At 44.3% G+C, this 840,813-nt stretch carries 786 protein-coding genes, 1 tRNA gene, 2 other RNA genes, 23 pseudogenes, 5 riboswitches and 5 other annotated features (1 of these 822 cut by a window edge); of the genes and pseudogenes, 672 read left to right on the plus strand and 140 right to left on the minus strand.

The window, feature by feature from the left end:
* The 7 genes from KGMB01110_RS15435 to KGMB01110_RS10270 all read left to right on the plus strand — a co-directional run.
* Positions 1-1,295, plus strand: partial view of a hypothetical protein gene (locus KGMB01110_RS15435; protein WP_119298188.1) — the 3' portion only. It extends 649 nt beyond the left edge of the window; 1,295 of the gene's 1,944 nt are visible here — the last part of the coding sequence; the start codon falls outside the window, past its left edge; the stop codon is at positions 1,293-1,295.
* A gap of 381 nt (positions 1,296-1,676) precedes the next feature.
* Entirely contained in the window at positions 1,677-2,252 is a 576-nt protein-coding gene (gene lexA, locus KGMB01110_RS10245) for a transcriptional repressor LexA (protein WP_015530046.1), read from the plus strand.
* 131 nt (positions 2,253-2,383) lie between these two features.
* Complete coding sequence (locus tag KGMB01110_RS10250) at positions 2,384-2,575, plus strand: hypothetical protein (RefSeq protein WP_117603535.1); 192 nt, start codon at positions 2,384-2,386, stop codon at positions 2,573-2,575.
* Positions 2,576-2,872: 297 nt separating this feature from the next.
* Complete coding sequence (locus tag KGMB01110_RS10255; RefSeq protein ID WP_117603536.1) at positions 2,873-3,106, plus strand: hypothetical protein; 234 nt, start codon at positions 2,873-2,875, stop codon at positions 3,104-3,106.
* Between the two features lie 16 nt (positions 3,107-3,122).
* The gene (locus KGMB01110_RS10260) at positions 3,123-3,443 is read left to right on the plus strand and encodes an HIRAN domain-containing protein (protein WP_119299180.1); all 321 of its coding nucleotides are present in this window, start codon (positions 3,123-3,125) and stop codon (positions 3,441-3,443) included.
* Positions 3,443-3,706, plus strand: a complete 264-nt coding sequence (locus KGMB01110_RS10265; protein ID WP_117603537.1) for a hypothetical protein — start codon at positions 3,443-3,445, stop codon at positions 3,704-3,706. Before KGMB01110_RS10260 ends, KGMB01110_RS10265 begins: the two co-directional genes overlap by 1 nt.
* Before the next feature lie 121 nt (positions 3,707-3,827).
* On the plus strand, positions 3,828-4,514 hold the full coding sequence (locus tag KGMB01110_RS10270) for an SIMPL domain-containing protein (protein ID WP_243112783.1): 687 nt from the start codon (positions 3,828-3,830) through the stop codon (positions 4,512-4,514).
* Positions 4,515-4,744: 230 nt separating this feature from the next.
* Here KGMB01110_RS10270 and KGMB01110_RS10280 read toward each other — a convergent pair whose 3' ends face one another.
* Positions 4,745-5,182: a MerR family transcriptional regulator gene (locus tag KGMB01110_RS10280; protein ID WP_117603540.1), complete on the minus strand. Its 438-nt coding sequence runs from the start codon at positions 5,180-5,182 to the stop codon at positions 4,745-4,747.
* Positions 5,183-5,312: 130 nt separating this feature from the next.
* Here KGMB01110_RS10280 and KGMB01110_RS10285 point away from each other — a divergent pair.
* From KGMB01110_RS10285 to KGMB01110_RS10385, 22 genes and pseudogenes are all read left to right on the plus strand, one after another.
* Positions 5,313-6,307, plus strand: a pseudogene (locus tag KGMB01110_RS10285) (alpha/beta hydrolase).
* Positions 6,294-6,869 carry a C-terminal helicase domain-containing protein gene (locus tag KGMB01110_RS16025; protein WP_330508127.1) on the plus strand — a complete coding sequence of 192 codons (576 nt, stop codon included), beginning with the start codon at positions 6,294-6,296 and terminating at the stop codon, positions 6,867-6,869. Before KGMB01110_RS10285 ends, KGMB01110_RS16025 begins: the two are co-directional and overlap by 14 nt.
* A gap of 118 nt (positions 6,870-6,987) precedes the next feature.
* On the plus strand, positions 6,988-7,476 hold the full coding sequence (locus KGMB01110_RS10295; protein WP_119298190.1) for a hypothetical protein: 489 nt from the start codon (positions 6,988-6,990) through the stop codon (positions 7,474-7,476).
* A 5-nt stretch (positions 7,477-7,481) separates the two neighbouring features.
* A complete protein-coding gene (locus tag KGMB01110_RS14925) occupies positions 7,482-7,643 on the plus strand; it encodes a hypothetical protein (protein ID WP_156085440.1) in 162 nt (53 codons plus the stop codon).
* A 131-nt stretch (positions 7,644-7,774) separates the two neighbouring features.
* On the plus strand, positions 7,775-8,023 hold the full coding sequence (locus KGMB01110_RS10300) for a hypothetical protein (protein WP_117603542.1): 249 nt from the start codon (positions 7,775-7,777) through the stop codon (positions 8,021-8,023).
* Positions 8,024-8,081: 58 nt separating this feature from the next.
* Positions 8,082-8,585, plus strand: coding sequence for a hypothetical protein (locus KGMB01110_RS10305; RefSeq protein WP_117888584.1), 504 nt, complete (start codon positions 8,082-8,084; stop codon positions 8,583-8,585).
* Positions 8,586-8,722: 137 nt separating this feature from the next.
* A pseudogene (locus KGMB01110_RS15885) lies at positions 8,723-9,217 on the plus strand (NifB/NifX family molybdenum-iron cluster-binding protein); the annotation flags it as partial.
* A gap of 191 nt (positions 9,218-9,408) precedes the next feature.
* A complete protein-coding gene (locus tag KGMB01110_RS10315) occupies positions 9,409-9,618 on the plus strand; it encodes a DUF6219 family protein (RefSeq protein ID WP_117603543.1) in 210 nt (69 codons plus the stop codon).
* Positions 9,619-9,621: 3 nt separating this feature from the next.
* Positions 9,622-10,077: a thioredoxin-dependent thiol peroxidase gene (gene bcp, locus KGMB01110_RS10320; protein WP_117603544.1), complete on the plus strand. Its 456-nt coding sequence runs from the start codon at positions 9,622-9,624 to the stop codon at positions 10,075-10,077.
* Entirely contained in the window at positions 10,077-10,826 is a 750-nt protein-coding gene (yaaA, locus tag KGMB01110_RS10325; protein WP_117603545.1) for a peroxide stress protein YaaA, read from the plus strand. Before bcp ends, yaaA begins: the two co-directional genes overlap by 1 nt.
* Positions 10,827-10,877: 51 nt before the next feature.
* Positions 10,878-11,085: pseudogene (locus KGMB01110_RS15890) on the plus strand (phosphohydrolase); the annotation flags it as partial.
* 84 nt (positions 11,086-11,169) lie between these two features.
* A pseudogene (locus KGMB01110_RS15165) lies at positions 11,170-11,815 on the plus strand (antitoxin VbhA family protein).
* A 159-nt stretch (positions 11,816-11,974) separates the two neighbouring features.
* Positions 11,975-12,157, plus strand: a complete 183-nt coding sequence (locus tag KGMB01110_RS10345) for a hypothetical protein (protein ID WP_117603549.1) — start codon at positions 11,975-11,977, stop codon at positions 12,155-12,157.
* Between the two features lie 217 nt (positions 12,158-12,374).
* Complete coding sequence (locus tag KGMB01110_RS10350) at positions 12,375-12,953, plus strand: NUDIX hydrolase (RefSeq protein WP_243112785.1); 579 nt, start codon at positions 12,375-12,377, stop codon at positions 12,951-12,953.
* A 30-nt stretch (positions 12,954-12,983) separates the two neighbouring features.
* Entirely contained in the window at positions 12,984-14,609 is a 1,626-nt protein-coding gene (locus KGMB01110_RS10355) for a collagen-like domain-containing protein (RefSeq protein ID WP_119298191.1), read from the plus strand.
* 21 nt (positions 14,610-14,630) lie between these two features.
* Positions 14,631-15,041: a peptide deformylase gene (locus KGMB01110_RS10360; RefSeq protein WP_117888581.1), complete on the plus strand. Its 411-nt coding sequence runs from the start codon at positions 14,631-14,633 to the stop codon at positions 15,039-15,041.
* A gap of 257 nt (positions 15,042-15,298) precedes the next feature.
* Positions 15,299-15,511: a hypothetical protein gene (locus KGMB01110_RS10365; RefSeq protein WP_117603552.1), complete on the plus strand. Its 213-nt coding sequence runs from the start codon at positions 15,299-15,301 to the stop codon at positions 15,509-15,511.
* A 243-nt stretch (positions 15,512-15,754) separates the two neighbouring features.
* Positions 15,755-16,162 (plus strand): large conductance mechanosensitive channel protein MscL, encoded by a 408-nt coding sequence (gene mscL / locus KGMB01110_RS10370; RefSeq protein WP_119298192.1) that lies wholly within the window; start codon positions 15,755-15,757, stop codon positions 16,160-16,162.
* Positions 16,163-16,597: 435 nt separating this feature from the next.
* Positions 16,598-16,945: an HIRAN domain-containing protein gene (locus tag KGMB01110_RS10375; protein WP_117603554.1), complete on the plus strand. Its 348-nt coding sequence runs from the start codon at positions 16,598-16,600 to the stop codon at positions 16,943-16,945.
* Between the two features lie 287 nt (positions 16,946-17,232).
* The gene (locus tag KGMB01110_RS14930; protein WP_156085441.1) at positions 17,233-17,382 is read left to right on the plus strand and encodes a hypothetical protein; all 150 of its coding nucleotides are present in this window, start codon (positions 17,233-17,235) and stop codon (positions 17,380-17,382) included.
* On the plus strand, positions 17,379-17,573 hold the full coding sequence (locus KGMB01110_RS10380; protein ID WP_117603555.1) for a hypothetical protein: 195 nt from the start codon (positions 17,379-17,381) through the stop codon (positions 17,571-17,573). Before KGMB01110_RS14930 ends, KGMB01110_RS10380 begins: the two co-directional genes overlap by 4 nt.
* A complete protein-coding gene (locus KGMB01110_RS10385; RefSeq protein ID WP_119298193.1) occupies positions 17,561-18,523 on the plus strand; it encodes a DMT family transporter in 963 nt (320 codons plus the stop codon). Before KGMB01110_RS10380 ends, KGMB01110_RS10385 begins: the two co-directional genes overlap by 13 nt.
* Positions 18,524-18,531: 8 nt before the next feature.
* On the opposite strand, the gene KGMB01110_RS10390 is transcribed toward KGMB01110_RS10385, so the two are convergent.
* The gene (locus KGMB01110_RS10390) at positions 18,532-20,337 is read right to left on the minus strand and encodes an ABC-F family ATP-binding cassette domain-containing protein (RefSeq protein ID WP_119298194.1); all 1,806 of its coding nucleotides are present in this window, start codon (positions 20,335-20,337) and stop codon (positions 18,532-18,534) included.
* Positions 20,338-20,699: 362 nt separating this feature from the next.
* On the opposite strand from KGMB01110_RS10390, the gene KGMB01110_RS10395 reads away from it, so the two are divergent.
* Positions 20,700-22,430, plus strand: a complete 1,731-nt coding sequence (locus KGMB01110_RS10395) for a tetratricopeptide repeat protein (protein WP_119298195.1) — start codon at positions 20,700-20,702, stop codon at positions 22,428-22,430.
* A gap of 217 nt (positions 22,431-22,647) precedes the next feature.
* On the opposite strand, the gene KGMB01110_RS10400 is transcribed toward KGMB01110_RS10395, so the two are convergent.
* On the minus strand, positions 22,648-23,736 hold the full coding sequence (locus KGMB01110_RS10400) for an FAD:protein FMN transferase (protein WP_119298196.1): 1,089 nt from the start codon (positions 23,734-23,736) through the stop codon (positions 22,648-22,650).
* Between the two features lie 317 nt (positions 23,737-24,053).
* On the opposite strand from KGMB01110_RS10400, the gene KGMB01110_RS10405 reads away from it, so the two are divergent.
* The 7 genes from KGMB01110_RS10405 to KGMB01110_RS10435 all read left to right on the plus strand — a co-directional run bounded on the left by KGMB01110_RS10405 (position 24,054) and on the right by KGMB01110_RS10435 (position 32,856).
* Positions 24,054-27,248, plus strand: a complete 3,195-nt coding sequence (locus KGMB01110_RS10405; RefSeq protein WP_119298197.1) for an InlB B-repeat-containing protein — start codon at positions 24,054-24,056, stop codon at positions 27,246-27,248.
* Positions 27,249-27,423: 175 nt separating this feature from the next.
* Positions 27,424-27,798 (plus strand): RidA family protein, encoded by a 375-nt coding sequence (locus KGMB01110_RS10410; protein WP_117603562.1) that lies wholly within the window; start codon positions 27,424-27,426, stop codon positions 27,796-27,798.
* A 137-nt stretch (positions 27,799-27,935) separates the two neighbouring features.
* On the plus strand, positions 27,936-28,628 hold the full coding sequence (locus tag KGMB01110_RS10415; protein WP_117603674.1) for a helix-turn-helix transcriptional regulator: 693 nt from the start codon (positions 27,936-27,938) through the stop codon (positions 28,626-28,628).
* A gap of 305 nt (positions 28,629-28,933) precedes the next feature.
* Positions 28,934-29,641, plus strand: a complete 708-nt coding sequence (locus KGMB01110_RS10420; RefSeq protein WP_119298198.1) for a response regulator transcription factor — start codon at positions 28,934-28,936, stop codon at positions 29,639-29,641.
* Positions 29,613-30,944 carry a sensor histidine kinase gene (locus KGMB01110_RS10425; protein WP_243112786.1) on the plus strand — a complete coding sequence of 444 codons (1,332 nt, stop codon included), beginning with the start codon at positions 29,613-29,615 and terminating at the stop codon, positions 30,942-30,944. Before KGMB01110_RS10420 ends, KGMB01110_RS10425 begins: the two co-directional genes overlap by 29 nt.
* 131 nt (positions 30,945-31,075) lie before the next feature.
* Positions 31,076-31,930, plus strand: a complete 855-nt coding sequence (locus KGMB01110_RS10430) for a HipA domain-containing protein (RefSeq protein ID WP_119298199.1) — start codon at positions 31,076-31,078, stop codon at positions 31,928-31,930.
* Between the two features lie 11 nt (positions 31,931-31,941).
* The gene (locus KGMB01110_RS10435; protein WP_119298200.1) at positions 31,942-32,856 is read left to right on the plus strand and encodes a recombinase family protein; all 915 of its coding nucleotides are present in this window, start codon (positions 31,942-31,944) and stop codon (positions 32,854-32,856) included.
* 185 nt (positions 32,857-33,041) lie between these two features.
* Here the strand turns inward: KGMB01110_RS10435 and KGMB01110_RS10440 are convergent, their stop codons facing one another.
* Positions 33,042-34,850 (minus strand): Na/Pi cotransporter family protein, encoded by a 1,809-nt coding sequence (locus KGMB01110_RS10440; protein ID WP_119298201.1) that lies wholly within the window; start codon positions 34,848-34,850, stop codon positions 33,042-33,044.
* 360 nt (positions 34,851-35,210) lie between these two features.
* Between KGMB01110_RS10440 and KGMB01110_RS10445 the strand changes: the two genes are divergently transcribed.
* Positions 35,211-35,786 carry a GNAT family N-acetyltransferase gene (locus tag KGMB01110_RS10445; RefSeq protein ID WP_119298202.1) on the plus strand — a complete coding sequence of 192 codons (576 nt, stop codon included), beginning with the start codon at positions 35,211-35,213 and terminating at the stop codon, positions 35,784-35,786.
* 40 nt (positions 35,787-35,826) lie between these two features.
* Here KGMB01110_RS10445 and KGMB01110_RS10450 read toward each other — a convergent pair whose 3' ends face one another.
* On the minus strand, positions 35,827-36,015 hold the full coding sequence (locus KGMB01110_RS10450) for a YlcI/YnfO family protein (protein ID WP_119298203.1): 189 nt from the start codon (positions 36,013-36,015) through the stop codon (positions 35,827-35,829).
* Between the two features lie 174 nt (positions 36,016-36,189).
* Here KGMB01110_RS10450 and KGMB01110_RS10455 point away from each other — a divergent pair, with 174 nt between their 5' ends.
* The 7 genes from KGMB01110_RS10455 to KGMB01110_RS10485 all read left to right on the plus strand — a co-directional run bounded on the left by KGMB01110_RS10455 (position 36,190) and on the right by KGMB01110_RS10485 (position 42,200).
* On the plus strand, positions 36,190-37,032 hold the full coding sequence (locus tag KGMB01110_RS10455; RefSeq protein WP_243112788.1) for a toxin regulator: 843 nt from the start codon (positions 36,190-36,192) through the stop codon (positions 37,030-37,032).
* A 236-nt stretch (positions 37,033-37,268) separates the two neighbouring features.
* Complete coding sequence (locus KGMB01110_RS10460; protein ID WP_119298204.1) at positions 37,269-38,192, plus strand: carbohydrate kinase family protein; 924 nt, start codon at positions 37,269-37,271, stop codon at positions 38,190-38,192.
* Positions 38,193-38,338: 146 nt separating this feature from the next.
* Positions 38,339-39,130 (plus strand): DUF1295 domain-containing protein, encoded by a 792-nt coding sequence (locus tag KGMB01110_RS10465; protein WP_119298205.1) that lies wholly within the window; start codon positions 38,339-38,341, stop codon positions 39,128-39,130.
* A gap of 4 nt (positions 39,131-39,134) precedes the next feature.
* Positions 39,135-39,635, plus strand: coding sequence for a hypothetical protein (locus KGMB01110_RS10470; RefSeq protein WP_119298206.1), 501 nt, complete (start codon positions 39,135-39,137; stop codon positions 39,633-39,635).
* A gap of 69 nt (positions 39,636-39,704) precedes the next feature.
* A complete protein-coding gene (locus KGMB01110_RS10475; RefSeq protein WP_119298207.1) occupies positions 39,705-40,148 on the plus strand; it encodes a YaiI/YqxD family protein in 444 nt (147 codons plus the stop codon).
* A 305-nt stretch (positions 40,149-40,453) separates the two neighbouring features.
* Positions 40,454-41,533, plus strand: coding sequence for a 16S rRNA (cytosine(1402)-N(4))-methyltransferase RsmH (gene rsmH / locus KGMB01110_RS10480; protein WP_119298208.1), 1,080 nt, complete (start codon positions 40,454-40,456; stop codon positions 41,531-41,533).
* Between the two features lie 31 nt (positions 41,534-41,564).
* Positions 41,565-42,200 carry a hypothetical protein gene (locus KGMB01110_RS10485; RefSeq protein WP_119298209.1) on the plus strand — a complete coding sequence of 212 codons (636 nt, stop codon included), beginning with the start codon at positions 41,565-41,567 and terminating at the stop codon, positions 42,198-42,200.
* On the opposite strand, the gene KGMB01110_RS10490 is transcribed toward KGMB01110_RS10485, so the two are convergent.
* A complete protein-coding gene (locus tag KGMB01110_RS10490) occupies positions 42,197-42,790 on the minus strand; it encodes a sugar O-acetyltransferase (RefSeq protein ID WP_117888569.1) in 594 nt (197 codons plus the stop codon). The genes KGMB01110_RS10485 and KGMB01110_RS10490 overlap by 4 nt on opposite strands.
* A gap of 286 nt (positions 42,791-43,076) precedes the next feature.
* Here KGMB01110_RS10490 and KGMB01110_RS10495 point away from each other — a divergent pair, with 286 nt between their 5' ends.
* Positions 43,077-43,955, plus strand: coding sequence for a DegV family protein (locus KGMB01110_RS10495; protein ID WP_119298210.1), 879 nt, complete (start codon positions 43,077-43,079; stop codon positions 43,953-43,955).
* A gap of 26 nt (positions 43,956-43,981) precedes the next feature.
* On the opposite strand, the gene cyaB is transcribed toward KGMB01110_RS10495, so the two are convergent.
* A complete protein-coding gene (gene cyaB / locus KGMB01110_RS10500) occupies positions 43,982-44,551 on the minus strand; it encodes a class IV adenylate cyclase (protein WP_119298211.1) in 570 nt (189 codons plus the stop codon).
* A 179-nt stretch (positions 44,552-44,730) separates the two neighbouring features.
* Entirely contained in the window at positions 44,731-45,573 is an 843-nt protein-coding gene (locus KGMB01110_RS10505) for an FKBP-type peptidyl-prolyl cis-trans isomerase (RefSeq protein ID WP_119298212.1), read from the minus strand.
* Between the two features lie 295 nt (positions 45,574-45,868).
* On the opposite strand from KGMB01110_RS10505, the gene KGMB01110_RS10510 reads away from it, so the two are divergent.
* From KGMB01110_RS10510 to KGMB01110_RS10535, 7 genes are all read left to right on the plus strand, one after another.
* Positions 45,869-46,651 carry a hypothetical protein gene (locus KGMB01110_RS10510; RefSeq protein WP_119298213.1) on the plus strand — a complete coding sequence of 261 codons (783 nt, stop codon included), beginning with the start codon at positions 45,869-45,871 and terminating at the stop codon, positions 46,649-46,651.
* 1 nt (position 46,652) lies between these two features.
* Entirely contained in the window at positions 46,653-47,219 is a 567-nt protein-coding gene (locus KGMB01110_RS10515) for a flavin reductase family protein (protein ID WP_119298214.1), read from the plus strand.
* Between the two features lie 316 nt (positions 47,220-47,535).
* Entirely contained in the window at positions 47,536-48,141 is a 606-nt protein-coding gene (locus KGMB01110_RS10520) for an NUDIX hydrolase (protein WP_119298215.1), read from the plus strand.
* Positions 48,142-48,222: 81 nt separating this feature from the next.
* Positions 48,223-49,500: a chloride channel protein gene (locus KGMB01110_RS10525; protein ID WP_117603580.1), complete on the plus strand. Its 1,278-nt coding sequence runs from the start codon at positions 48,223-48,225 to the stop codon at positions 49,498-49,500.
* A 312-nt stretch (positions 49,501-49,812) separates the two neighbouring features.
* On the plus strand, positions 49,813-49,947 hold the full coding sequence (locus KGMB01110_RS15545; RefSeq protein ID WP_279220919.1) for a hypothetical protein: 135 nt from the start codon (positions 49,813-49,815) through the stop codon (positions 49,945-49,947).
* A gap of 155 nt (positions 49,948-50,102) precedes the next feature.
* Positions 50,103-50,867 (plus strand): AzlC family ABC transporter permease, encoded by a 765-nt coding sequence (locus KGMB01110_RS10530; protein WP_119298216.1) that lies wholly within the window; start codon positions 50,103-50,105, stop codon positions 50,865-50,867.
* Positions 50,857-51,162, plus strand: coding sequence for an AzlD domain-containing protein (locus KGMB01110_RS10535; RefSeq protein WP_119298217.1), 306 nt, complete (start codon positions 50,857-50,859; stop codon positions 51,160-51,162). Before KGMB01110_RS10530 ends, KGMB01110_RS10535 begins: the two co-directional genes overlap by 11 nt.
* An 81-nt stretch (positions 51,163-51,243) precedes the next feature.
* Here the strand turns inward: KGMB01110_RS10535 and KGMB01110_RS10540 are convergent, their stop codons facing one another.
* Positions 51,244-52,134 carry a ribokinase gene (locus KGMB01110_RS10540; RefSeq protein WP_119298218.1) on the minus strand — a complete coding sequence of 297 codons (891 nt, stop codon included), beginning with the start codon at positions 52,132-52,134 and terminating at the stop codon, positions 51,244-51,246.
* A gap of 187 nt (positions 52,135-52,321) precedes the next feature.
* Between KGMB01110_RS10540 and KGMB01110_RS10545 the strand changes: the two genes are divergently transcribed.
* Positions 52,322-53,560, plus strand: a complete 1,239-nt coding sequence (locus tag KGMB01110_RS10545) for a helix-turn-helix domain-containing protein (RefSeq protein ID WP_119298219.1) — start codon at positions 52,322-52,324, stop codon at positions 53,558-53,560.
* Between the two features lie 156 nt (positions 53,561-53,716).
* Here KGMB01110_RS10545 and KGMB01110_RS10550 read toward each other — a convergent pair whose 3' ends face one another.
* On the minus strand, positions 53,717-54,073 hold the full coding sequence (locus tag KGMB01110_RS10550; RefSeq protein WP_119298220.1) for a hypothetical protein: 357 nt from the start codon (positions 54,071-54,073) through the stop codon (positions 53,717-53,719).
* A gap of 184 nt (positions 54,074-54,257) precedes the next feature.
* On the opposite strand from KGMB01110_RS10550, the gene KGMB01110_RS10555 reads away from it, so the two are divergent.
* The 4 genes from KGMB01110_RS10555 (at position 54,258) to KGMB01110_RS10575 (ending at position 59,866) form a co-directional block, all read left to right on the plus strand.
* Positions 54,258-54,494 (plus strand): hypothetical protein, encoded by a 237-nt coding sequence (locus tag KGMB01110_RS10555; RefSeq protein WP_119298221.1) that lies wholly within the window; start codon positions 54,258-54,260, stop codon positions 54,492-54,494.
* 281 nt (positions 54,495-54,775) lie between these two features.
* Positions 54,776-59,275, plus strand: a complete 4,500-nt coding sequence (locus KGMB01110_RS10565; RefSeq protein ID WP_136626688.1) for a collagen-like domain-containing protein — start codon at positions 54,776-54,778, stop codon at positions 59,273-59,275.
* 32 nt (positions 59,276-59,307) lie between these two features.
* The gene (locus KGMB01110_RS10570; RefSeq protein ID WP_243112790.1) at positions 59,308-59,598 is read left to right on the plus strand and encodes a hypothetical protein; all 291 of its coding nucleotides are present in this window, start codon (positions 59,308-59,310) and stop codon (positions 59,596-59,598) included.
* Positions 59,599-59,632: 34 nt separating this feature from the next.
* On the plus strand, positions 59,633-59,866 hold the full coding sequence (locus KGMB01110_RS10575; RefSeq protein WP_136626689.1) for a hypothetical protein: 234 nt from the start codon (positions 59,633-59,635) through the stop codon (positions 59,864-59,866).
* On the opposite strand, the gene KGMB01110_RS10580 is transcribed toward KGMB01110_RS10575, so the two are convergent.
* The gene (locus KGMB01110_RS10580; RefSeq protein ID WP_119298224.1) at positions 59,824-60,381 is read right to left on the minus strand and encodes a helix-turn-helix domain-containing protein; all 558 of its coding nucleotides are present in this window, start codon (positions 60,379-60,381) and stop codon (positions 59,824-59,826) included. The genes KGMB01110_RS10575 and KGMB01110_RS10580 overlap by 43 nt on opposite strands.
* A 186-nt stretch (positions 60,382-60,567) precedes the next feature.
* Here KGMB01110_RS10580 and KGMB01110_RS15550 point away from each other — a divergent pair, with 186 nt between their 5' ends.
* From KGMB01110_RS15550 to KGMB01110_RS10600, 5 genes are all read left to right on the plus strand, one after another.
* Positions 60,568-60,696: a hypothetical protein gene (locus KGMB01110_RS15550; RefSeq protein WP_279220920.1), complete on the plus strand. Its 129-nt coding sequence runs from the start codon at positions 60,568-60,570 to the stop codon at positions 60,694-60,696.
* Position 60,697: 1 nt separating this feature from the next.
* On the plus strand, positions 60,698-60,916 hold the full coding sequence (locus KGMB01110_RS10585) for a hypothetical protein (protein WP_117603589.1): 219 nt from the start codon (positions 60,698-60,700) through the stop codon (positions 60,914-60,916).
* Positions 60,917-60,967: 51 nt separating this feature from the next.
* Entirely contained in the window at positions 60,968-61,804 is an 837-nt protein-coding gene (locus KGMB01110_RS10590) for an AIM24 family protein (RefSeq protein WP_119298225.1), read from the plus strand.
* 302 nt (positions 61,805-62,106) lie between these two features.
* Entirely contained in the window at positions 62,107-62,745 is a 639-nt protein-coding gene (locus KGMB01110_RS10595; RefSeq protein ID WP_170141713.1) for a DUF4230 domain-containing protein, read from the plus strand.
* Between the two features lie 64 nt (positions 62,746-62,809).
* Positions 62,810-63,343, plus strand: a complete 534-nt coding sequence (locus tag KGMB01110_RS10600) for a DNA-deoxyinosine glycosylase (RefSeq protein WP_119298227.1) — start codon at positions 62,810-62,812, stop codon at positions 63,341-63,343.
* Here KGMB01110_RS10600 and KGMB01110_RS10605 read toward each other — a convergent pair.
* The 6 genes from KGMB01110_RS10605 to KGMB01110_RS10630 all read right to left on the minus strand — a co-directional run bounded on the left by KGMB01110_RS10605 (position 63,291) and on the right by KGMB01110_RS10630 (position 67,586).
* Positions 63,291-64,325 (minus strand): N-acetylmuramoyl-L-alanine amidase family protein, encoded by a 1,035-nt coding sequence (locus KGMB01110_RS10605; protein WP_119298228.1) that lies wholly within the window; start codon positions 64,323-64,325, stop codon positions 63,291-63,293. The two genes, KGMB01110_RS10600 and KGMB01110_RS10605, sit on opposite strands and share 53 nt — an antisense overlap.
* 100 nt (positions 64,326-64,425) lie before the next feature.
* The gene (locus KGMB01110_RS10610; protein WP_243112792.1) at positions 64,426-65,289 is read right to left on the minus strand and encodes a 4Fe-4S binding protein; all 864 of its coding nucleotides are present in this window, start codon (positions 65,287-65,289) and stop codon (positions 64,426-64,428) included.
* Positions 65,290-65,329: 40 nt separating this feature from the next.
* Positions 65,330-65,803, minus strand: coding sequence for a flavodoxin (locus KGMB01110_RS10615; RefSeq protein ID WP_119298230.1), 474 nt, complete (start codon positions 65,801-65,803; stop codon positions 65,330-65,332).
* Positions 65,804-65,947: 144 nt separating this feature from the next.
* Positions 65,948-66,568, minus strand: coding sequence for a TetR family transcriptional regulator (locus KGMB01110_RS10620; RefSeq protein WP_119298231.1), 621 nt, complete (start codon positions 66,566-66,568; stop codon positions 65,948-65,950).
* A 32-nt stretch (positions 66,569-66,600) separates the two neighbouring features.
* A complete protein-coding gene (locus tag KGMB01110_RS10625) occupies positions 66,601-66,942 on the minus strand; it encodes a flavodoxin (protein WP_119298232.1) in 342 nt (113 codons plus the stop codon).
* A gap of 152 nt (positions 66,943-67,094) precedes the next feature.
* On the minus strand, positions 67,095-67,586 hold the full coding sequence (locus tag KGMB01110_RS10630) for an MATE family efflux transporter (RefSeq protein ID WP_243112793.1): 492 nt from the start codon (positions 67,584-67,586) through the stop codon (positions 67,095-67,097).
* Positions 67,587-67,776: 190 nt separating this feature from the next.
* Between KGMB01110_RS10630 and KGMB01110_RS10635 the strand changes: the two genes are divergently transcribed.
* Both KGMB01110_RS10635 and KGMB01110_RS10640 read left to right on the plus strand, forming a co-directional pair.
* The gene (locus tag KGMB01110_RS10635; protein WP_119299187.1) at positions 67,777-68,049 is read left to right on the plus strand and encodes a hypothetical protein; all 273 of its coding nucleotides are present in this window, start codon (positions 67,777-67,779) and stop codon (positions 68,047-68,049) included.
* Positions 68,050-68,130: 81 nt separating this feature from the next.
* Positions 68,131-69,711 carry a glucose-6-phosphate isomerase gene (locus KGMB01110_RS10640; RefSeq protein ID WP_119298233.1) on the plus strand — a complete coding sequence of 527 codons (1,581 nt, stop codon included), beginning with the start codon at positions 68,131-68,133 and terminating at the stop codon, positions 69,709-69,711.
* 130 nt (positions 69,712-69,841) lie between these two features.
* Here KGMB01110_RS10640 and KGMB01110_RS10645 read toward each other — a convergent pair whose 3' ends face one another.
* Entirely contained in the window at positions 69,842-70,267 is a 426-nt protein-coding gene (locus tag KGMB01110_RS10645) for a bacteriohemerythrin (protein WP_117603599.1), read from the minus strand.
* Positions 70,268-70,297: 30 nt separating this feature from the next.
* Positions 70,298-70,897, minus strand: a complete 600-nt coding sequence (locus KGMB01110_RS10650) for a flavin reductase (protein ID WP_119298235.1) — start codon at positions 70,895-70,897, stop codon at positions 70,298-70,300.
* Positions 70,898-71,369: 472 nt separating this feature from the next.
* Between KGMB01110_RS10650 and KGMB01110_RS10655 the strand changes: the two genes are divergently transcribed.
* On the plus strand, positions 71,370-74,012 hold the full coding sequence (locus KGMB01110_RS10655; RefSeq protein WP_119299189.1) for a calcium-translocating P-type ATPase, PMCA-type: 2,643 nt from the start codon (positions 71,370-71,372) through the stop codon (positions 74,010-74,012).
* Positions 74,013-74,127: 115 nt separating this feature from the next.
* Here KGMB01110_RS10655 and KGMB01110_RS10660 read toward each other — a convergent pair whose 3' ends face one another.
* Entirely contained in the window at positions 74,128-75,849 is a 1,722-nt protein-coding gene (locus tag KGMB01110_RS10660; protein ID WP_119298237.1) for a PL29 family lyase N-terminal domain-containing protein, read from the minus strand.
* Positions 75,850-76,050: 201 nt separating this feature from the next.
* A complete protein-coding gene (locus tag KGMB01110_RS10665) occupies positions 76,051-76,503 on the minus strand; it encodes an Hsp20/alpha crystallin family protein (RefSeq protein WP_117603602.1) in 453 nt (150 codons plus the stop codon).
* 275 nt (positions 76,504-76,778) lie between these two features.
* Between KGMB01110_RS10665 and KGMB01110_RS10670 the strand changes: the two genes are divergently transcribed.
* The 8 genes from KGMB01110_RS10670 (at position 76,779) to KGMB01110_RS10705 (ending at position 86,275) form a co-directional block, all read left to right on the plus strand.
* Positions 76,779-77,918, plus strand: coding sequence for a DNA/RNA non-specific endonuclease (locus tag KGMB01110_RS10670; RefSeq protein ID WP_243112794.1), 1,140 nt, complete (start codon positions 76,779-76,781; stop codon positions 77,916-77,918).
* Positions 77,919-78,046: 128 nt separating this feature from the next.
* Positions 78,047-78,991 (plus strand): GTP-binding protein, encoded by a 945-nt coding sequence (locus tag KGMB01110_RS10675; protein WP_119298239.1) that lies wholly within the window; start codon positions 78,047-78,049, stop codon positions 78,989-78,991.
* Between the two features lie 81 nt (positions 78,992-79,072).
* Positions 79,073-80,461, plus strand: a complete 1,389-nt coding sequence (locus KGMB01110_RS10680; protein WP_119298241.1) for an alanine/glycine:cation symporter family protein — start codon at positions 79,073-79,075, stop codon at positions 80,459-80,461.
* Positions 80,462-80,514: 53 nt separating this feature from the next.
* Positions 80,515-81,030 carry a nitroreductase family protein gene (locus KGMB01110_RS10685; RefSeq protein ID WP_119298243.1) on the plus strand — a complete coding sequence of 172 codons (516 nt, stop codon included), beginning with the start codon at positions 80,515-80,517 and terminating at the stop codon, positions 81,028-81,030.
* Position 81,031: 1 nt separating this feature from the next.
* Entirely contained in the window at positions 81,032-81,874 is an 843-nt protein-coding gene (locus KGMB01110_RS10690; RefSeq protein ID WP_119298246.1) for a tRNA threonylcarbamoyladenosine dehydratase, read from the plus strand.
* Entirely contained in the window at positions 81,867-83,087 is a 1,221-nt protein-coding gene (locus KGMB01110_RS10695; RefSeq protein WP_119298248.1) for an ATP-binding protein, read from the plus strand. Before KGMB01110_RS10690 ends, KGMB01110_RS10695 begins: the two co-directional genes overlap by 8 nt.
* 193 nt (positions 83,088-83,280) lie before the next feature.
* Complete coding sequence (locus tag KGMB01110_RS10700; protein ID WP_119298250.1) at positions 83,281-84,639, plus strand: sodium-dependent transporter; 1,359 nt, start codon at positions 83,281-83,283, stop codon at positions 84,637-84,639.
* Positions 84,640-84,733: 94 nt separating this feature from the next.
* Positions 84,734-86,275 (plus strand): phosphohexomutase domain-containing protein, encoded by a 1,542-nt coding sequence (locus KGMB01110_RS10705; RefSeq protein WP_174714254.1) that lies wholly within the window; start codon positions 84,734-84,736, stop codon positions 86,273-86,275.
* Between the two features lie 267 nt (positions 86,276-86,542).
* On the opposite strand, the gene KGMB01110_RS10710 is transcribed toward KGMB01110_RS10705, so the two are convergent.
* The gene (locus tag KGMB01110_RS10710; RefSeq protein WP_119298252.1) at positions 86,543-87,166 is read right to left on the minus strand and encodes a TetR/AcrR family transcriptional regulator; all 624 of its coding nucleotides are present in this window, start codon (positions 87,164-87,166) and stop codon (positions 86,543-86,545) included.
* A 157-nt stretch (positions 87,167-87,323) separates the two neighbouring features.
* Positions 87,324-87,598: riboswitch (cobalamin riboswitch) on the plus strand.
* Between the two features lie 241 nt (positions 87,599-87,839).
* Here KGMB01110_RS10710 and KGMB01110_RS10715 point away from each other — a divergent pair.
* From KGMB01110_RS10715 to rplL, 11 genes and pseudogenes are all read left to right on the plus strand, one after another.
* Positions 87,840-89,018, plus strand: a pseudogene (locus tag KGMB01110_RS10715) (sirohydrochlorin cobaltochelatase); the annotation flags it as partial.
* 420 nt (positions 89,019-89,438) lie between these two features.
* Positions 89,439-90,920: an ABC transporter substrate-binding protein gene (locus KGMB01110_RS10720; protein ID WP_119298256.1), complete on the plus strand. Its 1,482-nt coding sequence runs from the start codon at positions 89,439-89,441 to the stop codon at positions 90,918-90,920.
* 106 nt (positions 90,921-91,026) lie between these two features.
* Entirely contained in the window at positions 91,027-92,034 is a 1,008-nt protein-coding gene (locus tag KGMB01110_RS10725; RefSeq protein ID WP_119298258.1) for a FecCD family ABC transporter permease, read from the plus strand.
* A gap of 169 nt (positions 92,035-92,203) precedes the next feature.
* Entirely contained in the window at positions 92,204-93,304 is a 1,101-nt protein-coding gene (locus KGMB01110_RS10730) for an ABC transporter ATP-binding protein (protein WP_119298260.1), read from the plus strand.
* 128 nt (positions 93,305-93,432) lie between these two features.
* On the plus strand, positions 93,433-93,582 hold the full coding sequence (gene rpmG, locus KGMB01110_RS10735) for a 50S ribosomal protein L33 (protein WP_117603614.1): 150 nt from the start codon (positions 93,433-93,435) through the stop codon (positions 93,580-93,582).
* Between the two features lie 21 nt (positions 93,583-93,603).
* The gene (secE, locus tag KGMB01110_RS10740) at positions 93,604-93,813 is read left to right on the plus strand and encodes a preprotein translocase subunit SecE (RefSeq protein WP_117603615.1); all 210 of its coding nucleotides are present in this window, start codon (positions 93,604-93,606) and stop codon (positions 93,811-93,813) included.
* Positions 93,814-93,825: 12 nt separating this feature from the next.
* Entirely contained in the window at positions 93,826-94,344 is a 519-nt protein-coding gene (gene nusG, locus KGMB01110_RS10745; RefSeq protein WP_117603616.1) for a transcription termination/antitermination protein NusG, read from the plus strand.
* 58 nt (positions 94,345-94,402) lie between these two features.
* Positions 94,403-94,828: a 50S ribosomal protein L11 gene (gene rplK, locus KGMB01110_RS10750; protein WP_119298262.1), complete on the plus strand. Its 426-nt coding sequence runs from the start codon at positions 94,403-94,405 to the stop codon at positions 94,826-94,828.
* Between the two features lie 77 nt (positions 94,829-94,905).
* Positions 94,906-95,598, plus strand: coding sequence for a 50S ribosomal protein L1 (rplA, locus tag KGMB01110_RS10755; RefSeq protein WP_117888539.1), 693 nt, complete (start codon positions 94,906-94,908; stop codon positions 95,596-95,598).
* 89 nt (positions 95,599-95,687) lie between these two features.
* Positions 95,688-95,820 (plus strand) — a sequence feature (ribosomal protein L10 leader region).
* Positions 95,821-95,870: 50 nt separating this feature from the next.
* Complete coding sequence (gene rplJ, locus KGMB01110_RS10760) at positions 95,871-96,422, plus strand: 50S ribosomal protein L10 (RefSeq protein WP_117603619.1); 552 nt, start codon at positions 95,871-95,873, stop codon at positions 96,420-96,422.
* A 71-nt stretch (positions 96,423-96,493) separates the two neighbouring features.
* The gene (gene rplL / locus KGMB01110_RS10765) at positions 96,494-96,868 is read left to right on the plus strand and encodes a 50S ribosomal protein L7/L12 (protein WP_117603620.1); all 375 of its coding nucleotides are present in this window, start codon (positions 96,494-96,496) and stop codon (positions 96,866-96,868) included.
* Between the two features lie 81 nt (positions 96,869-96,949).
* On the opposite strand, the gene KGMB01110_RS10770 is transcribed toward rplL, so the two are convergent.
* Positions 96,950-97,597, minus strand: coding sequence for a trimeric intracellular cation channel family protein (locus tag KGMB01110_RS10770; RefSeq protein ID WP_117603621.1), 648 nt, complete (start codon positions 97,595-97,597; stop codon positions 96,950-96,952).
* Between the two features lie 200 nt (positions 97,598-97,797).
* Here KGMB01110_RS10770 and KGMB01110_RS10775 point away from each other — a divergent pair, with 200 nt between their 5' ends.
* From KGMB01110_RS10775 to KGMB01110_RS10840, 14 genes are all read left to right on the plus strand, one after another.
* On the plus strand, positions 97,798-100,527 hold the full coding sequence (locus KGMB01110_RS10775; protein WP_170141714.1) for a S8 family serine peptidase: 2,730 nt from the start codon (positions 97,798-97,800) through the stop codon (positions 100,525-100,527).
* A 143-nt stretch (positions 100,528-100,670) separates the two neighbouring features.
* On the plus strand, positions 100,671-101,606 hold the full coding sequence (locus tag KGMB01110_RS10780) for an NTP transferase domain-containing protein (protein WP_119298266.1): 936 nt from the start codon (positions 100,671-100,673) through the stop codon (positions 101,604-101,606).
* Between the two features lie 105 nt (positions 101,607-101,711).
* Positions 101,712-102,983, plus strand: coding sequence for a transglutaminase domain-containing protein (locus tag KGMB01110_RS10785; RefSeq protein ID WP_119298269.1), 1,272 nt, complete (start codon positions 101,712-101,714; stop codon positions 102,981-102,983).
* A 33-nt stretch (positions 102,984-103,016) separates the two neighbouring features.
* Positions 103,017-105,704: a leucine-rich repeat domain-containing protein gene (locus KGMB01110_RS10790; RefSeq protein WP_119298270.1), complete on the plus strand. Its 2,688-nt coding sequence runs from the start codon at positions 103,017-103,019 to the stop codon at positions 105,702-105,704.
* Positions 105,705-105,918: 214 nt separating this feature from the next.
* Entirely contained in the window at positions 105,919-106,932 is a 1,014-nt protein-coding gene (locus KGMB01110_RS10795) for a FecCD family ABC transporter permease (protein WP_119298272.1), read from the plus strand.
* 95 nt (positions 106,933-107,027) lie between these two features.
* Positions 107,028-107,801, plus strand: coding sequence for an ABC transporter ATP-binding protein (locus KGMB01110_RS10800; protein WP_117888533.1), 774 nt, complete (start codon positions 107,028-107,030; stop codon positions 107,799-107,801).
* A gap of 193 nt (positions 107,802-107,994) precedes the next feature.
* Positions 107,995-109,098, plus strand: coding sequence for an ABC transporter substrate-binding protein (locus KGMB01110_RS10805; RefSeq protein ID WP_119298274.1), 1,104 nt, complete (start codon positions 107,995-107,997; stop codon positions 109,096-109,098).
* A 208-nt stretch (positions 109,099-109,306) separates the two neighbouring features.
* Positions 109,307-113,170 (plus strand): DNA-directed RNA polymerase subunit beta, encoded by a 3,864-nt coding sequence (gene rpoB, locus KGMB01110_RS10810; protein ID WP_117603628.1) that lies wholly within the window; start codon positions 109,307-109,309, stop codon positions 113,168-113,170.
* Between the two features lie 15 nt (positions 113,171-113,185).
* Positions 113,186-116,815, plus strand: coding sequence for a DNA-directed RNA polymerase subunit beta' (gene rpoC, locus KGMB01110_RS10815; protein WP_117603629.1), 3,630 nt, complete (start codon positions 113,186-113,188; stop codon positions 116,813-116,815).
* Positions 116,816-117,259: 444 nt separating this feature from the next.
* The gene (locus KGMB01110_RS10820) at positions 117,260-117,502 is read left to right on the plus strand and encodes a transcriptional repressor (protein ID WP_117603630.1); all 243 of its coding nucleotides are present in this window, start codon (positions 117,260-117,262) and stop codon (positions 117,500-117,502) included.
* Between the two features lie 22 nt (positions 117,503-117,524).
* A complete protein-coding gene (locus tag KGMB01110_RS10825; RefSeq protein WP_117603631.1) occupies positions 117,525-117,734 on the plus strand; it encodes a FeoA family protein in 210 nt (69 codons plus the stop codon).
* Between the two features lie 12 nt (positions 117,735-117,746).
* Positions 117,747-117,968 (plus strand): FeoA family protein, encoded by a 222-nt coding sequence (locus KGMB01110_RS10830; RefSeq protein WP_117603632.1) that lies wholly within the window; start codon positions 117,747-117,749, stop codon positions 117,966-117,968.
* Positions 117,969-118,030: 62 nt separating this feature from the next.
* Positions 118,031-120,211, plus strand: coding sequence for a ferrous iron transport protein B (feoB, locus tag KGMB01110_RS10835; protein ID WP_119298276.1), 2,181 nt, complete (start codon positions 118,031-118,033; stop codon positions 120,209-120,211).
* 100 nt (positions 120,212-120,311) lie between these two features.
* Complete coding sequence (locus KGMB01110_RS10840; RefSeq protein ID WP_117603634.1) at positions 120,312-120,494, plus strand: FeoB-associated Cys-rich membrane protein; 183 nt, start codon at positions 120,312-120,314, stop codon at positions 120,492-120,494.
* A 281-nt stretch (positions 120,495-120,775) separates the two neighbouring features.
* Here KGMB01110_RS10840 and KGMB01110_RS10845 read toward each other — a convergent pair whose 3' ends face one another.
* From KGMB01110_RS10845 to murC, 4 genes are all read right to left on the minus strand, one after another.
* Positions 120,776-121,960 (minus strand): ribose-phosphate pyrophosphokinase, encoded by a 1,185-nt coding sequence (locus tag KGMB01110_RS10845; protein ID WP_119298327.1) that lies wholly within the window; start codon positions 121,958-121,960, stop codon positions 120,776-120,778.
* Positions 121,960-122,958 (minus strand): ATP-binding protein, encoded by a 999-nt coding sequence (locus KGMB01110_RS10850; RefSeq protein WP_119298329.1) that lies wholly within the window; start codon positions 122,956-122,958, stop codon positions 121,960-121,962. The genes KGMB01110_RS10845 and KGMB01110_RS10850 overlap by 1 nt, the downstream gene beginning before the upstream one ends.
* 85 nt (positions 122,959-123,043) lie before the next feature.
* Entirely contained in the window at positions 123,044-124,147 is a 1,104-nt protein-coding gene (locus tag KGMB01110_RS10855) for a DnaD domain protein (RefSeq protein ID WP_117888528.1), read from the minus strand.
* 129 nt (positions 124,148-124,276) lie between these two features.
* Positions 124,277-125,653 (minus strand): UDP-N-acetylmuramate--L-alanine ligase, encoded by a 1,377-nt coding sequence (gene murC / locus KGMB01110_RS10860; RefSeq protein WP_117888527.1) that lies wholly within the window; start codon positions 125,651-125,653, stop codon positions 124,277-124,279.
* A gap of 208 nt (positions 125,654-125,861) precedes the next feature.
* Between murC and KGMB01110_RS10865 the strand changes: the two genes are divergently transcribed.
* Genes KGMB01110_RS10865 through spoVG form a run of 3 tightly spaced genes read left to right on the plus strand, consistent with a single transcriptional unit; the run spans position 125,862 to position 128,586 of the window.
* A complete protein-coding gene (locus tag KGMB01110_RS10865; protein ID WP_117603639.1) occupies positions 125,862-127,136 on the plus strand; it encodes a glucose-1-phosphate adenylyltransferase in 1,275 nt (424 codons plus the stop codon).
* The gene (gene glgD / locus KGMB01110_RS10870; protein WP_119298331.1) at positions 127,133-128,251 is read left to right on the plus strand and encodes a glucose-1-phosphate adenylyltransferase subunit GlgD; all 1,119 of its coding nucleotides are present in this window, start codon (positions 127,133-127,135) and stop codon (positions 128,249-128,251) included. The genes KGMB01110_RS10865 and glgD (KGMB01110_RS10870) overlap by 4 nt, the downstream gene beginning before the upstream one ends.
* 44 nt (positions 128,252-128,295) lie before the next feature.
* Positions 128,296-128,586, plus strand: a complete 291-nt coding sequence (gene spoVG / locus KGMB01110_RS10875; RefSeq protein WP_117603641.1) for a septation regulator SpoVG — start codon at positions 128,296-128,298, stop codon at positions 128,584-128,586.
* 130 nt (positions 128,587-128,716) lie between these two features.
* Here the strand turns inward: spoVG and KGMB01110_RS10880 are convergent, their stop codons facing one another.
* Positions 128,717-129,364 (minus strand): RluA family pseudouridine synthase, encoded by a 648-nt coding sequence (locus KGMB01110_RS10880; RefSeq protein ID WP_117603642.1) that lies wholly within the window; start codon positions 129,362-129,364, stop codon positions 128,717-128,719.
* Positions 129,365-129,587: 223 nt separating this feature from the next.
* Between KGMB01110_RS10880 and KGMB01110_RS10885 the strand changes: the two genes are divergently transcribed.
* The 16 genes from KGMB01110_RS10885 (at position 129,588) to KGMB01110_RS10965 (ending at position 150,143) form a co-directional block, all read left to right on the plus strand.
* Positions 129,588-130,907, plus strand: a complete 1,320-nt coding sequence (locus tag KGMB01110_RS10885; protein ID WP_119299195.1) for a 5-bromo-4-chloroindolyl phosphate hydrolysis family protein — start codon at positions 129,588-129,590, stop codon at positions 130,905-130,907.
* A 34-nt stretch (positions 130,908-130,941) separates the two neighbouring features.
* Entirely contained in the window at positions 130,942-132,081 is a 1,140-nt protein-coding gene (locus tag KGMB01110_RS10890; protein WP_117888681.1) for a toxic anion resistance protein, read from the plus strand.
* A gap of 118 nt (positions 132,082-132,199) precedes the next feature.
* Positions 132,200-132,451: a binding site (T-box leader), on the plus strand.
* 165 nt (positions 132,452-132,616) lie between these two features.
* Positions 132,617-134,059: a proline--tRNA ligase gene (gene proS, locus KGMB01110_RS10900; RefSeq protein WP_119298333.1), complete on the plus strand. Its 1,443-nt coding sequence runs from the start codon at positions 132,617-132,619 to the stop codon at positions 134,057-134,059.
* A 37-nt stretch (positions 134,060-134,096) separates the two neighbouring features.
* A complete protein-coding gene (locus KGMB01110_RS10905) occupies positions 134,097-134,975 on the plus strand; it encodes an AEC family transporter (RefSeq protein ID WP_243112869.1) in 879 nt (292 codons plus the stop codon).
* Between the two features lie 157 nt (positions 134,976-135,132).
* Positions 135,133-135,552: a 30S ribosomal protein S12 gene (rpsL, locus tag KGMB01110_RS10910; RefSeq protein ID WP_117603648.1), complete on the plus strand. Its 420-nt coding sequence runs from the start codon at positions 135,133-135,135 to the stop codon at positions 135,550-135,552.
* A 206-nt stretch (positions 135,553-135,758) separates the two neighbouring features.
* Complete coding sequence (gene rpsG, locus KGMB01110_RS10915; RefSeq protein WP_207658810.1) at positions 135,759-136,229, plus strand: 30S ribosomal protein S7; 471 nt, start codon at positions 135,759-135,761, stop codon at positions 136,227-136,229.
* 15 nt (positions 136,230-136,244) lie between these two features.
* Positions 136,245-138,362 carry an elongation factor G gene (gene fusA, locus KGMB01110_RS10920; protein WP_117603650.1) on the plus strand — a complete coding sequence of 706 codons (2,118 nt, stop codon included), beginning with the start codon at positions 136,245-136,247 and terminating at the stop codon, positions 138,360-138,362.
* 123 nt (positions 138,363-138,485) lie between these two features.
* Entirely contained in the window at positions 138,486-139,679 is a 1,194-nt protein-coding gene (gene tuf, locus KGMB01110_RS10925) for an elongation factor Tu (RefSeq protein ID WP_117888523.1), read from the plus strand.
* 269 nt (positions 139,680-139,948) lie between these two features.
* On the plus strand, positions 139,949-140,698 hold the full coding sequence (locus tag KGMB01110_RS10930) for a TRM11 family SAM-dependent methyltransferase (protein WP_119298337.1): 750 nt from the start codon (positions 139,949-139,951) through the stop codon (positions 140,696-140,698).
* A gap of 148 nt (positions 140,699-140,846) precedes the next feature.
* A complete protein-coding gene (locus KGMB01110_RS10935) occupies positions 140,847-141,065 on the plus strand; it encodes a helix-turn-helix domain-containing protein (protein ID WP_019163073.1) in 219 nt (72 codons plus the stop codon).
* A complete protein-coding gene (locus KGMB01110_RS10940) occupies positions 141,065-142,984 on the plus strand; it encodes a Dam family site-specific DNA-(adenine-N6)-methyltransferase (RefSeq protein WP_119298339.1) in 1,920 nt (639 codons plus the stop codon). The genes KGMB01110_RS10935 and KGMB01110_RS10940 overlap by 1 nt, the downstream gene beginning before the upstream one ends.
* On the plus strand, positions 142,969-144,984 hold the full coding sequence (locus KGMB01110_RS10945) for an AlwI family type II restriction endonuclease (RefSeq protein WP_119298340.1): 2,016 nt from the start codon (positions 142,969-142,971) through the stop codon (positions 144,982-144,984). Before KGMB01110_RS10940 ends, KGMB01110_RS10945 begins: the two co-directional genes overlap by 16 nt.
* Positions 144,985-144,994: 10 nt before the next feature.
* Entirely contained in the window at positions 144,995-147,226 is a 2,232-nt protein-coding gene (locus tag KGMB01110_RS10950; protein WP_119298343.1) for a hypothetical protein, read from the plus strand.
* A gap of 438 nt (positions 147,227-147,664) precedes the next feature.
* Complete coding sequence (locus KGMB01110_RS10955) at positions 147,665-148,375, plus strand: hypothetical protein (RefSeq protein ID WP_136626690.1); 711 nt, start codon at positions 147,665-147,667, stop codon at positions 148,373-148,375.
* Positions 148,376-148,633: 258 nt separating this feature from the next.
* Positions 148,634-148,927, plus strand: coding sequence for a hypothetical protein (locus KGMB01110_RS10960; RefSeq protein WP_119298346.1), 294 nt, complete (start codon positions 148,634-148,636; stop codon positions 148,925-148,927).
* A 415-nt stretch (positions 148,928-149,342) separates the two neighbouring features.
* Positions 149,343-150,143 (plus strand): SDR family NAD(P)-dependent oxidoreductase, encoded by an 801-nt coding sequence (locus tag KGMB01110_RS10965; RefSeq protein WP_119298348.1) that lies wholly within the window; start codon positions 149,343-149,345, stop codon positions 150,141-150,143.
* Between the two features lie 109 nt (positions 150,144-150,252).
* Here KGMB01110_RS10965 and KGMB01110_RS10970 read toward each other — a convergent pair whose 3' ends face one another.
* A complete protein-coding gene (locus KGMB01110_RS10970) occupies positions 150,253-151,596 on the minus strand; it encodes an MATE family efflux transporter (RefSeq protein WP_119298350.1) in 1,344 nt (447 codons plus the stop codon).
* A 205-nt stretch (positions 151,597-151,801) separates the two neighbouring features.
* Between KGMB01110_RS10970 and KGMB01110_RS10975 the strand changes: the two genes are divergently transcribed.
* From KGMB01110_RS10975 to KGMB01110_RS10990, 4 genes are all read left to right on the plus strand, one after another.
* Positions 151,802-152,500: an L-ribulose-5-phosphate 4-epimerase gene (locus KGMB01110_RS10975; protein ID WP_117603657.1), complete on the plus strand. Its 699-nt coding sequence runs from the start codon at positions 151,802-151,804 to the stop codon at positions 152,498-152,500.
* A gap of 258 nt (positions 152,501-152,758) precedes the next feature.
* Positions 152,759-153,799, plus strand: coding sequence for a LacI family DNA-binding transcriptional regulator (locus KGMB01110_RS10980; RefSeq protein ID WP_117603658.1), 1,041 nt, complete (start codon positions 152,759-152,761; stop codon positions 153,797-153,799).
* A gap of 149 nt (positions 153,800-153,948) precedes the next feature.
* On the plus strand, positions 153,949-154,941 hold the full coding sequence (gene alsB, locus KGMB01110_RS10985; protein ID WP_119298352.1) for a D-allose transporter substrate-binding protein: 993 nt from the start codon (positions 153,949-153,951) through the stop codon (positions 154,939-154,941).
* A gap of 36 nt (positions 154,942-154,977) precedes the next feature.
* On the plus strand, positions 154,978-155,733 hold the full coding sequence (locus KGMB01110_RS10990) for a glutamine amidotransferase (protein WP_170141715.1): 756 nt from the start codon (positions 154,978-154,980) through the stop codon (positions 155,731-155,733).
* Positions 155,734-155,947: 214 nt separating this feature from the next.
* Here KGMB01110_RS10990 and KGMB01110_RS10995 read toward each other — a convergent pair whose 3' ends face one another.
* A complete protein-coding gene (locus KGMB01110_RS10995) occupies positions 155,948-157,012 on the minus strand; it encodes a LacI family DNA-binding transcriptional regulator (RefSeq protein ID WP_279220933.1) in 1,065 nt (354 codons plus the stop codon).
* A gap of 332 nt (positions 157,013-157,344) precedes the next feature.
* Between KGMB01110_RS10995 and KGMB01110_RS11000 the strand changes: the two genes are divergently transcribed.
* The 5 genes from KGMB01110_RS11000 (at position 157,345) to KGMB01110_RS11020 (ending at position 162,796) form a co-directional block, all read left to right on the plus strand.
* Positions 157,345-158,091, plus strand: coding sequence for a D-lyxose/D-mannose family sugar isomerase (locus KGMB01110_RS11000; protein WP_117603662.1), 747 nt, complete (start codon positions 157,345-157,347; stop codon positions 158,089-158,091).
* 30 nt (positions 158,092-158,121) lie between these two features.
* Positions 158,122-159,174: an aldose 1-epimerase family protein gene (locus KGMB01110_RS11005; RefSeq protein ID WP_117603663.1), complete on the plus strand. Its 1,053-nt coding sequence runs from the start codon at positions 158,122-158,124 to the stop codon at positions 159,172-159,174.
* 27 nt (positions 159,175-159,201) lie between these two features.
* Positions 159,202-160,206 carry a D-allose transporter substrate-binding protein gene (alsB, locus tag KGMB01110_RS11010; protein WP_117603664.1) on the plus strand — a complete coding sequence of 335 codons (1,005 nt, stop codon included), beginning with the start codon at positions 159,202-159,204 and terminating at the stop codon, positions 160,204-160,206.
* A 111-nt stretch (positions 160,207-160,317) separates the two neighbouring features.
* On the plus strand, positions 160,318-161,835 hold the full coding sequence (locus KGMB01110_RS11015) for a sugar ABC transporter ATP-binding protein (protein ID WP_119298358.1): 1,518 nt from the start codon (positions 160,318-160,320) through the stop codon (positions 161,833-161,835).
* 13 nt (positions 161,836-161,848) lie between these two features.
* On the plus strand, positions 161,849-162,796 hold the full coding sequence (locus KGMB01110_RS11020; protein ID WP_119298360.1) for an ABC transporter permease subunit: 948 nt from the start codon (positions 161,849-161,851) through the stop codon (positions 162,794-162,796).
* Positions 162,797-162,891: 95 nt separating this feature from the next.
* Here KGMB01110_RS11020 and KGMB01110_RS11025 read toward each other — a convergent pair whose 3' ends face one another.
* Entirely contained in the window at positions 162,892-163,659 is a 768-nt protein-coding gene (locus KGMB01110_RS11025; protein WP_119298362.1) for a DeoR/GlpR family DNA-binding transcription regulator, read from the minus strand.
* Positions 163,660-163,971: 312 nt separating this feature from the next.
* On the opposite strand from KGMB01110_RS11025, the gene KGMB01110_RS11030 reads away from it, so the two are divergent.
* The 12 genes from KGMB01110_RS11030 to rpiB all read left to right on the plus strand — a co-directional run bounded on the left by KGMB01110_RS11030 (position 163,972) and on the right by rpiB (position 177,370).
* Positions 163,972-164,928: an ROK family protein gene (locus KGMB01110_RS11030; protein WP_117604330.1), complete on the plus strand. Its 957-nt coding sequence runs from the start codon at positions 163,972-163,974 to the stop codon at positions 164,926-164,928.
* Positions 164,929-164,993: 65 nt separating this feature from the next.
* Positions 164,994-167,399: a glycyl radical protein gene (locus KGMB01110_RS11035; protein WP_119299197.1), complete on the plus strand. Its 2,406-nt coding sequence runs from the start codon at positions 164,994-164,996 to the stop codon at positions 167,397-167,399.
* Positions 167,400-167,507: 108 nt separating this feature from the next.
* Positions 167,508-168,413 (plus strand): glycyl-radical enzyme activating protein, encoded by a 906-nt coding sequence (locus tag KGMB01110_RS11040; protein ID WP_119298364.1) that lies wholly within the window; start codon positions 167,508-167,510, stop codon positions 168,411-168,413.
* Positions 168,414-168,420: 7 nt separating this feature from the next.
* Positions 168,421-169,101: a D-allulose 6-phosphate 3-epimerase gene (gene alsE / locus KGMB01110_RS11045; RefSeq protein ID WP_117604332.1), complete on the plus strand. Its 681-nt coding sequence runs from the start codon at positions 168,421-168,423 to the stop codon at positions 169,099-169,101.
* A 122-nt stretch (positions 169,102-169,223) separates the two neighbouring features.
* A complete protein-coding gene (locus KGMB01110_RS11050) occupies positions 169,224-169,898 on the plus strand; it encodes a fructose-6-phosphate aldolase (RefSeq protein WP_117604333.1) in 675 nt (224 codons plus the stop codon).
* A gap of 493 nt (positions 169,899-170,391) precedes the next feature.
* Entirely contained in the window at positions 170,392-171,393 is a 1,002-nt protein-coding gene (locus tag KGMB01110_RS11055) for a LacI family DNA-binding transcriptional regulator (protein ID WP_119298366.1), read from the plus strand.
* Positions 171,394-171,530: 137 nt separating this feature from the next.
* Entirely contained in the window at positions 171,531-172,535 is a 1,005-nt protein-coding gene (alsB, locus tag KGMB01110_RS11060) for a D-allose transporter substrate-binding protein (RefSeq protein ID WP_119298368.1), read from the plus strand.
* Positions 172,536-172,694: 159 nt separating this feature from the next.
* Complete coding sequence (locus KGMB01110_RS11065) at positions 172,695-174,212, plus strand: sugar ABC transporter ATP-binding protein (RefSeq protein ID WP_119298370.1); 1,518 nt, start codon at positions 172,695-172,697, stop codon at positions 174,210-174,212.
* A gap of 13 nt (positions 174,213-174,225) precedes the next feature.
* On the plus strand, positions 174,226-175,173 hold the full coding sequence (locus KGMB01110_RS11070) for an ABC transporter permease subunit (RefSeq protein WP_119298372.1): 948 nt from the start codon (positions 174,226-174,228) through the stop codon (positions 175,171-175,173).
* Between the two features lie 127 nt (positions 175,174-175,300).
* Positions 175,301-175,978 (plus strand): D-allulose 6-phosphate 3-epimerase, encoded by a 678-nt coding sequence (gene alsE, locus KGMB01110_RS11075; protein ID WP_119298374.1) that lies wholly within the window; start codon positions 175,301-175,303, stop codon positions 175,976-175,978.
* 20 nt (positions 175,979-175,998) lie between these two features.
* Positions 175,999-176,925, plus strand: coding sequence for an allose kinase (gene alsK, locus KGMB01110_RS11080; protein ID WP_119298376.1), 927 nt, complete (start codon positions 175,999-176,001; stop codon positions 176,923-176,925).
* Between the two features lies 1 nt (position 176,926).
* A complete protein-coding gene (rpiB, locus tag KGMB01110_RS11085) occupies positions 176,927-177,370 on the plus strand; it encodes a ribose 5-phosphate isomerase B (protein WP_117603911.1) in 444 nt (147 codons plus the stop codon).
* Positions 177,371-177,420: 50 nt separating this feature from the next.
* On the opposite strand, the gene KGMB01110_RS11090 is transcribed toward rpiB, so the two are convergent.
* Positions 177,421-178,218 (minus strand): HAD family hydrolase, encoded by a 798-nt coding sequence (locus tag KGMB01110_RS11090; RefSeq protein WP_170141716.1) that lies wholly within the window; start codon positions 178,216-178,218, stop codon positions 177,421-177,423.
* 245 nt (positions 178,219-178,463) lie between these two features.
* On the opposite strand from KGMB01110_RS11090, the gene KGMB01110_RS11095 reads away from it, so the two are divergent.
* The 4 genes from KGMB01110_RS11095 (at position 178,464) to KGMB01110_RS11110 (ending at position 185,796) form a co-directional block, all read left to right on the plus strand.
* Entirely contained in the window at positions 178,464-179,870 is a 1,407-nt protein-coding gene (locus tag KGMB01110_RS11095; protein ID WP_119298379.1) for an NAD(P)/FAD-dependent oxidoreductase, read from the plus strand.
* Between the two features lie 110 nt (positions 179,871-179,980).
* Positions 179,981-181,324 (plus strand): phosphoglucosamine mutase, encoded by a 1,344-nt coding sequence (glmM, locus tag KGMB01110_RS11100; RefSeq protein WP_117887958.1) that lies wholly within the window; start codon positions 179,981-179,983, stop codon positions 181,322-181,324.
* A 263-nt stretch (positions 181,325-181,587) separates the two neighbouring features.
* A complete protein-coding gene (locus KGMB01110_RS11105; protein WP_117603915.1) occupies positions 181,588-183,684 on the plus strand; it encodes an efflux RND transporter permease subunit in 2,097 nt (698 codons plus the stop codon).
* A 12-nt stretch (positions 183,685-183,696) separates the two neighbouring features.
* Positions 183,697-185,796, plus strand: a complete 2,100-nt coding sequence (locus KGMB01110_RS11110; RefSeq protein ID WP_119298381.1) for a hypothetical protein — start codon at positions 183,697-183,699, stop codon at positions 185,794-185,796.
* 207 nt (positions 185,797-186,003) lie between these two features.
* Here KGMB01110_RS11110 and KGMB01110_RS11115 read toward each other — a convergent pair whose 3' ends face one another.
* From KGMB01110_RS11115 to KGMB01110_RS11125, 3 genes are all read right to left on the minus strand, one after another.
* The gene (locus KGMB01110_RS11115; protein ID WP_119298383.1) at positions 186,004-187,326 is read right to left on the minus strand and encodes a Na+/H+ antiporter NhaC family protein; all 1,323 of its coding nucleotides are present in this window, start codon (positions 187,324-187,326) and stop codon (positions 186,004-186,006) included.
* Between the two features lie 77 nt (positions 187,327-187,403).
* Complete coding sequence (gene spoIIID, locus KGMB01110_RS11120) at positions 187,404-187,700, minus strand: sporulation transcriptional regulator SpoIIID (RefSeq protein ID WP_117603918.1); 297 nt, start codon at positions 187,698-187,700, stop codon at positions 187,404-187,406.
* 98 nt (positions 187,701-187,798) lie between these two features.
* Complete coding sequence (locus tag KGMB01110_RS11125; protein ID WP_117603919.1) at positions 187,799-188,041, minus strand: hypothetical protein; 243 nt, start codon at positions 188,039-188,041, stop codon at positions 187,799-187,801.
* 164 nt (positions 188,042-188,205) lie between these two features.
* Between KGMB01110_RS11125 and KGMB01110_RS11130 the strand changes: the two genes are divergently transcribed.
* The 8 genes from KGMB01110_RS11130 to KGMB01110_RS11170 all read left to right on the plus strand — a co-directional run bounded on the left by KGMB01110_RS11130 (position 188,206) and on the right by KGMB01110_RS11170 (position 198,372).
* The gene (locus tag KGMB01110_RS11130; protein WP_119298385.1) at positions 188,206-189,489 is read left to right on the plus strand and encodes an amidohydrolase family protein; all 1,284 of its coding nucleotides are present in this window, start codon (positions 188,206-188,208) and stop codon (positions 189,487-189,489) included.
* 138 nt (positions 189,490-189,627) lie between these two features.
* Positions 189,628-189,867 (plus strand): HPr family phosphocarrier protein, encoded by a 240-nt coding sequence (locus tag KGMB01110_RS11135; protein WP_117603921.1) that lies wholly within the window; start codon positions 189,628-189,630, stop codon positions 189,865-189,867.
* A gap of 62 nt (positions 189,868-189,929) precedes the next feature.
* Positions 189,930-191,294 (plus strand): MATE family efflux transporter, encoded by a 1,365-nt coding sequence (locus KGMB01110_RS11140; RefSeq protein ID WP_119298387.1) that lies wholly within the window; start codon positions 189,930-189,932, stop codon positions 191,292-191,294.
* A gap of 153 nt (positions 191,295-191,447) precedes the next feature.
* On the plus strand, positions 191,448-192,995 hold the full coding sequence (gene guaA, locus KGMB01110_RS11145; protein WP_117603923.1) for a glutamine-hydrolyzing GMP synthase: 1,548 nt from the start codon (positions 191,448-191,450) through the stop codon (positions 192,993-192,995).
* A 534-nt stretch (positions 192,996-193,529) separates the two neighbouring features.
* Complete coding sequence (locus KGMB01110_RS11155; RefSeq protein ID WP_119298391.1) at positions 193,530-193,895, plus strand: PDDEXK family nuclease; 366 nt, start codon at positions 193,530-193,532, stop codon at positions 193,893-193,895.
* A complete protein-coding gene (locus tag KGMB01110_RS11160; RefSeq protein WP_119298393.1) occupies positions 193,882-195,705 on the plus strand; it encodes a hypothetical protein in 1,824 nt (607 codons plus the stop codon). The genes KGMB01110_RS11155 and KGMB01110_RS11160 overlap by 14 nt, the downstream gene beginning before the upstream one ends.
* A complete protein-coding gene (locus KGMB01110_RS11165; RefSeq protein ID WP_119298395.1) occupies positions 195,698-196,933 on the plus strand; it encodes an ATP-binding protein in 1,236 nt (411 codons plus the stop codon). Before KGMB01110_RS11160 ends, KGMB01110_RS11165 begins: the two co-directional genes overlap by 8 nt.
* A complete protein-coding gene (locus tag KGMB01110_RS11170) occupies positions 196,930-198,372 on the plus strand; it encodes a TniQ family protein (RefSeq protein WP_119298397.1) in 1,443 nt (480 codons plus the stop codon). Before KGMB01110_RS11165 ends, KGMB01110_RS11170 begins: the two co-directional genes overlap by 4 nt.
* A 56-nt stretch (positions 198,373-198,428) precedes the next feature.
* Here KGMB01110_RS11170 and KGMB01110_RS15895 read toward each other — a convergent pair whose 3' ends face one another.
* Positions 198,429-198,614 (minus strand): helix-turn-helix domain-containing protein, encoded by a 186-nt coding sequence (locus tag KGMB01110_RS15895; protein WP_306307830.1) that lies wholly within the window; start codon positions 198,612-198,614, stop codon positions 198,429-198,431.
* A gap of 286 nt (positions 198,615-198,900) precedes the next feature.
* On the opposite strand from KGMB01110_RS15895, the gene KGMB01110_RS11180 reads away from it, so the two are divergent.
* The 7 genes from KGMB01110_RS11180 (at position 198,901) to KGMB01110_RS11215 (ending at position 206,936) form a co-directional block, all read left to right on the plus strand.
* A complete protein-coding gene (locus tag KGMB01110_RS11180) occupies positions 198,901-199,083 on the plus strand; it encodes a hypothetical protein (protein ID WP_119298399.1) in 183 nt (60 codons plus the stop codon).
* On the plus strand, positions 199,080-200,834 hold the full coding sequence (locus KGMB01110_RS11185; RefSeq protein ID WP_119298402.1) for an RNA polymerase sigma factor: 1,755 nt from the start codon (positions 199,080-199,082) through the stop codon (positions 200,832-200,834). Before KGMB01110_RS11180 ends, KGMB01110_RS11185 begins: the two co-directional genes overlap by 4 nt.
* Positions 200,835-200,912: 78 nt before the next feature.
* Entirely contained in the window at positions 200,913-202,709 is a 1,797-nt protein-coding gene (locus tag KGMB01110_RS11190) for an OmpA family protein (RefSeq protein WP_119298404.1), read from the plus strand.
* Between the two features lie 86 nt (positions 202,710-202,795).
* On the plus strand, positions 202,796-203,290 hold the full coding sequence (locus tag KGMB01110_RS11195; protein WP_119298406.1) for a zinc ribbon domain-containing protein: 495 nt from the start codon (positions 202,796-202,798) through the stop codon (positions 203,288-203,290).
* Between the two features lie 11 nt (positions 203,291-203,301).
* Positions 203,302-204,453: a zinc-ribbon domain-containing protein gene (locus KGMB01110_RS11200; RefSeq protein WP_119298408.1), complete on the plus strand. Its 1,152-nt coding sequence runs from the start codon at positions 203,302-203,304 to the stop codon at positions 204,451-204,453.
* Between the two features lie 141 nt (positions 204,454-204,594).
* Complete coding sequence (locus KGMB01110_RS11205) at positions 204,595-205,872, plus strand: hypothetical protein (RefSeq protein ID WP_119298410.1); 1,278 nt, start codon at positions 204,595-204,597, stop codon at positions 205,870-205,872.
* A gap of 899 nt (positions 205,873-206,771) precedes the next feature.
* On the plus strand, positions 206,772-206,936 hold the full coding sequence (locus KGMB01110_RS11215; protein ID WP_117887998.1) for a DNA-binding protein: 165 nt from the start codon (positions 206,772-206,774) through the stop codon (positions 206,934-206,936).
* Positions 206,937-207,230: 294 nt separating this feature from the next.
* On the opposite strand, the gene KGMB01110_RS11220 is transcribed toward KGMB01110_RS11215, so the two are convergent.
* The 6 genes from KGMB01110_RS11220 to KGMB01110_RS11245 are packed head-to-tail and all read right to left on the minus strand — an operon-like array spanning position 207,231 to position 211,854.
* A complete protein-coding gene (locus tag KGMB01110_RS11220) occupies positions 207,231-208,595 on the minus strand; it encodes a sensor histidine kinase (protein WP_119298414.1) in 1,365 nt (454 codons plus the stop codon).
* Positions 208,586-209,248, minus strand: a complete 663-nt coding sequence (locus KGMB01110_RS11225) for a response regulator transcription factor (RefSeq protein ID WP_055056575.1) — start codon at positions 209,246-209,248, stop codon at positions 208,586-208,588. Before KGMB01110_RS11225 ends, KGMB01110_RS11220 begins: the two co-directional genes overlap by 10 nt.
* Before the next feature lie 38 nt (positions 209,249-209,286).
* Positions 209,287-209,664 carry a NisI/SpaI family lantibiotic immunity lipoprotein gene (locus KGMB01110_RS11230; protein WP_025580194.1) on the minus strand — a complete coding sequence of 126 codons (378 nt, stop codon included), beginning with the start codon at positions 209,662-209,664 and terminating at the stop codon, positions 209,287-209,289.
* Entirely contained in the window at positions 209,657-210,400 is a 744-nt protein-coding gene (locus KGMB01110_RS11235) for a lantibiotic immunity ABC transporter MutG family permease subunit (protein WP_117603945.1), read from the minus strand. The genes KGMB01110_RS11230 and KGMB01110_RS11235 overlap by 8 nt, the downstream gene beginning before the upstream one ends.
* Positions 210,401-210,402: 2 nt before the next feature.
* Entirely contained in the window at positions 210,403-211,149 is a 747-nt protein-coding gene (locus KGMB01110_RS11240; RefSeq protein WP_008705323.1) for a lantibiotic immunity ABC transporter MutE/EpiE family permease subunit, read from the minus strand.
* On the minus strand, positions 211,150-211,854 hold the full coding sequence (locus KGMB01110_RS11245; protein ID WP_025580190.1) for a lantibiotic protection ABC transporter ATP-binding protein: 705 nt from the start codon (positions 211,852-211,854) through the stop codon (positions 211,150-211,152). It lies immediately after the preceding gene.
* A 354-nt stretch (positions 211,855-212,208) separates the two neighbouring features.
* Here KGMB01110_RS11245 and KGMB01110_RS11250 point away from each other — a divergent pair, with 354 nt between their 5' ends.
* From KGMB01110_RS11250 to KGMB01110_RS11300, 11 genes and pseudogenes are all read left to right on the plus strand, one after another.
* Positions 212,209-212,748, plus strand: a complete 540-nt coding sequence (locus KGMB01110_RS11250) for a hypothetical protein (protein WP_243112796.1) — start codon at positions 212,209-212,211, stop codon at positions 212,746-212,748.
* 4 nt (positions 212,749-212,752) lie between these two features.
* Positions 212,753-213,127, plus strand: a complete 375-nt coding sequence (locus tag KGMB01110_RS11255) for a TnpV protein (RefSeq protein WP_119299201.1) — start codon at positions 212,753-212,755, stop codon at positions 213,125-213,127.
* Between the two features lie 199 nt (positions 213,128-213,326).
* Entirely contained in the window at positions 213,327-213,914 is a 588-nt protein-coding gene (locus KGMB01110_RS11260) for a helix-turn-helix transcriptional regulator (protein ID WP_170141717.1), read from the plus strand.
* A gap of 162 nt (positions 213,915-214,076) precedes the next feature.
* Positions 214,077-214,190, plus strand: a pseudogene (locus KGMB01110_RS11265) (helix-turn-helix domain-containing protein); the annotation flags it as partial.
* Between the two features lie 418 nt (positions 214,191-214,608).
* Positions 214,609-215,104, plus strand: a pseudogene (gene dfrF / locus KGMB01110_RS11270) (trimethoprim-resistant dihydrofolate reductase DfrF).
* Between the two features lie 104 nt (positions 215,105-215,208).
* Entirely contained in the window at positions 215,209-215,865 is a 657-nt protein-coding gene (locus tag KGMB01110_RS11275; protein ID WP_002303420.1) for a hypothetical protein, read from the plus strand.
* A gap of 303 nt (positions 215,866-216,168) precedes the next feature.
* The gene (locus tag KGMB01110_RS11280) at positions 216,169-216,408 is read left to right on the plus strand and encodes a DUF6061 family protein (RefSeq protein WP_006859036.1); all 240 of its coding nucleotides are present in this window, start codon (positions 216,169-216,171) and stop codon (positions 216,406-216,408) included.
* Positions 216,409-216,657: 249 nt separating this feature from the next.
* Positions 216,658-217,347, plus strand: a complete 690-nt coding sequence (locus tag KGMB01110_RS11285; RefSeq protein WP_198411024.1) for a response regulator transcription factor — start codon at positions 216,658-216,660, stop codon at positions 217,345-217,347.
* A complete protein-coding gene (locus KGMB01110_RS11290; RefSeq protein ID WP_006859034.1) occupies positions 217,344-218,375 on the plus strand; it encodes a sensor histidine kinase in 1,032 nt (343 codons plus the stop codon). Before KGMB01110_RS11285 ends, KGMB01110_RS11290 begins: the two co-directional genes overlap by 4 nt.
* 151 nt (positions 218,376-218,526) lie before the next feature.
* Positions 218,527-219,192 (plus strand): ABC transporter ATP-binding protein, encoded by a 666-nt coding sequence (locus KGMB01110_RS11295; RefSeq protein WP_006859033.1) that lies wholly within the window; start codon positions 218,527-218,529, stop codon positions 219,190-219,192.
* 14 nt (positions 219,193-219,206) lie between these two features.
* A complete protein-coding gene (locus KGMB01110_RS11300; protein WP_119298416.1) occupies positions 219,207-221,534 on the plus strand; it encodes an ABC transporter permease in 2,328 nt (775 codons plus the stop codon).
* 195 nt (positions 221,535-221,729) lie between these two features.
* Here the strand turns inward: KGMB01110_RS11300 and KGMB01110_RS11305 are convergent, their stop codons facing one another.
* From KGMB01110_RS11305 to KGMB01110_RS11325, 5 genes are all read right to left on the minus strand, one after another.
* Positions 221,730-222,437, minus strand: a complete 708-nt coding sequence (locus KGMB01110_RS11305; RefSeq protein ID WP_008394183.1) for a DUF6040 family protein — start codon at positions 222,435-222,437, stop codon at positions 221,730-221,732.
* Positions 222,415-224,136, minus strand: coding sequence for a MobA/MobL family protein (locus KGMB01110_RS11310; RefSeq protein WP_119298419.1), 1,722 nt, complete (start codon positions 224,134-224,136; stop codon positions 222,415-222,417). The genes KGMB01110_RS11305 and KGMB01110_RS11310 overlap by 23 nt, the downstream gene beginning before the upstream one ends.
* On the minus strand, positions 224,106-224,465 hold the full coding sequence (locus KGMB01110_RS11315; RefSeq protein ID WP_015515801.1) for a hypothetical protein: 360 nt from the start codon (positions 224,463-224,465) through the stop codon (positions 224,106-224,108). Before KGMB01110_RS11315 ends, KGMB01110_RS11310 begins: the two co-directional genes overlap by 31 nt.
* Positions 224,465-224,779 (minus strand): hypothetical protein, encoded by a 315-nt coding sequence (locus tag KGMB01110_RS11320; protein ID WP_055152287.1) that lies wholly within the window; start codon positions 224,777-224,779, stop codon positions 224,465-224,467. The genes KGMB01110_RS11315 and KGMB01110_RS11320 overlap by 1 nt, the downstream gene beginning before the upstream one ends.
* A gap of 140 nt (positions 224,780-224,919) precedes the next feature.
* Complete coding sequence (locus KGMB01110_RS11325) at positions 224,920-225,150, minus strand: helix-turn-helix domain-containing protein (RefSeq protein WP_008704241.1); 231 nt, start codon at positions 225,148-225,150, stop codon at positions 224,920-224,922.
* Positions 225,151-225,321: 171 nt separating this feature from the next.
* Here KGMB01110_RS11325 and KGMB01110_RS11330 point away from each other — a divergent pair, with 171 nt between their 5' ends.
* The 16 genes from KGMB01110_RS11330 to KGMB01110_RS11415 all read left to right on the plus strand — a co-directional run bounded on the left by KGMB01110_RS11330 (position 225,322) and on the right by KGMB01110_RS11415 (position 240,051).
* A complete protein-coding gene (locus tag KGMB01110_RS11330; protein WP_009265518.1) occupies positions 225,322-225,951 on the plus strand; it encodes a helix-turn-helix domain-containing protein in 630 nt (209 codons plus the stop codon).
* 86 nt (positions 225,952-226,037) lie between these two features.
* Positions 226,038-227,333 (plus strand): tyrosine-type recombinase/integrase, encoded by a 1,296-nt coding sequence (locus KGMB01110_RS11335; protein ID WP_009265517.1) that lies wholly within the window; start codon positions 226,038-226,040, stop codon positions 227,331-227,333.
* A 302-nt stretch (positions 227,334-227,635) separates the two neighbouring features.
* Entirely contained in the window at positions 227,636-228,166 is a 531-nt protein-coding gene (locus KGMB01110_RS11340) for a dihydrofolate reductase family protein (RefSeq protein ID WP_002303421.1), read from the plus strand.
* Between the two features lie 362 nt (positions 228,167-228,528).
* Positions 228,529-229,695: an XRE family transcriptional regulator gene (locus KGMB01110_RS11345; protein WP_008790768.1), complete on the plus strand. Its 1,167-nt coding sequence runs from the start codon at positions 228,529-228,531 to the stop codon at positions 229,693-229,695.
* Positions 229,696-230,348: 653 nt separating this feature from the next.
* Positions 230,349-230,576, plus strand: coding sequence for a hypothetical protein (locus tag KGMB01110_RS11360; RefSeq protein ID WP_027096702.1), 228 nt, complete (start codon positions 230,349-230,351; stop codon positions 230,574-230,576).
* A gap of 111 nt (positions 230,577-230,687) precedes the next feature.
* Positions 230,688-232,301, plus strand: a complete 1,614-nt coding sequence (locus KGMB01110_RS11365) for a recombinase family protein (protein WP_008790766.1) — start codon at positions 230,688-230,690, stop codon at positions 232,299-232,301.
* A gap of 94 nt (positions 232,302-232,395) precedes the next feature.
* Positions 232,396-233,280, plus strand: coding sequence for an XRE family transcriptional regulator (locus KGMB01110_RS11370; RefSeq protein WP_243112797.1), 885 nt, complete (start codon positions 232,396-232,398; stop codon positions 233,278-233,280).
* 127 nt (positions 233,281-233,407) lie between these two features.
* A complete protein-coding gene (locus KGMB01110_RS11375; protein ID WP_021905858.1) occupies positions 233,408-233,656 on the plus strand; it encodes a type II toxin-antitoxin system prevent-host-death family antitoxin in 249 nt (82 codons plus the stop codon).
* A 1-nt stretch (position 233,657) separates the two neighbouring features.
* On the plus strand, positions 233,658-233,957 hold the full coding sequence (locus KGMB01110_RS11380) for a type II toxin-antitoxin system RelE/ParE family toxin (RefSeq protein WP_119298421.1): 300 nt from the start codon (positions 233,658-233,660) through the stop codon (positions 233,955-233,957).
* Between the two features lie 89 nt (positions 233,958-234,046).
* The gene (locus KGMB01110_RS11385; RefSeq protein ID WP_119298423.1) at positions 234,047-235,174 is read left to right on the plus strand and encodes an AAA family ATPase; all 1,128 of its coding nucleotides are present in this window, start codon (positions 234,047-234,049) and stop codon (positions 235,172-235,174) included.
* Positions 235,175-235,858 (plus strand): hypothetical protein, encoded by a 684-nt coding sequence (locus KGMB01110_RS15440; RefSeq protein WP_243112799.1) that lies wholly within the window; start codon positions 235,175-235,177, stop codon positions 235,856-235,858.
* Between the two features lie 624 nt (positions 235,859-236,482).
* Complete coding sequence (locus KGMB01110_RS15445) at positions 236,483-236,701, plus strand: hypothetical protein (RefSeq protein WP_243112801.1); 219 nt, start codon at positions 236,483-236,485, stop codon at positions 236,699-236,701.
* A 348-nt stretch (positions 236,702-237,049) separates the two neighbouring features.
* Entirely contained in the window at positions 237,050-237,610 is a 561-nt protein-coding gene (locus KGMB01110_RS11400) for a sigma factor-like helix-turn-helix DNA-binding protein (protein WP_119298425.1), read from the plus strand.
* A gap of 76 nt (positions 237,611-237,686) precedes the next feature.
* Positions 237,687-238,022 (plus strand): thioredoxin, encoded by a 336-nt coding sequence (trxA, locus tag KGMB01110_RS11405; protein WP_330508284.1) that lies wholly within the window; start codon positions 237,687-237,689, stop codon positions 238,020-238,022.
* Positions 238,023-238,037: 15 nt separating this feature from the next.
* The gene (locus tag KGMB01110_RS11410) at positions 238,038-238,358 is read left to right on the plus strand and encodes a rhodanese-like domain-containing protein (RefSeq protein ID WP_117888005.1); all 321 of its coding nucleotides are present in this window, start codon (positions 238,038-238,040) and stop codon (positions 238,356-238,358) included.
* 1 nt (position 238,359) lies between these two features.
* Entirely contained in the window at positions 238,360-240,051 is a 1,692-nt protein-coding gene (locus KGMB01110_RS11415; RefSeq protein ID WP_117888006.1) for an FAD-dependent oxidoreductase, read from the plus strand.
* Between the two features lie 117 nt (positions 240,052-240,168).
* On the opposite strand, the gene KGMB01110_RS11420 is transcribed toward KGMB01110_RS11415, so the two are convergent.
* On the minus strand, positions 240,169-240,828 hold the full coding sequence (locus tag KGMB01110_RS11420) for a Crp/Fnr family transcriptional regulator (RefSeq protein ID WP_119298426.1): 660 nt from the start codon (positions 240,826-240,828) through the stop codon (positions 240,169-240,171).
* Positions 240,829-240,959: 131 nt separating this feature from the next.
* On the opposite strand from KGMB01110_RS11420, the gene KGMB01110_RS11425 reads away from it, so the two are divergent.
* From KGMB01110_RS11425 to thrS, 14 genes and pseudogenes are all read left to right on the plus strand, one after another.
* Positions 240,960-241,703 (plus strand): response regulator, encoded by a 744-nt coding sequence (locus KGMB01110_RS11425; RefSeq protein WP_119298428.1) that lies wholly within the window; start codon positions 240,960-240,962, stop codon positions 241,701-241,703.
* A 79-nt stretch (positions 241,704-241,782) separates the two neighbouring features.
* Entirely contained in the window at positions 241,783-242,064 is a 282-nt protein-coding gene (locus KGMB01110_RS11430) for a hypothetical protein (protein WP_170141718.1), read from the plus strand.
* 163 nt (positions 242,065-242,227) lie between these two features.
* Positions 242,228-242,428: a 4Fe-4S binding protein gene (locus KGMB01110_RS11435; RefSeq protein ID WP_117603281.1), complete on the plus strand. Its 201-nt coding sequence runs from the start codon at positions 242,228-242,230 to the stop codon at positions 242,426-242,428.
* A pseudogene (locus KGMB01110_RS15900) lies at positions 242,425-242,968 on the plus strand (4Fe-4S binding protein). The gene KGMB01110_RS11435 and the pseudogene KGMB01110_RS15900 overlap by 4 nt, the downstream one beginning before the upstream one ends.
* Before the next feature lie 98 nt (positions 242,969-243,066).
* Positions 243,067-243,840, plus strand: a complete 774-nt coding sequence (locus KGMB01110_RS11445) for a NifB/NifX family molybdenum-iron cluster-binding protein (RefSeq protein ID WP_117603283.1) — start codon at positions 243,067-243,069, stop codon at positions 243,838-243,840.
* Positions 243,841-244,101: 261 nt separating this feature from the next.
* Positions 244,102-244,242, plus strand: a pseudogene (locus KGMB01110_RS15905) (KilA-N domain-containing protein); the annotation flags it as partial.
* Positions 244,243-244,364: 122 nt separating this feature from the next.
* Positions 244,365-245,054 carry a hypothetical protein gene (locus tag KGMB01110_RS11455; protein WP_119298432.1) on the plus strand — a complete coding sequence of 230 codons (690 nt, stop codon included), beginning with the start codon at positions 244,365-244,367 and terminating at the stop codon, positions 245,052-245,054.
* Between the two features lie 160 nt (positions 245,055-245,214).
* Positions 245,215-246,060, plus strand: a complete 846-nt coding sequence (gene nudC, locus KGMB01110_RS11460; protein WP_119298433.1) for an NAD(+) diphosphatase — start codon at positions 245,215-245,217, stop codon at positions 246,058-246,060.
* A 250-nt stretch (positions 246,061-246,310) separates the two neighbouring features.
* Positions 246,311-247,189, plus strand: a complete 879-nt coding sequence (locus tag KGMB01110_RS11465; RefSeq protein ID WP_117603286.1) for a YitT family protein — start codon at positions 246,311-246,313, stop codon at positions 247,187-247,189.
* Between the two features lie 206 nt (positions 247,190-247,395).
* Positions 247,396-248,094, plus strand: coding sequence for a response regulator transcription factor (locus tag KGMB01110_RS11470; RefSeq protein WP_117888011.1), 699 nt, complete (start codon positions 247,396-247,398; stop codon positions 248,092-248,094).
* A complete protein-coding gene (locus KGMB01110_RS11475; protein ID WP_243112802.1) occupies positions 248,066-250,216 on the plus strand; it encodes a sensor histidine kinase in 2,151 nt (716 codons plus the stop codon). The genes KGMB01110_RS11470 and KGMB01110_RS11475 overlap by 29 nt, the downstream gene beginning before the upstream one ends.
* A complete protein-coding gene (locus KGMB01110_RS11480) occupies positions 250,182-251,138 on the plus strand; it encodes a CPBP family intramembrane glutamic endopeptidase (protein ID WP_119298435.1) in 957 nt (318 codons plus the stop codon). The genes KGMB01110_RS11475 and KGMB01110_RS11480 overlap by 35 nt, the downstream gene beginning before the upstream one ends.
* A gap of 162 nt (positions 251,139-251,300) precedes the next feature.
* Entirely contained in the window at positions 251,301-252,095 is a 795-nt protein-coding gene (locus KGMB01110_RS11485; RefSeq protein WP_117603289.1) for an HAD-IIB family hydrolase, read from the plus strand.
* 156 nt (positions 252,096-252,251) lie between these two features.
* Positions 252,252-252,449, plus strand: a binding site (T-box leader).
* A 141-nt stretch (positions 252,450-252,590) separates the two neighbouring features.
* The gene (gene thrS, locus KGMB01110_RS11490; RefSeq protein ID WP_119298437.1) at positions 252,591-254,549 is read left to right on the plus strand and encodes a threonine--tRNA ligase; all 1,959 of its coding nucleotides are present in this window, start codon (positions 252,591-252,593) and stop codon (positions 254,547-254,549) included.
* A 144-nt stretch (positions 254,550-254,693) separates the two neighbouring features.
* Here the strand turns inward: thrS and hydF are convergent, their stop codons facing one another.
* The 4 genes from hydF to KGMB01110_RS11510 are packed head-to-tail and all read right to left on the minus strand — an operon-like array spanning position 254,694 to position 258,741.
* Complete coding sequence (gene hydF, locus KGMB01110_RS11495; protein ID WP_119298439.1) at positions 254,694-255,920, minus strand: [FeFe] hydrogenase H-cluster maturation GTPase HydF; 1,227 nt, start codon at positions 255,918-255,920, stop codon at positions 254,694-254,696.
* 22 nt (positions 255,921-255,942) lie between these two features.
* Positions 255,943-257,364, minus strand: a complete 1,422-nt coding sequence (gene hydG, locus KGMB01110_RS11500) for a [FeFe] hydrogenase H-cluster radical SAM maturase HydG (RefSeq protein ID WP_119298441.1) — start codon at positions 257,362-257,364, stop codon at positions 255,943-255,945.
* Between the two features lie 42 nt (positions 257,365-257,406).
* Positions 257,407-258,474 carry a [FeFe] hydrogenase H-cluster radical SAM maturase HydE gene (gene hydE / locus KGMB01110_RS11505; protein WP_119298442.1) on the minus strand — a complete coding sequence of 356 codons (1,068 nt, stop codon included), beginning with the start codon at positions 258,472-258,474 and terminating at the stop codon, positions 257,407-257,409.
* Between the two features lie 15 nt (positions 258,475-258,489).
* Complete coding sequence (locus KGMB01110_RS11510) at positions 258,490-258,741, minus strand: TM1266 family iron-only hydrogenase system putative regulator (protein ID WP_117603295.1); 252 nt, start codon at positions 258,739-258,741, stop codon at positions 258,490-258,492.
* 260 nt (positions 258,742-259,001) lie between these two features.
* On the opposite strand from KGMB01110_RS11510, the gene KGMB01110_RS11515 reads away from it, so the two are divergent.
* Positions 259,002-259,271 carry an acylphosphatase gene (locus KGMB01110_RS11515; protein ID WP_117603296.1) on the plus strand — a complete coding sequence of 90 codons (270 nt, stop codon included), beginning with the start codon at positions 259,002-259,004 and terminating at the stop codon, positions 259,269-259,271.
* A gap of 69 nt (positions 259,272-259,340) precedes the next feature.
* On the opposite strand, the gene KGMB01110_RS11520 is transcribed toward KGMB01110_RS11515, so the two are convergent.
* The 3 genes from KGMB01110_RS11520 to KGMB01110_RS11530 form a co-directional block, all read right to left on the minus strand.
* Positions 259,341-260,009, minus strand: coding sequence for a phosphatase PAP2 family protein (locus KGMB01110_RS11520; protein ID WP_119298444.1), 669 nt, complete (start codon positions 260,007-260,009; stop codon positions 259,341-259,343).
* Between the two features lie 126 nt (positions 260,010-260,135).
* Positions 260,136-261,071, minus strand: coding sequence for a diacylglycerol/lipid kinase family protein (locus tag KGMB01110_RS11525; RefSeq protein ID WP_119298446.1), 936 nt, complete (start codon positions 261,069-261,071; stop codon positions 260,136-260,138).
* Positions 261,072-261,164: 93 nt separating this feature from the next.
* Entirely contained in the window at positions 261,165-261,770 is a 606-nt protein-coding gene (locus tag KGMB01110_RS11530; RefSeq protein WP_119298448.1) for a TetR/AcrR family transcriptional regulator, read from the minus strand.
* 239 nt (positions 261,771-262,009) lie between these two features.
* Here KGMB01110_RS11530 and KGMB01110_RS11535 point away from each other — a divergent pair, with 239 nt between their 5' ends.
* The 15 genes from KGMB01110_RS11535 to smpB all read left to right on the plus strand — a co-directional run bounded on the left by KGMB01110_RS11535 (position 262,010) and on the right by smpB (position 280,256).
* On the plus strand, positions 262,010-264,160 hold the full coding sequence (locus KGMB01110_RS11535; RefSeq protein ID WP_119298450.1) for a Tex family protein: 2,151 nt from the start codon (positions 262,010-262,012) through the stop codon (positions 264,158-264,160).
* Between the two features lie 195 nt (positions 264,161-264,355).
* Complete coding sequence (locus tag KGMB01110_RS11540; RefSeq protein ID WP_117603301.1) at positions 264,356-265,030, plus strand: response regulator transcription factor; 675 nt, start codon at positions 264,356-264,358, stop codon at positions 265,028-265,030.
* The gene (locus KGMB01110_RS11545; protein WP_243112803.1) at positions 265,027-266,178 is read left to right on the plus strand and encodes a sensor histidine kinase; all 1,152 of its coding nucleotides are present in this window, start codon (positions 265,027-265,029) and stop codon (positions 266,176-266,178) included. The genes KGMB01110_RS11540 and KGMB01110_RS11545 overlap by 4 nt, the downstream gene beginning before the upstream one ends.
* 234 nt (positions 266,179-266,412) lie before the next feature.
* Positions 266,413-267,180: an ABC transporter ATP-binding protein gene (locus tag KGMB01110_RS11550; protein ID WP_119298452.1), complete on the plus strand. Its 768-nt coding sequence runs from the start codon at positions 266,413-266,415 to the stop codon at positions 267,178-267,180.
* A complete protein-coding gene (locus KGMB01110_RS11555; RefSeq protein WP_119298454.1) occupies positions 267,173-269,140 on the plus strand; it encodes an ABC transporter permease in 1,968 nt (655 codons plus the stop codon). The genes KGMB01110_RS11550 and KGMB01110_RS11555 overlap by 8 nt, the downstream gene beginning before the upstream one ends.
* Before the next feature lie 85 nt (positions 269,141-269,225).
* Positions 269,226-269,396: riboswitch (FMN riboswitch) on the plus strand.
* 193 nt (positions 269,397-269,589) lie between these two features.
* On the plus strand, positions 269,590-270,234 hold the full coding sequence (locus KGMB01110_RS11560; protein WP_117603304.1) for an ECF transporter S component: 645 nt from the start codon (positions 269,590-269,592) through the stop codon (positions 270,232-270,234).
* A gap of 121 nt (positions 270,235-270,355) precedes the next feature.
* Entirely contained in the window at positions 270,356-271,993 is a 1,638-nt protein-coding gene (locus KGMB01110_RS11565; protein WP_243112805.1) for a potassium/proton antiporter, read from the plus strand.
* 161 nt (positions 271,994-272,154) lie between these two features.
* Positions 272,155-272,760: a cell wall hydrolase gene (locus tag KGMB01110_RS11570; RefSeq protein WP_117603305.1), complete on the plus strand. Its 606-nt coding sequence runs from the start codon at positions 272,155-272,157 to the stop codon at positions 272,758-272,760.
* Positions 272,761-272,878: 118 nt separating this feature from the next.
* The gene (locus tag KGMB01110_RS11575) at positions 272,879-273,904 is read left to right on the plus strand and encodes a glycosyltransferase family 2 protein (protein WP_117603306.1); all 1,026 of its coding nucleotides are present in this window, start codon (positions 272,879-272,881) and stop codon (positions 273,902-273,904) included.
* A gap of 22 nt (positions 273,905-273,926) precedes the next feature.
* Positions 273,927-274,631: a DinI family protein gene (locus tag KGMB01110_RS11580; RefSeq protein WP_243112806.1), complete on the plus strand. Its 705-nt coding sequence runs from the start codon at positions 273,927-273,929 to the stop codon at positions 274,629-274,631.
* On the plus strand, positions 274,618-275,667 hold the full coding sequence (locus tag KGMB01110_RS11585) for a lysylphosphatidylglycerol synthase transmembrane domain-containing protein (protein WP_119298456.1): 1,050 nt from the start codon (positions 274,618-274,620) through the stop codon (positions 275,665-275,667). Before KGMB01110_RS11580 ends, KGMB01110_RS11585 begins: the two co-directional genes overlap by 14 nt.
* Positions 275,668-275,850: 183 nt before the next feature.
* A complete protein-coding gene (locus KGMB01110_RS11590; protein ID WP_119298458.1) occupies positions 275,851-277,248 on the plus strand; it encodes an MATE family efflux transporter in 1,398 nt (465 codons plus the stop codon).
* Positions 277,249-277,297: 49 nt separating this feature from the next.
* Positions 277,298-277,540: a preprotein translocase subunit SecG gene (gene secG, locus KGMB01110_RS11595; protein ID WP_117603309.1), complete on the plus strand. Its 243-nt coding sequence runs from the start codon at positions 277,298-277,300 to the stop codon at positions 277,538-277,540.
* A gap of 65 nt (positions 277,541-277,605) precedes the next feature.
* A complete protein-coding gene (gene rnr, locus KGMB01110_RS11600; RefSeq protein WP_117603310.1) occupies positions 277,606-279,780 on the plus strand; it encodes a ribonuclease R in 2,175 nt (724 codons plus the stop codon).
* 2 nt (positions 279,781-279,782) lie between these two features.
* On the plus strand, positions 279,783-280,256 hold the full coding sequence (smpB, locus tag KGMB01110_RS11605; RefSeq protein WP_119299207.1) for an SsrA-binding protein SmpB: 474 nt from the start codon (positions 279,783-279,785) through the stop codon (positions 280,254-280,256).
* Between the two features lie 165 nt (positions 280,257-280,421).
* Here the strand turns inward: smpB and KGMB01110_RS11610 are convergent, their stop codons facing one another.
* Positions 280,422-282,422: an oxidoreductase gene (locus KGMB01110_RS11610; RefSeq protein WP_119298460.1), complete on the minus strand. Its 2,001-nt coding sequence runs from the start codon at positions 282,420-282,422 to the stop codon at positions 280,422-280,424.
* 380 nt (positions 282,423-282,802) lie between these two features.
* Here KGMB01110_RS11610 and KGMB01110_RS11615 point away from each other — a divergent pair, with 380 nt between their 5' ends.
* Positions 282,803-283,687 (plus strand): LysR family transcriptional regulator, encoded by an 885-nt coding sequence (locus KGMB01110_RS11615; RefSeq protein WP_117603312.1) that lies wholly within the window; start codon positions 282,803-282,805, stop codon positions 283,685-283,687.
* A gap of 95 nt (positions 283,688-283,782) precedes the next feature.
* Here KGMB01110_RS11615 and KGMB01110_RS11620 read toward each other — a convergent pair whose 3' ends face one another.
* Positions 283,783-284,667 (minus strand): LysR family transcriptional regulator, encoded by an 885-nt coding sequence (locus KGMB01110_RS11620; RefSeq protein WP_117888027.1) that lies wholly within the window; start codon positions 284,665-284,667, stop codon positions 283,783-283,785.
* Between the two features lie 212 nt (positions 284,668-284,879).
* Between KGMB01110_RS11620 and KGMB01110_RS11625 the strand changes: the two genes are divergently transcribed.
* The 6 genes from KGMB01110_RS11625 (at position 284,880) to KGMB01110_RS11650 (ending at position 290,904) form a co-directional block, all read left to right on the plus strand.
* On the plus strand, positions 284,880-285,752 hold the full coding sequence (locus KGMB01110_RS11625; RefSeq protein ID WP_117603314.1) for a shikimate dehydrogenase: 873 nt from the start codon (positions 284,880-284,882) through the stop codon (positions 285,750-285,752).
* 32 nt (positions 285,753-285,784) lie between these two features.
* Positions 285,785-286,975: an MFS transporter gene (locus tag KGMB01110_RS11630; RefSeq protein ID WP_117603315.1), complete on the plus strand. Its 1,191-nt coding sequence runs from the start codon at positions 285,785-285,787 to the stop codon at positions 286,973-286,975.
* 134 nt (positions 286,976-287,109) lie between these two features.
* Positions 287,110-287,871 (plus strand): type I 3-dehydroquinate dehydratase, encoded by a 762-nt coding sequence (gene aroD / locus KGMB01110_RS11635; protein ID WP_117888028.1) that lies wholly within the window; start codon positions 287,110-287,112, stop codon positions 287,869-287,871.
* A gap of 168 nt (positions 287,872-288,039) precedes the next feature.
* Entirely contained in the window at positions 288,040-288,531 is a 492-nt protein-coding gene (locus KGMB01110_RS11640; protein ID WP_117603472.1) for a TRAP transporter small permease, read from the plus strand.
* Positions 288,531-289,820, plus strand: coding sequence for a TRAP transporter large permease (locus tag KGMB01110_RS11645; protein WP_119298462.1), 1,290 nt, complete (start codon positions 288,531-288,533; stop codon positions 289,818-289,820). The genes KGMB01110_RS11640 and KGMB01110_RS11645 overlap by 1 nt, the downstream gene beginning before the upstream one ends.
* A gap of 13 nt (positions 289,821-289,833) precedes the next feature.
* A complete protein-coding gene (locus KGMB01110_RS11650; protein WP_170141719.1) occupies positions 289,834-290,904 on the plus strand; it encodes a TRAP transporter substrate-binding protein in 1,071 nt (356 codons plus the stop codon).
* 62 nt (positions 290,905-290,966) lie between these two features.
* Here the strand turns inward: KGMB01110_RS11650 and KGMB01110_RS11655 are convergent, their stop codons facing one another.
* Both KGMB01110_RS11655 and KGMB01110_RS11660 read right to left on the minus strand, forming a co-directional pair.
* Entirely contained in the window at positions 290,967-292,202 is a 1,236-nt protein-coding gene (locus KGMB01110_RS11655; RefSeq protein WP_119298464.1) for an MFS transporter, read from the minus strand.
* Between the two features lie 82 nt (positions 292,203-292,284).
* Positions 292,285-293,103: a zinc dependent phospholipase C family protein gene (locus KGMB01110_RS11660; protein ID WP_119298466.1), complete on the minus strand. Its 819-nt coding sequence runs from the start codon at positions 293,101-293,103 to the stop codon at positions 292,285-292,287.
* Between the two features lie 257 nt (positions 293,104-293,360).
* Between KGMB01110_RS11660 and KGMB01110_RS11665 the strand changes: the two genes are divergently transcribed.
* The 8 genes from KGMB01110_RS11665 (at position 293,361) to KGMB01110_RS11700 (ending at position 300,623) form a co-directional block, all read left to right on the plus strand.
* Positions 293,361-293,732: a CidA/LrgA family protein gene (locus KGMB01110_RS11665; protein ID WP_119299211.1), complete on the plus strand. Its 372-nt coding sequence runs from the start codon at positions 293,361-293,363 to the stop codon at positions 293,730-293,732.
* On the plus strand, positions 293,725-294,417 hold the full coding sequence (locus KGMB01110_RS11670) for an LrgB family protein (protein WP_119298468.1): 693 nt from the start codon (positions 293,725-293,727) through the stop codon (positions 294,415-294,417). Before KGMB01110_RS11665 ends, KGMB01110_RS11670 begins: the two co-directional genes overlap by 8 nt.
* A gap of 59 nt (positions 294,418-294,476) precedes the next feature.
* Positions 294,477-294,974, plus strand: a complete 498-nt coding sequence (locus KGMB01110_RS11675; RefSeq protein WP_119298470.1) for a gamma carbonic anhydrase family protein — start codon at positions 294,477-294,479, stop codon at positions 294,972-294,974.
* A gap of 54 nt (positions 294,975-295,028) precedes the next feature.
* Positions 295,029-295,577 (plus strand): M48 family metallopeptidase, encoded by a 549-nt coding sequence (locus KGMB01110_RS11680; protein ID WP_119298472.1) that lies wholly within the window; start codon positions 295,029-295,031, stop codon positions 295,575-295,577.
* A gap of 393 nt (positions 295,578-295,970) precedes the next feature.
* The gene (locus KGMB01110_RS11685; protein ID WP_117888052.1) at positions 295,971-297,488 is read left to right on the plus strand and encodes an ABC transporter ATP-binding protein; all 1,518 of its coding nucleotides are present in this window, start codon (positions 295,971-295,973) and stop codon (positions 297,486-297,488) included.
* A complete protein-coding gene (locus KGMB01110_RS11690; RefSeq protein ID WP_119298474.1) occupies positions 297,478-298,545 on the plus strand; it encodes an ABC transporter permease in 1,068 nt (355 codons plus the stop codon). Before KGMB01110_RS11685 ends, KGMB01110_RS11690 begins: the two co-directional genes overlap by 11 nt.
* Positions 298,542-299,471, plus strand: a complete 930-nt coding sequence (locus KGMB01110_RS11695) for an ABC transporter permease (protein WP_117603328.1) — start codon at positions 298,542-298,544, stop codon at positions 299,469-299,471. The genes KGMB01110_RS11690 and KGMB01110_RS11695 overlap by 4 nt, the downstream gene beginning before the upstream one ends.
* 15 nt (positions 299,472-299,486) lie before the next feature.
* A complete protein-coding gene (locus KGMB01110_RS11700; RefSeq protein WP_117603329.1) occupies positions 299,487-300,623 on the plus strand; it encodes a BMP family ABC transporter substrate-binding protein in 1,137 nt (378 codons plus the stop codon).
* Between the two features lie 260 nt (positions 300,624-300,883).
* Here KGMB01110_RS11700 and ssrA read toward each other — a convergent pair.
* Positions 300,884-301,224, minus strand: a transfer-messenger RNA (tmRNA) gene (gene ssrA / locus KGMB01110_RS11705).
* A 172-nt stretch (positions 301,225-301,396) separates the two neighbouring features.
* Between ssrA and KGMB01110_RS11710 the strand changes: the two genes are divergently transcribed.
* From KGMB01110_RS11710 to KGMB01110_RS14935, 11 genes are all read left to right on the plus strand, one after another.
* Positions 301,397-302,101 carry an ABC transporter ATP-binding protein gene (locus KGMB01110_RS11710; protein WP_117603330.1) on the plus strand — a complete coding sequence of 235 codons (705 nt, stop codon included), beginning with the start codon at positions 301,397-301,399 and terminating at the stop codon, positions 302,099-302,101.
* A gap of 93 nt (positions 302,102-302,194) precedes the next feature.
* Entirely contained in the window at positions 302,195-305,530 is a 3,336-nt protein-coding gene (locus KGMB01110_RS11715) for an FtsX-like permease family protein (RefSeq protein WP_117888054.1), read from the plus strand.
* Positions 305,531-305,612: 82 nt separating this feature from the next.
* Entirely contained in the window at positions 305,613-306,296 is a 684-nt protein-coding gene (locus KGMB01110_RS11720; RefSeq protein ID WP_117603332.1) for a response regulator transcription factor, read from the plus strand.
* Positions 306,296-307,771 carry a sensor histidine kinase gene (locus KGMB01110_RS11725; RefSeq protein ID WP_117603475.1) on the plus strand — a complete coding sequence of 492 codons (1,476 nt, stop codon included), beginning with the start codon at positions 306,296-306,298 and terminating at the stop codon, positions 307,769-307,771. Before KGMB01110_RS11720 ends, KGMB01110_RS11725 begins: the two co-directional genes overlap by 1 nt.
* 115 nt (positions 307,772-307,886) lie before the next feature.
* Positions 307,887-308,693, plus strand: a complete 807-nt coding sequence (udp, locus tag KGMB01110_RS11730) for a uridine phosphorylase (RefSeq protein ID WP_119298476.1) — start codon at positions 307,887-307,889, stop codon at positions 308,691-308,693.
* A 154-nt stretch (positions 308,694-308,847) separates the two neighbouring features.
* Positions 308,848-309,453 (plus strand): imidazole glycerol phosphate synthase subunit HisH, encoded by a 606-nt coding sequence (gene hisH / locus KGMB01110_RS11735; RefSeq protein ID WP_117603334.1) that lies wholly within the window; start codon positions 308,848-308,850, stop codon positions 309,451-309,453.
* A 13-nt stretch (positions 309,454-309,466) separates the two neighbouring features.
* A complete protein-coding gene (gene hisF / locus KGMB01110_RS11740; RefSeq protein ID WP_117603335.1) occupies positions 309,467-310,228 on the plus strand; it encodes an imidazole glycerol phosphate synthase subunit HisF in 762 nt (253 codons plus the stop codon).
* A 136-nt stretch (positions 310,229-310,364) separates the two neighbouring features.
* Positions 310,365-311,036: a uracil-DNA glycosylase gene (locus tag KGMB01110_RS11745; RefSeq protein WP_117603336.1), complete on the plus strand. Its 672-nt coding sequence runs from the start codon at positions 310,365-310,367 to the stop codon at positions 311,034-311,036.
* 81 nt (positions 311,037-311,117) lie between these two features.
* Entirely contained in the window at positions 311,118-312,980 is a 1,863-nt protein-coding gene (locus KGMB01110_RS11750; RefSeq protein ID WP_119298478.1) for a heavy metal translocating P-type ATPase, read from the plus strand.
* A gap of 179 nt (positions 312,981-313,159) precedes the next feature.
* Complete coding sequence (locus tag KGMB01110_RS11755) at positions 313,160-313,504, plus strand: tetratricopeptide repeat protein (RefSeq protein ID WP_170141720.1); 345 nt, start codon at positions 313,160-313,162, stop codon at positions 313,502-313,504.
* A gap of 5 nt (positions 313,505-313,509) precedes the next feature.
* Entirely contained in the window at positions 313,510-313,647 is a 138-nt protein-coding gene (locus KGMB01110_RS14935) for a hypothetical protein (protein ID WP_156085442.1), read from the plus strand.
* A gap of 17 nt (positions 313,648-313,664) precedes the next feature.
* On the opposite strand, the gene KGMB01110_RS11760 is transcribed toward KGMB01110_RS14935, so the two are convergent.
* Positions 313,665-314,390: a 4'-phosphopantetheinyl transferase family protein gene (locus KGMB01110_RS11760; protein WP_170141721.1), complete on the minus strand. Its 726-nt coding sequence runs from the start codon at positions 314,388-314,390 to the stop codon at positions 313,665-313,667.
* 123 nt (positions 314,391-314,513) lie between these two features.
* On the opposite strand from KGMB01110_RS11760, the gene hflX reads away from it, so the two are divergent.
* Together hflX and KGMB01110_RS11770 are read left to right on the plus strand one after the other, a co-directional pair.
* Positions 314,514-315,764: a GTPase HflX gene (gene hflX / locus KGMB01110_RS11765; protein ID WP_119298483.1), complete on the plus strand. Its 1,251-nt coding sequence runs from the start codon at positions 314,514-314,516 to the stop codon at positions 315,762-315,764.
* Between the two features lie 100 nt (positions 315,765-315,864).
* A complete protein-coding gene (locus KGMB01110_RS11770; RefSeq protein ID WP_170141746.1) occupies positions 315,865-317,241 on the plus strand; it encodes an MATE family efflux transporter in 1,377 nt (458 codons plus the stop codon).
* A 4-nt stretch (positions 317,242-317,245) separates the two neighbouring features.
* Here KGMB01110_RS11770 and KGMB01110_RS11775 read toward each other — a convergent pair whose 3' ends face one another.
* Together KGMB01110_RS11775 and ymfI are read right to left on the minus strand one after the other, a co-directional pair.
* Positions 317,246-318,127 carry a DMT family transporter gene (locus tag KGMB01110_RS11775; protein ID WP_117603341.1) on the minus strand — a complete coding sequence of 294 codons (882 nt, stop codon included), beginning with the start codon at positions 318,125-318,127 and terminating at the stop codon, positions 317,246-317,248.
* Between the two features lie 18 nt (positions 318,128-318,145).
* Positions 318,146-318,874, minus strand: coding sequence for an elongation factor P 5-aminopentanone reductase (gene ymfI / locus KGMB01110_RS11780; RefSeq protein ID WP_117603342.1), 729 nt, complete (start codon positions 318,872-318,874; stop codon positions 318,146-318,148).
* 187 nt (positions 318,875-319,061) lie between these two features.
* On the opposite strand from ymfI, the gene KGMB01110_RS11785 reads away from it, so the two are divergent.
* The 27 genes from KGMB01110_RS11785 to KGMB01110_RS11910 all read left to right on the plus strand — a co-directional run bounded on the left by KGMB01110_RS11785 (position 319,062) and on the right by KGMB01110_RS11910 (position 346,713).
* Positions 319,062-319,622, plus strand: a complete 561-nt coding sequence (locus tag KGMB01110_RS11785; protein WP_117603343.1) for an HD domain-containing protein — start codon at positions 319,062-319,064, stop codon at positions 319,620-319,622.
* The gene (locus KGMB01110_RS11790) at positions 319,609-320,643 is read left to right on the plus strand and encodes an asparaginase (protein ID WP_170141722.1); all 1,035 of its coding nucleotides are present in this window, start codon (positions 319,609-319,611) and stop codon (positions 320,641-320,643) included. Before KGMB01110_RS11785 ends, KGMB01110_RS11790 begins: the two co-directional genes overlap by 14 nt.
* Before the next feature lie 24 nt (positions 320,644-320,667).
* Complete coding sequence (locus tag KGMB01110_RS11795) at positions 320,668-321,459, plus strand: glucosaminidase domain-containing protein (RefSeq protein WP_243112808.1); 792 nt, start codon at positions 320,668-320,670, stop codon at positions 321,457-321,459.
* A gap of 300 nt (positions 321,460-321,759) precedes the next feature.
* Positions 321,760-324,402: a valine--tRNA ligase gene (locus KGMB01110_RS11800; RefSeq protein WP_119299216.1), complete on the plus strand. Its 2,643-nt coding sequence runs from the start codon at positions 321,760-321,762 to the stop codon at positions 324,400-324,402.
* Positions 324,403-324,507: 105 nt separating this feature from the next.
* Positions 324,508-326,763 carry an LTA synthase family protein gene (locus KGMB01110_RS11805; protein ID WP_119298487.1) on the plus strand — a complete coding sequence of 752 codons (2,256 nt, stop codon included), beginning with the start codon at positions 324,508-324,510 and terminating at the stop codon, positions 326,761-326,763.
* Positions 326,764-326,903: 140 nt separating this feature from the next.
* Positions 326,904-327,041 carry a hypothetical protein gene (locus KGMB01110_RS15055; protein ID WP_170141723.1) on the plus strand — a complete coding sequence of 46 codons (138 nt, stop codon included), beginning with the start codon at positions 326,904-326,906 and terminating at the stop codon, positions 327,039-327,041.
* A gap of 29 nt (positions 327,042-327,070) precedes the next feature.
* Entirely contained in the window at positions 327,071-328,450 is a 1,380-nt protein-coding gene (locus KGMB01110_RS11810) for a tetratricopeptide repeat protein (protein WP_119298489.1), read from the plus strand.
* A 102-nt stretch (positions 328,451-328,552) separates the two neighbouring features.
* Positions 328,553-328,867, plus strand: a complete 315-nt coding sequence (locus tag KGMB01110_RS11815; RefSeq protein WP_117603349.1) for an STAS domain-containing protein — start codon at positions 328,553-328,555, stop codon at positions 328,865-328,867.
* Positions 328,864-329,319 (plus strand): anti-sigma F factor, encoded by a 456-nt coding sequence (spoIIAB, locus tag KGMB01110_RS11820; RefSeq protein WP_117603350.1) that lies wholly within the window; start codon positions 328,864-328,866, stop codon positions 329,317-329,319. The genes KGMB01110_RS11815 and spoIIAB overlap by 4 nt, the downstream gene beginning before the upstream one ends.
* Entirely contained in the window at positions 329,298-330,044 is a 747-nt protein-coding gene (locus KGMB01110_RS11825; RefSeq protein ID WP_117603351.1) for a SigF/SigG family RNA polymerase sporulation sigma factor, read from the plus strand. Before spoIIAB ends, KGMB01110_RS11825 begins: the two co-directional genes overlap by 22 nt.
* Before the next feature lie 49 nt (positions 330,045-330,093).
* Complete coding sequence (locus KGMB01110_RS14940) at positions 330,094-330,249, plus strand: hypothetical protein (RefSeq protein ID WP_156085443.1); 156 nt, start codon at positions 330,094-330,096, stop codon at positions 330,247-330,249.
* On the plus strand, positions 330,240-330,875 hold the full coding sequence (locus tag KGMB01110_RS11830) for a stage V sporulation protein AA (RefSeq protein ID WP_117603352.1): 636 nt from the start codon (positions 330,240-330,242) through the stop codon (positions 330,873-330,875). Before KGMB01110_RS14940 ends, KGMB01110_RS11830 begins: the two co-directional genes overlap by 10 nt.
* Positions 330,865-331,293, plus strand: coding sequence for a stage V sporulation protein AB (locus tag KGMB01110_RS11835; RefSeq protein WP_119298492.1), 429 nt, complete (start codon positions 330,865-330,867; stop codon positions 331,291-331,293). The genes KGMB01110_RS11830 and KGMB01110_RS11835 overlap by 11 nt, the downstream gene beginning before the upstream one ends.
* Before the next feature lie 17 nt (positions 331,294-331,310).
* Positions 331,311-331,763 carry a SpoVA/SpoVAEb family sporulation membrane protein gene (locus KGMB01110_RS11840; RefSeq protein ID WP_117603354.1) on the plus strand — a complete coding sequence of 151 codons (453 nt, stop codon included), beginning with the start codon at positions 331,311-331,313 and terminating at the stop codon, positions 331,761-331,763.
* Positions 331,764-332,109: 346 nt separating this feature from the next.
* Positions 332,110-334,674, plus strand: coding sequence for a heavy metal translocating P-type ATPase (locus KGMB01110_RS11850; RefSeq protein WP_119298494.1), 2,565 nt, complete (start codon positions 332,110-332,112; stop codon positions 334,672-334,674).
* 70 nt (positions 334,675-334,744) lie between these two features.
* Positions 334,745-334,999 (plus strand): heavy-metal-associated domain-containing protein, encoded by a 255-nt coding sequence (locus tag KGMB01110_RS11855; RefSeq protein WP_119298496.1) that lies wholly within the window; start codon positions 334,745-334,747, stop codon positions 334,997-334,999.
* Between the two features lie 187 nt (positions 335,000-335,186).
* Positions 335,187-335,918, plus strand: coding sequence for a GDSL-type esterase/lipase family protein (locus KGMB01110_RS11860; protein ID WP_243112810.1), 732 nt, complete (start codon positions 335,187-335,189; stop codon positions 335,916-335,918).
* Entirely contained in the window at positions 335,918-336,391 is a 474-nt protein-coding gene (locus KGMB01110_RS11865) for a DUF4358 domain-containing protein (protein WP_119298498.1), read from the plus strand. The genes KGMB01110_RS11860 and KGMB01110_RS11865 overlap by 1 nt, the downstream gene beginning before the upstream one ends.
* A 19-nt stretch (positions 336,392-336,410) precedes the next feature.
* The gene (locus KGMB01110_RS11870) at positions 336,411-337,832 is read left to right on the plus strand and encodes an MBOAT family O-acyltransferase (protein ID WP_117603358.1); all 1,422 of its coding nucleotides are present in this window, start codon (positions 336,411-336,413) and stop codon (positions 337,830-337,832) included.
* A 34-nt stretch (positions 337,833-337,866) separates the two neighbouring features.
* On the plus strand, positions 337,867-338,058 hold the full coding sequence (locus tag KGMB01110_RS11875) for a hypothetical protein (protein WP_117603359.1): 192 nt from the start codon (positions 337,867-337,869) through the stop codon (positions 338,056-338,058).
* The gene (locus tag KGMB01110_RS11880; protein ID WP_117888072.1) at positions 338,030-339,229 is read left to right on the plus strand and encodes a DHHW family protein; all 1,200 of its coding nucleotides are present in this window, start codon (positions 338,030-338,032) and stop codon (positions 339,227-339,229) included. The genes KGMB01110_RS11875 and KGMB01110_RS11880 overlap by 29 nt, the downstream gene beginning before the upstream one ends.
* Positions 339,230-339,282: 53 nt before the next feature.
* A complete protein-coding gene (locus tag KGMB01110_RS11885; RefSeq protein WP_119298499.1) occupies positions 339,283-340,347 on the plus strand; it encodes a stage V sporulation protein AD in 1,065 nt (354 codons plus the stop codon).
* Between the two features lie 167 nt (positions 340,348-340,514).
* The gene (gene spoVAE, locus KGMB01110_RS11890; RefSeq protein WP_117603362.1) at positions 340,515-340,871 is read left to right on the plus strand and encodes a stage V sporulation protein AE; all 357 of its coding nucleotides are present in this window, start codon (positions 340,515-340,517) and stop codon (positions 340,869-340,871) included.
* 132 nt (positions 340,872-341,003) lie between these two features.
* Positions 341,004-342,647, plus strand: a complete 1,644-nt coding sequence (locus KGMB01110_RS11895; RefSeq protein WP_119298501.1) for a Na/Pi cotransporter family protein — start codon at positions 341,004-341,006, stop codon at positions 342,645-342,647.
* A 289-nt stretch (positions 342,648-342,936) separates the two neighbouring features.
* Positions 342,937-343,755, plus strand: coding sequence for an ABC transporter ATP-binding protein (locus tag KGMB01110_RS11900; RefSeq protein ID WP_117603364.1), 819 nt, complete (start codon positions 342,937-342,939; stop codon positions 343,753-343,755).
* A 5-nt stretch (positions 343,756-343,760) separates the two neighbouring features.
* Positions 343,761-345,323: a COG1361 S-layer family protein gene (locus KGMB01110_RS11905; protein WP_119298503.1), complete on the plus strand. Its 1,563-nt coding sequence runs from the start codon at positions 343,761-343,763 to the stop codon at positions 345,321-345,323.
* Positions 345,292-346,713, plus strand: coding sequence for an ABC transporter permease (locus KGMB01110_RS11910; protein ID WP_119298505.1), 1,422 nt, complete (start codon positions 345,292-345,294; stop codon positions 346,711-346,713). Before KGMB01110_RS11905 ends, KGMB01110_RS11910 begins: the two co-directional genes overlap by 32 nt.
* A 132-nt stretch (positions 346,714-346,845) precedes the next feature.
* Here KGMB01110_RS11910 and KGMB01110_RS11915 read toward each other — a convergent pair whose 3' ends face one another.
* Together KGMB01110_RS11915 and KGMB01110_RS11920 are read right to left on the minus strand one after the other, a co-directional pair.
* Complete coding sequence (locus tag KGMB01110_RS11915) at positions 346,846-347,529, minus strand: GTP pyrophosphokinase (protein ID WP_117888078.1); 684 nt, start codon at positions 347,527-347,529, stop codon at positions 346,846-346,848.
* A gap of 117 nt (positions 347,530-347,646) precedes the next feature.
* Positions 347,647-348,690: a PTS transporter subunit IIC gene (locus KGMB01110_RS11920; protein WP_119298507.1), complete on the minus strand. Its 1,044-nt coding sequence runs from the start codon at positions 348,688-348,690 to the stop codon at positions 347,647-347,649.
* Between the two features lie 368 nt (positions 348,691-349,058).
* On the opposite strand from KGMB01110_RS11920, the gene KGMB01110_RS11925 reads away from it, so the two are divergent.
* The 16 genes from KGMB01110_RS11925 (at position 349,059) to KGMB01110_RS12000 (ending at position 364,314) form a co-directional block, all read left to right on the plus strand.
* Complete coding sequence (locus KGMB01110_RS11925; RefSeq protein WP_117603369.1) at positions 349,059-349,853, plus strand: DeoR/GlpR family DNA-binding transcription regulator; 795 nt, start codon at positions 349,059-349,061, stop codon at positions 349,851-349,853.
* 26 nt (positions 349,854-349,879) lie between these two features.
* Entirely contained in the window at positions 349,880-350,950 is a 1,071-nt protein-coding gene (mtnA, locus tag KGMB01110_RS11930; RefSeq protein ID WP_119298509.1) for an S-methyl-5-thioribose-1-phosphate isomerase, read from the plus strand.
* A gap of 111 nt (positions 350,951-351,061) precedes the next feature.
* Positions 351,062-352,207, plus strand: a complete 1,146-nt coding sequence (locus KGMB01110_RS11935; RefSeq protein ID WP_119298511.1) for a BMP family lipoprotein — start codon at positions 351,062-351,064, stop codon at positions 352,205-352,207.
* Between the two features lie 34 nt (positions 352,208-352,241).
* Positions 352,242-352,967, plus strand: a complete 726-nt coding sequence (deoD, locus tag KGMB01110_RS11940; protein ID WP_117603372.1) for a purine-nucleoside phosphorylase — start codon at positions 352,242-352,244, stop codon at positions 352,965-352,967.
* A 95-nt stretch (positions 352,968-353,062) separates the two neighbouring features.
* On the plus strand, positions 353,063-354,598 hold the full coding sequence (locus tag KGMB01110_RS11945) for an ABC transporter ATP-binding protein (protein ID WP_119298513.1): 1,536 nt from the start codon (positions 353,063-353,065) through the stop codon (positions 354,596-354,598).
* Positions 354,595-355,761 (plus strand): ABC transporter permease, encoded by a 1,167-nt coding sequence (locus KGMB01110_RS11950; RefSeq protein ID WP_117603374.1) that lies wholly within the window; start codon positions 354,595-354,597, stop codon positions 355,759-355,761. The genes KGMB01110_RS11945 and KGMB01110_RS11950 overlap by 4 nt, the downstream gene beginning before the upstream one ends.
* A 1-nt stretch (position 355,762) precedes the next feature.
* On the plus strand, positions 355,763-356,725 hold the full coding sequence (locus KGMB01110_RS11955) for an ABC transporter permease (protein ID WP_243112812.1): 963 nt from the start codon (positions 355,763-355,765) through the stop codon (positions 356,723-356,725).
* A 32-nt stretch (positions 356,726-356,757) separates the two neighbouring features.
* Positions 356,758-357,423: a class II aldolase/adducin family protein gene (locus KGMB01110_RS11960; protein ID WP_119298515.1), complete on the plus strand. Its 666-nt coding sequence runs from the start codon at positions 356,758-356,760 to the stop codon at positions 357,421-357,423.
* 71 nt (positions 357,424-357,494) lie between these two features.
* Positions 357,495-357,758 (plus strand): hypothetical protein, encoded by a 264-nt coding sequence (locus tag KGMB01110_RS11965; protein WP_117603376.1) that lies wholly within the window; start codon positions 357,495-357,497, stop codon positions 357,756-357,758.
* Between the two features lie 401 nt (positions 357,759-358,159).
* Positions 358,160-359,074: a substrate-binding domain-containing protein gene (locus KGMB01110_RS11970; RefSeq protein WP_117603377.1), complete on the plus strand. Its 915-nt coding sequence runs from the start codon at positions 358,160-358,162 to the stop codon at positions 359,072-359,074.
* Entirely contained in the window at positions 359,075-359,950 is an 876-nt protein-coding gene (gene pstC, locus KGMB01110_RS11975) for a phosphate ABC transporter permease subunit PstC (protein WP_119298517.1), read from the plus strand.
* On the plus strand, positions 359,943-360,785 hold the full coding sequence (gene pstA / locus KGMB01110_RS11980) for a phosphate ABC transporter permease PstA (RefSeq protein WP_119298519.1): 843 nt from the start codon (positions 359,943-359,945) through the stop codon (positions 360,783-360,785). Before pstC ends, pstA begins: the two co-directional genes overlap by 8 nt.
* Positions 360,786-360,900: 115 nt before the next feature.
* Positions 360,901-361,650, plus strand: coding sequence for a phosphate ABC transporter ATP-binding protein PstB (gene pstB / locus KGMB01110_RS11985; RefSeq protein WP_243112813.1), 750 nt, complete (start codon positions 360,901-360,903; stop codon positions 361,648-361,650).
* A gap of 2 nt (positions 361,651-361,652) precedes the next feature.
* The gene (gene phoU / locus KGMB01110_RS11990) at positions 361,653-362,309 is read left to right on the plus strand and encodes a phosphate signaling complex protein PhoU (RefSeq protein ID WP_117888085.1); all 657 of its coding nucleotides are present in this window, start codon (positions 361,653-361,655) and stop codon (positions 362,307-362,309) included.
* Positions 362,306-362,980: a winged helix-turn-helix domain-containing protein gene (locus KGMB01110_RS11995; protein ID WP_119298521.1), complete on the plus strand. Its 675-nt coding sequence runs from the start codon at positions 362,306-362,308 to the stop codon at positions 362,978-362,980. Before phoU ends, KGMB01110_RS11995 begins: the two co-directional genes overlap by 4 nt.
* On the plus strand, positions 362,977-364,314 hold the full coding sequence (locus KGMB01110_RS12000) for a sensor histidine kinase (protein ID WP_119298523.1): 1,338 nt from the start codon (positions 362,977-362,979) through the stop codon (positions 364,312-364,314). The genes KGMB01110_RS11995 and KGMB01110_RS12000 overlap by 4 nt, the downstream gene beginning before the upstream one ends.
* On the opposite strand, the gene KGMB01110_RS12005 is transcribed toward KGMB01110_RS12000, so the two are convergent.
* Positions 364,278-365,108, minus strand: coding sequence for a helix-turn-helix domain-containing protein (locus tag KGMB01110_RS12005; RefSeq protein WP_243112815.1), 831 nt, complete (start codon positions 365,106-365,108; stop codon positions 364,278-364,280). The genes KGMB01110_RS12000 and KGMB01110_RS12005 overlap by 37 nt on opposite strands.
* A 275-nt stretch (positions 365,109-365,383) precedes the next feature.
* Here KGMB01110_RS12005 and dapF point away from each other — a divergent pair, with 275 nt between their 5' ends.
* From dapF to KGMB01110_RS12255, 52 genes are all read left to right on the plus strand, one after another.
* On the plus strand, positions 365,384-366,250 hold the full coding sequence (gene dapF / locus KGMB01110_RS12010; protein WP_117603385.1) for a diaminopimelate epimerase: 867 nt from the start codon (positions 365,384-365,386) through the stop codon (positions 366,248-366,250).
* A 74-nt stretch (positions 366,251-366,324) separates the two neighbouring features.
* Positions 366,325-369,819: a PD-(D/E)XK nuclease family protein gene (locus KGMB01110_RS12015; protein ID WP_306307831.1), complete on the plus strand. Its 3,495-nt coding sequence runs from the start codon at positions 366,325-366,327 to the stop codon at positions 369,817-369,819.
* On the plus strand, positions 369,816-373,481 hold the full coding sequence (gene addA, locus KGMB01110_RS12020) for a helicase-exonuclease AddAB subunit AddA (RefSeq protein ID WP_119298529.1): 3,666 nt from the start codon (positions 369,816-369,818) through the stop codon (positions 373,479-373,481). Before KGMB01110_RS12015 ends, addA begins: the two co-directional genes overlap by 4 nt.
* Before the next feature lie 25 nt (positions 373,482-373,506).
* On the plus strand, positions 373,507-373,797 hold the full coding sequence (locus tag KGMB01110_RS12025; protein WP_243112816.1) for a DUF1294 domain-containing protein: 291 nt from the start codon (positions 373,507-373,509) through the stop codon (positions 373,795-373,797).
* A gap of 207 nt (positions 373,798-374,004) precedes the next feature.
* Positions 374,005-374,601: a Maf family protein gene (locus KGMB01110_RS12030; RefSeq protein ID WP_279220924.1), complete on the plus strand. Its 597-nt coding sequence runs from the start codon at positions 374,005-374,007 to the stop codon at positions 374,599-374,601.
* A 225-nt stretch (positions 374,602-374,826) separates the two neighbouring features.
* Complete coding sequence (locus KGMB01110_RS12035) at positions 374,827-375,150, plus strand: PadR family transcriptional regulator (protein ID WP_117603389.1); 324 nt, start codon at positions 374,827-374,829, stop codon at positions 375,148-375,150.
* Positions 375,147-375,953, plus strand: a complete 807-nt coding sequence (locus KGMB01110_RS12040; protein WP_119298531.1) for an HAAS signaling domain-containing protein — start codon at positions 375,147-375,149, stop codon at positions 375,951-375,953. Before KGMB01110_RS12035 ends, KGMB01110_RS12040 begins: the two co-directional genes overlap by 4 nt.
* On the plus strand, positions 375,954-376,832 hold the full coding sequence (locus tag KGMB01110_RS12045) for a DUF4097 family beta strand repeat-containing protein (RefSeq protein WP_119298532.1): 879 nt from the start codon (positions 375,954-375,956) through the stop codon (positions 376,830-376,832).
* A gap of 142 nt (positions 376,833-376,974) precedes the next feature.
* Complete coding sequence (locus KGMB01110_RS12050; protein ID WP_117603392.1) at positions 376,975-377,166, plus strand: PspC domain-containing protein; 192 nt, start codon at positions 376,975-376,977, stop codon at positions 377,164-377,166.
* An 88-nt stretch (positions 377,167-377,254) separates the two neighbouring features.
* Positions 377,255-377,440 carry a small, acid-soluble spore protein, alpha/beta type gene (locus KGMB01110_RS12055; protein ID WP_117603393.1) on the plus strand — a complete coding sequence of 62 codons (186 nt, stop codon included), beginning with the start codon at positions 377,255-377,257 and terminating at the stop codon, positions 377,438-377,440.
* 73 nt (positions 377,441-377,513) lie between these two features.
* Positions 377,514-378,191: a WecB/TagA/CpsF family glycosyltransferase gene (locus KGMB01110_RS12060; protein WP_117603394.1), complete on the plus strand. Its 678-nt coding sequence runs from the start codon at positions 377,514-377,516 to the stop codon at positions 378,189-378,191.
* 248 nt (positions 378,192-378,439) lie between these two features.
* On the plus strand, positions 378,440-379,531 hold the full coding sequence (locus tag KGMB01110_RS12065) for a PucR family transcriptional regulator (RefSeq protein WP_119298534.1): 1,092 nt from the start codon (positions 378,440-378,442) through the stop codon (positions 379,529-379,531).
* A gap of 29 nt (positions 379,532-379,560) precedes the next feature.
* Entirely contained in the window at positions 379,561-380,247 is a 687-nt protein-coding gene (ftsE, locus tag KGMB01110_RS12070) for a cell division ATP-binding protein FtsE (protein WP_117603396.1), read from the plus strand.
* Positions 380,237-381,202, plus strand: coding sequence for a permease-like cell division protein FtsX (ftsX, locus tag KGMB01110_RS12075; RefSeq protein ID WP_119298536.1), 966 nt, complete (start codon positions 380,237-380,239; stop codon positions 381,200-381,202). The genes ftsE and ftsX overlap by 11 nt, the downstream gene beginning before the upstream one ends.
* A 9-nt stretch (positions 381,203-381,211) precedes the next feature.
* Complete coding sequence (locus KGMB01110_RS12080) at positions 381,212-382,342, plus strand: murein hydrolase activator EnvC family protein (RefSeq protein ID WP_119298538.1); 1,131 nt, start codon at positions 381,212-381,214, stop codon at positions 382,340-382,342.
* A 27-nt stretch (positions 382,343-382,369) separates the two neighbouring features.
* Entirely contained in the window at positions 382,370-383,620 is a 1,251-nt protein-coding gene (locus KGMB01110_RS12085) for a S41 family peptidase (RefSeq protein ID WP_119298540.1), read from the plus strand.
* A 215-nt stretch (positions 383,621-383,835) separates the two neighbouring features.
* Positions 383,836-384,792: a leucine-rich repeat protein gene (locus KGMB01110_RS12090; protein ID WP_119298542.1), complete on the plus strand. Its 957-nt coding sequence runs from the start codon at positions 383,836-383,838 to the stop codon at positions 384,790-384,792.
* A gap of 22 nt (positions 384,793-384,814) precedes the next feature.
* Complete coding sequence (locus tag KGMB01110_RS12095) at positions 384,815-386,134, plus strand: vWA domain-containing protein (protein WP_334294938.1); 1,320 nt, start codon at positions 384,815-384,817, stop codon at positions 386,132-386,134.
* A gap of 21 nt (positions 386,135-386,155) precedes the next feature.
* On the plus strand, positions 386,156-387,667 hold the full coding sequence (locus KGMB01110_RS12100) for an ATP-binding protein (RefSeq protein ID WP_119298544.1): 1,512 nt from the start codon (positions 386,156-386,158) through the stop codon (positions 387,665-387,667).
* Positions 387,668-387,752: 85 nt separating this feature from the next.
* Positions 387,753-389,045, plus strand: a complete 1,293-nt coding sequence (locus KGMB01110_RS12105; RefSeq protein ID WP_119298546.1) for a dihydroorotase — start codon at positions 387,753-387,755, stop codon at positions 389,043-389,045.
* A 113-nt stretch (positions 389,046-389,158) separates the two neighbouring features.
* Entirely contained in the window at positions 389,159-390,085 is a 927-nt protein-coding gene (gene pyrF, locus KGMB01110_RS12110; protein WP_117603404.1) for an orotidine-5'-phosphate decarboxylase, read from the plus strand.
* Positions 390,086-390,179: 94 nt separating this feature from the next.
* Positions 390,180-390,965, plus strand: a complete 786-nt coding sequence (locus KGMB01110_RS12115; RefSeq protein WP_119299221.1) for a dihydroorotate dehydrogenase electron transfer subunit — start codon at positions 390,180-390,182, stop codon at positions 390,963-390,965.
* Positions 390,965-391,879 carry a dihydroorotate dehydrogenase gene (locus KGMB01110_RS12120; protein WP_117603405.1) on the plus strand — a complete coding sequence of 305 codons (915 nt, stop codon included), beginning with the start codon at positions 390,965-390,967 and terminating at the stop codon, positions 391,877-391,879. The genes KGMB01110_RS12115 and KGMB01110_RS12120 overlap by 1 nt, the downstream gene beginning before the upstream one ends.
* A 24-nt stretch (positions 391,880-391,903) precedes the next feature.
* The gene (locus KGMB01110_RS12125; protein ID WP_119298548.1) at positions 391,904-393,295 is read left to right on the plus strand and encodes a M18 family aminopeptidase; all 1,392 of its coding nucleotides are present in this window, start codon (positions 391,904-391,906) and stop codon (positions 393,293-393,295) included.
* A gap of 220 nt (positions 393,296-393,515) precedes the next feature.
* Positions 393,516-394,856, plus strand: coding sequence for an MATE family efflux transporter (locus KGMB01110_RS12130; RefSeq protein ID WP_119299223.1), 1,341 nt, complete (start codon positions 393,516-393,518; stop codon positions 394,854-394,856).
* A 280-nt stretch (positions 394,857-395,136) separates the two neighbouring features.
* Positions 395,137-395,799, plus strand: coding sequence for an HAD family hydrolase (locus KGMB01110_RS12135; protein WP_119298550.1), 663 nt, complete (start codon positions 395,137-395,139; stop codon positions 395,797-395,799).
* A gap of 8 nt (positions 395,800-395,807) precedes the next feature.
* A riboswitch (Fluoride riboswitch) is annotated at positions 395,808-395,880 on the plus strand.
* 50 nt (positions 395,881-395,930) lie between these two features.
* Positions 395,931-397,142 carry a cation:proton antiporter gene (locus KGMB01110_RS12140; protein WP_119298552.1) on the plus strand — a complete coding sequence of 404 codons (1,212 nt, stop codon included), beginning with the start codon at positions 395,931-395,933 and terminating at the stop codon, positions 397,140-397,142.
* A gap of 135 nt (positions 397,143-397,277) precedes the next feature.
* Entirely contained in the window at positions 397,278-397,829 is a 552-nt protein-coding gene (locus KGMB01110_RS15455; RefSeq protein ID WP_243112818.1) for a hypothetical protein, read from the plus strand.
* Between the two features lie 279 nt (positions 397,830-398,108).
* On the plus strand, positions 398,109-399,083 hold the full coding sequence (locus KGMB01110_RS12155; protein ID WP_119298556.1) for a hypothetical protein: 975 nt from the start codon (positions 398,109-398,111) through the stop codon (positions 399,081-399,083).
* Positions 399,084-399,138: 55 nt separating this feature from the next.
* Complete coding sequence (locus KGMB01110_RS12160) at positions 399,139-399,429, plus strand: hypothetical protein (protein WP_119298557.1); 291 nt, start codon at positions 399,139-399,141, stop codon at positions 399,427-399,429.
* Positions 399,430-399,604: 175 nt separating this feature from the next.
* Entirely contained in the window at positions 399,605-399,799 is a 195-nt protein-coding gene (locus KGMB01110_RS15460) for a hypothetical protein (RefSeq protein WP_243112820.1), read from the plus strand.
* Positions 399,726-400,394 (plus strand): class I SAM-dependent methyltransferase, encoded by a 669-nt coding sequence (locus KGMB01110_RS12165; protein ID WP_243112821.1) that lies wholly within the window; start codon positions 399,726-399,728, stop codon positions 400,392-400,394. Before KGMB01110_RS15460 ends, KGMB01110_RS12165 begins: the two co-directional genes overlap by 74 nt.
* Positions 400,395-400,499: 105 nt before the next feature.
* On the plus strand, positions 400,500-401,180 hold the full coding sequence (gene pyrE, locus KGMB01110_RS12170; protein ID WP_119298559.1) for an orotate phosphoribosyltransferase: 681 nt from the start codon (positions 400,500-400,502) through the stop codon (positions 401,178-401,180).
* 20 nt (positions 401,181-401,200) lie between these two features.
* Positions 401,201-401,350, plus strand: a complete 150-nt coding sequence (locus KGMB01110_RS15060; protein WP_170141724.1) for a hypothetical protein — start codon at positions 401,201-401,203, stop codon at positions 401,348-401,350.
* Positions 401,347-401,832, plus strand: a complete 486-nt coding sequence (locus tag KGMB01110_RS12175) for a VanZ family protein (RefSeq protein ID WP_117603416.1) — start codon at positions 401,347-401,349, stop codon at positions 401,830-401,832. Before KGMB01110_RS15060 ends, KGMB01110_RS12175 begins: the two co-directional genes overlap by 4 nt.
* A complete protein-coding gene (locus tag KGMB01110_RS12180) occupies positions 401,795-402,226 on the plus strand; it encodes a DUF6142 family protein (protein WP_243112823.1) in 432 nt (143 codons plus the stop codon). The genes KGMB01110_RS12175 and KGMB01110_RS12180 overlap by 38 nt, the downstream gene beginning before the upstream one ends.
* 1 nt (position 402,227) lies before the next feature.
* Positions 402,228-404,306 (plus strand): aminopeptidase, encoded by a 2,079-nt coding sequence (locus KGMB01110_RS12185; RefSeq protein ID WP_119298562.1) that lies wholly within the window; start codon positions 402,228-402,230, stop codon positions 404,304-404,306.
* A gap of 23 nt (positions 404,307-404,329) precedes the next feature.
* On the plus strand, positions 404,330-404,842 hold the full coding sequence (gene purE, locus KGMB01110_RS12190) for a 5-(carboxyamino)imidazole ribonucleotide mutase (RefSeq protein ID WP_119298564.1): 513 nt from the start codon (positions 404,330-404,332) through the stop codon (positions 404,840-404,842).
* Between the two features lie 2 nt (positions 404,843-404,844).
* On the plus strand, positions 404,845-405,870 hold the full coding sequence (gene purM, locus KGMB01110_RS12195) for a phosphoribosylformylglycinamidine cyclo-ligase (RefSeq protein ID WP_119298566.1): 1,026 nt from the start codon (positions 404,845-404,847) through the stop codon (positions 405,868-405,870).
* On the plus strand, positions 405,864-406,481 hold the full coding sequence (gene purN / locus KGMB01110_RS12200) for a phosphoribosylglycinamide formyltransferase (protein WP_117603420.1): 618 nt from the start codon (positions 405,864-405,866) through the stop codon (positions 406,479-406,481). The genes purM and purN overlap by 7 nt, the downstream gene beginning before the upstream one ends.
* Positions 406,478-407,758 (plus strand): phosphoribosylamine--glycine ligase, encoded by a 1,281-nt coding sequence (gene purD, locus KGMB01110_RS12205; protein ID WP_117603421.1) that lies wholly within the window; start codon positions 406,478-406,480, stop codon positions 407,756-407,758. The genes purN and purD overlap by 4 nt, the downstream gene beginning before the upstream one ends.
* Before the next feature lie 260 nt (positions 407,759-408,018).
* Complete coding sequence (locus KGMB01110_RS12210) at positions 408,019-410,988, plus strand: insulinase family protein (protein ID WP_119298568.1); 2,970 nt, start codon at positions 408,019-408,021, stop codon at positions 410,986-410,988.
* Positions 410,989-411,013: 25 nt separating this feature from the next.
* Positions 411,014-411,910 carry a GTPase Era gene (era, locus tag KGMB01110_RS12215; RefSeq protein ID WP_117603423.1) on the plus strand — a complete coding sequence of 299 codons (897 nt, stop codon included), beginning with the start codon at positions 411,014-411,016 and terminating at the stop codon, positions 411,908-411,910.
* Positions 411,911-412,112: 202 nt separating this feature from the next.
* The gene (locus KGMB01110_RS15465) at positions 412,113-412,352 is read left to right on the plus strand and encodes a hypothetical protein (RefSeq protein ID WP_243112825.1); all 240 of its coding nucleotides are present in this window, start codon (positions 412,113-412,115) and stop codon (positions 412,350-412,352) included.
* A complete protein-coding gene (gene recO / locus KGMB01110_RS12220) occupies positions 412,349-413,098 on the plus strand; it encodes a DNA repair protein RecO (protein ID WP_243112827.1) in 750 nt (249 codons plus the stop codon). Before KGMB01110_RS15465 ends, recO begins: the two co-directional genes overlap by 4 nt.
* 60 nt (positions 413,099-413,158) lie before the next feature.
* Positions 413,159-414,559 (plus strand): glycine--tRNA ligase, encoded by a 1,401-nt coding sequence (locus tag KGMB01110_RS12225; protein ID WP_117603425.1) that lies wholly within the window; start codon positions 413,159-413,161, stop codon positions 414,557-414,559.
* A gap of 166 nt (positions 414,560-414,725) precedes the next feature.
* Positions 414,726-416,126: an aminopeptidase gene (locus KGMB01110_RS12230; protein WP_117603488.1), complete on the plus strand. Its 1,401-nt coding sequence runs from the start codon at positions 414,726-414,728 to the stop codon at positions 416,124-416,126.
* Between the two features lie 164 nt (positions 416,127-416,290).
* Positions 416,291-418,555 (plus strand): beta-glucoside-specific PTS transporter subunit IIABC, encoded by a 2,265-nt coding sequence (locus tag KGMB01110_RS12235; RefSeq protein WP_330508213.1) that lies wholly within the window; start codon positions 416,291-416,293, stop codon positions 418,553-418,555.
* A 3-nt stretch (positions 418,556-418,558) separates the two neighbouring features.
* Positions 418,559-419,971 carry a glycoside hydrolase family 1 protein gene (locus KGMB01110_RS12240; protein ID WP_119298572.1) on the plus strand — a complete coding sequence of 471 codons (1,413 nt, stop codon included), beginning with the start codon at positions 418,559-418,561 and terminating at the stop codon, positions 419,969-419,971.
* 107 nt (positions 419,972-420,078) lie between these two features.
* Positions 420,079-420,924 carry a PRD domain-containing protein gene (locus KGMB01110_RS12245; protein WP_119298575.1) on the plus strand — a complete coding sequence of 282 codons (846 nt, stop codon included), beginning with the start codon at positions 420,079-420,081 and terminating at the stop codon, positions 420,922-420,924.
* A 67-nt stretch (positions 420,925-420,991) separates the two neighbouring features.
* Positions 420,992-423,619 (plus strand): pyruvate, phosphate dikinase, encoded by a 2,628-nt coding sequence (ppdK, locus tag KGMB01110_RS12250; protein WP_117603428.1) that lies wholly within the window; start codon positions 420,992-420,994, stop codon positions 423,617-423,619.
* Positions 423,620-423,721: 102 nt separating this feature from the next.
* Positions 423,722-423,973 (plus strand): hypothetical protein, encoded by a 252-nt coding sequence (locus KGMB01110_RS12255; RefSeq protein ID WP_243112828.1) that lies wholly within the window; start codon positions 423,722-423,724, stop codon positions 423,971-423,973.
* Positions 423,974-424,016: 43 nt separating this feature from the next.
* Here the strand turns inward: KGMB01110_RS12255 and KGMB01110_RS12260 are convergent, their stop codons facing one another.
* Both KGMB01110_RS12260 and KGMB01110_RS12265 read right to left on the minus strand, forming a co-directional pair.
* Positions 424,017-425,174: a sensor histidine kinase gene (locus KGMB01110_RS12260; RefSeq protein WP_119298577.1), complete on the minus strand. Its 1,158-nt coding sequence runs from the start codon at positions 425,172-425,174 to the stop codon at positions 424,017-424,019.
* On the minus strand, positions 425,171-425,851 hold the full coding sequence (locus KGMB01110_RS12265) for a response regulator transcription factor (RefSeq protein ID WP_022024520.1): 681 nt from the start codon (positions 425,849-425,851) through the stop codon (positions 425,171-425,173). Before KGMB01110_RS12265 ends, KGMB01110_RS12260 begins: the two co-directional genes overlap by 4 nt.
* Positions 425,852-425,944: 93 nt before the next feature.
* On the opposite strand from KGMB01110_RS12265, the gene KGMB01110_RS15910 reads away from it, so the two are divergent.
* From KGMB01110_RS15910 to KGMB01110_RS12280, 3 genes are read left to right on the plus strand one after another with little or no spacing between them, the layout of a single operon-like run.
* Positions 425,945-426,088, plus strand: a complete 144-nt coding sequence (locus tag KGMB01110_RS15910) for a CD1871A family CXXC motif-containing protein (RefSeq protein WP_119298579.1) — start codon at positions 425,945-425,947, stop codon at positions 426,086-426,088.
* Positions 426,081-426,968 (plus strand): 4Fe-4S binding protein, encoded by an 888-nt coding sequence (locus KGMB01110_RS12275; RefSeq protein ID WP_119298581.1) that lies wholly within the window; start codon positions 426,081-426,083, stop codon positions 426,966-426,968. Before KGMB01110_RS15910 ends, KGMB01110_RS12275 begins: the two co-directional genes overlap by 8 nt.
* Before the next feature lie 42 nt (positions 426,969-427,010).
* Positions 427,011-427,913, plus strand: coding sequence for a TlpA disulfide reductase family protein (locus KGMB01110_RS12280; protein ID WP_119298583.1), 903 nt, complete (start codon positions 427,011-427,013; stop codon positions 427,911-427,913).
* 60 nt (positions 427,914-427,973) lie between these two features.
* On the opposite strand, the pseudogene KGMB01110_RS12285 reads toward KGMB01110_RS12280, so the two are convergent.
* Positions 427,974-428,057 (minus strand): annotated as a pseudogene (locus KGMB01110_RS12285) (DUF6061 family protein); the annotation flags it as partial.
* Positions 428,058-428,485: 428 nt separating this feature from the next.
* On the opposite strand from KGMB01110_RS12285, the gene KGMB01110_RS12290 reads away from it, so the two are divergent.
* The 5 genes from KGMB01110_RS12290 to KGMB01110_RS12310 all read left to right on the plus strand — a co-directional run bounded on the left by KGMB01110_RS12290 (position 428,486) and on the right by KGMB01110_RS12310 (position 434,388).
* The gene (locus tag KGMB01110_RS12290; protein ID WP_055181289.1) at positions 428,486-429,175 is read left to right on the plus strand and encodes a response regulator transcription factor; all 690 of its coding nucleotides are present in this window, start codon (positions 428,486-428,488) and stop codon (positions 429,173-429,175) included.
* Positions 429,151-430,416: a sensor histidine kinase gene (locus tag KGMB01110_RS12295; RefSeq protein ID WP_119298585.1), complete on the plus strand. Its 1,266-nt coding sequence runs from the start codon at positions 429,151-429,153 to the stop codon at positions 430,414-430,416. Before KGMB01110_RS12290 ends, KGMB01110_RS12295 begins: the two co-directional genes overlap by 25 nt.
* A 177-nt stretch (positions 430,417-430,593) precedes the next feature.
* Positions 430,594-431,268 (plus strand): ABC transporter ATP-binding protein, encoded by a 675-nt coding sequence (locus KGMB01110_RS12300; RefSeq protein WP_008368866.1) that lies wholly within the window; start codon positions 430,594-430,596, stop codon positions 431,266-431,268.
* On the plus strand, positions 431,265-433,709 hold the full coding sequence (locus KGMB01110_RS12305; RefSeq protein ID WP_119298587.1) for an ABC transporter permease: 2,445 nt from the start codon (positions 431,265-431,267) through the stop codon (positions 433,707-433,709). Before KGMB01110_RS12300 ends, KGMB01110_RS12305 begins: the two co-directional genes overlap by 4 nt.
* Before the next feature lie 439 nt (positions 433,710-434,148).
* Complete coding sequence (locus KGMB01110_RS12310) at positions 434,149-434,388, plus strand: helix-turn-helix domain-containing protein (RefSeq protein ID WP_119298589.1); 240 nt, start codon at positions 434,149-434,151, stop codon at positions 434,386-434,388.
* Between the two features lie 616 nt (positions 434,389-435,004).
* Here the strand turns inward: KGMB01110_RS12310 and KGMB01110_RS12315 are convergent.
* The gene (locus KGMB01110_RS12315) at positions 435,005-435,202 is read right to left on the minus strand and encodes a hypothetical protein (protein ID WP_119298591.1); all 198 of its coding nucleotides are present in this window, start codon (positions 435,200-435,202) and stop codon (positions 435,005-435,007) included.
* A gap of 330 nt (positions 435,203-435,532) precedes the next feature.
* Between KGMB01110_RS12315 and KGMB01110_RS12320 the strand changes: the two genes are divergently transcribed.
* On the plus strand, positions 435,533-436,294 hold the full coding sequence (locus KGMB01110_RS12320) for a class I SAM-dependent methyltransferase (protein ID WP_117603455.1): 762 nt from the start codon (positions 435,533-435,535) through the stop codon (positions 436,292-436,294).
* Between the two features lie 554 nt (positions 436,295-436,848).
* Positions 436,849-437,913 carry a mandelate racemase/muconate lactonizing enzyme family protein gene (locus tag KGMB01110_RS12335; RefSeq protein ID WP_117603458.1) on the plus strand — a complete coding sequence of 355 codons (1,065 nt, stop codon included), beginning with the start codon at positions 436,849-436,851 and terminating at the stop codon, positions 437,911-437,913.
* 51 nt (positions 437,914-437,964) lie between these two features.
* On the opposite strand, the gene KGMB01110_RS12340 is transcribed toward KGMB01110_RS12335, so the two are convergent.
* A complete protein-coding gene (locus tag KGMB01110_RS12340; RefSeq protein WP_117888119.1) occupies positions 437,965-438,534 on the minus strand; it encodes a helix-turn-helix domain-containing protein in 570 nt (189 codons plus the stop codon).
* Complete coding sequence (locus KGMB01110_RS12345; RefSeq protein ID WP_119298593.1) at positions 438,531-439,079, minus strand: helix-turn-helix domain-containing protein; 549 nt, start codon at positions 439,077-439,079, stop codon at positions 438,531-438,533. Before KGMB01110_RS12345 ends, KGMB01110_RS12340 begins: the two co-directional genes overlap by 4 nt.
* Positions 439,080-439,254: 175 nt before the next feature.
* On the opposite strand from KGMB01110_RS12345, the gene KGMB01110_RS12350 reads away from it, so the two are divergent.
* Positions 439,255-440,664 carry a serine hydrolase gene (locus tag KGMB01110_RS12350; RefSeq protein ID WP_119298595.1) on the plus strand — a complete coding sequence of 470 codons (1,410 nt, stop codon included), beginning with the start codon at positions 439,255-439,257 and terminating at the stop codon, positions 440,662-440,664.
* Positions 440,665-440,745: 81 nt separating this feature from the next.
* Here KGMB01110_RS12350 and arcC read toward each other — a convergent pair whose 3' ends face one another.
* From arcC to dpaL, 4 genes are all read right to left on the minus strand, one after another.
* Positions 440,746-441,690 carry a carbamate kinase gene (gene arcC / locus KGMB01110_RS12355; protein ID WP_117603464.1) on the minus strand — a complete coding sequence of 315 codons (945 nt, stop codon included), beginning with the start codon at positions 441,688-441,690 and terminating at the stop codon, positions 440,746-440,748.
* Positions 441,691-441,726: 36 nt separating this feature from the next.
* A complete protein-coding gene (ygeW, locus tag KGMB01110_RS12360) occupies positions 441,727-442,923 on the minus strand; it encodes a knotted carbamoyltransferase YgeW (RefSeq protein WP_119298597.1) in 1,197 nt (398 codons plus the stop codon).
* Positions 442,924-443,001: 78 nt separating this feature from the next.
* Positions 443,002-444,312 (minus strand): YgeY family selenium metabolism-linked hydrolase, encoded by a 1,311-nt coding sequence (locus KGMB01110_RS12365; protein WP_119298599.1) that lies wholly within the window; start codon positions 444,310-444,312, stop codon positions 443,002-443,004.
* Between the two features lie 56 nt (positions 444,313-444,368).
* The gene (gene dpaL, locus KGMB01110_RS12370) at positions 444,369-445,574 is read right to left on the minus strand and encodes a diaminopropionate ammonia-lyase (RefSeq protein WP_117604322.1); all 1,206 of its coding nucleotides are present in this window, start codon (positions 445,572-445,574) and stop codon (positions 444,369-444,371) included.
* A gap of 296 nt (positions 445,575-445,870) precedes the next feature.
* Between dpaL and ssnA the strand changes: the two genes are divergently transcribed.
* From ssnA to KGMB01110_RS12430, 11 genes are all read left to right on the plus strand, one after another.
* Complete coding sequence (gene ssnA / locus KGMB01110_RS12375; protein WP_119298601.1) at positions 445,871-447,205, plus strand: putative aminohydrolase SsnA; 1,335 nt, start codon at positions 445,871-445,873, stop codon at positions 447,203-447,205.
* Between the two features lie 39 nt (positions 447,206-447,244).
* Positions 447,245-448,684, plus strand: coding sequence for a uracil-xanthine permease family protein (locus KGMB01110_RS12380; protein WP_119298603.1), 1,440 nt, complete (start codon positions 447,245-447,247; stop codon positions 448,682-448,684).
* A 97-nt stretch (positions 448,685-448,781) separates the two neighbouring features.
* Positions 448,782-451,775: a putative selenate reductase subunit YgfK gene (ygfK, locus tag KGMB01110_RS12385; protein ID WP_117604325.1), complete on the plus strand. Its 2,994-nt coding sequence runs from the start codon at positions 448,782-448,784 to the stop codon at positions 451,773-451,775.
* Between the two features lie 70 nt (positions 451,776-451,845).
* The gene (locus tag KGMB01110_RS12390; protein ID WP_117604326.1) at positions 451,846-452,310 is read left to right on the plus strand and encodes a 4Fe-4S binding protein; all 465 of its coding nucleotides are present in this window, start codon (positions 451,846-451,848) and stop codon (positions 452,308-452,310) included.
* A 21-nt stretch (positions 452,311-452,331) separates the two neighbouring features.
* Positions 452,332-454,938, plus strand: coding sequence for a selenium-dependent xanthine dehydrogenase (gene xdh / locus KGMB01110_RS12395; protein WP_117604327.1), 2,607 nt, complete (start codon positions 452,332-452,334; stop codon positions 454,936-454,938).
* A 295-nt stretch (positions 454,939-455,233) separates the two neighbouring features.
* Positions 455,234-456,307, plus strand: coding sequence for a Gfo/Idh/MocA family protein (locus tag KGMB01110_RS12405; protein ID WP_119298606.1), 1,074 nt, complete (start codon positions 455,234-455,236; stop codon positions 456,305-456,307).
* Positions 456,308-456,458: 151 nt separating this feature from the next.
* On the plus strand, positions 456,459-456,959 hold the full coding sequence (locus KGMB01110_RS12410) for a cupin domain-containing protein (protein ID WP_198411025.1): 501 nt from the start codon (positions 456,459-456,461) through the stop codon (positions 456,957-456,959).
* Positions 456,960-458,255 carry a putative ABC transporter permease gene (locus KGMB01110_RS12415; protein WP_117603788.1) on the plus strand — a complete coding sequence of 432 codons (1,296 nt, stop codon included), beginning with the start codon at positions 456,960-456,962 and terminating at the stop codon, positions 458,253-458,255.
* A 187-nt stretch (positions 458,256-458,442) separates the two neighbouring features.
* Positions 458,443-458,835, plus strand: a complete 393-nt coding sequence (locus KGMB01110_RS12420) for a metal-sensing transcriptional repressor (RefSeq protein ID WP_119298608.1) — start codon at positions 458,443-458,445, stop codon at positions 458,833-458,835.
* A gap of 273 nt (positions 458,836-459,108) precedes the next feature.
* Positions 459,109-459,807, plus strand: a complete 699-nt coding sequence (locus KGMB01110_RS12425) for an ABC transporter ATP-binding protein (RefSeq protein WP_119298610.1) — start codon at positions 459,109-459,111, stop codon at positions 459,805-459,807.
* A gap of 9 nt (positions 459,808-459,816) precedes the next feature.
* Positions 459,817-462,189, plus strand: a complete 2,373-nt coding sequence (locus tag KGMB01110_RS12430; RefSeq protein ID WP_117603785.1) for an ABC transporter permease — start codon at positions 459,817-459,819, stop codon at positions 462,187-462,189.
* Between the two features lie 184 nt (positions 462,190-462,373).
* Here KGMB01110_RS12430 and KGMB01110_RS12435 read toward each other — a convergent pair whose 3' ends face one another.
* Entirely contained in the window at positions 462,374-462,745 is a 372-nt protein-coding gene (locus KGMB01110_RS12435) for a metal-dependent transcriptional regulator (RefSeq protein WP_117888131.1), read from the minus strand.
* 289 nt (positions 462,746-463,034) lie between these two features.
* Between KGMB01110_RS12435 and KGMB01110_RS12440 the strand changes: the two genes are divergently transcribed.
* The 7 genes from KGMB01110_RS12440 (at position 463,035) to KGMB01110_RS12470 (ending at position 471,016) form a co-directional block, all read left to right on the plus strand.
* Positions 463,035-463,346, plus strand: a complete 312-nt coding sequence (locus KGMB01110_RS12440; RefSeq protein WP_117603783.1) for a DUF6110 family protein — start codon at positions 463,035-463,037, stop codon at positions 463,344-463,346.
* Positions 463,336-465,411 (plus strand): heavy metal translocating P-type ATPase, encoded by a 2,076-nt coding sequence (locus tag KGMB01110_RS12445; protein ID WP_119298612.1) that lies wholly within the window; start codon positions 463,336-463,338, stop codon positions 465,409-465,411. The genes KGMB01110_RS12440 and KGMB01110_RS12445 overlap by 11 nt, the downstream gene beginning before the upstream one ends.
* A 153-nt stretch (positions 465,412-465,564) precedes the next feature.
* Positions 465,565-466,269, plus strand: coding sequence for a tRNA (N6-threonylcarbamoyladenosine(37)-N6)-methyltransferase TrmO (tsaA, locus tag KGMB01110_RS12450; RefSeq protein ID WP_117603781.1), 705 nt, complete (start codon positions 465,565-465,567; stop codon positions 466,267-466,269).
* A gap of 83 nt (positions 466,270-466,352) precedes the next feature.
* Positions 466,353-467,663: an AmmeMemoRadiSam system protein B gene (gene amrB, locus KGMB01110_RS12455; RefSeq protein ID WP_117888133.1), complete on the plus strand. Its 1,311-nt coding sequence runs from the start codon at positions 466,353-466,355 to the stop codon at positions 467,661-467,663.
* A gap of 285 nt (positions 467,664-467,948) precedes the next feature.
* Complete coding sequence (locus tag KGMB01110_RS12460; protein ID WP_117603779.1) at positions 467,949-468,860, plus strand: nucleotidyltransferase family protein; 912 nt, start codon at positions 467,949-467,951, stop codon at positions 468,858-468,860.
* A gap of 20 nt (positions 468,861-468,880) precedes the next feature.
* Positions 468,881-470,407 carry a Na+/H+ antiporter NhaC family protein gene (locus tag KGMB01110_RS12465; protein WP_119298614.1) on the plus strand — a complete coding sequence of 509 codons (1,527 nt, stop codon included), beginning with the start codon at positions 468,881-468,883 and terminating at the stop codon, positions 470,405-470,407.
* On the plus strand, positions 470,408-471,016 hold the full coding sequence (locus KGMB01110_RS12470; protein ID WP_117603777.1) for a C39 family peptidase: 609 nt from the start codon (positions 470,408-470,410) through the stop codon (positions 471,014-471,016).
* Between the two features lie 359 nt (positions 471,017-471,375).
* Here the strand turns inward: KGMB01110_RS12470 and KGMB01110_RS12475 are convergent, their stop codons facing one another.
* Positions 471,376-472,176: an MBL fold metallo-hydrolase gene (locus KGMB01110_RS12475; RefSeq protein ID WP_117603776.1), complete on the minus strand. Its 801-nt coding sequence runs from the start codon at positions 472,174-472,176 to the stop codon at positions 471,376-471,378.
* A 490-nt stretch (positions 472,177-472,666) separates the two neighbouring features.
* On the opposite strand from KGMB01110_RS12475, the gene KGMB01110_RS12480 reads away from it, so the two are divergent.
* The 14 genes from KGMB01110_RS12480 (at position 472,667) to queA (ending at position 488,560) form a co-directional block, all read left to right on the plus strand.
* Positions 472,667-473,647, plus strand: a complete 981-nt coding sequence (locus tag KGMB01110_RS12480; RefSeq protein WP_119298617.1) for a TMEM198/TM7SF3 family protein — start codon at positions 472,667-472,669, stop codon at positions 473,645-473,647.
* Positions 473,648-473,998: 351 nt separating this feature from the next.
* The gene (locus tag KGMB01110_RS14845) at positions 473,999-474,181 is read left to right on the plus strand and encodes a hypothetical protein (RefSeq protein ID WP_136626691.1); all 183 of its coding nucleotides are present in this window, start codon (positions 473,999-474,001) and stop codon (positions 474,179-474,181) included.
* A gap of 65 nt (positions 474,182-474,246) precedes the next feature.
* Entirely contained in the window at positions 474,247-475,092 is an 846-nt protein-coding gene (locus tag KGMB01110_RS12490) for a PHP domain-containing protein (RefSeq protein WP_117603774.1), read from the plus strand.
* A gap of 155 nt (positions 475,093-475,247) precedes the next feature.
* A complete protein-coding gene (malQ, locus tag KGMB01110_RS12495) occupies positions 475,248-476,726 on the plus strand; it encodes a 4-alpha-glucanotransferase (RefSeq protein ID WP_119298619.1) in 1,479 nt (492 codons plus the stop codon).
* Positions 476,727-476,811: 85 nt separating this feature from the next.
* The gene (locus KGMB01110_RS12500) at positions 476,812-477,867 is read left to right on the plus strand and encodes a putative ABC transporter permease (RefSeq protein ID WP_117888141.1); all 1,056 of its coding nucleotides are present in this window, start codon (positions 476,812-476,814) and stop codon (positions 477,865-477,867) included.
* 136 nt (positions 477,868-478,003) lie between these two features.
* The gene (gene thrC, locus KGMB01110_RS12505) at positions 478,004-479,500 is read left to right on the plus strand and encodes a threonine synthase (protein ID WP_119298621.1); all 1,497 of its coding nucleotides are present in this window, start codon (positions 478,004-478,006) and stop codon (positions 479,498-479,500) included.
* A 2-nt stretch (positions 479,501-479,502) separates the two neighbouring features.
* The gene (locus KGMB01110_RS12510) at positions 479,503-479,856 is read left to right on the plus strand and encodes a hypothetical protein (protein WP_117603770.1); all 354 of its coding nucleotides are present in this window, start codon (positions 479,503-479,505) and stop codon (positions 479,854-479,856) included.
* 217 nt (positions 479,857-480,073) lie between these two features.
* Positions 480,074-480,475, plus strand: a complete 402-nt coding sequence (gene cdd / locus KGMB01110_RS12515) for a cytidine deaminase (protein WP_117888143.1) — start codon at positions 480,074-480,076, stop codon at positions 480,473-480,475.
* A gap of 174 nt (positions 480,476-480,649) precedes the next feature.
* On the plus strand, positions 480,650-482,254 hold the full coding sequence (gene pckA / locus KGMB01110_RS12520; RefSeq protein WP_117603768.1) for a phosphoenolpyruvate carboxykinase (ATP): 1,605 nt from the start codon (positions 480,650-480,652) through the stop codon (positions 482,252-482,254).
* Between the two features lie 130 nt (positions 482,255-482,384).
* A non-coding RNA gene (ssrS, locus tag KGMB01110_RS12525) (6S RNA) lies at positions 482,385-482,564 on the plus strand.
* Positions 482,565-482,688: 124 nt separating this feature from the next.
* Positions 482,689-483,582, plus strand: a complete 894-nt coding sequence (locus KGMB01110_RS12530) for a YihY/virulence factor BrkB family protein (RefSeq protein ID WP_119298622.1) — start codon at positions 482,689-482,691, stop codon at positions 483,580-483,582.
* A 38-nt stretch (positions 483,583-483,620) separates the two neighbouring features.
* Positions 483,621-483,860, plus strand: a binding site (T-box leader).
* Between the two features lie 154 nt (positions 483,861-484,014).
* Positions 484,015-485,034, plus strand: a complete 1,020-nt coding sequence (gene pheS, locus KGMB01110_RS12535) for a phenylalanine--tRNA ligase subunit alpha (RefSeq protein WP_117603798.1) — start codon at positions 484,015-484,017, stop codon at positions 485,032-485,034.
* Positions 485,035-485,051: 17 nt separating this feature from the next.
* Complete coding sequence (gene pheT, locus KGMB01110_RS12540) at positions 485,052-487,472, plus strand: phenylalanine--tRNA ligase subunit beta (protein ID WP_117888145.1); 2,421 nt, start codon at positions 485,052-485,054, stop codon at positions 487,470-487,472.
* A gap of 8 nt (positions 487,473-487,480) precedes the next feature.
* Entirely contained in the window at positions 487,481-488,560 is a 1,080-nt protein-coding gene (gene queA, locus KGMB01110_RS12545; RefSeq protein WP_119298625.1) for a tRNA preQ1(34) S-adenosylmethionine ribosyltransferase-isomerase QueA, read from the plus strand.
* A 49-nt stretch (positions 488,561-488,609) separates the two neighbouring features.
* Here the strand turns inward: queA and KGMB01110_RS12550 are convergent, their stop codons facing one another.
* The 3 genes from KGMB01110_RS12550 to KGMB01110_RS12555 all read right to left on the minus strand — a co-directional run bounded on the left by KGMB01110_RS12550 (position 488,610) and on the right by KGMB01110_RS12555 (position 491,225).
* A complete protein-coding gene (locus tag KGMB01110_RS12550; RefSeq protein ID WP_243112831.1) occupies positions 488,610-490,340 on the minus strand; it encodes a recombinase family protein in 1,731 nt (576 codons plus the stop codon).
* 43 nt (positions 490,341-490,383) lie between these two features.
* Positions 490,384-490,533, minus strand: coding sequence for a hypothetical protein (locus tag KGMB01110_RS14945; protein WP_156085444.1), 150 nt, complete (start codon positions 490,531-490,533; stop codon positions 490,384-490,386).
* A gap of 95 nt (positions 490,534-490,628) precedes the next feature.
* Positions 490,629-491,225 carry a helix-turn-helix domain-containing protein gene (locus tag KGMB01110_RS12555; protein WP_119298627.1) on the minus strand — a complete coding sequence of 199 codons (597 nt, stop codon included), beginning with the start codon at positions 491,223-491,225 and terminating at the stop codon, positions 490,629-490,631.
* A gap of 169 nt (positions 491,226-491,394) precedes the next feature.
* Between KGMB01110_RS12555 and KGMB01110_RS12560 the strand changes: the two genes are divergently transcribed.
* The 94 genes from KGMB01110_RS12560 (at position 491,395) to KGMB01110_RS12985 (ending at position 560,577) form a co-directional block, all read left to right on the plus strand.
* Positions 491,395-491,601: a helix-turn-helix domain-containing protein gene (locus tag KGMB01110_RS12560; RefSeq protein ID WP_119298629.1), complete on the plus strand. Its 207-nt coding sequence runs from the start codon at positions 491,395-491,397 to the stop codon at positions 491,599-491,601.
* 32 nt (positions 491,602-491,633) lie between these two features.
* On the plus strand, positions 491,634-492,137 hold the full coding sequence (locus KGMB01110_RS12565) for a helix-turn-helix domain-containing protein (protein ID WP_119298631.1): 504 nt from the start codon (positions 491,634-491,636) through the stop codon (positions 492,135-492,137).
* Positions 492,124-492,273, plus strand: a complete 150-nt coding sequence (locus KGMB01110_RS14950) for a hypothetical protein (protein ID WP_156085445.1) — start codon at positions 492,124-492,126, stop codon at positions 492,271-492,273. The genes KGMB01110_RS12565 and KGMB01110_RS14950 overlap by 14 nt, the downstream gene beginning before the upstream one ends.
* The gene (locus KGMB01110_RS12570) at positions 492,251-492,445 is read left to right on the plus strand and encodes a hypothetical protein (protein ID WP_119298633.1); all 195 of its coding nucleotides are present in this window, start codon (positions 492,251-492,253) and stop codon (positions 492,443-492,445) included. The genes KGMB01110_RS14950 and KGMB01110_RS12570 overlap by 23 nt, the downstream gene beginning before the upstream one ends.
* Positions 492,446-492,471: 26 nt before the next feature.
* Positions 492,472-493,434 (plus strand): RecT family recombinase, encoded by a 963-nt coding sequence (locus KGMB01110_RS12575; RefSeq protein ID WP_119298635.1) that lies wholly within the window; start codon positions 492,472-492,474, stop codon positions 493,432-493,434.
* A gap of 20 nt (positions 493,435-493,454) precedes the next feature.
* Positions 493,455-494,465, plus strand: coding sequence for a DUF1351 domain-containing protein (locus KGMB01110_RS12580; protein WP_119298637.1), 1,011 nt, complete (start codon positions 493,455-493,457; stop codon positions 494,463-494,465).
* A gap of 3 nt (positions 494,466-494,468) precedes the next feature.
* Positions 494,469-495,272, plus strand: a complete 804-nt coding sequence (locus KGMB01110_RS12585; protein WP_119298639.1) for a PD-(D/E)XK nuclease-like domain-containing protein — start codon at positions 494,469-494,471, stop codon at positions 495,270-495,272.
* 16 nt (positions 495,273-495,288) lie between these two features.
* Positions 495,289-496,041 carry a hypothetical protein gene (locus tag KGMB01110_RS12590; RefSeq protein ID WP_119298641.1) on the plus strand — a complete coding sequence of 251 codons (753 nt, stop codon included), beginning with the start codon at positions 495,289-495,291 and terminating at the stop codon, positions 496,039-496,041.
* Positions 496,042-496,064: 23 nt separating this feature from the next.
* Positions 496,065-496,904, plus strand: a complete 840-nt coding sequence (locus tag KGMB01110_RS12595) for an ATP-binding protein (RefSeq protein ID WP_119298643.1) — start codon at positions 496,065-496,067, stop codon at positions 496,902-496,904.
* Between the two features lie 8 nt (positions 496,905-496,912).
* A complete protein-coding gene (locus KGMB01110_RS12600) occupies positions 496,913-497,317 on the plus strand; it encodes a helix-turn-helix domain-containing protein (protein WP_170141725.1) in 405 nt (134 codons plus the stop codon).
* 9 nt (positions 497,318-497,326) lie between these two features.
* Positions 497,327-497,770, plus strand: coding sequence for a RusA family crossover junction endodeoxyribonuclease (locus tag KGMB01110_RS12605; protein WP_119298646.1), 444 nt, complete (start codon positions 497,327-497,329; stop codon positions 497,768-497,770).
* A complete protein-coding gene (locus tag KGMB01110_RS12610) occupies positions 497,767-498,384 on the plus strand; it encodes a hypothetical protein (protein ID WP_119298648.1) in 618 nt (205 codons plus the stop codon). Before KGMB01110_RS12605 ends, KGMB01110_RS12610 begins: the two co-directional genes overlap by 4 nt.
* A complete protein-coding gene (locus KGMB01110_RS15555) occupies positions 498,374-498,508 on the plus strand; it encodes a hypothetical protein (protein WP_279220927.1) in 135 nt (44 codons plus the stop codon). The genes KGMB01110_RS12610 and KGMB01110_RS15555 overlap by 11 nt, the downstream gene beginning before the upstream one ends.
* Positions 498,509-498,535: 27 nt before the next feature.
* Positions 498,536-498,766, plus strand: a complete 231-nt coding sequence (locus KGMB01110_RS12615; protein WP_119298650.1) for a hypothetical protein — start codon at positions 498,536-498,538, stop codon at positions 498,764-498,766.
* Positions 498,763-499,029 (plus strand): hypothetical protein, encoded by a 267-nt coding sequence (locus KGMB01110_RS12620; protein ID WP_119298652.1) that lies wholly within the window; start codon positions 498,763-498,765, stop codon positions 499,027-499,029. Before KGMB01110_RS12615 ends, KGMB01110_RS12620 begins: the two co-directional genes overlap by 4 nt.
* 6 nt (positions 499,030-499,035) lie before the next feature.
* Entirely contained in the window at positions 499,036-499,332 is a 297-nt protein-coding gene (locus KGMB01110_RS12625; RefSeq protein ID WP_119298654.1) for a hypothetical protein, read from the plus strand.
* Positions 499,333-499,336: 4 nt separating this feature from the next.
* Positions 499,337-499,549, plus strand: a complete 213-nt coding sequence (locus KGMB01110_RS12630; RefSeq protein ID WP_119298656.1) for a hypothetical protein — start codon at positions 499,337-499,339, stop codon at positions 499,547-499,549.
* A gap of 115 nt (positions 499,550-499,664) precedes the next feature.
* The gene (locus KGMB01110_RS12635) at positions 499,665-500,270 is read left to right on the plus strand and encodes a hypothetical protein (protein ID WP_119298658.1); all 606 of its coding nucleotides are present in this window, start codon (positions 499,665-499,667) and stop codon (positions 500,268-500,270) included.
* Positions 500,271-500,549: 279 nt separating this feature from the next.
* Positions 500,550-501,188 (plus strand): ParB N-terminal domain-containing protein, encoded by a 639-nt coding sequence (locus KGMB01110_RS12640; RefSeq protein ID WP_136626692.1) that lies wholly within the window; start codon positions 500,550-500,552, stop codon positions 501,186-501,188.
* A complete protein-coding gene (locus tag KGMB01110_RS12645) occupies positions 501,178-502,410 on the plus strand; it encodes a type III PLP-dependent enzyme domain-containing protein (RefSeq protein WP_119298662.1) in 1,233 nt (410 codons plus the stop codon). Before KGMB01110_RS12640 ends, KGMB01110_RS12645 begins: the two co-directional genes overlap by 11 nt.
* Entirely contained in the window at positions 502,398-503,495 is a 1,098-nt protein-coding gene (locus KGMB01110_RS12650; RefSeq protein ID WP_170141726.1) for an ATP-grasp domain-containing protein, read from the plus strand. Before KGMB01110_RS12645 ends, KGMB01110_RS12650 begins: the two co-directional genes overlap by 13 nt.
* Positions 503,473-504,198: a hypothetical protein gene (locus KGMB01110_RS12655; protein ID WP_119298666.1), complete on the plus strand. Its 726-nt coding sequence runs from the start codon at positions 503,473-503,475 to the stop codon at positions 504,196-504,198. The genes KGMB01110_RS12650 and KGMB01110_RS12655 overlap by 23 nt, the downstream gene beginning before the upstream one ends.
* A 129-nt stretch (positions 504,199-504,327) precedes the next feature.
* Positions 504,328-505,047: a hypothetical protein gene (locus tag KGMB01110_RS12660; RefSeq protein WP_198411026.1), complete on the plus strand. Its 720-nt coding sequence runs from the start codon at positions 504,328-504,330 to the stop codon at positions 505,045-505,047.
* A gap of 13 nt (positions 505,048-505,060) precedes the next feature.
* Positions 505,061-505,291 (plus strand): hypothetical protein, encoded by a 231-nt coding sequence (locus KGMB01110_RS12665; RefSeq protein ID WP_119298668.1) that lies wholly within the window; start codon positions 505,061-505,063, stop codon positions 505,289-505,291.
* 125 nt (positions 505,292-505,416) lie between these two features.
* Positions 505,417-507,225 carry a terminase large subunit domain-containing protein gene (locus KGMB01110_RS12670; protein WP_330508231.1) on the plus strand — a complete coding sequence of 603 codons (1,809 nt, stop codon included), beginning with the start codon at positions 505,417-505,419 and terminating at the stop codon, positions 507,223-507,225.
* A gap of 47 nt (positions 507,226-507,272) precedes the next feature.
* Entirely contained in the window at positions 507,273-508,685 is a 1,413-nt protein-coding gene (locus KGMB01110_RS12675; protein WP_119298670.1) for a phage portal protein, read from the plus strand.
* A 9-nt stretch (positions 508,686-508,694) separates the two neighbouring features.
* Positions 508,695-508,862, plus strand: a complete 168-nt coding sequence (locus tag KGMB01110_RS14955; protein WP_156085446.1) for a hypothetical protein — start codon at positions 508,695-508,697, stop codon at positions 508,860-508,862.
* Entirely contained in the window at positions 508,856-510,085 is a 1,230-nt protein-coding gene (locus KGMB01110_RS12680; protein ID WP_119298672.1) for a phage minor capsid protein, read from the plus strand. The genes KGMB01110_RS14955 and KGMB01110_RS12680 overlap by 7 nt, the downstream gene beginning before the upstream one ends.
* 10 nt (positions 510,086-510,095) lie before the next feature.
* Positions 510,096-510,365, plus strand: coding sequence for a DUF6275 family protein (locus tag KGMB01110_RS12685; RefSeq protein WP_055267672.1), 270 nt, complete (start codon positions 510,096-510,098; stop codon positions 510,363-510,365).
* 13 nt (positions 510,366-510,378) lie between these two features.
* A complete protein-coding gene (locus KGMB01110_RS12690; RefSeq protein ID WP_119298674.1) occupies positions 510,379-510,690 on the plus strand; it encodes a hypothetical protein in 312 nt (103 codons plus the stop codon).
* A 307-nt stretch (positions 510,691-510,997) separates the two neighbouring features.
* On the plus strand, positions 510,998-511,711 hold the full coding sequence (locus KGMB01110_RS12695; RefSeq protein WP_119298676.1) for a phage scaffolding protein: 714 nt from the start codon (positions 510,998-511,000) through the stop codon (positions 511,709-511,711).
* 13 nt (positions 511,712-511,724) lie between these two features.
* The gene (locus KGMB01110_RS12700) at positions 511,725-512,618 is read left to right on the plus strand and encodes a capsid protein (RefSeq protein ID WP_119298678.1); all 894 of its coding nucleotides are present in this window, start codon (positions 511,725-511,727) and stop codon (positions 512,616-512,618) included.
* Positions 512,619-512,678: 60 nt separating this feature from the next.
* Positions 512,679-512,987, plus strand: a complete 309-nt coding sequence (locus KGMB01110_RS12705) for a hypothetical protein (RefSeq protein ID WP_119298680.1) — start codon at positions 512,679-512,681, stop codon at positions 512,985-512,987.
* Positions 512,988-513,114: 127 nt separating this feature from the next.
* Positions 513,115-513,435: a head-tail connector protein gene (locus KGMB01110_RS12710; protein ID WP_119298682.1), complete on the plus strand. Its 321-nt coding sequence runs from the start codon at positions 513,115-513,117 to the stop codon at positions 513,433-513,435.
* Entirely contained in the window at positions 513,425-513,880 is a 456-nt protein-coding gene (locus tag KGMB01110_RS12715; protein WP_119298685.1) for a hypothetical protein, read from the plus strand. Before KGMB01110_RS12710 ends, KGMB01110_RS12715 begins: the two co-directional genes overlap by 11 nt.
* Complete coding sequence (locus KGMB01110_RS12720) at positions 513,880-514,263, plus strand: minor capsid protein (RefSeq protein WP_119298687.1); 384 nt, start codon at positions 513,880-513,882, stop codon at positions 514,261-514,263. Before KGMB01110_RS12715 ends, KGMB01110_RS12720 begins: the two co-directional genes overlap by 1 nt.
* Position 514,264: 1 nt before the next feature.
* Positions 514,265-514,693, plus strand: coding sequence for a hypothetical protein (locus KGMB01110_RS12725; RefSeq protein ID WP_119298689.1), 429 nt, complete (start codon positions 514,265-514,267; stop codon positions 514,691-514,693).
* A 2-nt stretch (positions 514,694-514,695) separates the two neighbouring features.
* Positions 514,696-515,187 carry a hypothetical protein gene (locus KGMB01110_RS12730; protein WP_174714256.1) on the plus strand — a complete coding sequence of 164 codons (492 nt, stop codon included), beginning with the start codon at positions 514,696-514,698 and terminating at the stop codon, positions 515,185-515,187.
* A 37-nt stretch (positions 515,188-515,224) separates the two neighbouring features.
* Positions 515,225-515,656 (plus strand): DUF6673 family protein, encoded by a 432-nt coding sequence (locus tag KGMB01110_RS12735; protein ID WP_119298691.1) that lies wholly within the window; start codon positions 515,225-515,227, stop codon positions 515,654-515,656.
* Positions 515,649-516,251 carry a bacteriophage Gp15 family protein gene (locus KGMB01110_RS12740; RefSeq protein ID WP_119298693.1) on the plus strand — a complete coding sequence of 201 codons (603 nt, stop codon included), beginning with the start codon at positions 515,649-515,651 and terminating at the stop codon, positions 516,249-516,251. Before KGMB01110_RS12735 ends, KGMB01110_RS12740 begins: the two co-directional genes overlap by 8 nt.
* Before the next feature lie 249 nt (positions 516,252-516,500).
* Positions 516,501-520,052, plus strand: a complete 3,552-nt coding sequence (locus KGMB01110_RS12745; protein ID WP_243112832.1) for a phage tail tape measure protein — start codon at positions 516,501-516,503, stop codon at positions 520,050-520,052.
* Between the two features lie 2 nt (positions 520,053-520,054).
* A complete protein-coding gene (locus KGMB01110_RS12750; RefSeq protein ID WP_119298698.1) occupies positions 520,055-520,768 on the plus strand; it encodes a phage tail family protein in 714 nt (237 codons plus the stop codon).
* A complete protein-coding gene (locus KGMB01110_RS12755) occupies positions 520,769-523,885 on the plus strand; it encodes a phage tail spike protein (RefSeq protein ID WP_119298700.1) in 3,117 nt (1,038 codons plus the stop codon).
* On the plus strand, positions 523,878-524,066 hold the full coding sequence (locus KGMB01110_RS12760; protein ID WP_119298702.1) for a hypothetical protein: 189 nt from the start codon (positions 523,878-523,880) through the stop codon (positions 524,064-524,066). The genes KGMB01110_RS12755 and KGMB01110_RS12760 overlap by 8 nt, the downstream gene beginning before the upstream one ends.
* Positions 524,041-524,325: a hypothetical protein gene (locus KGMB01110_RS12765; protein ID WP_119298704.1), complete on the plus strand. Its 285-nt coding sequence runs from the start codon at positions 524,041-524,043 to the stop codon at positions 524,323-524,325. Before KGMB01110_RS12760 ends, KGMB01110_RS12765 begins: the two co-directional genes overlap by 26 nt.
* Positions 524,325-525,419, plus strand: coding sequence for a hypothetical protein (locus tag KGMB01110_RS12770; RefSeq protein WP_119298705.1), 1,095 nt, complete (start codon positions 524,325-524,327; stop codon positions 525,417-525,419). Before KGMB01110_RS12765 ends, KGMB01110_RS12770 begins: the two co-directional genes overlap by 1 nt.
* Positions 525,420-525,876: 457 nt before the next feature.
* Positions 525,877-526,866 (plus strand): tyrosine-type recombinase/integrase, encoded by a 990-nt coding sequence (locus KGMB01110_RS12775; protein WP_119298707.1) that lies wholly within the window; start codon positions 525,877-525,879, stop codon positions 526,864-526,866.
* A gap of 906 nt (positions 526,867-527,772) precedes the next feature.
* Positions 527,773-528,153: a hypothetical protein gene (locus KGMB01110_RS12780; RefSeq protein ID WP_119298709.1), complete on the plus strand. Its 381-nt coding sequence runs from the start codon at positions 527,773-527,775 to the stop codon at positions 528,151-528,153.
* A complete protein-coding gene (locus KGMB01110_RS12785) occupies positions 528,147-528,380 on the plus strand; it encodes a holin (protein ID WP_119298711.1) in 234 nt (77 codons plus the stop codon). The genes KGMB01110_RS12780 and KGMB01110_RS12785 overlap by 7 nt, the downstream gene beginning before the upstream one ends.
* A 385-nt stretch (positions 528,381-528,765) precedes the next feature.
* Positions 528,766-528,942 carry a hypothetical protein gene (locus KGMB01110_RS14960; RefSeq protein WP_156085447.1) on the plus strand — a complete coding sequence of 59 codons (177 nt, stop codon included), beginning with the start codon at positions 528,766-528,768 and terminating at the stop codon, positions 528,940-528,942.
* Positions 528,935-530,014 carry a GH25 family lysozyme gene (locus KGMB01110_RS12790; protein WP_119298714.1) on the plus strand — a complete coding sequence of 360 codons (1,080 nt, stop codon included), beginning with the start codon at positions 528,935-528,937 and terminating at the stop codon, positions 530,012-530,014. Before KGMB01110_RS14960 ends, KGMB01110_RS12790 begins: the two co-directional genes overlap by 8 nt.
* A 1,303-nt stretch (positions 530,015-531,317) precedes the next feature.
* Positions 531,318-531,506, plus strand: a complete 189-nt coding sequence (locus KGMB01110_RS12800) for a hypothetical protein (protein ID WP_119298718.1) — start codon at positions 531,318-531,320, stop codon at positions 531,504-531,506.
* Between the two features lie 13 nt (positions 531,507-531,519).
* Entirely contained in the window at positions 531,520-531,747 is a 228-nt protein-coding gene (locus KGMB01110_RS12805; protein ID WP_119298720.1) for a hypothetical protein, read from the plus strand.
* 12 nt (positions 531,748-531,759) lie between these two features.
* A complete protein-coding gene (locus KGMB01110_RS12810; protein WP_119298722.1) occupies positions 531,760-532,272 on the plus strand; it encodes a hypothetical protein in 513 nt (170 codons plus the stop codon).
* A gap of 48 nt (positions 532,273-532,320) precedes the next feature.
* Positions 532,321-532,476, plus strand: coding sequence for a hypothetical protein (locus tag KGMB01110_RS14965; protein WP_156085448.1), 156 nt, complete (start codon positions 532,321-532,323; stop codon positions 532,474-532,476).
* An 11-nt stretch (positions 532,477-532,487) separates the two neighbouring features.
* Positions 532,488-533,291: a hypothetical protein gene (locus tag KGMB01110_RS12815; RefSeq protein WP_119298725.1), complete on the plus strand. Its 804-nt coding sequence runs from the start codon at positions 532,488-532,490 to the stop codon at positions 533,289-533,291.
* Positions 533,279-533,554 (plus strand): hypothetical protein, encoded by a 276-nt coding sequence (locus KGMB01110_RS15070; RefSeq protein ID WP_170141727.1) that lies wholly within the window; start codon positions 533,279-533,281, stop codon positions 533,552-533,554. Before KGMB01110_RS12815 ends, KGMB01110_RS15070 begins: the two co-directional genes overlap by 13 nt.
* A 7-nt stretch (positions 533,555-533,561) precedes the next feature.
* Positions 533,562-533,825 (plus strand): LexA family protein, encoded by a 264-nt coding sequence (locus KGMB01110_RS15075; RefSeq protein WP_170141728.1) that lies wholly within the window; start codon positions 533,562-533,564, stop codon positions 533,823-533,825.
* A gap of 404 nt (positions 533,826-534,229) precedes the next feature.
* Positions 534,230-534,544, plus strand: a complete 315-nt coding sequence (locus tag KGMB01110_RS12830; RefSeq protein WP_119298731.1) for a helix-turn-helix domain-containing transcriptional regulator — start codon at positions 534,230-534,232, stop codon at positions 534,542-534,544.
* A gap of 210 nt (positions 534,545-534,754) precedes the next feature.
* Positions 534,755-535,174, plus strand: coding sequence for a hypothetical protein (locus tag KGMB01110_RS12835; RefSeq protein ID WP_119298733.1), 420 nt, complete (start codon positions 534,755-534,757; stop codon positions 535,172-535,174).
* Entirely contained in the window at positions 535,174-535,338 is a 165-nt protein-coding gene (locus KGMB01110_RS14970) for a hypothetical protein (protein WP_156085449.1), read from the plus strand. Before KGMB01110_RS12835 ends, KGMB01110_RS14970 begins: the two co-directional genes overlap by 1 nt.
* A gap of 17 nt (positions 535,339-535,355) precedes the next feature.
* Entirely contained in the window at positions 535,356-536,207 is an 852-nt protein-coding gene (locus KGMB01110_RS12840; RefSeq protein WP_119298735.1) for a DUF5688 family protein, read from the plus strand.
* 17 nt (positions 536,208-536,224) lie between these two features.
* Positions 536,225-536,758 (plus strand): hypothetical protein, encoded by a 534-nt coding sequence (locus KGMB01110_RS12845; protein ID WP_119298737.1) that lies wholly within the window; start codon positions 536,225-536,227, stop codon positions 536,756-536,758.
* A gap of 3 nt (positions 536,759-536,761) precedes the next feature.
* On the plus strand, positions 536,762-537,388 hold the full coding sequence (locus KGMB01110_RS12850) for a hypothetical protein (protein ID WP_119298739.1): 627 nt from the start codon (positions 536,762-536,764) through the stop codon (positions 537,386-537,388).
* Complete coding sequence (locus KGMB01110_RS12855; RefSeq protein WP_119298741.1) at positions 537,334-537,690, plus strand: hypothetical protein; 357 nt, start codon at positions 537,334-537,336, stop codon at positions 537,688-537,690. The genes KGMB01110_RS12850 and KGMB01110_RS12855 overlap by 55 nt, the downstream gene beginning before the upstream one ends.
* 16 nt (positions 537,691-537,706) lie before the next feature.
* A complete protein-coding gene (locus tag KGMB01110_RS12860) occupies positions 537,707-537,982 on the plus strand; it encodes a hypothetical protein (RefSeq protein ID WP_119298743.1) in 276 nt (91 codons plus the stop codon).
* Entirely contained in the window at positions 537,939-538,475 is a 537-nt protein-coding gene (locus KGMB01110_RS12865) for a hypothetical protein (RefSeq protein ID WP_136626694.1), read from the plus strand. Before KGMB01110_RS12860 ends, KGMB01110_RS12865 begins: the two co-directional genes overlap by 44 nt.
* A gap of 57 nt (positions 538,476-538,532) precedes the next feature.
* Positions 538,533-539,165, plus strand: a complete 633-nt coding sequence (locus KGMB01110_RS12870) for a hypothetical protein (RefSeq protein WP_119298747.1) — start codon at positions 538,533-538,535, stop codon at positions 539,163-539,165.
* 77 nt (positions 539,166-539,242) lie between these two features.
* The gene (locus tag KGMB01110_RS12875; RefSeq protein WP_136626695.1) at positions 539,243-539,449 is read left to right on the plus strand and encodes a hypothetical protein; all 207 of its coding nucleotides are present in this window, start codon (positions 539,243-539,245) and stop codon (positions 539,447-539,449) included.
* Complete coding sequence (locus KGMB01110_RS14975) at positions 539,446-539,589, plus strand: hypothetical protein (protein ID WP_156085450.1); 144 nt, start codon at positions 539,446-539,448, stop codon at positions 539,587-539,589. Before KGMB01110_RS12875 ends, KGMB01110_RS14975 begins: the two co-directional genes overlap by 4 nt.
* A gap of 220 nt (positions 539,590-539,809) precedes the next feature.
* A complete protein-coding gene (locus KGMB01110_RS12880; protein ID WP_119299233.1) occupies positions 539,810-540,022 on the plus strand; it encodes a hypothetical protein in 213 nt (70 codons plus the stop codon).
* Positions 540,007-540,351, plus strand: a complete 345-nt coding sequence (locus KGMB01110_RS12885; protein ID WP_119298751.1) for a DUF551 domain-containing protein — start codon at positions 540,007-540,009, stop codon at positions 540,349-540,351. The genes KGMB01110_RS12880 and KGMB01110_RS12885 overlap by 16 nt, the downstream gene beginning before the upstream one ends.
* Complete coding sequence (locus KGMB01110_RS15480; protein WP_243112834.1) at positions 540,332-540,643, plus strand: long-chain fatty acid--CoA ligase; 312 nt, start codon at positions 540,332-540,334, stop codon at positions 540,641-540,643. Before KGMB01110_RS12885 ends, KGMB01110_RS15480 begins: the two co-directional genes overlap by 20 nt.
* A gap of 8 nt (positions 540,644-540,651) precedes the next feature.
* Complete coding sequence (locus tag KGMB01110_RS12895; RefSeq protein WP_119298753.1) at positions 540,652-540,915, plus strand: hypothetical protein; 264 nt, start codon at positions 540,652-540,654, stop codon at positions 540,913-540,915.
* Between the two features lie 76 nt (positions 540,916-540,991).
* Positions 540,992-541,162 carry a type II toxin-antitoxin system HicA family toxin gene (locus tag KGMB01110_RS12900; protein WP_119298755.1) on the plus strand — a complete coding sequence of 57 codons (171 nt, stop codon included), beginning with the start codon at positions 540,992-540,994 and terminating at the stop codon, positions 541,160-541,162.
* Between the two features lie 90 nt (positions 541,163-541,252).
* Positions 541,253-541,642, plus strand: coding sequence for a type II toxin-antitoxin system HicB family antitoxin (locus tag KGMB01110_RS12905; RefSeq protein ID WP_119298757.1), 390 nt, complete (start codon positions 541,253-541,255; stop codon positions 541,640-541,642).
* A gap of 127 nt (positions 541,643-541,769) precedes the next feature.
* The gene (locus KGMB01110_RS12910) at positions 541,770-542,219 is read left to right on the plus strand and encodes a hypothetical protein (protein ID WP_119298759.1); all 450 of its coding nucleotides are present in this window, start codon (positions 541,770-541,772) and stop codon (positions 542,217-542,219) included.
* A 494-nt stretch (positions 542,220-542,713) separates the two neighbouring features.
* Positions 542,714-543,184, plus strand: coding sequence for a complex I 24 kDa subunit family protein (locus tag KGMB01110_RS12915; protein ID WP_117603764.1), 471 nt, complete (start codon positions 542,714-542,716; stop codon positions 543,182-543,184).
* Positions 543,185-543,198: 14 nt separating this feature from the next.
* Positions 543,199-545,091, plus strand: a complete 1,893-nt coding sequence (locus tag KGMB01110_RS12920; protein WP_119298761.1) for an NADH-quinone oxidoreductase subunit NuoF — start codon at positions 543,199-543,201, stop codon at positions 545,089-545,091.
* 13 nt (positions 545,092-545,104) lie between these two features.
* A complete protein-coding gene (locus tag KGMB01110_RS12925) occupies positions 545,105-546,793 on the plus strand; it encodes a [FeFe] hydrogenase, group A (protein WP_117888147.1) in 1,689 nt (562 codons plus the stop codon).
* Positions 546,794-546,838: 45 nt separating this feature from the next.
* Positions 546,839-547,642 carry a carbon-nitrogen hydrolase family protein gene (locus KGMB01110_RS12930; protein WP_117603761.1) on the plus strand — a complete coding sequence of 268 codons (804 nt, stop codon included), beginning with the start codon at positions 546,839-546,841 and terminating at the stop codon, positions 547,640-547,642.
* 67 nt (positions 547,643-547,709) lie between these two features.
* Positions 547,710-548,987, plus strand: coding sequence for a bifunctional folylpolyglutamate synthase/dihydrofolate synthase (locus tag KGMB01110_RS12935; protein WP_119298764.1), 1,278 nt, complete (start codon positions 547,710-547,712; stop codon positions 548,985-548,987).
* 14 nt (positions 548,988-549,001) lie between these two features.
* Entirely contained in the window at positions 549,002-549,553 is a 552-nt protein-coding gene (gene folE, locus KGMB01110_RS12940; protein ID WP_119636897.1) for a GTP cyclohydrolase I FolE, read from the plus strand.
* Positions 549,550-550,155: an HD domain-containing protein gene (locus KGMB01110_RS12945; protein WP_117603759.1), complete on the plus strand. Its 606-nt coding sequence runs from the start codon at positions 549,550-549,552 to the stop codon at positions 550,153-550,155. Before folE ends, KGMB01110_RS12945 begins: the two co-directional genes overlap by 4 nt.
* On the plus strand, positions 550,152-550,985 hold the full coding sequence (folP, locus tag KGMB01110_RS12950; protein ID WP_119298766.1) for a dihydropteroate synthase: 834 nt from the start codon (positions 550,152-550,154) through the stop codon (positions 550,983-550,985). Before KGMB01110_RS12945 ends, folP begins: the two co-directional genes overlap by 4 nt.
* A gap of 76 nt (positions 550,986-551,061) precedes the next feature.
* Positions 551,062-551,886: a 2-amino-4-hydroxy-6-hydroxymethyldihydropteridine diphosphokinase gene (gene folK, locus KGMB01110_RS12955; RefSeq protein ID WP_117603796.1), complete on the plus strand. Its 825-nt coding sequence runs from the start codon at positions 551,062-551,064 to the stop codon at positions 551,884-551,886.
* A 611-nt stretch (positions 551,887-552,497) separates the two neighbouring features.
* Complete coding sequence (locus KGMB01110_RS15080) at positions 552,498-552,674, plus strand: hypothetical protein (RefSeq protein WP_170141730.1); 177 nt, start codon at positions 552,498-552,500, stop codon at positions 552,672-552,674.
* 108 nt (positions 552,675-552,782) lie between these two features.
* Positions 552,783-553,820: an ATPase, T2SS/T4P/T4SS family gene (locus tag KGMB01110_RS12960; protein WP_117603757.1), complete on the plus strand. Its 1,038-nt coding sequence runs from the start codon at positions 552,783-552,785 to the stop codon at positions 553,818-553,820.
* Complete coding sequence (locus tag KGMB01110_RS12965) at positions 553,813-555,297, plus strand: hypothetical protein (protein WP_117603756.1); 1,485 nt, start codon at positions 553,813-553,815, stop codon at positions 555,295-555,297. Before KGMB01110_RS12960 ends, KGMB01110_RS12965 begins: the two co-directional genes overlap by 8 nt.
* Positions 555,298-555,511: 214 nt before the next feature.
* Positions 555,512-555,667, plus strand: coding sequence for a hypothetical protein (locus tag KGMB01110_RS14980; RefSeq protein WP_156085451.1), 156 nt, complete (start codon positions 555,512-555,514; stop codon positions 555,665-555,667).
* Position 555,668: 1 nt separating this feature from the next.
* Complete coding sequence (locus tag KGMB01110_RS12970; protein WP_117603755.1) at positions 555,669-556,124, plus strand: hypothetical protein; 456 nt, start codon at positions 555,669-555,671, stop codon at positions 556,122-556,124.
* Between the two features lie 60 nt (positions 556,125-556,184).
* The gene (locus tag KGMB01110_RS12975) at positions 556,185-556,517 is read left to right on the plus strand and encodes a hypothetical protein (protein WP_117888151.1); all 333 of its coding nucleotides are present in this window, start codon (positions 556,185-556,187) and stop codon (positions 556,515-556,517) included.
* 19 nt (positions 556,518-556,536) lie between these two features.
* The gene (locus KGMB01110_RS12980) at positions 556,537-557,175 is read left to right on the plus strand and encodes a hypothetical protein (protein ID WP_117603753.1); all 639 of its coding nucleotides are present in this window, start codon (positions 556,537-556,539) and stop codon (positions 557,173-557,175) included.
* Complete coding sequence (locus KGMB01110_RS12985; RefSeq protein WP_119298768.1) at positions 557,176-560,577, plus strand: right-handed parallel beta-helix repeat-containing protein; 3,402 nt, start codon at positions 557,176-557,178, stop codon at positions 560,575-560,577.
* A 76-nt stretch (positions 560,578-560,653) separates the two neighbouring features.
* Here KGMB01110_RS12985 and aroA read toward each other — a convergent pair whose 3' ends face one another.
* Positions 560,654-561,946, minus strand: coding sequence for a 3-phosphoshikimate 1-carboxyvinyltransferase (aroA, locus tag KGMB01110_RS12990; protein ID WP_119298770.1), 1,293 nt, complete (start codon positions 561,944-561,946; stop codon positions 560,654-560,656).
* A 21-nt stretch (positions 561,947-561,967) separates the two neighbouring features.
* Positions 561,968-563,065, minus strand: coding sequence for a prephenate dehydrogenase (locus tag KGMB01110_RS12995; protein ID WP_117603750.1), 1,098 nt, complete (start codon positions 563,063-563,065; stop codon positions 561,968-561,970).
* A gap of 113 nt (positions 563,066-563,178) precedes the next feature.
* Between KGMB01110_RS12995 and KGMB01110_RS13000 the strand changes: the two genes are divergently transcribed.
* The 5 genes from KGMB01110_RS13000 to KGMB01110_RS13025 all read left to right on the plus strand — a co-directional run bounded on the left by KGMB01110_RS13000 (position 563,179) and on the right by KGMB01110_RS13025 (position 573,141).
* A complete protein-coding gene (locus tag KGMB01110_RS13000; RefSeq protein WP_119298771.1) occupies positions 563,179-565,911 on the plus strand; it encodes an MSCRAMM family protein in 2,733 nt (910 codons plus the stop codon).
* Between the two features lie 330 nt (positions 565,912-566,241).
* Positions 566,242-568,317: an elongation factor G gene (locus tag KGMB01110_RS13005; protein ID WP_119298773.1), complete on the plus strand. Its 2,076-nt coding sequence runs from the start codon at positions 566,242-566,244 to the stop codon at positions 568,315-568,317.
* Positions 568,318-568,612: 295 nt separating this feature from the next.
* Positions 568,613-569,989 (plus strand): Trk system potassium transporter TrkA, encoded by a 1,377-nt coding sequence (gene trkA, locus KGMB01110_RS13015; protein WP_117603747.1) that lies wholly within the window; start codon positions 568,613-568,615, stop codon positions 569,987-569,989.
* Complete coding sequence (locus KGMB01110_RS13020; protein WP_119298775.1) at positions 569,989-571,434, plus strand: TrkH family potassium uptake protein; 1,446 nt, start codon at positions 569,989-569,991, stop codon at positions 571,432-571,434. Before trkA ends, KGMB01110_RS13020 begins: the two co-directional genes overlap by 1 nt.
* Positions 571,435-571,521: 87 nt before the next feature.
* A complete protein-coding gene (locus KGMB01110_RS13025) occupies positions 571,522-573,141 on the plus strand; it encodes a CvpA family protein (protein WP_119298777.1) in 1,620 nt (539 codons plus the stop codon).
* Positions 573,142-573,315: 174 nt separating this feature from the next.
* Here KGMB01110_RS13025 and KGMB01110_RS13030 read toward each other — a convergent pair whose 3' ends face one another.
* Complete coding sequence (locus KGMB01110_RS13030; RefSeq protein WP_117888160.1) at positions 573,316-573,738, minus strand: hypothetical protein; 423 nt, start codon at positions 573,736-573,738, stop codon at positions 573,316-573,318.
* 248 nt (positions 573,739-573,986) lie between these two features.
* Here KGMB01110_RS13030 and KGMB01110_RS13035 point away from each other — a divergent pair, with 248 nt between their 5' ends.
* Both KGMB01110_RS13035 and KGMB01110_RS13040 read left to right on the plus strand, forming a co-directional pair.
* The gene (locus KGMB01110_RS13035) at positions 573,987-574,583 is read left to right on the plus strand and encodes a DUF3793 family protein (protein ID WP_119298779.1); all 597 of its coding nucleotides are present in this window, start codon (positions 573,987-573,989) and stop codon (positions 574,581-574,583) included.
* The gene (locus KGMB01110_RS13040) at positions 574,580-575,011 is read left to right on the plus strand and encodes a flavodoxin (protein WP_117603742.1); all 432 of its coding nucleotides are present in this window, start codon (positions 574,580-574,582) and stop codon (positions 575,009-575,011) included. The genes KGMB01110_RS13035 and KGMB01110_RS13040 overlap by 4 nt, the downstream gene beginning before the upstream one ends.
* A gap of 167 nt (positions 575,012-575,178) precedes the next feature.
* Here the strand turns inward: KGMB01110_RS13040 and KGMB01110_RS13045 are convergent, their stop codons facing one another.
* A complete protein-coding gene (locus tag KGMB01110_RS13045) occupies positions 575,179-576,465 on the minus strand; it encodes a sensor histidine kinase (RefSeq protein WP_119298781.1) in 1,287 nt (428 codons plus the stop codon).
* A 15-nt stretch (positions 576,466-576,480) separates the two neighbouring features.
* Positions 576,481-577,200 carry a LytR/AlgR family response regulator transcription factor gene (locus KGMB01110_RS13050; protein WP_117603740.1) on the minus strand — a complete coding sequence of 240 codons (720 nt, stop codon included), beginning with the start codon at positions 577,198-577,200 and terminating at the stop codon, positions 576,481-576,483.
* A 156-nt stretch (positions 577,201-577,356) separates the two neighbouring features.
* Positions 577,357-577,626, plus strand: a binding site (T-box leader).
* Positions 577,627-577,720: 94 nt separating this feature from the next.
* Between KGMB01110_RS13050 and leuS the strand changes: the two genes are divergently transcribed.
* From leuS to KGMB01110_RS13080, 6 genes are all read left to right on the plus strand, one after another.
* Positions 577,721-580,156, plus strand: a complete 2,436-nt coding sequence (gene leuS / locus KGMB01110_RS13055; RefSeq protein ID WP_119298782.1) for a leucine--tRNA ligase — start codon at positions 577,721-577,723, stop codon at positions 580,154-580,156.
* Between the two features lie 231 nt (positions 580,157-580,387).
* On the plus strand, positions 580,388-581,227 hold the full coding sequence (locus KGMB01110_RS13060; RefSeq protein WP_158555718.1) for a DUF6612 family protein: 840 nt from the start codon (positions 580,388-580,390) through the stop codon (positions 581,225-581,227).
* A 130-nt stretch (positions 581,228-581,357) separates the two neighbouring features.
* The gene (locus KGMB01110_RS13065) at positions 581,358-584,084 is read left to right on the plus strand and encodes a translation factor GTPase family protein (RefSeq protein ID WP_119298784.1); all 2,727 of its coding nucleotides are present in this window, start codon (positions 581,358-581,360) and stop codon (positions 584,082-584,084) included.
* A gap of 84 nt (positions 584,085-584,168) precedes the next feature.
* On the plus strand, positions 584,169-585,182 hold the full coding sequence (locus tag KGMB01110_RS13070) for an NUDIX domain-containing protein (protein WP_243112836.1): 1,014 nt from the start codon (positions 584,169-584,171) through the stop codon (positions 585,180-585,182).
* 160 nt (positions 585,183-585,342) lie between these two features.
* Positions 585,343-586,119, plus strand: a complete 777-nt coding sequence (locus tag KGMB01110_RS13075) for a ZIP family metal transporter (RefSeq protein ID WP_117603736.1) — start codon at positions 585,343-585,345, stop codon at positions 586,117-586,119.
* A 199-nt stretch (positions 586,120-586,318) separates the two neighbouring features.
* On the plus strand, positions 586,319-586,597 hold the full coding sequence (locus KGMB01110_RS13080; RefSeq protein ID WP_117603735.1) for a DUF2325 domain-containing protein: 279 nt from the start codon (positions 586,319-586,321) through the stop codon (positions 586,595-586,597).
* Between the two features lie 37 nt (positions 586,598-586,634).
* Here the strand turns inward: KGMB01110_RS13080 and KGMB01110_RS13085 are convergent, their stop codons facing one another.
* Positions 586,635-587,345, minus strand: a complete 711-nt coding sequence (locus KGMB01110_RS13085) for a gamma-glutamyl-gamma-aminobutyrate hydrolase family protein (protein WP_117603734.1) — start codon at positions 587,343-587,345, stop codon at positions 586,635-586,637.
* Positions 587,346-587,580: 235 nt separating this feature from the next.
* Here KGMB01110_RS13085 and KGMB01110_RS13090 point away from each other — a divergent pair, with 235 nt between their 5' ends.
* The gene (locus KGMB01110_RS13090) at positions 587,581-588,555 is read left to right on the plus strand and encodes a dipeptidase (RefSeq protein WP_119298786.1); all 975 of its coding nucleotides are present in this window, start codon (positions 587,581-587,583) and stop codon (positions 588,553-588,555) included.
* Positions 588,556-588,816: 261 nt separating this feature from the next.
* Here KGMB01110_RS13090 and KGMB01110_RS13095 read toward each other — a convergent pair whose 3' ends face one another.
* Both KGMB01110_RS13095 and KGMB01110_RS13100 read right to left on the minus strand, forming a co-directional pair.
* Positions 588,817-590,037: an argininosuccinate synthase gene (locus KGMB01110_RS13095; RefSeq protein ID WP_117603732.1), complete on the minus strand. Its 1,221-nt coding sequence runs from the start codon at positions 590,035-590,037 to the stop codon at positions 588,817-588,819.
* A gap of 216 nt (positions 590,038-590,253) precedes the next feature.
* Entirely contained in the window at positions 590,254-590,787 is a 534-nt protein-coding gene (locus tag KGMB01110_RS13100) for a transcription repressor NadR (RefSeq protein ID WP_117603731.1), read from the minus strand.
* A 217-nt stretch (positions 590,788-591,004) separates the two neighbouring features.
* On the opposite strand from KGMB01110_RS13100, the gene KGMB01110_RS13105 reads away from it, so the two are divergent.
* Positions 591,005-592,405, plus strand: a complete 1,401-nt coding sequence (locus KGMB01110_RS13105; protein ID WP_119298788.1) for a sodium-dependent transporter — start codon at positions 591,005-591,007, stop codon at positions 592,403-592,405.
* Between the two features lie 229 nt (positions 592,406-592,634).
* Here KGMB01110_RS13105 and KGMB01110_RS13110 read toward each other — a convergent pair.
* Positions 592,635-592,705, minus strand: a tRNA-Gly gene (locus KGMB01110_RS13110).
* A gap of 227 nt (positions 592,706-592,932) precedes the next feature.
* Between KGMB01110_RS13110 and putP the strand changes: the two genes are divergently transcribed.
* From putP to KGMB01110_RS13205, 19 genes are all read left to right on the plus strand, one after another.
* Positions 592,933-594,456: a sodium/proline symporter PutP gene (putP, locus tag KGMB01110_RS13115; protein WP_119298790.1), complete on the plus strand. Its 1,524-nt coding sequence runs from the start codon at positions 592,933-592,935 to the stop codon at positions 594,454-594,456.
* Positions 594,457-594,986: 530 nt separating this feature from the next.
* The gene (gene aspS, locus KGMB01110_RS13125; RefSeq protein WP_117603728.1) at positions 594,987-596,738 is read left to right on the plus strand and encodes an aspartate--tRNA ligase; all 1,752 of its coding nucleotides are present in this window, start codon (positions 594,987-594,989) and stop codon (positions 596,736-596,738) included.
* An 82-nt stretch (positions 596,739-596,820) separates the two neighbouring features.
* Positions 596,821-597,747 carry a glutamate 5-kinase gene (gene proB / locus KGMB01110_RS13130; RefSeq protein ID WP_117603727.1) on the plus strand — a complete coding sequence of 309 codons (927 nt, stop codon included), beginning with the start codon at positions 596,821-596,823 and terminating at the stop codon, positions 597,745-597,747.
* A gap of 64 nt (positions 597,748-597,811) precedes the next feature.
* On the plus strand, positions 597,812-599,062 hold the full coding sequence (locus KGMB01110_RS13135) for a glutamate-5-semialdehyde dehydrogenase (RefSeq protein WP_119298792.1): 1,251 nt from the start codon (positions 597,812-597,814) through the stop codon (positions 599,060-599,062).
* 175 nt (positions 599,063-599,237) lie between these two features.
* Positions 599,238-600,629 (plus strand): MATE family efflux transporter, encoded by a 1,392-nt coding sequence (locus KGMB01110_RS13140; protein ID WP_174714266.1) that lies wholly within the window; start codon positions 599,238-599,240, stop codon positions 600,627-600,629.
* Between the two features lie 57 nt (positions 600,630-600,686).
* Positions 600,687-601,730, plus strand: a complete 1,044-nt coding sequence (argC, locus tag KGMB01110_RS13145) for an N-acetyl-gamma-glutamyl-phosphate reductase (RefSeq protein ID WP_117603725.1) — start codon at positions 600,687-600,689, stop codon at positions 601,728-601,730.
* A gap of 28 nt (positions 601,731-601,758) precedes the next feature.
* Positions 601,759-602,208, plus strand: coding sequence for a GNAT family N-acetyltransferase (locus tag KGMB01110_RS13150; protein WP_119298794.1), 450 nt, complete (start codon positions 601,759-601,761; stop codon positions 602,206-602,208).
* 13 nt (positions 602,209-602,221) lie between these two features.
* Positions 602,222-603,448 carry a bifunctional glutamate N-acetyltransferase/amino-acid acetyltransferase ArgJ gene (gene argJ / locus KGMB01110_RS13155; protein ID WP_117603723.1) on the plus strand — a complete coding sequence of 409 codons (1,227 nt, stop codon included), beginning with the start codon at positions 602,222-602,224 and terminating at the stop codon, positions 603,446-603,448.
* Positions 603,449-603,486: 38 nt separating this feature from the next.
* Positions 603,487-604,386, plus strand: coding sequence for an acetylglutamate kinase (gene argB, locus KGMB01110_RS13160; protein WP_119298796.1), 900 nt, complete (start codon positions 603,487-603,489; stop codon positions 604,384-604,386).
* Complete coding sequence (locus KGMB01110_RS13165) at positions 604,376-605,557, plus strand: aspartate aminotransferase family protein (protein ID WP_170141731.1); 1,182 nt, start codon at positions 604,376-604,378, stop codon at positions 605,555-605,557. Before argB ends, KGMB01110_RS13165 begins: the two co-directional genes overlap by 11 nt.
* A 60-nt stretch (positions 605,558-605,617) precedes the next feature.
* Positions 605,618-606,049, plus strand: coding sequence for a DMT family transporter (locus tag KGMB01110_RS13170; RefSeq protein ID WP_117603721.1), 432 nt, complete (start codon positions 605,618-605,620; stop codon positions 606,047-606,049).
* Positions 606,050-606,255: 206 nt separating this feature from the next.
* Entirely contained in the window at positions 606,256-607,017 is a 762-nt protein-coding gene (locus tag KGMB01110_RS13175) for a helix-hairpin-helix domain-containing protein (protein WP_170141732.1), read from the plus strand.
* A gap of 42 nt (positions 607,018-607,059) precedes the next feature.
* On the plus strand, positions 607,060-607,746 hold the full coding sequence (locus KGMB01110_RS13180; RefSeq protein WP_117603719.1) for a response regulator transcription factor: 687 nt from the start codon (positions 607,060-607,062) through the stop codon (positions 607,744-607,746).
* A complete protein-coding gene (locus KGMB01110_RS13185; RefSeq protein WP_119298802.1) occupies positions 607,691-609,181 on the plus strand; it encodes a sensor histidine kinase in 1,491 nt (496 codons plus the stop codon). Before KGMB01110_RS13180 ends, KGMB01110_RS13185 begins: the two co-directional genes overlap by 56 nt.
* Positions 609,171-609,326, plus strand: a complete 156-nt coding sequence (locus KGMB01110_RS14985; protein ID WP_156085452.1) for a hypothetical protein — start codon at positions 609,171-609,173, stop codon at positions 609,324-609,326. Before KGMB01110_RS13185 ends, KGMB01110_RS14985 begins: the two co-directional genes overlap by 11 nt.
* A gap of 36 nt (positions 609,327-609,362) precedes the next feature.
* The gene (locus KGMB01110_RS13190) at positions 609,363-610,313 is read left to right on the plus strand and encodes a GerMN domain-containing protein (RefSeq protein ID WP_170141733.1); all 951 of its coding nucleotides are present in this window, start codon (positions 609,363-609,365) and stop codon (positions 610,311-610,313) included.
* A 45-nt stretch (positions 610,314-610,358) separates the two neighbouring features.
* Positions 610,359-612,941 carry a ComEC/Rec2 family competence protein gene (locus tag KGMB01110_RS13195; protein ID WP_119298804.1) on the plus strand — a complete coding sequence of 861 codons (2,583 nt, stop codon included), beginning with the start codon at positions 610,359-610,361 and terminating at the stop codon, positions 612,939-612,941.
* Between the two features lie 18 nt (positions 612,942-612,959).
* On the plus strand, positions 612,960-614,024 hold the full coding sequence (locus tag KGMB01110_RS13200; protein WP_117603715.1) for a CdaR family transcriptional regulator: 1,065 nt from the start codon (positions 612,960-612,962) through the stop codon (positions 614,022-614,024).
* A gap of 140 nt (positions 614,025-614,164) precedes the next feature.
* Positions 614,165-615,292, plus strand: coding sequence for a glycerate kinase family protein (locus KGMB01110_RS13205; RefSeq protein WP_117603714.1), 1,128 nt, complete (start codon positions 614,165-614,167; stop codon positions 615,290-615,292).
* 136 nt (positions 615,293-615,428) lie between these two features.
* On the opposite strand, the gene KGMB01110_RS13210 is transcribed toward KGMB01110_RS13205, so the two are convergent.
* Positions 615,429-617,927: a hypothetical protein gene (locus KGMB01110_RS13210; protein WP_119298806.1), complete on the minus strand. Its 2,499-nt coding sequence runs from the start codon at positions 617,925-617,927 to the stop codon at positions 615,429-615,431.
* A gap of 242 nt (positions 617,928-618,169) precedes the next feature.
* On the opposite strand from KGMB01110_RS13210, the gene KGMB01110_RS13215 reads away from it, so the two are divergent.
* The 5 genes from KGMB01110_RS13215 to KGMB01110_RS13235 all read left to right on the plus strand — a co-directional run bounded on the left by KGMB01110_RS13215 (position 618,170) and on the right by KGMB01110_RS13235 (position 624,917).
* A complete protein-coding gene (locus tag KGMB01110_RS13215; protein WP_117603712.1) occupies positions 618,170-619,168 on the plus strand; it encodes an ABC transporter substrate-binding protein in 999 nt (332 codons plus the stop codon).
* A 127-nt stretch (positions 619,169-619,295) separates the two neighbouring features.
* Entirely contained in the window at positions 619,296-620,237 is a 942-nt protein-coding gene (locus KGMB01110_RS13220; RefSeq protein ID WP_119298808.1) for an ABC transporter permease, read from the plus strand.
* A 10-nt stretch (positions 620,238-620,247) separates the two neighbouring features.
* On the plus strand, positions 620,248-621,042 hold the full coding sequence (locus tag KGMB01110_RS13225) for an ABC transporter ATP-binding protein (protein WP_172590456.1): 795 nt from the start codon (positions 620,248-620,250) through the stop codon (positions 621,040-621,042).
* Between the two features lie 309 nt (positions 621,043-621,351).
* Positions 621,352-623,184, plus strand: a complete 1,833-nt coding sequence (locus KGMB01110_RS13230) for an NAD(P)-binding protein (protein ID WP_117603709.1) — start codon at positions 621,352-621,354, stop codon at positions 623,182-623,184.
* Entirely contained in the window at positions 623,178-624,917 is a 1,740-nt protein-coding gene (locus KGMB01110_RS13235; protein ID WP_119298810.1) for a [FeFe] hydrogenase, group A, read from the plus strand. The genes KGMB01110_RS13230 and KGMB01110_RS13235 overlap by 7 nt, the downstream gene beginning before the upstream one ends.
* A gap of 256 nt (positions 624,918-625,173) precedes the next feature.
* On the opposite strand, the gene KGMB01110_RS13240 is transcribed toward KGMB01110_RS13235, so the two are convergent.
* On the minus strand, positions 625,174-626,043 hold the full coding sequence (locus tag KGMB01110_RS13240; protein ID WP_158555716.1) for a LysR family transcriptional regulator: 870 nt from the start codon (positions 626,041-626,043) through the stop codon (positions 625,174-625,176).
* A 113-nt stretch (positions 626,044-626,156) separates the two neighbouring features.
* Between KGMB01110_RS13240 and mdcA the strand changes: the two genes are divergently transcribed.
* From mdcA to dnaJ, 16 genes are all read left to right on the plus strand, one after another.
* Positions 626,157-627,803: a malonate decarboxylase subunit alpha gene (gene mdcA / locus KGMB01110_RS13245; RefSeq protein WP_117603706.1), complete on the plus strand. Its 1,647-nt coding sequence runs from the start codon at positions 626,157-626,159 to the stop codon at positions 627,801-627,803.
* A gap of 78 nt (positions 627,804-627,881) precedes the next feature.
* A complete protein-coding gene (locus tag KGMB01110_RS13250; protein ID WP_117603705.1) occupies positions 627,882-629,321 on the plus strand; it encodes an aldehyde dehydrogenase family protein in 1,440 nt (479 codons plus the stop codon).
* A 94-nt stretch (positions 629,322-629,415) separates the two neighbouring features.
* Positions 629,416-630,315: a sugar phosphate isomerase/epimerase family protein gene (locus KGMB01110_RS13255; RefSeq protein WP_117603704.1), complete on the plus strand. Its 900-nt coding sequence runs from the start codon at positions 629,416-629,418 to the stop codon at positions 630,313-630,315.
* A gap of 191 nt (positions 630,316-630,506) precedes the next feature.
* A complete protein-coding gene (locus KGMB01110_RS13260) occupies positions 630,507-631,472 on the plus strand; it encodes a D-2-hydroxyacid dehydrogenase (protein WP_117603703.1) in 966 nt (321 codons plus the stop codon).
* 22 nt (positions 631,473-631,494) lie between these two features.
* Entirely contained in the window at positions 631,495-632,097 is a 603-nt protein-coding gene (locus tag KGMB01110_RS13265; protein WP_119298812.1) for a histidine phosphatase family protein, read from the plus strand.
* Between the two features lie 201 nt (positions 632,098-632,298).
* Positions 632,299-633,972 carry a dihydroxy-acid dehydratase gene (gene ilvD / locus KGMB01110_RS13270; protein ID WP_119298814.1) on the plus strand — a complete coding sequence of 558 codons (1,674 nt, stop codon included), beginning with the start codon at positions 632,299-632,301 and terminating at the stop codon, positions 633,970-633,972.
* Between the two features lie 193 nt (positions 633,973-634,165).
* Entirely contained in the window at positions 634,166-635,434 is a 1,269-nt protein-coding gene (locus KGMB01110_RS13275) for an SLC13 family permease (protein ID WP_170141735.1), read from the plus strand.
* 26 nt (positions 635,435-635,460) lie between these two features.
* Positions 635,461-636,030, plus strand: coding sequence for a beta-class carbonic anhydrase (locus tag KGMB01110_RS13280; protein ID WP_117603699.1), 570 nt, complete (start codon positions 635,461-635,463; stop codon positions 636,028-636,030).
* 98 nt (positions 636,031-636,128) lie between these two features.
* A complete protein-coding gene (locus KGMB01110_RS13285; RefSeq protein WP_119298819.1) occupies positions 636,129-636,983 on the plus strand; it encodes an aldo/keto reductase in 855 nt (284 codons plus the stop codon).
* A 231-nt stretch (positions 636,984-637,214) separates the two neighbouring features.
* A complete protein-coding gene (holA, locus tag KGMB01110_RS13290) occupies positions 637,215-638,195 on the plus strand; it encodes a DNA polymerase III subunit delta (RefSeq protein ID WP_119298821.1) in 981 nt (326 codons plus the stop codon).
* 15 nt (positions 638,196-638,210) lie between these two features.
* Positions 638,211-640,025: a translation elongation factor 4 gene (gene lepA / locus KGMB01110_RS13295; protein WP_117888184.1), complete on the plus strand. Its 1,815-nt coding sequence runs from the start codon at positions 638,211-638,213 to the stop codon at positions 640,023-640,025.
* 134 nt (positions 640,026-640,159) lie between these two features.
* Entirely contained in the window at positions 640,160-641,350 is a 1,191-nt protein-coding gene (gene hemW, locus KGMB01110_RS13300; protein ID WP_119298823.1) for a radical SAM family heme chaperone HemW, read from the plus strand.
* Positions 641,351-641,586: 236 nt separating this feature from the next.
* Positions 641,587-642,633, plus strand: a complete 1,047-nt coding sequence (gene hrcA / locus KGMB01110_RS13305) for a heat-inducible transcriptional repressor HrcA (RefSeq protein WP_117603695.1) — start codon at positions 641,587-641,589, stop codon at positions 642,631-642,633.
* A 49-nt stretch (positions 642,634-642,682) separates the two neighbouring features.
* Positions 642,683-643,315, plus strand: a complete 633-nt coding sequence (grpE, locus tag KGMB01110_RS13310; protein ID WP_117603791.1) for a nucleotide exchange factor GrpE — start codon at positions 642,683-642,685, stop codon at positions 643,313-643,315.
* A gap of 86 nt (positions 643,316-643,401) precedes the next feature.
* A complete protein-coding gene (gene dnaK / locus KGMB01110_RS13315) occupies positions 643,402-645,273 on the plus strand; it encodes a molecular chaperone DnaK (protein WP_117603694.1) in 1,872 nt (623 codons plus the stop codon).
* 15 nt (positions 645,274-645,288) lie between these two features.
* Complete coding sequence (gene dnaJ / locus KGMB01110_RS13320) at positions 645,289-646,485, plus strand: molecular chaperone DnaJ (RefSeq protein ID WP_117603693.1); 1,197 nt, start codon at positions 645,289-645,291, stop codon at positions 646,483-646,485.
* A gap of 35 nt (positions 646,486-646,520) precedes the next feature.
* Here the strand turns inward: dnaJ and KGMB01110_RS13325 are convergent, their stop codons facing one another.
* Together KGMB01110_RS13325 and KGMB01110_RS13330 are read right to left on the minus strand one after the other, a co-directional pair.
* Positions 646,521-647,141, minus strand: a complete 621-nt coding sequence (locus tag KGMB01110_RS13325; RefSeq protein ID WP_117603692.1) for a response regulator — start codon at positions 647,139-647,141, stop codon at positions 646,521-646,523.
* Positions 647,142-647,254: 113 nt separating this feature from the next.
* Entirely contained in the window at positions 647,255-648,412 is a 1,158-nt protein-coding gene (locus KGMB01110_RS13330; RefSeq protein ID WP_119298825.1) for a histidine kinase, read from the minus strand.
* 311 nt (positions 648,413-648,723) lie between these two features.
* Between KGMB01110_RS13330 and KGMB01110_RS13335 the strand changes: the two genes are divergently transcribed.
* The 10 genes from KGMB01110_RS13335 to KGMB01110_RS13380 all read left to right on the plus strand — a co-directional run bounded on the left by KGMB01110_RS13335 (position 648,724) and on the right by KGMB01110_RS13380 (position 660,248).
* On the plus strand, positions 648,724-649,653 hold the full coding sequence (locus KGMB01110_RS13335; RefSeq protein WP_119299239.1) for an ABC transporter ATP-binding protein: 930 nt from the start codon (positions 648,724-648,726) through the stop codon (positions 649,651-649,653).
* Positions 649,654-649,675: 22 nt separating this feature from the next.
* On the plus strand, positions 649,676-650,860 hold the full coding sequence (locus KGMB01110_RS13340; protein ID WP_119298827.1) for an ABC transporter permease: 1,185 nt from the start codon (positions 649,676-649,678) through the stop codon (positions 650,858-650,860).
* Complete coding sequence (locus tag KGMB01110_RS13345; RefSeq protein WP_119298829.1) at positions 650,847-652,001, plus strand: ABC transporter permease; 1,155 nt, start codon at positions 650,847-650,849, stop codon at positions 651,999-652,001. The genes KGMB01110_RS13340 and KGMB01110_RS13345 overlap by 14 nt, the downstream gene beginning before the upstream one ends.
* 55 nt (positions 652,002-652,056) lie before the next feature.
* On the plus strand, positions 652,057-653,265 hold the full coding sequence (locus tag KGMB01110_RS13350) for an iron-containing alcohol dehydrogenase (RefSeq protein WP_119298831.1): 1,209 nt from the start codon (positions 652,057-652,059) through the stop codon (positions 653,263-653,265).
* Between the two features lie 140 nt (positions 653,266-653,405).
* Complete coding sequence (locus KGMB01110_RS13355; protein ID WP_117603687.1) at positions 653,406-654,233, plus strand: Mrp/NBP35 family ATP-binding protein; 828 nt, start codon at positions 653,406-653,408, stop codon at positions 654,231-654,233.
* A 69-nt stretch (positions 654,234-654,302) separates the two neighbouring features.
* Positions 654,303-654,399: riboswitch (purine riboswitch) on the plus strand.
* A 112-nt stretch (positions 654,400-654,511) separates the two neighbouring features.
* A complete protein-coding gene (locus KGMB01110_RS13360) occupies positions 654,512-655,792 on the plus strand; it encodes an amidohydrolase family protein (protein WP_119298833.1) in 1,281 nt (426 codons plus the stop codon).
* Between the two features lie 4 nt (positions 655,793-655,796).
* Complete coding sequence (gene xdhA / locus KGMB01110_RS13365; RefSeq protein ID WP_117603685.1) at positions 655,797-658,094, plus strand: xanthine dehydrogenase subunit XdhA; 2,298 nt, start codon at positions 655,797-655,799, stop codon at positions 658,092-658,094.
* A 17-nt stretch (positions 658,095-658,111) separates the two neighbouring features.
* A complete protein-coding gene (gene xdhB / locus KGMB01110_RS13370; protein ID WP_119298835.1) occupies positions 658,112-658,999 on the plus strand; it encodes a xanthine dehydrogenase subunit XdhB in 888 nt (295 codons plus the stop codon).
* Complete coding sequence (gene xdhC / locus KGMB01110_RS13375) at positions 658,992-659,504, plus strand: xanthine dehydrogenase subunit XdhC (protein ID WP_117603683.1); 513 nt, start codon at positions 658,992-658,994, stop codon at positions 659,502-659,504. Before xdhB ends, xdhC begins: the two co-directional genes overlap by 8 nt.
* Positions 659,505-659,543: 39 nt before the next feature.
* Positions 659,544-660,248 (plus strand): HAD family hydrolase, encoded by a 705-nt coding sequence (locus KGMB01110_RS13380; protein WP_117888194.1) that lies wholly within the window; start codon positions 659,544-659,546, stop codon positions 660,246-660,248.
* 179 nt (positions 660,249-660,427) lie between these two features.
* Here the strand turns inward: KGMB01110_RS13380 and ygeW (KGMB01110_RS13385) are convergent, their stop codons facing one another.
* Together ygeW (KGMB01110_RS13385) and KGMB01110_RS13390 are read right to left on the minus strand one after the other, a co-directional pair.
* Positions 660,428-661,624, minus strand: coding sequence for a knotted carbamoyltransferase YgeW (gene ygeW, locus KGMB01110_RS13385; protein ID WP_117888195.1), 1,197 nt, complete (start codon positions 661,622-661,624; stop codon positions 660,428-660,430).
* Positions 661,625-661,659: 35 nt separating this feature from the next.
* A complete protein-coding gene (locus KGMB01110_RS13390; RefSeq protein ID WP_117602538.1) occupies positions 661,660-662,313 on the minus strand; it encodes a helix-turn-helix transcriptional regulator in 654 nt (217 codons plus the stop codon).
* Between the two features lie 246 nt (positions 662,314-662,559).
* Between KGMB01110_RS13390 and hydA the strand changes: the two genes are divergently transcribed.
* From hydA to KGMB01110_RS13500, 22 genes are all read left to right on the plus strand, one after another.
* The gene (hydA, locus tag KGMB01110_RS13395) at positions 662,560-663,918 is read left to right on the plus strand and encodes a dihydropyrimidinase (RefSeq protein WP_117602612.1); all 1,359 of its coding nucleotides are present in this window, start codon (positions 662,560-662,562) and stop codon (positions 663,916-663,918) included.
* Positions 663,919-663,987: 69 nt separating this feature from the next.
* Positions 663,988-664,743, plus strand: coding sequence for a selenium cofactor biosynthesis protein YqeC (gene yqeC, locus KGMB01110_RS13400; protein WP_119298837.1), 756 nt, complete (start codon positions 663,988-663,990; stop codon positions 664,741-664,743).
* The gene (gene yqeB / locus KGMB01110_RS13405) at positions 664,740-665,531 is read left to right on the plus strand and encodes a selenium-dependent molybdenum cofactor biosynthesis protein YqeB (protein WP_119298839.1); all 792 of its coding nucleotides are present in this window, start codon (positions 664,740-664,742) and stop codon (positions 665,529-665,531) included. The genes yqeC and yqeB overlap by 4 nt, the downstream gene beginning before the upstream one ends.
* A 93-nt stretch (positions 665,532-665,624) precedes the next feature.
* The gene (locus KGMB01110_RS13410; RefSeq protein ID WP_119298841.1) at positions 665,625-666,344 is read left to right on the plus strand and encodes a DUF975 family protein; all 720 of its coding nucleotides are present in this window, start codon (positions 665,625-665,627) and stop codon (positions 666,342-666,344) included.
* 353 nt (positions 666,345-666,697) lie between these two features.
* Positions 666,698-668,917, plus strand: a complete 2,220-nt coding sequence (locus KGMB01110_RS13415) for a PTS transporter subunit IIABC (protein WP_119298843.1) — start codon at positions 666,698-666,700, stop codon at positions 668,915-668,917.
* A gap of 68 nt (positions 668,918-668,985) precedes the next feature.
* Positions 668,986-669,825, plus strand: a complete 840-nt coding sequence (locus KGMB01110_RS13420; RefSeq protein WP_117602532.1) for a PRD domain-containing protein — start codon at positions 668,986-668,988, stop codon at positions 669,823-669,825.
* Positions 669,826-669,941: 116 nt separating this feature from the next.
* The gene (locus tag KGMB01110_RS13425) at positions 669,942-670,778 is read left to right on the plus strand and encodes an ATP-binding protein (RefSeq protein WP_119298845.1); all 837 of its coding nucleotides are present in this window, start codon (positions 669,942-669,944) and stop codon (positions 670,776-670,778) included.
* A 366-nt stretch (positions 670,779-671,144) separates the two neighbouring features.
* Positions 671,145-672,038, plus strand: coding sequence for a hypothetical protein (locus KGMB01110_RS13430; RefSeq protein WP_119298847.1), 894 nt, complete (start codon positions 671,145-671,147; stop codon positions 672,036-672,038).
* A gap of 224 nt (positions 672,039-672,262) precedes the next feature.
* A complete protein-coding gene (locus tag KGMB01110_RS13435; protein WP_117602530.1) occupies positions 672,263-673,246 on the plus strand; it encodes a beta-ketoacyl-ACP synthase III in 984 nt (327 codons plus the stop codon).
* Positions 673,247-673,462: 216 nt separating this feature from the next.
* Positions 673,463-673,687, plus strand: coding sequence for an acyl carrier protein (gene acpP, locus KGMB01110_RS13440; protein ID WP_117602529.1), 225 nt, complete (start codon positions 673,463-673,465; stop codon positions 673,685-673,687).
* Positions 673,688-673,791: 104 nt separating this feature from the next.
* The gene (gene fabK, locus KGMB01110_RS13445; RefSeq protein ID WP_119298849.1) at positions 673,792-674,730 is read left to right on the plus strand and encodes an enoyl-[acyl-carrier-protein] reductase FabK; all 939 of its coding nucleotides are present in this window, start codon (positions 673,792-673,794) and stop codon (positions 674,728-674,730) included.
* Positions 674,731-674,746: 16 nt separating this feature from the next.
* A complete protein-coding gene (gene fabD, locus KGMB01110_RS13450; protein WP_119299241.1) occupies positions 674,747-675,712 on the plus strand; it encodes an ACP S-malonyltransferase in 966 nt (321 codons plus the stop codon).
* 22 nt (positions 675,713-675,734) lie between these two features.
* Complete coding sequence (fabG, locus tag KGMB01110_RS13455) at positions 675,735-676,475, plus strand: 3-oxoacyl-[acyl-carrier-protein] reductase (protein WP_119298851.1); 741 nt, start codon at positions 675,735-675,737, stop codon at positions 676,473-676,475.
* Between the two features lie 161 nt (positions 676,476-676,636).
* Complete coding sequence (gene fabF, locus KGMB01110_RS13460) at positions 676,637-677,875, plus strand: beta-ketoacyl-ACP synthase II (protein ID WP_117888204.1); 1,239 nt, start codon at positions 676,637-676,639, stop codon at positions 677,873-677,875.
* A gap of 3 nt (positions 677,876-677,878) precedes the next feature.
* On the plus strand, positions 677,879-678,331 hold the full coding sequence (gene accB / locus KGMB01110_RS13465) for an acetyl-CoA carboxylase biotin carboxyl carrier protein (RefSeq protein ID WP_119298853.1): 453 nt from the start codon (positions 677,879-677,881) through the stop codon (positions 678,329-678,331).
* 121 nt (positions 678,332-678,452) lie between these two features.
* Positions 678,453-678,914: a 3-hydroxyacyl-ACP dehydratase FabZ gene (gene fabZ / locus KGMB01110_RS13470; RefSeq protein ID WP_119299243.1), complete on the plus strand. Its 462-nt coding sequence runs from the start codon at positions 678,453-678,455 to the stop codon at positions 678,912-678,914.
* Positions 678,915-678,929: 15 nt separating this feature from the next.
* The gene (locus KGMB01110_RS13475; RefSeq protein ID WP_119298855.1) at positions 678,930-680,297 is read left to right on the plus strand and encodes an acetyl-CoA carboxylase biotin carboxylase subunit; all 1,368 of its coding nucleotides are present in this window, start codon (positions 678,930-678,932) and stop codon (positions 680,295-680,297) included.
* A complete protein-coding gene (locus KGMB01110_RS13480) occupies positions 680,275-682,077 on the plus strand; it encodes an acetyl-CoA carboxylase carboxyltransferase subunit alpha (protein WP_119298857.1) in 1,803 nt (600 codons plus the stop codon). Before KGMB01110_RS13475 ends, KGMB01110_RS13480 begins: the two co-directional genes overlap by 23 nt.
* A 10-nt stretch (positions 682,078-682,087) precedes the next feature.
* Positions 682,088-683,209: an NAD(P)H-dependent flavin oxidoreductase gene (locus tag KGMB01110_RS13485; protein ID WP_119299245.1), complete on the plus strand. Its 1,122-nt coding sequence runs from the start codon at positions 682,088-682,090 to the stop codon at positions 683,207-683,209.
* 43 nt (positions 683,210-683,252) lie between these two features.
* Positions 683,253-683,834 carry a TetR/AcrR family transcriptional regulator gene (locus tag KGMB01110_RS13490; protein WP_119298859.1) on the plus strand — a complete coding sequence of 194 codons (582 nt, stop codon included), beginning with the start codon at positions 683,253-683,255 and terminating at the stop codon, positions 683,832-683,834.
* Between the two features lie 263 nt (positions 683,835-684,097).
* Positions 684,098-684,646 (plus strand): histidine phosphatase family protein, encoded by a 549-nt coding sequence (locus tag KGMB01110_RS13495; protein WP_119298861.1) that lies wholly within the window; start codon positions 684,098-684,100, stop codon positions 684,644-684,646.
* Between the two features lie 180 nt (positions 684,647-684,826).
* A complete protein-coding gene (locus KGMB01110_RS13500; RefSeq protein WP_119298863.1) occupies positions 684,827-686,161 on the plus strand; it encodes an MATE family efflux transporter in 1,335 nt (444 codons plus the stop codon).
* Positions 686,162-686,234: 73 nt separating this feature from the next.
* On the opposite strand, the gene KGMB01110_RS13505 is transcribed toward KGMB01110_RS13500, so the two are convergent.
* Both KGMB01110_RS13505 and KGMB01110_RS13510 read right to left on the minus strand, forming a co-directional pair.
* Positions 686,235-687,275, minus strand: a complete 1,041-nt coding sequence (locus KGMB01110_RS13505; protein WP_119298865.1) for an ABC transporter substrate-binding protein — start codon at positions 687,273-687,275, stop codon at positions 686,235-686,237.
* 171 nt (positions 687,276-687,446) lie between these two features.
* Positions 687,447-688,817, minus strand: coding sequence for a sodium-dependent transporter (locus KGMB01110_RS13510; RefSeq protein ID WP_119298867.1), 1,371 nt, complete (start codon positions 688,815-688,817; stop codon positions 687,447-687,449).
* A 264-nt stretch (positions 688,818-689,081) separates the two neighbouring features.
* Here KGMB01110_RS13510 and KGMB01110_RS13515 point away from each other — a divergent pair, with 264 nt between their 5' ends.
* Positions 689,082-689,585 carry an HD domain-containing protein gene (locus tag KGMB01110_RS13515; protein WP_117602516.1) on the plus strand — a complete coding sequence of 168 codons (504 nt, stop codon included), beginning with the start codon at positions 689,082-689,084 and terminating at the stop codon, positions 689,583-689,585.
* Positions 689,586-689,777: 192 nt separating this feature from the next.
* Here the strand turns inward: KGMB01110_RS13515 and KGMB01110_RS13520 are convergent, their stop codons facing one another.
* On the minus strand, positions 689,778-690,821 hold the full coding sequence (locus tag KGMB01110_RS13520) for a hypothetical protein (RefSeq protein WP_119298869.1): 1,044 nt from the start codon (positions 690,819-690,821) through the stop codon (positions 689,778-689,780).
* 233 nt (positions 690,822-691,054) lie between these two features.
* On the opposite strand from KGMB01110_RS13520, the gene KGMB01110_RS13525 reads away from it, so the two are divergent.
* On the plus strand, positions 691,055-691,786 hold the full coding sequence (locus tag KGMB01110_RS13525) for a phosphatase (protein WP_117602514.1): 732 nt from the start codon (positions 691,055-691,057) through the stop codon (positions 691,784-691,786).
* A gap of 74 nt (positions 691,787-691,860) precedes the next feature.
* Positions 691,861-692,166 carry a YerC/YecD family TrpR-related protein gene (locus tag KGMB01110_RS13530; RefSeq protein WP_119298871.1) on the plus strand — a complete coding sequence of 102 codons (306 nt, stop codon included), beginning with the start codon at positions 691,861-691,863 and terminating at the stop codon, positions 692,164-692,166.
* 91 nt (positions 692,167-692,257) lie between these two features.
* Here the strand turns inward: KGMB01110_RS13530 and KGMB01110_RS13535 are convergent, their stop codons facing one another.
* Complete coding sequence (locus KGMB01110_RS13535; protein ID WP_117602512.1) at positions 692,258-692,857, minus strand: DUF1836 domain-containing protein; 600 nt, start codon at positions 692,855-692,857, stop codon at positions 692,258-692,260.
* A 259-nt stretch (positions 692,858-693,116) separates the two neighbouring features.
* Between KGMB01110_RS13535 and KGMB01110_RS13540 the strand changes: the two genes are divergently transcribed.
* The 3 genes from KGMB01110_RS13540 to KGMB01110_RS13550 are packed head-to-tail and all read left to right on the plus strand — an operon-like array spanning position 693,117 to position 697,251.
* A complete protein-coding gene (locus KGMB01110_RS13540; RefSeq protein ID WP_117602608.1) occupies positions 693,117-693,602 on the plus strand; it encodes a MarR family winged helix-turn-helix transcriptional regulator in 486 nt (161 codons plus the stop codon).
* Complete coding sequence (locus KGMB01110_RS13545) at positions 693,599-695,347, plus strand: ABC transporter ATP-binding protein (protein ID WP_119298873.1); 1,749 nt, start codon at positions 693,599-693,601, stop codon at positions 695,345-695,347. The genes KGMB01110_RS13540 and KGMB01110_RS13545 overlap by 4 nt, the downstream gene beginning before the upstream one ends.
* Positions 695,348-695,349: 2 nt before the next feature.
* Positions 695,350-697,251 (plus strand): ABC transporter ATP-binding protein, encoded by a 1,902-nt coding sequence (locus tag KGMB01110_RS13550; RefSeq protein WP_119298875.1) that lies wholly within the window; start codon positions 695,350-695,352, stop codon positions 697,249-697,251.
* Positions 697,252-697,460: 209 nt separating this feature from the next.
* On the opposite strand, the gene KGMB01110_RS13555 is transcribed toward KGMB01110_RS13550, so the two are convergent.
* The 5 genes from KGMB01110_RS13555 to KGMB01110_RS13575 form a co-directional block, all read right to left on the minus strand.
* On the minus strand, positions 697,461-698,237 hold the full coding sequence (locus tag KGMB01110_RS13555) for an SDR family NAD(P)-dependent oxidoreductase (RefSeq protein WP_119298877.1): 777 nt from the start codon (positions 698,235-698,237) through the stop codon (positions 697,461-697,463).
* Between the two features lie 171 nt (positions 698,238-698,408).
* Positions 698,409-699,656, minus strand: a complete 1,248-nt coding sequence (locus KGMB01110_RS13560; RefSeq protein WP_119298879.1) for a 3-isopropylmalate dehydratase large subunit — start codon at positions 699,654-699,656, stop codon at positions 698,409-698,411.
* 21 nt (positions 699,657-699,677) lie between these two features.
* Complete coding sequence (locus KGMB01110_RS13565) at positions 699,678-700,172, minus strand: LeuD/DmdB family oxidoreductase small subunit (RefSeq protein WP_119298881.1); 495 nt, start codon at positions 700,170-700,172, stop codon at positions 699,678-699,680.
* 37 nt (positions 700,173-700,209) lie between these two features.
* Positions 700,210-701,460 carry a 3-isopropylmalate dehydratase large subunit gene (locus KGMB01110_RS13570; protein ID WP_119298883.1) on the minus strand — a complete coding sequence of 417 codons (1,251 nt, stop codon included), beginning with the start codon at positions 701,458-701,460 and terminating at the stop codon, positions 700,210-700,212.
* 3 nt (positions 701,461-701,463) lie between these two features.
* A complete protein-coding gene (locus KGMB01110_RS13575; protein ID WP_119298884.1) occupies positions 701,464-701,937 on the minus strand; it encodes a LeuD/DmdB family oxidoreductase small subunit in 474 nt (157 codons plus the stop codon).
* 167 nt (positions 701,938-702,104) lie between these two features.
* Between KGMB01110_RS13575 and pcrA the strand changes: the two genes are divergently transcribed.
* The 8 genes and pseudogenes from pcrA to KGMB01110_RS13615 all read left to right on the plus strand — a co-directional run bounded on the left by pcrA (position 702,105) and on the right by KGMB01110_RS13615 (position 709,674).
* Positions 702,105-704,387 carry a DNA helicase PcrA gene (gene pcrA, locus KGMB01110_RS13580; RefSeq protein WP_119298886.1) on the plus strand — a complete coding sequence of 761 codons (2,283 nt, stop codon included), beginning with the start codon at positions 702,105-702,107 and terminating at the stop codon, positions 704,385-704,387.
* A gap of 212 nt (positions 704,388-704,599) precedes the next feature.
* Positions 704,600-704,851, plus strand: a complete 252-nt coding sequence (locus KGMB01110_RS13585; protein ID WP_117602503.1) for a hypothetical protein — start codon at positions 704,600-704,602, stop codon at positions 704,849-704,851.
* A gap of 165 nt (positions 704,852-705,016) precedes the next feature.
* Entirely contained in the window at positions 705,017-706,072 is a 1,056-nt protein-coding gene (locus KGMB01110_RS13590) for a 3-deoxy-7-phosphoheptulonate synthase (RefSeq protein WP_330508286.1), read from the plus strand.
* Between the two features lie 20 nt (positions 706,073-706,092).
* Entirely contained in the window at positions 706,093-707,565 is a 1,473-nt protein-coding gene (rlmD, locus tag KGMB01110_RS13595) for a 23S rRNA (uracil(1939)-C(5))-methyltransferase RlmD (RefSeq protein ID WP_119298890.1), read from the plus strand.
* Positions 707,566-707,934: 369 nt separating this feature from the next.
* A pseudogene (locus KGMB01110_RS15735) lies at positions 707,935-708,108 on the plus strand (ORF6N domain-containing protein); the annotation flags it as partial.
* A 97-nt stretch (positions 708,109-708,205) separates the two neighbouring features.
* A complete protein-coding gene (locus tag KGMB01110_RS13605; RefSeq protein WP_119298892.1) occupies positions 708,206-708,484 on the plus strand; it encodes a helix-turn-helix domain-containing protein in 279 nt (92 codons plus the stop codon).
* Positions 708,485-708,537: 53 nt separating this feature from the next.
* Positions 708,538-709,283, plus strand: a pseudogene (rhuM, locus tag KGMB01110_RS13610) (RhuM family protein).
* Between the two features lie 28 nt (positions 709,284-709,311).
* Entirely contained in the window at positions 709,312-709,674 is a 363-nt protein-coding gene (locus KGMB01110_RS13615) for a VOC family protein (RefSeq protein WP_119298894.1), read from the plus strand.
* A gap of 177 nt (positions 709,675-709,851) precedes the next feature.
* Here KGMB01110_RS13615 and KGMB01110_RS13620 read toward each other — a convergent pair whose 3' ends face one another.
* On the minus strand, positions 709,852-710,409 hold the full coding sequence (locus KGMB01110_RS13620) for a biotin transporter BioY (RefSeq protein WP_119298896.1): 558 nt from the start codon (positions 710,407-710,409) through the stop codon (positions 709,852-709,854).
* Between the two features lie 88 nt (positions 710,410-710,497).
* Positions 710,498-711,472: a biotin synthase BioB gene (gene bioB, locus KGMB01110_RS13625; RefSeq protein ID WP_119298898.1), complete on the minus strand. Its 975-nt coding sequence runs from the start codon at positions 711,470-711,472 to the stop codon at positions 710,498-710,500.
* Positions 711,473-711,847: 375 nt separating this feature from the next.
* Between bioB and KGMB01110_RS13630 the strand changes: the two genes are divergently transcribed.
* The 4 genes from KGMB01110_RS13630 (at position 711,848) to KGMB01110_RS13645 (ending at position 714,415) form a co-directional block, all read left to right on the plus strand.
* A complete protein-coding gene (locus KGMB01110_RS13630; RefSeq protein ID WP_117602604.1) occupies positions 711,848-712,174 on the plus strand; it encodes a PadR family transcriptional regulator in 327 nt (108 codons plus the stop codon).
* Positions 712,161-712,370, plus strand: coding sequence for a DUF2812 domain-containing protein (locus KGMB01110_RS13635; RefSeq protein WP_117602470.1), 210 nt, complete (start codon positions 712,161-712,163; stop codon positions 712,368-712,370). The genes KGMB01110_RS13630 and KGMB01110_RS13635 overlap by 14 nt, the downstream gene beginning before the upstream one ends.
* A 90-nt stretch (positions 712,371-712,460) precedes the next feature.
* A complete protein-coding gene (locus KGMB01110_RS13640; protein ID WP_117602469.1) occupies positions 712,461-712,943 on the plus strand; it encodes an RNA polymerase sigma factor in 483 nt (160 codons plus the stop codon).
* The gene (locus KGMB01110_RS13645; protein ID WP_119298900.1) at positions 712,940-714,415 is read left to right on the plus strand and encodes a DUF4367 domain-containing protein; all 1,476 of its coding nucleotides are present in this window, start codon (positions 712,940-712,942) and stop codon (positions 714,413-714,415) included. The genes KGMB01110_RS13640 and KGMB01110_RS13645 overlap by 4 nt, the downstream gene beginning before the upstream one ends.
* A gap of 102 nt (positions 714,416-714,517) precedes the next feature.
* On the opposite strand, the gene KGMB01110_RS13650 is transcribed toward KGMB01110_RS13645, so the two are convergent.
* The gene (locus KGMB01110_RS13650) at positions 714,518-714,676 is read right to left on the minus strand and encodes a rubredoxin (protein ID WP_117602467.1); all 159 of its coding nucleotides are present in this window, start codon (positions 714,674-714,676) and stop codon (positions 714,518-714,520) included.
* Between the two features lie 119 nt (positions 714,677-714,795).
* Between KGMB01110_RS13650 and KGMB01110_RS13655 the strand changes: the two are divergent.
* From KGMB01110_RS13655 to KGMB01110_RS15985, 3 genes and pseudogenes are all read left to right on the plus strand, one after another.
* A pseudogene (locus tag KGMB01110_RS13655) lies at positions 714,796-715,338 on the plus strand (ABC transporter ATP-binding protein); the annotation flags it as partial.
* Between the two features lie 299 nt (positions 715,339-715,637).
* Positions 715,638-716,678, plus strand: coding sequence for a zinc-dependent dehydrogenase (locus KGMB01110_RS13660; RefSeq protein ID WP_119299247.1), 1,041 nt, complete (start codon positions 715,638-715,640; stop codon positions 716,676-716,678).
* Positions 716,679-716,756: 78 nt separating this feature from the next.
* A pseudogene (locus KGMB01110_RS15985) lies at positions 716,757-716,885 on the plus strand (ATPase); the annotation flags it as partial.
* Positions 716,886-717,092: 207 nt separating this feature from the next.
* Here the strand turns inward: KGMB01110_RS15985 and KGMB01110_RS13670 are convergent.
* Positions 717,093-718,484: an NCS2 family permease gene (locus KGMB01110_RS13670; RefSeq protein ID WP_119298902.1), complete on the minus strand. Its 1,392-nt coding sequence runs from the start codon at positions 718,482-718,484 to the stop codon at positions 717,093-717,095.
* Between the two features lie 205 nt (positions 718,485-718,689).
* On the opposite strand from KGMB01110_RS13670, the gene KGMB01110_RS13675 reads away from it, so the two are divergent.
* The 8 genes from KGMB01110_RS13675 (at position 718,690) to KGMB01110_RS15915 (ending at position 726,612) form a co-directional block, all read left to right on the plus strand.
* Positions 718,690-719,289 (plus strand): hydrolase, encoded by a 600-nt coding sequence (locus tag KGMB01110_RS13675; protein ID WP_119298904.1) that lies wholly within the window; start codon positions 718,690-718,692, stop codon positions 719,287-719,289.
* An 89-nt stretch (positions 719,290-719,378) separates the two neighbouring features.
* Entirely contained in the window at positions 719,379-719,672 is a 294-nt protein-coding gene (locus tag KGMB01110_RS13680) for a PTS sugar transporter subunit IIB (protein ID WP_119299249.1), read from the plus strand.
* A gap of 130 nt (positions 719,673-719,802) precedes the next feature.
* Positions 719,803-721,839, plus strand: coding sequence for a BglG family transcription antiterminator (locus KGMB01110_RS13685; protein WP_119298906.1), 2,037 nt, complete (start codon positions 719,803-719,805; stop codon positions 721,837-721,839).
* Positions 721,840-721,933: 94 nt separating this feature from the next.
* Positions 721,934-723,349 (plus strand): PTS ascorbate transporter subunit IIC, encoded by a 1,416-nt coding sequence (locus KGMB01110_RS13690; protein ID WP_117602449.1) that lies wholly within the window; start codon positions 721,934-721,936, stop codon positions 723,347-723,349.
* 157 nt (positions 723,350-723,506) lie between these two features.
* Positions 723,507-723,818 carry a PTS fructose transporter subunit IIB gene (locus KGMB01110_RS13695; protein ID WP_119298908.1) on the plus strand — a complete coding sequence of 104 codons (312 nt, stop codon included), beginning with the start codon at positions 723,507-723,509 and terminating at the stop codon, positions 723,816-723,818.
* A gap of 24 nt (positions 723,819-723,842) precedes the next feature.
* Positions 723,843-724,367 carry a fructose PTS transporter subunit IIA gene (locus KGMB01110_RS13700; RefSeq protein WP_243112838.1) on the plus strand — a complete coding sequence of 175 codons (525 nt, stop codon included), beginning with the start codon at positions 723,843-723,845 and terminating at the stop codon, positions 724,365-724,367.
* A 36-nt stretch (positions 724,368-724,403) separates the two neighbouring features.
* Positions 724,404-725,513, plus strand: coding sequence for a PTS fructose transporter subunit IIC (locus tag KGMB01110_RS13705; protein ID WP_117602447.1), 1,110 nt, complete (start codon positions 724,404-724,406; stop codon positions 725,511-725,513).
* Between the two features lie 664 nt (positions 725,514-726,177).
* Complete coding sequence (locus tag KGMB01110_RS15915) at positions 726,178-726,612, plus strand: winged helix-turn-helix transcriptional regulator (protein WP_334294939.1); 435 nt, start codon at positions 726,178-726,180, stop codon at positions 726,610-726,612.
* On the opposite strand, the gene KGMB01110_RS13720 is transcribed toward KGMB01110_RS15915, so the two are convergent.
* Positions 726,518-727,840, minus strand: coding sequence for a sodium-dependent transporter (locus KGMB01110_RS13720; RefSeq protein WP_119298910.1), 1,323 nt, complete (start codon positions 727,838-727,840; stop codon positions 726,518-726,520). The two genes, KGMB01110_RS15915 and KGMB01110_RS13720, sit on opposite strands and share 95 nt — an antisense overlap.
* A 167-nt stretch (positions 727,841-728,007) precedes the next feature.
* Between KGMB01110_RS13720 and KGMB01110_RS13725 the strand changes: the two genes are divergently transcribed.
* From KGMB01110_RS13725 to KGMB01110_RS15085, 5 genes are all read left to right on the plus strand, one after another.
* A complete protein-coding gene (locus tag KGMB01110_RS13725) occupies positions 728,008-728,223 on the plus strand; it encodes a hypothetical protein (RefSeq protein ID WP_117602444.1) in 216 nt (71 codons plus the stop codon).
* A 180-nt stretch (positions 728,224-728,403) separates the two neighbouring features.
* Positions 728,404-729,372 (plus strand): DUF3878 family protein, encoded by a 969-nt coding sequence (locus KGMB01110_RS13730; RefSeq protein WP_119298912.1) that lies wholly within the window; start codon positions 728,404-728,406, stop codon positions 729,370-729,372.
* Positions 729,369-730,370 carry a nucleotidyltransferase family protein gene (locus KGMB01110_RS13735; protein WP_119298913.1) on the plus strand — a complete coding sequence of 334 codons (1,002 nt, stop codon included), beginning with the start codon at positions 729,369-729,371 and terminating at the stop codon, positions 730,368-730,370. Before KGMB01110_RS13730 ends, KGMB01110_RS13735 begins: the two co-directional genes overlap by 4 nt.
* Positions 730,371-730,400: 30 nt before the next feature.
* The gene (locus tag KGMB01110_RS13740; RefSeq protein WP_117602441.1) at positions 730,401-731,294 is read left to right on the plus strand and encodes a response regulator; all 894 of its coding nucleotides are present in this window, start codon (positions 730,401-730,403) and stop codon (positions 731,292-731,294) included.
* Positions 731,281-731,454, plus strand: a complete 174-nt coding sequence (locus tag KGMB01110_RS15085; RefSeq protein ID WP_170141736.1) for a DUF6472 family protein — start codon at positions 731,281-731,283, stop codon at positions 731,452-731,454. The genes KGMB01110_RS13740 and KGMB01110_RS15085 overlap by 14 nt, the downstream gene beginning before the upstream one ends.
* Before the next feature lie 225 nt (positions 731,455-731,679).
* Here KGMB01110_RS15085 and KGMB01110_RS13750 read toward each other — a convergent pair whose 3' ends face one another.
* Positions 731,680-732,258, minus strand: a complete 579-nt coding sequence (locus KGMB01110_RS13750) for a chromate transporter (protein ID WP_117602439.1) — start codon at positions 732,256-732,258, stop codon at positions 731,680-731,682.
* On the minus strand, positions 732,255-732,854 hold the full coding sequence (locus KGMB01110_RS13755; RefSeq protein WP_117888417.1) for a chromate transporter: 600 nt from the start codon (positions 732,852-732,854) through the stop codon (positions 732,255-732,257). Before KGMB01110_RS13755 ends, KGMB01110_RS13750 begins: the two co-directional genes overlap by 4 nt.
* 349 nt (positions 732,855-733,203) lie before the next feature.
* Between KGMB01110_RS13755 and KGMB01110_RS13760 the strand changes: the two genes are divergently transcribed.
* The 4 genes from KGMB01110_RS13760 to KGMB01110_RS13775 all read left to right on the plus strand — a co-directional run bounded on the left by KGMB01110_RS13760 (position 733,204) and on the right by KGMB01110_RS13775 (position 736,742).
* Complete coding sequence (locus tag KGMB01110_RS13760) at positions 733,204-734,097, plus strand: LysR family transcriptional regulator (protein ID WP_119298914.1); 894 nt, start codon at positions 733,204-733,206, stop codon at positions 734,095-734,097.
* A gap of 132 nt (positions 734,098-734,229) precedes the next feature.
* Positions 734,230-734,448: a cation transporter gene (locus tag KGMB01110_RS13765; RefSeq protein WP_119298915.1), complete on the plus strand. Its 219-nt coding sequence runs from the start codon at positions 734,230-734,232 to the stop codon at positions 734,446-734,448.
* Positions 734,449-734,486: 38 nt separating this feature from the next.
* Positions 734,487-736,358 (plus strand): heavy metal translocating P-type ATPase, encoded by a 1,872-nt coding sequence (locus tag KGMB01110_RS13770; RefSeq protein ID WP_119298916.1) that lies wholly within the window; start codon positions 734,487-734,489, stop codon positions 736,356-736,358.
* A 15-nt stretch (positions 736,359-736,373) separates the two neighbouring features.
* A complete protein-coding gene (locus KGMB01110_RS13775) occupies positions 736,374-736,742 on the plus strand; it encodes an ArsR/SmtB family transcription factor (RefSeq protein ID WP_117602434.1) in 369 nt (122 codons plus the stop codon).
* Positions 736,743-736,766: 24 nt separating this feature from the next.
* Here the strand turns inward: KGMB01110_RS13775 and KGMB01110_RS13780 are convergent, their stop codons facing one another.
* Entirely contained in the window at positions 736,767-738,104 is a 1,338-nt protein-coding gene (locus KGMB01110_RS13780; RefSeq protein ID WP_119298917.1) for an MATE family efflux transporter, read from the minus strand.
* 270 nt (positions 738,105-738,374) lie between these two features.
* Here KGMB01110_RS13780 and KGMB01110_RS13785 point away from each other — a divergent pair, with 270 nt between their 5' ends.
* From KGMB01110_RS13785 to KGMB01110_RS13815, 7 genes are all read left to right on the plus strand, one after another.
* The gene (locus KGMB01110_RS13785; protein WP_119298918.1) at positions 738,375-739,712 is read left to right on the plus strand and encodes an MATE family efflux transporter; all 1,338 of its coding nucleotides are present in this window, start codon (positions 738,375-738,377) and stop codon (positions 739,710-739,712) included.
* A gap of 96 nt (positions 739,713-739,808) precedes the next feature.
* Positions 739,809-740,927 carry an iron-containing alcohol dehydrogenase family protein gene (locus KGMB01110_RS13790; protein ID WP_119298919.1) on the plus strand — a complete coding sequence of 373 codons (1,119 nt, stop codon included), beginning with the start codon at positions 739,809-739,811 and terminating at the stop codon, positions 740,925-740,927.
* A 191-nt stretch (positions 740,928-741,118) separates the two neighbouring features.
* On the plus strand, positions 741,119-742,411 hold the full coding sequence (gene eno / locus KGMB01110_RS13795; protein ID WP_119298920.1) for a phosphopyruvate hydratase: 1,293 nt from the start codon (positions 741,119-741,121) through the stop codon (positions 742,409-742,411).
* Positions 742,412-742,457: 46 nt separating this feature from the next.
* Complete coding sequence (locus tag KGMB01110_RS13800; protein WP_119298922.1) at positions 742,458-743,150, plus strand: 5'-methylthioadenosine/adenosylhomocysteine nucleosidase; 693 nt, start codon at positions 742,458-742,460, stop codon at positions 743,148-743,150.
* Positions 743,151-743,554: 404 nt separating this feature from the next.
* The gene (gene pflB, locus KGMB01110_RS13805; protein ID WP_119298924.1) at positions 743,555-745,804 is read left to right on the plus strand and encodes a formate C-acetyltransferase; all 2,250 of its coding nucleotides are present in this window, start codon (positions 743,555-743,557) and stop codon (positions 745,802-745,804) included.
* A 113-nt stretch (positions 745,805-745,917) separates the two neighbouring features.
* Entirely contained in the window at positions 745,918-746,649 is a 732-nt protein-coding gene (pflA, locus tag KGMB01110_RS13810; protein WP_119298926.1) for a pyruvate formate-lyase-activating protein, read from the plus strand.
* 69 nt (positions 746,650-746,718) lie between these two features.
* The gene (locus tag KGMB01110_RS13815) at positions 746,719-747,303 is read left to right on the plus strand and encodes a cytidylate kinase-like family protein (protein ID WP_119298928.1); all 585 of its coding nucleotides are present in this window, start codon (positions 746,719-746,721) and stop codon (positions 747,301-747,303) included.
* A 290-nt stretch (positions 747,304-747,593) separates the two neighbouring features.
* Here KGMB01110_RS13815 and KGMB01110_RS13820 read toward each other — a convergent pair whose 3' ends face one another.
* The gene (locus tag KGMB01110_RS13820) at positions 747,594-748,526 is read right to left on the minus strand and encodes a 4Fe-4S binding protein (RefSeq protein WP_119298930.1); all 933 of its coding nucleotides are present in this window, start codon (positions 748,524-748,526) and stop codon (positions 747,594-747,596) included.
* A 111-nt stretch (positions 748,527-748,637) separates the two neighbouring features.
* On the opposite strand from KGMB01110_RS13820, the gene KGMB01110_RS13825 reads away from it, so the two are divergent.
* A complete protein-coding gene (locus KGMB01110_RS13825) occupies positions 748,638-749,549 on the plus strand; it encodes a LysR family transcriptional regulator (protein WP_119298932.1) in 912 nt (303 codons plus the stop codon).
* Between the two features lie 87 nt (positions 749,550-749,636).
* Here KGMB01110_RS13825 and glgD (KGMB01110_RS13830) read toward each other — a convergent pair whose 3' ends face one another.
* Both glgD (KGMB01110_RS13830) and KGMB01110_RS13835 read right to left on the minus strand, forming a co-directional pair.
* Positions 749,637-750,752, minus strand: a complete 1,116-nt coding sequence (gene glgD / locus KGMB01110_RS13830; RefSeq protein WP_119298934.1) for a glucose-1-phosphate adenylyltransferase subunit GlgD — start codon at positions 750,750-750,752, stop codon at positions 749,637-749,639.
* Position 750,753: 1 nt separating this feature from the next.
* On the minus strand, positions 750,754-751,893 hold the full coding sequence (locus tag KGMB01110_RS13835; protein ID WP_119298936.1) for a glucose-1-phosphate adenylyltransferase: 1,140 nt from the start codon (positions 751,891-751,893) through the stop codon (positions 750,754-750,756).
* A gap of 187 nt (positions 751,894-752,080) precedes the next feature.
* Between KGMB01110_RS13835 and KGMB01110_RS13840 the strand changes: the two genes are divergently transcribed.
* From KGMB01110_RS13840 to thiI, 7 genes are all read left to right on the plus strand, one after another.
* A complete protein-coding gene (locus tag KGMB01110_RS13840; RefSeq protein ID WP_119298938.1) occupies positions 752,081-752,929 on the plus strand; it encodes a deoxyribonuclease IV in 849 nt (282 codons plus the stop codon).
* Positions 752,930-753,080: 151 nt separating this feature from the next.
* Positions 753,081-753,680: a class I SAM-dependent methyltransferase gene (locus KGMB01110_RS13845; protein ID WP_119298940.1), complete on the plus strand. Its 600-nt coding sequence runs from the start codon at positions 753,081-753,083 to the stop codon at positions 753,678-753,680.
* Between the two features lie 83 nt (positions 753,681-753,763).
* Entirely contained in the window at positions 753,764-754,732 is a 969-nt protein-coding gene (locus KGMB01110_RS13850) for an NYN domain-containing protein (RefSeq protein ID WP_117602418.1), read from the plus strand.
* Positions 754,733-754,865: 133 nt separating this feature from the next.
* Positions 754,866-755,831 (plus strand): 50S ribosomal protein L11 methyltransferase, encoded by a 966-nt coding sequence (gene prmA / locus KGMB01110_RS13855; RefSeq protein ID WP_119298942.1) that lies wholly within the window; start codon positions 754,866-754,868, stop codon positions 755,829-755,831.
* Between the two features lie 3 nt (positions 755,832-755,834).
* Positions 755,835-756,572: a 16S rRNA (uracil(1498)-N(3))-methyltransferase gene (locus KGMB01110_RS13860; RefSeq protein ID WP_117602416.1), complete on the plus strand. Its 738-nt coding sequence runs from the start codon at positions 755,835-755,837 to the stop codon at positions 756,570-756,572.
* A gap of 43 nt (positions 756,573-756,615) precedes the next feature.
* Positions 756,616-757,773, plus strand: a complete 1,158-nt coding sequence (locus KGMB01110_RS13865) for a cysteine desulfurase family protein (protein ID WP_117602415.1) — start codon at positions 756,616-756,618, stop codon at positions 757,771-757,773.
* Between the two features lie 17 nt (positions 757,774-757,790).
* Positions 757,791-758,972, plus strand: coding sequence for a tRNA uracil 4-sulfurtransferase ThiI (thiI, locus tag KGMB01110_RS13870; protein ID WP_119299253.1), 1,182 nt, complete (start codon positions 757,791-757,793; stop codon positions 758,970-758,972).
* Positions 758,973-759,155: 183 nt separating this feature from the next.
* Here the strand turns inward: thiI and KGMB01110_RS13875 are convergent, their stop codons facing one another.
* A complete protein-coding gene (locus tag KGMB01110_RS13875) occupies positions 759,156-759,386 on the minus strand; it encodes an HPr family phosphocarrier protein (RefSeq protein ID WP_119298944.1) in 231 nt (76 codons plus the stop codon).
* Between the two features lie 89 nt (positions 759,387-759,475).
* Here KGMB01110_RS13875 and mtaB point away from each other — a divergent pair.
* From mtaB to KGMB01110_RS13915, 8 genes and pseudogenes are all read left to right on the plus strand, one after another.
* Positions 759,476-760,781: pseudogene (mtaB, locus tag KGMB01110_RS13880) on the plus strand (tRNA (N(6)-L-threonylcarbamoyladenosine(37)-C(2))-methylthiotransferase MtaB).
* A 57-nt stretch (positions 760,782-760,838) separates the two neighbouring features.
* A pseudogene (locus KGMB01110_RS13885) lies at positions 760,839-761,104 on the plus strand (IreB family regulatory phosphoprotein).
* Between the two features lies 1 nt (position 761,105).
* On the plus strand, positions 761,106-761,543 hold the full coding sequence (gene ruvX / locus KGMB01110_RS13890) for a Holliday junction resolvase RuvX (RefSeq protein WP_117602411.1): 438 nt from the start codon (positions 761,106-761,108) through the stop codon (positions 761,541-761,543).
* Positions 761,544-761,545: 2 nt separating this feature from the next.
* Positions 761,546-761,806: a DUF1292 domain-containing protein gene (locus tag KGMB01110_RS13895; RefSeq protein ID WP_117602410.1), complete on the plus strand. Its 261-nt coding sequence runs from the start codon at positions 761,546-761,548 to the stop codon at positions 761,804-761,806.
* Between the two features lie 49 nt (positions 761,807-761,855).
* Complete coding sequence (locus KGMB01110_RS13900; protein WP_117602409.1) at positions 761,856-762,332, plus strand: Fur family transcriptional regulator; 477 nt, start codon at positions 761,856-761,858, stop codon at positions 762,330-762,332.
* Between the two features lie 45 nt (positions 762,333-762,377).
* Positions 762,378-764,048 (plus strand): ribonuclease J, encoded by a 1,671-nt coding sequence (locus KGMB01110_RS13905; protein ID WP_117602408.1) that lies wholly within the window; start codon positions 762,378-762,380, stop codon positions 764,046-764,048.
* Positions 764,049-764,051: 3 nt separating this feature from the next.
* Positions 764,052-764,705, plus strand: coding sequence for an O-methyltransferase (locus tag KGMB01110_RS13910; RefSeq protein ID WP_117602407.1), 654 nt, complete (start codon positions 764,052-764,054; stop codon positions 764,703-764,705).
* The gene (locus KGMB01110_RS13915; RefSeq protein WP_117602406.1) at positions 764,699-765,949 is read left to right on the plus strand and encodes a peptidase U32 family protein; all 1,251 of its coding nucleotides are present in this window, start codon (positions 764,699-764,701) and stop codon (positions 765,947-765,949) included. The genes KGMB01110_RS13910 and KGMB01110_RS13915 overlap by 7 nt, the downstream gene beginning before the upstream one ends.
* 33 nt (positions 765,950-765,982) lie before the next feature.
* On the opposite strand, the gene sigK is transcribed toward KGMB01110_RS13915, so the two are convergent.
* The gene (sigK, locus tag KGMB01110_RS13920; protein WP_117602405.1) at positions 765,983-766,609 is read right to left on the minus strand and encodes an RNA polymerase sporulation sigma factor SigK; all 627 of its coding nucleotides are present in this window, start codon (positions 766,607-766,609) and stop codon (positions 765,983-765,985) included.
* Between the two features lie 247 nt (positions 766,610-766,856).
* On the opposite strand from sigK, the gene KGMB01110_RS15090 reads away from it, so the two are divergent.
* The 11 genes from KGMB01110_RS15090 (at position 766,857) to KGMB01110_RS13975 (ending at position 779,330) form a co-directional block, all read left to right on the plus strand.
* Positions 766,857-768,545: a YifB family Mg chelatase-like AAA ATPase gene (locus KGMB01110_RS15090; RefSeq protein ID WP_170141737.1), complete on the plus strand. Its 1,689-nt coding sequence runs from the start codon at positions 766,857-766,859 to the stop codon at positions 768,543-768,545.
* A gap of 14 nt (positions 768,546-768,559) precedes the next feature.
* Positions 768,560-769,684 (plus strand): DNA-processing protein DprA, encoded by a 1,125-nt coding sequence (gene dprA / locus KGMB01110_RS13930; protein ID WP_117602595.1) that lies wholly within the window; start codon positions 768,560-768,562, stop codon positions 769,682-769,684.
* A 57-nt stretch (positions 769,685-769,741) separates the two neighbouring features.
* Positions 769,742-771,811, plus strand: a complete 2,070-nt coding sequence (gene topA / locus KGMB01110_RS13935) for a type I DNA topoisomerase (RefSeq protein ID WP_119298946.1) — start codon at positions 769,742-769,744, stop codon at positions 771,809-771,811.
* Between the two features lie 84 nt (positions 771,812-771,895).
* Positions 771,896-772,672, plus strand: coding sequence for a GTP-sensing pleiotropic transcriptional regulator CodY (codY, locus tag KGMB01110_RS13940; RefSeq protein ID WP_117602402.1), 777 nt, complete (start codon positions 771,896-771,898; stop codon positions 772,670-772,672).
* A gap of 18 nt (positions 772,673-772,690) precedes the next feature.
* On the plus strand, positions 772,691-773,002 hold the full coding sequence (locus KGMB01110_RS13945; protein WP_117602401.1) for a hypothetical protein: 312 nt from the start codon (positions 772,691-772,693) through the stop codon (positions 773,000-773,002).
* 163 nt (positions 773,003-773,165) lie between these two features.
* Positions 773,166-773,450: a co-chaperone GroES gene (locus KGMB01110_RS13950; RefSeq protein ID WP_117602400.1), complete on the plus strand. Its 285-nt coding sequence runs from the start codon at positions 773,166-773,168 to the stop codon at positions 773,448-773,450.
* A gap of 34 nt (positions 773,451-773,484) precedes the next feature.
* Positions 773,485-775,107 (plus strand): chaperonin GroEL, encoded by a 1,623-nt coding sequence (gene groL, locus KGMB01110_RS13955; protein WP_117602399.1) that lies wholly within the window; start codon positions 773,485-773,487, stop codon positions 775,105-775,107.
* Positions 775,108-775,333: 226 nt separating this feature from the next.
* On the plus strand, positions 775,334-776,788 hold the full coding sequence (guaB, locus tag KGMB01110_RS13960) for an IMP dehydrogenase (RefSeq protein WP_117602398.1): 1,455 nt from the start codon (positions 775,334-775,336) through the stop codon (positions 776,786-776,788).
* A 179-nt stretch (positions 776,789-776,967) separates the two neighbouring features.
* On the plus strand, positions 776,968-777,696 hold the full coding sequence (locus KGMB01110_RS13965; protein WP_119298948.1) for a peptidoglycan recognition protein family protein: 729 nt from the start codon (positions 776,968-776,970) through the stop codon (positions 777,694-777,696).
* A 9-nt stretch (positions 777,697-777,705) separates the two neighbouring features.
* Positions 777,706-778,218 carry a YqeG family HAD IIIA-type phosphatase gene (locus KGMB01110_RS13970; protein WP_117602594.1) on the plus strand — a complete coding sequence of 171 codons (513 nt, stop codon included), beginning with the start codon at positions 777,706-777,708 and terminating at the stop codon, positions 778,216-778,218.
* A 224-nt stretch (positions 778,219-778,442) separates the two neighbouring features.
* Positions 778,443-779,330, plus strand: coding sequence for a DUF5688 family protein (locus tag KGMB01110_RS13975; RefSeq protein ID WP_119298950.1), 888 nt, complete (start codon positions 778,443-778,445; stop codon positions 779,328-779,330).
* Here KGMB01110_RS13975 and KGMB01110_RS13980 read toward each other — a convergent pair.
* From KGMB01110_RS13980 to aroF, 6 genes are all read right to left on the minus strand, one after another.
* Entirely contained in the window at positions 779,315-782,098 is a 2,784-nt protein-coding gene (locus tag KGMB01110_RS13980; protein WP_170141738.1) for a YfhO family protein, read from the minus strand. The genes KGMB01110_RS13975 and KGMB01110_RS13980 overlap by 16 nt on opposite strands.
* Before the next feature lie 146 nt (positions 782,099-782,244).
* Positions 782,245-783,555 (minus strand): phosphomethylpyrimidine synthase ThiC, encoded by a 1,311-nt coding sequence (thiC, locus tag KGMB01110_RS13985; RefSeq protein ID WP_117602394.1) that lies wholly within the window; start codon positions 783,553-783,555, stop codon positions 782,245-782,247.
* Positions 783,556-783,766: 211 nt separating this feature from the next.
* Entirely contained in the window at positions 783,767-784,309 is a 543-nt protein-coding gene (thiW, locus tag KGMB01110_RS13990; protein ID WP_117602393.1) for an energy coupling factor transporter S component ThiW, read from the minus strand.
* A gap of 98 nt (positions 784,310-784,407) precedes the next feature.
* Positions 784,408-784,520, minus strand: a riboswitch (TPP riboswitch).
* A gap of 63 nt (positions 784,521-784,583) precedes the next feature.
* Positions 784,584-785,420: a shikimate dehydrogenase gene (aroE, locus tag KGMB01110_RS13995; protein WP_117602392.1), complete on the minus strand. Its 837-nt coding sequence runs from the start codon at positions 785,418-785,420 to the stop codon at positions 784,584-784,586.
* A 106-nt stretch (positions 785,421-785,526) separates the two neighbouring features.
* Positions 785,527-786,591 carry a 3-dehydroquinate synthase gene (gene aroB, locus KGMB01110_RS14000; protein ID WP_119298957.1) on the minus strand — a complete coding sequence of 355 codons (1,065 nt, stop codon included), beginning with the start codon at positions 786,589-786,591 and terminating at the stop codon, positions 785,527-785,529.
* A 48-nt stretch (positions 786,592-786,639) separates the two neighbouring features.
* Positions 786,640-787,653, minus strand: a complete 1,014-nt coding sequence (gene aroF, locus KGMB01110_RS14005; protein ID WP_119298959.1) for a 3-deoxy-7-phosphoheptulonate synthase — start codon at positions 787,651-787,653, stop codon at positions 786,640-786,642.
* Between the two features lie 230 nt (positions 787,654-787,883).
* Here aroF and pyrH point away from each other — a divergent pair, with 230 nt between their 5' ends.
* The 6 genes from pyrH to rseP all read left to right on the plus strand — a co-directional run bounded on the left by pyrH (position 787,884) and on the right by rseP (position 793,051).
* Positions 787,884-788,579: a UMP kinase gene (gene pyrH, locus KGMB01110_RS14010; protein WP_117602389.1), complete on the plus strand. Its 696-nt coding sequence runs from the start codon at positions 787,884-787,886 to the stop codon at positions 788,577-788,579.
* Positions 788,580-788,634: 55 nt separating this feature from the next.
* Positions 788,635-789,186, plus strand: a complete 552-nt coding sequence (frr, locus tag KGMB01110_RS14015; RefSeq protein WP_117602388.1) for a ribosome recycling factor — start codon at positions 788,635-788,637, stop codon at positions 789,184-789,186.
* Positions 789,187-789,278: 92 nt separating this feature from the next.
* A complete protein-coding gene (locus tag KGMB01110_RS14020; protein ID WP_117602387.1) occupies positions 789,279-789,995 on the plus strand; it encodes an isoprenyl transferase in 717 nt (238 codons plus the stop codon).
* Positions 789,988-790,821, plus strand: a complete 834-nt coding sequence (locus KGMB01110_RS14025; RefSeq protein WP_119298962.1) for a phosphatidate cytidylyltransferase — start codon at positions 789,988-789,990, stop codon at positions 790,819-790,821. The genes KGMB01110_RS14020 and KGMB01110_RS14025 overlap by 8 nt, the downstream gene beginning before the upstream one ends.
* Positions 790,822-790,872: 51 nt before the next feature.
* Complete coding sequence (dxr, locus tag KGMB01110_RS14030; RefSeq protein WP_117888390.1) at positions 790,873-792,015, plus strand: 1-deoxy-D-xylulose-5-phosphate reductoisomerase; 1,143 nt, start codon at positions 790,873-790,875, stop codon at positions 792,013-792,015.
* Between the two features lie 4 nt (positions 792,016-792,019).
* Complete coding sequence (rseP, locus tag KGMB01110_RS14035) at positions 792,020-793,051, plus strand: RIP metalloprotease RseP (RefSeq protein WP_117602384.1); 1,032 nt, start codon at positions 792,020-792,022, stop codon at positions 793,049-793,051.
* 161 nt (positions 793,052-793,212) lie between these two features.
* Here rseP and KGMB01110_RS15095 read toward each other — a convergent pair whose 3' ends face one another.
* From KGMB01110_RS15095 to KGMB01110_RS14050, 4 genes are all read right to left on the minus strand, one after another.
* Positions 793,213-793,356 (minus strand): hypothetical protein, encoded by a 144-nt coding sequence (locus KGMB01110_RS15095; RefSeq protein WP_170141739.1) that lies wholly within the window; start codon positions 793,354-793,356, stop codon positions 793,213-793,215.
* Between the two features lie 100 nt (positions 793,357-793,456).
* The gene (locus tag KGMB01110_RS14040; protein ID WP_119298964.1) at positions 793,457-794,176 is read right to left on the minus strand and encodes a response regulator; all 720 of its coding nucleotides are present in this window, start codon (positions 794,174-794,176) and stop codon (positions 793,457-793,459) included.
* A 15-nt stretch (positions 794,177-794,191) separates the two neighbouring features.
* Entirely contained in the window at positions 794,192-795,262 is a 1,071-nt protein-coding gene (locus tag KGMB01110_RS14045) for a sensor histidine kinase (protein WP_119298966.1), read from the minus strand.
* 163 nt (positions 795,263-795,425) lie between these two features.
* Complete coding sequence (locus KGMB01110_RS14050; protein WP_119298968.1) at positions 795,426-796,685, minus strand: peptidoglycan-binding domain-containing protein; 1,260 nt, start codon at positions 796,683-796,685, stop codon at positions 795,426-795,428.
* 245 nt (positions 796,686-796,930) lie between these two features.
* Between KGMB01110_RS14050 and KGMB01110_RS14055 the strand changes: the two genes are divergently transcribed.
* The 3 genes from KGMB01110_RS14055 to KGMB01110_RS14065 are packed head-to-tail and all read left to right on the plus strand — an operon-like array spanning position 796,931 to position 802,371.
* Positions 796,931-798,001: a carbamoyl phosphate synthase small subunit gene (locus KGMB01110_RS14055; protein ID WP_119298970.1), complete on the plus strand. Its 1,071-nt coding sequence runs from the start codon at positions 796,931-796,933 to the stop codon at positions 797,999-798,001.
* On the plus strand, positions 798,001-801,201 hold the full coding sequence (gene carB / locus KGMB01110_RS14060; RefSeq protein WP_117602379.1) for a carbamoyl-phosphate synthase large subunit: 3,201 nt from the start codon (positions 798,001-798,003) through the stop codon (positions 801,199-801,201). The genes KGMB01110_RS14055 and carB overlap by 1 nt, the downstream gene beginning before the upstream one ends.
* Positions 801,202-801,216: 15 nt before the next feature.
* Positions 801,217-802,371: a DUF6070 family protein gene (locus KGMB01110_RS14065; RefSeq protein ID WP_119298972.1), complete on the plus strand. Its 1,155-nt coding sequence runs from the start codon at positions 801,217-801,219 to the stop codon at positions 802,369-802,371.
* 155 nt (positions 802,372-802,526) lie between these two features.
* Here KGMB01110_RS14065 and KGMB01110_RS14070 read toward each other — a convergent pair whose 3' ends face one another.
* Positions 802,527-803,642: a pyridoxal phosphate-dependent aminotransferase gene (locus KGMB01110_RS14070; protein WP_119298974.1), complete on the minus strand. Its 1,116-nt coding sequence runs from the start codon at positions 803,640-803,642 to the stop codon at positions 802,527-802,529.
* A gap of 204 nt (positions 803,643-803,846) precedes the next feature.
* Between KGMB01110_RS14070 and KGMB01110_RS14075 the strand changes: the two genes are divergently transcribed.
* The 13 genes and pseudogenes from KGMB01110_RS14075 to KGMB01110_RS14135 all read left to right on the plus strand — a co-directional run bounded on the left by KGMB01110_RS14075 (position 803,847) and on the right by KGMB01110_RS14135 (position 820,683).
* On the plus strand, positions 803,847-807,134 hold the full coding sequence (locus KGMB01110_RS14075) for a DUF5717 family protein (protein ID WP_119298976.1): 3,288 nt from the start codon (positions 803,847-803,849) through the stop codon (positions 807,132-807,134).
* Between the two features lie 17 nt (positions 807,135-807,151).
* Complete coding sequence (locus tag KGMB01110_RS14080) at positions 807,152-808,438, plus strand: DUF5716 family protein (RefSeq protein ID WP_117602375.1); 1,287 nt, start codon at positions 807,152-807,154, stop codon at positions 808,436-808,438.
* Positions 808,410-809,177: a hypothetical protein gene (locus KGMB01110_RS14085; protein ID WP_119298977.1), complete on the plus strand. Its 768-nt coding sequence runs from the start codon at positions 808,410-808,412 to the stop codon at positions 809,175-809,177. The genes KGMB01110_RS14080 and KGMB01110_RS14085 overlap by 29 nt, the downstream gene beginning before the upstream one ends.
* A 135-nt stretch (positions 809,178-809,312) precedes the next feature.
* Positions 809,313-810,164: an amino acid ABC transporter substrate-binding protein gene (locus KGMB01110_RS14090; protein WP_117602373.1), complete on the plus strand. Its 852-nt coding sequence runs from the start codon at positions 809,313-809,315 to the stop codon at positions 810,162-810,164.
* Between the two features lie 218 nt (positions 810,165-810,382).
* On the plus strand, positions 810,383-811,039 hold the full coding sequence (locus KGMB01110_RS14095) for an amino acid ABC transporter permease (protein ID WP_408631088.1): 657 nt from the start codon (positions 810,383-810,385) through the stop codon (positions 811,037-811,039).
* A 12-nt stretch (positions 811,040-811,051) separates the two neighbouring features.
* A pseudogene (locus KGMB01110_RS14100) lies at positions 811,052-811,734 on the plus strand (amino acid ABC transporter ATP-binding protein).
* Between the two features lie 165 nt (positions 811,735-811,899).
* Positions 811,900-812,607 carry a phosphoribosylaminoimidazolesuccinocarboxamide synthase gene (gene purC, locus KGMB01110_RS14105; protein WP_119298979.1) on the plus strand — a complete coding sequence of 236 codons (708 nt, stop codon included), beginning with the start codon at positions 811,900-811,902 and terminating at the stop codon, positions 812,605-812,607.
* An 18-nt stretch (positions 812,608-812,625) separates the two neighbouring features.
* The gene (purF, locus tag KGMB01110_RS14110) at positions 812,626-814,059 is read left to right on the plus strand and encodes an amidophosphoribosyltransferase (protein ID WP_119298981.1); all 1,434 of its coding nucleotides are present in this window, start codon (positions 812,626-812,628) and stop codon (positions 814,057-814,059) included.
* A 15-nt stretch (positions 814,060-814,074) separates the two neighbouring features.
* Complete coding sequence (gene purB / locus KGMB01110_RS14115) at positions 814,075-815,508, plus strand: adenylosuccinate lyase (protein WP_117602369.1); 1,434 nt, start codon at positions 814,075-814,077, stop codon at positions 815,506-815,508.
* Positions 815,501-816,721 carry a hypothetical protein gene (locus KGMB01110_RS15490; RefSeq protein WP_243112840.1) on the plus strand — a complete coding sequence of 407 codons (1,221 nt, stop codon included), beginning with the start codon at positions 815,501-815,503 and terminating at the stop codon, positions 816,719-816,721. Before purB ends, KGMB01110_RS15490 begins: the two co-directional genes overlap by 8 nt.
* Positions 816,722-816,742: 21 nt before the next feature.
* Positions 816,743-817,306 (plus strand): hypothetical protein, encoded by a 564-nt coding sequence (locus tag KGMB01110_RS14125; RefSeq protein ID WP_117602367.1) that lies wholly within the window; start codon positions 816,743-816,745, stop codon positions 817,304-817,306.
* A gap of 70 nt (positions 817,307-817,376) precedes the next feature.
* The gene (gene gltX / locus KGMB01110_RS14130; RefSeq protein WP_117602366.1) at positions 817,377-818,837 is read left to right on the plus strand and encodes a glutamate--tRNA ligase; all 1,461 of its coding nucleotides are present in this window, start codon (positions 817,377-817,379) and stop codon (positions 818,835-818,837) included.
* The gene (locus KGMB01110_RS14135; RefSeq protein WP_119298983.1) at positions 818,824-820,683 is read left to right on the plus strand and encodes an ATP-dependent helicase; all 1,860 of its coding nucleotides are present in this window, start codon (positions 818,824-818,826) and stop codon (positions 820,681-820,683) included. The genes gltX and KGMB01110_RS14135 overlap by 14 nt, the downstream gene beginning before the upstream one ends.
* Before the next feature lie 2 nt (positions 820,684-820,685).
* On the opposite strand, the gene KGMB01110_RS14140 is transcribed toward KGMB01110_RS14135, so the two are convergent.
* Positions 820,686-820,973, minus strand: coding sequence for a DUF1292 domain-containing protein (locus KGMB01110_RS14140; RefSeq protein WP_119298985.1), 288 nt, complete (start codon positions 820,971-820,973; stop codon positions 820,686-820,688).
* Between the two features lie 153 nt (positions 820,974-821,126).
* On the opposite strand from KGMB01110_RS14140, the gene KGMB01110_RS14145 reads away from it, so the two are divergent.
* From KGMB01110_RS14145 to KGMB01110_RS14155, 3 genes are read left to right on the plus strand one after another with little or no spacing between them, the layout of a single operon-like run.
* Positions 821,127-822,119 carry a sugar ABC transporter substrate-binding protein gene (locus tag KGMB01110_RS14145; protein WP_119298987.1) on the plus strand — a complete coding sequence of 331 codons (993 nt, stop codon included), beginning with the start codon at positions 821,127-821,129 and terminating at the stop codon, positions 822,117-822,119.
* An 11-nt stretch (positions 822,120-822,130) separates the two neighbouring features.
* Entirely contained in the window at positions 822,131-823,804 is a 1,674-nt protein-coding gene (locus KGMB01110_RS14150; RefSeq protein WP_119298990.1) for an alpha-amylase family glycosyl hydrolase, read from the plus strand.
* A gap of 11 nt (positions 823,805-823,815) precedes the next feature.
* Positions 823,816-824,382, plus strand: coding sequence for a DUF5662 family protein (locus KGMB01110_RS14155; RefSeq protein ID WP_119298992.1), 567 nt, complete (start codon positions 823,816-823,818; stop codon positions 824,380-824,382).
* A 275-nt stretch (positions 824,383-824,657) separates the two neighbouring features.
* Here KGMB01110_RS14155 and KGMB01110_RS14160 read toward each other — a convergent pair whose 3' ends face one another.
* Positions 824,658-825,137, minus strand: a complete 480-nt coding sequence (locus KGMB01110_RS14160) for an S-ribosylhomocysteine lyase (protein WP_119298994.1) — start codon at positions 825,135-825,137, stop codon at positions 824,658-824,660.
* Between the two features lies 1 nt (position 825,138).
* Entirely contained in the window at positions 825,139-826,773 is a 1,635-nt protein-coding gene (locus tag KGMB01110_RS14165) for an ABC-F family ATP-binding cassette domain-containing protein (protein WP_117602359.1), read from the minus strand.
* Positions 826,774-826,926: 153 nt separating this feature from the next.
* Here KGMB01110_RS14165 and KGMB01110_RS14170 point away from each other — a divergent pair, with 153 nt between their 5' ends.
* Positions 826,927-827,784, plus strand: coding sequence for a patatin-like phospholipase family protein (locus tag KGMB01110_RS14170; RefSeq protein WP_117602358.1), 858 nt, complete (start codon positions 826,927-826,929; stop codon positions 827,782-827,784).
* A gap of 11 nt (positions 827,785-827,795) precedes the next feature.
* On the opposite strand, the gene truA is transcribed toward KGMB01110_RS14170, so the two are convergent.
* Both truA and KGMB01110_RS14180 read right to left on the minus strand, forming a co-directional pair.
* Positions 827,796-828,530 (minus strand): tRNA pseudouridine(38-40) synthase TruA, encoded by a 735-nt coding sequence (gene truA, locus KGMB01110_RS14175; RefSeq protein ID WP_117602357.1) that lies wholly within the window; start codon positions 828,528-828,530, stop codon positions 827,796-827,798.
* Between the two features lie 94 nt (positions 828,531-828,624).
* Positions 828,625-828,909 (minus strand): hypothetical protein, encoded by a 285-nt coding sequence (locus KGMB01110_RS14180; RefSeq protein ID WP_117602356.1) that lies wholly within the window; start codon positions 828,907-828,909, stop codon positions 828,625-828,627.
* Positions 828,910-829,455: 546 nt separating this feature from the next.
* Between KGMB01110_RS14180 and KGMB01110_RS15110 the strand changes: the two genes are divergently transcribed.
* Positions 829,456-829,614 (plus strand): hypothetical protein, encoded by a 159-nt coding sequence (locus KGMB01110_RS15110; protein ID WP_170141741.1) that lies wholly within the window; start codon positions 829,456-829,458, stop codon positions 829,612-829,614.
* A 265-nt stretch (positions 829,615-829,879) separates the two neighbouring features.
* Here KGMB01110_RS15110 and KGMB01110_RS14185 read toward each other — a convergent pair whose 3' ends face one another.
* Positions 829,880-830,104, minus strand: coding sequence for a chorion class high-cysteine HCB protein 13 (locus tag KGMB01110_RS14185; protein WP_117602355.1), 225 nt, complete (start codon positions 830,102-830,104; stop codon positions 829,880-829,882).
* 85 nt (positions 830,105-830,189) lie between these two features.
* Entirely contained in the window at positions 830,190-830,822 is a 633-nt protein-coding gene (locus tag KGMB01110_RS14190) for a DnaJ domain-containing protein (RefSeq protein ID WP_158555670.1), read from the minus strand.
* A gap of 142 nt (positions 830,823-830,964) precedes the next feature.
* Between KGMB01110_RS14190 and KGMB01110_RS14195 the strand changes: the two genes are divergently transcribed.
* The 11 genes and pseudogenes from KGMB01110_RS14195 to lepB (KGMB01110_RS14245) form a co-directional block, all read left to right on the plus strand.
* Positions 830,965-831,843 carry a S8 family peptidase gene (locus tag KGMB01110_RS14195; protein WP_117602353.1) on the plus strand — a complete coding sequence of 293 codons (879 nt, stop codon included), beginning with the start codon at positions 830,965-830,967 and terminating at the stop codon, positions 831,841-831,843.
* A gap of 68 nt (positions 831,844-831,911) precedes the next feature.
* Entirely contained in the window at positions 831,912-832,256 is a 345-nt protein-coding gene (gene ylxM, locus KGMB01110_RS14200; RefSeq protein ID WP_117602593.1) for a YlxM family DNA-binding protein, read from the plus strand.
* Between the two features lie 4 nt (positions 832,257-832,260).
* The gene (ffh, locus tag KGMB01110_RS14205) at positions 832,261-833,601 is read left to right on the plus strand and encodes a signal recognition particle protein (protein WP_119298996.1); all 1,341 of its coding nucleotides are present in this window, start codon (positions 832,261-832,263) and stop codon (positions 833,599-833,601) included.
* Positions 833,602-833,644: 43 nt separating this feature from the next.
* The gene (gene rpsP, locus KGMB01110_RS14210; protein ID WP_117602351.1) at positions 833,645-833,890 is read left to right on the plus strand and encodes a 30S ribosomal protein S16; all 246 of its coding nucleotides are present in this window, start codon (positions 833,645-833,647) and stop codon (positions 833,888-833,890) included.
* Positions 833,891-833,914: 24 nt separating this feature from the next.
* On the plus strand, positions 833,915-834,145 hold the full coding sequence (locus tag KGMB01110_RS14215; protein WP_117602350.1) for a KH domain-containing protein: 231 nt from the start codon (positions 833,915-833,917) through the stop codon (positions 834,143-834,145).
* 90 nt (positions 834,146-834,235) lie between these two features.
* Complete coding sequence (gene rimM / locus KGMB01110_RS14220) at positions 834,236-834,742, plus strand: ribosome maturation factor RimM (RefSeq protein ID WP_119298998.1); 507 nt, start codon at positions 834,236-834,238, stop codon at positions 834,740-834,742.
* Positions 834,743-834,754: 12 nt separating this feature from the next.
* Positions 834,755-835,501: a tRNA (guanosine(37)-N1)-methyltransferase TrmD gene (gene trmD / locus KGMB01110_RS14225; protein WP_117888377.1), complete on the plus strand. Its 747-nt coding sequence runs from the start codon at positions 834,755-834,757 to the stop codon at positions 835,499-835,501.
* Positions 835,502-835,591: 90 nt separating this feature from the next.
* Complete coding sequence (rplS, locus tag KGMB01110_RS14230; RefSeq protein ID WP_117602347.1) at positions 835,592-835,939, plus strand: 50S ribosomal protein L19; 348 nt, start codon at positions 835,592-835,594, stop codon at positions 835,937-835,939.
* A gap of 27 nt (positions 835,940-835,966) precedes the next feature.
* Positions 835,967-836,673 (plus strand): annotated as a pseudogene (lepB, locus tag KGMB01110_RS14235) (signal peptidase I).
* A 22-nt stretch (positions 836,674-836,695) separates the two neighbouring features.
* A pseudogene (gene ylqF / locus KGMB01110_RS15920) lies at positions 836,696-837,543 on the plus strand (ribosome biogenesis GTPase YlqF).
* Between the two features lie 120 nt (positions 837,544-837,663).
* Positions 837,664-838,065, plus strand: a pseudogene (lepB, locus tag KGMB01110_RS14245) (signal peptidase I); the annotation flags it as partial.
* A gap of 17 nt (positions 838,066-838,082) precedes the next feature.
* On the opposite strand, the gene lepB (KGMB01110_RS14250) reads toward lepB (KGMB01110_RS14245), so the two are convergent.
* The 4 genes and pseudogenes from lepB (KGMB01110_RS14250) to rplS (KGMB01110_RS14265) all read right to left on the minus strand — a co-directional run bounded on the left by lepB (KGMB01110_RS14250) (position 838,083) and on the right by rplS (KGMB01110_RS14265) (position 840,544).
* Positions 838,083-838,409, minus strand: a complete 327-nt coding sequence (gene lepB / locus KGMB01110_RS14250) for a signal peptidase I (RefSeq protein WP_243112842.1) — start codon at positions 838,407-838,409, stop codon at positions 838,083-838,085.
* Positions 838,410-838,625: 216 nt separating this feature from the next.
* Positions 838,626-839,470: pseudogene (gene ylqF, locus KGMB01110_RS15925) on the minus strand (ribosome biogenesis GTPase YlqF).
* A gap of 21 nt (positions 839,471-839,491) precedes the next feature.
* Positions 839,492-840,056 (minus strand): annotated as a pseudogene (lepB, locus tag KGMB01110_RS15930) (signal peptidase I).
* Between the two features lie 195 nt (positions 840,057-840,251).
* Positions 840,252-840,544, minus strand: a pseudogene (gene rplS / locus KGMB01110_RS14265) (50S ribosomal protein L19).
* Positions 840,545-840,813: the final 269 nt, after the last annotated feature.

Consider the following 840,813-nt stretch of genomic DNA (forward strand, 5'->3'; position numbering starts at 1 on the left):
GTACAGAGTCCAATGAAGATGATGTTGATACCGTTGGCGGGCTGATTGGTCAGTGGGAAAACTCTGCGGACAGCTCGTCGATTACCGATTGTTGGTTTGGCGGTTCTGTTTCCTGCAATAATATCTATTCAGCTGTAGGTGGTATTCTCGGTGCAAACTTTGAAAACTTCTCTGGGAACAAGCCTGGCGTAATAATCAAAAATTGCATAGTTGCAACAAAAAACATCACTGGCGCTGAGCCTGGCAATATCACTTGGATTACAGCTGTTGTAAATACCCATGTTACCGACTGCATTTGGCCGGATACCCCTCCTGATGGTGTAACGCTTGATGAAGAAGAATATCCTGATAATAAAGGCAATTACTTAGCCGTTGCTAAGCTGGTGGTTGATTGGGATGCAGGTACTGCGAGTGCCGACCCGACCTTTGACCAGTCATCGTGCGGCACTGCTGTCTCCAACTTCACCTCCGCAGATGTCCTTGCTGGCTTGCAAACCAATGCCGGTGCGGGCGTTGAATGGGTTGCCGGAATCGGTCATCCAACTTTTGTGTGGGATGACAATAACATCCCCGCTGATTACACAGCTGTCGATGCAGCCATCGCAAGGGCAACGGCTCTTGATAGCAGCCTTTATACAAATTATTCTGCGGTAGAAGATTCCATTAACTCTGTTGACCGAGCAAAAAGCAAAGCCCGGCAAACAGAGGTTGATGCAATGGCAAAGGCTATTGAAGATGCCATTGCTGCCCTGCAATACAAGGATGCAGATTACACAAAGGTAGATGCAGCCATTGCCAAAGCAAATGCACTGAACAAGGACAACTACAAGGACTTCACCGCCGTGGAAGCCGCTGTGAATGCTGTTGTCCGTGACAAGAATATCACTGAACAGAGCGAAGTTGATGCAATGGCGAAGGCTATTGAAGATGCCATTGCTGCCCTGCAATACAAGGATGCAGATTATACAAAGGTTGATGCAGCCATTGCCAAAGCAAATGCGCTAAACAAGAATGACTACAAGGATTTCTCCGGTGTGGAAGCTGCTGTCAAGGCTGTTGTCCGTGGTAAAAATATTACGGAGCAATCCGAAGTAGACAAGATGGCAAAGACTATCGAAGATGCGATTGCTGCTCTTGAGAAAAAAACTGCCAGTACCAAACCGGGAACATCCGATAAGAGTCCCCAGACCGGCGATACAAGCAACCTTGCACTGTGGATTGCCCTGTTGTTCATCAGCGGCGGTGCAGCCATTGGCACAACGGTTGTAAGCAGGAAGGAAAAGTACAACAGATAATTGAATAGCGTTTCCTTGCTCCATCTTCCGAGCAAGACAAAAGCGTCGTAGCAATACGGCGCTTTTGTCGGAGGGAGAAAATAGCGGATAGAATTATTTTGGAGGAATGAAAATGAAGAAGAAACTTCTCGGTAAGAATCCGGAACTTGTATTGTATAAGAAAAGATGAGAATAGAGAAAAATAGTAAGCCATTGGAGTTAATGATTTCAGTGCAAGCAAAGGAATTTTGAGGTGTTAGCAAATTGCGACACCTCTTTTCTTTTACGAAAAACCTACTTGAAAAATTTTTCGTATCAGGTATAATAAAACTATCGAAAGCAAACTGCTTCCGATAGAAAAGAAAGTGAGGTGCAGGTATGAGAAGCAAGAGTCCTGAACTTATGAGTGAAATAAAAAAGTATATCGAGGATTATTACCTGCAAAACAGACAATCCCCATCGACTACAAAAATTGCTGAAGCTGTTGGCATTGCCAGAGGTACGGCATATAAATACTTAGTAGAGATGGCTGAGAAGAATATGATTGAGTACGACGGGCAGGAGATTCGCACCAATGTGACCCGTAAGTACAGTGGCGAACAGACACAGACGCCGATTGTAGGTTCTATTCCTTGTGGCAGTCCTCAGTATGAGGAAGAAAATATTGAAGAATATGTATCACTTCCTACTGCTATTTTCGGCAAAGGAGATTTCTTTATATTAAGAGCAAGCGGTCAGTCTATGATTGAAGCAGGGATTGATGACGGCGACCTTGTGGTTGTTAAAAAGCAGGTAGAAGCCAATGAGGGCGATATAGTAGTTGCCCTTGTGGATAATCAGAATACATTGAAACGCTACTTCCGAGATGATGAGAATAAGAAAATCATTCTCCACCCGGAAAATAAGAAGATGAAAGACATCATTGTAGATGAGTGCTGTATTCAGGGTGTGGCTTGTCACATCATCAAAGAACTATAACAGAGGACAGACGAATGAGAACACTTGAAGGAATTCGCTATCTAATCAATTTGGATAGTGCGCAAATCAGCTGGAACAAGAAAACTTAACAGAGGAGGAAAGAAGGGACTTTTAGGGACTTTTCTGAAAAAATGATTGAAGAAGCTGATAAAATAACGGAATTATATTTACAGCAGCAGAAATTTCATGAGCGAGTGTTCAAGACGATTGGGGGAGTTGTAACATTAGCTTTGGGAGTGACGGTAACAATGTTAGGCTTAAAAGCAATTGGCAGCGATGAAGATTTACCTCAACTAGATGATGAGAATCAGAATGTTGCATAATAGCTTTATCTATAATTGAAAACAACAAGATGGAAAGGCTCAGGAAAAAGTATTCTGGGCCTTTTGTCTTAGAAGGATAGCAGTATAAAAGAGCAGGGATTTTTATACCCCACCTATTGATATACACTGTAACTATCAAAGAAGATTAAATCATAAACTTCAAAGAAATGGAGGAGTTGGCGATGAAAGGATTTAACACTGGTGATGGTTACATGGGATTGGTAGATGGTAAATATATCTTGTTTGCCAGTGAATCCGATTACTATGAATACATGAACGATTAAAGGAGGAGCTGCTATGAAAGGAATATTCGGAAGTATGTTTGATCTGAACCATGATGGAAATATTAGTCCACTGGAAAGCGCAATGGAATTTACTTTCCTAAATGAACTACTGAAAGACGATTCTGATGTACAGACGGAGTTAGAATTATCGGGACTGGATCCAGATGAGTTGGAGTTTATGGATGCAGATGAACGAAGAGAAGCACTGGAAGATGCCGGACTGGATCCGTATGAATATGATTTCTAAGGAAGGAACATTTACAATGGCAAAAGTATTTATCACACTGACAGGAACAAAACATTATTACGGAAATGATTTTCTTGAAAAGGGTACAAAGATCAGATTGGAGAAAGAGCCAGATAATGAGTATGACAAGGAAGCAATCAAAGTTACTTATGAAGGCCTTGGAAAAATCGGGTATGTGGCGAACAGTTCTTATACTGTTATTGGTGAGTCGATGAGTGCCGGACGTCTCTACGACAAGATTGGAGATGTTGCATATGCAAAGGTAATACTTGTTACATCAGCTGGGACAATCTGCAAAATTTGTAAAAAGAGTCTGGTAAAAGACGAGGAGCTATAATGAAAAACAAAGAGATATTGAAAAAAATCTATTATGAAAATAGAGCAATAAACAGAAATATTCAGTGTCTGGCTAATATCAGTTTAATTGGTTTACTTGCAAGGTCAGCAAAAAAAGCAAAAGAAAGCGATGATGAACAAGGAAAAAATCTTGCAAAAGCAGGGCTGCTCTTAGTAGTTATTTCGGAAGCCCTGATAATGATTAGTGATATTCTAGATCATCGGAAAATGAAAATCGAAGAGAAAATAGAAAAGTGTGAGTAAGGGAGAAGAAATGTATACAAAAGAACAGAATGAAGAAATAGAAAAAGTATGCCGAGTGTTTGATAGTTATATCAGAGAAAATCCATATTTCGATGTTGTCTGATCAGATAAACTGGGCTACATGAAAGGAAGATCAAAGATGATGAGAACAATTAAAGTTACGGGAAAAGGAAAAATAGCAGTAAAGCCGGATATGATCCGATTATATGTAAACAAGGAAGAACTTTGCCATGAATATGAAGATACTCTTCGCAGATCAACAGAAGATACAGAGTTGCTCAAGGATTTATTTGAAAAACTTGGATTTCAGAGAAAAGACCTTAAAACAGTATATTTTAATGTTGATACAGAATATGAAAGCTATCAGGACAGGGATAAGAGTAGGAAGCGAAGATTTGAGGGATATAAGTATATTCATCATATGAAAATAGAGTTTGCTTCTGATAACAAAAAGCTGGGACAGGTGCTATATGCTTTGGCACATAGTTCATTAAAACCGGAGTTTTCTATTGAATATACTGTAGCTGATGTAGAAAAATGTAAAAATGAGCTGTTACATAAAGCAATTGAGGATTCCATTCAAAAGGCACAGGTACTTACAACAGCAGCGAATGTGAAACTGGGTGAAATACAGGCGATTAATTATTCCTGGGGAGAGATAGATTTTGTAACAAAGCCAATGGACGAAATGAGATTAATGGAGTGTATGGAATGTGAAATGAGTGCACCGGCAGCATATGACCTAGATATTGAAGCAGACGATATAGATGTAACTGATACAGTAACTGTAGTCTGGGAAATCGCTTAGGAGGTTGATTGCATGTTGTCATCTATTTATTATGGGGAAATACAAAGTGACAAGTTGGTATCATGGAACGAGAATAAAGATCCATATAATATATTAGTTGAGAACAATCGAGTATATAAACTTGGAGGATGGGAATTTCTTGATATAGCCAATAAGCTTTTTGACAATGAAAATCCGTTTTTCTGTGCGCATACAAAATGTAATTGCCAGGCAGTTATGCCTGGCAGATTTTATTTGTGGGCTTTGCTATAAAGCTTTTGAATATCCTTTGGAAGATTATCAGGGAGCATTGCATTAATTCTATCTTCGTTGCCATCAGCCATTGCGGTATCGTAATACCAGCATTTGAATTCCAGCATGGCGAGAGTTTTTTCCAGCTGCTTGATTTCCTCTTTGACGGCAGCCTTTCGATACTCAAATAATTCTTTACGTTTTGCGTAGGTGGAAGCGCCGTCTGCAACCCATTCAAAAAACTGTTTTATATCCTTGATTTCAAGACCAGATCGTTTTAGGCACTCGATGATACGGAGGGCTTCGAGTTCGTTATCACTAAAGTATCGGATATTGCCTTTGCGTACAAGATTCGGGAAAAAGCCTTCTTTATCGTAATATCTCAAAGTTGAAATAGGGAGATGAAACATCTCGGATACCTGACCAATTGTGTACATAAAATACCTTCTTTCAAAATCACAGAATTTTTTCAAATAATTGCTTGACCTAAAGTAAGGTTTAGGTCTTATGATATGTATTATAAAGCATAAAGGCTTACTTTTCAATATTTTTTACGGAGGTATTACTATGAAGACAGAAGAACTGAAGATGGTTTCAGAGTGGGATAAGACCTTTCCCAAGAGTGAAAAGGTGGAGCATAAGAAGATTACATTTGTGAATCGGTATGGCATCACGCTTGCAGCGGACATGTATACGCCAAATAAGTAGAGGGAAAACTTCCAGCCATTGCAGTGAGCGGTCCATTCGGTGCGGTAAAGGAGCAGTGTTCCGGATTGTATGCACAGACAATGGCGGAAAGAGGATTCCTCACAATTGCGTTTGATCCCTCTTACACAGGAGAGAGCGGCGGTATGCCAAGATATATGGCATCGCCTGATATTAACACAGAGGATTTTATGGCGGCTGTTGACTTTCTTTCCGTACAGGATAACGTAGATGACGATAAAATTGGCATTATTGGTATCTGTGGCTGGGGTGGTATGGCGATTAACGCAGCAGCTCTTGATACAAGAATCAAGGCAACGGTTGCATCCACCATGTATGACATGACAAGAGTAAATGCCAACGGATATTTTGATTCAGAGGACAGTGAAGAAGCTCGATTCGCAAAGAAGCAGGCTATGAATGCCCTTAGAACGGAGGAATATAAAAAGGGTTCCTATTCCAGAGTTGGCGGATGTGCAGAGCTTCCGGTTTCTGCTGATGCACCATTCTTTGTAAAGGATTATAGCGAATATTATAAGGGAAGATGCTATCACGAAAGAAGCCTGAATTCCAATGAAGGATGGAACAGCATTGGCTGTCAGTCCTTTATGAATCAGCCGATTCTGACATACAGCAACGAAATCAGAAGCGCTGTGCTTATCGTGCTTGGGGAGAAAGCACACAGCTATTATTTCGGAAAAGACGCATACGAGGCTATGATCAGGGACAGCAAGTATGCTTCAAACAAGGAGCTTCTCACAATACCTAATGCAGTTCATACAGATCTTTATGATAACCTGGATGTCATTCCTTTCGACAAGATGCAGAAATTTTTTGAAGAGAATGGAGTGTGTTAATCATAGCAATGAACACACAGATATTTCCGCAGACAGAAAATACCTGATACTGATCTCGGATGGCTCCACCTATTTATACAGCAAGGACGGAAACTGGAGCAGCGAAAATCCGTTTTCAAGATCCTATTGCCCTGCAGACCCTTATAATGCGGTTGCCGGAGGCTTCTGGGATAATTCGATTTTCGAACCGAATAATCACCCTGATGTCAATGTAACGAGACCGCAGACTACATCTGACGTTACAGCATCCGGTTCAGTTGAGGGACGCACAACTTGTCCAAAATTAAAAAATGACCTGAATACGGTATTGACTTGTTTTTCGCCAATCTCAAAGGACAAAAAACTGTTAATGCCGGATGATAATACAGAAATTGATTTCCTTATTGCTACCGACTGTATTTCAGAAGGTCAGAACTTGCAGGATTGCGACTATCTGATAAATTATGATATACATTGGAATCCGGTTCGTATTATCCAGCGTTTCGGACGTATTGACCGTATCGGAAGTAAAAATAAGGTTATAATGCGGATGCATTTGAGGCTAGAGGCGGTGCTGATGTGAAGGTGGGGACAGCAAAGGAAGTACAGAAGGTAAGAGAAGATAAAGCCAGATAGTAATTGGGGCGTGGGATAAATATCATATGTAAGATGGTATAATTAAATAGATTGGAGGAGTGCTTATGTTGTCAACGCCATTAGGAGATATTGAAATATATATAGATAACGAAAAAGTGGAGTATACAGTAAAGAATATTGGTGCATCTGAGAGGTTATGTCCTGATATCAGTGGCAGATTTGGTATAGAAATATTATATGAGCCAGATGGAAAACAGCACACAATTTCGTGCAGAATAAAGAAATACCATGCATCGAGCAGAGATGAAATTGAACCAAGAGAACGTTTGGAATTAAAATCGTTCTATAGAGAAAATACTAAATTGTCGATAGGTATGGAAGGAGACGCAGGGTATTATTCTGATGGGACGAGAGACTCAGATGTCTATGATTATGATAATGACTATATGGAAGATGGCGTTTCATATCTGATTATGGAAGATACTAAGACAACAAAGTATGTATTTGGAATTGCGTGGATTGATAATGTAACAGTAGAAAATGATGTGCAGACATGGTATGGTGCAGATCCTACTTATTTTAGGAGGAAATAATTATATTGAAATTATTTGGAAAGAAAAACGAATTACAAGCTAGAGTAGAACAATTACCAGATGTAATTGAGGAAAATGAACTTTCACTAATTGAAATTAAGGATGAAAAAGTGATAAGCCGACTTAAAAGTGCAGTACCGCAGTTGGCATCAATGCAGGTGCATTAGCACGGGGGGCACAACTTGTAAATCAAGGCGTGTATCAGGCTATACTTCCAGCAGGTGCTAAACTTGTAAATTCACGGAATATGGAAGGAGCAGTTCGAGGCTTTTTTAGGCAAGGAAAGGTATTAACTCTTATGACACAGATAAAAAGAGCATCTGATTTTCAGACAGAAATATTGGAAGACAATAATTTGAGAAACGAAGAAATTCAGAGGCTTCAGACATTAGAAACTACATGCATGAATTTACTGAATCAAGCAAATGAGACAATATCTGATTTGTGTAGTAAAGAAGGAGTTTCATTTGAAAAATATGAAAACCTTATGAAGGAAGTATGGCTGATGAAGCACACAGAGGTCAATATGGACTTACCGAAACAGTAGACGCTAGCCGAAACTTGATGCAGTCAGCAAAGAAAAGACACTGGAAGTAACACTGGTGATGCCGGATTCGGAGAAGGGGACAGACGCAGTAGCAGAAACCCTGGATTACGATCATACGAAGTTAGAACTGGAAGAGGTAAAAATGGGAGATCCAAAATTGCAAGAGCCGGTGTTCAACGGCGATAATGGTAAATTTACAACGCTGATTAAATCAGAAACTATCCGGCAATCTGTTCATGCAGTGAAATTTGTGTTTAAAATAAAATCAGATGCAACGGGAGAGACCACGGTAAGGGTGAGTAAACTCGAAGTGGCTGATGCAGAAGATGTAAAGCAGACGTATGAAGATGTCAGCGTGAAAGCTGTGTTGGGAGACAAGCAGAAACCTTCAGAAGACAAGGATGATTCCTCAACAACGGACAAAGGGGATTCCTCTACAGCCGGAAAAAATGATTCGACATCCAGTGGATTAGCAAACGGAGGAGAGAAGGGAAAACGGACACAGCAGCCGGAAAGGCCGGTGCGGGAACCGGAGATATGGCTGCCACGCCGGTTTGGATAGCCGGGATAGCAGTGGGTGCCGGAGTGCTGACAGCTCTGAGGATACGAAAACGAAAAATAAAATAATACACAGAAAACCGGGAGGCTGTTCTGCAGGATGCAGACAGCCTCCTGCTTTATCTAAGCTAACTTCACTATTTCATAATCTGTGACGGTCAGAGCAGCGACTGCAGCTTTGGAGGATGTTACAAACAGGAGATTTACCAAAAATATGCAGTAGAAAAAGGAGAAGGTATCATGAGAATAGCAGTAACATATGAAAATGGACAGATTTTCCAACACTTTGGACACACAGAGACATTTAAGATTTACGATGTAGAGGAAGGAAAAGTGCTACATTCAGAAGTAGTAGATACGAATGGAAGCGGACATGGTGCATTGGCAGGAGTTCTTAATGCCTTAAATGCCGATGTTTTGATCTGCGGTGGAATCGGAGGAGGTGCTTAGACCGCATTAGCAGCAGGAATTAAGCTTTTCGGAGGAGTTTCAGGAGATGCAGATAAAGCGGTAGAAGCTTTTATCAATGAAACACTTGAGTATAATCCGGATGTGAAGTGTTCTTACCATGAGCACAACCATGGGGAAGGACATACATGTGGTGAGCATGGATGTGGAAACCATAGCTGTCATTAAGAAGAATAAAAAAATACAACACGAAAGGATGCGTCAAGGTAATGCAAGAATTATCATGATACATCCTTTTGTATTTGGATTGATTATTTTTCTTTTCCTGCTTGGCGAAAGTAATGGACGGAATGTATAATATTGTTAATGATCCAGAGATATTTATTTTGGAAACAGCTTAATCAATTTGGAGGTATAAAATGAAAGCACATAAATATTGGTCAACTGGAGCAATAGTTACAATGATTGGAACTTTTTATACAGGATATAAAGGGTTAAAAGCAGCACACAAATACTTTGCGTTTGGCTCTCTGATATGCTTGATTATGGCAGTCTATTCTGGTCATAAAATGATTTCTGGCAATAAGAGGACAAGAAAACAGATGGAATTGAAAGAAGTGGAGGAATAAAATATGTTAGAAGTAGGAAAAAAAGCACCGGACTTTGAATTGCCGGATCAGAATGGAGAAATGCATAAATTAAGCGATTATGCAGGAAAAAAAGTGATCTTATATTTTTATCCAAAGGATAATACACCAGGATGTACGAAGCAGGCATGTGGCTTTTCTGAGCGTTATCCACAGTTTACTGAGAAGGGAGCTGTTATTCTCGGAGTAAGCAAGGACTCTGTAGCGTCTCACAAGAGATTTGAAGAAAAATACGGACTGGCATTTACGCTATTAGCAGATCCGGAGCGTAAAGTTATTGAAGCATATGATGTCTGGAAAGAAAAGAAAAATTATGGAAAAGTATCTATGGGTGTAGTAAGAACTACATATCTTATTGATGAGCAGGGAATCATTATAAAGGCAAATGATAAAGTCAAGGCGGCAGATGATCCTGAAAATATGCTTAAGGAATTGTCATAATGAAGATTATTTTATCACCTGCAAAAAAGATGATTGTAGATACCGATAACTTAGCATCGGTTGAACTGCCTGTCTATATTGATAAGACAGCAGAAGTATTAAACTGGATGAAAAGCAAATCAAAAGAAGAACTGAAAGCTATCTGGAAATGTAATGACAAGATTGCAGAGCAGAACTTTAACAGATTGGAAAATATGGATCTTTATAACAGGCTTACTCCGGCTGTTTTAGCATATGAAGGGATTGCATTTCAATATATGGCACCATCTGTGTTTGAAATCCAGCAGTTTGAGTATTTGCAAAATCATTTAAGAATCTTGTCTGCGTTTTATGGCATTTTAAAACCAATGGATGGTGTGACTCCTTATCGTCTTGAAATGCAGGCAAAGGTTGGAATTGGAGATGCAAAAAATCTGTATGAGTACTGGGGAGAATTGTTATACCGCTCAGTAATCGATGACAGTAGGATTATCATTAATCTTGCATCAAAAGAATACTCAAAATGTATAGAAAGGTATCTGACACCACAGGACAGATATATTACGATTGTATTTTGTGAGTTATCCGGAGATAAATTGGTAACAAAAGGTACCTATGCCAAGATGGCTCGTGGTGAAATGGTCAGATTCATAGCGGAAAATAATATTGAAAATCCGGTGGAGATTCAGAAATTTGACAGACTCGGATATTCGTTTAGGTCTGATTTATCTTCAGATTCAGAATATGTATTTGAACGCAAAATAAAATAGTTATTCAGGTAAAAGATGCATATCCAACAATTGGAAAAGGAACTGTATGAATTACAAGATTTAGCCATGTGTGCTTTACTGCATGATAATGCTTTGACACAATATATTTCGGAAGAACTGAAAAAGGATTCCGTCATTTATTGTAAAAAAGATTTATCCGAGAAAAAACAAATCTTCATTGTATTTATGGTGAAAAAATATTACTAAAATTCCATTTAAAACAGATGTGTCAAATGTGATTTTGTATCATCATGAAAATGTATTGATATTTATCAGGCATTAACCGAGGACAGACCATATAATGCAGAATTGAATTATAAGACTATGAAGCGAGGTAGTGGATATGGAAAAAGACCCGTTTAAGGAATATTTGAGGGAGTCTGAACCGGATAAAGCTCATAAGGGTTATGCTTGGAGTACGGCAATCGGACTTCAGGCAGTGGACGGACTCAAACCATCGAAATATCTGATTGATACTGCCATTCAGAATATTGAAGGCAAAATCACGATGAAAGAAGCACAGAGTCTTATTGACAGCTACTATGAAAAAAGACCAGTGCATTTATAAACACGCCGGAAAGATTAGAGATTACAACATCACAAAGAAAGAATGGGTGCTTGATGGAGCAACCGTTATGTACGGTAGTGCGTCTGAACTGAGAGCTACACTTGAATACGATTTTTCGCAGGAAAAAGATTTTAGCTACAAAGGACTTTCGCACTTGTTTGTGCAAACTATACGAACCTGCAAAAAGGTATTCACGAAACAACAGAGTATCTGGAAGCATTTCTCAGTAAAAACGACGATTCATATCCATAGACTTTTTGAAAAGTTTGGTTTCGATGAGGTGTTTGGAAGAAGTGCAGTTATGGAACTTCTTGGGCTGAAAGGTTCAGGTGCTTCAAAACTTCTTTCCAATTTAGTGCAGGCAGATATTATTGAGCCAGTATCCGGTTACGGAAAAGGGAAATATAAATTCAAGAAGTAGTTTAGGTATTGTAAAATTTCCACTCGATGAGTGGAAATTTTGCTTATGAAAGAAGTTTGTGCAGATTGTCTGCATAAATTCAAAATAACTCAAAAATTTGACTTTTAACATTGATTAAGTTGAAATAAAATAAATTGAGTTAAAAGGAGAATGAGAAATATGCTTACAGATGAGAAAGAACCACCAAAGTTGACAGGGAAGTTTGTTTACTCCACGCAGCAGTTATTTTTATTTTATCTGTACAGTAAGAAAAAGCGATTGTATATTTCAGAAGCCGGAAAAGTACTTCCATTGTTTTATCTTTTGGAGATACAAACGATGAGAGAATTGAAGAAGCAGTAGATGAATTGCAGGAAAGAAAGTTGCAGGAGTAAATAATTAATGTTTACAGTGAAAATAATGAATGAGTTTATTCATAGTCCACTCTGGCTTTATGATGAGTTAGTTCCAAAGGAAAAGAAAATCTCATTTTTCAGAAGTTCTATGTTATGATGAAAGAAATACTCGGAAAAGAATCTTCATTGAATGGAAGAAAGAATAAAGGAAGTGAGAATCCAAAATGAGTCATAAGATGAGTCGGCAGGAACTGATGGAGCAGATTGCAAATTATATTCCCTATAATGAGCAGGAAGAAAGGGATCAGAATCTGATTTTAAACTGGATTGAGGAGCAGGAGAATGCATTTTCAAGAGAAAATAAGATGGCACATATGACGGCATCGGCATGGGTGGTGAATCCGGAGCGGAACAAAGTGCTGATGGTCTATCATAATATTTATGATTCCTGGTCTTGGCTGGGAGGACATGCAGATGGAGAGACGGATTTGTTGACGGTGGCACTTCGTGAAGTAAAGGAAGAGGCCGGAATTTCAAAGGTACGTCCGGTGTCGGAGGACATATTTTCTCTCGAATCTCTGACCGTGGATGGTCATGTGAAAAAAGGAACCTACGTGTCCAGTCATTTACATCTGAATGTGACGTATTTGTTGGAGGCAGATCCGGAAGAAACACTGTCGGTCAAAGCAGATGAGAATAGCGGTGTTGCCTGGTTTTCACCGGAAGAAGCGTTGGCGCGATCCACGGAACCATGGTTTGTGAAACGGGTGTATACAAAGCTGATCGAGAAAATGAAAGCGTAAAGAAATCTAAAGGAAAAGGAGGAAAACGGAATGAGAAATCGAAAGATATTTGCAACATTTCTTATAGCAGCGACTTGTCTGGCCATTTTTGCAGGGTGTGGCAAGAAAGATGAGACAGAGAAAGGAAAGCAGCAGGAAGAAAAAACGACGGAAGCCACTGCTGGTGAGAAAGAAGACAAAATTTCGAATACACTGGAAGTAAGAAATAACGGGGACGCAATTCAGTGGAGGGCTGACAGTCAGGACAGTTGGAATGATCTGGTAAAACTGACAGAGTTAAAAGGTGCAGACGGACAGGATGGCACAAACGGCAAAAACGGAGTGAATGGAACCAACAGTAAAAATGTGGAAATTAGAAAAGAAGCCTCTTATATTCAATGGAGATATGCCGGAGGCTCCTGGAAAAATCTTGTGGCATTGTCTTCTCTTGCCGGCTCATCCGGTCAAAATGGAGAGAATGTGGAACTGCAAATGACGGACTCAGAGATTCAGTGGCGTTATCCGGACGGAGAGTGGAAGAAACTGGTGGCATTAGCTGATATTACCGGTCCGGCGGGGCAGGACGGAAGCGATGGGACGGATGGAAAAACGGCAGAATTTCAGGTGGACGGAGATACATTACAGTGGAGATATAGGGGAGAAAGTGTGTGGCTGAACCTGTATGATCTGACGACATTAAAAGGTGCAGACGGAAGTGATGGCCAGGATGGAACTGACGGGAAAGACGGAGCCGACGGACAGAATGGAGTCGATGGCAAGACTGTAGAGGTCAGAAAGACGGATTCGGCAGTGCAATGGCGGTATGAAGGCGAAGAGTGGCAGGATTTGGTAGCACTTTCTGATATTACCGGCCCGGCGGGACAGGATGGAAGCGATGGAATTGACGGAAAAACAGCAGAATTCCGTGTGGACGGAGATCATTTGCAGTGGAGATATAGGGGAGAAAGTGTGTGGCTGAACCTGTATGATCTGACGACATTAAAAGGTGCAGACGGAAGTGATGGCCAGGATGGAACTGACGGAAAAGACGGAGTCAACGGCACGAATGGAAAAGATGGTACAAACGGAATAGATGGAAAAACCCCGGAGATTCGGGTCGATGGAAATACCTTGCAGTGGAGATATACCGGAGAGTCCAACTGGCAAGATCTGTATGATTTGTCCGCGTTGAAAGGTGCAGATGGTGTAAATGGTGCCGACGGACAAAACGGAACTTGTTCTGGATATTTTTATGCTCAGGGAAACAGCACGCAACTAAACAGTACCCTTCCATTCAATGCACAGATAAACAGTGGGAATCTGGTTACATATAACGGAAGTCAGGGAACCATCACATTAAAACAAGGACACGTATATCAGGTATCTTTTAGCGGTTCTATTGCATTAGGTGCCACGCAGTCCAATCAGTCCTTTGGAGCCGCGATTACTGATGGATATGATAATACGCAGAGCATGAATAGCACACTGATTCGTGGAAATTTTGGTCAGTCAGGGGGCAATTCAGATATGTCCATACAGGTACCGATGACCTATAACAGGCTGTACGATGCAACAAATGGCGATATTGTGCTTCAATACACATTGATCAATTATATGCTGGTTTATACAAAAGTAGATTCCTTTCAGTATAATCTTATGATAACTGCATTAAACTAAAGTACAAGAGGAAAGAAAATTATGGTTCGAAATATTATAAGGGGGAAGCAGATTTTTGCAAGGAAGGCAAAACCTGCGACCGAAACGGATAAACAGGTTGTAACAGATCTGATCGACACACTGCGGGCAAATCAGGAGAGATGTGTCGGCATGGCGGCCAATATGATCGGGGTCAACAAGGCGATTATTGTGGTCGGAGTAGGGCCGTTCCAGTTTGCGATGGTCAATCCGGTCATTACCAGAAAAACGGGAGAATACCGGACGGAGGAAGGGTGCCTTTCGCTGGATGGAGTCAGGCCTTGCACCAGATATGAAGAGATTGAAGTGGATTATCTGGACAGTCAGTTCAGACCGCAACATGGGAAATACAGTGGATATACGGCTCAGATTATCCAGCATGAAGTGGACCACTGCAATGGAGTTATCATATGAGTTGGAAGAGTCGACATATTTTTGATGGAGAGAATCATACCATCAGTGGCTTGTATGTAGATGAGAGTGCAGAAACTGTCATGTCAGCGGAACCGTAACCGGAAGTGAGCAGATCGGAGGAATGTTCGGCGAAGCGTCGGAGTTGTCCTTGGTTATAGTGCAAGAAGAAAAAGAGGCTAAGATAGAGAAATAAGAGGGAATAAAAACAGGAATTCTACACATGTTACGGATATAGTATGTGTGAGGAGGTTCCTGTGATGGAAAAGCGAAAAACGAAAAAAGAACTGGCAGAGGAAAATCAGAAGGTAATCGATTCTTATGACTATCTTTCTAATGCAGTATCTACCATGGATTGTACGGGACTGATTCCGTCTGCACCGAAAAATACAGCGGAATTAGATTCCTATGAAGAGGTCTATCGTTATCTTCCGCCGGAAGTGAAATCTGAGGATGAGAAGAAAGGAAAATGAGAAATTCTCTGGTATGGAATGGAACAAACTTGGGAGAGAGAAAAGTATCAGAATAATCGTGAAGAACAGAAAATAATAGAAAGGGCTCTCGTATGAAAATGTACGGGGCTCTTTTTGGTGTCAAGTATACGAAAAAAGGATTTATAGGGGGAAGATGTTGAAATGAAATAAAAGGTTGTAGTATGATGAAAAAAATAAGTAATCCATAAGAGAATATGGGAAAACAAAGGATCGAGAAAACAAATGAAAAAATTTATGGAAGAATTTAAGGCATTTGCCCTTCGCGGAAACGTGATGGATATGGCAATTGGTGTTATCATAGGTGGTGCATTTTCTGGAATCGTTACATCCTTGACAGATAATTTTATTACACCGATCTTAAATGTACTGACCGGCGGAGCAAGATATGGAATGGCTGATATTTCCGGATTTGCGTCCAATTTCCTTGGCGCAGTCGTTAATTTTATCATCATGGCATTTATCCTGTTCTGCTTGATGAAAGGAATCAATAAATTGTTAACTTTGAATAAGAAGGAAGAAGAACCGAAAGAACCGACAACAAAGATCTGTCCATATTGCCAGAGTGAGATCAGTATTAATGCGACAAGATGTCCGCACTGCACCTCGTTGTTAGAGGAAGCAAAAATGTAGGTTTTGGCAGCTGAAAAATTAGATATGTTTTATATGTCATTATAAAAGAGCTTTCGTGCAAAAGGCACGGAGGCTCTTTTTGCATTTTGCGACTGCATGCAATTCCACAATATGCCTTCAGGTACATTTGATGTGTTGATGGCATATTTATAACCCACCTTCTGATGTATCTTATAACTATCAAAGGGATAAAACGAAAACATGATAGAAACTGAGCAGAAATGGAGGAAATGATCATGAAAGGATTTTACACAGGAAATGGATACATGGGACTGGTGGAAGGCAGATATATCTTGTTTGCCAGTGAAACCGATTATTATGATTACATGAACGACTAAATTTGAAAGAAGAAAGAGAACGGAAGTTTAAGAATTGGATGCTATTAGGAAATACAAATGATCAATATCAAAAAGAAAATGGAAAGGAGAACAAAAGATGGCAAAGAAGTATTTTACATTAACAGGAACAAAGCACTATTACGGGAGCAATTTTTTGAAGCCAGGAATGAAAGTGCAGTTGGAAAAAGAGCCAGATAACGAGTTTGATCCGGAAGCGATTTTGGTAAAACTGAACGGACTTGGAAAGATCGGTTATGTGGCAAACAGTCCTTACACGATAGTCGGCGAGAGTATGAGTGCCGGCCGGATCTACGATAAAATAAAGGACACGGCAAAAGGAAAAGTTGTACTGGTTACAGAAAGAGGGATTCTTTGCAAGTTGTGTAAAGAGAAGAAAACGGAGCAGGAGTGGATGGACGATCCGGATTGTCTGAGTTTTACATAGAAATAAAGAAACTATGTAATAAGAGAATATGCAACTAGGAGAATATGTAATGATGTAATTATGCTTAGTTAGAGTTATTTTATGCAATATAAAAATTAATTGGTCGATATTGCCTTTTCTCTTTAAATACGTATAATAAAGATAAGCAAATCTTGATCCTCTGTTTTTAGCTGACAAAGCTAAAGCTATCGGATCAAATACTTTGATCGACAAGATCGCTCTGAATTATCAGAGCAGGGTATGGTTAGCGCCTTACCCTTTTTTCATTTTTGTTTGGATAGTAAGGAGTGGCGCTCGATTGTGTTACAGAATATTTTGAAAATTATAGTAATTCTGAAGCTACAGAAGTAGTATATCTGGCAGATGTAGATCTGCCGGGACTGGAATGGGATACGATACCAATCATGCAGGAGGATAGAAAGGAGAAATTGATATGAGCGAGATGGTAATACGGCTTGGGGAATGGGATTTTGAAGAACTGGAAAATGGCGGCAACCTGACGATTGAACTGAACGAGCCTTTGGACTGCAAAAAAGTGACCAGAATTAAAATACAGAATGAATCTGTTACAGAGTACAGTCACAGTGTGAAGATACAGAAGACTTGGGAGGAAGAATGGGAAGAATAGAAAGAAAACAAAGGCTGACAAAGACCTGGGTTGTGGCGGCGTTGGCCAGTGTGTGCTGTATGTTATGGGGAAGTGCCATCCCTGTGATAAAAACAGGATATCACCTGTTAAGCCTGGATTCTGCAGATACGGCGAGTCAGATTGTATTTGCAGGGATTCGATTTACGCTGGCAGGGCTGCTGGTGTTAGTATTTGCCTCGGTGCAGAAGAAAAAGGCGATGTTGCCGGATCGAAAGATTTTAAAATCTGCCTGTCTGGTTTGCCTGGCGCAGACGGTGGGACAATATTTTTTCTTCTATATCGGAGTCGCAAATACATCCGGTGTGAAAAGCGGAATTCTGACCGGATTAGGAAATTTTATCGCCATTTTACTGGCATGCCTGATTTTTAAAAACGAAAGGATGACGGGAAGAAAGCTGTTGGGATGCATCTTGGGATTTGCCGGAGTGGTGGTTATTAATCTGATGGGAAATTCGCTGGATATGGGCTTTACTTTATTGGGAGAGGGCTGTGTGTTGATTTCTCAGTTTGCCTATGGAATGTCCACGGTGTTGATTCATATTTTTTCGAAGGAAGTATCACCGGTCGTACTGAGTGGGACACAGTTTTTTATAGGAGGGATCCTACTGTTTCTGATCGGAATTGGTATGGGTGGACATCTGGAGCATCTGTCAGGACCGGCAATCGCAGTGATCTTATATCTGGCATTCTTGTCAGCGGTGGCATATACGTTGTGGTCGGTATTGCTGACGTATAATGACGTTTCAAAAGTGGCAATCTTTGGATTCGTTAATCCGTTGTTCAGCGTGATTTTATCGGCTATCGTGTTAGGAGAAGTGCAGCAGGCGTTTCAGATCGGAAGCCTGATCGCGCTGATTCTGGTATGTGTGGGAATTTATGTGGTGAACGCGCCGGAGAAAAAGCGGAAGAATAAGGAGCAGAAACAGTAGTTTGCTGCTCATTGATTCTGTATCTGCTCATTCAGATCGTTCAGATAGACCCAGCGATCCATCTTTTCTTCCAGTTGCTGCTCCAGCAACTCTTTTTCTGCCATCAGTTCGGCAAGTCTTGCGGAATTGGTGGCATTTTTCAGAATGTCTGCGTCCGCAGCTTCGATTTTTTCTTCCAAAGCGGCGATATCGTCGTCGATGGTCTCGAATTCCCGCTGTTCTTTAAAGGAGAATTTCAGCTTTTTCTCTCCGCCCTTCCAACTCTTTTTTGAGTCGGCTTTACGCTCGTCCTTTTTAACGGAAGCTGGGAGTTCTTCTTCCGGTTTCTCCAGTTCCAGTCGGATCAGGTAATCGGAGTAACCGCCTTCAGACTGGCGGATCACACCGTTTCCTTCGAACGCGAAGATTCTTCGTACCGTACGATCCAGAAAATAACGGTCATGGGAAACGACAATGACAATTCCGTCGAATCGATCCAGATAATCTTCCAGAATGGTTAGGGTCTGGATATCCAGATCGTTGGTGGGCTCGTCCAGGATCAGTACATTGGGCGCACTCATCAATACCCGGAGCAGATAGAGTCGCCGTTTCTCGCCACCGGAGAGTTTCTCGATTTTTGACCACTGCATCGTGCCGTCGAAGAGAAAATTTTCCAGCATCTGTGCAGCCGTAATTTTGCCGTCAGAGGTGGTGATATATTCGCCCACTTCTTTGACATAATCGATGACTTTTAACGACTCATCCATATATTCATTTTCCTGAGAAAAGTAGCCGATCTTAATGGTCTGGCCCACATCCACAGAACCAGTGTCCGGTTCCAGAATCCCGTCGATGATCTTTAATAGGGTAGATTTGCCGCAGCCGTTCGGGCCGATGATTCCGATTCGGTCATTTTTTAGGAAAATGTAGTTATAATCCTGAATCAGGACTTTGGAACCATAGGCTTTGGAGATATGGGAAAGCTCGATGGTCTTATTGCCCATACGGGTCACGACGGAGTCCATGGCAACCTGCTTCTCTTCCTGAATATCTTTCATTTCCTGCATGGCTTTGATCCGGTCGATATGGGCTTTCTGCTTGGTACTTCGGGCACGGGCTCCGCGGTGCAGCCATTCCAGCTCTGTTCGAAGCAGGTTTTTCCGTTTCTTCTCGGTGGCCAGTGCAATATTCTGGCGTTCTTCTTTCAGACGGACAAATTCAGAATAATTTCCCGGATAGTGATACAGAGCGCCCTGATCCACTTCTACGATCCGGTTGGAGACGCGGTCCAGGAAATAACGGTCATGGGTGACCATCAAAATGGCGCCGCGGAACTGGATCAGATAATCCTCCAGCCATTCGGACATGGCGTTATCCAGGTGGTTGGTGGGCTCGTCTAAAACCAGAATATCAGCGGGAGTCAGAAGAGCTTTGACCAGAGCAATCCGCTTCTTCTGCCCACCGGACATATGAGACACTTTTTCTTCATAGTCTGTGAAACCAAGCTGATTCAGCATGGATCTGGCATCGGCTTCGATCGTCCACTGATTCAGTTCGTCGATATTTCCGGCAATGGCAGCGGATAAAACCGTGTCATCTTCGGCAAACTGGGGAGTCTGGGGAAGATAGGAGATCTTGACATGATTTCCCATGCTGATTTTCCCGGAATCATAGGGCTCGATTCCGGCTGCTACCTTCAGAAGTGTGGATTTGCCCATTCCATTGATGCCGATCACACCGATTTTTTCGTTTTCGTTGATACTAAATGCCACATCGTTTAATAAAATCCGGTCGGTATAGGATTTGGTGATGTGTTCCATGGTTAATAAATTCATAGAGATACCATTCTTTCTGTATGTTTCGTGTATTTATGAGTTGTTTTTCTCGCAAATTTTCTGAATAATTTCGCATATATTTTCTAACATATTCTAACATATCTTTATCGGATTGGCATCCGTTTCCGGGAAAATGTCGGTTGCGAATGTCTGCGATTGCGCAGAAGCGGATGAAAAGGAGTGTGTCGCATCCTAGGGTCGTTGGCTCTGAAAGCTTGCTCTGTAAAATGCAGGGGAAGGAATGGGGAACGATTGCTTTGGCAGGAATAGCAAAAATGTGTATAATACAAGGGAAGAGAAAAACGGAAAACAGGTAGAACTATAAAAGATAAAAGGGCAGGAAGAACAGGGGAGGAAATGTCATGAGTAAGACAGAAAAAAACGAAAAAATAAGAAATGAGAAAGCAGAAGAACTGAATCAGGAAGAAAAACAGACGGACTCGAAGAAACGTTTTTCGTGGATTCTGGGTGGTGGACTTTTCGTCCTTGTGCTGGCAGTGGGGATGATTGTGGGAATTCAGAAACAGCATGCCGGAAGAACCCAGGAAAAGTATGAAAATCAGATTTCCAAAGCAGAAAAATGTATGGAAGAGATGGATTATGAGAAAGCGAAGAAAGCTTATGAGGAAGCCATTCGTCTGGAGCCGAAGAAGAGCGAGCCCTATCTTGGTATGGCGAATCTGTATGTGGCACAGGATCAGCCGGATAAGGCAGAGGCTGTTCTGAAAAAAGCAGTGAAACAGGTTGAGAAGAAAGAACAGGAGGAAGTGAAAGCCCGTTATCAGTTCTATACCTATCCCAAAAAGGCTTTAAAGAAGGAAAACGGCAGCTGTGATGCCGGAGAATATGAATGTAGCTATGCCGGTGGTTTCAATGAGGCTGGTGGCGGAATTTGGGTAGAATCTGTGCATGAATTGCAGGGCATCCTGAACTGGTATATGGCGGATTATGATGGAGACGGTGCGGAAGAACTTCTGGTATTGACCTTGGATAATCAGAGGACACTTCCGTCGGATTACAATTCGGAGATCGTGCGAAATGGTGTGGATCTTCAGATGTATGAACTGGTGGATGGAAAGCCGGTACTGCAGGCAACCTACCAAGCATTGGAGCCGGTACTTGGATATGGAGACGAGGAAGAGGACGGCATCTTTTTACAGAAGAAGGACGGAACGGTTTACATCTGCGGAAGCTGTTCCAACGGAATCTATCTGTATGCGGACGGTACGGTTCTGAACTCTTTCATTTTAACCTATCAGGACGGAAAGTTCCGGGAAGAAGGCGGACAGTTGCAGTCGGTTGCCGGATCAGACTGGTCGGATGAAGTGGAAGTTTCCAACCAGATGGCAAGTCTGTTGGACAAGATGGGATTAGCAAAAGATGCTGCAAAAATCCGGGAGGATCATATGCCGATGTTCCGTTTCCTGGATCGGCCGGATCACACCTTGCTTCGGATCCACGGAGAAAATGAAGGCGGTGACAGTTGGAAATTCATCCAGAGTGGAAATGTTGCCGATTTGGGGAAGGTAAAACTGATCATAAAATACGGAGAACTTGTGGTGGCAGATGGAGATGCTGACAGTCGCAATCAGAATGCATCCGACGGTTCTCAGTCAGAGGCGGCTCAGCCGAATGCCTCCGGACAGGTAAATCAGAGCAGTGGCTCGGAATATCAGAATCTTTACGGTCCACTGTTGGATCAGGTCGATGCAACGTATGGAGAATATAACGATTATTATCTCTACGATATAGATGGAGATGGAGTGAAAGAATTGCTTCTGCAGGAAGGAACCTGCGAGGCAGATTATATGTACCAGGTCTACACCATTGCAAATGGTTCGGCTGTTTATCTGGGAGAACTTTCCGGTGGACATACGGTGTTTTTTGAAGATACAGAAGGGGGAAATGGTTCTTCCATCCTTTTGATGCAGGCACATATGGGATATGAGAGAATCAGCCGTGTGACACTGAGCAATGGAAGCCTTTCGGAAGAAGAAATTTCAGAACGGGAGCTTGGAGAGGAAGAAGAGTATTTTGACAATGGAGCTCCTCTTCCGGAAGCAGCCGTGACGGATCATTCATTGTTGAATTAAATATATCTGGCGATGCTGAGGATGAATCCGATGGCACCGATTACAAGGAAGATCAGTCCGATACCGGCTGATCTTTTTCTTTGCTCCATTTGAGTAGCCTGTTCCGAAGTCAAGGATTGGATCGGATAATTCCTGTGTCCGATCAGGTAAAGCAGCAGATAATAAGTACCTGCGCGTAAAAATTGTTTGACATGGCGGTTTTACAAGGAAGAGCGGATTATCTTTGCAACACTTTAACCTTGGTATCGGCATAATCTTCCGTGAGGGCAAACTGATCTTTCAGTCCCTCCGTAAGATAAACGGTTCCGGAATCGGTAACGAAAACGGCTTCGAAATCATCACTCTGACTCCAGAGCTGAGAAGCCTTATCCAGTCCCATTACAAACAGAGAAGTGGAAAGTCCGTCGCAGATACTGCCTTTGTCGCCGACGATGGTGACGGAAAGAAGTCCGCTGTCGGCAGGATGGCCGGTAGCAGGATCCATGATGTGCCAGTAGGTCTGTCCATCCTGTTCGAAATAGCGTTCATATCCACCGGACGTGACGACGGCCTGATCCCGGATGGAGAGTACCATCATCGAAGAATCCCCGGAAGGATCCTGGATCCCGACTTCCCAGGGCGAACCGTCTGGCTTGGATCCTACGGTCTGTACATTTCCACCCAGATTTAACAGAGCGGATTTGACTCCGTTCTTCCGGAGAGAATCAGCAGCCAGTTCCCCGGCGTATCCTTTCGCAATACTGCCAAGATCCAGAGTCATGCCCTCCGGGATCGTGACCGTTCCGGTGGAGGCATCATACTGGATCTTTGTATAATCGACCTGAGCCAGAAGAGTTTGAATGGTTGTCTCGTCCGGGACCTGATAATTTCCGGTGGTAAAGCCCCAGGCACGGACGATAGGGTAGATGGAAATATCCAGCGCACCATCGGTTCGGCTGCACATGGTCAGGGCTTCCTGCATCAGAGTGGCGGCATGTCCGGTCAGAGTTCCCGTGCCTTCCTGGTTGATTCGGTAGAGTTCACTGTTGGGATCAGTGACAGAAACCTGTTTCTCCAGATCGGTGATAACAGACTTGGCATCTTCTAACAGAGCCTGCTCTCCGTAAACCTGAAACTGCATGGTCGTGTCCATGGAGAAAAAAGTCCGGGAAGATGGCTCGGTAGAATCAGATCCGGAATCGGAGAATGCCGAACCAGAAGAGTCGTTTTCTGAGCTGGAGGATGCATCAGATCCCCTTGAACAAGCGGTGAAAAGCAGGGAAGACAACAGAACACAGGTCAGAGTAATTGATAAGATTTTCTTCATAAAATGAACTCCTTTTACAGTAAATAATAGATTTTTTCAATAATAATGATTCTGTTTGACGGTAGAATCGAAGGCTGATATTATAATTGCGCCAAAGTTAGTATAAGCTAACTTCTTCGAGCGATTCCTGTAAGAATCCGGAGTCAAAATAGCAGTTCCTGATCGTGCGGTTTACCAGATATTCTGCACAGGCAGGATTTAAATTTTGATACCGGAATCCTATAAAATATAGCATGGATGACAAAAGGCATCAATCAAATTTTACAGGAAAGCAGATCGAAGGACAGGAAAAATCAAAAAATTAAGAGGAGGGACACATGAAAAAGAAAATGTGGAAGAAAGTCGCATCATTGCTCTTATCCATGATGTTCGTACTTTCTACGGTAACGATGCCGGCGATGGCAGCAGATTTGAAAGCAGCACCGACGGAAGTGAAGTCGTGTTCAGCAAGTGGAATTTATTCTACAGTATTTAATCTGGAATTTGCAGATGAAACATGGATGGACGCGATTCAGGCGGTCAGTGTAAATGGAAAAGCTTATACCAAGCAGACGATCAACAGCTTTTCTGATGGAGAATTATGGAATGTTGGCTCAACATATAATGCCTATGGAACGATAAAGGTTCTGCAGTTTATTGAACCATCTGGTGCAACTTATCCGTTGACAGTTCAGGTCACAGCAACCGGATATCAGGATCTTACGGTGAAGATTGAAAAAGGAAGTTCATATGGCAGCTACACTGCGACAGTGGAACAAAGCGGCAGCGGAGAGAACGCAAAGACTTATACCGCGACGGCAGCGACGGGACTGAAAAACGGTTCCATTGAACTGAGCAAGACCACTGATCTGAAAGAAGGAGAAGTGGTCACGGTAACGGCGACACCGGACAACGGTTATGAAGTAAATGCCATTACGGCAACTACAGACAGCAAAGCCGATGTGGAAGTGAAAAATACAGACGGAACTTATACCTTTGCAATGCCGGCAGGAAATGTAACGGTATCTGCAACCTTTCAGGCAAAACAGCCGGTAGAGCCGGGAAAGATCAGCGCGGATCAGTTCAGCATCAAAAAAGACAGTTTTGGAAATGACTGGAATGTGACAGTGACGGGAGAGGATGGTTATGTCGCTGCGATCACAGACGTAAAAGTCAACGGCACTTCCTGGACAGAGCAGTCTTATGATCCGTCCAGTGGTGGAGCTTACCGAAAAAAGGCGGATGACAATCTGCTGGTATTTGCGGCAACAGATTTCAGCCCGAATCCGACGACTCCGATTCTGAAAAGCGGAGATGTGATCACGATCACGGCAAATGACTATGAAGAGATTACCTTAAAACTGGTTGTAGATGTAAATGGAAACGCAACCTTGCAGGAAGATGACGGGCAGGGCGATCCGTATGAACTTCATGTAAAAATTGACGGCTCCTTTGAGGCTGCAATCGTAGGCCAGAAGGATTACGATGGAGTCTCCAGTGCCAGCACAGGCGGTGCTACCAGCAACAATAACAGTGCTGTAAAGGTATACGGTGCGCTGACGGATAAGGGAACAGCCCCGGTGGACAGTGATTGGGAAGAACTGGACAATCTGTCCAAGATCAGCCTGGATGGAAGCAAATGCAGTGTCAGCATTGTACCGGATACAGCAAAAGGAACACCGGCAGATGCAGACAGTGGTATGGAAGGCGTTTACATGACCATCAGCAGTGCACTGACCTTAAACGGAACACCGAAGGATGAAGGCCAGTATCAGATTTCTGTGTCCATTACGGATAAACAAGGAAGAACGGCGGTCAGCAACAGCTTACCATTCCGAATTTATACCGGAAAAGAAAAACTGGCAGATCAGTTAAAAGAAGAAAACTTCAGACAATTTACAAGCGGCCTGTACGCGTGGGATATCATGGAACCATGGGCGATTGCGGACTTTGGAAGTAATGTGGACGGAGAAGAAGAAAGCGTGCGCGTTCCGAAAGATCTGGAAGTCTGGTATGGATCCCATACAAGCGGAACCTATGGATATCTTGGCTATGATATCGAGTGGGAAAAAGTAGAGAGCGGTGACATTCCGCAGACTCTTTATATCCCGGCTGGCTGCAATCTGACCATTGAAAATATGGAAATCTTAAGCAGTGTCCATATCATCGTGGAAAATGGTGGAAAGCTGACACTTTCCGATTCGACGGTTCAGGGAATCATTGATGTGGAAAAGGGCGGAACATTTTCTATGAACTACAATGCGTTCGAAGGAAACTTTACATCAGGAGCCTCCATTTGCGGACAGCTTCGTCTTGCAGACGGTGCAATTCTGGAAAATGCAGCGATTTATTCCAATGCCAACTATCTGGCAAATGGAGATCTGACCGATCGAAATATTAAAACTCCGGTTGTAGTTGCAAATGGAAATGTAACAGTCAAAGGTCAGGTATTTATCCGTGGAGAAGGGGACGGCCCGGGAATCGGCCAGACTGGACTTCAAGTGAAAAATGGGACTCTGACGCTTGCGGATGGTGCGATCCTTGCAGTATACGGAGGGGAAGGCGCCATCAATAAAAATGATGGCGGAACTGCCATTGATCTGGTCAACGGAAATATTGAAGGAAACGGAAAGCTGATTGCAGTGGCAGGTAAGACCCTGTTTGGAGACGGCGGAACGGGTGTGACAGGAAACGGAACCATCAATACTTCAGAAGCATATATTCAGGGATCCACGACTTATAAGGGAGAAACCGGAAAAGCAACGGACGAGGATGTGAAGATCGTCAGTGCAAAGAAACATGTGGAAGATGGAACGAAGAAAGAAGCAGGAGCCAACGATCCACTGGATGATCTGTACTGGAGAAAAGGTCAAACCATTCCACCGATTGGGAAGTTTGTAATTGATACACAGGAACCGACGGTTGTAGAATTTAGTGTGACTCTGGGTAAGGATTCTGCCAAATATGATGGAACCAATAAGATCCCGAGTGTTGTGGTGAAGGATGGAACATATGTCCTGAAAGAAGGCAGAGACTATGAAATCACGTACACCTTTGAGGCAAAGGACAATGTAAATGCTCAGAATGAGGATGTAAATGCGGCAGCAACTACAGAAGGTGCAACCGGACAGAACTTCAAGGACGCAGAGTTCATCGAAGCAGGAACTTACACCCTGACAGTAACCGGAATCGGAAATTATGAAGGATCCACCGGAACTGCGGTCTTTACAATCGAAGCCAAGGCAACAAATGGCGGAGACAACGGCAATAACGGAAATAAAGGAGATGCCGGTAAGGACGATAGCAATAAGGGTGACGCCGGAAAAGACAACGGAAGCATCGGAAAAGATAATGGAAATTCCGGAAATACAGGAAAAGATGCAGACAAAAACGGAAGCAAGAAAGTTATTTCCAAAAAGACAAATACTCCGAAGACCGGAGATTACAGCAACTTATTTCTGTGGGGAGCACTTCTCGTAGTTTCCTGCGGTGCATGCGTTGGATCAGTTGTGATCAGAAGAAACAGAAAATAGAAGAATAAAGAAGAGGTTGTATATGTCAGAGGATCGGACGGAAGAAATACCGTAGAAAGGATACTGGGAAGAAAAATTAAAAAACTGAATAAAAACACATTGACTAAACAAAAGTGCAGTGATATGATGAAGTCAGAAAAAGTTAAAAGATCCAAAAAGAACGGAGGAAATTGTGATGAAAACACTTGAAACAAAAAATGCACCGGCAGCAATCGGACCATATTCTCAGGCAAAAATGGTAGGAAATTTTGTATTTGCATCCGGACAGATCCCGGTAGACCCGGCAACAGGAGAAGTAGCCGGAGATAAGATTGAGACACAGGCTGAACAGTCCTGTAAAAATGTGGGAGCAATCCTGGAAGAAGCAGGACTTAGCTTTGACAATGTTGTAAAGACCACATGTTTCCTGGCTGATATGGCAGACTTCGCTGCATTTAACGCAGTTTATGAAAAATACTTTACCAGCAAACCGGCTCGTTCCTGTGTCGCTGTAAAACAGCTTCCGAAAGACGTTCTGTGTGAAGTAGAAGCAATTGCTGTTGCAGAGTAATTGTCAGTGTGAAGTTATTTCACAACAGGAAGAGACTGATTGAGAAACATTAAAAAGGGTTATACAAGACGGAGGATGTGCAGGCAATCCTCCGTTTTGCGATAATGCACAAAGTATGTGTTGATGGGAGAAGCAATATGAGAGATCATCATGTGGTATTAACCGAGACAGACAAAGCGATTCTGAATTCTTACAGTGCTATGCTGGAGGGCCTGTCCATGTATTTGGGGGAAGGCTATGAAATGGTATTGCACAGTCTGGAGGATTACAGTAACTCTGCGGTTAAAGTGATTCACGGACTTCACACCGGGCGAAAAGAAGGGGCTCCGATCACGGATCTGGCATTGGATTTACTGGAAGAAATCCAGAAAAAGGAAGCAGATGGGAAGGAAACCCGGAAGGGAATCACATATTTTACCCAGAATAAAAAAGGAGAGCCGTTGAAATCTGTGACGATCCCGATTCGAGGAGAACAGAATCGAATCATAGGACTTCTCTGTATTAACTTTTCCATGAATCTTCCGTTTTCTGAGTATCTGAAAAATTTTGTGGGACAGGGAATCGGAACAAAACCGCAGGAAGCTTATGAGAATCGCAAAGAAAACTTCTCGGCGAACAGTGTGGAATTGCTGGAAGATATGGCGGAAGAAATCCGTCAGGAAGTGATGGAAGATAAGGGAATATCAACAGCCAATCGGAATAAAGAGATCATTTCCAGACTTTACAAAAAAGGAGTCTACAACATGAAAGATGCCGTGTCGAGAACGGCGGAAATCCTCGGAATCAGCAAGAATACGGTGTATCTGCATCTAAGAAATCTGGAAGAATAAAGGCAACAGTATACAGAATGTTATAATACGACGTTTTTATAAAAGTTGCTTACAGTGGGAGGAGAGAATAAAATAGCGATAAGAATCAGGGCAGAGCATGGTTTTGTTTTTGGAAAAGCGTGGGGACCAATGTTCTGCCCTTTTTTAGTTGCAAAGCATATGATAAAAAGGTTCAGTGGGGCCTTTGGGAGTCTGGTGTGAATAAAAGTCTGAGTTTGCTAAGAAAAATTTAAGATTTACATCGAGATTTTTTTAAATGACCACAGATATACTGAGACTACAATATGAAATGAAGGGAAAGAAAAATGAGTGAGGAAACGATTTTGGTCGTGGATGATAATCGGGAAATTGTATATTCGATCAGTGAATTGCTGAAATATGAAGGCTATCAGACCGTAGCGGCTTATGACGGGATGCAGGCACTGGAAGTGCTGGAAAAAGAAAAGATCGATCTGATTTTGCTGGATGTGATGATGCCAAGACTGAATGGTCTGTCTGCGTTGATGAAGCTGCGGGAGAAAAGTCAGATTCCGGTGATTATTCTTTCGGCGAAAACGGAAGAAAGCGATAAAGTGTCGGGACTTGTGCTGGGAGCCGACGATTATGTGGAAAAACCTTATAATCCGGCGGAGCTGATAGCCAGAGTGAAGGCGCATCTCAGGCGGTATCATGCCTGGGGAGGAAGTCAGCCGAAGGAAGATCCGGATCAGATCGTAAATGGTGGTCTGGTGCTAGATAAAAAGCAGAGACTTGTGATTGTGGAAGGAGAGGAAGTTCGTCTGACGGCTACGGAATACAAGATTCTGGAACTGTTTATGACCCATCTGGGACAGGTGTTTTCGGCAGAACAGATTTATGAAAATGTCTGGCGGGAAGATGCAGGTTATGCGGCGGAAAATACGGTGATGGTACATATCCGTCATATTCGGGGAAAAGTGGAGATTGATACAAGAAAACCAAGATATGTAAAGGTGGTGTGGGGCATTGGCTACAAAATGGAAAAATACGACTGAAAAAATAAAAACAGGATTTCATAAAGAACGAACCCAAAAGATACTGGGAAGTATCTTCGGAATATTTGGAATTCTGGTACTGGGGGTTCTTATCAAATATCAGGTCTATTATATTACGACAACGAGTATGATGATTGGCGTTGTTGGAAATATAAGTTTATGTGCAGGTCTTTGTTTCTTGTCAGAGCCGTATTTGCGGTGGAAATATGAGAAAATTGCAGAGGAAGATTACGAAACCTGGCAGCAAAAGCGAAAAGGATCTTACCGGAATCTTTATATTGCAGGCATAATCGGTGCGGTTTTGTCGATGTTCTATATGTGGGGAATTATGAACTTTTACAATTTATACTGGGGGCATAATTATTCCGCCGGATATGTGATGATGCTTACCGTTTTGATTCAGTTTATCATTGCACAGATTCTGCTGAAAAAATTCTGGGCGAGACGGCTGGATCAGATGATGGCGCGAATGGAGGAAATGAATCAGAAACGGATTGCAGAGGCATTGGAAATTGAGAAAAAAAGTCTGGAAAAGGTGTCGCGTAGCGATCAACTGCGCGTGGATCTGATTACCAATGTGTCCCATGACCTGAAAACACCGTTGACGTCTATGGTGGGATATCTGGAATTGATCAAAAAGGAAGAATTGAGTGAGATGGTTCGCGATTATGTAGAGGTGATTTCTGCCAGGGCAGAGAAACTCGGAGAAATGATCAACAGCCTGTTCAATCTTGCGAAGGCCAGCAGTGGAAATGTAGAATTTCATAAAGAAAATTTTGAGATGAACCGACTGCTGGAACAGATTTTTGCGGATATGCAGGATCGGATCAAAGAAAGCGGGCTTACGTTTGTCAAACAGTATATAAAGGAGAGTACAGCTCTTTTTTCGGATAATACGTATTACTATCGAATCTGTCAGAACCTGATTGAGAATACGTTGAAATATGCGGCAAAGGGAACCAGGGTATTTGTAAAGACAAGTATTGTGGGTGCGCAAGGGGAAACGGCAGAAAATCCGCAGGCAGCAACCGAGATTACATCCGAAACAGAGAAAGACAGAACAGGAGAAATGACAAAACGAAAAATCTGTGTGGAGATTACGAATACGTCTGCTTATCCCATGAATTTTGAAGCGGATGAGATTGTAGAGCGTTTTGCAAGGGGAGATAAGAATCGGTCTTCCGAAGGAAATGGTCTGGGGCTGGCGATTGTCAGTACCTATGCGAAGGCTCTTGGAGGCGAATTTGATATAAAAATTGACTGTGACCAGTTTAAAGCCTGTTTGATTTGCGGAGACTTGTAGAAGGAAATTCCTCTGTAAGTTATTGTAGCGATGAGTAAGATAAAGTGAAAAAGTATCAAAATAAAATAGATCCTATTGACACTTAAATTTCGAGATGATATGATGAGGAAAAGTTCAGTGGGGTGTGGAACATGGATTATTCCAGATTCAAATCAAGTGGACGCTATTATACAGGCGCAGAACGAAAAAAAGGAATTCTTATCCAGGGAAAACCATATATTGTAAAATATGCGAAAAACTCTCCGCAGGGTTTGACTGGCAGCTATTTGTCAGAGTATATTGGATCACATTTGTTTCAAATGGCGGGGATAGAGGCCCAGGAGACGTTTCTTGGGACATGTGATGGTCTTCCCGTGGTGGTGATGAAGGATTTTATCGGCGAAAATGAGAGCTTTGTTCCATTTAATGATGTGGGAGACAGCACATTGGAACGAAGCCGTGAGCGATATCGTTATACGTATGAAGACATCATGCATATGTTGGGAGAAAATATGAAATTAACAGATGTAAAGGAGACGATCCAACATTTCTGGAAAATGTATCTGATGGATGCCTGGATTGGAAATTTTGACAGACATGGTGCAAATTGGGGATTTTTAAAGAAAGACAATCAATATCGAATGGCTCCGGTCTATGATAATGGTTCGTCTTTGTTTCCGAGATTAAATACTGATGAAAAACTGATGGAAATATTGAATTCCAGGGAAGAGATGGAGCGCAGAGTGTTTCAGTTTCCAACGTCTCAGATTTTGTTGAACGGGAAGAAGAGTTCGTATTATGAATTGATTAACAGTTTACAATATGAGGAGTGCAATGAGGCATTGCTTATGTTAAAACCAGAGATCCAACTGAAAAATATGGAGAAATTTATTGGGGAAATAGAAGAAATTTCACCTGCCAGAAAGAAATTTTATCAGGAGATTTTATGGTTTCGATATCAGGAGATGATAGAAAAACCATATCGTAGACTGACAGGGAAACAGTAAAGGGAAAAGAAATGAGTACAGTAGTCAGGAAGGACTGGGTTCCGAGAAATGAATATACAACGCCGATTCAGGATATACCGATGTGGCGTAACTCCGGGATTATCAAAGCGGTTACGGATGAAAGGGAAAAGATTCAGGTCGGAAAAATTACGTATGAAGAGTTTGATGACGGGCAGTTTCAGTACATTATTGTGCCATTCTGGCCGATTATTGATATGTTGCCATCAAAAGTATTTCAGGGAATCCCTGGAATTGATATGACTCTGAGATTAGAAAAATATTATCGGGTTAATTACGTGCCGACATTTATCACAGAGAGAACCCCGGGAGAATCCAGAGAAGATCTGTGGGAACTGATGGAAAGCGTGGGATTGGATTATTATGACCGTCTGGAATGGCTGATCCGAACCGACTTGAGAGCAGCCATTGATAATCTGATTGTGGAACGTGCGAGAGAGGAAAAGCGGATTGTGAAGGCTCAAACTTCAGAAGAGTTCACCCATTTTCTGGAAGATGGACAGTATGGGGATGAAATTGAGGTTCCCAGGATTGAGATTTTGGGAAATGGATCAAAGGCCTGTGTAAAAACCTTGAACCGTCTGATGCATTATGGAATCCGCCTCCATTTACAGCAAGAGCAGATTGATCTGGATGTGGAAAGTTATAAAAACTGGATTCCGATATTCAGACAGATGTATGAAATGGATGAGGCGATTCGCAAAAAACAACAGAAAGCCGGAATTGAGGAAGCAAAAGAACAGGGAAAATATAAAGGACGTAAGAGAAAAGGAACGGATACTCAACTTTTAGAGGACGCAATCCGGGCGTTTCAGGAAAAAGAGATGTCCCTGGAAGAGGCGTTGCACCTGACGAATCTGTCAAAATCCACATTTTACAGAAGAATCCGGGAGCAAAATGAAAGATAAAGGATGTTCCCTTATGCATTCCTTTTGCGGAAGAATCGGGATAGATACTAAGCAAAAAACAAGATAAAAAATCGCCCCGGTCAGGACTTGATATCGTTATATCAGATCCTGCCGGGGCGGTTTCTGCATACAGAAAAATGGTCTTTATTCTTCCGAAACAAGGATGGGAACTTTGGGAATATCGTTTATTCCACTTCTTCCGGTTCCATGCTGCGCATATGTTCTTCCATTTGTTCCAGTTCGTATTTCTGGTTATATTCCTGAAGAAACGCTTTGTATTCCGGGCTGTCAGACGGGTAGACTCTGGAGTTGTGGATATGGATGTCCACATCCTCTTCCGTACTCTTCATCAGAGCCACCATTGCGCTGGCGCAGTGGGCTGCGATACGGTTGAAACTGTTCAGCAGGTCGGTGAAGATCGTTCCTTCTTCCAGACCACAGTCCCCGTTGCTCATTCGCTCGACGTGGCGCAGTTTTAATTCATCGCAAAGTGTCGTGATAACCATACCAAGCGGAGAAACTCTCTGTGCCAGTTCTTTATCACTGTTTAAGAAGGCCATACAGGTCAGGTTGATTTCCTCACGGACAGCTTCCATGACTACATTTAATTCATCCCAGGCATCCTCGGAGAAAGAGGTTTTATCGTCATTCATTTCATTGGACATATGAGCGATATATGAGGCGTGGTCACCGATTCGCTCAAAGTCATTGATCATATGAAGATAAAGGGATACCTGGCGGGTCTGAGCTGTATTCATCTCATGCTTGGTCAGCTTGATCAGGTAATCGCCCAGTCTGGTTTCATACTTATCAATCAGATCTTCCTTGCGCTGAACCTTATCATATTTGCTTTGCTGATAATCGTTCAGAAGATTTAAGGCACGGTTTACATTTTTACGTAACTTTCTTGCCATACCGCTCATGGCGCGGTGACACTGACCGATGGCCAGAGCCGGATATGTAAGAAGACGTTCTTCCAGAAGATCGAAGTCGGCTTCGTCTTCCAGTTCTTCCGCACTGTCTTTGACCAGCCAGCAGACCAGTTTCTCAATCTTGGAAATAAACGGAAACAGGATGCAGACGGTTACCAGACGGAACACGGTGTTCAAAAGTGCGATAGAAACCGGTGTCATGATATTTTCCATAAAGGTAAAGTGTACAAATGCGTTGATACTGTAAAATGCAATGGACCAGATCAACATTCCGAAGGTATCATTTAACAGATAGACCAGAGCCGTTCTTTTACCGTTTTTGTTGGCACCGATGGCGGAGATCAGAACCGGACAGGCAGCACCGACACCGATACCGAGGATGATCGGGAATGCGCTGGAAAACGTCAGGATCCCGGTCACAGATAAAGCCTGTAACACACCGACGGTCGCGGAAGCACTCTGTAAGACTGCGGTAAATGCGATACCGACCAGAATACCGGCCAGTGGGTTCGAGAACATGGTCAGCATTTCGATGAACATCTTACTTTCACGTAAGGGGGCAACAGCACTACTCATGGTCTGCATCCCGGTCATCAGGATGGCAAATCCCAACATAATATTACCGACTTGTTTGTGAGAAGTACGTTTGCAAACCATGCGCATTACAGTACCGATGACTGCAACGACAGCAGAGATGGTAGCCGTGGATAAGACTTTTGCAATTCCGCTGGATCCGTCGATGTAAGAAAGACATAAGATCCATCCGGTGATACTGGTTCCGATGTTGGCGCCCATGATGATACCGATCGCCTGGCGAAGCTTCATCATACCGGAGTTTACGAAACCAATGACCATAACGGTCGTTGCGGAAGATGACTGGATGACACTGGTAACTCCGGTGCCGAGTGCAACTCCCTTCAGTGGGGTATTGGTCATTTTGTAGAGGAAAGCTTCCAGTTTGTTACCGGCCACCTGTTTCAGACCGTCTCCCATCAGAGACATACCGAACAGGAATAAAGCCACACCACTCAGCAAAGCCAATACCATAGAAAATATTTCCATAAGATTCTCCTTTGTTATCAGTTCTTTACATTCTCTTTACATTTCTTTTAAATGTTTTTAACCTGCTACCTTCTATTATGTCACGTTAAATGCAAGATTACAATCAAATATTTTTCAATTAGAGATAGAAAATTGGAATCAATCTTGACTTTTTTTGGGTGAATTATCATAATGAGACATCAAAGAATTTTTATAAAGAAGAAAATGTAAAATAGATGAGAAAATATCGGAGAAAAGAAAAAACGGAGAGGGCAGAAAGAAGGAACGGGAAAAGGCAGAGCTCAAAATAAAATCAAAAGAAAAAGTCGAGGAGAAGAACGAGCAGAAAAAGGAAGCAAGGAAAAGAGAGAGGAAAAATAAATGTTGAAGATTACGGAAATAAAGAAGGAAGAGGCGGTTCAGGCGCTGGAACTGATCCATGAAGTGTATCGGGAGATCCCGGAGAAAAGCTGGTTCAGTTTGGATGGAGACAAGGAACTACTTACTTATATAAATGAGACAGGATTTGCACTGAAAGCGGTGGAGGAAAGGAAAGTTGCAGAATGCAGGTGCAAGGAAGGAATATTTGAAGCAGGAGAAGAGGAAGCAGTAGAGAAAAAGTCGGAGATGGCGGCGGTTTTCATAGCAAGAACCGCCAATCTCAGAGAAGAAAATCTGGGAGAGTATCTGCGTCTGACTTCGGAAGAAATGGAGCGGGTTGCGCATATGGAAATCGCCATGGTACGAAAAGCGTATCGCGGACAGGGACTTCAAAAGCGTATGATGCAGGAAGCGGAAAAGCGATTAAAGGAAGCAGGGTATCATTATCTGATGGGGACAGCCCATCCGAAAAATGTATACAGTGTGAATAATTTTAAGAAACTGGGATATGAGATTGTGGCGGAAGACCTGAAATACGGGGGATTGCCACGGTATATTTTCTGTAAAGAGATCTGAAAAACAAGGAGACTTCAAATGGATGAGGTCTCCTCGTTTTTTAATTTTCATCGCTATTAGATTCGGTACTCATATTTTCTAAAGCGTATTCACAAGCTTGAATTACAAAACTTGAAAAGGTTACATCTTGATTAATAATTGCAGCATCAATTTTATTAATTAGCTCTAAAGGAAAACGAATCGTTTTATTTTCAGATTCTTTCTTGTTAGGTTTTAGTTGAAATGACATATTCGAACCTCCATACAATAATAATACTGCAAAAAGGATAATAAATATGCAATGCAAATATACAAGTGGATAACATTGCTAAATGCAATGCGAAATATATTGCACTCATGAGAGGAATAAAGTAAAATACATAATAAGAGTTTTGAAATTCAAAAATGAGGGAGGAAAACGAAAATGAAATGTGAAAAATGTGGAACAGAATATGATGGGAATGAATGTCCGGTATGTAATTCGGGAGGCGTAGGCGAAAGCACCGAAACAATGGATATTAAGGGGGAAAGTGACGAAACAATGGAGGGTGAAGGAGAAAGCGTTAAAACGGAAGAACTAAAAGGAGAGGAGAAAAAATCATCTGACAGTAGTAAGAAAAATTTGAGGATGTTGGGAATTGCAGAGGGAATAACGGCATTACTATTAATAGTGAGTTTAGTTATGTGGATGAATCTTTCAAGCGAGAATAATAAAATAAAAAGGGAATATTCCTCAATAACAAGTGATTATAACAAATTGAAAAATGATTATGCGAGTGTAAAGGATGAATATCAGCAATATAAGAATAAAATGCAACCATATGAGGAATTAGACGAGGCTGAAGCAGAAGCTAGAAAAATAGAAGCGCAAAAAGTTGCAGAACAAAAAAAGGCAGAAGAAGAAAAAGCAGCGGCAGATGCAGCGGCGGCAAAGGCAGCAGAGGAAGCTAAAGGATATGAAACAGGAATAACATATGATCAATTAGCGCGGACTCCGGATGATTATAAAGGGAAAAAAGTTAAATTTACAGGTAAAGTAATACAGGTTATTGAAGGAAGTGGTTCAGTACAAATAAGACTTGCTGTGGATGATAATTATGATACGATTATATTAGGAGAGTATTCTTCAGATATTGTTGCATCAAGAGTACTTGAAGATGATCATATAACAATTTATGGAACGTCAGTAGGAACAATAAGTTATCAATCTACAATGGGAGGAAATATTACAATCCCTGGAATTAGTATTGAACGGATAGATCAATAAAATATTAAAAGAGTTTTAGTTATTGGGCTTAAAGTTTCTTTAAATCGTAAAGAGGATGATTATTTCGATCATTCTCTTTATATTTTGGATTTTTTAATAGATGGTGTGTGTGATTTCCTTGAATGAACATCAAAAAAGCGGTATCATTCTATTAAATGTAAAAAGAATGTAAAATCGAAGAAGTGTTCAGATCATTTTTACAGAAGAAATGCAGACAAAGGAGCAGAGTTTAAGGTATGGGGATTGTAGTCATTGGGGATGTATTTATTGATATTAAAGGGTATTCCATCGCGTCTTATATTCCGCAGGGAAGAAATGTGGGGACAATCGCGCAGATTCACGGGGGAGTCGGAAGAAATGTGGCGGAGGATATCGCAAATCTGGAATTGAAACCGACCTTTGTGGGACTGGTAGATGATGATGCCATGGGAGAGGAAGTGATCCGCAAACTGGCGCGCCACAAAGTAGATACCCGTTATATGAAGAAACTGCCAAACGGAATGGGAACCTGGCTGGCAATCTTTGATAATAACGGAGATGTGGTGGCATCCGTTTCCAAACGGCCGGATCACACGCCGGTTCAGTATATCCTGGAAGAAAAAGGCGATGAGATTTTTAAGGATGCAGACAGTATCGCAATCGAGATCGATACGGACCGGGAAATTGTGAAGAAGACCTTTGCGTTGGCAGAAAAATATCAGAAGAAAGTATATGCGATGGTGTCCAATATGAGTATTGCGGTGGAACGCCGGGATTTCTTAAGGAAGACGGAGTGCTTTGTATGCAATGAACAGGAGGCGGGGATCCTGTTTTCGGAAGATTACAGCGAGACAACGCCGGATGAGATGGCGGAACTTCTGGCAGAGCGTGTGAAGATGGCTCAGATTCCCAAAATGATCGTGACGATGGGCGGACAGGGAGCCGTCTATGCGGATCAGGAGGGCAATTATGGAGTGCGCCCGCCGATGAAAGTGGATGTGGTAGATACGACCGGAGCGGGGGATGCATTTTTTGCCGGAGTCTGTGCCGGGCTGACCTATGGGAAAAATCTGGAAGAATCCTGCGGAATCGGAACAAGACTTTCTTCCGCCGTGATCTGTACGTCAGAAAATATCTGTCCGAGATTTATGCCGGAAGAATTCGGCCTGATTCTGGACTGAGATCAGAATAATTCTGGGCAAAGTTGCATTCATGTTTCCCAGGAAGACTTCCGGAAAAGCGAGAAATGTGTGAATCTGGCATGGTCGGATTCGTGAGAAACATGATTTGGATCAGAGAGAAAGTTAATAGAAAAGAGGCAGTTTAAATGGATTTTTTAATTTTATTTCTGGGGGCAATGGTGATTAGTGCCATTGGATTTAAAAAGTTTGTATGGTTCATTTCTCTGGGGTATGGATTTGCCATCGCGGGGATTGGAGTGGCGTTACTGGTATTGTTCCACGGAAGTCTGACACCGGTTACGGTAGTGCTGTCCGTTTTGCTGATCATTTATGGATGCAGACTGGGCGGTTATCTGCTGATGCGGGAGCGAAGGAGTGCGTCGTATCAGAATACGATGAAACACGAGATCAAAGATGGCTCGGATATGAAGTTCGTTTTAAAGGTTCTGGTCTGGGTGGTCTGTGCACTGCTTTATGTCTGCGAGGCGTCTCCGGTATTATTCCGTCTGCAAAATGGAGCCGGAATGGATGGCGTATCTGTCGTGGGAGCGGTGATCATGGCATTGGGAATCATACTGGAATCGGCATCGGATCTTACGAAAAACAGCTACAAAAAGAAGCATCCAAAGCGGTTTTGCGATGTGGGATTATTCCGTCTGGTGCGATGCCCGAACTATCTGGGCGAGGTGCTGATCTGGACCGGTGTTTTTGTGTCGGGTGTGATTGCGCTGGAAGGATTCTGGCAATGGGCGGCCGCAATAGGAGGCTGGATCTGCATTGTTTATATTATGTTCGGCGGAGCCAGAAGACTGGAACTTCGACAGAACAAAAACTACGGGGACGATCCGGAATATCAGAAATATGTAAAGACGACACCGATCTTGGTGCCGTTTATCCCGTTGTACAGTGTGGCAAAATATAAATGGTTGGTAGGGTAGAAAAATGGCAAAGAAAAATTACGAAGATTTCCCCTTATCGCTGGCAGTCTTTGATGTGGTTCCGGTCTTGTTGTTCGGTGCGGCGGTGATTTTTATCGGAGTGCGATTTGAGAATACATGGTTTCGAATCGGATCGGTGTTGTGTGCGCTTGGCGGAACCGGAAAAGTGATCTGGAAGGTGATCATTGCGGCGACGAAAAAAGATATCGTCTGGATGAACCGACAGATGCGGGTAATGATGCCGTTAGGATTTCTGGGGATGATTGCCGGACTGATCGCGGGGATTCAGTCCGGAGCCGTGAAATGGCCGGTGATAAAAGGAATGGTCTGTAGCCTTCCGGCAGGAGGATTTTTTGCGGTGACAGTGCTCGGAATGATCTGCATGGGCATTTTTGCAGGAAAGCTGGACAGTACGAAGGTACGTTCCAACTGGATAGAGCAGACCACCAACGCGATAGCGCAGGGCTGTTTCCTGTTGGGGGTTGTGAGCTGCATCTTGAAATAGGCTATATGATGGAGGAAACAAACAGCGGATGATAACGTGCAAAGAACTCGGAAAAGAGGAAGTGTTATTATGAAAATATATGTGGATGCAGACGCCTGCCCGGTAGTGGCAATCGTGGAGCAGATCGCAGAAGAGCATAGAATTCCGGTGACGCTTTTGTGTGATACCAATCATGTGCTGATGTCAGATTACAGCGAAGTGATCACGGTGGGAGCTGGAGCGGACGCGGTGGATTTCAAGTTGGTCAGTCTTTGTGAGAAGGACGATTTGGTGGTGACACAGGATTACGGAGTCGCAGCCATGATTCTTGGGAAAGGTGCATACGGGATCCATCAGAGTGGAAAATGGTACACCAATGATAATATTGATCAGATGTTGATGGAACGGCATCTGGCAAAAAAGGCGAGAAATGCAAAAAAGAAGCATCATCTGAAAGGACCGGCAAAACGGACGGAAGAAGACGATAAGCGATTTGCAGAATCGCTGGAAAACCTGATCCGGAAAATTCAGTGAAAATGGGAAAACCTGAGCAGGAAGATCCACCGGATTGACCGTTAAAAAGGAAAAATGAATCCAGCGGATTTACTCCGAAAACAGATGTTTATGGCGTTTACGAAATTCCGTGGGCGTCATATTTTCTTTTTCTTTAAATAATCGTGAGAAAAAATATCAAAGCATTGAAAAGGGCAAAAACCTGTGCTATTGTTTCTTAGGACGTAAAAAATCGTAGATTCGAAGAGCGCTTTATTTCGAATAGAGAGAGAACAGCAGATCAGAAAATTATTTTATTGTCTGTATAGAAGGAAAGGAAGCAGAGGATGGCGGAAAAGGACGCAAGACCGACAAACGCGGAACAGAAAGAGCATAAGCGCCGCGTGCGATATAAAGGGAAATATCCACGAAAGTTCGAAGAAAAATATAAAGAACTGGATCCGGAAAAATATCAGGATACGATCGCGCATGTAATTCAGAAAGGCAATACACCGGCGGGGATGCACATTTCTATTATGGTACAGGAAATCCTGGATTTCTTGAAGATTCAGCCGGGGGAGACCGGATTTGACGCCACACTTGGGTATGGCGGACATACGAAAGCCATGCTGAAATGTCTGGATGGGAAAGGGCATATTTATGCCACGGATGTGGATCCGGAAGAGTCTGCGAAGACGAAGAAACGTCTGGCCGAACAGGGATTTGGTGAAGACATTTTAACGATTCGGCTTCAGAACTTCTGCACCATTGATGAGATTGCAAAAGAAGTGGGTGGTTTCGATTTCATTCTGGCAGATCTTGGTGTGTCCTCTATGCAGATCGACAATCCGAAGCGGGGATTCTCTTTTAAAGTAGACGGGCCTCTGGATCTTCGGCTGAATCAGGAAAAGGGACTCAGTGCGGCAGAACGGCTGGACACCATTTCCAGAGAAGAACTGGCAGGGATGTTGTATGAAAATTCGGATGAGCCTTACTGCGAGGAGCTGGCAAAAGCGATTACAGACGAGATCCGAAAAGGCCATCGGATCGATACTACCACGAAGCTGCGGCGGGTGATAGAGCAGACACTGTCTTTCCTGCCGGAGAATAAAGAGAAGAAAGATATCGTGAGAAAAACCTGTCAGAGAACGTTTCAGGCGTTGCGTATCGATGTAAACAATGAGTTTGAAGTTCTCTATGAGTTTATGGAAAAGCTGCCGGATACGCTGAAGCCGGGTGGAAGAGTTGCGATTCTGACCTTCCATTCCGGGGAAGACAAGCTGGTGAAACGCGCGTTGAAAGATGGATACCGTCAGGGCATTTATTCAGAGTATGCCAAGGATGTGATTCGTCCTTCCGCGAAAGAATGTGCCCAGAACGGGCGCGCCAGATCCACCAAGATGCGCTGGGCCGTGAAAGCGAAGTAAAGGCTAAGAGGTTGTTTGAAGGAGAAAATAGATGGAGTCAGGAAATACATTGGGAAAAGTACTAAAAGGAATTGTGGCGGCCCTGTTGACAATCCTTACATTGTGTGGATTTCAGTACAATTTTAAAGGAAACTGGCTAGTATCGATTGCGGTTGTAGTGGGAATCATTATTATATTATATAAATGGGGACTTAAGAAGATTGGAGAGTTCCTGTGGGAGAAAAAATGGAGAACGATAGGGTCTCTTATCTGTGGATTTTATGTTGCATCGTTTACACCGGATGAGGCGGGGGTTCTCCAGTTCATAGAAACTTTTCTGGCTGGATTTGTAGTCGGAGAGGGATTCCTGTTTTTTATGGCTAAACCAATCCTGTTTTGTGTGAGAATGTTAAAGTATGATGTATTGCATGGATCGGGAGGATCTTACAGTGGATCGAGTAGTACATTCGGTACATACGGATCTGATAAATGGGAGAGAGAGCAGCAGGAAGCAGACCGGGCAAGGAGAGAGGCTGATCAGAGGGCAAAAGAGCGCTACGATGCAAGAACCAATGAGTTGAAAGCAGAGTATGATGCCCGTACCGCAGACGGCTGGGGAAAAGACCGTGCGGCACAGAATTTCAGAAATGATGCGGATTACTGGAGAAAACAGCAGAAAAAATATTAAAAGAGAACCTGATCCGGTGCGATCAGGTCTTTTTTTGTGACCGGACGCAGGACACGGCAGGGGCTTCCGAGAGCGACTACATTTGACGGAATGTCCCGGGTCACCACGCTTCCGGCACCGATGACCACATTATCGCCGATGGTGACGCCACCGCAGACCGTTACATTTGCACCGAGCCAGACATTATCACCAAGAACGATGGGCGCTGAGGTTTCGATGCCTTCCGCACGCTGGTTTGGATCGATGGGGTGACCGGCGCAGGTCAGGCAGACGCCGGGGGCAAGAAAGGCATTGGAACCGATATCTACCGGGGAGGTGTCCAGAATGACACAGTTGTAATTTAAGAATGCCATGCCATGAAAATGAATGTTGAATCCGTAGTCACAGTGAAAGTCCGGCTGGATGAACGTGAGATCGGTACAGGAGCCGAACAGTTCTTTGAGAATCCGAAGCCGTTCTTCGTCAGCATCCGGTGGAGTCTGGTTATAGGCAAAGCAGAGCTTTTTGGCCTTGAGCTGCATGTCATCCGGCATGTGCAGAACATTTCCGATGTAAGCTTTTCGTTGTTTAATAAGATGTTCGATATCCATAAAAGACCGCTCCGTTTCTTCTGTTTGTTTTTGTTGTATGCTGTATGTTTATAGATGGTGTGATCTGATGATTTCGCCGACCAGATGATTTTGTAGTAACTTTGTATTTTTTACTGGAAAATAAGATTACCACAGGTGTTGTGTAGGTGATTGCCGGGAAAATATAGAGAAAAATCTTCTCCAAATCAAAAATATTTTAGCATGATCCTTTTAGATTCGCAAGAAATGGTGTATGATGCAAATGCGAAAAATGTTTGGAAATCATTTGAATTCGAGGAGGAAAAATATGGCAGAAGTTAAGGGAGAGACGATGACATCGAAGATTATTTTGAGTGCAGACAGCACCTGCGATCTGGATCAGGAGCTGAAAGAACGTTATGATGTACACTATTTTCCGCTTCACATTATTCTGGACGGAAAAGATTATAAAGATGGAATCGACATTACACCCGAAGAAATTTATCAGGAGTATTATGATCGAAAGATCTTGCCGAAGACGGCAGCGGTGAATGTGGCAGAATATATCGAGCATTTTCAGAAATGGGTCGAAGATGGATACGAAGTGATTCATATCAATCTGGGAAGCGGGTTGTCCAGCGCCCATCAGAATTGCAAGTTGGCGGCGGAAGAACTGGGACATATCCATGTGATAGACAGCTGCTCTCTGTCTACGGGAACGGGACTTCTGGTAAAGGATGCCGGAGAGATGATCCGACAGGGGATGGATGCAGAAAGTATCGCAGAAGAACTGGAGAAACGAGTAGAAAAATGTCATGCCAGCTTTATTTTAGATACCTTGGAATTTCTTCATGCAGGTGGAAGATGCTCCACGGTTGCAGCGCTGGGAGCAAATGTGTTGAAATTGAAACCCTGTATTGAAGTCAGTACAGAAGATGGTAGTATGACAGTCGGAAAGAAATATCGCGGTGCACTGGAAAAAGTGCTGGTGAAATATGTAAAAGACAAGCTTGCCGCTTATCCGGATATCAAGACCGACATGATCTTTATTACCCACTCCGGGATTGCCCAGGAAGCCATCGATCTGGTAAAACAGACCATCGAAGGAACCATGCATTTTGACGAAATCCATGTAACAAAAGCAAGTTGTACGATTTCCAGTCACTGTGGTCCGAATACACTGGGCGTTTTGTTTGAGACAAAATAAAAAGGTTCCATGTTAGATCGGGCATTTCAGGATTTTTGCATCAACATCGAAAGATAGGAAATCCTGGTGGTATCAGACATGGAATATCCGAGATAGAGAAGGAGCGTTTCGATCTTTTTAAGGGCAGCTTCCCGTTGGCTTTCTGACGGAACGATAATCTCCAACTCCAGATAATCACCGAGTCCCTCTACAGAATCGATACAGGCGGTAACATCCTCTTTGAGGAAATGTTGCCGCTTTTTTTGAACCGGTGGAACAGGGCAGAAACCGATGCTCCTGAGAATTTCATCACAGACGGTTGCGTCGCCGATGGAAGTTTCCAGTTCTTTTCTTGCCATAGAGCGTTGATCCAATTTAGGGCCTTTATAGGTCAGAACAGAAGAAACAAATTCGACGGTTCCGTTGCGTAGTGTTTCAATGGTACGAACACGTAATGCTTCATCGAGCCGGATGAAATCATGGTGCGTGGAGGTATAGTAAAGATCTGATTCTATGACAGTGTCTCCGGTTACGAAGCCTTGAGAATTTAGGGCATTTTTCAGGGCTGTTACATCGCCCTCCCTGATTTTCAGCTTGATTTCCACTTCTACACTCATAGTATTTTTCTTACCTCCTGTTCCGGTTGTTATACGGCGATTCTTTGTTTTAAGGCTTATAAATCCCCTGTGCGGTATCTCGTGAAGATATATTCCACTGTCGTGTGGAAACTATATCAATAGAATTGGGAGACTGCACAGGGGATGGCTTTTACAATGGGATTCGCTATAGACAGCCCTTACTTCACTTCCACAAGTTCAATCTTGAAGTTCAGTTCTTTTCCAGCCATTTCGTGGTTTGCGTCAAAGGTGATACTTGTTTCTTCCTTGGCGGTGACTTTCACTGGGAACGGCTGTCCGGACTGGCTGGTCAGGTAGACCTGTTGTCCAACTTCCAGATCTTCGGAGCCCGGAAGCTGCGCAATTTCTACGGTGAAAATGGCATTCGGATCCGGCAGTCCGTAAGCTTCTTCCGGCATCAGATGGACATTGACAATCTGTCCCACTTCCATGTTGGCAACGGCTTCGTCAAATCCGCGGATCATTTGACCGGCGCCACAGATGAACTGTAACGGTTCGCCCCGGTCATAGGAAGAGTCAAACTGTGTGCCATCGTTGAAGGTCCCCTGATAATGAGTCCGGCAGATTTTTCCGACATTTGGACCGGTGATCGGAGCCGGGCCGCCACATCCGCCACCGCAGCTTCCACACTGTCCGTTGCAGGATGCTTCTTCTTCGGCATACTCTTCGTGATGGTGGTCACAGTTAGCTCCCAGGGAAACTAAAGTTCCGTTTAAATAAGCGTCAACAGCCTGATCGGGATCGCCTTCTGCACCGGAAAAGATTTCAATTCCGGCTTCTGCAAGGGCTGACTGAGCTCCTTCGCCGAGGCCACCGCAGATCAGAACCTGTACGCTCTGTTCTGCCAGAAATCCGGCAAGTGCACTATGACCGGCGCCACCGGAAGAAATGACTTCACTGGAAACGATTCCCTGGTCATTTACGTCATAAATTTTGAAAGCTTCGGTCTTTCCGAAATGCTGGAAAATCTGACCGTTTTCATAGGTTACTGCGATTTTCATATGTATAATCCTCCCAAATTAATATACCTGTTCAGACTAGTATAGACTGCCGGAGTTATTCTGTCAAACCGGCGGCTTTCAGAAGGAAATCTTTGGTGAAATGATTGAAAAGAGCGATGACGCGTCCCACTCCGATCACGTCAAGTAACGTTCCGATTCCTGTGGCAGAGGGATCAAGAGTTTTTGCTCAGGGGACTTTTAAGGAAATGTTCTATGTGTTACACTATACATAGATGAATCTGGTAGAAGATGTGGAAGTGATTCGGAAGATTATGACTGAGATGAAAGAGGAATCGTGAAAAGATACGGCAGAATTCTAACTTTATTATTGGTATTAGGGATTGCGATGGCGGTATCGGGATGTTCTGTGGTAAAATTGCTGACAGGCAGCGCTTCAGAGCAATCAGGGAAAAAGAATCCGTTGAGAGGGAAAGATACGGATGAACGGATTGTGATGTGTATGGAAGAAACCTATCCGGAGCATGAATTTTCGGTGAAAACATCCTTTGATAAATCGAAAGACTGCGGTGTGTTTCAGGACGAAAACGGTCTGGAATTTAAAGTGCATGGACTGGTCTATGATAATACATATCATTTCGGATGTGAAAATGATTATCTGGCGACGATTCTGCGAAATGAAGATTATGTGGATAAAGCGGCGGAGATTGCACAGAGATATGGATATGTCTTTGAGTATGATGCAGAGAATGAGACGACGACATTAACGTCTGAAAACAAGAACAACAATGAAAATGGAAGGGCTGAGTCTGAAACGGATGAACAGACGTCTGATGCATTTGAAGAAGCATCGAAAATGATTCTGGAAATACTAAATGTGGTGGACAGCCCGAAGGTGGTGGAACCGGAAGATACCGGATTTTCCACAGGAGAGGTAAACTTCTATAGCTTTCCGTGTATGAGTGTGCTGGGATGTGATATTTCTTATAAAGGTTCCAGCACTTATGTGCGTTTTAGCTTTGAAGATAAAAATCTTTCGGAAGCCCAGATCAGGCAACGGTTCGAAGAAACCTGGAACTGGCTGAAAGAAGAAGTAGACAATGAAAAGGAGGAACCATAAAATGAGCAGAAAAGAGTTTGGAGCAAAACCATTTTCCTTTCCGCAGCCGGTCTTTATCATTGCATCTTATGATGAAGACGGAACTCCTTGCGCAATGAATGCGGCATGGTGCGGAATCAGCGGACACACAAAGGTGACCATGAGTCTTTCACCGGGACACAAAACGGTGAAAAGTATATTGAAGAAAAAAGCATTTACCATCAGTATGGCAGATGCAGCGCATGTGGTAGAATGCGATTATTTTGGAATCGCTTCCGGAAATACGGTAAAGGACAAGATTAAAGAAGCCGGAATGACCGTAGTAAAGAGCGAAAAGGTGGATGCACCGATCATTCAGGAACTGGCAGTCTGCATGGAGTGCAAGCTGATTTCTTATGATGATCAGACACATCTTATGAAAGCAGAGATTGTCAATGTCAGCGTGGATGAATCTGCCATGACAGACGGACAGGTAGACGTAAGCAAAGTTGCACCGATTACGTTTGATCCGTTCAACAATACCTATCATGTGATCGGAGAAAAAGTAGGGGATGCCTGGGGATCTGGTAAGAAGTTGACAGAGAAATAGAAAGAAAAAGCGACCGTCAAAAGAGCAGTTGAAAATGGTTGCGAAAAGAATAAGAAAGTCGGAATTTTTGCAATGGAAGGGTAGCACATCATATTCTGGAAGTGAAAATGCCGACTTTTTGGCGTGAAGCATACGATAAAAGATTTGAGAGATCTTTTTTGCTATATCAGTACAGAATGTTTTGTTGTATAATAAAACAGTATGAGTGTGAGTGATTTTGGAAAATCCACAAAAGCGTGGAAGATGGATAATTCCGTACTGGCTACAAAGGATATTACCTATAAATATATTGTAGTAGAAAAGAAAGTAGAAGAAAATGTTTGAACAGTTAAAAAACAGAGTGCCGGAAAGAATCGGCTCGGAAAATATCAAACAGTTTGCGGTGATGATCCCGTTGATCCGAAAAGAGGACGGATTTCATATTTTGTTTGAAGTGCGTTCTTCCAAACTTGCTCATCAGCCCGGGGAGATCTGTTTCCCAGGAGGAAAGCAGGAAGGGGAAGAATCTCCGTTGGAAACAGCGGTACGGGAGACGAAAGAAGAATTACTTTTAAACGAGGAAAATATCAGAGTCTATGGAGCATTGGATTATGTTTTGACGGGATCAAACCGGAGAATTGATGCCTGTTTGGGAGAACTGCTTCATTATCAGGGGCAATACAGTGAATCTGAGGTGGCATCTGTATTCATGGTTCCCCTTTCTTTTTTCTGGAAACAAAAGCCGGAGCGATATCAAAATGAAATGCGGATTCATCTGACAGAGGATTTTCCGCTGGAAAAAATCCCAAACGGAAAGGATTATCCGTGGACAAAAGGAAATCACGAAGTGCTGTTTTATGAATATGAGGGATATATTATCTGGGGACTGACGGCGAAGCTTCTGTATTATAATCTGCCTTTGATCTGCGGTGAGAAGATTTGAAATGATACAAAACGGTCAGTAAAAGTGATGGAAACGAAAAAGTTGGAATGAGAAGCCGGAAAATGAGCTGAGGGAGGAATCATGATACAAAAGACAAGAAAAGAGGTGCTGGTTCGTTATATAAACCGACACACACGATATAATATCTTTAATTTTATCAAATGGATTGTGTTGGCTGTGATCACAGGACTGGTGGTAGGCGGAGCAAGCAGTATTTTTGCAAAATGTATTGTATGGGCATCTGCATACAGAACTGCTCATACAATGATATTTCTGTTCCTGCCCCTTGGAGGCGTTTTCATTGTTTTCCTTTATGAAAAATATGGAAGCCAGGACGGTGGAACCAATCAGGTGCTGGCAACGATCAAGTCACGGGATTCGATTCCGTTGATTTCTGCTCCACTGATTTTTATATCAACATTACTGACACATCTGGTAGGAGGATCAGCCGGTAGAGAAGGAGCCTCCATTCAATTTGGTGGAAGCATTGGAAGTTTTTTAAGCCGGCTTGCAAAATTAGACCAGGAAGATACCCATGTGATGATCATGTGCGGGATGAGTGCAGCATTTGCAGCGGTATTCGGAACACCGATGGCGGCAGCTGTATTTGCTATAGAGGTGGCAAGCGTAGGGGTCATGTATTATTCCGCATTGTGCCCCTGTATGATTGCGGCCATCATTGCGTCAAAATTTGCATTGCAATTTGGCGTAAGCCCGGAGACATTTCAAGTGGTGGAAATCCCAAAGCTGACCATTGTAAACGGTCTGAAAATGGGTGTGATCGCGGTAGGGTGCAGTCTGCTCTGTATTCTGTTCTGTCTGATGTTAAAATATACCGGACTTGTTTATGGAAAATATATGAAAAATCCTTATCTTCGGATTTTTGTGGCGGGCTGTGCGATTATTTTACTCACAGCGCTTCTTGGAACTGGGGATTATATGGGAGCCGGAAGTAATCTGATCGAACGGGCGGTGGAGGAAGGTCAGGCAAGACCTTTGGACTTTTTCTGGAAAATGATCCTGACGGCACTGACCATGCGTGCCGGATACCGCGGTGGCGAGATTGTACCGGCGTTTAGTATCGGAGCAACCTTCGGGTGCGTTTTGGGACATGCATTGGGATTTTCTCCGGAGATCGCAGCGGCAGCAGGAATGGTGGCGTTGTTCTGTGGAGTGACGAACTGTCCGGTGACGGCAATGTTGATCTCCTTTGAACTGTTTGGCTTTGACGGGGTATCCTTTTATCTGATTGCAATTTCGATCAGTTATGCATTGTCCGGATATTACAGTCTGTATAAAGATCAGACCATCGTGTATTCCAAATATAAAGCCCGTTATGTCAATCATAAGACCAGTTGAAGGAATAAAGTCAGAGACAAGAAATGATTGTAAACAATATAGAGAAGGGATTGGAGAATGGCCCTGACGCAGAAAATGCGTTAGGGCGTTTTTGTTGTATGCATGGCGATGAACAAAAGACCGGACAGGTTCAACGAAACACTTTATGACCAAGAGTAATAGCTGGAAGGATGAGATCACAACAAAAAGCATAACTTATAGGTTATAATTATATCTATAAATATATATTGGAAATTATAAAAGAACAGACATATAATAAAGCCAGAAAGAAAAAAACAACAAAAACAAAACAGAGAAAAAGGAGATGACATTATGAGCAGAACATTAACAGCAGAATTTACAACAGGAACCATGAAACAGGAAAGAGGATCTGAATGGAAAACAATTTTAGCAGACTGGTATAAGAAACGTTTGGATCTGCTTTATATGGAAGTTTCCAGATTTTAGGATATTACAGAAAAACCGAGTGTTTTTATCATGGAAAGTGCATAAGTTTTTGTCTTGAAATCGCAGAATGGTTTCCCTATAATATAGAAGATAGCTTGAAATTATATGTGAAGGGGAATTGCTTCAGATAAAATAGAGACAAAAGAGGGATGTACATGAGAGAAACAAAGAGAACATGGTTTGCCAAGGGTATGAAGGATGGAATTCCCATAGCCCTTGGCTATTTTGCGGTCGCATTTACACTTGGAATTGCGGCGAAGAATGCAGGATTTACGCCGTTTCAGTCGTTTTTGATCAGTTTTACCAACAATGCATCAGCAGGAGAGTTTGCGGGAATTACGCTGGTGGCAGCGGGAGCCGGTTATCTGGAAGTGGCGATCATGGAGTTGATTACCAATGCCAGATATCTGTTGATGTCCTGTGCACTGAGTCAGAAACTTTCGCCGGAGACTTCCATGATTCACCGACTGCTGATCAGCTATGATGTGACGGATGAATTGTTTGGAATCTGTATTTCGGTTCCGGGGAAATTAAGCCCTTACTATGCATTTGGAGCCTATATGATGGCGTTGCCGGGCTGGTCTTTGGGCAGTGCGATGGGAACGCTGATGGGAAGCGTTCTTCCGGCAAATGTGGTGAGTGCGTTAAGCGTGGGACTTTACGGAATGTTTTTGGCAGTGATTATTCCACCGGCACGAAAGAGTAAGATTTTAGCCGGGGTCGTACTGATTTCTATGATTGCCAGTTTTGGATTTACAAAATTACCCTGGATCAGAAGTCTGTCTGCGGGAACAAGAACTATCCTGCTGACGCTTCTGATTGCAGGAGGAGCAGCGGTACTGTTTCCGGTGGAGGACGAAGAGACACCGAAGGAACAGGAGTCAGACGGAGAGCGGAAAGGAGCCGGAAATGAATCATAATATTTATATCTATATTTTAGTGATGGCAGCGGTCAGTTATCTGATCCGTATGCTTCCGCTTACCCTGATTCGAAAAGAGATTAAGAACAAGACGATCCGTTCCTTTTTATATTATGTGCCGTATGTGACCCTGGCGGTCATGACGTTTCCGTCTATTTTGTCGGCGACCAGCAGTATCTGGTCTGCATGGGCAGCTTTGATCGTGGCAATCGTGATGGCGTGGTACGGACGGAGTCTGTTGCAGGTGGCAGTAGGCGCCTGTGCGATCGTGTTTATTCTGGAAATGTTTTTATAAAGATAACCTTGGGCAAATTTTTTTAGTTTATGTGAAACATATCTTCCGCAAAAGGTTGCATTATTATAAAAAACTAAAATCTCAGAATCGCTCGACGGCATCCGCAGTCGGGATGGCCTGTGCTGCTCCGGCACTTCCTACGGCGATGGCAGCAGCTTTGGATGCTCGTTCCAATGCGGCAGCGACTTCCATTCCGGAAGTAATGGAAGCGATAAAATAACCGAGGAAAGTATCTCCGGCGCCGGTAGTATCTACAACCGGAACAGAGAAGCTGCTCTGAGCAAGACGTTTGGTCTGGTCACAGTAAACGGAGCCTTTTTTTCCAAGAGTCAGTACGATCTTCATTGACGGGAATTTTTCCATCAGCCCGTCTAAAAGCTGATCCGGATCGGTATCTTCTGCCACATCCAAGATCTGAGAAGCTTCGATCTCGTTGAGGATCAGATAGGATACTTTTGAAAGATCCAGGCCGGTGATAATTTCGTTCATAGGAGACGGATTCAGGACAACCTGAAGTCCGCGTTCAGCCGCTTTTTCTACGATATAGGCAAGTTCATTGATTTCATTTTGCAGAATCAGGAAATCTCCGGCTTCAAAATGAGTCAGAACTTTGTCTACATAGTCTTTGGTGATCGCCTGATTGGCACCGCCGTATAAAATAATACAATTGTCTCCGTCTTTGTCGCGCTGGATAATGGTATGTCCGCTTCTGACGGAAGGATCTACTTTAATCAGTTCGGTGTGAACGCCGGCGTCTTTAAGAATCTGAACCAGATCGTTGCCGTCAGTTCCGATGCATCCGGCATGGTAGGTGTCAGCACCGGCTTTGGAGACTGCGATCGCCTGATTCAGGCCTTTCCCTCCACAGTACGTATTTAAAGCCAGGGAAGAAATGGTTTCGCCCTGTTTTACGGTGTGATCTACGTCATAGGTATTGTCGATGTTTAAAGATCCGAAAACTAAAAGTTTCATTGGCACAATGTCCCTTCTGCTGATAATTTAATACTTCTATTATAACCTTAGCAATGTGAGAAAGCAATGGGACAGATAACCAAAAGAAAGTTCATAAAACGAGGAGCGTGTCCCGTCGAAAATTCGACATGGTCTTTCAGAAAACCGGATGCTATAATGAGACATATACAAAAGCGAGGTTTTACAGATGAAAGAAAATTTAACGCCGGGAAAACAAATCGAGAGACTGTGTAGGGAACAGGGGATCAGCCAGAAAATGCTGGCAGAAAGAATCGGAGTTTCTCCGTCGCAGATCAGCAGGATCATAAGAGAAGAAACGAAGAGTGTCAGCAGCGAAATGTTAATGGGACTGGCAGAAGTATTTCAGGTGTCAACCGATGAGATCCTTGGGATGAAACCAAATCAGAAAGATCGGAAAGAAAAGGAAACCTATCTTCCTATGATGTTGATGAATACGGCGTTTGAACCGGGAAAATGCAGAGAATTTATGGATTCGACAGAAGATCCGGATATTCGGAATATGGTGTATGCGGAGTATGCATATTTCAGCGGCCAGCACGAAAAGGCTGTAAAACTGGCGGGGAAATATCTGACGAATCCCAACCCATTGATGGCATTGTCGGCCTGTCTGATTTATTCTTTCGCAAATCTGACGTTGAATCATATTTCACAGGCAAGACAGGGATTAGACATGATTGCAGGAAGCCTGAAGTCTTATGAAAAGAATCGGAGTGGAGATCGAAAACAGGAGGCTCTGCTGGTGTTTATGTCGGCGGCGTCCCGAGTCCTGTTACATTTGCCGGCAGAAGAGATGCCACAGCTATCAGACTATATCGGGGAACTTCCGGAAGGGATGAGACTCTGGGGCTGTTATGTCATGGCGCATGAGGCTTATCTGAATCAGCAATACGAGAAATCTCTGGGAATCGTACAGGCTTGTCTGGCGCTTACCGGGAAAATTTATCCGATCGCAGAGATTTATTTAAGACTGGTGGCGGCCATGGATGCGATGAGTCTTCGGGATCAGGAACTGGCACGAACCTATTTTATGGAAGCATGGGAGCTGGCGCGTCCGGATGACCTGATCGAAGGAATCGGGGAACATCACGGACTGTTGCAGGGACTGATTGAAACGTGTATGAAAGAAGCGTATCCGGAAGATTACCGGCGGATCATCGAGATTACCTATCGGTTTAGCTATGGATGGCGGAGGATCCACAATCCGGACACCAATGAAGAAGTGGCAGATAATCTGACGACCACAGAATTTACCATTGCCATGCTGGCAAGCAGAGGATGGACTAACGGGGAGATCGCGGAATATATGAAGATGACGGAGCGGACAGTGAAACAGCACCTGACCGCGACGTTTAATAAGCTGAATATCAACAATCGAAAACAACTGGTAGATTATATGCTGCGGTAAAATATACTTTTCTGTAAACGAGAGAAGATAAGACTGACCCTATGAAGAAAACAAGAGGGTGACGAATCACCCTCTTGTTTTTATTTATCCCGAAAAAGATTTGCCGAAGGGAATACGCACTATGGCTGATTGATCCGACGAACAATTCTGATTTTTTCAGGCTTGTTTGCTTCCAAGCGCCAGTGCTACAACAGCAAGAACTGCGTTGATCAGACACCATCCGGACCAGATTGTCAGATCGGAGTAACTTCCGTAGTTGGAAAACCCAAGCAGTGCGGCCAGTCCGAATAGAACCAGAAGTGCGATGTTACTGCCCCGTTTTTCTGATCCTCTGGTTGCGATGGAGACGATCCCACCGGCCAGCATAAGCACGGCGACCAGAATGCCGGCAGAGCTGGAAACTTCGCCACTGTCTTCCAGTGTATTTGCCACACCGACGGCGCAGGATTGCATAGCCACCAGTGCAAAAAATATAATCGATAAGATACCAGATACTAATTTCCAGATTTTCATAATGTAAAAGCCTCCTGTGATGTCCTTGTTTTTTACTCTGCGGTGAATGTGATCGGATCGGAATCTGCAATGGTGCTGTAAGAATCCGCGTTGTAAATATGGAACTTCAGCTCCACCTGATCGATGGATTCGATGTCATTTTCTTCCAGATCCTTGGAGAAAATCGTAATGTCATCGTGAAATCGTGAAGCGGTTGCATGACCTGCCGCAACCGGTCATCCATCGGGATATCAAACCGGCAAATCTGCTGATGATGCTGTCCGTAGTGTTCGGATGTTTCAATTATCGGTACATTCAGGCGATCTTTCCATTTTGTAAAAGCGAAAACCGGCTGACTCGCTACACCGGAATCACACTTCTGATTCTTACAATGTTTGCACTTCTGACGCTTATTATGAACATTCTGCGAGATATTTTTTAGCAGATAATAAAAGTATAACATTTTTTGAATTTTTTGTTGCCACCATTTAGGTGGCATTTTTTGTCCATTTTTGTAAAGTTTCGTACGATGTGGAAAAAACAGGGGATTGCTATAATAAACTATAAGAAAAAGCAGTGGAGCACAGGAAGTGCGGTGAATGGAAATTCAGAATATTTTGAGAAAAATGTGGAATTACGCTGGAAGAATGTTAGAAAGAAATTGCAGATTTGCAAATCTGCAATCTGCAGACAAATCGGTACGAAGGGAATGGGAGAAAGCGGATGGAAAAAGACAGAAAGAACCGAAAGCACACAGGAGGAAAATCCTCATACAGAACACACACAAAGGCAGCAGCATTTCTGTCTTTTGTTATGGCAATGATTCTGGGGATTTCTTCTTTTGCCACATTTACCACACAGGCGATGGAAGAAACGGGAACACAGGAAGTTCAGTCACAAAGTCAGGATGGCGCAGATGGAGAAGCTCAGGCACAGAGTTCTGGGGACAGTGTTGACCGGATTTCTTTCGGAACAGCGTTTGGAGACGGAAACGACGCGGCTATTTTATCTCCGGGGGAACCGACTGGATATGATAAAAACGATACGGATAACCCCTTTGGAACCGCAGTCGGAGATCCGTTTACAATCTTCCGGCAATCGGAGTTGTTTACGTATGCGGGAAGTCAGGTGGAGGCCACTTCGGTGGTGGACGTGAATGCCTGGAGTAAGGCTGTAATTTATGATACCAGAAAAGGAACCGATGCGAGTGAAGTGCTGGCAGGGGGAAACTGGACGGCAAAAGAGGATTTGAAATACGGAGATCTTTTAGGATCCGGAAATCTGTTTCTGGCACAGGCAAATGGAGTCCAGACAGTTTCGTTTGATCCCACCGGAAGTGGAAGAGCGGATCATATTGCATGGATCGGACTGTGCAAAAAAGATGGAGCAAACAGAGTCTATGTCTGGGCGTATAATGCCAGAAATCATCGGATGAGCAATCCGGTGGAGCTGGGAACCATGAACTGGGTGATGGAAGATACCCAGGCCTATCAGTTGCAGAATTATCTCTCGATTACGGCCGGGGATTTTGATAAGACCGGAAAGGACAGGATTGTGGTATATGCGGCAATGGATGGGGAAACGATGGCTCTGGTGGAATTGTCGGCAGTGTCTGCGGAAAGCAGTGTAACGCTGTCTGAGGTGAAGCGGGGAACAGCCCTTTTGAATGCAGCATATATGCAGGATGGGGATGCGTATGCGACGTTGAGGAGCAAATCTTCCTCTGATGGAAAATACCGTCTGGGCTGTGACCTGGATGCCGGAGATGTCAATGGAGACGGGATTGACGATCTGGCGGTGATTTCATATACCGAACGTTTCAATACAAATCCGGATCCTCATCCTGAGGTACTGGCAGCAGGTGAGACGATCGTAGAACCGAATCTCACCGTTGCATACGGAAAAAACGCACAGGAGCAGATTTTGGCTCCGGAAAAGAAAAAGAGCATCGCAGTTGCATCCGAAAGAAAGGAAGCGGCAGTCCGGGGAAATGAGGTGTTAGTTCCTCTGTCTCCGACTATCAGCATTGGAAATGTGAGTGGAAACAGTTATCAGGAAATTGTGGTATCCGGGATTGGTGGAAAAATATTGATCGATTATAATGAAACCGTGATGGATTGTGTGGCACTATCCGGAAACAATGATCTGCTCCTTATGACAATTTGTGATTCCGGGGATGCGGATGCGAAACTTGTGCGGGGAATGGTAGCCTCTGACGCTCTGGCAGACGGTCTGACGGATGGATTAAGCGCGCACATGACCTATCCGTCTATGGGGACGACGGCAGTGGCTATCAATGGCAAGGGTAACATCGAGTATGCATTTGCAGGGGGCAGAATATATGATCTGTCCGACGGGACTGCAAAAAAGATGTCAAAAGCGTCTTCGAAATATTTTGAGGACAGTATAGACGGAAATCGGTTTGAGTATCGAAAGAACTATAAGATTGCCTGTGCATATATCAGTCAGGCCTGTGCGGCTCCGGTTGACGGAAATAACAGCGGGTATGAACAGTTGATTTTTACGGCCGGGACCTGTTGGAAGGCAACGGATGCCGGGGCAGAGTACATCACGGATTATACATTGGGAATGATCGGAGTTTCGGGAAGGAACGAAAGCACCCAAATGGCAACCGAGTATTACACGACTCCTTACAGTGGATTTACGAAGGATGTGAATCGACTGGCGACCTCCACCGGCAATTCACTGGACAAAGGAACGGCATGTCTGATCTGTCCGGTAGATATAGATGATGACGGAGTTCTGGCAAAGTACGAAGGAAAAGATTTTATTTATGCGGATCCGCAGGTGGAAGCAGTCCTGCAGGCAGCACCTTATTTTAAAGAACTTGGGAAAAACAGTGGACAGACTTCTTTAAAATATACCCTGTCTTATGAGTATGAAAAGCAAAATGATCTGATCGAGAGCTATTCTTTAGGATTTGCAGGAAGTGTTGGGTATACAACGGAAGCCATGAAAGTGATAGAAGGCAGTCTGCGCCTTGGATATTCGGGGATGACGGATCATTTCCAGGCCAATCATTATTCTACAGAATATACCACAGAGTTTGCTGCAACCGGTTATGATTCCGTGGTGCTGTATCGGACACCTGTGACGTTTTATCTGTATTCCATCTGGAATCCGGAAAAGAAAGAATGGGTAGAGTCAGGACTTGGAACGGCATATGCCGGCAAACCGGAATATGTGCAGATGTCGGTATCGGATTATAATCAGTTCGTAGACAAATATAATGCGACTCTGGATGATCGATATGCTCAGAGCGAACTGACTAAAAAGCCCAATTATCTGGACAAGCTGTCGTCTGATCTGTATGTGGGCAATTCGGGAGATCCATACAGCTATTATCATAAAGGAAAGGGTCAGTCCTCGCCGACGGATCTGGCTATGCTAAATGGAACGGTTTTTGAACTGGGATACAACAGTGGACATAATGCCAGCGAATTTGTAGTGGGAGAAGCTGTGACCAGCGGATTGGAACAACAGCATGGTCTGTTGTTTGATCTGACGATAACCGGAGGCGCACCATGGATCAAAGCCGGTGGTTACGTTACCTTTGAAAATATGTGGGGAACTACGGTCTCCAAAACGAAAGCAGAATCCACCGGTTATCAGGGACAGGTGGAAAATCTGGATCTGAATGAGCTGGTAGAGAACGGATATACAGAGGAAATGGTCAAATCCTATTATTTTGCATGGCAAAGCGCAAAATGGCGTTCGAATCTGCTGTATGAGTATACGGATGCAAAAGGAAATAAGCTGAAGAATAAAGAACGAAGTGTCCCGGTTTATGGATATGTCTTGTCGGATCTGAAAAGCCCGGGACCTGCCGTTACTGATTTGGAAGCGGTTTATGACAGTACAGAAAAGAAGATTACCTTGAACTGGACGGATGCAAATGCAAACAGAGGAGAGCGCCCGGAAAATGCAGGATACAGGATTTACGTGGTGGATATCACGGGAAAGAAGAAGGAAATTGACACGGTTGCAAAGGGAACGACCAGTTATACATACACAGAATTGGACGGACGATATGTCTATGAGTTTGTGATCGTGCCATTGTTTGGATCGGCAAAGACGGAGGGCGGCTTGTCCAACCATGCGGTATGCTATATCCTGAACACCGGATCCGGAAAATCTGCCTATGAACTGGCAGTGGATGCAGGCTTTGAAGGAACTCTGGAAGAATGGCTGGCATCCCTGGTCGGGGCAACGGGAACCACCGGGGAGAAAGGCGAGAAGGGAGAGACCGGTGAAACGGGAGCCGATGGCCGCGGAATCCAGTCGATTACCCTGACGGCTTCTGAAAATGGAATCGACACCTATACCATCACCTATACCGATGGAACCACCTCCACTTTCCAGGTGAAAAATGGAATAGACGGACAAGATGGTGCGGATGGACAGACTGGAAAATCCGCCTATGAACTGGCACAGGAACTTGGGTATCAGGGTTCTCTGCAAGACTGGCTGAATTCACTGGTAGGAGAAGCTGGACAAGACGGAGCCGATGGGCAGGACGGTCAAAACGGAAAGTCTGCCTATGAGCTGGCAGTAGAAAATGGATACAACGGCACAGAATCCATGTGGTTGGCATCCCTGATCGGAGCAACCGGAGCCACAGGCGAAAAAGGGGAGAAGGGAGAGACCGGTGAAACGGGAGCGGACGGCCGCGGAATCCAGTCAATCACTCTGAACGCTTCGGAAAATGGAATCGATACCTATACCATTACCTATACCGATGACACGACCTCCACCTTCCGGATTAAAAACGGAACGGACGGAAAAGACGGGGCCGATGGCAAGGATGGTGCAAATGGAGTAGCCGGGCAGAACGGAGCGAATGGCACGAATGGAACCAACGGAGCAGCCGGACAAAACGGAACCAATGGTGCAAATGGAACTGCCGATGCTGTGGCACAAGAAGACGAAACGACCCAGGATGTACCGGAAAGCAATACCATTTATGGCCTGGAAAATGTAGGAATTGATAAAAACGGGGATCTGGTACTGTTGCTGAGCGGCGGAAAACAGGTGCGGGCAGGTCATGTCAATGAAGATGGTGCGCTGGAGGTCGGAAGCGAGCAGATTGCCAGAGTGGAAAAAGCCCTGAAACTTGCGTGGCTGGCACTGATTCTTGCAATTGTATCACTGGTTCTTACAATCGGCTCCTTTCTTCCGGAGTTGAGAAAAAAGAAAAAATGACGTATGATAGAGAGGAAAAGGAGGGTGGCACAGTGTTTACACAACCGGATCATACTTATCGGGAGATTCAGGAACGTTCCTTTCAGCAATGGTTAAATGAAATGGAACATCATTCTGATCTTGCAGTCAGTGGCGGAGTGCGCCTGGCGAGAGAATATGTTCAATATTTAAAAGAGGAGATTAAGCGTCAGGAAGCATCGAATCAGTTAAAAGCCGATTACATGAAAAAATTAAAGAATGAAATAAAAGAAAAAGAGGGAAGAGACGACTTGTGTCAATCTGATGGAAGTCTTCCGCAAAGAATTCATTTGTCAGAAATTTGAAGCCCATAATCATACAGAAGAAACGCTGTTTGCGATGACGGGTGGAATCCTGATCCCGTTTGCAAAACCGGGAAAATTTACAGAAGACGAGATCCACATTTTCTATATCCCGAAAGGGGCAGGAATCTCCTGCAGACCGGGCGTCTGGCACTGGGCACCGTATACACTGGAAGAATCGGTGATGTGTATGGTCATCTTTAAGAAAAATACCAGTCGGGAGGATATTTATTTTACCGAACTGGCAGAACCGGCTGGCTTTGAACTCTGAGAACGGAGTCTGGATTTTTCTTCGTTTAGGAGTTCAATATTGATTCCTTTTTCTCCGGCAGTTTTATCGACCCAGAGATTTAAGGAATCTACCGCCAGAGATACTTCATCCAGCTTCTGGCTGATAAATGCAAAGTCTTTGATTTCATCGTCCGTGATCTTTCCGTCACGGGCGATTTGAATTAAACGACCGGTCAGCGGATTGATCTCGTTTAAGCTGGCAATGGTTTCCAGAATGATATTGGAAAGTTCAGAGACTTCCACTTCCGGCACATACCGTTCGCCGATGGTGCATTTGTGGGAACAGTAGTAGTTGCACAGATCCGGACGTTTGTAGCAGTCTGCCATCTGAATGATATCGTAGGGAGTTGGCTCCTGCAGCTCGTATTCAAATTTTTCGATGCGGGAGGCAGAAAGTCCCGGCATCAGTTCACTGGCTTTTTCACGGGTCAGCCCCTGAGCTTCCCGGCAAAGTTGGTAGATTGTTTTATTTTCACGTGTGGATTGTTTTCCCATTTCATTTGCCTCACAGTTCTTGTTTATTTCACAAAACCAGAGAAATACACCGGCGTAATTCTTTAAAATGGCGGTGTATTTGCTGTTTATAGTTGATTATACTGGAATTATGAAAAAACGGCAAGAATGGGTCGGAAAAAGGAAACGTTCAAACAGAGAGCGTTCCAAAAGAAATGAGGTGGCAGTTTGAATGCAGAACAGAGGCTCAGACTGATCCGGGTCATAGAAAAAATCAAAAGAAATCCGGAATTCAGTGAAAAGCTGGGGATTCGGGATCAGTCGAAGTTAAAGTCACGAAAAGAGGAGGAAGAATAAAATGTTATCACTATTGTTTATGATTTGCGTGTTCTGGATATTTGGAAAATTATTTATCTTCGGATTACGCGCGGCCTGGAGCGTTTCAAAATTATTATTGACGGTTGTGCTCTGGCCGGTGATTCTGATTGGGATGCTGATCGGAGGATTGCTCCATCTGGCATTTCCGATTCTGGTGATCGCCGGGATCTGGGCGTTGTTTACATCAAGACAGCAGTAAAGAGTGAAAAAGCAATAAAAAAATATAAGGATTACAAAGGAGAAAAACATTATGAAAATCAGAAATCTGGAAAATGAAAACAGAAAAGTCATTAAAAGTGTAGACAATTTTCACGTATTGGAATATGTGAAAGATGCCAGTGTTTCCCCGATGAATGCGGCGGATGAATACTTTATGAGTCAGATGAATGTACGAAGAAGACAGGTTGTCATTGATCTCAGCAAAGATCATTCTGCAATTATTCAGGCCGGAGCAATGCAGTGGATGGGGGGAAACGTACAGGCAACGACTGGTGTGAAAGGAATCGGGGATCTTTTCGGAAAAGCAATCAAAGGGGCTGTGACAAAAGAATCCGCTGTGAAACCGGAGTATGTAGGAGAAGGATGCCTGGTATTGGAACCGACCTATAAGTATATTATTTTAGAAGACATATCAAAATGGGGTGCAGCAGGAATGACCATCGAGGATGGAATGTTTTTAGCCTGTGATTCTAATGTGCAGAGTAAAATTGTGGCAAGAAAAAATGTATCATCAGCGGTGCTCGGTGGAGAAGGGATTTTCAATCTGAGTCTGCAGGGAAATGGTGTGGCAGCACTGGAGAGCAATGTTCCGGAGGAAGAACTGATCGAGATTGAACTGGAAAATGATGAATTAAAAATTGATGGGAATCTGGCAGTGTGTTGGTCCTCAAATCTGGACTTTACAGTAGAACGCACTACAAAGACACTGGTAGGATCAGCGGTCAGTGGAGAAGGGCTGGTCAATGTATACAGAGGAACCGGAAGAGTCCTGATGTGTCCGGTTGCACCGACAGATTCGCTCTTTGCATCAACAAATACAATGGCAGCCAAAGCAGCTGCAAAGAACAGTAATACTTTCGGAAAATAGGATAATAAGACCGGAAACGGGCAGCGGGATACTTCTCAGAAAATATTTCAGAGGAGTCCTGCTGTTTTTAGGTGTTCCATATTCGAGAGTATTTCTGATGATCCCTCCGAAAAAAGAGAAATATACGGGGATAAATCAAGAAAAAAGAAGTGTATTTTCTGGCAAAGGCCTCGTATACTTGATTTATCAAACGACAGAAATGCCGGGAGACAGGACAGACTTTAACGGTCCGAGAATTTCAGGATCATGAAGAAAACATTATGGATTGGATGAAGGAAAGAGAAACCACAGGAGGAAACAAAATGGCAGAACTTAGAAGAAAAGAAGAAAAAAGAGAAAGACGGGAAGGAAGAAGATTCTCATTTTCAAAAGTCAAACTGGTTGCAGTGGTGGTAATCGTGGCGCTTGTCTTTGCCGGAGGTATGGGATTTCGTCAAACACTGGATAAGATGTGGAACAAGACAGAAGTGACGACAGACTATATCAGCGGCAAGCTGGAAAATGTAGGAGAACTGACCACGCAGAAAGTTACTTATTCGGCACGGCTGACGGTGGAAAAAGGCGAGATTCCGTTTATCACGAAAAAAGGTTTCACGATGGTTTATAACGCAACGATGACTGCGGGTATCAAGATGGAAGATATGAAGATCAAAACCGCGGACAAGAAAGTGGTGATTACCGTGCCGCACGCAACTGTGATCAGCAATAAAGTAGATCCGGATTCCATTCAGTTCTATGATGAAAAGAAAGCTCTTTTTAACTGGAGCACAAAAAATGACGTTTCAGAAGCAATCTCTATGGCGGAAAAGGATGTGAAGGAGAATCCTACCGTTGATACCGAGGAACTGCTGAATAAGGCGGACGAACATCTGGAAGAACTGATACATGCATTGTTGGATGATTCGGTGGATGGACGCGAAGTTGTGGTGGAATTTGAATAGAAAGTTCCTGTTTACATAAAATCATGGGAACAGCCACGATGACTTGAGAAAAAGGAGCATCAATATGGAATATGAACACATCGTCCACACCTTTCAGCCGGTTTTTGACGAACATTCAGAGATATTGATTCTGGGAACTTTACCATCGGTGAAGTCCAGAGAAAATCAGTTTTATTATGGACATAAACAGAATCGTTTCTGGAAGGTCCTGGCCAAAATATGTGAAGAGTCGATACCGGAAACCATCGAAGAAAAGAAAGAAATGCTGTTGCGTAATCATATTGCAATCTGGGATGTGATTGAAAGCTGTGATATCAAAGGTTCCAGTGACAGCAGTATCAGGAATGTGGTTCCGACAGATCTGAGTTGGATTTTGGAAGGATCACAGGTAAAGAAAATCTTTGCGAATGGGAAGAAGGCGGGAGCGTTATATCAGAAATACCAACAGCAGATAACCGGGATGGAGGCGATAGTGTTGCCCTCTACCAGCCCGGCAAATGCTGCCTGGTCGTTTGAGCGGTTATATGAAGAATGGAAACACCAGCTTACCAGGAATATTGGTTCAATCCCTGCACCAGACCATCCGCCAGTTGGCTGAGGGTGGAATCGGAATGATCAGAGGCTGCATTTCCAAGTTCCACATCGACGGATGGAATGGTACTGTACGAGGTCTGGGTCAGATCTACACTCATATGACCATTCTGATAAATGGTGGCACCGATGTTACGAAGTCCGGCAACCAACGCTTCTCCCAAAGCGTCATGCTGCTGCCAGTGGGAAGCAACCGGTTCCATGGATTTCAGAGTATCCGGTACAGAAATGTAGAAACATCCTTTGTCATAGTTCAATCCGTCGCCATCCCAGTGGAGGGCGATATGACAGTCTGCCACGTGATTGCAGAGAACAGTTCGTGCCACATTGTCGAGTTGGACATCTTCGCCGTCACGCACCATCAGGACATCATACCCTTCTGCAAGAAGTTTTTCTTTTAAAATCTGAGCCATGCGAAGTGTGACGGTTGGCTCAGGGGTACCATCTGCAAATGTCATACCGGAAGAAACCGCGATGGCCTGAATGGCACCTTCTGCGGTACTGCCGCCAGTCGTCTTTGGGGACCCGTCTGGATGGCAGAGCGTTTTTACCGCGGTGCCACCGGAAGTTCCGTGACCTGCATTTACTCCAATGATCTTTCCCTTTCGGTTGGAAGTGGCAAGATAAATTGTAGCAGTTCCAGAAGAGATGGCGGAGTGGTCCGCATATTTCCAGGACGGATCCAGTGCAACCTGCTGCCCGTTGGTGTAATTGGAAGAAGGGATAGAGGGATTCGATATGGAAGCGTTCTGTGCAATCGCTTCTTCCACAGCATCTGTAAAAAGTCTGGTACAGTGATCTCTTCTGGAATCAGAGAAAAATCCGGATAGCCGGTGTGAAACCAAGGAAGAGGATATCAGTTTGCGGAAAGAAGAATCGGAAGAGCTGGAACCTTTCTGTAGTTTAGAGAGGGGCGTTTTATCGTTACATGCAGTCAAAATACAACTGCACAGAAGCATACAGAAAACGGAAGTATATAGTTTTTTCATAGGAAGTCCTCCTTTGCTTTCCTTTTATTTTAAAAGCTGCACATAGATTCGGCAAGAGGAAAGGCCGCAGAAAGTAAGGAAAAACCGGCAGAGCCGGAGTTTATAAGAAAAACTCTGACTTTGCCGGTTTTGTATAATTCTGTTTTAACATTTCTACATGGGATAAAAAGGCCGGATCATCAAAATATTTGGCATGAGTAGGGCAACTGCGCACGCAGGTCTGACATTTGATACAGATGCCGGTGATGATAGCGGGATCTTTTTCATCAATAGAACCCATGGGGCATTTCGTGGCACATAGGCCACATTGCTGACAACGATCCGGGTGGGTTTTCGGAACTGCTTTTAAAAATTTTGCCGGTTTTCCGTCAACCCCCAGAGGGGTGTAGTAGGTCGTAGGTGGATTTTCACCGGGAACGTCCACTGGCGGAAAAAGGGAAGCTGCGCAGCGATCGGAAGAAAAACGGTCAACTGGACCGGATAATTTGGAGCAAATCTGAGCCGCAAAAGTATGAAGTAGTTCAAAGTCCGAGAAATCCGGACGTCCGTGTCCGATCTGATCGGAAAAACTATGACTGGTACTTACTGCAGCAGCTGCGATAGTATGGAAAGCATTATGCTCCAGAAGATTACGGAGTTCTATCAATGCATTGTCATAGCTGCGGTTGCCGAAGGCTACGAGTGGAATGGCGATTCCACCATTTCCCTGAAAATGATCCTGAATATAGGGCATGATCTTATTTGGCACACGTCCTGCGTAGACCGGTGTCCCAACGAGAACCAGATCTGTGGCCTGAAAGATGAAATCCTTGGTTCTTTGTCTGGGCAATGTAAAGTCATAAGTTTCCACAGGCAGAGACAGGTGGGTGGAAAGTTTCTGCGCCAGAAACTGAGCCACGTCTGACACGTTTCCACAGGGACTGAATGTAACGGTACATATTTTGGAAATAGGGGAGTTCTTCACGAAACCCACTCCTTTCTCACTTTGAAAAACAAAGGTTGGTTTATGCCAAAGTATCCACCCAAGCCTTGATATCTGCCGGTGTTGCTCCATTTAAAAGCTTTTCAGATACAAACTGAGCAGAAGCGTCTACGGATGGTTTTAGATTCTGAACTGTTTTGCCGAATCCGCTTCCACCGGATGTGGCGAAGAGAGCAATTTTCTTTCCGGAAAAATCTCCGCTCTCCAGGAAGGTATTGATGATGGTTGGAGCGACATACCACCAGATTGGGAAACCGATGATAACGGTGTCATACTGTGAAAGATCTGGAAGATCCTTTACAATTTCCGGACGGGAAGCCGGATTGCTCATTTCCACAGAACTTCTGGATTTTTTATCCATCCAGTTCAGGTCTGCGCTGGTATAGCGAACGGTTGGTTTGATTTCATAAAGATCTGCGTTTGCAGCAGATGCAACCTCCTTTGCAACAGATGCGGTGATCCCGCTGGCACTGAAATATGCAACTAATGTTTTCATGTGTTTCAAGCTCCTTTCCTAATAAATAAGCATCATTGATGTACTGGCTGTGGCGGGTCATGGATGGACTTCCGCAGCCATATCCTAAAATTATCCCTTGATCCTGAAAATTACAATAGCGAACCAGAGTCTGATAAAAGACCGTCAGGACAATAGCCGCAGGACTGCGGCTTTCGTCAGAGCGTAGAGGGAGGGGTAGATATAATCCACACCCGCAGCCTGCATGGCTTTCTTTTGCTTTTCTGTTACGACCGTGTAGGGATAGATTCCAAACATGAACGGGAAAAAGGCATAGACAAACTCCTGTTGTTTGGAAAGGTCCATATCCGGGCGAAATTTTCCAAGCATCGCCATGACCGCATGAAGCGCATTTCCGTAAGAAACTTTGAAGTCCGTCAGAAGTTTCAGACGGCTGTTGTCTTCCAGATCATAATGGTTCATGGATAAGATTTTTAAAAGCTGGTGACGTTGATCCAGAGAATGGGCAATGGCATCAGCAATTTCCTCATTGTTCAGGGCATCGTGGCTTTCTGTAATCTGATTCAGTTCGTCGACCCAGGTGTCATATTCCCTTTTCAACAGAGCAAGGAAAATTTCTTCTTTGGTTTCAAAATAGTTGTAGATTGAAGTCCGGGAACAGGAAGTGATCTGTCCGATTTCCTTGATGGTGATTTCTCGGAAACTCTGGGTTTGATACAACTGTTCACAGGCGTTGATGATTTCTTCTTTTCGTGCATTGGTTCGCTCTTCGGATCCTGTAGGCATAGATATGATTTCCTTTCTGCTGGTGTATTGATTTATTGGTGAGTTTCAATCCAGGAAGAAATTTCCTCATCGGAAGCATCTGCCGCAAATCGTTGTCCATCGGCAAGGTTCAGATCCGGGTAGAGGGCGTGAAGATCACTCAGGCTCTGCTCGATACCGCTACTTCCGGAGGTACAGAACAGATATAGCGTTTTTCCGGTCAGATCATAGGTTTCTTTCGGATCTTTGGCAGAATCCGAAGCTTTGGTGGATTCCGCTTTGGAAGGGGAGCTATTAGCATTCGGGATGGATGATGTGGTCGAAGAGCCAGAACCGAAGGCGGTCAAACCGAGGAGCAGTGACAGACTGAGAAGTCCGAGAAATAGTTTTTTCATAAAGATACCTCCAAATATACTGGCATTATGTCAACATATGAGGTATTATAAAACGTTTCTGACATCGTGTCAAGAAATGGAGACTATCCAGTGTAAAAATGCTTTGATCGTTCAGACAGATGAAGCAAATCGTTTGGATGGACGGTAATACATCAAGGTAAAGAAGATGCAAATCGCAGCCAATCCCAGGCTGATAGGATAAGCGAGCATGACGGTTTCAAAGGTTCGATGTTTCCGGCTCCGTAGTTCTGTCCGACAAAGGTGGTACAGGCCTGACTGAACGAGTTGAAAATATAATATGCGAAGATTTCCAGATTGAAAGCAGCACTGGATGCGACGATCGTAATGGTTCCAAGGCTGTTGATGGCAGACTGCACCGCGATATTTGCAATGGCAAAGACCGCACTTTGGAGTCCGGTGGGGAGTCCGATCTGTAAAATTCGTTTGAATACAGTAAGATCAAACTGGAAATATTTGCGTTCCACTTGGACGGGTTGTGTGGTCAAAAGCAGTTTGCGAAACAATAAAACGGAGCTGATCACGTTGGATAATACGGTGGCAAGAGCGACACCGTTTACGGTCATTTTTAGGACCAGTAGGAAGAACAGGTTTAATAGGACGTTTAAAACAATGGAAGGATTCAAAATAATTCCTCCCAAATCATAAAGCTTTCGTTTATAATGAGCAGAGATATTATAGATCTAAAAGAAAAATGATAGCAAATACTTATAAACTATCGTTTATGATAACTTGAAGGAATTATATACGGATTCAGTGGAAGTTTAGCGACTCAGAACAATGAAACGAATATACGGGGAAAAAGAGGAAAAGAAAATGGCAACAGACAGAAGCGACGAATTATATCATGTGTTAAAAGAGAAAGGATACCCGGAGGATTTCTGCCGGGAGATTGCATACCGACAGATGAATACTGATTATACGGCAACAAGAATGTTGGGGTATTTATATCGAATTTCCAATCCCAGACCGGAGGATGTGGTGGATGAAATGCTGGCGATTTTAAGCGATCGGAACGCGATTATGCAGAAAAAAGAACTGGAGCATGCACAGGCGACGATTAACGAAATCTATCGAAAGGGACTGTGATTGTTGCCTTTACTTCAATCCGGAATCAGAGTATAATATAAATAAAATAGTTATAACATTTATTTCAAGGAGGATTCCAATATGGTAAACTGGAACAATTTAGATACCCTTGCATCATTTCAGACTTTGACAAATGTAAAAGAAGTAGATCTGAAAGCTGCTATGACAGGTGAGAGCGGCGCAGATCGTGTGAAGAGATACAGTGTCCCGATGGCAGCAGGCATGGCGTTTAACTATGCAGCGAAAAAAGTGGACGATGACGTGCTGGAAGCTCTGGCAAAACTGGCAGAGGAAGCACAGTTGGCAGAGAAATATAAAGAGCTCTACAACGGAGCCGTGATTAATACCGGAGAGAAGAGACTGGTGCTCCATCAGTTGACCCGCGGACAGCTTGGAGAAAAAGTTGTGGCTGACGGTGTGGACAAGCGTGAATTCTATGTGGAACAGCAGAAGAAATTCTCTGAATTTGCGGAGAAGGTACATGCAGGCGAGATCGTCAATGCAGCCGGAGAAAAATTTACCACAGTGGTACAGATCGGTATCGGCGGAAGCGACCTTGGACCGCGCGCCATGTATCTTGCACTGGAGAACTGGGCAAAGAAGAATGATACCCTGAAAATGGAAGCAAAATTCATCAGTAACGTGGATCCGGACGATGCGGCAGCTGTTCTGAATTCCGTAGATGTTGCTCATTCGATCTTCGTTCTGGTGTCCAAATCCGGTACAACCTTAGAGACACTGACCAATGAATCTTTCGTAAAAGATGCGCTGAAAAATGCAGGACTGGATCCGGCAAAGCACATGATCGCAGTCACCAGTGAGACTTCTCCGCTGGCAAAGAGTGCAGATTATCTGGCAGCATTTTTCATGGATGACTATATCGGAGGACGTTTCTCTTCTACATCTGCAGTTGGAGGAGCCGTTCTGTCCCTGGCATTCGGACCGGACGTATTTGCACAGTTCCTGGAGGGCGCAGCAGAGGAAGACAAGCTGTCTATGAACGAAAATATTCTGGAAAATCCGGAGATGTTAGATGCGCTGATCGGGGTATACGAAAGAAATATCCTGGGATATCAGGCAACCGCCGTTCTTCCGTATTCTCAGGCACTGAGCCGTTTCCCGGCACATTTACAGCAGTTGGATATGGAATCCAACGGAAAATCCGTGAACCGTTTCGGTGAGCCGGTAAATTATGTGACCGGACCTGTAATTTTCGGAGAACCGGGAACCAACGGACAGCATTCCTTCTATCAGTTGCTGCATCAGGGAACGAATATCGTACCGCTTCAGTTCGTAGGATTTAAGAACAGCCAGATCGGTACCGATGTTGTGATCGAGGACAGTACCAGCCAGCAGAAACTCTGCGCAAACGTGGCTGCACAGATCGTAGCATTTGCCTGCGGAAAAGAAGATGAGAACAGCAACAAGAATTTCGAAGGTGGACGTCCGTCCAGCATCATCATCGGAGACCAGTTGGATCCGAAGGCTCTGGGAGCATTATTAGCTCACTTCGAGAACAAGATCATGTTCCAGGGATTCCTGTGGAATGTCAACAGTTTCGATCAGGAAGGCGTTCAACTTGGAAAAGTTCTGGCAAAACGGGTGCTTGCTCATGATACAGACGGAGCACTGAAAGAATACAGCGATCTTCTGAATATCTAAGGTATGAAAGGTATTATATGAAGAATTAAGAACGCAGAAAAATACCGGAAGTGTCAAGTGACAGATTTCTGGATTGCGTGTGGATACAAGAAAGTAAAGGGGAGCGAAAGCTCCCCTTTTTGTCTGATGATTATAATCTGTCAGGATTATCATTGAGATGAATATATTCAGCAACAGAACGGTCAAATGTTTTAATATGATGGAACAGCCAGTCAACGACATTGACTTTTACCTGTTCTGTAAATTGCTCATTTGGTCCTTCGTTTTCGTTTAAGAAATCATATAATTCCCGGATAGATTTTTTAAATTCTTCGTGCTTTTCCTGATGTCTGGCAAGTTCAGGATAGGAGACTTCTCTTTGCAACTGTTCTTCTTCCTGAAAATGGAAATTCGTATATTCATCCAGATAATCTAGCATTTTGATTGCTTTTATTTTGCTGTCACCGGATTCACAGGCAGTTACGAACTGCTGAATCCGATGAATTAATTCTTCATGCTGTGCGTCGATGGTATCATTTCCTGTAATTAAATTATCATCAAATGTAATGTTCGTCATAATTCGTTCTCCTTTGTAAAATAAATTGGGTTATAAAGGTTTGAAATCAGAGGCCGGGTGCTTGCAAATTGGGCAGATAAAGTCTTCCGGTAATGGATCGTCCTCGTAGATATAGCCACATATAGTACAGACATAGCCTTTTTTAGAAGTTTGCTCTGGTGCCGGTTTGATGTGCTGCTGGTAATAGCTATATGTTACGGACGGATCATTGGATAACACTTCTGCATCTGTCACATCGGCCAGGAATAAAGTGTGTGTACCGAGATCGGTGGTGGAGATCACTTTCGCACTGATATAGGTATTGGTTTCTTCCGGCAGATAGATGATCTGATTTGCCGAACGTTTGAAGGGAATGCCGAGCGCTTTATCTATATCCGCACCACTCTGAAACCCCCAGTGCTTAAACGTATCAAAGGAAGTGTGTTCCGTCAGGATAGAAACGTTAAATTCACCGGTTCGTAAAATCATGTCGTGCGTATAATTTTTTTTATTCACAGCAACAAGAATCCGATTTGGAGAAGTAGTGACCTGTGTGACTGTGTTTACAATACAGCCGTTATCCTTGTCGTTTTCGCGTGTGGTTAATGCAAAAAGTCCGTAAGACAAGTTATACATTGCTTTGTTGTTCATAAACATCACCTCGTGTTATGGAATTATATTTAGTGTGGCAATAATAAGGAGTCTTTTTCTTTGTGATATCTATAAGATACCCGGAAATACAGAAAAAGTATGTAACAAATGTTACGGAAATGGAAAATATTTCTATTTATAAACCGGGAATTTTAAAATGCAGAAAACATGGCAAATGAAAGAGATATAAAAGATAAGAAGTTAGCATTGACTAACCTTTGGGCACTATGATACCCTACGAAAAGAATAATTCGTCCGTGAGGGAGTAGTGGCGCGAAGCGCGGTAAGTCAACATCCTGGCTGATAGAAATTCAGTCTGGCTTACCTTAATCAACGAGACTCATGTACAGCATAACGTGCCGTACAATGAGAGTCTCTTTTTTTATGTCGGTACGTGATGTACCGGCTTTTTTATTCTATAAAATATTCCCGATCAAGGGATACTACAAAAGAAGGGAAAGAAGCAATCATTATGAAAGATGCTTTTTTGAAATCAGCAGATCTTGTATTGGAAGAGCTGAAATCTGATGGAGAACATGGAATGAGCCTTGCACAGGTGGAAGAGTCCCGGGAAAAATACGGAAAGAATTCTTTTACACAGCAGGCCAGAGAATCCATGGCGAAGAGAATCTGGGACGCCTCCACAGAACCGATGTTGTTGATGTTGATTTTTGCAGCAATCATCACACTGGCGGTCAATATTACCAGATATTTTACAGGAGGGGAATACAACTTCCTGGAATGTGCCGGGATTTTTGCGGCAATCATTCTTTCGGTTGTGATTACCATCGTGACAGAAGGAAAGAGCGCCAAAGCGTTTGAGGCGCTGAATCAGTTAAATGAAGATACACTGATCAAAGTAATCCGAAACGGGGAGCCTTGTCTGGTTCCACAGCGTGATATCGTGGTGGGAGATATTCTTCTGGTAGAAACCGGGGATAAGATCATCGCGGATGGTCGACTGATCAAAAGCAACGATTTGAGTGTAGATGAGTCGGCACTGACCGGAGAAAGCCTGCCGGTAGATAAGGCAGCAGATGCAGTCTGTTCAGACAAAACACCGGTGGCGGAGCGGAAAAATATGCTGTATTCGGGATGCTTTGTCTCTGCCGGAAATGGACGGATGGTGGTAACGGGTGTCGGAAATGATACAGAATTTGGTCTGATCGCGCAGGAACTTTCTTCCATCGAAAAGACCACCACTCCGCTGCAGGAAAAACTGGATCGTCTGGGAAAAGGAATCACCGTGTTAGGGGCATCCGCGGCTGCTATCGTATTTTTACTGCAGGTCGTTCAGTTCTTTATGGCAGGAACTCTGAATTTGAATACGGTTTCCGATGCGTTTATTACCAGTATTGTCCTGATCGTGGCAGCGGTTCCGGAAGGATTGCCGACGATCGTGGCGGTTTCCCTGGCGTTAAATATTATCAAAATGTCCCGGGAAAATGCGCTGGTGAAGAAAATGATCGCCTGCGAGACCATCGGTTGTGTCAATATCATTTGCTCCGACAAGACAGGAACGCTGACGGAAAACAAGATGACCGTTCAGAAATTTTACCGGGCAGGAGAACTGCTGGAGCCGGAAGAAATCAAAGATGAGACGCTTCTTCACAATTTCTGTATCAACAGTAATGCAAACATTAATGAAGAAGACGGAACCTGGACCTTTATCGGAAATCCGACAGAATGTTCCCTGCTGGTAGCAGCACATAAATCCGGAACGGAGTATCAGGAATTGCGACAGACAGCAGAGGTTGTCCGTGTCTTCCCATTTTCCTCTCAGAAAAAAGATATGAGTACAATTGTCCGGGAAGAGAACGGACTGGTACTCTATACGAAAGGAAATCCGGAGAAAATCCTCTCCCTTTGCAACGACATTTCAGAAGAAGAACAGAAACATATCGGTGAGTTGATGGAAGAGTTCCAGAGCCAGGCAGGACGTCTTCTTGCCTTTGCTCATAAAGAACTGGAAGATTACCAGGACGAGGATCAGGATGAACTGGAACAGAATCTGAAATTTGATGGATTTGTGGTGATCTCAGACCCGTTGAGTGAAGATGTCTATGGTTCCATCAAGAAATGTCAGAAAGCCGGAATTGAAGTAAAAATGCTAACCGGAGACAATATCCGGACAGCCAGAGCCATCGCAAATGAACTGCACATGCTGGATGAAAATCACATTGCGGTGGAAGCTTCTGAGATTGAAGAAATGTCAGACAAAGAACTGAAACGGGAGCTGAAACGAATCCAGGTGATCGCCAGAAGTACTCCGATTGTGAAAATGAGAGTGGTAAAACTTCTGAAAGAAGAAGGAAATGTGGTTGCGGTTACGGGAGACGGAATCAATGACGCGCCGGCTATTAAGAATGCAGATGTGGGAATCGCCATGGGAATTGCCGGAACGGAAGTGACAAAAGAAGCCAGCGATATGGTGCTTTTGGACGATTCCTTTACGACGATTGTAAAAGCGGTACAGTGGGGACGTGGAATCTATGAGAACTTTAAACGATTCATCCAGTTCCAGTTGACGGTCAATGTATCATCGGTTGTGGTGGTTATCGCCTCGATTCTGGCAGGCTTCCCGGCACCGTTTACGGCGCTGGAACTGTTGTGGATCAACATTATCATGGATGGACCGCCGGCACTGACACTGGGCTTGGAGCCGATCCGTGACGATCTGCTGAAGCGCAAACCGACAAAGCGAAATGAAAATATCATTTCGAAGAAAATGTTGATACGGATCTTTGCGAATGGAATCTTTATTTCTGTGATCTTTATGCTTCAGCATTTCACCAATTTCCTGGGAGCAGCACCAAAAGAGCAGGATACCGTGTTGTTTACCCTGTTTGTACTCTTCCAGTTGTTCAATGCATTTAACTGCCGGGAACTGGACGATACTCTGATGGTGAAAAATGTTATGCGAAATAAGCTGATGCTTGGAATCTTTGCAATTGTACTGGTTCTGCAGTGTGCGATCACTCAGTTCGGAACGGCCGTATTTGAGACGGTGCCGCTTTCCCTTGGAATGTGGGGCAAAATGTTTGCGACCGCATTCAGTGTAGTGGTGATCAATGAATTGTGGAAGATCGGGAAAATGCTGGGAAAGCGTGACTAAGAGAATTGAGAGATTTTAGATGAACAGCCGGACTTTAAAAGGTCCGGCTGTAATTCTGTATGCTGTGTGCGCCTTGTGGCGTACATGGATAGAGGGCGAAAGTCCACCCCTCGATTTATTCAATAAAATCTGCTTTCTTTTTCAGTGCATGATACAAGACGACTGACAATACAATACACCACAGAAGTGCCAGTCCTGCCACTGCGCCGATGATAATAATTACAGGTGAATTTCCGGTATTTCCAGAAGCTTCAGCCTGTACCCCGGTATCTTTTTCACCGATCCACCAGTGACCATTCTCTCCGATATATGGAGTCAGGCCATCCTGTCCGTCTTTCGCATCATCTCCGGTTACTTTTCCGAGATTGAGTGTGGTTCCATTTGTCAGGCTGATGAGAAGTTCACCATTTTCATTGATCTTTATTTGGGCAATCCCGATTCCGTCAGCCCCGTTTTTTCCATTAGTACCGGATGTGCCTGTATCTCCTTTTTCGCCATCTTTCCCATTGGTTCCTGCTGTACCAGTGTCTCCTTTTTCGCCATCTTTCCCATCGATACCTGACTTACCGGTATCACCTTTGACAGACGCTTGTACACCAGTATCAACATCATCCAGCCACCAGTGACCATTCTCTCCGATATATGGAATAAGACCATCTTCTCCTTTTTCTCCAGTCTCTCCCTTTTCACCGGCATCCCCTTTCTCGCCGTTTGCTTTCACATTAAGAGAAGTCCAGGTCTGACCATCGTCATAGGAAACATACCAGTAATTATCCTCACCGATTTTCAACTGTGGTGTTATGCCGTCCTGTCCTGCGGCACCGGTATCGCCTTTATCACCTTTATCACCCTTGTCTCCTTTGTCACCCTTTTCTCCAACGGAAGCAGGGTCAAGCCAGCCGGCATTCAATGTCAGATCGTCCGTAATAGCTGTGCTGAAATCAAACCCTGTGCCATCTGCTTTTCTCCATCCCGTGAATACAAATACATTTCCGGTATTTCCAGGTGCTTCAAGAGAAGCGGCTCTGCCGCCTGACGGAAGAACCTGAATTGCAAATACGGCATCGCCATTCCTATAAGTAACTGTTTTTCCGACGGTCATTCCATCTTGAAGAGCACCATAGTATATTCCGCCGCTCACGACAGCTTTAATGCTCGCAGTCCCTATATTTTTTATTTCTCCGTAAAAAGAAGTGATAGACGTAGCTGTATTGCAGATGGTTCCCCGGTTACTGACTTCACAATCTAATCTGCCGCCGTTCGCATAGATCTTTCCTTTGTTTGTCAAAGAGGTATCATTTGTAAATCTGGCCGTACCGCTTATCATAAATGAAGCATGACGCTCCAGATTTAAAGAAGCACCTTTGCCAAAGCTACCTCCGGTCATATTGATCGAAACAGCAGTTTGATCATAAGCAGCCGTACTTGCATCAATCTCAGCGCCGCAAATTGCACCACCTACAGGAATTGATGAATCATCATGACCGGAATTGGGATTGCTGTCCTGAATGGTTAATTTCACTCCGGAGATATAACTGATATCGTCGCCGTAAATAACACGTGATCCCGAGTGTAAATCAAACAATGTGCCACCTGATTTTTGCAACACATGTCCGTTCAGATCAATCGTAACCGTTTTGTTCTCCTTAATAGTGATCGTATCGGAAAGCGTTACATCACTGTCCAGATAATAATTACCACTTTCCAGACTCTTTCCACTATACTCGTCTGTCAGTTTTGTCCAGCCGGTAAAGTCTGACGCGTATACCACGGGCATTGGCATAAAGCACAATGCAATACACAATAGAAGCAGGATACTCCAGATTTGTTTTTTCATAAGGTTTCCTCCGTTCGTACAATGACTGTTTAAAATATAATTTCATCCGCATATGAAATTGCATATATGCAACCATATTCTCAGTCTTTTTTGTATCTTAACATACAGGAATATTTCGCACATCGTCCATTTGGGTAAAAAAATGGACATAAAAAAGGAGCTGCCCAGTTCTGGGCAACTCCTTCTTTTATGGAGGAAAGATTATCCTTCAATGGAAATATAATGCTTTTTCTCTTCGACGGCCTGTTCTTTTGCCTTCGGAACAAAGAAGGAAAGAATACCGTTCTCATATTTCGGATGGATATCGGCTTCTGTAATATGTTCTCCGACATAGAAGCTTCGGCTCATACCACCGGCATAACGCTCACGGCGGATATATTTGCCATCCTTATCCTGCTCGTCTTTATCCAGACCCTTCTCAGCACTGACGGTTACGGTACCATCGTGCAACTCAATCTGGATCTCATCTTTCTTAAATCCCGGCAGATCAATGTCAACCTGGAATCCGTCTTCTTTTTCTTTTACATCGGTCTTCATAAGGTTCTTTGCGTGTTTACCATACAAAGTTTTGTCAACATCCGGGAAAGCCGGAAAAGCAAAATCGTTCATAAAATCATCAAATAAGTTTTCTCCAAAAATACTAGGCATCATCATAAGTCATTTCTCCTTCCAATTTTTAAACTTTGATAATTCGCACGATCGGAGAAATCCGAGGTGTTTCAATTTGGTAAGAACATCGGACTTTTGGGATATCAGTTCTTTCTTTTTATCCCTCTTCCTTTGTTCTATTTGTACTATAACACACATTATTAGCAATGTAAAGAGGTGAGTGCTAAAAAGTTGTGAACATTGTGTGAACATCGAATTCATGATATAATGAGCGTTAGCGTCAAGCACCGAAGGTGCGTGCCGTGGGATAATAACTCTATATGAGTGAAGCAGAAAGAAAAAGAGGACACAGATCTATGAAGCATGTGGAAAAATGGAAAAAACAAATCCTGTGGCTGGTGTTATCCTCTCTGTTATTGTTCAGTGGCTGTGGCTCCACACAGTCTGCTGACAGGAGTGATGCAGAGGTTACAGCATCTGCCGGAGCAGTTACGCAAAATCAGGAGGAAGCGACAAGTTCAGACGAGTCGGATGCAAAGGCGGATGTGGAGACAGACCTGGAACTCCAGAGTCAGTCTCAGTCCGATGCGGCCAATGCATCCTATATATTGTCAGAAGCCCCGGAATATTCGGGAAGCCCGTATGTGGTGCTTGAGAATAACGAACCGGATTTTACGGAAAATGACCGGACAACGGAAGCGTTTGAAACATACAGTAATCTGGATGCGCTGGGAAGATGCCAGGTTGCCTATGCAAATATCTGCAAGGAACTGATGCCTATCGAAGAACGGGGCAGGATCGGAATGATCAAGCCTTCGGGATGGCATACCGTAAAATATAATGACATCATTGATGGAAATTATCTGTATAACCGGTGTCATCTGATCGGATACCAACTGGCAGGGGAAAATGCCAATGAGAAAAATCTGATCACAGGAACCAGATATCTGAACGTGCAGGGAATGTTACCGTTTGAGGATGAAGTGGCAGACTATGTGAAACGTACCGGGAATCATGTACTGTACCGTGTAACACCGATCTTTCAGGGCGAAGAACTGGTGGCGCGAGGCGTGAAAATGGAAGCAGAATCGGTGGAGGACAATGGAACAGGGGTGAAGTTCCACGTATATTGCTATAATGTGCAGCCGGGGATCGGCATTGATTATGCCACCGGAGACAGTTGGAGACAGGATGCAGACGAGGTGAGTTCCGCCGCCGAATCGTCTGCGACAAACGGAAAGAGTGTTGCAAATGTACAGGTAGATGCGGCAGGAAACAACCAGTCCGAGGCAGGGGCGCAAACGGAAACTTATATTTTGAATCAGAATACCAAAAAGTTCCACAAGCCATCCTGTTCCAGTGTAAAGACGATCAAGGATACGAATCGCGGAGAGTTTACCGGGAGTCGGGAGGATCTGATCAGTCAGGGATACGAGCCCTGCGGACGCTGTCATCCGTAAAATATGGACTGCAATGAAGTAAAGTTGGCGCCGGAGTTTGATGAGCAGGGCGTAGCATGCTATAAGCTGGAAGGCGGAGAGTAACTGAATGAATACTATGTAATCGGTCAGCTGACAGGAGAAAAGAAATGATAAAGATTGATTTGATTACCGGATTCTTAGGATCCGGTAAAACTACTTTTATAAAGAAATATGCCCGGTATCTGATGGACAAGGGACTGAATATCGGGATTCTGGAAAATGATTACGGAGCCATCAACGTGGATATGATGCTTTTGAAAGATCTGGAAGGGGAACAGTGTGAGCTGGAAATGATCTCCGGTGGATGTGATCAGGAAACCCACAGAAGACGGTTTCGTACCAAACTGATTGCCATGGGCATGTGCGGATATGACCGGATCCTCGTGGAACCTTCCGGAATCTATGATGTGGATGAATTCTTTGATGCGCTGCGGGAAGATCCAGTGGATCGCTGGTATGAAGTGGGAAGTGTGATCGCGGTGGTCAATGCCTGCCTGGATGACCATCTGACGGAGCACGAAGCGTATTATCTGGCGTCGGAAGTAGCAGATGCGGGGTGTGTGCTGCTTAGCCGAATGGAAGAAGCAGGCGAAGAGCAGGCCAGGAAGACCTTGGAGATGCTGGAAACTGCGTTACAGGAAATCGGCTGTAAAAAGAAGGTACAGGAGTGTGTACTGGCAAAGAACTGGGAAGATCTGACGGAAGAAGATTTTGCCCGGATCCAAAATGTGGGAATGCAGCAGAACAGCTACCAAAAGAAATGGTTCCCGGAAGAAGAATCCTTTGAAACGGCATTTTTTATGAATCTGGATATCGAGAGGAAGCAGGCAGAAACGTTGGTGCAGAGCCTGTTCGAAGATTCGGATTGTGGGAAAATTATCCGGGTGAAGGGCTTTTTGCAGGATGGGAATCAATGGCTGGAGTTAAATGCCACAAGAGGCGGCTACGAGATCCGAACGGCACAAGACGGACAGAATGTGTGGATCGTGATCGGGGAAAGGCTTAAAAAAGAGCGAATTGAAGCAAGAATGCAACGGGAATTCGCGAAATAACTACTGCAATTCAGTAGGAAATATGGTATAATCCTTAAGTTATTATCGTAGAAAATCGATCCAAAAGAGAAAGGGATTATTATGTTAGCGACAATTGAATCTGTAAATAGCGTGGTCAACAACTTTATCTGGGGTGTTCCCGCTATGCTCTGTATTATCGGAGTAGGACTGGTCTTAAGTGTCAGAACCGGATTTCTCCAGATCCGAAAGTTCCCCTATGCGATGAAGATTACGCTGGGACGTATGTTGAAAAAGAAGGAGGCTTCTGACGGAGCTATGACGCCGTTTCAGGCAGTCTGTACTGCACTGGCGGCGACGGTTGGAACGGGAAATATTGCCGGAGTTGCCGGAGCAATCGCAATCGGCGGACCGGGAGCCGTTTTCTGGATGTGGATTTCCGCCCTGCTTGGAATGTGTACCAAGTTCTCAGAAGTTACCCTGGCGGTACATTTTCGTGAGGTTAATGAGGATGGAGAATATGTGGGCGGACCGATGTACTACATTAAGAATGGTCTGGCGAAACACTGGCATTTCCTGGCGTATTTATTCGCAGCATTTGGTGTGTTGACCGTATTCGGAACCGGAAACGCAACCCAGGTCAACACCATTACCACAGCCATTGATTCCGCATTGTTTAATTACAACGTGATCGGAGAGGGCAGTGTGAAGACACTGAACCTGATCATCGGAATCGTGCTGGCGATTCTGATTGCGCTGATCCTGCTTGGAGGAATCAAACGAATCGGACAGGTGACAGAACGTCTGGTACCGTTTATGGCAGTGCTTTATATTTTACTTGCACTGGGAATCATTGTACTGAATATCGGGCATATTCCGGCGGTCTTTGCTTCCATTTTCAAGGGGGCGTTCTCACCGGCATCCGTAACCGGTGGCGCAGTGGGCAGCTTCTTTATGAGTATGAAAAAGGGCGTTTCCAGAGGAATCTTCTCCAATGAAGCCGGACTTGGTACCGGATCCATCGCCCATGCCTGCGCAGATACAAGAAAGCCGGTAAAACAGGGATTCTTCGGAATCTTTGAAGTCTTTGTAGATACGATCGTGATCTGTACACTGACTGCATTGGTTATCCTTTGCAGCGGAGTTCCGGTAGGATATGGTGCCGCAGCCGGTGCAGAGCTTACCATCAGCGGATTTACCGCAGTGTATGGCAACTTGGTGTCCATCTTTACCGCAGTGGCAATGTGCTGTTTCGCATTTTCCACCATCATCGGCTGGGGACTGTACGGAGCAAGATGTATCGAGTTCCTGTTTGGAACCAGAGTGAACAAGCCGTTTATGTTGGTATACTCTCTGGTAGCCATCGTCGGAGCGACCATGGATCTGGGATTGATGTGGAGCATTGCGGAGACATTTAACGGTCTGATGGCAATCCCGAACCTGATCGCAGTCTTCCTGTTGTCCGGTGTGGTTGTGAAGATGGTAAAAGAATATTTTGAAACGGAAAAATAATGTGTTAAAATAGCAGCAGATGATAGCAAATAGCAGGAAAGGAGACATGAAACATGGATTTTATGACATTGGCAAAAGAAAGATATTCGGTACGTGATTATAAGGATACTCCGATTGAAGAAGAAAAGCTTCAGAAGATTCTGGAAGCAGGACGGATCGCTCCGACAGCAAAGAATAATCAGGCATATCGTGTGTATGTGTTAAAGAGTGAAGCAGCAGTTGCAAAGATCCGTGAACTGAGTCGCTGTGCATTCAACGCACCGATCGTCCTTCTGTTTACCTATAACAAAGATGAAGAGTGGTTCAACACGAAAGAGGAAGATTACCGCTCCGGGCAGGAAGATGCAAGTATCGTGGCAACCCACATGATGTTGCAGGCACAGGAACTGGAAATCGGCTCTTGTTGGGTGAATGTATTCCCACCGTCAGAGGTGATCGAGGCATTTGACATCCCGGCAAATGAAAGACCGGTTCTGCTGATGCCGATTGGTTATCCATCAGACAAGTCAGTACCGTCTGAGCGTCATACGCTGTATCGTGACATGGAGGAGTTAGTGAAGGTGTTATAAGATGTTAAATCAGTTTTCAAGAACAGAATTGCTGCTTGGGAATGCAGCAATGGAGAAATTAGCAGGCTCTAAGGTTGCCGTTTTCGGGATCGGTGGAGTCGGAGGATATGTAGTGGAAGCGCTGGCACGCAGTGGTGTGGGCGCTTTTGACTTGATTGATGATGATAAAGTCTGCCTGACAAATATCAATCGTCAGATCATTGCCACCAGAAAAACGGTGGGGCGGTATAAGACAGACGTAATGAAAGAACGGATCCTGGAGATCAATCCGGATGCAAAGGTGGAAATCCACAATTGCTTCTATTTGCCGGAAACCAAGGATGAATTTGATTTTAAAGAGTATGATTATGTAGTCGATGCGGTGGATACGGTGACAGCCAAGATCCAACTTGTTCTGGAGGCTCAGGAGGCGGGCGTTCCGATTATTAGCAGTATGGGAGCCGGCAATAAGCTGGATCCGTCAGCGTTTGAGGTGGCGGATATCTATAAGACTTCCGTATGCCCGCTGGCAAAAGTCATGCGACGGGAGTTGAAGAAGCGGGGCGTGAAACATTTAAAAGTCGTGTATTCCAAAGAAAAGGCACTGGCTCCGATCGAGGATATGGCTATCAGTTGTCGGGCACACTGTATCTGTCCGCCGGGAGCAGCAAGAAAATGTACCGAGCGCCGGGCAATTCCGGGATCGACGGCATTTGTACCATCCGTGGTGGGACTGATCATCGCAGGAGAAGTGGTAAAAGATCTGACGACAAAGGAAATGGAAGAAGCACGAAAGAAGATGGAGGAAGATCTGCAGAAGATCAAAGAGGAACAAACGCGGAAAAAGGAGCAGACACATGAGTGAGACAGAGATCACCTGGGGTGAGGTGAAAGTATTAGAGGAAGGCTCATACAGCCTGATCGATATCCGGGATGATTCCAGTGTCGCTTACGGAATGATTCCGGGAGCCAGACAGATTGTCCAGAGCAAGCTGGAAGAATCTTTAGAAGAACTTCCGAAAGACCGGTTGCTGATTCTGTACTGTATGCGTGGAATTTTCAGTGTGGATGCGGCAGAAATGCTGAGAGAACATGGCTTTCAGGCAAAAAGTTTAAAAGGCGGATATGCATCCTGGCTGGTCAGTCAGATGGAGGAAGAAAAAGAACAGGATCCGGAGCAGAACCGGGCAGCAGAGATTGAACTGAGCATTCGCAAGAAATTCCATCGGGCGTTATTTTCCCAGTTCGCAAAAGCAATCCGGGAATATGATCTGGTACAGGAAAATGACAAGATTGCGGTCTGCATTTCCGGCGGAAAAGACTCCATGCTGATGGCGAAACTGTTTCAGGAATTGAAACGCCATAATAAATTTCATTTTGAACTGGTCTTTCTGGTGATGGATCCGGGTTACAGCGAAGTGAACCGGAAAGTGATCGAGAACAATGCGAAATTGATGGGGATTCCGATTACAGTATTCGAGACGGAAATTTTCGATGCGGTCTATGATATTGAGAAATCGCCCTGTTATGTCTGTGCCAGAATGAGACGGGGATATCTGTACAGTAAGGCGAAAGAACTGGGATGCAATAAGATTGCGTTGGGACATCATTATGACGATGTGATTGAGACAATCCTGATGGGAATGTTGTACTCGGCACAGGTACAGACCATGATGCCGAAGCTGCACAGCACCAATTTTGAAGGGATGGAACTGATCCGTCCCATGTATCTGATCCGGGAGGATGATATTAAGCACTGGAGAGATTACAATGGCCTGCATTTTATTCAGTGTGCCTGCCGGTTTACCGATACCTGTACTACCTGCGACCCGGATGGCCGCAGCGTTTCCAAACGTATGGAGATCAAGAATCTGATCGCAGAGTTGAAAAAGGTTAATCCGTTTGTGGAAGGAAACATTTTCCGGAGTGTGGAAAATGTAAACTTAAGCACCGTTGTTGCTTATAAAAAAGACGGATTGAAACATTCTTTCCTGGAAACTTACGACGAACCGAAGGGAAAAGCGGAAGAGAAGCAGGAAACACAAGGAAAAACGTCAGATCCAACGGAGAAAGAATAATCAGAGAATCTGAAATTAGTGTGAGAAATCAGGCTTGAGAAAGTCGAATGATTGGAAATGGCAGAAATTGTAAGAGAAATGTTCGGTAGAACATTCTGCGGCAAGAGTCAGGGACGGAAGGTGGATATAGAGGAGATTGCCTGAAAAAAGGTGAATAAAAGAGAAAAAATAAATGAAATGAGAGGGTAAACAAATGAAACGAGAAAAATTTGGTTCCAGATTGGGATTTATCCTGATCTCGGCCGGATGCGCCATCGGATTGGGGAATGTGTGGCGTTTTCCGTACATTACAGGACAATACGGAGGAGCGGCTTTTGTGCTGATTTATCTGTTCTTCCTGCTGGTGCTGGGACTTCCGATCATGGTCATGGAGTTCGCGGTAGGACGTGCCAGTCAGGCCAGTGTGGCATTGTCCTTTGATAAGCTAGAGCCGAAAGGAACGAAATGGCACTGGTACAAGTACTTTGGTATGGCGGGAAATTATCTGCTGATGATGTTCTATACCACCATTGGAGGATGGATGCTTTTATATCTGTGTAAGATGTTAAAGGGAGAATTCCATGGGAAAAATGCAGAACAGATTCAGGGGATCTTTGGAGATCTGATGGGAAAACCGGTTCTGATGACGGTATTCATGATGATCGTGGTAATTTTCTGTTTCAGCGTCTGCAGTCTGGGTGTGCAGAAAGGTCTGGAGAAGATCACGAAATACATGATGTTTCTGCTTCTCGCGCTGCTGGTGGTACTGGCGATTCGCTCGGCGACACTTCCGGGTGCGGAAAAAGGATTAAGCTTTTATCTGGTACCGGATTTCCAGAAAGTAAAAGATGCCGGAGCGATGCAGGTTGTTTTTGCAGCAGTAGGGCAGGCTTTCTTTACATTAAGCCTTGGAATCGGTGCGATCGCAATCTTCGGAAGCTACATTGATAAGTCCAGAAGACTGATGGGAGAAGCAATCTGTGTGACGGTTCTGGATACCTGCGTGGCACTGGTGGCAGGTCTGATCATTTTCCCGGCATGTTTTGCATTCGGAGTAAATCCGGACAGCGGTCCGAACCTGATCTTTATTACACTGCCGAATATCTTCAATGCCATGAGCGGCGGAAGAATCTGGGGAAGCCTGTTCTTTCTGTGTATGTTCTTTGCGGCAGCCTCCACGATTATCGCGGTGTTTGAGAATATTATTTCCTTTGCCATCGATCTGACCGGATGCTCCAGAAAGAAAGCGGCATTTTGTAATGCTGCTGCAATCATCCTGTTATCCATGCCGTGTATTCTGGGCTATAACGTATGGAGTTTTATTCAGCCTCTGGGAGCCGGTTCTACGGTTCTGGATCTGGAAGATTTCCTGGTCAGCAACAACCTGCTGCCACTGGGAAGCCTGGTATATCTGGCGTTCTGTACCACACGCTATGGCTGGGGCTGGGATAATTTCTTAAAGGAAGCCAATACAGGAGCCGGCATCAAATTCCCGAAGGCTGTCAGATATTATGTAACCTATATTGTGCCGCTGATTGTGCTGTGGATTTTTATCCGTGGTTATATAGGATAGAGGTTGTGCGGAAAAATATTTTGAATTATAATGACAGTAGCTTGAAATAAAGTTTAAAGTTTGGTTGCAAAATGAAGAGAGAAGGAGCAGCAATATGGCTATCACGAAGAAAGAACTTTTGAAACTGAAAAACGGAAGTGACGTCAGAGGCGTTGCCTGCGAAGGAATCGAGGGCGAACATGTCAATCTGACCGAAGAGGCGGCATATTTGATCGGACGCGCATTTGTTATCTGGCTGATGCAGAAGAAGAACCTGACAGCAGATCAGTGCGTAGTGGGAATCGGAACGGATTCCCGAATTACAGGACCGGCGCTGAAAAAACAGGCGATCAAGGGAATGTTGGCAGAAGGCATTAAAGTTGCTGACTGTCAGATGGCATCCACACCGGCCATGTTTATGTCTACCGTATATCCGGAGACTGGGTACGCAGGAGCCTGCATGATCACAGCCAGCCATTTACCATACAATCGAAACGGACTGAAATTCTTTGATGAGGATGGAGGTCTGGAAAAAGAAGACATCGAAGCAATCTTGAATATCGCCGGAGATCTGGCAGAGAAGATGGACGAGAAGGTTCTGGAAGAAGAACTGCCGACAGACAGTGACAAACTGACTGCCTTCGATCTGATCGATGTGTACAGCGCAGCACTTCGCAAGAAGATTTGTGACGCAGTGGCAGCAGAAGATTATGAGAAGCCGCTGGCCGGTCTGAAGATCATCGTGGACGCAGGAAACGGAGCCGGAGGATTCTTCGCCAAGAAGGTGCTGGCACCTCTGGGAGCAGATACGGAAGGAAGCGCATTCCTGGATCCGGACGGCATGTTCCCGAACCACATTCCGAATCCGGAAAATAAAGACGCAATGAAAGCAATCTGTGATGCGACTGTAGCATCCAAAGCAGATCTGGGACTGATCTTTGATACTGACGTAGACAGAATGTCTGCCGTGCTTTCTGACGGAACTCCGATCAACCGTGATTCCATCATCGCCATGATCGCAGCAATCCTGGCACCGGAATATCCGGGAAGTACCATCATCACAGACTCTGTAACTTCTGACCGTCTGACCGATTTCCTGGAGAAAGATCTGGGATTGAAACACCTCTGCTACATGAGAGGATATAAAAATGTCATCAACAAGTGTAAAGAATTAAATGCAGAAGGAATCGTAAGTCCGCTGGCAATGGAAACATCCGGACATGGTTGTCTGAAAGAGAACTACTACCTGGATGACGGAGCATTCCTGGCAGTGAAACTGTCTATCGCAGTGGCACAGGCAAAGAAACAGGGGAAGACCATCGATCATTTCATCGCCGGACTGAATACCGTGTTTGCCGACCGTGAAGTTCGTTTTCCGATTCTGGAAGAAGACTTCAAGTCCTATGGAGCAAAAGTTCTGGAAGCCTTTGAAAGCCGTGTGAAAGAAGCCGGATATGAACTTCCGAAGTCCTACGAAGGAATCCGCGTTCGTTTTAGCAAAGACTGCACCGGCTGGATGCTGCTTCGCGCATCCCTGCATGATCCGGTGATGGTTCTGAATATGGAAGGACATACCACAGAGGATCTGGACAAGATCACAGAGATCGCAAAACAGACGCTGGTTGGATTTGACGGACTGGATATGAAAGCTCTGTAAGGTGAGATTTGAAAGGAAACAGAAAATCGATTCTCCTGCAAAAGGTTGCAACGGGAACCGCTTGCGCTTGCCTTCGCCCCATAGAGATACCCCTGCGAGCAGCGCTGATGCGTGCACGCAGGAAGTACCGGGGCTTCAGATGTTCCCTTATGCATTCCTTTTGCGGAAGAAATAAGCAGTAAAGATTTCAATAAAAAAGTCTTATAGAATTACGTTTTTATTACGCTCATAATTCTGTAAGACTTTTCTTTTTTTACGCAAAGCATCTTATGCGGCGGTTGCTTCCAACGGAACGGTATAACATTTTAAAATCGCCCGAATACTATTATACAAGTGAGGCTTTAATTCTTCGATGCATACCGGATTGTTTTCCAGGATGGAACTGTAACAGGATGAACTTGCCAGTTCCAGGATCATGAACAGTACAATCTCAGGATTTTTCAACTGCTTCAGATTCTTTTCCGGAATAAAATTCAACAACGTATCATGAATCGCCTGCTCATCGTTCTCATGTCCCGGAAACAAGGCGTGACTGAAGATGCCCCAGCTTAAATTCTTGGAAACGAAACGAAGCAGTGGTTTATTCTTGATCATCTGATTGATGATATAGTCTACGACGAAAATCACGTGGTCTTCAAATGTAGGAAGATCCTGATCCAGGCTGGCCTGATGCGCTTCCTGGAACAAAGACTGTGCGGTAGAGGCGATCAGGTGATCCCGAAGTGCATATTTATCTTTGAAATACAGATAAAAGGTTCCCTTGGCGACACCTGCATTCTTGGTAATGTCATGAACGGAGGTTTTGGCAATGCCCTGATTCAGAAATAAATCATAGGCACTTTTCAGGAGGGCACCTAATTTTAATTGTTTATTCTCATCTATTTTTCCCATGAACAAAACTCCTTTGTAAACCTGTTTTATAATGAAAGAAAAGAACAGATTGTGACATATGAATTTGTAATATCTAAATTATAGAACTAAAATGACCATAAGTCAATGTTTATCCTCCTTGTCAAAGGGGTTTTGGTATGTTATGATGGGGAAAACATCATACAGGAAGAGAGTTGGTGCCGATTCCTTCAAGAAAACAAAAAATTCAGAAGAGAGTCGGGTAAAAGGGAAACAGGTGAGAATCCTGTACGATCTCGTCACTGTGATAAGGGAGCGTGACTTTTGCAACAGGTCACTGATGGAAGGATGCAATCTTCAAAGATTTCAGAATTGTGAGTTCAGAATCGGAGAAGATTGGCTGCTGCATTGGGAAGACGAAGAGTTACGCATTGATCTTTCAGCCAGGAAACCTGCCAATTGTCTGGTACAGGGAACTTTCCCAGATCACGAGTAATTGGTCGTACTGTCAGAAGAGAATCGCAGAGAACAGAAGAAAGCCGAAGAAGGCTCTCATTTGTATGGATGATTCTGAAAAAGATTGATTGCTCCGTCCGAATGTTGGATGGAGTTTTTTCTTGTTGCGCTTTCGCAATGATTTTACGTGCACATTACGGATTTGGAAAAGAGATTCTGTTCTGCAGTGTGCTTTTAATTAAGAAAAAGGAGATGTATTATGAAAAAGAGAACCGTAGCAGTGCTGTTGTCCTGTGTTCTGGCAATCGGAATGTTTACCGGATGTGGCAACAAGAGCACCAATGACACCAAACAGACGAACGCAGAGGAAGATCAGAAAGCGGCAGATGAAGTTGCAAAACTGATCGATGACATTTACGTACAGGAAAGAACCGATGAGACGGATGACCAGTGCGTAGCTGCGAAAGAGGCATGGGACAAGCTGACCGATGCACAGAAAGAACTGGTAGAAGGTGAAAATGCGGATCCGGACTATTTCGGAAGAGATACCGGAGACGCTTCGAAAGACGATCCGCTGAATGAGGACGGGATCGGAGAAAAAGAACTGTTGGTTGTAAGTTTCGGTACTTCTTTTAACGACAGTCGTACCGCTGATATTGGTGGAATCGAGAAAGCCTTACAGGAAGCAAACCCGGACTGGTCTGTCAGAAGAGCATTTACTGCACAGATCATCATTAACCATGTACAGGCAAGAGATGGGGAGAAAATCGACAACGTAGATCAGGCACTGCAGAGAGCCGTGGACAATGGCGTAAAAGAGCTGGTGGTTCAGCCGACTCACCTGATGCACGGTGCAGAGTATGATGAACTGGTGGATACTCTGGCAGATTATGAAGACAAGTTTGATAAAGTATCTGTTTCAGAGCCGCTTCTGGGAGAAGTCGGAGAAGATGCAATGGTTGTAAATGAAGATAAGGAAAAGGTTGCAGAAGCAATCACAGCAGAAGCAGTCAAGACCGCAGGTTATGATTCTCTGGATGCAGCAAAAGAAGATAAGGTTGCATTTGTATTCATGGGACATGGAACTTCTCATACTGCAAAGGTAAGCTACAGCCAGATGGCAACACAGATGAAGGATCTCGGGTATGAAAATGTCTTTATCGGAACCGTAGAGGGTGAACCGGAAGAGACCGCATGTGAAAATGTAATCGAAAGCGTAAAAGAAGCAGGTTATACAAAAGTGATTTTAAGACCGCTGATGGTTGTTGCAGGAGATCATGCAAACAACGATATGGCAGGGGATGACGAAGATTCCTGGAAGAGCCAGTTTGAAGCAAGCGGAGCATTTGACAGTGTAGATACCCAGATTTTCGGACTGGGAGAAATTCCGGAAATTCAGCAGATCTACGTAGAACATACAAAAAATGCGATGGAGTCTCTTGGTGAGACTTCATCCGCATCAGCTTCCGGCACACAGAGTGTGCCGGAGGATGGTGTGTACAGCGCAAAATTCGATACGGACAGCAGCATGTTTCATGCTTATGAAACTCTGGATGGACGCGGAACTCTGACGGTAAAAGATGGAAAGATGACCTTTCATGTCAGCTTGCAGTCTGAAAAAATCTTAAATCTTTTTGTGGGCAAAGCAAAAGATGCGAAGAAAGACGGGGCAGATGTTCTGGAACCGACCAAAGATACTGTGACCGATCCAGAAGGGAAAGAGGAAACAGTAAATGGATTTGACATTCCGGTGAAAAAACTGGATGAAGAATTCGATTTGGCATTGATTGGAACCAAAGGAAAATGGTATGATCACAAAGTCAGTATTACCGATGTGCAGCCGCAGTAAGGTGTGTGTATGAAAAAGAAAAAATGGCTCCTGCTGGCATTGCTCCTGATGTGTATGGGAAGTTTTGTCGGATGCGGGAAAACAGAAAAAGACGGAAAAACAGAAAAGGCAGAAACGACGGAAACAACGGAAGAAACCCTGCAGGACGGAGAATATACGGTGAACGTGGCTCTGGAAGGCGGCAGTGGGAAGGCTTCCGTGGAATCTCCGACCAAAGTGACAGTGAAGGATGGTAAGATTACAGCGACGATTATCTGGAGCAGTCCGTACTATGACTACATGATTGTGGACGGAGAAAAATATCTGAAAGAAAATGAAGAGGGCAACTCACAATTTACGATTCCGTTGAAAGAGCTTCCGGGGGATCTGGATGTGACGGCAGATACCACTGTCATGAGCAAACCTCATGAGATTGAATATACCCTGAAATTTACCTTCCCGGAATCCGGCTCCTTTGAGGAGATGGAAAAGACCGGGGAGATGACACTAAAATATGCTGATCAGTTTCAGGTGGAAGAATATAGTAACTGTAAATTGCTGACGATCGTAGACAACGGTCGTTTTTTCATCGTTCCGATGGGGATTCCGGTGCCGGAAGATGTGCCGGAGGATATAGAAGTTCTGCGCACACCGCTTGAAAATGTGTATCTGGTGTCCAGTGCAGTGATGGATCTGGTCTGTCGGATCGATGCTCTGTCTGCGGTAACATTTACCGGAACGAAGGAGCAGGACTGGTATGTACAGGAAGCGGCGGATGCGATGGAGCAGGGCACGCTTACCTATGCCGGAAAATACAGTGCGCCGGATTATGAGATGCTGCTGGATGCAGGGTGTTCTCTGGCTGTGGAAAATACCATGATCACCCACAATCCGGAAGTGAAAGAAAAACTGGAAGAACTGGGAATCCCGGTGATGATCGAACGATCCAGTTACGAGAGTCATCCACTGGGAAGGCTGGAATGGATCCGGTTTTTCGGAGCACTTCTCGGAAAGGAAGAAGTGGCGGACGCATATTATGAAGAACAGTTATCCAGGATCGAACCGATTCTGCAGAAAGAAAATACCGGGAAAAAGGTGGCGTTCTTTGCGGTGTCTTCGGATGGAAGTATTACCGTGCGGAAGCCCAATGACTATGTGGCATCAATGATTTCCCTGGCGGGTGGCGTTTATTCACTGGAAGGATATTTGCCGGAAGAGGAAAATGCACTTTCTACGATGAAAATGCAGATGGAAGATTTTTACGCGGCAGAAAAAGATGCGGATATCCTGATTTACAACGGAACCATCGAAGGAGAGATCAAAAGCGTGGACGAACTGATCGAAAAAAATGCGCTGTTCGCAGACTTTCAGGCGGTGCAGAATGATCAGGTTTATACCACCGGCAGTGATTTTTACCAACAAACCAGCAAGACCTGTGATTTTATCGAAGATCTGTATCATGTGTTAAATGGAAGTGAAGATGGGGAATATCATTTCCTGAAGAAGATATAATGTCTAAAGAATATAGCGAAGTTTCCTGATAAAATAATTGTAGAAAACAGGATACAGAAGATAAGAAGAAATAGAAAGAATGAGAAAGGACGAAAGGAGGGCGAGGATGAAAAAAAGATATGCAGGATCGTTTCTGTTGATCGGAAGTCTTCTGCTACTGCTGTTCTGGTGGAATGTGGCATCCGGAAGCGTGGAAATCAGCGTGCCGGAACTGATCGAAATCCTGAAACGAACCAGTCAGAATCACACGGCGCAGCAGATCATCTGGCAGATTCGCCTGCCCAGAGTCCTTTCGGCAATTCTGTTGGGAGGTGCTCTGTCAGTATCGGGATTTTTGCTGCAGAGCTTTTTTCAGAATCCGATTGCCGGACCGTATGTACTGGGAATTTCTTCCGGTGCGAAACTGGTGGTGGCTCTGACGATGATCTTCCTGCTGGAGAGAGGGAGAACCATCAGTTCGGCGGGGATGGTGGTGGCTGCCTTTTTGGGTTCTCTGATCGCGATGGGATTCGTCCTTGTGATTTCCTTTCGGGTATCCAATATGTCCTTTCTGGTGGTCTGTGGAATTCTGATCGGCTACATTTGTTCGGCGATTACCGATTTTTGCGTGACTTTTGCCAGTGATTCCAATATCGTGAACCTTCATAACTGGTCGTTGGGGAGTTTTTCTGGAATGACCTGGGAAAATGTGAGTTATATGACCGGGATCATCGGTGTGACGATGGGCGTATTGATTTTTCTGGTCAAGCCCATCGGAGCCTATCAACTGGGAGAAAATTACGCGAGAAATATGGGCGTTCCGGTGAAGGCACTGCGAATTGCGCTGATTCTGCTCTCTAGTCTGTTGTCAGCCTGTGTGACGGCGTTTGCCGGACCGATTTCTTTCGTGGGAATTGCAGTGCCACATTTGATGAAGCTTCTGACCAATACGGCAAAACCGGCGGTACTGATTCCGGCCTGTTTTCTGGGCGGAGGTGTCATTACATTATTCTGTGACGGAATTGCCCGAACCATGTTCGCTCCCACGGAAGTCAGTATCAGTTCGGTCACGGCGGTTTTTCTGGTACCGGTGGTGATTGTGGCGATGATGAAAAAGCAGGGACGACGCAGTTAGGATCCTCCAAATTTATTTTAGAAAAATAAAGCACGAAGTACCGGAACCTAAGGTGCGAATATAGCAGAGGAATAGAGCTTGGAGTATGGAATGCGAAAGAGATAAGAGCGAGAAGGGTATGCCATATAAAAAATACAACGGGATATAGACGGAGTAAGATGGAAAGACTATGAGAAAAGAAGATACATTTTCAATCGAACAACTGAATGTGGGTTACGGAAAAGATCCTCTGATCCGGGAGATTACATTTTCCGTAAACCCGGGCGAGATTCTGACGTTGATCGGACCGAACGGTTCCGGAAAATCTACGATTCTGAAGACATTGACCGGTCAATTGAAAAAAATGGGTGGCAGAGTCTGCGTGGGGACGGAAGAAATAGAAAAACTGGGTCGCAGAGAACTGGCACAGAAGCTTTCCATGGTGATGACGGAGCGGATTCAGAGTGAACTCCTGACCGGAAGGGATCTGGTGGCTTCGGGGAGATATCCTTACACCGGAAGATTCGGACATCTGACGGAACGGGACTGGCGGAAAGTGGAAGAGGCAATCCGACTGGTAAAGGCGGAAGAAGTCGAAGAAAAGGATTTTATGAAGATCAGTGACGGACAGAGACAGCGTCTGATGTTGGCGCGTGCAATCTGTCAGGAACCGGAGATTCTGATTCTGGATGAACCGACTTCCTATTTAGATATGGGATTTAAACTGGATATCCTGCAAAGAATTCGTATGCTGGCACGGGAGAAGAGAATGGCAATCCTTTTGTCTTTGCATGAACTGGATCTGGCACAGATGTTGTCGGATCGGATCGCGTGCGTGAAAGGCGATCGGATCGACCGGATCGGAACTCCGGAGGACATTTTTTCCGGGGAGTATATCCAGACGCTTTATGGAGTAGAACCGTCGAAATTTGATCCAGTGACCGGAAGAATGTTTCTGCAAACGGAAGGAAAAAAGCCAGAAGTATTCGTGATCGGCGGAGGCGGAAACGGGATTGCGGTGTATCGCAGACTTCAAAGAGAAGGAAGATCCTTTGCGGCGGGAATTCTGTGGGAAAATGACGTGGAATATGCGGATGCGCAGGCTTTGGCGGCACAGGTAATCGCGGAGAAGGCATTTTACCCGATCGGAGAACAACGGTTGGAACAGGCAAAAAAAATCCTGGATCAGTGTGAAGAATGTATCTGCCCATTAGACGAATTCGGACCGCTAGGTGAGGCAAACCGACAACTGGTGGAATATGCGCTGAAAACAGGCAAGAGAAAGGCTTGACTTCCGCTCTGAGCTATGATACAATTTTCTGGCGAATGGAAGTAGGTCTTTTTTTTATGCCTAAATTTAGATGGGGTCGCAGCCATCATGTAACTATCAAAAATGTAGCATAAAGCGAGGTGGAAGTTGTGCGCACAAGAATCACATTGGAATGTACAGAATGTAAACAGCGTAATTACACCATGACGAAGGATAAGAAAGCTCATCCGGAACGCATGGAAACTAAGAAGTACTGCAAGTTCTGTAAATCACACACACTGCACAAAGAGACAAAATAGTCGCTGGAAGGAAGTGGAAGAATGGGAGATAAGAAAGAGAAAGCTCGCAAGAAGAGTTTTACAAAAGGTCTTCAGGCCGAGTTTAACAAGATTATCTGGCCGGATAAAGAAACACTTGCAAAACAGACAGTGGCTGTATCAGTCGTATCAGTACTTTTAGGAGCATTGATCGCAGTGATCGATATTGTCATCAAGTACGGAGTCGATTTTCTCGTGCAGTTGAAATTGTAGAAAGGTGATTTTATGTCAGAGGCAAAATGGTACGTAGTTCATACCTATTCAGGTTATGAGAACAAAGTAAAAGCAAACATTGACAAGACGATCGAAAACAGACATCTGGAAGATCAGATCCTGGAGGTCCGGGTTCCGATGCAGGAAGTAGTCGAGCTGAAGAACGGCGTTCAGAAGGCGAGTCAGAAAAAAATGTTTCCGGGTTATGTTCTGATCCATATGATCATGAATGATGACACATGGTATGTAGTACGTAACACCAGAGGTGTGACCGGATTCGTAGGTCCAGGTTCCAAACCTGTTCCGCTGACAGAAGAAGAGATGCTCCCGCTGGGAATCAAACGCGAAGATATTGTGGTAGACTTCGGAGTCGGAGATACCGTAACAGTCTTAAGCGGAGCTTGGGAGGGAACCGTTGGCGTCATTCAGACGATGAATGAACAGAAACAGAGCCTTTCGATCAATGTCGAATTGTTTGGTCGTGAAACTCCGGTAGAACTGAGTTTCGCAGAAGTCAAAAAAATGAATTAAGCATTCAAAACGTGGGAGGAACCCTCGGTTCCGCAAACACCACAAGGAGGTAATTAAAATGGCAAAAAAAGTTGAAGGTTATATCAAATTGCAGATTCCAGCAGGCAAGGCTACTCCGGCTCCTCCGGTTGGACCGGCTCTGGGACAGCATGGTGTAAACATCGTTGAATTTACAAAGCAGTTCAACGCAAAGACAGCAGATCAGGGAGACGTGATCATCCCGGTTGTTATTACCGTATATAACGACAGAAGTTTCAGTTTCATCACAAAGACACCGCCGGCAGCAGTTCTGATTAAGAAAGCCTGCAAGATCCAGTCAGGATCCGGTGTTCCGAACAAGACAAAGGTTGCTACTATCACAAAAGCTCAGCTTCAGGAAATCGCTGAGACAAAGATGCCAGACTTAAATGCTGCATCTATCGAAGCTGCTATGAGCATGATCGCAGGAACCTGCCGTTCTATGGGTGTAATTGTAGAAGAGTAGGAACAGTCCTTTAGTGAGAGAAATTGAAGACAGTGGGAGGGGCATTTGACCCGCCAATACCACAAGGAGGTAATAGAATGAAACGAGGAAAGAAATATAGCGAAGCTGCAAAACTGATCGATAGAACAGCACTCTATGAGAAAGCAGAAGCAGTTAGTTTAGTAAAGAAAGTGGCAACAGCCAAGTTTGATGAGACAATCGAAGTTCATATCAGAACCGGATGTGACGGACGTCATGCTGATCAGCAGATCAGAGGAGCAGTCGTACTTCCGCATGGAACAGGTAAAAAGGTACGTATCCTTGTATTCGCAAAAGATGCAAAGGCTGAAGAAGCAAAAGCAGCAGGAGCAGATTTTGTCGGAGGAGACGAACTGATTCCGAAGATCCAGAACGAAGGATGGTTTGACTTTGACGTTGTTGTTGCAACACCTGACATGATGGGCGTTGTTGGACGTCTGGGACGTGTACTTGGACCTAAGGGTCTGATGCCGAACCCGAAGGCAGGAACCGTAACAATGGATGTTACAAAAGCAATCAACGAGATCAAAGCCGGTAAGATTGAGTACAGATTGGACAAGACCAACATTATCCATGTGCCGATCGGTAAGGCTTCCTTTACCGAGGAACAGTTAGCGGACAACTTCCAGACGCTTATTGATGCGATTTTGAAGGTAAAACCGGCAGCAGTAAAAGGTCAGTATTTGAAGAGCATTACACTGACTTCTACCATGGGACCTGGAGTAAAGGTTAACCCGATGAAGCTGGCTTAATCAGAAGAATCATAAATCAAGCATATATCTATGCTAAATTATAAGATTGCGGAAATGATACTTGACAAATCGTTTCCGCAATGTTATTCTATTTTGGTAAGTGACTGCCGAAGACAGCAGGTGCCGTAAGGCATAAGAAGTATACGCCTGCCGAGGAAGAACAGATTCAAAATGAATTGTTGTGTCTCCATGTCTTAGGGCTGGAGATTTTTTTATACCTATTCCTTTGGATTAGAAGCAGTCAGAAATCTAATAAGGAGGTGTACCCGAAAGTGGCAAAAGTTGAATTGAAACAACCTATCGTACAGGCAATTGCAGAAGACATCAAAGACGCTCAGTCCGTAGTACTGGTCGACTATCGTGGACTTACTGTTGAACAGGACACAGCTCTTCGTAAACAGTTCAGAGAAGCAGGCGTTTCTTATAAGGTTTGCAAGAACACGATGATGAAGCGTGCGTTCGAGGGAACTGAGTTTGCAGGACTTCAGGAATTCTTGGAAGGACCAAGCGCAATCGCAATTTCCAAAGAAGATGCAACAGCACCGGCTAGAATTCTTTGTGAATTCGCTAAGAATGCAGAAGCTCTCGAGTTGAAAGCAGGTGTAGTAGAAGGTACTGTTTATGATGTAGCAGGACTTCAGGAACTGGCAAAGATTCCGTCAAGAGAAGTTCTTCTTTCCAAATTGCTTGGAAGCTTACAGTCTCCAATCACAAATCTTGCTCGCGTCCTGAATCAGATCGCAGAGCAGGGTGGAGCAGCAGGAGAGACTGCAGAAGCACCGGCAGAAGAGGCTGCAGCAGAAGAAGCACCGGCAGCAGAGTAATTATACCCGGCAACCGGTACAGAAAGGTTGCATAATCTAAAAATTATTATTGAAAAATGGAGGAAATGAAAATGGCTAAGTTGACAACAGCTGAGTTTATCGAAGCAATCAAAGAGTTATCAGTATTAGAGTTAAATGATTTAGTAAAAGCATGTGAAGAAGAATTTGGCGTATCTGCAGCAGCAGGCGTTGTAGTTGCAGCAGCAGGTGATGGAGCTGCAGCAGCAGAAGAGAAAGATGAGTTCGACGTAGAACTTGTATCTGCTGGAGCATCCAAAGTTAAAGTTATCAAGGTTGTTCGTGAAGTAACAGGTCTTGGACTGAAAGAAGCTAAGGCTCTCGTAGACGAAGCTCCGAAGGTAATCAAGGAAGCTGCATCTAAGGCAGAAGCTGAAGATATCAAGGCTAAACTGGAAGCAGAAGGTGCTGAAGTTAACCTGAAATAATTTCAGATTAATTCTTAGAATGAGAGAAAAGAGACCGGGTATCCCGTTATGGGGTTCCCGGTCTTTTTGCGTGCTCGGCTTTTATTCCCGTGGAATCCGCGGCAGATCCCAGCGATAGTGTGCGGCCAGCAGTCGGATGATCAGAACCAGGAATAAAGGAACGAACAAAGCGACAGCCTCTCCAAAACGAGGATAGAGCAGAGTGCAGCTTAAGGCACCGACGATGGAAGCACAGGCATAGATGCGCTTGTAGAGAACCTGGAGTGGAACCTGAGCCATCATATCCCGTAACATACCGCCGCCAACACCGGTCATTGTGCCTAAAAATACCAGAAGGAAGGTATTTCCCAGATGACCGTTCCGGATGCCGGTGAGAACACCCAGGGCGGAAAAGATGCCCAGCCCCAGGGCGTCCATCGCCTCAATCAGTCTGGCATAGAGTGGATGAAAACCGTCTGATAAGATTTTGCGGCGAAAGAACACCAGCAGAAAGACAAGAACGGACACGATAACTGCAGTGAGAACATAGATGGGATCGGTCAGAGCAGACGGGATGTTTCCAAGTACGATGTCTCGGATCATACCGCCACCGACGGCGGTAACGACACCTAATACGATGACACCTAAAAGATCCATGCCACAACGTACCGCGACCATGGCACCTGAGATGGCAAAGGCGATGGTACCCATCAATTCGATGACAATGATGAAAATATGTGAATGATCCATAAAAATGTTCCTCCTGACATCATACTACTTTACTATATTAGAAAAGAAAAAGCAAAGAAAACGCCTGTGAGATTTGGAGAACCGGGGAAAATGTGATATACTGTCTCTAATTCGTACAAGAGGAGTAAGAAGATAAGAGGCAGAGATTATAAGAAGATAGATTCATGTCACGCAGAAGTGACAAAGGGGAGAAAGACAGAATGATAAGAAAAGGAAGGATAAAAAGATATCTGGCACTGCTGATTGCAGGATCCATGGTGCTGAGTACCGGGATGGTGGCATCGGCGGAAGAAAATCCGGGGGTAAACATTCAAACGGGGACGGGACAGACGCAAAATACAGAGACAGAGGTGCGGACTGAAACGGAACAAACTGAGGAAGAAAGACCGCAGTCAACCGAGGACAAAACTCAGGAGGATCAAGCACAGAAAGAGAACGGGCAGTCGGGAGACGTTCAGACTGTTCATTCAGAAGAGGTTCAGGCGGCAGCAGAAGAACGGGCAACACCGGCGGAAGAACTGGGATACGTGCCGGGAGAAATTCTGGTATCTTACAGCACAGATGTTTCCGAAGATGAAGTGGCGCAGACCGCAGAAGAAAAGGACGGAGAACTGATTGAGACGGTGGATGACAGCGGGGATCAGAATCTGGCATTGGTGACAATTTCGGACGAGACAACGGTGGAAACTGCGGTGGCAGAATATACGGCAGATCCGGCGATTGCATATGCGGAACCGAACTATCTGATGGAATCTTATGAAGAGTCCGGTGATGTAGCGACGGCAACGCAGGAAACAACTGATGACATCAAATCACAGGCAGAAGATACCGGCAAACAGTGGTATCTGGATTATGTAAAAGCAAAAGATGCCTGGAAAGAACTGGAAAATGTAACCGGAGAAAAGGTAAAGGTTGCGGTGATCGACACCGGAGCGGATATAAATCATGAAGATCTGAAACAGATTATTGACCGGAAACTGAGTGTGGAGCTGGTTCGCGAAGAGGGCGATACCTACCATACCGAAGCATTACGGGGCGATGGTTATAAGAATGGGACAGGGGAACAGAATGCAAAGAGTACCCATGGAACCCATGTGGCAGGAATTATCGCAGCACAGTCCGGTAATCAGCTCGGGATCCAGGGAACCGGAAGTGGCGGAGAGACCGCAAAGGCCAATCAGATCATCAATCTGGTGGTGATCGATGCATTTTCCAAGGTGAACGAAAAGACCGAAGACAGTGCAACGGTTGGAGATGTGGTGAAAGCGTTGTCCTATGCAAGGGAGACGGGCTGCAAAATAGTGAACTTAAGTCTGGGGACACAGGCGCAGAGCCAGGCGTTGGAACAGGCAGTTACGGAAACTTATGAATCTGGTGTGACCATTGTGTGCGCAGCGGGAAATGACGGTGGAACGACAGCTACCTATCCATCGGATTATGATACGACGATCAGTGTGATCAACATAGATGCTTCCGGAGCAAAGTCCGACAGATCCAATTATGGAAGCGCAAAGGATCTTTCGGCACCGGGAACGGATATTTACAGTACATACAGTGTAAATGTAAGCGGAAATGAAACGTCTTACGGTTATCTGAGCGGAACATCTATGGCGTCACCGATCGTGGCTGCCGGAGCAGCGATGATGTTGTACGCCAACCCGAATCTGACCCCCACTCAGATTAAATCAATCCTCTGTTCGACAGCAGTGGATCTGGGAGCAGAAGGAAAAGATGATCTGACCGGATATGGTTGTGTGGATCTGGCAGCAGCCGTGCAGGTGGGAAGTGGTCAGAAGACTGATCTCAGTCAGGCGGAAATAAGCGGACTGGCGGATTACAGTTATACCGGAAAAGAGATTACGCCGGATCCAACGGTGAGACTCTCAGGGAAACGACTGATCTCCGGAACGGATTATACGATAAGCTACAGCGAGAACAAAAAGCCAGGAACGGCAACCGTAACGATCACCGGAACGGGAGCATATACCGGTCAGGCAACGGCCACCTTTCAGATTCAAGACAGTGCGAAACTGAAATACCGAGTGCATGCACAGACCTATGGCTGGATGAACTGGGTGACTGGTGGAAAGTCAGCCGGAACGACCGGAGAGTCCAAACGTCTGGAGTCCATTCGTTTGCAGATTGAAAATACAGGGTACTCAGGAGAGATACAGTATTGTACGCAGGTGCAGACTTACGGCTGGCTTGACTGGGTGAAAAACGGAGCCGAAAGCGGAACAACCGGACAGTCGAAACGCCTGGAAGCGATCCGGATCAAACTGACCGGGGAACTGGCGGAGCATTACGATATTTACTATCGGGTGCACGCGCAGACTTATGGCTGGCTTGACTGGGCGAAAAACGGAGAGATCGCCGGAACGGAATGGTACTCCAAACGTCTGGAAGCCATTGAGGTGCGTCTGGTAGAAAAAGGCGGAACCGCGCCGGGCAATACCACCAATGTTTATAAGCATCCGGGTGTGAGATACCAGACTCATGTGCAGACTTATGGCTGGCAAGGAAATAAATTTGACGGAGACTTGTCCGGTACAACCGGACTGGCAAAGCGTCTGGAAGGCATTAAAATTTCTCTGCCGGGACAGGATTATACCGGAGAGATTACCTATCAGACTCATGTGCAGACCTATGGCTGGCAGGATTGGGTGAAAAACGGAGCCCTTGCCGGAACCACCGGAGAGTCCAAGAGACTGGAAGGGATCCGGATCAAGCTGACCGGAGAAATGGCAGAGCATTATGACATTTATTATCGGGTACATTCCCAGACCTACGGCTGGCTTGGCTGGGCGAAAAATGGAGAAGAAGCCGGAACGGAAGGCTTATCCAAACGTCTGGAGGCTATCCAGATCCGGTTGGTAGAAAAAGGCGGGAAGGCACCTGGAAGTACGGCAAATGCATTTCGCACGAAATAAGCGTGAGAAGCAATACATTTGTATGTTGGAAATTCTTTGCATGAGCTTTCATCCGGACGAATAAGAAACCGTAAGAAGAAAAGTTGGTTTGAGGATGGGGAAATGACAAGGATGATTCGAAGAAAGAAACGGGATGAGTGCGAATGGTTGAAAATGCAGCGGGGCTGATTGTGGCAGCCGGAGATGAACGGGAAAGGGAAATGATTATGCCGTTGACAAAAATCGGATCTATTTCTGTAATCAAGCGGATTGTGTTGACGTTTCAGCAGGCAAATATTTCTCTGATCCTTGTGGTGACGGGCTATCAGGCACTGGAAGTGGAACGGGATCTTGCGGGATATGGAGTGATTTTTCTGAGAAACGAAAATTACGAAAGTACAGATAAGTTCCAATCGGTAAAAATGGGACTGGAGTATTTGCAGGGAACCTGCAAAAAGGTGGTCTACACGCCGGTGAATGTGCCGATGTATACGGCGGAAACAGTACGGAACCTGCTGTCCATGGAACAGAAGATCGTGATACCGTCTTACCGGGACAAAGTCGGACATCCCATCGTGTTGGATATGGAACTGGCGCCGGAGATCCTGAGTTATCAGGGGGAAGGTGGATTAAATGATGCTATTCGGGGCTTGCGGTTGAAAAAAGATTATCTGGAGACGGAGGATCCGGGGATTGCCATAAATCCGGAGCGGATTGAGAAGTTGGACAGTTTGTTGGAAACTCACAACCAGAATTTGATCCATCCGTTTCTTCGGATCAGTATCGAGAAAGAGTCCCTGTTTTTTGATGCGAGAGCAAGTCTGCTGCTGACCCTGATCAATGAAACGCATTCGGTCAAAGGCGCCTGCAGGTACATGGCAATTTCCAACGGAAAGGCGTGGACGATCCTGAATGATCTGGAGAAGAACCTAGGGTATGCGGTGGTAGAACGAAAACAGGGCGGAAAACAGGGCGGTAAGACGTATCTGACAGAAGAGGGAAAATTATTTCTGGAAAAATACCGAAAATTTGAAGAACAGGTCAAACAGTATGCAAGAAAAAGCTTTTTTGAAATATTTGACGAATATAAAGGGCAATAACAAAATGGTTATTGTGGAAGTTACAACAGCAAGTTCTTTTTAGGAAGAATTTGCTGTTATTTTTTAACTAATTTATAATGAGAATATGTAGTGGAGGAAAGCAAATTGAAGAAAAAAGCAATTGTGCTCAGTCTGCTCTTTTTGTGCGTGTTCGGACTGGCGGGATGTCGGTCAGGAGATAAGGAAAATGGAACAAAAGGTGCAGAAACGACAAAAGCAGAGAGCCAGGTAAAAGAGCTTTCGATGGATACACTGGTTGCGGATCTGGAGGATGCAATCTTATCCGGCGAATCACAACTGACCTGTGTATATAAGGGAAAGGCAGAGGATCTGAATCAGAAAGTAACGGAAGAACTTCCGGGACAGATGGACAACAGCTATCTTTGCAAAAATCTGCTGGATCATGTAGATACCACATGGGAACAGGATGGAAAAACGGCAAAGGCTGTCTTTGAACTGACCTATCAGGAAGATGTGGTGCTTCCGGTAGAAGTGGCAGACAGCCCGGAGCAAGTACAGGAGATTCTGATCCGGGACTGGGAAGAACGAGGCGGTAAGGTTACGCTTCTGTTGGATGGGGTTACCGCTACAGAAGAGGAATTATTCTCGATTTTGGATGGCGCAGAGATGAACAGTGCCATGCTTCCCTGTGAGGCGGCGACGGTCTGCTATCAGGCTTATGATCCGGAGGAGCGTACAGACTCAGAAGAAAGTTCAGATCCGGAAAGTACGGAAACGAAATCTGAAAAGCAGACAGAGTCTTCCGAAAAAAACAAAGCCCAAAGGAATAGTCGACAGATCGTGAGGATGTGGCTGGATTTTGAGACACCGGAAGAAGATCTGGCGGAGAAAAAAGAAGAACTGAAAACGACGGCTGAGTCGATCAGTCAGGAGATTCTGGCGAGTGTGGAGAAAACGGATTCGAAGAGTTCGGGCGCTTCAAGCGATTCAATGGAGGATTCTGCCGTTCCAAACAGAAGTTTATATGAAAAGATTTATGATAAGATCCTAGAACTGGCAGAATATGATGATTCGATTGCGTCGATGACTGATGCAAGCCGGCTCAGTGTGGAAATGCGAATCCAACGTTCTGCTTACGGAGCACTGGTGGACGGACATACCGTCTGCACCGGTTATGCCAGAGGATTTGAGGCAATCTGCAGACAAATGGATCTTCCCTGTTGGATTGTGTCGGGAACCAGGGATGGAATCCGACATACCTGGAATCTGGTAAAGGTCGATGGAACATTTCTTTATGTCGATTGCACGGCGGGAGATACCGGAGCAGAGAAAGAACAGAGCTTTTTGTTTACCAAAGAGCAGATGGATGCAAATGGGTATATTATGGATGACAATTTTGTCATTCCAGAAATATAGAGTAAATTTAAAGAAGATGAGGAGGATGTGAAGATGAAAAAGAGAAGAAGACAAAGCTTCTTTGCGGTGCTGTTGGCACTGGTGCTGGCATTATCCGGCTTTACGATACCGGGTGGAGAGACCGTGAAAGCTGCAAGTGATGAAGCGGACTTTACCGTGGAAGATGGAGTCCTTACGGGATATACGGGAAACGATGAGGACGTAGTGATTCCATCGGAAGTTGGAGGAGAAACGGTTACGACGATTGAAACAACAGCGTTTTTGATGCTGGATAACTTAAAGTCTGTGACAATTCCGACTACGGTTACTAAGATTAGTCAGAATGCGTTTATGTATTGTGAAAATTTGGATAGTGTGACTTTTGAAGGAAAAGTTGATGAGATAGAATCAGAGGCGTTTAGTTGTTGTGCAACAGTAATCACTTTTTATTGCCAGAGCCAATATGAATCCTATTATGAGGATATGAAAGATTTGATTACTGACCAGGGCGCTGTAGTAGATGCATCTTTGCCGGATTCAGGTAAAACAGATCCGGATCCAACACCAAATCCGGGTCCGGAACCATCTAAAACAGATGCGTTTGGTCTGACAGAAACAGAAGACGGCACGGGATATATCGTAACTTCTTATGATATTTCTAAGGGTGGCGCAAATGTTGCGATTCCGAAAGAATACAACGGCAAACCAATTGTTGCCATTGGAGACAAAGCATTTGATCGAACGGAAGCAAATGTGGGATTTGCAAACTGGATCACTTCCATTACAATCCCGGATACTGTAACGTCCATTGGAAAGAATGCTTTTTACGGTTGTACCAGACTGGAATCCATTACACTTCCGGAAGGGTTGGAATCTATTGGTGATGAAGCATTCCGCCATTGTAACAGTCTGAAAAAGATTGAGATTCCGGCAAGTGTGACTTCTATCGGAGATCTTGCATTTAAACAGGCAGGAGGCGCACATCTTGCAGAAATTAACGTTGCGGCAGATAATAAAAATTACTCCAGCATTGACGGGGTTTTGTTCAGCAAAGATGGGAAAACTCTGATTTGCTATCCGACCGGAAAAGTGGGAACTCCGTATAAAATGCCGGATTCCACAGAGGTCATCGCAAATGATGCCTTTAAGGGGGATGCAAATACAGTAGATACAGCTACATTAGACGGACAGCATAAATTGACAGGAATCGAACTTTCCAAGAACTTAAAGAAAGTTGGTGCCCGTGCCTTTATGCAGACGAGTCTGGAAAGTATTACCATTGGATCAGATATTGAATATGAGGAATATGCATTTGACGGATGCAAGAATGTAAAAGAACTCATTATCAAGGAAGGCGTTACAGAAATTCCAGATGCATTATTCTATGGATTTGAAAACTGTACCACTGTAAAATTACCGTCTACCCTGAAGAAGATTGGATATCGTGCATTTGACCGCCTTGGTGCAACCGAGATCGAACTTCCGGAAGGTCTGGAGGAAATCGGAGAAGAAGCATTTGAAAACAGTGAGATCAAAGAACTTAAGATTCCGGCAAGTGTGACAAAGATTGGGGATAGAGCCTTTTACAGCATGGACAAACTGACGAAAGTAGAGTTCGCGAAAGGTGCAAAGATTGAACGTGTTGGAGCGTATGCATTCAACCATTGTACCGCATTGGAGAAAGTCGTACTTCCGGATTCTGTAAAGATTCTGGAAAACGGAGTATTCAGCTATTGTTATCAGTTGTCTGATGTGACATTATCCAAGAACCTGAAAGAATTGGGCGATGGTGTATTCTCAGGAAGTGGAATCGGTAGCATCGAACTTCCGGACAGCATTGAAAAGATGGGAAGCTGCGTTTTCCGTGACTGCTATTTCGGAACAGATGACGAAAGAAGTCTGACTTCTGTAAAGATGCCGGCAAACTTAAAAGAACTGGGAACCTGTACCTTCGAAGGCTGTGCAGCGTTGACTTCCGTGGAATTCCCGGAAAATATCAAGCTGACAACGGTTCCGGCAGATACGTTCTTTAACTGTCATGCGCTGACTTATATTTACCTTCCGGAAGCCATTGCAACGACAGAGGGATGTGCATTTGGAAGTATGAAACTGGTGGATGAATCGACTGCAAACAGCCAGCCGATCGTGATCGAGTATGCAAACAAAGATCTGAAGAGAAGTATTTTCGATACCTATTCCTTCGATCCGGGTGATGCTTATTATCTCGGCGAAGACGGATTCTACTACACCACAGAAGAAGTAAGTGCAGACGAGGATGATAAGTCAAATGGTGTATATGATGAAATTAAGAAGACAGAGGATGACTATCAGGCAAATGGAACGACAACCGCAAAGAGAAGTGCAGGAACCTCTCTTGCAACCTGTGGATGTGGTACTGTTGGCGGAAGTGCAAAACTGAGTCCGTCCTCCAATCCGATTTTCAAGTACAAACCGGCATCTTCTGGTTCCAACGCAGGTGGAAACGGTGGATCCAATAACGGTGGAAATGGAAACAACGGCGGAACAGGAATTGGCGGTTCCGAAAACAAAGGAAACGGATCCGGTTCCGGAAATAAAGGAACAACAGTTGCTTCCAACAAGAATGGAAATTCCAAGAAAGTAACCGGTCGCGTAGTAAAGAGCGGTGATGAAAATGCATTTGGTCTGTATCTGATGCTCTTGTGTGTAGCAGCATGCGGCGGAAGTGCGGTGATTATTTCTAAGAAACGCAAAAACAGATAAAAAAGAAAAATGATATGAGGATTCAGGCTTCGGTCCAGAGGTGGAGCGAAGCCTGAATTTGTGTTAAGATAAAAGAGTGAATGGAAAGATTGGATAAGCTTTTGGGAGTCGGCCCGAAAGGATGACCAGAAGCAGAAGATCAAAATAGCAGATTTGAGAAGAACAATAAGATATAGAAGGAATAAGAGTTGAAAGCAAAACGGAGGTGAGAGAGATGAATGACAGCAAACGAAGAAATGGTCGAATATTGGGATTGTTGGTGTTTTTTATCCTCTGTTTTTTTGCCTCCTTTTTCCTGGGGCGGTATCCGATTACGCCGAAAGAACTGATCGAGGTGGTGGCGTCACGGATTTTGCCCATCGAAAAGACCTGGACGAGTGCAGTGGAACATGTGATCTTTCAGGTGCGTCTCCCACGCGTGTTGCTGGCGGCATTGATCGGAGCGGGATTATCCTGTGCCGGAGCGGCATATCAGGGAATCTTTCAGAACCCCATGGTATCGCCCAGTGTACTGGGGGCATCGGCAGGAGCAGCATTCGGAGCGGCACTTGGCTTATTTTTCTCTATGAATTATGGGGAGATTACGATTCTTGCGTTCCTGTTTGGAATCGGTGCGGTTCTTCTGGTTTGTCTGATCGGAAGCAGGGTTCGACAGAATCAGACCCTGGGACTGGTGCTGGCGGGAATGATGGTGGGCTCTTTATTTTCCTCAGCGGTCTCCTTCTTGAAACTGGTGGCAGACACCAATAATACCCTTCCGGCGATTACATACTGGCTGATGGGGAGTCTGTCGGGAACAAGGATGAGAGATCTGGTCTTTGCAGCACCTTTGCTGATTGTTGGGATGGCGGTGGTTTATCTGATGCGTTGGAAGATTAATGTGTTGACGTTGGGAGAAGAAGAGGCAAAATGCATTGGAGTGGACACAAAGCGCGTGCGCTGGATTGTGGTGGGAGCGGCCACACTGATCACGGCTGCGGCTGTTTCGGTCAGTGGACTGATCGGCTGGGTAGGGCTGGTGATTCCGCATCTGGCAAGAATGCTGGTGGGAAATGATTATCGGAAAATGGTTCCGGCTTCCTTGCTGTTGGGCGCCAGTTATATGATGGTGGTGGACAATGTATCTAGGCTGCTGTTGGCAAAAGAAATCCCCATCGGAATTCTGACTGCATTTATCGGAGCACCGTTCTTCCTGTATCTGATTCTGAAAGAGGGAAATTCATTATAGCTTCTTGTCTGAAGGGGATACGTCATAAAAGATTAGAAAAATCGTGGTATATGAAAAAATAACAGGAAGAAAAGAAGACACAGGAAAGGAACAAAATGGGGATCTCTGTAAATCATTTAAAATTTTCTTATGGGAAGCACCCGGTATTGAAAGGGATAGAATTTCAACTGCAGGAAGGAAATCTGGTCTGTGTGTTGGGGAAAAACGGCGCAGGAAAAAGTACGCTGTTTCGGTGTATGCTTGGATTGTTGACGGGGTATCAGGGAGAAATCCGGGTGGAACATGAAAATATAAAGGATTTGACGCAACAGCAGATGGCGCAGAAGATGGCGTATATTCCGCAGACGCATCGGGCTGTATATTCTTTTCCGGTTCGGGATATGATCTTAATGGGGACGACGGCCTCTTTGAAAAATTTTGAAAATCCGGGTCCACATCAACGGGAAATGGTGGAGCGGGCAATGGAACAGGTCAAAATCACAGAGTTGGCGGATCGCATGGTCAATGAGTTGAGCGGCGGAGAACAGCAACTGGTACTGATTGCAAGGGCACTGGCGCAACAAACGAAAATTCTGGTAATGGACGAACCCTGTTCCAGTCTGGACTACGGAAATCAGATTCGACTGATGCAGGCCATGAAAAAGCTGGCAGAAGAAGGGTATCTTGTGATACAATCCACCCATAATCCGGAGCATGCGTTTTTATTTGCGGATCAGACGCTGGCACTTCTGGAGGGAAAGGTGGCAGGACTTGGCACACCACAGGAAGTGCTGACAGAAGAATTGTTGGAGCGGATGTATGGAATTCCTCTGAAATTGTATGAGGTTGGAAAAGAGAATGCACGGGTGTGTATCCCGAAGATAGTCTGAAAGATTTCGGATAAGGAAGCTGGCAGATGGATTGAGGTGGCTTTGGACAGAGAGTGTGACAGATGGATCAAAGAAGCATCGGTCAGGAAAACGTCAGATTATCGGAAGCGGTTCTGAAAGAAGAAATGGGAAGGTAATATTGAGGCAGATTCTGCAAAATGAATGAGATAAGAGATGAGAGGGAGGATGAGGCATGAGAAAAGGAAAACGTGCGGCAGCAATTTTACTGGTTTTGGCATTCATGCTGGGACTGGCGGGGTGCGGCGGCAGCGGGACAGATACCGGGACGTCCGGATCCGGGAAAGAAAATCAGGCAGAACATACACAGACGGAGACGCAGACCTTTACGGATTCGCTGGGGCGTGAGGTTGAACTCCCGAAAGAGATTGAAAAAGTAGCACCTTCCGGAATGATGGCGCAGATCATGCTTTATACACTGTGCCCGGACAGGCTTTGTGGACTGGCAAGAGATATCAGCGTGGCGGAAATGGAATTTGTGGATCAGAAATATCAGGATCTGCCGACTTTTGGAAATTTATATGGAAGTAATGCCAATCTGAATCTGGAAAGTCTGATGCAGGCGGAACCAGATGTGATCATTGATATCGGGGAAAAGAAAGAGAATATGGAACAGGATCTGGATGGATTGCAGGAACAGACCGGAATTCCGGTGATTTTTATAGAAGCAACCCTTCCGAATATGGCAGAAGCCTATCAGACACTGGGAGGACTGGGGCTGGAACCGGAACAGGCGAAAAAGCTGAGTGCTTACTGTGAAGAAACTCTTTCTTATGCGAAGGAAAAAGCAGCTCAGATTCCGGAGAAAGAGAAAAAGACGGTTTATCTGGCAATGGGAACCTCGGGATTGAATACGGCAGCAGCCAATTCCATCCATGAAGACACCCTGGAAATGGTGGGAGCAGTCAATGTGGTGGAAGAAGAGGCGTTAGGAGCACGTGCTGGAGAGGTATCATTTGAGCAGTTGCTGGTCTGGCAGCCGGATTACATTTTTGCCGACAGTACTTCCTTAAAAGAGGAAATATTGTGGGATGGTCTGTGGCAGGATCTGAACGCAGTGCAAAATGAACAGATCTATGTGATTCCGGATCGGCCCTACAGTTTTATGAACAGTCCGCCGTCCGTGAACCGTGTGGTCGGAATCTTGTGGCTTGGGAAAATGCTCTACCCGGATCTCTACGAGGTGGATGTGGACGAGAAAATCCAGGAGTTTTATGAATTGTTTTACCACGTAAAGCTTTCAGAAGATCAATTGAGAAATATTTTGAATGAAAATTAAAAAAAGCAGTTGACAGAAAAAACGGCTTTGTGATATATTTAAAAATGCACTATTGTGGAAAATTATGTCATGATAATGCAGCAAAAAGTATATTACAAAGCTTTTTTGTTATACAGGATCGTGCGTCTTGTACAATGAAAACGTAAATGCAGTATAAACGGTTAAATATGGAACCTGTAAAAAAATAAATGAGGAGTGAAACGTCAATATGGAGAAAAACAGAATTCGTCCCATCACAAACGGAAAAAGTTCTCGTATGAGCTATTCCAGACAAAAAGAAGTATTAGAGATGCCGAATCTGATCGAAGTCCAGAAGAATTCTTATGAATGGTTTCTGGATGAAGGTTTGAAAGAGGTTCTCGACGATATTTCCCCAATCGCAGATTACAGCGGTCATTTAAGTCTGGAATTTGTGGATTTCAAGCTCTGCGAAGATGAAGTGAAGTACACGATTGATGAGTGCAAGGAACGAGATGCAACATATGCGGCGCCTCTGAAGGTGAGAGTTCGTCTCTATAATAAGGATACAGACGAAATCAATGAACATGAAATCTTCATGGGTGATCTTCCGCTGATGACAAAGACGGGAACCTTTGTGATCAATGGTGCTGAGCGTGTTATCGTCAGCCAGTTGGTTCGTTCCCCTGGTATCTATTACGGAATCGCACACGATAAGCTGGGTAAAGAACTTTATTCCAGTACTGTTATTCCTAACCGTGGTGCGTGGTTGGAATATGAAACAGACTCCAATGACGTTTTCTATGTGCGTGTAGACAGAACCAGAAAGGTGCCGATCACTGTTTTGATCCGTGCCCTTGGTATCGGAACCAATGCAGAGATCATAGATCTTTTCGGAGAAGAGCCAAAGATCCTTGCAAGTTTTGGAAAGGACGTTGCTGAGAATTATCAGGAAGGTCTTCTTGAGCTGTATAAGAAGATCCGTCCGGGTGAGCCGCTTGCCGTGGACAGTGCAGAGAGTCTGATTACCAGCATGTTCTTTGATCCGAGACGTTATGATCTGGCGAAAGTCGGACGTTATAAATTCAATAAAAAACTTGCCTTAAGAAACCGTATCAACGGACAGACTCTGGCAGATGATGTAGTCAGTGTTGTTACAGGTGAAGTGGTAGCTGAAAAAGGAACCGTTGTGACAAGAGAACTGGCAGATGAGATTCAGAATGCAGCAGTTCCGTATGTATGGGTAGAAGGACCGGATGCGTCCAGAGATATTAAGATCCTTTCCAATATGATGGTAGATCTTAACAGTGTTGTGGACATTGATCCGGAAGAAGTCGGTGTGACAGAGCAGGTATTCTATCCGGTTCTGGCAGGACTTCTGGAAGAATCCGCAGGGGATATCGAGGAACTGAAAGATCTGATCCGCAGAGATATCCACGACCTGATTCCGAAACACATTACAAAAGAAGATATTCTGGCATCTATCAACTACAACCTGCATCTGGAATATGGTATGGGTAATGATGATGATATCGACCATTTGGGTAACCGTCGTATCCGTGCGGTTGGAGAACTTCTTCAGAATCAGTACAGAATCGGTCTGTCCAGACTGGAACGTGTGGTTCGTGAAAGAATGACAACCCAGGATCAGGATAATATTTCTCCGCAGTCTCTGATCAACATCAAACCAGTAACAGCAGCCGTGAAAGAATTCTTTGGTTCTTCCCAGCTGTCCCAGTTCATGGATCAGAACAACCCGCTTGGTGAGTTGACTCACAAGCGTCGTCTTTCCGCATTGGGACCTGGTGGTCTGTCAAGAGATCGTGCCGGATTCGAAGTGCGAGACGTACACTACTCTCACTACGGAAGAATGTGCCCGATCGAGACTCCTGAGGGACCGAACATCGGTCTGATCAACTCACTGGCATGTTACGCAAGAATCAACCAGTACGGATTTATCGAGGCTCCGTATCGTAAGATTGACAAGACAGATCCGGCAAATCCGGTGGTTACAGACGAAGTTGTATACATGACAGCCGATGAAGAAGATAATTACCATGTAGCACAGGCGAATGAGGCATTGGATGCAGAAGGACATTTCGTCCGCAAGAACGTATCTGGTCGTTACAGAGAAGAGACACAGGAATATGAGAGAAGAATGTTCGATTACATGGACGTTTCTCCGAAGATGGTATTCTCTGTGGCTACTGCACTGATTCCTTTCTTGGAAAATGACGATGCCAACCGTGCGCTGATGGGATCTAACATGCAGCGTCAGGCAGTACCGCTTCTGATGACCGAAGCTCCGGTTGTCGGTACCGGTATGGAGACAAAGGCAGCCGTTGACTCCGGTGTCTGCGTTGTAGCAGAAGAAGACGGTGTGGTAGAACGCGCTGCATCTACTGAGATTATTATTCGACAGAATGACGGCAAACGTAAAACTTACAAGCTGACCAAGTTCCAGCGAAGCAACCAGAGCAACTGTTATAACCAGAGACCGATCGTTACCAAGGGTGATGTAGTCAAAGCCGGTGATGTAATCGCAGACGGACCGTCTACTTCCAACGGTGAGATGGCTCTTGGAAAGAACCCGTTGATCGGATTCATGACCTGGGAAGGTTATAACTACGAGGATGCCGTTCTGTTGAGCGAACGTCTGGTACAGGATGATGTTTATACTTCTGTCCATATCGAAGAATATGAAGCAGAAGCCCGTGATACAAAGCTCGGACCGGAAGAGATCACACGTGATATTCCTGGTGTGGGTGACGAAGCACTGAAAGATCTGGATGACCGTGGAATTATCCGTATCGGTGCAGAAGTCCGTGCCGGAGATATTCTGGTCGGAAAAGTAACTCCGAAAGGAGAGACAGAACTGACAGCCGAAGAGAGGCTGCTGCGTGCAATCTTCGGTGAAAAGGCCCGTGAAGTCAGAGATACTTCTCTGAAAGTACCGCACGGTGAATATGGTATCGTTGTGGATGCAAAAGTATTCACAAGAGAAAACGGAGATGAGCTGTCTCCGGGAGTAAACCAGGCAGTCCGCATTTACATCGCTCAGAAGAGAAAGATCTCTGTCGGTGATAAGATGGCCGGACGTCATGGTAACAAGGGTGTGGTTTCCCGTGTACTTCCGGTAGAAGATATGCCGTTCCTGCCGAACGGACGTCCGCTGGATATCGTGCTGAACCCACTGGGTGTGCCGTCACGTATGAACATCGGACAGGTCCTGGAGATTCACCTGTCTCTGGCAGCAAAAGCACTTGGATTTAACATTTCCACACCGGTATTCGACGGTGCAGATGAAAAAGATATTATGGACACTCTGGATCTGGCAAATGATTATGTCAACATGGAGTGGGAAGAATTTGAAAAGAAACATAAAGAAGAATTGCTTCCTGAGGTAATGGATTATCTGTATGAGAACCGTGACCACAGAAAGCTCTGGAAGGGAGTTCCGCTTTCCAGAGACGGAAAAGTTCGTCTGAGAGACGGACGTACCGGAGAATTCTTCGACAGCCCGGTTACGATCGGACACATGCATTACCTGAAACTGCATCATCTGGTAGACGATAAGATCCATGCACGTTCTACCGGTCCTTACTCTCTGGTTACACAGCAGCCTCTGGGTGGTAAAGCTCAGTTCGGTGGACAGCGTTTCGGAGAGATGGAGGTTTGGGCTCTGGAGGCGTATGGTGCATCCTACACCCTGCAGGAGATCCTGACAGTGAAGTCTGATGACGTGATCGGACGTGTGAAGACATACGAAGCGATCATCAAAGGTGAGAATATCCCTGAGCCGGGAATTCCGGAATCCTTTAAGGTATTGCTGAAGGAACTGCAGTCCCTGGGACTGGATGTCCGTGTACTCCGTGATGACAACACAGAAGTTGAGATCATGGAAACGGCAGACTATGGTGACACCAATCTGAATTCCATTATCGAAGGCGATCGCAGATATCGCAACGATAATGAATCCTATGGAAAACATGGATTTACACAGCAGGAATTCGTAGGCGAAGAGCTGCAGGATGTAGAAGAGGAAACGGAGGACGATCTGGATGATCTCGGAGATACCATTGAGTTCGAAGAGTATTCAGATGACGAAGAATAGGAGGAGCCAATTCATATGCCAACAAGTAATAATGAACAACAATATCAGCCTTTGACTTTTGATGCAATCAAAATCGGCCTGGCTTCACCGGAAAAGATTTTGGAGTGGTCAAGAGGCGAGGTTACCAAGCCGGAGACGATTAATTACAGAACGCTGAAACCGGAAAAAGACGGTCTGTTCTGTGAAAAGATCTTCGGACCCAGCAAGGACTGGGAGTGCCACTGTGGTAAATATAAAAAGATCCGTTACAAAGGCGTTGTCTGCGACCGATGCGGTGTAGAAGTTACCAAATCCAGCGTTCGTCGTGAGCGTATGGGACACATCGCACTGGCAGCACCGGTTTCCCATATCTGGTACTTCAAGGGGATTCCGAGCCGTATGGGTCTGATTCTGGATATCTCTCCGAGAACACTGGAGAGAGTCCTGTATTTCGCATCTTATATTGTATTGGATAAAGGTGAGAGTGATCTGCAGTATAAGCAGGTACTTTCCGAACAGGAATATCAGGAAGCAAAAGAAAAATGGGGAAGCTCTTTCCGTGTAGGAATGGGTGCAGAAGCAATCAAAGAACTTCTGGAAGCCATTGACCTGGAAAAAGAATATGAAGAACTTCAGGCAGGACTGGAAAATGCCAGCGGACAGAAACGTGCACGTATCGTGAAACGTCTGGATGTTGTGGAAGCATTCCGTGAATCCGGCAACAAACCGGAGTGGATGATCCTGACAGCAATCCCGGTAATTCCGCCGGATCTTCGTCCGATGGTTCAGCTGGATGGTGGACGTTTTGCTACCTCTGACCTGAATGACCTGTACAGACGTATCATCAACCGTAACAACCGTCTGAAGAGACTGTTAGAGCTTGGTGCTCCGGACATTATCGTCCGCAACGAGAAACGTATGCTTCAGGAAGCAGTAGATGCCCTGATCGACAACGGTCGTCGTGGCCGTCCGGTTACAGGACCAGGAAACCGTGCCCTGAAATCTCTGTCCGACATGCTGAAAGGTAAGAATGGACGTTTCCGTCAGAACCTGCTCGGAAAACGTGTGGATTATTCCGGACGTTCCGTTATCGTCGTTGGACCGGAACTGAAGATTTATCAGTGTGGTCTTCCGAAAGAAATGGCGATTGAGCTGTTCAAGCCATTCGTTATGAAAGAGCTGGTTGCAAACGGAACCGCTCACAACATTAAAAATGCAAAGAAAATGGTAGAAAGACTTCAGCCGGAAGTCTGGGATGTGCTGGAAGAAGTTATCAAGGAGCATCCGGTTATGCTGAACCGTGCCCCCACATTGCACAGACTTGGTATTCAGGCATTCGAGCCAATCCTGGTAGAAGGTAAGGCAATCAAGCTGCATCCGTTGGTATGTACCGCTTACAACGCCGACTTCGATGGAGACCAGATGGCGGTTCACGTACCGTTGTCCGTAGAGGCTCAGGCAGAGTGCCGTTTCCTGCTGTTATCACCGAACAACCTGTTGAAACCGTCCGATGGTGGACCGGTAGCCGTTCCTTCTCAGGATATGGTACTTGGTATCTATTATCTGACCCAGGAAAGACCGGGATCCATTGGAGAGGGCAAATTCTTCAAGAGCTTAAACGAAGCAATCCTGGCTTATGAAAACGGATATATTACCCTGCATTCTAAGATCAAAGTACGTGTCAGCAAAGAGATGCCGGACGGAACCGTTAAGACCGGCACCATTGACGCTACATTGGGACGTATGCTCTTCAACGAGATCATTCCGCAGGATCTTGGATTTGTAGATCGTGAAGTAGAAGGAAACGAACTGCTTCTGGAAATTGACTTCCATGTTGGAAAGAAACAGTTAAAGCAGATCCTTGAGAAAGTTATCAATACACACGGAGCAACACAGACAGCTGAAGTGCTGGATAACGTAAAGGCAATCGGTTATAAATACTCTACCAGAGCGGCTATGACTGTATCCATTTCCGATATGACTGTGCCGCCGGAGAAACCGCAGATGATCCAGGAAGCTCAGGACATCGTAGACCAGATCACCAAGAACTACAAGCGTGGTTTGATCACAGAGGAAGAGCGTTATAAAGAAGTTGTAGAAACCTGGAAAATAACCGATGATAAGCTGACCAAAGCTCTGATGGATGGTCTGGATGCATACAACAACATCTTCATGATGGCCGATTCCGGAGCCCGTGGTTCTGATAAACAGATCAAACAGCTGGCTGGTATGCGTGGTTTGATGGCCGATACAGCAGGTCGTACCATCGAGTTGCCGATCAAGTCAAACTTCCGTGATGGTCTGGACGTATTGGAGTACTTCATGTCTGCGCATGGAGCTCGAAAAGGTATGTCCGATACCGCACTTCGTACCGCCGATTCCGGTTACCTGACCAGACGTCTTGTAGACGTTTCTCAGGAACTGATCATTCATGATAGCGACTGTGCAAAACCGGGTCAGCCGATTCCGGGAATGTATGTCAAAGCATTCATGGATGGAAATGAAGAGATCGAGAGTCTTCAGGAGCGTATTACAGGACGTTTCTCCTGCGAAGACATCAAAGATAAAGATGGAAATGTTTTAGTAAAAGCAAATCACATGATCACACCTCGTCGTGCGGAGAGAGTCATGAAGAAGGGTGTAGATGAGAACGGAAATCCGCTGGAACAGGTGAAGATCCGTACCATTCTTACCTGCCGTTGCAAGAACGGTGTATGCTCCAAGTGTTATGGTGCCAACATGGCAACTGGTGAGGCTGTTCAGGTTGGTGAAGCAGTTGGTATCATCGCTGCTCAGTCCATCGGTGAGCCTGGTACACAGCTGACCATGCGTACGTTCCATACCGGTGGTGTAGCCGGTGACGATATCACACAGGGTCTTCCTCGTGTCGAAGAGCTTTTCGAGGCAAGAAAGCCGAAGGGTCTTGCAATCATCACAGAATTTGCCGGTATTGCAACTATCAACGATACTAAAAAGAAACGTGAGATCATCGTAACCAACAACGAGACGGGTGAGTCCAAAGCATATCTGATCCCATACGGATCCAGAATCAAAGTGCAGGACGGTGCTGTTCTGGAAGCAGGAGACGAGCTGACAGAAGGTAGTGTAAATCCACATGATATCCTGAAGATTAAAGGACGTCGTGCTGTGCAGGATTACATGCTACAGGAAGTACAGCGTGTATACCGTCTGCAGGGTGTAGAAATCAACGATAAGCATATCGAGGTTATCGTGCGTCAGATGCTGAAGAAAGTCCGGGTAGAGGAAAAAGGAGATTCCGAATTCCTGCCAGGCTCCATGGTTGATGTACTGGAGATGGAAGAAGTGAACGAGGCTCTGGAAGCAGAAGGTAAAGAGCCGGCAGTCGGAGAGCAGATCATGCTTGGTATTACAAAGGCATCTCTTGCAACCGATTCCTTCCTATCAGCCGCATCCTTCCAGGAGACCACAAAGGTACTGACAGAAGCAGCAATCAAGGGTAAAGTAGACCACCTGGTAGGTCTGAAAGAAAACGTAATCATTGGTAAACATATCCCGGCTGGAACGGGTATGAAGAAATACCGTGATGTTCGCCTTGATACAGACATGCTGATGGAAAATGACATCGCGTTTGATGATGACATGGATGTAGATTTGGATGAAGAAATCGTATTCGACGAAGAATAAAGAATAAGAGATCTTAGAAGATCCCTCCGGGAAAGAGTAAAATCTTTCCGGAGGGATCTTTTTGTTGCCAGGCATACGACAAAATGGTTCAGTGAAACTTTTTTAGTGTATAACAAAAGTTCTTTCGCAAAAGGAATGCATAAGGCAAGCATAAGCGGTTCCTGTTGCAACCTTTTGCGGGAGGATACTGTTTTTTATCAACACATTTTGTCCTATAACACGCAAAACAAATGCCAGATAATTCACCTCTTTTTTTAATAACCAGGTAAATGATAAAAAACGTTGAATTAACAAAAAAATTATCAATAAGGAAAACGGAATTTTAACACTTTGCCAATTATTAAAAAAGTATAAACATTGATATTGACAATTATTATCATTGATAATATAATAATGTCTGCAAATGATAATCAGTATCAATTTGAAGTTGAACAGGAGAAGCGCATGAGTCAGGAAGAAAGATTAAACGAGGTCATCAGACAACTGCGTGCGGACAAACGCAGGATCACAAATCAGAGGAAATTATTGCTGAGTATCATACTGCGGCATGAGTATTCCAGTTGCAAGGAAATCTATTATGAAGCAAAAAAACAGGATTCTACACTTGGAATTGCCACGGTATATCGGACCGTACAACTCTTGGAAGATATGGAATTGATACGAAAAGAGATGCGTGTCCAGATCTAGGATAGAAAAAGGAGGAAGAAGGATGCCATTGACGATGGTTGGGGCCGGAGAGCCTGTGACAATTAAGAGAATCGGAGGCAAGGCAGAGACAAAAAAGTTCCTCGAAAGCCTTGGATTTCATATCGGTGAGGAGATCATGATCGTATCGACAAACCAGGGAAACATTATTGTTCAAGTGAAGGAATCCCGTGTGGCGATCAGCCAGGGGATTGCAAATAAAATTATGGTTTAAAGGAGAAAAGGAATGAAGACGCTGAAAGAAGTAAAAGTTGGTCAGACTGTTACGGTAGTAAAGCTTCATGGAACCGGTGCTGTAAAGCGCAGAATCATGGACATGGGAATCACAAAAGGCGTAGAAGTCTATGTACGTAAGGTTGCACCTCTGGGAGATCCGGTGGAAGTAACGGTAAGAGGATACGAATTGTCCTTGAGAAAAGCTGATGCAGAAATGATTGAGATTGCATAGGTTTTACCTGTACATAAGAACGTCGGTGTAAGCAGATTGATCTAGAATTAGGAGGAAGAAAAATGGGAGTGAAAATTGCACTTGCCGGAAATCCGAACTGTGGTAAAACAACACTGTTTAATGGATTGACAGGAGCAAACCAGTTTGTAGGTAACTGGCCTGGAGTAACTGTTGAAAAAAAAGAAGGAAAATGGAAAGGCGATAAGGAAGTCGTAATCATGGACTTGCCGGGAATCTATTCCCTTTCACCATACACGCTGGAAGAGGTTGTAGCAAGAACATACCTGATCACAGAGCGCCCGGATGCGATCTTGAATATTGTAGACGGAACCAACCTGGAAAGAAACCTGTACTTAAGCACACAGCTGATGGAACTGGGAATCCCGGTTGTTATGGCCGTCAACATGATGGATGTTGTTGCAAAGAAAGGCGATAAGATCAATATCAAAGAGCTGTCCAAGAAATTGGGATGCCAGGTTGTAGAAATTTCTGCTTTGAAAGGTACCGGAATCCAGGAAGCAGCAAAAGCAGCCGTTGCAGCAGCAAATAGCAAGAATGCAGCAGCTCCGGTTCATAAATTTGCAGCAGAAGTAGAGCATTATCTGGATGAGATTGAAGGAAAACTCGGCAGTGAAGTTCCGGAATCTCAGAAGAGATTCTTCGCAATCAAATTATTTGAGCGTGATGACAAGATCGGTGAAGCAATGAAATCTGCACCGAATGTAGAAAGCATCATCACAGAAGCAGAGAACGCAATGGATGATGATTCCGAAAGTATCATTACCAACGAAAGATATAACTATATCGCTTCTATCATCGGCGGATGTCTGACAAAAGGATCCAAAGAAACTCTGACAACTTCTGATAAGATCGACAGAATCGTAACCAACAGATGGCTGGCACTTCCGATCTTCGCAGTTGTAATGTATATTGTATATTATGTATCTGTAACAACCGTAGGTTCCATTCTGACAGACTGGACCAATGATACGTTGTTTGGTGAGTGGATCATTCCGGCGGCGCAGAGCTTCTTTGAAGGAATCGGATGCGCAGACTGGTTGACAGGACTGATCGTTGATGGTATCATCTCCGGTGTTGGTGCTGTACTTGGTTTCGTACCTCAGATGCTGGTACTGTTTATTTTCCTTGCATTCCTTGAGTCCTGTGGTTACATGGCGCGTGTAGCATTTATTATGGACCGTATTTTCCGTAAATTCGGTCTTTCAGGAAAATCCTTCATCCCGATGCTGATCGGTACCGGATGTGGTGTTCCTGGTGTTATGGCTTCCCGTACAATTGAGAATGACCGTGACCGTAAGATGACCGTTATGACAACAACCTTTATCCCATGTGGAGCGAAACTTCCGATCATCGCTCTGATCGCAGGTGCATTGTTTGATGGAGCTTCCTGGGTAGCACCGAGTGCTTATTTTGTAGGTATTGCAGCAATTATCGTTTCTGGTATCATCCTGAAGAAGACCAAGATGTTCGCTGGAGATCCGGCACCATTCGTTATGGAGCTTCCGGCATATCACTGGCCGACAGTTGGAAATGTATTGAGAAGTATGTGGGAGCGTGGATGGTCCTTTATTAAAAAGGCCGGAACAATCATCACACTGTCTACTATCATTGTCTGGTTCCTGTTGAACTTCGGATGGACAGATGCAGGATTTGGTATGCTGAACTTCGATGGTCTGGAAGGTGCAGCAATGGAAGCTGCTCAGGCTGAGTGTATCCTGGCTAAGATCGGTAACCTGATCGCATGGATCTTTGCTCCTCTTGGATGGGGTAACTGGAAGATGGCAGTTGCAGCAATCACAGGTCTTGTAGCAAAAGAGAATGTAGTAGGTACTTTCGGACAGTTGTTTGGTTTTGCAGAAGTAGCAGAAGATGGTGCGGAAATCTGGGGAAATCTGGCAAACAGCATGACACAGGTTGCTGCATATTCTTTCCTGGTATTCAACCTTCTGTGCGCACCTTGCTTCGCAGCAATGGGAGCTATCAAGCGTGAGATGAACAGTGCAAAATGGTTCTGGTTCGCAATCGGATATCAGTGTGGTCTTGCATATCTTGTATCCCTGTGCATTTACCAGATCGGAACTCTGATCACAACCGGAACATTCGGTGTTGGTGTGATCGTTGCAGCACTGATCATTGTAGGATTTATCTACATGCTGTTCAGACCATACAAGGAAAGCAATTCTCTGAAGACGAATATTTCCAGTGTGGCTGCACATAAATAAGAATAGAGTTATTTAGAATAAGAACAGAGCGGATCAGAGAAAGATCCGCTCTTTGTTTCCAGGTATCTGACAAAAAGGCTTAGCGAAAGAAGGGGATTTTATGAATCTTGGAACATTTTTTGTAGCACTGGTTCTGGTTGTGATTGTTGGACTTGTGATCCGCAGCCTGTATAAGGATAAAAAGGCAGGAAAGCACAGTTGCGGTGGAAACTGCGGTGCATGCGGCATGTGTAGTGGACCGGCAGATCCGTCACAGATTCACTCAGCAGAGGAGAAACGTTAGTGTAAGGCTGCAGTCCCTTCCAGAAGAATAAAAGGAAAAGACTCACTTTATTAGAGTGGGGCTTTTCCTTTTTTAGAGGGAATTTTTGTGTCTGTGGTTATCAGAATACTAACAGCGGTTCCCGTTGCAACCTTTTGCGGGAGGATAATGTTTTTCATCAGCACATTTTGTCCTATAGCCCCATAGGAAAAAACAGCCGGGACAGAATTTCTGCCCCGACTGAAGTGATTTTAAATGGTAGAATATACCGAACAAGATTGATTTAAGCAGTGCTTAGATTCTTAGATTGGCTCTCCGTCAGCATATTTCTTAAGCACATGCTGAATACGCTCGTTTGGATTCAGCAGAGCGTTGATGGAACCGTCATGGTTCAGTGTGTCGATGATCAGAGCGATGTATTTACTCATATCGCAGTTAATATAGTAAGGACGGCTCAAAAGTTCAGGTGTCTGATATACCAGGTTGGTGGTCAGGATACCGGTGATGATGCCTTTTTCATAAGCTTCGTCAAACTTCTTCATTCCGTTGGTGAACAGTCCGAATGTAGCGGCTGCGAAGATACGTTTTGCTTTTCTCTTTTTCAGTTCTGTAGCTACTTCAATGATACTTTCTCCGGAAGAGATCATATCATCGATGATGATTACATCTTTGCCTTCTACAGAAGATCCCAGGAATTCGTGGGCTACGATCGGGTTGCGTCCGTTGACAACCTTTGTGTAGTCTCGACGTTTGTAGAACATACCCATATCCAGTCCAAGGACGTTTGCAAGGTATACAGCACGATTGGTGCCGCCTTCGTCCGGGCTGATTGCCATCATATGATCGGCATCGATTTTCAGGTCGTCATATTTTCTTAAAAGGCCTTTGATAAACTGATAAGTGGATGGGACAGTCTCAAATCCACTAAGCGGGATTGCGTTCTGTACACGCGGATCATGGGCATCAAAGGTGATGATGTTGTCTACGCCCATACGAACCAGTTCCTGCAGTGCGAGGGCACAGTCCAGGGACTCACGGCCGTTACGCTTGTGCTGACGGCTTTCGTAAAGGAATGGCATAATAACGTTGATACGTCTTGCTTTTCCTCCGATTGCGGCAATTACACGCTTTAAGTTCTGGAAATGGTCATCCGGAGACATATAATTTTTATTGCCGGTAAGAGAATAGCGTACGCTGTAATTGCACACATCTACCAGAAGATACATATCCATACCGCGGACAGATTCTTTGATGATACCCTTGGCTTCACCGGAACCAAAACGTGGGACATCTGCATCAATCAGATAGGTGTCTCTTGTGTATCCGGAAAAAGCAATATCCTGTGTGTGCTCCGGAGCATCCTCTTTTCGCCATTTGATGATATAGTCATTGACTTTGGCGCCCATATCCTGGCAGCCAACGAGGGGAATCATCCCCAAGGATCCTACTGGAATGTTGTCTAAGGTTCTTTCTGTTCGACGTAACATTATGCGTCCTCCCTGTTCATTAATCTTTTCTTTATTCTTATATCATCTCCAACGAGTCTCAGCATCGTATAACTGCTGGTGATTCGGGAGAATGTTCGCTCGGTATAAAGATCTGCAAGTGTGTCCAGAGTGATGTTGGTAGAGATCACGGTAGATTTTTTTGAGAGCAGTCTTTCGTTGATACAGGAGAAAAAAGTAGAGGTGATAAAACTGTTGGTCATCTCCGTACCAAGGTCATCTATAATCAGTAAATCGCAATCGCGAATATATTCATAAATTGCACGGGCATCCGTATCGTCTTTGTGGAAAGTGATTCGCTCGAAGACTGAGAAAAAGTCGGGAGAGGAAAAGTACAGAACAGAATAGCCCTGATCCATCAGTTCCTTGGCGATACAGTGTGTCAGAAAGCTCTTCCCGATTCCTACATCCCCATAAAGAAGCAGGTTGGGAGAAGAACCGGAAAAATCAGTTACAAATCCCTGACAGGTCTTCCGTGCATCCAACATAATGGCACGTGAAGAACGGTTGGTCTTGGGATCTATAAAACTGTCAGAATAATAATTCAGATTGAAGGTAGAAAAATTCTCCTGTGTCAGAACAGACGTTAAATTGGACTGTTGATACAAGGTCTCTATCATCATCTTCTTCAAACAATGGCAAGGCTGGTTGCCAATATAACCGGTATCTTTGCAGTCTTTGCAGACATAGACCGGTTCCAGATAATCTTCGGGAAAACCACCGGCTGTTAAAAGGCGTTCCTTTTGTTTGCTCAGAGAATCAAGCGTAGCATGAAGAGAACCGGTAGAAGATTCTTCCCCGCTTAAGAGTCTGCGACCGTATTGTACGGAGACAGAGGATATTTCATCTTCAACGTGTTTGTATTCCGGTACTTTTCGAATGACTTCCTGATAGCGGGAAGTCTGAATGTCGTGGCTTACAAACTGACGCTTTTCATAGATGCGCATGATTGCCTGATACTGTGATGGTTGCAGTCCCAAAATGTCAAATCCTTTCGAATGGTAAAACATGAAGTTAAATATTAAAATCATTGAATCATCGAGTCTGATGAATCTTTGAATCTTTTCAGTTTGTTTTCAGTAACTGAGCTTCCAGAGAATCCATGTCGTAAGCGCGACGCTCAAAGTTGTTCAGGTTCTTGGAAGCAGCGGAAACTGCTTTGGAAGCCTTCTTCTCTGAACGGGCTTTCTGGAAAGCCTGATCTAACGGAGCGATATCCTGTAAATGTCTGACTCCGCTTTTGGACCATTTGGAAAGAATACGATCTGCGTATTCGAAACTGGGCTGATGGATTCCGGCGATGGTTCGATCGCAGGCTTCTTTGATAATATCCAGTGTAAATCCATATTCTCCGGTCCATTTCTCGATATAAGCAACCTCAGAAGCGGCCGGTGCACGGCCTTTGATTCCAAATGCGTTAAGAACGGTGTAGCAGTTCTTGTTGTAGCTGGAGGAGTACATCCTTGCTTCTTCAATCGTTGTGATCTTGGCCTCAGACCAGGAAAGCGCTACCTTTTGTATGTAATGAATGCTTTTATGACCGTTTTCGACACAGGATGCCAAAAGATAATCAATGATATCGGCTGACAATCCCAGCTCTTTATAGAAATAAGTAATCGTCTCAATCTCTGTTGCGGTCAGGGTCTTTCCGAGATACTGTTCCGCTATAATGTAGAGATTTTTCAGTTCCCGCTGTGTCCGGAACGAATTCAGAGGAATCGCTTTGGAACTTCCGGCGGGCTTGTCCGTTGTCGGAACGGCTTCCGGTGCGGAAGCTGTTGACGGAACAACCGGAGTTGCTAAGGAACCGGCCGGAACTGCCGGGCTGACAGGAGAACAGATGCGATCCTGCGCGTTCATGCCGGTCGCAGATGCGGTCTTTTGGAGACAGATGCCGGTAATATTGCCCTCTGCGTCAGAATCCAGAGACAGAAGTCCGTGGGATTCCCAGTAGCGGAATGCGCGGATGATATCGTTCTCTGTATTGTTCAGGCAGTCGGCGATCCGGCTGATCGACATATCAAAACAGGAATCGTCAAGATGGCGCAGCAAAAAAAGATAAACTTTTACAAATTCGCCATTGGCCTCCGTCATATAATGGTCGATGAACTCGTTGGAGATCATCGTTGCGTTATTCTGAAATTTATTTCTGATCGTTAATTTTTTCATGAAATGCCACCCTCTATATTTTATGTGTAAAAGTATTATAGCATTGGCGAGGATGGATAATAAAGAGGGAATTGTCCGCCTCTTTAGGGTTTTTTGTAGATAACTTTGTGTGGAAACTGTGGATAACTTTTAGTGAAGCAGGTCTTCGCCCACATTTACAACGTCTCCGGCTCCCATAGTTATCAACAGATCCCCGTGGATACATTTTTCGCGAAGGAAATCTTCGATGGCTTCAAAGCTCGGAAGATAGGTGGCGTCTGCCCCTAGCTTTTTGATTTCTTCTGCCAGTCCTTCGGAAGAGACTCCGAGGTCATCGGTTTCTCTTGCAGCGTAGATATCCGCCAGAACCACATGATCCGCATGGGATAATGCCTCGGCAAATTCACGGAAGAATGCCTTGGTGCGGGTGTAGGTATGAGGCTGGAATACACACCACAGAGTGTTATGCGGGTAATTCTGTGCAGCTTTTAAGGTAGCAGCGATTTCTGTCGGATGATGTGCATAATCATCAATGACAGTGACACCCTGGAAGGTACCTTTATATTCGAATCGTCGGTCTGTTCCGTGGAAGGACAGAAGACCGGCTTTGATGATATCCATGGAAATACCTAAAAGCTCTGCAGTTGCAATGGAAGCCAGGGCATTGGATACGTTGTGGTTGCCGGGAACAGCCAGTACGATATGGTCTGTGACGGTTCCGTGCTTGATCAAATCAAAAGATACGGCACCCTTTTCATCAAAAGTGATGTTGGATGCGCCGTAATCCGCATCGTGGTGAAGACCGTAGGTGACAACGTTACAGGAAAGTCCTTCGTAGATTTGCGAATAGTTGTCGATATCGGAATTGATCACCAGAGTTCCGTCAGAAGGCAAAAGCGCTGCAAACTGATGGAAAGAATGACGGATATCTTCCAGATCTTTAAAGAAATCCAGATGATCCTCTTCTATATTTAAAATGACGCTGATCTTCGGGAAAAAGTGAAGAAAGCTGTTGGTGTATTCACAGGCTTCTGTGATGAAAGTCTGTGAATGTCCCACACGGATATTTCCTCCGATGGCCTGAAGAATGCCACCTACGGAAATGGTTGGATCCTCATCGCCTTCCAGAAGGATATGAGAGATCATAGAAGTGGTGGTCGTCTTTCCGTGGGTTCCGGAAACTGCGATCGGTGTCTTATAGTTGGTCATGAGCTGTCCGAGAAGTTCAGCTCTTGACAACATCGGAATCTTTCGGGAGACGGCCTCCATCAGTTCCGGGTTTGTTTTATGGATGGCTGCGGTGTAAACCACAACGTCAATATCGTCGGAAATATTTTCTGCACGTTGTCCGTAAGAAATCAGGGCACCTTTCTGCGCTAACTGCTTGGTCAACGGAGACTCTTTCATATCAGAACCGGAGATGGCAAATCCCTCTTCCAGCAGAATCTCTGCCAGTCCGCTCATGCTGATTCCGCCGATTCCGATGAAATGAATGTGGATGGGTTTCTGAAAATCTATCTTGTACATGATACAAGTTCCTTCCTTTTAAAATTATAGTCATATTTTAGAACGCTTTCCTATATATTATAACTAGATATGGGAAAAAAACCAAGTGCCACTTTATTGTATTATTTAAACAAAAGATGTAAAAAAACGGTGGTTTTTTTGTAAAATATGTTTATTATGATGGAAAGTATGATATAATAAATGCACTAACTAGAAATGAGGTGACGACATGATGAAAAAGGAAATGATTGCCATGCTTCTGGCAGGTGGACAAGGCAGTCGCCTGGGAGTACTGACGGCGAAAGTAGCAAAACCGGCAGTTGCATTTGGCGGCAAGTATCGTATCATTGATTTTCCGCTCAGCAACTGTATTAATTCAGGTGTTGACACCGTGGGCGTTCTGACGCAATATCAACCGCTTCGTCTGAACAGCCATATCGGAATCGGAATTCCGTGGGATCTGGATCGCAATGTAGGTGGAGTTTCCATTTTACCGCCCTATGAAAAGAGTGGGAACAGTGAGTGGTATACCGGAACAGCCAATGCGATTTACCAGAATCTGAATTACATAGAGACCTTTCATCCGGACTATGTACTGATCCTGTCCGGAGATCATATTTATAAAATGGATTATGAAGTGATGCTGGATTTCCACAAGGCGAATCAGGCGGATGTGACCATTGCGGCGATGCCGGTTCCGATTGAAGAGGCCAGCCGTTTTGGAATCGTTGTGACGGATGATGCACATCAGATCAAAGAATTTGAGGAAAAACCGGAGCATCCGAGCAGCAATCTTGCTTCTATGGGAATTTACATTTTCAGTTGGCCGGTATTAAAGCAGGCACTTCTGGATCTCTCCAAACAGGAGAACTGTGATTTCGGAAAGCATATCATCCCGTACTGTCACGGACAGGACAAGCGAATGTTCGCTTATGAATACAATGGCTACTGGAAAGATGTGGGAACCTTAAGTTCTTACTGGGAAGCCAATATGGAACTGATCGATATCATTCCGGAATTTAATCTTTATGAAGAATTCTGGAAGATTTACACCAATGCTGCCTCTCTTCCGCCGCAGTACATTTCCGGACAGGCTATGGTAGAACGAAGCCTGATCAGCAATGGCTGTGAGATCTACGGAGAAGTTCGCAATTCTGTGATCGGAGCAGGGGTGACGATTGAAGAGGGCGCGGTTGTCAGAGATTCCATTCTCATGCAGGGCGTGACCATCGGAAAAGGATGTGTGGTAGACAAGGCGATTATCGCGGAGGATACGAAGGTCGGAGATCATGTAACGATCGGTATCGGAGGCGAAATTCCAAATAAAGAAAAACCGGATATTTATAATCATGGTCTGGTTACGATCGGAGAAAATTCCGTGATTCCATCGGGAGTACAGATCGGCAAGAATACTGCCATCAGTGGCGTGACAACACCGGAAGATTACAAGGACGGAGTTCTTGGAGGCGGAGAAACATTGATAAAGGCAGGTGAAAGATCATGAGAGCAGTAGGTTTGATCCTTGCTGGAGGAAACAGCAGGAAAATGCAGGAATTGACAGCAAAGAGAGCAGTGGCAGCGATGCCGGTGGCAGGAAGCTACCGTGCGATTGATTTTGCACTGAGTAATATGAGCAATTCTCATATCCAGAAAGTTGCGGTACTGACGCAGTTTAACGCAAGATCACTGAATGAACATCTGAACTCTTCCAAGTGGTGGGATTTCGGAAGAAAGCAGGGAGGACTTTATGTCTTCAGCCCGACCATTACGGCAGACAATGGATACTGGTATCGGGGAACCGCGGATGCGATCTATCAGAATCTGGATTTCCTGAAACGGTGTCATGAGCCTTATGTGATCATTACCTCCGGTGATGCCGTCTACAAGATGGATTACAACAAGGTACTGGAATATCATATCGATAAAAAGGCAGATATTACTGTGGTATGCAAAGATCTTGCACCGGGAGAGGATGCGACCCGTTTCGGTACGGTGCATATGAATGAGAATTTTCGGATTGAAGAGTTTGAAGAGAAACCGATGGTGGCAAATTCCCGCACAATTTCCACCGGAATCTATATTATCCGCAGACGACTTCTGATCGATCTGATCGAGCATTGTGCGGAGGAAGACCGATATGATTTTGTAACCGATATTCTGATTCGCTACAAGAATCTGAAAAAGATATACGGTTATAAAATAGAGAACTATTGGAGCAACATCTCGACAGTGGAGGATTATTACCGAACCAATATGGATTTCCTCAAGCCTGAGACCAGAAACTATTTCTTTAAAGAGTATCCGGAAGTATTTTCCAGGGTCAGTGATCTGCCGCCGGCAAAATACAATCCGGGAGCCGTAGTAAAGAACTGTCTGGTAGGAAGCGGAAGTATCATTAATGGAAATGTTGAGAACTCTGTATTATTTAAGAGAACATTTGTGGGAAATAATTGCGTGATCAAGAACTCGATTATTTTGAATGATGTATATCTTGGCGACAATACTTACATTGAAAACTGCATCGTGGAAAGTCGTGGAACAATCAGAGCAAATACACGCCATGTCGGGGAAAACGGCGTGAAGGTTGTTATCGAAAAGAACGAAAGATACGCCTTATAATAGTTCATCGGAAGATACAGCATGTTGAAAGGAGCTGGGAGGGTATGAAAATCACGGATGTACGCGTAAGGAAAGTTGCAAAAGAGGGGAAGCTGAAAGCAGTGGTTTCCATTACACTTGATGATGAATTTGTAGTTCATGACATCAAAGTGATTGAGGGAGAAAAGGGATTGTTTATTGCAATGCCCAGTAAGAAAGCGGTAGACGGTGAGTACCGCGATATTGCACATCCAATCAATTCTTCAACTCGTGAGAAGATTCAGTCGACGATTCTTGTAAAATACGAAGAACTTTTACAGGAAGAACCTGAAGCAATTGCAATCAACGAACTGTAAGACACGATCGATACGACTTCATAGGGAAAACAGTAAGTTAAGAATGTAAGAGGGAAATGTAAAAAAGAGCTGTCCGCACAGGTTTGCGGGCAGCTCTTTTGGGATTTTTTGAACTGTAACTCTATTTCCATCAGCGAAATGGATCCCATTTGAAAGACAATGCATTCTGAGAATGGGGATGCCGGAAGGTCAGACGACAGGCATACAGTCCCAGAGTCTTATGCTGCGGATCCGGTGCTCCGTATTTGGAATCTCCCGCAAGCGGACAGTGGATCGCGCTCATCTGTGCACGGATCTGGTGCTGGCGTCCGGTATCAAGAGCGATTTCTGCGATACAACTGGAATCGTCATTGATCTGAACAACGGCATAAGAAAGACGGGCTAGCTTGGCTCCCGGTGTATCGGCATCACAGACATGCATGATATTTTTGTGTGGATCCTTGACCAGGTAATGCTCCAGAGTTCCCTCCCTTGGGATGGGAATGCTGCGAAGTTCCGCTAGATAAAATTTTCCGAATGTTTTTTCGCGGATTTGTCGGTTTAAATCTCTTGCGGCTTCTTTTGTCTTGGCGAAGACCAGAAGACCGGAAGTAGGCTGATCCAGACGGTGGATTACCGCCAGGTAAGGTTCTCCGGAGGATCCGGATTCCTCTGCCAGGTGCTTTTTCAGAAGACTGACCATGTCTTCGGCTCCGATTTTTTTGCTCTGTGTTGCGATTCCGGCGGGTTTCACACAGACAATGATATATTTATCTTCGTATATAATTTCAGGGTTCATAATTCACCATCCGTTTCTTGACTGTTTCTTGACTCATACTTAAAATCTGATTATACTAAATTTAGCTGCCAAAGCATATGAAAGAAAGTGTTCAGCACACCTTTTTAAGTTGCAAGGCATCCGAAAGAAGCTGCCGGTGGCAGATTCTGCGGAGTACGAAAATATCGTACAAAAAAGATTATCTTACAAAGAAGATATCTTGTCAATGGAATGGGAGGTTTTCATGGAGAACGGAGATTGGGAACGATTTGGAGAAGAAATTCGAAGATCCGTACAGGACGCTGTAGATTCCTGGGATTTCACCCGGTTAAACCAGACGATCACCAATACAATCGATGCGGCCATGCATGGTGGACAGCGGACGTCGCGCGGAGTCGATCCAGTAGGGTTTGATCAGGATCTTGGTTATAAATATAATGAGACAAAGGAAGCGGGACGAACCGGAAGAGAGAATCATGGTTCCTCATATACGCATACAGATGGAGATACGCACAGAGACGCATATGGGGAAACCGGAGTGGAACTGTACGGGAAGACCACAGGAGCAAAGGCTGGTGGAATTGCGCTGGCGATCGCCGGCGGTGGCATCGGAATTGTATTTCTCGGAATGTCACTGATGCTGGCGGTGGTGCAGTTGCTGACAGGAGGGATTGTCAGTGCCGGATTCTGGGCGCTGATCGTGACATTTGGTGTGTTGTTTCTGGTGGGAACAGGGATTGCAGCCGGAGGCGTGAAAAAGCTGGGGCTGGTAAAACGATTCCGGAATTATCAGAAGATTCTGGGCAGCAGAGAGTACTGTGATCTGAAAGAATTGGCGGAACAAACCGGTGAAAAGCCAAAACAGGTCTTAAAAGATGTAAAGAAAATGATTGAGAGCGGATGGTTCAGTCAGGGAAGACTGGATGCCCAGGAAAAATGTCTGATGCTCAGTGATCAGGCTTACGAACAGTACCGGAGCGTGATGGAGGAATACCGGAAACGTCAGGAAGAAACGAAAGCAGGCAAAGCAGAATCCGGTGCGACAGCCGGTGCAGCGAAAGATAAGAAAGTGCAGTCAACAGAGGGCGTGACTTCAGAGGAGCGGAAGAAAGATCTGTCTCCGGAAGTGGAAGCGATTGTCAGAAAAGGGGAAGAATATATCAGGAAGATCCATGCCTGCAATGATGCGATTCCGGGCGAGGAGATTTCCGCAAAGATTGCACGGATGGAGATGCTCATCGGCCGAATCTTTGATCGGGTAGAGCAGAATCCTCAGGTCGTGGGAGAGACGCAGAAACTGATGAGTTATTACCTGCCGACGACGCTGAAATTGTTGGAGGCTTACGAAGAGTTGGATCGTCAGCCGGTACAGGGAGAAAATATTGCAACATCCAAACGGGAGATAGAAGAGACCCTGGATACGTTGAATACAGCTTTTGAAAAACTGCTGGACAGCCTGTTTCAGGAAACGGCGTGGGATGTATCTTCCGATATTTCTGTGCTGAAAATGATGCTGGCACAGGAAGGCCTGGGACCGGATGATTTTCAGAAAAAGGAAGAGTGACATAGTTTTGACAGATAAAGAACAGGAGAAATTTATGAGCGAAGAATTTAAGGAATTTGATACAACCCCAACCCTGACGTTGGAACCGTTTGCGGCAGAGGAAAAACAGGAAGTGGCAGCAGTTGCTGCACCGGAAGAACCGGCGTTTGACGACAGCATTCTTTCAGAAGAAGAGAAAAAGACGGTGGATGCATTTGCAGCTCAGATCGACCTGACCAATTCTGCCATGATCTTGCAGTACGGTGCAGGAACCCAGAAAAAGATGGCGGATTTTTCAGAGACAGCTCTGGAAAATGTAAAGACCAAAGATATGGGAGAAGTCGGGGATCTGCTGACTGGTGTGGTCAAAGAGCTGAAAAACTTTGACGAGGAAGAGGAAAAAGGATTCCGCGGACTGTTTAAAAAGGCTTCGAATAAAGTGGCAACCATGAAGGCAAAATATGCGAAGACAGAGGCGAATGTAAACCAGATCTGCAAGGTGCTGGAGAATCATCAGGTCCTGCTGATGAAGGATATTGCGCTTTTGGACAAGATGTATGAACTGAATCTTACTTATTTCAAAGAACTGACCATGTATGTGCTGGCAGGTAAGAAGAAGCTGGCACAGGTACGTACCACAGAGTTGCAGGAACTTCTGCAAAAGGCAGAACAGACCGGTCTGGCAGAGGATGCGCAGGCAGCACGAGATCTGGATGCCATGTGTAACCGCTTTGAGAAGAAGCTTCATGATCTGGAGCTGACCAAGACCATCGCCATGCAGACGGCTCCGCAGATTCGTCTGGTTCAGGGCAATGATACCATGATGGTGGAAAAGATTCAGTCCACGCTGGTGAATACGATTCCGCTGTGGAAGAGCCAGATGGTTCTGGCTCTCGGAGTGGAACATTCCAGTCAGGCGGCAGCAGCTCAGAGAGAAGTGACAGATATGACCAATGAGCTGCTGAAGAAAAATGCAGAGAAATTAAAGCTGGCTACCGTGGAAACGGCGAAAGAATCCGAGCGTGGAATCGTAGATATCGAAACTCTGCAGCAGACAAATGCGTCCCTGATCAGTACCTTCGATGAGGTGATGCAGATTCAGGAAGAGGGACGAAAGAAACGTCTGGAAGCAGAAAATGAAATGTTGCGGATGGAAGGAGAACTTCGGGAGAAGCTGTTGGAGATTCGAAAGTAAGGATTTACGCGGAGCAATCTCTGAACGCGATGATTCGGAAGCGATGACCCGAAATTTGCGGGAAATGATGCAAGGGGAAGCTTGACAGAGCAATATTTATCGGGTAGAATCACAATGATAACAGGCGAAGAAAGGGAATAGTAAATACCGGCACACTTCAGAGAGAAGACGGATGGTGAAAGTCTTTGTGCAGCAGTATGGAACCGGCCCCGGAGCCGCTTCATGAAAATGAGGCGTATTCTCTGCGTTAAAGAGAAAAGAGTGAATGTCAGAAAGCTCCATCAGGGAAACGAAGGATGAAACTGTTTCGGATGAGGCAGGTGCAGTGACATTAATCAGGGTGGTACCGCCGAGAGATTCGGTCCCTATGGGATTGGATGTTTGGGCGGTTTTCTTTTGTTATGTGAAGAAGTTGTTCGAACAGAACATGAAACGGATTTCGTGGAACCTAAAATGGGACGGGAACATGACTGGTTTAAAACATAATAAAAGATACAAGTACATTTTTAAGTAAAAAATATAAAGGAGAAAAGAAATGGCAAAGGAAAAGAAACTGGTAGAATCCATTACTTCCAGAGATGTGGATTTTGCGCAATGGTATACCGATGTAGTACGCGAAGCAAAGCTCTGTGATTATTCCGGAGTAAAAGGATGTCTGAATTATCTGCCGAACGGATATGCAATCTGGGAAAATATCCAGGCAGACCTGGATCAAAGATTTAAAGAAACAGGAGTAGAAAATGTATATCTGCCGGTTATGATCCCGGAAAGTCTGCTTCAGAAAGAAAAAGATCATATCGAAGGGTTCGCGCCGGAAGTGGCATGGGTTACACATGGGGGAATGGAACCGCTTCAGGAAAGATTCTGTATCCGTCCGACTTCTGAGACGTTGTTCTGCGATGTGTGGAGCAAAACAGTACAGTCTTATCGTGATCTGCCGAAGGTATGGAACCAGTGGTGTTCTGTATTAAGATGGGAAAAGACCACAAGACCGTTCCTTCGTTCCAGAGAATTCCTGTGGCAGGAAGGTCATACCATCCATGCAACCTATGAAGAGGCAGAAGAACGTACGGTTCAGATGTGGAGAGTTTATCGTGACTTTGTGCAGGATGATCTGGCAATCCCGGTCGTTTCCGGACGAAAGACAGAGAGCGAAAAATTTGCGGGAGCACAGGATACTTATACCATCGAGGCACTGATGCATGATGGAAAAGCACTGCAGTCTGCAACCAGCCATTTCTTCGGAAATGCATTCCCGGATGCATTTGGAATCAAATATGCAGATAAGAATAACGGACTGCACAGTGTTTACGAGACTTCCTGGGGCCTGTCTACCAGAATCATCGGAGCGATCATCATGGTTCACGGAGATGACAGCGGTCTGGTCCTTCCGCCGAGAATCGCGCCGGTACAGACCAGAGTGATTCCGATCGCACAGCACAAAGAAGGTGTGTTGGATAAGGCAACTGCATTGATGGATGCACTGAAAAAAGCAGGATACCGCGTGAAGATCGACGATTCTGAGAAGAGTCCGGGATGGAAATTCAGTGAGCAGGAAATGCTGGGAATCCCGACCCGTATCGAGATCGGACCGAAAGATATCGAAAACAACCAGGTGGTTGTGGTACGCCGTGATACCAGAGAAAAGATCGTTGTTTCCATGGATGAGATCGAGACAAAATTAGGAGAAATTCTGGAAACCATCCAGAAAGAAATGTTTGAACGTGCAAAAGCACATCTGGATGCACATATCAGTGAAGCAACTTCTATGGAAGAAATGATTTCAGAATTCCAGGAAAAACAGGGCTTCATCAAAGCAATGTGGTGTGGAGAAGAAGCATGCGAAGATGAGATCAAGGCACAGACCGGCGGCGCATCTTCCAGATGTATCCCGGAAAAAGAAGATCACCTGTCTGATGTATGCGTATGTTGCGGAAAACCGGCGAAACACATGGTGTATTGGGGTAAGGCATATTAATATGGTATTGGAAAATATGATCAATATGCAGCTTATGATGTTCCTTCTTGTGGCCCTTGGATTTTGGGTGCGCAAGAGGAAAATCATAGGCGGCACGGCAAGAAAACAATTCGTAGATTTTTGTTTATATATTACGCTTCCGTTCAATATTTTTCATTCCTTTCAATTAAAGTGGGAGCAGAGCATGCTCCTTTCTTTTTTAGAAATTTTGCTGATGTCGGTGGGATATAATCTAATCTCGATCGGCGTCAGTTATGCAAGTTATCGGAAAATACACGGCAGTCGTAAAAGTCCGCTTCGTTATGGAACCATCGTTTCCAACGGAGGATTCCTGGGAAATCCTGTCATAGAGGGAATCTATGGATCGCAGGGCGTGTTTTACGCATCGGTTTTTATGCTGCCGGTAAGAATTGTGATGTGGACCATCGGGTCTTCCTGTTATATGAATGGCAAAGAAAAACATTTATTTAAGAAAGTAATGACCCATCCCTGTATCGTTTCTATTTATCTGGGCATGCTCGTAATGATCGCGGGAATCGAATTCCCGACCTGTATTGCAAATACCATCGAAAAGGTCAGCAACTGTAATACACCTATCAGTATGATGCTGGTCGGAATGATGCTGGCGGAAATGGATATGAAGCGGGTGAAGACACTTCTGGATAAAACACTGGTATATTATGTGTTTATGAGACTGATCGGAATTGGAGCAATCCTGTATGGGGTGACCTTCCTGTTACCGGTGGATCCGCTTCTGAAAGGAGTGACGGTAATCATCGCAGGTATGCCGACCCCGATCACCACGGCACTGCTGGCATCCAAGTATGACGGAGATGAGGATTACGCAACCGCAATGATCTTTGTGACCACGATTTTGTCACTGGTTACATTACCTCTGTGGTGCCTGATATTATAAGAAAAGACTTGACTTTTCGCGTGAAACGTAATAAACTAATCAAGCGTGCATAAATACGCAGTGTTTTTTGTGCGCAAAAACAAAGATAACTTAGATTATCTGCAACCAACTCTGTCAGTCAGACAGAGCAACGAAGAATCATAGGAGGTGAAAAAGAATGCCAACATTTAACCAGTTAGTTAGAAAGGGACGTCAGACTTCTGTAAAGAAATCTACAGCTCCGGCACTTCAGAAGGGATACAACTCACTTCAGAAGCGTGCAACAGATGTAGCTTCTCCTCAGAAGAGAGGTGTGTGTACAGCAGTTAAGACCGCTACACCGAAGAAGCCTAACTCAGCTCTGAGAAAGATCGCCAGAGTTCGTCTGTCTAACGGAATCGAAGTAACAAGCTACATTCCAGGAGAAGGACACAACCTTCAGGAGCATAGCGTTGTTCTGATCCGTGGAGGAAGAGTAAAAGACTTACCAGGTACCAGATACCATATTGTCAGAGGTACACTTGATACAGCAGGTGTTGCCAAGAGAAGACAGGCTCGTTCCAAATATGGTGCGAAGAGACCGAAAGACGCAAAATAAGAAAGTAACTAAACAGTTAAATCGTATCACAAACAGAACTATGACTATCGTATCTTGTCGGGCGTACGCCGCCTGATGAGGAAGGTTGCGGATTAACATAGAACTTAGTCCCGCGGCCGCGAGCACATGCATAGAGAGACACATGTGAGTACCGATGAATTAATCCCGGGAGAGACCCGGTAAATATGATTAAGGAGGGAAGGACCGTGCCACGTAAAGGACATACTCAGAAAAGAGATGTATTAGCGGATCCGATATACAACAATAAAGTTGTGACCAAACTTATCAACAACATCATGCTGGATGGTAAGAAAGGTGTCGCACAGAAGATTGTATACGGTGCGTTTGAAAGAGTTGAGGCAAAGGCTGAGAAGCCGGCTATCGAAGTGTTCGAAGAAGCAATGAACAACATCATGCCAGTACTGGAAGTAAAGGCAAGACGTATCGGTGGAGCGACTTATCAGGTGCCGATCGAAGTTAGAGCTGACAGAAGACAGGCTCTGGCACTTCGCTGGATCACATTGTATTCTCGTAACAGAGGAGAAAAGACAATGGAAGAAAGACTGGCGAACGAAATTCTGGATGCAGCAAACAACACTGGAGCATCCGTAAAGAAGAAAGAAGACATGCATAAGATGGCAGAGGCTAATAAGGCATTTGCTCATTATAGATTCTAATAGGAGGAAACAATCTTGGCTGGAAGAGAATATCCATTAGAGAGAACCAGAAACATCGGTATTATGGCTCACATCGATGCTGGAAAGACTACGCTGACAGAGCGTATCCTCTATTATACCGGTGTTAACTATAAGATTGGAGATACTCACGAAGGTACTGCTACCATGGACTGGATGGAACAGGAGCAGGAAAGAGGTATCACAATCACTTCAGCTGCCACGACTTGCCATTGGACTTTGGAAGATCATACAAAGCCGAAGGCAGGAGCCCTGGAGCATCGTATCAATATCATTGATACTCCTGGACACGTTGACTTTACTGTAGAAGTAGAGCGTTCACTTCGTGTACTGGATGGTGCTGTAGGTGTGTTCTGTGCCAAGGGTGGAGTAGAGCCTCAGTCTGAAAACGTATGGCGTCAGGCAGACACATACAACGTTCCGAGAATGGCATTCATCAACAAGATGGACATCCTGGGAGCTGACTTCTACAATGCAGTAGATCAGATCCGTACCAGACTTGGAAAAAATGCAATCTGTCTTCAGTTGCCAATCGGTAAAGAAGACGATTTCAAGGGAATCATCGACCTGATGGAAATGGAAGCTTACATCTACAATGATGAAAAGGGTGATGACATTTCCGTTACAGAGATTCCGGAAGACATGAAAGATGAAGCTGAGCTTTATCACACAGAACTGGTTGAGAAGATCTGTGAGCTTGACGACGACCTGATGATGGAATACCTGGAAGGTGAAGAGCCGTCCATCGATGCATTAAAGGCTGTTCTGAGAAAAGCTACATGCGAGTGTACAGCCGTTCCGGTATGCTGTGGTACTGCATACAGAAACAAAGGTGTACAGAAACTGTTGGATGCAATCATCGAATTCATGCCTGCTCCGACAGATATCCCGCCGATCCAGGGCGTGGATGAGGATGGAAACGAAGTCGTAAGACATTCTTCAGATGAGGAACCGTTCTCTGCACTTGCATTCAAGATCATGACTGACCCATTCGTAGGTAAGCTTGCTTACTTCAGAGTATATTCAGGAACTGTTAATTCAGGATCCTATGTACTGAATGCAACAAAAGATAAAAAGGAACGTGTAGGACGTATCCTTCAGATGCATGCAAATAAGAGACAGGAACTTGACAAGGTATATTCCGGAGATATCGCAGCAGCGATCGGATTTAAGTTCACAACAACAGGTGATACTATCTGTGACGAACAGCATCCGGTAATTCTGGAATCCATGGAATTCCCAGAGCCTGTTATCGAGCTTGCAATTGAGCCTAAGACAAAAGCTTCCCAGGGTAAACTTGGAGAATCTCTTGCAAAACTGGCAGAAGAAGACCCGACATTCCGTGCACATACTGATCAGGAAACAGGTCAGACCATCATTGCAGGAATGGGAGAACTTCACCTGGAGATCATCGTAGACAGACTTCTTCGTGAATTTAAGGTAGAAGCAAACGTTGGTGCTCCGCAGGTAGCATACAAAGAATCCATTACAAAACCGGTTGATGTAGACAGCAAGTATGCAAAACAGTCCGGTGGTCGTGGACAGTATGGACACTGTAAAGTTAAATTCGAGCCAATGGATGTCAATGGTGAGGAAACTTACAAATTTGAATCCAGTGTCGTTGGTGGATCTATTCCGAAGGAATACATTCCGGCCGTAGGCGAAGGTATCGAAGAAGCTATGAAGTCCGGTATCCTTGGCGGATTCCCGGTAGTAGGTGTTTACGCAAACGTATATGACGGATCTTATCATGAAGTCGATTCAAGTGAAATGGCATTCCACATTGCAGGTTCTCTTGCATTCAAGGATGCTATGAAGAAAGGATCTCCGATCCTGCTTGAGCCTATCATGAAGGTGGAAGTAACAATGCCTGAAGAGTATATGGGAGATATCATTGGTGATATCAACTCACGTCGTGGACGTATCGAAGGTATGGATGACCTGGGAGGTGGAAAGATCGTTCGTGCATATGTACCGTTGTCCGAGATGTTCGGATACTCAACAGACCTTCGTTCCAGAACTCAGGGACGTGGTAACTACTCTATGTTCTTCGAGAGCTATGAGCCGGTACCGAAGTCTGTACAGGAAAAAATTCTTTCCAATAAGAACGATTAATAAAAATCCTATAAAAGGCTTGAAAATTCAAGGGATTTGAAATATAATCAGAATTAACCGAGTAAAATCGAGACCTAGTAGAAATGCCTGAAAACAGGCGATATAATAAGGAGGATATTCAAAATGGCTAAAGCTAAATTTGAAAGAACAAAACCGCATGCTAACATCGGAACCATCGGTCACGTTGACCACGGTAAAACTACTTTGACAGCTGCTATCACAAAAGTACTTTCTCACAGAGTAGAAGGTAACGCTTCTGTCGATTTCGAGAACATCGATAAAGCTCCGGAAGAAAGAGAGCGTGGTATCACAATTTCTACTGCTCACGTTGAGTATGAGACAGAGAAACGTCACTATGCACACGTTGACTGCCCAGGACATGCTGACTACGTTAAGAACATGATTACTGGTGCTGCTCAGATGGATGGAGCTATCCTTGTAGTAGCTGCAACAGACGGAGTTATGGCTCAGACAAAAGAGCATATCCTTCTGTCCCGTCAGGTAGGTGTACCGTACATCGTAGTATTCATGAACAAATGCGATATGGTAGACGACGAAGAGCTGCTTGAACTTGTAGAAATGGAAATCCGTGAACTCCTTGATGAGTATGAATTCCCAGGAGATGACACTCCGATTATCCAGGGATCTGCTCTGAAAGCTCTGGAAGATCCAGACGGAGAGTGGGGAGACAAGATCATGGAACTTATGGATGCTGTTGACGAGTGGATCCCGGATCCGCAGCGTGATACAGATAAGCCGTTCCTGATGCCAGTAGAGGACGTATTCTCTATCACAGGACGTGGTACTGTTGCAACTGGTAGAGTAGAGCGTGGTACTCTTCACGTATCTGACGAAGTTGAAATCATCGGTATCCACGAGGATGTTAAGAAGACAGTTGTAACCGGAATCGAAATGTTCCGTAAACTTCTTGACGAGGCTCAGGCTGGAGATAACATCGGAGCTCTGCTTCGTGGTATCCAGAGAACTGAAATCGAAAGAGGACAGGTTCTTATCAAACCAGGTACAGTAACATGCCACAAGAAATTTACTTGCCAGGTTTACGTACTGACAAAAGATGAAGGTGGACGTCATACTCCTTTCTTCAACAACTACAGACCACAGTTCTACTTCAGAACAACTGATGTAACTGGTGTTTGCGAGCTGCCAGAAGGAACAGAGATGTGCATGCCTGGAGATAACGTAGAAATGACAGTTGAACTGATTCACCCAGTAGCTATGGAAGAGGGTCTTGGATTCGCTATCCGTGAAGGTGGACGTACAGTTGGATCTGGAAAGGTTGCTAAGATCATCGAATAATCATAATCTGTTAACAGAATATCAATTCAGATATATACCCCAGAAGCTTAGGCTTCTGGGGTTTTTCTGTATCTTAAGATTAAAAATATTATTTTTATGTGATTTACCAGTCTTTGGATTGATAAAGAATATCAAAGTCTGCGCAGAAGAAATTGTGTTGAAAGAAATTATATATTTGTAATGAATAAGAAATCTCTGTTCAAATGTTTAGCGATATTTAATATTTGAATGGAGATTTTTTATGGACAAATAAATATGGCGGAAGTATAATGAGCAAAAAGAAAGGGGAGATTTTTATAAGAGAAGCACCAGAAAAATTCAAATTGGAAGACACAACAATATGGTCCTTTCCAGAAAGAGGAAGTTGGGCTACACATTCGGGAAAATATCGAGGAAATTGGTCCCCATACATTCCCAGAAACCTTATTTTACGTTATTCAAAGAAAAATGATTGGATACTAGATCAATTCTTGGGCAGCGGTACAACATTGATAGAAGCAAAGTTATTAGGAAGAAATGCTATTGGTGTTGATATAAATTCCGAAGCCATCAAACTATCTAACACAAATCTTAATTTTACTTGTCAAGAAAGCTCAAAAATTTTCACAAAGCAAGGAAATGCAACTGAATTATCGTTTATAAAAGATGATAGTATAGACCTTATCTGTACACATCCGCCATACGCAGATATTATACGATACAGTAAGAAAATTCCGGGAGATATTTCACACTTAAAATATGAGGAATTTTTGACGGTATTGGAGCAAGTCGCAAGAGAAGCATATAGAGTGCTGAAGAAGCAGGGAATATGTGCATTTATGATCGGAGATATACGGAGAGCAGGTTATGTGTTGCCGCTAGGAATGAATTCTATGCAGAAATTTGTTGATGCAGGATTTAAACTTAAGGAAATTGTTATAAAAGAACAGCATAATTGTCGATCAGCTGATTATTGGGACGGAAAAGAAAGAAACTTCTTAATGTTGGCACATGAGTATATTTTTATATTAAAAAAATAGACGACTATAAATCATAAATATATCGAAAATAAGAACGAATGTTTGCACAAAAGTATGCGATCGCTGAAATAAATGTTGATACTGCTGAAGTCGCATGATAGAATAACGACATAGCAATATTTTAGAAAAATGAGTTTGAGGTTAAAATATGGCAGTTAGTTATAAAAAATTGTGGAAATTACTTATTGATAGAGATATGAAAAAGAAGGATTTATGTGCGGCTGCAGGTATTAGTCATGCTTCAGTAGCAAAACTTGGGAAAAATGAAAATGTTACTACAGATGTGCTGGTGAAAATTTGCACTGCTTTAAAATGCGATATCAGTGATATCATGGAAATAATAGAGATTGAAGGGGAAAAGGCGTGATGGAACAAGTTTTAAAGAAAGAAAAACAGATACATGCAAAGCCAATCATGAAATGGGCTGGTGGAAAAACTCAGATGTTAGGTGATATCATGCCTAAGATTCCTCGAAAATATGGAAAGTACATAGAGCCATTTATTGGCGGTGGTGCGTTATTTTTTGCATTAAGTCCGGATAAAGCAATAATTGCAGATAGTAATCCAGAACTGATCAATATGTATCGGCAGGTTGCGGATAATGTAGAAGTTGTTATTTCATACTTGAAAAAATATAAAAATACAAAAGAAGATTTTTATGAAGTACGTTCATTAGATTGGCTTAAATTAAAAAAGGAAGAAGCTGCAGCAAGAACTCTTTATTTGAATAAGACATGTTTTAACGGATTGTATCGTGTTAATAAGAAAGGTCAATTTAACGTTCCTTTTGGTAAATATAAATCTCCTAATTTTTGCGATGAAGAAGCTTTATGCGCTGCTTCGGAAGTGTTAAAAAAAGCAACTATAACATGTGGAGATTATCTTTCAGTATTGAAAGAATATGCAGAACCAGGAGATTTTGTCTTTTTAGATCCTCCGTATTTACCCATATCAGAATACTCGGATTTTAAGCGGTATACAAAAGAACAATTTTATGAAGAAGATCATATAGAATTGGCGAAGGAAGTCAAAAGATTACAGGAGTTAGGATGCCATGTATTATTAACAAATTCCAATCATCCATTGGTTCATGAATTGTATGCTGATTATAAGATTGAGGTTATTCAGACAAAAAGGTATATCTCTTGTAATGGTAGTAAACGGAAAGGTGAAGATATAATAGTAGATATTTTGCCAAAACAGAAAACTATGTTAAAAATTGTTCCGAAACCTTTGCCTGAACAGGTAATGAAATATCCGGCAACTAGATATATGGGTTCAAAAAGCAAATTATTACCACAAATTTGGGCGGTGGCTTCACAATTTGATTTTAATACGGTAGTAGATTTGTTTTCTGGATCTGGAATTGTTGGCTATATGTTTAAAACGCAGGGAAAAACTGTGATTAGCAATGATTATATGGCAATGTCAGCAACCTTTACTAAAGCAATGGTGGAAAATAATAGTGTTGTATTACCATTGGACGAGGCAAAAAAGTTATTAATCGAAAAAAAAGAGTCTGATCATTTTGTAGAAGAGACCTTTCAAGGTCTGTATTATAAGGATGAAGAGAATAAGTTAATAGATATTTTAAGAACTAATATCGCTGGTATTAGAGATCAATATAAGAAAGCAATTGCAATGACAGCATTGATTAGAGCCTGCACGAAGAAAAGACCGAGAGGAATTTTTACATATACCGGAGATCGATATAATGATGGAAGAAAGGATTTACAGAAATCTTTAGAACAGCAATTTCTGGAAGCTGTGGAAAGTATCAATAATGCAATTTTTGATAATGGGTGTGAAAATAAATCTAAACATGGAGATGCAATGGAAGTAAAAATTAAACGTCCAGATTTAGTATATATTGATCCACCGTATTATTCTCCATTGTCAGACAATGAGTATGTCCGTAGATACCATTTTGTTGAAGGGTTGGCACGAGATTGGAAAGGTGTAGAAATACAGGAAAATACAATAACAAAGAAATTTAAATCATATCCTACACCGTTTTCAACTAGAAAAGGTGCTGCAGATGCATTTGATAAGTTGTTTAAAAAGTTTTCGAATAGTATTTTGATTGTATCTTATTCCTCAAACAGTCAACCAACACAAGATGAAATGGTTGCACTTATGTCAAAATATAAGGAACATGTGGAAGTGGTGCCGATAGATTACACATATTCTTTTGGAAATCAAAAACATGCTAAGACAAATAGAAATAAAGTACAAGAATATTTATTTGTTGGGTTTAATGGAGAAGATGTATGGAAGAAAAAATAGATATTTGGTTAGTGGGTAATACCGGATTACGGAATCCAAATAGAATACAGGAAGGTTTTAAAGCGTTTGCAAATTCGCCATATGTGGGAAAACTTCGTGGGAAAGAGAATGAAATTGGCTTTATGAACTTTCTTAATGATCAAGGAATTATTCAAAATGAAGTTGGGAAAGATACATCTGGCAGTCATGCACGTAAATGGCGTTTGATGTTTTCGAAAAATGGTTTTATTTATCCACAAGTGAAGAAAAAGGATGGAGATCAGAATGAACTGGGAAATCTGGATGATATAACACCTTTTGGACGAACATTTTTAAAGGCGGATACATATCCGGCAGTACAAGAATGCTATTTAAGAGCATTAAGTGTTGAACAATTTGCTATGCCAGATGGAAAGTCTTATTTTTCTCCATTGAGATGGATATTGGCAATTATGTTGGAGTTAGAGAAGCGAACAGGAAGCTCAGAGATTGCAAGAATAGAGTTTGCATTATGGGGACATACAACCAATCCGAGTTATTCAATTGGAGAGATCGTGGATAATATTTTGGATTTGCGTGCTCGTAGAAAACAAGCTTTATCAAAACGTAACTTTGACAAGAAGGAAGTTACAGAACGTGGAAGGTACTATGATAAGAAGGCAGATAATTTTCTTGACTATAGTGACATGAACATGCGTTACCTACGTATTTCTGGAATATTGCAACGAAAAGGAAGAGGAATGGTTATTGCTCCGGCTAAGCATATTTTGGCTGAGAAATTAGCAAAGTCAACATCAAATGAAGAATCTCTAATGATTCAATATAAGCGACTATGCGAGGGTGCAGAATTACCAACAGATAATGAAGATACAGCTAAAGTATTACTGAATGACTTAATGAAGCAAATGAAAAGCAGACAAATTTTGTTTGATATTTCTGATCTTCCGTTGAACACTGCGACAGAAATTAATATTGCCAGACGGCGATTAGAAGATTTGCTATCCAAAACAGACGAAATTCAATATGCAAAAGAGCAATGTAATCAATGGCAAGAAATTGCTGATTATATGGAATTGTTGATCAAAGGTGGTGGGAAGCATACATATGATGATGACAATGTTATAGAAGTACCAAAAGATGAAACACCAGCATATTTAGAATGGATTTTATGGAGAGCATCTTTAGCTATAGATCATATGGTCAATAAACCTTATGAGGTAAGAGGATTTAAACTTGATTCGGATTTTCTCCCGGTATCTGCAGCAGGCGGTGGAAAAGGTGATCTGTATTGTGAATTTAACGATTTTACAATTTTAACAGAAGTTACGATGTCTACATCATCACGCCAGGAAGCAATGGAGGGAGAGCCTGTAAGAAGACATGTATCAGATGCGGTTTTAAAATACGATAAGCCAGTTTATGGAATGTTTATTGCAGTAAAAATAGATACGAATACAGCAGAAACATTCAGACATGGAATTTGGTATGCACGAGGAGATATAAAGCAGAGATTGGATATTGTGCCGTTAACATTAGCGCAATATAGAGAATATTTTATGGCAATGTTTAGAACTGGTCATGCTAGTCCGGAAAAATTGCGGGAATTAATTTTACTGTGTGAAACTAGAAGAGATATTTTAAACGCACCGAGATGGAAAGCGTATATAGGTACGGCGATCAATGAAAAAATAAGTAGAATGGAACAACAAAAAGGTTTTGCGGAAAAAGAGAAAAATCAGGTTATTTCGCCTGGAGCATTGGTGTATAGTCCAATTGCTGGAAAAGGTCAAGTAATAGCTATTGAAGTGAGTTTGCCTAATTGTCAAACAAAATCTGCTAAATTTCCATATTTAAACGATATTCCAGATGAAATAAAAATTGATTCAGATGGAAGAAAAGTGTATCATGATCGTTTTGGCGAAGGAACAATATTTGCATATACAATAGCTTTTAAAAATGCAATTATTTCGTTATCTTATCCGGGAAATTTTGAAAAGAACAGCATAAGAATTATGGAGTGAAAAATATAATATGAATGTGTTAACATTAGATTTGGAAAACTGCTATGGAATTCAAAAAATGCAGCAAAATATTGATTTTTCTAAGAATAATATAGCAGTTATTTATGCTCCGAACGGGACGATGAAGTCCTCATTTGCAAAAACATTTGAAGCGATTAGGGATAGGAAAACAGTAGAAGAAAAAGTTTATGGTTGTAAAAGCAAATATTCAATTACAGATGAGGGCGCAGTGGCAATTAGCCCGGAGACAATAATGGTTATTAACCCATTTGATGAAAATGCGTATGAAAATCAAGGAACGTTGATGGCAAATGAATTGTTAAGAAGGCAATATATACAAATTTATAAAAATATTGATCAAAGCAGAGAAGCAATGTTTGGAAAAATAAAAGCCTTATTAAAATATTCGAGTAGAAGCAGTTTTGATGCAGAAAGTAGTATGTTAAATGATTGGGAGTATACGAAGAAAGATTTATTTTTGTGTTTAAAAGACATAGAAGCTAAATTACATGACTCGGAATTACAATGTGCACTAAAGGAAGAAGAATTGGATTATAATACGTTATTTAATTCCAAAGTATATTCTATGGTTACTTCTGGAAAAACTTCTGAGTTGATTGAAGAGTACGAGAAGAAGTATAGTGAATTGTTGGAAAAATCGCTATATATGCAGAAAGGTGTAATAGATCATAATAATTATGCCAACATAAGTGAATCTTTGGGAAATAATGGATTTTTTGGGGCAAAAAATGAAATTCGACTTGTTGCCAAAGATGGAAGCACGTCGGTAATGCTGAGAACACAGGATGAATTGAATGAGCTAATAAAAAAAGAAAAAGAGCAGGTGTTAAACACTAAGGAATTAAAAGATCTATTTGACAAGATTAATAAGGCTATTAGTAAAAATAAAGACACACAAGCGTTCAATGCATATTTACAACAGCATCCAGATATAGTTTCAGAATATCGGAACATTGACAAATTTAAAAAGAAAGTATGGATAAAAGCTTTTGGCATATATCAAACAGAATTACATGGTTTGCTGGAGGATTATGATAAAGCACAAAATGATTTAAAACAACTAAGAGATAAGGCGAAAAGTGAAACAACTGATTGGAATAGGGCGTTGGCTCTATTTAAAAAAAGATTTTTTGTTCCATTTTCAATAGAACCAGCAAATCAAGAGGATGTTATATTAAATTTAGATATGCCAAGTTTTAAATATATTTTTGATGATAATAGAGGCTCTAAAGAGATTTCGAAGGAAGATTTGTTAGATGTCTTGAGCATGGGGGAAAAGAGAGCATATTATATTTTAAATCTAATATTTCAAATTTTGGTTGCTCAAAAGGAAGAACGAGAAAAACTTATCATTTTAGATGACATATCAGAGTCTTTTGATTATAAAAATAAGCATGCAATAATAGAATACATCAGTGATATTTCTGAGTATACTAATACGCAGGGTGAAAAAGTATTCAAAGTAATTTTACTCACTCATAATTTTGATTTTTACCGAACTGTTGCATCACGTATTACTAAGCGGGGAAATTCATATATTGCATACAATGATAATGGAAAGATAAATTTTGAAAAAGGGCAGTACATAGGAAATTTATTTGGACATTATAAGAACGAAATTGAAAAAAATGGTAAAGATAACATAGTTGTTGCATCAATTCCGTTTGTTAGAAATTTAATAGAGTATACAGAAGGCACTTCGAATCCAGATTATCTTAGGCTGACAAGCTTGTTACATTATAAGCCGGACACAATAACTATTGAGTTATGGGAGATTGAAAAAATATTTAATCAATATTGGTGTAAAAGTTCAAATGTAAATTTTGCAAAAAATAGAGAAACAGATCATATATACGATATTATAATTACTGAAGCGGATGCAATTTTGCCGGTTGAAAAATTGGAAATAGAAAATAAGTTGATATTGTCCATGGCAATTAGACTTAAATCTGATGAATATATGATTCAAAAAATTTCTAATGAGGTGGCAAATGGAACATCTATTATAAACAGTATATATCAAAAAGGTAATCAGAGTGCTTTCTTGTACAAAGAATATAAAAACAGTATAAATGATGAGGCAATGGAAATTTTAGAGGAAGTTGTTATGTTGGCTCCAGAAAATATTCACTTAAATTCATTTATGTTTGAACCTATTTTGGATATGTCTTTATTGCATTTGTACGATTTATATCAGAAAGTTAAGAATCTGTTGGTGTAAAGGTATGTGATAACACCATGATAACAAAATTTCCAAAAACCACACGGACACAGCGGAAAATCCACATTTTCTCACAAAAAATGAACGAAAAATAACCATTTAGCCTCTGCAACACACCATTCTGATACCGTGAAGGTGGACGTACAGTTGGAACTGGAAAGGTTGCTAAGATTATCGAATAATCATAATCTGTTAACAGAATATCAACTCAGATATATACCCCAGAAGCTTAGGCTTCTGGGGTTTTTCTTGTGTTCAGGAAAGATTAAAGGATGGAAAACGGCTCAAAAACGGCTCTTTGAACATCTAAGAATAGAGTTTGGGGATAGAATATGATAAAATGTGAGAGAAAAATCTGTATTTATTAGATGGATGAAGTATCAATAAATATGAAATACTAGAAATAAATAATAGTGATGCATAAGAAAGGCGGTCTATATGGGAAAAAGAATAATTTCTGTGTTGATAATTTTCGGGATTTGCCTATCTGTGACTGCCTGTTCGCAAGTGGAGAATCTTTTTGATATTATGGATCGGATTACTGATAATCCTTTGAGCGGAAAAAGTACAGATGAAAGAATTATTATGTCCTTGGAAGATACATATCCGGAACACACTTTTTCAGCAATAAATTCATTTGACAATGATAAAGGAGAAGGGGTTTTTTCTGACGAAAACGGAATAGAATTCAGAGTACACAATCTTATTTATAATAATGCATATCACTTTGGCTGTGAAGATGACTATTTGGAAACAATTTTAAATGAGCAAAATTATATTAGCCAGGCATCAGATATAGCTACAAAGTATGGATATGTTTTAGCATATGATGAAGAAAATGAAATTGTATCTATTCAATATTCGGCAGATTTTCAGCAAACAGACGATTTTTCATATTATTCAAAAATGGTGTATGAAATTCTGAATGTAGTGGAGGTACCAACGGTTATTGATCCGGATACTGAGTTTTCAACAGGGGAAGTGAATTATTATAGTCGACCTTGCATGGGAACATTGTTGTGTGATATTACCTATAATACTTCCAAAACAAGTTTGAGAATTAGCTTTGAAGATAAGGATTTATCTGAAGAACAGATCAAAGCAAAATTTAAGGAAAAATACCAATGGCTAAAAGAAACACAAGAATAACAACTTAGTATTATGGTGAGGATAGACGATGAAAAAAGAAAAATACTTATATTGATACTTTTGGTGTCTGCAGTATTGCTGTCAGGTTGTATTTGCTCCTAATATAAGAGGAAAAGAATTTCAAAAAGAAGTGGATGATTTTTTGGAATTTTACAACAAAACAGCAAAAGATGGGACATGGCATAAGGATGATATTTTCTGTGGCATTCAAAACAGGGAATCTATGCGCAGGAAAAGGCTTGTGAAGATTATCAATCAATGTTGATATATGGAAATACAAGAGAATATTATACGGTTGACAGAGAACTTTCCGTTGATTATTTTAAAACCTTTTTGAAGAGGAGTACAAGTTACAAAGAACTTCAGAATGAGATTGGAGAGCCCAATGGGAAACTGCTAAATGGTGAATTTATTTATGAAATTACGCAGGGAGTGAATGAAAAAACATATATAACTTGTGAAGTTCTAAGAGATAAAATCATTAAATTAGAAGTGTGTAATGAAGAAGAAGTGATTGAGTCGATTTATGAAAAAAATTCTGAAGAAAATTAAATGGAAATTTTATTTACGCGAAGCAACGAGCCAAAGTCTGTGCTTGCACAAGACCTTGGCGGTGCTAAGCGCCAGTGACGCTTGTTCAGCACCGACCGAAGTGGAACGTAGATGCCGCGATAACTTGAGAAATTCGCAACGCGTGTTTCTAATAGTTTGGGAGGGGAGAAGGATGTTGTGCAAAAAATGTCATACAGCACTTTGATAAAATAGTATCAATTAATAGAAAAATTCAATAAATAACCGATGATAAACAATTAACAAACGATATTGATAGAAAATAGACGTAATTACCTATTGATTTTAGACAATTCTTCTGCTATGATACGTATAAATAAAACGTGAGCCGTTCAAGAGTAGGGATCTTGATGACTTTAAAATGTGTGAGAAAAATCATAGAAAGGAAGACAGTACAATGGGGCATTTAACAGGAAAAACAGCAATTATTACAGGAGGCGGACGAGCAGTTTTGAGTGATGGAAGTTGCGGATCCATCGGTTATGGTATCGCAACGGCGTATGCAAAAGAGGGCGCAAATCTTGTAATTACCGGACGTAATGTGAAAAAGCTGGAAGAGGCAAAGGAAGAATTAGAGAGACTCTATGGAATTAAAGTTCTGACGGTACAAGCTGATGTCAATGCAGGTGCTGATAATGAGGCTGCAGTTCAGAATGTAGTAAAACAGGCAATTGATATATTCGGAAGAATTGATGTATTGATCAATAATGCACAGGCATCTGCTTCCGGTGTGACTCTGGAGGACCATACGACAGAGCAGTTTGATCTGGCAATTTATTCCGGTTTGTATGCAGCATTCTACTACATGAAAGCTTGTTACCCGTACTTGAAAGAGTCGAAAGGATCTGTAATTAATTTTGCATCAGGAGCAGGATTGTTCGGTAATTTCGGACAGTGTGCATATGCGGCAGCGAAAGAAGGAATTCGTGGCCTGACCCGTGTCGCTGCAACAGAATGGGGAAAGGATGGAATCAATGTGAATATCGTTTGTCCGTTGGCATGGACAGCTCAGCTTGAGAAATTTCAGATGGCATATCCAGAAGCATTTAAGGCAAATGTGAAAATGCCGCCGGCAGGACATTACGGAAATGTGGAAACAGAGATCGGAAGAGCTTGTGTACAGTTAGCTTCACCAGATTTGAAATATATGAATGGAGAAACCATCACCCTGGAAGGTGGTATGGGACTTCGTCCGTAGGAAACAGATCGAACTTTATGAGGGAATCAGAGGAATGAAAAAGCTCCTGAAAACCTGAGAGAACAGAATCTTTCAGATTTTCAGGAGCTTTGTATTTTACAGAATAGAATCAGACTGTTTTCAATACACGATGATAGCTATGGATGAAATATAAAATTTCAGCGCACCCTGTGATCGTCCAGGAGAAAATATACAAAAGATATAGGGATGGAATCGTATGAAAATATGCAAAAATCGTGTAGATCCAAATCACCCGGAAAACGCAGGATCCTAAAATAACGATGACGGTAGGAATACTTCCTTTTCCGATTCCACGGGATGCTGCAATCGTACAGTCCATAAATGCCGAGACGCAATAAGAAAATCCCATGATGCGGACTCTTTGCATACCAGCTGAGATTACGGATGCTTTGGTAGCGAATAAAGAAAGAAACGGGCGTCCAAAGAAAAACAAAAGTCCACCGAAAATCAGTCCGATGAAAAAGGAATAGCATAAACTGATCAGATAACTTTTTAAGATTCTGGATTTGTTGCCTGCACCCCAGTTTTGTCCGACAAAGCTGGCACATCCGGTATAAAAAGCTGCCATTACGTTGTAGATCAGAGTATCTGCGTTTGCAGCAGCCGCATTTCCAGACACCATGACCGCATCAAAAGAGTTTACACCCATCTGCACAAACAAATTCGCAAAAGCAAAAATGGAATTCTGGATTCCGGCAGGGATTCCAAGAATCAAAATTGAACGGGCAGAGGAAGACTCAATCCGTAGGAAAGTTGGAATAAGCCGACAGGAATCTTTTCGGCGAAGTAAATGAGCAACAATCAATGTAGCAGAGGTATACTGTGCGATCATACTGGCAAGTGCAACACCTGAAGCGGCCATATGGCAGATAATGACAAAAAACAAATTGAGGAATACATTGAGAATTCCCGCAATCGTGAGATATATTAAAGGACGTTTCGTCTCTCCGCGGGCACTTAAAATACCATTTCCACAGTTGTAGATTGCAAGTCCGGGAAATCCCAGAGAATAAATTTTCAGGTAAAAAACGGCTTGATTTAAGAGTTCCTGCTTCGTGTGCAATAAGACTAAAAAACTTCTGGAAAATAAATTGCAGATCAGGCACAACAGGACTCCTGTCAGAAAGGAAATGACAAAAGCACTGTGGATCGATGCCTTGATCGCACGCTGGTTTCCGGATCCCAGGTCGTGTGCTACACGAACGTTGATTCCATTTCCAAGACCGATCATAAAACCGGTAAATAGGGTGACAAGGATGGTTGTGGAGCCCACTGCGCCTAAGGCAGTATAATCAGCGAATTTACCAACAACAGCTACATCGCTCATATTAAAAAGTACTTCAATGACCTGAGAGAACATCAAAGGCAGGCTGAAGAAAAAGAGATTTTTCCACAGCGAGCCGGAGGTCATTTGAATTCCTGAAGTCTGCATAAGAAATTTCCCTCCAAAACAAAAGAATCCAGAAAAAATAATGGGTTTTACGTTTTACAGTATCTACTAGGATACCCTTGATTGAATCGTTTGTAAAGTGAGAAAAATATTGAAAAACGTTTTTCTGTATTGTATAGTAGAGACAGATAAAAACGCGAAACATGCGTAAGATCGGAATTTGAAATAATAGGAGGAGTAAGAGAAGATGTTAGAAAAACTGAAAGAAGAAGTATATCAGGCAAATATGCTGCTACCGAAATATGATCTGGTGACATTTACTTGGGGAAATGTAAGCGGGATTGACCGGGAGAAAGGTCTGTTTGTTATCAAACCGAGCGGAGTAGATTATGACAAGCTGACTCCGGAAGATATGGTTGTTGTGGATCTGGAAGGAAATAAAGTAGAAGGTCGTTATAATCCGTCTTCGGATACGGCAACCCATGTGGTTCTCTACAATCGTTTCCCGGAGATCGGTGGTATCGTACATACTCATTCTTCTTGGGCAACCAGTTGGGCACAGGCAGGAAGAGACATTCCATGTTATGGAACGACCCATGCCGATTATTTGTATGGATCCGTGCCGTGTGTGCGTAATTTGACAAAAGAAGAGATTGACGAAGCTTATGAGAAGAACACCGGAGTTCTGATTGCGGATGAATTTGAGGAAAGAAGACTGGACTACAATGCGACACCGGCAGTTCTCTGCAAAAATCACGGACCGTTTACCTGGGGAAAAGATGCCCATGAAGCAGTGCACAATTCTGTTGTACTGGAAGAGGTGGCAAAAATGGCAGCAAGATGTGAGCAGATCAATTCAGAAGTAAAACCGGCTCCGCAGGAATTGCAGGATAAACATTACTACAGAAAACACGGGGCTAATGCGTACTACGGACAGAATGTGTAAAATTACAGAATAATAGAGAGATAAGAAGAATGGAAGGCGGATATTTGCTTTCCTTTCTTTTTCTATAGAACTGAGCGAAAGTATATAGTTGTTTAAGATTTAGTGACCATGCACGATGAATGCGGCGTGTTTGAAAGCACTTTTTTATGAGTTTTAAGAAAATTACAATTCTAAGTTGACAAGAACAAGTAGAATAGATATTATATATAATAGAAAGGTTAAACGTTTACGCAACTTCGAGAAATGAACGGGTAGAAGATGGGGAATTCAATTTCTATAAAAAAGCTAGCGGAATTAGCAGATGTATCGGTAGCCACAGTATCAAGAGTAATAAACCAAAAAGGTGGATATTCAGCTGAGGTGGAACAGAGGATACAGAAGCTGATTGAAGAATATCATTATACTCCGAATATGCTTGCAAGGGGGTTGCAGAAGAGCAAAGCGTCGGTAATAGGGATTCTGGTTCCGGATATCGTGAATGAACATTTTGCAAAAATTGTGCTGGAATTAGAAAAAGAATTTTTTCAAAATGGATATCTCACGATGATCTGTAATACGAATGAATCTCCGGAATTGGAAAAACGTCATCTGCAGGCGATGGTCGGTCAGAATGTAAGCGGGATTGTTTTATTTTCCGGAAGAGAAGAAAAGGTTGATATGATGGGGATTCCTACGGTGTACGTGAATCGACGTCCAAGAAATGCAGAAGAGTCGGAATGCGCAGTTTTTATTGAATCAGATAATGAAAATGGCGGATATCTGGCAGCAAGTGAATTGATAGAAAAAGAGTGTGATGAAATTTATTTTTTGACAGATACATTGCGTGAGAGTAGTAAATATTCCAGATATCAGGGATATAGAAAAGCAATTTTAGAAAATCGAATCAGCCAGGAATTGGAAGAAGAATATGGTCTGATTTTGACAGAAGATGAAACAGAAGAAAAGATTTCTCCCCAAATAGAGTTATGGATTGAAAAGAGTGGATTGCGAGAAAAAAATAAAATCGGAAAACACTATGGGATTGTATGTGCGACGGACAGTGAGGCTATCGCTGTCATTGATGCTTTGGAAAAAAGAAAAATAGTGGTGCCGAGTCAGGTTATGGTGACAGGATATGATGATGTGCGGATGGCGAAGAACTTTCGGATTCCACTTACAACGGTGCACCAGCCCACAGGGAAGATGGCTCGGGAAGCAGCGAAACAAATGCTGAAATTGATAGCGGGAGAACCGGTCAAAAAGAAAAATTTCAAGGTTCCGGTAGAGTTAATACGGAGAAACTCTACTACAGAGAATTAATAAGAAGGGGATTTGCTTTTTTATTAATACGTAAACGTTTACTTGTTTGATGAACAAGATATCAATGGGGTATGTTGATATAAAACTATGAGGGCCCATCATAGTGTAACTATGGGATGAAATGATTCAAAAGATGAAGGAGAAAATGTATGAAAAAGAGGTTATTGGCAGTGCTGTTGGCAGGAACAATGGTTATGAGTATGGCCGCTTGCGGAGGAAAAGACTCTGGGAAAGAAGAGAAGACTGCAAGCGAAGATGTAGTGAATGTTGCAGTCCTTTTAAAACCGGAATCTAATGAATATTGGGCATCTATGAAAGCCGGAATCGAGGAATGGGCAGCAGATCAGGATGATTTGACGGTTGATATTTATTGCGCAGAGTCAGAAGATAATATACAAGGACAATTGGAACAGATGGAAAATATTATCTCAAAAGATTATGATGCGATCTGTGCAGCACCACTCTCCGCATCTAATCTTGTAGAAGGAGTGCTAAAAGCATGTGATGCAGGTATTCCGGTTGTAAATGTAGATGAAGTTATGGATACAGATGCAATCCGTGAAGGTGGCGGGAATATTGTGGGAACTTACACCACAGATAACGTAGCGGTTGGTGCACAGGGAGCGGAATTTATTTGCAGCAAGATTGAAAGTGGAGAAGTAGCAATTATTGAGGGGACTGCAGGAAATGTAAATTCAAATGCACGTACACAGGGAGCGAGAGATACGTTTGATGCCGCAGACGGAATTGAAGTGGTAGCCAGTCAGCCGGGAGATTGGGATCGTTTGACTTCTATTGATGTCGCAACTAATATTATGCAGTCTAATCCGAATCTGAAAGCATTTTATTGCTGTAATGATACCATGGCATTGGGTGCGTACGAAGCAGTTGTAAATGCAGGAAAACAGGAGCAGGTTATGGTAGTTGGAACCGATGCGATTGCGAATGCAAAAGAGTCTGTAAAAAATGGGGAATTGGCAGCAACAGTAGGACAAGATAATGTACAGATTGGTATTTCTTGTGTAGAAATGGCAGTGAAAGCTGTAAAGGATGGATGGAAGGCCGATGTAGATCAGGAACCATCTATGAATTATATAGATTGTTTCCTGGTTACTCCGGATAATGTAGATGATTATTTATAAAGAATAATTAAGTATAAAATGCTAGGAGGAAGCAACATGAAAAAAGTATTGATCGTCGGAGAGTCTTGGACAGTACAGGAGACGCATGTGAAAGGATTTGATACCGTAGACCTGGGAAGACTGGAACAGGATAGCTCCAGCCATCTGGTAGAAGCGTTGAAAAACGCTGGAATCGAAGTGGATTATCTTCCAAGCCATCTGGCACAGTATCATTTTCCGGATACCGTGGAGCAGTTGAATGAATATTCAGCGATTGCCCTCAGTGATATCGGAAGCAATACCATTATGATGGATCCGATCATGCAGTTTCAGGGAATCCGCAAACCGAATCGTATGCTGGCTATGGTAGATTATGTAAAGAATGGCGGTGGTCTGGCAATGTTCGGAGGATATCTGAGCTTTTCCGGAATTGAAAATAAAGCCAGATATGCTATGACACCATTAGCAGAGATTCTGCCGGTGGAAATGCTAAATTATGATGACCGTATGGAGCACCCGGAAGGAATCGTCCCGGCGGTCGTAAAAGCAGATCATCCGGTATTGTCGGGCACAGAGGGAGAATGGCCGTGGTTCTTAGGCTATAACAAGATCAAGGCAAAACCGGAAGCAGAGGAGATTGCGGTAATCGGAAAAGACGACACCTTTATGGCTTCTATGGAAGTCGGAAAAGGAAGAACCTTTGCGTTCGCTTCTGACTGTGCAATGCACTGGGGTTCCAAAGCGTTTTTGGCATGGGACGGATATCAGAAAGTGATGCCGAATATCTTTAAGTGGCTTGCAAAAGAAATTTAAGACAAGAAATGCAAAAGGCTGCAACGGGAACCGCTTACGCTTGCCTTTGCTCCATAGAGATATCCTTCGAGCAGCGCTGATGCTTGCTCGCAGGAAGTACTGGGGCTTCGGATGTTCTCTTATGCATTCCTTTTGCGAAAGAAATAAGAAGTGACTCAAGAAAGAACCGGAAAGACGTTTCATAAACAGAATCGTCTTTCCGGTTCTTTTAAAATTACCAGTTATTAACCGGTGGTGCGTTGAGATCTGTAGAAGTTCGTACGACCAGATAACTGTCCAGTGTGTCTTTGATCGGCTCTTCGGGAGCCGTTCCCTGAATCCGGGCAAGCAACGCATGGATCGCACGGGCACCCAGTTCATTTTTATCCAGATGAACGGAAGAAAGGGGAGGATTCAAATTGCTGCAGATGAAGACATTATCGAAGCCGATGACTTTGATGTCCTGAGGGATTCGATAGCCTTCTTCCTGAATCGCGCGGATCGCACCGACTGCAGTCTGGTCATTGACGGTAAATAAACCGTCGATTGGAATTTTTTTCTGAAACAATTTTTTCATGCAGTTATATCCGCTGATGTGGGAAAGATCGCCGGGCTCCACATAACTCATATCCAACGGGATGTGGTTATTTTCCAGTACATCGCAGTAAGCGCGGTATCGGCCTTCTTTTTCCCGGGGAAAACGAATATGGGCGATGTGCCGGCAACCGGAGTCGATCAGATGTTGCATGGCATTGATGGCACCGATATACGTGTTGGTGTTAATGGAATCGAATCCGTAGGAGGAAAAATCACGTTCCAACATAACCAATGGAATGGACTTTGGACCATTGTCCAACAGCTGATGCAGCCATTTGGCGTATTCTTCTTTCTGATCCATATGAACCGTAGAACTTAAGATAATTCCGTCCACATAATTATCGGCCAGATCCCGGATGGCGGCTTTTTCCTGCTCAAAGTCTCCGTTGGTATCGTAAATAGTGATGCCATAGCCGTTATCACTGGCGATTCGGAAAATTTCCCGTGTTACATAAGGAAAGAATAATCCGCACATATCCAGAACGACGACTCCGATACGTTTAGTTTCCTGGCTCTTTAGGTTTTTCGCAAAAATATTCGTTTTATAATTTAATTCCTTAATGGCACGGTTGACTTTGTCGGCGGTTTCGTCACTGACATGCTTTGTACCGTTGATAACATGTGAAACGGTAGAGATGGATACACCGGCTCTGCGCGCCACATCTTTGATCGTGATCATAAAATGCCTCTTTCTTTTTCCTATTTATGATGATTTCTATTCTAGGTTCACTTTTGGAATGAGATTGAAAGTAAAGACTCCGAAGGACGATGTCTGTGGATGGCTTTGACTTTTAATAGACAAAAAATGAAAGTGAAAAATCAAACTTCCTATATTTTAGAAGAAAAATGAGGAAAAATCAATTCATTGAAAGAAAATCTGTGGACTGAATAGGAAAAAGAAACGGAATTGTGAAATACTACTAAAAAACAAAGAGAGTATTTGTGAAAATTAGATGTATTGACAGAAAAACGTTTTTCCGCTATAATTTAGACACATTAAGGAAAACGTTTTTATCTGGATTGGAGGATGTAATTATGAAACGTTCAAAAGCAAATGACATTATTCAGTACGCAATCGACGTTATGAAGAAGGCAGGATATCCGCTCCCGCCGTTTGCATACTACGAGAAAGCTGATTGGGAGAAGTTAGGAGAAGACGAGATCGAGCTTGTTGAGAACATGCTGGGATGGGATATCACAGATTTCGGAAGCGGTGATTTCGATCACATCGGTCTTACAATCTTTACATTCCGTAACGGAAACTTCTGGGCAAAAGATAAATACCCGAAGCCGTATGCAGAGAAATATCTGCTGGTAAATGATGGACAGATCTTACCGTTCCACTATCATTGGAGCAAGATGGAAGACATCATCAACAGAGGTGGCGGAGATCTTGAGATTACACTTTACAACTCAACAGAAGAAGACTTCAAAGATGTTGAGGGTGGAAGAAGTGGAAAACCTGGACAGTTCGCTGATACACCGGTTACCGTAACAATCGACGGAAAAGCTGTTACCGTTCCGGCTGGTGGCAAAGTTGTCTGCAAACCTGGACAGAGTATTACACTGAAACCTGGACAGTATCATCAGTGGCAGGGTGTTCCGGGAACTGGAGATGTTATCCTGTTTGAAGTTTCTACTACAAACGATGACACCATCGACAATCGTTTCCATACTGCTGGAGAAAGAATCCCGACAATGGAAGAGGATGTGGAAGCTAAATATCTGATGTTTGCTGATTATCCGAAATATACAAAATTTGATTTCATCAAACATGACTAATTTCTAAGGAAGGACAAGGTGGATCACGATATGAAAAATCTTTCAAAACGTGAGCTGGAAGCCTACTGTGGAGATCTTTCACAGGCATTTGGTATTCAGGAATGTGTCCTGGAAGGCGGAAAAGCCAAAGGAACAAAGGCCTATATCGTAAACAATGGATGCGGACTGGAGATGACAGTTCTTGCGGACAAATGTTTTGCGATTCCGAAAATGTCTTTCAAGGGAGACAACGTAGGATTTATTTCCAAGACAGGAATCTGCGCACCGGAATTCTTCCAGGAGGAAGGTACCAGAGGTTTCTTACGAAACTTTGAGGCAGGATTTCTGACTACATGTGGTTTGACTTATGTAGGTACGCCGGGTGTGGAAGACGGACAGCCCAACGGACTTCACGGAGTGATTTCCAATACACCGATCGAACATGCTTCTTCGAAAGTAGAGTGGGACGGTGACAAGGCATGGCTCGTATTAAACGGACATGCAAGAGAGGGATATCTGTTTGGACCGAATCTTGAGATTCGAAGAGACATCCGCATGAATACCAAGGAAAATAAACTTTGGATTCATGACGAGGTAGAGAATCATGGATTTGATACACAGCCGTTAATGCTTCTGTATCATTTCAACATGGGTTATCCGATGTTGGACGGAAGCTGTAAAGTATATACCAATTATGACAAGATCGTTCCGAGAGATCCACATTCCGCAGAAGGAATGGAAGATTGTGAACAGTTCCTGGATCCGATCGATGGATATGAGGAAAAAGTATATTTCCGTTCTGTTTCGGATGAATCTGTTAAAAAAGGATATGTACTCTTACATAATGAAAATCTTCAAAAAGCAGTTCTGATTCATCTGGATCCGGAAGCACTTCCGGTTCTGAATCAGTGGAACAGTCCGAGATCCGGCGATTATGCACTGGGTCTGGAACCTGGAACCGCACATGTTGGCGGACGAATCCGGGCAAAAGAAGATGGCTCCTTAAAATATATCGAGCCGGGCGAAGTGAAAACCTTCGATATTGAGGTCGAGTTTATCGACTGCACAACAGAAAATGAAAAGCTGAGCGCTTTCATTAAATAAAATTTTTATGTTCAAGGAGGAAGAAACATGAAAAAGAGAATGTTAGCAGTATTGTTAGCAGGTGTTATGACTTTAGGTTTAGCAGCCTGCGGTGGCAGCGGATCCGATTCCAAGGCCGATTCTAAGGATTCCGGAAGCTCTGATGGAGACATCAACATCGCAGTTCTTCTGAAACCAGAGTCAAATGAGTACTGGGCTTCTATGAAAGCTGGTATCGAAGATTGGGCAAAAGATCAGGACGGAGTAAGCGTAGACGTATACTGTGCTGAATCAGAAGACAATATCCAGGGACAGTTGGAGCAGATGGAAAACATCATTTCAAAAGATTATGATGCAATCTGTGCAGCACCGCTTTCCGCATCTAACTTGGTAGAAGGTGTTCTGAAAGCTTGTGACGCTGGAATCCCGGTAGTAAACGTGGATGAAGGTATCGACGCTGAGGCTGTAAAAGAAGGCGGCGGAAACATGGTTGGTATGTACACAACGGATAACGTATTAGTTGGACAGAAAGCTGCTGAGTACATCACAGAGCAGATCGGTTCCGGTGAAGTAGCAATCATCGAAGGAACAGCAGGAAACGTAACATCTAACGACCGTACAAAAGGTGCTACAGATTACTTCGAGAGCCAGGATGGAATGAAAGTAGTAGCAAGCCAGCCAGGAGACTGGGATAGACTGACCTCTATCGACGTAGCAACAAACATTATGCAGTCCAATCCGGATCTGAAAGCATTCTACTGCGCAAATGATACCATGGCACTTGGTGTATACGAAGCAGTTGTAAACGCTGGAAAACAGGATCAGGTAATGGTAGTAGGAACTGATGCAATTGCAAACGCAAAAGAGTCTGTAAAGAATGGCGAGATGGCAGCAACAGTTGGACAGGACAACGTAGGTATCGGTGTTGCTTGTTGTGAACTGGCAGTAAAAGCAGTAAAAGACGGCTGGAAAGCTGATCCGAGTGCAGAGATGCCTGTTGAATACATCGACTCCTTCCTTGTAACAAAGGACAACGTTGATGATTATCTGTAAGATTTTCATTCAGATAGTGTGAATAAACTTTAAAAATAAATTCCGGGTCTTCGGATCCGGAATTTATTTCTAAAAAAGCAAGAAACAGCCAAAGAACAAAGAGGGAAAAATATGGAAAATTTGGTAGAAATGAAAAATATGACGATGAAGTTTCCCGGAGTCATCGCCCTGAACAATGTATCCTTCGATCTGAGACCGGGAGAAGTACATATCCTTCTTGGAGAGAACGGTGCGGGAAAGTCCACATTGGTAAAGATGCTGAGTGGAATCAACAAGCCGACATCCGGAGAAATCATCTTAAACGGAAAGACCTACGATCATCTGACACCGAAGGATTCGATGGAGAATAAGATCGCAATCATCTATCAGGAACTGAGTGTGGTCAACGAGCTGTCGATCGCCGAGAACCTGTTTGTAGGAAAACTGCCGAAGAAAACGGTAGCAGGAATCAAAGTAGTAGATTATAAGAAAATGAATGCAGAGGCCGAGAAGTACATGAAGGAAATCGGTCTGAACAGAAGTCCATCCACCCTGGTGCAGGACATCTCTATTTCAGAGAAACAGCAGGTGGAAATCGCAAAAGCCCTGGCGAGCCAGGCAAAGATCATCATCATGGATGAACCAACATCTTCTTTATCTATAGAAGAGACAGAAGATCTGTTTAAGATCATTGAGAAATTGAAAAAGAATGGAATTGGAATCATTTACATTTCGCATAAATTAAAAGAGCTCAAGCAGATCGGAGACCGTGTAACCGTTCTGAAGGATGGATGCTATGTCAATACCGTAAATGTAGCAGACATCGAAGTGGAAGACATGATCCCGATGATGGTAGGACGTAAGATCAAGAGCGTCTACCCTGGAAAGAGCAAAGCATACGATGAAAACGAAATCGCATTTGAAGTGAAACACCTGACCCGAAAAGACGGAACAGCAAAGGATATCAGCTTCCAGGTACATAAGGGAGAGATCCTTGGATTTGCGGGACTGATCGGAGCAGGAAGATCAGAATGTATGGAAGGAATCTTCGGAGCAAAACCGATCAGCTCGGGAGAAATCTACTTACATGGAAAGAAGCTGGAGATCAAGGATACCTACAAGGCCCTGAAACAGGGAATCGCGATGGTAACTGAGAACCGAAGAGAGACTGGATTCTTCCAGAACTTCGAGATCTGGAGAGAGACCTCCGTCACTGTCAACCTGAAAAAGTCTAAGATGGGCGGCTTCTCCGGACTGGTCAATGAGAAGAAAGAGCGTCAGATTGCTGAGGAACAGGTGAAAAAACTGAATACCAAATGTTCCGGAATCGATCAGATGACCGTGAATCTGTCCGGAGGAAACCAGCAGAAGGTCATCATCGGAAAGTGGCTGGCGGTAGATTCCGAAGTGTTTATCTTTGATGAACCGACCAAGGGAATCGACGTAGGAGCAAAGAGCGAGATCTATGACATCATGAGAGGCATGGCAGATCAGGGAAAAGCCATCATCATGGTATCATCCGAGATGCCGGAGCTGCTGTCAACCTGTGACCGGATTATCGTATTTAGAAACGGAGAGATTTCAGGAATCCTGAACAATGAAGAGGCAACTGAAGAGAAGATCATGTATGCAGCAGTTGCAGTAGATTAAGAGGTGGAAGAAAATGACAAAAGCAAAATTCAAATCATTTTGGGATAAGTTTGGAACGCTGACAATACTGATTTTTCTGATGGCATGTCTGTCAATCGCGTCTCCAAAATACTTTTTGACACTTGATAACTTTAAGCAGATCGGTCTGCAGAGTACCGTATATATCCTGCTTGCATTCGGAGAGTTCTTCGCGATCCTGCTTGCCGGAATCGACCTGTCCGTTGGTTCAGTTGCAGCGTTGACCGGAACCTTTATCGCATTGATGCTGAAAGCAGAAGTACCGGTTGTGGCAGCAATCCTGTTAGGACTGCTGATCTCTATCGTATTTGGTATTGTAAACGGAGCACTGATCAATGCCTTGGATCTGCATCCATTCGTAGTAACCCTTGGTACCAACACTATTTTCCGTGGAATCACTCTGGTAATTTCCAAAGGATCCCCGATCTACGGACTGCCGGCAAGTTTCAAAAACCTGTCCAGTTATGTAGCAGGATTCCCGATCCCGTTGATCTTCGCGTTGGTCATGACCGTAATCCTGGTATGGTTTACCAACAATACGGTAGCAGCAAGAAACCTGTATGCATTGGGTGGAAATAAACAGTCTGCATGGTATTCCGGAATTAATACACAGAGATACACCCTGTTTGCACATATCCTGGCATCCTTCCTTGCAGGTATTGCCGGTGTCATCATGACAAGCCGTGTAGGAGCTGCAGAGCCGACTGCCGGTGACGGATATGAGACCTTTGCGATCGCAGCATGTATCATCGGAGGAACCTCATTCTTCGGAGGAAAAGGAAAGATCTTCGGCGTACTGCTTGGAGGACTGACCATCGGAACCATCACAAACGGATTGAACATCCTGAACGTATCCAGTTACTATCAGAAGATCGTAATGGGTGCCCTGATCATTGGATCTGTTGCCCTTGAAAAACTGGTAAGTAATTCTGTAAAGAACTAAGAATCAGCAAAAGAAAAGTATAAGTAAAGGACGTTGATATGTGAGTATCAACGTCCTTTTTGATTCTGCAAACAAACGAAACAGGAGCGTGAAAATTATTCTGCAATAACTACATTCACCATCTCTTCCAATTGTTTTCGGGTATCATTTGGAATGCCGGAGTCGGTGATCAACAGATCCACATCCGACCAGGGAGCGACTTCTACCAGAGAAGCATGGGTGAATTTACTGCTGTCGGCAAGTACAATACTTCGGTTGCAGCGCCGGATATATTCCTGCTTGATCTGGATTTCTTCAAAGCCTTTGGCACAGATGCCGTTTCGGTTCTGAACACCGCTGGTTCCGATAAAGGAAACATCCAGAGAAAGCTTTTGCAGGGACTGGACGGCCTGTTCCCCGGTATAAGACATTTCGGTTTTATTATATTCTCCGCCCAGTGCGTAAAGTCGGTTCTTTGTTCCGGCGATACTGTGCATGACGGGATGAGAGTTGGTGACGATCAGTCGGTTCTCCATTCGACTCAGATAGGAAGTCAGCAATGCGACAGTGCTTCCGGTATCCATTCCGATAACGCTGTCTTCTCCGGGAATAAATTCCAGTGCTTTTTTGACAATCTTGTCTTTGGGGAGAAAATTTTCCTTCTGACGGCTGACTAAAGGTCCGATTTCTTCCACAGAAGTGAGTCTTGCTCCACCGTAAACCTTTTCCAGAATTCCTTTCTTTTCTAAAAAGGAAAAGTCCTGTCGGATGGTCTCGGTAGAAACGCCAAATAAGTAGGCTGCTGTTTCGGTCTCTAATTTCCCTTTCTCATGGATCAGTTCGATAATCTGTTCTCTGCGCTGTGCGATCTCCTGCGCTTTCATACGAGTCCCCTCCTATGTTTATCATTTATTCACCAAGAATCATGAGAATGATGTTTAAAGGACATTCTCGATTTCTACATGATTTTTGTGTATCGCTTTCTTATTGTTTTTTTTGGATTTAATGTTATTTTACATGAAAAACTTGGAATTTGCAATAAAAACCAAGAAATTGCAAAAAATATTTTGGGATTTATTTGCTTTTCTGGAAAAATAATTTGGTTTTCTGGGATTTAACATTGACTTTTTTCTATCAGAATCGCATAATCAAGATAAAGAACGAGATGTGTGAGAAAAATCACAGGAGGACAGAGGATGGAAAAATACAGATTAGCGATTGACGTCGGGGGAACGAAAATTGCATATGGAATTTTTAATGAGGAAAATGAAATTATTTTCAGACACCGGACAGCGACTCCACTGGAGATTATGCCGGATGAATTTACAGAAAAACTGTATACAGAGATCGATGAAGTGCTAGAGAAGTCAGGAATCCCACTTTCAGAATTGAAGGGAATCAGTGTGGGAATGCCTTCTTATGTAGATTATGAGAACGGAATCGTAGTGACTTCCGGAAGTATTCATAATATTAAAAATTATCCGGCAAAAGCAGTTCTGGAGAAAAAATATCCGGGTGTGCGTATCGTGATCGACGGAGATACCAATATGGCGGCTCTGGCCGAACATGAATTCGGAGCCGGAAGAGGTTTCAAACACATGGTTTACTGTGCACTCAGTACCGGACTTGGCACCGGTTTTATCGTGAATAATGATCTGTTCCGCGGAAGTTATGGCGGGGCAGGAGAATCCGGTCACATGCTGATCACGCCGGGGGAAGGTCTGGAATGCGGATGCGGAAATAAAGGCTGCTTCATGAGTTATGCCTGCGGTTCTTTTATTGCAAAGCATGCACAGCTTGCGATCAAGAATGGAGAAAAATCTATCATGAGCGATATGGTATCAGATGTATCTGAGATCACCAGTGTTCATGTAGGAGAGGCTTATAAAAAGGGAGATGAACTGGCAAAACGTCTGATGGATCAGTTGATCTATTATATTGCCTTACATATTTACAACCTGTTTATCGCATTTAACATCAACTGCTATGTATGCGGTGGAGGCCTTTTGAATATGGGAGATTTCTTCCTGGAAGAAATTCAGAAACAGGTGGATGAGTTCAACAAGCAGGAAAATCAGAAAATTTACATCAAAGCCGCAGAACTTGGCGGAGACAACGGAATCATTGGCTGCGCAGTTGCACTGGAGAAATAAAAGTAAAGAAAATATAGGGCTTAGATAAAAAACGTATGGAAGAAAATCAGAGAAAGGAAATGGATATGTCTTATTTTGGAAAACCAACTGCAAGAATTGCAAAAATGAAAGAAGATCTCTTGAATGCACAGGCACAGGTTTGTGTAGAAAGAGCGATTTATACCACAGAAGCTTATAAGAAACATAAAGATAAGCTTCCGATTTTGAAACGTGCATATGCAATCAAAAACACATTGGATAACATGACCATTTTTATTGAAGATGGTGGTCTGCTTGCCGGTAATCAGGCAAGTGTGAATCGTGCAGCTCCGATTTTCCCGGAGTATGCGATTGACTGGGTGATCGATGAACTGGATGAATTCGAAAAGCGTGACGGAGATGCATTCTATATTTCTGAGGAGAATAAAAAAGTATTAAGAGAGATTGCTCCGTTCTGGGAAGGTCAGACAGTGAAAGACAAAGGTCTGGCACTGATGCCTCCGCTTGCAAGAAAATGTTACGATCTTGGAATTATCAAAGTAGAGGGAAATATTACGGCCGGAGATGCCCATCTTGCAGTGGATTATGACAAATTGCTGAAAGTAGGACTGAAAGGAATTCGTGAGGAAGCACAGGCAGGAAAAGATAAACTGAACCTGGCAGAATTCAGTGACCTGAAAAAGGTATATTTCTATGATGCGGTCCTGATTTTGATCGATGCCTGCATCAATTTTGCACATCGCTATGCAACACTGGCAGAAGAGATGGCAGTGAAAGAAACGGATGCTACAAGAAAACAGGAACTGATGGAACTGGCTCATGTATGTCGAAGAGTTCCGGAATATCCGGCAGAAAGCTTCCATGAAGCTGTACAGAGTGTCTGGTTCTTACATCTGATCCTCCAGATCGAATCCAGCGGACATTCTCTGTCTTTCGGACGTTTTGATCAGTTTATGTATCCTTATTTTGAGCAGGATCTGAAAACGGGAAAGATCACAGAAGAAAGAGCACTGGAGCTTCTGGAAAATCTGTGGCTGAAAACATTTACCATCAATAAGATCCGAAGCGAATCTCATACAAAATTTTCAGCAGGAAGTCCGCTGTATCAGAATGTATGTATTGGGGGACAGAAGACAGATGGAAGCGATGCAGTAAATGACCTGTCTTTCATGGTTTTGAAATCTGTAGCTCAGTTGAAACTGACTCAGCCAAACCTGTCTGTTCGTTACCACAAGGGCGTTTCGGATGCGTTTATGAAAGAATGTATCGAAGTGATCAAACTTGGATTCGGTATGCCGTCCTTTAACAGTGATGAGATTATTATCGATCAGTTTATCAATAAAGGCGTTTCCAGAGAAGACGCCATGAATTACAGTTCCATCGGATGTATTGAGGTTTCGATTCCTGGGAAGTTCGGATTCCGTTGTTCAGGAATGAACTTTATGAACTTCCCGAGAATTCTGATGATTGCGTTGAATCAGGGTGTGGATGTGACTTCCGGAGAGAAGATTTTCGATACACCGATTCACTTCCGCGATATGACCAGTTTTGATCAGGTATGGCAGGCGTGGATTGATACTGTAAAATTCTTTACACCGATCAGTGTTTGTCTGGACAGCTGTGCGGATTATGCATTGGAGATGGAAGTACCGGATTCTCTGTGTTCTGCATTAGTCGGAGAGTGTTTGAAGCGAGGACTTCATCTGAAAGAAGGTGGAGCGGTTTATGACTTCATCGGACCTCTGCAGGTAGGAATTGCCAATCTGGGAGATTCCCTGGCAGCCATCAAAAAACTGGTATTTGAAGAGAAACGGATCACCCCGGCTAAGCTTTGGGATACTTTGATGGCAGATTATCAGAACGAAGATGGTTGGAAAGTCCGTGAGATGCTGATCCATGATGCACCGAAATACGGAAATGATGATGATTACGTAGATAACCTGACAAGAGATGCATATCAGGTATATATTGATGAAATTGCCAAGTACCATAATACGCGGTATGGACGGGGACCGATAGGCGGCGGATATTTCCCGGGAACGTCATCCATATCCGCGAATGTGCCACAGGGAGCCGGACTTTGCGCGACTCCGGATGGCCGTAGAAAAGGAGAACCGCTTGCAGAAGGATGCTCACCGTCACACAGCATGGATACCCATGGCCCGACTGCAGTCTTTAAGTCTGTATCCAAGCTGCCGACCCTCAAATTAAACGGGGGCGTCCTTCTCAATCAAAAACTGACACCGCAGAGTCTGGAGCAGGAGAGAGATGTACAGAAGTTGATTTTGATGTTACGTACCTTCTTTGATACCCTGAAAGGATATCATGTGCAGTACAATGTGGTGAATCGGGAAACGCTCCTGGATGCCCAGAAACATCCGGAAAAACACAGAGATCTGATCGTGCGTGTTGCCGGTTACAGTGCATTCTTCAATGTATTGTCCACGGAGACACAGAATGATATCATAGAACGTACAGAGCATGTACTGTAAAGAATCTGTGGAAATGAGAGCTGATAAAAACAAGTGTATGCATGAAGTGTAGAAAGTATGAAGTAAGAGTAAGAACACGGAAAATCAGAACCAGGAAGGAAAAGGAAGATGCCAAAGGGAATTATATTTAACATTCAGAAATTTTCGATCCACGACGGACCGGGGATTCGTACAACCGTATTCTTAAAAGGCTGTCCTTTGAACTGCCGATGGTGTGCTAATCCGGAGTCAAAGAGTGCAGAGGAGGAAATTTTGTATACCCAGAAAACTTGTCTGCACTGCTCTTCTTGTGTGGCAGCCTGTCCGGCGGGAGGTTTGCATTTTGATGAAAATGGAATGTTGAAGTTTTCGAAGGATCTGTGTACGCACTGTATGTCCTGTGTGGCAGCCTGTCCATCCCACGCGTTGACGGTGGAAGGCGAGGAATATACGGTGGAACAGGTAGTGGAAGAGGCGATGAAAGATCAGCCTTTCTATGAAAAATCCGGCGGAGGTGTGACGCTGTCTGGGGGAGAACCACTTTTGCAGAAAGAGTTTACGCTTGCGCTATTGAAAGCGTTGAAAAAAGAAGGAATTCACACCACGATTGAGACGACGGCTTACACAGAACCTGAGTATTTTAAGGAAGTTCTTCCTTATATTGATCTGCTCTATACAGATGTGAAACATCCGGATGACGCCATGCATCAGAAAATGACGGATGTTTCCAATGAGCGGATCCTGAAAAATATCCGATATGCCATCGAGCAGGGAAAAGAACTGGTGGCGAGAGTTCCTGTAATCCCGAGATTTAATCACTCGGTGGAAGTGGCAGAAAAATATGCGATCCTGTTTCAGGATCTGGGCGTAAAAAACGTACACCTGCTTCCGTTCCACCAGATGGGACAGGGTAAATGGGAAGCTCTGGGTCTTGACTATCTGTATGAAAACGATAAAAACATGAAGAAGGAGGAAGTCTTTGAAATGCGGGATGTTCTGGAAAAAGCAGGACTGAACGTACAGGTCGGAGGCTGAGAAAAGAATGAAAGTAAAATTTTCACCATCACTGATGTGTATGGATTTACTGAACATTGAAAAAGAGATTAAGATTCTGGATGAAAAAGCAGATTATTACCATGTGGATATTCTGGACTGGCATTATTGCAAGAATATGTCTCTGGCACCTTGTTTTATGGAAGCAATTTCAAAGATTTCCAAAGTGCCGCAGGATGTACATCTGTATGTGGACAATATCGAGTCGGATCTGATTGAATTGTGTATCAACAGCGGAGCAGAGATCATTACCATGCCACCGGAAGTGGTAGAGCGTCAGACTATGCGTCTGATCCGTCAGATCAAAGCGGCAGGAAAGAAAGTGGGATTTTTCATCAATCCGTCTGCAAGATTGGACATTCTGGAGCCGTACATTGACTATGTAGACAGAGTTCTGATTATGACGGTGGATCCTGGATTTGCAGGACAGCCGTTTATTCCGCAGAGTCTGGATAAGATTCGTCAGGCAAAACAGTGGAAAGAAGAAAAAGGTTATACTTACGAGATTGCTGCGGATGGATGCTGCAATGAAAAATATTACAAAGATCTTTACGATGCAGGCTGTGAGGTATTTATCGTAGGAACCAGCGGACTGTTTGGAAAGAGCAAAGATACCAGAGAAGCGCTTGCAATTACCGAGAAACTGATCAATGAAGCGATCGGAGAGTAAAGCTGAAAAGATTTTCAACTTCAAGAAATTGCAAACAGAAAAGAAGAAAAAGTGATAGAATGAAATGGGTAGCCTGGACAGAGATGTCCTTGGTATAGATGTTTTAAAAAGGAGACAGATTTATGAAACTGATTGTTGACCATGCAGATTTAGACCAGATTAAAGAAATGTTTGAATATTTTCCGGTAAGTGGTGTAACCACAAACCCGACCATCATCACCAGAACAGGAAAAGATCCTTATGAAGTCCTGAAATCCATCCGTGAATTTATCGGAGCGGACGCTGAGCTTCACGCACAGGTTATCTCTTCCGATGCAGAAGGTATGATGGCAGAAGCAAAAGTGATGAGAGAAACAGTTGGTGGAAACTTCTATGTAAAGATCCCAACCACCAAAGAAGGATTAAAAGCGATCAAGAACCTGAAAAAAGAAGGATTTAAAGTTACAGCAACTGCTGTTTATACTTCCATTCAGGCTTATCTTGCAGCAGAAGCAGGAGCAGACTATGTGGCTCCGTATCTGAACCGTATCGATAACCTTGGATATGACGGAATTCAGACAGCATGCGATATTCATGATATCTTTGAAAATAATGGATATCAGACAAAGGTTCTGGCAGCAAGCTTCAAGAATACACAGCAGGTACTGGAACTGGCAAAATATGGTGTGGGTGCAGCAACAGTCGCTCCGGATGTCATCAGAAACTTTGTAAATAATGTGGCAGTAGACAGTGCGGTCGATGCATTTGTAAAAGACTTCAATGCTACATATGGCGATGGAAAGACCATGCTGAAATAAAACAGGTAAAATGTTTTAGCCGCCTTCCGAAAGAGAAGGAAAAACGAAGAAAAGAAAGAATATAAGAGAACATGTGACATCCGATATGCACATGTTCTTTTGTTATGCAGATATCCTTATTTCAGCTATAGATCTACTTATATAAATACATACCTTAACTCCCAACTCACGCAAAAGGCAAGCGTAAGTGGTTCCTGTTGTAACCTTTTGCGGGAAGATAATATTTTTTTGGGGATACGAAAATATTTTCCACCCGTTTGTTAAATCTGCGTCAATTTGCGTAATAAATTTACGTAAATTGATTGTGAAAATATACAAAATTACGTAAAACAATTTATGCGAAATGTTGAAAATGCTAAAAAGTATTGACTCTAACCACTGAAAGTTATAAAATTTTACTGTAATCAACGTAAACAGTTTATAAAATCTTAAGAAAAAGAGAAAAAAAATTACGTTAAGACTTACGTAAACAGGTGTCAAAGAGGTAACAGATATGAGCAGTTCCGTATCCATTAAAGAAATTGCAGAGCTTGCCGGGGTGTCCATCGCAACGGTATCAAGAGTCGTCAATCAAAAGGGCGGTTATTCTGCTGCAACGGAGGAACGGGTTCGCTCAATCATTCAGAAGACCTGTTATGCGCAGGGAGCTATTGCCAGAGGTGCACAGAACGAAAAGAAGGCTGTGATAGGCCTGATGGTTCCGGATATCCTGAATGAGCATTTTACAGAAATGACGCTTGAGATTCAGAAAGCGCTGAGTCGAAAAGGGTATCTGACGATGATCTGTAACTGGGACGAGTCGCTGGAACTGGAGAAGAAGTATTTGGAGATGATGATCCAACAGCAGGTCAGCGGACTGATTCTTGTATCAGGAGCAGACGGGAATCTGGATACCAAAGGAATCCCGACCGTTTACGTGGATCGGCGTCCGGAAGAGGAAGTGAGTGACGGACATGTTTTTGTGGAGTCGGACAACCCATACGGTGGTTATCTGGCAACGAGAGAACTGATCCGCCAAGGATGCAAGAAGATCGTTTTCCTGACCGATATGCAGCAGGAAAGCAGTAAGATTACCCGTTATCAGGGGTATTGCAGAGCATTGACGGAAGCCGGATTGGAATTGAATCCTTCCCTGATCCTTCAGGTGGAGCGGATTGATATTGATGTGGCACGGGAAGTCATCACAGATGCTTTAAAAAGAGGTCTGATGTTTGACGGAATTATGTGTACCACGGATATACTGGCAGTTGCAAGCGAAGTGGCAGTGGAAGAATATGGACTGAGAGTTCCGGAAGATATCAAGATCACAGGATATGATGATACTCCGATTACTTCACTTCTGAGAATCCCAATTACATCGGTCAATCAGAATCGAAGCCGTCTGGCAGAGAAGGCTACGGAACTTCTAAGTGCAATGATCGAAGGCAAAGAGATTGAGAATGGCAGATATGTAGTGCCGGTCAATCTGGTGGAACGAAAATCCACCGGAAAATAATTTTTGATAAGGAGTGCGCGACGATGGGAAGATGAGAGGTCCCATTTTAGCGGCCTTATAATAGATTCATTATCTTTTATATTATTTCTATCTATACGGGGCAGACAAATCTGACCGTATAAGACAAGGAGGACATTATGAAGAAAAGAGTGTTAGCAGTATTGTTAGCAGGTGTTATGACTTTAGGTTTGGCAGCCTGCGGTGGCAGCGGATCTGATTCCAAGTCTGAGTCTAAGGATTCAGGAAGCTCTGATGGAGATATCAACATCGCAGTTCTTCTGAAACCAGAGTCAAATGAGTACTGGGCTTCTATGAAAGCTGGTATCGAAGATTGGGCAAAAGATCAGGACGGAGTAAGCGTAGACGTATACTGTGCTGAATCTGAAGACAATATCCAGGGACAGTTAGAGCAGATGGAAAACATCATTTCTAAAGATTATGATGCAATCTGTGCAGCTCCACTTTCTGCATCGAACTTAGTAGAAGGTGTACTGAAAGCTTGTGACGCCGGAATCCCGGTAGTAAACGTGGATGAAGGTATCGATGCTGACGCTGTAAAAGAAGGCGGCGGAAACATGGTTGGTATGTACACAACTGATAACGTATTAGTTGGACAGAAAGCAGCAGAGTACATCACAGAGCAGATCGGTTCCGGTGAAGTAGCAATCATCGAAGGAACAGCAGGAAACGTAACATCTAACGACCGTACAAAAGGTGCTACAGACTACTTCGAGAGCCAGGATGGAATGGAAGTAGTAGCAAGCCAGCCGGGAGACTGGGACAGACTTACATCTATCGACGTAGCAACAAACATTATGCAGTCCAATCCGGATCTGAAAGCATTCTACTGTGCAAATGATACCATGGCACTTGGTGTATACGAAGCAGTAGTAAACGCTGGAAAACAGGATAAGGTAATGGTAGTTGGAACAGACGCAATTGCAAACGCAAAAGAGTCTGTAAAGAACGGCGAACTTGCAGCAACAGTTGGACAGGACAACGTAGGTATCGGTGTTGCTTGTTGTGAACTGGCAGTAAAAGCAGTAAAAGATGGCTGGAAAGCTGATCCGAGTGCAGAGATGCCTGTTGAATACATCGACTCCTTCCTTGTAACAAAGGACAACGTTGATGATTATCTGTAAATCGACGAAATCACTAAAATCACTATCATAAAAATGTAATCAAAAAGATAATGAATAACCTGAGATGGGGGGAGACATTCCCCCATCTGTTTAACAGAAACATTGCGGAAGCAACCTGTGTAGTATGTAGAAGCAATCAATGTAGAAGAGGGACAAACTATGGAACATCTGGTAGAAATGAAAAATATGACGATGAAGTTTCCTGGTGTTGTTGCGCTGAACAATGTATCCTTCGATCTGAGACCGGGAGAAGTACATATCCTTCTTGGAGAGAACGGTGCGGGAAAATCCACATTGGTAAAGATGCTGAGTGGAATCAACAAGCCGACATCCGGAGAGATCATCTTAAACGGAAAGACCTACGATCATCTGACACCGAAGGATTCGATGGAGAATAAGATCGCAATCATCTATCAGGAGCTGAGTGTGGTCAACGAGCTGTCGATCGCCGAGAACCTGTTTGTAGGAAAACTGCCGAAGAAAACGGTAGCAGGAATCAAAGTAGTAGATTATAAGAAAATGAATGCAGAGGCCGAGAAGTACATGAAGGAAATCGGTCTGAACAGAAGTCCATCCACCCTGGTGCAGGACATCTCTATTTCAGAGAAACAGCAGGTGGAAATCGCAAAAGCCCTGGCGAGCCAGGCAAAGATCATCATCATGGATGAACCAACATCTTCTTTATCTATAGAAGAGACAGAAGATCTGTTTAAGATCATTGAGAAATTGAAAAAGAATGGAATTGGAATCATTTACATTTCGCATAAATTAAAAGAGCTCAAGCAGATCGGAGACCGTGTAACCGTTCTGAAGGATGGATGCTATGTCAATACCGTAAATGTAGCAGACATCGAAGTGGAAGACATGATCCCGATGATGGTAGGACGTAAGATCAAGAGCGTCTACCCTGGAAAGAGCAAAGCATACGATGAAAACGAAATCGCATTTGAAGTGAAACACCTGACCCGAAAAGACGGAACAGCAAAGGATATCAGCTTCCAGGTACATAAGGGAGAGATCCTTGGATTTGCGGGACTGATCGGAGCAGGAAGATCAGAATGTATGGAAGGAATCTTCGGAGCAAAACCGATCAGCTCGGGAGAAATCTACTTACATGGAAAGAAGCTGGAGATCAAGGATACCTACAAGGCCCTGAAACAGGGAATCGCGATGGTAACTGAGAACCGAAGAGAGACTGGATTCTTCCAGAACTTCGAGATCTGGAGAGAGACCTCCGTCACTGTCAACCTGAAAAAGTCTAAGATGGGCGGCTTCTCCGGACTGGTCAATGAGAAGAAAGAGCGTCAGATTGCTGAGGAACAGGTGAAAAAACTGAATACCAAATGTTCCGGAATCGATCAGATGACCGTGAATCTGTCCGGAGGAAACCAGCAGAAGGTCATCATCGGAAAGTGGCTGGCGGTAGATTCCGAAGTGTTTATCTTTGATGAACCGACCAAGGGAATCGACGTAGGAGCAAAGAGCGAGATCTATGACATCATGAGAGGCATGGCAGATCAGGGAAAAGCCATCATCATGGTATCATCCGAGATGCCGGAGCTGCTGTCAACCTGTGACCGGATTATCGTATTTAGAAACGGAGAGATTTCAGGAATCCTGAACAATGAAGAGGCAACTGAAGAGAAGATCATGTATGCAGCAGTTGCAGTAGATTAAGAGGTGGAAGAAAATGACAAAAGCAAAATTCAAATCATTTTGGGATAAGTTTGGAACGCTGACAATACTGATTTTTCTGATGGCATGTCTGTCAATCGCGTCTCCAAAATACTTTTTGACACTTGATAACTTTAAGCAGATCGGTCTGCAGAGTACCGTATATATCCTGCTTGCATTCGGAGAGTTCTTCGCGATCCTGCTTGCCGGAATCGACCTGTCCGTTGGTTCAGTTGCAGCGTTGACCGGAACCTTTATCGCATTGATGCTGAAAGCAGAAGTACCGGTTGTGGCAGCAATCCTGTTAGGACTGCTGATCTCTATCGTATTTGGTATTGTAAACGGAGCACTGATCAATGCCTTGGATCTGCATCCATTCGTAGTAACCCTTGGTACCAACACTATTTTCCGTGGAATCACTCTGGTAATTTCCAAAGGATCCCCGATCTACGGACTGCCGGCAAGTTTCAAAAACCTGTCCAGTTATGTAGCAGGATTCCCGATCCCGTTGATCTTCGCGTTGGTCATGACCGTAATCCTGGTATGGTTTACCAACAATACGGTAGCAGCAAGAAACCTGTATGCATTGGGTGGAAATAAACAGTCTGCATGGTATTCCGGAATTAATACTCAGAGATACACCCTGTTCGCACATGTTCTGGCATCCTTCCTTGCAGGTATTGCAGGTGTCATCATGACAAGCCGTGTAGGAGCTGCTGAGCCGACTGCCGGTGATGGATATGAGACCTTCGCTATCGCAGCATGTATCATCGGAGGAACCTCATTCTTCGGAGGAAAAGGAAAGATCTTCGGAGTACTGCTTGGAGGTCTGACCATCGGAACCATCACCAACGGATTGAACATCCTGAACGTATCCAGTTACTATCAGAAGATCGTAATGGGTGCCCTGATCATCGGTTCTGTTGCCCTTGAAAAACTGGTAAGTAATTCTGTTAAAAATTAAGCAATTTCGTCAGGATTGCTATTGAAAAAGTATCGTAAAAAGATTATCATATGTAATGTACAAGGGGTAGGGAATACTCCTTGTACATTCATGTTATTAAATGTTTACGAGAAAAGGAGAAGAAAAGATGAAAGTAGAATTTTCCCCATCATTAATGTGTATGGATTTCCTGAAAATGGAGGAGCAGTTCAATATCCTGAATGATAAGGTAGATATGTATCATATTGATATCATGGATGGACACTTCTGCAAGAATATTACATTGTCACCAGACCTGGTAAAAACATTCAGTAAAGTTGCGAAAAAGCCTATGGATGTGCATCTGATGACTACAAACCCGACAGACTGGATCGAGAAGGTAGCAGAAGCAGGAGCAGAATACATCTCTCCACATGCAGAAACAATCAACGGAGATGCATTCCGTGTGATGAACATGATCAAGAGCCTTGGATGTAAGACTGGTGTTGTTTTGAACCCGGCTACTCCGCTGAGCTATGTAAAACATTACCTGAACCGTATCGACTTGCTGACTATCATGACTGTTGATGTTGGATTTGCAGGACAGCCGTTCATCGAGGAAATGCTGGATAAGATCAAAGAAGCAAAAGAACTGAAAGAGAAATACGGATATACTTATAAGATTCAGATCGATGGATCTTGCAACCCGAAAACATACAAGAGAATGTACGATGCAGGAGCAGAAGTACTGATCGTTGGATCATCAGGTCTGTTTGGTCTGAATGAAGACCTGAATAAAGCATGCGATCAGATGTTTGAGGACTTCAACCGCGCAATCGCAGAATAATCATAAGTGGGGAATTACATATGGAAGAGAGATTTGTATTAGGAATTGACGTAGGCGGTACCAACATCCGTGTCGGTCTGGTCGATGAGCAATTCGGTTTACACGAATTTAAAATGGAAAAAACAGCGAATATTACAGCAGACGGAAATACCGTAGAGAATCTGATCGAACTGGTAAAGAAGTATCTGGCTGAACATGCAGAAGGTAAGCAGGTAGTTGGTATTTCTATCGGATTCCCGTCTACGATTGATAAGAGCCGTCGTGTAATTTTGTCTACTCCAAACATAGCCGGATTGGACAATCTCAATATCGTAGATGTAATGGAAGAAAAAGTAGGAATCCCTACATTTGTAAATAAGGATGTAAACATGCTGATGCTTTTCGATATGCATCACGGAAGTATTCCGGAAGATGGAATTACAACCGGGTTCTATCTTGGAACTGGTCTTGGAAACGCAATCTCTATCAACGGAGAGCTTCTGATCGGTAAGAACGGAGCTGCAGCAGAACTGGGACATATTCCGACAAGAGACGGAGAAAGTCTTGGAAAATGCGGTTGCGGAAATACCGGATGTATGGAGTTGTTTGCTTCCGGAAAGTATCTGCAGCACCTTTGTGATACCTGTTTCGAAGGTACCTTCATCGGAGATATTTTTGAAAAACACGGGGATCATGAAATTATCCATAAATTCGTGCATGACCTGGCATTGCCGGTCGCAGCAGAAATCAACATTCTGGATCCGGATTATATCATTCTCGGCGGTGGCCTGACACAGATGAAAGCTTTCCCGAAGGATCTTCTGGAAGCGGCGATTCATGAGCATGCAAGAAAACCATATCCGGAGCAGAATCTGAAATTTGTATACTCCGTTCCGGGACAGGAAAACGGTGTAATTGGAGCTGGAATCCACGGCTTCAAACAGTTAGACAGAAAGGCAGGAAATTAAGATGAAAATCGGTATTGGTAATGACCATACAGCAGTAGATTTGAAATATACGATCAAAGAGTATCTGGAAAGCAAAGGATACGAGGTCGTAAATTACGGAACAGAAGACAGAGAGCGTTGCGATTATCCGATCTACGGAGAGAAGGTTGCAAACGCTGTTGCATCCGGAGAAGTAGATCTTGGAATTCTGACCTGTGGTACAGGTGTTGGAATCTCTCTGGCAGCCAATAAAGTAAAAGGAATTCGTGCAGTTGTCTGCAGCGAGCCTTATACAGCAAAACTTTCCAGAATGCACAACAACACCAACATCCTGGCATTTGGTGCACGAGTAGTCGGACCGGAACTGGCAAAGATGATCGTGGACGAATGGCTGAATGCTAAATATGAAGGTGGACGTCATCAGAGAAGAGTTGACATGATCTCTGAGATCGAGAACAAAAGATAATCAGATCTTTCAAAAAGTCTTTCTATAAAAGAACTCCCGGGTCAAAAGGATTAACGGTCCAATTGATCCAGGAGTTCTTTTAATATTTCTTCGACGGTATCTGTCTGATAATCCGCATATTTTTCCACACCGGGGGCACAGGTCGTCATGGCATAACTGGTTCCCGCAAGCTTTAACATTTCCAGATCGTTATATTGATCTCCGAATACCATACATTCTTCCGGAGTGAGATGCAGATAGTCGAGCAAAGCCTGCAACGCAGTCCCTTTGTTGGCGTTTGGAGCGATGAAATCAATCCAGGAATTGCCGGAAGTTACTACTTTTAATTCGCCGCGGTAAGCACTCTTATAGCGCTGCAAAATCTTTTCAAGAGAAGCATCGTTCTGTGTCGTATCATAGATTGCAATCTTGATGACCGGTTCCGGGATATGAAGCAGGTCTTTGCAGACGGTAGTTTTGTTCTTTAGTTCATGCAGTACATGATATTGAAACGCTTTGGAGCGATCGCAGATATAACAGCAGCGTTCGGTAGAAACCATGGTTTCGATCCCGGGTTCCTGACTCAGGTCTGTTAAGATTCGCTGGGAGAGATCCTGAGAAAATCCTCCGCGTGCGATCACTTTTCCATCGGCAAACACAAGAGAGCCGTTCTCGGTAATGTAAAAGATACGGTCTTTGATCGGAGCAAACAGTATCTGCAGATTATGATACTGTCGTCCGGTAGCCGTAGCAAAATAAATTCCTTTATCCAGAAGTTGTCGAATCAGAGGAACTGTTTCTTCGGGAAGTGTCTGGGCACCGTTGCGAAGCAGTGTTCCGTCCAGATCGCTGGCAATCAGTCTTAGCATATTATAAGATACCTCCATATATCATCATAATTTAGTAAATTTCATAATTCCGGTGTATTGCATGGAAAGAATATGCATCACAGGATATACACTTTTATGATCTATAATAATATAGACGGGACCATTTTACATGACAGGAGAGATTTTGTACAGACTTGTAGTTGAAGTTGTTTCATGATATGATAATGAAGTTGCAGTATGCATTTTAAGAAAATCAATTTTACAAAGAAAGTTGAGTGGTGTGAATGAAGAATTATGATGTGATTATTATTGGGGCAGGACCATCCGGTATTTTTTGTGCTTACGAACTGAAAAGACTGGCACCGGAGACAAAGGTTCTGATGATCGAGAAGGGGCGTTCCATCGAAGCAAGACAATGTCCAAAAAGAAAAACGAAAGTCTGCGTGGGATGTAAGCCGTGTTCCATCACCACAGGATTTGCAGGAGCAGGAGCATTTTCTGACGGTAAGTTATCATTATCACCGGATGTAGGTGGTACACTTCCGGAGATTTTGGGATATGATAAAGCAACAGAGTTGATTCATGAAGCAGATGAGATCTATCTGAAATTCGGTGCTGATAAAAAAGTATACGGAATCGAGGATGAACAGGCGATTGCGGATATCCGTACCAAAGCGATCCGTGCGAATCTGAAACTGATCGAATGTCCGATCCGCCATCTGGGTACGGAAGAAGGATATAAGATCTATACCAGACTCCAGCATCATCTGGAAGAGGTTGGTGTGGAAATCCAGTTTATGACCATGGTAAATGATATCCTGGTGGAAGACGGGGTGGCAAAAGGCGTCGTAACAGATAAAGGGGAAACCTTCTATGCGGATCATATCGTTTCCGGTGTGGGAAGAGAAGGATCCGAATGGTTCTCCAAAATCTGTAAGGAACATGACATTCAGACGAAGAACGGAACCGTGGATGTAGGGGTTCGTGTGGAAGTTCGTGATGAGATCATGAAAGAGTTGAATGAGAAGCTTTACGAAGCAAAGCTTGTGTATTATACGCCGACTTTTGACGATAAGGTGCGTGTATTCTGTACGAATCCGTCCGGAGAAGTCGCTACAGAATATTATGAAAACGGTCTGGCTGTCGTCAATGGTCATGCATATAAGTCCAAAGACATGAAGACCAATAACACCAATTTTGCATTGCTGGTGTCCAAGAATTTTACAGAGCCATTCAAGTCACCGATCGAATATGGTAAACATATTGCACAGCTGGGAAATATGCTGAGTGACGGAAAGATTTTGCTCCAACGTTACGGAGATTTCCGAAGAGGAAGAAGAACTACGGAAGAACGTCTGATGCGAAACAATATTACGCCGACTTTGAAGGATGCGGTACCGGGAGATCTGTCCTTAGTATTTCCGCATCGTATCATGGTAGCGATCGATGAGATGATCCAGGCACTTGACAAGGTAACACCGGGAATTGCCAGTGATGAAACGTTGCTTTATGGTGTGGAAGTAAAATTCTATTCCAATAAAGTCCTGGTGGATGATAAATTTGAAACTAATATCAAAGGGCTGCGTGCGATGGGAGACGGAGCTTCCATTACCAGAGGATTGCAGCAGGCATCGGCCAACGGACTTTATGTGGCAAGATGTATTCTTGGGAAAGAAGCACATCAGAAATAAAAACAAATTTACAGGCAGAAAAAGAAACCTGCAAATAGGACGAAACAGAATCTTAAATCAGAACTTAGGATATAAAAATCAGAACATGAAAACAGTTTAGGAGGAAGAACATGGGTAAGTATTTTGGAACCGACGGATTCCGTGGGGAAGCCAATGTAGTACTGACGGTAGAACACGCGTTTAAAGTCGGAAGATTTTTGGGATGGTATTTCGGAAAAGAACATAAGGCGAGAATCGTCATCGGGAAAGATACCAGAAGAAGTAGTTATATGTTTGAGGATGCGCTTTCAGCAGGTCTGACTGCATCGGGAGCAGATGCCTATCTGTTGCATGTAACTACGACTCCGAGTGTATCTTATGTAGTACGGACCGAAGATTTTGACTGCGGAATCATGATTTCTGCCAGCCACAATCCTTTCTATGATAACGGAATCAAAGTCATCAACGGAATGGGACACAAAATGGAAGCAGAAGTGGAAGAGCAGATCGAAGCTTACATCGATGGTGAGATCGGAGAGCTTCCGCTGGCAACCAGAGAAAATATCGGTCGGACGGTGGATTATGCAGCTGGAAGAAACCGTTATATCGGACATCTGATCTCTCTGGCAACCAGATCTTTTAAGGATACCAAGATTGGATTGGACTGCTCCAACGGAAGTGCATCCAGCATCGCGAAGAGTGTATTTGACGCATTGGGCGCCAAGACTTATGTGATCAATAGTGAACCGGACGGAACCAATATCAACACCAATTGTGGCTCTACCCACATCGAAGTGCTTCAGGCTTATGTAAAGGAGAAAAAGCTGGATGTAGGATTTGCCTATGACGGAGATGCGGATCGTTGCATCGCAGTGGATGAAAATGGAAATGTGGTAGACGGGGACCTGATCCTTTATGTCTGCGGAAAATATCTGATGGAACAGGGAAAACTGGAAGGCAATACAATTGTTACGACGGTTATGTCTAATCTGGGACTCTATAAGGCCTGTGATAAGATCGGCATGAAATATGAACAGACCGCAGTGGGAGACAAATATGTCTATGAAAACATGCTGGAAAATGGATATATTTTAGGCGGAGAACAGTCCGGCCATATTATTTTCAGCAAGCATGCCCGCACCGGTGACGGAATCCTGACATCTCTGATGATCATGGAAGTACTGATGGAGAAAAAAACATCCCTCGGACGTCTGACAGAAGAAGTAAAGATCTATCCGCAGCTTCTGGAAAATGTACGTGTCAAAGATAAAAAGACAGCCAGAGAAAACCCGGAAGTCGTAAAGGCTGTGGAAGCCGTTGCGAAAGAGCTGGGAAGTGACGGAAGAATTCTGGTAAGAGAAAGTGGAACAGAACCGTTGATCCGTGTGATGGTGGAAGCTGCTACCGACGAAATCTGTGCAGAACAGGTGAAGAAAGTGGTGGATGTGATCAAAGCGCAGGGACTGTGCGAGTAACTGCTTCCGGAATATGCAGGGGTTTCCGAAATATGGGAAGAATGGAGCAAACAGAGCACTCCAGGGAATTCAAAGAGTGCTAAGAATATGGAAAGAAATCAATTCGGCAGATAGTCAGTATCTGCCGAATTTTTTTGCCCTATTTGAGAAAAAATTACCAAAAAATGACCACTTTTCATTTTTGTATTGACTGTTGGTCATTTTTGCGTATAATGAATGAGTGTAAAGAATAGAGAATAAAAAGAAGTAGGAGATGGTTGGAAATGGTAAACACAGGTAAGTGGATCGCCAAGCACAGGATTATCATCCTGATCCTTGGTGTGCTTTTGTTGATTCCGGCAACGATCGGAACGATAAAAACACGAATCAACTATGATTTGCTCAGTTACCTGCCGGAACATCTGGAGACAGTAAAAGGTCAGGATATTCTGGTAGATGAGTATGGAATGGGTGCGTTCTCCATGGTTGTCGTCGATGGCATGGATATGAAGGACGTACAGAAGCTGGAAGATCAGTTCAGTGAAGTGGAGCATGTCAAAGACGTCCTCTGGTATGACGATGTAGCTGATATTTCCCTCCCGGTTGAAATGCTTCCGTCCGATTTAAAGAAAGCGTTTTTTAACGGAGATGCAACGATGATGTTGGTATTGTTTGATAATACTACATCTTCGGATCAGGCGATGGAAGCGGTGACGCAGATGCGTCAGATCGCAAACAAGCAGGTCTACATCAGTGGTATGACGGGTATTGTTACAGATATCAAAAACCTTTGTATGAGTGAGGTTCCGATCTATGTAGTCATTGCGGCAGTCTTATCCTTCCTGGTATTGGAGCTGACCGGAACGTCTTTCCTGGTTCCGTTGTTGTTCCTGTTAAGCGTAGGTGTTGCAATCCTTTATAATATGGGAACCAATATTTTCCTGGGAGAAATTTCCTATATTACGCAGGCACTGAATGCAGTCCTTCAGCTGGGAGTTACGATGGATTATTCCATTTTCCTGCTGAACAGTTACGAGGAAAATAAAAAGAGATTCCCTGGGGATAAAGAACGAGCCATGGGGCATGCAATTTCTAATACCTTTAAATCCGTTACAGGAAGTTCTCTGACAACGGTAGCCGGATTCCTGGCATTGTGTTTTATGACCTTCGCATTAGGAAAGAACTTGGGTATCGTTATGGCAAAGGGTGTTGTGATCGGAGTGATCTGTTGTGTCACCTTCCTGCCGTCGCTGCTTCTGGTATTTGACGGAGCGATTGAAAAGACCAAACATAAACCGCTGATCAAGAGTTTTGATAAGCCATCAGCGTTTATTACCAAACATTATAAAGTATGGGTTGTAATCTTTCTGATTATGTTGGTACCGGCAATTTATGGTAACAACCACACCAAGATCTATTACAACATTGCGCAGTCCCTGCCGTCTACATTGGATTCCAATGTAGCAAATGACAAACTGAAAGAAGAATTTAATATGGAAAATGTCCATATGGTTATGATCGACAAGAATATGGACGGAAAAGAAAAGAGCAAGATGCTGGATGAGATTAACAGTGTCAAAGGCGTAAAATGGACATTGGGACTTAATTCTCTGGTAGGACCGTCCGTACCGGATTCCATGATCCCGGACGATGTCAAAGAAATGCTGCAGAGTGATGATTATGAGCTGGAATTTGTCTGCTCCAAATATGCATCAGCAACGGATGAAGTCAATGCACAGGTCGGAGAGATCAGCAAGATCGTGAAGTCTTATGACAAGAACGGTATGGTAATCGGAGAGGCACCGTTGATGAAAGACCTGCAGGATGTTACGGATGTGGACCTGAAAATGGTAAATATTGTCTCGATCTTAGCGATATTTATTATCATTATGATCGTGTTCAAGTCCATCATTCTTCCGGTACTTCTGGTGGCAGTGATTGAGTTTGCGATCTTCGTGAACATGGCAATTCCATATTACATGGGTGTCAGTCTTCCGTTCGTGGCAAGTATCGTAATTGGTTCCATACAGCTCGGAGCTACCGTAGATTACGCAATTTTGATGACCAGCCGGTATCAGAAAGAGCGGCAGAGAGGTCGGGACAAACGGGAAGCAATTTCCATTGCACACAAAACAAGTTCACTTTCTATTATCACAAGTGGCTTAAGTTTCTTCGCGGCAACCTTTGGAATTACCTGTTACTCGAAAGTTGACATGATAGGTTCTATTTGCACATTGTTATCACGAGGCGCTATTATAAGTATGTTGGTCGTAATCTTAATACTGCCGGCGATGTTTATGATTTTTGACAAAGCAATCTGTAAGTTGTCAATTAATTTTCTTGAAAATAAGAAAAAAGAATCTAGTGTATCCAATTCATAGGAGGGAATCGAAATGAAAAACAGAGAATTCAGAGCTTTGATGGCCGGTGCACTTCTGGCAGCACTGGTAGCAGGTGGACTTACAAGTGTACCGACTTATGCAAAAGAAACCACGACTGCGACAACCACGCAGACACAGACAGATACAACAGACAGCAGCGCACAGAGCAGTGCGGCTGCAACCAAAGATGAGACCGTTTATGCAAAGGTAGATCAGAGTGGAACGGTAAAATCCATCATTGTATCCGATCAGCTTCGCAACATAGGAAGTGCATCCAGTGTATCCGATATATCTGATCTGAAGGATATTAAAAATGTAAAAGGCGATGAGAAATTTAAGACAGACGGAAATCAGTTGACCTGGTCTGCAGACGGATCTGATATCGTTTATCAGGGAACCACCGACAAAGAACTTCCGGTTGGAGTCAATGTTACCTACACTTTGGATGGACAGACGATCAGTGCATCTGATCTGGAAGGAAAGAGCGGACATCTGAAAGTTCGTTATCAGTATGAAAATAAAACAGGAAGCTCCCAGGCATACGTACCATTCATGATGGTTACCGGTCTGGTACTGGATCAGGACAGTTTTGAAAATATTACCGTAGATAATGGAAAACTGATCTCCGACGGAGAGAGAAATATGGTCATCGGCTACGGTCTTCCGGGAATGGAAGCAGAACTTGGAACATCTGACATTGATATTCCGGATTACTTCGAATATGAGGCTGATGTAACTGATTATTCCGCACCGGAAGGAATCACCGTTGCAACAAACGATGTGTTCAATCAACTCGATACAGATGATATGAATGACATTGATGATCTGAAAGATTCCCTGCATCAGTTAGAGGATGCTTCCAACCAGTTAGTAGAAGGAAGCGGAGAGCTGAAAGACGGAATCGATCTTCTGAATTCTTCCACAGGTACACTGGTTGATGGAGTGAACGCACTGGCTGACGGAAGCAAGACTCTGGCAACAGGAGCTACCACATTAAATACAAATCTTGCAACGGCAGCAGAGAAGACTTCCTCCGAACTGCTTCCGGGTATTCAGAAACTGGACAGTGGTGTTGCCGGAATGGAAGCACAGATGGCAGAGCCAATCCAGAAATTAAGTGCAGGAACCAAGAATCTGTCAGCAGGAGCTGCACAGGTGAAAGCAGGAACCAGTGGAATCAATGCGGCCCTGAATCAGGGAACAACACTGGAAGATGGAACTCAGATTCCGGCATTGAATGTGCTGGCAGCAAAGACGGCTGCAGATGCACAAAATCTGGCACAGACAATCGCAGCCGGAAGCGCAGTTACAACAAGTGCTCAGGATGTAGCAAATGGAAACGGTGGAACGCAGGATGCCTTAAATACTCTGTACAGTGTTCTGAATTCTCTGGATCCGGAATCAGCAGAATATGCATCCGTACAGGCAGCTATCAGCAGTCTGGAATCTGATCAGGCAGCCCGCACAAGCGCAGCAAACGAACTGGATAGTCAGATTCAGACTCAGTCAGAAAATGTAGCAGCAGCACAGGCAACGCTTGCGGATTCAGCAAAAGGAGTTGCACAGGAAGCTGGAATCGTAAACAGTGTAGTTAGCAGCCTGTCAAGCGCAGCAAGCCAGACAGACGCAGGTATGGATCAGGTACAGAGCGGAGCCGATGAACTGAATGAAGGGATCAACGGAGAAAAAGGATTGATCGCACAGGTATCCGGTGGGATTGGACAGTTGAAAGCCGGAACATCTCTGCTTCTTGCAGGTGTTGACGGGGATGAAGGACTGGCAGCAGGACTGAATGCGTTGTCAGCAGGAGCAGGACAGCTTGATACCGGAGCAGCAACTCTTTCCACAGGTCTTGGAACTCTTCAGTCCGGATCTGGTGAGCTGGTAAGTGGAATTGGTCAGCTTGCAAGCGGAGCAGCAACTCTCAATGAAGGTATGATTCAGTTCGATGAAGAAGGAATCGATAAATTAGTTGACGTATTTGATGGAGATGTAGAAAAAGTTCTGGATAAGATGAATGACATGATCGATGCATCCAAGTCTTACAAGAACTTCTCAGGAATTTCTGATCAGATGGATGGAAGCGTAAAATTCATCTTCGTGACAGAGTAATAATTCCTGAAGAATAACAATGACCATATCCAACCATTGAATTCTCTATAGAAAAAGCCCTGGGACGGGAAACCGCCTCAGGGCTTTTTCGGAGTTATAGAGTTATAGGGGATTATAGGACAAAACGTGTTGATAAGTCCCATTATTCTCCCACAAAAAGTTGCAACGGGATGGAAGATTTTAATAATATATAGTGACGCTTTATTCTTAAGCATTGTTCTTGACGGATTTCTGTGGCAGTACGAAGATAAAGATCAGAGAACTGATCAGAAGGAATCCGGGATAAAAAAGATTTGGAAGTATCTGGAAAGCTGAGAGATTGTATCCAAGTTCATTGGCTGCGGACAATGCAACCAGCATCTGTGCTCCGTAAGGAATGATCCCCTGGAAGATACAGGAGAAGGTATCCAGGATGGAAGCTGCTTTTCGTGGAGTGATCTGATATTCCGCAGACATTTCTTTGGCGATTGGATTGGCCATAACGATGGCAACCGTATTATTTGCCGTAGAGATATCCATGGCGCCGACCAGAAGTCCCATACCCAGTTGTCCGCCTTTCTGGCCTTTGAAGATCCGCCGGATTCCGGAAAGCAGTGCATCAAACCCGCCGTATTCCCGGATCAGTGCGCACATGGCAGCAACCAGAATCGCGACCATACTGGTTTCAAACATTCCGGATGCACCGGAACCCATGTTAGAGAGCAGATCGATGAAGGTAATATGCCCACCTGCCAACATGATGATGGAACCGGAAATGATGCCGATTAACAGCACAACAAACACATTGATTCCGATCAGTCCACCCAGCAATACCAGAAGATAGGGGATGATCTGAACCAGATGGTAAGGTTGATTGACGGCCCCCTGGATCTCGCCGCGGAACGAAAGGATCAGAATCAGTACCAGTGTGGCGAGCGCAGCAGGAAGAGCAATCTTAAAATTTTCCCGGAATTTATCTTTCATTTCACAGCCCTGACCGTTGCATGCGGCGATGGTGGTATCGGAAATGAAGGAAAGGTTGTCCCCAAACATGGAGCCGCCCATGACAGATCCAATGCAAAGAGCAGGATCAAATCCGGAAGCGGATGACACAGCAATGGCAATCGGAGTGATCAATGTAATGGTTCCCACAGAAGTTCCCATTGCAGTAGATACGAAGCAGGAAACCACAAACAGGATCGCAACCGAAAATTTTGCAGGAATCAGAGACAGCATAAAATAGGCAACACTTTCTGCGCTGCTTCGGCCGACAACTCCCACAAAAGCACCGGCGGTCAGAAAGATCAACAGCATGGTGATGATATTTTTGTCTGCCAGTCCGGAAGCCATCCATTCCAGTTTCTGATCGAAAGAAGCCTCACGGTTCTGAAGACAGGCGACCAGAATGGCAACCAGAAATGCAATGATGATCGGTACATTATAAAATCCCATCGGAATCTTCATAATATATTCCAACCAGATTCCGAGCCCCAGATAAATAATAAGAAATGCACCAATCGGAAGTAAAGCAATCACGCGTCCTTTTTTCATATAGAAGTCCTCCCAGAGAATATGACATATATAGTCTACTTTACATTACCACTCTGGAAACGTCAAGGAAAGGAGCCCTAAATGGCGCTCCTTTCCTTTTGGATTTCTGAATGTAAGGAGGTTTCGTGCAAATGCAGATATTTTTCCCGGGTAGCCAGACCACCGCGGATATGACGCTCCTGTTTGTTGAAATCCAGGACTTTCCGCGCCTCTTTGGCAAGCTGTGGATTGATCTGTGACAAACGGTCGGTGACATCTTTATGTATCGTACTTTTGCTGACGCCAAACTGCCGGGCTGTCTGGCGTACCGTTGCCTGGTTTTCAATAATATAAGAAGCAATTTCGAGCGCTCTTTCTTCAATATAATCTTTCAAAAAATCCCCCTGCATGATTGCTTTTTTACAATCTATGCAAGGGGATTTTAATGTATGTCTGCATCTTACGGGGTGCTGACTCATGCATTATGTATCTGTTATATCAAGCTACTTTCCGCATTCATAGCGAAGATCGCTCCGCCGATCCATCCCGGGAAGACTCCGGCGTATCCGGCAAACAGGATCAGAGATAAAAGATCTCTGCAAACGAAATGTCCTACAAGTAACCAGGCGAGGGCTCCGATGCCACACCAGAGGATTGTATTTAAAAATAAAAAGAGATGAATCGTGGTTTCTTTTTTCAGATTTTGATCTTGGCAGAATTTCCATAAACGTTTCATATGATTTCCTTCTTTCTTCTTTTACAGGAAACAGAATAACAAAGCGTTGTAAAAAAAGAAGGGAGAAAATGTTAAATTTGAGTTAGAAAAGTTAGTCCTCAATAAGAAGATGATGTTATAATAGGAAAAAATGAAAAGGATTGAAACCGAGAGGAGAAGTGCAGATGAGTACAAAGAACGTACAGATTTACCACGGAGATATTATTTATTCAAAAAGTAAGACGGAGTTCAGTGTGAATCCGGATTCCTATCTGGTGGTAAAAGAGGAAAAGGTGGAAGGAATTTATCCGGTAATACCGGAAGAATATAAAGAAGTTCCGGTGACAGATTATGGAAGGAACCTGATCATTCCGGCATTTTCGGACTTGCATATCCATGCATCCCAGTTTGTACAGCGCGGCGTGGGAATGGACTGTCTGCTGTTTGACTGGTTGAATACTTATACTTTTCCGCAGGAATCCAATTTCAAGGATCCGGAATATGCAAAGTTGATCTATGATCAGGTGGTTCAGGAGTTGCTTCGTCACGGAACCATGCATGCCAGCTTATTTACCACAATTCATTATGATGCGTCCGATTATCTGTTCCGGGCTTTTGAAAAACATGGAATGTATGGGTATATCGGAAAGGTAAACATGGATCAGAATTCGCCGGATTTCCTGTGTGAGACAACTGAAGATTCCCTGAAAGAAACGGAACGTTTTGTCTATGAACATACGGGAAGAACGGCAGGAAGCCATGTGAAACCAATTCTGACACCGAGATTTGCCCCGACTTGTTCCCATAAAATGATGGAAGGGTTGGGAAAGATCGCAAAAAAATATCAGTGTGGTTTGCAGACCCATTTGAGTGAATCAAGAGAAGAAGTGAAATTTGCGCTGGAAATGTTCCCGGAATTTGAAAGTGATGCGCAGATCTATGAAAAATACGGAATGTTGGAGTATGGTCCGTCCATTTTTGCTCATGTGATTTTTCCAAATGAAAAGGATTTGGAGATTCTGAAGGCAACAGGAAGTATGGCGGTACACTGTCCGGATGCAACAGTCAATATTACAGCCGGACTGATGCCGGCGGCAGCCATGTGGGAACAGGATATCAACATTTCCCTGGGAAGTGATATCGGCGGTGGTCATCATGCCGGAATCTATCATCAGATCGCAAGGACAGTGCAGGCCTCTAAAATGAAAGAATTTTACGAACCGGAGGAAAATCGCAGACTGACGTTCCAGGAGGCGTTCTATCTTGGAACGGTAGGTGGCGGAAGCTGTTTTGGCAAGGTGGGATCCTTTGAACCGGGATATCAGTTTAACGCGTTGGTTCTTGGCAATCTGGAGGATAAAGGGTTTGAACTGACACCGGAAGAGCGACTGGAAAAATTCTGTTATGCAGGGGATGACCGAAACATTCTGGAACGTTTTCTGGATGGAAAAAAGGTGGTTCTGAACTAGAATAAAAACGGGTGTTCACAGATTTTTAAGAAAAAATTTATTGATTTTGGCGGAAAATGTGCTACCATGTAGAACAAAGTTTGAAACAACGGGAATGCCAGGGGTATTCTTAGATGATAGCAGAAAGGATGAAGAAACGTGAGTGAACTGAAACTGGTTTTTCATCAGCCGGAAGACATTATGGAATTTGTGAACGTGGTTCAGAATTTTCCGTATGATATGGATATGAAAAAAGGAAGTCTGATAGTAGATGCCAAATCTTTACTTGGTCTGATGAATCTTGGACTGCAGCAGGAAGTGAAATTACAGGTATATGAAGAACACTGCGAAGATCTGAAAGAAGCAGTTCAGAAATTTGCAGTGCCGCATTTCCAGTAAAAATGTGCATTGCAAGAGAAAAGCCCCACGCGTATAATAAAAGATACGTGGAGGGGCTTTTTATGAAGAAGAAAATGGAAAAAAGAGGAGAATATTTATTTGACAACCGCTCTTTGGCGGTTTTAATTTTCCCATTGGTCGTGGAGCAGCTTCTGGCAATTTTGGTCGGAATGGCAGATTCCATCATGGTGGCCAGCGTAGGAGAAGCGGCTGTTTCGGGCGTATCCCTGGTAGATAATATTATGGTGCTGTTTATCAATCTGTTTGCGGCACTTGCAACCGGTGGAGCGGTGATTGCCGGACAATATCTGGGGCAGGGAGATCGGAAACTGTCGGGAAAAGCAGCGACACAGCTTCTGTGGTTTGTGTTGGTGGTTTCGCTGGGAATCACGGCATTGCTTTATTTGGGGAAATCTTTTATTTTACATCGGGTATTTGGAGCCATTGATGCAGATGTGATGGGACATGCCAATACCTATCTGATGATCGTGACGGCATCGATTCCGTTTGTGGCAGTCTATAACGGAGGCGCTGCGATATTCCGGGCAATGGGGAATTCCAAGATCTCGATGGTCGTATCAATCATTATGAACGTGATCAATTGTGGGGGAAATGCTATTTTAATTTATGGATTTCACTGTGGAACAGAAGGCGTGGCGATTCCGACACTTGTTTCCAGAATGGTAGCAGCATTTCTGGTTATTTTCCTTCTGCTGAGGACAAAGGGTGCGATCCGGTTGGAGAAAAATGTTATCCGGTTTCGGTTTGACGGACGGATGGTCGGACAGATTTTAAGTATCGGACTTCCGAATGGACTGGAAAACAGTATGTTTCAGTTGGGAAAAATTCTGGTGTTAAGTCTGGTGTCCACATTTGGCACCTCGGCAATCGCAGCCAATGCAGTGGCCAATGCGGTGGCAATATTCCAGCTCCTTCCGGGGATTGCGATCAATCTGGCGATCACTTCGGTCATTGCAAGGTGTATTGGTGCCGGAAAGCACGATCAGGCGCAATATTATACCAAAAAACTGATCGGAATTACTTATGCAAGCATGATCCTGATGAATGTTCTGATCTACCTGGCACTTCCGTTTATCCTGCATGCATACCATTTGTCACCGGAAACCTATGAGTCAGCCAGAAAAATACTGTTGCTCCATGGATCCTGCTGTATTCTGATCTGGCCGATCTCTTTCAGTTTACCGTCTACCCTGCGGGCGGCAGGAGATGCGAAAGTGACCATGTGGATTTCGATCGTATCCATGTGGTTCTGCCGGATTGTGATGAGCTATGTTTTCGGAAAATATCTGGGGTTTGGAGTGTTCGGAGTCTGGATTGCAATGATTCTGGACTGGTGCGTTCGAAGTGTGGGTATGATCTGGAGATATCGGAGCGGAAAATGGAAACTGATCCGATCCATCGATTGAGACCGGAAGATACAGAAGTTGTTGTCTGAGCGTGGAATTTAATTTAGGGTTGGGATTGTAAAAGTCAGTTTGTTCCCTTATAATAAGAAACGTATCGACAACTCAGTCAAAGATTTTGTTGAATTACGGAAAGAAAAACAAGGAGGAACTCAAGTGAAGCGAGAATTAGTCATAGTCCTTGACTTTGGTGGGCAGTACAATCAACTTGTAGCGCGTCGGGTGCGAGAGTGCAATGTGTACTGTGAAATTTATTCTTACAAGACAGATATAGAGAAAATCAAAGCAATGAATCCGAAGGGAATTATTTTGACCGGAGGACCAAACAGTTGCTATGAAGCAGAATCCCCGACTTATTCCAAAGAATTATTCGAACTTGGAATTCCGGTACTGGGCCTTTGCTATGGAGCACAGTTAATGTCCCATGTATTGGGCGGCGAGGTAAAACTCGCAGATGTAAGGGAATATGGAAAGACAGAAGTGATCATTGACAAGACAGCGTCAAAAGTATTTGAAGGTGTGAGCACACCGACCATTTGCTGGATGAGTCATTTTGATTATATTGCAAAGGTGGCACCGGGATTTGAGATCAGTGCACATACTGCAGACTGCCCGGTAGCGGCAGCAGAAAATGAAGAAAAGAAATTATATGCGATTCAGTTTCATCCGGAAGTACTGCATACGGCAGAAGGAACAAAGATGATCAACAACTTTGTGAAAAATGTCTGCGAATGTGCAGGAGACTGGAAGATGGATGCGTTTGTAGAAGAGACGATCAAAGCAATCCGCGAGAAAGTCGGAGACGGCAGAGTATTGCTGGCACTATCCGGTGGAGTGGATTCTTCTGTGGCGGCAGGTCTGTTGTCCAGAGCAATCGGAAAGCAACTGACTTGCGTGTTTGTGGATCATGGACTTCTTCGGAAGGATGAAGGAGACGAAGTAGAAGGTGTCTTTGGTCCGAACGGACAGTTTGACCTGAACTTTATCCGTGTGAATGCACAGGAAAGATATTATAACAAACTTGCCGGAGTTACAGAACCGGAAGCAAAACGTAAGATTATCGGAGAAGAGTTTATCCGAATCTTTGAAGAAGAGGCAAAAAAAATCGGAGCCGTAGATTTCTTGGCACAGGGAACCATTTACCCGGATGTGGTAGAAAGCGGTCTGGGTGGAGAATCCGCAGTCATCAAATCTCACCACAATGTCGGAGGCCTTCCGGATTTCGTAGATTTCAAGGAAATCATCGAACCGCTTCGTGATCTGTTTAAAGATGAAGTACGTAAAGCTGGATTAGAGCTGGGAATTCCGGAAAAGTTGGTATTCCGTCAGCCATTCCCAGGACCGGGACTTGGAATCCGTATTATTGGAGAAGTAACTGCGGAGAAAGTACGGATCGTACAGGATGCAGATGCGATTTACCGGGAAGAAATTGCCAATGCAGGACTCGACCGTGGAATCGGACAGTACTTTGCAGCATTGACCAATATGCGAAGTGTCGGTGTCATGGGAGATGAGAGAACCTATGATTATGCGGTAGCATTGCGTGCGGTAAATACTGTGGATTTCATGACGGCAGAGGCAGCAGAGATTCCATATGAAGTACTGAATAAGGTGATGAGCAGAATCATCAATGAAGTGCGTGGGGTCAACCGGGTATTTTATGACCTGACCAGTAAACCGCCGGGAACGATAGAGTTTGAATAGTTGACGCTGTAGAATCCCACATCAATCCCCACGAATTTGTAATTTACATTTTCCATGGGAATTGACCTAAGAACTACTTAGAAAACAAAATAAGAAATAAAAAATGAGACCTTGCGTTGAAAAATGCAGGGTCTTTTTGTTTGGTAAAAAACATGACTTCACATAACAAAAACCTTGTATTTAAGCGGTTTTCCGTTAGTTAAAGCATATTATTTTCTAGCTATTTTTCTTGTTTTAAAAATGAAAATAAAAAAGAAAAAGAGAGAGTTTTTTATAATAAAAAAACTTGGAGCTACGGGGAGATAATTGCGAAAATAGTGGGGAATTGGTTACGAATGATCATAGAGTAAATTTGTTTTTGGGGATTTGGGAAGAAATTTTGGAACCCCAAAAAACTGAAAAGCCCCATTTTACAAGGAAAATCTATGATATTGTACTGTTTTACCAGATTTCATTCCCCAAAAAGATGTTTTTGGGAACGGTTTTGGGAAGTTTTTGGCGCGTTTTTGGGAAACGCAGAAAGGATGGTTTATTGTGATAAAGAAAAATTACAAAGGGCGATGTGAACGCAGGACAATTGACAAGGCAGAAGGAGTATGTAGGTTTTATAGCAAGATACAATCAGTGTACGCTGATAAGCTTGTCGAGAATGAGCAGGTTGTAGAGATACATTGCAACGTTCTTCTTGAAGGTCTTGATACAGAAGCGTATACGACAGATTTTCTTTGCAAGAAAAAGGATGGTTCGTACATGATAAGGGAATGTGTGGAGCGAAAATATATTACAAAGCCAAAGACGGTAAAACAGCTTGATGTGTCATTGGATTATTGGCGAAAGAGAGGAATCGAAGATTGGGGAATTGTGGTAGATAAGGAGGTGCCTGATCATGAAGAAAAATGATTATTTGAAAATTGATGATACTATCTATCGAATACTTGCGGTGGATAAGGATAATTATTTGGTACTTAACTGTAATACAAAGAACATGCCTGCGTGGAGGTTGGAAGTTGAATTATCCGATGGCGTCATTATTAATAGAGAAGAAGCTTTTGAAATTCTAGAAATTGAACTTATCGAAGAGGAACTCACAGGCACAGCCTTCAAACAGGCACACGCACGTTACACGATGATTGCTGGTGTGCTTGCTTTCATGAATGATGATTCACTAAGAAATCGAGCAATAACAATGGCGGTTGATACTTATGGAATCAGTAGAAGGACATTAACCACATACCTGTGCAATTATCTGGCGACAGATAATATATCAAGTCTTGTGCCAAAGTCTAGAAAAAAGAATCGACCAATGACAGATGATGAAAAAATAATGAGATGGTCTTTGAATAAATTTTATTACACTAGGCATAAGAATAAGCTTTCTGATTGCTACATAATGATGCTAAAAGAAAAGTACACCGATGAGAATGGTAAGTTGAAAGATGAACATCCAAGCATCCATCAGTTTCGTTATTTCTTTAATAAAACGCGAAAAAAGCAAACCGAGCTTATCTCTCGTGAAGGCATAAAAGAATATCAACTTAACTATAGACCGCTTCTTGGTGAAGGTATACACGATTTTGCGCCTACAATTGGAACTGGAATGCTTGATGGCACAGTGTGCGACTTGTATCTAGTTGATTCTTCAGGAAAGCTTGTTGGTAGACCTCTCCTTGTTGCATGTGTAGATGCATACTCCGGGTTATGCTGTGGCTATTCCTTATTATGGGAAGGTGGTGTTTACAGCGTTCGTGAAATGATGTTAAACGTAATCGAGGATAAGGTCAAATGGTGTAAACAATTTGGTATTCAGATTGAGAAACACCAATGGCCATGCGATAAGCTACCTGGAGTATTAGTTACAGATAGGGGATCTGAGTATATATCTTATAATTTTGAACAGATTTCGGAATTGGGATGTCAGGTGATATCGTTGCCAAGTTTTTCGGCGAATATGAAAGGTCCTGTGGAGAAATTATTTGATTTAGTGCAGGATAGTTTTAAACCATTTTTAAAAGGTTACGGCGTGATTGAAAAGGATTTTCAGAAACGTGGAATAAAAGATTATCGATTAGAGAGTTGCCTAACTATAGAACAATTTGAAAAAATCATAATTCATACCATTATCTACTATAATAACCGAGTTCTTGAAAGTTTTCCTTACACCAACGAAATGATAGATGCTGAGATTGTTCCTACTCCAGCAGGTATCTGGAATTATCAAACTGAGTATGGGAATAGTAACTTGCTATCGGTTAGTAGAGAACAACTTATATTGACATTACTTCCACGAACAGAAGGGCATTTTACCAGAAAAGGGTTAGTAGTAAACAAGATGCGCTATGATGCGGATGGGTTTACTGAAGAATATCTTAATGGTGGAAAATGTACTGTGGCTTTTAATCCAGATGATGCCAGTGTGGTTTGGCTTCTAAAAGAAGGCGATTATATTAAATTCTCGTTAATTGAAAAGAAATATCAAGGGATGTCGGTAGATGAAGTACATACTCAAAAAAAGAAACAGAAACAATATGTTGCGGGCTTTCGAGAGGATGCATTAGCGGCAAAAGTAGATCTAGCTCAAAAGATAAATACAATAGTAGAACACGCATTAAAGTCTGATGACACAGATATAACAGGGGTCACTAAAAGAAGACAAAAGGCCAGAATTCAAAGACATAGAAATTTGATGAGTGAGGTGATTGATAATGAATAATTATAGTGAATTATTACCTAAAATGTTATTTGGTGAAGACTTGAAAAATACGTTACAAATATTACCTGATTACGATGAATCAGTAAGAAATCTTGATGCTGGTACGAGACTAATGGAGTTGATGAATATTTATAAAGTATTTGTACCACAGAATTTATCTTTAGAAATCTATACAAAGCTTTATATGATGACAGTAATGTCGCTGCAGCAAAAAGGAACAGTTGACGCTACAAGACAGCTTAACGCGAATCATCGAGCAATGACTTCTAATAAGGAGTATAGAGGTATTATTACTGGAGCATCGTCGTGTACAGTTATTGGTCCAAGCGGATGTGGAAAAACAACATCTGTACAACGTGCTGTAGAGATACTTGGTGGTACAATCACGAATACGCAACCTTATAGAAAGATTATTCCCGCTTTGATTGTCTCGACACCATTTGATGCAAATTACAGAGGATTGCTTCTACAAGTTTTGCTTTCTGTAGATAATGAATTGGATACCGATTACTATAAGGCCGCCTGTAAATCAAATGTAAATGCTCAACAAATCTTGGGAATGGTATGCCAAGTAGCTCATCTTCATATTGGAACTCTAATATTGGACGAAATTCAGTTTCTTGTACAACATCGTGCAGGTACAACACTATACAAAATGATCCTTCAATTAATTAACAACTCTGGAATATCCGTAATGATGATTGGCACAGAGGAATGTCTGGACTATTTTGACCAGGCGCCGCAGATGGCGCGAAGAACAACCGGACTTCAATATCGTAACTTGGATTATGGCGATAAGTTTAAAGAGTTGTGCCAAGAACTATTTCATAGGCAGTACACAAAGAATATCTCTGAGTTAACCGAAAGAATATACGTATGGTTATATGAACATTCAGCAGGTAATATAGCCAATTTAACTGCGTTGATTCACGATGCGCAAGAGCTAAGTATTATGGATGGGAGTGAGTGTCTAAATATTACTTCCTTAATAAAAGCATATGACAAACGTATGCAAATGCTTCACGGATATATTGAACAAAAAAATTCAAATAGAAAGAAAACTTCTTATAAGACGACAAGTAGCATTACAGTTCTAGAACAAATCGAAACAAAGGTAACTGTTACTGATGTGACTATTGCAGAAATAGCTGGAATTATCAAAAATAAAGATTTGAATGCAATAGAAACGTACAGAAAACATTTTAATGTTGAGGAGGTAGTTGTATGATTTCATACTTTCCTGGATTATATCCTGACGAACTATTTTATTCGGTTGTAAGCAGATATTTTGTACATATATATCCATCTTATATTTTAGCTATTGAAGACTTATGTAAGACCAAAACAAGCAGAATAGATATGGAATTTGGCTTACAATCCTTAAATTCAGACATAAAGAATTTTTTAGAACAGGTATATGGCTTGAAAAACATACTTTTACATAACACGATGTTTCCACAATATGCAAAATTTGAAACAGTAGAACGCAGGGATCTAGCAGCACAAGTTATGTTAACCGGTGAAGGCGATATACATTCCGCATTAATATTTCCGAAAAATAAGAGTGGGTCAAGATATCTTAGATACTGCCCGTTATGTTTTGAAAAAGACAGGAATGAGTTTGGAGAAGCATATTGGCATAGAACACATCAAATACGTGGAATAAATGTTTGCGGTACACACGGATGCTACCTCCATGATAGTAATATCGAAATAAACTCTAAGTCTTCTCCAAGGTTGTGGGTCGCAGACGATATTGTAGTAGATTCATCAGTTAATTATGCATCTGATAAAGAAATACAATTCACAGATTATGTTGTAAAGATAATACAGTCTCCGATACCAAGAGATCAACCTCAAATATCTGACTGGCTTATCTCAAAATTAGAAGGAACAGAATATATCACAGCACGAGGAAAACGCAAGTATGTTACTAAATTACATAGTGATATGCAGGAATATTACAAGCAGTTCGGGTTAAGTGGTATTGAACAGCAGTATCAGGTAGTTAAGTTATTTACAGGAGCTAACAATAATTTTCTAGATATTTGTAAGCTAGCATTTTTTCTGAAGATACCAATAGAAGAACTTATGAATCCAAAATTACCAGAAAAGTCGCAAACTGAAAGATTCAATGAGAAAGTTGAACAATTGTATAAAGAAGGACTTGGCTGTCATTGTATCGCCAGAAAGGTAGGATCATGTCCTTCGACAGCACTTAAAGCAAATCGTATTAAAGAAAAAGCACCACATGATTATGCAGTTCGAAAAGGAATAGCAAAAAAGAATTGGAACGCAATGGACGTAGAGATGTTACCGAAGGTCAAAGAATTGTGCGAAAAGATCTACACAGGTGGCGATGACAGGCCTAAGCGAGTTACTGCCTTTGCAATTACTAAGGCGATGAGCTGGCCGGATAAGAGGCTGGACTATCTGCCACGCTGTAAGGAACTAGTACAAAGATACTCTATGGAAAGTATGGAGGAGTATTGGGCAAGGGAGTGTGTTTTCTTTTATAAAATTTTACTAGAAGAAAGTACAACTATAACATGGCGGAACCTTCGTGATAAGACAAATCTGACACGAAAAAATTTTGAAAGATGCAAAAAGTATCTAAGTAACTATACAGATAAGGTTATGGCGGAGATGATTAGAAAGTTAATTTAGAAACTGAGAATAAAAGAAGTTATTTTATATCATATAACTGCATTGTAATTGATTTACTACAATTTATCGTAGTGAAAAGTTACGATGTCACTAGGAGTGCAGTCAAGAATTTGGCATAGCTTGCCTAAAGTAATCAACGTGATATTCTTTCTTTTTTTTAGGGAATCAAGCGTTTTGTTGTCAATTCCTTGTTTGAGTAACTGGTACTGCGAAATGTTCTTCTTTTTCATTGTTTCCCACATAGGAGAATAGTCAATTATTATGATAATCACCGCCCTTATTCGATGATTTTATTATATGTTGATATTGTGAAACTTGACTTTGTGGGGATATCCACAATGTGGTATAATTCTCTCGAAGCTAATATAGAAAAATGATGAAGTGGGAATACAATATCTTATAGTGACCGCAGAAAAACCACTTCAGAACATAGCATCTATTAGAAAGAAAAAATCATATTATTTCACCTTTTATAAAACCTAATACAGAAAATTTACGTCTAGGAAGTAAAAAGAAGGCAGAAATATTGTGGATGAAGAAAGATTTAAGTTGGTTTACAAAAAAATAGTGGATTCTTATCTGTTGGATTCAAAAATTGCAAAACGGATATATCATAAAATCATGATGACACTGTTCGGAAAAGATTCTGATTCAGACGATTGGCAGGAAAATGACACAGATAAGAAAAGAGAAAGAGAGAAAATGAAATGAAATGTTATGCTTGTAAAACAGATATTAGAGATGAAGACTCCTTCTGTAAAAAATGTGGCAGTCCACAGAGATTTACAAAGCTGATTAATCAGGCATTGCAAAAGGATCAAGAAGCTTTAGCTTGGCTTTATAAGATGACATACAACAATGTATATCATACCATTTGTGCTGTTGCAAAATTAGATGATGATATAGTATTTGATTTAATTCAGGATATTTACATCAAGGCTTTTCAAAATTTGTCACAGTTAAAAGAACCAGAAGCTTTTCGCGGATGGATTAAAGTAATAAGCAGGAATGAAACCATAAATTATCTTAGAAAGAAAAAAGAAGTTACCTTTTCTCAAATGGTTTCTGTTGATTCTGATGAAATGATTGAATTCGAGGATACTAGAAAAGACAGATGTCCAGAAGAGATAGTTGATCAAAAAGAAACGGCTAGACTTTTGAATGAAATTTTGGATCAGTTGTCAGAAGAACAAAGAATAGTTGTTTATATGCATTATTATGAACAACTTAAAGTAAAGGATATTGCAAATATATTAGACGTTTCAGAAGGAACTGTAAAGAGTAGATTGAATTATGGAAGGAAGAAAATAGAAGTTTGTATTAAGAAACTTGAAAAGAAAGGGACGAAACTTTATGGCCTTGCTCCAATTTCATTTTTCTTTGCTTTATTTGCAACTCAGGAAGCGCAGGCTTCAGAAATACCAAACCCAGTGACGTTGCAGAATATAGAAACAAAACTTTCGTCAAGGTTATCAAATACATCTTATTCTGAAAATCCTACTCAGAATATAAATAAAAATCCTACGACAATGTCAGGAAAAGAGGCTGTAAAAACAGCAGCATCTATAACCGGAAAAAGTACTCTGAACAAAGTGGTTGCGAGTGTGGTTACTATTGCAATCGTTGGGGCAGGAGGCGTTGGAATCCACTCAATGAAAAAAGAAGAAGAACCACAGAAAAAACAAGATGAGATAGTAACAGAGCAGGAATCTCCTGTACAGAATATAAATTTGGATGATTTGATTGGTGGCTATGGAAATGACGAATATCTTCTGGAACTTTCATATATAGATGGAAGTTTGTTTATTCAATCGGGTATTATTCCAGGAAAAGAAATGTTTTCCTATGCTTATGACGAGGTTCAGGTAGATGGAAACACTATGAAAGCCACATATGAGGAATGTAATGGAGGAGATGTTGTAAATGCTGATGGAACAATAACAAATGACGATGTTGAGAGAACAGATACTTTTGTGTTGGATGATGACGGCACATTAACTGTAACTTTCGCTGGTATCAATGAAATTAGAAGCGGGTCATACAAACGATATGAAGGGGATGGCTCGGTGTTCGATGCTGCGATAGAAGACGCAAAACTAGAGGAATTTTTGATTCCGTACGAGGACCAGTTTTTTTACTATTTCAATCTTACATATGAAAATGGTGTGCTGTCAATAAAATCCAGTCCGCTGCCGGGGCGTGAAGATTTTATTATAAATAATTATCAGGGATCAAATCCTAATCCGGTAGATACGATTACCTATGAGTATGATTCGTTTGAAATAAAGGAGGATAGACACGGTTATTCACTTTACGGATATCATACAAATTTTGATGGATGTACAGAACCGGATATTTTTGCACTTAACGGAGATGGTTCTGTGACTGCAGTTTTTCAAGGAACACTTAAACCCAGATTCGCAACCTATGGTCCATATGATTTAAATGAGTATGAGGATTAAAAAATTAAAAAAAAATAAAACCTGATTCGATTTTTTTACGTCTAGGAAATATAAATACAAACAGGAGGAAACAAATTAATGAAAAGAAACAAATGGATTATTACAACAATTTTATTGATCATTGTGATGCTTACAGCATGTGGAACAAAAAACACAGAAAAACAAGAAAGTGTAAAAACAAAAACACAGGAAGAAACAAAGGAAAATACAGAAGAAAAGAAAACAACAGAAGAATATGTTGCAGGAACTTCACAAGACGATGCAACGTTGATACCAGAGGGGAAAAAGATAACTGGAAAATTAAAGAGTTATGAAGAAGGATGGTATTCGTTCAAGACAGGTAATGATGCAGGGACTTCTTATAGTATTTCTTTTTTGGTTTCGACAATGCAAGGAAAATTATGGTGCAATTTGTATGATGAATCAGGAACGAAGATAGAATATAAACCTTCATTTGATGACGGAAAAGCAGAGACTATTACTCTAGATAATTTAGAAAAAAATAAAACATACTGCTTTTCTTTAGAGTCTGCTACGAATGCTACGATAGGCTATACATTTATCGTAAGAAATTCAAATGAAGATGTTACAGTAGTGAATCAAAATATATCTGAATCAAAAGGAAAATTACAAGATGAAGATATTATCCCCGGAAGTAATCAGTACGATGCAACATTGATTCCTTTGGGGACAAAGGTGTATAGGGAGCTGGAGAAAAATAATCATAATGCATGGTTTGCTTTTACGACAGGAGATGAAGTGGGAGATATTTACAATATCACGATTATAAACCGATCTAATGATGTGCGCTCGGTTTTTTGTTCATTAGTCGATGAATATGGAGAAGTGCTTGATAGCGAGAATAGTTCGGATGATGGAAAAGCATCTACGATTGCAGCAGATCAGTTGGATATAAATACTACATATTATGTAGGTGTTACTACAGATGAAGCATCTACAACAGAATATTCTTTATTTGTGAAAGATTCAAATAGGGAAAATACAGCATATCGAACGGTTGGAAATGTTCCAGAAGCCCGAGGCGCTTCCAATACGGATGAAATATATGCAGGTTCGAATCAAGATGACCCGGCGTGGATACCTTTTGAAACAGAAGTAACTGGAACGATGAAACAAGAAGAGGGAAAGGCTTGGTTTGCATTTACAACAGGTGAAGATGCGGATACAACATATAAGATAAACCTTGAAAATCACACACAAGATAGCTATGCAGTATATGCGATTTTGAGAGATGAGTTTGGTGAAAGTATAGGTAAAAATATAGTATGTTCGGGTGGAAAAACTGCGACAACGGACTTTACCAAATTAAAACCAAATACTCCGTATTTTATTCAATTACTTTCAAAAGAAAATTTTAAAGAAGATGAAAAAGTAGAGTATTCCATTAGCATTGAAACATCGGAAGACAAAAGTGCGCTTTCAATGAATGCGAAAAAGACGTTTGAAGTTCCGTTTGAAATCAATGAAACTCAAATTCAGTTTGTTGCGAATGAAGCTACATTTATTGATGAAGCAACAGCTAAAGAGGTTTTAAAGCCGGTTGCAGAAGCAATTCTTGCAAATCCGGACAATGCAGTTCTTATTTCAGGAACAACGGCTACATATGGAAACCAAGAGTCATGTGTCGAGCTGTCTAATAGACGAGCAGAGGCTGTGAAGAACCTTTTAGTAAATACGTATAAAGTACCAGATTCTCAACTCCAGACAGTTGGTCTTGGCTATGAAGCGGACCCGTTCGAAAGAGGTGCTGATGTGAATTCAAATGGTGATTTCGTGGAATCAGAAGGTAAAAAGAATCGAAGAGTTGTTATTTTAGATGTAGATGATCCAATTGCACAGAAAATATTGCGATAAACAATAATAAAAAACTTGAAAATATGGAAAAGATTTTAAATAGAAAGGACAGCGGATAAGAAGAATCCTGTTATTGGTGATAGAATATGGCAATCAATTTTGATTCAATTATTTCAAATACAAAAGGGGCTGCAAATATTGCAAAACTAAAAGTTACTTTGGGACTTAAAACAAATGAACTAAATAAATTGTATACAGAGTTGGGAAAATTGTTTTATGACTTTACAAAGAGTAATCAAACCGAAGAGGTCGAATCGGTAAGTGAAGACAACCATTCTTCAGAGAATGAAACTACGAATTCATCAGTTACTGATTATATGGCTGATGAAAATATACGCGTTTGCTTTGAAAAAATACCTAGTTTGGAACAGGAAATAGCTATATTAGAATCTCAAATTTCTAATGAAAAAGACAATATGAAACCAATGAGCACCCCAACGGAGACGGGATATAGCCAGACAAATTATTCACAGGATCCTGTGACGCCAACTGGATCAGGAGCTAAATGTCCGAAATGTGGAAAGGTACAAAGTGAAGATAATGAATTTTGCGTGAATTGCGGAACGAAAATTAGTAAGTAGGAGGAGTAATTATGTTTTGTCCAAAATGTGGGAATGAAATTAAAGAAGCAGCAAAGTTTTGTCCCAAATGTGGGAAAGAACTAGTAAATCAACAAGGAAGTGCTCAACAAAATAGTAATCAAGCTCAAAATTCACAGCAAAATAAAAATGTTAAAAAGCATACAATGAAAACCATAAGCAGTAAGAATATGGAACAGACTACAATATCTGACTTTGGAGAAGACCTTGTTTCTGGTAACATCAAAGAAAGACACTTTGCAAAATTTTATACACTTGTTAAAAGAGAAAAGAGAATGGGTATGCTCGTATATTTGACCATACTTCTTGCATTTGTTGCCACCTTAGTAATCGGGTCATTTCCGGAAGCTATAAGTGAGTACGGTTTTTTTTCGGGAATTTTTCAGGCAATATTTACGGCAATCGTGTTGCCTACTTTTACCTGGTGTTTATTTCAGTTAATCTTAAATGGATTTGGACAAGCCTGCATGAGATTGATTGTTGGTGCATCGAAAATCGAACGCCAGGATATGATAGAATCAATTACAATACCTGTGGAAGCGATTATCGCAGAAGCACGCCGGAACGGACTGACTCTTCCAAATGATATCAAAGTTTATCAGATGAAGACCGATGAAGCGGTGGTTTACGCATTTGGAATGAATTCTATTGGAGTATCCTACGCGATGACAGAACTCCCAGAAGAGGTATTTAAAGCAAAGGTGCTTGCAGAACTTTATCGTATTCATGTAATGGATCCCGATTATCTGCTTTTCATGCTTGGTAGTAATCTGATTAGTATAATACTGGGACTGTTTGCTATAGTGGTTGGCTGGTTTTATATGACATTTGGTGATAGACGTAAAGGTCTTTTAACGGAGAGTGATTCAATGATGGGCGCACTTCTTTTTGCCTCATCCATTGTATGCTTATCAGCGTGGATGGGAGTTTGTTTCTTATTCATTCGTGGTGGTGTTAGAGCAAATCAGTTTGAAGCGGATAGGTATGTTGCACAATGTGGATATGGAGAGGCATTATGCCTGTATCTTGATAATTGCATGCCTAGAGAATTCAAATTCGGATTAAAGCTACTAGAGATGGGTCATCCTTCTCGCAACCATAGAATTGCGGCTTTGCAGAAATTGGGAGTAGCTTATAAAGCATAGTAATAGTTGGTGGGAGTAATTGTGTTTAAAGCCAAAGGAAAATGATGAACTAAACTTGTAAACAAGATACTTTTACAGAAAGGAGACAGCAATTTCCACCCTTAGAATTAAAAATACGAGGGTCTATCGCTTAAATTATCAATGGCAAACAAGAATGTAAAAAGAATTTCAATGATTTTAGCTGCGCTCATGGTTGCCGGAACGGCAACAGGCTGCGGGGCAAAGGATGACACTAAAGTGGAAAGTACGAATAAAGTGGCAACGAATTTGACTAAACTTGATGAGGATGCAATCAAAGATACATATACCGGTATCGAGGATATGTATGTATTAGAAGGGTCCAAGGACGTTGATTACCTTGACGGGGTATTATACGACAGTTCTATCGTAAAAGGTATTGAGGTAGACAGTTCTAAGGTCGATACCTCAAAAACAGGAGAGTACAAGATTACTTTCAGTATTACAGCTGATCGCATAGCTTATGAAACATTCAGAGATGCTTTCATTAAGTCCGAAACTGTGAAAGATAAGACATCTGCTGATAAAACTAAGACAGATAAAGGATCTGCTGAAAAAGCTAAAACCGAAACTGTTAAAGTTAAAAAAGATACAGTCGTTGTAAACAAGGATGAAGCGCAAAAGCTTGCTGATCAGAATAAACTAGTCCGTACAGATAATGGAGAAACTGTTAAAAAGTCTGATGGAACCGAAGTTAAAACAGAACAGAAAGCTCCCGCTTCTACAGCTGTAACTGGTGGGAATGTAGTTGATGCTTCTGCCAAGACAGAAGTAAAACCTGAAACTACAGCTACACCAACAATGGATCCAGAAGAAGAAGCTAAGAAAGACGAAGCTAAGAAAGAAGAAGTGAAAAAGGATGATAAGAAGGAAGAAACTAAAAAGCCTTCTACATCTGGCAGTAAAGACAATTCCGGTAGCACAAACAAACCAAGTTCTGGTTCAAATAACGGAGGAAGCTCTAGCAAACCAAATTCTGGTTCAAACAATTCAAATGGTGGGAACAGTTCAAATACAGAAAAGCCAGCGCACAAACACAACTGGGTTAACGTGACAAAAACGGTAAATCATCCAGCAGAAACTCATCAGGAAGATGTTTACGAAGATAGACAGGTCAAAGTAAAGGATGCTTGGGATGAGCAAGTGAAGACTGGAACAGCCCAGGAATGTCGTCAATGCGGATTTCGTACTACAGATGGGGATGCGATGACTGAACATATGTTAGAAAATGGCCATTCATGTCATACAGTATACACATATGAAACGGTCCATCACGATGCCGTATACGAAACTCAGAGAGTAAAAGTTGGTACGAAAACAGTTGTCGATAAAGCGGCCTGGACAGAAACAGTAGTTACCGGTCAGAAATGCTCTTTTTGTGGAGAAACCAAAACAAATTAACATTATCCTACTTTAAATAAGGAACAAATATAGACTTAAACTTAATGTTTGGGTCTATTTTTTTGTGCATTTTCCAATTGCAAAAGAAAATTTAAAAAAGTCTCCGATTTTTAGTGCAATCGAACGAGATTAAAAATGTTTTTCTTAGTGCTTCTTTACCTTGCATTTCAGTCATCGAAACTTTTCTTGTTTTTGAATGGACTTGGAGAACGAATAGGGTGTGGGATTATAGGTGCTTTTTTAATATTAGCTGGTGTTATGAATTTATTCCATAGAAAAAAATAAGCCGATAAAATACAGTTTGTAGGGGAATTGAAGTGCTGTATCAATATTATAATATTTAAGACTGTCAGTTGATTTTGATATATAGTATAGTGCTGACAATAAAATGACAATACAATCGGATAAAAACATAGCGAATACATACAAAACAGTTCGAAAATGAACTGCTCAAAAACTAAAACAACGAGAAAGCACTACAAAGCGAATAGAACTTTGCGAGTTTGAGTAGCGGACTAAATTGCGAAAAAGCCCATAAATAAAGGTTTTGCGGGCTGTCTGGATGTTCCGGTGGAGTGCAAATGGAGTTAAAAAATCTTTTTTTTCTTTGTTTTCTTTCCGGAGTTATCTGAGATTTTCGCAAAAGTAACTATGCTCAGAAAATATAATTAGTGTGAATATGAAGAACAGTTTGTTTTGATGGAAATATTTTCCGTCAGGGCAGACTGTTTTTTTATACCCTTTTTCAACGATATTAACTCCATGGTTCAGCGACAACACATATGGAAACTGTAAAATTAAAATAATTTGCTAAATTTCGGAAAATGATGTCCGATTTTACATCTGCCAGTACAGAGTATATGAAGAGATAAATATTCAAAATACAGGAGGTACTGATTATGCAGAACAAATTATTTTTAAAGGCAGCCGATATATGTGAACTTCTGGAGGTAAAACAGACATCGGCTTATGAGATCATTGGCAATCTGAATAAGGAGCTGGAAGAACAGGGATATTTGACGCTTAGAGGAAAAGTTCCGACAAAGTATTTTGTGAAGCGGTAGAAGTGGATTAGATTATAATGATAGTAAAACAGCATGGCGGCGTCCTCCCGTGGGCCGCCATGCCTTTAACTGCTGGGAATGACAGAAAGAAAGCAGCGGCCTTGATTTCTCAAAACCGCCACCAGTGAATATAAATTAAGCGTGAAAATGGGCCTGCCCAGCAGCAGTTTTTTTCTTTTTTGCCGCTGGGCAGATGTTTTTTCTTTAGATACATGATAAGAGGAATTTTTGAAGATTCCATAAAGATTTGAAAAATGGACGGACATAAAAGACGTCCATTACACTATCGGAAAATCAGCAAGGAAGTTTCATAGTAACCTTTGCGCCGCCGGTTTCTTTTGAATTTTCTAAAATAAGCTGACCATTATGTTGTTCCATAATCGAATTTGTAATATATAGACCCATACCAAAGTGTAACTTTGAATTGCGGCTTTGATCGCCCATATAGAACCGTTCCTGTGCGTGGCATAATGCCTCTTTAGAAAACCCCGTTCCCTCGTCTGTGACTGAAATTTCCACGAAACCGTTGTTACTCTGAACATCCACATAAAGCGTTCCGCCTTGCGGGGAGTAGTCCAGCCCATTACTGATAACATTCATAATAGCACGTTCTATCAGCACCCTATCAAATTTCAGCATTTGAGGGAGTGAAACAGTATTCATTTGCAGCCGGATTTCTTTTGTCTGGCATAGTGATTCCATATAACCGAACAAGTGCTGCATGAACGCTGGCAAGTCTATACTTTCAATATGGAGCTGATAACCAACCGCCGCCCGTGATATATCAATCAGGGTTTGAATATATGACTGCATCTGGCCGGAGCTTTCCACGACGTAACCAGCGTATAATCGTTGCTCATCATCAAGATTTGTTTCTGTGAGTAAATCAGCATTTCCTTGAATAACCGTCAGAGGCGTTTTCAAATCATGGGCAAGCGCGGCGATTTGCTCTTTCTGTGTCTGTTCGGTTTTCCATTGCCGTTCTAACGAAATTTTCAGATTATCTTTCATATCTGAAAAAGATGCAAGGACATCTTCAAACTCTTTGATTTTGGCGTGTCCTACTTCAAAATCAAGGTTTTGCTTTGAAACCTCCGCAGTTGCTTCAAAAAGCGGGGTCAGTTGTGTACGCAGGTTCTTAGCAAATCTGGCGGTCAGTATGATAATGACCAGCAGCGAATTTACAGCCATCAGGATAAACGCAAGCGTGTCAGGAGATGGAAAATATTCCGGTAGCCATGACACTGTAAATTGAGAACCAATATAATACCTTAAAACGCAAAATTCGTTTTCCCGGACAACAAGTGCAAACTGCCTCCCCGTAGCATATTCAATATATTCTCCCTTTGCGTACAGCAGGGCAATTTCTTTTTCATCATCGTCCATATTGCTGTAAAGCTCATTAAAGTTCTTGTCCAGAATTAAGTAGCCGCATCCCTGTGGAATCACAACCTTTGTAATATCCGGGGCAATCGTCAGCGTTGGAATGATCTCTTTTACCTGCAATTCACTTAGATTTGCTCTTGTAGCTAATCCAGCATTTATAGCAAGTCCCTCCAAACCAAAAGGGACAATAATTGCCGCTACCAGCATAACAATGAGGGAGATAACAAACTGGCGAAATAATATTTTCAATGTAGGTTTCTTTTTCACTCCCATTTATATCCTATCCCCCATACGGTGCTGATCGGACTTATTTTGAAATGCTCCAATTTCGCACGAATATTTTTTATATGCGTTGAGATCGTAGAGTTATCGCCTATTCCATCAAACCCGAAAACGGCTTCATAGATTTGTTCTTTTGTAAAAACCTGTCCCCGGTTTTTCGCAAGGTATTCACAGATTGAATACTCGCTTTTGGTAAGGGGAACCGGCTGTTCTGAAACATACAGTACCTTTGCGGAAAGGTCAAATCTTATATCAGGCTCAAATGAAAGTGTGCTGTGATGCTCCCTTTTTTCTCTGCGTAAATGTGCCGCGACACGGGCGCGAAGCTCCTGAATACGAAAAGGTTTCGTAATATAATCATCCGCACCGATGCCCAATCCAAACAATATATCTTCCTCTAATGTCTTTGCGGTCAGAAAGAGAATCGGGCAGTCTACCATATTCCTGATCTGTTTGCAAAACTCAAACCCGTCTGTGCCAGGCATCATCACATCCAAAAGAATGAGGTCATAGAAATGCAGCTTTTTGATGTCTACATCATCCGCATTTTGACAGACTGTTATCAAATATCCATCTTTCCCCAAACTGTTCTTAATCAATTCCAAGATAGAAACTTCATCGTCAACTACAAGTAAGTGGGTCAAAAAATCACCTCCCGCCCCATTGTACCACATTGTCGAGGTTACTCATCATTATTTTTAATGTCAGCTTTCCGATATTCATTGTTGATATTTACAGCTACGGCATTGCTTATATCCACATCCACAATACTGTAAACGTAGCCGAAACTGAAATCTTCCCCCGCCACATTTTTGAAGCGTTTCGATACCTGCCCGATTTCTTCTTGCAGTTCTGACATTTCAAGACATTCATCCGTTATGGTATATGTCAGGCCGTTATATGAAATTTCATCATAGTTTGCGGCGTTCAGCTCATAATACGGCAGAGATTCATTTAACGCCTTATTTTTATCGGCGGTATCGCGGAGCGCACCGCAGGCCGATAAGCATATAAGACTTACAAGCACAATTACCACGGCAAACAGGCACTTTTTATTCACTGTTTTTACCTCCCTCCCAACCATGAAACCAAACCAAACTGGCAATCAGCAGACAAACAGTGCAGCATACAGAAATAATCATACCGCTGAAAAAATCGGTTTTTACCTGTGCATACAGTTGGGGGCTATCCCATGCAAGCACAGTGTAATCCATAGCACGAACGCCCCAGGCCCAGGGAATATATTTCCATGTAGCGTCACCAAGCCCTGTTATCATAAGGGCAGCTATTAAACTCCCTGCAATTCCCAATCCCATAGATGCACCTTTTCCGAAGCTCATTCCCACAAACAAATGAATCAGGTAAATGGGAAGCATGGTAATCAACAATAGAATCTCTGCTTTCAGGTAAAGGCTTGCCGGAGCATCCCTATATAGTGCAGCGAATGTTCCTAACGCTAAAAATGTTGCGCCAAAAGCACAGATCATCAGAAAACCAAGTTTACCAATATACGTTGCCATGCGAGATGGGATTGTTCCCAACAAAAGCTGATAATGCCCGGCCTGATTTTCGATCTGAACAACCAGGCCCACAATAATGCCGATCAGAAACGGGAACGCAACGGCCAGCACTTCCAGATAGGCACTGATTTTGGTTGCCAGTTCCCATCTGGATATATGATAGTAACCCGCAAAAATCGCCGCACATATAATCGGAATCATGCTGTGCATATAGAGCAAAATGCTATGTTTACACTTCTGATATTCTGCTTTCCAGCAGCGAACCACAGATACCATAGTTACCCCACCTCCTTTTTCTCAAACCATCTTGCAGTTAAAAATGACAGCGCCGCAAACCAGGCCAGCGAAATGACCAATACAAGTATAATCATCCAAAATGCCATTGCCGTACTCTGATCTGCAACCGGCTCACCATTAGGCAAAATACCTAACACGGAAATCATAAGATGCGGCACCCAGCTATACGGGCAGATCATCCACAAAGAGGTTGTAGCCGTGAAAATCCCTAAAACGCTTCCAAGTCCGGCATTAAGAATAACCGTGACAAAGATACCAACTTTTTTTGATAACCATAAGCACAGCGGAACTTCCCATAGGCTTGCAATGACAATACAAGCTGTTCCGGCCGCAGCCTGCCAAATTCCGATTGTCAGGGGAATTTCGTTGATAACTAATATTGCAAAACCGCCCAACAGATTTAGCGCCAGGAAAATGAAATTCCCCACACAGGAGTAAATACCGGCCACTCCAATTTTTGCTTTCCAGACTTTGTTCTGCGAAACAGGCAATGAAGCAACGGCACGATATTTTAGTTTGCCATTATCCCGCTGTTCAATCAAGGCACAGGTGAGCGTAAGGAATCCAGGATAAAGCAGGATATACCACCAATTATAAGAATTGAGCTGGAACCAAAGAGGGGCAAAAAAGTTCATAAGCGCAGTTACAAACGGGGCCAGAACGATCAGCGTTTTTGTGAAAGTTCTCTTATGCTTTAAGTTCTCTGCCTGAATATATGCCATCTCCATTTAATATCCCTCCTTACCATTTCTGCGAATAACATCCATAAAGAGTTGTTCCAAATCTTCACCGGCGCGAAGCTCTCCCTCATATCCAAGGACGCCGCCAGCAATGATACCCACATGATCTGCAATCTGCTGGACTTCTGACAGAATATGGCTGGACAAAATAACTGTAATCCCTTTGCAGGGAAAAGAGCGAATTAACTCTCGAAGTTCCTCAATCCCTAAAGGGTCAAGGCCGTTAGTCGGTTCATCCAGAATCAAAAGCTGGGGACTGTTCAGCAATGCAATAGCAATACCAAGCCGCTGCTTCATACCAAGAGAAAACTGCCCGGCCCGTTTCTTGCCGGTATTCGTGAGCTGGACAATTTGCAATACCTCGTTAATTCGTGCATCGTCCAGGCCGAGCAATGTAGTTCTGACTTTGAGATTTTCGTATGCAGTCAGATTTTCGTAAAGCGGGGGCATCTCAATCAAAGCACCGATATGCTCCAGATCATTCCGCTTCCACGGGTGGCCGTCAAACTCGATGCTTCCCGATGTGGGGCGCAAAATGCCGGTGAGCATTTTTAAGATCGTGGATTTGCCAGCCCCATTCGGCCCCAGCAGACCATAAACCGAGTTGCGCCGGATGTTCAGTGACACATTGTTTACCGCCATTTGCCCCTTGAAATTTTTGCAGAGGTCAGTCGTTTTCAAAATCATATCCATATAATCAAGTCCTTTCTTTGATTTTACGGATAGCATACCGGGCAATTTTGAAGATTTCATAAAGATTCCCGAAAACAGAATATGAACAATACACCGTAACCGTGGAGCATATCGCAACAAAGCACCAACCTACGCATTTAGGGCCTTAAAAAGCCCTATATTTCAAGGTTTTTCCCGCATAGTCGGCGGGGTATGTGAGTGTTTTATCTCACTGCTGAGAATGAAGGACTGACTGCACAGATTGCGGAAGCAAGAGCTGATATCCAGCTTTTAAAAGATGATAAGGAGCAGGCAGTTAAAGATAAAGAGGAAGCTGAGAAGCGTGCGGAAAAAGCTGAGAAAGATCTGTGCAGCTTGGAAGAACGCAGAGAACGGTTACAGCCTGTTATGGATAATGTCAGTAAGGAAATAAAGGAATATGGAACCATTAAAGAATATCTGCCAGAAGCAGGCACATGGGAACGTGCAGCAACTTACCGGGATAAAAAAATAAAACCACTGTTTACCCAGATGAAAAATAAAATTGCTGCAATGGCTGCTCAGGTCAAAGAACTTACTAAAGAAGTAGAAAAATGGAAACATAAATATCAGGAAACAAAGCAGGCATATAACCGAGTGCAGAGAGAGTTAGATACAGTGCGTCAAGAAAAACAGCAATTGCAGGATGTTTCCGACAGATATGACCGGGTAGTGCGTGTCCTTGGGGAAAATGTTGTAGAGGATGCGGTACAGCAAGATATACAGGAGCAGAAAGCATTAGAAGAAAAACGACAAATGGAGCAAATGCCCAAAGGAAGTATTCACGAAAGATTGGCTTGGGGTGCCCGTAAAAGTGAAATGGAGAATCAACAGCGTAAAAAAAATAAAACAAAAAATAGAGGAATGGAGAGATAAGATGATGAAAAAGCACATTTATGATGAAATCAATGGATTAAGCTACACACTGCATGGAGATTATTATCTGCCGGATTTGGCAGTGAATGAGGACGAACCGACCTATGGTAAATATGGAATACTGCGGAAGCAATTCCTGAAAGAGTATAGACCGGCACGATACCAATATTTGTTGATAACGGGGGAATTGACAGCACATTTAAATCGAGTTGATCAGGAAGCTAGGGAACAGGTAGAAAGCCTAATGAAGCAGATGGCAGAAAAACAGGGTGTGACAGAACAAGTGAAAATGCAGGATCAGATGAAATGGGTTGGTTTAATGAATGGCATCAAAGCCTGTGCAGAAGAAATTGTGTTGAAAGAGAGGGTATATATGTGAGTAGAAAGGGTGATCGAAAGGCTGCTCTTTACAAAGATGAAAATAAAAATTGCTGAAAAGGCATGAGTGTTGTAGTGTAAAACTCTTTTGACATTGTGTTTTCCGTTAAGTAAAATATCTTTGATAGACAGATAATGAAAAAATGATTATTCTTGGCTCAGATCAAGAGAACAAATTACTTGCGAAGGGAGAAAATTATATGGAGCTGAGTATACAGATAAAAAAATACCGAACAGAGCTTCATCTATCACAGGAGGAATTGGCAGAAAAGGTATATGTAACAAGACAGACAATTTCTAATTGGGAAAACGAAAAGAGTTATCCTGATCTTCATAGCCTGTTACTTCTTAGTTCATTGTTTAATGTATCTCTCGATCAATTAATTAAAGGAGATATAGAGAAAATGAAAGAAATTATTAGCGAGCAAGAAATTAAAAAGTTTAATTATTATGGTTCCATCTATACAGTTCATTTGGCCGTGTTGATTATATCGGCAGTACCTTTGTTTATGTGGCTCGGAAGGTATGCGTATATTCCGTTTGGGATTTTATTTATTATTACAGAGTACTGGGCGTTAAAGGTTGAAAAACTAAAAAAGAAAAATGATATACAAACCTATAAGGAAATTGTTGCATTTACGGAGGGAAAAAAATTGGATGAACTTCATAAGGCAGTTGAAGTGGGAAAACGTCCTTATCAAAATATATTAAAGGTTATTATCAGTGCGGGTGTTACAGCGATGATTTGCTTCTTAATTGGAGTACTGATGCACTTATTCTTGAATTAATTAAATTTAAGGATATTTTGATTTGTAGAACTATAAAATAGAGCATTTTTCTCGCAGATTTTAACCGGTAGTTAAGAAATCGAAGCCATAATTAAACGAAGGCTCAATTGTAAACACATATTAGAAATACTATAATGAGAATATAAACAGGAGGTAGGAACAATGCAAATTGGTGAGAAGATAAAAAACTATCGGAAAACTGCGGGATTAACACAAGAACAGGTGGCGGATTATTTGGACGTTTCTACTCCTGCGGTAAATAAATGGGAAAAAGGTGTTTCCCAAACAAAAAGATATTAAGAAACAGCCCATGTTTACCTGCTTGCAAACAAAAGAATATTGCTACTAGACTAAGAGATACTACATAAGTGTGTTGGTATCTCTTTTTTGTTGCCGTGAAACAGCAGACTATTTCATTTCTGCTTGATTACCTTAAAACTTATTAGTCTATGGTTTGTCAAGGGCTTGTTGCGTGAGAAATGCTGAATATCACCCTTTACAAAACATAGGCTGATAAGTAACTTTTCAAAAGCAGAAAAGAAATGGCAATGCTTATAACAATATGATATAATGCAGATGAAGACAAAAAAGGAATTTGTCGAGCTGGTTAGTTCGAGATAATTTTGAGTTTGTTAAGATGTGGTGCACTTGATGGAATCACAGGTACGACATCATATTATGGAGGATGAAATAGATGATAGGTTTGATTGTTGCGAGGTCAAAGAATAATGTTATAGGCAAGAATGGTAATATACCATGGAAAATAAAGGGAGAACAAAAGCAATTTAGAGAGTTAACAACGGGTAATGTGGTTATTATGGGGCGAAAGTCTTATGAAGAAATCGGTCATCCGTTGCCTAATAGAATGAATATTGTTGTTTCCACCACAACAGAGTATCAAGGAGATAATTTAGTTTCAGTTAAATCATTAGAAGATGCATTATTATTGGCTAAAGGACGAGATGTATACATATCTGGTGGATATGGACTATTTAAGGAAGCTTTGCAAATAGTAGATAAAATGTATATCACAGAAGTAGATTTAAATATTGAAGATGGAGATACATTCTTTCCAGAATTTGATATCAATGATTTTGAAGTTTTGATAGGGGAAACACTTGGTGAGGAAGTGAAATATACGAGAACATTTTATGTAAGGAAAAAATGAATTGAGTAAATTTTGGATTTAGGGTGTTTTCATAAATATATTGCTTTTTATGCATATATAAATTGTTGTAAGACAAATTCCAGTTTGTATGGGGCGATAAAATCAGAATTTGAGAGAGGATTGAATATGAATAAGGAATGGTCTGAACTTAATAAAACAATGCAGGCACAAATAAAAAAGAAAGATACTTATAAGAGGGGTATTGATACTTTACTTACTTTACGAAGTCAGTTAATACAAACCTTAGTATCTTTCAAAGAAGAATTATGCAGAGAAGATTTTAACTCAATCCCCTTCATAAACGCTGATGGTTATCATAGTAAGACGATTGCTTATTCTATTTGGCATATTTTCCGCATTGAAGATATAGTTGTGCATACAGTGATAAATGAAGATGAACAAGTATTTTTTGCAGGCAATTATCAAGAGCGTATCAATTCACCTATCATTACAACAGGAAATGAACTCATGAAACAGCAGATTGCAGACTTTTCAAAACAGCTTAATCTGGAAGAATTATATTTATATATTTTCGAAGTATGGGAAAGCACTGAGAAAATGCTTGAACGGTTATCTTATGATGAATTGAAAAGAAAAATACCGAAAGAAAGAAAAGGATACTTAGAATCGTTGAATGTAGTAAACGACAATGAAAAAGCAATTTGGCTGATTGATTATTGGTGTAATAAAGATATTTGTGGACTAATTCAAATGCCGTTTTCAAGACATTGGATTATGCACACAGAAGCCTGTTTGCGTATAAAGAACAAGATACATTCATAGGCAAAAATTCCAGTTGATATTTCACATATTTTAGGAAATTTAATAACTGTTATATTTGATTATCAAATTCTTCGCAAACCCTTGAAAATACTAAGTTTGTAGCAAGTGAACTTTCCCTTACTCTTTCCCTTGTGTTACATTTTCCCATTGCTTTTCATGAACCTTAATATGGGAAAAATTAAGGGAAAGAAAATTTCATAACACAATATAACATATAACAATAACGACATGGTGAACTGATTGAAATGTTTTCGATATTTAACTCTGTAACTGATTATCAAAAGAAAATGGAGATAAGATACGATGAGAACAATTTATGCAGAATATAATATAAACCACGATAGTATTGATGTTTACACAAGTGCTGGATATATGCTTCGCATTGATTGCTGGGAAGCTGAAAAAAATTTAAAAACCACATATGGATCAGAATGTGCGCTTACTTCATTGGCTGTGGATGAGCCTTTGGAATATGCAAGATTATATCTTGATGGCAATTTACAGATGTGGGTGGATACAGAAGATTCATTAGAACTTTATTAAGCAAGAAGTGAGATAGTGTTGTAGGGAGTTTCCTGTAGTTAAAGATACCACACCCGATATGATGAACCCACGCTTATACACTACCAGCTATGATAAAAGAAAGGACAGCAATTTGACACTGCTGTCCTTTCTTTTATAAAATTGCAGTACACAGAAAAAAGCTGTAAAATGAAAAATATATTTGTCCTTGTAACAATTCTCGGACATTTGCCTGTTATACTATCTGCAAAAAGAAAAGGAAGTGATAATATGAAGCATATTTTAATTGTCGAAGATGATAATCTTTTGAATAAAACGCTTACTTATAATTTGGAATTGGACGGTTACACAATAATTTCTGTTCTGAATGCAAGGACAGCCGCTGAATCATTAAAAACAAACATTTTTGATTTGGTATTGCTGGATATAAATTTACCAGACGGAAATGGTTATGACCTATGCCGTCTTATCAAGCCAGAGCATCCTGATACAGTAGTTATATTTCTAACTGCCAACGATCAGGAAAGCAATCAGATACGGGGATATGAAGCTGGTGCAGTGGATTATATCACGAAACCTTTTTCGATTAGTGCTTTGCAGCGAAAAATCAAAGCCATGTTCGCTATGTTGGAGCATCACAAACCAGCTAAGGATATTTACGAGGATGGTAGCTTGTTTCTGGATTTTTCGGAACAATTTGCAAGTTTGAACGGGAAACCATTAGCACTTTCTGCGATGGAATATAAAATGTTGAACCTATTTCTTAAAAATCCGAAGCAGGTACTTACTCGCCAACAATTTTTAGAAAAACTGTGGGATGTTGATGAAAAATATGTAGATGAACATACCCTTACTACTTCTATCAGCCGTATTCGCAGTAAGATTGAAGCGGATGGCGACACATATATCAAAACGGTTTATGGTATGGGGTATCAATGGACAGGAGGCGAAAAGAAATGAATCTGAATAACCTTTCTGCTAAGAAAATTTGTAGACTGGTTAGTGCTGGCATGGTTTTCTCTATGCTGGTAATTACCGGTATTTTCGGCGGTATAATGCAGGATATACGAATTTTTATAGTGGGTGGAACATTGACACTCTGTGCGTTTTTCTGGATTTGGCTATTGGTGCTGATTTTTGGAAAACGCCTTTCTCATTTTACTTCTAATTTGTGCCGGACGCTGGACAACATGATTGATGGAAACGAGGAATTACAAAAGTCAAATGATAGTGAAACTCTTTTTGCCCGTATCAACCACCGCTTAATTCGGTTGTATGAGATTATGCAGAAAAACCGGCACAAGGTAGACATGGAACGACAGGAGCTTCAAATGCTGATTTCTGATATTTCACATCAAGTTAAAACGCCTGTCAGCAATTTGCAAATGGTAACGGACACACTTTTAACAAAGCCTGTTTCAGAAGAAGAACGGATGGACTTTTTACAAGGCATACGTAGTCAGACTGATAAACTGGATTTTCTGTTCCAAGCACTGGTTAAAACGTCCCGGTTGGAAACCGGAGCAATACGATTAGAAAAGAAAGACAGCAGCTTATTCCATACGCTTGCACAAGCCATGAGCAGTATTGTATATGCCGCAGAGAAAAAAGAAATTGCTGTATCCGTGGATTGCCCGGAAAATTTGATAATCTCCCATGACAGCAAGTGGACAAGCGAAGCCCTTTTCAATCTGCTGGACAATGCAGTAAAATACACTCCGTCAGGTGGAAAGATTTCTGTATCAGTGGTTCAGTGGGAAATGTACGTAGAGGTCAAAGTGACCGACACCGGCAAGGGCATTTCAGAAAGCAATCAGGCTGCCATCTTCCGGCGCTTCTATCGTGAGGAAGAAGTACACGATCAACAGGGTGTGGGAATAGGTTTGTATTTGGCTCGTGAGATTGTAACAAGGCAAGGGGGCTATATCAAGGTTGTTTCAGAGCTGAGGCAAGGCTCAGAATTTTCTATTATGCTTCCTGTAAGGTAAGATATAACCACTTTTTTTGAAATGTCCGAGCGTTGTAACATTTCACTCTGATTTTCGATAAAAATTTTTTCTATCTCGGACATTTGTGTAACATTTGTGGTTTACAATGGCTTTATCAACAGATAGAAAGCCTTGAAAGGAGCATTTGAATATGAGCATTTTACAAACAATCGACTTAAAGAAGTATTACGGCACAGAACCAAATATTACTCGTGCCCTTAATGGTGTAAATTTTACTGTGGAACAGGGAGAATTTGTTGCCGTAGTTGGAACTTCCGGCAGCGGTAAGTCTACATTGCTTCACATGATGGGAGGACTTGATACCCCCACTTCCGGCAGCGTGATTGTACGGGGAGAAGAACTCGCAAAAAAGAATGATGATGAATTGACAATTTTCCGCCGTCGTAACATCGGATTTATCTTCCAAAATTATAATCTGGTTCCGATTTTGAATGTATATGAAAATATCGTCCTGCCTGTGGAACTGGATGGCGATACAGTAGACCAGAAATTTATGGACGAAGTTGTGTATATGTTGGCTTTAGAAGATAAACTGGAAAATATGCCGAACAATCTTTCAGGCGGTCAACAGCAACGTGTAGCGATTGCACGAGCTTTAATTACGAAGCCTGCGATTATCCTTGCTGATGAACCGACCGGAAATCTTGATAGCAAGACCAGTGCAGATGTGTTAGGGCTTTTGAAGCATACCAGCGGAGAATTTAATCAGACCATTGTAATGATTACTCACAACAACGAGATCGCTCAACTCGCAGACCGCATTGTACGGATTGAAGATGGTAAAATTGTTGGCTAAAGGAGGTGGGAATTATGAATTATCCTTTTGAAAATGATACCAGTGCAGTAATTAAAAAATTAGCACGAAAAAGTGTGCGTTTTGATAAGAAGAAAAACTTATTTTGCCTTTCGGCAATTATTGTAGCCGTTGCTATGATAATGATGTCGTTGCTCACAGTGCAAAATATCATTTATCAAAATCAGAAAGAAATCGAAGGATTACATCAAGGGATTTTCTTTGACATTACGCAGGACAGTAAAGAAAAGTTGTTAGCAAACGAAGAAGTAAAAAGTGTAGGACTTTCCTGTAATATCAAAACAGTGAAAGAAAATTCTAAAGAACTGTCTCTGATTTATTATGATGATGACATGCTTAGTTTGATTCCTGCCTTTGACGGAAAATATCCAGAGAAAGCAAGTGAAATTGCTGTTACAGATGCCTTTTTTGCCAGTGAAAATAAGTCTCCGGAAATCAACGCCATAGTTCAGTTGAATCTGGATGGTACTTTGAAGAATTATACTATTGTTGGTATTTATCATGATAAAACTTCTAACGCTTATCCTGTTTTTGTTTCACTTGAAAAATGCCGGGAATTACGTGGAAATAACCTGCTTAATGGATATGTTTGGCTTGAAAATGCAGATACCCTTACAAAAGACGAAGCAACAGAAATATTATCTCAAATTTCAGAGGAGACTGGACTGAATAATTGGACAGTCAGCAGTTACTATGATTATGTAAATACAACTTTGTCCTTCAGTAATTATGCGGTATATGGTGTAGTTGCTGCCATTTTGTTTTTAGCTGCCGCACTTGTAATTTACAGCATTTTCTATATTTCGGTTGGACAAAAAGTTGCTGAGTTCGGACAGCTTCGGACAATAGGGGCAAGTAAAAAGCAAATTTATAAAATAGTTCTTAAACAGGGTTATATGCTTGCAGTTCCGGGGATTTTAATTGGTAGTATCATGGGAACGATCATCAGCTATTGTCTGCAATCAAAAGGCTGGTCAGTATTTGCATTTATTGTTTCTCTATGTGGCGCATGCCTTTTTGGAATACTGCTTGTTTATATTAGTGTTCGTAAACCAGCAAAAATTGCAGCGAATACTTCTCCAATTTCCGCCCTGAAAAATCCAGTGGGAATTGTAAATTACCGCACTCACAAAAGACATCGTATTACGCCTGTATATTTAGCGAAAATCAGCTTTTCCAGAAACAGAAAAAAATCTCTATTGACCATTTTATCATTGGGACTGTGCGGAGTTATATTTTTCCTTGCAGCAAGTTATCAGAGTTCTTTTAATGCCGAGAGTATGGCTCGTTATTGGGATATGAAGTACGGAGATTTCAAAATCAGCATTGATTTAGAAAACGAAAGTGAAAATTTGGATGCTCTCTTGCAGAAAGAATATTTTTCTGATTATGTAAAGCGTGTTGGAGATATAGAGGGAGTTAGCAATATATTTACTTATGCTACCGTACCAGTTGATTTCTCAACAGACAATGATATTTCAGATAGCACCTTGATGCTCGGCTATAATGAAAAGGATTTGGCGTCGCTAAATGCAGCGGTTTTGTCTGGAAATATTACTGATGATACAGAATTAGTTGTAAGTGATCCCGAACGTATTTATGATGTTTACCATTGGAAACCTCAAATTGGGGATACTGTGACCTTTAATTTCAAAAATCATAGTGGTAAAACAATAACAAAAGCATTCAAAATTGGTGCAATCACTTCCAGCAATGATGGAATGGGTGGCTATATTTTCAGAATGCCGGAAAATATGCTCAAAGAACTTGCAGGTTATGACTGTACATACGCAATCGAAATACAAGCAGAAGCTGAATATCAGGAGATAATCGAGCAAGAACTCAAATTACTCGTTTCTGACAATAGGGATGTTCGCTTACAAACCCTTCAAGATTTTATTGTAGAACACCAATCAGACAATCGTGCAGGTTTTACATTAGCTTATGCGATTGCAGCCATCTTGTGGATATTTGCGGTCATCAATCAAATCAATCTTACTGTGACAAATCTTTTATCACAGAAACAGGAAATGGGCACACTAAAATCTATTGGTATGACAAATAAGCAGTTGAAGCAAGCATTTATGATGGAAGGTCTTTTTACTACTTTGATTGCATTGCTTATAACTGCTGTTGTTGGAATCCCCGGCGGATATGCAATCGGTATATTTTTGAAAAATGCAGGCATGTCTACGGGATTTGTATTTCCGGTTGTTGCTTTTACTTTTTTTGCTGTTGCTATGTTTATGCTTGAAAGTTTGATGACAATATTGCTTATTCATTCATGGAAGAAGCAATCTGTTATTGCAATAATGCGAAATTGATGATAGAAAGCTTTTCATATCTCGGTCAGCTCCACAATTACATTACTCTGCTGATACAGCCAGTCCGTAAATTCTTTCGGGCTGGCTGTTCCTGTTTTTACAGCCTTTTTTCTCTGTAATACTTCTTTTCATACAGTAAATTTTCACTAGGCTGGTATGGAGTAATTTTACTGTCTATACAGTAAGTTGAAAATACTAATATGGTCTTTTTTCTAACCAAACTTTAAGATAACATCTAATTCCAACATATGCGCCCTGCGAAAGTACGAAAAGCAATAGAAGATTTACTGACAGTACTTTTTTGATTGATTCTCCAAAATAAATGACAATAGCAACACTTGTCAGTATCATTAGTAGAGTAATAACATCCCAACAGTTTTTCTTATATAATTCTATAACCTTTATTTCTATCAGTATCGCCAGCATCCCTGTTCCTGCCATACATATTCCTACAATCAATATTAGCAATAACCAATATACCATTCCGGCTATAAAAGCATTTGGAATTTTTGTACTAATCTGTGCCGCAGAATGCCCGGCATCAATCGTCCATCCGACAAAGGTTTGTATGAATGATGCTAAATCATTGAAGAATGATTTACAATCGACAAGGAACATATCTGACTGTACTGCTTGAAAAAGAGTGGTTGTCAACGAATACCATGCAAGAAGGAACAAGGTTGTTTGGAACATTACCGTTTTTGCTTTATACTGTCCTGCAAGTCGCTCTTTTTGTGTTTCGTATTTTGCTTTTGCATTCTGATAGGCTGTCCGGTTACAGGCTTCACATTTTTCATAGAGTACCGGCTTTTCTACCGGTATTTCTACGATTTTCTGATGTGTCCGGGCATAATCCCGTTCCTGTGTTAAATAGCATATTTTATCTTGACATTCCTCTATCATGACGTTTGCGCTTCGCAACTTCTCTTTCTCGATCCGCAATGCTCTGTCTGCCAGCTTCAAGTCGTTCTTTAATGCTTGAATATTCCCGGCTCTGTTCTCTTTGTTTAATTTCTCGTTCAAGGTCAGAGATTCGCTGAGCTGCGTCTTCAGTTCCACGATAAGCTGTTCTTTCTGTTCTAGTTCTTCTTGTATCTCCTCGGTCAAGAGCAGAAGTTCTTCCAACTGTTCGGCGTTCTTTGATTCTCTGGATTCGTTCATCTATATCACGTCCTTTCTCTATCTGCTGTTCCAGTTCAGCAATTCGGTGTTCTGTTTCAGTAATAAACTGTTTTCGCTGTTCAGCTTCTGTGCCAATTTCTGCCATTGCTGATTTTCGTTTTCCAAAAGCTCTATCTTCGTTTTCTGTTCTTCCATCTTGGAAAGCAGTTCCTCGGTATTTGGCAAAATGTTGAGCAGCTCGGATAACTCGTTGTTTAATTTTTGTAATTTCTGATTCTGTTTTTGCATAAGAGAGAGTTGAGTGTCCCGGTTCTGCATTTCCAGAATCATTTCTGCCATTAGGTTCTGCTGTTCTTCGATTTGACCAATCATGGATTCCATTAAGGGTATAATTTCCCGGCTTTCTTCTAATGTCATTTAATCGCTCCTTCCATAATGATAATGCACCCGATACTTTCCCAAAGGTGTTTAGTATCTTTTGCAATAACGTGTTTTGTTGTTTTATGATTTGATTTTCCGCTACTTTCCACGAGACTTTTATTTCCTGCCCGGCAAAAAACTTTTGTTCAATCTTTCTTGCGTCAGCTCCTTCATGGATGGTAGGAATCTGGAGTTTTCCCTGCTTTTCATAAGAACGATGATCAACTTGATTATGCAAAGGCAGATGTTCATTACATACCTTTGCCCATTCACTCCGCCACAGTTCACAATTTTTTGGATTGTTCCATCCAGTAGCATCGGTCAGCACCCGTTTCCATTGCAGGCGGTTTCTTGCTCCAATCTTCTGAATTCCGTTTTCGTCTAATACAGGGATACGGATTCCATGACGGTCAGGGTTTTTCTTATCCTGCCACCAGTTCGGATGGGATTCATCAATCACGATATTTCCGTTTTTATCTCTGACAAAATCCCAATCCTTGACTTCTTTCTTTCCCCAAGAATGATCCGGGTTAAAAGGACGCATAGTTAGAAGCAGATGGACATGGGGGTTGCCATCCCCTTTGTCGTGGATACTCCAATCAGCGCACATTCCTCTATCTACAAAAGTTTTTTGGATATAGTCGGTTGTATATTGAATTTGTTCCTGTCTGCTCCATTCTTTGGGGAGGGCAAATTCAAATGACCTGCCAAGTTGGGCATCTGCATTTTTTTCAATCTTCAATACCTCATTCCATAACCTCTGTTTCTGAAATGTGATTTTGAATTTTTTTAAAGCAGCTTCTTTATCTTCTGACCTTTTGTATCGGACAGATTTTTGAAAGCGTTTTATATTTTCTTCTGGTACTATCTGCCATTCAGGAGGTGCGTTTTCGCACATCATCAGCCGGGTGTAGACCACTTCTTTTTTAGAAGTGTAATAACTGATTCTCCCTGTTTCCTCGTTTTTCATCACATCCCCATTGAGATATGCGGAAGCGGAGATAACAGATTTCCCTTTACTTCGTCCGACTATTTTGATTGTGTAATGAAAAATCGCCATGTCTGGATTCCTCCTTTCTGACGTATCCGGCATAGATTTCCGGCAACATTGCTTTCAGTTTTAGAAAAAGCAGCATTGCCGGAACTCCCTCTGCGTAAGAGTGCCCTGCGCATAGCAGCCTGCATGGAATGCGCCTCTCTGGCGAAGAGTGCCTCCTGCGGCATGAGCAGGTCTGGCTGAAAGCCCCGCCGACGGAACGAGCCCGGCAAGCGTGAGCGCAGACCGGTTGACACTTGTGGCAAACTTATTGGGACGACCTCTGGTTGTCCATAAGTGCGCCCTTCATGAAAAAGCAATGAAGGGAATGAAAAACTCATCCCCTCTGCCATTACACTTCCTCCATATCGGTATTGGTTTCTTTCTGCATTGCTTTTGAGAAAAATCTCCCATTGGCTTCCTGCCTTTTCAGAAAAACAATCAGCTTTGGGATGTCTTCTTCCTCAATAGGAGCACCAAGAACGGATTCCACCGCACCGCCAATCTGACAGAGCCTATGGGTTCGTTTTTTACTTTCCTCGGTTTTCTTTCGTTTCAGAAGTTCTTTCTTCTGTGCTGCATATCGTTTTGCTTTTTCAAGGCTTTCCTGTTCCTTTTTTTCCATTTCAAGCATTCGTTCTTCATAACTTTTTGTTGATTTTGCCATTATTACATTCTCCTTTCTTTTGCAAACATAAGTTCTCGGTTGCGTATCAGAAGAAGCACATGGTATAATCTTCTTGCGTGTAGGTATATCATGGCTTTGGTCTGATAGAACCTTTGGCGGTTTCTTTGGAAGCCGCCTTTTTAATTTGCCACAGTTCTTGTTACAGCTTTTACATTTCCTCTATCCCTCAAATCACGACCTTCATTAGCTTCCATAAACATTTCCAGAATATCGGTTTTAATCAGGACTTTGCGACCAACCTTTAATACTGGAAGTTTCTTCCATTCTACAAGCTGTCTTAAGGTGTTTCTGCCGATTCCCGTATAGTCAGCAGCTTCTTCGATGGATAATGCAATTTTTCTTTGCGTCATATAATCACCTCCTTACAAATTGCATTATGCAATTCTTGTGATGTAAGTATATCCTTTTCACATCTTTTTGTCAAGCGTTACGAAATGTCAAAAATAAACTTTATATTGCATATTGCAATTTCAGAAAAACAATGCTATAATTCATACATACCGAAAAAGGAGGCAGTCAGCATGAAAGATAAAGAATTACGCAAGCTGATAGGGAGCAGAGTAAAACAGCGCCGTCTGGAATTGAATCTGACACAGCCTTATGTCGCAGAAAAGATGGGTGTTACCGCTTCTACAATCCTGCGTTATGAGAATGGTTCGATTGACAATACGAAAAAAATGGTGTTGGAAGGTCTTTCGGAAGCACTCCATGTATCTGTGGAATGGCTCAAAGGGGAAACAGATGAATATGAAACCGATATTACGGATAAGAGAGAATTACAGATTCGTGATGCGATGGGAGATATTCTGGAACAGTTACCACTTGCCCTTACCAAAGAAGAAGATGCTTTTTCAAAAGATTTATTACTGCTGATGTTAAAACAATATGGTCTGTTTTTGGATTCCTTTCAGTTCGCCTGCAAAAACTTTAAGGGGAATGATGGTCAGACGGATATTGCCAAAACAATAGGGTTTGAATCGAATGATGAATATAATGAGATTATGTTCTTAAGGGAAATCACTCACACCATCAATGCTTTTAATGAGATGGCAGACATCGTAAGGCTCTATTCCAAGAAACCCAAAACAGCAGAGCAAAGGCTTGCAAATCTTTTATCAGAAGTCTTATACGAAGATTCCGAATCGGTATAGTAAGACAGCCGGAGTTATGATATACTTACACGCACGAAGCATTTCATCAGTTCCGATTGTCTAATATCGAAAGGAGACATACGATTATGGCAAAAGGATCTGTAAGAAAAAAAGGAAAGAAATGGTACTACCGCTTCTATGTAGAGGACGCAAGCGGCAATCTTGTTCAGAAAGAATGCGTTGGAACAGAAAGCAAAAGTGAAACTGAAAAACTGCTCCGTCAGGCAATGGATGATTATGAGAAAAAGAAATTTGTTGCCAAAGCGGAAAATCTCACAGTCGGACAACTTTTGGATGTGTGGGCAGAGGAGGAATTAAAAACAGGTACGCTCAGCAATGGTACTGTGGAGAATTACCTCGGAACAATCCGAAATATTAAGAAACATCCGCTGGCAGAACGGAAATTAAAAAATGTAACCTCTGAGCATTTGCAATCCTTTTTTGATTTGCTTTCCTTCGGGGGAGTTCATCCCGACGGAAAAGAGAGAAAGGGTTACAGCAAAGATTACATCCATTCTTTTTCCGCAGTCATGCAGCAGTCCTTCCGCTTTGCAGTATTTCCAAAACAGTATATTACGTTTAATCCCATGCAGTATATTAAACTGCGGTATCAGACGGATGAAGTTGATTTGTTTTCAGACGAGGACATGGACGGAAATATCCAACCAATTTCACGAGAAGATTATGAAAGATTGCTTGCTTATCTGAAAAAAAAGAACCCAGCCGCAATACTTCCAATCCAGATAGCCTATTATGCCGGGCTTCGTATTGGAGAAGCCTGCGGTTTGGCGTGGCAGGACGTAAATCTGGAAGAACAATGCCTTACCATAAGACGTAGCATCCGATACGATGGCTCAAAGCGCAAATATATCATCGGACCAACCAAGCGGAAAAAAGTGAGGATTGTTGATTTTGGAGATACGCTGGTAGAGATTTTCCGTAATGCCCGGAAAGAGCAGTTAAAAAATCGAATGCAGTACGGAGAACTTTATCACACGAACTACTACAAAGCGGTCAAAGAGAAAAACAGAGTGTACTACGAATATTATTGCTTAGACAGAACAGAGGAAGTCCCGGCAGATTATAAAGAAATTTCTTTCGTCTGTTTAAGACCGGATGGTTGTCTGGAACTTCCAACTACTTTGGGGACTGTTTGCAGAAAGGTGGCAAAAACATTAGAGGGATTTGAAGGCTTTCATTTCCACCAGTTACGTCACACCTATACAAGCAACCTTTTAGCAAATGGAGCTGCCCCAAAAGATGTGCAGGAACTGTTAGGACACTCAGATGTAAGTACCACAATGAATGTCTATGCTCACTCCACAAGAGATGCTAAACGAAAATCAGTTAGGCTTCTTGATAAAGTGGTAGGCAATGATTAAAAAAATTCCCTTATTTCCCTTGTGATTATCTCATAAGGGTAAAAATAAGGGAAACTACATATCATTTCACTAATGGACAGGCGGGAAAGCCTATAAAATGGGGAAAGTTAGAGAGATAATTATATAAATTTCAGTTTGTAGAACTAAGGAAATTGGAATTTAAGGAGGAATAAAGTATGGTTAGTGATTTTATAAGAGCAGCATTTCCATGGATTTTAATGGGTTTATTTGTAGCAATCAGTTGTTCCCTTATGAGTAAAAAAGAGAAATAAATTCCTGTTTGTATTTATAAAAGAGAAAAAATGAGAAAAGTAGTTTTATTTATTGCCATGAGCCTTGACGGATATATTGCGGACGGTAATGGTGGAGTAGCTTGGCTAAATGGTCATGGAAATGACAATGAAAACATCGACACTTATACAGAATTTACCAAAGATATAGATACTGTCTTAATGGGGTGGAATACTTCTCATCAGGTTGTTACTGAACTTTCTCCGCAAGAATGGGTATATAATAAATTTACAACTTATGTATTAACACATAAAGAGTGCAATTCTTCCCAACAAATTCATTTTACAAGTGAAAATCCTGTTTTATTATTGGAACGGCTAAAACAAGAAGCAGGAAAGGATATTTGGATTTGTGGCGGAGCAAATCTTGTTCAGCAGTTGGTAAGCAAAAATATGATTGATAAATATTACATTTCTGTTATTCCTACTCTGTTAGGAAATGGGGTTCGTCTTTTGGGCAACATAGACAGGGAAATAAAGTTAAGGCTTTGTAAAACACAGACTTATAACGGAATAACCGATTTGATTTATATGCGTAGATAACTAGAGAGAAACAGAAAAGCTGTTAAACCGACGGAGCGATCCGACCACGTTGGCGGGAAAATCCTTAAGATTTTTCCGCCATGCTTGCAAGGGGGCGGTTCGCTTCGGCGGTTCGGCGAGCTTGCGAGCCGTTCAAAGCCCCCGTTATCTAACAGGGGGGTACTCTTACAAAAGACAAGAGCAAAAACAAATACAAAACTGCTGATATGCAACGATTTATAAGGTTATAAGAACTTATTTCACTTCACACCCTATTCTTTCTACCCGACAGGTCTAAAACAGCATATCAATAGCAAATAATTATAAGATACAAGGTGTATGCTCCTATGAGTATATGCCTTTTTTGATTGGAGGAATAAAGCATGAATGATATGAAATTTATTGAAACATTAAAGCAAAAGAGAAAAGCCTGTGATTATTCGCAATCACGACTGGCACAGGAACTACAAATCAGCAGGCAGAACTTAAATGAAATTGAAAACGGAAAAACAAAAGCCGGTAAAGAAATGAAGCATATACTTTTACATTATCTTGATTATTGTAATTGTACTCAGCCTTTCACTTTAACGATTGACTACCTGCGTGTTCGTTTTCCCACCACAGACGCATTGGAAATTATAAAAAATGTACTGGCAATGAAGAGCGAATATTTTATTCATGAAGATTACGGAATGTATGGCTATGAAGAACAGTATGTCTATGGGGATATTAGTGTAAATGTTTCTAAAGATAGTTCTATGGGTGTTTTATTGGAATTAAGAGGTATGGGGTGTCGGAACTTGGAATATGTTTTACAGGCAAGAGGGATAGACTGGTATTCCTTTTTAAGCTGTTGTATAGATTGTCAAGGTGTTTTTAAACGCATAGATTTAGCGGTCAATGATATGGGCGGATTGCTGGATATAGAAATTCTAAGGGAACGCTATTATGCCAACAAGGTATGGAAACGTTCAAGAACCCATGAAGCAGTAGACAGCGGGAAATTATCGGGTACACATGGAGATACTGCAAAAACTTTTTATATCGGTTCAAAGAATAGTTCTATTTACTTTTGCCTGTATGAAAAAGAAAAGGAACAAAAAAGCAAAGGCATAAAAACAGACATTAAGAACCGCTTTGAAATTCGGCTAAAAAATGAAAAAGCAGGACAAACGATAGAACAACTTGTTTTTTCAAGAAATCCCGAACAGACCATAGCAAGCCTTATCCTCACACAGATAGATTTTCCCGATTATATTTTATGGGATATATTTTTGGATAATGTAACTACCTCACTTCCTTTTATTATGACGCCTGTTGCTGTCAATATGGATAAAACAAAACGCTGGTTAGAAAGACAGGTCATGCCCTCTTTATTGATGATAAAAGAGATTGAAAAGAAAACAGGAGCAAATTATCTGGAAGAAATCGACAGACATACAAAACTAACAGAAAAGCAGGAATTAAAAATTAAACAAATGACAACAGACATAGCAAATATGATTGAGAAAGATACCACTGTTCCTCAAGGGAATGACGGTATTTTTTAATTTCTTTAAAAAATCTGCAACAAAACGGCTACTTGCGTACAGATATGGTGCGAGGAAAGGAAATCTGACTTTTTTTGAAAACAGGTCATCAAATCGGTGGTTGCTGTCCCTATATGATGTGAAAGAAGAAACGTTTTTCAATTTCAACTTAACAATCCGTAGTTGCCGTTCCCTATATGGAGCAAAGAAAATCTTTTATTCCACAGTTGGCAGTTACGGCGTTGCATGGGTAGTTAGGGGGGTGAAAAGAAAATCAGATTTTTTCATCATCAACTTAGCAGAATGACACTTTCTTTCCCTATATGGTACAGGAAAAGAAAAAAGTTTGGAAGATTGGTTACGCTTCTGTTCTTTTCCAACGCGGTATATAGGAAAGATGATTTTCTTCTTTCGTGTTCTTTGACAACTGAATAAAGCAGTTCAATACGTTTGACAGACAGCGAGCCGTTGAAACAGATACGCCATGACCTTTTCCCTGCTAAAGTGAGCGAACCTTATCTGTGTTCCTGTAAGAAACTTGTCCTTTCCTACCGCCATGACCTGTCCTGTCTGATAATGATACTCCCGTACAGCCACAGCTTGAGCGTTCAGAGCGTCGCACGCAATGGGTACGGCTACATAAGAACTATGCAGAGGTGGAACTCCTGTGGGCTATGACAAAAGCCGTTGAATTGCTTAGAAAAGATTTTTACAGAAAGGGGGTATGTGTTATTGCTGATATTGTAAAAACAAGGCAGGTAAAGACGAATAATAAGCGTGGCATTGGCAACAGAGGAAAAACAAAAATTGTTGTAAAAGAGCATTTTTCCGAAAAGGGAAAGACAATGGGAGAACTTCTGACAGATGTTATGCTGGAAAAAGCAAAGCAGACAATCGCATAAAATCGGTGCAGTTGTAAGAAATAGATTGAATGACAAAAAGTACCCGTGTTATACTTTACTTGCAAGCAGGTATTGTAAACACGGGTTAGTTATAAAGGAGGATAACTGACAATGAAACAACAGATTTACAATACTGCACTTTATCTTAGGTTAAGCCGAGATGATGAATTACAGGGCGAAAGTTCCAGCATTACCACACAAAGAAGTATGTTGCGTCTATATGCAAAAGAACATCATTTGAATGTGATTGATGAGTATATTGATGACGGCTGGTCGGGAACAAATTTTGAAAGACCGAGTTTCCAGAGAATGATTGAAGATATAGAGGCAGGAAAAATCAACTGTGTTGTAACGAAAGACCTTTCCCGACTTGGCAGAAATTATATTATGACAGGACAATATACAGAATTGTATTTTCCCAGCCATAATGTCCGTTACATAGCGATTGACGACGGTGTAGACAGCGAAAAAGGCGAAAGTGAGATTGCACCATTTAAGAATATCATCAATGAATGGGTGGCAAGAGATACAAGCCGTAAAGTGAAATCGGCATTTAAGACAAAATTTGCAGAGGGTGCGTATTATGGGGCTTATGCTCCGTTAGGATATAAAAAACACCCCGACATCAAAGGAAAACTGCTGGTTGATGAGGAAACAAAATGGATTGTTGAAAAAATCTTCTCCCTAGCCTATCAAGGTTACGGTAGTGCCAAAATCACAAAGGTACTGCGAGAAGAAAAAGTTCCGACAGCGTCTTGGCTGAATTTCACAAGGTACGGTACTTTTGCACACATCTTTGAGGGAAAGCCCGACAGCAAGCGTTATGAGTGGACGATTGCTCATGTTAAGGCAATTTTAAAAAGTGAAGTCTATATCGGAAACAGCGTTCATAATCGACAATCAACAGTTTCATTCAAGAGCAAGAAAAAAGTGCGTAAGCCCGAAAGTGAATGGTTTCGAGTAGAAAATACCCACGAACCGATTATTGACAAAGAAGTGTTCTATCGTGTGCAGGAACAGATAAAATCAAGGCGTAGACAGACAAAGGAAAAAGCAACGCCGATATTTGCAGGGCTTGTCAAGTGTGCGGATTGTGGCTGGTCTATGCGGTTTGCGACAAATAAGGCAAATAAAACGCCATACAGTTATTATGCTTGCAGTTACTACGGGCAGTTTGGCAAAGGTACTTGTTCTATGCACTATATCCGTTATGATGTGTTGTATCAAGCCGTATTGGAACGATTGCAGTATTGGGCTAAGGCAGTACAGCAGGACGAAGAAAAGGTGTTGAATAAGATACAAAAGGCTGGCAATGCAGAGCGAATACGGGAAAAGAAGAAAAAGGCAAGTGCTTTGAAGAAGGCCGAGAACCGTCAAAATGAAATTGACCGCTTGTTTGCGAAAATGTACGAAGATAGAGCCTGTGAGAAGATAACGGAACGAAACTTCATCATGCTGTCGGGAAAATATCAGAAAGAACAGATAGAACTGGAACAGCAGATAACCAACCTAAGAGAAGAATTAAGTAAAATGGAACAGGATATGATAGGTGCTGAAAAGTGGATTGAGTTAATCAAGGAGTATTCCGTACCAAAGGAACTGACAGCACCGTTATTAAATGCAATGATAGAAAAAATCCTTATTCATGAAGCAACAACGAATGAGGACAATGAAAGAATACAAGAAATAGAGATATACTACCGATTTATTGGAAAAGTAGACTGATAAAGAGGGTTCATATCTTTAACTAAGGGAAACTGGAAATACATATCCAGATATATCATTACTTCCGGCAATTGCTCGATTATTAAAAATTGATATGAATGAACTATTTTCATTTCGTGAAGAATTGACAGAAAAAGAGATTGGACAATTTGTGAATGAGCTTTCGGAAGTTTCATTGGATAGCTTTATAAAAGCTTTTGAGATGGGAAAAAATAAAATAAAGGAATATCCTCATTGTGATTCGTTGATTTATTCAATTGCTACTGTTTTAAATGCGGCGTTAACTTTATCCGATGTTGATGATGAGAAAAAGTTGGAATGCAATAATGTGATTGTTGAATGGCTGGAACGAACTGCTGAAAGTCTGAATGAAAAGGTAAGGCTTTCCAGTATTTTTATGCTTGCGGCGAAATATATACAAATGGAAAAATATAAAGAAGCAAATATCTTTTTGGATAAAATTCCAGATACTGTGATAGATGCCACAATTATGAAAACGAATGTACTAGCACACCAGGAAGGGACAGATATTGCAGCGTTCTTTTTAGAGGGAAAATTGATGCAGACAGTTACGAATATACAAAACTATCTGTATAAGTTGATAGAAATGGAAGAAGAAACCGGAAATCATTGTAAAGCAGAGGAGATTGCCGAAATCACAGAACATATGGTGTCGTTGTTTGATCTGTGGGATTACGGTAAAGTAGTACCACATCTATTGATTGCCGGGTATCGAAAGGATGTAGAAAAATGTATTCAGTTGATAAAAGAAGTGTTGATGGAGTCACAGAAGCCATGGAAGATGGTGGAATCACCTTTATATTACAGATATGCGGATACAGTACAGGGAAAATCTTTTTCAGGTGTTGGAAATAATTTTGTTCGTGCATTAGCTACAGAAATTGAAAATAAAAAAGAGTATGAATTTTTGAAAGGAAATAAAGAATTGGAGGCGATTTTTGCTCAATATTTGAAATAGATTGTGATAAAAATATATAGAAATGATAAAATAAAAGCTGTAAAAATCTACGTTGAATTTTACAGCTTTTTGTGTATAATAGAAGTAGAAGAAACAATTTGAAATCAAAGGAAGGAGCTGAAAGAATATGGCAAATATTTTACCAGTATCTGATTTGAGAAATTATAATGAAGTCCTGAAGAACTGTCACAAAGGAGAACCGGTATATCTGACTAAGAATGGCAGAGGACGTTTCGTTGTCATGGATATTGAAGATTATGAGCGTGATCGTGCAGAGAAAAAGCTTCTGCTGAAGTTGCAGGAAGCCGAAGAAGCAGTGAAAGACGGAGAAGGCTGGCTGGATCTGGATGAATTAAAAGCACTTGTGGGGGAATAAGATGTTAAAACTGCGGATCAATCCGATTGTTGCAAAGGATTTGAAGAACATCCGGGATTACATTGCCGAAGATAACGAGGAATATGCCGCAAAAACCATAAAGGAAATTTATGGTAAATTTGAAAATCTCCAGATGTTTCCGGGCATGGGTTCAGATCTTTCAAAACGAGTCAACTTTCGGACAGACTATAAATATGCCATATGGGAAGATTATGTGATTATCTATAAGGTAGGAAACGAGTATGTAGAAATCTATCGTGTGATCAATCGATGTCAAGATATTACGAGAATATTTGATTAATGAAAGAAAAATAATAGAGTGTTAAAAGAAACCTTGCTTCAATATACTATATTGTATAAGTCATCATGAAAAGCGAGGTGTTAGAAGGGATGTTAAAAGTGAAGCTTAAATGGATTGAATTTGAAAATTTGAGAACAGGCTTAAAAATCGAAAAGATAGCATTCAACGATGACATAACATTGTTGGTTGGATTGTCAGGTGTTGGTAAAACTCAGATTCTTAATGCTATTGAATATTCATTAAAGTTGGCTGTAAATAAAAACATTAGATTAGAGCCATTTGCTGTTAGTTTGTGTGTAGAAATTGAGAATGACGAATATGTGTGGGAGTATAAGATTGAACAAAATTTTGTCGAAGATATTATTGAGACAAAGGAAATAAAATATATTTTTACGTATGAAAAGTTAGTCAAAAATGGAAGTCAAATTATTGTATATAGAAATGGTGAAGATATTCAAGTGATGGGATATGAAAAGGTTCCAAATCCCAAGAAGGATGAAAGTCTTTTAATTCAATATTCAGAAGATACCTTTTTTAAACCGATTATTTTAGGAATAACAAAGCTGTATCCAATAGAAGTAGAAATGGATGTTAGAGGGGCTATTGATAGAGAGAGCTTTAATATGTTTAAAGCAAAAATAAAACAAAGTATGCAAAAGGACCCGCAATCATCATTTGAAAAATATAGTCATTTGCCAGTTCCATTAAAACTATATATTGCTAAAGAGTTTTATCCTGAATTGTATGCTGAAATTTTTGATGCAGTAAAAGAATTATTTATGGAAGTGAATAGTATTGATATTGTTGAGGATTCGACAAGAGAAGTTTATATGGTTGCAATAGATGTTTATGGAAAGAAATTAATGCAACATGAAATTTCAAATGGAATGTTAAAAACAATATATTATATTGTTGAATTAGTGACAATGTCAAAAGATTCCTTGGTGCTAATTGATGAATTTGAAAATGGATTAGGAGTTAATTGTATTGATATTCTTGCAGAAATTTTGTTAGATGAAAGAAAAGATTTACAATTTATAATTACAAGCCATCATCCGAAGATTATAAATCAAATATCTAATGCAAAATGGAAAATAATTGAAAGAAATATTTCTACAGTTACAAATTCTTCAGCAGAAGAGTATGGCATTTCTCATAGCCAACATGATGCATATTTTAATCTTATTAATAGATGGGAATTTGAGGGTAAGATATAAATGAATTACTATTTTTTATTGGAAGATGAGAAATCATCTATAAAAGTACTTCCTAATTGGCTTGAATATATGGGGATAAAAAATATAAGAGTTCAAGATATCACATATCTGACGGATAATTGTTATGTAATGCAGAGTGGACAAGGTATTACGCAATTAATTACTAGAGTTTTGTTTCAGACAATTGATACAATAATTCAAAATCCTGGAAAAGTAGACGAGTTAATTGTAATTTTAGATTCTGAAGAATATGATGCATTGTCAAGGAAAAATCAAGTAAATTCAATTATTGAAAAATATATAAAGGATAAGGATTATCACATTGATTTTACGTACAAAGTATTTGTATGTAATCATTGTTTTGAAACGTGGTTGCTTGGTAATAGGTCATTATTTCCTGAAGAGAGACCTTCTGGTGATTTTCAAAAGTATTATGATTCATATAATGTAAAAGATAGTGATCCAGAAATGATGACCGTTCCACAAAATGTGCAAGAAACGATTGCATCATATCATTTCCACTATTTACATGAGATGTGTAGGTATAATAAGATACGATATAGCAAAAAAAAGCCAATGATTATGGCAAAAGAGGAGTATTTTAATCAATTGAAAATTAGAATTGAGTCTACACACCATTTGCGTTCATTTTTTGAATTTTATAGTTATTTTAACCAAACTTAAAATTCTTATGCTTAGGTATAAGCTATGAAAATTTTTGAAAAGAATATTTGATTGATAACAGAGATGTGATAACAAATTGATAACACCGTTCAGTACAGTCTGTGGACTTTGGACAGTGGAACACATATAAAACCAGATAGAACCATAATCCCTATACAAAAGTGTATAGTGATAAGATTTTATTTGCGAGTTTGAGTAGCTTGAAAAATTGCGGAAAAGCCCATAAATAAAGGCTTTGCGGGTAGTCGAAAAGACCAAATGGAGTGCAAATGGAGTTTAAAAAAATTTTTTTCTCTTGTTTATATTCCAGATTCACCTGCAAATTTCGTGAAATCAGTTATTCTCATAAAATAAAATTAGAGTAAATATGAAGAACAGTTTGTTTTGATTGAAGTGATTTTCGTCAAGGCAGACTGTTTTTTTGTTGCCTGCATTTAGAAAACAGATACCACAGAAAGGTTCTTTATTATCGATGAGCTTAAACTCCATGACACAGTAATCACACTGATGGAGAATTAAAAAACAAGAAAATTTGATAAATTTCGGAAAAAGATGTCCGATTTTGTATCTGCCAGTACAGAGTATATGAAGAGATAAATATTCAAAACACAGGAGGTACTGATTATGCAGAACAAATTATTTTTAAAGGCAGCCGATATATGTGAACTTCTGGAAGTAAAACAGACATCGGCTTATGAGATCATCTTGTGTATGTTTGAGTCATGTGACACAGAGGAATTTACAGAAATATTAGGTAAGCTGCTTGGCGGAAAACAGACTTCTAAAGTGACAGCTCACTTGGAAGCACTGGAGGAATTACTGACAGAAGAAAAGTGGAAGTAAAGTGGCAGTGAACTGACAGTAAACTGGCATGTGAATGGCATTACAATGAAAATACATGCATGTTAGAATTGATATGCTGAGAGAAATAGACCTTTGCAGACGTAATGTTTGCGGAGGTTTTTCTTTTCTCAAATTTTAAGGCGTCAGGCTGTGCCCGGAAGGGCATGGTCTTTTTTTATACCCAAAAAACAGGTTGCAGATTTGAAAAAGCTTCCTTTTTGACAGGTAGACGCTGGAAAGGAAGAGCATATCAAGATGCAGGGAAGAGGCAGGCATTATGCCATATATCCATGACTTTCGATTTGTCACAAATCAAATCAACCAAATCGACAAATCGGAGGAACAGTTATGGAAGAAAGAAAATACACATTTTACGACAGATATCAGAAGGTGAAATACGCTAATATTACAGCAGAGGAGCTGGAAGTTCTTAATATTTCTTATAATAAGGAACATTATATGTTCGATCAGCAGCATCAGAGAAATAATACAGTATTATTTTGTAGATTAGAATCAGAAAACAGTTGTGCGACAGACTTTATCGCAGATGATGGACGTGACATTGCATCAGATATCACAACAGGGATCTTCTTCAAAGAACTCTTCAGTGATCTGACAGAGAAAGAAAAGAAAATCGTGAGCGATTATTTTATTATGGGAAAACAAGTTAAGGAAACAGCAGCGGAACTGGGCATCAGCACACGTCAGGTGAGTAGAGACAAGAATAGTGCTTTGGCAAAAATGTTAAAGAGAATGAAAGCAGCTGGATATGAATCATATGCTGAGGCGGCAGGTGCATTTCTGCAGGAAAGCGATTATATTCCAACACAGATGGAAACACAGAATTCTATTATGAAGAAAAGAACCGGAGAAGTGAGATTGCCATCAGATCATAAAATGAAAAAATAAATTAAAGAAAAATTAATCATGATAATAATGTGATAATATCACAGAAAACAAATGAATTTCAGATTATAATAAAGCCATAAAAGAAAAAAACAAGGAGGACTGTAAAATGTCTGCAATTAATATCAATAAAAATAATTTTCAAAACGAAGTAATGAATTCTGATAAAACTGTCCTTTTGGATTTTTGGGCGCCTTGGTGTGCTCCTTGTCGTATGGTGGTTCCTATCATAGAGGAGATTGCAGGTGAACGCCCTGATATCAAAGTTGGTAAAATCAATGTGGATGAGCAGCCTGAACTGGCAAGTGAATTTAGTATTATGAGTATCCCAACTTTGGTGGTTATGAAGAATGGGAAGATCGTACAACAGGTTTCAGGTGCGAGACCTAAGAATGCAATTTTAGAAATGCTTTAAGGAGGAGGTGCACTAATGGGATTTTTTGATTTCCTTAAACAGGCGAATATTAATCAAGGGATAGAGGAATATAAAAGGACTGCTGGTGCAGTTCTGCTGGATGTTCGTACTCCGCAGGAATATCAGGAAGGGCATATACCAGAAAGTAAAAATGTGCCGTTGCAACAACTTAACAATGTTGTTTCAGTAGTGAAGAATACAGAAATGCCACTGTTTGTATACTGTTATTCCGGAGCCCGAAGTCGTCAAGCAACTGGGATGTTACAACGAATGGGATATTCTAAAGTAAATAATATTGGTGGCATTGCTGCTTATTCAGGAAAGGTGGAAAAATAAGATGAAGGTAATAATTGTAGGCGGTGTAGCCGGTGGAGCTACAGCTGCAGCAAGAATACGCAGACTGGATGAACACGCAGAAATTACTGTGTTTGAAAAATCTGGATACATATCCTACGCGAATTGTGGGCTTCCATATTATATTGGAGACGTGATCACAGATCCGGAAGAACTTACACTACAGACACCAGAGAGTTTTTTTAAACGCTTCCGTATTAATATGAAAATTCATCATGAAGTTATCTCCATACATCCAGATCGTAAAACTGTTTCAGTGAAAAATTTGGAGAATGGTGAGATATTTGAAGAAAACTATGATAAGCTGATCCTCTCTCCAGGTGCAAAGCCAACACAGCCAAAGCTTCCTGGAGTAGGTATTGACAAACTTTTTACACTTCGTACTGTAGAAGATACTTTTCGGATAAAGGAATATATTAATAAGAATCATCCAAAATCTGCTGTATTGGCGGGTGGTGGCTTTATTGGTCTGGAACTGGCAGAAAATTTGAGAGAGCTTGGCATGGATGTTACGATTGTCCAGCGGCCTAAGCAGCTGATGAATCCTTTTGATCCGGATATGGCATCCATAATTCATAGTGAAATGAGAAAGCACGGGATAAAACTGGTACTGGATTATACGGTAGAAGGATTTACAGAAAAGGACAATGGAGTAGAGGTTCTATTAAAAGATAATCCATCTCTTCTGGCTGATATGGTAGTGCTGGCAATCGGAGTTACACCAGACACCGCTTTAGCAAAAGAAGCCGGTCTGGAACTTGGCATCAAGGGAAGTATCGTAGTGAATGACAGGATGGAAACTTCTGTACCGGATATTTATGCAGCAGGTGATGCAGTTCAGGTAAAACATTATGTTACGGGTGATGATGCACTAATCTCTTTGGCTGGACCAGCCAATAAACAGGGCAGGATCATCGCAGATAATATTTGCGGCGGTGATAGCCGTTACCTGGGCAGTCAGGGAAGCTCCGTTATCAAAGTGTTTGATATGACAGCAGCTACTACAGGTATCAATGAAACCAATGCCCAAAAGTCAGGATTAGATGTAGATACAGTGATTCTTTCTCCTATGAGTCATGCCGGTTACTATCCTGGTGGAAAAGTGATGACCATGAAGGTGGTTTTTGAAAAAGAGACGTATCGTTTGCTTGGTGCTCAGATTATTGGATATGAAGGCGTTGATAAACGTATTGATGTGCTGGCAACAGCAATTCATGCAGGACTGAAGGCAACTCAATTGAAAGATTTGGATCTCGCATATGCACCGCCTTATTCCTCTGCAAAGGATCCTGTAAATATGGCCGGATTCATGATAGACAATATAGCAAAAGGTATCTTAAAACAATGGCATTTGGAAGATCTGGATAAGATTTCTAAAGATAAAAGTGCTGTGTTGCTGGATGTGAGAATGGTATATGAATTTAGCAAGGGTCATATTAATGGATTTAAAAACATTCCTGTAGATGAACTGAGGGAACGTATCAATGAAGTTGAGAAAGGAAAGCCTGTATATCTGATATGCCAGAGTGGGCTGCGTAGTTATATTGCCAGCCGTATTCTGGAAGGAAATGGATATGAAACATTCAACTTTTCCGGCGGCTTCCGCTTCTATGATGCAGTGATTAATGACCGTGCACTGATCGAAAGGGCATATACATGCGGTATGGATTATTAGAAATAAACAAAATATTTTTATAGTTTGATCGTAGTATAAAAAGATCCCCCATTTATTAGAATGACTTTCATAATTCTGATAAATGGAGGATTCTTTAGATGTTATAGAAAAACAGTTTTATGATCTTTGTAGTGTTTCCAGTCTTTTCGAATCAAGGATTGTGATTTTGCCGCGGGAGAGTTTGACGAGTCCCTCGCCTTGAAAGTATCGGAGCATTCGAGTGATAACTTCCCTGTGGGAACCAAGATGATTAGCAATTGTCTCATGAGTGATTTTCAGCTCGTTTGTTCCTTCAATAGAGGTCTCTTCTAAAAGAAATGAAGCAACACGCTTATCCAAACTCTTCCACATGATTTGTTCAATCAGCCACATGACATCAGAAAAACGGGTAGCCATTAACTCATTGGTATAGTTTGCGACGGGAGCAGATTCCTTCATGATGCCCTTATAGATTTCAGCAGGGATGATCCAAAGAGCAGTATCTTTTTCTGTTTCAATGGTTACTTCAAATTGAATGGACCGCATGATACATGAGGCGGATAAAAGACACATATCCATATCGAACAGACGGTAAAGTGTAATCTCACGTCCTTCATCTGAAAGTATGTAAGTTCGAAGCTGCCCGGATTTAACCAGTAATAATCCGGTACAATCCAGGTTTCCGTTGTGAATGATCGTTCCTTTTTTTACATCCCGTGTAATCAAATTGTCTGAAATTATTTTTTTCTGTGCTGTATTTAAGTCATTCCATAGTGGAAAATAATTTTCGAAGTTCATAATAGTTATCTCCTTTACGAACCTAGTATACTTTCTTTTTTAAGATGCGTCAATTACATAATTGACATATGCCATAAATAAAAATATACTGACTATAGTACATAGCGGTTGCAAATAGGGAGGGATAAATAATGCAGGGAGATGTCAGTTTTACATTTTTGGACCGAATTGAAGAAGTAGAACTGAATATTGTAGATAGACGATGGCAGTCTGCACTGGCATTGACTTTGCCAGATATTTGCGGAGAACGCTGTTGGCAGCTTCGATGTGAATATCTTCATCAAAATAAAGGATTTTTGAATGATGAAAATAATATACGCTTTCATCTTGGACTAAACTGTGGAATGTCAGTTTGTCAGTTGGACAGTATGAACATACAGGAGAACGGAAACGATATTCATATAGACATAGAACAGTTTTGTCTGAGGATGAGCAAGGCAGCAAAGAGTTATTATGATAAAGTTCATTTGGAAAAAGACTTTAGTCTCTATAATACACCAGTTTTGGATTTTATTCAGGTAACACAAAAAAAGAAAGCTGCTTCTATTATTGCGCTGGTCTGTGGCAATGAACGTTATGCAAAAGGATTAAAAGAAACATTGCAGTTTATTTCAGATCAGATCATGCTGTTTTACACACCGGAAAGTGCTAAAACAAAATTAGGCAGACATAAGCCGAATCTTTGGATTGTTACCGAAGATATGATGAGCCAACCGAATCAGCCATGGCGTGCGGACAGGACAACACCTGTAATTTTAATCACAGGCAATCCTGATGCTGTTGAAATTAAAAAGAATTCAGGAAAACTAACTGTTCTTTCTATGCCATTATCAATAGTTGATTTGCGGAAAACCGTCGAAATATATGTGTCGTGAGGAGAAGTTTATGCTATACATAATACTATTATTTGTAGTTGTATATTTGATGATACTTATGCGGAGACAGAAAGAAAAGATGAGTGAAATTAAAATACAAATAGATCAACTGCAAGCACAACATGATCGATTGCAGAAAGAAAGGGATCAGTTACAAGAACGGATGAATCATCTGGAAGAGCAACGAGAATACTTGCAAATGCAAACAGACCAGGCATTTCGGAGTGCTGATGAAATCGAGAAAATTTGCGATGAGATATGGCATCATGCTAATACCATTCACCTTTACTCTTCGTTAGCTGAAGAAGAAAGCAAATCTATAACAATGAAAAAAACAAAAAGAAATTATTCGAACAACTGAGGAGATTCTAAACATCATATATAAATATAAAGGTAATGTATAATAAAGATATGTTATTGTAATGATTAGCGTTTAAGGTAAATTCTTATGTAATAAAATCACAGAAGGATTTTACCTTTTTCAGGTACAATAGAGATACAAAATTTGAAAGGGGAACAAAGCATTGGCAAAAAGAGTGGCAAGTGTCGATAAAAAAAGATGTGTTGCCTGCGGAGTATGTGAAAATACTTGTCCGCTGGCAGTGGCCAAAGTTTACCATGGATGTTATACAGTGGTAGAAGAAACATTGTGCGTAGGATGTGGAAAATGTGCAAAGTCCTGTCCGGCAGGCTGTATTGAAATGAAAGAGAGGACAGCGATGTGAAGAAAAAGAAACATTGGTATGATTATTTATGGATATGGGCGATCCTTTATTTTGCTCTCGGTTTTTTAATGTTTTGTTCGCTTGGTTTGGGATGATTGATTTCCTGTTGCCGTTAGGAATAGCAATATTCGGTGGAAATAAATTAAGCTTGGTGGAGATTTAAAATGCTCAAGAAATAAACCAACCCCGCGATGGATGAGTTCAAAATGGTTCCGATACGGCTTTTTGATATTTTTCCTTACAATGTTTGGGAATATGGTATTTCAGACATATTTAGTTGGTGCCGGAGCATCCTCCTTGCGTGAAGCCATCAAATTATTCTGGACCTTCCGTGTTCCGTGGGGATGGACATACACTGCCGGAACAGTAGCTGATTGGGTGGCACAGTTTAGTTTTGGATTTTATAGTTTGATGCTTACATCTTTGTTGTTAGGGTTGATTGTAATGGTGTTATATAAGCCACGAACCTGGTGTACATTTTGTCCAATGGGAACAATGACGCAGGGTATCTGTAAATTAAAAAATAATGAAAAGAAGTAATACTTTAAGGTGATTCATAAAAGGCATATGTCAAAAACATTATTGACATATGCCTTTTATGGGGCTATTATATAAGAAAAGTGAGAAAGGAGCAGTTTATGCCGAGACCAGTAAAATGCAGAAAAGTTTGCCATTTCCCCAATGTTTTAGAATTTCTTCCGGCAGACGATACTGACAAAAAAACACCCATTGTTCTGACGGTAGATGAGTACGAGACAATTCGTCTTTTGGACAAGAAAGGTTATAGTCAGGAGCAGTGCGCAGCATCTATGCAAGTCGCAAGAACAACGGTTCAGCGAATTTACGAGATTGCCAGGAAGAAAATAGCAGATGCCCTCATTGATGGACATCCACTCAAAATTGAAGGTGGAGATTTCAAAATCTGTGACGGTCAGAGTAACGACTGCAGCTTTGGAGGATGTTACAAACAGGAAATTTACAAAAAATATGCAGCAGAAAAAGGAGAGGGTATCATGAGAATAGCAGTAACATATGAAAACGGACAGATTTTCCAGCACTTTGGACACACAGAAACATTTAAGATTTACGATGTCGAGGAAGGAAACGTAGTACATTCAGAAGTAGTAGATACAAATGGAAGCGGACATGGCGCATTGGCGGGAGTTCTTAATGCATTGAATGCAGATGTTCTGATCTGTGGCGGAATCGGAGGCGGTGCACAGACAGCGTTAGCGGCAGCCGGTATTAAACTTTTCGGAGGAGTTTCCGGAGATGCGGATGAAGCGGTAGAAGCTTTTATCAATGAAACACTTGAGTATAATCCAAATGTGAAGTGTTCTCATCACGAGCACAGCCACGGGGAAGGACATATATGTGGCGAGCATGGATGTGGAAACCATAGCTGTCATTAAGAAGAATAGCAAAAAATAATAAACAATACGAAAGGATGTGCCAAGGTAACGGAGTAGTTACCGCAGCACATCCTTTCTGTGTTATTTTCCAGAAAGATAGAGTGTACTTTTAGCACGATAGTTAAAGTTTGCGGATGTCGTGACAAGCTTTATGTATTGATTATTTCTTGCTTGCGGAAAGTGATGAATGGACCGTATAATAATTATTAAGCATCCAGAGAGTTCTTATTATAGATGTCAATGGAACAGAAATCAGAGTGATTAAAGAAAGACGAAGCAGATCGGTTAGCGATTGGATGGGATGTAAAGAGAGAACTTTCAATAATAAACTATCGTATCCACACAGATGCAGTAAAAGAATTTTTGATAACGCCCACATTATCTCCGCAGGAAATGGCATATAAAAATAAAGTGTATAAAAGAAATTTACGGTAAATTTGAAAACATCCAGATATATCATCCATTTTCCTTGCGAGGATGCAAGTCGAACCAGATCATATACAGATAAATTGGAGGGAATCCATATGAATCATCTTACAGATGCTGCTCATGAGAGTATGCAAAATTCAGAAGCTGCTGTGACATATATTGTGGAAGCATTGTTTTCGCAAATATTTGAGCTTGATGGTACAACAGAAGTTATGATTTCTGAAAATATTAAAAAAGGTTGTCCTCATATTTGGACAGATGCGAATTTTCGAATTGTCACAAATCGTTTGCTCGACTGGTGGATGCACAACATGCCATATCTGTATCTGGCAATGTTGGAAGATAAGAAATTTACAGATGTCTTGTATGAGAATTTAAAGAAAGTGGTTGCTTGCGATAAGGCAGGAAGACTTACGGAAAGAACATATAAGGAAGACGGTAGTGTTCGGAAGTCAACATTAGCGGAGGATACATTATTCCATGTTAATTTTACAAAATTTAATGACGTTTTGTATAAAGAACTGGCGGCAGGTCTTGAGAAATCAATGCATTCACTGGATGTGATTTCCGACAGAGTGGATGATTTTGTAAACGGTCTTACAGCGACTAAACGTGATCATATTTCATACATTGTTTGCAATTTTATGTACTTGCTGTTTGAATTGATGCATAACAATGCACTGTATGATTGGTTGGAAGCTATCAGCAGATATTATCAAGAAATGGTAACCTCACATGCTGCAGTTTATGATGAGGATGCTGATAATCCGGGAGATTTTGCGTAATACATAAAAAGGCATAAGGTCATGGGATATCCCTTTTTTGATTTCGTAAACAAATGTAGAGTATTTTAATTTGGAATCGATTGGTATATAATTGCAATAGAAAAAGGAAGCAAAACGATAAATATAAGAAATATGGATTTAGAAGGAGCGACAGAAGAAAATGATACAGGACATTTATCCGCATAAATTATACAATGAATACGATCCGATGGCTAAAGTGCAGGCGGACAGCCCTATTTTAAATATTTACGATGGAAAAATATTGGTTCAGACGGAGAAATTTGAGAACAATATCCTGGAGTTCCCATTGAAAAAGGAATTGCCTGACCAATTGGAATATACATATCTGTTCAGGGTGGATGACAGAAAATATTTTCTGTGGAAGGAGGAACTCCCGGAAGAGTCTATACCGGAAGGATATTCTTATGTTACAGAGAGAAGTCTGCGGAAAGAAGGCATTGGTCCTTGTGAAGCAGTTTTTGCAGCCACGACAGGAAAGCATTTGTCAGACTGGTACAGAGATACCTGTTATTGTGGAAGATGTGGGATAAAGATGAAACAGAATGACAAGGAACGGGCAATGCGTTGTCCATCTTGTGATTATGTGGCGTATCCACGGATTATGCCAGCGGTGATTGTTGGAGTAAAAAATAAAGATCGGATTTTGCTTACCAGATATCGGACGGGCTTTGCACATAATGCGCTGATTGCCGGTTTTACAGAGATCGGAGAAACGGTGGAAGAGACCGTGAAGCGTGAAGTTATGGAAGAAGCTGGCATCAGAGTTAAGAATCTTCATTATTACAAATCTCAGCCATGGGGGACTGCAAATGACATCCTCCTTGGATTTTACTGTGAGGTGGATGGGGATGATACCATCACCATGGATCGCAATGAGCTGAAGTATGCAGAATGGGTACAGCGAGAAGAGATTGTACTTCAGCCGGGAACCTTCAGCCTGACAAATGAGATGATGCGCAGATTTAAAGAAGGAGAGGAAATATAGGGATATTTGGGGTTACTTCATGAAATGGAATCAGAGGAAAAGCTGACCAGAAAAGAAATCAAAAATCATAGGTTTGTTTGGGTAGATTTGGAAAAGAAAATGAATCGCAGAAATAAAAATGGACATCCGTGGGAAGAATATTCCTACGGATTTTTTGGTTTCACGACGAGCCAAAGGCTAAGCTTGCCTCATGAATTCATGAAAAGCCATTTACTAAGCTTGAATTGCAGAGCAAAAGGAGAAGGAAAAAATGAACAGAAAAAGAAGTTTTCTATCTGGAAACTATTCTGGACGGGATCTGGCAAAACAATTTGGGGTGGATTTGTTCAGCGGATGTTTTATTGCCTGTGGCATCTATAATTTTGCATCGGCAGCAGGCTTTCCGATGGCAGGAGTCTCTGGGATTTCTCTGATTTTTCACCGCTTGTTTGGAACACCAATCGGTGGCATGAGCCTCCTTTTGAATGTCCCAATTGTACTGGTCTGCTTTCGAACACTGGGAAAGGCGTTTTTTGCCAGATCACTTCGAACGCTTTTGGTGGTTTCGTTTCTCACAGATTACGGAGCACCGTTGCTGCCGATTTATCAGGGGGATCGCCTGCTGGCGGCAATTGCAGCAGGAGTCCTGACAGGAATCGGTTATGCACTGGTTTTTCGCAATCAGAGTTCCACCGGAGGAATGGATTTTGTAACGCTGTCCATTCGGGCAAAACGCCCTTATCTGTCTATGGGCAAAATTGTGCTGGCGGTAGATCTGGTGATTATTTCGGCGGGAGGATGGATTTTCCGCGATCTGGATGGAGTGATTTATGGGGGAATTTTAACCTGGCTGATGAGTCATATTATTGATCAGGTCCTGTATGGACTTAGTGCCGGTAAGATGGCGATGATTGTGACGCAAGATGGAAAAAAGATTTCAGAAATGATCGGTCAGACCGCAAAAAGGGGTGCTACGATCTTTGAAGCAAAAGGTGGATATACGGGAGAACAAAAGCAGGTGGTTTTGTGTGCGGCCAGTAAAAAGCAGATGTATGAGATTCAAAAAAATGCCCGGGAAATGGATCCGGCATCCTTCACCATTATTGTGGAGTCGAATGAAGTGTTGGGAGAAGGATTTGACAGGAAGTGAAAGCAGACTTCTTTAGAAAATCTTTGGATTCTGTCACTTTTCTCCTTTAGAAAACCTGTGTATAATGAAACACAGAGAACAAGAAAGAAAAGAATGAAAAACAAACCGAAGGAATCAGAGCTATAGTGCAAAGCAAAGAGTATGAAATAAAAAGGCTGAACTACAGGAGAGCAAAAGATAGAAACAGGTATGGGAGAGGATGAAATATGGAAGTGAATCACATCTTGGTCGTTGAGGACGACAAGGAGATACGGGAAGGAATTGAAATCTATTTAAAAAGTCAGGGGTATGTGGTCTTTCAAGCGGAAGATGGGATCGAAGGTTTGGAAGTGGTGGAGAAAGAAGAGATCCATTTGGCAATTGTGGATATTATGATGCCTCGGATGGACGGAATCCGAATGACCATGAAAATCCGGGAAAAATATGATTTTCCAATTATTATGTTGTCAGCAAAATCAGAGGAAGTGGATAAGATTACGGGGCTAAATATCGGAGCGGATGATTACGTGACAAAGCCATTTACGCCGATGGAACTGATGGCGCGGGTGAATTCCCAGCTTCGAAGATACCGGAAGTTTTTAGAAAAGCTGGAACCTTCGGAAAATGTACATGTGATTGGTGGGCTGGAGATCAATGAAGATCTGGTTGAGGTGTCAGTGGACGGTGCTCCGGTAAAGGTAACGCCTATCGAATACAAGATTCTGTTGCTTCTGGCGAAGAATCCGGGACGGGTATTTTCCGCAGAAGAGATCTATGAGAGAGTCTGGCAGGAAAGGGCAATCAACACGGATACGATCATGGTACATGTGAGAAATATCAGGGAAAAGATCGAAGTGGATCCAAAAAATCCGAAATATTTAAAGGTGGTGTGGGGCGTTGGCTATAAAATTGAAAAACAACCATAAAACAGGCTGGATCATAACAATCTGTCTGCTGTTGATCTGTTCGGCAGTGATGTGTTTTGGATATTCGGCATTTGCCACAGAAATGGAAAAGTCTCTGGATGGAACAGAACTGGATCCGGAAGTGATGGAAGATATTGTAAAGCCGCTGGTTGCGGGGAATTACATTTTATACAATGAGATCAGTGGGGATTCGGATCGTTCCTTTATTCAGGAAGCGTATGATGATACGGATCAGTTCTATCTGGCGCGAAAATATATGGATAGTGCGGTTTATGGCTGGGATGGAAAATTAAAACAGGGAAATGTGTCGGAAAGTGTGCAGAAAAATCTGATGCAGGACCAGACGGAGTATGCGCTGAGAGTTCGTTTTACATATGGAGAAAATGCAGTCCTGAATGATGTACAGGTGGATGGAACTGCCGTGGATAATCAGATGCAGTACAATCTGGAAAATTATCTTCTGGATCAGGTGGAAAACAACGAGGATCTGACTGAGATTGCGGTGCCGGAACAGGCCGTGATCACTTATGGAATGACCCAGAAACAGCTGGACGGCTATCTTGCCAGTGTGGATGACATGGGAACTTATCTGAATACGATGAAATTGGCAGATAACGGAATCTATCGGATGTTTCAGTTGCTGCTGTTTGGAGTGGCAATCTTGTTGGGCTTGTGGATTCCCTGTTGCAAGGCGTGGGGAATCGGTACGGAAAAATATTTCCGGGTTCCGTTTGAAGTTGTATTACTGGTAATTGCGGGAATCGCTGCCGTGAACAGGAGTTGTGTCAGTGTAGTCTGGCGGACGCTGAATGGTTCCATGGCTTCGGCGATCAATGTGGGGCTGAATGTGTCCAAAGGAAGTGCGCAGGGCTATATTATCTGCATGGGATTAAATGTACTGATGTGGCTTCTGGTGTATGGTGCGGCATTCTGGAGTACGGTGTGTCTTCGGGCAATCTTTACAATGAAGAAGCAGTATTTCAGAGAACGGACGCTGATCGGAAAAGTGCGTGGAAAAACAATCCGTGAAGTGGGAAAACAAGTTCTGGATGTACTGAAAAAGATTTATAATGGACTGTTGCATGTGGATCTGCAGAAAAAAACAAACCGTACCATTTTGAAGGTCGTGATCTTAAATGGAATCATTTTTCTGATTGTTTCTTTTCTGTGGGATTACGGATTCCTGGCGATTTGTCTGTATTCGGTGTTACTGTTCTTTTTCCTGCGACATTATTTTGGGGATGTAAGGAAACAGTATGACAGACTTCTGGCGTCTACCAACGAGCTGGCACTTGGCAATCTGGAGGTGGGACTTGACGAAGATTACGGAATCTTTGATCCGGTGGCAGAGGAACTTCGGAAGATCCAGGTCGGATTTAAAAAGGCGGTGGAAGAAGAGGTGAAGAGTGAGCGGATGAAGACGGAACTGATCACAAATGTGTCTCATGACCTGAAAACACCGCTTACGGCGATCATTACCTATACAGATCTGTTAAAAGAGGAAACAAACAGGGAAAATCAGAAAGAATATATTGAAGTTCTGGAAAGAAAGTCTCTTCGGTTGAAAGCGTTGATTGAAGATCTTTTTGAAATCAGTAAAGCGACCAGCAAGAACGTTACGATGAATTTCATGAAAGTTGACATTGTAGGCTTGTTAAAACAGGTTGGTTTGGAGTATGATAGTAAAAGAGAGGAAGCCAATCTTGAATTTAAGTGGAAACTGCCGGAAGGCAAAGTGATTTTGTGGCTGGACAGCCAGAAGACCTACCGGATTTTTGAAAATCTGATCGTCAACATTACGAAATACGCTCTGGAAAATACCCGGGTTTACATTGAGATGGACGTGATCGGGGATCAGGTGCGGATCGTGATGAAAAATGTATCAGCCAGTGAACTGAATTTTGATACAGAAGAGATTACCGACCGGTTTGTACGCGGAGATGTTTCCAGAAAGACAGAAGGTTCCGGTCTTGGCCTTGCAATTGCGAAGAGCTTTACAGAATTGCAGGGAGGAACACTGAGAATTCTGACTGATGCAGATCTTTTCAAAGTAGAGATTGTGTTTCCGTGTATGAAGGAAGGCACGGATGGAAGAACAGAGCAGAACGAATCAGACAAATAGACAACTTCATATCTACCATGGAATTTTAGGACTTATCATAGCGGGAATCATTATATTCCTGTCTCCGCTGGGCAGCGTACTGGGGCTTTACGGGACAGGAGTGAATGAGCTCCTGCTATTTGCATGTGCAATTCTGATTGCAAAAACAGCCGGAGCAGACCTGGAAAAGGTATTCCCACTCCAGACACCGACGTTTCGTCAGACGGCCGGAACGGTGATTCTCTGGATTGCATCCATGATTTTGATGACGGTGGCAACGCTGATTATGACGGTGCTGTTTCCCACGGAAGTCGGGGAAGTGAGTTCCGGCTTGATGTCTGCATTTTTAAGTGTTCCATTGGAAATGCGGATTTTAATCATTGTGATTTTGCCGGCAATCTGTGAGGAAATGATCTTTCGCGGACTGTTTCTGCACAGTCTTTTAAGGCCGAAAATCATGCGGCAGAGAAAATGGATTCCGATCATCATAAGCGGACTGGTTTTCGGAGCGTTTCACGGAAATCCGGTTCGTATGGTGCCAACAGCATTTCTGGGAATCATGATGGCCTATCTGGTGTTGGAAACAGACAACATGTTTTATAATATGCTGTTTCATGGAATCAATAACGGAATATCGATCCTTTCTACCATAGCGGTGGGAGCAATTCCGCAGGAGAGTGAGACCTTGCAGCTGACTGAGATTACAGCGACGGGAAGAGAGTATGTGCTGTTTTCGGTGGGAATTTATTTATGTTTTGCAGCGGTGGTTCCCTTCCTGATATATCTGGGGCGGTATCTGATTCACTGCAAAGCAGGAGAAGAGCGTAAAAAACTGTTTCCAAAGGGAAACCCATGGATCCCGCTGATGCTTCTGGGGATTTCTGCATTGCTTTTTGTGGCGGGACTGGTAGTGATGATCGGTGCTGTGGGAAATATGATTTGACAGGAAAATGCCATAAATGATAGAATTCGGAGCAAACTTTGTGAAGACAGGTGCTACTGGAAAGACAAGAACAAATATAAAAAGATAGCTTATAAGAACAAAATGAGATCAGATGAGTTTGAAACAGAATAAGTGAAATGGGATGCGAGAGGAGAGAAAAGGATGAAACCGGCAGCGTTATTTTATGATATTGATGGAACTTTATACAGTGAAATTGAAAATGTGGTACCGGAAAGTGCATTTGAAGCGTTGAAAAAGGCGAAAGAAAACGGACACTATCTCTTTATCAATACCGGGCGGACTTATTGCAGTATGCCTTCTCCAATCAAACGCTTTCCGTTTGACGGATATATCTGTGGTTGCGGAACTTATGCAGAATATAAGGATGAGGTGCTGTATTCCTCTACACTTTCGGTAGAGCGAAGTCAGGCAATCATCAAAAAGATGGAAGAATGTAAGATTGATGGAATTTTCGAAGGAATCGAAGATGATTATTTCCCGATCCGTGTGTCAAGGTTTGACAAACTGGAAAATACGAGAAGATATTTCAGAAACATGGGTATCGGTATAGAAATGTTTGCCGGAAAAGATCAGTTCGCGTATGATAAATTATTTGTTTATACGGACGAGCAAAGTGATGTGAAAGGATTTCTGGAATTTCTGGAACAGGAAGAGATGGAGGCAATCGATCGGCAGTACGGAACCTACGAGATTATGCCGATAGGACATTCCAAGGCAACCGGTTGCGAGATTATCCGAAAACATTTGCATTTGGATCTGGATCAGATCTATGTATTCGGGGACAGTTCCAATGATCTGCCGATGATGGAATATACCTCTCATGCGATCGTGATGGGACATCATGATCCAATCTTGGATCCCTGCGCACAGATCGTGACAAAAACGGTAGAAGAGGATGGAATCCAGTATGCAATGAAAGAACTGGGGCTGATCTGAGAACATCGGAAAGATTGGAATCAGCAAAATCCGCAAGGAAAAAGAGAAAAAATTGTAAGAACAGCGACAGGAGAAAGATTCTTTGCAAGAAGCACTTGACAAGGAATTTTAAGTTGCTATAATGAAGTGGAACTAAGAAAGAACCAAAAGAAAAGAAACAACGCGATGACAGGAAGAGTAGAATGAGAAATCATTCAGAGAGAGATGCAGTTGGTGAAAGCGTCTTATGAGGCATCATTTGAAGACCACCCTGGAGTGATCCTTAATCGGATCCGGCCGACACCGTTATCGTCCAATGAAGTGGTAATATTTTACAAAATGGGTGGAACCGCGGTATTGCTTATCGTCCCTGAACAGTGTGAAGGCTGTTCAGGGATTTTTTGTTTTGTGACGAGCCAAAGGTGAAGCTTGCTGAAAGCCCCGGCGACCGCATACAATTTCGGAACGTGTCGGAAGACATTTCCGGTGATTTAGATTCATAGAGGAGGAAGAAAGATGAAAATTACATTAAAAGATGGATCGGTCAAAGAATATGCAGAGAGCAAATCTGTGATTGATGTTGCATTTGACATCAGCGAAGGATTGGCAAGAGCTGCCTGTGCAGGAGAAGTAGACGGAGAGGTAGTAGATCTTCGTACGGTACTGGATAAAGACTGTACATTGAACATTCTGACAGCGAAGGATCCGGAAGGATTGAGAGTGGTAAGACACACCTGTTCCCATGTTCTGGCAGAGGCAGTGAAGAACCTTTATCCGGATGTAAAACTTGCAATCGGGCCATCCATTGATACAGGATATTATTATGATTTTGATGCAGAGCCGTTCAGCAGAGAGGATCTGGACAAGATCGAGAAAGAAATGAAGAAGATCATCAAGAAAGGTGCAAAGCTTGAGAAATTTACCCTTCCGAGAGATGAAGCGATTAAATTTATGGAAGAAAAGAATGAGCCATATAAGGTAGAGCTGATTCAGGATCTTCCGGAAGACGCAGTGATTTCTTTCTACAGCCAGGGAGATTTCGTGGATCTCTGTGCAGGACCGCATCTGATGAGCACAAAGGGAATCAAGGCATTTAAGCTGACTTCATCCTCCGGTGCGTACTGGAGAGGAGATTCCAACCGTGCAATGCTTCAGAGAATTTACGGAAGTGCATTCCCGACAAAGGATGAACTGAATGAATACCTGCAGCATCTGGAAGACATCAAGAAACGTGACCACAACAAGCTGGGACGTGAGATGGAACTGTTCACAACTGTAGATGTAATTGGACAGGGACTTCCGCTTCTGATGCCAAAGGGAACCAAGATCATCCAGACATTACAGAGATGGATCGAGGATGAGGAAGACAACAACTGGGGCTATGTACGTACCAAGACTCCGTTGATGGCAAAGAGTGACCTTTATAAGATTTCCGGTCACTGGGATCACTATAAAGAGGGAATGTTTGTACTGGGAGACGAAGAAAAAGATAAAGAAGTTTTTGCACTTCGTCCGATGACTTGCCCGTTCCAGTATTATGTATATAAAGCAAGTCAGAAATCTTACCGTGATCTTCCACTTCGTTATGGTGAGACTTCGACCTTGTTCAGAAACGAGGATTCCGGTGAGATGCACGGACTGACACGTGTCCGCCAGTTCACGATTTCAGAGGGACATCTGATTGTTCGTCCGGATCAGATGGTGAAAGAATTTAAAGATTGTATCGCACTGGCTCAGAAGTGTCTGAGAACGCTGGGTGTAGAAGAGGATGTAACCTATCATCTGTCCAAATGGGATCCGAATAACCGTGAAAAATATATTGGAGAACCGGAAGTCTGGGATGAGACAGAACAGGATATTCGTAATATCCTGACAGAGCTGGAAATCCCGTTCGTAGAAGATGTTGGAGAGGCTGCATTCTATGGACCGAAAGTAGATATCAATGCCAAAAATGTATATGGAAAAGAAGATACTATGATTACCATTCAATGGGATGCTTTGTTGGCAGAGCAGTTTGATATGTACTATATCGATCAGAACGGAGACAAGGTTCGTCCATATATTATCCACAGAACTTCTATTGGATGTTATGAAAGAACATTGGCATGGCTGATCGAAAAGTATGCAGGAAACTTCCCGACCTGGCTGTGTCCGGAACAGGTACGTGTACTTCCGATTTCTGATAAGTTCCAGGATTATGCACAGGAAGTTGCTTCCAAGCTGAAAGCAAACGGAATCCTGTGTACGGTGGACAACAGATCTGAAAAGATCGGATACAAGATCCGTGAGACAAGACTGGCAAGAGTTCCGTATATGCTGGTAGTCGGAGAAAAAGAACAGTCTGAAGGAAAGGTATCGGTAAGAAGCAGATTCTTAGGGGATGAAGGTCAGAAGGATCTGAAGGAATTTATGGATGCAATCCTGGAAGAAATCCGGACAAAAGAGATCCGTAAGGTTGAAGTGGAAGCAAAATAAAAGCATAATAGAAGTGAAAAACATAAGAACGTAATAAAATATGAAAAAGTCACAGTACCGATTTTGGCGCTGTGACTTTTTTTACTGAAAGAATGTTTACTCAGCGGCTTTAGCTTTAGCAGCCTCATCTGCCTGTTTTTTGCATCAGGAAAAATCAAAGATTTCAATACTTCTTTCCAATATGCCGTTCATATAAGCAATGGCGATTCCGTAATTGGTGATCGGAATACCGGCATCATCAGCACATTTCATGCGGTAGCGTATCTCACGTTCGTTAAGCATGCAGCCACCACAGTGGATGATCAGACGGTATTTTGACAGATCCTCCGGAAATCCGGTGCCGCTGGAGAATTCAAAATTCAGATGTTTTCCGGTGTGCTTTTGGATCCATCGGGGAAGTTTTACGGTACCGATATCGTCACACTGGCGATGATGGGTACATCCTTCACTGATCAGAACCGTATCATGCTCCTGAAGCTGATCCAATGCTCTGGCTCCACGGACGGCAATGGGGAGACTTCCCTTGTGTCGTGCGAACAAAATGGAAAAGGAAGTCAGAGGAACCGTCGGCGGCACAATCTGTGCGACTTCTTTGAAGGCCTGGCTGTCGGTAATTACAAGAGACGGTGTTTTCCCTAAAGAATTCAATGCCTCTTGCAGCTGCGTTTCTTTGGAAACGATGGCGATGGCTCCGGTATCCAGGATATCCCGGATGGTCTGTTGCTGTGGAAGGATCAGACGTCCCTTCGGAGCGGCAGAATCAATGGGAACCACCAGTACAACAAAATCACCGGGGTGGATCAGATCACTGACGATACCAAGACGCCCGTCATCGGCTGGGAGTAAGGAGCCGAGAAGCTCCTTTAATTCATAGATGTTTCTGCCGGATGTGGCACTGACTTCTATGGAAGGAATCCCTGCCATGTCTTTTGAATCTGAACTGACTTTTTGGGATGCTTCGGAAGATGCCGATCCTGTCAGGTCGCATTTGTTCTTTACGATAGCACAGGGAATTTTCTTTTCGCGGATCCGCTTTAGAATGGCAGAGTCTTCTGCTGTCATTCCGGTGCCGGCATCGATCACCAGGAGTGCAATATCCGTTTTGTTCAGTATCTGGTATGCTTTTTTGATACGTAACTGACCTAATTCTCCGGTGTCATCAAGTCCAGGAGTGTCGATCAGGACGACCGGTCCAAGGGGAAGTAACTCCATAGATTTTAAGACCGGATCGGTCGTTGTGCCTTTTACATCGGATACGATGGAAAGATTCTGACCGGTCATAGTATTGATCAGACTGGATTTTCCGGCATTTCGTCTGCCGAAGATCCCGATGTGGATCCGGTCGGCAGAAGGTGTGGTATTCAGGCTCATAATTATTCCTCCTGAGGATAACTTAGAATCGGAAATCTCTGCGGTTGTCTTCTGCAATCAGTTTCAGATTTTCCAGAACGATGGCGCGGGCCTTTTCGTTTGGAACATTTAACACTTCTTTGTCGATCAGTTTGTCACCGATAGCTTTGGTTTCCGGAGAAGCATAGTCCATCATGTATTCTTTCAGAGTCATCAGTGCGTTCGGGTGGCAGCAGTTCTGGATCTGTCCGCTCTTGCAAAGGGACATGAAACGGTCTCCGGTACGTCCCTCTCTGTAACATGCGGTACAGAAGCTCGGAATGTAATCCATTTCCATCAGCCAGCGGACAACTTCATCCAGGGTACGGGTATCACTGACGTCGAACTGTTCCGAGTTGTTTTCTTTATCTTCCGGTTCATAATATCCACCAACACTGGTACGGCTTCCGCCACTGATCTGGGAAATTCCGAGATGGAGGACACGTTCTCTGGTCTTCTGGCTCTCGCGGGTGGAAATGATCATTCCGGTATACGGAACGGCGATTCGGATACAGGCTACGATCTTAGCAAAGGTATCATCGTCGATTCCGTTGGAAAATGCGGAAGAATCGATATCGTCTGCATCACGGACACGTGGAACGCTGATGGTATGAGGGCCGACTCCGAAGGCAGCTTCCAGATGCTCTGCATGCATCAGAAGACCGGCAAATTCATAGCGGTATTTATCCAGTCCGAAGAGTACACCGATTCCTACGTCATCGATGCCGCCTTCCATGGCACGATCCATGGCTTCTGTGTGGTAATCATAATTATGTTTTGGTCCGGTCGGATGTAAGTCTAAGTAACTTTCTTTATGATAAGTTTCCTGGAACAGGATGTAGGTTCCGATACCGGCTTCTTTTAACAGGCGGTAGTTGTCAACGGTGGTTGCGGCGATGTTGATGTTGACACGACGGATTGCTCCGTTTTTATGCTTGATGCTGTAAATGGTTTCGATGGATTTTAAATAGTAGTCCATGGTATTTCTGACCGGATCTTCTCCGGCTTCCAGAGCCAGTCTCTTGTGGCCCATATCCTGCAAAGCAATGACTTCCTTACGGATTTCTTCCTGAGATAACTGTTTTCTTGCAATATGCTTATTTTTTAAATGATAAGGACAGTAGGTACAGCCGTTGACACAGTAATTGGAAAGGTAGAGCGGAGCGAACATTACGATACGGTTTCCGTAGAAATCCTTTTTGATCTGTTCTGCAAGCTTGAAGATCCGTTCGTTGCGCTCCGGATCCTGACAGGCTAAAAGAACGGATGCTTCCCGGTGAGAAAGTCCCTTTCTCAAAGCTGCTTTGTCGATCAGCTTGTCGATCAGTTCCAGATTTTTGCTGTTTTCATCGGCGTAGGCCAGTGTCTCTAAAATTTCCTCATGATTGATAAAATCATCTGCGTGTTTTGAAGCTACATCATACATGATATAAATCCTCCTTTGAAAATATAGATTATAGAATAAAATTTAAATGTTTGTCTGTTCAAGATTCAGGGAATCGCCGCGGGATACTTTCACCTGATACCCGATAGATTCCATACGGCGCTGCATGCACATCCGACATTCGGCGGCTTCATCTCCGGTACAGATTTTGTTGTCGTACAGAGAATAGTCTTTTCGTACACCTACCGGAGAGAGATTTGGCATGACCACATTGGCACCTGCCTGGATGCCACGTTCTCTTCCGAGAGGGCTGATGGTGCCAAGCGCGGTGGTAGCCGGAAGCAGGACTTTTGGAAGCATCAGACGGATAATGCCAAGTAAAAATAAAGTCAGTTCCAGGCTTCCGGCAGGTTCGTCTCTGAATTGGGTATCATGATGTGGGATGAATGGGCCGATTCCCACCATTTGTGGGTTCAGTTCTTTTAGAAACTGAAGATCCTCAGCCAGATATTCAAAAGTCTGTCCGGGTGAACCTACCATAAATCCGGTTCCCACCTGATAGCCGATGTTTTTTAAGTCGAAAAGACACTGCTGACGATGTCTGGCGGAAAGTTGTTGGGGATGCAGAAAACGATAATGCTCCCGGTTATAGGTTTCATGTCGCAGCAGATAACGTTCTGCTCCTGCATCAAAAAATCTCTGGTAACTTTCCTTCTCCCGCTCTCCGATGGAGAGTGTAATGGCGCAGTCAGGATATTGGGACTTGATGGAAGAAACAATGTCAACCATCCTGCCGTCGGTGTAATATCCATCTTCGCCTCCCTGCAGGACAAAGGTGCGAAAACCAAGTTCGTAACCGGAAGCACAGCAGGAAAGAATCTCTTCTTTTGAGAGGCGATAACGGCTGATGTTTGGATTGCTTTTGCGGATACCGCAATAATAGCAGTCGTTCTTACAATAGTTGGTAAATTCGATCAATCCCCGGATATAGACGTCGTTTCCGTAATAACGGTGGCGGACAGACCGGGATTTTTCGAATAGATAATTCTGAAGATCTTTATCTTTGAAAGCAGAAAGCAACCGGACAAATTCCGAAGTGGAAAGCGTCTGATTGGCTTCCAGATGGTCGATCAGTTGGTATAATGTTTCCATAAATAAAAGGCTCCTTTAGGAATGGGTCTTGGTGTAGATCGTTTTGGTACTGATTCCGGGAAGCATGCCAAGCTTTCCGGAAAGAGAACTGATCACATCATTTGGAGCGTCAATTGCCACACTGATGATGGAAATGTTCTTTTCACGGTAAGGGATTCCCATTCTTCCCACAATATATTTGGAATTCATGGAAAGAAGATGATTCAGTTCCTCTACAGAGTCCTGCTTTTCCACGATAATGCCGATTAAAGCGATGCGTGTATCCATTGATTCACCTCCTGTAAATGCATTTAGAAATAAAAAAACCTGCGCACCGGGCGCAGGCGAAGAGAAGGGGAACAAAAAAAGATTCCCTGTCGAATTCTTATAGTTAGAAAAATCTGATACGTCTGGCGCCTTTTCACTCAGGTATGCCCCTTCATGATCAGTACGTTGAACTCAAGTCTAACATAAGTTGAAAAGGAATGCAATTACAGGAATCTGATTGTGCTATAATAAAAACAATCGGACAAAAGGAGAAACGACATATGGAAAAGATAAGAAAATATCTGACATTTACCGGAAGAGTACAGGGTGTGGGATTTCGATATACAGCAGAATATCTGGCACAGTCGATCGGACTGACTGGTTGGGTGAGAAACGAATGGGACGGAAGTGTTGCCATGGAAGTGCAGGGGACGGAAGAGCAGATTGATCTTCTGATAAAAAAATTACGATCCGGACGGTTCATCCGGATCGATCATGTAGCGGAACTGGAGTTGCCGGTCAAGATCGAGACCGGCTTCCATGTCCGATAATCTGTTGTATCAGGTGATGCCATATGGAATAAGCTAAGCGTAAGGTGCCCGGCATCAGAATTTGATAGCTCAGACTGGCTGTCTGGAAAGCTTTGGTACCTTTCTGGCAGATGGTGCATATACAAACTGATATACAGCGTATGCCATCACAAATGCACCGGATACATCAATGACAGAATGTTGTTTCAGGAACATCGTGGCAAGAATGATGGATGCAGCCAGGATATAACTTCCTACGGTCAGTGCTTTGTGTTTCTTAAAGGCCTCGCTGTGGGAAATTGCAACACAGGCGGCCAGAGAGTTGTAAACATGAATACTCGGGAAGACATTGGTCGAGGTATCTGCCCGGTAGACGAACTGTACCAAACGTACGAAAATATTATCCTGCTCGAAAACAGCCGGTCGTAAAGCCAGACCGTTTGGAAACAGGGTGGAAATGATCAGGAAAATGGTCATTCCGGTAAATAACATGGTGCACAGCCGGTAAAATCCGGGAACATCTGTGAAAAAGAAATACAGAACCACAGCAGCGATAAATACGAACCACAGCAGGTATGGGACGATAAAGACTTCCAGGAAAGGAATCTTGTCATCCAATGCAGAGTGGATCACGTGATAATCGGTGGTGACATGATGTTCCAGCCAGAGGAACCATGGCATATAGATAAAACCGTATAAAAATACCCAGGCATGCTTGTATTTTTGAACCAGTTGTTTCAATCTCTCGTGTTTGTTCATAAAGAACACTCCTTTGTGCAAACAGGATTTGCAGTGTCTTAATTTTGGATTGATTATAGCACGAAAGAAAAGTGACAACAAGGCAGTTCACAAAGTCTTAAGAAATATTTGAACTTTCTTTTAAAATCATTTAGATATGACGGAAAGTCTTTTAGGTGCAAGGGTAACTTCGATATCTTTTTGCAGGAAAATGGGTTCGCCATCTGTGTGGACGGGCAGCGCTTTTTCGGAATGGATGGAAAAATGTGTTCCCGTTAAAAGATGGATTCCTTTAAAATAAACATGCTTTCCGAAAAAAGCAGTGGGAAGCAGAATCAGAATCTTCCATTTGGGAAGTCGGGATACAACGATCAGATCCAGAACCCCGTCAGTTGCGTCTGCTTTCGGACAGAACATACATCCGCCACCCTCGTAGCGATGATTCATAACGGCTGCAAAATAGACTTTCTCATAAGAAAAGGTCTGTGAAGTGTTTTCTTCAGAATCCACGGTGATTTTCATGGATACCGGCTGATTATAGAAGAGTCGGTTCAGTGCAATTCCGACATAAGTAAGTTTGCCGAGTTTCAATTTGTTTAAAAAAACTTTCAGTCGGGAAACCACAGCCTGATGGCAGATTGCCGCATCAAATCCAAGACCGGTGCTAACGGCGAAATAACGACGTTTCTGTCGGTCGCGATAGGTTAAAAGTCCCACATCCATCGTCTGAATCTGGGAAGGATGCAAAATGATTTCCAATGCTTTAAGCGGATCAGCGGAAAGTCCTATATCCCGGGCAAAATCATTGCTAGAACCGATCGGGATATACCCCAGTGTAACCAGAGAAAAATCAACGATTCCGTTGAGGACTTCGTTGATCGTGCCGTCACCACCTAGAACGACCAGGGTATGGGTGTTCAGATCTTTTGTTAGATCGTGGACGATCCGGGTTGCATGGCGCTGATATTGGGTGAAAAAAACCTGGTATTCGACCTGTTGTTCTTTCAGGACGGGTTCGATGGTTTTCCAGACAGAGGCACCAAGTCCGGATCTGGAGTGCGGATTTACGAGAAAGGAATACATGCCATCCTCCTTTTTCTTTCGTAAGGCCTGCAGAAAATGTATCAGGCGTTCATTGCAGGGTAACAAGGCGCAAGATGAAGTGTCAGATAGTAGTTAGGCTTCAATCGTGCTGCTTAGATATTTACAGAGAGAACGTTTCATATTACCCTCAAAGTCTGTCTCTCCATTTCTTAAGCACCATTCAAATACATTTCCGATGACGATCATGCGGATATCCGTAGTAAATTCTTCAATGGTTACATTTAAGTGGATAATTCCGGCATCAATAGCCTTTTCCACGTAGGTCTGAACTGTAACGATCGGATAAGGGCGTTCGGTACGGATTGCCGGATTTAATGCCTGATTCTTCGTGTCATAGTATTCGGAGATAAAGGCAACCCCCAGTTCTTTGCAGTAATCCACATAATTCAGATACACACGGATGATTCCGCGTTTGACATCCTGGATGGATTTTGGTTCTTCCAGGAAATCCGGATTGAGTGCCGGCTGATCTTCTATATAATAAGATAAAAGGTCGTCTTTGGTTTTGAAATGATGATAAAAACTTCCATTAGAGACTCCGGCTTCTTCACAGATATTTTTAATGGAAAGATTCTCATAACCGCTTTTCTGTAAAATTTTTTTGGCGGCCTTGAAAATCCGTTCTTTTGTTTCATAAGATTTTTGCTGTTGTTTCGTCAGCGGTGGTTCTTGCTTCATGATACTCTCCTTGTTCCGGGGAAAACCCAAGATTCCAATTCATTTATGGTACCCATAGTTTAACACAATTGACAGACAGATTCAAGAAAACAGAGTGTACTCTGAAAAAACAATGCAAAGGGGGACAGGCCCCAATGGAGGAGAATCTGCAAAAAGGGACAGGACGAATTAATTTTGCATATTTTGGCGATTTCAAGTATAATACTCCATACCAATCTTAAATCAGGAGAGAAAAATTTATGGATATTAATCAGAGACTGACAGAAGAATTAGGAGTGAAACGCTTTCAGGTGGATGCGGCGGTACAGTTGATCGATGAAGGCAACACCATTCCGTTTATTTCAAGATATAGAAAAGAAGCGACCGGTTCTTTAAATGATGAGCAGTTAAGAAAGCTACATGAGCGACTGCTCTATTTAAGAAATCTGGAAGAGAAGAAAGAACAGGTGATTTCCAGCATTGAAGAGCAGGGCAAGATGACCGAAGAGTTAAAGAAGCAGATTCTGGCGGCAGAGACCCTGGTAGCAGTGGAAGATCTGTACAGACCGTATCGTCCGAAACGTCGAACCAGAGCAACGATCGCGAAGGAAAAGGGGCTGGAACCTCTGGCTTCTTATATTTTACTGCAAAATGCAACGGTTCCGCTGGAGGAGACTGCGAAGGATTACGTGTCGGAAGAAAAAGGAGTGGAAACTCCGGAAGATGCTATCGCGGGAGCACTGGATATTCTGGCAGAAGGAATTTCCGATGAGGCGGTTTACCGAACCTGGATCCGGAATCAGACCATGAAAAAGGGAACTCTTGTATCCGAGGCGAAGGATGAAAAGACAGAGTCTGTTTATGAGATGTATTATGATTTCCAGGAGACGCTGTCCAAACTGGCGGGACACAGAATCCTGGCTTTAAACCGCGGAGAAAAGGAAAAGTTCCTGACGGTCAAGATTGAGGCACCGGAAGAGGATGTGTTGCGTTATCTGGAAAAGAAGGTGATCCACCGGGAAAATCCTTATACCACATCGGCGTTAAAGGAAGTCGTGGCAGACAGTTATAAGCGTCTGATCCAGCCGGCAATTGAGCGGGAAATCCGCAATGAACTGACAGAAAAGGCAGAAGACGGTGCCATTGATGTGTTTGGCAAGAATCTGCACCAGTTACTGATGCAGCCTCCGATCAAGGGACATGTGGTTCTGGGCTGGGATCCGGCATTTCGTACCGGCTGTAAGCTGGCAGTGGTAGATGAGACAGGAAAGGTGATCGGAACGACGGTGATCTATCCGACAGCGCCGACAACGCCACAGAAGATGAAGGCGGCAGCAGATCTTCTGAAAAAAATCATTCCGAAGTATCATGTATCCCTGATCTCTCTGGGGAATGGAACGGCTTCCAGAGAATCAGAGCAGTTTATCGTAGATGTGCTGAAAGAAATTCCGGAAAAGGTACAGTATGTGATCGTAAATGAGGCGGGCGCATCTGTATATTCCGCAAGTAAGCTGGCAACCGAGGAATTTCCGAAGTTTGATGTGGGACAGAGAAGTGCGGCTTCGATTGCGAGACGTCTTCAGGATCCGTTGGCAGAGTTGGTGAAGATTGATCCGAAATCTATCGGAGTCGGACAGTATCAGCATGATATGAACCAGAAGAAGCTGGGAGAATCCTTAAATGGTGTGGTTGAGGACTGTGTAAATAAGGTGGGAGTGGATCTGAATACAGCATCTGCACCGCTGTTATCCTATATTTCCGGTATTTCCGGTACGATCGCTAAAAATATTGTGACATACCGGGAGGAGAACGGAAGTTTTACCAATCGAAAACAGCTTTTGAAGGTGGCAAAATTAGGCCCGAAAGCTTATGAACAGTGTGCGGGATTTATGCGGATTACAGACGGTGACAATCCTCTGGATGCAACGGGTGTCCATCCGGAATCCTATGATGCGGCTGAGAAGCTTCTAAAACGTCAGGGCTATAAACCGGAAGATATTGTGGGCGGTAATCTGGTCGGACTCTCACTGACGATCAAAGATTATAAAAAACTGGCAGAAGAACTGGGAATCGGAGAGATTACCTTACAGGATATCGTGAAGGAGCTGGAGAAACCGGCAAGAGATCCGAGAGAAGAGATGCCAAAACCGATTCTGCGTACCGACGTACTGGAGATGAAAGATCTAAAAGAAGGCATGGTTCTGAAAGGAACTGTAAGAAATGTCATTGACTTTGGAGTATTTGTGGATATCGGGGTTCATCAGGATGGTCTGGTTCATATTTCTCAGATTACAGACCGTTATATCAAGCATCCGCTGGAAGTGGTGGGAATCGGAGATATCGTTGATGTCAAGGTAATGAGTGTGGATCTGAAGAGAAAGCGGATCCAACTGACCATGCGTGATATCTAAAAATTGTGGATGAAGTTTCTGGGATGCAGGAAAGAGATTTAAACGAAATCCGATGATATTTGAGAAAAAACAGAACGAATTCCCGGAATGAAATTGTGTTCAATGAAATGATGGGATGCAGTTGAATGAAACATAAGAATAACGTCGAGGAAAGAAAGACAGATGAAAAAATAAAAAGAAAGGGGAGCATATGTCATGTACAAGCTATTTCTGGTGGAAGATGACGAGGCGATTGCAGGTGAAATCCGCCGTTATCTGGAAACCTGGGATTTTCAAGTAAGGTGTGTCAGAGATTATAAACATGTACTGGAAGAATTTACGGAATTTCAGCCGCAACTGGTACTGCTGGATATTATGCTGCCTTTCTTCAACGGATTCCACTGGTGTCAGGAAATTCGAAAGCTGTCCAAGGTTCCGGTGATCTTTCTGTCCTCGGCAAGTGACAATCTGAACATCGTAATGGCAATGAATATGGGCGGGGATGATTTCATTGAGAAGCCCTTTGATCTCAATGTCCTGACGGCGAAGATCCAGGCAGTCCTGCGGCGGACGTATGAATTTCGCGGTACGGCAGAGATCCTGGAATGTCAGGGAGCTTATCTGAATCTGTCAGATGCATCCTTCCAGTATAAAGAGGAAAAGATCGAACTGACGAAAAATGAGTTTAAGATTCTGAAAATTCTCATGGAGCATACGGACAAGATCGTAGATCGGGACACGATCATAGCTGCGCTGTGGGAGAGTGACGAATTTATCGATGACAATACACTGACTGTAAATGTGGCGAGACTCCGAAGAAAACTGGAAACCGTAGGTTTGAAAGAAATGATCCTGACGAAAAAAGGAATCGGGTATATGGTGAGATCATGAGAAATGTGAGAAAAGTTCTGGGTCTTCCACTGGGAATTGTCGGAATTTTCGTGGTGATCTGGTTCTTATATGACGGAAATATTGCCGGAATCTGGTATGCGCTTTTGCTGAGCCTGGTACTTCTCGGAGGAATCGGCGGTCTTAAGATCCGGAAGCAACGGAAGAAAGAAAAGATGCTGAAAGAAGAGAGAGACAGTCTGGAAGCCCGGAACGCAGGAGAATGTATACTGCCGGCAGCAGGATCAAATCTGGAAAAGGAGTATCAGGAATTGGTTCGGAGCTTGGAGGAACTTTGCCGGGAGATCCGGTCTGAGGAAAGAATCGGCAGACAGGAGATGTCGGATTTTTACGGGATGTGGGTGCACCAGATCAAGACACCGATTGCCGCTATGCAACTGATGCTGCAATCCGCAGATTCGTGTGCAATGTACCGGGGAGCCTTTGGGCAGGCGAAAGAAGAGAAAGCAGAGAAGGAAGATCCAGAAGAAAAGGAAGATCTGGGAGTAATTGCAGAAATGGCTTTTGAAGTGCCCGAAGAAACAGATTCGGAGAGAGAGACAGAATATGCAGAAGAGGCGAGACAGAGAATCCGGGAACTGAAGATGGAGTTGTTTCGGATCGAACGATACGTGGAGATGGTATTGACGTATCTGAGAGTGGAAGATATGAGTTCTGATCTTTCTTTTGATCTCTGTGATCTGGATCAGGTTCTTCACCGGAGTCTGAAGAAATATTCGCAAATGTTTATTCTGAAGAAGATCCATCTGGAGTATCAGCTGGTATGTCAGACGGTATTGACGGATGAAAAATGGCTGCAGTTTGTTCTGGAACAGCTCTTATCCAATGCGGTCAAATATTGCAAAAGAGAAGGGAACATTAAGATCTACAGAGAAAAGAAAGACGGGAGAACTGTGCTGGTGATCGAGGATGACGGAATCGGGATCCAGGCGGAAGATCTGCCCCGTGTGTTTGAAAAGGGATTTACCGGATTTAACGGGCGCTCGGATAAAAAGTCAACCGGCATCGGATTGTATCTGTGTAAGACGGTATTCGACCGGCTCCGGCACAGAATCTGGGTGGAGTCTGAACCGGGGAAAGGGACAAAGGTGTTTCTGGATTTTTACCGGGAAGAACTTGAAGTGGAATAAAGAAGCTTTTCTTACATAAATGTAAGAAACAAAGAGGAAATGTAATCTGTATCAATGGCAGCTACGTTCCTCTTTTTCTATAATAAAGCCAGAAGGTGAAAGAAAAGGAAAGAAGAAAAAAACAATACGCAAAGAGCAGCGGAATAAAAAGAAGGAATGCTCAAAAAGACAGCGCGCAAAAGAGCAGTGCCAAAGCAAAAAAAGCGAAAAGTAACGCAGAGAGGATGAATACACATGGCTTTATTGGAAGTGAAAAATGTAAAGAAAGTCTATACCACACGGTTTGGAAGTAACAAAGTAGAGGCCTTGCACCGGGTGAATTTTTCGGTGGAAGAAGGAGAATACGTCGCGATCATGGGAGAATCCGGATCGGGAAAAACCACGCTTTTAAATATACTGGCAGCGTTGGATAAGCCCACGGAAGGCAAGGTATATTTAAAAGGAAGAGAATTAAGCGGTATCAGAGAAAAAGAACTGGCGGCGTTCAGGCGTCAGAATCTGGGATTTGTATTTCAGGATTTCAATCTTTTGGATACGTTTTCTCTGAAGGATAATATTTTCCTTCCGCTGGTATTGTCGGGAAAATCTTATGCGGAGATGGAAAGCCGCCTGATTCCGCTTTCCCAGAAGCTTGGGATTGAGAAACTTTTAAATAAGTTTCCGTATGAAGTGTCGGGCGGTCAGAAACAGCGCGCCGCTGTGGCAAGAGCGTTGATCACCAATCCGAAACTTCTTCTGGCGGATGAACCATCCGGGGCGTTGGATTCCAAAGCGGCAGATGGTCTGATGAATCTGTTCCATGCCGTGAACATGAGTGGACAGACGATCCTGATGGTGACACACAGTGTGAAGGCAGCAAGCTCGGCGAAACGGGTATTGTTTATCAAAGACGGAGAGGTTTTCCATCAGTTATATCGGGGAAATCTGACAAATGAACAGATGTATCAGAAAATTTCCTCTACGCTGACGGTGTTGGCGACGGGAGGTGAGCAGGTTGAGTAGTGCAATTTATAAAAGACTTGCGAGAACAAATCTGAAAAATAATCAGAAGACCTATCGTCCCTATCTTCTGACATCGGCAATGATGGTGATGTTGTTTTATATGATCGCTGCCCTTGCTGGAAGTGAGGATCTGGGAAATGGGCAGGCCGGAACCTGTCTGGAACTGACCGTTGGAATTGTGGCGGTTTTTGCCGTAATCTTTCTGTTTTATACCAACAGTTTCCTGATCAAACGAAGAAAGAAGGAACTGGGGGTCTATCAGGTTCTGGGAATGGAAAAGCGACATCTGGCCAAAATGATGGCAGAGGAATCGCTGATTGTAGCCGGAATCAGCATTGTATCTGGTCTTTTCCTTGGAATCGTATTAGAAAAAATGATGTATCTGATTCTGTTAAAGATCCTGAAGGGAACTGCAAATCTGAAATTTTCTGTAAGCATACGTTCCGTGGAGGAAACGCTCCTGTTGTTTGCAGCGATTTTCCTGCTGACCTTTCTTTATAATCTGATTCAGGTAAAGCAGGCGAATCCGATGGAACTGCTTCGGGGAGGTAATCAGGGAGAAAAGGAACCGAAGACCAGATGGTTCCTGGCGCTGGTAGGCGTGGTGGCTCTTGCGTGCGGTTATGCCATCGCACTGACCACAAAAGAACCGATGCAGGCTCTTTCCAAGTTTTTCCTGGCAGTGCTTTTGGTCATCATTGGAACGTATGCACTATTTACAGCGGGAAGCATTGCGGCCTTAAAAATGCTGAAGAAAAACAAAACCTATTATTACAAATCCAATCATTTCACTACGGTGTCAGGCATGATCTACCGGATGAAGCAAAATGCGGCGGGACTGGCGAATATCTGTATTCTGAGTACGATGGTGCTGATCATAATTTCTTCGACCGTGTCATTATACGGCGGAATGGAAGATATTCTGGCAATCAGGTTTCCACAGGAAGTGACGGTGACAGATTACCAGGCGAATAAAGAAAAAGATGAACAGATGGAACAGATTCTGAAAGCAGCCTGTCGGAAATATCGTGTCAAAAGAGAAGACCAACTGACATATCAGGGTACAAGTACATTTGCAATCTTGGACGGGAAAAAGGCAGACTATATAAACGTGATAGAATATAGCCGGGGAAATTTTGTGTCGGTCAATCTGATTTCTCTGGAAGATTACAACAGAATGGAGGGAACAAAGGAGACACTGGAAGAAAATCAGGTGCTGGTGTATCTGACAAAAGGTTCCTATAAAGAACATACACTGGAAATCGGTGGCAAGAGTTTTCGGGTGAAACGAGAACTGGATCATATGAAACTGGAACCAAAAAATGAAAACAGCATGACAAGGGAGTTGTATCTGATCGTTCCGACAAAAGAGCAGATACAGGAAGTGACAGCGTCCGCTCCGAATCTGAGAGAAGGAGCAGGAAACAGCTTATATACCAGAATCTGTTTTTCCCCGAAAGGAGAAAAAACAAACGTAAGAAAAGCCCTGGAGCAGGTGCAGTCAGAAATTGGGGCACTGGAAACGGTTGAAATCGAAAGTCGGGAACTGAGCAGAGATTCTTTTTACAATCTGTATGGAAGTCTGTTCTTTATCGGAATCTATCTGGGCGTGACTTTCCTGATCGCAACAGTTCTGATTATTTACTATAAGCAGATTTCGGAAGGATATGATGATCGAGAACGCTTCCAGATCATGCAGAAAGTCGGAATGAGTAAAGCGGAGGTTCGCCACACGATCAAAAGTCAGGTGTTGAATGTCTTTTTCCTGCCACTTGTGATGGCGATTATCCATGTGACAGTAGCATTTCAGGTCGTGACCAAATTGCTGGCGCTTCTGAATCTGACCAATGTCCATCTGTTTATGAGATGTACGATTGCAACCATCCTGGTGTTTGCGGTATTTTATGGAATTATATACATGTGGACGGCGAGAGAATACTATCAGATTGTAAAGGATTGACGATGGAAATATTCTGTGATAACGTGGAAAATCAGAGCTTGATTTTAGTGTGAAAAAGCGTTATACTTATGGCATAAATGAAAAAGGAAATCTTCGGGGTAGGGTGACATTTTCAAAAGTCCTATATCATATTTAAGGACGAAGAGATGAATTCCCAACCGGCGGTATAGTCCGCGACCCGCGTAAAGCGGCTGAACCGGTGACGCAGATGCGAATTCCGGTACCGACAGTAAAGTCTGGATGAGAGAAGAACGATACAGAACTGTAATACAGGATGTAACCCCGGTAGATTGATACCGGGGTTTTTAATTTACGCGAAGCAACGAGCAAAGTGGAACGTAGATGCTGCTATAACCTGAGGAAGGTGCAAAGCGTGTTTCTCAGAGTTCTTTCCTACAAAAAGGTTTCCTTCACAAAAAGAAAGTTCAGAAAAAAGGAGAGGAAACATTATGACAACAGAAACAAGAGCAACCGTCACAAATCAGAATCCGGCAGGAAGCAGAATCGGTGTGAGAGCACTGGTACAGATCGGAATGTTATCCGCGATCGCGGTGGTATTGATGTTATTCGAAGTACCGCTTCCGTTTGCACCGTCTTTCTATGAGATTGATTTCAGTGAGGTCCCGGTGCTGGTAGGATGCTTTGTAATGGGACCGGTGGCAGGAGCTGCCATTGAATTTGTTAAGATCCTGCTAAACTTCCTGATCAACGGAACCGTGACAGCAGGGGTCGGAGAACTTGGAAATTTCCTGATCGGATGTGCATTCTGTGTACCGGCAGGTATCATTTACCGGAAGAACAGAAGCCGCAAAGGTGCCATTATCGGAATGGTAACCGGAACGCTGTTTATGACTGTGATCGGATGCTTTATCAACGGATTTGTGCTGCTTCCGGCTTATGCAAAGGCTTTCCACATGCCGATCGATGCCATTGTCGGAATGGGAACTGCAGTGAATGGACATATTAACAGCCTGACGACTCTGGTATTATTTGCGGTTGTACCGTTCAACCTTTTAAAAGGAGTACTGGTATCGCTGATTGTGTTCCTGATCTACAAGAAGATCAGTCCGATTTTCCGTTTCCATCAGGCATAAAGTATGATAGAATAAAAGTGCAAAGGAGCGATTTCTGCAAGATGCAGAGATGGCTCCTTTCTTTTTCACGGCAACGGGATAAAGTCTGAATATAATAAAAACAGAATGGAAAGGCGGGAATATGGAGTTAAATATCTTATTGTGTGGTGTTGTAATTTTAATGTGTATTCTTTCGGGGAGGTTTACAGATAAGTATGGAGTCCCCTCTATTCTGTTGTTTATTTTGATTGGGATGCTGTTTGGAGTAGAAGGAATTCTGAAAATTTCATTCAGTGATTTTGCACTTTCGGAAAAAATCTGTACGACAGCTTTGATCTTTATTATGTTTTACGGTGGGTTCGGAACCAGTTGGAAAATGGCAAAACCAATTTTACCCAAAGCGGTGCTCCTGTCTACGGCGGGTGTGGTTCTAACGGCCGGACTTTGTACGTTGTTTTCCTATGGTGTGTTGAGATTATCGCTGGAAACCAGTCTGCTTCTGGGTGCGGTGATCAGTTCCACAGATGCAGCGTCTGTCTTTTCCATTCTTCGTTCCAGAAATCTGAGCTTGAAATACGGAACAGCATCCATTCTGGAGGTGGAAAGCGGAAGTAACGATCCATTTTCCTATATGTTGACGATGATTGTGCTGCAAATCCTGGCGGGAGGTTCTGTAAATGTACCCTTGCTTCTGGCAGAACAGATTCTGATCGGGGGTCTGTGTGGAGCTTTCATGGGAAAACTGACCGGATATCTGATGAAAAAGGCAGAATTTACGCAGGAGGGGATGGAGATTATTCTGATGATTGCGTTGGTACTGTTGACTTATGCAGTGCCGGTTCTGTTGCATGGAAATGGATTTTTAAGTGTGTATCTGATGGGAATGATTACCGGAAATCAGAAGTTTAAAAGTAAAATAAAGTTGGTGCATTTCTTTAACGGTGCAGATCGACTGGCACAGATTCTGATTTTCTTTTTGCTGGGACTTCTGGTGACCCCTTCCAGATTGTTGCCGGTGTTGTTCCCGGCTGTTGGATTATTTCTGGGTCTGACATTTCTGGTACGTCCGATCGTCGTGGCAATTCTGATGACTCCGCTTCGAGCACCTTTGAATCAGCAGCTTCTGATCTCGGCAGCAGGGCTTCGGGGAGCAGCATCTATTGTGTTTGCTATTTCGGTGACAGTCAGTGACGCCTATGTAAAAGACGATATTTTCCATATGATTTTCTGTATTGCCATGATTTCGGTAGCCTTGCAGGGAATATTATTGCCGGTGTTTGCAAAAAAACTGGATATGGTGGATGAGAATCAAAATGTTTTGAAAACATTCAGTGATTATCAGGAAGAACAACAGTTACCGCTGCTCCAGATTACACTGACTGCCGGACATCGTTTCGTGGGACGGAAGATTTCGGAATTGAAGTTGTGGGATCTGTTGGTAGTGATGATCAAACGGGAGGGAAAAGCATTACTGCCAAGAGGAAACGTGACCTTACGGGAAGGGGATGTACTGGTATTGAGCGGTGAAAGCTACCAGGAGGATACGGCAGCGTATCTGGATGAACGGCTGATTGAAGAAGGACATCCGTGGATCGGAAAAAGTCTGGCGGAACTTTCAGACACGCTGAAGGCTCTGATTGTTATGATTCAACGCTCGGATGGCGAGCTTGCAGTACCAAAAGGAGACACCAGAATTGAGGCGGGAGATCTTCTGGTATTTACGAAACCAGGATTAAAGGAATCAACACAATCAGTACAAGTAGGAAAGATAGACGAATAGTGAACGGTTGGAAACAAGATCATTTTAGGAATGAAATTTGACAGATACATGAATTTGTGTTAAGATGCCTTCACATCTTGATTAATAATTTTGTAACATTTGTAATAAAATAGAAATGTATATCATAAAATTGTAAAAAGAAAGATGTGGAGGAGGAGTCTATGATTAAAAATAAACATGCGATTCTGATGGCAGCGGGAGTCTTAAGCGGCCTGCTTGTGACCACAGGATTTGCAACCCAGGAACAGGCTGCAAGGGGAGCGGCAGAAGGGGCCAGTACAAAGGCGTCTGTCAAAGTGCAGGAATGTTCCGAAGAAATGACGGAAGTGACAAAGAAGCGCGCGGAGGAGGCTGTGGAAGAAGCCAGGATCCGGGAAGAGCAGGAGCGTCTTCAGGCGGAGCAGGCAGCAGCCGAAGAAGCCAGACGTCAGGAATTGCTCCGGGATCAGGAGCTGCTGGCATCCCTGATTTTCTGTGAGGCCGGGAATCAGCCCTATGAAGGACAGGTGGCAGTGGGAGCCGTTGTGTTAAACCGTGTGAGAAGTGCGGCTTATCCGAACAGTATTTCGGAAGTGATTTACCAGAGCGGACAGTTTACGCCGGCAATCACAGGCTGGCTGGACAGTGTATATTCCGGTGGAAGTTATACGCAGAGCGCTTATCAGGCGGCAGAAGATGCGATCAACGGATCCAATCCGATCGGAGACTGTCTGTATTTTGGCTGTGGAAGCTATGGAATCCAGATTGGAGATCACTATTTCCACTAGAACATTTCGTTAGAAAATCTTTGGAATATCTTAAGTTCTTATTCTCTTATATTTTAACTTTGTCCCTTACAATGAATCCTGTAAATAAAACAGACAGGAAGATTGTGAGGGATAAATTATGAAATATCTTACATTTACCATACCATGTTACAATTCAGAAGCTTATATGGAACGCTGTATCCAGTCCTTACTTCCGGGCGGAAATGATGTGGAGATTATCATTGTAAATGACGGCTCCAGTGACGGGACCGAGGATATCGCAAATTATTATGAAAAGGAATATCCGGAGATTGTCCGTGCAGTTCATAAAAAGAATGGTGGACACGGATCCGGTGTCAATGCTGGGCTGGAACTGGCAGAGGGACTCTATTTTAAAGTGGTGGATTCCGACGACTGGCTGGCAGAAGATGCCTATCTGGAATTGTTAAACAAAATTAAAACATTTTATAAACAGGAGCAGGAAATGCCGGATCTGTTTATCAATGATTACATTTACGATCATCTGGACGAAGGCTATACCCATACCATGTCCTATGGAAATGTGTTTCCGGAACAGACGGTCTGTACCTGGAATGATATGCACCGTTTTAAACCGTCCCAGTATCTGATCATGCATGCCCTGGTATTTAAAACGGAAGTGTTACGGGAATCGGGAGTTCGTTTGCCGGAGCATACGTTTTATGTGGATAATCTGTTTGCTTATCAGCCGTTGCCTTACGTGAAGCGGATTTATTACATGAATCAGCCGTTGTATCATTATTATCTGGGGCGTGAAGATCAGTCGGTCAATGAAGAAGTGTTGAAAAAACGGATTGATCAGCAAATTAAGGTGACAGATCTGGTGTCCAGAAGTGTGGATCTGAAAAAAGTGAAGCAGGAATATCCGAAGCTGGCGGTCTACATGATGCGAAATATTTCTATCATGTTGTCCATCTCTTCGATTCATTTATTATTGATCAAGACGAAAGAGGCAACAGCGAAAAGGAAGGCGATGTGGGATCGGATCCATGATTATGACCGGTCGATGTATTACAGATTACGCTGTACAACGTTAAGCGGCTTTACATATCTTCCGGGAAGAGTGGGAGCAGCACTGACGGTAGGCGGATACCGTGCGGCAAGAAAGATCTATCAGTTCCAGTAAAAGGCAGATGAGCAACAAAAACATGCCAGATAAGAGAGCAGACAACAGATCGGTTCACAGATCTGAGAGTCTGTATCTGGCCTTTGTGGATACGCCGGGGCTGTTTGCATCCATCATCCGCCGGGTGCTGAAACAGCGATATGTCCATGTAGTTTTGAGTCTGGATCCGGAACTGGATCAGGCATACAGTGTAGGAAGGCGGGTTCCGTCCATCCCGTTGATCGCCGGCTTTGAAAAAGAAGAAAAGGAACTGATTTACCGGCAGTTTCCGGACGCTTATTATCAGGTGTGCCGGATTTCCTGTACCAAAGAACAGAAGCGGGAGGTTCAGGAGATCCTGGAAAATGCCTGGGAACAGAGATTTTGCTATCATTACGCGATTCTGGGCCTGTTCTTTCTTCTGGCAGGAAAGCCGTTTTATCACAAGGGGTTCTATACCTGTTCTTCTTATGTGGCGAGAATTTTAGAAGAGACCGGAGTCCTAACAATGGGAAAGCATTTTTCGATGGTGACTCCGAAAGACTTTTATGAATATGAAGAAAAAGAAGTGTTGTATGAGGGTCCACTGGAAGGACTGGTTGAGACGGAAGAATCTTTGGAGAATGATGAAAAATTCGGAAGAATGTCCGGTACATATTCAGGAATGAAAGTCGGAGATGTAAGGCTTGGAAAGATTGGAATGGAAAAGAACGGTTATACATGGAGGAATCGTTATGAGATTCCGTAAGCGTGTGATGGAGGCAATCTTTTTTCTGGGAATGATGGGCCTGACGTTCTGGATCATCTTTCACGGACAAAAGCCGGGAGTACTGTTTCGGGAATTAAGAGATATGAAAGCCGGGGCGCTGGTCGGATCTGTTGTTCTGGCACTGTTTTTTGTGGCAGCAGAAGGAAGTATGATCTATATTCTATTGCATGCTATGGAAGGAACCAGCAGTTTGTGGCGCTGTATTCAGTATTCCTATATCGGATTTTTCTATTCGGGGATTACCCCCTCGGCTACCGGCGGTCAGCCCATGCAACTTTATTATATGAAGAAAGACGGAAATGAGCTGTCTAAAAGTTCGATTGTTTTGATGACGGTTGCCCTGCTTTATAAGCTGGTACTGGTGCTTGTGGGTCTGGGGCTTCTGATCTTCAGTTTTTCCTTTTTGCAGGAGCGGCTGGGCAGATATCTGATGCTGTATTTTCTGGGATTATTTTTAAATATTCTGCTGGTCGTGCTGATTCTGGGAGCCATGTTCTGTCCGGGGGTTCTTTATGGAATTTACAGTCGGGTGGAAAGCGGACTGATCCGGTTACGGCTGCTTAAAGAATCAGAAAGCCGAACCGCAAAAGTCCGGCAGTTTTTTGAGGAATATCACGAGGCTGTGAACTGGCTGAAAGAACATCCGGCTCATGTACTGCTGGTGATCGGGCTGACATTTATTCAGAGAAGCAGTCTCTTTGTGCTGACCTATCTGGTGTATCTGGGATTTGGACTTTCCGGAGCTCCGGCGTGGGAAGTGATCGTGCTCCAGGCATCCGTTTATATTGCGGTGGATATGTTGCCCCTTCCGGGAGCGCAGGGAATCACAGAGTGGATGTACCGGTCGGTGTTTCAGGGGATTTTTACCGGCGGCTATCTGGTGCCCTCTATGTTGGTGAGCCGTGGGATTAATTTCTATTTCCTGTTACTGATCAGTATGGGATTTGCGGTGAGCCAGATTGGACAAAGGAGTGGCAAAAAAGTTCTTGACACAAAAGAAAAAAATATCGTATAATCTGGAATGTTGTTATTTAGAAACATAGTTCAGAGTTGAAAGCTTGTAAGAAACACTGTGGCAAACAGAAACTTATAACGTGGTAGATTTCGTAGCTGGTTTACGGTAATCTGCCACGTTTTTTATGTTAAAAGTTTTTACGGGTTATGGAAAACTATGAAAATAAAAAAGGAAGGTAGAAAAATGAACACGAATCAATATTTAGCAACTGAAAAGATCAGCAAACTGATGCTGAAATTTTCCATTCCATGTATCATGTCCCTTCTTGTATCTTCTCTATATAATATCGTTGATCAGATTTTTATCGGACGTGGAGTAGGATACCTGGGAAATGGAGCAACAAATGTGGTTTTCCCGATCACCATCATTGCACTGGCGATTGCTTTAATGATCGGAGATGGATGTGCGGCTCACTTAAGTCTCTGTCTGGGAAGAAAAGACCAGGAAGAGGCGAGCAAAAGTGTGGGAAATGCAGTGGTTTTTACGGTCATGATCAGTCTGATCATGACGGGAATCTTTTTTGCAGGGAGAGAAACCATCTTACAGGCATTTGGTGCTACGGAAAATAATGTGGAATATGCCAGAGAATATTTTATATTTATAGCAGCAGGCATTCCGTTTTATATGTTTACAAATGCAATGAACTCTGTGATCCGTGCAGATGGCAGTCCGGCATTTGCCATGATTTCAACGCTGATCGGATGCGCACTGAATATGATTCTGGATCCGGTCGCGATTTTTGTATTGCATTGGGGTGTGGCAGGAGCTGCGATCGCAACCATTAGCGGACAGATTGTAACGGCGGTTCTGGCAGCGTGGTATCTGCTCCATACAAAATCTTTCAAATTGAGAAAAAGCAGTTTTGGTCTGCACCTGAAAGAACTGAAAGGATTTCTGCCTCTTGGAATCAGCTCCTTTCTGACCCAGCTTTCCATCGTAGTGATCATGGGTGTGATGAATAATACACTGGTAAAATATGGAGCAATGTCAAAATACGGAGCAGACATTCCGATGACGGTGGTTGGAATTGTGATGAAAGTCTTTCAGATTGTGATTGCATTTGTAATCGGAATTGCGGCAGGCTGCCAGCCAATTGTTGGATTTAATTATGGAGCCGGCCACTATCACAGAGTCAAAGAAATCTATCTGACCATGATGAAAGCGGAGCTGGTCGTAGGAATCATTGCAATGGTTGCAATGGAGGGATTTCCGATGCAGATCATCGGAATTTTCGGAAGCGAAAGTGCGCTTTATAATGAATTCGCGGTACTGGCATTTCGTACCTATATGATTACGATTGTATTCTGTTGCATTCAGAAGGCGACCAGCGTTTTCTTACAGGCACTTGGCAGACCGGTTCTGTCGCTGAGCCTTTCTCTGTTACGTGATTTTGTGATCAGCGTTCCGGCTGTGTTGCTTCTTCCAAGATATCTTGGGGTCACCGGTACCCTCTGGTCGGCACCGGTTGCAGATATTCTGTCTATGATCGCAGTACTTCTGATGATGCGTGTGGCATGGAGTGATCTTTCGGAAAATGCAGAGGAGTTGAAAGGCAGAGAGAAAAAAATCGTTGCAAATTAGTCGTTGCTGTGATACCATAGATATGGTTTATTCGCAGGAGGTGTGACGAATGGATATTTTAAAAATCGTACTGACAATAATATTTGCAATAGATTGCATCGTACTTTCCGCAATCATCCTGCTTCAGGAAGGAAAGTCGGCAGGACTTGGAACCATCAGCGGTATGGCAGATACTTACTGGGGTCAGAACAAAGGACGTTCTATGGAGGGGGCACTTGTAAAGGCAACCCGGATCTCAGCAATTCTGTTCTTAGTGCTGGCCATGCTCCTGAATATGGGTATTTTTAACTAGGAAAACAAAAGAAGACCCGTCCCTATTGCATACAGGGGCGGGTCTTTTGTGTAAAAGGAGAAAGAATGGATCAGGCATTTGAAAAAAGAAAAAAAGTGATTTATGACTTTATCTGTGATGATTTTTATGTGCCGATGAAAGCAAAAGAAATTGCAGCGGTTCTTCAGGTATCGAAAGAAGACCGGGAAGCATTGCGCCTGGTTCTGGAGGCACTGGTAGAAGAAGGGAAGATCACGCTTTCCAAACGGGGAAAATATTCCAAAGGAAAGCCGCGTGTGCTTACCGGAACGTTTCAGGCAAATGCCAGAGGTTTTGGCTTTGTGTTACCGGATGCGGAAGGGGAAGAGGATCTTTTTATTCCGGAAGAGTGTAAGAACGGAGCTTTTCAGGGAGATCAGGTGGAAGTTCTGGTAACCGGATATAAAGAAGGCGGCCGCAGAGAAGGAAAGATTCTGCAGATTTTATCTCATGGGATCGTGCATGTGGTAGGCCTGTATCAGAAAAGCAAGGGCTTTGGCTTTGTGTTACCGGATGATGCGCATGTGGAACAGGATATTTTTGTGGCAGAAGCTGATTCAAAAGGCGCAAATGACGGCGATAAAGTCGTGGTAGAACTGACCAGCTATGGAGATGGCGCAGACGAAAAGCAGAAGAAAAATGGCAGAGTAAGGCGTCCGAAACGACCGGAAGGAAAGGTTGTGGAGATTCTCGGAAAAGCAGGAGAGCCAGGGGTGGATATCCTTTCGATTATTAAGGCGTATGATCTTCCTCTTGATTTTCCGGAGAAAGTAAAAAATCAGGCGGAGAGAGTACCGGATGCTATCAGTGAAGCAGATATGGCAGGCAGACTGGATTTAAGAATGCTGCAGATGGTAACCATTGATGGAGAAGACGCAAAGGATCTGGATGATGCGGTGTCTCTGGAAATGGACGGAGAAAATTATAAATTAGGTGTGCACATTGCGGATGTGGCAAATTATGTGCAGGAGAACAGTGCGTTGGATCGGGAAGCGTTGAAGCGCGGAACCAGTGTCTATCTGGTGGATCGGGTGATTCCCATGCTTCCAACCCGGTTGTCCAATGGAATCTGCTCTCTGAATGCGAAAGAAGACCGTCTGGCACTAAGTTGTCTGATGACGGTGAACCCGAAGGGCGAAGTGATCGATCATCAAATCGCAGAGACAGTGATCTGTGTCAATGAACGAATGACTTATACCAGTGTGGCGAAGATTCTGGAAGAAAAAGATCCGGAAGAATGTCAAAAATACGAGACACTTGTTCCGATGTTTGAGCAGATGGCAAAGCTTTCTGCAATTCTGAGAGAAAGCAGGAAAAAGCGGGGGTCCATCGATTTTGATTTTCCGGAGACAAAGGTGATTCTGGATGAGAACGGGAAACCGGTAGAATTGAAAGCGTATGACCGGAATGTGGCTACAAAGCTGATCGAGGACTTTATGCTTCTGGCAAATGAGACGGTGGCGGAAGAATATTTCTGGCGGGAGGTACCCTTTGTCTATCGAAATCACGAGGCACCGGATGAAGAAAAGATCAAAAGCTTAAGCACATTTATTAATAATTTCGGATTCCACATTCATGTGGGAAATCAGGAAGTGAAACCAAAAGAAGTGCAGAAACTTCTGGCAAAGATCGAAGATACCCCACAGGAGGCCATGATCTGTCGTCTGGCACTGAGGTCTATGAAACGGGCGGGATATACCCCGGAAAATCTGGGGCATTTTGGCCTGGCAGCAAAATATTATACGCATTTTACTTCTCCGATCCGTCGGTATCCGGATCTTCAGATCCACCGGATCATCAAAGATGTTCTGCGAGGACGGATGAAGGAAGAAAAAGCTGCGCATTATGAGGCAATCCTTCCGGAAGTGACCAAACATGCCAGTGAAACGGAACGCCGGGCAGACGAGGCAGAGCGGGAAACGATCAAACTGAAAAAGACCGAATATATGCAGCAGCATCTGGGAGAAGTGTACGAAGGTGTGATCTCCGGCGTGACCAGGTGGGGCACATATGTGGAACTGCCTAACACAGTGGAAGGTCTGGTACACGTGTCTAACATGATGGATGACCATTATGAATATGTGGAAGACTCTTACGAAATGGTGGGAGAACATACCGGGAAGACTTACAGACTGGGCCAACCGGTGAAGATTAAAGTCTTGTCAGTGGACAAACTGTCTCGAACCATAGATTTTACGTTTTTTGAAGAAAGCGAGGAATGATCATGGCAACAAAAGGAAAAAATCCGGGAAAACTGATCGCAAACAATAAAAAAGCGTATCATGATTATTTTATTTTAGAGCAATATGAAGCAGGAATCGTTCTGCACGGAACGGAAGTAAAGTCTTTGCGGCAGGGTTTCTGCAGTATCAAAGAAGCCTTTGTCCGGATCGAGGATGGAGAAATGTTTATCTATGGAATGCACATCGCTCCATATGAGAAGGGCAATATCTTTAACAAAGATCCGTTAAGAGTCAGAAAGCTTTTGCTCCACAAGAAGGAGATCAACAAGATCCTTGGGAAAATAAAGGAGCAGGGAATTACGCTGGTTCCGCTGAAAGTTTACTTTAAAGACAGCCTGGTGAAGGTGGAAGTAGGACTTGCCAAAGGTAAGAAGCTGTATGATAAGCGGGATGATATCGCGAAGAAAGATCAGAAGAGAGAGGCACAGAGAGAATTTAAGATCCGGAATCTGTAATGAATACCTCGAACAAATGGCAAAGACATAAAAGATATCCGGATCTGAAAGGTGAGAAACGACAAGAACGCATGCAGCAATCGCTGCATGCGTTCTTCGTTTGGGGCATCTATATTTAGGGTTAACGTCGGCTAAATTATGAATCATTCAGAGGAATATCGTATTTTACAGATATCCACGTTTTTCCAGGGTGTTCAGGATGTTTCTTCCCTCGAAAGTACCTTCGATGATACGACGGGCTCTTACGCTGTCACCGATATTGACGATTTCAACGGCATCGTTGTCTTCGTAAGCATCTTTGATATCCTGAAGAACCGGAACTTCTGCCTTCATTCCAAGACATACGAATCCGTAGTCAAATGGAAGAACTTCTTCTTCATCGTTTGCTTTTACCAGGAAGGAGTCCTCGCGTACTTCCTGAAGTGCGGTGTTCGGCATCTGACGAACGCCATATTTATCCATTAAAGTAAAGGTTCCGACTTTGGAAACCGGATCGATTCCGTTACCGATGATCGGCATCATCTCTACGATGCTGACTTCTGCACCCTTTGGAGCGAAGAATTCTACAACGTCCAGACCTACGGCACCACCACCGATAACGACAACTTTCTTACCGGTCAGATCTTCCGGATAGTCGTTGATGTGGTTGATCATGTTCAGGATAGAGGATACTTTTCCGCCTTCCTTGTCAATGTGGTCATGCAGTCCCTTGATCGGCGGGAGCAGTGGCATGGAACCGGTTGCATTGACGATGATATTCGGTTTCAGTGTCTTGATCAGGTCTACGGTTGCTTCGGTTCCGGTAAAGATGAACAGGTTCTGGAGTTTCTCCGCACGATGGATCATGTAGTTCGGGAAGTCCGCCAGACGTTTCTTGTCCGGAATCTTGGAAATCTCAGCAGCCAGACCGCCTAAGTGATCTTTCTTCTCGATCAGGAAGGTAGTACATCCGACTTCAGCGGCTGTACAGGCAGCTTCCAGACCGGCAGTTCCACCACCGACAACGACAACGTTGCAAGGTTTGTTGATGTGCTGTTTCTTATAAGTATCTCCGTTCGGAACAGCCGGGTTTACGGTACAACGGATCGGATGGTTGATTCCGATACGGTTTCCGGCACAACCGATGTTACAGGAAATACATTTACGGATATCACAGATATCACCGAATTCTACTTTGTTGACCCAGTCAGGATCTGCGATCAGTCCACGCCCCATTCCGATGATGTCGGCATCACCTCTTGCCAGAATATCTTCTGCAACATGAGGATCACGGATATTACCCATTGTGACACAGAGTTTTCCGTATTTCTCTTTTACGGCTTTTGCCATGTAAGAACGCCATCCGTCCGGATGATAGTTGGCATCGATCTGGTTCTGGAGGGAACCGTTGAGGGCTGCGGATACATCGAAGACATCGACTTCTTCCTGGAAATATTTCAGATAATCCAGAGTATCATCCAGAGTATTTCCGCCTTCCATAAATTCATCGGCACTGATGCGGACGAAGATCGGGAAGAACGGTCCAACCTGTTTGCGGACTTCTTCGATGATCATTTTTGCGAAACGTGCACGGTTTTCCGGAGATCCGCCGAATTCATCGGTTCTCTTGTTGGTCAGCGGAGAAAGGAACTGGCTGATCAGGTAAGAATGTCCTGCGTGGATCTCCACACAGTCAAATCCTGCGATCTGAGCTCTCTTTGCTGCTTCTCCGTATTTCTTTACAATATGAAGAATCTCATCTTTTTCTAACGGGCGAGGAATCTCACCGCCTGCTTTGGATGGAACATCGGAAGCAGATACCGGCTGCATGTTGATACGTGCAGACTGTGCGGATGCACCTGCGTGATTGATCTGGATACCGATACAGGCTCCGTGCTGATGTACAGTCTCTGTCAGCTTGAACAGACGCGGAATGTAATTATCCTGGTCGATACGAAGCTGTGTGGTTCCGTTGGATCCCTGCGGGGAATCTACGCTGGCATTTTCTACCATAATAAGACCGGTACCGCCCTTTGCTCTCAGTTCATAATAATTAATATGGAGAAAACTCATTTCTCCGCTCTGCTCACCATAGTTGGTTCCCATTGGTGTCATCATAATACGGTTCTTCATTGTCATGCGACGAATCGTCAGCGGTTCGAAAATGTGTCTGTACTCGCTCTTCATTAGAAATAATCCTCCTACATTTGATTATCAGTTTGATCGTGATAAATGGTTTTGAAAAATGTGTTTCTTTTTTACAATAGGAAGCGAACCGTGTTGGTTATTGGTGATTGGTATGTGTGGAATGCTTCCTATGGGAGTGAGGTTGTTTTATAGTCTGATGTATATGATGCTTCTGTAGATAAAGATCTTTTTCATCCGGCATCATGTATTTGATATAAGATTAACGACTTGACTATGGTTGCATTATAGGAAAAGAAAGATAGTTTATCAAATGCATATTTTCGGCGAAAACTATAGATAAAAACTATAAATTGTGATATTTTATAAATATCACTGAAAAAAGTACGTCGAAAAAGAAGCAAAAGAAGGAGGAGCGGGCGTTGAATCTGAATCAGTTGCAGTATTTTCTGACTTTGTCAAAATTAGAACATTATACCCAGGCGGCGAAGGAACTGAAGATCACTCAGCCAAGTCTGAGCCATGCCATGAGCGCATTGGAGGAGGAACTGGGAACCAGGTTATTTGAAAAAAGGGGTCGTAATGTAGTATTGACCAAATACGGAAAAGTATTTCAGGAATATGTAGAAGATGCGCTGCACACGCTGGATACCGGAGTGCGAAAGACGAAAGCGATGACCGGACAGACTACCGGAGTGATCGATCTGGCTTATATCTATACGCTTGGAAGCCGGTTTGTGCCGCAGTTGGTAGGAGATTTCTTAAGGAGCAATGAAGAACTGAAGGCGCAGTTTCATTTTACGGTGGGGAACACATCCAAGATTCTGGAAGGGCTGAAAGAAGAAAAATATGATCTGGCCTTCTGTTCCCGAATGGAGCAGGAGACGGAGATCCACTTCACACCGGTGGCACAGGAAAAACTGGTGGTTGTAACACCAAAAGGGCACCCGCTTTCGGAAAAACGAATGGTGGAGATTTCGGAAGCTGTCAAATATCCGCAGGTCTATTTTACGCGGGACAGCGGGCTTCGGCCGGTCATCGACAAGTTGTTTGCAAAGTCAGGGCTTCAGCCGAAGATCGCATATGAAATAGAAGAAGACGGAGCCATGGCGGGACTGGTGGAACAGAATTTCGGAATTGCGATCATGCCGGATATTCCGTTGCTCGGACAGTTGCAGGTGGAAGTGCTGAATTTCCTGAATCCGGGCGAACCGCGGTATATTTATATGGCACAGTTGGAAGGAAAATATCAGCCACCTATGGTAGAAAAATTTACCCGGTTTGTGCAGAGAAACCGGACATTGTAAGAGGAAAGACACAGAGTAATACAGGAGGATTACGGACTGCAAACGTTGAGAAAATCAGGGATTATGCAAGGAATCATGTAAAAGAAGAAGGAAGCCTAGAGTTGGCTTCCTTCTTTACGTATAAAACGGATGAAATTTTTGGCGGACGGGATCAGATACCGGTCTTTCATATAAGCAAGATAGACGGTGTGCTGGATGGGAGATCCCTCCAGATGCAGAATCTCCACGTTCCTGTCATGGACGGCTTCCACGTCTGCTACCAGGGCAATTCCGAAGTCCTCTGCCACCAGGGCTGAAATGGCGTTTTCATCGGGGCATTCATGACGGATTGTCGCGGAAAGTCCGTAGGATTCGTAGCAGCGTCTGGTGAACCGTCCCAGTCCGGAATGGCGGTCGTAGCCGATCATGGGATAAGGCAGCATATCTTGAAGAGACAGAGAAGTGCGGCCGGTTAAAGGATGATCGGGCGGTGTGATCACCACCATTTCCTGATGGATCAGGGGAGTAAACTGGATATCCGGTTCATTTTCTACATAGGAACAAAAGGCGATATCGTACTTCTCCTTTTTTAATCCTTCAATGATCTCCGAAGTGTGGAGCTGATGGAAATTAAAATTCACATGCTGGTTCTTCTCCTGGCTTAAAAATCGGCGGACCATATGGGGAATGTAATGACTGGCAAGAGGAAATACATAGGCAATATCGATGTCGCCTTCGTCTCCGGCAAGCTGTCGCATATGGTTTTCGGCAGTCTGAACTTCGCTCATGATCCGGTCTACATGTTCCAGGAAAATCCGGCCGTACTTGGTCAGATGTATATTTCGACCATTCCGTTCAAATAATATAATGCCCAGTTCTTCTTCCAGCGTGCTGATAGAACGGCTCAGGCTTGGCTGGGAAATATTTAAGGCGGTGGCAGCCTGCCGGAAATGCTGGAGCTTTGCGGTGGTCTGAAAATAGAGCAATTGATTTAATGTCATAGGAAACTGTCCTCCTTTGATAAGAAAATGACAACGGGCAATAAAAGGAAGTGGCTTTTGGTATATTTTATCATAAATGATACTTAAAAGCTATCAAAAAAGAATAAAAGATATATTAGAACTATCACGAGGGTTGTACTATAATGGTGGTAGTGAGGTTGTTTAATAATTAACGAACAAAAAACATCATTTATTTAAAAGGAGAAAAAACAATGGCAGAGAGAATTACAGGACACACAGAATTAATCGGACTTATGGCTTATCCAATTCGTCACTCAAGTTCACCGGCAATGCATAATGAAGCATTTGCTTATCTGGGACTGGATTATGCTTATCTTGCATTTGAAGTAGATAACGATACACTGGAAGACGCAGTAAAAGGTCTGCGTGCATTAAAGATGGTAGGATCCAACGTATCTATGCCGAACAAGACCGTGGTACATAAATATCTGGATGAACTCTCTCCGGCAGCAGAACTTTGCGGAGCAGTTAACACGATCGTAAACGATAACGGAAAACTGATCGGACACATTACAGATGGTATCGGATATATGAAAGCACTGAAAGATAACGATATCGATGTCATTGGAAAGAAGATGACTATCGTCGGAGCAGGCGGAGCCGCAACAGCAATTGAAGTACAGGCTGCTTTGGATGGTGTGGCAGAAATGTCTATCTTTAATGTAAGAGATAAATTTTGGGCAAATGCAGAAGAGACCGTTAAGAAGATCAACGAAAGAACAAACTGTAAAGTTACCTTATATGATCTGGCAGATCTTGACAAACTGAAAGAAGAGATCGCTGATTCTTATCTTTTTGCAAATGCAACAGGAATGGGAATGAAACCGCTGGAAGGACAGACCTACATTCCGGACAAATCCTTCTTCCGCCCGGACCTGATCGTAACAGACGTTGTATATGCTCCACGTGAGACTGCAATGCTGAAGATGGCAAAAGAAGTCGGATGCAAGACCATGAATGGACTTGGAATGATGCTGTTCCAGGGAGCTGCCGCATTTGAAATGTGGACCGGGAAAGAAATGCCGATCGAGCATATGAAAGAAGTTCTGGATATTAAATACTAATTATAGAACGAAGATGAAAGGAAAAGAATAGAATGAATAAAAAATATTTGCCAAGCGCGTTGATCCTTTATTTAAACTACTTTGTTCATGGAATCGGATGCTCCATCCTGGGACAGGCAGTCGTAAAAGAAATGCTGGCTGAGCAGTGGGGAACCGGTGATGTAATGGGTGTAACTGCAATCGCTGCTGCACTGGGACTGGGAAGACTGATCTCCCTTCCGTTTGCCGGACCGCTGTCCGATAAACTTGGCAGACGAATTTCCGTATTGATTGGATGTGCTTCTTATGTTATTTTCTTTGTAGGGATTGCATTTTCCCCGAGTGTGGGCGTCGCTTATATCGCTGCGATCATGGGTGGTATTGCAAATTCTTTCTTAGATACCGCAACTTATCCGGCAGTAGCAGAGATCATCTATAAATATACCGGAGTTGCAACCATGGGAATCAAATTCTTTATTTCCATCGCACAGCTTTTGATGCCGTTCTTCCTGGGTATCTGTGCCGGAACATCTATGTCTTATCTGATGCTTCCGCTGGTAGGTGGAATTGTAATTGCTGTTCTCGGAATCCTGGCAATCTTTGCTCCGTTCCCGATCGTAGAGGGAACCGGAAAATCTGAGTCCCTGATCAGCAACCTGAAAAATGCACACTTCTCTCTGGAGAGTGTGGCTCTGATCCTGATCGGATTTACCAGCACAGCAACCTTCCAACTCTGGCTGAACTGTGCACAGACCTTCGGAAAAGAAATCGCAGGCATTTCTGCAGAAAAAGTATCCGTGATGCAGACTTACTATTCCGCAGGAACCATGGTAGCGCTGGTTGTGACCAGCCTTCTGATCACAAAGTTCAAACAGGTACGTTTCCTGGTGATCTATCCGGCAATCTCTGTTGTAATGCTGATTCTGGTTTACCTGATTAAGACACCGGCGATCTGTTTCGTAGGTGCATTCGTGATCGGATATGCGGCAGCAGGTGGTGTGCTTCAGATGGCAACAGCCGTTGTCAATGATCTGTTCCCGAGAATCAAAGGAACCATTACCAGTCTGGTCATGATCGCATCCAGCCTGTGTAACTATACGATCCTGACAGCAGCTTCCAAAATGACAGCAACAAATGTTATCGTAATGAATATCGTGATCACTGTGATCGGTGTGTTGTTGGCGGTGTTTGTAAATGTTCGCTATGGAGTCCTTCTGAAAAACTCAGAGGCTTCCGCAAAATAAATAATCTGGTGCCGGGAAACTTTTGCAGAGAAATGTTTTGAGGAGCATTTCTCTGCAGAAGATGGATTACAGAATATTTGTTATCATGCAACAATAGTTGATAGAAATGTTTGAAAATAAAAAAGGAGAAAGATATGCAGACCGTAAAAGTCAGAAATATTGAAATCGGTGCAGGAATCCCGAAAATCTGTGTTCCGATCGTAGGTGTGACAAGAGAAGATATTTTAGAAGCAGCAAAAGCCATTACTTCTACCAAAGCAGATGTGGTAGAGTGGCGTGTAGACTGGTATGAGGATATCTTTGATTTTGCAAAGACAGAAGAGACCATGAAAGCACTCCGTGAAGTACTGGGAGAGACTCCGATCCTGTTTACTTTCCGTACATCCAAAGAGGGTGGAGAAAAAGAAATTGAGACAGATGTCTATGTGGAACTGAACCAGAAGGCTGCAAAGACCGGTCTGGTAGATCTGGTCGATGTGGAAGCATTTACCGGAGATGATGCAGTAAAAGCAGTGGTAGAGACTGCGCACGCAAACGGCGTGAAAGTCATCGCCTCCAACCATGATTTCCACAAGACTCCTGCAAAAGAGGAAATCGTATCCCGCCTGAGAAAAATGCAGGAATTAGGCGCAGATATTCCGAAGATCGCAGTTATGCCGCAGAATAAGAAGGATGTACTGACCCTTCTTGGTGCAACTGAAGAAATGGCATCCGAATATGCAGATCGTCCGATCATCACCATGTCTATGGCAGGAACCGGAGTGATCAGCCGCCTTTGCGGAGAAGTATTCGGATCTGCACTGACCTTTGGTGCAGTCGGAAAAGTGTCCGCACCGGGACAGATGGGAATCGAAGATCTGACAACGGTACTTGGACTTCTTCACAAGAGTCTGTAATTGAAAAGATTGGAATTTATAAGCAGAAAAAAGCAGGCATTTCGAGGGAACCACCTGTTTGGAATGTTCCTCGGAGTGCCTGCTTTAGAAATCTCAGAGAGTGTAGTATAATTTTACCTGTTGAAAGTCAAAATTTTAACGATTGGAAAGGGTGATGAAGTGAAGAAAATATTAAACTGGTTGAATGAAAATCTGGAAGAGGTTCTGATGGTCATTGCCCTGATTGCGATGACACTGATCATGGGGATTCAGGTGTTTTCCCGATATGTATTGGGAATGTCTTTATCCTGGTCAGAAGAACTGACAAGATATATCTTTATCTGGTCCGGATTCTTAAGTGTCAGTTATTGTACCAAAAAATGTGTTTCTATCAAGATTGAACAGTTCGTAGCCATGTTTCCGAGAAGAGGGAAAGCGGCATTTAAAGTGGTCAACCATACCTTTGAACTGATCTTGTTTTTATATCTGATCCCATTTGCGTGGAAATTTTTTATGTCTGCGGTCGTAAGCGGACAGACCAGTCCGGCTCTGAACCTGCCGATGTATTATGTGCAGGTTGCACCACTTTTTTCATTTGTGCTGGTGGCATTCCGGATTGCGCAGAGATGGTGGATTGAGCTGATGGTAGTACTGAAAAAGGAAAAGAAAGGAAATGTGTGATGTCGGCAGTTGTAGTATTTATTTTGTTTGTGATCTGTCTGATGATTGCGATTCCGGTGTCGATCTCACTGGGAATTGCATCGGTTCTTCCGGGCGCATTCGATCCTTCCTTTACCGCCAGTGCGACCTATGTAATCCGATCCATGTTTGGAGGACTGGACAGCTTTCCGTTGCTTGCGGTTCCGATGTTCGTGTTGTCGGGAATCATTATGGCGCGTGGCGGAATCTCGAAAAAATTATTCGATGTGTTTGCATACTTTATGGGAAACCGTACGGCTGGAATGCCCTGTGCGGTGATCGTGACCTGCCTGTTTTACGGAGCAATTTCCGGTTCCGGTCCGGCGACGGTGGCAGCAGTGGGAAGTATGACGATCCCGATTCTCGCAGATTTGGGATATGACCGGAAATTTGCAACGGCAGTGGTGGCAGTGGCCGGTGGACTCGGAGTGATTATTCCACCGAGTATCCCGTTTATCATGTATGGAATGGCATCCGGTGCTTCCGTCAGTGACCTGTTTCTGGCGGGAATTATTCCGGGACTTCTGATCGGTGGACTGCTGATGATCTATGCGGTTTATTACTGCAAAAAGAATGGAGAAGATAAAGAACGGATCCGGGAAGTCGTGGGAGAACTTCATAAAAAAGGCTTCCTTGCCGTATTAAAAGAAAGTTTTCTGGCATTGTTGAGTCCGGTGATCATTTTGGGGTGTATTTACACCGGAGTGGCATCGCCAACAGAGGCAGCGGTTATCTCTGTGTTCTATGCGTTGATCATCAGCCTGTTTGCATATCGTACGATTCATTTGAAGGATATCTGGGCGATTCTGGTGGAGTCGATTCGGACTTATGCACCGATCATGTTTATTCTGGCGGCTTCCGTTGCATTTTCCAGAGTATTGACTCTGATGCAGGTTCCGCAGGCAATCAGTGCATGGATTCTCGGAAACTTTACCAATAAGATTATTCTGTTGCTGGTGATAAATCTGTTCCTGCTTCTGGTGGGTATGGTGATGGATACCACACCGGCCATCCTGATTCTGACACCGATCCTGCTTCCGATTGTGACACAGATCGGAATGAATCCGATTCATTTCGGAATTATGATGGTGGTGAATCTGGCAGTTGGATTTGTAACACCGCCAATTGGCGTCAATCTGTTTGTGGCAAGTTCTCTGACAGATATTCCGGTGATGGATCTGGCGAAACACGCTATGCCGATGATTTTGTATTTCCTGTTGGCTCTGCTTTTGATTACATTTGTGCCACAGGTCAGTCTGGCGTTGTTATAGGAGGATGTGGAGCATGACGATAAAAAAATGGAAAAGAACCATTACCGGTTTGCTTTTAACAGCAGGAATGCTTCTGTCTGTGACAGGCTGTGCAGCGACGGGAAATACGACAGGAAATGGCAGTGGCGACAGTAATGGCAGTGAGGAGGCTTCTCAGGAAGAGCAGCGCTATGCATGGCCACTGGCAACTGCGAGCCCGGAGGATACCGTAACTCAGATCTATGCAGAGAAATTTGCAGAAGAAGTGGATCGCCTGAGTGATGGAAAGATGAAGATCCAGGTTTATCCGAACAGCGTGCTGGGCGGGGATCGGGAACTTCTGGAGAGCTGTTATGACGGAGATATCCCGTTTGTGGTACAGAATACAGCTCCACAGGTCAACTTCATCCCGGAAACGGCAGTTTTCGATGCACCCTGCGCTTTTGAGACATTGACAGAGGTGCGTCAGACCGTAGATGATCCGGAATTTCTGGATTTGATGAAAGCGGCTTATGAAAAAGCAGGTTATGAACTGCTGGGATATTCTGACCAGGGATTTCGTGTGATGTCTACCAATAAAAAAGTGGAAACGATTGATGATTTCAAAGGTCAGAAAATCCGTACCATGGAAAATTCCTACCATATGGATTTCTGGAAAGCCCTGAAAGCCAATCCGACCCCGATGAGTTTCAGTGAAGTGTATATCGGATTACAGCAGAGTACCATTGATGCACAGGAAAATCCGTATGAGGTCATTGTTTCCAACCGGCTGTATGAGCAGCAGGACTATGTGGTGGAAACCAATCATCTGCCGCATCTGCTGTCGCTGATCGTCAGTGAAGAGTTCTATCAGAGCCTGACAAAAGAGCAGCAGGAGATTTTACAGGAAGCCAGTGAACTGGCAAAAGAATATTCCAGAGAAGCTTCCGATGCGCGGATTTCCGAGAGAATTTCGGTGATCGAAGGAAGCGGAACTCAGATCGTTTCGTTGTCTGAGGATGTCAGAAAAGAAATGGTGGAGCGTTCCCAGAGTGTGTATGACGAGATTCGGGAGAATGTGGATTCCAGGATCGTGGAGAAATATCTGGGAAATGTGGGAGAATAAGAAAGGAGCGGTTGATCCGCTCCTTTTTGGTTGGGAGAAAGGCTCCACTTCTTGTCTGATTTTTACTTATACGACGCTGCTTTCCGGAAGAAGAACAGTCCCAGCAGGAACATAATGGAAAGGCTTCCGACACCGGCGTTGACTTTTCCGGTAACCTGGCTGACGATGGAAACGAGGAAGGTTCCGAAGAATGCGGCGCCTTTACCGCAGATATCCAGAATTCCGAAGTATTCTCCGGATTTTTCTGCAGGAATGATCTTGGCAAAATAGGAACGGGACAAGGCCTGGATCGTACCCTGAAACATGCCAACCAGGACTGCGAGGATCCAGAATTTGGCCTGGGAATCCAGTCCGATGGCATAGAGTGCGATACAGAAGTAAGCTCCGATACAAATGCTGATCAGGGTTGCCGGATTGTATTTGGCAGAAATCCTTCCGAACAGGAGTGCACATGGAAAGGCAACGATCTGGGTCAGCAGCAATGCCAGAAGCAGTCCGGTACTGTCGAGCCCGAGTGCCTGTCCGTAAGCGGTTGCCATATCAATGATGGTGTATACACCGTCGATATAGAAGAAAAAGGCGATGAGGAAGAACAGTACCTGTTTTTCCTGGCCGATTTCACGGAAGGTATGACCGAGACGGCGGAAACTGTCGCTGACCACATGTCCGCCTGCGGATTCTGCATAATATTTCTGCTTATAGTTTTTCAGCATAGGCAGGGAGGACAAGAGCCACCATGCCGCGGTGATGATAAAAGCAATCATCATGGCTGTGGGAGTGGAAATTCCGAGAGATCCGGCTCCCAGTACCACACCGAGACAGGCAACGAACGGAATACAGCTTCCGATATATCCCCAGGCATATCCACTGGAAGAAACGGTATCCATCCGGTCTTCGGTGGTGATGTCGGTCAGCATGGCATCGTAGAAGATCAGGCTGGTGGAATATCCGGTTTTGGTGATGATATAGAGGACTAAAAACAGGATCCAGGAAGAAGTGAATCCCAGGCTGACGCATCCAACCACACCGACTGCCAGAACAGCGATGAACAGTTTTTTCTTATAGTTTTGCGCGTCCGCCAGACTTCCGAGGGTAGGACCTAAAAGGGCGACAATCAGAGTGGAAATGGAAGCGGCATAGCCCCAGAATGCCAGATAGTCTACGGAAGAAACGCCGGCGCTTTCTGCCAGATAGTTAAAGTAAATCGGGAGAATGGTGGCGGTCAGCATGGTGAAAGCGGAATTACCCACATCATATAAGACCCATTTTTTCTCCATAGAAGTTAATTTAATGTTCATAAGATTAGAACCCTTTCTTTTGCTGGTGTTTCACAGCGAGATGATGTTATAGTGAGGTCATTTTACAGGGAAGCAGGCAGGCTTAAAGCAGCAGTTCTTCCCAGTGTTTTCCGGCGCTGAAATTCAGATCAAAGCGATCAGAGAGCGGGGTGTCTTTAAAGAGGGCACTCTGGTACTGGTTGATCAGGCTGACCGCAACCGGGATTGCTTCGGCGTAAAGCTTTTGGAGCAGTTCGCAGTAGTCCTGACAGTCCGGATTACTGTCCTTTGTCATAACCATACCGCGGATCTCTGTCTGCCTGGAAATTTTGATCAGGGTGTAGAGAACTTTGCGCATTCGGTCAGACTTCGGATGAAGAAGCTTCAGATCCATGGACATGCCCTTTAATGCCTTGCAGACATGGGCAGGAGTTGCATCTTCAAAAAACTGAGAGATCGCCATACCGTTTCGGATAGATGGAACGATCAGTTTGTAAGTCGGATAAGTGACCGGATCCAGTCCGTCTTCTGCCATGAAGATTCGATCCAGTTCGGTTTCGATTTCCGAATGTAAGACGTCTCTTTCATGGATCATTTTTTCAATGTAAGGATGGCAGACGCTGTCCAGAGCAAAATGACAGATAAAACCATAAAGATAGACCCTGCCGGCTGTCTTCATCGGCGCGTTCTTTAACACTTCCTTTCCATACAGGAAAAATTTGGAAGCCGGTTCTTCATGCATTCGATAGCCGATCTGATTGACCTTATTCTTGTGCATGGCACGGTAATAGAAGAAAATATCCGGACCGTGAAGGCCGATGTCGAACAATTCCCGGTATTCATTTATAGAATTACGAAGGGGAAGAGACAGGCAGGACAGCACGTCTTTTCCGAATCGATAGTGCGTATACGTTGTTGGCATAGTGAAAACCTCTTTTCTACTGTTCAGTCAGAACAGTTCTTTCTATTCATTATTACAGACAAATGTAAAATGTGCCAGAGATTTCTGTAAAATTTATTAGGTTTCTGTTGAGAGAGTTCCTGAGGTGCTTATTTTTTCCCGGATTCTGCATTGTTTTTTATGAATACAATGGAGGGTGTGCATAGACAGGGAAAAAGAGAGAGCGTATAATGAAAAACTGTATGCATGAGGCAGTACAAGGAGGAAAGACTAGAATTATGAAGTATTTGCATCAGTTTTTATTGATTTTGGCGATCTCATTTATGGGAGAGTTGTTAAAAGAAGTGTTACCGTTCCCGGTTCCGGCCAGTATTTACGGAATGGTAATTTTATTTATCGGATTATTAAGTGGCCTGATTCCGCTTGGTGCGGTCAAAGAAGCTGGAATGTTCCTGATCGAGATTATGCCGGCTATGTTTATCCCGGCAGGAGTTGGTCTGATGGCAGCATGGGGAACCTTAAAACCGATGCTGTTGCCGGTCAGTGTGATTACGGTGATGGCTGTTTTTACCGTAATGGGAGCTACCGGAAGAGTGTCGCAGTGGGTCATCGGGAAAAAGCAGAAACAGGGAGGTTCAGAAGATGAATGATCTGTTTGAAAGTTCCATGTTTGCAGGCGTGACCATCAGTCTTCTGGCTTATCTCACCGGGACGGTGTTGAAGAAGAAACTGAAGCTTCCGATTTTTAATCCGTTGCTGGTATCCATTATCCTGACGATGATCGTGCTGGTAGTGGCGGATGTAGATTATGACGTATATAATAAGGGAGCTTCTTATTTAAGCTGGCTTCTGACACCGGCGACGGTCTGTCTGGCAATTCCGCTTTATGAGCAGTGGAATCTGCTGAAAAAATATTATCAGGCGGTGATCCTTGGGATTGTGGCGGGAGCTCTGACCAGTCTGACGACGGTTTTTGTGCTGGCAAAACTGATGGGGCTGGATCATAAAGAATATGTGACTCTTTTGCCGAAATCGATCACAACGGCAATTGGTATGGGAGTGTCAGAAGAACTGGGAGGATATGTGACCATTACGGTGGCAGTGATCGTTGTGACAGGAGTGTTTGGAAATATTTTCGGAGAGTTGATCTGTAAAATTTTCAAGATCACCCATCCGATTTCGAAAGGTCTGGCCTTTGGTTCTTCCAGCCACGCCATCGGTACGGCAAAAGCGATTGAACTGGGAGAAGTGGAAGGCGCGATGAGTGGACTGGCCATAGCGGTGACTGGGATTATGACGGTGATCCTGGCAACGGCCTACGCAAATCTGATCTGAGGATAATGTAAATAAAACGCAGGACAAAGCAGAAGCATATAGGGAAAAGGAGGCAGAACATGGAGGAGCAGTTTATTTATATGGCGAAAGAATCTGTGGTAAAGGGACAGGTCAAAATCGGTCAGGGAACCAGTATCTGGTATCATGCAACGGTTCGTGGGGACAAGGCTCCGATTGAGATTGGAGAATACACCAATGTTCAGGATAATGCGGTTCTTCATGTGGATGCCGAAAATCCGGTTGTGATCGGGGACTATGTGACGATCGGACATGGTGCCATTATACACGGCTGTACCATTGGGGATGAATCTCTGATCGGGATGGGGGCGGTCATTCTCAATGGAGCAAAGATCGGAAAACATTGCGTGGTAGGAGCGGGGGCTTTGATCACACAGAATATGGAAGTGCCGGACGGAAGCCTGATCTTTGGAAACCCAGGGAAAATTCGAAGAGTTCTGACAGAAGAAGAAAAAGCATACAATCGGAAAAATGCGATGGGGTATGTAAAGGAAGCAAAAGAAGAACTTGAAAAAGTGGAACGAAAAGAAGAAATGTGAAAATAACCGGGAAGATATATGCGATGAGAACAATAAAAGTAAAGGCAGACAACGATGGAATATAAGATAAAGATCCTGTATTCTTCCAGAAAGACGCTGGCACTGGAAATAAAAGATCCGGGCGATCTGCTGGTTCGGGCACCGAAGGGGCTGCCCAGGCAGAAGATCCTTGATTTTGTGGCGGAAAAGGAAAACTGGATCCAGAAGCACATGAAACGGATGGAAGAAAGAAAAAAGGAACAGGAAATATTTGCACAGGTTTCCGGGGAAGAACTTCAGATGCTGACAACGGCGGCAAAACGTGAAATTCTGGGAATCGTGGAGCGGTATGCGAAGATTATGGGCGTGGATTACGGACGGATTACAATCCGACATCAGAAAACCCGCTGGGGGAGTTGCAGCAGCAAGGGCAATCTGAATTTTAACTGTTATCTGATGCTGGCACCGCAGGAAGTGCTGGAATATGTGGTGGTGCATGAACTGGCGCATCGAAGAGAAATGAATCACTCCAAAGCATTCTGGAAGATTGTGGAGCAGTACAAACCTAATTACAAGTGGTCAAAACGCTGGCTGAAAGAAGAAGGAGTGAAGCTGTTGGCATAAAATGACAGATCATACTTTACAGAGTTTATCCTATCTGTCGGAATTGTCAGATTTATCGGATTTGAAAAGGAAATTGACAGAAAGAATATCTTCCTTTATAATACGGTTCAAACGAGGACGTTTTCAGAAATGAAAGCGTCCTTTTTAACATATTAGTTATACTTATAAAAATGGGTTAAAAAATGTTATCAGCAAATATATCTTATTTTGGTTCAGCTTGTGCTATTATCATTAACGAAAGTAATTTCGCAGAAAAAACAACTCAATAACGTAAAAAATACTTCATGGTACATTGCAGGACGGGAAAACTGGTTGCCGCAGATGCGGACAATGTATCATTTTTCTATACGCGAAGCATATTTTTCGTAGTTTTCAGAAAGGAATGGATGAGAGATGAGAGAACCGATTCTTGAGATGAAAGGAATTACCAAAACATTCGGAAGTGTAACGGCCAACGAAAATGTAGATCTCACACTCTATCCGGGGGAGATTCATGCGCTCCTTGGAGAAAACGGCGCGGGAAAGAGTACTTTAATGAACGTGCTGAATGGGATTTACAGACCAAATAGCGGAGAAATATTACATAAAGGGAAAAAGGTGACGATCCGGTCGCCGAAACATGCAGTTGATATGGGAATTGGAATGGTGCATCAGCATTTTCGTTTGATTCCCACATTGACGGCGGCAGAAAATGTATTTTTATATATGCCAAAATGCAATCTGGTTCTGAAAAAGAAGGAGATGGAGGAACAGATCAGAAAGTGGTCCGAGGAATTTCATTTGGAAGTGGAACCGTCTGCACTGATCTGGCAGTTGTCGGTGGGCGAGCAACAGCGAGTGGAGATTGTAAAGCTGTTGTCCAGAGGAGCCGAGATCCTGATCCTGGATGAGCCGTCGGCAGTTTTGACGGCACAGGAAGCAAAGGAAATGTTCCGGGTGCTGCGCAGTATGGCAGACAGCGGCAAGAGTGTGGTCGTGATCTCCCACAAAATGAATGAGGTGATGGAATTTGCAGACCGAATCACCGTCTTAAAAGGCGGGAAGGTCGAAGATACGATGGTGGCAGCAGACGCTACGGTGGAACGATTGACCAGAGCCGTAGTCGGAGAGCGGGAACTGAAACCTCACAAGAATGAAGGGGGAAGCCGTCAGGAGAATGTGGTTCTGGATGTGAAAGACCTGTCGGTGAAAAACGACCGGGAGCTTATGGCGGTGAAGAACTTGAGTATTCAGATCCATGCCGGAGAGATTTTCGGAATTGCCGGTGTGGCAGGAAACGGTCAGAAAGAGCTGGCTGAAGCAATCGCAGGGCTCAGAAAGGCAGAGACGGGAGCGATTGTCCTGAATGGAGAAGATGTGACCGGTCAGAATGCAAAAGCGAGAATTAAGAAACGGATTGGATTTATTCCGGAAGACCGGCTGAGTATGGGACTGGTTCCGGGAATGACCATGGAAGAGAACCGGATCTTAAAAGAATTTGATACAGATCGTTTCAGCAAACACCACATTTTGAAGAGAAAAGTGATCAAAGAAACGGTTCAGGATGAGATCTCCAGATATGAGATCAAGACAGCCGGGGAGAAAAGTCCGGTATCTCTGATGTCCGGTGGAAATCAGCAGAAACTTTTGGTTGCCCGTGAAATCGGGGGTGATCCTACACTTCTGATTGCAGTGTATCCGTCCAGGGGACTGGATATCGGAGCTGCAGAAGCGATTCATGAAATTTTGCTGGAACAGTGTAAAAAAGGAGTGGCAGTGCTTCTGGTTTCAGAAGAGCTGGATGAATTGTTCCAGATGGCTGACAGGATCGGAGTTCTGTGTTCCGGGGAACTGATGGCAACGTTAGAGAAAAAAGAAGCAGATTATGACACGATTGGAAGGCTGATGTCGGGGGAACGCTATGAGAAATAAAATACGTTTGGAAAAAAGAGAAAATGTCAGCACACTTCGGGTGGTATTGACTTCTGTGGTATTTACATTACTGGCATTTGTATTTTGTGGATTTATCATTGCAGCGGTTGGATTCAGTCCGCTGGAAGTTTATGGAAAAATGTTGAATAAAGTCTTCCTTTCCTCCAAAGGAATCCGGAAGATGATCAATGCAAGCCTGCCCCTTCTGTTTTGCGGACTGGGTGTGGCACTGACGTTCAAAATGAATCTGAATAATATCGGAGCCGAAGGACAGTATGCAATGGGAGCTATTTTCGGAGGAGCTTTTGTCCTGTACGGACCGGAAATCGGCGGACCGGTGGGACGGTTGATTCTGGCACTCTGCTGTTTCATGGGCGGAGCAGTCTGGGCATTGTTGTGTGCGGTGCCAAAGGCATACTGGAACGTCAATGAAAGTATTACCAGCCTGATGCTCAATTATGTGGCGCTGATCATTCTTGGGTATCTGGTTCTCGGTCCCTGGAAAATGAAGGGACAGAATGTGGGACAGACGGAACGGATTCCGATCGGTCTGGAGATCCCGGAACTGGGAAGTTCTCAGATCAGTGCAGGAATCCTGTTGGGAATCCTGGTGGCAGTGCTGATCTTTCTTGCCTATAAATATACCACGGACGGATATCAGCTTTCTGTGATCCGAAGCAGTCAGAATTCTGCCAGATATGCCGGAATCAATATCAAACGCAATATTTTGCTGGCGCTGGTAATCAGTGGCGGGCTGGCAGGACTGGCAGGTTATGTACAGTATGCCGGTGTATCCCACAGAATCATGGAGCAGATGCCGAATAATGCCGGTTATACCGGAATCGTGATTGCTTACTTAAGCCGGTTGAATCCGTTGGTGATCGTGATCGTGTCGGTTTTGTTTGCCGGATTGCAGAACAGCAGTGCTACGGTACAGGTCATGGGAGTTCCGACACAGATCGCAACCATGATCCAGGGCGCGGTTATGATTTTTGTGATTGCGGGAGATTTCTTCCAGAGATATAAGATTGTGATCAATCGGGAGGTGAAAGCATGATGTCTTTAATCATATCCCTTTGTTCAGGGGCAATCGTTTATGCAGTGTCGGTAATGTATGCAGGAATCGGGGAAACCTTTTCCGAGCGTGCCGGAATTATGAACCTGGGAGTGGAAGGTGTGATGTTGATGGGAGCTGTCAGCGGATATATTACAGCCGTTCACACCCACAACCTGGCACTTTCGTTCCTGGTCGTTTTGTTGACCGGAGCCATTTTCGGACTGGTCTTTGCGTTCCTGACTGTAACCTTACAGTCTGACCAGACGGTCTGTGGAATGGCGATGCTGATCTTCGGAACCGGATTGAGTGGATTCCTGGGGAAAGATGTATCCGGAGTGGCAGCCAATCTGAAATTTGAAAAGTTTGCATTTCCGCTGCTTTCCAAAATCCCGGTTCTTGGTGATATTTTCTTTAAACAGAATTTACTGACTTATGCAATGTACCTGATCGTTCCGTTATCTATGTTCTACATTTACCGGACACGATTTGGATTGAAATTACGGGCGCTGGGAGAAAATCCGGCAGCTCTGGATGCGGCGGGAGAAAATGTATTTGCCATGCGTTATGGCTATACGATCTTCGGCTGTATGATGATGGCCGTAAGCGGAGCCTGTGTCTCCCTTGCGAATACCAATTTCTGGAACAGCGGTATGACAGCCGGAAAGGGATGGATTGCATTTGCTTTGGTTGCATTTTCATCCTGGAATCCACTGATGCTGATGTGGGGAGCATTACTCTTTGGGTTTATCAGTTGTCTGGGCAGTAATCTTCAGATTTATCTGCCGTCCGTTCCGACGGAAGTATACAGTATGCTTCCATATATTGCGACAGTGATAGTATTTATCCTGTCCACCGGTAACTTCAGAAAGAAACATACGGCAGAGCCGGCAGCTCTGGCAAAACCGTACGACAGAGAGAGTCGTTAAGAAAAGGAGGAGAACATGAAAAAGAAACTGGCAAGTATTTTATTGGTAACAACGTTGACAATCAGTCTTCTGGCCGGATGTGGCGGAAGTAAATCTTCCTCAGACAGCAAGTCTTCCGGAAGCGGAGAAACCAAAGATGTCTCAGAACTTGTGATCGGTGAGATTGAGTATTCTGTTGTAAATGACGGAGGCTGGGCACAGTCCATGCACGAAGGACTGGTAAAGGCATGTAATGATCTTGGAATTGATACCGAGACAAACCTTCTGACCATGGAAGATATTTCCGAAGAAGATACAGCACTTTTGGAATCTACTGTAGAGGAACTGGTGGATGAAGGTGCAGACATTATCTTTGGATGTTCCGCAGGTTATTCCGCAATCCTGGCAGAACTTCAGCAGGAATATCCGGATGTGATCTTTGCACAGCAGAGCAATGATGTGTATGACAATATCATCGAATTCCAGATCCGTGGATACGAGGGTGATTTCCTGAACGGTTATCTGTGTGCACTGATGAACGAAGGATCCGATCAGCTTGGATTCTGTGCAAGTATGGATGAAGCATCTGTTCGTACCGCAATCAACTCTTTCGCTCTGGGCGCAAAATATGCAAACCCGAACGCAACGGTACAGGTTCTGTGGGCAGATAGTTGGTATGATCTGGACATCGAATCTCAGAATGCAAAAACTCTGATCGACAATGGAATCAAATACATGGGAATGGAAGCATCTTCCCCGGCAGTACCGCAGACCTGTGAAGAACATGGTGCATATTGCGTAGGATACAATGTAGATATGCAGGAGTCTGCACCAAAGGCTGTTCTGACCTCCTTCGTATGGAACTGGGCACCGATCTTCGAAGATATTATGCAGAAGACAGCAGACGGAACCATCGACATTTCCGCAAACTACTATGAAGGTGGAGAGTGTGCGGCTCTGGCTCCGTTCAATCAGGATCTGGTACCACAGGATATTCAGGATAAGGTCAATGAACTCCGTGACAAGATCAACAACGGCGAAGTAAAAGTATATGCCGGAGAACTGAAAGACGACCAGGGAAATGTACTGGTGAAAGACGGAGAAGAAATGGCAGATGAAGACATCCTTGCTCAGGACTTCTTTGTAGAAAATGTAATCGGCGGAAAGAAATAAAACGTTCGAATAAAAAGACAGTCATTCATTTTAATATTGTTGCCATATAGTGAAGCAACCCCCGCGGGGACCTTTTCGGAACCTGCGGGGGTTGTGTTTTCTTACCTGAAATGTGTTATCAAAAAATATGATACACATAAAGCTTCTAAAATAGCCAAATTTCTACTAAAATGCCAGAATCATAACAGATAACAAAAATGCGGAGAAGCCTTATTTACAGGCATTCCCCGCATTTATGCATTTTTCGCACTTTTTACAAAAAGTGGACCTGGCGGGAATCGAACCCGCGTCCAGAAACCTATCCCATGTACTTCTACTATCATAGTCAGTTCTTTTTCATTCCCTCTGCTCTACGAGAACTAACACCCTTAGAGGTTTGGTAGCTTCATAATACGCCTACCGACTCAAAGCTTTGCCGGTATCGTTTCTCACAAAGTCGATGCCAGATTCTTAAAGTGTGAGTGCTCTAAGGCTGACAAGCAGCAACTAGGCTGCTAACGCGTAATTATCTTCTGCGTTTAATTTTAAAGTTGCGATTTGACGTATCGCCTGCGGATAGCTTCTCCATCTTCAAAATCCCTGTCGAAACCAGTACAAGCCCTGGTTAGATACATTCATTATTCTATCTGGTATAGAACAAAAAGTCAAGAGGAAAAAAACAAGGAAAAATCCTGCAAAAATCGTCAGTAAATCACCGATTTTCCATAAAAACATGCTATACTCAAAACAGATGTTTTTTACGTAATCGTACAGACGGAGGTTGAAGACAGAGCATGAACGAATTTGTAACATTAGAAAATGTGACGAAGACATATCGAATGGGCGAAGTTGAGATCCATGCAGTGGATGGAATCAGCTTTCATATAGAAAAAGGAGAGTTTGTGGTGATCGTTGGGCCCAGCGGAGCGGGCAAGACGACGGTTTTGAATATTTTGGGAGGAATGGACTTTGCGACATCGGGAACCATGACTGTGGACGGGGAGAGGATCACAGAATATTCCGAGAAGCAGTTGACGAAATATCGCAGAGAGGATATCGGATTTGTTTTTCAGTTTTATAATCTTGTGCCGAATCTGACAGCTCTGGAAAATGTAGAATTGGCGCTTCAGATTTGCCAGAATCCGCGAGATGCGGCGGAAGTTCTGGAAGAAGTGGGACTGGGTGAACGAAAGGATAACTTCCCGGCACAGCTTTCCGGCGGAGAACAGCAGAGAGTATCCATAGCCAGAGCACTGGCAAAGAATCCGAAGCTGATGCTATGTGACGAGCCGACGGGAGCTTTGGATTATAATACAGGAAAAGCCATCCTGAAATTGTTGCAGGACACCTGCCGACAGCAGGGAATGACAGTGATCGTGATCACGCACAACTCGGCTCTGGCGCCGATGGCGGATCGTCTGATCAGGATCAAGAATGGAAAAGTGGCAAGCATGGAGCTGAATGAGCATCCGATACCCGTGGAAGAGATTGAGTGGTAGGAAATATGTAGCGTAACATGAGTGACCAAATACAGGAAAAGAGCAACTGAGAGTGCAGGGATTAGTGATAACGGGATAGCAAGTGGGAAGAATATGAACAAACGAGCATTAAGAAAAGATTTTTATATGGAGATCCGAAGAAGTCCGGGGCGGTTTCTGTCCATTTTTCTGATTGTGGCGATCGGTGTGGCATTTTTTTCGGGAATCCGCGCAACGGAACCGGATATGCGCTATACAGCCGATGCCTATTCGGATAAATATCAACTGATGGATCTTCAGGTAATCAGTACGCTGGGACTGACCGGGGAGGATCAGAAAGCTCTGGAACAGGTGGACGGAATTGAAAAAGTAGAACCGGGCTGTTCGGTGGATGTCTTATGTGAGAGCGGTGGAAGCCAGAAGGTTCTGCATGTAATGTCACTTCTTCCGACGATGAATCAGGTAGAAGTCAGTGAGGGACGAATTCCGGAAAAGGAAAATGAATGCCTGGTTGATATGGATTTTCTGAAAAACAGTGATTACAAAGTGGGAGATCAGATTACGTTTGTATCCGGGAATGACGCGGATCTTTCGGATTCTCTGAAAGAAGAGACTTATACGATCGTCGGAGCCGGAAGCAGCCCCTGTTATATTTCATTTTACAGAGGAAGCTCTACCATAGGAACCGGATCTGTCAGCGGATTTGTGTATGTACCGGCAGACAGTTTTTCCATGGATGTTTATACGGAATTGTATGCAAAAGTGGAAGGGGCAGAAGGACTGACGGTCTTTACGGATGTTTATGATGAACGGATCGAGGAAGTAAAAGCAGAAGTTGAAAAGATTAAGAAGAGCAGGCAGCAGGCCAGGTATGATGAGATTGTGGATCAGGCAAATGAGGAGCTGGCAGATGCGGAACAGGAACTTGCGGATGCAAAGGCAGAAGCACAGGAACAGCTGGCGGATGCGAAGCAGGAACTGGACGATGGCTGGAAACAGCTTTCTGACGCCAAAGAACAGGTGAAGAGTGGAAAAGCGAAATTACAGTCGGGCAAGCAGGAACTTCTGACGCAGCAGGCAACCTTAAATGAAAAGAAAACGGAACTGGAAAATGGTTTGAAGACGCTGGAAGCTTCTCAGAAAGAACTGGATCAGAAAAAAGAGGAATTAGAGGAGAGTGCAAAGCAGGCAGAAGAACAGATCCAGGCACAGCTTGATACATGGAATCAGCAAAACGAAGCGGTTACGGGCGGAATTTCTCAGTTGAAGGCCGCGCTGGAAGCGCAACAGCAGCAATATCAGCAACTGAAAGCTGCCGGAGCGGATGAGCAGACCTTAAAAGCACTGGAAACTTCCATAGCACAGACCACAGAGCAACTGAATCAGTTACAGGATCAGAAGACGCTTCTGGATCAGGGAAAAGCTCAGATCGATGCGGCAAAAGAAAAGACAGAAAAAGAGCTTGAAGCCGGACGAAAGCAGGTTCAGGATGGCCAGACCCAGATTGACCAGACAAAGGCCGAATTGCAAAGTGGTCAGGCAAAACTTGCTGATGGACAGTCCCAGATCGACCAGGGCTGGGAAAAGATCCGTACTTCCGCTGCGACGTTCGCAGAGGCGGAAGAGGAAATTGCGGCAAATGAACAGAAATTAAAAGACGGTCAGCAGTCCTATGAGGAAGGAAAAGCGGAGGCGGACGAAAAAATTGCGGATGGGGAGAAAAAGCTTGCCGATGCGAAGGACGAAGTCAGCAAGATTGAGCATGCCAAATGGTATATCAATGACCGAAGTGCTCTGACCGAATATGACGGATATGGCGAAAATGCGGACAGGATCGCAGCGATCGGAAAAGTTTTCCCGGTCTTGTTTTTCCTGGTGGCGGCTCTGATCAGTCTGACGACCATGACCCGTATGGTAGAAGAACAGAGAACCCTGATCGGAACCCTGAAAGCCCTTGGATATTCCAAAGGATCTATTGCGGCAAAATATCTGGGATACGCATTTCTGGCCTCAGCGGGAGGCAGTGTGCTTGGAATCCTGATCGGAGAGAAAACTCTGCCGAAGATTATCCTGGTGGCGTATGGAATTATGTACGGACATATCGATACCTATCGGATTCCGTATGAGGGATATTATGCGGTGATGGCCTCAGTGGCAGCAATGCTCTGTACGGTGGGGGCGGCATGGACGGTCTGCCGGAGAGAATTGAAGGAGTCAGCGGCTGAGCTGATGCGTCCGCCGGCACCGAAAAACGGTAAACGTGTCTTTCTGGAACGGCTTGGCGGCGTGTGGAAACGGCTGAGTTTCAGTTGGAAAGCCACTGTTCGGAATTTGATCCGTTATAAAAAACGTTTCTTCATGACCATTTTTGGAATCGGTGGCTGTATGTCATTGCTTCTGGTAGGATTTGGACTGGAAGATTCCATTTCCAATATTGCAAGGCTGCAATATGGAGAAGTCCAGTGTTACGATGGAAACCTGATTCTGGATTCTTCCGCCACAACATCCGAACAGGAAGACGCGGTACAGACCCTGAAATCGGATAAACGGGTGTCAGAAGTAGAAAAGACGGTTATGGAACAGGTGAATGTAAAAGCGGAATCCGGAAAGAAAAAGCTGGATGTTTACCTGGTGGTTCCGGAAGATGTGGAAAAATATAAAGACTTTGTGACGTTTCAGAATCGGGTGACAAAAGAAGCCTATACCCTGCAAGATGGCGGTGTCATTTTGTCAGAGAAAGCATCCTCTCTTTTGAAGGTAAAAGCCGGAGATCAGTTAGTGATCAAGGATGATGTGCAGGGGGAAATCAAAGTGAAGATCGATCAAGTCTGTGAAAATTATATGGGGCATTATATTTATATGACGCCGGAAACCTATAAAGATCTGTTTAAAAGGGAACCGGAATATAATGCAGCCTGCTTCCAGATGAATCCGGAAGATGTATCGAAGATAGAACGGGTGGGAGAAAAGGTACTGAAAAGCGATGGAGCACTGAGTATGAGTTACATGACGGAGATCGAAGATCAGGTAGATTCTATGTTGTCCAGTCTGGATTTTGTTCTGGTAGTATTGATCTTGTCTGCCGGAATGCTGGCATTTGTAGTGCTTTATAATTTGAATAATATTAATATTACGGAGCGGAGAAGAGAATTGGCTACTTTGAAGGTTCTTGGCTTCTATGATGGAGAAGTGTCCGCGTATGTGTATCGGGAAAATGTGATTCTGACCCTGATTGGGACGATTCTTGGATGTGGAATGGGTACGGTACTGCATCGGTTTGTGATCACCACTGCCGAGATTGATACGGTCATGTTCGGAAGAAATATTGATCCGACCAGTTACCTGTACAGTGCGCTGATCACCGTTGGATTTTCCCTGTTTGTGAATTGGGTGATGTATTATAAATTAAAAAAGATCAATATGGTGGAATCTATGAAGAGTGTGGAATGACGGGAATTAAAGAACGAAAGACTTTCACAGAATGTACATAAATATCTGTTAGACTGAAAAAATGTGGAAAGGAGAGATACCCATGAGTAAAGGAACAATTCTGGTAGTAGATGATGAAAGCAGAATGCGAAAACTGGTCAAAGACTTTCTGAAGCGGGAAGATTATACCGTATTAGAAGCTGGTGACGGTATGGAAGCAATGGATATTTTTTATGCAAATAAAGAGATAGATCTGATGATTTTGGATGTGATGATGCCGAAGATGGACGGATGGCAGGTGTGCCGGGAGATCCGGAATATCCCATCCAATATTCCGATCATTATGCTGACGGCAAGATCCAGTGAACAGGATGAATTACAGGGATTTGAACTGGGAGTGGATGAGTACATTTCCAAGCCGTTCAGTCCGAAGATTCTGGCAGCAAGAGTCTCTGCAATTCTGAGAAGAACGGCAGGAAGCGGAGAGGGCGATGTGCTGGAAGCAGGTGGAATCCATGTGGATAAAGCGGCCCATGAAGTGAAGATTGACGGAGAAAATATCGAATTAAGCTTCAAGGAATTTGAATTGCTTACTTATTTTATGGAGAATCAGGGAATCGCGCTTTCCAGAGAGAAGATTCTGAACAATGTCTGGAACTATGATTATTTTGGGGATGCAAGAACCATTGATACCCATGTAAAGAAACTGAGAAGCAAGTTGGGAGAAAAAGGGGATTACATCAAGACCATTTGGGGGATGGGTTATAAATTCGAGGTAGCAGAATGATGAAACGATCCTTAAAGCGTCAGATGACCGTGGTATTTGTGGGGTTGATTATTACCATCCTGGCCGTGATGTTTGTGACGAATTCTAATTTTCTGGAACAGTATTATGTGGTCTATAAGATGGAAGATCTGACCAATATGTATAAGGCGGCAGAAGAGAAAGTAAAAGACGGTTCCCTGGGAGAAGACGATGCCAATGAGGCGTTGAATCATTTGTCGGAAAAATCCAACATCTCAGCGATTATCGCGGATGAGGATGGAAGCATCTTGTTTATGACGGCCAGAGAGAAAAACGGTCAGCTTTTTGCCCAGTTGATGGGGTATCTGATCGGGGAGAATCAGGACGAAGGAAAGCTTTTGAAGCATCGGAAGAACTATGAACTGCGCAGGATCACAGATCCATCCAATGATACGGAATATCTGGAAATGTGGGGGTATATCAACGGAAAAGATCTGTTTATTATGAGAACGCCCATGGCCGGAATCAGGGAGAGCGCTTCGCTGGCTAATAAATTCCTGCTGTATATGGGCTGTATCGCAATTCTGATCAGTTCCGTTCTGGTCAGCTATTTTTCCAGAAAGATTACAGAGCCGGTGTTGGAACTGGCAGAGATTTCGAAGAAGATGGCGAATCTGGATTTTGATGCCAAGTATGTAAGCGGCGGAGAAAATGAAATCGGAATCCTGGGAGAGAATTTTAACCGGATGTCGGAAACACTGGAGCATACTATTTCAGAACTGAAAAGTGCCAACAATCAGCTACAGCAGGACATTGAGCAGAAAGAAAAGATTGAGCAGATGCGGACGGAATTTCTGGGAAATGTATCCCATGAACTGAAGACACCGATCGCTTTGATTCAGGGATATGCAGAAGGGCTGAAAGAAGGCGTCAATGACGATCCGGAGAGCCGGGAATTTTATTGTGATGTCATCATGGATGAAGCTTCCAAGATGAATCAGATGGTGAAAAACCTTCTGGCATTGAACCAGTTGGAGTTTGGACAGGAAGAATTGCAGATGGAGCGCTTTGATCTGACCGGACTGATCAAAGGTGTATTGCAAAGTTGTGATATTCTGATCCGTCAGGCAGAGGCTACGGTACAGTTCGTTGAAAATGGACCGGTCTATGTGTGGGCAGATGAGTTTAAAACAGAGCAGGTTGTCAGAAACTATCTGACCAATGCCATTCATCATGTGGATTTTGAGCGCAGAATCGAAATACGGATGCTCCAGCAGTCTGACAATGTAAGAGTCAGTGTATTTAACAGTGGCAAACCAATTCCGGAAGAAGACTTAAGTAAACTCTGGGATAAATTCTATAAAGTTGATAAGGCACATACCAGAGAGTACGGTGGAAACGGAATCGGACTGTCTATCGTAAAGGCAATCATGGAGTCCTTCCATCAGAAGTATGGCGTGAAAAACTATGACAACGGTGTGGAGTTCTGGTTTGAACTGGATACAAAGGCTTCGTAGGGGCCGGGCATGGAACAAAAAGGTGCGATGTACTTTTTAGTCGATATTATAAAAATAAAATCGAAGAAAAGACCAAGAAGAAACAAGTTCAGGATTCAGGAAAAGGAGTGAGGAAATGCAGAACTATTCAGGAGATATCAATTTACAGTATCATACACAGCTTCGACCGGGAGACGTAGGAGAGTATGTGATCCTACCGGGAGATCCGAAGCGCTGCAAGAAGATTGCAGAACATTTTGAAGATGCAACACTGATCGCGGACAACCGGGAATATGTGACCTATACCGGATTTTTAGACGGAGTAAAGGTCAGCGTGACTTCCACTGGAATCGGAGGCCCGTCGGCTTCTATCGCTTTGGAAGAACTGGTAAACTGCGGAGCCCACACCTTTGTCCGGGTGGGAACCTGTGGCGGAATCGATCTGGATGTAAAAGGCGGTGATATTGTGATCGCAACCGGGGCCATCCGAATGGAAGGAACCAGCAAAGAATATGCGCCGATCGAATATCCGGCAGTGGCAGATATTGACGTGGTGAATGCGCTGCGGGGCGCAGGAAAGAAGTTGGGATACACCTGTCATACAGGCGTGGTACAATGCAAGGATTCGTTCTATGGACAACATGACCCGCAGTTGATGCCGGTATCTTATGAATTGATGAATAAATGGGAAGCCTGGAAAAAGATGGGCTGCAAAGCTTCCGAAATGGAATCGGCAGCATTGTTTATTGTGGCAAATTACCGGAAAGTGCGGTGCGGATCCTGTTTCCTGGTAGTGGGCAATCAGGAGCGTAATGCACTGGGCATGGAAAATCCGATCGTACATGATACAGAAGCAGCCATCACCGTTGGGGTGGAAGCGCTGAAGATGCTGATCCGGGAAGACTTGGAAGAAACCAATATCATAGCAAGCTCAATAAGCTAATTCGTAAAAATTTTCGTATACGAATTATTTACGAATTATTATGCTAAACGAGATGTAACAATATGGAATGAAATGTAACGAAATAAGCGGTAGCATGACGGGATAAGATATTGATACTCAGCAGAATCCGCTTGTTTTCAGGAGGATAGAGTAAATGATAGCAATCATAGATTATGATGCGGGGAATATCAAGAGTGTAGAAAAGGCACTGATTTCTCTGGGACAGGAAGTATGTGTGACCAGAGATGCCGATGAAATTTTACAGGCAGATAAGGTGATCCTTCCGGGAGTGGGGGCTTTCGGGGATGCCATGGAGAAACTCCACAGATACGGTCTTGTGGACGTGATTCGAAAGGTGGTGGAAAAGAAGACACCTTTCCTGGGAATCTGCCTGGGGTTACAGCTTTTGTTTGAACGAAGCGATGAAGCATCCGGTGTGGAAGGATTGGGAATCTTAAAGGGAGAGGTACTGAAAATTCCGGCGGCAGAAGGATTGAAAATCCCGCATATGGGATGGAATTCCCTGCAACTGAAACATAATGGGAAATTGTTTCAGAACTTAGGTGAGGAAACCTACGTTTATTTTGTGCATTCTTATTATCTGAAAGCAGAGGATCCGTCCATTGTAAAGGCTACGACGGAATATGGGGTATCCATCGATGCGTCGGTAGAGCAGGAAAATGTATTTGCATGTCAGTTCCATCCGGAAAAAAGTTCGGATGCGGGACTTCAGATTTTGAAAAATTTTATTGAGCTTTAACGGAGGGACTGAAATGTTTACGAAAAGAATTATTCCCTGTCTGGATGTAAATGACGGAAGGGTAGTAAAAGGTGTGAATTTTGTGGATCTGAAAGATGCCGGAGATCCGGTAGAGATTGCAAAAGCGTATGATAAAGCGGGCGCAGATGAACTGGTATTTCTGGATATTACGGCTTCTTCTGATGCGAGAGAAACCGTGGTTGATATGGTGCGGAAAGTGGCCGAGTGCGTGTTTATTCCGTTTACCGTGGGCGGAGGAATCCGGACGGTCGATGATTTCCGTGCGCTGTTACGGGAAGGCGCAGATAAGATTTCCATCAATTCTTCTGCGATCAACAATCCGCAGCTGATCCGGGATGCGGCAGACAAATTCGGAAGCCAGTGTGTGGTTGTGGCAATCGATGCCAAACGACGGGAAGACGGAAGTGGCTGGAACATTTATAAAAACGGTGGCCGGATCGACATGGGGATTGATGCCGTAGAATGGGCACAGAAGGTAGAATCTCTGGGTGCCGGGGAAATCCTCCTGACCAGTATGGACAGTGACGGAACCAAGGCGGGTTATGATCTGGAACTGACAAGAAAGATTGCAGAGAGTGTTTCGATTCCGGTGATTGCATCCGGAGGAGCCGGAAAGCTGGAACATTTTAAAGAAGCATTGACCGAAGGAAAAGCAGATGCCGCACTGGCAGCATCCTTGTTCCATTATAAGGAACTGGAGATCCGGGAAGTAAAGGAATATCTGCGGAAAGAAGGCGTCTCGGTACGGTTGTAGAGCAGAGGGGCAGAGCGTAAATCCACTGGGAATTTCCGGGAGCAATTCGTGAGAAAAAAGAATCGAAAGATTCGCGGACAAGAATTAAAGCAAGATATAGAAGAAAAAGTGTAGCAGAAGAGAAAGGAAGAGAGTCATGGCAGGGATCAACGGAGACTGGTATGAGGCTTTGAAAGGAGAATTTAAAAAGCCCTATTACCGCAAATTATTTGATACGGTGAATCAGGAGTACCGAACGCAACAGATTTTTCCACCGGCGCAGGATATTTTTAACGCATTTCATCTGACTCCGTTAAAAGATGTGAAGGTAGTGATTCTGGGGCAGGATCCGTATCATAATGTAGGACAGGCACATGGTCTTTGCTTTTCCGTACAAAAAGGGGTGAAGATTCCGCCATCCCTGGTCAATATTTATCAGGAACTTCATGACGATCTGGGGTGTACGATTCCACACCATGGATGTCTGACAAAATGGGCACAGCAGGGAGTCCTGATGCTGAACACCGTGTTGACAGTTCGTGCCCATCAGGCCAATTCCCACCATGGAATCGGCTGGGAGGAGTTTACGGATGCTGCGATTATGGCATTAAACGGACAGGATCGTCCTATTGTCTTTATTCTCTGGGGAAGTCCGGCGCAGAGAAAAGCACAGATGCTTACCAATCCGAACCATTTGATTCTGAAAGCACCGCATCCCAGTCCGCTGTCTGCTTATCGTGGCTTTTTCGGCAGTCGGCCGTTCAGTAAGACCAATCAGTTCTTAGAGGCACATGGTGTGGAGCCGATTGACTGGCAGATCGAGGATTGAATTGGCTGAAACTTGATTTTCCCGGGAGCTTCCCGTATAATGAGAAAGTAGTCTGACTGAAAGAATGAGCGGGGAAATGGGATGGACAGAAAGATTAAGCGAGACGGAATTGTAACAGGAATCGGGGCGGTGTTGTTTGTTGCTGTTTTTTTTCTGAACAGGGCGTTGGGATTTGCGGATCAGGTGCTTTTGATCTGTTATCTTGCGGCTTATATTCCTACGGCGTTTTCGGCCTATCGAACCGTGATAAAACATATAAAAGAATGGAAAATTTTTGATGAGCATTTTCTGATCGTCCTTGCGACCATCGGCGCATTTCTGGTGGGGGAATACGCAGAGGCCGAGGCGGTGATGCTCTTCTTTCAACTTGGCAAGTTTTTGGAAGCGGTGTCTCTGGAAAAGAGCAAGCGTTCCATTGAAAAATATATGGATATCAAACCAACCTACGCTAATCGGATCGTACGCGGAAAAGAATTTCAAATCGATCCCAAACATTTGAAAATTGGGCATGTGATCGTAATCAAGCCGGGGGAACGGATTCCGGTAGATGCTGTGGTGACTTCCGGTAACAGTACCATTGATACCAAAGCTCTGACTGGAGAAGCAGTTCCGCGCGCAGTGAAGACCGGCGACAAACTTTACAGCGGCTCTATCAATCTGACCGGTGCGCTGGAAGCGAGAGTGGCAAAAGAGTACCAGGATTCTACGGTTGCAAAGATTCTGGATCTGGTGGAAAAAGCCAGTGAGAGAAAGGGGGAGCATGAAACCTTTGCGGAGCGTTTTACAAAATGGTATACACCGATCGTTACGCTTCTGGCATTTGCGGTCATGCTGATTCCGGCATTTACTTTTGCAAAAGATGATCTGTATCCCTGGATTTACCGTGGATTGATCGTCCTGGTAGCGGCGCTTCCCTGTGGGCTGATGGTGTCGGTTCCGCTGGCATTTTTCGGTGGGATCAGTTCGGCTGCAAGACAGGGAATCCTGATAAAAGCTGTGGGGCTTTTAGAAGATTTGACAAAAGTAGACACCTTTGTATTTGACAAGACGGGTACCCTGACTGAGGGACAGTTTTCTGTGGCAGAGATCTGTCCGCGGAGGATGGGGCCGGAAGAATTGTTGGAAAAGATTGCTTATGCGGAAAGTTATTCCAATCATCCGATTGCCTATTCGCTTCGAGAGGCCTATGAGAAGCCGATAGAAAAGAAACGGCTGAAATGGGTGCGTGAGTTTGCAGGATATGGTGTGAAGGCTACTCTGGATGGGCAGGAAGTATTGGTTGGAAATCAGAAATTCCTGAATCAGAATCAGATTTTCTGTCCGAAGACGGGAAAATCAGGAACCGGCGTGCATCTTGCGGTGGACGGAGAATATGAGGGATACATTCTGATCCGGGATGAATTAAGAGAAGATACATCGGATACGATCCGGGAGCTGAGAAAACGTCAGATGTCTCTGGTCATGCTGACGGGAGACAATGAACAGGTGGCAAAAGAGATTGGCAGAAAGTTGAAAATAGACTATATTTACGCCAATCTTTTGCCGGAAGATAAAGTGGAACAGGTAGAAGAATTCCTGGAAAGCGAAATGGGAGAAGAAAAACTGGCCTGTGTGGGGGATGGATTAAATGATGCTCCGGTACTGGCACGGGCGGATATCGGAATTGCCATGGGTGGTCTGGGTTCGGATGCCGCAATCGAAGCAGCGGATATCGTCCTGATGGAAGATGAGCCTTATCAGATCATAACCGCATTGAATATTGCAAGGGAAACTGTGCGTGCAGTGAAGCAGAATATGTTTTTTGCCATAGGGATCAAAGTAATTCTGTTGATACTGGCGGCAATCGGATATGTGTCCATGAAAAATGCGATCATTGCGGATATGGCGGTGATGATCCTGACGCTCTTAAATTCGTTCTGGACGATCCGATATTCGGAATCGTGAGAATTGAAATCTGAAAATAGAACGAAGAAAGTATAAAAGAGTTTTGAGCGGAACAGCATGGAAAGGAACGTGGAAGTGATATGAAGAAAAAACTGGGTTTAATCAGCTTGAGTTTGAGTATATTGTTACTTTTTACAGGGTGTGAAGCTTCAGATCCTGTTCAAACAGGAACGACTCTTTTGAAAGAAAAAAAATATGAGGAAGCAATCACCAGTTTTGAGACGGCAATTGAGAAAGAGCAAAACGAATCCGAAGCATTTCGTGGTGTGGGAATCGCACAGTATGAACTGGGTAATTACGAAGATGCACTGACGGCGTTTAATCAGGCGCTGGAATTCGAGGATGCGGTAAAGACCCCTACGATTTACAATCTAATGGGAATCTGTTCCATGAAATTGACGGATTATCAGGGGGCTGTCAATAATTTTAATGCAGGTATCCTTGTAAGTGAGAATGAGAAAAAAATAAGACAGGTGACGCGGAGACGGGAAAAGAGGAAGATACAGATTATACAGAAGTTCTGAAAGAAATGCGTTATAATTTGATAGTCAGTTATGAAAAACTGGAAGACTGGGAAAATGCAAAGCAGGCAGTCGCAGACTATCTGGAAAATTATCCGGATGACGAAGCGGCTCAGAAAGAAGCCGCCTTTTTGGAGACCAGGTAAAGAAAGAATGGAAATATTTAATGGGAGCGTGGACAAAAAGCCAGACTTCCGACCAGAATTTCCGGATCGGGTACCGCAGGAAGAGACAGCGGACAGAGCCGCCAGTTGTGATAAGAAGGATCCGAGGGCTCCTGAGCTCTCGCGATCCAGTATGCAGACTGGCAATTTTCTCCGGGAACCAGACAGAAATTGTCAGTAGGTACAGATAGGCCGGTTCCGGTGCCTTTCAGCAGAGCTTCTTTCATGGTCCAGTAACGATAAAACCAGTTCAGTTTGAGTGAATCCGGGAGTTTTTCCCAGGCAGATACTTCGAGAGGATGAAAGAAACGTCGGATCAGGCGTTCTTTTTTTGCAAGATCTTTTGTGAATTCATCGGAGACAACAGGAAGACGTTTATGTTCCAGATCGATTCCGACAGAATACTCTCTGGAAAAGCAGGCAGCGACCCATTCTCCGGAATGCGTCAGACTGAAAGAAAGATTACTGTTGGGAAGAAAAGGTTTTCCGTGAGGGCCTTTTTCGAGCCGGATCTGATCTTCGATAAGTCCTTCCAGAGAGGAAAGAAGCTTTTGGGTAAGAAGATGTGCCTGTACATGTGGAAGAAATTTGTCATGACAGTCAGGGACAGGACAATCCGGACTGTGCAGCAGATATACACGGATTTCTTCTTTTTTCAGAGAAGAACAGGATACAGATTCAGTTAAAAAATCCCAGGAGGGAATGGAAAGAACAGATAATTTCAATGGTAGGTCCTCGCAGTCTTTTATATGAAAATTGTTTCAAAGAATTTCTTTCATTATCGGTCGCAGGAAGAGGCCTGTCAAGTAGGGAATCAAAAGTATAAAATAGCAGGAGGTAGAATCCGAATGGGGTATGAGATAGAAGAAGTAGAAGAGCGAGTGATCCTGGTGGGGGTTGCGGATGGCGTCATGAAAGAGACGGAAGACTCTCTGGATGAATTAAAAGAATTGGTGCGAACAGCCGGAGCCACTGTTTGCGGAAGCCTTTTACAGAAACGGGAGGCAGTCCATCCGGGCACCTATATCGGAAAGGGAAAGATTCAGGAATTGAAGTTCCTGCTCTTTGAGACAGAGGCAACAGGGATTGTATGCGATGATGAGCTGTCGCCGGCACAGATGAGTAATCTGGAGCGGGAACTGGACTGCAAGGTCATGGATCGGACACTGTTGATCCTAGATATTTTTGCACAGCGGGCGATCAGCAGCGAGGGAAAGATTCAGGTAGAACTGGCGCAGCTTCGATATCGAGCATCCAGACTTGCGGGGCTCGGAAGTTCCCTGTCCAGACTGGGCGGAGGGATCGGAACCAGAGGTCCGGGAGAAAAGAAACTGGAGATGGACAGACGACTGATCCGAAGCCGAATCACACAGTTGAAAAAGCAGTTGGAGGAAGTCCGGGCACACCGGGAGATCATCCATGCGAAACGAGGCAGATCCAATCTGAAAACAGCAGCACTGGTGGGGTACTCCAATGTGGGAAAAAGCACCTGTTTAAATGAACTGACCGGTTCAGACATTCTGGCGGATGACATGTTATTTGCTACACTGGATACGACCACAAGGGTTCTGACCCTTCCGGATAAGCAGGAAGTCCTTCTGACAGATACCGTAGGCTTTATTCAAAAACTTCCGCACCATCTGGTAGAAGCATTTAAAAGTACGTTAGAGGAAGTACTGTATGCGGACATTATCATTCATGTGGTGGATGTTTCCAATCCGAGAATGGAAGAGCAGATGCATGTAGTCTATGAAACTCTGAGGGAGCTGGGGGTAAATGGAAAACCGGTGATCACTGTTTTTAACAAACAGGATCGACTGGAAGAATCGGTACACATCAAAGATCTGAATGCGGATCGGACCGTGGAAACCTCGGCGCATACCGGAGAAGGGCTGGAAGAACTGAAAGAAGCCCTGTCTGAGATCCTGAGAGCAGATCAGATCTATGTGGAACGATTATTTCCTTATGACCAGGCAGGACGGATCCAATTGATCCGAAAAGAAGGTCAGCTTCTGAAAGAAGAATATAAGGAGAATGGAATTGAAGTCAAAGCCTATGTTCCGAAAGAATTATACACAAAAGTAACAGGAATCGAGTAAAAAGCGAGAACGGAAAACACAGAGAAACAACAGTGTGAGTAATAAAATGAAGAAAAAGGAACGACAGTTGGAGAAGAAGCAGAAATTGGAAGAAGAGAAAATGACAGAAAATGAAGTGAAAAGCGAAACGAAAAATGAACTGGGAACGGAACAGGTTGGAAAACTGATCGCAAAATTTTCCATTCCGGCGACCATCAGCATGCTGGTTAGCTCCCTCTATAATATTGTGGATCAGATTTTCATCGGACAAGGCGTGGGCCTTCTGGGAAATGCAGCCACCAACATTGCATTTCCAATCAGCATTATCTGTACGGCGACTGCCCTGCTTCTGGGGATTGGAAGCGCATCCAATTACAATCTGGAAACAGGAGCAGGGGAAGATAAGAAAGCGTGTCGGATCATGGGAAGCGGTCTGGCGGCTCTGGTAATAGGCGGGGTGTGCATTGCGGTGATTGTATTGCTGTTTTTGAATCCATTGCTGCATGTGTTCGGTGTGACAGAAGAAGTGCTGCCATATGCATTGGATTATACCGGGATCACGGCTTTCGGAATTCCGTTTCTGATTTTGACAACAGGCGGAAATCATATGATCCGTGCAGATCGAAATCCGACCTATTCCATGACCTGTATGCTGAGCGGCGCGATCATCAATACGATTCTGGATCCACTGTTTATTTTCGGATTCCACTGGGGAATCAAAGGAGCAGCCTGGGCTACAGTGATCGGACAGATTTTTTCGGGATTGATGGTGATCGTCTATTTCGTGAAATTTAAGAATCTGAATCTGAAAAAAGAAATGTTGCGGCCGAGACTTGTGTACCTGAGTCCAATTTTCTCTCTGGGAATGGCGTCCTGTATCAATCAGATCGCAATGGCAGTAGTTCAGATCACCATGAACAATGTGTTGCGATATTATGGGGCGGCTTCTTCTTATGGAGCGGAAATCCCACTGGCATGTGCGGGAGTCATCTCGAAAGTAAATATGGTCTTCATGGCAATCTGTATCGGAATCTCACAGGGATGCCAGCCGATCATTGGGTATAACTATGGAGGAAAAGACTATAAACGGGTTCTGGAAACCCTGCGGAAGTCTATTGTGTTGATCTTCGGGATTGGATGTGTGTTTTTTCTTTGCTTTCAGTTATTTCCAAGACAGATCATCGGAATCTTCGGAGGTGGAGAAGAAGCCTATTTTCGGTTTGCGGAGCGATATTTCCGGATTTATATGTTCCTGACCTTTGTAAATGGATTGCATCCGTTGATTTCAGGAGGATTCACTTCAATCGGAAAAGCCAGACTGGGTGCGGTGGTTTCCCTGACCAGACAGATCTTGTTCCTGCTGCCATTGATCGTGATCTTCCCAATCTTTTTCGGAATAGACGGAGTCATGTATGCAGGACCGATTGCAGATGCAGCGGCCTTTGCCGTGGCGGTAGTTTTTGGGATCCGGGAAGTGCGGAAGATGAAAGCAGTGTGATTTTTTACTTTTTCTCCGGCAACTGCGCCAGTATAATCGCCGCAAACATCAGCACACAACCGAAGGTTTCGCGCAGGGACAGATTCTGATGCAGGATCAGCCATCCACCCAGTACGGAAAAGACGGATTCCAGACTCATCAGCAAGGCTGCGATCGTAGGCTGAGCATATTTCTGGGCTACCACCTGAAGGGTATAGGCGACACCGCTGGACAATACTCCGGTGTAAAGCAGCGGAAGGATCGCATGGGAGATCCCTGACAGAGTCGGCGTCTCCAGAAGAAACGCAAAGAATAGATTGATCACAGAAGCAATAAAAAATTCCAGACAGGCCAGACGAAGGACGTCGGTCTTTGGGGAATAGTGGTCGATTGCCATGATCTGCAGTGCAAAGATAAATGCGCAGAAAATGGCGAAGGAATCACCTTTTGTTAATGTAAAGCCCCCGGACATACAGAGCAGATACATACCGGCTACGGCAATCAGCACCCCGATCCAGATATTCGGGGTGATTTTTTTGCGGAAAAAGATTCCCAGGATCGGAACCACCAGAATATACATGGCGGTCAGGAAACCGACTTTTCCGGCCGGAGAATATACCAGCGCAATCTGCTGGACTGCAGAAGCAAATGCAAGAGGAATTCCGCACCATAGACCGGCAATCAGTAAAAGTTTTTTATCAAGTGGCGGAACTTCTTTGAGATAAAGTTTTCGTTTTTGGTCAGAATAAAAGATAACCGGAAGAAGGATAACGGATCCGATCAGGAAGCGGATTCCGTTGAAGGAAAAGGGTTCCAGATAATCCATACCCATCTGTTGTGCTACAAAAGCAAGTCCCCAGATCAGGGCAGCCAGAAACAGGCAGGCATTTGTCTTTTGTGTACTCATGTAACATATAACCTCCGTTTAAATATAACCACCGTCAAATCCAATCACCTGCCCGGTTAAATATTCGGGCGAGCGGGACAGATCGTATAAAAAGTTTGCGACTTCTTCCGGGCGTGCAAATCGTCCGGCCGGGATTTCTTCTGCCAGATTTTTCCGGTCCGTTTCGGAAAGACGTGCATTCATATCGGTATCAATGACTCCGCAGGCAACAGCGTTGACCTGAATGTTGCTGGGGGCCAGTTCTTTTGCCAGAGCCTGAGTCAGACCCTGTACACCGGCTTTGGAAGCGGAATATGCCACCTCGCAGGAAGCACCGACTCTTCCCCACATGGAGGATACATTCAGGATCTTCCCGGATTTTTTGCTGATCATGGAAGGAAGGACTGCGCGACAGGTATAAAATACGGAAGACAGATTGGTGCGGATGATGCGATCCCAGTCCTCATCGCTTAGATCACACAACAGTCCGAAGTGTGCGATCCCGGCATTGTTGATCAGAATATCAATTCCATCGCAGTTCGCTTCAATCTGTGCATACATCTCCTGAACCTGTCTGGAGTCGCTGATATCTCCGATCAGCGGGATACATTCCGTTTCTTTTTCGGTCAGTGTGTGGCAGAGTTCCATTAACGGATCTGCGGAATGAAATCCATTTAAAAATAAACGGTGTTCTCCGTCAGCAAAGGCAAGTGCGCAGGCACGCCCGATTCCTCTGGAAGCACCGGTGATCCATACATTTTTTTTCATTTGATTCACCTCAAAGCTTGATAGACTCACAGTTTCTACATTATACAATAGATCAAAAAGAAAAAAAAGATGCAATAAAAAGGATTCTGAATCAGAAACGTGGGAAACGAGAATGGAGGATGGAAAAACGAAAAATGATGTGATATGATGAAACTATACATCGAAACGATTCGACAGGAGAGAGAAAATGATTGATAAAGCCATTGAATTTGCGACAAAAGTACACGAAGGTCAGTTTAGAAAAGGAACCAGCAGACCCTATATCGTGCATCCCATCGAGGTCAGCGATATCGTGGCAACGATGACAGAAGACGAGGAAATCATCAGCGCAGCAGTTCTTCATGATACGATTGAGGACTGCGAATCGGTGACGGCGGAGGTTCTGGAACGGGAATTTGGCCCGCGGGTTGCGGGAATGGTTGCTTTGGAGAGTGAGGATAAGTCCAAGACCTGGAAAGAGAGAAAAGGAGCGACGATCCGGTTCATCAAAACGGCACCCCGAGAGGTTCAGATGATCGGACTGGCGGACAAGCTTTCCAACATGAGGGATATCGACCGGGACTATCCGGTCCATGGAGAAGAGTTATGGAATCGATTTCGGATGAAGAGCAAACAGGCAATCGCCTGGTATTATAAAGGGGTCAGAGATTCTTTGAAGGATACATTTGCAGGAGTTCCGGCGTATGAAGAATACTGCAGGCTTGTGGTGAAAAATTTCGGGGAGAATGAAGAGCATGAGCCGGAGTAAGCAGGTATCTCGGAAGAAATTTATACTGCTGACGACCGGTGGCACTATCGCTTCCGTGGAGACACAGAACGGACGGATGCCCGGAATCAACGGGGAAACCCTGATCCGTCAGATCGATGGGCTGGAGCAATTGTGTAAGGTGGAAATAAGACCGGTATGCAGCATAGACAGTACGGATCTGACGCCGAAACACTGGAAACTGTTGGTGGAGACGATCCGGGATTTCTATGAGGATTACGATGGATTCGTGATCAGTCATGGAACGGATACGATGGCATATACGGCGGCGGCCCTTTCGGTGATGTTACAGGGTCTGAATAAACCGGTGATCCTGACGGGATCTCAGCTTCCGATGGAAGCGGCAGGGACGGACGCAAAACAGAATTTATATGATGCATTTTTATATGGAATCCGACCGGAGGCGCGGGGAGTGTCCGTTGTCTTCAATGGAAAGGTAATCGATGGACTCTGTGCCAGAAAATGGAAGACGGAAAGTTTTGATGCATTTGTCAGTATTAACAGACCGCTTCTGGCGACGATTGAAAACGGACGGGTGAAGATTGAGACTACAGCCGGTGTGTTTCGGGATGCGGGAATCAGCGAAAAGCCCCAATTTTACCTAGAGATGGAAGAAGACCTCTGTGCGCTCAAACTGACACCGGGAATCAGCCGGGAAATGGTTCGTCAGATCCTGATGCAGACAAAGGGTGTGTTGATCGAGGGGTTTGGTCTGGGTGGAATTCCAAACTATCTGGAAGAAGTATTCGAAGAGGTCATGCCGCTTCGAAAAGAGAAAGGTTATCTTACAGTGATGGAGACACAGGCTTTGCTGGAAGGAACGGATTTGAGTGTGTACGAAGTGGGACTTCGGGCAAAGAAAGAGTTGGGCATGGAAGAATCCGGAAGACTTACGGCAGAAGCAGTCACAGCCTGCATGATGTGGCAGATGGCTCATCCGGAGAAAGAAAATATATTGGAAACATGTAGGACATATCTGGAAACGTTTGCACATAATGTGTAAAAAATGATACAGGCTGGAGAAAACGTGAAGAAAGAAAAAAAGAAAGTGATACTGGAAGCGGGAATGGCAGTGATGCTGTTCCTGCTTGTGGTCATAGGAGGTCGTGTCTGTCTGAAAGCAGCAGACGGAAGCAGGTTGGCGACTGGGAGTCAAGCAGAACAGAGCACGAAAGAGACAAAAGCTCAGAAGCAGTCAGAGCAGGATGGGAACGCAGCAATACAGCCAAAGGATGGAAAGTCGAAAAAAGACTCAGAGGAAGCTGAGACTGCGGCAAATGTACAGGAGGGATATCCGATTCTGGGTACGTCTGCTGTAACAGCAAAGGAACTGGCAAATTATTTTAAAACGGCGAATCTTCCATATCCGTCAGAAGTCCTCGGAAAAGGCGGAGCGGAAGATATCGAAACCTTTGCACAGATTTACTGTGAGGAAGCAAAAGCAGAGGGTGTGCGGCCGGAGGTGGCGTTCGTCCAGACCATGAAGGAGACGGCATGGCTGCAATATGGCGGAGACGCGAAGATTGAGCAATATAATTTTGCGGGGATCGGAACCACCGGAAACGGCGTGCAAGGAGACAGTTTCCCGGATGTGCGAACCGGGATTCGGGCACAGATCCAACACCTGAAAGCCTATGCGACGGAGGAACCGTTGAATCAGGACTGTGTGGATACCAGATATCAGTATGTGATCAAAGGAAGTGCCCCTTATGTGGAATGGTTGGGCAAACAGGAGAATCCGCAGGGACAGGGCTGGGCAACAGCAGAAAAATATGGAGACTCTATTGTGGAGATGATCCAAAATCTTCCGAAGCCTTAGATGCAGCCCGGGCGACATCTTTCGAAGGATGTTTTAAGAGGACTGTATACTTAACAGATGTCAGCACATCTTAAGATTCCGTAAATTCCTTGACAAATCGGCGTTAGAAAGCTATGATATAGCATAGTTAATGGAAAATTAACGGTGGATAGGTGGCTTCAGCCTTCAAAAGTGCAGGGCACCAAACGGCGAGTGCCGTATCTTGATTCGCCCTTTACAGTTTGTAGAGGGTTTTTTTATGTTTGAAAGTATGAAAAAACTGTGAAATATAAGGAACGAGGGAAAGGTCAGGTAAAAAACATGAGCAAACAGCTTGAAAAAACGTACAACCCGAAAGAGATCGAACCAAAGCTTTATGAGCGATGGTGCGAGAAGAAATATTTCCATGCAGAGGTAGATCGCAGCAAAAAACCGTTTACGATCGTGATGCCGCCTCCGAATATTACCGGAAAGCTGCATATGGGACATGCAGTGGACAACACCCTGCAGGATATTCTGATCCGTTATAAGAGAATGCAGGGATATAATGCTCTGTGGATCCCGGGAACAGACCATGCAGCAATTTCTACGGAGGTAAAGGTTACCAATCAGTTAAAAGAAGAAGGTATCGATAAAAAGGAACTGGGAAGGGAAGGGTTCCTGAAACGTACCTGGGAATGGAAAGAAGAGTATGCAGGAACTATCGAAAAACAGTTGGAGAAACTGGGTGTATCCTGTGACTGGGACAGAGAACGTTTCACTATGGACGAGGGCTGTTCTAAAGCAGTAGAGGAAGTCTTCATCAGCCTCTATGAAAAAGGATATATTTACAAGGGATCCCGTATTATCAACTGGTGTCCGGTATGTAAGACTTCCCTTTCTGATGCAGAGGTAGAGCATGAGGAGCAGGACGGACATTTCTGGCACATCAAGTACCCGATCGTAGGAACCGATGATTTCCTGGAGATCGCAACTACACGTCCGGAAACGATGTTGGGAGATACAGCCATCGCAGTACATCCGGATGATGAAAGATATAAAGATATCGTAGGAAAGAAAGCATTACTTCCGTTGGTAAATAAAGAGATTCCGATCATTGCAGATTATTATGTAGACAAAGAATTCGGAACCGGAGCCGTAAAGATTACACCGGCACATGACCCGAATGACTTTGAGGTTGGTAAACGTCACAACTTGGAAGAAATCAACATCATGAATGATGATGCCACCATCAACAGCAAGGGTGGAAAATATGCTGGAATGGATCGGTATGAAGCGAGAGCTGCAATTGTTCATGATCTGGAAGAGCAGGGCTATCTGGTGAAGATCGCTCCGCATTCCCATAATGTAGGGACCCATGACAGATGCCATACCACCGTAGAGCCGCTGATCAAACAGCAGTGGTTTGTAAAGATGGACGAACTGGCAAAACCGGCAATCAACGCCCTGAAGACCGGAGAACTGAAGTTTGTTCCGGAAAGATTTGACAAGATTTATCTGCATTGGCTGGAAAATATCAAAGACTGGTGTATTTCCAGACAGATCTGGTGGGGACACAGAATCCCGGCTTATTACTGTGATGAATGTGGAGAAGTTGTGGTATCCCGTGGTGTACCGGAGAAGTGCCCACATTGCGGATGTACACATTTTACACAGGATGAGGATACACTGGATACCTGGTTCAGTTCCGCCCTGTGGCCGTTCTCTACGTTGGGATGGCCGGAGAAAACAGAAGATCTGGACTATTTCTATCCGACCAACGTACTGGTAACCGGATATGATATCATCTTCTTCTGGGTAATCCGTATGGTATTTTCCGGATATGCACATACCGGAAAGGCTCCGTTTAACACGGTTCTGATTCATGGACTGGTTCGTGACTCTCAGGGAAGAAAGATGAGTAAGTCTCTGGGAAATGGTATCGATCCGCTGGAAGTCATCGATCAGTACGGAGCAGATGCCCTTCGACTGACTCTGGTAACAGGAAATGCGCCTGGAAATGACATGCGTTATTATAGTGAACGTGTGGAAGCCAGCCGTAATTTTGCAAATAAAGTATGGAATGCTTCCCGTTTTATCCTGATGTACATGGAAGAAAAGGGAGTGGAAGAACCGGATCACAAACTCTTTACACCGATGGACCGCTGGATCTTATCCAGAGTGAACAGTCTGGCAAAAGAAGTGACGGAGAATATGGACAAGTATGAACTGGGAATCGCAGTTCAGAAAGTATATGACTTTATCTGGGATGAGTTCTGTGACTGGTATATCGAGATGACAAAATTCCGGATCTATCAGGCAGATGTCAATCCGGATGCAGCGAACTGTGCACTTTGGGTATTGAAGACGGTTCTGAAACAGGCGCTGAAACTGCTTCATCCGTTTATGCCATTTATCACAGAGGAAATTTACGGAGCGCTGGTTCCGGAGGAAGAATCCCTGATGATGTCCGAGTGGCCAGTTTATAAAGAAGAATGGAACTTCGAGAAAGATGAGCAGATCATCGAGCACTATAAGGCTATCACCCGTGGAATCCGTAATATTCGTACCGAGATGAATGTTCCAAACAATCGCAAGACCAAGATTTATGTGGTATGCGGAGAGGATTGGATTACAGAAGGCCTGTCAGAGATTGCGGATTCTGTAGTCGGTCTGATGGGCGGAACAGAACTTCTGTTCCAGAAGACAAAAGAAGGAATTGCATCCGATGCAGTTTCCATCGTAGTGCCGGATGCAACGGTCTATCTGCCGTTGGATGAACTGGTTGACTTTGAGCAAGAACGCGCCAGACTGGAAAAAGAAAAGACCAGACTGGAAAAAGAGATTGCCCGTGCGAAAGGAATGCTTGGCAATGAGAAGTTCTTAAGCAAAGCACCGAAGGCAAAGGTGGATGAAGAAAAAGAAAAACTGGAAACTTATACTCAGATGTATGAGCAGGTAATCGAACGTCTGAAGATTCTGTAAGAGGGAAATCTGACAGATGGAAGAACAAAGGAAGTCTGTTGGACGTAAGACGTGATAAATTAGACATGATAAAAGAAAACATCAAATGAAACAGAGAGGTTCAGAATGCGAAAGATTCGGGTAAAGAAGCCGGATATCAAGGGCTTTTTTCAAAGAGTGAGAAACATAAGGTGGGGGGACATCAAACAGTATATCAAAGCGCGAAGAGAACGCAGGGCGCGGATTCTGGAAAAGCGCAGAAACAGTGCGTTTGCAAAGAAGATGCAGCCGGTCTATAAGTGGATGAACAGACTGTCGTTGCTGTGCCACTTTGTACTGGCATGTATTCTGAATTTTCTGATCGAAGTGATTTCCAGGCATTCCCTGTTTGCAGCCTGGAATTACCTAATTGGATCACCAAAGGTATTTTTATTCAACACGTATCTGATTTTTGCAACTTTTTCCATTGTATATCTGTTTAAACGGAGAGTGTTCACCAGGATTCTGCTCAGCGTATTCTGGCTGATTCTTGGAATCAGCAATGGCTATATGCTGATGAAACGAGTGACCCCGTTTAATGCGCAGGATCTGAAGGTGGCATCGGATGCGGTGTCGCTGATCAACAACTACTTTAATCCATTTGAGCTGACCCTTCTTGCGATCGGTATCGTGGCAGTGGTGGTCTGGGTGATCTCCATGTGGCGAAGAGGCGGACAGTATACCGGGAAAATTTACCGGATCCCGGCTTTGCTCGGCGTGGTAGTCTGGATTGGTGGTTATGTGGTGTTGACCAATGTTGCTATCGACCAGCGCGTGGTGTCCAACTATTTCGGAAATATCGCATTTGCCTATGAAGATTATGGATTTCCATACTGCTTTACGGCCAGCGTGTTTAATACCGGAATCAATGAACCGGCAGACTATACCAAAGAGACGATGGATGAGATCACGGATAACGGGGATTATAACAAGAGTGTGACCGGAAAGGCCACGGACGAACTGCCGAATATTATGTTCGTCCAGTTGGAATCTTACTTTGATCCGACAGAGGTGGAATGGCTGACCTTCTCCTCAGATCCTATCCCGAATTTACGGAATCTCTATGCCAATTATTCCAGAGGGTATTTTAAGGCACCGTCTGTGGGAGCGGGAACCGCCAATACGGAATTTGAAGTGCTGACCGGAATGAGTATGCGTTTCTTCGGACCGGGAGAATATCCGTACAAGACCTACGTCAAAGAGAATGTCTGTGAAAGTGCGGCCAGTGCCCTTGGCAAGCTTGGCTATGGAACCGAAGCACTTCACAACAACGGTGGTAATTTCTACAGCCGTGCCAAAGTATTTAATAACATGGGATTTGATCATTATACCAGCAAGGAGTTTATGAATATTCTTCAGACCACTCCGAAAGGCTGGGCTACCGATGATGTGCTGATTCCGAATATCATGGAATCTATGGATACCACAGAAGGCAGGGATTTTGTCTTTACCGTCAGCGTACAGGGACACGGAGATTATCCGACCGAACCGGTTCTGGAAAATCCGGAGATCATTGTAGGCGGTGTGGAAGACGAAGGAAAGCGAAACGCATGGGAGTATTATGTCAATGAAGTCCATGAGATGGACAAATTCGTGGGTTCTCTGATCCAGAAAGTACAGGCGAGAAATGAACCGACCGTTCTTGTCTTTTACGGAGACCATCTTCCGACGCTCGGACTGGAAGCAAAGGATTTGAAGAGCCGCTATCTGTACAACACCAATTATGTGATCTGGGACAATATCGGACTGGAAAAGAAAGATATGAACCTTGCGGCATATCAGATTATGGCTGAAGTTTTTGACCGGCTGGACATCCATGCGGGTACAGTCTTTAATTATCATCAGAACCGCAGAAAGAGTAAGAATTATCAGGCGGATCTGGAACTTCTGCAGTACGACATCCTCTATGGCAAACAGTATGCTTATCAGAAGAATGGTGCGCCGATCACAGAAGGACACATGGAGATGGGGGTCAAAGATGTGGAAGTCACGGATCTGATTTCCCAACTGGACGGAACGTACAGTATTTACGGAGAAAACTTTACCAAGTGGAGTAAGGTTTATGTAAATGATGAAAAACAGGACAGTAAGTTCCTGAATAATACAAGAATTGAATTGACGGATACCAAGCTTGAAAACGGAGATGAGCTGGAGATCAGCCAGGTTGGATCCAGCAACACGATTTTCCGGACTTCACAGACTTATGTTTACCAGGATGGCAAGCTGATGAAGAAAGAAGACTGGGAAGCATGGAAGGCTGAGCAGGAGACTCAGGAAGCCGACGGTGCACAGCCGGAGACAGATCAGGCAGCGGAACAGTCAGTGTCAGAGCAGCAGCCATAAAATTTGTTGAAAAAGGGCGTACGATTTTCGAAAAAAGAAGGGCCGGTGCCTTGAAAATTTTATGGACAGTGCGTATCATGAAACTGTACTGATTTTTCGCGAAAACAGGAGTATCATAATGAATAAGAGGTGTCAGAAGTATGTTGGATTTTGAGGAAGAGCTGAAAAAGTTCAAACCAAGTCTGGAAGTCGAGGATATAGAAGATGCGGTCTACCAGGAAGATCTGTCGGATATGACGGATCTTTTACGGGAAGTAATGGATCAGACCGGGAAATAGTTCCGAAGACTGCATGATGGAGAAAATCAATGAATTATAAAGATAAGATCTTATATCAGTCCAATTACTGGTATAATGACGGGTTGAGAAAGGCACAGATCCGGGATCTGTCCGGAGCCATTCTTTCTCTTCGGAAAAGTCTTCAGTACAACCGGGAAAATATCGCAGCGAGAAATCTGCTGGGGTTGGTTTATTACGGACGGGGAGAGATCGCAGAGGCGTTGGTGGAATGGATCATCAGCAAGAATCTGAAAGCCCATGACAACATTGCAAATTATTATATCGAGAATGTAAGAAGCTCTCAGAGTGAACTGGAAGCATACAACCAGGCGGTAAAGAAATTTAATCAGTGTCTGACTTACTGTGAACAAGGCGGCGAGGATCTGGCAATCATCCAGTTAAAGAAGATCGTGGCATCGCAGCCGGGGTTTTTAAAGGCGCAGCAACTGTTGGCCCTGTTGTATCTTCATACCGAACAGTATTCGAAGGCCCTTCAGGTACTTCGCAGTGCAAGAAAGTTGGATACCACCGATGAGATGACACTGCGTTATACCCATGAGATTACGCAGAAAAAAGGAAAACGTTCCAGAGAACCCAAAGAACGTGCGGCAAATACCATCACTTACAAGCTTGGAAATGAAACCATTATCCAGCCGGCGAGTGCGGCGATGAAAGGCGTGGTAATGAAAGTAACCGCGGTCAATCTGGCTCTGGGAATCGCGATCGGTGCAGCGATCTTGTGGTTTTTGGTTCTTCCGGCCGTGATACAGTCCAGAACAGATGCCAATACAAAGCAGATTCAGGAATTCAGCCAACAGTATGCAGCACAGCAGGCACAGATCAGTGCCCAGAAAAAAGCGCTGGATGAATACCGCAATAACAGCGAAGAGACTCAGGCTGCCGTAGCGACCGCATCCAGTACCAAGGATAGTTATGAAAATCTGATGACGGTATCAGATCAGTATAATGACGGAAGTTACAGTAATGCGACCATGGCGGAGACCTTACTTCTGGTGAACCGAGATTCATTGGGAACCAGCGGACAGGAGCTCTATGACCGTCTGGCAGGGGATATTTTCTCCGCAGTCTGTGATCGTCAGTATTCTGCCGGAGTCAATGACATTGATGTGGGAGATTATGCAGGGGCCGTCGAGGCACTGACACAGGTGATCAAGATGGATGAAAGTTACGGAGATGGGGAAGGCCTGTATTATCTGGGCGTGGCATATGCGAGAAACGGGGATATAGAGAATGCCAACACGCAGTTTAAGCGGGTGATCGAACTGTTCCCGGATTCGGATCTGGCAGATCAGGCGCAGGAGGCATTGGACGGAAAGATCCAGACGCAGTCGGACAGTAGTTCCTCTTATGATTCGTATGACGATGAATCTTACGAGGACGAAGAATAGAAGCAAAGAAGAGAAAATCGAAGAAAATAAAAGAAACAAAACGAAAGAAGAGAATGCAGAAGTTGCATTCTCTTTTTTGCTATAAAAATGGAGGAGGAGTATATGAAGTATCAGGTTCAGGAAAACAGTCTTACGATTTTTCTGCCACGGGAAGTAGACCATCACGCGGCAGAAGAACTGAAAAGAGAAGTAGACGAAATGATCGAACGCAATCACATCAAGATTGTGATTTTTGATTTTCAGGAAACAGATTTTATGGACAGCTCCGGCATCGGTGTGATCATGGGGCGGTATAAAAATCTGTATCTGATGGGCGGAGAAGTCTGGGCAATCCATGTGAATGAGCGGATGAAACGGATTCTCATCCTGTCCGGGGTGACAAAAATTTTGCATGTATATGAGGAGGAAGCGATATGAACGACACAAATGAAATGGAGTTGAAGTTTGACAGCAGATCCTGCAATGAAGGATTTGCCAGAGTGGCGGTTGCCGCATTTCTAACCCAGTTAAATCCAACAGTGGAAGAAGTGGCGGATGTAAAAACGGCAGTGTCTGAGGCCGTGACCAACGCCATCATCCACGGCTATGAAAACAGGGAAGGGAAGATTACAATCCGCTGCAGGATCCAGGGAAGGACACTGTACATAGAAGTGCAGGATTCAGGAATCGGGATTCTGGATGTGGAAAAGGCAATGGAACCGATGTTTACCACAAGACCGGAACTGGAACGCTCCGGAATGGGCTTTTCTTTTATGGAAGCCTTTATGGATGATCTGACGGTGGAATCAGAACCGGAAAAAGGGACATTGGTTCGGATGAAAAAAATGATCGGAAAAGGAAATCAGTTATGGACCACACACTCTCGTTAATTCAGCAGGCACACGAGGGAGATAAAGAAGCGAGAGAACAACTGGTAAAAGAAAATGTGGGACTGATCTGGTGTGTGGCAAAGCGGTTCTTCGGAAGAGGTGTGGAGGCAGAGGATCTGTTCCAGATCGGCAGCATTGGCCTTTTGAAGGCGATTGATAAATTTGACCTGAATTATCAGGTGAAGTTGTCAACTTATGCAGTGCCTATGATATCCGGAGAAATCAAAAGATTCTTAAGGGACGACGGTATGTTGAAGGTCAGTCGTTCCCTGAAGGAACTGTCCTGTAAAATTTTTCTGGCGAAGGAAGAACTGTTGAAAAAACAGGGACGGGAACCGACCATCGAGGAAATCGCAGAGTTCCTCCAGGTAGAGAAGGAAGAAGTGGTGTGGGCGCTGGAGTCCGGCAATGAAGTGGATTCGCTGAACCGTTCCATTTATCAGCAGGATGGAAGTGAGATCCGCCTGATGGACAAGCTGGTGGAAGAGGAAACAAAGGAGGAAGAAGTGCTGAATCGACTATTGGTAGATCAGTTGCTGGAAGGACTGAACAAAGAGGAACGGCAGGTCATTTATCTGAGATATTTTCAGGAAGTGACACAGTCGGAGGTGGGAGCGCGTCTTGGAATTTCTCAGGTGCAGGTGTCACGAATGGAGAAAAAGATCCTGGAACGACTGAGAAACTTAGGACAACAAGGGGAAGAAATAAAAAAGTCTTCCGCATAATCTGAGAAAAATGAGAAATACTATGTCCTGTAAAAGGAGTGTGAAGGACATGGATGACGGAAGAAAAAAATTAAATCTCTGCCTGATGCTGATTGTGATACTGGCGGTCTGTGTGGGCGTGATCTACTGGGGATGGAGTTGTTATCAAAAGGATGCGACAGTCAGTGAAGGAACGCTGATTGCGGTGGTGAGAACATGGCTGTAAATCGTCCGATCGTATATATCAAAGGAGATCGCAACGCAGAAATAGATCATACAGACATAACCGTGGGGGATCTGCTGGCGGTGGAATGTGCAGATCCCCATCTGAAAAACAGGATCAAAACAGAAAAGATCCTGAAACTCCCGCAGAAAGGATGCCACAGAGTCGTCGTCTCAGTTCTGGAGATTATTGCCTTGCTGCATCAAAACTTTCCGGAGCTGGACATTCAAAATTTGGGGGAAACCGATTTGATCGTCACATACGAAGGCGGAAAAAAGCCCAACGCCTGGTTCCAGTGTGGAAAAGTGATTCTGGTCGTACTGATTTCCTTTTTCGGGGCTGCATTTTCGATGATGTCATTTAACAATGATGTAAATGTAACCACTCTGTTCGGACAGTTGTATCAATGGGCAACCGGAGAAGAAAGCACGGGATTTACCATTCTGGAACTGACATACAGTATCGGGGTATCTGTGGGAATTCTGGTATTTTTTAATCATTTCGGCAAGAAACGGTTCTCCGTGGATCCCACACCGATCGAAGTGGAAATGCGGTTGTATGAAAATGATATCCAGACGACACTGGTGGAAAATTATTCCAGAAAGGGGAAAGAACTGGATGTGGATTAGACAGCTATTGCTGGCAGTGACCGGTCTGGGAGCCGGCGTGACGGTGGCAGGCGGCCTGTTCTCCTTTATCATCGGTCTGGGTGTGATCTCTGATTTGGCGGACCGAACACATACGGGAAATAAGATCCTTTTGTATGAGGACGCAGTGGCACTGGGAGGAATCGTCGGAAATCTGATTTCTGTGTATGCCCTGAATCAGGCGGGGAGATTGTCGGGAGTAATATGGCTTCTGGCTGTTTACGGAAGTCTGGCGGGCGTGTTTGTGGGGTGTTGGGCGATGGCACTGGCGGAAGTATTAAATGCCTATCCTATTTTCATAAGAAGAATAAAACTAACCAGCCATCTGTCCTGGTTTATTCTGGCAATTGCATTGGGAAAAACTCTGGGAGCGTTGCTGTTCTTCTGGAAAAGATGGTAAGAAAGCGAGGAGATACTATGAACAAGCAGGATCAGAAAGCATATGAGCAGTATGTCAAACAGAAAACTCCGGTTCATAACTTATGGGCAAATATGGCAAAGGCCTTTGTGACAGGCGGCAGCATTTGCCTGCTGGGAGAAATCATCCAGACCATCGGGAAAGAGGAGTATGGACTGTCAAAAGATATGGCAGGAAACTGGACCTCCCTGCTGCTGGTGCTGATCAGCGTGCTTCTAACCGGTACAGGAATCTATCCGAAGATTGCCAAATGGGGCGGTGCAGGTGCGTTGGTTCCGATCACCGGTTTTGCAAATTCCGTCTCGGCACCGGCTATCGAATACAAGAAAGAAGGGCAGGTCATGGGAATCGGCTGCAAGATCTTTACGATTGCGGGACCGGTGATCCTGTATGGGATTTTTACCAGTTGGGTTCTGGGGCTGATTTACTGGCTCTGGAAGCTGGTGGTATAATTTGTTGTCTGTTAAAGTGATATTCCATGCAACTAGGTTTTTCAGAATACACTCCGAAGTCCTGGAACTCGGAATGAGAACTGCATTTGGATATTTGTGAAGCATCCATGCCAGAGTAATCTGTGCACTGGTTGCTTTTTTTTACATGTGTTCCAATTAGTTTAATCAATGGAAGGTTTGCTTTCCGATAGATTGGAGAGCCTGTTCATGTGAAGAAACTCATTTGAGACTCATTTGAGAAAAATACAGGTTGACATATACCCTTATGGGGTATATAATCTACCTGAAAATAAAGGAACAAGGGAAAGAGAAGAAGCTTAGAAAGAGAAAGCAAGGGGAAGATAGAATGGAACAGTATATAGTAACCGGAATGAGCTGCGCAGCATGTAGCAGCCGTGTGGAAAAAGCAGTGTCAAAAGTGCCGGGAGTTACCAGTTGCTCGGTCAGCCTTCTGACCAACTCCATGGGAGTCGAGGGAACGGCCAGTGCACAGGATATCATTCATGCGGTGGAAGAGGCCGGATACGGAGCTTCCGTGAAAAATGGATCCGGGACAGCGGCACAGAGTCACTCCGCGGAGGAAGATGCCCTAGAAGATAAAGCAACTCCCGTTTTAAAACGGCGTCTGATAGCATCTCTGGGATTTCTGATCGTCCTGATGTATTTTTCCATGGGACATATGATGTGGGGCTGGCCTTTGCCGAAGTGGTTTGATGGAAACCATGTAGCGATGGGACTGGTTCAGCTCTTACTTTCCGCAATTATCATGGTGATCAATCAGAAGTTCTTTATCAGCGGATTCAAAAGTCTCTGGCACCGAGCACCGAATATGGATACGCTTGTGGCATTGGGCTCGGCGGCATCGTTTGTTTACAGTACCTATGCCTTGTTTGCCATGACCGGAGCACAAGTCAGAGGGGACATGGATGCGGTCATGAATTATATGATGGATTTCTACTTTGAATCGGCAGCCATGATTCTTGCGCTGATCACAGTCGGAAAGATGCTGGAGGCGAAATCCAAAGGCAAGACCACAGACGCATTAAAAAGTCTGATGAAACTGTCCCCGAAGACGGCAGTGATCTTGAAAGACGGAGAGGAACAGGAAATCCCGATAGAGCAGGTAAAGGTCGGAGATCAGTTTGTGGTTCGTCCGGGAGAAAAGATTCCGGTGGATGGCGTAATTATAAGTGGAAATACAGCAGTCAATGCATCAGCCCTGACCGGAGAGAGTATTCCGGTAGATAAGACCGAGGGAGACGCGGTATCGGCGGCAACGGTAAACCAGACAGGATTTATCCGTTGCGAGGCAACAAGAGTCGGCGAAGATACGACCCTTTCCCAGATTATCCAGATGGTCAGCGATGCGGCAGCGACCAAGGCTCCGATCGCCAAGGTGGCAGACCGGGTGTCGGGAGTCTTTGTGCCAGTTGTTATTACAATCGCAGTTGTGACAACGTTGATTTGGATGTTGTGTGGACAGACCTTCGGATTTGCCCTTGCCCGTGGAATTTCCGTGTTAGTAATCAGTTGCCCGTGTGCACTGGGATTGGCGACACCGGTTGCGATTATGGTAGGCAACGGAATGGGTGCCAAGAATGGCATTTTGTTTAAAAATGCGGTATCCTTAGAAGAGGCAGGAAAAGTACAGGTTGTTGCGCTGGATAAGACAGGAACGATCACAAGCGGAGAGCCGGAAGTGACGGATCTGATTCCGGCAGCAAAGGTATCCGAACGAGAACTTCTGGAAATGGCATATCAGTTGGAAAAACAGAGTGAACATCCGCTGGCAAAAGCCATCAACCGAAAAGCAGAGGAGGAGCAGATACAGAGTGAAGAGCTAGAAGAGTTCCATGCACTTCCTGGAAATGGTTTGGAAGGAGTTCAAAAGGGACAGGCCCTTTTGGGTGGAAACATTGCGTTTATGAAGACAAAGGCAGTACTTTCTGAGGAACTGGAAAAGGCAGCAGCTACTCTGGCAGAAGCAGGAAAGACCCCGCTTGCATTTGCAAAAGACGGGGTTCTTCAGGGGATCATCGGCGTGGCGGATGTGATCAAAAAAGACAGCCCACAAGCCATCAGTGAACTGAAAAACATGGGAATCCATGTGGTGATGCTGACCGGAGACAATGAGCGAACCGCAAGAGCAATCGGTGCACAGGCTGGTGTGGATGAGGTCATCGCCGGAGTCCTCCCGGATGGAAAAGAACAGGTGATCCGAAACTTGAAGCGTCAGGGGAAGGTTGCCATGGTGGGAGATGGAATCAATGATGCACCGGCACTGACAAGGGCAGATCTTGGAATTGCCATTGGAGCAGGAACGGATATTGCAATGGATGCGGCAGATGTAGTACTGATGAAGAGCAGGTTGAGTGACGTGCCGGCAGCAATTCGGCTGAGTCGTGCTACCCTTCGCAATATTCATGAAAATCTGTTCTGGGCCTTTATTTACAATATTATCGGAATTCCGCTGGCGGCAGGGGTATGGATCCCGCTATTTGGTTGGAAATTAAATCCGATGTTCGGAGCAGCGGCTATGAGTCTTTCCAGTTTCTGTGTGGTAAGCAATGCCCTGAGACTGAACCTGTTTGATATCCGAAACACAAAGAAAGACCGGAAGTGTGTTGCAAAAGGGTCAGGCCCCGATGGAGATATGACGGCAAAAGGGTCAGGCCCCGTTGACGGAGCAACTGCCGCTTCTATGGAAAAGACAATCCAGGTCAAAGGCATGATGTGCGGACACTGTGAAGCCCATGTAAAAAAGGCACTGGAGGAATTGCCGGAAGTAGACGAGGCAACCGCAGACTTTCAGAGCGGTGTGGCAACCGTTGTACTCAATGCGGAAGTAGAGGATAAAAAATTGAAACAGGCAATCGAAAAAGCCGGATACAAAGTGATCCGTGTGAAATAAAATGTAACCAGAAAATGAAAAATTAAAAGTGAATACAGGCAAACTGTAAAGAGGTAAAGGAGGAACCAGGATGTATAAGATTACAGCAGAAGTGGAAGGAATGGCTTGTGGAATGTGTGAGGCACATGTAAATGATGCGATTCGAGCAGCATTTGATGTGAAAAAGGTGTCATCTTCTCACAGCAAGGGCGTGACAGAGATTATTGCAGAGGAAGCGCTGGATGAAGAAAAAGTAAAAGAGGTCATTAAAGAAAGCGGATACACTCCGGGAAATGTGACCACAGAACCGTATGAAAAGAAAGGATTTTCTTTGTTCGGAAGATAGGAAGAAAGCCAAACCAGGAATTGGCCTGAAAATGGTGTTGGAACGGCGGCGAAGGCCGTTGTTTCGTTGACTTTTCTGTCGCATTTTGTTAGAATGGCATCAGAGTGTTATCAGTAAAAGGAAATGGTGGAATTCAGTGACTGAAAAGCAATTACACAAAGTCAAAAAACAAAGGATGATTTTTCTGATGGCAGCAGTAGTGATTATTGCTGCCCTTCTTTTTGTGTTTATAAACGGGATGAGAAAGCGGCATAAAGAAGCCGAAGAAGTAAAAAAAGGAGTGGCTTATTTAAAGGAACTGGAAGGCCAGGATCTGAAAGAGATCCAGACAAATATCAAGACGGTGAGATCTTCTATGGGCTTGGAACTGGCGGATTCGGATGAGGATGCAGTCTGGTCAGAATTTTCCAATTCGGTGATTCTGGGAGATTCCAGAGCGGTTGGATTCTATTTCCATGAATTTCTGCCTGAAGAACAGGTAATGGCAGAAGGCGGTGGAATTATTACAGATGCCACGAAATATCTGGATCAGTTAAAGACCTTGAATCCGGATATGATTTTCCTGTGCTACGGTCTGAATGATGTGGGACTGGGACAGTGGCCGGATGCGGATGATTATGCCAAGGATTATGCCAAGGTCGTAAAGAAACTTCAGAAGGCATTGCCGGATGCCACGATCTATATCAATTCCATTCTCCCGGCAGTGGGTGTGGGACTGGATGCGGATCCGGATTATCCGAGAATTGATGAGTACAATGACGCACTTCAGAAGATGTGCGAAGAAGAGGGCTGGCCTTATATTGACAATACCCAACTGGCGAAGGAACATGAAAATCTGTATCAGGAAGACGGACTTCATGTGGAAACCGAATTCTATAAGTATTGGGCAGCCAATATGCTGACAGAGGTAGAAGAGTGATGAAGAATTATTATACCTATATCAAGATCACACTGGTGGTATTGTTACTTGGATTTATTGTGTTCGATATGCGGAGAGATCCCATCAGCAACGCGCAGATCGATACGGTGGAAAAAGCAGTGGTGAGTGTGTCGGACTTCAAGGATGCCTCTCCTTCAGAGAACCGTATGGTTAAGCGGTTTTACGGATTAAATCCAAAGGATTATGAAGGGGCAATTCTCTATGCGCCTTCTGACAATATGGATGCAAAGGAATTGTTTCTGATCAAACTGACAGACGTGTCTCAGAGCGATGCGGTACAGGATGCGATTGAAGAACGGCTGGATACCCAGAAGAAGAGTTTTGAAGGCTATGGTGCAGAACAGACAAAGCTTTTGAAGGATCATGTACTGGAAGTGAAAGGAAACTATATTCTTTATTATGTTGGCGGAAATACATCGAAAGTCCGTCAGGCATTCTTAGACAGTTTATAGAAAGGGCGGAAAGAATGTTATGATCTTCAGCAGTATCTTTTTTATCTTCATATTTTTGCCGCTCACATTGCTGGTCTATTATCTGACACCTTTTAAGGCGAAGAACCTGGTATTGTTGCTGGTGAGTCTGATCTTCTATGCCTGGGGAGAGCCGGTCTATGTTCTTCTGATGTTGTTCAGCATCGGAATCAACTATGTCAGTGGACGTGAGATTGAGGCATTTCGCTCAGAAAATACAGAACAATCCGAGCAGAAAGCAAAGATTGCCATGATCGTGACGGTTGTGATCAACCTTTGTATTCTGGGATTTTATAAATACTTCGGATTCGTCATGGACAACTTAAATGCGGTGCTTCCGTTTGAAATTTCTTACCACGCACTGTCCCTTCCGATCGGTATTTCCTTCTATACATTCCAGACCATGTCTTATGTGATCGATGTGTATCGGAAAAAGGTAGAAGCGCAGCATAATCTCATAACCTTCGGAGCGTATGTATCCATGTTTCCGCAGCTGATCGCAGGACCGATCGTCCGTTATTCGGATGTGGAAAGACAGTTGCAGCACCGGAGAATTTCCAGAGAAAAATTCGGAGACGGAGCCATGTGGTTCTTGCAGGGTCTCGGGAAAAAGGTGATCCTTGCGAACAATATCGGAATGGTCTATGACTCCATTCTTGCGTTGGGTGCGTCCGAAACTTCCATGCTGACGGCATGGATTGGAGCCTTTGCCTATACCATGCAGATTTATTATGATTTTGGCGGTTATTCCGATATGGCAATCGGCCTCGGTAAAATGCTGGGATTCGATTTTATCAAGAACTTTGATTATCCGTATATTTCCACCAGTATCACGGAATTCTGGAGAAGATGGCATATTTCCCTGAGCAGCTGGTTTAAAGAATATGTCTATATTCCGCTGGGAGGAAACAGGTGCAGTACGGCGAAAGCAATCCGCAATCTAATGATCGTCTGGTGTTTGACCGGATTGTGGCATGGAGCAGCCTGGAACTTTATTTTCTGGGGCTTATATTATGGAATACTTCTCTGTCTGGAGAAATATATATTAAAAGGGGTATTGGAACGGATGCCTCAGGCCGTCAAACATCTGTATACGATGGCGTTGGTTATGATCGGATGGATGTTGTTTGCCGCACCGGGAATGGGACGGGCTGCCTCTTACATCGGAACCATGTTCTGTGTGGGTGGACATGGTCTGGCAGACTGGACCGGATTTTATTATCTGAAATCAACGCTGATTCTTGGAATCGCTGCGCTCCTTTGCAGCACGCCACTGATCTATCAGCGGTTTGAACATGCAATGTGCAGCAGAAGCAAGATGCGACAGATGTTATGTATTGTGGCATATGCGGTGGTCTTTCTGATTTGTACGGCCTATCTTGTAAACGCCACATACAACCCGTTCCTGTATTTCAGATTCTAGTCTTACAGTCTGAGAAACGGAGTTTCCGGACGCAGTGCCTGAGAAACTGAACAAAGGTGCAGAATTAGAACAGAGACTTCCGGGTTCAGAATCTGAGCGAGTGGAGCACTCGGAAAAATGCAGGAGATATGCAGGCGTATACAACTGTGATGCCTGGGAAATGATCCGTGTGAAAAAACGGGTATCGGAGGATAGAAATGGACAGCGAAAAGCAGGAACGATATGAAAAATATAAAAAAAGACGGCGAAGGGCAACCGGACTTGCGGTAGCGTTGCTGTTGGTAGTGCCGATGGTGGTACTTCCCATTGCAAGTCTGATCAAACCGGATGTGAAGTTTTCCGCAGAGGAAAACAGAATCCTGACCCAGAGACCGAAGCTGAATCCGGAAACTTTGAAATCCAAAAGTTTTATGGAGGATATGGAGTCCTATACCTCGGATCAGTTTATTTTCAGGGATTGGTGGGTCAGCCTGAAAGTACGCTCGGATATGCTTCTCGGAAAACGGGAATTTAACGGAGTGTATCTGGGAAAGGAAAAGTACCTGATGCAGGCGATGTCAGAGCCGAATGAAAAGGCAGTCAAAGAAAATCTGGCGGCAATCAGTAATCTGGCAGATAAAAATTCCAGTCTGAATGTCAATGTCATGATTATTCCGAATGCGGCGTATGTGCTGAAGGACAAGCTGCCGAAAGGTGCGCCTGTCCGGGATCAGAGTGAGGATATGAAACAGATCCGGGAGGAACTTTCCGGAACGGTCAACTGTATTGATGTGACCAGAACCCTGAAAAAGCATCAGGATGAGCAGATTTATTATAAGACCGATCATCACTGGACCAGTAAGGGCGCCTGCCTTGCATTTGAAGATGCGGCAGAATCTCTGGGAATTACAGACCCTGTCACGAATTATGATATTTATACGGTGACCACGGATTTCTCCGGAACGTTGGCATCCAGGAGCGGATATCACAGTGGGAAAGATTCCATCCAGGTTTATGCACCGAAGGACGGAAAGACAGAGTATCTGGTGACGGATTCGGATAATAAAGAGCAGCGTGCCACCGTTTATGACAGGGATGCGCTGAAAGAAAAGGACAAGTATCAGGTATTCTTTGGCGGAAACCATGCGTTGGTTGATATTACAACTGCCAACGATACGAAAAACCGGCTTCTGGTATTTAAGGATTCTTATGCCAATTGTTTTGTCCCGTTTTTGATTCCTTATTATAATGAAATCGTGATGGTGGATCCGAGATATTATTATGACAATGTGGATCAGTTGATTTCCAGTAAAGGAATTACAGATGTGTTATTTTTATATAATATGGATACATTCCTGACAGACAATTCGATTTCAGATGTTCTGGCATCCGACAGTTCTGACAGTTCAGAAGAATAAAACTCTTTGTTCTGAGTATACTAACAGTATTGCTTGGGACAAGGAGTTTTTTTATGGAAAGAAAACAAGGAGAACAAAGTATTCAATTTGATCAGGCACCATTTATCGTAAGCCATGCCTCGGTGGTAGGAAAAAAAGAAGGAGAGGGCCCTCTGGGAAATGCCTTTGATCTGGTGAATCCCGATGACCTGTTTGGAAAATCTACCTGGGAGGAAGCTGAAAGTGCAATGCAGAAGGAAGCATGTCTTCTGGCACTGCAAAAAGGGAAGACGGAACCGGAAGAGGTACGGTTTTTGTTTGGTGGAGATTTGCTGCGGCAAGGGATTGCGACTTCTATGGGGGTGGAACCTTTCCGGATTCCGCTGTTTGGACTTTACGGAGCGTGCTCGACTTCGGGAGAGGCACTGGCATTGGGGGCCATGACGGTAGCGGGCGGTTATGCGGATTATACACTTGCGGTTACTTCCAGTCATTTTGGGAGTGCGGAGAAAGAATTCCGGTTTCCGTTGGGGTATGCGAACCAGCGGCCTTTAAGTGCACAGTGGACGGTGACAGGAAGCGGAGCGTTCCTGCTGGGGCGCGGTGGAAGCTCTGAAGGTGGTAGTGGAATTGAAAGTGTTTTGGAAAGTGGAAAAGAAAAAAGCCATGTGAGGATCCGGGGAGTGACCATCGGAAAGATTGTGGACTACGGACTGAAGGATTCCCAGAATATGGGAGCCTGTATGGCGCCGGCTGCGGCAGATACGATCCACAGAGCACTGACTGATTTTCAAATGACACCGGACTCTTTTGATAAGATTATCACCGGTGATCTGGGATATATTGGCAGTGAGATTCTGCTGGATATTCTGGAAAAAAATGAAATCGTCCTGCAAAAGAAACATTTAGACTGTGGGAAACTGATTTTTGATCAGGAAACACAGGATACGCATGCAGGAGGCAGTGGTTGTGGTTGTGCCGCCACCACGTTATCTGCGTATATTTTGCCGAGGTTGTGGAAGGGAGAATGGAAGAGAGTGCTGTTTGTTCCGACGGGAGCGTTGATGTCAACGGTCAGCTTCAACGAAGGGAAGAGTGTGCCGGGAATCGCACATGCCATTTTGTTGGAGCACTGTTGAGAAAAATGCGATTTCTGAAATGTGGATGATGGACGGGCAGACTGTCCGTTGACAGAAAAATCGCGTATGCTCCGATGTGACTGTAGAGTTAATTATTAACAGTGGAAGGGAAATCGTGAGCTGAAAAAAATATAAGAGAATATAAGGTGGAAAAGAGGAGAATCGGGATGAATTATGTGCATGCATTCTGGGTGGGCGGTCTGATCTGTGCACTCAGCCAGATCCTGTTGGATCGCACCAAACTGATGCCGGGGAGGATTATGGTACTGTTGGTATGCAGTGGAGCTATTCTTGGTTTTTGTAATCTGTATGAACCGTTGAAAGAATTTGCTCATGCGGGCGCTAGTGTTCCGTTGCTGGGCTTTGGAAATACGCTGTGGCAGGGCGTGAAAGAGGCTGTGGAGAAAGAAGGGTTTATCGGAATCTTTATGGGCGGGTTTAAAGCCAGTGCTGTGGGAATTTCGGCGGCATTGATTTTCGGGTATCTGGCTTCATTTCTGTTCGAACCGAGGATGAAAAAATAGAATGTTAAATCTATGTAAAATAAAAGTTGAATGATCGTAAACTTTATTGTATTTTCAGGATAATAATGTTATCGTAAGACCGTTAATGAGAAGGTTTGATGAGAAAATGATGAAGAATATCAGGAGGATTGTATGAATTACGTTAACATTATTCTTCCGTTCGTCGGGGGACTGGGAATGTTTATATACGGCATGCAGATCATGGCACAGGGACTTGAAAATGCAGCCGGAAATCGAATGAAATCTCTGTTGGAGGTTTTGACAAAGAACAAGTTTTTTGGGGTGCTTCTGGGAGCTCTTATCACAGCGGTGATTCAGAGCTCTTCAGCAACGACCGTTATGGTAGTGGGATTTGTAAATGCGGGAATTATGAATCTGAATCAGGCCATGGGCGTGATTATGGGTGCGAATATCGGAACGACCGTGACCGGATGGTTGGTTTCCAGTGTGGAGTGGGCAAAATTCTTAAGTCCTGCCAATCTGGCACCGCTTGCCATCATCATCGGTGTGGTGATCATGTTGACAGGAACCAGACGATCAACAAAAGACATTTCCAGTATCATCATTGGATTTGGTCTGTTGTTCGTGGGAATTACGACCATGTCATCTGCAGTATCTCCGTTACAGCAGTCAGAAGGATTCCGAAATATGTTTGTGGTTTTGGGCGGCAATCCGTTTTTGGGAATCGTAGCCGGAGCACTGGTTACGGCAATTATTCAGAGTTCTTCTGCTTCCGTGGGAATTCTGCAGAGTCTGGCGGCGGCAGGTTTGGTTCCGTTTAATGCAGCGATTTATATCATCATGGGTCAGAACATCGGTACCTGTGTGACTGCGATGCTGTCCAGTGTAGGTGCAAAGAGAAATGCAAAGACAGCTGCGATCATGCATCTGTTGTTTAATATCATTGGAACGATTATTTTTTCCGTCTTGGCGATCGTATTCTTCCAGGTGATACGTCCGGATATGGGATCAGGAATCATCAGCCAGACCCAGATTAGTGCCGTGCATACTGCATTTAATATCTGTACCACGGTTCTGCTCTTCCCGGTTTCTGACCTGATCATCAAACTGGCAAAGAAGATCGGACGAGTTGAAGAGGAAGAACAGAACGACGACAGCAAAGTGCTTTTGGACGAGCGTATGCTGGAAACTCCGGGCCTGGCGTTGCAGACGACTTTGAGTGAGGTTTCCCGTATGGGACATATCGTAGAGGATACCCTGGAGAAATCCAGAAATGTGATGTTTACCAAAGATTTTCAGGATATTATGGAAATCAAAGAGATGGAAGATAAAGTGGACCGGCTCTGTGGGGGAATCACTGAATATGTCATTAAGATCAGTACTCTGTCCATCAGTGAGAAAGAACACGAAGAAGTAGCGGGACTTTTACAGATATTATCCGATATGGAACGGATCAGCGATTACTGTGAAAATGTATCCGAGTTTGCGGAAACACTGTATGAGAGAAAGGCAGAGTTTTCAGAGATTGGAAAAGCGCAGATGAAAGAAATGATCGACGTCTGTATCAAGAGTTATCATTGTGCCTTACTGGCATTTGAAAGCCAGGATTCGGAAATGGCAATGAAAGTGATTGAAGAAGAGACGAAGGCGGATGATCTGGAAGTGCAGTTGCGTTCGGATCATATGCAGAGAATGGCGAACGGACAGTGTGCGACGGATCCGGGAATCGTGTTCCTGGATGCACTGGTATGTATGGAACGTATTTCAGACCATGCGAGAAACATTGCGGAAGAGCTGTTGACTGAGTCGAAATAAAGACATGGAAAGACTGAAATCCGGCATCGGATTGTGTAAGCAAAAGACAGTAAATAAATGCCGGACTGACAGGCGGAGCGAAGGTAAAAAGAATAGAGCAACGAACAGAATAACGGAGAGTTACACACAGAAATGTGATGTGATTCTCCGTTTTGCGTTGCCAAGCATACGACAAAATGGGCGACTTCTGCATTGCGGAGAAGCATCTTAAGAAAGTCTTCAGAAATTAAGTGAGGAAATATTATGAAATATATTATAAGATAAAGAAAAATGGAGTGGGAGGGATTGTGTGGAATATGCGATTGAAGTAAAAAATCTGTATAAGCTATACCGGGTAGGAGATGAAGTAGTCCGGGCTTTAAACGGCGTGGACTTTCAGATAAAAAAAGGAGAATTCTGTGCCATCGTGGGAACATCCGGCTCCGGAAAATCTACCCTGTTGAATATGCTGGCAGGTCTGGAGAAACCGACAAAGGGTGAAGTGATCATCGCCGGACAGCATATCGAACATATGGAAGAAGATGAACTGGTCAGTTTTCGACGGGAAAATGTAGGATTTATTTTCCAGTCATTCCATCTGATCGGGACAATGAATGCCGTGGAAAATGTGGCACTTCCGCTTAGTTTTCGTGGAGTCCCAAGATCAGAGCGGCTGAAAAAAGCAGATAAGATGCTGGATCTGGTGAAACTGAAAAAGCATAAAAAACATTTTCCGAATCAGATGTCCGGAGGACAGCAGCAGAGAGTAGGCGTGGCGCGGGCACTGGTGGTAGAACCGGAGATTATTTTTGCGGATGAGCCAACCGGAAATCTGGATTCTCATACCTCAGAAGATGTCATGCATCTGATGCAGGATGTGGTACGTAAAGAAAAAAGAACACTGGTAATGGTAACCCACGATAATCATCTTGCGGAATATGCAGATCGTGTCTTTCATATTATCGATGGAAAGATCGTGAAGATTGAAGAGAATCATCATGAGAAGGAAGAAAGTCTACAAGAGAAAGACGAGGGAAGCACAGGAAAGAAGACAGAACGAAATCCAGTGAAAAAAGACGAACGAGTCCAAGCCGATAAGAATAATAAGAAGGAAAAGGAGAGGGCATAAAAGACATGAAAAGGAAGAAGAAAATCATCAGTGCAGTGTTGGGAATCTGCATGTTAAGCGTTTCGCTTGGTGCAGCATTACCGGAAAAAGTATTGGCAAAGGAAACACAGGAAATTGAGATAACGGCAGATGCAAAGGCAGTTTCTCCGGTACGTTTAAGTCTGGGGGACGGTCAGACGGCTCCGAAATATAAAGCAGGGCAGGATGGAATTTCCCTGAAAGTAAAAGTGACGAACAAAGGAAATGCAGCGGTTCAAAACGTTCGTGTGACACCGGTGATCGACAATGCCTCAGACTGGCCGTTTGAGATTGGGGAATGGAACTATGAAAAGGATCTGGGAACCATTGAAGCGGGAAAAGACGGAACCGTTTCTTTTGATCAGTTGAAGGTGCGTCAGGATGTGGAAAGTAAATCTTACGGACTGAAATTCCAGGTAAGCTGTGATGATGGCAGTCAGGAATATCAGATGGAAAAATTGCTGTATGTAACCACAACGGCAGCACCGAAAGAAGATCCGGCACCGTCACAGGACGGAGGGAATTCAGCGGCAGGTTCTTCTGATTCCAATGGCTCTGATGCGGGAGCAGGCGCAGATCTGTCAGCCATGAGCGGAGGCGATGTCTACAACAGCGAGCCGGTTGCGACCGGTGGTTCTGCCAGCACTTCAGTTCCGCGTGTGATCGTGGAAGGATTCCGGACGGAACCGGGGGATGTCAATGCGGGTTCAGATTTCAAACTGATTATTAAAGTGAAGAATACGTCCAAGAGCACAGCGGTCTCCAATATGTTGTTTGATCTTCAGGCACCGGCTTCCGGAACTGAGGCAGCGGCGGAGGCACCGGCATTCCTTCCGGCTTCCGGTGGAAGCTCCATTTATCTGGAAAAGATTCCGGCAAATCAGACAAAAGAGATTTCCATTCAGCTGAATGCAAGGGCAGACCTGGTACAGAAACCATACAGTATCGATATGTCCATGAAATATGAAGATGGAAATGGAGGACAGTATGAAGCGTCTTCCAGTCTGGCAATTCCGGTGAAGCAGGCAGCCAGATTTGAATTCAGTGAGTTACAGATTTCCCCATCGTCTATCGCAGTGGGAGAGGAAGCAAATATTACCTGCAATCTTTACAATACCGGCCGGACAAAGCTTTATAATGTAAAGGCAAAATTTGAAGGAGAAGGAATTTCAGGACAGGATGTCTTTGTGGGTAATGTAGAGTCTGGTGCGACAGGAACCATCGATGGCATGATAAATGGAGATACAGAGCGAAGCATGGATCAGCCTTGTAAGATGATCGTGACATACGAGGACGAAGCGGGAAATGAATCCAAGGTAGAACAGGAATTTAATATCGAGGTGACACCGGCCGTAGACGATACGGCAATGCCGATGGAGGAAGAAGAACAGTCCAAAGGACTTCCGATGGTTCCAATCCTGATTCTGATCCTGGCAGTGGCTGTGGTGATAGCGGCTGTTGTAATCACAAAGAAAAAGAAGAAAAAACGGGCCCAGTTAGAAGAGGAGGATTTGATGGATGAGGTGGATCGATTTACTGAGGATGAGTAGCTCCAACCTGAAGCGAAGAAAACTTCGGACGCTGCTTACGATCCTGGGAGTGATCATCGGAACCGCATCGATCGTTGTCATGATTTCTCTGGGGCTGGGACTTCAACAGTCTCTGTACCGGGAAGTGGAGCAGTCAGGCGGTATGACCAGTATTACTGTGACCGGGGCTCCGGTAGGAGAGGCGATGTACTATTCGGACGGTTCAGAAGAAGAGTCGAATAAGTATGTGACGGAGGATACAGTCAAACAGCTATCTGCTTTGGAACATGTGAAGAGTGTAACGCCGACGCTGGAAATGAATTCGGTGATATTGACCGGAAAATATTATGGAAATATTACCCTTGTTGGAATGACTCATGAAGAACTGGTACGACAGAATATGAAACTGGCAGCAGGAGGCAGTCTGCCGGATCCGAATTCAGGAAATCTGGATCTGGTAATTGGTAACCTGATTCCGACCATGTTCAATGAAAAGGGAACAGACAGAGGATACTGGGATACCCAGGAGCTGCCGGATATTGATTTTCGGAAAGACCAGATGTTTCTGATTCTGGATCAGGATGCATATTTTCAGAGTCAATCTAACCAGGGCGCAGGCACGAGTGGCATGGGGGGCAGTGGAGATTCCGGAACGGACGGGGCTTCCACGGTGAAAAAAAATCCGAAAAAATATGTGGTACATGCAAGTGGTGTGATCGATGGAGATATCAATACTTACACAGCGAATTCCTACTATGTATATTGTGATATTTATAAATTGAAGGAAATGTTACAAAAGGAATATGCGGGAAGTGCAATTCCGGGACAGCCCACCACAAAGACCGGAAAACCCTATAAGTTTTTTGCGTATACTTCTTTGAAGGTACAGGCGGATGATCTGGACCAGGTAGAGAATCTGGCAGCGACCATCCAGAACCTGGGTTATCAGACCAATACCAACGCAGAATATATGAAGAGTGCCCAGAAAGAATTTATGATGGTGGAAGCAGTATTAGGTGGAATCGGTGCGGTATCCATGTTGGTAGCTGCCATTGGAATTGCCAATACGATGATGATGTCTATTTATGAACGGACAAAAGAGATTGGAGTTATCAAAGTCCTGGGATGCAGCCTGAAAAATATTAAACAGATGTTTTTGCTGGAAGCAGCTTTTGTGGGATTTGGCGGAGGTGTGATCGGAAATATCGTAAGTTTCCTGCTTTCCGCGATTATCAATTTCCTGACACAAGGCAGCGGAAGTATGGGGCTGGATGGGAATATTTCCTATATTCCGATCTGGCTGTCCCTGCTGTCGATTCTGTTCGCAACGATGGTAGGAATGGCGGCAGGATACTTCCCGGCAGTGCGGGCAATGAAATTAAGTCCGTTGGCGGCAATCCGAAATGAGTAAAACTTAATCGTCTAATCATCCTCGCAAAAGTTTGCAACAGGAACCGTTCGCACTAGTCCTCGTCCAATGGTACATAACCTTTAAAAAAGTCATCCGTGACAGGAGAATAATTCCTGTCGCGGATGACTTTTTTTAAGACTGTTCTAATTTTTTCTGCTCCAGTTCTTCGGTGACTGCCTTGAAGGTTAAGATTTCTTCGTTCAGAGAGAGCATCTTATCATCCAGTTCAGAGACCATGTCAGCACATTCTTTCAGTTCCCGGCTGATGTGTTCCGGAGCATTTCCCTCAAATTTATAATAGATCTTGTGTTCCAGGCTTGCCCAGAAGTCCATGGCGATGGTTCGGATCTGAATTTCTACTTTGGTATCGATCGGTCCGTCTGATAAAAAGATGGGGACGGAAACCAGCATATGATAACTCTTATAACCGCTCTCTTTCGGGTTCTTAATGTAATCCTTGATGGACAGTACCTTTAAGTCGTCCTGATTTCCGATCATCTCTGCCAGACGATAGATATCAGATGTGAAAGAACAGATCAGCCGGACTCCGGCAATGTCGTTGATGTACTTGACCATGTTTTCGATAGAAGTCTCATAACCGTAACGGTGGAGCTTCTTGACGATACTTTCCGGTGTCTTGATTCGGGTTTTGATATGTTCGATTGGGTTATATTGGTGAACATGTTGAAATTCTTCATTTAAAATCTCAAGCTTGGTTCCTACTTCTTTTAAAGCAGCGTTATATAGAAAAATAATGGTTTTCCAGCTATCAACATTTTCATAGTTTTTGATAGCGTCCTCTACTGCGCGTTGCATAAAAATTTCTCCTTTTTGTCTGAAAATCTATACATATTATACCATAGATCCGACAGAAAGTCGAGATGCGTTACTGCTTACAGGAAATCTGTGAACAGTAACCGGCTGGAAGTTGAGTTACAGATCCAGCTTCATGTCTCCGAATTTGATCCAGTTGTTCTTGCGCATGAATTCGGAAATAGCCAGAGTCACAACTGCCGGGAGAATAATCTGGATGACCAGAATCTTGATCAGGACGATGGTGGCGGGCTCAGAAGGAACCATGGTCTGCCAGGTCATGATCTGTCCCACCAGTCCGGCGGTTCCCATACCGGAACCTGTGGCATTGCTGGTCATTTTCAACAGCATGGTGCCCACAGGACCCAGGATCGCACTGGAAAGAATGGCAGGAAGCCAGATAATGGGCTTTTTCAGGATGTTCGGAACCTGAAGCATGGAAGTTCCGATTCCCTGCGCGATAAATCCGCCGATTCCATTTTCCCGGAAGCTGGCAACGGCAAATCCGATCATATTACAGCAACAGCCGATGGTAGCAGCTCCGGCAGCCAGACCGGAAAGATTTAAGACCACACCGATGGCAGCGGAACTGATAGGAAGAGTCAGGATCATGCCCATTAAGACAGAGACTACCACGCCCATGACCAGAGGCTGCTGTTCCGTTCCCCAGTTGATCAGAGAGCCGAGCCATGCCATAAAGGTTGAGATCGGCGGGCCAAGGATCAGTCCCACGGCAGATCCGCATCCGATGGAAAACAGTGGTGTCAGGATGATATCAATCTTGGTCTTGCCGGAGAGAAGACCGCCCAGTTCAATGGCAGCATAAGCTGCGAGAAAAGCTCCCAGAGGTTCGCCGGGGCCGATCAGAAGCATGTTTCCCTCGGTCAGAACCTGACCGGCAAGGAGCTTTCCGGCAAAAGCACCGACCATACCGGCAGTTGCGGCAGAAACCACAACCAGTTGGTCTGCGTTAAATTTGCGGGCCACGCCCACACCGATTCCGGCACCGGTCATGGCAGCAGCCATTTTTCCGACCACATAGATTAAGGCTCCGGGAGTGCCGCCTACAAAGGTTCCGATCTGCTGGATGATCGTACCGATGATCAAAGTGGCAAACAGCCCCTGAGCCATGCCGCTTAATCCGTCAATAAAAAATTTCTTCATAATACAAATCCTCACATTCTTTACTCACTGTTAATTAAGAAATTTTATCTGCTTTACAGGTGTCTTGTCATTGGGAGTATTGTAGCATAAGTAAATTTGGAAAGCAAGAAAGCAAAGGACGGATTGAAGTCGGATTATGCAGGTGGATTTGAAGATGGATTGCGAGTGGATTCAAAGTGAAATGGATTTTATTGGAAGTTTAAAAGCGAAAAATGTTGGATTTTGGTAAAATTGCTTGGAAAAACGTTTAAAATTGCTTGGGTTTTGTTGAAAAAGAATGGAAAGTGTGGTATGATTCTTAATACATTCGTAACGTTGACATCGTTTCTTGGAAGCGAAGGGATTTTTTGGAATCCGGGGAGGGTGTTATGCTCACAAGAGAAAGAAGAGATGCTGTTTACCAGATGATTGAGCAGGAGAAGAGTGTGCTGGTCAAGGATCTGTGTGAGCGATTTGATGTGACCAACGAAACGATCCGGAAGGATCTGATCGCTTTGGAGAAAGAGGGCAGGATTTTACGTGCGTATGGCGGTGCTTACATAATAGAAGGTGTAAAGAATGAAGTCCACGCGGAACTGAGGGCTTCCCTGTATCCGGAAGAGAAACGGCAGATCGGAAAAGCATGTGCCGGGATGATCCATTCCGGAGACACGATTTTTTTAGATGAAAGTACCACCTGTCAGGCCATTGCAAAAGAACTGAAAGGATTGGAAGATCTGACGGTTTTTACCAATTCCGGAAAAGTCTTTGCAGAACTGAAAGATCAACCCAATGTGCGGCTGGTCTGTCTGGGCGGAGAATATGACAGAAAAAACCAGAGTTTTGTGGGAAGATCTGCGATAGATATGCTGAAAGAATATTACCTGGATCTGGGATTTCTATCTTGCCGGGGACTGGATATGCAGAGCGGTCTGACCGATGGCGGAGAACGAAACGGAGCCGTCAGACGCTGCCTGTTAAGCCATGCGGCAAAGATTGTGCTGGCGGTGGATCATACCAAACTGGATCTGAAGAAATATTACAGGATCAGTGATTTCGAGCCGATCGACGTGATGGTAATCGACCGTTTCAAATCGAAGGAACAGCAGAAAGAATGGGAAGAATTTCTGGGACGGAATCAGACCAGACTGATTGTGACAGAATCACGGGAATGTGATTTATGATAAATTAAACAAGGAGGCAATTAGGGATGAACGAAGAAATCAAGAAAGTGACACACATCGATAATGTTCGATTGAGTGACGATGGAAAGAGTGTGGTGATCATTGATCAGACACAGCTTCCGAACCGTACAGAATATCTGACATTGTCCACGGGAAAAGACATCTGGGATGCAATCTACAAACTTCAGGTGCGTGGTGCACCGGCTATCGGTATCTGCGCAGGATATGGAATCTACTGTCTGGCATTGCAGATCGAGACAGAGGACTATGATCAGTTCCTTGCAGCATTCCATGAGCAGAAAGAGTATCTGAATTCTTCCAGACCGACCGCTGTAAACTTAAGCTGGGCATTGAACCGTATGGAAGATGTGGTAAAGGCAAATGCAGACAAGCCGGTAAAAGAAATTCTCGGCCTTCTGGAAAAAGAATGCAAAGCGATCCACGCAGAAGATATTGAAATGTGCCGTAAGATTTCCGAATATGGCTTATCCCTGCTTCACGAGGGAGACGGAGTCCTGACTCACTGCAATGCAGGACCGCTTGCTACTTCAAGATATGGAACCGGACAGGGCGCATTTTTCCTGGCAAAAGAAAAGGGAATGGACATCAAAGTCTTTGCAGATGAGACAAGACCTTTGCTTCAGGGAGCAAGACTTACATCTTATGAGTTGTCTAAAGCCGGCGTAGATGTTACACTAATATGTGACAACATGGCAAGTATCGTGATGAAGAACGGATGGATCCAGGCATGTATGGTTGGATGCGACCGTGTGGCAGCCAACGGTGATGCGGCAAATAAGATCGGAACTAGTGGAGTAGCCATCCTGGCAAAACATTACGGAATCCCGTTCTATGTACTGGGACCGACCTCTACAATTGATATGAACTGCAAGACCGGCGATGATATTAAGATCGAGCTCCGTGATCCGGAAGAGATCAAGGAGAAGTTCTATGCAGAACCGGTAGCGTTAAAAGAAGTAAAATGCTACAATCCGGCTTTCGATGTGACAGATCATGAACTGATCACAGCCATCGTAACCGAGAAGGGAATCTGCTATCCGCCGTTTACAGAGAGTATCGCAGCATTATTCCGGTAAATATAGTCAGGGCAGGAGGACTGCCGACTATTTTACGTATGTCCACAGACGGTACACACCATATCGTCGGCATACCACAATAAAATGCGTTCCAGCAAAGGAGGACAAAGAATGAAAAAGAAAATTTTAGCTTCCCTGCTTGCAGGTGCACTGACAGTATCCATGTTAGCAGGCTGCGCAGGCAATCCGGACAAAGGCAGCAAGGATTCTTCAGATTCCAGTGACAAATCCGGTCTGAACATCTGTATCCTTACAGCAGACGGAACCATCGATGACGGATCTTATAATGAGAACTGCTATGATGGTATCGTAGACTTTATCGATGAGAATCCGGATGCAACCGTGAAAGAAGTAAACACAGCAGATCTTAGCCAGTGTATCCAGGCTGTTCAGGATACCATCGCTGACTACGATGTACTGGTACTTCCGGGATACAACTTCGCAGCAATCGGTGAGATCGCAGCAGACAACCCGGACAAAGACATTATCCTGGTAGACTCCGCAGTTACAAATTCTGACGGAACAGAAGTAGAACTTGACAACGTTTATTCCATGACATTTACAGAGCAGGAATCCGGTTTCCTGGCTGGTATCGCAGCAGCTCTGGAAACAAAGACCGGAAAAGTTGCAGTTGTAAATGGTATCGCATATCCGTCTAACACAAACTATCAGTTTGGTTTTGAAAGCGGTGTCGCATACGCAAACGCAAAATACGGTTCTTCCGCAGAACTGGTTGAACTTCCGTCTTATGCAGGAACTGACATGAACGGTGAAAACGTTGGCGGTAACTACATCGGATCCTTCTCTGATGTTGCAACCGGAAAAGTAATTGGCGATACTCTGATCGACCAGGGCGTTGATATTATCTTCGTAGCTGCCGGTGCAGGTGGAATGGGTGTATTCACATCTGCAAAAGAATCAACAGATGCTAAGGTAATCGGTGTTGACGTTGACCAGTATGATGATGGTGTAAACGGAGACTCCAACATTATCCTGACCTCTGCTTTGAAGAAAATGGACGTTGTAGTTTACAACGAACTGAATCTGATTAAAGAAGGTAAGTTTGAAGGAAAGAACGAGATCCTGAGCTCCTCTACAGACTCTGTTGGTATCGTAACAGAAGAGGGAAGACAGCAGTTATCTCAGGGAACCATCGACAAACTGAACGAGTCTTATGACCTGATGAAAGAGGGAACAGTTGTACCGGCATCCGGAGACAACGGATATACACCGGACGATTTCCCGGGACTGAAATAATTAAAAATTAAAACGATAACAGGAGGAAGAACCTATGATTACAACACCTTCAGCATGTATACAGGCTGAGGAGGGTAGTGTGGCAAAGGCTGTGCTGATGCCAGGCGATCCACTGAGAGCAAAGTATGTAGCAGAACATTATCTGGAGGATCCGGTTTTATTTAACTCTGTACGTAACATGTACGGATATACCGGAACCTACAAAGGCAAAAAGATTTCCGTAATGGGAAGCGGAATGGGAATTCCGTCCATCGGATTGTACGCATATGACCTGTACAGTTTCTTTGGAGTAGAGGCAATCATCCGGATCGGATCCACAGGAGCGATCAGTGAAAATGTCAACTTACGTGATGTGGTTGTGGCAATGAGTGCATCTACCAATTCCAACTTTGCAGTACAGTATGGATTCCAGGGAATCTTGGCACCGACTGCGAACTATGAAATGTTGGATTATGCGGTAAAAGCAGGACAGGAAATCGGCGCCAGCATGAAAGTTGGTCCGATCTATACTTCTGATATGTTCTACAATGCAGATCCGGGTCTGAATCAGAAATTAAGAGACTACGGAATGTTGTGTGTAGAGATGGAGACAGCAGGACTTTATATGACGGCTGCTCATTTGAAGAAGAAAGCCCTGGGACTTCTGACTGTTTCTGATGATGTGTTTACAGGCGAAGAACTTTCTGTAATGGAAAGACAGGAATCATTCGATGAGATGATGAAGATCGCGCTGGAAACAGCTTGGAAAACAATCGACTAATTGAAGGATTTAAGGAGGTCTTTGAGGATGGCGAGGAAGCCATCCTCCTGGGCCACCTTTGTTTTATCCTGGAAAGATGAAGGAGTAGACGCGATATGGAGAGCAATTATATTGTTGAAATGAAAAATATAACAAAGCGGTTTCCAGGAATCATCGCCAATGATAATGTAACGATCCAGATTAAAAAGGGTGAGATTTATGCGCTGCTTGGTGAAAACGGAGCAGGAAAATCTACACTGATGAGTATGCTGTTTGGAATGTATGAGCCGGATGAAGGTGAGATCTATATCCGTGGCAAGAAGACAACACTTCGCTCATCCAACGAGGCAGCGGCCCTGAAGATCGGAATGGTGCATCAGCATTTTAAACTGATTTCTAATTATACAATAGCAGAGAATATTATTTTAGGTGTGGAACCGATTAAGCGCGCCTTTGGTGTGATCCCATATGTGGATATCAAGAGCGCAAATAAAAAGATTCGGGAACTTTCCATTCAATATGGACTGGAAGTAGACCCGGAAAAGAGAATTGATGAAGTAAACGTATCGATTCAGCAGCGTGTGGAGATTCTGAAGATGCTGTATCGGGATGCGGAGATTCTGATCTTCGATGAGCCGACAGCGATCCTGACTCCTCAGGAAATTGAATATCTTCTGAAGATCATGAAACAGATGGCCGAGGCAGGCAAGACCATCATTCTGATCACGCACAAACTGGAAGAAATCAAACAGATCGCAGATCGATGTGCGATTTTAAGACAGGGACGCCTGATCGATATTCTGGATGTGAAAGAAGCGTCTACGAAAGAGATGGCAAACCTGATGGTGGGAAGAGAAGTGGAACTGACTCAGGAAAAGGAAGCACCTTCCTTTGGAGAGGATGTTCTGGAAGTCAAAGGTCTTTCCGTAGAAAATGAAGATCATTTTGAAGTGGTCAAAAACGTCAGCTTTAAGATCCGTGGTGGAGAAATCTTTGCAGTTGCCGGTGTATCCGGTAACGGACAGACGGAACTTGCAGATGCCATTGCAGGCTTGATGAAGTCCAGCAAAGGACAGGTGATCTTAAATGGCAAAGATATCACGAAGATGACGATCCGTGAACGGACAGATTCCGGTATGGCATATATCCCGGAAGACCGTCAGAGATATGGTGTGGTTATGGATATTTCTCTTCGGGATAATCTGGCTCTTCGAAATTACTATAAAGAACCATTTTCCAAAAATGGATTTTTGAAGTTCAATGTGTTTGATGAATATGCAGAGAAGCTGATCGGAAAATACGACATCCGAAGCGGACAGGGCGCAAAGACGATCGTCCGTTCCATGAGTGGCGGTAATCAGCAGAAGGCGATCGTAGGTCGTGAGATTGAGCAGGAAGCTCCGCTTATGATCTTCGTACAGCCGACCCGTGGTTTGGATATCGGAGCCATTGAAAATATTCACAATCAGATTTTGGAAGAAAGAAAAAAAGGCCGTGCGATTCTCCTGATTTCTCTGGAATTGGATGAAGTGCTGGAACTGGCAGATACCATAGGCGTTATTTACAATGGTGAACTGTTAAAGATTGCAGATGCTTCAAAACTGACCAAGAATGAAGTCGGCAGCTATATGATGGGAGTGAAAGGATCATGAAAAAAAACGGAAATGAAAAATCAGGGGGCGTAGTGGATAAGATTCTGGGTTTCATATCCGGAGATAAGACCAGTCCTTTTGCAGTGCCAATCATCAGTATTTTACTGAGTTTGATTGTGGCTTCGCTCCTTCTGGCAGCACTGGGAAAAAGCCCGGTTCAGGGCTTCTCAAGTTTTCTGCAGGGATGCGGTCTTTTGCCGAAACCGTCTTACGCAAGCGGAAAGGGGATGATTACAGACTTCTTCTCTTTCCTTGGAATTCTGGCACCAATGATATTGGCATCTCTCGGAATTGTAATGGGTCTGAGAGCAAACATGTTTAACATCGGTGTTTCAGGACAGATGCTTTCCGCAGGATTCCTGGCAACAGTGATTATCGGTTACAGCGGCCTGGATGCAGTAATTGCAAAACCGCTGGTTATCGTGATTGGTATGGTAGTGGGATGTCTGCTTGGATCTTTTGTAGGTCTGTTGAAGTACAAGTTCAATATCCATGAAGTAGTGGCAACGATTATCATTGATTATATTATCAACTATATCGTGGGATTCTTCATCAACAGTAAATTTGCAGATCCCTTTACCAGAGCATCCAAAGCATGTTCCGATGCGGCAAGACTGACGGTCAATAATGTGGATCTGGGCGGATATAAGATTGCTTTCCCGTTCGGTATCATTGTTGCAATTATCGCAGTGATCCTGATCAAGATTTTCCTGGATAAGACGGTGGCAGGATTTGAGTTGAAGAATGTGGGACTGAACAAAGACTGTGCCCGTTATGCAGGTATGAATGTTAATAAAAACATTATGATTTCCATGGGGATGTCCGGTCTGTTGGCAGGTCTGGCAGGTGTGACCTATTATCTGGGATATTATAATAATATTTATCCGAATACACTGTCCAGTATGGGATATGATGCGATCGCAGTGGCATTGCTCGGAAACAGCAATCCGGTAGGTGCAGTGTTTGGTGCGTTCTTGATCACGATCTTACAGGCAGGAACCATTTACATGAACTCTACAATCGGAGTCAGTAAAGAGATTTCCTCGGTTATCACAGGAATCATCCTGTTGTTCAGTGCTTGTGGCGGATTTCTTGTATATCTGTCAAAGAAACAGTTGATCAAACGTCAGGAAAGTCATAAGGAAGCAAAGGAGGAGAAGTAGAATGATTAATACGATTATTTCAAATGGATTAGCCTTTGCTTTACCTTTGTTTATTATGGCAGTAGGCGGTATGTACTCTGAAAAGAGTGGAGTTATGATGCTCTGCGTGGAAGGATTCCAGGGATTCGGAGCATTCTGTGGAGCGTTTGCGGTTCTGATCGCACAGAGATCACTGGGAGGATCTTCTCCATGGCTGATCTACATTGCATTGATCTTTGCCATGTTAGGAGGCGCATTGTTCTCCATCATTCACGCGGTACTCTGTATCTATCTTCGTGCAGACCAGTGTATCAGCGGTGTGGTTGTCAATATTCTGGCAGAAGCAATTTCTATTTTTGCAACCAGCGTCATTAATAATGCAGTATTCGGACAGCCGTCCAGTCAGTTCGTGATCGGTGTGTCCCAGAAAATTACAGTACACGGACTTTCCAAGGTACCGGTACTGGGTGGATTCTTTAAAAATGTTTACCCATATGAGATTGTTATCATTTTTGTGACGATTATCATGTGGTATCTGATGTATCGCACCAGATTTGGACTTCGGATGCGTGCATGTGGTGAGAATCCGCAAGCGTTGGATGCAGCAGGACAGAGCGTTGCAAAACATCGTTTTATCTCCGTTCTGATCTCCGGAGCTCTTTCTGGTATTGGTGGTATGTTCTTTGCATACTCCATTGCAGGAAACTTCTCTGCAAGCGTTTTCGTTGGATATGGATACCTGGCAGTTGCATCCTGGATCTTCGGTAACTATAATATCGGTGGTACTCTGGCAGTGTGTCTGTTCTTCGGACTGGTGCGTGCCGGTGGATTCCAGTTCTGTGTATCTATGGGATTATCCAGTAACTATTCCTATTTGTTCCAGGCAATTCCATATGTGCTGACCGTAATTCTGATGATCTTTTTCTCCAAAAATAATCATGCACCGAAGGCGTGTGGAGAGATCTACGATAAAGGAAAGAGATAAAAACCCGGAGCAAAGAGGAGGAAAAGAAAATTATGGTATTACGAGAGGAAAGAGAACTGGTTGTAGAGTATGGTAAGAAGTTAAGCCAGGAAAAATTAAGCGTCGGAACCAGCGGAAATATCAGTGCATATAATGCGGAAGAGGGGCTGATGGCAATCACGCCATCCGGAATGGATTATATGAAACTGAAACCGGAAGATGTGGTCGTGATGGATCTTGACAGTCATCTGGTTGACAGTAACAGAAAGCCATCCAGTGAGTGGGCACTTCACACAGGATTTTATCTGAAAAAGAAAGATATCCGCGCGGTGGTACATACCCATCCGAAATACAGCACAATTTTTGCGGTACTTCGTGAGCCGATCCGTCCGGTGCATTATGCAATGGCAGGAATCGGAACCTATGAAGTTCCATGTGCTCCATATTATATGTATGGAACTCCGGAACTGGCACATACTGCAGTGGAAACCTGCGGAGAAGGACGAGCAGTCCTGCTTGCAAATCATGGACTGATCACCTGTGGGGAGACACTGCCGCAGGCGTATGATCTGACAGCAAATGTGGAATATACCGCAGAGTTGGCTTATCGGAGCCGTGCGATCGGACAGCCGGTCTACTTAAGTGAAGAGGAAGTCAAAGCCGTTTACGAAAGCTTCCAGACTTACGGACAGGCAGATTCCGGCAAAAAAGGATATTAAGAAAAACATCATCAGATAATCAATAAAAGTCAGGAAAAAGGACAGAATAAATTCAGACAGGAGTAAGAAGCATGTTTCGAATTTGGGGAAAAGAAATGAAAGACAATCGAATGATCCGGGATATCGTGATCTGTGATGAGACGGACGATACAAGAACGCATAAAATATTTCATGCGCTGGATCAGATCTGTTACGAATTTGATCTCAGTGTACCAATCTGGCTAGATGCAACGATTGACGAATTTAAGAGACATGCGAAAGCAAGATTCTATCAGGACAGTTTTATGGACTCGATAGAGTTTGATTATCTGGAAATTCAGATTATTGAAGAATGAAAATAAAATGTGGTATGGGGATTTACTATAGTCCAGCTTAAAAAAATCGAAAGCAAGTCCTTATAGAGCAACTGAAAATAGAAGAAACCGGCATTTGCCGGTTTCTTCTATTTTTATATATCATATACTTCCCTTTTATAAAATGCAAAAATGCACGATTGAAATACACCAGATATCCTGTATTTCTTTTATATCATATCACAAGATATAGAAGAAAACAAGGGAGATTGCCAGAATTTTATAGTTTTGTAAACGAAAATGTATCTTCAGTTGGTGTGACTCTGGATTTACGCATATTTAACAAACTTAGGATTTTGTATTTTACATAACTCCTTTATGATTGCAGTTGTGAAGAAAAAACAACAAAAATTAAAAGGAAAACAAAAAGGAGATTATAAGTCATGAAAATGAAAAAGTTTATCGCGGTATTATCCGTAGTAGGAATGGTAGCTGCAATGGCAGCAGGTTGCGGAGGAAATTCAGATTCTAAGAGCAGTGCAGATGCAAGCGGAAGCGCTTCTGACTGGGACAGCAGCACAGATATCACTATCGTATCCAGAGAAGACGGATCTGGTACAAGAGGAGCTTTCATTGAACTGTTCGGTGTAGAAGAAAAGAATGATGCCGGAGAAAAAGTTGATATGACAACTGAAGAAGCACAGATCACAAACAGCACTTCTGTTATGCTGACAACAGTAGCCGGAGATGAATATGCAATCGGTTATGTATCTCTTGGATCTCTGGATGACAGTGTTAAAGCAGTAAAGATCGACGGAGCAGAGGCAACTGCTGATAACATTAAGAGCGGAGATTACAAAGTATCTCGTCCGTTCAATGTTGCAACTAAGAAGGGACAGGACAATGAAGTAGCAAAAGATTTCCTGAACTTCATTTTAAGTAAAGAAGGACAGGACGTTGTATCTGAGGAAGGTTACATTGCACAGGATGATGCTCAGGCATTTGAAGGAACACAGCCATCCGGAAAACTGGTAGTCGGAGGATCCTCTTCTGTATCACCGGTTATGGAAAAACTGATCGAAGCTTACAAAGCTGTAAACCCAAATGCAGACATCGAACTTCAGACAACAGATTCTACAACAGGTATGACTTCTACAATCGACGGAAGCTATGATATCGGAATGGCATCCCGTGAACTGAAAGACGAAGAAGCAGCAGAACTTGATTCCACAGTGATTGCAACAGATGGTATTGCAGTGATCGTGAACAATGCAAACCCGACAGATGAACTGACAAGTGATCAGGTGAAAGCAATCTACACCGGTGATGCTCTTACATGGGATGAGGTAGTAAAATAAATGAAATCGAAAGCATGGACTGAAAAATTCATGCAGGGAGTATTCTTCATTGCCGCCTGTGCTTCGGTGCTGGCGGTAGCTCTCATTTGTATCTTTCTTTTCGCAAATGGGCTTCCTGCTATGAAAGAGATCGGTTTCGGAAAGTTCCTGACGGGAACCATTTGGAAACCGAATAATGATATATACGGAATCTTGCCGATGATCGTGGGAAGTCTGTATGTTACAGCAGGAGCCATCATCGTCGGAGTTCCGATTGGTATTCTGACAGCAGTATTTATGGCATTCTATTGCCCGAAACAGATTTACAAACCATTAAAGACCGCCACAGAGCTTCTGGTCGGAATTCCGTCGGTTGTGTATGGTTTCTTTGGACTGGTGGTTCTGGTTCCGTTGATCCGCCAACTGGGAAGAAATCTGGGTATAGGAGGAAACGGAAGCAGTATGCTGACAGCCTCCCTCCTTCTGGGTATGATGATCCTTCCGACAGTGATCGGACTGACAGAGTCTTCCCTTCGCGCAGTGCCGACCCATTATTATGAAGGGGCAGTTGCATTGGGAGCTACCCATGAAAGAGCTATTTTCCGGGTCGTTCTGCCGGCAGCAAAGTCCGGTGTGGTAGCAGCGATCGTTCTGGGAATCGGACGTGCGATCGGAGAAACCATGGCAGTGATTATGGTAGCAGGAAATCAGGCCAGAATGCCGGCCGGACTCTTCAGAGGACTTCGAACTCTGACGGCAAATATCGTGATCGAGATGGGATATGCAACCGGGCTTCACAGAGAAGCATTGATTGCAACCGGTGTGGTATTGTTTGTGTTTATTTTGCTGATTAACTTTACAGTAGCAGTTTTGAACAGGAGGGGCGATCATGAGTAAAAAACTGAAAGCATATATGCGGACGCCGGGCTCCATGGTTATGATGCTTCTGGTAATGTTATCCGCGGTGTTTACGTTTGCGGTTCTGATCTTTCTGATCGCATACGTACTGATTCACGGTGTGCCTTATCTGAAACCGTCCCTGTTCTTTTTTACTTATTCTTCGGAAAATGCATCACTGATGCCGGCATTGATCAATACAGTGATCATGACCGTGTTATCTTTGCTGATCGCAGTTCCGTTTGGAGTGTTTTCAGCGATTTTCCTGGTGGAGTATGCAAAGCGTGGAAATAAGTTTGTGGAAGTGATTCGTCTGACTACAGAAACCCTGCAGGGAATTCCGTCTATCGTATATGGTCTGTTCGGAATGTTGTTTTTCGTGTCAACCTGTGGATGGGGCTTTTCCATACTGGCAGGTGCATTTACCCTGGCAATCATGGTATTGCCGCTGATTATGAGAAGTACGGAAGAGGCGTTGAAGGCAGTGCCAGATTCTTACAGAGAAGGTAGCTTCGGACTTGGAGCCGGAAAACTTCGTACCGTATTTCGAATTGTTCTTCCGTCAGCCGTTCCGGGAATCCTTGCCGGTGTCATTCTGGCGATCGGACGTATTGTGGGAGAGACGGCTGCACTGATCTATACCTCAGGAACGGTCGCACAGATTCCGAAAAGTGTATTCAATTCCGGAAGAACCCTGGCGGTTCATATGTATAACCTTGCAAGCGAGGGATTGTATATGGATCAGGCATACGCAACGGCGGTTATTCTGCTGGTGCTGGTCGTTGGTATCAATACGGTATCCAGTGTAATTGCAAAGCGAATTACGAAATCCTGAGCCGGAAAAGAAAGAGACGATGCAAATGCAGAATCTCAAAGCAGGTCCTGGGAAAAGAAAACGTGAAATCTCAGAGTAGATGAAAGAAAAGAAGAAAGCAGATAAGAGGAAAAGAATGAGTAAAATTAGCATAAAAAATATGAATTTATATTATGGTGATTTTCATGCACTGAAAGATGTGAATCTTGAAATTGAAGCCAACAAGATCACAGCCTTTATCGGACCATCCGGTTGCGGAAAATCTACCCTGTTAAAATCCATTAATCGGATGAATGATCTGGTGGAGGGATGTCGTATTGAAGGTTCCCTTCTGTTGGATGGAGAAGATATCTATAAGGATATTGATGTCAACCTGTTGAGAAAGCGGGTCGGAATGGTGTTCCAGAAACCAAATCCGTTTCCGATGAGTATTTATGACAACATTGCTTACGGTCCGAGAACCCATGGAATCCGTTCGAAAGCAAAACTGGATGATATTGTGGAGAAGTCTTTGAGAGATGCGGCAATCTGGGAAGAATGTAAAGATCGTCTGAAATCCAGTGCGTTGGGAATGTCCGGTGGACAGCAGCAGAGACTGTGTATTGCAAGAGCATTGGCGGTTCAGCCGGAAGTCCTTCTGATGGATGAACCGACGTCTGCGTTGGATCCGATTTCGACTTCGAAGATTGAAGACCTTGCCCTGGAACTGAAAAAAGATTATACTATTGTCATGGTAACACACAATATGCAGCAGGCTGTCCGTGTTTCTGACAATACCGCATTTTTCCTGTTGGGAGAGGTTGTCGAATATAACGATACCGAAAAATTGTTCTCGATTCCGTCTGACAAACGTACGGAAGATTATATTACAGGGAGGTTTGGTTGATTATGAGAAACAGATTTGACAGACAGCTGGCGCTTCTGGATGAGAACATGATCCGGATGGGAGAACTTTGTGAGCTGGCAATTAACCGGGTAATTAAGGCTCTGACCGGAGGAAGTGTGGAAGAGGCGCGTGCGGTAATCGAAGCGGATGACGAGATCGACCATATGGAAAAGGATATCGAAAGACTCTGCCTGAAGCTTTTATTACAGCAACAGCCGGTAGCAAAAGATTTGCGCAGAATTTCGGCTGCCTTAAAGATGATTACGGATATGGAGCGAATCGGAGATCAGACCGCTGATATCGCAGACATTGTAATCGCTGCCAATATGTGTGAAGTTCAGGATGTGCGGGATATTACGATCATGGCGGACGAAGCCGGGAAGATGGTTCGTGACAGCGTGGCTGCTTATGTGGAAAAAGACCTGGAAAAAGCACGCCAGGTGATGAAATCCGATGATGTAGTGGATGATCTTTTTGAGAAGATCCGAGGAGAATTGATTGCATTTATTGCGGAGAAACAGGGAAAAGACGGATCTGAAGTGATCGATCTTCTGATGATCAGTAAATATCTGGAGCGGATTGGAGACCATGCGACCAATATAGCAGAGTGGGTAGAATTTTCTATCACCGGGGTTCACAAAGGCGGAGAAAAGATATGATTTATTGTGTAGAAGATGATGACAGCATCCGGGAACTGGTGGTGTACACACTGGAAAGTACCGGATTAAAGGCATACGGCTTTCCGGAGGGAAGCAGTTTTATGGAGGCTTTGGCGTCAGAGACGCCAGAGCTTGTTTTGCTTGATATTATGCTTCCGGGAGAAGATGGAATGGAGTTGCTTAAAAAACTGAAAAGTTCCAATAAGACCAAAGACATCCCAGTCATTATGGTGACGGCAAAAGGAACAGAATATGACAAGGTAATCGGACTGGATTCAGGAGCCGATGATTACGTGACAAAACCCTTCGGTATGATGGAGCTGGTGTCACGGATCAAGGCGGTGCTTAGACGTTCCGGTCGGTCTTCTCGGGAAGAGGAGATGGAAAACGGCGGGGTTCGACTGAATATCAAACGTCATGAGGTGACGGTAGACGGCAAGCCGGTAGCTTTGACACTGAAAGAATTTGAATTGTTGGAACGTTTAATGAGAAATAAAAATATTGTCCTGACCAGAGATCAGTTGCTTGGAGATATCTGGGGATATGATTTCGACGGAGAGACGAGAACGGTGGATGTGCATATCCGAACCCTGCGACAGAAGTTGGGGGATAAAGGAGATCTGATCGAGACTGTGCGTGGCGTAGGTTATCGGATCGGAGGAACTGCATGAGAAAAAAGATTCAGCGCAGCATGCTTCTGGTTTCTGGTATCACCCTTATTTTTTCCTATCTGTTTTTTACCCTGTTCAGTTATCATCAGGCAATGGATCTGTTGAAAGAAGGGGTGAATCACGAGGCGGAATACATTGCGGAAGCGATGGATCAGATGGGGGAAACTTATCTGGAAGAGATGGATGAAGTAGATCCGGAGGTGAGGATCACACTGATCGACCCGGACGGCAATGTCCGATATGATTCCGGACAGGATGCAGAAACCCTGAAGAACCATAAGAACCGGCCGGAGATCCAGAAAGCATTGAAAACCGGAATTGGAGAGGATGTCCGGTATTCGGAGACAAAGGGAAAAGAACTGTATTATTATGCGAGGAAATTAAAGACCGGAGAGATTCTGCGTGTGTCCAGATCCATGGATTCTCTGGCGCACACGGCTTTTCAGGTATTTCCGACCATTGTATTTCTGGGGATTCTGATGCTTCTGGTGGCATGGGGACTTTCTACCTGGCAGACCAAGAAACTGATCAAACCGATCAATGAACTGGATGTGGAGCATCCCCTGAAAGAGACGGTATATGAGGAACTGAATCCTCTTTTGGAGGCAATTGACCATCAGAATAAAGAAAAAGATGCCATTGCCAATATGAGAAAAGAGTTTTCCGCCAATGTTTCTCATGAACTGAAGACGCCTCTGACTTCGATTTCCGGTTACGCGGAGATCATTCAGAACGGCCTGGTACGCCCGGAAGATATCCCGGAATTTTCCGGAAGAATCTATAAAGAGGCAAAGCGTCTGATCACATTGGTTGAGGATATTATCAAACTTTCCAGATTGGATGAAGAGGCAGTCGATATCGAAAAGACAGATGTGGATTTGTATGAACTTTCCAGGGAAATCTGTTCCAGATTGTCTCAACAATCGGCAGAAAAACAGGTGCGTCTAACCATCAAGGGCGAGCGGGTATCCACATATGGAATCCGACAGGTGCTGGATGAAATGATCTACAATGTGATAGAGAATGCAGTGAAATATAATGTGCCAAATGGTTCGGTAGATGTGTGGGTGGGTGATACCCTGGCGGGACCGAAGGTTGTGGTGTCAGATACCGGAATCGGTATTCCGAAAGAACATCAGGAACGGATCTTTGAGCGATTCTATCGGGTGGATAAAAGTCATTCCAAAGAACGAGGCGGAACCGGGCTGGGACTGTCCATTGTAAAACACGGCGCATTGCTTCACCATGCAAAGGTGCAGGTGGACAGTGAACCGGGAAAGGGAACCAAAATTCAGATTCAGTTCCCGGTAAAATCTCCGGAAGGAGAAGTATGAAATTCTTTTTTATAGGCTCTGGAAAATGTAGAGTAATCCCGGAACCCTGAATTGTAACAGGCTTCTGTGGCAGGCAGGCCATCCCGGATCTGGTCTCTTGCCAGCAGAAGTCTTTTTTTATGAATATAGTTTCCGATGGTCCAGCCGGTCTCTTCTTTGAACAGGCGCATCAGATAATATTTGCTGAGAAAGACCTGCCGGGAAAGGGTATCAATCTCCAGAGAATCGGTAAGATGCAGGTTGACGTAATGGATGACTTCCGCAACTTTGGGATGACACCGGGTAGTGTCCAGATATTCCAGATGATTTTTGGTGGCAGAGCGGTTCAGCTGGATCATGAATTCCAGGAACAGAACCTGCCGGTAAAGCTCATTTGCGTAGTCGGTGTCCTCGAAAGAGTTTTCCAGCCGGAGTGTACTCTGGAACAGGCTGCTCTTTTTCAGGGAAGGAATCCGAAGCACACTGGACTGTTCCTGCCTGGCTTTTTCAAAACACAGACCGAGATCGCAGTCGGAGGTTTTATAGGCTTCAAGAAATGAGGGGGAAATGTAGACGATGATCCGCTCATAGGTGAGACTTTCGTCTACCAGAATCCGATGCATTTCGTTCCGGTTGACCAGGATGATATCATAAGGCTCCAGTTCGTAAGCACGCCCCTCCACGAAATACTGCACATGACCGCTGATGAAGATGGTGATTTTATGAAAATCATGGTAATGGGACTGGTATTCTTTTGTGCCGGAATCTTTCAGATGGAAGATTCGAAAATCTGAATTCAGATAACCTTTTTTCATGGGGGACATCCTTTCTGCAATTCATTTTTTAATCTTTGGTCAGGAAGTATTTTATTCAAAGAGTCAGGACTGTTTTCGATTTTTTTCTTGAATGGTTTCAAGACTATTATAGAGCATTATTTGCATAGTAAAAAGCATTTTTTGTGTATATAAAGAAAATATTGCCTGATATAATGAAGATAAAGGATGCAAGCGATGGAAGGATCTGTCGGACATCCGAACTTGAACGAAGGCAAATCGATTTATAAATCTGGGGACTGTTAAGGAGGACGACAATGAAACTGAATCTGGAACGTTATCATGGACTTGGAAACGATTATTTTGTATATGATCCGAATAAAAATGAACTGAAGCTGACACAGAAAAATGTAGAACTGATTTGTGACAGAAAGAAGGGATTGGGAGCAGATGGTATCCTGGAAGGGCCGATCCTGGAAGGAAAATATCCGTCGGTTCGCATCTGGAATTCTGACGGAAGTACAGCAGAAAAGTCCGGAAACGGAATTCGTATTTTTGCAAAATATCTGAAAGACGCCGGATATGTTCAGAAAAAGAACTTTAAATTACAGACAGAGGGCGGAGCGGTAGAAATCACTTACTTAAGCGAAGACGGAAATCGTCTGAGAGTCTCGATGGGAAAGGTATCCTTTTACAGTGATGAGATTCCGGTAATTGGGGAGCGAAGAGAAGTGATCAATGAGGATATGGTCTTTGCAAGGACGCTATATCCGACAACTTGCGTGTCCGTAGGAAGTCCGCAGTGTGTGATCCCGATGCGGGAAATTTCAAAAGATCTGGTCTGCCATATCGGAAAATATTCAGAAAATGCCAGATATTTCCCGAACCGGATCAACACCCAGATCATGAAAGTAACGGATCGGGAAAATGTTTCCATCGAGATCTTCGAACGTGGAAGTGGTTATACTCTGGCATCCGGAACCGGTGCCTGCGCAGCGGCAGCAGTCGCTTACAAGCTTGGAATGACGGAAAATAAAGTCATCGTTCATATGCCGGGCGGAGATCTGATGGTAGAAGTGGATGAAAACTGGAATGTATTCATGACAGGAGACGTATTCTACGTGGCAAAGATCGGACTCAGTGATGAGTTCGGTGAGATGCTTTATGCACTGTCAAAAGAGTAAGAAAAACAGAATCTGACAAGAAGACAGCCGGGGCGGTTTACTGCCCCGGCTGTTCTATGTTATGATAATCTCACGTGAGCGTTAGCGGAAGCGGAACGCAGGAGAAGAGCGGGAGCAAGTCGGAACTTACTCTACGCGAGTGGCGAATGGCGCTCAGGGTAGCTGCAGCGAAGCAGGCAGCGTTAAGCACCGAAGGTGCGCACCATGGGATAACGCAACAAAGAATTAGAAAGGATCAGGCAGTCATTATGGCTTTAAGACTTATTCTGGGAAATTCCGGTTCCGGAAAATCCTATCAGTTATATCAGCATATTATTGCGGAATCACAGCAGAATCCGCAGACGGAGTATCTGGTGATCGTGCCGGAGCAGTTCACCATGCAGACTCAGAAAGATCTGGTGACCATGCATCCGAACAAAGGGATCATGAATATCGATGTGTTGAGCTTTGCGCGTCTGGCACACAGGATCTTTGAAGAGGTGGGACAGAGCCATCGGGCGGTACTGGATGATGAGGGAAAGAATCTGATCCTTCGAAAGATTGCCGGAGCTTATGAAAAGGATTTGAAAGTTCTGGGAGGAAATCTGAAAAAACAGGGCTATATCAGTGAAGTGAAGTCTGTGATTTCGGAATTTGCCCAGTATGGTGTCGATGGAACCGACCTGGAAGATCTGATCGGTGGCATGAAAGAAAACAGTTATCTTGCCTGGAAACTTACGGATATCCAGATCCTTTCGGAAGGGTTTTACCGGTATCTGTCCGATAAATATATTACGAAAGAAGAACTGCTGTATGTATTGCGTCAGGTGGCAGGAAAGTCAGAAATTTTGAAAGACGCGGTGATCGCGCTGGATGGATTTACCGGATTTACACCGGTACAGGAAACACTGATCGGAGAGTTGTTACAAATTTGTAAAGATGTCTGGGTGACGGTGACCGGTGATGAGAGGGAAGATCTGTTTGTGTATGAACATCCTTATCAATTGTTTGGCTTAAGCAAACAGATGGTGACCGGACTGATTCGGACGGCAAGGGAAGCAAAGGTGAAGATAGAAGGCCCTCTCTGTCTTTATCAGAAACCGGTCTATCGGTATCGGAACAATCCAGAGCTTGCCTTTCTGGAGGAAGAACTGTTTCGCTATTCCAGAAAAACCTGGCAGGGAGATTCTGACAGGGTGCGAATCCTGTCTGCGAGAAACCCCAAGGAAGAGGCGGTGTATGTGGCGGAGACTATCCGGCGTCTGGTTCGGACGAAAGGGTACCGTTATCGGGAAATTGCGGTGATCGCGCCGGATCTGTCTTTGTATGCCGAAGAATTTGAACATGCCTGTGAGCGTTATGAGATTCCGGTGTTTACTGACCACAAACGGAGTATTTTGCTGAATTCTTTTGTGGAATACGTGCGGAGCCTTTTGTCCATGGCAGAAAAAAATTACAGCTATGACAGCGTATTTCGATATCTGAGGAGCGGACATGCCGGATTTACCATGGAAGAAGTGGATCTGATGGAGAACTACGTGTTGGCGCTGGGTATCCGTGGCTATAAAAAATGGCAGGAAAAATGGATTCGTCGGACAGAAAGCGTTCAGGAAGAGGAACTGGAAGTTCTGAATCATCTCCGTGTGCGTCTGGTGGAACAACTGGATCCGTTGATGTTTATTTTAAAGAAGAGAAGAAAATCAGTGCTGGACATTACCCAGGCGGTCTGTGAATTTCTGGAAAAAGAAAAATTGCAGGAACAGCTTGTTGCAATGGAAGAAATGTTTCAGGATCGTGGAGATGTGGCACTGGCAAAAGAATATGCGCAGATTTACCGGATTGTGCTGGAACTGTTCGACAAATTTGTGGAACTTCTGGGGGACGAAACAGTATCCCTGAAAGAATACTGTGAACTTCTGGATGCCGGGCTGACGGAGGCAAAAGTGGGTGTAATTCCGCCGAGTATCGACCAGGTGACGATCGGGGACATGCAAAGAAGCCGTCTGAAAGAGATTAAGGTCCTCTTTCTGGTGGGAGTCAATGATACGCTGATTCCGGGAACCAATGGTTCCATGGGACTTCTGACAGAACAAGACAGAGAAGTGCTAAAAGAAAAGAAACTGCATCTGTCACCGGGAGCCAGAGAACAGAATTTTATCCAGAAATTTTATCTGTATATGAATCTGACAAAGCCGTCGGAGGCATTGTATCTGTCCTATTCCAAATCTGCATCAGACGGAACAGCGCTTCGCCCGGCCTATCTGATCTGGGATCTGAAACGACTGTTTCCGAAACTGGAAGTGGAAGAGGATGCAAAGCGAAGAATGGAGCGGCGGGAATTTTCGGAGCAGACCGGACTGGAAGAAGTGCTGGACGGACTGCGCAAACGACAGACCGGACTGGAAGAAAGCTGGAAAGAATTGTATACCTGGTACTATAGCAATCCCAAATGGGCAGCACAGGTGGAGCGTCTGGTGGAGACGGCGTTTTACAGGAAAGATCCGCAGTGGATAAGGGATGTGACGGCAAAGGTGCTCTACGGAGAGAATGCGCAGTTATCTGCCACACGAATGGAACGGTTTGCAGCCTGTGCCTATGCACATTTTCTGGCGTATGGACTGAAATTGAAGGAACGGGAAGAATACCGGTTTGAGGCAATGGATCTGGGAAATATTGTGCATAAAGCATTGGAATTATTTTCTAATAAGGTGATAAAAGAAGGGATGACCTGGGAAGAACTGGAGGAAGAAAAACAACGGGAACTGGTGGAAGAATGCGTGCAAGAAAGTATTGCATGCTATGAAAATACGATCCTGTACAGTTCAGCGAGAAACGAGTATATGATCTTCCGGATCCGGAAACTTCTGGAGCGGACGATCTGGGCGTTGACAAAGCAACTGGAAAAAGGAAACTTCCGGATCAGTGCATCGGAGCTGAAGTTCGGTGGTGGAAAGATTGACCGGGTCGATACCTGTGAAAGCGGCGAAAAACTTTATGTAAAAGTGATTGATTATAAGACCGGCAGCAAGGCGTTTGATATTACGGCGATGTATCATGGATTACAGATGCAGTTGATGATCTATCTGGGTGCGGCCATGGAATATGAAAAAAGACGGCATCCGGAGAAGGAATTACACCCGGCAGGAGTGTTTTACTATCAGGTGAAAGACCCACTGGTGGAAAAGGGGGACAGCCTGTTAAAAGAATTAAGACCGGATGGTCTGGTCAGTGATGTGGAGGATGTGCTGAAGGGGATGGACCGGCAGCTCGAGGGAGAGTCGGAAGTCATTCCGGTAAAACGGAACAAAGACCAGTCTCTGGCGAAGAGTTCCAAGGCGGTTTCAGAAGAAGATTTCGATGTAATGCTCCGTTATGTCCGGGGCCTGGCAGAGCAGATGCAGGAGAGGATCCAGAGGGGAGAGACTGGAATCTATCCCTATCTGCTGGGACAGAAATCGGGGTGTGATTACTGTAAATACCGGGAAATCTGTGGATTTGACCTGGCCTTTGAAGGCTGTGAATATCACCGGATGAAATCCTGGAAGAAAGATGAAGTATTGGAGCAGATGAGAAAGGAGCTGGAATCATGAGTGTATCCTGGACAACGGAACAACAACAGGTGATCGATCTGAGAGACCGGAACATTCTGGTTTCGGCGGCAGCAGGTTCCGGTAAGACAGCGGTTCTGGTAGAGCGTATCTTAAAACGACTGACAGACCCGGTGCGCCCCGTGGATGTGGATCATCTGCTGGTGGTAACTTTTACAAAGGCAGCAGCGGCAGAGATGAAGGAACGAATCCGGGAATCTCTGGAAAAGCTGATGGAATCGGGAGAGACGGACGAGAGAATCTTAAGGCAGGCCACGCTGGTACACAGTGCGCAGATCACAACGATTGACAGTTTCTGTCAGTCGGTAATCCGGGATCATTTTCACCGGATCGATCTGGATCCGGGATTCCGGGTGGCTGAAGAAGGAGAACTGACCCTGCTTATGCAGGATGTAATGGAAGAATTTCTGGAAGAAAAATATGCAGAAAAATCAGAAGCATTTCTTCGTTTTGTGGAAGCCTACGCCACAGGAAGAGACGACAAAAAGCTAGAGGAAATGATTCTAAAACTTTACAGTTACTCCCGGAGTTATCCGGATCCGGAAGGATATCTGGAAACCTGCCGGGCTTCTTATCGGTTGGAAGAAGACGGGCAGCTCCCGCTGGAACTGCAAAGACAGGTTTGTGAGGACGTGAAACGACGGCTGGAAGATCTGGATCGGATGCTGGATGAGGCAAGGAAGATTGCAGGGGAGGCAGACGGCCCTTTTATGTACGACGAGATGTTGGAAAAGGATCAGATGTTACTGCAGAAACTTCTGGATGCGGCAGAGGAAGAGCAGCCGCTTTCCGCCATGTATCAGGCGAGTGAAGGGATTCGGACCAAGAAGGGATTTCAGGCATTATCCCGAAAGAAGAGTGATCAGGTGGATCCGGAAAAAAGGGAACTGGTGAAAGAGATTCGGGATCAGGTAAAGAAACTGGCGGTAGAGATCTGTAAGGACTATTTCTATGAATCGCCGGAAGAACAGGCACAGGAGCTGTCAAACTGTCAGGAACCGATGGAAGTGATGACAGAACTGGTGCGGGAGTTTGGGCAGAAATTTGCAGAGGCGAAAGCAGACAGGAATTTGATTGACTTTGGAGATATGGAACAATTTGCCCTGAAAATTCTGGCAGAGAAGCAGGCGGACGGAACCTGGAAACCGACCCAGGCAGCAGAAGAGTATCAGGAACGGTTTGAAGAAATCATGATCGATGAATACCAGGACAGCAATATGCTTCAGGAGACGATTCTGACCAGTGTGTCCAGAGCCGGGCGCGGACAGCAGAATATGTTCATGGTAGGGGATGTGAAACAGAGTATTTACCGGTTCCGCCTTTCCAGACCGGATCTGTTTATGGACAAATTTGACCGGTATACTCTGGAAGAAAGCGAGAATCAGAGGATAGATCTTCATAAAAACTTCCGAAGCAGAGCGGAAGTGCTGGAGGGGGTCAATTTTGTCTTCCGGCAGATCATGCACAAGGATCTGGGCGGAGTGGAATATGATGATCGAGCTGCTCTTTATCCGGGAGCAATTTTTCCGGAGTTTCCGGGAAAAACAGGAGCTGAGAAGATAAATCTGGACTGCGAACTGATTTTAAATGATATAGGAAAAGAAGAAAAAGAAAGTCTGAATCTGGAAGAAACGGATCGGGAACTGGAAGCAAAGACGGTGGCAATCCGTATCCGACAGCTTCTGGCAGAAGGGCTGGTTCTGGATAAAGAAACCGGAGAATACCGCAGGCCTTCTTATAAAGATATTGTCATTCTGACCCGGAGTGTACGAGGATGGGCAGACATTTTTTCGGAAGTGCTGAAAGAAGAAGGAATTCCGGTCTATGCAGGCAAAACGGAAGGATATTTTGAAACCTACGAAGTAGCATTATTGCTGGATTACCTGAAAATCCTGGATAATCCCAGACAGGATCTGGCGATGACGGCGGTGCTGACATCTCCACTTTGCGGAATGAACAGTGAACAACTTGCACAGATACGTAACGCCTTCCCGGAGGTACCTTTCTATGAGGCGGTGCAGGCGTGCGCGGAAGAGGCTTTTTCTGAAGAAAGAACAGGGGAAGTGGAAGTTCCGGCGGATTTCCCGGAAAAAGAGACGAAGGAATCGTTAAAAAAACTCTGGAAAGATTTCAAATATTTTCGGGAAAAGGTTCCTTATACGGCAATCTATGATCTGCTCTGGGAAATTTTAAACCGAACCGGATATTATCATCTGATGTCTGTGATGCCGGGAGGCGAACAGAGACAGGCCAATCTGGATATGCTTCTGAATCAGGCGGCGGCCTTTGAACAGACCAGTTATAAAGGATTGTTTCATTTTGTACGTTATATCGAGCAGTTGAAACGCTATGAGATTGACTACGGAGAAGCGTCTGTAACGGATGAGCAGATGGATGCAGTCCGGCTGATGAGCATCCACAAGAGTAAGGGGCTGGAATTTCCGATCGTGTTTGTCTGTGGAATGAGTAAACGGTTTAACCGACAGGATTCCATGGGAGCTGTGGTACTTCATCCGGAACTGGGTGTGGGAATCGACAGTGTGGATCTGGAACAGCGGACGAAGACGGTGACACTTCAGAAAAAGATAATCCAGCATGCCGTGAATCTGGAAAATTTGGGAGAAGAACTCCGGATCCTCTATGTGGCAATGACAAGAGCAAAAGAAAAACTGATTCTGACAGGATCTCTTGCAAATGCAGAAGAAAAGATGAATAAAGAAAGCGGGGCGACTACATTTTCTGCCAGATACAAAGCAAATTCCTATCTGGACTGGCTTCTTATGGCACTGAAAAATCGGGAGGAGAAGACTCCATTTTCCATCCGGATTCGAAAAATAGAAGAAATGGCGACGGAAACGGCTCAGGTGGCGGTGGCAGAAAGTATGGCAAGAGAAGAACTGCTGCAATGGAAACCGGGGAAAGAGACTCCGTCTGACTGGATGAAGGAAACGATCCGGCAGATGGAATATCAGTATCCGTATAAAGATGCACAGCAGATGAAATTGAAATTTACGGTTTCAGAGCTGAAAAAGAGGGATTACCTGGAGGAAGAAGCCGGAGAGATTCTGGTAGAAGAAAAAGAAGTTGTTCCGTTGATTCCGGAATTTATGCAGGAATCTACCGGACTCAGTGGCGCATCCAGGGGAAGTGCTTATCATAAGCTTCTGGAATTGCTGGATTATCGGCAGGCGTATTCGATGGATCAGTTGAAAGATACCATAGAACGTCTGGTAGAAGAAGAGAAAATGTCACAGGAGATGGCAGATTGCATCCGCAGAACCGATATTTTACATTTTCTGGAGTGTGGACTTGGACAGCGAATGCATCAGGCGGCGAAAGCGGATGCCCTGAGAAAAGAGCAGCCTTTTGTTCTTGGTGTCCCATCACAGGAAGTCTATCCGGAGCAGACGGAGGAAGAATGGATTCTTGTGCAGGGAATTATTGACGTGTTCTTTGAAGAAACGGATGGGCTGGTATTGCTGGACTATAAGACCGACCGGGTGAAGACGGGAGAAGAACTGGTGGAACGATATCATACCCAGTTGGAATATTATGGGCAGGCATTGGAACAGTTGTTGGGGAAAAAGGTGAAAGAAACCTGGATCTACTCCTTTGCACTGGGAAAGGAGATCCGTCTCGGATAGGAAATTTGTCCGGAGTTGCAGGGAAATGGGAAACGGAATATTATCAGGAATGTTAATAGCGGGGTATCTCGCGATGATAAACATGATTACATTTGTACTATATGGAATTGATAAAAGAAAAGCGGTGAAAAATCAGTGGAGAATCCGGGAGAGTACCCTTCTTTTGCTGGCGGCAGCAGGTGGGGCGGTTGGAGCATGGCTGGGAATGAAAGTGTTTCATCATAAAACGAAGCACAGGAAATTTATCATACTGGTTCCGGTGTTTGCGGTGATCTGGATTTTCCTGTTGGCAGAGTGGCTGCGTGTTTGGAAATAGAAGTAAAACAGAAAGGGGAAATTTGAAAGTTTCAGAATAAATCCAAAAATGATTTTGGAGAGTGATAAAGATACTTCAAAACAGCCTGGAGAGGAAAAATGAGAAGAGTACGGAAATATACGCCGGGGTTAAGGAAACTGTGAGAAAAGATATACACGGGATATGGATGAAAGTCTGGAGGATTCCGCAGGCGGGAGGAAGAGAAGCGTGAAAGAAAAGGAACGGAAGAAGATTGTACTGGCATCAGCTTCGCCGAGAAGACGGGAGTTGATGAAGCTTCTGAATATGAAATTTGAAGTGAAAACTTCTGACGAAGAAGAGGTTTATCAGAGCACAGAACCGGAAGAGATCGTAAAAGAGCTGGCGCGGCAAAAGGCGGGAAATGTAGCGAAACACTGCAAAAATTCCTGGGTAATTGGTGCGGATACCGTGGTGGTTATCGATGGAGAAATTTTGGGAAAGCCGAAAACGACGGAAGAGGCGATTTCCATGATTTTAAGACTTCAGGGAAGAAGCCATCAGGTCTATACGGGAGTGGCAATCCTGGAGACAGGAGAAAATCCGGAGTGTGAATGTCTGGAAAGGGATGCTCATGTGGAGCGGACGGACGTGACAGTCTGGAGTATGACCGAAGAAGAAATCAGGGAGTATGTTGCCACCGGTGAACCCATGGACAAAGCGGGTGGCTATGGGATCCAGGGTGCTTTCGCGGTGTATGTAAAAGGAATCAGAGGGGATTACTATAATGTGGTAGGATTCCCGATTGCTTATGTGGCGCATAAGGTGAAAGAACTGGTGAGATAGAGATTTGACGGAGCGGATTGTAGAAAAGGCGTATTTGTTATATTTAAGAAAGCTCTCCGTGGGGCTATAAGATTTCAAAAGGAAGTCTTATAGCCCCTTTTCTATGCAAATCTAAAGGTTTTCTTAAGATAACAATATTATATTGACAACATATATTATACAATATATAATATGTATATCAAAACAATATAAGATAAATTACAACATCGGAAGGAGGAGCGTTCTATGGTATTTAATACCGGAGCCACTCTGTTGGATGCAATTGTATTGGCAGTCGTTTCCCGAGAGGAAGAGGGAACCTATGGATATAAGATCACGCAGGATGTAAGAAAAGCAATTGATATTTCGGAATCTACCTTATATCCGGTGCTTCGCAGATTACAGAAGGATGACTGTCTGGAGACATATGACCAGCAGTATGATGGCAGAAACCGACGTTATTATAAAGTGACAGACCGAGGAAGAGCGCAATTGGATATGTATCGAAAGGAATGGAAGACCTATTCTGAAAAGATCAGTGCACTGTTTGAAGGAGGTGGGGCCAGATGAACCGAGCAGAATTTATGAAAAGGCTGGAAGAACTTCTGGCAGATATTCCTGAAGAGGAGCGTGTAGAAGCTCTGGAATATTATGAGGGATATTTTGAAGATGGCGGGCCGGAACGAGAAGAGGAGATTATCCGGGAACTGGAAAGCCCGGAAGTGACGGCGGCTATGATCAAAGAGGATATTGAGGAAATTCCGAGAGATGGTGTACAAAATGCACCGGCACTCAGAGAACAAACCGCAGAAGAAAAAGAGACACCGCCGGCAAGAAAAGGCTATCGGTATCAGCGGACAATGAATTCCAAAAAGAAGGAAAACGGACCGAAATACCGGTACGGTATGAGTGGAACGGACGGAGGATATACAGGAACAGGTACGACTCAGGGAACGGCAGAGGATCTGAAAGCCGATGGGGAGAAAAAGCCCTGGACCAGTACGACGCTGAAAGTAATCCTGATTATTGCAATCATACTGGTTGGAGTTCCAATCGTCTTACCGTTGGGGCTGGGAGGTCTTGGAACGGTCATTGCACTGATCGCAGCGTTAATCTGTGTGTGCATTGCACTTTGGGTGACTGCCGTTGCATTTTTGCTTACGGGAGTCGCTGTGGCAATCTGGGGACTGATTCGGATCTTTATGATTCCGTCAGCGGGTATCTTCCTGCTGGGTGCGGGAATGATCACGACAGCGTTAAGTCTGATTGCAGTGGTAGGATTCACGAAACTGTGTCTGATTGTGTATCCGGCAATGTTCCGTTGGGTAGTTGATCTGGTTCGCAAACTGATTCACAGAAAGGGGGAGGCATAGATGAAAAAGCGTTGGAAAATATTCTGGATTACCTGTGCAGTTCTCGGGATCCTGGGAATTGCGTTCTGCATGACAGGTCTTGCGATGGGTGTGACATTAAGAGATATTGAAAAGGTCAGCATCAATGTTGGCGGAGATGATTGGGAGGATGACGACTGGGACGAAGATGACTGGGATGACCCAGAGGATCCGGACGATGCAGAAGATTTACAGAAGGCAGCTGTTACAGAAAGCGAGAGCGCGACAGAAAGCATTCATTATTACGATCCGGCGAAAGAACTGGAATTGAAGGTAAAGCGCGCGAAAATCGAGATTCAGGAATATGATGGAGATAAGATCTGTGTGGACCAAAACAAACTGAACGAAGATCTGACGGTCAGCAGTTCGATAAAGGACGAGAAACTTCTGATTTCAGTCAAGGGCGATTCAGAGGACAATGAAGGTACCCTTCTAATCAAACTTCCTAAAGATACAGCGTTTGAGAGCCTTGAACTTGATCTCTATGGTGGCATTTTGCAGGTGACGAAGATTCAGGCATCGGATTTGGATCTGAGTGCCTCAGCAGGACTGATTCAGCTGTCAGATTTTCAGGCAGACAACATGGACATTGAGTGTGGAGCCGGAGAAATCCGGATATCCGGAAGGGTGACACAGGATGCGGATATTGAGTGCGGAGTGGGAACTGTCTCTGCGACCCTTCTTGGAAAAGAAACGGATTATGATTATAATCTGTCCTGTGGAATCGGTGATATCAAAGTTGCTAATGATTCTTACTCCGGGATTGGCAGAGAAATGGAGCTGAATAACGGACAGGGAAAATCGATTCAGGTGGACTGCGGAGTCGGCAGCGTGAATCTGCAATTTGCAGACAGCTTATAAAATTTGTGGGATTCTTTCTATATATAATATGAGTTAAGGTAATTTATGCAAGGTTTGGCACTCTTTGAGGAACCGACAATCAGGACAACAGATATCAGAACATTAAGAGAAGAATAATCAGGAAAAGGAAAGGTGCAAGAGTATGGAACAGAAAAAATTATACAGATCAAAAAAGAATCGGATGATATGCGGAGTATGCGGCGGCATCGGAGAATATTTTAATATTGATGCAACACTGATACGTCTGGCACTGGTGTTGCTGGCGTGCACCGGCAGTGGAATTCTGGCATATTTCGTGGCAGCAGTTATTATTCCGGACAATCCGGAAGAGTAAAAGGACGGAAATGACGGAATGGAAAATCCGATCAGAAGAATAGCGCTATGAAAAACTGGTGATACTCCTTAAAAAAGGAGATGGAACCATGGGAAAAAAGAAAGAACAACCAATTGATTTAAACAACATCGAACCGGAAGAAAAATTAAAATACGAGATTGCAGAAGAACTGGGACTTTTAGACCGTGTGGCAGAACATGGCTGGAAGTCCCTTACTTCAAAGGAAACCGGAAGGATCGGAGGATTGCTCAACAAGAGAAAACACAAGAACTGAATCTTTACATTCTATTCCATTTTTGGTAAAATAATAGCCTGAGTTTTTAAGACAAATAATCGAGGAATCTATTATGGAAGAAACCATAAAAATCTTTGGGATAGAAATAGAAAATATTACGGCAAAAGAAACGATGAAAAAAGCAGTGGAGATGCTGGATCAGGAGGGATTAAGTCTGGTGGAACTTCTGACGATGGATACGTTGCTGTTGGGGCAGGATGATGCAGAACTGAAAGAGGCGGTCGGCGAGATGGATCTGGTACTATCAGGTTCGGCGGAACTTTATGAAGCGGCGGAGATCCAGGAGGCAAGATGTCTGCAAAGACCATCGGAGCGTCCGTTTATCCAGATGTTTCTGAAATATCTCCAGAAAAGTAAAAAAAGAGTGTACCTGTTGACGGAGAGTGAGCCAGAAAAGGAGATTCTGCTTTCGATGCTGGAAGAAAAGTTCCGGGGGATGATGATCGTGGGAAGCGGAGCCTTCCCGGAGGAATGCTCGGATGAGATGGTGGTCAATGAAGTCAATGGCCTGGAAGCGGACTGTATCCTGTCGGTGCTTCCCTCACCGAGACAGGAGCTGTTTGCCGTTCGCAACAGGGCGCTTTTGAACGTCCATATGTGGCTTGGATGCAGCAATCTGATCCAGGAAAAATATGAGGAAGCCATGCACATTCACCGGTTCCGTAATTTTCTGGTGCGCAAATTTTTCAAACATCAGGTGGGGCTGGAGAAGAGACAGGATGAGGAATAAGGCTTTTTCAAAGCCCATTGTGAAGAATGTATAATAAAAAAATATGAACTTTTTATGAAATTTATGAGGAAATGCATGAAAATATGCGATTTCCTCTTCCTTTTTTTGTGATTTTGCATTAAGATAAAAAATAAGTTTGTTTGTCAGTATGTATTCGACATGGTTTTTTTGTATAAAATGTATATTGACGACAAGGTAAGATCAGAAATAAAAGAAATCAACATAAGGATGAGTGGAGGGAGACATATATGATTTCAAATCAAATACTTCAGAACACAATTGATGGTCTTAAGGGTATATCCAGAATTGATTTCTGTGTACTCGATACAGAGGGCAAGACCCTGGCCAGTACTTTTTCTGACGGAAAAGACTATGAAGAAAACGTTTTGGCATTTGTAGAGTCACCGGCAGAAAGTCAGGTTATCCAGGGGTGTCAGTTCTTTAAGATTTTTGACGAGATGCAGTTGGAGTATGTCCTGATCGTGGCCGGAGAGAATGAAGAGATCTACATGGTAGGCAAGATCGCCGCATTCCAGATCCAGGGACTTCTGGTTGCGTACAAAGAGCGGTTTGACAAAGATAATTTTATCAAGAATCTATTGCTTGATAATCTGCTGCTGGTAGATATTTATAACCGTGCGAAGAAACTGCACATTGATACGGAGGTCAGAAGAGTCATCTTCCTGATCGAGACGAATCATGAAAAAGACAGTGTGGCACTGGAAAATGTCCGTGCGCTGCTGGGCAATAAATCGAAAGATTTTGTGACGGCTGTTGACGAAAAGAATCTGATCGTGGTGAAAGAACTCTCTGAAACCGATGGTCTGAAAGAACTGGAAAAGATGGCTCAGAATATGCTGGAACTCTTAAAAAATGAGAACGAGGGAGACAGTTTTCACATCGCATACGGAACCATTGTGAATGACATCAAAGAGGTGTCAAAATCATACAAAGAAGCCAAGCTTGCATTAGACGTGGGAAAAATTTTCTTTGACGAAAAGGATATTATAGCGTATAGTACTCTTGGTATCGGACGATTGATCTATCAGTTGCCGATCCCTCTTTGTAAAATGTTCATCAAGGAGATCTTTGAGGGGAAATCACCGGATGAGTTTGACGAAGAGACGTTGACCACGATCAATAAGTTCTTCGAGAACAGCCTGAATGTATCCGAGACATCCAGACAACTGTATATCCACAGAAATACTCTGGTGTATCGTCTGGATAAGCTGCAGAAAAGTACAGGGCTCGACTTGAGAGTTTTTGAAGATGCCATTACCTTCAAGATCGCACTTATGGTTGTGAAGTATATGAAATACATGGAAAGTATGGAATATTAGAAGTACGTTTTCTACATAAGGAGGAGTATATGATTGAATTACAAAATGTGACCAAAGAGTACTCCAAGGGCAATGCAGCGCTCAACGGAGTATCCGTAAAGATCGAACAGGGAGAGTTCGTCTTTGTGGTTGGGGACAGTGGATCAGGAAAGTCAACCCTGATCAAATTGATCATGAAAGAACTGGATCCGACAGAGGGAACAATTGTCGTAAATGGCAAGAATCTGAACAAAATGAAACACAGACAGATTGCAAAGTACAGAAGAGGGATCGGAGTGGTATTCCAGGATTTCCGTCTTCTGAAAGACCGCAATATCTATGAAAATATTGCCTTTGCACTTCGGGTGACGGAGACACCGACCCGTATCATTAAACAGAAAGTACCTGCAGCACTTTCACTGGTGGGACTTGCACAGAAATACAAGTCTTTCCCGAAAGAACTTTCCGGAGGAGAGCAGCAGAGAGTTGCGATTGCGAGAGCGATTGTCAATGAACCGGCGATCCTTCTGGCAGATGAGCCTACCGGAAATCTTGACCCCACAAATTCATGGGAGATCATGAGTCTTTTGAAAGAAGCGAATGAGAGAGGAACGACTGTATTGGTCGTAACGCACAACCAGGAAATTGTAAACGAGATGAACGAGCGCGTGATCACGATGAAACAGGGCGTGATCGTCAGCGACGAGAAAAAAGGTGGGTATTTCGATGAGGATTAGTACAGTAGGATATGTAGGAAAGCAGGGTGTGAAGAGTATCTGGAGAAACAAAATGTTCTCCCTTGCTTCCATAGCAACAATGTCTGCCTGCATTTTCCTTTTTGGACTGTTTTTCTCCATCGTCCTGAATCTGCAGTATATCGTGAAGTCTGCGGAAGAAGGTGTGGCGATCACAGTCTTCTTTGACAAGGATGCAACAGACAAACAGATTAAAGAAATCGGTAAAAAATTAGAGGCGCGGGACGAAGTATCCGACGTACAGTATGTGTCTGCCGATGACGCATGGAAGAGTTTCCAGAAAGATTATTTCAAGGACAATGAAAGCCTGGCAGATGGATTTAAAGATGACAATCCGCTGGCAAGCAGCGCCAACTATCAGGTGTTTATGAAGACGTTGAAATCTGATGAATCCGATGTGACATCAGAGATCACGGGAGATGAGAAAACCCTTTCCGAGACTCAGAAGAATCTGGTGTCTTACGCGGAAAGTCTGGACGGCGTCCGTAAGGTTAACCGTTCCGATGTGGTGGCAAATACTCTGACCAGTGTCAACAAACTGGTTTATTATGTATCCATTGTCATCATCGGAATCCTTCTGGCGGTTTCGATCTTCCTGATCAGTAATACGGTTACCACGGGTATTACGGTTCGTAGAGAAGAAATCGCGATCATGAAATATATCGGAGCCAAAGACTTTGTGGTTCGGTCTCCATTCGTAATCGAGGGTCTGATCATTGGTCTGATCGGTGCGTTGATCCCACTGGCGGTTCTGTATTTCTCCTATGGTCGTGTGGTTGGCTACATCATGGACAAATTCAGTATCCTGAACAACATCATTACCTTCCTGCCGGTACAGTCCGTCTACAAACTGTTGCTTCCGGCCGGTTTGCTGATGGGAGTCGGAATCGGTTTCCTGGGAAGCTTCTTTACCGTGCGCAAGCATCTGAAAGTATAGGAGTTGCCTATGACTGGACGAATGAAACGGCTGGTGAGTGCAGTCTGTGTGTTTGCACTTTGCACTGGGATGAGCATGAATGTTCATGCCACCGCAATCGATGATGCAAAGAAAAAGGGACAGGAGTTGGAGAACCAGAAAAATGCGGCTCAGTCCCAGAAGCAGTCTCTGACAGACCAGATCAATTCGATCGTGTCCGAGATGCAGAAGACACAGGATAAGCTGACAGCAAAAGAAGAAGAAATCGATCAAAAGGAAGAAGAACTGACACAGGCTAAGATCGATGAAAATGATCAGTATGAGAGCATGAAGAAACGAATCGTTTTCATGTATGAAAACGGAAATGCCCAGTGGCTGGAGACGTTGCTTTCTTCCAAAGATATTACAGATTTCCTGAATAAGGCAGAATATGTTTCTGAGATGTCGTCCTATGACAGAGATATGCTGACGGAATTTCAGAACGTTGTAAAAAAAGTAGAGAAGCAGGAAGCTGCTTTGAAAAAAGAGTATTCGGAACTGTCCGAGCTTCAGACTCAGTTGAATGATCAGAAGGATGAAGTACAGAAAGTTCTGGATGCTACCAATGTTCAGCTTGCAGATCTGGAAAAACAGATCGGGGAAAATGCGGCAAACTTAAATAAGCTGATCGCAGAAGCCCAGGCAGCCGCAGAACGTCAGAAACAGGCAGCAGCGGCGGCCGCAGCCAGCAAGAAAAACAATGGTACATATGTCACACCGGGACCGTCCGTAGTCAGCGGTAACGGAACTTTTACCCATCCGTGTCCTTCCGGCTATATCACTAGCTACTTCGGAGAATACAGAAGTCCAAGTGATCCGGCACACAAGGGAATGGATTTCGGAACCGGAGGTCAGGCTGTACCGACTTACGCGGCAGCGGCAGGAACTGTAGTCATTGCAGGCTGGAGCAACAGTGCCGGTAACTGGGTGGTAATCAACCACGGAAACGGACTTGTAACAAAATATATGCACCATTCGGCATTGTGTGTATCAGCAGGACAGACTGTGTCCAAGGGGCAGCAGATCGGCCTGACCGGTACCACGGGAAATTCTACGGGTGTGCATCTGCATTTCCAGGTAGAGGTCAACGGAATTGCAGTCGATCCGAGAACTTATCTGTAAAGGATGGCCTGAAAAAGGAGAAGAAACATGGAACAAAATGGATATCAGTATTCAGAGAATCTTCCTCCGAAAAAAGAGGATGGGCATAAGTTTATAAAGGGGGCGCTTTTGGGCGCCCTTCTCGTGTGTCTGGTGATCGCAGCAGGAACGGCACTGGGATTCGTAAAGATCGGTCCGAAAGTGCAGGGCGTTTCCAGCGTGGCAGGCGGCGAGCAGGTCGTAGATGATGCGACAGAAACCAAACTGGAGTTGATCCAGGCTCTTATCGACCGTTATTATCTGCACGACATTGATAAAGATGCACAGAAAGAATACCTTTATCTCGGATATGTGGCGGGATTGGGAGATCAGTACAGTACCTATTATGACGAAGAAGAGACGAAACAATTGATGGAAGATACGGAAGGTACCTTCAGCGGAATCGGAGCTACCATGACGCTGGAAGAGAGTACCGGGCTGGTAGAAGTCGTCAATGTATATCCGGATTCTCCGGCTGAAAAAGGCGGACTGAAAGATGGAGACAAGATTTACCAGGTAGACGGAGAAGACATCGCCGGTCAGGATCTTTCGGAAGTAGTCGCAAAGATCAAAGGGGAAAAGGGAACCGATGTGTCTTTAAGCGTATATCGCGGAGATGACATGGAAGAAAAGGAACTGACCTTTACCCGTGATACCATCGAAAAAGCTACGGTGGAATATGAAATGAAAGAGAACCATGTGGGATATCTGAAGATTACGGAGTTTGACGATGTGACCTATGACCAGTATGTAAATGCCATGGATGATCTGGAAAATCAGGGAATGGAACGGCTGATCATCGACCTTCGTTCCAATCCGGGCGGAAATGTAAGCACCGTATGCGATATTTTAAAGACGCTTCTTCCGAAAGGAATGATCGTTTATACGGAAGATAAAAACGGGGAAAAGACAGAGTATAAAAATGATGAGGATCATACCTTTGACAAACCGCTGGTTGTGATGGTGAACGGCAACAGTGCCAGCGCATCAGAGATCTTTACCGGAGCGGTACAGGATTACGGACTTGCTACGATCGTTGGAACCCAGACCTACGGAAAAGGTGTGGTACAGCAACTGATCGATCTGCAGGACGGAACCTGCTTAAAGCTGACCGTGTCCCAGTATTATACACCGAAGGGACGCAGTATCAACGGTGTGGGAATTGAACCGGATGAGATCGTGGAATATGAGGAAAACAAGGAAGATCCCAATGCAGATAATCAGTTGGATCGTGCGATGGAAATTGTACAGCAAAAATAAGTGAGAATCAGGGAGTTCCGGGAAACCGGAGCTCCCGTTTTATGTTGCCGGGAATATCAGCAACGAGCCAAAGTCTGAGCCTGTGAAGACCTTGGCAATTGCGCACAATTCCGGAATGTGCCAATCGACAGCTAAGTACCGGATCAGACTTGAAGGATGACGGCGGGGATGATAAGATGGAGACTGTTAAGACGTTTACAGGATAAGGAGCGGAAATGAAAGTATTTTATCGGAAAATCAATCATGGAATCGAGGTTCTCCGCTGTTTTCAGGAGGACTCGGAAATCTGGATCCCGGCAGAGATTGACGGACTTCCGGTGGTGCGGATCGGAGACTATGCCTTTTCCGGGAATTATGAGAAAGAAGGAAGCTTTGAAGTCTGGGAGGACAGCCTGTATCAGGGACGGGATCTGCCGGCATATTGCGGTGAACGGGTGGAAGCGGTGCATTTCCCCGAAAAGGCAGAGGCAATCGGACGTTATGCCTTTTACGGCTGCCGGAATCTGAAAGCCTTATTCTTTCGGAATCGTCTGCTCCAGTTGGGCGCGGGAATCTTTACCGGATGCCGGGGCAGGATGGAGATAGAGATTACATTTGAAGAAAATCGGGAACCTATCAGTTGTTTAAGAGAAATCTGTGGGGAGATCCGATATGAACTGGATGTGACCTGCAAACAGGAAAACGGGGAAATCTTAAGTTATCTGATCTTTCCGGAGCATTATGAGGAAGCGGTGGAAAATACGCCGGCGCGGATTCTGTTTACGCAACATCACGGTTCGGGCAATCATTACCGGCAGTGTTTCTTTCAGCGAAAAATAAAATATGAAGAGTATGACCGGCAGTTTCCGCTGGCAGAGGCACAGGAGTCCATGGAAGTCCTGGCAGGGATTGTCTACGGAAGGCTGCGATATCCTACAGGACTGACGGAACAGAAAAGAGAAATGTATGTCCGGTTCGGCAGAAATCACAGCCTGGAACTGGCGCTTGTGTTCGGCGACTGGGACACTCTGGACGGACTGCGACTGATGGAAAAAGAAAAAATGTTTACAGAAGAGGCCTTTGACGGGGCGATGAAAAAAGCTTCGGACAACAGAAAAGAAGAAGTCTTAAGTTATCTGATGGAAGCACGCAGAAAATTATTCCCGCCAAAAAGGAAGACTTTCGAATTATAAGAAGCATCTGATAAAAAGGAGCATGAAAATGCAGACGGTAGAAGAGCAGTTATATGAAATCGGAACAAAAGTGTTGCAGCAGGCGCACAGTCAGCTTTATCTGAGCATGCGGTACCTGGAAGGGGCATTTTCTGCATTTTCCTATGAAATGCGCCAGGAGACGGATCCCTTTGGAACGGATGGAGCCGTCATTTATTTTCATCCCAGCCATCTGGGAGGACTGTATCAGCAGGACAGAATTCTGGTAAACCGTGGGTATCTGCATCTGGTATTGCACTGCCTGTTCCGGCATTTGTGGACAAGAGGAGACCGGGATCAGAGGGTCTGGAATCTTTCCTGTGATATTGCGGTGGAAAGCATGATCGACCAGATGGAGCATCCCTGTGTCAAACGGGCCAGATCCGTGCGAAAACGGGAGACGTACCATGAACTGGAAAAGACAGGAAAAGTGGAAAGTGCCCAGAATATTTATTACACACTGATGAAATGGAAGCTTTCGGAAGAGACGCTTCAGAAACTGGAAGAGGAGTTTCGGGTGGACGACCATGTATGGTGGGAACGTCCGGATCAGAAGAAGCGACAGGAAATGAATCAGAACTGGCAGGATCAGGCAGAGAAAGCGGAAACCGACCTTCAGACATTTTCCAAAGAAGCATCGGATCAGGCGGGCAATCTGGAAGAATTGTTGACCATTGAAAATAATCCCCGTCACAGTTACCGGGAATTCCTGAAAAAGTTTTCGGTGTTGGCCGAGGAGCCGGGAATCGATCCGGACACCTTTGATTATGGATTTTACAGCTATGGTCTGCGGATGTATGGAAATATGCCCTTGATCGAACCTCAGGAAACCAGAGAGGTAAAACGGATGCGGGAGTTTGTGATTGCGATCGACACGTCCATGTCCTGTAGTGGGAAGCTGGTACAGCGATTTCTGGAAGAAACTTATACAATCCTGAGCGAGGCACAGAACTTTTATGGCAAGGTGCAGTTTCGAATCCTGCAATGTGATGAATCGATTCAGGATGAAGCGGTCATCACAACGGGAGAAGAACTGAAGAACTATATGGAGCATTTGGAATTGAAAGGCGGAGGCGGAACCGATTTTCGTCCGGTCTTTGAACGGGTAGAAGAACTGGTGAGAGATCATGTCTTTGAGAATTTGCGGGGGATGCTGTATTTTACCGACGGATACGGAGTCTATCCGAAGAAAATGCCGCCATTTGAAACCGCTTTCATTTTCCTGGAAGAAGATTATCAGGACAGGGAAGTACCACCCTGGGCAATCCGGCTGGTTTTAAGAGAAGAAGAATTATTGCCATTGGAAAGAGGCAATACAGAGTAAGACGAAGGAGAAAGGAAGTCTATGGATATCAAACGGGCAAAACAGGAAATTGAACATACTATACAGGCTTATCTGTCGAAAGATGAGTATGGAGAATATCAGATTCCGGCGATCAGACAGCGACCGGTACTTCTGATGGGGCCTCCGGGAATCGGCAAGACACAGATCATGGAACAGATCGCAAAAGATTTGAGAATCGGACTGGTGGCTTACACCATTACTCATCATACCAGACAGAGTGCGGTGGGACTGCCGTTTATCAAGGAGAAAACTTACGGTGGTAAGACCTATTCTGTGACAGAATACACCATGAGCGAGATCATTGCTTCAGTCTATGAGAAAATGGAGCAGACCGGGTGCCGGGAAGGCATCCTTTTCATCGATGAGATCAACTGCGTATCGGAGACGCTGGCACCTACCATGCTTCAGTTTTTACAGGGGAAAACCTTTGGAAATCAGAAGGTACCGGAAGGATGGGTGATCGTGGCAGCGGGAAATCCGCCAGAATATAACAAATCGGTGCGGGAATTTGATGTGGTGACACTGGATCGATTGAAGAAAATCGAAGTGACAGAGAACCTGGATGTATGGCTGGAATATGCGCATCAGCAGGAAATTCATCCGGCAGTAATTTCCTATCTGGAAGTGCGGAGAGAACATTTTTACCGGATCGAGACGACGGTGGACGGAAAAGTATTTGCAACAGCCAGAGGATGGGAAGATCTCTCGGAACTGATTAAAACTTATGAGCAATTAGGGCTGACGGTAGACAAAGATGTGGTGTATCAATATATCCAGCACTGGAAGATTGCCAAAGACTTTGCAAATTATCTGGAACTGTACTATAAATATCGTCAGGATTACGGAATCGGAGAGCTGCTGAAAGGAAACTGGAAGAAGGAAACCATTTCCAGGATCGCCGGGGCGTCCTTCGATGAGAAAATCTGTGTCATCGGCCTTCTGGCAAGTCGTCTGGGAAGATTTTTCCGTTCTTATGTCGAAATCGATGAAAATGTAACCCGGATCTATGGCTATTTGAAACAGTATAAAGAAAAACTTCCGGAGGAAACGATTGCTCAGATCCGAAGCTACGCGCAGGCAGATTACGAACAGGAATTTAAGGGCGAATTTTTAAGCCGGTCTGCACAAAAAAGCTGGAAGCAGACCTTGTTTATGCTGGAGCAGTATGAAAAGAAAGTCCGGGAAGAAAAGCTGAAAAAAGAGGCGGCATTTGAAATGGTCAAAGCGTGTTTCGGAGAATTACTGGAAAAGAGAGAAGATGCCATTGAAACGGCGAAGGAAGCATTGGAATATGGATTTGATTTTATGGAGGAGGCCTTTGGGGAAAGCCAGGAAATGGTTTCCTTTGTGACGGAATTAAATGCGGATCCGTCGGCTCTTAAATTTATAACAGAAAACGGATGTGACAGATACTATCGTTACAACAAGGCCCTGATGATGGAAGAGTCCCACAGAGAACTGCTTCAGCAGATGGAAGATATGGAGCAACTTTTGGGACAGGGAATCAAGTAAGCCTTTTAAGAAAGAAAAAGCCATGGTATAATCGATAGAGAAAAAGAAACAAAAGCAAAACAGGCAGAAAGCGAGGAAGAATCGGATGAAACTTTTGATTCAAAACGGAACGGTCGTAGATCCGAAAAGCCAGAAGGTTTTCCACTCAGATGTTCTGACAGAGGATGACAGGATCGTAAAGATTTCGGAGAACATTTCCCCGGAGGAAGCCGGAGAGGGGACAGAACTTCTGGATGCGGCAGGGTGTTATGTTATGCCGGGATTTATTGATCTGCATGTCCATTTCCGGGATCCGGGTCTGGAATATAAAGAAACACTGGCAACAGGAGGCGCGGCAGCAGCCCACGGCGGAGTTACCACCGTTTGCGCCATGCCGAATACCAAACCGGTGATCGATACGAAAGAGAAGGTAGAAGAAGTCCACAACAGGGCGAAAACAGAAAGCCCGATTCATGTGATCCAGTTGGGCGCAGTCACAAAGGGTCAGAAAGGCGAAGAACTGGCAGATATTCAGGGAATGGCAGAAGCCGGATGTATGGCGATCAGCGAGGACGGCAAATCTGTCATGAATGCATCTTTGTATCGAAAAGGAATGAAAGAGGCAAAGAAGGCGGGACTTCGGATTTTTGCACACTGTGAGGATATCACCATGGTAGAAGGCGGTGTCATGAATGCAGATGCAAAGGCGGAGGCTCTTGGATTAAAAGGAATCACCAATTCGGTAGAAGATGTGATCGTAGCCAGAGACATTTTGCTGGCAAAAGAAACGGGCGTCAGACTTCATCTGTGTCATTGTTCGACGAAAGACAGCGTGGAAATGATCCGGCTGGCCAAGGAAGAGGGACTTCCGGTGACCGGAGAAGTGTGTCCGCATCATTTTACCTTAAGTACGGATGATATTGTGGAGGATGACGGAAATTATAAAATGAATCCGCCGCTTCGGAGCAAAGAAGATGTAGAAGCTCTGAAACAGGGACTGAAAGACGGAATCATGGATGTGATCTCCACCGATCATGCGCCCCATGGGGAAAAGGAAAAGAACTGTTCCATGAAAAAAGCGGCGTTTGGAATCGTGGGCCTGGAGACAAGTGCAGCGTTGACTTATACAGAACTGGTAGATACTGGGATCCTTACGATCCTGCAGATGGCAGAGAAGATGAGTTATAATCCGGCGAAGATCCTTGGACTGGAAGAAAAGGGAGCCGTGGAAGAAGGAACGACTGCCGATCTGGTGATCTTTGATCCGAAAGCGGAATACGAGATCGATAAGGAGACATTTTGTTCCAAAGGAAAGAATACGCCGTTTGACGGTCGGAAGGTGAAAGGAAAGGTACGCTGTACGATTTCCGATGGACGGGTTGTATATCAGGAAGTGTAAACCGCACGATGAACAGGGCGGGAAAGCAAAGAGAAGCCCTCTGAGGGAATACAGTATAAGAACTACATCATATAAAATAACAACAGATTCAAAGGATATGGGAGGAAGAATACATGATCCAGAAATTGATTGCAAACATTAAAAAGACAAACGCACCGATCGTAGTAGGACTTGATCCGATGCTTTCCTATGTACCGGAGCAGGTGCAGAAAAAAGCCTATGCAGAATTCGGAGAGACGCTGGAGGGAGCCGCTGAGGCAATCTGGCAGTTCAACAAGGAAATCATTGATCATACGTATGATCTGATCCCGGCAGTAAAACCGCAGGTAGCCATGTATGAGCAGTTCGGTGTTCCGGGAATGGCAGCATTTAAAAAGACCGTGGACTACTGTAAAGAAAAAGGGCTGGTTGTCATCGGCGATATCAAACGTGGAGACATCGGATCTACTTCCGCTGCTTACGCAACCGGACATCTGGGACGGGTTCAGATTGGAAGCAAATCTTATGTTCCGTTTGATGAGGATTTTGTGACGGTAAATCCGTATCTGGGAAGTGATGGTGTGAATCCGTTTATCGATGTATGTAAAGAAGAAAAGAAAGGTCTGTTCATTCTGGTGAAGACTTCCAATCCGTCCAGCGGAGAGTTCCAGGATCAGCTGATCGATGGCAAACCGCTTTATGAACTGGTAGGAGAACGTGTGGCACAGTGGGGAGAAAGCTGCATGGGCGAGGAGTACAGCTACATCGGAGCCGTTGTAGGTGCGACCTATCCGGAGATGGGAAAAGCACTGCGTAAGATCATGCCGAAGTCCTATATTCTGGTGCCGGGATATGGAGCACAGGGGGGAAAGGGAAAAGATCTGGTACATTTCTTCAATGAAGATGGACTGGGAGCTATCGTAAATTCTTCCCGTGGAATCATTGCAGCCTACAAGCAGGAGGCTTATGCAAAATTCGGACCGGAACATTTCGGAGAAGCATCCCGTGCGGCAGTAGAAGCCATGGTAGCAGATATCAGCAGCGCCCTGGAGAGCCGCTAGGAGCTGTCAGATAACGGGATAGCAGTGAAAAGGATAATGACGGAAAGAAACGAAAAAACAGGAAAGATTGAAAGAAAATAAAAAGGGTATGAACATGGCAGACAGAAAAAAGGAACTGGCAAAGGTTGTCTCTCAGGAAATGCTGGCGGAAGGGATTTACAGTATGTGGCTCGACACAGATGCTGCAAAGACTGCCAGACCGGGACAATTTATTTCAATGTATACAAAGAACGCAGGAAAACTTTTACCCCGTCCAATCAGTATCTGTGAGATTGACAGAGAAGGCGGAAAGCTTCGGGTGGTATATCGTGTGACCGGAAAGAATACCGGAACTGAAGAATTTTCCGGACTTCAGGTCGGGGATACGATCCCGGTAATCGGACCTCTGGGAAATGGATTCCCGCTGGAAAAAGCAGAGGGAAAACGCGTATTCCTGATGGGCGGTGGAATCGGAGTACCGCCGATCCTGGAACTTGCAAAGGAAATGAACTGTGAAAAGAAGCAGATAATTGTCGGGTATCGGAATGCACAGACTTTCCTGAAGGAAGAATTTGAGAAAAACGGAGAACTTTATATCTCCACAGAGGATGGAAGTGTGGGAACGAAGGGCAATGTCATGGACGCGGTGGCAGCAGAGCAACTGTCCTGTGACGTGATCTATGCCTGCGGACCGACTCCGATGCTTCGCGCCATCAAGCAGTATGCAGAAGAAAGAAACATCGAGTGCTACATTTCCCTGGAAGAGAGAATGGCCTGTGGAATCGGTGCCTGTCTTGCCTGCGTATGCAAGTCGAAAGAAATAGACGGACACAGTCATGTACACAACAAACGGATCTGCAAAGACGGACCGGTATTTTTGGCAACGGAGGTGGAGATCTGATGGGAACAACAGTAGATATGCGTGTGAAACTCGCCGGAGTTGAGTGGAAAAACCCGGTGACAGTGGCATCCGGAACCTTTGGATCCGGGGAAGAATTCTCGGAATTTGTGGATCTGAACCATCTGGGAGCCGTGACAACAAAAGGAGTGGCAAATGTACCATGGCCGGGAAATCCGACCCCAAGAGTGGCAGAGACTTACGGGGGAATGCTCAATGCCATCGGATTGCAGAATCCAGGAATCGATGTATTTTGCAGCCGGGATATTCCGTTTTTGAAACAATATGATACGAAGATCATTGTAAATGTCTGCGGAAGATCCGAAGAGGACTACTGTGAAGTGGTGGAAAGACTGGCAGACGAACCGGTGGACATGCTGGAAATCAATATTTCCTGCCCGAATGTAAAAGAAGGCGGAATTGCGTTCGGACAGAATCCGAAAGCCGCAGAGCAGATCACCAAAGCCGTGAAAAAATACGCCAAACAGCCGGTGATCATGAAATTAAGTCCGAATGTAACGGATATCACAGAGATGGCTCGGGCCGTGGAAGCCGGTGGTGCAGATGTGGTTTCTCTGATCAATACGCTGACCGGAATGAAGATTGATATCAACCGTCAGACCTTTGCTCTGGCAAATCAGACCGGCGGTATGTCCGGCCCGGCAGTACATCCGATTGCAGTCCGTATGGTGTATCAGACGGCACAGGCTGTAAAGATTCCGATCATCGGGATGGGCGGAATCGCCAGCGCCGAAGATGCCATCGAGATGATCCTGGCAGGAGCCAGTGCGGTATCGGTTGGAACGGCAAACTTCGTACAGCCGGATGTGACAGAAGAGATCGTGGCGGGCATCAGAGACTATATGGAACGGTATCATTTTGAAACGGTTGCCGATATGGTGGGAATCGTAAAATAATTCAAATAAAAAGCGGGAAATATTATGCGGGAAATAGAAGAATTACTGAAATTTATTAAGAACAGTCCCAGTATGTTTCATACCATCGAGACGATCTCAAAAGAGCTGAAAGCCGCCGGTTTTCAATATCTGCCGGAGACAAGAGGATGGGAACTGAAAGCGGGAGGAGCCTATTACACGACCAGAAACGGTTCCAGCCTGATCGCATTTAAAATTGGAGAAGAGATCAAAGATCTGCATTTTCAGATCACGGCTTCCCACAGTGATTCCCCTACTTATAAGATCAAACATCTGCCGGAGCTTGAGGGCGCCGGCGGATCTTTGCGTCTGGACGTAGAAGGATATGGCGGAATGATCGACAGCAGTTGGTTTGACCGGCCGTTGTCTGTGGCAGGAAGAGTGGTGGTACAGGAAGGAAATCAGATTTGTTCCAGGTTGATTAATTTTGACCGGGAACTGCTCCTGATCCCTAATGTTGCCATTCATTTTAACCGGCAGATCAATCAGGGCTATGCCTATAACCGGCAGGTAGATCTCTGTCCGCTTTTCTCGGCTGGAGAACTGAAAAAAGGAGCGTTTGATGCTCTGGTGGCAAAAGAACTGGGAGTGAAGCCGGAACAGATTCTGGGAAAGGATCTGTATCTGGTGAATCGGCAGGACGGAAAACTCTGGGGTGCGGCAGAGGAATTTGTATCAGCACCGAAACTGGATGATCTGGAATGTGCTTACACTTCTCTCAGAGGATTTCTGGAGGCAGAAAATAAAGAAAGTGTCAATGTGTACTGCTGTTTTGATAACGAGGAAGTGGGATCCGGGACGAAACAGGGAGCACTTTCCACTTTCCTTTCCGATGTACTCCATCGGATCAGCGATGGATGGGATTTGATGAGGAAAACCGGAACAGATTCATCGAGACAGACAAATCCTTTGGAACGGACAAACAAATTGGAACGGGCAAATCTGTCGGCACAGGAACGGTATTATCAGGCGGTGGCGGCTTCTTTTCTGGTCAGTTGTGACAATGCCCATGCGGTGCATCCGAATCATCCGGAAAAGACGGATGCGATCAATTGCTGTTTCCTGAACAAGGGAATCGTGATCAAAGAAAGTGCCAATCAGAAATATACCACAGATGCCGTGGGAAGAGCAGTATTTACGGCAATCTGTGACCGGGCAGGTGTGCCCCATCAGACCTTTGCGAACCGCAGTGACAGTCCGGGAGGTTCCACTCTTGGAAATCTGTCCAATACGCAGGTCAGCCTGAATGCAGTGGATATCGGCCTGGCACAGCTTGCCATGCATTCGTCCTACGAGACGGCGGGAAGCAAAGATGTGGCATATGGAATCCGTGCGTTAAAGGCATTTTATGAAACGAATCTGGTTTTAAGGGAAAATATAATTTCGTTTGAAAAATGATATAAAATCTGATCTGAGATCTGCAGAAAAATGCAAATGCAGGGTAAAAGAAAAATCAGAAAAATGCAAATGCAGGGATAAAAGTAAAATCGGAAAAATGCAAATGCAAGGATAAAGGAAAAATCAGAGAAGACAAAATCAGAGAACGGAAATGATACAGTAGAACAGAATCCAGAGAAACAGGATCCGAAGAACAGAAATAGAAGGAATGAAAGAAAGTATGAAACAACAGCACATGTTCTCAAACCGGATGATCTGCGCCTTGTTGGTTCCGGTGGTGTTGGAACAGTTACTAAATTCCATTATGGGAACAGCAGATACGATGATGGTCAGCAACGTGGGATCGGCGGCAATTTCAGCGGTCTCACTGGTAGATTCCATCAATATTCTGGTAATTCAGGCGTTTTCCGCGCTGGCAGCGGGAGGCGCTATTGTCTGCGCCCAATATATCGGACAGCAGAATCATAAGAAGGCAAATGAGTCGGCAAGACAGGTGCTGTTTATTATCACTGCAATTTCGGTGGCGGTCAGCCTGCTCTGTCTGGTATTTCAAAGACCTTTGCTGCGTCTGATCTTTGGCTCGGTGGAAGCAGAAGTTATGCGAAATTCCAGAATCTATTTCTTCTTTACGGCGCTTTCGTTCCCGTTTATTGCTGCCTACGATGCGGCAGCCTCTATTTTCCGGGCGCAGGATAATACAAGAGGGCCGATGTTGATCTCGATGATCTCCAATGTGCTGAATATCGTGGGAAATGCAATCATGATCTGGGGATTTCACCTGGGTGTGGAAGGTGCGGCTTTGTCCACGCTGGTGTCCAGAATATTCTGTGCAGTCGTAGTGCTGTTGCAGCTCAGAAGAGACCGACAGCCCATCGTGGTGCGGGACTATTATAAAATCCGTCCGGATTGGCGGATGATACGGAGGATTCTGGGACTTGGAATTCCATCGGGTGTGGAGAATAGTATGTTTCAGTTGGGAAAACTGGCGATACAGTCCACGGTGTCCACGCTTGGAACCGTAGCGATTGCAGCTCAGGCGATGACAAATATTCTGGAAAACCTGAACGGAATCGCGGCCATCGGTGTCGGTGTGGGTCTGATGACGATCGTAGGACAGTGTCTGGGAGCCGGAAGAAAAGACGAAGCGATTTATTATATCAGGAAACTGTGTGTTATTGCAGAAGTGATCCTGATCTGCAGTTGTCTGCTGGTATTCTTGCTGGTTCGTCCGATTACAATTCTCGGGGGAATGGAAGCAGAAAGTGCAAAAATGTGTATTCATATGATATCCTGGATCACCGTAGTGAAACCACTGGTATGGACGATGGCATTTATTCCGGGCTATGGCCTGAGGGCGGCGGGGGACGTGAAGTTCTCCATGATTACTTCCTGTGTGACCATGTGGTCCTGCAGATTCTGCCTCTGTGTGCTTTTGATCCGTGTCTTTGGATTCGGCCCGATGGGAGTCTGGATCGGAATGTTTGCAGACTGGACACTTCGCGGCATCATTTTCAGCCTCAGATTCCACAGCAGGAAATGGCTGGAACATCAGGTGATTTAAAGAAAAACTGGTTATTCTGTGTGTGATAGTAAAAGCATATATTCTGGGAAAACCGTGGTGCACGCTGGCATATTGCCTGGGATTTTCTTTTATCAGACAAGAGTTTTCATCCACTGATGACAGCGTAATGTTCATATCATCCTGGAATGTGAAAAGAGAAACTTCGGGTGTGTGGATTTTATCATCGAAACACTTCAAAAGTATCAGGGAGTGAAGTATAATCAGAAATATAAATCAGAAAGAACGGAAGATGAGAAGTTCAGCAGCGAGGTAGAACAATATGAAAAAAGCAGTAATTTTTGATTTGGATGGTTTGCTGGCAGACAGTGAAAGTGTTTCTTACAGATTATACAATGGTTTACTGGAAGCCTATGGAACTGGTTTTTCGATGGAAACATTTATAGAGAACTGTTGCGGAAAGACCATAGTTTCCAATATGCGCTCTATGGTGAAGGAATATGATCTTCCGATTTCGGTGGAAGAGTGTTGCGAATGGATCCGTTCCAGAGAGCTAGATTATCTGGAACAGGGAGTGGAACTGAAAAAAGGCGCAAGAAATTTATTAGTTTATTTAAAAAAGAATTCGTTTAAAATCTTGCTGGCAACATCCAGTTACAAGGAACGTGCGGTTAAGATGCTTGAGTTGACCGGAATCGAAGAGTTTTTTGATGATATGGTATTTGGAACCGAGCTTAAACGGGGAAAACCCTATCCGGATATTTTTCTGAAAGCGGCAGAATATGCGAAAGAACCGCCGGAACATTGCCTGGTGTTAGAAGACAGCGAGGCAGGCGTTCAGGCGGCTTATGCGGCAGGAATCGATGTGATCTGTATTCCGGATCTGAAACAGCCGTCGAAGGAATATAAGGAAAAGGCGACGGCGGTGATGGACTCTCTGGACGAAGTGATCGGGTGGCTGGATTTGACAAATCTTTCGAAATAGAGTATAGTCTGGAATCAGGGAATGAAGTTCTCCCATGGGAAACCTAAACTGCTTTGGATGGCTGATGACTTCTACGATGATTATAATCGCAGAGGGGCATCAGCTTTTTTGCGTATATGAGGAGGAAAATTATGTTAACATCATTATCACTTATTTTTTTGGTGGGACTGGCGATGGGGGCAATCTGCCAGCGCTTAAAACTTCCAAGGATTATCGGAATGTTGGTTACCGGAATGGTTCTGGGGCCGTATGTGCTGGATTTTTTAGATCCGTCGATTCTTTCCGTTTCGGCTGAGCTCCGGAAAATGGCACTGATTATTATTCTGTTGAAGGCGGGATTATCTCTGGATCTGGCAGATTTGAAAAAAGCGGGGCGTTCTGCGATTTTATTATCGTTTGTTCCGGCATCCTGTGAGATCGCAGGATATATATTGTTTGCGCCTGTACTTCTTGGTATTGGCCGGATGGATGCGGCGGTGATGGGAGCTGTTTTAGCAGCAGTTTCACCGGCAGTTGTAGTACCGAGAATGGTTAGCCTGATAGAACGGAAATACGGGACAGAAAAAGCAATTCCGCAGATGATTATGGCAGGAGCGTCCTGTGATGATATTTTTGTGATCGTGTTGTTTACAACTTTTTTGAGTATGGCACAGGGAAAAAGTGCAAATATCATGGACTTTGTAAATATTCCTGTTTCTATTATATTTGGAATATTGCTTGGTGCGTTTTCCGGATATCTGTTATATCTCTTTTTCGAAACGTCTTATGCGCATAAGAATTGCGTCAGGAACAGCATGAAAGTCATCATTGTACTTGGTGTTTCTTTCCTGTTGGTGGCAATGGAAACCTGGCTGGAAGGAAAGATTTCGGTTTCCGGGTTACTTGCAGTGGTGAGCATGGCGTGTGTGATCAAATTAAAATCGACAGCATTTGTCTCAAAACGTCTGTCAGAAAAATTCGGGAAATTATGGCTGGCGGCGGAAGTGGTACTCTTTGTTATGGTGGGGGCCGCAGTGGATATCCGATACACGTTAAGTGCGGGAATCTCTGCGTTATTCCTGATTCTGATCGCATTGGTCTTCCGCGCGTGTGGAGTTTTACTGTGCATGGTGAAAACAAAGCTCTGTTGGAAAGAAAGACTGTTTTGTGTGATTGCATATCTTCCGAAGGCGACAGTACAGGCGGCGATCGGCTCTGTTCCGATGGCAGCAGGACTTGGAAGCGGTAAAATCATCCTGTCGGTGGCAGTCCTGGCGATTGTGGTCACTGCACCGCTTGGAGCACTTGGAATTGACAGTACCTATAAGAGATTTTTGGAAAAAGAAATGAAGAAACAGGCTTAGTGATAAGATATGGTCAATGGATCCGGAAAAGAGGGATACCTGTGCCTGGTGGCGGTTGAATGAAGCGGAAAATTGTGGTAAAAAGGAAATGGAAATAATTGATAGAAAGAAACGCTGGAACGACAGGAGAGAAAAATGGAGAAGAAGCGTAGGATTAAGATTCTGGCAGTCGTGCTGATCTGTGCCGGAGATATTTTATGGGCAGCAGGACTGATCTACTTCTGGAAAGAAAAAGGCATCATACTTTCGGTGCGAAATGCATCTGCCAATCTGCCGGGGATCTTTCTGCAAAATCTGGCAGTAAATCTGCCCACATTGATTTTATTAGGGATGATGCTGTTTAAGCTTCGTAAGAAGTTTGTGCGGGAAATGTATTTAAACATATCCGGAGACTGGCAGAAAAAGGTGGCGGCAGTGTTGCTGGCAGTTTTGGCAGGAGTTACGGTATTCTGCCTGATCACGAAAGAAGACAACTTATGCAAACTGGGGCGAGATTACACTTCCTTATGTGGTGACCTTCGTGACGACAGAAATGTTGGGGCTTGTATGTACAGGATGTGCGTTTCAGATCTTGAAAGAAAGATCCGGAACAATCTGGCTTACGGTTCTGCTCCACGGTCTCATGGATTACCTTGTGGTGTTGAGTTACGCGGTCGGATGAGATATCATTGCCAGAATCATGCATGAAAAACATCGGGAGCTGGGAAGAGAATATAAGCTGGCGGCTCCACCACTGTTCCGGGTATACCAAAGGCAAATTTTCCGATCTTTGAAAGAATGAATCATATGCAGTATCAGATTCGGGATCCGAAAGGTTTTGCGAGTATGCTGGAAATGGTAGTTGAAGAAAATAGATTGCCGGAACTTCCTTTTCTGAAGTAGTGTCTTTTGATCGGAAGGAATAAATCAGAAGGAATAAAAGCAAACCGAAAATAAAACGGATGGAAGTGAGAAGACGTCAGACCTATGAAATACAGAAAAAGAGACATAGCATACTATCATTTACCGGGACTGTTTGAATTTCAGGAACTGTACCGGCTGTTCCTGCCGTTATTTCATGAACACAGAGAATATTTTTATGACTGGTGTGAGATCGGTTCTGTTTATGGTGCGCCGGCAGACTGTATCTGGGGCGGCGGACGTGTAGAATCTGGAGAAAATAATCCGGAAGAAGTGCTGGAACTACTGGAAGAGTATGGGATTTCAGCACGATTGACATTTAGCAATTCGCTGCTTACGGAAGAACATCTTTCAGACAGGAAATGCAATCAGCTTTGTACTTTATTCGAGAGAGGAAACGATCGGAGTGGAATCGAAGAAGAGAAGAGTCTATCAGAAGAAGATTGCAGTGAAATTGAGAATGAACAGAAAAACGGAGTGATCGTTCATTCGGAGTTGTTGACGGATTACCTGAGACAAAAATATCCCGGACTGTATCTGGTTTCGTCTACGACAAAAGTTCTGACAGAATTTCAGCAACTTCTGGATGAAATAAACCGGGAAGAGTTTCGGTATGTGGTTCCGGATTTTCGTCTGAACAAATCCTTCGATTCCTTAAAGATACTTACCGGGGAACAGAAGGACAAAGTAGAATTTCTGTGTAACGAATGTTGCTGGTTTGGATGTAAAGACAGGAAACACTGCTATGAAGCGGTAAGCCGGAATAATCTCGGTGAAGAAGATACGATGCATCGGTGTACGGCACCGGATGCGGAAGGTGGATATCGTTTTTCAAAAGCAATGAATAATCCGGGATTTATCAGCGTGGATGATATAAAAAATATATATCTGCCCATGGGATTTACAAATTTTAAAATAGAGGGAAGAGGATTGGGAAGTGCTTTGGTTCTGGAATTTCTTCTGTATTACATGACGAAACCGGAATACCAGTTACAGGTTCGGGAAGAAATCTATCTGGATAACACACTGGATCTGTTTTGAAAGTTTTAAAGACCAGATGCGAAAAGCCTGTAAATAAAAGGAAGCCATTATTCTGATGGAGAAATGTGGCGGCAGTCGGTATGAGGGATTCCGAGAACAGATCATGTTACAAATGCAGGTTGCATTTACCAGTTATTTTGAAAAATTTATGGGCAGCAGGCCGGATCCGGAACTGATTCGGATTCTGGTTTCTATGAGGCTCCAGGGGTATATGGAACTGATCAAAGGAGAATATTCTGTGGAAGAAAGAGTAAGGTTTGCGCATGAGATCGGCATACACGCCGATGCGGGAACGAGAGCATTAATTCAATATTTAGCAGAGCAAAAAGAAGCCTGTCGCAGATGATGCGATGGGCTTTTTCTATACGGAAACATAACAAATTGCGGATTTGTTATGGAATTGAGAACGGAATTCTGTGTTCGGAATTTTGATAGGTGTTTCAGTCAAAAATTGCAGGAAAATTTCAGAGAGATGACCTGGAAGAAAAAAGAATAAAAGGAAAATGAAGGAGGAAACAAAGATGAAAGAACAGGCAAATTATGGGAACTGGGTGCCGGAGAAGGCATTGTATCTGTTGTTCGGAGGAGCAGCTATTTTACTGGTGGTTGCAGTCGGGGGTGCAAATTGTTTTCGGAAAGCCTGTGATTACAGGGCTTCTGGGCGTGGCAGGCGTGCTGGTGTTGATCGAGGCAATTTACATGTATGTCTGCCATGAGACGTTTGCATTTGGAAAAGGAAATATGATGGCATGGGTTCATCAGCATCTGGTAGATCACCTGGAATGGGATGGAGAAGGAACACTCCTTGATATTGGATGCGGGGCAGCAGCGCTGACGGTCCGGTGTGCAAAAGCATTTCCAAACTCACAGATTACAGCGATGGATTACTGGGGCGTTGAGTGGAATTATGCAAAAGAACAGTGCGAGAAAAATGCACGACTGGAGAGAGTAGAGAACCGGATCACATTTCAGAAAGGAGATGCGGCAAAGCTGGAGTTTGAGGATGGAACTTTTGATGCCGCGGTCAGTAATTTTGTCTTTCATGAAGTACGCACAGCAAAAGATAAACGGAAAGTCGTAAAAGAGGCACTTCGAGTGGTGAAAAAAGGCGGAGTATTTTCTTTCCAGGACATGTTTTCGCAGAAGGCATTGTACGGAGATATGGAAGAATTTGTCCGGGAACTGAAAGCGGAAGGAATCTCAGATATTCATTATATCGGCAATCTGGAAAAGAAACTGGATTTTATTCCGGGATTTGTGACCATGCCTTGGATGATAAGTGGGATGGGAATTATATATGGAAGAAAATAGGCACCCGAAATATATTTGAAAATGTGGTCTGCTTGTGGTAAAATTGTAAAGAATTTTATGGAAGAGAATTGATTCGCAAAACAGATAGATATGGAGGAAGATACAATGGAAGCTTACAAGCAGGAATTTATTCGGTTTATGGTAGAGAGTGATGTATTAAAGTTTGGAGAATTTACTCTGAAAAGCGGAAGAAAGTCCCCGTTTTTTATGAATGCGGGAGCTTATGTGACCGGCTCCAAGTTAAAACGTCTGGGAGAATATTATGCAAAGGCAATTCATGATACATACGGAGATGATTTTGACGTATTGTTCGGACCGGCATATAAGGGAATTCCGCTGGGAGTTGTGACAGCCATCGCATACAGTGAACTGTACGGAAAAGAAGTTCGTTACTGCTCTGACCGGAAAGAGGAAAAAGATCACGGCGCAGACAAGGGAAGCTTCCTGGGAAGTAAATTGAAGGACGGAGATCGCGTGATCATGATCGAGGACGTGACTACATCCGGAAAATCCATGGAAGAGACGGTTCCGAAGGTAAAAGGTGCCGCAGACGTAACGATCGTGGGACTGATGGTTTCTCTGAACCGTATGGAAGTCGGAAAAGGCGGAGAAAAATGTGCGCTGGATGAGGTGAAGGATCTGTACGGATTTGATACTGCCGCAATCGTAACGATGGAAGAAGTAGTAGAATGTCTCTATAATAAAGAGTGCAATGGAAAAGTTGTGATCGATGATACACTGAAAGCTGCAATCGATGCATATTATGAGCAGTATGGTGTAAAGTAAAAACAGGAGGTTTGAGATCTATGGAAAAGGCATATAAAGCAATGACAGCAGCCGGAGCAGCGAACATCGTAACAGGCGTGATCATGATCGTGGCCGGAGTTTCTGCCGGAATCGTGACGATCGTTCATGGAGCAAGGCTTCTGAAGCATAAAAAAGAGGTAATTTTTTGAAACAGAAACAATTGAAAAGGTTGCGGGCACTTGGAAAAGTGCTGTTTGCCGCTTATGTGGTGTTTATCGTCTATTTCCTTCTGTTTTCAGACTGGTACGGAAGGACAGGGGTGACAGCCACGTATCGGTACAACCTGGAGTTATTCAAGGAAATTAAGCGTTTTATCATATATCGGAGAGAATTGGGAGCGTTTGCTGTCTTCACAAATCTCTTCGGAAACATTTTAATCTTTGTTCCTTTCGGATTCTTTTTGCCGATGGGAAGCAAAAGGCGGAGCTTTTTTGTCACGCTGTTTTACAGCTTTGGCTTAAGTCTCTGTGTGGAAATCTTCCAACTGATCACAAAGGTTGGAAGTTTTGATGTAGACGATCTGTTGTTAAATACCATTGGCGGAGTGATCGGATATATCCTGTTTGCAGTCTGTAATATGGTAAGGAGGCATTATGCCGCAGGAAAAAGGAAAAAATCAGGAAAGCGATAAGCTTCGGGAAAAGGAAGCAAAAAAAGAAGAAAGAAAAGAAATACGCCGGATTGAGAAGATCAAAAAAGGGAAAGATAAGCGAATGAAGAGCTATCGCAAGTATGGCAGAGGGCAACAGAAGCACTCCACCATGGGTATGCGTTCCTGTATGCAGGCGGCAGGAGCCGTCCTGCTGTTCGGACTTGCGATCTTTTTTGCATTTCTTCTGCATGGAAATGCAGGATTTACCGGAGCGATGGGAATTCTGGCAGGAGTCTGTGCCGGATTTGGAATCCGTTCCGGAGTCAAGGGATTCAGAGAGAGAGAACGGAATTATATCACCTGCAAGGTGGGACTTGGAATCAACGGAGGGTTACTGTTAATCCTTGTGATTATATTTATTGGAGGATTCTAGGATGGATGAACAGAATGTAAAAGAAAGACAGGAGATCTGCACAGAACGACATCTCCTGGCAAAAGAGAGAATGGAACATATGAAAAAGGAAGAGACCGCCTGCGGAAAATTTGCTGAATATTTCCGGACGGTTTCTTCTTTTCTGACGGATGTGGAAGCGGCATATGAACTGGTGAGAACCGGAAAGTGGAAGACATTTTCTGTGGAAGAAAAGCAGACATGGAATCAACGGCTTTATCAGGATGTTTTACCGGAGCAATATGGAAAAAGTTATGCAAATCCAACGTATGCGGTGAAAAAGTTGGGAGAATACGGACAGCTTTTGAGTACGTTGTACACAGAACTTCGTGGTGCAATTCCTTATGCATTTGAGCAGAAAGAAGAGTATCTGACGATTCTGGAGGAACTGTTTCTGGAGATGTACGGACATTTCGAAGAAGAGGAACAGCCGCTGAAAAAAAGTCTGGAAAAGACATTGTACTGGTATGCCAGTGATTACAGTGACGTATTTCTTGCAGACCGTGTGGCAGAGCAGGTGGATCCTTCCTGTGATTTTGCGGTGAAGATCGTGAAGGAAAGTGATTGGAAAGATCCGTCTTTCCTGTATGATTACGGAGAGTATGTGACAGAAAATGAAATCCGCACCTTGCAGCATTTGAACGGTCTTCCGGAGGAAACCCTGAAGAAAATGGCGGATGTTTACACGGAAGGATATCGAATCGGATTTATCAATACCGGAAAGGACTTATCGAAAAAAGGAAGCGTAAACATCCGGTACTGTCTGGGGTTTGAACCGGTGATCCGGCTAGCGATTGATAATTTTGCAAAAATGGGATTAAAACCGGTTATTTACAGGGCGGCAGTCAGTCTGATCACCAAAAAAGAGCAGTATAAGATCGGATATTATGGTGCGATTGCCAATAAACAGTATGAATACGATCACAGAAGTGACGCGGCATTGATTCTGGACAAGCGTTATGTGGAACGCAAGCTGGAAGTGATGAAGCATACGTTTGAGAAGTACGAGAGTCTGGCTGGAGAGATGGCAGGACCGGCATGCATGGAGATCTTCGGAGAGAAGCCGTTTTCACCGGAGGCAAAATCAGAGGCGGTGAGCTGGAGCGATGCGCAGAATCAGCAGGTACTGTTCTATGACAGTAAGGCCAGTCAGATCACCAATCAGTATATTAAGGGCGAGGAACGCAGTTTTACCATCGTGGCCTATCCAGTGCCGGAGATCGGGGAGAAGTATTCGGAGATTTTTGATGAAGTGATCCGGATCAATACGCTGGATGCTTCTCTTTATGAAAAAGTGCAGCAGACACTGATCGATGCGTTGGATCAGGGAGAAAAGGTGCATGTACTCGGAAAAGGAGAGAACCAGACGGATCTGTGGATCAATCTCTGGAAGTTGAAGGATCCGCAGAAAGAAACGATCTTTGAAAACTGTGTGGCAGACGTAAATATTCCGGTGGGCGAAGTCTTTACTTCACCGGTGCTGAAAGGAACAACCGGAGTTTTAAATGTGGGAAAAGTCTATCTGAATGAATTGCAGTACCGTAATCTGAAACTGACCTTTGCAGATGGAACGGTTCAGGATTATACCTGTGATAATTTTGAATCGGAAGAGGAAAATAAAGCCTACATCCGAAACAATATTCTGCATAATCACGAGACGCTTCCGATGGGAGAATTCGCGATCGGAACCAATACTACGGCTTATGTGGCAGCTAAAAAATATCAGATCGAAGATAAGATGCCGATTCTGATCGCAGAGAAGATGGGACCGCACTTTGCGGTAGGGGATACCTGTTACAGTTGGTGCGAAGATATCCGCGTCTATAATCCGAGTGGAAAGGAAATAGTTGCGAAAGACAATGATTTCTCTCTTTTGCGCAAAGAAAATGTCGAAAAAGCCTACTTCCACTGTCATACAGATATTACTATACCTTATGAAGAGTTAGAAGAAATAAGTGTAGTGACAAAGAATGGGAACCATATTATACTATTAAAGGACGGAAGATTCGTACTTCCGGGTACTGAGGTGTTAAATGAACCCTTAAAAGAACTGACAGATTAGGACGAAAGAAAGGTGGAAAAGACATGCCGAAAGTTGGAATTGTAATGGGAAGTGACTCGGATTTAAAAGTCATGAGCAAAGCGGCAGACACTCTGACAAAGTTTGGAATCGATTTTGAGATGACGATCATCTCAGCGCATCGGGAACCGGATGTGTTCTTTGAATGGGCAAAAGGAGCAGAAGACAGAGGGGTGAAGGTGATCATAGCCGGAGCCGGAATGGCGGCACATCTTCCGGGAATGTGTGCAGCATTATTCCCAATGCCGGTAATCGGAGTTCCGCTTTCCGGAAGCAAACTGGATGGCATGGATGCAGTCTTTTCTATTTTACAGATGCCGCCGGGAGTACCTGTTGCGACCGTTGCAATAGACGGCGGAATGAATGCGGCAGTGCTTGCTGCAAAAATCCTTTCAATTGATAATAAAGAATTGCTCGAGAAAGTGAAAAGTTTCTCTGCGGAGCAAAAAGAAGCAGTTCAGAAGAAAGCAGAAAAGTTGGATGAAATTGGGTATCAGGCATATCTGGAGGGAAAATAAAGATGGATTATAAGAAAGCTGGAGTTGATATTGAAGCAGGTTACAAGTCTGTAGAATTGATGAAAGAACATGTTCGTTCGACCATGCGTGCCGAAGTCCTTGGCGGACTGGGCGGATTCTCCGGAGCTTTTTCTCTGGAGAAGATCAAAGAGATGGAAGAGCCGGTGCTTCTGTCCGGGACAGACGGATGCGGAACCAAGGTGAAACTGGCGATGATCCTTGATAAGCACGATACCATCGGAATCGATGCCGTTGCTATGTGTGTGAATGATATCGCATGTGCCGGTGGCGAGCCTTTATTCTTCCTGGATTACATTGCCTGTGGAAAGAATTATCCGGAAAAGATCGCATCCATTGTAAGCGGAGTGGCAGAAGGATGCCGTCAGTCCGGTGCGGCGCTGATCGGCGGAGAGACGGCGGAACATCCGGGACTGATGCCGGAGGATGAATATGATCTGGCCGGATTTGCAGTCGGAGTCTGTGATAAAAAGGAAATGATCACCGGAGAAACCCTGAAAGACGGAGATACACTGATCGGACTTGCCTCATCGGGTGTCCACAGCAATGGATTTTCTCTGGTACGTAAAGTGTTTGAGATGACAGAAGAGTCTCTGAATACATATTATGACAGTCTGAACGGAACTCTGGGAGAAGTGCTTCTTGCACCGACCCGGATTTATGTGAAGGCGTTAAAGGCATTGAAAGATGCGGGTATCAAAGTGAAAGCATGCAGCCATATTACAGGCGGTGGCTTCTATGAAAATATTCCAAGAATGTTGATTGAGGGAACCCATGCAGTTGTGGAGAAGAACAGCTATCCGGTACCTCCGATCTTTGATCTGCTTTCAAAAGAAGGCCAGATCGAAGATCAGATGATGTACAATACCTTCAATATGGGGCTGGGAATGGTTCTGGCAATTGATCCGGCAGATAAGGATCAGACACTGGAGGTCTTGGAGAAAGCCGGAGAGTCTGCATACGTGGTTGGTAAGATCGAAGCCGGAGAAAAGGGAGTGACCTTATGTTAAGAGTGTTAGTCTGTGTTTCCGGTGGAGGAACCAATCTCCAGGCGATCATTGATGCGGTGGAAAACGGAACCATCACCAACACAAAGCTGGTTGGGGTTCTGAGCAACCAGCCCAAGGCCTATGCGCTGGAACGTGCGAAGACACACGGGATTCCGGGAGCTTGCGTTTCCAGAAAAGATTTCGGGACGAAAGAGGCATTTCAGAAGAAATTCTTAGAGACGATCGATGGATTTGAGCCGGATCTGATCGTACTGGCAGGCTTTCTTGTGGTATTGCCAAAAGAACTGATCGAGAAATATGAGAACCGTATCATCAACATTCATCCATCCCTGATCCCGTCTTTCTGCGGGAAAGGGTTCTATGGACTGAAAGTTCATGAAGAGGCATTGAAACGTGGAGTCAAAGTGACAGGCGCAACAGTACATTTTGTGGATGAGGGTACCGATACCGGTCCGATCCTGATCCAGAAAGCCGTGGAAGTTCAGGAAGGTGATACACCGGAAATTCTGCAGCGAAGAGTGATGGAAGAAGCGGAATGGAAGATCCTGCCGCGGGCAATCGATGAGATTGCAAACGGAAAGATTCTGTTGGGAAAGGAGCAGGCATTATGAAAGTACTGATTGTAGGAAGCGGTGGAAGAGAGCATGCAATCGCAACAAGCGTTGCAAAAAGTTCTAAAGTAGAGAAGATATATTGTGCACCGGGAAATGCGGGAATCGCGGCACTGGCGGAATGTGTGGAGATTCAGGCAATGGATTTTGAACGCCTGGTCGCATTTGCAAAGGAAGCTCAGATTGATCTGTGTATTGTGGGAATGGACGATCCGCTGGTAGGCGGACTGGTGGATGAGATGGAAGCCGCCGGAATCCGTACCTTTGGACCGAGAAAAAATGCGGCAATCCTGGAGGGATCCAAAGCATTTTCCAAAGATTTGATGAAGAAATACAACATTCCGACTGCTCAGTATGAGAATTTTACAGATCCGAAGAAAGCCATCGAGTATCTGGAGATGGAAGCAAAATTCCCAATCGTCTTAAAAGCAGACGGACTGGCACTGGGAAAGGGAGTGCTGATCTGTCAGGATCTGGAAGAGGCAAAAGACGGAGTTCGGACCATCATGGAAGATAAGAAATTCGGAACAGCAGGAAATACCATGGTCATCGAAGAATTCATGACCGGCAGGGAAGTATCCGTACTATCTTTTGTGGATGGAAAGACCATCAAACCCATGACTTCGGCACAGGACCACAAACGGGCAGGAGACGGGGATACCGGGCTGAATACCGGAGGAATGGGAACTTTTTCCCCGAGTCCTTTCTATACAAAAGAAGTGGATGAGTTCTGCGAAAAATATATTTATCAGGCAACCGTTGATGCGATGGCAAGCGAAGGCCGTCCGTTTAAGGGAATTATTTTCTTCGGACTGATGCTGACAGAAGAAGGCCCAAAGGTTCTGGAATATAACGCCAGATTCGGAGATCCGGAAGCACAGGTAGTTCTGCCGAGAATGAAAAATGATCTGATCGATGTGATCGAGGCATGCATCGACGGCAATCTGGATCAGGTGGATCTTCAGTTTGAAGACAATGCGGCAGTCTGCGTGGTACTGGCGTCAGACGGATATCCGGTATCTTATGAGAAAGGCTATCCGATCAAAGGTCTGGATCGTTTTGATTCAGAAGAAGGTTATTACTGTTTCCACGCCGGCACAAAGTTTGATGAAAAAGGTCAGATTATGACCAACGGAGGTCGTGTTCTTGGCGTGACTGCTACGGGAAAAGATTTAAAAGAAGCCAGAGCCAATGCATACAAAGCGACGGAATGGGTAGAATTTGACAACAAATACATGCGCCATGACATCGGAAAAGCGATTGACGAGGCACTGTAAGAAGATAAACAGAGAACAGAAAAACTCAGGAAAAGAATATGAAATAAATACCTGCAACTGTGGGAAAACTAAACTACAGTTGTGGGTATTTTTTAATTGCGAAACATACAGATTTGATCTATCTTTTACGGGAAGAGAGAAGGGAATACAAGCTTGCTCTATAAGACCATTTTTAGTTTGGAAATCGCTTGCAATTGAAATTTAGGGGAGCACGCTATATAATAAAATAGGTTAAGAACGAGATTTAATGGAGGAAAACGATGGAAATAAAAGACGTAACGGCATATGAAGTCCTGGAAGAACGAAATCTGGAAGGAATCCATTCCAAAGGCTGGCTTCTGCGCCACAAAAAAAGCAAGGCAAGAGTCCTGCTGATTTCAAATGATGATGAGAATAAAGTGTTTAATATCGGATTTCGGACGCCACCGGCGGACAGTACCGGACTGCCGCATATTCTGGAACACTCCGTACTGTGTGGCTCCAGAGATTTTCCAGTGAAGGACCCGTTTGTGGAACTGGTAAAAGGATCCTTAAACACCTTTTTAAATGCCATGACTTATCCGGATAAGACGGTGTATCCTGTGGCAAGCTGTAACGATGCAGACTTCCAGAATCTGATGCATGTCTATATGGATGCGGTCTTTTATCCGAATATTTATCAGCACTCTGAGATTTTCCGTCAGGAAGGCTGGAGTTATAAGCTGGAAGAGTCGGATGGAAAGCTGGAATACAACGGTGTGGTTTACAATGAAATGAAAGGTGCATTCTCTTCACCGGAAGGGGTGTTGGATCGCGTGATCCTGAATTCCCTGTTCCCGGACACCTGTTATGCCAATGAATCCGGCGGAGATCCGGAAGATATTCCAAGTCTGAGCTATGAACAGTTCCTGGAATTCCATCGGACGTATTATCATCCGTCCAACAGTTATATCTATCTCTATGGGGATATGGATATGGCAGAAAAGCTGATCTGGCTGGATGAAAATTATCTGAGCCATTTTGAAGAACTGGAGATTAATTCGGAAATTAAGTTGCAAAAACCATTCAAGCAAATGCTGGATATTTCCAGAAAATATTCCATAGCAAGCAATGAATCTGAGAAGGAGAATACTTATCTTTCTTATAATAAAGTCATCGGAACCAGTCTGGATGAAAAACTGTATCTGGCATTTGAAATCCTGGACTATGCATTGTTGTCCGCACCGGGAGCACCGCTTAAGAAAGCTCTGATCGATGCGGGAATCGGAAAAGATGTGATGGGTTCCTATGACAACGGAATCAGACAGCCGATCTTCTCTGTGATTGCCAAAAATGCGGATGCGTCCCAGAAGGAAGAATTTGTACAGGTTATCGAAAATACATTGAAAGAGATTGTGAAAAACGGAATCGATCAGAAAGCTCTGGCAGCCGGAATCAACTATAACGAATTTCGGTTCAGAGAGGCAGATTTTGGCGGCTATCCGAAGGGACTGATGTATGGACTGCAGATCTTCGACAGTTGGCTGTATGATGATACAAAGCCATTTATTCATATGGAGGCACTGCCTACCTTTGAGTTCCTGAAAGAGCAGATTCCGAAGGGATATTTCGAACAGTTGATTCAGACCTGGCTTCTTGACAATACCCATGGAGCGATCGTTATGATCGAGCCGGAAAAAGGAAGAACAGCCAGAATGGATCGGGAGCTGCAGGAAAAACTGGACGCATATAAAGCAGGACTCTCCAAAGAAGAAGTCGAGAAACTGGTGGCAGATACAAAAGAACTGAAAGAATATCAGGAAGCAGAGGAACGCCAGGAAGACCTGGAGCGGATTCCGGTACTGGCCAGAGAAGATATCAGCCGGGAAGTGGCTCCGGTATATAATGAAAAAAAGAAGATCGTGACAGAGAGCGGAAAAGAGATTCCGTTGATCTATCATCCGGTTGAGACAAACGGAATCGGTTATCTGAGTCTGTTCTTCTCTCTGGCAGATGTAAAAGAAGAAATGCTTCCGTATGTGGGAATTCTTCAATCGGTATTGGGCGTGATCGACACGACCAATTATGATTACGGAGAACTGTTCAATGAAATCAATGTACACACCGGCGGAATCGGAACTTCTCTGGAAGTATTTACGGATGTGACAAAAGCGAAGGAGCGTGCCTTTGCACCTTATATCGAAGTAAAAGGAAAAGCACTCTATCCGGAAGTGTCCACACTGTTTTGTATGATGCAGGAGATTATGAAAGAGTCCAGACTGGAAGACGAAAAGCGGCTGAAAGAAATTCTTGCCATGACAAAATCCAGACTGGAGATGCGCTTCCAGTCCTCCGGCCATACGGTCAGTGCGCTTCGGGCATTGTCCTATGATTCTCCGATTTCAAAATTCAAAGACGATACAGACGGAATCGGTTTCTATCAGACAGTGGCAAGAATCACCGGACATTTTGAGGAAGAAAAAGAAACGTTGATTCAGAATTTGAAAAATCTGGTGGCACAGATCTTTACCGCAGATCATCTGCTGGTCAGCTACACCAGTGCGGCAGATGGAATGGATCCGGTACTGACAGGAATAAAGCAGATCGCAGAGCATCTCTTTGAAAGTGATGCATCGGGAAAACCGGAAGGCGAGATTGAAGAACAGGAAAAGAATCCATTGCATTGTGTAAAGAGAAATGAAGGATTCCAGACTTCTTCCAAAGTGCAGTACGTAGCAAGAACCGGAAACTTTATGACACACGGACTTTCTTACCACGGAGCATTGCAGGTGTTAAAGGTGATTTTGGGGTATGAATATCTGTGGCAGAATGTCCGGGTAAAAGGCGGAGCTTACGGATGCATGACCAGCTTCAACCGAATCGGAGATTCGTATTTCGTGTCTTACCGGGATCCGAACCTGGAGAAGACCATGAAAATCTATGAAGAAATTCCGGCATATTTAAGATCCTTTACAGCAAGTGACAGAGATATGACCAAGTTTGTGATCGGAACCATCAGCAACATTGACCGGCCGATGACACCTTGTACCAAAGGCGAGCGTTCTCTGAATCTGTATTTGAATCATGTCAGTGAAGAGATGCTGTTACAGGAGCGAAAGGAAATTCTGGAGACAACCGTTGAAGATATCCGTGCCATGGCAGATCGGATCGAGGCCGTGCTTTCGGACGAAGAGATTTGTGTCATCGGAGACGAGGAAAAGGTTGCCGCACAGAAAGAAATGTTCGGAGAAATCCGTCAACTCGTGGGATAACAAAACGAAACCAGAAAGGATAAATATGAGAGAAGATTACAGATCCGGATTTGTGACACTGATCGGAAGACCGAATGTAGGAAAATCCACCCTGATGAATAAACTGATCGGTCAGAAGATTGCAATCACATCCAACAAACCACAGACCACAAGAAATCGGATTCAGACTGTACTGACTACGGAAGAAGGGCAGATCGTGTTTGTGGATACGCCTGGAATCCATAAAGCCAAAAATAAGCTGGGCGAATATATGGTTCATGTGGCAGAACGCACCCTGAATGAGGTAGATGTTGTACTCTGGCTGGTAGAACCATCGACCTTTATCGGAGCAGGAGAACGGCACATTATTGAACAGTTGAAAAGAGTGACAACACCGGTGGTACTGGTGATCAATAAAGTAGATATGGTCAAGAAGGAAGAAGTACTGACCTTTATTGATGCCTACCGAAAAGAATATGATTTTGCAGAGATTGTACCGGTATCCGCAAGAACCGGGGAAAATACGGATGAGTTGGTGAAAGTGATTCTGAAATACCTGCCTTACGGTCCACAGTTCTATGACGAAGATACCATTACAGATCAGCCGGAACGACAGATTGTTGCGGAAATTATCCGGGAAAAAGCCCTGCACAGTCTGAACGAAGAGATTCCTCACGGAATTGCAGTGGCAATTGACCGCATGAAAATGCAGAGAAAGGTGATGCACATTGATGCGACCATTATCTGTGAGCGGGATTCCCACAAGGGAATTATTATCGGCAAACAGGGCTCCATGCTGAAAAAGATCGGAAGTACGGCAAGGTATGAGATCGAGAGAATGCTGGACTGTAAAGTGAATCTGAAGCTTTGGGTCAAAGTGCAGAAAAACTGGCGGGACAGCGATTTTATGATGAAGAACTTCGGCTATAAAGAAGACGAGTAGAGAGAAGACGAGTCCGGGAAATTGAGCCGAATGGAAACAGAATCACAGTCGAAGAAAACGGCGAACAGAAAAAATTGGCAGTCGTTTTGAAGTATGACAACCTCATCTTTCGGGAAATCTAATCCTGACGGGAACTATAAAACGCGATGGAAAAAGCGCGAAGATCAGACGGATATCGGACAAGAGATGATGAGGTGAGACTATGGCTCAGACTATGATACAAAAAGACTGGAACTGTTTTGCAAGAACTGGAAAGATTGAGGATTATCTGTGTTACCGTGAGGCGCAGGAAGAGACTTTGTCTGTCACTCTGAGATGGGCAGGCAAGTTGCCGGAAAAATCAAGGAAAATGGACGAAAAAGTACGGTACGGCAAAGGGATACAGGAAGTACTGGAAAATGGCGGACAGAAAGAAGAACAAACGGACAGGGGAACAACGTGACAAATCAGACCATTGTAACAGGAATTGTGCTGTTATCGGCACCGAGTGGAGAATATGACAGAAGAGTCGTGCTTCTGACGAAAGAGCGGGGGAAAATCTCTGCGTTTGCAAAAGGTGCCAGACGTCCGCGCAGCGCATTGGGGGCGGCGGTCAATCCTTTCGCATTTGGCGAATTTACCATCTATGAAGGCAGAAATTCCAATACTCTGGTGGATGCGAAAATTCAAAATTATTTTGAGGAGCTGCGGACAGATATAGAAGGGGCCTATTATGGATTTTATTTTCTGGAACTGGCAGGGTATTATGGCAGAGAGGGAATCCAGGAAGGCGATATGCTCAAGCTTTTGTATCAGACGCTGCGGGCGTTATTAAATACCAGGATTTCCAACCGGCTGGTTCGGGTGATCTATGAGTTGAAACTGATCTGTATCAATGGGGAAGGTCCACAGGTCTTTCAGTGCGTTTCCTGTGGGAAAACCGAGGGGCCGTTCTGGTTCAGTGCCAGACAGGGAGGAATTCTGTGTCCGCATTGCCGGACGGATGTTATGGATTTGCGGACGATGGATACTTCGACCCTCTATACGATGCAGTACATAGAAAGTTCCCCGGTAGAAAAACTCTATACTTTCGTGGTAAAAGAGCAGGTATTGGAAGAATTGGAACGGATTATGAAACGGTATCTGGAAGTGTATATTGACCGGAATTTCCAGTCCCTTACAATCCTGGAAACAATACTTGAAAATTAAGAAGTGAATCGGTATAATGAAAACATTGAAAAACTTAGGAAGAATGTGAGGAAGAGTAAGATGGTTGAGAAGACGATGGACAAAATCGTAGCACTTGCAAAAACCAGAGGATTTGTATATCCGGGTTCCGAGATCTATGGTGGTCTTGCAAATACCTGGGATTACGGAAATCTGGGAGTAGAGCTTAAGAATAATGTAAAAAAAGCATGGTGGAAGAAATTCGTACAGGAATCTCCATACAACGTAGGTGTGGACTGTGCAATCCTGATGAATCCTCAGACATGGGTAGCATCCGGACATCTGGGCGGATTTTCCGATCCGCTGATGGATTGTAAAGAATGTCACGAACGTTTCCGTGCAGATAAACTGATCGAAGATTTCAGCGCAGAGCATGGGATCGAACTGGATGGTTCTGTAGACGGATGGAGCCAGGAGAAGATGACGGCATTTATTGAAGAACATCAGGTTCCGTGTCCGACCTGCGGCAAGCACAATTTCACAGATATCCGTCAGTTCAATCTGATGTTTAAGACATTCCAGGGTGTAACAGAAGACGCAAAGAATACGGTATATTTAAGACCGGAGACTGCACAGGGAATCTTTGTAAACTTTAAGAATGTACAGAGAACCTCCAGAAAGAAACTTCCGTTTGGTATTGCTCAGATTGGTAAATCTTTCCGTAATGAGATCACACCGGGTAACTTTACTTTCCGTACCCGTGAGTTTGAGCAGATGGAACTGGAATTCTTCTGCCAGCCGGATACCGATCTGGAATGGTTTGATTACTGGAAGAAGTTCTGTCTGGACTGGCTGTCTTCTCTGGGACTGAAAGAGGACGAGGTTCGTTATCGTGATCATGATAAAGAAGAACTGTCCTTCTACAGCAAGGCTACAACGGATGTGGAATTCCTGTTCCCGTTTGGATGGGGAGAACTCTGGGGAATTGCAGACCGTACCGATTATGACCTGACTCAGCATCAGAATGAGTCCAAACAGGATCTGACTTACTTCGATGATGAGAAGAAAGAAAAATATATTCCGTATGTAATCGAGCCGTCACTGGGAGCAGACCGTATGGTACTTGCGTTCCTCTGCAGTGCTTATGATGAAGAAAATATCGGAACGGAAGAGAAACCGGATATGCGTACCGTTCTTCACTTCCATCCGGCACTGGCACCGGTTAAGATTGGTGTGCTGCCGCTTTCCAAGAAGCTGAATGAAGGCGCAGAAAAAGTATTCCAGGAACTGTGCAAGACTTACAACTGTGAGTTTGATGACAGAGGAAATATCGGAAAACGTTATCGCCGTCAGGATGAGATCGGAACACCGTTCTGTGTGACTTATGACTTCGATTCCGAAGAAGATGGAGCAGTAACTGTCCGTGATCGTGATACCATGGAACAGGAGCGTATTAAGATCGAAGATCTGAAAGCATACTTTGAGAAAAAATTCGAGTGGTAATCTTAAGAACCCCGGCGGGAGAACTGCCGGGGTTTTTCTGACCATGTGTCTGGAGCCGCTGTTTACAGGGAAAATCTGAAGCAAATTGAAGGAAGAACCGGAAACGGGTCAGAATAGAAAAGAAAGAAAACAACAGACAGGAAAGCATAAGAAAGGAGACAGAAAAATGGACAGAAAGAATGCCTGGAAGACTTATACAGCAGAGGAATTAAAAAAATTAGAAACTGTCAATGAAGACTATAAGAATTGTCTGGACGAGGGGAAGACAGAGCGGGAATGTATCCGTCTGACAATTGAGCGGATTGAGAAAGCAGGATACCGCAATATCGAAGAATGGATCAAGAGTGGGAAGAAAGTGGAAAGTGGAGACAAGATTTATGCAGTCTGCATGAATAAGACAATTGCTATGTTCCATATCGGAGAGCGTCCGCTGGAAGAAGGAATGAACATCTTAGGAGCTCACATTGACTCACCGCGTATCGATGTGAAACAGAATCCGCTCTATGAAAATGAAGAACTGGCTTATCTGGATACCCATTATTATGGCGGAATTAAAAAGTATCAGTGGGTAACTCTTCCGCTGGCTCTTCATGGAGTGATTGTGAAGAAAGACGGAACGGTAGTTCCGGTGAAGATCGGAGAAAAAGAGGACGATCCGGTATTTGTGATCACGGATCTGCTGATCCATCTGGCTGCTAAGCAGATGGAAAAGAAAGCGGCAACCGTGGTAGAAGGGGAAAAATTAGATCTGCTGATCGGAAGCCGTCCGATCGAAGAGGCAGAAGGTCTGGATAAGAAAGAAAAAGAAGCGGTGAAAGCAAATGTACTGGAATTGCTGAAAAAATATTATGACATGGAAGAGGAAGACTTCTTCTCCGCAGAGCTGGAGATTGTTCCGGCAGGAAAAGCAAGAGACTGCGGTCTGGATCGCAGTATGGTACTGGCATACGGACAGGACGACAGAGTCTGCGCATTTACTTCTTTGTTTGCAATGCTGGATGTGGAAAAAACAGAGCGGACAGCCTGCTGCATCCTGGTAGACAAGGAAGAGATTGGAAGTGTAGGCGCAACCGGTATGCATTCCAGATTCTTTGAAAATATCGTGGCAGAGCTGGCAGCACTTTCCGGTGCACCGGCAGAACTGACGGTACGTCGTGCTCTGATGAATTCCAGAATGTTGTCTTCTGATGTCAGTGCGGCATATGATCCTATGTATGCAGAAGTTTTCGAGAAGAGAAGTGCAGCATTTTTCGGCAAAGGCCTGGTGTTTAACAAATTTACAGGCAGCAGAGGAAAGAGTGGCTCCAATGATGCCAATGCAGAATATCTGGCAAAGATCAGAAATGCCATGGATACAGAAGCAGTCGCTTATCAGTTCGCAGAGCTTGGAAAAGTCGATGCAGGAGGCGGCGGAACCATCGCCTATATCATGGCGAATTACGGCATGGAAGTCATTGACAGCGGTGTGGCAGTCTTAAGCATGCACGCACCGTGGGAAGTGACCAGCAAAGCAGATGTATATGAGGCTTATAAAGGTTACAAAGCATTTCTGCGGGAAATGAGATAATAACTGAGGCTGAATGAACCGCAAGGATTACAAAAGAATTCAAATAAAATAATTAAGTGTTGCAATCTCCGGGATTCTCTGCTATACTGAGTCCCGGTAAAAAGAATAGCACTGGCTGTTACTGGTAATGCAGGCAAGACCAAGATCAAAGAGGTACATGTATCATGTGTCCTTTTGTCTTGGTCTTTTTTATTGCATGGGGATTTTCCCCATGCAATAAAAAGCCTCCGGCAGGATGCGCACAGTGGCGGACAACGAAGACGTTGCAGCGGGAAATGCCTTTGGGGATTCGGAAAATGCGCAGTCCGAAGAATCAGAGGAATGCATCCGATAGAAAAGCCGAACAGCACAGAGCAAAACAAAACAGTACAAAACCGTTTGGAGATAAAGTACGAAGGTGTGCAAATAAACCGGCACAAAAGAGTACAGAAAAGGATCGCAAAACGGTGCAGAAAAAGGAGAAAATTATGGATTATAAGGCGTTAGGAAAAAAACTGATCGACCTGGTGGGCGGAACCGAAAACATTCGTCAGCTTACACATTGTGCAACCAGACTTCGGTTTGAATTTTATGATATGGGAAAAGTAAAGACAAAGGAAATTGAAAGCCAGCCGGGCGTAATCAGCGTGGTAGAAAAAGGCGGACAGTTCCAGGTAATTATCGGAAATGAAGTACAGACTGCATTCCGTGCGATCAAGGAAGAGATGAAAGAAGATGGAAACAGTTCAGAGGAAACACAGGAGAGCACTTCCGAGAAAAAAGGAATCGTCAATGAGATCATCAGCGTGATCTCCACAACCTTCACTCCGGTGATCCCGGCACTGATCGGTGGTGGTATGATCAAAGCGGTTCTGTCCATCCTGGTACTGGCAGGTCTGGTGAAAGATACAGAGAGTACTTACACGATTCTGTCCTTTATTTCCGATGCACCGTTCTACTTTATGCCGGTACTTCTGGCATACGGAGCTTCTCTGAAATTTAAGTGCAGCCCGATCATGGCAATGACGATGGCATGTGCACTGTTGTCTCCGACCTGGTCCGGTATCGTGGCAGCAGGAGAATCAGTGGATTTCTTTAAGATTCCGACATTGCTGGTAGATTATTCTTATTCCGTGATCCCGATCATTTTGAGTGTATGGATCCTGTCCTATGTGGAAAAATTTGCAGAGAAATATTCTCCGTCCGTGATTAAATTTTTCCTGAAACCGATGATTATTATGTTTATTGCAATTCCGATCGCACTGATCGTGGTAGGGCCGCTGGGAAATCTGTTAAATGATCTGGTACAGAGCGGAGCAAACTTCTTAAATGACAGAGTAAGCTGGTTGATTCCGATGCTGATGGGTGCCTTCCAGCCGTTCCTGACACTGACCGGAACTGCCTGGGCTATGACTCCGATCGCAACCAGCCAGATTTCAACTCTTGGATATGAAATTGTAAATGGACCGGGTATGCTGGCATCCAACATTGCACAGGGTGGAGCAACTCTGGCAGTCGCCATGAAAACAAAAGATAAAAATCTGAAACAGTTGGCTTCTTCTTCCGGTTTCACAGCCGTGATGGGTATCACAGAGCCGTGTCTGTACGGAGTGCTTCTGAAACTGAAACGTCCGTTTGTAGCTTCCATGATCGGTGGAGCCATCGGTGGAATTTATGCCGGATTATCCGGACTGGTAAGATATGCATTTGTTTCTCCTGGACTGACTGCAATCCCTGCATTTATCGGAGAAAATCCGATGAACGTGGTACATGCGGTCATTACCATTGTGATTTCTTTCGTAGCCGGATTCGCAGCATCCTGGATTCTGGGCTTTAAGGATGAAGGAGCAGAAGTGGAAACAGATGCGGATGGAAAAAGCGAAGCAGACGCAAAGAAAAATGCAGATGGAACGAAGGACGAGGAGGCAGAAACCGCTACAACAAACACAACGAAGAAAGACGAAAAAGCATCTGAGACAAAAGAAATAGCGAGTGAAGTGATCGGGATGCCGGTCAGCGGAAAAGCAGCCCCGTTATCGGAAGTCAATGATACCGTATTTTCCGGAGAAGTGCTTGGAAAAGGCGGGGCCATTTTCCCGGAAGAAGGAAAGGTCTACGCACCGGCAGACGGAACCGTTACTCTGTTCTTTGATACCGGACATGCCATCGGAATGTGCACAGAAAACGGAACCGAACTTCTGATCCATGTAGGAATCGATACCGTGAACCTGGAGGGAAAATATTTTGAACCTCAGGTTACTGTTGACACGAAGGTGAAAAAAGGCGATCTGCTGCTTACCTTTGACCTGGAAGCAATCAAGGCAGAAGGATACGATACGGTCATCCCGGTGATTGTGACCAATACCTCAGATTTCAAAGAAGTCAGTCTGGTAAAGGAAGGAACTGCAAAAGCAGGGGAAGACTTCCTGTGTGTGAAAAGAGGAGAATAGTCCATGAAATACAGTAAATTGAAACCATTTCCGGAACATTTCTTATGGGGTGCATCCACATCTGCCTATCAGGTGGAAGGTGCAGTAAACGAAGATGGAAAAGGAAAATCCATCATCGATATGTATGAACATCCGGCGGATGTGGCAGATTTTGCGGTGGCAAGTGATCATTATCACCGCTACAAAGAAGATATTCGCCTGTTCGCAGAGCTGGGCATGAAAGCCTACCGTTTCTCGGTTGCCTGGACCAGAATCCTTCCGCAGGGAACCGGAGAAGTCAATGAAAAGGGACTGACTTTTTACAGAAATGTGATTGCAGAGTGCAGAAAATACGGAATCGAACCGGTGGTCACCATGTATCATTTTGATCTGCCCTATGCGCTGGAAGAAAAGGGCGGCTGGCTGAATCGTGCGACCATCGATGCGTTTGTGGAATATGCGGAAATTCTGTTTGAAAATTTCGGGAGTAATGTTCATTACTGGCTGACCATCAACGAGCAGAATACCATGATCCTTCATCCGGGAGCCATCGGACTTCCGAAAGGGGGAAAACTTCCGGAGAAGAAAGACATGTATCAGCAGAATCATCACATGATGCTGGCACAGGCAAGGGTTATGAAACTCTTCCATAAAATGATACCGGAAGGAAAGATCGGACCGGCTCTGAACCTGACAGCCATGTATCCGGCAACCTGTGCACCGGAGGATGCCATTGCAGCCCACAACTGGGAAGTCCTGCGTTGCTGGAATTTTGCAGATGTTCCGACAAAAGGATGGTATCATCCGCTGGCCTGGTCTTATATGGAAGACCGTGGAATTGCACCGGAGGTGCTGGAAGGTGACCGCGAGATTTTAAAAGATGCAGCACCGGATTTCCTTGCCATGAATTATTATTCCACGGCAACCATTGCAGCCAGCAAGGGAGATGCCTCGGATGTGGCGGCAAGAGCCGGGGACCAGCAGATCATGTTGGGAGAACAGGGAGTTTATCGACCGGCAGAGAACCCGTATGTGGGAAAAACGGAATATGGATGGGTTGTGGATCCGGTTGGTTTCAGGTATACTTTGAGAAAAGCCTATGAACGATACCATTTACCAATTTTGATCACGGAAAACGGAATCGGAGCTCCGGATGTTCTGGAGGCAGACGGATCAATCCATGACGATTACCGGATTAACTTCATTAAAGAGCATTTACAGCAGATGCGCCTGGCGATTACAGATGGTGTAGAGATGTTGGGATATTGCCCATGGGCAGCCATTGATGTGGTCAGTACCCATCAGGGATACAGAAAACGTTATGGATTTATTTATGTAGATCGGGAAGAATTTGACCTGAAAGAATTGAAACGTTATCCGAAAGACAGTTATTACTGGTATCAGCAGGTGATCCGGGAAAACGGAAGTTCTCTTTAGAAAAAGCAGTGTTGTCGGCTTAGTGAAACAGAAAAAAGATTTCTTTTGGAACCGGAGATAGACGGGAAAGAAGAGTCGCAGGATGGAAGCGCAGTGGGGTATGACAGATGAAGGTCAGAAAGATACTGAATAATAATCTGCTTCTGGTGGAAAATGAATCGGGCCAGGAACAGATTGCTATGGGAAAAGGCTTAAGATTCTCTTATAAAGTTGGAGAAATGTTGAAACCGGAAGATGTGGAAAAAATCTACATCCTAAAAGATGAAAAGCATACAAAGGATTATATCCGTTTGCTGGAGGACGCACCAGACGAATATGTGGAAGTGATTCAAAGTGCGATCCAGATGGTAGAGGAGAAGATGGAGGGAAAATTAGGGGAGCAGATTTTTGTTTCCCTTCTGGATCATTTGATCTTCGCAATCAAGAGGCAGGAGCAAGGAATTGTTCTTCAAAATCGGATGCTTTGGGAAATTCAGAAATTTTATCCAGAAGAATATCTGGTGGCGGAGGAAATGCTGCGGGAAATTAACGAAAAACTGAACGTTGCCCTTCCGGAAGCGGAGATTGGAAATATAGCTTTTCATTTGGTGAATGCCCAAATCCATGGAAAGGAAGAAGGCGGAGCCGAAAACGGAGTTCTGATGGTGCGGATGCTCAAAGATATTTTTCAGATCGTACAGATCTATTATAAGAAGCAGATCGATGAAAAGAGCATCGACTATTCCAGGTTTGTAATCCACGTACAGTTTTTCCTGCAAAGACTTCTGGAAGATAAGATGCTGAAAGATCGGACCGTTTCTCTGTTTGATGCGATGTCGCTGGAAAGCCCGAAAGCGGCGGGATGTGTGGAACAAATTCGAAAATATATCAAAAATCTGCTGGGGAAAGAGATTACCAGAGAGGAACAGGTGTATTTGATTGTTCACATTGCAAGAGTCACAGAAAACTCTTGACGCACAAAGGGAAAACAATTAGAATAGTTATGGTTGAAACTATTAGAAAAAATAGGAGGATTAGAAAATGGCAACAAAATGGGTTTATATGTTCAAAGAGGGTAACGCCGACATGAGAAACCTTCTCGGTGGAAAAGGCGCAAACCTTGCAGAGATGACAAACCTTGGCCTTCCAGTTCCGCAGGGCTTCACGATCACAACAGAAGCTTGTACGCAGTACTATGAAGACGGAAGAAAAATTAATGACGAGATCATGGATCAGATCATGGAAGCAATTACAAAGATGGAAGAGATTACCGGAAAGAAATTCGGGGATAAAGAGAATCCGTTGCTTGTTTCCGTTCGTTCTGGAGCAAGAGCATCCATGCCTGGTATGATGGATACAATCCTGAACCTTGGACTGAACGAAGAGGTTGTTGAGACACTTGCAAAAGCATCCGGCAATCCGCGTTGGGCTTGGGACTGCTACAGAAGATTTATTCAGATGTTCTCTGACGTAGTTATGGAAGTAGGAAAGAAATACTTCGAAGAACTCATCGACAAGATGAAAGAAGAAAAAGGCGTTCAGCAGGACGTTGATCTGACAGCAGAAGACCTGAAGGTACTGGCTGAGCAGTTTAAGGCTGAATACAAAGAGAAGATCGGTTCTGATTTCCCATCCGATCCGAAGGAACAGCTGATGGAAGCTATCAAAGCTGTATTCCGTTCTTGGGACAACCCGCGTGCAAACGTTTATCGTCGTGATAACGATATCCCGTATTCTTGGGGAACCGCTGTTAATGTACAGATGATGGCATTCGGTAACATGGGAGATGACTGTGGTACAGGTGTTGCATTTACACGTGACCCTGCAACAGGAGAAAACGGACTGTTCGGTGAATTCCTGACAAATGCTCAGGGAGAAGACGTAGTAGCCGGAGTACGTACTCCGATGCACATTTCCGAAATGGAAGAGAAATTCCCGGAAGCTTTCGTACAGTTTAAGAATGTATGTGAGACTCTGGAGAAACACTACAGAGATATGCAGGACATGGAGTTTACAGTAGAGCACGGTAAACTGTATATGCTGCAGACACGTAATGGTAAGAGAACAGCAAAGGCTGCTCTGAAGATCGCTTGTGATCTGGTAGATGAAGGAATGAGAACAGAGGAAGAGGCAGTTGCAATGATCGATCCTCGTAACCTGGATTCCCTGCTTCACCCACAGTTCGATGCTGCTGCACTGAAAGCTGCAACACCGATGGCTAAAGCACTTGGAGCATCTCCAGGAGCTGCTTGTGGTAAGATCGTCTTTACAGCAGATGACGCTGTAGCATGGGCTGCTAAGGGAGAAAAGGTTGTTCTGGTTCGTCTGGAGACATCTCCGGAAGATATCACAGGTATGAAGTCTGCTCAGGGTATCCTGACAGTTCGTGGTGGTATGACATCTCACGCTGCCGTAGTTGCACGTGGAATGGGTACATGCTGTGTATCCGGATGTGGTGACATCGTTATGGACGAAGCAAACAAGAAGTTTACTCTGGCTGGAAAAGAATATCATGAGGGAGATTGCATTTCTCTTGATGGATCTACAGGTAATATCTATGACGGAATCATCCCGACCGTAGACGCTACAATCGCAGGTGAATTCGGAAGAATCATGGGATGGGCTGATAAATACAGAACCATGAAGGTTCGTACAAATGCTGATACACCGGCTGACGCTAAGAAAGCTCGTGAGCTTGGTGCAGAAGGTATCGGACTTTGCCGTACAGAGCATATGTTCTTCGAAGGCAACAGAATCGATGCATTCCGTGAGATGATCTGTTCTGAAACAGTAGAAGAAAGAGAAGCAGCACTTGCTAAGATCCTTCCGGAACAGCAGGGAGACTTCGAAAAACTGTATGAGGCACTGGAAGGAAATCCGGTAACCATCCGTTTCCTGGATCCGCCGCTTCATGAGTTCGTTCCGACTGAAGAAGAAGACATCAAGAAACTGGCTGACGCTCAGGGCAAAACTGTTGAGCAGATCAAAGCGATCATCGACAGCCTGCACGAGTTCAACCCGATGATGGGACATCGTGGATGCCGTCTGGCAGTTACTTATCCGGAGATTGCTAAGATGCAGACAAGCGCTGTTATCCGTGCAGCAATCAACGTAAAGAAAGCTCATCCGGATTGGGCAGTTAAGCCGGAGATCATGATCCCATTGGTTGGAGATATCAAAGAGCTTAAATATGTGAAGAAATTCGTTGTTGAGACAGCTGACGCTGAGATCGCAGCAGCTGGAAGCGACCTGGAATATGAAGTAGGTACAATGATCGAGATCCCGAGAGCTGCTCTTACAGCTGACGAGATTGCAAAAGAAGCTGACTTCTTCTGCTTCGGTACAAACGACCTGACTCAGATGACATACGGATTCTCCCGTGATGACGCTGGTAAATTCCTGGATGCTTACTATGATGCTAAGATCTTCGAGAACGACCCATTTGCTAAGCTTGACCAGACAGGTGTTGGTAAGCTTATGGAAATGGCTATCGATCTTGGTAAGCCGGTTAATCCTGCACTGCACGTTGGAATCTGTGGAGAGCATGGTGGAGATCCGTCTTCTGTAGAATTCTGCAACAAGATTGGTCTTGATTATGTATCTTGCTCACCGTTCCGTGTACCGATCGCAAGACTGGCAGCAGCTCAGGCAGCAATTAACCAGAAATAGTATACACTGTAGGTGACTAACATAGAACGTTAATTAGCTTATATAGAAAACCCCTTACATCAATTATGGTGTGAGGGGTTTTTACGTCATGAAGAAAATGTATTGCAGAACGATAATGATTACAGAACTAATGGCTTTGGAAACCAGAAGTATGCTATGGGAAACTTCAAAAACGATATCTTCGGAGATTATATCCGCTACACTCATGCCTCCTGCCATTCATATGTTGTCGTGAACATAGATGGAAAAATATTAGTTGTAAATGGGGAAAATGACGCAGAGACAAAGGAAATCTATCAGAGAATAAGTGAGAAGGTGTCAAAGGAAAGAAAATATTCTATTTTTCTCATTTAGCAAATCTGTTTTAATAGCGTTGACAAATGTGTAAAATGGAACGCTACATTGAATGCTGTGCAAAAGTCACCTCGAAAATCGTTCCCCCAGTCTTGCCTGATTTGATACAAATACTGCCATCATGTACTCTAACGATTTCACGGACAAAAGCAAGACCTAGCCCTACGCCACCCAGCTCCCGGCTTCTGGATTTATCCACACGGAAGAATGGCTCGAACACTCTCTCCCTAAGCTCCTTTGGTATTCCGCTTCCCGTATCTTCTACAGACAGATAAACATGCTTGTTTCTCTGATATGCGGTTACTGTAACCTGTCCGAGCGGATGATTATATTTGATGGCATTCTCAACCAGATTGTATACAAGTCTGTAAATAAGGATATCACTGCCTATCATAGTGGCATCCTCACATTTTCCAATCAGCTTTATATTCTTTTCCACGGCAAGAGGCTCAAGGTCTGCCAAAACCTCTTCAACAATGGCATCCAATATAATTTTATCATCCCTTCCCACCGTTTGAAGCTCACTCATGTCAAGAAGAGTCTTTACCATCCTGTTTAATTTATCATTTTGTTCCGTAACCATTTTTATGGTCTGCAAAGTGTCTGCATCATTTCCCGGGTGAGAGGCAGAATTATATAAATCAAGCTGTACCTGCATTAACGCTAATGGAGTACGCAGCTCATGTGCTGCATTTGCAGTAAACTGTCTCTGTATCTCAAATGCTTCCGACAGACGCTTAAGCATCTTATTATAAGAAATACCCAGCTGGTTCAGTTCCTTAACATTGTTTTCCTCTATTCTTGAATCAGACAGATTCTGAGCCTGTACCTCTTCAATTTTATCTGAAAACTCCCTGATTGGTCTGAGTGCATGCCCGCTTATAAAATAAGTGACGACACCTCCCAAAAGCGCCAGAAAAACCGTGATGATCAGACTGTTTCTTTTATAGTCGGCCTTATTATTGTACACCTGAAACGAAAATTCATCCGCAAACTCATCCCACTTATCGTCCGGTATGCTGATATATATTTCATCTGATTTGTTTCCTTTTTCATCCCCCTGGGACTCTACCGCATCCTGCAGAGAATCGATGTAATGCACACCATTTTTATAGACAAACATAGTCAGGCAGCCACATATAATAGCAATACACAATGTAGTAATGCACGTAAGTCTCCACTGTAGCGACATTCTTTTCATCTGTCAGACTCCTCCCGTATTTTATAGCCTTCACCTACCTTGTTCTGAATGGGATCATATCCCAGCTTCGCTTTAAGCTTTTTTCTAAGTGAAGACATATGTACCCTGATTGCTCCGCTAAAGCTGTCTGCTGTGGCATCCCACACATGCTCTATCAGCTCCTCCTGACTCACCGGTCTGCCTATATTGATAAGTAAATATTCCAAAATACCATTCTCTTTTCTTGTCAGTGGAACCGGCTCTTCCTTTGCATATGCCTCGCGTTTAATCGTATCAAACTTTATTTCTCCGCATTTAAGACATATATCATTCTGTACAAATTTCCTTCTTGTCAGGCTTCTGATACGTGCCTCAAGCTCCTGCAGATGGAATGGTTTTTCCATGTAATCATTTGCTCCTGCATCCAGTCCCTCTACCTTATCAGCAATCTGACCTCTTGCAGATAATATCAAAACCTTAGTTTCATCATTGTATTTTCTAAGCTCCTTAAGAAGCTCCATGCCATCCATCCCCGGCAGATTCAAATCCAAAACTATCAGATCATAATTCTCCGACAGTATACATTCAAGAGCCTCTTTCCCATCATAACAGGTATCCACCTCATAACCGGCAGCATACAGACTCTTTGCAACCATATCACATATTTGTTTCTCATCCTCAACAATTAATAATCTCAAAATGTTCTCCTGCTTCTTAACAATAATTTTACAACCTATATTGTATAATACCAAAGTCAGCTGGTCAACAATACAACAAAAAGGAGCAACATTATGTTGAAATACCAAAAAACATGTCAAATCATTCTGCTTATCTTTGGTGTATCCATGATAAGCTATGGTGCAGTCAGAGGTGAGGCGGCTACAGTGCTTGGTAAAGCAATAAAACTATGTCTGGAGTGTGTCGGAATTGGATAAGGAAAAGAAATTACTATCAAGAAAACTGGCAAAAATACGTGGCTGGATACAGGCCGCAGCAACGCTGCTGACCAATATTCATATTCCAAATTTATTTAAGGGTAAAATATATCAGGGCAATGCAAAAACAGTATGCGTACCCGGATTAAACTGCTACTCCTGCCCTGCCGCGACAGGAGCCTGTCCAATAGGGGCATTTCAGGCGGTTGTCGGATCATCAAAATTTAAGTTTTCATACTACATAACCGGATTTTTTATTTTACTCGGTGTAACTCTCGGCAGATTTATATGTGGTTTTTTGTGCCCATTTGGATGGTTTCAGGATTTACTTCATAAAATCCCCGGAAAGAAATTATCCACAGCCAAACTAAAGCCTCTTAGGTACCTAAAATATGTCATTCTTATTGTTTTCGTTATACTTCTTCCGATGCTTGTAACGAACTCTATAGGAATGGGAGACCCGTTCTTCTGCAAATATATCTGTCCTCAGGGTGTTTTAGAGGGTGCTATACCGTTATCTATTGGAAATGCTGCTATCCGTTCTGCGCTGGGAAAGCTTTTTTCTTTCAAGTGTATGATTTTAATTGCAGTGATTGTACTAAGTATCTTATTTTACAGGCCCTTCTGTAAATGGATTTGTCCGCTTGGAGCAATCTACTCATTATTTAATAAGGTCAGCCTGCTCAAAATCACCGTTGATAGCAGTAAATGTGTCGGATGCGGTCAATGCGCAAAGGCATGTAAGATGGATGTGGATGTGTGTAAGACACCGGATCACCCCGAGTGCATACGCTGCGGTGCCTGCATAAAGGCCTGTCCGAAGGACGCCATCTGCTACCGGTTTATGGGAAAATCATGTCAAAAAAATGACAACAGATAACTATTAAACATTTTACTATTATTTTTAAAGGAGAAATTACTCATGAAAAACAAATTATCATTTATTTCTATTTTTACACTCTGCATAGCATTATCACTTACAGCATGCGGCGGAAAGCAAGCTTCCAACACAGAGTCTAAGAACACTCAGACTGAAGCCGGCTCAGAAGCATCCGGCAAATCAGATTCCAGGCTTGATGATTTATATCAGCAGGAAAATCAGCTTTTTGCAGATCACGCTGATGTGTGGAACAAGGTATTTGGCATGATGAACAAAAGTGACGCCGATTCAAACGGAAATTATGCTGATTATCTTGCCGGTACCGTAGAATCAAACAAGAATTCATTCACAGACGATGAGCTTAAAACACTTAATGAGGATATTGAAACCATACGAAAAATCGAGGAACAGATAGCAGAGCTTGAAAACAAAAATACATCATCAGACGATAACAAGAAGGACAGCTCTAAAGCCTCATCTGTATTCAGTGATTTTTCCGGTGAGGATTTTGATGGCAATAAGGTTGATGACAGCCTGTTTTCCGGTAATGCAGTAACAGTCGTCAATTTCTGGTTTACCGGCTGCAAACCATGTGTTGCTGAATTATCCAAGCTTAACGAATTAAATGATGCTATCAAATCAATGGGCGGAGAAGTTGTTGGCATCAACACTGAGACCTTCGATGGCAATAAAACAGCTATCAAAGAGGCTGCCTCTGTTCTTGAAAGCCAGGGTGTCAAATATCGTAATCTGTCAATTGACTCCTCTAGTGCTGCCGGTAAATATGCCTCAGAAATCCTGGCCTTTCCAACAACTATACTTGTTGACAGAAATGGCAATATTGTAGGCGAACCAATGCTCGGCGGAATTGATAACAAGGACAACTATGATGCCCTTATGAAGCAGATTCAGTCTGTAATTGATGCAGACAGCACAAATAAATAGAGGTCTACATATAAAAAGCTCCTGTGCATTGCACAGAGAGCTTTTTTTGAACATTACTATAATGTCAAGTGTGTTTAATGCACAATCTGATCCGGGTGTGGTTCTCAAATTCTTTTCTGCTTCCCAGCAGTCAATGCGAAGCATATCAATTAGTTCACCATGTCACTTTTATTTTGTGTTATACTGTTTTATAGATTTTTCTTGGTTTCCGCTGCCGCTTCGGTCGGCACAGAGCAGATGTCCACCGGACATCTTGTGGTCTTCGCTTCGCTACGGTCGGTGCAAAGCGGACATCCACTGGATGTCCTGCACCCTTGTATTTTCCCTTATCAGAGTTCGTAAACACTGGTGGGACGATATAACACAAGGGAAACAATAAGGGAAAGCTCACCTGCGACAAATCCAGTGTTTTCAATGGTTTGCGGAGAATTTAATAACAAAATATAACAGTTATTAAATTTCTTAAAACAGGTGAAAGCTCAATCGGAATTGTTTTAATATGTCTTGGATGCGGAAGGCGAACAAAAGCTAATTTCTATTCTGGATAGTTAACAAAGAGAGGTGCATATGCTATGCCAGGTATACTCGTGGTTGAAGATGATGAAAATTTAAATCGTGGAATTACATTTTCACTGAAAAAATCCGGATATGAGGTTTTTTCAGCAGAATCAGTGAAAAAAGCGAAAAGAATTGCAAGTGATCATAATGTGGATGTTACCATTTGTGATGTGAATCTTCCGGATGGGAATGGACTGGAATTTGTAAGGTGGATGAGATGCAATTATAATACATACATTATTTGTCTTACAGCACTGGATCAGGAGATGGATCAGGTCATGGGATATGAAGCAGGGGCAGATGATTATATTACAAAGCCGTTTAGTCTTTCGGTACTTCTTTTGAAAATAGAAGCACATTTCCGTCGCAGACAGGAGAAAACGGAAGCCGGAAAGATGATTTCGGGAGATATCGTATTTATCGCAGGAGAAATGAAAGTCCTGATAAAGAGTCGTGAAATCAGTCTGACAAAAACGGAGTTGAAAATGCTGACTTTTTTTCTTCAGAATCCGAAACAGATTCTTTCAAAAACACAAATATTGGAAAATGTGTTTGATCTGGAAGGGGATTTTGTGGATGAAAATACAATCGCTGTCAATATCAGAAGACTCCGTGAGAAAATCGAAGACAATCCGGCTGCACCGGTCTATATAAAGAATATCAGAGGTCTTGGGTATATATGGAATCAGGAGGTAAGGCAGTGACAAAGAGATATCGCAAGAAGATTACAGTAGTGCTCTCCTTGGTATTACCTGTCATATTATTGTTTGCAATATTAAATTGCTTTACCACGTATGTGTTTTATGAAGATTATAAATATAAAATGAATCTTATGACAGAGATTGCTGCAAAGGAAGAATTTTCCGGGCTGGATGCTGTTTCGGAATTGCTTAAGGATAAGGAGATTGAAACCAACGAACAGGGAAGGCGATTATTGGAGCAATATGGATACTGGGGGAATAAAGGGAATGCATTTTATTCGCAATTCCGGCATCAGGTTATGGTGACCGGTGCTGTAAGTACTGTGATATGCGTGCTTCTTTTGACTTTTTTACTTTATTGGAAGAAAAAAGAAGATGCGTGTCATCAGAAAATTTTAGACCAGTTGGAAGAAATTCTGATCAGATTCCGTGAAAATAAATTTGATGCTTTACTGAAAACGGAAAATCCAGCAGAACTGGAAAAATTGAATGACCAGCTTGAAGCAATCGGACATCATATTCAGTTGCTAAAGGAAGAAGCACGGGAAGAAAAAGAGAGCACGAAAGAAATGGTTTCTGATATCTCTCACCAGTTAAAGACACCGGTTGCAGCTTTGGATACATGTTTTAGTGTGCTGATGCAGAATGACTTAAGTGCCACAGAACAGGAGGAGTTTCGTATCCGTTGTCGGAGTGCTCTGGATGGACTGGAGACATTATTGCAGTCGCTTCTTGAAATATCCAAGATGGAAACTGGACTGATTCAGATTAATAAGAAAAAACTTCCGCTTATGGATACTGTCATATCTGCTGTGAACTGTACTTATCCAAAAGCGGATGAGAAAGAAATTGAATTCGTTTTTGACTATGCAAAAGAGCTGGAAACATGCATGGTTATGCAGGATAAAAGATGGCTTGGTGAAGCTGTGATCAACGTTCTGGATAATGCAATCAAGTACAGCCTGGATGGTTCAAAAATATTTATCCGGTTACAAAAAAGAAACGATCTTGTAAGAATGGAAATTGAGGATCAGGGAATTGGTATTCCGCAGAATGAGTATCACAAAATTTTTCAACGATTTTACAGAGGAAGTTCCAAGGAGGTCATGGAAAAGAGTGGTACAGGAATCGGACTTTTTCTATCGAGAGAAATTATCGAAAAACACGGAGGTACAATCATGGTAACCTCCGGCAAAAAGAAAAAAGGAAGCACGTTTGTGATTCAATTACCATATGTTGGTTAAATTTTAAGTGGGCAGAAATCTTACAATTCTGTAAGACTTCTGCTCGTTTTTTGAAAGTGAAATGAAAGATTGTCCTGATACAATTTGGATGTAGGTTGAAAAATGACCAAATATATAAACAGGCAAAGAAAGCGTGCTGAAAAGGTACGCTTTACAGAATTGAAAAGGAGGCAACACATGAGTGTGATATTAGAAACCAGGCAGCTTTGTAAGTTTTATGGCGCAGGTGAGAATCAGGTCAAAGCGGTCAATCAGGTGGACATTCAGATTGAGCAGGGAGAATTTGTCGCAATTGTCGGAAAGTCAGGTTCCGGTAAAAGTACATTACTTCATATGCTTGGAGGGCTTGACACCCCTACAAAAGGCAGTGTTACTTTAGCCGGGAAAGATTTATACAGGATGAAGGAAGATGCCCTTGCTGTTTTCCGCAGAAGAAAAATCGGATTTGTTTTTCAGGCATTTAATCTGGTTTCATCTGTTAATGTCTGGGAAAATATTGTACTGCCACTGGGGCTGGACGGAAGAAAAGTGGATGAAGCGTATGTAAATGATATTATTGCAACTCTGGGGATTGAAAACCGGATTTATAATCTGCCAAATCAGTTATCCGGAGGACAGCAGCAGAGAGTAGCAATTGCAAGAGCACTGGTGAATCGTCCGGAAATTATATTTGCAGATGAGCCGACAGGAAATCTTGATTCCAAGACCAGTGATGAGGTAATCGCCCTGCTTAAGATGACAGCAAAAAAATATGGACAGACAATTGTAATGATTACCCATGATGACGAAATTGCACAGGTCGCTGACCGTATTCTGGTGATTGAGGACGGACAGGTGGTGGATTTCAGATGAAGACAATAAGCAGGATTGCATATAGCAATGACAAAAAGAACAAGACAAGAAGTATACTGATTATGATGGCAATCTGTCTGACTACGATTCTGCTTGTGATTATCAGTACTGTGGGAAATGGAATGATCCGTTTGCAGAAAAGTCAGGCGGCAGGCTCATATGGAAGCAATTATGGTCTGTTTGTCGCAGCAGATGCCTCGCAGTTAAAGGAAGTGGAACGCAGAGCTGAGATATCTGATATCGGCATCATGTGTACGGAGGGCATCCTGAAAGGAAATGAAAATGGCGGCTTTGTCAGTGCGGATGAAACGGTCAGGAAAATGCTTCCCTATAATCAGGAATATGTGTTGAAGGAAGGTACCTATCCGGAAAAGGCGCAGGAAATTGCTGCAGGAAGAGCATTTTTTCGTGCAATGGGGTATGGTGATGTAAAGATCGGAGATACGGTTACACTGGATTACCGCGCAGGGATGCAGTCAGAATATAAGCCGGAAGAATTTGTTGTCAGCGGAATCCTATATGATCGGGATGAGTATACCATCGAGGCATCTTATGTTGCTTTCGGGTCACAGGAGTTTTATGATGAGCACGTCGCAGAGAATGACAGACAGTATAATATTTATTTTACTTTAAATGATTCTGCAAATGTATCTATGAATAATATTGAACCGGTTATAAAGCAGATTGCAGCAGCTTGTGGAATCGAAGAAAAAAACGTTATAGTCAATGATCTCTATTTGCAATGGGTCTTGCAGCCGAGTTATGAAACGATTGCGGTATGCGGGGTTTTGATTCTTGCAATTGTACTTTTCTCTGTTGTGGTCATTTATAATATTTTTCAGGTCGGTATTGCCAACAAGATACAGGAGTATGGAAAAATCAAGGCTCTGGGAGCGACAAAAAAGCAGATGAAACAACTGATCTTCAGAGAGGGCATTTTTTTGACATTTTTTTCAATACCAGTTGGATTGCTTTTTGGCTTTCTGATTGCAAAATGCGGTTTTAACTGGCTGGTAGAACAGGGGAACCTTGTATCAACCGGAACTGGCTCTATGGGAGTTCAAAATCAGCAGGTGCCTCTGTTTTCCCTGCCTGTTATGCTTCTCTGTATTTTCGTATCATTTCTTACCGTTGCTTTGGCACTGCGTAAACCAATGAAAATTGTTTCACGGATTTCACCTATCGAAGCAACACGGTATTTAGAAAATGCAGAAACACACAAAAAAGGAAAACGAAATGGCAGAAAAAATGTCACCGTGTTTTCTATGGCAATGGCAAATATAACGGGTAATCCAAAAAGAACCATTGGTACCATCCTCACACTGGGGCTTTCCTGCGCATTGTTTGTGATTATCTCTAATTATGTAGGAAATATTGACACGGAGCATGAAGCACGTCTTTCCGTTAATCATGGACAATTTGAACTGCAGCTTGACTATTCTGCTGAGTACGATGAAAGATATCCGGAGAATAATCTGGATACGATTCTGACGGATAATCCATTGAATGATTCGCTGATTGAAGAAATCAAAAGCATTCCGGGCGTGACAGATGTCATGACGAGAGAGATTGTCTCTGTAAATCTGAACGGAACAAGATTTCCGGCTGCTATTGTGAGTAAAAATGATTTTGATTTTATGCGCCAGGACGGGGATATTGGCTCTATGGACTATGATCAGGCGGTAAAGAATGGTGAAATTTTCTTTGGTTGGTCGATGTGGATGGAACAAGATGGATATGCTCCGGGTGAATCCATTGCATTTGACTTTGAGAATGGAAGTGGAACCTATACCTATCAGGGAAAGATTGCGGGATCCTTTGTAAGCGCGGACACTTATCTTGTCATTCCGGAAGGTGTATACCGTTCCATGAATCCGAGGGGAACAGCCTATGGATATCTGTGGGTGGACTGTGATAAAAAAGATGTGGCATCTGTGGAACAGAGTCTGAATACTTTGATTTCTAATACTTCGCATATAAAAATGGATACCTATCATGCACAGTTACAATCTGCAGAATTCGCAGCCCGCATGATGAAGCTCGGCTGTTATCTGTTTATGGCGGTTGTGGGACTCATCGGTTTTATGAATATGGCAAACACCATGATCATGAATATTACGACAAAAAAGCAGGAATATGGTGTATTACAGGCTGTGGGTATGACAAATAAACAATTAAATTTATGTCTGCAGTTACAGGGACTGATTTTTACGGTTGGCACCATATGCGTAGCTTTGATCATTGGTCTGCCGCTCGGCTATACACTTTTTTCCTATGCAAAACATAATGGAATATTTGGAATGAATATCTATCATGTTCCAATCATACCAATTCTTATTATGATTCTTTTGGTCGGTCTGTTGCAGATTGTACTTTCCTGCGTTTTAAGCAGTAATCTGAAAAAGGAAACGCTGGTTGAAAGAATAAGGTATCAGGGATAGCCAAGCAAGTAACCAAGCTGTCACTCGGGCAATGAGTGACAGCTTGGTTTGCGAGTATACGTCAAAAGATTCTGTGCCCCTTTGACATTATCATAATTTGTTATGATAAGATATTTGCCACTGTATCCGAACACCAGTCGTATGGAACAGCGGGTGGTTTACTGCAATTTCTGCCGATATTGCTCCAGTGCTCCTTTGACGCCTTTATAGGTGCTTTTTGTCATCCACGGCACTTCTTCGCCGTGGGCTGCCGCTCCCCACCGCCCTCCGTTCTGGAAGGAGCATCCACCCGAACAGGACGAAAGGAGCGCAGCATGAGCCGCGAAAAAAATATTTTTGAGAAATTCCCGAAAAAATGGCCAAAAGGGCCATTTGGAAAACCAGTAAGGGGTGAAAGGGAAACCACGACCTGCCTTCCGGCGCGAAGGGAGGTGAGAAAATGGACCTTGAACACCATTACCGGCACAAGCAGCACGCCTTTGATGCGTTCTGCAAAAGTACCATCCGAAACGAGTCTGCCAATGCTTTCCGTCAAGTTCGCGTTCAGCAGGACCGCTTCGTGTCCCTGCGCAGAGGGTATGACCAGAACGGCAATCCTTGCCTTGCTGTGGACGAGGAGATCCGCCGCCGAATTGAGACGAAGCTGATCGTCGCCATCCTGAGTTTCGACCTGAACTGAACCCAGGCGGGCATTAACCGCGCGCCCCCTTTCCGCGCGGGGGGATTCCCGTCGTAGGTAATAGTATACCGAGTTGATGTTGAGAGCGTGGATTCTCCCTCTTTTACAACTGTTCCATCACCGGAGGACTTTTCTTTCAAAGCGTCGATAAGCCTATCCGGCACACCGTTTCCACACACATTTTTTCCGGTATTTACTATACCGGAAACGTTAAAATTACTAATATCGGATAGATATAATGTGCCGGTGTTAACAAAAGAATCTTCCAAGCCCAAGTTGTAACAGCCACTGATTCTTGCAGTTCCGTTATTTTGGAAGGAACAACCGGAACTGACACCAAATGTTGAATTGGAACCGGTAAATGTAAATTCACTGTTATTTACAAAGCTTGCCAGATAACCAAGTGTAAAGCCATTTGAAATATTAACTGTCCCATTGTTTGTGAAGGTTTCATTCCCATACCAGCACCACATTTCAAATGAAGTATCTGTGTATGTTTCGCCGGAATTGATTGTTTTGCCAGAATAGACAGGTGGACATACGGTTCTACCTCCGCTGCGGTGCAGCCGAGAATTTCGGCAATTTTTTTCGTATAATAAGGGTAGCGACCTGCAAGCTATACAAGGTATGGCTTGACTTTGTTTCCGTATTCCTGCGACACACATACGCTGATCAGAAAACGCATAACCGGAGACAGTTCATCCGCAAGAGTGCCGAGATGGTTCATCATATTGGCAACATCTTTGATATCTTCAAGGGCAATGCTGAACGCACCCTGCTCAATGTGGGAAATTGCTTCTTCGCCACAAGCCAAAACTATTTCTTCCTTCGTGTCAAAATAGTAATAGATACCGCAGGAAAGATATAGATTTTAACACTCAGAAACTTCGCTAAAATCTGCGCTACATATATTTGTCTGTTCCATCTGAAATACGATGTACTCAGATGGTCTATTAAAGTTACATATTTTGACGATTTTATTATATTATCTGGATATAATCTGATAATATGATAAGATAAATTGTGATATAATCATAGCATAAGAAAAATGATTTTATTACTAAAAAAGTTTTTGCGTTGCCAAAGAAACACATTTGTAAAAAAGTATTTAGAAAAAAGATAGAAAGAAAATGGAGGTCTTAAAATGAAGCACAATGAGACTGTCAAACAGTCATTTAAAAAACAGGCTGAAAAATTTGCAACCTATCATATGGCAAAAGCAGAATACACCGATTACCTGGTGAAACAAATCGGGACGAAAGGAACGGAGCATGCACTGGAAGTGGCGGCGGGAACCTGTATTTGTGGCAGAGCACTGGCTCCTTTTGTAAAGGATATGATCTGTCTGGATCTGACGGAAGAAATGCTGGCACAGGGGAAAAAACTTGCCGAAGAAAGCCGGATAAAGAACATCTATTTTCAAACAGGGAATGCAGAAGAACTTCCATATGAATCCGAAACGTTTGATCTGGTGATCACAAGACTTTCTTTTCATCATTTTGATGATCCTCAAAAACCTTTTCAGGAGATGAAACGGGTCATGAAAAAAGGAGGAAAGCTTGTTGTCTGGGATATGGAAGCTGCCGAAGAGACTTTGCGGACAGTTGATGATAAGATTGAAAAAATGCGTGATCCTTCACACACCAGAATCCTAAGCAGGGAAGAATTTGAAAAAATGTTCGAGAAAGATTTCACATTACAATGCGAAGAAACGACTTTGGTACCGGTGAATCTGAAAAGTTGGATGGAACTAACTGATACTCCGGAAGATGTGCAAAAAGAGATAACCGAGTTGATGAAAACTGAATTGTCGGGGGGAAGTAAAACCGGTTTTTCACCATACAAAAAAGAATCACAAATTATGTTTGATCATCGATGGTTATTATTGATTGGTATAAAAAATTAAGGGAGATAAAGGAAATAAAGACAGAGGTTCTAGTTTCTTCTGATGTTCGTTGGAATTGCAGATACGTTTGTTGTTTGTTTTTTCAGCGAAGCAGATGATTCTGTGATTCTGTCAGTTCTGGCATGGATTGGAATCATTGTGTTTGAACGTCCGGTATTGACATTTGACTCGCAGTGTGCTAGTTGGCGGTATTTTCAATATGTTTGGGGACTATTTCTTTGTGTTTACCTGTAATATGGGGATCTTTGGCGCGGGGCTTGCGACTGCCATCGGTTCAGGAATTCCTTTTGTCATAATGCTGACACATTTTATCAGTAAGCCATGTTGGTGGCAGCCAAAAAGCATACTATCAGATCGGAAATCATGTGTTCCGGCAGATTCCACTGGGAATGGGGAGCTATACATTGCTTGCAATCTTGGTGCTTCCGTTGGTTTACAAAACGTTTCGACGGTATGGAAAATAAGGTTTAAAAATACTAAAAAAATTAATTATATTTGACAGAGAAAAAGCACAAGCTTATAATGAAACCAGAAATATCAGAGGAGATTGGACGATGAAGATTACAGATATCAAGTTTGAAAAAGCGACCTTTCGATTTGAAGAACCTTTTAAAATCGCCTTTACTGTTATGGAAGGATATGACACAATGGTTCTGAAAATCGAGACGGATGAAGGAATCTGCGGATATGGGGAAGCGGCCCCGATGGAATTTGTGACCGGGGATAATCTGGATACAGCATTTGTGATCGGAAAGGAATTCCGTAAGATGCTTTTGGGACAAAATCCATTATCGATTGAGCGGATTCATCAAATAATGGACCGTTATGCCTACAATACATCGGTAAAGGCAGCCATTGATATTGCGTGCTATGACATTGCCTCAAAGAAGATGGGAGTACCGCTGTATCAGTACCTGGGTGGTGATGGAAAACAGGTGGAATCGGATGTGACAATCGGAATCGGTACACCAGATCACATGGCTTCTCAAAGTGCAAAATGGGCAGAAAAAGGCTGGAATATTTTAAAGATTAAGTTGGGGGAAAATCCGGAAACGGATCTTTTGCGCATGGAAGAAATCCGAAAGGCTGTCGGAGATCGTGTGAAGTTGCGGATCGATGCAAATCAGGGCTGGGCTGTAAAAGATGCGATCAAAATGGCAAAAGAACTGGAACGTCTGGATGTAGAACTGATTGAACAGCCGGTTGTGGCATGGGATTATGAAGGATTAGTGGAAGTAAAGAAGGCTTCAGGGATCCCGGTTGTGGCTGATGAAAGTTGTCATTTGCCATGTGATGCAGCAAAATTGGCAAATCAGAGAGCAGTAGACGGCATGAATATCAAACTGATGAAATGTGGCGGGATTTTTCATGCGTTGAAGATTAATGCGATCGCAGAGGCAAATAACCTGTTCTGCATGATTGGATGCATGGGGGAAAGCAGAATCGCAAATACGGCTGCCATGCATGTGGCCGCTGCGGTTTCCAATATAAAAAAGGTTGACCTGGATGTGACATTCTTTACAAAAGATGACTGGATTACGGGAGGATTTGAAAATCGAGGGGGCATCTGTACACTGAGTGATACTCCGGGTCTGGGAATCTGTGCAGAAAATTTCTGAGACAGGGGAAGTGACAGTATTGTCTGATGAAGGATGGATACAATATCTCATTTACGGATGAACCGTGCTGACAAAAACAGAAGGTGTCATTGCGGAAATGCAGACGGCGGGCTTGGGGCCCGGATTGTAAATATTGTGGGGAATATTTTCCTTGAGATAAATGCAGTCCCCACTTCGAAGAGAATAAGAATTTTCTCCGGCAATGATCTCGATCTGTCCTTCCATGACATAAATCCATTCTTCGGCATTATGAGAGATTCGTTCTTCATTGCTCCAGGAACCTTTTGAGAGACGGCTGGTAAACAGTAAAAGATCAGAGGGTTTCTGTCCGCCGATGGCAGCAGGGGTTAACAGTTCGTGGACAATTTGGGAATCAGAAAACGTCATTTTCTGTCGTTTCTCAGAACGGACCACGGCGGACTGGGTCTCACGGGTATCCATAAGTGCGAACAGAGGAGTATCCAGAACAGCTGCAATTTTGCGTAAGGTAGAAAGCGACGGATCCACCAGTCCCCGTTCTAACTGGGAAATGTAGCCGGCGGTGGTCTGGGTCTTGTCAGCCAGTTCTTTTAGGGTTAGTCCCTTTGCTTGGCGAAGGGTGCGTATTTTCTGAGGGATCATAAGGGAATCTCCTTTCGCAAATGACCGGTACTACATAAAATACCGGAAGATGTTTCGGTGTATGAAGTAAGTTGGTAAGGTGTGTTTGTATGGATGGTAATGCTGTCTCCGGTATGGAGCACAAATCTCTGATTTTCGAGAAAGAGAGTCAACGAACCGTTGAGTAAGTGGAGGCAGGTCTCTCCGTCATGGATTAGATGAATTCGCTCATCCCCGGGGAAAAGTAAAAATTTAAAAATCTCCATATGAGTTCTGGGATCGGAAGAAGAACTCAAAGGGATAAGGTTTAGATTGCCAAAAAGAAGAGAAGATTGTTCGGAAACTCCGGAGCGAATGATGACAGGTTCTTCATAGACAGCGTCAAAAAAAGTGACGATTGGAACATTCAAAGCGGAAGAAATTTTCCGAAGAACAGAAATAGATGGGTCTACATTGTTTCGTTCTAACTGAGAAATATAGCTTTCACTGACGCCAACACGTACTGCCAGTTCTGCCAGTGATAAATGGTTCTTCTTTCGGGTTTCGCGGATATTGTCACCGATCATAAAGGTACCTCCTGTGGGATCATTCCTAAAGAATATGGTACCCTTTTTGCATAGATAAAGTCAATCATAAATAGAGAAATACAATCGTAAATGGAAATACAACGACAAAGGTGCGTGAATAAGCATACAGGAAGAGTCAATAAAAGAAGTCGAAAAAATAAAGGAGGAAAAAGAGATGGAAAAAGAATTGCTGGTTGATGAGATGAGAAAGCAATGGGGCCTTCCGGGACTCTCTATGGCAATTGTAAAAGATGGAAAAATTGTTTTTACAAAAGGCTATGGAGTACGTGATGAGAAGAAACAGCTGCCAATGACAGAAGATACGGTTTTACCGATTGGCTCAACCACGAAGAGCTTTACATCATTGTTGCTTAGCATGTTGGTGGAAGAAGGAAAACTGGATTGGGATACTCCGGTGAAACAATATATTCCATGGTTAAAGTTATCCGATCCTGAGGTGACAGAGAAGGTAACTGCAAGGGATCTGCTCTGTCACCGGACAGGGCTTCCGAAACATGATGTACATGGAGTATTCTGTACAAAGGAGAACCGTAAAGAGATGGTGGAAGATTTACAGTATCTTCCAATGAGTGCCCCATTCCGCTCGAAGCTGCAATATTCGAATCAGATGGTAATGCTGGCTGGATATCTGGCAGAGGTTCTGACGGGAGAGAGCTGGGAAGACCTGGTGAAGGAAAGAATTTTGAAGCCGCTTGGAATGGAGCATACCTGTATGACAATTTCAGAAATGGAACGATATGAGAATCGGTCTAAGGGCTATCTGTTTAACGGGACGGAGAATCTGGAACTTCCATACCTTTCCCTGAAAGGGATTGGCCCTGCGGGTGCCATTAATTCTACGGCAGAAGATATGGCAACCTACCTCTTGATGCAGCTCGGTCATGGGAAAAAACTGGTATCGCAGGACAGTCTGGAAGAAATGCATAAGGTTCAGATGCACGGAACTCCGTATTTCTGGACGATGGATGAGATTACGGAGGCAAATTATGGACTGGGATGGTTTGTGGATCTGTACCGTGGACATAAAATGGTCAGCCATGGAGGAAATACCCTGGGCTTTTCTTCGCTCATGACACTGATGCCGGAACAGGATTTTGGAATGATTCTGTTAAGTAACGGAAATTCAAATTTTATGATTTATGCATTAACTTATGCGATTTTGGATCGATTGTTGGGAGCAGAGGAACAGGACTGGATGGCAAAAATGCAGGGCCTGATCGGCGGAGTGTTTGCCCAGATGCAACAAGCAATGGAAGAACGTGCGAAGAACCGTATCCTGGATACCACACCAAAATATGAACCGGCGGCATACTGCGGAGTATATACGGCGCCTGGATTCGGTGAATTTACAGTCAGAGAATCCGGCGGGAAACTGGTCGGGGACCTGAATGGATATGACGCAATTCTGACGCACTATCAGAAGGAGGAATTTGATGGCTTATTGACACTGATGGGCGTAAACTTCCCGATGACATTTGAGTCGGATAAAAATGGAAGAGTAAATGGATTTTCAGCGGTGCTGGAACCGACGGTAGCACCGATCTTCTTTCAGAAAATTGCATAAAGGAAAAAGACATCGGCCAAATGAATGGTCGGTGTCTTTTCCTTTTAGGAGTTTTGTTGGAAATATGTTATTGAAGAAAGCTTAAAGATGAATTCGTGTTCCGGTTGTTCCCAGGATTCCATCTTTGGCTTTTTCAAGCAATGTAATTAAGGACTGGCGGCCCGGCTTAGATGACGCAAAATCAACGGCAGCCTGCACTTTCGGCAGCATGGATCCGGGAGCAAAATGTCCCTCTTCGATGTACTGCTTTGCCTGATCGACTGTGATATCGGAAAGCCATTCTTCATTTTCTTTGCCATAGTTAATGGCAGCCTTCTCAACTGCAGTTAGAATGATCAGGAAATCTGCATCCAGTTCCTTTGCAAGGAGTGCACTGGCAAAATCTTTATCGATGACTGCACTGGCGCCTTTTAAGTGGTTGCCCTGGCGGATCACCGGAATTCCACCGCCTCCGCAGGCAATGACCAGATCACCGGAATTAACCATGGTACGGATCGTACCGATCTCGATGATCTCCTGTGGTTTTGGAGATGCAACGACACGGCGATAACCGCGTCCGGCATCTTCTTTCATGACATAATCATATTTTTCTGCCATAAGATCGGCCTGTTCCTTTGTAAGAAAGCGACCGATCGGCTTGGAAGGTGTCTCAAAAGCAGGGTCATTTTCATCGACACGGATCTGTGTGATCATGGTGGCAACAGGAATGTCCGTGATGCCCCTGTTTAAGAGTTCTTCGCGAAGCGCGTTTTGAAGATCATACCCGATATATGCCTGACTCATGGCAACGCAGACAGAAAGCGGGGTATTTGGCTGCTGCGGATCTTCATGGGTCAGGGCGATCATGGCATTGTTTACCATGCCAACCTGAGGCCCGTTTCCGTGAGCAACCACGACTTCGCATCCCTCTTGAATCAAATCTACGATGGCGCGTGAAGTGATTTTCACGGCTTTCATCTGTTCTGGAAGTGTATTGCCCAAGGCGTTACCGCCCAGAGCAATCACAATACGTTTTTTCTTTTCCATTTTGGAAATCCTCCCTGTGACATCTCCTGTCAAATCTTATTTCAAGACTCTAGGAGTACTTCTTTCCTCTAATTTTTTCAAAATATCTGCCGGATCTGCAAATTTTGCAAGGAAGATCATCGCAGCGATAATGTACGGTTTGTAGCTTGCTTCTTTGTAAAGCGGATCTCTGTAACGATCGAAGACGCTTCCGTCTACTTCACCCTCTTCACAGCTTACGCCACTGATATCAGCCGGCAGACAGTGCAGGTAAAGTGCTTTTCCGTCTTTGGTCAGAGACATCATCTCTTCCGTACAAGCCCAGTCTTTGTGCTCTGCGTTCTGAGCCAGCAGTTCTTTTTCCAGAGCATCGATTCCTGCCTGATCGCCTTCTGCATACAGATCGGTACGTTTCTCCATGGCAGCGAACGGAGCCCAGCTCTTCGGATATACGATATCAGCATCCTTGAAGGCTTCTTTCATATCGTTGGTCTTGGTGAAGGATCCACCGGATTTCTTTGCGTTCTCTGTGGCAACTGCTTCTACTTCCGGGAAGACTTCGTACCCTTCCGGATGAGCCAGAACAACGTCCATTCCGAAACGGGTCATCAGACCGATCACGCCCTGCGGAACAGACAGCGGCTTTCCGTAAGACGGAGAGTAAGCCCATGTCATGGCCAGTTTCTTTCCTTTTAAGTTCTCGACACCGCCGAATTCGTGGATGATGTGGAGCATATCAGCCATGGCCTGGGTCGGGTGGTCAATATCGCACTGTAAGTTGACCAGGGTAGGTTTCTGCTCTAAGATTCCGTCCTTGTTGCCCTGTGTGACAGCGTCAACCACTTCGTGCATGTATTTGTTTCCTTTTCCGATATACATATCGTCACGGATACCGATGACATCAGCCATGAAAGAGATCATGTTGGCTGTCTCGCGGACAGTCTCACCGTGAGCAACCTGAGATTTTCCTTCGTCCAGATCCTGAACTTCCAGACCTAAGAGGTTACATGCGGAAGCGAAAGAGAAACGGGTGCGGGTGGAGTTGTCACGGAATAAAGAGATTCCAAGACCGCTCTCGAAGACTTTTGTGGAAATGTTGTTCTCTCTCATGTAGCGGAGTGCATCAGCCAGAGTGAAGACTGCTTCGATCTCATCGTCTGTCTTTTCCCAGGTCAGGAAAAAGTCTCCGTTGTACATCTCTTTAAAGTTCAGTTTGTTCAGTTTGTCAATATATCCCTGTAATTTAGCGTCCATGTTATTCTCCTTTTTATCGTTGATTATGAATTGTTTAAATGATTATGTAAATAATTTAGTTTCTAAAGATGCGTAGCATTACTCGCAGTAGGACATTGGAAGTGCAGCGTATACAGCAGCGCAGGTTACCAGATCCTGTTTCCATGTCATTTCATTCGGAGCGTGTGCCTGTGCTTCTGCACCAGGTCCGAATCCGATACATGGGATTCCGTTTCTACCCATGATAGAAACACCGTTTGTGGAGAAGGTCCATTTGTCAGTCAGCGGACGGGCCTGACGCATTTCAAGAGTATCAGCAGCACCGATTCTCTTTTCTCCATAGAGACCGTGGTAAGCTTTTTCCAGAGCTTTTGTTACCTTGTGATCCTTCGGAATTGCCCAGGTCGGGAAGTAACATTCGATTTCATAAACACATCCGGTATAAGAAGGACGATCATAGTTGTACATGGATACAACAACGTCATCCCCGTATTTCTTTACGCTTGGCAGGTTGCGGATTTCGTCCAGACAGCTTTCCCAGGTTTCGCCGAAGGTCATACGACGGTCCAGAGATACGGCGCAGGAGTCAGCAACTGCACAACGGCTCGGAGAAGTATAGAAGATCTGAGAAGTTGTTACAGTACCGCGTCCGAGGAAACGAGCTTCTTCCCAGTCCGGATTGAATTTCGGATTCAGCATCTTTACAAGACCTTTGATCTCTGTCTCGTCAGCGTCATCATTTTCGTTGAGGGCACGTACATCCTGAAGAATATCAGCCATCTTGTAGATTGCATTGTCTCCACGTTCCGGAGCGGAACCATGACAGGAAACACCTTTCACATCGATACGGATTTCCATACGCCCTCTCTGTCCACGATAGATACCACCGTCCGTTGGCTCAGTAGATACCACGAATTCCGGGTGTACCTTGTCTTCGTTGATAATGTACTGCCAGCAAAGGCCATCACAGTCTTCTTCCTGCACAGAACCAACTACCATGATCTTGTATCCTTCCGGGATCAGGTCGTAATCTTTCATGATCTTAGCACCGTAAACGGCAGATACCACACCACCGCACTGGTCGGATACTCCACGGCCACCGATTTCTGTTTCGGTTTCATATCCGTCATAGGGATCAAATTTCCAGTTATCAATGTTACCGATTCCAACAGTATCGATGTGTCCGTCGAAAGCGATAATTTTGTCTCCGGTTCCCATGTAACCGATTACATTTCCCTGCGGGTCGATGACAACCTCGTCAAAATTAAGCTTCTTCATCTCAGCAGCGATGGTTTCTACGTGAGCTTTCTCATCACAGCTTTCGCCCGGATTCTTAACGATGGCACGTAAGAATGCAGTCATATCTTTTTCGTAACTCTGTGCAACTTCTTTGATTTTGTTCAGATCCATTGTGTATTCTCCTTTTTATTCTTGTTAATATGTAGAAATTTGTAAGTGTCTGGTTTCTATTTTTCGTTTCCGTCCCATACGATGGATTTGTAACGTCCCGGATCGGTATCTCCCTCGGTGGAGAAAAGCAGGACTTTGGAATCTTTACCGAGTCCCAGATGTTCTCTTAACGGTTTGTACTCGTCCATGGTCATGATGCAGGCCAGAGTTCCGAACGGAGCAGCTCCGGATTCTCCGGAAGTTACCTGTGGATCTCCCTTGATCGGAGCAGCCAACATACGCATTCCTTTTGCAGCAACCCAGTCTGGAGATGCAATAAAGGTATCCACATGATTCTTTAAGATATCCCAGGAAATGGTGTTAGGTTCACCGCAAGCAAGACCGGCCATAATGGTTTCCATATCTCCGTCTACGATGCGGATCTTTCCGTCACCGGCAGTTGCGCCTTTGTACAGGCAGGCAGCAGCTTCAGCTTCCACAACCACAACCTTTGGAGGATTTTCAGGATAACGATTTGCAAAATAGCCTTGAACAGCTCCGGCAAGAGAACCGACACCGGCCTGGATAAATACGTGAGTCGGGCGATCGCATCCGGCTTCCTGTAACTGATCGTTGGCTTCCATTGCCATAGTTCCGTATCCCTGCATGATCCATGCCGGAATCTCTTCATAACCGTCCCAGGCAGTATCCTGGACCATTACGCCATGTTCTGTCTTCTCAGCCATAGCATTTGCCATACGGACACATTCGTCATAGTTATATTCTTCAATCGTAGCCTGAGCACCTTCTGCAAGGATATTGTTCAGACGGGTCTGGGTGGTTCCCTTAGGCATCAGGACAACGGCTTTCTGTCCGAGCTTGTTGGCAGCCCATGCAACGCCACGTCCGTGGTTTCCATCGGTAGCGGTGAAGAAAGTAGCCTGTCCGAATTCTTTTTTCAATGCTTCTGAAGTCAGGACATTGTATGGAAGTTCAGAAACATCTTTTCCTGTCTGCTTTGCAATGTAGCGGGCCATTGCGAAAGATCCGCCCAGTACTTTGAAGGCGTTCAGCCCGAATCGATAAGATTCATCCTTTACATATACTTCGCCAAGTCCCAGAAGAGAAGCCATCTGAGTAAGCTTTGCAAGTGGTGTTACGCTATATTGAGGAAAGCTCTCATGAAATGCTCTTGCCTTGCTGACTTCATCCAGTCCCATGACCTTCAGGTTTTCATCAGCGGTTTTCGGCATCTGGTTGACGGTCCATTTGATTGATTCCATTGTGGAAACCTCCTTTGAAATTGTTCGACCTTTGTTGTGTTCCTAAGACCATCATAGCATAAAAAAAATGAGAGTCAATAGATTTTCTAAAAAATTTTTAGGCACAAAAAATATTTTTTTGTTTTCTTGTTGCATTTGTACACTATTGATGATATTCTATAATCAGTTAGCAACCCTGATATGCGAAATGCACAGAAAATAAAAAGATCGGTTCAAAACCTGACTGTGATATGTGCATAATTTATGACGGTGAAAGACAAACTGTTTTGTCGTCTGCAAGAAAGGAGAAGGAGATTATGCTGATTTTAGGAAACGGAAGAGTGATTACAAGAGATCCATCCGCACCTTATATGGAAAGCGGAGCAGTTGCAATGGATGGCAGGACGATTGTAAAGGTCGGAAGCACGGAGGAGCTGAAAAAAGCTTATCCGGATGCAGAATACATCGATGCAAAGAGAAAAGTGATCATGCCTGCATTTATTAATGCGCATGAACATATTTACAGTTCCTTTGCCAGAGGACTGTCAATCAACGGATACAATCCCAATGGCTTTCTGGATATTCTGGATGGTATGTGGTGGACCATTGACCGGAATCTTACATTAGAAGATACATATTTAAGTGCAATGGCTACTTATGTAGAATGTATTAAAAATGGTGTCACAACCATTTTCGATCATCATGCAAGTTTTGGCTCAATTGAGGGTTCTCTTTTTGAGATCGAGAAGGCAGCAAAAGAAACAGGAGTGCGGTCCTGTTTGTGTTATGAGATTTCAGATCGTGACGGCAAGGAGAAGGCAAAGGCTTCTGTGATGGAGAATGCAGAATTTATCCGTCATGCATTAAAAGATGAGTCCGGAATGATCGCCGGTATGATGGGCATGCATGCACAGTTTACGATTTCCGATGAGACGATGGAGCTGGCAGCAGCCAACAAACCGGATGAAGTCGGATATCATATTCATGTGGCAGAAGGAATCGAAGATCTGCACCATTGCCTGAAACATTATGGCAAACGGATTGTAGACCGGTTGATGGATTGGGAGATTTTGGGTGAGAAAACCTTACTTGGTCACTGTATCTATATTAATCCTCACGAAATGGATCTGATCAAAGAGACCGGAACCATGGTGGTTCACAATCCGGAATCCAATATGGGAAATGCCTGTGGATGCCCTCCGACCATGGAGCTGGTACATCGGGGAATTTTGACCGGGCTTGGAACCGACGGTTATACCCATGATATGATGGAATCTTTCAAAGTGGCAAATGTTCTGCATAAGCATCATCTCTGTGATCCGAATGCAGCGTGGGGAGAAGTCCCGCAGATGCTGTTTGAAAACAATGCAAAGATTGCAGAGCGCTATTTTGATCAGAAATTAGGAGTGTTAAAAGAAGGAGCTGCAGCAGATGTGATCGTGGTAAATTATGATCCGCTGACTCCGATGAATGAAAATAATATCAATGGTCACTTGGTATTCGGAGTGACCGGACATGATGTGGTAACAACAATTGCAAATGGAAAAGTGTTGATGAAAGACAGAGAATTGACTGGAATTGATGAGGCTAAAGTCATGGCAGACTGCCGTCAGGCGGCGGCAGCACTGGCAAATCGTATCAACAGCAGATAGGGTTTACAGAAAGAAAACCGTAGAAAGGGAAAAGAACAGATGAAAAAAGCAGGATCATCAAAACCAGGGAACGAGGAACTTTTTAAATGGGATGGGAAACCTACCTTCGGACAGGCATTACCGCTGGCTCTCCAGCATGTACTGGCAGCGGCTGTCGGATGTGTGACACCGGCGATTCTTGTGGCAAATGCAGCCAACAATGCAGCAGGGGGCGGTACGGTGGATATGGGATTATTGATCCAGATGTCATTGGTATTCGCAGGCTTATCCACCTTTCTTCAGTTGTATGGCAACAAATTTCGACTGGGATCAGGCCTTCCGGTGATCATCGGAGTCAGCTTTGCCTATGTGCCGACGATGACGGCCATTGCGACCCAGGCGAAAGACGTGGATACGATTTTCGGAGCCATGATCATAGGTGGGATCATTGCCATTATCGTGGGCTTGTCGATCACACAGATTCGAAAAGTTTTTCCACCATTGGTGATCGGAACTGTAATTTTTGCCATTGGCCTTTCCTTATATAAAACTGCCATTAATTATATGGCCGGAAATTCTGCCAATACCTATGCAGTGGTGGTGGAACAGAGAGGGCAGACAGAGGCATTGGTTTATGGTTCCTGGCAGAACTGGCTGGTTGCACTTGTAACGCTTGGGATCGTAGTAGCCCTGAATCATTATGGGAAGGGAATCCTGAAACTGGCGTCGATCCTGATCGGACTGGTCTGTGGCTACGTTCTGGCGTTGTTCTTCGGAATGGTAGATTTTTCTGCGCTTTCTACTGCGGGATGGTTCCAGATACCAAAGCCGTTCGCATTTGGAATCCGGTTTGATATTTCTGCGATGATTCCGCTTGGAATCCTGTTCCTGGTCAACTCTATTCAGGCGGTGGGAGATTTCTCTGCAACCACCAGTGGAGGGATGGACAGACTGCCGACGGATAGAGAGCTGAACGGTGGGATTATTGGGTATGGAATCGGAAACATTGTAAGTGCATGTTTTGGTTGCCCGCCGACGGCAACTTACAGCCAGAATGTGGGAATCGTAGGATCCACGAAGGTTGTATCAAGAAAAGTGTTTACCATGTCTGCGGTGATCCTGACTGTAGCAGGACTGATTCCGAAATTTTCCGCATTGCTTCGGACGATTCCCCAGTGTGTGTTGGGAGGAGCAGTGGCATCCGTCTTTGCATCGATTGCTATGACCGGAATCAAACTGTTGGTCAGTGAGGGGTTATCCCCGAGAAATACAACGGTAGTAGGACTGTCCATTGCAATCGGAATGGGAGTGTCTTTAAGTCCGGGGTGCTTAAATCAGATGACAGCATCGATCCACCAGGCATTGCATCTTGAAATTGTGTTGGAGGAGCTTCAGGAAATCGTCAATAATACGTTCGCATCTTCTCCGGTGGTGCTTGCAACCATCTTTGCGGTTCTGTTAAACTTGGTATTACCGAAAGACAAACCGGAAACAAACTAGAGGTAGCGTGACGAAAAAAGAAAGAGACCGGAAAATAAGAACAGAAGAAATAAAGCGAAAACATAAAGACAGAGAAAAGAAAGAGTGAGGTAATAAAATGAGTGAAGTTATGAGGCCTATGGCTTTTGAACAGTTAGTAGACTGGATCCTTACCGAAAAGAAGAAATACGGGACGGTGTTCGGAGAGCGTCATCCTTATTATGCAGATGCAAAATACAACCGTATCATTTTCGGAAGAAACTTAGAGACCCCAATCGGACCGGCAGCGGGACCGAACACTCAGTTGACACAGAATATCGTTGCAGCATATTATACCGGCAGCAGATTCTTCGAACTGAAAACGGTTCAGGTGATGGACGGAGATGAACTGGCAGCCTGTATCAACCGTCCCTGTATCAAGGCGGATGATGAATGTTATAACTGTGAGTGGTCTACGGAACTGTTTGTGCCGCAGGCGATGGAAGAATACATCAAAGCATGGTTCCTGCTGAAAGTGATTTCCAAAGAATTTGGTCTGGGAGCAGCAGATGGATTCCAGTTCAATATCAGTGTGGGATACGATCTGGCCGGTATTCAGTCGGAAAAGATCGACAACTTCTTAAATACGATGAAACACGCACAAGATTCAAAGATTTTCAAATCCTGCAAAGCATACCTGTTAGAGCATGTGGATCTGTTTGAAAAGGTTACAAGAGAAGATATCGAGGCAATCTCCGGAGATATCTGTAATTCTGTGACCATTTCCACACTTCACGGATGTCCTCCGCAGGAGATCGAGCGGATCGCCATGTATCTGATTACAGAGAAAGGATTCCATACCTTTATCAAATGTAATCCGACCCTGTTGGGATATGAGTATGCAAGAAAGACCATGGATGACATGGGATATGATTATGTTGCGTTCGGAGATTTCCATTTCAAAGACGATCTGCAGTACAGTGATGCCGTTCCGATGCTGAAACGTCTGATGGCAGTCTGTCAGGAGCGGAATCTGGAGTTTGGGGTAAAGATCACCAATACTTTCCCGGTAGATGTAAAGCAGGGAGAACTTCCGAGTGAAGAAATGTATATGTCTGGAAAATCTCTGTATCCGTTGTCTATTTCTGTGGCTTCTATGCTGGCGAAAGATTTCGACGGAGCCCTTCGCATTTCCTATTCCGGTGGAGCAGATTATCACAATATCAAAGGAATCGTGGACGCAGGAATCTGGCCGGTTACGATGGCAACGACGCTCCTAAAACCGGGCGGATATGACAGAATTTCTCAGATTGCACCGCTGCTTGACGAGGAAAATGTGGTCTTCCGGGGTGTGGATGCTGAGAAGACTGCGAAACTGGTGGAAGACGCCAAAACCAATCGATATCATGTAAAGTCTGTGAAACCGCTTCCATCCAGAAAGATTAACAGAGAAGTACCTCTGATTGACTGCTTTATCGCACCGTGTAAGGAAGGTTGTCCGATCCATCAGGATATCACCACATACCTGCAGTTGGTGGGAGAAGGAAAATATGAGGAAGCCATGGATGTGATTACCGAAAAAAATCCGCTTCCGTTTATTACAGGCACTATCTGCGCACATGCATGCATGGGAAAATGTACCCGTAATTTCTATGAAGATCCGGTACACATCCGTGAGATGAAGAAGGTGGCAGCAGATAATGGATATGATGCACTGATTGCAAAATTATCAGCGCCGGCTGTTACAAAAGAAGGAAAGGCAGCGGTTGTTGGTGGTGGTCCTGCCGGAATGGCAGCCGCTTACTTCTTAAGAAGAGCCGGAATGGCTGTAACTTTGTTTGAGAAGAAGTCTGCATTAGGTGGTGTGGTACGTCATGTGATTCCGGAATTCAGAATTCCGGGAACTTCGATTGATAAAGATGCAGCACTGCTTGAAAAAATAGGGGTAGAGATTCGAACCAATACAGAAATCACATCGGTGGAGGCACTGAAAGGAGAAGGGTATACCAATGTAGTTCTGGCAGTGGGAGCCTATAAACCCGGAAATGTCAGACTGGAAGCAGGAGAAGCGGTCAATGCACTGAAATTCCTGGAAGAATTCAAGGCAAAAGACGGAAATCTGGATCTTGGAAAAGTCGTGGCAGTCATCGGTGGCGGTAACACTGCGATGGATACGGCTCGTGCGGCAAAACGCACCAAAGGAGTGGAAAAGGTTTCTCTGGTTTACAGAAGAACCAAACGCTACATGCCGGCTGATGAAGAAGAACTGGTGATGGCAGTGGAAGACGGTGTAGAGTTCATGGAACTGCTGGCACCGGTCAAAGCAGAAAACGGCAAACTGATCTGCAAGGTCATGGAATTGGGAGAACCGGATGCTTCCGGAAGAAGAGGAGTCAATGAGACAGAGGAAATCCGGGAGATCCCGGCAGATACCGTGATCGCAGCAGTCGGCGAAAAGGTTCCGGAGGAGTTCTATCGGGCAAATGGACTGAACGTCAATGAAAGAGGACGTGCGTTTGCCAATGAAGACACCTGTGAAAGCAGCGTAGCTGGTGTATATGTAGTCGGAGACGGACTGGGCGGACCGGCGACTGTAGTGGAAGGAATTCGTGACGGACTGAAAGCGGCAGAAGCAATCATCGGAGAAAAACTGGTCAGAGATTATGATGCAAAGACAGAGGAAGCGGTCATCTATGAGCGGAAAGGGAACTTAAGTGATATTAGGACAGATGCGGATGAAAGCAAGAGATGTCTGAACTGCGCAGCAATCTGTGAGAATTGCGTAGAAGTATGTCCGAACCGTGCCAATATCTCCATTCGTGTACCGGGACTTGCAAAGCATCAGGTGATCCACGTAGATTATATGTGTAATGAGTGTGGCAACTGTAAGAGTTTCTGTCCATATAGCAGTGCACCGTATTTGGACAAATTTACACTGTTTGCGGACGAAGCAGATATGGAAAACAGCAAGAATCAGGGATTTACCGTCTTAGATAAAGAAAGTGTAACCTGTAAAGTACGCCTTTTAGGTGAAGTGACAACCTGGACGAAGGGAGAAGAAACCAGAATTCCGGAGTCCCTTCAGAAACTGATGGAAACAGTCTGCGCAGAGTATGCATATCTGTTGAGATAGAAAGTATTCCTGAATGGTTAGGAGTTCGAAGAAGCTGTCGCAGAAACGGCAGCTTCAGAAGAGGTGAAATATGGCACAGAGAAGAAAGAAAAGAGTGGCAGTGGTACAGTGTTCGAAAGAGGCAGGTAGTTGTCAGTGGGGCTGCATCGGATGTGGGGCATGTGTAAGCGCCTGTCGCCTGAAAGCGGTTTCAATAAATGAATATCAGACAGCGAAGATCGATCCGGAAAAATGCGTGGGCTGTGGTCTGTGCGCAAAAGCCTGTCCGCAGAACCTGATTCGTGTAACGACCGAGGAATTTACCATTTATCCGGGATGTATGAATCAGGCTCTGGGAGCGCAGACGAGAAAGGACTGTGACAAAGGATGTATTGCCTGTGGAATCTGTGTGAGGAATTGTCCGGCAGGAGCGATTCGGATCGAAGAGAATCATGCGGTGATCGATGAAGACCGATGCATTGCCTGTGGAATGTGTGCAGTGAAATGCCCGAAGGGTGTAATCCATGACAGGGATGGCATCTTTGCGGCGATTTAGGAGAAAGGAGAAGGTAAGAGTATGGGTGAAATCTATCGTTTTACGGTAAATGGAATAGAGCGAAGCACCGAAGCAAACAAACCGTTGCTTCGCTATCTTCGGGACGACCTTCATCTGCACTCCGTGAAAGACGGCTGTAGCGAGGGCGCCTGTGGAACCTGTACCATTGTGGTAGACGGAAAGGCCGTGAAATCCTGTGTTCTCACGACAAAAAAGGCAGTGGGCAGAAAAATTCTCACGACAGAAGGATTAAGCAATGCGGAAAAAGAGGCATTTGTTTATGCATTTGGGGCAAAGGGTTCTGTGCAGTGCGGATTTTGTATTCCGGGTATGGTGATGGCAGGCAAGGCACTGATCGACCGGGTGCCGGATCCCACAGAAGAAGAGATCAAGCTTGCTTTAAAAGGAAATATCTGTCGTTGTACCGGTTATAAGAAGATCATTGAGGGGATCCAGTTGACTGCAGCTATTTTAAGAGGAGATGTCCGTATCGACGAGGATCTGGAAAAAGGAGAAATCTACGGAGTTGGCAAACGGGCCTTCCGTACGGATGTCAGAGCAAAGGTATTAGGATATGGGGAATATCCGGATGACATGGAGCTAGAAGGAATGGTATATGCTTCCGCTGTGCGTTCCAGATATCCGAGAGCAAAGATTCTGGATATCCATACAGAAAAAGCACTGGCACTTCCGGGAGTTCTGACAATCCTGACAGCAGAGGATGTGCCGAATAACAAAGTCGGACATTTACAGCAGGACTGGGATGTGATGATCGCAAAAGGAGACATCACACGGTGTGTAGGGGATGCAATCTGTCTGGTGGTAGCGGAAACCAGGGATATTCTGGAAAAAGCAAAGAAACTGGTGCAGATTGATTATGAAGAATTACAACCGGTGACTTCCATCAGGGAAGCCATGAAAGAGGATGCTCCGAAAGTTCACTCGTCAGGCAATCTGTGTCAGAGCCGCCATGTGACGCGAGGAGATGCCAAAACTGCACTGGCAAATTCCAAATATACTGTGACCAGGACGTATACGACTCCGTTTACGGAGCATGCCTTCCTGGAACCGGAATGTGCGGTAGCCATGCCGTACAAAGACGGAGTTAAGATCTTTTCCACCGATCAGGGCGTGTATGATACCCGGAAAGAGACCGCCATCATGTTTGGCTGGGAGCCGGAACGGGTGGTTGTAGAAAATAAGCTGATCGGAGGCGGATTCGGAGGAAAAGAAGATGTGTCGGTGCAGCATATTGCGGCACTGGCAGCCTATAAAGTAAAACGACCGGTAAAGGTAGTCTTTTCCAGAGCAGAATCTTTGGCGTTCCACCCGAAACGTCATGCCATGGAAGGAACCTTTACATTGGGGTGTGACGAGAATGGAATCTTTACCGGATTAGACTGCGAGATCTATTTTGATACGGGAGCTTATGCTTCCCTTTGTGGTCCGGTGTTGGAGAGAGCCTGTACCCATTCGGTGGGGCCATACTGTTATCAGAATACGGATATCCGGGGATTTGGATATTATACCAACAATCCGCCGGCGGGAGCGTTCCGTGGATTCGGAGTATGCCAAAGTGAGTTCGCGTTAGAGTCTAATATCAATCTTCTAGCAGAGATGGTGGGGATTTCTCCCTGGGAGATCCGGTATCGAAATGCGATCGAACCGGGCAAAGTATTGCCGAATGGACAGATTGCAGACTGCTCTACGGCATTAAAGGAAACGTTGCTGGCGGTGAAAGATGCCTATGAAGCCAATCCGGGACGAGCAGGAATCGCCTGCGCCATGAAAAATGCAGGAGTCGGGGTCGGAATCCCGGACAAAGGACGGGCAAAATTAAAAGTCCGAAACGGAAAAGTGGAACTATATTGTGCGGCTTCTGATATCGGTCAGGGATGTGCCACGGTTTTCCAGCAGATGATCGCGGAAACGACCGAACTTGGAAAGGGGCAGATCGTCGGTATGGGAAGCAACACGGAAATATCGCCGGATTCCGGAACCACTTCCGGATCCAGACAGACGTTGATTACCGGTGAAGCGGTTCGAATGGCAGCGGCAGATCTGAAAGAAGCGCTGGATCAGGCAGGGGGAAGCCTGGAGGCGCTGGAAGGACAGGAATTCTATGAAGAGTTCTTTGATCCCACAGATAAACTGGGGGCAGATGTCCCTTATCCAAAGAGCCATGTGGCATATGGATTTGCAACCCACGTGGTTGTCATTGATGATGAAGGAAAAGTCAAAGAGGTTTATGCAGCCCATGATTCCGGAAAGGTTGTCAATCCGATCTCCATTCAGGGACAGATCGAAGGGGGTGTGCTGATGGGACTTGGATATGCGCTGACTGAGGATTATCCGCTGAAAGACAGTGTACCACAGGCAAAATACGGAACTCTGGGTCTGATGCGTTCCACACAGATTCCGGATATTCACGCAATTTATGTGGAGAAGGAAGAACTGCTACCATTTGCATACGGGGCAAAAGGAATCGGCGAGATTGCGACGATCCCGACAGCACCGGCGGTTCAGGGTGCTTATTATGCGATGGATCATATTTTAAGATCGGATCTTCCGATGAAAGATACCTTTTATTCAAGGAAAAAGGGTAAAAAGGAAACCTGGAATGGATAACGTAGAATACGGAATACAGGAAACAGAAGCAAAAAAAGGGAAGAATCCTGCAAGAGTGTCGGCTCTTGCAGGATTCTTCTTTTTTACTTTGAGGTATATGACAATAAAATTGGCTGGTTTACCACGATCTCATGTTGATGTTCTTACGTTGCGGACAAGAGGAATCATATATAAAAGTGTCCGGTCGATTCTTGGTTTGTATTTCTGGTGCGGGATTGTTATAATGGAAACAGACTGTAGAACAGAGAGTTGAGAGGAACTTAAGCAGTATCCTGAAAATGGGAGGAGGCAGAAGATGAAAGCAGGAATTATCGGAACAGGATTTGCGGCAGAAGTACATATGAAAGCACTTCGATCCTGTGGAATTACGGTAGATACAGTGATGAGTCAGAGAGAAGAAAAGGCAAAAGCATTTGCAGAAAAGTGGAAGATTCCACAGTGGACGGTTACGGCAGAGAAACTAATGGAGTCAGACGTGGATGTGATCCATATCTGTACCCCTCCGGCTACCCACGGAAGACTGGTCAGACAGGCATTGGAAGCAGGAAAGCATGTTTTGTGTGAAAAACCTTTGAGTTTATCGGCAGAGGAAGCGAAAGGACTGGCTGAACTGGCAAAAGAAAGCGGAAAAGTCTGCGGTATGGTGTTAAATGTCCGGTACCATATGGCGTGTCAGCGTGCAAAAGAACTGATCGGGAAAGGGGAGATCGGACGACCGATCCTGATCCACGGAATGTACCTGCAGGAATTCGGTGCGCTTCCCACACCTTACGACTGGAGATATCATCCGGAAACTGGCGGAGAGATGCGTGCGGTTTCGGAAATCGGTACCCACTGGTTTGATATCGCAGAGTATCTGTCGGGACAGGAGATCGAACAGGTGTCTGCAATGTTTGCGAATTATACACCAAATCGAATCGTGAAAGACGGAATCATGTACCCGGATACAGAAGGGAAAGAAGCAACCGTTCAGAAGATCATGGTGGAATCAGAAGATGCGGCCGTGATTCAGATGAAATTTAAAAACCAGGCCATAGGAAGTGTGATATTATCGGAAGTATCTCCGGGAAGAGGCAACCACCTTTCACTGGAAATTACAGGAACGGACGGAAACCTCTGGTGGAATGAAGAAGAAAATAATCAGCTTTTTGTGGCGAAACATGGAGAAAGCGTCCGAAAAGAAGTCTTTGCGTTTGGAAACGGATTTTCTGAAACGTTCACAACCATGTTTGAGTCCTTTTATCAGGCGGTAGAGTCGGAAAAAACATCGGATGTTTATCCGGATTTTGAAAGAGGGGCAAGAATCGCACAAATCTGCCAGAGTGTCTGGAAGAGTGCCAAAGCAGACGGAGCCTGGGAGAATATCTGACTAAAGTTATGCTGTAAAGAAATTGAGTCGGATACGGAAATTACAGCTTGGTCAGATGAATGAAGGGGAGTGCAGCAACAGATAAGAAAGGTTCCGAAAAGAGCGAGAAAAGGAAAAAGACGGAACAGGAAACAGAACAGAAGGAGAGAATATGGCAGTACAGAAGATGACAGCGCAGGATATCATTCGGAGATTGGATATGGTGCCTTTGGGAGCGGAAGGTGGCATGGTAAAAGAAACCTGGAGAAGCAAGAAAAAGGATCATGGGATTTCAGACGGAAGTGCCATTTACTATCTGCTTACAGAGGATTCTTTTTCTCATTTACATCGCTTGACAGGAGAAGAGGTTTACCATTTTTATATGGGAGATCCGGTGGAACTCTGTGAACTGAAACAGGATGGCAGTATGCAGATCACGGTTCTTGGAACAGATCTGATGGAAGGACAGATCCCTCAGCATCTGGTGGAAGGAGGAGTCTGGCAGGGCTCCCGCTTAAAAGAAGGAGGAAAATGGGCACTGCTCGGTACAACCATGTGTCCGGCATATTCGGAAGAAGAATATGAGCATGGAAATAAGGAAGAACTGTTGGAAAAGTATCCGGAGGCGGCAGCATATATTGAAAAGCTGACCGGCGAAGTGAGGGACTTCTAAATGGATAAAATATATTATGAACTGATCTGGCTCTTTTTCTGGTACGGATTCCTGGGCTGGGGATTGGAAGTAGCGGTAGCAGCCATTAAAAAACGAAAATTTGCAAATAAAGGGCTGATTAATGGGCCGTTCAGTGTCGGGTATGCGATTGCCGCAACCTGGATCATTTTCTTTTTCCGGGAACTGCATGGAGTCTGGCTGTTTCTGGCAGGTGCGATCGTCTTTACGCTGATGCAGTGGTTTGCGGGACATTTTGTAGAAAAATTCTACCATGAGAAGTGGTGGGATTACAGTGATTATCGATGGAATATTGACGGATATATCTGCCTGCCGATTTCTGCATTTTTAGGATTGTGTACCCTTCTTTTTATGAAATGGGGCAATCCGTTGCTGCTCAAACTGTTCGAGATGCTCCCAACGTTTCCGGGAAAACTGCTGATCTGGATCCTGGTTGGTATGCTGGCACTGGATGTCATTGCGACTTTGATCATCCTGGGTGGCAGAAGTCGAAGAATTGCAAAATGGCAGAATGTGGATCAGGCGTTTACAGATGTAAGCAACCGGTTTGTCCGCTGGATTTATGAGCATGTGGATCGAAGAATCCGAAAAGCCTATGAAGCAAAACACGTACCAAAACGGGTCAAAGAGGATCATGGGGTGTTTGCATACGGCTGTAGTTTTGATAAGATCGTCTGGCTGTTTGTGATCGGCTCTTTTCTGGGAGATATTACAGAAACGCTGTTCTGCCGGGCGACGGCAGGAGTCTGGATGAGTCGGAGCAGTCTGGTCTGGGGCGATTTCAGCGTAGTCTGGGGCTTTGCGATCGCAGCGGCAACCGTTCTTCTGTATAAATACAGAGATGGATCAGATCGTTCCCTGTTCCTGGTCGGAACATTTCTGGGAGGGGCTTATGAATACATATGCAGCGTACTTTCGGAACTGGTATTTGGAAAAGTCTTCTGGGATTACAGTAAAATTCCCTTCAATCTGGGAGGCAGGATCAATCTGCTGTATTGTTTCTTCTGGGGAATTGCGGCAGTAGTCTGGATGAAAATGTTATATCCGTTTTTCTCGGGACTGATCGAAAAAGTACCGAAAAAAGCTGGACACATCCTGACCTGGGTGATGTTGGTGTTCATGGTATGTAATATGCTGTTTTCGGCGATGGCGTTGATCCGAAGTGCGCAGAGAGCAGAAGGTGCTTCCACAGGAAATGTTCTGGAAGAATATCTGGATACCCATTATGATGATGAGAAGCTGGAACAAATTTATCCGAATGCGATTCAGGTGAAATGACAATCCGGTGAAAGATGGATTTGGCTTGTTCGAAAGAAGGCAATGATAGAAATTTTTGCAGAATAAAGTCAGATTGGAAAATGTGGGGAAATGAAAGGAAAGCGCGAAAAACAGAAATTGTCGGAAGAATAAAAAGGACAGAGAGTAAGAAAATAATTAAAAAAGAAGTGGGAAAGATGGAAAAATTATGAAAGAAAATGTGAAATCAGAAGAAGCTGTGAAAATAAAGGAAACGAAATCAGAAGATGTGAAAACAGATGAGGCAAAAACTGCGAATACATCAAAATGTGAATGTTGCTGCCATAAGAAAAAGGAGCGTTCTGAAAAAGAATATAAAGATCTGATCCATCGACTGAATCGGATCGAAGGACAGATCCGGGGAATCAAACGTATGGTAGAAGAGGATGCTTACTGCCCGGATATTCTGGTTCAGGTATCTGCGGCAAATGCAGCGTTAAACAGCTTCAATAAGGTTCTTCTGGCAAATCATATCCGAACCTGTGTGGCGGAAGATATCCGTGAAGGAAAAGATGAGACGGTGGATGAACTGGTAAAAACCCTGCAAAAATTGATGAAATAGAACTGTTGAGAATTATTATCAATAACTGAATTGACGGGAGAAACCGGAAAGAATATACTTAAAGTTAGCAGAAGCTAACCACATACAATACATACTGCGATTGCCCTTGCCATGTGGTGAGGGCGATTTCTTGTTTAGGGAAGCGTTGAGCCAAAGTTTGTGCCCGCCCAGGAACCTGGAGGTGCCAAGCACCATTGGAACCTGTTTGGCACGGTCCGAAGTGGAACGCAGACGTTGCACAAGTGGTTGGGAAAAGGGAATGAGGAGGTATTTATGCAGTTAGAGATTCAGGATATTCATAAGTTTTATGGAGAAGGGGAAAACCGGATCGAAGTGCTCAAAGGAATCACAGCCAATGTGGAAGAAGGACGGATCTGTGTGCTTCTTGGCCCTTCCGGTTCCGGAAAATCTACTTTGCTGAATATTATCGGAGGAATTGAAACCGCCGAACAGGGGTATATTGCGATCAACGGGGAAAAGATTGAAGATATGAAGGAAAAGCAGCTCTCACTGTACCGGAGAAATCATCTGGGATATGTGTTCCAGTTTTATAATCTGATTCCGAATCTGACGGTGAAAGAAAATATCGAAGTAGGTGCATATCTGAGCAAAAAAGCGTTGGATGTGGATGAACTGCTTCATACGCTTGGACTGTGGGAACATCGGAATAAAGTGCCCAATCAGTTGTCGGGAGGACAGCAGCAGAGAACAGCCATCGGAAGAGCGATTGTGAAAAATCCGGACGTGCTTCTCTGTGACGAGCCGACGGGTGCGTTGGATTATCATACTTCTAAAGAGATTTTGCAGTTGATCGAGGATGTCAACAAGAAATACGGCAATACGATTCTGATCGTCACCCACAATGATGCCATCAAATACATGGCAGATCAGGTGATTACCTTAAGAGACGGACAGATCCGGAAAAACTATCTGACAGAAAACAAGATCTCGGCGAAGGATCTGGATTGGTAGGTGCGTATCATGAAGAATCCATTAAGAAAACGATATCTGAGAGATCTGCGTCAGGAGTTTGGAAAATATCTGGTGATCTTTCTGTTTATTACGTTGACGATCGCCTTTATCTCCGGATTTCTGGTGGCAGACGGAAGTATGCGGATCGCTTATGATCAGAGTTTTGAAAAATATAATATAGAAGACGGACATTTTACGGTCACCACAGAAGGCGGCAATTCCATGCTGCAAATGCTGATGAATTCTCTGATCAATGATTCTCCGGCGGAAGAGTGGACGAAAAACGGATGGATCAAAGATCTGAAAGATATGGATGTGGCAGTCTATGAAAACAAGTATATGGACGAAGAGATGAAGGTGGGAAAAGAGACCCATACCATTCGACTGTTCCCGGTTCGTACCCAGGTCAACCTTTCAGATCTGATGAAAGGAAAAATGCCGGAAAAAAATGATGAGATTGTGATCGACCGTCTGTATGCGGAAAACAATGGACTGGAAATCGGAGACATATTGACGATCCAGAATCGGGAGTTCAAGATCACAGGAATGATCGCGCTTTCCGATTACAGTGCGTTGTTTAAAAATAATACAGATATGATGTTTGATGCCCAGAAATTTACGGTGGCAGAAGTGATGGCAGATGCTTTTGAGTCGCTGGATCAGACGCACCTGAAAGATTGTTATGCCTGGAAGTATCTGGATAAGTCGCTGACAGAACAGGAACGCAAAGACAAATCAGAGGATGTCAAGGATCTGTTGATGGAGAAAGCAACGCTGACAGATTTCGTGGCAAGAGAGGACAATCAGGCTATCAACTTTACCGGAGATGATATGGGTGGGGATGCAGCCATGATGACTGCCCTGCTCTACATTATTATGGCAGTGCTTGCATTTATCTTTGCAGTAACGACCAGCAGTACCATCGAAAAAGAATCGACCGTGATCGGTACCTTAAGAGCTTCCGGTTATACCAAAGGTGAACTGATCCGGCATTATATGACATTGCCGGTGATCGTGACCCTTGTGGCGGCACTGATCGGAAATATTCTGGGATACACCGTGCTGAAATATTCGATGGCAGCAATGTATTACGGAAGTTATTCTCTGCCAACCTATCATACCGTGTGGAACGCAGAAGCATTTGTGAAAACCACAGTGGTACCATGCCTGATTATGGCTGTGGTAAATCTGCTGATCCTGCGCAGAAAACTGGCATTGTCTCCGCTGAAATTCTTAAGAAGAGATCTGAAAAAGAAACAGAAAAAGAGACTGGTTCGCCTTCCGAATTTCCCGTTCCTGACCAGGTTCCGGCTTCGGATTATTTTCCAGAATATCCCGATTTATTTTATGCTGCTTCTGGGAATTATGTTCGCAAATATTCTGCTCTCTTTCGGAATGGCAATGGGACCGCTTCTGTCTCATTATAAAGAAGAGGTAAAAGCCAGCGAAATTGCAAAATATCAGTACATTTTAAAGGGAGAAGTGGATACGAAGACAGAAGGCGCGGAAAAATACAGTGTAACTTCTCTGGAAACAGGAAAAGATGCTGACAGCCAGGAAGAAGTGACGGTATATGGAATTTCATCGGATTCGCAATATTTAAAAGATCTGGATCTTCCAAAGTATGAGGGAGAGATTCAGGTGAAAAAGGATCAGAAAGAAATTGATGGTGGAGACGCCATTTTCTCAGAAGGACTGTTAAATAAAATGGGACTGAAAGTTGGCGATGACTATGTTCTATACAGTAAATATGAGAAGAAGAATTACAAATTCCATATTACCGGAAGTTACAACTATCCGGCAGCTATGTCAGTTTTCATATATCGCACACAGTTTAATGATGTGTTTGAAGAAGATGAGGATAGCTACAACGGATATTTCTGCAATCAGGAACTTTCTGACGTAAAAGACGACTGGATCGCATCCAAGATCACGGAACATGACCTGACGGTTCTTGCGGATCAGTTGGATGATTCTGTAGGAGCGATCATGCCGATGTTCTCCGCATTTTCCGTTCTGATGTATATGCTGATCATTTATCTGCTGTCCAAGATCGTTCTGGAGAAAAATGCAGGAGCCATCTCTATGGTAAAGATTCTGGGATACAGCAATAAGGAGATCGGAAAGCTTTACATTGCGGCGACCGCGATCATGACGGTATTGTCCCAGTTGATCAGCCTGCCGATTGCGAAATCGTCCATGTATGTGATCTTCCTGTATATGATGACGGAAATGAAGGGGTGGATTACCTTTTACATCAGACCGACCATGTATCCGGAGATTTTTGTGATCGGAGTGGTGTCCTTCGCAGTGATCAGTTTCTTTAATTATCGAAAGATTCAGAAGATCCCGATGGAAGAAGCGTTGAAGAACGCGGAGTAGAATAAAAGAATCCTTCGAGCGGTACTTACGCCCGCTCTCGGGAAGTACCGGGGCTTCGGATGTTCCCTTATGCAATCCTTTTGCGGGATATATAAGAAGCAGGCTTAAGATGTTGTAGCAACAAAAAATCACCGGATATGCTTCCATGCATATTCCGGTGATTTTAAATTGTCCGGTTTGAAATTCAATCCTGGTGAGCCAGGATATATTTCTTGACGGCTTCGAAACTTTCGGCACTGATTACATGTTCGATGCCACAGGCATCTTCTACAGCAGTTTCCGGATCAACCCCCAGTCTTTCGAGCCAGGAGGAAATCAGTTCGTGACGTTCCAGAATCTTTTCTGCGATTGCCAGACCGCTGTCGGTCAGGGTAATGTGACCATCCGGTCCCATCTCGATCTCTCCACTTTCCCGAAGTTTTTTCATGGCTACGCTTACGCTGGATTTTTTGAAGCCAAGTTCATTTACGACATCAATGGAGCGAACCTCCAGTTGTTCTTTGCTCAGCATCAGGATCGCTTCCAGATAATTCTCTGCGGATTCGTTTTTGTGCATACGTTCACCTACTTTGGTATATTTTTACACAATTGTATCATAGACGGTTAGTAAGTGCAAACAGAAAGCGTCTTCCTGAGAAAATGTGATTGATTCTCAAAATCATGAGCATATATTATATAGGAATGCATATGAGAAAGCAAGGAAAATAGGTAAGAAAAATGAGAAAAATTTCTCAATAAGCGTGTTAGATTTGACTAGCTACAGGGGATGTTGTTATTATGGTGCTGTCCAAAAGAGATGCGGACATGAAAATGATAAAACCCAAACATAAAAGGAGGAACATACTATGAGTAAATTTGATGTTAAAAAAGCAGGACTTTTCGCAGGTGGAGTATTATTCGGAACAGCAGGAATCAAAGCACTTTCCAGTAAAGATGCAAAGAAACTGTATACCAACTGTACAGCAGCCGTTTTAAGAGCAAAAGAGTGTGTGATGAAGACTGCATCTACCGTACAGGAAAATGCAGAGGACATTCTGGCAGAAGCAAAGCAGATCAATGAAGACAGAGATGCGCAGGAAGCAGCAACTGTAGAAGAGGCAGAAACAGCAGAAGAGACAGTAGAAGAAGCAGAAGAGGCGGAGACAAGTGAAATTTAAGATCAAACATGAGATAACCGGAAGAATCCGAATCCATATGGATCAGAAAAAGATGACATATCAGCAGGCCGATACGTTGCTTTATTATCTGAACGACCTGCCGGGTGTTCAGGAAGCAAAGGTATATGAACGGACAGCAGATGCCATGATCGTCTATACCGGGGATCGTGCAGATCTGATAAAAAGTCTGAAAGTCTTTACCTATGACAGCGTGGAGGTGCCGGATGCGGTTCTGGTAAACTCGGGAAGAGAGCTGAATGCGGTTTATCAGGAAAAACTGATGATGAAAGTCCTGATGCGTGCAGGAAGCAAGCTGTTTATCCCGGCACCGGTTCGTGCGGTGATTACCAGTGTGAAATCCATCAAATATCTTTACGCAGGAGCCAGAAGTCTTGCGAAAGGCAAGTTGGAAGTCTCAGTACTGGATGCAACAGCAATCGGAGTCTCTGTACTTCGAAAGAACTATGATACCGCGGGATCCGTCATGTTCCTGCTTGGAATCGGTGAGATTCTGGAGGAATGGACGCATAAGAAATCCGTGGGAGATCTGGCCCGCAGCATGTCTTTGAATATTACAAAGGTATGGCTGAAGAATGAGGATCAGGAAGTGCTGGTAGATGCAACACAGATCCAGCCGGGTGACCGGGTTGTGGTACATATGGGAAATGTCATCCCGTTTGACGGAATTGTAGAGACGGGAGAAGGAATGGTGAACCAGGCCTCCATGACAGGAGAGGCACAGCCGGTACGCAAGGCAGATGGCGGTTATGTATATGCCGGAACGGTACTGGAAGAAGGCGAGCTTGAGATCCGTGTCAAAGAGACCGGAAGTTCCACAAGATTTGAGAAGATCGTGACCATGATCGAAGAGTCCGAGAAGCTGAAATCTTCTGTAGAAAGCAAGGCGGAACGTCTGGCAGACCGATTGGTTCCTTATACACTGGCAGGTACGGCTCTGACTTACCTGATTACCAGAAATGCAACAAAAGCCATAGCGGTTCTGATGGTAGACTTTTCCTGTGCACTGAAGATGGCGATGCCGATTTCGGTACTTTCTGCAATCCGTGAGGCGCAGACCCATCACATTACCGTAAAGGGTGGAAAATACCTGGAAGCAGTTGCTGAGGCAGATACCATTGTATTCGATAAGACCGGTACTCTGACAGAAGCAAGACCGACCGTAAAAGCAATCGTACCGTTTATCGATGAGAGCAAGGAAAATCTTCTGAGACTGGCAGCATGCCTGGAAGAACATTTTCCACATTCCATGGCGAAAGCCGTGGTTCGCGCTGCAAAAGAGCATGGACTGGATCATGAGGAAATGCATTCCAAGGTAGAATATATTGTGGCACATGGAATTTCTTCCTCTGTGGAGGGAAAGAAAGTCATTATCGGAAGTTCGCATTTTGTCTTTGATGATGAAGGATGCCAGGTTGAGGAAGGATATAAAGAAGCATTTGAGGCTCTGCCCCAGGAGTATTCTCATCTGTATCTGGCGATTGAAGGCAGGCTGGCAGCCGTGATCTGTGTGGAAGATCCGCTCAGACCGGAAGCAAAAGATATGGTAAATGCGCTGAAAGCCTCAGGTATCAAAAATGTCGTGATGATGACCGGTGACAGTGAGCGTACGGCGGCAGCTATCGCAAAGCGTGTAGGAGTCGATACCTATTTTGCAGAAGTTCTGCCGGAAGATAAGGCAGCTTTTGTAGAGGCGGAGAAGGCTGCGGGTCGGAAAGTCATCATGGTTGGAGACGGAATCAATGATTCCCCGGCACTTTCCGCAGCAAATGTAGGGATCGCTATCAGTGACGGCGCAGAGATCGCTCGTGAGATCGCAGACATTACGATCGGTGCGGAAGATCTGACCCAGCTTGTGATCCTGAAGCTTTTGAGCAATCATCTGATCAAGAGGATCCATTGCAATTATCGGAAAATCGTAGGAATCAATACAGGACTGATTCTGTTAGGTGTTTTTGGGATGATCCCGCCGACAACCTCAGCATTACTGCACAATGTATCCACATTGGCAATCAGTCTGGACAGTATGAAAAACCTCTTGGATTAGGGAAAAAAATCAGAAAACCGACAGCTTCTTTGCAGAGAAAATCTTGCAAAGAGGCTGTCTTTTTGTTATATTTTTGAAGGTGAGATTCTGATATTGTAAAAGGAAGAAGATACGGATGATGGGGTTATCAGAAGAGGATATAGAGGGAAGAAAATGGAAGTGAAACCGATCGCATATATTCATAATGATTTTGTAAGTAAATTCGGGATTCCCCGGCAGAGTCTGCTTGTGGGTGTTACTTCCAGGATTGTATTTGAAGAGGAATATCGATTCCCGGAGGCGGTGAGAGGACTGGAAGGATACAGTCATCTTTGGATCCTCTGGGAATTTTCGGAAAATAAAAAATGCACCTGGCATCCGACGGTTCGTCCGCCAAGACTGGGCGGAAATGAAAGAATGGGTGTGTTTGCCACAAGGTCACCGTTTCGCCCGAATTCCATCGGGCTTTCCTGCGTGGAGATTCTTTCGGTAACTGTGGATTCGGAAGTGGGACCGGTGATCACTGTGAAAGGTGCGGATCTGATGAACGGAACTCCGATACTGGATCTGAAACCGTATTTGCCTTATGCAGATACCCATCCGGAAGCGACCGGAGGATTTGCAGAACAGGATGCAGTGAAGAACAGAAGACTTCGCGTAGAAATCTCAGAAGCATGTTCAAAGGAGATTCAGGAGAAATTTGGACAGAGTACAGAGAAACTGGAAACTTTGAAAGAAATTCTTGCGCAGGATCCTCGTCCCGCATATCAGGATGATCCGGATCGAGTCTATGGGATGAAATATGGAGAACTGGAAGTGAAATTTCAGGTGAAGGATGGGATTCTCCGGGTTATCTCGATGGAAGATAGAAGATTCTAGGAATATGTCACAGAGTATAAGAACATTATAAAAATGGATAAAACAGCAGAAATATAGCAGAAAAATAACAGGAGTTGATAGATATGGGAATTGTGGGAGCTTATATGGTTCCGCATCCAAAGGAATTGATTCCGGACATCGGAAGAGGAAAGGAATGGAAATATCCGAGAACAATCGAGGCTTATCGCAGAATTGCACAGGAGATCCGGGAGATTGAACCGGAGACGATTCTGGTAATCTCACCTCATGCGGCATTGTTTCAGGATTATTTTCACATTTTTCCGGAACAGAGTGTCCATGGAGATTTTCAGGGAGAGGGAGCCGGACAGATTCGGTTTGACCTGTCAAATGATACAGAACTGGTGAATGAGATCGAACGCCTGGCAGAAGGAAAAGGTTTTCCGGCAGGTACGAAAGGACAGGCGGATGAATTTTTGGATGTGGGAACCATGGTACCACTGTATTTTATTCAACAGGTGTATTCGAAATTTAAACTGGTTCGCATCGGAATTTCAGATCTTTCCGATGCCAATCATCAGTTTTTTGGAAGAATGATTGCAAGGGCTACGGAAAATACGGATCGAAGAGTTGTTGTACTGGCAAGCGGAGATCTGTCGCATCGACTGCTGCCGGACAGTCCTTACGGATATATGCCGGAAGGAAAAGTCTATGATGAGGCATTGATGAAAGTGATGGGAGAAGGGGATTTCTTCTATATGAAAGATCTTCCGCCTGCACTTCGAAATGCTGCCGGGGAATGCGGACACCGGGCATTTCTGATTCTGTCGGGGATTTTACAGGAAACAGACTATCAGGCAGAAGCAGTTTCTTATGAAAGCCCTTATGGAATCGGACATGGAGTCTGTGCCTATTATATCCGGGAAAAGGATGATCCTTATGTGAAGATTGCGAAGAAGGCGTTGCAGACTTATGTCAGAACGAAGGAGCAGGAGATTCCGCTGTATCATCTTCCGCGGGAGATGGAAGGAAAAAAGGGCGGCGTTTATGTCTCTTTATATGTAAACGGAATTCTGAGAGGCTCTATGGGGACGGTGGAAGCAACACAGGATTCTCTGGCGCAGGAAATTGTAAAAAATACGATCAGTGCCGGAGCGTTTGACCCGAGACATCAGCCGATCACGGAAGAAGAACTGGAGAGCGTGGAGTACAGTGTGGAAGTGGTTTCAGAGCCGGAAATTGTTACCAGTGCCAGAGAACTGGATGCAAAGCGTTATGGAGTGATCGTCACCAATGGGTGGGATCGCGGAATCGTATTGCCGGGAAGAGGAAATGTGCGCGGCCAGGTGGAAAAAGCCATGGTTCAGGCGGGAATTTCCGAGAAGGAGCCGGTGCAGATCAAACGGTTTGAGCTGGAAGAACACCGGGGAAGCTGATTCGGATAGAATATCCGGAGATTTATAAATTCCGTGAAATCTTCGAAAAAGTGAAAAATAGTCTTTAAGAAAAATATATGAAACGATAGAAGAAGGCTTTGAAAAAGAGAAAAAATGGAAGAAATTATGAAAAAAGCCGTAAGAAATGAATAGGAAGTAATAAAAATGCGTGAGAAATACATGAGAGTGCATGATTTGCATTGTGTAACCGCGTAGATTGCGGTAAAATAGAAACGTTAAGTTGAAGAAATACGAAATGGAAAATGTACAAGTAGGAGGAAGATTATGTCTAAGGCAACATTGGTAATCATGGCAGCCGGAATCGGCAGCAGATTTGGTGGGGGAATCAAGCAGTTGGAGGCCATGGGACCGAATGGTGAGATCATTATGGATTATTCCATTTATGATGCAAAAGAAGCCGGATTTGACAAAGTAGTATTTGTCATCCGTAAAGATCTGGAAAAAGATTTCAAGGAAGTTATCGGAAACCGGATCGAGAAAGTGATCGATGTGGATTATGCATATCAGGAACTGTCAGATATTCCGGAGGAATATAAAGAAATCTTCAAAGACCGGACAAAACCGTGGGGAACCGGTCAGGCAATCCTTTGCTGTAAGGATCTGGTAAAAGAGCCGTTCCTGGTGATCAACGCAGATGATTACTATGGAAAAGAAGCTTATAAAGAAGCTTATCAGTATCTGATGGAAGAGCAGGCAGCATCCGACAAGATGCAGCTTGGAATGGTAGGATTTGTCCTTGGAAATACCCTGAGCGACAACGGATCTGTGACAAGAGGTGTCTGCAAGGTTGATGAAAACGGAATGCTTTCTGATATTGTAGAGACACATAATATCGTGAAGACAGCAGAAGGTGCCGGAGTGGAAGAAGACGGACAGGTTCGTGCACTTGATATGACTTCTCCGGTTTCTATGAATATGTGGGCACTTCGTCCTGAGATTTTTGAAGTGCTGGAAACAAGATTCAAAGAATTCCTGGCAGCTCTGCCGGAGGAAGAACTGAAAGCAGAATATCTGCTTCCGACCATTATCGGAGATCTTCTGGAAAAGGAAGAGGCTCAGGTAAAAGTCCTGAAATCCAACGATAAATGGTTCGGTGTAACTTATAAAGAGGATAAAGAGTCGGTAGTAGCATCCATCAAAGAACTGCTGGATGCCGGAATGTATCCAAATATGTAAAGAATAGGGAGTGAGAGAATATGGACGGTTCAATGTTTGTGGGGACATGGTGGTCTTTGGTGCCGCCGCTTTTGGCAATTTTACTTGCCTTTATAACAAAAGAAGTATATAGTTCACTGTTTATCGGAATCAGTGTAGGTGCATTGCTTTATACAGGATTTCATCCGTGGAATGCGATCACCTCTCTGTTTGAGATCATGGAATCCAGCATGAATCTGAACATCCTGATCTTCGATGTCATGCTTGGAATGATCATTGTTCTGATGGCAAAATCAGGAGGTTCCGCCGCTTACGGTAACTGGGCGGGAAAGAAGATCAAGTCGAAAAAGCAGGCTTCACTGGCTACGATGGGACTCGGAATCCTGATCTTTGTGGATGACTATTTTAACTGTCTGACGGTCGGATCCGTTATGCGTCCGGTTACAGACCGGTATAAAGTTTCCCGTGCAAAACTGGCTTATCTGATCGATGCCACCGCAGCACCGGTATGTATTATTGCACCGATCTCCAGTTGGGCGGCAGCCGTAAATTCCTACGTTCCGGAAGATGCCGGAATTACAGGATTTCAGCTGTTTATGCGGACAATTCCTTACAACTTGTATGCACTTCTGACACTGGCAATGGTATTCCTGGTGATCGTGATGAATTTTGATTTCGGACAGATGAAAATTCATGAAATGAATGCGGCAAAGGGGGATCTCTTTACCAGTGGTGGAGAAGAGTTTGAGCATGCAGAAGACGACGATATGAGAAAAGACGGAAAAGTAAGAGATCTGGCACTTCCTGTGCTGGTGCTGATAGTTTCTTCTGTCAGTGCAATGATCTATACCGGATATCTGGATGGAGCGACCAATGTGATCGATGCATTTGCCGGATGTAATGCCGAGGTCAGCCTGATCTTCTCTACTTTTGTGACAGTTATCTTTATGCTGTTCTTATATTTGCCGAGAAAAGTTATTACCTTTAAAGAATTCATGGGATGCTTCGTGGAAGGTTTCCGCCTGATGATTCCGGCTATTTCAATCCTGATCTTTGCATGGACATTGAAAGGAATCGGTGATGCTCTTGGAATCGCAGCTTTCGTAGGAGGTCTGGTAGATGCCAATGCATCTGCAAACGTAGTTCTTCCGGTGATCATGTTTGTGATCGCGATCTTCCTGGCATTTTCAACCGGTACTTCCTGGGGAACTTTTGCAATTCTGGTTCCGATCGTAACTGCAATGTTCAACCATGGAGAAGGTCTGGAAATGATGATCATTTCTGTATCTGCTGTATTGGCAGGAGCAGTTTGCGGAGACCACGTATCTCCGATTTCCGATACGACGGTTATGTCATCAGCCGGAGCACAGAGTAATCATCTGAACCACGTATCCACTCAGATGCAGTATGCGGCAGTGGTAGCGATAATCTGTATCATTGGTTATCTGATCGCGGGTATTACAAAGATCTGGTGGCTGACACTTGGAATCAGTCTGGCAATTTTGGTTGTGACGCTGATGGTGATCAAACGGATCTCAGAAAAGAAATATCCGTCGGAGGCAGAATAATTGAGCAAAACATTGATTTCAGTTCCCTATATTGACCAGAGTGTAAAGTATCCCACCGGGTGTGAAAGTGTATCTACGGTGATGTTGCTTCAGTTTCTGGGTGTCTCCATTACCGTGGATGAGTTTATTGAAAATGATCTGAAAAAAGAAGCGTTTGAGACACGAAACGGAGAACTTTTCGGACCGGATCCGAGAGAATGTTTTGTGGGAAGTCCGTACGATGACGAGTCTTTCGGATGTTACGCGCCGGTGATCAAAGAAAGTCTGGAACATGTTCTGGGAGAAGAGTATCGGGTTCTTAATAAGACCGGTACAGATACCAAAGAGCTGATCCGGGATTATATTGATCGGGGAATGCCGGTGATCTACTGGGCATGTATTAATATGAGAGAACCGATCGTCGGACCGGAATGGAAACTGAAAAAGACCGGAGAGACCTTTACCTGGATCTCCAATGAGCATTGTATGCTCCTGGTCGGATATGACGAAGAGAATTATTATTTCAATGATCCATATGAAAATCACGGAGTGATCGGTTATCCGAAAGCAGTGGTAGAAAAACGTTATGCAGCTCAGCATATGCAGGCTGTAGTGGTGGAAAAAAGATAAACAAAATTATAAATCATACATAGAATAATAAATTCCGAAAAAGTTGCATCGGAAACCGCTCGCGCTTAGTCCTCGTCCAGTGGAACTAACCTTCGAACGGCACTGGCGTTTGTTCTCAGGAAGTACCAGGACTGCGGATGTTCCCTTATGCAATCTTTTTCGGAATATATGAACTTCGTCAAGAGGTTATGATTTATAATTTAGAAAAGATCTGAAAAAGAGAAAAGAAAAGTCTTACAGAAAAACGATCTTGATAAAATCGTAAATCTGTAAGACTTTTTCGAGTTATAGGATAAAATATGTTGATGAAAAACATTGCTCTCCCGCAAAAGGCTGCAACGGGAACCGCTTACGCTTGCTTATAACTCAATCATTTCCATATCGTCCGGAACATACAGGTTGCCATCGAAATATGGTCTGCCTTCCTGCATATAAAGTTCTTTCCGGTTCTTGATATTCTTATCTTCGGTGTGATACAGGATCAGATTTTTGACATTTAAGCTCTGAGCCAGCTCACAGGCATCCTTTACTGTAGAATGATGTTTCTCATAAGGACTGAAAATGTCTGCCTGGGAATAGAGACAGAACGCTTCATGTAGCAACCATGTGCTGTCTTTGGCGTAAGGCTCCTCGTAGTCGCAGTAGGGTTCATCGCCGCAGCAGGTCAGCTTTTCGCCATTTCCCAAATCCATAGAAAAACCGAACTGTTTGGCTTTGGTGGACTGGATGTCAAAAAAGGTGACGTTATGACCGATGATTTCTCTGGATTCTCCGTCTTTTACCGTGATCATATGGAAACGATCTCCGATAAATTTGGTGGTTTTCTTTACAAGCAGTGTATTTGCCATATTCTGAAGGATCTCAATCACTTCTTCGTGGGCGTAAAGATTTACCTCTTCTTCGTATTTGCCTTTTGCCATATTTTGGGTAATGATACGGATCATCCAGATAATGCCCAGAAGATGATCGATGTGCTTGTGGGTGACGAAGATATCTTTAATATCATGCCAGTCGATCTCGGCTTTTTCCAGACGGGCAAGGATTTCGCTTCCTCCACCACCGTCTACCAGAAGATGCCGGTTGTTGTCACTTAAGACAAAACAAGTGTTGTAGCATTTTGTGACCAGTGCATTACCGGTTCCAAGAATTGTAAGTTTCACAAATGTTCCTCCTTATATAAAAAGATATAAGCTCAATCTCATGATAATAGAGTACCACGGAGAAGGAAAACAGACAAGAAAAAGGAAAAAGAAAATTCGAAAAATAATTTAAAAATAACAGAAAAAAGATTGACAAATCAAAAATAAAATGATAATATAAATTCAACAAAAGAAATTACAGAATTTGACGAGAAAGAATTCGAATTTCTAAATTATGAACAGGAGGTACGGACCACCGGAAAGTGAAAAGTTTTACCCTATTTAATTTGTAGAAAGAAGAGGTATTAGAGAGTTGGACACGTCAGAGTAAAGACGGGTGTTGATCTTAGTTCAGATTGATGCCCGTCTTTCATTGTTGTCTAAGCACCAAAAAGATGCTATAATCATTTCACCGGAAACGGTCAATACAGAGTATAGATAGGAAGTAGTACAGAGTGTGACACAGTGGGAAGTGTGCCGCATAACAATAAGGGGCAAAGGAGAAAATGCTATGAACGAAGTAATCAATCAGCTCCAGAATCTTAATCTGGAGAGTTTAGGCGGAACTTATGCAGAAAAAATAGACTGGATTCGTCAGGAAGGTATGATTCCGGCAATTGTCATACTGGCAGTCGCTGTGATCACCTGTTTCTTCGGATGGAAACTGATCCGTGTGTGGGGAGCGCTGTCCGGTTTCGAGATCGGAGCAGCAATCGGCGGAGTTGCCGGATCTGTGATCTTTGGAATAAATGAAAAAGCAGTCTTTGCTGCGATGGCAGGAGCCGTGATTGGTCTGATCCTGTTTGCGGTATGGAAACGCGGAGCAATCTTTGTGGTGACGCTGGTCTTTGGACTGAACAGCGTGCTTGGAGTACTTGGTTCCAAACAGCTTCTGCTTACAGGAATTGTGGCAGTGGTGAGTCTGATTCTGGCGATTGTGGCAGAGTTTTTCAGTGCACCGGTAGTGATCTTGCTGTCCAGTATCTATGGCGGAATATTGGCTGGAGTTTCAGTGGGCGCACTGGTTCCGAATTTCAGTCTGATCAGTTATATCGCGGGTGTTGTGGCAACCGTACTTGGAATCGTGGTACAGTTTATGCTGGAATCCCGTAAAAAAGTAAAACAGAATGTGGCGAAAGCCAAAAGAATCCGGGATGCAGAGTCTACGGAAAATGAAGTGGACCGTGCAAGATATATTATTGACCATCTGGATGAAGTAGAAGACGAAGTCGAATATGACGAGGATGATGAGTATCTGGATGACGATGAATATGATGACGATGAATATCTGGACGAGGATGAATATGAAGATGATAACATCGAGTATATAGAAGATGAGGAAGAGTATGAGGATGAAGACGCCGAGTATCTGGATGAAGAAGAATACGAGGATGAAGACGCTGAGTATTTAGACGATGAAGAATACGACGAGGAAGATGTTGAGTATTTGGACGAGGATGAAGACATCGAATATTTGGATGATGAAGAATAAGCAGAGTTGATTCTATATATGAATTCGGGCAGATTTGTATGAAATCTGGCAAGATGATGCGAAGTCAGAAAGAGTAAGAATGTGAAAATCAGGGTGGAAATCGAGAAAGATTTCCACCCTGGTGCTTTTTTCTGGAGTTTTCTATCGGTGTTTGGAGTTGTCATAAAACTGCAGGTTCTGCAGATTCTGATGTGCTGGTATATTTAAGACCCACCTAAAATGCGAAAATACATCTGTAAGACGGGAGCGGACCTTTTAAAATCGGATGCTGTCGTGAAAAAGAGAAAAATGTTCCGGAGAACGGACAGATTTCTCTGGAAAAACACATGTTATGAAAGGTGGGTATTTTTTATGTATATCAGAAAATCATTTTTAAAGGGAATCGTATTAATTTTTGGGAGTGTAGTGCTGCTGGTGCTGGTATTTTTTTACGGCTTTACACAGACACGAATTTCCGGAGGCGCGTATATGGCAGCCTATACCTTCTGTCTGGTTGCAATCTGGAAAGTGGAGGAGCTGATCGAAAGGATCTGAAATATTGCCTGAATGGACAGGACAGTGTATAATGGTTCTATCAAGCCGCAAAAAGGAGAGCGCTTATGAAGATAGATATGCATTGTCATGTAAAAGAAGGATCCGTGGACAGTCGGGTCAGTCTGGATGAATATATCACGCTGTTAAAAAAGCATGGCTTTCAGGGAATGGTGATCACAGACCATGATACGTATCAGGGATATCGCCACTGGAAAAATCAACTGAAGGAAAAGCATCCGGATTTTGTGGTGTTGAAAGGGATTGAATATGATACCAGAGATGCAGGCCATATCCTGGTGATTATGCCGGAGGGTGTGAAGATGCGCCTGTTGGAGATGAGGGGTATGAGAGCATCTGTATTGATCGATCTGGTGCACCGCAACGGTGGTGTGCTGGGGCCGGCCCATCCCTGCGGAGAAAAATATATGAGTTTTACCAATACAAAGTGCTATTACAATACGCCGGAGCTGATCAAACGGTTTGATTTTATCGAAGCATTCAATGCCTGTGAATCGAAGGAATCAAACGCGGGAGCTTTAAAACTGGCGGAAAAGTATGGAAAGGTAAAGGTTGGCGGCAGCGATTCCCACAAACCGGATTGCGTGGGCAAGGGATATACGATCCTTCCGGAGCCTGTGACCTGTGAGACGGAACTGATTTCCATGATCCATCGTAAAGTCAGTTTTGAAACGGGTGGTACCTTGTATACCAAGACGACGAAGGAGAAAATGGGTCGGATCAATAAGGTGTTGGCTTACTCTTTCTGGATATATAATAAGAGTGGAGAACTGATAAAACGTTCCCGGAGAAATAAGAAAATGTATGTGGAAAATCCCTATGATCCGATTGATCCGGTGGAACTGTATTATATGAATGGTTCGGAATATGATTCGGACCAGAACTGGAAATAAAGCGGGAATGTTTAAGTACCGGAAGAGTGATCAGAAACAGATCAAAATGAAAAATAAGAATTAAAGTGAACCGGAATCGAATCCGAATGAAAAAGATATCGGGATCAGAACTTAAGATAAACTGAAAAATAGAAAAAAAAAACAAGGAGAAAGTTATGAGAGAGTGTGGTGTATTGCTTCCGATTTCATCCCTGCCGTCGAAATACGGGATCGGATGTTTCTCGAAGGAGGCTTATGAATTTGTTGATTTTTTGCGGGATGCCGGACAGAAACGCTGGCAGATCCTTCCGATGGGACCGACCGGTTATGGGGATTCTCCATACCAGTCGTTTTCTACGTTTGCGGGGAATCCCTATTTTATCGATCTTGGAAGACTGGTAAGCGAGGGGCTTCTTTCCTGGGAAGAATGTGACCGGTGTGATTTCGGAGAACGGGAAGACCGGGTGGATTATGAAAAGGTTCATGCAAACCGGTTTCCGCTTCTTCATATGGCATATGAAAGATTTCGTTCGAGAAGGGAAGACGGATATGACCGATTTGTGAAAGAACAGGAATTCTGGCTGGAAGATTATTGCCTGTATATGGCGATTAAAAATCAGCAGGGAGGTAAACCGTGGAACGAGTGGGAACCGGCACTTCGTGACCGGCAGCCGGAGGCACTGGAAGAAGCAAAGAGAAGCTGTTGGGAGGATATAGAGTTTTACCGGTTCCAACAGTATGAATTCTTCAAGCAGTGGAATGATCTGCACAGCTATGCCAATCAAAACGGGATACGAATCATAGGGGATCTTCCGATCTATGTGGCATTTGACAGTGCAGATACCTGGTCTATGCCAAAACTGTTCCAGTTTACAGAAGATCATAAGCCAAAGGCAGTGGCAGGATGTCCGCCGGATGGATTTACAGCAACCGGACAGCTTTGGGGCAATCCGGTTTATGACTGGGAATATCATCGTTCTACCGGATATGCCTGGTGGATTCAGCGGGTGAAAAGCTGTCTGAAGATGTTTGATACGCTGAGGATCGATCATTTCCGGGGATTTGATGAGTACTATGCGATCCCTTACGGGCATCCTACGGCGAAACACGGCGTCTGGGAAAAGGGACCGGGGATCGAACTGTTTCAGGCCATCTGGGAAGCGATCGGTAAGGCGGATATCATTGCGGAAGATCTGGGCTTTTTGACAGAAAGTGTTTTGAAACTTCTGAAAGACAGCGGCTATCCGGGAATGAAAGTGCTTCAGTTTGCCTTTGATTCCAGAGAATCTTCGGATTATCTGCCGCATACCTATACACCGAACTGTGTGGTTTATACAGGAACCCATGATAACGACACGACGTTGGGATGGTTCTTGAAGGCGTCGAAGGAATGTCGTCAATTTGCGAGGGAATATCTGCATAAGGATGCATTTGACATTGATACGCTGACCTGGGATTTCATTGCGGCAGCGATGGGAAGTGTGGCAGAGCTGTGCATGATCCCGGTCCAGGATTATCTGGGGCTGGATTCCGATGCAAGGATCAATACTCCGTCCACAGCAGGTGGCAACTGGAGCTGGAGACTGAGACCGGGACAGATTCCAGAAGGCCTGGCAGAAAAAATGAAAGCGATGGCGCGTCTGTACGGCCGATAAAAAAGAGCAGAATGAAGAACTGATAAAGAATTGAGAAATCAGGGAAAATAAAAAAGAAGAAAGAAGGAACAGTTGGGAGGAAGTTGTGACAGGAAATTTTACAGTATATTTTGCATTTTTATCCTTTTTTGTGTATGGATTTCTGGGGTGGTGCACGGAGGTCGCATTTGCAGCATTTAAGGAGAGACGATTCGTAAACCGGGGATTCTTAAACGGGCCAATCTGCCCGATCTATGGTGTGGGTGTTACGATGGTTATCTGGTGTCTGGATCCGGTGCGGGAGAATCTTCTGATCCTGTATGTGGCATCGGTGATTCTGGTAACAGTGCTGGAAGGACTGACCGGATATGCCATGGATAAAATTTTCCATAATAAATGGTGGGATTATTCGAATATGCCCATGAATATCGGCGGTTATGTATGCGTGCTGTTTTCTCTGATCTGGGGTGTGGCATGTGTGGCAATCGTGGATGTAATCCATCCGATCATTTTCAAAGGACTGGAATGGATTCCGTATATTGTGGGCGTGGTATTGATCGTGATCCTGATGTTTACGCTGTGTGCAGACCTTTATGTAACGGCATCGGGTATCATTAAGATGAACCGCCGTCTGGAAAGAATGGAGAAGATCGCCGGAGAATTACACGAGATTTCAGACCAGTTAGGCGAAGAGATTTACAAAGGTGTGATCGTGGCATTGGAGAAACAGGAAGAATCCAAAAAGAAAGTGGAAGAGTCCAAAAAGAAGATGGAAGAAGCTGCACAGACTCTGGAGGATGCACTCAAGGAGAAGACGGCTGCTGCAGCAGAACTGGGAGATGGCCTGAAAGAAAAGATCGAACGGATCAGAGAAGAGGGCGGACAGAGAACCGGCGAGATGCTGACGAGAATCAGAGAAGAGGGCCCGCAGAAACCAGGCGAGATGCTGGAACGGATCAGAACAGAGGGCAGTCAGGTAACCGAAGAAATGATCGCTCGTATCGCAGGTCTCAAGCAAAAATACCGGGAAGCGGGAAAGCTGGAACTGTTTTCCAACCGGCGTCTGCTGAAGGCTTTCCCGAAACTGGAGTCGCATGATTACAAAGATCAGTTGGAGGAACTGAAACGCCAGCTAGAGAAACTTTCTGAGAACGAAAAGTGAAAAGGATAAGACTTGAACGCCCGAATGTATAAAATACAGGGGCAAAGTATTGAATTTGGAAGAAGAATAGTGGTATACTATCGGGGAAAATCAAAAGTTTCAAGAATAATAATGAGTAGAACGAAAGGTTGAGATTATGGAACTGCTTTATAAAAGTACAAGAGATGCAGATAAAACAGTAACCGCTTCACAGGCGATTTTAAAGGGACTGGCTTCTGACGGAGGTCTGTTTGTTCCGGTTGAGATTCCGAAGCTGGATGTGGATCTGGATGAATTGAAAGAGATGTCTTATCAGGAGACAGCCTATCAGGTAATGAAACGCTTCCTGACAGATTTCACAGAGGAAGAATTGAGACATTGTATCAACAGTGCATATGATGAAAAATTTGATACCACAGAGATCGCACCGTTGGTTGAGGTCAATGATGGAGTCTTCCATCTTGAGCTGTTCCATGGCGCAACCATTGCATTTAAAGATATGGCATTATCTATCCTGCCGCATCTTATGACAACGGCAGCAAAGAAAAATCATGCAGATCATGAGATCGTGATTCTGACTGCTACATCCGGGGATACCGGAAAGGCAGCGATGGCGGGATTTGCAGATGTTCCAGGAACGAAGATCATTGTATTTTATCCGAAGAATGGTGTCAGCCGAGTACAGGAACTGCAGATGGTGACACAAAAAGGTGTCAATACGGCAGTTGTAGCGATCCACGGAAACTTTGACAATGCTCAGAGTGGTGTGAAGAAGATGTTTGAGGATCAGGCTCTTGCAGCAGAACTGGCAAAAGCCGGATATCAGTTCTCTTCTGCGAACTCTATCAACATCGGACGTCTGGTTCCGCAAGTGGTTTATTATGTATATGCCTATGCAAAATTATTGCAGAAGGGTGAGATCGCAAAGGGTGAAGAGATCAATGTAACTGTTCCGACCGGTAACTTTGGTAATATTCTGGCTGCATACTATGCAAAACAGATGGGACTTCCGATCGCGAAACTGATCTGTGCTTCCAATGAGAACAAAGTTCTTTTCGATTTCTTTGAAACAGGCGTTTATGACAAGAACCGGGATTTTGTACTGACTTCTTCTCCTTCTATGGATATTCTGATTTCCAGTAACCTGGAGCGTCTGATCTATCAGGTGGCAGGTCAGGATGCACAGAAGGACTGTGAATTGATGAAAGCACTGAATACCGAAGGAAAATATGAAATCACAGGAGAAATGAAAGCCGGACTGAAAGATTTTGTAGGCGGATATGCTACAGAAGAACAGACCAGTCAGGCAATCCATGATACTTATCAGAGAAACGGTTATGTGATGGATACGCATACCGCCGTTGCTTCTTATGTAAGTGAACAGTATCGGAAAGAGACCGGAGATGCAAAGAAGATGGTAGTGGCATCCACAGCAAGTCCATACAAATTTGCGAGAAGCGTTATGACTTCGATTGATTCCAAATATGAAGGAATGGATGATTTTGCACTGATCGAGGAACTGAAAAAAGTTTCCGGTGTGGAGATTCCGAATGCCGTCAAAGAGATCATGGACGCAAAAGTATTACATAACAGAGAATGTGATGTGGATCAGATGGAACAGACCGTTAAGGCGATTCTGAAAGTTGAGGCATAGAGATGGACAATTACAATCAGTTTTTGAGTGTGTTAGTTCTGGCAGCAGGTGTGTATATCGTGTATGAATATGTTAAGATGCTCAAGACCGGACACATCAGCGAGATTCTTCTTCTGGGGAAGGGAACGCCGGAAAGTCGGTGCAAGGATCGGGAAGCTTATACCAAACGTGCTTACCCGGCAGTGCTGGTTCTGGCAATTGTTACCATGGCTTACGGAATCATTGATTTTTTGAATTTCTTTGTGGTGAGTATGGCGATGGTAGATCTGGTCTTTCTGGTGATCTTTCTGATCGTGCTGTTTGGATATATGATCTACACCAGCAAATTAAAAAAGAAATATTTCAGACCTTATTAAGGAGAAAAGGCGGGAGAGACTTGAAAAAGCATGCTCCTGCCTTTTGTGATATTTATGTGGAGTTAATCGGTAACAGGCCGAAATCCGTGCCTGCACGAGACTATGACGGTGCCCGACAAGTGCCAGTGATCCTTGTAAGGCACGACCAAAGTGGAACGAAGAATCAGTGGACAGTGGACGATGGGTGAGTTTAAAAAGGAAAGGGAGGATCGAACATATGACGAAAGAACAAGTTTGTGAAAAATTGATGGAAGAGGCAATCCATGCACGGGAATTTTCCTACAGCCCCTATTCCAAATTTAAAGTAGGAGCAGCATTGCTGGCAAAAAACGGCAAAGTGTATACAGGATGCAATATTGAAAACGGAGCCTATATGCCGTCAAACTGTGCGGAGAGAACAGCAATCTTTAAAGCGGTCTCGGAAGGAGTCCGGGAGTTTGAACGGATTGCGATTGTGGGAGGAAACGAAGAACTGATCGATTGTTTCCCGTGCGGAGTCTGTCGTCAGACGATGGCGGAATTCTGTGAACCGGAGTTTGAAATTCTGGTGGGGACAGGCCCGGATGCATATAAAATCTACACGTTGGCAGATTTGTTGCCGAAATCGTTTAAATTGTAAAGAGAATGTTCAATTTTTGAAGAATTTCAAAGAAATAATTGTTGATTTTGTCACTTTATCAAGATATAATATAAAAGGGGAAGATGGTTCTCGCTTCCTCGTAGGGATATTATAGGGACTGCATTTTTGCAGAAAAGGCAACATCTCACTATCAAAGAAAAGAGGTAAAGGAAGATGGCAGAAATTAATTTGAGCAAGTATGGTATCACTGGAACAACGGAAATTGTACACAATCCTTCTTATGAACTTCTGTTTGCAGAAGAGACAAAGCCGGAACTAGAAGGCTTTGAAAAGGGACAGGAAAGTGAACTGGGCGCAGTCAATGTTATGACTGGTGTATATACCGGACGTTCTCCTAAAGACAAATTTATCGTAGAAGATGAGAATTCCAAAGATACCGTATGGTGGACCACTGAGGAATATAAAAATGATAACCATCCGGCTACTCAGAAAGCATGGGATGAAGTGAAAGAGCTTGCAATCAAAGAACTTTCCAACAAAAAGCTTTATGTAGTAGATGCATTCTGTGGCGCAAACAAAGATACACGTATGGCAATCCGTTTTATCGTAGAAGTTGCATGGCAGGCACACTTCGTAACCAATATGTTTATCAAACCGACTGCAGAAGAGCTGGAAAACTTTGAGCCGGATTTCGTTGTATACAATGCTTCCAAGGCAAAAGTTGAAAATTATAAAGAACTGGGCCTGAATTCTGAGACAGCCGTTTTGTTCAACATTACAAGCCGCGAGCAGGTAATCGTTAATACATGGTACGGCGGAGAGATGAAGAAAGGTATGTTCTCCATGATGAACTACTATCTGCCATTGAAGGGCATCGCATCTATGCACTGCTCTGCAAATACAGATATGAACGGAGAGAATACAGCAATCTTCTTCGGACTTTCCGGAACAGGTAAGACAACTCTGTCCACAGACCCGAAACGTCTTTTGATCGGTGATGATGAGCACGGATGGGACGACAACGGAGTCTTCAACTTTGAAGGTGGATGCTACGCAAAAGTTATCAACCTGGACAAAGAGTCTGAGCCGGATATCTACAATGCGATCAAGAGAAATGCTCTTCTTGAGAACGTTACACTGGATGCTGAAGGCAAGATCGATTTTGATGATAAGAGCGTAACAGAGAATACCCGTGTATCTTATCCAATCGACCATATCGAGAAGATCGTTCGTCCGGTATCTTCCGCACCGGCAGCGAAGAACGTAATCTTCCTGTCAGCAGATGCATTTGGAGTACTTCCTCCGGTATCTATTCTGACACCAGAGCAGACAGAGTACTATTTCCTGTCTGGATTTACTGCAAAACTTGCAGGTACAGAGCGTGGAATTACAGAGCCGACTCCTACATTCTCCGCATGCTTCGGTCAGGCGTTCCTGGAACTGCACCCGACCAAATATGCAGAAGAACTTGTAAAGAAGATGGAAAAGAGCGGAGCAAAGGCTTACCTTGTAAATACAGGATGGAACGGAACAGGCAAACGTATTTCCATCAAAGATACCCGTGGAATCATTGATGCAATCTTAAACGGAGATATCCTGAATGCACCGACAAAACAGATTCCGTACTTCAACTTCGAAGTTCCGACAGAGCTTCCGGGAGTAGATCCTGCAATCCTGGATCCGAGAGATACATATGCAGAGGCTGCACAGTGGGATGAAAAAGCAAAAGATCTTGCAGAGAGATTTGTAAAGAACTTTGCAAAATATGAAAGCAATGAGGCTGGTAAAGCATTAGTTGCAGCAGGTCCGCAGCTGTAAGAGTCAGCGGTATGACCGGTATTTCATCTGAAAGCAACAGGAAGATTCTGGATGCGGTAGAAGATGAATGGTAAATGGAATTATGTATTGTAAAATTCATGTAAATGGGTTATAATACACATCAGGAAGTAACTACCTGAGATGTACGACAACCTTGTTATTTTGAACCTACAGAACTTTAAACGGGATTCTTATATTTCTGTAATATGTCAGGCCGTCATTACGCAGCGGAAGGCAGAAAAGCAGATGCGGTTGCCCACCTAGCTGTGGCTAGGAGTCAAAATACAGGGAACGGCATTTTGGGGATCTTACTAAAGAAAAAAGGCAGTTGCGAAAGCGACTGCCTCTTTTTGAGCGATGAAGAAAAGTCTAAAGAACCGGCTTATGAGTATGGCTATATCATGAATATCATATAGAAAATTGGAAATGAAAATATGAAAGAGCAGATTCAGAAGAATATCAAGAGAATACAGAGGCTGATTCGAACTGTCGGAAGCCATCACACGGGAGCATATGCTGCACAGTCAGCATATTTCTTTGTGTTATCTATGATTCCGATCATTCTTCTGCTTCTGACGGCAGTTCAGTATACACCGCTTACCAAGGCGGATGTAATGACGGCGGTAGTACGGATCTTTCCCAAATCGGTAGACGGACTGATCGTATCTATCGTAAACCAGGTTTATAATCAGTCTAGGACGATCATTCCGATTACGGCGATTGCGGCGTTGTGGTCTGCCGGAAAGGGAGTATTGGCGGTAACCTATGGGTTGAACTGCATCTATGAAAGCCACGAGACCCGTAATTATTTTTATCTGAGATTTCGCTCCACATTTTATACGGTGGTATTTATCATTGCAATCGTATTGTCCCTGTTGCTGTCGGTATTCGGTAACTCTTTGAGCATTCTGATCGTGGAACATCTTCCGTTTATGGATCGGCTGATCAATCTGATCTTGCGAATCAGGACTTTATTTTCCTTTGTGATCCTGACACTGTTCTGGATCCTGGTCTATCGGTTCCTGCCGAATCGGAAGGATCTTCCGAGATATCAGATTCCGGGAGCAGTCTTTACCGCCTGCGGATGGTTGCTGATTTCCTTTGTCTTTTCTGTATATCTGGATATTTTTACCGGATTTTCAGATATGTACGGAAGTCTGACCACTATTATTCTGATCATGCTCTGGCTGTATTTCTGTATGTATACGGTGTTGCTCGGAGGCGAGGTAAATGTACTCTACCAGAAGTTTTCCGGAAAGTTTCTGGAGATGAAAGAGAGGAACAAAGATCGGATGAAACGGGCAGAGGAAGAAAGGGACTTGACATAATCAGAAGAACTGGCTAAAATAATTAAGGTATAAATACATAAAAAGCAAAGATCGTGTAAAGTAGAGAATCATTTTCCATCAGAGAGAAGGAATCATCGGCTGAAAGTTCCTTTTGGTACGGATGAGGATCGAATTTCCCACGTGAGCTGTGTCTCTGAAACTGATCAGAATCGAAAGTAGGAGATGACGTTTTTGCACGTTACGCAAATAGAAGAGCCTGTACCGGCAAGGTCTGTACAGGAATTAGGGTGGTACCGCGACTGATCCTCGTCCCTTTTGGGGACGGGGTTTTTTTATGGAAAGCATGGAGCAAAAGTCTGTGCATGTAGGGGTCGCGGGAAAATGTGCCACGAAGCAGGGTATACGTTATACCCGTCATAACATACAGAAAATGTTTCAGGAAAAGGAATGAAAAAAGAAAGGAGATATGTCATGCAGGAGAAGCTGGCAAAGATCAGAGAAGAAGCAATTCGGCAGATTCAGGAAGCCGATGTGCCGGAGAAATTGAATGAGGCAAGAGTGAAATTCCTTGGTAAAAAGGGAGAACTGACAGCAGTTCTGAAAGGAATGAAGGATGTTGCACCGGAGGAGAGACCGAAGGTGGGACAGTTAGTTAATGAGACAAGAACTGCCATTGAGGATATTTTAGAGGAAACGAAGACAAAGATGGAACGCGCGATCCGCGAGGAACGTCTGAAAGCGGAAGTGATCGACGTGACACTGCCGGCAAAGAAAAATGTAGTCGGTCATCGTCATCCGAACACCATCGCGCTGGAAGAAGTAGAGCGAATCTTTATCGGAATGGGATATGAAGTCGTAGAGGGACCGGAAGTAGAGTATGACCTGTACAACTTCGAAAAACTGAACATTCCGGCAGATCATCCGGCAAAGGATGAGCAGGATACCTTCTATATCAATAAAGACATTGTGCTTCGTACCCAGACTTCACCGGTACAGGCCAGAGTCATGGAACAGGGCAAGCTTCCGATCCGTATGATTGCTCCGGGAAGAGTATTTCGTTCTGATGAGGTGGATGCAACCCATTCTCCGTCTTTCCACCAGATCGAAGGACTTGTCATTGACAAGAACATTTCCTTTGCAGATCTGAAGGGAACACTGGAAGTCTTTGCAAAAGAGTTGTTTGGACCGGATACCAGGACAAAATTCCGTCCGCACCATTTCCCATTTACAGAGCCAAGTGCAGAAGTGGATGTGAGCTGCTTTAAATGTGGCGGAAAAGGATGCCGTTTCTGTAAAGGATCCGGATGGATCGAGATTCTGGGATGTGGTATGGTTCATCCGCATGTACTGGAAATGTGCGGAATTGATCCGGAAGAATATACTGGATTCGCATTTGGTGTGGGACTGGAACGTATCGCACTTTTGAAATATGAGATTGATGACATGCGGTTATTATATGAAAACGATATCCGTTTCTTAAAACAGTTCTAAGGCGAAAGGAGAATAAGATGGATACATCATTATCATGGATTAAAGCATATGTGCCGGATCTGGATGTAACGGCGCAGGAATATACAGATGCAATGACATTGTCTGGTACGAAGGTAGAAGGGTATGTGGAACTGGACGCAGACCTGGACAAGATCGTAGTCGGACAGATCGACAAGATTGAAAAACATCCGGATGCGGACAAACTGGTGATTTGCCAGGTAAATATCGGAAGTGAGTCCGTTCAGATCGTAACCGGTGCACCGAATGTATATGAGGGGGCAAAGGTACCGGTTGTACTGGCAGGCGGACGTGTAGCAGGCGGACATGAACCGGGACAGAGAGTTGAAGGCGGAATCAAGATTAAAAAAGGAAAACTGCGTGGTGTGGAAAGTGATGGTATGATGTGCTCTATCGAAGAGCTGGGATCTAACCGTGAAATGTATCCGGAAGCTCCGGAATACGGCATTTACATTTTTGAGGAAGATGTAGAAGTCGGTGCAGATGCGGTCGAAGTGCTGGGACTGCACGATGCAGTATTTGAATATGAGATTACCTCGAACCGTGTAGACTGTTACAGTGTAGTGGGAATCGCAAGAGAAGCGGCAGCAACCTTCCGCAAGGAATTCAAACCGCCGGTTGTAACGAAAACCGGAAATGAGGAAGATGCATCGGATTACATCAAAGTCCGCGTGGAAAATGAAAGACTGTGCCCAAGATACTGTGCAAGAGTCGTAAAAAATATCAAGATCGGACCATCTCCGAAGTGGATGCAGAGAAGACTGGCTTCCGTAGGAATCCGTCCGATCAACAATCTGGTTGATATCACAAACTATGTGATGGAAGAATACGGACAGCCGATGCATGCTTATGATCTTTCTACAATCGAGGATGCACAGATCGTAGTGCGTACAGCGGAAAAAGGAGAAAAATTTGTCACACTGGATGGAACAGAACGTACCATGGATGATGATGTCCTGATGATCTGTGATGGCAAGAAACCGGTGGGAATCGCCGGAATCATGGGTGGAGAAAATTCCATGATTACCGATCAGGTACAGACCGTTCTTTTCGAGGCGGCATGCTTTGACGGAACCAATATCAGAAAGTCAAGCAAGAAAGTGGGACTGCGTACCGATGCATCCGGTAAATTCGAAAAGGGACTGGATCCGAATAATGCACAGGAAGCTATCGATCGTGCCTGCCAGCTGGTAGAAGAGATGGGAGCCGGAGAAGTTGTTGGCGGAATGGTTGACATTTATCCGGAGAAGAGAGAGCCTGTCAGAGTACCATTTGATGCAGACGCAGTGAACAAACTTCTGGGAACAGAGATTTCAGAAGAAGATATGCTGTCTTACTTCAAGAAGATTGATCTGGGATACGATCCGGAAACAAAAGAAGTGATCGCACCGACCTTCCGTCAGGATCTGTTCCGGCTTGCAGATCTGGCTGAGGAAGTGGCAAGATTCTATGGATATGACAATATTCCGACCACACTTCCGACCGGAGAGGCAACCACAGGAAAACTTTCCTACAAGCTTCGAATCGAAGAAGTGGCAAGAGACATTGCAGAGTTCTGCGGTTTCAGTCAGGGAATGACTTATTCCTTCGAAAGCCCGAAGGTATTTGACAAGCTGTTGATTCCGGCAGACTCTAAGTTAAGAGAAGCAATCCAGATTATGAATCCGCTGGGAGAAGATTACAGTATCATGCGAACCACATCCCTGAATGGAATGCTGACTTCTCTTGCGACCAACTATAACCGCAGAAATAAAGACGTAAGACTTTATGAACTGGGAAATGTATACCGTCCAAAGGCTCTTCCGCTGACTGAACTGCCGGATGAAAGAATGCAGTTTACACTGGGTATGTACGGAAACGGTGATTTCTTCTACATGAAAGGCGTGGTAGAGGAATTCTTCGAAAAGATCGGAATGCACGGCAGAGAATCTTATGATCCGAATGCCGGAAAACCTTTCCTGCATCCGGGACGCCAGGCAAATATCATCTATGCCGGAAAAGTAGTAGGTTTCTTAGGTGAGGTTCATCCGGAAGTGGCAGATACTTACGGAATCGGTGAGCGTGCTTATGTGGCAGTGATTGACATGCCGGAGATCATGGAATTTGCATCCTTCGACAGAAAATATGAGGGAATCGCAAAATATCCGGCTGTTACACGTGATATCAGTATGGTAGTTCCGAAGAGTATTCTGGTAGGACAGATTGAAGAAGTGATCGCAGACAAGGGCGGAGCACATCTGGAAAGTTATCAGTTGTTCGATCTGTACGAAGGAGCCCAGATCAAACCGGGTTACAAGTCTGTGGCATATTCTATCGTATTCCGTGCAAAAGACCGTACCCTGGAAGATGCAGATGTAAGTGCGGCAATGGACAAGATCTTAAAGGGTCTGGAAGCACTTGGTATTGAACTGAGAAAGTAGGGGAAAACGTGAAAACCAGTGATTTTTATTATGATCTTCCGGAGGAACTGATCGCTCAGGATCCTCTGGAGGATCGATCCAGCTCCCGAATGCTTGTACTGAATAAAGTGACAGGAGAATGGGAACATCGGGTCTTTAAAGATATTATAGACTATCTGAATCCGGGAGATTGCCTCGTGATCAATGATACGAAGGTAATCCCGGCCAGACTGATCGGCGTCAAACCGGATACAGGTGCAAAAATCGAAGTCTTATTGTTGAAGCGGAAGGAAAAAGATGTCTGGGAAGCTCTGGTGCGTCCGGGAAGAAAACTTCGCCCGGGTGCGAAGGTGAGTTTTGGAGAGGGACTTCTTACCGGAGAAATTCTGGAGATTGCAGAGGAAGGCAATCGTCTGATCAAATTCCACTATGACGGGATTTTTGAGGAAATCCTGGATCAGCTGGGGCAGATGCCGCTACCGCCGTATATTAAGCATCAGTTAAAAGAACGGGAACGCTACAATACAGTCTATGCGGTACATGAAGGCTCTGCGGCTGCACCTACGGCTGGATTGCATTTTACACCGGAACTTCTGGAGCAGATTGAGAAAAAAGGGATTGATATTGCAAGAATCACGCTTCATGTGGGACTTGGAACTTTCCGACCGGTAAAGGCGGATGAGATTCAGGATCATCACATGCATTCCGAATATTACGAGATCAGTGAAGAAGCGGCACAGAAGGTGAATGCGACAAAAGAGCGCGGAGGACGCGTAATCTGTGTGGGAACCACCAGTTGTCGGACGGTAGAGTCTGCGGCAGATGAAAACGGACGACTGAAAGCGTGCAGTGGCTGGACAGAGATCTTCATCTATCCGGGATATAAATTCAAGATCCTGGATGGGTTGATCACCAACTTCCACTTGCCGGAGTCCACTCTCGTGATGCTGGTGTCTGCACTGGCAGGAAGAGAGCATATCCTGGCAGCTTATGAGGAAGCCGTAAAAGAGCGGTATCGGTTCTTTTCCTTTGGCGATGCTATGTATATAGGAACCACTCCAAATCAAACAAATGTTGGTTCTTCTCAGGAATCAGAGAAAAGTAAATAATGGGATAAAAAGAAACCCAGAGGCTTAGTGGCTTCTGGGTATTTTTATATCAGGAATCTTTATAAGTGAATGTATGGGATAGACCGTTGCGAAATACGATGGTTTCCGGTCGGCCGGATCTCAGGATAATAGAATCCAGGATAGAAGAAAAAAAGTTTTTCAGGATTTCCGGATCCAGAGCTTTGGCAAGGTTTTCGTAGTAGATGTACTCTTTATCTGTCAGCTGCTGTGTCAGGATGAAAGAAGATGCCTGCTGTATAAATGCTTCATCGTCCATGGTATGCTCCCACAGGTCCTGAGACATCATGCCGATTGCCTCGTTGATCTCCTGGAGGCGATCTGTAATCTGCTGTTTCCGGACAAGGTACTCACGCTCAGAGATAGAATCATCGCTGTATAGGTAAAGATCGTTCAGACGATCCAAGGCACGTTGTTGTCTCTTTTGTTCTGTTCTGATGCGTTTTAACTCCGGATCAACCTTAGGTTTGGATTTTGCAGACTTCAAGAGCACCGGATCACTTCCGGAGTATTTCTCTAACATGTCAAAAAGGGATGCAAGACCGTCCGGATCCACATGATCGACATTGGAAAAGGTACTGCCACGTAATAAGTGCTTCTGGAGATCTTCCAAAGAATGGATGTCGGTAAAATTCTTCTGCGCATTCAAAATATTCAGAATGTAGTTCAGAAGGAACTCTCCAAGGACAACATCCGAAGTATATTTTGCATGGCATGTCTTGGTTTTCCAGACATTCGGGCATCCGTATTTTGACGGACGATATCCGGAGGCATGACGATTCCCTGGAGAAGCACGAAAAGCAGCACCGCATTCAGCACACCAGATTAGACCAGAGAATACATTCACACGTTTCTGTTTTGCTTTTCTTCCAGGAGTATTCCGGTACCGGGCATTTTTATCAAGAGTAGCCTGGATCCGATTGAAACGCTCCTGATCTATTGAGGCCGGATGGTGGTTTTCTACGATAACCCACTCAGAGGGATCCTTAATAGCTTTTCTTCCAGGAATTTTGTAATAATTGTACCGATAGATACCAAGATACCATGGATTACGCAAAATCGCCCACACAGAAACAGGACTCCATAAATTTCCGCTCCTGGAGCAATATCCCATTTCATTCAGCTTCCGGGCTGTGTGTACAAGAGATTGATTACTTTCATAGATCTCTATCATGTCGTTGTAGATTTTGTTTTCTTCCGGATCAATGGAAAATGTCTGTGTTGGTTTATCGTAAGAATATCCGAACGGGACACGTCCACCATTCCAGACACCATTTGAGGCTCTGTTTATCATGGTAGCTGTGACACGCTCTGAGGTCATATTTCGCTCTAATTCTGCAAAGATCAAGATAATCTTCAACATGGCTTCACCGATTGCGGTAGAAGTATCAAATTGTTCATTCTTGCTGACGAATGTAACACCCAACTCTTTTAGTTCTGCATACATGTTTGCAAAGTCCAGTAGATTTCTGGAAATACGGTCGATCTTCCAGACTAGCAGATGAGTAAAAAGTCCTTCCCGGATCTGAGACATCATTTTCTGGTATGCCGGTCGGTCTGTATTCTTTCCGGAATACCCAGCATCCTCAAAGATCACAAAATCCTCCGTATTCAGGATATACTTGCAGTAGGCTGTGAGTTCCTGTTTCATCATCGGCAGCGAATCTTTATCTATTTGGTAGACTGTGGAAACACGGACGTAGATTGCTACCCTGATATGTGTCTCTGAGCCTGATTCAGGCATCATATAGCTTTTATTCATAATTCCTCCATCAAATAGAAATAGCCCCTACACGGGGCTATACTTAGTTCACATAGGGCATGTATTTATTCAGTGCCGCCCAAACTACATTCTTATCATCACGACTTGCAACCTGATAACAGGCAAGGAGCCGTTGCAATTCTTCAACCTGTTCCAGGTGATCTCTGTTCTCTTGAATGTCGCTGTTACTCATAAGCATACCTCCGATAATTATTTACAGCTTGGTATCTGCTATGTACTAAGTTCCCCGGAAATGTTTTCTTCGCCAGGAAAAATATGAAAATGCGATCACCCCTTTTTTCGATCCGCATACTTCTCTGGAATAGCCATGTGTGTACGCAGAAAGTCTTTGCACATCTCCTGATTCTCTTCTGGAATAGCGGATATAATCTCGGCCCATTCTGGATCCAGTCCCGAAACCATCAATGTGCTGTCGTGTATTTCTTCCCTTGCATATCCAACCACTAAGTAGTCAATAGATACATCTAAGTAGGATGCGATTTTGCATACGACGTCAAGCCTTGGAGAAATACCACTTTTCCATTCCGGGATATAATCTTCGTCCAAGTCTAATTTCCTCAAAACAGCAGTGAGTCCCGTTCCTTTTATCTTGCAAACTCTCTTTAAAGAGTTGTAAAACATAACTCCGTCAAAGTCTGGATTGATGTTTGGAGCTTCCGGAGCATCTCCTGATCCAAAACCGTTTACCAGATAATCGAGAGACACATTAAGGTGTTCGGCGATTTGGCAAACAATATCAATAGAGGGAGATGATCCTGCTTTCCATCTACCAGTAGCACTGGTACTGAGCTTAAGCTCTTTTAATACTGCCGTTGGAGTCGTCCCTTTTTCTTTGCATACAGCTTTTAGATTGTCGTAAAACATAAAACCTCCAAAAAAATATAACAAAACAATACATTCGCTTGACGAACTCGCAAAAAAGAGTTAGACTAACAAACATAAACAACAAAACATTATCATTTTCAAATCTAAAAAAGCACCTCTATTATACCTAACAAATGTTTGGTAGTAAAGAGGAAAAAGGAGGGAACTCATGGAAAGAAAACTGTCCATGTGGTGCAAAAATGCCAAGATCGAAATGATCCGGCGTGATCTAAAGACCACGGAGCTTGCGGCGAAACTGGATATGAACCGGAGTTATGTAAGCTCAATCTTGAATGGTCGAGTATATAGCGCACCGGCAGTCAAAAAGATCTCTGATTACTTAGGGATCGCTGACAGCGACACCACAACTGTATGATTAAATGATAGCGCACGGAGGAACGTTGGAACATGGAGAAAGAATGTAAGGATTGCGGTGGAAGTATCTACTTCCAGTGTAGAAAAGAAGCCGCAAAATACAATGACAGGCTGAGCAGCCGTGAGGGAGCTTCGGAAATGCTGAATATTTCCGTGTCGAGTCTGAGCAACTATGAGTTGGGGCTGACACCAGTACCGACGGATGTGGTTGTTAGAATGGCTGACCTTTACGGAGCACCGGAACTGGAGGCTTGTTATTGCAAAAATGATTGCCCGATCGGGAAACGGCAGAACATCGCTACAAAGATCCGGGGCATTGAACAGATCACATGCAGTTTATTGGATCATGCGGACGATGATTTGATGCATGGAATAAAAAGAGATCTGATAAACATCGCCAGTGATGGGAAACTGGATCTGGGAGAAGAAAACCGGCTAAGAAAGATTGTCACAGAACTGAGTCAGTTTGCAGATGATGTGATGGAACTGAGAATGTTTCTGCGAAAATACGGGGGTGAATCGGATGGAATTGATTGAGAGATTGAAACAGCAACTGTCCGAGGTTTACGGAATCCATAACGAGGAAGATCTTTTGAAAGCTATGGAAAAGCAGAAACCGATTGATATAGGGGTATTCGTGAGGGAGGTAAATGGAATTGAGAAAGCTGGTTAAGATTATTGCAATGGTTGCGATAGCAACAATAATGCAGATCGGGGCTTGTAAGATAGCCTACACAGAAAGAGGATATCAGGCAATGGGGAGTGAAAGACTGGTATTTCCGATCGTACTTTATGCGGAGTATAAAGCGTTCTGTGAACCGGAAGAAGAGCATAATGCCAGATAAGGCATTTGCATAAAGGAGGAATTTATATGGGACAAATGACAGCAGATCAGTATCTGGATCAGATCCAGAGCAAGTTGATGCAGACATTAACTGAGAAAAAAGACGCCATGCCACCTGGATTCAATCAGCAGAGATTCGCTCTGAACTGTGTGACGGTGATTCGGGACATGATGAAAGATCGTAAAAAAAAGGAGAATCTGCAGACAGTCGATATTAATTCGATTGTTCTCTGCATGATAAAGGGCGCCTACTTGGGACTGGATTTCCTGAATGGTGAGTGTTATGCGATCCCTTATAAGGGTGAAATGACATTCCAAACGGACTACAAAGGCGAAATTAAGGTCTGCAAGCGGTTCAGTAATGATCCGATCAAAGATATTTACGCCAAGGTAGTACGAAAAGGAGATGCCTATGATGAAGGAGTAGAGGGAGGCGCTCAGGTGCTGAATTTTAAGCCTGTGCCGTTCTCGAATGAAGAGATTATCGGGGCATTTGCGGTAGTTATGTATGCTGACGGAACCATTAAATACGACAGTATGAGTGTGGAAGAGATACGCCACACGAAAGACACCTACTCTAAGGCAGCAAATAGCCAGGCATGGAGAGATTCATTTGGGGAAATGTGCAAGAAAACGGTTATCCGCAGACTGAGCAAGCTGATTGATCTGAATCTGGACAAGGTGGAAATGATTAAGGCTTATGAGGAGGGATCCGGCTTTGAATTTGAAAATCAGCAGATCTCCGGAGGATCCACCAGGCAGGCAGCACAGTTACCAGGAACAGAAAATGTGGTTGATGCCTTTGCACCGGGGCAGACAACCGGACAGAAAACACTCGAACAGAAGCCACAGCCGGCAGTAACGCCACAGGATTTCCGGCAAGCACCGGAGAGAGAACCGATAGCGGAAGAAATACCACCGCAGTATTATCCGGAGGAAGAGTTTATGTCACCGGATGATTATCCGGATGATGAAATGCCGTGGAAATAAAGAAATGGAGGAAAAAGGGAATGAATGAATTACAGGTAGTAGTACACCAGGAACCAGGAACCGTAACATGGAATTATGAAGATCTGAAAGCAGCAATCACAAATGCTCTGGAGGTATACAAGACAACAGAGTATGACGATTCTAACATTGGTCAGGCAAAGAAAGATCGGGCAATGCTGAATAATCTTTCAAAGTCAGTGAACGCCCGGAAGATTGAGATCAAGAAAAAGTGCCTTGAACCGTTTGAGCTGATCGACACTCAGGCAAAAGAACTGATGGCGATCATTCAGGAGCCGATTGCAGTTATTGATGAACGCCTGACAGAATATGAAAACCTCAGACGACAGAAGGTAAGAGCCGTGATCCTGGAATATATGGCAAACGACTTTGACGGGATTGAACAGAAGATTGCCGATAAGGCGAAAGAAGCCCTGTATGATGTTCGATGGGAAAATGCAACTGCAAAGAAATCAGAATGGCAGACAGCGATTGATGCCAAGGCTGAGGCTATCCGATCAGACCTGCAGGTGTTGGAAGCCGTCGAAGAAAAATTTAGATCGTATGCTATGGATTCATACAGAGTAAAACTGAGATTGGCGGATGCTATGCAGAAAGTTCAGGAACTGAGAGCCCAGGAAGCGGCGATCCTGAAAAGACAGCAGGAAGAGGAAGAGAGAAAGAGACGTGAGGAAGAGGAACGCTGCAGACGTCAAGCAGAAGAAGAGAGAAAGAAGATCGAAGAGGAAAAAAGACGACGTGAGGCAGAAGAAGTGGAGGAATATCTTGGAAATCCTGAGTCGGAGATTGGAAAAGCGATTGACAGTATCGAAAGAGGAGCGTTTGTCAATGCGACTACTCCAAATCAGAACCAGACTCCGGTAGTTGAAACTGTACCGGCACAGAATCCAGAACCGGAAGTGCAGCATGTGTTGAAACCAAGTCAGACAATCAGAATCACTGGAACACCGGAAGAGTACCAGAAGGTCATTGAGTACATTAAGGTGATGGGGATTGGTTACGAGGAGGTGTAGCACATGGGATTTCAGTTGACATCGGAGAATTACTACTCTGACATAGCCAATTATGAGTACATGTCAGTTTCCCAGTTCAAAGATTTTGCCGGAACATATGGGAAGTTGGGATGCGAAGCCTGTGCCATGGCGAAAATTCGTGGCCAGTATAAAGAACCGGAGAGAACAGCACTTCTGGAAGGAAGCTATGTAGATGCTTTCTATGAGGGCACACTGGACAAATTCAAGGCAGATAATCCGGAAATGTTTAAACGGGATGGAGAACTGAAAGCAACGTTTCAGAAAGCAGATCGGGCGATCGAAAGAAGTCTGAGAGATCCACTTTTCCAGGAATACATGTCTGGAGAAAAACAGGTCATAATGACCGGAGAGCTTTTTGGATCCAAGTGGAAGATCAAAATGGACAGCTACCACCCGGGTAGAGCGATTGTAGATCTGAAATACATGCAGTCACTTACAAAGTTTGGATATGTTCCGGATATTGGATATCTGGATTTTGTCCGATACTGGGGGTATGACATTCAGGGAGCAATCTATCAGGAGATCGTAAGACAGAATACTGGGAAGAAATTGCCGTTTTATATTGCCGGGATCTCCAAGGAAGAGGCAATGAACATTGAAGTAATCTACATACATGACAACTATCTGGAAGAGGCGCTGCATATCGTAGAAAGCCGGATGCCGAGGATTCTGGATGTGAAATACAACGGTGTAGTACCGGATAGATGTGAGCAGTGTATCTGGTGCAGAGATACCAAGGTTTTGCAAGGTCCTATCGGAATCGGGGATCTGACAGCGAGTTTGTAGTATGGAGGTACAGGATATGGCGTGGATCACGGTAGATCAGAAGCTGATCGGTGGAAAACTAAGGAATTTTGCAAAGCAATCCGGAATCAGCCAGAATGAGGCAATCGGGATCCTGATACGGTTATGGCTGTGGGGATTGGACAACGCAGAAGAAAGCGGTCGAATAATAGCAGCCGAACATGAGGACATTGAAGAGGCTATCCGCCCGGGATTCCTAGAAGTTGAACGGAGTACGATCTCGAATATCGTTGATAACCTGATAAAGACAGGGTGGATAGATAAAAAAGGGGATTCCTTGTATTTGCATGACTGGATAGACTGGAGGAGTTTTTATACATCCTATGAAAGCAAAAAAGCACAGCATGCGGAACGAATGAGAAATTACAGAGCCGAAAAGAAAAAAGAGCAGCAAGCGCAACCGGAACCAGAAGAGAAACCGGTAGAACCGAAGAAAGCAATCAGAAAAGAGTACGCTGTAGGCTTTGAAGAGTTCTGGAAGATCTACCCAAGGAAGGTAGACAAAGGGAACGCATATAAGAAATATCAGGCAAGGCTGAATGATGGATATTCGGAAGCTGAGCTGCTGACAGCCGCAACCAATTATGCGAACCAGTGCAAGAGGGAAAAGACCGAGGCAAGATTCATAAAGCATCCAAAAACGTTCCTGAGCGACACGATGCCGTTCACGGACTTCTTAGATCATGGACAGCAGACGAATATACCAGAACAACAGGAACCGCCCGGAAAACGTAAGAATCCGTTTTTATAGGCAGTATAGGAGGATAACAGAGAATGGATGATATCGGAAGTATGTTGCCCTCTCATACCCAGGAGGAGGTCAGCCCGATTAAAAAGGGCGATTATAAGGGGGATGATGGTCTGATCCGATGTGGCGTATGTGGCGAGCGGAAACAATTAAAGATCAACATCTTAGGATATTCAAGAATTGTCCCATGTATATGCCAATGCAGGGCGGACGAGTTGGAGGAGAAAAGAAAAAGAGACGAGTATGAAGAGAGGATGCACACGGTGAATCGTCTGAAGGATGCCTCCATGATGGCAAGTAAGTTTCGGGATGCGAGCTTTTCGAAGTATAAGGTCAGACCAGAGAACAGGAATCAGGTGAAGTTGGCATGGAATTATGTGAAGAGATTCCATGAAATGAAGGAAAAGAATCAGGGGTTATTATTATATGGTCCGGTCGGAACTGGAAAAAGTTACACGGCAGCCTGTATAGCAAATGCTCTGATGGAACAGAGCGTGACGGTGGTTATGACATCGTTTGTGAAAATTTTACAGGATATACAGAGTGTCGGGAATGAAGCAAATTATATTCAGATTCTGAACAGTGCATCATTGCTTATTATTGACGATCTGGGGGCTGAGAGAAATACAGATTACGCCCTAGAAAAGGTATACAACATCATTGATAGCCGGAGCCGGACAGATAAGCCGATGATTTTAACAACGAATCTGGAATTGCCTGAGATGTTAGAGTGTACGGATATTCGCTATAAAAGAGTGTATGACAGGATTTTTGAAACCTGTTATCCGGTTGAGATGAAAGGAAAATCATTCCGGCAGATAGAAGCAGCACAAAGATTTGAAAACATGCAAAAGTTTTTAGGATGAGGTGGAACATGGGAATAGGTGAAAATATCAAAAGGATCAGAACGGGTATGGGGCTTTCGCAGAAAGCCTTTGGTGACCTGATCGGGAAGAGTGAAAGTCAGATCGGCAGTTATGAAAATGAAAAAACGGATATACTGGCATCCACTCTTTACAGGATCGCAGAAGTAGCACATGTAGATTTCAATAATTTGATGGCCGGTATTCTTCCGGAAGAAAAAGAATCGAAAAAGGAGCCGGACTGGGATGCAGAATTGAGAATCTACAACATGGAGGATCGTCTGACGGTAATTAAGATTCTGGCGAAGAACGGCTATGATGTGGGGCAGCATAAACGGCCAAAAGGGAAAGGCAGCTCACTGGATTACTTTATCCATGCAAAAGATCTTTCCACCAATGCCGATACATCAAAGTAGGAGGTAGGTATGGAAGTAAGATTTACGATCCTGGGGGAGCCAAAGGGAAAAGGCAGACCGAGGTTTTGCAGGAATACCGGACATGCGATTACGCCGAAAGATACCGTGAACTATGAAACACTGGTTCGGATGGAATACGGCGTAGCCTATTCGGATTTTAAGTTTCCGGACGATGCGATGTTGGATATGCGGATAAAGGCTTTTTATTCCATTCCAAAATCAGCATCCAAAAAGAAACGGGCATCAATGTTGGCGAATGAGATCAGACCGACCAAGAAGCCTGATATGGACAACGTGGTTAAGATCATAGCGGATTCCCTGAATCAGGTGGCATACCGAGACGATACGCAGATCGTAGATTGCCAGTGCCGGAAATTCTATTCAGAGAATCCACGAGTAGAGGTAATGATACAAGATATTCAGCCGAAACAGGCGGAAAGGGGTATGAAATGAACAACTATGAGGAAATGATGATTGAAAGCGATGTATTCGCAAATGCCAGGGACAACTTCGATTCGTTATTGCAGAAGCTGTTTAAGAGTATGGAGAATAACGAGTCAGACGAGGGAAGTATTACCCTGAAAGTGAACCTGAATATGGTGGAGGACTGGGTACCGAATGGTGAGGGCGGAACAATCCATATCAAAAAGCCGGTTCTCAAACACAAGGTTTCCATTGAGGTGCCGGTAAAAGATTCTATCGACGGTCGGAAAGATTCTGGAATGAATCTGGTATGGGATGACGAACTACGTCGGTATGTTCTGAATTACATCAATGAGGGCGGACAGCAGAGCTTGTTTGATCCGGACTACGAGGAGAACCTGAAAGGCAGTGCAGGTCTGGAGGAAAGCAACTTGCTTCCTGGTCCATCAAATGAGCTTCCGGATCTCAACGGAATCCCTGACGCACATTTCACGGAAGCAGATCCGCTCGATGATGCGCTGAATCGCCCGATTACGTTAGAGGATGAAGAAATTACCGATGAAGAGAATATAAACGCTTATGGAGGCGATACGGAAGCTACAGGCAGCACAGATGGAGAGGACGATTACGAGTATGAGGAATAAATTGGCGAAGCAGTTAAAGGAATGGTTTTACCTGACCATGGATGTTCTTTGGCTGAGTATTGTTATTGGCGTGGGAGTTGGGATCGGATTTATGGGAGTTCTGGCGATCATGCTAAAAATATGATGGAGATAATACGGAGAAGGTGAAAGAATGAGAATAGTTAGTCAGGATGGATGCTATGACATTCCTTATGACCAGGCAGTTCTTAATAGAATCGGCACCACTATATCCGCTAAGACGAACACCGGAGATTTAATTCTGCTTGCTCAATACCACAAGGAGGAAAAAGCGATAAAGGCTATGGAGATGTGTGCAGGGAAATATGAAGCTTGGGAAGTGACTGTTTTTAAGTTTCCGAAAGATTCGGAGGTAGAAGTATGAGAAGAGAGAATACGAGAGATTTTTCACAGTGCCGGAAGTGTGGGGCACGGATCCTGTTTATGCGGATGAAATCCGGAAAGAGTATGCCGGTAAACCCACAGTTCGTAAACTTCCGGAAAGATGGTGGTAAGGACAGGATTGTCCTTGCCAACGGAGAAGTAACATCCGGAACGATCGTTGCTGATCTGATTGAGGCGGACGGTTACGGATATGTATCACATTTCGCAACTTGCGAATATGCACAGACATTCAGGAGGAAATAGAAGAAAATGATCAATTTTGTAATAAAGCATGGGTGCAGCACAAAAGAGGGATGGACAGATGTAGTGAGTGCTGAGACTGTCGGAACATATACAAAGTTCAGAGGAAAAGGGCTTTTCCAGGAGGAAGAGAAACAGGTGATCCGCCAGAACGTTACCAATGTATGGATCAAGGCGAGCGTATCTGCCGGAGTCGTGAGTATTCATGACCGGAACAGAGATCAGGCACTCGCAGTTTCCATTACAGAAATGGCAGCGGTTCTGAATGAGGCTTTGAGAATCGGAATGGTAAAGAAAGAGAGGTAACAAGATGGTCTGGAAAATAACAATTCTGTTATGGGCATTGGTACTGATAGGGTCCTACTTTGTAAAGTGCAGCATTTCAAGAGAAGAAAGAATCAGAGCGTCATATGGTGGAAATATCAAACTGACGCCAGGAAGAATCGTTTATTTGATTTTAGTATTTGCTTCAATCATTATGACCTTTGCAACGCTGGTATGGTTCCTGTTTTTTAAACTGTAAATAAAAATCCCCTGGTGCCATATGGCAGACAGAGGATCTCCAAAAATATTCGCTGATAAAATTATAAATTGAAGATCCGAAAAAGTCAATGCACGGACACCAGGGAGGTAATAAGATGGGAAAAGGCACACCGGGAAAACCAAAGACAGTAAGACTGAGTCAGGACGAACTGAGAGAACTCTGCCAGAAAGCGGTGGAGGATGGCGTATCGAAATATATAACATTGCAAAATCAGAAGAAAAAACAGGAATGGAGGGGCTTGCTATTCCGGACTAAGAAGCTACTGGAGAATTACACGAAGTTAAAAGACTATGCAGAACAGGCAGTGGTCACTCTGGAACAGGCGGAGGAAGTCGATGAAACGTTAGTGAACATGGACGTGCTCACAAAATTCAAACTGTTCGAGGATGATAAGACCTTACATAGACAGCTACGGGGAGTAAATGCTGTGAAGTTTATCATGGCCCATGTAGATCGGATGCTAGAGGTTTACAAGAATAACTGCCTGAACTCATCTCAGGAGGTTATGCATAGACGATGGTTCGTGATCGAATATATGTATCTGGAGAGAGAGGATGCTAAGAAAACGACAAAAGAGATCGCTGAGATTTACCAGACAGATCTCAGTAACATTCAGAAGGACGCAAAAGAGGCAAGAAACGATCTGACTACATTATTTTTTGGGTTGGATGCGATGGTTTTATATGAGATCCGGGACTAATTTCCGTTTTTCTTCCTTTGACTGTCATTTCAGCCGATGATATAGTGTAAATTGCAAATTAAAGCGAGGGAAACCGGACTTTCATTTGCATGGTGCTGTGGTGTATTCATTCTTTTCCCATGACCCCCCAGGCGTCTGCGGATGCCTGGGGACTCCGAGGGAATATGATGCACAGCAGAATCTTCCTCGTATTGACGTATAGATTCTTCCTAAAGAGACCGTGTCAGATTGATGCGGTCTTTTTATGTTGCCAGAAAGAGGAAAGGAGTAGCACAGAGCATGGGAGAAATGAAGAATGAGAAAAGAATTGAAGTGATCGAGAATTTCCCGGTACAGAAGATTAAAAACGGTTTCGGGAATCCAAGGAAGATCCGGAAGAAAAAAGCGGAGGAGTTGCAGCAGTCATTAGATACTCTGGGGGATTTTGGCTTGATCCTGTTAGATGAAAATGACAATGTGATCGCCGGTAATCAGCGAGTGGAACTGATGAAACGGAATGATCCGGACGCCAAGGTACTTGTAAAGAAATTACACGGCTACACAGAGTCCGAGTTGAGGGCAATTAACATCAAGGACAATACACATGCTGGTGAGTGGGATATGAACCTGTTGTCGGAATGGACAGCGGATCTGACCCTGGATCTTGGTATCGAAGCAAAAGAAAAAGGTCCCAAGAATAAGAATCTGGATGCAATGGAACATCTGCGGTATGAGCAGTACGATTATGTGATGATCGTATGTCGGAATGAGGTGGACTATTTGAATCTGATTCGTGATCTTGGATTGGAAGGAAAGAAGACCATCGTAACGCCTACTCGAAAGATTAAGGCAAGAGCGATCTGGTATGACGATGTAAACGTTAAATTGGAGGCAAAAGAGAAACCAGAAAATAAAGGATGGGGAATAGATGGAGTATAGAGAATTACAGTTTGCACAGCTAAAGAAAATTGCGGAGTCTACGGGTAGAAATCCGGTGTATTTGTTCAATGCAGACCGTTTTATCAGGAACTTCACGGATTTGCAGAATGAGTTCCGGAAAATCTATCCGAACACAAGAATTGCATACAGTTATAAAACCAACTTTATTCCGGAAATCGGGAAGTTGGTTGATAATCTGGGTGGGTATGCCGAGGTAGTATCGTCTATGGAATACGAGATAGCCGGAGAGGCAGTCTTATGTGATAGTGAGCGGATCATTTACAACGGCTTACTTCCGGAGGAGTGCATGTTGGCCAATCTGGAATTGGGAGGAAAGGTCAATGTGGAATCCATGGAGTGCCTGAACTATGTTCTGGAAAACACAAGCGGAGAGGTGAAAACCGGGATCCGTATTGGAGCACCGGACAGCCGTTTCGGATTTCAGGAATCAGAGCTTTTTGACGTTTTGGCCAGAATTGTAGCAGCAAAGAAAAAGGTAGCCGGGATTCATTGCCATGTTGGAGGCAGCCGGAGTCTGGAAACTTGGAAGAAAAAGACACAACGTATGCTGAGAATTGCAAAAGACATCGAGAATATCCTGAGATATCCACTGGAGTATATTGACCTTGGCGGTCACCTGTACGGCAGAATGGACGATGATCTGAGAAAGCAGTTCGGAGAGGATGTCCCAACATTCCAGGACTACGCTGAGACAGTAGCAACCATGGTTCGGGATGCGTACAAGGATAGAGGATCCATGCCGCAGCTGATCTTAGAACCGGGAACGGCTCTGGTGGCTGATACAGTGGATATTCTGGCAACCGTTCAGAATGTGAAGAATCGGAAAGAAAAGAAAGTGGCCACTCTGAACGTTAGCTCGTATGATTGCGGAATGGTTGCAGATTATAAGGATTTGACCGTTGAAAACATTACTGATCCGGATCAAAAAGGCAATGTTCCAACTGTGATATGCGGTTATACATGCATGGAAGAAGATTATATCAGCCGGAACTACCCTGGAGCATTAAAGACAGGAGATAACGTGTTGATCCGGAACTGTGGTGCCTATTCGGCATCCATGAAGGGAGACTTTATTTTCCCACCGATTGGTATGCTGATGGTAAATGATAACTACGAGGTCTTAGGACTGATGAAAGAACATGGCCGGAGCAGAGATGCTGTTGAGCGATGTGTGGTAGGAGGAAAACGATGCGTGATTTGACAGTGCTGATAACGGGATGCTCGAAGCATTCCAAGGAGATTGTAGACTGCCTGGTGAGGAATGAGGACGGAAGAAAAGTGAATATTGTCGCAGTAAACATGGACGGAAACAAATTATTACGACATGGAACGACATATCAGTATATAGCCCCTCCGATTACGGATCCGGGCTATATTCCGTTTTTGAAGAAAGTCTGCAAGGAAACTCACACGGATATTATAATTCCGTATATTACAGCAGAATTGGAGCTTATGGCAGGGCATAAAGAAGAGTTCGGACGGATGGGAGTAAAAGTGTCTGTAGCGAGTAAAGAATCCCTGGCGATCCTGAACAATAAAGAGAAGTTCGGGGAGAAGTTTGGATGGTATATGCCGGGGCAATGTGTTACAGATGATGTCCATACCGCAAAAGTAGTATGTGAGGCACACAAAAATAAGAAAATGAAATTGTGCTGCAAGATATCTGGGAAATGCGGAGGAACAGGGTTCTGCATCGTTGATAATGAGAAAGCATACGATATCACGCTGTTTAACCGTTGCGGAGTCAACCGCTACATATCTGATCAGGATCTATACAAGATCATAGAGAACGGGAATAGGGTGATCCTTCAGGAATACGTGGAAGGGATCGACTACAGCGTGTGCGTGCTGGCGGATCACGGAAATGTGTTGGCTATGGCTGGGTATGCTGGGTTTGATATGGAATTTGGCGCGGTAGTAAACGGACAGATCATTACCAACGAGAAGGCATTTGAAATAGCAAGAATGATTGTAAAAGAATTAGGAGTAGATGGGAACGCCTGCTTTGATTTCATTTTAGAGGGCGTGACCGGAGAGATGCTGAAAAGCATGACTGTTGAATCCGGAATGAGAACAATGCAAACCGCTCCGGTAAAATTACTGGAATGTAATCCGAGAATCAATGCATCTATTGGATTCTGTTGGCATGCCGGAATGAACCTGGTGTATCTCCGGTGCAAACAGCTTCTGGGAGAACTGGACACGCCAGATCTTATCATTTCCCATCGGCATTTACAGGAAGGGTTAAGGATGCAGAAATATTATGAGTCAGAATATTACATTTAACATTTATTGCATGTCTTACATGCGACCTCATGCAATCATGACGGAAAAGGTATTTGAATACTGTACCTACGTTGTTAGAGCTGAGGAGGAAGAGGCGTACCGGAAAGCCGGGGTAAAGAAGATTCTGGCGATACCGGAAGGCGAGGTTCACGATTTCATGTCAACGTTCTACTGGATCATAGAAAATACTCCAGAGGACGTTATTTGCATTGTGGACGATGATGTAAAAGAAATGCTTTACCGGATGGACTATAAAGCACCGATCCGGACAAAGACCGGGGAACTGGATCAGGAAAGAGCAACGGCGGAGTGTGAGAGGATCGCACAGGTCCTATATGATCTGGATTTAGGGCTTGCCTATGACAACCCACAACCGGCTCCGTATGTTTACCATTCCGAATGGCAGTTCAAAGCAATGCCGGGACATATCCGGTGGGTGAACAAGGCAGCATTTAAAGCCAAGTACAATCCGGAGGATCCGGCCACCAGTGATATAGATATGGCGATGCAGGAATTACTCCTGAACAGGGTAATCTTACAGCCGGTATATTATTGCACCCAGGCAACCATGGACACCAACGACGGATACGCAGAACCGAGATCGGTCCATGAATCCATCCAATATGCCATGATGAATAAGTGGGGGCAGTATTACGACTTTGATTTTAAGAAGAACACAGCCAGGATAAATGTACAAAGATAACAAATGTTGGGGTATATATGCCGTGCTATTGCTGAAAATGGAAGAATGGTTACAGAACGCTTGTTCGATTCCTGGGAGAGCGGTAAGATAAAGTCAAGAAAAGAAACCACACACCAGGAGGAGAAAAACATGGGATATAATATCAAGACACCGAACGGTTATGATCTATTTGAAATGTCTTCCATGATTCAGAAGGCAATCAGAAGATCAGACATTCCACATGCGGCATACGCAGCAAACGAACTTGGAGGGAAATACAGAAAGTACCTCTGGAAGAGATTGCTGACCGTATCTGCGGAAGACTGCTACGGGATCATGACGAAAGAAATCGTAGCATTACAGCAGGCAGACGAGTACGTAAACAAAAAAGCGAAGATCGGAGAGACGAACGATCTGTTCATCGCAAAGGCAGTGATCTTACTGTGCATGGCACGGAAGAACCGGGATGCAGACTACGTAGCCTGTAATTTCATGTGGGGAGACAGGAACCTGACGGAAGAGGAGTTTAATCAGTTCGTTGATTATGAACAGGTGGAAAATCTGAGAATAAGAGATGCAAGCGACATCCCTGGGTATGTATATGACGTTCATACCTGGAAAGGAAAGAGAGCTGGCAAGACGGAACTCGATATGTTCCGTGATGAACAGGAGGCACTGGCACCCCGACAGATGAACCTATTTGACTATGGAGACTGGGGCGGATATTTCGGGCACATGAAACAGGAGGGAAAACTGGACAGAAGGACAGAGAGCCGACTGGAAGAGTTCCAGAGGGGAAAGACAACAGACCCCACCAATAACGGAACCACGTGGACACCGGAAACATACGAAGCAATCAGAATGAAATAGGGAGGCGGAAACCATGACGAAGAAAACAGATATCGTAAAAGAGGCAATCAAGACAGGGGACTTCAAAAAGGCATTGAGAATTGCAAAGGATTTCAGGATCAATGTGACGAAGGAACAGAGAGAGCGGATGGCGAGAGCATACGAGTGCATCGTACATCCGGAGTTTTACAGACAGATCGGGTTCGACGTCATGGAGACAATCAACTTAGGAGAACAGACAGTGGCGCTGTTATACGGCGAATAAGCTGCGAAAAATTAGATAGACATAAAAGACATTGGAAAGAGTCTGATATAGCCTACATGAGGCTATACCGGGCTCTTTTTGCATAGCAGAAGAGAGGTGGAGGTGTGGCCAATGAGCAAAACTTAGTGCAGAATCGAACCCGAGCGGAAGCCGAGGAGCTGAGTCGAAAAGGCGGAATTGCATCCGGGAGGGCAAGACGTCAAAAAAGGGATCTGAGAGAGTCCATGCGGAAGATCTTGGAGCTCGGAATATCTCCCAGACAGAAAGAACAGCTTGAAGAGTTAGGAATCAATTCTGAAGGTTGGTCCCTTGGGGATGTCATGAACATAATGGCGGTTCAGACTGCTATGAAGGGGAATGTATCAGCAATGGCCTACTGCAGAGATACTGCCGGATATAATCCGGAGTTGCAATTACGAGAAGCACAGTTCGAATATGACAAGAAGCAGAAGTCCGGAGAGGGCGTTGAGATTGAGGACCTCTCAGACATCATAGAAAAGATATGGGGTTACGATCAGTGGCTGGCTATGCTGAATGACGGAATCCCTGTTTTGCTTACAAAGCAAGTACCATATGTATTCGCAGATGTTCATCTGGAATACATCCGGAAGTGCCAGGATAACATGTACAACATTCTGGAAGGGGCTGTTCGATCAGGAAAGACCGTCGATCATGTTTTGGCATTTGCGAAAGAATTATGTGACACGCCGGATAAATTCCATCTGGCGACCGGTTCGACCATGGCAAATGCGAAGCTGAATATTGGTGATGCAAACGGATTCGGACTGGAGCACATCTTCCGGGGGCAGTGCAGATGGACATCTTACAAGGATAATGATGCATTGGCTATCCGTGGTCCATATACAAATTTTAAAGAGAAGATCGTGATCTTTGCCGGTGGTGGCTCATCTGCCAGTTATCAGAAGATCCGAGGAAACTCGTATGGTATGTGGATCGCAACGGAGATTAACCTACACCATGACAACACCATCAAAGAGGCTTTTAACCGTACTATCGCTTCACACAGGCGTAAAATATTCTGGGACTTGAACCCAGAACACCCGAAAGCGGCAATCTATGTAAATTACATTGATAAGTACGCAGAGAAAGCCGAAAAAGGAATACTCAAGGGCGGTTATAATTACGCCCACATGACATTGTTTGACAATATCAACATAACGGAAGAGAGACGGGAAGAGATCATAAGCCAGTACGATCCGGATAGTATCTGGTATATCCGGGATATTCTGGGTAAGCGATCCATTGCAGATGGTCTGATCTACACCAAGCTGGCTACGTCGATAGCTGCCAAGGACGGCAGATTCAGGATCCCGAAAGAGATCGCACAGGCAATGGCTCAGAAGGGCGAAATAATGAGAATCAATATAGGCGTTGACTTTGGAGGAAATGGATCCGGTCACGCCTTTGTTGCGTCTGGAATAACACAGGGGTTCGATAAACTGGTCGTTTTAAAGAGCCGGAGATACGTCGAGGGAGGTTTTGATCCTGATTCAGGGGAGAAGATACTGGACGTAGATCCTAAAAAGCTGGATAAGCTGTTTATACGCTTCGTGGAAATGATTATTGCAGAGTTCGGATATGTCACGAAAGTATATGCCGATTCTGCTGAACAGGTTTTGATTCGAGGATTCAAGACAGCCCTGGCAAAGAACGGCATGGGCAACATAAAGATCGTGAACGCCGCAAAAGGCAAGATCACAGACAGAATTTTTGCTACTACGTCATTGGCAGCACAAGGCAGACTGGCGATGACTGATGATTGCGAATCTCTGGAAGAGGCTTTTAGTATGGCTGTTTGGGATCCGAAGAGTCTTAAGCTTGATCGTTTGGATGATGGCACGAGTGACATTGATACACTGGATGCATTTGAGTATTCGTGGGAGCGTGACATTGGAAAATATATCAGAAAATAGGTGGTGATGATTTGATTGCAGACATTATAAGGAGGGTGGTAGGAAAAATGTTTCCTAAACAGAATTTAGAGCGGAAGCTGGACGTGCAGATAGCAACATCCGGAGTAATGGATAATGCTATTTCTCTCTGGCTTCAAATGTATGAGAATAAGCCTCCATGGATGGGAGGAAAAGAAGCTGTCAGGACGATGAATCTTCCGGCAGCAATCGCAGAGGAGTTTTCCCGACTGATCCTGACGGAATTTGAGTTCAAGTTGGAGGGAAGTGCCAGGGCGGACTTTATCAACAAGCAGTTCCAGAATTACCTCAGCAATTTTGACAATATTGTGGAAATGTGGGGAGCACTTGGAGGGATTGTCATTAAGCCGTATGTTTCCGGACAAGATCCGGTGACCGGAAAACCGGACAAGATCCAGTTGGATTTTATCCAGGCTAACCGATTTTACCCGACGGCTTTCAACAGCAATAAAGAGATCACAGGAGCTGTCTTTATTGATTCTAAACGTGTGGGAGATTATCTCTTTACACGCCTGGAGCATCACAACCTGGAGGGGGATCACTACACAGTAGTAAATAAAGCATACAGATCTGAGAGGTTAAACACGATGACAACCGAGGACGATCAGATCAGCGTGGAGCACCCATTCATGCAGGAAGTTCCACTGGAGACAATCGAGGAATGGGCTGGACTGGAGCCAGTAACGGAAATGGACGGGATCGAAAGACCGTTCTTTTTGTATGTAAAGGTTCCGAGAGCGAACAACATTGATCCTCATTCACCTTTGGGAGTGTCCACGTTTTCCAGAGCTGTTGAAGTGATCCAGGAAGCAGATCTTCAATACTCCAGAATCTTGTGGGAATATGAGGCGAAAGAGGCTGCTATTGATGCATCGGATGATATCTTTGATATCGACCAGAACGGGCAGCCAATTCTTCCGAGTGGTCGGGAAAGGTTATTCCGTACCTACGATATGGAGGGAAAGAACAATAATGCCATGATACAGCCGTACAGTCCGGATATCCGGGACAGTGCCATGTTTAAGGGATTGGATGAATTACTCCGTAGAGTAGAGTTCTTGTGTGGTCTTGCTTACGGAACCCTATCCAACCCGAATCAGGTTGACCGGACAGCAACAGAGATCAAAGCATCAAAGCAGAGATCCTATACCACGGTCAGCAATATGCAGAAAGCGTGGGACAGTGGCTTGGATGGACTGATTGAGATCATGGATATGTTGTGTGATCTGTATGATATCGTGCCGGACGGTGAGATCCAGAAGCTGTGCTCCTGGGGGGATGGCGTTCTGGAAGATACAGAGGTTGAGTATCAGAGACGATGGGCTATGGTACTTGCTGGCAAGTTGAAGATAGAGAAATTCTACGCCTGGTACTTTGGTTGTACAGAGGAAGAGGCGAAAGGATATATCCCGGAGGAGAACACATATCCACCGGAGGAGTAGGAGGACAATATGGTAATGGTAGGTAAACCGGAATATGATCCGGTTTTTTTTATGTCCATTCATCAATGCAGAGACTGTGGATCTGATCCACCGGAATGCACGGATGAAATAAAAAGGTCATGCCCCTTTTACTATATCCGGAATGATCCGGAAGAACAGGAAGTCAGCCGATGCTGACACCGGAATATCTGAACTCATGCACTGACTATCTGCTAGGCATGTATGACGCACTGAATCAATCCATAGCCGAGGATATCGCCCGTAGGATTGTAAAGACCGGACAAATGACCGATAGTGCGAAATGGCAGATAAAACAGCTCAGGGAGAACGGAGAACTGATGGAGGACATCGTGAAGGACGTTGCCAGGATATCAGGAAAGTCGCAATCTGAGATTAAAAGACTTTTTCAGGATTCGGCAAGAACCGGTGTGCGATATGATGCACAACCACTTCTGAAAGCTGGTTATGATATCGACCTGAAATTATCTCCGGCAATGAACCAGGTATTGGAGGCTGCCATTGCGAAAACCAATGGAGATATCCGAAACCTGACCATGACAACCGGAGCGACCACAGGAGGCTTATATATGGAGGCAACCAATCTGGCATACATGAAAGTGACTTCCGGCGGATTTTCGTACTATGAAGCAATCAGGGCGGCCATCAAACAGGCTGCGGAAGATGGAGGATATGTTTTGTATGGAAAAGGAGCCAGGACACAGCTTGACGTTGCGATCCGGAGATCTGTATTAACCGGGCTGAATCAGACGGCAGCGAATCTGACAGAATTATATGCTGAGGACATGGATGTGGAATATTACGAGACTACGGCTCATGCCGGGGCAAGACCTTCTCATGCTGAATGGCAAGGGAGGGTTTTTAAAATTCAAGGATCATCTCCAGATTATCCGAATTTCGTAGACTCGACCGGGTACGGATCAGGATCCGGACTATGTGGGTGGAACTGCCGACACAGTTTTTATCCATTCTGGCCTGGAATATCCAGTCCGGCATACTCAAAAGAGAAGTTGGCAGAATATGACCGGGCGAAATACTCATACAACGGCGATATGCTGACGGATTATGAGTGCTCCCAGATCCAGCGAAGTTATGAGAGAGATATCCGGAAGATGAAACGTGTGCTATCCAGTTATGATGCTGCTATCAGGGAATCCAGAAGCGAAGCATTGCAACAGTGCATCCAGGAAGATTTTACATCGGAGAGCGTGAAGCTGAAAAAGAAGGAAAGGGAATTGAAATCCTTCTGCAAGGAAACCGACCGGAGCTATGACAGTGCCAGAACCCAAGTGGTGGCGTACAAAGATAGTGAAGGAAGGATTGTCAATTTTGGAAGATCCACAGCTCAAAAGGCTGTATGGGCGAATAAAAAATCAAATTAGGAGGTCAACTATGATTATCACAGGAATGGCTCACTTCGAGAGTGTAGCACAGAAGAAACTCGTTGAATGGTACCACAAGAACAGACCGGAGGTTCAGATCGACCTTGGAAACGTATTCGTGGTATGGTCATGCAAAACACTCCAGAATTACAAGTGCCTTGCATCTACGACTATCAGCGGAGATGGCATCTATGCTGAGTACACCTATAACGGGGACAAGCAGGAACTCTACGAAGATGTATACGGTAAAATAACTAATACATGCCATACAGAAGAATAGGAGGTACAAGACCATGAAGAAACTATTTATTTCTCAGCCGATGAAAGGAAAGTCTGATGCAGACATCCTGGCAGAACGCCAGAAAGCTATCAAGAGTGCAGAAGAGAAGATCGGAGAGCCAGTAGAGGTTATTGATTCTTTCTTCCAGGAAGCTCCGGTAGATGCAAAGCCACTCTGGTTCCTTGGAAAATCCCTGGAACTTCTGGCTGGTGCTGACATTGCCTACTTTGCGAAAGGCTGGCAGGATGCCAGAGGATGCAAGATCGAAAATACATGTGCTATTGAGTACGGTATTCCGGTCATTGAAGATTACACAGCAGAGTAGAAAGGCGGTGATCCTGATATCTCCCACCTATGGGTGAAATAGGCGGAGGATAAGGCGATCAACGTAACAGGATGAACAAATATCCACATAACCGAATAAAACGCATACACGAGGCGATACGAAGCTCTCATGTATAGATTTGGAAAAGGATTGTCAATAAAAGGCGGTCCTTTTCTTTTGCCCTGTGATATGGCATATAAACTGTCTCCTTCTCTTGCGTGCGGAGATATAAATGCACGATAGCAGTGCCGGAGTGAACCGGAATCTAAACGAAATCAGCGAAAAGAAGAAAGGAAGGTAAGTAGAAATGGCTTACGAATTTTTGAAGAAACTTTTTGGAACCCCGAAGGATGGCGAAGCGCCTAAGGCAATGACCTATGAAGAACTGGAGGCTGCGATTGATGCAGACAAGAAAATCCAGGTCGTAGATATCAAATCCGGAGGCTACGTATCGAAGGAAAAACTGGATGCCAAGATCACGGAACTTGATGGAGTCAAGCAGCAGTTGGCAGATGCCAATACAGAAATCAAGTCCTATAAGGATATGGACATTGATGGTATTAAGCAGTCTGCGAAAGACTGGGAGACCAAGTACAACGAGGACACCAAGAAGCTGAATGACCAGTTGGCAGCTCAGAGTAGATCCCACGCCGAGGACATGTTCCTCTCTGGATATAAGTTCACATCAAAAGCCGCAAGAAAAGGCGTGCTGGATGAACTGAGATCCAAACAGTTCCAGTTGGACGATAACGGAACATTCCTAGGGGCAAAAGAGTTCATGACCTCCCTTATGGAGGATGAGGACTACGCAGGAGCATTTGTAACAGAGAAACAGAAACCGGAAGGCGGAGACGGTGCCAATGGTGGAGAAGGAGGAAATGGGGCTGATGGAGCTAACCAGAAACCACAGCCACCAAGATTTTCTCAGGGATCCAACCAGAACAACCAGGGCACACAGAATCCGTTTCTTTCAGCAGGCTTCGGATTTACGAGAATCCGGCAGCCAGAAAACAGCAAATAGGAGGTAATAATTTATGGCAACATTAAACTACGCAACTCAGTATCAGCAGGCACTGGAACAGGAGTTCCCTTATGTACTTTACTTCGGAGCTCTTTTTTCAACTCCGAACAACGGCAGATATCGTTGGGTAAATTCCCGTGTGATTGAGATTCCAACGATCTCTACAACTGGACGTGTGGACGGAGACAGAGAAACAATCGGAACCAAGAAACGTAATTTCAACAACTCTTGGACACCGCTCACTCTTGAGAACCACCGTAGCTGGCAGACACTGGTTCATCCGAGAGATATTGACGAAACCAATCAGGTAGCATCCATTGCGAACATTACTCGGGTATTCAACGATGAACAGAAATTCCCAGAAATGAACGCTTACTGCATTTCAAAGATCTATTCCGAATGGACTGGAAAGAGCAAGACAGCAGATAAGACAGTTCTTACTACGGAGAACGTTCTGGAGGTATTCGATAAGATGATGACCGACATGGACAATAACCGTGTACCGAGAGCCGGACGTATTCTGTACGTAACACCGGAAGTTCGTACCCTTATCAATAACGCAAAACAGATCTACCGTACCTTGGATGTTAGCACACAGTCTCAGACGATCCGCCGGGCTGTAACATCCATTGATGAAGTAGAGATTCCGGAAAGCGTACCGTCAGATATGATGAAGACAGTGTACGACTTCACTACCGGTTGGGAAGTGGACACTACTGCAAAACAGATCAACATGTGCTTGATCCATCCGACAGCAGTAATCACTCCGATTTCCTACGAGTTCGCTAAGCTGGATCCGCCGTCTGCTGGATCTGAAGGTAAGTGGGACTACTTCGAGGAATCCTTCGAGGATGTGTTCGTACTTCCGAACAAAGTAAATGCGATTGCATTTAACGTGGAAGCCTAAGAAGATTGACAGGCCCTGTGCAGAAATGCACTGGGCTTTGTTACAGAAAGGAGATTGACTATGCTTAAGGCAAGAAAAGGAAACAGGGTAGTAAAAATCCCAGACGAAAAGCAGAAGACTTATATCGCTCTGGGGTATTCCATTACAGACATGGACGGGAATATGATCCATGAACACGTAGAACCTTCTGAAAAGCTGGAACAGGCAGAGGAAGAGATCCAGGATCTGAAAGCTAAAAATGCGGCTTATGAAAAAGAGATTAAGGATCTGAAAGCCCAGATTGCTGCTACTGACAGTTCTGCTCAGGCAGATACACCGGCTCCAGAATTAAAGAAAACCAAAAAGGCAGTCTCTAAGGCTACAAAGTAAGCCATAGAGGCTTTTTGATGGTTTGACTATAAAATCTACGGGAGGTGTATTAAAAATGTCTGACGAGGCTATACGGGCGCCATATGCTGACTACACTTACTATCAAAATGAGTATAGAGGCACAAAGGTGGACGAAAAGACATTCGGGGAAAATCTTAAGTGGGCGACCGCACTGGTTGACATGGTAACCTTCGGACGGGTGAAACGTCTGGAGGAGATCCCGGATTGTGTGAAAGACGCTGCGTGCTGTGCGGTAGAGAAGTATACAGATTATCAGAAACTCCGGGCTCAGGAATTGAAGTCTGAGAGTAACGATGGCTATTCAGTGACATATTCCGATGCCGGGAAAGAATCAGATATGCGTCAGGATGTAATCTCTGATATAAAGACCTACCTATCCGGAACCGGTCTGACATACAGAGGGAGGTCGAAAAAATATGATGACTAACCAGGACATCACTATTTTTAATCTGCGGTTGAACAAGGAAAGCCGGAGGGAATATTTTATTGCCACCAATATTTCGGCGGTATCGTTCGTAGATACGAGATCTTCCGGTGGGACAGCCTCAGAACGTTCGGAGAATTTACATTTCCGGATCAGGATTCCGGTAAATGCAGAAGTGCAGGATTCCCGAACGTACATCTCAGAGGACAAATACAAGCTCCTGGACGATGACGAGGCTAAGAAACATTGGACACTACAGAAAGGCTGCTACATCATCACCGGAAATCTTCCGGAGGGTGACAGTGGCAGTGAAATTACATCTGAGCAGATCCGGGACTACCTGGATCTGTTTCAGTATGATCGTGATATCGTCCATGTTACCGAGTATTCAGATAATACCCGGAGGGGATCTGATGCCGTGAAACATTGGAGAATAGGAGGCGCATAATGGCTTTTAAACCGATAACAGCACCACGAGGAACTATCATCCAAGGAAAGAATGGCAAAGCAGAATTAAAGTGGGATCCGTCATTTGTCCCGAATAGAAACCAGAAATTCGACCGGATGCAAAAATTTGTTGATTCTGAAGTACTGCGGAGATGCAGTCCCAGAGTACCATTCCAAACTGGAGCGTTAGAGAAATCCGGAAAACTGGGAACCACAGTAGGAAGCGGAGTTGTGGAGTATATTGCTCCATACGCAAGGATGCAATACTACGGTACTGCTGAAACGAGATCCTACGATCCGAACAGAGGTGGAAAGTGGTTTGAGCGAATGAAAGTGGCGGAGAAATCCGAGATCCTGGAGGGTGCGAAGAAAATAGGAGGATAACATGGCAGATTCAATTCTGGAGGGCATTGTTGAGCACATCAAGAAATGCCCTCTTTTGAAAGATGGAGTGTTCCGTGTGGACGCCATGGGAGATCAGGCTGTGGAGTATGCAGTTGAAACTGGAATCTTTGATCCCGTTGTGCAGCGGTATGTCAACGGGGATGAACTGAGACAGTATCAGTTCAATTTCGGGAGTAGAGAGTATTATTCCATGGATCGGCTCCAGAATATCCAGAACAGTGCGTTTTATGAAAAATTCGCTGACTGGATCGAAGATCAGAACCGCAAGGCAATCTTTCCGGATCTACCGGAGAATTGTTATGCGGAGAAGATAGAAGTGCTTTCCAACGGGTACATGTTTGATGGATCCATGAGGAACGCACGGTACCAGATACAATTAAGATTGTTATACCAGAAGGAGGTAGCATAAGAATGGCAAAAAGAACAGCAGTATTGCGACACATGATTGCTGATTACCTGAACGTAGGTACTTCCGATAAACCGGAGTACGTACTTATGGGAACCGGCTTTACAACTCTGGACGAAAGCCCGGGTGCACAGACAGACTCTGTGAAATACGTAAATGAGAAGAGCTCTTCGTCTTCCATTACTGGATATGAAACCAGTTTCGCATATGAGGCGGAGCACATCCAGGAGGAAAAGGCTGTGGATGCTCTGTATATGGTTGGAAGAAACCATTATACCGGATCTGATGCCGAGTTTGACTATATCAGAGTTGAACTCTGGAACAAGGGAGCTGGAGAAAACGAGTTTGAGGCACGGAAATTCCTTGTGGCTTGTGAAGTGTCTGATTATTCCGGGGAAAATAAACAGGTCTTGAAAGGGAACCTGAACGCAGTTGGGGATCCGGTCCTTGGCACATTTAATACCGAAACACGAACATTTACAGAGGCTGCTGCGTAGGCGGCCTCTCATTTTATAATTTCAGGAGGTAAGAAGAATGAGTAAAGTAACCATTAACGGAGTAGAACTTGAACTGAATCTGTTAGATGCAGATGTTGTAGAAAAATTTGAGGAACTGAACCAGGAAATCATAAAAAAGATTCAGGATCCTAAGGCGTATGAAGGCTTGTCAAATGCTGATGGAATGAGATATCAGTGTACGTGTGTGAATGAATACTTCGATGGGCTGTTTGGTCTTGGAACGGCAAGCAAGGTATTTCCTCCGAACAACGATCTGGGAGTTCGAATGGAAGGATTTGCACAGGTTTCCGTATTGTCCGGGGAGGCAAAATCCTTTATGGATAATCTTACTGACAAATACGGGGTTGGCAGAGTTCAGAACAGACAGCAGAGAAGATTTGACGAGAAGAAAGCCGGCAAGAACAAACGAAAGAACAGAAATAATTTTACTGCCGTGAATAATGGCTAATATCATTCTTGACGTACTTCCTGAGACGGTAGAAATAGATGGTGTGGAGTATCAGATCAATTCTGATTTCCGCATTTCTATTTTGTTCGAGTTACTCATGCAGGACGATGAGGTGGGAAAGCGTCAGAAACTTATGAGTGGGTTGAGGTTATATTACCCAGTGGTTCCGCAGAACCTGACAGAGGCGGTCGATAAAATGATCTGGTTTTACAGATGCGGCAGAGAGGCAGAAGAGGATCGCCCTGGAAAATCAGGAGGAGGCAGAGCAAAACAGGTATATTCTTTTCAGTATGATGATGATTATATCTACGCAGCTTTCCTGGAACAATACGGCATTGATTTACAAGATGTGGAAGATCTTCATTGGTGGAAGTTCAGGGCACTATTCAAAGGTCTGAGAGAAGATACGGAAATCGTGAAGATTATGGGGTACAGAAGTATAGAAATAACCTCCAAGATGCCAAAAGAACAGAGAGAGTTCTATAAAAAGATGCAAGCTATACATGCTCTTCCGATCCCGGATGCTGAAAAGGAGGCAAACGATCTCCTGACAGAAGCTCTATTGCACGGTGGAGATCTTACGGGATTGGTATAAGGGGGTGGCTGCATAGTTTGAAAATAGACAGAAAGAAATTTACCCAGGTAGTTTGTCCTGCATGTGGGTATCGGATGCCTCTTTTCTTTACGGAGGAGGCGGAATGCGAGGGAGTGCAAGTAGCCTGCAAAGGGCGAAAGTGCTCCCATATTTTTGAAGTAAAAATAAAAAACGGACAACAAATTATTAAGTAGAGCCATCATGAGCCGATAATTCATTGTTTGCCCCTTGTAAAGTGAGGTGAAAACATTGGGCTATGATGGCACACTAAAATTTGACACATCTGTAGACTCCTCCGGATTCCAGTCTGGAATCAAGAAGATCGGCTCTCTTGCCTCGTCAGCATTAAAAACCACGACATCAATTATCGGTGGAGCGGCTACGGCTGTGGTTGGAATTGGAACGGCTGCAATTAAAGCAGGAGCGAGTTTTGAATCTGCCATGTCCAAGGTGGAAGCTATCTCAGGTGCTACCGGATCCGACTTGGAAGCCTTGACTAACAAGGCAAAGGAGATGGGAGCCAAGACAAAATTCTCAGCCACCGAATCTGCGGAGGCTTTTTCCTACATGGCGATGGCCGGATGGAAGACCGCCGACATGTTGGATGGTATCGAGGGTATTATGAACCTCGCAGCAGCATCCGGAGAGGATCTGGCCACAACCTCAGACATTGTAACGGATGCATTAACGGCGTTCGGCTTGAAAGCGAGTGACGCCACACACTTCGCCGATGTACTTGCAAGAGCATCATCTAATTCCAATACGAATGTAGGCTTGATGGGTGAGACATTTAAGTATGTAGCACCCTTGGCCGGAGCACTCGGATTTTCTGCGGAAGACTGTGCGACAGCAATCGGTCTGATGGCGAACCAAGGAATTAAGGCTAGTCAGGCAGGTACGTCTCTGCGAAGTATCTTTTCGAGGATGGCGAAGCCGACCAAGGAAGTTCAAGGAGCAATGGACGCACTTGGAATATCTTTGACAAATACCGATGGATCCATGAAGTCTCTGAATGAGATTATGCTGGATCTGAGAAAAGGCTTCTCTGGATTGACAGAAGATCAAAAGGCTCAAATGGCTGCCGCTTTAGGTGGCCAAGAGGCTATGACAGGCTTGCTAGCGATCGTCAATGCATCCGATGAAGATTTTGATAAGTTGTCAAATTCCATCGAGAACTGCGATGGCGCAGCAGCCGAGATGGCAGAGACCATGCAAGACAACCTGAATGGTCAGATTACGATCTTAAAATCAGGTCTGGAAGGTCTTGCAATCTCCTTGTATGAGGAAATGGAGACACCATTAAAAAATGTCGTCAAAGAAGCGCAGACGATGGTACAAGGGCTTCAACTGGCATTTAATGATGGCGGTATGGATTCCCTTGTAACAAAAACAGGGGAGGTTATGTCACAGATCGTAACCGAGGTGGCACAGGCAGCACCGGAATTGATTGGTACTGCGGAGAATCTGGTGGGGGCTTTTATCCAGGGCATCGTAGATCATAAGACAGAATTTGCATCTGCCGGAGCAACGATGGTTGCAGAGTTGGCACGTGCGGTTATGAACGTTTCCGGTGACATGTGGTCGGCCGGAATTTATCTGTTTACAGAGTTCCTCCAGGGATTGGTAGACCATTCCGAGGAAATGGGACAATCTTTCGGCGAGATGATCGGAAAGATTGGCGAGGCAGTTCAGACGAATTTGCCATTGATTATCCAGGCAGCGAAAGATTTTGTCGCTGGGTTCTGTCAGGGACTGAGTGAAGAGTTTCCTGGCGTGTCTGCATTGTTGAATGGATTCTTCCAAGGATTCTTAGATACGGCAGGCACAATTGTTCAGGGGATCGTTGATCTACTCAGTGATATTTTCTCTGTAATTGACAGTCAGGATCCGGCTGTTATGGAAGCGATTGGAAGAGCGATCGGAGCGATTGCAGCAGCAATTGTGACTATGAATGTCGCAAAAAAAGTAACCAAACCCATATCCAGTCTTTTTTCTGTTCTGGGAACATTTAATGGCGGAGTTTCCAACATCGTTAGTACGGTCGGAAAGGTAGTTGAAGGATTCGGTCTCTGGCGTATCAAAGCCGGCACGTTATCGGAAGTTCTGGAAGCAGAATTTCCTACGTTTGCTAGTAAAATATCACCGATTACCGGTGTAGTCGGAAAGATCGTTGAGGGATTTTCTCTCTGGCAGGGTGGAGCCGGAACCCTGATGGAAGTTCTGACCTTAGAATTTCCTAAGGTAGCAAGTATTCTGACCTCTATTGGAGGAGTGGTTCAGAAAGTAATCGGATTTTTCGCTGAGTTCGGAACAACCATTGCCGGAGTTGGCTCCATTATAGGCGGAGCGATTCTGGCAGTTACAAATTTCGTAAGCATGTTCCAGAATGGATTCAGCGTCGTAAAAGATATCCTGATGGGCGTTGGTATTGCCCTTGCTGCTGTCGGAGCGGTAATCTTAGGAGCACCGGCAGTCGTAGCTGCTGTGGTTGCCGGAATTGTTTTCGCAGTAGCGAATCTGGTGATTCTGATTAAGGAACACTTCAACCAGATTGTCAGCTTTATTCAGCAGATTCCGGAAAAGGTAGGTAGCTTTGTAGATGCTGTTGTGGCATGGTTCCAGGAATTACCCGGAAGGATTCTGGAGTTCCTGACTCAGGTTATAACTGGAATCCAGGAATGGGGTATAAATCTCTTTGAGACAGCATCAGAGACAGTAGGGCTTGTCGTTGATACGATTGTTCAATTCTTTGCAAATCTGCCCTACAATATCGGATTCGCCCTTGGCTTCGTAATTGGTAAGTTACTCGAATTTGGAACCAATGCTATAAACTGGGTACAAACGAACGTACCACTCATTATTGATGCAATCGTTACGTTTTTCAGCGAACTTCCGGGAAAGATCTGGACGTGGCTGACTGACACTTACAATAAATTTATCGACTGGGGAGCTCAGATGCTCCAGAAAGCACAGGAGGCAGCCGAGAATGTAATTAATACGATTGTCACATTCTTCTCACAATTACCTGGAAAAGTGCAACAATGGCTCCAGAACACGCTCCAGAACCTCGTTACCTGGGGATCGAACATGCTGAACAATGCCAGAACGGCTGCAAGTAATACGATCAATGCGATCGTAAACTTCTTCTCTCAGCTTCCGGGAAGGATCTGGACATGGCTGTGTAATGCAGCAGCAAGAGTCGTTGCCTGGGGATCAGACCTGATGGCGAAAGGACGGGCGGCAGCCGGTCAACTGGTATCTGCGGTGTTGGATGGAGTTCGGAACTTACCTTCTCAGATGGCACAGGTTGGCCATAACATCGTAGCTGGTGTATGGAGAGGTATCAGCAATGCTGCTGGTTGGTTTAAGAGCCAGGTTAAGAGCTTCTTTAGCGGTATCGTAAACGGTGCGAAAAGTGCCCTTGGTATTAAATCCCCATCAAGAGTATTTGCGAAGGAAGTCGGTAAATGGATCCCACCAGGAGTAGGAAGAGGTATGGAAGATGCCATGCCTGAACTGGAGAAGCAGACAGAAGAAGAGATGAAATCTCTTGCAGATCGGATGCAGGCTGCTGTGAATGTGGAAACCGGAAGAATTTCTGTGGATAAGAATGTCAGCACGACATATAAGGTTGAAAAAGATACACAGGGAGTATTCGAGGAAGGAACCACGACGGTAGAGATTACCGGAGAGACGCACGTACATGTAGATTTGAATGATCGGGAAATCGGAGATGCAACAACGCCGATTGTCGATGAAAACATGGCAAGAATTGATACACACAAAAAGAGAGGAGGCTGATCATGTCAGGAGTAGGAGTAACCTTTGATGAAACACATTCATTCCGGGACTGGGGTTTGAAACTTAAGAAGATTGTTGTCGGAATACCGAAGGCAAAGACGGAGCACGTGAGCGTACCGGGCATGAACGGCGATCTGGATCTTACAGAAGCCCAGAATGGTGGTGTGAAGTATGAAATGCGATCTCTGAAATTTTCCTTTGGCGTGAGAAATTGTACGTATGATGATTGGAGCGGTCTGGTTAGCCAGATCGCTTCTGAATTACAGGGGAAAAAGAAGCAGATTGTTTTAGATACCGACAGGGAATATTACTATGTCGGCCGATGTGAGATTGACCCGGAAAAGACAAATGATGTTACCGGAGATATAACGATCAGTTGCACATGTGAGCCGTACAAATACGATATAAATTCTTCCGGAAAGCCTTGGATCTGGGATATTTTTAATTTTGAGAGTGGTGTTATCCGGAATACATCTAATTTGAAGATCAACGCTGCTTCAACATGGCAAGCGGTATATATGGATGGTTGGTTTTACAACGAAACTCTCAAGATCATATCGGATGCAGATATGCAGGTGAAATATAATGGCAAGATATTTGACATCTATGCCGGAGAAAATGCAATGTATGACCTGTTCCTGACGCAAGGGAAAAATACCCTGTATTTTCAGGGAGTGGGAACAATAACATTGATCCATAGGGGAGGGATGTTGTAAATGTATACGATCAAAGCGTATGTGGACGGTAAGGAGTATACGCTCCATGATGCCAGAGTAAAGGCTCTGACGGTTGGAGGAAATCCGTATTTCGAAATCGGAGATAATATCAACGGTTCTGCATCGTTCACGGTATATCCGACACATCCTTACTATGGGCTGGTCAAGAAGCTGACCACTGACATTGTAATTTACCGGGATGATGTACCGGAGTTTTACGGGCGAGTTCTCTATGATGATGAAGATTTTTCCGGGACAAAGAAAGTCTTTGTCGAAGGAGAGCTTGCCTTTTTGTGTGACAGCATCCAAAGACCGAAGGTCTACCATAATACCTCAGTCAAGGCGTATGTTCAGGATCTGATTGATCGGCATAATGCTCAGGTGGAAGAGAGAAAACAGTTCGTTGTCGGACGGGTAACGGTCAAGGATTCAAATGATTCTTTGTACCGGTATTCCAACTGGGAAGATACCAGAACGGTGTTCAAAGAAAAGCTCACTGAAAGACTGGGAGGACACCTGGTGATCCGGCATGAAAATGAATTGCGGATTCTGGACTACTTGGCAGACGAAGATTATTACACGAAGAATGAGCAGGAGATCCGGTTCGGAAGAAATCTACTGGATTTTTCCCGGAACGTTGACGCATCCGATCTTGTGACCTGTGTGATCCCTTTGGGGGCAAAGCTGGATAAGGAAGATCAAGATCCGGCATTGGAAGCTATTTCTGAGCAGAGATTAACGATTGTCAGCGTGAACGGTGGAGTTGATTATGTCACGGATGATAATGCTGTCAAGGAATACGGGAAGATCTACAAAACCGTAACGTGGGATGATGTGACCGTCCCGGAGAATCTGAAAGCCAATGGCGAGGAATACTTGAAGTCAACGCAGTTCGAAAAGATGGTGTTGGAGCTTAAGGCGATAGACTTAAATCTAACAGACGAATCGTTCCAGAAGTTCGATGTAGGTAATAAGATCCGTTGTATTTCTACGCCGAACGGATTAGATCGGGAATTTCCGCTGACAAAACAGAAGATCTATATCAGCAGTTTCAAAAATAACACGGTCACGCTTGGGGATGAAACGAGCCTTAAGTCCTATACCTCGTCAAATCGTCAGAGTGCGGCTCAAATGGAAGAGACGATAAAAGCCTTACCGAGCAAGTCAGAAATCCTGCAAGAGGCTATACGAGACGCACAAGACCTCATAAATAAACAGGTTGCCAGTGGGTATGCAATCCATGTCCCGAATGAATTTATCGTTGCGGACGATAAAGACTATCAGGAAAAGGCAAAGAATCTGTGGAGATGGGGACTTGGAGGTCTGGCACATTATAGTCAGGGATATGATGGTCCGATTGATGGTGTGGCATTGACGATGGATGGAAACATCAACGGGAAAATGTTGCTGGCAAATTCAGTTCAGTCAGAGTCCTTGGATGTAGGTTATCGGGAATCTGTGGAGAGCAAGATCAGCAACGCTCAGGAGGAAGCTGAAAAGGCTGCAAAGGAAGAAATTGAGACATCTATAAACAATCTGGAAAATAAGATCAACATGTCCGTAAGATCTGTGAAGCAGGTTGTCTCCAGAAAAAACTATGTAACCTCCGGAGAGCAAGAGACACTATCGAGAGATGGCTTTGCAATCACTGGAACGGTAGCTACTGTGACCGAAGAAGAATATCTGAACCTGAATTGCCTGAGGCTTGAATTTACAGCCACAGGCATTATGAACGTTGAACAATCTCTGGGAGAATTAGAAGCCGGAACGTATACCGTGAGTATTGAGACTGCCTACCCAACCGGAAAAAGACCGACGTATCTCAGCTATGGATTTTCCGGGAATCGGAGCACGGCATATTATAGCGGATATACGGCGGAAGAATTTCATGCCTTTAGCAAGACTGTAAAGATCACAAAGGCATCAAAGACGGTATCGTTTGGAGTCTATGGCGCAGCAGGACAGGTTTGCTATCTTACGAACCTCCGGTGCTTAAGAGATTTGCAAGAAGTTCTGGATGATATGGATGCAAAAATGACCGTAGAAGTTGGTAAAGTATCAGCGAGCGTGAGCGAGGTCTATGAGAACGTTCAGCATGATTACTGTACAAATCCTGATTTTTCGGCCAGTGATGATAAATTCAATGGCTGGACAAGAAACAGCACGACAGCAGTTACCCAGACTAGATACAGCGGAAAGAGTTGTGCGCAGATTACCGGCACATCCTCTTTTTACTGGAGGCAGAATCCATTTTCTCAGGCAGGAAAGATTAAGGTGCGCTTCAAAGCGGCATGTGCTTCCGGTAATGAAAATACTGCAAGGTTGAGAATCCAGATAGACGGAAAGAACAAATATACATCGGCCGGAGATCTTACGACGGAATGGCAGACCTTTGAATTTGAAGACAATGCTACACCGTCGTATTTCAATGTATATTTCTACAATTACGTGGCTAATACAACGGTGTATATTACCGATGTGGAGATTCTGGGATATTACAATGGCTATTCAGAATCACAGTTCTCAGTCATGAAAGATTCCATTGAATCGTCTGTAAAAAAGGGAGAGTTTGGCTCGTATGTCACTCAATACTACGATCGTGTGATTACGGCTTTTAACAATAGCAGTAAGTATGTTCAATTAACAGCTGGAGAAATTGCAATTTATGACAGTGCAGTATCTGCATCCAAGAAGAGATCAGCATTTGATGCAAGTGGAAATCATTTCTATCGTGATGGATATTACGTTGGAAAGGTGGGAACGAACGAATGGAAAGATAACAATGCACACAAGGGCCTTGTTTTTGATTTGGAACCAGGTGGAAAATATATGGCGTTTGCACAAAAGGCAAAAGATTCAGATGATGCATATACCATGATGCTTGCTTTTTCGCGAGCGAATAGTGTGTATGACAATTATGGAATGCATCTGGGATGTGATATTGACTTGCATGGATACACTCTAAAAAATCCGTCTTTTGAGGGTGGAGGTGTCACGGGGACACTGAATTTTGTCCAAGTCACATCCGTTAATAGTGATGGATCCTTTAGCTATGCGAGTGGTTGTAATTTACAGTTTAAAAATGGAATCTTAATCGGAGGATCATGGAATGGGTAAGAAAGAAAATGAGTCAATATATATCATTCCACCGGATAGGAATGTACCAATAAAAACGCCTGAGCCGGTAGAAGTTGTAAATGTGAAACCAACAAAGACATACACACAAGCAGAAGTGCGGGCAATAATCGCCCAACTTCAGAAAGGAGAAAATGATGGAAGAATCGAAGAAACCGAATAAACCGCTTAGTGTGCTCTATGCTGATGCTAAGCAGGAGATTACAAGATCCATAGATGAAACAGTGGCAGCTCACCGGCTGCCTCTTTTTATGGTGGAAGGGATCCTGAGTGGAGTCCTTGCAGAGATCCGGACAAATGCAATGAATGAATTGGCGGATGAAACGGCAAGGCATGAGAAGGAACTTGAGTATTACCATAAATGCGAGATGGAACATCTGGTTCAGGAATTTGAAAAAGGTTCAGAGGAGGTGGAGGACTGATGGCAGATATTACGAAAGAGATCAACAATTTTAAAAATGCTATTTACGGCGAGGAAGTACGGGGTAGCATGGTTTCCCTGGCGGAGAAGATCAACGAGGAAACCGAAGCAGCAACCGATACGGTAGCAAAATATGAAGCTGCGGAAAGTGGAAGGGTATCTGCGGAAGAGGTCAGATCGGAAGCAGAACATCAAAGAACAGAAAACGAAGAGAATCGTGTCAGAGAGTTTGCCGATTTGAAACAGGAATCCGAAACTGCGACCGAAGCAGCAAATAATATCGCCAATACCGTCCAGACAAAACTGGATAATGGAGAGCTCACAGGCCCTCAAGGAATCCAGGGAGTGCAGGGGCAACAAGGAGAGCCGTTTCAGGTTGCCAAAGTGTATGAAAGTATTACGGCGATGAATAATGGATATGCGACTGATGGAGTGAAGATTGGCCAGTTTGTGGTGATTAACACTGGAAATGTAGAAGACGAGGACAACGCCAAGTTATTCCTGAAAGGAGCAAAGTCATATGAGTTTATCACGGATATGTCTGGTGCACAGGGTATACGTGGTCCACAAGGTGTTCAGGGCGAACAGGGAATCCAGGGAGACAAAGGCGACCAAGGGGATCCCGGAGTGCAAGGTGAAAAAGGCGACAAAGGAGATAAAGGTGATCCGGGAGAAAAAGGAGAGAAAGGCGATCAGGGTGATCCTGGAAGCATTGAAAATATCGAACAATACCCAGTAGTCTATACAGAGACAGACGATGAGCCTACATCCGGTGGAGTATTGGGAGGAATAATTGGCTGGATTGTAAAAAAGATCAAGTCATTGACATCTTCTGTTACTGAATTAAATGGTAAAATCGGTGGAAGTATACTGCATGGCACCTTAGAAATGCCAGTTGGCGGAACTGCCAATCTAACTTTCGAAAAGGAATTCGCCACAAAGCCATGTATAGTATTTTGTCCGAGCGATAGCACTGCCAGTGTATTAGTTACATGCACATCCATATCATCCAAGGGCGTCACCGTTAAATCAAAAAATTTAGATAGCGGCTACCCTTATTCGACTATATATGTTTCTTGGATTGCATTGGGATAAGCATCGTCAAGTTAGAAGAATATATACAGTGTAAATTATAGTAAATTACTAGCTTCAGTATGATGAGCCACCTACACTTGACCAACCTGACCATTTGGAAGTGTCGGTATTATAGCAACAATTCCAAATTCTTCCTGGTATTGGATAAGCTTCTGTTAGTCGCACAATTAGCTTCCGGTGCGATCCGCCAGTGGCGCAAACCTCTAATACCTCGCGATAAGCGTAGAACGGTCCTGAGGTTACCGGAGAATTTGCCAATACACTAGCATCTGAGACCGCTACGTTCCCTGGCTTCATGATGCTCAGAGAGTGATCCCCAGTCGTACTTACATACCAAAGGTTTGTAATGAGGTTATCAACGGCTTTTTCCGGTGTATATTTCGACAAATTTTCAATTTTACCATTTAATTTAGTTATGAATCCTAAAATGCTACAATAAAGCAAAAAGGAGATTGGCATGGAACAGAAGATCATGGAAGTGTTGCGGAAAATGCAGGAACATCTAAAGGAAGATCAGCTGAAGCTATTGAGGGATTGTCTGGAAATGGTGTTGGGTGGCTGTCAGATCACAGAGACTACTGCGGTAAGTGCACCGGAGCGGAGCTGGGTGAATGATCTGGAAGATTTTCTGGTAAGTAAGGCGTTGGAGGGCAAGTCACCACAAACCATAACAAGGTATCGGTATGAGCTCCGGCGCCTATTATCATACATAGATAAGGGAGTGGCGGACATTACAGCGAAAGATATCAGCGGATATTTGAGAGCCTATAAACAGATCCGGAAGATCAGCAATGCAACGCTGCGGAATGTCCGGGCAGTGTTCAGCAGTTTCTTTGGTTGGCTTCGAGATCGGGAGCGGATCCGGAGAAACCCGATGTCACTTGTGGAAGATATCAAGGTCGAGAAGATTATCAAAAAGCCGTACAGCGACGAGGAACGGGAACGAATGCTAAGAGAGTGTAAGACGCTTCGGGATAAGGCCATGCTTGAGTTCTTATACAGTACGGCGGTCAGGGTATCAGAATTATCGTCTCTGAACAGGAATGATATCCGCTTTTCTTCCAAGGATTTAATCGTCTTTGGCAAGGGTAGCAAAGAAAGAAAAGTATACCTGAATGACCGGACGAACCTGTATATCCGGGAGTACCTAGAAAGTCGGAAGGATAACAATCCGGCATTATTCGTATCCATGAAAAGTCCACATGAAAGACTGAGCAAAGCTGGTATAGAATACATTATCCGGCAGATCGGAAAGAGAGCACAGGTTGAGAACGCTCATCCACACCGGTTCAGGCGGACGGCACTGACAAATGCTCTGAATCGTGGGATGCCGTTGCAGGAGGCAATGATTCTGGCAGGACATTCCAAACCGGAAACAACCATGCGGTATTGCACCGTGGATCAGGAGGCTGTCCAGTACCATCACCGGAAGTATCTGAGCGCATAAAAGCATAGCAAAATGGAGATCTTGACATCCGGCGTCGGTCGGGTGTTTTTGTGCTGTCTGAACATAAAAATAAGCCAATGTGACCGATGCTTTATTAAATGGTAAAACAAACTTTCTTACAAAATGCAAAATTGAAAACATTTCGTTCCGAATTGGTAGTGCGGATAATATTGATTCTCTACGCTTGAAAATGCCTACAATTTCATGGGCGAAAGCATATGCACTTATTGTAGGAAGAGACAATATAAAAGGTTCAATCTTCGAGGTAGTCTCTGCGCACATCGACGGCAATGCTAACGGAGCAATAAGAGTTACAAGCAGCAGCCAATCAACCATATCAAAAACATGGAGTGCTGATAACACTGGAAAATGTGTGTATTCTACCAATTTCTTACCATATGCGGAAGTTACAGTGATGTATGTAGGTTTCAAGAGCGTAGAAGTATATCATTCAGAAAGCTAATCAAAGATCTTTTGTCGTTGGAGTTGCACTACTACTGGTCTTATTGAAAATGCATGCAGTCGTTGACGTGAAATTTAATAGCATTCCCCAGATTCTTCCATTGTTACCACCGTTCGTCCAGACCACACCGCTCCACCAGAGCTTCTCATTGACGATGACGTTCACCAAGCATCCTGTAGCATAGTTTGATATAGCCATCTGCGGATAGATTGCATTAATCACATCGGTCACGTTGGTCGAGTCCGCCGTGACTATGATTTTTTCTGCATGGATTTTGTCAGTTTTACCATTTAATTAAGAATCTACAGCAAAGTGCATGATTATCATGTCTTTTGCTGTGGGTTTTGTTTTCCGAAAGAAAGGAGGAACATATGGAGATCAGAGCAAGACCGTAACAGGTCTTATTTTTATGCGTATTTTAATACTATGAAAGGGTTGAAAAAATGAAAGAGTTTTTGTTTCAGACCTATCTCATTGCCCTTCCGATCTTTTTAACTGCCATTATGGGGTACATAATTTGGCTCCTGAAGGAACAGAAAAAACAGAAGATCGCAGATGCCAAGGAAAGAGATGATCGCATCGCAAGGGAAGCAGAGGAGAGGTTGGCGAATAGCAAGGGTACAATGCTCCTGTTACGGGTCCAACTGATCGAGTATCACGATAAGTACATGATGTTGGGTGATATTCCATCATACGCTTATGAAAATTTTATGGAAATGTACGATGCATACCACGCTTTAGGTGGCAATGGGATGATAACGAAGATGATGCACGAGATTGAAGAGCTGCACCTGATGAAAAAGAAAGGAGAAAAGACATGTTAAAAAATTGTGTGTTCAAGGTATCGGTCGATACCAGAAAATGGATCCAGAAAGCTATGATCCGTGCGGTTAAGACTGTTGCGCAGGCAGCAATCGCAGGAATTGGAGCGGCGGCAGCACTTGGCCAGGTAGACTGGAAGTATGTAATGTCTGCTGCGGCATTGGCTGGGGTACTGTCTTTACTGACGAGTGTAGCCGGTATTCCGGAGTGTAGTTCGGATGAAGAATGAGAATTGCGGTAACGCAGAAATGATGGTAAGATAGATACGGAGCAATCGTGTTGCAGGGTGGCTGACCTCGATTCTATACATAGAATGGGGGTGGTGCTGATGAGACATTTTGATTTTAAAGACCTGATGGCCTTCGGAATGTTCATTTTATCACTGCTGACATTCATTTACTTGATTTGTCACTGATTTAAAGCATAGAAAAACCACCCCAAAACTTTGACGGAGTGAAAGGGTGGTAATTCTATCATTCAACAACGAGGTCAACCCACCTTGTGGGCGATTGCTCTATCTGCTTATATTATATGCCACGTACAAACAAATATCAACACTTTTTTAGAGAGTCAAATGTTGGCTCTCTTTTTGTATGCAAAGAAAGGAGCAGAAAATGACAGAGCAAACAGTACAGGAAATCGTAAAGAGTTTCGCTTACGGTTATACAGCGGAGAAAGTTGCAGAGCTCGAAGAAATGACTCTGGAAGAGGCGCAGAAATTTGAGCAGGAATACCAGGCGGAGATCGAACAGAAGAAAGAAGAGTTGAAGGAGGGCGGTTGGCTTGAGTAAATTAATCGTAGACGTGAGTTATCACAACGGAACAATCGACTGGGAAAAAGTAAAAGCATCGGGTGTACAGGGTGCTATCTTGCGGTGTGGCTATGGAGATAATATCGCATCACAGGATGATAAGCAGTATAAGCGCAATGCTGACGAGTGTACAAGGCTTGGAATCCCTTGGGGCGTATATATTTACAGCTACGCTAAAAATACCGCACAGGCTAAGAGCGAGGCAGCACATGCCCTCAGACTGGTTGCTCCGTATAAAGGCAAGATGTCCTATCCGATCTATTACGATCTGGAACAGCCCGGAACAGAGTCGGTGGCAGTCCAGAACGGAATTGTATTTGGCGACATTATCGAGGCTGCCGGTTACTGGTGCGGCATCTATTCTGGCCAGTATTGGTACCAGAAATATATCGGAAACAGACTGGATCGCTTTACGAAGTGGGTTGCACGGTATTCCAATCAGAAACCGGTAGGTATATCCGGATCCTATGACATGTGGCAGTATAGCAGCTCCGGCACAGTTCCAGGGATCTCTGGCCGAGTGGACATGAACGAAGTATACCGGGATTTTCCAAGTGAAATTCTTGGCGGTGGTTCATCTGTTAATAATGGTCCGAGACAGATTCCCGGTGATCCAGTAAATGACATGGGCGTCAAGTACAGAGCTCACTGCCAGAGCATCGGAGATTGTGCAGAGGTCCGGGACGGCCAGACTGCAGGCACGACCGGATCCAGCAAGAGACTTGAAGCCTTGTGGATCAGTCTGGAAGATGCCGCTCGAAAACTGGGAGTAGAACTGAAGCTGAAAGGCAAATGCCATATTCAGGGTACCGGTTGGGTAGATCTTGGTTACATTACCAAGGACACCATGATCGGCTCAAAGGGACAGAGAAAGCGGCTTGAAGCGATCATTCTGGAGATCGAGGGATTGCCGGAAGGCTACGAGCTGCAGTATCGGACTCACATCCAGACTATTGGTTGGACTGGTTGGGTAGCTGCCGGATTCGCATCTGGTTCTGTCGGATTCCGAAAAGGAATCGAAGCAATCCAGATTCGCTTGGTAAAGAAATAATCGCCAGATCTGGATATGGCGGTCAGAAGCTGTCAAATAGGCAGTTTCTATTCTCCTACTAAGAAGAACCTGAAAACCAGAACAAGAACGCACCATGAGGCTATACAGAGCCTACGGAGGCATACGGATAGAACGTCCGACATTCCGGAACGCTTCATGGTGCAGATTCAATTTCGCAACACGCAAACCAATGTTATACGCATAACGCATACGCAAAAAATCCTCCTGATCGAGGTAGTACATCACGTTCGCCCTGGGTATCTTCGGATGCCTGGGGCTTTTTTTATTGCAAGAAAGAGGTAAAACCATGTACACACTTTGAAACTTCTGTCAATAGAAAAACTGTACAAATTGGCATGGGCAAAATTGTGCATTATTTTGATTCCGCATGAAAATAATTTTTTCGATACAACTATCACCTAATGTGGAAAATGTCTCAAATCGCATTTTACGCAGCCACAGGTATATGGCTTTTTAGAAAAATTTGCTCCGAAATGTTGGCTGTACGAAATGTACAAAGAAGGGGTAGAGAGTTGGTCGAGATGTCCAATGCATCCTTTGTGACTATCACTGTAGCTGCTACTGTAACTGCTACTGTAACTGCTACTGTAACTGCTACAAGGACAAAAAAGAAGAATTTTGAGCAAATGGTATGACTTTCTTCCTATATATATGTAAAACTGCGTGACTATCACAGTGACTATCACAGTGACTATCACAGTGACTATCACTGTATATGCTACTGTGACTATCACGCAAAAAAAGAAGAAAAAAGAAAGAAAAGAAAGAAGCAAAGAAAAAGAAATAAAAAAGAATAAAAAAATATATAATATATATACGTGTGCTTTTCGGTGCAAACCACTTTCTGACCCATGGTGAAAAATTCCTGATTGACAAAAAATGATTTTCGGGGTAGACTATTCGCATGACAAGATTTTGAGACGCACCTCAGTTGATGGGAAGAGGCGGTCGATCTTAATTTCTGACTTCGCAAAACTGAACAGGGTGGATTGCATTTTCTGGTTGCAATGTTTTGAGAGCTGAACGATTTGAAAAATTGTTTTTGCAAACTGGAAAGGCAAAGTGGTCAGAGATTTTGAAAAATTTTTTAATAGCGAGAAGGTAGAGATTTAGAGGCATGAAGCAGATGCCTCTAATTTTTTTGAAAAAATATGTAATGCTATGCTTGACAATGCTCGTTATACAGCGGTATACTTCAACCATCAACAAAAACAAACACACGAACGGAAACGGCGAGAGATACATTTACGTCAAAGAGGTTGAAGAATAGGAGGTACACATCATGACAGCATCAACGCTTATTAATCTTATCGGTACATTTGAACTTCACAGCGTAGGTCATAGAACCCTTGAGGGTGCGATGATCGCCAGCTTCGGACTTGACTGGGAAACAGTCAGCGAATATCGTGAGGTCGCAAGTTATGTATCTCAGTGTATGAGTTACGATGCAGTAACTGGTGAGTGGTATTGAGGAGGGGTGAGTCATGAGAAGATCGGTATCAGAACAGAAAGCAATCAATTTGGTTGCAACACTTTCAACAGAACAGCTTCTGGATCAGTGGGAAGCAACTTCCGCAATGACTGATCTGGAAGCACCAATCCTGAGAGGGTGGTTCATGGATGAACTGGAAAAAAGATTTCCGGATCAGTTCGACAAATGGTTAGACAGTGATTGCAGAGACGAAGATCTTAGAAAATTCATTTTCGCATAGGAGGACAAAATCATGGCAGCAACAATTATTCAATTTCCACAGACACACAGTAACATCTTTTCGAACCTGACACAGCTCATCACTCTGGCATCTGACAACCAGGTAGTAGAGGAGTATGCAGAGATCATGGCGGTTTGTCATGAGAAAGGAGAGTTTAGACCTGGAGAAGTTGAAACGCTCCAGGAGCAGATCCGAGCAAGACGCCTGGAAAATGCAAGACCGGAAGAAAAGCCGGCAGTGATTCCAGAGAAGCCGGGGCTGTACTGCTACACTCCAGAAATGGGCGAGCAGAAGCCAAAGTGCCAGATCGAAGCAGAGCGGAGCTATTATGGCAGGCATTACCACATCAACACTCCCTTACAGTTGAAAGGTCGTGGCATCACATTTGACAGAGTTCTGGAATCTAAGAACCTGTCAAAATCAGCTCAATATCGGCTTGGTTGGAGAGAATACACCGTAACTGAAAGAGCTTTTGAAAAGCTCCAGGAACAGTACACGATCAGCCAGGAGTTACTTCTGGATTGATTACATAGTGCCGACCGGAGGCGGCAGACCTCCGGAGATGGAGAGAGTATGAAAAACATGATACCGATGTTACTGACAAATAACCAGCGGAAAATGCACGGATTACCGTTGTGGAGAAAGAAGAACCGTAAAAAGAAGTTTTACACTCGGTGTGAAGCAGACGAGGCAATCACGGCATTTATTGATTATTGCAATCAGGAGTAGGAGGTGCGGAGATGGCAGGAGAAAAGAGAACACTTTCGTTCGGAATCACTGGAGAGTTTATCACTCAGATCACAAGAGAGTGGTTTTATTCTGGAGAAAAGAGTATCGGGAAAATTATGGAGATCCTGGCAGATAGTATGACCGGAACAGATACGCCGGAAGCTCAGATCCGGAGGTATGCGGAAGATATCCTGATGGGAAGAGCGGCACTGAAAGGCAATACCGCCGACGGAACATACCACCTAGAAACATACGGGGCAGGAGAAGAGGAAGAGCTACCAGGCAATATGAATATATGGAAAATTCCCTGGTCGAAAAAAGTTTTAAAAAGTCAGCTTGACCGAATGACGGAAAGGTTCAATGTAGCGATGGAACATCTTTCGGAAAGCGAACAAAGAGCAGTAAGAAAAGAACTTGGAGAGGAAACGGACGAAGATGGATGGCAGGCGAGACTTGACAGCCTCATAACCCGTATGATGGATAAAAAAGAGCATACAACCGGAGATTTCGGGTGGTTGGAGCCGAATGGAACTTTCCATGAAGTTGAGTGGGGAGAGCACCAAGACTGGGCGAATAAATATGTGGAAGAGAATTACCCGGATCGGAGCGAAGATATATTTGACGCTGGAGGCTGGCTTACAGATCGGGGCTGGGTGCTGCTTCACAATCCATCGCAGGGGATCGCATTTGCGACCGGAAGCCTGGTTAGAGACATGACAAAAGCACAGAAAGAGTTCTTGTATGATTATTACACAGAGCGAGATTGCAAGAAAGAAGCTAACGAAATTTGGAAGGAGCAAAAATGTGGAGCATAAATGAGGATGAATACTGGGAGCGAAGACGTGAAGAGTATGAGAAGGTTCCGAAAGACTGGAAACCGGAACCGGTGGAGGAACTGGTGACCCTGGATGATGAACTTGAGGATCTGGAAAAGGAATACGGCTGTAAGTTGGAGGATCTGGACGAGACAGACATTGAAGATATCGTATATCGGCTCTGTGGAGAATATCCGCTATCAGCAGAATACGATCCGGTGCTTATTGCGATCCTATACAAAGTGGATCCAGATTGGAGGTAGAAGAATCATGGCAGAGAAAATGAAAAAGCGACATAAAGAAATTCTGGAATTTTGTAAGGTGTTCATGGCGGAGAATGGATATCCGCCAAGTGTCCGTGAAATCGGGGAAGGTGTCGGGTTGAAATCCACCAGTTCGACATGTGTCTACATGAAAGAAATGAGAGAGTTGGGGCTGCTTGTATCAGGTCCGGAATATTCGCCGAGGGCATTTACACTTCCGGGAGCGAAGTATGTATTTGATGATAAATGCGATGGAGGCGATAAAGCGTGATTCAGAAGACTGAAAATATAATCTTGAAGAAAAGATTGAAAAAGCGATCAAAAAGCCTGAAAAGGCAAAATGAGCGCATTAAGGTTCGTGAGACAGAGAACCGGAACCTAAAGAACCGCATGAGACGGACAGCCCAGGAGTTAGCGGACATCAAAGAATCCCTGACAACTGGGTTTTGTCCGTACTGTGAAGAGTATAATATGTTCTCATGGGATCCTGACTGGGGGTTAGTTTCATATTGTCCACGCTGCGGAGCCAGAGTGATGTTATGCCAGATGTGCGAAAAATCGGTATATGATTGTGATTACGATGAAAGATTAGATGTATGTTCCAAAATGTAACACACACCTTGACGAAAAAGGATGATTTGCTGTATTCTTTAGTAAGTAAGGGAGGGTACTATCATGAATAAAGCAGAATATATCAGGGAAGTATTGGAAGAAAAAGGAATTTCGCAATCAAGTATTGCAAAAAAACTCGGTATATCACGTCAGGCGATATTTGGTACGCTTTCCAGAAAAAATCCGAATTTTGCTACAGTCCGTGAGATATTTAATGCTCTTGGATTAGAAGTAGCAGTTAAGCGCAAAGATGGGTGTGATTTGGATTTTGATGTGAACTCACTATACAAAGTTCTGGATGAAGATATCGTAGGGTACGAAAGGGTAGAGTCTATTTTGAATGTAATGGGTTACAAATTGGTTATTGAAGAAAAATAATAAAAAATTTTTTTATAGTGAGAAGGTAGAGAAATAGGAGCATGAAGCAGATGCTTCTATTTTTTTTGAAAAAATATGTAATGCTATGCTTGACAATGCTCGTTATACAGCGGTATACTTCAGTCATCAAAAGAAAACAAACACACGAACGGAAACTGATAAATGAGTGTTGTATCACATACTTAGAAAGAGTTTAGGAGGACAAAAGCTATGATGAAGCATGAATTTGAGGAAAGAGTTGGCGTTGAGATTTCAGATCGTGAGTATGAGCTCATTGAAACAGTATACACCTGGCACCCGGCAATTAGCGAAGCCGGTGGAAAAGATCAGATCGCTACTCTGTACAAAACCGGAGGGATGCCACTGATTAAGAGCATGCTGGAGGCTGCAAACATTATGATGGATCTGGACAAAGAGAGACGGCAAGCAATGAGACGCCTAGAGAAGATCAACAGCCGGATCAAAGTAGTGGCCGGAGGAGATCTGACAGAAGAACAGTGTCGGAGGGATGCAGTAGGAATGTTTGACAAGTCCAACAGTCCGGAAGAATGGGGATACGCAAGAATGTTCCTGGCAACAAAATACGGCGAAGAGCTTGCATCAAAGATTATTGAGGAGGTAGAGAAATAATGGCAGACAGAAGCAATCAGAGGCTGAATGAGGCTATTGAAAAAGCTATCAGCATGTGGGATGGAACGATCCACGGGCAGACGCTCCGGAACATGTATGACAACGGTTCTGACTATGAGATCATCTGTGAAGTGGCCGGGATCGAGTATGAAGATTATGAGTAGAAAAGGAGAGAAGAGTCATGAAGGAAAGAACAGAAAGAATCGCAAAAATTGTAGGAGAAAAAATGCAAGCAGAAGCAATGGTAGTAGAAGTTGAAAAGAATAATAGAACGAGGCAGGGAGTAAGTATCAAGTCTGGCGATAATGCGAGAGCAGTTTTTTATATTGACGACATGGAGAAAATGAGCGAAGAGGAAGTTGCCGATAAAATCGTAGAAGTTTGTTCAAAAGAAGAAATGCCAATATTTGATCTCACCAAGATTGCAAACAAAGAGTTTGTTTTAGAACATGTAATTCCTTGCATGGTTGGAAGATCTGGAAATGAGAAATTTCTGCAAAATCTTGTTCACACTCATTTTCTGGATCTTGAAATCGTATACAGAGTTATGATTTCCGATGATTATAGCAGCTCGTTCTTGTTGAGAAATGCAATGCTGCAGGATCTTCATATCAGCCAGACGGAGTTAGAAGAGAAAGCACAGCATAATCTGATTGAAAAAGATCATACAAAGGTCGCATCAATAACACAGATACTGTCGGAGTTGTCGGGAATTCCGATAGAAATGGTGGAAGAAATGAGCTTACCACCGATGTATGTTATGACAAATCAGAACAAGATGTTTGGTGCAAACTCAATACTGAGAAAAGACCTGCTTAAAGAGCTGTCAGAAGAGCTTGGGAAAGATCTGTATATATTCCCATCAAGTATACAAGAGATTATTCTTGTCCCGGAGGATAATGTTACAAACACTATGGATCTGAAAGAGATTGTCAGATTTGGGAATATTAATACAGTTTCAGCAGAAGAAAAATTGTCAGATAGTGTATACCATTTCAACCGTGTTACAGAGGAAATAGAAGTTATGGCATAAGCAAGGGAGTAGTGACCATGGATGATTTAAAGAAATGGATCGGCAAGAAGTTCCTGGACTTCTGTAAGTCCGATCCGGCGGACGAGCGAGGGATCCATTACACGCTGACGGAACAGGATGAAAAAGGCAGAGTATCAAAAGATTTTTCGTCGGACGATATCGTGAGCATGGAAACCATGGAGAAGATTCGCAAGGCAAGAATCTTAGATTTGAGTATGAGCGATAATTGGTGGCATGTGTCACTGGAATATAAGGAGGAAGAGGATATGCAGGAAGTGAAAATGTCAAAGATGGAACGCCTGGAGGCAGAAAAAGAGGATTTTAAACAGATGTACGCTGAGTGCTTTCCACACCTTGCGATCATAGCGGATATTTTGAAAAAGTTCGGAGATGAAAGAGGGATCCAGACGGACGGAGCACATATCTACATCACACCTGATGGCTACATCTCCATGAGCAACGTATCTGAGGGGTGGAGTCTTTCCAGATTGAACCATGAATCAAAACCGGTAATCGTTTGTGAGGTTAGAGAAGGGATTGAGGAGGAGTAAGCTATGAGCGAGAGAGAATACGTTAAGATCAATGAAGATGCAGCCAGAACAGCACAGAATATGATGTCTTTTAATGAGTATCAGCTGGGATCCAGAACCAAAGAATACCAGGAGGACGTAAACGAAGTATATGACCTGGCGGAGGAAGTGGTTGCCAGAAGAGGAGAGAAGTACCGGGAGAGAGCTTGGAGACTGGCAAACAGATATGCCCGGAACATGGGGAAATATTTCAACGAGGATGCGAGAATCGGCTGTATGTGCCCGTCAGTGATGATCTCAGGAGCCGGAAACTTTCCGGTGAAGAAGAAAGAAAAACAGGTCAAGGCTTGGGAGAAGAACCAGGAATACTATAAATACTGTCAGTCGATCAAAGAAAAATTGCGGAATCTTCTGTATGGGAAAGAAATCATCAAGAGCGATGATGAAAACGCTATTGAAGCTCTGGAAGAGAAAATCGCTTCACTGGAAGAGAACCACCAGTTAATGAAAGATGTAAATGCCTACTGGCGAAAGAATGGAACCATGACCGGATGCGACTTCCTGACAGAGAAGCAGATCAAAGATATAACGATGCAATGGCATGTGAAACATGGAGATGCGGAACGGCTCCATATGCCGGATATCATCTGACAAACAATCTGGCGAATATTAAGCGACTCAAACAGAGAGTGGAAGAACTGAAAACGACAAAAGAGAAAGGCAGCTCTGAGGCTGATTATGGTGAGTTTAAGGTGATCGAAAACACGGATCTAATGAGAATACAGATTGTGTTCGATGGAAAGCCGGATGAGGCAATCAGAAGCACTCTGAAAGGGAATGGCTTCCGGTGGGCACCATCACAGGGAGCATGGCAAAGACAGTTGACGGCCAACGGCAAGTACGCACTGAAAAAGATCATAGAAGAACTTGGCGTTGTAGAACAGGCATCGTGAGAGGAGGGGAGCGATAATGGCAAAGAAGAATCATGAGAATAGATATCTGGTAAACAGATCTATCTATAAGGCTGCGAAAAGGTACGATCACAGGCAGTTTGAGGATTTCTGCACAGATATATACAAGAGTGGTTGGGAAGACGGGAAATCGTCAGCTAATGTTCTGGATGTAAAAGATATTGAAGCAGTAATCAGATCTGTAAAAGGGATCGGAGAGGTTCGGATCGGTAAGATCATGGAGGCAATCAATGAAAAGTTCAACGAAAATGCCGGATCAGAAGAAGCTGAGTAAGGAACTGGGAGCGGAGATTCTGGACAACCGTAGGCGGTATGAAGAGCTGAAAATACATGGTGGTGCTGATCCATTCTGGCCAGATGGCGTAAATATGAATTTATGCCGTAATCATGTGCTCTATCTCCGGAAGAGAATAGAGATGGAACTGGAGCCGACAGAATACCCGGAGGAGTATTATCTGAAGATCCCTGAAAAGGTTGACGGTGATTATATGGCGAACCCGGACGTGATCCGGAAAGAAGCAAAGGCAGCATTGGAGGTCCTGAAAGAAAATCAGGACTACCAGTACCTGAGAGGAAAGCTCAGTCCGGATCTGGACAAAGAAGCCAGTCAGTGCATGAAACCGGTACGTTACGTTTTGGGGATGGAAGATGCAATCCGAAGAAATGATCTGGTAGTGATGCGTAGATGCCGGGATCCGGAATATTACGTGAAGTATTTGAGAGATAGTCGGAAAAAACTGGATGAAATTCTGGATCAGAAGTTTTAGAGCCGACGCTCCATGAGGGGCAGTTGACAATATTTGATTTTATGGGAGGCAATAGCAGTGGAAATTAAAATTATTAGTGAGTTTGGAAAGAACAGTTTTGAGGTAACAGCAAGTGACGCAAGACGAATTATCGGCCTTGCAATGGAGCTTCACAGGGATGAAGAGGATTCGGCAGTCAAGAACAGAAAGGCGGAGCCTGCGCCCGTACCGAAGCCAGAGGCTATGCCGGAAGAACCGGAAGAGCCGGTAAAAGAAGCAGAACCGGTAGAATTGGATTTATCGCAATTGCGACAGACAAAGAAAGCAAGCCGGGTAGAAAACTTATTCGGATCAGACTGGAAGGGCGAGCATAAGGAAGAAAAGCCGGAACAAAAGAGAGAAGTTGATCCAGGAATTGAGGCAGAGTATGTGAAAGGATTCATTATTGCGAAGTGTGAAAAGTGCGGAAAGATCAAAGGATATTGCACGAAAGAATACACAAATGCTCACACCTGCGAGTGTGGACATGAGACGTTCTTCCATGATATGAAGCAACTCTATCTTGACTGTAAATGCGGATCGCATTTTAAGTACCAGACAAATTTACAGACATCGGAATTTTCGTATAAATGCATAAATTGCGGTGCAGAGGTTGATCTGAAACTGAATAGCCGCCGGACAGCTTATACGACGATCGGGGGGGCGTACTAAAGGCAGATAGGGAAATTGCACGTAAGTACGGCATGAGTATTTATTGATTTGGCATAAGAGAGAGGATGGGTGATATTATGATCCGGCCAGTATGTAAAGACTGCGAAGAACGCCATGTTGGCTGCCATGATCGCTGTGGAAAATATCAGGAATTTAAGGCAGCACGAGTGGAAGAAGTCAGGGAGATAAAAAAATACAAGGAAGCAACCAGTCGGGTGAAAGTCCGTGTCGGAAGGGTAGAGTCAAAATCGGCAATCAGTCCGCTGAAATGTCATAAGAGGTGAGTAAGATTAAAAGGAAAAGTCAGGCAGAAGAAAGAAGAGTCAAAATCTGGGATCTGGTGGAAAAAGGATATAAAAATCGGGCGATTGCGGAGAAAACCGGTATTCCAAATGGGACAGTCGCTCATTATGCAGCAGAGTAACGGAAACAGAAAGAAGCAAAGAAAAAACTACAGGAAGGATCTGGAGTTAATGCGGATCGGCATCTGTGTTTGACATGTAGGTATAGGAGTAATCAGCCGACGGTCAATATCTGCGATTATGGTTGGCTCACACAGAATCCCCGTGGTTGTGAAGTGGAAGAATGTACAAAGTATGAAAAAGGAGCACGGATGAAAAATAAAAATGAATGGTGTGTGGAAAATGAATGAAGACAAACAGATCGTGATTTGCAAGCGATGTAAGAAACCGGAATACTGGGAAGAAATGCGATGGCTCTCCGGATCTTGCCTGTGTCGGGATTGTTACCGGGCACAGTGGGAACAGGAAGAGGGTGAACTGTACAGATGGAATGATCTGGACGGCGAAAGGCCAACGATGGAAGAATACGAGGAAGCGAGGTGGAAAAGTTGCTGACGTTGACGATCGAAAAAAAGTGGTTTGATATGATTCTGAGCGGAGAAAAGATGGAAGAGGGAATTACACTGATTCAAAATGAAAAAGGATGGAGAGACATCAATGAAGAGCTGCCGGATCCGGGAGAATACGTGCTTGTATCGTTTGAAAATGAGGGAGTAACACTTCCGGACATTGCAACATATGAAGTGGACAAACAAGGAAACGGGGCTTTTTATCCAAGTGATTGCGAAGCAACATACGCTTCTGTGGGCGTGTTCGTTAATGCTTGGATGCCACTGCCGGAACCGTATAAAGGAGGACTGGGAAATGCTGATTGTAAGCCATAATAAAGAGAAAATCCTGTGGTTTGGACGAGCATTTAATGCTCTGGAGTATTCAGAACAGGTAAACCGCAAAGGGAAGAAGGAAACGGTCAGACATACAATTTGGATATCTGATGGCTGCCTGGAAGAAATCGCAGAGTACCCAACAAAGGAACGATGTTTGCAGGTGTTGAAAGAATTTTGCAGCAGTTACGAGGAGGCATGCTATACGGTTGAGTTCTTTGATGAATCAGCACGGGCGATAAGACCAGCAACATGCAAGAAGAATCTTGTATATGAATTTCCGGCAAAGTAGGTGAGAGAATGAAAATAAAGGTGCATGAAAATTATGAGCAGATAGACAGAAAGAACATTGATACGTTTCAGAAATACGAGATGAGCCATCCAGAGGAGAACCTGTATAGATGTGTGATCTGCGGAGAACAGGCTTGCATTGGAAACAGTATATCATGCCAGGGACACAGACTGATACATAACTGGTGTGCGAATAGAGTGTTTGGATATGGTAATATCTTAGAAGCCTTTAAGTGGCTTGAAGATCAGTCGTCTGATGAAATAATAAAATAAATTTAGAATCATCGCTTGACGTATGCGTATTCAATACGTATAATATAAGTATAAACAAAAGAAAGGGGGTACAGACTTGAAACGGACAGACTTGGTAAGAATGCTCGAGAGAGCCGGTTGGTGGTTGCTCCGACATGGAGCGAATCACGACATTTACACCAACGGAGAAAAAACGGTTACCATCCCGAGGCATCGGGAGATAAACGAAAGGCTTGCAAGAGCAATCTTAAAACAGACAGGGATTTAATCCCTGACTGTTTATCAAGGAAAAAGAGGACGGGGCTAAGCCCCAGACTCTTTTGTCTTAACCAAGCAGCAGTTTAAGGAGGTGTAGGTCATGGAAAAAAATATACCGGTATATCCGGTGGTGTTGTCTAAAGATGAAAAAGGCTATTTTGTGGCAATTCCGGATTTTGAAGTGTATACTGAGGGAAAAAACCTTGGTGATGCAATCTTCATGGCGAGGGATGCCATCGGCATTAATGCATTGCAGTTAGAAGACGAGGGAAAAGAATTGCCAGAGCCGTTTTCGAAAGAAATCGAAAAAGCGGAGGGTGATATCGTAACCCTGGTCGATGTTGACATCACTGAGTATCGGAGAAAAGAAAATCGGATGGTGCGGAAAAACTGCACCATACCGTATTATTTGAACGAAGAGGCAGAAAAAGCCGGAATTAATTTTTCACGCTTATTGCAGGACGCAATAAAGGAAAAACTTTGTTGTTGATATTGTAGAATAGCATGGTATAATTAACATGTTCGTTCAAGTACGTACCATTAAGAAAGGGCACCTTTGTCGTGGAAGGTGTTCTTTTTGATTCAGGGAGCATGCAAGACGAAATGGAGGAAGAAAAATGAAAAAGGGAATGTTTGCAGCAGTATTAATCGGATTGATGTTGACTGTATCAGGATGTGGCTTTTCTGATGGAGTAAAAGATGGAATGAAAGCCGCACAGAAAGAAGACGTGAATCCACTTATGGAAGCAGAAATTCAGGTGGGTGATGTAATGAATGGTCCCAGTGATAAAAAATTAGGTGAGTATGCCTATATAGAGGTTCCAATGAAAACCATGAAAAAGGTTACGATGGAACAGTACGCTGAGTTCTGCAATCAGAGAGTAAAAGACAGTGGTTATAATTGGTTCGCAATCGACTTCGGAGATGGAACAGGACTGCAGTTTGCAGGAAGCACTATAGATGTATCAACATATGGGACGTTGGACGAGGAAAAGTGTATTGTGGAAGATACCGGAGTGGTCATGCTGACCGGTGAGGACACGTATGAATATTCAGAGAGCGAATGATCTGTCTCCGAAAAAATAAAAAAGCTCTACTCAAAGGAGTAAAGCTCATATAAATAGAGAAGCTCACAAGGAAGAAGAACTTTAACATTCTTGCGGATCTTCCTTGTGATAGAATCAATATAACAGGAGCGGAAGAAAAAGGCAAGAAAAACCTGAAATTCCAACTCATGTAAAGTACGTTTGTTAGAAATGAGGGCGTTCCTGTAATCATACGGGACGCCATGTTTATTGCGTAATTGTAACCTTGGTTTATATTGACATCGCGGAGTACCGGAAAAAGAAGAAGCAAAATAAAAAGAGAAAAACAGGCGAAAAAAGATCGAAATGACAACATTTCGGTCTTTTTTTGCGTTTGTATAGAAAAATATACACGAATGATTGAGAAAAACAATTGATAAATTGTTCACAATCACCTATAATACACATACATTGATAAAAGATTAACCAATAAGGCGTAAAATTAAACAAAAAACGGGGAAAGAAGGAGGTAACTTATGGTAGATCAGACATGGTATGAAAAGACGGATGAGATCATTGCGATGCATGGAAATAAGCCATCGGCACTGATTCCCATTATCCAGGATATTCAGAGTGAATATCGATACCTGCCACCGGAGCTTTTGAACTATGTGGCGAAACAGATCGGGATCACAGAGGCAAAAGCATTCAGCGTGGCAACTTTTTATGAGAACTTTTCTTTTGAACCAAAAGGAAAATATGTGATTAAGGTCTGTGACGGAACAGCCTGTCATGTACGCAAATCCATTCCGATTCTGGAGCGGCTTTACAGTGAACTGGGATTGTCGAAAAACAAAGCGACCACAGATGATATGTTGTTTACTCTGGAAACGGTATCCTGTCTGGGTGCCTGTGGTCTGGCACCGGTTCTGACGGTGAATGATAAGGTATATCCGGCGATGACGCCTGATAAAGCATCGGAACTGATTCACGAACTGAGAGGATGAAAGGAGCGTATCTTATGCAGAAATTAGAAAAGAAAGAACAGTTGGATGAGCTTCGGGTGTCCTCGAAAGAGAGAATGGATCAGACAAGATGCAGGATTCTGATCTGTGCAGGAACCGGCTGTCTGGCAGGAGGATCCGGTGAGATCTACGAGAAAATGTGTGAGCTGGTCAAAGATCATCCGGAAGTGGAAGTAGAATTCGGAAAAGAGATTGCCCATGAAGGGGATGCAAAAGGAGTTGCGGTCAAGAAGAGCGGGTGTCATGGATTCTGTGAGATGGGACCTCTGATGCGGATTGAGCCCATGGGGCTGCTTTATACGAAAGTAAAAGTGAAAGATTGTGAAGAGATTTTCCACAGAACCATTGAAAAAGGAGAAATCATCCGTCATCTGCTGTATAAGCAGAACGGTATGGAATATCCGACCCAGGAAGAGATTCCGTTTTATAAAAAGCAGACCAGACTGGTGCTGAAAAATTGTGGACATATTGATGCGGAACACATGGAGGAATACATCGCCATTGGGGGCTACAAGGCGCTGGAAAAGGTATTATTTACCATGACTCCGAAAGAAGTGATTCAGGTTGTCAGTGACTCCAATCTGCGCGGACGAGGCGGCGGAGGCTTTGCGACCGGATACAAATGGCAGCAGGTGGCAAGACAGAAAGAGCCGGTTCATTACGTGGTATGTAACGGAGATGAGGGCGATCCGGGAGCTTTTATGGATCGAAGCATTATGGAAGGTGATCCTCATAAGATGATTGAGGGTATGATGATCGCAGCTTATGCAGTAGGAGCGGTAGAGGGATATATTTATGTGAGAGCAGAATATCCGCTTGCAATCTCAAGACTGAAGCTGGCGATTGAGCAGGCGGAGGAGAGAGGCCTTTTAGGAGATCATATCCTTGGCACTGATTTTTCCTTCCGGTTACATATCAACCGGGGTGCCGGAGCTTTTGTCTGTGGAGAAGGAAGCGCCCTGACGGCATCCATCGAAGGAAACCGGGGAATGCCCCGTGTGAAACCGCCACGTACCGTAGAGCAGGGATTATTCGGAAAACCAACGGTACTGAATAACGTAGAAACCTATGCCAATGTACCGATGATTCTGGAAAACGGAGCCGACTGGTATAAGAGCATCGGACCGGAGAAGAGTCCGGGAACCAAGGCGTTTGCGCTGACCGGAACGGTAAAAAATACCGGCCTGATCGAGGTACCGATGGGAACGACGCTCAGGGAAGTAATCTATGATATCGGCGGCGGAATGAAAGGAGACGGTGAATTTAAGGCAGTTCAGATCGGAGGACCTTCCGGTGGATGCCTGATCACCCCGCATCTGGATGTCTGTCTTGACTTTGATTCTCTGAAGAAGATGGGAGCCATGATCGGATCCGGTGGACTGGTGGTCATGGACACCAACACCTGTATGGTAGAGGTGGCGAGATTCTTCATGAATTTTACCCAAAATGAAAGTTGTGGAAAATGTGTGCCATGTCGGGAAGGAACCAAACGGATGCTGGAGATCCTGGAGCGGATCGTAGCCGGAAAAGGAACAGAAGAGGATCTGGATCTTCTGGAAGAACTGGCAGAGACTATTACGGAGACAGCACTTTGCGGGCTTGGAAAGAGTGCAGCCCTTCCGGTAATGAGCACCTTAAAACTGTTCCGGGATGAATATCTGGAGCATGTAAATGAGAAGAAATGCCGGGCACATAACTGTACGGCAATGCGGAAATATGTGATCAGTCCGGAACGGTGTAAAGGCTGTTCCAAATGTGCAAGAAACTGTCCGGTTGGTGCGATCAGCGGACAGATCAAAGAAGTATTTCATATTGATACGGAAAAATGTATCAAATGTGGTGCCTGTGAAAGTTCCTGTGCATTCGGTGCGATTCATGTAGAAGATTAAGGAGGCGGAAAAGATGGGATATATGACAATCAACAATCGACGTGTAACATTTGATCAGGAGAAAAATGTCCTTTCCGTGATCCGAAAATCCGGAATCGATCTGCCAACCTTTTGCTATCATTCCGAATTATCGACTTACGGCGCATGCCGGATGTGCGTGGTAGAAGACGACCGGGGAAAAGTATTTGCATCCTGCTCGGAAAAACCGAGGGACGGTATGGTGATCTATACCAATACCCCAAGATTACAGCACCATCGGAAAATGATTCTGGAGCTCTTATTGGCATCCCACAACCGGGATTGTACGACCTGCCGGAAGAATGGAATCTGTACCTTGCAGAAACTTTCCGTCCAGTTGGGTGTGAACTATGTCCGGTTTGAAAATAACAAGCCGCAGATCCCGCTGGATGAGAGTTCAGACTGTATCGTAAGAGATCCGAATAAATGTATTCTGTGCGGAGACTGTGTGAGAACCTGTGAGGAGCATCAGGGTCTGGGCATCCTGGAATTTGCTTACCGTGGTTCCAATATGCAGGTCATGCCGGCGTTTAACCGGAAAATCGGAGAGACTAATTGCGTGGGCTGTGGACAGTGTCGGGTGGTATGTCCGACCGGAGCCATCACGATTATGCACAATATCAGTCCGGTCTGGAAGCTGATCTATGATTCGAATGTCCGGGTTGTGGTTCAGATCGCGCCGGCAGTCCGGATTGCTATCGGTGATAAGTTCGGACTGCCGAAGGGAGAAAATGCACTGGGCAAACTGGTGGCAGCGCTTCGCCGCATGGGATTTGATGAGATTTACGATACGAATTTCGGTGCGGATCTGACGGTTATGGAAGAGTCCAAAGAACTGATGGAACGTCTGGAAAGCGGAGAAAATCTGCCGTTGTTCACTTCCTGCTGCCCGGCATGGGTGAAATACTGTGAAGATCAGTTCCCGGATCTGGCGAAACACATTTCCAGTTGCAGATCTCCGCAGCAGATGTTTGGAGCACTCTTAAAAGAAGAGGCAAGAGAGAACCGGGAAGATCAGAGAAAGACCATCGTGGTTTCTATTATGCCATGTACAGCGAAAAAAGCGGAAATTAAACGGCCGGAACACTGGACAGACGGAGAACAGGATGTGGACTATGTATTGACCACACAGGAAGTGTCGCGTATGATAAAAGAAGCAGGCATTGATCTGGCACAGTTAGAGCCGGAAGCTTTGGATATGCCGTTTGGTATTTCCTCGGGAGCCGGAGCCATCTTCGGAGTAACCGGAGGCGTGACAGAGGCTGTCTTAAGACGTCTGGTGAACAGTAATAAAGTAGCAGATCTGGAAGCAATCAGTTTTACCGGTATTCGTGGAGTGGAAGGCGTAAAAGAAGCCACCGTCACACTGGGTGAACGGGAAGTGAAGATTGCAGTGGTCAATGGCCTGAAATCAGCAGGAGAAGTGATGAAAAAGATCCAGTCGGGCGAGCTGTATTATGATTTTGTGGAAGTTATGGCATGCCGGAGAGGATGTATTACAGGTGGCGGACAGCCGGTACCGATCGGCCCGCGGACAAAGAAAGCAAGAGTAGAAGGGCTTTACCGGATTGATAATCTTGCCCAGATCAAGCTTTCCAATGAAAATCCGATCATTCAGTCCCTTTATGACGGAATGTTGAAAGGAAAAGAGCATAAGCTCCTGCATAACAATATTCAGAGATAATTTAGCAGGCATAAAGCCGTCAGCTACAGGAAAGAAGGAGTTCTTATGAGAGTGATACAGTTACAGATGCAGGTAAAAGAGACGAAGGACGAAGGGCTGAAAGCCCTGGAGGCAAGTCTTGAGAAGATCCGGGACAAACAGCCGGATCTGGTCTGCATCGGGGAAATGTTTCACTGCCCTTATGAGACTTCTTCTTTTCCTGTGTATGCAGAAAAAGAAGGCGGAGAGAGCTGGCAGTTTTTAAGTAATCTGGCGAAAAAGTATGGAATATATCTCTCGGCGGGAACCATGCCGGAGGTGGACGACAATGGAAAAGTTTACAATACGGCTTACGTGTTTGACCGGGAGGGGCGGCAGATTGCAAAGCACAGGAAAGCTTATCTGTTTGATGTGGATATCAAAGGCGGCCAGTACTTTAAGGAATCAGATACCCTGACAGCGGGAGATTCCTGTACGGTGTTTGACACGGAGTTTGGGAAAATAGGAATCTGCATCTGTTTTGATCTGAGATTTCCGGAACTGTCCAGAATGATGGTACAAAGGGGTGCAAAAGTGATTCTGGTACCGGCTGCATTTAACCGAACCACAGGGCCTGCCCACTGGGAGCTGTTGTTCCGGGCGAGAGCGGTCGATAATCAGTGTTTCTATCTGGGGACTTCCACTGCGAGAAATGAGCAGGCGGATTATGTGGCCTGGGGACATTCCTTATGCGTCTCACCCTGGGGAGAAATTCTAGGAGAACTGGGAGCGGAGGAAGGAATTCTTGAATCGGATCTGGATCTGGAACAGGTGGAACGCATCCGAAGCGAACTTCCGTTATTAGCGGCGCTTCGCACGGATATCCGGTAGGAAAAACAAATAAATTTGACACAGGCGTATGCTTGCGTGTATACTGTTCCTTGTTATGAGTAATGATATGACATACAAAGAAGCAAGGGTATATTTGGACGAAGTGTCGAAATACGGAAGTGTACTTAGCTTGGATACGATACGAAATCTTCTTGCGGAACTGAACAATCCTCAGGAAGATTTGCATTTTATTCATATTGCAGGAACGAACGGGAAGGGGTCTGTGCTTGCTTACACTTCTACGGTTTTAAGCGAGGCAAATTACCGGGTGGGACGCTACGTCTCCCCGACAGTTACGACTTACCTGGAGCGGATCCAGGTAGACGAGGAAATGATCCCGGAAGCAACGTTCGCAGAGCTGGTAGAAGAAGTAAAAGAAGCCATTGTGCGTCTCACAGAAGACGGCGGAGCCCATCCGACGGTCTTTGATATCGAGACGGCGGTGGCTTTTCTGTATTTTCAGAAAAAATCCTGTGATCTGGTGGTGCTGGAGACCGGACTTGGCGGGCTTCATGATTCAACGAACGTGGTCAAAAATACGGAGGTGGCCGCTTTTGCATCGATCAGTCGGGATCATATGAAATTTTTAGGCGACACACTGGAGAAGATCGCGAGAGAGAAAGCCGGGATCATAAAACCGGGCTGTTCTGTGGTAAGCGGGATCCAGAAACCGGAAGTAATGGAAGTCTTGAAGCAGGAAGCAAAGCGATGGAACGCTCCATTTTCTTCGGTGAAAAAAGAAGAACTCCAAAGCGGAGAACATTCTCTGGAAGGACAGAGATTTCAGTATAAAGGGATTGACAAGATCAGGCTGAAGATGCTGGGGGTCGTGCAGCCGGAAAATGCAGCCACAGCCTGTGAGATCATCTATGCGCTGCAAAAAAGAGGGTATCAGATTTCAAAAGAGGCACTGGAAAAAGGGCTTTCCAAAACCGTCTGGAAGGGAAGATTTACCTGTATCGCACAGAATCCGGTGGTAATCATTGATGGTGCCCACAACGAGAATGCGGCACTGCGTTTGAAGGAGACACTGGAGACCTATGGAGAGGGCAGAAAGGTTTTCGGGATTATGGGGGTGTTTCGGGATAAAGAATACGAAAAGATTGCAGCCTATATGGGACCGCTTCTTGAAAAGGTGTTTACCATTGATCTTCCCGATCCGAACCGGAGATTACCGGCAGAGGAACTGACAGAAGTGATGCGGCCATACTGTGAGGCAGTGACGGCGTACCAGGTAGAGACAGCACTGGATCTGGCGAGAAAAGAAGCAGGACCAAACGATGTGATCCTTGCATTTGGATCACTGTCTTATCTCGGACAGATGATAGAGCTGGCAGAAAGATGAGGATAAAGAAAAAAATGGATCAGGAAAAAATAAAGCAGGGTGTGAGACTGATACTGGAAGGTGTGGGCGAAGACCTGAACCGGGAAGGTCTGGTGGAGACACCGGATCGTGTGGCAAGGATGTATGAAGAACTGCTCGCGGGTCTGACGATGGACGGTTCGGAACATCTGCAGAAAACATTTTCTGTGGAGAATAATGAGATGGTGCTGGAAAAAGATATTACCTTTTATTCTCTATGTGAGCATCATCTGCTGCCGTTTTACGGAAAAGTACATATTGCCTATGTGCCGGACGGAAAAGTGGCTGGCTTAAGCAAACTGGCAAGGACGGTGGAGATTTTTGCGAGAAGACTGCAATTGCAGGAACAGATGACCGGACAGATTGCCGATGCACTGATGGACTATCTGAAACCGAAGGGTGTTATGGTTATGGTAGAAGCAGAACATATGTGTATGACCATGCGTGGAATCAAGAAACCGGGCAGCAAGACGGTGACCGTTGTAAAACGGGGAATCTTTCAGGAGGAGAAAGAACGCAGTGAGCTGTTCTTTCAGATGCTCCGATGAGGCGGGTACAGAAGATCTGGGAACATCCGCTGTATCAGGAAAATTATCAGAAGTTACAGGAAAAAGAGGCGGATCGGATTTATTGCCGACACGGGATCGATCATCTTCTGGATGTGGCACGGATCGCCTATATTCATAATCTGGAGGAATCCGACGGATATAGTAAAGCAGTGATCTATGCGGCGGCGCTTTTGCATGATATCGGAAGATATGAACAGTATGAATGGGGAATCCCTCATGAAAAATCAGGAGAGAGAATCGCAAGAGAGATTCTGGAAGATCTGAGAGAGGATTCCGGAATGCAGCTTTTCGGGGAAGAGGAGCAGCAGTTTATTCTGGAAGCGATTGCCAACCATCGGGGACAGAATGAAAGAAACTGCGGCAAAGAATATGATGGAACCCCTGGGAGCAAAATCCTCTGGGAAAGCGGGAAAAACTGTATGGAAGAAAACAGTGAAGAAGACAGAAGGATTGCGAAAAGCAGAAGGTTCATGGAATTAATCCACAGAAGCGATAAGGAATCCAGGCGTTGTTTTGACTGTAAGGCAGAAGCAACCTGTAAATGGGCAGAAGAAAAGAAAAATATGGAGGTCCGTATATGAAGATTGGAAATCGTGAATTTGACACCAAACATCATACTTATGTCATGGGAATTCTGAATGTGACACCGGATTCCTTTTCGGATGGTGGGAACTATGATCAGATAGATGCGGCATTGTTTCATGTAGAGCAGATGAAAAAGGATGGAGCGGATCTGATCGATGTAGGCGGAGAATCTACCAGACCAGGACATACTCAGATTTCGGATCAGGAAGAGATCAGTCGTGTAGTTCCGGTGATCGAGCGGATCAAAAAGGAAATCGATCTCCCGATTTCTGTAGATACCTACAAATCAGAAGTTGCGAAAGCAGCAATTGATGCCGGCGCAGACCTGATCAATGATATCTGGGGACTGAAATATGATCCGAATCTGGCAAAGGTCATTGCAGAGACGGAAGTGGCGTGCTGTCTGATGCACAACCGGACACTGCCGGAAGGAACGGAAGAGACAGGGACTGATGCGGGAAAACTGATGCAAGAGGTGATGGCAGATCTGAGGGAAACGCTCAGGCTTGCAAAAGAAGCAGGAATCCGGGATGAGAAAATTATGCTGGATCCGGGTGTTGGATTTGGAAAAACCTGTGAAATGAATCTTCAGGTGATGCATGAACTGGCTCAGTTTCAGACGTTTGGTTATCCTGTATTGCTGGGAACCTCCAGAAAATCAATGATTGGTCTGACACTGAATGTGCCGGTGGATCAGAGAGAAGAAGGAACGCTGGTAACTACAGTCATGGCGGTTCAGACAGGATGTGGATTTGTCCGGGTTCATGATGTGCTGAAGAATAAAAGAGCAATTCAGATGATGGAAGCAATCCGGGATGCAGTGTGAGTGCAGGCCGGTGCAGGAAGAAAAGGCAGGGAAAGTTGTGTTTTCCTGTAAAAAGGAGAGGAAAAGAGGGAAGATGATGGATAAGATTAAGATAAAAGATCTGGAAGTATATGCAAATCATGGTGTATTTCCGGAGGAAACAAAACTGGGACAGAAGTTTCTGGTGTCAGCAGATCTTTATACGGATGTACGAAAAGCAGGATGTACCGATGAGCTGGAAGAATCCACAGACTATGGTGCAGTGTGCCATTTTATCACAGAATATTTGCAGAAGCACACCTGGAAACTGATCGAGAGTGTGGCGGAGAATCTGACAAGAGAGATTCTTCTGACTTATCCATTGATCCGGGAAGCTGAAATCGAGATAAAAAAACCGTGGGCGCCGATCGGGCTGCCGCTTCAATCTGTTTCGGTGACGGTAAGACGTTCTTGGCATGAAGTTTATGTGGCGCTGGGATCGAACTTGGGCGATAAGCAAAAACATCTGGAGGATGCGGTGAAAGCACTGGATGAACTGGAGGACTGTAAGGTAGAAAAGGTTTCGGATTTCATCCGGACAGAGCCTTATGGGGTGACGGATCAGGATGAATTCCTAAATGGATGTCTGTGTCTGAAAACGCTGAAAACACCACTGGAATTGCTGGAAACACTACATGATCTGGAAAAAGCAGCAAAAAGAGAGCGGATCCGTCACTGGGGACCGAGAACGCTGGATCTGGATATTTTGTTCTATGATGATATCATCTGTCAGGAGCCGGAATTGTGTATTCCTCATGTGGATATGCAGAACCGGGATTTTGTGCTGAAACCGCTGAAACAGATTGCGCCTTATAAAAGACATCCCGGAACGTTGAAAACGGTGACAGAGATGGAGCAGGAGCTGGAAGAAAGAGTAAACTGACCGATTGAAATGGACATGCTCCGAAATCTGACTGAAAATGGGGTGAAGAAGTAACGGGAGCCTGTTGAAAAGCAGACTGAAAATTGCAAAAAGGGACAGGGCAAAATGAAAAATTTAAGATTCTGACTGTGTAAAGAATGTTGAAAATACAGGCTTTGCGTGGACAGAATCTTTTTTTGATGCAAAAATATGGAAAAATAAATTTGACAAGTGATAAAACGATGTGTACAATAGCGCATACAGATGGGATACAGTTCTTGTAATTCTTATCTGAAGCCGAAAGGCGTCTATGGCATCTGAACGGGCCGAAAGAGTTTTGGTGTTCAGGTTCAGATGTATCTTTTGCTTCAATTTCTGAAGCGCAATTCATTTTTATTTACGCGAAGCAACGAGCCAAAGTCTGTGTTTGTACAAGACCTTGGTGGTGCGAAGTGCCAGTGGCACTTGTTCAGCACCGAACGAAGTGGAACGTAGATGCTGCGAAACCTCGATAAATGCTTTGAGAGCGTGTTTTATGGATCATGATCATAAATGGTCATGAATGGGATAGAACATGGTTTAGGAAGGACAGGCATTTCCGGGGAAGAAAAGAAGAAAGGAGGTGAATCTTTATGAAAACCTTCATCGAAGAGTATGGACTAGTCGTGGTATCTATCATTGTGATCATGCTGATCGTTGTTGCTGCAACTCCGATTGGAACCAATCTGAAAGACGGGATTATGACGGCAATCGAAAAGCTGACGACAGCTCTGGGAACAGCAGTCTCTGTGACAGGAAATCCTGCATAGAAAGCAAAGTGTTCTGAAAAAGAAAACGAGCGGGAAAACCGGATGGACAGAATTGATATGGGTTTTCCCGCACATTTTACAAAAGAGAACAGAAGGGAATGAGCACAGATGAAACTTGCGGCGAATCAGTGGAAGATCACCGAGGCGCAGTATGGACCATTTTGGCCTTATATTCAGGATCCTGAGATTACGGATCTGAATTTTGACGGGCAAAGTCTCTGGGTGGAACATTTACAGAAAGGAATTTATAAGACAGAAGATGTTTTAGATCCGGAATTTGTGCAGAACTTTTGTGTCCGCATTTCCAATCTGGTGAATCTTCAACTGAATCAGTATGACAACGTGTTGGAGGCGGAATCGGATATCCTACGGATTTCAGTGATCCATCCCAGTGTGACGAGCCGGGACGGGTATGTGGTGTCGATCAGAAAAAGTCCGGCAAGATGCAGATTAACGGAAGAAAAGATGCGAAGAGAAGGTTACTGCACAGAAGAAATCTTAAATTTCCTGAAAAACTGTATCAGGGGACGGATGAATCTGGTGTTTTGCGGACAGCCGGGAGCGGGTAAGACAGAACTTCTGAAATATCTGACAGAGTATATTCCGAAAGAAGAGAAGACAATGACTATTGAGGATAATCTGGAAATTCATTACAGAGAACTGAATCCGGGGGCGAATTGTGTGGAATTGAAAGTCGAAGAGGGACGTTTTTCTTATACGAAGGCTATCAAGACGGCGCTCCGGCAAAATCCGCAGTGGGTGTTGCTGTCTGAGGCAAGATCGGTGGAAGTAAAATATCTTCTGGAATGTTTTTCAGCCGGGTTGAACGGGATGACCACGCTCCATACGGATGATGTAAGAAAGATTCCGGACCGGATCCAGAATATGATGCAGGACTATCAGGCGGCGACTCGTCTGGAAAATGATATTTACAGCTTTATCAATGTTGGGGTACTTCTTCGGAAAAAAATGATGCCGTCAGGAAGGATCAGGAGATATGTGGATCAGATCTGCATTTTTGACAGGATTGGTGGGAAGAATGTGTGTCAGCTTCTGGTGGAAGATGGAAAGATCCTGACAAGAGAGGTGAAAGGGAATGTGAAAAAGAAATTTTTAAGAGAGGGAGTGGAGGATCCATTTGGCTAAATACTGGAGAAACCGGGTAGAACTTACGGTAGTGATGGGTGTGTTTGCCTGGTTTTTGAAATTGAGAGTGGTTGGGATTGCAACGGTACTTCTTTTTCTGAATATTATTTACGGGAAGTGCTATGTCCTGAATCAGGAAAGAAAGCGGGAGAGAAAACGTTTCGAGGATGTAAGCTCTTACATGGAACAGATGTTAGCTTCTTTTTACCGAACGCCAAAGATTCTGTCCGCTTTGGAAGACACTAAAAGAATCTTTGAAGGAGACAGGGAAAGAACTTCGAGGGCAGAAAGAAGTGCAAAATCAGGAAGAATTTTGAAGCGGAGAAATGATGGGGAGTCTGCCGAAATGTATCCGGCAATTGAAGCTGCCATTTATCAGATCCGTACAGGAACAGAAGGCGGAGAAATTTATCGAAAAGCACTTGGTGAAATTGAGAAATCTTACGGATGCAGACGGCTTTATCGGATTCATGATTTTATGATCCGCGTGGAAAAGAACGGAGGAGATTGCAGAGAGTCTCTGGAATTGCTGACCGAAGACGGAAGACTCTGGAACCACCAGATTCAGGAAATGCTCAAAGAAAAGCAGCAGGTGGCGGTGAAAGCGACTTTGTGTGTGGGAATGGCGTTTCTGATCTGTGCACTGGCTGTTGCGATGCTTCCGGAAGATTTTGGTGTGGCCGGTCAGAGAATTTCACAGGTTGTGACGACCTTGGTTGTGATCTGCAATCTGTTTTTCTGGTATCTGGGAATGAAACTGTTGTGCGGGGATATTTTACACTCGGAAGAGCAGGAAGTCTCAGGACATACCTGGAGGCAATATGAAGATGTGATGCAAAACAGACCGGTCAGAGGGAAAAAGCTGGCATGGATCTGGGCGGTTGTACTGGGGATTTTTGGTGGAATCATGGCTGTAAAACAGGGCATATTTCCAGCGGCGACGTTATTTTTCCTGGCGTGGTTGCAGGTACTGTGGCCGGATTTTCGGAGAAAAAATGAAGAGAAAAAGATTCGACGAGAGGTAGAAAAAGCGTTTCCGGACTGGCTGCTGGGTGTGGCACTGTGCCTTCAGACAGATAATGTACAGGTCAGCCTTGCAAAGGCATCAAAAGAAGCTCCGAAAATCATGGAACGGGAACTTGCGAGGCTTCAGAAAAATCTTCAGGAAGATCCCGTGTCCATTGAACCTTATCTGAAATTTTTTGCCTCACTAAAAATACCGGAGATTACATCGGCTATGAGAATGCTGTACGGAATGGAAACTTCCGGTGCAGGAGATCTGCAAAGACAGTTACAGGATTTGGCGAAAAAGGATCTTTCCATGCAAAGCAGGGCGGAGAAAATGCGAACGGAAGACATGATCTCCGGTGTGGGATTTCTGTCCTTGTTTCCGATGCTGACAGGTGTGGTGAAGCTGTTGACAGACCTGATGCTGGTCATCCTGTATCTGGTATCCACGCTCCGAATCGAAGGCTGAGAGAGAAAGAAGAGACAGAAAGAAATAAGAAGAATAAATGATCGGGAAAAGAGCAACAGGAAGATGAGAAGAAAAATAAGATAAGAAGAAAAAGAAGAGAAGAGGTACAAAAGATGAAAGAGATTACGGAAGAATATGCAGGGGCAGTTGCATTTGTGCTTACAGGGGGACTGATTTTACGCGTGTTTGGCGAGGTCCTGCGGATGGTGAGCTTATGAAAGAAATGGTGGAAGAATATGGAGGCGTCATTCTGGCGGCTCTTACAGGCGGAATCATACTGGCACTTCTGGTAACCGGTGTGCGGACTGATGGAGGATTCAGGGAACTTCTGTTACTTTTCTTCCGGGGGATCGGAACAGAGGTGGCGTGAGATGAGAGCAATCACAGGAGAATACGGAAGAGTTGTAACGGCTGTTCTTATGACCGTGCCATTGATCGGAATACTGGCTTGGGGAAAGGTCTGGGATTTTGACGGAATAAAACGGATGGATGTGCCGGAAGAGACGAAAGCAGTGTGTGCGATCACAGAAAGACAACAGCCTGTGATCCGTGTGAGAAGAGGAAAGTTAGAAGGATATCAGAACTGTAATCTTTTGCAGGCACTGGATATAAGTGGACAAAATGCGGAAGGGGAAAGTCTGCCGGTGCAGTTACTGTCTCTGAAAGATGAAAATGGAAAAGAATTGTTGAAACGGGAAGAATCAGGAATAGATTGCGGGGAAATGATGCTTTCGCCGGGATATTATGATCTGACGATGAGAGCGGAAGAAAAATACGAAGGTGTAGTGTATAAAACGGAACTGATGTATCGGTTTACGGTAGACTGACTTTGAAAAGATAAATTCCGGGAATGATCAGAGGAACTTCCCGGAGAAAGAGGAAGAAGCGTGAAAGGTGCGGTAGAGACCATGATGGGAATTCTGATGCTTGCGTGGATGGCTGTTTTTGGGACGCTGTATATTACGGCATCATTGAATACACAACAGGCACAGCGGTATCATGCGGCGGTAGTGGCAGAGATCGAGGCTTCCGGGCTGGCGGATTCGGTGATCGAAAGCTGTAAGGAGCAGGCGATAAAAAATGGATACAGCAGTCTGGATGTGAAAAAAATCCAGACAATCTATGGCTATCCCTGTGCTTTGGTAGAACTGGATTACAGGTATACGATTCCGGTTCTGGATCTTTTGCTGGATCACCATATAAAAGGGTATGCGCGTTGAGCAAGAAGGAGAAGAGAAAATGAAGTATGCGGTGGCAGGAATGACGGGACTTGGAATCTTACTTTTGGCGGGAGTGACGATCCAGACGGTTCAGACAAAGGCAGTCCGGCAAAATGAACTGGATACAGCACTTTCCAATGCGATGCGGCGTTCTATGGAGACGGTGTCTACAAATCCGGTTTATCCGATTCAATCAGAAGAGGAATTAAAAGCGGATGTGGTGGAATATTTCAGTGAATCCCTCAAGGGAAATGGAACCTATCAAATCAGTTTTGGGGCAGCAGATCTGGAACACGGAATTTTGAATGTAAGAGCAGAACAAACTTATGCACAGGCGATAGGAAGCGGGAAAGTTTCGGCAGAGAAAACTGTGATCCTGGAAGAATATCAGAAGAAAAAAGGAGAATATTTTACCGTTTGTTTTCTGGATAGCAACGGCAGGGTGATCAAGCAGGTGAGGATGCATGGTGGTGATTTTCTGTCGGCAGATGTTTTACCGGCGGGCTATCTGAAAGAGGCAGGAAAAAGTTTTCTAGGGTGGAAGAAAACCGGAGAGGAGAGTTTGTGGCTTTATACAGAAGAACTTCTGGAAAAGATACCGGTTCTTTCTGACATGGAATTTGTCGGTGTGGTGGAAGAAAGAGAGGAACAGACTTAAATGCGGCGAAAGAGTGTGTGGAAGATTCTTTGTTTTATTCTGCTTTTTCTGTATGGAACCCAGACGGTACTGGCAGCAGGGGGGAAACGGCAGAGGGAGAATCTGTCTGTCTCCGGCGGAGAAATGTCAAAAGTGGTATTGAAGGAGAACGATGCGAACGGGACAGAAACAAGGGGAGTGGCTGAGAATGAAACGGAAGAAACGGAAACAGAAAATGGAAGAACAGAAATGGAAGGAACAGAAGTGGATGAGGCAGAAAGTGAAGGGGCAGAAAAAGAACAGAAAGACGGGGAATGGGAAGATGCAGCACAAGACGGGAAGGAAGAAATAACAGAAGACAATGGGGGAGATGTACAGTCTGATTCAGGAAATGCAGAAGAATGCATCACAGGGTATTCTGGTGATGGACGGGCGGGGACAGACGTTCTTACTTACCGGGCGTATTGTCAAAGTTACGGATGGAAAGACTGGACAGGAAATGGAACTGTATCCGGAACGCTAAATGAAGCGAAACGGTTGGAAGCGCTGGAAATAAAAACAGAGGGGCTTTCGGGAGTAGGGGTCAGATACCAGGCACATGTACAGTCGATTGGATGGCAGGGATGGAAACAGAATGGTGAAACAGCCGGAAGCGTAGGACAGTCTCTGCGTGTCGAGGCAATCCGTATAGAGCTGACCGGGATAAATGCCGGAAAATATGATATATATTATCGGGCGTACTGTCAGACATATGGGTGGCTTGACTGGGCGAAGAACGGACAACTGTCTGGAACGATCGGAATGTCTAAGAGAATGGAAGCGTTTCAGATCCTGCTTCAGGAAAAAGGCGGGGCCGCACCTGGGAGTACGTCAGATCCTTATCGCAGTTCTTATGTAGCCAGAATCGGAAACAGCTATTATACAACGCTAAAGCAGGCGTTGGAGCAGGCGGCATCTGGCGCAAAAATCTATGTCTGTCAGAACTGTACATTTGGAGACACCCTGATCAACAAATCCTTTTCCGTGATCCCGGAGGAAAAAGACATTACGATAACGTATGCTCCGGTGGATCAGAATGAGGCAAATGATTCGGCGGGAATGTTTCGCTCCGGTATGGATCAGAATTATATCTGGGAGTTTGGTTCGGATAACTGTAAATTATATCTGAACGGAAACGGATATTGTAATACTGGAGTGATTTGTGCACCGGGAACGGTGACTCTTAAAAATACTACGGTTTCCGGAAGTAGGACAAATGGAATTTTTTCCTATGGAGGAACTATCCGGCTGGGCCAGGGATCGGGGATTCATCAATGCAAACATTCCGGAGCCGTTTCTATTACAGGAACGATCGAGATGAGCGGTGGAGTCGTCCAGTCGATGAGTGGAGATGGCCTTCGGGCAAAAACAGTAAAGGTTCAGGGAGGTACGATTCAGAATAACGGAGGAAATGGTGCAGCGACCACGTCGGAGGCGGGTTCTACCAGTATGACGGTTTCGGGTGGAAGTATACGGAATAATTCCGGAAACGGGATTTATCTGGGATCTCAGAATAAGCAGGCTGTGCTGGAAATGACCGGAGGAACTGTGGAACAAAACAAAGGGTATGGAATCCTGCATCCGGGAAACGGAAAGACTGCGATAAAAAACGGAGAACTGAAGCAGAATCAGAAAGGCGGGATCCGGTCTATGACAGACTGTAGCTTTTCGGGAGGTGTGGTTTCGGGCAATCTGGGGACAGAAGGCGGTGGAATTTATGTGGGAAGTACTTTGGAGATGACAGGAGGAACCATAAGCAGTAATCAGGCGAATAAGGGCGGAGGAATCTTTATCGGTTCAGGGAAAACTGCAAAGATCCGGGGAGGAAAGATTACGGGGAATCAGTCTGCAAATACAGGGAGCGGAATCTATCAGAACGGTACACTGATTCTTATGGAAGATGCCTGCGTAAGCGAAGATAACGAGGTCTATCTGGAAGGCGGAAACTACGCACAGGTATCCGGAAAACTGCTACAGAAAAAGGTGGCGAGACTGACGCCTTCTTCGTATGCCCTGAAACGTCTCTGTGTAAAAAGAACAGATGGTGGAAAAGCATCGGAAATCTTTGAACAATTTATGCTGACTGAGAACTCTCCTTATTTGCTGCGGCCTGGAGATTATCAGTCAGGAACCGGGAAGGCGGCAGATACGGAAGTTGTGCTCAGTCGAAGTTATCCGGTGGAGTACAGAAAAAATCTGGAAGAGGATGTGGAAAAACTGCCGGGTTCTGGGAAAAAATACTGGCAGGAGATCTATAAGATCCCGGAAAATGTACCAGAAGCCACAGGAAGAACTTTCCGTGGCTGGGATGAAACCGCACTTTCACTGAAAGACAAAAAGAATCCCAAATATCAGGCGGGAGATAAGATCGCCGTAGATATAAATCAGGCAATCACATTGTATGCGGCATGGAAGGATACGAATCATCCGCCGGTATTGTATGCGGAGCGGAAACTGGATTTTCTGGAAGGGGAAACTGTGACGAAAGAGATGCTTTTAGCTGCGGTTCGTGCAGAGGATGAAGAGGACGGAGATCTGACGGATAAGATTCAGATCAAATGGATTCGATACGGGGCAGGAAGAGTGCAGAATGGACAGACGCTCCCGGAGACAACCGTAGAATATGAATCGGATATGTCGGAGGAGGAACGTCTGGATACCTGGTTTATGGAACTACCGAAGGAAAGTTCCCCGGCGGAACACCGGATATGTTATTACGTGGAAGATGGGAATCAGGCAGGGGTTTCCATGGAATGCACGATCCGTGTGCGCTACAATGAATTTCCGGAGATTGAGACAGAAGACCGGTATTTTACACTGGAAGAAGCGAAAAACGGAGCAATTACACAGGAAGAACTGCTTGCTCGTGCTCTGGAAAAGAAAAAGGTAAAAATATCGGATAAAGAACTGGACGCAAAGGAACCGGGAAAGTTAAAGGAACATCTGGAACTGACCGGATTTGATCCGGAAGAATTCCGAAAGTTTCAAAAAAGCGGATATGTGGTTCTGGGATATCGGGTGTATGACGGCATTGGCCCGGATGGTACAGGAAAGGAAACCAGATGCCAGTTTACGGTTCATGTGATAGAAGACGGAGAAGTGGCAGAAGCGAAGCCTGTGAGATACGTCCGTTTTATTAATATGAAAATGTACCATCAGTCAGAGGAAACAGGAGGACTGAATGAGAATTCAAAATGGTATCAGGATGGGGAATGTAAAGAATTGTTGCAGAATACCTGGAAGGAAGAAAAGGCGGATCTTTTTACATTTGACCAGGCAAAGTGTGAGAAAATGAAACAATATATAGAGATACATGGAATCGGCAACAGTGTGGAAGAACAGGGATTACAGGGATTCTATAAACTGATGAAAAAGAAGGAATAAATGAAGAAAAGAAAAAGTCCGGAAAGTACAGAGTGCAGCAGCAAATTGTACTCTCCGGGGAAAATTTATACAGAATTTAGAGTAACTGCTCAAAAGTATCGTAAAAAGATGGATAAGATACATCGACACAATGGCTGTCAAGAATTTTGGTATTTCCCTCTGCAATCAGAGCGGCAATGGAAAATGCCATGGCAATTCGATGATCTAAAAGGGTGTGGATGGTTGCTCCCTTCAGCTTACTTCCGCCTTTAATAACCATACCGTCATTGGTTGGAAGAACTTCGCACCCCATAGCTTTTAAGTTGTCAGTGACTGTTTCAATCCGGTTGGTTTCCTTTACCTTTAATTCAGCGGCATCACGGATGAAGGTTGTTCCTTCGGCGGCAGCAGCCATGACAGCGATGATCGGAATTTCATCGATCAGAGTCGGGATGATTGCCCCCTCAATGGTGGTTCCGTGAAGCTTGCTGGTGCGGACCAGAATGTCTGCAACAGGTTCTCCGGCAGAGGTATGTTCATGAAGCAGAGAAATATCTCCGCCCATTTCTTCGCAGATTTTTAAAATACCGGCACGGGTAGAGTTGATTCCTACGTTCTGGATCAGGATCTCAGAATCCGGCACCAAAAGTCCGGCTGCAATGAAATAGGCAGCGGAAGAAATATCTCCGGGAACCGTGATCTGTTGTGCATAAAGTTCTTCGCAGGAGCGGACAGAGGCAGTCGCTTTTGTTCCTCCGATCTCAAAAGTGGAACGAATCGGTGCTCCGAACTCTTTTAACATCAATTCTGTATGATTCCTGGAGAGAGCCGGTTCCGTGACAGAAGTTTCACCGTCGGCATAGAGACCGGCCAGGAGAATGGAAGATTTTACCTGGGCGGATGCGACGGGGGAGTCGTAGTGGATTCCGTGAAGTTCTCCGGGCGCAATGAACAGTGGAGCGCAGTTGTTACCGGCAACACTGGAGATATTTGCCCCCATCTGAGTCAGAGGGGTAATGATACGTTTCATTGGGCGGGAGTTCAGAGAATCGTCTCCGGACAAAGTGGTTTCGAAAGACTGACCGGCCAGGATTCCCGAGATCAGTCGGGTAGTTGTTCCACTGTTTCCTACATTTAAAGTACAGGAAGGTTTGGAAAGTCCGTGAAGTCCTTTGCCGTGGACATAAACAGAAGTTTCTTTTTCTTTGATTTCAATTCCCATATTGCGGAAACAGTCGATCGTGGAAAGGCAGTCTGCACCATTTAAAAAATGGTGAATCTCAGTGGTGCCTTTGGCAAGAGCACCAAACATTACGGCACGATGGGAAATAGATTTATCTCCCGGTACGGTAATCTTTCCTTTTAAACCTGTGATATTACTTAATTCCATAGTGTGTATCCTCGTTTTTCTTTATTGATCATAAACCGTATAGTGGTATTTCTTCAGGAGTACGGATGCCCGTTCCAGAGCATCATGATCATAAAATTCGATATGAAGGACTCCGTCTTCAAATTCCCGGTTATGAATAATTCCGATATTTTTAATACTGATATTGTTGCTGGCAAGAATGGTTGCGATCGCAGCGATTCCACCGGCCTCATCTACGATGTCACAGTAAATGTCATTGAATTTTTTGATCGGCCCGGAGGAATTGCCAGGAATAGAATTCCGGTAATCTCTGGATGACTGGAACATTCGATAGAGTTCTCTTTCATCACTTTCGTCGATCGAGGATTTTACATTCTGGAGTTCGTGGATGTAAGCGTCAAGGATCTCGGAAATATAAGTCTTGTTTTTTAAACAGATCTGCTGCCACATAACCGGAGAGGAAGAGGCGATCCGGGTAATGTCTTTAAAACCTCCGGCAGCCATGTTTTTCATCAGTTCATCCTTTGTATCGGTATCGCGAACCAGGTTGACAAGCGAGGAAGCGATAATGTGAGGCAGATGGCTGATGGTACCGGTAATGAAGTCGTGTTGTTTATAATCCAGGATCAGTGGGATTGCATGGATCAGGGTGATAAGCTCGCGGTATTCTTCCACTTTTTCCTTTGGAACGGATTCGGTAGGTGTCATTACATAATAAGCATTTTCTAAAAGAAGCGCTTTGGAGTTGACAAATCCTGTTTTTTCAGAGCCAGACATCGGATGTCCGCCGATAAAACAGTCTTCCATACCGAGACGTGCGATCTCTTCATGAATCGAAGTCTTTACGCTGCCCACATCGGTAAGAATACATCCGGGGGTAATCACATCCTTTAATTGGCAAAGATATGCGTTGTTATAGGAAATGGGTGCGCAAAGAAAAATATAGTCACAGTTTTGAAAATTATCATCGATGCCAGAACAGGAAGTATTGATGGTGCCTTCCTGGATTGCAAGTGCCAGTGCTTCTTTATTTTTATCGAAGGCAACAATCTGACAATCCGGTACGTACTGTCGAATCGCTTTGGCTACGGAGCCACCGATCAATCCCAGACCGACAAACCCTGCTTTTTGTAAATTCATAATGTGTATCTCCTTTTGGTGTCGAGTAGTATCAATTTCTCAACATATTGTAGCATTTTTAGAAAGAAACGTAAACCAGACAAAAAGAAGAAAAAGATAAATTGGAGGGAAATATGAAACGGAAAAAATGGAAGAGAGTGTTACGATGTCTGTTGCCCGGACTGAGTATTTTCAGTATGGCAGTCACTGCAGTTGCAGGAGAAATAAAACCAGAAGAAAGAATTCCGATGTATGACAGAGAAAAGTTGGAAGAAGTTCTGGGGCAGATTGAAGGCATGGAAGTAAAAATGGAAACACAGGAAAAGGATCGTTCGGAAGATGAAATCCAACCTTATGCATCGGCAGGAGAAACGGTAACCTCAACGGTTTTGAAAAAAGGAATCGGAAGCATTGAGATGATACGCTATACAGACAACGGATGGGAAAATTTAAAAAGCTGGCAGGAAGGACTTCTGGGGCTTACGAATGGAGATTGGGCATATTGTGCGGATCCAAACCAGACTTATAAGTCGGGACAGAAACAATGTTACAATGCTGCAGATTTTTACAGCGAAGAGACGATAAAGACAATCGGAATGATGTTCTACTTTTTCGATACCCGGGTGAAGTGCGAGGGCATGTCAAAAGAATCAGAGTACCTGATCAAACAGTGTATTGTCTGGAGTGTGCTTGATCATGTAAATGGATGGCTTCCGGGGATCACGCTGGAATATGGAAACGGATTGAATGACGGGGCAGGTCATGGGCTGGCCGGGCACATGGCGTATGCGGTTTATGATGGAGCGGTCTGGGCAGCAGATGCAAAGAACCGGGAAGATTTTTTCTGTAAAGGGATTTTAATGAAAGGAAGTGGACAGGATTTGGCGCAGTGGAGTTATGAATATCGTCCGAAGGGAACCGTTTCTTTAAAGAAAGTTTCTGCAAACCCGGAGGTGACAGATAAAAACAAAAGCTACAGTCTTCAGGGAGCGGAATATGGAGTATATCTGGATGAAAGTTGTAAACAACAGGCAGGAACATTAACAACAGATGAAAATGGAATCAGTGGGGAACAGTTCCTTCAGGCAGGGACTTACTATATAAAAGAACTGAAAACACCGAAAGGATATGCCAGAGACACAGTCATACATAAAGTGGTGCTTGAAAGAGGAAAAGATACAATCCTGACTGTCTCGGATCATCCGCAGTTAAATCCGGTAGAAATTGTACTGGAAAAAGCGGATCAGGATACCAGTGCAAAACAGCCGATCGGAGCAGCAGAATTTGAAGGTGCAGAGTTTCAGGTGAAATATTACGGAGGTTATTATGAAGAGGATCCCGAAAAGCAGGGGAAAAAGCCGTTGCGGACATGGACACTTAAAACGGATGAAAAAGGAATTGCAAGACTGACAGAACAGCAGAAAGTCAGTGGGGATCCTTTTTATCAGACTTCAGAAGGAGAGATCGGGCTGCCGCTTGGTACGATCACGATACAGGAAACGCAGGCACCAAAAGGATATCTTCGAAATGAAGAAACTATCGTCACAAGAATCCGACCATCCGGGGAAGAAGAACGTGTGGAAACATATAGCATACCGGTTGTGAAAGAAACGGTGATCCGCGGAGATCTGCAGATTGTGAAGTATGCAAAGAAGACAGAATATGTGGAAGAATTGTATGGCAAGGGAATAAGTTCTGAAAAGGGAAAAGAGGAAGCAGATGAGGCGGTGAAAGCGAGTGAAAATAATGAGGAAGAAAAGAAAAAAGAAACAGATGGCAAAGAGACAGTAGATGCAGAGTCAAGGATTCCGTTAGCAGGAATTATTTTCAGGATAACTTCTGAGGAAACAGGAGAGTGCTGGGATATCACAACAGACGAGAATGGAATCGCAACAACAAAACAACTGAAACTTTGTGAAAGAGGGAATCTTGTGTATGGAACTTATATTATCTCAGAACTGAATCCACCGAAGGGCTATCACAGAATAGATCCGTTTGAAGTCATGATCTCAGAAAATCAGGAAACCCTGTCTTATCAGGTGGAAAATGAACAGATTCTCACAATGGTAAAACTGGTGAAAAAAGATGCAGTCAGTGGAAAGATTATACCGGCGGCAAAAGCGAGGTTTCAGTTGCTGGACCAGGACAAACAGGCAATTCCGCTGAAAGAATCTGTGGAAACAGATGAAAGTGGATCATTTACGTTGACTCAGAAATTAAAAAACGGAATCTATTATTTCAGGGAACTCACAGCACCTTATGGTTACCTGAAAGGCGAAGATGTGAAGTTTGAGATTCAGACAGAAGAGTCAATGAAAAGTGAAAAGAAAAACCAGAGTGAAGCAGGAAATGAAGCAAAAGAAGAAAACAAAACCGATGAGGCAGAAACCGTAGTAGTGGAGTTTAAAGATGTGCCGGTAATGGGAAGAATAGAGATTCTGAAGACAGATGCGACTACCGGAAAAGGGGTGCCGGATACAACGCTGGAGATTCTGGCAGCGGAAAACATACTTTCAGGTGATGGAACACTGGTGGCAAAGACAGGGGATGGGATCGAAACACTTACCACAGGGAAAGACGGAAAAGCAAAATCAAAAGAACTGTATCTTGGAAAGTATAAGATAAAAGAAACAAAGGCGAAAGCAGGATATATATTAAAACAGGAAGATTATCTTGTTGAATTAAAATATAAAGATCAGGATACACCGCTTGTGACAGAAAAGGTAACGATAGAAAATGAACCGATCACAGACATCCCGGGAGTAAGTGTAAAAACAGGAGATCTGTTTGAAATTTTTCCGTATATAGCAGCATGCATATTGGCCGGAGGAATGATCTTGCGACAGTGGAAGAGAAAGGGTCGCTGAAGGACTGAAAAATGGTAGAAAAGAGCCAATAAACAGAACCTAATGCAGATATCAGTGGACACGTAAAAGAGTTTTCTTTTGCGTGTCCATTTTTATTGCCGGGGATTGCGGTACCTGTAAAAAATCTCAATAAAACGGAAAAGAATTGATAGAAATAGAAAATTGAGAAATATAGTTGTGAAATATTCATAAAATAGTTGTAATAATCTATAAGTTTTAGTACAATATAAACATGAGATTTTTACTTGGAAGATAGAGGTGTCGGAAATACAGATTTTATCTGATATAAGTCTTTTCGGGTAAGAAAAATGAGCACAAGGAGGCAGGCATATGAAAGTTTACAGAACAGACGAGATTCGAAATGTTGTACTTTTAGGACATGGTGGGAGCGGAAAGACCAGTTTGGTAGAGGCTATGGCTTATGTATCAGGCGCAACAAACCGAATCGGAAAAGTATCAGATGCAAATACGATCAGCGATTTTGATAAGGAAGAACAGAAACGTAAATTTTCAATCAGTACATCCCTTATCCCGATTGAGTGGGAAAAGGCAAAGATTAATGTATTAGATACTCCTGGATATTTCGACTTTGTGGGAGAAGTGGAAGAGGCGGTCAGTGCGGCAGATGCGGCAGTTATCGTTGTATCCGGAAAGGCCGGTGTACAGGTGGGTACGGAAAAAGCATGGGAACTGTGCGAAAAATACCATCTTCCGCGTATGATCTACGTAACAGAGATGGACGTAGATGATGCAAGTTTCAGACAGATCGTGGAAGATCTGACCGAGCGTTATGGCAAATGCATCGCTCCTCATTTCTCACCGATCCGTGAAAATGAAAAGTTGGTAGGATATGTGAACGTCATCAAGAATGCAGCAAGACGTTATACAGGAATCGCGGAGAGAGAAGAGTGTGAGATCCCGGATTACTGCAAACCGTATCTGGAATCTTACAGAGAAAAATTATTAGAAGCAGTGGCTGAAACCAGTGATGCATTTATGGAACGTTATTTTGCAGGAGAAGAATTCTCAATCGAGGAGATCCGTGCAGCCATGCGTACGGAGGTTATGAATGGCGAGATCGTACCGGTTGCCATGGGATCCAATCTTCAGGCACAGGGCGTTGCAAACCTGTTGTCTGATATTGTGCGTTTCTTCCCGAGTCCGGATTACTGTGAATGTGCAGGGATTAATCGGACAACCAATGAGATCTTTGAAGCAAATTATGATTTCTCACTGGCGAAATCCGCCTATGTATTTAAGACAATGGTTGATCCGTTTATCGGTAAATATTCTTTTGTAAAAGTGTGCTCCGGTGTATTAAAAGGTGATGATGTACTTTACAATCCGGATACAGATTCTGAAGAAAAGCCAGGTAAACTTTATACGATGATCGGAAATAAACCATCAGAAGTATCCGAGCTGTTTGCCGGAGATATCGGAGCAATTGCCAAATTAAATAATACACGGACCGGAGATACTCTTGCGACAAAGGCTACACCGGTTCTCTATGGAAAGACCGATTATTCCGTACCTTATACATATATGAAGTATAAAGTAAAGAAAAAAGGCGAGGAAGATAAGGTGTCTCAGGCTCTTGCACGTATGATGGCAGAAGATGTGACATTGAAAGCTCTGGTAGACAGTGAAAACAGACAGTCACTGCTCTATGGTATGGGAGATCAGCATCTGGAAATCGTTGCAAGCAAACTGGAAGCAAGATACAAAGTTGAGATTGAACTGGAGACACCAAAGGTAGCTTTCAGAGAAACCATCCGCAAGAAATCTGATGTAGATACCAAATATAAGAAACAGTCCGGAGGACATGGACAGTACGGTCATGTTAAGATGCGCTTTGAACCATCAGGCGATCTGGAAACTCCTTATGTATTTGAAGAAGAAGTGGTTGGAGGAGCTGTTCCGAAGAACTACTTCCCGGCAGTAGAAAAAGGTCTGCAGGAGTCTGTGGTGAAAGGACCTCTGGCCGGATATCCGGTAGTAGGCGTAAAGGCAGTACTCTACGATGGATCATACCATCCGGTAGATTCTTCGGAGATGGCATTTAAGACTGCTACGATCCAGGCATTTAAGAAAGGATTCATGGAAGCATCACCGGTTCTGTTAGAGCCAATTGCTTCTCTGAAGGTTACGGTACCGGATGATTATACCGGAGATGTAATGGGGGATCTGAACAAACGCCGTGGACGTGTGCTCGGTATGACACCGATTGCAGGCGGCAAGCAGATCATTGAGGCAGATGTCCCGATGACCGGGCTGTTCGGATATTGTACCGTACTTCGTTCCATGACCGGTGGACGCGGAAGCTATGCTTACGAATTTGCAAGATATGAGCAGGCACCGTCAGACGTTCAGGAACGTGAGATCGCTGCAAGAGCTACCGAAGAATAAAGCAGAATGATAGACGAATTCCTGAAAATTCAGAGGAATGGAGTTCTGAAAAGAAACAGGAAGAAGGTCTTACAGGGGGATCGACAATCCAGATGTCGATCCTCTTTGTGTCTGGCGACTGCGCTCAATCCCGGAATGTGCCAGGAGACACTTTCCGAGGGGGGCGGTAATGAGCCAAAGTCTGTGATTGTATTTTTGAAAGAAAGGTGCTATAATGCCTTTGCGTTTTGTGATGAAAGTGTGAAAAAAATAGCATAGATTGCCAGGTTTCTAAAGAGACGATGGAGGAGAAGAAATGAAAATCGTGATTATCGGCGATGGAAAAGTCGGATATCGACTTGCCAAACAGCTCTCAGAGGAGAACTATGATATTGTGATGATCGACAGCAATGAGGGAAAGTTACGAACGGCGATTGATAAGCTTGATATTTTTTGTGTGGCGGGACAGGCTACGGATGTGGAAGTACAGAAGGAAGCGGATGTACCGCATTCGGATCTGGTGATTGCCTGCACTTCTATGGATGAAATCAATATGTTGAGTTGTCTGATTGCAAGGAGACTGGGAGCGAGACACTCTATCGCAAGAGTGAGAAATCCAATCTACTATAAACAGATTGATATGATGAAGAAAGATCTTCGGCTCAGTATGGTTGTAAATCCGGAATTGATCGTGGCAAAAGAGATCGCGCGTGTGCTGATCTTTCCGGATGCAAGTAAAGTAGAGACGTTTGTAAGGGAAAGAGTAGAACTGGTAGAATTTCCTATTACGGAAGACAGTGCGCTGGCCGGAATGGCTCTGAAAGATCTCTATGACAAATTCCAGATCCGTATTCTGGTATGTGCAGTGGAGCACGGCAAGAATGAAGTGGTGATCCCGGATGGAGAATATCGGATCCAGGCAGGGGACAGACTCCATGTGACGGCGTCTCATGTAGATGTGGATGAATTTCGCAGAAAATTCGGAAAGCGGAAAAATAAAATTAAAAATGTGTTGATCTGTGGAGGTGGTCGTGTCAGTTATTATCTGGCAACCGGTCTTACGAAGTTGGGGATGCAGGTGAAGATCATTGAGCGAGATAGAAATCGCTGCGAGGAACTCTGTGAACTGATTCCGAAGGCAACGATCATCTGTGGAGATGCCACAGATCACGATCTTTTATATGAAGAAGGAATCCGTGAAGCGGATGCTTTTGTCGCACTGACTGGTATGGATGAAGAGAATATCATTATGGCATTGTTTGCAAAGAACCAGAATGTGGCAAAGATTGTTGCGAAGGTGAATGAAGACCGCCGGGTAGAGATGATCGAGGATCTGGGAATCGACAGCGTGGTATCTGCAAAGACGGCAACGGCTGATATGATCATGAGTTATGTAAGAGCAAGACAGAATTCTTACGGAAGTGCCAATGTGGAAACCATGTATCAACTGGTGGGAGGTAAGGTAGAAGCATTGGAATTTATTGTTCGTTCCGAAGCGGAATATACGAATATCCCACTGAAGAATCTGACCATCAAACCCAATAATCTGATTGCATGTATCGCCAGAGAGAACCGGATCATTCTGCCGGATGGAGAAGACTGTATCAAAGTGGGGGACAGTGTGATCGTCGTAACGATGTCGCAGAAGGTACAGGATATTAAAGATATTATCGTATCAAATGGGAGAAAGTAATGAATCGTAGAATGATTGGGTATATTATAGGAAAGATGATGGGAGTGGAAGCATTGGTTCTGCTGCTTCCTGCACTGATCTCTTTGATATACCGGGAAGATGATTATGTATTTTTTTTGATGACCAGTGTGGTATTAGCTGTGATTTATTTTCTTCTGGCGAGAAAGAAACCGGAAGAGTCAACAATCTACGGAAAAGAAGGTCTGGTTATTGTTGCGGTAGCGTGGGTTCTGTGGTCCATTTTCGGAGCTATTCCGTTTACCATATCCGGAAATATTCCCAACTATGTCGATGCATTTTTTGAGACGGTCTCCGGATTTACCACGACCGGTTCTACGATACTGACAGAGATCCAGTCTTTGCCGAAAGGAATATTATTCTGGCGAAGCCTGACACACTGGATCGGTGGTATGGGAGTGCTGGTGTTTGTTATGATGCTGACTTCCCTGGACGATAAAGGCGCCATGCATCTGATGCGCGCGGAGGTTCCGGGACCGGAGGCAGATAAACTGGTGCCGAAGGCAAGAAGTACAGCAAAGATTCTGTATGCCATGTATTTCGCTCTGACAGCCGTGGAAGTAGTGTTCCTTCTGTTTGGAGGAATGAACCTTTATGACAGCGTGATGCACGCGTTCAGTACGGCTGGTACCGGAGGATTTTCCAACCGAAATGTCAGTGTGGGATATTATGACAGTGCTTATATCGACGGGGTGATTACAGTCTTTATGATCCTGTTTGGAATCAACTTCAATCTGTATTATTTGATGCTTCTGAAACATTTCAAAGAGGCATTTAAGAATGAAGAATTGAAAACTTATCTGGGAATCATTGCAGGCGCGGTGGCAATCATCACGATTAATATCAGCAGCATGTACGGAAGTGTGTTAAAAGCGTTCCGTTATGCAGCCTTCCAGGTAGCATCTGTGATCACGACAACCGGTTTCTGTACGGCGGACTATAATCTGTGGCCGGAACTTTCTAAGAGTGTATTATTAGCAATTATGGTAGTGGGAGCCTGTGCCGGATCTACCGGAGGCGGTATTAAGGTGTCCCGACTGGTGATTCTGCTGAAGAGCGTGACACAGGAGATCAAGAGACTGCATCATCCAAAGGCTGTGACGATTGTGCGGGTCAATGGACGGAAGATCGGAGCGGAGACGAGACAGGGAGTTTATGTATATTTTATCTGTTATATTTTTATAATCATTGGCTCCACTTTACTGGTATCACTTGACAATTTTGATTTTGCAACCACGATCAGTGCGGTACTGACGACGATCAATAACGTTGGACCCGGAATTGCACTGGTAGGACCGGTGGAAAACTTTGCGAAATTTTCTGTTTTTTCCAAGCTGATTTTCTGTCTGGATATGTTGTTTGGACGATTGGAAATTTTCCCGATTCTTTTAGTTCTTTCTCCAAGTTTCTGGAGAAAACGGTTTTAATTTAATTTATCAGAGAACCATATGGATAGAAAATAATTTGAAAAGTACGGCCCCTTTTTAGGGGCTGCTTTTGTAAGAAGGAGAATTATGAAGAAATCAAAAATAGCAGCCGGGATCCTGGCGATAATCTTGATCGGAATCTATTATTATGTAACGTTACCGGCATTGAATCTGCACTCAGCAGATCTGTGGATCTTTTTCCTGGTGTTGATCGCACTGGCAACAGTTGTCTATATCACGCGGAAACGTCTGGGCATTTATGAAATCAGACAGTCAAAGGCGGTTCGTGGATTTGCCGGCGTTTTTCTTGTAGTACTGGCAGTTTACCTGGTGGGAAGTCTTTTGTCTTCACCGATTGTCAATGCGGCAAAATATCAGAGTCTTTTACAGGTGGAAGAAGGAGAATTTTCTAAAGATATCGAGGAGCTTTCTTTTAATCAGATTCCGCTTTTAGACCGGGATTCCGCCACACTTCTGGGAAACAGAAAGATGGGAAGCATGGTGGATATGGTGTCCCAGTTTGAAGTGGATGATCTGTACAGTCAGATTAATTATCAGGATCAGCCGGTGAGGGTATCCCCACTTCGGTATGCAAATCTGATCAAATGGTTTACCAACCAGAAAGAGGGAATTCCGGCATATATCCGGATCGACATGGCGACTCAGAATACAGAACTGGTTAAACTGGAACAGGGGATGAAATATACCACAAGCGATCATCTGAACCGAAACATTTACCGTCATCTGCGGTTTCGCTATCCAACTTATATTTTTAATGAGCTGAGTTTTGAGATTGATGATGCGGGAACTCCTTATTGGATCTGCCCGGTTAAGAAATATAATGTGGGACTTTTCGGTGGCGCCACTGTAGGAAGAGTGGTTTTGTGTAATGCGATTACAGGAGAGATGGAAGATTATGCAATAGAAGATGCACCGCAATGGATCGATCGTGCATATTCCGCGGATCTTCTGGTGGAACTGTATGATTATTATGGATCTCTGAAACATGGATATTTTAACAGTGTACTGGGGCAGAAAGACAGTCTGGAGACCACCAATGGCTATAATTATCTTGCGATTGATGATGATGTGTGGGTTTACACCGGAGTGACCAGTGTCAGCGGAGACCAGTCCAATGTAGGATTTGTCCTGATGAATCAGAGAACGATGGAAACAAAATTTTATAAAGTGGAAGGCGCAACAGAAGAGTCTGCAATGTCTTCTGCAGAGGGACAAGTACAGAATCTGGGATATAAGGCAACATTCCCGTTGTTGTTAAACATTTCCGGAGAGCCCACATATTTTGTGGCGCTGAAGGACGATGCGGGGCTGGTAAAGAAATATGCCATGGTCAATGTGCAAAAATATCAGATTGTTGCGGTGGGAGATTCGGTCAGTGCCTGTGAAAAATCTTATGCCCGTCTGATGAATGAAAACGGAATTAAGGTGGATGCATCTGCTGCCTCGGATATTCAGAAGATCACGGGAACAGTTACAAAGATTGCACAGAGTGTTGTCAGCGGAAATTCCCATTATTATCTGATGCTGGATGGATCGGATGAAATCTTTGATATTGCAGTTACAGATCTGATCAATGTCATTCGGATCAATGAAGGAGATCAGGTGACACTGGAATATCAGAAAGGGGATCAGACCAGTCTGGTATTGTCTTTAAACGGAGAAACCGCGAAGACGGAAGAAGAGTAATGTAGGGCTTCGGATGTTCCCTTAAGCATGCCTTTTGAAGAAGGAATAAGAAGTAAACCTTCATAAATAATAAACCAGAGCAGACATATCAGAGATAAAAAAGGAACATTTCCAGCTCCCGAAAAGGGAGGGGAAATGTTCCTTTTTTGGTATCCCGTAAGGAAAGAACATATGTTAGTTCAACATCTTGCAGTCGGAGAAATCAACATCTGGCATCTCGTCCAGACTTGCACTGATGCTGATATAGAATTCGATCTTATTCTCTTCAGAGAGTTTCTTAAGGATATCTATAAACATAGATAAATTGTCAATAGAAATATCAACCTGTTTTAAAACGCCGTCGATAAAAATAGTCTCGATGTCGTGGTTTCCTGCAACCATTCCGTACAAAAAGCCTTTAAATTCTTCAATATTGGTGATGTCCGCATAATCGGCCATACAAATCGCGCGAACATTAAAATCAACACTGGAAGTATCCGTGTGACGTTTCTTGATTAAAACAACATTCCCCGATGATGTCTTAACCGCTTCGTTTGCTAAATCGATCATTTGCTGTGTTTTTCCGCTCCCTTTTGGACCTGTCAATACATTTACCATGGCAAATTCTCCTTTTATATGTATTTACTGAGGGGTATAAAAAATAGGAATATAAAAAGGATATCTCTCAGTACATTTGTATGGTTCCATTATACACGAAATGAACTAATGGAACAACATAAAAAGCAGAGTTAATAAAAAAATTATTTTTGTGAGAAAATATTATCAGTTATTTTATTGCAATAGGAAAAATCGCATGATAATATAAATGATATTGAAAATCAATATCAAAAAAAGAAAGGTCAGATATGCCAGAGGAATTATTGTCTTATTACTACACAAATCCTGATACAAAAGTGAAACTTCAGTTTCAGATCATTTTGCAGTGTGCGCCGTTGTTAAAAGGGATCAAAGTCTCGAATATTATGACGATGGCAACTTCGTCCTGTGGATACTTGACAGAATTACTAGCGGGAACGGGAATCACATACCGGATCCTGTATTGCAGCAAGGGACGCAGTCTGGTGCTTTTTTACAGAAAGCGGGCACTTATGGAACATCTGAAAAAGGAGCAGGTACATCTCTTCTTAAGAGAATATGGATATGAAGATGACACACTGGACTCAAATCTGTACAGATTGGCTGCCAGATGCAGAGAGTTTGCAAAGATTGGTCTGAGCTTTCCGCATGAGATCGGTGCTTTTCTGGAATATCCGATGGAAGATGTGAAAGATTTCATCAGGAAACAGGGGAAAGATTTTCTCTGTAACGGGTACTGGAAGGTCTACCACAATCCGGCAAATGCCATGGCGATTTTCAATGCTTATGACCGCGCAAAGACCTGTGCGGTTGAAGAATTTATAAAGGGCGAATCTATTTTTGAGATCACAAGGAGGTTATTATGAGCGTATCAGTCGTATACTGGAGTGGAACAGGTAACACAGCAACAATGGCAGAGGCAGTTGCAAGAGGAATTGAAGCAGGAGGTCAAACACCGCAGATCATAGATGTAGGAAGTGCTGATGTGCAGGCTCTCGCATCCGAAACTGCATTTGCACTTGGATGCCCGTCCATGGGTGTAGAACAGTTGGAAGAAGGAGAAATGGAGCCGTTCGTAGAAGCACTGGAACCATTGGTATCCGGAAAGAAAATTCTGTTATTCGGATCCTACGGATGGGGAGACGGAGAATGGATGCGTGACTGGGTAGAGCGTATGACTCAGGCAGGAGCTGTTATGGTAGCAGCAGACGGAATCATGGCAAACAATGAGCCGGATGACGATGCAATCGCAGAGTGCGAAGCAGCAGGAAAAGAACTGGCTGCACAGGCATAAACCGTACAGAACGTCCGGGAAAGAAATCGAAAGAACGTAATTCAAACAATCCAGAAAAATCAAATCCAAGACTGAGAAAAGGAGAAACACCGTGCGTGTTTCTCCTCTTTTTTAGCTTACTATCCTGATTTTTCCGCAAAAGGAATGCATAAGGCAACCGTTCGCACTTAGTCCGGGTTATGAAGTGGAAGAATGATTCGCAGGATAAATTCTTCTCCCTCCACAGAAAACTGACAATTCCCGTGAAGGCGTTCTACCGTATACCAGATGCTTCTGGTGCCAAGTCCGTGACCTTTTTTGGAAGTCTGGGGCAGACCATCTACGATTTCAGGACGGACAAGGAAAGGGTTCTGAATCGAGAGCAGAAGCTTGTCATTGGCAATTCGCATGGAAAGCTGGATTTTTCGATCGGTTTCCGGAAGCATGGAAGTGGCGTGAATCGCATTTTCCAGAGCGTTGGATAAAATAGTAGTCAGATCTACATCAGAAACCGGAAGGACTTCAGGAAGTTCCAGCGTGGTGATCAATTGGATCTTTTTGGAGGAGACAGTGTCTTCCTGGAAAGAAAGTATCAGATTGACGGTTTCATTGCGACTGTAAGATTTCAGGATGGTTCGATCAGAGGTCTGCAGGATCTCCTGGATGAATTCTCGGGCTTTCTGTGTTTCTCCGTTTTCCAGAAGCGCGGAAATGCCGGCAAGATAATGGCGAAGATCATGGCGCATCAGGGAAATGGTCTGCCGGGAACGCTGTAAGGCAATCAGTTCTTTTTCAGACTGCGAGCGTTTCATTTTCAACAGGGAATAGCGTTGTTTTTCTTCCAGATTCTCTTCATACTGGTGAAAATACAGGCACAGAAACATGAGATAAGAAATACACAGAATGAAACCAAGAAACTCTGCGACAACGGCACGACCGGAATAGAGCAGAGAGGTGTAAACACTGGTGACATAATCAAACAGATAGTAAACGAAAGGAACCAGACCGAAGATTAATTGAATTTTGGTGCTTTTCTGAGTCAGGCGCCGCATGATCTGGGGCATATAACGGAAAAGAAATACAAAAATAACAAGGGTAATCCCGATGCGAACCACGTAATAAATCCAGAGCTGCCCGCTTAATTCCCTTGCGGCAATTCCAATCCAGTTGCTGATCTGGCAGCACAGATAGGCTGTAAAGACAGCGATTCCACTTAAGATCAGAGAACAATGATAAAACAGGGTGAAAAATAAGATCAGTGGCAGGTGGATCAGAAAAGGATAGAGCTGTTCGGCCTGTGCATTTCCGAGAAACAGATAGGATGCGGAAGAACAGAGACCGGTGATCGCGGAGAAAGCCAGCAGGCAGAGTATATTTTTCCGATTCATAAGGATCCCGAGGATCGAAGCGGAAATGTAGACGCCGAACAATAAGGTTGTGACCATGTGGATGGCAGATAAAACAGACAAAAGCATGACAGGATTCCTTTCCTAGAATGTTTCCTGGAACATCAGGGCAAAATAAGCTTCTTTGAATGTTTTGCTGTAACTTCTTGCAATCGGAATGCAATGGCCGGATTTGGTCAGAAGTTCGGTTGTGTTGAAGTGATCTACATTTGGAAGATAGACCAAATAACTGCGGTGACATTTGAAGAAAGCCGGATGACCGGAAAGTTGTTTTTCAAAAAAGTAAAAGGGAGCAACAGATTCCACAGTCTGTCCGGTGATCAAACGAAAGGTCACACGTTTATTCTGAGCCTCTGCGTATTCGATCTCATGAAAATAAAGCTTCTGATAACCGTAAGAAGTCTTCAGGATCAGATGCTCCGGTTCGTTCTGAAATTCCGTAAGACAATCGTCCAGTACGGACTGAAGCCTATCGTAGGAGATGGGCTTCAACAGATAATTTTCAGCTTTGACTTCATAAGACTCCAGCGCGAATTCCGGAGAGGAAGTCAGAAAGATGATTTTTGCATCCCGGTCGGTCTTACGCAGGATTTTTGCGGCCTCCATGCCGTTGAACATGGGCATAATGATGTCCAGAAATATAATATCGGCAGGTTCTTCCCGGTGATGGGAGAGAAGTTCATCTCCGTTTTCGAAAGTAGAAATCATAACGGGGATATTACGCTCTTTGGACCATTTATGGATAAATTCTGTGGTGATCTGTAAAAAAATAGGACTGTCGTCACAGACTGAAATGTTAAACATAGTAAATTCCTCAATTTCTATTCCTAAGATATAACATTTTTATTTTAATTGATTTCTGACGAAAATGCAAATGTCGAAAGACGCGGAAAACACGGGGAATCTTAAGAAATTGCTTGACTTATTTTAATGTTGTTTTTATAATAAGGAAGTATTATTGAAGAGACGATGAAGAGGAATAGTAAGAGAACAGCGTATTCCAGAGAGTTGCCGGCAGGTGCGAGGCAACAGCGTGATCTCCCAACTCACCTCGGAGTTCCTCTGCTGAAGTGACAGAGATCTTGTGAATGAGATGATTTCAGGCTATGAGATGTGCAGGTGATGTGTAGGCAGATGGCGGGGCTTCCCGTTACAGAAGATACGAGTGTATCTGCGAAGGGCAGATGAATGAGAGTGGTACCGCGGAAATAAAGCCTTTTCGTCTCTTATGAGATGAGAAGGCTTTCTATATACCAAAGTATGCAAGAGAAGCTGCCGGTGGCAGGTTCAATGTATGCCATCAGGCAAAAAGGAGGATATAAAAATGGCAGCAAAGATTGTTTACAACCATAAGGCAATCGAGAACAAATGGAGAGAAAAGTGGGAAGAGAACCCGGTGAATCCGAAAGTGGATGAACAGGGCAATCCGAAGAAGAAATATTATTGTCTGGATATGTTCCCGTATCCGTCAGGAAATGGTCTTCATGTAGGACACTGGAGAGGATATGTTATCTCCGATGTATGGAGCAGATACAAGCTTCAGCAGGGATATTATATCGTTCATCCGATGGGCTGGGATGCGTTCGGACTTCCGGCAGAGAACTATGCAATCAAGATGGGAGTACATCCGGCAAAATCTACTGCCAACAATGTGGCAAATATTAAGAGACAGATCAATGAGATCGCAGCTCTTTATGACTGGGATATGGAAGTGAATACCACAGATCCTGAATTCTACAAATGGACACAGTGGATCTTCGTAAAGATGTTCAAAGAAGGTCTGGCTTATGAAAAGGAATTCCCGATCAACTGGTGTCCGTCCTGTAAGACAGGTCTGGCAAACGAAGAAGTAGTCAACGGTAAATGCGAACGCTGCGGAGCAGAAGTAACCAAGAAAAATCTTCGTCAGTGGATGCTGAAGATCACCGCTTATGCAGAAAGATTACTGAATGACCTGGACAAACTGGACTGGCCGGAAAAAGTAAAGAAGATGCAGACAGACTGGATCGGTAAATCTTACGGAGCAGAAGTAAACTTCAAAGTAGACGGACGTGAAGATGAGATTACAGTCTATACCACCAGACCGGATACCCTTTACGGAGCAACCTTTATGGTACTGGCACCGGAACATGCCCTGGCAGCATCTCTTGCCACAGAAGAACGCAAAGAAGTCGTAGAGAAATACATCTATGATTCTTCCATGAAATCCAACGTAGACCGTCTGCAGGATAAAGAGAAGACCGGTGTATTTACCGGAAGTTATGCAATCAATCCGATCAACGGAGCAAAAGTACCGATCTGGCTGTCTGACTATGTACTGGCTGATTACGGTACCGGTGCGATCATGTGTGTACCGGCTCATGATGACCGTGACTTTGAATTCGCAAAGAAATTTGACATTCCGATTATTCAGGTAATCGCAAAAGACGGAAAAGCCATTGAAAATATGACAGAAGCTTATACAGAGGCTTCCGGAACCATGATCAATTCCGGCGAGTGGGATGGTATGGAATCCGCAGTTCTGAAAAAAGAGGCACCGCATATCATCGAAGAGCGTGGAATCGGAAAAGCAACTGTAAATTACAAATTGCGTGACTGGGTATTCTCTCGTCAGCGTTACTGGGGAGAACCGATTCCGATTGTACATTGTCCGAAATGCGGAAATGTGCCGGTACCGGAAGAAGAACTTCCGCTTCGCCTGCCGGATGTAGAATCCTATGAGCCGACAGGAACCGGAGAATCTCCGTTGGCAGCCATCGACGAATGGGTAAACTGCAAGTGTCCTGTATGTGGCGCAGATGCAAAACGTGAGACAAACACTATGCCGCAGTGGGCAGGATCTTCTTGGTACTTCCTGCGCTATGTGGATAATCATAATGATAAAGAACTGGTATCCAGAGAAAAAGCAGATGCTATGCTTCCGGTAGATATGTATATCGGCGGAGTAGAGCATGCAGTTCTTCATCTGCTGTATTCCAGATTCTATACAAAATTTCTGTGCGATATCGGAGTCATCGACTTTGATGAACCATTCCAGAAACTGTTCAACCAGGGAATGATCACAGGCAAGAACGGAATTAAGATGAGTAAATCCAAAGGAAATGTAGTTTCCCCGGATGATCTGGTACGTGACTACGGATGCGATTCCCTGAGAATGTATGAACTTTTCGTAGGACCACCGGAGCTGGATGCAGAGTGGGATGATCGTGGAATTGACGGAGTGAATCGTTTCCTGAAACGTCTGTGGAATCTGCTTCAGGACAGCCTGGCAGCCAATGTAGAAGCAACGGATGCAATGGTCAAAGAACGTCATAAACTGGTATATGATGTAACAACACGTCTGGAGAACTTCAGCCTGAATACCGTAATCTCCGCATTTATGGAGCACAATAACAAGCTGATTGATCTGGCAAAGAAGAATGGTGGCGGAGTAGATAAAGAGACTCTGGAAACGATGGCAGTTCTGATTTCTCCATTTGCACCGCATTTTGCAGAAGAAATGTGGGAGCAGTTGGGTCATACAGAGACTGTATTCCGTGCAGGATGGCCAACCTACGATGAGGAAGCCATGAAAGAAGACGAAGTCGAGATTGCAGTGCAGATCAACGGAAAGACGAAAGCGGTCATTTCTATTGCAGCAGATGCAGACAAAGACAGCGCAATTGCAGCAGGTAAAGAGGCACTGGGCAATAAACTGAGCGGAAATATCATCAAAGAGATTTATGTTCCGGGAAGAATTATCAATATCGTGGCAAAATAGTCTGAGAGAAGACGAAAGATAAAGCTTTGAAAACAGCGTAGACAGAGAAATCTGTTTACGCTGTTTTTCTACCTATTTTTCCGGTTCCATGCTATACTGAATATAAAAGATGCCGAAGAGTGTGAAGTACGAAATAATCTACAGGTATCATGGGCGTGGGGATGCCCTGAACATCGGATGATGGGCAAACGGGCACCGGAAAAAAGAACAAAAGTGAGGGAGGAACGAAGGATGAAAAGATGGAAAAGAGTCACAGCGTTACTTGTATTGGCAGGACTTATGATGTTCGGGTTAAGCGGTTGCAAAAAGGAAACAGCAGAAAGCCTGATGCAGGAAGCTGTTAAAAAGACAGAAACAGCAAAGTCCATGGAAGGAAATATGACCATGGATATGGAAATGGGACTCGGACAGAGCGGAATGTCCATGTCTATGGGAATCGGTCTGGATGCGGATCTGCAAGTGACAAAAGATCCACAGGTCAGCCATGTCAATGGAACAATGACGATGGATCTGTTAAACATGTCTTTAGACCTGGAAGCTTATACCCAGACGGAGAAGGATTCCAATACGACTTATGTGAAAGTAGCGGATGAATGGCAGAAGCAGACCACCGATGTGTCCGGGCTGGACATGGGAACTATGCTGGATCTGGAAAAGATTTTATCCAGCGGCTCTGAGCTGACTTTGGCAGACAAGACAGAAAAACTGGATGGAAAAGAAGTCTATGTGATCCAGACGACCATCGACGGAGAGACATTCAATGAGTTGTTAGGGGCTATGTCCGGTGTGATGGAGGAAACCTACACGCAGAACATTGATTTTTCCGGAATGACCGCAGATATGACGGTAAAAATTTACAAAGACAGTAAACTGCCGGCGCTGATTTCCATGACGATGGACGGCGATGGAATGAGTCTGGCAGATCAGGACGGAGTCTCAGTCAGCCTGGATAAGTTAAGCTATGAGTTGAAGATTACATCCTATGACAGCCTGGATAAGATTGAGATTCCTCAGGAAGCATTGGATGCGCCGGAACTGGAGGAGAGTCTGGAAGATCTGGAGGGCATGTAAGCTTTATAGATCGCTGAGAGGTAAAGGAGACAAAGGATATACGATATACCGGATAAGATTTTACGAGGTGAGATTTTAGAAGGCAAGGACAGCATAAGGAAATGACAAAGAAGGGAGTTTGACATAAAAGATGTCGGCAGAAAATAAGAAACCACAGATCTGCGCGGCGCTTCTGGCACATGTAGATGCCGGTAAGACCACGCTTGCAGAAAGTCTGCTTTATAAAACAGGAGAGATCAGGTCTTTGGGCAGGGTAGATAATCAGGATGCATTTTTAGATACCTACGATCTGGAGCGGGCCAGAGGAATTACGATTTTTTCCAAACAGGCATCGCTACATCTGAAAGACTGGGACATTACCCTTTTGGATACACCGGGGCATGTGGACTTTTCAGCGGAAATGGAGCGGACACTTCAGGTGTTGGATTATGCCGTTCTTCTGATCAATGGGGCGGACGGTGTTCAGGGTCATACAGAAACGCTGTGGAAGCTTTTAAAACGATATCAGGTGCCAACCTTCCTTTTTGTGAATAAAATGGATCAGGAGGGGACAGACTCAGCAAAGCTTCTCGGGGAACTGAAAGAACGGCTCAGCAGCCAGTGCGTGGATTTTACCGTGGAAGAAAATGAGGATTTTTTTGAAGAAATTGCAACCTGTGACGAGAAACTTCTGGAATATTATCTGGAAGAGGGACAGGTGGAAGTAAGTCAGATCCGGCAAATGATCTGCGAACGGAAGCTGTTTCCCTGTTATTTTGGGTCTGCATTAAAGGTGGAAGGAATCGATGCATTTCTGGAGGGTCTCAATACATTTTTGGCAAAACCGGTGTATCCGGAAGAATTTGCTGCAAAAGTGTACAAGATTTCCAGAGATGAACAGGGCACACGTCTGACACATATGAAAATAACCGGTGGAAGCCTGAAGGTGAAAGATCTTCTGAAGGGAATGACAACAGAAGGGGAAGACTGGGAAGAAAAAGTGAATCAGATCCGGGTGTACTCCGGGGCGAAATATGAAGCAAAGCAGACGATCTCAGCCGGAGAGATCTGCAGTGTGACGGGGCTTACAAAAACCTGGCCGGGAGAAGGTCTTGGGGCGGAGCCTGAGGCAGAAGATCCGGTTCTGGAACCGGTACTTCGTTATCGGCTCTTGCTTCCGGAAGATGCAGATGCAAGAGTGGTGCTTCCGCAGATTCGGCAGTTGGAAGAAGAGGAACCGCTGCTTCATGTATTGTGGGAAGAATCCCATCAGGAAATCTATGTGCAGTTGATGGGAGAAGTGCAGATAGATGTGTTGAAAAGTATGATCTGGGAACGCTATCATTATCGGGTGGAATTGGATCACGGCTCCATTCTTTATAAAGAAACCATTCAGGAACCGGTGGAAGGAGTGGGACATTTTGAACCGCTGAGACATTATGCGGAGGTACATCTTCTGCTGGAACCGGGAGAAACAGGAAGTGGTCTGCAGTTTTTCAGTCAGTGCAAGGAAGATCTTCTGGATCGGAATTGGCAGAGACTGATTCTGACCCATTTGGAAGAAAAAGAACATAAGGGGGTTCTGACCGGTTCGCCGATCACGGATATGCGGATCACGCTGATCGCAGGAAGAGCACATCTGAAACATACAGAGGGCGGAGATTTCCGTCAGGCGACCTACCGGGCAGTACGCCAGGGACTGAAAAAGGCAAACTCTGTTCTTCTGGAACCCTATTACAGTTATCGTCTGGAAATACCGGCGGATATGACAGGCCGTGCCATGTCTGATATTCAGCGGATGAAAGGACAGGTAAATCTACCGGAGATGACGGAAGACAGAGCGATTCTGACCGGAAGTGTACCGGTCTCTACGATGCGGGATTATCAGGTAGAAGTGACGGCCTATACAAAGGGAAGAGGGTATCTGTCCTGTATTTTTAAAGGCTATGAACCCTGCCATAATACAGAAGAAGTGCTGGAAGCTATCGGCTATGATTCGGAGAGAGATCTTGCGAATCCTACCGGCTCTGTATTCTGTGCGCATGGAGCGGGTTTTGTGGTTCCGTGGGATCAGGTGGAAGAGCATATGCACCTGGAGACGAAAGAATTGCTGAAAAGTCCGGAAGAAAAAATGGAAGATCTGGAAAAAGAAGCGGCTATCTTACGTGCAAGAAAAGAGCGGGTTCGCATGGTGCTTTCTCAGGAAGAGGAAAAAGAACTGCAGAAAATGATGGAGCAGTCTTACCGGAAATGGGAAAAGCAACGGAGATTTTCCTATGGCAAATCCAGGATCCGACGGGAGGAATACACGCCGGTATATCGGGGACAGAAAAAGAAATTAGAGAAAGAATATCTTCTGGTGGACGGGTATAATATTATCTTTGCCTGGGAAGAATTGAATGATCTGGCAAAAGTCAATATTGATGCAGCCAGAGACAAGCTGGCAGATCTGCTCAGCAATTATCAGGGATTTGTGAAGAGTACGCTGATCCTGGTATTCGATGCTTACCGTCTGGAAGGACATGCGGAAGAAATCCTGAAGTATCACAATATCTATATTGTATACACAAAAGAGGCAGAGACAGCGGATCAGTACATCGAGCGTACGGCTCATGAAATGGGAAGAAAATATCAGGTGACGGTGGCAACTTCGGATGGAACCGAGCAGGTGATTATCCGCGGACAGGGATGTTTCCTGATGTCAGCCAGAGAGTTAAAAGAAGAAGTAGAACGGGTCAGCAATCTGATCCGACAGGAATATCTCGGAAAAGAAATGTCCGGAAAAAATTATCTTTTTGATTATCTGGATCCGGAGATCGCAGAGCAGATGGAGAAGACCCGTCTGGGAGGTCAGACACACGACAAAAAGGATGAGTGACTTTTTATGGTTGCCAGGTATACAGCAAAAAGGATCGGTGACCATTTTCAGTTGCCGGTTACATGATAAAAGGAGTAGAAAAACGTGATATTCAGTACCTTATGTTATATCGAACAAAATGAAAAATACCTGATGCTTCACCGGGTGGTGAAAAAGAATGATGTAAACAAGGACAAATGGATCGGTGTGGGCGGAAAGTTCGAAGAAGGAGAAAGCCCGGAGGACTGCCTGAAACGGGAAGTAAAAGAAGAGACAGGACTGACTCTTACAAGCTTTCGGTTCCGGGGAATTTTAAGCTTTTTCAGTGTGGGATATGAGCCGGAATATATCTGCCTTTACACTGCCGATGGATTTACAGGGGATTTGATCAAATGTGAGGAAGGAACGCTGGAATGGGTGGAAAAAACAGAGATTACAAACTTAAATCTCTGGGAAGGTGACCGGATCTTTCACCGGCTGCTTCTGGAAGAAGCACCGTTTTTCTCACTGAAACTGAGATATGAGCATAATGTATTGATAGAAGCGGTTTTAAATGGAACTTCGATGGAACTGGTAGATCTTCTGGATGAAAATAACGAAGTGACCGGAATCCGAAGAGAGCGGGAAGTAATCCACCGGGAAGGCGGACTTCACAGAACCTCCCATGTCTGGCTGGTTCGCAGGAATGAAAAGGGAGAACCGGAGATTCTGCTCCAGAAGCGGGCAAAAGGAAAGGATGCATTTCCCGGCTGTTATGACATTTCTTCAGCCGGACATATCCCGGCGGGAGTGGGCTATCGGGAATCTGCTGTCCGGGAACTGGAAGAAGAACTGGGTGTGAAGGTTGCGCCTGAGGAATTGCTCTATATCGGGCAAAATGAATCCAAAGTGGATACGGTATTCTATGGAAAGCCGTTTCGCAATCACGAGACCAGTGCAGTCTATGTGCTGGATCGTACGGGAGTCAGCGACAGATTTATCCTGCAAGAATCTGAGGTAGAAGAAGTGAAATGGATGAACTTTGAAACTTGCAGGGAGTGCCTGGAAGACCCGGAATTTCCGAACTGTATTATGGGAAATGAGACGGACTTGTTGCAAAGATATTTTGAAGAGAAGTGAAATCGTAAAAGAAACCTTGGGACAGAGAAGATGGAAGAAATATGACACATGCTTTGGAACAGGGAAAGAAAAATATAAGAGAAAGTTTGAAACTACGGAAACAGAAAATGGAGACAGAGAGAATTAAGACAGAGAGAATTAAGACAGAGAAAGGAATTCTATGAATATAACGATAGGAATTCTGATCCCGTTTCTTGGAACGACGCTGGGAGCGGCCTGTGTGTTGTTTATGCAAAATGAGTTACGGCCACGCATTCAGAAAGCGTTGCTGGGATTTGCATCGGGCGTGATGGTGGCAGCATCGGTATGGTCGTTGCTGATTCCGTCCATGGAAATGGTATCAGACATGGGAAAGCTGTCATTTATTCCGGCAGCAGTAGGATTTGCTTTCGGCATTGGATTTCTGCTGTTGTTGGATCAGTTGATTCCGCATCTGCATATGAATGACAGCCGTCCGGAAGGAATTAAAAGTTCACTGAGTAAGACAACGATGCTTCTACTGGCGGTAACACTGCATAATATTCCGGAGGGAATGGCAGTGGGGGTGGCATTTGCAGGAGCACTTTCAGAAAATGCCGCATTGAGTGCGGCAGGAGCCTTTACGTTATCCATCGGAATTGCAATCCAGAATTTCCCGGAGGGGGCGATCATTTCCATGCCGCTCTCGGCGGAAGGAATGGGCAAGAAGAAAGCTTTTATGATGGGAATGCTGTCCGGAGCGGTAGAGCCGATCGGAGCTGCGCTTACTATATTGCTGGCGGCATTTGTCAGACCGCTTCTTCCTTATTTCCTGTCCTTTGCGGCGGGAGCCATGTTGTATGTGGTAGTAGAAGAACTGATTCCGGAAGCATCGGAAGGGGAGCATTCTAATATCGGTACCATAGGGTTTGCTGTGGGATTTCTGATTATGATGATCCTGGATGTGGCTCTGGGGTGATAAAATCATAAAAGCATATCAGAAAAAGCACAGAGTAAAAAGTGCATGGGATATTTGGAAAAGAAAGATGGAAAACAGGTCTGATATTGAGAAAAAGTATCATCTGGATGGTTGAAAAAATGACTGCATTCTGCTAAAGTTAGTTATAACGAACTTGTTAGTTTAGACGAACTTTTGAGATATAAGGAGGCAGGATGATATGAGTATCGTGATCATTGGCGGACATGAACGGATGGAGACACAGTATAAACAGATCTGTAAAAAATATAAATGTAAGGCAAAGGTTTTTACCAAAATGAAGGGAAACCTGAAAGAGCAGATTGGGAAACCGGATCTGATGATTCTTTTTACAGCAACGGCGTCTCATAAGATGGTACATTGTGCAGTCGCAGAATCTGAGAGAAATCACACCAGGATCGAGCGATGTCATAGCAGCAGTGCCAGTGCACTGAAAGGAATCCTGGAGCAGTATGCATAATCTTTGAAACATATGATCAGCGGAGAAACGAAGAAAGTTACTCCGCTGATTTTTTACTTTTCTGGATGAAGATGGAGAACAGATGGCGCATCTCGAAGGAAGAACGAAACATACATTCCGGATGCCATTGCAGTCCCATGACAAAGGGAGCGATCGGCAGTTCAACGGCTTCAATGGCTCCGTCGGACGCTACGGCGGTGGTGACAAGTCCTTCGCCCAGATCCTTTAGGATCTGATGGTGAAAGCTGTTGACAAAAAGATAGGGCCCCGTGATTTTATACAGGATACTTCCTTTGGTGCAGGTGATCTTGTGGCTGATCTCTGAGCGCAGAGAAGAGTGCTGCATATGTTGAAAATAGCTGGTATTATCCAGGAACAGATCCTGTTGGATCGTCCCGCCGCAGGCCACGTTTAAGATCTGGATTCCACGGCAGATGGCAAGAACGGGTTTGCCGGATTCCAGAACCTTTTTCATGAGACGAATCTGGAACAGATCCAGTGCGATATCCGTCTTTCCGATCCCTTCTCGCGGCTCCTGTCCGAACAACAGAGGAGTGATATCATTACCGCCGCAGAATAAAAAGCCATCGCAGAATGCGGTGTAGGCGGCGATCGAGTTGCTAGATTTTACCAGAGGAAGAATGAAAGGCAGACCGCCGGAACGGTGGATTGCCTGAATGTAAGCGTCAGAGACGGATTGTTTCTGATTTTCTCTTTCGCAGAGAACGATTCCGATTTTAGGTTTCATAGAAAACTCCTGTAAATATGATATAATGAGCGTTAACGAGCGGGAGTAAGCCAGAGCATACTCAACGCGAGTGGCGAATGGCGATCATGATAGCGGTGTATGCAGCGTCAAGCACCAAAGGTACGAATCATGATATAATGAGTCTATATGGAACAGGGCATCTATAATAAAATATGGAAAATTTTGAAAATTATGCAAATGCTCTAAAAGATAACAGAATGAAGGAGTAAAGAATATGGAACAACATCTGATAGATCTGCATTGTGATACACTGAGTGCATTGTATAAAAATGGAGAAAAGGCCTCCCTCACAGAGAATGATCTCTGTGTAAACATAAAGGGCTTAAGACAGGGAAACAGCCTGGCACAATTCTTTGCATGCTATGTAAATGCGAAGGAGTCTGAGGGAGAAGAAATGTGGGAGAAATCCTATCAACAGGTGCTGGGGATGATTGATCGGATGGAGGAAGAGTGTGGAAAATGTCCGGATATCCGGATTGCAAAAAATGCATCACAGATTCGTGAAAACCAGAGAGAAGGACGGATTTCGGCAGTCCTGACGGTGGAAGAGGGAGGCGTTCTGAACGGAAAGCCGGAAAGGATCCGTACTCTGTACGAAAAAGGAATCCGTCTGATCACGCTGACCTGGAATTATGAAAACTGTCTGGGGGCGCCAAACAGCCGGGATGCATCTGTTATGGAAAAAGGGATGACGGAATTTGGAATCAGAACGGTGGGGGAAATGAATCGACTTGGCATGTTGATTGATGTGTCTCATCTGTCTGACGGGGGATTCTGGGATTGTATCAGGTGCAGTGACAAACCGGTGATCGCATCCCATTCCAATGCGAGGGCGTTATGTCCGCATCCGAGGAATCTGTCGGATGCGATGCTGAGAGCTCTGGCAGAAAAAGGCGGAGTGGCAGGATTGAATTTCTATCCGGTCTTTTTAAAGGAGCAGGCAGACCAGGTGAGTCTTCAGGATCTGGCAAGACATGCAAAATATATGATTGAGACAGCAGGGGAAGATCTTCCGGCTCTGGGTTCTGATTTTGACGGATTTACCGGACCGGAGCTGACAGATTATCTGACGGACATTTCTCAGATGGAACAATTGTGGAACGCCATGAAAAAGGCAGGAATCACGGAACGACAGTTAGATAAGATCTGGCAGGGAAATGCCATGCGGATCATCGAAGAAGTACTGTAGACTAAATTTCACTGCAAAGGTTGCAACGGGAACCGCTTACGCTTGCCTTCGCCCCATAGAGATACTCTTCGAGCAGCGCTTAAGGCTTGCTCGAAGAAAGTACCGGGGCTGTGGATGTTCCCTTATGCAATCCTTTTGCGGAAGAACTTTTTTTAGATTCCCCGATAAACAGGAAAAGAAACGCTTATAAGTTAAAAAGGGGCGGATCGGTTACACCGGTCTGCCCCTGAAATATTTCTGAAAGATTCAGTCATTTATTTCTTATTTTTCTAATTCCTGCATCTTCATAGCACGAACTTTTAACGGAAGTCCGAACAGGTTGATGAATCCTTCTGCATCGTGGTGATCATAAAGTTCACCAGTTGTGAAGCTTGCAAGAGATTCGCTGTACAGTGAATATGGAGATGTCTCACCGGCTTTGATAATGTTTCCTTTGTAAAGTTTGAATTTTACTTCTCCGGTTACATACTGCTGTGTTACATCAACAAATGCCTGGATTGCTTCACGAAGTGGTGTGAACCATTTTCCTTCGTAAACGATCTGTGCGAATTTATTTCCAAGATCTTTCTTTACTTCATAAGTTGCACGGTCTAATACCAGTTCTTCCAGCTGTTCGTGGGCTGCCATCAAGATAGTTCCGCCAGGAGTCTCATAAACACCACGGGATTTCATACCAACCACACGGTTCTCTACGATATCAACAATTCCGATTCCGTGTTTTCCGCCCAGAGCATTGAGTTCTGTAATGATCTCGGAAACCTTCATTTCTTTTCCATTCAGGCTCTTCGGTACACCGGCTTCAAATGTCATAGTTACATATTCACCTTCATCCGGAGCTTTTTCCGGAGAAACACCCAGTACAAGAAGATCGTCATAGTTTGGCTCATTTGCCGGATCTTCCAGTTCCAGTCCCTCGTGGCTGATGTGCCATAAGTTACGGTCACGGCTGTAGCTGTGTTTTGCATCAAACGGAAGATCAATTCCGTGCTGTTTGCAGTATTCAATCTCATCTTCACGGGACTGCATAGTCCATACATCTGTCATACGCCATGGAGCGATGATCTTCAGATCCGGAGCCAATGCTTTGATACCAAGCTCAAAACGGATCTGGTCATTTCCTTTTCCGGTTGCACCGTGACAGATTGCGGAAGCACCTTCCTTACGAGCAATCTCTACCAGCTTCTTCGCGATAACCGGACGAGCCATGGAAGTACCAAGCAGGTATTTGTTTTCATAAACTGCACCGGCCTTTACACAAGGCATGATGTAGTCATCACAGAATTCATCGATAATGTTTTCGATATATAATTTGGAAGCACCGGAAAGTTTTGCACGTTCTTCCAGTCCGTCAAGTTCTTCTCCCTGTCCACAGTCGATGCAGCAACAGATAACTTCATAATCAAAATTCTCTTTCAGCCACGGGATAATTGCTGTGGTGTCAAGACCGCCTGAATATGCTAATACAACTTTTTCTTTACTCATAGTATTTTCCTCCTGATATGTAATGTTTTTATTCCTATATAATAGGGATTGTGATTTGTTTTTTAGGGTTGCTGTTTCATAAGCTATGTCATACTATACACCTAAATTTATAATTATGCAACATAAAATTATAAAAAACTTTATTTTATGCAAAAAACGCAAAAAATAATGCATAAAAAAGAAAAATATGCATAAAATGCATATTTAACTTCGGATTTATTCATGATTCATCTCCCAGGGCTTTAACGGAGCTAAGAAACCGGCTTCTCTTAACCGTTGCTCGATCAGATCCAGACGCTCCTCGGAAGCGGCCTCTACCAGATGGTAATGATAACCGGAAGTGGCACTGCTTAAGACGGAAGACTGGCTGTCTTTCAGATTATCGATAAATTCGGCTACATCCTGGCGGGAGTGAATATCCATGTCTACCGTAACACGTCCGTAGACTCTGTGGCTGATGCTGGTATTTTTGACGGAACCACCACAGTCTACGATCAGATTCAGTTCCCGGCTGGTTTCCTCCTGAGGATGCCACAGCTTGAATTCTCTGGTACAGAGCAGTTCTTTTTGCAGGGAATAGCCACGGGTCGTGGAAAGAATTCCGGGAGTGGAGGCGCGAAGGACTGCCATATCCTGTACGATAACCTGACGACTGACCCCGAATTTTGCGGCAAATTCCTTGCCGGCTACGGGCTGTGAGGACATTTGCAGGATTTTTAAGATTTTGGCACGTCTTTCTGAGGTGGTCATAGAAATTCATCCTTTCTGTTTGGTATTTCAATATGATATTTTAGCATCAGAGAAGATAGTGGTCAAGACACCTGTAAAATGAAATCTGACTGAAAACTGCGAAGAAAGAATAGTGCACAAGGAACATCAAGAGAAGCATAAGAGAAACAATTGATAAAAGAAAGGCAGAATGATAGAATAGGAATGATAAAAAATAAACAGAGGATGGTATGTTGCAATGAAAGAGAAAGGTAGTAGTTTTACCGGATCTCTCGGATTTGTTCTGGCAGCAGCCGGAAGCGCTGTAGGAGTGGGGAATATCTGGCGTTTTCCGTATCTGTGTGCAAAGGACGGAGGGGGATTGTTTCTTCTGGTTTATCTGATATTGGTGGCCACGTTTGGATTTGTATTGCTGACTACAGATATTGCAATCGGAAGAAAAACAAAACAAAATGCGCTGAAAGCATTTGGAACAATTCAAAGAAAATGGAAGTTTCTGGGGTATCTAACGTTTCTGGTTCCTACACTGATCATGACGTATTATTCGGTGATCGGAGGGTGGATCGTAAAATATTTCTGTGTCTATCTGGCGTCTGACGGAAAAGAAGCGGTCGGGGATGGATATTTTACTTCCTTTATTTCGTCAAAAGTTTCACCCATTGTGTTTATGCTGGTATTTCTGGCACTGACTGCATGGATCGTGTATCGGGGTGTGGAAAAAGGAATTGAAAAATATTCCAAGATCATTATGCCGGGGCTGATTTTGCTGATCGTGGGAATTGCGATCTTTGGTCTGACCTTGTCCCATCAGGATGCAGACGGGACAGTCAGAACCGGAATGCAGGGATTATCAATCTATCTGAAACCGGATTTTACCGGGCTGACGGTGAAAAGGTTTCTGGAGATTTTGCTGGATGCGATGAGTCAGTTATTTTTCTCTCTGAGCGTATCGATGGGAATTATGGTGACTTATGGTTCCTATGTAAAAGATGAGGTGCATTTGAACCAGTCCATCAATCAGATCGAACTGTTTGATACAGGGGTGGCGTTCCTTGCGGGAATGTTGATTATTCCGTCTGTGTTTGTGTTCCTTGGAAAAGAGGGAATGGCAGCGGGACCGAGTCTGATTTTTATCTCTTTGCCAAAAGTCTTTGAAGCGATGGGAGGAGTTGGCAGGATCATAGCCATTGCATTTTTCCTGATGATGGGATTTGCGGCACTGACTTCGGCGGTATCGGTTATGGAGACGCTGGTGGCAAACTGTATGGAACTGTTCCATAAGACCAGAAAACAAATGTGTCTTATGATCGGAGTTTATTCTTTGGTGACAGCGGTATTGATCTGTCTTGGATACAATGTCCTGTATTTCGAATTTCCGCTGCCGAACGGATCTACGGCGCAGTTGCTGGATGTGATGGATTACATCAGTAACAGTTTCCTGATGCCGTTCATCTCTCTTCTGACCAGTATTTTGATTGGTTGGGTTGTGGGACCGAAATGGATTACTTCCGAAGTGGAACGAAATGGAGAAACATTTAAGAGAGAAGGCTTGTATAGTTTTATGATCCGGTATGTGGTTCCGGTTGTGATGCTGATCTTGTTCCTGGTATCGACAGGATTTGCAAATCTGTTTTTTTGAATCATTATCCTCCTTTGGGTGGGAGAAAGAGAAAGTCAATCTTCATAATAAAACAGAAGCAAGAAATAAAAGAACAGAGGATGGAATTCCGGAAGGGGATTCTGTCCTCTGTTTTTTAAAACCATTATTCTCCTACGAAAGGTTGCAACGGGAACCGCTTACGCTTACCTTCGCCCTATAGAAAGAAAAAACTCTCCGAAGAGAGTTCCTGAAAAATGGGCATGAAAAAAGCGGGTGATGGGAATCGAACCCACGTATCCAGCTTGGAAGGCTGGTGTTCTACCATTGAACTACACCCGCGAACAAAATGTATGATATCACCTGCAAGAAAAAAATGCAAGCTTTTTTTGAAAAAACAGTAAAAAATTTTTTTAGTTAATTTTTTGCCTGTATCAACAAGGTTTTCTTGTGCGAATGAAAAAAATATGGTAAACTTTCGATTATATATGGATATGTTTTATAGTAACGTACTAAAGTATGAGGGGCTATTATGAAAACGTACAAGAAAAAAGAAAGGAATGAACAGGATGACAACAGCACATTTATGTATTATGCTGGCAATCATTATCTATTTGGGCTGCATGCTCTATGTGGGATATCGTTGCTCAAAGAATAATCATGATTCCGCAGATTTCTATTTGGGAGGACGAAAGTTAGGACCGTTTGTAACGGCAATGAGTGCAGAAGCTTCTGATATGAGCAGCTGGCTTTTGATGGGACTTCCGGGTCTTGCTTATCTGACCGGAATTGCAGATGCCGGATGGACTGCGATCGGACTTGCGATCGGTACATATTTAAACTGGAGAATTGTAGCAAAGAGGATCAGGCGGTATACGCACATTGCGGGGAACTCGATTACATTGCCATCATTTTTCAGTAACAGATACCGGGATGAGAAGAAGATTTTACAGTCGATCGGTGCGATTTTCATCGTAATCTTCTTTATTCCGTATACGGCTTCCGGATTTGCAGCCTGCGGAAAATTATTTTCTAGTCTGTTCGGAGTAAAGTATCTGACCGCGATGGTTATCAGTGCAATCGTAATTGTTGGTTATACGGCGCTGGGAGGATTTCTGGCAGCTTCTACCACAGACTTTATTCAGGGAATTATCATGTCGATTGCATTGCTGATCGTATTTGTGTTTGGCGTGAACGTGGCAGGAGGATTTGATGCGGTCGCAGAACATGCCAAATCTCTTCCGGGTTATCTGACCATGTTTACGACCTATGATCCGGTAAGCGGAACGGAACAGCCGTATCCGATTTTAAATGTACTGTCGATGCTGGCATGGGGACTTGGATATTTCGGAATGCCGCATGTATTGCTTCGCTTTATGGCAATCGAAGATGAAGAAAAACTGACCTTGTCCAGAAGAGTGGCAACCACATGGGTTGTGATCTCATTGGCGGTTGCGGTGACGATCGGAGTCGTTGGTCTGGGAATGACAACAGCCGGAGAACTTCCGGTTCTGGAAGGATCCAATTCAGAAACCATCATCGTTCAGATCGCAAATCTGTTAAGTCAGCATGGCGTGATTCCGGCGTTGCTTGCAGGTATAATCCTGGCAGGTATTCTGGCATCTACCATGTCAACTGCGGACTCTCAGCTTCTGGCGGCATCTTCTTCGGTGTCTTCTGATTTGCTTGGAAGTGTCTTAAAGAAAGCTTCCGGTAAAAAGAGCACGATGTTTGCTGACCGTGTTACAGTTCTGTTGATCGCAGTGATCGCAGTTTTTATGGCGAGAGATCCATCCAGTTCAGTCTTTAATATCGTATCCTTTGCATGGGCTGGATTCGGAGCAGTATTCGGACCGGTGGTATTGTTTGCACTGTTCTGGAAACGTTCCAACTGGCAGGGAGCACTGGCAGGAATGGTTACCGGAGGAGCAATGGTATTTATCTGGAAATATCTGGTACGCCCGATGGGAGGAATCCTTGACTTTTATGAATTACTTCCGGCATTTCTGGTGTCCTGTGTTGCAATTGTGTTTGTGAGTCTTGTGACAGCACCGCCGTCGAAGGAAATCCAGGATGAGTTTGACAGAGTCTGAAAATAGAGACTGACAGCGGTGGAAACCGTTGACAAATGGGCTGTTTGTGGGGTATAATTCCAGACAAATGGCTATGACGAAGAAAAGTAGCGCCGATTATCGTTCCCAGAGAGCAGAGGATGGTGGGATCTCTGCAAAATGAATGGGCGTGAAGAACACTTTACCAGCAGCGATCCGAACATTTTTAAAAGAATCAGTAGGTGAGACGTGAGGAAGTCGCGCGTAAGACGGCAGGTTTAAGAACCGATGAGTGGCTGAGCACAGCAATTCAGGTGGTACCGCGGACATGACTGTTCGTCCTGAGCAATTGGATCAGATTGTTTCAGGGCGGGCGGTCTTTTTTATTCCGGAGGATTGCGGGAGAGCGAAGCACGGAGCAATCCGTAAGATGCAAAAAAAATATTTTTTAAAAGATGCGCACTGCGCCGGATATGAGCATAAAAGCAAGGCGAAGCTTTTGCGATATGCGAAGGAAGAAATAGTCAGTAAGAAAAGTCAAAAATAAGAGAAAAAAGAAAAGGAGAGACGAGATGAATACAGAAAACATGTATCGTAACAGAACACTGGATCAGATCGGTGAAGGTGATGTAGGAAAAGAAATTAAGGTATCAGGATGGGTGGAGAACATCCGTGATCACGGAGGAGTTTCCTTTATAGATTTAAGAGATATGTATGGAGTGCTTCAGGTAGTAATGCGTGACACTTCTTTAATGGAAGGAATCACAAAGGAAGACTGTATCTGCATCGAAGGTGTGATGGATCACAGAGATGAAGAGACTTACAACCCGAAGATCCCGACCGGTACTGTGGAACTGGAAGCACACAAGGTAACGATCCTTGGAAAGGTATACAGACAGCTTCCGTTTGAGATCCAGACTTCCAAAGAAACCAGAGAAGATGTCCGTTTGAAATACAGATATCTGGATCTGAGAAATAAAAAAGTCAGAGACAATATGATCTTCCGTTCTCAGGTGATTTCCTATTTAAGACAGAAGATGACAGAGATGGGATTCCTGGAGATCCAGACTCCGATCCTGTGTGCATCTTCTCCGGAAGGTGCAAGAGATTATATCGTACCGTCCAGAAAATTTAAGGGCAAATTTTATGCGTTGCCGCAGGCACCACAGCAGTATAAACAGCTTCTGATGGTATCCGGATTTGATAAATATTTCCAGATCGCTCCATGCTTCCGTGATGAGGATGCAAGAGCAGACCGTTCTCCGGGTGAATTTTATCAGTTGGATTTTGAGATGAGCTTTGCAACACAGGAAGATGTGTTCCGTGTGGGAGAAGAAGTGTTAAGCTCTACCTTTGAAAAATTTGCACCGGAAGGATATGACGTGACACCGGCACCGTATCCGATCATCAGTTACAAACAGGCAATGCTGGAATTCGGTACGGACAAGCCGGATTTAAGAAACCCGCTTCGTATTGTAGATGTGACAGATTTCTTCCAGAGATGTACCTTCAAACCGTTCCACAAAAAGACGGTTCGTGCCATCAAAGTGCATGCAAATATGTCCAAGGGATTCCATGAAAAACTTCTGAAGTTTGCACAGTCTATCGGAATGGGCGGACTTGGATACCTGGAAGTAAAAGAAGACAAGACTTACAAGGGACCGATTGATAAATTTATTCCGGATGACATGAAGGGTGAGATCGCAGAGATCGCAAACCTGGAACCGGGAGATACCATTTTCTTCATTGCAGATAAAGAAGAAAGAGCGGCTCTTTATGCAGGACAGATCCGTACCGAACTGGGAAATCGTCTGGATCTGTGTGAGAAAAATGCATATCGTTTCTGTTATATCAATGATTTCCCGATGTATGAATATGACAGTGAGGAAAAGAAGATGATCTTTACTCACAACCCATTCTCCATGCCGCAGGGCGGACTTGAGGCTCTGGAGACCATGAACCCGGAAGATATTCTGGCATATCAGTACGATATCGTCTGCAACGGTGTGGAACTTTCCTCCGGAGCAGTCAGAAACCACGATATGAAGATCATGGTAAAGGCATTCGAAATTGCAGGGTATACAGAAGAGAATCTGAAAGAAAAATTCGGAGCACTCTACAATGCATTCCAGTTCGGAGCACCGCCGCACGCAGGAATGGCACCTGGAGTAGACCGTATGATCATGCTGCTTCGCGATGAAGAAAATATCCGTGAAGTTATCCCGTTCCCGATGAACGGAAATGCACAGGATCTGATGTGCGGAGCTCCAGGAGAAGTGACAGAAATGCAGTTGAGAGAGGCACATATCAAAGTGCGTGACTAAGTAAAAAGTCTTGAAACAGCAAGGCAAAAAAGAGCAAATGTAAAAAACAAGGTCACATGAGATAAATGGATTGGGATGAATCATGACAGATCAGAGAGAATATTTAAAACAGAAAAAGCGGGTGGTGATCAAAGTGGGAACCACAACGGTCACATACCCGGATACAGGTTATATCAATCTGGATAAACTGGAAAAATTTGTAAGGATCCTGATTAATCTGTTGAATAAAGGCAAAGAAGTGATCGTGGTCTCTTCCGGTGCGGTCGGTGTCGGAAGACAGGCCCTTGGCATGAAGCACAAACCGGAAACGGAAGCGCAGAAGCAGATGTGTGCGGCAGTGGGACAGGGAAGACTGATGATGATCTATGAGAAATTCTTCAATGAATATTCTCAACTGACCGCTCAGGTCCTGCTGACGAAGGAGTCAATCGTTAATCCGGAATGTCGGAAGATGGCGCGGCGTACATTTGAAGAACTTTTAAGCCATAAGGTGGTACCGATCGTCAATGAAAACGATGTCATTTCCATGGATGAGCTGGCCTATGGAACCATAGGCGAAAATGATACGCTGGCTGCTTATGTTGCAGATCTGGTAGGTGCAGATCTTCTGATCCTGATGTCGGATATTGAAGGGCTGTATACCGATGATCCGCGGAAAAATGAGAAAGTCCGCTTCATTCATACGGTGGCGAAGATCGATGAATCTCTGGAAAAAATGGCAAAAGGTGCTTCTACCGATTCCGGAACCGGAGGAATGACGACCAAGATCAATGCCGCAAAGATTGCAACCGATGCAGGAGCGGATATGGTCATTGCCAACGGAGAGAACATTTACACGATCAATGAGATCATGAACGGGAAGAAAGTGGGGACGCTGTTTCTGTCCAAAGAACATTCCATCGGGCAGGAAAATGAGATTGCCCCGGAAACCCCGCAGTACAGAAGAAGCGCAAAGAAACTGAAGAAAGTCCGGGGGATGAGCGTTATAGATCTGGGAACAGAACTGTAACTTATGCTTTGGGTACAACGGAAGACAGTAGCCTGAAAGGGATCAAAAAGGAGGCAGAAACACCGTGGAACAGTATATGGAAATCATTGGACAGAGAGCCAAAGAAGCTTCAAAGATTATGGCCAGACTCTCACAGGTTGATAAAAACCGCGGACTTCTCGCAGCAGCAGAGGAATTGCGAAAGAAAACCGATTACATTCTGGAAGAAAACAAAAAAGATGTAGATGCTGCGATCCAGTCCGGAATGAAACAGTCTTTGGTAGATCGTCTGCAACTGACGAAAGAGCGAATTGATGCAATGGCAGTCGGTCTGGAGCAGATTGCAGGACTGGAAGACCCGGTAGGGGAAGTCCTTTCTATGAAAACCAGACCAAACGGGCTTCGGATCGGAAAGAAACGGGTACCGCTCGGAGTCATCGGAATTATTTATGAGTCCAGACCGAATGTGACAGCGGATGCGTTCGGGCTTTGCTTTAAAACCGGAAATGCTACGATTTTACGTGGCGGAAGTGATGCGATCCATTCCAATAAAGCAGTGACTGTCGTGATCAAAGACGCGCTCTGTAAGCTGAAACTGCCGCAGGATGCCATGATCTTGGTGGAAGATACCAGTCGTGAGATGGTAACCGAGATGATGCAGCTTCGGGAGTATATTGATGTACTGATCCCGAGAGGTGGAGCAGGGCTGATTGCAAATGTCGTAAAAAACAGCAGTGTACCGGTAATTGAGACCGGTACCGGAAACTGTCATGTATACGTGGATGATTCCGCAGATCTGAATATGGCAGCCGATATCATTGAAAATGCAAAGACACAGAGAATGGGAGTCTGCAATGCCTGCGAGTCCCTTCTGATCCACAGTGCAGTGGCAGAAAAGGCAATGCCGGTTATCCTTCGCCGTCTGAAAGAGCATCAGATCGAGGTAAGAGGAGATGAGAGGGTCTGCGCCGGTGCATCTGAAGTGATTCCGGCAACAGAAGAGGACTGGGGAAGAGAATATCTGGATGCCATGATATCTGTGAAGATTGTGGATTCTCTGGAAGAGGCGATTGACCATATCAACCGCTATAACACCGGACATTCCGAGACGATCGTGACAGAAAATTATGATCATGCATTGAAGTTTTTAGATGAAGTTGATGCGGCAGCAGTATATGTCAACGCATCGACCAGATTTACGGATGGATTCGAATTCGGATTCGGAGCAGAGATTGGAATCAGTACCCAGAAATTACATGCGAGGGGTCCGATGGGACTGGAAGCGCTGACAACCACGAAATATATTATTTTCGGCAATGGACAGATCCGTGAATAACTTAAGAGATGAACCTGGCCGGGTTCATCTTCTTTCGTTTGTCTGATTATTTTAGCTTCAAGCTAAAATAGAAAAAGCGTCTGAGGTTCGAAAGAAGAATGTCAGAGAGTGGAAATTGAAATCTGGAAGAAGGATGTCGGAAAGAAGAAAGCAGAGAGTTGAAATGGAAAAGAAAATAGAATCAGATAAAAGTTTTTTGGGAACAGAACCGGTAGGAAAGTTGCTGTTTCGGCTGGCAGTTCCCACGGTCACTGCGCAGATGATCAATATGCTTTATAATGTGGTGGATCGGATTTATATCGGACACATCCCGAAGACAGGAGCACTGTCACTGACGGGAGTCGGTGTCTGTATGCCGCTGATCATGATCGTCTCAGCCTTTGCGGCTCTGGTCGGAAACGGAGGAGCACCGAGAGCTACCATCCTGATGGGAAAGGGAGAAAAAGATCAGGCAGAACAGATCCTGGGGAACTGTTTTGTGACACAGATTCTGGTGTCGCTGGTGTTGAGTGTGATGTTGTTTCTGTTTAATCGTCCGATTTTACTGGCCTTTGGGGCAAGCTCCAATACCATAGAGTATGCAGTCGAGTATATGAATATCTATGCAGTAGGTACAATTTTCGTACAGATGACGCTGGGAATGAATATGTTTATCACTTCCCAGGGATTTGCCAGGACAGGAATGTTGTCGGTACTGATCGGTGCAGTGGCAAATCTAATTCTGGATCCGGTATTTATCTTCGGATTTCAGATGGGAGTAAGGGGAGCGGCTCTGGCGACGATCCTGTCTCAGGCACTGTCCTGTATCTGGGTGCTTTCTTTCCTGTTTGGGAAAAAGACGGTGCTGCAAATCAAAAAAAACTGCATGAAGTTGAAGGGTTCGGTGATTTTACCCTGTCTGGCACTGGGAAGTTCCTTGTTTATCATGCAGGCAAGTGAAAGTGTGATTTCCGTATGTTTTAATACTTCTTTATTAAAATACGGAGGAGATGTGGCGGTTGGCGCGATGACGATCCTGACCAGTGTGATGCAGTTTGCCATGCTTCCGCTTCAGGGAATCGGTCAGGGAGCACAGCCGATCATGAGTTACAATTACGGAGCCGGAGATCAGACAAGGGTGAAAAAGACGTTTCGCCTGTTGTTGAAAGTGGATATGTGTTACGCAGTCGGTCTGTGGGCGTTGATCATGTTGTTCCCTCAGGTGTTTGCAGCGGTATTTACAGCGGATCCGGTGTTGATCGCATTTACAAAACGGGCACTTCGGATTTATACAGCGGTGTTATTCCTGTTTGGAATTCAGATGTCCTGTCAGATGGCATTTAATTCTCTGGGAAATGCGAAAGCTTCTATTATAGTAGCTGTGATGCGGAAGTTCGTATTGCTGATTCCGCTGATCTATATTATGCCCCATATTTTCCGGGCAGATCAGACCATGGCGGTGTATCTGGCAGAACCGGTTGCGGATTTTCTGGCGGTGTCCTTTACGTCAGTACTGTTTCTGTCTCAGTTTCAGAAAATGTTGAGTAAAAATGTAAGTAAAAATACAGAAGAAAAAACTGTTGCATAATATTCAGTTAGGATGTATAATTATGCAATAGTTGCAAAAGAAAGGTTGTGAAGATCAATGAAAATAAAAGCAGGGATTATTGGAGCTACAGGTTATGCAGGAGGAGAACTGGTCAGAATTCTGAGCAGACATCCGGAAGTTGAAATCGTCTGGTACGGTTCCCGTAGTTATATCGATCAGAACTATGCAGATGTTTATCGCAATATGTTTGAGATCGTAGATGCAAAATGTCTGGATGATAATATGGAGGAACTGGCTGAGAGAGCGGATGTGATCTTCACAGCGACACCACAGGGATTCTGTGCATCTATGATGTCGGAAGAGATTTTAAGCAAAACGAAGATCGTAGACTTGAGTGCTGATTTCCGAATCAAGGATGTAAAAACTTATGAAAAATGGTATGGAATTGAACATAAGAGTCCTCAGTTTATCGAAGAAGCGGTCTATGGTCTGTGTGAAGTCAACAGAGAGCAGATCAAAGGGGCAAGACTGATCGCCAATCCGGGATGCTATACCACCTGTTCCATTCTGACGGCTTATCCGCTGGCAAAGGAAGGGATGATCGATATGAGTACCTTGATCGTGGATGCAAAATCAGGAACTTCCGGTGCGGGAAGAGGAGCAAAGGTGCCGAATCTGTACTGTGAAGTGAATGAAAATATCAAGGCCTATGGGGTAGCTTCCCACAGACATACGCCGGAGATTGAAGAACAGTTGGGATATGCGGCAGGGGAAGAAGTCCTGATCAACTTTACCCCACATCTGGTTCCGATGAACCGGGGAATTCTGGCAACAGAATATGCAAAATTAACGAAGAAAGTTACGCCGGAAGAAGTGAAGGCGGTGTATGATAAATATTATGCAAAGGAAACCTTTGTCCGTGTAATGGGAGACGGTGTCTGCCCGGAGACAAAATGGGTAGAGGGCAGCAATTATGTGGATATCGGATTTAAGATTGATGAGAGAACCGGAAGAATTATTATGATGGGTGCCATTGACAATCTGGTCAAAGGTGCAGCCGGACAGGCAGTCCAGAATATGAATCTGTTATTCGGTCTGGATGAAACAATGGGTCTGGATCTGGTTCCGATGTTCCCATAAGAGGAAATTAGAAAGAAGCGGAAAGAACATGAAAATACGTCAGATGAAAATAGAGGATTACGAGGAAGTTTATCATCTGTGGAAACGAATTCGTGGATTCGGAATTCGCAGTATGGATGATTCCAGAGAAGGGGTGGAACGTTTCCTGAAGCGCAATCCGACCACCAGTGTGGTAGCAGAAGAAAATGGAAAGATTGTAGGAGCGATTTTGTGCGGACATGACGGACGAAGAGGATGTCTGTATCATGTCTGTGTGGATGAGGCATTCAGACGCCATGGAATCGGAAAAGCCATGGTGGTGAAGACCATGGAAGCTCTGAAAGAAGAACAGATCAATAAAGTCTGTCTGATCGCATTTACCAGCAATGATATCGGAAATGCATTCTGGAACACAATTGGCTGGACAAAACGGGAAGACATGAACTATTATGATTTTGTATTGAATGCAGAAAATATTACAGCCTTCAATGAACAGTAAGGAGGAAAGGATTATGGAGAAGATCAAAGGCGGTGTAACCGCAGCAAAAGGATTTTACGCAGCATCTGCGGCAGCAGGTATCAAATACGAAGGCCGGACAGACATGGCGTTGATTTATAGCAAAAAAGCCTGCAAAGCAGCAGGAACCTTTACCACAAATGTAGTAAAAGCAGCTCCTGTAAAATGGGATCAGAAAGTAGTAGCCGGAACAGCACCGGTTCACGTGGTAGTGATCAATTCCGGAATAGCAAATGCATGTACCGGAGCAGAGGGAATGGAGTATTGTCTGGAGACGGCAAAAGAAGCAGCAAAAGTCTTTGGCGTACCGGAAGAGGGCGTACTGATCGGCTCTACCGGAGTGATCGGAATGCAGATCCCGATCGAACGTCTGAAAGCAGGAATCACATTACTGGCAGACAGTAAGAAAAAAGGACTGGAAGCAGGACATCTTGCGGCAAAGGCGATCATGACCACAGACACAAAAGAAAAAGAAGTGGCAGTGAAATTCACCTGCGCGGACGGAACGGAAGTTACCATCGGCGGAATGGCAAAGGGTTCCGGTATGATCCATCCGAATATGTGTACCATGCTTTCTTATATTACAACCGATGCGAAGATTACAAAGAAGGCTTTGACAAAAGCTTTGAAAGAGGATGTCAAGGATACCTATAACATGATTTCCGTAGATGGAGATACCTCCACCAACGATACCGTGTTACTTCTGGCAAACGGAAAAGCAGGAAATGAAAAGATCCGTTATGGCAGCGAAGATTATGAAAAATTCAAAGAAGCCCTTCATTATGTGAACGAAACCATTTCTAAGAAGATCGCAGGAGATGGAGAGGGAGCCACCGCATTGTTTGAGGTGACCGTGAAGGGTGCTGCATCGAAAAAGCAGGCAAAAGTTCTGGCAAAATCCATTGTCTGCTCCAATCTGACCAAGGCAGCCATCGCAGGACATGACGCAAACTGGGGAAGAATTCTCTGCGCCATGGGATATTCCGGAGCAGAGTTCGATCCGGAGAAGGTAGATCTGTTCTTTGAGAGCCAGGCAGGAAGCCTTCAGATCATTGGAAATGGTACGGCAGTGGATTACAGTGAAGAAAAAGCCACAGAAATCCTGTCTCAGCCGGAAGTGAAGGCAATCGCAGATATCAAGATGGGAGAGCATGAGGCGACAGCATGGGGCTGTGATCTGACCCATGGATACATTGACATCAACGCAGATTACAGAAGTTAAAAAGCAGGATTAGCAGTACAGGAAGGAATCAAAGGAAAATGAATGAGAATATGCAGCAATATCTGGATAAGGCACAGGTGCTGATCGAGGCACTTCCGTATATCCAGAGATTTAACCGGAAGATCATCGTAGTAAAATACGGTGGAAGCGCGATGATCGATGAAGATCTGAAGCGTCAGGTGATTCAGGATGTGACGTTGTTGAAGCTGGTTGGATTTAAACCGATCATTGTGCATGGCGGTGGAAAAGAGATCAGCAAATGGGTCGGCAAAGTGGGAATGGAGCCACAGTTCATCAACGGACTGCGTGTGACCGATGAAGACACCATGGAAATCGCAGAAATGGTTCTGGGTAAAGTGAACAAGAGTCTGGTACAACTGGTGGAAGAGCTGGGAGTACGTGCCATCGGAATCAGCGGAAAAGACGGCGGACTTCTGAAAGTAGATAAAAAGCTTTCCGACGGAAAAGATATTGGATTTGTGGGAGATGTAAAGGAAGTCAATGCAGACATTCTCTTTGACCTTCTGGAAAAAGATTTCCTTCCGATCGTATGCCCGGTGGGAATGGATGATGACTACCAGACCTACAATATCAATGCAGATGATGCAGCCTGCGCGATCGCAAGAGCAGTCCATGCAGAGAAACTGGCATTCCTGACAGACATCGAGGGTGTGTACAAGGATCCGAAAGATCCGAAGACCCTGATCTCTGAACTGCGGGTAGAGGAAGCAAGAAAATTAATGGAAGACGGATATATCGGCGGAGGAATGCTTCCGAAGCTGAACAACTGTATCGATGCCATTGAAAACGGCGTTTCCCGGGTACATATTCTGGATGGACGAATTGCACATTGTCTGCTTCTGGAAATCTTTACCAACAAGGGAATCGGAACGGCAATTTTAAGCGGAGAAGAAAGCAGGTATTATCATGGTGAATAATAAGATCAAGGCGGCAGAAGAAAATCTGTTGCCGGTATACAATCGTTTCCCGATCGCACTGGATCATGGGGAAGGCATGTATCTGTATGATACGGACGGCAAAGAATATCTGGATTTTGCGGCCGGATTTGCAGTGTCCGGACTGGGCTATGGCAATCAGGAACTAAACGATGCACTGAAAGCACAGATCGATAAACTTTATCATACCTCCAATCTCTATTATCATGAGAATTGCGGGATTGCGGCCAGAGAGCTGAACCGGATCAGCGGAATGGATCGGATCTTCTTTACTAACAGTGGCGGCGAGGCAATCGAAGGGGCACTGAAAGCGGCAAGAAAATACGCCTATACGAAGAAGAACGGCCGTTATGAATTCATCGCAATGGAGAATTCTTTCCATGGCAGAACCTTCGGAGCAGTATCTGTGACCGGACACGACTCTTACAGAGAGCCTTTTGAACCACTGGTACCGGGGGTTCATTTTGCCAAATTTAACGATCTGGACAGTGTAAAGGCTCTGGTCAACGACAAGACCTGCGCAATCATTCTGGAGCCGCTGCAGGGAGAAGGCGGAATCAATCTGGCAGAACAGTCCTTCATGGAAGGAATCCGAAAGATCTGTGATGAAAATGATATTCTGATGATCTGTGATGAAGTACAGTGCGGAATGGGCCGTACAGGAACCATGTTTGCATGGCAGGGATTCGGTGTGAAGCCGGATATTATGGCGATGGCAAAGGGAATCGGAAACGGAATTCCGGTGGGGGCATTTGCCATGAAAGAAGAAGTGGCTGAATACTCGCTCAAACCGGGAGACCACGGTTCTACCTATGCAGGAAATCCTCTGGCATGTGCGGCAGTTCGCAAGGTCATTGAGATCTTCGAGAAAGAGGACATTCTGGGACATGTCAACAAAGTAGCTCCTTATCTGACTAAGAAGCTGGATGAACTGGTAGCAGAAACAGACTGCGTAACGAAACGCAAAGGAAAAGGTCTGATGCAGGGAATCGTTGTGACGAAACCGTTGAAAGAAGTCAATGCAAAGGCAGTGGAAGAAGGACTCCTGATTATTCAGGCTGAGGGAAATGTGATCCGTTTTGTTCCGCCGCTGATCGTGGAAGAAAAGCACATTGACCAGATGATCGAGAAGATGAAGAAAGTTCTGGCATAAGGATGTATAAAAACCGGCTGAAGTGGCATACTGTTCATTAAAAAAACAGGAGGTGCCAAAATGGCCGGTTTTTTGATTGCGCTGTTATCGGGAGCGCTGATGAGTATCCAGGGAGTGTTTAATACCCAGGTCACAAAGACGACGGGAGTCTGGGTCAGCAATGGCTGGGTTCAGCTTTCCGCTTTTCTGGTCTGTCTGGGGATATGGTTTGCAACGGGCAGAGACAGTGTACAGGCTTTGATGAAAGTGGAGCCAAAGTATATGCTGCTGGGAGGTGTGATCGGCGTAGGCATCACTTGGTCTGTGATCCAGAGTATGAATACGCTGGGGCCGGCCAAGGCGGCGCTTCTGATCGTGATCGCGCAACTGATCGTGGCATATCTGATCGAATTGTTCGGAATGTTTGGAGTCGAACAGGCAGCCTGGGAATGGAGAAAGGCAGGCGGTCTGGTACTGGCACTGATCGGAATCGCTATTTTTCAGTGGGAATAAACGAAAAACAATGACAATGGAAGCGGTGGACTGAACTGCAAAAATCAGAAAAATGAATTTGGAGAGGAAAAAGGAAACGAAATGTTCATAAAAATGTAACATATATGTAAAAAGATATTGTTTTTCTGTTTGTTTTTCGTTACAATAGGGCTATCCGACGCGGGGAACCTGCTCAGAAACATCAGTAGATGGGAGCAGATGCGAGGATGAAAAAAGAAAACAGAACATTATATAAAAAACAAGACAGAACAGGGAGAAAGATCGGCTGGATCCTGCTGGTTGTCCTTCTGGCAATGTCCGGATGCGCCTCAGAAAAAAAGAATCGTGCAGACGGACTGACAGAGGTGGAATTTTCGACAGAGGATGACGGAAAAGCGTCCGAAGAAGAAAATGACCGGATATCGGGAGAAGACGCAGCAGATGCGGATGGAAGGAATTCATCGAAAGGAGTGTCTGGCAGCGGTCAGCCAGAGTCCGACGGGATGAGTCAGAGTGAGATCCGGGTGTATATCTGTGGACAGATTTGTAATCCGGGTGTGTATACGCTGGAAGAAGACAGTCGGATCTGCGATGTGATCCAGAAGGCCGGAGGTCTGAAGGAAGAAGCATCCGAGACCTATTTGAATCAGGCACAGCGTCTGGAGGATGGAATGAAGATTTATGTGCCATCCAAAGAAGAAGCTAAAACGCTGGGAGATCCTGCACAGGAATTATCCGGTATATCCGGTCAGGTTACTGGTGGTGCCTGGGATTCCGCGGAAAATGGTGCGACGCAGGGCAAGGTGAACATCAACCGTGCAGACAAAGCAGAGCTTATGACGCTGACCGGGATCGGTGAGACGAAAGCAGAGGCGATCCTGTCCTACAGGGAGACGAACCGGGGATTTCAAAGTCTGGAGGAACTAAAACAGGTAGAAGGGATCAAAGACGGCACCTTCCAGAAGATCAAAGACCAGATCTGTCTGTAAAAAATATAAAAGTTGCAAATAAGATTCGAGGGTAGAGTAAATATGGCAAAGAAAATTTTGGTGGTTGATGATGAAAAACTGATCGTAAAGGGGATCCGTTTCAGCCTGGAACAGGAAGGTATGGAGGTAGACTGTGCTTATGACGGAGAAGAGGCACTTGCATTTGCAAAGAACTGTGAATATGATCTGGTGCTGCTGGATGTGATGCTTCCGAAGATGGACGGGTTCGAAGTCTGCCAGCAGATCCGGGATTTTTCTGATATGCCGATCGTGATGCTGACGGCCAAAAGTGAAGATATGGATAAGATCCTGGGTCTGGAATACGGGGCAGATGATTATATCACGAAGCCGTTTAATATTCTGGAAGTTAAGGCACGTATCAAGGCGATTATGCGAAGAACCGCAAAACGTCAGGAGACTTCCACGGGTACGATGGTCGTGAAGGGAGCACTTCGGATCGACTGCGAGAGCCGCAGAGTTTTCATCGGGGAAAAAGAGATCAACCTGACAGCAAAAGAATATGACGTACTGGAGCTTCTTGCCATGAATCCGAACAAGGTATACAGCAGAGAGAATCTTCTGAATCTGATCTGGGGCTATGACTATCCGGGGGATGCACGTACCGTTGATGTACATATCCGAAGGCTGAGAGAGAAGATCGAGACGAAACCAAGTGAGCCGAAATACGTACATACAAAATGGGGAGTGGGTTATTATTTCCAGGGGTAAAAATAAAAGAGTAATCAGATTTCATATACAGTTTTTAAAAAGTCTGCGTTTCCGTATCGCGCTTCTGGCCATTCTGGCATGGCTGATTCCGGCAGGACTCTTATATTTCGGAATCTTAAAGAGTTATGAGGCGCGTGCGGTTTCTCTGAGAACGGCTGAGATTCAGAATCAGTGTACGATTCTGGGCAACCATCTGAATACGTATCATTATCTGGATGATACATCTTCTGAGATCATTAATTCCGAATTAACGCAACTTACAAGTATATACAACGGCCGCGTTATGATCGTGGATCAGAATCTGAAGATCGTAAAAGATACTTATGATCTGGATGAGGGAAAAACGATGATCGCGGAGGGTGTTGTGCGCTGCCTGGAAGGCGAAGCGAGCAACTCCTATGATGACAAGAACTGCTATATTGAAGTGTCCGCGCCGATTATGAACGGAGAATCCAATCAAATCAACGGAGTGATCCTGGCCAGCGTATCGACGGATACGATCGCAGATACCGTGGATATTCTGGCGGTAAGAGGAAGTGCGATCCTTGGGGTGGGCACGCTTCTGGTGACGGTACTGGCGTTGGTGATCTCCCACTATATGATGCGTCCGTTCAGAAGGATGACAAAAACGCTGTCTGAGATTACGGATGGATACGGAGAAGTCACCTTCCAGGAAAATGTATACAAAGAGACGCAGGAACTGGCAGAGGCACTGAACCGTTTGTTGGAACGGCTGAAAGTTCTGGATGAATCCAGACAGGAATTTGTATCCAATGTGTCTCATGAGTTGAAGACCCCACTGGCATCCATGAAAGTTCTGGCAGATTCTCTGCTGACTCAGGAAGAGGTACCGAATGAACTTTACCGGGAATTTATGCAGGATATTACCAATGAGATCGAACGGGAAAATGTGATCATTACAGATCTGCTGTCCCTGGTTAAGCTGGATCGGACCACACCGGATCTGAATATTATGGCGGTCAATGTCAACAGTCTTCTGGAATTGATCCTGAAGCGGTTAAAACCCATTGCCGCAGATAAGAATGTAGAAGTCGTTCTGGAAAGCTTCCGTCCGGTGACGGCAGAATTGGATGAAGTAAAAATTACGCTTGCATTTACCAATCTGGTGGAAAATGCAATCAAATATAATCATGAAAACGGTTGGGTGCATGTGTCGCTGAATGCGGATCATAAATATTTTTATGTGAAAGTCGCAGATTCCGGAATCGGGATTCCGGAAGAAGATCAACAGCATGTGTTTGAACGGTTCTACCGTGTGGATAAATCTCATTCTAGAGAAATGGGAGGAACCGGACTGGGACTGGCCATTGCGAGAAATGCGGTCATTCTGCACCGTGGCTCCATTAAAGTACACAGTAATCCGGGAGAGGGTACCACATTTACGGTAAGAATTCCGCTGAACTATGTGGTGTAAAATACACAGAGAAGTGGCGTATGTCTGTGAAAATGAAACGGGAGATGTGCTGAAAAATGATGAAGAATGTGGAAGAAACGTCGCGACAAACGAAGAAATATTATGGAAACAGTTTGCAGAAATGCAGGAGACGGTGAAGGAATAGCATAGAAAGAATAGTAAAGAAAGAATGAAGAATAGCGTGTGGAAAAATATCTGGAAAAAAAGAAAATGGCCAAAACAGATCTTTCTGACCTGTATCATGCTCAGTCTGTTGATGGCAACGGCTACCGGATGCAGCAGACTGCCGATTCTTTCACAGAAAGACAAGACCTGTCTTTATTATGTGAATCCGGAGAAGACCGGACTGGTGGAAGAAGAGTATGACCTGCAGGGAAGTACGGCTTTAGAGCAGGCAAAGCAGATTTTGACGGAATTAAAACAGACACCGGATAAAGAAAAAATGCAACCGTCAATTCCGAAAGGGGTTGAGGTGAAAGATGTAAAACTGTCCGGGAAAAAGCTGACAGTGGATCTGAGTGAAGAGTATCTGAAACTGGATACGATCCAGAGTGTCCTGCTTCGGGCGGCTGTGGTGGAATCCATTGTACAGGTTTCGGGAATCCGTATGGTGGGATTTACAGTGGGAAAAGAACCGATTCAGGATGAAAACGGAGATGCCATCGGTTATCTGAATCAGGATAATTTTGTGCAGAACAGTGGATCCGCACTTCACTCCTATCAGGATGCGACCCTGAAACTTTATTTTTCAAACGAAACGGGAGATGCGCTGAAAGAGGAAACAGTGACCGTGAAATACAGCAGTAATGTGTCGATGGAAAAGCTGATTGTGGAACAGATTCTGAAAGGGCCGTCGCAAAGCGGAGAGTACCCGACGCTCAATCCGGATACCAAAGTTCTGGGAGTTACGGTCAAAGAGGGAATCTGTTATGTGAATCTGGATGAAAATTTTCTGAATGTAACCTATGACGTGACACCGGAAGTGGCGATCTATTCTCTGGTGAATTCACTGATTGAGGGAACGGATGCGTCGAAAGTACAGATTTCTGTAAACGGTGAAACGAAAGTCTCTTATATGGATTCACTGGACCTTTCGGAGCCGCTGAAAATGAATGGGAATCTGGTACAATAAATTCGGACAGAAAAATTAAAGAGCAAAAAGAAAAGGAGTGGAAGCTTGTCAAAAAGACCGCTTTGTGTCCTGGCGGCGGGCTTCCTTCTGATACAGGTGTTCCGGTTGTGGCAGATGGAACCTGAACCGGAACAGGCGCTTCTGCGTCAACTCGGGGAAGAAGGAAGTACGATCTTATGTAGCGGAACCGTTCAGCGCTGGGAAGAACGAGGGGATGGAACCCTCTGTTATGAACTGATATCTGTTTCGAAAGATTTGACCGATTTGAAAGATTCGATGGAGTCCATTGATTCGGAAGATTTGGTTGATTCACCTGCTTCGATTTCAGATGTAGCAAATCTTGATGTAATTCTTAATGATTCAAATTCTAATGATTTCATTTCAAAGGCTTCGGATCAGAAGCAAATATCCAACAAACAATTGGGTTTAAACTGGAAACTTCTGGTGTATGACAAAGAAAGCCGGGAACATTTTCCTGTGGGCAGCAGAGTGCAGATTCAGGGAACACTGCGATACTTTGACCGGGCAGTAAATCCGGGCATGTTTGATTCACGGGCATTTTACCGAAGGAAAGGGATTGCGGCAATGTTTTTTGCAGAGAAGATTGAAAAAGTGCCGGAAAGGATGCAGACAAGTGAACTCTCAGAAACACTTTGCAGATTTCGTACCGCATGGAAGAAAATGTTATACCGGGGGATGGATGAGAAACATGCGGCCACCGTCGCAGCCATACTTCTGGGCGAGAAAAGCGGAATGGATCCGGATGTAAAAGAAGAATTTCAACTGGGAGGAATCGGTCATATTCTTGCAATCTCCTCGTTACATATGTCTCTGCTTGGAATCGGATTGTATCAGTTTTTAAGAAAGAGAGGGCTTCCCTTTTGGAGTGCGGGACTGGTGGGCAGTTCTTTTCTGGGACTTTACGTGTTGATGGTTGGGATCGGAGTCTCGACGACCAGAGCGCTGGTGATGTATCTGGTGAAAATAGGAGCAGAGATCACGGGACGCACTTATGATGGCTGGACAGCGCTGTTTCTGGCGGCGGCAATTGTGACGGGAATACAGCCCTTATATTTTACAGACAGTGGATTTTGGCTGTCCTTCGGAGCGATTTCCGGGATATTGCTCTGGCAGGAGATTGGAAAGAATCTGCTGGAGAATCGGGTAAATGGAATTACGATGTGGGCCGGATTTACAGGAGTAGCGGTGCAGATTTTCCTATTACCCATTCAGCTTTTTTATCAGTATGAGGTGTCCGGTTACAGCATTTTACTGAATGCAGTCGTGATTCCACTGATGCCGGTATTGCTTGGAAGTGCGCTTCTGGGTTCTCTTTTTCTGGCAGGCGGTTCCTTGCCGGTCACAGGGAAAATGGTATGGGGAGCCGGAAGGGGCATTCTGAAAGGAACGGAAGTGCTTCTGGAGTGTTATCGGAGATTATGTCAGATTACGTTGAAGATGCCGGGAGCAAGAATCGTGACAGGAAAACCGCAAATCTGGAAAATGGCAGGATATTACTTGCTGGTTTTTCTAGGTGTGTGGATCGCCATAAAGAGAAAAGGCAGAAGGAAGCAGAGAAGAAAAAGAGAGAAAAGAAGAGGTAAAACGAAGCTACACAGGGTTCCGGGAAAAGAGAAAAAAAGCGACGGAGGAAGGAAAAAGAAAATAGCGGGAATGACGCTTGCCATAATGCTGGCTTTTCTTTTACTTCTTTTGCCTGAAAGCAAGAAGAAAGGTCTGGAGATGGTGATGCTGGATGTGGGACAGGGGGATGGAATTGCCATCCATTTTCCGGATGGAAAGAACCTGTTGGTGGACGGAGGAAGTCTGGATGTGGAAGATCTGGCAAAATACAGGCTGGAACCCTATCTGAAAAGTCGAGGAATCAGCAGACTGGACTATGTCTTTGTGACGCACGGGGATCAGGATCACATCAGTGGAATTGTTCAGATGATGGAAAGAGTGGATCGGGGGGTGAAAATAGAAAATCTCGTGGTTCCGATACGAGATGTGTGGGAGGAACAACTGGAAGAACTGGTGTCGCTGGCGAAAACGAAAAAGATTCGGGTAGTGGAGATGAAGGAAGAACAGATCCTGGCGTTTTCAGGTGGAACGATCCGTTGTTTGCAGCCGGGAGAAATGGAATATCCGGAACCGGGAAATGCGGCATCGATGGTTTTGCAACTGTCATATGGAAAATTTGATCTGTTGCTGACCGGCGATGTGGAAGGGGAGGGAGAGCGTATGCTGACGGAAAAACTGGCATCGGAAAAAGAAAAGAGAGTGAAGCAAAAGGAAGGACAGAGAGAGAATGAAGAAAGGAGTGGAATCGGAGAAATCGAGGTGCTGAAAGTTGCTCATCATGGTTCGAAAAACTCCACCTCCGAAGAATTTCTTTCTGTGGTTCAGCCGGAATGTGCGCTCCTGTCCGCAGGAAAGAAAAACCGGTATGGGCATCCTCACGAAGAAACCATAAACCGGCTGGCGGAAGAAGGCGTGACGAAGTTCTGTACCGTAGAAATGGGGGCGATCCGAATCAGAACGGATGGAGAAAAGTATCAGATCTGTGGCTTGTGCGGGCAGAAGGAAACCGATATAATAGGAATCAAATATACAGGACATCGTTGAAAAAAGGCGGGATAAGATATGGAGATTACGAAAGAACTGGCAGCGCAGATCGTGACAGCGATCTATGAGGTAGTTAAAAGAGATATTAATTTTATTGATCCGGACGGAAGGATCATCGGAAGCAGTGACCAGAAAAGAATCGGGGATTTTCACCAGGCCGGAGCCTATGCGGCGAAAGAAAAGAAACGAATGATCGTGGATGAGGAGCATCCGTTTGAGGGAGCAAGACCGGGAATTAATTATCCGATTTTTCTGGAAAATCAGGTATTGGGTGTGATCGGAATTACAGGAGATCCGAAAGAACTGGATGCTTATGGATTTCTGATTACGAAGATCACGGAAGTCTTTCTGAAAGAACAGAAATTAAATGAAGAGTTACTGTCAAAAGACCGGGCACTGCAATATCTGATTCAGTCGCTGATTCATGGAGACTTAAAGGATCCGGAGCGAATGAAAGATCTGATGGAAGAATTTGGAATCGACGAAACACAAAAACGGCAGGTACTTCGACTCAAGATCCGTCAGAGAGGAATGGAACCGGTACTGAGATTTTTCTTCCGGGAGAAGAAAATACAACTGTCGCTATACAACTATCCAAGGGAATGGGTGGCGATTCTGACCGAAAAGGAATGGAAACGACTGGAATTTCCTTCTTTTCTGAGACAGCATCCGGAGAGTGTGTTTGCGGGAATCGGAGAACCGGAATCCTTATATCAACTCCAGAAATCCTATGAAAATGCAAGGACAGCCAGTCAGAGGGGAGAAAGGATGAATCAGGAGTTCTGCAGTTTTGAAGAGATTTCAGCAGAAATGATTCTGGAAAGTGTGAAAACCGAACGGAAGAGGCGGTATGCGGAACAGATTCTGGGGAAACTGAAGGAAAAAGAAAAAGAACTGCTCCAGATTTACTTCCGGAACAATCAGTCCCTGAAGGAAACCGCAGAGGAATTGGGGATTCACAGAAATACCCTGCAATATCAGTTGGATCAGATTGCAGGGAAATGTGGAAAAAATCCAAGAGAGTTTCAGGAAGCATTTCAATTACAGTTGGCATTATTATGTGAAGATAGTTCGAATGACTAAAAATAAAGTGAATTAATTTGTTAAAATTAGTCTTTGGACTATTTATTTTCCTCGGGACTTTGTTATAATGAACATAGTAAATGAAAGAGCATTTTATGAGAAAGAGCTGCGAATGAAATGGAACAGGAGGCAGGAAGTATATGAAAGTAGTGGTAGCGATCGACTCTCTGAAGGGAAGTCTGTCATCTATGGAAGCAGGACAGGTGATCAAAGATGCAGTGTTGTCGGTGAAGCCGGATGCGAAGGTGGTAGTAAGACCACTGGCAGACGGTGGCGAGGGCACAACAGATTCTCTGATCGAGGGATTTGGCGGAGAAAAAGTTGATGTGGAAGTGACAGGACCGATGGGACAGAAAGTTTCTGCTTATTACGGTTATCTGAAAGAACAGAATATGGCGGTTCTGGAGATGGCTTCTGCAGCGGGTATCACTCTGGTACCGGATCAGGAAAAAGATCCGATGAAAGCGACGACCTACGGTGTAGGCGAGCTGATTCTGGACGCGATCGAAAAAGGATGCAGAGAATTCATTGTTGGAATCGGCGGAAGTGCGACCAACGACGGTGGAATCGGAATGCTCCGCGCACTGGGATTTGAGTTTTATGACGAAAATGGAGAGTGTGCAGGGGAAGGCGGACAGGCACTGGCAAAAGTGTGGAAGATAGATGAGACAGAGGCGGATCCGAGACTTCGGGAATGTCATTTCCGTGTGGCATGTGATGTGAACAACCCTTTGTGCGGAACCAATGGAGCAACTTATATTTACGGACCGCAAAAAGGTGTGACAGAAGAGATGAAGCCGGTTCTGGATGCAGGAATGGCTCATTATGCGGAAGTAACCGGAAGAGATCGGAAGAATCAGTTTAAAGATACAGAAGGAGCCGGGGCAGCAGGAGGACTTGGCTTTGCATTCCTGAGTTATTTAGATGCGGAACTAACACCGGGAATCGAGCTGATCCTGGATGCGGTGGGGCTGGAAGAAGAAGTAAAAGATGCAGATGTAGTAGTGACAGGAGAAGGACGCCTGGATCATCAGACAGCCATGGGAAAAGCACCGGTTGGTGTAGCAAAAGTCGGAAAGAAATACGGAGCGAAAGTAGTTGCATTTGCCGGAAGTGTGACAAAGGATGCAACGGCATGCAACGATGCGGGAATCGATGCATTTTTCCCGATTGTTCGCGGAATTACGACGTTGGAAGAAGCCATGAAGCCGGAAAATGCAAAAGAAAATCTTGCAGCAACGGTGCAGCAGGTTTTCCGACTGCTGTAGGCTCATATTGTATGCAGATATATGTTCCTATGCGTGTATGACAATGATATACAGATGTAAGGCACCTCTTTCGGAGGTGCCTTTTTGTCTCCTTATTTGATCAATCAAGTTACAAAATCAGTAGGAAGCATTTGAATTAGTTTTTATCTCTTCGGTTATAAATGATAACTGTGCCGGAAAGGACGATGCCGCTTAAAAGAATCAGGATAAACCAATGCGAAAGCAGATTGCTGTCGTTGGTTTGCGGATTCTGGATATGGTTTGAAGTCGCTTTAGAGGCTGAATTCGTTCCCGATGAATCTAACTCTGAAGGATCCGAAACTTCCCCGCCGGACTGTCCCGGGGGATTTGTCGGATTGTTGGTAGCGGGGATCACCTCAGTTATGGTATGTCCACAAACTGTGCAACTTTTTGTTTTACTTCCGGTTTCCTTGGAGGTAGGAGCTTTTGTGACCATCCATTCCCCGTAAGTATGTTCAAGCACAGGAAGAATAACGTCTGTTGTTTCCTGACTTCCATACTGATCGACAAATTTTTTCATACAGACGGAACAGTGCCAGTATGCGGTGTTGCCCGCCTCCGTACAGGTGGCTGCCTTCTCTTCCCGGTGACTCAAACGATGCGCGGCCAATGTACCATATGTATTGCTGCACACGGTACAGGCAGCTTTCTGTAAACAGGTAGCCGTACCGCCGGAACAGTCGGCTTCATCGAGATGGGTATCACAGCCGTAAATACATTTGTGATAATGTTTATCGTTTTCCTGTGTCCACTCACTTGCTGCCTGGTGGTGATTGGGATCCAAATCTCCATATTGGCTGCCACAGATCTCGCAGACAGCTCTTTGGGAACAGGTAGCCGTACCACCGGTATGCAGACAGGGATAACCACATTCAAGACACACGTCATTTTTCCATTCGTGCATTTCCTCTGCCACAACAACCGCATGGCAGCAGTTGTAGACAGACTGGTGTGTGTTAGCCGTCTGGATCCAGGTGACAATGCCTGTGTGATTATTGGGATCGAGAACTCCGTAAGCCTCGTGGCATTTTGTACAGACAGCCTGATCTATACAGGTGGCCGTACCACCGGAACATGCTTCTGATTCAGAAACGGAGCAGACAGAACAGGTACGGGTGTGCTGATCCGCACCGTCACGCTGCCAGGACTCCCAGGTATGTCCAAGAGGATCTCCGTCGGTAAATACTTCCGTTCCCTTTGCACCGCATATACAGGAATAGTAATATTTCTTCGCCTCTGTACAGGTGGCATCACTGGCCTTAAAGGTATCATCTTTCACCTGCTGATCGTAGACATGCATCGCATATTCGTCTTTTTGGCTGTTGTCTGGAAGTGGGCAATTTGGTGCGAGACATTCACGCCAGTGGAAAGAATCATCGTATGCCCATGCATCCGGATTCCACGTATGGTAATGCATATCACCCTGATAGCTGCTCACGATTCCCACACCATTGGATACGACCACACGCATTGTCACCGGCTCACTGCAAAAGTCCATAGAGCGCGAATCGTTTATTTGCTCAGAAAAGATTGACAATGTGTATTCATTATCTCTAACACCGGCAAGAGGAATAGATAAAAATCCGCTGGATGCATTGGAACTGTCGACTAATTTGCCATAATACCGCAAGTCACCATAGCGATTGGTCAAGATACAGGAGATATACTGATTTGCCCCTCCGGTTGCATTGGCATAACCAAAAGAAAGTGTTTCTCCCGTCTGTCGGCTCTGCCCCCAGGTCGCATAGACATTCAGCTTTTGATCTGTGTGTTTCATGGTAAATTTTACCAACTCGGCTGGTTCCTCTGTCGCGACAAAACCATTTTCCACAGATACAGAAGGCTTCCCGCTTGCATCATCCGCATTGGAGATAAAGAGGAGAGAAGACAGATCTGCATTAAGGGCAGGCCTGGCACCGATATCCCTGTCTACTTCGATATTATAGAACATGACGGCCGATGACGGCACCTTATAACGACCGGGACATTGCCGGGCTCTTTCACCGTCCCTGCCATAACCGGGAGTACGCAGCCAGAAATGATCAAACTGACCTCCGTAGAGGCATACAGCTTCCACATCTATGGTATTGTATTCCTCGAGGGACAGCGGCCATAGCTTTTGATTGCTGACCGATGGACCGGTGATGCTGTCATTTCCGGTCAGGGTCCTTGGACGGATATAGGATGCCTCTTTTGCCGGCAAGCCATTTGCAATCTGGACCAATTTTTGCTGTAGGGTACTTCCGCCATATTCATTGGGAGCTCTCCACGCCGACATCCCGGAAGGATTGTTTGCATAATACATGGTTCCACGGCCGATGGTAGAAAATGGACTTGAATTTCCAAAGGAATTCGCACTTCCTCTGCGGAATGGAATATTTTGGTATTCCCTGTCGTAATCTGAGGCGAGAAGCGTGGCGTGACCCGGCTGTGGATATATACCACTGGTTCCGTCGCCGATCACCCACCATGTATGTCCTGCAAAGACTACCTTATTCCGATTGACCTTCAGCGATGGCTTCCATACACCTACCGCCGAACTTTTGATTGGCATAAGAGTAGATAATATCGCAACACAAATAAGTAAACTGAGTATTCGTTTCTTGCTTTTCAAAGGAATCACCTCCATTCTGTTTTATAAAGTTATAGTACTGAAAATATATGGAAAAGTCTATGACTTTTTGTAGATATGAGTTACATGTTTTTTATGATGGGACAAAAAATAACACTTGACGGATAAGAACAGTTGCCGTATAATTCTAGTATCGCTTTGATGCGTTAAAGTTTTGAACGTTAAAGCATCGTGCCGTTAAAGAGATGAAAACGGCAGATCAAAAGCACAGGGAGGAAAATCTTATGAAGTTAAAGAAATTATTTTCAGTGATGGCAGCATCCGCAATGGTGCTTTCACTTGCAGCATGTGGAGGATCTTCTGATTCCAAAGATTCTTCTGATTCAGCATCTTCTGATAAGCAGTACAACATCGGAATCTGCCAGTTGGTAGAGCATGAGGCTCTGGATGCAGCAACTCAGGGATTCCAGGATGCATGTGAAGAGAAATTCGGAAAAGATAACGTAAAGTTTGATGTACAGAATGCTCAGGGTGAGCAGGCAATGTGCAGCACCATCATTAACAATTTCGTATCCGCAGATGTGGATCTGATCCTGGCAAATGCTACACTGCCGCTTCAGACAGCAGCACAGGCTACATCCACCATTCCGATTCTGGGAACTTCTGTTACAGATTACGCAACAGCATTGGAAATCGATGACTGGCAGGGAGCAACCGGAATCAACGTTTCAGGAACCAGTGACCTGGCACCGATTGACGAGCAGGCAGATATGCTTCTGGAACTGGTACCGGATGTAAAGAAAGTCGGAATTTTATATTGTTCCGCAGAAGCTAACTCCAAATATCAGGCAGAGTTATTTGGGGAAGCCATGAAGAAGGCTGGAATTGATTACGAAGAATATACGGCAGCAGACTCCAATGAGATCCAGACTGTTGTTCAGAATGCAATAGAATCCTGTGATGCATTGTATATCCCAACCGATAATACAATGGCTTCCAATACAGATATCGTAAAGAATCTGGTGATTCCGGCAAAGATTCCGGTAATCGCAGGCGAGCAGGGAATTTGCGCAGGATGCGGAATTGCAACACTGTCCATCAGCTACTATGATCTTGGATACAAGACCGGTGAAATGGCATACGAAATTCTGGCAAACGGAGGAGATATCACAACTATGAAAGTTGAGAGCGCTCCGAAGGTGACAAAGATGTATAATGCAGAGATCTGTGAGGAACTTGGAATCACAGTACCGGATGATTACGAAGCAATTTCCGCAGAGTAATTAGAATGGAAATCTGAGACGACAAGATTAAAAAATTAAAGGAATGAACGAATGCATGAGACTGTTGCCGTGGGTATTTGCCTACGGCAGCAGTTTGCGTATATAAAAGGAAAGGAAGAAAAGAGATATGGCAGTTTATTTTAGCACATTAGACCCTATGGCACTTGTGCGGGCACTACCGGGAAATGTGGCACAGGGACTGATCTGGGGAATCATGGCACTGGGGGTATACATTACCTTCCGAATTCTGGATTTCGCGGATTTGACCGTTGATGGAACACTGGCAACAGGAGGCGCTGTGGCGGTCGTGTTGATCAAAGGAGGAATGCACCCGGCAATGGCTCTGATCTTCTCTTTTCTGGTTGGAATGGCAGGTGGCCTGGCAACTGGACTTTTACATACGTTGCTTGGAATCCCCGGGATTCTGGCAAGTATCCTGACCCAGATTTCCCTGTATTCCGTGAATCTGGGAATTATGGGAAAAGCAAACCAGAGTATCGGAATCGGTCAGAAAAACCTGGTAGCATCACTTCGTTATGTAACCGCAGATGACAGAATGTTCTTCTTTGCAAAGCTGATCATCGGATGTCTGATCCTGGTGGCAATTTTGTACTGGCTCTTCGGTACGGAAATCGGGGCAGCAATCCGTGCGACAGGATGTAATGAGCAGATGGCAAGAGCTCAGGGCATCAATACCAATTTCACCAAAGTCATTGCGCTGATGATCTCCAACGGTATGGTTGGTCTGTGCGGTGGAATCTATGCACAGTATCAGGGGGCAGCCGATGTCAACTCCGGTCGTGGAGCCATTGTAATCGGTCTGGCAGCGGTAATTATCAGTGAAGTAATTTTCGGAAAACTGTGTGCAGGAAGAAAGATGGCATTTGCATTTACACTTTGTGCAGTTTATGTGGGAGCTATCCTGTATTATATTGCTTACACACTGGTGCTGTGGCTGAAGATGCCTTCAGATTATATGAAACTGTTCTCAGCAGTCGTTGTTGCATGTTTCCTTGCAATTCCATATCTGAAAGCAAAATATGGAAACAAGAGAAAGGCGGTGCGATAGAATGGGCTACATGTTAGAAATTCAGGATATTCATAAAACTTTTAATCCGGGAACCATCAACGAAAAGGTGGCATTGAACGGAGTAAACTTAAATCTGAATCCGGGAGATTTCGTGACGATCATCGGAGGAAACGGAGCAGGAAAATCCACTACATTGAATGCGATCGCCGGACTCTGGCCGGTGGATCAGGGAAAGATCATCGTAGATGGAAAAGATATTACCAAGTTACCGGAACACAAACGTGCAGGTTATCTGGGGAGAGTGTTTCAGGACCCGATGACAGGAACCGCAGCAACCATGTCGATTGATGAAAATATGGCAATTGCTGCAAGAAGAGGAATGCACCGCGGACTGAAATGGGGCATTACCAAACAGGAACGTGAGACATATAAAGAAAAACTGGCAGAGTTGGATCTGGGACTGGAGGATCGTCTGACCAGTAAAGTGGGACTCCTTTCCGGAGGTCAGCGTCAGGCAGTTACTCTGTTGATGGCAGCGCTTCAGAATCCGAAGCTGCTGTTACTGGATGAACATACAGCGGCACTGGATCCGAAGACGGCTGCGAAGGTGCTGAAAATTTCTGACATGATCATTCAGGAAAATCATCTGACGGCCATGATGGTAACGCATAATATGAAAGATGCCATCGCACATGGAAATCGTCTGATTATGATGCATGAAGGAAAGATTATTTATGATGTTTCCGGGGAAGAAAAGAAACAGTTGAAAGTTTCTGATCTTCTGGCAAAATTTGAAGAAGTAAGCGGCGGAGAATTTGCAAACGACCGTATGATGCTGAACTGATGTTGCGCAGCTAACGGAAAATAAAAGTGGTCAGATGTGGTATAAGAAAATATTATGGCTTATCTTTCAGAAGGTATTAGACGAGAGTGAAAAAGTAGGCTATGATATACACAATCATCGAAAGACGGCCGTAAGGACTGGGTTTCAGCATTTATAATTAAAAAGAAAGTAAGAACAGATTTTAAAGAGCTGTCCGATGTCGGACAGCTCTTTTTTTGAGCAGTTTGACAGTAAATTGACGAACTGTTGATCAATAAGAAATGTTTTATTGTCCAATATGAAACATAAAAAGAGGAAGGAGAACGAATTATGAGCAGATTGGAAATTTCAGTTCCTGGAAAAGCCCAACTGGTAATAGAAGGGCTTTATCGTGATCTGGAGCGAAGAATCGAGGCCAGTCCTCCGGGATTATGTCCGGTGGATATGACGAGAGCATTTCTGGAGATGTGTCATGCACAGACCTGCGGAAAATGTGTTCCCTGTCGTGTGGGATTGTGGCAGCTTAAGAATCTTCTGACGGATGTGATGAATGGAACGGCAACGCTAGAGTCTTTGGATCTTATGGAGGATCTTGCAGTATCTATTATGGACAGTGCAGACTGTGCCATTGGTTATGAAGCGGCAAGAATGGTCTATCAGAGTTTGATCGGATGCAGAGAAGACTACGAGGAACATGTTCATCAGGGAAAATGCACCTGCCAGTACAAACAGCCGGTACCGTGTGTGGCATTATGTCCTGCGCATGTGGATATTCCGGGCTATGTAGCACTGGTTGGAGAAAAACGTTATGCAGATGCGATACGTCTGATTCGAAAGGATAACCCATTCCCGACCACATGTGGATTTATCTGTGAGCATCCGTGTGAAGCAAGATGCCGCAGAAACATTGTGGATGATGCAGTGAATATTCGCGGACTGAAGCGTGTGGCAGCAGATTTTGCCGGGGAAGTGGATCCGCCGCAGTGTGCACCATCAACCGGGAAAAAGATTGCAGTAGTGGGTGGAGGACCTGGAGGATTAAGTGCTGCTTACTACCTGCAGCTGATGGGACATCAGACTACAGTTTTTGAAATGCTTCCAAAGCTGGGAGGTATGCTGCGATACGGGATTCCGAATTACCGTTTGCCAAAAGAACGGCTAGATGATGATATTCAGGCGATTCTGAAGACTGGGGTAAAGGTAATCTATGGAAAACGGATCGGTACGGACATGACGATCCAGAGTCTGCGAAGTGAATATGATGCTGTCCTGATCACTATTGGTGCAAGTACGGATAAAAAACTGGGGATTGAAGGAGAAGATGCCCAGGGCGTGATTTCGGCAGTACAGTTTTTGAGAGATGTAGGAAAGAATCAGAATATGGATCTGTCTGGTCAGCAGGTTGCTGTCATTGGAGGCGGAAATGTATCTATGGATGCAGTACGTACAGCAAAACGGCTTGGCGCAGAGAAAGTCAGCATCGTATACAGAAGAAGAGTGGCAGATATGACAGCACTTCCGGCAGAAATCGAAGGTGCAGTTGCCGAAGGAATTGAAGTGAAGACTTTGATGGCACCGAAGAGGATTGAAAAAGATGAAAATGGTCATATAAAAGGAATTTATGTGACACCGCAAATGATCAGTCAAATTAAGGATGGAAGAGCCAGTGTAAAACCAACCGGAGAAGAAGATCGTTTTATTCCGTGTCAGACTCTGATCGTTGCGATTGGACAGGACATAGAATCCAAGCATTTTGAGGAGGCAGGAGTGCCTGTCAGCCGCGGAAAGATTATTACAGAAAGATATGGTGGATTTGACAATATTCCAGGAGTGTTTGCAGGTGGTGACTGTGCCAGTGGTCCGGCATCAGTTATTAAAGCAATTGCGGCAGCCAAAGTAGTGGCGGCGAATATCGATGAATATCTGGGATTTAATCATGAAATCAGCTGTGATGTGGAGATTCCGGAAGCGAAGATCACAGATAGACCGCCTTGCGGAAGAGTGAACCTGACGGAACGTGAAGCGGCTGAGAGAGTAAGAAACTTTGAAGGTGTAGAAAACTGTATGACGGAAAAAGAAGCCTGTCAGGAAGCCGGAAGATGCTTAAGGTGTGACCATTTCGGTTATGGAATCTTTAAAGGAGGGAGGGAGACGTTGTGGTAAATCTTACAATAGATAATCAAAAGATAAGTGTTCCGGAAGGGACCACGATTATGGAAGCGGCAAAACAGATTGAAATCTCTATCCCAAGACTTTGTTTCCTGAAGGGAATTAATGAGATTGCAGCCTGTCGTGTCTGTGTAGTAGAAGTGGAAGGAATGGAAAAGGTGATCACTTCCTGCAATAACGTGGCAAAGGAGGGAATGGTAATCTATACCAACAGCCCGAAAGTGCGTCGTGCCAGACAGAGAAATGTGCAGCTTCTCTTATCACAGCATGACTGTAAATGCGCGGTTTGTGTCAGAAGTGGAAATTGTTCACTTCAGAAGCTCGCCAATGATCTTAATATTATTGATCTCCCGTTTAAAGAGCGCTATGAAAAGGATGACTGGGATCAAAAATTCCCATTGATTCGTGATGCCAGAAAATGTGTAAAATGTATGAGGTGTGTTCAGATCTGTGATAAGGTACAGAGTCTGAATATCTGGGATGTGGTGAGTACCGGATCCAGAACAACAGTTGGCGTACAGGAAAATAAAAAAATAAATGATGTAAACTGTGCTCTTTGTGGTCAGTGTATTACACATTGCCCGGTAGGAGCATTGAGAGAACGGGATGATACAGAGAAAGTATGGGATGCGATCGCGGATTCTAAAAAAGTAGTGGTAGCGCAGGTGGCACCGGCTGTCCGCGCGGCCTGGGGAGAGGCACTTGGACTTTCAAGAGAAGAGGCGACGGTTGGAAAGATTATGGATGCCCTGAAAAAGATGGGGGTAGATTATGTATTTGATACATCATTTACGGCAGACCTGACTATTATGGAAGAGGGAAATGAATTTTTGCAGCGTCTTACAAAAGGAGAACTGAATCTGCGACCGATGTTTACTTCATGTTGTCCGGGATGGATACGATTTATCAAATCTCAGTATCCACATCTTGTTCCGCAGCTTTCAACCGCAAAATCTCCACAACAGATGTTCGGAGCGGTTATGAAAACCTATTTTGCAGAATCTATCGGAGTGAAACCGGAAGATATGGTGACTGTATCCGTTATGCCTTGTGTTGCGAAAAAAGGTGAGGCAAATATGGAACTGTATGCCGGAGAATATGCGGGACATGATGTAGATATCGTCCTGACAACAAGAGAATTGACCAGAATGATGCGCTCGGCACATATTGAAGTGGATACATTAAAAGACAGGGAATGCGATCCGTTGATGAAAGAATATACCGGAGCAGGTGTGATCTTTGGCGCGACAGGCGGTGTTATGGAGGCGGCGTTGCGCTCGGCACATTATCTGTTGACGGGGAAAAATCCAGATCCGGATGCATTCAAGATTGTGCGTAGTCCGGCTTTTGGAAGTGGGGTAATAGAGGCTGAGGTGCAGATCGGACATGCGAAAGTGCGTGCGGCGGTTGTAAGTGGCCTGGGAAATACCAGAAAGCTGATCGAACAGATTGAAAAGGGACAAGTTCACTATGATTTCGTGGAAGTTATGGCATGTCCGGGCGGATGTGTCGGAGGTGGTGGACAACCGATTCATGATGGAGAGGAACTTGCCCATGACAGAGGAGAAAATCTATACTTCCTGGATAAGCATGCAGATTTGAGATTCTCTCATGAGAACCCGGATGTGATTCGCTTGTATCATGATTATTTTGAAAAGCCATTATCACACAAATCACACATGTTATTGCATACAGATCATAACAAATGGCAGATGCCAGGGCGTTAATTCAGAATTGTATAAAATTTGACTAGAAAACAACAAAGCTCCCGAGAGCTGTAAATGTTTGAATTTACAAGCTTTCGGGAGCTTTGTTGTTTTTATGGAAAAGAGTATTGTGCATATTGCATAAACTGTTGACTCAAAAACAGAAAAAATAATGCAGGTATAACAAAAGACTATGGCACAATAACTGTCACGTATTAGACAAAATGCTTAATTTCGAATAAACTAAATACAGATAAAAAATTAACACAGCAACAGATTACGAACGACTCTTGAGTAGATGAATCAGGTTTTTCAAGCCTTCAGAGTGCTTTTGGTTCTTGTTCCAGATCAGTCGAACCTTGGCGGTTGGAGCTTTCTGGAAAGAAAGAGAGACCATATTTTCATCGGTGTTTAAGATTCCGTCGAAGAGAAAAGTTGCTGCAGTATTATTATCTACCAGACGCTGGATTGTCTGAAGCTGATCAGTATAAAGAATGACGGTTGGCTTGATTCCGATTTTTTCAAAACGACGAAGGACGTGGGATGTCAGCCAGGTGTCTTTTTTAAGAAGAACCAGAGGAACATTTTCTAGGTCTTCGAAAGAAATTTCGGATCTGCAGGCAATAGGGTTTTCAATGGATGTATAGAAATAAATCGGAATGTCACAGATATCTATCATATCGAGGCAGGCTGGAAATGGTTCACCGCCGGAAACTAACGCAGCATCTAACTGAGCATCGGCGACCATGGATTTGTTGGTAAGAGATCCGTGTTCGGTGACAGTTAAAGTAGTCAGAGGGTATTGCTTCTGGAGATCTTTCATGATCCCAGGGAATACGATAGAGCTAATCATCGGAGGAATTCCGAGTTTAACTTCTTGATTTGCTTTTCCGAGGCGAGTCATTTCTTCTATCAGAACATCAGCACAACTGAGAACTTTTTCGGTGTGCTCCAGAAGGATTTTTCCTTCTTCAGTAAGTGAAAGACCCTTGCTGAGACGTTGGAAAAGAGTGACACCAAATTCTTCTTCGAGGTCGCGGATGACATTGGAAAGACTTGGCTGAGAAACATGCAACTCATTGGAAGCTCGGGTAATGTTATTATATTTACAAATGGTTTGAAAGTATTTAAGTTGTAACAATTTCATGAAAATGCCCTCCCAAAATGACAAGTTTTGCATTAATTATTATAAAGTAAAAAAATTGAATATTCAATAAAAATAATAACAAAAAACAAAGCAACAAGAAAGGAGACGTGCAAATGATCAGACACGAAGTAGACGCATGGGATACCGAGCGTCAGAAAAAGCGGGAAAAAATGGAGGCGATCTATCAATTTTCTGATGGGAAAGTCGTAAAAGAAGATCAGATCAAACAGTTGTTAGAGACAGCCATTCGCCCGGGAGAGACCGTTGCGATCGAAGGTGACAACCAGAAACAGGCAGTTCAGCTCTCAAAGGGACTGGCTACGGTAGATCCGAAAAAGGTAAACGGACTTCACATCGTAATGTCCTGTACACAGATGCAGGAACATCTGGATATCTTCGAATTGGGGATCGCAGAAAAACTTGATTTCTCCTACGCAGGAAACGCTGCAAAGAGACTTCCGGAAATGATCGAAGCAGGAACTGTAAAAGTTGGAGCTATCCACACATATTTGGAGATGTTCAGCCGTATGTTTACGGACCTGATTCCGAATGTCTGCCTGTGTGTAGCAGAAGAAGCTGATAAGGACGGTAACCTTTACACCGGACCGAACACAGAAGAGACTCCGACGATCGTTGAGGCAACTGCATTTAAGAGTGGTGTTGTAATTGTTCAGGTTAATAAACTGGTTGACAAGGTTACACGTATTGATATCCCTGGTGAATGGGTAGACGTAGTTGTTCCGACTGAGGAACCATGTGTGATCGAGCCGATCATGACCCGTGACCCACAGTACATCAAAGATGTACATGTCCTTCAGGGAATGATGGCAATCAAAGGAATCTATGCAAAACATCTCGTTACCCGTATGAATCATGGAATTGGATTCAATACAGCAGCAATCGAGCTTCTGCTTCCTACATATGGAGAAGAACTTGGACTGAAAGGAAAGATTTGTACAAACTGGGTATCCAACCCGATTCCGGCTATGATCCCGGCAATCGAAACAGGATGGGTAAAGAGCGTTGTAGCTTTTGGTAGTGAGCTTGGAATGGAAGACTATGTAAGAGAAAGATCTGATGTATTCTTTACCGGAGCAGACGGAAGCCTTCGTTCCAACAGATGCTATGCACAGATGGCTGGTATGTATGGAATTGATATGTTTACAGGTTCCACACTTCAGATGGATGCAGATGGAAACTCTTCTACAGTAACAAAGGGAAGAATCACAGGATTCGGTGGAGCACCGAACATGGGATCCAACCCACACGGAAGAAGACATTCCTCACCGGCATGGAACAGTATGATTACCAATCCATCCGATCCGATGGCGAAAGGAAACAAGCTGGTTACACAGATCGTTCGTACTCAGACAAAAGCAGGCCCGACATTCGTAGAACAGTTAGATGCTGTTGAAGTAGGAAAACAGGCTGGATTTGATGAGCCACCGGTAATGATCTACGGCGAAGACCTGACCCATCTGATTACAGAAGTTGGTCTTGGATATGTATATATGGGTGAAACACCGGAAGAAAGAAGAAAGATCATTGCTGCAGTAGCAGGAGATACACCGGTTGGACACACCATTACAACGAAAGAGATCAATGAATTGAGAGCAGCTGGAAAGGTAGCATTCCCAGAAGATCTCGGAATTGATCCTTCAGAAGCAACCAGAGAGAGACTGGCAGCTAAGAATATGAAGGAGATCACAGACTGGTCAGATGGTCTGTACAAAGCTCCGCCGAAATTCAAAAACTGGTAAGATCCAAATAATAAACAAGAACCAAAATAAAGCCAAAATAAAAGCCAAAAAATAAAAAAGAAAAGGAGAGATGTTATTATGGCAGAACAGGAAGTAAACTACGCAGAGTATATGGAAGGTTTAGTTGCAAGAGCAAGAGCAGCTCAGAAGATCGCTGAAACATATGATCAGGAAAGAGTTGATGAACTGTGTGAAGCAGTTTCTTATGCAGCTTGTAACGAGCAGTTCAGAAGAACAGCAGCTCAGATGTTGGTTGATGAGTCTAAGATGGGTGTATTCGAAGACAAATTCAATAAGATCCGTAACAAAGCAATGGGTGTTTATCGTGATATGAAGGGTGAAAAATCCGTTGGTATCATCGAGACAGATACAGAGAAGAACACAGTTACATATATCAAACCTATGGGAGTTATCGGAGCAATCACACCGGTTACAAACGGAGAGGCTACACCGATCGTTAAAACTCTTTGGGTATTGAAGAGCAGAAATGCCCTGATCATTTCCCCACACAGAAGTGGAAAGAACACAGCTGTTTATGTAGTAAATTACATCAGAAGCGTCCTGAAACAGATGGGAGCACCGGAAGATTTGGTTATCTGTGTTGATCCGGAATATGTTGGACGTCCATGTGCAGCTGAAATGATGAAACAGTGTGATTTCCTGGTAGCTACAGGTGGATCCGGACTGGTTAAGACAGCTTATTCTTCAGGAACACCTACAATCGGTGTTGGTGCTGGTAATGCTACAACATACATTGATGACACAGCTGATCTTGCAAATGCTGCAAAATTGATCTGCAAATCTCAGATCTTTGATAATTCTTCCAGCTGTTCTTCAGAGAACAACATCATCGCCTGCGAATCTATCTACGAAGATTTCGTAAAAGCTTGCGAAGCAGAAGGTGCATTTATCGCAAGAAACGGATCTCCGGAAAAAGAAGCATTAGTAAAGACCATCTGGCCAGAGTGGCCTGAAAACAAAAAGCTCAGCCGTCAGACAGCTGCTAGAAGCATTAAGACAATTACTGAGCTTGCTGGAATCACTGTACCGGAAGGAACAAAGTTCATCCTGTTAGAGGAGAAAGACGGAGTTGGAAAAGGATTTGTAACAACTACCGAAAAACTTTGCCCGGTTGTAAGTATCATTCCTGCGAAAGACTTTGATGAAGGTCTGGATAAGATGGAAAAGATTCTTGATTATCAGGGATGTGGACATAGCTGTGGTATCCACACAACAGATTCTGCTAAGGTTGACAAGATGGCACTTCGGATGAAAGTTGCAAGAATCCTTGTAAATCAGCCGCAGGCACTTGGTAACTCCGGAGCATACTTCAACGGACTGCCGATTACAATGTCTCTTGGATGTGCTACATGGGGCGGAAACAGCACCTGCAGAAACGTTACTTGGAAAGACATTGTTAACACAACTACAGTATCTAAACCGGTTGAGGAAATCATCCCGACAGAGGAAGGACTGTACTCTGAAAAGACACGTAGCATGACATTTGACGTAAAATAAGCTATAATAAATCTGGTGCGGGAATCGCTGTTGTATAGCAGCGGTTCCTGACCATTGACACCAAAAGGTAAGAAGCAGAGAAGGAGCAGTAATTATGAATGAATCAATTCACAAATATTTTAAAGTAGGTACGATTCAGTGGATGACACATCCGCCGAAAGATTATGAACTTTTAGACTCTTTAAAGACCATCGCCTGCGATGATTTCTTTGATGCTATCGAGGTAACACAGGTAAAGGATGATGCGTTAAGAGAACAGGCGAAGAAGATTCTTGATCAGTCTCATCTGAAAGTTTGCTATGGTGCACAGCCGAGACTTCTTGGTACCGGATTGAATCCGAATGACATTGATGAAGAAGGCAGAAAGAAAGCAGAAGCTACTCTGTTGGAAGCAATCGATGAAGCAGAATACCTGGGAGCAGGCGGAATTGCATTCCTGGCAGGAAAATGGGAAGAAGAGACAAAGGACCAGGCATACGCTCAGCTGTTGAAAACAACAAGAGCGGTATGTGATTATGCAGCTACCAAAGGAATGATGGTAGAACTTGAAGTATTTGATTTCGATATGGATAAAGCTGCTTTGATCGGTCCTGCACCGTATGCTGCACAGTTTGCTGCAGATATGAGAAAGACCAACAATAACTTTGGTTTAATGGTTGACCTTTCACACTTCCCGACAACATATGAAGTGTCCAAGTTTGTGGTTCAGACTGTAAGACCTTATATCACACATTTCCATATCGGAAATGCGGTTGTAAAAGAAGGATGCGACGCTTATGGCGACAAGCACCCGAGATTTGGATTCCCGAACAGTGCAAATGATGTAGAAGAGTTAAGAGATTTCTTCTGTGTATTAAAAGAAGAAGGATTCTTCAATGCAGAAAATCCGTATGTACTTTCAATGGAAGTTACACCGTTTGGAGATGAAGATGGAGATATTATTCTTGCAAATACAAAACGTGTGATCAATCGTGCGTGGGCATTGGCAGAGTAATGAATATAATGCTCTCAGCTGAGGGAGTGTTTCTTGGGCTGAGAGCGTTTATTATTTACGCGAAGCAACGAGCTAAAGTCTGTGCTTGCACAAGACCTTGGCGGTGCTAAGCGCCAGTGACGCTTGTTCAGCACCAACCGAAGTGGAACGTAGATGCCGCGATAATTTAAGAAAGTAAGGAGAGAGAGAAGATGAAAATTGTAGTATTGGACGGTTACACCGAAAATCCTGGAGATCTTTCCTGGGATGAGTTGGCTAAATTAGGGGATCTGACAGTTTATGACAGAACTTCTTATGAAGAGTCTCCGCTGATCGCAGAGCGCATCGGAGATGCAGAGATTGCAGTCATCAACAAGACACCGATTTCCAAAGCAACTATCGATGCTTGCCCGAACCTGAAAGCAATTGCAGTTCTGGCAACAGGATATAATGTAGTAGACTATGTTTATGCAAAAGAAAAAGGAATTCCGGTTATCAACGTACCGACCTATGGAACTCAGATTGTAGGACAGTATGCAGTCGGACTTCTTCTGGAGATCTGTTCTCACTACGGACATCATGATGCAACCGTAAAAGAGGGAAAATGGGAAAATAATGATGACTGGTGCTATTGGGATTACCCAATGATCGAGGTATACGGAAAGACCGTTGGTATCATCGGACTTGGTAAGATTGGTCAGGCATCTGCAAAGATTTTAAAAGCAATGGAAATGAGAGTTCTCGCATACGATGCATATCCGTCAGAGGCTGGAAAACAGCTGGCAGAATATGTAGATCTGGATACTCTGTTTGCTGAGTCTGATGTGATCTTCCTGCACTGCCCACTGTTCCCGGAGACAGAAGGTATCATCAACAAAGAGAACATTGCAAAGATGAAAGATGGCGTGATCATCATCAACAACAGCCGTGGTGGACTGGTGGTAGAACAGGATCTGGCAGATGCGCTGAACAGTGGAAAGGTTTATGCAGCAGGTCTGGATGTTGTTTCCACAGAGCCGATCAAGGGGGACAACCCGCTTCTGAAAGCGAAAAACTGTATCATTACTCCACATATTTCCTGGGCAGCTCAGGCAGCAAGACAGAGAATTATGGACATCACAGTAGATGGTATTAAGGCATTCCTGGATGGAAATCCGATTAATGTCGTAAATAAATAGGTGTAGTAATAGGGTTATATATATGAATGATCAAAGAATCTGTCTGATTAGACACGGACAGACCACATGGAACAAAGAACGTAAGATACAGGGTCTGGAAGATATTCCGTTAAATGAAACGGGGTATCAGCAGGCAAAAGACTGTGGAGAAGCGCTGCTTAAAGCCGGCTGGAGCGGCTGTAAGATTGTATCAAGTCCCTTGACAAGAGCGTTGGAAACAGCAAGATGTATCGGCGAAGTGTTAGGGATATCGGAAATTGGCATAGCAGAAAATTTAAAAGAACGAGATTATGGAACTGCTTCCGGTAAACCAAAGGATTTTAAAGGTCGTAAGATTGAATTCTCAGAGGAGCAATATCAAAATGTAGAATCATGGGAACATGTTCAGAAACGTATGGAAAGGTGTGTCACACAAATTGCAGAACAACAAAAAGATGATGTGATCCTTATATCCCATGGCGCAGCAATCAGTGCGTTGCTGGACAAACTTTCAAAGGGAGCGATCGATCCTTCCTGTCATGTGTTGCAGAACACGTCGGTCAGCATCCTGCTCTATCGAGAGGGCAGATTAGAGTTGACACAATGTGATATTCAGGCAGAAGATGTACGAAAACTGAAATTTTAACCGGATTCCCCATAAATCCGGGCGAGAAGGAAAGAAACGTATATCGGATCAATCAAAAGTGCAAAAAGCATATCCCATATGGTACAGGTAGTTTCTGTGCCATATGGGATTTTTCGCGATATTTCGTGAAATGATAAACAATGGAGAATAAGAAAGCTATAACAGAAGAGTTATAAAAAATAATAGAAAAGAGGAAAGAAAATGAGAAGTGATTTAGTAAGAAAAGGGATGCAGCAGGCACCACATCGGTCCTTGTTTTATGCATTGGGAATGACAGAAGAGGAAATGGAACGTCCGCTGATCGGAATCGTAAGTTCTTATAATGAGATCGTTCCCGGTCATATGAATCTGGATAAGATTACGGAAGCGGTTAAGACGGGTATCAGCATGGCAGGAGGAGTTCCGGCAATGTTCCCGGCAATCGCGGTCTGTGACGGAATTGCGATGGGGCATCAGGGGATGAAATATTCGCTGGTTACGAGAGAACTGATCGCGGATTCCACAGAGGCAATGGCGATTGCTCATCAGTTTGACGCATTGGTTATGATTCCGAACTGTGACAAGAATGTACCGGGACTTTTGATGGCAGCTGCCAGATTGAACATTCCGACAATTTTTGTATCAGGAGGACCGATGCTTGCGGGAAAGGTTCATGGTGAAAAGAAGAGTCTTTCTGCTATTTTCCAGGCCGCAGGAGCATATGCAGCCGGTAAATTAGATGATGATGATATGCAGGAATATGAACATAATATCTGTCCGACCTGTGGATCATGTTCCGGAATGTATACAGCAAATTCCATGAACTGCCTGACGGAAGTTCTTGGTATGGGACTTCGCGGAAACGGAACGATTCCGGCAGTGTATTCTGAGAGAATCCGTCTTGCAAAAAAAGCAGGTATGCAGATTGTAGAACTTTTAAAACAGGACATCAAGCCACGGGATATTATGACAGAGGATGCGTTTATGAATGCACTGACTGTAGATATGGCTTTGGGATGTTCTACCAATAGTATGCTGCATTTGCCGGCGATCGCTCATGAGGCAGGAGTAAAACTGGATCTGGAGATTGCAAATGAAGTCAGCATGCGTACACCGAACTTATGTCATCTGGCTCCGGCGGGATATCATTTTGTAGAGGAACTGAACGAAGCGGGTGGTATTTATGCAGTTATGAACGAACTGGATAAATTGAATCTAATCAAAAAAGATGTAATGACTGTAACCGGAAAGACGGTTGGAGAAAATATTAAAGGCCATGTAAATAAGAATCCGGAGATTATCCGCCCGGTAGAGAATCCATATAGCAAAACGGGTGGTCTGGCAATCCTGAAAGGAAATATTGCACCGGAAGGATGCGTGGTAAAACAGTCAGCAGTAGTAGAAGAGATGTTGGTACATGAGGGACCGGCAAGAGTCTTTGACTGTGAGGATGAGGCGATTGTTGCCATCAAAGACGGAACTATTGTGCCGGGAGACGTTGTTATTATCCGCTATGAGGGACCGAAAGGCGGTCCGGGTATGAGAGAGATGCTGAATCCGACCTCTGCTATCGTTGGAATGGGTCTGGGATCTACGGTTGCACTGATCACAGATGGAAGATTTTCAGGTGCATCCAGCGGAGCAGCCATTGGACATGTTTCTCCGGAAGCGGCAGTAGGTGGCCCGATCGCTCTGATCGAAGAGGGAGATACTATCCAGATTGATATTCCGAACCACAGTATCCGTGTGGATGTGTCGGATGAGGTGCTGGCAGAGAGAAAGAAAGCTTGGAAGCCGAGAAGACCTCGTATTACAACCGGTTATCTGGCAAGATACGCTGATCACGTGACATCTGGAAGTCAGGGAGCAATTTTGAAGCCAAACCAGGAATTGTGATATAGCTATAAATTATAACATAATAAGACTAATGTATTATCTTTTTTGCACAAATATGTATATAATTTAACAAAAGGGACAGGTACAATACAATAAAAATTATTGGATGAGGAGAAAAGATTTGTGCATATTTCCTATTATGGGGCAGGAAATAAAGGGAGCACAATCTTACCTGGAAAGGAGCGGTTTTATTATGAATATGGCTACATTATCATTGATCATGCTGGTAGCAGCGATCGCAATCGGGTTCTTCCTGAACGTAAACGTAGGTCTTGTTTCAATCTTCTTTGCTGTAATTCTGGGGTATGGAAGTGGACAGTTCACAGGAAAAGAAATCATCTCCGGTTGGAGCGGATCGCTGTTCATGACACTGGCAGGTATCACTTTAGTGTTCGCTATCGTACAGTCAAACAACTCTCTGGAGTTATTGATTCGTAAGATAATTAACAAACTGGGTAAAGCAGTTGTGTTAGTACCGGTTGTATATTTCGTATTTGCATGGGCAGTATCAGCAGCAGGTCCTGGACTGATCCCAACCGCAGCACTGGTTACAGTATTGGCAGTTCCGCTGGCGCATGAAACAGGATTCCATCCTCTTATGCTTTCCATGACAGCTGTTGCAGCAGCAAACGCAGGACGTTTCACCATGCTGACAGTAGAAGGTAACCTGATCACAGATCTTCTGGTAGCACAGGGATACACCGAAAACGTTATGATGGGTGTCTGTGTTAGTTCAACAATCCTGGCAGTTATTTTATCTGTTGTTTATTATATCTGGTACAAAGGATATAAAGTAAGGCAGGGAATGGGAAAAGCAACAGAAGTTTCCAAATTTACCAAAGAGCAGATCGTTTCTTTGATCGGTATGTTGGTAATGGTTATCCTGATCCTGGTATTCAAATTTGAAGCCAGCCTGGCAGCATTCTCAGTAGGTGGAACATTGATCATCTTAAGAGTCGGTGATCAGAAAGCAGCATTCAAAGCAATGCCTTGGGGAACTATGATCCTTGTCTGTGGTGTAGGAGTTCTGATGAACCTGGTAGTAGAGCTTGGAGGAATTGATCTTCTTTCTTCCGGTCTTGCAAGCATCATGACAGAGCAGACAGCAGCAGGATTCAGTGGTCTGACAGCAGGTATCTTATCTCTGTTCAGTTCTACATTGGGAGTAGTACTTCCGACTTTGATTCCGACAGTAGGATCTCTGATCGCAAAGGTTGGGGCAGCAGTTACACCGATGGAACTTTGTGCAGCAATCGGATTTGCATCTTCCACATCAGGAATCAGCCCGGCATCTACAGCAGGTGCGCTTACTATGGGTGCTATGACATCTGATCCGGAATTTGCAGAAAAATACAAACCGGAAAAACTGTTCATGGAACTTCTGATCTGGGCATTAGTCAGTGTAGGAATCGTAGTTCTGCTTGCATTCATCGGATTCTTCCGTTGGTTCTCTGTACTGTAAGATTTACATAAAGGAATGGATCAACGATGAAAAAAGAACAGTTACTGGAAGAGATATTAAAAGTAAATTCAGAGTTTGTGGCAGAGAAGAAATATGAAAAACATCAGGCAGAAAAGTTTCCTAAAAAGAAACTGGCGGTCTTAACCTGCATGGATACCCGGTTGGTCAAGTTACTTCCGGAAGCGCTTGGAGTAGAAAATGGCGATATTGTGGTAATCAAGGATGCAGGCGGTGTGGTGTCAAAACCATATGGGGATGTTGTAAGAAGTCTTCTGGTCGCAATCTTAGAACTTGGAGTTACGGGGATCATGGTAATCGGACATACGGATTGTGGTGTACAGAATATGTCCGGTGATGAGATGATCCATCTGATGACAGAAAGGGGTGTTTCAGAAGAAACAATCCAGAACCTGAAATACAGTGGCCTGAATTTTGATGAGTGGCTTTGCGGATTTGATACCAACGAGCAGTCAGTAAGAAAAACCATAAATGCACTGGAGAACAATCCATTGCTCCCGAAAGATGTATGGGTAGAAGGGTTTGTCATGGATACTGTAACAGGAAAGCTTACGGCAGTGCCGAAAGCAACAAATTAAGGTAGCTCTTTCTCATAACATAAAAGGATCCGGGGGCCAAAGTGTTTGCTTTGACACCCGGATTCTGCTACACTAGGAAAAGGAGGAGAAGTGAGAAAATGAAACAATCTATTGAAATAAAAAGAGGAGCGGTTATGCCGCGCCTTGGAATGGGAACCTGGTTTTTGGGAGAAAATCCACACAGAAGAGATCAGGAAATTGAAGCTTTGCGGGGAGGAATCGAAGCAGGGATTCATTTGATTGATACAGCAGAAATGTATGGAAGTGGCCGTTCCGAAGAAATGATCGGGGAAGCAATTGCGCCCTGTAACAGGGAGGAACTGTTCCTTGTATCAAAGGTTTATCCGCAGAATGCCGGAAAAGCACGTTTGGAGAAAAGTCTGGATCAGTCACTGAGATTGTTGGGGACAGATTATCTGGATCTTTATCTTCTTCATTGGAGGGGAGGAATTCCACTGCGTGAAACTGTAGAATGTATGGAAGCAATGGTAAAAAAAGGAAAGATTAAAAACTGGGGAGTATCCAATTTTGATAAGACAGATATGGAAGAACTGTGGCGAGTACCAAATGGACAAAATTGTGCAGTGAATCAGGTGCTATATCATTTGGGATCCAGAGGAATCGAATATGATCTTCTTCCGTGGCAGAGAGAACATAATGTTCCGGTAATGGCATATTGTCCATTGGCACAGGCCGGATCCCTCAGAAGAGGAATGGTCAACAATCACGCACTCAAACAGGTGGCAGAAAAACATAATATCAGTGTGATGCAGTTACTGTTGGCTTTTGTTTTACAGGATGAAAATGTGATCGCAATCCCAAGAAGTTGTAAGAAAGAACATGTACTGCAAAATGCGGCGGTGCGCGATCTGGAACTGACAAAAGAAGACATGGAAATTTTGAATCAGGCTTATCCGAGTCCGACAAGGAGAGTACCCCTTGACATTGTATGAGATGCACTGGGAATCGGAAAAGCATTTCAGCACAGAACAGATGTCTTAAGATAGAGATTTGATATCTCAAGATGTAATTGGAATGGAATTTCAGCACAGAAACGTGTTTCAACCAGGAAAAGACCTACAGTTCAGACCTACGTTTTACAGAGTAGGTCTTTTTCTTTTGCCAAAAATGTATTATAATAAGTCGGAGTATGACTTTTAACAGAGATTAAAGGATGGAAGTTTGTGAAAGCATTAAATGAAGAGATCAAATCAGGTCAGTTGAAAAAGGTTTATCTGCTGTACGGGGAAGAAGCCTATTTAAAGAAGATGTATAAAGAACGTCTCAGAAAAGCGGCACTCCCGGAAGGGGATACCATGAATTATGCCTATTATGAGGGGAAAAATGTAAATGTAAAAGAAGTCATTGACCTGTCGGAGACGCTTCCGTTTTTTGCAGACAGACGCCTGATCATTCTGGAAAATACCGGATTGTTCAAGAGCGCAGCCACCGATCTGGCAGATTATGTGAAAGAAATCCCGGAGACATCCTGCCTGGTGTTTATTGAGACAGAAGTGGATAAACGGGGAAAGATGTTTAAAGCGGTGAAAACGGAAGGCAGGGTGACGGAACTGCCGTTTCAGGATGAAAAAACATTAAAACGCTGGATTCTTGGATTTGTGAAGAAAGAACAGAAACAGATTACGGAATCAACGCTGAATCATTTTCTGGATAAAGTAGGAACCGACATGGAAAATATTCAGGGAGAGTTGGAAAAACTGTTTTGTTACACCCAGGGAAAGCCGGAGATTACAGTTGAAGATGTGGAGGCAATCTGCGTCACGCAGATTACCAACCGTATTTTTGATATGGTGAATGCAGCGGCCGAGGGAAGACAGAGAGAGGCACTGGATCTGTATTATGATCTGATTGCCCTGAAAGAACCGGCAATGCGGATTTTATATCTCCTGACCAGACAGGTGCGTCTGCTGATGCAGGTGAAAGAGATGCAGGATTTGCATTTTGCACAGAAGGAGATCGCTTCCAAGGCGGGCATCCATCCTTATGCAGCCAAAAAATACATGGCGCAGACCAGATATTTTTCGAAAGAACGTATGAGAGAAGCTGTGGAAGAAAGTGCCAGACTGGAGCAGGATGTAAAAACAGGAAAGCTTTCGGATACCCTGGCAGTTGAGATTTTTATCATAGAGTTAAGTAAAAAGTAAAACGGAGGAAAAAACGTGTCACACATTGATCAGAGTAAAATCAGAAATTTTTGTATCATTGCCCATATTGATCATGGCAAATCGACCCTGGCAGACCGGATCATCGAGAAGACCGGTCTTCTGACCAGCCGGGAGATGCAGTCTCAGGTTCTGGACAATATGGATCTGGAGAGAGAACGTGGAATTACGATTAAAGCCCAGACCGTTCGTACGGTTTATCAGGCAGAAGACGGAGAAGAATACATTTTTAATTTGATCGACACTCCGGGACACGTAGACTTTAACTATGAAGTTTCCCGAAGCCTTGCAGCCTGCGACGGAGCGATCCTGGTCGTAGATGCGGCACAGGGTGTGGAGGCGCAGACGCTGGCAAATGTCTATCTCGCGCTGGATCATGATCTGGACGTCATGCCTGTGATCAACAAGATCGACCTTCCAAGTGCAGATCCGGAACGGGTGATCGAGGAAATCGAAGATGTGATCGGAATCGAAGCAGAGGATGCTCCGCAGATTTCGGCAAAGACCGGACTGAATATCGATCAGGTCTTAGAGCAGATCGTGGAAAAAATTCCGGCACCGGGCGGGGATCCGAAAGCTCCGTTGCAGGCGCTGATCTTCGATTCCCTGTATGATTCTTATAAGGGCGTGATTGTATTTTGCAGAATCATGGAAGGAACTGTAAAAAAAGGAACAAAGATGCGTATGATGGCAACAGGGGCTACGGCAGACGTGGTGGAAGTCGGTTATTTCGGAGCAGGTCAGTTTATTCCCTGTGACGAACTTTCCGCAGGAATGGTAGGGTATATTACCGCCAGCCTGAAAAATGTAAAAGATACCCGGGTGGGCGATACGGTGACAGACGATGAGCATCCGTGTGCAGAGCCGCTTCCGGGTTATAAAAAGGTAAATCCGATGGTATTCTGCGGATTGTATCCGGCAGACGGAGCAAAATATCCGGATCTGAGAGATGCCCTGGAAAAGTTACAGTTAAATGATGCGGCACTTCAGTTTGAGCCGGAGACTTCCATTGCGCTGGGATTCGGATTTCGTTGTGGGTTCCTGGGACTGTTACATCTGGAAATCATTCAGGAGCGTCTGGAACGGGAATACAATCTGGATCTGGTTACGACGGCACCGGGTGTTGTGTATAAGGTGCATAAGACAAACGGAGACGTGATCGAACTGACCAATCCTTCCAATCTTCCGGATCCTTCGGAAATTGAATATATGGAAGAACCGATGGTAAAGGCAGAGATCATGGTGACTTCGGAGTATATCGGAGCGATCATGGATCTTTGTCAGGAACGACGCGGGGAGTATCAAGGAATGGAATATATTGAAGAGACCAGAGCGGTGCTTCGTTATCACCTTCCGCTGAATGAGATTATTTACGATTTCTTTGACGCACTGAAATCCCGCTCCAGAGGTTATGCGTCCTTTGATTATGAGATGCTTGGCTATCAGCAGTCTGATCTGGTGAAGCTGGATATCCTTATTAATAAAGAAGAAGTAGATGCGCTGTCCTTCATTGTCTTCCGGGATACGGCGTATGAGCGTGGAAGAAAAATGTGTGAGAAATTAAAGGCAGAGATTCCGAGACAGATGTTTGAGATCCCGATCCAGGCAGCCATCGGAAGCAAGATCATTGCAAGAGAAACCGTAAAAGCCATGCGGAAAGATGTGCTGGCAAAATGTTATGGTGGAGATATTTCCAGAAAGAGAAAACTTCTGGAAAAACAGAAAGAGGGAAAGAAACGAATGCGTCAGGTGGGAAATGTAGAAATCCCGCAGAAGGCATTTATGAGTGTATTGAAGTTAGACGAGAACTAACAGAAATATAAGAGTGGAAAGCTCAGAGAGAAAAAGCACAGAGTGACCGATAAAGAGAAGCGCGAAAAGAATGATTTAGAAAAAAGCGAAGAAGAAAAGTAAAAAGCAAAAAGAGTAAGAAGGGATGTGTGGAAATGGAGAATCTGGAATTGTATCTGCACATTCCTTTTTGTGTGCGGAAATGTGCGTATTGTGATTTTCTGTCTCATACACCGGAAAAAGGTGAGATAGAAGCTTATGTGAAAGCATTGAAAGAAGAAATTGCTTCTTATAAAAATATATTTGATTCCTGCCAGGTGTCCACGATCTTTTTCGGGGGCGGAACTCCATCGTTGCTGACAGCGGAACAGATGAAAGAGATACTGGATGGGATATGGACACATTTCAGACTGGAAGATACCGCAGAGATTACCATGGAGCTAAATCCGGGAACGGCAACGAGAGAACACCTGATTGGTTATCGCAGTGCGGGAGTGAACCGCTTGAGCATCGGATTGCAGTCCGTCCATGACAAGGAGTTGAAGATGTTGGGACGGATCCATGATTATCAGACGTTTCTGAATACTTATCAGGGGGCAAGAGAAGCTGGATTTGAAAATATCAATGTAGATCTGATTTCGGCAATTCCCGGGCAAAGTGTAGAGAGTTGGGAAGAAAGTCTGCGGACAGTTGTCGGTCTGAATCCGGAACATCTGTCGGCATACAGCCTGATTATCGAAGAAGGAACTCCGTTTTATGAGATCTATGGGGAGAAAAATCAGGAGACTGAGCAAATTCATGGGGAAAAGCAGAGGGAAGAAAAAGAAAAGTTGCCATCAGAAGAGGAAGAACGTCTGATGTATGAACGAACCCGGGAACTCCTGGCGGAATATGGCTATCAGCAGTATGAGATCTCCAATTATGCGAAGCCGGGATATGAATGCCGTCATAATCTGGGATACTGGGAAAGAGTTCCATACCTCGGACTGGGTGTGGGAGCCTCTTCCCTGATTCGGTACCGGGAAAAGGAATACAGATATCATCATGTGACGGAAGTGGATGAATATATAAAGTTTGCAGGAACCCCCGAAAAACTGGTCCGGGAACCGGAAGAAGTGGTTAGAAGGGCGCAGATCGAAGAATTTATGTTTCTGGGCTTGAGAAAATGTCAGGGAATTGGGAAGTCGGAGTTTCGAAAACGGTTTGGAGTACCGATCGAAGAGATTTACGGAGACATTTTACAGAAGCAGGAAAGGCTGGGGCTGATCCGGATCGGAGCAGACCAGATTTCGCTGACAGAGCGTGGAATGGATCTGAGTAATTATGTGTTTGCACAGTATCTGTGATAGAAAGAGGAAGCAGTCAGTTTGCACAGGCAGACTGGCTGTTTGCTGTATGATCGACTATTTCATGAGGTAAAAGGCTGTGTTCACGGATCTTTCACGAATTTTCATGAAAAATCCGGAAACATTGTTGACAAATGGAATGGAGAGTGCTATCTTAATAAACGTAGATATTAGCACTCTATAAATTTGAGTGCTAATAACACAAAAAGATTCAGGGAAGATTTCAGGAGGTGTTCATGATAAGAGAAGAAGGCTTAAATGAACGAAAACTGGTTATTTTAAAAGCAATCATCCAGAACTATCTGGAGACAGGAGAACCGGTAGGCTCCAGAACCCTTTCCAAATATACAGATCTGAATGTCAGCGCAGCAACGATCCGAAATGAGATGTCGGATCTGGAAGAGATGGGTTACATTATTCAGCCCCATACTTCCGCAGGAAGAGTTCCTTCCGATAAGGGCTATCGACTTTATGTAGATATGCTGATGGAGGAAAAAGAACAGGAACTCACCGATATGCGAGAGGAACTTCTGCAGAAGTCCGAAAAGACAGATCAGATCCTGAAACAGGCCGCGAAAGTATTGGCCAACAGTACCAATTATGCGACCATGATTTCGTCTCCGATCAACAATCGGAACACATTAAAGTTCATCCAGCTCTCTCAGGTAGATGAGACGCAGTTGGTGGCAGTCATCGTGATGGGCGGCAATGTGATCAAGAACAAGATCATTGATGTGGAAGAAGAACTGGGAAATGAAACACTTCTGAAGCTGAATATGCTGCTGAACACCAGTCTCAACGGAATGTCGATCGATCAGATCAATCTGGGTCTGATTGCTGCATTAAAGGAACAGGCCGGAATCCACCGCAAGGTGATCAGCGATGTGCTGGATGCAGTAGCAGAGATCATTCACATTGAAGATGATATGGAGATTTACACCAGCGGTGCAACCAACATTTTCAAGTATCCGGAGCTCAGTGATTCCAAGAGCGCACAGGAGATTCTGGGAGCGTTCGAGGAAAAGCAGCAGCTGGCAGAACTGGTGACTCAGACCTTATCCAGTGAGGAGAACACAGGAATCCAGGTATATATAGGAGAAGAAGCTCCGGTAAAGACCATGAAGGACTGCAGTGTGGTAACAGCCACTTACGAACTGGGAGACGGAATGAAAGGAACCATCGGAATCATCGGTCCGAAGCGTATGGATTATGAACATGTAATGAAGACGCTGAAAAAGCTTCAGACGGAGTTGGATTCCATGTATGGAAAGAATGATGAATGAGAAGAATGGAAGGTGAGAAACCGTGAGTGAACATAAAAGTCAGGAAGAGATGGTAAAGGATGCGGTAGAGGAGGCAAAAGCCAAAGTCGCAGAGGAACAGACTGAAGAAGTGCAGACGGAAGAGAATCCGGAAACAGTAACTGAGGAAGAAGCTGAGACAGCATCTCAGGAAGAAACAGGCGGAGAAGCAAAGGAGCCGGCAAAAGAAGGTTCCAAAAAGTTTTTCGGCAAGAAGAATAAGAAAGATAAAAAGGACGAGAAGATTGAAGAACTGACAGATCGTCTGACCAGACAGATGGCAGAGTTTGATAACTTCCGGAAACGTTCCGAAAAAGAAAAATCTCAGATGTATGAGATCGGAGCAAAAGATGTGATCGAGAAGATCCTTCCGGTGGTTGATAATTTTGAACGAGGGCTTCAGGGACTGACAGAAGAAGAAAAGGCTGATCCGTTCGTAGAAGGAGTCGATAAGATTTATAAACAGTTGATGACCACGTTAGAAGGAATCGGAGTAAAGCCGATCGAAGCAGTTGGTCAGGAATTCGATCCGGATTTCCATAATGCAGTAATGCATGTGGAGGATGAAGCGTTTGGTGAAAATACCATCGCAGAAGAATTCCAGAAAGGTTACACGTACCGCGACAGTGTGGTTCGCCACAGTATGGTAAAAGTCGCAAACTAATACGGTGTTTCATCCGGGCAATCCCGGAGTTCAAACATAAACATAAATAAGCAATTAAGTGAATGAAAATAAAGGAGGAATTTGTTATGGGTAAAATCATAGGAATTGACTTGGGAACAACTAACAGCTGTGTCGCTGTTATGGAAGGTGGACAGCCGACTGTTATCGCCAATACAGAAGGAGCAAGAACAACACCGTCTGTTGTTGCATTTACAAAGACAGGAGAACGTCTGGTAGGAGAGCCTGCAAAACGTCAGGCAGTTACCAATGCAGAGAAGACCATTTCTTCTATTAAGAGAGAGATGGGTACAGATCATAAAGTAGAGATCGACGGAAAGAAATATTCTCCGCAGGAGATCTCCGCAATGATTCTTCAGAAACTGAAAGCAGATGCAGAAAGTTATCTGGGAGAAAAAGTAACAGAAGCAGTTATTACTGTACCGGCTTACTTCAACGATGCTCAGCGTCAGGCTACAAAGGACGCAGGTAAGATCGCAGGTCTGGATGTAAAACGTATCATCAACGAGCCAACCGCAGCAGCTCTGGCTTATGGACTTGATAATGAAAAAGAGCAGAAGATCATGGTATACGACTTAGGTGGCGGTACCTTTGATGTATCTGTTATCGAGATCGGTGATGGAGTCATCGAAGTACTGGCAACAGCCGGTAACAACCGTCTGGGTGGAGATGACTTCGACCAGAAGATCACAGACTATATGCTGGCAGATTTCAAGGCAAAAGAAGGCGTAGATCTTTCCGGAGACAAGATGGCTCTTCAGAGACTGAAAGAAGCAGCAGAGAAAGCAAAGAAAGAGCTTTCTTCCGCAACGACAACCAACATCAACCTTCCGTTCATTACTGCAACAGCAGAAGGACCGAAGCATTTTGATATGAACTTGTCAAGAGCTAAATTTGATGAGTTGACACGTGATCTGGTAGAAAAGACAGCAGAGCCTGTTACAAGAGCTTTGAAAGATGCCGGAATCACAGCTTCCGAACTTGGTCAGGTACTTCTGGTAGGTGGATCTACACGTATCCCGGCTGTTCAGGAAGAAGTAAAGAGACTGACAGGAAAAGAACCAAGCAAATCACTGAACCCGGATGAGTGTGTAGCTCTGGGAGCATCTGTTCAGGGTGGTAAACTTGCAGGGGATGCAGGTGCCGGAGACATCCTTCTTCTGGATGTTACTCCATTGTCACTGTCCATTGAGACAATGGGTGGAGTTGCTACAAGACTGATCGAGAGAAATACTACCATCCCGACCAAGAACAGCCAGATCTTCTCTACAGCCGCTGACAATCAGACAGCCGTAGATATCAACGTTGTTCAGGGTGAGAGACAGTTCGCAAGAGACAACAAGTCTTTGGGACAGTTCAGACTGGATGGAATCGCACCGGCTCCGCGTGGAGTACCGCAGATCGAAGTTACATTCGATATCGATGCGAACGGTATTGTAAATGTATCTGCAAAAGACCTGGGAACAGGAAAAGAACAGCATATTACCATTACTGCAGGTTCCAATATGTCCGATGAAGATATCGACAAGGCTGTAAAAGAAGCAGCAGAGTTCGAGGCTCAGGACAAGAAACGGAAAGAAGCAATCGATACCAGAAACGAAGCAGACGCTATGGTATTCCAGACAGAAAAAGCCATCAAAGAAGTTGGTGACAAGCTGGATGCTCAGGACAAGGCAGCTGTAGAAGCTGACTGTCAGGCACTGAAAGATCTGCTGGCAGCATCTGCACCGGAGAACACAACCGATGAGCAGGTTGCTGAGATCAAGGCTGCAAAAGAGAAACTGACAGAAAGTGCTCAGAAGCTCTTCACAAAGATGTATGAGCAGGCCGGAGCCACAGCAGGCGCAGGAGCAGCAGGTGGACCGACACAGGAAGCAGGACCGGCACCGGAAGGTTTCCAGGGCGATGATGTGGTAGACGGAGATTATAAGGAAGTATAATACAGGTAGAGAGTTATGGCAGAGTCAAAAAGAGATTATTATGAAGTGCTTGGTGTCAGCCGCGATGCTGATGACGCCACACTGAAAAAAGCATATCGAAAATTGGCAAAGAAGTATCACCCGGATATGAATCCGGGTGATGCTGAAGCTGAAAAGAAGTTTAAAGAAGCTTCCGAAGCATATGCAGTGTTAAGTGATGCCGAGAAACGGCGTCAGTATGATCAGTTTGGTCATGCGGCATTTGAAAATGGAGCCGGCGGAGCAGGTGGCTTTGGTGGATTCGATTTTAACGGAGCGGATTTCAGCGACATTTTCGGAGATATATTTGGAGATCTCTTTGGAGGCGGAGGTGCCAGAAGAGGCGGTCGTGCAAGCAACGGGCCGATGAAGGGTGCAAACGTAAGAAAGAGTGTGCGTATCACATTTGAGGAAGCAGTCTTCGGATGTGAAAAAGAGTTGGATGTGGTTCTGAAGGATCCGTGTCCGACCTGCAACGGAACCGGTGCCAAGCCGGGAACTTCGCCGGAGACCTGTCCGAAATGTGGCGGTAAAGGTCAGGTAGTCTATACTTCACAGTCTTTCTTTGGTACGGTACAAAACGTACAGACTTGTCCAAACTGTGCGGGCAGTGGTAAGGTGATCAAAGATAAGTGTACTTCCTGCAGCGGAACAGGATATGTTTCCAGCAAGAAGAAGATCCAGGTATCAATTCCGGCAGGTATTGACAACGGTCAGTGTGTCAGAATCCGTGAAAAAGGAGAGCCAGGAGTCAACGGTGGTCCGAGAGGGGATCTGCTGGTCGAGGTAAATGTATCCCGCCATCCGATCTTCCAGAGACAGGATATGCATATTTTCTCTGTTGCACCGATTTCCTTTGCGCAGGCTGCGCTGGGCGGTGACGTGAGAATCAAGACCGTGGACGGAGATGTGATTTATACTGTGAAACCGGGTACCAAGACGGATACCAAAGTCCGTTTGAAGGGCAAAGGTGTTCCGTCTCTGAGAAATAAGCAGGTACGTGGAGATCATTACGTAACACTGGTGATCCAGACGCCAGAGAAACTAAGCCCGGAAGCAAAAGAAGCATTGAAGAAATTCGATGAACTTTCAGGAAATACACTGAACCAGGAAATAAAAACAGAGGAAGACAAACCGGCGCATAAGAAGAAGCGTGGGTTTATGGAAAAAATGAAAGAGGCATTTGACGAGTAATCGTCAGAGGCCTCTTTCATTTTTTCTGGAGTTTTCTAGCTGTGTTTGTAATAAAACACAGCGACTTGTGTACGGTCCCGCAGATGGAGTTTATCCAGTATTGAAGAAAGATAGTTACGGACAGTGCCTTCGCTTAAAAATAAAGCGGAGGCTATTTCTTTATTGCTGAGTCCTTCGGCAATCAGGCGGATGATCTCCAGTTCACGGTCGTTGATATCCAGGGAGTGATAATCGAAGCTTTCTTTTTGTTGCATCAGGCTTGGGATTCGGGAAATGATTTCATTTCCGAAGACGGTCTGCCCGGAAGCAACGGCCTCCAATGCTGGAACGATGGTGGCATAATCCTGCTTTAGAAGATACCCTTTGGCACCTAAGAGCAGTGCCTTGATAATATATTCGTCATCAGAAAAAGTGGTCAGCAACAGGATTTTGGCATCCGGATATTCCTGTAGAATCTGTTCAGAAGCAGTCAGTCCGTCCATTTCTTCCATTCGAATATCCATCAGCAAAATGTCCGGCCGATGCCGGCGGTAAAGGGATACGGCTTCCTTTCCGTTGGAACCGCTGGCTAGAACCGTGATATTGGGATTGGCCTCTAAAAGGATTTTCAAAGCACCTGTAACAAAAGGATCATCATCTATGATAATAAGGTTCATCATTAACCTCCTGATATAAGTTATTTGGCAGATATTGTGTTGAATTATGCAATTATACAATGGCAGTGGACGATGCCTTGTTCTGTCATTGAAATAGATTCATTGCTTTAAAATTATGGATTTTCCTTGGGGATCATAACGAAAATATGAAAGCCCTTGTCTGTGGTGATTTGCAGAGTGCCGTTCAGCGCCTCTGTCCGTTCCCGGATATTCGTCAGCCCGATTCCGGATCCGCTTCCTGATGTTGTGGAGTTGATGGTTTCAGGCGTTCCGTTATCTGAGATTTTTAATTGGTAGAATCCGGGGTGTTCGATGCAGGATATGGATACCTGGGTTGCATGACTGTGCCGGATAATGTTGGAAAGCGCTTCTTTTACGATACCGATAAAGCAGTATTTCAATTTCGGAGGAATTGCCCGTGACATTTCATATTGAAAGGAGACGGGACAAAACTGAAACTGATCCAGCAGAAGCTTCAGGGAATGTTCCAGATCTTCGGCCTCCTCGTGGAGATCATGGACACTGTTTCGGATGCTGTTCATTGCCTGATTTAAAGACTGATCCAGAACATCTAAAGAGGAGGAAAGCTCCGGAGACTGGTTCACGGTTTTCAGGGCGCCAACCATCAGGATGGAACGGGAGAGAACATGACCGACATTGTCATGGATTTCCCGTGCTATCCGGTTACGTTCTTTCAAGGTAGCGTTGTAGATTTCATAGTCCTGCTTTTCCAGAATCGCCTGATTGCGCTGGTGGAGAAGCAGATTTCGCTCAGTTTCCGTATCTCTGGTGGTACGGTAGAGAGTCTGCAAAGCCTCGTAACGCCGGAAAAATAAAGCGAGAAGAAAGCCTAAGAAAATCCCGAACAAAAGATAGAAAACCAGAGAACCGGATAAAGACTGTAAGGTCTGTGAAGACTGCACAGAACGCAAACCCGGTAAAGACTGCGAAGATGATGTGAACAAAAATCCAAAGATCAGATATCGCAGAAAAGCCGGAAGGAATGCGCAAAGATAAATATAATTTAAATGGTAGAAGCCGATACATAAAACGGCTGGTATCCAGAGAAAAAAGTTCGGAAAAAACAAACAGAGTCCGGCAAAGAAGATTCCGGCTACGGTCACTGCTCTGGAAGAATCCGAAAAAACGGAAAGAGACAGAAGACAGAAGGTGCAGAGAAATGCTGCTACAAAAGAAACGTCGATCGGTACAAAACTCAGCGAAAAGAAGCAGTATAAAGTTAAAATAGCATACTCTGCCGGATGACGCATCGACTTCTCCTTTCTTTTGAATGACAGATGACGAATCATCTTACAGTCAGTTGGACTCTATGTTTGATATACGATTTCCTGTGGTTTCATTATATATAGAATCCGGGGAAAAGAAAAGTGACAATTGTCATATGGAAAAGTGACAGGATGCACTGGTTCAAACCGAAAAAATTTTTTATACTGTAAGAGAAAAATGAATGAAAAGGCTTAAGGTTTCTGAACAAAGCTATATGGAAGAAGGAACTTGAAAGAAAAATTGAATTGAAAGAGAAAACAGGAAAATCGAAAGAAATGGGGGATAAAGGATGAAGATTGTGGAAATAGAAAATCTGGTAAAAAGATATGGAGATCTGGTGGCGTTGGATCATTTGAATCTGTCCATCGAGGAAGGGGAGGTCTTTGGGCTTCTGGGACCGAACGGAAGTGGGAAAACGACGGCGATCAACTGTATGTTGTCACTCCTGAAATATGATAAGGGCGAGATCCGGTTATTCGGAGAAAAAATGGAACCGGATCGCTATGATCTGAAACGTCAGATCGGGATCGTGCTTCAGAATGTGGCGGTGTTTGAAGAGTTGACCGTTTATGAAAATATTGATTATTTCTGTGGACTTTATGTAAAGGAAAAGAAGAAAAGACAGGAACTGGTCGAGGAAGCCATTCGTTTTGTGGGGCTGGAAGATTATCGGAAAATGCGGCCGAAGAAATTATCCGGGGGGTTACTTCGTCGGTTAAATATTGCCTGTGGGATCGCGCACAAGCCAAGACTGATCATCATGGATGAGCCGACGGTGGCGGTAGATCCTCAAAGCCGGAACAAGATTCTGGAAGGAATCAAAGAGCTGAACCGACAGGGCTCCACGATTATTTATACCTCTCATTATATGGAAGAGGTGGAACAGATCTGCAGTCGGATCTCTATTATGGACCATGGAAGAAGTATTGCACAGGGAACGAAAGAAGAACTGAAAGAGCTGATCCGTACAGGAGAGACCATTACCATCGAGGACGTTATACTGACGGCGGAACAGATTCGTGAAATGGAGATACAGCCTTATGTTCATGAGGTGGACTATAAAGAGCAGACGCTGACGGTACGATGCAGGAAGGGCAGCCAGAATCTGGTGAAGGTATTAAGTTTACTGGAAGAAGAGAAGGTTGGATTCGGAAGAGTGTATTCGGAATTGCCTACATTGAATGATGTGTTCCTGGAGATCACAGGAAAGCAACTGAGGGATTAGGAGAGAATCTGGGAGGAAGAACATGTTACATTTGTTAAAATATCATTTGAAAATCAATCTGAGAGATTTTAATGTGGTATTCTGGCCGCTGATTTTTCCGATCCTGTTGGGCACCTTATTTTATTTTTCCTTCGGAACGATGAAGGAAGCGGATTTTGAGATCGTGCCTGTTGCCGTGGTAAATGAATCCGATCCAGATAACGGGCAATCGGATGAAGCTTGGTTAAAGAATCTGCAAAATGAAATCGGTGGAATGCAAAACGGAATCTTTGTACAATATCTGCGGGAACTGGATGGCAAACTGATCCGGGTAGAAGAACTGTCTGAAGAACAGGCAAAGAAAAAACTGAAAGAGCAGGAAGTGTCAGGCATCTATCTTTGCAAAGAAGGAGAGGACGCAGTTCTGGAAGTAAACGGGAGCGGAATGAAAGAAAGTATTCTGGAAGCAGTGCTCAATACGTATCTGGAGCAGAAAGATGCTTTTGTGGAGATAGCAACGACGCACCCGGAAGGATTGCAGGCAGCCGTTTCACAGATGCAGGATTATCAGGATCTGATCCAGGACGTTTCTCTTGGCGGAAAAACGACGGATGGAAATGTGCAGTTCTTTTATGCGCTGATCGCCATGGCATGTTTTTACGGTGGATTTATCGGATTCGGCACGGCAATCCGCCTGCAGGCAAATATTTCGGCGCTGGGAGCAAGAAGATGTGTGACGCCGACTCATAAGTTGAAAGTGATTCTTTCGGAATTTGTGGTTGCTTTTGTGATCCATCTTGTGAATGTGCTGATCCTTTTGTTCTATTTAAAAGAAATCCTGCGGCTGCAATTTGCCGGAGATATGCGGGAAATGCTGCTGATCCTGATCATCGGAAGTATGATCGGAGTGGCATTTGGCATCTGGATCGGAAGTGTAGGTAAACTTGGAGAAGGAAGTAAGATCGGAATATTGATCGGATTTTCTATGATCTGTTGTTTCCTGGCAGGACTGATGGTTTCAGGGATGAAAGATCTGATCGAGAAGCATTGTCCGATCATCAACCGGCTCAATCCGGCGGCGGTGATCTCGGATGCGCTTTACTGTGTCAATGTCTATGAAGATCAGGCAAGGCTGCATCAGGACATGGGAATCTTACTTGTCATGTGTGCAGTACTGACAGTGACGGCTTATCTTATGGTCAGGAGGGAACGTTATGACAGTATTTAAAGGATATTTAAAAATTGCATGGAAGAACCGGTTCCTGATCTTCCTGTACCTGGGAATTTTTTTCGGAATCGTCTTGATGATGCAAAAGAGTGCTAAAGATTCCGGCGGTGAGCTGTACCAGACAGAAGGGTTGAATCTGGCGGTGGTAGATGAAGATCACGGTGCATATGCCAAAAGTCTGATCCATTATCTGGAACAGAGACATCAGGTGCAGGAAATGGCTCCGGACAAGGAAAAACTTCAGGAAAATCTTTTCTATGAAAATGTGGATTATATTCTCTGGATCCCGGAAAATTTTGCACAGAACTGTATTGAGGGGCAGGAGAAACTTTCGGTAACAAAAAGACCGGGGTCTTATACCGGATCTTATGTGGATCAGCAGGTCAACCAGTTCTTGAATCAGGCAAAATTGTATCAGAGTGCAGGATTTTCAGAAGAGGAGATCCTGAAAGAACTTCAGAAAGATTCTCCGAAAGCCAAAGTTCAGGTGTTGGACCGGCAGTATAAGACCGCGAAAGAAAACGGGATTTATTACTATTTTCAGTATATACCTTATCTGTTTCTGGTGATTTCCTGTTATATCCTGGGAAATTTGAGAATGTCTTTTCGAAAAGGAGATCTGCCCAAAAGGCTGGCAGCTTCGGCTGTGAGTGCCAGAAGACAGTCGTTGGAAAGTATCGGAGCAGTTCTGGTGATGGGGATCGTTCTGTGGACAATCTGTATCGGAGCGGCTTTTGTGATCTATGGGGAAAAGATGGAGACGATTCGAAGTCTGATTCCGTATTATCTGTTGAATACGTTTTGTTTCTTGCTGGTTACGTTGATGCTGGCGTGGCTGGTAGGAGCACTGGTAAAAAGCAGTACCGCTTTAAACGGAGTTGCCAATCTGGTTTCTCTTGGCATGTGCTTTTTGTGTGGGATCTTCGTACCGATCGGGCTTCTGGCATCGGGCGTGCGGAAGATCGCACAATTTCTTCCGGCTTACTGGTACACAAGGGCAAATGAAATCCTGGGGAATACGCAGAGTCTGACCCAACATATGCGGGACGAACTTTTCCGGGCTTATGGAATGCAGATACTGTTTACGCTGGCATTTTTTTGTGCGGTTCTTTCTCTTGCAAAATGGAGACAAGAGTCCTGAAATGTGTTATAATCAAGCATAATCATTTGCACAGAAGGACAAGGAGGAACAACAGATGAAAAATTTCAGACAATATACCCCTACGGAGATTTTGTTTGGAAAGGATACAGAAGACCTGACCGGTGAAGAAGTACGAAAATGGGGCGGCTCCCGAGTGCTGATCGTATTTGGCGGCGGAAGCGTGGTACGAAGCGGACTTCTGAAACGGGTAGAAGATACACTGGTAGCAGAAGGCATTGTTTACGAAGAGTTTGGCGGTGTCCACCCAAATCCGCTGATGAGTTTTGCCCAGAAGGGAGTGGAAGAAGCGATTTCTTTCGATGCGGATCTGATTCTGGCTGTAGGTGGCGGAAGTGCTATTGATACGGCGAAAGCCATTGCCCACGGAGTGGCAAACCCGGAGGCGACGTTGGAAGAAATCTGGGATGGAAAGATTGCACTGAAGAAATCCTTGCCGGTAGGTGTGGTTCTGACACTGGCAGCAGCCGGAAGCGAAATGAGTAATTCCAGTGTACTGACCAATGAAAGAACTGGGAAGAAAAAGGGACTGGGAACAGATCTGAACCGTCCGAGATTCGCGATCATGAATCCGGAACTGACATACACCATACCGAAATATCAACTGACCTGTGGGATCGTAGACATTATGATGCATACACTGGATCGGTATTTTACACCGGTGGAAGGGAATCAGATGACAGATCGGATCGCAGAAAATCTGCTTCAGAATGTAATCGAAAATGGAAGGATCGCATTTAAGGATCAGACAGATTATGATGCAATGAGCGAGCTGATGTGGTGTTCCAGCCTTTCCCACAATGGGATCACGGGACTTGGCGGAACCAGAGAATTTGCAGTTCATAAGCTGGGCCATGAGCTGAGTGCGGCATATGATGTGGCACACGGTGCTTCTTTATCTGCCACCTGGGGAGCCTGGGCAAAATATGTCATGATGGCAAAACCGGAGCGATTTGCTCAGTATGCAAGAAAGGTATGGAACGTAGAAGAGACAGACGATATTGATGCAGCGATCGCCGGAATCGAGAAGACGGTCGAATATTTTGCATCCCTGGATATGCCGGTTTGCCTGCCGGATCTGGAACAGCCGGGGGACAAAGGAAAGGTAGGCGTCTTGTCAGAAGAGGTCTTATATGAGCTGGCAGACCGGGTGACTGCAGGGGATACGATGAAGATTTCTACGCTTCAGCCGATGAACAGGGAAGATATTCTGAATATTTACCAGCTGGCCAACAAAGAAGCATGAAAGTGGCTTGTATTTCCGTAGAAATCCGATATAATAAGTAATAGAAGTGTTTAGAAAAATGCCTCGGAAGCAGCAAAAACCGGGAACGGAAAAGAGATGCATCCGGGGCAATAGGTGTATATAAGGAGAATCAAAGAATCATGTCAGAACAATGTTCAAAAGAATCATGCGCAGGATGCGCGCAGGCTGGAAGTTGTTCCAGCCAGAAACCAGCTGATCTGAAAGAACCGGCCAATCCCTATTCCTGCGTCCGTAAAGTGATCGGAGTTGTCAGTGGAAAAGGCGGTGTGGGCAAGTCCATGGTAACGGCTTCCCTTGCGAGACAGCTTCGCAAACAGGGATATACAGTAGGTATTCTGGATGCGGATATTACTGGACCGTCGATCCCGAAGATGTATGGCTTACATGAACGGGCACTGGGAGCAGAAGAAGGAATCTATCCTTGTGTGGCAGAGGACGGGACCAAGATCATGTCCATCAACCTGATGCTGGAGAATGAAGAAGATCCGGTGATCTGGAGAGGCCCGGTTATCGCAGGTGTGGTCAAACAGTTCTGGACAGATGTGATGTGGGGAGATCTGGATGTGTTGCTTGTAGATATGCCGCCGGGAACCGGTGACGTTCCGCTGACTGTATTCCAGTCCCTTCCGGTGGATGGAACTGTGATCGTGACATCGCCGCAGGATCTGGTCAGAATGATCGTGAAGAAGGCATATTCCATGGCAAAACAGATGAATATTCCGGTACTCGGTCTGGTGGAAAATTACAGTTATCTGGTCTGTCCGGATTGCGGAAAGAAGATCGAAGTCTTCGGTCACAGCCATATCGATGAGATTGCGGCAGAACTTGGAACGGAAGTTTTAGGAAAAATTCCGATTGATCAGACTCTGGCGGAGGCAGTAGAGAACGAACAGTTCTACAATGTGGAGAACCCGTATCTGGATGAAATCGTGGATAAAATTTTATAAGCAGGGATAAAAAGTTATTTCGAACATACAGAGCGAAACACGTATGATAGGAATAACAGAAGCTATTTGAAAAAGTATATAAAGAAAACTTATATAGGTTCATAATCGGATGAACGTCTCTACCAGTTGCCGGAAACAACTGACTATAAGATTTCTGAGAAAATCCTGCAGGACTTCTCTGTCGGGGAAGTCCCGGGGAACTCTGCAAAGTTCTAAAGAGAATGTGGTACAGGAGTTTTAAGAAAAGTTTCAGGGTAGAAAGGAGATGTCTGAAGAGTATGGGACCTAATTTTATTTTAAAGGGAAATATCTGTTACTGTGAGACACCGGAAAGATTCACGATTGTAGAGCATGGGGTGCTGGTCTGTAAGGAAGGACTGGTGGAAGGTGTCTATCAGGAAATACCGGAAGCATTTGCTGACTTTGAGGTGAGAGATGCCGGGGAGAAGCTGATCATTCCGGGACTGGTGGATCTGCATCTTCATGCGCCGCAGTATACCTTCCGTGCAACACATATGGATCTGGAGTTGCTGGAATGGCTGGAGAATTATGCGTTTCCGGCTGAAGCCAAATATAAAGATGCGGAATATGCAAGAAAGGCATACGGGATCTTTGTGGATCGTTTAAGAGACAGTGCCACGACTCGTGCATGCATGTTTGGAACGCTTCATGTGGAGGCAACAGAGATTCTGATGGAGCTCTTGGAAAAATCCGGACTTCATACCATGGTCGGGAAGGTGAATATGGATCGGAATTCTCCGGATTATCTGAGAGAGGAAAGTGCAGATGTCTCCGGTGAAGCTACGGTAGAATGGATTAAGGACTGCAAGAAAAAGTTCCGTAATACGAAACCGATTCTGACTCCGAGATTTATTCCGAGCTGTACGGATGAACTGATGGAGAATTTAAAAAAGATCCAACTTCATTTTCAGCTTCCGCTGCAGAGTCATCTTTCGGAAAATCTGAGTGAGATTGACTGGGTGCAGGAACTCTGCCCGACTTCCGCATTTTACGGGGATGCCTATGATCAGTTTGGACTTTTCGGAGCGGATTGTCCGACCATTATGGCGCATTGTGTGTATTCTTCCGATGAGGAAATCCGGCGCATGAAAGAAAATGGAGTCTTCGTGGCACATTGTCCGGAATCCAATATGAATCTGGCATCGGGAATCGCACCGATCCGCAAATATATGCAAGAAGGACTGAAAGTAGGACTGGGAAGTGACGTGGCCGGAGGAACCAAAGAAGATATGTTTGCAGCGATGATGCATGCCATTCAGTGTTCGAAGCTGCGCTGGCGGGTGATCGATGATACGCTGGCACCGCTGACGGCATCCGAAGTCTTTTATCTGGCGACCAAAGGAGGCGGAGAATTCTTTGGCAAAGTGGGAAGTTTTGAGCCGGGATATGAATTTGATGCGGTAGTATTGGATGACAGCCGGTTAAAGGATGTGGAACCGGTAAGTGTAGCAGATCGGATCGAGCGATTTATCTATCTGGAGCAGGAAGAAGATATCAGAGCAAAATATGTAGCAGGCAAAGAAGTATTCTGGAGGTGAGGGTATGACAATGGACAATGGTGTGATTGGAAAAAGCATCAAACGTGTGGATGCCTTTGATAAGGTGACAGGCCGCGCAAAATATACAGATGATCTGTGCGATAAGAGTGCTTATATTGCCAGAGTGTTGCATTCGACAGTTGCAAACGGAAAGGTATTGTCGGTGGATACCTCCGAAGCGGAAAAGATTCCGGGAGTGGTAAAGGTGGTCACCTGTTTTGATGTGCCGAAGATTTATTTTCCGACGGCAGGACATCCCTGGTCCACAGAGGAAGCACATCAGGATGTTGCAGACCGATTGCTGCTGACAGACCGGGTACGGTTTTACGGGGATGATGTGGCAGCCGTGATTGCGGAAAATGAGGTGGCAGCAGCTCAGGCACTCCGTGTGATCCATGTAGAATATGAAGAATATCCATTCGTGCTGGATGCACAGAAAGCAATGGAGGAAGGTGCACCGCAGCTTCACGAAGATTTTCCGAACAATGTTCTGAAACATACCAGCATTCGAAACGGAAATTATGAAGAGGCGATCAAAGAGCCGGGACTGATTAAGGTGGAAGGATGGTACGATACACCTACAGTCCAGCATTGCCATATTGAGAATTTTATCTGCTATGCGCAGGAAGAGGACGGAAAGATCAAGATTACATCGTCTACCCAGATCCCGCATATTGTAAGGCGTGTGGTAGGGCAGGCACTGGGAATTCCATGGGGAAAGGTGCGCGTGATTAAGCCTTACATTGGCGGTGGGTTCGGAAATAAGCAGGATGTACTGTACGAACCACTGTGTGCCTATCTTTCCACACAGGTAGGTGGCCGCCTGGTGAAAATGGATATGACTAGAGAAGAGACTTTTGTCTGCAACCGGGTGCGCCATGCGATTCGGAGTCATATCATTTCCTATGTCCGTCCAGATGGAACCTTTGTGGCAAGAAAGCTGGAGTGCTTTTCCAACCAGGGGGCCTATGCTTCCCATGGTCACAGTATCGCGGCAAAGGGAATGGGAGCATTTCCACAGCTTTATCCCTGCCCAAATGTAGAGGCTGATTCTTATACGGTGTTTACCAACCGTCCAGTGGCAGGTGCCATGCGTGGATATGGAATCCCGCAGGCCATGTTTGCCGTGGAGAGTCATACCGATGAAGTGGCAAAAGCCATTGGCATGACACCTCTTGCGTTCCGTCAGAAGAATCTGATGCCGAAAGGATTTACCGACGGATTTTCGAAAAATGTGATGTATGAGGATTCCTTTAACCAATGTATGGATAAGGCGAGAGCCTATACAGATTATGACCGGAAAGTCAAGGAGTACGAGGATCAGACCGGAGAAGTACGAAAAGGAATCGGTCTGGCGGCATTCTGGTATAATACGGCAGTTTGGCCGATTTCTCTGGAAACTTCTTCTTGTCGAATTGTTCTGAATCAGGATGGTTCCGTACAGGTACAGGTAGGAGAGACCGAGATCGGACAGGGGGCGGATACAGCCTTTTCACAGATGGCGGCGGATACGCTTGGAATTCCAGTGGAGCGGGTGCATGTTGTATCCAGTCAGGACACGGATATCACACCATTTGGTACCGGTGCTTATGCATCCAGACAGACTTATACCGCTGGTTTTTCCATCCATCAGACAGCACTGCTTCTGAAAGAGAGAATCTTAAGCTATGCCCATGAATTGACACGGATGCCGGTAAGTATCATGGATCTGACCGCGGGAAAGATTATCAGAAAGACAGATGGTATGGTCTTGCTTACCCTAGAAGAACTGGCGACGGAAGCATTGTACAGCCTGTCGCACAGCGAACATCTGACGGCGGAGAGTACATACCAGATCAAAAGCAATGCCTATTCACTGGGCTGTACCATTGCAGAAGTGGAAGTGGATATTCCGGCATGCAAGGTGAAGCTGACCGATATCATCAATGTGCACGATTGCGGACGCCTGATCAATCCGGCGCTTGCCCAGGCTCAGGTTCACGGTGGCATGAGCATGGGAATCGGATATGGAATGTCCGAATATTTGCAGTTTGACGAGAAGACCGGAAGAACTTTAAACGACAATCTTCTGGATTATAAATTATCGACCTGTATGGATCATCCGCATCTGGAAGGAGAATTTGTGGAAAATTATGAACCCACCAGTGTCTATGGAACTAAAGCGCTGGGAGAGCCTCCGGTCTGTTCTGTGGCTCCGGCCATCCGCAATGCCATCCTTCAGGCAACAGGAGTAGGTGTTAATGAATTACCACTGAATCCCCATCATTTGTTCAAGGCATTCAGTGAAGCTGGACTGGTATAGAGAGGGGGAGACAGAGTATGTATGATATCAAAGCATTATATGAGGCTCAAAGTGTGGACGATGCAGTTCACCTGATGCAGCAACATCCGCAGGCGCAGATCATTGCGGGGGGAAGCGATGTTCTGGTGCAGATCAGGGAAGGAAGAAGAGCCGGTGTAGAATTGGTCAGCATTTACGGGCTGGATGAACTGCGCGGAGTGACGATGGAAGAAGACGGGACGATCCGAATCGGTTCCCTGACCAGTTTTTCTCATATTACCAAGGATCCGCTGATTCAGAAATATATCAATGTTCTGGGAGAGGCAGTGGATATGGTAGGTGGTCCTCAGATCCGGAATATCGGAACCATTGGCGGAAACACCTGTAACGGAGTGACATCGGCGGATTCTGCATCTACACTGCATGCATGGGATGCCATTGTAGAGCTGACCGGTCCGGAGGGAGTCCGAAGACTTCCGATCCGTGAGTTCTATATCAAAGCAGGAAAGGTAGATTTGCGACCGGCAGAATTGCAGACGGCAATCCTGCTTCCGAGAGATTCTTATGAAGGATATTTTGGACATTATATTAAATATGCCATGCGAAATGCCATGGATATCGCAACGCTGGGCTGTTCGGTAAACGTGAAATTATCGGAGGATAAACAGCGGATCGAAGATGCCAGAATCGCATACGGTGTGGCAGGACCGATTCCGATTCGTGCCGTGGCTGCGGAAGAACAGATTCGGGGAAAAGAACTGAGTCCAGAACAAGTGAGTGCATTTTCCAAAGCAGTGCTTGCTGACATCAATCCACGTGACAGTTGGAGAGCCAGCAAGGCGTTTCGAGAACATATTTCCCAGGTGCTTGCAAAAAGAGCACTGACGGAAGCAATCCACAGAGCCGGAGGTGAGATCCATGAGTGAAAAACAGTATAAGCTGGTTCGGTGCACCATTAACGGAAAAGAGACGGAAACGATCGTAGACGTGAGGGCCTCGCTGACAGATATGCTGCGAAATGACTATCGTCTGACCAGCGTGAAAAAAGGCTGTGAAGTAGGGGAATGTGGAGCCTGTAATGTGATCATTGACGGGGAATGTTTTAACTCCTGCATCTATCTGGCAGTCTGGGCGGAAGGTAAAAACATTCGGACGCTGGAGAGCCTGATGGGACCAAACGGAGAACTCTCAGACATTCAGCAGGCATTTATTGATGAAGCGGCTGTACAGTGCGGATTCTGTACACCGGGCTTTATTATGACGGCAGTGGAAATTCTGGAATCCGGAAAACGCTATTCCAGAGAAGAATTAAGAAAACTGCTGTCCGGTCATCTGTGTCGTTGTACCGGATATGAGAACATTTTAAATGCAGTAGAAAAGACCATGGAAAAACGGCTGGAAGAAGCGGAGCACACGCAAACAGAAGCGTAAAAGCCAAAGAAAAGAGAAAGTACAGAAAGAGAAGGCAACATGAAGATAAAAGCAATATTTTTTGATGTGGATGATACGTTGTATGATCTTTCAGGTCCGTTTGTCAGGGCATATGATAGTTTTTATGGCGAAAAATATCCGGTAACAGCACAGGAGATGTTCATACGGAGCAGACGGCGCAGTGATGAGGTGTACGCGCTGACGCTGACCGGTGAAATGTCCAAGCATGATATGTATATTTACCGGATGCAGAAAGCGTTTGAAGATGCCGGAATCCAGATTCCGGCAGAGGAGGCGCTTCAATATCAGGAATATTACGCGGCATGCCAGCGGCAGATCAGTATGACTCCTTATATGAAACAATGGCTGGAACACTGGAAGGGGAAAATCCCGATGGGCGTGATTACGAACGGGCCTGCAGAGCATCAGTGGAATAAGGTGCACGATCTGGGATTGCTGGAATATTTCGACAGGGATAAGGTTCTGGTTTCGGAAGAACTGGGAACAGCAAAGCCGGATCCGAAGATTTTTGAACTTGCACTGGAGAGAGTGGGAACGAGTCCGGAAGAAACTTGTTTCGTGGGAGATTCCTTTTCTATGGATATGACAGGCGCCTGTAAGGCTGGCTGGAAGACTATCTGGATGAATCACAGAAAGCATGAGCCACTTGAGAACGGGGCAGTTCCGGATTATGTTGTTTCTTCGGAAAAAGAAATGTGTGAGCTGATCGAGAAGCTGATATAGCCCAAAAACGTGTTGATGAAAACTATTATCCTCCCGTAAAAGGAATGCATAAGGGAACATCCGAAGCCCCAGTACTTCCTGAGAGCAAGCGTGAGCGGTTCCCGTTGCAACCTTTTGCGGGAGGTAAAGTTGTATTCCTATAACTCACATATGAAGTTTGAGGGTTATAGGACAAACTCTTATTTCAAAATTCTTGGAGTACTTCTTTCCTCTAATTTTTTCAGAATATCTGCCGGATCCGCAAATTTTGCAAGGAAGATCATCGCAGCGATAATGTACGGTTTGTAGCTTGCTTCTTTGTAAAGCGGATCTCTGTAACGATCGAAGACGCTTCCGTCTACTTCACCTTCTTCACAGCTTACGCCACTGATATCAGCCGGCAGACAGTGCAGGTAAAGTGCTTTTCCGTCTTTGGTCAGAGACATCATCTCTTCCGTACAAGCCCAGTCTTTGTGCTCTGCGTTCTGAGCCAGCAGTTCTTTTTCCAGAGCATCGATTCCTGCCTGATCGCCTTCTGCATACAGATCGGTACGTTTCTCCATGGCAGCGAACGGAGCCCAGCTCTTCGGATATACAATATCAGCATCCTTGAAGGCTTCTTTCATATCGTTGGTTTTGGTGAAGGATCCACCGGATTTCTTTGCGTTCTCTGTTGCGACCGCTTCCACTTCCGGGAAGACTTCGTACCCTTCCGGATGAGCCAGAACAACATCCATTCCGAAACGGGTCATCAGACCGATCACGCCCTGCGGAACAGACAGCGGCTTTCCGTAAGACGGTGAGTAAGCCCATGTCATAGCCAGTTTTTTTCCTTTTAAGTTCTCAACACCGCCGAATTCGTGGATGATGTGGAGCATATCAGCCATAGCCTGGGTCGGGTGGTCAATATCGCACTGTAAGTTGACCAGGGTAGGTTTCTGCTCTAAGATTCCGTCCTTGTTGCCCTGTGTGACAGCGTCAACCACTTCGTGCATGTATTTGTTTCCTTTTCCGATGTACATATCGTCACGGATACCGATGACATCAGCCATGAAAGAGATCATGTTGGCTGTCTCGCGGACAGTCTCACCGTGAGCAACCTGAGATTTTCCTTCGTCCAGATCCTGAACTTCCAGACCTAAGAGGTTACATGCGGAAGCGAAAGAGAAACGGGTACGGGTGGAGTTGTCACGGAATAAAGAGATTCCAAGACCGCTCTCGAAGACTTTTGTGGAAATGTTGTTCTCTCTCATGTAGCGGAGTGCATCAGCCAGAGTGAAGACTGCTTCGATCTCATCGTCTGTCTTTTCCCAGGTCAGGAAAAAGTCTCCGTTGTACATCTCTTTAAAGTTCAGTTTGTTCAGTTTGTCAATATATCCCTGTAATTTAGCGTCCATGTTTTTCTCCTTTTCTTTTGTGAATGATGGTGGTTTCAGGATTCTTTGTTCATATTAATATAGCTATACAGCGTATATTTGGAAATTTCAAAATATTTTGCCACCTTATCGCCGGAACGGGTGATCAGAAAGGCGCCGGTTTCATTTAAAAACTTGATGGCTTTGATCTTGTCGTCCTTTGTCATCAGAGCTACCGGTACACCGACCAGGGCGACAGACTGCTGAATCAGCTCGTCCAGAAGTTCATTGACATCATGCGGAATCACTTTTGGGGCTTCCTGTGGGGTTGCAACCGAAGGTTCCGGTACAGCAGTCAGAGAATGGAGACTGCTTTCCAGAGCTATCAGATTGGTAATGTCAAAATTGATAGACAGAATATAACGGGGTTTTCCGTGCTCATCCTTTATATAGATTGTACTGGATTTTAAAATCCGTCCGTTTTCGGTCTTGGTCAGATAAGAAAGCTGGTCTTCAAATGCCCCGTCCGGATGGCGGATGACATCTAATACGGCACGGGATGGGCTGCCGCCAAGTGCACGACCGGTGACATGTCCATTTTCAATATAGACGATAGAATTTTCAACGGAATTGCGGGCCAGATCATGAACCAGAACCTCGCAGTTGTCTCCGAATTGAACGGCCAGTGCATGCGCAATCTGTTTTAAAAATTCCAGTCTGGAAACTTCCATGGGGTTTCACCTCCTGCTATAAAATCGAAATTTCATTAAAACCATCATAGCATAAAAAAAGAAAAATGTAACCAGAAAATACAAAAAAAATTAGGCGATCAAAATATTTTTTTGCCTTGGTTGCATTTCACAAGAATTGATGATAGTATAGGGATAAATCTAGGCAGAAGTAACGAAGAAATATAACATAAAGACAGAATATAAAAGGTGGCCTTTACAGGGACACAGGATGCGAGGGTGATGAAAATGAAACGGATATTTAAAGGCGGAACAGTGGTAACAGGATCCGGATTGAAACAGGTGGATTTGCTGGTAAAGGGAGAAAAGATTCTGGCCGAGGGAGAAGATTTAAATTACAAGGATGCAGAAATCGTAGATGTGACGGGAAAATACCTTTTCCCGGGATTTATTGATGCACATACACATATGGCACTGGAAGTCTCAGGAACCATCACAGCAGATAAATTTGAGACAGGGACGAAAGCGGAAATTTCCGGAGGAACGACCTGTATCATAGATTTTGCCACACAGGAAAAAGGAGAGACTCTGAAGCAGGCGCTGGAGCACTGGCATACCAAATCAGACGGAAAGTCGTCCTGTGACTATGCATTCCATCTGGCAATCGGTGATTGGAATCAGGAAATCAGCCGAGAACTGGAGGAAGTGGTGAAGGGAGGAATCTCTTCTTTTAAATTATATATGACCTATGATAACCGGGTGGATGATGAGACGATGTATGAGATCCTGACCAGGGTAAAGGAATTGGGCGGAATTGTAGGGGTTCATTGTGAGAACCATGGAATCATCCAGGCGAGACTGAAGGAAGTGCTGGAAGAAAAAGGAAACAGAAAGGATGTCTCTGACTATCCGGGAACCCGACCGGCAGCAGCAGAGGCAGAGGCAGTGAACCGCTTCCTTGCCATTGCACGTTGTGTGGATACTCCGGTGATCGTGGTACATTTGAGTACGGCAGAAGGATATGAGGTCATTGAACACGCGAGGGCGAATGGTCAGGTTGTTTACATCGAGACCTGCCCACAATACCTTCTGATGGACGAGAGCCGTTATGATCTGCCGGACGGAAAAGCAAGAAATTACATGATCGCACCGCCGCTTCGTACGGTATCGGATCAGGAGGTGCTGTGGCATGCACTGGAAACAGATCGAATTCAGACGATTGCTACAGATCATTGCAGTTTTACGGAAGAGCAGAAAAGAGCAGGGGAAGAAGATTTTTCTAAAACACCTTGCGGAATGCCCGGAGCAGAGGAACGTCCGGCCCTGATCTATCACTATGGAGTGGGAACCGGAAGACTCAGTTTGGAGCAAATGTGCCGGTATCTGGCAGAGACTCCGGCAAGACAGTATCATCTTTATCCGAGAAAGGGCGTGCTGGAGCCGGGAAGCGATGCAGATATTGTGGTATGGGATCCGGAAATGGTCTGGACGTTGTCGAAAGAAACCCAGCAGTCGGCAGCCGGATACTGTCCGCTGGAAGGAACCCAGTTGAAGGGAAGAGCACAACAGGTCTATTTAAGAGGAGAGCTGATTGCAGAGAATGGACAGATTTTAAAGGAAAATCAGGGAATTTACATTCTGCACTGATCGCAGGAAATTCCAGATAGAAGGCGGAGCAGATTTAATGGCTGAGCGATTTAAGAAAGTGAGAAAACGATGATTTACCGATGCAGTGATCATACCAGATGGGAAACCAGAGATATTTTATCCATGCTCCAGATTGACAGAGGAAGTGCTCCGGTGATCTCGATTGCGGGTGGTGGAGGCAAAACGACTACGGCATTCTGCCTGAAACGGGGATTTGCAGAGCGAAAAGAACCAGTGCTTCTTACCACAACCACGCATATGCGTCGTCCGACAGGACCGGAAGTCTTACTGGAAGATTCTGAGACAGAGTTTCAGACAAAACTGAAGAAATATGGTTGGGTGATCGCAGGACTTCCGGTGGAGAATGGGAAGATCTCGTCAATGCCGGATACATTTCTGGAAAAAAGAATTCTGGAGAAAATATCGATGGTTATAGAAGCTGATGGAGCCAGATGTCTGCCGGTGAAAATGCCGGAAGCGTGGGAGCCGGTTCTGCACCCGCAGACGGATCTGTTTGTGGGTGTGATCGGACTGGACGCGCTGGGGCAACCACTTGGGGAAATCTGTTTTCGCAGGAATCTGGCCGCAGAATTTTTAGAGAAAGATCTGGATGAGAAAATGACCTGGGAGGATCTGGCACGGATTGCAGCGGCGCCGGAAGGATTGATGAAAGGTACAGAACATATCAGGCGGCGACTGGTCTTTTTGAATAAAGCAGAAGGAAAGGAACGGATCGAAGCAGGGAAAAAGATTGCATCATATCTGCAGGAGAGGAAAATCGGAGAGGTTTATCTGAGCAGTTATGGAGAAGAGGAGAGAGCATGAAAATATTGATCAAAGGTGCAGGGGATCTGGCTACGGGAATTGCATCCAGACTCTATAACAGCGGTTATCAGATCCTGATGACAGATATTGCAGTACCGTTGACGGTGCGAAGAACCGTGGCGTTGTCGAGGGCAGTTTATGAAGGGAAAGCTGAAGTGGAAACCATGACAGGAATCCTTGTAAAAAATATGGATGAGGCAGAAAAAGTGCTTTCCGACAGAAATATTCCGGTCATCGTGGATGAGAAGGCCGAAATCCGAAAGGATTATCAGCCGGATGTAGTGGTAGATGCGATTCTGGCAAAGAAAAATCTGGGGACCAGAATCACAGATGCTCCGTTGGTGATCGGAGTGGGACCGGGATTTACGGCCGGTGAAGATTGCCATGTGGTCGTTGAGACGAAAAGGGGCCATTATCTGGGACAGGCGATCTGGAAGGGCAGTGCCATTCCAAATACCGGAATCCCGGGAAATATCGGTGGATTTACAGTGGAAAGAATCATCCGTGCCACTGCAGACGGAATCTTTGAGCCGGTGGCAAAGATCGGAGATATGGTGGAAAAAGATCAGATTGTGGCATATTCCGGAGGACAGGAAATCCGTGCGAAAATGTCAGGAATTGTCCGTGGAATGTTACAGGAGCATGTCCCGGTAACGGAGAATATGAAATGCGGAGACATTGACGCGAGATGTGAATTGGAACATTGTTACACGATTTCAGATAAAGCAAGAGCCGTTGGTGGAGGGGTTTTGGAAGCTGTCTGTGGATTTGAGCACAGGAGAGTGTAACAAAAGAACTTGTGAATTATTCGGATCATTGCTATAATGACCGGGTAAGAGAAATTTAATGGTTGATAGGAAAGGAAAATGGAGGAAACTTAAATGTGGAATCGAGTAGACCTGAAGGCACGAGGTAAAGAGGCATTCAGGAAAAATTATTGGGCAAGTGTTGCGGTTGCATTGTTGTCAGGGCTGGTCACAACAGTATCGGCAAGCAGCGGAAGAAATGCGGTGGATACAGGAAGCAGTACATCAGGATATGCGCATTATTATGGGGGAAATATGTTTAGCTCCCTGTTTGCAGGAGTTCTGACAGCGACACTGGTGGTGTTGGGAATCTTTCTGGTGGTGTTGCGGATATTCATCGGAAATCTCCTCGAAATTGGAGGGTGCAGATTCTTCCTGGCCAATCAGCAGGAGCAGCCGAGAGTCAGCAAGATGTTTGAAGTATTCAAAGGCGGCAATTATGGCAATCAGGTTCTGACCATGTTTTTAATGAATTTATATGTGTTCTTATGGTCTTTGCTTCTGATAGTTCCGGGAATTATCAAAGGATATGAATACCGGATGGTGCCGTATATTCTGGCAGAGAATCCGGATATGGATCGGAAAGAAGTTTTTCTGATCAGCAAGCGTATGATGGATGGAAAGAAGATGGACGCTTTCGTGTTGGATCTGTCCTTTATCGGTTGGGTCATTCTGGGCACAATCACCTGCGGAATTGTAAATCTGTTCTATGTGTCTCCATATATGCAGGCAACCAATGCGGAAATGTATACCGCAAACCGTGAGATCGCATATGAAGAGGGATATATTCGGTAAAAGTACCGACAAGATTATGCGGATGCGAATTCAGAAGATGTTATTGTATAAAAAAGATTGACAGAAAGAAAAAAGCGTGCTAATTTAATAATGGAATTATGATATAGTATGTAACTTTTCGGGAGGCATTCACTGTACATAAATATTTCAGATATTTATGGGTGGAGTGTCTCTTTTTTTGTATTGCGATCTGCCAAAACTCAGGCAAGAGTATGAAAGGTTGAAATTTCATAAAAGATCGACAATACGGCATGACCGTTTACAGGGATTATGTGTTGGGGGAAACAAAAGACGCTGAATATCTGGAACGGGAAACTGGAATTCTACTATTAACAGGAAAAAGGAGAGAAAAAATGAAAGACAAGATTTTTGGCGTTTTGCAGCGTGTCGGAAGATCCTTTATGCTTCCAATCGCAATCTTACCGGTAGCAGGACTTCTCTTAGGACTGGGAAGCTCGTTTACCAATGAAACCATGCTTCAGACCTATGGCCTGATCAAATTTATGGGACCCGGAACGATTCCATATATGATCTTTCAGGTTATGAGTTCGGCAGGAAATGTCGTCTTTGATAATTTGCCGTTGTTGTTTGCAATGGGAGTGGCAATCGGAATGGCAAGAAAAGAAAAAGAAGTCGCAGCATTGTCTGCTGTCATTGCATTTTTCATTATGCATGCTTCTATCAATGCTATGATCACCATTAACGGTGGAGCGGAAAAACTCTTAAGCGGAGCAACGACATCCGTTTGCGGCATCACATCTCTGCAGATGGGTGTATTCGGCGGTATGTTGGTAGGACTTGGAGTTGCAGCACTTCACAACCGTTATTATAAAATCGAATTGCCACAGGTATTATCCTTCTTTGGCGGAACAAGATTTGTACCGATCGTATGTGCACTGGCTTATACCGGTGTGGGAATTCTGATGTTCTTTGTATGGCCGGCAGTTCAGACCGGGATTTATGCCATCGGAGATCTGGTTATGAGATCCGGATATTTCGGAACCTGGATCTATGGATTTATGGAAAGACTGTTGATCCCGTTTGGACTTCATCATGTATTCTATCTTCCGTTTTGGCAGACCGGACTGGGCGGTACCATGGAAGTGGCAGGAAAGACGATCGAAGGAGCCCAGAATATTTTCTTTGCGCAGCTTGCAGATCCGAGTGTGACACATTATGCAGTTTCAGCTACCAGATTTATGTCCGGAAAATTCCCGCTGATGATCTTTGGCCTGCCGGGAGCAGCACTTGCCATGTATAAGACAGCAAAACCGGAAAAGAAAAAAGCAGTGGAGGGTCTGTTGCTTTCCGCGGCACTGACTGCGATGTTGACCGGTATTACAGAACCGCTGGAATTTACGTTCCTGTTTGTGGCTCCGATGCTTTATGGAATTCACTGTGTGCTGGCAGGTTGTGCATACATGCTGATGCATATCTTTAATGTAGGAGTTGGAATGACGTTTTCAGGTGGTATCATTGACCTGACACTGTTTGGAATCATGCAGGGAAATGCAAAGACCAACTGGATCTGGATTGTAATCGTCGGCGTAGGATATTTCATTGTGTATTATTTCTTGTTCAGCTTCCTGATCAAAAAACTGGATTTGAAAACTCCGGGAAGAGATGACAGTGAAGAAGTAAAACTTTATCGCAGAAGTGATGTAGAAGCAAAGAAAAAAGGACAAAAAACCGGAGAAGAGGGAAATGCGGTAAGTGAAGAAGACGCACTTTCCGAGATGATCTGTAACGGTCTTGGCGGAAAGAAAAACATTTCGGATGTAGACTGTTGTGCCACAAGACTTCGTTGTACGGTATTTGATCCGAAGCTGGTGAACGAAGGAATGTTAAAAGCAACCGGAGCATCCGGAGTGATCAAAAAAGGAGAAGGTGTTCAGGTCATTTATGGACCAAGGGTATCTGTAATTAAGTCAAACCTGGAAGATTATCTGGAAACCGCACCGAATGAGGTGTATACTGAAAGTACGACAGAAAGCAAACAGGAGCCGGAGAAAACCGAAACAGTAAAGGGATCTGAAAGTGCAGAGAAAATTGGTGCGAACGTTGGGGCTGAGACAGATAGTGAGTCAAAGACAATGGGGGTAACGCCTGTAAAAACAGTGATTATTTCCAGCCCGGTACAGGGAGTGGCAGCAGATCTTTCCACAGCCCCGGATGAAGCATTTGCCGGAAAAATGATGGGAGACGGAGCGGTTGTAACTCCGACGGAAGGGACGGTAGTTGCACCGGAAGATGGAGAAGTAGTCTTTGTGTTTGATACCAAACATGCCATCGGATTTGTGACAGATTCCGGAATCAGTTTATTACTTCATATGGGAATCGATACCGTAAAATTAGGTGGAGAAGGATTTGAAGTTCTCGTAGAAAACGGACAGAAAGTAAAGAAAGGCGATGTTTTGATGAAGATGGATCTGAACTACCTGAAAGAACATGCACCGTCTGTTACTTCTCCGATTCTCTGTACAGAATTAGAAGACAATCAGAAGATCCGCCTGCTAAAAGAAGGGGAAATCCAGGCAGGAGAGGCACTGTTTGCAATTGATAGTTTTGAATAAAAAGAAACAGAAAAATCCGAGATAAATCTGTGAGGAAAGCTGTCGGGATCGGATGAGGGGGGAAAATCATGTACAGGATTACGAAAGTATTGAATCACAACGCAATCCTGGCAGTGGAAGGCCAGGGAATCTCAGAATTTCTGCTGCTTGGAAAAGGAGTGGGATTCGGGAAAAAAGTGACACAGACTGTGGAGGTACCGGAAGGAACAGCCATTTATTCCCTTCAGGAAAATACTCAGAGAGGATCGGCGAAAGATCTGATAAAAGAAGTCGATCCAAAGTACCTGGAGATTGCGGATGCAATTTTAAATGAAGCAGAAAAAAAGTTGGGAAAACTGGATCGGACGGTATTGTTTCCTATGGCAGACCACCTGGCATTTGCCATTCGCAGAATCCAAAACGGAGAGCAGATCCACAATCCGCTGGCAAATGATATCCGGATTCTGTTTCATCAAGAATATAAGGCGGCACAATGTGCGGAAGAACTTCTGAAAAAAGAGTATGGTATACAAATCGTACCGGATGAGATCGGTTATCTGGCATTGCATGTCCACTCGGCTATTACAGAAGAAAAAATCTCGGATGGAATGTTGACGGCTCAGGCGGTTCACTACTGTGTGGAACTTTTAGAGCAGGAGACCGGACAGAGCATTGATGTGATGTCCCTGGCGTACAATCGTCTGATGAATCATGTGCGGTATATGATCGCACGGGCAATTCAGGGAGAAAAACTGAAATTAAATATGAACGATTACATGTCGATTAAATTTCCAAGGAGGTATGCACTGGCAGAACAGATTTGCCGGGAAATCGAGAAAACGCTGCATAAAACCATCGAAGAAGTGGAAATCGGATACCTCGCGATGCATCTGGAGCGAATCGCCAGTGAAGAACTGGAAGAAGGGTGAAAAGCGGGACAGAAAAGAAAGAGGGACTCTGTTTTGTTGTAATTACAACAGAAATAGAGTCCCTCTTGTAGTAGGATGAAGAAGTCAAGAAGAACAAGATTACAGGAGGACTTAATATGATCCGAAAAATTATACAGATTGATGAAGAAAAATGTAATGGATGTGGGGCATGTGCCTCTGCATGTCAGGAAGGTGCTATCGGTATGGTAGATGGAAAGGCGAAATTGTTGCGGGACGATTACTGTGACGGTTTGGGCAACTGCCTTCCGGTTTGTCCGACAGATGCTATCAAGTTTATTGAGCGGGAAGCAGCGGCTTACGATGAGGAAGCCGTGAAAGCGAATATGGCGAAAAGGGGACAGACCCCAATTGCAGAAAATGCCGAAATGGGACAGGAGAAAATGAAAGGAAACGTTGATGGGGGACAGGAGAAAATGAATCAAAAAGCCGAAGGGGATCAGGCCCCAACGGGAGGATGTCCCGGAATGCGGGCGAGAATGCTTCGAAAAGTGGAGCAGAATATGACTGGAGATGCTGGAGCAAATAAAGTGGGCGAAGTGACAGCTATTTCATCGGAAGAACTGACCAGCCAGTTGATGCAGTGGCCGGTACAGATGAAACTGGTACCGACGAAAGCCCCGTATTTTGATGGAGCGAATCTTCTGATTGCGGCAGATTGTACGGCGTATGCCTATGCAGACTTCCATCGAAAATTTATCCGCAATCATATTACGGTGATTGGTTGTCCGAAACTGGATGAAGTGGATTATACTGCAAAACTGACGGAGATCATTATGAATAATGAAATTAAAAGCATTACGATTGTACGGATGGAAGTACCGTGTTGCGGAGGAATCGAACGGGCAGCGGTAAATGCCATGAAAGCAAGTGGGAAATTTCTTCCATGGCAGGTTTATGTAATCAGTACAGATGGTAAAATCTTAGAAAGATAAAGTCTGAGAGAAGAATTCAGATGAAATAAGACTCCCCTTAAGCGGACGAGGTTATGGTGTAAGAAGGCCAGAATCTGCTTAAGGGGATTTTTTTAGTTAGTTACTCTTTTTAAATAGTGGTACAAATTTTAAACAGGGGTATAGACAAAACGAAAATGTCATGCTATCATACAATCAAAGCATTTCATTTTCTGAAAGACGGCATTAGTCGTATCTGATATCATATCTAAGATCCAATCAATATCATGCCATTTCACGGCAAAAGAAAATCTCGATGCTTTAAAATTCCAAATGATAAGGCAGCGAGAAACATAACTGGAAAGGATGGATTCTCCTGCCGGATTCCAAACCGTAAGGAGTGGTTTAATGAGTTATTCAGAAAACATGTTACCCGTCAATTCCAAGTATAAATCCAGGATCTTTGAGATGATCTTTCATGAAAAGAAAGAATTGCTGGCGTTATACAATGCAATAAACGGAACAGATTATAAGGATCCGGAACTCTTGAAGATCAACACCCTGAAAAATGCAGTCTATATGTCCATGCACAACGATGTTTCTTTTATTATTGGATGGGAATTATCCATGTATGAGCATCAGTCTACATTCAGTCCGAACCTGCCACTGCGTTTTTTGTTTTATGTGACAGATGTACTGTCAGAGATAACGAAAGATGCAAACCTGTATGGGGAAAAGATGGTGCAGATTCCGGCACCGAGGTTTATTATTTTTTATAATGGGATAAAAAATCGGCCGGAACGGGAAGTGTTGAAACTTTCAGATATGTTTGAAATGTCGACAGACGATCCTCAGTTGGAGCTGAAAGCCTTGCTGTTAAATATCAACGAGGGATTCAACGAAGATCTGAAAGAGGCATGTAAAACATTGGGGGATTACACAGAGTACACCGGACGGGTCCGAAAATATGCGAAAGAAATGTCGATTGAGGATGCGGTAGAGCTGGCAATTACAGAATGTATTGCCGAAGGAATCCTTGCAGAATTTCTGAGCAGGAACAGAGCGGAGGCAAAAAAGGTGAGTATTTATGAGTATGATGAAGAAAAACATATGAGAATGGAGCGGGAAGCGTCGTTTGAAGCCGGACTGCAGGAAGGAAAAGTGGTTGGATTACAGGAAGGTTTAGATCGTGTAAATAAGTTGATTCTGAAATTATCAGAGGCAGGACGGACTGAGGATATTACAAAGGCTGCAAAAGACAGGGAATATCAGGAAGAATTGTTCCGGGAATTCGGTCTGTAAAGTAAAAGACTGATTCATAAGAAAATAGCGTCTAAAAGAAAATATGAAATTGAAAAACCATAACCAGTGTGTAAAAGTACCGGTTATGGTTTTTTTTATGCCTTTTTTTCTTCTAAGACCTTACATTTCACTCAATTTTGTAAATTGTTTTTACCTTACATTTCTCATAAAATCTTAAATGTCGACAGGAACAACAAATGAAATTTAATTGCAGAGGATTCAGTATGATCGGGAAAATACAGGGGACAGGTGCTTATGTACCACCGAAGATTTTAGAAAATCAACAGTTGGAAAAATGGGTTGAGACCAATGATACCTGGATACGGGAAAGAACCGGTGTACAGAGAAGACATGTAGTGGCAAAACCGGAAGAAAGCACAGCATTCCTGGCAACACAGGCAGCGCGTCAGGCATTGAAGGAGGCACGAATAAAACCGGAAGAGTTAGATCTGATTCTGGTTTCTACGGTATCCGCAGATCAGATGATGCCGGGAACGGCCTGTCTGGTGCAGAAAGAACTGGGAGCTGTTCGGGCGGCAGCCTTTGATCTGAACGCGGCATGTAGCGGCTTTCTGGTTTCGTATATCACAGCTTGTGCTTACATTGAGAGCGGTCTGTATCAGAAGATATTAATCATCGGAAGTGAGACATTGTCGAACATCGTAGACTGGAAAGATCGCGGAACCTGCATTTTGTTCGGAGATGGAGCCGGGGCGGTGGTTTTGACAGCGGAAGAAGAGCGGACGGGCGAAAGAAATTATCGTCCGGTTCTTCATTCGGATGGCAATCAGGGACAGGCCCTGACGTTGCGAAGCCGATATTTTTCCAATCCTTTTAAAGAACAGAAAATATCTGAAAAGGATTACGTTCAGATGGACGGACAGGCTGTGTTTAAATTTGCGGTGCGAAAAGTTCCGGAGGTGATTGAGGAAGTCCTGAAACAGAATCAGGTGAAGAAAGAAGAAATCAAGTATTATGTGTTGCATCAGGCAAATCTGAGGATTATTGAGCAGGTGTCAAAGCGTTTGAAGGAACCGATGGAAAAGTTTCCGGTAAATCTGCAGGAATATGGAAATACATCTTCCGCCTCTCTTCCGATTTTGCTTCATGAACTAAACTATGATGGAAAGCTGAAAAGCGGAGATCGAATCCTGCTTGCAGGATTTGGAGGTGGGCTGACCTGGGGCGCGGCGATTCTTAAGTGGTAGTGATTTTCGGACAAGAGGGAACGAGCAATTGCAGCAGAAATTGACCTGATAAGTGATCGAGTTGCAGAAGTTCTCTGAAATTGCAGATATCCGGAATAACAGCAGATCGGTATCAATGGTACAGAACCAATCATGCAGAAACAGAGTTGAAAGCATTCTTGAATATGAAACAAGAAAATAACAAAAGGAAATTAAAAAACAAAAAGGAGAAAAATTATGTTTGAAGAATTAAGAGCAATTGTAGCAGAAAATCTTGGAGTAGAGGAGTCAGAGTTGACCATGGAAACATCTTTCCGTGAGGATCTGGAAGCAGATTCTTTGGATCTGTTTGAGATGGTAATGGCAGTAGAAGAAAAATATGATGTAGAGATCCCTTCGGAGGAGCTGGAAAATCTCAACACAATCGCGGATGTGATCAAATATATTGAGACACATAAATAAAAAGGTGAAGCATGTAAGCTGAAAAACCGAAAAAGGAACAGAATTGAAAAATAGAGTGTAAAACAGATAGAAAACGAGTGAAGAAAACAGGCAGGAGCAGACACATGCAGACAGAATTGAGCAGATTATTGGGAATCAGATATCCGATCATGCAGGGAGGAATGGCCTGGGTGGCAGAATATCATCTGGCGTCAGCGGTCTCGGAAGCAGGCGGACTTGGAATCATTGGTGCGGCAAATGCACCGGCAAAATGGGTACGAGATCAGATTCGGAAAACGAAGGAACGTACCAACAAACCTTTCGGGGTTAATGTGATGCTGATGAGTCCAAATGCGGAGGAAGTGGCAAAGGTGATCGCGGAGGAAGAAGTTCCGGTGGTGACGACAGGAGCCGGAAATCCAGAGAAATATATGGAGTTATGGAAAGAAAAGAATATCAGAGTCATTCCGGTGGTGGCATCTGCTGCAATGGCAAGTCGGATGGAGCGTTGCGGCGCAGATGCAGTGGTCGCAGAAGGATGCGAATCCGGTGGACACATCGGAGAGAGCACAACGATGACACTGGTTCCACAGGTGGTAGATTCCGTACAGATCCCGGTGATCGCAGCCGGAGGGATCGCAGATGGAAGAGGGCTGGCTGCAGCGTTGATGCTGGGGGCAAAAGGTGTGCAGATCGGAACCCGGTTTGTGGCAACCAGAGAATGTCAGGTTCATCAAAACTATAAGGACTGCATTTTGAAGGCAAAAGATATTGACACTCGTGTAACGGGAAGAAGTACCGGACATCCTGTGCGTGCGATTCGAAATCAGATGACCAGAAAATATCTGGAGCTGGAAAAAAACGGTGCGTCCTTAGAAGAACTGGAATACTTGGCGCTTGGTGCTCTGCGCAAGGCAGTGATAGAGGGAAATGTAAAGGAAGGCAGTGTCATGTCCGGGCAGATCGCGGGTCTGATCCGGGAAGAACTGACTTGTGAACAGGTGATCCAAAAGCTGATTACAGAAGCGGATGCGCTATTGAGTGGAGGCTGGATGCAGGCATAGAATTATGAAAGAAAAAATGAAAGAAAACAAGAAAGAGGAAATCAGAGACACAGAAAACACCGGAAGCAGGAAAATTGCATTTCTATATCCGGGACAGGGTTCTCAGAAATGTGGAATGGGGTTAGATTTTTATAAAAATTCACCGGAAGCGAAAAAGATTTATGATCAGGCAGAAGAGGCGCTTGGAATTCCGATTCGGGACATTTGCTTCACAGAAAATGAGCAGATTCATATTACAGAATATACCCAGCCGGCATTAGTGACGACTTGTCTTGCGATGACAAGAGCACTGGAACAGCAGGGAATCTTTCCTGATCTTACGGCAGGTTTGAGTTTAGGAGAATATGCTGCGGTAGCTGCAGCAGGTGGGCTTTCGGATACGGATGCGATCTGCCTGGTAAGAAAAAGAGGGCTGCTGATGCAGAATACCATACCTGCAGGCGAGGGAGCCATGAGTGCGGTACTTGGGATGGAAGCTGAAAAGATTGAAAAGATTTTGAAACAGATTCCAGATGTGACGATTGCAAATTATAACTGTCCGGGGCAGATTGTGATCACGGGGCGAACAGAAGAAGTAAAAAAAGCCGGCGAGCAGTTAAAAGAAGCCGGAGCCAGAAGAGTCTTGCCATTGAAAGTGAGCGGCCCGTTTCATTCACCGCTTCTGGCACCGGCAGGGGAAGAACTGGCGAAAGAAATGGAACGTATAAAGTTTCGGGAACTGAAGGTGCCTTATGTAGCAAATGCGGTGGCCGAGAAGGAGACGGACGCTCACAAAATTCCGGGCCTTTTTGTAACCGGAGTTTCTTCTCCGGTGAAATGGCAGCAGAGTATGGAATTGATGGTAAAGGAAGGAGTCGATCTGTTCCTGGAGATCGGACCGGGGAAAACACTGTCTGGATTTATGAAGAAAATTGCACCGGAAGCGAAGGTGTTGTCTTTAAGTACATGGACAGATCTGGAGCAATTACAGAAAGAACTTTAAGAAAAATGAGGAGAATAATACAATGCTGACAGGAAAAATCGCGTTGGTGACGGGCGCTTCCAGAGGAATCGGAAGTGCTGTGGCAAAAGAACTGGCAGGAAGAGGTGCCTATGTGATCGTGAATTATTGCGGATCAGCAGAAAAGGCGGAAGAAGTTGTAAGCGAGATTCAATCGGCAGGATCTGAGGCGGAAAGTCTGAAATGTGATGTGGCAGATGTAAATGCCTGTGAAGCCATGATAAAGGATGTAATCGCAAGAAAGAAACGGATTGATATTCTGGTCAACAATGCTGGAATTACCAGAGACAATCTTCTGATGAAAATGTCGGAGGAAGAATTTGATCAGGTGGTGGATGTGAATCTGAAAGGAACCTTTCATACCATCCGGTTTGTTTCCAGATATATGCTGAAACAGAGATACGGAAGAATCGTGAATATGGCTTCTGTCAGCGGAATCAGCGGAAATGCCGGACAGATCAATTATGCGGCATCCAAAGCAGGAGTGATCGGAATGACTAAAACCGCAGCGAGAGAACTGGCAGCAAGAAACATTACGGTCAATGCAGTGGCACCGGGATTTATCCGGACAGATATGACAGAAGGGTTAAGGGATCAGGTGAAGGAACAGATTGCGGGGAAAATTCCTATGCAGAAATTCGGAACGCCGGAGCAGGTGGCAAGAGTGGTCGCATTTCTGGCATCAGACGATGCAGATTATGTAACCGGTCAGGTTCTGCAAGTAGACGGTGGGATGGCGATATGACAAGGCGTCACCGGGATTCAGAGAATGAATGGATGAAAAGAATCTGGCAAAGAAAATGTCAGAGCTCAAACAGTCAGGATTGGAATAGTATAAAAACAACAGAACAGGAAAATGGATAGACAGTATGACATGTCAAGGGTATAGAACAAGGGAGAAACAGAATGAAGAGAAGAGTGGTTGTAACGGGATTGGGAGCCATAACCCCGATTGGAAATACAGTCCCAGAATTCTGGGAGAATCTAAAAAAAGGAACGGTGGGGATTGGAAAGATCACGAAATTTGATTCGTCTGATTTTAAAGTGAAGCTGGCAGCAGAGGTGAAAAACTTCGATCCCACGGAACGAATGGACAAAAAAGCTTCCAGAAGAATGGAACCGTTTTCTCAGTATGCGGTAGCAGCCGCAAAAGAAGCCATGGAAGATGCGATGCTTGATATGACGCAGGAAGATGCGTTTCGTGTCGGAGTGATCGTGGGCTCGGGGATCGGCAGCCTGGAAATTGTTGAGACGGAATATGAAAAGATCCGGGAAGGGAAAGTGGGGCGCGTGAATCCTCTGATGGTTCCGAGAATGATCTCCAATATGGCAGCGGGCAATATTTCCATTCAACTGGGACTGCGTGGAAAATGTACAAATGTGGTGACAGCCTGCGCCACTGGAACCAATTGTATCGGAGATGCCTTCCGGGCGATTCAATATGGAGATGCAGAGGTGATGTTTGCAGGAGGAAGTGAAAGTTGCATCTGCAAAACAGGTGTAGCGGGCTTTCAGGCACTGACAGCGTTATCTGAGTCCACCGATCCGTTGCGGGCATCCATTCCGTTTGACAAAGATCGGGATGGATTTGTGTTGGGAGAAGGTGCCGGTGTGGTCGTATTGGAAGAACTGGAGCATGCCAGAAAACGCGGAGCAAGAATCTATGCGGAACTGGTGGGATATGGTGCAACCGGAGATGCCTACCATATCACGTCACCCTGCGAAGATGGAAGCGGGGCGGCAAAAGCAATGGAACTGGCGATCAATGAGGCAGAAATCCTGCCGGAACAGGTGGATTACATCAATGCACATGGAACCGGCACCCATCACAATGATCTGTTTGAGACTATGGCGATCAAGTCGGTGTTTGGAACAGCTGCCTATGATCTGGCCATTAATTCCACCAAATCCATGATCGGCCATCTGCTGGGGGCAGCAGGTGCGGTAGAATTGATTACCTGTGTGAAATCGATGGAAGAAGGATATGTGCATCAGACCATGGGAACGAAGGAACCGGATGCAGATTGTGATCTGAATTATGCAATCGGTGCCCCGATGAAGCGAAAGATCCGGTATGCCTTAAGCAATTCACTGGGATTTGGCGGACACAATGCCACATTGTTGCTGAAAAAATATGAGGATTAGAACATGGAATTTGAACAGTTACTGAAATTAATTGAGAAAGTATCTGAGGCGAAACTGGATCGCTTTTCCTATCGGGAGGGCGATCTGGAATTGAAGATGGGGATGAATGCGCAGAAGGATTATGAGAGGAATATAGGCACAGAGGAAGTATCAGATGCGAAAGTGGGGGAAGCAGAGGGAACGAAGAAAGATTTCCATAAAGTCTCAGAGGAAGCTCAGTATAATTATGTGAAATCTCCGCTGGTAGGCGTTTTCTATGAAGCACCAAGTGAAGGAGCGGAACCCTATGTCAAAACAGGAGATTCTGTGAAAAAAGGACAGGTTCTTGGAATTGTGGAAGCCATGAAACTGATGAATGAAATCGAATGTGAATATGATGGGACAGTCGTGGAAATCCCGGTACAAAACGGGGATACCGTGGAATACGGCCAGACGTTATTTGTGATTCGACCGTGATTTGCCTTATGGGTGGAATCAATGCATCATGAAATGGATTTATGTCGAGTGAAATGCAGATTTTATTGGAAGAAGTAAGCAGTAAGATAAGAATCATGTGAAAGAAACAGGAAGAAAAATCGTGGAAAATAAGAGAAAAAACAGTGCAGAAAACAAGAAGCATTTGAATATTCAGGAAATCAAAGAAATCATCCCACATCGGCATCCGTTTTTGCTGATTGATTATGTGGAAGACTATGAACCGGGACAGTATGCTGTGGCGTACAAATGTGTTTCCTACCGGGAAGAGTTTTTCGCGGGACATTTTCCGCAGGAACCGGTGATGCCGGGGGTACTGACGGTGGAAGCTTTGGCACAGACTGGGGCAGTGGCGATCTTATCGATGCCGGAAAATCGAGGGAAGACCGCGTATTTTGGCGGGATTTCCAAATGTAAATTCCGGGGGAAGATTGTTCCGGGAGATAAAGTCCGTTTAGAGACGAAAATCATCCGGCAGAAAGGTCCGGTAGGAATCGGCGAGGCCATCGCGACAGTAGAAGGGGAAACGGTGGTCAGCGCAGAACTAACGTTTATGATCGGATAAAGGAGAGAAAAAACGATGATCCGAAAAATATTGATCGCAAATCGAGGAGAGATTGCTGTTCGCATTATCCGGGCATGCCGGGAAATGGGGATTGAAACGGTGGCGGTTTATTCTGAGGCAGACAGGGAAGCTTTGCATACCAAACTGGCAGACGAGGCGATCTGTATCGGTCCGGCAGCACTTTCGGAAAGTTATCTTTCCATGGAAAAAATCTTAAGTGCTGCGGTGGTTTCAGGCGCAGATGCCATTCATCCGGGATTCGGGCTGCTGTCGGAAAACAGTAAGTTTGCCAGAAGATGCAAGGCGTGTCGGATTACATTTATCGGCCCGGATGCGGAAACAATTGAGCAACTGGGAAACAAGCAGATGGCAAGAAATACCATGAAAGCGGCAGGTGTTCCGGTGATTCCGGGGAGTGACCGGGCAGTGTATGATGTGGAAACGGGACAAAAAGAAGCAGAAAAAATCGGGTATCCGGTTATGATCAAAGCCGCGTTAGGAGGCGGTGGAAAAGGCATGCGTCTTGCAAACTCTGCCGCGGAATTTGCGTCTTGTTTTCAATTGGCTCAGTCAGAGGCAAGGACCGCATTTGGGGATGACGCAATGTATCTGGAACATTTTATTGAGCATCCGCGCCATATCGAATTTCAGATTCTGGCGGACGGGTATGGAAACGTGGTTCACCTGGGGGAAAGGGATTGTTCCATCCAGAGAAATCATCAGAAAATGATCGAGGAAGCCCCTTCTTATATTCTTTCAGAGGAAAAACGGCGTGAAATGGGCGAGATTGCGGTAAGGGCAGCAAGAGCGGCCGGATATGTAAATGCCGGAACCATCGAGTTTCTACTGGAAAAAAGTGGGGCATTTTATTTTATGGAAATGAATACCAGGATTCAGGTGGAACACCCGATCACGGAGTGGATCACCGGGATTGACCTGATCAAAGAGCAGATCTGTATCGCATCCGGAGAATCTTTGCCTTATCAGCAGAAAGATATTACGTTTTCCGGACATGCGATTGAGATCCGGATCAATGCAGAAAAACCGGAAGAAGGCTTTAGGCCCTGTCCGGGAACGATTACAGGACTGCACCTTCCGGGAGGAAAAGGCGTTCGGATCGATTCTGCAATTTACAGTGGCTATCGGATTCCGCCTTTTTACGATTCCATGATCACAAAGATCAGTGTCTGGGAGAAAGACCGGGAACATGCGATCCAGAAGGCACAGAGTGCGCTGGGGGAAGTGATCATCGAAGGGGTAGATACCAACGTGGATTATCAGTATCAAATCCTGACGAACCCGGAATTCCTGGCAGGAAATGTGGATATTGAATTTATAGAAAAGATGCAGGAGCAAAGAAATGAATCTGGATCACGTATTTAAGAAACCAAATCAGCACAGGAGAATATTGAATGCAAGGAAACCGGAAGTACCGGAGGGAATGCTGTGCAGATGCAATAAATGTGGAAAAGCGATTTTTGCGGAAGAAGTGCGGAATGGGGATTATATCTGTCCGAAATGTCAGGGATATTTTCGGTTAAATGCACAGGAGCGGATCAGACGGATTGCAGATGAAGGAACCTTTGAAGAATGGGATGCAGACTTGATAGGAGGAAATCCGCTGAATTATCCGGGATATGAAGAGAAAATAGCAGCATCCAGAGTAAAAAGCGGACAGAAAGAGGCCGTTGTGACGGGAAGCTGCAAAATCTGTGGAAAACAGACAGTTCTTGGCGTGATGGACGGTCGGTTTATGATGGCAAGTATGGGGCAGGCTGTAGGAGAAAAGATTACACGGGCAATCGAACGGGCAACGAAAGAGAGGCTCCCTGTGATTTTATTCTGCTGTTCCGGTGGAGCCAGAATGCAGGAAGGAATTTTTTCCCTGATGCAGATGGCGAAAACATCGGCAGCTATAAGGCGGCATCAAGATGCGGGACTTCTGTATCTTTCGGTTCTGACGGATCCGACCACCGGTGGCGTGACAGCAAGTTTTGCTATGGAAGGGGATCTGATTCTGGCGGAACCAAAAGCGTTGATTGGATTTGCCGGTCCGCGAGTGATCGAGCAGACCATTGGTCAGAAGCTTCCGAAGGGTTTCCAAAGTTCAGAATTTCTGCTGGAGCACGGGTTTGTGGATCAGATTGTAGAACGAAAAGATCTGAAACAGAGGCTGGGATATTTGTTGCAGCTTCATTGCAGGGAAGAGGAAGACGCGAAAACCCAATTAAAAGAGCGGTGTTTAAAAAATGTAAAAATTGATTCCTGCGAGATGAGAAGTGAAACAGAGAATCCGATACAGAAAAACAATCCAGAGCAAACGACAGAATCTCAGAGGCAAGTGGGAAAAGAGAGGTTTAGAACCTCAAAAACTGCAACACTAAAAAATGCCTGGGATCGTGTATTGTCAGCGCGAAAGAAAAACAGACCAACCGGGAAAGATTACTTAGAGCATCTGTTCCCGGATTTTCAGGAACTGCATGGGGACCGTTTGTTTGCGGATGACCAGGCACTGATTGGAGGGATTGCAACTTTTGGCGGAATTCCGGTTACGGTACTGGTTCAGGAAAAAGGAACTTCTACCAAAGAAAGTATTTCCCATAATTTCGGTATGTGTTCCCCGGAGGGTTATCGGAAAGCCTTGCGTCTGATGAAACAGGCGGAAAAATTTCATCGTCCGGTAATCTGCCTGGTCGATACGCCGGGAGCATTTTGCGGGATCGAGGCAGAAGAACGGGGGCAGGGAGAGGCGATAGCAGGAAATCTGCTGGAACTGGCCGGTTTAAAAACTCCGGTATTGTCGGTTCTGATTGGAGAAGGCGGAAGTGGTGGAGCATTGGCCCTGGCGGTGGCAAATGAAGTCTGGATGTTGGAAAATGCCATCTATTCAGTATTATCTCCGGAAGGATTTGCGAGTATTCTCTGGAAAGACGGGAAAAAGGCGCCAAAAGCGGCACAATGTATGAAACTTACGGCAAAGGATCTGAAAGGGTATGGAATCGTAGAACGGATCTTTGAAGAGCCGGAAATCTATACCAGAGAGACGATGACGGCAGTGACAGTACCATTAGCTGAAAAAATCGGGGAATTTCTCAAAAATTACGGGAAGATGTCAGGAGAAGAACTGGCGGAACAACGGTATGAAAGATTTCGGAAAATGTGAGAGTACAGATATGATAAAAATTGGAACAAAAGAGTTGAGATATCCGATCGTACAAGGTGGTATGGGAATCGGCATCAGCCTGGGGAATTTGGCAGGAGCCGTTGCGAAAGCAGGGGGAGCAGGGACGATCTCAGCAGCGCAGATTGGATTTAAGGATCCGGAGTTTGTAAAGAATCCGATAGCCTGCAATCTGAAAGCCATGGAGACACAATGGCAGAAAGCGCGGGAAATTGCACCAAATGGAATCATTGGATTTAATATCATGGTGGCAATGAACCATTATGAAGACTATGTACGGCAGGCTGCAAAGCTGGGGGCAGATTTCATTGTGTCAGGTGCCGGACTTCCGGTGGATCTTCCGGCATATGTATCGGACGAAAATGAAAATCCGGTAGTTGAAGAGGCAGCCGCAAAAAAGAGGATTTCTCTCATTCCTATTTTTTCATCCCAGAAGGCGGCAAAGGTTCTTCTGAAATACTGGAGCAATAAATATGGCAGAACGGCGGATGCAGTGGTAATCGAAGGACCGAAAGCAGGAGGACACCTGGGGTTTCAGGAGAACCGGTTAGAATCTATGGCAAAAGAAGATTATAAAAGCTATGAGGCAGAAATCGGGAAGATTCTGGAAACAATCCGGGAATACGAAGAGCATTTCCGGAGAAAGATTCCTGTGATTCTGGGAGGTGGAATCAGTGGAAAACAAGAGGCGGACCATGCATTTTCTATTGGCGCAGATGCTATTCAGGTTGCAACCAGGTTTGTAACCACTGTGGAGTGTGATGCAGATCCTGCTTATAAAGACGCATATCTGCATGCAGAGAAATCAGACATTGTATTTACAAAAAGTCCGGTAGGAATGCCGGGACGAGCGATCCGAAACTCGTTTCTGAAGCAGATAGAAGCCGGAGTTAAAATCTTACCGAAAAAATGTCTGGGATGTCTGAAAAAATGTAATCCGAAAGAAATTCCGTACTGCATTACCGAGGCATTGATCCATGCGGCAAAGGGAGAGGTAGAAGAAGGTCTTCTATTCTGTGGGGCAGATGCCTGGAGAGCAGAGAAGATTCAGACGGTTCCGGAAGTGTTCCGGGATTTGCTGGGAGAGGCAATCGAGGATCGCATTTTGCCATAAAAAAGAAAATATGGTATGATATCCGCTGGGAGGATGAAGTGAAATGAAGAACTTATTTTCCAAAGCACACAACAAACGGACTCGCTTTACAAGAATGTGTATTGGGGAGGCCGTTTTTGATTTAATGAATAAAAAAGAATATGAGAAGATTAAAATATCAGACATTGTAAAACGTGCCGGGGTTTCCCGCATGACATTTTATCATTATTATGAAACGAAAGAAGATGCGCTGACGGATTTCTTTCATGAAATTGTGGCAGGATATGTGCGGGATCGTGTGAAACATCCGGATGAGAACGGGGAGTTTCAGTCGGATGAAAGTATTGTGCACGCGTTAAAATATTTTGACCAGTATCGTGGATTCATACAAAAACTGGTGGATGCGGGACTTTATCAGATCGTGTTAAATGCAATGAATGATTATATGTTGAAGCGGGTAAAACCCAGATATCATATTTCAGAATATGAACTGTACTTTTATGGCGGAGCACTGTTAAATGTTTTTATGAAATGGCAGGAGAATGGAAAAAAGGAGTCTCCGGAAGAGATTGCGGCGATGATCCGGGGAAACTTAACGCAGGAGACACATCCTAAACAGCGAAACATCGATAAAACAGATAAATGAGAAAAAGTAGGCAAAAACTTGCGAAACCTGGTGAGGAGAAAGAAGAAATATCTAGAAAACCCGCGGGGATTGTGGAAAAGAACCGAAATATAGATCGAAAAAAATGTATTTTTGGTAATATGGTGTCTTGATGGAAAAAACAGAACTGTGTACAATGTTCGTAGATTGTGAATCTGATAACAGGGGAAAGCTGAGCCTTAGGATCTCACAATCTCATCCTGAAAAATAGTAATAAGAACAGTTAACAGTATGAGGTAAACAGTATGAGCGAGAAAACAAAAGTAATCATCATGCGCCACGGGGAAACAGATTATACAGCAGAAAATAAAGTACTTGGAAATAAAAATGTTCCTTTGAATGAAAATGGTGAAAAAGAGGCAGCAAAGGTTGCAGAAAAGCTGGCAGAAGAGGATGTGGATCTGATTTATGTGTCTCCGCTTGAAAGAGCAAGAAAAACAGGAGAGATCGTAGCAGCAAAACAGGAAAAGAACTGCACCAGCATGGAAATGGATTGTCTGAGAGAGCAGGATTTCGGAGTGTTTGAAGGCAAATCCAGAGACGACGCAGGCTATCAGGCAGCAAAGAGAGAGTTTTTCAAGAGATATGAAGGCGGAGAATCTTTTGCAGATGTGGTAGCGAGAGTTTATCCGTTCCTGGATATGGTTCTGGAGAAACATGAAGGTAAAACAATTCTGATCGTTGCCCACAAGGGTGTTTGCAGAGTGATCGCAAACTATTTTGAGGACATGGAAAACGAAGAATTTGCAACTTTCGATATGGAACCATGTGAGTACAAGATATTTGAGGCCTAGGCGAAAACACCAAACGGGATCTGTGAGACAGAAATGTTTCGCAGGTCTTTTTTAGTTTGCCAGGCATACGACAAAAGGTTCAGCGCCCCTTCTTTCGTTCAGCGCCCCTTTTTTAGTTTGTTCAGTGTCCCTTCTTTAGTTGGGATTGACATTTTGAGAATATTTCGGTATCCTTGGAGCATGAGTAAAATAAAATTATCAGACCACTTTACATTTCGAAGATTATTAAGATTTACAATCCCTTCCATTATTATGATGGTATGTACGTCCGTTTACAGTATTGTAGACGGTTTATTTGTGTCAAATTTTGTGGGAAAGGAGCAGTTTGCAGCCCTAAATCTGATCATGCCGGTGATTATGGCGCTGAGCACCATCGGATTTATGTTTGGAACAGGCGGAAGTGCTATCGTAGGAATCACATTAGGAGTGGGAAAAAAAGAACAGGCAAATGAGTTTTTTTCTCTGCTGGTATATGTCATGATGGCACTTGGATTCAGTGCGGCAGTGTTGGGATTTATTTTTATGCGTCCCCTGGCCATTGCCCTGGGAGCAAAAGGGCAAATGATTTCAGACTGCGTATTATATGGAAGAATTTCCATGATCTCGCTGCCGTTCTTTATGTTGCAGATTATGTTCCAGAGTTTTTATATTACGGCGGAACGCCCGGAAATGAGTCTGAAAATTTCCATCGCCACCGGGCTGACCAATATGATTCTGGATTATGTGTTTATCGCGGTGTTCCATTGGGGGCTGGCGGGAGCTGCATTTGCAACCGTGACGGGAGAACTGATTGGTGGCACGATTCCGATCTTTTATTTCTTTCTTAATAAGACAAGTATTCTTCACCTCGGAAAGACCAGATTTTCGGGCAATGTTCTGGCGAAAACTTGTCTGAATGGATCTTCGGAAATGATGACCAATATTTCGACTTCTATTGTAAATATGCTCTATAATTATCAGGTGATGCGCTTCGCTGGGGAAGATGGTGTGGCAGCGTATGGCGTGATTATGTATGCTAACTTTATCTTTGCAGCCATGTATCTGGGGTATACCATAGGATGTGCGCCTCTGATCAGTTATAATCATGGAGCAGATAATCGAAAAGAACTGCACAATCTTTTTAAAAAGAGTTTGATGCTGATTTCTGTTACTGGAATTCTGATGCTGTCCATTGCACAGGGACTTGCCGGTCAGGTGGTAGGTCTGTTTGTAGGATATGATAAAGAATTGCTGGCGTTGACGATTACCGGATTTCGTATTTATTCTATTTCCTATCTGTTAAATGGATTTAATATCTGGGGGTCCGGATTTTTTACAGCGCTTGGAAATGGAATTATTTCCGCACAGATTGCTTTTTTCCGGACCCTGTTGTTCCAGTGCAGTATGGTATTATTGCTTCCGGTCTTTTTTGAAATTAATGGAGTCTGGGCAGCGATTATTGTTGCCGAGTTACTGGCATTGGTTGTGACCGGACAGTTCCTGATCCGCAAACGGAAAGTTTACGGATACGCCTGAAATTGTTCGGATGCAAAGTATCTAATTCTCATAGATATGCAAGTGAGATTTTGTTAAATAAGAGGATTTCCTATCAGCGGACAGCAGCTTCAGCAAATTCTGTGGTGACGAGATCACCATATGGTGCGCGCTCTGAGAGTTCGCCGGCTGTTTCCAGAATGTCCTGGAGCAGTTCAAAACTGTCCTGCTGAAAGATCAGATCAGATTTCCAGGTGTCCTGCGCCGCATAGCGAGCCACGATAGTTTTGATGGTACTTTCCTCATTTTCAGGAAACTGAGGAGCGATGATCTTTGCAATCTCTTCCGGAGTTAGTTTCTGCACATCATCTATTCCCTTTTGAAGGGCATTGGTGAAGTGCTGGATCAGCTCCGGATTTTTTTCGATAAAGCTCTTTTTTGCAGAAAAAGCAGTGTAAGGAACATATCCACTGTCTTCTCCGAGTGAGGCAACCACATAGCCTTTTCCTTCCGTTTCGAGAGTGGTAGCGCCCGGCTCAAACTCGACGGTAAAATCAGAAGCAGAAGAGTCTTCTGCAAAGGCTGCAGCCGTGGAACCAAAGTCAATATTCTGATTGATAGTCAGATCTTTTTTCGGATCGATTCCATTTTGTTTTAGGATATACTCAAATACCATTTCAGGCATGCCACCGGCTCGACCGCCGAGAACAGTCTTTCCTTTCAAATCGTCCCAAGTGAATTCGGGCATTTCTTCCCGTGCCACCAGGAAATTTCCGGCGCGTTGGGTGAGCTGGGCGAAATTAACGACATAATCTTCCGCACCTTCATTGTACATATAGATGGAGGCTTCTGATCCCATGAATCCAATATCAGCACTTCCGGAGATTACGGCAGTTAAGGTCTTATCGGCACCAAAACCGGTGACGAGTGTCAGGTCGATTCCTTCTTCTTCAAAATATCCTTTTTCAATGGCAACATACATAGGTGCATAGAAAACAGAGTGCGCCACTTCATTCAGGGTAAGCGGAGTCAATTCCTCAGAGGTATCTTCTTTTTCCGTTTGTTTTGTTACGGTTTCTTTCGTGGAATTACATCCGAAAAGCGAGGTGACGGACAGTGCCAGCAGTAAAAGAATTGCGGAAATACGCTTTTTCATAAAATTCTCCCGTAGAATACATTCTATGTTTTATAGTATATTCTGTATAATGAAAAAGGTGATAGAAGTCATTTAGCTCAAGAGAAGTGAAAAGGATTTATGGTCTAATCATTTCGTTAAGAAAAGCTCTGTTCATTCGAAACAGAGCTTTTTGTCTGGGGATCACATATGTTACATGGAAATCCATCCGAAAGCATTTGCCACGGAACTAAGCAGGATGATAATTGCAAAGATCGGGCAAAGGTAGCGGATCATAAAACGGAAGATATGTTTTCTGCGGAAAGACTGTCCGTTCTGAGTTACTTCTTCTTCCAGTTTCTTGACTCCGATGACTCTAGATACTAGCAGACAGGTTGCCATGGCTGCAATTGGCATCATGACGGAGTTTGTCAGGAAATCAAAGAAATCCAGGAATTGCATTCCGATGATGGTGACACCGGCAAGTGGACCATATCCAAGACAGGAAAGGGTTCCGAGAATAATCATGATCAGCCCCATGATGACGGTAGATTTTTTTCGGTCCCAGTGCAGCTCATCTTCGAAAGTAGAAACAGCACTTTCAGTTAATGCAATGGAACTGGTTACTGCTGCGAACAGTACCAGAAGGAAAAACAGAATTCCGACAGCGGTTCCAAATCCCATATTGGCAAATACTTTTGGGATCGTGATAAACATCAGGGCAGGACCGGCTTTCAGGGAATCCGGATCCCCGCCTGAGAAAGCAAAGACAGCAGGAATGATCATCAGTCCTGCCATGATTGCGATGGCAGTATCGAAGATTTCTACATTCTGGGTAGAATCTTCAATCGAAGTATCTTTTTTCATATAAGATCCAAAAGTGACGAGGATCCCCATTGCGATGGAAAGAGAGTAGAACATTTGTCCCATGGCAGATACCACCGTCATCCAGGAGAAGTTCTCCAGATTTGGGACGAGAAAATATCTGACACCCTCCATTGCTCCGGGTCTGGTCACAGAATAAATCATAATGATTACGGATAAAACCACAAGAATCGGCATCATAAATTTGGATACACGCTCAATTCCGTTGCGGACACCGGCATAAATAATTCCAAGGGTAAAGAATGTGAAGATCAAAAAGCAGATCTCTGTGGCAAGTCCGTTTGAAATGAAATTTCCAAAGTATTCATCCGTGGCAAGGAGTTGTCCCTGTCCAATGGCGTATTCAGCCAGATATTTGATGACCCATCCTCCGATTACAGAATAATAGGGAACGATGAGAATCGGGATGATCGCATTGATCCAGCCCCCGGTAGATAACAGTTTGGATTTCCCGAAGCTTTGGAATGCCCCGACCGGACTTTTTCTTGTCATACGTCCAAGAGAAGTCTCGGCTATAATCATGGTATAACCAAAGGTCAGTGCCAGAATGATGTAAATCAGTAAAAAGATTCCGCCGCCGTATTTGGCAGCAAGGTACGGAAACCGCCAGATATTCCCCAATCCGACAGAAGCACCGGCAGCTGACAGTACGAAGCCGAGCTTTCCGGAAAATGTACTTCTTTTCTTGTGTTTGTTCATAATATAAACTTCCTTTCATTCCTCCAGATATGTAACGCACATAGTTATTTCAGTGTAACATAGAGGTGAAAAAAAATCAATCATAGAGTGGACTTAGACAGGAAATCTGAGTGATTTTATGCAAAGACACAGACGGAAGACTCTGCCGGTATTGGAGTTTCTTGATGGTTGGACAGAAAACTGATATGATAGTACCTGATATCAGTGAAATATTTGAAAATCAGAGGAACAGATTGGAAATCTGCTGATAAGGAGGAAAGAGTGATGAACGAAAGATTCCCAAGAGAAAAAGTCTATCTGGCGATGATCAGCCTTTTCGCAGGGGATCCCAGACGGATCCAGCACTTTACGAAGGTGCATTCTTATGCTGCATTGATTGGAAAGATGGAGCAGTTACCGGAAACAGAACAGGAGATTCTGGAGCTGGCAGCTTTGGTTCATGATATCGGGATCAAACCGGGAGAGGAAAAATTCGGCAGAAGTGATGGGAAGATTCAAGAGCAGGAAGGCCCGGCAGTTGCAAGAGAATTGCTCACAAAAGAAGGAATTTCGGAAGATATAACAGAAAGAATCTGCTATCTGGTGGGACATCACCATACATATGATGGAATAGATGGGGCGGATTATCAGATTTTGGTGGAAGCGGATTTTCTGGTCAACCTGTATGAGGAAACTGCGTCAGAACATGCGATCAGACAGGCGAAAGAACGGATTTTTAAGACGAAAAGCGGAATCCGGTTGCTAGAAGAAATATTTAAGATCGCCTGAAGATGCCGTATTGATAAAAGTGAAGTTACTGTTAGTTTTCTGACAACCACAAACACAGATAGAAAACATCGGAAAAAAGCAACAGGGTGGAAATCTTTTTCGATTTCCACCCTGATTTTCACATTTTTACTCTTTCTGATCTCGTATCATATTTAGATTTGAAAATATTTCAATCGAGGTTCAGCGACTTGATCAATAATCATCATCTGCATAGTCATCTTCAAATGGATCATCGTAATCATCTTCATAATCATCGCCTTTTCTGCCACCGACGATCAGAAGAATCAGATAGATGATTGCCAGAACACCACTTGCAATTGCTCCGTAGAGTAGCCATTTGTCACTTCCGTGTTTTAAGAAAGTGAAACCTGCACCACCTGCGCAGAACAGGAGTGGGAAGAAGAATGCAAGTCGTGAACGTACATTTCTCATAAATAAAGTGAGCAATCCGGATAACAGGATGCAGAGAGCAAGGATCACATAGACCATACCTGTTGTGATCTTTCCCCCGGATGAAATTCCGTCCAGTCCTGCCAATACTGCTTTGGCACCAAAGAATAATCCGCCAAGAATGGACAGGATTCCAAGTACAATACGAAGCGGTCTGAATTTTGCCTCATCTTCATAATCATCGTAGTCATCATAGACCGGCTCTTCCACCGGTTTTGGTGTGGGCTTTGGAGCCTGAGTTTTCCGTTTTGGCTGTCTTGGCTCTTCTGTATTCTGGTCAGCCGGACGTTTTTTCTTTTTCTGCTGTTTTCTCGGATCTGTATTTAACATTTCCTCATAACTCTTGCGGACTGCCGTTTCCTTTTTCTTACGGACATGCTCCGGAGGAATGTTTCCGATAAAGTTCTCATCTGTATCAGCGTGTGCAGCAGCCGGACGTTTTTTCGGATGTTTCTTTGGCTGTGCTTCAGCAGAAGTACCTTCTGGTCTTGCATGATGTGCCGGTTTTTTCTTCGGGGCATCTGCAGCATGTTCCGGATGTTTTGCAACTGGTTTCGGAGCAGCTTTTGCAGCTTCGGAATCAACAGATTTTTCAACAGACCTTTCAGCCGGTTTTGCGGTGGTTTTGGACGCTGTCATTTTTTTCTGACGCTGTTTATCCAGATTCCACATTTTTTTACAGTCTTTACAGATGGCAAATTCGTTATAAATAGGTGCGTTGCTATCGTCAAGGCCTACCTGCCTTTGTTTTAATTCAAGTTCTTTTCCGCAATTGGGACAGTTCATTTGTATTTCCTCGCTTTCGTAGATCGATTTTCTGACATCTTTCGATTGCTTTCCTGCCTATTATAGCATTATGTTGTAGGAAGAACAACGAAAAGTTGCAAAATGTGGTATGATACAAGTGTAGATTCACAATTCGGTCACATTTACTGCAGACAGATATTCAGTGGTGAGGCCAGAGATAAGAGGAATCATACAGCACAGATGCAAAATGGTGGCAGAAAAGGAGTACATCTATGAAATTGATTGCAGATACACATTCACATACACTAGCAAGCGGACATGCATACAGTACAATCCGTGAGATGGTGCGTGCGGCTTTTGAAAAAGGAATGGAAGCGTTCGCAATTACGGAACACGGGCCAAAAATGCCGGATTCCTGCGGAAGATATTATTTTAATAATCTGAGGGTTGTTCCGAGAAAACTGGAGGGAGTGGATCTTTTCCTTGGAGTGGAGGCAAATCTGATGGATCCGGAGGGAACCCTGGATTTACGGGAAGATATTTTAAAGCAGATGGATATCGTGATTGCCAGCATTCATGTGCCGTGTTATGGGCTGGAACATACGGAAAAGGAGAATACAAACGCTTATCTGAAAGCAATGGAAAATCCATATGTCCATGTGATTGGACATCCGGACGATGGGCGTTTTCCGGTGGATTACGAGGCGATGGTAAAAAAGGCGAAAGAAACGCACACACTGATCGAGGTAAATAATTCCTCTCTGAGTCCCATCGGATTTCGGAAGGATACACATAAAAATATGAAAGAGATCCTGACTCTGTGCAAGCAATACGAAGTCTGTATCACCACATCCAGTGATGCACATATTGATGTGGACGCCGCGAATTTCTGTTATGTGGAGGAAATACTGAGAGCATGTGATTTCCCGGAAGAATTGGTGGCTACGACAAATCTTGAACTGTTAAAATCTTTCCTGAATTGCGGAGAAAAGGATTATCGTTAAAAAGTAGTAGACTTTAAAAGTTTAGTGTGCTAAAATGTAAAAAGAATCATTTGATCGTTAAAGGAGACGTTATCATGAGTAAGAAGATCAGAACAGAATCCGTAGACTATCTGTTTCAGGGCATATTAAGCTTAGAGTCGAAGGAAGAATGCTATACATTTTTTGAAGATATCTGTACGATTAACGAATTGTTGTCACTGTCTCAGAGATTTGAAGTGGCAAAGATGTTGAGAGAACACAGAACTTACCTGGAGATTGCAGAGAAGACCGGAGCATCTACGGCTACGATCAGTCGAGTGAACCGTTCTCTGAATTATGGAAATGACGGTTACGATATGGTTTTTGACCGGATCGGGGATATGAAGGAAAAAGAAGAGTAAATGATGATGCCGAAATAAGAAGAAAAATGGGGATGGCAGGTTAGAATCCTGAAAAAAGAGTCGCATATGCGGCTCTTTTTTCGCTATTTTATTACTTAGACGTGGAATCTGACAGATCGTCCAGAAGACGTTCCACAATCATTTTTTTCAGATAAATATCAAAACTCAGACTGCAGATGAAAGAGAAAGTTTTTAAGTCTTCCCGGTATTCATCCGGAGCATCTGAAAAAGACTCTTCGGATTTCTGGTAGATTTTCTGCAGTTCTTCTTTCAAATCCGGAATCTGCATTTTCTCCAGTTCACAGACTTCCTGATAGATCTGGTCGATCTGTAAAGGTGCATCTGTGTGGAAATGTTTTTCTGTTAAAGGCTGTAAAAGCTGTTCAATGTCCCGGATGGATAAAATATTTTTAAAGTAGTAAATAAAGATCAGAACGATCATGTGCTCCCTGGAATACTTTTTCTTCAGAGGCGGGGGCAGAAGATTGTTCTTGGCGTAGTTGTTGATCATGGTCTTGGTCAGAATCTTATCTTCTTCATAGCGTTTGGTAGGAGAAAGTCCCTTTTCCATAAATGTTGTGACCTGATCCATATATAAATCGATATTTGGAATCTCATCCAGCGGAATATAGTTTAAATGATCCAGAGATTCCAAGATACTGTTAAGTAAATCTTTACTGTCTATCTTCATATAATCACCTCAATATAGCCATTATATAGTATTCAAAACCAGATAGCAAGAAAAAGAATAGGATTGACAAACGAAAAAAAAGTGATAAAATAGTTCGGAAACGAATAGTTCACAACTGAACTGTTTTGGAATGAACTATTCACAGCGCATGATTTACAGTGAATAATCTGTAGAAAGTGGGTGGAATGGTGCGAGCGGGAAAGAAACGATTGTCAGGGCTGGTTTGGAATTATATTTCATGAAAGATAAGGAAAAAAGGATGGAAGAAAGAGAACAGAAACAAAAGAAGGAACCGGAGATCGGGTTACAGATCCACAGGCTGGATCATACAATTTCAAAGAGACTTCGCTGCGGTGTTGCGAAGGCAGGAGTAGACGAAGTGAGTTTTATGCATGGGTGGCTTCTTCGTTATTTATATGAAAATGATGAGAATTCCATCTATCAGAAGGATATTGAACATTATTTTTCGGTGGGAAGATCTTCCGTAACCGGAACGTTGAAAGCTTTAGAACGTTTGGGATATGTGTATCGGGAATCTGTGGAAAATGATGCCAGGTTAAAACGGGTTCGTCTGACAGAAAAAGGAAGAAAAACCCATGAGACACTGCAAAGTGTGATTGACGGGTTGGATAAGCAGCTCGTGAGAGGAATCGAGAAAGAAGATATTGAAATCTTTCTTTCGGTTGTAGAAAAAATCAGAAAGAATATAGAACAAGAGTGCAAAAAGAAGGAGGAAAAAGGATGATTCGTACATTATTAAAAGAAGTAAAAGAGTATAAAGCCGCATCCATTGTGACTCCGCTGTTTATGATTCTGGAAGTGCTGATGGAAACGGTAATCCCGTTTCTGATGGCTTCTATCATTGATAAAGGAGTTGAGACGGGGGATATTCACCATATTTACAAAGTGGGTGGAATTATGGTGGTGGCTGCTTTTATCGGACTGGTTGCGGGAATGGCAGGCGGTTGGTATGGAGCTAAGGCTTCCGCCGGATTTGCAAAGAATTTGCGGCAGGCAATGTTTGAGAGGATCCAGACATTTTCCTTTGCAAATATCGATCATTTCAGTACAGCCGGTCTGGTCACAAGGCTGACGACTGATGTGACCAATATTCAGAATGCATATATGATGATTCTGCGTATGTTTACGAGAGCACCAATCAGTCTGATCTGTGCCATGGCCATGTCCTTTGCCATCAATGCGAGACTGGCATGCATTTATCTGGTGACCGTGATTGTTCTGGGAGGAATCCTAGCCTTTATCATGACCCATGCTGCCCGGTATTTCGATCAGATTTTCCCGAAGTATGATGAGTTAAACGAATCTGTTCAGGAAAATGTATCGGCAATCCGTGTGGTAAAGGCATACGTAAGAGAAGAAAAAGAAACTTCCAAATTCAGAAAAGCATCGGAAAACATTTACCGGCTGTTTGTGAAAGCGGAATGTAATCTGGTTTACAATGCGCCGCTGATGCAGATTGCAGTATATACCTGCATCCTTCTGATCAGTTGGCTGGGGGCAAAGATGATCGTGGCAGATTCACTGACCACGGGAGAACTGATGAGTCTTCTGACTTACTGCATGAATATTCTGATGAGTCTGATGATGCTTTCTTTTGTGTTTGTGATGATTGCCATGAGTTCTGCCAGTGCAAAGCGTGTGGCAGAGGTACTGACGGAAAGCAGCACGCTGAAGAATCCGGAACATCCGGTGGAAGAAGTGGAAAATGGCTCTATTGAATTTAAACATGTGGATTTCGCTTACAAGGCCGGAAGCAGTGAACCGGTGTTGAAAAATATCAATCTTTCGATCCGGTCGGGAGAGACCATTGGTATCATCGGAGGAACCGGAAGCGCAAAGACCAGTCTGGTTAACCTGATCAGCCGTCTGTATGATGTGACAGCAGGGGAGATCCTGGTAGGCGGAAGGAATGTAAAAGAATATGATATGGAAGCACTGCGAAATCAGGTGGCAGTGGTATTGCAGAATAACGTGCTGTTTTCCGGCACTATTCTGGAAAATCTTCGCTGGGGCGATGAACATGCCACAAAGGAAGAGTGTGAGAGAGTCTGCCGTCTGGCTTGTGCGGATGAATTTATCCAGAGATTTCCGGATGGATATGAAACCCATATTGAGCAGGGCGGAAGCAATGTGTCCGGCGGACAGAAACAGAGGCTTTGTATTGCAAGAGCACTGTTAAAGAAACCGAAGATCCTGATTCTGGATGACAGTACCAGCGCAGTGGATACGGCAACGGACAGTAAGATCAGAAAGGCATTTCGGGAAGAAATTCCGGATACGACCAAGCTGATCATTGCCCAGAGAATTTCAAGTGTGCAGGATGCAGACCATATCATTGTAATGGACGAAGGAACGGTAAATGGATTCGGAACCCATGAAGAATTGATGGAAACGAATACTATTTACCGGGAAGTATATGAATCTCAGACCAAAGGCGGCGGAGATTTTGATGAAAAGGCAGGTGAGTAAAGATGGCAGGTATGAATCGAAGAGTCCCACAGGGAAAGAAGCTGGGAAAAGAGCAGTTAGGTCTGTTGAAACGGCTTGGAGCTTACGTGTTCCGTGATTATGGCCGGCATTGTCTGGCGGTGGTGATCCTGATTCTGGTAAGTGTCCTGGCCAATGTACAGGGAACCATGTTCATGCGAAATCTGATCGATGATTATATTACACCGTTCCTTTTAAGTGACCATCCGAATTTTTCACCGCTTGCACATGCAATCGGAAAAGTGGCAGTCTTTTATGCCATCGGAGTTATTTCTACTTATCTTTACAACCGGATCATGGTCAATGTGACCCAGGGAACTTTGAAAAATATGAGGGATGATCTGTTCTCTCATATGGAAAAATTACCGATCCGATATTTTGATTCCCATGCGCATGGAGATATCATGTCGGTCTATACAAATGATATCGATACTTTGCGACAGATGATCAGCCAGAGTGCTCCGCAGTTGATCAACAGCGCGGTAACGATTGTCAGTGTATTTGTCAGTATGCTGATCCTGAATATTCCGTTGACGGTGGTGTCGATGATCATGGTGGCGATCATGGTGACCGGATCGAAAAAAGCGGCCGGAATCAGTGGACGTCAGTTTGGATTGCAGCAGAAGAATCTGGGTGCGGTCAACGGTTATATCGAAGAAATGATGAATGGGCAGAAAGTCGTAAAGGTCTTCTGTCACGAAGAACAGGCAATTGCAGAGTTTAAAGAACTCAACAACAGGCTTTATGAGAGTGCCGATAAGGCGAACACTTATGCAAACTATCTTGGCCCGTTAAATGCACAGCTTGGAAATATCAGTTATGTGGTCTGCGCCGTGGTAGGTGGAGCCCTGGCTCTTAACGGAATCGGCGGCTTTACGCTGGGAGGACTTGCAAGTTTCCTGACTTTTAACAAAAGTTTCAGTATGCCGATCAACCAGATCAGTATGCAGTTGAATGCAATCGTTATGGCGATGGCAGGGGCAGACCGTATCTTCCGTCTGATGGATGAAAAAGAAGAGGAAGACGAAGGTTATGTCACACTGGTCAATGCGAAAGAGGAAAACGGAGCACTCACAGAATGTGAAGAAAGAACCGGAAGATGGGCATGGAAACATGTACATCAGGCAGATGACAGCGTAGATTATATCGAGCTGAAAGGGGATGTGGTCTTTGAAGATGTAGACTTTGGATATGACCCGAAGAAGATCGTGCTCCATGATGTGAACCTTTATGCACAGCCGGGGCAGAAGATTGCCTTTGTGGGATCCACCGGAGCCGGAAAAACGACCATTACCAATCTGATCAATCGATTTTATGATATTCAGGAGGGAAAGATCCGCTATGACGGAATCAATATTTCCAAGATCTGTAAGCCGGATCTGCGACGTTCCCTTGGAATTGTGTTGCAGGATACTCATTTGTTCACCGGAACGGTGAAAGAAAATATTCGGTTTGGAAAATTAAATGCAACGGATGAAGAAGTCGTTCGGGCAGCAAAACTGGTCAATGCAGATGGATTTATCCGAAGACTGCCGAATGGATATGATACGGTTCTGACAGGAGACGGTGGCAGCTTGAGCCAGGGGCAGCGTCAGCTGATCTCCATCGCAAGGGCAGCGATTGCAGATCCGCCGGTTTTGATTCTGGATGAAGCGACCAGTTCCATAGATACCCGAACAGAGCAGATCGTGCAGGACGGTATGGATCGCCTGATGCATGGAAGAACCACGTTCGTCATTGCACATCGACTTTCTACGGTAAGAAATTCTGACTGTATTATGGTTCTGGAACAGGGAAGAATCATTGAGAGAGGAACCCATGATCAGCTGATTGCGGAAATGGGCAAATATTATCAGCTGTATACAGGAAATGTGATCGGGGCGTAATTATGCATTCCTTTTGCGAAAGAATTGGGTTAGATAATCAAAAAGGGACAGGTCATTTTTGAGAGATTTCCTCAAAAGTGCCTGTCCCTTTTTTAGCTTTATCAACGAACAAAATTTGAGTAATAGGATAAAACGTGCTGATAAAAACTATTATCTTTCCGCAAAAGGTTACAACGGGAACCGCTTACGAAAGCATAAGGATTAATACATCAATACATCACATCTCCGCCACAGACATTTAATGCCTGTCCGGTCAGGTAAGAAGCCTCATCGCTCAATAAGAAGCAGGCTACATTTGCCACATCTTCCGGACTTCCAAGACGTCTCAGCGGGATGCGGACACGGAATCGTTCCATGACTTCATCCGGTCGGATGTTCCGTTTGGCGGCATAATCATCGATCTGCTGATCCCACATCGGGGTGACGATAATTCCAGGGCAGAGGGCGTTGATTCGAATTCCCTGCGGTCCAAACTCTCTGGCCAGGGACTGGGTCAGCCCGATGACACCGGATTTGGAAGCACAGTAAGCCTGATAAGCATCAGTTCCGGCTTTTCCGGCCTGGCTGGACATATTGATGATACTGCCGCCACGTTCTGGGGTCATGTGTGGAATGACTTCCCGACAGCATTTAAACTGGGAGGTCAGATTGATATTCAGGGTCTTATCCCAGATTTCATCGGTGTGTTTAAAAAATGGAGTGATAATGGAGATCCCGGAATTGTTGATCCAGAAATCGATGTAACCTTCTGCTGCGATGATCTCTTCCACTACGGTGTGGATTTCCTTCTCATCTGTTACATCCAGATGCATGGCTTCCGCAAGATAGCCTTTGGCTTTCAGATCTTCTGCAACCTGTGTTGCGGCGTCAAGACGAAGATCTGTGACGTAGACTTTACCGCCTCTTTTGGCAATTCCTTCGCTGATTCCAGCACCGATTCCGCTTCCAGCACCGGTCACAACGGCAATTTTTCCTTCGAATGACATATAGAGTCCCTCCCTGAGTAATTTCTTTTCTTGTAGTTTATTGTAACACAAACGACCGGTAAAAAATACCGGTCGCCTTGGTTTGAAAACATTTTCAGATTTTCTCTATGATGTTGAAAATTTTCCGAAAGATATCGAAACCTAAAAGGACCCGGAAGTTGAAACAGTGAATTACTCCGGAACTACAATCTCTCCGGCAATGGCACAGGCAGCAGCCGTGGCAGGAGATGCCAGATAAATCTCGACTTTAGAGGTTCCCATTCTACCGAGAAAATTCCGATTGTTGGTGGCAACGACACGTTCTCCGTCGGAGAGGATTCCTCCGGTGCGTCCGCAGCAAAGCCCGCATCCGGGGTGGGTAATAATGGCACCTGCTTCCGAAAGAGTCAACAAGGTTCCGTCTGCTAGAGCCTGGCGATAGATCTTCCGGCTGGCAGGAGTCACGATCAGTTTGACAAAAGGAGCCACTTTTTTTCCTTTTAAGATAGAAGCTGCTCTTTGCAAATCCTCCAGACGTCCGTTGGTACAGGAACCGATGAAGACCTGATCAATCTTTGTTCCGGCCTGGCTTTCTACGGTCTTGATGTTGTCTACCTGAGAGGGACATGCAAGAACCGGAACCAGATCTTCTGCCTGGTAGGTGATTTCGCGCACATAAGCAGCATCCGGATCTCCGACCAGATTTTTCTGATCTTCACTCAGCTCGATCTCACAATATTCCGCCGTTTTTTCATCCGGAGAGAAGAGTGCGCATTTTGCACCGGCTTCGATGGCCATATTTGCGATGGTCATACGGCTGGCAACGGTCATATTTTTCACGGTATCTCCGGCAAATTCCAATGCCTTATAAGTGGCACCGTCGGCTCCAAGATCACCGATGAGACGAAGAATCACATCCTTGGAGGTTACATTTGCCGGAAGGGTTCCGTTGATGGTGACTTTGATGGTTTCCGGAACTTTGATCCAGAGTTCTCCGGTTCCTAAGATACTGGCCATCTCGGTATAACCGATTCCGGAAGAAAATGCGCCGACACAGCCGTAAGTTGTGGTATGGCTGTCGGTTCCGAAGACCACATCTCCCGGTTTGACGTATCCGGCTTCGGTCATCAACTGATGGCAGATTCCGTCGGAACGATGGATGTTTTTCATACCATATTTTTTTACAAATGCATTTCCGATGCGGAAATGACGGGTATCGTCTACCTGGCTGGCAGGAACCAGATGGTCATAGATCAGAACCACTTTGTCTGGATCCCACAGTCTGGTGAAGCCCATTTCTTCAAATTTTTCTGCAACAAACGGGATGAAGATATCGTGGATCATCACACGGTCTACGTTTGTGGTTACGATATCGCCGGCTTTGGCGTCGGCAATCCCTGTATTTTTACGAATGATTTTTTCAATGATTGTAGCACCCATATGTACTGTACCTCCTGTAAGTTAGTCCAATCCATTACGGTGGCGCATGGCCTTGACCAGTCCACCGGCATTGATGATCTCTACCAGATTTTCCGGAAGAGAAGTGATGGGGAAGGACTGACCGTTGTAATGGATACAGGAGTTGACAGTGACTTCGATGGTATCGCCTTCTTTTACCGCATCATGGAGATCCGGATTCTCGATCAGGAGAAGTCCGTTGTTGATGGAATTGCGGAAAAAGATGCGGGCAAAGGATTTTGCGATGATGCATTTGATCCCCAGAGCCTGGATCACTTCCGGAGCCTGTTCTCTGGAGGATCCGCAGCCAAAGTTCTTGCCTGCAACAATAATGTCACCCTTTTCAATCTGTCCGGCCATTTCCGGGCGCAGCGGTGAAAAGGCATAAGGTTTCATATCTTCGACGGTTTTCAGTGCCAGGTATTCGGTGGGGATGATAATGTCGGTATCGATGTCGTCACCCAGTACCCAGACCTTTCCGGTAAATGTTTCGCTCATAATTTTCTTCCTCTCTGTCTGTAATATATGGAAAATCTCAGACCATATCAGCAGTTGCAATCTCGCCTTTGATGGCAGAAGCAGTTACGGTTGCGGCACTTGCCAGATAGACGAAAGAATCACGGTGTCCGGCGCGGCCCTTGAAGTTACGGGTTCCGGTACTGATCAAAGTCTCACCTTCACCGATTACGCCCTGACAGCTTCCCCAGCAGACGCTGCAGTTCGGATTCATGACGATGGCACCGGATTCCATAAAGATATCGAGCAGTCCTTCTTTTAAGGCATCCTGATAAACCTGACGGCTGGCAGGAACTACGAGGAAACGGACTTCCGGAGCCACTTTCTTTCCTTTGATCAGTTCTGCTCCGACTCGGAGATCTTCCAGACGTCCGTTGTTGCAGGAGCCTAAGAATGCTTCGTCAATTTTCACACCCAGGCTTTCCTTTGCAGGAACTACATTGTCCACGAAATGTGGTTTTGCAACAATCGGCTGGATTGTGCTTAAGTCGATATCGTAAGTCTCGGCGAATACGGCATCTTCATCGCTGGTAAAGAGTGCTTTCGGTTCGCGGTCGTGAGCATGAAGATAATCCATTGCAATTTCATCGACTTCCATCAGTGCAGTTTTTGCACCGGCTTCTACGCAGAGATTGCAGATAGAGATGCGGTCGCTCATGGTAAGAGATTTTAAACCTTCTCCGGCAAATTCCATGGCTTTATAATTGGCACCGTTGGCACCGATTTTTCCGATAATAGTCAGGATCAGATCCCGGGCATAGACACCGTCCGGGAGCTTGCCGGTCAGGTTGAATCGCAGGGTTTCCGGAACTAAGAGCCAGGATGTACCCGTGACCATGGCGTAAAGGTAATCAGTACATCCGACTCCGGTTCCAAATGCACCGAGCGCACCGTATGCACAGGTATGGCTGTCAGCACCGAAGATCAGTTCTCCCGGACGGACATGTTTTTCCATCATGACCTGATGACAGACGCCTTCTCCCTCGTAAAAGGTAATGCCGTGTTCTCTTGCAAAATCACGCATTTTTTTCTGGGAAGCGGCAGTCTTCGGACTGTCGGACGGAAGGTTGTGGTCCACGATCCAGACCAGTTTGCTGACGTCTTTGATCTGCGGATGTTTTAATTGATTATGATACATATCGATGGTCAGATGAGTGGTTCCGTCATTACTCATCAGACGATCCAGTTCTACAGTATGGATATCACCGGCTTTGGCGGATTCTACCCCGGCAGCGCAGGCGATGATCTTTTCAGCCATTGTCATTCCCATCGTTTAATCCTCCTTGTTCAGTGATGCGATCAGACCGCCCTGATCCAGAATCTGCTGCATCTGCGCAGGCAGTTTGGTGCAGGTAAACGTCTGTCCGTTGGCTTTGATGATTCCATCTTCTAAATACAGTTCCATTTCATCCTGATCTTTCACATGATCATAGAGGTCTTTGCAGACGATGACCGGAAGGCCGATGTTGATGGCATTGCGGTAAAAGATCCTGGCGAAAGATTTGGCAATCACGGCTTTGACACCCAGGGCTTTTAAGACGCTGGGGGCCTGCTCTCTGGAAGAACCGCAGCCAAAGTTTTCACAGGCTACTACGAAATCTCCGGGCTGTACTTTGGATGCAAATTCCGGATCCAGAGATTCAAACGTATACTGTTTCATCTCATCGATGGTCGGAAACAGAAGATACTGAGATGCAATGATCTGGTCTGTGTCCACATCGGTGTGAAATCTAAATATTTTTCCCATAGGAAGTCCTCCTTTAACATTCGTTTTTGAACAAACTATTTCTATTATAATGGAGGAATCCGGGAAAATCAATGATTCCAATTAATTGCATGACCTGCTTAAATTCTGTCCCCAAATATCACAGACTTGTGGTATGATAAAATCTAGCGAAAGAAAAGGAGCAAAATATGAGTATTTATGATAGCTTAAATGAACAGCAGAGAGAAGCGGTGTTTCATACCGAAGGGCCTCTTTTGATCCTTGCGGGAGCAGGCTCCGGAAAAACCAGAGTCCTGACTCACAGAGTTGCATATTTAATAGAAGAAATGGGTGTGAATCCCTGGAATATCCTTGCCATCACTTTTACCAATAAGGCGGCAGGAGAAATGCGGGAACGTGTAGACAAACTGGTAGAATATGGGGCGGAAAATGTCTGGGTCAGTACCTTCCATTCTCTTTGTGTCCGGATTTTGCGCAGAGAGATTGAGTATATCGGATATGACCGCAATTTTACGATCTATGACGCAGATGATCAGAAGACCCTGATGAAAGATGTCTGCCGTCAGGTGGGAATCGATACCAAAGTTTATAAAGAACGGATGCTGCTGTCGGTGATTTCTTCTGCGAAAGATGAGATGCTGACTCCGGATCTGTTTGAAAAACAGGCGGGCGGAGACTTTAATCAGTTAAAGATCGCAAAAGTCTACCGGGAATATGAAAAGCAGTTGCATGCCAATAATGCTTTGGATTTTGATGATCTGCTGTTAAAAACGGTTCAGCTTTTTGAAACACAGCCTGAGATTCTCAACAAGTATCAGGAACGGTTCCGCTATATTATGGTGGATGAGTATCAGGATACCAATAATGTTCAGTTCCGCCTGGTAAGTCTTCTGGCTGGCAAATATGAAAATCTTTGTGTCGTGGGTGATGATGACCAGTCCATTTACAAATTTCGCGGGGCAAATATCAAGAATATCCTGAATTTCGAGCAGGTCTTTCCGAATGCCAGAGTGATCAAACTGGAACAGAATTACCGTTCGACCAAAACCATTCTGGATGCGGCAAATGCAGTGATCCGTCATAATCTGGGCAGAAAGGATAAGACGCTGTGGACGGAAAATGAGGAAGGCGAAAAGATTCATTTCAGTCAGTTTGACACGGCCTATGATGAGGCGGAATTTGTGGTAGGAGACATTAAGAAACGGGTCGGAAGCGGCATGGGAACCTATCAGGATTATGCAATCCTTTACCGGACCAATGCACAGTCCCGTCTCTTTGAGGAAAAATTTGTGACTGCGGGAATCCCGTATAAGATCGTAGGAGGCGTAAACTTTTATGCCAGACGGGAGATCAAAGATCTTCTGGCGTATTTAAAAACCATTGACAACGGAAGGGATGATCTTGCGGTGCGCCGAATCATCAACGTTCCGAAACGGGGAATCGGTCTGACGACGATCAACCGGGTGCAGGAGTCTGCACAGGCAAGAGACATCGGATTCTATGAAGCACTGCAGGGACTGGATCTGATCCCGAATATCGGAAGAGGGGCGTCCAAGCTGGAATCTTTCGTGGCGCTGATCGAACATTTTAAACTTCGTGTGGAAGAACTTTCTATCTCAGACTTGCTGAAAGAGATTATCGAAGAAACAGGTTACATAGAAGTGCTGGAAGCGGAAGGAAAAGAAGAGGCAGAAGCCAGAATTGAAAATATCGACGAATTGATCACGAAAGTGGTGGATTATGAGGATTCCTGTGAAGAAGAACCGACTTTGAGCGGTTTTCTGGAGGAAGTGGCGCTAGTTGCTGATCTGGACAGTCTGGATGAAAATGCGGATTATGTGGTGTTGATGACGCTGCACAGTGCAAAAGGTCTGGAATTCCCTTATGTCTATCTGGCAGGAATGGAGGACGGGCTGTTCCCGAGTTATATGACGATTACAGCCGACAGTCCGGAAGAACTGGAAGAAGAACGTCGGCTGTGTTATGTGGGAATTACCCGTGCCATGAAGGATCTGACCATGACCTGTGCCCAGCGAAGAATGGTACGTGGCGAGACCCAGTATAATAAAACGTCCCGTTTCCTGAAAGAAATTCCGTCGGAGCTGTTGTCTTCCGGACAGAAAGTCGGACTGTTCGAGAAAAAGCAGGAAGAAAAGAAAGAGAATCCATATTTTCAGGCAAAGAAAGCATTTCAGGCAAAGCCATTTTCAGGAGCTTCTTCCTATAAGTCTCCTTATAATTCATATGGAGCAGGCGGAGTGGGCTTCCAGAAGGGGAAAGCCTTTGGAACACCAAAGAGCGGTGGACTGGATTATAAAGAAGGAGACCGGGTGCGTCATATCAAGTTCGGAGAAGGAACCGTACAGTCGATTGTGGAAGGTGGACGGGATTACGAAGTGACCGTGGAATTTGACCAGGTGGGACGCAAAAAGATGTTTGCTGCATTTGCCAAATTGAAGAAAGTCCAGTAGCCGGGAACGTGGCAGGTAAAGTGGCAGGAACATGGAAGCGGAAGCGAAAGAAAATTACGGGACTGACACGGCGAGTAATCGGAAAAATTGACGGTAAAAAAATATAGTGAAATATCAGAGTTGTGGTAGTAATCTGAAAAATGAAGTGGTATAATAAACAAAAAGCTGCCCACAGAAGTGGAACGACATAAGAAGGAAAGGACGGGAACATTATGGATAATGTAAGCAAGAGAGTAGAAGAACTGATCGCAGAGACCAAGCTCAATGAACTGCTTCGCAAGAAAGAAGAGGAAAAGGGCAAAAACATTATCGTATGGGTGCTTGCTGTATTAGGTGCAGTGGCAGCAGTTGCAGGAATCGCATATGCAGTGTATTGCTTCCTGACTCCAGATTATCTGGAAGATTTCGAAGACGATTTTGATGATGATTTTGATGATTATTTCAGCGAAGACGACCAGATCTAAGAGAGCAGAAAGTGTAATATAAGAAAGATAAATAAGGGACAGGATGTGGTTCACAGCTGCACCCTGTCTTTTTTGTTAAGTGATGAGTCAGGGTGTGCGGCATGATCAGATTTTGCCGGAAGTACGGGTCGCCAAACAGAATGAAAGTGTTTTTAAGTTACAGAGATACAGAAAGACGAGGAAAGAAAAATGTCAATGAAGTTAAACCATGAACTGCCAAAGCCGGAAATCCTCAAACAGGAAATTCCGATGACCGAAGAATTAAAAGAACTGAAGAAGAAAAGAGATGCAGAGATCCGGGATGTATTTACCGGAAAATCCGATAAATTTCTTGTTTTGGTGGGACCGTGTTCTGCCGATAATGAACTGGCAGTTTGTGATTATGTAAACCGTCTGAAAAAGGTTTCAGATAAAGTGCAGGAGAAATTGCTGATTATTCCGCGCGTTTACACAAATAAACCGCGTACCACAGGGGATGGATATAAGGGAATGTTGCACCAGCCGGATCCGGATAAGGCACCGGATCTTTATGCCGGAATCATTGCGATCCGAAAAATGCATCTGCGTGTCATGAAAGAGACAGGTCTGACTTCCGCAGACGAGATGCTCTATCCGGAAAACCGGAGCTACCTGGATGACATTTTGTCCTATGAAGCAGTAGGAGCAAGATCCGTCGAGAACCAGCAGCATCGTCTGACCGCCAGTGGAATGGATATTCCGGTAGGAATGAAGAACCCGACCAGCGGTGATCTGGACGTTATGCTCAACTCTATTACAGCAGCACAGCATCCGCATAACTTCATTTACAGAGGATGGGATGCACAGACCGAGGGAAATGAGCTGGCGCATGCAATCCTTCGCGGTGGCGTGGATAAATATGGAAAGAATATTCCGAACTATCATTACGAGGATCTGGCTCGTCTGGAAGAAATGTATGCGAAACGCAATCTGAAGAATCCGGCAGTTATCGTGGATGTGAACCATTCCAATTCAGGAAAGAGACATAAAGAGCAGATCCGAATTGTCAGTGAAATCCTGCACAGCCGGAATTATGACGCGGGAATCAAGCAGATGGTTAAAGGTGTAATGATCGAAAGTTATATTGAAGAAGGAAGACAGGACATCTGTGAAAATCTGACTTATGGAAAATCCATTACAGATCCATGCCTTGGATGGGATGACACAGAACGGCTCCTGATGGAAATTGCAGAGAAGTGCTAAGGAAAGGAACCGGTAGGGGTATGAAGAAGAAGCAGATTTTGGAAGGCGTGATCGAGCGCGTGGATTTTCCGAATAAAGGGTATGTATATGTGGATGGCGAGGAAGTACCGGTCATCGTAAAAAATGGAATCCCGGGACAGAAAGTTCGCTTTCTGATCAATAAAATACGAAAAGGTCAGCCGGAAGGAAGGCTTCTGGAAGTGCTGGAATCTTCTCCGATGGAAACGCGAGATCCGGTTTGCAGCATTTTTCCGGCCTGCGGAGGCTGTATGTACCAGACCATGTCCTATGAAGATCAGTTGGAGATGAAAAAAGATCAGATTCAGAGAATTTTGGATGAGGCAGTCCTGCCGGGGCGAACGTATACCTATGAAGGAATTAAACGAAGCCCGAAAGAGTTCGGTTATCGAAACAAAATGGAGTTTTCCTTTGGAGATGATCACAAAGATGGACCGTTGACTCTGGGACTTCATAAAAAAGGAAGTACGTATGACGTACTGACAGCATCAGATTGTAAACTGGTCCATTCAGACATGAATCAGATCCTGATCTGTATTCTGGAATATTTTACAGAAAAAAAGGTAGGATACTATCATAAAATACAGCATGAAGGTTATCTTCGTCATCTGTTGCTTCGCCGTGGTGATACGACGGGAGAGGTCCTGGTCAGTCTGGTAACGAGCACACAGGAAGAACATGACCTGTCAGAACTGGTGGAGAGACTGCTGAAACTGGAACTGGAGGGAACGATTGTTGGAATTCTTCATATCTTCAATGATTCTCTGTCCGATGTGGTACAGAGTGATGAGACGAAGATCCTGTACGGACAGGATTTCTTCTATGAAGACCTGTTGGGACTGAAATTTAAAATTACTCCCTTTTCCTTCTTTCAGCCCAATTCCAGAGCGGCAGAAGTTCTCTATGAAACAGTTCGTGAATATATCGGAGATATTAAGGATATGACGGTATTTGACCTGTTCAGCGGAACCGGAACCATCGCCCAGATCCTGGCACCGGTCGCCAAAGAAGTGATCGGTGTGGAGATTGTAGAAGAGGCGGTAGAGGCTGCACGAGAAAACGCAGCGCGCAATGGATTATCCAACTGTAAATTCATAGCAGACGATGTATTTAAGGCGCTGGATGAGATTGAGGAAAAGCCAGATGTGATCGTGCTGGATCCGCCACGTGATGGAATCCATCCCAAGGCATTGCCGAAGATTCTGGATTATGGAGTAGATCATATCGTCTATATTTCCTGCAAAGCAACCAGTCTGGCACGGGATCTTGAGACGATTCAGGGAAGAGGATATCGCTTGGAAAAAGCAGTGGCTGTGGATCAGTTCTGCGAGACTGTGCATTGTGAGGTGGTCACCTTGCTTACCAGGAACGGAGAATTCAATCTGGCTAAATCAGACAATGCGAGACAGCCACAGTGTACACCGGAGAAGGAAGATGCAATTATGCAGGCATTTAGGCATTTTGGAATCATATAGATTGTGGATAAGCAGCATTGTGTTAAAAATATAGTAAAGTATGGGAAAAAGGACATTCCGGATCTGTAGATTTTACAGGTCAGGGAATGTCTTTTTTAATGATATGGAAGTGCTTAAGGGAATAATACTGAAGTATTAAGACGGATATGAATGATATCTATCTGATCTAATTTAGAAGTGATTGGATAAAGAACATACAGGTTGACTGCTTTTGGAGAAGTTTTTTAGCCCGTAAACGATATCAGCGGTATTTCGATTGTATGAAAGCTATTGTAAAAAATAATACAACATGACATAATCGGATTGACGAAAGAAATATAAATATTTATAATATAGACAAAACGAGAATGTCATGAAAGGGGGAGGTTAATGGGAAAATCGGTAACACTTGAAGAGGCGTTAAAAAGAATTGCGGACGATTTTTTGACCGCAAATCTTAATAACAAGAGTAGGTATAATCCACATGTGTTCACAGAGCAAGGACTATATATGCTGATGACTGTTTTAAAAGGACCGTTGGCTGTTAAGCAGAGTAAAGTAATGTAAAAATTATGCGCCACGACAAAATCAGATTGACATAATGAGTGCATATATTTATAATATAGACAAAATGAGAATGACGGAATCGGAGGGTATTGCAATGGAGAATTCTGTAACACTTGAACAGGCATTAAATAGAATTGAGGAATTGGAGAAAGAAAATGCGGAACTTCGAAAAGAACTGGAGTATTACAGAAATCGAAAAATGAGCGGACGGCAGAAACATAATGCCAAGTGGATGGCAATTTACAATGATTTTGTTGCCTGTTATGAGAGTGGAATGACAATGGTAGAAATTGCAAAACGTAATAATGTCAGTGAGCGGACGATATACAGGTATAAAGCGTATTATGACGAAATGAAGAAAACAGAGGAATAGACCGTTTTACTGATGTTAGTAAAATTGTTCAATGTGGGAGAAGAAAGTCTAATATGAAAAAGAAGAAAGAAGAAGTAATCATCCGTTCCAGTGCAGCGGAATACTTAACTTATGTTGCCTCTGTTGGCGATCAGCAGGATAGTATTGAAATGCGCTATGAGGATGAGAATATATGGTTGACACAGAAGATGATGGCAACATTGTATGATGTGGGTACTAACACTATAAATTATCATATTAAAAAATATTTGAAGACAGCGAGTTGCAGGCGGATTCAGTTATTCAAAAAATTCGAATAACTGCTGCTGATGGAAAAGATTACAGTACAAATCATTACGCGTTGGAAATGATTATTGCAGTTGGCTTCAAGGTCAATTCTGAACGTGCAGTTCAGTTCCGCAAATGGGTCAATCAGATTGCGAAGGAATATACCATCAAAGGATGGGTTATGGATGATGAAAGGCTAAAACGAGGAACGTATTTAACGGAAAAGTATTTTGATGAGCAGTTAGAGCGCATTCGAGAAATACGGGCTAGTGAAAGAAAGTTCTACCAGAAAATCACAGACATATATGCAACTGCAATTGATTATGACAAGAGTTCATCAATAACAAAAAGGTTTTATGCATCGGTTCAGAATAAGATGCACTACGCGGTACATGGCCATACAGCTGCCGAGATTGTAAAGCTTCACGCGGAAACAGAATTTGAAAAATATCGTGTAATTCAGGACAGATTATTCATGTCTGACTTTGATAAGTATATTCTGGAATTAGAAGAGAAGGCAAAGGAACAATAATACAGATGGATGGAGGAACAGGACGAAAATGAAATTGAAGAACATTATGATTGTGGTGAAAGATATTGAAAAATCAAAACAATTTTATCATGATCTGTTTGGCCTGGATATGATACTGGACAATGATGGGAATATGATTTTAACAGAGGGACTTGTACTTCAGGACGAGAAGATCTGGAGAGAGTTCCTGGAAAGAGAAATTGTCCCAAAGAATCATGCCTGTGAACTGTATTTTGAAGAACGGAATATCGAAGCATTTGTTGAAAAGCTGGAAAGAATATATCCGGAGGTGGAATATGTCAACCGGCTTATGACGCATAGCTGGGGACAAAAGGTTGTCCGCTTTTATGATCCGGACGGAAATCTGATCGAGGTGGGAACTCCTATGTGACAGACTTTAAAAGAGCATTTAACCGAGAGAAAGATGATGTACAGACATGGTTTGGGGCAGATCCAACATTTATCGGAGGGTGATCCATTCTTTAACAGAAAGAATGGATCACCCTCCTGACATTATTAAGAGGAACCGTTCTTTTGAATCAGATGATAGCGTAAGAGAAAAAGGTTCTTACTGTACAACAGATCCCAGGCGTTTGCGAATACTTGGACCGATGATCATTGCAATGACCATTTTGCAGAGATCTGCCGGGATAAATGGAATTACACAGACCGCGAGAGCGGCGGATGCTGTATATCCTGACTGGAAACAGAACCAGACGGTTCCAAGTATGTAACAGAGAAGGGTTCCGAAGATCATTCCGGCAAGCTGGATCCAGCGTTGGCTGAAATTGTCGATAATGATTCCGGCAATGATTGCCATCGGGATAAAACCTATGATATATCCGCCGGTAGGGCCTGCAAGTTTGCCGATTCCGCCGGTGAAGCCGGAAAATACAGGAAGTCCTGCGAAACCGATCAGGAGATAAACGAAATAGCTGAGAGTTCCTTTTTTCCAGTCCAGAAGATAGAGCGACAGATAGATCGCAAAGTTAGTCAGCGAAATAGGGACAGGTCCAATCGGGATGGACATCGGGGCAAGAATGCAGGTAACGGCTGTCATTAATGCGGTGACGGCCATTGCGTAAGTGTTGGTTTTTCTGATGGATTGTGTTTTTTCTTGTGTCATAGGATGGAATCCTCCTGTTCATTAAAAATGTGTTGAAAAAGTAAAAATTTTATATTCAAAAGAATCAGGTTATCTAAAAAGATAGAGACTACGCAGATTCAATCTCGTAAGTAAATCCGGCATCGACGATTGTCTGGATTGTATCCTGAATTCCTTGTCCGCCAGCGGTCAGATAGCCGGAAGCGAAGATGGAATCTACGACGCTCAGCAACATCTTTTCTTCTCCTTTGAAGTAAACTTCCCGTCCTGCCGCACAGCGAATATCAGCAGTTGGAACCAGAAGTCTGGCAAGACATAGAATCTTCATGCAGTATGCGGTGGTAAGGCCGGACATATCGGTATGTTCCAGCGGAGTGCCGGGAATAGGAAGCAGAAAATTGATCGGCAGTGCTTCCGGTTTGATTTCACGGAGTTCTAAAAGCATATCTACTACATCTTCTTTACTTTCTCCCATACCGATAATTCCACCGCTGCAGATTTCATAGCCCAGTTCCTGCAACATTTTGATATTTGCCACACGTTGTTCGAAGGTGTGAGTAGAACAGATCTTTGAATAATAAGAACGACTGCTGTTCAGGTTGTGATTGATCCGATCTAAACCGGCTTCTTTTAAGAGCAACGCCTGATGTTTTGTCAGAAAACCGATGGAACAGCAGAGATGGGTTCCATCCTTTTTCATTTTTCGGATTTTCTCAGCCAGTTCTTCGATTTCTCCATCTGAAAAATTCATGCCGCTGAGCCCGATACAATGCCTGGAAAGATGATGATCTTTTACAAAGGTATTGTCTTCGTATAACTTCTCATCAGCTACCCATCTGTATTTCTCAATATCGGCATTGGAACGGCAGGATTGTGCACAGTAGGCGCAGTCCTGAGAACAATTGCCACTCCGGGCATTTGTAAGAATATGGATACTGACATGATTTCCTTTATATTTGCGCCGCAATAGTTCTGCGCGGGCCACTAATTTCTGCAAATTTTCATCCGGTGTATTTAAAATGGCAATGGCTTCTTCACGGGAAAGAAGCGGATCGGATGTGGATGGATTTGTAACTGTATTCATAAAGAATTCCTCTCTTTCGTTGAAGTAAATGCGATCTTGTACCTAAGATAGCATGTGAAAAGTAAAATGTCAACCAATATAGATATACAGGTTAACAATAGGGCGATAAGAAATTCGTATGAGAAATTCCTGCCTTGACATATATGTCGAAGTGCGATATATAATATATAACGAAGTGCGATATATCAATATGCGATATATTGAAACGAAATATAGAACAAAGGTGAAGGATCATATGATATTTGAAAGTAACAGTCAAAAGAAAAGACCAATTAAAAAGGAATAGCAGGGAAGTGGGAAATCAACAATCGAAAAAAAGATGGGAAATAATCAAAACTGAAGGTGAAAGAAAAATCAGAAAAGGAGGAAGCACGGATGGATGCACATATTAAAAAAGTATACGTTCCGATGACAGAAACCGGATTCTATATTCTGTACTGTCTGCAAGAAGAAATGCATGGATATAATATCGGGTTAAAGGTCAAAGAGATGACGGCAGGCGAAGTCTCGATCAGTCCGGGAACGATGTACGGAACTTTATCTAAAATGGAAAAAGACGGTCTGATTACATTTTTAAGAGAAGAAGAGAAACGAAAGATTTATCAGATTACGGAGCTCGGTCGAGAGGTTCTTGGGCTGGAATTGAGACGGATTGAACGATTGTATCAAAACAGTAAGGGGGAAATGTATGATGGCAGATAAAAAAGAACGTAGACTGTTTGTGTTAAGTGAGTATGAGGAAGAAGAACAGTATCTGAGAGATATGGCGAGAAAAGGGTATCTTCTGGAAAAGGTTACACTTCCCGGAGTTTACCATTTCAGAAAAGCAGAACCAGTGGATATGGTCTATCGGTTGGATTTTCCAGATTACGTAAAAAATATGATGCCGAAAAAGTGAAATAAAAATTTTAAACAGGGATTTTTGGGGGAAGTTGATCGTCTAATCTATGTAAATAAAAAATACTGGCCGGTATGGAAAGGAAAATATATGACAAAAGAGCAACTGGGACAGTTGATACTTTCTTCGGAACAACAGCTCTATGCAACAGCCAGAACGATCTTGAATCAGGATCAGGACTGTGCTGATGCGATACAGGAAGCCATTGTCAAAGCGTTCAGCAAATACGGATCTCTAAAAGAGGATCGTTTTGCAAAGAGCTGGCTGATAAGGATTCTGATCAATGAATGTTACAACATTTTAAGGAGAGAACAGAAGAAGGTAAGCATAGAGGAAGTGCCAATGGAGCCGGTGGTTCATACAGAAGAAAAAGATTACAGTGAACTTTACAGGGCTGTCCGGGAACTGAAAGAAGAACTTAAGATTCCTGTGATCCTGTTCTATATGGAAGGATTTCGGGTGAGGGAGATTGCACAGATCCTGGATATTTCGGAGGGAGCCGTTCAAAAACGACTGGTGAGAGCCAGAGATATCCTGAAACGAACCATTGACAGAGAGGAGATTTCAGCATGAGATTAGACGATCTGAGAAAAGAAATGCCGGAAACACCGGATTTTATACATAAGATGATCCAGGAAGAGGTGGAACATCAGATGCAAGAACAAAAGATGATTCCGATTCAATCCAAAAACAGACACAGATGGAAAGCAGGACAGGTGGCAGCAGCGGCGATTGCCTGTGTGATCGCAACTTCGACGGTTGCTTACGCAGGAAATAAACTTTATCATATGTATCTGGAAAAACAGGGCACATACAGTGTGACAACGACAGTGCAGTCCGGGGAGAATGACAGTGCAGTTCAGTTGCCGGATCAGGTTCACCAAATTGCGATTGAAGCAAATTATATACCGGAGGGTATGGAGTGGAACGATGAAGCGAAAGTAAAACTCAGTTATGCCACAACACCATGGCAGGGGGGGATTTCGATGGATTACGTTCTGTTGGATGAAAAGAATCTGAAGGCTGCTCAGGTAGATAAACATGTGGTGGAAAGCGAAGAGAAGATGTTTGGAAAATATGAAGGGGTGTATTTGCGTTATCAGGATCTGCAGAAAGATCAGTCTTTTAACCAGAGAATCTATCTGCTCTGCCCGGAAGAATACCGCGTGATTATCCTTTATATCGGAGATGATGTAGCAAAGGATGAGGCAGTAAAATTTGCAGAAAACCTTACGGTGACAGAAAAAGAAGAAATGATTGCAGTGAAAGATCTGTATACCTGGAGTGAATATGTGGCACCGGCACCGGCAGAGACAGAGCAGTCAGATGATGAGTATGTGACAGAAGTGGCAGATTCCAAACTTCCGATCTATAAAGTGGGAGAATCCATGAAGCTAGATGCGTTCGCAGAAGATGCGGATGGAAATCCAGTGAAAAATAAGCGGATTATGGCAAAAGTAGATCAGGTTCAGATCGAGGATGATTTAAGTCTTCTGGAAGGAAAAGAGATTCCGAAGGAGTGGCAGCAGGCCGTCGGAAATGATGGAAAACTTGTGAAGAACCATCTTTCCTATATCGAATCCGGAGATGGAGTGGAGAATCTGGATCAGGTGGTGAAAGAGGAGGATGTAAGGCAACGATTAGTCTATGTGACCGTGACATATAAAAATACCTCAGATACAGAACTGGACAACATCCTTTATATCGGCTCGCTGATGCTGATGAACCATAAAAACGGAACCTACCAGGTTTATGAGATAGAAGATCAGAAAGGGGATGGCTATGACAAAGTGATCGGAGATAGTGTGGCGTGGAATGGTAATATGACCTGGTTCTCTCAGAAAGATGAAAATGGAAAAAATTATATACCGTCCCTAAAACCGGGTGAAAGTACGCAGGTTGTGATGGCATGGATCATGGATGAACCGGATCTTGAGAATATGTATCTGAATCTGGACAGCAGTGGCGGTTCGTACTTTATCGGCACCGATGAATTGAAAACTGGTGTGATTGCAATCGGAGAGGCAGCATCGGAAGAGAGATAGAAAAAGAAAAGGAGCTCCGGCACTTTGTGATTAAGATCAAAGTATCTGGGCTCCTCGATTGTAAAAAAGAATCAAACGAAAACGAGTATTCTTCAGAAATAATTATTCCTCAGAAAACTGGTCTTTTCCGACTAAACATAACGGACACTCAAAGTCTTCCGGTACATCTTCCCATTTCGTACCCGGTGCGATTCCGCCTTCCGGATATCCTTTTTCTTCATCGTATTCCCAACCACATACATCGCATACATATTTTTTCATAATATAATCTCCTTTGCATTTATTTAAAACCTGATAACAATAATAATAACTATTACTATAATTAGATTATAATGAATCCATACGAGATTGTCAATAGATTCATAAAATATTTCTATAAAATTTCCGAAATTGATCCGGAGACACTGATGTCTATGTATTCCATCGTATTCCAGGATGTGACGCTGTTTAATAATACTGTACTGGAAAATATCCGGATCGGAAAACAGGATGCTACCGATGAAGAAGTAATCGCGGCAGCGAAACTGGCGCATTGTGATGAATTTGCAGAAAAGATGCCGAATGGATATCATACCATGATCGGAGAAAACGGTTCGGAACTCTCCGGTGGAGAAAGACAGAGAATCTCCATTGCCAGAGCATTCTTAAAAGATGCACCGATCATTCTGATGGATGAGGCTACCGCCTCTCTGGATGTGGACAATGAGACGATGATCCAGGAAGCGTTATCCAGACTGATCAAAGACAAGACAGTGATGATTATTGCCCATCGGATGCGTACGGTTGCCAATGCCGACAAGATCGTTGTGTTAAAAGACGGAGTGGTTGCAGAAGAGGGAACGCCTCAGGAACTGGCGGAAAAGGATGGAATCTTTGCACATATGCAGAAGACACAGATGCTTTCCGCCGGCTGGAAACTGTAAGGGATATATTGCATAGACAGAAAAAACAGAGTGTTACCATAGTTTCAAAGCATAACATTTTTTATCAAATGATTTCATCGTATCTGAAATCTTATCTAAAGTTCTAAAAATTGCCGATCATGGCAAAATATAAACTTATATTGGCACATGTTTTGAAAGGAACGATACAGGAATTCGCAACAATGGAGCCGGAGTACATCAAATAACCGTTGTACTCCGGCCGTTCTTTTGTTATAATAAATATATGAAGTTTATACGTATAAATAAATGAGATACAAATGAAAGGAGAGGTAGAACGGATGAAAGCAGCAGTATATCTTGAGAAGGACAAAATTGAAGTCAGAGAGGTTCCGAAACCGGAAGTGGACGATGACAGTGTATTGGTGAAGGTGGAAGCCTGCGCAGTTTGTGGATCGGATATCCGGATTTTCCATCATGGAAACAGTCGGGTGAAACCACCACAGACACTGGGACATGAGATTGCCGGAGTGGTTGTGGAAGCCGGAAAGAATGTGACAAGGTTCAAAGTGGGGGATCGTGTGGCAATCGGTGCAGATGTTCCGTGTGGAGAATGTGCATTCTGTGAAGCGGGGATTGGAAATAACTGTCAGACCAATTATGCGATCGGCTATCAGTTTGCGGGTGGCTTTGCGGAATACATTCTTTTGAATAAAACGGTAGTGAATTTTGGACCGGTTCATATTCTGCCGGATCATGTCAGTTTTGAAGAAGGAGCACTGGCAGAGCCTCTTGGATGTGTATTAAATGCAGTAGAGCTGACGGGGATCAAATTGGGAGATACGGTGGTGATTATCGGAGCAGGACCGATCGGGTGTATGATCATTCCGATTGCTTATAAATGCGGAGCTTCCAAGGTAATCGTAGTACAGAGATCCCGTCCGCGTATGGAAACGGCGAAGCAGTTTGGTGCGAATGTCTATATCTGTTCTTCGGAAGAGGATCCGATTCAGAGAGTGCTGGAAGAGACAAATGGTCTGGGAGCGGATGTGATCTTTACGGCGAATCCATCACCGCAGACCCACGCACAGGCGTTGCATATGGCGAAAAACCGGGCAAGAATTAACCTGTTTGGCGGACTTCCGGCAGGAAGTACCGTGGAAATGGATACCAATATTATTCATTATAAAGAACTGATCATGATGGGAGCTCATGGAGCAGTCCCGCGTCATCATCAGATGGCAGTAGATCTGATTGCGTCAGGTACGATTGACATGAAGCCTTATATTTCGCATACTTTCCCATTGAATCAGATTCAGGATGCCTTTGCAGCGGCGGAAGGACATACGGGAATGAGAGTGGTTGTGAAACCGCAGCAGTGAAACATCCGACAAGAGTCCCCAGACCGGCGATACCAGTAACACAAAGCCGCTTATGTCGAAAGAAAACGCTCAAAATCGCCCCGGGCATTATCTTCTTTGAAATATTTCTATGAAAATGCCTCGGAATATCAGATTATCTGTACAATTTCGTTGTTGGGAATTGTTTTACATGAAGGAACATCGTTTCCGGTTGGAAAAGTGGACTTTTAAGCGTAAAAATCGGGCAGGAGATGGAAATTATCCATTCTTCTGCCCGGTTTGACTTATACTGTTTGTTGTTCAGTATTATGTAAATACTTTTTCATATTGTTTCTCTCAGGTTTGTCCCATATACAGGCTAGAACAAACCTTGAAAACAGAATCCGCTGATTCTGTAAAAGTATAAAACATGATGCTTTATACATTCCCGCCCTCTTAGAAGAATAATGCCGAGCATTCCTTGATCAGGAAGATCACAGCCAGTACATATAACAGGATACTGATTTTCTTCTCTTTTGCCTTTCCGGTCAGTACGTTTAAGATCACGTATGTGATGATTCCAAGAGAGATACCCTCGGAGATGCTGTAGAAGAACGGCATTGCAATGATGCAGATGTAACATGGGATGGCTTCAGACATATCGTCAAAGTCGATATGCGTTACGTTTGTCAGCATATAAAGTCCTACTACGATCAGAGCAGGCGCAGTTGCGAAAGATGGAATCGCAAGGAAGATCGGTGACAGGAACAAAGACAGACCAAACAGGATGGCTGTAGTAATGGCTGTCAGACCGGTTCTTCCGCCTTCGGATACTCCGGAAGCACTTTCTACGAAAGTTGTAGTAGTGGAAGTTCCAAGAGCTGCTCCGGCCGTAGTTGCAACGGCATCGGCAAGCAGCGCGCCTTTGATACGTGGGAGTTTTCCGTTTTCATCCAGCATACCGGCTTTTGCAGATACGCCGACCAGTGTTCCGATCGTATCAAACAGATCCACAAACAGGAACGCAAACAGGATAGTCAGGAAATCTAAAGTAAAGATTCCATGGAAATCTAATTTGAACAGAATCGGTGACAGAGACGGAACGGATAATCCATTGCTGAAATCCGGAAGAAGGCTGTAAAAGCCGAGCTCCGGATTTGGTACATAAATTCCGGCAAACTGACAGATAATTCCAAGTGCCCAGGTGATCAGGATTCCCCAGAGGATATTTCCTTTGACGTTTTTGATGACCAGAATTCCGGTGATCAGGATTCCGATGATCGCCAGTGCAACCGTGATTCCTACATCGTTAAAGGAAGCGTTTACTCCATTAACTGCATTGTAGTTATCCAGAGAGAACAACTGCAACAAGGTAGATCCGCCGATTACGATTTTTGCATTTTGCAGACCGATAAATGCGATAAAGAGACCGATACCAACGCTGACAGCAGATTTTAAATTCTGCGGGATGGAATTAAAGATCGCTTCACGTACACTGGTCAGAGACAGAAGGATGAAAATAATACCTTCTGCAAAGACTGCGGTCAGTGCATATTCCCAGCTATATCCCATACCCAGCACGACGGTGTACGCAAAGTATGCGTTGAGCCCCATTCCGGGTGCCAGTGCAAAAGGATAATTTGCCAGAAGAGCCATCAGCAGCGTACCTATAAGGGAAGCCAGTGCTGTGGCTGTGAACAGTGCCCCCTGATCCATACCGGTTGCTGAGAGGATGGAGGGGTTGACTGCCAGAATATAAGCCATCGTCATAAAGGTGGTTATTCCGGCCAGAACTTCGGTTTTGACATCTGTGTTGTTTTCAGATAATTTGAAAAATCTTTCTAACATCGCCTTCTCCTTTCATTCCTAAATGTAGATAATGTGAATTACTTATACATAATACCATATTTATTGAAAAAAGAATATCAAAAAAAGATTCTGGCTGACAAAAAAGATTTTTGCGTAAAAAATCTGGTTTTGATTTCTACTTCCTTTTTTATAGAAGAAAGTGTAAAATATCTGTGTTATCATAGTGGCTTGGAGGTAAGAAAACATGAGTGATATTACAAGAGAAGAAGCATTTGAGCTGTTAAGAAAATATAATCAGGATCCGTTCCATCTGCAGCATGCACTGACAGTGGAGGCCGTGATGAAATGGTATGCAAAGGAACTTGGGTATGCAGCGGAGGCAACCCACTGGGGAATCGTGGGGCTGCTCCATGATATTGATTTTGAATTGTATCCGGAAGAGCATTGCCTGAAAGCACCGGAACTTTTAAGAAAAGCCGGTGTGGGAGAAGATATCATTCACAGCGTAGTATCTCATGGTTATGGAATCACTGTGGGCTGCGGAACAACCATTGAGGTAGAGCCGGAACATGAGATGGAGAAGGTGTTATTTGCAGCGGACGAGCTGACCGGACTGATCTGGGCAGCAGCGTTGATGCGTCCGGCAAAGAGTACCAAAGACATGGAACTGAAATCTTTAAAGAAGAAATATAAGAGTAAGGGATTTGCGGCAGGCTGTTCCCGTGAGGTGATCCAAAGAGGAGCGGATCAACTGGGATGGGAGCTGGAAAAGCTTCAGACGATGACACTTGAGGCAATGAAAGCCTGTGAAGATGAGATTAATGAAGCCTGCGCGGCCTTATAAAGAAGAGCGCACAGGGAAAGAATTCCAGTCAGTTTCTTCTTGAAATGCAGGAAAAATACAAGGGACTGATAGAGGAAGGAGATAACAGCATGGAACAGATCACAGAACATAGAATCCGAAGAATTATGTGCTGTTGTGGCAATGGCCTTGGTACGTCTCTTTTTATGCAGATGACCATGGAAGAAGCGTTGGAAAAACTCAATGTATCTGGTGTGGAAGTGTGCTTTGGATCTCTGGCGGATGCGATGGAAGGACAGGCAGATCTGTTTGTGGTTTCGGAAGAACTGGAACATACACTTGCGGGTCTGCCGGTGCTCGGGTTAAAGGATCTTTCGGATGCGGATCGGGCGGCGAAACTTCTGAGAGAGAAATTCGGCATGTGAGTTCAGGAGAGATCCGGAAAGTGATAAAGACAGTTTGAGAGATTTGAAAACAGATTGTATGGAGAGAATCGAATCAAAACAGATTCAATAGAGTGCAACAGATAAAAAGGAACGAAATGAGTGGAGAGGCATGTCAATCGGATATTTGAATGAACGGATGCAGAAAATCCTGAATATGGTATTAAAGCGAAGCAGTGAATTTTCCATTAAAGAGGTAGCGGAAGAACTCTCGGTCTCTACCCGGACGATCTATAATGAACTGGAAAAGGCGAACGGCTGGCTGGAAATGAAGGAAAGACAACCGCTTCGGGTCATTCGCGGGAAGATCCAGCCCTGTCCTGAGGAGGAACGAAGGGCTCTGGAACGGCTTTTGGAAGAGGAAGAGGTGGACAAAGCTTATGTATTTACGCCGACAGAACGGACGAAGATCATTGTCTGTCAGATTGTGGTATCGGGAAATCCGACAGCGGTAGAGGATCTGATGGAGACCTGTCAGGTCAGCAGAAATACTATTTTCACGGATCTGCAGGCCGTGATTTCGCAGTTGTATACCTATCAGCTGGAATTGCGGTATGAAAAGAAGACGGGATACTGGATTCAGGGAGATCCCATGCGGGTGAGAGCTATTTTCTTCCTTTATTTTAATATGCTGGAACCATTACTTTCCGCCGGACATCTGAATTTCTTACATATGGAGGAGATCCGTCCTTATCTGGAACGGATCGAAAAGGTGGAAAATGAATTGAAAGTCCGTTATGTGCGAAATGATATGCTGGCACTGGCGGCGATGATCCCGGTCATGGAGCGGGGCGACAGTCCACTCACTTTTTCAGATGTAAGTACTGTCAAAGTGAAACAGTCTGCAGAATACGGTCTGATCTGTCGCTATTTCCCTGAATTACCGGAAAATGAACAGATCTACATGACCCTGCATTTTCTGGGCGGGCGCCTGGCTTCCTATTCCAGAAAGGAAAAGACAGAAGAACGCAATGAATTTGTTTGGGAAATTTCCAAAAATCTTGTGACAGAGTTCGAGCGCAGAGCCTGTGTAATTTTTGAAAAAAAGGAAGATCTTCTGGAAAATCTGTACCGCCACATTGATGCGGCCATGTATCGATATCGGTTCGGAATTCAGATCGGAAACCGGATGGAAGCAGACATACAAAGGGAATACCCATATATTTTTGATATTGTGCGGGTGACGGCACGCTACCTGGAACAGCAGATCGGTGTACAGATTTCTGACAGTGAGGTGTCCTATCTGGCATTGCATTTCGGTGCTCATCTGGAATATGCAAGGCACGATGAAAAAGAACTTCGGATCCTTGTAGTCTGTATGAACGGTGTTGCCACCGGAAACATGATCAGTCATGAACTCAGGCGGATTCTGCCACAGGCACGGATCGTGGGAGTTATGACAGTGGCACAGATTGTAAATCCGCAGAATATCTGTGATCTGATCATCAGTTCCGTGAAGATGGATTCTACGGTACCGGTGATTCTGGTGAATCCGATCTTAAATGATTTTGACCGGAGAAATATACTGAATCATCCCATGATCCGTAGCAGATTTGGCTTTGTGGATACAGATGCCCTGTATCAGATCGTCAAAAAGTATGTGGCAAAAGAGAAACATGCGGAGCTGAGAAATGATCTGGAACGATTTTTCAGAGGACAGTCGGAGGAGCATCAGCCGGTGTTAAACCCGGACGTCTGGCACCTGACCGATTTCCTGACGGAAGACAGAATCCTGTTCCTGAATAAAGGTGACTCCTGGGAAGATGCGATTCGAAAGGTATCAGATCCGCTCCTGAAACGGGAAAGCATGGAAGAACTTTATGTAGATTGTATTATTGACCGGCTAAAGGAAGCGGGGCCGTATATGTTTGTGACGCCGGATCTGATCCTGGCACATGCCCGACCGGAAAATGGGGTCCGGCATCTGGATTTTTCCATTGGAATTGCACCGGATGGCATTGAATTTCAGGGAGGAAAGAAGGCAAGGGTGGTTTTCTGTCTTGTAGTAGAAGACCAGTATAAACATATGGGAATCTTAAGGGATATCCGAAAAGGACTTGCAAAGGCAGAACAGGTGGATGAACTGATGCAGTGCCGCACACCGGAGGAGATCTGTACCTTGTTGCGGACAAGATTATCTGAGGAGTGATCAAAGTCATAGATGGGATAGACGGAAATGTAAAAAGGAACACGAAAATAAAGACGAAGCTGAATCGAAAGAAGGAGAAAAAAGGACAGGAAACATGCAGCATATTTTGATAATCATTCAGGAAATTTTCATGACTCCGGCGCTGATCATGGGCGGAGTGACGCTGATTGGTCTGCTTTTGCAGAAAAAGCCGGCAGACCAGGTAATCCGGGGAACTGCGACCGCGGTGGTCGGATTTGTGCTGTTGACGGCAGGATCTGATTTCTTACAGTCGGGAGCGCTGCGAGAGTTTGGGGTCTTGTTTAACTATGATTTCCATATTCAGGGGGTAGTTCCGAACATGGAGGCGGTATCGTCTTTGGGGATCCGCTTTTATGCAATGGAAGTATCGACCATGATGTTTCTGGGAATGATCACCAATCTGATTCTGGCGAGGTTCGGAAGATTTCCCTATATTTTTCTGACCGGGCATCATATCCTGTATATGGCATGTTTGTTGGCGGTCGTGTTCCATCAGGGGAATATGGAAAGCTGGCAGATCGTTGTGGCGGGCTCCTTGATCCTTGGGCTGTTTATGACGTGCATGCCAGCCATGGCGCAGCCTTTTATGCGGGAGATCACAAAAGGCGACAAGATTGCATTGGGACATTTCTCCACCCTGGGATATGTAACGGCGGGAAAAGTGGCGGAGCTTGTAACAAGGAGAATGGATCGGGAAAAGATCCGATCAACAGAAGAAATCCGTTTTCCGTCAAAACTTTCTTTTATGCGGGATTCTACGGTGGAACTTTTTTTGCTGATGACCGGAATGTTTCTGATTTTGTGTAGAATCGCAGTTTTTCGAACGGATCTGAGTCTGCTGGATCTGTCATATCGAAGCGGAGAATATGGACACTGGATCACGTATGCGGTGATTCAGGGAGCAAAATTTGCGGCTGGAATCTACATGATCTTGGCAGGTGTACGTTTGGTCGTGGCAGAAATTGTGCCGGCGTTTAAGGGAATTGCAAAAAAACTGGTACCACATGCCAAACCGGCGGTAGATTGTCCGATCTTGTTTTCTTATGCACCCAACGCAGTCATGATCGGCTTCTTCATGTCTTTTCTCGGTGGAATCACGACCATGCTTGTGATCATGCAGTTGAATCTGTGGAGCAGGAACTTGATGCTTCCGGTGATTGTTCCGGGAGTGGTGGCCCACTTTTTCTGCGGAGGATCTGCAGGAGTGTTTGCAAATTCAAAAGGAGGAGTACGGGGGTGCATTGCAGGATCTTACGTACAGGGAATCCTGATTTCTGTGCTGTCATTGCTGGTGATGCCGGTGCTTGGGACTTTGAATCTGTCCGGAACCTGTTTTTCAGATGCAGATTTCTGTGCGGTGGGAATCGTGTTTGGTCATCTGACGACAAGATTTTCCGGCGGGCAAATGTTGGGATTTTGCCTGTGCTGCTTTCTGCTGCCGATTGTATTCAGAATTTTTCGGAAGAAACCGGCAGTGGAAATTCCATAAAAGGTTTGCAGAGAACGGGACTGCAAAATAACTACAGAAAGAGAGTCCAGTGAATTTCAAAAAAAGTTGAAAGGATCTGGACTTCTTTTTTTTATGCCCCAAATGCTATATTAGATGCAGAAAGAAACAAGAGAAAGATCTAAGGAGGATATAAAGAATGAAAATCGTTGGAGTATGCGCATGTACCGTTGGAATTGCCCACACTTATATGGCACAGGAAAAACTGGAGAAGGCAGCAGAGAAAGCCGGAATCGAAGCAAAGTTTGAGACACAGGGAAGTATCGGAAGAGAAAATGCGCTGACAGAGGAAGAAATCAAAGAAGCAGATCTGGTAATCCTTGCGATTGACGTTAAGATTGCAGATACTGATCGTTTTGCAGGCAAGAAAGTAATTAAAGTTTCTACAGACGTTGCAATTAAGTCACCAAATAAGCTGATGGAAAAAGCAAAACAGATTATAGCAGCTTAAAATTGCGGGAGGATAACTGAGATTATGGCAGATATGGAATTTATGAAGATTCTGACACCGGAGACAATTGTAACCGGCCTGAATGTAAAGGATAAAGCCGAAGCACTGGATCAGATGGCAGAGCTGTTTGTGAAAGCCGGAAATATCAATGACAAAGCACAGTTTATCAAGGATGTGTATGTCAGAGAAGAAATCGGAGAGACCGGTGTTGGAAATTATATCGCGATCCCTCATGGAAAAAGCGAAGCAGTCGTAACACCGGGAGTTGCCATTGCAGTCCTGGATCAGGAAATTGAATGGGAAAGCCTGGATGATACCGGAGCAAAAGTGATCATTTTGTTTGCTGTTGGTACTGACAATGAAGCAGCAATGGAACATCTGAAACTTCTGGCAATGTTTTCCAAGCGTTTGGGAGATGATGCGGTGGTCGCAAAACTGATCGGAGCCGGTTCTGTAGAAGATGTGATCAGAGCATTGACAGAAGAAGCTGAAGAAGCAGAAGAGACAGAAGAGGAAGACATTGATCTGGATGATATCACGATCATGTAGTTCCTATAGTAAAGTAAATTAACGAGGTAAGAGAATATGGAAAAGATAAAAAGTTTGAATTTAAAAGGACATCTGCTGACTGCCATTTCCTATATGATCCCGATCGTATGTGGTGGTGGTTTTCTGGTGGCAATCGGTATGGCATTTGGTGGAACCAATATGTACTCAGATGGGCTGGTACAGGGAAGTTTCACTTTCTGGGATGCGCTGGCAACTATGGGTGGAGCGGCACTTGGATTACTTCCACTGATCATCGCGGTGGGAATTGCATTTTCAATCGCAGGAAAACCGGGAATCGCTCCTGGATTTGTAGCAGGTCTTTCTGCAATCGCAATCAGCGCCGGATTTATCGGTGGAATCCTTGGCGGATACATTGCCGGATTCCTGGTACTTGCACTGATTAAACATATTAAGGTTCCTGCATGGGCTAAGGGATTGATGCCGACGGTTATCATTCCGTTGATTTCATCCTTTGTCACCGGACTGGTTATGATCTATGTATTCGGTGTACCGATCGCAGCATTTACAGAATGGCTGACTAACGTACTTCTGGGACTTGGAACTTCTTCCAAACTGGTTCTCGGAGTCGTAATCGGAAGTCTGTGTATCGTGGATTTCGGTGGCCCGATCAACAAGACCGTTTATGCATTTACCCTGACACTGCTGGCTTCCGGAATCAAAGAGCCTGTCACTGCACTTCAGCTGGTAAATACAGCAACTCCGATTGGATTCGGATTGGCTTACTTTATTGCAAAACTTCTGCACAAGAACATTTACGAAGAGGAACAGATTGAAAACCTGAAATCAGCGGTTCCGATGGGCGTGTTAAACATCGTAGAAGGTGTTATCCCGATCATCATGAGTGACCTGGTTCGTGGAATTATTGCTTCCGCAATCGGTGGAGCATGTGGAGGAGCAATCACTATGATCTTTGGTGCTGATTCTACCGTACCGTTTGGAGGATTTTTGATGTTGCCAACCATGACTCGTCCGTGGACAGGACTTCTGGCAATCGCAGTGAACGTTGTAGTAACCGGACTGGTTTATGCGGTGATCGCAAAAGATAAACCGGCGGAGGCAACTGTAAATGAGATGGAAGAAGAGGAAGAGCCGGATCTGGATGATCTTGAGATCGAAGTATTTTAAGGGAGATCTTTGGGATAAGACTACTGAGACAGAACTCGCAATTGAGAAATGTGGAACATAGGTGTTTGGATAGAGAATTTTTAAAACATGTGAAGCATGACGAAATGGCTGATTCTATAGAGTGAATAAAAAGAAAAGGAACGGAAGCGATGTGATTGCAATGCTTTCGTTCCTTTTTTTGAGATTCCTTATAGCCGCAGACGCTGCATTCCTGATGTTTGGAACCTTTCCCGTTGTGAGCTGTGGCGGATGTATCGTGAGTGATTTTGCCCTATGCATAAAGAATAAAAAACGGAGGGAAAGTTGGTTGTAGGAGATGTTTTCCTTGAGACAACATTAAATAACATCAGGGCAAATCATGGGAAAATTGCAATTTCTGCATATGATGCGTAGAGTCTGGAAGGGTACCAGATCAAGGGAACTGCCGAATATGTAACGGAAGGGGAATTAGTCGATACATTTAAAGCTATGGTTGAGAAGATGTTTAATGGGGCGGCAACTGCGAAAGGGGCGCTTGTGATCACACCTTCCAAAGTCATTGTTACCACACCGGGAGCAGAGAATAAAAAAGAAATTTAACAGAAAAGATACTCATAAATTTCATAGTAACTTTAAAAAGATCACCTTCAAGTTATAATATTAAAAAACTTGAAGGTGATTTTATATGGCAAAATATAAGAAAAAATTAGAGGATGATATACGCTGCCCGTTGGAATATGGTCTGGCAGTATTTGGTGGAAAATGGAAGTCCCGCATTTTATGCGTATTGTCAGCAAATGAGAGACTGCGTTACAGCGAAATCCGTAAGGAAATGTATAATATAATGGATGCGGTTCTTGCGTCAACGTTAAAAGATCTGATAGAAGATGGAATGATTGCAAGGAAATCTTATGATGAAATTCCGCCAAAGGTGGAATATACTCTGACGAAAAAGGAAAATCTGCCGTTCCGATTTTACAGAGTATTTGCCAATGGTCAGATATTTTTCCTATGTCTGTCTTGCCCTATCCGATTCCCCCAAGTGCGATTCCGAGGATCAGCACAAAGAAACAAATCGGGATGTAGAGATACTTACAGATCGGGAAGAAAAGAGATGTAAATGTTTTCTCACGGCCTTTGTTGACCTCTTTTTCTACATAAGTTTTTCCGCAAACCCAGAAGAACATGATGCCTGCCAGTCCTGCGCCGAGCGGGCAGATATAAATAGATAGCACATCCATCCAGTCGGAGACAATGCCCTGGATCAGCAGAGAGACGATCGTGCCGATGATCCCGATGACTGCACAGGCTGGAACTCTGGACAGGTGAAATTGCTCCTGAACAGTTGCAATCGGAGCTTCGTACAGGTTGATCAGGGAAGTCATTCCTGCCAGCAATACTGCGGCAAAGAAAATAATAGCGATTAAGCGTCCGCCCGGCATGGTGCGGATCAGGTGGGGAAGAAAAATAAACAGAAGTCCCGGACCGCCCTGATTTAATCTGGCTCCGGTGGTTGCCATCGCCGGGATGATAACCAGTGCGGCAAGAATGGCAGCCAGTGTATCAAAGAGTGCAACCTTCGATGCGGATTCCGGTATATTTTCTTTATCGGACAAGTAGGAACCGTAAATCAAAGTTCCGTTTCCGGCAACGGACAGGGAGAAGAAAGCCTGTCCCAGTGCGAAGATCCAGGTGGTCGGATCGGAAAAAGCTTTTGGATCTATCCGAAAAATATAACGATAACCATCAATGGCACCCGGCTGAAAAGCAACATAGACAGCCAGGATCACAAACAGAAGAAAGAACAAAGGCATCATAATCTTTCCAGCACGTTCGATGCCGCCTCCCACACCAAGCATCAGAATCAGCATACAGAGAACCAGAGCGGCAACCTGCCAGAGGTTGTTACCGAAAGCAGAAGCCATGGAACCGAAAGCTGCCCCGTATTCTTCTACATCAGTATAGGCAAGAGTACTTCCGGTCAGGGTTCCGATGGCATATTTTAAAATCCAGCCCATGACGACGGTATAGCCGATGGCCATGGCAAGAGAACCGAATACCGGAATCAGACCAAACGTCTCGCCCAGTTTTCGATGTTCTTTTTTCTCACAGGCAATGCCGAAAGCGTCGATCGGCCCGGATCTGGTGGCGCGACCAAAGCTCATTTCGGTAATGACACCGGTGAAACCAATCAGAATAACGAAAAGGATATAAGGGATCAGAAAAGACCCGCCTCCATAAAGTGAAACGCGGGTAGGAAACATCCAGATATTGCCCATACCCACAGCAGAACCGATGCAGGCAAGGATAAATCCCCACCGGCTTTGAAATGAATCGCGATTGTTCATAAGTAATTTCCCCCAAAAAAGTATAGTGGTTTTATTATAAAAGATTTTTAGAGAAAAGTCCATGCGCTCAGGGATTGATTTGTAAGACATTCTATCTTATAATAAACAAGATACAGAAATCGTAAATTCTATATGATACAGAAGAAAAGTAGCAGGAGGGAAATTCAATGCCCCATGGAGTTTTAGTAGTACTTATGATCGTTTTAGTGATTTTGTCAGCGATTGATCTGATCAATCCACATATTTTGAGACGGTCGAATCTTGACGAAAGCAAGCTGGAATTATACAAAAACTGTGATTTCGGAATTCTTGCAATTTGCAGTGCGGAGCTGATTATTGAAGCACTTCATGCGTTAGGTATTATCAGTTTTACATTGATATGATCTGCAAAAGGGGACGATGAGGTTCGAAGTATCGAAATGTCATCGCCCTTTTTCATTCTATAGCTTGCTATCAGACATACGATATCGTGAAGGAATGGGTGTAAAAAGAGTGCACCCTGTAGCATAAATTTATCAGGATTCACAGAGCATGATATCCTGTGGGAAAATGGGAGAGAATGGATGACCGTAACAAAGGAAATCCGGATGCTGGAAGAACTTTTGAGCCAGGATCAGTTTGAATTGCAGAAAACAGAAGACGGGCTTCGTCTGATCTATCTGATGAATGACGCGGTGGAAAGCTTCCTGCTTTTTATAAACGGGAGAATGACCGGCAATTACCGGGAAGATTATGAAGGAGAGCTGGGGGCAAGCCTGAGCCGTGAAAATAACGAATATGTTCTGGTGGTAGAACAGGGGGATCAGGTAGTCACAGTGTTTTTCCAGGATCTGAATCTACAGGTGTATCTGTATGATTATGGTGAGATCGGACATTTCTGGATGGAAGGCTACGAATATCTTCGGCAAATGGAATATAAGATCGCGATTCTCAGAGATAAGCTGGAGTACCTGGGCGAAGCGTACTGTGTGGAAGCGGAGCGGGAACTGGCTGCGCTGGCAGACTTTCCGCCATTGAACAGTTGTTATCCGGCGGTTTCAAAGGCGTATCGGGTGGAAAGAGAGAATCCCTGGAATGTGACAGAGCAGGCGATTGCAGTGATGAAGAAGTACGCAGGAGAGGCAGGAGACAGATCCTTTCTTAAATGGCTGCACCTCTATGAGAGATTTCCGGTGAAATGGATTGGAAAACATTTGGGGAAAATACTTCATCAGAACAGACATCAGGCTTTGTTTCTCGGAATCTGGGAGAAAATGCAACAGGCGGCATCTGGTTATCCGAAACGGGAATTTGATGAACAGGTGACACAGACGTTTTGCCAGCTTCAAAAGGCTGCGAATCTGCGCAGGGAGCAGATAGAGAAAACGGGGAAAAAGGTCTGGATCTTTCGGGAGGAACCGTTTCTGTTTGCGGAAGATTCCATAGAATGTGGCGTGTATCTGTTGATCTGGGAGAGAAAAGGAAGAAATACACAGACTGTGATCGAGAAGGTTGAAGTCGAAGAGATTAAATCAGGGAGCGACAAAAGATGATAACATTAAATGACTATTTATATTCGGGAGACACGATTTTCCGTATTTTGAGAAATTATACCAATGACTTAAGGACTGACGCAAAAAAGACGGGGAATGCCATTGATCAGATTCACTGCAATTTTCTGATCCAGATCCGGGAACTTCTGGAACACAATGACTTCCTGACGGCACAGTCTCAGATAATCCGGGAATTCTACAAATTTATGGCGAAAAAATATCCTCTTCTGGCTTTTACATTTAAAGGAAGGATCAAATCACTGATCCGGGCGGAAGAAAAGTTTAACGGTTATATTGTGGAATATATCTATAATTATTATAAAGATCACGGAACATATCCGACGGTGGAACAGCTGAAAGAACGATTGAGCTGTTTTCGAGATCTGATTGCATATCGGATCGTGATCTCCATGCCGCGGTGCCATTATAAGACAAAGGAAGATGCAGAGAGAGCGGAGTTGGAATATCTGTATCAGATTGCCAATGAACTGCCGGGATTTCTGGAGGAACGGGGATTTACGGCAGAACCGGCAAAGGGGATTATGGAGAGTACATCCCCACTTCTGTCGGAGGAGGTCAGACCTTATTACAGAGATTACATTTCTCACAGAACTTCGGAATCCGGGGAAGAAGAATATCAGTCGTTGCATCTGACGCTTTACGACAATTGCTCCAGAAGCTATATGGAATTCCAGCTTCGGACCAAACAGATGGATGATGCGGCGGAAATCGGCCCGGTGAATCATCTGGGATATGAGAAACGGCAGCAGGAAGAACGATCCAGGAGAGACAGGATCCCGAAAGGCGAAAATATTTATTTCGATGAGGCGTATGAACGGGGAATGAAGCTTGCGTCCCTAGAACTGTCCGAACTGGATGTGAATATGTTTGCGGCGGCAAATAACAGTCTGATCAATGATGGATGCGGGCTTTACAGAGGACGGTTGATTCTTCCTTACGAGCATTTGTCCAGATTCCAGAATAATCTGATTGATTAGAAGAATACGTAGTGCAGGTGAGAAAATGTTATGAATATACTGGCGGTAGATGATGAACCGATCGTACTCTGGTCTCTGATGAAGAATCTGGAAGAAATCTTCTGTAATCCACAGGATAATGTTCAGGGCTTTGATGAAGTGGATGATGTGTTCAAACATCTGGAATGGATGAAGGACGAGCCTTTGGATTATGCGTTTCTGGATGTAAAGCTTCGAGGGATGACCGGTGTGGAGCTGGCAAAACGTCTGAGGGAAGAAAAGCCGAAAGTGAAAATTATTTTCTGCACAGCTTACTCAGACTATGCGATGGATGCATTTCAGGTTCATGCAGTCGGATATCTGCTGAAACCAATCACACAGGAAATGATCCGGAAGACACTGGGAGAATTGAATACGCTGTTGACGCAGGAAGAACCGATCGATCACAGGCTGCATATCCATACGTTCGGGAATTTTGTGGCGTTTGTGGATTATCAGAATCTGAACTGGGAGAGAGAAAAAGCGAAAGAATTACTGGCGTTATTGATCGACCGCAGAGGTGCGGCTCTGACCAATGCGGAGATTGCCATGACTCTCTGGGGTGATGACAGTAAAGCCAAACAGGTTACGACTATTGTTTCTTCTCTGAGAAAGACGCTGAAACAGGCAGGTGTGGAAGATGTGCTGGTAAGATCAAGGAATCAGAGTGCGGTGGATCCCTCAAAGATTCATTGTGATTTCTATGAATTTTTAAAAGGAGATATCAAGGCCATCAATTCCTATCGCGGAGAATATATGAATAATTATGAGTGGGCAGAATTTACCAATGCAAAACTGATGGAAAATCCCAAAAATCCAATCATGCGTATGCTGGAGGAACAAGCGGAGCAGATGGAAGAATCAGTGGATGCAGACAATGAGGAGATAGAAAATGGGGAATTGTGAGACGTGTGCATTCTATAACTACGATGAAGAGTATGAGTGCTATTTCTGCGATATCAATATGGATGAGGATGAATATATGAGACTGCTGTCAGATGACCACTATGAATGTCCCTATTATCGGAACGGGGATGAATATGCCGTCGTCAGAAAGCAGATGTAAGAATGAAAATAAGAAAAAAGAACCCGGAAAAATGCAAAACAGAGAAGATATATTTATGTGAACATGATATGTCTTCTCTGTTTTATTATGAAGGTTTACATCTTATTTCTTACGCAAAAGGAATGCATAAGGCAAGCGTAAGCGGTTCCCGTTGCAACCTTTTGCGTAAGGATAATGGTTTTCATTAACACATTTTGTCCTTTTTAGTTACATAGCTAATGTGATTTACACTCCTGCGAAGGAAAAGACGATTCCAACCACTGCGGATACACCGATCCAGATGATGGGATGAAGTCCTTTTGTCTTCTTAAAGACTCTGGTTACAAGCAGGAGAAGGATGGAAAGCGGGATCGCTTTCCAGTGGATCGAACCGATAAATCCTTTCTCAAAGGTAGAAGAAACAAAAAGGGCGGTAACAGCAACTGCAATACCGGATGCAGTGATCAGTCCCAACGAAGCTGGGCGAAGACATTCGAAAGCGGCCTCAACAAAATGGTTATGACGAAAGCTCTTTAAAAACAGGGCGATGATCAAAATGATAATGACAGATGGGGTGATCAGCCCAAGCGTCGCGATAACCGCACCGGGAACTCCTTTTACGGTATAACCAACATAGGTTGCCATATTGACGCCCAGAGGTCCGGGAGTAGATTCAGAAACTGCTACCATGTCAGCTAACTGACTGTGAGTAAACCATCCGGTGGAAGTTGCCATATCTGACAGGAACGGAAGGGTAGCAAGACCGCCGCCTACGGCAAACAGGCCGGCTTTGAAAAATTCGAGGAACAGTCTCAAATAGATCATGCCTGATCACCTCCTTTCTTATCGGAAGAAACTGAATCAGAAGCCTTAGCATCAGTAGATTTTCTGGCACCTGTCAGTTCCAGAACGATTCCGATCAGACCGGCAGCAACGACAAAGATTGCCGGTGAAATACTTAAAAAGTAGGAACCAAGAGCCACAACCAGGAAAATGCCGACAGAAAGGGAACCTTTGATCGCACCTTTCCAGAGCTTACAGATTGCGTTGAAAATCAGAACGCAGACACAGACGCGGATTCCACCGAACGCGTTCTGAACAGCCGGAAGATCATCGATAGTCGTAATGATACCGGCAAGAATACTGATGATGACGGTGGAAGGGAAGACCACACCTAATGTGGCAAAAATTCCACCGATATTTCCTCTGGTTTTCTGACCGATGAAAGTGGCGGTATTGACGGAAATGATTCCCGGCGTACACTGACCGATGGCAAAATAGTCCATCAGCTCTTCTTCGGTTGCCCAGCCACGGTTGTCAACGATTTCCCGTTGCAGCATAGGCAACATAGCGTAGCCACCGCCAAAGGTCATGACGCCGACTTTTGCAAATGAAAAAAACAAATCTCGTAAACGAGTCATAAAGCATCCTCTCTTTCCTTTTGTACTAAATATCGTTACCAGTATAGCGCAGTTTCAACTATATTGAAAGTATGGAAAATATGTGCTATATATATGAAAAAACTATAAATGGAATTTATATATAAAACCTGTATATGAAAGTATGAAGATTCTTGAAGCGTTCCTATATGAAATGAGACGGATATGGGGAAATTTATAGAGTTACAAAATACATAAAAGGTTAAGAAAGAAAATATTAAGAAAGAAGACGTATGGCAAAAAATGAGAGATGTAAGAAAAGTGAATGATAAGAGAAAGTATTTAAAAAGAAGAGCTTGAAAACGAGCAGGAGAAAGGGAGCAGTGAGCAGATGGAGATTCGACAGTTAGTATATTTTGTGGCAGTAGCAGAAAAGGGGACGATCACGGAGGCGGCAAAGAGTCTGCACATTTCCCAGCCTCCGGTCAGCGTGCAACTGAAACTTCTGGAAGAAGAACTGGGTTGCGTCCTGTTTGACCGGAATACCAGACATATGGAGCTGACAGAGGCGGGACAGAAATTTTATCAGAGGGCATCGGCGATTCTGGAGCAGTTTGACTCGGCAAGAAGGGAAATGAGAGATATTGAGTCGGGAGTTGCGGGCACGTTAAGGATCGGTGTGGTGTCTTCCTTGTGCGGTGGGATGTTTCTGGACTGGATGAAAGAATTCCGAAAGGATCATCCGAGGATTCATTTTGAAATTCAGGAGGGCAATACCTACCAGATGATTGAAAAGACCAGGATGCATCAGGTGGAAATGGCGTTTGTGCGGACTCCATTTTCGGCATCGGATCTGAAAAGAGTTCCTATATTAAAGGAAGATCTTTATGTGGTGGGAAAAGAAGAATTTTTTCAAAAACAGGCGGATGAACCGGAACAGTCCATTGCGTTAAAGGAACTGACAGGGATTCCGATGATCTTGTATCGAAGATGGGAGCCGCTGATTACGGAGGCTTTTAGAAAGCAGGAACTGACACCGGAGATTTTCTGTCAATGTGAAGATGCGAGGACGGTGATTTCCATGGCAGAAAAAGCGATGGGGATAGGGATTGTGCCTCAGAGTATCTTTAGAGACAACAGGGAGCTTTGCGGATATCCGATCAGGGAGAGGGAGTTCCGCTCGGAAATTTTCGCGGTATATGGCAAGCAGACTTATGTATCTTCGGCAACCAGAGGATTTCTGGATTATGTGGAGAAACAGGTAAAACAATTGTTAATTCATTAGAATTTTGCGGAATCTTACAAAATTATATTGACATAGAATATGTCCGGTGTATAATAGAATCAAACATATGAATAATTGTTCATATGAAAGAATTTTAAAAACAAGACAGGAAAAGAGAAAGGAAAGAAGATCATGAAAAAGACTTACAAAATCGATGTAGACTGTGCAAACTGTGCAAACAAGATGGAGGAAGCTGCAAACAAGACAGAAGGTATTAAAAATGCAGTGGTAAACTTCATGACTTTGAAAATGAATGTAGAATTTGAGGACGGAGCAGACTATAAGGCAGTTATGCAGGACGTATTAAAGAACTGCAAGAAGGTAGAAGACGACTGCGAGATTTTCCTCTAAAAATGGATGCGTTTGTCGTTAGAAGAGGTGAATGAAACATGAATAAGAAACAGAAAAAAGTTTTGAAAAGGATCCTCCTTGCTGTTTTGTGTATCGGAGTTCTGCATTTCCTTCCGGTAGATGGGACCTTGAAATTTTTATTATACATGATTCCATATCTGATTATCGGATATGATATTCTAATCAAAGCAGGAAAGGGAATTAAGAACCAACAGGTATTTGATGAGAACTTTCTGATGGCGGTTGCAACAGTCGGAGCGATTCTTCTTGGAGATTATGTAGAGGGAACAGCGGTTATGCTATTTTATCAGATCGGTGAGCTGTTCCAGAGTTATGCGGTTGGAAAAAGCCGGAGAAATATCAGTGATCTGATGGATATCCGTCCGGATTATGCAAATATTGAAAAAGAGGATGGAAGTCTGGAACAGGTGGATCCGGATGAGATCGAGATTGGAACAGAGATCGTGGTACAGCCGGGAGAAAAGGTGCCGATCGACGGAGTGATTACCGAAGGCTCCTCTACCTTAAATACCAGTGCCCTGACAGGAGAAAGTCTTCCGAGAGAAGCAGCAGAAGGGGATGAGGTCATTAGTGGTTGTATCAATATGACCGGACTTCTGAAGATCCGTACCACAAAGGAATTTGGAGAATCCACGGTATCTAAGATCCTGGAACTGGTGGAGAATTCCAGTTCAAAGAAATCAAGATCTGAAAACTTTATCTCTAAATTTGCCAGATATTATACACCGGCAGTCTGTTACGGAGCAGTTGCACTGGCATTGCTCCCGCCGATTGTCCGTATGGCAGTGATGGGAGTATCACCGATGTGGGGAGACTGGATCTTTCGTGCGTTGACTTTCCTGGTTATCAGTTGCCCATGTGCCCTTGTAATCAGTATTCCGCTTAGTTTCTTCGCAGGAATCGGAGGTGCCAGCAATGCGGGAGTACTGGTAAAAGGTTCCAACTATCTGGAAACATTGTCAGAGACAAAATATGTGGTGTTTGATAAGACTGGTACAATGACACAGGGAGTGTTTGAGGTAAGCGGTGTCCACCACAATGAGAAAAATGCAGACGAGATTCTGGAATATGCGGCACTGGCTGAGAGCTATTCCACACATCCGATCAGTAAGAGTCTGCAAAAAGCCTATGGAAAACCGATTGACAAGACCAGAGTTTCCGATGTGGAAGAGATCAGCGGAAATGGTGTGATCGCAAAGGTAGACGGGGTTACGGTCGCAGTAGGAAATACGAAACTGATGGATCACCTGAACGTGGATTATATGGATTGTCACAGTGTGGGAACGGTGGTTCATATGGCAATTGACGGAGTCTATGCCGGACATATCCTGATTTCTGATCTGATGAAGCCGCATGCAAAAGAAGCGGTAGAAGCGTTGAAACGTGCCGGAATCAAGAAAACTGTGATGTTGACCGGTGACCGGAAACAGGTGGCAGAACAGGTAGCAGCAGAACTTGGAATCGACGAAGTCTACAGTGAGCTGCTTCCGGCGGATAAAGTAGTAAAAGTGGAAGAACTTCTCGGAAAGAAGAAGGAAAAAGAAAAATTGGCGTTCGTTGGAGACGGAATCAATGATGCTCCGGTTCTTTCCCGTGCGGATATCGGAATTGCCATGGGTGCTCTGGGATCTGATGCAGCCATTGAAGCGGCTGATATCGTTCTGATGGACGATGATCCGCTGAAAATTTCAAAGGCGATTCGAATTTCCAGAAAATGTCTTCGGATTGTATATGAAAATATTTACTTCGCCATCGGAATCAAGATCATCTGCCTGTTCCTTGGCGCTATCGGAATTGCAAACATGTGGATGGCGATCTTCGCAGATGTAGGAGTTATGGTGATCGCAGTATTAAATGCGATTCGGGCACTTTATGTAAAGAATCTTTAGGAGAAGGATAATAAAATGAACGAGAATCAAAACGAGATCGAATGCTGTGAAACAAAAGAACTTCATGAAGATCTGCTTCACATCGTCAACGAAAAACTTCCCCGGGAAGAGGAACTTTATGATCTGGCGGAACTGTTTAAAGTATTTGGAGATTCCACCAGAATCCGGATCCTTTACGTGTTGTTTGAAGCAGAAGTGTGTGTCTGTGATCTGGCGGAGGCACTGAATATGACGCAGTCTGCGATTTCCCACCAACTTCGGATTCTGAAGCAGAATAAGCTGGTGAAAAGCAGAAGGGAAGGAAAATCCGTTTTCTATTCTCTGGCAGACGGACATGTGCGTACGATCATTGATCAAGGAAGAGAACATATTGAAGAAGACTGAGCGGTAAAATTAGTCCCTGACAAATTATTCCTGCACCTTTTGGGTCGCATGTAGTCTGAGAAACAGAAACAGACAGATACAACAGGACAGGATAGATCCGCTCACCGTGGCCAGTCCCATAGGAAACAGGGTATCCGGAAACCAAATGGAAGTCAGATAAACACCGGGTATTCTGGCAAGTGTGATGGAAGCAATATTATGCAGGAAGGAATATCCGGATTTTCCACTGGCGCAGAAATAACCACTGAAACAGAAATGGATGCCGGCAAAAAAGCAGTCCAGTATATATCCACGTAAATATTGGGTTCCAAGATGAATAACCGCCGGATCAGAGGTGAAGAGAGCAACCACAAATGGAGCGATACCCTGAATCAGAACGGACACGGTCAGTCCAAAACCGGCTGCGATGTAAATTGCATAGCGAAGGGTCTGTGTGGCACGGTTGTATTTTCCGGCTCCGATATTCTGTGCGCCCAATGCAGAGACGGCAGAAAGCGTGGAAGATGGAACCAGAAAGAAGAAGCTGATCACTTTTTCGACGATGCCGACGGCAGCGGCCGTGTTGAGCCCGCGACGGTTGGCAATGATGGTGATGATAATGAAAGCGACCTGGATTAGTCCATCCTGCATGGCAACCGGGATTCCGATTTTTAAAATCTGTCCCATAATATTTCTGCGGGGACGAAGATCATGAAGCGAGACAGAAAGCCCTGTAGGATGGATGTAAAGTGAAATCAAAGCCGCCAGGACACTGATCGCCTGAGACACTGTGGTTCCAAGGGCGGCTCCGGCAGGACCAAAATGGAAAAATCCGATAAAAAGATAATCCAGAATAATATTGGAAACACAGGCAATCGCGATAAAATACATGGGGCTTTTGGAATCTCCCATTCCACGGAAAATGGAACTGATCACATTGTATGCAGTAATACAGGGAATTCCGAGGAAGCAGATTGTCAGATAGGTGATGGTACCAGGGACAGCTTCGACCGGGGTAGACATGACCGTGACAATCGGACGGATCAAAAACAGCAGAAGAATCGTCAAAAGCACAGAAGCGATCATAAACAGCGTGACGGTATTTCCGGTGGTAAGGGAAGCACGCTCTTTTTGTCCGGCGCCGACAGACTGTGCAATCATAACGGTAGACCCCATCGCCAGTCCTACGATCATGACAGTCAGCATATGCATGACCTGACTCCCGATGGAAACGGCGGTGATATGTGCGACCGGATCAAACTGTCCGATGATAAACAGATCCGCCATTCCGTAGAGGGTCTGCAAAAAGTATGAGAACAAATAAGGCAGAGAAAATGCAAGTAAGGTCTTGAAGACACTGCCGGTTGTAAGATTTTTTTCCATAAGACTAAAACTCCTTTCGCCTGAATATAGTAAACCCTATAACTGTTGTAGAGTCAATAGTTTCTTTTTGCTTTTTATTCTGATGGGGAATTTGTTTGGGGTTGATTTTTTACATAAGATTGTGTATGATTATTTTCGAAAAATAAATATCAGAAGATACGTGGTTGTCTGCCACCGGGTAGGCAGCAGAAGCGTCAGACTTTCTATCGTTAGGTCTCAGAAGATGGAAAGCCTGGCTTTTTTTGTTTGAATGGTAGAAAAGAGGAGAAAATGACAGGAATGAAGGAGTTAAAGAAAGAACTGGCAAAATATATTGCGGCAAATGTCTGTGGGATGATCGGGTTGTCCTGCTATATTCTGGCAGATACTTTTTTTATTGCAAATGCGATCGGGGCAAATGGCTTAACAGCCCTGAATCTGGCACTACCGATTTACAGTATGGTCCATGGGAGCGGTTTGATGCTGGGGATGGGAGGTGCAACCAGATTTTCGATTGCCAGAGGACAGAATCAGCAAAGGATGGCGGATCAGATTTTTTCCCAGACCGTGATTCTGTATGGAATCTTCGGAGTGATCTTCGTTTTGTCAGGATTATTTCTGTCGGCAACCTTTGCCGGATGGCTGGGAGCAAATACGGAAGTATTTGAAATGACCAGAGTTTATCTGCAGGTTATTCTGTTCTTCTCTCCGGCGTTTATGCTAAATGATATTTTTGTCTGTTTTGTCAGAAATGACGGAGCACCGAGACGGGCAATGTGCGCCATGCTCCTTGGCAGTTTTTCCAATATTGTTCTGGATTATATTTTTATGTATCCATTGCATATGGGGATTTTCGGAGCGGTACTGGCAACAGGATGTGCGCCGATTGTCGGAATTTGGGCAAGTCACGGGCACTGGAAGAAGAAAGACTGTGGTTTTCATTTCAGAAGGACAAGACCGGAAGGAAAAATATTCCGGGGAATTCTGGCTCTGGGTGTTCCGTCTTTGATTACGGAACTGGCATCCGGTGTGGTGATGTTTGTATTCAATCTGTTGATTTTGAATCTGGAAGGAAATACCGGAGTTGCAGCCTATGGCGTGGTAGCAAATCTGGCTTATGTGGTGACGGCGATCCATACCGGAATTGCACAGGGAACGCAGCCGTTGATCAGCCGGGAATATGGCAGACAGAAAGAAGATCACATGAAAAAGCTTCTGGAACTGGCGATGCTTGTGATGGCAATCTCATCGGTTCTGATTTATCTGATCTTTTATCTGGGAGCGGACCCGCTGACAGCGGCCTTTAACAGCGAGGGAAGTCAGACTCTGCAAAAAATTGCGGTTCATGGTATGAGACTGTATTTTACGGGAATCTGGTTTGCGGGATTTAATATTATTTTAGCTGTTTATTTTATGGCGCAGGAACGGGCTGTGCCGGCACAGATTCTTTCGCTGGCACGCGGCTTTTTTGTGATCGTGCCGGTGGCGGTTATATTGGCAAAAGGATTCGGAATGACAGGAGTCTGGATCTCCTATGCGGCAGCCGAGGGAATTGTGGCGATTTTGGGAGTGATTTTGTATAAAAAGAAAAATGGGTTCCCAAAAAAAGCGGCATCTGGTATAATTTGAGACAAAGCTTTTTATTTTGGTACATATTTTGGAAGCGGTTGGTGTATTAGGACAGAATCATTGAAATGGAATGGATACACAGAGAGGAGACAAAATATGAATTGGAACTATATGCAGCCTGTGACCATCCGATTTGGCAACGGACGGATTAAAGGGCTTGCAGAGGAAGTAAAGGCACTCGGGGGAAACAGAGGTATTCTGATCACCTCGCCATCTTTTGTGAAACGGGGACTTGCGGCGAAGGTCCAGAAAGAAAGCGAAGGACTGATCTGTGTGATTTACGGTGGGGTTTCTCCTAATCCGGATATTAAGGAATGTGAGGCCTGTATTTCCATGATCAATGACCACGAATGTGATTTTGTGGTGGCATTAGGCGGAGGAAGTGTGTTGGACTGCGCGAAAGCAGCGGCAGTGATGTGCCAGGAAGAACGTCCGGTAAAGGCTTATATGGAGGATGCATCGTTGTTGCCGGATACCAGCCTTCCCTTGATTGCGGTACCGACGACGGCGGGGACGGGAAGTGAGATTACCTGTGTGTCCGTTCTGTCAGACCATGAGGCAGGAGTGAAGAAGCCGTTAAGCTGTGACGCATTTTATCCGACGCTTGCGATTGTAGATCCGGAACTGACCTATTCGGTTCCGCCTCATACCACAGCCTGCACCGGGATGGATGTGCTCTGTCATGCACTGGAAGCATACTGGAGCAAACATCATTTCCCGATCGGTGATGCATTGGCAGTCCATGCGTTGAAACTGGTATTTGACTATTTGCAGCTTGCCTGTGAACAGCCGGAACATGCATTAGCTAGAGAGAAGATGGCAGAGGCTTCGGTGATAGCGGGGCTGGCATTTACAATTCCGAAGACCACATCGGCGCATGCCTGCTCGTATCCGCTGACCAATCTTCTGGGGATTGCCCACGGAGAAGCCTGCGGACTTACCATTGATCATTTTCTGAGGATCAACGGTGCGGAAGATGACGGAAGACTTCTGGAACTGGCAAAAATGCTGGGATTTAAGGATGTGGAAGCGTTTGCAGACGGAATCGACAGCCTGAAGAGAACGATCGGTGTCCGGACAGATCTGAAAGATCTTCAGCTTGATAAGGAACAGAAAGAAGCATTGGTTCAGGGGAGTAAACATCCCAATTTGTTGAATAATCCGGTGGAAATTACAGAGACTATGTTACGGGATCTGTATCGCAAACTTTGGTAAGAAAAAACGCAAGAAAAGGAAATGAGAAAGATTCTCATTTCCTTTTCTTGTATTCTTAGAAAGTCTGTGATAGGATGATAACAGTTAGTTGTGTCTAACTAGTGTGAATAAATCATGTGTACTCCTGTGCCCCAAACCCTGAAAGGGGCATAGAAGGATACATGAATCTTAGGGAAAGGACAGACAAAAGGATGGATTATTTACAAATTGAAAAGGTAATTGGCCGGGAAATTATTGATTCCAGAGGAAATCCGACAGTGGAAGCAGAGGTTTATCTCGCAGATGGAACGATCGGAAGAGGTGCAGCACCAAGTGGAGCATCTACCGGAGAATTTGAAGCGTTGGAGTTAAGAGACGGAGATGTTTCCCGTTTCGGAGGAAAGGGAGTCAGCAAAGCGGTTGAAAATATTAATACCGTCATCAACAATGTGCTGGTTGGAATGGATGCATCTGATATTTATGCAGTGGATGCAGCCATGCTGAAAGCAGACGGAACCAAAGAGAAATCAAAATTAGGAGCCAATACGATCCTGGCAGTCTCAATCGCTTCGGCGAAAGCGGCGGCAGCAGCACTGGATCTTCCGTTATATCGATTCCTTGGCGGAATCAATGCAAACCGGATGCCGGTTCCGATGATGAACATTTTGAATGGGGGTGCTCATGCAGCCAACACCGTGGACGTTCAGGAGTTTATGATCATGCCGGCGGGTTCACCAAGCTTCCGGGAAGGACTTCGCTGGTGTACAGAGGTCTTTCATGCACTGGCAGCTCTCCTGAAATCTAAAGGACTGGCAACTTCTGTGGGAGATGAAGGTGGATTTGCGCCGGATCTGGCAAGCGATGAAGAAGCCATTGAATACATTCTGGAAGCAATCAGGAAAGCCGGATATGAGCCGGGAAAAGATTTTGTACTGGCAATGGATGCGGCTTCCAGTGAGTGGAAGAGTGATAAGAAGGGCGAATATGTTCTGCCGAAATGCAAGAAACGATTCACATCTGCTGAGCTGGTAGCGCACTGGAAATCCCTGTGTGAGAAGTACCCGATCTATTCCATCGAGGACGGTCTGGATGAAGAAGACTGGGAAGGATGGCAGATCATGACAAAAGAACTGGGAGATAAGATACAGTTGGTAGGAGACGATCTGTTCGTAACCAATACAGAACGTCTGCAGAAAGGAATTTCTCTGGGATGCGGAAACTCCATCCTGATCAAGCTGAATCAGATTGGTTCTGTATCAGAGACACTGGAAGCAATTAAGATGGCTCACAAAGCAGGTTATACGGCCGTGACATCACATCGTTCCGGTGAGACAGAGGATACGACGATCGCAGATCTCGCGGTGGCATTGAATACCTGCCAGATCAAGACCGGAGCTCCGAGTCGAAGCGAACGTGTGGCAAAATACAATCAGTTGCTTCGAATTGAGGAGGAACTTGGAGAAAGTGCAATCTATCCGCAAAAAAGCGCTTTCAATATAAAATAGATTCCTGTATAATGAACACCGAATAAGAAAATCGGAGGGAAAACAGATGATTGGAATTATCGGTGCGATGGAAGAGGAAGTACAGGAGCTGATCGCAGACCTTGCGTTTGCAGAAAAGAAGACAGTGGCTTCTATGGATTTTTATAAAGGAACCTTATACGGAAAAGACTGTGTGATCGTGAAAAGCGGTGTCGGCAAGGTAAATGCAGCGCTGTGCACGCAGATTCTGGCAGATTTTTATAAGCCGGAAGCTTTAATCAACACAGGAGTAGCAGGTTCTCTGGATGCTCAGATCAATATAGGAGATATGGTTGTTTCGGAAGATGCCGTGCAACATGATATGGATGCCAGTGCGGTGGGAGATCCGGTGGGACAAGTTCCGCGGATGGATGTTCTGGCGTTTCCGGCAGATCCCGTTCTTGTGAAGAAAGCTGTAGAAGCCAATCAGAAAGCAAATCCGGATATTCAGACTTTTACCGGTCGCGTGGCCAGTGGAGATCAGTTTATTTCCGGAGGAGAAAAAAAGAAACAGATACAGGAAAATTTTCATGCCAGATGTGCGGAGATGGAAGGTGCAGCAATTGCGCACGGAGCATATCTGAACAAAATTCCTTATGTGATCCTGCGTGCGATTTCAGACAAAGCGGACGGAAGCGTACAGATGGATTATCCAACGTTTGAAAAACAGGCGATCGTTCACTGCGTAAGACTTTTGCGTGAACTGATCCCGATGCTGTAAGATAAAAATAATGATTAACACACAATCATACAATCACACAACACATAAAATACCCGACAAATGTCCGGATGGAGGTGAGAACCCTGTAATCCTGGCACTTGCGGGTGTTTTTAATTTATGTAAAGTGAGGAACAAAAGTTTATGGTTGGACAAGATTTATCTATCCCGAAAAAGTTTACCCCGGGAACCGCTTTCTCATCTTATTAAGTCGTAACAGAATATAAAGTTCCTCAAAATTTCGGGAAAATATGGAATGTTTTTTTAGAGGAACATGAAAAGAATGGATTGAAGAGTGAAAAAGAATATGTTACTATATTCACGAAGTTAGACATAACTAACCTTAATGGCGCGCGATGGTTAGTTACACCTAACTTAACGAGAAAAATAAAGGAGGAACTACAAGAATGGATACAGCAGCATGGAATGGATTTCAGGGACGGAAATGGAAAGAAGATGTGGATGTCCGTGATTTTATACAGAAAAATTATATAGCATATGAAGGGGATGAATCTTTCTTAAGCGGTCCGACGGAAGCGACGGATCTGCTCTGGGGAGAATTGCAGAAATTACAGAAAGAAGAGCGCCAGAAAAACGGAGTTCTGGATATGGAAACAGAGGTGGTATCTTCCCTGACTTCCTATCCGGCAGGATACATCAAAGAAGAGTACAAGGATCTGGAGCAGATCGTAGGACTGCAGACAGACAAACCGCTGAAACGGGCTTTTATGCCGTATGGTGGAATCAAGATGGCAGAAGAGTCCTGCAAAACTTATGGATATGAGCCGTCAGAAGAATTTCATAAAATTTTTACGGAATATCACAAAACCCACAACCAGGCAGTGTTTGAGGCATATACTCCGGAAATGAAGAAAGCAAGACATAACAAGATCATCACCGGTCTGCCGGATGCTTACGGAAGAGGACGTATCGTAGGAGACTACAGAAGAGTTGCACTGTACGGAATTGATTTTCTGATCGAAAAGAAACAGGAAGATATGGCAAACTGTGGAGACGGCACCATGACAGAGGATGTGATCCGGCTGCGTGGAGAGATTGCAGATCAGTTGAATGCACTGAAAGGCATGAAAGAGATGGCGAAGATTTATGGCTATGATATTTCCGGCCCGGCAAAAAATGCAAAGGAAGCTGTTCAGTGGCTGTATTTCGGATATCTGGCAGCAATCAAGACTCAGAACGGTGCAGCAATGAGTGTGGGGCGTGTATCGACGTTCCTGGATATTTATATGGATCGGGATATCAAAGCCGGAGTGCTGACGGAGGAAAAAGCACAGGAGCTGATCGATCATTTCGTTATGAAATGCAGAATGGTGAAGTTTGCAAGAATCCCGTCTTACAATCAGTTGTTCTCCGGAGATCCGGTATGGGCCACCCTGGAAGTAGGCGGAATGGGCATGGACGGAAGATCTATGGTCACCAGGACAGATTATCGGTTCCTGCATACGCTGGAAAATATGGGGCCGTCACCGGAACCAAACCTGACAGTACTGTATTCTTCCAGACTACCGGAAAACTTTAAGAAATATGCAGCAGTGATCTCTGTGCGAACCAGTTCTATTCAGTATGAGAATGATGACGTGATGCGTCCGGTATGGGGAGATGACTATTCTATCTGCTGCTGCGTATCCGCTACTGAGACCGGAAAAGAAATGCAGTTCTTCGGTGCAAGAGCAAACCTGGCAAAATGCCTGCTCTATGCGATGAACGGCGGAAGAGATATGAAGACAAAAGAACAGGTGGGACCGGAACTTGCTCCGATCACCTCGGAATATCTGAATTATGATGAGGTCATGCGGAAATATGATGTGATGATGGACTGGCTGGCAGGGCTGTATGTCAATACGCTGAATCTGATCCAGTATATGCATGATAAATATAATTACGAGGCAGCAGAGATGGCTCTGATCGATACCAATGTAAGAAGAACATTTGCGACAGGTATCGCCGGATTCTCCCACGTGGTAGATTCCCTGTCCGCCATCAAATATGCAAAGGTAAAACCAATCCGTGAAGAAGACGGACTGATCATTGATTTTGAGACAGAAGGTGATTTCCCGAGATACGGAAATGATGATGACAGAGCCGATGACATTGCAGTATGGCTTCTGAAGACGTTCCTCCGGAAGATCGAAAAGCGTCATACTTATAGAGATTCTGAGCCGACCACATCGATTCTGACGATTACTTCGAATGTGGTATACGGAAAAGCAACCGGAAATATGCCGGATGGAAGAAGAGCAGGAGAACCATTGTCTCCGGGAGCGAACCCGAGTTACGGAGCAGAACAGAACGGACTTCTGGCTTCTCTGAACTCTGTGGCAAAACTGCCGTATGAATATGCGTTGGATGGAATTTCCAATACACAGACCATCAATCCGGGAGCACTGGGACATTCAGAAGAGGAACAGAAGAAGAACCTGGTACAGGTAATGGATGGATATTTTGATCAGGGTGCACATCATTTGAATGTAAATGTATTCGGAAGAGAAAAACTGGAAGATGCTATGGAACATCCGGAAAAGGAAGAATATGCAAACTTTACGATCCGTGTATCCGGTTATGCCGTGAAATTTATTGATCTGACCAGAGAACAGCAGGTGGATGTAATTTCCAGAACCTGCCATGACAGAATGTAAGATCAGGAGAATTAGAGATCAACAGAAAATGAGACCGGGAAAAGTAAGGTTGGTATAACGGACAAGTCGGAAATACGAAGATAAGAATCATTAAGAGAAGGAACGGAAAGAAAATGGAAGAGGCGTATGTACATTCACTGGAAAGTTTTGGCTCGGTGGACGGACCGGGGGTTCGTTATGTAATCTTTATGCAGGGCTGCCACATGAGGTGTCAGTTCTGCCATAATCCCGATACCTGGAAAGAAGGAGGAGGGACAGAATATACTTCGGAAGAACTGCTCAAAAAAGCCCTGAGATATCGAGGCTACTGGGGAAAAGAAGGCGGGATTACCGTAAGTGGTGGTGAACCGTTGTTACAACTGGATTTTATGCTGGAATTCTTTCGGAAAGCGAAAGAGCAGGGGGTGCATACGGTGATCGATACCGCTGGAGAGCCATTTACCAGAGAAGATCCATTTTTCGGAAAATTTTGCAAATTGATGGAAGTGACAGATCTTCTGCTTCTGGATATCAAAGAAATCAATCCAAAAAGACATCAAATCCTGACAGGACAGAAGAATGATAACATTCTGGAACTGGCAAAATTTCTTTCTGAGATCCACAAACCGGTCTGGATCCGACACGTACTGGTCCCAGAACGAAGCGATTATGAAGAGGATTTACGCAACCTTCACGAATTTCTCGAAACCCTTGAAAATATTCAGCGGGTCGAAGTGATTCCCTATCATACGATGGGGATTTACAAATGGGAAAATCTGGGGCTTTCCTATCCTCTGGACGGGATAAATCCGCCCACAAAAGAGCGGGTAAAACTGGCAGAAAAAATCCTGAATGTCAATCCTTGACTTTTAAAAACACGGTGATATGATGAAAGTAACAAAACAATCGTGTGCGACAGAAAGGGAGGGAACAACATGGCAAACAGAGTTATTACAATCAGTCGTCAGTTCGGAAGCGGTGGACGTACGGTGGGCAGGATGACTGCGATGAAGTTGGGAATCCCCTGTTATGATCAGGAACTGATCCAGAAGGTAGCAGAAGAGAGCGGATTTGCTGAGCGGTACATCCAGGAACGAGGCGAAGAACTTTCGAGCGGCGGATGGCTTACAGCGGCATTTACAGATCGTGAGTACAATGGTCTGTCATTACAGGACAGCTTATGGCTGGCACAGAGAAATGTGATTCTGGATCTGGCGAAGAAAGGTCCCTGTGTGATTGTCGGAAGATGCGCAGATTTTATTTTGCGGGATGAGGCAGATTGTCTCAAAGCATTTATCCATGCTGACATGAAGCAACGGGCAGAACGGATCGTCACGCAGTATGGAGAGCGTGCAGCCTCTCCGGAGAAACGATTGAAAGACAAAGACAAACGGCGAGCCGCTTATTATCAGTTCTATACAGATATGAGATGGGGCGCTATGGAAAATTATGATATTTCTCTTGACAGCGGTACCTTCGGAATCGAGAAATGCGCAGAAATCCTGGCAAATTTGTATTGAGAGGCGAGAGTTTAATAACCATTGAAAAAGTTAGCGATGGGAACTGTACGCAAATCTTTTTCGGCATGTATGAATGAATTTTGTTTTAGAACATTAAAAAACGGAAAATAAACACCCCGGAATCGGTTTTTATACCGGTTCCGGGGTGTTCTGTATACGTTATAGAGTAAGTGTTAGTGAGGCTCAAAGATTCTCCCGCAAAAGGGATGCATAAGGCAAGCGTAAGCGGTTCCCGTTGCAACCTTTTGTGGAAGGATAATAGTTTGCATCAACACATGCAAACAGTGTATCTACAGCTCCTTGCTCAAAATCTCTTCTTTGCGATCCAGCAACTCATCAGAAGACAGGATGGCTTCTTCGACTGTATCGAACCCAAGTCGTTCGATGGTCAGGGCGAAACGTTCCCCTTTTAATCCCTGATCCCGGAAGAACAGGATGGTCTTCTCAATCACGTTCATTGCGTCTTCTTTGGACGTGAAGACTTTATGTAAGGACTGTCCGTGAGAAATATTTTTGCCCCAGCGTCCGCCCAGATAGATTTTAAAACCATAGGTTCCGTCATCTACGGTATGGAACGGACAACGGCCGACACAGCGTCCGCAGTGAAGGCAGACATTGGGATCAATGTTTAAAACGCCATCCGTCACTTTTGCGGCTTTTGAAGGACAGACTGCTTCAATGGCACATTTCTTACATCCTTTACATTTGGATGAATCTGGTTGTGGAACCCGCTGGCCGATGATTCCCAGATCGTTCAGATTGGGTTTCACACAATTGTTTGGACATCCACCTACGGCAATCTTAAATTTGTGCGGAAGTTTTACATCGTGATATCCCTTATAGAACCGTTGATGGATCTCTTCGGACAGGGCAAAGGAATCCAGCAGACCATATTGACAGGTAGTTCCTTTGCAGGAAACTACAGGTCGTACTTTCGGCCCGGTTCCTCCGGTTTCCAGGCCTTCCGTTTCCAGAGCGTCGAGGAATGGTTCGATGTTGTCATAGGGAATTCCCTGAACTTCCACGGTCTGACGGGTAGTGAAAGTTAAAATACCGTTGCCGAAAGTTTCGGCGGCATTTGTGATCGCGTTCATCTGACGTGCAGTGATTTTACCATTGACAGTCAGAACTCTGGCGGAAAAATTATCGGTTCCTTTATTATTCAGAAATCCAAGCCCTTTTAAACGAGTGACTTCTGCAGGTTTGATGGTTAGTGCAGACATGAATGATACCTCCTTGAGTAATTGATTGATTTTATCATAACACTTGTAGAAGTATTTGAGAAATGATATTATTTGATAGAAACAATAGGATTTACCTATAGGAGCAGAAAAATGACAATCAGACATTTGAAGATATTCCTGGCAGTTGCAGAATATAAAACAATGAGTGCTGCTGCAGAAAAATTATATATATCACAACCTACGGTTAGTCAGGCAATCCGGGAATTGGAAGAACATTATCATGGACTGCTTTTTGAAAGACTGGGAAAAAAATTATATTTAACCGAAATGGGAAAAATTTTGCTTACTCGGTCAAGAGATCTGGTGCAAGAGTTTCAGAGACTGGATGATTCTATGGTGGAGCAGGGCAAAAAAATGATGCTTCGTCTGGGGTCTACTCTTACGGTCGGAACATGCCTTACTCCGGAGATTATTTTGCATTTGGAAGAAAAGTTCCCGGGAATAGAAGTGAGGTCTTATGTAAGTAATACGCAGGAAATTGAAGAAAAACTGTTAAAATCAGAATTGGATGCAGCAGTGGTAGAAGGAGAGGTGCAGTCGCCGGATCTGGTTGTACTTCCGATTGTAGAAGATATGCTTGTATTGGTTTGCGGACAGGAGCACGCGTTTTATACTGAAAAAATGCTTTTAAAGGAAGCGTTGTATTATCAGAAATTTGCAATGCGGGAACCGGGAAGTGGAACGAGACAGCTCTTTGAAGAATACAGAAAGGTACATCAAATTCCGATTGAAATAAGCTGGGAGGCAAACTGCCCCAGAACTTTAATTAATGCTGTGCTATATAACAAAGCTTTGTCTGTCATGTCTTTTCGATTGCTGAAGCATGAGATTCGCCATGACAAGATTCGGATATTTTTAGAACAAAATAAGGAATGGAATCGTAAATTTAAATTAGTATATCATAGAAATAAATACCTGACACCGGTGATCCGGGAGTTGGAAATGTATCTCCATCAATGTAAAAAAATGGAACTGTCGGTAAAGTACGGCTGGATTCGATGATAAACGGAAAGAAAAAGAGTTGCGGGTTTGAATTCGCAACTCTTTTAAAAATATTTCAGACTTAAAAAACTTTAAAAATACACCAGATCAGATTAAATCAGATCTGCGAATATAACCCGGATGTTCGGGATCTGCAATGATTTCCTGTGTGTGGGTGATTCGTGCATGTTTATCGATCACGTAGTTTTCGACATGCACATCTTCCCCGATAACCGCAGAAGGAAGTATCACTGAATTACGTATCACAGCCCCTTTTTTGATTACACATCCACGACCGATGACGGAATTCTCAATGGTACCTTCGATCAGACATCCGTTGGAAATAACGGAATTCTTGATATTGGCGGTCTCGAAATACTGGGTCGGGCAGGAATCATTGGTTCTGGTGTAGATCGGCCATTCCTCATCGAAGAGGTTGAATGCGGTCTTGATATCGATCAGAGACATATTGGAAGCATAATAACTCTTGAAGTCTGTGATGGAGGCAAAGTAACCACGATGCGAAACTCCGCGCACATCATATTCATTACACGCAACATTGATGATATCTGCCAGAGTAAACATGGAAGACATACTTTTTGCAATATGTATTAATTTTAAAAGCAGTTCCTTTGACATAACATAGGTATCCATGGAGATGTTACGGTTTTTGGCATTTCCACGGTTCCGCTCGATGGAAAGCACACCTTTCTGACGATTCAGATTGACAGCGTTGCATGCCAGGAAATAGTCATTGGCATTATCTACGGAGTGATACAGCATCGTAATGTCAGCACCGGATTCAATATGGGTGCGGAGTAAGGTGTCATAATTCTGGGAATATACCATATAACTTGGTGCAATCACCACATATTTCTGCGGCATTTCTTCCAGACATTCCAGATTCTCCAGATACATGGCAACGTCAGTGTTGTAGACACTGTGTTCTGAACCGTCTTCGGAGAAGAGCAGCTGCAACTTCCCACGTTTGGAGTTGATGTTGTAGTGACGACCGGTTCCTACATGTTCTACCAGAGAACGTGGAGAACGGCGAATATAGATCTGAACCTGGTCGATTCCGCTGTTACTCATGTTAGAAATCGGGAAGTCGATGACCCGATATCTTCCTAAAAAGGAAAATGCACTGATGGGGCGATACTCCTGGAGTCCTTCCACCCATAAATGTCTGCCGGAAGAATTGATGATTCCAAATGCTTTTGGCATATTAATCTACCCCCTTTACACGTTTTGAAACTAATTCGATATGTTCGCTGTCTGCCGAACCTACGGTAGCACCTTTTCCAATCTTCACGCCTTCTGCAACAAGCGCGCGAGTTACGGTGGCACCGTCTTCTACGATGGCGCCTGGCATCAGAACGCTGTCGATGATTTTTGCACCTTCACCGATTTTGGTGCCGGTAAAGATGACAGAGTTGGTAACGGCTCCGTCAATGATACAGCCCTGTGTGATAAATGCACGGTTGATCGAAGCGTCCGGCCCGATATATTGTGGGAGAGAAGCTACATCTTCGGTGTAGATCTTCCAGGAAGGATCATTTAAGTCCAGTTTGTTGTTCTTGTCCAACAGGTCCATGTTTGCCTCCCAGAGGGAATCGATGGTTCCCACGTCTTTCCAGTAACCTTTGAATTTGTAAGCGTACAGACTCTTATCGTCTTGTAAAAGGGTCGGGATGATATCTTTACCAAAGTCATGGCTGGACTCGGAATTCTTCATATCTGCAAGCAGCATTTTCTTCAATAATTTCCAGTTGAAGATATAAATTCCCATAGAAGCCAGATTGCTCTTGGGATGTTCCGGCTTTTCTTCAAATTCGAGGATCCGCCCGGTCTCATCGGTGTTCATGATACCAAAACGGCTGGCCTCTTTCATAGGTACCTGGATTACGGCGATGGTGGCATCTGCTTTGGAAGCCTGGTGGTAATCTAGCATCTCCTCATAATTCATCTTATAAATGTGATCTCCGGATAAGATCAGGACATATTCCGGAGAGTATTTATCAATGAAGTCAATATTCTGTGAAATTGCGTCGGCAGTTCCGCGATAAACATCCAGATCAGTGTCTGCTTTTTCGCGTGGCGGAAGCACATACACTCCACTGTCTTTGGCATCCAGTCCCCAGCGTCCACCTGCTGCAACATAACTGTTCAGAAGGATGGATTCGTATTGTGTCAGCACACCAACAGTATCGATTCCACTGTTGGCACAATTGCTGAGCGGAAAATCAATGATCCGATATTTGCCGCCGAAGGAAACGGCTGGTTTGGCTACTTTATTGGTTAATTCGTGCAGTCGGGATCCCCGTCCGCCGGCCAAAATCATAGCTAACATGTTGTTTTGCTTCATAATGAGCCCTCTCTTTCATTCATTATAAAATTTATTATACATTTTTTTGTGTAATATTTCCATAATATTGTGAAAAAAGTAGGTGAAAAATAAAGCAAAATGACGGAAAGAAAAGAAGAAAAGATACAGACGTAACAGGGGAAAATGTGATATACTAGAACAGTATATCTACGTAGGAGGAGACCAGATGCCAAAGATCGGAGCACACATGTCTATCGCGAAAGGCCTGGAATTTGCGGTAAAATCAAGCCTTAAGATCCAGGCGGATACTATGCAGATCTTCAGCCGGAACCCGAGAGGTTCCACTTATAAAAATTATTCAGAGAAAGAAATTGAGGATTTTCTGCACTGTTGTGAGGTAAATGAATTTGGCTTAATTCTTGCTCATGCACCTTATACTATGAATCTGGCAGCAAGTAAACCGGAGGTTTATGAGTTCGGATGTCAGGTGATCAGGGAGGAACTGAAGCGAATGGAGGCTTTGAAGATTCCAAATCTGGTATTTCATCCGGGGAGCCATACGGGCGGTGGAAAGAAAGCGGGAATTAAGCGGATTGTGAAGGCTTTGGATCAGGCAATCGATCCGGATCAGAAGATCATGGTTCTGCTGGAGACTATGAGCGGAAAAGGAACGGAGATCGGTTCCGCGTTTGAAGAACTAAGGGAGATCAAAGAAAGTGTTCGATATCCGGAAAAGATAGGAATCTGTCTGGATACCTGTCACGTATTTGCTGCAGGGTATGACCTGGTTCATGATCTGGACGGAGTACTGGAAGAATTTGACCGTGTGATCGGGCTTTCCTGGCTTCGGGGAATTCATTTTAATGACAGTCTGGAACCCTTTGGTTCTCATAAAGACCGTCATGCAGTGATCGGTGGCGGAAGGATCGGAGCGGAGACGATGGAGCGGATCTTTACCCATCCGCTACTTCAAAGACTGCCGTTTTATCTGGAAACACCGCTGGATGATGCAGGACACGGCGAGGAGATTCGCAGGCTGAGAGCGCATGACGTGAAAACGCGGAAACCCTGTTGACCCGGAATTAAATTTTAAGCAGAAACGCGAAATTCATGAAAAAGGAATTCATGAAAAAGAAAGTCACGAAAAAAGAAAATTCTGAAAAAACAGACCGTTGGAGAGATCTGACAGCCAAACGACAGAAAGAAACACGGGAGGAACGGCACATATGGGCAGTGGATACCAGGTGACAGAATTTGCACACAAATTTATAGAAGAACAGGTGAAGCACGGAGACATCTGCATTGATGCCACGGCCGGCAACGGAAATGATACGGAGTTTCTGTGCCGATTGGTCGGGACAACCGGAAGAGTCTATGCATTTGATATCCAGAAAGAGGCACTGGAACATACGGCAAGCCGCCTGAGAGAGAACGGGTTAGAGGAGCGCGCAACTCTGTTGTTGTGCGGACATGAATATCTGAAAGAAACGATAGAGAAAGAACGGAAAAAACAGGAAAAACAGGGCGGAAAGGAAGAAATTTCGTGTGTTGTATTTAACTTCGGATATCTTCCGGGAGGTGACCACACACTCGGAACGAAAGCGAAAACCAGCGTCTGCGCCATAGAACAGGGACTTAAGCTCCTGAAAAAAGGCGGAATGATGAGTCTGTGCATTTACAGTGGAGGAGATACCGGATTTGAAGAAAGGGATACGATCCTTGAGTATGTCAGAACACTGGACAGTAGGAAGTATCTGGTGATCTGTTCTTCTTGGTACAATCGGGAGAATCATCCGCCGATTCCGGTTCAAATCTATAAACTGTAAAGCCGGAGCAGGAGGGAAAGTGCCATATATTATATTATGAAAAGTAATACATTCAAGAAGGACAAGCTTATAAAGGGGGAACTATGGAAGATCGATTTGCACTTCTGATCGATGCGGATAACGTATCGGTCAAATATATCAAGCCGATTCTGGATGAATTATCCAAATACGGCAATGTAACTTACAAGAGAATTTACGGAGACTGGACCAGTACTCACAATTCCAGATGGAAGGAAAGTCTTTTACAGAATTCCATCACGCCGATCCAGCAGTACAGCTATACGCAGGGAAAAAATGCAACAGACTCGGCGATGATCATCGATGCCATGGATATTCTGTACACCAGTGATGTGGAAGGATTCTGTCTGGTATCCAGCGACAGTGATTTTACCAAACTGGCCAGCAGACTGAGGGAAAGCGGGAAAAAAGTGATCGGAATGGGTGAGGAAAAGACGCCGGTTCCATTTCGTAAGGCCTGCGATATTTTTACAACATTGGAACTTTTGATGGAAGACAGTTCGATGGAAGAGCATCCGGTGAAAGCAACTGCTGTAACGGGAGCGGCGAAGAGTCCGTCGAAGCGTAAGGATCCGGAATTTGTAAGCAAAGAACAGATCGAGGCGGATGTGATCAAGATCATTACCGAGAATCAGAACATTGACCGGGAGACCAGACTTTCAGAGGTTGGTAACCGTCTGGTAAAACTGTATCCGGATTTTGATGTGAGACGTTATGGTTACAGTCTGCTCTCGAAATTCCTGGAGACGTTGCCGAAGCTGAAACTGATCCAGAACGGAACCATTGTATCGGTTACCCTCAATGAGAACGAAGGCCAGAAAGAAAGCGTGGAGGAATTCATTCTCAAACAGTTGAAGCAGTCGGGGCGTCAGGGCATTTCACTGGGAACACTGGGGAATCGGATCCACAATGAGTTTCAGGATTTCAAACCCAGGGATTATGGATATTCCCAGTTTAAGCAATATATGATGAGTATCCAGAATGTAAGTCTGGAAGACGTGGGTGAGCAGATCCGGGCATATTATGAAAAATGATGAAAATAGAAGAGTTGAAGAAAACTACGGAGCAGGGTGTATGAAAACTTTTGTGATGGGATAAAAGATTCCGGATAACGAAAGCCGGATAATAAAAGACAGAGATTGGAAAAGAAGAGAAAGGAAAAAGAATATGAAATGGAATAAATTTCGATTGAGAACAACCACACAGGCAGAAGACATCGTCAGCAGTATTCTGATGGATCTGGGCATCCAGGGAATAGAGATTGAGGATAAGATCCCGTTGACGGCCAGAGAAAAGGAGCAGATGTTTGTGGACATTATGCCGGAAGGGGAAGAAGATGATGGAATCGCCTATGTCAGTTTCTATCTGGAAGAAGATCAGGACAAAGAAGAAATGCTTGCATCTGTTCGAAACGAACTGGAGGAGATGCGAACCTTTATGGAGATGGGAGATCTTGAGATCGAAGAATCCCAGACAGAGGATGTGGACTGGGTCAATAACTGGAAAAAATATTTCCATCAGTTTACCGTAGATGACGTGCTGATTATCCCGTCCTGGGAAGATGTAGAGCCGAAGGATAAGGATAAAATGATCATTCACATTGATCCGGGCACAGCTTTTGGCACAGGAATGCATGAGACCACACAGCTTTGTATCCGACAGATCAAAAAGTATATGACACCGGGAGCACAGATCCTGGACGTGGGATGCGGAAGTGGAATCCTCGGGATGCTGGCATTAAAATTCGGGGCAGGACATTCGTTGGGAACAGATCTGGATCCATGCGCCATTGATGCGACCCATGAAAATATGGAAGCAAATGGAATCGAGGCTTCTCAGTATGAAGTGATGATCGGAAATCTGATTGATGACAAAGAAGTTCAGGATAAAGTGGGCTATGATAAATATGATATCGTAGCAGCCAATATCCTGGCAGACGTGCTGGTTCCCATGACTCCGGTGGTGGTTCCGGCAATGAAACCGGGTGGAATCTACATTACCAGCGGAATCATTGAAGAGAAAGAAAGCGTTGTGACAGATGCTGTAAAGAAAGCCGGACTGGAAGTGCTGGAAGTGAACCATCAGGGTGAATGGGTCAGTGTGACCGCGAGAAAAAAGAAGGATAGAGGATAAGAAATGCATCATTTTTTTGTGAGTCAGGAGCAGATATCGGAAAAAGAGATTAAGATCCTGGGACAGGATGTCCGGCATATCCGACAGGTGCTTCGAATGGAAGAAGGAGAAGAACTTCTGGTCGGTGACGGAGAGGGAAGAGAGTATCTTTGTCAGATCCAAAAGATAGAGGAAAAAGCTGTGATCGCCTGGATCCTGGAACAAAGAGATTCGCAGACAGAACTTCCATCGGAGATTACGCTGTATCAGGGACTGCCGAAAGGTGACAAGATGGAACTGATTGTGCAGAAGACGGTAGAATTGGGCGTAAGCCGGATCGTTCCGGTAGAAATGAAACGCTGTGTTGTAAAGCTGGATCAGAAGAAAGCCGCAAAAAAGAGAGAACGGTGGTCATTGATTGCAGAAAGTGCGGCGAAACAGAGCAAACGCGGCAGGATTCCGGAAGTTTCCGAAGTGAAGAACTTTGCGCAGGCTTTGCAAGAGAGCAGCGGGGAGGATGTGCTCCTGATTCCGTATGAGTGTGCGGAAAATATGGGAGCTACCAGAGCGATAATAGAGCAAATAAAACCGGGAAGTTCTGTGGGAATCTGGATCGGACCGGAAGGCGGTTTTGAGGAAGAAGAGATCGAAGCCTTAAAAAACTGCGGGGGAAATGTACTGACTCTGGGGAAAAGGATTTTGCGGACAGAGACGGCAGGGCTTGCGATGTTGGCGATTCTGATGTATCATTTGGAAAGATAAAAACATAAAATGATAGAGAAGAGAACAAAGGAAGGATAAAACTATGGAAATCTATCTGGACAATTCTGCAACGACCAGATGCTACCGGGAAGTGGGAGAACTGGTGATGCAGGTCATGTGCAGTGATTATGGAAATCCGTCTTCCATGCATCTGAAAGGTGTGGAAGCGGAGCGATATATAAAAGAAGCAAAAGAACAGATCGCGAAGGTGTTGAAAGTGACACCGAAGGAACTGATCTTTACTTCCGGAGGAACAGAATGTGACAATCTGGCACTGATCGGTGCGGCCAGAGCAAACCGCAGGAATGGCAATCATCTGATCACAACGAGTATTGAACATCCGGCTATTTTAAATACGATGCAGTTTCTGGAAGAAGAGGAAGGCTTTCGTGTGACCTATCTTCCGGTGGATGAGAACGGATGTGCAAGTCTGGAAGCTTTAAAAGAAGCACTTTGCCCGGAGACGATTCTGGTATCCATGATGTACGTGAACAATGAGATTGGAGCGGTGCAGCCGATTCAGGAAGCAGTGTCTCTGGTCAAGAATTATAACCGGCGGATCCTGTTTCATTGTGATGCAGTGCAGGGATTCGGAAAATACCGGATCTATCCGAAACGGATCGGAGTCGATATGCTGTCGGTGAGCGGCCATAAGATTCACGGACCGAAAGGCGTAGGATTTCTGTATATGAGAGAAGGAATTAAGGTGCGGCCGATTGCATATGGTGGCGGACAGCAGAAAAATATGCGCTCCGGTACGGAAAATGTGCCAGGAATTGCGGGAATCGGACTGGCAACTCAGATGATCTATACAGATCTGGAACAGAAGACAGAAAAAATGAGGCAGTTGAAGGCAAGACTGGTCGAGGGTGTTTCTGGAATTGAACGGTGCAGGGTTCACGGAAGAACCGATGAGAACAGTGCACCACATATCGTAAGTATCGGTTTTGCGGGAGTGCGAAGTGAGGTATTGCTTCATGCACTGGAAGAACAGGAAATCTATGTATCCTCCGGTTCGGCCTGTGCATCCAACCATCCGGCCATCAGTGGAGTGCTCAAAGGAATCGGTGTTCCCAGAGAATATCTGGAATCCACACTTCGCTTCAGTATGTCGGAGTTTACGACGGAGGAAGAGATTGACCGGACAGTGGAAGCACTTTGCAAAATGGTTCCAATGCTCAGAAGATACACGAGACGTTAGAAAAGAAAGGAAAAGAGATGACATTTCACACATTTTTGATAAAATACGGGGAAATCGGAATTAAAGGAAAAAACAGATATCTGTTTGAAGATGCACTGGTAAATCAGATTAAATTCGCCTTAAAGGATGTGGATGGCGAATTCGATGTCTACAAAACGCAGGGAAGAATCTATGTAGACTGTTCTGAATTTTATGATTATGAAGAAGCGGTAGAAAGCCTGCAGAGAGTGTTTGGAATTGTCGGAATCTGTCCGGTAGTCCGTCTGAAAGATCAGGGATTTGACCAGCTGAAGGCAGATGTGGTGGCATACATGGATGAAATGTATGAGGATAAGAAAAAGACTTTCAAGGTAGAGGCGAGAAGAAGCCGGAAAAATTATCCAAAAAATTCCATGGAGATCAACTGTGATCTGGGAGAAGTAATCCTGGATGCGTTCCCGGAAATCCGGGTAGATGTTCATCATCCGGATATTCTCCTGAATGTGGAGATTCGGGAAGACATTTATCTGTATTCTCAGATTATTCCGGGACCGGGCGGTATGCCGATCGGAACCAATGGAAAAGCAATGCTGCTGCTTTCTGGTGGAATCGACAGTCCGGTAGCGGGATACATGGTATCCAGGAGAGGTGTGGGACTGGAAGCAACTTATTTCCATGCACCGCCGTATACCAGTGAGCGTGCAAAGCAGAAGGTTGTGGATCTGGCAAAACTGGTATCGAAATACGCAGGACCGATCAAGCTGCATATCGTGAATTTCACAGACATTCAGTTATATATCTATGATAAGTGTCCACATGATGAGCTGACCATTATCATGCGAAGATACATGATGAAGATTGCAGAACATTTTGCAAAAGAAGATGAATGTCTGGGACTGATCACCGGAGAGAGTATCGGCCAGGTGGCAAGCCAGACCATGCAGAGTCTTCTGGTGACAAATGAAGTCTGCACCCTTCCGGTTTATCGACCGCTGATTGGTATGGATAAGAGCGATATCGTAAAGATTTCGGAAAAGATTGATACCTATGAGACCTCGATCCTTCCGTTTGAAGACTGCTGTACGATTTTTGTGGCTAAGCATCCGGTTACAAGACCGAATCTGAAGCGGATCATCAAATCCGAAGAAAATCTTGAGGAGAAGATAGACGAGCTGTATGCAGAAGCGATTCATACGGTGGAAACGATTGTGGTTTCCTGAGCAGATTATCACCTATTCTGATTCTTCCGCAAAAGGTTGCACCCTTATGCATTCCTTTTGCGAAAAAATCAACACGTTTTGGCCTATAACTCTATAACTCAGATTTATAAACTATACAACAAAAAAACACGGGACTCTTGCCAAAAACAAAAGTCCCGTGTTATTCTTTTATAGAATCTGAAATTAGATAATATACGGTTTGAGAGATTCTATAACTTCGTCGATATCTGAATCTGCATGAATGTTCAGGTCGATCGGTTTGGAAAGATCCAGACTGAAGATACCCATGATAGATTTGGCGTCGATAACGTAACGTCCGGAAACCAGATCAAAATCATAATCATATTTTGTGATGGTATTTACAAAAGATTTTACTTTATCGATTGAGTTTAAAGAAATTTTAACAGTTTTCATGATGCGTTTCCCTCCTAAATTATTAAGTCGTATCCCTAGGGATATTGTAAGAGATGGAGTTGGAAAAGTCAAGGAACACGGAGGAAAAAATGAAAAAGGCAGCATTGCATAATTTGGGATGTAAAGTGAATGCATATGAGACAGAAGCCATGCAGGAAATGTTGGAACAAAACGGTTATGAGATCGTTCCGTTTCAGGAAGGGGCGGATGTCTATATTATCAATACATGTACGGTGACCAATATGGCGGACCGGAAATCGAGACAGATGATCCACAAAGCCAGAAAGATGAATCCGGAGGCGGTGGTAGTGGCAGCAGGCTGCTATGTGCAGACAGCAGAGATGCAGGAAAAACTGGATCCGGACATTGACATCGTGATTGGAAATAACAGGAAACAGGATCTGATCCGGATTCTTGCAGAGTACTGGAAAGAGGAAACGCTGCATCCGGAACAGGTGGAAGAACTGATCGATATTAATCATACGAAAGAGTATGAAAATCTGACACTGGACCGTACTGCGGAACATACCAGAGCCTACATTAAGGTGCAGGACGGATGCAACCAGTTCTGTTCCTACTGTATTATTCCGTTTGCGAGAGGACGGGTGCGCAGCAGAAAGGCGCAGGATGTAACGGATGAGGTGAGACGTCTGGCAGAAAATGGCTATAAAGAAGTGGTGCTCACAGGAATCCATCTGTCTTCTTATGGGATGGATCTGGAAAAAAAGGAAGATCTGCTGCATCTGATCCAGTCTGTTCATGAGGTAGAAGGAATAGAACGAATCCGTCTAGGTTCTCTGGAACCAAGGATTATTACGGAAGAATTTGCAGAGACCCTGGCATCCCTTCCGAAGATCTGTCCTCATTTCCATCTGTCCATGCAGAGCGGATGCGATGAAACGTTAAAGCGGATGAACCGGCGCTATACCAGTGCGGAATACTTTGAGAAATGTGAGATTTTGCGGTCGGCTTTTGAACATCCGGCACTGACCACAGATGTGATCGTGGGATTCCCGCAGGAGTCAGAAGAGGAATTTGAAATAACGAGAAAATTTATCGAAAAAGTCAACTTTTATGAAACCCATGTATTTAAATATTCAAAACGGCAGGGGACAAAAGCGGCTGCCATGGAAGGTCAGATTCCGGAACCGGTAAAGGGGACAAGAAGTGCGGAGCTAATCCGGATTGGAAAAGAACACAAAAAAGCCTTTGAAAGCTGGTATATTGGAAAGGAGATTGCTGTCCTTTTTGAAGAGGAGATTGAAAGGGACGGACAGAAAATCTGGGTAGGCCATACCAGAGAAATATATTAAAGTTGCACTACAAAGCGAAGAGAACTTACAGAATTGTATCCGAAAAGTTCAAATTGGCAGGAATGCCCAAATTATTGATTGAATTTTAGGCATGTTTATATTAAAATTGAATTAGATTATTGTGAACGGAGGAAGACAGATGGCAAATTTACAGAATACTCATTCTTCCAGGTAGAGCCGGGTCCGCAGATCCAGGCAAAAGATATTTTGGAGATCGTATACAAAGCGTTAAAAGAAAAAGGGTACAATCCGGTGAATCAGATCGTAGGATATATCATGTCCGGTGATCCGACTTATATTACCAGCTACAATGGTGCCAGAAGCCTGATTATGAAGGTGGAAAGAGACGAATTGGTGGAAGAGATGCTCAAAGCGTATATTTCCAACAATTCCTGGGAATCATAAGATGAGAGTGATGGGACTGGATTTCGGATCAAAGACCGTAGGAGTTGCGATCAGTGATCCGCTGGGACTTACGGCCCAGGGTATCGAAACGATTACCCGTAAGCAGGAGAATAAGCTGAGAAAGACGCTGGCGCGGATTGAAGCTCTGATTGAGGAGTATGGCGTAGAACGGCTGGTTCTTGGATTTCCGAAACATATGAACAATGACGAGGGAGAGCGCGCCCGGAAGTCGTTGGAATTTGCAGAGATGCTGAAAAGACGGACCAATCTGGAGGTCGTGATGTGGGATGAACGTCTCACGACCGTAGAGGCAGAGCGTACTCTGATGGAGACCGGAGTGCGAAGAGAAGACCGGAAAAAATACGTAGATACGATTGCAGCGGTCTTTATATTACAGGGATATCTGGATTTTATTTCCATGAAAAAAGACGAGGGATAAGTATGGAAAAAATCAGTTTTGAAATAGAAGATACAGGAGACGCCGTAGAATTTTTTGTGTTGGAACAGACGGCTGTCAATGGAGAAACTTATCTGCTGGTGGCAGATTCTCAGGACGGAGACGCAGAGTGCCTGATCCTGAAAGATACCAGCGAAAAGGATGCACAGGACAGTGTATATGAGATCGTGGAAGATGATACAGAACTTCAGGCGGTTTCGAAGGTGTTTGAAGAGTTATTGGAAGATGTTGATATTGAAATGTAAAGCAGTATGCTTTTACAGATAGATGCTAAGACTGCCAAAGAGGTGTACGATGACAAAAGAGCAAGAACATTTACAGGATATTTTAAAAAAGAGATTAAAGGAAAAAGGCCTGAAAGTGACCCAGCAGCGACTGATCGTGCTGCAGATCCTTGCGGAAAATCGTGACAAGCATATGGCGGCAGAAGACATATATGAAATGGTAAAAGAAGAATACCCGGAGATTGGGCTGGCCACTGTATATCGTACAGTTCAGCTCCTTCTGGAGATGCAGCTTCTTGACAGGATCAACCTGGATGATGGGCGTGTACGCTATGAGATCGGACATTTGTTTGCAGGTGATATGCGCCATAATCATCATCATTTGATCTGCAAGAGCTGTGGAAAGGTGACCCCGTTTGAGGATGACCTTTTGGAGGAACTGGAAGCACATATTGAGCAGGATGCAGGATTTCATGTGCTGGACCACGAATTAAAATTCTATGGTATTTGTAAGGAATGTCTTCAAAAGCAGAAAAAAGAAAGCTGATCGGGCTATCGACAGCAACGACATGCATATGGAGGTGTAGAATTTTTGAAAAAACAAAATACTGGAAAGTTGAAGATCATTCCAATCGGAGGACTGGAACAGATCGGAATGAATATTACTGCCTTTGAGTATGAAGACAGTATTATTGTTGTGGACTGCGGTCTGGCGTTCCCGGAAGATGATATGCTGGGAGTGGATCTTGTGATCCCGGATATTACCTATCTGAAGGACAATGCAGACAAGCTGAAGGGCTTCGTGATCACTCATGGGCATGAAGATCATATCGGAGCACTTCCTTACGTGCTTAAGGAGATCAATTTGCCTTTGTATTCCACCAAACTGACGCTTGGAATCATTGAAAATAAGTTAAAAGAACACAATCTGCTGCGCAGCACAAAGCGCAAAGTAGTACGTCACGGACAGTCCATCAATCTGGGCAAGTTCCGGATCGAATTTATCAAGACAAACCACAGTATTCAGGACGCATCCGCTCTTGCCATCTACTCGCCGGCAGGAATCGTGGTGCATACCGGAGATTTTAAAGTGGATTATACACCGGTATTCGGAGATGCCATCGATTTACAGCGTTTTGCCGAGATTGGTAAGAAAGGGGTTCTGGCGCTGATGTCAGACAGTACCAATGCGGAACGCCCTGGCTTTACCCAGTCGGAGAGAACGGTCGGAATCACGTTCGATCACATTTTCGCAGAGCATCAGAATACCCGTCTGATCATTGCGACATTTGCGTCCAATGTAGACCGTGTACAGCAGATTATCAACTCTGCTTATAAGTATGGAAGAAAAGTAGTGGTAGAGGGCCGGAGTATGGTCAATATTATCTCTACCGCGTCGGAACTGGGCTATCTGAATGTTCCGAAGAATACATTGATCGAGATCGATCAGTTGAAGAATTACCCGCCGGAGAAGACGGTTCTGATCACCACAGGAAGTCAGGGAGAGTCCATGGCTGCTCTGTCACGTATGGCTGCCGATGTGCATCGTAAGATCACCATTATGCCAAATGATACCGTTATCTTCAGTTCCAATCCGATCCCCGGAAATGAAAAGGCTGTTTCCCGTGTGATCAATGAACTGTCGGCGAAGGGAGCCAATGTAATCTTTCAGGATGTACATGTTTCCGGACATGCGTGTCAGGAAGAGCTGAAATTGATCTATTCTCTGGTAAAACCGAAATATGCCATTCCGGTTCATGGAGAGTACCGTCATCTGAAAGCAAATGCAGGCATCGCGCAGTCTCTTGGAATCCCGAAGGAAAATATTTTCATTCTTCAGTCGGGAGATGTGTTGGAGATCAGTGAGAAGAGTGCGAAGGTCGTAGATAAGGTACACACCGGAGCGATTCTGGTAGACGGACTCGGCGTGGGAGATGTAGGAAATATCGTCTTAAGAGACCGTCAGCATCTGGCAGAAGACGGAATTATGATTGTGGTACTTTCTCTGGAAAGAGGGACCAACCGCCTGCTGGCAGGCCCGGATATCGTATCCCGTGGATTTGTCTATGTAAGAGAGGCAGAGGCTCTGATGGAAGAGGCGCGTCAGGTGGTAGAAGAGGCGCTGGAAAAATGTCTGGCCGGAAAGCATGCAGACTGGAACAAGATCAAGCTTACCGTGCGTGACACGATGAATGATTTTATCTGGAAGAGAACGAAGCGCAGACCGATGATCATTCCGATCATCATGGATGTGGATGTGTAAGATATGATAGTAGATGAAAGAATTGTGACCTTTCTCAATTCTATGGAGACAGAAAACAGTGAAATACTGGAGCAGATCGAGAAGGAAGCTCTGGCGGATCGTGTACCGATCATCCGCAAGGAGACCCAGAGCTTTCTGAAGGTGCTCCTTACTCTGAAAAAACCTATGAGCATTCTGGAAATTGGAACTGCCGTAGGTTTCTCTGCGTTATTGATGAGTGAGTATGCTCCGAAAGATTGTAAGATCACCACAATAGAGAAATTTGAAAAACGGATTCCGATTGCAAGAAATAATTTTGCCCGGGGGAAAAAAGAAGAACAGATACAGTTGCTGAAAGGAGACGCTCTGGAGATTATGAAGGAACTGAAAGGTTCTTATGACTTCATTTTCATGGACGCGGCAAAGGCACAGTATATTCATTATCTTCCGGAAGCAGTGCGGCTTTTGAATCAGGAGGGGATCCTGCTGACGGATAATGTGCTTCAGGATGGAGATGTGATGGAATCCAGATTTGCAGTGGAACGCAGAAACCGGACGATCCATGCCAGAATGAGAGAATTTTTATACGAAATCAAGCATCACGAGGAGCTGGAAACTTCTATTCTTCCGTTGGGAGACGGAGTGGCTCTGAGTGTGAAAAAGGAGAAAAGATCATGAGATATCCAGAACTTTTAATCCCGGCCAGCAGCCTGGAAGTGTTAAAGACCGCGGTGATATTCGGAGCGGATGCGGTTTATATCGGCGGAGAAGCGTTCGGGCTTCGTGCGAAGGCAAAGAATTTTTCGATGGAAGAAATGAAAGAAGGCATTGAATTTGCTCATGCCCGTGATGTAAAGGTTTATGTGACCGCAAATATTCTAGCGCACAACAGAGATCTGGATGGAGTGCGGGAATATTTTAAAGAATTAAAGGAAATCAAACCGGATGCCCTGATTATTGCGGATCCGGGTGTATTTGAGATTGCGAAGGAAGTTTGTCCGGAGATTGAACGCCATATCAGCACACAGGCCAATAATACCAATTATGAGACCTATCGGTTCTGGTATCGTCAGGGTGCAAAACGTGTGGTTTCTGCACGGGAACTTTCCATGGAAGAATTGAAGGAACTGCGGGCGAATATTCCGGACGATCTGGAGATTGAGACCTTTATTCATGGCGCCATGTGCATTTCCTATTCCGGAAGATGCCTGCTCAGCAATTATTTTACAGGACGTGACGCCAATCAGGGAGCATGTACTCATCCGTGCCGCTGGAAGTATGCGGTGATGGAGGAGACCAGACCGGGAGAATATCTGCCGGTATATGAAAATGAACGTGGAACTTATATTTTCAATTCCAAAGATCTTTGCATGATTGAACATATTCCAGAACTTCTGGAAACGGGGATCGACAGTCTGAAGATTGAAGGCAGGATGAAGACGGCGCTGTATGTGGCAACGGTGGCAAGAACTTACAGAAAAGCCATTGATGATTATCAGAAAGATCCGGAACTTTACCGAAAGAATATGCCCTGGTATCTGGAACAGATCTCCAACTGTACCTATCGGCAGTTTACGACCGGATTTTTCTACGGACGACCGGATGAAAACAGTCAGATCTATGACAGCAATACTTATGTAAGAGAATACACCTATCTGGGAATTGTGGGTGAAGTAAAAGACAGACTGTGCCGGATCGAGCAGAGAAATAAATTTTCTGTGGGCGAGACGATCGAAGTGATGAAGCCAAACGGCGATAATCTGGATGTGAAGGTGGTACGGATCCTGAACGAAGAGGGAGAGGAGCAGGAGAGTGCCCCTCATCCGAAACAGGTGTTGTATGTGGAACTTCAGTCAGATCAGACAGAGCATCCGGTAGAAGTGTATGATATCCTGCGCAGACAGGAACCGGAAGAAGCCTGAGAACAGATAAAAATCAAAACCGGAACATAAGGTTCAGTCATCTTGAAAGTGCTTTCGAAGTTTTTCGATGGCACTTTTTTCTATGCGGGAAATGTAGGATCTGGAGATTCCGAGTTCCTGTGCGATCTCGCGCTGGGTATATTCTTTTCCCTGAAAAAGTCCATACCGCATCCGCAGTACATATTGTTCCCGCTCAGTCAGAAGCTGTTCCATGTGCTGATAGAGAAGTCTGGTGTTTTCTTTCAGGATCATTTTGTCGTGGATATCGTGGTCGGACGCTTCCAGGACATCATACAGGCAGATTTCATTTCCTTCCTTGTCGGTGCCGATGCTCTGGTAGAGAGAAACATCTTTGGATGTTTTCTTCTTTGCACGCAGCATCATCAGGATTTCGTTGTGGATACACTTGCTGGCGTAAGCAGCCAGACGATTGTTGCGGGTGGGATCAAAGGTTGTGATGGCTTTGATCAGACCGATGGTTCCGATCGAGATCAGATCTTCCGGATCTTCATTCAAATTCTGATATTTTTTCATGACATGAGCAACCAGCCGGAGATTTCGCTCAATCAGGATGTGTTTCGCTTCAAGGTCCCCCTCCATATATTTTTGCAGATACTCTTTTTCTTCTGCAGCGGTAAGCGGTGGTAGAAATGAATTCAAGAAAAGCACCTCTAAGCGTAGTTAATATCAGTGTATGTGAAACAGGACCCTTTCGTGCTTTTCCACAAAAGATACTTGCGGAAACAAAGAAAGCGTGATATTGTAAAGACATTCTTACAGGAAACGTTCGTTTTCTGAGATTCAGGGCCGTATCGGCTGATTATTTCCAAATGTAATGAAGTAAATAAGAACAGAAAATGTTACTCAGAGAAAAGATTTGTTGAAAAGTAAGAAAGGAGAGATGTGTTTGTACAGTACAGTCTACAGCGCAGCAATTGACGGAATGAATGCGGAACTGATCAAGGCGGAGGCGGATATCAGCAATGGCCTTCCGGTATTTCAGATGGTAGGGTATCTTTCATCGGAAGTGAAAGAAGCAAAAGAAAGAGTGAGAGCGGCTATAAAAAATTCCGGGTACTCACTGGAACCGAAGAAACTGGTGGTAAATCTTTCGCCGGCATCGGTTCGAAAAAGAGGGGCATCCTTTGATCTGGCGATTGCGATGGCAATCTTAAATGCCTATGGGATCGTGGATGGAAAAAAGACGGAAAAAGTACTGTTTCTGGGAGAACTTGGGTTAAACGGAGAGGTAGAACCGGTATCGGGAGTTCTGCCGATTGTGATTCAGGCGAAAGAATGGGGATTTATAAGGTGTGTTGTTCCGAAAGAAAATGAGCAGGAAGGAAAAAGAATCAAGGGAATCGAGGTAGTGGGTGTCCGGAATCTGCAGGAAGCAATCGGGGTGATGGATGGCCGGATAAAAAAGGAGAAAGATACAAATTTATCTGACCGGGAGAGTACGTACAGAACCCCGGGTTCGTATGGCCGGGTACGGGTGGTGAGCGGAAAAAGTGAGATGGTAAAATGGACGGAGGGAAATAAGGGGATATCAGGGGAATTTGTCGGAGAAGAACAAGAGAAACTCGAGGTTAAAACAGGAGAAGAAGGACAGGAAGAAACCGAGGGGAAAGTTGAAGAAAAAGATTTTCAGGATATTCAGGGACAGGCAGTGCTGAAACGGGCGGCAGAGATTGCAGTTGCCGGGCAGCACAATCTTCTGATGATCGGCCCGCCAGGATCCGGTAAGACCATGGTTGCAGAAAGAATTCCGGGATTGTTTCCGCCGTTGGAGGAAGCGGAACAGATTGAGGTATCCGGGATATACAGTGTCCTTGGTATGCTGAATAAAGACCAGCCCCTGATCACACGGCGCCCTTTCCGTCAGGTTCATCATACGGTGACGAAGGCAGCGCTGATCGGAGGCGGGCTTTATCCTGCCCCCGGGGAAATCAGTCTGGCACATAAAGGGGTACTCATGTTAGATGAGATGGCAGAATTTCAAAGGCCGGTTCTGGAAGTACTTCGGCAGCCTCTGGAAACACAGGAGATTCAGATTACCAGAACGAGAGGAACCTATCGGTTCCCGGCAGATTTTCTGCTGGTTGCGGCTTCGAATCCATGTCCCTGCGGTCTGTATCCGTCCAAAGAATGTAAGTGTACGCAGAAAGAAATCCATCAGTATCTTGGAAAAATCAGCCCGCCGCTTTTGAGCCGGATCGATCTGTGTGTGGAGGCTCCGAAGGTGACGTATCAGCAACTGAATCAGTCGAAAAAAGAAGAAAGAACGGAGGAAATCAGAGAGCGGATTTTAAAGGTGCGAAAAATCCAGAAAATCAGATACAGCGATCGAAACTATCAGGTGAACGGGCGGCTTCCGGGAGCGGAAGTGAAAAAAATATGCATATTAGATCCGGAAGCAGAGTACATTATGGAAAAAGCATATGACAGATGGAATATGTCGGCGAGAACCTGTCATAAGGTACTGAAAGTTGCAAGAACCATCGCGGATATGGCGGGAGAAGAACGGATAAAGGCAGAACATTTATCGGAGGCGTTGGGGTACCGGGTGATGGAACAGGGGGAATATCGGATATGATCCAGGAAGAGAAAATGACAGATTCAACCGAAGAGAAAACAATAGAAAAAGCAGAGAGAAAATATGAATACTGGCTGGCATGTGTAGCGTCTGTAAGTCGAAAGAAAAAACGCAGGTTACGGACCACATATGGCAGTGCAAAAAAGATCTACAATATAATAGAAGAAAGAGGCGAAGATTTCTTTCCTAATCCCCTGATAAAAGATATCAAACGGCTGAAACAGGCGAAAAAAGGATGGGATCTTGATGGAAAATATGAGGAGGCAAGACAAAGAGAAATCTGGTTTGTGGGAGAGTGGGAAAGAGGTTTTCCTGCCAGATTGGCGGAGATTCCAGATCCGCCGTATGCATTGTTCGTGAAAGGAAATCTGCCGGATGAAAGCTGCATGTCCGCATCGATTGTGGGAAGCAGGGAATGTACGCCTTACGGGGAACTGCAGACATTAAAATTTGCAAAAACTCTGGCCGGTTGCGGAGTGCAGATCATCAGTGGAATGGCGAAGGGAATCGACGGACATGCCCACCGGGGAGCGTTACAGGGGAACGGAAAAACCTTTGCGGTTCTGGGATGCGGAGTGGATGTCTGTTATCCGAGAGAACATATCGGGTTGTACGCGGATATTCTGGAACATGAAGGAGGAATTCTGTCGGAATATCCGCCGGGGACGACACCGGAGGGGTGGAATTTTCCACAGAGAAATCGGCTGATCAGTGGACTGGGGGATTTCCTGCTGGTAATGGAGGCAAAAGAAAAGAGTGGTTCACTGATTACCGTCGATCTGGCACTGGAACAGGGAAAGGATATTTATGCACTTCCGGGGCCTGTCAGCAGTCCACTCAGCAAGGGATGTAACCGACTGATCCATCAGGGAGCGGAGATCTTACTTGGGCAAAAAGAGTTGTGCGAAAACTTGGAAATTCAAGGGGAAAAGGAAGGACAAACAAGGGAACCGGAAGAAAAAATACTTGATAAAACAGAAAATATGGTGTATAGTCGATTTGGTTTCGACCCAAAGAGCCTGGAAGAACTGGCGGAACAGATGGGGCTTTCCGTTCAGGTGATTCTTCCGAAACTGATTGCTTTGGAGTTGAAAGGAAAGATTCGAGAGATAAGTACACATCGGTATGTGAAAGTATAGAGATATAAAATATAAAAAGAAGAATCAGACACAAATTGTGAAACAAAAGGAGAAATTATGGCGCATTATTTAGTGATTGTGGAGTCCCCTGCAAAGGTCAAAACAATCAAGAAGTTTTTAGGAAAAAATTATACAGTGGCTGCATCAAACGGTCATGTGAGGGATTTACCGAAAAGTCAGCTCGGAATCGATGTAGAGCATGACTATGAGCCGAAATATATTACGATCCGCGGAAAAGGAGATATTCTGGCAAATCTTCGAAAGGAAGCAAAAAAAGCAGATAAAGTCTATCTGGCAACTGACCCGGACCGTGAAGGAGAGGCGATTTCCTGGCATCTGGCAACCGCTTTAAAATTGGATGATAAAAAGATGCGCAGGATCAGCTTCAATGAGATTACCAAAAAAGCGGTCAAAGATTCTCTGAAACAGGCAAGAGAGATTGATATGGATCTGGTAGACGCACAGCAGGCACGCCGTATTCTGGACAGAGTTGTGGGATACCGGATCAGTCCGGTGCTTTGGGCAAAAGTAAAAAGAGGACTGTCAGCAGGTCGTGTCCAGTCAGTGGCACTTCGGATCATCGCAGACAGAGAAGAAGAAATCGATGCATTTATTCCGGAAGAATACTGGACACTGGATGCGGTATTTAAAGTAAAAGGCGAGAAACGTCCTCTGACTGCGAAATTCTACGGAACCGATCAGAAGAAGATGACGATTCACTCTAAAGAAGAACTGGACGAGATCTTAAAAGAAGTAGAAAATGCCAACTATCAGGTGACGGATGTGAAAAAGGGAGAGCGTACCAAAAAAGCTCCGGTTCCGTTTACCACCAGTACCCTGCAGCAGGAAGCATCAAAAGCACTGAATTTCAGTACCCAGAAGACCATGCGGATTGCACAGCAGTTATATGAAGGTGTGGATGTAAAGGGAAGCGGAACCATCGGTGTGATCACCTATCTGCGTACTGATTCCACCCGTATTTCGGATGAGGCAGATGCACAGGCAAGAGCATATGTTGCGGAAGAGTATGGTGAAGAATTCGTAGCAGGAGCACCTGCTGTAAAAAAAGATACCAAAAATGTGCAGGATGCCCACGAAGCGATCCGACCGACTGATATTACAAGAACACCGGCAATGCTGAAGGATTCTCTTTCCAGGGATCAGTTCCGTCTGTACCAGCTGATCTGGAAACGTTTTACAGCCAGCCGCATGAAACCGGCAGTTTACGAGACAACTTCCGTAAAAATTTCAGCAGGAAAATATCTGTTTACCGTTGCAGCATCCCGCGTGAAATTCGAGGGATTCCGCAGTGTATATAAAGAAGCGGATGAGGAAAAAGAAGAGAATAATGTTCTGGTAAAAGGACTGGATCAGTCCGCAGTGCTGACAAAAGAGGAATTTGATCCCAAACAGCACTTTACGCAGCCGCCGGCACATTATACGGAGGCCTCTCTGGTTAAGACACTGGAAGAACTTGGAATCGGACGACCGAGTACCTATGCGCCAACAATTTCCACCATTATTGCAAGACATTATGTGACGAAGGAAGCCAGAAATCTTTATATGACAGAGATCGGAGAAGTGGTCAACCATATTATGAAGCAGTCTTTCCCGAGTATTGTGGATGTGAACTTTACTGCAAATATGGAAGGACTTCTGGATATGGTGGCAGAAGGCAAGGTAGAATGGAAAGAGATCATCCGGAACTTCTACCCGGATCTGGATGAAGCGGTTCAGATTGCGGAGAAAGAGCTGGAAAGCGTCAAGATTGAAGACGAGGTGACGGATGTAGTCTGCGAAGAATGCGGACGGAACATGGTGATTAAGTATGGTCCTCATGGCAAATTCCTGGCGTGTCCCGGATTCCCGGAATGCAGAAATACCAAGCCGTATCTTGAAAAAATCGGGGTGGCTTGTCCAAACTGTGGAAAAGATGTGGTGATCCGTAAGACGAAAAAAGGACGGAAATACTACGGCTGTGAAAACAATCCGGAGTGCGAGTTCATGTCCTGGCAGAAACCTTCCGCAGAGAAGTGCCCGAAATGTGGCGGCTATATGCTCTGCAAGGGAAATAAGATCGTCTGTGCAAATGCAGAGTGCGGATATCAAAAAACAGCAGAAAATTGATTGAACAATCTTGAATTGTATGATAATATTATCTTAACTTGGAAAAAATACAAGAATTTAGAAAATTTATGGGTGGAGGAAACGATGAGCGTACAGTTATTAGATAAAACAAGAAAAATCAATAAGCTACTTCATAATAACAATTCGAGCAAAGTTGTATTCAATGATATTTGCGCGGTCATGACAGAAATTCTGGATTCTAATGTTCTGGTGGTCAGCAAAAAGGGAAAAGTGCTTGGAACGAGTAAAAGTAAATCAGTGGATACGATCGGGGAGTTGTTGGAAGAACAGGTGGGAAGCCATATTGATGAGATGTTGAATGAAAGACTGCTCAGTATCCTGTCCACGAAAGAAAATGTAAATCTGGAGACTCTGGGATTTTCCAGAGATGCGGTACAGGGCTATCAGGCAATCATCACGCCGATCAACATTGCCGGAGAAAGACTGGGAACTCTCGTGATCTATAAGCAGGGAGATATGTACGAGATTGATGATATTATCCTCAGTGAATACGGAACGGCAGTGGTAGGCCTGGAAATGCTTCGCTCTGTGAATGAAGAAAATGCAGAAGAGACACGGAAAGAACATATTGTTCAGTCTGCAATCAGCACACTTTCTTTCTCGGAGTTGGAGGCAATTATCCACATCTTTGATGAACTGGATGGAACGGAAGGAATTCTGGTGGCAAGTAAGATTGCTGACCGTGTAGGAATTACGAGATCTGTAATCGTCAATGCGCTGCGTAAATTTGAAAGTGCCGGTGTGATTGAATCCAGATCTTCCGGAATGAAGGGAACTTACATTAAAGTTATTAATGATTATGTCTTTACGGAACTTGACCGGATCAAAAAGGAACGCTGATAAAGGAGATTGACACAAATGTATGAAGGTTGTCCCGTAGATCTTAAGATGGAAAAAGTGGTTTCCATCGATGCAGTGTTTGATGAGGAAGTACACTGTGCAAAAGTCTATAAATATGATATGGAAGAAGATTTTATCAGACTGTTGCTGGAAGGAGAGAATCTTTCCGTGATCTCTCTTGATGCAAAGTATGAATGTGTAATCGGTACGAAGACAGAACTTCTTTCCTGTTCCGGAACGGTAAAAGAACGGTTCCAGTGCGAGGCAGGAGATATGTTGATCTTTAAGATTGAAAATGGATTTTATACCGTTTCTTCCGATGGAAAATAAATCGTTTTGAATGAAAAAAGCCTATCCGACAGCAAAAGATAAAAGTCGGATAGGTTTTTTAGTTATAGTGTTGACAAAAGCAATAGAAAGTGCTATTTTATATTACAGAGTTAGCACTCAGAATAAGTGAGTGCTAGTAAACGGAAAGCAAGGAGGAATAAATATGAAGTTAGTACCATTAGGTGATAAGATCGTTTTAAAACAGTGTGAAGCAGAGGAGACTACAAAGTCCGGTATCGTTTTACCGGGTCAGGCTCAGGAGAAACCGCAGCAGGCAGAGGTCATTGCCGTTGGTCCTGGCGGAATGGTAGATGGAAAAGAAGTGACCATGCTTGTCAGTGAAGGCGATAAGGTAATCTATTCCAAATATGCAGGAACTACCGTAGAACTGGATGGCGAAGAATATATTATTGTAAGACAGAATGATGTCCTTGCAATTGTAAAATAATTAAAAAGACAGAAAAGATTAGGAGTGATCAGACATGGCTAAAGAAATTAAATACGGAGCTGACGCAAGAGCAGCATTGGAACAGGGTGTCAACAAACTGGCAGATACAGTAAGAGTAACGCTTGGACCAAAAGGAAGAAACGTAGTCCTTGACAAATCTTTCGGCGCACCGCTTATCACAAATGACGGTGTAACAATCGCAAAAGAGATCGAACTGGAAGACGGATTCGAGAATATGGGAGCACAGTTGATCAGAGAAGTTGCTTCCAAGACAAATGATGTAGCCGGTGACGGAACGACAACCGCTACGGTACTTGCACAGGCAATGGTAAATGCAGGTATGAAGAACCTGGCAGCCGGAGCAAATCCGATCGTACTGAGAAAAGGTATGAAGAAAGCAACAGACTGCGCAGTAGAAGCAATCAAAGAGATGAGCAGCAAGGTTACAGGAAAAGATCAGATCGCCAAAGTTGCAGCCGTATCTTCCGGTGATGCAGAAGTCGGACAGATGGTAGCAGATGCGATGGAAAAGGTTTCCAATGACGGAGTTATCACAATCGAAGAATCCAAGACCATGCAGACAGAGCTGGATCTGGTAGAAGGTATGCAGTTTGACCGTGGATACATTTCCGCATATATGGCAACAGATATGGATAAGATGGAAGCAGTTCTGGAAGATCCGTATATTCTGATTACAGACAAGAAGATTTCTAATATTCAGGAAATCCTTCCACTGTTAGAGCAGATCGTTCAGTCCGGTGCTAAACTTCTGATCATCGCAGAAGATATCGAAGGAGAGGCTCTGACTACACTGATTGTCAACAAACTGCGTGGAACTTTCAATGTAGTAGCTGTAAAAGCTCCTGGATATGGCGACAGAAGAAAAGAGATGCTGAGAGATATCGCAATCCTGACAGGTGGAGAAGTAATCTCTGAGGAAGTTGGACTGGATCTGAAAGATACAACAATGGCTCAGCTTGGACGTGCAAAATCTGTAAAAGTTCAGAAAGAAACGACTGTTATCGTAGACGGTATGGGAGATAAGAAAGCAATCGAAGACCGTGTCGCACAGATCAAGACTCAGATGGAAGAGACAACATCTGAATTTGACCGTGAAAAACTGCAGGAGAGACTGGCTAAACTGGCTGGTGGAGTTGCCGTTATCCGTGTAGGTGCTGCAACAGAGACGGAGATGAAAGAAGCAAAACTTCGTATGGAAGATGCTCTGAATGCTACAAGAGCAGCAGTAGAAGAAGGAATCATCGCAGGTGGCGGTTCTGCTTATATCCACGCTTCCAAGAAGGTTGCTGAGCTTGCAGATACTCTGGAAGGAGACGAGAAGACAGGTGCACAGATCATTCTGAAAGCTCTGGAAGCTCCGTTGTTCCACATTTCTGCCAATGCAGGTCTGGAAGGCTCTGTTATCATCAGCAAAGTAAGAGAGTCTGAGCCGGGAATCGGATTTGACGCTTACAATGAAACGTTTGTCGATATGGTTGCAGAAGGAATTCTGGATCCGGCCAAGGTTACAAGAAGCGCTCTGCAGAATGCAACAAGTGTGGCATCTACTCTGCTTACAACAGAATCTGTTGTATCAAACATTAAAGAAGATACTCCGGCAATGCCAGCAGGCGGAGCTGGAATGGGCATGATGTAATCAGTTGTTATAACTGAAAATAAGCCATTCTTATAAAAGATAAATCGCTCTATACTTTCTGAAAATGAAAGGGTAGAGCGATTTTTTCTGTTTATTAAGAAAATCGAAGAAACTATGACATATTTGTCGAACTTTCTTGACACGAGGCTTGAAGTTTTGTAGTATTACAGTTAAAATATTATTTAGACAAACAAGACAGCTAGGAGAAAGAGAGGTTAAGAAGAGCATGGGAACAATTATCGGCGAGGGAATTACCTTTGATGATGTGCTTTTGGTGCCGGGATATTCCGAAGTGATACCGAATCAGGTTGATTTATCTACAAATCTGACGAGTAAAATCCGGCTTAATATACCGATGATGAGTGCAGGAATGGATACCGTAACAGAACACAGAATGGCAATTGCGATGGCCAGACAGGGTGGAATCGGTATTATTCATAAAAATATGAGTATTGAAGAGCAGGCACAGGAGGTAGACCGCGTAAAACGTTCAGAAAACGGAGTTATTACGGACCCATTCTTCCTTTCTCCGGAACATACGCTGGCAGATGCCAATGATCTGATGGCAAAATATCGAATTTCAGGTGTGCCGATCACAGAAAACGGCAAACTGGTAGGAATCATTACAAACCGTGACCTGAAATTTGAAGAAGATTTCAGCAAGAAGATCAAGGAATCTATGACATCCGAAGGTCTGATTACCGCAAAAGAAGGAATCACTCTGGAAGATGCAAAGAGAATCCTTGCGAAGGCAAGAAAAGAAAAACTGCCGATCGTAGATGACGACTTTAATTTAAAAGGTCTGATCACGATCAAAGATATTGAAAAACAGATTAAATATCCGCTTTCTGCAAAAGATTCTCAGGGAAGACTGATCTGTGGAGCAGGAATCGGTATTACAGCAAATTGTTTGGAACGTATTGAAGAGCTGGTAAAGGCAAAAGTTGATGTAGTTGTTATGGACTCTGCACATGGACATTCAGCCAATGTAATCCGTACAGTACGTATGGTAAAAGAGAAGTTCCCGGATCTTCAGGTGATCGCAGGAAATGTGGCGACCGGAGAGGGAACAAGAGCCCTGATCGAGGCAGGAGTTGATGCGGTCAAAGTCGGAATCGGACCGGGATCAATCTGTACAACACGTATCGTTGCAGGTATCGGTGTTCCGCAGGTATCCGCAATTATGGACTGCTATTCTGTGGCAAAAGAATACAACATTCCGATCATCGCAGATGGTGGTATCAAATACTCCGGAGATATGACAAAAGCAATTGCAGCCGGAGCAAATGTCTGTATGATGGGAAGTATGTTTGCAGGATGTGATGAAAGCCCTGGAACATTTGAACTGTATCAGGGAAGAAAATATAAAGTATATCGTGGTATGGGATCGATTGCAGCTATGGAAAACGGAAGCAAAGACCGTTATTTCCAGGAAGGTGCAAAGAAACTGGTACCGGAAGGTGTAGAAGGCCGTGTGGCTTATAAGGGAACTGTAGAAGATACTGTATTCCAGCTGATGGGTGGTATCCGTTCCGGTATGGGATATTGCGGAACCGCTACAATTGAAGAGTTGAAAGAAAAAGGAAGATTCGTAAAGATTTCTTCCGCATCTCTGAAAGAAAGTCATCCGCATGACATTCACATTACAAAAGAAGCACCGAATTATAGTGTAGACGAATAAGAAAAAGAAAAGATGCGCGCTGTAAGTTTTGCGGCGCGCTCATTTTTTGAGATGAGACAGAGATTTAGTTTACCTGGAATTTTCGCGACAGGATGACTAAGAATCAGGCGGGACAGTGCGCGGAAAGGCAGAAAAAAGTACGAATTACACCAGAAAACAGGCGGGGAATAGAAGAATAGATGGCAGGAAAAAATACAAGACGGCGGACCAACAGGTCTTCGTCGAAGAGAAATGCATCCAAAAGAAAAACAACACGTAATCGCAGAAAAAAACGGAACAACAGAACACAGCTATATGCAAAGATCGGTCTGCTGATCTTACTGATTCTTACGGTTGTCCTGCTGGTGCGTTCCTGTGTGGTGAAATCCGGGAAATACTGGGAGGACAACAGTGCAGATGTGGATGCGTCCAAGCCAGAGATCGATGTGCAGCTTCTGGATGTGAATGAATATTCCAGACCGGGGATCAAATCAGGAAGGATCAAGGGGATTGTGATCCATTATACGGCGAATCCGGGAGCCAGTGCCCAGAATAACCGGGATTATTTTGAAGGCCTTAAAGACAGTCATATTACGAAGGCCAGCAGCCATTTTGTAGTGGGACTCGACGGGGAGATTATACAGTGTATTCCGACCTGGGAGATTGCTTATGCGTCCAATGACCGCAATTCCGATACGGTGTCAATCGAGTGTTGTCATCCGGACGAGACGGGGCAGTTCAATGCGGCAACCTATCGCTCGATGGTACAGCTTACCGCATGGCTTTGTAAAAAATTTGATCTGACAGAAAAAGATGTGATCCGGCATTACGATGTGACCGGAAAGATCTGTCCGAAATATTTTGTGGAAGATGAAGATGCGTGGAATCAGTTCCGCTCAGATGTAAAACAGGCATTAGAAAAGGAGTAACAACGAATGATGTTTAAAATGTTTTATCCGGATGCGTACCTGGCATCTGCGTATGTAGTACCTTATGAAGCGTTATATGAGAAAGGTTATCGTGGGCTGATCTACGACATTGACAATACACTGGTACCTCATGGAGCACCGGCCGACAAACGGGCGATTCAGTTGTTTGAACATTTGAAAGAGATCGGATTTCATACCTGTCTGATTTCTAACAACAAAGAGCCACGTGTAAAGATGTTTAATGAGCCAATCGGGACAGATTATGTGTATGATGCCCATAAGCCGTCCACTAAGAATTATAAAAAGGCTATGGAGATCATGGGAACAACCTGTGAAAATACCATTTTTATAGGAGACCAGCTTTTTACGGATGTATTTGGGGCAAAAAGGTCCGGAATCCCGAGCATTCTGGTGCGTCCAATCCATCCGAAGGAGGAGATTCAGATCGTTTTGAAACGTTATCTGGAAAAGATTGTCCTGCATTTTTACAAGAAACAGAAAAATCTTCCGAAGCTGTGTTGAGTTTTATCAAGGTGCGAAAAGTATGTGATTTCCACATACTTTTTCTTGCTTTTTAGAGGCAAATCTTATATAATCGAGATTACCATAATATTCAAAGAAGTTATTTATAACAAATCTAAGATCGAAACAAATCCAAGACCTGAAAGGGTCAATCCTGGCAGTATCTGCCAAATTTCAAAAGAAGTACAACGTAAAAAAGATGGGCGTCTGAAGAAAGGGGTACTATGGAGTACAGAGAATTCGTAGACGCAATAAGAGAAGAAGTGACAAAGAAAGTAGGAGAAGAGGTAAATGTAACCATCGAAGAAATGCCGAAATGTAACGAGAGTTATAAGGCGGGACTTCTGATCAGACGGGGAGAAGCGCCAATTGCACCGGTTGTCTATCTGGATGCTCTTTATGAGTATTACAAAGACGGAAGAACGATGGAAGAAATTGCGGGCTGGATCAATCTGATGTATCAGGAGATAAAGGATACCGATCCAGAATCTATCGAAGAAGCGGTGGCATACAAGAAAGTGAAAAAGAAAATTTTACCCAAACTGATTAACCGGGAAAAGAATGAAACACTGCTGGCGCAAAGCCCACATATTCTGTGGGAAGATCTGGCAATCGTATTTTATGTGTTGATGGCTGAGGCAAAAGACGGAACGATTACCATGGGGGTTCAGTATCCACAGATGAAAATGTGGGGTGTTTCCACAGAAGAGCTGTATCAACAGGCAATGAAAAATGCAACTGCGATCTTACCGGCAGAACTGACACCGATGAGGGACGTACTGAAAGGGATGCTCCGAACCGAGGATGTGGAAGCAATCCCGAATATCGCCTATGTTCTGTCAAACCGACTGCACAGTTTCGGGGCAGCCTGCGTGACATATCCGGATGTACTGGAGATGATAGCAGGAGAAGTAGAGGATGATTTTTATCTTGTTCCAAGCAGTGTTCATGAGATGATGATTCTTCCGGAACATGGAGTGATAGGAAAGGATCGCTTCCGTAATTCGATTCGTGAAGTGAATGAAAAAATATTACCTCCGGAGGAATTCCTCTCCAATCACGCATACTTCTATTCCAGAGAAGAAAAGAAAGTCAGTCAGCTTTCGGTTTGAGAGGAGGAAATGATATGCTTATGTGGCTTTGGAATGCCTGGGAATTGTGGGTTCTTGCGATGGAAGAAAAAGAGCAAACCACAGTGCAGGAGTATAAGCAAAAGACCGATGAGTGAAACCGTTTTTCCGATGGTCAATCCCGGGGCATGGTAGAGGATTGTGATCTTATGAGTTCCGGCAGAAAGGCGGCATCCAAGGAAAGCGGTATTTACTTTTTGGCAGGTTACATTCTCCCCGTCGATCAGGATCTGGAATCCTTTGTCGTAGGGGATGGAAGTGACCAGATATCCATCGGTTTTCATAGCAATCGTGCCGCTGATCGTATGACCCGAAGAAGCAGAGTCCGCAGACTCAGAACACGACGTATCCGGACGGAAAACAGACTGATACAGAGCCTGTGAAGCTGTTTTGTCCGGCAGATATCCGATAGAAGCTTCCATATTCAGGATCGTATAATTTCCTTTTTCGAAGGTCAGGACAGACTGTGTCTGGGTGTCACCAAGGGCAACTGCGTAGGTGAAGGTTGTATTCTCGTTGTAGTAGTCATGAGACACAGAAGTCAGTTTGTTGCGTACGCCATCCAGATATACGGTGACATCGTGGGTGGGCAGATTGTTCTGAATCTCAAAACGAAGGAAAAGTACCCGTGTTCCCTGAGCGGAATTGCCGACAGTGTTCGCTTCGTATGGGATAGTCAGAGTTTGGGCTTTGGTTGTCTGGACCGTAAAATCGTCAGGGACGGAAAGTGAAGCCAAGGGAGCCGATGAAACGATATCCCTGACGGTGAGTACATTTGTGGGGGCTGCATCTGTGGTGTTACCGCTATTTGCAGGGAGTATCGTGTTATCGGCGTTTGGTGTGTTATCAGTGATGTTGTTGTCTGTGGTGCCGGAAGGGTTATCTGTATTTATGGCAACAGAGTGGGTTTCGTCGACAACAGCGGCAGACAAAAAGGCAATCTGATTGTAAGGATAAGGCAGTTTTTCATAATCGGACTGACTCAGAAGGCGGTTGGTTCCGTAAATAACAGGAGCCACCGCTTCGTTTTTATATACTTTTGTCTGTCCATAGTTTTTATAGAGCTGATATCCCTTGACCACACGGTTGGAAACAATGTATTTTTCCCCCATAAGCCGTTGGAAGACCGGATTGGCAGAAGCACCCTGCATCAGATAGTTACGGAAGGTTTCGTCCAACTGAAAGGTTTTCCGACGAAAGGTCATATAGTCGGAATTGTAGGAAGAAGAATACACAGAAGAACTGTATTGGTTCATATTCCAGATGCGGTTGATATTGGCTGCATTGATCCGGGCGGTTCCCCATTGTTCGGTACGATACAGGGAGTCATCAGAATCCGTGACATCGGATAAAATTTTTGCATATTGGGTCTGATGAATCTGGCGATAAAAATTCCGACTCATCATCAATGACTTGTCAGAAGCATAATACTGATTAAAAAAGCTGAGGAAGATCAGGCAGGGCAACAACAGCAGACAGGAAAACTGTTTTAATCGCTTCGGCGCAGATAAAAAGCAGAAGAAAAGCAGCATAACGAGAGCATCCACCAGAAGAAGCATGCAGAGTTCATGAGAAATTTTTTTAGCATTTGCAGTCCAGAAGAACAGCAGGCAACATCCTGTGAGAACATAGGGCAGAATCCGACGGAGAAAAGACGGACTCGGTTCTTCTTTGAAGGATTCGAGATACCGTGCGATCAGGAAACAGACCAGTGGAAGAACCGGAATCAGAACCTTATCCCGGATATACAGTCCTCCATTCAGACAGTAAGCCGCCAGTGGAAGGAACAGAAGGAGACAGACAGCCAGGCTCAGCAACCGGTCTTTCAGGACATGGGAAAAAAGTGCAGCAAAAAGAGCGGTCAGGGCAAATGTCGTCAGACCGATACCATAAGGAGAGTAGAATAGTCCCTGAAACTGCAAATGAGGAAGTAACAGTTCTTTCAGCGAATAAGCAACGCTTTTTCCAGTAGATTCAGAACTTCGGCTGGCCAGGGCACAGGCAGTGGGAAGCAAAAGCACCCCACTTAATAAAATTCCGTATATCATGGGAGGTATAAAGGTAAGGGTGGGGAATTTTCCGGCCTGAAAGGAAACGTACAGTCCATAAAGCCCAAGAACGATCAAACCGCCGATACTGTAATAAAAACTAGTCATGATCATCAGAAAGACAGAAAGAGACAGTTGAAGTAATGTCTTCGGTGTACGGGAAGAAAGATACTGCTCCATTTTGATCAGTCCGAGGATCAGGAAAGGCATATAGTCCACAAACATGATCTGAGAATAGGACTGGGCGATCATTGGCCCGCTCAGGAGGAATAAAAGTGCTGTACCAAATGCAATCGGAACAGCGACAGACTGGCGTCGAATCCAGCGGTAAAGGAGCAGAACCGATGTAAGCAGGCACAAAAACGTAATGCCCATCACGTAGTCGGACATTTTCACAAAAGGAAGCAGATAGGAAGGCAGGAAAAGAGGGCTTAAAAGTCCGTAATATGCGAAATAAAAGATATTTTCTCCGCCACCGATATTGGGAGCAAATTCCGGGATCAGTTTACCGGTCTGATAGAACTGTTCTCTGAAATACTCGGGAAATACACAGTGCTGGCTGATCCAGTCTACCTTTGCGCCGAAAACGCCGTAGCGAAAGCAAAAAAGCCAGGTAAAAAGAAAAACAGCAAAAGTCAGGAAAAGATAAGGTATGATGTTTTTAAAGGATCTGTTGTGTATATTTTGCTGAAAGTGTTGCATAAAGAAAAACCCCATTTCATATTCTCAAGTTAGATTCGTTTGTGCTAAAGTGTTTCACATTTCGGTTCCTAGCATACAACAAAGGTATGAAGAAAAAGTGATAGAGAATCTAAAAAAAACTTAAGAAATTGAAATGGGGCATTTAATTACAATATGTCGATATATTCTCCTGCCAGTGCCTTGTTCATACTGCGGACGGCACAGAATTTACCGCACATACTGCAGGTATCACTGTGGTCATCTTCCGGGCTTCTGCTGTCGCGGATCGCCCTTGCGGTTTCAGGATCCAGTGCACACTGATACTGAGCTTCCCAGTCCAGCTTCTGGCGTGCTTCTGCCATCTTGTCGTCGATGTCACGGGCATGAGGGATTCCTTTGGCGATATCGGCCGCATGGGCTGCAATCTTGGAAGCGATAATGCCCTGTTTTACGTCTTCCACATTCGGAAGAGCCAGATGTTCCGCAGGTGTAACGTAGCAGAGGAATGCAGCTCCGCTCATGGCTGCGACTGCACCGCCGATGGCAGAAGTGATATGGTCATAGCCCGGAGCAATGTCTGTAACCAGAGGTCCAAGGACATAGAAAGGAGCACCCATACAGATGGATTTCTGCACCTGCATATTGGCAGCGACCTGGTCAAGCGGCACATGTCCCGGTCCCTCTACCATAACCTGAACATTGTGTGCCCATGCACGTTTGGTCAGTTCTCCGAGACGGACAAGTTCTTCAATCTGACATACATCCGTTGCATCGGCAAGACATCCCGGACGGCAGGCATCACCTAAGGAAATGGTGACATCATATTCTTCGCAGATATCCAGGATCTCGTCGTAATATTCGTAGAACGGATTTTCCTCTCCGGTCATGGACATCCAGGCGAACACAAGACTTCCTCCGCGGCTGACAATGTTCATTTTCCGCTTATGTTTCTTGATCTGTTCGATGGTCTTGCGTGTGATTCCGCAGTGCAGTGTCACGAAGTCCACACCATCCTGTGCGTGGAGTCTGACCACATCGATGAAATCTTTTGCGGTCAGGGTTGCAAGATCTCTCTGATAATGGATGACACTGTCGTAGATCGGTACGGTACCGATCATAGCGGGACATTCGGATGTAAGTTTCTGACGGAATGGCTGAGTATTTCCGTGACTGGAAAGATCCATGATCGCCTCGGCTCCGAGATTAACGGCACTCATGACTTTCTGCATTTCGATGTCATAATCCTTGCAATCGCGGGATACACCAAGATTGACGTTGATTTTGGTGCGCAGCATGCTTCCGACTCCTTCTGGATTTAAGCAGGTATGGTTCTTGTTGGCACAGATTGCCACCTTACCTTCTGCGACGAGCTGCATTAAAGCATCCGTTGTCATGTACTCTTTTTCTGCCACGATTTTCATCTCCGGGGTCAGAATTCCTTTTCTTGCTGCATCCATCTGGGTTGTGTAGTTTCTCATTGTGTTACCTCCATTTCTTTTCACCAGCTTTGAAAATGCAGCGTCAGCAAAACGCCTGAACAGTATTGATTTGCTTGAACAGTAAAACGCCTGAACAGAAATGTATCTGTAAAGCTGACGCCTGTACCGGTTTTGACGGTACTGATCGGATTTTGTCCGATTTTTTTATAGCGGCACAAGGTGGTGTCCCCAGTGTGTCGCTTTGAATCCTCTAATTTCCGCTTTGGATCATAGAGAAGATTCCACTTTTCTGGAAGAGTCTGATCAGAACGTAAGCCAGAATACTTCCGGCAACCGTAGAAATCAGAAACGGAATCACATAGATAAAGAGTCCGGCAGGAGCAGCTCCCATCAGGAAGCGTGCAACCGGGTAAGCTGCGATTCCACCGAGAATACCTGTGCCGAGAGCCTCAGCAAGACAGGTAAAGGGAAGATTCTTACTGAATTTGAAGACCAGGCCGCAACAAAGTGCGCCCACCATACTTCCCGGAAATGCCATCAGACTGCCGATGCCTAAAAGATTGCGGATCAGACTGGCACAAAAGGCAATGCCAACACTCCAGCCGGGACCTAAGATCACGGCCGATAAAATGTTGACCATGTGCTGAACCGGAGCGCATTTACTTCCTGCGACCGGTACGCTTAAAAAACTCCCGACAACAGCAACCGCGGTAAAGACTCCGGCAATTGCCAGAGTACGGGTGGCGGAAGTGCGGGGAAGGGAAGTGTGGTTTGGTGAAACAGTATCTTTCATAAAATCTCCTTTCCGAAATGGTATATGTTCCAAAACTGTGCGAAACCTTTAGGACATATGCCTAACAAAAAAATAGAGATGCGAAAGGCATCTCTATCAAAAAACATTGGTATAAATTCCCTCCGTTGGCATTATCCAAATCAGGTTATGGGTCGAAGCGAGATACGCTTCCTCTCAGCCGACTCAATTGTCAGCTCCCCGTTATGTGCGATTGAAAATATTATAGCAACATTGGTTGAATTAGACAAGAACTTTTTGCAAAAAAACTTGTATTTTAAAATCTCGCTGCCAGTTCGTCATGCACATGGTTCCCCATGTTATAATCCAGTGTCTTGTGAAACCAGATTTCCTCCGAGCCGATGGCCTGATCTACTAGCATCATCAGTCCGGTGACGATCTGAAGCCCACGGGATTCTGCGATTCGTAAAAATTCTGTCATCAGCGGATTGTAGACAATGTCGGACGCAATCCTGAAGCGGCGGATGACAGAAGCATCTACTACGCTTTCCCCTACATTTGGGTACATCCCGATAGGAGTGGTATTGATGATCACATCCCCGTCCGGAATATCCTTGAAACTGCAGGTAGAAATATAGGGGAACATTTCCCGGAGATGGGAGAGTTCCTTTTTGTTTCTTGCCGCAATTGTGATACTGGAGGCTTTGGCAAGATGAAAAGCGTAGATTAACGCTTTTGCAGCACCACCGGAACCTAAGATCACGGTATCAAGGCCTTTCAGGGAGATCCCTGCCTTTTCAAACATGCTGAGCACACCGATATAATCTGTGTTGTAGCCGTAGAATTTTCCGTCTTTCTGATAGATCGTATTGACGGCCCCGATTTCCGCGGCATGCGGATCCAAGACATCCATCATGCGGTAAACGGTTTCTTTGTAAGGAATGGTGACGTTCATTCCTATAATGTTCTTTTCGCGCATCACATCCAGGACATGATGGACTTCGGTTTTGGACATTTCATAGACTTTGAAGTCGGCAGAAATGTGTTGTTGTTTTAATAAATCAAAATGTATCTCCGGTGAGAGGGTGTGAGGGAGATGTTCGCCCAGTACGCCCAACTGAATTTTTTCGGTAGAATTTGGTATTGTATTCATTGGAGTTGTCCCTTCTGGTGGATGTAAAAAATTATCGGATTGTAAATCTGTATCAGAATTGAATATGCTAAATCGCATCATGATCAGACTTACATTATAGTCATAATCAGACGGAAAGACCCGGTTGATCAAAAAAGGCTGCGTCTGTCGGATAAATATAGCTGTCACCAATGTCTTTTAATAAAATAATATTCAAATGGTGATTCAGATTCTTCTTATCCAGAGTAATGGCTTCTGTCAGATTAGAAAGCGGAAGACCACAGGTGACCGGAAGTTCGTATTTGGTCAGGACATCCAGGATACGTTTTGCACAGCCGGGTTTTGTCAGTCCTTTTGCTTCGGCGAGAAGCGAGATTTGATACATGCCGATTCCGACAGCCTCGCCGTGGCTTTCTCTTTCATAATGATAGTACTGCTCAATGGTGTGGGCCAGAGTATGTCCGAAATTGAGCAACATGCGCTCGCCTTTGTCAAACTGGTCGTGTTCTACGACTTCCCGCTTAATATCCACACAGCGTGCGATGATATCAGTAAGCTCTGTTTTCAAATCGTCATAAGAGGTAAAGGATTCCAGTTTTTTGAAAAGAGAAGCATCCTTGATACATCCGTATTTGATAACTTCGCCCATACCGTCTTTCAGAAAATGATCGGACAGACTGTTTAAAACGGATGGATCGATCAGCACCATTTTTGGGTGATAAAATGCACCGACTAAGTTCTTGCCCTGAGGCAGATCGACTGCGACTTTGCCTCCGACGGAAGAATCTACCTGAGCCAGAAGAGAGGTGGGAATCTGGATCAGATTGACGCCTCTTAAGAAGCTGGCAGCAGCAAATCCCGCCAGATCTCCGATCACGCCTCCACCTAAGGCAATGACAAGATCACTTCTGGAAATTTTGGCATCCAGCATCGCTTCATAAATCTTCGGAAGAGACTGGAAGTTTTTGGTGGTTTCTCCGTGTGGGAGAACAAAATGGGTACAGAATGTCTTTTCTGCGAACTGCCGTTCCAGGATATCACCATAAAGGGGATAGACGTTATCATCCGAAATGATCATGATTCTTCGATCCGGGTAATCTTTTAAGATATAATCGGACGCGTGGTTCAAAAGTCCTTCTTCAATATAAATAGGGTAACTGTTTTTTCCAAGATCTACTACTATGTTTCGCATGATAACTCCTTTTGTTTCTTAAAATATTATTTCTGAATCATTTCTGGATCAGAATGTTTTGCCGACTGCGTTTGCAATGGCAGTCAGTTCTTTCATTAATTTGTCAAATTTCTCCGGTTTCAGAGACTGTGCTCCGTCGCAGAGTGCGTTTTCCGGATCGTTGTGGACTTCGATCATCAGTCCGTCTGCACCGGCTGCTACAGCAGCTTTTGCCATGGAATCAACCAGCCACCATTTTCCTCCGGCATGACTCGGATCGATGACAACCGGAAGATGTGTCAGTTTCTTGAGGACCGGAATACTCTGGAGATCCAGGGTGTTTCTGGTGTAACTCTCAAAGGTACGGATTCCGCGCTCGCAGAGGATTACATTTTCATTACCGCTTGCCATGATATATTCTGCAGACATGATCCACTCTTCGTAGGTCGCATTTAAGCCACGCTTCAGAAGGATCGGACGTTTTACCTTTCCTAACTGTTTTAAAAGATCGAAATTTTGCATGTTTCTGGCTCCGATCTGGATCAGATCTACCTTTTCTTCGAAGATATCCAGATATTCTGCGGACATCAGTTCTGTAACGATCGGAAGTCCTACTTCTTCCTTGACTTTGTAGAGAATGTCAAGACCTTCCAGACCGAGTCCCTGGAAAGAGTAAGGGCTGGTACGTGGTTTGAAAGCACCGCCTCTTAACAGGTTTGCGCCGGATGCTTTGGCGGCTTTGGCAATCTCCAGTACCTGATCAAAGGTTTCTACGGAGCAGGGACCTGCGATAAATGCCATGTTTCCGCTTCCGACTTTGACACCAGATACATCAACCACGGAGTCTTCCGGGTGGAATGCGCGGTTCGCCAGTTTGTAAGGTTCCTGAACATGCATGACCTTGTCAACGGAAGAGTCCACTTCAAAAATCTTGGGATCGACTCTGGTGGTATCGCCGATACAGCCGATAACAGTCATTTCCGCTCCGTTTACAACGTGGGTATCCAGTCCTTTACGCTTGATTAATTCTTCCACTCGTGCTACATTTTCTTTAGATGTATTTGGTTTTAATACAATGATCATTTGGAAAGATCCTCCTTCGTTTCAATATTCCCCATCTATTCGCACTGTAAAATTTTAACTGTTTAAAGTGTGAAAAACTATGCATTATGATAACGTGATTCATACTTTTTGTCAATAGATTTTGGGAAAAAGGAAGGGAAAAGAAGAAAAAACGGGAAGAATCAGAATTGCATGACAAAATACCAAAGTTATGGTATACTTCAATTTAGAAAATATAAAGGAGCATACAGATGAAAAGAGTATTATTAAAACTCAGCGGAGAGGCACTTGCCGGTGAGAAAAAGACAGGATTTGATGAAGCGACCTGTATCGGTGTTGCAAAGCAGGTAAAGACGCTTGTTGATCAGGGAATACAGGTAGCGATTGTAACAGGTGGCGGTAACTTCTGGAGAGGAAGAACCAGCGAGACCATCGATCGTACAAAGGCCGATCAGATCGGGATGCTGGCGACGGTTATGAACTGCATTTATGTTTCCGACATTTTCCGTTTTGTGGGAATGGAGACAGAAGTATATACCCCGTTTGTATGCGGTGCATTTACCAAACTTTTTTCAAAAGATGCAGCGACAGAGGCAATGAACAATGGAAAGGTCGTATTCTTTGCAGGTGGAACCGGACATCCTTATTTCTCCACAGATACAGGAGCAGTTCTTCGCGCAATCGAGATTGAGGCGGATGCGATGCTGTTGGCAAAGGCAATCGACGGAATCTACGACAGTGACCCGAAGGTAAATCCGAATGCGAAGAAGTATGCAGAACTGAGTATTCAGGATGTGATCGATCAGAAACTGGCGGCAGTGGATCTGACAGCTTCCATCCTCTGTCTGGAGAACAAGCTTCCAATGCTGGTATTTGGTCTGAACGAACCGAACAGTATCGTAGAGACGATGTTCGGAACCTTTAACGGTACGAAGGTAACGGTATAATCGGGGATTGTTTTAATGCCCACATTAATATAGGAAAGAAACGGAGGAATTCAACATGGATGAAAGACTGAACGTATATGAAGAAAAAATGTCAAAGACATTGGACAATTTAAATGGAGAACTGGCAACGATCCGTGCAGGACGTGCCAATCCGAATGTACTGAATAAACTGACCGTAGATTATTACGGATCTCCTACACCGATCCAGCAGGTTGCAAATGTATCGGTTCCGGAGGCTCGGATGATCCAGATTCAGCCATGGGAAAAGAGTATGCTCAAAGAGATCGAGAAAGCAATCATGACATCTGATCTGGGAATCAATCCGACCAATGATGGAACGTCTGTACGCCTGATCTTCCCGGAACTGACAGAGGAAAGACGTAAAGAGCTGGCAAAAGACGTCAAGAAAAAAGGAGAGGCTGCAAAAGTAGCTGTCCGCAACATTCGTCGTGACGGGAATGAAGCGTTTAAGAAACTGAAAGGATCTGAGGTTTCCGAGGATACCATCAAAGATATGGAAGCAGATCTGCAGAAACTGACAGATAAATATATCGCAAAGGTAGACAAGTCTGTGGAAGCAAAATCCAAGGAGATCATGACAGTCTAACAGAAAGTAAAAATAAAAAAGAGAGGGGCCCGGTTCGGTGTTTGACCGGAGCCTCTTTTGGCGTTTTAATCGATGAAAAGGGAGGAAACATCATGAATGTACCACAGCATGTGGCAATTATCCTGGATGGAAACGGACGCTGGGCGAAGAAACGGGGAATGCCGAGAAATTACGGGCACGCTCAGGGAGCGAAGAATGTGGAAAAGATCTGCGAAGAAGCCTGGAGAATGGGAATCAAGTACCTGACAGTGTATGCATTTTCCACAGAGAACTGGAACCGTCCGCAAAATGAAGTGGATGCGCTGATGAAGCTGTTGCGCAATTATATGAAGACTTGTCTGAAAACAGCAGCACAAAATGATATGAAGGTTCGTGTGATCGGCGATATTACACGTCTGGATGAAGATATTCAGAAGCGGATTCTCGAACTGGAAGAGGCTACGAAGGACAATGGCGGTTTGAATTTTCAGATTGCGATTAACTATGGGAGTCGTGATGAGATGATTCGTGCCATGAAGAAGTTAAGTGATGACTGCATGAAAGGTTCGGTAAAGGCAGAAGATATAACGGAAGAGTTGTTCTCGGACTATCTGGATACCAAAGGAATCCCGGATCCGGATCTGCTGATTCGTACCAGCGGGGAATTGAGACTGTCCAATTTCCTGTTGTGGCAGTTGGCTTATGCGGAATTCTATTTTACAGATGTGCCATGGCCGGATTTTACCAAGGAAGAGCTGGAAAAAGCGGTTGTTCAGTACAACAGCCGTGACAGAAGATACGGTGGCGTGAAGGAGGAGACAAATGTTTAAGACGCGATTGTTAAGCGGGATTGTGCTGGTATTGATTGCGCTGGTAACGGTAATCTGTGGAGGCAACCTTCTGTTTGCCACGGTGCTGATCATCAGCCTGATCGGTATGAATGAATTGTATAAAGTCTTCGGGATAGATAAAAAGGCTCCCGGTATCATAGGGTATCTGGGTGCGATTTTGTTTTATATCGGAATTTACCTGGATCTGTATCGGAATTTGTTTAATGAAAATCCGTATTTTGATGCGGTAGACTGGCCGCTGATGCTGACGATGGTTCTGGTGATCCTGCTGATGGCATCCTACGTCTTTGCATTTCCGCATTATAAAACGGAACAGATCGTGGTTGCATTTTTTGGGGTGTTCTATGTAGCGGTGATGCTGTCTTATATTTTCCAGACCAGAATCCTGCCGGGAGGCGTATTCAGTGTATGGCTGGTATTCTTATGTTCCTGGGGATGTGACACCTGTGCTTACTGTACCGGAATGTTGATCGGAAAACATAAAATGGCACCGGTTCTGAGTCCGAAGAAATCCACCGAAGGAGCAGTGGGCGGTGTCGTAGGAGCAGCGCTTTTGGGCGTGTTGTACGGATGTGCCATCAATCACTGGGGCGGAGCAAATGTCGCGGTTGCAGGATATGCGATCGTGTGTGCGGCAGGTGCGTTGATCTCTATGGTAGGAGATCTGGCGGCTTCGGCAATCAAACGAAATCATGAGATCAAAGATTACGGAACACTGATTCCGGGACACGGAGGAATTCTGGACCGCTTTGACAGCGTAATCTTTACGGCGCCGATCATTTATTATCTGGTAGCATTGCTGTAAAACCGGTGAAGAATTTGAAACAGGGGATAAAAAGAAGGGACGATCAGGAAAATGAAGCATATTGTAGTATTAGGGTCTACCGGTTCCATCGGAACCCAGACACTGGATGTGGTGAGATGTCAGGAAGATATGGAGATCTGTGCACTGGCGGCCGGAAGTAATATTGTACGACTGGAGGAGCAGATCAGGGAGTTCCATCCGAAAAAGGTGGCAGTCTGGGAGGAAGAAAAAGCCAGAGAACTCCGGACGAAGGTGAAGGATCTGGATGTCTGTGTCCTCTCCGGGATGGAAGGGCTTCTGGAACTGGCAGTGATGGAAGAAGCAGATGTGCTCGTGACGGCTGTTGTCGGTATGATTGGAATCCGTCCGACGATTGAGGCAATCAAGGCCGGAAAAGATATTGCACTTGCCAATAAAGAAACACTGGTGACGGCGGGACATCTGATCATGCCACTGGCAGCGGAAAAGCAGGTAAAGATCCTGCCGGTGGACAGTGAACACAGTGCAATCTTCCAGTGTTTACAGGCAAAAAAAGAGATCCGTCCGCACAAGATCCTGCTTACGGCTTCGGGCGGTCCGTTCCGGGGAAAGAAAAAAGAAGATCTGGAGAAGGTGCAGCTTGAGGATGCTCTGAAACACCCGAACTGGGCGATGGGTAAAAAGATCACCATCGATTCTTCGACCATGGTTAATAAAGGTCTGGAAGTGATGGAGGCAAGATGGCTCTTTGACGTAAAGATGGAACAGGTGCAGGTTGTGGTTCAGCCACAGAGTATCATTCATTCCATGGTGGAATTTGATGACGGTGCGGTCATGGCACAGCTTGGTACACCGGACATGAGACTGCCGATTCAATATGCACTGACCTATCCGGATCGACGGTATCTGTCAGGAGAGCGTTTGGATTTTGAGACACTGACCCGGATTACCTTTGAGAAACCGGATATGAAAACCTTTTATGGATTAAGATTGGCGTATGAGGCCGGTACAGTTGGGGGAACGCTTCCAACCGTATTCAACGCGGCAAATGAAAGGGCGGTCAGCAAATTTCTTGCCCGCAAGATCCGGTATCCGCAGATCACGGAGATCATTCAGGAGTGTATGAGAAATCATCAGACCAGAAAAGAACCGACTCTGGATGAAATCCTGGAGATCGAACAGGAAACTTACGAATTTATTGAAAGCAGATGGTAGGAGCATGGGAATTGTTTTAGCGATTATTGTATTCAGTTTTATCGTGATCTTTCATGAACTGGGGCATTTTACACTTGCAAAATTAAACGGAATACAGGTAGACGAATTCTGTCTGGGACTGGGGCCTACGATTTTCGGAAAAGAGATCAAAGGGACAAAATTTTCTCTGAAGCTGCTGCCGTTTGGCGGAGCATGCATGATGGGAGAGGATGACGCGGAGAATCTGGCGGAAGGCAGCTTTAACAGCAAATCTGTCTGGGCCCGAATCTCGGTGATCGCAGCCGGCCCTGTATTTAATTTTATCCTGGCTTTTATTATGGCGGTGATTCTGGTCGGATTTGTCGGATATGACAAACCGGTGCTTAGTGGTGTCACGGAAGGATATGCGGCAGAGGAAGCCGGGATGCAGGAGGGGGATGAACTGTTAAAGATTAATAACAGTCGGATCCATCTCTGGAGAGAAGTTTCGATTTACAATGCCATGCATCAGGGAGAATCTGCGGAGATCACGTACAGACGTGACGGCGAGACATATACCGTAACTCTGACACCGAAGCAGGACGAAGACACCGGATATTATTATTACGGAGTAAAAGGCCCGACGGCGCAGACAAAGGCAAATGCGATCACTGCGGTGCAGTATGGCTGGTATAATCTGGAATATATGGTGAAATATACGATCCAGTGCCTGAAAATGATGGTCAGAGGGCAGGTCGGAATCAAGGATATGTCCGGACCTGTGGGAGTGGTAGATATGATGGATACCACCTACAAGGAGTCCTCATCCATGGGAGCTGGCGTAGTTGCGCTGAACTTCTTAAGTATCGCCATTTTATTATCGGCGAACCTGGGGGTTATGAACCTGTTGCCGATTCCTGCATTGGATGGCGGAAGACTGGTCTTTCTGCTGATCGAAGCGGTCAGAAGAAAACGGGTGCCGCCGGAAAAAGAAGGGATGGTCCATTTTGCAGGACTTGTGGCATTGATGGTATTGATGGTCGTAATTATGTATAATGATATCCTGAAACTTTTATAAAGTATATGAAGGTTTATTTCTTCCCGCAAAAGGTTGCAACGGGAACCGCTTATTTTCACTGGAATTCAAAAATAAGATACGAAAAAACGCCAGTTCCGACGTTCATCGGTTCTGGCGTTTTTTCATGCAACCTAATTGGGTAGGTATGAAAGGTAACTCTACTACATCGTGAGAGGGATGCCTTTTGTTACTTTGCGGATGCCTTTCCATACAAGAATGACCGGAAGTGAAACCAGAATATATAATGAGGTTAAAAGTCCGGTCAGACCTCCGACAATAATCAGAATCATAATTCCTGGGTTCATAAAATGTCTCACTCCTTTGCGTTTTTGATAAGCCCTATACGCATATTTTAAAAGATGAGACAGGGAAAGAAAAGCAATCAGGGGCTTCCTTAGCGCGATTTTAACGGGAAGAAAGCTGCTCGTCTTCTGACATACGGTAACCGACTCCGACTTCCGTAAACAGGTATTTTGGCTGGGAAGGATTGCCCTCGATCTTGCGGCGGATATTTGCCATATTGACGCGAAGAATTTTATTATCTGTATCGGTAAAAGGCCCCCAGACATTTTCCATAATGGAAGAGTAGGTCATGACTTTCCCGGAGTTCTGGGCGAGAAAACATACAATTTTATATTCAATCGGGGTCAGATGAATTTCCTGACCGGCAAGAGTTAAAAACCTTTTTTCAAAGTCAAGAACCAGCTCCTGACATTGATAGGGGCGAATATAAAGGTCTGTGTCGTTATTCAGACGATTACTGTGACGGATGGAGGTGCGGATTCGTGCCAACAGCTCCGATGTTCCGAAGGGTTTGGTGATGTAATCATCGGCACCGAGATCCAGGGCCTTTACTTTTTCGGATTCGTTGCTTCTGGCAGAGATCACGATGATCGGAGCACTGCTCCAGGTCCGGATCTTCTGAATGACCTGACAGCCATCCATATCAGGCAGTCCGAGATCCAGAAGAATGACATCCGGTCCGAGCGAGGTGGTTAATTGCAGACCTTCGGCTCCGGTTTTGGCTGTTGAAACCTTGTATCCGTGATTCTTTAATAATTTGGTGACGAAATCCAGGATATTCTGTTCGTCTTCAATGAATAAAATAGAAAATTTCTGATGCATTGTTTGCATTCTCCTTTATGATTCCGGCAGTGTAAAAGAAAAGACTGCGCCGTTTGTGTGATTATGTGCTTCAATGGTTCCCTGATGTGCTTCAATAATGGTTTTGCAGATGGATAATCCGATTCCCATGCCTTTATGAGTGTCAGAGGAATCAGAGGAATTGTAGGTTCCCTGGAAGAGATCCTCCAGCTGGGATTCGTCCAGTCCGTGTCCGTAATCTATGACGGAAAACGTGACGGATTGATTTTCCTGTGTAATGAACAATTCCGGTGGAACAGTACTTCCGGAATGAAGAATTGCATTTTCCAGAAGATTGATCAGTACCTGTTCGATCAGAAGTGCATCCATGGGAAGCAGGATCATATCTTCGGGTGCATGTACAATGATCCTGGCATCGGGAAGTCTTTTTTTCAGTCGTTGTGTTGCTTCGGCCACGACTTCTTCCACCAGTTCCGGTTCTTTATGTACAGTTTGCTGATTATCCTGGATCCGGGTAACACTGAGCAGATTTTCCACCATATGTAACAGCCAGTTGGCATCATTGTTGATATTTGCGCCCAGTTGCCGTTTTTCTTCGGAAGACAGAAGCTCTTCTTCCTCTAAATAGGAAGAGGAAGCACCGATCATGCTGGTCAGTGGAGTTCGGAGATCATGGGAAATGGCTCGAAGAAGATTGGCGCGGATGGACTCTCGTTTGGCTTCTTCGACTGTTCGTTCCCGTTCTGCGATAATAGCCGCCTGTTTTTTCAGTCTTGTGGTAGTGGCACTGGTAATGATAGAAATTGCCAGAAGTCCGATGAAGGTGGCTGGATAACCGGTCAGGGTGAAATTCAGTTTGAAAAAGGGATAGGTAAAAAGATAATTAATACAGACCACGGAAAAGAGTGCTGCAAAAATACCGAATCGATAACCGGCAGTATAACGTGCGGCCAGAATGGTGGCAAGAATATATAAAAGGGAAATATTTGCCGAGGCATTCGGGGTAGAATGAAAGAACAGGAAAGCCAGTCCTGTTGCAATGGAAAGCAAAATGAAAGTTAACAGATAATCGTTTGATGCGATCAGTTTATTTATGATCCGTTTCATGTGAAAAACCCCCGTTTATGTTCCGTATACTCCAAAATAGCATATTTGAAATGGAAAGTAAACGGAGGTGAAAAAATCTGAGCGAAATCTTAATGTTTCAGAACAATCTTTATCTGTATGATCCTTCAGACGAATCAGACAGAAGCGAAGGAGGGTGGGGATGTCAGTTTAATTCCGCGATTCTGGAAACTCCCACATAGATTTCAGAGATCTTATACCAGGTGCGATAATCGGTGTTTCCGGTCTGGGGCAGACCGAAGATACTCTGGAATGTTCGGACAGCTTCTGTGGTGGCAGGGCCGTAGATCCCGTCTTCCACCACTTTTGGAAGAGCCGGATAAGCCGTGGCGATTACATTTAACTGTTCCTGGAGTTGACGCACCTTCTGACCACTGGCTCCGTTTTCCAGAGTATAACCGGGCCAGGAAGAAGGAACTCCGGAGATTTCTTCGGCGGTATTGATATAGATATCATTTCCATAATAATATCGCAGGATCTCAATGGCGGAATATCCCTGATCTCCAAGATCCTTGGATCCCCACTGACTTAACCAGTTCGGACAGGTGACGCGTTCCCCGTCACAATACTGGGTCAGGATCGGTTGCCGGACATTAGGACGGGAGAGATAATCGGCAAACAATTCATCCACGATCAGTGAAATGGAATCGTAAATATTCCGGTTGGCAATCCATTTGTGATCAAAGGCGGTGGAAGAGGTGATCGTAAAATCATATCCACGGTTTCGGTAGAACTCTGTATAAACACGGTTCAGCGTAAAGGACATAATGGCGAGGACGTTGGCGCGAATGGTATCTTCCGGCCAGGTGGCATAGATTTCGCTGGAGGCTACATTTTTGATATAGTCCCGGTAACGGACATAATAATTTTTGGCAGTGGAGTCTCTGGGAGAACCGTCATGGACCACAACATATTCGGGGACGACCACACGGCTTAAGACGATTTCACCGGATTCATTGGTGGGCTGGATTTCATCTTCTGCAATCTTGGGAGGATATTCCCCATAAAGCGTATGGGCCGGGATTACAAAAATTTCATTGGCGGGACCGGATAAATCCGCCGGCATCAGGGAAATATTCTGAATAGCTTTTACATTTGGCAGAATTTCTGCACCGGAGATTACCTGAGGAATGTAGCCGTCTGCAGAAATTTCTAAAGTATATTCGGAATAAGGCTGAATTTCGCTTTCTGGTGTCAGGCTGTATTCCGGGGCGGGGGATGGGAGTTCAATGGTTTCTGTCTGCCCGGAGGAATTTGTGGTCAGTTCTTCCAGTTGATTTTCAGGAATTCCGGTGTAATATATTTTCAAAGTTGCATCGGAGAGAGGGAGGTTTGATATACCGGAAACCACGTTTAACTGGAAAGTTCCGCGGTAAGTAAGATTATTGTCCATAGAGCTTAACATAGATCCTTTGCTCCTATAAGGTCAGCTTCTGAATAAAATATGCAAAAAATGAAGAGAGTGTGCATATAAAATTTGTTGAAAAATGAAATGGGATGATGTATAATTATGTGCAGTTCGAGAATGCGGGCGCTCTGGAAAAGACTCCAAGAGCGCCTTTCTTCTGAACTGAGGAGTTTTTTAGGAAAGTTTTGTTATTGTTAGTTAGCTTAAAATGAATAAATATACGGAAGGGAAAAGGTGGACATATGAAGGCATTTCTTATCTTGGAAGATGGAACGGTTTTCACCGGAACCAGCATTGGTTCTACAAGAGAGATGATCAGTGAAATCGTTTTTAATACGTCAATGACAGGATATCTGGAAGTATTGACGGATCCATCCTATGCGGGACAGGCTGTGGTTATGACGTATCCGTTGATCGGAAACTACGGAATCACACCGGATATGGAGTCATCAAAAGCATGGCCGGATGGATATATCGTTCGTGAGTTATCACGGATGCCAAGCAATTTTCGATGTGAAGGAACCATTCAGGATTTTTTGAAGGAGCAGGATATTCCTGGAATCGCAGGAATTGATACCAGAGCTCTGACCAAGATTCTCCGTGAAAAGGGAACTATGAATGGAATGATCACAACCAATGAGAATTACAATCTGGAGGAGATTCTTCCGAAACTGAAAGAATACCGGGTAGGTGATGTGGTATCCAAAGTCACCTGCAAAGAAAAACATGTCCTGAAAGGAACCGGAAAGAAAGTAGCACTTCTGGATCTGGGGGCAAAGAAAAATATTGCGAAATCATTAAATGACAGAGGATGTGAAGTGACCGTATATCCGGCACATACTTCCGCAGAAGAAATCATCGCATCCAATCCGGACGGAATCATGCTTTCAAACGGACCTGGGGATCCGGCAGACTGTACGTCTGTGATCCGTGAGATCCGCAAACTTTATGAAACAGAGATTCCGATTTTTGCAATCTGCCTGGGACATCAGTTGATGGCACTTGCGACCGGAGCCACCACCCATAAATTAAAATACGGACACAGAGGCGGCAACCATCCGGTCAAAGATCTGAAGACCGGACGCGTTTATATTTCCTCTCAGAACCACGGTTATGTGGTAGATACAGACAGTGTGGATCCTGAGATTGCAGTTCCGGCTTTTCATAATGTAAATGACGGAACCAACGAAGGTCTGGAATATGTAGGCAAGAAGATTTTTACCGTACAGTTCCATCCGGAGGCATGTCCGGGACCGCAGGACTCCGGATATCTGTTTGATCGGTTCATTGAAATGATGGGAGGAACGAAATAATGCCAAGAGACAACAGTATTAAAAAGGTTTTGGTGATCGGATCCGGTCCGATCGTAATCGGACAGGCAGCGGAGTTTGACTATGCCGGAACACAGGCATGTCGTTCCCTGAAAGAAGAGGGGCTGGAAGTTGTACTCCTGAATTCCAACCCGGCAACGATCATGACAGATAAGGATATTGCAGATCGTGTCTATATTGAGCCACTGACAGTAGAAGTGGTAGAGCAGTTGATTTTAAAAGAACAGCCGGACAGTGTGCTTCCGACTCTGGGAGGTCAGGCCGGACTGAACCTGGCCATGGAACTGGAAGAAGCGGGCTTCTTAAAGGAGCATAATGTGCGCCTGATTGGAACGACTTCCGAGACCATTAAAAAAGCAGAGGACCGTCTGGAATTCAAGGCGACCATGGAGAAGATCGGGGAACCGGTTGCAGCATCTCTGGTCGTGGAAAATGTAGAAGATGGAGTGGCATTTGCCAAGAAAATCGGCTATCCGGTTGTGCTTCGTCCTGCATATACACTGGGAGGAAGCGGTGGTGGTATCGCTCATAACGTTCAGGAATTACAGGAAATCCTGGAAAATGGTCTGAGACTTTCCCGTGTGGGACAGGTTCTGGTAGAGCGTTGTATTGCCGGCTGGAAAGAAATCGAGTATGAAGTAATGCGGGATTCCAACGGAAACTGCATCACCGTATGTAATATGGAAAATATTGACCCGGTAGGAGTGCATACCGGAGACAGTATTGTAGTGGCACCGTCCCAGACTTTGGGCGATAAAGAATACCAGATGCTGCGTACTTCTGCGCTGAACATCATCAGCGAACTGAATATCACCGGAGGATGTAATGTACAGTATGCACTGCACCCGACCACATTTGAATATTGTGTCATCGAAGTAAACCCGCGTGTGAGCCGTTCTTCTGCACTGGCTTCCAAGGCGACCGGTTATCCGATCGCGAAGGTAGCTGCAAAGATTGCACTGGGTTATACACTGGATGAGATCAAGAATGCGGTAACTCAGAAGACTTACGCAAGTTTCGAGCCGATGCTGGATTATTGCGTCGTAAAGATTCCGAGACTTCCGTTTGATAAATTTATCAGTGCCAAGAGAACACTGACCACTCAGATGAAGGCGACCGGAGAGGTTATGAGTATCTGCGATAACTTCGAAGGAGCATTGATGAAGGCGATCCGTTCTCTGGAACAGCATGTAGACAGTCTGATGTCTTATGATTACACCAAACTTTCCAGGGAAGAGCTGTTGGATGAGCTAGAGATCGTAGATGACAGAAGAATCTGGAAGATCGCAGAAGCAATCCGAAAGGGCATCACATACGAAGAGATCCATGATATTACGAAGATCGACCTGTGGTTTATCGACAAGATCGCGATTCTGGTAGAAATGGAACAGACACTGAAGAGCCATACTCTGACTCCGGAAATCTTAAAAGAAGCAAAACGAATGGAATTCCCGGATAATGTGATCGCAGAGCTGACCGGAAAAGAGGAACGCGAGATCCACGATATGCGCCATGAAAACGGTATCGTAGCCGCTTATAAGATGGTAGATACCTGCGCAGCAGAGTTTGCGGCTGCTACTCCGTATTACTATTCTGTATTCGGAAGCGAAAATGAAGTAGAAGAGACTTCATCTAAGAAAAAAGTACTGGTACTGGGATCCGGACCGATCCGTATCGGACAGGGAATCGAATTCGATTTCTGTTCCGTACACTGTACCTGGGCATTTGCAAAAGAAGGATATGAGACCATTATCGTCAACAACAACCCGGAAACTGTCAGTACAGACTTTGATATTGCGGACAAACTGTACTTCGAGCCACTGACACCGGAAGATGTGGAAAGCATCGTAGATCTGGAGAAACCGGACGGAGCCGTGGTACAGTTCGGTGGACAGACCGCCATCAAGCTGACCGAGAGTCTGATGAAGATGGGTGTTCCGATCCTTGGAACTTCCGCTGAAAATGTGGATGCGGCAGAGGACAGAGAATTGTTTGATGAGATTCTGGAAAAATGCGGAATTCCGCGTCCGACCGGAGGCACTGTCTTTACTGCAGAAGAAGCAAAAGAAGTGGCAAACCGTCTGGGATATCCGGTTCTGGTTCGTCCGTCTTATGTATTGGGTGGACAGGGTATGCAGATTGCCATCAATGACCACGATATCGACGAGTTTATCGGAATCATCAACCGAATTGCACAGGATCACCCGATTCTGGTAGATAAATATCTTCAGGGAAAAGAAATCGAGGTAGATGCAGTCTGCGACGGCGAAGATATTCTGATCCCGGGAATCATGGAACATATCGAACGTGCCGGAATCCATTCCGGTGACAGTATTTCCGTATATCCGGCACAGAGCCTGTCACAGAAAGTAAAAGATACGATCGAAGATTATACCAAGAAACTGGCACAGTCTCTGCATGTAATCGGACTGATCAATATTCAGTTTATCGTATGCGGAGAAGAAGTTTATGTCATCGAGGTAAATCCGAGATCCAGTCGTACCGTACCGTATATCAGTAAAGTAACAGGCATTCCGATCGTTCCGCTGGCAACCAGAGTGATCATTGGTAACAAGATCAAAGATCTGGGTTACACACCGGGACTTCAGAAAGAAGCAGATTATATTGCAATTAAGATGCCGGTATTCTCCTTCGAGAAGATTCGCGGCGCGGATATCAGCCTTGGACCGGAAATGAAATCTACCGGTGAGTGCCTTGGTATTGCAAAGACCTTTAATGAAGCGCTCTACAAAGCTTTCCTTGGCGCAGGTATCAATCTGCCGAAATATAAGAATATGATCATGACCGTCCGTGATGAGGATAAGGAAGAGGCAGTGGAGATCGGACGAAGATTTTCAGCCCTTGGTTATAGGATCTTTGCCACAAAGGGAACTGCAGATGCACTGAAAGCAGGCGGTGTAAAGGCAAATGAAGTCAAGAAGATCGAGCAGGAATCTCCGAACCTTCTGGATCTGATCCTCGGACATCGAATCGACCTGGTTATCGATACACCTCCGCAGGGAGCTGATCGTTCCAGAGACGGATTCTTGATCCGCAGAAATGCGATTGAGACAGGTGTCAATGTTCTGACCGCAATGGATACGGCCAGAGCACTTGTAACCAGTCTGGAAAATACAGATATTCGCAAACTGACATTGGTGGATATTGCAAAAGTAGAATAAATGTGAGTGAAGGCAATGAAAAAATATAGTGTGATCCTGATCTGTCTGCTATGTCTGATCTTTGGGGTGTCCTGCTCGAAAAAGGAGGATACCGCCGAAAAGAATCAGGAGCAGACGAAGAGTTATCAGACCGTAGGAGATCTTGAAATTTCGGAAAAAGAACAGGAGAAGATCTCAGAAGACCTTTTAAAGGCGGCGGAAGTCTATTCTGAACAGTTTAAAGATACGGAACTTCTGGATGAGACAGGGATTTCAGCCGTGGTTTCGGCATTGGGAGAAAACGGATATTGTGCCATAGATGAGGAAAATCAGTTAAACATGGTGAATGCAGATCAGCTGGAATCCTTCCTGTCATCTCTGAAGGCGGAGAAAAACGAAGAAGCTGTCGTTTATCTCGTGGGAGATTCCGGAGAACTGGTACGCCTTGACTTCTATGCGAGAGGCGGAAGTCTGGTCTATATCCGGACTGTTGCAAAGTGGAATGAACGTAAGAAACCGGAAATCACATATATGGGTGGCTTTGAGGCGAAAAGCTGGAAATACACGGATCGGGGCTACCTGTTCTTTGAGAAGAAACAGGCGGCAGGCTATGACGGAGAAACACCGTACAGTATGATTCGTGTCAGTCAGATATCAGAAGAAAACCGTCAGGCCGCAGCAACTTATATAGAGAATATCGGATACCTGAACCAGAATCTCTTTACGTCTGACTGGACGGAAGCGGATTTTTCGGGTCTGGATCTGATGGATCTTTATGAATATCTGTATGCGGATCTCTACGGCAAACATTTTGATGCGGATGCTTATCAGGATGGAATTCCGAAAGAGGAATTTGAAGCAGTGTTTCAACATTATTTCCGGATCTCTTCCGAAAAGATTCAGGAATTGGTTCCTTTTGATGCGGAGAAACAGATGTATCAGTGGGAAGAAAGAGAAGGTGCGGATTATACTTCGGCCAGATCACTGGATCCGGAAGTGACAGAGATCAAAGACAACGGAGATGGTACGCTAACACTGACCGTGGCGGTTGTATGGGCAGAAAAGGAAACGGATCAGGCATTTGTTCATAAGCTGACCGTACGTCCGCTGTCTGACGGAAGTTATCAGTATGTGTCGAATGAGGTGGAAGACTCAGAAGATAATCTGATTCCGGAATCGCCCGGAAATTAGAGAAGATAAAATATATTTTGCTTTATATAATCGAATACAGAGAATAAAAAAGGTTCACTGAACCTTTTGACAAGACAGAGCAGATACATTTATGGGAACATTGATGTGTCTGCTCTGCTTTGTTATGAAGGATAATAGAGTTATCAACACACAATCTATTGTGGGGATGCGGATCGACTCAGATAGTCCTTGATCGCCTGAAGCAACCGATTGTTGTCTTCGGGATTCAGGATGCAGAATCGGAAAAATTCGCCGTTTAAGGATTTGAAAGAGGAACAGTCGCGGATCATCAGACCTCTGCGGATACAGAATTCGAACAGATCGCCGGAGTGATCGGTGGGTCTTGTCAGTTCCATCAAAAAGAAGTTGGCGTAAGCGTCATACACTTTTAATCCCTCAATATGTTCGGTTTCTTTTCGGATCCGTATGCGTTCGGAATGGATCAGATCTCTGGTCTTTTTGATATAGTCTTTGTCTGAGAAGAAGAATTCTCCGGCAAGTGCCCCCACATGATTCAGAGACCAGGGGTTCTGAAGTACGGACAATTTGAAAAGGAGTTCCGGGTTACCGGAAATTCCGTATCCCAGTCGAAGTCCGGGAGCGGCGTAGAATTTGGAAACTCCGCGAAGTACCATAAGATTCTGAAACTGATCGGTGAGGGATACGGCGGATATACTGGAAATATCCGGAGCGAATTCTACATAAGTCTCATCGATCATCACGAAAATATTCTGTTTCTGACAGTATTCTAGGATGGAAACCAGCTCCTGTACCTTCAAGGCGGAAGAAGTCGGGTTGTTTGGATTACACAGAATCAGCATATCGAAAGATTGATCCAATGCCTGAAAAAAGTCAGCCAGATCAAGCTGAAAATAATTCGATGCTTTCAGATGATATTCCTCTTGAGACGCATCGGTCAAAGAAAGTTCTCTGGAATATTCGGAGTAGGTAGGACCGAGTAGCATGGCTTTCTTCGGATAAACCTGCTCGATGACCAGAGAGATCATTTCGGTGGATCCGTTGCCGACTACGATATGTTCCATGGGAACGTTGCAGTAAGCAGCGATGGCAGATCGCAGTGATTTATAATCCCGGTCAGGGTAGGTAGAACAGGCAAGATCCAGATTGGAAATTAACTGTTCTTTGACGGTAGCGGAAAGTCCCAGAGGATTCACGTTGGATCCGAAATTGACGATGGATTCCAGTGGGACGTGATAGTATTCTGAGACCTTTTCCAGGTCACTTCCGTGAAATTCTGGTTTTGTATTCATGTATACAATCTCCTCTCTAAACACCATGAAACTTTGTATATCAGCATTGCAAGATATCTTGTAATCATGTATAATTCATGTTAGTGAGCTTTATTATACATCGTATTACAAGTTGTTGACAAGTCTCGAATCTTGCGGACAACTTTTTGAAATAGAAGCTAAAGCGTGGAAAACAAGAGAAAACAAATGTGCAGGTGAACAGATTTGAAAAATAAGATTAAGCGACTGGCAAAAGGCGATTTTCATATTAAGCAGCCGGAAGTACAATTTCCGGAGACAAAGATACTGATGAGAGTCGGGGAAGGAGAAATCTATCAGGGAAGCTTTTCTTTCCAGAATCAGGGGGAAGAGACGATCCGGGGACTGGTTTATCCTTCTTCTTATCGTGTCCACTGTAATGAACAGGGATTTGATGGCAATCCGGTCAATATTTATTTTACCTATGATGGAACAGGACTGGTTCCGGGACATGTGGAACATGGCAAATTTACAATCGTGTGCAATGGTGGAGAATACGAGATTGCATTTACCGCGATCATTGAGAAGCCGTTTGTGATGACGGCTCACGGAAAGGTTCAGAGTCTGGACGATTTTAAGAAGCTGGCGTTCAAAGATTTTGCAGAAGCGGAAAAGCTGTTCCGCTCCCGTGATTTTTATGAAATCCTGAAATACGAAGACAAACGGATTCGTGTACTTTATGATAATATGCGCAAGTGGGAACTGGATTCTCAGGCGTTGGAGGAATTCCTGGTAGGATGCAAACAGAAGGAAAAAATCTTTCTGATGCTGGAAGAGGAAAGCCGTGCGTTTATGTCTGTGGAAGAGACCAGAAAAGAGACGCTGACGATCACGAAGAATACCTGGGGCTATCAGTCTTTTGATGTGCGGACAGTAGGAGACTTCCTGGATGTAGAGCATACCCGGGTGACTACGGATGAATTTATCGGCAATTCCTATCGGCTGGAATATCTGATTGAGCCGTCGGCGCTGCATAAGGGCAGTAATTTTGGATTGATTGTGATGGAAAGTCCTTATGAGACACTGACTTATGAGGTTGTGGTAGAAAAAGATGTGGTCCGGGATGAAGATTACCGGATGACGGACCTGGAACTGGCGTCCATTACCAAAGAGTATCTGTCCTATGAAGCAGGTCTGGTGGATCTTCAGACCTGGGCGGATCATGCGGTGGCAAAATTAAAAATGCTCCGGGAGAAGGATGAAGACAAGGAGATGTATCGTCTGTTGCAGGCGCATATCCTGATCCTTCAGGGAAAGAAAGAGGATGCCAGATGGATACTGGAGTCCTATAACTATAATCGGTTTGCGATCGGTAAGAATCTGGAACTGAGTTCCTATTATCTGTTTTTGACGACCCAGTTGTCCAACGACAGCGTGGGACAGAAAAAGGTGGCAGAAGAACTGTCCAAGACCTACATGAAACATCCGGAAAGCTGGAAGGTTTTGTGTATGCTGGTGAATGTGGATCAGGAATACCGGATCTTAAGCGAGAGACTCCGGGTACTGGAGCAACAGTTTTACCGTGGTGCCCATAGCATTCTCTTCTATATGGAAGCGTTTAGGTGCTACCGTGAGAAGAGTTCAACGTTGAAACATCTGGGAAAATTTGAGATACAGGTTCTGTTGTTTGCAGCGAAGCATAAACTCCTGACGAAGGAACTTGCGCTGTATACGGCCAACCTTGCCAGTCAGACTAAACAGTTTAACAAGCATCTGTATCAGGTACTGGTATATGCCTATAAAATGTATGACGAGTCCATGATCCTGTCGGCGATCTGTACCCTTCTGATTAAAGGAAACTGTGTACATTCCCGTTATTTCATGTGGTATGAAAAGGCGGTGGAATCAGAACTGAAGATCGCACAGCTTTATGAATATTATATGGAATCTGTGGAACCGGATCATTTCCGGAAACCGTTGCCGAGATCTGTTTACCTGTATTTTATGCATGGAAATATGCTGGATTTCCAGAAAAAAGCGTTCTTATATTCCAATCTGATTACTTACGAGGATGAGACATCGGAGATCTATTCCCATTACCGGGATGAAATGGAAGCATTTGCATGGAATCAGCTGGATCGCAGAAATGTGGATGACAGACTCCGGATCATTTACAAGAGATTTGTAGTGGAAAGCTCGCTGAATACAGAACGGGTAAAAGCGTTGTATGATATCTGTCATGCGTACCTGATCACGACAAAGCTGAACAATATGAAGTATGTTCAGGTGATCGGAGAAAATGGTACGGTGACGCAGCGGATTCCTTATACGGAAAACGGAGCCCAGGTCTTCCTGTATGCGAAGACAGACCGGATCGTCTGGGAAGGAAAAGACGGACGGCACTATATGGATTCCATTCCTTATGACAGCAAGCGTCTGTTCTATGAATTACAGTATATGGATATTTGCCGGAAACATTTGAGCAGTATGTTCGAATCTGCAAGAGTGGAAGAGGAACGGGAGCTGGATCTGGATTATGTAAGAGAGACAGGTGTGGAGAAGTTCCGCTCAGAGGAGCTGTTTGCCCTGTGCAGCAAGACCATCCGGGAAAATAATTATGCAGGAGATGATTTCCTGACCTATCTTTGTTATGAACTGTTCCGGGACGGGGAATATGACAAGGTTCTGCTGACCTATCTGGCAAAATATTACTGTGGTGCGACTCTGGATATGAAGAAACTCTGGAGTGTGGCGAAAGAATATGAGGTTCATACCCATGAGCTGTCGGAGCGGATTCTGACGCAGATGCTGTACTCAGAAGATTTGTTCGGGGAAGTTGCGATTTTTGAAGATTATTATGCGGAAGGCGCATATTTCAGACTGCAGCAGGCTTATCTGGTATATGTGTCCAGAGAATACGTGGTAGAAGAGCGGAAGATCCAGAAGAGTATCATTGATGTGATCTGTCGGGAATACGACAAAGGAGAAGATATGGCGGATATCTGTAAGATTGCAGTGCTGAAATATTACGCAACCAGATCTTATGATGAGATGGTGCGGAAGATTTTGAAAAGCTTTCTCCAGCAGTTATGCGGACGGCAGATTTATTTCCCCTTTTTCCTGAATTACGAGGAAGACTGGCTGAAAGAACTTCAGCTCTGGGATAAGACCATGATCGAGTACCATGGACAGCCGGGCAGCCGCGTGATTCTGTATTATCAGCTTCAGACGGGAACCGGGGGAGAGATGGAATATTCTACCGAAGTGGTAATGCCGATGTATGACAATATCTACGTGAAGAAGTTTGTACTCTACGCAAATGAGACTTTGAAATATTATTTCAAGGAAACCATCGATGGAAATACATATCGCAGCGAGAAAGAAACCTGCAGTAAGATGACGGAGTCCGGAATGTCCGGAAGATATGGCCGTCTGAATGATATTATGGAGTGCCCGGAAGAAAAACGTCTCCGCAGTATGCAGAATTATGCGGCGGAAGATAAGATGGCACAGGAATTTTTTGTACAGTATTAAGTGAGGAGAGTTCATCTATGACACAAGGGAATATCATAGGATATGATATCAATGAGAAAACCTGTCAGATCAGTTATTATAACGAACAGCAACTGGAGCCGGAGACGCTGGAAGCGGATACGGAGAATTACCAGATTCCTCTCCTGATCGGAAAACTCAGGGACACCTGGGCATATGGAAAAGAGGCAAAACGTCTGGTTTCTGTAAAGGATGGATTCGCGGTTGGAAGACTCCTGAGCAGGAGTCTGGCGGGGGAGAAGATCCAGTTCGGTGAGGAGAGCTATGATGCAGTCTGGCTTCTGGCAAAATATATCCAGATGTCACTGCAGTCTTTTGGCCAGATTGACGGGATTGTGTTCAGTGTTCCAAAACTGACCGAAGAAATCGCACAGTTGCTTCGGGGAATCGCGGTTCGCATGAATATCAACAAGAATCAGATTTTTGTGCAGGATTATAAAGAAAGCTTCTGTAATTATCTGTTTTATCAGCCGAAAGAACTGTGGCAGTATGATGCGGCATTATTTAATTGCAGCCGGAATGAGGTTCATGCCTATATGCTGCGGCGTTTAAAACCCAATCTTCCGATGAGCCAGATGACGTTTGTCACGGTGGATGAAGTGGCGAACGCCCATATGAAAGAGCTGGCGGCGGTTTATCCGGTGCTGAATGAGGATAAGGCGAAAGAAGCAGATGAACGGTTCTGTAAATTCGTCCAGAGTGTTTTTGAAAAACGGAAAGTCTCTTCGGTATTTCTGACCGGGGAAGGGTTTGAGAATAACTGGTATCCCAATTCTCTGCGGGTACTCTGCAACGGGCGAAGAGCTTTTATCGGAAACAACCTTTACAGTAAGGGAGCCTGCTATACGGCTTACCGGAAGAAATATACCCACATCGAGAATCCGGTGTATCTGGACGAGAGCAAGCTGACAGACCGGGTTACACTGAATATGCGGGTAAACGGTCAGGAAGAATGGTATCCGGTGGTGTCCTGGGGCAATCACTGGTATGAAGCAAATAACCAGTGGGAAGTCCTGACAAATGAGGTGGACGAGCTGGAGTTCCATGTGGAATCGCTGGTGCAGGGAAATCTGCGAAGTGAGATTATTTCGCTGGAAGGAATGCCGAAACGACCGGAATATTCTACCAGACTTCAGATTGAAACTCTGTTTCTGGATGAACGAACCTGCAGGATCACAGTGAAGGACGTGGGATTCGGTGAATTTTTCCCGGCAACAGATTTCCAGGTTGAAAAGGTGATACATTTAGGAGGCAATGATGGGAAGTTTAATTCTATGTCATCGTAAACATGCGGTCAGACCTTATGACATTACGAGGATCCATCGAAAAATATATACGATAGAAGAGTTGTGTTATTATCTGTGCAACAACCTCTATCTGATCGATTATACGATCATGAATGAGCAGCTTTGTCTGTGGCTGGAAGAAGAACTGGAATTACAGCATCTGGCAGAGATGCTTCGGGATATTTTACGGACAAAGGGATCCATCGAGAAATTTGTGCTGACCATTCTGTCGGATTCCAATATTTACAGTGAGACGGAGATGATCCGGATCCAGAATGTACTGGAACGACTGAAGAATCAAAAGGATATCGAACGGCAAAAATATAAAGGAGACAATCTGCTGGAAAGCGGAGAGCTGGAAGAGGCAATCCTGGTTTATCAGTCCATTTTAAATCAGGAGAAAGATGAGAGTGTGGACGATAAATTTTACGGACACATTTATGCGAACATGGGAGCTGCTTACGGAAAGTTGTTCCTCTATCAGGAATCTGCAAGAATGTATGACCGGGCATTTCTGATCTGCGGGGATGTTTCCATGCTGGAGCCTTATTTATATGCATCTTATCGCTATATGTCCATGGAAGAATACCACATTCTTCTGACGAAAAATGAGACCTACATGGAAGTGAATGAAAAAATGCGTCAGCGATGCGACGAGATCCGAAAAGAAACCGAAAAACCTTATACCTTCCAGGATCTGGAAGACTGGAAGTATCAGTATCGCAGAAGCCATATCTAAAGCTGCTGAATTGAAGTTTGTTCAGAAGATTGACAGAACTCCAATTATATGATACTATGTCACGGTAGTTTAGCGTAGTAGAGTAATCAATTGCTAAAACATGAAAGTGACCACAGGGCAGGGAGGAAAAGAGTTATGAAAAAGAAACTTGCACTTTTGCTGGCAGCAACGATGGTTGTGACGATGGTTACCGCAGGATGCGGCAGCAAATCGGATGATCAGAAGACAGCAAAAAAAACAGAAACAACAGAAGACACTTCTGCAAAGAGCGAGGGGGATACATTTACCGTTGGATTTGATGCCAATTTCCCTCCGTATGGATACAAAGCAGATGATGGTTCTTATGTAGGATTTGACCTGGATCTGGCACAGGAAGTCTGTGACAGAAACGGATGGACACTGGAAAAACAACCGATAGACTGGGATTCCAAAGATATGGAACTGGATTCCGGAACGATTGACTGTATTTGGAACGGATTTACCATGAACGGAAGAGAAGATGCTTACACATGGACAGAGCCGTATGTAGACAACAGCCAGGTTGTTGTAGTAAAAGAAGATTCTGATATTAAGAGCCTGGAAGATCTGGCAGGAAAGGTTGTAGATGTTCAGGCTGATTCTTCCGCACTTGCAACTCTTCAGGATGAAGAAGGACAGGCAGATCTGGCAGCAACCTTCGGTTCTCTCGATCAGGTGGCAGAATACAACACCGCATTTATGAATCTGGAAGCCGGAGCAGCAGATGCGGTTGCAATGGACATTGGTGTTGCAAATTATCAGATTGAATCAAGAGGCGGCGGATTCCGTATCTTAGATGATCAACTTTCAACAGAGCAGTATGCAGTAGGATTTAAGCTTGGAAATGAAGCACTTCGTGATCAGGTTCAGAAGACATTAGACGAGATGGTAGAAGACGGAACTCTTCAGAAGATCGCTGAGAAATATTCAGATTACGGTGTGCCGGATGCTCTTTGTCTTGGAAAATAATGCATTTAAGAGAGGATGTTTTGGATGCAAAGCATCCTCCTTTTGTCTGGTTGCGGGAAATTCGATTTGCATTCGATTTGCCGACCGGACAGCGACGAAACGTTTACAATCTTGGAATGTGCCGTGCAGATACATTCCAGGATTGTGTGCGCTTGTCAAGCATACGACAAAAAAGATCCGGTGGATCTTTTTTAGTCTGGCGAAAAAAATTCGGAGGAATGAAAATGGATATTATGGCACTTGTTTCACAACTGGCCGGCGGTATGCTGGTTTCAGTCGAGATCTTTTTCTGTACGCTGCTTTTCTCTCTGCCCCTGGGATTATTGATAGCGTTTGGAAGAATGTCAAAATTTAAGCCCTTAAGTCTTTTGACGAAGGTGTATATTTCGGTGATGAGAGGTACGCCTCTTATGCTTCAGTTGATGGTGGTGTATTTCGGCCCTTATTATATTTTCGGGATCACGATTTCCCCGACCTATCGTCTGACAGCGGTTCTGATCGGATTTGCGATCAACTATGCGGCGTATTTTGCAGAGATCTATCGTGGAGGAATTGAATCCATTCCGAAGGGACAGTATGAGGCTGCAAAGATTCTGGGGTATAATAAAGTACAGACTTTTTTCAGAATCATTTTCCCGCAGGTGGTAAAGATCATCCTGCCATCTGTCACCAATGAGGTCATCACGTTGGTAAAAGATACGTCTCTGGCATTTGTACTGGCAGTTGCGGAAATGTTTACCCTGGCAAAACAGATTGCGGCAGCTCAGACTTCTATGGTGCCTTTTATTGCGGCAGCTATTTTCTATTATGTATTCAATCTGATCGTGGCAGTTGCAATGGAAATGCTTGAGAAGAAACTGGATTATTATAAGTAGGAGGATACCTGGATGAGTTTGCTTGAAATCAAAAATTTAAAAAAGGATTTGATGGTCTTGAAGTCCTGAAAGATATTTCTCTTACGGTAGAGAAGGGAGAAGTTCTTTCCATCATCGGCCCGTCCGGTTCCGGAAAATCCACGTTGCTTCGGTGTGCGACCGGTCTGGAAACACCGGATTCCGGAGAGATTCATTATGAGGGAGAGTTCGGACTGGTATTTCAGAATTTTAATCTGTTTCCGCATTTTTCCGTGCTTCGTAATATTATCGATGCTCCGGTAAAAGTGCAGAAACGGGATAAAAAAGAAGCAATTGAGACGGCAAGAGCTCTTTTGAAGAAAATGGGACTGGCAGATAAGGAAAATGCCTATCCCTACCAGTTGTCCGGTGGTCAGCAACAGAGAGTATCCATTGCCAGAGCCCTGGCAATGAACCCGAAGATACTGTTTTTTGATGAGCCTACCTCGGCACTGGATCCGGAACTGACGGGAGAAATCCTGAAAGTTATCAAGGATCTTGCGGCAGAACATATGACGATGGTGATCGTAACCCATGAAATGAATTTTGCAAAAAACGTATCGGATCAGGTGATTTTTATGGATAAGGGTCTGATCGCGGAGCAGGGATCTCCGGAAGAGGTATTTTCCTCTCAAAACGTGAGAATGCAGGAATTTCTCGGGAAATTATCAGTATAATTATTAATAGTGCACAAAGTATAAGAATTACTTATAAAAAAGCGCGCAAATAATTAATGACCGATCCACCTGTTTTGGTCCGGGGTTTATTGATTTTAAAAATATGCTGTATTATACTTTACTCGTAAACCTCAAAAATACGATTGAAAAGGACAGGTGGATATAATGGAAAAGTTAGAGCAGCTTTATGAAGGAAAAGCAAAAAAGGTATTTGCAACAGAGGATCCTGATATTGTAATCGTAGATTATAAAGATGATGCAACCGCTTTCAACGGAGAGAAAAAAGGAACGATTGTGGGCAAAGGTGTGATCAATAACCGTATGACCAATTTTCTGTTCCAGATTCTGGAAAAGGAAGGCGTTCCGACTCATTTTGTAGAAGAATTAAGCGACCGTGAGACCGCAGTAAAGAAAGTAGAGATTGTTCCGCTGGAAGTAATCGTGAGAAATGTGGTTGCAGGAAGCTTTGCGGCACGTATGGGTCTGGAAGAGGGAACCAAGTTAGTTGCTCCGACTTTGGAATTCAGCTATAAAGATGATGCATTGGGCGATCCGCTGATCAACTCTTATCATGCGATCGGAATCGGTGCATCCACAAGAGAAGAAATCGATAAGATCACAGAATATACCTTTAAGATCAATGAAGTGTTAAAGAAATTCTTTGCGGAAGCAGGAATTGAACTGATCGATTTTAAGATTGAATTCGGAAGATATCATGGGGAAGTAATCCTGGCAGATGAGATCTCACCGGATACCTGCCGTCTGTGGGATATCAACACCCATGAAAAACTGGATAAAGACCGGTTCCGTCGTGATCTTGGAAATGTAGAAGATGCATACCAGGAGGTATTTCGCAGAATCGGAATCAAATAAGAACAGGAGATTCAGTCTATGAGCGAATTTGAGAGAATCGAGACAGGACTGGGCGAGGAATGTGGAGTATTTGGAGCCTATGATATGGACGGAGGAGATGTAGCAAGCTCCGTATATTATGGGCTTTTTGCGTTACAGCACCGCGGACAGGAAAGCTGCGGAATCGCGGTGACAGATACTTACGGGAAACGGAAAGTACTTCAGAAAAAAGGCCTGGGACAGATCAAAGATGTATTTGATGAAGAAGAACTGGATAAGCTAAAGGGAAATCTTGGAGTCGGTCATGTCCGTTACTCTACGGCAGGTGCGACAAGACAGGAAAATGCCCAGCCTCTGGTAATTAACTATGTAAAGGGAACCCTGGCAATCGCCCACAACGGAAATCTGGTCAATGCCATTGAACTTCGGGAAGAACTGGCATATACCGGAGCCATTTTCCAGACGACCATTGACTCGGAGGTCATTGCCTATCTGGTGGCAAGAGAGCGTCTGAATGTGGGCAAGGCAGAAGATGCCGTAAAAAATGCCATGAAAAAGATCAAGGGGGCTTATGCACTGGTGGTGAGCAGCCCGAGAAAGATGATCGGAGCAAGGGATCCGTTTGGCTTGAAACCATTGTGCATCGGAAAACGGGACAATACTTATTTCCTGGCATCGGAGAGCTGTGCGATCGCAGCAGTGGGTGCGGAATTTGTACGCGATGTCCTTCCGGGTGAGATCGTAAGCTTTACGAAACATGGAGTGACTTCTGACAAGTCCATGATGATTTCACCGGACAAACAGGCGCGGTGCATTTTTGAATATATTTATTTTGCGAGAACCGACAGCCGGATTGACGGAGTGGATGTCTATCATGCCCGCCTGGTAGCGGGAAAAGCGCTGGCAAAATCCTATCCGGTGGAGGCAGATCTGGTGGTAGGTGTGCCGGATTCCGGTCTGGTAGCGGCTATGGGGTATTCGGAGGAATCCGGGATCCCGTACGGAATGGCTTTCCACAAAAACAGTTACGTGGGAAGAACCTTTATCAAGCCAAGACAAAAGGACAGAGAGTCCAGTGTGAAGATCAAACTGAATGTAATCAGTGAGGTCGTAAAAGGAAAAAGAATTGTTATGGTAGATGACTCTATCGTAAGAGGCACAACCTGTGCTAATATAATAAAGATGTTAAAGAAAGCCGGAGCAACTGAAGTACATGTCAGAATCAGTTCCCCACCGTTTTTACATCCCTGTTATTTTGGAACGGATGTTCCGTCCAACGATCAGCTGATCGCACATTCTCATACAACCCAAGAGATCTGCGAGATGATCGGTGCGGACTCTCTGGGATATATGGAAGTTTCAAAACTAAAGGATATGGTCGGTGATATGGGATTCTGTGATGCATGTTTTACCGGAAATTATCCGATGGAAGTCCCGGACGGAGACATCAGTATGGCTTTTGAAGAATTATAAAGGAGAGAACAGATTATGAGTAACGACAGATATGTGAGTCCGCTTTCCGAGCGGTACGCAAGCCGTGAAATGCAGTATATTTTTTCACCGGACATGAAATTTAAGACCTGGAGAAAATTGTGGATTGCTCTTGCAGAGACAGAGAAAGAGCTGGGACTTCCGATTACGGATGAACAGATCGAAGAACTGAAAGCGCATGCAGAAGACATCAATTACGATGTGGCAAAGGCAAGAGAAAAGGAAGTCAGACATGATGTTATGTCTCATGTCTATGCATATGGAGTACAATGTCCGAAGGCAAAAGGAATCATCCACCTGGGAGCAACCTCCTGTTATGTAGGAGATAATACGGATATTATCATCATGGCGGAAGCATTGAAAGTCGTTAGGAAGAAACTGGTCAACGTCATCGCAGAGCTGGCCGGATTTGCAGAGAAATATAAAGATCTTCCGACTCTCGCATTTACACATTTTCAGCCGGCACAGCCTACTACGGTAGGAAAACGTGCGACCCTGTGGATGCAGGAATTTATGATGGATTATGAAGATCTGGAATATGTGCTGGGAAGTCTGAAACTTTTGGGATCCAAGGGAACGACCGGAACGCAGGCAAGCTTCCTGGAACTGTTTGAGGGAGACCAGGAGACGATTGATAAGATCGATCCGATGATCGCAGAAAAGATGGGATTCAAGGCTTGTTATCCGGTATCCGGTCAGACTTATTCCAGAAAAGTGGATACCCGTGTGTTAAATATCCTGGCAGGAATTGCAGCCAGTGCCCATAAGATGTCAAATGATATCCGACTGCTTCAGCATTTGAAAGAGATCGAAGAACCGTTTGAAAAATCTCAGATCGGATCTTCTGCAATGGCATATAAGAGAAACCCGATGAGAAGTGAGCGAATCGCTTCCCTTTCCAGATATGTGATGATCGATGCGTTAAATCCGGCCATCACCTCTGCAACACAGTGGTTTGAGCGTACGCTGGATGATTCCGCAAACAAACGACTGAGCGTGGCAGAAGGGTTCCTTACCATTGACGGAATTCTGGATCTCTGTCTGAATGTGGTAGACGGTCTGGTGGTATATCCGAAGGTGATCGAAAAGAGACTGAGAAGTGAACTGCCGTTTATGGCAACAGAAAATATTATGATGGATGCCGTAAAAGCAGGAGGCGACCGTCAGGAACTTCATGAACGGATCCGCGAACTTTCCATGGAAGCCGGACGCAATGTGAAAGAAAAAGGTCTGGAAAATAATCTTCTGGAATTAATCGCAGCGGATGATGCTTTCAATCTGACACTGGAAGAGCTGGAGGCAACCATGGATCCGGCAAAATATACAGGAAGAGCCAAAGAACAGGTGGATGCTTTCCTGAAACAGGAGGTCGCACCGATCCTGGAAGCAAATAAAGAACTTTTGGGAGTAAAGGTGGAACTGTTTGTATAAGGAATTTTCTGAGGGCGTTGTAGTACTTACAATGCCCTCGTTTTATCAGAAGAGATTAAAGGCCGTTATCCTGGTGGCTGGAATGTTGCTTCTTGCGGTGCTTGGTGCGGAGCATATGACAAGAAGCCTGCCGGAAGAGTCAGGAGACGCAGGAAAAGAACACAGCAGAATATCGGCAGGAGCCGGTCATCTGACAGCGGCACCGCTTCTTGGAGTTTCTGAGATTCCGATGACGCTGGTCAGCGGGAAGAATCCGACAGAATTTGCAGGTGCGGCAGAAAGTTCGACAAAACTGGCTGAGATTTTATGGAAAGAGCATGCGAAAGCGGACGAATCAGAAACGGATAGGGTGTCCGGACTGACAGGAGGGGAAAATGAATTTGCGGATGGAAAATCCGGAAACACAGTCATTCCCACGGTTCCTACGATATCGGATACTCCAGCCACACCCGACATTCCGACCACACCGGATACTCCAGACACGCCGGATCTTCCGACCATCCCGGACACTCCAGCCACACCCGACATTCCGACCATACCGGATACTCCTGATTCACCGGATCTTCCGGCAAGACCGGATGAACCGGGCATGTCGGATGGTGCGACAGAACCGAAGGATGCAGAAGATACCGGCAGAGAGGAAAATCCGAAAGTTCCGGTAATCAACGGATTTCTGCTGGATGAAGAAGGATGGATTGTCGGGATCGACCCCGCTACGTTTGCAACAGACGATGGTTATCTGGAACTTCCGTCAGAATCCTGCAAGGGGATCAGAGCCCATGTATTTGAAGGATGTACGGAAGCAATCGCGGAAATTTATGTGCCGGAAAATATAGTGGGAATGGAAGAAGGTGCTTTCCTGGGACTTCCTGATCTGGAATGGCTGGAAGTGGAGGCGTGTAATCCAAATTTTTCAAGTCTGGATGGAGTGATCTTTGATAAGGAGGGTTCCAGGCTATTTGCATTTCCGGCTGCGAGAACCGGAACGTATGAACCACCGTCTTCCCTGACGGAAATTGCGGATTATGCCCTGGATCAGAACAGTCTGTCCGGGCTGGAGTTCCGAAAGTATCAGAGTATGAAGCTGGGAAGCGCTGTGTTTGGAACCGGAAACGGTGCAGGAATCCGGATTTACATAAATGGAGCATATCTGAATCATTTTGAAGAGATCTTTGACGGATATGATGTGGAAGTGATTCCGTATTATCCGTAGAAGGCGGAGAAAGGATGAAATATGAGGGCGAAAAGAATTGGAATAATCTTGATCAGCCTGCTTCTGATAGCAGACATAAGCGGCTGTGAAAATCTGAAGAAAAAGGATGCGCTTCCGGCTGCAAAGACGGAGGAGAGTGAAGTCTATCATGGATTTGATGATTTAAACCAGGATGACCCGAAGACGGCACAGGAAAGTGTCCTGAAAGAAAACGGAATGGTCTGCGCAGGAGGAAAGATCGAAGCCGGAGAGAAGAACTGGGAGAAATTCCGGGAAGCAACGGGAGAAAAGAAGCCGGTGTCGATCCGCATTATGCAGAAAATCACAGACGGAGCACCTTTTTACAGAGATGTGATCTATGACGGAACCGTGTACCGGATGGTGATTTCCGTGGATCCGACCCGATTTGATTATACTTATAAAAATCTGCTGGTGCTGGAAGGAAAACGAACAGATGAATCGGTGACAAGCCGGCTGGTGGTGCTGACAGACCGGGAGGATCTGACCTTTGAAGAGGTGATCGAAAGTGAGGGAAACAGCGACAGTGAGAAAAGAAGTGAGTATCAGTTGATTTTCCGTGACTAGAGAGTTATACTTAAGTACTGGGCGAGACTGCCCGAATCAGAAAAGAATGAAATCACCGGGAGATAAGAATATGAGTAAAGTAAGAACAAGATTTGCACCAAGCCCGACAGGAAGAATGCATGTCGGCAACTTAAGAACGGCATTATATGCCTATCTGATCGCGAAACATGAGGATGGAGACTTCCTTTTGAGAATCGAGGATACCGATCAGGAGCGTTATATGGAAGGTGCGGTAGATATTATTTACCGGACTATGGAAAAAACAGGACTGATCCATGATGAGGGACCGGATAAGGACGGAGGCTGCGGACCTTATGTGCAGAGCGAAAGAAATGCATCCGGTATCTACCTGAAATATGCCAAACAACTAGTAGAGCAGGGAGATGCTTATTACTGTTTCTGTGATAAAGAGCGTCTGGATTCTCTGAAAACATCTGTATCCGAAAACGGAACAGAGATCGTGGTATATGACAAGCACTGTCTGTCTCTCAGCAAAGAAGAAGTGGAGGCAAATCTGGCGGCTGGGAAACCGTGGGTAATCCGAATCAACATGCCGACAGAGGGAACCACAACCTTCCATGATGAGATTTACGGAGATATTGAGGTCCCGAATGCGGAATTGGATGATATGATTCTGATCAAATCGGACGGTTATCCGACCTACAACTTTGCAAATGTAATCGACGATCATCTGATGGGAATTACTCACGTAGTAAGAGGAAATGAGTACCTTTCTTCCGCACCGAAATACAATCGGCTGTACGAGGCATTTGGCTGGGATATCCCGGTTTATGTACACTGCCCGTTGATCACAGATGAGAATCATAAAAAACTGAGCAAACGAAGCGGACATTCTTCCTATGAAGATCTGATCGACCAGGGATTTGTCTCTGAGGCGGTTGTAAACTTCGTAGCACTTCTCGGATGGAGCCCGACAGATAACCAGGAGATCTTCTCTCTGGAAGAACTGGTAAAGGCGTTTGATTATCATCATATCAGCAAGTCACCGGCTGTCTTTGATCCGGTGAAGTTAAGATGGATGAATGGTGAATACTTAAAAGCAATGGACTTTGACAAGTTCTATGAAATGGCACATCCGTATATTCAGAAAGTGATCACAAAGGATTATGACCTGAAGAAGATTGCTGCACTGATCAAATCCAGGATTGAGATTTTCCCGGATATCGAAGAACAGATCGATTTCTTTGAGGAAGTTCCGGAATATGACACTTCCATGTATTGCCATAAGAAAATGAAATCCAACGAAGAAACTTCCCTGGAAGTACTGAAAGAAGTAAGCAGTCTGCTGGCTGCACAGGAAGATTTCAGCAACGATGCACTCTTTGAATTGTTGAAAGGATACGCCGGTGAGAAGGGTGTGAAGATCGGATATGTAATGTGGCCGATCCGTACTGCAGTTTCCGGAAAACAGAGCACTCCGGGTGGTGCAACAGAACTGATGGAAGTACTGGGAAAAGAAGAATCCTTAAACCGTATTCAAAAAGGAATTGAAAAACTTGAAGCAAGATAACAGCAGGAAAAAATTAAATCCGGCACAAAGCGAGGCAGTGGCTCATAATGATGGGCCCTGCCTCGTTCTGGCAGGACCGGGATCCGGAAAGACACTGACCGTAGTAAAACGGGTAAAACGACTGCTCGAAGAAAAGAAGGCCGTGCCGGACGAAATCCTTGTCATCACATTTACCAAATATGCGGCAAGAGAAATGAAAGAGCGGTTCTGGGCGGAAATGGATGGAAAAAAGCTGCCGGTGACCTTCGGAACATTTCACGGCATTTATTATGGGATTTTGAAATGGGCATACCGTCTGGGTCCGGCTAATATTTTATCAGAAGAAGAAAAATATCAGATTCTGGGGCATGTGGCATCTTTTTACGAGTTGGATGCAGCACAGGAGCAGGATTTTCTGACCAATCTGTCTTCGGAGATCGGAGTGGTGAAGAACAGCCGGTACAAGATTGAGAAGTATGAAGCAAAAAGCTGTCCGGTTCAGTCTTTCCGTGAGATTTATAAAGATTATGAGAAAAAAAGAAAAGAATTAAAGAAGATTGATTTTGACGATATGCTGGTGCTGTGTTGCCGGTTGTTTGAAAAGCGACCGGATCTTCTGAAGCTGTGGCAGGATAAATTCCGTTATATTCTGGTGGACGAATTTCAGGATATCAACCAGATTCAGTATGATGTGATCAAAATGCTGGCAGCTCCGCAGAACAACCTGTTTGTGGTAGGCGATGAGGATCAGTCGATTTATGGATTCAGAGGAGCGAAGGCAGAGCTGATGTTTCAGTTTGAAAAAGACTATCCGGCGGCAAAACGAATTGTTCTGAATGAAAATTATCGCTCTACCGGCAATATTGTCCGCTGCGCCAACCGTGTGATCAAAAACAATCAGATGCGGTATGAAAAGCAGATAAAGGCCGTGAAGCCAGACGGTGATACTTTGCATGTCCAGGAAGTAAAAGATCCGAAAGAAGAGGCGGCATATCTGGCGGACGAAATCGAAAAAGAACTGAAAAAAGGCCGTCAGGAAGAAGACATCGCAGTACTGTTCCGGACGAAGAACGAGACAGCCCCGCTTGTGGAGGAATTGTCCCGCAGAAGGATCTCGTTTTGGATGAGAGAGCAGATTTTCAACATTTATCATCATTTTATTGGAGAAAATATTGCGTCTTATTTTAAAATGGCGCTGGGGGATCGGAGCAGAAGAACATTTCTGAATGTGATGAATCGTCCGAAACGCTATCTGTCCAGAGAAAGTCTGGGATCGGAAGAAGTTTCTTTTGAGGAACTGCGGAATTTCTACTGTGACAAAAGCTGGATGCTGGATCGGATCGATCAGTTGGATGTGGATCTGCGGATCCTGAACCGGATGACTCCATATGGAGCAATTCAGTATCTGAAGAAGTCTGTGGGGTATGTGGATTTCCTGAAAGAATATGCCGAACAGAACAAAAGAAATGCAGAAGATCTCTTTGAAATCCTCTACCAGATCGAAAGCCAGGCAAAAGAATTTAAGACACTGGAAGAGTGGCTGAATTACAGAGAGGAATATACACTTTCTTTAAAGATATTGCAGCAGAAAATGGATCGGACGGCAGGAAGCGGGATTCAGTTGATGACGTTGCACGGAGCGAAAGGGCTGGAGTATCCGGTGGTCTTTCTTCCGGAAGCCAATGAAACGATTCTTCCTCACCGCAAGAGTCGGACAAAGGAAGAACTGGAAGAAGAGCGTCGTCTGTTTTATGTGGGCATGACAAGAGCGAAGGAAAGGCTTGTTATTTCATACTGTGTAACAAAAAACGGAAAGGATCTGATACCTTCCCGTTTTGTTGATGAAATTTTTTCGGTAGAAGAATAGATCTATTCACTTATCTCGTCAAATTCCTGAGTGTCCAGCCACTCATCGAATGCATCTGCGGCGATCTCATATTCTTCATCATCTAAGATATTGTCCAGCTCGGGTTCGCCGTCTTCAGACTCCAGATAACGGTAGATGAAGACTTCCCCGTCTGTGTTGTCTCCTTCTTCATCTAAGGGGAGAAGGGCAATATATTTCTGACCATTGGTTTCGTAAATCGTAAGGACCAGGCACTCCAGCGTCTCATCATTGTCCAGAGTCAGGGTCACAGTGATTGATTCTTCGTTCATAGGAACCTCCTGTTTTCTTGATGTTTTAACTCTATCAAATCTTTGAAAAAAATGCAATACTATTGACAATATTGGGAAACAAGGTAGAATAATGAAGGGAATGTCTGTTTTGGACGTTTTAGCAGAATCGAGAAGTTGAAATGGAGATATCTTATGAAAAAGAAAGTGATGTATAGCTTGTTTTTGGTATTGTTTTCGCTGTTTCTACTGGCCGGATGTAAGAAAAATGTAGGAACCTCTGAGGATAATGCGGTTGTAGATGAAGAGAATCAGACGGAAGAAATATCTTATGATTATACCTTTGGATTTACTTGTATCGATATGTCGAATCCGTATTATGATACACTGGAAAAGTCTATCGAGACGGAACTGGAGAAAGTGGGATGCTCTCTGATGACAAGAGATCCTGCGCTGAATGTAGAGACGCAGATCCAACAGATCCAGGAGATGATCGATGCCGGAGTAGATGCGGTGTTCCTGTGTCCGGTAGACTGGGAAGCGATCCAGCCGGCGATTGATGCACTGAATGAGGCGGAGATTCCGATTATCAATATTGATACCCAGATCAAGGATGTGGAATCCATCACAGCTTATGTGGGATCAGACAATAAAAACGCAGGTTATGTCTGCGGAGAAAACCTGATCGAGCTGAAGCCGGATGGCGGAAAAGTGGTCATTCTGGAAAGCCCGTCCATGAACTCGGTGAATGAACGTATTACCGGATTTGAAGAGGCAATTGCCGGAAAAGGATTTGAGATTGTCGCAAGATATGACACCAAAGGAGATCTGGAACAGTCCAGACAGGCAATGGAGAAAATCCTGGCCCAGTATTCAGACATTGACGCAGTCATGTGCGGGAATGATCAGTCCGCGCTGGGGGCACTGGTTTCCCTTGGGGTTGCTCAAAGAGACGATATCCTGATCTACGGAGTGGACGGTTCTCCAGATCTGAAAAAAGAACTGGCAAAATCCAATACCGCAATTGCGGGAACCGGAGCACAGTCGCCGATCAATGAAGGAAAAGATGCCGTGAAAGTGGGACTTGCTATTTTGAACGGTGAAGATTACGAGAAAAATACATATGAGCCAACCTTCTTTATCAATAAGGATAATGTAAAGATGTACGGAACAGACGGCTGGCAGTAAGGAGAGCATGTATGAAAAGAGTACAGGGATGCCCCAGACCTCTGGGGATGACACGCACAGGAAATCGAGTGAATTTTTCGGTAGCGGTACCGGAAAAAAGTTCCTGTGACCTGATTCTGTACTCTGAACAATATAAAAATCCAAAACGGTTTTCAATGCCCTATGATCCTCTCTGCGGAGAGGTGAGATGCCTGGGGATAGAAGAGGCACCAGAAGATCTGGGATATCTTTATGAAAAAGATGGAGTATCCTATCCGGACCCACATGCAAAACGGCTCGTGTTTTCTGATACGGAGGAGATTCTCCGGTGTGGTCTGCCTCAGACTTTTGCCTGGGAAGAGGATCGTCCTCTTTCTATCCCGGAACATCAGGTGATTGCGTACAGTCTTCATGTCAGAGGCTTTACGAAGCATCCGTCTTCCAGAGTCAGACAGAAGGGAACCTTTGCAGGGGTGAGGGAGAAGATTCCTTATCTCAAAGATCTGGGGATCAATCAGATCCACTGTATGCCGGTCTATGAATTTCAGAAGGTTCAGGGCAAAAAGGTGAATTACTGGGGATACGGACCGGGCTATTTCTTTGCGCCGAACCATTCCTATGCAGGCAATGAGGATGCAGCGGGCGAACTGAAACAAATGATCCTGGACTGTCACAGGTCGGGGATTGAAGTGATCCTTTCTTTCCCGTTTTCGGAGGGAATCCGGATCAGTGAAATGCTTCATTGTCTGGAGTATTATCGAATAGAATATCATGTGGACGGATTTCTGATCAATCCGTATCTGCTGCCCTGGGAACAGGTCGCTTCTGATCCGTTGCTTCAGGGGGCAAAGTTATATCGAAAAGATGAGACGTTCCAGAATGTGATGCGCCGGTTCCTGAAAGGGGACGAAGGCATGATCGGTTCTGTGGAAGAGCAGTTGAGAAGGCATGCCGGTTCAGAGGGAGCCTTTAACTATATTACGGATCATACGGGATTTACGCTTCAGGATCTGGTGTCTTATGAAGAAAAACATAACGAGGCCAACGGGGAGAAGAATCAGGACGGACCGGATTATAATTACAGTTGGAATTGCGGTGCCGAAGGACCGACCAGAAAAGAGACAGTGCTCGCACTTCGAAAGCAGCAGGTAAGAAATGCATTTGCGCTGTTGTTGCTGGCACAGGGGATTCCCTGTATTCTTGCGGGAGATGAATTCGGTAATTCCCAGAAAGGAAATAATAACGTCTATTGTCAGGACAATGCGACCGCCTGGTTGAACTGGAATTCTCTGAACAAGGGATCGGAACTATACGAAGAAGTGAAGGCGTTGATCGCATTTCGAAAGAAATGGGAAATCCTGCATCAGGATCGTCCGCTTCTGAGAGTAGATGTAGAGCGGACAGGACTTCCGGATCTGTCATATCACGGGACCAGTGCCTGGATGGAACCAAACGATGTGGCAAGCAGGTTGCTCGGAGTCCTGTACAGCAGGAAGAATGAAAACGGGGAACAGGAAGCCTGTTATGTGGCATATAACATGCACTGGCTGGATCATATCATTGCGCTGCCGGTTCTTCCCGGAAAGAAAACCTGGTATCTGGCGGTGGATGGAGAAAAAGGCGTACTGAAAAGAATGAAAGTCCTGAAAAATCAACGGGAACTGGTGATAAAAGCAAGAACAATTCAGGTGCTTGTGAGCAGATAATGGAGGAATCAATGAAAGGAAAGGCGTTCAGACATTTTTGCACGATTACACATCATAAATTACTGGTCATGAAATACTGTTTCAGAGTCGGACTCTATAAACAGGGGTTGCTTCATGATCTTTCCAAATACAGTCCCACAGAGTTCAAAGTGGGATGTAAATATTATCAGGGTACCAGAAGTCCAAATAATGCAGAGAGGGAAGAGACAGGAGTCTCCCTTGCATGGCTTCATCACAAAGGCAGAAACAAGCATCATTATGAATACTGGATCGATTATGGTCTGGGCTTGCAAAAGGGTGAGATGACCGGAATGAAGATGCCCATCCGATATGTGGTCGAGATGTTTTTAGACCGGATCGCTGCCTGCAGAAATTATATGGGCAGAAGTTATACGGACCATGCGCCTCTTGATTATTTTTCAAAAGGAAAGGGGCATTACATGATGCATCCGGAGACAGAAGAGTTTCTGGAGTATCTGTTGAAGATGTTGGCGGAAAAGGGAGAGAGAAAGACGTTACGTTTTGTAAAAGAAGAAGTGCTCCCGCAGGGAGAGGACTTTAAATTGCATCAGTCCTGATTAAAGTCAGTGAATAAAATCAATAAATCCAGAAAAAGGTTGCAACGGCGATGGCTCAAGTTGCAACCTTTTTTGAAAGATGAGAACAATGAATTATCTTGCTGAATTCCTGTAAATTAATAATCCCCACAAAAGGATTGCAGAAGGGAACATCCGGAGCCCCGGCACTTCCTGAGAGCAAGCATTGCGCTGCTCGAAGGTTAGTGCTCCGTTGGGCGAGGACTAAGTGCGAACGGTTCCCGTTGCAAACTTTTGTGGGGAATATAATAAAAATCCTAAGCAGGATAATTCAACTGAGAATCCTTCGGGTCGTCCAGGACTTCCCGGAGGTATTTTTTTGCATAAAATCTTGCCATCGGAAGGTTCATGTCCAGGTAGTTGCCGCAGTCTTTTGCGGAAGCTCCTGGAACTTCTCCCTCGAAGGTTGAAATGAACTGAAACATTTCTTTTATCAATGGGAGAATATCAGCAGATTCGTAATCTCCGCTAAGCAGAAGATAAAATCCGGTTCGGCATCCCATGGGTCCAAAGTAGAGGACACGGTTTTTGAACTCCGGGTGGTTCCGCAGGAAGGTTGCTCCTAGATGTTCGATGGTATGCACTTCGGCGGTGTTCATCACCGGTTCTTCATTTGGTCGTGTAATTCGCAGATCAAAGGTGGTAACAGTTTGTGTATCGGCCAGATCTTTTCTGGAAACATAGACGCCGGGAACCAGACGCAAATGGTCAATGGTAAAACTTGTGATCTTTTCCATATTAATCTTCCTCCTCAGTCTGAACGGAATATGTCTGACGTTTTCTTGCCATCTCGTCGCTTGCAAGATATTCATCGTAGGTTGTGATCTTGTCGATCAGCTTACCGCCCGGTACGATTTCCATAATACGGTTGGCAGTAGTCTCAACGATCTGATGATCCCGGGAAGTGAAAAGCAGAACGCCCGGGAATTTGATCATTCCGTTGTTCAAAGCGGTAATGGATTCCATATCCAGGTGGTTGGTCGGCTCGTCCAGAAGCAGGACGTTGGCTCCGGAGATCATCATCTTGGAGAGAAGGCAGCGCACCTTTTCACCACCGGACAAGACTTTCAGACGTTTGACACCATCTTCTCCGGAGAAAAGCATACGGCCTAAAAATCCGCGGACATAGGTGACATCTTTGTTTTCGGAATACTGAGTCAGCCATTCTGTGATGGTGTAGTCATTGTCAAATTCTCCGCCGAAATCCTTTGGGAAATATGCCTGTGAAGTCGTAACACCCCATTTATAGGTTCCCTCATCCGGTTCCATTTCTCCAATCAGGATTTTAAACAGAACAGTCTTAGCAAGCTCGTTACCGCCTACAAAGGCAACCTTGTCTTCACGGTTTAAGGTAAAAGTCAGATTGTCCAGAATTTTCTCACCGTCTATGGTCTTGGAAAGGCCTTCCACGCTTAAGACTTCATTTCCGATCTCGCGGTTTGGACGGAAATCGATATAAGGATATTTACGGCTGGAAGGTTTGATCTCATCCAACTGGATCTTTTCCAGGGCACGTTTTCTGGAGGTTGCCTGTTTGGACTTGGAAGCGTTGGCACTGAACCGGGAAATGAATTCCTGCAATTCTTTGATCTTTTCTTCCTTTTTCTTATTAGCTTCTTTCATCTGACGGATCAGAAGCTGGCTGGATTCATACCAGAAATCATAATTTCCGGCGTAAAGCTGAATTTTTCCGTAATCGATATCCGCAATTTGTGTACAGACCTTATTTAAGAAATAACGGTCATGGGATACCACGATGACGGTATTGTCGAAGTTGATCAGGAATTCTTCCAGCCAGGCAATGGCATCCAGATCCAGGTGATTGGTCGGCTCATCCAGAAGCAGAATATCCGGATTACCGAACAGTGCCTGTGCAAGCAGGACTTTGACTTTTTCTGCACCGGTCAGACTCTTCATCAGATGGTCGTGAAGTTCTGTCTCGATTCCGAGACCGTTCAAAAGAGTGGCTGCATCTGATTCAGCTTCCCAGCCGTTTAAGGTCGCAAATTCCGCTTCCAGCTCGCTGGCGCGGATTCCATCTTCATCTGTAAAATCCTCTTTGGCGTAAATGGCCTCTTTTTCTTTGGAAATTTCGTACAGACGGGCATTTCCCATGATGACGGTATCCAGAACCGGATATTCATCATATTTAAAATGATCCTGTTGCAGGAAAGAAAGTCGCTCTCCCGGAGTGATGACAACTTCTCCCTGTGTGGGTTCGAGCTGTCCGGAAAGAATCTTTAAGAAGGTAGATTTTCCGGCTCCGTTGGCACCGATCATTCCGTAACAGTTCCCTTCTGTAAATTTAATATTAACATCTTCGAATAATGCGCGTTTTCCAACGCGAAGTGTGACATTATTAGCACTGATCATATAGAATACCTCGTAATTTCTAATGTTTCTGTTTCCAATGCAATAGTATACAGAAGGAAAAAGTATTTGTAAAGGAAACCTTTTCTGATCAGGAAAAACGTTATATAATAAAAGCCAGACATGTAAACCGAAACCAAAAGTGAGGGACAGTATATGGAAAAAGCAACATTAGTATTAGAAGGCGGAGCAACCAGAGGTGTTTTTACATCCGGAGTGCTGGATTACATGATGGAAAAGGAATTTTATGTAAGTGATGTGATCGGTGTGTCAGCCGGATCCTGCAATGCAGTGGATTATGTGTCCAGACAGATTGGAAGAACCAGAGACTGCATGATCCATAAGGAAAAGAAATACAGTTTTTATAATGGGATTCGGAAGACCATCAAAGAGAGAAGCCTGATGGATATGAATATGATCTTCGATACGTATCCGAGGGAGATTTTTCCCTTTGACTTTGACACATATTTTAAATCAGAGATCAACTGTGAGATTGTGACTACGAATTGTCTGACGGGACAGGCAGAATACATGACAGAAAAAGAAGACGGCGACAGACTGATGAAAATCTGCCGTGCGTCCTCCAGTATGCCGTTGGTTTCCCCCATCGTAAATGTGGATGAGATCCCTTATCTGGATGGTGGAATTGCCGATTCTATCCCAATCCGAAGAGCATTGGAAAAAGAGAATGAAAAAATCATCGTAATCCTGACGAGAAATGCAGGATACCGGAAGAAGATCCCGTCCAAAGCTCTGGGAAATCTGTACCGCAGAGCCTATAAATCTTATCCGCAACTGGTTCGGGCGATCCTCAGAAGGAACCAGATCTACAACCGAACCTTAAATGAGATCCATGCGCTGGAAGAAAAAGGCAGGATCTATGTTCTTCGCCCGGAGGAAGAAGCAATCGGTCGTATGGAAAAGAAATACGAGGTACTGGAAGGCTTCTATGAGCATGGATATCATCTGATGGAACGGGACTTCGACAAGATGACGGAATATCTGGGAAAATAGAGAAATCCGTATCAGTATGTGATTTCTTTCAGGATCAGGCCCTGCGGAGAACAAGGAACACTGGAACGCTGCTCCCCTGCAAAAATCGCAGGAATACATTCGGGATCCCGTTTGCCGGTACCGATATCGATCAGGGTACCGATCATAGAACGTGCCATATTGTGAAGAAAATCTGTGGCACAAATGGAAATGTATAAAAATCCGCCGGATTCGGTTACGTCGATGGAAAAGACGGTCCGAACGGTGGATTTTTTGGTCTTTCCATTGGAAAAGCAGGCATAGTCATGGCGTCCGCAGAGAAGAGGGGCTGCCAGACGGATCCGGTCTGCATCGATGGGGAGAAAAGAGTGCCAGGAATATTTGCGCTGGAAAACGCTGGGAACATCGCCGGGCACCAGCTGATAGAGATAAGTACGGCTCTTTGCAGACAGACTGGCGTGGAAACGTTCCGGAACTTCGCAGGCGTCTACCACAGCGATATCCATGGGCAGATATTTATTCAGATAGTGTTTGAAAGAATCGGCAGAAAAATTGCCGTTGGTTTTAAAGTTGATGGTCTGACAAAAGGCGTGTACTCCTGTTTCGGTGCGGAGTCCGCTGTAAACGGTCAGTTCTTCCATCGTCATTTTCTTTAATACGGATGTGATTCGTCCGAGAATGGTATTGGGGGAATCATCCTTTCCCGGCTGCTGCCATCCCTGATATCTTGTTCCGTCGTATTCTATGATTAATTTTATATTTCGCATCTTTTTAAACCCTCATTTTCCGTTGTGTATGATTAAAAAAATTATAACGCAGTCCACCGGCGGTGTAAAGGAAAGGGATTTTATTTTTCCGTTTCTATTTTTTCTTTCGCAGCAAAAGTGTGCTTACGGCGGAGATGGTCTGATCAATCGAGGCAATCTCTTCCGGGGATTTTCCTTCCTTAAATAAATCCATGATCAGAGTAAATTCCTTCTGAGAAAAACGAATGCCCTGCTTATTGGCATTCACGATCAGTCCCATCAGTGCCGGAGCCAGATTTTTGCCTGTCTTCCCCCTGGTTTTCTGATAAGCCTGAAGCAGAAGTTCCTGTTTGATCGGGGAAAGGTTTGAAAATTCCGGATGTTTCATCCAATCTTCCATCGTTGACCTCCTTGGAAAGGTTTTCCGTATTATCATATGCATCTGGCATGGAAGAAGAGAACAAATCCTTAAAAAAGTCAGGGGGATTGCCGGAACCGGAAGTTCCGTCAGCCTGAGACATCTGCATCATTTGCATCATGCTTTGCAACAGATCCATTTCCTCCTTCAGATCAGGGTTCAGGGAGGAGAGAATGGAATCCAGAGAAACATCTTTATCCTGAAAGAGGGGATCTGTCCGGGGATGGGAATGAAAATAATCGATGGTCAGTTTTAATTCCAGAAATTTGATCAGAATGGCCATCACAGGACGCATGGAAACGGGAAAAACCGACAGGCAGCATTTGAAGAACCGGAGACTTTCCGGAATGATTTTTTCATCGAAAGCTGAAAAGGGTTTGCACTGATCCTGATCGCGTTCCATATGTCCCTCTGAAATCTGCAGTTTTTCTCTAAAGAATATGAGGAAACCGGAAGCATTATGACATATTATATAATATGATAAGTATCATAACGGAAAAATAAAAAGAAGGAGCAGAAGTCGGAAAATTGAAACGAAGACTGGTAATCGACGGAAACAGTGTGTATGAATTAGATGAAGACTGTATGTTGCAGAAAAAGGCGAAGAAACATTCGGACAGTCGAACTGAAGAGGGAAGAAGAGAAGAGAACAACAGGCAAAGGGAGCAGAAAGAACAAGAGTTATAGGACAAAAAGTGTTGATAAAAACTATCATTCTCCCGCAAAAGGTTGCAACGGGAACCGCTTGCGCTTGCCTTCGCCCCATAGAGATGCATTCGAGCGGCGTTCACGCTCGCTCTCAGAAAGTACTGGGGCTTCGGATGTTCCCTTATGCATTCCTTTTGCAGAAGAAGAATCTGCCGGAAGGTGAATCTGGAACAGAAATAAAACGGGGCGTGGAAGTGATCCATGCCCCGTAATCATGTCAGCTCGGTAAAAAGATCTGCCTGTTTCAGAAGCAGCAGCCGTCTCCGCAACCGCCACAGCAAAGCAGAAGAAGGATGATCCAGATACAACTGTTGTCGCCACAGCCACATCCGCAACCGTCTCCGTTGCGTCCCAGACCGCCACAGCAGATCAGAAGAAGGATGATCCACAGACAGGAATTATTTCCGCCCAGTGTACTTACGCCGGAATCACATCCGCAACCACAGTTTGTAGCACTTAAATCGCTCATAAAAGAAGCCTCCGTGTTGTTTGTTTTACACTACATAATATGTCGGTCGGCATAAAGTGTGCAAAAAACCGGAAGCTTTGAATGATCAGGAACGTCGGATCAGACGGCGGACCTGTCTCTGATAGTTGCGCTGTCTGGAATAAATGACAAGACGGGCAGCACCATTTTTTTTATGTTTTATATGATTATCGTATAACTTTAACAGGTAGGCTGTGTTGAAATTACGGTTCTTATTCCAGGTATAAAGCAGCCAGTTCATGGATTCCGGGTGCCAGTATTTCTCTGGGATCTCCGCATTTTTTAAAGTCTGTGTACAGTCATAGGCTTCTTTGGAAAGACGGTCTAGGACAGAACGATATTGACGTTTGCCGTATAGAGGAAGACTTTCCGTGATCAGATCATTTAACCGTTCGGCAGCTTTCCAATATGTCAGAAACGTAGGATAACAGTCTTCACCGGAAGCGTCTTTCATCTGATGCAGATCGAAGGTCTGATAGATTCGCTGGACTCCGAAAGTAACCTGGTCATATTCTTTCCGGGATTCCGGATCAGAAAGAAGTGTATAAGCTTCCAGAATCTCCTGCATCTTTTCGGTTGTATCGATACCGGACTTTTGTGTGACGTCCGGATGGTATTTTTTCGCCAGAAGGTTTTTGGCGTCTGTCAGCTCTTTTAAGGTAGCGTGACGTGAAACCCCTAATATTTCATAATAATTCATAATCCACATGCTCCTCCCCTGAAAATGTGGTATTGGAATACAGAAATAATATACGCTAAATAAAGTCAGAAATCAATAGAAATTCCCTTTTTAGAGCGGCTGGAATAGACTATTATATGCAGAATAAATGAGGAGCAGTGGAATGGAAAAAGTAAAAAGAAAGGTTCGCTATTATTGCGAAGATACTATATATAAAGGATGTAACGGAAAAGGTGTGGGAATCGCAGTGCTGGATACGGGGATCAGTCTGCATCCGGATCTGAAACACAGGATCACTGCCTGGAAGGATTTTGTGGCAGAGAAAGAAGTGCCTTATGATGACAGCTCACATGGGACACATGTGGCAGGGATTCTGTCGGGGGAAGGGATTGTCTCCCGGGGACAGAATAAAGGGATGGCTCCTGGAGCTTCTCTGTGTGTGTTGAAAATCCTGGATCAGAACGGAAGAGGAACGGTAAGTACTTTTTTGAAGGCGGTAGACTGGCTGGTGTACCAGAGAAAAAGATATGGGATCCGGATAGTGAATCTTTCGGTCGGGATGCCTGCGCGGGAGGAAAAAACAGAGCTTGCCATGATCGCAGGAGTGGAAGAACTGTGGGATCAGGGGATGGTTGTGGTCGTGTCTGCGGGAAATGAAGGACCGGAGAAAGGGACTGTTTGTGTACCCGGTTCCAGCAAAAAGGTGATTACAGTAGGAGCGATGGAGAATGGGGTGCACTCCGGACAGGGTCCTACACAAGAATGTGTGGTGAAACCGGATCTGTGTGCACCGGGGATCCAGATTCTTTCCTGTAATGGATTTTACCCGTTTCAGCCGTCAGCCTATGTAAAAAAGAGCGGGACCTCCATGGCGACTCCGGTGGTTGCGGGTGCGGCGGCGCTTTTACTTCAGAAACAGCCGGAAATCGGAAATGTGGAAATGAAATTAAGACTTCGGGAATGCCGGCAGAATTTAAGACAGAAAGACGGTTACGGTGCTCTGGATGTGACAAATCTACTCCTGTCAAGAAAATTTACTTGATGTCAAGAAAAAATACTTGACAGAAGAGAAGAAGTAAGATATGATAGCACAGGTGATAAGAAATGAAGATGGATGAACGTTATGAGCAGGCCATGTTATATGATTTTTATGGAGAACTTCTGACAGAACATCAGAAAGAGATCTATGAACTGTTTGTCTTGGATGATTATTCTCTGGGTGAGATCGCTCAGGAAAAGGGAATCAGCAGACAGGGCGTACATGATCTGATCAAGCGCTGTAATAAAACATTGGAAGGATACGAGGAAAAGCTGCATCTGGTGCAGAAATTCCTGTCCGTGAAGGAAAAGGTTCACAGGATTGATGAACTGCTCCTTACATCAGAAACCAGTCCAGAAGATCCGGCGATCGCGAAGATAAGAAAGATTGCGGATGAGATAATCGAGGAGTTATAGGCATATGGCATTTGACAGTTTAAGTGAAAAACTTCAAAATGTATTCAAAAATCTGCGCAGCAAAGGAAGACTGACAGAGGCTGACGTAAAGGCTGCAATGAAGGAAGTAAAGATGGCGCTTTTGGAGGCCGATGTAAACTTCCGTGTGGTTAAGAAATTTATCAAAGGCGTGGAAGAACGTGCCATCGGTCAGGACGTGATGAACGGACTGAATCCGGGGCAGATGGTGATCAAGATTGTAAACGAAGAGCTGATCGCCCTGATGGGTTCTGAGACGACCGAGATCAAATTCCAGCCGGGAAGTGCGATTACGGTAATCATGATGGCAGGTCTTCAGGGAGCCGGTAAGACGACTACCACCGCAAAGCTGGCAGGAAAGTTCAAATTAAAGGGTAAGAAGCCGTTGCTGGTTGCCTGTGATGTATACCGTCCCGCAGCAATCAAACAGTTGCAGGTCAACGGAGAAAAGCAGGGAGTAGAGGTCTTCTCCATGGGAGAGAACCACAAACCGGCCAACATCGCAAAAGCCGCGCTGGAACATGCGGCAAAGAATCATAACAATGTGATAATCCTGGATACCGCCGGACGACTTCATGTAGATGAAGAGATGATGGCAGAGCTTCAGGAGATTAAAGATACAGTCGAAGTGCATCAGACAATCCTGGTTGTCGATGCCATGACAGGACAGGATGCAGTCAATGTGGCATCCAGTTTCCAAGAAAAGATCGGAATCGACGGTGTGATCATCACAAAGCTGGATGGTGATACCAGAGGCGGTGCGGCACTGTCCATCAAAGCAGTGACAGGCTGTCCGATCCTTTACGCAGGTATGGGAGAAAAACTCTCGGATCTGGAACAGTTTTATCCGGATCGTATGGCTTCCAGAATCCTTGGAATGGGAGATGTTCTGACCTTGATCGAGAAAGCCGGTCAGGAGATGGACGAGACAAAAGCCAGAGAGATGGCCCAGAAGATGAAGAAAGCCCAGTTTGACTACAATGATTATCTGGAAAGCGTCAAACAGATGAAGAAGATGGGCGGCCTTGCAAGCCTGATGAACATGATCCCGGGGATGAATCAGATGAAGAACCAGGGAGTAGATGCAGAAGAAGGCGAAAAGAGAATGGCTCGCATGGAAGCAATCATTTTTTCCATGACAGAAGAAGAAAGAGCCAATCCGGATCTTTTAAATCCCTCCAGACGGCATCGAATCGCCAAAGGAGCCGGAGTGGATATCTCGGAAGTAAACAGTATGGTCAAGCGTTTTAACGAGACCCGTAAGATGATGAAGAAGCTTCCGGGAATGATGGGTGGTAAAAAGGGAAGAATGAAATTTCCTTTTTAATAAATGAACAAGTATTTTAAAGAAAGATGAAGAGGTGAATGAAATGGCAGTAAAGATCAGATTAAGAAGAATGGGACAGAAGAAAGCTCCTTTTTATAGAATTGTAGTAGCTGACGGAAGAGCCCCAAGAGACGGTAAGTTCATCGAGGAAATCGGAACTTATGATCCGACACAGGATCCGAGCGTATTCAAAGTAGACGAAGAAGCAGCTAAGAAATGGCTCAACAACGGAGCACAGCCGACAGAAGTTGTTGGTAAGATTTTCAAGATGGCAGGTATTGAGAAATAATAGGCTGCTCTCGGAGGTATGCTCATGAAAGAATTAGTAGAGGTCATCGCAAAAGCGTTGGTTGACGAGCCGGAGGGCGTATCTGTTACAGAACGTCAGGAAGGCAGAAATACTGTGTTGGAGCTGCATGTGGCGGACGGAGATATGGGAAAGGTCATTGGAAAACAGGGCCGTATCGCCAAATCAATCCGTGCAGTTGTGAAAGCAGCCGCAGCAAAAGAAAACAAACGAGTGATCGTTGATATCACACAGTAAGAGGTATTACAGACGGGCGGAAAGCATGCTTTTCGCCCGTTTCCTTACCATACCGTTTTCAAAAACCTGGCCAGGAGAGAGGATAAAAGCATGGAACAGTATTTACAGGTTGGCGTCATTACGTCCACCCATGGAATCCGCGGGGAAGTTAAGGTATTTCCGACGACCGATGATCCGCAGAGATTTAAAAAATTAAAAAAAGTTTTTCTGGATACAGGAAGAGAAAAAATGCCGCTGGAAGTTGCGGGTGCCCGTTTTTTCAAGAACCTGGTGATTGTCAAATTCAAAGGGATCGACAATATCAACGAGATTGAAAAGTACAGGCAGTGTGCGCTTCTGGTCGATCGGGAAGAAGCGGTAGATCTTCAGGAAGATGAATATTTTATTGCGGATCTTCTGGGGATGGAAGTCTATGCAGACGGAGAATATTTTGGCCATTTGAAGGATGTAATGGAGACCGGAGCAAATGAAGTCTATGTGATTGAGAGTGAGAAACATGGGGAAGTACTGCTGCCGGCGATCCACGACTGTATCCTGTCAGTAGACACGGAGGAGCGAAAAATGGAAGTCCGTTTGTTGGACGGATTGTTGGATTAGGAGAAAAGGAACATGCATTTTTATATTCTGACATTATTTCCAGATATGGTAATGAATGGCCTGACAGACAGTATCATTGGACGGGCCATGAAAAACGGATATCTGAAGATTGAAGCGGTCAATATCCGGGACTATGCATTTAACAAGCATCAGAGTGTGGATGATTATCCTTATGGCGGCGGAGCCGGCATGCTGATGCAGGCAGAACCTGTGTATCAGGCTTACAGTGCAGTTCTGGAAAAAATCAAATCAGAAAACCCGGAGGCACAGCCGAGAGTGGTATATCTTTCCCCGCAGGGCGGAACATTTTCTCAGGAAATGGCAGAGGACTATGCGAAGGAAGAGGATGTGATCCTGCTTTGTGGACATTATGAAGGAATCGATGAGAGAGTCCTGGAAGAAATCGTAACAGATTATGTATCGATCGGAGATTATGTGCTGACGGGAGGAGAACTTCCGGCTATGGTGATGATCGATACGATCTCCAGACTGATTCCGGGAGTCCTGCACAATGACGTTTCGGCAGAATTTGATTCTTTTCAGGATAATCTGCTGGAATATCCGCAGTATTCCAGACCGGAAGAATGGCACGGGAAAAAAGTGCCGGAGGTTCTGATGTCGGGGCATCACGCCAACATTGAAAAATGGAGACATGAACAGTCACTGATCCGGACGGCAAAGAACAGACCGGATCTGCTGGAAAAAGCAGAACTGACGGAGAATGATAAAAAAGTACTTGAAACCATATATAAAGTATGATAGAATGAGCTAGTTGTGAGAAGAAGAGACGGTCCTCTGTTACTCAATTGTGAAGTATTAAGAACGTCCAAATATGAAGGAGGTCGCACAATGAACGATATTATTAAGAATATTGAAGCAGAGCAGATGAAAGAAAATGCTCCGGAATTTCACGTAGGTGATACGGTAAGAGTTCACGCAAAGATCCGTGAAGGTAACCGTGAAAGAATTCAGGTTTTTGAAGGAACTGTCCTGAAACGTCAGGGTGGTGGAAACCGTGAGACATTTACAGTTCGTAAGAACTCCAATGGAATCGGTGTTGAGAAAACATGGCCGCTGCATTCTCCAAACGTTGAGAAGGTTGAAGTTGTTCGTCTGGGTAAAGTCAGAAGAGCAAAACTGAACTACTTAAGAGGACGTATTGGTAAGAAAGCTAAGGTTAAAGAATTAGTAAAATAAGATTTACGTAAGGGACAAGTACAGAGAGTGTATTTTGTCCCTTTTTCTAACATATCTGTTCTTTCTGGAGAAAGAGAGGAAGGAAAGTTGGCAGCAAAACGACAACGATACAGAAAGTCTACGAGACGACGAAAATTATTTTCAGGAAAGTTTACGCGCAAACTGAGGATGCCAGGGCAAAGACGCCGGAATCGCAGAGAAAAACATGAGATTCTGGTTGTATTGAACTGGGCCTGGCAGATTGCACTTGTCTGTCTGATCGCATTTGTACTGGTGTGGTTCTGGGGACAGAGAGTCAGCAACATCGGCGACTCCATGAATCCGGTTCTGAAAAACGGAGATGTGGTACTGGTGGACCGGATCCTTTATAATGCCAGCAGGCCGAAACGTGGAGATGTGATTGTATTTCGCCCGAACGGGAATGAGAACTCCAATTATTCGATCAAGCGGATCGTAGGGCTTCCGGGTGAGACGGTACAGATCAAAGACGGATATGTGTATATTAACGGAAAAGAACTGGAAGAGGAAAAACGGCATCCAAAATCGAATCCGCGGGGATCGCAGAAGAAGAGGTAACCCTTGCCGGAGACGAATACTTTGTGCTGGAGATAACAGGTCAGCCAGTATGGACAGCCGTGATGCGGATATTGGCAATGTAAAACGTTCGGAAATATATGGAAAAAGCCTGGATCAGAGTCAGTCCGATCTCGCGTTTCGGGTTTTTGAAAAAGTGAGAGAAGAACAGGAGGTAAATTGATGCATTTTCAGTGGTACCGGCAAAGGCATATGGACAAACGCCAGGAGAATGATGCAGGAAAATATCAAGCTGATCGATCTGGTAATTGAGCTGGTGGATGCGAGAATTCCGCTCAGCAGCCGTGAATCCGGATATTGATGAGCTTGGGAAAAATAAAGCCAGACTTGTGCTGCTTAACAAGGCAGATCTGGCAGAAGAGAAATATAATGACGCATGGCTCAGTATTTTCAGGAAAAGGGTTATCATGTGGTAAAGGTCAATTCCAAGAAAGGAACCCGGGATCAAATCCATTCAGGGTGTGATCGCAGAAGCCTGCAAAGAGAAGATCGAAAGAGACCGGAAACGGGGAATTTTAATCGACCGGTCCGTGCGATGGTGGTGGGAATCCCGAATGTAGGAAAGTCTACTTTATTAATTCCCTTGCAGGAAAAGCCTGCGCAAAAACCGGGAATAAGCCGGGTGTGACCAAAGGGAAACAGTGGATCCGTCTGAATAAAAACGTAGAGCTTCTGGATACTCCGGGAATCTTATGGCCGAAATTTGAAGACCAGCAGGTAGGGCTTCGTCTGGCCCTGATCGGATCGATCAAAGATGAGATCCTTCAGGCGGAAGAACTTGCCGCAGAACTGATCCATTTTCTGAAAGAATCTTATCCGGGAATTCTGGAGAAGAAATATGAGATCGAAGTGGTGGAAAATGATTATCAGTGTCTGGAAAACATCCAGAGAGACAGACATTGTCTGGTGTCAGGAAATAAACTGGATCTGGAAAAGGCGCCAGACTGTTGCTGGATGATTTCAGAAACGGAAGACTGGGACGGATCACCCTGGAATTTCCGGAAAATTAATCCGGAAGTTCATAAAAACGGTGAATTAAGAAGTGACACCGGAAAATCCGTGAAATCCGGATCCAGAAGTTGGAGGAAAATCTGTGAGAAATAGCGAGGACAGAAGTATAGTAAGAGAAAATGTTGGGCTGGCTGATATATATCCTGATCATTATCGGCCTGACCTATCTGATCATCACATTTGTAGGCCAGAGAACCCGCGTCAGCGGATCTTCGATGGAGACGACCCTGTCAGACGGGGACAATTTGATCGTGGATAAGATTTCCTATCGATTCAGAGATCCAAAGAGATACGATATTATCGTGTTCCTTATGCCTATGAAAAGAATACATATTTTATCAAGAGAATTATCGGATTGCCTGGAGAGAGGTACAGACGTCAAAAGATGGATACGTCTATATCAATGGCGAACAACTGGATGAACATTACGGAAATGAATTGATGGATGAATCCGGAATTGCCGAGAACGATCCAGCTTGGCGGAATGATATTTTGTGTTGGGAGACAACAGAAACCACAGTCAGGCACAACCGAACCGTCACCGCACGGACCTGTCCTGACTGTGGTTTCTGTTGTCTCCCAACACAAAATATTCATTCTCGCCAAGCTGGATCGGTTCTTCGGCAATTCCCGGATCATCCATCAATTCATTTCCGTAATGTTTCATCCATTGTTCGCCATTGATATAGACGTATCTCTTTTTACCTGTACCGTCTCTCCAGGCAATCCGATAATATCTTGATAAAATATGTATTCTTTCATAGGCATAAGGGAACACGATAATATCGTATCTCTTTGGATCTCTGAATCGATAGGAAATCTTATCCACGATCAAATTGTCCCCGTCTGACAGGGTCGTCTCCATCGAAGATCCTCGCTGACCGCGGGTTCTCTGGCCTACAAATTGATGATCAGATAGTCAGGCCGATAATGATCAGGATATATATCAGCCAGCCCAACATTTCTCTTACTATACTTCTGTCCTCGCTATTTCTCACAGATTTTCCTCCAACTTCTGGATCCGGATTTCACGGATTTTCCGGTGTCACTTCTTAATTCACGTGTTTTATGAACTTCCGGATTAATTTTCCGGAAATTCCAGGGTGATCCGTCCCAGTCTTCCGTTTCTGAAATCATCCAGCAACAGTCTGGCCGCCTTTTCCAGATCCAGTTTATTTCCTGACACCAGACAATGTCTGCTCTCTGCGATGTTTTCCAGACACTGATAATCATTTTCCACCACTTCGATCTCATATTTCTTCTCCAGAATTCCGGATAAGATTCTTTCAGAAAATGGATCAGTTCTGCGGCAAGTTCTTCCGCCTGAAGGATCTCATCTTTGATCGATCCGATCAGGGCCAGACGAAGCCCTACCTGCTGGTCTTCAAATTTCGGCCATAAGATTCCCGGAGTATCCAGAAGCTCTACGTTTTTATTCAGACGGATCCACTGTTTCCCTTTGGTCACACCCGGCTTATTCCCGTTTTTGCGCAGGCTTTTCCTGCAAGGGAATTAATAAAAGTAGACTTTCCTACATCGGGATTCCCACCACCATCGCACGGACCGGTCGATTTAAAATTCCCCGTTTCCGGTCTCTTTCGATCTTCTCTTTGCAGGCTTCTGCGATCACACCCTGAATGGATTTGATCCCGGTTCCTTTCTTGAATTGACCTTTACCACATGATAACCCTTTTCCTGAAAATACTGAGCCCATGCGTCATTATATTTCTCTTCTGCCAGATCTGCCTTGTTAAGCAGCACAAGTCTGGCTTTATTTTTCCCAAGCTCATCAATATCCGGATTCCGCTGCTGAGTGAGCGGAATTCTCGCATCCACCAGCTCAATTACCAGATCGATCAGCTTGATATTTTCCTGCATCATTCTCCTGGCCTTTGTCATATGCCCTGGGTACCACTGAAAATGCATCATTTACCTCCTGTTCTTCTCTCACTTTTTCAAAAACCCGAAACGCGAGATCGGACTGACTCTGATCCAGGCTTTTCCATATATTTCCGAACGTTTTACATTGCCAATATCCGCATCACGGCTGTCCATACTGGCTGACCTGTTATCTCCCAGCACAAAGTATTCGTCTCCGGCAAGGGTTACCTCTTCTTCTGCGATCCCCGCGGATTCGATTTTGGATGCCGTTTTTTCCTCTTCCAGTTCTTTTCCGTTAATATACACATATCCGTCTTTGATCTGTACCGTCTCACCCGGAAGCCCTACGATCCGCTTGATCGAATAATTGGAGTTCTCATTCCGTTCGGGCGAAATACAATCACATCTCCACGTTTCGGCCTGCTGGCATTATAAAGGATCCGGTCCACCAGTACCACATCTCCGTTTTTCAGAACCGGATTCATGGAGTCGCCGATGTTGCTGACTCTCTGTCCCCAGAACCCACCAGTACAAATGCGATCAGACAGACAAGTGCAATCTGCCAGGCCCAGTTCATCACAACCAGAATCTCATGTTTTTCTCTGCGATTCCGGCGTCTTTGCCCTGGCATCCTCAGTTTGCGCGTAAACTTTCCTGAAAATAATTTTCGTCGTCTCGTAGACTTCTATATGTCGTTTGTCGTTTTGCTGCCAACTTTCCTTCCTCTCTTTCCTCCAGAAAGAACAGATATGTTAGAAAAAGGGACAAAATACACTCTCTGTACTTTGCCCTTACGTAAATCTTATTTTAACTATTTTTCTTTAACCTATAGCTTTCTAACCAAATACGTCCCTCTTAAGTAGTTCAGTTTTGCTCTTCTGACTTTACCCAGACGAACAACTTCAACCTTCTCAACGTTTGGAGAATGCAGCGGCCATGTTTTCTCAACACCGATTCCATTGGATTTCTTACGAACTGTAAATGTCTCACGGTTTCCACCACCCTGACGTTTCAGGACAGTTCCTTCAAAACCTGAATTCTTTCACGGTTACCTTCACGGATCTTTGCGTGAACTCTTACCGTATCACCTACGTGAAATTCCGGAGCATTTTCTTTCATCTGCTCTGCTTCAATATTCTTATAATATCGTTCATTGTGCGACCTCCTTCATATTTGGACGTTCCTTAATACTTCACAATTGAGTACAGAAACCGTCTCTTCTTCTCACAACTAGCTCATTCTAATCATACTTTATATATGGTTTCAAGTACTTTTTTATCATTCTCCGTCAGTCTGCTTTTTCCAGCAGATCCGGTCTGTTCTTTGCCGTCCGGATCAGTGACTTAGTTCAGTCTCCATTACTTCAATGTTGGCGTGATGCCCCGACA

The organism is Mediterraneibacter butyricigenes (assembly GCF_003574295.1).
Taxonomy (GTDB): domain Bacteria; phylum Bacillota; class Clostridia; order Lachnospirales; family Lachnospiraceae; genus Mediterraneibacter_A; species Mediterraneibacter_A butyricigenes.

Bases quoted from the DNA above. Each gene is read 5' to 3' on its own strand.
- KGMB01110_RS12530 (WP_119298622.1), top strand. From the start codon at position 482,689: ATGAAAGAGCAGATTCAGAAGAATATCAAGAGAATACAGAGGCTGATT.
- KGMB01110_RS12685 (WP_055267672.1), top strand. From the start codon at position 510,096: ATGATTATCACAGGAATGGCTCACTTCGAGAGTGTAGCACAGAAGAAA.
- KGMB01110_RS13085 (WP_117603734.1), bottom strand. From the start codon at position 587,345: ATGAAACCTAAAATCGGAATCGTTCTCTGCGAAAGAGAAAATCAGAAA.
- KGMB01110_RS12130 (WP_119299223.1), top strand. From the start codon at position 393,516: ATGAAACAACAGCACATGTTCTCAAACCGGATGATCTGCGCCTTGTTG.
- KGMB01110_RS13415 (WP_119298843.1), top strand. From the start codon at position 666,698: ATGAAAGACAAGATTTTTGGCGTTTTGCAGCGTGTCGGAAGATCCTTT.
- KGMB01110_RS15445 (WP_243112801.1), top strand. From the start codon at position 236,483: ATGCAGAACAAATTATTTTTAAAGGCAGCCGATATATGTGAACTTCTG.
- dprA (WP_117602595.1), top strand. From the start codon at position 768,560: ATGACAGATTCAACCGAAGAGAAAACAATAGAAAAAGCAGAGAGAAAA.
- KGMB01110_RS10280 (WP_117603540.1), bottom strand. From the start codon at position 5,182: ATGTACACAATTGGTCAGGTATCCGAGATGTTTCATCTCCCTATTTCA.
- KGMB01110_RS11550 (WP_119298452.1), top strand. From the start codon at position 266,413: ATGGCTTTATTGGAAGTGAAAAATGTAAAGAAAGTCTATACCACACGG.
- KGMB01110_RS13735 (WP_119298913.1), top strand. From the start codon at position 729,369: ATGATAACATTAAATGACTATTTATATTCGGGAGACACGATTTTCCGT.
- KGMB01110_RS12880 (WP_119299233.1), top strand. From the start codon at position 539,810: ATGAATGAAGACAAACAGATCGTGATTTGCAAGCGATGTAAGAAACCG.
- KGMB01110_RS11925 (WP_117603369.1), top strand. From the start codon at position 349,059: ATGCTCACAAGAGAAAGAAGAGATGCTGTTTACCAGATGATTGAGCAG.
- KGMB01110_RS14960 (WP_156085447.1), top strand. From the start codon at position 528,766: ATGACAGAGCAAACAGTACAGGAAATCGTAAAGAGTTTCGCTTACGGT.
- KGMB01110_RS12865 (WP_136626694.1), top strand. From the start codon at position 537,939: ATGAAAAGTTCAACGAAAATGCCGGATCAGAAGAAGCTGAGTAAGGAA.
- deoD (WP_117603372.1), top strand. From the start codon at position 352,242: ATGATTACAACACCTTCAGCATGTATACAGGCTGAGGAGGGTAGTGTG.
- KGMB01110_RS12635 (WP_119298658.1), top strand. From the start codon at position 499,665: ATGGGAAAAGGCACACCGGGAAAACCAAAGACAGTAAGACTGAGTCAG.
- KGMB01110_RS11585 (WP_119298456.1), top strand. From the start codon at position 274,618: ATGAGATTCCGTAAGCGTGTGATGGAGGCAATCTTTTTTCTGGGAATG.
- KGMB01110_RS15070 (WP_170141727.1), top strand. From the start codon at position 533,279: ATGTGGAGCATAAATGAGGATGAATACTGGGAGCGAAGACGTGAAGAG.
- KGMB01110_RS12695 (WP_119298676.1), top strand. From the start codon at position 510,998: ATGGCTTACGAATTTTTGAAGAAACTTTTTGGAACCCCGAAGGATGGC.
- KGMB01110_RS12985 (WP_119298768.1), top strand. From the start codon at position 557,176: ATGCGGCGAAAGAGTGTGTGGAAGATTCTTTGTTTTATTCTGCTTTTT.
- KGMB01110_RS13410 (WP_119298841.1), top strand. From the start codon at position 665,625: ATGTGGAATCGAGTAGACCTGAAGGCACGAGGTAAAGAGGCATTCAGG.
- KGMB01110_RS13330 (WP_119298825.1), bottom strand. From the start codon at position 648,412: ATGCGTCATCCGGCAGAGTATGCTATTTTAACTTTATACTGCTTCTTT.
- KGMB01110_RS11320 (WP_055152287.1), bottom strand. From the start codon at position 224,779: ATGGCAAAATCAACAAAAAGTTATGAAGAACGAATGCTTGAAATGGAA.
- ygeW (WP_119298597.1), bottom strand. From the start codon at position 442,923: ATGGACGCTAAATTACAGGGATATATTGACAAACTGAACAAACTGAAC.
- KGMB01110_RS13690 (WP_117602449.1), top strand. From the start codon at position 721,934: ATGCAGCATATTTTGATAATCATTCAGGAAATTTTCATGACTCCGGCG.
- leuS (WP_119298782.1), top strand. From the start codon at position 577,721: ATGGCAGCAAAGATTGTTTACAACCATAAGGCAATCGAGAACAAATGG.
- thiC (WP_117602394.1), bottom strand. From the start codon at position 783,555: ATGAGAAACTACACAACCCAGATGGATGCAGCAAGAAAAGGAATTCTG.
- aroD (WP_117888028.1), top strand. From the start codon at position 287,110: ATGCAGACCGTAAAAGTCAGAAATATTGAAATCGGTGCAGGAATCCCG.
- tsaA (WP_117603781.1), top strand. From the start codon at position 465,565: ATGGAAGTGAAACCGATCGCATATATTCATAATGATTTTGTAAGTAAA.
- KGMB01110_RS11530 (WP_119298448.1), bottom strand. From the start codon at position 261,770: ATGAAGCAAGAACCACCGCTGACGAAACAACAGCAAAAATCTTATGAA.
- malQ (WP_119298619.1), top strand. From the start codon at position 475,248: ATGAGAGAGTGTGGTGTATTGCTTCCGATTTCATCCCTGCCGTCGAAA.
- KGMB01110_RS10300 (WP_117603542.1), top strand. From the start codon at position 7,775: ATGACACAGATAAAAAGAGCATCTGATTTTCAGACAGAAATATTGGAA.
- KGMB01110_RS10400 (WP_119298196.1), bottom strand. From the start codon at position 23,736: ATGAAGAAAATCTTATCAATTACTCTGACCTGTGTTCTGTTGTCTTCC.
- KGMB01110_RS12775 (WP_119298707.1), top strand. From the start codon at position 525,877: ATGGAACAGAAGATCATGGAAGTGTTGCGGAAAATGCAGGAACATCTA.
- KGMB01110_RS13390 (WP_117602538.1), bottom strand. From the start codon at position 662,313: ATGGAAGTTTCCAGACTGGAATTTTTAAAACAGATTGCGCATGCACTG.
- KGMB01110_RS13050 (WP_117603740.1), bottom strand. From the start codon at position 577,200: ATGTTTAACATTTCAGTCTGTGACGACAGTCCTATTTTTTTACAGATC.
- thiW (WP_117602393.1), bottom strand. From the start codon at position 784,309: ATGAAAGATACTGTTTCACCAAACCACACTTCCCTTCCCCGCACTTCC.
- KGMB01110_RS12465 (WP_119298614.1), top strand. From the start codon at position 468,881: ATGGACGGTTCAATGTTTGTGGGGACATGGTGGTCTTTGGTGCCGCCG.
- KGMB01110_RS13380 (WP_117888194.1), top strand. From the start codon at position 659,544: ATGAAGATAAAAGCAATATTTTTTGATGTGGATGATACGTTGTATGAT.
- lepB (WP_243112842.1), bottom strand. From the start codon at position 838,409: ATGGAGACGACCCTGTCAGACGGGGACAATTTGATCGTGGATAAGATT.
- KGMB01110_RS10590 (WP_119298225.1), top strand. From the start codon at position 60,968: ATGAAAATCAGAAATCTGGAAAATGAAAACAGAAAAGTCATTAAAAGT.
- KGMB01110_RS13100 (WP_117603731.1), bottom strand. From the start codon at position 590,787: ATGACCACCTCAGAAAGACGTGCCAAAATCTTAAAAATCCTGCAAATG.
- KGMB01110_RS11815 (WP_117603349.1), top strand. From the start codon at position 328,553: ATGAAGTATCAGGTTCAGGAAAACAGTCTTACGATTTTTCTGCCACGG.
- KGMB01110_RS10525 (WP_117603580.1), top strand. From the start codon at position 48,223: ATGATACAAAAGACAAGAAAAGAGGTGCTGGTTCGTTATATAAACCGA.
- KGMB01110_RS13325 (WP_117603692.1), bottom strand. From the start codon at position 647,141: ATGAACCTTATTATCATAGATGATGATCCTTTTGTTACAGGTGCTTTG.
- KGMB01110_RS10680 (WP_119298241.1), top strand. From the start codon at position 79,073: ATGTTAGCGACAATTGAATCTGTAAATAGCGTGGTCAACAACTTTATC.
- KGMB01110_RS13510 (WP_119298867.1), bottom strand. From the start codon at position 688,817: ATGAACAAACACAAGAAAAGAAGTACATTTTCCGGAAAGCTCGGCTTC.
- hydE (WP_119298442.1), bottom strand. From the start codon at position 258,474: ATGGAAACATTATACCAACTGATCGACCATCTGGAAGCCAATCAGACG.
- KGMB01110_RS11195 (WP_119298406.1), top strand. From the start codon at position 202,796: ATGGCAATCAATTTTGATTCAATTATTTCAAATACAAAAGGGGCTGCA.
- KGMB01110_RS14160 (WP_119298994.1), bottom strand. From the start codon at position 825,137: ATGGAAAAGATCACAAGTTTTACCATTGACCATTTGCGTCTGGTTCCC.
- KGMB01110_RS13975 (WP_119298950.1), top strand. From the start codon at position 778,443: ATGGAGTACAGAGAATTCGTAGACGCAATAAGAGAAGAAGTGACAAAG.
- KGMB01110_RS13175 (WP_170141732.1), top strand. From the start codon at position 606,256: ATGAAAAAAGAAAACAGAACATTATATAAAAAACAAGACAGAACAGGG.
- KGMB01110_RS11680 (WP_119298472.1), top strand. From the start codon at position 295,029: ATGGAATATAAGATAAAGATCCTGTATTCTTCCAGAAAGACGCTGGCA.
- ilvD (WP_119298814.1), top strand. From the start codon at position 632,299: ATGAGAAGTGATTTAGTAAGAAAAGGGATGCAGCAGGCACCACATCGG.
- KGMB01110_RS12295 (WP_119298585.1), top strand. From the start codon at position 429,151: ATGGAATCAGGAGGTAAGGCAGTGACAAAGAGATATCGCAAGAAGATT.
- KGMB01110_RS10695 (WP_119298248.1), top strand. From the start codon at position 81,867: ATGAGTGAGACAGAGATCACCTGGGGTGAGGTGAAAGTATTAGAGGAA.
- KGMB01110_RS13860 (WP_117602416.1), top strand. From the start codon at position 755,835: ATGCATCATTTTTTTGTGAGTCAGGAGCAGATATCGGAAAAAGAGATT.
- KGMB01110_RS15465 (WP_243112825.1), top strand. From the start codon at position 412,113: ATGGCTCAGACTATGATACAAAAAGACTGGAACTGTTTTGCAAGAACT.
- KGMB01110_RS12680 (WP_119298672.1), top strand. From the start codon at position 508,856: ATGCTGACACCGGAATATCTGAACTCATGCACTGACTATCTGCTAGGC.
- KGMB01110_RS11370 (WP_243112797.1), top strand. From the start codon at position 232,396: ATGAATGAACTATTTTCATTTCGTGAAGAATTGACAGAAAAAGAGATT.
- KGMB01110_RS10395 (WP_119298195.1), top strand. From the start codon at position 20,700: ATGAGTAAGACAGAAAAAAACGAAAAAATAAGAAATGAGAAAGCAGAA.
- KGMB01110_RS11955 (WP_243112812.1), top strand. From the start codon at position 355,763: ATGATTAATACGATTATTTCAAATGGATTAGCCTTTGCTTTACCTTTG.
- KGMB01110_RS12840 (WP_119298735.1), top strand. From the start codon at position 535,356: ATGAAGGAAAGAACAGAAAGAATCGCAAAAATTGTAGGAGAAAAAATG.
- KGMB01110_RS13005 (WP_119298773.1), top strand. From the start codon at position 566,242: ATGAAAGTTTACAGAACAGACGAGATTCGAAATGTTGTACTTTTAGGA.
- KGMB01110_RS13750 (WP_117602439.1), bottom strand. From the start codon at position 732,258: ATGATCTATTTGAGACTGTTCCTCGAATTTTTCAAAGCCGGCCTGTTT.
- KGMB01110_RS12705 (WP_119298680.1), top strand. From the start codon at position 512,679: ATGCTTAAGGCAAGAAAAGGAAACAGGGTAGTAAAAATCCCAGACGAA.
- KGMB01110_RS11215 (WP_117887998.1), top strand. From the start codon at position 206,772: ATGCAGAACAAATTATTTTTAAAGGCAGCCGATATATGTGAACTTCTG.
- KGMB01110_RS11125 (WP_117603919.1), bottom strand. From the start codon at position 188,041: ATGAAACGTTTATGGAAATTCTGCCAAGATCAAAATCTGAAAAAAGAA.
- KGMB01110_RS13785 (WP_119298918.1), top strand. From the start codon at position 738,375: ATGACAGGAATGAAGGAGTTAAAGAAAGAACTGGCAAAATATATTGCG.
- KGMB01110_RS11245 (WP_025580190.1), bottom strand. From the start codon at position 211,854: ATGGATATGATTTTGAAAACGACTGACCTCTGCAAAAATTTCAAGGGG.
- udp (WP_119298476.1), top strand. From the start codon at position 307,887: ATGCAGAACTATTCAGGAGATATCAATTTACAGTATCATACACAGCTT.
- KGMB01110_RS15480 (WP_243112834.1), top strand. From the start codon at position 540,332: ATGCTGATTGTAAGCCATAATAAAGAGAAAATCCTGTGGTTTGGACGA.
- KGMB01110_RS14045 (WP_119298966.1), bottom strand. From the start codon at position 795,262: ATGAAACGGATCATAAATAAACTGATCGCATCAAACGATTATCTGTTA.
- alsE (WP_119298374.1), top strand. From the start codon at position 175,301: ATGAAAGTAGAATTTTCCCCATCATTAATGTGTATGGATTTCCTGAAA.
- KGMB01110_RS12915 (WP_117603764.1), top strand. From the start codon at position 542,714: ATGGTAGATCAGACATGGTATGAAAAGACGGATGAGATCATTGCGATG.
- KGMB01110_RS12845 (WP_119298737.1), top strand. From the start codon at position 536,225: ATGGATGATTTAAAGAAATGGATCGGCAAGAAGTTCCTGGACTTCTGT.
- KGMB01110_RS11305 (WP_008394183.1), bottom strand. From the start codon at position 222,437: ATGATAGAGGAATGTCAAGATAAAATATGCTATTTAACACAGGAACGG.
- KGMB01110_RS11565 (WP_243112805.1), top strand. From the start codon at position 270,356: ATGGAGTTAAATATCTTATTGTGTGGTGTTGTAATTTTAATGTGTATT.
- KGMB01110_RS12100 (WP_119298544.1), top strand. From the start codon at position 386,156: ATGGATATCAAACGGGCAAAACAGGAAATTGAACATACTATACAGGCT.
- bioB (WP_119298898.1), bottom strand. From the start codon at position 711,472: ATGAATACAGTTACAAATCCATCCACATCCGATCCGCTTCTTTCCCGT.
- KGMB01110_RS10540 (WP_119298218.1), bottom strand. From the start codon at position 52,134: ATGAAACTTTTAGTTTTCGGATCTTTAAACATCGACAATACCTATGAC.
- KGMB01110_RS11330 (WP_009265518.1), top strand. From the start codon at position 225,322: ATGAAAGATAAAGAATTACGCAAGCTGATAGGGAGCAGAGTAAAACAG.
- KGMB01110_RS10380 (WP_117603555.1), top strand. From the start codon at position 17,379: ATGAGCGAGATGGTAATACGGCTTGGGGAATGGGATTTTGAAGAACTG.
- KGMB01110_RS12085 (WP_119298540.1), top strand. From the start codon at position 382,370: ATGGAACAAAATGGATATCAGTATTCAGAGAATCTTCCTCCGAAAAAA.
- yqeB (WP_119298839.1), top strand. From the start codon at position 664,740: ATGAAAATATTGATCAAAGGTGCAGGGGATCTGGCTACGGGAATTGCA.
- pstB (WP_243112813.1), top strand. From the start codon at position 360,901: ATGAGTAAAATTAGCATAAAAAATATGAATTTATATTATGGTGATTTT.
- KGMB01110_RS10775 (WP_170141714.1), top strand. From the start codon at position 97,798: ATGATAAGAAAAGGAAGGATAAAAAGATATCTGGCACTGCTGATTGCA.
- KGMB01110_RS11960 (WP_119298515.1), top strand. From the start codon at position 356,758: ATGGTATTACGAGAGGAAAGAGAACTGGTTGTAGAGTATGGTAAGAAG.
- KGMB01110_RS13215 (WP_117603712.1), top strand. From the start codon at position 618,170: ATGAAGTTAAAGAAATTATTTTCAGTGATGGCAGCATCCGCAATGGTG.
- hflX (WP_119298483.1), top strand. From the start codon at position 314,514: ATGGGGTATGAGATAGAAGAAGTAGAAGAGCGAGTGATCCTGGTGGGG.
- lexA (WP_015530046.1), top strand. From the start codon at position 1,677: ATGAGTGAAATAAAAAAGTATATCGAGGATTATTACCTGCAAAACAGA.
- dxr (WP_117888390.1), top strand. From the start codon at position 790,873: ATGAAGCATATTGTAGTATTAGGGTCTACCGGTTCCATCGGAACCCAG.
- KGMB01110_RS13480 (WP_119298857.1), top strand. From the start codon at position 680,275: ATGAATCTGGATCACGTATTTAAGAAACCAAATCAGCACAGGAGAATA.
- xdh (WP_117604327.1), top strand. From the start codon at position 452,332: ATGGGTGAAATCTATCGTTTTACGGTAAATGGAATAGAGCGAAGCACC.
- KGMB01110_RS13560 (WP_119298879.1), bottom strand. From the start codon at position 699,656: ATGGGTGCTACAATCATTGAAAAAATCATTCGTAAAAATACAGGGATT.
- KGMB01110_RS12615 (WP_119298650.1), top strand. From the start codon at position 498,536: ATGAGAATAGTTAGTCAGGATGGATGCTATGACATTCCTTATGACCAG.
- KGMB01110_RS15555 (WP_279220927.1), top strand. From the start codon at position 498,374: ATGAGGAATAAATTGGCGAAGCAGTTAAAGGAATGGTTTTACCTGACC.
- dpaL (WP_117604322.1), bottom strand. From the start codon at position 445,574: ATGGAATCAATCAAATGGACCGTCAACCAGATGCCGAAAACCGCTGAT.
- hydG (WP_119298441.1), bottom strand. From the start codon at position 257,364: ATGTATGATGTAGCTTCAAAACACGCAGATGATTTTATCAATCATGAG.
- KGMB01110_RS11115 (WP_119298383.1), bottom strand. From the start codon at position 187,326: ATGAAAAAAGGACGCGTGATTGCTTTACTTCCGATTGGTGCATTTCTT.
- KGMB01110_RS10780 (WP_119298266.1), top strand. From the start codon at position 100,671: ATGGTTGAAAATGCAGCGGGGCTGATTGTGGCAGCCGGAGATGAACGG.
- KGMB01110_RS12095 (WP_334294938.1), top strand. From the start codon at position 384,815: ATGAAAATGCAGACGGTAGAAGAGCAGTTATATGAAATCGGAACAAAA.
- KGMB01110_RS11410 (WP_117888005.1), top strand. From the start codon at position 238,038: ATGGGATTTTTTGATTTCCTTAAACAGGCGAATATTAATCAAGGGATA.
- purE (WP_119298564.1), top strand. From the start codon at position 404,330: ATGCCGAAAGTTGGAATTGTAATGGGAAGTGACTCGGATTTAAAAGTC.
- KGMB01110_RS10445 (WP_119298202.1), top strand. From the start codon at position 35,211: ATGTTGAAGATTACGGAAATAAAGAAGGAAGAGGCGGTTCAGGCGCTG.
- KGMB01110_RS12160 (WP_119298557.1), top strand. From the start codon at position 399,139: ATGGAGAAATGTGGCGGCAGTCGGTATGAGGGATTCCGAGAACAGATC.
- rsmH (WP_119298208.1), top strand. From the start codon at position 40,454: ATGGCGGAAAAGGACGCAAGACCGACAAACGCGGAACAGAAAGAGCAT.
- KGMB01110_RS13670 (WP_119298902.1), bottom strand. From the start codon at position 718,484: ATGTTAGAAAGATTTTTCAAATTATCTGAAAACAACACAGATGTCAAA.
- KGMB01110_RS14080 (WP_117602375.1), top strand. From the start codon at position 807,152: ATGACACAAGGGAATATCATAGGATATGATATCAATGAGAAAACCTGT.
- KGMB01110_RS12390 (WP_117604326.1), top strand. From the start codon at position 451,846: ATGGCACAGAGAAGAAAGAAAAGAGTGGCAGTGGTACAGTGTTCGAAA.
- KGMB01110_RS11415 (WP_117888006.1), top strand. From the start codon at position 238,360: ATGAAGGTAATAATTGTAGGCGGTGTAGCCGGTGGAGCTACAGCTGCA.
- KGMB01110_RS12210 (WP_119298568.1), top strand. From the start codon at position 408,019: ATGGAAATAAAAGACGTAACGGCATATGAAGTCCTGGAAGAACGAAAT.
- fabG (WP_119298851.1), top strand. From the start codon at position 675,735: ATGCTGACAGGAAAAATCGCGTTGGTGACGGGCGCTTCCAGAGGAATC.
- bcp (WP_117603544.1), top strand. From the start codon at position 9,622: ATGTTAGAAGTAGGAAAAAAAGCACCGGACTTTGAATTGCCGGATCAG.
- KGMB01110_RS13775 (WP_117602434.1), top strand. From the start codon at position 736,374: ATGAACGAGAATCAAAACGAGATCGAATGCTGTGAAACAAAAGAACTT.
- KGMB01110_RS11360 (WP_027096702.1), top strand. From the start codon at position 230,349: ATGACAAAAGCCGTTGAATTGCTTAGAAAAGATTTTTACAGAAAGGGG.
- KGMB01110_RS11610 (WP_119298460.1), bottom strand. From the start codon at position 282,422: ATGAAGAGCGAGTACAGACACATTTTCGAACCGCTGACGATTCGTCGC.
- KGMB01110_RS12620 (WP_119298652.1), top strand. From the start codon at position 498,763: ATGAGAAGAGAGAATACGAGAGATTTTTCACAGTGCCGGAAGTGTGGG.
- KGMB01110_RS11790 (WP_170141722.1), top strand. From the start codon at position 319,609: ATGAGCCGGAGTAAGCAGGTATCTCGGAAGAAATTTATACTGCTGACG.
- KGMB01110_RS11835 (WP_119298492.1), top strand. From the start codon at position 330,865: ATGTGGATTAGACAGCTATTGCTGGCAGTGACCGGTCTGGGAGCCGGC.
- KGMB01110_RS10960 (WP_119298346.1), top strand. From the start codon at position 148,634: ATGTTGATATATGGAAATACAAGAGAATATTATACGGTTGACAGAGAA.
- KGMB01110_RS11025 (WP_119298362.1), bottom strand. From the start codon at position 163,659: ATGAAAGCGCAGGAGATCGCACAGCGCAGAGAACAGATTATCGAACTG.
- KGMB01110_RS11430 (WP_170141718.1), top strand. From the start codon at position 241,783: ATGAGTGAAATTAAAATACAAATAGATCAACTGCAAGCACAACATGAT.
- KGMB01110_RS12035 (WP_117603389.1), top strand. From the start codon at position 374,827: ATGGTATTTAATACCGGAGCCACTCTGTTGGATGCAATTGTATTGGCA.
- KGMB01110_RS11630 (WP_117603315.1), top strand. From the start codon at position 285,785: ATGAATAAAAAATATTTGCCAAGCGCGTTGATCCTTTATTTAAACTAC.
- KGMB01110_RS15910 (WP_119298579.1), top strand. From the start codon at position 425,945: ATGTTGAAATACCAAAAAACATGTCAAATCATTCTGCTTATCTTTGGT.
- KGMB01110_RS10450 (WP_119298203.1), bottom strand. From the start codon at position 36,015: ATGTCATTTCAACTAAAACCTAACAAGAAAGAATCTGAAAATAAAACG.
- KGMB01110_RS11915 (WP_117888078.1), bottom strand. From the start codon at position 347,529: ATGCAACGCGCAGTAGAGGACGCTATCAAAAACTATGAAAATGTTGAT.
- KGMB01110_RS11935 (WP_119298511.1), top strand. From the start codon at position 351,062: ATGAAAAAGAAAATTTTAGCTTCCCTGCTTGCAGGTGCACTGACAGTA.
- KGMB01110_RS13835 (WP_119298936.1), bottom strand. From the start codon at position 751,893: ATGAAGCAAAACAACATGTTAGCTATGATTTTGGCCGGCGGACGGGGA.
- argB (WP_119298796.1), top strand. From the start codon at position 603,487: ATGAATGAGAATATGCAGCAATATCTGGATAAGGCACAGGTGCTGATC.
- KGMB01110_RS12425 (WP_119298610.1), top strand. From the start codon at position 459,109: ATGCAGTTAGAGATTCAGGATATTCATAAGTTTTATGGAGAAGGGGAA.
- nudC (WP_119298433.1), top strand. From the start codon at position 245,215: ATGATACAGGACATTTATCCGCATAAATTATACAATGAATACGATCCG.
- KGMB01110_RS15055 (WP_170141723.1), top strand. From the start codon at position 326,904: ATGTTGGATTTTGAGGAAGAGCTGAAAAAGTTCAAACCAAGTCTGGAA.
- dnaJ (WP_117603693.1), top strand. From the start codon at position 645,289: ATGGCAGAGTCAAAAAGAGATTATTATGAAGTGCTTGGTGTCAGCCGC.
- mscL (WP_119298192.1), top strand. From the start codon at position 15,755: ATGAAAAAATTTATGGAAGAATTTAAGGCATTTGCCCTTCGCGGAAAC.
- KGMB01110_RS13425 (WP_119298845.1), top strand. From the start codon at position 669,942: ATGATCCGAAAAATTATACAGATTGATGAAGAAAAATGTAATGGATGT.
- mtnA (WP_119298509.1), top strand. From the start codon at position 349,880: ATGAACGAAGAAATCAAGAAAGTGACACACATCGATAATGTTCGATTG.
- KGMB01110_RS11670 (WP_119298468.1), top strand. From the start codon at position 293,725: ATGAATGATCTGTTTGAAAGTTCCATGTTTGCAGGCGTGACCATCAGT.
- aroA (WP_119298770.1), bottom strand. From the start codon at position 561,946: ATGGAATTAAGTAATATCACAGGTTTAAAAGGAAAGATTACCGTACCG.
- KGMB01110_RS10490 (WP_117888569.1), bottom strand. From the start codon at position 42,790: ATGGATATCGAACATCTTATTAAACAACGAAAAGCTTACATCGGAAAT.
- xdhC (WP_117603683.1), top strand. From the start codon at position 658,992: ATGAGTGAAAAACAGTATAAGCTGGTTCGGTGCACCATTAACGGAAAA.
- KGMB01110_RS11035 (WP_119299197.1), top strand. From the start codon at position 164,994: ATGTCTTATTTTGGAAAACCAACTGCAAGAATTGCAAAAATGAAAGAA.
- KGMB01110_RS12925 (WP_117888147.1), top strand. From the start codon at position 545,105: ATGGGATATATGACAATCAACAATCGACGTGTAACATTTGATCAGGAG.
- KGMB01110_RS14965 (WP_156085448.1), top strand. From the start codon at position 532,321: ATGAAAAACATGATACCGATGTTACTGACAAATAACCAGCGGAAAATG.
- KGMB01110_RS10685 (WP_119298243.1), top strand. From the start codon at position 80,515: ATGGATTTTATGACATTGGCAAAAGAAAGATATTCGGTACGTGATTAT.
- KGMB01110_RS11625 (WP_117603314.1), top strand. From the start codon at position 284,880: ATGGCAGAGAGAATTACAGGACACACAGAATTAATCGGACTTATGGCT.
- yqeC (WP_119298837.1), top strand. From the start codon at position 663,988: ATGATTTACCGATGCAGTGATCATACCAGATGGGAAACCAGAGATATT.
- pstA (WP_119298519.1), top strand. From the start codon at position 359,943: ATGAGTAAAAAACTGAAAGCATATATGCGGACGCCGGGCTCCATGGTT.
- KGMB01110_RS10660 (WP_119298237.1), bottom strand. From the start codon at position 75,849: ATGAAAAAACAAATCTGGAGTATCCTGCTTCTATTGTGTATTGCATTG.
- KGMB01110_RS11685 (WP_117888052.1), top strand. From the start codon at position 295,971: ATGAGAGAACCGATTCTTGAGATGAAAGGAATTACCAAAACATTCGGA.
- KGMB01110_RS11950 (WP_117603374.1), top strand. From the start codon at position 354,595: ATGAAAAAAAACGGAAATGAAAAATCAGGGGGCGTAGTGGATAAGATT.
- KGMB01110_RS14090 (WP_117602373.1), top strand. From the start codon at position 809,313: ATGAAAAAGAAACTTGCACTTTTGCTGGCAGCAACGATGGTTGTGACG.
- KGMB01110_RS13420 (WP_117602532.1), top strand. From the start codon at position 668,986: ATGTACAGGATTACGAAAGTATTGAATCACAACGCAATCCTGGCAGTG.
- KGMB01110_RS13840 (WP_119298938.1), top strand. From the start codon at position 752,081: ATGCCAAAGATCGGAGCACACATGTCTATCGCGAAAGGCCTGGAATTT.
- KGMB01110_RS11675 (WP_119298470.1), top strand. From the start codon at position 294,477: ATGGAGGAGCAGTTTATTTATATGGCGAAAGAATCTGTGGTAAAGGGA.
- KGMB01110_RS13965 (WP_119298948.1), top strand. From the start codon at position 776,968: ATGGCAGGAAAAAATACAAGACGGCGGACCAACAGGTCTTCGTCGAAG.
- KGMB01110_RS11275 (WP_002303420.1), top strand. From the start codon at position 215,209: ATGAATAAGGAATGGTCTGAACTTAATAAAACAATGCAGGCACAAATA.
- KGMB01110_RS10255 (WP_117603536.1), top strand. From the start codon at position 2,873: ATGAAAGGAATATTCGGAAGTATGTTTGATCTGAACCATGATGGAAAT.
- KGMB01110_RS11480 (WP_119298435.1), top strand. From the start codon at position 250,182: ATGGAAGAACAGAGCAGAACGAATCAGACAAATAGACAACTTCATATC.
- KGMB01110_RS13555 (WP_119298877.1), bottom strand. From the start codon at position 698,237: ATGTCATTCGAAGGAAAAATTGCCGTTGTGACCGGTGCTGGAAGCGGA.
- KGMB01110_RS13720 (WP_119298910.1), bottom strand. From the start codon at position 727,840: ATGAACAATCGCGATTCATTTCAAAGCCGGTGGGGATTTATCCTTGCC.
- KGMB01110_RS10950 (WP_119298343.1), top strand. From the start codon at position 144,995: ATGAATGTGTTAACATTAGATTTGGAAAACTGCTATGGAATTCAAAAA.
- KGMB01110_RS12630 (WP_119298656.1), top strand. From the start codon at position 499,337: ATGGTCTGGAAAATAACAATTCTGTTATGGGCATTGGTACTGATAGGG.
- cdd (WP_117888143.1), top strand. From the start codon at position 480,074: ATGACGAAAGAACAAGTTTGTGAAAAATTGATGGAAGAGGCAATCCAT.
- purF (WP_119298981.1), top strand. From the start codon at position 812,626: ATGAGCGAATTTGAGAGAATCGAGACAGGACTGGGCGAGGAATGTGGA.
- KGMB01110_RS10565 (WP_136626688.1), top strand. From the start codon at position 54,776: ATGGAAAAAGACAGAAAGAACCGAAAGCACACAGGAGGAAAATCCTCA.
- KGMB01110_RS11725 (WP_117603475.1), top strand. From the start codon at position 306,296: ATGAAACGATCCTTAAAGCGTCAGATGACCGTGGTATTTGTGGGGTTG.
- KGMB01110_RS13435 (WP_117602530.1), top strand. From the start codon at position 672,263: ATGATCGGGAAAATACAGGGGACAGGTGCTTATGTACCACCGAAGATT.
- KGMB01110_RS11335 (WP_009265517.1), top strand. From the start codon at position 226,038: ATGGCAAAAGGATCTGTAAGAAAAAAAGGAAAGAAATGGTACTACCGC.
- KGMB01110_RS11375 (WP_021905858.1), top strand. From the start codon at position 233,408: ATGGCAAATATTTTACCAGTATCTGATTTGAGAAATTATAATGAAGTC.
- prmA (WP_119298942.1), top strand. From the start codon at position 754,866: ATGAAATGGAATAAATTTCGATTGAGAACAACCACACAGGCAGAAGAC.
- KGMB01110_RS11525 (WP_119298446.1), bottom strand. From the start codon at position 261,071: ATGTATTCCTTTCTCGTAAATCCGCACTCCAGATCCGGACTTGGTGCC.
- KGMB01110_RS11700 (WP_117603329.1), top strand. From the start codon at position 299,487: ATGAAAAAGAAACTGGCAAGTATTTTATTGGTAACAACGTTGACAATC.
- KGMB01110_RS12860 (WP_119298743.1), top strand. From the start codon at position 537,707: ATGGCAAAGAAGAATCATGAGAATAGATATCTGGTAAACAGATCTATC.
- KGMB01110_RS12750 (WP_119298698.1), top strand. From the start codon at position 520,055: ATGTCAGGAGTAGGAGTAACCTTTGATGAAACACATTCATTCCGGGAC.
- KGMB01110_RS13640 (WP_117602469.1), top strand. From the start codon at position 712,461: ATGACAAAAGAGCAACTGGGACAGTTGATACTTTCTTCGGAACAACAG.
- KGMB01110_RS11050 (WP_117604333.1), top strand. From the start codon at position 169,224: ATGAAACTGATTGTTGACCATGCAGATTTAGACCAGATTAAAGAAATG.
- KGMB01110_RS11070 (WP_119298372.1), top strand. From the start codon at position 174,226: ATGACAAAAGCAAAATTCAAATCATTTTGGGATAAGTTTGGAACGCTG.
- KGMB01110_RS11055 (WP_119298366.1), top strand. From the start codon at position 170,392: ATGAGCAGTTCCGTATCCATTAAAGAAATTGCAGAGCTTGCCGGGGTG.
- rplK (WP_119298262.1), top strand. From the start codon at position 94,403: ATGGCAAAAAAAGTTGAAGGTTATATCAAATTGCAGATTCCAGCAGGC.
- KGMB01110_RS13800 (WP_119298922.1), top strand. From the start codon at position 742,458: ATGATTGGAATTATCGGTGCGATGGAAGAGGAAGTACAGGAGCTGATC.
- KGMB01110_RS11855 (WP_119298496.1), top strand. From the start codon at position 334,745: ATGTATAAGATTACAGCAGAAGTGGAAGGAATGGCTTGTGGAATGTGT.
- KGMB01110_RS13250 (WP_117603705.1), top strand. From the start codon at position 627,882: ATGGCAGAACAGGAAGTAAACTACGCAGAGTATATGGAAGGTTTAGTT.
- KGMB01110_RS11420 (WP_119298426.1), bottom strand. From the start codon at position 240,828: ATGAACTTCGAAAATTATTTTCCACTATGGAATGACTTAAATACAGCA.
- xdhB (WP_119298835.1), top strand. From the start codon at position 658,112: ATGTATGATATCAAAGCATTATATGAGGCTCAAAGTGTGGACGATGCA.
- murC (WP_117888527.1), bottom strand. From the start codon at position 125,653: ATGTACAAGATAGATTTTCAGAAACCCATCCACATTCATTTCATCGGA.
- glgD (WP_119298934.1), bottom strand. From the start codon at position 750,752: ATGCCAAAAGCATTTGGAATCATCAATTCTTCCGGCAGACATTTATGG.
- ymfI (WP_117603342.1), bottom strand. From the start codon at position 318,874: ATGAAAAAAAATGTATGGATCACCGGTGCTTCCAGAGGAATCGGGCGT.
- KGMB01110_RS10355 (WP_119298191.1), top strand. From the start codon at position 12,984: ATGAGAAATCGAAAGATATTTGCAACATTTCTTATAGCAGCGACTTGT.
- KGMB01110_RS12830 (WP_119298731.1), top strand. From the start codon at position 534,230: ATGAATAAAGCAGAATATATCAGGGAAGTATTGGAAGAAAAAGGAATT.
- KGMB01110_RS13900 (WP_117602409.1), top strand. From the start codon at position 761,856: ATGACAAAAGAGCAAGAACATTTACAGGATATTTTAAAAAAGAGATTA.
- KGMB01110_RS13430 (WP_119298847.1), top strand. From the start codon at position 671,145: ATGAGTTATTCAGAAAACATGTTACCCGTCAATTCCAAGTATAAATCC.
- KGMB01110_RS11255 (WP_119299201.1), top strand. From the start codon at position 212,753: ATGAAAAAGCACATTTATGATGAAATCAATGGATTAAGCTACACACTG.
- purD (WP_117603421.1), top strand. From the start codon at position 406,478: ATGAAAGTACTGATTGTAGGAAGCGGTGGAAGAGAGCATGCAATCGCA.
- alsK (WP_119298376.1), top strand. From the start codon at position 175,999: ATGGAAGAGAGATTTGTATTAGGAATTGACGTAGGCGGTACCAACATC.
- KGMB01110_RS12290 (WP_055181289.1), top strand. From the start codon at position 428,486: ATGCCAGGTATACTCGTGGTTGAAGATGATGAAAATTTAAATCGTGGA.
- KGMB01110_RS11520 (WP_119298444.1), bottom strand. From the start codon at position 260,009: ATGAACAAACACGAGAGATTGAAACAACTGGTTCAAAAATACAAGCAT.
- KGMB01110_RS13000 (WP_119298771.1), top strand. From the start codon at position 563,179: ATGAAACGGAAAAAATGGAAGAGAGTGTTACGATGTCTGTTGCCCGGA.
- KGMB01110_RS12760 (WP_119298702.1), top strand. From the start codon at position 523,878: ATGGGTAAGAAAGAAAATGAGTCAATATATATCATTCCACCGGATAGG.
- KGMB01110_RS10840 (WP_117603634.1), top strand. From the start codon at position 120,312: ATGAATCTTGGAACATTTTTTGTAGCACTGGTTCTGGTTGTGATTGTT.
- KGMB01110_RS11005 (WP_117603663.1), top strand. From the start codon at position 158,122: ATGAAAAATCTTTCAAAACGTGAGCTGGAAGCCTACTGTGGAGATCTT.
- KGMB01110_RS12350 (WP_119298595.1), top strand. From the start codon at position 439,255: ATGGAAAAAGAATTGCTGGTTGATGAGATGAGAAAGCAATGGGGCCTT.
- KGMB01110_RS10720 (WP_119298256.1), top strand. From the start codon at position 89,439: ATGAAAAAGAAAAAATGGCTCCTGCTGGCATTGCTCCTGATGTGTATG.
- KGMB01110_RS11970 (WP_117603377.1), top strand. From the start codon at position 358,160: ATGAAAATGAAAAAGTTTATCGCGGTATTATCCGTAGTAGGAATGGTA.
- KGMB01110_RS14095 (WP_408631088.1), top strand. From the start codon at position 810,383: ATGAAAATGGATATTATGGCACTTGTTTCACAACTGGCCGGCGGTATG.
- KGMB01110_RS10975 (WP_117603657.1), top strand. From the start codon at position 151,802: ATGTTAGAAAAACTGAAAGAAGAAGTATATCAGGCAAATATGCTGCTA.
- KGMB01110_RS12730 (WP_174714256.1), top strand. From the start codon at position 514,696: ATGGCAAAAAGAACAGCAGTATTGCGACACATGATTGCTGATTACCTG.
- rpoC (WP_117603629.1), top strand. From the start codon at position 113,186: ATGCCAACAAGTAATAATGAACAACAATATCAGCCTTTGACTTTTGAT.
- KGMB01110_RS12690 (WP_119298674.1), top strand. From the start codon at position 510,379: ATGAAGAAACTATTTATTTCTCAGCCGATGAAAGGAAAGTCTGATGCA.
- KGMB01110_RS13545 (WP_119298873.1), top strand. From the start codon at position 693,599: ATGATTCGTACATTATTAAAAGAAGTAAAAGAGTATAAAGCCGCATCC.
- KGMB01110_RS12835 (WP_119298733.1), top strand. From the start codon at position 534,755: ATGATGAAGCATGAATTTGAGGAAAGAGTTGGCGTTGAGATTTCAGAT.
- KGMB01110_RS13230 (WP_117603709.1), top strand. From the start codon at position 621,352: ATGAGCAGATTGGAAATTTCAGTTCCTGGAAAAGCCCAACTGGTAATA.
- KGMB01110_RS10855 (WP_117888528.1), bottom strand. From the start codon at position 124,147: ATGAAAAAATTAACGATCAGAAATAAATTTCAGAATAACGCAACGATG.
- KGMB01110_RS10705 (WP_174714254.1), top strand. From the start codon at position 84,734: ATGGCTATCACGAAGAAAGAACTTTTGAAACTGAAAAACGGAAGTGAC.
- KGMB01110_RS13695 (WP_119298908.1), top strand. From the start codon at position 723,507: ATGAAAATCGTTGGAGTATGCGCATGTACCGTTGGAATTGCCCACACT.
- KGMB01110_RS11030 (WP_117604330.1), top strand. From the start codon at position 163,972: ATGGAAAAATACAGATTAGCGATTGACGTCGGGGGAACGAAAATTGCA.
- KGMB01110_RS13755 (WP_117888417.1), bottom strand. From the start codon at position 732,854: ATGACTCGTTTACGAGATTTGTTTTTTTCATTTGCAAAAGTCGGCGTC.
- thrS (WP_119298437.1), top strand. From the start codon at position 252,591: ATGAAAATTACATTAAAAGATGGATCGGTCAAAGAATATGCAGAGAGC.
- KGMB01110_RS12960 (WP_117603757.1), top strand. From the start codon at position 552,783: ATGAAACTTGCGGCGAATCAGTGGAAGATCACCGAGGCGCAGTATGGA.
- KGMB01110_RS11315 (WP_015515801.1), bottom strand. From the start codon at position 224,465: ATGGCAGAGGGGATGAGTTTTTCATTCCCTTCATTGCTTTTTCATGAA.
- KGMB01110_RS13035 (WP_119298779.1), top strand. From the start codon at position 573,987: ATGCCAGAGGAATTATTGTCTTATTACTACACAAATCCTGATACAAAA.
- KGMB01110_RS13485 (WP_119299245.1), top strand. From the start codon at position 682,088: ATGATAAAAATTGGAACAAAAGAGTTGAGATATCCGATCGTACAAGGT.
- KGMB01110_RS11260 (WP_170141717.1), top strand. From the start codon at position 213,327: ATGGAGCTGAGTATACAGATAAAAAAATACCGAACAGAGCTTCATCTA.
- KGMB01110_RS14025 (WP_119298962.1), top strand. From the start codon at position 789,988: ATGTTTAAGACGCGATTGTTAAGCGGGATTGTGCTGGTATTGATTGCG.
- KGMB01110_RS11560 (WP_117603304.1), top strand. From the start codon at position 269,590: ATGACAACAGAAACAAGAGCAACCGTCACAAATCAGAATCCGGCAGGA.
- KGMB01110_RS13520 (WP_119298869.1), bottom strand. From the start codon at position 690,821: ATGAACTGTCCCAATTGCGGAAAAGAACTTGAATTAAAACAAAGGCAG.
- KGMB01110_RS13565 (WP_119298881.1), bottom strand. From the start codon at position 700,172: ATGAGCGAAACATTTACCGGAAAGGTCTGGGTACTGGGTGACGACATC.
- KGMB01110_RS12140 (WP_119298552.1), top strand. From the start codon at position 395,931: ATGTTAACATCATTATCACTTATTTTTTTGGTGGGACTGGCGATGGGG.
- KGMB01110_RS14985 (WP_156085452.1), top strand. From the start codon at position 609,171: ATGTGGTGTAAAATACACAGAGAAGTGGCGTATGTCTGTGAAAATGAA.
- rimM (WP_119298998.1), top strand. From the start codon at position 834,236: ATGGAACAGTATTTACAGGTTGGCGTCATTACGTCCACCCATGGAATC.
- KGMB01110_RS12125 (WP_119298548.1), top strand. From the start codon at position 391,904: ATGCGGGAAATAGAAGAATTACTGAAATTTATTAAGAACAGTCCCAGT.
- KGMB01110_RS12905 (WP_119298757.1), top strand. From the start codon at position 541,253: ATGGAAAAAAATATACCGGTATATCCGGTGGTGTTGTCTAAAGATGAA.
- KGMB01110_RS14040 (WP_119298964.1), bottom strand. From the start codon at position 794,176: ATGCATCAGAAATTTTCTATTTTATTCATTGAAGACGAACAGAATATC.
- KGMB01110_RS12060 (WP_117603394.1), top strand. From the start codon at position 377,514: ATGGAAGAAACCATAAAAATCTTTGGGATAGAAATAGAAAATATTACG.
- KGMB01110_RS11620 (WP_117888027.1), bottom strand. From the start codon at position 284,667: ATGACATTAAATCAATTGCTCTATTTTCAGACCACCGCAAAGCTCCAG.
- KGMB01110_RS14935 (WP_156085442.1), top strand. From the start codon at position 313,510: ATGCGTTATAATTTGATAGTCAGTTATGAAAAACTGGAAGACTGGGAA.
- KGMB01110_RS13495 (WP_119298861.1), top strand. From the start codon at position 684,098: ATGAGCGAGAAAACAAAAGTAATCATCATGCGCCACGGGGAAACAGAT.
- KGMB01110_RS10415 (WP_117603674.1), top strand. From the start codon at position 27,936: ATGAGAGATCATCATGTGGTATTAACCGAGACAGACAAAGCGATTCTG.
- KGMB01110_RS11340 (WP_002303421.1), top strand. From the start codon at position 227,636: ATGAGAAAAGTAGTTTTATTTATTGCCATGAGCCTTGACGGATATATT.
- argC (WP_117603725.1), top strand. From the start codon at position 600,687: ATGAAAATAAAAGCAGGGATTATTGGAGCTACAGGTTATGCAGGAGGA.
- era (WP_117603423.1), top strand. From the start codon at position 411,014: ATGAGAGAAGATTACAGATCCGGATTTGTGACACTGATCGGAAGACCG.
- KGMB01110_RS11185 (WP_119298402.1), top strand. From the start codon at position 199,080: ATGAAATGTTATGCTTGTAAAACAGATATTAGAGATGAAGACTCCTTC.
- KGMB01110_RS10820 (WP_117603630.1), top strand. From the start codon at position 117,260: ATGAGTCAGGAAGAAAGATTAAACGAGGTCATCAGACAACTGCGTGCG.
- KGMB01110_RS13700 (WP_243112838.1), top strand. From the start codon at position 723,843: ATGGCAGATATGGAATTTATGAAGATTCTGACACCGGAGACAATTGTA.
- KGMB01110_RS10585 (WP_117603589.1), top strand. From the start codon at position 60,698: ATGTTATCACTATTGTTTATGATTTGCGTGTTCTGGATATTTGGAAAA.
- KGMB01110_RS13980 (WP_170141738.1), bottom strand. From the start codon at position 782,098: ATGCAACACTTTCAGCAAAATATACACAACAGATCCTTTAAAAACATC.
- hemW (WP_119298823.1), top strand. From the start codon at position 640,160: ATGGAGAATCTGGAATTGTATCTGCACATTCCTTTTTGTGTGCGGAAA.
- KGMB01110_RS11455 (WP_119298432.1), top strand. From the start codon at position 244,365: ATGAATCATCTTACAGATGCTGCTCATGAGAGTATGCAAAATTCAGAA.
- KGMB01110_RS13635 (WP_117602470.1), top strand. From the start codon at position 712,161: ATGATGGCAGATAAAAAAGAACGTAGACTGTTTGTGTTAAGTGAGTAT.
- KGMB01110_RS13630 (WP_117602604.1), top strand. From the start codon at position 711,848: ATGGATGCACATATTAAAAAAGTATACGTTCCGATGACAGAAACCGGA.
- KGMB01110_RS10730 (WP_119298260.1), top strand. From the start codon at position 92,204: ATGAGAAAAGAAGATACATTTTCAATCGAACAACTGAATGTGGGTTAC.
- KGMB01110_RS11775 (WP_117603341.1), bottom strand. From the start codon at position 318,127: ATGAGTACACAAAAGACAAATGCCTGCCTGTTTCTGGCTGCCCTGATC.
- KGMB01110_RS10270 (WP_243112783.1), top strand. From the start codon at position 3,828: ATGAAAGGAAGATCAAAGATGATGAGAACAATTAAAGTTACGGGAAAA.
- KGMB01110_RS10315 (WP_117603543.1), top strand. From the start codon at position 9,409: ATGAAAGCACATAAATATTGGTCAACTGGAGCAATAGTTACAATGATT.
- KGMB01110_RS13850 (WP_117602418.1), top strand. From the start codon at position 753,764: ATGGAAGATCGATTTGCACTTCTGATCGATGCGGATAACGTATCGGTC.
- aroE (WP_117602392.1), bottom strand. From the start codon at position 785,420: ATGAATACAATACCAAATTCTACCGAAAAAATTCAGTTGGGCGTACTG.
- KGMB01110_RS11235 (WP_117603945.1), bottom strand. From the start codon at position 210,400: ATGGTATCTGTGGTTCGCTGCTGGAAAGCAGAATATCAGAAGTGTAAA.
- KGMB01110_RS14845 (WP_136626691.1), top strand. From the start codon at position 473,999: ATGTATATCAGAAAATCATTTTTAAAGGGAATCGTATTAATTTTTGGG.
- KGMB01110_RS11205 (WP_119298410.1), top strand. From the start codon at position 204,595: ATGGCAAACAAGAATGTAAAAAGAATTTCAATGATTTTAGCTGCGCTC.
- KGMB01110_RS13080 (WP_117603735.1), top strand. From the start codon at position 586,319: ATGAGTATCGTGATCATTGGCGGACATGAACGGATGGAGACACAGTAT.
- glgD (WP_119298331.1), top strand. From the start codon at position 127,133: ATGAGAGCAGTAGGTTTGATCCTTGCTGGAGGAAACAGCAGGAAAATG.
- KGMB01110_RS15545 (WP_279220919.1), top strand. From the start codon at position 49,813: ATGAGCAGAACATTAACAGCAGAATTTACAACAGGAACCATGAAACAG.
- KGMB01110_RS11295 (WP_006859033.1), top strand. From the start codon at position 218,527: ATGAGCATTTTACAAACAATCGACTTAAAGAAGTATTACGGCACAGAA.
- KGMB01110_RS11785 (WP_117603343.1), top strand. From the start codon at position 319,062: ATGATTGATAAAGCCATTGAATTTGCGACAAAAGTACACGAAGGTCAG.
- KGMB01110_RS12850 (WP_119298739.1), top strand. From the start codon at position 536,762: ATGAGCGAGAGAGAATACGTTAAGATCAATGAAGATGCAGCCAGAACA.
- KGMB01110_RS10515 (WP_119298214.1), top strand. From the start codon at position 46,653: ATGAGCAGAAAAGAGTTTGGAGCAAAACCATTTTCCTTTCCGCAGCCG.
- KGMB01110_RS11880 (WP_117888072.1), top strand. From the start codon at position 338,030: ATGGACAGCGAAAAGCAGGAACGATATGAAAAATATAAAAAAAGACGG.
- KGMB01110_RS11310 (WP_119298419.1), bottom strand. From the start codon at position 224,136: ATGGCGATTTTTCATTACACAATCAAAATAGTCGGACGAAGTAAAGGG.
- KGMB01110_RS13765 (WP_119298915.1), top strand. From the start codon at position 734,230: ATGAAAAAGACTTACAAAATCGATGTAGACTGTGCAAACTGTGCAAAC.
- KGMB01110_RS10620 (WP_119298231.1), bottom strand. From the start codon at position 66,568: ATGCCTACAGGATCCGAAGAGCGAACCAATGCACGAAAAGAAGAAATC.
- ftsE (WP_117603396.1), top strand. From the start codon at position 379,561: ATGATTGAATTACAAAATGTGACCAAAGAGTACTCCAAGGGCAATGCA.
- KGMB01110_RS12785 (WP_119298711.1), top strand. From the start codon at position 528,147: ATGTTAAAAAATTGTGTGTTCAAGGTATCGGTCGATACCAGAAAATGG.
- KGMB01110_RS11110 (WP_119298381.1), top strand. From the start codon at position 183,697: ATGAAAAACAGAGAATTCAGAGCTTTGATGGCCGGTGCACTTCTGGCA.
- KGMB01110_RS12660 (WP_198411026.1), top strand. From the start codon at position 504,328: ATGGGATATAATATCAAGACACCGAACGGTTATGATCTATTTGAAATG.
- KGMB01110_RS15455 (WP_243112818.1), top strand. From the start codon at position 397,278: ATGGAGAAGAAGCGTAGGATTAAGATTCTGGCAGTCGTGCTGATCTGT.
- KGMB01110_RS12435 (WP_117888131.1), bottom strand. From the start codon at position 462,745: ATGCACAAAAACGAATCCGCAGAGAATTATCTGGAAGCGATCCTGATG.
- KGMB01110_RS10345 (WP_117603549.1), top strand. From the start codon at position 11,975: ATGCTTACAGATGAGAAAGAACCACCAAAGTTGACAGGGAAGTTTGTT.
- KGMB01110_RS12895 (WP_119298753.1), top strand. From the start codon at position 540,652: ATGAAAATAAAGGTGCATGAAAATTATGAGCAGATAGACAGAAAGAAC.
- KGMB01110_RS10675 (WP_119298239.1), top strand. From the start codon at position 78,047: ATGATAAAGATTGATTTGATTACCGGATTCTTAGGATCCGGTAAAACT.
- KGMB01110_RS13105 (WP_119298788.1), top strand. From the start codon at position 591,005: ATGAAAGAGAAAGGTAGTAGTTTTACCGGATCTCTCGGATTTGTTCTG.
- KGMB01110_RS14970 (WP_156085449.1), top strand. From the start codon at position 535,174: ATGGCAGACAGAAGCAATCAGAGGCTGAATGAGGCTATTGAAAAAGCT.
- KGMB01110_RS11810 (WP_119298489.1), top strand. From the start codon at position 327,071: ATGAATTATAAAGATAAGATCTTATATCAGTCCAATTACTGGTATAAT.
- KGMB01110_RS12280 (WP_119298583.1), top strand. From the start codon at position 427,011: ATGAAAAACAAATTATCATTTATTTCTATTTTTACACTCTGCATAGCA.
- purN (WP_117603420.1), top strand. From the start codon at position 405,864: ATGTTAAGAGTGTTAGTCTGTGTTTCCGGTGGAGGAACCAATCTCCAG.
- KGMB01110_RS10410 (WP_117603562.1), top strand. From the start codon at position 27,424: ATGAAAACACTTGAAACAAAAAATGCACCGGCAGCAATCGGACCATAT.
- KGMB01110_RS13660 (WP_119299247.1), top strand. From the start codon at position 715,638: ATGAAAGCAGCAGTATATCTTGAGAAGGACAAAATTGAAGTCAGAGAG.
- KGMB01110_RS12585 (WP_119298639.1), top strand. From the start codon at position 494,469: ATGGGATTTCAGTTGACATCGGAGAATTACTACTCTGACATAGCCAAT.
- glmM (WP_117887958.1), top strand. From the start codon at position 179,981: ATGGGTAAGTATTTTGGAACCGACGGATTCCGTGGGGAAGCCAATGTA.
- KGMB01110_RS13575 (WP_119298884.1), bottom strand. From the start codon at position 701,937: ATGGGAAAAATATTTAGATTTCACACCGATGTGGACACAGACCAGATC.
- topA (WP_119298946.1), top strand. From the start codon at position 769,742: ATGGCGCATTATTTAGTGATTGTGGAGTCCCCTGCAAAGGTCAAAACA.
- KGMB01110_RS11400 (WP_119298425.1), top strand. From the start codon at position 237,050: ATGGAAGAAAGAAAATACACATTTTACGACAGATATCAGAAGGTGAAA.
- KGMB01110_RS13255 (WP_117603704.1), top strand. From the start codon at position 629,416: ATGAATGAATCAATTCACAAATATTTTAAAGTAGGTACGATTCAGTGG.
- KGMB01110_RS12605 (WP_119298646.1), top strand. From the start codon at position 497,327: ATGGAAGTAAGATTTACGATCCTGGGGGAGCCAAAGGGAAAAGGCAGA.
- KGMB01110_RS12405 (WP_119298606.1), top strand. From the start codon at position 455,234: ATGAAAGCAGGAATTATCGGAACAGGATTTGCGGCAGAAGTACATATG.
- trkA (WP_117603747.1), top strand. From the start codon at position 568,613: ATGAAAATCGTGATTATCGGCGATGGAAAAGTCGGATATCGACTTGCC.
- fabF (WP_117888204.1), top strand. From the start codon at position 676,637: ATGAAGAGAAGAGTGGTTGTAACGGGATTGGGAGCCATAACCCCGATT.
- dnaK (WP_117603694.1), top strand. From the start codon at position 643,402: ATGGGTAAAATCATAGGAATTGACTTGGGAACAACTAACAGCTGTGTC.
- KGMB01110_RS11895 (WP_119298501.1), top strand. From the start codon at position 341,004: ATGAATTACGTTAACATTATTCTTCCGTTCGTCGGGGGACTGGGAATG.
- cyaB (WP_119298211.1), bottom strand. From the start codon at position 44,551: ATGAGTGTAGAAGTGGAAATCAAGCTGAAAATCAGGGAGGGCGATGTA.
- KGMB01110_RS11840 (WP_117603354.1), top strand. From the start codon at position 331,311: ATGAACAAGCAGGATCAGAAAGCATATGAGCAGTATGTCAAACAGAAA.
- KGMB01110_RS12640 (WP_136626692.1), top strand. From the start codon at position 500,550: ATGGGAGAAATGAAGAATGAGAAAAGAATTGAAGTGATCGAGAATTTC.
- KGMB01110_RS14050 (WP_119298968.1), bottom strand. From the start codon at position 796,685: ATGTTAAGCTCTATGGACAATAATCTTACTTACCGCGGAACTTTCCAG.
- KGMB01110_RS11710 (WP_117603330.1), top strand. From the start codon at position 301,397: ATGAACGAATTTGTAACATTAGAAAATGTGACGAAGACATATCGAATG.
- pckA (WP_117603768.1), top strand. From the start codon at position 480,650: ATGGCAGAAATTAATTTGAGCAAGTATGGTATCACTGGAACAACGGAA.
- KGMB01110_RS12410 (WP_198411025.1), top strand. From the start codon at position 456,459: ATGGCAGTACAGAAGATGACAGCGCAGGATATCATTCGGAGATTGGAT.
- folK (WP_117603796.1), top strand. From the start codon at position 551,062: ATGGATAAGATTAAGATAAAAGATCTGGAAGTATATGCAAATCATGGT.
- ppdK (WP_117603428.1), top strand. From the start codon at position 420,992: ATGGCAACAAAATGGGTTTATATGTTCAAAGAGGGTAACGCCGACATG.
- gltX (WP_117602366.1), top strand. From the start codon at position 817,377: ATGAGTAAAGTAAGAACAAGATTTGCACCAAGCCCGACAGGAAGAATG.
- KGMB01110_RS13505 (WP_119298865.1), bottom strand. From the start codon at position 687,275: ATGAAAAAGCGTATTTCCGCAATTCTTTTACTGCTGGCACTGTCCGTC.
- KGMB01110_RS13095 (WP_117603732.1), bottom strand. From the start codon at position 590,037: ATGAGTAAAGAAAAAGTTGTATTAGCATATTCAGGCGGTCTTGACACC.
- KGMB01110_RS10690 (WP_119298246.1), top strand. From the start codon at position 81,032: ATGTTAAATCAGTTTTCAAGAACAGAATTGCTGCTTGGGAATGCAGCA.
- KGMB01110_RS15085 (WP_170141736.1), top strand. From the start codon at position 731,281: ATGGGGAATTGTGAGACGTGTGCATTCTATAACTACGATGAAGAGTAT.
- KGMB01110_RS12580 (WP_119298637.1), top strand. From the start codon at position 493,455: ATGAATGAATTACAGGTAGTAGTACACCAGGAACCAGGAACCGTAACA.
- KGMB01110_RS13760 (WP_119298914.1), top strand. From the start codon at position 733,204: ATGGAGATTCGACAGTTAGTATATTTTGTGGCAGTAGCAGAAAAGGGG.
- KGMB01110_RS11885 (WP_119298499.1), top strand. From the start codon at position 339,283: ATGGAAAGAAAACAAGGAGAACAAAGTATTCAATTTGATCAGGCACCA.
- KGMB01110_RS13025 (WP_119298777.1), top strand. From the start codon at position 571,522: ATGAAGAAATCAAAAATAGCAGCCGGGATCCTGGCGATAATCTTGATC.
- KGMB01110_RS12595 (WP_119298643.1), top strand. From the start codon at position 496,065: ATGGATGATATCGGAAGTATGTTGCCCTCTCATACCCAGGAGGAGGTC.
- KGMB01110_RS10845 (WP_119298327.1), bottom strand. From the start codon at position 121,960: ATGTTACGTCGAACAGAAAGAACCTTAGACAACATTCCAGTAGGATCC.
- alsB (WP_119298368.1), top strand. From the start codon at position 171,531: ATGAAGAAAAGAGTGTTAGCAGTATTGTTAGCAGGTGTTATGACTTTA.
- KGMB01110_RS11995 (WP_119298521.1), top strand. From the start codon at position 362,306: ATGATTTATTGTGTAGAAGATGATGACAGCATCCGGGAACTGGTGGTG.
- KGMB01110_RS10460 (WP_119298204.1), top strand. From the start codon at position 37,269: ATGGGGATTGTAGTCATTGGGGATGTATTTATTGATATTAAAGGGTAT.
- KGMB01110_RS10905 (WP_243112869.1), top strand. From the start codon at position 134,097: ATGTTCCTTCTTGTGGCCCTTGGATTTTGGGTGCGCAAGAGGAAAATC.
- KGMB01110_RS12875 (WP_136626695.1), top strand. From the start codon at position 539,243: ATGATCCGGCCAGTATGTAAAGACTGCGAAGAACGCCATGTTGGCTGC.
- KGMB01110_RS12045 (WP_119298532.1), top strand. From the start codon at position 375,954: ATGAAAAAGCGTTGGAAAATATTCTGGATTACCTGTGCAGTTCTCGGG.
- KGMB01110_RS10615 (WP_119298230.1), bottom strand. From the start codon at position 65,803: ATGAAAACATTAGTTGCATATTTCAGTGCCAGCGGGATCACCGCATCT.
- KGMB01110_RS12240 (WP_119298572.1), top strand. From the start codon at position 418,559: ATGAAATACAGTAAATTGAAACCATTTCCGGAACATTTCTTATGGGGT.
- KGMB01110_RS12610 (WP_119298648.1), top strand. From the start codon at position 497,767: ATGAACAACTATGAGGAAATGATGATTGAAAGCGATGTATTCGCAAAT.
- KGMB01110_RS13770 (WP_119298916.1), top strand. From the start codon at position 734,487: ATGAATAAGAAACAGAAAAAAGTTTTGAAAAGGATCCTCCTTGCTGTT.
- KGMB01110_RS13075 (WP_117603736.1), top strand. From the start codon at position 585,343: ATGAATATAACGATAGGAATTCTGATCCCGTTTCTTGGAACGACGCTG.
- KGMB01110_RS14145 (WP_119298987.1), top strand. From the start codon at position 821,127: ATGAAAAAGAAAGTGATGTATAGCTTGTTTTTGGTATTGTTTTCGCTG.
- hisF (WP_117603335.1), top strand. From the start codon at position 309,467: ATGTTTACGAAAAGAATTATTCCCTGTCTGGATGTAAATGACGGAAGG.
- rplA (WP_117888539.1), top strand. From the start codon at position 94,906: ATGAAACGAGGAAAGAAATATAGCGAAGCTGCAAAACTGATCGATAGA.
- KGMB01110_RS14140 (WP_119298985.1), bottom strand. From the start codon at position 820,973: ATGAACGAAGAATCAATCACTGTGACCCTGACTCTGGACAATGATGAG.
- pcrA (WP_119298886.1), top strand. From the start codon at position 702,105: ATGAGTATTTATGATAGCTTAAATGAACAGCAGAGAGAAGCGGTGTTT.
- KGMB01110_RS12055 (WP_117603393.1), top strand. From the start codon at position 377,255: ATGGGAAAAAAGAAAGAACAACCAATTGATTTAAACAACATCGAACCG.
- KGMB01110_RS13530 (WP_119298871.1), top strand. From the start codon at position 691,861: ATGAGTAAGAAGATCAGAACAGAATCCGTAGACTATCTGTTTCAGGGC.
- KGMB01110_RS13650 (WP_117602467.1), bottom strand. From the start codon at position 714,676: ATGAAAAAATATGTATGCGATGTATGTGGTTGGGAATACGATGAAGAA.
- fabK (WP_119298849.1), top strand. From the start codon at position 673,792: ATGCAGACAGAATTGAGCAGATTATTGGGAATCAGATATCCGATCATG.
- KGMB01110_RS12600 (WP_170141725.1), top strand. From the start codon at position 496,913: ATGGGAATAGGTGAAAATATCAAAAGGATCAGAACGGGTATGGGGCTT.
- KGMB01110_RS11515 (WP_117603296.1), top strand. From the start codon at position 259,002: ATGGAAAAGATAAGAAAATATCTGACATTTACCGGAAGAGTACAGGGT.
- KGMB01110_RS11770 (WP_170141746.1), top strand. From the start codon at position 315,865: ATGACAGAAAATGAAGTGAAAAGCGAAACGAAAAATGAACTGGGAACG.
- KGMB01110_RS10790 (WP_119298270.1), top strand. From the start codon at position 103,017: ATGAAAAAGAGAAGAAGACAAAGCTTCTTTGCGGTGCTGTTGGCACTG.
- KGMB01110_RS10640 (WP_119298233.1), top strand. From the start codon at position 68,131: ATGGTAAACTGGAACAATTTAGATACCCTTGCATCATTTCAGACTTTG.
- KGMB01110_RS10635 (WP_119299187.1), top strand. From the start codon at position 67,777: ATGGCAACAGACAGAAGCGACGAATTATATCATGTGTTAAAAGAGAAA.
- fabD (WP_119299241.1), top strand. From the start codon at position 674,747: ATGAAAGAAAACAAGAAAGAGGAAATCAGAGACACAGAAAACACCGGA.
- pstC (WP_119298517.1), top strand. From the start codon at position 359,075: ATGAAATCGAAAGCATGGACTGAAAAATTCATGCAGGGAGTATTCTTC.
- KGMB01110_RS11290 (WP_006859034.1), top strand. From the start codon at position 217,344: ATGAATCTGAATAACCTTTCTGCTAAGAAAATTTGTAGACTGGTTAGT.
- KGMB01110_RS10545 (WP_119298219.1), top strand. From the start codon at position 52,322: ATGAAAGAAAATTTAACGCCGGGAAAACAAATCGAGAGACTGTGTAGG.
- amrB (WP_117888133.1), top strand. From the start codon at position 466,353: ATGGGAATTGTGGGAGCTTATATGGTTCCGCATCCAAAGGAATTGATT.
- proB (WP_117603727.1), top strand. From the start codon at position 596,821: ATGACAGATCAGAGAGAATATTTAAAACAGAAAAAGCGGGTGGTGATC.
- acpP (WP_117602529.1), top strand. From the start codon at position 673,463: ATGTTTGAAGAATTAAGAGCAATTGTAGCAGAAAATCTTGGAGTAGAG.
- KGMB01110_RS12065 (WP_119298534.1), top strand. From the start codon at position 378,440: ATGATTTCAAATCAAATACTTCAGAACACAATTGATGGTCTTAAGGGT.
- KGMB01110_RS10645 (WP_117603599.1), bottom strand. From the start codon at position 70,267: ATGACGAACATTACATTTGATGATAATTTAATTACAGGAAATGATACC.
- KGMB01110_RS12645 (WP_119298662.1), top strand. From the start codon at position 501,178: ATGGAGTATAGAGAATTACAGTTTGCACAGCTAAAGAAAATTGCGGAG.
- KGMB01110_RS11535 (WP_119298450.1), top strand. From the start codon at position 262,010: ATGGATATTAATCAGAGACTGACAGAAGAATTAGGAGTGAAACGCTTT.
- KGMB01110_RS10600 (WP_119298227.1), top strand. From the start codon at position 62,810: ATGGAATATGAACACATCGTCCACACCTTTCAGCCGGTTTTTGACGAA.
- KGMB01110_RS14950 (WP_156085445.1), top strand. From the start codon at position 492,124: ATGGAATTGATTGAGAGATTGAAACAGCAACTGTCCGAGGTTTACGGA.
- KGMB01110_RS10385 (WP_119298193.1), top strand. From the start codon at position 17,561: ATGGGAAGAATAGAAAGAAAACAAAGGCTGACAAAGACCTGGGTTGTG.
- KGMB01110_RS13340 (WP_119298827.1), top strand. From the start codon at position 649,676: ATGTTACATTTGTTAAAATATCATTTGAAAATCAATCTGAGAGATTTT.
- KGMB01110_RS13680 (WP_119299249.1), top strand. From the start codon at position 719,379: ATGGAACAGATCACAGAACATAGAATCCGAAGAATTATGTGCTGTTGT.
- KGMB01110_RS11485 (WP_117603289.1), top strand. From the start codon at position 251,301: ATGAAACCGGCAGCGTTATTTTATGATATTGATGGAACTTTATACAGT.
- KGMB01110_RS13475 (WP_119298855.1), top strand. From the start codon at position 678,930: ATGATCCGAAAAATATTGATCGCAAATCGAGGAGAGATTGCTGTTCGC.
- mdcA (WP_117603706.1), top strand. From the start codon at position 626,157: ATGATCAGACACGAAGTAGACGCATGGGATACCGAGCGTCAGAAAAAG.
- rplL (WP_117603620.1), top strand. From the start codon at position 96,494: ATGGCTAAGTTGACAACAGCTGAGTTTATCGAAGCAATCAAAGAGTTA.
- KGMB01110_RS11645 (WP_119298462.1), top strand. From the start codon at position 288,531: ATGTCGGCAGTTGTAGTATTTATTTTGTTTGTGATCTGTCTGATGATT.
- KGMB01110_RS10890 (WP_117888681.1), top strand. From the start codon at position 130,942: ATGAGCGAAGAATTTAAGGAATTTGATACAACCCCAACCCTGACGTTG.
- KGMB01110_RS11380 (WP_119298421.1), top strand. From the start codon at position 233,658: ATGTTAAAACTGCGGATCAATCCGATTGTTGCAAAGGATTTGAAGAAC.
- KGMB01110_RS11800 (WP_119299216.1), top strand. From the start codon at position 321,760: ATGAGCAAACAGCTTGAAAAAACGTACAACCCGAAAGAGATCGAACCA.
- KGMB01110_RS12855 (WP_119298741.1), top strand. From the start codon at position 537,334: ATGGCATGTGAAACATGGAGATGCGGAACGGCTCCATATGCCGGATAT.
- argJ (WP_117603723.1), top strand. From the start codon at position 602,222: ATGGAGAAGATCAAAGGCGGTGTAACCGCAGCAAAAGGATTTTACGCA.
- KGMB01110_RS13275 (WP_170141735.1), top strand. From the start codon at position 634,166: ATGAATATGGCTACATTATCATTGATCATGCTGGTAGCAGCGATCGCA.
- KGMB01110_RS13705 (WP_117602447.1), top strand. From the start codon at position 724,404: ATGGAAAAGATAAAAAGTTTGAATTTAAAAGGACATCTGCTGACTGCC.
- KGMB01110_RS13350 (WP_119298831.1), top strand. From the start codon at position 652,057: ATGAAAAATTTCAGACAATATACCCCTACGGAGATTTTGTTTGGAAAG.
- KGMB01110_RS12185 (WP_119298562.1), top strand. From the start codon at position 402,228: ATGGATGAACAGAATGTAAAAGAAAGACAGGAGATCTGCACAGAACGA.
- KGMB01110_RS10465 (WP_119298205.1), top strand. From the start codon at position 38,339: ATGGATTTTTTAATTTTATTTCTGGGGGCAATGGTGATTAGTGCCATT.
- yaaA (WP_117603545.1), top strand. From the start codon at position 10,077: ATGAAGATTATTTTATCACCTGCAAAAAAGATGATTGTAGATACCGAT.
- KGMB01110_RS11510 (WP_117603295.1), bottom strand. From the start codon at position 258,741: ATGGATACACGCATCGCTTTAATCGGCATTATCGTGGAAAAGCAGGAC.
- codY (WP_117602402.1), top strand. From the start codon at position 771,896: ATGAGCGTACAGTTATTAGATAAAACAAGAAAAATCAATAAGCTACTT.
- trmD (WP_117888377.1), top strand. From the start codon at position 834,755: ATGCATTTTTATATTCTGACATTATTTCCAGATATGGTAATGAATGGC.
- KGMB01110_RS11425 (WP_119298428.1), top strand. From the start codon at position 240,960: ATGCAGGGAGATGTCAGTTTTACATTTTTGGACCGAATTGAAGAAGTA.
- KGMB01110_RS14150 (WP_119298990.1), top strand. From the start codon at position 822,131: ATGAAAAGAGTACAGGGATGCCCCAGACCTCTGGGGATGACACGCACA.
- pflB (WP_119298924.1), top strand. From the start codon at position 743,555: ATGGATACAGCAGCATGGAATGGATTTCAGGGACGGAAATGGAAAGAA.
- KGMB01110_RS12480 (WP_119298617.1), top strand. From the start codon at position 472,667: ATGAACGAAGTAATCAATCAGCTCCAGAATCTTAATCTGGAGAGTTTA.
- KGMB01110_RS12570 (WP_119298633.1), top strand. From the start codon at position 492,251: ATGGAATTGAGAAAGCTGGTTAAGATTATTGCAATGGTTGCGATAGCA.
- KGMB01110_RS11850 (WP_119298494.1), top strand. From the start codon at position 332,110: ATGGAACAGTATATAGTAACCGGAATGAGCTGCGCAGCATGTAGCAGC.
- KGMB01110_RS11905 (WP_119298503.1), top strand. From the start codon at position 343,761: ATGAAAAGGAAGAAGAAAATCATCAGTGCAGTGTTGGGAATCTGCATG.
- KGMB01110_RS13345 (WP_119298829.1), top strand. From the start codon at position 650,847: ATGACAGTATTTAAAGGATATTTAAAAATTGCATGGAAGAACCGGTTC.
- carB (WP_117602379.1), top strand. From the start codon at position 798,001: ATGCCAAGAGACAACAGTATTAAAAAGGTTTTGGTGATCGGATCCGGT.
- rplS (WP_117602347.1), top strand. From the start codon at position 835,592: ATGAACGATATTATTAAGAATATTGAAGCAGAGCAGATGAAAGAAAAT.
- KGMB01110_RS11650 (WP_170141719.1), top strand. From the start codon at position 289,834: ATGACGATAAAAAAATGGAAAAGAACCATTACCGGTTTGCTTTTAACA.
- KGMB01110_RS11695 (WP_117603328.1), top strand. From the start codon at position 298,542: ATGATGTCTTTAATCATATCCCTTTGTTCAGGGGCAATCGTTTATGCA.
- KGMB01110_RS13685 (WP_119298906.1), top strand. From the start codon at position 719,803: ATGTCAATCGGATATTTGAATGAACGGATGCAGAAAATCCTGAATATG.
- KGMB01110_RS13895 (WP_117602410.1), top strand. From the start codon at position 761,546: ATGGAAAAAATCAGTTTTGAAATAGAAGATACAGGAGACGCCGTAGAA.
- KGMB01110_RS14055 (WP_119298970.1), top strand. From the start codon at position 796,931: ATGAAGGCATTTCTTATCTTGGAAGATGGAACGGTTTTCACCGGAACC.
- KGMB01110_RS14070 (WP_119298974.1), bottom strand. From the start codon at position 803,642: ATGAATACAAAACCAGAATTTCACGGAAGTGACCTGGAAAAGGTCTCA.
- KGMB01110_RS13615 (WP_119298894.1), top strand. From the start codon at position 709,312: ATGAAATTGAAGAACATTATGATTGTGGTGAAAGATATTGAAAAATCA.
- KGMB01110_RS11965 (WP_117603376.1), top strand. From the start codon at position 357,495: ATGTTTCGAATTTGGGGAAAAGAAATGAAAGACAATCGAATGATCCGG.
- KGMB01110_RS10980 (WP_117603658.1), top strand. From the start codon at position 152,759: ATGGGGAATTCAATTTCTATAAAAAAGCTAGCGGAATTAGCAGATGTA.
- KGMB01110_RS12225 (WP_117603425.1), top strand. From the start codon at position 413,159: ATGGTTGAGAAGACGATGGACAAAATCGTAGCACTTGCAAAAACCAGA.
- KGMB01110_RS11385 (WP_119298423.1), top strand. From the start codon at position 234,047: ATGTTAAAAGTGAAGCTTAAATGGATTGAATTTGAAAATTTGAGAACA.
- KGMB01110_RS10250 (WP_117603535.1), top strand. From the start codon at position 2,384: ATGATTGAAGAAGCTGATAAAATAACGGAATTATATTTACAGCAGCAG.
- hisH (WP_117603334.1), top strand. From the start codon at position 308,848: ATGATAGCAATCATAGATTATGATGCGGGGAATATCAAGAGTGTAGAA.
- KGMB01110_RS12365 (WP_119298599.1), bottom strand. From the start codon at position 444,312: ATGGATCTGAACAAAATCAAAGAAGTTGCACAGAGTTACGAAAAAGAT.
- KGMB01110_RS13020 (WP_119298775.1), top strand. From the start codon at position 569,989: ATGAATCGTAGAATGATTGGGTATATTATAGGAAAGATGATGGGAGTG.
- rnr (WP_117603310.1), top strand. From the start codon at position 277,606: ATGGATCAGGCATTTGAAAAAAGAAAAAAAGTGATTTATGACTTTATC.
- KGMB01110_RS11580 (WP_243112806.1), top strand. From the start codon at position 273,927: ATGCCAGATAAGAGAGCAGACAACAGATCGGTTCACAGATCTGAGAGT.
- pyrH (WP_117602389.1), top strand. From the start codon at position 787,884: ATGAAAAGAGTATTATTAAAACTCAGCGGAGAGGCACTTGCCGGTGAG.
- KGMB01110_RS11285 (WP_198411024.1), top strand. From the start codon at position 216,658: ATGAAGCATATTTTAATTGTCGAAGATGATAATCTTTTGAATAAAACG.
- KGMB01110_RS12305 (WP_119298587.1), top strand. From the start codon at position 431,265: ATGAAGACAATAAGCAGGATTGCATATAGCAATGACAAAAAGAACAAG.
- KGMB01110_RS13875 (WP_119298944.1), bottom strand. From the start codon at position 759,386: ATGAAAACTGTTAAAATTTCTTTAAACTCAATCGATAAAGTAAAATCT.
- proS (WP_119298333.1), top strand. From the start codon at position 132,617: ATGGCAAAGGAAAAGAAACTGGTAGAATCCATTACTTCCAGAGATGTG.
- truA (WP_117602357.1), bottom strand. From the start codon at position 828,530: ATGCGAAATATAAAATTAATCATAGAATACGACGGAACAAGATATCAG.
- alsB (WP_117603664.1), top strand. From the start codon at position 159,202: ATGAAAAAGAGAATGTTAGCAGTATTGTTAGCAGGTGTTATGACTTTA.
- KGMB01110_RS12715 (WP_119298685.1), top strand. From the start codon at position 513,425: ATGATGACTAACCAGGACATCACTATTTTTAATCTGCGGTTGAACAAG.
- KGMB01110_RS11910 (WP_119298505.1), top strand. From the start codon at position 345,292: ATGAGGTGGATCGATTTACTGAGGATGAGTAGCTCCAACCTGAAGCGA.
- KGMB01110_RS10825 (WP_117603631.1), top strand. From the start codon at position 117,525: ATGCCATTGACGATGGTTGGGGCCGGAGAGCCTGTGACAATTAAGAGA.
- KGMB01110_RS10505 (WP_119298212.1), bottom strand. From the start codon at position 45,573: ATGAAAATCGCAGTAACCTATGAAAACGGTCAGATTTTCCAGCATTTC.
- KGMB01110_RS13825 (WP_119298932.1), top strand. From the start codon at position 748,638: ATGACAATCAGACATTTGAAGATATTCCTGGCAGTTGCAGAATATAAA.
- KGMB01110_RS12415 (WP_117603788.1), top strand. From the start codon at position 456,960: ATGGATAAAATATATTATGAACTGATCTGGCTCTTTTTCTGGTACGGA.
- KGMB01110_RS10520 (WP_119298215.1), top strand. From the start codon at position 47,536: ATGTTTGAACAGTTAAAAAACAGAGTGCCGGAAAGAATCGGCTCGGAA.
- KGMB01110_RS12590 (WP_119298641.1), top strand. From the start codon at position 495,289: ATGGCGTGGATCACGGTAGATCAGAAGCTGATCGGTGGAAAACTAAGG.
- KGMB01110_RS12235 (WP_330508213.1), top strand. From the start codon at position 416,291: ATGTGTCCTTTTGTCTTGGTCTTTTTTATTGCATGGGGATTTTCCCCA.
- KGMB01110_RS11690 (WP_119298474.1), top strand. From the start codon at position 297,478: ATGAGAAATAAAATACGTTTGGAAAAAAGAGAAAATGTCAGCACACTT.
- KGMB01110_RS11540 (WP_117603301.1), top strand. From the start codon at position 264,356: ATGTACAAGCTATTTCTGGTGGAAGATGACGAGGCGATTGCAGGTGAA.
- KGMB01110_RS10470 (WP_119298206.1), top strand. From the start codon at position 39,135: ATGGCAAAGAAAAATTACGAAGATTTCCCCTTATCGCTGGCAGTCTTT.
- KGMB01110_RS13730 (WP_119298912.1), top strand. From the start codon at position 728,404: ATGACCGTAACAAAGGAAATCCGGATGCTGGAAGAACTTTTGAGCCAG.
- KGMB01110_RS10390 (WP_119298194.1), bottom strand. From the start codon at position 20,337: ATGAATTTATTAACCATGGAACACATCACCAAATCCTATACCGACCGG.
- KGMB01110_RS12430 (WP_117603785.1), top strand. From the start codon at position 459,817: ATGAAGAATCCATTAAGAAAACGATATCTGAGAGATCTGCGTCAGGAG.
- KGMB01110_RS11345 (WP_008790768.1), top strand. From the start codon at position 228,529: ATGAATGATATGAAATTTATTGAAACATTAAAGCAAAAGAGAAAAGCC.
- KGMB01110_RS10360 (WP_117888581.1), top strand. From the start codon at position 14,631: ATGGTTCGAAATATTATAAGGGGGAAGCAGATTTTTGCAAGGAAGGCA.
- KGMB01110_RS13525 (WP_117602514.1), top strand. From the start codon at position 691,055: ATGAAATTGATTGCAGATACACATTCACATACACTAGCAAGCGGACAT.
- KGMB01110_RS12320 (WP_117603455.1), top strand. From the start codon at position 435,533: ATGAAGCACAATGAGACTGTCAAACAGTCATTTAAAAAACAGGCTGAA.
- KGMB01110_RS13045 (WP_119298781.1), bottom strand. From the start codon at position 576,465: ATGCTTTTGTCTGTTTTATCTGCCATCCACATGGTCACAACCTTATTG.
- KGMB01110_RS11715 (WP_117888054.1), top strand. From the start codon at position 302,195: ATGAACAAACGAGCATTAAGAAAAGATTTTTATATGGAGATCCGAAGA.
- KGMB01110_RS13945 (WP_117602401.1), top strand. From the start codon at position 772,691: ATGTATGAAGGTTGTCCCGTAGATCTTAAGATGGAAAAAGTGGTTTCC.
- KGMB01110_RS11575 (WP_117603306.1), top strand. From the start codon at position 272,879: ATGAAATATCTTACATTTACCATACCATGTTACAATTCAGAAGCTTAT.
- KGMB01110_RS10970 (WP_119298350.1), bottom strand. From the start codon at position 151,596: ATGCAGACTTCAGGAATTCAAATGACCTCCGGCTCGCTGTGGAAAAAT.
- KGMB01110_RS14180 (WP_117602356.1), bottom strand. From the start codon at position 828,909: ATGGAAGATTGGATGAAACATCCGGAATTTTCAAACCTTTCCCCGATC.
- feoB (WP_119298276.1), top strand. From the start codon at position 118,031: ATGGGAGTGAAAATTGCACTTGCCGGAAATCCGAACTGTGGTAAAACA.
- KGMB01110_RS11130 (WP_119298385.1), top strand. From the start codon at position 188,206: ATGAGTACAAAGAACGTACAGATTTACCACGGAGATATTATTTATTCA.
- KGMB01110_RS13620 (WP_119298896.1), bottom strand. From the start codon at position 710,409: ATGACACAAGAAAAAACACAATCCATCAGAAAAACCAACACTTACGCA.
- KGMB01110_RS12460 (WP_117603779.1), top strand. From the start codon at position 467,949: ATGTCTAAGGCAACATTGGTAATCATGGCAGCCGGAATCGGCAGCAGA.
- KGMB01110_RS10435 (WP_119298200.1), top strand. From the start codon at position 31,942: ATGAGTACAGTAGTCAGGAAGGACTGGGTTCCGAGAAATGAATATACA.
- aspS (WP_117603728.1), top strand. From the start codon at position 594,987: ATGAATACAGAAAACATGTATCGTAACAGAACACTGGATCAGATCGGT.
- tuf (WP_117888523.1), top strand. From the start codon at position 138,486: ATGGCTAAAGCTAAATTTGAAAGAACAAAACCGCATGCTAACATCGGA.
- KGMB01110_RS13240 (WP_158555716.1), bottom strand. From the start codon at position 626,043: ATGAAATTGTTACAACTTAAATACTTTCAAACCATTTGTAAATATAAT.
- KGMB01110_RS12910 (WP_119298759.1), top strand. From the start codon at position 541,770: ATGAAAAAGGGAATGTTTGCAGCAGTATTAATCGGATTGATGTTGACT.
- KGMB01110_RS10485 (WP_119298209.1), top strand. From the start codon at position 41,565: ATGGAGTCAGGAAATACATTGGGAAAAGTACTAAAAGGAATTGTGGCG.
- KGMB01110_RS12380 (WP_119298603.1), top strand. From the start codon at position 447,245: ATGAAAAAAGCAGGATCATCAAAACCAGGGAACGAGGAACTTTTTAAA.
- KGMB01110_RS12345 (WP_119298593.1), bottom strand. From the start codon at position 439,079: ATGATCGGTGACAATATCCGCGAAACCCGAAAGAAGAACCATTTATCA.
- KGMB01110_RS13285 (WP_119298819.1), top strand. From the start codon at position 636,129: ATGAAACAATCTATTGAAATAAAAAGAGGAGCGGTTATGCCGCGCCTT.
- KGMB01110_RS13500 (WP_119298863.1), top strand. From the start codon at position 684,827: ATGAGTAAAATAAAATTATCAGACCACTTTACATTTCGAAGATTATTA.
- KGMB01110_RS13540 (WP_117602608.1), top strand. From the start codon at position 693,117: ATGGAAGAAAGAGAACAGAAACAAAAGAAGGAACCGGAGATCGGGTTA.
- folP (WP_119298766.1), top strand. From the start codon at position 550,152: ATGAAGATTGGAAATCGTGAATTTGACACCAAACATCATACTTATGTC.
- KGMB01110_RS11860 (WP_243112810.1), top strand. From the start codon at position 335,187: ATGGCAGCAGTAGTGATTATTGCTGCCCTTCTTTTTGTGTTTATAAAC.
- KGMB01110_RS13150 (WP_119298794.1), top strand. From the start codon at position 601,759: ATGAAAATACGTCAGATGAAAATAGAGGATTACGAGGAAGTTTATCAT.
- KGMB01110_RS12755 (WP_119298700.1), top strand. From the start codon at position 520,769: ATGTATACGATCAAAGCGTATGTGGACGGTAAGGAGTATACGCTCCAT.
- KGMB01110_RS13060 (WP_158555718.1), top strand. From the start codon at position 580,388: ATGAAAAGATGGAAAAGAGTCACAGCGTTACTTGTATTGGCAGGACTT.
- KGMB01110_RS12995 (WP_117603750.1), bottom strand. From the start codon at position 563,065: ATGAATTTACAAAAAGCAGGGTTTGTCGGTCTGGGATTGATCGGTGGC.
- KGMB01110_RS13180 (WP_117603719.1), top strand. From the start codon at position 607,060: ATGGCAAAGAAAATTTTGGTGGTTGATGATGAAAAACTGATCGTAAAG.
- KGMB01110_RS13605 (WP_119298892.1), top strand. From the start codon at position 708,206: ATGGAGAATTCTGTAACACTTGAACAGGCATTAAATAGAATTGAGGAA.
- KGMB01110_RS11470 (WP_117888011.1), top strand. From the start codon at position 247,396: ATGGAAGTGAATCACATCTTGGTCGTTGAGGACGACAAGGAGATACGG.
- KGMB01110_RS15060 (WP_170141724.1), top strand. From the start codon at position 401,201: ATGGAAAAGGCATATAAAGCAATGACAGCAGCCGGAGCAGCGAACATC.
- KGMB01110_RS12815 (WP_119298725.1), top strand. From the start codon at position 532,488: ATGGCAGGAGAAAAGAGAACACTTTCGTTCGGAATCACTGGAGAGTTT.
- KGMB01110_RS12340 (WP_117888119.1), bottom strand. From the start codon at position 438,534: ATGATCCCTCAGAAAATACGCACCCTTCGCCAAGCAAAGGGACTAACC.
- arcC (WP_117603464.1), bottom strand. From the start codon at position 441,690: ATGGAAAAGAAAAAACGTATTGTGATTGCTCTGGGCGGTAACGCCTTG.
- KGMB01110_RS13845 (WP_119298940.1), top strand. From the start codon at position 753,081: ATGGGCAGTGGATACCAGGTGACAGAATTTGCACACAAATTTATAGAA.
- spoIIAB (WP_117603350.1), top strand. From the start codon at position 328,864: ATGAACGACACAAATGAAATGGAGTTGAAGTTTGACAGCAGATCCTGC.
- KGMB01110_RS11570 (WP_117603305.1), top strand. From the start codon at position 272,155: ATGATTAAAAATAAACATGCGATTCTGATGGCAGCGGGAGTCTTAAGC.
- KGMB01110_RS10805 (WP_119298274.1), top strand. From the start codon at position 107,995: ATGAGAAAAGGAAAACGTGCGGCAGCAATTTTACTGGTTTTGGCATTC.
- KGMB01110_RS11000 (WP_117603662.1), top strand. From the start codon at position 157,345: ATGAAACGTTCAAAAGCAAATGACATTATTCAGTACGCAATCGACGTT.
- KGMB01110_RS11090 (WP_170141716.1), bottom strand. From the start codon at position 178,218: ATGCTAAGACTGATTGCCAGCGATCTGGACGGAACACTGCTTCGCAAC.
- spoVAE (WP_117603362.1), top strand. From the start codon at position 340,515: ATGAATTATGTGCATGCATTCTGGGTGGGCGGTCTGATCTGTGCACTC.
- KGMB01110_RS12490 (WP_117603774.1), top strand. From the start codon at position 474,247: ATGAAGATAGATATGCATTGTCATGTAAAAGAAGGATCCGTGGACAGT.
- KGMB01110_RS12800 (WP_119298718.1), top strand. From the start codon at position 531,318: ATGACAGCATCAACGCTTATTAATCTTATCGGTACATTTGAACTTCAC.
- spoVG (WP_117603641.1), top strand. From the start codon at position 128,296: ATGAAAATCACGGATGTACGCGTAAGGAAAGTTGCAAAAGAGGGGAAG.
- ssnA (WP_119298601.1), top strand. From the start codon at position 445,871: ATGCTGATTTTAGGAAACGGAAGAGTGATTACAAGAGATCCATCCGCA.
- KGMB01110_RS10930 (WP_119298337.1), top strand. From the start codon at position 139,949: ATGAGCAAAAAGAAAGGGGAGATTTTTATAAGAGAAGCACCAGAAAAA.
- KGMB01110_RS14955 (WP_156085446.1), top strand. From the start codon at position 508,695: ATGGTAATGGTAGGTAAACCGGAATATGATCCGGTTTTTTTTATGTCC.
- phoU (WP_117888085.1), top strand. From the start codon at position 361,653: ATGAGAAACAGATTTGACAGACAGCTGGCGCTTCTGGATGAGAACATG.
- KGMB01110_RS10575 (WP_136626689.1), top strand. From the start codon at position 59,633: ATGACGGGTGGAATCCTGATCCCGTTTGCAAAACCGGGAAAATTTACA.
- KGMB01110_RS10305 (WP_117888584.1), top strand. From the start codon at position 8,082: ATGCCGGATTCGGAGAAGGGGACAGACGCAGTAGCAGAAACCCTGGAT.
- rpiB (WP_117603911.1), top strand. From the start codon at position 176,927: ATGAAAATCGGTATTGGTAATGACCATACAGCAGTAGATTTGAAATAT.
- KGMB01110_RS12440 (WP_117603783.1), top strand. From the start codon at position 463,035: ATGAGTAAATTTGATGTTAAAAAAGCAGGACTTTTCGCAGGTGGAGTA.
- KGMB01110_RS13040 (WP_117603742.1), top strand. From the start codon at position 574,580: ATGAGCGTATCAGTCGTATACTGGAGTGGAACAGGTAACACAGCAACA.
- KGMB01110_RS10940 (WP_119298339.1), top strand. From the start codon at position 141,065: ATGGAACAAGTTTTAAAGAAAGAAAAACAGATACATGCAAAGCCAATC.
- xdhA (WP_117603685.1), top strand. From the start codon at position 655,797: ATGACAATGGACAATGGTGTGATTGGAAAAAGCATCAAACGTGTGGAT.
- KGMB01110_RS12935 (WP_119298764.1), top strand. From the start codon at position 547,710: ATGACATACAAAGAAGCAAGGGTATATTTGGACGAAGTGTCGAAATAC.
- KGMB01110_RS12970 (WP_117603755.1), top strand. From the start codon at position 555,669: ATGAGAGCAATCACAGGAGAATACGGAAGAGTTGTAACGGCTGTTCTT.
- KGMB01110_RS13950 (WP_117602400.1), top strand. From the start codon at position 773,166: ATGAAGTTAGTACCATTAGGTGATAAGATCGTTTTAAAACAGTGTGAA.
- KGMB01110_RS10955 (WP_136626690.1), top strand. From the start codon at position 147,665: ATGGGAAAAAGAATAATTTCTGTGTTGATAATTTTCGGGATTTGCCTA.
- KGMB01110_RS11300 (WP_119298416.1), top strand. From the start codon at position 219,207: ATGAATTATCCTTTTGAAAATGATACCAGTGCAGTAATTAAAAAATTA.
- KGMB01110_RS13910 (WP_117602407.1), top strand. From the start codon at position 764,052: ATGATAGTAGATGAAAGAATTGTGACCTTTCTCAATTCTATGGAGACA.
- KGMB01110_RS13585 (WP_117602503.1), top strand. From the start codon at position 704,600: ATGGATAATGTAAGCAAGAGAGTAGAAGAACTGATCGCAGAGACCAAG.
- KGMB01110_RS10475 (WP_119298207.1), top strand. From the start codon at position 39,705: ATGAAAATATATGTGGATGCAGACGCCTGCCCGGTAGTGGCAATCGTG.
- KGMB01110_RS11170 (WP_119298397.1), top strand. From the start codon at position 196,930: ATGATTTCATACTTTCCTGGATTATATCCTGACGAACTATTTTATTCG.
- KGMB01110_RS12725 (WP_119298689.1), top strand. From the start codon at position 514,265: ATGGCAGATTCAATTCTGGAGGGCATTGTTGAGCACATCAAGAAATGC.
- KGMB01110_RS12245 (WP_119298575.1), top strand. From the start codon at position 420,079: ATGAAGGTCAGAAAGATACTGAATAATAATCTGCTTCTGGTGGAAAAT.
- purM (WP_119298566.1), top strand. From the start codon at position 404,845: ATGGATTATAAGAAAGCTGGAGTTGATATTGAAGCAGGTTACAAGTCT.
- KGMB01110_RS11830 (WP_117603352.1), top strand. From the start codon at position 330,240: ATGGCTGTAAATCGTCCGATCGTATATATCAAAGGAGATCGCAACGCA.
- KGMB01110_RS10670 (WP_243112794.1), top strand. From the start codon at position 76,779: ATGAGTGAAGCAGAAAGAAAAAGAGGACACAGATCTATGAAGCATGTG.
- KGMB01110_RS11920 (WP_119298507.1), bottom strand. From the start codon at position 348,690: ATGAAGAAATTTTTTATTGACGGATTAAGCGGCATGGCTCAGGGGCTG.
- pheT (WP_117888145.1), top strand. From the start codon at position 485,052: ATGGATACATCATTATCATGGATTAAAGCATATGTGCCGGATCTGGAT.
- purC (WP_119298979.1), top strand. From the start codon at position 811,900: ATGGAAAAGTTAGAGCAGCTTTATGAAGGAAAAGCAAAAAAGGTATTT.
- KGMB01110_RS12740 (WP_119298693.1), top strand. From the start codon at position 515,649: ATGGCTAATATCATTCTTGACGTACTTCCTGAGACGGTAGAAATAGAT.
- KGMB01110_RS12575 (WP_119298635.1), top strand. From the start codon at position 492,472: ATGGGACAAATGACAGCAGATCAGTATCTGGATCAGATCCAGAGCAAG.
- KGMB01110_RS10700 (WP_119298250.1), top strand. From the start codon at position 83,281: ATGAAACGAGAAAAATTTGGTTCCAGATTGGGATTTATCCTGATCTCG.
- KGMB01110_RS11590 (WP_119298458.1), top strand. From the start codon at position 275,851: ATGAACACGAATCAATATTTAGCAACTGAAAAGATCAGCAAACTGATG.
- KGMB01110_RS10990 (WP_170141715.1), top strand. From the start codon at position 154,978: ATGAAAAAAGTATTGATCGTCGGAGAGTCTTGGACAGTACAGGAGACG.
- KGMB01110_RS14065 (WP_119298972.1), top strand. From the start codon at position 801,217: ATGAAAAAATATAGTGTGATCCTGATCTGTCTGCTATGTCTGATCTTT.
- KGMB01110_RS10625 (WP_119298232.1), bottom strand. From the start codon at position 66,942: ATGAAAAAACTATTTCTCGGACTTCTCAGTCTGTCACTGCTCCTCGGT.
- KGMB01110_RS11660 (WP_119298466.1), bottom strand. From the start codon at position 293,103: ATGCCAACAACGTATACGCACTATCGATTCGGAAAAGACGTGCTGTCC.
- KGMB01110_RS12780 (WP_119298709.1), top strand. From the start codon at position 527,773: ATGAAAGAGTTTTTGTTTCAGACCTATCTCATTGCCCTTCCGATCTTT.
- KGMB01110_RS13205 (WP_117603714.1), top strand. From the start codon at position 614,165: ATGAAAGTAGTGGTAGCGATCGACTCTCTGAAGGGAAGTCTGTCATCT.
- KGMB01110_RS10580 (WP_119298224.1), bottom strand. From the start codon at position 60,381: ATGGGAAAACAATCCACACGTGAAAATAAAACAATCTACCAACTTTGC.
- pheS (WP_117603798.1), top strand. From the start codon at position 484,015: ATGCAGGAGAAGCTGGCAAAGATCAGAGAAGAAGCAATTCGGCAGATT.
- KGMB01110_RS12560 (WP_119298629.1), top strand. From the start codon at position 491,395: ATGGAAAGAAAACTGTCCATGTGGTGCAAAAATGCCAAGATCGAAATG.
- KGMB01110_RS10350 (WP_243112785.1), top strand. From the start codon at position 12,375: ATGAGTCATAAGATGAGTCGGCAGGAACTGATGGAGCAGATTGCAAAT.
- KGMB01110_RS11750 (WP_119298478.1), top strand. From the start codon at position 311,118: ATGGACAGAAAGATTAAGCGAGACGGAATTGTAACAGGAATCGGGGCG.
- KGMB01110_RS11325 (WP_008704241.1), bottom strand. From the start codon at position 225,150: ATGACGCAAAGAAAAATTGCATTATCCATCGAAGAAGCTGCTGACTAT.
- KGMB01110_RS13550 (WP_119298875.1), top strand. From the start codon at position 695,350: ATGGCAGGTATGAATCGAAGAGTCCCACAGGGAAAGAAGCTGGGAAAA.
- putP (WP_119298790.1), top strand. From the start codon at position 592,933: ATGACAACAGCACATTTATGTATTATGCTGGCAATCATTATCTATTTG.
- KGMB01110_RS11870 (WP_117603358.1), top strand. From the start codon at position 336,411: ATGATCTTCAGCAGTATCTTTTTTATCTTCATATTTTTGCCGCTCACA.
- alsE (WP_117604332.1), top strand. From the start codon at position 168,421: ATGAAAGTAAAATTTTCACCATCACTGATGTGTATGGATTTACTGAAC.
- KGMB01110_RS12550 (WP_243112831.1), bottom strand. From the start codon at position 490,340: ATGAATAAAAGCTATATGATGCCTGAATCAGGCTCAGAGACACATATC.
- KGMB01110_RS14125 (WP_117602367.1), top strand. From the start codon at position 816,743: ATGAGGGCGAAAAGAATTGGAATAATCTTGATCAGCCTGCTTCTGATA.
- KGMB01110_RS15915 (WP_334294939.1), top strand. From the start codon at position 726,178: ATGGCAAAATATAAGAAAAAATTAGAGGATGATATACGCTGCCCGTTG.
- KGMB01110_RS10880 (WP_117603642.1), bottom strand. From the start codon at position 129,364: ATGAACCCTGAAATTATATACGAAGATAAATATATCATTGTCTGTGTG.
- hrcA (WP_117603695.1), top strand. From the start codon at position 641,587: ATGATAAGAGAAGAAGGCTTAAATGAACGAAAACTGGTTATTTTAAAA.
- eno (WP_119298920.1), top strand. From the start codon at position 741,119: ATGGATTATTTACAAATTGAAAAGGTAATTGGCCGGGAAATTATTGAT.
- KGMB01110_RS12135 (WP_119298550.1), top strand. From the start codon at position 395,137: ATGAAAAAAGCAGTAATTTTTGATTTGGATGGTTTGCTGGCAGACAGT.
- KGMB01110_RS10595 (WP_170141713.1), top strand. From the start codon at position 62,107: ATGGCAGAACTTAGAAGAAAAGAAGAAAAAAGAGAAAGACGGGAAGGA.
- KGMB01110_RS12920 (WP_119298761.1), top strand. From the start codon at position 543,199: ATGCAGAAATTAGAAAAGAAAGAACAGTTGGATGAGCTTCGGGTGTCC.
- KGMB01110_RS11805 (WP_119298487.1), top strand. From the start codon at position 324,508: ATGCGAAAGATTCGGGTAAAGAAGCCGGATATCAAGGGCTTTTTTCAA.
- KGMB01110_RS13260 (WP_117603703.1), top strand. From the start codon at position 630,507: ATGAAAATTGTAGTATTGGACGGTTACACCGAAAATCCTGGAGATCTT.
- KGMB01110_RS14215 (WP_117602350.1), top strand. From the start codon at position 833,915: ATGAAAGAATTAGTAGAGGTCATCGCAAAAGCGTTGGTTGACGAGCCG.
- KGMB01110_RS12310 (WP_119298589.1), top strand. From the start codon at position 434,149: ATGGACCTTGAACACCATTACCGGCACAAGCAGCACGCCTTTGATGCG.
- KGMB01110_RS15895 (WP_306307830.1), bottom strand. From the start codon at position 198,614: ATGTGGGAAACAATGAAAAAGAAGAACATTTCGCAGTACCAGTTACTC.
- pyrE (WP_119298559.1), top strand. From the start codon at position 400,500: ATGGAAGCTTACAAGCAGGAATTTATTCGGTTTATGGTAGAGAGTGAT.
- ruvX (WP_117602411.1), top strand. From the start codon at position 761,106: ATGAGAGTGATGGGACTGGATTTCGGATCAAAGACCGTAGGAGTTGCG.
- KGMB01110_RS10375 (WP_117603554.1), top strand. From the start codon at position 16,598: ATGGCAAAGAAGTATTTTACATTAACAGGAACAAAGCACTATTACGGG.
- thrC (WP_119298621.1), top strand. From the start codon at position 478,004: ATGGAACTGCTTTATAAAAGTACAAGAGATGCAGATAAAACAGTAACC.
- KGMB01110_RS10725 (WP_119298258.1), top strand. From the start codon at position 91,027: ATGAAAAAAAGATATGCAGGATCGTTTCTGTTGATCGGAAGTCTTCTG.
- KGMB01110_RS13970 (WP_117602594.1), top strand. From the start codon at position 777,706: ATGTTTAAAATGTTTTATCCGGATGCGTACCTGGCATCTGCGTATGTA.
- KGMB01110_RS12720 (WP_119298687.1), top strand. From the start codon at position 513,880: ATGGCTTTTAAACCGATAACAGCACCACGAGGAACTATCATCCAAGGA.
- KGMB01110_RS12090 (WP_119298542.1), top strand. From the start codon at position 383,836: ATGAAAGTATTTTATCGGAAAATCAATCATGGAATCGAGGTTCTCCGC.
- KGMB01110_RS13780 (WP_119298917.1), bottom strand. From the start codon at position 738,104: ATGGAAAAAAATCTTACAACCGGCAGTGTCTTCAAGACCTTACTTGCA.
- KGMB01110_RS11220 (WP_119298414.1), bottom strand. From the start codon at position 208,595: ATGGGAGTGAAAAAGAAACCTACATTGAAAATATTATTTCGCCAGTTT.
- KGMB01110_RS10530 (WP_119298216.1), top strand. From the start codon at position 50,103: ATGAGAGAAACAAAGAGAACATGGTTTGCCAAGGGTATGAAGGATGGA.
- ygeW (WP_117888195.1), bottom strand. From the start codon at position 661,624: ATGGACGCTAAATTACAGGGATATATTGACAAACTGAACAAACTGAAC.
- hydA (WP_117602612.1), top strand. From the start codon at position 662,560: ATGAAACGGATATTTAAAGGCGGAACAGTGGTAACAGGATCCGGATTG.
- KGMB01110_RS13225 (WP_172590456.1), top strand. From the start codon at position 620,248: ATGTTAGAAATTCAGGATATTCATAAAACTTTTAATCCGGGAACCATC.
- KGMB01110_RS11720 (WP_117603332.1), top strand. From the start codon at position 305,613: ATGAGTAAAGGAACAATTCTGGTAGTAGATGATGAAAGCAGAATGCGA.
- KGMB01110_RS13490 (WP_119298859.1), top strand. From the start codon at position 683,253: ATGAAGAACTTATTTTCCAAAGCACACAACAAACGGACTCGCTTTACA.
- KGMB01110_RS13790 (WP_119298919.1), top strand. From the start codon at position 739,809: ATGAATTGGAACTATATGCAGCCTGTGACCATCCGATTTGGCAACGGA.
- KGMB01110_RS13725 (WP_117602444.1), top strand. From the start codon at position 728,008: ATGCCCCATGGAGTTTTAGTAGTACTTATGATCGTTTTAGTGATTTTG.
- KGMB01110_RS14190 (WP_158555670.1), bottom strand. From the start codon at position 830,822: ATGAATTATTATGAAATATTAGGGGTTTCACGTCACGCTACCTTAAAA.
- KGMB01110_RS11105 (WP_117603915.1), top strand. From the start codon at position 181,588: ATGGTAAACACAGGTAAGTGGATCGCCAAGCACAGGATTATCATCCTG.
- KGMB01110_RS10865 (WP_117603639.1), top strand. From the start codon at position 125,862: ATGATGAAAAAGGAAATGATTGCCATGCTTCTGGCAGGTGGACAAGGC.
- dapF (WP_117603385.1), top strand. From the start codon at position 365,384: ATGAAACTGAATCTGGAACGTTATCATGGACTTGGAAACGATTATTTT.
- KGMB01110_RS10770 (WP_117603621.1), bottom strand. From the start codon at position 97,597: ATGGATCATTCACATATTTTCATCATTGTCATCGAATTGATGGGTACC.
- alsB (WP_119298352.1), top strand. From the start codon at position 153,949: ATGAAAAAGAGGTTATTGGCAGTGCTGTTGGCAGGAACAATGGTTATG.
- KGMB01110_RS10430 (WP_119298199.1), top strand. From the start codon at position 31,076: ATGGATTATTCCAGATTCAAATCAAGTGGACGCTATTATACAGGCGCA.
- KGMB01110_RS10605 (WP_119298228.1), bottom strand. From the start codon at position 64,325: ATGAAAAAACTATATACTTCCGTTTTCTGTATGCTTCTGTGCAGTTGT.
- KGMB01110_RS12770 (WP_119298705.1), top strand. From the start codon at position 524,325: ATGGCAGATATTACGAAAGAGATCAACAATTTTAAAAATGCTATTTAC.
- KGMB01110_RS11745 (WP_117603336.1), top strand. From the start codon at position 310,365: ATGGCAGGGATCAACGGAGACTGGTATGAGGCTTTGAAAGGAGAATTT.
- KGMB01110_RS12115 (WP_119299221.1), top strand. From the start codon at position 390,180: ATGGCAGACAGAAAAAAGGAACTGGCAAAGGTTGTCTCTCAGGAAATG.
- KGMB01110_RS15440 (WP_243112799.1), top strand. From the start codon at position 235,175: ATGAATTACTATTTTTTATTGGAAGATGAGAAATCATCTATAAAAGTA.
- KGMB01110_RS11825 (WP_117603351.1), top strand. From the start codon at position 329,298: ATGGACCACACACTCTCGTTAATTCAGCAGGCACACGAGGGAGATAAA.
- KGMB01110_RS12810 (WP_119298722.1), top strand. From the start codon at position 531,760: ATGGCAGCAACAATTATTCAATTTCCACAGACACACAGTAACATCTTT.
- grpE (WP_117603791.1), top strand. From the start codon at position 642,683: ATGGTAAAGGATGCGGTAGAGGAGGCAAAAGCCAAAGTCGCAGAGGAA.
- KGMB01110_RS13090 (WP_119298786.1), top strand. From the start codon at position 587,581: ATGGAACAACATCTGATAGATCTGCATTGTGATACACTGAGTGCATTG.
- guaB (WP_117602398.1), top strand. From the start codon at position 775,334: ATGGGAACAATTATCGGCGAGGGAATTACCTTTGATGATGTGCTTTTG.
- KGMB01110_RS12260 (WP_119298577.1), bottom strand. From the start codon at position 425,174: ATGAAAAGAATGTCGCTACAGTGGAGACTTACGTGCATTACTACATTG.
- thiI (WP_119299253.1), top strand. From the start codon at position 757,791: ATGACATTTCACACATTTTTGATAAAATACGGGGAAATCGGAATTAAA.
- KGMB01110_RS11865 (WP_119298498.1), top strand. From the start codon at position 335,918: ATGAAGAATTATTATACCTATATCAAGATCACACTGGTGGTATTGTTA.
- KGMB01110_RS13065 (WP_119298784.1), top strand. From the start codon at position 581,358: ATGTCGGCAGAAAATAAGAAACCACAGATCTGCGCGGCGCTTCTGGCA.
- KGMB01110_RS14155 (WP_119298992.1), top strand. From the start codon at position 823,816: ATGAAAGGAAAGGCGTTCAGACATTTTTGCACGATTACACATCATAAA.
- rlmD (WP_119298890.1), top strand. From the start codon at position 706,093: ATGAAGAAGAAGCAGATTTTGGAAGGCGTGATCGAGCGCGTGGATTTT.
- KGMB01110_RS13265 (WP_119298812.1), top strand. From the start codon at position 631,495: ATGAATGATCAAAGAATCTGTCTGATTAGACACGGACAGACCACATGG.
- KGMB01110_RS12230 (WP_117603488.1), top strand. From the start codon at position 414,726: ATGGACAGAAAGAATGCCTGGAAGACTTATACAGCAGAGGAATTAAAA.
- KGMB01110_RS12105 (WP_119298546.1), top strand. From the start codon at position 387,753: ATGAAACTTTTGATTCAAAACGGAACGGTCGTAGATCCGAAAAGCCAG.
- ygfK (WP_117604325.1), top strand. From the start codon at position 448,782: ATGAGTGAAGTTATGAGGCCTATGGCTTTTGAACAGTTAGTAGACTGG.
- KGMB01110_RS12155 (WP_119298556.1), top strand. From the start codon at position 398,109: ATGAAATACAGAAAAAGAGACATAGCATACTATCATTTACCGGGACTG.
- accB (WP_119298853.1), top strand. From the start codon at position 677,879: ATGGAATTTGAACAGTTACTGAAATTAATTGAGAAAGTATCTGAGGCG.
- KGMB01110_RS10455 (WP_243112788.1), top strand. From the start codon at position 36,190: ATGAAATGTGAAAAATGTGGAACAGAATATGATGGGAATGAATGTCCG.
- ffh (WP_119298996.1), top strand. From the start codon at position 832,261: ATGGCATTTGACAGTTTAAGTGAAAAACTTCAAAATGTATTCAAAAAT.
- KGMB01110_RS12735 (WP_119298691.1), top strand. From the start codon at position 515,225: ATGAGTAAAGTAACCATTAACGGAGTAGAACTTGAACTGAATCTGTTA.
- frr (WP_117602388.1), top strand. From the start codon at position 788,635: ATGGATGAAAGACTGAACGTATATGAAGAAAAAATGTCAAAGACATTG.
- rseP (WP_117602384.1), top strand. From the start codon at position 792,020: ATGGGAATTGTTTTAGCGATTATTGTATTCAGTTTTATCGTGATCTTT.
- addA (WP_119298529.1), top strand. From the start codon at position 369,816: ATGAGTGTATCCTGGACAACGGAACAACAACAGGTGATCGATCTGAGA.
- pflA (WP_119298926.1), top strand. From the start codon at position 745,918: ATGGAAGAGGCGTATGTACATTCACTGGAAAGTTTTGGCTCGGTGGAC.
- nusG (WP_117603616.1), top strand. From the start codon at position 93,826: ATGTCAGAGGCAAAATGGTACGTAGTTCATACCTATTCAGGTTATGAG.
- KGMB01110_RS12555 (WP_119298627.1), bottom strand. From the start codon at position 491,225: ATGTTTTACGACAATCTAAAAGCTGTATGCAAAGAAAAAGGGACGACT.
- purB (WP_117602369.1), top strand. From the start codon at position 814,075: ATGAGTAACGACAGATATGTGAGTCCGCTTTCCGAGCGGTACGCAAGC.
- folE (WP_119636897.1), top strand. From the start codon at position 549,002: ATGGATCAGGAAAAAATAAAGCAGGGTGTGAGACTGATACTGGAAGGT.
- KGMB01110_RS13170 (WP_117603721.1), top strand. From the start codon at position 605,618: ATGGCCGGTTTTTTGATTGCGCTGTTATCGGGAGCGCTGATGAGTATC.
- KGMB01110_RS11365 (WP_008790766.1), top strand. From the start codon at position 230,688: ATGAAACAACAGATTTACAATACTGCACTTTATCTTAGGTTAAGCCGA.
- KGMB01110_RS11665 (WP_119299211.1), top strand. From the start codon at position 293,361: ATGAAGTATTTGCATCAGTTTTTATTGATTTTGGCGATCTCATTTATG.
- KGMB01110_RS13740 (WP_117602441.1), top strand. From the start codon at position 730,401: ATGAATATACTGGCGGTAGATGATGAACCGATCGTACTCTGGTCTCTG.
- rpsL (WP_117603648.1), top strand. From the start codon at position 135,133: ATGCCAACATTTAACCAGTTAGTTAGAAAGGGACGTCAGACTTCTGTA.
- KGMB01110_RS11465 (WP_117603286.1), top strand. From the start codon at position 246,311: ATGAACAGAAAAAGAAGTTTTCTATCTGGAAACTATTCTGGACGGGAT.
- KGMB01110_RS13355 (WP_117603687.1), top strand. From the start codon at position 653,406: ATGTCAGAACAATGTTCAAAAGAATCATGCGCAGGATGCGCGCAGGCT.
- rpsP (WP_117602351.1), top strand. From the start codon at position 833,645: ATGGCAGTAAAGATCAGATTAAGAAGAATGGGACAGAAGAAAGCTCCT.
- KGMB01110_RS12335 (WP_117603458.1), top strand. From the start codon at position 436,849: ATGAAGATTACAGATATCAAGTTTGAAAAAGCGACCTTTCGATTTGAA.
- KGMB01110_RS13220 (WP_119298808.1), top strand. From the start codon at position 619,296: ATGGCAGTTTATTTTAGCACATTAGACCCTATGGCACTTGTGCGGGCA.
- KGMB01110_RS11655 (WP_119298464.1), bottom strand. From the start codon at position 292,202: ATGAACATTAAATTAACTTCTATGGAGAAAAAATGGGTCTTATATGAT.
- KGMB01110_RS13360 (WP_119298833.1), top strand. From the start codon at position 654,512: ATGGGACCTAATTTTATTTTAAAGGGAAATATCTGTTACTGTGAGACA.
- KGMB01110_RS12945 (WP_117603759.1), top strand. From the start codon at position 549,550: ATGAGGCGGGTACAGAAGATCTGGGAACATCCGCTGTATCAGGAAAAT.
- KGMB01110_RS12180 (WP_243112823.1), top strand. From the start codon at position 401,795: ATGCCGCAGGAAAAAGGAAAAAATCAGGAAAGCGATAAGCTTCGGGAA.
- KGMB01110_RS10420 (WP_119298198.1), top strand. From the start codon at position 28,934: ATGAGTGAGGAAACGATTTTGGTCGTGGATGATAATCGGGAAATTGTA.
- KGMB01110_RS10295 (WP_119298190.1), top strand. From the start codon at position 6,988: ATGTTGTCAACGCCATTAGGAGATATTGAAATATATATAGATAACGAA.
- KGMB01110_RS13815 (WP_119298928.1), top strand. From the start codon at position 746,719: ATGGCAAACAGAGTTATTACAATCAGTCGTCAGTTCGGAAGCGGTGGA.
- KGMB01110_RS14170 (WP_117602358.1), top strand. From the start codon at position 826,927: ATGGAAAAAGCAACATTAGTATTAGAAGGCGGAGCAACCAGAGGTGTT.
- KGMB01110_RS12650 (WP_170141726.1), top strand. From the start codon at position 502,398: ATGCGTGATTTGACAGTGCTGATAACGGGATGCTCGAAGCATTCCAAG.
- KGMB01110_RS12000 (WP_119298523.1), top strand. From the start codon at position 362,977: ATGAGAAAAAAGATTCAGCGCAGCATGCTTCTGGTTTCTGGTATCACC.
- KGMB01110_RS13865 (WP_117602415.1), top strand. From the start codon at position 756,616: ATGGAAATCTATCTGGACAATTCTGCAACGACCAGATGCTACCGGGAA.
- KGMB01110_RS12510 (WP_117603770.1), top strand. From the start codon at position 479,503: ATGGACAATTACAATCAGTTTTTGAGTGTGTTAGTTCTGGCAGCAGGT.
- KGMB01110_RS12980 (WP_117603753.1), top strand. From the start codon at position 556,537: ATGAAGTATGCGGTGGCAGGAATGACGGGACTTGGAATCTTACTTTTG.
- KGMB01110_RS11140 (WP_119298387.1), top strand. From the start codon at position 189,930: ATGAAGAAGAAAATGGAAAAAAGAGGAGAATATTTATTTGACAACCGC.
- KGMB01110_RS10650 (WP_119298235.1), bottom strand. From the start codon at position 70,897: ATGAACAACAAAGCAATGTATAACTTGTCTTACGGACTTTTTGCATTA.
- KGMB01110_RS12930 (WP_117603761.1), top strand. From the start codon at position 546,839: ATGAGAGTGATACAGTTACAGATGCAGGTAAAAGAGACGAAGGACGAA.
- KGMB01110_RS12050 (WP_117603392.1), top strand. From the start codon at position 376,975: ATGGAACAGAAAAAATTATACAGATCAAAAAAGAATCGGATGATATGC.
- KGMB01110_RS10260 (WP_119299180.1), top strand. From the start codon at position 3,123: ATGGCAAAAGTATTTATCACACTGACAGGAACAAAACATTATTACGGA.
- KGMB01110_RS14185 (WP_117602355.1), bottom strand. From the start codon at position 830,104: ATGAGCGATTTAAGTGCTACAAACTGTGGTTGCGGATGTGATTCCGGC.
- KGMB01110_RS12025 (WP_243112816.1), top strand. From the start codon at position 373,507: ATGGGAAACGGAATATTATCAGGAATGTTAATAGCGGGGTATCTCGCG.
- KGMB01110_RS14980 (WP_156085451.1), top strand. From the start codon at position 555,512: ATGAAAGAAATGGTGGAAGAATATGGAGGCGTCATTCTGGCGGCTCTT.
- KGMB01110_RS10830 (WP_117603632.1), top strand. From the start codon at position 117,747: ATGAAGACGCTGAAAGAAGTAAAAGTTGGTCAGACTGTTACGGTAGTA.
- KGMB01110_RS12565 (WP_119298631.1), top strand. From the start codon at position 491,634: ATGGAGAAAGAATGTAAGGATTGCGGTGGAAGTATCTACTTCCAGTGT.
- KGMB01110_RS10800 (WP_117888533.1), top strand. From the start codon at position 107,028: ATGGGGATCTCTGTAAATCATTTAAAATTTTCTTATGGGAAGCACCCG.
- KGMB01110_RS10550 (WP_119298220.1), bottom strand. From the start codon at position 54,073: ATGAAAATCTGGAAATTAGTATCTGGTATCTTATCGATTATATTTTTT.
- KGMB01110_RS10710 (WP_119298252.1), bottom strand. From the start codon at position 87,166: ATGGGAAAAATAGATGAGAATAAACAATTAAAATTAGGTGCCCTCCTG.
- ftsX (WP_119298536.1), top strand. From the start codon at position 380,237: ATGAGGATTAGTACAGTAGGATATGTAGGAAAGCAGGGTGTGAAGAGT.
- KGMB01110_RS14195 (WP_117602353.1), top strand. From the start codon at position 830,965: ATGGAAAAAGTAAAAAGAAAGGTTCGCTATTATTGCGAAGATACTATA.
- KGMB01110_RS10265 (WP_117603537.1), top strand. From the start codon at position 3,443: ATGAAAAACAAAGAGATATTGAAAAAAATCTATTATGAAAATAGAGCA.
- KGMB01110_RS11280 (WP_006859036.1), top strand. From the start codon at position 216,169: ATGAGAACAATTTATGCAGAATATAATATAAACCACGATAGTATTGAT.
- KGMB01110_RS13515 (WP_117602516.1), top strand. From the start codon at position 689,082: ATGAACGAAAGATTCCCAAGAGAAAAAGTCTATCTGGCGATGATCAGC.
- KGMB01110_RS10495 (WP_119298210.1), top strand. From the start codon at position 43,077: ATGGCAGAAGTTAAGGGAGAGACGATGACATCGAAGATTATTTTGAGT.
- KGMB01110_RS13280 (WP_117603699.1), top strand. From the start codon at position 635,461: ATGAAAAAAGAACAGTTACTGGAAGAGATATTAAAAGTAAATTCAGAG.
- KGMB01110_RS10655 (WP_119299189.1), top strand. From the start codon at position 71,370: ATGAAAGATGCTTTTTTGAAATCAGCAGATCTTGTATTGGAAGAGCTG.
- KGMB01110_RS13535 (WP_117602512.1), bottom strand. From the start codon at position 692,857: ATGAAGATAGACAGTAAAGATTTACTTAACAGTATCTTGGAATCTCTG.
- KGMB01110_RS11095 (WP_119298379.1), top strand. From the start codon at position 178,464: ATGAAGAATTATGATGTGATTATTATTGGGGCAGGACCATCCGGTATT.
- KGMB01110_RS15460 (WP_243112820.1), top strand. From the start codon at position 399,605: ATGAAAGAACAGGCAAATTATGGGAACTGGGTGCCGGAGAAGGCATTG.
- KGMB01110_RS10795 (WP_119298272.1), top strand. From the start codon at position 105,919: ATGAATGACAGCAAACGAAGAAATGGTCGAATATTGGGATTGTTGGTG.
- KGMB01110_RS11200 (WP_119298408.1), top strand. From the start codon at position 203,302: ATGTTTTGTCCAAAATGTGGGAATGAAATTAAAGAAGCAGCAAAGTTT.
- KGMB01110_RS13165 (WP_170141731.1), top strand. From the start codon at position 604,376: ATGGTGAATAATAAGATCAAGGCGGCAGAAGAAAATCTGTTGCCGGTA.
- KGMB01110_RS11240 (WP_008705323.1), bottom strand. From the start codon at position 211,149: ATGGAGATGGCATATATTCAGGCAGAGAACTTAAAGCATAAGAGAACT.
- KGMB01110_RS13820 (WP_119298930.1), bottom strand. From the start codon at position 748,526: ATGTCTGCACTAACCATCAAACCTGCAGAAGTCACTCGTTTAAAAGGG.
- KGMB01110_RS12665 (WP_119298668.1), top strand. From the start codon at position 505,061: ATGACGAAGAAAACAGATATCGTAAAAGAGGCAATCAAGACAGGGGAC.
- smpB (WP_119299207.1), top strand. From the start codon at position 279,783: ATGGCAACAAAAGGAAAAAATCCGGGAAAACTGATCGCAAACAATAAA.
- KGMB01110_RS15095 (WP_170141739.1), bottom strand. From the start codon at position 793,356: ATGAACCCAGGAATTATGATTCTGATTATTGTCGGAGGTCTGACCGGA.
- pyrF (WP_117603404.1), top strand. From the start codon at position 389,159: ATGATCCAGAAATTGATTGCAAACATTAAAAAGACAAACGCACCGATC.
- KGMB01110_RS14165 (WP_117602359.1), bottom strand. From the start codon at position 826,773: ATGATCAGTGCTAATAATGTCACACTTCGCGTTGGAAAACGCGCATTA.
- rpoB (WP_117603628.1), top strand. From the start codon at position 109,307: ATGGAGAAAAACAGAATTCGTCCCATCACAAACGGAAAAAGTTCTCGT.
- hydF (WP_119298439.1), bottom strand. From the start codon at position 255,920: ATGAGCCTGAATACCACACCTTCTGCCGACCGGATCCACATCGGGATC.
- KGMB01110_RS13645 (WP_119298900.1), top strand. From the start codon at position 712,940: ATGAGATTAGACGATCTGAGAAAAGAAATGCCGGAAACACCGGATTTT.
- groL (WP_117602399.1), top strand. From the start codon at position 773,485: ATGGCTAAAGAAATTAAATACGGAGCTGACGCAAGAGCAGCATTGGAA.
- KGMB01110_RS13200 (WP_117603715.1), top strand. From the start codon at position 612,960: ATGGAGATTACGAAAGAACTGGCAGCGCAGATCGTGACAGCGATCTAT.
- KGMB01110_RS16025 (WP_330508127.1), top strand. From the start codon at position 6,294: ATGGAGTGTGTTAATCATAGCAATGAACACACAGATATTTCCGCAGAC.
- KGMB01110_RS11945 (WP_119298513.1), top strand. From the start codon at position 353,063: ATGGAGAGCAATTATATTGTTGAAATGAAAAATATAACAAAGCGGTTT.
- KGMB01110_RS12765 (WP_119298704.1), top strand. From the start codon at position 524,041: ATGGAAGAATCGAAGAAACCGAATAAACCGCTTAGTGTGCTCTATGCT.
- KGMB01110_RS14945 (WP_156085444.1), bottom strand. From the start codon at position 490,533: ATGAGTAACAGCGACATTCAAGAGAACAGAGATCACCTGGAACAGGTT.
- secE (WP_117603615.1), top strand. From the start codon at position 93,604: ATGGGAGATAAGAAAGAGAAAGCTCGCAAGAAGAGTTTTACAAAAGGT.
- KGMB01110_RS11445 (WP_117603283.1), top strand. From the start codon at position 243,067: ATGCCGAGACCAGTAAAATGCAGAAAAGTTTGCCATTTCCCCAATGTT.
- ylxM (WP_117602593.1), top strand. From the start codon at position 831,912: ATGGATGAACGTTATGAGCAGGCCATGTTATATGATTTTTATGGAGAA.
- KGMB01110_RS10945 (WP_119298340.1), top strand. From the start codon at position 142,969: ATGGAAGAAAAAATAGATATTTGGTTAGTGGGTAATACCGGATTACGG.
- KGMB01110_RS14940 (WP_156085443.1), top strand. From the start codon at position 330,094: ATGGATGACGGAAGAAAAAAATTAAATCTCTGCCTGATGCTGATTGTG.
- KGMB01110_RS12040 (WP_119298531.1), top strand. From the start codon at position 375,147: ATGAACCGAGCAGAATTTATGAAAAGGCTGGAAGAACTTCTGGCAGAT.
- KGMB01110_RS13675 (WP_119298904.1), top strand. From the start codon at position 718,690: ATGAGTGATATTACAAGAGAAGAAGCATTTGAGCTGTTAAGAAAATAT.
- KGMB01110_RS12700 (WP_119298678.1), top strand. From the start codon at position 511,725: ATGGCAACATTAAACTACGCAACTCAGTATCAGCAGGCACTGGAACAG.
- KGMB01110_RS11015 (WP_119298358.1), top strand. From the start codon at position 160,318: ATGGAAAATTTGGTAGAAATGAAAAATATGACGATGAAGTTTCCCGGA.
- KGMB01110_RS11165 (WP_119298395.1), top strand. From the start codon at position 195,698: ATGAATAATTATAGTGAATTATTACCTAAAATGTTATTTGGTGAAGAC.
- KGMB01110_RS10935 (WP_019163073.1), top strand. From the start codon at position 140,847: ATGGCAGTTAGTTATAAAAAATTGTGGAAATTACTTATTGATAGAGAT.
- KGMB01110_RS11160 (WP_119298393.1), top strand. From the start codon at position 193,882: ATGAAGAAAAATGATTATTTGAAAATTGATGATACTATCTATCGAATA.
- KGMB01110_RS11040 (WP_119298364.1), top strand. From the start codon at position 167,508: ATGCCAAAGGGAATTATATTTAACATTCAGAAATTTTCGATCCACGAC.
- KGMB01110_RS14085 (WP_119298977.1), top strand. From the start codon at position 808,410: ATGGGAAGTTTAATTCTATGTCATCGTAAACATGCGGTCAGACCTTAT.
- KGMB01110_RS11545 (WP_243112803.1), top strand. From the start codon at position 265,027: ATGAGAAATGTGAGAAAAGTTCTGGGTCTTCCACTGGGAATTGTCGGA.
- KGMB01110_RS14020 (WP_117602387.1), top strand. From the start codon at position 789,279: ATGAATGTACCACAGCATGTGGCAATTATCCTGGATGGAAACGGACGC.
- KGMB01110_RS12300 (WP_008368866.1), top strand. From the start codon at position 430,594: ATGAGTGTGATATTAGAAACCAGGCAGCTTTGTAAGTTTTATGGCGCA.
- KGMB01110_RS11020 (WP_119298360.1), top strand. From the start codon at position 161,849: ATGACAAAAGCAAAATTCAAATCATTTTGGGATAAGTTTGGAACGCTG.
- KGMB01110_RS10665 (WP_117603602.1), bottom strand. From the start codon at position 76,503: ATGATGATGCCTAGTATTTTTGGAGAAAACTTATTTGATGATTTTATG.
- KGMB01110_RS12120 (WP_117603405.1), top strand. From the start codon at position 390,965: ATGGGAACAACAGTAGATATGCGTGTGAAACTCGCCGGAGTTGAGTGG.
- KGMB01110_RS12675 (WP_119298670.1), top strand. From the start codon at position 507,273: ATGTTTCCTAAACAGAATTTAGAGCGGAAGCTGGACGTGCAGATAGCA.
- KGMB01110_RS13030 (WP_117888160.1), bottom strand. From the start codon at position 573,738: ATGGTAAATGTATTGACAGGTCCAAAAGGGAGCGGAAAAACACAGCAA.
- aroF (WP_119298959.1), bottom strand. From the start codon at position 787,653: ATGATCATTGTATTAAAACCAAATACATCTAAAGAAAATGTAGCACGA.
- KGMB01110_RS12420 (WP_119298608.1), top strand. From the start codon at position 458,443: ATGAAAGAAAATGTGAAATCAGAAGAAGCTGTGAAAATAAAGGAAACG.
- KGMB01110_RS12625 (WP_119298654.1), top strand. From the start codon at position 499,036: ATGATCAATTTTGTAATAAAGCATGGGTGCAGCACAAAAGAGGGATGG.
- KGMB01110_RS15080 (WP_170141730.1), top strand. From the start codon at position 552,498: ATGAAAACCTTCATCGAAGAGTATGGACTAGTCGTGGTATCTATCATT.
- KGMB01110_RS11190 (WP_119298404.1), top strand. From the start codon at position 200,913: ATGAAAAGAAACAAATGGATTATTACAACAATTTTATTGATCATTGTG.
- KGMB01110_RS13570 (WP_119298883.1), bottom strand. From the start codon at position 701,460: ATGGGAATGACAATGGCTGAAAAGATCATCGCCTGCGCTGCCGGGGTA.
- KGMB01110_RS10440 (WP_119298201.1), bottom strand. From the start codon at position 34,850: ATGGAAATATTTTCTATGGTATTGGCTTTGCTGAGTGGTGTGGCTTTA.
- KGMB01110_RS10535 (WP_119298217.1), top strand. From the start codon at position 50,857: ATGAATCATAATATTTATATCTATATTTTAGTGATGGCAGCGGTCAGT.
- KGMB01110_RS12655 (WP_119298666.1), top strand. From the start codon at position 503,473: ATGAGTCAGAATATTACATTTAACATTTATTGCATGTCTTACATGCGA.
- KGMB01110_RS15075 (WP_170141728.1), top strand. From the start codon at position 533,562: ATGGCAGAGAAAATGAAAAAGCGACATAAAGAAATTCTGGAATTTTGT.
- KGMB01110_RS11065 (WP_119298370.1), top strand. From the start codon at position 172,695: ATGGAACATCTGGTAGAAATGAAAAATATGACGATGAAGTTTCCTGGT.
- KGMB01110_RS12805 (WP_119298720.1), top strand. From the start codon at position 531,520: ATGAGAAGATCGGTATCAGAACAGAAAGCAATCAATTTGGTTGCAACA.
- KGMB01110_RS12005 (WP_243112815.1), bottom strand. From the start codon at position 365,108: ATGAAAAAAGGTTATCTGAATTCAGATTTTCGAATCTTCCATCTGAAA.
- KGMB01110_RS10885 (WP_119299195.1), top strand. From the start codon at position 129,588: ATGGAGAACGGAGATTGGGAACGATTTGGAGAAGAAATTCGAAGATCC.
- aroB (WP_119298957.1), bottom strand. From the start codon at position 786,591: ATGCGAAACATAGTAGTAGATCTTGGAAAAAACAGTTACCCTATTTAT.
- KGMB01110_RS10405 (WP_119298197.1), top strand. From the start codon at position 24,054: ATGAAAAAGAAAATGTGGAAGAAAGTCGCATCATTGCTCTTATCCATG.
- secG (WP_117603309.1), top strand. From the start codon at position 277,298: ATGGATATTTTAAAAATCGTACTGACAATAATATTTGCAATAGATTGC.
- KGMB01110_RS12080 (WP_119298538.1), top strand. From the start codon at position 381,212: ATGACTGGACGAATGAAACGGCTGGTGAGTGCAGTCTGTGTGTTTGCA.
- KGMB01110_RS10365 (WP_117603552.1), top strand. From the start codon at position 15,299: ATGGAAAAGCGAAAAACGAAAAAAGAACTGGCAGAGGAAAATCAGAAG.
- KGMB01110_RS10965 (WP_119298348.1), top strand. From the start codon at position 149,343: ATGGGGCATTTAACAGGAAAAACAGCAATTATTACAGGAGGCGGACGA.